This window comes from uncultured Kordia sp. (assembly GCF_947496985.1).
Lineage (GTDB): Bacteria > Bacteroidota > Bacteroidia > Flavobacteriales > Flavobacteriaceae > Kordia.
In genome coordinates this window covers 115,344-765,802 of sequence record NZ_CANMEZ010000002.1, presented here as the reverse complement: position 1 = coordinate 765,802, position 650,459 = coordinate 115,344, and the positions used below count along the sequence as shown (strand labels likewise).

At 32.6% G+C, this 650,459-nt stretch carries 564 protein-coding genes, 9 tRNA genes, 2 pseudogenes and 1 riboswitch (1 of these 576 only partly in view); of the genes and pseudogenes, 312 read left to right on the top strand and 263 right to left on the bottom strand.

Annotation, left to right across the window (positions count from 1 at the left end):
• From Q0828_RS08380 to Q0828_RS08365, 4 genes and pseudogenes are all read right to left on the bottom strand, one after another.
• A pseudogene (locus Q0828_RS08380) lies at positions 1-194 on the bottom strand (hypothetical protein); the annotation flags it as partial.
• A 196-nt stretch (positions 195-390) separates the two neighbouring features.
• Positions 391-873, bottom strand: a complete 483-nt coding sequence (locus Q0828_RS08375; RefSeq protein ID WP_298419518.1) for a hypothetical protein — start codon at positions 871-873, stop codon at positions 391-393.
• A 10-nt stretch (positions 874-883) separates the two neighbouring features.
• Positions 884-2,527, bottom strand: coding sequence for a hypothetical protein (locus tag Q0828_RS08370; RefSeq protein ID WP_298419516.1), 1,644 nt, complete (start codon positions 2,525-2,527; stop codon positions 884-886).
• 88 nt (positions 2,528-2,615) lie between these two features.
• Entirely contained in the window at positions 2,616-3,752 is a 1,137-nt protein-coding gene (locus Q0828_RS08365; RefSeq protein ID WP_298419514.1) for an AraC family transcriptional regulator, read from the bottom strand.
• A gap of 170 nt (positions 3,753-3,922) precedes the next feature.
• Between Q0828_RS08365 and Q0828_RS08360 the strand changes: the two genes are divergently transcribed.
• Entirely contained in the window at positions 3,923-5,587 is a 1,665-nt protein-coding gene (locus Q0828_RS08360) for a S8 family serine peptidase (protein WP_298419513.1), read from the top strand.
• Positions 5,588-5,661: 74 nt separating this feature from the next.
• Here Q0828_RS08360 and Q0828_RS08355 read toward each other — a convergent pair whose 3' ends face one another.
• From Q0828_RS08355 to Q0828_RS08345, 3 genes are read right to left on the bottom strand one after another with little or no spacing between them, the layout of a single operon-like run.
• Entirely contained in the window at positions 5,662-6,990 is a 1,329-nt protein-coding gene (locus Q0828_RS08355) for a hypothetical protein (protein ID WP_298419511.1), read from the bottom strand.
• 26 nt (positions 6,991-7,016) lie between these two features.
• Complete coding sequence (locus Q0828_RS08350) at positions 7,017-7,733, bottom strand: response regulator transcription factor (RefSeq protein WP_298419509.1); 717 nt, start codon at positions 7,731-7,733, stop codon at positions 7,017-7,019.
• Positions 7,733-9,130 carry a HAMP domain-containing sensor histidine kinase gene (locus Q0828_RS08345; protein WP_298419507.1) on the bottom strand — a complete coding sequence of 466 codons (1,398 nt, stop codon included), beginning with the start codon at positions 9,128-9,130 and terminating at the stop codon, positions 7,733-7,735. Before Q0828_RS08345 ends, Q0828_RS08350 begins: the two co-directional genes overlap by 1 nt.
• Before the next feature lie 351 nt (positions 9,131-9,481).
• Here Q0828_RS08345 and Q0828_RS08340 point away from each other — a divergent pair, with 351 nt between their 5' ends.
• Entirely contained in the window at positions 9,482-11,899 is a 2,418-nt protein-coding gene (locus Q0828_RS08340; protein WP_298419505.1) for a DUF5916 domain-containing protein, read from the top strand.
• Between the two features lie 48 nt (positions 11,900-11,947).
• Here the strand turns inward: Q0828_RS08340 and Q0828_RS08335 are convergent, their stop codons facing one another.
• From Q0828_RS08335 to Q0828_RS08290, 10 genes are all read right to left on the bottom strand, one after another.
• Positions 11,948-12,301, bottom strand: a complete 354-nt coding sequence (locus Q0828_RS08335) for a hypothetical protein (RefSeq protein WP_298419503.1) — start codon at positions 12,299-12,301, stop codon at positions 11,948-11,950.
• Between the two features lie 202 nt (positions 12,302-12,503).
• Entirely contained in the window at positions 12,504-12,674 is a 171-nt protein-coding gene (locus tag Q0828_RS08330) for a hypothetical protein (RefSeq protein ID WP_298419501.1), read from the bottom strand.
• A gap of 156 nt (positions 12,675-12,830) precedes the next feature.
• Positions 12,831-13,739 carry a DUF3078 domain-containing protein gene (locus tag Q0828_RS08325; RefSeq protein WP_298419499.1) on the bottom strand — a complete coding sequence of 303 codons (909 nt, stop codon included), beginning with the start codon at positions 13,737-13,739 and terminating at the stop codon, positions 12,831-12,833.
• A gap of 113 nt (positions 13,740-13,852) precedes the next feature.
• Positions 13,853-14,776: a DUF3078 domain-containing protein gene (locus Q0828_RS08320; RefSeq protein WP_298419498.1), complete on the bottom strand. Its 924-nt coding sequence runs from the start codon at positions 14,774-14,776 to the stop codon at positions 13,853-13,855.
• 118 nt (positions 14,777-14,894) lie between these two features.
• Positions 14,895-15,401: a DUF2480 family protein gene (locus Q0828_RS08315; protein WP_298419496.1), complete on the bottom strand. Its 507-nt coding sequence runs from the start codon at positions 15,399-15,401 to the stop codon at positions 14,895-14,897.
• A 4-nt stretch (positions 15,402-15,405) separates the two neighbouring features.
• Positions 15,406-15,732, bottom strand: coding sequence for an iron-sulfur cluster assembly protein (locus Q0828_RS08310; protein ID WP_298419494.1), 327 nt, complete (start codon positions 15,730-15,732; stop codon positions 15,406-15,408).
• A 4-nt stretch (positions 15,733-15,736) separates the two neighbouring features.
• The gene (locus Q0828_RS08305) at positions 15,737-16,159 is read right to left on the bottom strand and encodes a SufE family protein (RefSeq protein ID WP_298419492.1); all 423 of its coding nucleotides are present in this window, start codon (positions 16,157-16,159) and stop codon (positions 15,737-15,739) included.
• A gap of 52 nt (positions 16,160-16,211) precedes the next feature.
• Positions 16,212-16,664, bottom strand: coding sequence for a hypothetical protein (locus tag Q0828_RS08300; protein WP_298419490.1), 453 nt, complete (start codon positions 16,662-16,664; stop codon positions 16,212-16,214).
• A 91-nt stretch (positions 16,665-16,755) separates the two neighbouring features.
• On the bottom strand, positions 16,756-17,820 hold the full coding sequence (locus tag Q0828_RS08295; protein ID WP_298419488.1) for a zinc metalloprotease: 1,065 nt from the start codon (positions 17,818-17,820) through the stop codon (positions 16,756-16,758).
• A 265-nt stretch (positions 17,821-18,085) separates the two neighbouring features.
• Positions 18,086-19,297 (bottom strand): cysteine desulfurase, encoded by a 1,212-nt coding sequence (locus tag Q0828_RS08290; protein ID WP_298419486.1) that lies wholly within the window; start codon positions 19,295-19,297, stop codon positions 18,086-18,088.
• Positions 19,298-19,567: 270 nt separating this feature from the next.
• Here Q0828_RS08290 and Q0828_RS08285 point away from each other — a divergent pair, with 270 nt between their 5' ends.
• Entirely contained in the window at positions 19,568-22,021 is a 2,454-nt protein-coding gene (locus Q0828_RS08285) for an O-antigen ligase family protein (protein WP_298419485.1), read from the top strand.
• A 53-nt stretch (positions 22,022-22,074) separates the two neighbouring features.
• On the opposite strand, the gene Q0828_RS08280 is transcribed toward Q0828_RS08285, so the two are convergent.
• Both Q0828_RS08280 and Q0828_RS08275 read right to left on the bottom strand, forming a co-directional pair.
• A complete protein-coding gene (locus Q0828_RS08280; RefSeq protein ID WP_298419484.1) occupies positions 22,075-22,323 on the bottom strand; it encodes a class I lanthipeptide in 249 nt (82 codons plus the stop codon).
• Positions 22,324-22,406: 83 nt separating this feature from the next.
• Positions 22,407-22,667: a class I lanthipeptide gene (locus Q0828_RS08275; RefSeq protein ID WP_298419483.1), complete on the bottom strand. Its 261-nt coding sequence runs from the start codon at positions 22,665-22,667 to the stop codon at positions 22,407-22,409.
• Positions 22,668-22,867: 200 nt separating this feature from the next.
• On the opposite strand from Q0828_RS08275, the gene Q0828_RS08270 reads away from it, so the two are divergent.
• The 5 genes from Q0828_RS08270 to Q0828_RS08250 all read left to right on the top strand — a co-directional run bounded on the left by Q0828_RS08270 (position 22,868) and on the right by Q0828_RS08250 (position 26,912).
• Positions 22,868-24,211: a serine hydrolase gene (locus Q0828_RS08270; RefSeq protein ID WP_298419482.1), complete on the top strand. Its 1,344-nt coding sequence runs from the start codon at positions 22,868-22,870 to the stop codon at positions 24,209-24,211.
• A 372-nt stretch (positions 24,212-24,583) separates the two neighbouring features.
• Entirely contained in the window at positions 24,584-25,132 is a 549-nt protein-coding gene (locus tag Q0828_RS08265; protein WP_298419481.1) for a DUF2589 domain-containing protein, read from the top strand.
• A gap of 58 nt (positions 25,133-25,190) precedes the next feature.
• Positions 25,191-25,982 (top strand): hypothetical protein, encoded by a 792-nt coding sequence (locus Q0828_RS08260; protein ID WP_298419480.1) that lies wholly within the window; start codon positions 25,191-25,193, stop codon positions 25,980-25,982.
• Positions 25,983-26,017: 35 nt separating this feature from the next.
• Positions 26,018-26,554, top strand: coding sequence for a hypothetical protein (locus Q0828_RS08255; protein WP_298419479.1), 537 nt, complete (start codon positions 26,018-26,020; stop codon positions 26,552-26,554).
• 145 nt (positions 26,555-26,699) lie between these two features.
• Positions 26,700-26,912, top strand: coding sequence for a hypothetical protein (locus Q0828_RS08250; protein WP_298419478.1), 213 nt, complete (start codon positions 26,700-26,702; stop codon positions 26,910-26,912).
• 67 nt (positions 26,913-26,979) lie between these two features.
• Here the strand turns inward: Q0828_RS08250 and sufD are convergent, their stop codons facing one another.
• The 5 genes from sufD to Q0828_RS08225 all read right to left on the bottom strand — a co-directional run bounded on the left by sufD (position 26,980) and on the right by Q0828_RS08225 (position 31,444).
• Complete coding sequence (gene sufD / locus Q0828_RS08245) at positions 26,980-28,299, bottom strand: Fe-S cluster assembly protein SufD (RefSeq protein WP_298419476.1); 1,320 nt, start codon at positions 28,297-28,299, stop codon at positions 26,980-26,982.
• 23 nt (positions 28,300-28,322) lie between these two features.
• Entirely contained in the window at positions 28,323-29,075 is a 753-nt protein-coding gene (gene sufC / locus Q0828_RS08240; protein ID WP_298419475.1) for a Fe-S cluster assembly ATPase SufC, read from the bottom strand.
• Positions 29,076-29,106: 31 nt separating this feature from the next.
• Positions 29,107-29,514 carry a hypothetical protein gene (locus Q0828_RS08235; protein WP_298419473.1) on the bottom strand — a complete coding sequence of 136 codons (408 nt, stop codon included), beginning with the start codon at positions 29,512-29,514 and terminating at the stop codon, positions 29,107-29,109.
• 29 nt (positions 29,515-29,543) lie between these two features.
• Positions 29,544-30,992 (bottom strand): Fe-S cluster assembly protein SufB, encoded by a 1,449-nt coding sequence (gene sufB / locus Q0828_RS08230; RefSeq protein WP_298419471.1) that lies wholly within the window; start codon positions 30,990-30,992, stop codon positions 29,544-29,546.
• 122 nt (positions 30,993-31,114) lie between these two features.
• The gene (locus Q0828_RS08225) at positions 31,115-31,444 is read right to left on the bottom strand and encodes an iron-sulfur cluster assembly accessory protein (protein WP_298419469.1); all 330 of its coding nucleotides are present in this window, start codon (positions 31,442-31,444) and stop codon (positions 31,115-31,117) included.
• Positions 31,445-31,890: 446 nt separating this feature from the next.
• Here Q0828_RS08225 and Q0828_RS08220 point away from each other — a divergent pair, with 446 nt between their 5' ends.
• Entirely contained in the window at positions 31,891-32,913 is a 1,023-nt protein-coding gene (locus tag Q0828_RS08220) for a LamG-like jellyroll fold domain-containing protein (protein WP_298419467.1), read from the top strand.
• Positions 32,914-32,997: 84 nt separating this feature from the next.
• On the opposite strand, the gene Q0828_RS08215 is transcribed toward Q0828_RS08220, so the two are convergent.
• The 3 genes from Q0828_RS08215 to Q0828_RS08205 form a co-directional block, all read right to left on the bottom strand.
• Positions 32,998-33,375 carry a DUF6678 family protein gene (locus Q0828_RS08215; RefSeq protein WP_366523571.1) on the bottom strand — a complete coding sequence of 126 codons (378 nt, stop codon included), beginning with the start codon at positions 33,373-33,375 and terminating at the stop codon, positions 32,998-33,000.
• A 21-nt stretch (positions 33,376-33,396) separates the two neighbouring features.
• Entirely contained in the window at positions 33,397-33,813 is a 417-nt protein-coding gene (locus Q0828_RS08210; RefSeq protein ID WP_298419464.1) for a YcxB family protein, read from the bottom strand.
• 237 nt (positions 33,814-34,050) lie between these two features.
• Complete coding sequence (locus Q0828_RS08205) at positions 34,051-35,121, bottom strand: cytochrome c peroxidase (protein ID WP_298419463.1); 1,071 nt, start codon at positions 35,119-35,121, stop codon at positions 34,051-34,053.
• Between the two features lie 163 nt (positions 35,122-35,284).
• Between Q0828_RS08205 and Q0828_RS08200 the strand changes: the two genes are divergently transcribed.
• Entirely contained in the window at positions 35,285-35,479 is a 195-nt protein-coding gene (locus Q0828_RS08200; protein WP_298419462.1) for a hypothetical protein, read from the top strand.
• A 110-nt stretch (positions 35,480-35,589) separates the two neighbouring features.
• On the opposite strand, the gene Q0828_RS08195 is transcribed toward Q0828_RS08200, so the two are convergent.
• The 6 genes from Q0828_RS08195 to Q0828_RS08170 form a co-directional block, all read right to left on the bottom strand.
• The gene (locus Q0828_RS08195; protein WP_298419461.1) at positions 35,590-36,219 is read right to left on the bottom strand and encodes a response regulator transcription factor; all 630 of its coding nucleotides are present in this window, start codon (positions 36,217-36,219) and stop codon (positions 35,590-35,592) included.
• Between the two features lie 4 nt (positions 36,220-36,223).
• Positions 36,224-39,010, bottom strand: coding sequence for a hypothetical protein (locus Q0828_RS08190; RefSeq protein ID WP_298419460.1), 2,787 nt, complete (start codon positions 39,008-39,010; stop codon positions 36,224-36,226).
• 68 nt (positions 39,011-39,078) lie between these two features.
• Positions 39,079-39,837 (bottom strand): MbnP family protein, encoded by a 759-nt coding sequence (locus Q0828_RS08185; RefSeq protein WP_298419459.1) that lies wholly within the window; start codon positions 39,835-39,837, stop codon positions 39,079-39,081.
• 71 nt (positions 39,838-39,908) lie between these two features.
• Entirely contained in the window at positions 39,909-41,291 is a 1,383-nt protein-coding gene (locus tag Q0828_RS08180; RefSeq protein ID WP_298419458.1) for a hypothetical protein, read from the bottom strand.
• A gap of 3 nt (positions 41,292-41,294) precedes the next feature.
• Complete coding sequence (locus Q0828_RS08175; protein ID WP_298419457.1) at positions 41,295-42,551, bottom strand: choice-of-anchor B family protein; 1,257 nt, start codon at positions 42,549-42,551, stop codon at positions 41,295-41,297.
• A 40-nt stretch (positions 42,552-42,591) separates the two neighbouring features.
• Positions 42,592-44,019, bottom strand: coding sequence for a choice-of-anchor B family protein (locus Q0828_RS08170; protein ID WP_298419456.1), 1,428 nt, complete (start codon positions 44,017-44,019; stop codon positions 42,592-42,594).
• Between the two features lie 90 nt (positions 44,020-44,109).
• On the opposite strand from Q0828_RS08170, the gene thiL reads away from it, so the two are divergent.
• The gene (gene thiL, locus Q0828_RS08165) at positions 44,110-45,162 is read left to right on the top strand and encodes a thiamine-phosphate kinase (RefSeq protein ID WP_298419455.1); all 1,053 of its coding nucleotides are present in this window, start codon (positions 44,110-44,112) and stop codon (positions 45,160-45,162) included.
• A gap of 7 nt (positions 45,163-45,169) precedes the next feature.
• Here the strand turns inward: thiL and Q0828_RS08160 are convergent, their stop codons facing one another.
• The 3 genes from Q0828_RS08160 to Q0828_RS08150 form a co-directional block, all read right to left on the bottom strand.
• A complete protein-coding gene (locus tag Q0828_RS08160) occupies positions 45,170-45,583 on the bottom strand; it encodes a hypothetical protein (protein WP_298419454.1) in 414 nt (137 codons plus the stop codon).
• A gap of 430 nt (positions 45,584-46,013) precedes the next feature.
• Complete coding sequence (locus Q0828_RS08155) at positions 46,014-46,244, bottom strand: hypothetical protein (protein ID WP_298419453.1); 231 nt, start codon at positions 46,242-46,244, stop codon at positions 46,014-46,016.
• Positions 46,245-46,468: 224 nt separating this feature from the next.
• The gene (locus Q0828_RS08150; protein ID WP_298419452.1) at positions 46,469-47,251 is read right to left on the bottom strand and encodes an alpha/beta hydrolase; all 783 of its coding nucleotides are present in this window, start codon (positions 47,249-47,251) and stop codon (positions 46,469-46,471) included.
• Positions 47,252-47,299: 48 nt separating this feature from the next.
• Here Q0828_RS08150 and Q0828_RS08145 point away from each other — a divergent pair, with 48 nt between their 5' ends.
• From Q0828_RS08145 to Q0828_RS08115, 7 genes are all read left to right on the top strand, one after another.
• A complete protein-coding gene (locus Q0828_RS08145) occupies positions 47,300-47,872 on the top strand; it encodes a hypothetical protein (protein ID WP_298419451.1) in 573 nt (190 codons plus the stop codon).
• Positions 47,859-49,151, top strand: coding sequence for a branched-chain amino acid transport system II carrier protein (gene brnQ / locus Q0828_RS08140; protein ID WP_298419450.1), 1,293 nt, complete (start codon positions 47,859-47,861; stop codon positions 49,149-49,151). Before Q0828_RS08145 ends, brnQ begins: the two co-directional genes overlap by 14 nt.
• 219 nt (positions 49,152-49,370) lie before the next feature.
• Complete coding sequence (locus Q0828_RS08135; protein WP_298419449.1) at positions 49,371-50,492, top strand: AbiH family protein; 1,122 nt, start codon at positions 49,371-49,373, stop codon at positions 50,490-50,492.
• A gap of 176 nt (positions 50,493-50,668) precedes the next feature.
• Positions 50,669-51,514 carry a helix-turn-helix domain-containing protein gene (locus Q0828_RS08130; RefSeq protein ID WP_298419448.1) on the top strand — a complete coding sequence of 282 codons (846 nt, stop codon included), beginning with the start codon at positions 50,669-50,671 and terminating at the stop codon, positions 51,512-51,514.
• A 513-nt stretch (positions 51,515-52,027) separates the two neighbouring features.
• Positions 52,028-52,585, top strand: a complete 558-nt coding sequence (locus tag Q0828_RS08125) for a carboxymuconolactone decarboxylase family protein (protein WP_298419447.1) — start codon at positions 52,028-52,030, stop codon at positions 52,583-52,585.
• Positions 52,586-52,676: 91 nt separating this feature from the next.
• Positions 52,677-53,033 (top strand): hypothetical protein, encoded by a 357-nt coding sequence (locus tag Q0828_RS08120; RefSeq protein ID WP_298419446.1) that lies wholly within the window; start codon positions 52,677-52,679, stop codon positions 53,031-53,033.
• A 69-nt stretch (positions 53,034-53,102) separates the two neighbouring features.
• Positions 53,103-53,483, top strand: a complete 381-nt coding sequence (locus Q0828_RS08115; RefSeq protein ID WP_298419445.1) for a plastocyanin/azurin family copper-binding protein — start codon at positions 53,103-53,105, stop codon at positions 53,481-53,483.
• A gap of 85 nt (positions 53,484-53,568) precedes the next feature.
• Here the strand turns inward: Q0828_RS08115 and Q0828_RS08110 are convergent, their stop codons facing one another.
• The 4 genes from Q0828_RS08110 to Q0828_RS08095 form a co-directional block, all read right to left on the bottom strand.
• Positions 53,569-55,590 carry a M43 family zinc metalloprotease gene (locus tag Q0828_RS08110; RefSeq protein WP_298419443.1) on the bottom strand — a complete coding sequence of 674 codons (2,022 nt, stop codon included), beginning with the start codon at positions 55,588-55,590 and terminating at the stop codon, positions 53,569-53,571.
• A gap of 165 nt (positions 55,591-55,755) precedes the next feature.
• A complete protein-coding gene (locus tag Q0828_RS08105; RefSeq protein ID WP_298419441.1) occupies positions 55,756-57,048 on the bottom strand; it encodes an aminopeptidase P family protein in 1,293 nt (430 codons plus the stop codon).
• A 138-nt stretch (positions 57,049-57,186) separates the two neighbouring features.
• Positions 57,187-60,648, bottom strand: coding sequence for a T9SS type A sorting domain-containing protein (locus Q0828_RS08100; protein WP_298419439.1), 3,462 nt, complete (start codon positions 60,646-60,648; stop codon positions 57,187-57,189).
• 265 nt (positions 60,649-60,913) lie between these two features.
• Positions 60,914-61,468 carry a Crp/Fnr family transcriptional regulator gene (locus Q0828_RS08095; protein ID WP_298419437.1) on the bottom strand — a complete coding sequence of 185 codons (555 nt, stop codon included), beginning with the start codon at positions 61,466-61,468 and terminating at the stop codon, positions 60,914-60,916.
• Positions 61,469-61,649: 181 nt separating this feature from the next.
• Between Q0828_RS08095 and Q0828_RS08090 the strand changes: the two genes are divergently transcribed.
• From Q0828_RS08090 to Q0828_RS08075, 4 genes are all read left to right on the top strand, one after another.
• A complete protein-coding gene (locus Q0828_RS08090) occupies positions 61,650-64,508 on the top strand; it encodes a glycosyl hydrolase (RefSeq protein ID WP_298419435.1) in 2,859 nt (952 codons plus the stop codon).
• A 189-nt stretch (positions 64,509-64,697) separates the two neighbouring features.
• Complete coding sequence (locus Q0828_RS08085) at positions 64,698-65,642, top strand: phosphatidylinositol-specific phospholipase C domain-containing protein (RefSeq protein ID WP_298419433.1); 945 nt, start codon at positions 64,698-64,700, stop codon at positions 65,640-65,642.
• 92 nt (positions 65,643-65,734) lie between these two features.
• Complete coding sequence (locus Q0828_RS08080) at positions 65,735-66,430, top strand: alpha/beta hydrolase (RefSeq protein ID WP_298419431.1); 696 nt, start codon at positions 65,735-65,737, stop codon at positions 66,428-66,430.
• 90 nt (positions 66,431-66,520) lie between these two features.
• Complete coding sequence (locus Q0828_RS08075; protein ID WP_298419429.1) at positions 66,521-67,981, top strand: hypothetical protein; 1,461 nt, start codon at positions 66,521-66,523, stop codon at positions 67,979-67,981.
• A gap of 8 nt (positions 67,982-67,989) precedes the next feature.
• Here the strand turns inward: Q0828_RS08075 and Q0828_RS08070 are convergent, their stop codons facing one another.
• Both Q0828_RS08070 and Q0828_RS08065 read right to left on the bottom strand, forming a co-directional pair.
• Positions 67,990-68,694 carry a response regulator transcription factor gene (locus tag Q0828_RS08070; protein WP_298419427.1) on the bottom strand — a complete coding sequence of 235 codons (705 nt, stop codon included), beginning with the start codon at positions 68,692-68,694 and terminating at the stop codon, positions 67,990-67,992.
• Positions 68,684-69,700: a sensor histidine kinase gene (locus tag Q0828_RS08065; RefSeq protein ID WP_298419425.1), complete on the bottom strand. Its 1,017-nt coding sequence runs from the start codon at positions 69,698-69,700 to the stop codon at positions 68,684-68,686. Before Q0828_RS08065 ends, Q0828_RS08070 begins: the two co-directional genes overlap by 11 nt.
• Before the next feature lie 281 nt (positions 69,701-69,981).
• Here Q0828_RS08065 and Q0828_RS08060 point away from each other — a divergent pair, with 281 nt between their 5' ends.
• The 6 genes from Q0828_RS08060 to Q0828_RS08035 all read left to right on the top strand — a co-directional run bounded on the left by Q0828_RS08060 (position 69,982) and on the right by Q0828_RS08035 (position 76,164).
• Positions 69,982-72,336, top strand: coding sequence for a TonB-dependent receptor (locus tag Q0828_RS08060; RefSeq protein ID WP_298419423.1), 2,355 nt, complete (start codon positions 69,982-69,984; stop codon positions 72,334-72,336).
• A 380-nt stretch (positions 72,337-72,716) separates the two neighbouring features.
• Positions 72,717-73,373: a hypothetical protein gene (locus tag Q0828_RS08055; RefSeq protein WP_298419421.1), complete on the top strand. Its 657-nt coding sequence runs from the start codon at positions 72,717-72,719 to the stop codon at positions 73,371-73,373.
• A gap of 145 nt (positions 73,374-73,518) precedes the next feature.
• Positions 73,519-74,073: a hypothetical protein gene (locus Q0828_RS08050; protein WP_298419419.1), complete on the top strand. Its 555-nt coding sequence runs from the start codon at positions 73,519-73,521 to the stop codon at positions 74,071-74,073.
• Positions 74,074-74,202: 129 nt separating this feature from the next.
• A complete protein-coding gene (locus Q0828_RS08045) occupies positions 74,203-74,964 on the top strand; it encodes a hypothetical protein (protein ID WP_298419417.1) in 762 nt (253 codons plus the stop codon).
• Positions 74,965-75,122: 158 nt separating this feature from the next.
• Complete coding sequence (locus Q0828_RS08040; protein WP_298419416.1) at positions 75,123-75,563, top strand: hypothetical protein; 441 nt, start codon at positions 75,123-75,125, stop codon at positions 75,561-75,563.
• A gap of 76 nt (positions 75,564-75,639) precedes the next feature.
• Entirely contained in the window at positions 75,640-76,164 is a 525-nt protein-coding gene (locus Q0828_RS08035; protein ID WP_298419414.1) for a GNAT family N-acetyltransferase, read from the top strand.
• A gap of 261 nt (positions 76,165-76,425) precedes the next feature.
• Here Q0828_RS08035 and Q0828_RS08030 read toward each other — a convergent pair whose 3' ends face one another.
• Positions 76,426-77,865, bottom strand: coding sequence for a PLP-dependent aminotransferase family protein (locus tag Q0828_RS08030; protein WP_298419412.1), 1,440 nt, complete (start codon positions 77,863-77,865; stop codon positions 76,426-76,428).
• A 49-nt stretch (positions 77,866-77,914) separates the two neighbouring features.
• Here Q0828_RS08030 and Q0828_RS08025 point away from each other — a divergent pair, with 49 nt between their 5' ends.
• From Q0828_RS08025 to Q0828_RS07970, 12 genes are all read left to right on the top strand, one after another.
• Positions 77,915-78,406: a GNAT family N-acetyltransferase gene (locus Q0828_RS08025; protein WP_298419410.1), complete on the top strand. Its 492-nt coding sequence runs from the start codon at positions 77,915-77,917 to the stop codon at positions 78,404-78,406.
• Positions 78,399-79,811, top strand: a complete 1,413-nt coding sequence (locus Q0828_RS08020) for a pyridoxal-dependent decarboxylase (RefSeq protein WP_298419408.1) — start codon at positions 78,399-78,401, stop codon at positions 79,809-79,811. The genes Q0828_RS08025 and Q0828_RS08020 overlap by 8 nt, the downstream gene beginning before the upstream one ends.
• A 164-nt stretch (positions 79,812-79,975) precedes the next feature.
• Positions 79,976-80,473, top strand: a complete 498-nt coding sequence (locus Q0828_RS08015; protein WP_298419406.1) for a nuclear transport factor 2 family protein — start codon at positions 79,976-79,978, stop codon at positions 80,471-80,473.
• A 9-nt stretch (positions 80,474-80,482) separates the two neighbouring features.
• Positions 80,483-81,145 (top strand): hypothetical protein, encoded by a 663-nt coding sequence (locus Q0828_RS08010; RefSeq protein WP_298419404.1) that lies wholly within the window; start codon positions 80,483-80,485, stop codon positions 81,143-81,145.
• Positions 81,146-81,205: 60 nt separating this feature from the next.
• On the top strand, positions 81,206-82,537 hold the full coding sequence (locus Q0828_RS08005; protein WP_298419402.1) for a hypothetical protein: 1,332 nt from the start codon (positions 81,206-81,208) through the stop codon (positions 82,535-82,537).
• A gap of 277 nt (positions 82,538-82,814) precedes the next feature.
• Positions 82,815-82,961, top strand: coding sequence for a hypothetical protein (locus tag Q0828_RS08000; RefSeq protein WP_298419400.1), 147 nt, complete (start codon positions 82,815-82,817; stop codon positions 82,959-82,961).
• 70 nt (positions 82,962-83,031) lie between these two features.
• Positions 83,032-84,714, top strand: coding sequence for a helix-turn-helix domain-containing protein (locus tag Q0828_RS07995; RefSeq protein ID WP_298419398.1), 1,683 nt, complete (start codon positions 83,032-83,034; stop codon positions 84,712-84,714).
• Between the two features lie 75 nt (positions 84,715-84,789).
• Positions 84,790-86,751: a serine hydrolase gene (locus Q0828_RS07990; protein WP_298419396.1), complete on the top strand. Its 1,962-nt coding sequence runs from the start codon at positions 84,790-84,792 to the stop codon at positions 86,749-86,751.
• Between the two features lie 195 nt (positions 86,752-86,946).
• Positions 86,947-87,357, top strand: a complete 411-nt coding sequence (locus Q0828_RS07985; protein WP_298419394.1) for a hypothetical protein — start codon at positions 86,947-86,949, stop codon at positions 87,355-87,357.
• 121 nt (positions 87,358-87,478) lie between these two features.
• Positions 87,479-88,135, top strand: coding sequence for a hypothetical protein (locus tag Q0828_RS07980; RefSeq protein WP_298419392.1), 657 nt, complete (start codon positions 87,479-87,481; stop codon positions 88,133-88,135).
• On the top strand, positions 88,122-89,192 hold the full coding sequence (locus Q0828_RS07975; protein WP_298419391.1) for a histidine kinase: 1,071 nt from the start codon (positions 88,122-88,124) through the stop codon (positions 89,190-89,192). Before Q0828_RS07980 ends, Q0828_RS07975 begins: the two co-directional genes overlap by 14 nt.
• Entirely contained in the window at positions 89,189-89,881 is a 693-nt protein-coding gene (locus Q0828_RS07970) for a LytTR family DNA-binding domain-containing protein (protein ID WP_298419389.1), read from the top strand. The genes Q0828_RS07975 and Q0828_RS07970 overlap by 4 nt, the downstream gene beginning before the upstream one ends.
• Positions 89,882-89,996: 115 nt before the next feature.
• Here Q0828_RS07970 and Q0828_RS07965 read toward each other — a convergent pair whose 3' ends face one another.
• Both Q0828_RS07965 and Q0828_RS07960 read right to left on the bottom strand, forming a co-directional pair.
• Positions 89,997-90,980: a succinylglutamate desuccinylase/aspartoacylase family protein gene (locus tag Q0828_RS07965; protein WP_298419387.1), complete on the bottom strand. Its 984-nt coding sequence runs from the start codon at positions 90,978-90,980 to the stop codon at positions 89,997-89,999.
• Positions 90,958-91,851: a RimK family alpha-L-glutamate ligase gene (locus Q0828_RS07960; RefSeq protein WP_298419385.1), complete on the bottom strand. Its 894-nt coding sequence runs from the start codon at positions 91,849-91,851 to the stop codon at positions 90,958-90,960. The genes Q0828_RS07965 and Q0828_RS07960 overlap by 23 nt, the downstream gene beginning before the upstream one ends.
• 199 nt (positions 91,852-92,050) lie before the next feature.
• Here Q0828_RS07960 and Q0828_RS07955 point away from each other — a divergent pair, with 199 nt between their 5' ends.
• The 16 genes from Q0828_RS07955 to Q0828_RS07880 all read left to right on the top strand — a co-directional run bounded on the left by Q0828_RS07955 (position 92,051) and on the right by Q0828_RS07880 (position 110,897).
• Positions 92,051-92,923 (top strand): hypothetical protein, encoded by an 873-nt coding sequence (locus Q0828_RS07955; RefSeq protein ID WP_298419383.1) that lies wholly within the window; start codon positions 92,051-92,053, stop codon positions 92,921-92,923.
• Positions 92,924-93,121: 198 nt separating this feature from the next.
• Entirely contained in the window at positions 93,122-94,354 is a 1,233-nt protein-coding gene (locus Q0828_RS07950; RefSeq protein ID WP_298419381.1) for a hypothetical protein, read from the top strand.
• 99 nt (positions 94,355-94,453) lie between these two features.
• Positions 94,454-95,113, top strand: coding sequence for a succinate dehydrogenase cytochrome b subunit (locus Q0828_RS07945; protein ID WP_298419379.1), 660 nt, complete (start codon positions 94,454-94,456; stop codon positions 95,111-95,113).
• 15 nt (positions 95,114-95,128) lie between these two features.
• On the top strand, positions 95,129-97,141 hold the full coding sequence (locus Q0828_RS07940) for a fumarate reductase/succinate dehydrogenase flavoprotein subunit (RefSeq protein ID WP_298419376.1): 2,013 nt from the start codon (positions 95,129-95,131) through the stop codon (positions 97,139-97,141).
• Between the two features lie 10 nt (positions 97,142-97,151).
• Complete coding sequence (locus tag Q0828_RS07935; protein ID WP_298419374.1) at positions 97,152-97,898, top strand: succinate dehydrogenase/fumarate reductase iron-sulfur subunit; 747 nt, start codon at positions 97,152-97,154, stop codon at positions 97,896-97,898.
• A 117-nt stretch (positions 97,899-98,015) separates the two neighbouring features.
• On the top strand, positions 98,016-98,948 hold the full coding sequence (locus Q0828_RS07930; RefSeq protein ID WP_298419372.1) for a M28 family peptidase: 933 nt from the start codon (positions 98,016-98,018) through the stop codon (positions 98,946-98,948).
• A gap of 182 nt (positions 98,949-99,130) precedes the next feature.
• Positions 99,131-100,456 (top strand): T9SS type A sorting domain-containing protein, encoded by a 1,326-nt coding sequence (locus tag Q0828_RS07925; protein ID WP_298419370.1) that lies wholly within the window; start codon positions 99,131-99,133, stop codon positions 100,454-100,456.
• Positions 100,457-100,580: 124 nt separating this feature from the next.
• Positions 100,581-102,548: a sensor histidine kinase gene (locus tag Q0828_RS07920; RefSeq protein ID WP_298419368.1), complete on the top strand. Its 1,968-nt coding sequence runs from the start codon at positions 100,581-100,583 to the stop codon at positions 102,546-102,548.
• Between the two features lie 7 nt (positions 102,549-102,555).
• Positions 102,556-103,278: a response regulator gene (locus Q0828_RS07915; RefSeq protein ID WP_298419367.1), complete on the top strand. Its 723-nt coding sequence runs from the start codon at positions 102,556-102,558 to the stop codon at positions 103,276-103,278.
• A 130-nt stretch (positions 103,279-103,408) separates the two neighbouring features.
• Positions 103,409-105,124 carry an alkaline phosphatase family protein gene (locus Q0828_RS07910; RefSeq protein ID WP_298419365.1) on the top strand — a complete coding sequence of 572 codons (1,716 nt, stop codon included), beginning with the start codon at positions 103,409-103,411 and terminating at the stop codon, positions 105,122-105,124.
• Positions 105,125-105,306: 182 nt separating this feature from the next.
• A complete protein-coding gene (locus Q0828_RS07905) occupies positions 105,307-106,065 on the top strand; it encodes a T9SS type A sorting domain-containing protein (RefSeq protein ID WP_298419363.1) in 759 nt (252 codons plus the stop codon).
• Positions 106,066-106,178: 113 nt separating this feature from the next.
• The gene (locus Q0828_RS07900; RefSeq protein WP_298419361.1) at positions 106,179-107,954 is read left to right on the top strand and encodes a DNA mismatch repair protein MutS; all 1,776 of its coding nucleotides are present in this window, start codon (positions 106,179-106,181) and stop codon (positions 107,952-107,954) included.
• A gap of 165 nt (positions 107,955-108,119) precedes the next feature.
• Positions 108,120-108,686 (top strand): hypothetical protein, encoded by a 567-nt coding sequence (locus Q0828_RS07895; protein ID WP_298419360.1) that lies wholly within the window; start codon positions 108,120-108,122, stop codon positions 108,684-108,686.
• A 230-nt stretch (positions 108,687-108,916) separates the two neighbouring features.
• Positions 108,917-109,795: an alpha/beta hydrolase gene (locus tag Q0828_RS07890; protein WP_298419358.1), complete on the top strand. Its 879-nt coding sequence runs from the start codon at positions 108,917-108,919 to the stop codon at positions 109,793-109,795.
• A gap of 9 nt (positions 109,796-109,804) precedes the next feature.
• Positions 109,805-110,296, top strand: coding sequence for an RNA polymerase sigma factor (locus Q0828_RS07885; protein WP_298419356.1), 492 nt, complete (start codon positions 109,805-109,807; stop codon positions 110,294-110,296).
• A complete protein-coding gene (locus Q0828_RS07880; protein ID WP_298419354.1) occupies positions 110,289-110,897 on the top strand; it encodes a hypothetical protein in 609 nt (202 codons plus the stop codon). Before Q0828_RS07885 ends, Q0828_RS07880 begins: the two co-directional genes overlap by 8 nt.
• 56 nt (positions 110,898-110,953) lie before the next feature.
• On the opposite strand, the gene Q0828_RS07875 is transcribed toward Q0828_RS07880, so the two are convergent.
• A complete protein-coding gene (locus Q0828_RS07875; RefSeq protein ID WP_298419352.1) occupies positions 110,954-111,226 on the bottom strand; it encodes a hypothetical protein in 273 nt (90 codons plus the stop codon).
• Positions 111,227-111,603: 377 nt separating this feature from the next.
• Positions 111,604-111,756, bottom strand: a complete 153-nt coding sequence (locus tag Q0828_RS07870) for a hypothetical protein (RefSeq protein WP_298419350.1) — start codon at positions 111,754-111,756, stop codon at positions 111,604-111,606.
• A 170-nt stretch (positions 111,757-111,926) separates the two neighbouring features.
• Here Q0828_RS07870 and Q0828_RS07865 point away from each other — a divergent pair, with 170 nt between their 5' ends.
• Positions 111,927-113,069, top strand: a complete 1,143-nt coding sequence (locus Q0828_RS07865) for a methionine aminotransferase (RefSeq protein ID WP_298419530.1) — start codon at positions 111,927-111,929, stop codon at positions 113,067-113,069.
• Between the two features lie 55 nt (positions 113,070-113,124).
• Here the strand turns inward: Q0828_RS07865 and Q0828_RS07860 are convergent, their stop codons facing one another.
• The 9 genes from Q0828_RS07860 to Q0828_RS07820 all read right to left on the bottom strand — a co-directional run bounded on the left by Q0828_RS07860 (position 113,125) and on the right by Q0828_RS07820 (position 119,584).
• Positions 113,125-113,322 (bottom strand): hypothetical protein, encoded by a 198-nt coding sequence (locus Q0828_RS07860; protein WP_298419348.1) that lies wholly within the window; start codon positions 113,320-113,322, stop codon positions 113,125-113,127.
• 33 nt (positions 113,323-113,355) lie between these two features.
• Positions 113,356-113,514, bottom strand: coding sequence for a hypothetical protein (locus tag Q0828_RS07855; protein WP_298419347.1), 159 nt, complete (start codon positions 113,512-113,514; stop codon positions 113,356-113,358).
• Positions 113,515-113,750: 236 nt separating this feature from the next.
• Positions 113,751-113,906: a hypothetical protein gene (locus Q0828_RS07850; RefSeq protein ID WP_298419345.1), complete on the bottom strand. Its 156-nt coding sequence runs from the start codon at positions 113,904-113,906 to the stop codon at positions 113,751-113,753.
• Between the two features lie 83 nt (positions 113,907-113,989).
• Complete coding sequence (locus Q0828_RS07845) at positions 113,990-115,684, bottom strand: tetratricopeptide repeat protein (RefSeq protein WP_298419343.1); 1,695 nt, start codon at positions 115,682-115,684, stop codon at positions 113,990-113,992.
• A gap of 207 nt (positions 115,685-115,891) precedes the next feature.
• Positions 115,892-116,080, bottom strand: coding sequence for a hypothetical protein (locus tag Q0828_RS07840; RefSeq protein WP_298419341.1), 189 nt, complete (start codon positions 116,078-116,080; stop codon positions 115,892-115,894).
• Between the two features lie 60 nt (positions 116,081-116,140).
• Complete coding sequence (locus Q0828_RS07835; RefSeq protein WP_298419339.1) at positions 116,141-116,338, bottom strand: hypothetical protein; 198 nt, start codon at positions 116,336-116,338, stop codon at positions 116,141-116,143.
• A 171-nt stretch (positions 116,339-116,509) separates the two neighbouring features.
• Positions 116,510-116,677, bottom strand: a complete 168-nt coding sequence (locus Q0828_RS07830) for a hypothetical protein (protein ID WP_298419338.1) — start codon at positions 116,675-116,677, stop codon at positions 116,510-116,512.
• A gap of 90 nt (positions 116,678-116,767) precedes the next feature.
• Entirely contained in the window at positions 116,768-118,474 is a 1,707-nt protein-coding gene (locus Q0828_RS07825) for an AraC family transcriptional regulator (protein ID WP_298419336.1), read from the bottom strand.
• A 219-nt stretch (positions 118,475-118,693) separates the two neighbouring features.
• The gene (locus Q0828_RS07820; RefSeq protein ID WP_298419334.1) at positions 118,694-119,584 is read right to left on the bottom strand and encodes a thioredoxin family protein; all 891 of its coding nucleotides are present in this window, start codon (positions 119,582-119,584) and stop codon (positions 118,694-118,696) included.
• Between the two features lie 223 nt (positions 119,585-119,807).
• On the opposite strand from Q0828_RS07820, the gene Q0828_RS07815 reads away from it, so the two are divergent.
• Both Q0828_RS07815 and Q0828_RS07810 read left to right on the top strand, forming a co-directional pair.
• Positions 119,808-120,776 carry a sensor histidine kinase gene (locus Q0828_RS07815; RefSeq protein WP_298419332.1) on the top strand — a complete coding sequence of 323 codons (969 nt, stop codon included), beginning with the start codon at positions 119,808-119,810 and terminating at the stop codon, positions 120,774-120,776.
• Positions 120,773-121,477 (top strand): LytTR family DNA-binding domain-containing protein, encoded by a 705-nt coding sequence (locus Q0828_RS07810; protein WP_298419330.1) that lies wholly within the window; start codon positions 120,773-120,775, stop codon positions 121,475-121,477. The genes Q0828_RS07815 and Q0828_RS07810 overlap by 4 nt, the downstream gene beginning before the upstream one ends.
• A 36-nt stretch (positions 121,478-121,513) precedes the next feature.
• Here the strand turns inward: Q0828_RS07810 and Q0828_RS07805 are convergent, their stop codons facing one another.
• The gene (locus tag Q0828_RS07805; protein WP_298419328.1) at positions 121,514-121,678 is read right to left on the bottom strand and encodes a hypothetical protein; all 165 of its coding nucleotides are present in this window, start codon (positions 121,676-121,678) and stop codon (positions 121,514-121,516) included.
• A 108-nt stretch (positions 121,679-121,786) separates the two neighbouring features.
• On the opposite strand from Q0828_RS07805, the gene Q0828_RS07800 reads away from it, so the two are divergent.
• Positions 121,787-122,569 carry an amidohydrolase gene (locus Q0828_RS07800; protein ID WP_298419326.1) on the top strand — a complete coding sequence of 261 codons (783 nt, stop codon included), beginning with the start codon at positions 121,787-121,789 and terminating at the stop codon, positions 122,567-122,569.
• A 73-nt stretch (positions 122,570-122,642) separates the two neighbouring features.
• Here Q0828_RS07800 and Q0828_RS07795 read toward each other — a convergent pair whose 3' ends face one another.
• Positions 122,643-124,259: an Ig-like domain-containing protein gene (locus Q0828_RS07795; protein WP_298419324.1), complete on the bottom strand. Its 1,617-nt coding sequence runs from the start codon at positions 124,257-124,259 to the stop codon at positions 122,643-122,645.
• Positions 124,260-124,320: 61 nt separating this feature from the next.
• Positions 124,321-124,854: a phosphoribosyltransferase family protein gene (locus Q0828_RS07790; RefSeq protein WP_366523567.1), complete on the bottom strand. Its 534-nt coding sequence runs from the start codon at positions 124,852-124,854 to the stop codon at positions 124,321-124,323.
• Between the two features lie 208 nt (positions 124,855-125,062).
• On the opposite strand from Q0828_RS07790, the gene Q0828_RS07785 reads away from it, so the two are divergent.
• The 4 genes from Q0828_RS07785 (at position 125,063) to Q0828_RS07770 (ending at position 130,358) form a co-directional block, all read left to right on the top strand.
• Entirely contained in the window at positions 125,063-125,434 is a 372-nt protein-coding gene (locus tag Q0828_RS07785) for a hypothetical protein (protein ID WP_298419322.1), read from the top strand.
• A 151-nt stretch (positions 125,435-125,585) separates the two neighbouring features.
• Positions 125,586-126,140 carry an rRNA adenine N-6-methyltransferase family protein gene (locus Q0828_RS07780; protein ID WP_298419320.1) on the top strand — a complete coding sequence of 185 codons (555 nt, stop codon included), beginning with the start codon at positions 125,586-125,588 and terminating at the stop codon, positions 126,138-126,140.
• 36 nt (positions 126,141-126,176) lie between these two features.
• A complete protein-coding gene (locus Q0828_RS07775) occupies positions 126,177-127,718 on the top strand; it encodes a glycine--tRNA ligase (protein ID WP_298419318.1) in 1,542 nt (513 codons plus the stop codon).
• Positions 127,719-127,973: 255 nt separating this feature from the next.
• A complete protein-coding gene (locus Q0828_RS07770; RefSeq protein ID WP_298419316.1) occupies positions 127,974-130,358 on the top strand; it encodes a DUF2339 domain-containing protein in 2,385 nt (794 codons plus the stop codon).
• A 77-nt stretch (positions 130,359-130,435) separates the two neighbouring features.
• Here the strand turns inward: Q0828_RS07770 and Q0828_RS07765 are convergent, their stop codons facing one another.
• The 11 genes from Q0828_RS07765 to Q0828_RS07715 all read right to left on the bottom strand — a co-directional run bounded on the left by Q0828_RS07765 (position 130,436) and on the right by Q0828_RS07715 (position 139,717).
• Positions 130,436-130,996 (bottom strand): hypothetical protein, encoded by a 561-nt coding sequence (locus Q0828_RS07765; RefSeq protein ID WP_298419315.1) that lies wholly within the window; start codon positions 130,994-130,996, stop codon positions 130,436-130,438.
• Positions 130,997-131,099: 103 nt separating this feature from the next.
• The gene (locus Q0828_RS07760; protein WP_298419313.1) at positions 131,100-134,513 is read right to left on the bottom strand and encodes a hypothetical protein; all 3,414 of its coding nucleotides are present in this window, start codon (positions 134,511-134,513) and stop codon (positions 131,100-131,102) included.
• 131 nt (positions 134,514-134,644) lie between these two features.
• On the bottom strand, positions 134,645-135,064 hold the full coding sequence (locus Q0828_RS07755; RefSeq protein ID WP_298419311.1) for an arsenate reductase ArsC: 420 nt from the start codon (positions 135,062-135,064) through the stop codon (positions 134,645-134,647).
• Positions 135,065-135,239: 175 nt separating this feature from the next.
• Positions 135,240-135,572, bottom strand: coding sequence for a metalloregulator ArsR/SmtB family transcription factor (locus Q0828_RS07750; RefSeq protein ID WP_298419309.1), 333 nt, complete (start codon positions 135,570-135,572; stop codon positions 135,240-135,242).
• 114 nt (positions 135,573-135,686) lie between these two features.
• Positions 135,687-136,343 (bottom strand): hypothetical protein, encoded by a 657-nt coding sequence (locus tag Q0828_RS07745; RefSeq protein ID WP_298419307.1) that lies wholly within the window; start codon positions 136,341-136,343, stop codon positions 135,687-135,689.
• Between the two features lie 53 nt (positions 136,344-136,396).
• Positions 136,397-136,783 (bottom strand): VOC family protein, encoded by a 387-nt coding sequence (locus Q0828_RS07740; RefSeq protein WP_298419305.1) that lies wholly within the window; start codon positions 136,781-136,783, stop codon positions 136,397-136,399.
• Positions 136,784-136,801: 18 nt separating this feature from the next.
• Positions 136,802-137,317: a DUF4199 domain-containing protein gene (locus tag Q0828_RS07735; RefSeq protein ID WP_298419303.1), complete on the bottom strand. Its 516-nt coding sequence runs from the start codon at positions 137,315-137,317 to the stop codon at positions 136,802-136,804.
• Positions 137,318-137,417: 100 nt separating this feature from the next.
• Positions 137,418-137,852, bottom strand: coding sequence for a response regulator transcription factor (locus tag Q0828_RS07730; protein WP_298419301.1), 435 nt, complete (start codon positions 137,850-137,852; stop codon positions 137,418-137,420).
• Between the two features lies 1 nt (position 137,853).
• A complete protein-coding gene (locus Q0828_RS07725; RefSeq protein WP_298419299.1) occupies positions 137,854-138,792 on the bottom strand; it encodes a 2-hydroxyacid dehydrogenase in 939 nt (312 codons plus the stop codon).
• Between the two features lie 14 nt (positions 138,793-138,806).
• On the bottom strand, positions 138,807-139,172 hold the full coding sequence (locus tag Q0828_RS07720; RefSeq protein ID WP_298419297.1) for a cupin domain-containing protein: 366 nt from the start codon (positions 139,170-139,172) through the stop codon (positions 138,807-138,809).
• A gap of 23 nt (positions 139,173-139,195) precedes the next feature.
• Entirely contained in the window at positions 139,196-139,717 is a 522-nt protein-coding gene (locus tag Q0828_RS07715) for a GNAT family N-acetyltransferase (RefSeq protein ID WP_298419295.1), read from the bottom strand.
• Positions 139,718-139,923: 206 nt separating this feature from the next.
• Between Q0828_RS07715 and Q0828_RS07710 the strand changes: the two genes are divergently transcribed.
• Both Q0828_RS07710 and Q0828_RS07705 read left to right on the top strand, forming a co-directional pair.
• Positions 139,924-140,115: a class I lanthipeptide gene (locus tag Q0828_RS07710; protein ID WP_298419293.1), complete on the top strand. Its 192-nt coding sequence runs from the start codon at positions 139,924-139,926 to the stop codon at positions 140,113-140,115.
• Positions 140,116-140,441: 326 nt separating this feature from the next.
• Complete coding sequence (locus Q0828_RS07705; protein WP_298419291.1) at positions 140,442-140,627, top strand: class I lanthipeptide; 186 nt, start codon at positions 140,442-140,444, stop codon at positions 140,625-140,627.
• Between the two features lie 48 nt (positions 140,628-140,675).
• On the opposite strand, the gene mgtE is transcribed toward Q0828_RS07705, so the two are convergent.
• The 6 genes from mgtE to serS form a co-directional block, all read right to left on the bottom strand.
• The gene (gene mgtE / locus Q0828_RS07700; RefSeq protein WP_298419263.1) at positions 140,676-142,028 is read right to left on the bottom strand and encodes a magnesium transporter; all 1,353 of its coding nucleotides are present in this window, start codon (positions 142,026-142,028) and stop codon (positions 140,676-140,678) included.
• Positions 142,015-142,797 carry a 16S rRNA (adenine(1518)-N(6)/adenine(1519)-N(6))-dimethyltransferase RsmA gene (rsmA, locus tag Q0828_RS07695; protein ID WP_298419261.1) on the bottom strand — a complete coding sequence of 261 codons (783 nt, stop codon included), beginning with the start codon at positions 142,795-142,797 and terminating at the stop codon, positions 142,015-142,017. Before rsmA ends, mgtE begins: the two co-directional genes overlap by 14 nt.
• A 13-nt stretch (positions 142,798-142,810) precedes the next feature.
• On the bottom strand, positions 142,811-143,254 hold the full coding sequence (locus tag Q0828_RS07690) for a hypothetical protein (RefSeq protein WP_298419259.1): 444 nt from the start codon (positions 143,252-143,254) through the stop codon (positions 142,811-142,813).
• Positions 143,255-143,273: 19 nt separating this feature from the next.
• Positions 143,274-143,585, bottom strand: a complete 312-nt coding sequence (locus tag Q0828_RS07685; protein ID WP_298419257.1) for a DUF4286 family protein — start codon at positions 143,583-143,585, stop codon at positions 143,274-143,276.
• 56 nt (positions 143,586-143,641) lie between these two features.
• On the bottom strand, positions 143,642-145,426 hold the full coding sequence (locus Q0828_RS07680; protein ID WP_298419255.1) for a tetratricopeptide repeat protein: 1,785 nt from the start codon (positions 145,424-145,426) through the stop codon (positions 143,642-143,644).
• A gap of 402 nt (positions 145,427-145,828) precedes the next feature.
• Positions 145,829-147,100, bottom strand: coding sequence for a serine--tRNA ligase (gene serS, locus Q0828_RS07675; RefSeq protein WP_298419253.1), 1,272 nt, complete (start codon positions 147,098-147,100; stop codon positions 145,829-145,831).
• A 383-nt stretch (positions 147,101-147,483) separates the two neighbouring features.
• Here serS and Q0828_RS07670 point away from each other — a divergent pair, with 383 nt between their 5' ends.
• Complete coding sequence (locus tag Q0828_RS07670) at positions 147,484-148,281, top strand: hypothetical protein (RefSeq protein ID WP_298419251.1); 798 nt, start codon at positions 147,484-147,486, stop codon at positions 148,279-148,281.
• An 83-nt stretch (positions 148,282-148,364) separates the two neighbouring features.
• On the opposite strand, the gene Q0828_RS07665 is transcribed toward Q0828_RS07670, so the two are convergent.
• The 6 genes from Q0828_RS07665 to Q0828_RS07640 form a co-directional block, all read right to left on the bottom strand.
• Complete coding sequence (locus Q0828_RS07665) at positions 148,365-148,745, bottom strand: hypothetical protein (protein WP_298419249.1); 381 nt, start codon at positions 148,743-148,745, stop codon at positions 148,365-148,367.
• Positions 148,735-149,118 (bottom strand): DoxX family protein, encoded by a 384-nt coding sequence (locus tag Q0828_RS07660; protein ID WP_298419247.1) that lies wholly within the window; start codon positions 149,116-149,118, stop codon positions 148,735-148,737. Before Q0828_RS07660 ends, Q0828_RS07665 begins: the two co-directional genes overlap by 11 nt.
• The gene (locus tag Q0828_RS07655; protein WP_298419246.1) at positions 149,115-149,771 is read right to left on the bottom strand and encodes a peroxiredoxin-like family protein; all 657 of its coding nucleotides are present in this window, start codon (positions 149,769-149,771) and stop codon (positions 149,115-149,117) included. Before Q0828_RS07655 ends, Q0828_RS07660 begins: the two co-directional genes overlap by 4 nt.
• Positions 149,772-149,862: 91 nt before the next feature.
• Entirely contained in the window at positions 149,863-150,735 is an 873-nt protein-coding gene (locus tag Q0828_RS07650; RefSeq protein WP_298419244.1) for a helix-turn-helix transcriptional regulator, read from the bottom strand.
• A gap of 20 nt (positions 150,736-150,755) precedes the next feature.
• Positions 150,756-152,150 carry an HTTM domain-containing protein gene (locus Q0828_RS07645; protein WP_298419242.1) on the bottom strand — a complete coding sequence of 465 codons (1,395 nt, stop codon included), beginning with the start codon at positions 152,148-152,150 and terminating at the stop codon, positions 150,756-150,758.
• The gene (locus Q0828_RS07640) at positions 152,140-153,072 is read right to left on the bottom strand and encodes a bifunctional riboflavin kinase/FAD synthetase (RefSeq protein WP_298419240.1); all 933 of its coding nucleotides are present in this window, start codon (positions 153,070-153,072) and stop codon (positions 152,140-152,142) included. Before Q0828_RS07640 ends, Q0828_RS07645 begins: the two co-directional genes overlap by 11 nt.
• 221 nt (positions 153,073-153,293) lie before the next feature.
• Here Q0828_RS07640 and Q0828_RS07635 point away from each other — a divergent pair, with 221 nt between their 5' ends.
• Complete coding sequence (locus tag Q0828_RS07635; protein WP_298419239.1) at positions 153,294-156,656, top strand: reprolysin-like metallopeptidase; 3,363 nt, start codon at positions 153,294-153,296, stop codon at positions 156,654-156,656.
• 143 nt (positions 156,657-156,799) lie between these two features.
• On the opposite strand, the gene pth is transcribed toward Q0828_RS07635, so the two are convergent.
• From pth to Q0828_RS07620, 3 genes are all read right to left on the bottom strand, one after another.
• A complete protein-coding gene (pth, locus tag Q0828_RS07630; protein ID WP_298419237.1) occupies positions 156,800-157,441 on the bottom strand; it encodes an aminoacyl-tRNA hydrolase in 642 nt (213 codons plus the stop codon).
• Between the two features lie 213 nt (positions 157,442-157,654).
• Positions 157,655-158,248, bottom strand: a complete 594-nt coding sequence (locus Q0828_RS07625) for a 50S ribosomal protein L25/general stress protein Ctc (RefSeq protein WP_298419235.1) — start codon at positions 158,246-158,248, stop codon at positions 157,655-157,657.
• 25 nt (positions 158,249-158,273) lie between these two features.
• Complete coding sequence (locus Q0828_RS07620; protein ID WP_298419233.1) at positions 158,274-159,215, bottom strand: ribose-phosphate pyrophosphokinase; 942 nt, start codon at positions 159,213-159,215, stop codon at positions 158,274-158,276.
• A 146-nt stretch (positions 159,216-159,361) separates the two neighbouring features.
• Here Q0828_RS07620 and Q0828_RS07615 point away from each other — a divergent pair.
• A tRNA-Leu gene (locus tag Q0828_RS07615) sits at positions 159,362-159,443 on the top strand.
• 213 nt (positions 159,444-159,656) lie between these two features.
• Here Q0828_RS07615 and Q0828_RS07610 read toward each other — a convergent pair.
• Positions 159,657-160,004, bottom strand: coding sequence for a hypothetical protein (locus Q0828_RS07610; RefSeq protein WP_298419231.1), 348 nt, complete (start codon positions 160,002-160,004; stop codon positions 159,657-159,659).
• A gap of 422 nt (positions 160,005-160,426) precedes the next feature.
• On the opposite strand from Q0828_RS07610, the gene Q0828_RS07605 reads away from it, so the two are divergent.
• Both Q0828_RS07605 and Q0828_RS07600 read left to right on the top strand, forming a co-directional pair.
• Entirely contained in the window at positions 160,427-160,573 is a 147-nt protein-coding gene (locus Q0828_RS07605) for a hypothetical protein (protein WP_298419229.1), read from the top strand.
• A 187-nt stretch (positions 160,574-160,760) separates the two neighbouring features.
• Positions 160,761-162,131 (top strand): hypothetical protein, encoded by a 1,371-nt coding sequence (locus Q0828_RS07600; RefSeq protein WP_298419227.1) that lies wholly within the window; start codon positions 160,761-160,763, stop codon positions 162,129-162,131.
• Positions 162,132-162,181: 50 nt separating this feature from the next.
• Here Q0828_RS07600 and Q0828_RS07595 read toward each other — a convergent pair whose 3' ends face one another.
• Both Q0828_RS07595 and Q0828_RS07590 read right to left on the bottom strand, forming a co-directional pair.
• Positions 162,182-164,245 carry a response regulator gene (locus tag Q0828_RS07595; protein WP_298419225.1) on the bottom strand — a complete coding sequence of 688 codons (2,064 nt, stop codon included), beginning with the start codon at positions 164,243-164,245 and terminating at the stop codon, positions 162,182-162,184.
• Between the two features lie 225 nt (positions 164,246-164,470).
• A complete protein-coding gene (locus Q0828_RS07590) occupies positions 164,471-165,235 on the bottom strand; it encodes a T9SS type A sorting domain-containing protein (protein WP_298419223.1) in 765 nt (254 codons plus the stop codon).
• A gap of 946 nt (positions 165,236-166,181) precedes the next feature.
• On the opposite strand from Q0828_RS07590, the gene Q0828_RS07585 reads away from it, so the two are divergent.
• Positions 166,182-166,532: a hypothetical protein gene (locus tag Q0828_RS07585; RefSeq protein ID WP_298419221.1), complete on the top strand. Its 351-nt coding sequence runs from the start codon at positions 166,182-166,184 to the stop codon at positions 166,530-166,532.
• On the opposite strand, the gene Q0828_RS07580 is transcribed toward Q0828_RS07585, so the two are convergent.
• On the bottom strand, positions 166,516-167,055 hold the full coding sequence (locus Q0828_RS07580; RefSeq protein ID WP_298419220.1) for an alpha-ketoglutarate decarboxylase: 540 nt from the start codon (positions 167,053-167,055) through the stop codon (positions 166,516-166,518). The genes Q0828_RS07585 and Q0828_RS07580 overlap by 17 nt on opposite strands.
• A 113-nt stretch (positions 167,056-167,168) precedes the next feature.
• Between Q0828_RS07580 and Q0828_RS07575 the strand changes: the two are divergent.
• The 3 genes and pseudogenes from Q0828_RS07575 to Q0828_RS07565 all read left to right on the top strand — a co-directional run.
• Positions 167,169-169,934, top strand: a pseudogene (locus tag Q0828_RS07575) (2-oxoglutarate dehydrogenase E1 component); the annotation flags it as partial.
• A gap of 156 nt (positions 169,935-170,090) precedes the next feature.
• On the top strand, positions 170,091-171,311 hold the full coding sequence (odhB, locus tag Q0828_RS07570; RefSeq protein WP_298419219.1) for a 2-oxoglutarate dehydrogenase complex dihydrolipoyllysine-residue succinyltransferase: 1,221 nt from the start codon (positions 170,091-170,093) through the stop codon (positions 171,309-171,311).
• A 549-nt stretch (positions 171,312-171,860) separates the two neighbouring features.
• Entirely contained in the window at positions 171,861-173,876 is a 2,016-nt protein-coding gene (locus Q0828_RS07565) for a carboxypeptidase-like regulatory domain-containing protein (protein WP_298419217.1), read from the top strand.
• Between the two features lie 214 nt (positions 173,877-174,090).
• Here the strand turns inward: Q0828_RS07565 and Q0828_RS07560 are convergent, their stop codons facing one another.
• Positions 174,091-174,531, bottom strand: coding sequence for a retropepsin-like aspartic protease (locus Q0828_RS07560; RefSeq protein ID WP_298419215.1), 441 nt, complete (start codon positions 174,529-174,531; stop codon positions 174,091-174,093).
• 132 nt (positions 174,532-174,663) lie between these two features.
• On the opposite strand from Q0828_RS07560, the gene Q0828_RS07555 reads away from it, so the two are divergent.
• From Q0828_RS07555 to Q0828_RS07520, 8 genes are all read left to right on the top strand, one after another.
• Positions 174,664-175,431 (top strand): TatD family hydrolase, encoded by a 768-nt coding sequence (locus Q0828_RS07555; protein ID WP_298419214.1) that lies wholly within the window; start codon positions 174,664-174,666, stop codon positions 175,429-175,431.
• A gap of 121 nt (positions 175,432-175,552) precedes the next feature.
• The gene (locus Q0828_RS07550; RefSeq protein WP_298419213.1) at positions 175,553-176,581 is read left to right on the top strand and encodes an asparaginase; all 1,029 of its coding nucleotides are present in this window, start codon (positions 175,553-175,555) and stop codon (positions 176,579-176,581) included.
• A 57-nt stretch (positions 176,582-176,638) separates the two neighbouring features.
• A tRNA-Ser gene (locus tag Q0828_RS07545) sits at positions 176,639-176,726 on the top strand.
• Positions 176,727-176,803: 77 nt separating this feature from the next.
• Positions 176,804-177,514: a MotA/TolQ/ExbB proton channel family protein gene (locus Q0828_RS07540; RefSeq protein WP_046756434.1), complete on the top strand. Its 711-nt coding sequence runs from the start codon at positions 176,804-176,806 to the stop codon at positions 177,512-177,514.
• Positions 177,515-177,544: 30 nt separating this feature from the next.
• A complete protein-coding gene (locus tag Q0828_RS07535) occupies positions 177,545-177,952 on the top strand; it encodes a hypothetical protein (RefSeq protein WP_298419212.1) in 408 nt (135 codons plus the stop codon).
• A gap of 2 nt (positions 177,953-177,954) precedes the next feature.
• Positions 177,955-178,572 carry a biopolymer transporter ExbD gene (locus Q0828_RS07530; protein WP_298419211.1) on the top strand — a complete coding sequence of 206 codons (618 nt, stop codon included), beginning with the start codon at positions 177,955-177,957 and terminating at the stop codon, positions 178,570-178,572.
• A gap of 13 nt (positions 178,573-178,585) precedes the next feature.
• Positions 178,586-179,065, top strand: coding sequence for a biopolymer transporter ExbD (locus Q0828_RS07525; RefSeq protein ID WP_298419210.1), 480 nt, complete (start codon positions 178,586-178,588; stop codon positions 179,063-179,065).
• A gap of 108 nt (positions 179,066-179,173) precedes the next feature.
• Entirely contained in the window at positions 179,174-179,890 is a 717-nt protein-coding gene (locus Q0828_RS07520) for a porin family protein (RefSeq protein ID WP_298419209.1), read from the top strand.
• A 47-nt stretch (positions 179,891-179,937) separates the two neighbouring features.
• On the opposite strand, the gene Q0828_RS07515 is transcribed toward Q0828_RS07520, so the two are convergent.
• Both Q0828_RS07515 and rpoN read right to left on the bottom strand, forming a co-directional pair.
• On the bottom strand, positions 179,938-180,345 hold the full coding sequence (locus tag Q0828_RS07515; RefSeq protein ID WP_298419208.1) for a hypothetical protein: 408 nt from the start codon (positions 180,343-180,345) through the stop codon (positions 179,938-179,940).
• A gap of 192 nt (positions 180,346-180,537) precedes the next feature.
• Entirely contained in the window at positions 180,538-181,995 is a 1,458-nt protein-coding gene (rpoN, locus tag Q0828_RS07510) for an RNA polymerase factor sigma-54 (protein WP_298419207.1), read from the bottom strand.
• Positions 181,996-182,481: 486 nt separating this feature from the next.
• On the opposite strand from rpoN, the gene Q0828_RS07505 reads away from it, so the two are divergent.
• From Q0828_RS07505 to Q0828_RS07495, 3 genes are all read left to right on the top strand, one after another.
• The gene (locus Q0828_RS07505; protein WP_298419206.1) at positions 182,482-184,155 is read left to right on the top strand and encodes a tetratricopeptide repeat protein; all 1,674 of its coding nucleotides are present in this window, start codon (positions 182,482-182,484) and stop codon (positions 184,153-184,155) included.
• 257 nt (positions 184,156-184,412) lie between these two features.
• The gene (locus tag Q0828_RS07500) at positions 184,413-184,655 is read left to right on the top strand and encodes a hypothetical protein (protein ID WP_298419205.1); all 243 of its coding nucleotides are present in this window, start codon (positions 184,413-184,415) and stop codon (positions 184,653-184,655) included.
• A 34-nt stretch (positions 184,656-184,689) separates the two neighbouring features.
• Positions 184,690-184,941, top strand: coding sequence for a hypothetical protein (locus Q0828_RS07495; protein ID WP_298419204.1), 252 nt, complete (start codon positions 184,690-184,692; stop codon positions 184,939-184,941).
• 73 nt (positions 184,942-185,014) lie between these two features.
• On the opposite strand, the gene asnS is transcribed toward Q0828_RS07495, so the two are convergent.
• The 6 genes from asnS to pyrH form a co-directional block, all read right to left on the bottom strand.
• Positions 185,015-186,457 carry an asparagine--tRNA ligase gene (asnS, locus tag Q0828_RS07490; RefSeq protein WP_298419203.1) on the bottom strand — a complete coding sequence of 481 codons (1,443 nt, stop codon included), beginning with the start codon at positions 186,455-186,457 and terminating at the stop codon, positions 185,015-185,017.
• Positions 186,458-186,772: 315 nt separating this feature from the next.
• Positions 186,773-187,096 (bottom strand): hypothetical protein, encoded by a 324-nt coding sequence (locus Q0828_RS07485; protein ID WP_298419201.1) that lies wholly within the window; start codon positions 187,094-187,096, stop codon positions 186,773-186,775.
• Positions 187,097-187,143: 47 nt separating this feature from the next.
• Positions 187,144-189,624, bottom strand: a complete 2,481-nt coding sequence (locus tag Q0828_RS07480; RefSeq protein WP_298419198.1) for an efflux RND transporter permease subunit — start codon at positions 189,622-189,624, stop codon at positions 187,144-187,146.
• Positions 189,625-189,673: 49 nt separating this feature from the next.
• Complete coding sequence (locus tag Q0828_RS07475; protein WP_298419195.1) at positions 189,674-192,199, bottom strand: DUF5686 and carboxypeptidase-like regulatory domain-containing protein; 2,526 nt, start codon at positions 192,197-192,199, stop codon at positions 189,674-189,676.
• Positions 192,200-192,383: 184 nt separating this feature from the next.
• Positions 192,384-192,938, bottom strand: coding sequence for a ribosome recycling factor (gene frr, locus Q0828_RS07470; RefSeq protein WP_298419193.1), 555 nt, complete (start codon positions 192,936-192,938; stop codon positions 192,384-192,386).
• A 112-nt stretch (positions 192,939-193,050) separates the two neighbouring features.
• Positions 193,051-193,758 (bottom strand): UMP kinase, encoded by a 708-nt coding sequence (gene pyrH / locus Q0828_RS07465; RefSeq protein ID WP_298419190.1) that lies wholly within the window; start codon positions 193,756-193,758, stop codon positions 193,051-193,053.
• 253 nt (positions 193,759-194,011) lie between these two features.
• Between pyrH and Q0828_RS07460 the strand changes: the two genes are divergently transcribed.
• Together Q0828_RS07460 and Q0828_RS07455 are read left to right on the top strand one after the other, a co-directional pair.
• Positions 194,012-194,248 (top strand): hypothetical protein, encoded by a 237-nt coding sequence (locus Q0828_RS07460; RefSeq protein ID WP_298419187.1) that lies wholly within the window; start codon positions 194,012-194,014, stop codon positions 194,246-194,248.
• Between the two features lie 408 nt (positions 194,249-194,656).
• Complete coding sequence (locus Q0828_RS07455) at positions 194,657-194,926, top strand: hypothetical protein (protein WP_298419184.1); 270 nt, start codon at positions 194,657-194,659, stop codon at positions 194,924-194,926.
• Between the two features lie 84 nt (positions 194,927-195,010).
• Here the strand turns inward: Q0828_RS07455 and tsf are convergent, their stop codons facing one another.
• The 4 genes from tsf to rplM all read right to left on the bottom strand — a co-directional run bounded on the left by tsf (position 195,011) and on the right by rplM (position 197,872).
• The gene (tsf, locus tag Q0828_RS07450) at positions 195,011-195,976 is read right to left on the bottom strand and encodes a translation elongation factor Ts (RefSeq protein ID WP_298419181.1); all 966 of its coding nucleotides are present in this window, start codon (positions 195,974-195,976) and stop codon (positions 195,011-195,013) included.
• A 105-nt stretch (positions 195,977-196,081) separates the two neighbouring features.
• The gene (gene rpsB, locus Q0828_RS07445) at positions 196,082-196,858 is read right to left on the bottom strand and encodes a 30S ribosomal protein S2 (RefSeq protein ID WP_298419176.1); all 777 of its coding nucleotides are present in this window, start codon (positions 196,856-196,858) and stop codon (positions 196,082-196,084) included.
• A 170-nt stretch (positions 196,859-197,028) separates the two neighbouring features.
• Entirely contained in the window at positions 197,029-197,415 is a 387-nt protein-coding gene (gene rpsI / locus Q0828_RS07440; protein ID WP_114902334.1) for a 30S ribosomal protein S9, read from the bottom strand.
• 1 nt (position 197,416) lies between these two features.
• Entirely contained in the window at positions 197,417-197,872 is a 456-nt protein-coding gene (gene rplM, locus Q0828_RS07435; RefSeq protein ID WP_298419170.1) for a 50S ribosomal protein L13, read from the bottom strand.
• 219 nt (positions 197,873-198,091) lie between these two features.
• On the opposite strand from rplM, the gene Q0828_RS07430 reads away from it, so the two are divergent.
• Positions 198,092-199,063, top strand: coding sequence for a hypothetical protein (locus Q0828_RS07430; protein ID WP_298419167.1), 972 nt, complete (start codon positions 198,092-198,094; stop codon positions 199,061-199,063).
• Here Q0828_RS07430 and Q0828_RS07425 read toward each other — a convergent pair.
• The 5 genes from Q0828_RS07425 to Q0828_RS07405 all read right to left on the bottom strand — a co-directional run bounded on the left by Q0828_RS07425 (position 199,060) and on the right by Q0828_RS07405 (position 203,680).
• The gene (locus Q0828_RS07425; protein WP_298419164.1) at positions 199,060-199,887 is read right to left on the bottom strand and encodes a TerC family protein; all 828 of its coding nucleotides are present in this window, start codon (positions 199,885-199,887) and stop codon (positions 199,060-199,062) included. The genes Q0828_RS07430 and Q0828_RS07425 overlap by 4 nt on opposite strands.
• A gap of 91 nt (positions 199,888-199,978) precedes the next feature.
• A complete protein-coding gene (locus Q0828_RS07420; RefSeq protein ID WP_298419163.1) occupies positions 199,979-201,073 on the bottom strand; it encodes an SGNH/GDSL hydrolase family protein in 1,095 nt (364 codons plus the stop codon).
• 60 nt (positions 201,074-201,133) lie between these two features.
• The gene (locus tag Q0828_RS07415) at positions 201,134-202,105 is read right to left on the bottom strand and encodes an acyltransferase (RefSeq protein WP_298419160.1); all 972 of its coding nucleotides are present in this window, start codon (positions 202,103-202,105) and stop codon (positions 201,134-201,136) included.
• A 20-nt stretch (positions 202,106-202,125) separates the two neighbouring features.
• Positions 202,126-202,896, bottom strand: a complete 771-nt coding sequence (locus tag Q0828_RS07410; RefSeq protein WP_298419158.1) for a class I SAM-dependent methyltransferase — start codon at positions 202,894-202,896, stop codon at positions 202,126-202,128.
• Between the two features lie 46 nt (positions 202,897-202,942).
• Positions 202,943-203,680, bottom strand: a complete 738-nt coding sequence (locus tag Q0828_RS07405; RefSeq protein ID WP_298419155.1) for a class I SAM-dependent methyltransferase — start codon at positions 203,678-203,680, stop codon at positions 202,943-202,945.
• 276 nt (positions 203,681-203,956) lie between these two features.
• On the opposite strand from Q0828_RS07405, the gene Q0828_RS07400 reads away from it, so the two are divergent.
• On the top strand, positions 203,957-205,096 hold the full coding sequence (locus Q0828_RS07400) for an amidohydrolase family protein (RefSeq protein ID WP_298419152.1): 1,140 nt from the start codon (positions 203,957-203,959) through the stop codon (positions 205,094-205,096).
• A 9-nt stretch (positions 205,097-205,105) separates the two neighbouring features.
• On the opposite strand, the gene Q0828_RS07395 is transcribed toward Q0828_RS07400, so the two are convergent.
• Genes Q0828_RS07395 through Q0828_RS07365 form a run of 7 tightly spaced genes read right to left on the bottom strand, consistent with a single transcriptional unit; the run spans position 205,106 to position 212,733 of the window.
• Positions 205,106-206,074 carry an SGNH/GDSL hydrolase family protein gene (locus tag Q0828_RS07395; RefSeq protein ID WP_298419148.1) on the bottom strand — a complete coding sequence of 323 codons (969 nt, stop codon included), beginning with the start codon at positions 206,072-206,074 and terminating at the stop codon, positions 205,106-205,108.
• Positions 206,071-207,138, bottom strand: a complete 1,068-nt coding sequence (locus Q0828_RS07390) for a hypothetical protein (RefSeq protein WP_298419146.1) — start codon at positions 207,136-207,138, stop codon at positions 206,071-206,073. The genes Q0828_RS07395 and Q0828_RS07390 overlap by 4 nt, the downstream gene beginning before the upstream one ends.
• Positions 207,135-208,262 (bottom strand): hypothetical protein, encoded by a 1,128-nt coding sequence (locus tag Q0828_RS07385; protein WP_298419143.1) that lies wholly within the window; start codon positions 208,260-208,262, stop codon positions 207,135-207,137. The genes Q0828_RS07390 and Q0828_RS07385 overlap by 4 nt, the downstream gene beginning before the upstream one ends.
• Positions 208,263-208,278: 16 nt before the next feature.
• Entirely contained in the window at positions 208,279-209,325 is a 1,047-nt protein-coding gene (locus tag Q0828_RS07380; protein WP_298419140.1) for a glycosyltransferase, read from the bottom strand.
• Positions 209,326-209,374: 49 nt separating this feature from the next.
• Positions 209,375-210,304 (bottom strand): GNAT family N-acetyltransferase, encoded by a 930-nt coding sequence (locus tag Q0828_RS07375; protein WP_298419137.1) that lies wholly within the window; start codon positions 210,302-210,304, stop codon positions 209,375-209,377.
• Between the two features lie 4 nt (positions 210,305-210,308).
• Positions 210,309-211,295, bottom strand: a complete 987-nt coding sequence (locus Q0828_RS07370) for a polysaccharide deacetylase family protein (protein ID WP_298419133.1) — start codon at positions 211,293-211,295, stop codon at positions 210,309-210,311.
• Positions 211,296-211,299: 4 nt separating this feature from the next.
• The gene (locus Q0828_RS07365) at positions 211,300-212,733 is read right to left on the bottom strand and encodes a glycosyltransferase family 39 protein (RefSeq protein WP_298419130.1); all 1,434 of its coding nucleotides are present in this window, start codon (positions 212,731-212,733) and stop codon (positions 211,300-211,302) included.
• A 132-nt stretch (positions 212,734-212,865) separates the two neighbouring features.
• Between Q0828_RS07365 and Q0828_RS07360 the strand changes: the two genes are divergently transcribed.
• Both Q0828_RS07360 and Q0828_RS07355 read left to right on the top strand, forming a co-directional pair.
• The gene (locus Q0828_RS07360; RefSeq protein WP_298419127.1) at positions 212,866-213,825 is read left to right on the top strand and encodes a class I SAM-dependent methyltransferase; all 960 of its coding nucleotides are present in this window, start codon (positions 212,866-212,868) and stop codon (positions 213,823-213,825) included.
• Positions 213,825-214,565, top strand: coding sequence for a glycosyltransferase family 2 protein (locus Q0828_RS07355; protein WP_298419124.1), 741 nt, complete (start codon positions 213,825-213,827; stop codon positions 214,563-214,565). The genes Q0828_RS07360 and Q0828_RS07355 overlap by 1 nt, the downstream gene beginning before the upstream one ends.
• Positions 214,566-214,567: 2 nt before the next feature.
• On the opposite strand, the gene Q0828_RS07350 is transcribed toward Q0828_RS07355, so the two are convergent.
• The 7 genes from Q0828_RS07350 to Q0828_RS07320 all read right to left on the bottom strand — a co-directional run bounded on the left by Q0828_RS07350 (position 214,568) and on the right by Q0828_RS07320 (position 222,224).
• Positions 214,568-215,611 (bottom strand): SGNH/GDSL hydrolase family protein, encoded by a 1,044-nt coding sequence (locus tag Q0828_RS07350; protein WP_298419121.1) that lies wholly within the window; start codon positions 215,609-215,611, stop codon positions 214,568-214,570.
• A gap of 83 nt (positions 215,612-215,694) precedes the next feature.
• Complete coding sequence (locus tag Q0828_RS07345) at positions 215,695-216,804, bottom strand: SGNH/GDSL hydrolase family protein (protein ID WP_298419120.1); 1,110 nt, start codon at positions 216,802-216,804, stop codon at positions 215,695-215,697.
• Between the two features lie 4 nt (positions 216,805-216,808).
• Positions 216,809-217,558 (bottom strand): class I SAM-dependent methyltransferase, encoded by a 750-nt coding sequence (locus Q0828_RS07340; RefSeq protein ID WP_298419117.1) that lies wholly within the window; start codon positions 217,556-217,558, stop codon positions 216,809-216,811.
• Positions 217,558-218,943, bottom strand: a complete 1,386-nt coding sequence (locus Q0828_RS07335; RefSeq protein WP_298419114.1) for a radical SAM protein — start codon at positions 218,941-218,943, stop codon at positions 217,558-217,560. The genes Q0828_RS07340 and Q0828_RS07335 overlap by 1 nt, the downstream gene beginning before the upstream one ends.
• Positions 218,944-219,087: 144 nt before the next feature.
• Positions 219,088-219,870: a class I SAM-dependent methyltransferase gene (locus Q0828_RS07330; protein WP_298419111.1), complete on the bottom strand. Its 783-nt coding sequence runs from the start codon at positions 219,868-219,870 to the stop codon at positions 219,088-219,090.
• Positions 219,863-221,326, bottom strand: coding sequence for a radical SAM protein (locus tag Q0828_RS07325; RefSeq protein ID WP_298419108.1), 1,464 nt, complete (start codon positions 221,324-221,326; stop codon positions 219,863-219,865). Before Q0828_RS07325 ends, Q0828_RS07330 begins: the two co-directional genes overlap by 8 nt.
• Positions 221,319-222,224 (bottom strand): nucleotidyltransferase domain-containing protein, encoded by a 906-nt coding sequence (locus tag Q0828_RS07320; RefSeq protein ID WP_298419106.1) that lies wholly within the window; start codon positions 222,222-222,224, stop codon positions 221,319-221,321. The genes Q0828_RS07325 and Q0828_RS07320 overlap by 8 nt, the downstream gene beginning before the upstream one ends.
• A 183-nt stretch (positions 222,225-222,407) precedes the next feature.
• On the opposite strand from Q0828_RS07320, the gene Q0828_RS07315 reads away from it, so the two are divergent.
• Positions 222,408-225,035 carry a DUF5916 domain-containing protein gene (locus Q0828_RS07315; protein ID WP_298419104.1) on the top strand — a complete coding sequence of 876 codons (2,628 nt, stop codon included), beginning with the start codon at positions 222,408-222,410 and terminating at the stop codon, positions 225,033-225,035.
• Between the two features lie 155 nt (positions 225,036-225,190).
• Here Q0828_RS07315 and polA read toward each other — a convergent pair whose 3' ends face one another.
• On the bottom strand, positions 225,191-228,022 hold the full coding sequence (gene polA / locus Q0828_RS07310; protein ID WP_298419101.1) for a DNA polymerase I: 2,832 nt from the start codon (positions 228,020-228,022) through the stop codon (positions 225,191-225,193).
• A 279-nt stretch (positions 228,023-228,301) separates the two neighbouring features.
• On the opposite strand from polA, the gene Q0828_RS07305 reads away from it, so the two are divergent.
• Entirely contained in the window at positions 228,302-228,484 is a 183-nt protein-coding gene (locus Q0828_RS07305; protein ID WP_298419099.1) for a hypothetical protein, read from the top strand.
• Between the two features lie 731 nt (positions 228,485-229,215).
• Here Q0828_RS07305 and Q0828_RS07300 read toward each other — a convergent pair.
• Positions 229,216-229,407, bottom strand: a complete 192-nt coding sequence (locus Q0828_RS07300) for a hypothetical protein (protein WP_298419096.1) — start codon at positions 229,405-229,407, stop codon at positions 229,216-229,218.
• A 294-nt stretch (positions 229,408-229,701) separates the two neighbouring features.
• Here Q0828_RS07300 and Q0828_RS07295 point away from each other — a divergent pair, with 294 nt between their 5' ends.
• The 4 genes from Q0828_RS07295 to Q0828_RS07280 all read left to right on the top strand — a co-directional run bounded on the left by Q0828_RS07295 (position 229,702) and on the right by Q0828_RS07280 (position 233,652).
• On the top strand, positions 229,702-229,857 hold the full coding sequence (locus Q0828_RS07295; RefSeq protein ID WP_298419093.1) for a class I lanthipeptide: 156 nt from the start codon (positions 229,702-229,704) through the stop codon (positions 229,855-229,857).
• 143 nt (positions 229,858-230,000) lie between these two features.
• Positions 230,001-230,936, top strand: coding sequence for an isoaspartyl peptidase/L-asparaginase family protein (locus Q0828_RS07290; protein ID WP_298419089.1), 936 nt, complete (start codon positions 230,001-230,003; stop codon positions 230,934-230,936).
• Positions 230,937-230,957: 21 nt separating this feature from the next.
• A complete protein-coding gene (locus tag Q0828_RS07285; RefSeq protein WP_298419087.1) occupies positions 230,958-232,097 on the top strand; it encodes an AraC family transcriptional regulator in 1,140 nt (379 codons plus the stop codon).
• Positions 232,098-232,200: 103 nt separating this feature from the next.
• On the top strand, positions 232,201-233,652 hold the full coding sequence (locus Q0828_RS07280) for a S41 family peptidase (protein ID WP_298419085.1): 1,452 nt from the start codon (positions 232,201-232,203) through the stop codon (positions 233,650-233,652).
• Positions 233,653-233,924: 272 nt separating this feature from the next.
• Here the strand turns inward: Q0828_RS07280 and Q0828_RS07275 are convergent, their stop codons facing one another.
• On the bottom strand, positions 233,925-234,788 hold the full coding sequence (locus tag Q0828_RS07275) for a cyanophycinase (RefSeq protein ID WP_298419082.1): 864 nt from the start codon (positions 234,786-234,788) through the stop codon (positions 233,925-233,927).
• 184 nt (positions 234,789-234,972) lie between these two features.
• Between Q0828_RS07275 and cphA the strand changes: the two genes are divergently transcribed.
• The 3 genes from cphA (at position 234,973) to Q0828_RS07260 (ending at position 239,446) form a co-directional block, all read left to right on the top strand.
• A complete protein-coding gene (gene cphA, locus Q0828_RS07270; RefSeq protein WP_298419080.1) occupies positions 234,973-237,627 on the top strand; it encodes a cyanophycin synthetase in 2,655 nt (884 codons plus the stop codon).
• A 135-nt stretch (positions 237,628-237,762) separates the two neighbouring features.
• A complete protein-coding gene (locus Q0828_RS07265) occupies positions 237,763-239,061 on the top strand; it encodes a metallophosphoesterase (RefSeq protein ID WP_298419077.1) in 1,299 nt (432 codons plus the stop codon).
• 88 nt (positions 239,062-239,149) lie between these two features.
• A complete protein-coding gene (locus Q0828_RS07260) occupies positions 239,150-239,446 on the top strand; it encodes a thioredoxin family protein (protein WP_298419074.1) in 297 nt (98 codons plus the stop codon).
• A 2-nt stretch (positions 239,447-239,448) separates the two neighbouring features.
• Here Q0828_RS07260 and Q0828_RS07255 read toward each other — a convergent pair whose 3' ends face one another.
• Both Q0828_RS07255 and Q0828_RS07250 read right to left on the bottom strand, forming a co-directional pair.
• Entirely contained in the window at positions 239,449-240,102 is a 654-nt protein-coding gene (locus Q0828_RS07255; protein WP_298419072.1) for a polysaccharide deacetylase family protein, read from the bottom strand.
• 11 nt (positions 240,103-240,113) lie between these two features.
• Complete coding sequence (locus Q0828_RS07250; protein ID WP_298419069.1) at positions 240,114-243,392, bottom strand: DUF2723 domain-containing protein; 3,279 nt, start codon at positions 243,390-243,392, stop codon at positions 240,114-240,116.
• A 502-nt stretch (positions 243,393-243,894) separates the two neighbouring features.
• On the opposite strand from Q0828_RS07250, the gene Q0828_RS07245 reads away from it, so the two are divergent.
• The 4 genes from Q0828_RS07245 to Q0828_RS07230 all read left to right on the top strand — a co-directional run bounded on the left by Q0828_RS07245 (position 243,895) and on the right by Q0828_RS07230 (position 248,980).
• Positions 243,895-243,967 (top strand) — tRNA-Gln (locus Q0828_RS07245).
• Positions 243,968-244,562: 595 nt separating this feature from the next.
• Positions 244,563-246,233, top strand: coding sequence for an ATP-binding cassette domain-containing protein (locus Q0828_RS07240; RefSeq protein WP_298419066.1), 1,671 nt, complete (start codon positions 244,563-244,565; stop codon positions 246,231-246,233).
• The gene (locus tag Q0828_RS07235; protein ID WP_298419063.1) at positions 246,227-247,579 is read left to right on the top strand and encodes a biotin/lipoyl-binding protein; all 1,353 of its coding nucleotides are present in this window, start codon (positions 246,227-246,229) and stop codon (positions 247,577-247,579) included. The genes Q0828_RS07240 and Q0828_RS07235 overlap by 7 nt, the downstream gene beginning before the upstream one ends.
• Positions 247,580-247,585: 6 nt before the next feature.
• Entirely contained in the window at positions 247,586-248,980 is a 1,395-nt protein-coding gene (locus Q0828_RS07230; protein WP_298419060.1) for a TolC family protein, read from the top strand.
• Positions 248,981-249,084: 104 nt separating this feature from the next.
• Here the strand turns inward: Q0828_RS07230 and Q0828_RS07225 are convergent, their stop codons facing one another.
• Positions 249,085-249,906: a universal stress protein gene (locus Q0828_RS07225; protein ID WP_298419057.1), complete on the bottom strand. Its 822-nt coding sequence runs from the start codon at positions 249,904-249,906 to the stop codon at positions 249,085-249,087.
• A gap of 163 nt (positions 249,907-250,069) precedes the next feature.
• Between Q0828_RS07225 and rimP the strand changes: the two genes are divergently transcribed.
• From rimP to infB, 3 genes are read left to right on the top strand one after another with little or no spacing between them, the layout of a single operon-like run.
• Positions 250,070-250,534 (top strand): ribosome assembly cofactor RimP, encoded by a 465-nt coding sequence (rimP, locus tag Q0828_RS07220; protein WP_298419054.1) that lies wholly within the window; start codon positions 250,070-250,072, stop codon positions 250,532-250,534.
• Positions 250,535-250,547: 13 nt separating this feature from the next.
• Positions 250,548-251,780: a transcription termination factor NusA gene (gene nusA / locus Q0828_RS07215; RefSeq protein ID WP_298419051.1), complete on the top strand. Its 1,233-nt coding sequence runs from the start codon at positions 250,548-250,550 to the stop codon at positions 251,778-251,780.
• Between the two features lie 51 nt (positions 251,781-251,831).
• Positions 251,832-254,732 carry a translation initiation factor IF-2 gene (gene infB, locus Q0828_RS07210; protein ID WP_298419049.1) on the top strand — a complete coding sequence of 967 codons (2,901 nt, stop codon included), beginning with the start codon at positions 251,832-251,834 and terminating at the stop codon, positions 254,730-254,732.
• 76 nt (positions 254,733-254,808) lie between these two features.
• Here the strand turns inward: infB and Q0828_RS07205 are convergent, their stop codons facing one another.
• A complete protein-coding gene (locus Q0828_RS07205) occupies positions 254,809-255,210 on the bottom strand; it encodes an SPOR domain-containing protein (protein ID WP_298419046.1) in 402 nt (133 codons plus the stop codon).
• 213 nt (positions 255,211-255,423) lie between these two features.
• On the opposite strand from Q0828_RS07205, the gene Q0828_RS07200 reads away from it, so the two are divergent.
• Genes Q0828_RS07200 through Q0828_RS07165 form a run of 8 tightly spaced genes read left to right on the top strand, consistent with a single transcriptional unit; the run spans position 255,424 to position 266,825 of the window.
• Positions 255,424-256,716 carry a cytochrome c3 family protein gene (locus Q0828_RS07200; RefSeq protein ID WP_298419043.1) on the top strand — a complete coding sequence of 431 codons (1,293 nt, stop codon included), beginning with the start codon at positions 255,424-255,426 and terminating at the stop codon, positions 256,714-256,716.
• A 33-nt stretch (positions 256,717-256,749) separates the two neighbouring features.
• Positions 256,750-259,956 (top strand): TAT-variant-translocated molybdopterin oxidoreductase, encoded by a 3,207-nt coding sequence (locus tag Q0828_RS07195; RefSeq protein ID WP_298419040.1) that lies wholly within the window; start codon positions 256,750-256,752, stop codon positions 259,954-259,956.
• Positions 259,957-259,991: 35 nt separating this feature from the next.
• Positions 259,992-261,383 (top strand): NrfD/PsrC family molybdoenzyme membrane anchor subunit, encoded by a 1,392-nt coding sequence (nrfD, locus tag Q0828_RS07190; protein ID WP_108113223.1) that lies wholly within the window; start codon positions 259,992-259,994, stop codon positions 261,381-261,383.
• Positions 261,376-261,906 carry a DUF3341 domain-containing protein gene (locus tag Q0828_RS07185; protein ID WP_298419033.1) on the top strand — a complete coding sequence of 177 codons (531 nt, stop codon included), beginning with the start codon at positions 261,376-261,378 and terminating at the stop codon, positions 261,904-261,906. Before nrfD ends, Q0828_RS07185 begins: the two co-directional genes overlap by 8 nt.
• Before the next feature lie 4 nt (positions 261,907-261,910).
• Positions 261,911-262,483 carry a cytochrome c gene (locus tag Q0828_RS07180; RefSeq protein ID WP_298419031.1) on the top strand — a complete coding sequence of 191 codons (573 nt, stop codon included), beginning with the start codon at positions 261,911-261,913 and terminating at the stop codon, positions 262,481-262,483.
• 28 nt (positions 262,484-262,511) lie between these two features.
• The gene (locus tag Q0828_RS07175) at positions 262,512-263,894 is read left to right on the top strand and encodes a quinol:cytochrome C oxidoreductase (protein WP_298419029.1); all 1,383 of its coding nucleotides are present in this window, start codon (positions 262,512-262,514) and stop codon (positions 263,892-263,894) included.
• Between the two features lie 26 nt (positions 263,895-263,920).
• On the top strand, positions 263,921-264,988 hold the full coding sequence (locus tag Q0828_RS07170) for a cytochrome c oxidase subunit II (protein WP_298419027.1): 1,068 nt from the start codon (positions 263,921-263,923) through the stop codon (positions 264,986-264,988).
• Positions 264,989-265,025: 37 nt separating this feature from the next.
• Entirely contained in the window at positions 265,026-266,825 is a 1,800-nt protein-coding gene (locus Q0828_RS07165; RefSeq protein WP_298419025.1) for a cbb3-type cytochrome c oxidase subunit I, read from the top strand.
• 70 nt (positions 266,826-266,895) lie between these two features.
• Here the strand turns inward: Q0828_RS07165 and Q0828_RS07160 are convergent, their stop codons facing one another.
• Positions 266,896-267,093, bottom strand: coding sequence for a hypothetical protein (locus Q0828_RS07160; protein ID WP_298419022.1), 198 nt, complete (start codon positions 267,091-267,093; stop codon positions 266,896-266,898).
• 228 nt (positions 267,094-267,321) lie between these two features.
• Here Q0828_RS07160 and ruvB point away from each other — a divergent pair, with 228 nt between their 5' ends.
• From ruvB to Q0828_RS07100, 12 genes are all read left to right on the top strand, one after another.
• Positions 267,322-268,344, top strand: coding sequence for a Holliday junction branch migration DNA helicase RuvB (gene ruvB, locus Q0828_RS07155; RefSeq protein WP_298419018.1), 1,023 nt, complete (start codon positions 267,322-267,324; stop codon positions 268,342-268,344).
• 102 nt (positions 268,345-268,446) lie between these two features.
• Positions 268,447-269,781, top strand: coding sequence for a cytochrome P450 (locus Q0828_RS07150; RefSeq protein ID WP_298419016.1), 1,335 nt, complete (start codon positions 268,447-268,449; stop codon positions 269,779-269,781).
• The gene (queG, locus tag Q0828_RS07145; RefSeq protein ID WP_298419013.1) at positions 269,778-270,713 is read left to right on the top strand and encodes a tRNA epoxyqueuosine(34) reductase QueG; all 936 of its coding nucleotides are present in this window, start codon (positions 269,778-269,780) and stop codon (positions 270,711-270,713) included. Before Q0828_RS07150 ends, queG begins: the two co-directional genes overlap by 4 nt.
• A 377-nt stretch (positions 270,714-271,090) precedes the next feature.
• Positions 271,091-272,347, top strand: coding sequence for an erythromycin esterase family protein (locus Q0828_RS07140; RefSeq protein WP_298419010.1), 1,257 nt, complete (start codon positions 271,091-271,093; stop codon positions 272,345-272,347).
• Between the two features lie 155 nt (positions 272,348-272,502).
• On the top strand, positions 272,503-274,800 hold the full coding sequence (locus Q0828_RS07135) for an NADP-dependent malic enzyme (RefSeq protein ID WP_298419007.1): 2,298 nt from the start codon (positions 272,503-272,505) through the stop codon (positions 274,798-274,800).
• A gap of 194 nt (positions 274,801-274,994) precedes the next feature.
• On the top strand, positions 274,995-275,576 hold the full coding sequence (gene ruvA, locus Q0828_RS07130; protein WP_298419004.1) for a Holliday junction branch migration protein RuvA: 582 nt from the start codon (positions 274,995-274,997) through the stop codon (positions 275,574-275,576).
• A 5-nt stretch (positions 275,577-275,581) separates the two neighbouring features.
• Positions 275,582-282,853 carry a cell surface protein SprA gene (gene sprA / locus Q0828_RS07125; protein WP_298419002.1) on the top strand — a complete coding sequence of 2,424 codons (7,272 nt, stop codon included), beginning with the start codon at positions 275,582-275,584 and terminating at the stop codon, positions 282,851-282,853.
• Between the two features lie 73 nt (positions 282,854-282,926).
• On the top strand, positions 282,927-283,307 hold the full coding sequence (gene gcvH, locus Q0828_RS07120) for a glycine cleavage system protein GcvH (RefSeq protein WP_298419000.1): 381 nt from the start codon (positions 282,927-282,929) through the stop codon (positions 283,305-283,307).
• Positions 283,300-283,692 carry a VanZ family protein gene (locus Q0828_RS07115; RefSeq protein ID WP_298418998.1) on the top strand — a complete coding sequence of 131 codons (393 nt, stop codon included), beginning with the start codon at positions 283,300-283,302 and terminating at the stop codon, positions 283,690-283,692. Before gcvH ends, Q0828_RS07115 begins: the two co-directional genes overlap by 8 nt.
• A 55-nt stretch (positions 283,693-283,747) precedes the next feature.
• Positions 283,748-284,464, top strand: coding sequence for an energy transducer TonB (locus tag Q0828_RS07110; protein WP_298418995.1), 717 nt, complete (start codon positions 283,748-283,750; stop codon positions 284,462-284,464).
• Between the two features lie 214 nt (positions 284,465-284,678).
• Positions 284,679-285,482, top strand: coding sequence for an energy transducer TonB (locus Q0828_RS07105; RefSeq protein WP_298418993.1), 804 nt, complete (start codon positions 284,679-284,681; stop codon positions 285,480-285,482).
• A 428-nt stretch (positions 285,483-285,910) separates the two neighbouring features.
• On the top strand, positions 285,911-288,022 hold the full coding sequence (locus Q0828_RS07100; RefSeq protein ID WP_298418991.1) for a gliding motility protein RemB: 2,112 nt from the start codon (positions 285,911-285,913) through the stop codon (positions 288,020-288,022).
• A gap of 293 nt (positions 288,023-288,315) precedes the next feature.
• Here Q0828_RS07100 and Q0828_RS07095 read toward each other — a convergent pair whose 3' ends face one another.
• Positions 288,316-289,218, bottom strand: a complete 903-nt coding sequence (locus Q0828_RS07095) for an MBL fold metallo-hydrolase (protein ID WP_298418989.1) — start codon at positions 289,216-289,218, stop codon at positions 288,316-288,318.
• Between the two features lie 158 nt (positions 289,219-289,376).
• Here Q0828_RS07095 and cyoE point away from each other — a divergent pair, with 158 nt between their 5' ends.
• From cyoE to tsaB, 14 genes are all read left to right on the top strand, one after another.
• Positions 289,377-290,285, top strand: coding sequence for a heme o synthase (gene cyoE / locus Q0828_RS07090; RefSeq protein WP_298418986.1), 909 nt, complete (start codon positions 289,377-289,379; stop codon positions 290,283-290,285).
• Between the two features lie 6 nt (positions 290,286-290,291).
• Positions 290,292-290,873, top strand: coding sequence for a cytochrome c oxidase subunit 3 (locus tag Q0828_RS07085; RefSeq protein WP_298418983.1), 582 nt, complete (start codon positions 290,292-290,294; stop codon positions 290,871-290,873).
• Positions 290,874-290,919: 46 nt separating this feature from the next.
• Positions 290,920-292,005 (top strand): cytochrome c oxidase subunit 3, encoded by a 1,086-nt coding sequence (locus tag Q0828_RS07080; protein WP_298418980.1) that lies wholly within the window; start codon positions 290,920-290,922, stop codon positions 292,003-292,005.
• Between the two features lie 28 nt (positions 292,006-292,033).
• Positions 292,034-292,423 carry a cytochrome C oxidase subunit IV family protein gene (locus tag Q0828_RS07075; protein WP_298418977.1) on the top strand — a complete coding sequence of 130 codons (390 nt, stop codon included), beginning with the start codon at positions 292,034-292,036 and terminating at the stop codon, positions 292,421-292,423.
• A 260-nt stretch (positions 292,424-292,683) separates the two neighbouring features.
• Positions 292,684-293,394, top strand: coding sequence for a hypothetical protein (locus tag Q0828_RS07070; RefSeq protein WP_298418974.1), 711 nt, complete (start codon positions 292,684-292,686; stop codon positions 293,392-293,394).
• Position 293,395: 1 nt separating this feature from the next.
• Positions 293,396-294,097 (top strand): SCO family protein, encoded by a 702-nt coding sequence (locus Q0828_RS07065; protein ID WP_298418972.1) that lies wholly within the window; start codon positions 293,396-293,398, stop codon positions 294,095-294,097.
• Between the two features lie 16 nt (positions 294,098-294,113).
• A complete protein-coding gene (locus Q0828_RS07060) occupies positions 294,114-294,644 on the top strand; it encodes a DUF420 domain-containing protein (protein WP_298418969.1) in 531 nt (176 codons plus the stop codon).
• Entirely contained in the window at positions 294,637-294,876 is a 240-nt protein-coding gene (locus Q0828_RS07055; protein ID WP_298418966.1) for a hypothetical protein, read from the top strand. Before Q0828_RS07060 ends, Q0828_RS07055 begins: the two co-directional genes overlap by 8 nt.
• 114 nt (positions 294,877-294,990) lie before the next feature.
• On the top strand, positions 294,991-295,692 hold the full coding sequence (locus Q0828_RS07050; protein ID WP_298418964.1) for an ABC transporter ATP-binding protein: 702 nt from the start codon (positions 294,991-294,993) through the stop codon (positions 295,690-295,692).
• On the top strand, positions 295,685-296,914 hold the full coding sequence (locus Q0828_RS07045; protein ID WP_298418961.1) for an ABC transporter permease: 1,230 nt from the start codon (positions 295,685-295,687) through the stop codon (positions 296,912-296,914). Before Q0828_RS07050 ends, Q0828_RS07045 begins: the two co-directional genes overlap by 8 nt.
• A gap of 18 nt (positions 296,915-296,932) precedes the next feature.
• Positions 296,933-298,195 (top strand): ABC transporter permease, encoded by a 1,263-nt coding sequence (locus Q0828_RS07040; RefSeq protein ID WP_298418958.1) that lies wholly within the window; start codon positions 296,933-296,935, stop codon positions 298,193-298,195.
• Positions 298,196-298,240: 45 nt separating this feature from the next.
• Entirely contained in the window at positions 298,241-299,407 is a 1,167-nt protein-coding gene (locus Q0828_RS07035) for an efflux RND transporter periplasmic adaptor subunit (RefSeq protein ID WP_298418956.1), read from the top strand.
• A gap of 27 nt (positions 299,408-299,434) precedes the next feature.
• A complete protein-coding gene (locus Q0828_RS07030; protein WP_298418953.1) occupies positions 299,435-300,763 on the top strand; it encodes a TolC family protein in 1,329 nt (442 codons plus the stop codon).
• Positions 300,764-300,883: 120 nt separating this feature from the next.
• Positions 300,884-301,561, top strand: a complete 678-nt coding sequence (gene tsaB, locus Q0828_RS07025) for a tRNA (adenosine(37)-N6)-threonylcarbamoyltransferase complex dimerization subunit type 1 TsaB (protein WP_298418950.1) — start codon at positions 300,884-300,886, stop codon at positions 301,559-301,561.
• A gap of 58 nt (positions 301,562-301,619) precedes the next feature.
• Here the strand turns inward: tsaB and Q0828_RS07020 are convergent, their stop codons facing one another.
• The 4 genes from Q0828_RS07020 to Q0828_RS07005 all read right to left on the bottom strand — a co-directional run bounded on the left by Q0828_RS07020 (position 301,620) and on the right by Q0828_RS07005 (position 304,188).
• Positions 301,620-302,456, bottom strand: a complete 837-nt coding sequence (locus tag Q0828_RS07020; RefSeq protein WP_298418947.1) for a mechanosensitive ion channel domain-containing protein — start codon at positions 302,454-302,456, stop codon at positions 301,620-301,622.
• Between the two features lie 90 nt (positions 302,457-302,546).
• Positions 302,547-302,915, bottom strand: a complete 369-nt coding sequence (locus Q0828_RS07015) for a DUF1304 domain-containing protein (RefSeq protein WP_298418944.1) — start codon at positions 302,913-302,915, stop codon at positions 302,547-302,549.
• An 88-nt stretch (positions 302,916-303,003) separates the two neighbouring features.
• Positions 303,004-303,204 carry a dodecin family protein gene (locus Q0828_RS07010; RefSeq protein WP_298418941.1) on the bottom strand — a complete coding sequence of 67 codons (201 nt, stop codon included), beginning with the start codon at positions 303,202-303,204 and terminating at the stop codon, positions 303,004-303,006.
• A 78-nt stretch (positions 303,205-303,282) separates the two neighbouring features.
• Complete coding sequence (locus Q0828_RS07005) at positions 303,283-304,188, bottom strand: NifU family protein (RefSeq protein ID WP_298418938.1); 906 nt, start codon at positions 304,186-304,188, stop codon at positions 303,283-303,285.
• 436 nt (positions 304,189-304,624) lie between these two features.
• Between Q0828_RS07005 and Q0828_RS07000 the strand changes: the two genes are divergently transcribed.
• On the top strand, positions 304,625-305,629 hold the full coding sequence (locus Q0828_RS07000) for a type IX secretion system membrane protein PorP/SprF (protein ID WP_298418936.1): 1,005 nt from the start codon (positions 304,625-304,627) through the stop codon (positions 305,627-305,629).
• A gap of 278 nt (positions 305,630-305,907) precedes the next feature.
• Here the strand turns inward: Q0828_RS07000 and Q0828_RS06995 are convergent, their stop codons facing one another.
• Positions 305,908-307,083 carry a VWA domain-containing protein gene (locus Q0828_RS06995; protein ID WP_298418934.1) on the bottom strand — a complete coding sequence of 392 codons (1,176 nt, stop codon included), beginning with the start codon at positions 307,081-307,083 and terminating at the stop codon, positions 305,908-305,910.
• Positions 307,084-307,142: 59 nt separating this feature from the next.
• Positions 307,143-308,168: an SIMPL domain-containing protein gene (locus Q0828_RS06990; protein WP_298418932.1), complete on the bottom strand. Its 1,026-nt coding sequence runs from the start codon at positions 308,166-308,168 to the stop codon at positions 307,143-307,145.
• 213 nt (positions 308,169-308,381) lie between these two features.
• Here Q0828_RS06990 and Q0828_RS06985 point away from each other — a divergent pair, with 213 nt between their 5' ends.
• The 3 genes from Q0828_RS06985 to Q0828_RS06975 all read left to right on the top strand — a co-directional run bounded on the left by Q0828_RS06985 (position 308,382) and on the right by Q0828_RS06975 (position 311,950).
• A complete protein-coding gene (locus Q0828_RS06985; protein ID WP_298418930.1) occupies positions 308,382-310,598 on the top strand; it encodes a histidine kinase in 2,217 nt (738 codons plus the stop codon).
• A complete protein-coding gene (locus Q0828_RS06980; RefSeq protein WP_298418927.1) occupies positions 310,599-311,330 on the top strand; it encodes a LytTR family DNA-binding domain-containing protein in 732 nt (243 codons plus the stop codon).
• 104 nt (positions 311,331-311,434) lie between these two features.
• A complete protein-coding gene (locus Q0828_RS06975) occupies positions 311,435-311,950 on the top strand; it encodes a gamma carbonic anhydrase family protein (protein WP_298418924.1) in 516 nt (171 codons plus the stop codon).
• Here Q0828_RS06975 and murI read toward each other — a convergent pair.
• Positions 311,947-312,726, bottom strand: coding sequence for a glutamate racemase (gene murI, locus Q0828_RS06970; protein WP_298418921.1), 780 nt, complete (start codon positions 312,724-312,726; stop codon positions 311,947-311,949). The two genes, Q0828_RS06975 and murI, sit on opposite strands and share 4 nt — an antisense overlap.
• Positions 312,727-312,872: 146 nt before the next feature.
• On the opposite strand from murI, the gene Q0828_RS06965 reads away from it, so the two are divergent.
• Positions 312,873-313,106, top strand: a complete 234-nt coding sequence (locus Q0828_RS06965; protein WP_298418918.1) for a hypothetical protein — start codon at positions 312,873-312,875, stop codon at positions 313,104-313,106.
• A 75-nt stretch (positions 313,107-313,181) separates the two neighbouring features.
• Here the strand turns inward: Q0828_RS06965 and Q0828_RS06960 are convergent, their stop codons facing one another.
• The 7 genes from Q0828_RS06960 to Q0828_RS06930 form a co-directional block, all read right to left on the bottom strand.
• Positions 313,182-313,694 (bottom strand): OmpH family outer membrane protein, encoded by a 513-nt coding sequence (locus Q0828_RS06960; protein ID WP_298418915.1) that lies wholly within the window; start codon positions 313,692-313,694, stop codon positions 313,182-313,184.
• A gap of 45 nt (positions 313,695-313,739) precedes the next feature.
• Positions 313,740-314,636, bottom strand: a complete 897-nt coding sequence (locus Q0828_RS06955) for an OmpH family outer membrane protein (protein ID WP_298418912.1) — start codon at positions 314,634-314,636, stop codon at positions 313,740-313,742.
• A gap of 49 nt (positions 314,637-314,685) precedes the next feature.
• Positions 314,686-317,310 (bottom strand): outer membrane protein assembly factor BamA, encoded by a 2,625-nt coding sequence (gene bamA, locus Q0828_RS06950; protein WP_298418909.1) that lies wholly within the window; start codon positions 317,308-317,310, stop codon positions 314,686-314,688.
• A 7-nt stretch (positions 317,311-317,317) separates the two neighbouring features.
• Positions 317,318-318,058 carry an isoprenyl transferase gene (locus tag Q0828_RS06945; RefSeq protein ID WP_298418906.1) on the bottom strand — a complete coding sequence of 247 codons (741 nt, stop codon included), beginning with the start codon at positions 318,056-318,058 and terminating at the stop codon, positions 317,318-317,320.
• Positions 318,059-318,078: 20 nt separating this feature from the next.
• Entirely contained in the window at positions 318,079-318,765 is a 687-nt protein-coding gene (locus Q0828_RS06940) for a DUF6089 family protein (protein WP_298418903.1), read from the bottom strand.
• Between the two features lie 99 nt (positions 318,766-318,864).
• Positions 318,865-319,749 carry an NAD kinase gene (locus Q0828_RS06935; RefSeq protein ID WP_298418900.1) on the bottom strand — a complete coding sequence of 295 codons (885 nt, stop codon included), beginning with the start codon at positions 319,747-319,749 and terminating at the stop codon, positions 318,865-318,867.
• An 11-nt stretch (positions 319,750-319,760) separates the two neighbouring features.
• On the bottom strand, positions 319,761-320,417 hold the full coding sequence (locus tag Q0828_RS06930; protein WP_298418897.1) for an acetoin utilization protein acuB: 657 nt from the start codon (positions 320,415-320,417) through the stop codon (positions 319,761-319,763).
• 96 nt (positions 320,418-320,513) lie between these two features.
• Here Q0828_RS06930 and Q0828_RS06925 point away from each other — a divergent pair, with 96 nt between their 5' ends.
• The 9 genes from Q0828_RS06925 (at position 320,514) to Q0828_RS06885 (ending at position 330,708) form a co-directional block, all read left to right on the top strand.
• Entirely contained in the window at positions 320,514-321,230 is a 717-nt protein-coding gene (locus Q0828_RS06925; RefSeq protein ID WP_298418894.1) for a pyridoxine 5'-phosphate synthase, read from the top strand.
• Positions 321,230-322,000 (top strand): alpha/beta fold hydrolase, encoded by a 771-nt coding sequence (locus tag Q0828_RS06920; RefSeq protein WP_298418891.1) that lies wholly within the window; start codon positions 321,230-321,232, stop codon positions 321,998-322,000. The genes Q0828_RS06925 and Q0828_RS06920 overlap by 1 nt, the downstream gene beginning before the upstream one ends.
• Positions 322,001-322,127: 127 nt before the next feature.
• Positions 322,128-323,381, top strand: a complete 1,254-nt coding sequence (locus Q0828_RS06915) for an outer membrane protein transport protein (RefSeq protein ID WP_298418888.1) — start codon at positions 322,128-322,130, stop codon at positions 323,379-323,381.
• Positions 323,382-323,401: 20 nt separating this feature from the next.
• Positions 323,402-324,916 carry an SGNH/GDSL hydrolase family protein gene (locus Q0828_RS06910; protein WP_298418885.1) on the top strand — a complete coding sequence of 505 codons (1,515 nt, stop codon included), beginning with the start codon at positions 323,402-323,404 and terminating at the stop codon, positions 324,914-324,916.
• 232 nt (positions 324,917-325,148) lie between these two features.
• Positions 325,149-326,477 (top strand): trigger factor, encoded by a 1,329-nt coding sequence (gene tig, locus Q0828_RS06905; RefSeq protein WP_298418882.1) that lies wholly within the window; start codon positions 325,149-325,151, stop codon positions 326,475-326,477.
• A gap of 79 nt (positions 326,478-326,556) precedes the next feature.
• Positions 326,557-327,249 carry an ATP-dependent Clp endopeptidase proteolytic subunit ClpP gene (clpP, locus tag Q0828_RS06900; RefSeq protein WP_298418879.1) on the top strand — a complete coding sequence of 231 codons (693 nt, stop codon included), beginning with the start codon at positions 326,557-326,559 and terminating at the stop codon, positions 327,247-327,249.
• Between the two features lie 32 nt (positions 327,250-327,281).
• Positions 327,282-328,514: an ATP-dependent Clp protease ATP-binding subunit ClpX gene (clpX, locus tag Q0828_RS06895; RefSeq protein WP_298418876.1), complete on the top strand. Its 1,233-nt coding sequence runs from the start codon at positions 327,282-327,284 to the stop codon at positions 328,512-328,514.
• Positions 328,515-328,531: 17 nt separating this feature from the next.
• On the top strand, positions 328,532-329,344 hold the full coding sequence (locus Q0828_RS06890; RefSeq protein ID WP_298418873.1) for a LytTR family transcriptional regulator DNA-binding domain-containing protein: 813 nt from the start codon (positions 328,532-328,534) through the stop codon (positions 329,342-329,344).
• A gap of 116 nt (positions 329,345-329,460) precedes the next feature.
• The gene (locus tag Q0828_RS06885) at positions 329,461-330,708 is read left to right on the top strand and encodes a serine hydrolase (protein ID WP_298418871.1); all 1,248 of its coding nucleotides are present in this window, start codon (positions 329,461-329,463) and stop codon (positions 330,706-330,708) included.
• A gap of 487 nt (positions 330,709-331,195) precedes the next feature.
• Here Q0828_RS06885 and Q0828_RS06880 read toward each other — a convergent pair whose 3' ends face one another.
• Positions 331,196-332,830 (bottom strand): OmpA family protein, encoded by a 1,635-nt coding sequence (locus Q0828_RS06880; RefSeq protein ID WP_298418869.1) that lies wholly within the window; start codon positions 332,828-332,830, stop codon positions 331,196-331,198.
• A gap of 186 nt (positions 332,831-333,016) precedes the next feature.
• Positions 333,017-334,537: a GH3 auxin-responsive promoter family protein gene (locus Q0828_RS06875; RefSeq protein ID WP_298418866.1), complete on the bottom strand. Its 1,521-nt coding sequence runs from the start codon at positions 334,535-334,537 to the stop codon at positions 333,017-333,019.
• Between the two features lie 130 nt (positions 334,538-334,667).
• Between Q0828_RS06875 and Q0828_RS06870 the strand changes: the two genes are divergently transcribed.
• Positions 334,668-335,462 (top strand): DUF2797 domain-containing protein, encoded by a 795-nt coding sequence (locus Q0828_RS06870; protein WP_298418864.1) that lies wholly within the window; start codon positions 334,668-334,670, stop codon positions 335,460-335,462.
• 73 nt (positions 335,463-335,535) lie between these two features.
• Here Q0828_RS06870 and Q0828_RS06865 read toward each other — a convergent pair whose 3' ends face one another.
• From Q0828_RS06865 to Q0828_RS06855, 3 genes are all read right to left on the bottom strand, one after another.
• On the bottom strand, positions 335,536-336,156 hold the full coding sequence (locus tag Q0828_RS06865; protein ID WP_298418862.1) for a LysE family transporter: 621 nt from the start codon (positions 336,154-336,156) through the stop codon (positions 335,536-335,538).
• Between the two features lie 134 nt (positions 336,157-336,290).
• On the bottom strand, positions 336,291-338,948 hold the full coding sequence (locus tag Q0828_RS06860; protein ID WP_298418860.1) for an AsmA-like C-terminal region-containing protein: 2,658 nt from the start codon (positions 338,946-338,948) through the stop codon (positions 336,291-336,293).
• A gap of 52 nt (positions 338,949-339,000) precedes the next feature.
• Positions 339,001-339,732 (bottom strand): queuosine precursor transporter, encoded by a 732-nt coding sequence (locus tag Q0828_RS06855; protein ID WP_298418857.1) that lies wholly within the window; start codon positions 339,730-339,732, stop codon positions 339,001-339,003.
• 193 nt (positions 339,733-339,925) lie between these two features.
• On the opposite strand from Q0828_RS06855, the gene Q0828_RS06850 reads away from it, so the two are divergent.
• From Q0828_RS06850 to Q0828_RS06835, 4 genes are all read left to right on the top strand, one after another.
• Positions 339,926-340,144 (top strand): hypothetical protein, encoded by a 219-nt coding sequence (locus Q0828_RS06850; protein WP_298418855.1) that lies wholly within the window; start codon positions 339,926-339,928, stop codon positions 340,142-340,144.
• A 33-nt stretch (positions 340,145-340,177) separates the two neighbouring features.
• Positions 340,178-340,399 (top strand): class I lanthipeptide, encoded by a 222-nt coding sequence (locus Q0828_RS06845; RefSeq protein WP_298418853.1) that lies wholly within the window; start codon positions 340,178-340,180, stop codon positions 340,397-340,399.
• 43 nt (positions 340,400-340,442) lie between these two features.
• Positions 340,443-340,664: a hypothetical protein gene (locus tag Q0828_RS06840; protein ID WP_298418850.1), complete on the top strand. Its 222-nt coding sequence runs from the start codon at positions 340,443-340,445 to the stop codon at positions 340,662-340,664.
• A gap of 197 nt (positions 340,665-340,861) precedes the next feature.
• Positions 340,862-341,044 carry a hypothetical protein gene (locus tag Q0828_RS06835; protein WP_298418847.1) on the top strand — a complete coding sequence of 61 codons (183 nt, stop codon included), beginning with the start codon at positions 340,862-340,864 and terminating at the stop codon, positions 341,042-341,044.
• 73 nt (positions 341,045-341,117) lie between these two features.
• Here Q0828_RS06835 and sppA read toward each other — a convergent pair whose 3' ends face one another.
• Positions 341,118-342,884: a signal peptide peptidase SppA gene (gene sppA, locus Q0828_RS06830; protein WP_298418845.1), complete on the bottom strand. Its 1,767-nt coding sequence runs from the start codon at positions 342,882-342,884 to the stop codon at positions 341,118-341,120.
• A 267-nt stretch (positions 342,885-343,151) separates the two neighbouring features.
• Here sppA and folK point away from each other — a divergent pair, with 267 nt between their 5' ends.
• Positions 343,152-344,279: a 2-amino-4-hydroxy-6-hydroxymethyldihydropteridine diphosphokinase gene (folK, locus tag Q0828_RS06825; protein WP_298418843.1), complete on the top strand. Its 1,128-nt coding sequence runs from the start codon at positions 343,152-343,154 to the stop codon at positions 344,277-344,279.
• Positions 344,280-344,376: 97 nt separating this feature from the next.
• Here folK and Q0828_RS06820 read toward each other — a convergent pair whose 3' ends face one another.
• A complete protein-coding gene (locus Q0828_RS06820) occupies positions 344,377-344,907 on the bottom strand; it encodes an RNA methyltransferase (protein WP_298418841.1) in 531 nt (176 codons plus the stop codon).
• Between the two features lie 82 nt (positions 344,908-344,989).
• On the opposite strand from Q0828_RS06820, the gene mutS reads away from it, so the two are divergent.
• The 3 genes from mutS to Q0828_RS06805 all read left to right on the top strand — a co-directional run bounded on the left by mutS (position 344,990) and on the right by Q0828_RS06805 (position 347,894).
• A complete protein-coding gene (gene mutS, locus Q0828_RS06815; protein WP_298418838.1) occupies positions 344,990-347,599 on the top strand; it encodes a DNA mismatch repair protein MutS in 2,610 nt (869 codons plus the stop codon).
• Between the two features lie 123 nt (positions 347,600-347,722).
• A tRNA-Gly gene (locus Q0828_RS06810) sits at positions 347,723-347,795 on the top strand.
• A gap of 15 nt (positions 347,796-347,810) precedes the next feature.
• Positions 347,811-347,894: transfer RNA gene (locus Q0828_RS06805), tRNA-Leu, on the top strand.
• A 640-nt stretch (positions 347,895-348,534) separates the two neighbouring features.
• Here the strand turns inward: Q0828_RS06805 and Q0828_RS06800 are convergent.
• The 9 genes from Q0828_RS06800 to Q0828_RS06760 all read right to left on the bottom strand — a co-directional run bounded on the left by Q0828_RS06800 (position 348,535) and on the right by Q0828_RS06760 (position 358,608).
• Entirely contained in the window at positions 348,535-348,888 is a 354-nt protein-coding gene (locus Q0828_RS06800; RefSeq protein WP_298419526.1) for an SMI1/KNR4 family protein, read from the bottom strand.
• Between the two features lie 195 nt (positions 348,889-349,083).
• Complete coding sequence (locus Q0828_RS06795; protein ID WP_298418835.1) at positions 349,084-349,452, bottom strand: hypothetical protein; 369 nt, start codon at positions 349,450-349,452, stop codon at positions 349,084-349,086.
• A 34-nt stretch (positions 349,453-349,486) separates the two neighbouring features.
• Positions 349,487-349,981 (bottom strand): hypothetical protein, encoded by a 495-nt coding sequence (locus tag Q0828_RS06790; protein ID WP_298418833.1) that lies wholly within the window; start codon positions 349,979-349,981, stop codon positions 349,487-349,489.
• Positions 349,982-350,341: 360 nt separating this feature from the next.
• Positions 350,342-350,641 carry a hypothetical protein gene (locus Q0828_RS06785; protein ID WP_298418831.1) on the bottom strand — a complete coding sequence of 100 codons (300 nt, stop codon included), beginning with the start codon at positions 350,639-350,641 and terminating at the stop codon, positions 350,342-350,344.
• Between the two features lie 264 nt (positions 350,642-350,905).
• The gene (locus Q0828_RS06780) at positions 350,906-351,121 is read right to left on the bottom strand and encodes a hypothetical protein (protein ID WP_298418828.1); all 216 of its coding nucleotides are present in this window, start codon (positions 351,119-351,121) and stop codon (positions 350,906-350,908) included.
• A 37-nt stretch (positions 351,122-351,158) separates the two neighbouring features.
• Positions 351,159-351,596 carry a hypothetical protein gene (locus Q0828_RS06775; protein WP_298418827.1) on the bottom strand — a complete coding sequence of 146 codons (438 nt, stop codon included), beginning with the start codon at positions 351,594-351,596 and terminating at the stop codon, positions 351,159-351,161.
• Between the two features lie 6 nt (positions 351,597-351,602).
• Positions 351,603-354,224 (bottom strand): hypothetical protein, encoded by a 2,622-nt coding sequence (locus tag Q0828_RS06770; RefSeq protein ID WP_298418824.1) that lies wholly within the window; start codon positions 354,222-354,224, stop codon positions 351,603-351,605.
• Positions 354,225-354,238: 14 nt separating this feature from the next.
• A complete protein-coding gene (locus Q0828_RS06765) occupies positions 354,239-354,574 on the bottom strand; it encodes a hypothetical protein (protein WP_298418821.1) in 336 nt (111 codons plus the stop codon).
• Positions 354,571-358,608 (bottom strand): hypothetical protein, encoded by a 4,038-nt coding sequence (locus tag Q0828_RS06760; RefSeq protein ID WP_298418818.1) that lies wholly within the window; start codon positions 358,606-358,608, stop codon positions 354,571-354,573. The genes Q0828_RS06765 and Q0828_RS06760 overlap by 4 nt, the downstream gene beginning before the upstream one ends.
• Positions 358,609-359,345: 737 nt before the next feature.
• Between Q0828_RS06760 and Q0828_RS06755 the strand changes: the two genes are divergently transcribed.
• The gene (locus Q0828_RS06755) at positions 359,346-359,813 is read left to right on the top strand and encodes a hypothetical protein (RefSeq protein ID WP_298418815.1); all 468 of its coding nucleotides are present in this window, start codon (positions 359,346-359,348) and stop codon (positions 359,811-359,813) included.
• A 521-nt stretch (positions 359,814-360,334) separates the two neighbouring features.
• Positions 360,335-362,836, top strand: coding sequence for a tetratricopeptide repeat protein (locus Q0828_RS06750; protein WP_298418812.1), 2,502 nt, complete (start codon positions 360,335-360,337; stop codon positions 362,834-362,836).
• Here Q0828_RS06750 and Q0828_RS06745 read toward each other — a convergent pair.
• The 21 genes from Q0828_RS06745 to Q0828_RS06640 form a co-directional block, all read right to left on the bottom strand.
• On the bottom strand, positions 362,833-363,345 hold the full coding sequence (locus Q0828_RS06745; RefSeq protein ID WP_298418809.1) for a hypothetical protein: 513 nt from the start codon (positions 363,343-363,345) through the stop codon (positions 362,833-362,835). The genes Q0828_RS06750 and Q0828_RS06745 overlap by 4 nt on opposite strands.
• A gap of 95 nt (positions 363,346-363,440) precedes the next feature.
• Entirely contained in the window at positions 363,441-363,974 is a 534-nt protein-coding gene (locus Q0828_RS06740) for a LacI family DNA-binding transcriptional regulator (RefSeq protein WP_298418806.1), read from the bottom strand.
• Positions 363,971-364,639, bottom strand: a complete 669-nt coding sequence (locus Q0828_RS06735; RefSeq protein ID WP_298418803.1) for a bifunctional 4-hydroxy-2-oxoglutarate aldolase/2-dehydro-3-deoxy-phosphogluconate aldolase — start codon at positions 364,637-364,639, stop codon at positions 363,971-363,973. Before Q0828_RS06735 ends, Q0828_RS06740 begins: the two co-directional genes overlap by 4 nt.
• A 3-nt stretch (positions 364,640-364,642) precedes the next feature.
• A complete protein-coding gene (locus tag Q0828_RS06730) occupies positions 364,643-365,665 on the bottom strand; it encodes a sugar kinase (protein WP_298418800.1) in 1,023 nt (340 codons plus the stop codon).
• Between the two features lie 45 nt (positions 365,666-365,710).
• Positions 365,711-366,475 carry an SDR family NAD(P)-dependent oxidoreductase gene (locus tag Q0828_RS06725; protein WP_298418797.1) on the bottom strand — a complete coding sequence of 255 codons (765 nt, stop codon included), beginning with the start codon at positions 366,473-366,475 and terminating at the stop codon, positions 365,711-365,713.
• A gap of 44 nt (positions 366,476-366,519) precedes the next feature.
• A complete protein-coding gene (locus Q0828_RS06720) occupies positions 366,520-367,809 on the bottom strand; it encodes an MFS transporter (RefSeq protein ID WP_298418794.1) in 1,290 nt (429 codons plus the stop codon).
• Between the two features lie 195 nt (positions 367,810-368,004).
• The gene (locus tag Q0828_RS06715; protein ID WP_298418790.1) at positions 368,005-368,706 is read right to left on the bottom strand and encodes a FadR/GntR family transcriptional regulator; all 702 of its coding nucleotides are present in this window, start codon (positions 368,704-368,706) and stop codon (positions 368,005-368,007) included.
• Between the two features lie 166 nt (positions 368,707-368,872).
• Positions 368,873-369,745 (bottom strand): polysaccharide lyase family 7 protein, encoded by an 873-nt coding sequence (locus Q0828_RS06710; protein ID WP_298418787.1) that lies wholly within the window; start codon positions 369,743-369,745, stop codon positions 368,873-368,875.
• Between the two features lie 42 nt (positions 369,746-369,787).
• Positions 369,788-370,792: a PKD domain-containing protein gene (locus Q0828_RS06705; RefSeq protein WP_298418784.1), complete on the bottom strand. Its 1,005-nt coding sequence runs from the start codon at positions 370,790-370,792 to the stop codon at positions 369,788-369,790.
• A gap of 16 nt (positions 370,793-370,808) precedes the next feature.
• Positions 370,809-372,236 (bottom strand): RagB/SusD family nutrient uptake outer membrane protein, encoded by a 1,428-nt coding sequence (locus tag Q0828_RS06700; RefSeq protein WP_298418781.1) that lies wholly within the window; start codon positions 372,234-372,236, stop codon positions 370,809-370,811.
• Positions 372,237-372,265: 29 nt separating this feature from the next.
• Positions 372,266-375,343, bottom strand: coding sequence for a TonB-dependent receptor (locus Q0828_RS06695; protein ID WP_298418778.1), 3,078 nt, complete (start codon positions 375,341-375,343; stop codon positions 372,266-372,268).
• Positions 375,344-375,593: 250 nt separating this feature from the next.
• On the bottom strand, positions 375,594-375,941 hold the full coding sequence (locus tag Q0828_RS06690; RefSeq protein WP_298418776.1) for a cupin domain-containing protein: 348 nt from the start codon (positions 375,939-375,941) through the stop codon (positions 375,594-375,596).
• 13 nt (positions 375,942-375,954) lie between these two features.
• Positions 375,955-378,009 (bottom strand): polysaccharide lyase family 7 protein, encoded by a 2,055-nt coding sequence (locus Q0828_RS24515; RefSeq protein WP_366523565.1) that lies wholly within the window; start codon positions 378,007-378,009, stop codon positions 375,955-375,957.
• Between the two features lie 105 nt (positions 378,010-378,114).
• On the bottom strand, positions 378,115-379,935 hold the full coding sequence (locus Q0828_RS06675; RefSeq protein ID WP_298418772.1) for a T9SS type A sorting domain-containing protein: 1,821 nt from the start codon (positions 379,933-379,935) through the stop codon (positions 378,115-378,117).
• 10 nt (positions 379,936-379,945) lie between these two features.
• Positions 379,946-380,899 (bottom strand): polysaccharide lyase family 7 protein, encoded by a 954-nt coding sequence (locus tag Q0828_RS06670; protein ID WP_298418770.1) that lies wholly within the window; start codon positions 380,897-380,899, stop codon positions 379,946-379,948.
• A gap of 249 nt (positions 380,900-381,148) precedes the next feature.
• Positions 381,149-381,877 carry a response regulator transcription factor gene (locus Q0828_RS06665; RefSeq protein ID WP_298418767.1) on the bottom strand — a complete coding sequence of 243 codons (729 nt, stop codon included), beginning with the start codon at positions 381,875-381,877 and terminating at the stop codon, positions 381,149-381,151.
• 39 nt (positions 381,878-381,916) lie between these two features.
• On the bottom strand, positions 381,917-384,043 hold the full coding sequence (locus tag Q0828_RS06660) for an FN3 associated domain-containing protein (protein WP_298418766.1): 2,127 nt from the start codon (positions 384,041-384,043) through the stop codon (positions 381,917-381,919).
• Entirely contained in the window at positions 384,043-384,837 is a 795-nt protein-coding gene (locus Q0828_RS06655; protein ID WP_298418765.1) for a hypothetical protein, read from the bottom strand. Before Q0828_RS06655 ends, Q0828_RS06660 begins: the two co-directional genes overlap by 1 nt.
• Complete coding sequence (locus tag Q0828_RS06650; protein WP_298418763.1) at positions 384,834-385,877, bottom strand: 6-bladed beta-propeller; 1,044 nt, start codon at positions 385,875-385,877, stop codon at positions 384,834-384,836. The genes Q0828_RS06655 and Q0828_RS06650 overlap by 4 nt, the downstream gene beginning before the upstream one ends.
• A gap of 3 nt (positions 385,878-385,880) precedes the next feature.
• Positions 385,881-387,338, bottom strand: a complete 1,458-nt coding sequence (locus Q0828_RS06645; RefSeq protein ID WP_298418761.1) for a DUF1501 domain-containing protein — start codon at positions 387,336-387,338, stop codon at positions 385,881-385,883.
• Between the two features lie 3 nt (positions 387,339-387,341).
• Positions 387,342-389,705 carry a PSD1 and planctomycete cytochrome C domain-containing protein gene (locus Q0828_RS06640; protein ID WP_298418759.1) on the bottom strand — a complete coding sequence of 788 codons (2,364 nt, stop codon included), beginning with the start codon at positions 389,703-389,705 and terminating at the stop codon, positions 387,342-387,344.
• A gap of 301 nt (positions 389,706-390,006) precedes the next feature.
• Here Q0828_RS06640 and Q0828_RS06635 point away from each other — a divergent pair, with 301 nt between their 5' ends.
• The 3 genes from Q0828_RS06635 to Q0828_RS06625 all read left to right on the top strand — a co-directional run bounded on the left by Q0828_RS06635 (position 390,007) and on the right by Q0828_RS06625 (position 392,470).
• Complete coding sequence (locus tag Q0828_RS06635) at positions 390,007-391,743, top strand: helix-turn-helix domain-containing protein (RefSeq protein WP_298418757.1); 1,737 nt, start codon at positions 390,007-390,009, stop codon at positions 391,741-391,743.
• A gap of 84 nt (positions 391,744-391,827) precedes the next feature.
• On the top strand, positions 391,828-392,010 hold the full coding sequence (locus Q0828_RS06630) for a hypothetical protein (protein WP_298418755.1): 183 nt from the start codon (positions 391,828-391,830) through the stop codon (positions 392,008-392,010).
• Positions 392,011-392,206: 196 nt separating this feature from the next.
• Positions 392,207-392,470, top strand: coding sequence for a hypothetical protein (locus Q0828_RS06625; RefSeq protein WP_298418752.1), 264 nt, complete (start codon positions 392,207-392,209; stop codon positions 392,468-392,470).
• Between the two features lie 817 nt (positions 392,471-393,287).
• On the opposite strand, the gene Q0828_RS06620 is transcribed toward Q0828_RS06625, so the two are convergent.
• From Q0828_RS06620 to Q0828_RS06600, 5 genes are all read right to left on the bottom strand, one after another.
• Positions 393,288-394,466: an acyl-CoA dehydrogenase family protein gene (locus Q0828_RS06620; protein WP_298418750.1), complete on the bottom strand. Its 1,179-nt coding sequence runs from the start codon at positions 394,464-394,466 to the stop codon at positions 393,288-393,290.
• A gap of 104 nt (positions 394,467-394,570) precedes the next feature.
• On the bottom strand, positions 394,571-395,284 hold the full coding sequence (locus Q0828_RS06615) for a methyltransferase (RefSeq protein WP_298418749.1): 714 nt from the start codon (positions 395,282-395,284) through the stop codon (positions 394,571-394,573).
• A 3-nt stretch (positions 395,285-395,287) separates the two neighbouring features.
• On the bottom strand, positions 395,288-395,788 hold the full coding sequence (locus Q0828_RS06610; protein WP_298418748.1) for a GTP cyclohydrolase: 501 nt from the start codon (positions 395,786-395,788) through the stop codon (positions 395,288-395,290).
• 22 nt (positions 395,789-395,810) lie between these two features.
• On the bottom strand, positions 395,811-396,338 hold the full coding sequence (rimM, locus tag Q0828_RS06605; RefSeq protein ID WP_298418747.1) for a ribosome maturation factor RimM: 528 nt from the start codon (positions 396,336-396,338) through the stop codon (positions 395,811-395,813).
• A 70-nt stretch (positions 396,339-396,408) separates the two neighbouring features.
• Positions 396,409-396,912 (bottom strand): 30S ribosomal protein S16, encoded by a 504-nt coding sequence (locus Q0828_RS06600; protein ID WP_298418745.1) that lies wholly within the window; start codon positions 396,910-396,912, stop codon positions 396,409-396,411.
• Between the two features lie 313 nt (positions 396,913-397,225).
• On the opposite strand from Q0828_RS06600, the gene dnaE reads away from it, so the two are divergent.
• The 4 genes from dnaE to Q0828_RS06580 all read left to right on the top strand — a co-directional run bounded on the left by dnaE (position 397,226) and on the right by Q0828_RS06580 (position 403,946).
• Positions 397,226-401,608 (top strand): DNA polymerase III subunit alpha, encoded by a 4,383-nt coding sequence (gene dnaE, locus Q0828_RS06595; protein WP_298418744.1) that lies wholly within the window; start codon positions 397,226-397,228, stop codon positions 401,606-401,608.
• A 92-nt stretch (positions 401,609-401,700) separates the two neighbouring features.
• Positions 401,701-402,357 (top strand): HAD hydrolase-like protein, encoded by a 657-nt coding sequence (locus tag Q0828_RS06590; RefSeq protein WP_298418742.1) that lies wholly within the window; start codon positions 401,701-401,703, stop codon positions 402,355-402,357.
• Between the two features lie 135 nt (positions 402,358-402,492).
• Entirely contained in the window at positions 402,493-402,900 is a 408-nt protein-coding gene (locus Q0828_RS06585) for a carboxypeptidase-like regulatory domain-containing protein (RefSeq protein WP_298418741.1), read from the top strand.
• 26 nt (positions 402,901-402,926) lie between these two features.
• A complete protein-coding gene (locus Q0828_RS06580) occupies positions 402,927-403,946 on the top strand; it encodes a transglutaminase domain-containing protein (protein WP_298418740.1) in 1,020 nt (339 codons plus the stop codon).
• An 11-nt stretch (positions 403,947-403,957) separates the two neighbouring features.
• Here Q0828_RS06580 and Q0828_RS06575 read toward each other — a convergent pair whose 3' ends face one another.
• A complete protein-coding gene (locus Q0828_RS06575) occupies positions 403,958-404,284 on the bottom strand; it encodes a metalloregulator ArsR/SmtB family transcription factor (RefSeq protein ID WP_298418738.1) in 327 nt (108 codons plus the stop codon).
• The gene (locus tag Q0828_RS06570) at positions 404,274-404,702 is read right to left on the bottom strand and encodes an SRPBCC domain-containing protein (RefSeq protein ID WP_298418736.1); all 429 of its coding nucleotides are present in this window, start codon (positions 404,700-404,702) and stop codon (positions 404,274-404,276) included. The genes Q0828_RS06575 and Q0828_RS06570 overlap by 11 nt, the downstream gene beginning before the upstream one ends.
• Before the next feature lie 292 nt (positions 404,703-404,994).
• Between Q0828_RS06570 and trxA the strand changes: the two genes are divergently transcribed.
• From trxA to Q0828_RS06540, 6 genes are all read left to right on the top strand, one after another.
• Entirely contained in the window at positions 404,995-405,315 is a 321-nt protein-coding gene (trxA, locus tag Q0828_RS06565; RefSeq protein WP_298418734.1) for a thioredoxin, read from the top strand.
• A 221-nt stretch (positions 405,316-405,536) separates the two neighbouring features.
• Positions 405,537-406,466, top strand: a complete 930-nt coding sequence (locus Q0828_RS06560) for a DUF58 domain-containing protein (RefSeq protein ID WP_298418733.1) — start codon at positions 405,537-405,539, stop codon at positions 406,464-406,466.
• 85 nt (positions 406,467-406,551) lie between these two features.
• Positions 406,552-406,625 (top strand) — tRNA-Asp (locus Q0828_RS06555).
• 357 nt (positions 406,626-406,982) lie between these two features.
• A tRNA-Asp gene (locus Q0828_RS06550) sits at positions 406,983-407,056 on the top strand.
• 426 nt (positions 407,057-407,482) lie between these two features.
• Positions 407,483-410,320, top strand: a complete 2,838-nt coding sequence (locus tag Q0828_RS06545; protein ID WP_298418732.1) for a carboxypeptidase-like regulatory domain-containing protein — start codon at positions 407,483-407,485, stop codon at positions 410,318-410,320.
• Positions 410,321-410,323: 3 nt separating this feature from the next.
• Positions 410,324-414,886, top strand: coding sequence for a TonB-dependent receptor plug domain-containing protein (locus Q0828_RS06540; RefSeq protein ID WP_298418730.1), 4,563 nt, complete (start codon positions 410,324-410,326; stop codon positions 414,884-414,886).
• A 27-nt stretch (positions 414,887-414,913) separates the two neighbouring features.
• On the opposite strand, the gene Q0828_RS06535 is transcribed toward Q0828_RS06540, so the two are convergent.
• Positions 414,914-415,414, bottom strand: coding sequence for a DUF456 domain-containing protein (locus Q0828_RS06535; RefSeq protein ID WP_298418729.1), 501 nt, complete (start codon positions 415,412-415,414; stop codon positions 414,914-414,916).
• Positions 415,415-415,547: 133 nt separating this feature from the next.
• Here Q0828_RS06535 and Q0828_RS06530 point away from each other — a divergent pair, with 133 nt between their 5' ends.
• Genes Q0828_RS06530 through Q0828_RS06515 form a run of 4 tightly spaced genes read left to right on the top strand, consistent with a single transcriptional unit; the run spans position 415,548 to position 419,090 of the window.
• Positions 415,548-415,916: a BlaI/MecI/CopY family transcriptional regulator gene (locus Q0828_RS06530; RefSeq protein WP_298418727.1), complete on the top strand. Its 369-nt coding sequence runs from the start codon at positions 415,548-415,550 to the stop codon at positions 415,914-415,916.
• Positions 415,913-417,397, top strand: coding sequence for a M56 family metallopeptidase (locus Q0828_RS06525; RefSeq protein ID WP_298418726.1), 1,485 nt, complete (start codon positions 415,913-415,915; stop codon positions 417,395-417,397). The genes Q0828_RS06530 and Q0828_RS06525 overlap by 4 nt, the downstream gene beginning before the upstream one ends.
• 5 nt (positions 417,398-417,402) lie before the next feature.
• Positions 417,403-418,551 (top strand): tetratricopeptide repeat protein, encoded by a 1,149-nt coding sequence (locus Q0828_RS06520; RefSeq protein WP_298418724.1) that lies wholly within the window; start codon positions 417,403-417,405, stop codon positions 418,549-418,551.
• A 59-nt stretch (positions 418,552-418,610) separates the two neighbouring features.
• Positions 418,611-419,090, top strand: a complete 480-nt coding sequence (locus tag Q0828_RS06515) for a hypothetical protein (protein WP_298418722.1) — start codon at positions 418,611-418,613, stop codon at positions 419,088-419,090.
• A 6-nt stretch (positions 419,091-419,096) separates the two neighbouring features.
• On the opposite strand, the gene Q0828_RS06510 is transcribed toward Q0828_RS06515, so the two are convergent.
• Positions 419,097-419,843: a Bax inhibitor-1/YccA family protein gene (locus tag Q0828_RS06510; RefSeq protein ID WP_298418720.1), complete on the bottom strand. Its 747-nt coding sequence runs from the start codon at positions 419,841-419,843 to the stop codon at positions 419,097-419,099.
• Between the two features lie 102 nt (positions 419,844-419,945).
• Here Q0828_RS06510 and Q0828_RS06505 point away from each other — a divergent pair, with 102 nt between their 5' ends.
• Positions 419,946-420,359 (top strand): antitoxin Xre/MbcA/ParS toxin-binding domain-containing protein, encoded by a 414-nt coding sequence (locus Q0828_RS06505; RefSeq protein WP_298418718.1) that lies wholly within the window; start codon positions 419,946-419,948, stop codon positions 420,357-420,359.
• Positions 420,359-420,823, top strand: coding sequence for an RES family NAD+ phosphorylase (locus Q0828_RS06500; RefSeq protein WP_298418717.1), 465 nt, complete (start codon positions 420,359-420,361; stop codon positions 420,821-420,823). The genes Q0828_RS06505 and Q0828_RS06500 overlap by 1 nt, the downstream gene beginning before the upstream one ends.
• 6 nt (positions 420,824-420,829) lie before the next feature.
• Here Q0828_RS06500 and Q0828_RS06495 read toward each other — a convergent pair whose 3' ends face one another.
• The 3 genes from Q0828_RS06495 to Q0828_RS06485 form a co-directional block, all read right to left on the bottom strand.
• Positions 420,830-422,107, bottom strand: a complete 1,278-nt coding sequence (locus Q0828_RS06495; protein ID WP_298418716.1) for a hypothetical protein — start codon at positions 422,105-422,107, stop codon at positions 420,830-420,832.
• A 95-nt stretch (positions 422,108-422,202) separates the two neighbouring features.
• Positions 422,203-423,333 (bottom strand): glycosyltransferase, encoded by a 1,131-nt coding sequence (locus Q0828_RS06490; RefSeq protein ID WP_298418714.1) that lies wholly within the window; start codon positions 423,331-423,333, stop codon positions 422,203-422,205.
• A complete protein-coding gene (locus tag Q0828_RS06485) occupies positions 423,330-424,313 on the bottom strand; it encodes a lysylphosphatidylglycerol synthase domain-containing protein (RefSeq protein ID WP_298418713.1) in 984 nt (327 codons plus the stop codon). Before Q0828_RS06485 ends, Q0828_RS06490 begins: the two co-directional genes overlap by 4 nt.
• 135 nt (positions 424,314-424,448) lie before the next feature.
• On the opposite strand from Q0828_RS06485, the gene ruvC reads away from it, so the two are divergent.
• The 5 genes from ruvC (at position 424,449) to Q0828_RS06460 (ending at position 428,046) form a co-directional block, all read left to right on the top strand.
• Positions 424,449-425,003 carry a crossover junction endodeoxyribonuclease RuvC gene (ruvC, locus tag Q0828_RS06480; protein ID WP_298418712.1) on the top strand — a complete coding sequence of 185 codons (555 nt, stop codon included), beginning with the start codon at positions 424,449-424,451 and terminating at the stop codon, positions 425,001-425,003.
• Between the two features lie 66 nt (positions 425,004-425,069).
• A complete protein-coding gene (locus Q0828_RS06475; RefSeq protein ID WP_298418711.1) occupies positions 425,070-425,360 on the top strand; it encodes a hypothetical protein in 291 nt (96 codons plus the stop codon).
• An 11-nt stretch (positions 425,361-425,371) separates the two neighbouring features.
• Positions 425,372-426,124 carry a DUF3667 domain-containing protein gene (locus Q0828_RS06470; protein ID WP_298418709.1) on the top strand — a complete coding sequence of 251 codons (753 nt, stop codon included), beginning with the start codon at positions 425,372-425,374 and terminating at the stop codon, positions 426,122-426,124.
• A complete protein-coding gene (hemW, locus tag Q0828_RS06465; protein ID WP_298418707.1) occupies positions 426,124-427,248 on the top strand; it encodes a radical SAM family heme chaperone HemW in 1,125 nt (374 codons plus the stop codon). Before Q0828_RS06470 ends, hemW begins: the two co-directional genes overlap by 1 nt.
• 48 nt (positions 427,249-427,296) lie before the next feature.
• Positions 427,297-428,046 carry a cyclase family protein gene (locus tag Q0828_RS06460; protein ID WP_298418706.1) on the top strand — a complete coding sequence of 250 codons (750 nt, stop codon included), beginning with the start codon at positions 427,297-427,299 and terminating at the stop codon, positions 428,044-428,046.
• 9 nt (positions 428,047-428,055) lie between these two features.
• Here the strand turns inward: Q0828_RS06460 and Q0828_RS06455 are convergent, their stop codons facing one another.
• Both Q0828_RS06455 and Q0828_RS06450 read right to left on the bottom strand, forming a co-directional pair.
• On the bottom strand, positions 428,056-428,451 hold the full coding sequence (locus Q0828_RS06455) for a hypothetical protein (protein ID WP_298418705.1): 396 nt from the start codon (positions 428,449-428,451) through the stop codon (positions 428,056-428,058).
• Positions 428,452-428,664: 213 nt separating this feature from the next.
• Positions 428,665-429,057, bottom strand: a complete 393-nt coding sequence (locus tag Q0828_RS06450; protein WP_298418703.1) for a hypothetical protein — start codon at positions 429,055-429,057, stop codon at positions 428,665-428,667.
• 140 nt (positions 429,058-429,197) lie between these two features.
• Here Q0828_RS06450 and Q0828_RS06445 point away from each other — a divergent pair, with 140 nt between their 5' ends.
• From Q0828_RS06445 to Q0828_RS06405, 10 genes are all read left to right on the top strand, one after another.
• Entirely contained in the window at positions 429,198-429,458 is a 261-nt protein-coding gene (locus Q0828_RS06445; RefSeq protein WP_298418701.1) for a hypothetical protein, read from the top strand.
• Between the two features lie 107 nt (positions 429,459-429,565).
• Positions 429,566-430,180, top strand: a complete 615-nt coding sequence (locus Q0828_RS06440; RefSeq protein ID WP_298418699.1) for a DUF4230 domain-containing protein — start codon at positions 429,566-429,568, stop codon at positions 430,178-430,180.
• Positions 430,181-430,292: 112 nt separating this feature from the next.
• Positions 430,293-430,427 carry a hypothetical protein gene (locus tag Q0828_RS06435; RefSeq protein WP_298418697.1) on the top strand — a complete coding sequence of 45 codons (135 nt, stop codon included), beginning with the start codon at positions 430,293-430,295 and terminating at the stop codon, positions 430,425-430,427.
• Between the two features lie 65 nt (positions 430,428-430,492).
• Positions 430,493-430,864 (top strand): MmcQ/YjbR family DNA-binding protein, encoded by a 372-nt coding sequence (locus Q0828_RS06430; RefSeq protein WP_298418695.1) that lies wholly within the window; start codon positions 430,493-430,495, stop codon positions 430,862-430,864.
• A gap of 12 nt (positions 430,865-430,876) precedes the next feature.
• Positions 430,877-431,062, top strand: a complete 186-nt coding sequence (locus tag Q0828_RS24510; RefSeq protein ID WP_366523564.1) for a DUF1272 domain-containing protein — start codon at positions 430,877-430,879, stop codon at positions 431,060-431,062.
• Positions 431,063-431,297: 235 nt separating this feature from the next.
• Positions 431,298-431,711 (top strand): response regulator, encoded by a 414-nt coding sequence (locus Q0828_RS06425; protein ID WP_298419523.1) that lies wholly within the window; start codon positions 431,298-431,300, stop codon positions 431,709-431,711.
• A gap of 149 nt (positions 431,712-431,860) precedes the next feature.
• Positions 431,861-433,924 (top strand): PAS domain S-box protein, encoded by a 2,064-nt coding sequence (locus tag Q0828_RS06420; RefSeq protein WP_298418694.1) that lies wholly within the window; start codon positions 431,861-431,863, stop codon positions 433,922-433,924.
• Between the two features lies 1 nt (position 433,925).
• A complete protein-coding gene (locus Q0828_RS06415; RefSeq protein ID WP_298418692.1) occupies positions 433,926-434,249 on the top strand; it encodes an Hpt domain-containing protein in 324 nt (107 codons plus the stop codon).
• 12 nt (positions 434,250-434,261) lie between these two features.
• Complete coding sequence (locus Q0828_RS06410) at positions 434,262-434,981, top strand: LytTR family DNA-binding domain-containing protein (RefSeq protein WP_298418690.1); 720 nt, start codon at positions 434,262-434,264, stop codon at positions 434,979-434,981.
• Positions 434,982-435,105: 124 nt separating this feature from the next.
• The gene (locus tag Q0828_RS06405; protein WP_298418688.1) at positions 435,106-435,330 is read left to right on the top strand and encodes a hypothetical protein; all 225 of its coding nucleotides are present in this window, start codon (positions 435,106-435,108) and stop codon (positions 435,328-435,330) included.
• Positions 435,331-435,334: 4 nt separating this feature from the next.
• On the opposite strand, the gene Q0828_RS06400 is transcribed toward Q0828_RS06405, so the two are convergent.
• From Q0828_RS06400 to Q0828_RS06380, 5 genes are all read right to left on the bottom strand, one after another.
• Entirely contained in the window at positions 435,335-436,435 is a 1,101-nt protein-coding gene (locus Q0828_RS06400) for a DUF4407 domain-containing protein (protein ID WP_298418686.1), read from the bottom strand.
• A gap of 88 nt (positions 436,436-436,523) precedes the next feature.
• The gene (locus Q0828_RS06395; protein ID WP_298418684.1) at positions 436,524-437,966 is read right to left on the bottom strand and encodes a redoxin family protein; all 1,443 of its coding nucleotides are present in this window, start codon (positions 437,964-437,966) and stop codon (positions 436,524-436,526) included.
• Between the two features lie 115 nt (positions 437,967-438,081).
• Positions 438,082-440,670, bottom strand: coding sequence for a M56 family metallopeptidase (locus Q0828_RS06390; RefSeq protein ID WP_298418682.1), 2,589 nt, complete (start codon positions 440,668-440,670; stop codon positions 438,082-438,084).
• Positions 440,667-441,038 carry a BlaI/MecI/CopY family transcriptional regulator gene (locus tag Q0828_RS06385; RefSeq protein ID WP_298418680.1) on the bottom strand — a complete coding sequence of 124 codons (372 nt, stop codon included), beginning with the start codon at positions 441,036-441,038 and terminating at the stop codon, positions 440,667-440,669. The genes Q0828_RS06390 and Q0828_RS06385 overlap by 4 nt, the downstream gene beginning before the upstream one ends.
• A 328-nt stretch (positions 441,039-441,366) precedes the next feature.
• Complete coding sequence (locus Q0828_RS06380; protein WP_298418678.1) at positions 441,367-442,755, bottom strand: dipeptidase; 1,389 nt, start codon at positions 442,753-442,755, stop codon at positions 441,367-441,369.
• A gap of 109 nt (positions 442,756-442,864) precedes the next feature.
• Here Q0828_RS06380 and Q0828_RS06375 point away from each other — a divergent pair.
• The 5 genes from Q0828_RS06375 to Q0828_RS06355 all read left to right on the top strand — a co-directional run bounded on the left by Q0828_RS06375 (position 442,865) and on the right by Q0828_RS06355 (position 445,819).
• Positions 442,865-442,946: transfer RNA gene (locus tag Q0828_RS06375), tRNA-Leu, on the top strand.
• 102 nt (positions 442,947-443,048) lie between these two features.
• The gene (locus Q0828_RS06370; protein ID WP_298418676.1) at positions 443,049-443,297 is read left to right on the top strand and encodes a nicotinamide mononucleotide transporter; all 249 of its coding nucleotides are present in this window, start codon (positions 443,049-443,051) and stop codon (positions 443,295-443,297) included.
• A 355-nt stretch (positions 443,298-443,652) separates the two neighbouring features.
• On the top strand, positions 443,653-445,161 hold the full coding sequence (locus Q0828_RS06365) for a tail fiber domain-containing protein (protein ID WP_298418675.1): 1,509 nt from the start codon (positions 443,653-443,655) through the stop codon (positions 445,159-445,161).
• 88 nt (positions 445,162-445,249) lie between these two features.
• Positions 445,250-445,435 carry a hypothetical protein gene (locus tag Q0828_RS06360; protein ID WP_298418673.1) on the top strand — a complete coding sequence of 62 codons (186 nt, stop codon included), beginning with the start codon at positions 445,250-445,252 and terminating at the stop codon, positions 445,433-445,435.
• A 147-nt stretch (positions 445,436-445,582) separates the two neighbouring features.
• On the top strand, positions 445,583-445,819 hold the full coding sequence (locus tag Q0828_RS06355; protein WP_298418671.1) for a hypothetical protein: 237 nt from the start codon (positions 445,583-445,585) through the stop codon (positions 445,817-445,819).
• Positions 445,820-445,887: 68 nt separating this feature from the next.
• On the opposite strand, the gene Q0828_RS06350 is transcribed toward Q0828_RS06355, so the two are convergent.
• Together Q0828_RS06350 and Q0828_RS06345 are read right to left on the bottom strand one after the other, a co-directional pair.
• Entirely contained in the window at positions 445,888-446,310 is a 423-nt protein-coding gene (locus tag Q0828_RS06350) for a hypothetical protein (RefSeq protein WP_298418669.1), read from the bottom strand.
• 137 nt (positions 446,311-446,447) lie between these two features.
• Positions 446,448-447,686, bottom strand: a complete 1,239-nt coding sequence (locus Q0828_RS06345) for a glycosyltransferase N-terminal domain-containing protein (protein ID WP_298418668.1) — start codon at positions 447,684-447,686, stop codon at positions 446,448-446,450.
• A 98-nt stretch (positions 447,687-447,784) separates the two neighbouring features.
• Here Q0828_RS06345 and Q0828_RS06340 point away from each other — a divergent pair, with 98 nt between their 5' ends.
• The 3 genes from Q0828_RS06340 (at position 447,785) to Q0828_RS06330 (ending at position 451,344) form a co-directional block, all read left to right on the top strand.
• Positions 447,785-448,942: a DegT/DnrJ/EryC1/StrS family aminotransferase gene (locus Q0828_RS06340; protein WP_298418666.1), complete on the top strand. Its 1,158-nt coding sequence runs from the start codon at positions 447,785-447,787 to the stop codon at positions 448,940-448,942.
• Between the two features lie 77 nt (positions 448,943-449,019).
• A complete protein-coding gene (gene galE / locus Q0828_RS06335; protein WP_298418664.1) occupies positions 449,020-450,048 on the top strand; it encodes a UDP-glucose 4-epimerase GalE in 1,029 nt (342 codons plus the stop codon).
• A 15-nt stretch (positions 450,049-450,063) separates the two neighbouring features.
• The gene (locus Q0828_RS06330) at positions 450,064-451,344 is read left to right on the top strand and encodes an amidohydrolase family protein (protein ID WP_298418662.1); all 1,281 of its coding nucleotides are present in this window, start codon (positions 450,064-450,066) and stop codon (positions 451,342-451,344) included.
• 81 nt (positions 451,345-451,425) lie between these two features.
• On the opposite strand, the gene Q0828_RS06325 is transcribed toward Q0828_RS06330, so the two are convergent.
• Complete coding sequence (locus tag Q0828_RS06325) at positions 451,426-451,608, bottom strand: hypothetical protein (protein WP_298418660.1); 183 nt, start codon at positions 451,606-451,608, stop codon at positions 451,426-451,428.
• A gap of 227 nt (positions 451,609-451,835) precedes the next feature.
• Here Q0828_RS06325 and Q0828_RS06320 point away from each other — a divergent pair, with 227 nt between their 5' ends.
• Positions 451,836-452,042: a hypothetical protein gene (locus Q0828_RS06320; protein WP_298418659.1), complete on the top strand. Its 207-nt coding sequence runs from the start codon at positions 451,836-451,838 to the stop codon at positions 452,040-452,042.
• 57 nt (positions 452,043-452,099) lie between these two features.
• Here the strand turns inward: Q0828_RS06320 and Q0828_RS06315 are convergent, their stop codons facing one another.
• From Q0828_RS06315 to Q0828_RS06260, 12 genes are all read right to left on the bottom strand, one after another.
• Positions 452,100-452,606, bottom strand: coding sequence for a signal peptidase II (locus Q0828_RS06315; protein ID WP_298418657.1), 507 nt, complete (start codon positions 452,604-452,606; stop codon positions 452,100-452,102).
• 15 nt (positions 452,607-452,621) lie between these two features.
• The gene (gene fabD, locus Q0828_RS06310; protein WP_298418655.1) at positions 452,622-453,512 is read right to left on the bottom strand and encodes an ACP S-malonyltransferase; all 891 of its coding nucleotides are present in this window, start codon (positions 453,510-453,512) and stop codon (positions 452,622-452,624) included.
• 120 nt (positions 453,513-453,632) lie between these two features.
• Entirely contained in the window at positions 453,633-454,781 is a 1,149-nt protein-coding gene (locus tag Q0828_RS06305; RefSeq protein WP_298418653.1) for a DinB family protein, read from the bottom strand.
• A gap of 21 nt (positions 454,782-454,802) precedes the next feature.
• Complete coding sequence (locus Q0828_RS06300; protein ID WP_298418651.1) at positions 454,803-455,732, bottom strand: dihydrofolate reductase; 930 nt, start codon at positions 455,730-455,732, stop codon at positions 454,803-454,805.
• 12 nt (positions 455,733-455,744) lie between these two features.
• A complete protein-coding gene (locus tag Q0828_RS06295; protein ID WP_298418649.1) occupies positions 455,745-456,230 on the bottom strand; it encodes a hypothetical protein in 486 nt (161 codons plus the stop codon).
• Positions 456,231-456,456: 226 nt separating this feature from the next.
• On the bottom strand, positions 456,457-457,050 hold the full coding sequence (locus Q0828_RS06290) for a GNAT family protein (protein ID WP_298418647.1): 594 nt from the start codon (positions 457,048-457,050) through the stop codon (positions 456,457-456,459).
• A 6-nt stretch (positions 457,051-457,056) separates the two neighbouring features.
• Positions 457,057-457,584, bottom strand: a complete 528-nt coding sequence (locus Q0828_RS06285; RefSeq protein WP_298418645.1) for an alpha/beta hydrolase — start codon at positions 457,582-457,584, stop codon at positions 457,057-457,059.
• A 5-nt stretch (positions 457,585-457,589) separates the two neighbouring features.
• The gene (locus Q0828_RS06280; RefSeq protein ID WP_298418643.1) at positions 457,590-458,414 is read right to left on the bottom strand and encodes a thymidylate synthase; all 825 of its coding nucleotides are present in this window, start codon (positions 458,412-458,414) and stop codon (positions 457,590-457,592) included.
• 116 nt (positions 458,415-458,530) lie between these two features.
• A complete protein-coding gene (locus tag Q0828_RS06275) occupies positions 458,531-460,285 on the bottom strand; it encodes a nucleoside transporter C-terminal domain-containing protein (RefSeq protein WP_298418642.1) in 1,755 nt (584 codons plus the stop codon).
• A 12-nt stretch (positions 460,286-460,297) separates the two neighbouring features.
• The gene (locus Q0828_RS06270) at positions 460,298-460,936 is read right to left on the bottom strand and encodes a bifunctional nuclease family protein (RefSeq protein ID WP_298418641.1); all 639 of its coding nucleotides are present in this window, start codon (positions 460,934-460,936) and stop codon (positions 460,298-460,300) included.
• A 93-nt stretch (positions 460,937-461,029) separates the two neighbouring features.
• Positions 461,030-461,998 carry an electron transfer flavoprotein subunit alpha/FixB family protein gene (locus tag Q0828_RS06265; RefSeq protein WP_298418640.1) on the bottom strand — a complete coding sequence of 323 codons (969 nt, stop codon included), beginning with the start codon at positions 461,996-461,998 and terminating at the stop codon, positions 461,030-461,032.
• A 44-nt stretch (positions 461,999-462,042) separates the two neighbouring features.
• Positions 462,043-462,789: an electron transfer flavoprotein subunit beta/FixA family protein gene (locus Q0828_RS06260; RefSeq protein WP_298418638.1), complete on the bottom strand. Its 747-nt coding sequence runs from the start codon at positions 462,787-462,789 to the stop codon at positions 462,043-462,045.
• A 517-nt stretch (positions 462,790-463,306) separates the two neighbouring features.
• On the opposite strand from Q0828_RS06260, the gene Q0828_RS06255 reads away from it, so the two are divergent.
• Entirely contained in the window at positions 463,307-464,284 is a 978-nt protein-coding gene (locus Q0828_RS06255; RefSeq protein WP_298418636.1) for a pyruvate dehydrogenase complex E1 component subunit beta, read from the top strand.
• Positions 464,285-464,360: 76 nt separating this feature from the next.
• Positions 464,361-466,883, top strand: a complete 2,523-nt coding sequence (locus Q0828_RS06250; protein ID WP_298418635.1) for a DUF5686 and carboxypeptidase-like regulatory domain-containing protein — start codon at positions 464,361-464,363, stop codon at positions 466,881-466,883.
• 538 nt (positions 466,884-467,421) lie between these two features.
• Here the strand turns inward: Q0828_RS06250 and Q0828_RS06245 are convergent.
• The 4 genes from Q0828_RS06245 to Q0828_RS06230 all read right to left on the bottom strand — a co-directional run bounded on the left by Q0828_RS06245 (position 467,422) and on the right by Q0828_RS06230 (position 471,949).
• Positions 467,422-467,691 (bottom strand): hypothetical protein, encoded by a 270-nt coding sequence (locus Q0828_RS06245; protein WP_298418634.1) that lies wholly within the window; start codon positions 467,689-467,691, stop codon positions 467,422-467,424.
• 94 nt (positions 467,692-467,785) lie between these two features.
• Positions 467,786-469,555, bottom strand: coding sequence for a helix-turn-helix domain-containing protein (locus tag Q0828_RS06240; protein ID WP_298418633.1), 1,770 nt, complete (start codon positions 469,553-469,555; stop codon positions 467,786-467,788).
• Between the two features lie 267 nt (positions 469,556-469,822).
• Positions 469,823-470,095: a hypothetical protein gene (locus tag Q0828_RS06235; RefSeq protein WP_298418631.1), complete on the bottom strand. Its 273-nt coding sequence runs from the start codon at positions 470,093-470,095 to the stop codon at positions 469,823-469,825.
• Positions 470,096-470,188: 93 nt separating this feature from the next.
• A complete protein-coding gene (locus Q0828_RS06230) occupies positions 470,189-471,949 on the bottom strand; it encodes a helix-turn-helix domain-containing protein (RefSeq protein WP_298418630.1) in 1,761 nt (586 codons plus the stop codon).
• Positions 471,950-472,301: 352 nt separating this feature from the next.
• Between Q0828_RS06230 and Q0828_RS06225 the strand changes: the two genes are divergently transcribed.
• Entirely contained in the window at positions 472,302-472,511 is a 210-nt protein-coding gene (locus tag Q0828_RS06225) for a hypothetical protein (protein ID WP_298418629.1), read from the top strand.
• Positions 472,512-472,616: 105 nt separating this feature from the next.
• On the opposite strand, the gene Q0828_RS06220 is transcribed toward Q0828_RS06225, so the two are convergent.
• A complete protein-coding gene (locus Q0828_RS06220) occupies positions 472,617-472,895 on the bottom strand; it encodes a hypothetical protein (protein WP_298418628.1) in 279 nt (92 codons plus the stop codon).
• A gap of 105 nt (positions 472,896-473,000) precedes the next feature.
• Entirely contained in the window at positions 473,001-474,650 is a 1,650-nt protein-coding gene (locus Q0828_RS06215) for an AraC family transcriptional regulator (protein WP_298418626.1), read from the bottom strand.
• A 287-nt stretch (positions 474,651-474,937) separates the two neighbouring features.
• Here Q0828_RS06215 and Q0828_RS06210 point away from each other — a divergent pair, with 287 nt between their 5' ends.
• Together Q0828_RS06210 and Q0828_RS06205 are read left to right on the top strand one after the other, a co-directional pair.
• The gene (locus Q0828_RS06210) at positions 474,938-475,465 is read left to right on the top strand and encodes an inorganic diphosphatase (RefSeq protein ID WP_298418624.1); all 528 of its coding nucleotides are present in this window, start codon (positions 474,938-474,940) and stop codon (positions 475,463-475,465) included.
• Positions 475,466-475,583: 118 nt separating this feature from the next.
• Positions 475,584-477,875 carry a sodium-translocating pyrophosphatase gene (locus tag Q0828_RS06205; protein ID WP_298418622.1) on the top strand — a complete coding sequence of 764 codons (2,292 nt, stop codon included), beginning with the start codon at positions 475,584-475,586 and terminating at the stop codon, positions 477,873-477,875.
• A 73-nt stretch (positions 477,876-477,948) separates the two neighbouring features.
• Here Q0828_RS06205 and Q0828_RS06200 read toward each other — a convergent pair whose 3' ends face one another.
• Complete coding sequence (locus tag Q0828_RS06200) at positions 477,949-478,440, bottom strand: methyltransferase domain-containing protein (protein ID WP_298418621.1); 492 nt, start codon at positions 478,438-478,440, stop codon at positions 477,949-477,951.
• 6 nt (positions 478,441-478,446) lie between these two features.
• Positions 478,447-480,951, bottom strand: coding sequence for a hypothetical protein (locus tag Q0828_RS06195; RefSeq protein ID WP_298418620.1), 2,505 nt, complete (start codon positions 480,949-480,951; stop codon positions 478,447-478,449).
• Between the two features lie 324 nt (positions 480,952-481,275).
• Here Q0828_RS06195 and Q0828_RS06190 point away from each other — a divergent pair, with 324 nt between their 5' ends.
• Positions 481,276-481,515, top strand: a complete 240-nt coding sequence (locus Q0828_RS06190) for a hypothetical protein (RefSeq protein WP_298418618.1) — start codon at positions 481,276-481,278, stop codon at positions 481,513-481,515.
• Positions 481,516-481,574: 59 nt separating this feature from the next.
• Here Q0828_RS06190 and Q0828_RS06185 read toward each other — a convergent pair whose 3' ends face one another.
• The 4 genes from Q0828_RS06185 to Q0828_RS06170 form a co-directional block, all read right to left on the bottom strand.
• Entirely contained in the window at positions 481,575-482,189 is a 615-nt protein-coding gene (locus tag Q0828_RS06185) for a deoxynucleoside kinase (RefSeq protein WP_298418617.1), read from the bottom strand.
• Positions 482,190-482,266: 77 nt separating this feature from the next.
• Complete coding sequence (locus tag Q0828_RS06180) at positions 482,267-483,013, bottom strand: hypothetical protein (RefSeq protein ID WP_298418616.1); 747 nt, start codon at positions 483,011-483,013, stop codon at positions 482,267-482,269.
• A gap of 221 nt (positions 483,014-483,234) precedes the next feature.
• Positions 483,235-483,918, bottom strand: coding sequence for a response regulator transcription factor (locus Q0828_RS06175; protein WP_298418614.1), 684 nt, complete (start codon positions 483,916-483,918; stop codon positions 483,235-483,237).
• Entirely contained in the window at positions 483,915-485,414 is a 1,500-nt protein-coding gene (locus Q0828_RS06170; RefSeq protein ID WP_298418612.1) for a HAMP domain-containing sensor histidine kinase, read from the bottom strand. The genes Q0828_RS06175 and Q0828_RS06170 overlap by 4 nt, the downstream gene beginning before the upstream one ends.
• A gap of 143 nt (positions 485,415-485,557) precedes the next feature.
• Between Q0828_RS06170 and Q0828_RS06165 the strand changes: the two genes are divergently transcribed.
• The 4 genes from Q0828_RS06165 (at position 485,558) to Q0828_RS06150 (ending at position 491,397) form a co-directional block, all read left to right on the top strand.
• A complete protein-coding gene (locus Q0828_RS06165; RefSeq protein ID WP_298418610.1) occupies positions 485,558-486,406 on the top strand; it encodes a GLPGLI family protein in 849 nt (282 codons plus the stop codon).
• Positions 486,407-486,419: 13 nt separating this feature from the next.
• Complete coding sequence (locus Q0828_RS06160; protein ID WP_298418608.1) at positions 486,420-487,604, top strand: aspartyl protease family protein; 1,185 nt, start codon at positions 486,420-486,422, stop codon at positions 487,602-487,604.
• A gap of 138 nt (positions 487,605-487,742) precedes the next feature.
• Complete coding sequence (locus Q0828_RS06155) at positions 487,743-488,630, top strand: GLPGLI family protein (protein WP_298418606.1); 888 nt, start codon at positions 487,743-487,745, stop codon at positions 488,628-488,630.
• 46 nt (positions 488,631-488,676) lie between these two features.
• The gene (locus Q0828_RS06150; protein ID WP_298418604.1) at positions 488,677-491,397 is read left to right on the top strand and encodes a carboxypeptidase-like regulatory domain-containing protein; all 2,721 of its coding nucleotides are present in this window, start codon (positions 488,677-488,679) and stop codon (positions 491,395-491,397) included.
• An 80-nt stretch (positions 491,398-491,477) separates the two neighbouring features.
• Here Q0828_RS06150 and Q0828_RS06145 read toward each other — a convergent pair whose 3' ends face one another.
• Positions 491,478-492,857 (bottom strand): hypothetical protein, encoded by a 1,380-nt coding sequence (locus Q0828_RS06145; RefSeq protein ID WP_298418602.1) that lies wholly within the window; start codon positions 492,855-492,857, stop codon positions 491,478-491,480.
• A gap of 282 nt (positions 492,858-493,139) precedes the next feature.
• Here Q0828_RS06145 and Q0828_RS06140 point away from each other — a divergent pair, with 282 nt between their 5' ends.
• Genes Q0828_RS06140 through Q0828_RS06125 form a run of 4 tightly spaced genes read left to right on the top strand, consistent with a single transcriptional unit; the run spans position 493,140 to position 495,979 of the window.
• Positions 493,140-493,901, top strand: coding sequence for a hypothetical protein (locus tag Q0828_RS06140; RefSeq protein ID WP_298418601.1), 762 nt, complete (start codon positions 493,140-493,142; stop codon positions 493,899-493,901).
• 10 nt (positions 493,902-493,911) lie between these two features.
• On the top strand, positions 493,912-494,562 hold the full coding sequence (locus Q0828_RS06135) for a hypothetical protein (RefSeq protein ID WP_298418600.1): 651 nt from the start codon (positions 493,912-493,914) through the stop codon (positions 494,560-494,562).
• Positions 494,538-495,317, top strand: a complete 780-nt coding sequence (locus tag Q0828_RS06130; protein ID WP_298418598.1) for an ATP-binding protein — start codon at positions 494,538-494,540, stop codon at positions 495,315-495,317. Before Q0828_RS06135 ends, Q0828_RS06130 begins: the two co-directional genes overlap by 25 nt.
• Before the next feature lie 2 nt (positions 495,318-495,319).
• Positions 495,320-495,979 carry a response regulator transcription factor gene (locus Q0828_RS06125; protein WP_298418596.1) on the top strand — a complete coding sequence of 220 codons (660 nt, stop codon included), beginning with the start codon at positions 495,320-495,322 and terminating at the stop codon, positions 495,977-495,979.
• A gap of 118 nt (positions 495,980-496,097) precedes the next feature.
• Here the strand turns inward: Q0828_RS06125 and Q0828_RS06120 are convergent, their stop codons facing one another.
• From Q0828_RS06120 to metK, 7 genes are all read right to left on the bottom strand, one after another.
• Positions 496,098-497,375, bottom strand: a complete 1,278-nt coding sequence (locus Q0828_RS06120) for a paraquat-inducible protein A (protein ID WP_298418595.1) — start codon at positions 497,373-497,375, stop codon at positions 496,098-496,100.
• A gap of 50 nt (positions 497,376-497,425) precedes the next feature.
• Entirely contained in the window at positions 497,426-498,406 is a 981-nt protein-coding gene (locus tag Q0828_RS06115) for a Gfo/Idh/MocA family oxidoreductase (protein WP_298418594.1), read from the bottom strand.
• Between the two features lie 72 nt (positions 498,407-498,478).
• Positions 498,479-499,003 (bottom strand): DinB family protein, encoded by a 525-nt coding sequence (locus tag Q0828_RS06110; RefSeq protein WP_298418592.1) that lies wholly within the window; start codon positions 499,001-499,003, stop codon positions 498,479-498,481.
• Between the two features lie 17 nt (positions 499,004-499,020).
• Entirely contained in the window at positions 499,021-499,188 is a 168-nt protein-coding gene (locus tag Q0828_RS06105; RefSeq protein ID WP_298418591.1) for a hypothetical protein, read from the bottom strand.
• 139 nt (positions 499,189-499,327) lie between these two features.
• A complete protein-coding gene (locus tag Q0828_RS06100; protein WP_298418590.1) occupies positions 499,328-500,095 on the bottom strand; it encodes a hypothetical protein in 768 nt (255 codons plus the stop codon).
• Positions 500,096-500,457: 362 nt separating this feature from the next.
• Complete coding sequence (locus Q0828_RS06095; RefSeq protein ID WP_298418588.1) at positions 500,458-501,057, bottom strand: hypothetical protein; 600 nt, start codon at positions 501,055-501,057, stop codon at positions 500,458-500,460.
• A 243-nt stretch (positions 501,058-501,300) separates the two neighbouring features.
• Positions 501,301-502,554 (bottom strand): methionine adenosyltransferase, encoded by a 1,254-nt coding sequence (gene metK / locus Q0828_RS06090; protein WP_298418586.1) that lies wholly within the window; start codon positions 502,552-502,554, stop codon positions 501,301-501,303.
• Between the two features lie 785 nt (positions 502,555-503,339).
• Between metK and Q0828_RS06085 the strand changes: the two genes are divergently transcribed.
• The 15 genes from Q0828_RS06085 to metF all read left to right on the top strand — a co-directional run bounded on the left by Q0828_RS06085 (position 503,340) and on the right by metF (position 527,672).
• Positions 503,340-504,635, top strand: a complete 1,296-nt coding sequence (locus tag Q0828_RS06085) for an O-acetylhomoserine aminocarboxypropyltransferase/cysteine synthase family protein (RefSeq protein WP_298418585.1) — start codon at positions 503,340-503,342, stop codon at positions 504,633-504,635.
• A 10-nt stretch (positions 504,636-504,645) separates the two neighbouring features.
• The gene (locus Q0828_RS06080; protein ID WP_298418583.1) at positions 504,646-505,638 is read left to right on the top strand and encodes an alpha/beta fold hydrolase; all 993 of its coding nucleotides are present in this window, start codon (positions 504,646-504,648) and stop codon (positions 505,636-505,638) included.
• 18 nt (positions 505,639-505,656) lie between these two features.
• Positions 505,657-508,059, top strand: a complete 2,403-nt coding sequence (thrA, locus tag Q0828_RS06075; protein ID WP_298418581.1) for a bifunctional aspartate kinase/homoserine dehydrogenase I — start codon at positions 505,657-505,659, stop codon at positions 508,057-508,059.
• A 136-nt stretch (positions 508,060-508,195) separates the two neighbouring features.
• Complete coding sequence (locus tag Q0828_RS06070) at positions 508,196-509,368, top strand: aminotransferase class I/II-fold pyridoxal phosphate-dependent enzyme (protein WP_298418580.1); 1,173 nt, start codon at positions 508,196-508,198, stop codon at positions 509,366-509,368.
• Positions 509,369-509,605: 237 nt separating this feature from the next.
• Complete coding sequence (locus Q0828_RS06065) at positions 509,606-510,220, top strand: phosphoadenosine phosphosulfate reductase family protein (protein ID WP_298418579.1); 615 nt, start codon at positions 509,606-509,608, stop codon at positions 510,218-510,220.
• 244 nt (positions 510,221-510,464) lie between these two features.
• Entirely contained in the window at positions 510,465-512,558 is a 2,094-nt protein-coding gene (locus Q0828_RS06060) for a HEPN domain-containing protein (protein WP_298418578.1), read from the top strand.
• On the top strand, positions 512,551-513,327 hold the full coding sequence (cobA, locus tag Q0828_RS06055; protein WP_298418576.1) for a uroporphyrinogen-III C-methyltransferase: 777 nt from the start codon (positions 512,551-512,553) through the stop codon (positions 513,325-513,327). The genes Q0828_RS06060 and cobA overlap by 8 nt, the downstream gene beginning before the upstream one ends.
• Before the next feature lie 4 nt (positions 513,328-513,331).
• Positions 513,332-513,910 carry a bifunctional precorrin-2 dehydrogenase/sirohydrochlorin ferrochelatase gene (locus Q0828_RS06050; RefSeq protein ID WP_298418573.1) on the top strand — a complete coding sequence of 193 codons (579 nt, stop codon included), beginning with the start codon at positions 513,332-513,334 and terminating at the stop codon, positions 513,908-513,910.
• Between the two features lie 33 nt (positions 513,911-513,943).
• On the top strand, positions 513,944-514,999 hold the full coding sequence (locus tag Q0828_RS06045; RefSeq protein ID WP_298418572.1) for an NAD(P)/FAD-dependent oxidoreductase: 1,056 nt from the start codon (positions 513,944-513,946) through the stop codon (positions 514,997-514,999).
• A 119-nt stretch (positions 515,000-515,118) separates the two neighbouring features.
• The gene (locus Q0828_RS06040; protein ID WP_298418570.1) at positions 515,119-515,370 is read left to right on the top strand and encodes a hypothetical protein; all 252 of its coding nucleotides are present in this window, start codon (positions 515,119-515,121) and stop codon (positions 515,368-515,370) included.
• Between the two features lie 322 nt (positions 515,371-515,692).
• Positions 515,693-520,813, top strand: a complete 5,121-nt coding sequence (locus Q0828_RS06035; RefSeq protein ID WP_298418568.1) for a GEVED domain-containing protein — start codon at positions 515,693-515,695, stop codon at positions 520,811-520,813.
• Positions 520,814-521,037: 224 nt separating this feature from the next.
• The gene (locus Q0828_RS06030) at positions 521,038-522,018 is read left to right on the top strand and encodes a phytanoyl-CoA dioxygenase (protein WP_298418566.1); all 981 of its coding nucleotides are present in this window, start codon (positions 521,038-521,040) and stop codon (positions 522,016-522,018) included.
• Positions 522,019-522,234: 216 nt separating this feature from the next.
• A riboswitch (SAM riboswitch) is annotated at positions 522,235-522,338 on the top strand.
• Positions 522,339-522,632: 294 nt separating this feature from the next.
• Entirely contained in the window at positions 522,633-523,634 is a 1,002-nt protein-coding gene (locus Q0828_RS06025) for a homocysteine S-methyltransferase family protein (protein WP_298418565.1), read from the top strand.
• A gap of 158 nt (positions 523,635-523,792) precedes the next feature.
• On the top strand, positions 523,793-526,468 hold the full coding sequence (gene metH, locus Q0828_RS06020; protein ID WP_298418564.1) for a methionine synthase: 2,676 nt from the start codon (positions 523,793-523,795) through the stop codon (positions 526,466-526,468).
• Positions 526,469-526,715: 247 nt separating this feature from the next.
• Positions 526,716-527,672, top strand: a complete 957-nt coding sequence (metF, locus tag Q0828_RS06015) for a methylenetetrahydrofolate reductase [NAD(P)H] (RefSeq protein ID WP_298418562.1) — start codon at positions 526,716-526,718, stop codon at positions 527,670-527,672.
• A gap of 76 nt (positions 527,673-527,748) precedes the next feature.
• Here metF and Q0828_RS06010 read toward each other — a convergent pair whose 3' ends face one another.
• The 5 genes from Q0828_RS06010 to Q0828_RS05990 form a co-directional block, all read right to left on the bottom strand.
• Positions 527,749-527,943: a hypothetical protein gene (locus Q0828_RS06010; protein ID WP_298418560.1), complete on the bottom strand. Its 195-nt coding sequence runs from the start codon at positions 527,941-527,943 to the stop codon at positions 527,749-527,751.
• 33 nt (positions 527,944-527,976) lie between these two features.
• Positions 527,977-528,177 (bottom strand): hypothetical protein, encoded by a 201-nt coding sequence (locus Q0828_RS06005; RefSeq protein WP_298418559.1) that lies wholly within the window; start codon positions 528,175-528,177, stop codon positions 527,977-527,979.
• Between the two features lie 169 nt (positions 528,178-528,346).
• Positions 528,347-528,538, bottom strand: coding sequence for a hypothetical protein (locus Q0828_RS06000; RefSeq protein ID WP_298418557.1), 192 nt, complete (start codon positions 528,536-528,538; stop codon positions 528,347-528,349).
• 23 nt (positions 528,539-528,561) lie between these two features.
• Positions 528,562-528,753, bottom strand: a complete 192-nt coding sequence (locus Q0828_RS05995; protein ID WP_298418555.1) for a hypothetical protein — start codon at positions 528,751-528,753, stop codon at positions 528,562-528,564.
• 331 nt (positions 528,754-529,084) lie between these two features.
• Positions 529,085-529,282, bottom strand: coding sequence for a hypothetical protein (locus Q0828_RS05990; protein WP_298418553.1), 198 nt, complete (start codon positions 529,280-529,282; stop codon positions 529,085-529,087).
• A gap of 191 nt (positions 529,283-529,473) precedes the next feature.
• On the opposite strand from Q0828_RS05990, the gene Q0828_RS05985 reads away from it, so the two are divergent.
• From Q0828_RS05985 to Q0828_RS05975, 3 genes are all read left to right on the top strand, one after another.
• A complete protein-coding gene (locus Q0828_RS05985) occupies positions 529,474-530,568 on the top strand; it encodes an acyloxyacyl hydrolase (RefSeq protein WP_298418552.1) in 1,095 nt (364 codons plus the stop codon).
• A gap of 229 nt (positions 530,569-530,797) precedes the next feature.
• Positions 530,798-531,184: a hypothetical protein gene (locus Q0828_RS05980; protein WP_298418551.1), complete on the top strand. Its 387-nt coding sequence runs from the start codon at positions 530,798-530,800 to the stop codon at positions 531,182-531,184.
• Between the two features lie 68 nt (positions 531,185-531,252).
• Positions 531,253-531,999 (top strand): head GIN domain-containing protein, encoded by a 747-nt coding sequence (locus Q0828_RS05975; protein WP_298418550.1) that lies wholly within the window; start codon positions 531,253-531,255, stop codon positions 531,997-531,999.
• Positions 532,000-532,005: 6 nt separating this feature from the next.
• On the opposite strand, the gene Q0828_RS05970 is transcribed toward Q0828_RS05975, so the two are convergent.
• From Q0828_RS05970 to gldA, 3 genes are all read right to left on the bottom strand, one after another.
• Positions 532,006-532,416, bottom strand: a complete 411-nt coding sequence (locus Q0828_RS05970; RefSeq protein ID WP_298418549.1) for a hypothetical protein — start codon at positions 532,414-532,416, stop codon at positions 532,006-532,008.
• A 62-nt stretch (positions 532,417-532,478) separates the two neighbouring features.
• A complete protein-coding gene (gene porU, locus Q0828_RS05965; protein ID WP_298418547.1) occupies positions 532,479-536,360 on the bottom strand; it encodes a type IX secretion system sortase PorU in 3,882 nt (1,293 codons plus the stop codon).
• 177 nt (positions 536,361-536,537) lie between these two features.
• Positions 536,538-537,434: a gliding motility-associated ABC transporter ATP-binding subunit GldA gene (gene gldA, locus Q0828_RS05960; protein WP_298418545.1), complete on the bottom strand. Its 897-nt coding sequence runs from the start codon at positions 537,432-537,434 to the stop codon at positions 536,538-536,540.
• Between the two features lie 424 nt (positions 537,435-537,858).
• Here gldA and Q0828_RS05955 point away from each other — a divergent pair, with 424 nt between their 5' ends.
• The 4 genes from Q0828_RS05955 (at position 537,859) to Q0828_RS05940 (ending at position 542,054) form a co-directional block, all read left to right on the top strand.
• Positions 537,859-538,686 (top strand): prephenate dehydratase, encoded by an 828-nt coding sequence (locus Q0828_RS05955; RefSeq protein WP_298418543.1) that lies wholly within the window; start codon positions 537,859-537,861, stop codon positions 538,684-538,686.
• Positions 538,686-539,840 carry an aminotransferase class I/II-fold pyridoxal phosphate-dependent enzyme gene (locus Q0828_RS05950; RefSeq protein WP_298418542.1) on the top strand — a complete coding sequence of 385 codons (1,155 nt, stop codon included), beginning with the start codon at positions 538,686-538,688 and terminating at the stop codon, positions 539,838-539,840. The genes Q0828_RS05955 and Q0828_RS05950 overlap by 1 nt, the downstream gene beginning before the upstream one ends.
• Positions 539,837-540,685, top strand: coding sequence for a prephenate dehydrogenase (locus tag Q0828_RS05945; RefSeq protein WP_298418541.1), 849 nt, complete (start codon positions 539,837-539,839; stop codon positions 540,683-540,685). The genes Q0828_RS05950 and Q0828_RS05945 overlap by 4 nt, the downstream gene beginning before the upstream one ends.
• A gap of 286 nt (positions 540,686-540,971) precedes the next feature.
• Complete coding sequence (locus Q0828_RS05940) at positions 540,972-542,054, top strand: bifunctional 3-deoxy-7-phosphoheptulonate synthase/chorismate mutase type II (RefSeq protein ID WP_298418539.1); 1,083 nt, start codon at positions 540,972-540,974, stop codon at positions 542,052-542,054.
• Positions 542,055-542,152: 98 nt separating this feature from the next.
• Here the strand turns inward: Q0828_RS05940 and Q0828_RS05935 are convergent, their stop codons facing one another.
• From Q0828_RS05935 to Q0828_RS05910, 6 genes are all read right to left on the bottom strand, one after another.
• The gene (locus Q0828_RS05935) at positions 542,153-542,422 is read right to left on the bottom strand and encodes a class I lanthipeptide (protein ID WP_298418538.1); all 270 of its coding nucleotides are present in this window, start codon (positions 542,420-542,422) and stop codon (positions 542,153-542,155) included.
• Positions 542,423-542,875: 453 nt separating this feature from the next.
• Positions 542,876-543,094 carry a hypothetical protein gene (locus Q0828_RS05930; RefSeq protein WP_298418537.1) on the bottom strand — a complete coding sequence of 73 codons (219 nt, stop codon included), beginning with the start codon at positions 543,092-543,094 and terminating at the stop codon, positions 542,876-542,878.
• A gap of 182 nt (positions 543,095-543,276) precedes the next feature.
• Positions 543,277-543,519, bottom strand: a complete 243-nt coding sequence (locus Q0828_RS05925; RefSeq protein ID WP_298418535.1) for a hypothetical protein — start codon at positions 543,517-543,519, stop codon at positions 543,277-543,279.
• Between the two features lie 24 nt (positions 543,520-543,543).
• Entirely contained in the window at positions 543,544-543,789 is a 246-nt protein-coding gene (locus Q0828_RS05920; protein WP_298418532.1) for a hypothetical protein, read from the bottom strand.
• A gap of 42 nt (positions 543,790-543,831) precedes the next feature.
• Positions 543,832-544,026 carry a hypothetical protein gene (locus Q0828_RS05915; RefSeq protein WP_298418531.1) on the bottom strand — a complete coding sequence of 65 codons (195 nt, stop codon included), beginning with the start codon at positions 544,024-544,026 and terminating at the stop codon, positions 543,832-543,834.
• Positions 544,027-544,209: 183 nt separating this feature from the next.
• Positions 544,210-544,794 (bottom strand): hypothetical protein, encoded by a 585-nt coding sequence (locus tag Q0828_RS05910; protein WP_298418529.1) that lies wholly within the window; start codon positions 544,792-544,794, stop codon positions 544,210-544,212.
• A 236-nt stretch (positions 544,795-545,030) separates the two neighbouring features.
• Here Q0828_RS05910 and Q0828_RS05905 point away from each other — a divergent pair, with 236 nt between their 5' ends.
• Positions 545,031-546,677: a hypothetical protein gene (locus tag Q0828_RS05905; protein ID WP_298418528.1), complete on the top strand. Its 1,647-nt coding sequence runs from the start codon at positions 545,031-545,033 to the stop codon at positions 546,675-546,677.
• Positions 546,678-546,802: 125 nt separating this feature from the next.
• Here the strand turns inward: Q0828_RS05905 and Q0828_RS05900 are convergent, their stop codons facing one another.
• Positions 546,803-546,937, bottom strand: a complete 135-nt coding sequence (locus Q0828_RS05900; protein WP_298418527.1) for a hypothetical protein — start codon at positions 546,935-546,937, stop codon at positions 546,803-546,805.
• Positions 546,938-547,088: 151 nt separating this feature from the next.
• Here Q0828_RS05900 and rsgA point away from each other — a divergent pair, with 151 nt between their 5' ends.
• The 15 genes from rsgA (at position 547,089) to Q0828_RS05825 (ending at position 563,158) form a co-directional block, all read left to right on the top strand.
• Positions 547,089-548,042, top strand: a complete 954-nt coding sequence (gene rsgA / locus Q0828_RS05895) for a ribosome small subunit-dependent GTPase A (RefSeq protein ID WP_298418525.1) — start codon at positions 547,089-547,091, stop codon at positions 548,040-548,042.
• Between the two features lies 1 nt (position 548,043).
• Positions 548,044-548,496, top strand: a complete 453-nt coding sequence (dtd, locus tag Q0828_RS05890; protein WP_298418523.1) for a D-aminoacyl-tRNA deacylase — start codon at positions 548,044-548,046, stop codon at positions 548,494-548,496.
• 110 nt (positions 548,497-548,606) lie between these two features.
• On the top strand, positions 548,607-550,514 hold the full coding sequence (locus tag Q0828_RS05885; RefSeq protein ID WP_298418522.1) for a DUF3857 domain-containing protein: 1,908 nt from the start codon (positions 548,607-548,609) through the stop codon (positions 550,512-550,514).
• A gap of 39 nt (positions 550,515-550,553) precedes the next feature.
• Positions 550,554-552,569, top strand: a complete 2,016-nt coding sequence (locus Q0828_RS05880; protein ID WP_298418520.1) for a DUF3857 domain-containing protein — start codon at positions 550,554-550,556, stop codon at positions 552,567-552,569.
• 125 nt (positions 552,570-552,694) lie between these two features.
• Positions 552,695-553,021, top strand: a complete 327-nt coding sequence (locus tag Q0828_RS05875) for a nucleotide pyrophosphohydrolase (RefSeq protein WP_298418518.1) — start codon at positions 552,695-552,697, stop codon at positions 553,019-553,021.
• Positions 553,022-553,290: 269 nt separating this feature from the next.
• The gene (locus tag Q0828_RS05870) at positions 553,291-554,520 is read left to right on the top strand and encodes a 3-phosphoshikimate 1-carboxyvinyltransferase (protein WP_298418516.1); all 1,230 of its coding nucleotides are present in this window, start codon (positions 553,291-553,293) and stop codon (positions 554,518-554,520) included.
• Between the two features lie 78 nt (positions 554,521-554,598).
• On the top strand, positions 554,599-555,654 hold the full coding sequence (gene queA / locus Q0828_RS05865) for a tRNA preQ1(34) S-adenosylmethionine ribosyltransferase-isomerase QueA (protein ID WP_298418514.1): 1,056 nt from the start codon (positions 554,599-554,601) through the stop codon (positions 555,652-555,654).
• Positions 555,655-555,903: 249 nt separating this feature from the next.
• Positions 555,904-556,824, top strand: a complete 921-nt coding sequence (locus Q0828_RS05860; RefSeq protein WP_298418512.1) for a hypothetical protein — start codon at positions 555,904-555,906, stop codon at positions 556,822-556,824.
• A 224-nt stretch (positions 556,825-557,048) separates the two neighbouring features.
• Entirely contained in the window at positions 557,049-558,092 is a 1,044-nt protein-coding gene (gene rlmN, locus Q0828_RS05855; protein WP_298418510.1) for a 23S rRNA (adenine(2503)-C(2))-methyltransferase RlmN, read from the top strand.
• 184 nt (positions 558,093-558,276) lie between these two features.
• On the top strand, positions 558,277-559,254 hold the full coding sequence (locus Q0828_RS05850; RefSeq protein ID WP_298418508.1) for a polyprenyl synthetase family protein: 978 nt from the start codon (positions 558,277-558,279) through the stop codon (positions 559,252-559,254).
• 69 nt (positions 559,255-559,323) lie between these two features.
• Positions 559,324-559,887, top strand: a complete 564-nt coding sequence (locus Q0828_RS05845) for an RNA polymerase sigma factor (protein WP_298418506.1) — start codon at positions 559,324-559,326, stop codon at positions 559,885-559,887.
• Positions 559,874-560,665: a hypothetical protein gene (locus Q0828_RS05840; protein WP_298418505.1), complete on the top strand. Its 792-nt coding sequence runs from the start codon at positions 559,874-559,876 to the stop codon at positions 560,663-560,665. Before Q0828_RS05845 ends, Q0828_RS05840 begins: the two co-directional genes overlap by 14 nt.
• Positions 560,666-560,727: 62 nt before the next feature.
• The gene (locus Q0828_RS05835; RefSeq protein ID WP_298418504.1) at positions 560,728-561,762 is read left to right on the top strand and encodes a hypothetical protein; all 1,035 of its coding nucleotides are present in this window, start codon (positions 560,728-560,730) and stop codon (positions 561,760-561,762) included.
• 125 nt (positions 561,763-561,887) lie between these two features.
• Positions 561,888-562,871 (top strand): erythromycin esterase family protein, encoded by a 984-nt coding sequence (locus Q0828_RS05830; RefSeq protein WP_298418503.1) that lies wholly within the window; start codon positions 561,888-561,890, stop codon positions 562,869-562,871.
• 95 nt (positions 562,872-562,966) lie between these two features.
• Complete coding sequence (locus Q0828_RS05825) at positions 562,967-563,158, top strand: hypothetical protein (RefSeq protein ID WP_298418502.1); 192 nt, start codon at positions 562,967-562,969, stop codon at positions 563,156-563,158.
• A gap of 82 nt (positions 563,159-563,240) precedes the next feature.
• Here the strand turns inward: Q0828_RS05825 and Q0828_RS05820 are convergent, their stop codons facing one another.
• Positions 563,241-563,519 (bottom strand): Cys-every-fifth RiPP peptide CefA, encoded by a 279-nt coding sequence (locus Q0828_RS05820; protein WP_298418501.1) that lies wholly within the window; start codon positions 563,517-563,519, stop codon positions 563,241-563,243.
• 323 nt (positions 563,520-563,842) lie between these two features.
• On the opposite strand from Q0828_RS05820, the gene dnaG reads away from it, so the two are divergent.
• Positions 563,843-565,795 carry a DNA primase gene (dnaG, locus tag Q0828_RS05815; protein WP_298418499.1) on the top strand — a complete coding sequence of 651 codons (1,953 nt, stop codon included), beginning with the start codon at positions 563,843-563,845 and terminating at the stop codon, positions 565,793-565,795.
• Positions 565,796-566,000: 205 nt separating this feature from the next.
• Here dnaG and Q0828_RS05810 read toward each other — a convergent pair whose 3' ends face one another.
• Positions 566,001-566,630, bottom strand: a complete 630-nt coding sequence (locus Q0828_RS05810; protein WP_298418498.1) for a response regulator transcription factor — start codon at positions 566,628-566,630, stop codon at positions 566,001-566,003.
• A gap of 162 nt (positions 566,631-566,792) precedes the next feature.
• The gene (gene nadE / locus Q0828_RS05805; RefSeq protein ID WP_298418497.1) at positions 566,793-567,581 is read right to left on the bottom strand and encodes an NAD(+) synthase; all 789 of its coding nucleotides are present in this window, start codon (positions 567,579-567,581) and stop codon (positions 566,793-566,795) included.
• Positions 567,582-567,787: 206 nt separating this feature from the next.
• Here nadE and gldB point away from each other — a divergent pair, with 206 nt between their 5' ends.
• Both gldB and gldC read left to right on the top strand, forming a co-directional pair.
• Positions 567,788-568,738 (top strand): gliding motility lipoprotein GldB, encoded by a 951-nt coding sequence (gene gldB, locus Q0828_RS05800; protein WP_298418495.1) that lies wholly within the window; start codon positions 567,788-567,790, stop codon positions 568,736-568,738.
• Entirely contained in the window at positions 568,738-569,076 is a 339-nt protein-coding gene (gene gldC, locus Q0828_RS05795) for a gliding motility protein GldC (RefSeq protein WP_298418493.1), read from the top strand. The genes gldB and gldC overlap by 1 nt, the downstream gene beginning before the upstream one ends.
• Positions 569,077-569,118: 42 nt before the next feature.
• On the opposite strand, the gene Q0828_RS05790 is transcribed toward gldC, so the two are convergent.
• Positions 569,119-569,871 (bottom strand): DUF5995 family protein, encoded by a 753-nt coding sequence (locus Q0828_RS05790; protein WP_298418492.1) that lies wholly within the window; start codon positions 569,869-569,871, stop codon positions 569,119-569,121.
• Between the two features lie 164 nt (positions 569,872-570,035).
• Here Q0828_RS05790 and Q0828_RS05785 point away from each other — a divergent pair, with 164 nt between their 5' ends.
• A complete protein-coding gene (locus Q0828_RS05785; RefSeq protein WP_298418490.1) occupies positions 570,036-570,416 on the top strand; it encodes a GTPase in 381 nt (126 codons plus the stop codon).
• Here Q0828_RS05785 and yihA read toward each other — a convergent pair.
• Entirely contained in the window at positions 570,391-570,999 is a 609-nt protein-coding gene (yihA, locus tag Q0828_RS05780) for a ribosome biogenesis GTP-binding protein YihA/YsxC (RefSeq protein ID WP_298418489.1), read from the bottom strand. The genes Q0828_RS05785 and yihA overlap by 26 nt on opposite strands.
• Positions 571,000-571,004: 5 nt before the next feature.
• Positions 571,005-571,769: an alpha/beta hydrolase gene (locus Q0828_RS05775; RefSeq protein WP_298418488.1), complete on the bottom strand. Its 765-nt coding sequence runs from the start codon at positions 571,767-571,769 to the stop codon at positions 571,005-571,007.
• Positions 571,770-572,042: 273 nt separating this feature from the next.
• Between Q0828_RS05775 and mraZ the strand changes: the two genes are divergently transcribed.
• The 15 genes from mraZ to Q0828_RS05700 all read left to right on the top strand — a co-directional run bounded on the left by mraZ (position 572,043) and on the right by Q0828_RS05700 (position 588,303).
• A complete protein-coding gene (gene mraZ, locus Q0828_RS05770) occupies positions 572,043-572,510 on the top strand; it encodes a division/cell wall cluster transcriptional repressor MraZ (RefSeq protein ID WP_298418487.1) in 468 nt (155 codons plus the stop codon).
• Entirely contained in the window at positions 572,497-573,393 is an 897-nt protein-coding gene (gene rsmH, locus Q0828_RS05765) for a 16S rRNA (cytosine(1402)-N(4))-methyltransferase RsmH (protein ID WP_298418486.1), read from the top strand. Before mraZ ends, rsmH begins: the two co-directional genes overlap by 14 nt.
• Positions 573,394-573,396: 3 nt before the next feature.
• Positions 573,397-573,714: an FtsL-like putative cell division protein gene (locus Q0828_RS05760; RefSeq protein ID WP_298418485.1), complete on the top strand. Its 318-nt coding sequence runs from the start codon at positions 573,397-573,399 to the stop codon at positions 573,712-573,714.
• 5 nt (positions 573,715-573,719) lie between these two features.
• Positions 573,720-575,726: a penicillin-binding protein gene (locus Q0828_RS05755; RefSeq protein WP_298418484.1), complete on the top strand. Its 2,007-nt coding sequence runs from the start codon at positions 573,720-573,722 to the stop codon at positions 575,724-575,726.
• Positions 575,723-577,186: a UDP-N-acetylmuramoyl-L-alanyl-D-glutamate--2,6-diaminopimelate ligase gene (locus Q0828_RS05750; RefSeq protein WP_298418483.1), complete on the top strand. Its 1,464-nt coding sequence runs from the start codon at positions 575,723-575,725 to the stop codon at positions 577,184-577,186. Before Q0828_RS05755 ends, Q0828_RS05750 begins: the two co-directional genes overlap by 4 nt.
• 20 nt (positions 577,187-577,206) lie before the next feature.
• Positions 577,207-578,442: a phospho-N-acetylmuramoyl-pentapeptide-transferase gene (gene mraY, locus Q0828_RS05745; protein ID WP_298418482.1), complete on the top strand. Its 1,236-nt coding sequence runs from the start codon at positions 577,207-577,209 to the stop codon at positions 578,440-578,442.
• A 76-nt stretch (positions 578,443-578,518) separates the two neighbouring features.
• Positions 578,519-579,859 (top strand): UDP-N-acetylmuramoyl-L-alanine--D-glutamate ligase, encoded by a 1,341-nt coding sequence (gene murD / locus Q0828_RS05740; protein WP_298418481.1) that lies wholly within the window; start codon positions 578,519-578,521, stop codon positions 579,857-579,859.
• An 18-nt stretch (positions 579,860-579,877) separates the two neighbouring features.
• Positions 579,878-581,077, top strand: coding sequence for an FtsW/RodA/SpoVE family cell cycle protein (locus Q0828_RS05735; protein ID WP_298418480.1), 1,200 nt, complete (start codon positions 579,878-579,880; stop codon positions 581,075-581,077).
• Positions 581,078-581,137: 60 nt separating this feature from the next.
• On the top strand, positions 581,138-582,244 hold the full coding sequence (murG, locus tag Q0828_RS05730; RefSeq protein WP_298418479.1) for an undecaprenyldiphospho-muramoylpentapeptide beta-N-acetylglucosaminyltransferase: 1,107 nt from the start codon (positions 581,138-581,140) through the stop codon (positions 582,242-582,244).
• Between the two features lie 6 nt (positions 582,245-582,250).
• A complete protein-coding gene (murC, locus tag Q0828_RS05725; RefSeq protein ID WP_298418477.1) occupies positions 582,251-583,603 on the top strand; it encodes a UDP-N-acetylmuramate--L-alanine ligase in 1,353 nt (450 codons plus the stop codon).
• On the top strand, positions 583,593-584,312 hold the full coding sequence (locus Q0828_RS05720; RefSeq protein ID WP_298418476.1) for a cell division protein FtsQ/DivIB: 720 nt from the start codon (positions 583,593-583,595) through the stop codon (positions 584,310-584,312). The genes murC and Q0828_RS05720 overlap by 11 nt, the downstream gene beginning before the upstream one ends.
• A 3-nt stretch (positions 584,313-584,315) precedes the next feature.
• Entirely contained in the window at positions 584,316-585,671 is a 1,356-nt protein-coding gene (gene ftsA, locus Q0828_RS05715) for a cell division protein FtsA (RefSeq protein WP_298418475.1), read from the top strand.
• A gap of 21 nt (positions 585,672-585,692) precedes the next feature.
• Positions 585,693-587,633: a cell division protein FtsZ gene (gene ftsZ, locus Q0828_RS05710; protein WP_298418473.1), complete on the top strand. Its 1,941-nt coding sequence runs from the start codon at positions 585,693-585,695 to the stop codon at positions 587,631-587,633.
• Between the two features lie 98 nt (positions 587,634-587,731).
• On the top strand, positions 587,732-588,181 hold the full coding sequence (locus tag Q0828_RS05705; protein WP_298418472.1) for a GatB/YqeY domain-containing protein: 450 nt from the start codon (positions 587,732-587,734) through the stop codon (positions 588,179-588,181).
• 48 nt (positions 588,182-588,229) lie between these two features.
• A tRNA-Arg gene (locus Q0828_RS05700) sits at positions 588,230-588,303 on the top strand.
• Between the two features lie 128 nt (positions 588,304-588,431).
• Here the strand turns inward: Q0828_RS05700 and Q0828_RS05695 are convergent.
• Entirely contained in the window at positions 588,432-588,632 is a 201-nt protein-coding gene (locus Q0828_RS05695; protein ID WP_298418471.1) for a hypothetical protein, read from the bottom strand.
• Positions 588,633-588,824: 192 nt separating this feature from the next.
• Between Q0828_RS05695 and Q0828_RS05690 the strand changes: the two genes are divergently transcribed.
• The 13 genes from Q0828_RS05690 to Q0828_RS05630 all read left to right on the top strand — a co-directional run bounded on the left by Q0828_RS05690 (position 588,825) and on the right by Q0828_RS05630 (position 610,531).
• On the top strand, positions 588,825-591,614 hold the full coding sequence (locus Q0828_RS05690) for a LuxR C-terminal-related transcriptional regulator (RefSeq protein ID WP_298418469.1): 2,790 nt from the start codon (positions 588,825-588,827) through the stop codon (positions 591,612-591,614).
• Between the two features lie 240 nt (positions 591,615-591,854).
• Positions 591,855-594,866, top strand: coding sequence for a TonB-dependent receptor (locus tag Q0828_RS05685; protein ID WP_298418467.1), 3,012 nt, complete (start codon positions 591,855-591,857; stop codon positions 594,864-594,866).
• Between the two features lie 10 nt (positions 594,867-594,876).
• Complete coding sequence (locus tag Q0828_RS05680; RefSeq protein WP_298418465.1) at positions 594,877-596,406, top strand: RagB/SusD family nutrient uptake outer membrane protein; 1,530 nt, start codon at positions 594,877-594,879, stop codon at positions 596,404-596,406.
• 18 nt (positions 596,407-596,424) lie between these two features.
• A complete protein-coding gene (locus Q0828_RS05675) occupies positions 596,425-598,158 on the top strand; it encodes a LamG domain-containing protein (protein WP_298418462.1) in 1,734 nt (577 codons plus the stop codon).
• A gap of 116 nt (positions 598,159-598,274) precedes the next feature.
• Positions 598,275-599,663 carry a glucoamylase family protein gene (locus Q0828_RS05670; protein WP_298418460.1) on the top strand — a complete coding sequence of 463 codons (1,389 nt, stop codon included), beginning with the start codon at positions 598,275-598,277 and terminating at the stop codon, positions 599,661-599,663.
• Complete coding sequence (locus Q0828_RS05665; protein WP_298418458.1) at positions 599,664-601,001, top strand: glucoamylase family protein; 1,338 nt, start codon at positions 599,664-599,666, stop codon at positions 600,999-601,001.
• A gap of 8 nt (positions 601,002-601,009) precedes the next feature.
• Positions 601,010-601,807, top strand: coding sequence for a prolyl oligopeptidase family serine peptidase (locus Q0828_RS05660; protein WP_298418456.1), 798 nt, complete (start codon positions 601,010-601,012; stop codon positions 601,805-601,807).
• Positions 601,800-604,142, top strand: coding sequence for a beta-glucosidase BglX (bglX, locus tag Q0828_RS05655; protein WP_298418454.1), 2,343 nt, complete (start codon positions 601,800-601,802; stop codon positions 604,140-604,142). Before Q0828_RS05660 ends, bglX begins: the two co-directional genes overlap by 8 nt.
• Before the next feature lie 10 nt (positions 604,143-604,152).
• Complete coding sequence (locus tag Q0828_RS05650; RefSeq protein ID WP_298418453.1) at positions 604,153-606,261, top strand: glycoside hydrolase family 97 protein; 2,109 nt, start codon at positions 604,153-604,155, stop codon at positions 606,259-606,261.
• A gap of 93 nt (positions 606,262-606,354) precedes the next feature.
• Positions 606,355-608,208: a family 43 glycosylhydrolase gene (locus Q0828_RS05645; RefSeq protein ID WP_298418451.1), complete on the top strand. Its 1,854-nt coding sequence runs from the start codon at positions 606,355-606,357 to the stop codon at positions 608,206-608,208.
• A gap of 163 nt (positions 608,209-608,371) precedes the next feature.
• Positions 608,372-609,748, top strand: a complete 1,377-nt coding sequence (locus tag Q0828_RS05640; protein WP_298418449.1) for a sugar porter family MFS transporter — start codon at positions 608,372-608,374, stop codon at positions 609,746-609,748.
• Positions 609,749-609,879: 131 nt separating this feature from the next.
• Complete coding sequence (locus tag Q0828_RS05635) at positions 609,880-610,179, top strand: DUF1905 domain-containing protein (RefSeq protein WP_298418447.1); 300 nt, start codon at positions 609,880-609,882, stop codon at positions 610,177-610,179.
• 127 nt (positions 610,180-610,306) lie between these two features.
• Entirely contained in the window at positions 610,307-610,531 is a 225-nt protein-coding gene (locus tag Q0828_RS05630) for a hypothetical protein (RefSeq protein WP_298418445.1), read from the top strand.
• Between the two features lie 360 nt (positions 610,532-610,891).
• Here Q0828_RS05630 and Q0828_RS05625 read toward each other — a convergent pair whose 3' ends face one another.
• The 4 genes from Q0828_RS05625 to Q0828_RS05610 form a co-directional block, all read right to left on the bottom strand.
• Positions 610,892-611,452 (bottom strand): Crp/Fnr family transcriptional regulator, encoded by a 561-nt coding sequence (locus Q0828_RS05625; protein ID WP_298418443.1) that lies wholly within the window; start codon positions 611,450-611,452, stop codon positions 610,892-610,894.
• A gap of 302 nt (positions 611,453-611,754) precedes the next feature.
• Positions 611,755-614,400, bottom strand: a complete 2,646-nt coding sequence (locus Q0828_RS05620; RefSeq protein WP_298418441.1) for a TonB-dependent receptor plug domain-containing protein — start codon at positions 614,398-614,400, stop codon at positions 611,755-611,757.
• Between the two features lie 49 nt (positions 614,401-614,449).
• Positions 614,450-615,352, bottom strand: coding sequence for a FecR family protein (locus Q0828_RS05615; RefSeq protein ID WP_298418439.1), 903 nt, complete (start codon positions 615,350-615,352; stop codon positions 614,450-614,452).
• 47 nt (positions 615,353-615,399) lie between these two features.
• Positions 615,400-615,921 carry a sigma-70 family RNA polymerase sigma factor gene (locus Q0828_RS05610; protein ID WP_298418437.1) on the bottom strand — a complete coding sequence of 174 codons (522 nt, stop codon included), beginning with the start codon at positions 615,919-615,921 and terminating at the stop codon, positions 615,400-615,402.
• 118 nt (positions 615,922-616,039) lie between these two features.
• On the opposite strand from Q0828_RS05610, the gene Q0828_RS05605 reads away from it, so the two are divergent.
• The 12 genes from Q0828_RS05605 (at position 616,040) to Q0828_RS05550 (ending at position 640,598) form a co-directional block, all read left to right on the top strand.
• Positions 616,040-616,465, top strand: coding sequence for a thioredoxin family protein (locus Q0828_RS05605; protein ID WP_298418435.1), 426 nt, complete (start codon positions 616,040-616,042; stop codon positions 616,463-616,465).
• A gap of 4 nt (positions 616,466-616,469) precedes the next feature.
• A complete protein-coding gene (locus Q0828_RS05600) occupies positions 616,470-617,447 on the top strand; it encodes an FAD:protein FMN transferase (RefSeq protein ID WP_298418433.1) in 978 nt (325 codons plus the stop codon).
• A 3-nt stretch (positions 617,448-617,450) separates the two neighbouring features.
• Entirely contained in the window at positions 617,451-617,663 is a 213-nt protein-coding gene (locus Q0828_RS05595) for a DUF4266 domain-containing protein (protein ID WP_298418431.1), read from the top strand.
• Between the two features lie 184 nt (positions 617,664-617,847).
• Positions 617,848-619,302 (top strand): DUF3570 domain-containing protein, encoded by a 1,455-nt coding sequence (locus Q0828_RS05590; RefSeq protein ID WP_298418430.1) that lies wholly within the window; start codon positions 617,848-617,850, stop codon positions 619,300-619,302.
• Between the two features lie 451 nt (positions 619,303-619,753).
• Positions 619,754-623,368 (top strand): hypothetical protein, encoded by a 3,615-nt coding sequence (locus Q0828_RS05585; RefSeq protein ID WP_298418428.1) that lies wholly within the window; start codon positions 619,754-619,756, stop codon positions 623,366-623,368.
• A gap of 102 nt (positions 623,369-623,470) precedes the next feature.
• Positions 623,471-627,412 (top strand): hypothetical protein, encoded by a 3,942-nt coding sequence (locus tag Q0828_RS05580; RefSeq protein WP_298418426.1) that lies wholly within the window; start codon positions 623,471-623,473, stop codon positions 627,410-627,412.
• Between the two features lie 50 nt (positions 627,413-627,462).
• Positions 627,463-628,455 carry a hemagglutinin protein gene (locus Q0828_RS05575; protein ID WP_298418425.1) on the top strand — a complete coding sequence of 331 codons (993 nt, stop codon included), beginning with the start codon at positions 627,463-627,465 and terminating at the stop codon, positions 628,453-628,455.
• Positions 628,456-628,465: 10 nt separating this feature from the next.
• Positions 628,466-629,281: a T9SS type A sorting domain-containing protein gene (locus Q0828_RS05570; protein WP_298418424.1), complete on the top strand. Its 816-nt coding sequence runs from the start codon at positions 628,466-628,468 to the stop codon at positions 629,279-629,281.
• Between the two features lie 333 nt (positions 629,282-629,614).
• Complete coding sequence (locus Q0828_RS05565; RefSeq protein WP_298418422.1) at positions 629,615-632,515, top strand: sensor histidine kinase; 2,901 nt, start codon at positions 629,615-629,617, stop codon at positions 632,513-632,515.
• A 2-nt stretch (positions 632,516-632,517) separates the two neighbouring features.
• Complete coding sequence (locus tag Q0828_RS05560) at positions 632,518-633,270, top strand: LytTR family DNA-binding domain-containing protein (RefSeq protein WP_298418420.1); 753 nt, start codon at positions 632,518-632,520, stop codon at positions 633,268-633,270.
• A gap of 720 nt (positions 633,271-633,990) precedes the next feature.
• Positions 633,991-638,211, top strand: a complete 4,221-nt coding sequence (locus Q0828_RS05555) for a choice-of-anchor Q domain-containing protein (RefSeq protein WP_298418418.1) — start codon at positions 633,991-633,993, stop codon at positions 638,209-638,211.
• Positions 638,212-638,837: 626 nt separating this feature from the next.
• Complete coding sequence (locus tag Q0828_RS05550) at positions 638,838-640,598, top strand: helix-turn-helix domain-containing protein (protein ID WP_298418417.1); 1,761 nt, start codon at positions 638,838-638,840, stop codon at positions 640,596-640,598.
• A gap of 388 nt (positions 640,599-640,986) precedes the next feature.
• On the opposite strand, the gene Q0828_RS05545 is transcribed toward Q0828_RS05550, so the two are convergent.
• A complete protein-coding gene (locus tag Q0828_RS05545) occupies positions 640,987-641,343 on the bottom strand; it encodes a lipocalin family protein (RefSeq protein ID WP_298418415.1) in 357 nt (118 codons plus the stop codon).
• Positions 641,344-641,422: 79 nt separating this feature from the next.
• Positions 641,423-643,054 (bottom strand): alkaline phosphatase family protein, encoded by a 1,632-nt coding sequence (locus Q0828_RS05540; RefSeq protein ID WP_298418413.1) that lies wholly within the window; start codon positions 643,052-643,054, stop codon positions 641,423-641,425.
• A gap of 292 nt (positions 643,055-643,346) precedes the next feature.
• Here Q0828_RS05540 and Q0828_RS05535 point away from each other — a divergent pair, with 292 nt between their 5' ends.
• The 6 genes from Q0828_RS05535 to Q0828_RS05510 form a co-directional block, all read left to right on the top strand.
• The gene (locus Q0828_RS05535; RefSeq protein ID WP_298418411.1) at positions 643,347-643,766 is read left to right on the top strand and encodes a helix-turn-helix domain-containing protein; all 420 of its coding nucleotides are present in this window, start codon (positions 643,347-643,349) and stop codon (positions 643,764-643,766) included.
• A gap of 106 nt (positions 643,767-643,872) precedes the next feature.
• Positions 643,873-645,117, top strand: a complete 1,245-nt coding sequence (locus tag Q0828_RS05530) for a hypothetical protein (protein ID WP_298418409.1) — start codon at positions 643,873-643,875, stop codon at positions 645,115-645,117.
• A gap of 13 nt (positions 645,118-645,130) precedes the next feature.
• A complete protein-coding gene (locus Q0828_RS05525; protein WP_298418407.1) occupies positions 645,131-645,391 on the top strand; it encodes a DUF4212 domain-containing protein in 261 nt (86 codons plus the stop codon).
• A gap of 329 nt (positions 645,392-645,720) precedes the next feature.
• The gene (locus Q0828_RS05520; RefSeq protein WP_298418405.1) at positions 645,721-647,496 is read left to right on the top strand and encodes a sodium:solute symporter family protein; all 1,776 of its coding nucleotides are present in this window, start codon (positions 645,721-645,723) and stop codon (positions 647,494-647,496) included.
• Positions 647,497-647,617: 121 nt separating this feature from the next.
• The gene (locus tag Q0828_RS05515) at positions 647,618-647,812 is read left to right on the top strand and encodes a hypothetical protein (RefSeq protein WP_298418403.1); all 195 of its coding nucleotides are present in this window, start codon (positions 647,618-647,620) and stop codon (positions 647,810-647,812) included.
• Positions 647,805-650,459, top strand: the 5' portion of a protein-coding gene (locus Q0828_RS05510; protein ID WP_298418401.1) for a sensor histidine kinase. The gene runs 36 nt beyond the window's last position; 2,655 of the gene's 2,691 nt are visible here — the first part of the coding sequence; it begins with the start codon at positions 647,805-647,807; its stop codon lies beyond the right edge, outside the window. The genes Q0828_RS05515 and Q0828_RS05510 overlap by 8 nt, the downstream gene beginning before the upstream one ends.

The window sequence follows — 650,459 nt, the reverse complement described above, 5'->3', positions numbered from 1 at the left end:
TGTTCCATATAGTTTTTTGCTTTGTCTACAATGAGTTTGTTTTGGTTGCCAATGCTTCCGTATTGTCTTCGTTGTTCGGGGGTAATGTTTACTGTTTTTCCTGTAAGTATTTGTTGAATGCCATCAAGGTGTGCATCGAGAGCTGTGAGTTCTTCTTGAGTAAACTCAATACTGATTAAATTTTCTAATGCCATGCTGTTTTGTGTTAAGGAATTATACTTTATTCGAAGTAATTCTTTTTCTGTATAACATATTGTTATATCATTTTTTTGAAAATTTTAACCACAGAAAGTCACCTATAATGCTTGAATAGAGCTATAGTTATTTTATGAACTAAATATTATTATTAAAAATTAAGTACTATATATAATTTTATAAGTACGAGGATTTTTATTTTTCAAAGAAAAAGTATGGGATAACTTTGCCTTTAGAAGATTGATAAATGTCTGGGCAAAACGAATAAATTTTCTGGTTTTCAAGAATAAAGAATAATATATAATTTTCATTAATTATTAATCTGTATATCTTTCCATTTCCTTGATAGTCAATGTCGTAATAGCCTTTATATTTTTCCTTAGTGAGTTTTTCTTCTTCAATTATTTCATATTTATTGTCATTATCTGATAATGTTTTTTTAACCTTATCTATAATAGCTTTTGTGAACTTTTCATGAATTTCATTTTCTTTTTTTGATAAAGAGTTATATTTTTCTACATACTCATCTGTCATGTACTTATTCAAATACTCTATTTTGTAATTTTCAACAAGAAAAATATTATTCATAAAATCATTCATTACTTCGTAATCTTTATGCTTGTCTTTTGAACATGAAATAATAAAAATAAATAAAAGGATTGTGATATGTTTTTTCATAATTTAAGTATTAACAATTTCCATTATTTTGAGGAGCGTTTCTTGTAATTGGATTTACTTCAGTCTCTATAATATTACTTTCTCTAATATCTTCGCCTAAATCGGCAGGATTATTTCCTTCTCCACCTGGCCATGAACTCTCAGTACTTGGTAAAGTTATTCCTCCTATATTAGCCATTCGAATTGCAAAAGTTGCACAGTTATTAGTATTTAAATTATAATTATTGGTATTAGTCGTGATTTCTGTTAATATATTTGTTAATTCAGAGCTAGATATATCTTTAGTAATGGAAATGTCAGAATTATAATTTTCATCATTTCCATAAATAAAAGGAGCACTAGGGTCTAAAGGTGTAGTATTTTCAGTAGGGTATAAACCTAGAATCCTAGTAATATTTCCTTGAGTTATCCCTATATATGCATGACCTACATCTCCTCCCCAAGTCCAAGTCTCTTCTCTATCTCCTGGCACAGGTTGATCAGAAAAAATTGTTAATTCAGCTGGAGCAGAAGTGTCAAAACAATTTAAATATTCAATTATATCCTGAATTGGGTTAGTTGGTGCTTTAAAAAACACCATATTTTGCACGAAATACTTTTCAAAAGTTAAATTTTCGTCTAAAATTAGAAGTATTAATGCATCATGGATAATATTCTGCGTTGTTTCGTTACAACCTTCACTTTGTAAATAATTATTAATTTCTAAAGCAACAGCATTGTTTTCTCTTAAATTTAACCAATTACTCTCTTGTAATGATAAATTTATACAATTATTAATTTCTTGTTGTGGAGTTAAAAGAGGAGTTGTTACAATTTCGTTTTCGTCATTATTGTTATTAGAATTTGTTGGTGTTGTACTGCCTCCATTAGTCGTATTGTTTATAGGATCATTTGAAGGAGTACTATTAGTATTTGTTCCACTGGTAGTTGAAGTACTTGAACTTCCATTGCTAGAACCAGGAGGACACCATATATTTAGTACACTATATACTTCACATTCTGTTTCTCCTGTATCAGGATCTATTTCATGTTGACATTGACTGGTTGCCGTATATTGATATGTAGCTCCTTGCACTCCATTAACAGTTGGAATTATGTGAAAAGTATTTATACTTATAGTACAAGGTTGTGTACTGCTTTCGGTTAGTAAGCTTGAAAAATTACCCGTTACAGGTGTTACTGTTGTTTCATTGTAGGTACTTACATGTCCCGTACTCAAAAGTTCTTGAAATTGTGTAGTTGAATAATGATACTTTATTAGTATCGTGCTTATCTCTTTTGTAGTTGTATTTATGGAGAGTACTAAGTTTTCAACCTCGCCAGCTATAGCACCTTCACGATTAATAGCAAAGGTATATGAATAACCGCTACCGTCTGTTTTTTCTACGTATTTAGCAATATTGGTATCTATAGAGAAATCGTTGCTGTCACTTTCAAAATTTGCATTGTTTCGGTGTATGTTTAACCCTCTCAGTTTTTCACTAATCATACGATTGCTTTCAATTTCGTTGGTATATACTAAACGGGAGGAAAAAGGCACTTGTTTTGCGGTATTTATTATTTCTTCAAATTCACCTAGACTAGTTTCTTTTTCACAGTTAATGAAGCATAATAAAACTAAAACTAGTAACAATATATTTTTAATTGATTTCATAAATTACTATTTGTGTTTGTACATTGCAATAATACATGTAGATACATTTAAAGGTGTGTCAAAATCTCAAATCTGGAGAAAATGACACTTATTTTTGTGAATTTAAATATTCTTGAGGGGAACATTTCTCTATTTTTTTAAATGCTCTATAAAAACTAGATCTTGAATTAAAACCAGCTTCCAAACCTATTGCTGTAGTAGTATAGTTTTCAAAATCAGAATTATTAAATATTTCTTTTGCTCTTTCTATTCGTAACGTATTTACATATGTCGAGAAATTATTACCACTATATTTTTTAATTTTTTCAGATATAGAACTTAAGCTAACTCCTAATAGCTTACTAACTTCATCTAGTGATAAATTAGGATTTGTGAATTGTTTATTGACTAACAAAACAAATTCTTCATACACACTATCGGTTTTTATTTTTAGATCACTTATCACAATATTTTTTTGTGCTTCCCGAGAAGCCCTTATTTTCTTTCGTTCTTTGATCAACTGTAATTTGTTAATACCAACGTATCCTAAATAATAAATAATAATTGACATACCTAACCATAAAAAGTAAAATAATGAAAGATTTTGTTCATTAGAATAAATGGTAATTACAATTGCTATAATCCAAAAAAAACAAGTAATCAACCCAATAGTAATAAGACGTTTTAGCCAGTGAGTTTGTGAAACTATTTGATGTGCATCGTATTCTTTATTTTTTATTTCATATTTTCTTAACAGGCTGAAAATTAAATATATAATGGAAACGCTGAATATTATAGATAGAAAATCCAAGTATATAAAAATTCCTCGATTAAAGTGGGAAGGGAAATTATAATTATTATTTATCAGAAACTTATAAAACAATAAAACAATGACTAAAGCACTTACGCATATAAATGGAGCAAAAAGAAAGATTTTCATTCTTTTGCTTAAAGTTTCCTTTTTTTGCAAATATTTATAGACAAATAGATAAAAAGCTGGCATTATTAACCAATGCCAAGGGATATAAATATATTTTAAAAAATTATACTTTTCTACACTTTTTATATCAATTAACCAATATTGTAGATTACTTAATGATAATAAAAGCATACATGTAGCTAAATAAGAGCTAGCTTTTGTTGTAAATTTTTTATTAAATAAAACAATAAACCCAAAGATAAATCCTTGAATTATTCCTGCAAAAATTAATAAATTAAAAATATTAAGGTTTAAATCTTTAAACATTTGAAGAAAAACAAATTTTAATTAAAAGTAGAAATAAAGTTTCAATTTATAATATAAAATAATTTATATTACCTTCCTCTATCCAAATCAGTTAAAATAGTAAATGCCTGTAATGTTTTATTGATGGCAGAAGAAGTTTCTAAGAAGAAGAAAAGACGTAAATAAGTTAGATGTTACAAACTATAAAATTCCTTGTTTTACTTTTATTATATAGTTACTCAGCTATTTCACAAAATCAGTTTCAATTTGTACCTGTTAAGAATGCAGTTTCTAAACAAAAATTAACTAATAAAGAATGGGCTGAATGGCAACATAAAGATATTATTGATGATTCTATTCCTGGGATAAGTTTAGATAAGGCATATCAATTTTTAAAAACTAAAAAACATAGTTCAATAATTGTTGCTGTAATTGATTCAGAAATTGATATTAATCATGACGACTTAAAAAATCAGATTTGGATTAACAAAGATGAAATTCCTAATAATGGAATTGATGATGATAACAATGGTTATATAGACGATATTCATGGTTGGAACTATGTAGGAACAAACAAAGGAGATAATGTACCCTATACGAGTTATGAATATGTAAGAATTCTAAGAAAATATAAACCATTATTTGATAAATATAATTCTATATCAGACGTTCCAAAGAAAGACATTGAGAATTTTAAGTTATATCAAAAAGCGTATCTAGCTTATAATTTTGAAGTTGAAAAAAGAAAATCAGAAATAGCTAGATTTAAACGAATCGAAAGACGATTCCTTAAAGGTAAAAGTATTGCTAAAAAGTATTTTCCAAAAGAGAATTACGCATCTTCAACTTTGGACTCCTTGAAACTTACAATTTCAGATGTAGACGAAAAAGAATCAATCTCAAAATTAGTATATTATATCAAATATAACATTGATGAAAAGTGGGTTGATAGTCGTGTTAATTTTGAAAAATTTAAAATAAATACACTACTTAATTTTGATTACAACGATCGTTTATTAACAAACGACGATATACATAATCTAAATGATTTCCCCTACGGAAACAATAATGTACAAGGAATATACGGCATAAATCATGCAACACAAATCGCATCTCTTATTGCAGCAACACGAAACAATAATATCGGTATAAATGGCATCAATGATAATGTACAACTAATGCCGTTGAGTATTGCAGTTGTAGGTAATGAATTTGATAAAGATATTACTCTAGCAATTCGGTATGCGGTAGATAACGGTGCAAAAGTGATTAATATGAGTTTAGGAAAAACATTCTCTATGTATCCTGAATGGGTTAATGAAGCTATTAAATATGCGGAAGATCATGACGTATTAATAGTGACGTCATCTGGAAACAATGGCTTGAATATAGACAAGAACAATGATTTTCCTACAGACAATATTAACGGTATTGAATCTGTTAGAAACTTTATCAAAGTTGGAAATACGTCTCAAAACATAGATTCTACTCTAGTATTTAGTAACTCAAATTATGGAAAGAAAAATGTGGATATTTTTGCGCCAGGAACCAGAATTACCTCTTTAAGCAGATCAGGAAAAGTTAAAGATACAGGTACATCTTTGTCATGTGCTGTAGTAAGTGGTATCGCAAGTTTACTGTTTTCGTATTACCCTAATCTATCAGCCTCCGAAGTAAAACAAATCATTATGGAATCAGGAGTTTCATATGATATTGATGTGCTAAAACCATATGCTAGAGGAGAAAAACAAGATCCCAACAAAGTACCTTTCAGTTCTTTATCTAAATCAGGGAAAATAGTAAACGCCTATAATGCGTTGTTGTTAGCAGAAGAGGTTTCTAAGAAGAAAAAATGAAAGTAATAAGAAAACCCCTTTGTCAGTAATCGCTGATAAAGGGGTTTGTGTTTGTATATAAAATTATTATCATATCAATCTTCTTCAATCCAAGTACCAATAATTCCATTTTTCCCTAAACTATACCCTAGTCGGTAGCTTCCTGCTTTTTTCATTTCAATATATTTTCCTGGAGCTGGAATAATACCATTTTCTGCAAGAATAGCGTTGTATGTAGCTACTTTATCTGCAGACAAGTCTGTTCCGTTTTGAACTACAGAATTTCCATTAATAAATATTTTTACAGCTTCATCCGTTGATGAAATAAATCCTTTTGAATGTATATCTGTAAAGAATTTTTTAATTTTCGCATTCAAGCCAATAACAACAATATGATTTCCTTGTTTGTAAAATGAAAAATCTGAACTTGGTTGAATCCCTGCGTCCATCAACATTTTCCTGTACGATTCATTTTGACGTTCAGATAACTGTTCTCCATTTACATACAATCGGTCTCTTTCGGAAGTAAAAGTAATATCATCCGCAGAAGAAACTAGTTTGTCAGCTTTTAGTTTTTCTATCAGTCTATCCTGAATTGCCGGCCAAATCCAATTGTTATAACTTTTAGAGTTTCCAGAATATAAGGTTTTGGAATCATTAAGTAAGTTTTTAATAGATCGGCTAACACCGCCTTTATGACGCGCTCTTTCTTCAAAGCGTTTTGCTTCTCTATCCAAACGTTTTGCTTCCATTTCTATACGTTTTGCATCACGTTCTACTCGTTTTGCTTCCATTTCTACACGTTGCGCCAAGCGTTTTTCTTCGCGTGCCATACGTTGTATTTCGCGTTCTGCTTCTTTCTTTACACGTTGTTTTTCACGTTGTATACGTTTAGCATCACGTTTTACTTGGAGCTCCAAACGTTCTGCTTCGCGTTGCATACGATCTGCTTCACTTCGCATGCGATCTGCTTCACGCTGCATACGTACTCTTTCATCATTGGCATTGGTGCCAGATACAATCATTTTAATATCTTTTCCCATTTCAGAAAACTTGTCCGCTAACTCTGGAGAAGCAACTGTTAAATCTAAGGAAATACGAAGACTTTTTTCAGTCAGTTTAATGTAATATACCTTCTCATCATTACTCCATTTAGAATATCCTTTGCCAATATCCATGTTTTTTCCACCAAGTTCATTTTGAATAAGTGCTTTCAATTTTTCATACCTGTTTTTTGGAAAACGCGCTCGTAATTTATAGTCTTCATCCGTGTAACTAATAGAAATAGAGGTGCTTTCAGTTTGTGTAGAGCTTTTGCTTACACTACTTGTTGATGGTGGCGTTGGCGGTGTTGGTGCTTCTTGTGCATTACTAAATGCGCAGGCAAATACGATGTATATAACTGTTATAAAATAAGTTTTCATTTGTTCGTTTTTTTAATGATGTAAAATTAATTTGTGATGATTTTAAATGTCAATCCTACACCGCGTGTACTTTCAATAGCGATATTTGAATCTTGTTTAAAATATTTCCGAAGTCTGCTAATGAATACATCCATGCTTCTTCCGGAAAAGAAATCATCATTTCCCCAAACATTTTCAAGAACGTCTTCTCGTTTTATCATTTGGTTTTTATGGTCATAGAAATACTGAATAAGTTGCGCTTCTTTTTCAGTAATTCGTTGGGTTTCTCCATTGAATTTTAATTGATAGTTTACTGTGTCAAAAACATAATTTCCGATTGAATATTCTTGTTCGTTTTTTGATGAAATGTTTGTCTTTTGTGTTCGTTTCAATATGTTTTGTAGACGTAAAACTAAAATGTCTGCTTCAAATGGTTTGACGATATAATCGTCAGCTCCGAGTTTTAATCCTCGTATTTTATCTTCTTTCATCTTCTTAGCTGTTAAAAAGATGAATGGAATTTCTGGGTTGAATTGAATCACTTTTTCAGCTAATGAAAAACCATCCAATTTTGGCATCATTACATCAAATACACAAATATCAAAAGCATTGCTTTCCTGATGTTCTGCCGCCGTAAAAAATGCCAAAGCTTCTTTGCCGTCTTTAGCCCAAACCACTTCAAAATTGTGAATTGCCAAGTATTGCTTTAAAATACTTCCGAAATCGTAATCGTCTTCTGCGAGTAAAACTTTGGTTTTTTGCATTAGTTAATTGGTATTATAATGGTAAATGTTGTTCCTTTTGTAAGTTCACTCTGTACCGTAATTTTTCCTTGGTGTGCATGTACTATTTGATGTGTATAATACAAACCTAAGCCTAATCCTTTTACATTGTGAACATTGCCATGACTGACTCTGTAAAATTTGTCAAAAATTTGTGTTTGATCTTTCTCAGAAATTCCCGTACCGTTATCACTGATTTTAATGATGTACTTATTGTTTTTTAAACGTGTTGTTAAATGAATTTCTGTTTCGTCGTTTCCATACTTTACAGCATTCTCTAAAATATTGATCAAAGCCGTTGTAAAGTGAAATGTATCTATACGTAAAATGACATCTTCTTTGTATACATCGTTGATGAGTTTTAATGATTTTTGCTGTGTAGATAGTTTGAAATCATCTACCAAATCTTTAAAATACGTCGTATCTACTACGGCATCTTTAGATAATACAATGTCTTCCGAACTCAAACTATTCGTCAACACTTGATCAATTAATTTTTGTAAACGCGTATTCTGTCTATCCACAATATTTAAGGTGTTTTCAAAAGCTTCAGGTGTATTTTGAATTTCTTTATTTTTCAAACTTTTAGAAGCGACACTTAAAGTTGCCAATGGCGTTTTGAGTTCGTGTGTAATATTATTGATAAAATCTGTTTTAATTTCTGTTATTTTTTTCTGATTGATTAAGTTTTTAATGGAATAATACAGCAATCCAACCACAAATAAGAAGAGTAATACCGAGAAAATTAGCAAGGTTGCCATTCTGCGAAATACAATACTTTTCCAGTCTGTAATTACAATAACGTCTTTGGTTTTGATTTCTAAATCAATACTACTATTTACAAAAATACTATCGTTTAATTTTTCTACATATTCAAACTCTGTAAACGTACGTGCGCTTTTTATGGTTTGCGATTCTTCATCTTGAAAAGCTTCTCCTAATATGGCTAGATCTCTATTTTTAGAAAATGGAAAAATAGAATCAATTTTTTTACCATCAAAAGTAACAATGCTCGTTATTTGACGTTTGTAACGAATTTTATATCCTAAGTTTATACTGTCCAATTCTGTATTATAACGCTTCATGTATTGTGGATTGACGCTATCGCCTTGAGCTTTTAATTTTCGAATTACTTCCGCTTTTGTAATACGTTTGTTTTTATAATCGCTTAAGTTTCCTTTAAGTTCTTCGCCAATGATATCTGTTAACGAATCTAACTCAGGATGATTGTCAATGTCAGAAATAGCTTCGTCCGTTTCCTGAATGAATAATTTTTTTTCCAATTGATACGCGTTCTCTATTAAATATCCTTGAATACCAGATAAAGCAGCCAACGTGGCAATAGACGCAATAATTAATATGGTGATTTTGTTTTTCATTCGGTTGGTAATGGTTTTCTCGATAATCGAGATTTAAATGATCTCTACTTATTGTTGTGAATCTCTTGACATAGATCTCGTGAATTTGTTTTGAGATCGTTGATAGTTTGTTTTATCAGATTCAACAAGCCAAAAGTAGCAATAACGCTCATGTTAGCCATAAAAAAGCAGATCGTTAACCGATCATTAACCTTAAAAAAGCCTGTGCTTACTGTGTTTATAGGTGTTTCAGACTAATGTTAATGAATATCACATTTCCCTGTTAACATACATTAACCGCTCATTAACTCGTACTTAACCTGTTTATCCGCGTGACTTCTTCACATTTGCAGCATTCAAAAATCAATCATCATGAAACCATTTATCAATCAAAAACGAATAGTAGCTATTTTTTTATTTCTTCTTATTGGTTTAAAAAGTTACGCACAAAAAACGATTCAAGCCCATAAAATAACGACTGAAATTTCCATTGATGGTGTTGCCGACGAAGCCGATTGGAAACAGTATGCGGAAACAGGAAATTTTATTCAAGTACAACCTGATAACGGAAAAGCGTCTGTTCGAAATACAGAAATTGCAGTGTTGTATGACGATAGTTATTTATACGTTTTGGGAATTATGCATGTAGAAAAGAAAGAAGAAATCAATAGTCAATTATCAGCACGAGACGATACAGGAAATGCAGATGTTTTTGCCATTCAAATTGATCCGTTTGGCGAAACACGTGAAGGATATGACTTTACAGTAACGGCCGCAAATGTTCAATCGGATATAAAACTGAGTCAAAATAATAGTTACGCCAATTTCAATGTAGTTTGGGAAAGTGCCGTAAAATTATACGATGACAAATGGATTGCCGAATTGAAAATCCCGTTTAATAGTATTCGTTTTCCAAAAGAGAAGATGGATAATTTTACGATTAATTTTCAACGAATTGCTTCAAAACTGAATGAAGAATCGTATTGGAGTCCTATAAAACCTGAAATTGATGGGTATTTAAATCAATTTGGTAAATTGGAAGGATTGCCAAAAATTACACCGCCGTTAAACTTGTCATTTTATCCGTTTGTATCAGTTGTCAATGAAAAAAGTCCTGACGGAACGAGCAAAACAACCTTAAATGGAGGTTTGGATGTAAAATATGTGCATGACAATTCATACACATTAGATGTTTCGTTGATTCCAGATTTTAGCCAAGCATTGTCTGATAATCAAATTTTTAATTTATCACCTTTTGAAGTTCGGTTTAATGAAAATAGACAATTTTTTATAGAAGGGACAGAGATTTTTGACAAAGGAGGTTACTTGTATACACGTAGAATTGGCGGTGTGCCGATTAATAAAAACCGTATTTCTTTGGGAGAAGATGAAGAAATTATAGAAAACCCGATTGCTTCTAATATTTTAAACTTGGTAAAAATTACGGGGAAATCGTCTAAAGGGTTTTCTGTTGGTGTATTGAATGGAATTACCGCAAAAAGTGAAGCAACTATTAAAAACACAACGACCAACGAATTCCGAAAAGAGCAGACGAATCCGTTTACGAATTACAATGCTTTGGTGTTGGATCAAACCTTGAGAAACAACTCGTCAGTAACGTTTCTTAATAATTCTGTTTGGCGAAGTGGAAACGATTATGATCGTAATTTATCAGCACTTTTATTTCGTGGATATACCAAAGAACGTACGTATTCTTTATATGTAAAGAAAGCAGTTTCACAGAAATACTTTTCGGATCGAAAAAATGAATTTGGACATCAATATTATGCGTATGCATCAAAAGTAAGTGGAAATTGGACAGGAGGTATTTCAGCAAATTTGTACGATGAAAAGTTTGATAATAATGACTTTGGGTTTTTAACCAGAAACAATCAATTTAGTGTACGAGCGAATCTGAATTATAGAAATAACAATCCTAAAAAATGGTTCAATCAGTATACTATTGGAATTGATCATTCACAACGTTATTATTATAGTTTATTTGAAAAGGAATTTGCTTATTATAAAATACAGGGCGATGCTACTTTTAAGAATAATAGTGTGGTTTTTGGTTCTTTTGCATATATAGAAAAGCGGCAAGATTTTTTTGAACCACGAACAAAAGACAGAAATTTTAATAAACCTGCACAGTTGGAATATTTTGCAGAATATCAAACCAATCGAAATAAAAACCTATCATTTGCAGGATATGGAGTGTATGTGAGGACCTTGAATTCTGATATATTTTCAGATGAATTTATTGCAGGATATGGTTTGCGAGCACAATTGGGCCAGCATATTTCTTTATACCTTAGTCAAGATTTTACTAATATTCCAAGCAATGCCGGGTTTGTAACGCGTGAAAATGATAATCTTATTTTTGGAAAACGAAGCGTTAAAGAACTGACCAATACCTTTGAAGCAAGTTATGCTGTATATTCAAAATTGAGTATGAACTTGCGCGTACGTCATTACTGGATTCAAGTTGACTATAATGATCAATTCACGTTGAACAATCAAGGAAATTTAGATCGAAACAATTATACAATCAACGCGGATGATTTTGATGATAATTTTAATTCATTTACCATTGATTATACAGCACGTTGGCAATTTGCGCCCGCAAGTGAGCTCAGTTTTAACTATAAATTAGGCGCTAATTTATTTAACAATCAAATCAATTCGAGTTACGGAACCAATTTGAAAAACACTTTACAACAAGATAATAGCAATAGTATTTCTTTAAAAATGACCTACTTTTTAGATTTTAATCAAATCCGAAAATTGTAAATTAGATAGCCTGTTTCGGTTTCTCGTCAGATAGTTAAGGCTACTATTTTATTTTTCATGAAACAATGATGGTTTTCTAATATATGCAGCAAATATTGTTGCTGTCACAATCAATATAGCTATTTCATAAGGTTTTCCTTTATACATGTGAATACATACGATAAATGTCATATATATTGCTAAAAAAGAAGTTCCAATGAGCATTGTTTTCTTATATAGAAATAACGCAATTGCAATTAATAAAAATATGCCTGTCATTATTAGTACAGCGCTATTAGCGATAATTTTTCCTGTTTGATTTGGATGCAATATTTTGCCTAACGCATTTGGGATAAAAAATAATAGTATGATTACTGAAGGAAGCCAAGTTAAAAACGTGGGAAGGATTTTTTTTGTTCTCATGATTTTCGATTCATAAAGTTTCTCAAATCTATGGTTTGACAATGTATTCTTAAGCTAAAAATTAGGAAGCGTTTATTCTAAATTATCAGATGTTGGTTTATAGAAAGTATTCGTGTTTACTGAATGTAATAAAAAGAGGACTGTAATTAGAATTTTTAAAAGAAATGTATAAAAAAAGCGAACTTCAGTTCGCTTTTAAATGTTATAAACAAATACACCAACTGGCATTGTTTCGTGTAGGTGCTGGACATTGACAAAGTCCGTTAAAAAATGTAAGCGTTACTCTGTCAAAACCTCCGTTTACTTTGTCTATTTGTAAGTTGGAAACAGATTTTTTGTTAAGCTTTAATGACTTTAAATTTCTTTTTTTCATGATATATAATTTTGGTTTACTGAAACTACAAAAATTAATAATCAAACACTTACGGGAAAGCCATACTTGTAATATGTAGTTGAATGAAACTCACACAAGAACGTTTCTGTTTTCACTCTTGTTTTTTTCATGTATACGATTTAATTTTTTTGAGTTTTAGAAAGCATAATTTACACCTAAACCTAGGACTTCACGTGTTTGCAATCCATTAAAAGCATTGTCATCATAAATAGTTTGAAAATTTACCGTTGTAGAAAAATATTCGTTGATTGTCATGACAATATTTACATTATAGTCGATGTCTACATTTTCAGGTTTTTCTAAATAGTTTGCATATACATTTAAGATGTTTTCCATGACAATATTATCAAGTAATGTCAATTTATAGTACCCTGAAGCATACATGCCAAGTTCATAACGTAAACTTTCACCTTCAGGTACACCGAAATACTCTTCGTTTGGTAATGTAAGATCACTATCAACAATAGTTACTTTAGAAGTTCCGGGCGCAATATTGAATTTGCAATCATCACTTTTTTTCCATAAAACTCCTGGGCCAAAAGAAGCATATGCAGGAGAAAAAGAATTGGTGTTTTCCATGCGAATTTCTTTCCCGTTTTCGTCAGTGTCGTAACGATAACCTTTGGTGATTTGTGTGCGAAGGTTAAAAAAACCTGAGTAAAACCAGTTATTTTTTCCTTTTTTACCAATAACAGAGTTGACTTCAAAACGGTCGTCAGTCTTCTTTACGAATTCACTATTTTTTGTTTGAGTTAAGCCATATGCCACAATAATTCGATTATCCCAATCCCAATTTTCTCGATGATAATTTATGTTGTAATTGAGTCCTAATGTTCCAGAAATACTATTTTCTCCACCAGCAGCCCAGTTTGAGAAAGCAGCCTGATTAAAGAGGAATGATACTTTTCCTTTTGAGTTCCAACCCATTGAAATGGTATCTGTTTGAGTTTTTACAGCAGCTTTTATTGCTTCTGTTTCATGTGTTTCCTGTGCAAAGAGGAATGTACTTAGAAATAATACGAAGATGGTTAGTGTATTTTTCATATGAGTTAGTTCTTAATTAAAAAAAATGAATTGCATCAAGAATTGTACCAATATAAACAAAAAACGCTTCCAATAGGAAGCGCTTTTCTATATTTTAAAAAAAAGACAGTTTGTTATAAGTTGTAGCTTAAACCAATTGTCCAGAATGATTGTAATTTATTATCTACATTGTCAAATGTAGTTGTTGTATTTCCTTGTGCAAGGTTGAAGTTTACCGCTTCTTGTTTGTTTTGTCTTAAACCAAAATCAAAACCTACACCAATCATTTTCCATAAAGTATAGCTAAATGAGTTTGTCCATGTCCAGTTTGAGTAATCACTACTCTTGTAGCTTTGGAACATAGATAAGTTTGTTTTGAAGTTTACAGCTCCAATACTTCTTGTATAATCTGCAACAATTTTTGCACCTAAAGAAGATTCAAATACCGTATCATTATCACTAAATACGAAGTTGTAGTTTAATGGGTGAATTACCACGATTAAGTTCTTAATTGGCGTCCAAGTTGCACCAACACCAACATCTAAATATCCAGGATCATTAAAGTTGCTCAATAATGTAGTTCTGTATTCTACTAATCCAGAAATTGCGAATTTTTCACTTAATTTACGCCCATATAATGAACTGATGTTGAAAACGTCTGTAGCTTCTCTAAATTTACTACTGTCAGTTGGATCGTCTTTATCGTCTAACTTTACCCAAGCTAAGTTTACATTAGCACTGTTGTTCCAGAAAAATTTCTCTTGATTTAAGTTAGCATATGCATTTACTGTAAATCCAATATTTCCCGAAGAGTTGTTTGGTGTTCCTTGTGCATACCAGTTGTTGAATTCTGAAAGACTTCCACCAATTGTACCAAATGCGCCAATTTTCCATCCAGGAAGTGCGTCAATTTGTGCTTGTAAAGCGTTTGCCTCAGCTTGTAAAGCATCTGCTGCTGCTTGTTTTTCTGCTTTTTGAGCTTTTAATTCTTCTTCCGTTTGTGCATTCATAGAAAAAATACCTACGAATAATGCGAGTGCAAATACGATTTTTTTCATGTTTATTTATTTTAGGTTTTTGCGACGGCAAATATAATAGTTGCTCGTTATAACACAAAAATATCATAAAATTTTTAAACTTATGATTGTCAATTGTTTAATTGATTTTTTGAAAGAATTATCTTTTCTTATAAAGTGGAACAGAAGAACAAGCTTCTCCATACATAACACTTTTAGCAACGTTGTGCAATTTTGCCGTTAACATCGTGTAGGCGTTGTCTGGTATAGGTTTGTTGGCACAACCTTTTATAATAACAGGCTTGTCTTGGTATGAAGAAACGTCTAAATTGTTGATGATTTCCTGATAGATTGAAGTTTCAAGCTGATCAAGAGTGCCAATTATCGTTTTTTCGACAAAAGGTGTCAAATGTACGCTTACTAGCATATATGCCCATGCAGGAATGATGGCATCCGTTGAACAAATTAATGAAACATACTGTCCTTTGTGTTGCGACCAGTCGTATTCGGCAACATATTTTCGGAAATCTTTTTCGCGTAAAATAAGTCCTTCCATCAACCAATCAGAAATATCAAAAAGCACACGTTCTCCAGCAGGATAATAGTCCTCCAAATCAACAGTAATTAATTTACTCTGTGCAACTCTATTGATGATTTCTTCTGCCATATCTTTACAATAAACCTAATTCTAGTTTTGCTTCTTCACTCATTAAATCTTTTGTCCATTCAGGGTCAAAAGTAATTTCAACAGTAGCGTTATTCACTTCTTTTAACGATTTTACTTTTTCTTCAATCTCTAATGGAAGCGTTTCTGCTACAGGACAGTTTGGAGATGTAAGTGTCATTAATATTTTTACATCGTGGTTTTCGTTTACAAAAACATCATAAATTAACCCTAATTCGTAGATGTCTACTGGAATTTCTGGATCGTAAATTGTTTTTAATACTCTAACTATTTTTTCGCCTAAAGCTGCTGTATCTATTGTTTCTACTGACATTTTTTTAGTTTAATTGTGTTTGATATGCAATTGCATATAACTTTAATTGTTTAATCATGCTCACCAATCCATTTGCTCTTGTTGGTGATAAATGCTCTTTAAGTCCAATTTCATCAATAAAAGCGGTATTGGCTTCAATAATAGCAGAAGGATGTTGATTAGAAAAGGCTCTGATTAGAATAGCAATGATTCCTTTGGTGATAATTGCGTCACTGTCCGCTGTAAATACAATTTTATCATCTTTCATCTCACCATGTACCCATACTTTACTTTGACAACCTTTGATGAGGTTTTCATCTTTTTTAAGACTCTCGTCAATAAGTGGAAGTGATTTCCCAAGGTCAATCATGTATTCGTAGCGCTGCATCCAATCATCAAACATAGCAAACTCGTCAACTATTTCTTCTTGTATCTCTTGTATCGTCATTTTTTCTTCGTTTACACGATTGTACTATTTAGACGCAAAAATACAACAACTATTACGGTTTATCAACTGCTTTTATCATTGCTTGAATTTTATTCATTAAAGGCGCTAGTGTTTCTGGTGGATTTCCATGACCAAATGAACTTGTGGTTACCGTATTGTCTTTGTATTTAATAGCTAAGGTTGCAGGAATGGCAGCATCTCTGGCAAGATCTTCTTCTTTCGCAGGATTGCTTTTTACTTTTTCAGAATCAATCTTATCTAAGAGTTGTATAATTTCATTCCAATCTTCTGTAGACATCTCTTGTTGTACAGAAACTTTGCCGTCTCTAATTTTGGTAAATGAAAATTTTTCTTTGGTAAGATTTACTTTTTGATAGAAGCCACGAGAAGATGCTTCGTATGAAATTGAAATATCGTCTTGGGCACTTTTTATAGTTTCAGTTTCTGAGTTATTACAACCTTTAGCAAATAATGTAATGGAGAATAAACATAGAAGATATTTCATGAGTCGTATTTTTAATTTTGTTATATAATAATACAAAAAAAGACGCCAATTTGACGTCTTTCTTCTATTAAATTTAGCACTTTAACGTAGATTAATTTACAAGACTTGCTCTAGCTCCACCAGAAACTAATACACCACGCATTCTACTTTTTTGACCTTCACTAAACATATTCATACATGCATCATCTGTGTAATCCATATAGTTCATAGTCATATCTGTTGAACGACAATGTGTTGTTGGGAATGATGGACATCCGTAATTTGGTCTGTCAGATTTTGGTGTATCAGAAACAAAATCATCTCTGTTACATCTTCCGTCTCCCCAAATGTGACGTAAGTTTAAGTAATGACCAACTTCATGTGTTGTTGTTCTACCTCCATCAAATGGAGCAGCAACAAATCCAGTTGTTCCAAAATACTGTGGAGAAACTACAACTCCATCTGTAGCTGAACTTCCACCAGGAAATTGTGCATATCCTAAGATTCCACCACCAATATTACAAACCCAAATATTTAAGTGAGTTGAAGGTGTTACTGGTGGATATGTTGATTTTACTAAATCATTAGTTCCCCAAGAAGTTCTTGAGTTTGAATATCTAAATGTGTTAGCTAAAGTAAACTGAATTTCAGTATCTGCAGCTACTGGAGCAAATAATGATGGTGTTTGATTAGCGTCATTGTTATTTCTTCTAAAATCGTCATTTAATACTGCGATTTGAGAATTAATTTGTGCACTACTAATGTTTTCATTACTGTTACTGTATACAACATGCACATATACAGGAATAGTTACCACACCTAAATTGTCTGTTGGTGGTTCTGGATCACCACCTCCGCCATTGTTATTATTTCCGTTACCATTTCCTGGTCTTTGTGCAATAGTATTTTGTCTGTACTTTTTTTCGAGGTCGTACATTTTTTGGTATAACTGAGGATCGTTATCTAATTGTTGATTTAGCTTTTGCATACTAAAACAGCCACCAGTAGTTGCTTGTTCTCCTCTACCAACATAGGTATTAGCATCAGTATACAAGTAGAAATCACTCATGTCTACCGCTTCTTGTTGTGGTATTTCATTTGTGTCAGTAGTTTGGTCATCACTACATGATACCGTAATTGCCGCAAGTGCAATCATACTCAGAAAAATTTTTCTCATAATTTTTGTCTTTAAAGTTAATTCGGGTTAAAATCGATCAAATGTATAATTTTTTGTGATTTTCACAACAAAAAGCCTAAAATTTTAGATAAATAACAGTTTTATAGCAACTTTGTTGCAAATACAATATTTGAGAGTTTTGACCTATAAGTGAGAAATAGTAAGTTTATCGATGAAATACACAAATATTTTGAATGTATTTAAAATAAAAAGAATCGACCAATGGGTCGATTCTGTAGATGGATGGTATTTTAAGTGCTTTTTATTACGAAAGCATCATTTTAGCCTTTTTTATAGCTTCAATAAAGGTATCTATTTCTTCTTTGGTATTGTAAAATGAAAATGAAGCACGAACCGTTCCTGGAATGTTGTAGAAATCCATAATTGGTTGCGCACAATGGTGTCCTGTACGAACGGCTATTCCTAGCTTGTCTATAATAGTTCCAATATCATACGGATGAATGTTTGCTATATTAAATGAAATTACGGCTACTTTGTTTTCAGTTCCGTAAATAGTAACATCACCAACAGCTAGCAATTTTTGGGTAGCATAGGCTAATAATTCGTCTTCATATGCAGCAATAGCGTCAAAACCAATATTATTCATATAATCTAAAGCAGCTCCAAAAGCAATAACGCCGCAAATATTTGGCGTTCCAGCTTCAAATTTGTGTGGCAAACCTGCATACGTTGTTTTTTCAAACGTAACTTGGTCAATCATTTCGCCACCACCTCTGTATGGAGGTAATTTATTCAGCCAAGCTTCTTTTCCATATAATAATCCAACACCAGTTGGACCACAAATTTTATGTGCAGAAGCTACATAGAAATCAACATCCAATGCTTGTACATCTGCTTTTATATGTGGAGAAGCTTGTGCGCCATCGATTAATACAGCTGCGTTTACGGCATGTGCTTTTTCGATGATAAATTCGATCGGATTGATAATTCCCAAGGCATTGGACACATGATTACAGAAGACCAATTTTGTATTTTCATTCAATAATGAAACATACGCATCCATATCAAGTTTTCCATCTTCAAACATTGGAATTACTTTTAAAATAGCACCTGTGTGTTCGCACAACATTTGCCAAGGAACAATATTTGAATGATGTTCTAACGCAGAAACAATGATTTCGTCACCTTTTTGTAAAAGCGAAGAAAATCCATTGGCAACTAAATTAATACTATCTGTAGTTCCTGAAGTAAGAATCATTTCATGCGGTTTTGCCGCATTAAAATGTTGCTGAATTTTTATACGTGCTTCTTCATAAGCATCCGTTGCTTCCTGACTTAACGTATGTACACCTCTATGAATGTTTGCATTGTAACGTGAATAATAATCTACAATACAATCAATTACTTGTTGTGGTGTTTGCGAAGTTGCCGCATTATCGAAGTATATTAAGGGTTTTCCATTTACTTCTCGATTGAGAATAGGAAAATCTTTTCTTATTTTTTGAATATCTAACATAGTCTGAATTCTATCTGTGCAAAGATACTAACTATTCATAGAATGCCTTGTCACTTTTTATATGAAATCAGTTGTAATTGTAACAACACTAAACGCTGCTTTTTGCCTTTCATCGTAAATATGATTTTCTTTCTAAGTAGGATGTAAATTATTTTGAGTTTTTTCTCGTATTTTGCTTTCAAATTAGGGAACTCATTTTAGTTATTCTTTAGAGAATTAAAAAATCAAGATGTGTTCATTGATAGATTTCAGCGATTTAAACAAGCCAACATGAAAACCAAAAAAGCCGCAAACACTACGCCTAGTGAAGATACCAATGTTACTATAGCGAAAATTCTATTTGTTTTATACTTACTTACAGGATTGATGCCATTGCTTGGCGCTATGGATTATGACGCGCCAGAATGGTTGTATGTATCTGTTTTGAATTTAATTTCGCTAGGTTTTATCTATAAAAATAGAGATGAGTTTGAAGTGTTTTCATTTCCAAAACATGTACAACGCTATTTTTTATTATTTATTGGTTTTTTTGCAATTGGTTGTTTATCAATGTTAACGGCAATTAATGTAAGTGAAAGTTTGGTGCATTTGGCACGATTGATAGCTATTTTGGTTGCCTTGTATTGTTTGTATGTGTTTGTAAAACAAAATCCGAGATCGTTTTTCGAATTTACATGTCGCATCGCAACGTTGCTTGTTATTTACTTTTCTTGGCGATCTGTACGTTATTTTTTAGGAAATGCATCCAGCCCAAGAATTAATGATTTTATTAATGATTTTCAGCATCATTTTTCTAGTGTAAATATTTATACCGCATTTTTAATAGTACAGCTTCCGTTTGTATTATATGCGTTTTTATATTTTAAAAAAGTATGGAAATACATTGCAAGTGTTGCTATTTTTATGACAATGTTGGCATTATTCTTTTCAGGATCGAGAACGGCAGTTTTGTCTTTAGTAATTGTGATGACATTGTTAGTAGGTTTTATTATATATGGAATTGTAAGGCATAAAATAGCTCTTAGGAAAGAAGCTGTTGTATTATTTTTAATGCCTATTGTAGCAATTATTTTAGTGTTGAATGTAAATAGAGTGGATAAAATGTCTATGAACAGTCTTACAACACTATTTCAACCTAAATTGATAGATTTTTATGAAGGTGATATCGCTGTAAAAAGAAATATAGACAATGTAAAAGAGTTGTTACCAAATACAGGAACAATTACTGTTGATAAAAGTAGTGTTTCAGGACGATCTTCTTTGTGGAATTTAGCATTTATAAAGTTTCAAGAAAATCCAATCTTAGGTGTTGGCTATGGAAACTATAAAGCAGTTGGGAAAAAAGAGCATTATATAAATTTAACGACAGATAAAGGAAATTTTAAAAACCCTAGAAGAGCGCACAACGACTTTCTTGAAAAGTTAGCAGAAACAGGAGTTATTGGGTTTCTACTATATGTATCTCTATTTTTGTTTCCGTTATGGTTGTTTTTTAAATTGATTCGCAACGAAAAAGATTTTGGAAAACAACTGTTGTATTTTACTATTTTCTTATCTGCATTAGCGTATACATTTGATGCTTTGTTAAACTTCCCGTTAGAAAGAGCGCCAATTCAACTCTACTTTTTACTTGCCGTAATTTTTATTTTGACATTTACACAAAAAGAAGGCGAAACTATCATAAGTAAGCGTTCAGTGATATTATTTGGAATTATCTTCTTTGTGAGTTTTGCTAGTGTAGCTTCAAATTATTTGGTGTTAAAATCGTATAGATTACAACGTGCAATGCGTCAAGATTTAAGCGGAAAAACACTATTCACGGATGAAAAACTGAACAATTCATATCAAAGTATAAAAAAACAATGGTCTAACTATCCAGAATTAAGTTATGTAGGAACCGTAAACAATGTATACTTAGCAAACTATGCGATCAAAGCAAAAAAATATGAAGAAGCGTTAGAGATTCTAAACAAATCACAAGATTATAACAAAGATGCTTTCTTGGTAAAAGCTTTCAAAGCAGAGATTTTTTACAATGTGTATGATAATATGGATAGTGCAGCCTATTACTCAGAAGCCATATTTGATGGATATCCAGCTTTTAAAACAAACTATAGACTTTTAAAAGGAATTTATAACAAGCAAAAAGATACTGCAAACCTATCTCGTATAATGAATAGATATACAAAGTTAAATTGGGTTGATGTAAACGAATGGAAAGTAAAAGCAAATACGATGTACAATCGTACTAAAAATAGCGAATTGATGCTAAAAGTACTAGATACAGGTTTGGTATATAATACAAACAGTAATACATTGTTAAAAGCCAAAAAGGAAGTGTTGAACAAGTTAAAATTTAAATCTTACTTAAGTAGTGCAGAGGTGAAGCAGAAACATCAAGTTGCGTTTAATTTCTTTAGTCAACAAAAGTATGAAGAAGCTAGGAAGATTTTTCAAGAAATTCTAAAAACAAACCCTAAAGATTACTTATCGGTTCAAAATATTGGGATTATAGATTTAGTAAAAAAGAACTACGAAAAAGCAATTAAAAACTTAAGTGTTGTAATCGATGCAGGTGCTTTTAGTGATGGAAAAGCTGAATACAGTAGAGGATATTGTTACGAACAATTAGGGCAAATGGAGAAAGCAAAAGCAGATTATATTTTGAGTCGCGCTAAAAACTATCCACAAGCCATGTCACTTCCTGAATCAAAATATAAATAAAAAGAGAAGTCGCTTTTTACAGCGACTTCATACGTTTTAAACACTTCCTATAACTAAAAAGTTGTTGGACATCCACCAGCTATTGACGGACATGCACCGAATGTAGGGCAACCTCCAAGCGTTGGACAGTTAAATAGTGTTGGACAATTGAATTTTGTCGGACAAAATCGAGTTGGACAAAAAATAGTTACCGGACATGCTATAGTAACAATAGTTCCTCCACTAATTTGTTCGCTTTCTAAATTTGACACTACTTTTTTATTAAGCGTCAATTTCTTTAAACTTTTTTTATTTTTTTTCATGGTTGTAACGTGTTAATAAATTAAGCAGCAACTACTTTTTACAGTAGTTGCCCTTAATCTTGTTAATAATTAATTGCTAAAAATTAGCAGATAAAGTCAGATGGACATCCAACATCAGAACAAACGAATCTTGATTGAATTGGACAAGCCGGTGTTAAAATAGGACAGATAGGATTTGTTAATATAGGACACGCTGGTGTTAATACTGGACAGTTAAATCTGGTTACAATTGGACAAATAACTACAGTAATTGGTGCTCCACCATTAATTCTACCATTCTCTAAATTTGAAATTACATCTTTGTTTAACGATAATTTTTTTAAGCTTTTTTTGTTTTTTTTCATGGTTTTTGTTTTAAAAAGGTTTATAATTTTCACCGTTACGTAACAGTTTGATAAAGGTCAATTGTTTTAATTTATTGGCAGGCAGGTATATAGATAAAATAATTAGGTGTTTTTCCTATTTCTCACAAAGGGAAAACACTACGATAGATGTCATTACTAAATTTCATTTTAATATATTTGAGTACAGAAATTGATTTATCATGAAGAAAGCATTCAAAATACTTGCCGTCATAGTTGTCCTTTTAGGAATTGTAATAGCATTTAATTATTCGCGTTTGAACATTATTTCAGGCTATTCTGCAAAAAGTATGAGTTCCTCTGTATTTGTTGCAGGAAGAAGCGTAGAATTTACTGATGAAACAGATAATAACTTCGGACCTATCAATATTGCTGCCGATGAAGTAGATGAAAGTAAAAAAATGGCTTCTGCTTCCGTTTACGGATTAATGACACGTAAAGCAGTATACAGAAAAGGCTTGGGAAGTGTTTTAATTACGGATGATTACGATCTTTCTCAGGAAACGCCTGTGCCACATAGAAGTTCCATTACACGCATGGCGCCATATCCATATGGTGGAATGAAGCAAAAAGATACAGTATTTTCTAATGTAAAATATGATCAAATTAATGCAGCAGTTGCTAATGCTTTTGAAAAAGTAGATGGAGAAGATGTTAAAAAAACACGTGCAGTTTTAGTCATATATAAAGATCAAATACTAGCAGAGCAATATGCAGATGGGTTTAATAAAGATTCTAGAATACTAGGTTGGTCTATGACAAAAAGTTTGGTAAGTACCATGTATGGGATTTTACAATATCAAGGAAAATTGAGTGTTTGGGACAAAGCGCCAATTGATGAATGGAAAGAAGATGAACGCAACGCAATTACGATACACAATCTATTACAAATGAATAGTGGTTTGGAATGGGAAGAAGATTATGGTAAAATATCAGATGTAACTAAGATGTTGTTTCTTGAAAAAGACATGACAAAGTCGCAAGCTGAAAAACCATTAATTGGGAAGCCAAACGAAACTTGGTATTACTCTTCTGGAACATCAAATTTACTATCAGGAATTCTGCGAAAGCAATTTTCAAATCATCAAGCATATTTAGATTTTCCATATGATGAATTCATTGATAAAATAGGAATGCATTCAATGTTGTTAGAAGCCGATATGGAAGGAAACTATGTTGGGTCTTCATATTCTTGGGCAACTCCACGTGATTGGGCGAAGTTTGGACTATTATATTTACACAAAGGAAACTGGAACGGAACACAACTATTTGATGCTTCTTGGGTAGATTATGTGACTAAGCCAACACCAACTTCTGACGGACGCTATGGGGCACACTTTTGGCTCAACGCAGGTGGTTTTCATCCAGATGTGCCAAAAGATATGTATTCAGCAAACGGTTACCAAGGGCAACGTGTATACATTATTCCATCAAAGGATTTAGTCGTAGTTCGTTTTGGGCTGGCTGGAAACGATGGAATGGATTTCAATTCTTTTCTAAAAAATATATGTACAGCTATTGAATAATTAATAGTAAATTTTTCTGCTGCAACTATCACAAATGTTATGTACAAAACGAACATATGTTTTCGTGCGTCTGTAAATTAGCATAATGATGCCTTAATTCTTCAAAATTACAGATTCCAATCTCTTATAAGTATTTTTTACACATATCTTACAACATATTACAATTTTTTAATAGGCTGCTGCAAATATTTACTGTAATATGTTTGCTTAATTGCAACATATGTTTTATATTTGCATTGTAATTCTTTCGAAAGAGTATAATTTTAAGCTTAAAATGATGTGAGAATTATTCGCGATAAAGCTCACGACCTAAGGAGAAAGCCGAAAAGCCTTTTAAAAAAGAGTAGGTTAAAAATTTTAAATATTACAATTATGCCAGTTAGTCCAAATGAAATCGCTAACATCAATTTCAGTGCAATGTTAGGGAAACCATTAACAGCAGTTATTGATGCGCAAGCAGCAGCAGCTTTATCAACGGTTGATTTTATCAATGCAGTTGGTCTTGATGCTGACAGTAAAGTTAAAAACGTAACTTTTGAGTATTCAAAGTTAGTTGATGGTTCGCCAACAACAGTAACGTTAACAACTCCTTTATTAACAATTATTCCAATTCCGTTTTTGCGTGTAGCAGATACTACTATTGATTTTAATGCTAAAATTTCTAGTGTAACTGAATACACTTCTGAGACAAGTCACAAATTAAACTTAAGTGCAGATTTACGTTTACGTTGGGGATTTGGACGATTGAATTTTAAAGGAAGTTATTCGTTCCAAAAGAAAAACCGCTACTCTGATGAAGCTACACGTTCATACAGTATGAATATTAAAATCCATGCCGTACAAGACGAATTACCTGCTGGAATGAGCAGAGTTTTAGATTTATTAGAAGAAGGAATTTCTGAAGTTGAGAAAGTAGCCTAACTAAAAATTAATTGAAGAAACCTCTTTGGAGGTTTCTTCTACCTAAAAAAATAAAATCATGATTACATTAAAAGATTATATAGGAAAGATTTATAAAGAAATCACCAATGCAAAAGTGCAGTCAGATATTGAAACATTGGCCATTGCAGATGAATATGTAAATAACCCTATGTTAAAGCATTTTTCTGTGCCAAATATTCGTATCAAAAATGTAGAATTGACAATTCCTGTTGCTGTTGATAATACACAAACAGTCACAAGAAATTATTCTGAAAGAGAAATTCAAGAAGTGTATGAAAAGGCATTTTTTAAAGTGAATTCAGACCTTATTCCAAATAAAACAGAACAACAAGTAGAATACATTAACGAGATAAGATCACAAGTCTCACAAATCGCAAAAGATTATTCCGTTAAAATAGCTACAGATTTAGAAACCGTTTCAGCTTTAACAGTACAAAATTCATCAGAAGCTACTTTAAGCACAAAACGTGATTCTGAAGTAGCGGTAACTAGAGATGATTTATCACCAGTGTCACCAAATAGTTATAGTACAATAGTAAGGGAAGAAGCGGAGAAATTTGCTTCTAAAGCGTATTCAGCTTTTGTTGGTTCATATATTGAAGAAGCTACGTTTCGTAATGCAATGGTGTTAGAAATTGAAAGCAATTTACAACAAAGATTACCTGAAATAGAGGAGCTTCCAGTGATTATAGAAACACAAAAACTCAAAGAAATTAATGATCCGGCAAGTATGATCAATATCAAAGTAAATATTATGGATGATGCTATGGAATGGACAACAGATGTTGATGCAGAAGGAAATACAGTACAGGTATTGAATTACGAATAAGTCGATTCGCAAAAAAAAATTAAACCAAAGAAAACATGAAAACAAGTATTATAGAAAAGCATACCTTTTTTGAAACATCTATTTTGAAAGTTGGGTTAATTTCTGAATTGCTTCGCTCCAAATCTTCCCGCTTTTTTGCAGAGATTGAGCGTTGGCTTTCAGAAAACGAACAAGTGTTGAAGCAATTTGGGTATGCAGAGTCAAGTAGGATAAGCATTTTACGAAATCAATTATTCATTGCAAAAGAGAAAGATATTCCACAAAAACGCAAACATCAGTTTATGGTTTCTGCTGAATGTTTGGCAACAGCTCATACAGTCTTGGTAAGTTTGCACGATCCTATCAATTCAAAAATTAGTCAAGCCAGAGAAACAATTCAACAAGTGTTGGTTTTAGTAAAAGATCAGCCAGATTATCAACAAAGAGATCAGGATAACTTCAATAAATATATCAAAATTATATGGGCAAAACTGAAAGCAGATCCTCAATTTAGTTCAGTTGCTCTACAATTACAGACATTGGTTCCAGAGGTTGATATATTTAGAATCATTGCGGAAGAAGTAACATTATAAAGTTCGCAATAAAAAAATCCCAAGGTATTTGCTTAGGGATTTTTGCTTTTACGCATTTCTACGTACACACTATTAGTGTTTAGCCTCTTACATTGAGATTGATTTTTTAAAACCTTGTAACTATCAATTTTTAAAATTATTTATCATGAAAAAAAGAGGATTAAAATCACTTAAGCTTAACAAAACATCAATCTCAGAATTGAAAGGAGGAAACGATGTTTTCATCACTGGAACTATAATTATTACAAGGAATTCGTGTGCGTTTTCATGCACTGGCTCATGTAACTCATGTAATTCGTGTGATGGATGTTTAACATTTGACACATCAATTCTCATAAATCCTCCAGTATCGATTTAAAAATTCTATGAAAATGAAAAAACCCGAAGCATATACTTCGGGTTTTCTGTTTTTATGTCGTTATATTTTATAAATCGAATCCTAAATTAACGCCTAATTTCTGAGCTATTAATTTATTAATTCGTGTTTTAATCGAATTTATTTTTACGCTTTCCAATACATTGTTCGCAAAAGCATATGTTAATAAAGCTTTGGCTTCTTTTGTCGGAATTCCGCGTGAGCGTAAATAAAATAAAGCATCTTTGTCTAACTGACCAATCGTACAACCGTGTGAACATTTTACATCATCTGCAAAAATTTCAAGCTGAGGTTTAGTGTTAATAGTTGCTTTGTCGTCTACTAAAATATTATTGTTCGCCTGGAAAGCATTTGTCTTTTGTGCTTCTTTCTCAACAACAACTTTCCCGTTAAATACTCCTGTAGACCTATCTGCAAAAATACCTTTGTAATCTTGATGACTTTCACAATTTGGCTCAATATGATGTACCAATGTATTATGGTCAACATGTTGTTTGTTGCCAATAATTGTGATTCCTTTCATAGTAGAATCAATGTGTTCTCCTTTTTGAAAGAATTGCAGATTGTTTCTAATCAATTTTCCGCCAAATGAAAATGTATGTACAGAAGCATGGCTACTTTGCTTTTGTGAAATATAGGTATTGTCGATTAACGAAGCTTGTTGGTTATCATTTTGAATTTTATAATAATCAACAATCGCACGTTTATTTGCGAAAATTTCCGTTACCGAATTTGTCAACACTACATTTGATGTTAAACTTTGATGACGCTCAATAATTTGTACATGCGAATTTTCATCAACCACAATTAAATTACGTGGTTGTAATAATAACGAAGCTTCATTTCCAGTAGAAAAATGGACAATTTGAATTGGCTTTTCTACTACTTTATTTTTTGGAATATGAATGTATGCACCTTCAGAAGCAAAAGCCGTATTTAAAGACGTTAAACTATGATCTGATTTTGCAGCTTTGTTATAATATGAATCAATAATGATTTTATATTTAGGCTTGTTTAATGCTGAACTCATTAAACAAACATCAATGCCATCATGTGTCGTTTCCGAAAGGAAAGAACTATATTTTCCATCGATAAATACAATTTTATAGGTATCAATATCGTGAATAAAAAACTTCTTTACATCCTTAAACTCAACAGCAGTTTCTTGTTGTGGAGAAATACTATAATCGTGCTTCAATAGAGCATTCAAGGAAGTATATTTCCAATCTTCATCTTTTTTGGTAGGAAATCCTTTTTGTTCAAACGTTTTAATCGCTGCATTTCTGATATCGTTTAAATCTTTTGATTGATCATGTACACGATCTTCAAAAACCATAAAGGATGACAATAATTTATCTTTTAACTCCATGTATATCGTTTTGTGATCGTTGCTTAAACAGTTGCTTCTTGTTTAATCCAATCGTATCCTTTTTCTTCTAATTCTAAGGCTAATTCTTTCGTTCCTGATTTTACAATTTTACCATTGTGTAATACATGTACAAAATCTGGAACAATATATTCTAATAAGCGTTGGTAATGTGTAATTACAATAACTGCGTTATCTTCACTGCGTAGTTTATTTACACCATTGGCAACAATACGTAAGGCATCAATATCCAAACCAGAATCTGTTTCATCTAAGATGGCTAATTTTGGTTCTAACATGGCCATTTGGAAAATTTCGTTACGTTTCTTTTCTCCTCCAGAAAATCCTTCATTTAACGAACGAGATAAAAATTTACGATCAATTTCTAATAATTCTGCTTTTTCTCTAATTTTCTTCAACATAGCACTTGCAGGCATTTCGTCTTCACCTTTCGCTTTGCGCGTTTCGTTGATAGCAGTTTTAACGAAGTTTGTTACAGAAACTCCAGGGATTTCTACAGGATATTGAAATGATAAAAATACACCTTCATGTGCACGCTCTTCGGCAGAAAGTTCTTCAATGTTTTCACCATTTAAAAAGATTTCTCCATCAGTTACTTCATATTCTTCCTTTCCAGCAATTACAGAAGATAGTGTGCTTTTTCCAGAGCCATTTGGTCCCATGATTGCATGTACTTCTCCTGCTTTTACTTCTAAATTAATTCCTTTTAGAATTGCTTTATCTTCGACACTTGCGTGTAAATTTTTTACGTGTAACATTTTACTGCGTGTTATATTTTTTTAATCGAAATTATTGATTGTTTGTGATGATAATAGTACCATCTTGATTTTCACTTGGCTTTTGAACTGAAACAATTTCTTTAATTTCAATTACTTCTTTCCAAGCATCTTTTACAGGATTTGGCTTTGTAATTCCTTTAATAACAACAGGAACCATATCGTGTTCTTTTGTTTTGTATTTTTTGCACTCTTTGTTAAGTGCTAACATTTGATCGTCTATTACGACTCCGTACATGTTGCTTCCAGCTGCCTGGAAAACGGCTGCTTTTTCACTTTCCAAGTATAAAAACATACCTGTAAATGTTTCGTATTGCGAAGCTACAGTCTTTTCTGTTTCTTTATCAGAACTCTTAGCGTCATTTTTACAACTTACGATTGTCAACATGCATACTGCGAATATGAAATAGATTTTTTTCATGTTTGCTTTAATTTTTAATGATTGATTATCTATCCTACTGAACCTTCTAATGAAATTTCTAATAGTTTTTGTGCTTCAACGGCAAATTCCATTGGTAGTTTGTTCAATACATCCTTGCTGAAACCATTTACAATTAAAGCAATTGCTTTTTCTGTGTCGATTCCACGTTGATTGCAATAGAATATTTGGTCTTCTCCAATTTTACTTGTCGTTGCTTCGTGTTCTATTTGTGCAGATTTGTTTTTTGCTTCTATATATGGAAAGGTGTGTGCACCACATTGATTCCCCATTAAGAGTGAATCACATTGTGAAAAGTTACGCGCGTTTTCCGCTTTTGGGGCAATTTGAACCAAACCTCTATAGCTGTTTTGCGATTTTCCTGCAGAAATTCCTTTTGAAATGATAGTACTCTTGGTATTTTTTCCAAGATGAATCATTTTTGTTCCTGTATCTGCTTGTTGGAAATTATTGGTAACTGCAATTGAGTAGAATTCACCAACCGAATTGTTTCCTTTTAAAATACAACTAGGATATTTCCATGTTACTGCTGAACCTGTTTCTACTTGCGTCCAAGAAATTTTTGCGTTTTTCTCACACAAACCTCTTTTGGTTACAAAGTTAAAAACACCACCTTTTCCTTCTGCATTTCCAGGATACCAGTTCTGAACTGTTGAGTATTTTATTTCTGCATCATCTAATGCAATTAACTCTACAACTGCAGCATGCAATTGATTTTCATCACGTGATGGCGCTGTACATCCTTCTAAGTAACTTACATAACTTCCTTTATCGGCAACTAAAAGTGTACGTTCAAACTGACCGGTTCCTGCTTGATTGATTCGGAAATAGGTTGATAATTCCATAGGGCAACGAACGCCTTTTGGAATGTAACAGAATGAGCCATCCGTAAATACTGCCGAGTTTAAAGCGGCATAGAAGTTATCTTTTTGTGGAACAATAGTTCCTAAATATTTTTTCACCAATTCAGGATGATCTTGAATCGCTTCTGAGATAGGACAGAAGATGATACCTTTTTCGGCTAATGTCTTTTTGAAAGTCGTAGCAACTGAAACAGAATCTACAACAATATCAATAGCGACACCTTGTAATTTTTTTTGCTCATCAATAGAAATTCCAAGTTTTTTGTACATTTCCAATAACTCAGGATCTACATCATCTAACGTTTTGTTTGGATCTGCTTTTTTAGGAGCTGAATAATATGAAATGGCTTGAAAATCTGGTTTTTCATAATGTACATTTGCCCATTCTGGCTCTTCCATTTCCGACCAAATTCTAAAAGCTTCAATTCGCCAATCTGTCATCCATTGTGGTTCGTTTTTCTTTTTTGAAATTGCTATTACAATTTCTTCATTCAATCCACTAGGAAATGTGTCACTTTCAATATCTGTATAAAACCCGTACTCGTATTCTTTTGTTTCGAGTTCTTTTTGTAATTCTTCTTCGGTATACTTACTCATTCTTTCGATATGATTAAAAGATTAAATAATTTAAAAAATCAACTTATCTAATCTCACTTTTTGACAAATAATTTATAAATGCGCTTGTGTGTATTGTTTAATGTTTGAATCTTTCAAATTGCTTATAGAGAGAATGATTCTCCGCAACCACAGGTACGTTGTGCATTAGGATTATTAAAAACAAATCCTTTTCCGTTTAATCCACCAGAGTATTCCAAAGTGGTTCCTACTAGATATAAAAAGCTTTTTTTGTCTACAATAATTTTTACACCGTTGTCTTCAAATACTTTATCTTCTTCTTTTTGACTTTTGTCAAACGTAAGGTCGTAAGATAGTCCGGAACATCCACCACTTTTTACACCTACACGAACATAATCGTTGATAGCGTCAAAACCGTCGTCTGTCATAAGCTCGACTACTTTTTTACGGGCTGTTTCTGAAACTGTTATCATTTTTTTATACTACGTTTAATTTGTACTTGCAAAGATACGCTATTTGCCGCTTTATTTATAAAAACCTAACATTTATATAATAAATCATATAATAGAATTTCTTGATAGTGTTTTTTTTGACTAAAATTTTAAAAAAAACAGACCATAAAAAAGGCCTTTTTTAATGACTTATTTTGTATGAAACATGATAAGTAGTCTTATTCAGTAAAAGGTTATAAATGTTTTAGGACTTAAAAAAATCCAAATTTCTAACTTGTTGATTTGTTGGGAAAAATCTGTATGTAATTTTACCTGTTTTGTTGAAATGCGTGAATTTCGCAGGTATGTTTAGTTCATAATATGCTAAATTTGTGTTGTACTTCTGAAGCAAAAAAGTATTGTTGCGTTTTTCTACTTTAGAAATACTAGAATTTTTAACCCCTATTATTAATTGAAATTTTTATCAAATGAAGAAAAACTACATTTTTTTACTAGCCTTTTTAACTTGTGTTTTAAGTTTGAACGCACAAGTTTTAGGATATGCCATTTGCTTTGATGGCGTTAATGATTTTGCACCAGTGTATAGATCTACAGAAACAGGAATTTTTGGCACCAATGCTAACAATGACAGTTTTACTATTGAATTCTGGGTAAAAGATAACGGAAACGGAGGAAAGCACTTGTACTCTAAACACTATGATAGTGGAACAGCAAAAGAAGGATACTTTATTGAAAAAAGCGCTACAGGAACTGTGACTACTGGAATTGCAAATAATACAAACAATTGGACTACAATTACAGGAACTAGAGCCATCAATGATGGAAATTGGCATCATGTTGCAGTTACTTTCGATATTACTACAGGCCGATTAATGTTGTATGTTGATGGGTATTGGGAAGCTACTGCTAATGGAATTACACCTGTATTTGGAAACAATGTGGATGCACGCTTGGCGAGTTCTGAATATGAAAACACTTATTTTGGAGGAGCATATGATGAAGTAAGAGTATGGAATACTATAAGAACGGCTTCGGAAATTAATATTGGAATGAACATGGAAGTAGATGTTGCTTCAACAGGTTTAATTCAATACTTCAAGTGCAATGAAGGACTTCCAGATACTGATAATTGGATTTTATATCAGTTAGTAGATCATACAGGAAACGGACGTCCTGGAGATTTATGGAATGTTTTTAGACTAGGACCTTGTTCAAATTGGGTACATACAGTGGCAGATTCAACATTGTCTGTAGATACATTTGAAAACAATAGTTCTGAAGTAAGTTTGTACCCAAATCCAGCAAAGAATTTTGTAAAAGTGAATGGATTGAAAGCAAATGAAAGCTATACAATTTATAATACAATTGGAGCTATTGTAAAAAGTGGAACAGTTGCTAATAACGAAGAAATAGCAATTAATAACTTAACAAACGGATTGTACTTTTTGAAATTTAAAAATGGAAGTTCAATGAAGTTTATTAAGAAGTAAACACATTATATATCTTTTATCAGAGATAACGCGAAATAGTAGTGAATGACAATACTTTTGTTGTTTACTACTATTTTTTTTGATTTATTTCATGCGTTTGTATCCATAAATAGTAAAAATACCATCATCATATTCGTATGGAATATTGTGCTTATTGAGTCCTTTTTGTATGAATTCTGTATAATCAATTTGTGTTGAACTTATTAATCGAACTCCTTTTTCAGTTTTAAATGGCTGAATTTGAATCCATTCTGTCAATTCAAAACCATCTCTTTCAACTTCATTCCACCAAACAGGTGAAAAACTATTATTGTTATCTGTATCAAAAATTAATTTGATATTTACTAAAGGATCATAGGTTTCATTAGCGGTAATTTCGGCAACTAATTTTTTCCATTTTGTCGTATTCATACAAGATGCAAGTTGATTCTCAAAAATATAGTTGCGGGTTCTTTTGTCCATTTTAATGTAACGTGTAATTATCTATTTCCAAGATAAGTTTTCAGAAATAGGTATTTTCAATTCTTTCCACTTATTTTTAATTTCTTCTAAATTATCGATTCCTTTTTTAGAAATAATTAAAGCAGCGCCGTTTGATAGTCTGATAAAAAAATTAGCTTGCGTTTCGTTAATTTTTTCTACTTCGGATATTTTCATTTTTCCCTCGCCAGCTTTATCTTCTGTAATGATATATTCAGAAGTGAACTCCATAGTCTCTTTTTCTCCTATTCTTTTTGCATACGTATTTTTAACAATTTTGGAATGCAATTTTCTTAATTGGTAATTGTAATATTTATCAAAAAACAATAGCCCTAAAATAGCCGTAATTCCTAACAATATAGCAAGTTCAGTTTTATTAGAAGTATACATGGTTATTCCGATATATAGAAAAAATCCCACGAGAATTAGTTTCGTTATGTTTTTTATTTTTTTTTGAGTTTTGTTTTCAGATAGTGAGAATAAATGATAATTAATAAAATCTTGTTCTTCTAATATGTATTCAAGTTTCATGTTTTTTCAGGGTTTAATTGTCCTTAAATCGCGCAAAGGATAGCAGTGAAAATCCCGCAGCGAAGCGAGGAATTGTAGCGAATAGCCCGACGGCATTTTTCATGGCGATGCGCCCAAATTATGTAGCTAAAATTCAGAGAATCGCTGATCGAAAATGAAATCGGCATCCGTAAAGGTTTTTAGGAAGTCAATAATTCGTGCTTTTTCTTCGTTGGTCATAGGAATTCCTAAAGTTCCATCAGGTTGACGTAACGAATTGTCTAAGTTGTCATAGTCCGTAATTCCACTTTGATAATGCTCTAATACTTGTTCTAAGTTAGAAAAACGTCCGTCGTGCATATACGGAAATGTAACTTCAATATTACGTAGATTTGGTACTTTAAATTTGTAATTATCTTCCGGAAGTCCCGTAACACGTGCGCGTCCGACATCATTATAATCAGGATCAATAGCCAAGCCATTGTTGCGATAGGATTGATCTGTAAATAATTCGCCAGCATGGCAGGAAGCACATTTTTGGTTGAACAGTGCCATTCCTTGCATTTCGTTTGCTGTTAAGGTTACATTTCCTTCATTACGACGAAATTTGTCATACTTACTGTTAGAGGTAACCATCATCACCATGAATTGCGACAAGGCTTTTAATATATTTTCAGAATTGATTTCACCATTTTCAAAAGCTTCACGAAATAAGCGTGGATAATCAGGATGCGCTTCTAGTTTAGCGATAACATTGGTGAAAGTTTCGTTCATTTCTACTTCATTCGTAATAGGAATGATTGGTTGCAAGTCTAAATGAATGGCAGCGCCGTCCCATGTAAATTCGTTTTGAAATGCCAAATTGTGTAATGGTTGTGCATTTCTACTTCCGAGTGCACCATCTACACCATGACTTATAATGTGTGTGTGATGTGTAAATGCAAATTCTTGAATATGGCAGAATCCGCAGGCAACAACGCCATCAGAAGCTAATCGGCCTTCATAAAATAAGCGCCTTCCGAGTTCAAAACCAGTTTCTGTGGGCGGATTTGATTCTAAATCATATGTTAAAGGTGGAAAATTGGAAGGAACTGTAAAGTCAAGACGTACATCACTATATGCACCACTTACTGCCGTTGGAACATCTTCATAAGGTTCATTTTTGCAGGAAGAAAGTACACATATGAGTAAAATGTATACGTAAGTCTTAAAATTCATAGCTTTTGCTAAGATATCAAATGTGTGAGAATGACGCAAGAAACTTAACTTTTTACATCATTTTAACAGGTTTTAAAGCTTTTTTTGGTAGAATCATACATTTTGTAGGATTTAGCGCGCTTCTGTTTGCAGTAGTTTTGGATTGAATCAAAACATACACATTATGAAAAAACAGAATTTAAAAACAGGATTGAATTTGAAGAAACAATTAGTTTCCAACTTAACAACAGATCAAATTTTAGGTGGAGTCGTAGGAAGTACTATTGGTGGACCTACTTGTAGACAATCACAATATAGCGTATGTCCTACAGAAAGAACACAAACACGTTGTGCAAATTGTAACTCTTTTGCTTGTTAGTTGTAGACAGACAATATTAATATCTATATGATATAGGTTTCTAGTTTTTAAACGATAAACTCGTAGTTGTAATAGGCAAGTTTTAGATGTGCTATTTGCTGCGAGTTTTTTTATATCATCTTCTTTTCATTTGCCAATTGAATAGCTTCTGCTTTGGAGTTTACGTGTAGTTTTTGATAAATGTTTCGAATGTGTGTACGAACGGTAGTTTTTGAAATAAATAATTCTTCAGCAATGGCACTATAGGTTTTTCCTTTTGCAAGCAAGGTTAGTACTTCTTTTTCACGTTTAGATAAGGTGTTATCTTCATGATTTAGTTGAAACGATTCTACGACCATTTTTGCAATTTTATTACTCATGGGAGCGCCACCTTTTTCCAAATCGTCTAATGCCTTTTTGAGTTCGGGTAAGCCTAAACTTTTGGTTAAATATCCGCAAGCGCCTGCCTTTAAAGCTTCAAAAACCATATTGCTATCTTCAAAAACGGTTACAATAATAAGTTCAGTTTTTGGAAATAACTGCTTTATAATTTTTGTGCCATCTATTCCGTTTTTTCCAGGAAGCCCAATATCCATTAATACAATATCAGGATGATTTCCCGATTTGAAATCTGTCAGTGCCGTTTCAAAACAATCATATGTTCCAAGTAAAAAATAATTGGGAAGTTGTTGTAAGTATGCTGCTAAATTTTCTCTAAAAATTATGTTGTCTTCTATAATGGAGATATACTTTTTTTCCATAATATTATTTATTTTGATTGTTCAATTCTTCTTTTAAATCTAGTGTGAAGATGTAAAATACGCCGTCTTCTTTTTTAATTTTCATATCAGCTTTTATCATTTCCATACGTTTTTTAATGTTTTCAAGTCCATTTCCTTGTGATGAGGTTATTTCATCAAATCCAATTCCATTATCCTGAATTTGGATTGTAAATAAATGATCTTCTAAATACGCTTTTAAGGTTACAGTATTGGCTTTTGAATGTTTGATAATGTTTGCTAATATTTCTTTGTATGCTAAAATGATGTTTCGGCTTTTTACATAAGAAATGTCAATAGGAATGATGTCAATTTCAAGATATAAAAAGTCTATTTCATCAAAGAGATAGAAGAAATTTTCGCCGTAATCTCTTAAGTATTTACACAAGCTTTCAATGTTGTTGTTATTTGGATTTAACGACCAAACAAAGTCTTTTGCGGTATGATAAATTTCTTTAGAAAGTTCTGATATTTTGTCAATTTTAGGCGATTTTACTTTTTCACTATGTTTTAAATTGTTTGATAATCCAATAACAGAAGCAATTTTGTTTCCGATTTCATCGTGGAAGTCGCGCGCAATTTCTTCACGAAGGTTTTCTACTTTGTGTTCTAGGAAAATTCGTTTATTAATTTCGTTTGATAAGGTTTCGTTTCTGCGTTTAATCACGCGCAAGCGATACCATGAAAATCCTAGCAATAGCATCGTAATCAATCCAAAAATAAAGATTTTGATAACGGTGATTTGATACCATTTTGGCGAAATAGCAAACTCAAATGTTTTTGGAACTGACCATTCACTATTGATACGTTTTCCACGAAAAGAAATAATGTAGTTTCCTGGTTTTAAATTGCTCATTTCTAAATGGTAACCTCGTAGTTTTTTCCACTCGGAATCATTTACTTTATATTCAAAAAGCATGGCAGCTGTAAAATGACTTGTACTACTTTTTATTCCAAAAGAAGCATCGTCATTATGAATCATTTTTTTGTGAATTTCTATTTTTGGAGGAATGGTAACATCTAATAAATCAGGATTAAATTTCATGATTCCGTTTCCGGAAATCATCCAAATGATCCCTTTTGAATCTTGATAGAAAGAAGCAATGTTATCTGAATTTGTGCCATTTTTAGTGTTGAAATGATAATTGAATTCGTCTGTTAAAACCCAAAAACCTTTATTTGTTCCAAAATAGATTCGATCATTTGTATCTACAAAAGTTTCGTTGATATAGATGTTTTCCTCTGTAAAAAGTACTGGAAATACTTTGTTGTTTTTATAGGTGTACGCTTCATAAGGTGTAGTAATAATTAATTGGTTTTTATGCGGTATAATTTTTCTAATTACGCGTTGATGAAAACTTTTTTCTAAGATTGTATCTCGTACGCGTTCCCATAAATCTATGTCATTTCTAATGAATTTTCGAATACCATTTTGTGTACCTAAATAAACTTCATCGTTGAATAAGGTACCAGTATTTATTTTTTTATCTTTCTTATTATAATCAATACAGTAGATGTTTTCATGTTCGTTGTTATGAAATCGACTGAACCAATATTTTGAGTAAAATAGTGTGTCTTTTTCAATAGCATATAAAAAATTATCAACTCTACAATTACTAATTTTTTCAAGTTTATTGTTGTACAAACTATCATGAGATGAAAAGTATCGTTCTCCTTTAAATTTAAAAATAGTATTAAGTCTGAAAGGATTTTTTTGACGTATAAATGTATCTTTTTCTTGAAGTATATATGAAATGTTTTCAGTAGCAAAAACCATCTTACCTTCTTTATTTTCATAGCTGAATTTAGGAATCGGAATTTGATAGTCTGTTTTATGATACGATTTGATAAGTGAAGGAAATATTTTGTAAAATCCATCACCATATACAGCAACATAAATGGTTTGCTGATCTACAAAAATATCACTGATTCCGTTTTTTATGGTTAAGATAGATTCAACATTTGTAATTTTTGAATAGGTCTTGTCAAAAGTGAGTAAATACAAGCTGTTGTGTTCTTCACGATGATTAAGTTGAACTAATATTTGTTGCTTTTTATAAGGTGTAATTCGTTTTATCTTATTCGGTTTCTCAAAATGATATACTGTTTTTTGACTAGGATTTGATTTTGAAATCCAAGTTAGATTTCCTTCTAAATCGCCATAAAAAATATAACCGTCAATACTATTAATAGTTTCTATAAATGTATTGAGTTCGTGTGGAAACTCTTGCTGTTTTTCGCCTTCCCAATTGTATGCTGAAATGTTTTTATCTTCACTAATGTATATGGACGAATCATCAATGGCAACTCGTCTTGTTTTATTAATCTCACTAAAAAAAAGTAAAGTGTCAATTTGAGATTTTTCATTAAAAGCCAACAGAGACATCCGTTGGTATATATTGAAAATTAGACTTTTGTTTTTGCTTTTTAGAATTCGGTTGATGCGTTCTGGGTATATTATTTCAAGTTGTTTACCATCTTTCGCTATAACTCCATCTAACCATGAGGCTATGTGTAGAATGCTGTCATTTGTGTTGAGTAAAGAAACAGGATATCGGATTCTTTTTTTATTAAGAATTTTAAAGTTTTCCCCATCAAAAGTAGCCAATCCACCATCAGTTGCTATGTAAATCTCGTTTTGAAACTTTTCAATAGCAAACGTATAGTTATCAGGTAAGCCGTCTTCCAAATTGAAATGTTGCTTTGTCCAATATTGTGCATTTAAGACAAAACAGCTGAATAGAAGAATACCGAATAGTATGATTTTTTTCACCTAAGGAAACATTAGTTTCCTTAAAAATAGTGATTAAGTAGTATAGGTAGTACTACAAAATGTAGTATTTATTGTGCATCAAAAGCACTTTCCATGTTTTTAGCAATTTTTGGAGCATTTACAGGATCAACTTGAATGTCGCTTGTGTCTTCTAGTTTTATTTGATTAGTTGCATCAATAATGTTTGCAACAAAAACATCTACGTTTACATTGGCAGTATTTCCAGTAGCAACTGTAACTGAATTCCCAAGTGGAAGAGTTATAAATTTATAATTGTCAAGATTTGTACCATGACTTCCTACATGAATGACAAATGGATTTTCTGTGCCACCAAGTGGTGTAAATGTTCCTTCAAATTTGATAAATTTGTAACCTGCCGCCCAATTCCATAACATACCTGCTGCTTCTGCTTGTGGTATAAAATTCATCACGCCGCCATCTAGTGGATATTTTGATTGATCAACACCGATACCAAAAGAAACATGCGTATAATTTCCAACAGGAATTCCTGTTAGGCTTAATGTTAAACTGCTAGCATCTTCTTCATTAATTACAAAGTATGAATCTGCTTTTGGGTATTCGAAAATAGTTCCATTATCTTGCGTTAGTGTTATGTTTGATATAATATATTTTAACTCGTTGGTTAACACAGTTTCGTTATTTTGATTTACAAAAGTAGATGTGCTTAAGTTTAAATCTTGACTAGCCGAAATTCTGTTGTCAAATGTAAGCTCCATTGCTGAAGTTTGATTCGTATTATTATCGTCACTACACGATAATGTAAACAACGATAATATGCAGGTAAGTAAATATGCAATCTTTTTCATTTTCTTTTTTCTTTTATGAATGCTGTCAAATGGAATTCATCTGAAACATAACGAGTTGATTTTGGCTTCCTCTATTTTATTTTTATGATTAATGCATCTTTGATTCCTTTATTTGTGGAAATATCAATGTCATCGCTTTGCGTGTTTCCTACTACGACTAGTTTTTTATCACTTGTTTCTATGATTCCATATGCAAAATCGAGTTGTGAACCACCAAAGTTTTTCTCCCAAGTAAGATTTCCGTTCTCACTGATTTTAATAACCCAAAAGTCATTTTGACCATGATTGGAGCTCACATCTGTATTATTACTTTTAGCGCTTCCTACAATGGCAAATCCACCATCTTGAATGCGTGTAATTGCACGAGCAGATTCAAAGTCAGTTCCACCATACGTACGTTCCCAAAGTAATGAACCATCTGTATCACTAATTTTGATAACCCAAAAATCTGAAGAACCTTTTAGGTTTGTAATATCTCCATCGGAACTTCTTGTGTCACCCGCAACAACATAGTTTCCGTCTGTCGTTTTGACAATATCATAGCCAATATCAATTCCAGAACCTCCATATGATTTTTGCCAAATCAAATCACCTGTATTACTAAGTTTTACTACCCAAAAATCATAACTTCCTTGGCTACTTGTTACATCAAAATCATCACTTTCAGAAGAACCAGCTATAATAAAGTTATTGTCGTCTGTTTCCAAAGAGCTATATGATCTATCATTGTTAGTTCCTCCAAAATAACGACTCCAAACAATAGCTCCGCTAGCATCAAGTTTGTGACACCAAAACTCACCAACACCATGTTCAGGATTTCCAAAACCTCCATTTGGTCTTCCAAAATCTCCTTGTCCGCCAGAAGCCGTAACATCTAAAAAACCAGTGGTAAAGTAACCGCCGTCGTTTGTTTGAATAATATCAAATGCTTGATCGCTTCCAGAGAAACCAAAATTTTGTTCCCATTGAATAGTTCCGCTTGCGTCTAATTTTACAACCCATTGATCATAAAAACCACTGTTTGCACTTACATCTTCATCATCGCTTCTGCTGTAACCAGTAATGATAAATCCGCCATCTGTCGTTGTTTTGATAGCTTGTCCACGATCATCTGCACTTCCGCCATAGGTTTTTGACCAAATAATATTTCCGTCTGAATCTAAACGCGTTACCCAATAATCATTTTGTTCAGAAGTATGATCTGTAATGTCTCCATTGATACTTTTGGTAAAGCCAACAATAGCATAACCGCCGTCTGCTGTCATTGTAATGTCTTGCGCTGTATCTTCTTGTGTTCCGCCAATTGTTTTTAACCATTCAATTTCCCCTAAAAAACCAACAGGATCTGGTGTTTCTTCAGGTGGAGTTGTATCATCAGATGAACAACTCGATATGGCAATTATCGCGAAAGCTAAAAAACATAAATAGTGTATATGTAGTATGTGTTTTTTCATAAATTAGTCAGTACTTTTTCGAATAATAAATAATCCTGAGTTGATATCACTTAAAATGATATTTCCACTTTCAAAGTATGGGTATACGTTCCAGAGACCACTAAAAGTAGCACTGTTATTAACTGGAAAGGTATCAAAATAACCAACTTCCTGTATTTGATTAGAACCAATATTTGAAATGTCTAAGATACGCACTCCAGCTGTGTAGTTTGCCAAAAAGAAATTATCTCCTTTAGTGTATCCATTATGATCAATTGCAGGTGTTGGACCTGTATAGGTCATAGAAACTGTTGGATTGTCTAAGTCCGATAAGTCAAACACGATACTTCTAGAACTAAATCCAGAATTGATTTCATCTAATTCATCACCTACTATAAAATATCGTTGATCTTCTGTAAACCAACCTTGATGTGTGTAGCCAATGTCTGCATAATCAATGGTAGATATTTGAGTTGGATTATTTTTGTTTGTAATATCAATGATAACAACTTCATTGGTGTTGCTGCCAATTAAAATTTCTTTTCCAAGATGCTCAGTATCGGGCCCATTATAAGTAACTACTTGTGCATCGTGTGAGTATGCATCATTTGGATAGCCGCCAGCGGCAACTGGGTTTGTAGGGTTTTGAATATTTATAAAATGTGGTCCACCATTAAAAGAAGGAAATACATCGTTTAATGTCATTGCACCAACAGCATATGCAAACCCTGTATTTTCATTGATGACAATATTATGTGCGCTTCCAAAACCAGTGTACAAAGCATCTGCAGTAAACGTTTGTGGCGGATTGGTAACATCTCGCAAACGTGTTAAATCGAATACTTGCATTCCGTGACCTGGTGCTTCACTCACAATGAAAGCGTGATTTTGATATACTTTTATATCTCTCCAATTACTAGGATCTGTTGCTGTTGGAAGGTTTCCTAATAGAATAGGATTAACAGGATCGGATATGTCTATAAATGACGAATTTGTATCCGTTCCTATGAGCGCATATTCTTTTCCTGTTTGTGGATCTGTCCAGCCCCAAGAATCATTTCCTCTATTACCGCCTAATGTAAATAAATCGACTCTACCTAATAGATCATATCCTTCACAAGGAAAGATGCCAGCAAATCCATTTTCACACAAAACAATACCTGGAAAGATATCGCCATTACTAGCTGGTGGAGCAACATTTGTAAAAGGATCATCTGGAGAACATGCTCCAAAGCCTATTGTGATAACAACTGTGATTATGAATAATTTGAAATTTTTCACATGTTTTGTTTTTTAGTGTTTTAGTAGCTCAATAAATCTCTTATTTTACAACTAATTTCTGAGAGGTTGCATCATTTATTTTTATAACATACATGCCAGTAGGTAATTTTTTAACTGGTAATTGAAACTGAGTTTCATTCATGTTGATATTTTCTAGGACTTTTTTTCCTATAAGATCAAAAACTTCAATTTTGTTGATAGTATTATTTTTTCCTGCTTTAATTAGCGTAAAACTAGAAGCTGGATTAGGGTACATTGTAAAATCGAACGTTTCTATTTCACTTGTATTGAGCGTGCCACTTTCTCTTATGATAAAAAGACCTCGGTCTGTATCACTTATAATAATATTTCCACTAGCAAAATATGGATATGCTGTCCAAGCGCCAAAGAATGTTGTGTTGTTAGAATCAGGATGTGTATCAAAAAAACCAATTTCTGTAACATTGGACGGATTGGAAATATCTAATACGCGTACGCCAGCTGTATAATTTGCTTGGTAAAGTTTGTTGCCTTTTGTGTAGTAATTATGATCAATAGCATTTGAGTCTCCTGTAAACGTTGTTACAAAACTAGGATTATCTAAGTTGGCAAAATCAAATACCAAACCTCTTGTTGAGTATCCAAAGTCAATTTCATCTGTTTCATCTCCTAAATAAAAATAACGATGATCATCTGAAAGCCAACCTTGATGTGTATAGCCAACATCCGTATAATCAATTCTTGACAATCGAGTTACAGAAGTTTTATTAGACACATCTAAAATTACAATTTCATTTTCATTACTAGCAATCATGATTTCTTTTCCATTATGCTCGGTATCTGGACCATTATATATTACAATTTGTGCATCATGCGTGTAGCCATCTGTAGCATAGCCACCAGCACTTACTGGATTTGCAGGATCTGCCAAATTTACAAAGTGAGGTCCGCCACTAAATGTGTCACATCCCACTAAATAAGCAAAACCAGTATCTTCATTGATTGCGATATTGTGGCAACTTCCAACATCTGTTAGTATTTTATCTGGAACAAATGTTTCTGGTGGATTGGATACGTTTCGCAATCGTGTTAAATCGAATACTTGCATTCCGTGATTTCCAACATTGTCTGCCACTATGTAGGCATAATTGTTATATACTTTTATATCTCTCCAAAAATTGACACCTGCGTTTGTTGGAATGTTTCCCAAGTAAATTGGAGTTACAGGATCGGTAACATCAACAAAACAAGTTTTATCTTCAAATGTAATAAGTGCATATTCTTTATTAGTAGTAGTGTCTGTCCATCCCCAAATATCACTTCCATCTTCGTTGCTAAATGTAGATTTTGGTAAGTTTGACATTAAATCATATCCATCACATGGAAATGATCCTGCAAAACCTCCATCACATGGGACAATTTGGGCAATTGAAGGGGAAATCATAATAAGAGCAAGAACAAAGAGTAGGTTTCGTGCAATAGGTGTCATTTTTTTGGCTAATTTTGCATTTTTAAAGGATCGAGGCTAGAAAAACTGCCTGCAAAATACAATTTTTAACTTAATTAATACCACTGTAACATGTTAAAAGACAAAGGAGAACAGCGAACATCATTAGCTAGTTTAGGAGAGTTTGGCTTGATAGACCATTTGACAGCAAATTTTACAATTACGCAAAACTCTACAGTGAAAGGAATAGGAGATGATGCTGCAGTGTTAGATTTTAAATCAAAAAAAGTAGTGGTTTCTACTGATTTATTGGTTGAAGGCGTGCATTTTGATTTGAGCTATATGCCTTTAAAGCACTTAGGTTACAAGGCTGTTGTTGTAAATTTATCTGATATTTATGCAATGAATGCGACGGCAACGCAAGTGACTATTTCTATTGCGGTTTCTAATCGTTTTCCATTGGAAGCTTTGGAAGAATTGTATGCAGGAATTCAATTGGCGGCTAAGATTTATAATGTTGATGTTATTGGTGGTGATACGACTTCTTCAACAACAGGATTACTACTTAGTGTAACTGCAATTGGTGAAATTGATGAAGAGAAAATTACTTATAGAAATGGCGCTAAAGACAATGATTTATTAGTAGTAAGCGGTGATGTTGGTGGTGCATTTTTAGGATTGAAAGTATTGCAACGTGAAAAATCTGTATTTGAGGTAAACCCGAATAATCAACCAGATTTAGATATGTATTCATATATTATTGAACGACAATTAAAACCTGAAGCTCGAAAAGATATTCCAAAATTATTGAATGATTTAGGAGTGCAACCTACTTCGATGATTGATTTAAGTGATGGTTTATCGTCTGAAATTATGCATTTGTGTAAGCAATCTGCGGTTGGATGTAACTTGTATGAAGATAAAATTCCGCTTGATCCGCAAGTGATTTCAACTTGCGAAGAATTTAAATTGGATAGTACCATGGTTGCGTTAAGTGGAGGAGAAGATTATGAATTATTATTCACAGTTAGTCAAGAAGATTTTCCTAAAATAAAAGCAAATCCAAACCTTAGCATAATTGGACATATGACACCAGCCAATGAAGGAATTCATTTAGTAACAAGAGCAAATACTAAAATTCCATTAAAAGCGCAAGGTTGGAATGCAATGGATGAGCAAGAGTAATGTAATGTTATTGCTTTTGTAATTTTTCGAAATACTTATCTCTGTAAAAGCTATTGATGTCTTCTTCAATAGTGTCACCATCCTTTTTGATATAATATACAATATCTGATTGTGGTCTTTTTATAATAGAATCGCCAATGGATAGTTGATAATAGATAGATTGATGAATTTTTTTCTGAGTTTTATCATTCATAAGAACGATTCTAATTCCTCTACCTGTCTGCTCTTCATACATATTTGTAATTACTCCTGAGTAGGAGGCATTGTGGATTTTTAAATATTCGTCCTCGATATAATCAGTTGAATTATTTCTAAAATAAATCATGACAGCTAAAATTAGAAACATAGGGATAAATACCATCGCCAACGTTTTCCGAATAGTCTGATCTTGTGTGACAAGTTCTTCAGGTTTTAAACTCATATAGAAAGTTACTTAGAATACGCGCAAAATATACATATTTTAACTGTAACCAAACGATTGTGGTATGGTTATAGTATAAAATAAAATGGAGAATGTATGAACCTCTTTCTATTTTCCTTTGATAAAGCACATTGAATTTGTTTGACTATAACAAAGCTGTTAACGCTAAAAAAATGGGAATAAAATACAGCTAAAGTTTTGCAAATGATTCAATTGTAGATTACTATCTCTTAAGATATTTTTCAGACTAAAGTATACTATTTATAGGTATCTAAATTACGTATACTTCGTATATAACCAAGATTTGCTGTTTAGTTTTCTTATGGGTTTTGACATTATAAAAACCGCGTGGAGATTTATGTCAACGATGTTGCAAAATATACTTTTTAGATAAAATTATACCAAAGGAAAAAAATGAAAGAGTTACAACTTAAAAAGCATGATTCTTCTTTTTGTGAAAAGAAGTCAATGTTCTATTAATGTCTCTAAGTTGAGGTGTTAATGAGGTAAGTTTTCCTTTATCATCATTAGTAGCTTCACAATTGCACAACATGCATTGATATTCGTTAACATGTGAAGTGATTTTTTTAGTAACTCTGTAACGGTGACCGAAAATATTACAATATAATTTTCCGAGCGAAAAAGTAGTTTTAATACTCATGTTATTATCCATGGCTGTAAGTAGGTTAAGTAGTTTTTTTGGGCACAACTAAGATATGTAAATGTTCTTGTTTATCCGATGAAAAGATTGATTTTTTAGATGAAATGCACTTTTTTACAAGTAAAACAATATTTTAAAGGATTAATTCTTTATAAAATATTTTAAAATTCTTAATCAATAAAAAGGTTTTTTCTTACTTAGGATGAAATTGTTTTGAAGAAGACTTAATTTCGGACAAATAAATGAAGTGCATATATCAATTCTTCTTTATTTTCAATATGACTCATATGTCCATCAGGTAAAATATCAACAATTACTTCTGAATTTTTTGTTTGATCAATTAAATCATCAAAAACTAAAATAGGATCGTGTTTTCCTATGATCATCATTTTCTTGTATGGAGAAAAATGCAATAATACTTCACGATCTTCTCTAATTTTCATGCCTTCTAATGCTGCCACAATTCCTTGAAGTGAAATTGTTAAAGCTTCTTTTTTGACAGCCTTGATATTTTCTGCAAAGATTTTACGGTTTTTTGGACGGAATAAATTTGTAATTGCAATGCGGATAAATTGTTTATGATTGTATTTTACGGCTTTAATTGCACGATCACGGTTTACTTTTCGTTCAGCACTATCAGCTCTAGCGGTTGAATTTATCAAACACAAGGCTTTTACATAATCTGGATACATTTCGGCGAAAGCCAACGCAACATAACCGCCCATAGAATGTCCCGCAAGATGCAGTTTACGTAAACGCAAAGTTGACAAAACTGCAAAAACAGCTTCTGCCATTTCTTCCATCGTATGAATATAGCCAATACAACCTGTTTTTCCATGACCTAGCAAATCTATAGTGATGACTTTGTGCGTTTTAGAAAACACATTTACATAGTCATTCCACATAGAACTTGTTTCCAAAAAACCATGTAATAGTACCAATGCATTTCCTTCACCCGAAACGGTATATCCAATTTCTATATTTTTATACGTCACAAACTGTTGCATGTCGCAAAAATATGTATCTTTCGTTAGCTATAAAACCTGAATCTAAAAATGTTTTCATCTCCTTTTAAAAAACTATCAAATGCTGCAGAAAAGAAATTGCTAATTCTGGCAATTACTACTTTTTTATTAGCAGGTACTTGTATGGTACAATTTGATGTGTTGTTGAAAACTGTAGAAGCTCCTTTGGGAATAATCTCGTTTGAACTTGCAAGAACAGTTGATAGTGCCGATGCCATTATAACATCCTGGCAAGCAGTTGATGGTGCAATGAAATCTGCCGAATGGAGTTTGTGGTTCGACTATATTTTCATCATAACCTATGTGTTTTTATTATGCTTGCTAATTCATAAAGTGATGAAGCTTGCTTGGCCAAACAAAGAAAGTCAGGCATATCGTTTAGGAACTGTTCTAATCCGAATGGTGATTTTTGCAGGTGTGTTGGACATGGTTGAAAATTTTGCGTTGTTACAAATATTCTATGATGGAATACAAGCGCATTGGACTAATTTAGCTTTTGTAACTGCTTTACTTAAATTCATAAAACTTGCATTAGGAATTTTATATCTATTAGTGAGTTACCTCATATATCTACTTAAAAAAAATACTCGTGTCAGAAAATAAAGAACTCTTTGTAACTGCTTTTGCCTTGTTTTCTATGTTCTTTGGAGCAGGAAATCTATTATTGCCACCATTATTAGGATATCAAGCAACGGATCAATGGTTTTGGGTTACACTCGGATTTATAGTAACAGCAGTAGTTATTCCAATCTTTGGAATTTTAGCACATGCACGTTTACAAGGTTCGATGTATGATTTTGGAAAAAAAGTATCTCCGCTCTTTAGTAGTGTATTTTGTATTATTATTTATGTAATTTCTGTGGCAATTCCATCTCCTAGAACGGCAGCAGCTACACACGAAATTTCTATATTTCCCAACTTTGGAACAAGTGCTTTATTAACAAGTACAATATACTTTGCATTGGTATTAGTTTTTGTGTTGAATAGATCAAAGATTCTCAATTTTATTGGAAAATTCTTAACACCATTAATTGTATTAATCCTAGTAGCAATTATCAGTATTGGTTTATCGATGCCACATGCTGACCTTACTGCTGCAAGTTTAAATATGTCACCTATCGTAATTGGTTTAAAAGAAGGTTATCAAACTTTTGATGCAATTGGTGCAATCGTTATTGGTGGTGTTATCATCATTTCGTTAAACTTAAAAGGACACGATTCTTTTGAAGAAAAGAAAAAACTCATAGCAAAATCAGGTTGGATTGCTGGTTTTGGATTGTTCGCTATCTATGCAGGATTGATAATTCTAGGGTCGTATTTCAGTAGTGAAGTTGCTCTTGAATCTACCATGAGTGGCGATATGAAACGTGCTACGTTATTACGTGGGATTAGTTTGGCAACCCTAGGAAACATTGGAACTGCCTTTTTAAGTGTATTGGTAGCGTTGGCATGTTTTACAACTGCTGTCGGAATCACTACAGGAACCTCAGATTATTTCAAAAGTTTATTTAATAATTCACAACAAGCATACATAATCACAGCAATTGTTGCATGTTTGATAGGAATTTTAGTTGGACAATTAGACTTTCATTATATTATTATTGTAGCAATTCCTGTATTGAAATTCATTTATCCAATTGCAATAGTATTGATCTTTTTAAATGTAATATCTCAAAAGCTAGCAACTCCGTTAGCATTTAGAGTCGTGGTTTTAGTCACTTTTATCTTTGGAGTGTTGGATATGTTTGCGCATTTCTTTCCAGAAAACGTATTCTTAAAAACACTTCGTGAAGTTATTCCGTTAGGAACCCTAGATTTTGCTTGGGTTTTGCCTTCTGTTTTAGCGTTTATTGGTGTTGTGGCGTATCAGCGAAGTAGGTAATTTAGATTGCTATGCTTTTTTAGATTGTCGGTCACACTTGGCTTTGGTATGGCTGTGTTGTTAGCACATAAATTTTAGTGCTTTAAAATAAAATTCTTACAGATTTTACTTAATTTACAAAATCAATACTTTTTCTTTTGTTTCGTGCTTGTCACATTGAGCGCAGTCGAAATGTTGGGCATGCAAAGAAAATGAAAGTTGTAATTAAATTATGTAAATATGAACAAACTCATTATAGCTGGAAACGGTTTTGACTTAGCACACGGATTGCCAACTTCGTACAACCATTTTATAGATGCTTTTTGGCGTAATTTGAAGAAGAATAAAAGAGACAGGTTGGTTAGTAAAGTAGTGTATGTTGATTCATATTATGATGGTTTTTTTGATGAACAAACTATAAGTAATTTTGATGATTTTAGATTCAGTATCATTAAATATATGAATAAGAATAATTATAATAGAGAAGATCACAAAACGTATATTGTGTCTATAAAAGATACTAATACAGGTTTTCTAAAAGAGATAGAGCTATTCAAATTTAAGAGTGAGTTTTTTAAAAAGTTAAATGAAATAAAATCTATTCAAAACTGGGTAGATGTAGAAGATGAATACTATAAAGAGTTAAAATATATATGTAAAGATGTAAATTTAAGTATTAGACAGAAAAGAGAGAAAGTATTAAAATTAAATGATGAGTTTGATCAAGTCAAAAAATTATTAAGATCCTATTTAAAAAACAATGTGATGAAAAGATATGATTTTAATTATGAAAATAATCCTAATTGTTCAGAATTCAATGAAGTATTAAAAACATCTCTTAATGAACAAATAAGAATTATTAACTTTAATTACACTTCGACTTTTCAGAAGTATTTTAATCCTAATTATAAGTATCAGAATATTAAATTAACACATATCCACGGGAAACTAGTAAAGGGTATGAATTTCGGTTTTGGAGACGAAATGGACGATGATTATAAGTTGATTGAGAATATAAATGATAATGAATATTTACGGTATTTTAAATCGTTTCAATATGTGCAAAACTCCAATTATAAAGATGTATTACGGTATATAGATTCTGAAAAGTTTCAAGTCATTATCATGGGACATTCTTGTGGTTTGTCAGATAGAACCTTGTTGAATACTATTTTTGAACACGATAATTGCCGTTCCATAAAAGTCTTTTATCATAGAAAGTATGATGGAACTGATAACTATACAGAAATTATTCAAAATATTTCCAGACATTTTAATGATAAGAAACTCATGCGTACTAAAATCGTAGAGAAAACCTTGTGTGAACCCATGCCACAGATTAAGTTGCCGAAGAAGGAGTAAAGTTATCATTCTGCACTTTTATACTGAGCATTGTCGAAGTGTGATTCAGAATCCACTTTTTATGAAATAGATTACGGCTTTTTCTGGAATGATAAAACATATATTTAGTAGTAAACAAACACTACTTTTTACGACCAAAGAAAAAGTTATATATTACACCAAAGAAACAAGCATTCATGGCAGTTCAAGATATTACAACATATACCTATCAAGATACATTTTCATTAAGTGTTGTGCAGTTTGAAAAAGCTTGTGTTGTCAATAAGCCTGAACAAGTTGATTCTTATACGATTTACTGGATTAAAGAAGGAAAAGGAACCTATCATATCGATTTTGAAGAATATACATTTGATGGAAATATTATCTTCTTTTTGTCGCCAGGACAGGTTTTCTCAGTAAGTTCGGAAAAGATTAAGGAAGCCTATAAACTTTCGTTTAAACGTGATTTTTATTGTATTCAAACCCATGATAAAGAAATTTCATGTAATGGTGTCTTGTTTAATAATGTATACGATACGCCTTTTGTGATTCCAAAACCAAAAGATATACAACGCTTGAGTTTTCTGTTAGAAGATTTAATTGAAGAATTCAATAGTGAAAATTCAGGGCAGTATGATATGTTGCAAACATACCTGAAACAATTTATAATTCATTCTGTTCGTGTAAAGAAGGAAGATTTTGTTGTAAAAGAAGAAATAGAAACTAAACTTTACAAAGATTTTAGTGTATTGGTGGAACAAAATTTCAAGAAAATGCATTCGGTTTCTGCGTATGCAGATCGTTTAGGAATTTCTCCAAAATCAATTTCCAAGCATTTTCAAAAACTTGGAACGACAACGCCAAGCGATTTTATAAAGAATAGAATCATCTTAGAAGCCAAACGCCAATTGTTATATTCAGAACAATCTGTAAAAGAAATAGCTTTTGAGTTGGGATTTAACGATCCGGCATATTTTACACGTTTCTTTACCAAAGCTATTCAGAAATCTCCACTAAACTTTAAAGCTGAGTATAAGAAGTAGTTTGGATCGCTTCGCGTATATTCTTAAAATACTCTTACATTAAAATTCAACATTTATAATCTAGCATTTCAGAACGTCAGTTCGAGTGCAGTCGAGAACTACTTCATTGTCTTTTTATCTAATAATCCGAAAGTCTAGCGCGTCTAAAAAGCTAATAAATTCAGCCATCTAAGCATCTAATTCCCATTTGTCCAATTCTTAGGAACTTTTGTCCATTTTCTGGCATGTCTTTCCGCCGCATCTTTGTACTGTAATTAGAAATCAACGTTTCGGCAACGTTTAATATGAAGCTAAAAGTTACAGTTTGAGCGAAGTCGAAAACAAACCAAAAGAATTATGAGCGATACACAAAATACTACATGCCCAAATTGCTGGGGATATCAAGAATACGACGAGCAATACCCAGAGAGAAAAATCTGCGAATGCAAAAATTAAATTATTAAAAAATTAAAACAAAACAAACAATAGATTCCTGTTTATACGGGAATAAAAAACTAAAAAATTATAGAAATTATGAGTACACGAATTGAAACATTAAACCCAGAAACAACAACAGGAAAATCAAAAGAGTTATTTGACGCAGTTCAAAAGAAACTAGGATTTATTCCAAACCTTATCAAAGTTTTTGGAAACTCTCCAGCAACATTACAAACGTACTTAAGTTTAGGAGAATTAACTGCAAGTGGAAACTTTAGTAACAAATTCAGAGAGCAATTAGCATTAGCAATCGCGGAAGAAAATACATGTAACTATTGCTTGTCTGCACATACAGCAATTGGAAAAATGAACGGATTGACAGAAGAGCAAACAGAGGCAAGTCGTAAAGGATTAGCAAGTGATGCTAAAGTACAAGCTGGTTTACAATTTGCACAAAGCGTAACAAAAAATAGAGGACAAGTTTCAGGTGATGAAATTACAGCAGCAAAAGCAGCTGGATATAATGATGGTGATATTTTGGAGATTGTATTGAATGTAGTTTCAAATACATTGACAAATTATGTAAATCACATTGCAGAAACAGAAGTAGATTTCCCAAGTGTTGAAGCTGGAAAATTTACAGTAACACAGTAATATCAAATAAAAAAGTGAATTTCCTGAGTTGTAATAATGGAATTCAGGAGTTCGCTTTTAAATAATCAATAACACTAAAAACAGATCAATTATGGAAAACCAAGTAAAAAATAATTTAAAACACGTTCATGAACTTTTAGCAAAAGGAGCTTTTATTGAAGCAATGGAAACATATTTACATGATGAAGTAGAGTTAAGAGAAGCTAATGGAGCACCTAAAAAAGGGAAAAAATTTAATGTTGATTTTGAACATGATTTCATTAACAATCAGTTAGAAGAATTTGTAAGATATGATGTAAAGAATCTTGCGGTAAATGGAAATCACTCTTTTTATACTGCGGAAATGGAATTGAAGCTAAAAGACGGAAGTACTATGCTTTCTGAGCAAGCAGTTGCTACGGAATGGAAAGATGGAAAAATATACAGAGAACGTTATTATCACGCATAAAAAACAGCATTAAAAACTTGAATATAATTCAATAATTACACAAATATAAATTTTAAAAGAATTAAAAAGATGAAAAAATTAATTGCAATTTTAGTATTATTCGTAGGATTTTCAATGACTACACAAGCGCAAAACAAAATGATGAAGAAAGATGTGAAAACGGTTTCTTTACAACAAACAAAAGGAGAGTTCACTCAAAAATCTATTACACTTTCAGAAGGAACGTATGTTTTCGAAATTGAAAACACAAATGTTGGACATGATGTAGGATTTGTGTTAGCACCAAAAGGGAAAACGGATGCGGCAAACCATATTAAAAACGCATATGTAACAGAAGTTGTAAAAAATAACACAACTGGACATTCGAAAGAAGTAAAGCTTACAAAAGGTACTTATGTATACTTTTGTCCCTTAAACCCAACACCTCAATATACTTTAGTAGTAGAATAAATACTACTGTTTTTTTCATGATTGATAGTAAAAAAGCACACTCTAAGAGCGTGCTTTTTTTATGTATTCGCTATTGTATGAAAATTTATAATTTGATTAATTTTTTAGTAGCAATTTCTCCTTTGTCAGAACGAATGTTCACGAAATAAACACCACTAGATAAATCATCTATAGCTACTGTGTTTTGAACTTGGTTTTTTAGAGATATAGTTTTAATAGCTTTTCCATTCATATCAACAATAGAAATACTTTTTAATACGACTCCGTTTGTTGTAGAAAAAGTAATTTCATTCTGAACAGGATTTGGGTACATAGAAATTTGTGTATTCAACTCAGGAAATTCTACAGTTGATAAAACGGTGTTCTCATAAATTTTTACATTTCTATAAAATGAAGTTCCATTGTTATAACTTCCGCCACCAGGATAGTTATTTCCTGAAGTCCATGCTTCGTTAAAGTTATCATTATCGGCTGAGAAGAATAAATACTGCGCAGTTCCATTATATAATTGCCCAATTGGAATTGAATAATGTTTGTATGCGTATTTATCAGTGTCTGTATATGTATTAAAATCGCTGTTGAATGCAGTTGAACCACTCACATCTTGTGTTCCAAAAATCTTATAGGCAAGAAGAGGATCTAGTGTTAAGTCATCATCAATTCCGATATAATGAATTTCTCCTTCAATGGTACTCATAAAATCGAATTCAATAACTGTATTTGATGTAAAATTATAATTGATTTCAATAGCTTTCCATGCATTTACGGATAAGTGCAATGTTGCGCCATTATCATATATAGCATGCACACCGCGATCTTGTACAACATCATATATTAAAATAGTTTCATTGCTAAAATCAATGATTGGAAGTAAGGTGTCACAGGCATCATTTTGGTTAGGATTGGCGTCTAAATTTACATCTGGGTAACCAGGACATTGATCTAAACTGTCGCAAATACCATCGCCATCACTATCATTGTTAATGTCGTTTGGACACTCATCACAAGCATCAGGAATATTATCAAGATCCGTATCTAATCCTGAAGTACAACCGTATAAGGTGGTTAAAACATTATCAATAGACCACAAGTTGTTTCTATCAGCAACTGTAGAATTTAGTGCAGCTTCCATACGTGTTTTTTGTCCTTGTGTAAACATGGCATATGTTGCGCCTGTATAATCCATCATGTTGGTCAAATTATCTACACTTCCACAATTTGTTACGGCTCCTTGGCCGGGATAATCATCTAAATCTCTAATAATATTTCCTTTTGTATTTGGTGTGTCAAGAACACTATCATCTTCACCACAATATACATCATTTCCATTTCCTCCAGCATTTGCCCAAATATGATATACATTTAGCCAATGCCCAACTTCATGCGCTAAGTTATGATACCAAGTTTGCCACATTTCATCATGTTCTCCAAAAGCCCAAGCAGACATTACATGCCCGTCTAAATAGGCAAGAGTGGAACCGTCTACATTAGGTGGAAACGTTGCAAAACCTGAAGTTCCACTTCCATCAATTGCCTGACGAACTACATAAATATTGAAATAGTTTTCACGTGGCCAATGATAAATTTGACGCATATTATTGTTGTTTCCTCGTAATGTGTAAAAAGCATCTACCTGTCTGTCAATTCCATTGGTAGGATTTCCTTGCGGATCAAACTTTGCTAATACAAATCGTAATTTTTTTGTATCAAAAGCTCCTCTGACTGCTAAGAAACTTGGATCAATATTTGTATCAAATGCAGAAGTTCCAGAAAAGAAAATATTTAACGATTCAATAGCTCTCTCTACCGCTGCATCTGAGATGTTTTCTACACCATTATTATGAATAACATGTACAACTACAGGAATGATGTAATCGGTTCCAATAGTTAACCCTTCTACGCCTATGAGATCTTCAGTTAATGAAGGACTTACCTGAAAATTTTCTGTAAAACGTTCCAAGTCTTGGTATGCTTGATTATTTTCAGGTCGCAATTCAGGATGCGTTGCATATAATTGTTGCTGTACAATGTCTTGTCCACATTGCTGTTGTGCATGTGATAAAATAATACAAGAAAAGAAGAATAGAAATAGTAAATTTTTTTTCATAGCGTGGTAATAATGTGAATACATACAAATGTATGTTTTTTATCAAAAGTTATTGTTAACATGTTTGGAATCTTTTAATTAGCGCAAATATTGGGTATATAAAAACCCAAGCAATGGTATGTGAAAACATTACTTGGGTTGTATTTATTTTTTAATGAAGAACAACTACTTATTCATCAACGCTTCAATTTCATCTGCTTCAATAGGAATATTACGCATTAAGTTAAATGGTTCTTCAGTTTCCTGAATTACGACATCATCTTCCAAACGAATTCCAAAACCTTCTTCTGGAATATAAATCCCTGGCTCCACAGTGAACACCATATTTGCTTGCATTGGTTCTGTTAAAATTCCGTAATCATGTGTGTCTAATCCCATATGGTGAGAAGTTCCGTGCATAAAATACTTTTTATATGCTGGCCAATCTGGATCTTCGTTTTGTATGTCAGCTTTATCTAGTAAACCAAGACCTAACAATTCAGAAGTCATTAACTTTCCAACTTCTACATGGTAATCTGCCCAAATAGTTCCAGGAACTAACATCTTTGTAGCATCATTTTTTACACGATTTACCGCATTGTATACTGCTTTTTGACGTTCAGTAAAACGTCCAGAAACAGGAATAGTACGCGTCATATCACTTGCATAATTTGCATATTCTGCACCAACATCAAGTAAGAGTAAATCGCCTGCTTTGCATTGCTGATTATTTTCAATATAGTGTAATACGTTTGCGTTGTTTCCTGAAGCTACAATCGGTGTGTATGCAAACTTTTTAGAACGATTTCTTAAGAATTCGTGCATAAATTCGGCTTCAATTTCATATTCCCAAACGCCAGGTTTTACAAAGTTTAAAATTCTACGAAAACCTTTGTTAGTAATCTCACAAGCTTGTTGGATTAAATCTAACTCAACTTGATCTTTTACAGAACGTAGTCGTTGTAAAATAGGATTGCTTTTAGCAACGCTGTGTGCAGGATATTTAGCTGTTAACCATTTTGTGAAACGATCTTCGCGTGTTTCAGTTTCTACATTGGCACGATAATGCTCGTTGGTATTAATGTAAACCGTGTCACATTGCGTCATAATTTCAAACATGATTTTTTCCATGTCTTGTAACCAATACACTGTTTTAATCCCAGAAGTTGCCAAAGCGGCTTCTTTTGTCAATTTTTCACCTTCCCAAACCGCAATATGCTCGTTGGTTTCTTTTAAGAATAAAATTTCGCGATGTTTCTCTTTTGGACAATCAGGAAATAATACTAAAATACTTTCTTCCTGATCAACTCCACTTAAGTAAAAAATATCCCTGTGTTGCTCAAAAGGCATTGTGCTATCTGCACTAATTGGATAAATATCATTTGAATTGAACACAGCTAAACTACTTGGTTTCATCTGTGCCATGAAATTTTTTCTATTCTTTATAAATAAGTTACGGTCTATTGGATGGTATTTCATTTTAGTAATTTTAATTGATTTCTTTCAAAAATAATCAAACAAAAAAAGAATTTAGTAGCCAAATGGCGGTTTTTTTGATGGGCTAATTTGCGAGCTTGAATATTGTTGTACAAAAAAAGAATTAGAAATGTCTATCAGTTAATACACAATCAGCTTTCCTTTTTTGATTTTATCATTTGATCGAACATTATATAAATACACACCGGCGCTTAGACTCCATTGTTGTGTTGGAATTCCTGTGTTGGTTTGTGTAAAAATAGTTCCGATCAGTTTTCCTTGAATGTTATATAATGAAAATTTAATGTCTTCGTTTTTTGTGCTTTTTACAAAAATGTTGTCATTGTTCTTTACAGGATTTGGGTAAAATGTAATCGCGCTTGACGTAACTTCATTTACACCTAATATACTGCCTAAATTGATGTTGTCTACATAGACAGCTTGTCCGTAAGCATTCACATTTCTAAATCGTACTTGAACATTTTCGTTTCCAACATATGAGGAAAGATCAATAGATTCTTCACGCCATTGAGTTGCCGTTGGAACAAATTGGTTGGTCGTGTTTGGAGCTGTAGCCAATGTACTTCCAAATTTACTATATTCAGATGTCCATGTCATACCGCAATCTGTTGAAACATACACTTCTAATCCGTCGGCATATGCGCTTGAATATAAAGCATACGCTACATCAAAGGTTAAAGTGGCATCACTTGTATTTGTATTTGCCATATTTAAAGGAGCAATAACATCACAAAATTGACCTACTTGTGAAATAGTATAATTATTCACAAACATTGAATTGGTACTTTGTCCAAAACCACCAACAGTGTTTTCATAGGTCCATGAAAGATTTCCGTTAGTTTCTTGCTTCCAACCTTCTGGTAAAAATGAAACTTCAAAATCTTCTTCCAAATTTGTATTTGCCAACGCTTCTACATTTATTATGATAGAATCACTAGAAGAAACACCAGCATCATTAGTTACGGTTAAGGTCACTACATGATTTCCAGTAGTGGTAAAAGTAACTTCCGGATTTCTTATGGAAGAAGTAGCAATGTTTGCATTTTCAAAGGTCCAAGCCCACGTAGCATTGGTATGATTTAACATAGAAAAATCATCAAAATAAAAAATATCTCCAGCACAGGTTGCTTTTAATTTATCAACCATAATTTTTGCTACAGGTCGTGTAGGTGTTTCGTATAAATTACTTTCCCAAATACCTTTTCCATAACTAGCTAAACGTATTTTTCCATCTCTGTAAAATGGACGTAAATCATTAGCGCCAATTGTTGTAGGTAAGTTTGCATTGTCTAATGTCCATGAAGACATTACATTGTTTTTGTAATAGACAGACATACCAGTTGCTACATATACGCCGCCATCCGTTCCGCCAATAGTAGTTAATACTTGAATATTTTGACCATTTAATTCACTTGAAGTTTCGTTGGTCCAAGAAGTTCCTCCATTTATACTTTTGAATACTTTATTGCCATTAGTTCCACGTGGATACGCAACCCAAATTGTTTGATCGTTTTCTGGGTCTATACTAATTAATGCTAAAGTTCCATTTCCGCTTGGTAAAGTAATAGTGCTATTCGTTGACCAATCGTCTGTAGTTTTTACTAAATATGCATTTCCAGCACTAGGACGCACTACAATATACATTGTGTTTGTATTGGTACGAGAAATTTCTATTCCTAAAACTGTACTATTTGCCGGCGCTGTATAAATAGCTTCATAATTTCCGCCTGCATCTAAACTTCTAAATAATTGATTGCTATTTCCGATATATACATGGTTGTAACAACTTGGATGAAATTCCATTTCTGACGATTGCGCAAACCAAGGTTCTTCATTTGGAGCTAATCCCATAGAAGCATTTAAAACAGCTCCACTTAAGGTATTTGGAATAAAACGACTTCCAATGTTTGTAGAATAAATTTGTTCTGTTCCAGGATTCACATAACCTGAAGCTGGTTCTCCACCGCCTAAATCTAAGAAAGCTCCAAAAGGAAAACCTTCAGAATATACATCTACACCATTATGAAATGTTCCACCAACTAATAAATCACGATTCCAGCCAGAGCCAAATCCCCAAAAATCAGTTCCATGAACGCCATTCATTTTAAATTCTGGTTGTGAACCAAATAAATCATTCGATTTAAAAATTCCACCATCAGTTGTTGCCCAATATTCGTTTCCAAATGCTCTAAAATCTTGCATATCTACATGCATAGGATTGTACGTTCCACAACCATAATTATAAACACACGTAAATGTTTGTCCGCCATCATTTGATCGCCACATACCAATTCCTCCAACTAAAAGTTGATCTGCATTAGAATTTGAAGCCATGGTAGCACAGTTGTAAAAACCTTGATTAAATCCATCTGCTGAAGTATCAGAGTTTAATAAATTTGGATGTGTCGCTGTATAGGGAGCGCCATCATATCCCATAGTGTTTATCCATGAAGCACCAGCATTATCACTTCTGTAAACACCAATAAAACCATTATCACCAGCTTTGGAATCGCCAATTAAAAAAGCATATACTTTATTTGGGTCAGCATCGCTCACGGCAAGTCTTGCACCGACAACACTTCTATTTGCGTCTGTAGAATTATACCAACCTGTCGATTGTACCAGCCAAAGAAATCCACCATCGGTAGATTTCAAAAATTCATGCCTGTTTGTAGAAGTGTTACGCCTTACAACATATAGCGTATTAGGATTGCCAGGTTGTGCTTTTAAATCATAACTTTCATTAACAACCACTCTATTCCAGTTAAGACCATCGTCTGTAGTTCTGTAAACACCTTCTTTTCCAGCTAATAATACAGTAGTTGGGTTATTAGGATTGATGAAAATTTCTGCTGGATTTTCAATGTAACCAAATAACGGAATGTTACTATCAAAAACAACAGACCATGAAGTTCCACCGTCGGTCGTTTTAAATAATTCACTTCCAGAACCTGCATATACAATATCTGGATTTACTGGATGTACGGCAATTGCACTAATTCCAGCATTGGCAATTACTGCTTGTGGTGCTAACGTAGTAATCAAGGTTTTAGAAGCGTTTGTCCAGTTGTCACCTCCATCGGTCGTTTTGTATACTTCACCAGATTCTGTTCCACAATATAAAGTGTTTGGAACAGCTGTACATTTACCAATACTATATATGTTTGTTTGCGCACCGCTTAAAACTGTTCCACCTTCTTTATAACTTTCAAATGGGCCCATAACAGACCAATTGCCCATTTCTGCATGCCCACTTTGCGAACTTTTTAAGAATCTTGCAGCATCTATAGCTTGTTGTTTTTTTGTATGATCGTAAAAACCTTCATTATTTAAAAATGGATTAATAGCTCTACGCCACCTTTTATAATATTGTGTGTGAAATGTTTTTACATACGGATGCGTTTCATAATACGATCGGTATAAATGATCAATAGTATTTGCATTTGGATTTTCACTATACATCAATTTTGCCCATGCAGGCGCATCTTTGTATAAAGTATTTGAAATAGTTGGGTTTGGAGATTGTTGAGAATATCCAACGCTTGCAGATAGCAATACGAATAAAAGTAATAATTTTTTCATAGCGCACATTTTGTCTAGTAATACAATAAAATCGAGGCAAAAGTTGAGGTTCGTTGTGAAAAAACGAACGTATTGTTTGTAAAAATATGGAATTAAGATAATTTTAACATAAATAATGTCAATTATTTGATTTAAACTTCGATCCCGTTCAGTTTATTTTTGTAGATAAAGCAATGTGTTAATTTGAAAATCTAACGATTTAATAATAAGTTTAGTTTGATGTTTAACGACAAAAAAGAATTTTCACATTGAACACAGTCGAAATTCATAAAACTACATTCTTTCGAATACGACTCATATTTCGTGATGAAATTCCTAAAAAAGAAGCTAAATAATGTAGCGGAACTTCCTTTAATAATTTAGGTTCGTTTGCAAGAAGTTTTTTATAACGTTCTTCTGGTGACAAGGTTAATAAATCAATGCGATAGTCATCAATACGATAAATTTGATTTTCAATTAAATTGTAATAAAAGTGATGAAACGCTTTGTTATTGATAAGTAAATTTTGAAAACTTTTTTGATCTATCACAAACAGATCACAATCACTAATTGCTTTAATATTTTTACGTGAAGGAATCTGATGCATAAAGCTTTTTAATGCCGCTGTGGCGGAATTTTTCAAAGCTAGATAAGTTGTTTTTTCTTCACCTTCTACCAAGATATTATGCTGTAAAATACCGCTTTCAATAAAACAGAAATACTGGCAAATTTTACCTTCTTCCACAAAAAGTGTATTCTTTTTTAAGTGTAAATAATTGAATGCCTCCAAAATCACAGGAATTTGATCATCCAATTTTTCATCTTGAATGAAAGTTTTCAAATACGATTCAAAATTTGTGGTAGCTACACTCATTATAATTACAAATGTAAAACTCTAAAGTAATAAGTTTAAAATTATGTTCTATAAATTTCTATTTCTTTAAGGATTGTTAAAAAAACAAGCAAAATTTTGCCAAGTTTATAACATTCTGTACTTTGAAAGTCTAAACCAAAACCCAACCATGAAACCCAAAATAATAGTATTCGTAGTATCACTTTTTTTAGCGCAAATTAGTTTTGCGCAAAGCAATGCAACTTCAGCAGCAAAAGTGCAAGAAGCTTTAAAACAGAAAGCAAAACTTACAGAAAACTCTACCGTAAAAAACATCAAATTCACCAATATTGGCCCTACAATTATGAGTGGTCGTGTGGTAGATGTAGACGTAAATCCAAACAATACAACCGAATTCTATGTAGCGTATGCTTCTGGAGGATTATGGTATACAAACAATAACGGAACTACATTTAAACCTGTTTTAGACAGTTCGCCAACACAAAATATAGGAGATATTGCTATTGATTGGAAATCAAAAACCATTTGGGTAGGAACTGGAGAAAATAATTCTTCACGATCATCGTATGCAGGAATTGGAATTCTAAAAAGTACCGATAATGGAAAGAGTTGGGAAAATAAAGGTTTACTCGATTCGCATCATATTAGTAGAATCTTAATCAATCCAAACAATTCAAACGAATTAGTTGTTGGTGTTTTAGGTCATTTATATTCGCCAAATGCTGAACGTGGAATTTTTAGAACTACTGACGGTGGAAATACATGGAATAAAACATTGTTTGTAAATAACGAAACAGGAATTGTAGACATTGCAGTTGCGCCAAACAATTTCAACATACAGTATGCTTCTTCATGGGAACGTGATCGTAAAGCTTGGAATTTTGTTGGAAATGGAACCAACTCTGCAATTTTTAAAAGTACAGATGCAGGAATCACTTGGAAAAAAATAAGTGAAAAAACTGGTTTTCCAGAAGGTGATGGTGTAGGACGAATTGGATTGGCTGTTTACGATGAAAATACCGTATATGCATTTCATGATAGTCAGTTTAGACGTGAAGCAAAAGAAAAAAAGAAAAGTGATTCAAAAGCATTGACAAAAGATGATTTCAAAACAATGTCTTCACAAGCGTTTTTAAATCTTACCGATAAAAAATTAAATACCTATCTAAAAACAAATGGTTTTCAAGAAAAATACAGAGCCGAAAATGTAAAGCAATTAGTGCGAAGCGGAACTATAAAACCTGTTGATTTAGCAAAGTATTTAGAAAACGCAAATTCATTATTATTTGATACGCCAGTGATTGGTGCACAAGTTTTCAAGACGACAAACGGTGGAAAATCATGGAAAAAAACACATGATGATTATTTAGATGATTTGGTGTATTCATACGGATATTACTTTGGAATGATTCGTGTAAGTCCAAAAAATGAAGATCATATTTACATTGCAGGTGTGCCAATTGTACGCTCACAAGATGGAGGAAAAACGTTTAAATCGATTAATGGACAAAATGTTCACGCCGATCATCATGCACTTTGGGTAAACCCTAACAATCCAAATCATTTGGTAAATGGAAACGATGGAGGAGTAAATATTTCATACGATAATGGAGATAATTGGATAAAATGTAATACACCTTCTGTAGGGCAATTTTACGCTATTTATGCAGACGAACAAACACCGTATAAAGTGTATGGAGGTTTGCAAGATAATGGTGTTTGGGTTGGTCCAAATAGTTACAAAGCTTCTGTAAAATGGCATGAAGAAGGACAATATCCGTATGAACGAATTATGGGTGGAGATGGAATGCAAGTTCAAGTTGACAATCGCAACCCAAACATTGTATACACAGGATATCAATTTGGAAATTATTTTAGAATTGATCGTGGTGAAAATGGAGGACAAAAATATATTCAACCCAAACATGAATTAGGAGAATCTCCATACAGATTCAATTGGCAAACGCCAATTCATTTATCTGTTCACAATCAAGATATATTATACTTAGGAGGAAACAAGTTACACAGATCATTAAATAAAGGAGACGATTGGGAAACAATTTCTGGCGATTTAACGCAAGGAGGAAAGAAAGGAAATGTTGCATATGGAACATTGACAAGCATTTCAGAGTCGCCTTTCCAATTTGGAGTTATCTATGTTGGAAGTGATGATGGATTGGTTCATATAACAAAAAATGGCGGTGGCGATTGGCAAAATATATCTAGCGGATTTCCAAAAGATTTATGGGTTTCACGTGTCATTGCTTCTTCACATAAAAAAGAGCGTGTATATATTACATTAAACGGATACCGTTGGGACAATTTTACAAGTTATGTATACATGTCTGACGATTACGGGCAAACGTGGAAAAACATTGCAAACGGAATTCCAGCTTCGCCAGTAAACGTAATTAAGGAAGATCCAACAAATGAAAATGTACTATATGTAGGTACGGACAACGGCGCATATGCTTCTTTAGATATGGGAAAAACATGGCAGCCTTTCCATAACGGATTACCAAATGTTGCCGTACATGATATTGTTGTGCAAAAACAAGCAAAAGACCTATTATTAGGAACTCACGGACGTTCTATTTATAAAGCAAATATTGCAGTATTACAAGAAGCAGATGCAACAATAAATGCCAAAGAGGTATATGTGTTTGATACAAAAAGTGTACGTTATCGTTCATTTTGGGGATCAACTTGGAGCAAATGGTTAGAAGCAAATGTGCCTGAAAAGGAAATCTATTTTCATGCGAAAAAAGGAGGGACGTTTAGTGTAAAAGTATTAACAGATAACGGCATTGTTTTAAATGAAGGCAAAGTAACTGCTGACGCAGGATTCAATACTTGGACATATGATTTAAGCGTTACCGAAAAAGGGCGTAAAAAGTTTATAGGGGAGAATAGCGATATTTCCATTCCAAAAAAGAAAAATGAAGCGTATTACTTACCAAAAGGAACATATACAATTGAAGTTTCTGGAAATGGAAGCAAAGCTACAACAAGCTTAGTGATTGAATAAATTCTAAATAACGTGAATTCGACGTAAGAATTATTAATATTAAGTATTCAATATTAGCTATTTGATAGTTTGTTGTAATGGTTTGAAAATCAAAAATGATACTCTGAAATATTATATCGAACTCATGTTAAGTAATATGTAAGAGATAGATGATTTCAAATAATAATTAACCCCAAAAAATAAGAGTGCATGAAAAATTGGATGTCAAATTTGTCAAACTCCAAAAAACTAATAAACATTAATATTCCAGGAACGCATGACAGTGGAACGCATGGAACTGTAGTTCCGTTTGCTAAAACGCAAAGCTGGTCTATAGAACGACAATTAAATAATGGAATACGATTTTTAGATATTAGGCTTTCTAAAAGTGCAAAAATACCTGGAGTGTCTGAGTTTTTACTTGCGAATATATTTATTTTAAAACATGGCGTAGCTCCAGTAGGAGGAACTTTTGTAGATGCTGTTTTAGTCCCTGTATATGAATTCTTAAGAAAAAATCCTCAAGAAACAGTATTAATGTCAATTAAATCAGAAGAATCCACATTCAAAATTACTTCTGATGACATGAAAGAATTTGCAGCATTATCTAACTTTTATGATCATAAAAAAGATATTGAAAATGTTGAATTAGGAGATGTAAGAGGTAAAATTGTTCTTTTGAATAGAGTTACTGATGATCATGGATATGCTTGGGCTGACTTTAAAAAACAAGATGTTTATGAATTAGAAATGAAGCATTACGAGCAAATAATTGTGCCAGAAGTGAAAGAACGTACGCAACGAATTTGTATGCCTTTTACAGACATATGTTATGAGCAAGTAATCATTATTGGAGTGAAAGAACGAACGAAGCGAATGCCTTGTGGATGGGATTATACTAAGAAAACTGAAAACATTTCTAAATTTCTTAAAGACAATGAAGATAATGTAGGGAATAAGTTAAATATTAACTTCCTAACAGCTTCAAGTTCTGATTTTGTAAATTATTTTGCATTCACTAATGGTGTAGAGATGAATGCAATAATTCAAAATGAATTTATAGCAAAAAAGAACTGGTATGCAAACGGAATGGTATTTCCGATGGATTTTCCAACACCTGGAGCAATTGAAAAAATTGTTTCATCGAATTTTTAATAAAATATTTATTTTAAAATAAAGATGTACACTTCGCGTTCACATTAAGCTGAGTCGAAATGCGAGGTGTACGTTTTTTTTATTTTTAATGAATGAAAAAACAAAAACTCTATTTTCTTTCTGGAACCATGTGTACACCACTATTGTGGGAATTTGTATGTGCAGAATTCACACAGTTTGATTGTGTTTTTATTGACACTACTTCAGCGACTTCTTTTCAAAAAATAGATGTGTTACTAAGTGAAACTTTAGAAGAAAAAGCAAACGTAGTTGCCTTTTCAATGGGCGCGTACGCAGCAATGCATTTTGCGGTTTCTCATCCGAAACGAATTGAAAAAATGATTATTATTGCCGCTTCTGCGTATGGTTTGAACGTTAAAGAGTTGCAACTCCGAAAAAGTACGATTGACTTTCTAGAGCAGCACAATTACAAAGGAATTGCTACCGCAAGAGCATTACAGTTTCTACATCCAACAAATCATCAAAACAACAAGTTGATTCAAGTGATAAAAGACATGGATGCAGACTTAGGAAAAGAAGTATTGATTCGTCAACTCAAAGCAACTTCACAACGTGTTGATTTAACTGAAAAACTAAAAAATATTCAAACTAAAATTCATGTCATTGCAGCAAAAGAAGATGCACTCGTAAATATTGATGATGTAAAACATACACAGCAACAATTTACCAAAGCAACCATTAGTATTTTAAAAAACTGCGGACATATGATTCCATTAGAAATGCCTGATTTGGTGCGAGAAAGTATTGTTAGATTCTTTGTCAACTAATGTAATCACTCATTCAAAGAGCCTGTTTACGAGTTCTAACTTTTACTATTGAATACACGAACGTATTTTAGGTTCCTAAAATACGTCATAATGAAATTTCGTTTTCTACTATTCTTTTTAAGTATCATCACTTTTGCAAACGCACAACCTGGAGATATATTCGCAATGAAAAAGGCGCGAGTGCAACAAATTGAAGCAGCATTGCAAAATGATCCCAACAATGTATCGTTGATTTGGGAACGTATAGAACTTGCTTTTAAGCCACATTTTGATTTGTATAAAAAAGCAGTAATCATTAATGGTTCTCAATATAGTGCATCAGCGTATCCTTATTATGTGTTGGAAGATTTAGATAATTTAATAGCAGATAGAGTTTCTATTAAAGCTAAAAACAAAGAAATCTCTCTAGCTGATTTTTATTTTAGAAGAGGACAATTTCTATATCTAACAGGTCATGTTGAATATGTTCTGCAAGATTATTTAGCTGCATTAGAACACCAACCTTCATTTCAATTAAAGCGAAGAATATGTTTGGCGATAGCTGCGTATTATTACAATTTGGATGAAAACTATTCTTTAGAAAATTATGAAAAAGCGTTAGCGTATATAGATTTGGTTACACCAAAAGAAGATCTTAATAAGCCATTAATGTATGAACGGTATAGCTCAAGAAATAGTGATTATTTTGAAAGAGAAAAAATACAACTATTAAAAGCAACTCAAAAGAAAGAACGTTTGCTCACCTATTTAAAATGCATTGCCAAAAGTCATTTGCTTTTCTATGAAAAAGAAACCAAAAGATCTTTAGACTATCAAAAAAGTCATTCGTATACAATTAAATATTCGTTGCAAATAGCATTGGATAAGCTCTATGAAATAGCAATCTATTTTTATGAAAACGGTCAATATGAAAAAGCAAAAATTCATATAGAAAAAATCATTTCATTTCTTCCAAAAAATGTACAAGGATATACATATGAAACCTATGCGTATGGAAAATATTTTTTATTGTTATCTAAGATTTATCGAACAGACACATATCAAGATGTTTCTTTAGAAATTGATAATTTATTAGAAGGTTTTGGCGATCCAACACAAGGATTTCCTTCACAAGCTAGAAAGGAAGGAAATCGATTAGAAAAATTGTTGCAACTGTATCCGAATGCGCCTAAGTTACATCTGGCGAAAGCCATATACCTTAAAAAAATAAAATATAATAAAGGAGACAAAAAAACGGCCGCAGCTATTATTGATTTATTACAACAAAGTGAAGCATTTGGTTTGCAAGATTACAGAATATGGTATTTAAGAGCGTTATTATTAAAGGAAGAAAAACGATATGAAGAAGCATTACAGGAAATTATGAAAGCGCAAATTTTATCTATAGGGCATCCAAATATCTATAGGTTGAAATTGTATCTTTTAGAACAAAAAGAAAGCAGTGCAGAAACAGATTTAGAAAAAACAGCTACAAAATCGTTGTTAGAAATTTCAAAAAAGAGAGGAGAAGTAAATGTTGAAGCCATTGTGGAAATGATTCATGGGATGTAGTTAAACAACTACTCTTTCAAAATTGCCAACACATACTCCTTGTAACTTGCGCCAATAGGAACTTCAATGTCGTTGAGTTCAATATCATGTGGTGTAAAAGCCGTTACTTTTTTACTGTTAATTAAGTACGATCGATGGACACGTAAAAACGCATGTTTACTGAGTTCTGCTTCTAAATCGCTAATTTTTTGTTTAGAAACTATACACTTTGATGAGGTATGAATCTTTACATAATCTTTTAAACTTTCAATATAACTAATATCGCTTACTGCAACTTTATGATACTTCGTCCCTGATTTGATTTGAATCAGTACATCTTCTTCAGTTTTTGGTGTTGCAACAGTAATTTGCGTTGGTTTAATATCTCTGTAAAATCGTTCCACGGCTCTGAAAAAACGATCAAATGTGATAGGTTTCAATAAATAATCCGCAACGTCCAAATCGTAACTCTCTAATGCATATTCTCTATATGCAGTGGTAAAAATTGTCTTAGGTGGATTGCGTAATGACTTTAAAAAATCGATTCCAGTAATGGTTGGCATTTTAATATCTAAAAACAACAAATCAATTTCATGTGTATTTAAAATTTCTAATGCTTTCATGGCATTATTACACGTAGCAACGACTTCAAAAGAAGTAATTTTTGAAATATGGTTTTCTAGCAATTTAATTGCCAACGGTTCATCGTCTACAAGTAAGCATTTAACTTTCATGAACTACAGTGTTTAGCGTGATAACAACTTCAAAAGAAGATTTTTGTTGATCTATTTTTAGTGTATGCGTGTTTGGATATAGCAACTCCAACTGTTTCTTAATATTTTCCAATCCGATAGCATCATTCGAATTTTCTTGTGGCTGATTGGTCGTTGTATTAAAAACCGTAAATGTTACTATTTCTTCGTTTTGTTGGAGATCGATCGTAATTTTTGGACTTCCTGAATCTTCTCCTGCACCATGTTTAAAAGCATTTTCAACAATAGAAAGTAAAATAAGCGGAGCAACTTCAGTATGTGGTGTTACATTGTGTGTAAATGTTACTTTCAGGCGTTCGTCGTAACGCAAACGTTCCAAAGAAATATAATTTTCTAGCAATGTAATTTCTCCCGCCAAGGGTACATATTTTTGATCGCAACGATATAAAACATAATCTAAAATTTCGGATAATTTTCCAATAGATTCTGAAGTTTTTGGTGAATTGATAACGGACAACGAATAAATATTATTTAAAGTATTGAATAAAAAATGTGGGTTCAACTGTGCTTTTAACATCTTCAATTCAATAGATATTTTTTCCTTTTTTAAGGATTGTTCTTCCACACGTTCTAAAGACATTTTAATTAACAAAAATAAAAACGCGATTGAATAAATTGTAAAAAAGTAACCACGTATCAATTTTTTCCAGTCAGTTAAAATTTCTAAAATAGGTTCTTGTTCAAATGGTGCGCCTCTAAATAATGGTTCAGCAACATGAACCATTAACGTGCGTGAAAATACACACATTAGATAGGCGCTAAGAATAGCATACATAACAAACTCAGTATATCTTTTAGTAAATAAATAGTTTGGAATAAGCCAATATGCTAAAAAATATGAAATAATAATTTGCGGAATAATATGAGAAGCTCTTGCAATAGAAATTACCCACAAAGGATCATAAGAAGCATCCGAAAAAATTAAAAATAGATATAGTATAACCCAAAAAACAACATGCTTTAACACACGCCGATTTTTTAGATAACTGAAAATACTTTTCAAAATTTGTATCATAACATATCAAATCTAGTAATATTCATAAAAGTACGCATTACACTACATCAAAAAATATATATAGATGAATACTAAAGAAAAACATCCAAACACCATAAAAAAGTAGACGAAACTCGTAATAACCTTAATAACGCATGTTCGACGATTATAAACCCATGTTGGGCTATTTATAAAAAAGATGTCTGATTAAGCAACATATTTGTGGCATCAATCATCATTAAAAAACAACGAACATGAAAAAAATCATCATCCTATTAGTATATTTAGCTGTAACGCTTGCAAGTGCGCAGCAAAACAAGAAATATACCATTACAGGAAAAGTATTAGACAAAACAACGCAGCAACCTTTAGAGTACGCTACGGTAACGATTCTAGATACAAAAACGAATAAAGTGTTAGAAGGTGGTATTACCAATGGAAGTGGAAACTTTTCGTTAAACATTGCAAATGGAACCTATAACATCAATGTAGAATTCATTTCCTTTAAATCATATACATTAAAAGATGTTTCCATTACAAAGGATATGAATTTAGGAACAATCAGTTTAGAAGAAGACTTAGAAGCGTTAGGAGAAGTAGAAATTGTAGCCGAGAAATCAACAGTAGAATTAAAGCTAGATAAAAAAGTATTCAATGTTGGGAAAGATTTATTGTCTCAAGGAGGAACGGTTAACGATATATTAGATAATGTTCCTTCAGTAACTGTAGACGCTGGTGGCGGAATTAGTTTGCGTGGAAATGGGAACGTACGTATCCTTATCAATGGAAAACCTTCGGCTTTGGTTGCTAATAATGGTTTGGATCAAATTCCAGGAGCAAGTATTGAAAAAGTTGAGGTGATTACAAATCCGTCTGCGCGTTATGAAGCACAAGGAACGGCAGGAATTATCAATATCATTCTTAAGAAGAATAGAAAAGGAGGGCTAAGTGGTTCGGTACAATTAGGTGTAGGAAATCCAAGAGATTACAGAGCCAATCTAAATTTGACCTATAAAACAGATAAAATTAATCTATTTACGAATGTAGGTTATAGAAATTCAAATTTCTTTGGAGAAGAAACTAGACGTCAAACAACAACAAATAATGGTATAGAATCAGGGTTACTGCAAAATAGCGATCAAGATAGAAATGACAATGCACATAATATCTTTTTTGGAGGTGATTATTATATAAATGATAAAAATACATTAACAGCTAGTTTTTATCATACGTTCTTAAAAAACACAGATGAAACACGTTTAAATTATTCTTATTTAGATGCTACAGGAGCAATTGATAGTACAATTTCTCGAATAGAAAATTACAAAGAGCCACAAAATTTCAATCGTTTGGAAATGAATTATGTAAAAACGTTTGAGAAAGAAGGGCAGAAGCTAGAAATGGATGTTCAATATGATTTTTGGAATGATGACGAACAAGAACGAATTCGTCAACAACGAACGTTTCCAGCCACAGCGAATTTTACAACTATTAGAAGTGACGATGTTGAAAGTAGTAAAGATTTCTTATTTCAAGCAAACTTTGTATCACCATTAACAAAAACATCACGATTAGAAACTGGGTTTAGAGCAGAAATACGAAGAATTACAAGTGATTATATGGTACATATTGATGATCAATTAATACCAGATTTAGACAACGAATTGGATTATAACGAACGTATTTATGGTGTATACGCACAGTATGGAGACAAAATTGGGAAGTTTAGTTATTTATTAGGATTGCGTGTAGAACATTCAGACATTGGAATTGATGATGCTAAACGATTGTTTAATGACGATAAAGATTATACAAACCTGTTCCCAACGGCGCATTTCTCATACAAAATTGCAGACAGAACAGATATACAAATGAGTTATAGCAGACGAATCAACAGACCACGATTTTGGCAATTGAATCCTTTTGGCGGATTGACTGATTTTAGAAATCTATTTGTAGGAAATCCAGATTTAAATCCAATGTATACAAATTCATTTGAAGTAGCGTTCTTAAAGCGTTGGGGGAAATTTTCGATCAATCCGTCTCTGTATTACCAACATACAACTGACTTTTTCAACTTTGTAACCAATCAAACGGATGATGGAAACTTTATCACATTTCCAGTAAATCTAGATACAGAAGATCGTATCGGTTTTGAACTATCTACAACGTATAATCCATACAAATGGTGGCGTTTATCAGGAGAATTCAATTTCTTTCAATACGATCAAAAAGGTGATTTTGATGGACGAAATTTTGATACAAAAGACGAAGCTTGGTTTACACGAATCAACTCTAGAATGCGTTTCAAAAAAGGATTGTCTATGCAAACGAGTTTCAACTATACAGGAAGAAATCAAAACGGGCAAACCTTGCAAAAAGCACAATACTTTGCAGATTTTGCCATCAGTAAAGATATCTTTAACGACAAAGGCGCGCTTACCTTAAATGTTAGAAATATATTCGATTCTCGAATTCAAGACAGAGTTGTCACAGGAGAAAACTTCCGTTTAGAATCAGAATCAATTCGTGTAGGAAGACGAATTTCACTAACCTTTGTATATCGATTCAATCGTAAAAAAGGACAACGTGATCGATTACCAGATTAATGTGAGTTAAATTTTTGCTGTGTATTTGGAAATATTTCGTCTAAAACTTCCTGTTATCCTCCTTTTTTGGAGTACTAACAGGAAGTTTTTTCATTATATGGTATAAAAACGACTCTTTATCAATTGAAAAATTGAGTTATACAGGATTATTAAGTTCAAAAAATCAAATTAATAGTTGTTAGAAAAATCACGAATAAAAAAGTAAGCCTATTATTTAAGTATAAATATTAAAAACCTTCCTTTTTAGTATGGCTTTACATAAAATTCTTTTAATTTTAGTTTCTTAACTAAATTAATATATACAAATCAAGGTTTAGTTATAGTAGAAATAACAGGAATTCCTGTTATACATATGTTGTGTGCAAGTTGAGAAAAAAAATATGAGAAAATCATCAAGATATATAATAGCGATAATATGTTTAGTTGTAATAGTATTACGACTAATTTTTCCTGAACTAAATTTTGACTTAATCTCTTTATCACTTTTAGCAATTGCTACTTTAGCTATTCTTATAAATAAACCTGAGAAAATTTTTGAAAAAACTAAAAAAATAAAACTTGGGAGTTTTGAATGGGAACTACAAGAACTGAATAAAGAGACTGAACGAATTGAGGAAAAAACAACTGTAGAAAAAAATGAACCACTTGGACTTGGTGGTCCAACAGTTACTCGCGAAAAAATAGAATTTGAATTAACTACTGACTTCTCTACTGATATTCTAAAACTATCAATCGAAATTGAGAAGACATTAAGAGAAATCTATGAATCGCATTTTCAAACGAATGAAAAAAGACCTCTTGCTGTGGTCAGACTGATTGAGTTACTAAAATCAGAAAATGTAATTGACAAAGAAACATCGAGTTTACTTAGAAAATTTTGGAATCTAAGAAACAAAGCTATTCACGACCATAATTTTCGAATTGACAAAAAAGACTTTATGTCATTTACAGATATTGGAATTAGGATTTTGAAAATATTAAAAACAATAAAAAATAACAACCAAGACGGAAAATTACCGATTTACGGAATGGCATAAAACCTGCACACAACAATGTATAACCGCAATTACGGCGGATTCGACTACTTCCGAATCCACTCGGAATTGCTAACGCCAGTGCTAAACCGAAAATTAACGCATATTAACCCGTAACTGACGGTTATACGAGACCGTTGGCAACAATATGAGAAAAACCGTTTTACATATCATAATTCTTCTGATTTTAATCAGTTGCAACAACGATTCAAGTAAAGAAAAAACTGAATTGATTGAATCGACTGAACCAAATCAAATTGAAAAAGTTGACTCGATTGTTAAATATCGTTCTGACGGAACAAAAGAATATATGATTCCAACTGTAAACGGAGTTAAAAATGGAAACAAAATTTGGTTCGATAATAACCAAAATATAATTGGATTCGAGCATTACGAAAATGATTCTCTGAATGGTTTCGGACTAATGCTCAATGAAAATTTTCGACCAAAATATTTGTTTGAAAAAAACAATGGACAACGGGACGGAGTTCTTATTTCGTTTTATGAAAGTGGAGTTATAAAAAGTTTTAGAAGTGCCGACATTTATCACGATAGTCAAAATATTAAGTTTCACGAAAATGGAACAATAAAAAGCATCGGACAGACTAAAAAAGGGAGAGGAAATGGAACTACTTTCTATTTCGACCAAAACGGGATTTTAGAAAAAACCGTGGAAATGGAAAATGGAAATGTAAAAAAATAAAAATACTGTTGCCAACACAGTATATAAAAAATTGCTGGTGTTTGACTAAATCAAAGGTCGTTGCACGTTTGCTGCGTCTGATTTTCCTTCGGAAAATCCTCGCACTCAAACATAACCGTTAGCAAGCATATGGAGGAAATCGTAAAATATTATAAAGAAATTTTAGGTATTGACCTAACTGACTTAAAACATCCCATTGCTGAAAAAATAGCTTCTTTACCGTTGAGTTCAGATATCGACAAAAAAATAAAAGAACATCATCTTCGAATTTTAGGACTATCTTTAATGGACATCAAAGAATACGATGAGAGCATTTATGAATATTACTTAAAGAGGATTGTCAATAATAAAGATATTTCTGTACACGGACATTTTTTTGAAATCAATCAATGCGCGCATTTTATAAGAGTTTCACAAGATAGAAAATTAAATTTCCAATTTGGAGATGCGAACAATGAAGAGCCTGATTTTATTGTAAATAACTTTGGGATTGAAATTACATCTTCAAGGTTTTCAGACGAATCAAATAAAGCCAATCCTGGAAGAAAATTATTAGCAAAATTTCGAGAAAAAAATGGTAAACCATACGTTGATGAAAATTGTGTTGTAATAATCGACATAAACCAAATGTCATATCATACACTAAAAAATGGAAATCTAGTCTCACCAAATTTTGAGGAAATTAGAGAAAAGGTAAGAAATGAATCAAAATTTGGATTGGTCATTTTCTTAATGGAATGGATTGAAAAAACGGATAAAATTCATTTTAAAGGAACAGCTTATACAGAATATAATGAAAATTGCAACCCGGATTTAAGAACAATGATGGAAAAAGAGTTTATGCCCGAAAAGAATACTTTTGAGGGACAAATATTGATATCACCGAATTAAATACGCTTGCTAACACCGTATATAATTTATTGCTGGCTTCTCGCCTACTTACGAAAATCCTTGCGGATTTTCTATTCGGTTTTTATTTACTAAATTCAGTGCTTGAAATACGCAACAAATCATATATAAAACCGTTGGCAAACATTAAGTAAGACCTAATGAAAAAAAGAAGGACAATAGCATTATCACTTTTGATTATCGGACTAGCTCTGAGTGTAGCCTTTATAATGAAGATTGATTTTTCCCAAGGGTTCGAGTTATACTTTAAAAGAGAATACTATAACCAATATGGTCCTTTAGCAATAAGTGTTGAATTGTTAATTGCAAGCTATTATCTATTTATTGGACATAAAAAGACAAATTTCACTTTGGCTCTTTTTGGTTTTACGGCTTTGTTAGATCCCTTTTTTAATCAAATAGGTCTTTTCAATAGCATCGTGCCTTTATATGGAACAATAATTTTAGCGATTTGTGCTGTGTTATGTCTATGGTTGGCATTTTCAAACACATTTAAATTAAAACGTTTATCTAATTTAGGAGCCTTATTCAGTGTTGTCCTTGGTGTGATTGTAGAATTATTTTTCAATTACCTATTATGAACGTTAGTCAACAAAGTGTATAGTGTATGCCCTTTGGAATACGAACCATGCAAACAAGTTAGTAGCAAGCGACCAAATGAAATTAGTAAGACTAAAACATATTTCAGATAATTATTTTCAAAAAGCATGGAAACTTTATGAAGATGCTTTTCCTATTGAAGAGCGAAGACCATTAGAAGACCAATCAAATATTTTACAAAATGACAGTTATCATTTTGATGTTTTAATTCATAAAGACCAATTTACAGGATTTATCTTATGGTGGGATTTTGATGCACATAGATACATAGATCACTTTGCTACGGCTTTAGAACAAAGAAATAAAGGAATCGGAAAGTTAATTCTAAATAAATTTATTGACAGTGATAACAAATCGATTATACTGGAGGTTGAACTACCTACATCCAATATTAATGAACGTAGAATAAAATTTTATGAAAGAATGGGATTTAAATTAAATCAGCATCATTATGAAATACCTCCTATAAAAGAAGATCAATCTCCATTACAATTATTACTAATGTCATATCCTAATTTTATATCTGAAAAGGATGTTGACTTGTTTGTTGAAAAAAATCATCCTATTATTTTCAAAAAGTAAATTGTTGTAAATTGGAAATAAAGCCAGCTGTCCAACTTGGTGTATATTTGCAAAGTTAAATACTAACCTGCGCTTAACTACTCATACACAAGACCAGTAAATTTTTCTCAAGCCTTGAAAATCGAAGATTCATGAACTCATTAATTTGAAATAGAAAATTGCGAACTAAAAAATAGAAAAGTTTCTACGGTTTTAATTTTTCACTAAAAGAAAATGAAAAACATAAATTTCAGATTTTTATAAATACTAAATTAAATTATATCAATTCTCATAAATCAACTGCTTTGCCAATTCGCCAAGCAATTGAATTGCTTTCTCAATAGATTCAGTAAGTGGTTTTGAAAAGCTCAAACGAATGTAATTTTTGTGTGAATCATTCATGGAGAAAATCTGCCCAGGAGCAATAGTTAAATGATGTTCCTTAGCAGCTTCAAAAAGCGCTATACTATCAAAATATTTTGGGAAAGCAATCCATAATATATAGCCGCCACTTGGTGGAGTAACATAAATATTTTCGGGGAAATACGTATACACACATTTACAATACGCAAGCATATTGGTATGCAACGTCTGGCGTAATCTTTTTAAATGATATGGATATCTGCCTTTAGCAAAAAAAGCAACTAAAGCTTGTTGTGACAAGGTACTCGAACCTAACGAATGAATTCTTTTCAATTTTGTAACAGTTGCTGTAAACTTCCCAGGAATTGCATATCCAACACGAAAACCTGGTGCTAACGTTTTTGAAAACGAAGAACAATACATCACCAGTCCTTCTGTATCAAACTGTTTGCAAGTGCTTGGACGGTGTTTTCCAAAATACAATTCACCATACACATCATCTTCAATCAACGGAACTTCATGTTTTGTAACCAGTTTAACTAACTTTTTTTTCTGAGAAGTCGTCAAACTCATTCCTGTTGGGTTGTTAAAATTCGTCGTTAATAAACATGCTTTTACAGGAAACCGTTCTAACGAACGTTTTAAGAAATTAAGATCCAAACCTGTAGTTGTGTGTATGGGAACAGGAATAACTTTCAATCCTAAATTTTTAATAATTTGATGAATACCATAATACGTTAAACTATCGGAAATTACAATATCGCCTTTTTGCGTTGTCGCTTGTAAACATAATGTTAAAGCTTCTGTGCAGCCAGAGGTAATTACAATGTCTTTTGAGTCAAATGTTTCTCCAAATTTTATTTGTTGTCCAGCAATTAGCTGTCGTAAAATTTCATTTCCTGTAGGATGATCATAATTTAGAATATCAGCACCTAAAGCTGTCAATGCAGCCTTCATACTCTTCTGTAAAGTTGCTGTTGGTAACAACGAAAGATCAGGTCGAGCAGTTGACAAATGTGTATATTCTTTAGCGCTTAACAGATCTACGATATGTGAAATTATAGCATCTGTAGTCAATTCATGTATGGCAGGAGTTGTTTCTACAACAGTATCTGTAAAAGAAGGTATAAATTTCTTAGGTTGATAAATCACGTAATATCCTGATTTTGGTCTGGCCTCTATCAAACCTTTAGATTCCAGTGTATAGTATGCTTGAAAAATTGTGGAAGCGCTCACGTTGTGTTGTTTGCTAAACATACGTACAGACGGAAGTTTATCTCCTAATTGCAATACACCATTTAAAATTTCTTCTTCTAAATGCGTTGCAATATCTTCATATAAAAAATGAACTACTTTCATAAAAATCTGATATGGTTCAAAGGTAGAAAACTGAATCTGTTTTCTTGTGATGTTATCTTTTAAATTTACAGGAATCAAAAAAACAGGAGAAATGCAGACAGCAATTATTGGAAAAGAAGTGTATTCCATTACAATGGATATTGAAAAATTAAATATGAAAATGATTCATCAATATTTAAGTAAAGAATCATATTGGGCAAAAGATATTCCATTAAAGATGGTAAAAAAATCCATTGAAAACTCGTTGAACTTTGGAGTTTTTCACGAAAAAGAACAAATAGGATTTGCACGTTTAATTACAGATAAAACTACGATGGCATATCTCTGTGATGTATTTATTATAGAAGCGTATCAGAAAAAAGGCTTGTCATCTTGGTTGATGAAATCCATTACGACCCATCCTGAATTACAACACTTACGGCTTTGGATTCTATTGACAAGCTCGGCCGATTGGTTGTATGAAAAATTTGGGTTTTACAATCCAAAAAAACCTGAATTATATATGGAGAAACGTAATAAAATAAACTATAAAAATGTATAAAAAATTAGCATCCGATAAAGAAAACATAGCATTATTACTCAATGAAGTAAAGCAAGTTGCTATGCAACATTTTCAAGAGATAGAAACTGTACCGGCTTCAGCAAAACCCCGAGAACTGAAAAACTACAAATTGCCAAAAGAAGGGCTCGGTGCTGAAGCCGTATTAGCACATTTTAAAACGGAATATCAACAACTCATGTGCGGATCATCAGGTCCAAGATACTGGGGATATGTAACTGGTGGCGCCACTCCAGCTTCTGTAATGGGAGATTGGTTAGCAACAACTTTTGATCAAAATACACAAAGTATTAAAGGAAGAGGAGATGTCTCTGGAATTATGGAAAAAGAAACCATACAATTATTGTTAGAATTCTTCAACTTACCAAAAACTTTTTATGGAGGATTTGTCACAGGAGCTACCATGTCAAACTTTACCTGTTTGGGTGTTGCGCGCCAATGGGTTGGAAAAAACCAAGACTATGATGTTGCCTTAACAGGATTGCAAAAACCAATACAGGTTGCTGCTGGTATGCCGCATTCGTCGGTTGTAAAAGGATTATCAATGTTAGGGATAGGAAGTACAAACATTCATAAAATCCCATTATTAGAAGGGAGAGAAGCAATAAATGTCGAAAAACTAGAAGCGTTTTTAAAACAAAACCCAACAGGAGATGTCATTGTATTATCAAGTGCAGGAACCGTAAATAGTGTAGATTTTGACGATTTGGAAGCGATTTCTAAACTAAAAGAAATTTACAATTTTTGGTGGCATATTGATGCCGCTTTTGGCGGAATGGTCGCATGTGTTGAAGATAAAAAACAATTAATTTCGGGTTGGAAAAAAGCAGATAGTATCACCGTGGATTGTCATAAATGGCTAAATATTCCATATGATAGCGCTGTGTTTTTTGTACAAGAAAAACATCAAAAGAGACAAGTAGAAACCTATCAAAACTCCAATGCGCCTTATTTGGGAAACCCTATGGAAAATTTCACCTACTTAAACTTTCTGCCGGAAAACTCTAGAAGATTCAGAGCGTTACCAGTTTGGTTTTCGTTGATGGCGTATGGAAAAAAAGGACATCAAGAAATTGTTACAAGAAACATAGATTTAGCACAGCAATTGGCAAATTATATTGAAACAAGTAAAGACTTTCAATTAGTTGCGCCTACACGTGTGAATGTCGTCTGTTTCAAGGTTGTAGGTCTTTCCCAAGAAAAGCAAGATCTATTTTTAACAACATTAAATTCAAGAAGAAAAATATTTATAACACCTTCTGTATACAATGGAGAAGCGTGTTTCAGAGCAGCATTTGTTAATTGGCAAACTACGCAAAAAGACATTGCTATTGCCATCAAAGAATTAGAAGCCACTTTTCAAATCATCAAAGAAATGAAATCGTAAGTTTTATTGATTAATGGTATAAAGGACTTCAACTCCGCTTAATACAAGTATTTCGGGGACATTCAAAATAATCCTCTAACAGTGCTTGTATTGAGTGGAGTAGAAGTGTAACAATTATGAGAAAATATTGTCTATTAAGTATCATCAATCAATAAAACAAAACCATGAAATCAAAATTAGTCCTGCTTTTAGCACTAGGAATCTTTACAACATCCTGTATTTCTGTACGAACAAAATCAAAACGAACTGTTGTCACTTCAGAGAAATACACACCCGTAGATCAAAATTTATACAATACCATTGTGGCATTAGACAAACGTTTTTTTGATGCATACAATACTTGTGATTTAAAAACACAAGCCAAACTCATTTCAGAAGATCTAGAGTTTTTTCATGATAAAGGCGGATTGGCGACATCCAAAACACAAATCATGGAAGCAATGAAAAACAATATTTGCGGAAAAGTTACGCGTACGCTAATTGAAGGAACAATAGAAGTTTACCCAATTCCAGGGTACGGCGCTGTACAAATGGGAACACACAAATTCTTTAACAATCAAGAACCAAATGCAACACAAATTCCAAGCAAATTTGTCACGGTTTGGAAAAACGAAAATGGAGTTTGGACAATGACACGTATCATTAGTACCCATAAAAACTAGCAACTCAGTATGGGGAATTTCTATAAAATGAATGAAAAAATTCAATGGCTAGTTGGAATCGTAATGATACTTATTTTAGTACTAGTTATTGTCGGATGGCTTTCTGTAGAAAATATGCTTCTGAGGTTGTCTTTAATTTTTATAGTAATCCCTATATATGTGTTTTTGACAAGTCCAATAATGACACTTACCAAAAAGTATAAATATGTGTCACCAATGTTATTATATATTGATAAGAAGAATGCAATACTAGAATTACACAGTGGAACTTCTTTTGATTATATATCAATCATGAAAAACATACGGCCAGGAATGTATTGGAGGAATAAAATGCTGCAATATTACATAAATGGACTTTCTGTAATAGTAAAAAAAATAAAAAATGGAGACATTGCAAAAAACACAACGATAAAAGGTACATCACACTTTATGGAGAATTCAATAATCAAGAAGTTAGGATTTACAACTGTTGATCCCGAACCTATAGATAAAGTGATTTTTGTGTTGGATTACCTCGATTTAATTTGGATGAATTCATTCTCAAGAGGAAAAATACATTTCCCTAAATTTAGTAGTCTTAAAAAAGCAGAAATTTTAGCGGAAGAATTATTAAATTCAGAAAACGAATTAAAAAAATATCAAGAATTCCTTAAAAATAAGGCTGGCGATTAACTACATTTTGAAATAGCATAAGATTATTATAGTTTTAGCAATTATAACTAATTGCAAGCAATGAAAAAATCAACAATATTCATACTATTCAGTTTTATAGTATTTAATGCCTATGCGCAAACAAAAACTAAAACGAATAAGGAGCTTCTACAAAAGGCACAAACAGAATTGACACCTGCATTTGAATATTTCTTTTCAGATTGTTTAGTCAACAAAAACGCTGACGATTGCACAAGTGAACTCTATGACAAAGCTACAAATGAATATCAATCTTTTGTTATTGGTGGCGCGCTATACAATATTGCACCAAAATTGTCATTGATTTTACATAAAAGAGCCATTGCTAAAAAACCAAATGAACTTAGTTTCAATTTAGAATATGCCATTGAAAGTCATAGAGCTCGAGATTATGAAACGGCTATCAGACACTATAAAATATACAAAGAGGTAGTTGCAAAAGATTATAGAGTTGATGTTTGGTTAAGTGAATGTTATTTGCAGCTAGACAATTATGAAAAAGCACTAACACATTGGAAAGCAGCAAATCATCAAAAAAATCATACGGGAATTGACAAAGCTATTTATATCATTCACGGGAAAACGGATCAAATAAAAAAACGTTCAGATTTAGTTGAAAAAGTAAAGCAAAAAGATGTTAAAAGCGCGTATGAGTTGATTTATCTTGACATGAATTGGGAATTAGATTGGTGGAATACCTATGTGCAAGAATACTTTTTAGAAAAAGACTTAGAGACGATCAAAAGTGTTTTTGGAGCAAAAAGTACAGTGTGCCAACAAGTAGCAGCATACAAAAAAATAAAACAACTCTCTAAAGATTTTAGTATTGGGAATACCCTAAAAACAGCATTTCTAGATGCAAAGTTGATCCTTGAAAACAATGAAATGCCAGTACATGGTAAAATTGCTTCAGACTTATTAAGAGTAGCATTTATGAATGAACTCATAGATGAAGCTACATTCTTTGAAAAAAGAGGAGAAGAAATGATTGCTTTAGCAGACAAACATAAAGATGAAGAATTGCTAAACATATATGCATATCTAGAAGCAATTACAACAGGACGTGTTTCTGCTAAAACGGATAAAAAGGGTTGGAATGAATACAAAAGTGAAAAATTTGCGATCAGTTATTTCATAGGATTAGCAGATAAAAACACATATGATAATCCTGATTTGACAAAAGCATTAATCGATTTTCCAAACTCGTCTAAAATTCATTGGGTAAAACTCAATTGTGCAAAAATTGAAGGAAAAAATATAAAACAAGATTTAATAGCTGTCTTAAAAAAAGAATTCAAAACCTTAGGAGCTGACGAAAACAAGTATTCATACGGGCTTAAAGGTTATTTTTACTTACTAGAAAATGAATTGTAAATTGTGACTTCAAATTTCCATGGTTCTTTTCTCTAATTGGAATACTAAAACCATTGGCAGCAGAAATCATAAAAAAAGGAGTTGGTGGTTACAGAATTGCAAGTTTCTCAAACAAAACTGAATTTCATCAGGAAATATTAGAATGAGAGCTTTATAAGAAATACCGTTTCAAGTTCAATCCTACGATAACTTTACAGTAGGGCACTTTATAAATTTATCCAGCGGACCATTTGAAATTCAGACTAACGGATACGAATTAAAGCAACAGCAAAACGGAATGAAACAGATACTAGCAAGCAACTACAAACTAAATGGAATCATAGGAACATTAATGCATATACCATTTCGCTTGGTAGTGTATTTATTTCAAAAATATCTATTAAAAGGAATCAAAGCGAATCTACAATTGATACAAAATTCATAACCAATCAAAAGAAAATCAGGGGAATCAATAGCTTTTTCGCGTATCTTTAGGTAACTAAACCTACCTAAAGATGTTAAACTGGAACCTATACAACACAACAATCTTCATAGGCGCTATCGGACTTTTAGTATTAGTAGCCTATCATGTATTCACAAGGAAAATTCATGACAAAACCGCGCGTTATTTTTTTTGGTTTCTCATGATAACGGCAATTGCTATTTTACAATATATATCATTTGATATTAAAATATCACAAAAATATAGAGCGATTACATTACTTTTTTTTCCGTTTGAGTTTCTAGCGCCCGTGATCTTTACAGCCTTTACCTGCGCATATTTACAAAAAGAACAACTCTTCAAAAAGTATAAATACTATCTATTAATTCCGTTTATTGCATTCTTTCTTATTTACACTGTGGTGAAGATAAATGTCTTTGTCGATTACGCTATCTTATCACGGAAAAGGGTTGGAAACATTCGTGCGGAATGGAATGAAAATTTAGCATTACTATTCACATTTGTCATAGGTATCTGGAATTACAATATCATCAAAAACTATGAAAAAGACTTAGGAGAGCTATCGTACTCAGCTGTTATTAGAAAAACAAAATGGTTGAAAAACATATACATGACGCTCATTTTACTCAGTGTTTTTTGGCTACTCACGCTTCTATACATAAAAACCAATATAAATGTAAGTGGAAATCATAACTATTATCCTCTATGGATTGCTTACTTAGCATGTTACTATGTGTTTTATGTAAAAAGTAGCGCACATTTACAAAGAATACAACAAGAAAGAAACGAAGAAGAAGCGGTTTTCAATCTCTCAGGATTGGATAAGTTATTTGAGCCAAAAGGATTACAAATACTAAAACAAAACCAATCGCAAGTCATTGCTATTCTTAGCTATTTTGCAACATCACTATTTGATAAAAACAAAACAAAAGAAGTTCTTTGGGATATCATAGAAAACTGTATTTCCAAACTTCAATTAGAAGACTGTGTATTATATCTGTTAGATGAAAAAAAGCAAGTTTTACATCAAGAAGCGGCATTTGGGAACAAAAAACAAGATGCATTTGAAATTCATGAACCTAAAAAAATACCTGTAGGAGAAGGCATTGTAGGAAGTGTTGCTCAAACAGGAAACTATGAATTCATCAAAGATACACGCAAAGACAAGCGTTACATAATAGATGATAAGGCCCGATTGTCAGAATTGGCGGTTCCTATCTATGTAAACGGGACAATCAAAGGTGTATTAGATGCTGAACATTCGAAACATAATTTCTTTACAGAAAACCATCTATATCTATTTCAACTCATTGCAAAACTGACCGAAAACAAATTAGTACAAGTACAGCAACAGAAAAAAGGAATTAGTATTACAAATGATAATTCGTATTACAAAGAAATCTGTGCATTAATGGAAGATGAAAAACGCTACCGAGATCCAGAAATAAAACTAGCGACACTTTCCAAAGAAATAAACATTAGTGCAAATTACCTTTCTCAACTAATCAATGCATTAAGTGGGCATAATTTTTCTGATTTTGTAAACAGTTATCGAATCAAAGAAATAAAATCTAAATTATCGCATCCGGCTTTTATAGAATATCCAGTATTATCTATTGGATTAGAAGCTGGGTTCAATTCCAAATCGGCTTTTTACAACTCCTTCAAAAAACACACAGGAATGTCACCCACGGTCTTTCGGGAAAAACACCCATACGAGTCCCAATTCCTTTAAATTCAATAATACGGGACACTCGGGACTATTGCCAATACTAGGTTTGCATCGTTATTAATTTTAAAAATCAAAATGATGAATTCAAAAACAAAATTGGCAATATTGGGAATGATGCTACTAATCTCATTCTCTTTTGCAGGAACAAAAAAAAGCGAAAACGCCAACAATGAAGAAAAACCTTTTGCAGTAAAAACATTAAAAAGCTATGCATCACGTCATGGACTTTCATCTTCACAATATCAAACAGAAGTAAACAACTATGTAGGGAAAGGATACAAACTTGCTTATGTAGATGGTTATTATGTAAACGGGAAAACAAAATTTGCAGGATTATGGGTAAAAGGAGATCCATCACAACAAATATTGCGTCACAATCTAACAGAAACACAATACCAAGCTGAATTTAGAAAAAATCATGACAAGGGCTTTCGTCTCGTACATGTTGATGGGTATTCTAATGGAAAAAAAGCATTGTATGCCGCTATTTGGGAAAAGCAAAGTACACGTGGATTACGAGCGCGTCACGGTTTAACAAGTAAACAATATACTGCCGAATTTAGAAAGAACAAAAATGATGGCTATCGTTTGGTGCATGTCAGCGGTTATGGAGTCAAAGGAAAAGATTACTATGCTGCCATTTGGAAAAAAGGAAATGCGTCGGGATATGTTGCGCGTCATAGATTATCAAGCAAACAATACCAAGAAACAGTAGCCAAGTATTGGAAACAAGGGTATGTAGTGACACAAGTAGATAGTTATGATGTAAGAAACAAAATATATTATGCTTGTATCATGGAAAAGAAATCAGGACGATTTAGCGCACGTCATAAGATGAATTCAAAAAACTATCAACTAGAAGTAGAGAATCATTACTATCAAGGAGCTATTCCAATCTCTGTAAGTGGACATGATGCAGGAAAATCAGCGGGATATGCAGCGGCTTTCAAAAATGTAACAAGTTGGAAAAGTAGAGATGTTAATCAATTAGATAGTAAAATCCGCAAAGTAATGAAAGATTATAAAATTCCAGGGACAACGATCGGAATTGTAAAAGATGGAAAACTAGTCTATGCAAAAGGATATGGTTATGGAGTCAAAGAAGACAAAACCATTGCATCTGCAACAAGTTTAATGCGATTGGCAAGTGTGTCAAAACCAATTACAAGCGTAGCTATCATGAAGTTGGTAGAACAAAAGAAACTAAAACTGAGCGATAAAGTGTTTGGTAAAAATAGCATTTTAGGAAGCAGTTATGGAAAAAAGAACTTAAGTAGCCGAGAAAAAGCAATAACGGTTCAACAATTGCTAGAACATACGGCAGGCGGTGATGCTTGGGATCACAACTGGAAACCTGAGGAAACCGATACTTGGGGACCACCTATGTTTCAAAAGAAAAAGTTAAGTCAGAAAAAATTGATCGGTTGGGTTTTAGACGATCGTGATCCGAGTCACAAACCAGGAACGGTTTATAAATACTCAAACTATGGATACTGTCTATTAGGAAGAATTATTGAAAAGAAAACTGGGAAAAGTTACCAAAGTTACTTACGAAACAATATCTTAAAACAATGTGGAATCTCTCAAATGTATATTGGTGCAAATAAGAAAAAGGATCGTAAATACAAAGAAGTAGTATACTATGCAAATGGTGGTGATGCTTACAACTTACAAATGAGCAGAATGGACAGTCATGGCGGTTGGATAGCTTCTTCAGTAGATTTAATGCGCTTCATGGTACGTGTAGACGGACAGAATTCTAAAAAAGACATCTTAAAAAGCAGCACTGTTAAAACGATGACAACAAAATCATCGGTATCAGGGTATGCCAAAGGTTGGTCAGTAAGTGGCGGAAACTGGTCTCACAGTGGCGGAATGGATGGAACAAGCACCTTGATCAAAAAAATGGACAATGGTGTAAGCTATGTATTTCTAACCAACGCTACAGGAAATGGTAGTGGACAAGCTGGCGCTATGAAAAAAGCATTAGAAGACGGAATCAAAGCAATTAAATTTTGGCCAAACTTAGATTTATTTTAGTAAAACTCGATTTTATGAAGCTCGCAGAGCGCACGTAAAACCCTAAGTAATAGTATAAAGAAGCATTCTCATGCTTGATTTGCCACTGTACAGGAAGTAATTTTTGTGCGGTGGTTTTGTCATTTTGATCTTATCAAAGATAATTATAGCTTTATGAATTATAAGAGTACACATACTATAACAGATTAGAAAAAAATGAAATTGGAGTACTTACATGACATGACTGCTAATGGAAAATTCAAAGATGTCGTTAGTGAAAATTTGATTCGACTTTGGGAGTTTAACTCAAAAGAAGCAAAACAATTTCAGGATTTAATTCATGACTTTGTAAAGAATTCGTATGCGATAAAGTTGTTTCTTGATCAAGAAGAGTTCGTTAACCCAATGAACTGTAAACTGATTTTAGCCAAAGATCATGCTAATAACGGAATCACTAGATTGAGCGAAGACGAATTCATTTGCAAATTAAACACTGACGGATACGAACACATAATTGAATTAATCAAACCATTTACCAACGAAGGTTGCAGTGGATATCAATGGTTAGACGAGCAAACAAAAGCAGGAGATATTGACTTTCTTTTTTCACCAAGCGGAACTTGGTAATGAATAAAAAAAACATACTTTTAACAGATACGACCCGAGTTGCTCCGTGTTGGACGAAATTAGTTGTCATGCTTTCGCGAATACACTTGTTTTGAATCGTAAACTTAAAACGACAACAGTTATGAAAACGAGAATCATTTTATTACTTGGAGGCTTGCTACTACTAAACTCATGCATCCTAAAATCGATACAGCCTTTTTACATTGCCAAAGCCATTAGTTATCAAGAAGATCTTATCGGAAACTGGGAAGATCCTGAAAATGGAAGCTGGAATATAGCTTCGTTTAAAACACTTTTTAAAAGTGATAGAGAAGATCCCAAACTGTCTGAAAACGATAAAATCTTACTAGACAAATACAAAGAAGCCTATGTTGTATCCTACACAAAAAAAGATAATGAAGCTACATTTATCGTAATTCCTTTTCAAGTAAATGGAAAGCTTTTTGTAGATTTTACTCCTTTTAATGATGGATTAGAAAATACCAATCAACTCTTGGCGCAACATTTAATTCGCACACATTCCATAGCAAAAGTAGAACGACTCAAAAACAAAGAAATACGTTTTAAATGGTTGGATGAATCAAAAATAAAAAAACTTCAAAAAGAGCAGAAAATCCGTTTACAACACGAAAAAATAAGTATTGAAGGCGACTATGTACTAACAGCTACTTCAAAAGAACTCTACGCTTTTTTAGAAAAATTTGAAGCATCCAACAATGATGAAATTTGGGGTTCGTCGGATCAAATTACACTAAAACAAATCCATGAAAAGCCTTAACGCAAATATGAACTACATATTCAAAAAGAAACGCAATACAGTGTTCAACATTGTATTGTGGTTTCTTTATTACATTGTGTTACTCTTTATCTTTTCGCAAGGAAAAATGCCTTTAAAAATTGATTACATCTATACTATCAGTTTCTTAGTTGTAATGGCAATTCCAATCATTATAAATACATATTTCTTAGTGCCACGACTATTGCAAAAAGGAAAGTATGTGGCGTTTTCAGTATCTTTTATTGTTATCATAATCGTATTTTGGCAATCATATACACACTGCTTTCAATCATTAATAGATGCTGTTTTTTCTAATCACTATTTCATATCGTATCAAACCAACTTACAAGCCATTACAAAATTCATCTTACTATTAATAGTATCGATGTTGCTACGGATTTTTGAAAGTTGGTTGTATTTCAATGCTGAGCAAAACAAACGTTTACAAACAGAAAATCACCGGATACAAATACAGCTATCACACTTACGTGCGCAAATAAATCCGCACTTCTTATTCAATTCATTAAACGTAATTTACGCTTTAGCGATTGAAAAAAAAGAAGAAACCGCAGAAGCTATTGTACAACTATCAGATGTATTACGACACATTATCTATGACGCCGATTCGGATCGAATCAAACTCAAGGATGAGGTTGTATTACTAAAAAACTACATTGCTTTTCAGAAATTTAGAACGCACGGTTTGGAAGGCATTACATTTGAGATTAATATGGAAAACGAAGACTTTGAAATCTACCCAATGTTACTCTTACCATTAGTGGAAAATGCCTTCAAACACGGAATGGAAACAAAAGCGAAACAGGCATTCATAAAAATAACGCTTACGCAAGAAGGGACAAGTTTTGGTTTCCAAATTGTAAATCATAACAACACTTCCAAGCAAAAAAGCAACAGTGAATATTCAGGTGTTGGGCTTGAAAATATACAGCACAATTTAGAAATTGTATATCCTAACAAACATACATTTCACATAAAAGAAATGGACGAAACCTTTACGGTTTCACTTCAAATTACTCAAAAAGAAAACAGCAAATGAAGCTAAACTGTATCATAATAGATGACGAGCCTTCATCACAAAAAGTACTCAATGTATTTATAGAAAAAGTACCATCACTACACTTAGTTGAAGTCTGTAACAATGCAACGGATGCTTTGGAAGCTTTGCGAAAATACACACATATTGATTTGTTGTTTTTAGATATCAATATGCCTAATATTTCAGGAATGACGTTTTATAAATCCTTGAAAAATTCGCCAGCTGTTATCTTTACAACGGCTTACGCCGAATATGCCATTGATGGTTTTGAAGTCAATGCGGTAGATTATTTATTAAAACCGTTCTCTTTTGATCGTTTCCTTGCGGCTGTCAACAAAGCATTTGATGCTGTAAAAACTTCTGAAAATACAATAGAAGAGGAAGCAATTTATATAAAAGAAAACAAAACGCTTCACAAAGTAAATCTGCAAAACATTCTATATGTAGAAGCGCTGGGCGATTATGTTAAAATCCATTTAGATGATAAATTCATTGTTACGAATAGTACATTTACAAATATGTTGGAACAATTGCCAAGCAATCAATTTATACGTACACACAAATCTTTTGCTATCAATTTCAAGAAACTAAACAGTGTTTCTGGCAATCAAATCATTATCAACAATACCAAAATCCCTATTGGGCAAACCTACAAAACGGACTTTATGAAGTTGTTGTTGAAGGAGTAATTAAACGTCATGCTGAACTTGATTCAGCATCTCACTCACGATTATGTGATCTTGAATCAAGTTCAAGATGACGTGTGTTTATTAAACAAACAGATTGCTGCAAACTTGAAAAAAGTTAGATTACTGAGCCTGTCGAAGCACCAATATGAAACAACGCATCTCCTTGATTCACAACGGCTTGGTTGTTGATGCAAAACACAAAACCATCATACGGCGCTTTTACTTCTTTACAATAATCGGCAAAAGTATCCGTCACAAAACCGAGAACTTCTCCTTTTTTAATAGAACTTCCATTCAATACTTGCGGAACAAACATACCAGCCGTTGGGGCGCGTAACCATTTGCGTTTAGTAAGAAATTCGCTGACTTCACGTTCAATCAACATTGGGTCAATTTTGTCAATCATACCAACGTATTTCATCACATTCAATACGCCCTGAATTCCTTCTTTAATAGCATATTCATCAAAACGCATGCTTTCGCCACCTTCATATACAATAATCGGAATCTTTCGATCATACGCAGCTTTTCGAAATGATTTCTGAATCAATGAAGTTGCAAAATAAAAAGGTGCATTAAACACTTTTGCTAAGGTTCTACTTTCAAGGAAATCATCGGTAAATCGTATCTGAGGATGATTGTGACGTTGTGCGCCACCTGTATGCAAATCAATGCCAAAATCTACTTGTGGTAACACTTCATGTGTCACTTGATAGGCAATTCTCGCAGCAAGCGAACCATTTTTAACACCAGGAAAACTACGATTTACATCTTTGCCATCAGGTACTTGACGTGAAAAGTGAATAAAACCAAAAATATTCAGCAAAGGCAAGACAATTACAGCGCCATTTTTGATTTTAAAATTATTATCGTACAACATTCTACGAATAATTTCCACACCATTAATTTCATCACCATGCAAACCGCCTTGTACCAATAAAGTTGGTCCTGGTTTCTCAGCATTGAACACATATATTGGAATATCAATCAGTGTTCCTGTGGGTAAACGATCAATAGGAATCTTAATCCATTTATCTTCGCCTGGTTTCACGGATTCTCCGTAAATAGTAATGGTTTTATTTCCCGAATCTTCGAACATTCTTTCCTAAAAATTTAATAATTTCTCCTGCTACATTCACTTTCGTATGTGTTTCAATACCTTCCAAACCTGCGGAAGAATTGGCTTCAATAACCAAAGGGCCACGCTTGGAACGAATAATATCAACGCCGCATACAGGCAATCCTAACACTTTTGCTGTGTGAATAGCAATCTTCTTTTCGTAATCTGTTAAAGTCACCGACTTCATAGTGCCACCACGATGTACATTGCTTCTAAAATCTTCTTCTGTGCTGGTACGCATCATAGACGCTACAATTTTATTCCCTACAATATACACGCGAATATCCTCTCCGTTAGCTTCCTCAATATACTCTTGTAAAATAATGTTCACGTTCATATTATACAAAGATTCAATAATTGATTTTGCCGATTTTTTACTTTCGGCAATCATTACACCCAATCCTTGTGTGCCTTCTTGCAACTTGATAATAATTGGCGCGCCACCTAATAATTTTATATGTTCTTTAATGTTAGAAGTATCTTTTGCAAATAGCGTTTTTGGAATAGGAATACGTTTTCTTGCTAAAATTTGCATCGTACGCAATTTGTTTCGAGAACGAATAATTCCGAGAGATTTTGCAGTGGTAAACGCACCATTCATTTCAAACTGTTTTACAATGGCGGCACCATGTCGTGTTACAGAGGTTCCAATACGGGGAATAATAGCATCTACACCATTTGTAATATTTTCTGGACCTAAATAAATTTGAGGTTTCGCTTCGTCACCAAGAATCACGGCGCATTTGGTATGATCTACCACGCGCACATTATGCCCCTTTTTTGCAGCTTCATGATACAATCTATTCGTAGAATAAATTCGGGAGTTGATCGAGAGAATATAAATATTCATTATAGGGTTGAATCAAGTAAGATTTCTTAAAAATAAGTAAACTTTTTTAGTTTAAAACAATCTCATATTAAAAAACAATAAATTGTTGATTTAGAAAGCGTTTTGTGTATGAAAAAGAAGCTTAAAATATATAATTCTTAGTACATTGCATACGAACTCATACAGCTCAATCGTTATGATGTTTTATAAAACTTGTTCAATGAAAAAATATAGTTGGATTCTTATTGTGTGTGGAATATTATTTTTGGGATGTAAGTCTGATGAAGATTGTTGCACGCCAAATCTTGAAACGGGCAATCTGATCATAAAATTTAAATTTGACCCAGCGCAAGATCGGTTGGATAATTTAGGTCAGCCTGCAATAATTCCAGCAGGAAATGCAGCACAATCACCCAATTTTGCACGCATGAGTGCTAATTATATTGAATTTGCGTCAAGCGCGAATACACTCTTAGGTGCTGGAGAAATCATTTACAATGGTGCCGAAACAACACAAGGAGGAGAAATGGCAATAGACTTTCAGGCAGCACAATTTGCAGGAAATGATGATATTTTCATAAGTATTCCTTTAGAAGAAGTTGCACAAGGAACTTACAATTGGGTGCGTGTTTCATTGGCATATCAAGAAGGAAGCATCAATCTATTGCAAAACGGAAATGATATTACAGGAACTTTGGCAAGTTTTGTTGGGTACAATAGTTATATCACTAGTTTTGATGTAAACGGAAGTACCTTCGACATTAATGAAAATAAATTACAAGGATTTTGGGCATTTGAAGCTTTAGGGCTTACAACGCAAGGACAAGCGCCAGCAGGAGCAACTACAGTTCCGAATCCGTTATTCAACACATCACCAGTACCACAAGGTTCATGTGTAGTTACAGGGCAATTTGCAAATGCATTTACGATTACTGGAAACGAAACAGGAAATATAGAAGTAACACTTTCATTCTCTGTAAACAATAGTTTTGAATGGACAGAGATCAATGCGGATGGAAAATACGAACCTGCTATTGGTGAACAACCTGTCGATATGGGACTACGAGGATTAATTCCTTCGGTTTCTAATTAATACTAGACAAGAATATGAAATAAGTAAACTTTCTTCATTTAAAAAAGAACACATATTTAATAAAAACATAAATAATTACTGAATTACAATAAACAGCATTCGATTTTATTGATTTTTCACAATGATTGACACTTCTTTTACATTTTTTTGACATTACTTGTCGAAGGGCAATTTAGCTTAGCCAATAAATTTAAAATTATGCTAAAATCTATTTCATTGCTTCTAATAATGTTGATCTCTTCTATTACTTTTTCACAAGATAATTTAAATGATGATGTCAAAATATTTCTCGACTGTAATATTTGTGATCATACTTACATTAAACAAAATTTGGGCAATGTTCAGTTTGTGAGAGATCAAGGTTTGGGTGACGTTCATTTATTTTTTGTTACACAAGCAAACGGAAGTGGCGGGCGCTTATATGAGATTGACTTTATTGGTAAAAATAGGTTTGAAAACATCAACTATAAAGTAAAATTCTCTACAAATACGGATATGACCAGAGATGTTGTCAGAAATGAAATTTTAAAACATATAAAACTGGGACTTGTTCGGTTTTGGATAGAAAATGGAAATACAACCAATATAATGGTTACTGTTCCTAGTCCAGAAAATGAAACAGAAACTGTAGAAAGAGATGCTTGGGATTTTTGGGTATTCAGGCTTGGTGCTCGTGGTTATTTTAATGGAGAAGAAACAAATAAATCGAGTAATTTAAATTTTAATATATCAGCCAAAAGAGTCACAGAAAAAAATAAATTTTCAATAAGAGCTAGTTTTAGTGAAAACAGATCGACCTTTACTTTTGATGGAGATGATATTGTAGCTATTAACAACAATAAGTCTTTAAATATAAGTGATGTTTTGAGTATAAATAGTCATTGGTCGTATGGTTTCTTTGCAGACATTGGAACTTCTACTTACAGTAATTATAACTTGTTTTGGAGGTTTAGACCAGCAATAGAATATAACTTTTTTAAGTATGAACAATCTGCAACAAAACAACTCATTTTATCATATCGAAATGGATTAGTTTTTAATGATTATATAGAACGATCCGTATTTGGTGAAGAGAAAGAACTCTTATTTGAACACTCAATTTTATTAGGTGGAAGTGTTCGTCAAGAATGGGGAAACATTAATGGAGAAGTATCTTTTAATCAGTACTTACACAACACAACATTGAACTCTTTAGGGTTCTATTTAGGTGCTAACATTAGAGTGTTTAAAGGTTTTAGTTTTGACGTTGGAGGAAACTATAGAATCACCAGAAATCAAATCAATCTTCCTGCTGGAAATGTATCATTAGAAGAATTATTACTTCAACAACAACAATTGCAGTCTGGTTATAATTATTGGGTTACAATTGGTTTTAGTTATTCATTTGGATCAATTTACAATTCTATTGTTAATCCTAGATTCAATTTTTAATTAAATCGATTCTAAATAGACTCCAAAAGAAGGTTTAAAATTTGTAGACCTACTGAGTGCGCCGTATATTTGTGAAACAAATAATTAATCACAATTATAATGAGCGGAATTTTAAATTCTTCGATTGGAAGAAAGTTTGCGATGGCACTTTCAGCACTCTTCCTAATGTTTTTTCTTTTACAACATTTTGCAATTAACATCCTTTCTGTGTTTAGTCCTGATGCTTTTAACGAAGCTTCACACTTCATGGGAACGTTTTGGGCAGTACAATTTATTCTACAACCGATTCTAATTATTGGAATTGTATTCCACTTTACAATGGGAATCATTTTAGAATTGAAAAATAGAAGAGCACGCCAAGTTAAATATGCCAAAAATAATGGAAATGCTAATTCTACTTGGATGAGTAGAAACATGATTTGGACTGGATTACTTATTGAAGCTTTTCTTATTGTTCACATGTCTCAACTTTGGTGGCATGAAATAACAGTAAAGTATATCAGTCCTATGAAAGAGGATCCAACACGTTACTATCATGAACTAGTGGAACATTTTGAAAGCCCAGTAATCGTAGGCATATACATAGTTGCATTTGTATTTTTAGCATTACACTTATTACACGGTTTCAATTCAGCATTCCAATCAATTGGAGCGAATAACAAATACACAAAAGCATTAAAAGGTGTAAGTAAAGTATATTCTATAGGAATTCCAGTAGGATTTATTTTTATCGCATTATATCATCATTTCGCACACTAAAAACTTATCAGTACTATGGCTTTAGATTCAAAAATACCTCAAGGACCACTAGCAGATAAGTGGACTAAGCATAAAAATACAATTGATCTTGTAAACCCTGCCAACAAGCGTCTTATTGATGTAATTGTAGTAGGAACAGGACTCGCAGGAGGATCTGCGGCAGCTACATTAGCTGAATTAGGATACAATGTAAAAGCATTTTGCTTTCAAGATTCTCCACGTCGTGCGCATTCAATTGCAGCACAAGGTGGAATTAACGCAGCAAAAAACTATCAAGGAGATGGAGATTCAACGTACCGTTTATTTTATGATACGGTAAAAGGAGGAGATTACCGTTCGCGTGAAGCAAACGTATATCGCTTGGCTGAAGTTTCTGCAAATATTATTGACCAATGTGTAGCACAAGGAGTTCCTTTTGCTCGTGAATATGGAGGTTTGTTAGATAACCGTTCATTTGGGGGAGTATTAGTCTCAAGAACTTTTTACGCAGCTGGTCAAACAGGGCAACAATTACTATTAGGAGCATATTCTGCGATGAACCGTCAAATTGGTCGTGGAAAAATAAAAATGTACAATCGTCATGAAATGCTTGACGTTGTAAAAGTAGACGGAAAAGCAAGAGGAATTATAACACGTAACTTAATCACTGGAGAAATTGAGCGTCATTCAGCGCATGCAGTAGTATTAGGAACTGGTGGTTACGGAAATGTATTCTTCTTATCAACAAATGCAATGGGAAGTAACGTAACAGCTGCTTGGAAAGCTCACAAACGTGGAGCATACTTTGCAAACCCTTGTTACACACAAATTCACCCAACATGTATTCCTGTTTCTGGAGATCATCAATCGAAATTAACATTGATGTCAGAATCATTACGTAATGATGGACGTATTTGGGTTCCAAAGCACATAAAAGATGTGGAGGCAATCAGAGCTAAAAAACTTAAACCAACTCAAATAGCAGAAGAAGATAGAGATTATTACTTAGAGCGTCGTTATCCTGCATTTGGAAACCTAGTACCACGTGATGTTGCTTCGCGAGCAGCAAAAGAGCGTTGTGATGCTGGTTATGGTGTAAATGCCACTGGTGAAGCAGTATACTTAGACTTTGCTTCTGCAATTGAACGTTACGGAAAAGAACAAGCATACATTAAAGGATTAGATGGAAACGATACAGCTTTAGTTAAAAAACTAGGACAAGAAGTTGTAAAAGCTAAATATGGAAACTTATTCCAAATGTATTTCAAAATTGTAGATGAAGATCCATATGAAACACCAATGATGATTTATCCTGCAGTTCACTATACTATGGGAGGTGTTTGGGTTGATTATAACTTAATGACAACTGTTCCGGGACTTTATTGTATTGGTGAAGCAAACTTCTCTGATCATGGAGCTAACAGACTTGGAGCTTCTGCATTAATGCAAGGATTAGCAGACGGATATTTTGTATTACCTTATACAATTGGTGATTACTTATCAGATGATATTCGTACAGGACCAATTTCAACAGATACAAAAGAATTTGAAGAAGCTGAAAAATCAGTAAAAGAAAAATTAGACTTCTTTATAAATAATGAAGGAAAACATTCAGTTGACTATTTCCACAAACGATTAGGTAAAATCATGTGGAACAAAGTTGGTATGTCTCGTAATGTAAAAGGATTAACAGAAGCTATTGCTGAAATTAAAGCACTTCGTGAGCAATTCTGGAAAGAAGTAAGTGTTCCAGGAACAAACGAAGAATTAAATGAAGAATTAGCAAAAGCAGGTAGAGTAGCAGATTTCCTTGAATTAGGAGAGTTATTTGCGAAAGATGCGTTAGTTCGTGAAGAATCATGTGGTGGACACTTTAGAGAAGACTCTGTAGAACTAGACGGAGAGCAAAAAGGAGAAGCATTACGTAATGATGAAGACTTTGCTTATGTAGCTGCTTGGGAATACAAAGGAGAACCAAGTGATGCAGTATTACATAAAGAAGAATTAGAATTCAAGGATATAGAATTAAAACAAAGAAGTTACAAATAAAAGGAAGACTATGAATTTAACGTTAAAAATATGGCGTCAGAAAAACGCTAACGATAAAGGGAAAATGGTTGATTATAAAATCAGTGATGTTTCTCCTGATATGTCTTTCCTTGAAATGTTAGATGTATTAAACGAACAACTTATCAATAGTGGAGACGAACCTGTAGCATTCGATCACGATTGTCGTGAAGGAATCTGTGGAATGTGTTCATTATATATAAATGGAGAAGCGCACGGACCTGATAGAGGCGTAACAACTTGTCAGTTGCACATGCGTATGTTTAAAGATGGTGATACAATTTACATTGAGCCATTTAGAGCAAAAGCGTTTCCTGTAATAAAAGACTTAGTAGTAGATAGAAGTGCTTTTGACCGTATTCAACATGCTGGTGGATTTATTTCTGTAAACACTTCTGGAAATACAATTGATGCCAATGCAATTCCTGTAAACAAACAAGATGCTGATACTGCTTTTGAAGCAGCAACATGTATCGGTTGTGGAGCATGTGTAGCAAGTTGTAAAAACTCATCTGCAATGTTATTTGTTGGGGCAAAAGTATCCCAATTTGCATTATTGCCACAAGGTCAAGTTGAAGCAACTGACCGTGTAATGAATATGGTAAAACAGATGGACGAAGAAGGATTTGGTAACTGTACAAACACAGGAGCTTGTGAAGTTGAATGCCCGAAAGGAATTTCTCTTGAAAATATAGCACGTATGAATAGTGAGTATTTAAAAGCATCTTTTAAAGGATAAATTTTAATTACATATAATAAATATCAAAATCCCAAGTGTTAACACTTGGGATTTTTTAGTTAGATTACATGATTTAGTGTATTTTGAAACTTCTAATATCACATCATTCAAAATAATATGCAAATATCAAAAATCCTCTTTATCGTTATACTTACTCTTTTTATAAGTTGTAAAAAAAGTAAAAATTCAAAAGACGTAGCACAAACAGAAACGCAAGCACAAACAGAATTATCATATGATTTTGATAAAACAACGTTGTTAAATCATGTAAAAGAACTTTCCTCTGATAGTTATGAAGGTCGTGAAACAGGAACTGCTGGCGCTATAAAAGCTAAAAAGTACATCATAGCTGAGTTTGAAAAATTAGGAGTAAAACCATTAGGAGAATCTTTTGAACAAGTGTTTCCATTGCCTGAAAGCAAGAAAATTGAACAAGGTGAAAATATCTTAGGATATATAAAAGGAAGCTCAACACCTAATGAATACATAGTAATATCTGCACATTACGATCATGAAGGGATTAAAGGTGGTAAAATTTACAATGGAGCAGATGATGATGCTTCTGGAATTAGCGCTTTGTTCGCTTTCGCAGCATATTTTCAAAAACATCCGCCAAAACATTCTGTAATATTAGCAGCGTTTGATGCAGAAGAAAAAGGATTGGTAGGTTCGTTTTACTATGTCAAAAATCCAATAGTGGAAAACATACAGCTAAAGCTAAATATCAATATGGATATGATTAGTAGAAGTGATAAAAAAGAATTGTATGCAGTTGGTCCGCAACATTACCCAAAATACAAATCAATTATTGAAAATACTAAAACAAGAGGAAATTTAGACCTAAAAATTGGTCATAAAGAATGGACACATATGAGCGATCATGCTGGATTTCATCAAGCTAATATTCCGTTTATTTATTTTGGTGTAGAAGATCATGAAGATTATCACAAACCAACCGACGATTTTGAAAACATTCATCCAACATTCTATACAAATGCAGTGCAAACAATCCTCTCTTTTTTTAAAATAGTAGATAATAGTTCATTGTAAGTAAAATCAAGTAAAAATCAAGAGCGAATATCGTAATGGGTATTCGCTTTTTTTGTTTCATAACGCTATAAAGCGATTTAGAACATTATAGAAAACGTTCAGAACATTTGTGAAACTGCCTTGTGCTTTTCAGTATATATTTGCTTTACTAACCTTCAATAAATACTCAAATCTAAGCAATAATGAAACAAAAACTACTTTTTCTAGTATGCATACTAAGTGCATACTTCGCAACAGCACAAGCTGTATTTCCTGATACATTCGAATTTCGAGGAATAAATTCTGGTGCTCCCGATGTAGGCGTAGTACCTGCTCCAGGGCCTAATCCTGCTGGTTTAGATGTAGCCGTTTTACCAACATTAACTGGAAGGCTAAGCGCACCAGTATTGGTAGATTTAGACGGAGATGGCGATTTAGACATGGTTTCTGGCGCACAATCTGCGTTGGGAAAATTATTTTATTATGAAAATACAGGTTCTCCCACAGCGCCAAATTGGGTGCAAACAGCACAGCCAGCATTAGATGCTGTTGCCATTGCTCCAGGAGGAAATAATGAAACAAAAGGTCAATTTGTAGACATTGATGATGATGGTGATTTTGATTTATTTTTGGCGACTAAAAATGATATAAATCAAAATAACTTTAATGATATCCATTATTTTGAAAATACGGGATCAGCTACAGCGCCAAATTTTGTAGAATCTACGATTCCTGGGATTTTAAATCAAAATATAGCAAACTTTCCAGGTCTTGGTTTTGTTGATTTAGATGATGACGATGATTTAGATATGGTCGGTATGGGAAGTGATTCTATATCATACCTTGAAAATACAGGAACTAAACTGGTACCAATGTTTGAACGTAGATTGCAGTTAAACAATCCGTGGGATATGGATCCTGGCATAGGAGTACTAGATCGTAACTGGCCACACGGTGACATATTGGTGACGTTTCCTGATTTTCAAGATGTAGATCGTGATGGTGACTTTGATTTAATTATGGGAACTGACACAGGAATTGTACGTTGGGTAGAGAATGTAGGTACAGCTATGGCACCAGATTTTGGTACCTATGCATATCAAAATATGCCAGGAGATTTAGAAACATTTGATTTCGGACAGTTTGCAACGGTTAGTTTTGGAGATATAAATAATGATGGTGTATTAGATGCTATTTTAGGATCATTCAGTCCTGGGTATTTTGCATGGTTTGAAGGTGTATTGACAACGCCATTGAGTATTGAAGAAGAAGACTTTGCTGTAAAAGTAAATGTAAGTCCAAACCCAGTAAGTGATTTGTTAACGATACAATTTGAAAGCAATCAAATTAATAAAACAAACATAACGATGTATACTATTACAGGGCAAATGGTATATGGAAGTAATAAACTTATTCAAAACAATAGAGCTATAAAAATTGATGTATCTCAACTAACTTCAGGATTGTATTTCTTAAAAATAAAAAGTGATGACAATAAAACTGTCGTTAAAAAAATTACGGTAAACTAAAAAAAAACAGAATATCAGTATAAAAAAAGGAGATCTATTTTATAATAAAGTAGCTCTCCTTTTAATGTTTAAAAACATGTAGTATTTTTGTAAGAACCCAAACTAACCATGAAATAGATTTCCTATGTCTAAACATCAGAAAACTAGAATAATTTTCATTCTCATATGTTGTTTTCTCAATATAAATAGCTGGTCTCAAAATTTAGATCGAAAATCTATAATTACAGTAGAAGATCATATATTAAACAATCAAAAAGATTCTGCTACATACTATATAAATCTACTAGATCAAAAAAAAGTTGATCCGTATATAAATACCTTACGAGTATTAGCCGCTGACGAAACTCCTTCGTACAATCATTACTCTTTATTTTCTACAAGAATATTCAAAAATCATTCGAAGTCTAGAGATATTAACTTTTTTAAATATATCGAAAGTATTCCAGCACCAAGTGACAACGAACAAATTGATTTAGACTATGTATATACGAAATGGCTTTATATAACAAGGTTACGTGATATAGCTCAACTTGAAAAAGCTAATATTGAAAACCAAAAATTAGCAGATTATATAAACGTATACAATACAAATGATTCGAACTACACAAGAGCTAAATTATTATTAGATATTCATGCTGTTGTTTTAAGTATAATTCAAAGAGATGAAAAGGGTAAAAACATTTGTATTCAGAACTTAGAATTAGCTAGAAAAATTGGAGATAAAGAAATACAAGCGTTATATCTAAGCTATTTATGCGATATTCATTCTTCTATTGATAGGGATATAAACGCGTTTATAACGGCAGGAGAAGAAAGTATTGCTATAGAAAAAAGCTTGCCTGTTAAAACGGTTCTTTTCGAATCTACAATTGAAAAACTAATAGATGGCTATTTATTCATAGGAAACAAAAATGAAGAAGCATTAAAATTGCTAGAAGAGCTCTATAACTCTACTGATTCTAGAGCTTTTAGTTATTCGTTGTATGCTAACTTTCTTAGAAATATAGAGGCTTCAGATCCGATGAATCAAAAAATACTTGCTCAATTTGGAGTAGATAATGTTATTGATTTTTGTAAAAAAATAGAAGCAGAAAGTGTTGATGTTCTCGATTCTAATAGATTGTATTTTGTATTGAGTCAAAGCTCAAGATTATTGCAAAAAAGAGGGTTTTTAAATGAAGCAATAACATATAAATCAAAATGTATTGAACTCAATCAAAAAATATACTCTGAAGACTTAGCAAGCTCTTTATACGATTATGAATCGAAGCAAGAAATACAACGAAAAGAATTAGAGATTGAACATCAAAAAAATAAAGCGAATTTATATATAATTATAGCATTTGTGCTCGTATTTGCATTTATAATTTTAATATTTATTGTATATAAAGTGCTGAAGCAAGCAAAGGAACTGAAACAAAAAAACATAAAAATTGAAGAGCAAAGAGATGCAATTTTAAAAGAAGGAAAAGAAAAAGCATTATTGCTCAAAGAAGTACATCACAGAGTTAAAAACAACTTCCAAATAGTTTCAAGTTTATTAGAATTGCAAACCAAAGGTATTGAAGATAAAAAAGCCCTGAGTTTAGCTAATGAAGGAAAAAATAGAGTGAAATCGATGGCGTTAATTCATCAAAAACTATATCAAAATGATTCAGGGTTAATTGACTTTAATGAGTACATTCATACACTCGTAAAAGAACTGTCAAATATGTATGCTTCTGATAAAGAAGTAATCACCAATGTTAATGCAGAAAATGTGCAATTTGATATTGACACAGCAATTCCTTTAGGTTTAATAGTAAATGAACTTATCACAAATGCCTACAAATATGCGTTTGATGTCACAAAAGAGAATCAACTAAACATCTCTATCAATAAACTCAACGAAGAAGAATACAAATTAGTAGTCGCTGACAATGGAAAAGGAATTGACGATGCTATGGACTTAGCCAAAGTGAAAAGTTTAGGATTACGTTTAGTAAAGCGATTAACAAAACAATTGCAAGGGAAATTTACCATAAACAATGTGGAAGGCGCAATGTTTGAAATTACATTTAAAGATACAAATACAAGAGCATTATTAGACTAGCCAAACGATGAATACAGTAAAAATATTAGTAGTTGAAGACGAAATCATCATTGCCGATCATTTATGTGATACACTAAACGATTTAGGATACGAAGCTTTAGAGCCAGCTATCAACTATACAGAAGCAATTACAATGATAGAAGCTGAAAAACCCGATTTAGCAATCTTGGATATTCAACTATCAGGACGTAAAACAGGAATTGACATTGCTGAGAAAATTAGAAAAGACTATGACTTTCCATTCATATTTCTAACTTCAAACTCAGATCCGTTAACGGTTTCAGAAGCAAAAAAGGTGATGCCGCCAGCATATTTGGTAAAACCATTTACAAAAGATGAATTATATACATCCATAGAAATAGCACTCTATAACTATTCAAAACGTGTGGGAGAAGTCGATGAAGAAGAATTAATCATAAAGGATGCTTTCTTTATTAAGGACAAAAATATATTCATAAAACTGAGATTCGAAGAAATTCTATTCATCAAAAGCGAACATGTATACGCGGAAATTCAACTAAAAAATAATCAAAAACATGTTATTCGTGGCAATCTAAACAAAATTATTACGAAACTAAATCAAAAATTTGCACGCGTACATCGTAGTTATATTGTTAACCTAGACTACTTAGAGCAAATAGATCACAATACTATTGTTATTGAAAAACAACCGATTCCAATTGGAAAAAAATACAAAGAAGATTTACTAGGAAAAATCAATCTACTGTAAAAATGTAAGAACAAACTTTCGTGTATTTAGAACAAATCTCACTTAGCTCATAACATTTTTGCTTATTCGTAAAAAGTAATCTATAACTTACTTTAAAAGTAACTGATTACTAATTTAATTTTTATTAATTATGGAAGCAAAAACCCCAAATCCACTAGATAGTTTTGATCATGTGGTTGTACTCATGCTAGAGAATCGTTCGTTTGATAATTTATTAGGATATCTCTATAAAGATGGAGTTCCGGAAGGAAAAAAGTTCGAAGGACTACAAAATGGAAACTATGAAAATCCTGTGCCTGAACGTGCTGTAGACTATACAGAAGGTGCAAAAATTTCACCAACACCAACGGATGATTACCATCAACCATATCCAGATCCAGGAGAAGTATATCAACATGTAAATACACAACTATACAATACAGTTGATGCTGAAAACATAGATGTTGATGCGTCTAAAATGATAGCTCCTTTCAATTTGCCAAATGATGGTGTAGATAATCCTCCTATGAATGGATTTGTAAATGACTACATCAATACTTTACAAGCGCTAGACGGCAAAGAAGGGAAAAACTATAATAAACCAACTAAGGAGCAGTATAATAAAATTATGAAATGCTTTACGCCAGAAAGTGTCAATGTACTATCTACATTAGCAAAAGAATTTGCAGTATTTGACCATTGGTTTTGTTCCGTTCCTAGTCAAACTTGGTGCAATAGAGCATTTTGGCATGCGGCAGCTTCAGGTGAATTTGTGATCAATCCAATTGGAGAGGAAATTCCGTTAGAAGTAAGCATATTACACCCTATACAATCAATTAAAAATTTAGTAGGAAACGGTGAAGCATTTAGACAATGGACTAAATCAGTATGGTCTCAAAAAAGCCTTTTTGATTTAATGAAAGAAAAGGGAATTACATACAACATCTATGCTGAACAAGTATCTCTAACACAATTCATAACAGGAAGTAGGAGTTTAGTGTATACAGTTGAGAAGCCTAATCCTAATTTTGACCCAAGAAATGCACAAGATATGTCTATCATTACAGAATCTAAGGTGCATATTAAAACTCCTTCACCAGGTTCCAATTCACCATTAGATCCGTTTTTTGATGATATCAATAATAAAACATTACCACAATACTCGTTTATAGAACCTAAGTTTTTGAACGAACACAATGATCAACATCCTTCTTCAGTAGATAGTTCTTTATTTGGAGAAACACGTGCAGGAACGGTATTATTAGGCGAAAAATTAATTTGGGATGTATACGAAGCGATTAAGAATAGTGATACCTACAGAGATAATACATTATTAATCATTACATATGACGAACATGGAGGTTGCTTTGATCATGTACCACCACCAAAAGCAGTACCTCCAAAAGCAAATATGGTTGGAGAAAAAGGTTTCAAGTTTGATCGTTTGGGAGTGCGTGTGCCAATGGTAATGGTTTCATCTCATATTGAAAAGAATACAATTATCAATGATATATTTGATCATACCTCATTTATAAAAACGATGTGTGAAAAATGGGAAATGGATAATTTAACAGATAGAGATAAAAATGCAAACTCTTTTTCACATGTTTTTTCAGCTCAAAAAAGAAGTAGCTTTCCAGATATTCCAGAACCAAAAATTCTAGAATCGAATGCTGATTATACAAAAGATCCATTGAATGATTTACAAAAATCTATTCTGACTGGAGCACACCATACGGCAAGTATGAATTCAAATACGGAAAATTTAACAGAAAATGCGAAAGATATTGAAAATGTAGCTACTGTAGGAGGCGCTATGGAATACATAAAGAGTATCATTCAACATATTCCAGGTGGAGAATTTTAAGTAGATTCAAAATCAAGAAAACAAAATGCAAGCCCAAAAAGCTTGCATTTTTTATTGCTACCATTTTGCAAGAAACAAAAAATAGAAGCTACAGAACATAAATAAAGCTATTCAGAACATATAGAAAAAAGTAAGGATGAAGTTGAATATCTTTAGATTCTTAACCTAAAATTTTACATGTTATGACTAAAAAACTACTCGTTTTTTGTGCGTTTATAAGCGCAACATTATTTCTAAATGCCCAATGTGGACCTTCTTACGGTGACAATGCAAATTTTGATTCTGCAGGAAACTCAACAGGAATCTCTTTTACTACAGATGGAACTTGTGGTGGAATATTAACTAGCATCACATTCAATTCAGGTTTCTCTGTCATACCAGCAAGTCCTGACAATATGATTGGTCAAGCTATCGTACGTTTGTATGAAGGCGACGGATTGGGAGGAACTGTATTGGGTACATTAAATATTACTGACATAGGTGCTAGTAGTACTTTTGACTTTTCTGCATTGATGATTTCAATAAATACTTCTTCACAATATACAATAATAGTATCCGATTTTACACTGCCAACCCTAACAGGACGTGGGTTCAATACACCTTGGGTTCCAAATTATGTGGGCGGTTCTTTGTATGTGAATGGTGTAGAGCGACCAGGAGAACATTTGGCGTTCTCAGTAAATATTGATAACTCTACATTAAGTATTGAAAATATAGAAAACAGTAAAGTGGAAGTGCGTGTATATCCAAATCCGACAACAAACATTATTCAGCTTACAAATTTAAAACAAGCAGAAAACTATACCATACTTGATATCTCTGGAAAGAAAGTTATGGAAGGAATCATAAAACAAAATGAAAAACTAAACGTGCAAAAACTAACCAAAGGAATTTATTTCATTCAACTAGAAAAAAGAGTGTTGAAGTTTATTAAAAAGTAGATTTGACATAGGTAATTGTTAAACTTTTCTTAGGATGAAATACTAGCGAACGCAAACCTATTTGGTTTGCGTTTTTTTTTGTTTCTTGGCAACATATTTCTCAGAATACCATCATGCAAGACCCGATTACTTTTTATACAGAACAAAAAGCTAAATTTGAAGCAGCATTAAAAATTCAAAAGCGTAAACTCAATCAATCAAGTATCTTACGTTTGCTCGTTTTTTTAAGTATAGCTTTCGCGATATACCTCTTATTTGGTCAATGGCATTATATCGTATTAGCTGCCGTAGTAGGAATGGCAATCTTCCTGTTTTTAGTATTCAGACATTCAGATTTAGTCTATCAAAGTAACAAGTTAAAAGCGTTAATTCAATACAATCAGCTTGAAATTGATGTCATCAACGGCGACCTTTCCAAATTGCCAACAGGCGAAGAATTCCTAGACGCTGCACACGAATTTAGTTATGATATAGATCTCTTTGGAAATGCTTCTTTTTTTCAATATCTAAACAGAGCAACTACGCGAGAAGGTAAAAATGAATTGGCTCAACTCTTAGCTAGTAATGACATCTCAGACATAACTGCACGACAAGAAGCCATACAAGAATTAGCAGAAAAAGCAGATTGGCGACAGCATTTTTCAGCCATTGCATTGCTTATTAAAGTAGAAACTACGTCTAAAAGTATTACCAAATGGTTGCATGAATACAAAGCATTCGTTCCAAAAGCAATTCGTTTTTTGCCAATGGTATTCTCAATACTATCAGCGATCATCATCACTTTGTCGTTTTTGGAAATCATCCCGTTTCTATACTTGCTCATGTGGATAGGTTTAGGATTGCTCATCACAGCAAAATTCTTAAAAAGTATCAATCAACTATCTATCAATGCAAACAAATCAAAAGACACATTTCAGCAATACGGACACTTATTACAACGTATAGAAGAAACTACATTTGCCACAAAATTATTACAGGAAAAACAACAAAACATTCACAGCGATGTACAAAAAGCATCAACCTTAGTGCGTGAATTTTCAAAACGTATAGACGCATTAGACAATCGAAACAATATGTTAGTTGCGATCTTTTTAAATGGATTATTACTGTGGGATATCTCAAAATCGTATCATATTGAAACGTGGATTGAAACACACAAAGGGAAAGTAGCACAATGGTTTGAAGTTGTCACCTTTTTTGATTCGTACAACAGTTTAGGTAACTTTGCATTCAACCATCCAAAATTTAACTATCCTACAGTCGAAAAGAATGCTTCACAAGTTATCAATGCCACACAATTAGGACATCCGTTATTACGAACTAAGAACAGAATTGATAATGACTTCAACATTGGAAATTCAGAGTTTTATATAGTAACTGGTGCAAATATGGCTGGAAAAAGTACCTTTTTGCGTACCGTTTCTTTAAGTATTGTAATGTCTAATGTTGGATTGCCTATATGTGCCAACAACGCCACATATTCGCCTATAAAGCTCATTACAAGCATGCGTACGACCGATTCGTTAGCAGAAGGTGCTTCGTATTTCTTTTCAGAATTACAACGCTTAAAAATGATTGTAGACAAAATAGAAGAAGATACGTATTTCATTATTTTAGATGAAATCTTAAAAGGAACCAACAGTCATGACAAAGCAATGGGTTCTAAAAAAATTGTTCAAAAATTAGCCTCACAAAACGCTGCAGGAATCATTGCAACACACGATCTAAGCTTGTGCGAATTAGAAAAAGAAGTTGATCAAGTCAAAAATTACTTCTTTGATGCAGAGATTATTAATGATGAATTATTCTTTGGATATCTCCTCAAAAAAGGAATTTGTTCTAACATGAATGCTTCGTTCTTACTAAAGAAAATGGAGATAGTAGAGTAGCTTTTTGTTGAACTTGTAGTTAGGTTTTAGAATCTAAACATTTCGGATAAATCGTTGATTTCTGTTATTAGCGATATAGATTTCTCTTATATTAAAATCATATCAAACAATCTAGTTCATTATTTTTCAATATCTTAATGTCTTACTTTCGAGTTTGTTAACTACATGGCATTAAAATATCTTCATATCAACGAAAAGCATCACAAGAAGCAATTACTGATTTCGCATCAGCAAGTGGTCACATTCAAAAACTTTCTAGCAGAATTATTGCGTGATGAAGTGTTGATAATTAATACCAACTTAGGTCTAGAAATTTACTACGAATCTTCATACGATTGTACCCAATTGATCAAAGACACCTTTGCAATTGTTGCTTGTAAAAAATGTAAAACGGAAGATCGATATCGTTTCTTTTCATTTCAAAATGAACGCGAAATACAACGATTTATGAATGCTTCCATGCAAAAACTAGCGGGAATGCCATTATTTAAAAGTTATACCAAAAGTATGCTAAGTCAGCTCAATCAACAATTTGAATCGAACAAAAAACTCATTGGTAGATTGTTGCAAATTTGGCATGAAGTAAGTCGTGATACGCATTTCAAAAAAACAACTTCCACCAAAATTCAATCGTTCAAAAAAGACTTTCAAGTAATTTATATTAACAATGTAGAAAACGATATTCTCAAAGAACTCTTCCTAGAAATGTTAGAGCCTAAGCATTTGAATTAATATGAGTTTATTGTAAAATCTTAACATTAGATGTAGACCTATTTAAAAAAATAATTATTTGTCGTTTGGAGTGTAGTTGAGAACTTAAATAAACGACAATTCAAGGAATTTTCTATAGAAAACATTTAAGTTTATAATCCTTCATTCATTGCCTATTTTAATTTTTTTCAAAAAAAAGTGTAATAAATAAAACATGTCTGTACTAAAAGGGAAATATAAAATCAAAAACGATGAAAACGATTCTATCTACTCTTTTATTTTTCTTTGCTTTCGCGAATATACAAGCACAAGAAAACACAAAACCAACAGCATTTGAAGTATCCATACATGGAAAAGGAAATACTATGTTTTTAATTCCAGGCGCGTCTTGTTCAGGAAATGTTTGGAATGATATGGTAACCAAGTACAAAGAAAACTATCAAATACATGTTATCACTTTAGCAGGATATGGAGGAGCAAAACCAATTGCATCAGAAACAATTCTACAAGAAGTAAAAACACAATTAATTGAATACATCAAAAAACAGAAAACGGACAAAAGCATTCTCATTGGACATAGTATTGGCGGATTTACAAGCTTATTAATGGCAATAGAAGAAGAAAACTTAGTCTCAAAAATAATTATTGTAGACAGTTTACCTTTTTTGGCAGGCGCTTCAAATCCAGCAATGACAGAGGAGTTGGTAAAATCTTCTTACGGAATGCTCAAACAAATGTATATGCCAATGGATAGTATTACATTACGAAATACGCTAAAACAAACACTAAACGGAATGATGCGTAACAAAGAAAAAGTAACATTTGTACTAAATGATGCAGCAAAATCAGATCGTAGAACACTAGGGTATACTATGTTTGAAATGATGAGCACAGACATCCGCGACGACATAAAAAGTATCAAAACGCCAACATTGGTTTTAACAAATTGGAATGGAACTGTTTCACAATTTCCTAACTTTACCGAAGCTGATAAACTAAAAATGTATCAACAGCAATATGAAAATTGCAGTTCGTGTACGGTAAAAATTGTAGACAAAGCAGAGCACTTTATCATGCTCGATAATCCAACAACATTTTACCAAGAAGTTTCAAACTTTATTAAAAAGTAAATCAAATCAATGCGAGAAGATTATTTCCAAGAAATCGTCACAGAGCACAAAGACAAAATCTATAGAATTTGTTTAGCCTATCTCTACGAAAAAGAGTTGGTAGATGATTTGTACCAAGAAGTATTGATCAACGTTTGGAATGGACTCAAAAACTTTAAAGGAAACTCAAAGTTAACTACGTGGTTATATCGAGTTACGCTCAATACGACAATTACGTTTAACAGACATGCTAAAAAGCATGTGCAATTGTTCAACAGTGAGTTGCCAGATACTTTTGAAGAAGTGATAGACACGGAACGACAAGCCAAAGAAAATCGTGTCAACAAACTCATGAAATGTGTGCAAAAACTCAAAAAAGACGAACGTCTAATCATCAGTTTGGTCTTAGAAGAACTGAGTTACAAAGAAATTGCAGACATCATCGGAATCGAATCCAATAACGTAGGAGTTCGAATAAACAGAATTAAAAAACGACTTTTAAAAATATACAATAATGAATGATTTTGACGATATCGTAAACGATTGGAAATCGGTTTCTTCGGAAGAAATTAAAATGACAGATGTAAGCAATTCGTTGTTTGAGAAACTCAGAAAACTACAGCGAAAAATTATTTTTGGAAACCTACTTATGAGCGTTTCATTTACAGCAGTATTTACCGTATTTATTTGGTTGTGGAACGCAAACTTGTTCAAAGAACGTTCCGACAATTTTTACTTAGGACTTAGTTTTATGTTTGCCTTATTAACGGTAACATTAGTGATGATGTGGTATCGTGTATTATTTTGGCGTACGCCGAATGATATTTCGGAAAACATGAAAGCATTTGCGGTAAAAATGTTGAAAAAACTACGCTATTTCAGATGGATTACCAATGTTTTTATGCCAGTTTATTTAGTAATGCTAGCTGTAGGGATGACTATTTATTTTCAAGATGTTTTGCAGGAAACAAGCTTTCAAACAAAGTTAATTGCGTATAGTTTAACCTATGTTTGGATACTACTTGTAGGTTTTATTATGATGCGAAAAAAGCAAAAAAAGAACAACAAAGAAGTTGATCCAATTATTGAAAACTTAGAAGAAATTTTAGAAACGTTTAAATAATTTCTATTAAAAAAACTACAAGCAAACCCTCATTTGCTTGTAGTTATATAAAGTTATTAATTACGTGCTGGAGATGCAGGTGCTTGCTGAACTGGAGTTGCTCCTGTTGTGTTGTTGTTAATTCCTCCACAAATACATGACAATTCAAAAGTGTCAGTTGGACAATTAGTTGCTACAGGAAGCGTAACTAAATCTGAGTGTACATCACTGTATTGTCCATGATTTTCATAGTTAGAAGGCAAATGTCTACCTCCACTAACATTATAACTATTGAAAGCTGTAACTGTTCTCTTGTTTAATGCGATCTTACTTAAATTCTTTTTTTTCATAATGTTTGAGTTTTAGTTTAACATGATTCAAAGAAATAGCAAAAAAATACACAAACCAAGACAAGTATATGACGTTTTATAAAGCATCAATATGAAAAAAGAGAGATTATTTTTTAATGAATAAAAAATGCTTTTTTTGTGATATATTGAAAAATATAAATACAGGTAAGATGTTTGTAGTCAGTTGTTTAATTTTATTTTCGTTGTATGGTCATTATTTGTTTTTGTTTAAATAGATAAATGATGTTTTATAAAATATCATACTAATTTTTAATAATGAACTATGCTTTTTAATACATGAAGAAAAAGTAGGTATATGAACTCAAAAAAGCTTCAATTTTTTAAGTTGAAGCTTCTATTTTAGCATGCTAATAATTTTACTGACACATACCATTGCATGATAAAATGCAACTTGCATCTCTAGATCTCTGACAATACAAGGATGGACAACCACCTTTTACAGTATTACTCTCCAATGTAGAAATAGAACTTTTGTTAAGCTTTAATGTTTTTAATTGTTGCTTTTTCATGATATTAAGTTTTTGGTTATGAGTATAATAGTAGGTAAATAATTCTAAAACCAGTTACGGGATTGCCGTAATAAGTTGATTTTTAGTATTTTGAAAAATACTGTCATATTATGTTTTTGAAAATCAAGCAAAATCACGACTTTTAACAAAGAACAAAGACCAATCAAATGATACAACATACTTCAAAGCTTCCAACTGTAGGGACTACAATATTTACAGTAATGAGTCAATTGGCTGCTAAGGAAAAAGCAATTAATTTGTCGCAAGGATTTCCTAACTTTCCTTCTGACCCAAAACTGATTAAAATGGTTCAACAAGCGTTGCGAGAAAACTACAATCAGTATGCACCAATGCCTGGCGCAACAGTGTTACGAGAAGCAATTGCCGAAAAAATGGAGTATTTGTACCAACGTAATTACAATCCTCATACGGAAATAGTAGTTACTGCAGGAGCAACACAAGCTATTTATACCATTATAAGTGCATTTGTGCGTCCAAATGATGAAGTCATCATATTTACACCTGCATACGATTGTTATGCGCCAGCAATAGAGGTAAATGGAGGGAAAGTTGTACCTATTCAACTTCAAGGAAAAGAATTTTCGGTGAATTGGGACGAAGTACGAAACAATATCAATGATAAAACGAAGTTGATGATTATCAATACGCCACACAATCCAAGTGGTACAGTATTGTCAAAAACGGATATGCACACATTGTCTTCAATTCTTGAAAACACAAACATCATTTTACTTAGTGATGAAGTGTACGAACATATTATTTTTGACGGAGCAAAACATGAAAGCGCAGCAATATATCCCAAACTTGCAGCACGTGCATTTATCACAGCTTCTTTTGGGAAAACGTTTCATAATACAGGTTGGAAAATGGGCTATTGTGTTGCGCCAAAAGAACTCATGGACGAATTTAAAAAAGTGCATCAATTCAATGTGTTTTCTGTAAATCATCCAATGCAAATCGGTATTGGGAATTATCTTAAAAACCCAGCACATTATGAAGAACTTCCGGTATTTTTTCAGCAAAAGCGAGACTATTTTTTAAACGCTATTAAAGATTCTCGTTTTACATGGAAACCCGCACAAGGAACTTATTTTCAGGTATTATCTTATGATGCCATCACAGACGAATTGGATACAGAATTTGCAAAACGATTGACACGTGAACATAAAATTGCGTCCATTCCTCTTTCAGTATTCAATACCAATAAAGAAGATCATAAATTACTGCGTTTCTGCTTTGCAAAAACAGAAGAAACACTAAAACAAGCCGCAGAAATTTTGAATAGGATATAAAAAAAAGCTCTTGAGAATTTCAAGAGCTTTCCTAATTATCTAGTTATCGTTACTACTATTTTGGAGCAGTACAAATTCCTGGAGATCCAGTATTGTAGCACCATCTGTTGTAAGTCCAGTTGCAAAATTCTGGCTCTTGTGTATTACAAATTGGACTGCCATAAGAGAAATTTCCACCTTTTACATCTTCATTCGTTAAAGCGGAAACGGATTTCTTGTTTAGCGATAAATTTTTTAAATTCTTTTTTTTCATGGTTTAAAATTTAATAGTTAATAAATGTAATTTTTAGTGTGCATGGCAAGAAGTTGGACATAAAGAATTGAAGGTATTACAACCTGTCCAAGCGCGTGTTCCACCACCAACAATTCTATCTTGTTTTGCAACATCTAAATTTGCAATTGATGCCTTTACTAATTTTAGCGACTTTACTTTTTGAGTTTTCATAAATTAATGTTTTAGGTTATTTACTAATTCACGCTACTTAAATATGTAAGTAAAATTTCGTGAATTTTGTTATTTAAAAGTATGTTGGAAAACCTGCCTTTCCAAAGTTTGATAACTCAAGAAATCTAAAAATTAAAGGAATTGAGGTAAGTGTAAATAAAGTTGTGTTTTACTAAGAAATAAAAAAATCGGAAGCAGTACTTCCGATTTTTCATGTGAATTAATAAGTGTGTAAGTTAAAAACAAACATACGGACCGCAATGGGTTCCAAGTCCGCTTTCTTCTTCGTCAAGTGTACGCGTTCCGCCTTTCAACTGCTGAGCTGTAACTTGATTGATTTTAGCAATCGTTGATTTTTTAAAATACATCTTTTGTAAAGTTTTCACTTTCATAAATATTGTTTTATGGTTGTTTTCTGTACAAGAAAGATAGGTTATTAATATAGTTGTTGTGTGGTATTTACACCTCAAATTACTTAATTTGAGGTAATATTTTTATCGGTATCTTCTAGATTTTTAATGTAGTAAGAAGGATAGAGCTTTGTGTGCGCTTTGAAGTATTTAGTGAACGAATTTGTGCTCTTATATCCAATTTCTTCGGCAATATGCTTAATGGAATAGTTGCGAAATTTTGAATCTTCTTTAAGCCGTTTTAATACATACTCAATACGTAATTCGTTGATGTATTCGTAAAATTTCTTCTGTTTATAGGTTCTTATTATCTTAGATAAATAAGTTGTATTCGTCTTTACTTTTTTTGCCATATTTTGCAAATTACAATTACTATTTAGAAAATATAATGCGTGCTCTAGCTTTTCCAAACCTTCTAAAATGGCTTCTATTTTTTTATCTTTTATCGTGAAATCAGCTTTCTTTTCAGGTTCTTTTTTAGCTTCTATTTGTGAAACTAATTTTTGAAAAATGACTTTATTTTGTGTTCTAATTTTAATGAACTTAAACAAAAAGAAACCACACAAACCAAGTACAAAAGCTGTGAACAAAATTACATATAGTAAACTATTTTCTAACCTAGAAGTCAGCGAAGACAAATCGTTATTTTCTTTCCGAACAGTTTCATACAAATCTTTAATAACCTCAATATTTTGAACTTTATTGTGCTTATTGAGTTCTATGTATTTTGATGTATAGGCCAAATGTTCTTTGTATTGATCAAGTTTTTCGTAAGCATTTGCCAAAGTGTGATATGTGCCAAGTAATTCTGGCGGATTGAAATTATTACTTGCAATTGTATTTTTGTTTGAAACGATTGTTTCTACATTTTTTAAGAATGTAATTGCTTTGTCGTATGTTTTCAGCTCATAATACGATTTGCCAATATAATAGTAGATTTCCGTCAAACGATTTTGATTGTTTAAACCTTTGGTAATCTTTTCGGCTTTTGTTAAATATTCAATAGCGACTTTAAAATCACCTTTAATAAAATATGCAATACCAATATCGATATAAAAATAACTAACACCTTCATCATCATTAATTGCTAAACTTTTTTGCAAACCAATTTTAGCATAATGCAACGTAGAATCAGGTTGATGTAATCGTAAAAAAGTACCGCCAATCCCCATATAAGAATTAATCACAATCAGTTGATCTTCAAATTGATATTGCTCTGCTAACTGTGCATTGTTTTTATAAATTTCTAAAGCTTCTTCAAAAAACTCCATCCGTCTTTTGATCTTTGCCATATTTGCTTTCGCTCTGATTTTTAACTCAATATCATTTCGTTTGTTCGCAATTTCTAGTGCTTTTAAATAGCTTGCTAATGCTTCTTTATTATCCCCAAGATATACAGTAGCATTTCCTTTAGTTAAATAACATTCAGCCACTGAAATTTCATCTTTTAAGTGTTTTGCAGTTGCAATTGCAGAATCACAATACTTGATTGCTAGTTCATAATTTCCTTCAATATTGGCAATCCGTGCATGTTGAAAATATGCAGTATAAACACTGTTTATGTCGTTTGTATTTTTACTTTTTTTAAGCAAAATATGTGCATATTTCTTAGCTAAATCTGGATTGGAATGTTTTTGTTGAATGATAAAAGTGAGCATTTCTTTGGCAGAAGCGTCTTCGGGCATTTCCTGAGCAAAGATGTTAGAAGTCAGAAGTACGAAACCAATAAAACTCCAAAATTTCGCCATCTTTCGTATCATAAAACTCTTTTTAATGGAAAATACCTTGTTCTTTTTTTGAAAAGCACATTAAAATGTTGGTAGAAAATTTTAGTGATGACTTTTTACAAAGAACATAAAGGAGTTAAAAATAGTAATAATAAAATATATTCATCTCGTTTTGTCATTTTTCTGCATAAAAAAAGCTTCTCAATTGAGAAGCTTTTATAACTATATAAAAAGTGTATGTTATTGACAGTTTGTTTGATTTCCTGTTAAACATAACGATCCTGTTTGTCCTGTTGTTGGTCCTTCACATCCAAAGCATGAACGTGTTGGTGTTTGCCAAGGTAACGTAAATCCTCCTTTAAGGGAATCTTGACCTAATTGACTTACTTGTTTTTTATTTAATGATAATTTTTTAAGATGTTTTTTCATGAGTTTAGATTTTTAAATGTGATTAATTTTTGTGTTTTGAAAATTAGTTTGTTTAAACACTTACTCAGGCATACTTCCTCCACTGTAAATACGTGTTGTTAAAAACGGTGGGCATGGATCCATTGTGCAATTAGTATCATGACACATATTTCCTCCTTTAACATTACTTGTACTTCTTGGTGTGATAGCAGAAATCTTTTCTTTCTTAAATTCAAGTTTATCAAAAGTGAATTCTTTGTTTAGGTTCTTTTTCTTCATGAGTATGAGTTTTTATGATTTGTTAATCATTTCAAGATAGATAAGAAATGAAAGGATTAATAGAAATATGTGAGTATATTCTTGAAATATTTATGAATTTGCGCACAAAAAAACCAGAAGAGAATCTTCTGGTTATACTTTAATATTAGGGCTTTATACTTATAAAAACGCTTATTCAGAAGTGTTAAATTGACAATATAATTGACCTGGGCAAATGGTAAGCTCAACAGAGTTAAATTGTGTGCGTGTACCACCTTTCATAGCATCTACTTGATTCGTTACCATATTAGCTATTAAACGTTTTTTCAAATGCATGGTTTTTAAGTTTTTTTTCTTCATAATTGATTATTTAAAGTTTATGTTTTCGGTTTGAAAATAAACATATTTTACATCGTACGTTCTATGCTGTAGTATAGCTGCGACTCAAATTTATAAATTTGAGTTATTCTTTTTCTCTTTTTCGTTTAAATTTTGAATGTAAAAAGAAGGATACAATTTAGTGTGTGATTTAAAATGTTTTGTAAATGAATTGGTGCTTTTATAGCCAATCTCCTCAGCGATGTTTTTAATAGAATATTTTCTGAATTTTGAATCTTCCTTTAAACGTTTTAATACATATTGAATCCGTAATTCATTGATGTATTCTGTGAATTTTTTCTGCTTATGTGAACCAATGATTTTTGATAAATAACTCGTATTGGTTTTAATCTTTTTGGCAACATTTTGTAAAGAACAATTACTATTTAAAAAATAAAGAGAAGCTTCAAGTTTGTCCAAACGTGTTAAAATTTCCTGCACTTTTTTATCTTGAATAGTTACATCTGTTTTCTTTTTCTGATGACTTTCTGTTTCAATCTTTTGCATCAACTGCTCAAAAATGATTTTATTTTTTTTACGCACTTTTATAAATCTCCAAATAAAGTAAATACAACAAAGTAATGCTAATACTGCAGCAATTGAAATAATTTTAACGGTATCTTTTAAGCGAGATTCAGAAGTACTTAATTCTTCTTTTTCCTTATGGACATTATCTAATAGAGCTTCATATACATTGGTGCGATCGACATCTTTTAGTTTGTCTAACGCTTTGTATTGTTCAAAACTGGCATTCGATTTTTTAATATCACCTTGTTTTTTATAAACATCAGCTAAAGTTTCATGTGTCTTTAATAATATATGCGGATTGAACTTTAGTACATCATTATTTTTATTCTCTTGGGAAAAAGTTTTTTTTGTAAGGGCTAAAAAATGAATTGCTTTTTCATAATTTTTCAATCCTTCATATGACTTCCCTATATAATAATACACTTCTACTAATCTTTTTTTGTTCTTTAGATTTAGTGTAATTATTTCTGCTTTTTTCAAATAGGTAATCGCTTTTTTGAATTCACTTTTCATGAAATAGGCAATGCCCATATCAATATAAAAATAACTTTCTCCTTCTACATCATTATTTTCGGTTGCATACGTGAGTCCTGGCGTTGCATAAAACAGTGTAGAATCTGGTTCTGATAAGGTTAAAAACGTACCTGTAAGACCTAAATAGGTGTTTATTCCAATGGTTTCTTTTTCGACTCCAAATTCTTTACAGAGCTTAAAATTTTGCTGAAACATTCTTAACGCTTCTTCATTAAAATGAACATTGCGTTTTACTTTTGCAATATTGCCACGTGCTTTTATTTGATTTCGAATATGTTCACTTTTTTTAGCGTAGTCTAAAGCTTCCAAATAGTATATTAAAGATTTTTTATCATCGCCAAGATATACATACGCGTTTCCTTTAGTAAGTAATGCCTCAGATAGAAACACATCATTTTTTAATACTTTTGCGATATCTTCAGCGCGTGTAGCATACTTGATTCCTATTTTATAATCTCCTTGAATATTGGCAATTCGTGCAAGTTGGTAATAAGCTTTAAAAGTATATTCTAGACTTTTAGCTGTTTCACTTTTCTGAAGTAATATTTTTGCGTTTTGTTGTGCTGTTTCTGGATCTGAAAATTTTTGTTCTAAAATCAACTCGTATATTTCCGAAAAGGAAGCATTTTCTGAGAGTTGTTGCGCTTGCGCTGAAAAAGAAAAAGTAAGTGTACATATAATGATCGAAGTCAAAAAATTAGCAACTATTCGCGTCATAAACCTCTTTTTTTAAGAAATGTAATTCAATATAAGTTATGTGTTAAAGGCACGTAGAAATCGTGGTAGCGCAATTTCATTAATTCGTCATAAAAACGAATTGCGTCTAAAATAAGAATAATAAAAATAGGATACTGTGTTTAAAAACAAAAAGCAACGCTATAATCTCACAAGGAGAAGCGTCGCTTTTCAAACAAACTTTGCGTTGATAAGTAATTATTACTGCATTTTTGCTAGCATTGTTTTTGCATTTGCGTCATTTGCATCTAAAGCCAACACTTTGGCGTAATTTTCTTTTGCTTTTTCATATTCTTTTGTTTCATAGTATGCTTCAGCCAAGCTATCATAACAGTTTTTATCTTCTGGAAAGAGTTGTGTATTAATAGTAAAAACGGTAATAGCTTTTGAAATTTCTTTTGCTTTTGAACGAAGCAACATATATCCATACGTATTTAATTCTCTTGAATTTTTTAAAAAAGGCTTTAATTTAGAAATCACTTTTTCTGTGTTTTTAGTAACATAATTTTCTCCTTTTTTCTTAAATATATTATCTAATTCAGTGACAACTTGATACTTGTGTTGGTATGATTTTTTGCGACAAATTTTTAATAAGTCGGCCTCAAAACTTTCCACAGGATGTTCTACAATACGTCCAATTTCTTTTCCTCTTTTATTATATACAATAAACGTAGGGACTCGATGAATGTTCATGCCTATTTCTTCACCATTAGGTCCTTGTTTGTAATGTTCGCGACCATTATTAAGTCCGACAACACGCAAATTACTTTCAGGAAAATTGGCAGCTTCTAATACTTTATAAAACTTTGGGACTTCACGTTTGCTATCGCCACACCAAGTTCCCATAAAAACAGTAATTGTATATTTTTTGAGTTTTCGTTGTAGTTTTTCTGTAATTTCTACATTCGGTTCGTACGCTTCGTAATTTGGAGTAAACCATGTATTAAAAGAGTTTTGCGTAAGCCCACTTTTATTAATTTCTCCTAACATTTTTTCACGTCCTCTAGTGTCTTTTGTAACTTGATTGAGTTCTTGCGAAAGCAAAATTTGACATAAAAAAAGTGTTAGTAGTGTTGTAAAAAGTCTGTTCATTTTTTGGTTATTTTAAATTGATACCTCAAAACTCGTTCAACCCAAAAAGGTTTGCTAAAAAAATGTACAGCATGCGCGAATACCTTTATGAAAAGCATTTTAGGAAAAGATGTATTTCTTGTATCAAAAAGAGAAGTTTATACAGTAAAGAATGTATTTTGTCCATTTATATTTGAACAATTCTAGGTTTCTTAGTACTTTGAATGCTTGTAAAAACTACAATATGAACTTTTTTAGCTATAGAATTTCTAAAATCCTGATTCACATTTTATTCTGGGCGTTGTTCATTTTTGTTTCGTTATTTTACTTCTCTCATTACTATTGGACAGAAAATCCCTTTTTACAATACTTATCTATTTTAGTAACCATTGTATATGTAAACGACTTCGTATTGCTGCCTTTTTTTGAAAAGAAAAAATGGTATACATTGTATATTTTGGTCATAACACTCATCAGTTTTTTTGCAACGCAACTATATTGTAATGTATTTGCGCAATGTGGCTGTAGTGTGGTAAAATGTTTGTCGGATTATGTGTGGCAAACAATTGTACCAATTATCTTTTTCTCTTTTATTTGGATGTTATTTCGTTATTTAAAAAAGAAGGATGAAGTAGAAGCTATTGAACGAAAACATACGGAAATGGAGCTAAAGTTTTTAAAATCGCAGATAAATCCACATGTATTGTTCAATAATTTAAATACGATTTATTCCTATTCATTAGAAAAACCAGGACAAGTTCCTGATTTAATTTTAATGTTGTCCAATAATTTGAAACATGTATTGTATGAAAGCAATGCTACGTTTGTTATGTTAGAAAAAGAACTCACTTTTATTGACAATTATATTAAATTTCAAGAGATTCGCACAGAAGGCATCAAAACGATTGAATATACGAAGCAGACAGATCGTACAAACTATGAAGTAGCACCATTGTTGTTAATTACAATTATTGAAAATGCATTTAAACACAGTATTATTGATAGCATAATTGATTTGCATATAAATGTACAAAATGGTGAATTGGAATGTGTGTGTACAAATGAATTTGATCCAACAAAGGAAACAGAAGAAGACAAGATTGGATTGCAAAATTTAAAGAAACGCTTGGAATTAATTTATAAAGATAAATATGAACTTATGATCGCTGCTGATGAAAAATATTGTGTCACTTTGAAACTACAACTCTCATGAAATGTATCATAATAGAAGATGAAATTCCTGCACAGCGCATTCTAAAGAATTATATTAATAAAGTATCACATTTAGAATTAGTTGACACATTCAATGCAGCATTAAAAGCATATGATACATTATATTCTGAAGAAATCGATTTGATTTTTTTAGACATTAATTTACCTGATATTTCTGGTTTAAGCTTTCTGCGAACGCTAAAAAATCCGCCAACCATTATTATGACAACGGCATATCCTGATTATGCAGTGGAGAGTTTTGAGTTTGAAACAATTATTGATTATTTGGTCAAGCCATTTTCGTTGGAACGTTTTCTAAAAGCAATTCAAAAAACACAACGAAATCAACCAAAAGTATTACAGGTAGAAACACCAAAAACACCTTCAGACACCTTGTTTTTAAATGTTGATAAGACGTTTCATAAAATACAGTTTCAAGATATTTATTATGTAGAATCGGAACGAAATTATTTAACCTTAGTAAGTAAACAACAAAAGTTATCATTCATTGCAAGTTTGCGTACATGGAAAGAGAAGTTGCCACAACAGCAATTCATTCAAATTCATAAATCGTTTGTGATTAATGTAAAACACGTAGATAAAATTACTGGAAATGAAGTGTATATTCACGATAAACGCATTCCAATAGGTAGAACTTTTAAAGCGAAACTATTTGAAGTACTGGATATTAATGTAAAATAATAGAAAATAGAAAGTGAACCGAAGTTCACTTAAAAATTAATCATCCCAAGGATTTGTAAGATGACAACAATTTCTCTCTGGAGAATAGTTACAACAAATTCCTCCTCCATTAATTGCTTGTTGTTCCTTTTTGCTTAATGGTTTCCCAATCTTTTCAATATTTTTTAACATAAGATTTGATTTTAGGTTAATGATTTTCAAGTTATAAAAACATACTACGAATCAGTTACGGAAAAACCATACTTAACATTTGCGTTATGCTGTAGATATTTTGTAATTTCATGCCTCGTACTAAAACTTGCGAAGCAAATGGAAAACCAAGAATTAAAAGTAGCATTGATACAAACCAATCTTGTTTGGGAACATCCAGCAGAAAATCGTTTGCAGTTAGACCAAAAAATAAAAGCTATTTCAACATCTGTCGATTTAATTGTTTTACCAGAAATGTTTACCTCTGGTTTTACTATGAATCCAGCACAAGTTGCTGAAGAAATGGAAGGTGAAACACTAACTTGGTTGAAAAAATTAGCTAAAGAAAAGAATGCTGCAATTACAGGAAGTTTAGTGATTACTGAACATGGAAATCATTATAATAGATCCATTTTTGTGTTGCCATCTGGAGTTGTTGAAACCTATGATAAGCGACATACATTTACACTAGCAGGTGAACATGAAGTGTATACAGCTGGAGCTGAAAAAAATATCATTACCTATAAAGGTTGGAAAATTTGCCCATTAATTTGTTATGATTTGCGCTTTCCTGTTTGGGCTAGAAATGTAGAAAGTTATGATGTATTGCTATATGTTGCTAATTGGCCAAAACCAAGAATTAGTGCTTGGGACGCGTTGTTGAAAGCACGTGCTATAGAAAACATGAGTTATTGTATTGGTGTAAATAGAGTAGGGCTTGACGCAAATTCGCATGAATATCCTGGGCATTGTGCAGCGTATGATGTTTTAGGTGAAAAACTAACAAGTATTGAACCCAACACGGAAGAAACAGCAATAATAACGCTTACAAAATCGAACATTGAAACCTATCGAAATAAGTTGAAGTTTTTAGATGATAAAGATGCTTTTGTGTTGTCGTAATTCATATCTCTTTAAAAGGTTAAAACAATGAATTACAAAAAAAGAATGGTTTTGAAGTGTTAAAAAATACTTTTTACTTAAAAATAAACGTTTCATCCCAATCCCAATTGGCTCTTAATTCAATTTTCTTTTGAATATAAGCAACACGTTCAGGTTGAATATTTTTCAAGAAATTTCCAGTATCCCATTTTCCGTTTTTATTAGTGTCAAATATTGCTCTAATGAAAATGTTTTGAGGCTCAATGTTTAGAAAATCGTATGTAGGTTTAGGTTCTGTAATATATTTCTCAGCAATGACTTCAAGTTTGTCAGTGACAATTTGAATAATTAATGGATATTCTTTAGCATTTTGGAGTGTCAATTTAATATTTGCATATTCCGTTTTAGCTTTTGTCGTCAATGTGTAATTTAAGGTATCATTGGCTTCTTCATAGAAGTCCGTAATTGTTTTGGGCATCATAGTTACCGTATAACGCTGACTTTCTTCTTTATCGAATAAGATATCTAAACGATTTTTTTCTTCATTAAATTTTGACGTAAATTCTACTGCAACAGAATCTTTATTCTGAATCGAAATAATATTTTTATCAATAGCAACAATTGGTGTATTAGCGCTAATACTAAAATCGGCATTTAATGGAATTCCACCTCTGTGACTTGTTTTTAATTGTAAAGAATCACCTTCTAAATCTTTCAGTTTTACAGTAAATTCTTTAGCATATGTTCCTTTAGAAACATTAAAAATCAATGAATCTGTTTTCGGCGTTAAATGCTTAAACCAATATCGAAGTGTGTCTTTTTTAGGGTCTTGTGTAATTTTATATCGAAAGCTGTCAGATACTTTTGATACTAAGTCAATCTTCATGTCTTTGCTTTTACCTTCATAGCCAAAAGCAATCATTTCTTTAGAAATTTGCGCTGGACGTGTAGCTTTAAAAGCAGGAATTTCTTTAAACAAAGTGATTGTATACAAAGAGTCTGTAGGAACAGTTACTTCTTCTTCCACATAACCAATTTTGTCTGTTTTTGGATTGAATAAATAATTGTTAGCAACATCTTTCATAGCAACCAACTTATATGTTCCTGCACGTAAGTTTGAAAGCTTAAAGTCTGAAACACTATCTAAAGTATTTGTGATGTACGTTGGTACTTTTTTATAAATGGTAGAATCGTTATATGTAGAATCAATTTCATATAACATCACAGAAACAAAAGTTTCAGGATTTTTATCCAATGCATCTTTAATCGCTCCACCAACTTCTAACGAATCAATATAATCACCAGTAGAAAATACATATTTAAAATATTCATATGGATTTTCTTCATTATTATCTACAATACTTTGTCCAAAATTAAAGGAATATGTAGTGTTTTTTTGAAGTGTATCTGTAATTTGGATATCAATATATTTACTAGCGCCACTTTGTGGGTATACAGTATAACCACCTTCCTTTATTGGTGGCGAAATAATTAATTGTTTTCGAATATCTTTTACTTTAATATATTCATTAAAATAAATCCGAATACGTTTCTGGTCAAAATTAGTAGTAAATTCTTCAGGTTGCGACTTTACCATTTTTGGAGGCTCTGTGTCAGGATCTCCACCTGATGGAACGCCTCGTTTGGCACAATTTATCAATGATAAAAAGAGAAGTGCTGCAATACTGAAAAATAATAAACGATGTTTCATTAATGATAACTAAAATAATATGGTACAAATAAACTAATTATTTTTGGTACATACGAACGTTTTAACTCGCTATTGACATAGTTGCGATGCTAATTTTAATATTTGGTATTTTTTTAAGCGCATTCGCACAAGCTTCCAACGTTGCTCCTGTCGTAATAATATCATCTACAAGAAGAATATGTGCGTGTTCCAATTTTTCAGCATTTTCAATTTCAAAAGAATGTTGTGTCGTCATCCAACGTGCTGCACGCTTTTTAAAGGCTTGTGTTTTGTTGTTGCTTACTTTTACCAATACATCATCCACATAATTCGCTTGTAAATGTGTAGCCAATTGTTTTCCAAACGTAGTTACCTGATTATAACCGCGTTTTTGGAATCGTTTTTTGTGTAAAGGAACGGGAATTACATGTGTAATACTTTGATACGAAGTTTCATTTTTTAAATCGTTTCCAAGTAAATTTCCAAATACAGTACCAATTTCTTGTTGTCCTTTATACTTTAATTGATGCACTAATTGTTGTACCATTCCATTTTTCTTGTAATGAAGTAATGCTGTTGCATTTTCGAGCAAAACACGACCATAAAAGCTATTCATTACAGGATTTTGTGCATGTTTATGATAAGAAGTAAAAGGTAAATTATGCCGACAATGTGTACAGATATGAAGTTCTTGATGTAATAATTTATCAGAGCAACCTAAGCAAACCGCGGGAAAAAAGGAAGAAACAATATAATTTAATATCTTTACCAACTTGAAACATTAATATTTTAACATATACCAGACTAAAAGTACTACTTTTTTTATGAGTGGCGTCACAAAAGATACAATTCAGAAAATATTACTGATTGCTTTAGCAGCGATGACTGTCTCAATGGTACTTATCTCTATTTTTAATTATAATGATAATAGAGAAATGAACGATTATCTGGATACTGAAAAAGTATTGATGCGTGAAGAGTTAATGGATATCATTAAAAACTATGATCATTTAGCTAAACTAAATACTACGGATCGGTCTATTTTAAAATCTGAACGGAGGAAAGCTAAGGAGTTACTAAAAAAAGTAGAAAAATCTGTTTTAGACTACGATAGTATTATTAGTTACCGAAAACAATTACTCACATTGCGAAAAACGAATAGACAATTGCAGCGAAAGTTTGACGGAGCTATGTAACCCTGTTTTTCAGTAGTAATTTTCTGCACTTACCAATTCTTACAATCAAAAATGTAAAGAATAGCTTAAAAAAGGCATGATATTCTGAATATTTTCTTTACTTCGCGTTAGATTCAAAAACATTCATCAGTCATATTAAAAATCTCCTCGTTTGGATAGATTAAAATTTTTTAGAGAAGCGATACGTGATATCAAAACTTCGGGAACTATTTTTCCAAGTTCACGATTTTTATCACGCAGAATCGTTAACAACATTGATTTTTCTACAGTAAAAGTAATTGTGGAATTCGGCCCAGGAAATGGAATCATTACCAAAGAAATTTTAAAAAGAATTCAACCACATACAAAACTGATTACTTTTGAAATAAATGAAAAGTTTATTGAATCGTTAGATAAAATCAAACATTCTCAATTAATTATCGAAAAAGTATCTGCAGAAGACATTACGCCAATTCTAAAAAAACATGGATATGACAAAGCAGATTGTATTATTTCGAGCTTACCTTTAACCAATATTCCTACAGAAATAAGTGATCGAATCCTAGACAATTCTTATGCAGCAATGGAAAAAGATAGCTTATTTGTTCAATATCAATACAGTCTTACCTATTACAAAAAACTGAAAGAAGTATTTCATGATAATGTAAAATTATCCTTTGAAGCTTTTAATATTCCACCAGCTTTTGTGTATATCGCTAAAAAATAGCTTGTAGCTGATTCACAAACGTTTTATATTTGCGGCATGGCAAAACAAGACGATCAATTTAAGAAGGTAGTATCGCACGCAAAAGAATACGGTTATATTTTTCAATCAAGTGAAATTTATGATGGGTTAAGTGCTGTATACGATTATGCTCAAAATGGAGCAGAGTTAAAGAAAAATATACGCGACTATTGGTGGAAAGCAATGGTGCAGATGAACGAGAATATAGTAGGGATTGATGCTGCAATTCTAATGCATCCAACTACTTGGAAGGCTTCTGGCCACGTTGATGCGTTTAATGATCCTTTAATTGATAATAAAGATTCTAAAAAAAGATATCGTGCAGATGTTTTAGTAGAAGATTACTGTGCTAAAATTGAAGCTAAGATTGAAAAAGAAGTCAAAAAAGCAGCAAAACGTTTTGGTGATACATTCAATAAAGAAGAATTTGTGTCTACAAACGGACGTGTTTTAGGCTACCAAGAAAAAATAAATACAATTCTTTCACGCTTAGGGAGATCTTTAGAAAATGAAGATTTAGATGATGTAAAAGCGTTAATTGAAGAGTTGGAAATTGCAGATCCTGTTTCGGGTTCAAAAAACTGGACAGAAGTAAAGCAATTCAACTTGATGTTTGGAACTAAATTAGGAGCTTCCGCAGACACAGCAATGGATTTATACTTACGTCCAGAAACGGCACAAGGTATTTTTGTAAACTTTCTAAACGTCCAAAAAACGGGTCGTATGAAGATTCCTTTCGGAATTGCACAAACAGGAAAAGCATTTCGTAATGAAATTGTAGCACGTCAGTTTATCTTTAGACAACGTGAGTTTGAACAAATGGAAATGCAATTTTTCGTAAAGCCAGGAACACAAAAAGAATGGTACGAAGCTTGGAAGGAAAACCGTATGAAGTGGCATTTATCATTAGGAATGGGCGCAGACAATTACCGTTTTCATGATCATGAAAAATTAGCACACTATGCAGACGCTGCTGCAGATATTGAGTTCAAATTCCCATTCGGTTTTAAAGAATTAGAAGGAATTCATTCGCGTACAGATTTCGATTTGAAAGCACATGAAACGCATTCTGGTAAAAAATTACAATACTTTGATCATGAAGCAAAGGAAAGTTACGTTCCGTATGTAGTAGAAACTTCTATTGGATTGGATCGTATGTTTTTAGCAATCTTTTCAAACTCTTTAATAGAAGAAACATTGGAGGATGGCTCAGAGCGTACTGTTTTACGATTGCCAGCAGTATTAGCACCCACAAAAGCAGCTGTCTTACCATTAGTGAAAAAAGATGGTTTGCCAGAAATTGCACGTAAAATAATAGATGACTTAAAGTTTGATTTCAATGTAATTTATGATGAAAAAGATGCTGTAGGACGTCGTTACAGAAGACAAGATGCTGCAGGAACACCATTTTGTATTACGGTTGATCATGATACGTTAGAAGATAACATGGTAACTATTCGCCATAGAGATACAATGGAACAACAACGCGTAAAAATTGAAGATGTACGTAGTATTATCATGAAGGAAGTTGATATGCGCGCTTGGTTGATGAAAATGTAATTTATAGACACATATACTATTTTAAAAGCAATGCATTCGCATTGCTTTTTTGTTAATAATACCGTCTGTTTTTAATTGTGTAAATATATGATATTTAGGTTTTTATGTTTCTTTGTGTTTGGTAATATCGTCAGTTTTATTCAAAATTTGAATTGAACGAAACAAAATGATCTGTCATATTTGTATGTAAACCAACAAGAGATACTTATATTCACTTAGAAATTCTCGTGAACGGAGTATTTATAAAAATCAACCATGCAAGATCATTCAGAAACGATACGGCAACTTACGCGAAAACTAGAATTGTTATCACAAAAACAGCAACAATTTTCAAGAGAAATCAATGATTTACGTTTTCAAATTGAAAACTTAAAACTAGCAAGATGGGACGCTATTGTTAAAACGCAAGAAGCAAAAGAGGAAAAAAAAGCATCAAACATAATTTCAGAAGTTGTTTTTGAAACTACTAAAAATGAAATTAAAGAAACAGTTTCTACGCCAAAAGTAGTTTCGGAAAAATCAACACCTGCGTTTATCCCTAAACCAAATAAGATAGAAGAAGTATTAGATCAAAAATCAAATCTTGAGAAGTTTATTGGTGAAAATTTATTAAACAAAATAGGAATTATTATTACCATTATTGGTGTCGCAATTGGTGTAAAATATTCAATAGAACATGAACTCATTACACCAACAACACGAATTATTCTAGGATATTTAAGCGGAATAGGATTGTTAGGTTTTGGCATTAAATTAAAAAAGAAATACGAAAATTACAGTGCTGTTTTGGTCAGTGGAGCTATTGCAGTGCTGTATTTTATTACCTATGCGGCATTTAGTTTTTACAATTTAATTCCCCAGATGCTCGCGTTTATACTCATGGTGATATTTACAGTGTCCGGAGTGTATGCAGCCATAAAATACAACCGACAAGTCATTGCGCATATTGGATTGGTTGGTGCGTACGGAGTTCCATTCTTAGTTAGTACAGACTCTGGGAACGTATTGGTTTTATTTACATACATGACTATTATTAATATTGGAATCTTAACCATTTCTTTCAAAAAGTATTGGAAATCATTATTGGGTTCTGCATTTGGGATTACATGGCTAATTTATCTTTCATGGATTATTACAGAATATAAAATAGATGATCATTTTGGAATTGCACTGACATTCTTATTTGTGTTTTTTGCCATTTTCTACACAACTATTTTAGCTTATAAACTCATTAAAAAAGAAGTATATACAGGTATTGATATTGTACTATTATTGTTTAATACATTCATAACCTATGGAATAGGATATTCTATACTATTGGAACATGCTATTGGAAAACAATTTTTAGGTGTTTTTACTTTATCAATTGCATTTGTACATTTAATCGTAAGCTACATTTTATACACACGAAAAGATTCAGATAAGAACTTATTATATTTAGTATTCGGATTGGTTATTACGTTTGTAACCATTGCCATTCCTGTAGAACTTGATGGAAATTGGGTGACAATTTTATGGGTTTTTGAAGCCACATTGTTATTTTGGGTTGGACGTACAAAAGGAATTAAAATTTACGAGAAATTAGCACATCCCGTAATGTTTTTAGCCTTTTTTAGTTTAGCGCATGATTGGGGAAGTTTATACATAGATTCATATGATTATAGGGAAGAAAAGAGAATTCTACCAATTATAAATATGAATTTCCTAGGTTCGTTGCTATTTATGCTTTCGTTTGGATATAGTACGTATCTATTCTATAAAAAAGAATATACATCACCTTTAAAATTATCTAAAACGATTTCTCAATTTCTAGCAATTGCCATTCCTGGGATGTTACTCTTTGCGATCTACTATTCATTTAGAATAGAAATTGCAAACTATTGGAATCAACTACATATTGATTCAGGTTTTAGAGCAGGAACTGATAAATTTGATGGACTTAAAAATTTAAACTATAATTTATTAGAATTCAAGAATACCTGGATTATTAATTATTCGCTACTTTTCTTAACTATTCTTTCGTACATAAATATTAAAAAGATACAACATGAAATACTTGCTTATGTAAACTTAGTATTGAATGTGCTTGCCATTTTTGTATTTCTAACACAAGGATTATTCGCATTAAGCGAACTAAGAGATGCTTACATTCAACAATCAACAGATACTACTGTATTTGCTATTTTAATTAGATACATATCCTATGTATTTGTGATATCATTATTGATGATTACACGTATGTATGTGCGTCAAGAATTTATTAAAAAGAACCTGAAAATAATTTTTTATGGAATATTTCACATCACAATTTTATGTATCCTGAGTAGTGAATTGATTCATTGGTTAGACATTGCTTCTAATGCAGCGTCTGATAAACTCGGATTAAGTATTTTATGGGGTACATATGCATTATTTGTGATTGTACTCGGTATTTGGAAAAGAAATAAATATTTGCGAATTGGCGCCATTGCTCTCTTCGGAATTACACTTGTGAAACTGTTTTTATATGATATTGCACACTTAACTACTATTGCAAAAACGATTGTGTTTGTTTCATTAGGTGTTTTATTATTAATTATTTCATTTTTATATAATAAATACAAAAACAAGATATTTGAAGAAGTTTCTAATGAAGCTTAAATCTCAAAATAGATATAAAAAAAGCGACTATTTTAGTCGCTTTTTTCTTTTTCATATAATTTTTAGTAAGATTCCTATTAGAACCTGTATCCTAATGAAATTCCACCTCTGAAAGTGAATTCAGGAGAATTATCATCTAACCCAATGTTTCGTCCTCCACCAGCAGAAATTTCTAACATAAACCCTCTTTTGTTTACCCATTTTTTTCCAATGGCTATACCTAAGGCAGCATCAAAATAATCCACTTCTTCTTCTACATTATTAAAAAATTCAAAATCTTCTCCAGAAGCAAATTTTGAAAACACTTCTAGAAAAAGTCCTTTAGCTCCGTAATCTTCTTTATTAAAAAAGTAAAATCTGAAAAATGGTGTAAATGCAAAATTTTCGTAATAACCACCATCATTGCTATCTCTAAAATTTACAAATAGAGATGCTCCATAACCGATGGCGGTATCATTTACGCGTTCATAACTAAGATCAATTGCGGAGAAAAATGCAGCATCAAAAACGTCTAAACGAATTTCATTTTGACGATCACCAACACCAAATTGGTCATCATTTTCTTGAGCTTGTACGAATGATTGAAAGCCTACTAAAAGGCAAAAAAGCAAAAGGCTTTTAAAGTAATTGTTTTTCATAATAATTGGTATATAATGTTGTTGTGGCTTAATTAACAAGAACCATACCATTTGTAGATACACAATTTTAAAAAGGGTTGCGTCTTATTTAGATTTATTTTAATTAAAAATAAGCGCGCAACTGTACATTTCCTGTATGAATAGTACGCGAAGTCTCACTCTTTCTACCAAAATAGGAGAGATTTAAATCTAGAAATTTTGTCAATTTCTTCTGTATGATTACATTCCAAGTAAAGTTAGTTCCAGGTTGTAAACCTTCTAACATTTGATAGCCTACAGGAGAAAAAGCATTTCCTGTAAAATCGTTTTGGAAGTAACTAAATTCACCATTTAAGGCTACTTTTTGTTGATTGCTATAGGCAAAAGAAACACCCATTTTTTGCTGAGTCAATGATTCCGAATCACCAATTTTATTTTCTTTTTGTTCATATTTATAAAAAACGCTAAATCGACTATTTCTACTAAAGATATAAGAAAGTGTTGGCGTTACTTTAAATAGGTCTATTTCGAAGTTTTTATTCAAGAAATTTTCTGAAATACTTTCTGTTTTTCCGGTACTCGTGATAAGATCTGTAAGCCAAAATTTCCCAAGCTTATGTGTAAATTGAAGCTGATGCGAAGTATTTATATTCTCCTGTGAACCAATAGATAATAAATTCTTTGCTTTGGCATTTAAATAGGTATATGAAGTCGTATATCTTTGCTTCCCGCGATTGTAAAAAAGTGCATTTCGAAGACTTTGATTCAAGCCTAATACATTGTCACCTTCGCTATTGTCAAAAGGGTTAAAATTGAAATCATTGTTTTCTCTTCTAATCTTTCTATCTATTAAAAATGAAGATTGATTGTAAAAATGCGATAAAAACTTTTGAAATCCTTTTTTGTTACTCCATTGTGCAGGATTTAAGGTAACTACCTGACTAAATTTATTCTGATGTGTTTTAATGAAAATCTGATTAGGCAGCAACACACGTACATAAATGGCTTCATCAGGAAACTGTGCCAATTCAAATTCGTCTAATTCTTGAATGCCATTATTATTGTAATCATTCCAAGTGTACACACCTTGTCCTTGATCTACTTGTACATAGGTAAATTCCTGTTGTGGTAAGGTTCCTGAATTGGTTTCATACACCGTATTCAACGATACAATTTGATTGAATAACTTTTGTTGATACACCAAACGAGAATTTAGCGATTGTTCGTCCTCAATATCTTCATCTTCTTGTTGTAAAGTTCTGTAATTGACAAAAAGTGAAAGTTGCGTGTTTTTATTCTGAATCAATTTAGACTTTAAGAAATAGGTATTTGATGTATTTACTTTTTCCAAATTGTTATTACGCAAACTATCATTTACACGATATGTGTATCCAATTTCAGCATGAATTTTTAAACTATCTCCAACTCCTACAAAACCTGTATAAGCTTTAAAACGTTGACTTAAAGGTGTGAAATTCTCTGTAGCAATTTCTTGTTGTTCATTACTTTCCAAGCTCAATTGTGCGCCAACCCAACTTTTATTAAAGCTATAAGTAGAACGCGCATACATTCGTAAAAAGTCGGAAGTTGTTGTGGTAGTTTCATTGGTAAGTAAGCTTCCATTAGTTTGTAGTTTTAACTTTCCAAACGTTAAATCAGATAATAATATATGACGATTTCCTGTAGCATTATTGGTAAAATCTAAATATTCAAAACTGTAGCGAGCAGTTCCGTTTTTTTCATTAGAAAAATCTAATCCTGTGGCCAGAAATTGTTGATCTCCAGCATTGAATGTATTGTCTAAATTCCAATCACGATTAAATTCAATAGAATATAAACGTTCAATAGTTTGAAACTTTTCATCAATATAATTGAAATTAGCAAAACTGCGAATCTTCCAATTTTTATCTAATAATTGTTGCTGTACGTTTACTTGCGCTGCCAATCCTTGATTGTCATCATCATCAATAGCTGAGAATAAATTTTGATCGTTATTACTAAAACCAACTTCAAATTGCACATCTGTTTTTTCACTTGGCGTGTAGGCTCCTTTTACTACAGCAACTTGAGTTTTGGTAGGAGAAACCAATTGAATGATAGGTTCGTAATTTCCTTGCATAACACCCGCAATAGGTGCTACATATTCGTAAATTCTACCATTTGAAGCAGCATTTGCTAAAACATAATTTCCTTGATTATCGCCAACGAGTGAAAAACGAACATCAAATAAAGTATCGTCCGGATTGTTTGAAAACGCAAAAGTTTCCACACCACCAACGATTTCTTTTTTATATAAAATTCTATTTTCCGAAAACGCTTGCTCTACTGCAGAAGGTGCTGTCATCAATTGTCTGTCATCACCAGCATCTCTTAAAATAGCAACTTGTTCATCTGATAAATTTTGTTGAATAGGTTGATTTTTAGAATCATTTTCAGAATAAAGATATCCAGCAATGTTAAACTTTTCTTGCTCATATTTTGCACCTCCATATGCTACAAATCGTGTGTAATTATTATCTGTAAACTGATATTCAACACTAATTCGCATTTCGGAAGTGATCGGATATTTAGAAGTAAATGTAATTTCTCCTGCATTATAATCAATCACATAATCATTGTTTTCTCCACGTTCTACAGGCAATCCATTGACATAAACGGTTTCACTTCCGGAAACAATTAAGATGAATAATTCTTCATTAGGACCTGTTAATTTGTACGGACCTTGATTTCCTTCTTGACCTTGAAATCTACTTTGTGTATAACGTCCACGTACCAATGCACCAGAACCAAAAATGGTTGTTTTGCTGTTTTCATGTGGCAAATTAACCACAACGCCAACACCTTGTACTTTTTTCTGAAAGCGCATAAAATTGGTTTCAGTATTCTCCAAATTCACGTCTCCTGCTCGAATTTTCCAGTTCTTACTTTCGAGTTCTATAAATACTTGATCAAATTCATCTAGTCGTTGTGAATACCCACTTTCTTGAATTGGAATATTTGCATCTTGGATAGACGCACGAAGTGTAACGTTTTGAGATATTTTCCCAGAAATCTGTAAATCAAGTTCAGAATTTAATACTGTATTTTGATTGTTTCCAACCGTAACACCACGTGAAATGCTTCCGGACGTATTTAAACCATCAAACAAACGTGTGTTAGCAGGTTCTCGATTCGATTTTAATGAAACAATTTTATCAATATCAATCGGATTTTGAACAATTACATCTTTATTAAAACCAGTATATTTCTTCGTTAAAAATGTTGGGTATTGTGTATAGCTTACGCGAATGGAGTCGGTTGAAATTTTTGAAAGGTTTAAATATAAAATTGCTTTTTGAAAGTCAATTCGATACGCAGTGCTATCTAGTTGTTTATTTTTTTTATCGGTCAGCCGAAATTTATACGGATTGATGCTTACCGAATCTAATACAATAGAATCTTTAATTGCTAGCTTTTTTGTACGACGGTTGTCTGTTTGTCCCTGTACTGAAACAGTGAAAAACATAGCAATACAAAAACATAACAAGAATGACTTCATCTACAACTAAACTAATTCCGATCAAAAATATTTTAATTTTCGCAGGAAAAGAAGCTTTTTAGTCGAAACCATACATTTCTATTAACAGTTATGCTAGAAAATTAACTTTTAGAGAACAACTTATAGCTAAATTAAGACAATTCTGTAGTTACAAACTCTTCACAAAACGCTTTAATTTGTGTCCTTGTTTTCTTAAAAGCATTAAAAATTTGTTCTTCAGAACCTGTTACTTTTGATGGATCAGAAAAATTTTGGTGAATCCGTTTGGCGTTTTTACTTGGAATATATGGGCAGTTTTCATGTGCATGATCGCATACCGTAATGATGAAGTCAAAATCGATAGTAAGATATTCAGAAACGTTATTTGATGTATTTTTAGAAATGTCAATACCATCTTGTTTCATAATGGCAACTGCTTGCAGGTTTAAGCCATGAGTTTCAACTCCAGCACTATAGATTGTGGCTTTTTCTTTGGCAAAATGTGTTAGATATCCATCTGCCATTTGACTTCTGCAAGAGTTCCCTGTGCAAAGTACAAGTACATTTTTCATAATTTTATGGTAGGTTTGTTATTAATGATTGAAGAACATACAAATGCATCAGTAAGGAGTCTTCAAAAATTAATTATTAATCTACACAAAAGTAAGTAGAAGTGTTTTTATAGTATTTACTTTTTCGACAAAATACTATTATTTAACATTGTTATGAAGTGAAATTAGTGTTTAACTAGCTTTTAGACTGGCAGTTAACTTGAATTTTAACAAAGAAATCGTTGATCGTTCTACGGTATTGATTTAAAAGTTCTGTATCAATTGCATAGAATATATTTTTCCCTTTATTTTTTTGTTTGAGCAATTTTATTCTTTTGATCTCTGAGAGATGTTGCGAAACTGTTGGTTGCGCCAAACCTGTAGCTTTTACCAATTCGTTACAATTGCAGTATTCATTTTTGCTAATATGTTGTAAGATGGAAATTCGAGCAGGATGTCCTAAAACTTTAGTGATAAGTGCCGTTTCATTTTGATAGTCATCAAAGATGTGATTTTTTGTAATTCCCATAAATTTAGATTAGAATGTAATATTACAATAAAGATAAAAAAAAGCTGGAAATGTTTCCAGCTTTTCTGCTTTTTTATTTTAATGAACATCAATTTTGTTCAATTAAAGTATTTGTTACCTGCCGAATAATCGTTGAAAGAAACTTTTTGTTTTTTTAGTTGTTTCTTCAATGGTTTCTTTGGCTTCTTCTGCCAAATCTTCCAAACGTTCACCAGCTTCTTCAGCAAACTCGCTTACTTTTTCCTTTACATCTTCATAAGTTTCTTTGACTTCTTCGCCAATTTCACTCGCTTTTTCTTTGGCAACTTCTGTGTATTCTTCAATTTTTTCCTTGGCTTCACCTGCAAATTCAGTAGCTTTTTCTTTCGCATCACCAAATGCTTCTTTTGCGTCTTCTGCAAAGTCAGCTGCTTTTTCTTGTGCTATGTCTGCGTATTCTTCAATTTTTTCTTTAGCTTCACCTGCAAATTCGGTTGCTTTTTCTTTTACATCACCAAAGGTTTCTTTCGCGTCTTCAGCAAAATCGGCTGCTTTTTCTTTTGCGACATCAGCATATTCGCTAATTTTTTCTTTAGCTTCACCTGCAAATTCAGTAGCTTTTTCTTTTGCATTTTCAAATGCTTCTTTCGCTTCGCCTTTAATTTCTTCAGCTTTACTTTCGGCTGCTTCCGAAGCTTCTTTAACTTCTTCTTTTACATCATCAACTACATTTTTAGTAGTTTCTGCAGTGTCTTCTATTTTTTTGTCTAGTTCCTTGTTTTCTTCACTCATGATTCGGTTTTTTCTGATTGTAGTTCTAAAAATAAAGTTTTTTTTTGAATTTTTTACTTAAAAGCATCATCCTTAGGTTCCCATAGTTCTATTTTATTCCCCTCAGGATCAAGAATCCAACCAAATTTACCATATTCATACTCTTCTATATCACCAACAACTGTTACTCCTTCTTCTTTTAAAACTGCTAACAATTCTACTAAATTTTCAACTCTGAAATTCATCATGAATTGTTTTTCACTAGGCTTAAAATAGGTAGTATCTTTTGCAAACGGACTCCATTGTGTAGAACAATCGTTTCCATCTTTATCTTTCCACCAAAATGTACATCCGTAATCATCTACAGGTAAACCTAAGTGTTTTCCATACCAGTTTTTGAGCCCTTTTGGATCTTCAGTTTTAAAGAAAAATCCGCCTAAACCTGTTACTCTATTTTTCATCGTATCGTTATTTTGTAGTTATTCTTTTTTATGTAATAGTAATGCTGAAAGTAATGAAATGATAACGCCAATTACAAAAACCATCATTGTCATTATAAAAAATACGACTATTGGGTTTTCGAAGGCTTCACTTTGCTTTTGAAGTGATAGTTTTTCAAATTTTATATCTTCTAATGATAAATCGGTTCGCGCATCTAAAAGATCGTAATTGTAAGCCAAATATTGTTCTGAAAACTCAGGATTGATTTTTGTAATGTATATAACATCTATAAGTCCAAAACCAATTGCAGTAAATATGGAAATTAGTGCACCTACTATAAAAGCCGTTTTAAAACTGATTTCTCCATTGAGTTCGTGATCTCTATAATGTTTTATTCCAAAATAGACAAAACTTAATGAAGCTACCATAGTGGCGTATCCAACAATTTTTTGTGTTTTAAATGAGAGACCTTGACCAAAATATAATGCGATAAAGAATAAGATAGCGGCTGTTAAGAAACCATAGAATCCATATCTAAGTACAGTGTTTTTCATATGTTAGAAAGTTTTAAAATTGAACACTTCAAATGTATGATGATGTTGTAAACTACTACTCATACGAAAGTACCAATTTGATCATACTAAGGTAGTAATTTTAGGAAATTGGTAATATTTCCAACTCTTTCGCTTTTTGAATAGCCTGTGTCCTGCGTTTTACATCAAGTTTTGAATACACCTTAGAAACATGCGTTTTTATAGTACTTTCGGAGATAAATAGGAGTGAAGCAATTTCTTTGTTTGTATGTCCTTGTGCCAATTTACATAAAACTTCATATTCGCGTTTACTTAATCCTAAAGCTTCAATTTTTGTGTAATTAACTTTTTCATTGGCTATAGTTGATTCTGTAACTTTTTTAGAAGTTTCTTTTTGTTTGTTGATGTAAATGCCAATGAATAAAAAAATGATTGCAATTGTTGCAATTATAAATTCCAACGATGAATTCCCTTGCATGATGGAAAATTTGCTGAGTTGGAATAATATCAGCAATGCAATGATTAAAGTTGTGAAAATGAAAATTGTCTTTTTCATTTTAATGAAAGTGTCCTTTGAATTTATCCACAATGGTTTGTGCTAGTTTTTCCTTACTTTCTTTTGTCCAACCGGCAACATGTGGAGATAGTAATACGTTTTTAGCTTGAATTAGGTATTGAAAAGCAACTGGCATTTGATCGTCATGGAATAGATTTTCAAATGAACTTTTTTCATATTCTAATACGTCTAAACCTGCACCTAAAATTTTTCCAGTTTGTAATGCTTCCACTAAATCTGTTGTTACTACACTTTTTCCACGTGCTGTATTGATCAACCAAAACGGATGTTTGAATGCTTTTATGAATTTTTGATCAATCATATTGATCGTCAGTGGTGTTTGTGGAGTATGTAAACTCAAAACTGTACTTTTCTCCTGCAATTCTGAAAGAGAAACTTGTATAGCATTTTCATCTGCTATGTTTTCTTTTAAATCATAAAATATGACATCAACATCAAAACCACGTAGTTTTTTTGCAAATGCTTTTCCCATGTTTCCATATCCAATAAGTCCAACAGTTTGTCCGTCTAATTCAAAACCTCTATTAGCTTCGCGCAGCCATTTTCCCTCTCTAACTTCACTATCTGCTTTGTTAAATTTGTTAAATAGTGAAAGAATCATTCCAAGTGTATGTTCTCCAACTGCATTTCGGTTTCCTTCAGGAGCAGAAATAAGTTTGATACCTTGTGTTGAGGCGAAATCACAATCAATATTTTCTAAACCAGCGCCAACTCTTCCAATAAATTTTAAGTTGGTTGCTTTTGCTAAAAAAACTGCATCAATGCGAAATCGACTACGAATGATAAAACCATCGTAGGTATGAATTTTTGCTTCAATTTCAGCTTTAGAGGACGTGTAATCTTCATGATTTGTATGACCTAAATCTGCTAATTGTGAAATGAGTAATGGATGATTTTCATCAAGATGTAAGATCTTCACAGGAAATGTTTTATTTAAATTTTAGGATATTCAGTTTGTGTTTTTTCATGTTGTACATTACCAGTATGCGCTGTTGATAGTTTTTCAAATAGTAACAAATGCACTTCTTCACCATCTTTAGTTGCTGGACAATGTTCTACTCCTTTTGGAACCACGATCAATTCGCCTTCATTTAAGGTGACTGTTTTGTCGCGAAACTTCATATATAAGGTTCCTCTGACTACTTGAAATAATTCATCTTCATTTTCATGCGAATGCCATACAAATTCGCCTTGAATTTTTGCCAAAATCACTTGCATGTCGTCAACTATAGCAATTTGATGTGGATGCCATTGCTTATTAACGAGACCTAATTTTTCTTTGATATTGATTGCTTTCATGCAACTAAATTACGAGGAATTTTTTAGAAAGTTTTCATCATAATGTTAAAAACGAAATCTTCTTTTCCGATGGTGAATGATTGTGTATGATGTTTATGAAAGTCTTGTGCTTTATAAAAATTCAATGCATGTTGGTCAGTGTGGAGTTCTTTGAGCCAAATACGTTTGATGCTGAGTTTTTGAATTTCTTCAAAAAAATCTATTTTTAGTTTTAAACCGTTTCCTTCCAAAATATAATCTTTTAGGATATACAGTTTTTGAAGTTCAGCAGCTTCAATATAGTCTGTATCGGGAACAGGAATGTCTTTTTTTAATTTTGCATATCCTACAGGAAGTGTTTGTGCATAGGCAATCCAAAAAACATTTTCTTTCTTTAGAAGTGAATTCCTCATCTTTTCTATGGAAAATTTTTTATCAATATACTGTCGGAGTTCTTCTTCGGAAACAAATAAATTACCGAAAGATTCAGAAAAGTTAATTTTTGCCAATAATGATATAAATTTTGCATCAGCGGGAATCGCTTTTCGTATAATATGATTTTCCATTCCTTTTTGAACCTTGGATTCGATAATTGCAGGTTAGTTTTTTATTCTATACAATTGAATTTCAGTGTGTTATGTTATTTCGAAGATCTGATTAAAATGCTGATTTTCAGTCCTTTAATTCGATAATCGCCGTTTGCTTTCTTTTTTTTACTGTAAAAATAGCACTTCTTTTGATTCAACATTAACGATTTAAAAATTATAATATTATGAAAAAACAGAACAAAGGTTTAAAATTAAACAAGTCAGTAGTTTCAGAATTAAGTTTAGAGAACGCTGGAGAAGTTAAAGGTGGAAAAACAGGAGCAGGAACATTTTGTAACACAAATCAGCCTGGATGTTTAACAGGTTGGGGATGTCCTTTAACGCAATGGAATTGTCCTCGTACAATTGACTGTTAGTATTTAGTTAGAATAACTAACATGTAAACTAATTTGTAAAAGGCGGATTTTGATTCATTTTTTACATTATTAATTTATTATATGTAATGACTATTGTCAAATTATATATTATCCTAATTTCAGTTACTAGATGATGGTTGTGTACTATTTTAACAAACGAATACATTAAAAACCACAATTATTCTCATGACAGAAACTAGGTTTTAAAAGCGAACTTTTATGGTTCGCTTTTTTTATGTAATGTTAAAAAGATTATAAATATGGGAATACCGTAAAATAAAATTCTCTTTCTTTTTTAAGTTTATGATAATCAAAAAATATATATCATGAAAAAAAGTTTAAAAACATTATCATTAAACAAAGCTGTCGTTTCAGAATTAAACGCGCAAAACTCGAATGCTGTTAAAGGAGGAATGACTGTAAAAACACAGGCAGATACGTTGTGTACTAGTAATGCCATTATTTGCCATCCTTCAATCAATTTCTCATGCGACAGTTTATTTGTGTGTTAAAATTGACAGGAAATAATAGTAAGATAAGCGAGCTTTGGTTCGCTTTTTTTAGATACCAATAATAAGTTTGGCAATCATAAAGTAGATTAAAATTCCGAAGATATCATTGCTGGTAGTAATAAATGGACCAGTAGCAATGGCAGGATCAATACCGCGCTTGTCTAAAAATAAAGGAATAAATGTTCCTATAATTCCTGCAACAATAATAACAATAACCAAAGAAGCCGAAATTGCTAATGCTGAAAGGTAATTTTCTTTCCATATGGAAACTACAACAAATAGTATAATTGCTAATATAATCCCGTTTAGTGTGGCTAATAACATTTCTTTTATCAGGCGATTATTGATGCTTCCTTTTAAGTCGTCGTTTGCTAATCCTTGCACAATAATAGCGCTCGATTGTACACCAACATTTCCAGCCATAGCAGCGATTAAAGGTGTAAAGAAAAATAGGATTGCATGTTTGCTAATCATTCCTTCAAAGCCTTCCATAATAGCTGCAGCGCCAATTCCGCCAAGTAATCCTAAAAATAACCAAGGTAAGCGTGCACGTGTAAGTTCCCAAATACTATCATCGGCCTCTACATCTTGTGTAATACCTGCCGCTAATTGGTAATCTTTTTCAGCTTCTTCTCTAATGACATCTACAATATCATCAATAGTAATACGACCAACCAAACGTTTCATTTCGTCAACTACAGGAATGGCTTCTAAATCATATTTAGACATTACTTTAGCAACGTCTTCCGCTTTGTCATCAACATTTACATAATCAACTTTCGGAATGTAAACATCTTTAATATTAGTTCGTGTAGACGTTGTTAATAAGTCTTTTAATGACAATCTTCCTTTGAGGATATCTTCATCATCTACTACATAAATAGAATGCACACGTGTAACTTCTTCTGCTTGTTTTCGCATTTCTTTTACACAGGTAAGTACATTCCAGTTTTCGTTTACTTTTACCAGTTCTTTTGCCATTAAACCACCAGCAGAATCTTCATCATAACGAAGTAATTCTACAATTTCTTTGGCATGTTCTCTGTCTTCTAATTCGGAGATTACTTCTTGCTTTCGTTTATCAGAAAGTTCCGAAATTATATCAGCCGCATCATCGGTATCGAGTTCGTCAATTTCTTCGGCAATTTCTTTGGCAGAAAGATTTTTAAGTATTTTTTCACGAACATCATCATCGACTTCTGTTAGAACATCAGATGTTTTTTCGCTATCAAGTAGTTTGAAGATATATGTAGCTTCATTAAGATTTAGTTCATCAATAATCTCTGCAATATCCGCATAGTGAAGCTCTTCTAGTAATTCTAGAAGTAACGAATCTTTTTTTTGCTCAATGTGCTGTGCTACTTGCGCAATGAGTTCATCACTGAGTTTAAATGGAATCATTTGCTATCTTGATGGTTAAATCTACGAATCCTTGAACAGGTAATTGTTCAGGTCGAAGCCCAAAGATAGTATCTTCTTTTAAATTATCGGAAAGATTGAATGTTTTTAAACTGTTACGAAGTGTTTTTCTTCGTTGTTGAAAAGCTGTTTTGACCACTCTGAAGAATAGTTTTTCATCACACGGAAGTGTATAGTTTTCTTTTCGAATGAGTCGCATTACGCCTGAATCTACTTTTGGTGGTGGATTGAATACATCTGGCGGAACCGTAAATAGATATTCAGCAGTGTAAAAAGCTTGTGTTAATACAGAGAGAATTCCATAGGTTTTGTTTCCATGTGGAGCGCAAATACGTTGTGCTACTTCTTTTTGAAACATGCCGCTAAATTCTGGAATTTGATCGCGCAATTCTAGGGTTTTGAATACAATTTGCGTAGAAATATTGTATGGAAAGTTTCCAATAATGGCAAATGGTTCCTGCTTGAATGTTTGTGATAGATCGTATTTTAAAAAATCTTTTTCAATAATTCGATCAGAAAGTTGCAAATAGTGTGCTTGTAAATAGGTAACAGATTCTGTGTCAATTTCACATACATACGTTGTAATTGGCTTGTCTAACAAGTATTTTGTTAATACACCCATTCCTGGGCCAATTTCCAAAACGTTTTTATAATTGTTTAACGTAAGCGTATCTGCAATTCGTTGGGCAACTTCTTCATCCTTTAGAAAATGCTGTCCTAAGTGTTTCTTTGCTCTTACTTTATCTGTCATTTGCTAGGTTTCGTTAGTTCGCGGCTTCTATTTGACGAATGATGATTGATTCAATTTCGTTTCTATCTCTTTTAGAAAACCACGACAATTCAATGTCCAATTGTTTTCCATCGTGAGAAATTATATAAGGTTCGCTTCCGCCTCTGCCTTTATGATATGATTTTATTTCAGAAAAGTCTCTTTTAAAACGATTTGTTCTGAGTGTTTTATCATTAATGGTAACTTGCGGTTTTCCTCTGACAATTACTAAAAGGATAGCAAGAAATAAAATAAGCCCAACAATTGAATTTAAAACATATTCTGTGATGACCATATTTTTTCGCAATGATCTACTAATTTTTTCAGCGATAAGATCTGATACTTCCGTTATGAAATAAAACGCTAATCCAAGTAAAATAACAATGAATAGTATTTTGATAAAGTATAAAAATTGCGAATAATATCTTTTCTCTTTCATATCCTTAGTAAAACATCAATTAGGCAGTAAAGTCTTTGATTACTTTTAATTCAGTGCGGAAGGCAAGCATTTTATCACCAAACTTTTTTAGACCATCTTCTCGTAATTTAGGAGCATCTTCTTTGTAATATGCTTCTATATTTTCTTTTAATGTTGCTGTGTATTGTACAGCGTAAGTTGTTCCCATTTCTTCTTCTACCAACACTTGTACAAGTCGGGCATTTGTAAATTTTCCTGTTGCTAATACATCAGGAATGTGTGCTTCTATCCAAGTTAAAAAATCTTGTTGGATACTATCATCAACGTTTATGGTAACATTATAAATGTACATAGATTTATTTTGTAATTATACTGCAAAATTACGCTTTTTAAATGTATTTATTACAGTTAATTTATATTGTCGCCACGAAGTTTCCGATAAGCTTTTTGTGCTTCTACATAATGAATACTGTCTTGATGATTAAAAATGATTTCTTCAAAGTAATCTTTTGCAGTGTCAGGATCATCAAATTGATTTAGATATAGTTTTGCCATTGCAAAATAGGCATCATCTACTAAGATATCATCTTTGAAAAACTGAATAATTTTTTTGTAGTTTAAACGTGCTTTGTCAAATTCTCCTCTTTTTTCATAGAGTCCAGCTTGCATTAACAAGGCTTCATCTTCAATTTTTTCACCTTTATGATTTTGCAAAATTTCTTCCAATTTACTAATGGCTTCCGTATCTTTTAATTGATACGCTAATAAATCAGCTTTCGCATATTTTTTTAATGCCGTTTGTGTAGAATCTTCTAAAGAATTGTCCGAGATAATCAATTTCAGTTTTAAAGCATCATTTGCAATTAATTGAGAAACTGAAGATTTTAATACTTTCAGTTGTGTTTCTGCCCATGCAAAATCACCTTTATAATAACTTGTACGTGCAACTCTGTAGCGTGCGTCTTGTCCAATAACATCATTTTTTAATGCTTTTTGAACTTGCGAAAAGTATATTAATGCTTGGTTGAATTGCTCTTGGTATACTAAAATATCTCCAAGTGCGAGCTTAACAGTTGCTAATTGACGTTTGTTTAGTGGTTGTTGAACCGTTTCTTTTAAATATGCAATGGCCGCATCTGGCTGATTTTTCTGAAAAGCCATAAAATTTGCATAATCGCGCTGTAGCAAAACTGTTCTATAATCACGCGGATATTCAGTGAATAGGTTGTCAAATCGTTTTTGGATTTCATTGTAGTTTCCATCAGTTACTGCTTCAATATCAAGTTGTATGATTAGTTGCGAAGCACGAATAATAGTTTCGTTTTGACTAGATTTTTCAATGATATACGTTAATACTTCACGTGCGGTTTCATTGTCATTATCTTCCATACTCATACGCGCCAAGTCAAAAATACGTTGCAAGGAAGCCTCACCTTGCATATAAATTGCTTTTTCTTGTATAAAAGCTCTTTTGTATTGTTTTTGTTGAATAAATAACCAACTTAATAGCTCATTCCATAATAAATCAGGTTGTTGTTGATTGCGTTTTAGTAATATTTTTCGAAATAAAATATTGTTTTCATCATTTGGGTCATTTCGTAAAAACTGACTAATAATTCGTTGTGCATATCCTTTTTGTTCTACGCGATTTTTGATTAAATCTAAATACGTAGAAAACATTTTTTCAACTTCCCCTTTTTCCCCATAAATTCTGGCAATATTAGTTAAGAAATTATAGTTAGGATTGGCAACACGTGCTTGTTGGTATACCTTCAAGGCATAATCAAGTAATGATTTTTTTTCAAAAGACCGGCCAACAATGTAAGAAGCAGAGATTTTTGATTCAGTATATTGAACTGCAGTTTCGTAGTATTTTTTCGCGCTAAGCGAATCTCGTTTTAAATCATAATTAAAACCTGTTTCCACTAATAAAATTGGATTCGATTTTGGTTTTTGAATTGCCTCAAGTAATAATTTTTCAGCCGAATCAAAATCTTCCATTTGCTGATAGCTATTGACTACTGCAATGAAATAATTTATTTTACGTGGCGATTGTTTGTAGAGTTTTTCAAAAGCGACAATGGCTTTTTTGTATTCGCCTTTTTCATAATATTGGCGTGCTAACGCATCATTTTGTGCAAATGCAGTGCTGTACATTCCCAAACTGATAAGTAAACATAAAATATAGCGCATAAAAAAGCTTTTGTTCAAAGATAACATAAAGTATGTTAAATAAATTGTAATGTTATTAGAAGTTAGGCAGCTAACGCTGTTAGATATTCGGTAGTTACGCTTTTAGATAAACTTCCCAAAATAGAATTTCACTAAAAACAAAATGTCCAAACATTACATTTGGACATTTCTATCAGCTATAATTTCCATAGATTAAAACTATTTAAAACTAGGTTTGGGTGTATAGCATTTTCTGTTTAGCTCTTATATGATACGTACTAGCTATTAATCTATGGATTTACGTAACATATATTGATTTAGATTTGGATGGCAAACATACTTTAATTATCGATTAAAAGCAAAAAAGATCGACAAAATACATTGTCGATCTTTGAGAAAATATGATTTTTATTGCGTATTGTCTTATGATATCATGTCGAAACCTGTGTATTTACGCAATACTTCAGGAATTTCAACTCCGTTTTCAGTTTGGTAATTTTCTAAAATTCCAGCTAAAACTCTTGGCAATGCTAATGCACTTCCATTTAAGGTATGTGCTAACTGCTTTTTACCGTTTTTGTCTTTGATTCTCAGCTTTAAACGATTTGCTTGAAATGCTTCAAAGTTAGAAACCGAACTAATTTCCAACCAGCGATCTTGCGCTGTAGAAAATACTTCAAAGTCATATGTTAACGCTGCAGTAAACCCTAAATCGCCACCACATAAACGTAAAATACGATACGGAAGTTTTAATTCTTCTAATATTTCTTTGATGTGTTCTACCATTCCATCAAGAGCGGCATATGAATTTTCAGGACGTTCTATGCGTACAATTTCTACCTTGTCAAATTGGTGCAAACGATTCAATCCACGTACATGCGCTCCGTAACTTCCTGCTTCACGACGGAAACAAGGTGTGTATCCTGTACAACAAATTGGTAAGCTCTCTGCTTGTAATAATTCATCACGAAACATATTCGTTACAGGAACTTCAGCCGTCGGAATCAAATATAAATTATCACCTGTTACATGATACATTTGTCCTTCTTTATCTGGCAATTGACCAGTTCCAAAACCAGAAGCTTCATTTACCAAATGTGGTACTTGATATTCAGTATATCCAGCAGTTGTATTCTTATCTAAAAAATACTGAATCAAAGCACGTTGCAAACGCGCACCTTTTCCTTTATATACAGGAAATCCTGCTCCAGTGATTTTATTTCCAAGTTCAAAATCAATGATATCGTACTTTTTAGCCAATTCCCAATGTGGTTGTGCGCCTTCATGTAATGTTGGAATATCACCAGCACTGAAAACTTCTTCATTATCATCTTCACTATTTCCAGCAGGAACTAATGTGTTTGGTACGTTTGGAATTGTATATAAAAGTTGTGCAACCGCTTCTTCTTTTTCCTTTAAATCATTTTTTAACGTTTCTGAAGTAGCTTTCAATTGCGTACTTTTTTCACGTAAAATTCCCGCTTTCTTTGGCTCACCACTTTTAAATAATTGCCCAATTTCTTTGGATAATTTATTAGAGGAAGCTAAGGTATTGTCTAGTTCTACTTGCAAACTTCTACGTGCTTCGTCTAGCGAAACTACTTCGTTTACAATTTCAGTAGCATCAAAATTTCTCTTCTTCAACGCTTCGATTACGTGCGCTTTGTTGTCTCTAATAAATTGTAATTGTAACATTTTGTTATGTTTTTGGCGTTTCCTCCGATTTCTCTTCGGTCAGGCTTTCGGCTATATCTTTTATCTTGTTCTCGATACTATTTTGCTTGTTTCGACGATGCTCAACATTACAAGATCACTCAAACTGAAGATAAAAGGATGCCGCCTCTATCCTTAACGCGCTGATTATTGAAGGCACAAAAATAATCAAAAGGATCAAAAAAGTAGTATTTACGCTAAATATTGAATAGGTTTTTTACAATTAAATACTAAACTTCTTTAGCGGAATCATTTTTTTAGAACAAAACAGGGAGTTTTTATTGCGTTTTTATAAAATGTAAATAGCTTGGTTTTCGCAGTGCAACTGCTTTTAGGTTCTTTGTGCAACAATTAATCTAAATGTTATGAAACACTATTTTTACTTGCTTTTTATTGCCGTTTTATTGTCTTCATGTTCTGAGAATTCAGATGATGAACCGCCAACTTCAGGAGCACTTTTAATCAAAGAAATACGAATGATGGCTATAGATCCGGATGATGACGATGAGATCATTACCTATAATTATGAAGGAAACCGTTTGATAGACAGAAGGTACACTGATGGCTCGTTGATGAATGAATATTTATATGAAAATGATAGATTATCCAGAATCAATTTTTATGAAGAAGATGCACCAAATGTGTTACGTGCATTTACCACATTTGCATATGATGGAAGTGGACAACTTACACAATATATTGTGCATGTATATACTTTATTTGGATCAGAGAGTGCTATCAGATCTGAATTGACTTATAATGCAGACGGAACAGAAATTCAATCGAATCAATACATTGGGAATTTTCAAACGCAAACCATAGCAGGCGTATCATTGTCATATACGTTTGCTAATGGAAATTTAATGCGGGAAGATTATGATGTTGCTGATTTTGATACCGATTATTTCTACGACGGTCAAAATGGAATTCATAAAAATATTGAGTTTATCAATATTTTAAATATGCTGGATCAGAATTATGGTGCTTTGGAAGGCGGACAAAATAATCTGATTAAAAAAGATATTCGAACCGGAAGTTCAAATGTATTAACGGAAAGTTATACATATACCTATAATGCACAAGGATATCCTGAAACCGGACAATTTTTAGAAGCCGGGAACGTGTATTATAATCTTCAATTCTCGTATGTGAATGCACAATGATTATAGTTAGTTAAACATCTTTTTTTAAACAAGAAATCACTCTTGTTAAAGAGTGATTTCTTGTTTATATTTCTTTTAATAATTTATAATGTTAGTATAACTTCTCGTGTTACTTGCCAACGGTTATCTTCCCATACAAAATCAATATTTAAATTTATGAGACTTTCCGTGCCTGTCAAATTTACTTTTCTATCCAAAATAACCAAGCCAGTATTTTCTTTTACATGTACATGATGAATTGCTGCCCAAGTATTCAAATCTTGTTCATTATTGGCTTTTTTGGCTTCAAACAATTGTATGAATTCTGTTTTAGTTGCCAACATTTTTTGCTTTTCAGTATCAATCATGATGACTTGTAAATCGTTGTGATATAGTTTATTTAACTTTTCTAAATCAAAACTTGTTCCTGCTTTTATAAGCGTTTCAATAGTTTTTTGTAATCCTGTTGTTGTTTTAGTTGTCATTTTTAACGTGTTTTAAGTTTCCATATATTTTTCTGTCGTATATCCAAGAAATTGTAATAAATACCAATGCAATTCCAGAAAACATATATTCTCCATCTGAAACCATTACATGTGCTACTAAAGCAAGTATTGCATCAAATAAAAATCCGGCGTAAGCCAACTCTTTTAAAAATAAATTCCATTTGGTTGCTACTGTAATCGCACCAGCGATTTTTAAAATAGCCAATGGGTAAATAATCCAAGTAGGAAACCCTAAGTTGTTAAAGAATAATTCTGCTCTTGGGTAATTGAAAATGTACATCATTGCGCCCATGAAAAATAGCAAGCATAAAAATCCTGTTGAAACCCAATATATAATTTTGTCTTTTTTCATAATGTATTGTTTTTAGTTGTTAATATTTCGAGTAGTTTGGTAGGTTCCATGCGTGTCATATAATCTTCTTCAAAGTGAATGAATACAATTTTTTGATTTCGATCAATGACATAAATAGCCGGAACAGGTAATTCATTGTTGTGATTTCCATGAATTTTAGAAAAGTCCATTCCGAAGTTGTCAAATTCTCTTTTGGAAGCGTCATCGAGTTGGAAAACTATTCCCATTGCTTTCATAAATTCAGCATGTATATCTGTAAGAATAGGATAGGAGATCGTGTTTTTTTGAGACGTTTGTGCAGCTAGTTTTGGTAATTCTGCACTGATAGCAATAACATCGGTATTTACTTTTTTAAAATCGCTTCGCAGTCGTTCAAATTCGCGTAATTCCATATTACAATATGGGCACCAACCGCCACGATAAAAGTTAAGGATTAGAAATTCTGTTTGTTGAATTTCTTGTATCTTAACATTAGTTCCATAATAGTCAATTAATGATATGTTCGGAATGGTGTCACCAATTTGTAATGCATTCTGTTTTAGTTTGTCATTTTGAATAGTTTGAATACTATTCGTAAATGTTTCAATGACGGCTTGGGGCATTCGTTCCATTGTAGCGTCACGGACTACTTTTAGTTGTTCTTGTAAAGTCATAGCTTCGTTTTTTTATTGATGCAAATGTATTTCTACATCGTTGAAAACGAATTATCTATATGTTTAAAAAAATAGTCAATATGTAACTGATCTAATTTTTATCAAACTGTTTTAAGAACTGATTTGGTGTTGTGTTTGTATATTTTTTAAAGAATCTGATAAAGTTAGATGGCTCGTTGAAGCCCATTTTAAAAGCAATTTCTTGTGAAGTATATTTTTGTTCAGAAATGTTTCTTTTTATTTCTAATAGTAGCCAACTATCTAGAAAAGCTTTGGCTGTTTTTCCTCCAACGTCTTTGCAAATATCGTTGAGGTATTTATATGATACGCCCATTTTTTTTGCATATGATTTTGCGCTGTGACTTTCTGTATATTCCTGTGTAATTAATAATTTGAATGTTAGAAAATCTTTAAAACGTTTACTTTCAAATGTTTTGTGCTGATATATGGAAAGTTGCTTGATTTTGAATAATAACGCCATAAATATAGTGTTGATCATTTCAGGCTTCATGTTTAGGTTTTCATCTTTGTGTAAATCTTCAAGAAGTGTTAAAAATGGTTGTAGCGCCTGTAAGTTTTCTTCACCAACATAAACATTTGGCGTATTGTAAATATGTAGAAAGTGAAATAAATTTTTCTCGCTGATATTTTGCGTAATGAATCCTTCCTCAAACGAAATAACGAAACCATCTGTAGTACGTTTTTTACTGAATGAATGTACTTGATCGTTGGTAAGAGGTAAGATAACACCTGGGAATAGTTTTTGTTCTTTAAAATCGATGTTATGTGTACCTGTCCCTTTGGTAATAATAATAAGTGCATGAAATGCAATTCGATGCGGTTTTGATAAGTCATACTTACTTTTTTCACAGCGATCACGTAAGGTTTTGATAGAAATAAATTCAAAAGGAATCGGTTGTTTTACGAATCTTGAGAAGATAATATTTTCTATGTGTTCAGACATGTTGCGTTGTTTAAGTCAAGCTATTCTTTAGTATCATATTTGCTTTTAAAAGGTAATAACCATGTATGATGAGAAAAATGTGACCATTCTTCAGCAGCTAAATCTACTGTAGGGTCAAATAGTTGTTGATACTTATGATTATTTACGCGTACACGACCAATTGCATAGATGCTGACTTCTTTTCCTTCTGAGGCAAATTTTTCTTCAAGAATTTGAGCAAATTGCCATAACATGTCAGGTTTTACAGCAACTCTTGTCGCTTGTTTAGGTGATGTGTATGATGCGGGATTGACATAAGTAACAACGTTTGTATTCTTATCTACAACTTTGAGCTGTACGTATCCTGTTTTAGATCGTAACATCATACGCCAACTTAAGCGATGTCCTTCTTCTGTCCATAGGACATCATTTTGAAAAGTCCAATGGCGTAACGGTAATAAAACTTGAAAGATAAAATAAATTGCAAACAGCGGAATTAAGATGTTTCTGTATGATGATATTATTACTTCGTCACCTTTATATACTTCTTTTTTTGGGAGGAATATGTTTCGAATGGTTTCGGGGTCAAAAAAGAAGATACACAACGCTAATGACATGTATGGAAAGATTCCAATGTGTAGTACAAATGAATTGAATAAATGAAATACAATAGAACAACAAAAGATGAATACACGTGTGCGTTTCCATAATAGCAATGGAATTACTAATAAGTCAAAACCAATTCCAACGTATGTAAGTAAGTAATGAATCCAACCTTGCTGTAAAAAATCACCAACAATTGGCAGTGTTTTTTTGCTTGCCATTAAATTTTTAGTGACTTCTCCATTGAGCCAATCTGGATACATTTTGGCAACAGAAGCATATGTATACACAATGAATAGTTGTAAAATAAAAATCCAAACGCACCAATTGGGCATGGAAATCTTCTTTAGTGCTGGTTTTAGTTTTACATCTAATGATAAATAACGATTTGCAGGAACAATCCACATAAAAATACAGAGCAATATCAATAGATAATAATGATTGTTGTAGGATGTTTTTTGCATTAAATACACACAAGTCCACATGACTGTGAAAATGCCCATGCTCCAGCGATATTTATAACCAAGCATTACCAAAAAGCCACAAAGTCCCATGATGGCAAAATACAAATAGAAGCCATAAGAATAATTGGCAAAGTTGATTCCGAATACTTGAAAATCTAATAAAGAATGTTTTAATGTTTGATGTATTGGTGAAAGCACACCTTCAAAACCAATAAATGGAAAAGTAAAATCAGGTTCAATAAACGTACGTTTTACCCAACCAGTAAAAATAGCGCCAAATCCTTCTAAACCAATAAGCAGCCCAAAGACGACTCGAAATATAACGAGGCTGGTATTGTCTACTTGTTTGTATAGAAATTTATTGAGCATTGTATTTTTCAATTAGTGCTAAGGATTGTCTCTTGTCTTTTAACAATTGTTCTTGCAGTTTTTCTACAGACTCAAATTTTTGTTCATCGCGCAAGCGACCTAATAATAATACTTGAATATTTTGATTATAAATATCATCCGAAAAGTCAAAAAAGTGAACCTCAATAGTTTGTTCTTTTCCTTCTACAGTAGGATTTGTACCAATATTCATCATTCCAAAAACCATACGATTTTCAATAGTGCTTTTTACAGCATATACACCTTGTTTTGGAATTAACTTATAGTTTTCTTTTATATGAATATTTGCTGTTGGATATTTTATAGTTCGTCCTAATCCTTTACCGTGAATTACGTTTCCTGTTAGCATAAATTCATATCCAAGATACATATTTGCGGTTTCTATATCGCCTTCATTTAATGCTTTTCTAATTTTGGTAGAGCTAATTGTAATATCATCAATTTCTTTGGCTTTAATTTCTGCGACCTCAAAATTGAGTGCTTCTCCAAATTCTCTTAAATCATCAATATTAGCTGTTCGGTTTCTTCCAAAACGATGATCGTATCCAATAATGATTTTCTTTAAGTTCAATCGATCAATTAATAAATCACGCACAAAATCTTTCGCTGTCAATCGTGAAAACTCTTTGCTAAAAGGATATACAATTAAATTATCTAAACCTGTTTCGTTTAAGAGTTGAATGCGTTCTTCAATTGTATTAATAAGTTTTATGCCGGCATCTTGTTGCAATACCATTCGCGGATGTGGAAAAAAAGTAAGCAATGTTGTGGAAAGTCCATCAGATTTTTCAATAAGGTTTTCAATAATCTTTTTATGTCCCACATGAACACCATCGAAAGTTCCTATGGTTATTGCGGATGGATTTTCAGCTGTATATGCTTCAGAAAAATCTATGGTATTCACTATTCGTTGCTTTTTTACAAAACTATTTAATTCCGATCACAAAAAATAGTGATTGTTATGTAAATCTTGTTATCTATAAAAAGAATCTTTTCATAGATGAAAATATATTATTCAACGCTCAAACTCACTTAATTATCGAAAAAGTAAGGAAAAGTTATGTTAATTTATAAAAAAACGCAATTTTTGGAACTTCACAATAACCCCCTAATCTAAAAATACCTATGAAGCAAATTTTACGCTTTGGTTTCTTTATGTGTTTGTTTTTGAGTACAGCTTCTTTAGTTGCTCAAAGCAATGATTGGAAGAAAAAAGAAACCGTAACGAATTCAGAAATCGTTTCAAAATTCAATTTATCTCCAGAAAAAGTTCATTTTTTTGAACTGAACGAAACTAATTTTAAACAACGTTTGACAAGTGTTCCATTACGAGGAGCTGCTTTTGATTCTAATGTAATTGTAGAAGTGCCAGGTATCGATGGAAATTTAGAAGCTTTTAAATTATATGAAGCACCTGTTTTTGCACCAGAATTGGCAGCAGATTTTCCAAATATTACCTCGTATGTTGGTTTTAGTCAAGAAAATTATGGCGCACAATTGCACATGAGTGTTTCTCATAAAGGTATAGAAACAATGATTTCATATACAAATAGAGAAACAGTTTTTATGGAGCCAGATATTGCTAGTAATGCATATGTTGTGTATACTAGAGATGCAAGAGTGAGTAGTATTAATGAATTTCGTTGTGCAACTATTGATGAAGTTCAAAACCGACTTGGAGATGATGCTGGATTTGAGCCTGAAGATGCAGATGATCAAGTTTTACGAACATTTCGTATTGCAATTTCTGTAACAGGAGAATATACTGCATATCATGGAGGAACAGTAGCAGATGCAATGGCAGCTATTAATACTACTATGTTAAGAGTGAATGCTATTTTTGAAACAGATATGGCAGTTACTTTTGAAGTTATAGCGAATAACCAAACGGTTATTTACACTAATGCAAATACAGATCCATACTCTCCAAGTACAAGTGGTTTAGATGATCATCCTACATATGGAGGAAATCCTTGGTTTGCTACTAACTGGAATGTAGAATTACAAGAAACACTTAGAGATAATATAGGTGAAGCAAATTACGATATTGGGCATTTATTTGGAGCTGCCGGTGGTGGTGGGAATGCAGGTTGTATTGGTTGTGTATGTGAAACTGATTTTCCGCAAGGTAAAGGAAGTGGATATACTTCTCCAGCTGATGGAATTCCTGAAGGAGATACGTTTGATGTAGATTATGTAGCGCATGAAATTGGTCACCAAATGGGGGCAAATCATACATGGGCTTTTAGAACTGAAGGAACTGGTGTAAACGCAGAGCCAGGAAGTGGTTCTACAATTATGGGGTATGCAGGAATTACAGGGCCAGACAATGTACAGCAAAATAGTGATCCATATTTTCATTATCATAGTATAAAACAAGTAACGGACAATCTTGTAACAAGAACTTGCTGGAATGCAAACAATTCGCCAGCACTTGTAAACAATCCGCCAAATGCAAATGCAGGAAACGATTATACAATTCCACAAGGAACAGCATACGTGTTAAGAGGAAGTGCAACAGATGCAGACGGAGGAGATGCGCTTACATATTGTTGGGAACAAACGGATAGCGGGCAGGTAACATATTTAACATTTGGTCCAACATTAACAAGTGGTTCTATGAATAGATCGCAAGAACCAACAAGTTCACCAAATAGATATATTCCTCAATTGAGTAGAGTTGCTTCAGGTCAATTAACGCAAACTAACCCAACTATTAATAGTGCTTGGGAAACAGTAGCAATTGTGAATAGAACGATGAACTGGGCATTAACTGTACGAGATAGAGAGCCAACAGCTACCGGATTAGGCGGACAGTCTAGTTTTGATCTTACAGCTATTCAAGTGACAACATCAGCAGGACCTTTTGCGGTAAGTTCGCAAACATCTAACGTAAGTTGGGAAATGGGAACGAGCCAAACAATTACTTGGAATGTAGCAAATACAGATATTGCCCCTGTAAGTACAGCAAATGTAAACATTTTAATGTCTACAGATGGAGGAGCAACGTTTCCAATCACATTGGCATCTAACGTGCCCAATGATGGTTCACAAGCAATTACAGTGCCTGTAACGAGTCCAACTACACAAGCAAGAATTATTGTGGAAGGAGCAGGAAATATTTTCTTTGCGATGAACTCTAGTAACTTTACGTTGGTAGAGCCAGATTTTGCATTAGTGTTTACAGATAATGATGAAACAGCTTGTCAGCCAGCAAATGCAGTTTATAGTTTTGTATATAATTCTTTTAATGGATTTAGTGGAACTACTAATTTTTCTACAACAAACCTTCCAGCTGGAGCTACGGCAACATTTAGCCCAACTTCTGCTTCTGCGAATGGAACAAATGTAACACTTACTATTTCTGGAACTGGAGGTGTTACTTCAGGTAGTTATACCTTTTCTGCAGTAGGAACTTCAGGTTCAACAACACGGTCAACAGATGTAATGTTAGATGTATTTCCGGGAACACTAACACCAGTATCACTTATTTCACCATCTAATGGAGGAACAAATGTGCCTCTGTCAACAAGTTTGACATGGTCAGCTAATCCTTTTGTTAGTGATTATATTGTGGAAGTTGCAACAGATGCAGGTTTTTCTAGTATTGTAGCTTCAAGTACGCAAACTGGAACAAGTTATACGCCACCATCTTTAAATTTGGCAACAACATATTATTGGAGAGTTGGAATTTCAAATGATTGTGTATCTACAGTATATTCTAGTGTAAATTCATTTGCAACGCAAAATTGTACTATTTGTACTTCTGTATCAAATACTGATTATGAAACTAGTACAACGTTTGTTGATTTTGGAGATATTAGTAGAACTTCTGCAAAGCCATCGGGTTATACCAGTTATGTGGCAACAGATATAGCAAATGTAACCAAAGAACAATCGTATGCAATTACTGTAAACGCAGATACTGACGGAAATTATAGAACACAAACGAAAGTATGGATTGATTGGAATCAGAACTGTAGTTTTGATGATCCAGGTGAAGAATATGACTTGGGAGAAGCAGATAATGTTGCAAATGGTCCAACTGCAAATTCAGGAATGATGATTATGATTCCTGTTACAGCATTGTCAGGAACTACAACGATGCGTGTTGCTACAAAATATACAGAAAGAAATAATATTGTATACCCAACTTCATGTGAAAATGGAGCAGATGGAGAAGTAGAAGATTATCGTATTGATATTCAAAATACATTAGCTGTAACGGATAATACGATTGAGGATTTTGCTATTTGGCCAAATCCTTCTAATGGAAGATTTACTGTTAATTTCACTACATCTTCTTCTGAAAAAATTACAATTAGTGTATTTGATATTCGTGGACGTTCTATTTTTGAGAAAAAATATGATAGTACTACAACTACTTTCAATGAAGAATTAAATATGAGTTCAGCTTCCACAGGAATGTATATGGTTCGTGTAAATGATGGAGAAAGAGTAAGTATAAAGAAAATAATTATTCAATAGAAAGCCGACAATTTATTTATTGAGTGAATTGAAAAGAGAGAAGTGTAATGCTTCTCTCTTTTCTATTTTGATGTAGTGAAGTTTGTTACTTAGATGGTAGTAGAGAAGTTGAAAAACTAATTTTTGATTAAAATATATTCTACTTACTTTCCATTGAAATTATTCATAGTGTTTGAAACTCCTGCTGTTCCGAACGATTTTATAAGTTCCATGCTTTTTTGAAGTCGTTCCGATAGTTTTTCTTCTTCTTCGGTTGTCCATTCGCCTAATACATAATTTACTTGCCTTCCTTTGCCAAAATCAGCGCTAATTCCAAATCGGAATCTAGGATATTTAGTGGTGTTTAATAAAGCTTGAATACTTTTTAATCCATTATGTCCACCATCACTTCCTTTTGTTTTTAATCGAATTGTGCCAAATTCTAGATTCAAATCGTCTGTAATAATTAATACATTTTCTACAGGAATCTTTTCTTTTGTCATCCAATAGCGCACGGCTTTTCCACTGAGATTCATATAGGTGCTTGGTTTCAAAAAGATAAATGTTCTTCCTTTAAACTTATATGAAGCTAAATCGCCAAGTTTATCGGTTTCAAACTTGAAATCTTCTTTCTTGGCAAAAAAGTCTAGTATTTTAAACCCAATATTATGTCTTGTGTTTTCGTATTCACTTCCAATATTTCCTAAACCTACAATGAGAAATTTTTTCATAGGATCTGTTTCTTCTACGTTGAATGATAATTTTGAATGAGACGTGCTCAATAATTTTTTTAAAAATTGAAACATGTTTTGAAATTTATGTAAAAGTAAAACGTATTGTTTCTTGTGGCAAGTCTAAATCTTCAAAATTCATGTTAATTTGAAATTGTGATTTTCATAAGAATTAGTTCAACTGACAATTTTCAATGGATACTAAAGGCTTTTGAAAGTTGCGTTTTGCTAAAATAAAAAAAGCATTCCGTTGTGGAATGCTTTTTAAAGATCGTACGATCAATAGTTTTATGCTTGTTTTTCTTCCTTTGCAGCTTCTTGCGCAGCTTTCATTGCAGCACGAGAAATTCTTACTTGGCAAACTACTGTGTTATCAGCGTGTAATAACTTGTAGTTGTCATTCTGTAAAGCAGTAACATACAATTTGTTTCCGATTTCTAATTCAGACACATCTGCATCGATAAAATCAGGTAAGTTAGCAGGTAACGCTTTTACTTTAAGTTTACGTTTGTTTACACGTAATACTCCACCAGACATTACACCAGGAGCAGTTCCTTTAACAGCAACTGGGATATTCATAGTTACTTCTTTATCGTCGAATAAACGGTAAAAGTCAATGTGTAAAATTTTATCATTTACAGGATGAAACTGAATATCTTGTAAAATAGCATTATGTGTAGAACCGTCTTCTAATGCAATCACAACTGTGTGCGCATTTGGAGTATACACTAATTTAGAAAATGATAATTCTTCTGCTGAAAAGTGTAATGGATTGTCTCCTCCGTATAATACGCAAGGAACCTTTCCAGCATTACGTAAGGCTTTCGTTGACACTTTACCTACGCTTTCTCTTTGAGATCCGTTGATTGTAATTGATTTCATTGTTCTTGTTTATATTAATAATTAATTACATTAAAAATTTTGAGCTGATAGAAGTATTGTTGTGTACTCTATGCATTACATCTGCAAATAAATGTGCGCAGCTTACTACTTTTATCTTACTTGATTCTTTGCGTAAAGGAATAGAATCTGTTACGATTAATTCTTCTAAATGAGAATTTTCTATTCGTTCATACGCTTGTCCTGATAAAATAGGATGTGTACATATTGCACGTACTGATAATGCTCCTCTTTCTATCATAACTTCTGCAGCTTTTGTTAATGTTCCGGCAGTATCTACCATATCATCAACTAATACTACATTTTTTCCTGTTACATCTCCAATGAGTTCCATATGTGAAATTACATTGGCTTTTTTTCGTTGTTTGTAACAAATAACAACATCGCTTTCTAAAAATTTAGAATAAGCATACGCTCTTTTTGATCCTCCCATATCTGGAGAAGCAACGGTTAATTTATCTAAATTAAGATTTCTTAAATATGGTAAAAACACGGTAGAGGCAAATAAATGATCTACTGGTTTTTCAAAGAAACCTTGAATTTGATCCGCATGTAAATCCATAGTAATAATACGAGTTGCTCCAGCTACTTCAAGCATTTTAGCTATCAGTTTAGCGCCGATTGGAACTCTTGGCTTGTCTTTACGATCTTGTCTTGCCCAACCGAAGTAAGGTAGTACAGCAGTAATATGACGTGCAGAAGCTCTTTTGGCAGCATCTAGCATTAAAAGCATTTGCATCAAATGATCTGAGTTTGGAAATGTAGATCCTATGATAAATACTCTTGCTCCACGAACTGACTCTTCAAAAGAAGGTTGAAATTCGCCATCACTATAGGTTGAGAACGTTACTTTTCCTAATTCTGTTCCATACTGTTTTGCAATTTTTTCTGCAAGCTCTTCACTCTGTGTACAAGCGAAAATCTTAGGTTCTGGTACAGCGTAGGCCATATTAATATTCTGTTTAGTAGTTAGTTAATTGTTGTGTTGTGTCAAATGAGGTGCAAATTTAGAAATTTATTGCAACTCTAAAAGCTTTTATTTCTTTTTTTAAGCGAGAATTAAAAATATTTTCTAAATTTGCACTCCTTAAAAAAGCTCGAGTGGCGGAATTGGTAGACGCGCTGGATTCAAAATCCAGTTCTTTCGGGAGTGTGGGTTCGATTCCCACCTCGAGTACTAAGAAATTTCTTTCTAATAAAAATCCTAGCAGTTGTGTTAGGATTTTTTTGTTTACAATAACTCCCGTTTTATCTGATAAGCTTAAGGGTAAAGGATTTTCAGTTAAAGTCTTTCAATAAGATAGATAGTTTTTTATCTGTTAATATTAATTAAAACAACAGAGTCTCCTTTTTCGTCTTTATTTATATCACCATCAATCTAATCCATAACTTAAAAATTGTCAAAATCTGATTGTAATGTCGATTTGATAATTACAAAAATATCTTGCTTTAATTTCTTATTAGTATTGTCAATAAAAGAGCTGTTATAATTTGTTACCTCACATTCTAACTTTTCTAATCCTATATAACTCCAAAATCCACCTATTTTTTTCCAGCATTGAAAGTCAGGGTGACCTTCATCGTTACGTTCACATGCATATATGCCAAACTGATATCGATACAATTGAGATTCAGAACAATAACCTTCGTTGTTATATTCAAAAGGGATAAACCATCCAACAAAGCCCAATATTATTAGTGAAACAATAAGGATGATTTTAAATTTATGTCTTTTCATTACTTTTTTATTGGTTATAGTGTAAATATAAAAGTAATTTCTCCTTATTTCTTTATTCTAGAATAAACCTTTTTCATCTAATACCAATAAGGTTTACTAACTAAAATTGCTAGTGCATTATAAAATTCCTGATACGCCTATTGAATGAAAGAATAACAGGAACTCTATTACGAAGCATTCAAAAGGTGAGAATATTCATTAAAAAACAGATTTATTTTTTTCAAATCTTCATGCAAAAAGTTCGATTTTAGGTTCTTTAGGTGTACTAAGAATTTTCTTCTTAATAAAATCCCAACGGTTGTGTTGGGATTTTTTTTGTTATATATAATCTATTGTTCAAATGTTAAATACGGTTTTCCCGTAAATGGTTACTAGTTTCATTTTATAAGTTTAATTTTTATTAACTTTTAAATTCTTAAATTATGAAAAAAAGAAATCTTAAATCATTAAGACTTAACAAAAAAAACATTTCCAATCTTAAAACTCCAGCTATTAAAGGAGGAGGAACACATTATGAGTCAATCTGTGATTGTCCTGATACATTGTATACAGTAACAGGAAATAGATAATAAATACTTTTAATTTATAGGCGATTTTTGGTTCATTTATAATCAGAAGAAAAATATTCTAACCATAAATGAACTAAGGTTCGCTTTTTTCAAAATATTATATATGTAATACATTTTATTATAGTTCAATTTTTTTGGTACATGTTTTGAGGTTTTCAATGTGTAAACCGATTTAAATTGAAAATAAATGAAAACAATTACCAAAGTTTTCATTGCCACCTTTATGGGAGCTGTCACTCTTGCGACAAATGCTCAAAATAAGTGCAATGAAACCCTCTCGCTATTTGCTGGAAACGTAACTTCTAAAAGTTTTACCAAAGCAAAATCACAATTAACGTACTTAAGGAAAAACTGTGCAACTATTAATTCTGCTATCTATGCACATGGAGAAAAGGTGCTTCAATATGAGTTGAAAAACGCAGGTAATAAGCAAGAATCAGCTTTGGAATTAATTCAATTGTATAAGGATAGAATTGTAAATGTCCCTGCCAAAACTAAAAAAGGATTGATACTGTCTAAAATAGGTGCTGTAATGCTCAAACATAAAATTGGTACTGTAAAAGAACAGTATGATGTGTTTAATGAAGCTTTTATGACTGATCCAGAAAATTTCAAAAACCCAAAATACTTATACAAATACTTTGAGTTGTATTACAAAATGTACACTGCAAACGAGTATGCAATTACTCTAGAAAATTTTATAGAAAAGTATGAAGAAATGAACGGGAAGTTTGAGTATGAAAAACAACGATTGTCTAAAATAAAAAGTGATCTTTTGACGAAAAAAGAGAACAATCAAACATTAACGAGTAAAGAACAAAGAAAGATAGATTTTGCCATAAAAAATATTACTGCTATTGATCTGTTTGTGAAAAACATATCTGTATTATTGGAAAAAGAAGCAACTTGTAAAACATTGGTTCCTTTATATAAGAAAAAACTAGAAGTTAATAAAGATGATATTGAATGGTTGCGAAAAGTTGCAGGTAGATTAGATGCGAAAAAATGTAGCGAAAGTCCATTGTTTCTTAAATTAGTTGTAACCATAGATTCTTTGGAACCAACTGCAAATTCAAAGTTTTACCTTTATACGATATACAAAAGAAAAGGAGATGAAGAAAAGGCTAGTATGTATTTTGAGCAATATCTGGTCTATGAAACTGATGTAAGCAAAAAAGCGAAAATGTTAAATATGTTCGGAAGTAAAGCTGCAAAACTAGGTCAAAAAACGAAAGCTCGCGCATTCTATTTAAGAGCATTAAAGTTTGATCCTTCTAATGGAAGTATATACATAAATATGGCACGTTTATATGCGTCAAGCGCGAATCAATGTGGAACCGATGAGTTTACCAAAAGAGCCGTTTATTGGAAAGCTGCCGAAATGGTCAAAAAAGCAACACAAGTAGATCCTTCTGTAAAAGAAGCAACTGAGCTGATCAATTTCTATATGCAATCTGCACCAAGCAAAACAGATGTTTTTAAAGAAGGATATAAAGGTGGAGAAAAGTTATCCATAAAATGTTGGATAGGAGGAAGCGTTGTCGTTCCAAAACTTTAAATATACACACTAAAACTCTAGCAAGTTTGTTGGAGTTTTAGTATTCATTTTTATGAAGTAATGGTTTTATGAATAGTTTTTATAAAATCCTCCGTTAAAAAAGGTTTCATAATATGTCCGTTCATTGCGTATTTGTAAATTTTTTGTTCTACTTCTTCACTTGAAGACGCTGTAAGTGCAATAATGGGGGTTTTGGTGTTAAATTCACGAATCAAAGATGTGGTTTCGTAACCATCTATATCAGGCATGTGTAAATCCATCAAAATACAATCAAAAGTTGCTTCTTTCAGTATAGAAATAGCTTGTGTTCCAGAATCAACTACTTCTGTTATTACATTAAATTCGGTTAATATTTTTTTAGTTACTAATTGATTTATTTTATTATCATCAACAATTAAAATACGTTTTTGAACAATTGCTTTTAGGACATTTTCGCAAGTTTCATTTTTAAGTTTTATCTTTTCTTTTTTGGCAAAAATAATTTCAAAACTAAACGAAGCTCCTTCATTAACATTGCTTTCAATAACTATAGAACTCTGCATCACTTTTAAAATTCGCTTTACAATAGAAAGACCTAAGCCACTTCCTTTATACGATTTTTCAACTTGAGTTTGTTCTTGATAAAATTTTTCAAAAATCTGTTCCTGTTTTTCTTTTGAAATTCCTAATCCGTCATCTTTTACTTCAAAATAGATTTTCACATATTTGCCTAAATCTTCTGATAATTTTGCTTTTACATAAATATTTCCATTATGTGTAAACTTAATTGCGTTAGAAATTAAATTAATAAACACTTGTGATAACTTTAATGAATCACCTTTTAATGCTATTGGAATTGCATCGTCAAATTCAATATGAATTTTATTTTGACTATTGCGTAGCGCAAATTCTAAGCTATCTACAATATTGTTTATCAAAGTCTTTAACGTAAAATCTAAAACCTCTAATTTTATTTTTCCAGATTCAATTTTGTTAAGTTCTAAAACATTATTAATTAATGATAATAAATGACTTGCTGAAAAATTTAATGATTCTAAATATTCTTCATGAGAACTATTTACATTTTCTTTTAAAAGTAGCTTTGAAAGTTCAATAACACCATATAAAGGAGTTCGCAATTCGTGACTGATTTCTGAATAAAAATTGCTTTTTGCTTTAGAGAGTTCTTCGGCTTTTTTCTTAGCGTATTTTAGCTGTTTATTTTTCTTGAAAATTAAATAAATACTAATAAGAAGTCCTATTACAAATAGCGCAAGTAGGGTATTGTAGGTTCTAAACTTTGTAATAGTAGCATCTTTAAACTCTTGTTCAGCTTCAAGTAGACGAACTTTTTCTTTATTTTCTCGTATAAAGTTATCTGCTTCAATCTGCTTGGCCTTTTCGTATTCTTTAATTTTATATAATGAATCGTTATAAATGGAATACTGTTGCATAAGCTCAAAGGCTTTTTCAAACCTAGTATCTTCTTTAAATAACAATGCCTGATCTTTATACAAACTTGCTAATACTTCAATGTGGCTATTTTTTTTAGAAGTTGCTACACATTTGTCAAAATACAATTGATGGTTTTTAAAATCATCAATTTTATAATATGCATATGATAATTGTAAATATAATAATGGAACTAGTTTTCGATCTTTATAAGCTTCAATTCGATTAATGATCTTTAAAATTTCTAGCGAGTACTCAATACCTTCTTCAAATTTTTTTTCTACATAAATCTTATTATCTGCAATATTTGATAAGGGATATATGAGGTCATCTTCATATCCTCCAGATCTCGCTAAATTGATAGCTTTTGAAAAATATACATTGGCTTGTGGAATACTGTCAAAATCTTTATAATTTACACCAAGATCATTGTATGCTAATACCAAGTTGAAGGTGTCTTTTTTCTTTTCAAAAATAGCTTGTGCTTTAAATAAATAATAAAAACTCAACGAATCTTTACTTACATAATAATGTGAGTTGCCTAATGAGGCATAACAACGTCCCATTAAAATACTATCGTTAGTTGTTTTAGCAAATTGCAATACTCTATTGCTGATAGTTATTGATTCTCCATATTTCCCCTGTTCAAATAATTTAAAAGCTCTATCTGCTTGTTTTGACATTGAGTCTAGCAATGTCTCTGAAACACTTTGTGCTAATAAATGAAAGGGGATAATGAAGATGAATAAAAAGAAATTCTTTTGTTTCAATATAATTTGATATTAGTTATCTTCAATTTACTAAAAAATCATCAATACTTCTTTTTAAATTAAAAATAAAAACCCAACATTCCTGTTGAGTTTTCATCTTTTTGTATGTTTTCTTGAAATAATTTCTGGATTAGAAGACTATTTTTTTATAATCTTTTTTGATGTTGATTCATTGTTGTCAAAATAAATTTTCACGATATATTCTCCTGGGGTAAAACTTTTAATGTCTATAACACTTTTTGTAGACGATTTTAATAATTGTCCTTTTAAAGAATAGACCTCGCTTCTTTGTATATTTTTTGATGAATTGATAGTTATTTTTGTATTGGTAGGATTCGGAAATATACTTACTTCATCCGCTACAACTTTTTCTTTCTTATAGTTTGAGCTTCTTTCATCTTTACCAAAAGGAGAATCATTTTCTCTGTCTGGAGATATAGGAAGTGGATTTCCATTGCAACTAGCACAGTCGCCAGTGGTTATAGCTGTCCAGCGAATTACCCAGCTTCTGTTTTGTGCAGTTGAAGCTCTTAGTGGGTTAGGAAAGTTCAAACCACCTATAGTAGGGTTGTCGCTTGGATGATCTGCCCATCTTAAATATACTCTAAAACCAGTTGGTGTAGCTGAATATATAGAAGGAACTCCATTGATGTACCAGTGATATCCAGAATTTGTTGTTGATTCCAATGTGACTAAATAATGTGGTGTTTGTGTAAATCCACATGCAGAGGTGTTTACATCTACGTATATTCCGCCAACGCCTCCATTATAGTCTATCCAATCAGATGGAGCTGTAACTCCTTGGGCTACAACCATTGATCCAACAGTCATTTGAGCACTTATGGTCGTAATAAAAAGAAAACTACATATCAATGTAGCAAAGTAAAATTTAGATAATTTCATAATAATTTATTTTTTAGTAGATTAACTTATTCTTCTCAATAGTAAGAAGTTATGTAAAATTAGATCTTTTATTAGAGGAAAATGTACGGGATGGACGTAGGATTAATATGTCTTTTTGAATTAAGACTGCTTGAATAATGAGTAACTTTCAGAGGAGGTTAAACGTGGTAAAAAAATATCAATTTAAGTGCTGTATAAAAAGAAGTGAAGTTGTTATAAACCTAAAAGGTTATTTTTTCTTCCAAAGAAAATCTAAAATGCTCGATTTGTAAAGCAATAACTTCTTTTCGGTAAAAATAATTAGTAAAGTTTCAATTGCAGATAGAATAGCTACGTTTAAAAATAAAATTTCGAAACCATAAGTAGAGTTCAATAAGAGTACAGTGAAATGCAAAAATATAATGACTAACCATATTTTACTTAAAATGGTGTTGGGAACCATGATGCTCTTGTGTTTAGTAAAAGAAGCAATCACAATAATTAGTTTTATGATAAAAACCTCTTTAATTGGGAAGTGAAAAAAAGGAAACTCATGGTATTGAAAAGTCTTAAAATAATTATAGCGTAAATGGATATCTATAATAATACTCAAAAAAACGATTATCCAAAATATATAATACGAAAGTGCTTCAAGCTGATTTGTAAGATAGTTTCTTTTCAATAGATCAAAAACCAGCATGGAAAACATGATACTGAACGCTATTAAATCATAGACGCCCCAAAGTTTTGAAAAAAGAAATAGTACAAATAAAAACGTAGCAAGAAAACGAATATACACTTTCCAATTTGATAAGATGTGAACTGTAAACTTTCTCATAAAGATTCTTATTTGAATCGATAAGTACAAAATTACGCTAATCCGTACTTTAAATTATAGTATGCTAAACAAAAACTATTTTTAAATTTTTGACATTTCAAATATGTAAGAATTAAGTACCTTCGTTATATGCTAAAAAAATACGAACATATTGAAGCATTACTCGTAGATGCAACAAAAGAAGAATTGTATGAAAAACTAATTATGCAACTCAATAAAGATTTCACTTTAGCTAATATTGAAGAAACGTTTTCGTATAATGTTTCGCCGGAGGCACTCAAAAAAGAATTGCATGCAATAGTATATCAGTTAATTCAAGAAAAATTTACTGAATATTTAAATCTATTATATATAATGGACGTGTCTGAAGCTAAAATAAAAGCACTAGACGGTTCGGATGTGGTAGAACTTTCAGCACAAGTAGCCTTTTTAATGTTACAACGCGAATGGCAGAAAGTATGGTTTAAAAATAAACTCTGAAAAACGGAACAAGTGCATCTGCATAAATGCTCTTGTCATCATCGTGTAATACATTATAACGAACACCTACAGTAATATTATTAGTTGTATACCCAACACCAAAAAATACGGCTGGTTGCCAATAATTATCATCTCTAAAAATAGGATCATCAAAATCACGATTCACATTCATATATTCAAACTCTGTAGAAAGTTGAATTTCCTGTATGGGATTAAACAATCCTATAAAACTTCCACCAATAATTGTTGATTTAAAAAAATCATCATCCTTAAAATAAGTGTAATTCAATGAAATTCCGGCTGCAAACTGATTATTAAAATCATAAATAGCACTGGGAGCAACAGTAGCACTGAAAATATTATTTCCAAAACTCAAGCCAAGTCCACCACCAAAACGAACATTCTGCCAAAAATCGCTTCCTTGAGATGACGCATTTGATTGTCCAAAACAAGAAAAAGAAATTACACACATAAAAATTGCTAAAACTATATTTTTAGGCTGGAAAAAATAGGAATCTTTCATTTCTGTAAAAAGCTTAAATAATTATCATATAAATATATGTAAAAGATATGATGTGTTTTTTACAAAAGTTGTATTTTTGATAAAATTTTGTCAAAACAAGACAGGAAGAAAAAAACATGGATAGATTTTCCTTTTTAAATGCAGCGCATACAGCATACTTTGCTGAATTATACGATCAATATTTACAAAACCCTGATAGCATTGAACCTAGTTGGCGTGCTTTCTTTCAAGGATATGACTTTGGAACTGAAAGTTATGGAGAAGAACAAGAAACTTCAACAACAGTGCCTCAAGTAGTTGTTCCAGAAAATGTAAAGAAAGAGTTTCAAGTAGTAAAACTTATTGATGCATATCGTACACGTGGGCATTTATTCACAAGAACAAACCCAGTAAGGGAACGAAGAAAATACGAGCCTACACTAGCGATAGAAAACTTTGGCTTATCAGAAGCAGACTTAAATAAGTCGTTTGAAGCTGGTGAAATATTAGGACTTGGAAAAACAACATTACATAATATAGTTTCACACTTAGTTCGTATTTATTGCGAATCAATTGGTGTGGAATATATGTATATAAGAAAACCAGAGCAAATTGAGTGGATTCAGCAAAAACTGAATATCAATGACAATCACCCTAGATTTTCTGCAGACGAGAAAAAGCATATTCTTAAAAAATTAAACGAAGCAGTTTCATTTGAAGATTTTCTTCATAAAAAATATGTAGGTCAAAAGCGTTTCTCGCTAGAAGGAGGAGAATCGTTAATTCCTGCATTAGATGCTATTGTTGAAAAAGCAGCAGAAAATGGAGTAAAAGAATTCATCTTAGGAATGGCACATAGAGGTCGTTTAAATGTACTGACAAATATTTTTGGTAAATCAGCAAAGAATATCTTTAGTGAATTTGACGGAAAAGACTATGCAGAAGCTATTTTTGATGGAGATGTAAAATATCACTTAGGATTAACATCTGACAGAGAAACCGATTCTGGAAAGAAAATAAGCATGAATATTGCACCAAATCCGTCTCACTTGGAAACAGTTGGTGCTGTAGTTGAAGGAATTTCGAGAGCAAAACAAGATCGTCATCATGCAGATGATTTTTCAAAAGTATTACCAATCGTTATTCATGGTGATGCAGCAATAGCAGGACAAGGATTGGCTTATGAGGTTGTGCAAATGTCACAATTAGACGGTTATAAAACTGGTGGAACAATCCATATTGTAGTAAACAATCAAGTTGGTTTTACAACCAATTACTTGGACGCACGTTCATCAACGTATTGTACAGATGTTGGAAAAGTAACACTTTCGCCAGTATTACACGTAAATGCTGATGCAGCTGAAGCCGTTGTACATGCAGCGTTATTTGCACTAGAGTATAGAATGACATTCAAACGAGATGTATTTATTGACTTGCTAGGATATCGTCGTTATGGACATAATGAAGGTGATGAACCACGATTTACACAACCGAAATTATACAAAGCAATTAAGAATCATGACAACGCAAGAGATATCTATGCTGCTAAATTAATTGAACAAGGGATTATTGATAATTCTTATGTGAAAGGTTTAGAAAAAGCATACAAAGATTCACTTGAAGAGAAACTAGAAGATTCTCGTAAAGAAGAAAAAACAGTCATTACACCTTTCATGCAAGATACATGGGACGGATTGGTGAGAGTTGATGAAACTGAAATGGCTAAAGATGTAGATACAACGTATCCAAAAGAAAAATTAGAAGGAATAGCAAAAGCTGTTTCTAAATTACCTGAAGATAAAAAGTTCCTTAATAAAATTGTGCGTTTAATTGGAGATCGAAATAAAATGTTCTTTGAAAAAAACAAAATTGATTGGGGAATGGGAGAAATGCTAGCGTACGGATCTTTATTACAAGAAGGTTTTGATGTGCGTATCTCTGGACAAGATGTAGAAAGAGGAACGTTTTCACATCGTCATGCAGTAGTAAAAGTAGAAGCTTCGGAAGAAGAAATAAAACTACTAGACAATGTATCAGAAGATCAAGGTAAATTTTATATCTATAACTCGTTCTTATCAGAATATGGTGTTGTAGGATTTGATTACGGATATGCAATGGCAAGTCCAAATACATTGACAATCTGGGAAGCGCAATTTGGAGATTTCAGTAATGGAGCGCAAATTATGATTGACCAATATATATCTTCGGCAGAAGACAAGTGGAAAACGCAAAACGGATTAGTAATGTTATTGCCACATGGGTATGAAGGACAAGGTGCAGAACATTCATCAGCACGCATGGAGCGTTACTTGCAAATGTGTGCAAAAGACAATATGTACATTGCAGATTGTACAACGCCAGCGAACTTCTATCACTTGCTACGTCGTCAGATGAAAGCAAACTTTAGAAAACCGTTAATTGTATTCACGCCAAAAAGTTTATTGCGTTTGCCAGCTGCGGTTTCAACAGTGGATGACTTTGCAAATGGAAGCTTTCAAACGTTAATTGATGATGCAGAAGCAAAAGCAGACAAAGTAAAAACGTTGGTGTTCTGTACTGGTAAATTTTATTATGATTTACTAAAAGAGCGTGAAGAGTTAGAAAGAGAAGATGTTGCTTTAGTTCGATTAGAGCAATTATTCCCGTTACCAAAAACAAAAATTAGAGAAGTATTAGCAAAATATACAAAAGCAAACGATGTAGTTTGGGCACAAGAAGAACCAAGAAACATGGGAGCGTATAGTCATTTATTAATGCATTTAGATGAAGCGAAAAATTTCAGAATAGCTTCAAGAAGATTCTATGGTGCGCCAGCTGCCGGAAGTGCAGTGCGCTCAAAGCGTCGTCATGAAGAAGTAATTGCATACGTATTTGACAAAACTAAAAATAACATGCGTTAAAGATTATATTTCAACTTCAATTTATCTTAAGCTTGCCGAAAGGTTTAATGTATAAGTTTTGAGAAGTTTGATAAAATCAAAATGCGTATCGCGGTCACTGAGCTTGTCGAAGTGAACGCACAAAAAAGTAAAATAAAAACTAAAATATAGAACACGATGATTTTAGAAATGAAAGTTCCTTCGCCAGGAGAATCCATCACTACAGTAGAAATTGCAGAATGGTTAGTACAGGATGGCGATTACGTAGAAAAAGACCAAGCAATTGCTGAGGTTGATTCTGATAAGGCAACCTTAGAATTGCCAGCAGAAGCTAGTGGAACAATCACCTTAAAAGCAGAAGAAGGCGATGAGGTAGAAGTTGGACAAGTAGTTTGTTTAATTGATACAAGCGCTGCAGCTCCAAGTGGAGACGCTCCAAAAGAAGAAAAGAAAGCGGAAGCACCAAAAGCTGAGCCTGCTAAAGAAGCAGCGCCAAAAGCTATCGAACCTGCAAAAACATATGCTTCAGGAAGTGCATCTCCAGCAGCTAAAAAAATATTAGCTGAAAAAGGAATGGACGCTAATCAAGTAGCAGGAACTGGAAAAGATGGACGTGTCACAAAAGATGACGCCGTAAAAGCGCAACCGAGCATGGGAACTCCAGCTGGAGGAACACGTGGAAGCGAGCGTAAAAAATTATCAATGTTGCGCAGAAAAGTTGCAGAGCGTTTAGTGTCTGCCAAAAATGAAACAGCGATGTTAACTACGTTTAACGAAGTTAATATGAAGCCAATTTTCGAATTGCGTAAAGAGTACAAAGAAACGTTTAAAGCAAAGCATGGTGTAAGTTTAGGATTTATGTCTTTCTTTACCTTAGCTATTGTAAGAGCGTTAAAATTATATCCAGCAGTAAACTCAATGATTGATGGAAAAGAAATGATCAGTTATGACTTCTGTGATATCAGTATTGCTGTTTCTGGACCAAAAGGATTAATGGTTCCTGTAATTAGAAATGCAGAAAACTTATCATTCAGAGGAGTAGAGTCTGAAGTGAAAAGATTAGCAATCAGAGCGCGTGATGGGCAAATTACAGTTGATGAAATGACAGGCGGAACATTCACAATATCAAATGGTGGAGTTTTCGGAAGTATGTTGTCAACACCAATTATCAATCCACCGCAATCTGGAATCTTAGGAATGCACAATATTGTAGAAAGACCAATGGCTGTTAATGGAGAAGTTGTAATTCTTCCTATTATGTATGTTGCGTTATCATATGATCACAGAATCATTGATGGTAAAGAATCTGTAGGTTTCTTAGTGGCTGTTAAAGAAGCGCTAGAAAATCCAACAGAACTGTTAATGGATAACAATGTAAAAAGAGCATTAGAATTATAGAAAGACGATAGTCAAAACAATACAAATTCAAAAAGCCGTTGCATTTACATGTAACGGCTTTTTTAGTGAAACTCAATTTTTAGAAGCCTGAAAGATGAACTTAAAATTCCATGAGTTTGATATTAATATCAAGAGTAATTTTTTCTTTTCCGCAGTATAGTAGAGATTTTTCATTAAAAATTTTTTGAAGCCTTGGAAAAAAAATTAGAAAAATCACTACGGTTATAACTTTTCCCTTAAAGAAAAATTAAAAATACCTCTGGAAAAGCGCACTTTCTTTTGTTTCTTTTCTTTGTGCGAGCAAAGAAAATGAAAACCCGATTTTCAGTATTTTAAAAATGTGACAATAAATTTTTTAAAATTTCTTTAGAATAAAACGTATATCTAACTTATAAGTTGAACTAGATTATCTAAGTATTGTGATCTTATACTTATCGAGATTCTGAAAAAGAATAAAGATTTTTTGTAAATTGTAGTAATATTAATGCAGTCTTTTAAGAGGAATTCGGCACTATTTTTGATGCATATCAAATACTAAATCAACCAATTATGAGAGCAATTGTTTTTATTATTTCACTACTTCTAAGCACCTCAGTTTTTGCGCAATATACAATCACACTTGATGCTTTTGTGTTAGATGAAAAAACCAACCAACCAATTCCGCATGTAAATATTGAATGTGTTGGTAAAGACATCAAAGCTGTTACCAATGAACTCGGACAATTTACCATTACATTTGATGATGATTATGTAACTTCAAATGATAGCTTTCAGTTTCAAGCTGTAAATTATAATTCCCTTACGGTAGATGTGTCAAAGTTGGACAAATACCTTTCCAAGACAAACAAAATATATCTATCTTCTCAAAAAAAGAACCTATATCAAAACACAATAAAAGGAATCGTTTATAATGAAGAAAAACAAACGGTTCAAAATGCTGTTGTACGCGTAAAAAATACATTTACAGAAGTACAGACGAATGTAGATGGGAAGTTTACAATACCTGCTGAAATAGGAGATGTTTTAGAAGTTAATTTCATAGGAATGAACCCGAAAGTAGTTGTTGTAAAAGACGAAAAACCGATCAATATTACATTAACTTCTAATGGCGAATTGTTAGATGCAGTATTGCTTGAAGGTAAAAAAGAGAAAAAAGAAAAACGCTACGTTGATACAGGGTTTGGAAAAGTAGATCTTGCTTCTTTCGGATTAGGTTCTGTGCTAAAATCAGAAGATATAGGTTTTCATCGTCTGTACATTACGGATGTATTAAGTGGACGGATTGCTGGATTGCAAGTTTTTTCAAGGCAAGGAAATTCAGGTCCACGATTTGGTACGGTTCAAAGTTTTAGTGCTGCAAAAGGGATAAAGCCAACACAAACAGGAGAGACGGTGTTGAAAATAAGAGGAAAAGAAGCACTTGTTTTTTATGATGGAAATCCATTTTATGGTGATGTAAATGATATCAATGTAAACACAGTTGATAATATTGTAATTGTACGTTCCTTATCAAGAACTGTATTATATGGAGGAAGACCAGCGGTATTAATTACATCAAAAAATAGATTTATAGAAAGAGATGCTAACGGAAATATTGTCAATTCAGCATTGGCAACAGGAAATGATTATGAAGAATTAATTCCTATGATTTCAGAAACAACAACGAATTATATAGTGGAGTTAGAAATGGCAACAACATATGAAGAAGCGTTAAAAATATATGAAGTACAATCGCGCCAAGCGAAAAATAAAAATGTACCTTATTATGTAGATGTTTCGGATTATTTTAAAAAATGGAATGCTGAAAAATCAGTTGAAATTGTAACCACTATTGAAGAAATTGCAGGAAACAATCCAAAAGCATTAAGAACATTAGCATACAAATTAGAAGAAGTAAATCAGTTTGAAAAGGCAAAGCATATCTATCAAAAAATAGCTACGCTTTTACCGAATGCTGCACAATCGTATCGTGATTTGGCAATGATATACAAGAAAACGGAAAACTATCAAGAATCGTTAGATTTATATGTGAAAATGTTAACGAATTCTTTCGAAAACATAGATTTTTCAGGTTTGGATAAGCCACTTGTTACTGAAATTCAACAATTGCTTCGTAAGCATAGAGCAAAGCTCAATTATGAAGACATACCAACAAATATGTTAACAGGAACATTTAAATATGATGTACGTATTGTTGTTGAGTGGAATGAAACGGATACTGAATTTGAAATGCAATTCGTAAATCCTAAAAATAAATTCTATAACTGGGAACATTCTGTAGCTGCAAACAAAGAGTTAATGCTTAATGAGGTGAAAAACGGATATCAAATGAAAGAATTTATAATTGATGACGTCAATACTGCTGGAGAATGGATCATTAATGTGAAAACATTACAAAATGAAAAGGCATTCAATCCTACGTATTTAAAATATACGGTGTATAAAAACTATGGTAAAGCTAATGAAGAAAGTACGGTAAAAGTTGTAAAACTATACAAGCAACAGCAAAAAGTAACACTTGATAAAATAAAATATCAACCAACTACAATAGTGCATACACGTTAATACAGAAGCCTGCGACTAGCAAAATAGCTTGAATAATAAATAAAATAGTTGTTCGTCTGTTGTTTAGAGCTAGGGAATTCATATCAAAACAGGTTTTAGGTTTGCAATGGTGTAAAATTCCAAAAAAATAAATTCCTACCTATGCGTAAAATCACCTGTTTTTCTAAAATAGGTAATAAAATGAAGTGCTTTTTACTTGTGTTTAGTAAGGTAACTATTTCAAATACAGGCAATTCTTGTCGTAATCAATAACGGCTTTTCCTTTTCTTAAAATATCGGCACCAATAATTCCGTGAACAGGTTGTGCTTCATGTTGCGTTAAAGCAGTATTCACATGATCTAAATTAAAAAGAACCAATGCAACACGCTGTTTAGACCATTTTCCTATAGATACTTCATTCTTCTTAGAAATTTGTGTCTCCATATTCACTGCGCCAGCACCAGCAGCTTTAATCTTTGATGCCTTCGCAATTAAATTAAATGTTTCAATAGCTTCAAAACCTACACAGGAAGTGGATGCTCCTGTATCTAAAATGAAACTTCCTTCAATGCCATTAATTTTAGCTTTCACTTCATAATGATTTGTATTAATTCTGTTCAATTTAATACGTTGGTATCCTTTATCTCGTAAAAACTTTCGTAAACTCTTTCTCATATATGAAATGCTAATATCAATTTTGTGTAAAAATACAAATCAAAATACATGCCTCTATAAGATTCATGTTATATTGTCATACTTTTTAAAAAGAAGCAGTAAAAAATCCTATTGAAATACTATTTTTACGCCATGATAATTACAGATACACATACACACTTATATAGTGAAGCGTTTGATGAAGACAGAAATGAAATGATGCAACGCGCTATTGATAAAGGTGTAAAGCGATTCTTTGTGCCAGCAATTGACTCAACTTATACAAAACGCATGTTTCAGTTGGAAAAAGACTATCCAAATGAAGTGTTTTTGATGTCGGGATTGCATCCAACACACGTAAAAGAAAACTACAAAGAAGAATTGGCGCATGTTTCAGAATTACTTGCTGAACGAAAATTTTATGCAGTTGGTGAAATAGGAATCGATTTATATTGGGATAAAACATTCTTGGCACAGCAACAAGAGGCATTTCAATACCAAATTCAATTAGCAAAAAAATACAAACTTCCAATTGTAATACACTGTCGTGATGCATTTAATGAGGTTTTTGAAGTATTAGAAAAAGAAAAAGGAGATGATTTATTCGGGATATTTCATTGCTTTACAGGAACAAAAGAACATGCAAAAAAAGCTATTAGTTACAATATGAAACTAGGAATTGGTGGTGTGGTAACTTTTAAGAATGGTAAAATTGATAAGTTTTTACAAGAAATACCATTAGAACATATAGTGTTAGAAACAGATTCACCTTACTTAGCACCAACACCATTCAGAGGAAAACGAAACGAAAGTAGTTATGTAATGAATGTGTTGGAAAAAATAGCTTCTATTTATGAACTATCCGAAACAGAAATAGCAACAATTACTACGGAGAACTCAAAAGCAGTTTTTGGAATCTAAATTAAAGAAGTTAAAAGTTAGGAACTGTATATAAATAAATACATGAAAAACGAATCAATAGCAGTGATAAATGCTAAATTTTAAATAGAAAAAGAGTTTTCTTAAACCAATAACCAACAGAATGGAACAACCAAAAATATTACTCATATATACAGGTGGAACTATTGGAATGATTAAAGATTTTGAAACAGGAGCCTTACGAGCTTTTGATTTTGATAAATTATTAGAGCGTATTCCCGAATTGTCACATCTTGACTGTGATATAGAAACGGTAGCCTTTGATGATCCAATTGATTCCTCAGATATGAATACAGGGTATTGGATTCAAATAGCAGAAATAATAGAGGAAAACTATGCCGATTTTGATGGTTTTGTAGTGTTGCATGGGAGTGATACTATGAGTTATACAGCTTCAGCTTTGAGTTTTATGTTGGAAAACTTAGCAAAACCAGTAATATTTACAGGATCTCAATTGCCAATTGGTGATTTGCGAACTGATGCTAAAGAAAACTTAATTACTTCAATTCAAATAGCTTCGCTTAAAGACAAAAACGGGCGTTCACAAATTACGGAAGTTGGACTTTATTTTGAATATAAACTATACAGAGCAAACAGAACTACTAAAATAAATGCGGAACATTTTGAGGCATTTGCTTCATTAAACTATCCACCTTTGGCAGAATCAGGTGTGCATTTAAAAGTTTTTAAGGAAAATTTATTGCCAAGAACAAAGAAAAAAAACTTAATAGTTCAGAAAAAACTTGATGAAAATATTGCTTTAATTAAGTTGTTTCCGGGCATAACATTGGCAAGTTTAGAAGGTTTTTTATCGTCAAATAGCCTAAAAGCGATCATTTTAGAGACCTACGGAGCAGGAAATGCGCCAACAGAGACGTGGTTTTTAGAGTTTTTAGCAAAAATCAAAGAAAAAGGCATAATTGTTGTGAATGTAACACAGTGTTCTGGAGGAAAAGTCATTATGGGACAATATGAAACTAGCGTTGCATTGAAAAGACTAAGTATCATAAGCGGTAAAGACATTACAACGGAGGCTGCGGTCACAAAATTAATGTATCTTTTGGGAAGGAAAATAAACCATTCGGTGTTCAAAACAATGTATGAAACACCCATAAGAGGCGAAATGTCCTAAAAATAGCAAGATATATTTCAAAAACTAAAATATTTTTTGTTATTTGCTCGACGATAGAGAGAGGTGGCCGAGTGGTCGAAGGCGCACGCCTGGAAAGTGTGTATGCGGCATAACCGTATCGAGGGTTCGAATCCCTTCCTCTCTGCATAAATTTATCGTAAATAATTATAAATTTTTTATATCTTTAACCCGATTAACTAACAAAATTTAAGTTCAAGAGAAATGAAAAAAGGATTTTCTATTATGGCTGTAGCCATGTTAACGATTTTAAATGTAGGTGTTGCGAATGCACAAAATGCAGAACAAGGTTTTCACCAAATATTAAAAGATTACTTTATTAAAGGTGGTCCAGGATTCATGGGAATTGTATTGTTATGTCTTATCTTAGGATTAGCAATATGTATCGAAAGAATCATTTATTTAAATATGGCTTCAACAAATAATAAGAAATTATTAGCCAATGTTGAAAATGCATTAGCAGACGGCGGTGTAGAAGCAGCGAAAGAAGTTGCTAGAAACACTAAAGGACCTGTTGCTTCTATCTTCTATCAAGGTTTAGACCGTATGGACGAAGGAGTTGATAATGCTGAGAAAGCTGTAGTAGCTTACGGAGGTGTTCAAATGGGACAATTAGAAAGAAACGTATCTTGGATTTCATTATTCATCGCAATTGCACCGATGTTAGGATTCATGGGAACGGTAATTGGTATGATTCAAGCCTTTGATAAAATTGCGGCTGTAGGATCATTAGATGCATCGTTAATTGCGAGTTCTATTCAGGTAGCCTTATTAACGACTGTATTTGGTCTTATCGTGGGTATTATCCTTCAAATTTTCTACAACTATATTATTGCTAAGATTGATAGTATTGTAAACGATATGGAAGATTCATCTATTTCTTTAATAGATTTATTGGTTCGTTACAAGAAATAATACTGTCAACTTTATACAATACTATATAATATGAAATCATTAAAATTAATATTAACAATCCTTATCGCAGTTATAGCACTAATTGGTGTTATATTATATGCCATGATTCTTGGTGGTGATACAGGAAACGCTATGATCGTTGCTGGTGAAGTACTTGTAATAGTTACCGCAGCAATAGCACTGTTTTTCGGACTCAAAAATTTAGCTACAAATCCACAAGCATTAAAGAAATCTGCGATTTCTTTAGCAGTATTCGCAATCATTGCAATACTTTCTTATGTGTCAGCTGGTGAGTCTCCAGTGCAAGTAGGAGATATTTCAATAGAGCCAGGTACTTCTAAATTAGTAGGAATGGGTATTTACATGTTTTACTTTTTAGCAGCAATTGCAATTTTAGCAATGGTTGGATTTGGAATTAAAAAATCACTTAATAAATAATTATGGGAAGAAGAAATATACCAGAAGTTAATGCAGGTTCTATGGCAGATATTGCATTCTTACTGCTTATCTTTTTCTTAGTAACTACAACTTTTGAAGTGGACTCAGGTATTAACAGAAAGTTACCACCAATGCCACCTCCAGGAGTAACACCACCAATTATTAAGCAGAAGAATTTATTTACTGTTTTAGTAAACAAAAATAATGACCTGCTAGTTGAAGAAGAAGTAATGGCTTTAGGCGATTTGCGTGAAGCAGCAATTGCTTTCTTAGACAATGGTGGAGGAACTAATGAAAAGGGAGAGCCATGTAATTATTGCAAAGGTGATAGAAAAGAAGATTCATCAGATCACCCTAATAAAGCAATTATCTCTGTTAGAAATGATAGAGAAACTGAATATGGAACATTCATTTCAGTACAAAATGAGCTTGTTGGAGCATACAATTTCTTGCGTAATAGAGAAGCGCAAAACTTGTATAAAATGAACTATACAGCTATGGACTCTATTGCTTCAAATCCTCAGACTAGTGAACAACTAAAGTCTGATTTGAAAGAAAAAATGGAGGTTATAAAGGAAATGTTTCCTTTAAAAATATCTGAAGCAGAAACTAGTAATTAAAAACGTAGCTACTATGTCTAAATTTAAAAAGAAAAAAAGTGGTGAATTGCCACCAGTATCTACAGCAGCTTTGCCAGATATCGTATTCATGTTATTATTCTTCTTTATGACGGTAACAACATTTAAGAAAGACGATTACAAGGTGAAACAAGAATTACCATATGCTGATCAAGTACAAACACTTGATAAGACAGACAAAGTAATTTATATTTATGCTGGGAAACCAAGTCTGAGATATCAAAAAGAATTCGGTACACAAGCAAAAATTCAATTAAATGATAAGTTTGCTGATGTTTCTGAAATCAAAGATTATTGGTTTAATACTATTAATAACGATCTAGGGCAAGAATACCAAAATGTTGCTATTACTGCTTTAAAAGTAGATAAGGAAACGAATATGGGATTGATAGCTGATATCAAACAACAACTTCGTGAAATTAATGCTTTAAAAATTAATTACACCACTAGAAAAGGTGCTGTAGACCAGAATTAATAATAGAAGATCTTAAATTTTATATTAAAAAGCACTCTATATAGAGTGCTTTTTTTGTAATATCTTATATAAGAATATCTGTAAATTAGCGTTCTCATAATGAAAGAAATGACGAAACGAATCTGCATAGGAATAATATTTATCTTTATAGGGCTTCAATATGTTGCTGCTCAAGAAGAAAATGAAAGAGTTGTTACTATTATTGATACACTTCCTGATAATAACTATCGTGAAGATCAGTTTTATATTGGTGTTACCTATAATATTCTTCAAAGTAGACCTAGCGGTATTTCTCAAAATAATTTGTCAAATGGATTGCATTTAGGTGTTATTAGAGACTTTCCTATCAATAAAAAGCGAAACAAAGCCATTGGAATAGGCTTAGGGTATTCATACAATTCATACTTTCATAACTTAAAAGCCACAAAAACGGATAATGGAATTGTTTATCAAGCTATTGAAAGTGATGCGAGTTTCAAGCGAAATAAATATAGAACGCATCTGATAGAACTTCCTATTGAGTTTCGTTGGAGAACATCAACAGTAACAAACTACGAATTTTGGCGAATTTATGCGGGTTTTAAAGCGGGTTATGTCTTATCGGGAACTTCTAAATTTGTTGGAAATGATGAAAAGGTGAAGTTTATCAATGATGATTTGAATAAATTCCAATACGGATTAACATTAAGCGCAGGATATAATACATGGAATTTTCATGTGTATTATGGTCTAAATAAACTCTTCAAAGATGGAACAAAAACTGTGGATGGAGAAGCCTTTGAAATGAGCGCAATCAAAGTAGGTTTGATGTTTTATATTTTGTAATGATGTATAAGTTAGATACGTTATGGTAAAAAAATAAACCTTCATAGTTACCAATACGTAACCAGCAATTGCGGAATCAATCCAATAAAAAAGCCAAAAATAAGCTCAGGAAAAGTATGTGCCTTTAAAAATAATCGTGAAGTTGCTACCAATCCAATCATAAAAATTAGAAAGCCTAATGCAAAAGTGATGTTAACTTGATACGTAATACTCAATATAGCTAAAAACATTACCAAACCTGAAATCCCCATTATATGCATACTTGCTTTTACACGGAAAAACACAAGTGTAAGGCAGATAATGGAAGAAATTAAAGAGGCTAAAAAGAAATCATACAACTCTGCAAAAATTGATTTCGTAATCACTTTCGTGATAATTAAAAATAAAATCAATACATAAATATACAAAGGAATTTTCCGTTGAGAAACATCTTTTAAAAAGATAGAGTCTATCATTTTGAAACGTTTCAATAAGATGAAAATTAACATCGGAATGCAAATTGTAAAAACGGTAATAGTAATGGAGACATCTATCTTAAAATTGAAATCATACATCCTAGGCGTGACTAAAAAATAGCCAATAGTTGCCATAATTGGTGTGAAAATAGGGTGGAAGAGGTATGATATTACCTTTAGAAAAGTGCGCATCTATATCTTCTTTCGTAAGCGTGCAACAGGAATATCAAGCTGTTCTCTGTACTTTGCAACAGTTCTACGTGCAATTGGATATCCTTTTTCTTTCAAAATAGTGGCTAGTTTTTCGTCTGTTAGCGGTTTCTTTTTGTTTTCATCCTCAATAACAGTTTCTAAAATCTTCTTTATTTCACGTGTTGAAACATCTTCTCCTTGTTCATTTTTCATCGATTCAGAGAAAAACTCTTTAATCAATTTTGTTCCGTAAGGAGTGTCTACATATTTACTATTTGCTACACGCGAAACAGTAGAAACATCCATATTGATCATATCTGCAATATCTTTCAAAATCATTGGTTTCAGCTTGCGTTCATCTCCTGTAAGGAAATATTCTTGCTGATAATGAAGAATTGCGTTCATGGTTACTAAAAGTGTCTGTTGACGTTGTTTAATGGCGTCTATAAACCATTTTGCAGCATCTAACTTTTGCTTGATAAACATCACCGCATCTTTTTGAGATTTTGTTTTCTGACGTGTATCTTTATAGCCTTTCAGCATATTATTATATTCCTTAGAAACATGTAGTTCAGGAGCATTTCGTCCATTTAACGTTAGCTCTAAAACACCTTCTGTAATTCGAATTGTAAAATCAGGAACAATATGCTCAATAATCTTTGTGTTACCTGCATACGATCCACCAGGTTTTGGGTTTAAACGCTCAATTTCTAAAATAGCATCACGTAACTCAACTTCTGAGATGTCAAATTTTTGTAATAATTTCTTGTAATGCTTCTTTGTAAAATGCTCGAAAGATCTATCCAAAATAGCAATAGCGAGTTCAATAGATGGTGTTGGTTCTTTTCTTCGTAACTGAATCAATAAGCATTCTTGTAAATTTCTTGCACCAACTCCAGCAGGATCAAGTTCGTGAACAATAGACAGAATTTTTTCAACATTTTCATCAGCAGTAAAGATGTTTTGTGTAAACGCTAAATCGTCCACAATATCTTCTAAAGGTCTACGGATATAGCCACTTTCGTCAACACTTCCGATTAAAAATTCAGCAATTTCTCTATCTTCTTCTGAAAGCCTGAATGTATTTAATTGTGTTTTTAAATGTTGATTAAAAGAGGTTCCAGAAGCATATGGAACATTTTTTTCTTCATCATCTACACTGTAATTATTTGCTTGTAAACGGTAAGTAGGAATTTCATCATCACTCAAATAATCATCCACATTAATATCTTCTGCAGCAATCGTATCATTTCCGTAATCGTCATCATATTCGTTTGACAAATCTGAATCGTATTCGTCCAATTGTTCTTTTCCGTTATCTAAGGCAGGATTTTCTTCTAACTCTTGTTTCAGACGTTGTTCAAATGCTTGCGTAGGCAATTGAATCAACTTCATCAACTGGATTTGTTGTGGTGATAGCTTTTGAGATAGTCTAAAATTTAGTTGTTGTTTAAGCATATTATTTTGTGTAAAACACCTTATTGACCTGTAAAATTGAATACAGTTTTGTAAATATATACAAAGTGTCAGGTTTATAGAGTTTAATGAAACTCTATTTCGTTGGTTTTTTCAAAATAACCCATTTGCGAACTTATTATTTGTGTCTGAAAAGACTAGAATTAGTGTAAAATTTCTTTCAATAGTATGGCTAGGATTATCTTTGTTAGTACTTTTATCTTGGCTACCAATCAAAAACGATACCATTTATTGCTACAAATTGCAAATTCTTCTCATAAATAGGTTGTATCCATTTATACAAATATAAAAAATACTAAGTATTTCTACAGGGTAGAACACGCTATTTAGTTGAACGATTATGGGGAATAACACTCTTTTCTATGTTTGAAAAAACGAGTTTTTTTAATAAAACAAATTGGTAGATAAATTATGAAAAGGCGAATATGTATAAAATTGAATTCTAATAACACTTGTATCTGGTTGAAAATGATGCTTTTATTTGGTTTTTTCTTTTGTGTAATTGGAAATGTAAATGCACGAGAACGCGACGAGTTAGTTGTGCAATATTTAAAAAATAGTAGGTTATGTGCATTTAAAAATCAGAAAGATTCTGCGATCTATTATCTTGAAAAAGCAAAAATACAAGCTTTGGGAAATCCAGATGAACTATTTAGAGTTTATAATAGAGGTGCAAATTATTTCTTTAAAGAAGACATAAAATTAGATTCAGCCAAAACTTATATGCAAAAAATGAGTGCACTCTTGCCAGCGTTAGAATATGATGTTTTAAAATCCAGATTGTATAATAAATTAGGATACTTCTATGGATTAAACGGAAATATTAAAGAAGCATTTCAAGCATATAATTCGGCAATTATCATAAATCGTAAGCTAGAAGAATATACAAATTATAAAGTGCTAGCAAATTCATATGTGAAGTTAGGAAGGTTGTACGGAAGATTAGAATTATATCCAACTGCAAAATCCTATTTTAAAAAGGCAATTGCTTTGCTGAAAGAAGACCCAGAAATTGATCAAGTTTTTATTTACAGGCATTTAGCATGCGTATATAAAAAAATGGGAGCCATTGATGATGCAATGAGTTATTTGCAAAAAGCAATAAAGATAAATGAAGAAAATAGCTTGTCTAGAGCTTATGAAAGTCATCAAATTAATACTCAGAAAAACTTGGCAGAAATCTATTATATAAAAGAAGATAGAAAGCAAGCATTATTCTATGTGTTAGAAAGTATAAAGAATGCAAGTAAAATTCAACGAAAAGATTTAGACGTTCGACTTTTTCTATTATTATCTAAAATTTACAATGACGAAGGAGATGTTGATTTGGCATTCATAAATGGATTAAAATCATTTGAAATAGCAAAAGCAAAAGATATTCCGTATCAGATATTAATGAGTTCGAAACAGTTGAAGCTATTGTATAAAAATATAGGTAACACCGAGAAAGCATATTTCTATTTAGACATTTATAATAAAACAAAAAATAGAATTTACAGGGAAGAAGCTAAAGTGACTATATTAAAAGCTGAGTATTTAGAAGATCTACGCAAAGAAAAACTGGCGACTAATAAAATACAAGAAGCATCTTATTTTCACGCTCTACTTATTATCGGAATATGTTTAGTGCTTCTTGGTATTGTTTATACATTTTATCAACGTAAAAAAGAAGTACTTCAACAGCGAATTGTAAGTAATGAAAAGTCAAAATACAGAATCCAACAAAAACTACAGGATGAACGTAAAAGAGCGTTAGAAAAAGAAAATGAATTGAGTGTGTACATGCGAATGTTATCTCAACAAACTGATGCTGGAAGTGAAGCAACTATTGTAAAAATGAAGTCTACATTGCAACAATTACACTCACTAAAAATTCTCACAGAAGATGATTGGCTTGAGTTTAAAACACTATTCTTAAATATTTACCCAAATTTTTACAAAAACTTCAAAATAAATGTTGCCGATTATTCATTAGGCGATTTAAAATTGGCATCACTTATTCGATTAAGTCTTAATACAAAAGAAATTGCTAATATATTAGCGATTTCTCCAGAAAGTGTTCGTAAAGGAAAATACAGATTACGTAAAAAAATGACCTTTACTTCCGAAAAAGAATTGCAAAAATTTATTTATAGCTTATAAGTTGTCTCGTTTCTGTCCTAAAACAAGTAAAAATCTTTGTTTTATAAGTGATTGTCTCAATTTTGTCATTGCAAAATTTCTTCAAGAAGCAATGCGGTTTTCTAGTTTTGAAAATGAAAATCAGATACTGAAATTCGTTTTCAACTAGTTGCTTTTATGTATGCACATGTTAGTTTTTCGATATACTTCCCGAAAACGAATTTCAGTATCTGATTACCATTAAAAAAATAATATAAACCAATTAAAACGTAAAATTTATGAAAAAACGTAAGATGAATGTAAAGAAGTTAACGCTTCAAAAACGAATCATTTCTAACATGGAATCGGTACAAGGAGGTATACAGCAAACGCAGTTTATTGTCATTTGTAATACTTTGATAAACACAACGATTATTGCAACAACAAATACAATAGTTACAGGAACAAATTGGCCACCAATTGATCCGCCAGTGCTTATTACAAAAGGTTATGTAAGTTGTATTTCTGACTGCAATTGTTAGAAACACGTATAATTTAAATTTTAAAAAACATATCATGAAAAAACAAAAAGTAAACCTTAAAAAATTGTCGCTTAGTAAACATAAAATATCAACTTTAAACGGAAATCAATTACTTGGAGGTGCTCCAGGGAGCTTGCACTGTGGTCCAACAAGTCAGCTTTTAAATTGTGCTACGGCAACGAGTCCTCCAGCGCCATTAATTTCAATTGATATCCGACAAGATATTTGTGAAGCCATTAAATACTCTAAAGAATCACTTTGTCCACCGTGTATGTTTGATTTTTAATCCGCAGTTTTTGATATAAAAAAATCGCCAAGAATTTCTTGGCGATTTTATATATAAAGTATTTACTTTTCTATTAAAACTCTGCATTTAATGGAGTCCTTGGGTAAGGAATTACGTCTCTAATATTGCTCATTCCTGTAGCAAACATAACCAAACGCTCAAAACCTAATCCGAAACCAGAATGCACAGCAGTTCCGTATTTACGTAAATCTAAATACCACCAAAGTTCTTCTTCAGGAATATTTAACGCAGCCATTTTTTCTTTTAAAACATCTAAACGTTCTTCACGTTGCGATCCACCAACAATTTCTCCAATTCCTGGGAACAAAATATCCATTGCGCGAACCGTTTTTTCATCTTCATTTAATCGCATGTAAAATGCTTTGATGTTTGCAGGATAATCAAATAAAATCACAGGACATTTAAAGTGCTTTTCTACTAAGAAACGTTCGTGTTCACTTTGTAAATCTGCGCCCCATTCGTTGATTAAATATTTGAATTTTTTCTTCTTGTTTGGTTTTGAGTTACGTAAAATATCAATAGCTTCCGTATAACTTACACGCTTAAAGTTGTTGTCAACTACAAAGCGTAATTTTTCTATCAAGGTCATTTCACTGCGCTCAGCTTGTGGCTTGGACTTGTCTTCTTGAATCAAGCGATCTTCTAAAAATGCTAAATCATCTGGATTGTGTTCTAAAATATACGAAAGCACAGATTTCATAAAATCTTCTGCTAAGTCCATGTTTCCAGCCAAATCCATAAAAGCAACTTCTGGTTCAATCATCCAAAACTCAGACAAATGACGTGATGTGTTAGAGTTTTCAGCTCTAAATGTTGGTCCAAATGTATACACTTTTCCAAGTGACATTGCATACGTTTCTGCTTCTAACTGTCCAGAAACAGTTAAATTAGTTTCCTTTCCGAAAAAATCTTTCGAATAATCTACATTTCCTTCTTCATCCAACGGCGGGTTTTGAGGATCTAGTGTAGTAACTCTAAATGTTTCTCCAGCACCTTCTGCATCACTTGCTGTAATGATTGGTGTATGCATGTAATAAAATCCGTTATCGTTAAAATATTTATGAATGGCAAACGATAACGAAGAGCGTAAACGCATTACAGCACTAAATGTATTTGTACGTGTGCGTAAATGAGCTTGTTCTCTTAGCTTTTCTAAGGTGTGTCTTTTTGGTTGTAAGATTGTTTTTGATACTTCTTCCTGATCGGCATCTCCTAAAATTGTAATTTCATTGACTTGTACTTCAACTTTTTGTCCTTTTCCTTGGCTTTCTACCAATTCTCCTTTAATAGAAACGGCAGCTCCAGTTCCAATACGATTTAAAGTATCTTCATTGGTATTTTCAAAATCAACAACACATTGAATATTATGAATCGTTGAACCATCATTTAAAGCAATAAAACGATTTGCTCTAAAAGTTCGTACCCAACCTTTTACAATAACTTCTTGTACTAATGTTTCTGAGCTCAATAACTCAGCTACTGTGTATGATTTCATTTTAATAATAATTTAGGCGACAAATATAGTTCATTAGTGAAAACTAATGAAAAGAGAGTGGATAAAAATAAACATGTGTTTTGTAAGAAGTGGATGTTCTTTTTGTATAATAATTCTCAGAGGCGTATAAATACTTGGAAATAAAAGGGATTTACCTACTAAAAAGGGGAATTTTCCCCTTGCCTAAACGCTCAAACTTGACATATATTTGTCATGGCTATTAATCAATTGTAATCTTAATTTGTCTTCAATGATTAAGTAAATTAAGGTAGGTTTGGGGGAACCTAATAGAGTCTGAATGCTGTAACAACAGCTTCAGGCTTTATTTTTTTTAGGTAAAATTGATTTCAACTTTTCTAAAATGTCAATCCCTAAATGTTTAGGAGTATCATATTTAAATGTAATTTGAAATTCTTTTTCTAAAGTTTTAAGAAAACGTTCTTCTCCTTTGATTTCTCCTTCAAACCAATTATCCCAAGCACATAAAATAGACTCTTCTTCTTTTTTGAATTCGTATAAGTCAAAATCAATGCCTTTATCAAATTGTTCATACGTTGTAACAATATCCCAGCCAGATGTTTTGAGAAACTCAATTATTTCGTACCATATTGTTGTTGGTATATTTGTTGCAATTTTCATAATAGCTGCAATTGCGATTTTATTTACAAGCAGTCTCTAAATTGTGTTTACAAGTCTTTTTTGTTTTTTGTATACTTTTCCTTGTGTTTTTTCTTGTTACTTTCAGAATCATCTTCAATTTCATCTTTCTTGTGTGTGAGTTCTGAAAGCTTTCTATTTTCCTTTTCAGGAAGAATTCTGAAGTTAGGTTCTTTTAAAACACGTTTGTTGGCAATGCTTCGTTCTAGCGAAAGCAATAAAGAAGGCAACAATAATAAATTTGCTAACATCGCAAAAAGTAGTGTTGCTGAAACTAAACCACCTAAAGCAACCGTTCCTCCAAAGCTTGAAATCATAAATACAGAAAATCCAAAGAATAATACAATAGAAGTGTAAAACATACTTACACCAGTTTCACGTAAGGCTGCATATACCGATTTACGAATCTTCCAATTGTTGCTACGCAATTCTTGTCTGTATTTTGCTAAAAAATGTATCGTGTCGTCCACAGAAATACCAAAAGCAATACTAAACACCAAAATGGTAGACGGTTTGATAGGAACACCTAAAAAGCCCATCATTCCGGCTGTAATGAGTAGTGGAAGTAAATTCGGTACTAGTGAAATTAAAATCATTCGGAACGAGCGAAATAAATATGCCATGAATAACGAAATTAAGAAAATAGCTAAGGATAACGACATAATTAAGTTATCGACTAGATATTTAGTTCCTTTCAAGAAAACCAACGCTTTTCCTGTCATAGTAACTTTGTACTTGCCTTTAAAAGTTTTATCTATTTGTGCTTGTAAGTTTTCTTCAATACGTTCCATTTTGTCTGTTCCAATGTCTTTCATAAACGTTGTAATACGTGCATATTGACCCGTAGAATCGACAAAACTGTTGAGTAAATTTGTATTCGATTTTGATTTTACAGCATACGCTGAAATCAATGTGTTTTCATTTGAAGATGGTAATGTATAGTTTTTTGCCAAACCTCCAAAAAATGCTTGTCTTGAATATTTTGCCAAACTTACAATAGACATAGGTTTGGATAATTCGGGAGTTTCAAGAATAATTTCTTCAAACTTTTCCATGCGTTTTAAGGTTGGAAGTTTGGTGACACCATTTTTACGATCGGTATCAATCATAATTTCTAATGGCATGATTCCGTCAAATTCTTCTTCAAAAAAGCGAATATCTTTAAAAAAATCGGCACGTTGTGGCATATCTTCAATCAAACTACCAGAAATTCGAATTTGATAAATTCCAACAATACTCAACGCTAGCAAACATACAGAGGTAATATATACGGCAACTCTATGGTGGCGTACCATTTTTTCCATCCAGCCAACGAAACCACCAATCCAACGTTTGTTTAAATGGTTTAAGTGTTTTTGTTTTGGCAACGCCATAAAGCTATAAATGGTTGGAATAATTAATAGCGATAATATAAAAATTGCAATAATATTGATGGAAGCTACAATACCAAACTCTTTCAGTAATTTACTTTCTGTGATGATAAATGTTGCAAAACCCGCTGCTGTTGTAACATTGGTCATTAACGTAGCATTTCCAATTTTTGAAATTACACGTTGTAATGATTTTGCTTGGTTTCCATGTTTCTTTATTTCTTGTTGATATTTATTGATGAAGAAAATACAGTTTGGAATTCCAATGACAATAATCAATGGAGGAATCAACGCAGTTAGTACTGTGATTTCATAATGTAATAATCCTAAGATTCCGAATGCCCACATTACACCAATAATTACAACAACCATAGAAATGAAAGTGGCACGGAACGAACGGAAGAAAAAGAAAAATATTAAACTTGTAATTAATAAAGCAGCTCCAATGAATAAGCCAATTTCGTCCACAATATTTTGTGAATTTAGCGTACGAATGTATGGCATTCCTGAAACGCGTAAATCGAGCCCAGTTTCGTTTTCAAAGTTCTCAATTAATGGTAATACTTCATCATAAATGAAATCTTTACGAACATTAGTGTTTACAATTTCTTTGTCGAGATAAACCGCTGTTCGAATCGTGTGTTCGTCATTAAATAGTAAACTTTCGTAAAAAGGAAGATTGTTGAATAATTCATTTTTAATAGCGTCAACTTCAGCCTGAGTCTTTACTTCTCCAGAAACTAAATCTTTAAGTGTGAAACTTTGATTTTGATCATCTTTGATTAATTTTTTGAGATTTTCTGTAGAAATAACTGCTGAAACTTCAGGTTTTGCATTGAACTGTTTACTGAGTCTATTCCAGGCGTTAAATTTTTCTGGTGTAAATACAGAACTATCTTTTACTGCAAGAATGATTAAGTTTCCTTCTTCCCCAAAAATATCGAGGAATTTATTGTATTCAATATTAACAGGGTGATTGTCAGGGAGTAAATTTGCTTCAGTGTATGAGAAACGCATGTTTTTCCATTGCATTCCTAAGAAAACAGTCATGGCAATTACAAGCGTTAATATGATAATTCTGTTTCTTAGAATTAATCTAGCTACACTTGCCCAAAACCGCGTATTTATCCATTTAATCATTGTACCATTTTTGCTCGTGCAAATTTAGCAAAAACCAATGAAGTCGGGCTTAAAATCCTAAACTAAAATAATAAGTAAACTTAAATGATAAGTTGTCTTCGAATTCTGGCAAATGATATGCACCATATCTATACATAAAACTCAATCCGAAACCAGCGAAAAGTTTGTTGATTTCAAAACCAGATTCAGAGTATCCGTGTTGTAACGAATTGAACTCTTGCCCTAAATGACGTTCAATGTTTTCAGCATCACCAATAGCAAATCGGGTAATTAACGTTAATTCTGGACGGAAACCTCTCGTAATTTTAAATGGTTTAAATTGATGTTTCGCTTGAAACATAGCGTATTTGTCTGAGAAAAACTCATTGAAATACATGGTTTCAAAACTGTTTCTCCCAGCAATAGAGAAGCGTTGTAACAATACATCTTTGTTTGGATTGTTTGGTGAAGTGTGGTATAAGTGTGAAATTGGAATATCTCCAATTCCTAATCCACCTTTTACTAAAAAGGAAGTTACACCTTTGTCAATAGGTCTAATTTCGTGAACAATTCGTGCATCAAATTTTGTATAGTTGAAATCGCCACCAAACACATCTTTTAAACTTTGTGTTGCTTGGAAAGCAAATTGTGGAAATCCTTTTTTTATTTCTGAACGTCCGTGACGTGTTTGCATATATTCACTAAACGGATTCCATTGTACTGCAAAGATGGCTTCTGTGATTTCGTAAGCATTAAAAATTTCATTGTCATTTACAAAGCCATAATCATAGGTAGATTCTATATTACTTTTAGAAAGCATCAAATTTGCATGTGTTTTTGCTGTAATTTGATGTTCTATGTTTGCGGTTAAACGTCTCGTTTCATAAAACAAATCAATATTGAATAAACGTGGTTCAAATAATGAAAATGCACGTCTGTCTGTAATGAATGTTGAGCTTCCTGTTTCAACTAAATCATCAGTGTATGACATGCCAAACCAAGTATTTGTTCGTTTGTCTAATCGTGCAGCACCACCAACTCCAAATTTGAAATCCTTGTCTCGAGTTCCATAAACTCCGTAACCATTTAATCTGTATTTAGTAGAAAAATTAGCATTTGTAACACCACCAAGTCCTAAACGGAACGCTTCGTAGTTATTATATTTTAATAAGTAACGTAAATCTAAATCGACATATTTTGTTGGATAGTATCCTTTTAATAATTTTCGAGCTAAATAAATATCTTTTTCAACACCTTCTTCAGCAATAACACTATCTAAAACGACATAAGTTTCTTTTCCGCGTTTTGTAATACTATCTGTTCTGTATTGATTCCAGAATTCTTCGCTTCTATCATGTGCTAGTTCGTCAATTTCGATAGCTAAACCACGACCACGAATAGAAACTTCTTTATTAATAGATAAGTCAAAGTTTTTCGTTTTTGAACTTAGGTATACAAAATCACTAGCATCTTGCTTGTTAGTACTTACTGTTTTTGTGCTGTCTTGCGGAGTTGTTCCGCGTTGAACATTTATAGTAGTTCCTAAAAGTGAAACAGAATCATCTGTTTTTCCTTTGCGAATATTAATTTCTTTGTCACTTGGAAACCAAACTTCAAATGTTTGATTGTATTCAAAATTTTGAACTGCTTTGATGTCAATTACAGCTTTTATTTCAGCAATGGCCTTTTGTAGCGCGTATGATTGTTTGTCAACATATAAAATACCTTCCAATCCAGAAGTTTTTCCTTTCTTCTTTGGACTATAATAAATCATATATGCATCTCGGTTGTTATTAGTAACCGTATCTAAAATTTTGTAATTATATTTTGACAAGGCATTATTTGCTAATGGACCTGCATAAGATGTTCCGAAAAGATCATATTCATTTTTATAGAATGAAAACGACTGAATTTTTAATCCTAATATTTCGTAAATAGGTTCTTTAAAACCAGCCATACGTGTTGCCAGAATTTTTTCGCGTTTTCCTTTAGAAGAACTAAACGATACCTCACTTACTTTTTCAGTCATATAAATATGGCTTCGCGTCATATCTTTCTTGAAGCTATAATTAGATGAATCTACTTCTTTAAAAACAAGTTTTCCATCTTTTTTAGTGTAAATGGAATCAATTTGCCCATTGATTGAATCTGGATTCGCAGTTACTAAAAGTTTATTGTACGAGTTTAGCTTGAAAGTATTCAATTTTCGTTCCGGGTCGTTTTCTTTTTTGCGCTTAATAGCGTCACGAATAATCTGTAGTGCAGGATTTTCTTTATTGTATAAAACAACAGCGTCTAATGATTCTTGTGAAGGTTCTAGTGCTATTTTAAGATATGTAGTGTTATTGTCTATGGGAACTGTGAGCGTAGTGTATCCAATATAAGAAATACGAATAGATGTAGTTCCTTTTTTTAAATTTAGGACAAACTTTCCTTCTGCATCGGTAATAGTACCTTTTGATTCAGATAGAAGGATATTGGCAAAAGGAAGTGATTCTTTTGTTTGCTTGTCAGTTACGACTCCTGATATTGTTTGTTGTGCAAAAGCAGCAATAGAGGAGAATAATAAAATAAAAATCAGTAAAGATTTTTTCATCTGTTGAATTATTTTTAGATGTCGAATGGAAACCTGTTTATAATTATATTAGTAGTGATAACTTCTTAATTATTACAAATTTCTCAAAGGCTTTTATGTATAACGAATAATACGGTATAATGTTACAAAAAATAAAGCGACCACTGGTCGCTTTATAATTAGTTTATTATAAGTTTAACGTTTTTTAAACCGTCATAATTTCTTTTTCTTTCGCTACGTATATTTCATCAATATTTTTAATATAACTATCTGTTAATGCTTGCACATCAATTTCAGCATTCTTCTTAGCATCATCAGAAACTTCCAAAGCTTTTATTTCTTTGTTTGCGTCTTGACGTGCATTTCTAATACCAACTTTAGCGTCTTCAGCTTCGCTTTTTGATTGTTTAGCTAATTCTTTACGACGTTCTTCAGTCAGTGCAGGAACATTGATAATTACAGATTCTCCATTATTCATTGGGTTAAATCCAAGGTTTGCAAGCATAATTCCTCTTTCAATTTCTTGAATCATACTTTTTTCCCAAGGTTGAATTGTAATAGTACGTGCATCTGTGCTGTTTACATTTGCAACTTGTGATAATGGTGTTTGCGAACCATAGTAATCAACCATTACACTGGATAGCATTGCAGGAGAAGCTTTTCCAGCTCTAATTCCTAATAATTGCTTATTTAAGTGTATAATGGCGTTATCCATTGATTCTTTTGTAGTATCTATAATAAATTTAATGTCTTCGTTCATACTGTTGAAAATTATTAATGAAAGTAGTGATGGTACTTTCTATATCATTACTAATTTAAAATATTTTTTTGTTATTGCTCGAATAAAATCAAAAACTACGCCAGATTTTATCTTACAAGTTTACTTTTGTTCCAATATTTTCACCAGAAACTACTTTTAGTAAGTTTCCTTGTGTATTCATGTCGAATACAATGATTGGTAATTCGTTTTCTTGACTTAGTGTAAAAGCAGTAGTGTCCATTACTTTTAAACCTTGTTTTAATACTTCATCAAACGAGATATGATCAAATTTGATAGCTGAAGTGTTTTTTTCTGGGTCTTCATTGTAAATTCCGTCTACACGTGTTCCTTTTAGAATTACATCAGCACTTACTTCAATGGCGCGTAATACGGCAGCAGAATCTGTAGTGAAATAAGGATTTCCAGTTCCTGCACCAAAAATAACAACACGCCCTTTTTCTAAATGACGAATTGCTTTTCGTTTGATATATGGTTCCGCAACTTCTTTAATTTCTAAAGCAGTTAATAAGCGTGTGTGAACTTCGGCATCTTCTAAAGCGCTTTGTAATGCTAAACCATTAATAACAGTGGCTAGCATTCCCATATGGTCACCTTGTACTCTGTCCATTCCGTTACTTGCGCCAGCAACACCTCTAAAAATATTTCCTCCACCAATAACGATGGCTACTTGGATTCCTAGATCGACTACTTTTTTTATCTCTTCTGCATATTCAGCTAGGCGTTTTGGATCAATTCCATATTGTCTTTCGCCCATAAGCGCTTCGCCTGATAATTTTAGTAATATTCTTTTGTATTGCATTGCTTCTTTTGATGAGTTGTGCAAATATAATAAATAATGAAGTGTACAAAAATGTTTTTATGTGTCAAGCTCTAATTTATCAAATGTTTAAAATAAATTATAAATGATCAATTGTTCAGAAGTATAAATTTCTCTTATGATTTCTATAAAATATTCAAACATTAACATGTAAATTCTTATGAAAATGTTAACAAGTTTTAATGAATTGTGTAGGTATCTTTGTTTTGAAAAAATTATCAAAATACAAATTATCATGAAAAAAAGAAATTTCAAGTTAGGGTTAAACAAGAGAAATATTTCAAATTTAACTTCAATTAGAGGAGGGAATGGACCTGTTGGACCGCAAACAATAAGTTGTACTTGTCCATTTATCGAAACTACAGATGAAACGCAACCAGGACATTGTCCAGATACAAACACACAATTAACTACTTGTCATGGTGAAACAAAAAGTAGAACTTGTACTGTGGAGACACATTGTTTGTGTTAATTCATCCTAATGAAACACGATAGTTATAGATAAAAGAACTTTTTGTTGTAATTATTAAATACTGTAATGCGTTTAGCTCTTTTATTCCATCGATTTAAAAGCTATGAGAAAGACAATAAGGATGGAAAAGGGCGCGTACTGATAACGCAACTCACAACGAGAAGTACTTTTATATAGGGGGAGAATAGTTGCACTAGTTGCAACTATTTTTTTTGTCAAATTTTTAAAAAGAAGGCTATTTCTTGCTAAAATGAATATGTTAAATAAGTTAACACAAAATTCAACGCTTATACAAAATCTTCTACGCTTATAAATTCTATAGTATGTTTTATAGCAGCTTTCTATAGTTTTAGGGTATGAAAAAGGTGCACAATTTTTCAGGGTATTAATTATTTAAAAATTAAAATTATGAAAAAACAAAAATTTAAATTAGGCTTAAACAAGGTAAATGTTTCAAATTTATCTTCGATTAAAGCGGGAATGGGAATAGTAAATCAAAGTGATGCAGTTACATGTGTTGCTACATTAAGTAGAAACTTTGTTGATATTTGTTGTCCAGTATTCGGTACAGGAGAGGTGTGTGAAGCTACAAAAAACACACGTTCAAGACATCCAGGTTGTGGTGATGATCCTAACACTAGTGTTTGTGCTCATACATTTGGAAATCCATGTATATAATCATTAAATAATTGTGAAAAAGGAAAAGGATCGTCAATTGACGATCCTTTTTAATATACTATAAAACGCCTTAGCGTAATTTGTTTATCCTAAAGATACACGTTTGAATCCTGTTACTTCAACTTCTCCATAAGAAGAAACGTATTTAGCAACTGTAGACTTTTCATCTTTGATAAAGTCTTGATCTAATAAACATTGTTCTTTGTCTAATGTAGTGTTATCAGAAATGAATCTTTCCATTTTTCCTGGTAAGATACGATCCCAAATTTTTTCTGGCTTTCCTTCTGCAGCTAATTGTGCTTTAGCAGCTTCTTCAGCTTGCGCTATTACTTCTTCAGTTAACTGAGACATAGAAATGTATTGAGGAACATTTTTCAATGTTTTTCCTAAACGTACTAATTCTTCGTTATCTTTTTCAATAGCAGCAATTCTTGCTTCTGTTTCAGATGCAACAAATGCAGGATCAAAATCTTTGTAAGATAATGTAGTTGCTCCCATAGAAGCAATTTGCATTGCTAAGTCTTTTGCTAATACATCAGCATTATCAACTTTAGCAGTTAATCCAACAACAGCAGCAATTTTGTTAATGTGTACGTAAGAACCAACATAAGGAGCTTCGATTTTATCAAAAGCTTTTAAGTCAATTTTCTCACCAATAACACCAGTTTGCTCTGTTAACTTTTCAGCAACAGTCATTCCACCAAAATCAGCAGTTAAAAACTCTTCTTTTGTGTTGTATCCAATTGCTAAGTTTGCAAAGTCTTTTGCTAAGGCAACGAAACTTTCGTTTTTACCAACAAAATCAGTTTCACATCCTAAAACGATAGCAACACCAGCAGTGTTGTCATCATTTACTTTAGCAGCAGCAACACCTTCAGAAGAATCACGATCTGCTCTTTTAGCAGCAACTTTTTGACCTTTCTTACGAAGAATATCAATTGCTTTATCGAAGTCACCTTCAGCTTCTACTAATGCTTTTTTGCAGTCCATCATTCCTGCACCTGTAGCTTTTCTTAATTTACCTACTTCTGCGGCTGTAATTTTTGCCATTTTATTTTTGTTTTAATGTTAATGCGTCAACTCATCATTTTCAAAATCAGCAGTAAAACTACCTATCTTCTTTAGATGAATTAACGTATCAACGTTAAATAATAATTATTTTGTTTCTTCTTTTGCTGGAGCTTCTGCTTTTGGAGCAGCAGCGGCAGCTTCTTTTTCAGCTTTCTTAGCTTCTTTTTCAGCTTTTCTATCAGACAATCCTTCGATAACAGCATCAGTAACGTGCGTTAAAATCTTATCGATTGATTTAGAAGCATCATCATTTGCAGGAATTACATAATCAACCTCTCTTGGGTCAGAATTTGTATCAACCATTGCAAAAATTGGAATGTTTAATTTTTGAGCTTCTTTAATTGCGATATGTTCACGCTTGATGTCAACTACGAATAATGCACCTGGAAGACGAGTCATATCGTTGATTGAACCTAAGTTTTTTTCTAACTTAGCTCTTAAACGATCAACTTGCAAACGTTCTTTCTTTGATAAAGTCATGAACGTTCCATCTTTTTTCATTCTATCGATAGAAGCCATTTTCTTAACGGCTTTTCTGATGGTTACAAAGTTTGTTAACATTCCACCTGGCCATCTTTCAGTAATGTAAGGCATGTTAGCATTCCCTGCTTTTTCAGCAACGATATCTTTTGCTTGCTTTTTGGTAGCTACGAAAAGTATTTTTCTACCAGATGCTGCAATTTTCTTTAAAGCTTCATTAGCTTCAGAAATTTTTGCTGCAGTCTTATATAAGTTAATGATGTGGATTCCATTACGCTCCATGTAGATGTATGGCGCCATGTTTGGATCCCATTTTCTTGTCAAGTGACCAAAGTGTACACCTGCATCAAGTAAGTCTTTTACTTCTATGTTATTTGCCATTTTTGTAAATAGTTTACGTTCCGTTGAATTAGCAATAGGGAAGTAGCAATTGTATTTGGTCTTTCCTATTTAGATGCTAAACTAAATTTCGCATTACGCGAAACAACGACAACATGTTTTTTAATTTCAATAATAAATGAACTGTATGTTTTGTGAAAAAACGATACGGATTAACGTTTAGAGAACTGGAATTTCTTACGAGCTTTCTTCTGTCCAAATTTCTTACGTTCAACCATTCTTGGATCTCTTGTTAATAATCCTTCTGGTTTCAATGCTAATCTATTTTCAGCATCAATCTCACATAATACTCTTGAGATTGCTAAACGAACAGCTTCTGCTTGTCCAGTAGATCCTCCACCATATACATTTACATTTACATCATACGTGTCAACAGTTTCTGTTAACGCAAATGGTTGCTTTACTTTGTATTGTAATGTTGGTGTTGGGAAATACGTTTCAAACGCTTTCTTGTTTACGGTAATGTTTCCAGTTCCTGGAGTAACATATACACGAGCAACAGCCGTTTTTCTACGACCAATTTTGTGAATAACTTCCATGTTACATTAAATCATTTAAGTTAATAGTTGTTGGTTTTTGAGCTTCTTGTCCGTGCTCTGTACCAACATAAACTTTTAGGTTACGGAATAAAGCGCTACCTAATTTGTTTTTTGGTAACATTCCTTTCACTGATTTCTCTACTAATTTTGCAGGATCTTTTTCAAAAAGTTCCGTAGCAGTTAGCGATCTTTGACCACCTGGATAACCTGTGTGACGAATATAAGATTTGTCCGTCCATTTGTTTCCAGTTAAGTTGATTTTTTCTGCATTGATAATTACAACATTATCTCCGCAATCAGCATGTGGTGTAAAGCTAGGCTTGTACTTACCTCTAAGTAATTTTGCTACCTTAGAAGCCATACGCCCTAGCGTCTGTCCTTCAGCATCAATCAAAACCCATTGCTTATCTGCAGTAGCTTTGTTTGCTGAAATTGTTTTGTAGCTTAATGTGTCCACACTAATTTTTTTTAATAATTAAACATTCCTATCTCTTAAAAAGAGTCTGCAAAGGTAAGATTTATTCTGTAGATAACAAATACATTAAGAAGAATACTGAAAATAGTTAAATGTATTGGTTTTCAATCCCTTAAAAAATGCCTCAAAAACATAATTTTACAGCTATATTTGGCTAAATTTTAAATGATGAAATTTTTAACAAAAATAAAAAAGTTTTTTATGAATGCTATTATTATAGTATTGATAACTTTTGCGTTGTTTGAAATTTTGTATCGATTTGCTGTGATTGATTTTTATAAAGCGGAAATCAATGGATTGAATACAACAGAAACTTTGCAAAAAGATTCGGTAGATTTTTTATGGTTTGGTGATTCTTTCTCAGCCACATCTTCAGATATGAATTATGTAGATAAGTTGCGAACTAATAATCCCGCTATTTCTATTGTAAATGCAAGTATTCCAGGGACTGGAATTCGACAAGTAAATACATTTGCTTCCGCAAGAATTAATAATCATCAACCAAAAGCTATTGTATATCAAATTTATGTTGGAAACGATTTGATCGATGTAGATCATTTATGGGACTGGGAAAAGTTTTCCATATCTAGAAATTTTTATTGGGAAGCGTCCGATTATTTTTTAAGTCTTTCTTATTTGAATCGTAAGCTTGCTGTTTTGAATGTGTCAAAAGAGATACGATTGGAAGGAATGCTAAAAGATGATTTTTCAACTGATTTGTATGATATTAGAACGAAACGCTTTATTTATGGCAACACTTCGTATATAGAGAATACATTAACGCTTCAAACTCCTTTTGGAAACCGATATGAAACTTGGTTAAAACATATACAACGTTTTTTAGCAACAGTTCCTAACGACGTGACTGTATATTTCCTCTGGATTCCTCATTGTGCCCAAGTGAATGATTATTATTTGCAAAACATGAAAAGTTTAGGTGCTGAATTTAAAGACGAAGAGTTAATTCAAAAATCAGTATATCCTTTTTTTAACGCAGCAAAAAAGGATTTAAAAGCTTATACTAATGTAAGACATTTAAATCCTTTAGAGTATTTTAGAATGCATGATACTATTGATAATCGTATATATTTTTTAAACGATCCTCATTTGAATTATTATGGAAATGAAGTGCTTAGTGAGTTTTTAGAACAACAACTTCCATTAAAAAATTAAGCTTCTTTCTTAGCTTCGTTTATTTTGTCTTGTGCTTCTTTTTTTGCTAATAGGTTCTTTTGGTAACGACCTTGAACGATATCAATTATTACCAATGTAATAATGACAAAGTAGAATGTTGTTTTGCTCATAGGTGTTACATGGTTTCCAAATAATTGTAAGTGTGCAATATGTCCACCTTCTGAAAGCAGCATGATTCCTACAATGAAAAGGATAAATAATCCTAACACTTCATACATTTTGTTTTTTTGTAAGAAATTCGAAACCTTGTCAGCCATCACAATCATTAGTAATCCACCTAAAACGATAGCAATTGTCATTAAAATTAATTGAGGTGTTTCGGCCATATCACTTGTTAAAGCCATTGCACTCAAAATAGAATCAAAAGAGAATACTAGGTTCATGATTACAATCCAAATAATGACGCTTTTTACAGATTTCTTTTTTGTTCCTTCATTTTGAGCATGTTCTTTCATTAACATCATATGCCAAATTTCTTTCACGGCAGTGTAAATAATAAAAACTCCACCTGCTAATACAATTAAACTATGTCCATTAAAATCAAATTCTAAAATGGAATTGTTGTGCATTGTTAAAAAAGGTTCTTGGAAAAACTGAATCAATTTTACCAAAATGAAAAGTAATACTACGCGTAAAATAATTGCCAAACCAACACCAAGCTTGCGCACATATGATTGTTTGTCTTTTGGTGCTTTTTGTGATTCTAGCGAAATGTATAATAAGTTGTCAAATCCTAAAACGGCTTGCAGTAATACAAGCATAAATAAGGTAAAAAGACTGTCTAAAGTTAAAAGTTGTTCCATTTTTTATATATAATTATTAATTGGTTTCTGTTAGTTGTTCAGTTTTCGGTTCTGTTACAGATGTTGCTGTTTTTATGATTGTTGATTTTAGTTAACGATACATTTCTTTGGCAATTAATAGATTTCCGAATTCTCCAGTATGACAATAATCGGTATAGATAGTTTTCTCAGTATTATTGAAAGTGTGGCTAATATCTGCGAAATGAGTATCTGTAATTGCGGATGCTCTTTTAGCTAAAACTTCGTACGTGTCACCATGTAAAGGTTGGTAATACTGATGTTGATTGATTACTTTTTTTTCAAAACCTGTTAGTTGTTTCTTAGTGTATATAATTGGTTGTGAAAAATTGAACACTTTAAAGTTATAATGGAAAGCTAATGCTTCTGAAATTTCCATTTGTGCAGTATAGTGCTCGGCAATATCAATAGCTAATTGTTCTGCGTTGGAAATTATATAAGGTTTAGATTTGCTAATTTTGGCTTTAAGTGTGTTTGCTAAACGGAGTGTATTTTTTAAATATACATACAAGTTAAATGGAGTTGTTTTTTTAAACGTATCCTTAAAACTTACTTCGCTAGCTATAGTCCCAGCTTTGTTGTTATTGTATGCTGCATATGTTTCATTAACACCATCATAAAAGATGACAATATCAGGAACATTCTCTTGGATAATTTGCTGTTGTAGTTGTGCGTTTTCAATATTTCTTGTATATCCATGGCATCCTAAATTGGTTACTTCTACATTAATATTGGGAAATGATTGGTCAATTAATTTTGAGAATTCGGAAGGAATCGTGTATTCATCTCTTGCGTCTACACTAAACATCGTAGAACTGCCAAAACAGAATATTTTTAGCATGTCAATGTTCTTTTTATTGTTGAAATTTTTAGTCTTGCGATGCCCTTTTTTATCAATGTTGGTATGTTTTCCGTTGAATTTGGATAATTTATAATGAATAAATGATGTACCTTCAATTTCCAAGGTCAATAATTCTTTTTGAATTTCTAAAGCAACAGCTTCGTCTTTTTTTTCATATGCTCCAGATGTAGCACGCTCTGCAGCCATGTTTTTTAAAAATGAAACATCAACACTTCTGTAATAAAAGCCTAATAAAACTTCTATAACTACGAGAATGATAAACGTATTTAATAGGATAATGAGTGTATTTTTGATGAGTTTTTTCATTTATAAAACAATAGCAATGACTTATGTTAAGTAAATATATATATTAGGAATATAAGTAGATTATAATAAATATTTTACTTTTTTATTGAGTTCAATTAATAAATATGAAATTAATATAGCACCAATTATTGTAGCTAATGTTAATACAGTTGGCGATAAACCTTGGTTGAATATTGTGGTAATTAGTACTATTATTAAGGGATGCACCAAATAGATAGCAATAGAATAAGATGATAATATTTTACTATTCGCACTTGACGGAATATGAAATGTAAAAGCAGTCATAAACAATGCAGGCGCAGCAATTAAAAATGTAATGTGCATATTTACAACTACCTTGTATGATAAATAATGATAATTGATAAGACTGTCAATTGCCAGTAAAACTAAACCAAAGACAAGAAATAATAATACCTTGGTTTTGCTGAATTTTGTATGAAAATTTGTTTTTCGCATTACATAACCAATACTTAAAAATGGTAAACCATAAAACAAGAAGTTTCTGTGAATTAATGGGTATTTTGTGATTTTATCTAATATAGGATTGTCTAAAAACACCTCAAAATGTCCTAGGTATTGAATGCAAATTCCAATAGAAAATAATACAATAGCGCTGCCAATTAAAATTAAATTAGATTGATTTCTAAGTTTGTACAAAGCAAAGCCACTTAGTAGTAATGTGTTTAAATACCACAAATGATTGAAGCCAACAACAATTTTTGCAATGAATTTTATGATGCTAAAATTTTGAAGGTCAATCCAGAAAGCACTGTAAATTAGCATCCAAATTGTATACAAAATACCTACGCGAATCATCCATCTTTTAATAGCCCCTTTTTTTAAAACATCAAATAGGAAAAAACCACTGATGCAAAAGAATAACGGAATTACAATTTTAAAAATACCATTGGCTGTAATCTGATACGCAATTTTATTGTATTCATATAAAAATGCGCAATGCAATCCAATGACAAACAATGCTGCAATTATTTTGATGCTATCTAAAAGAATATTACGCTGACCAGTTTCCAAAAGATTATATTTTTTGAATTTTAAAGATAAAGTTTTTTTCTTGAGCTACTTTTTTTAAGTAAAAATCCGCAAACAATTTTTTTATCTTTCATAGTTTTATATAAATCTCCTTTATGCATTTGCAGGAACATAGATTTACCTCTGTTGTCAATGGTTTTTTCTGAAAATGAAATAACTTCCAAGCTCTTATTTGCAAATAATTGATTTAGTTGTTTTAAGTTGAGTTGGCAACTTTTAATGATATGGACTGTGTTTTGAGTGTCTTTAAAGTTTCGTGAGTTTTTTACATTCAATTCTGGATGAAGTAGTGTTATAATCATAAAGCCATTTGCTTTTAAAGCACGTTTCCATTCATTGAGCACATTTGAAAGGTTTTTAATATAACCAATCACCAAAGAAGAGAAAATGATATCTATACTATTATCCTGAGCAAAATGCAATATATTGTCTGTTAATACATGTGTTTCTACTTCAGGAAATTTTTTAGTAAACATATGCAGCATACCTTCAGAAGTGTCACAAGCAATGTGTTTTTCAGGTTGAAATTTCAAAACATTATCGTGAAAATGCCCGGTTCCTGAACCGATATCACAAATAATTTTATTTTTTAGAGATAGTTTTGTGAAGATTTGTTCTACTAAAAAAGTATTATAAGTAATGACCAAATTTCCTTTTTCTTGTTCCGAGTCATAGGTGTTAGCCCAGAGATCATATGCAGCTACGACATTCATTTTTTTAGAAAAAAAACAAGTTGTATAGTTTTTTGCAAAACCGGGTAATTTTTTTTGCATGGATATGCAGCTAAAAATAAATATAAAATTTAGCGTATCATACAAATCAAACAATTTTTTGAAATAAATAATTCGGGTTTTTGAGTATAAACTTGTAGTTTGGATTTTTCTTCATTTCTTTCATAAACTTTGCACTGCCAAAATAAGAACCATCAACAGAATCATCAAAAAGAATAAAACCTGATTTTTTCAAAAACTTATCTACATTTTCAAAATCTCTTTTTGCAAAATCATATGCATGATTTCCATCTATGTAAGCAAAAGAAATTGGTTCTCCAAGTTGCACCTCTGTTCCGAATAAGTCTTTTTCGTTAAGATTTTGCTTATATTTTTCAAAAAAATCATCGGAGGTTAAGTGAAAAGAATGAGGTAAATTGTTTGAATTCAAAAATTTCGTACTTCTAATAAAACTCTCCTTTACATATTTAGAAAAATCCGCACAAGTAATATCATCGCTTCCATCTATATTAGAGGTATCTGTATAGGATTCTTTTTGACCTCCATAAATCCATGGATCACAATTAAACAATTTTTCGTCACGGTTATTTTTTTTCAATAAATAAAGAATCAAATTTGTAGACAAACCTCCATAAGATCCAATTTCTATAACAGTTCCGCCTACAGGCATATTTTTAATAGCATGATTTATAAGATATGGAGTTCCTGCGTGTAGCATTCCTTCTCCTGTAACCAAACTCCTAAGCTGTTCAATGTATATATCTTGTGGAAGTTTTTTTACTCTCAGATGAGCAATAATTCTTTTAATTTTTTGAATATCTAGCATAATCCGTATTCGTAATGTTTGAGTGAAAAAATCTATTCTTTGAGTAGGCGCTAAAATTAAACAAATTTTGTTGGTTACAAATTGATTTACTTTAAAATCATATTTGCCTATTTGTTTTTATCTGAAAAAACTATTGTTATGCTTTTGAAAATTAAATCGAGAGTTTTTTAGGATGGAATCCTTTAGAAATCTTTAAATTGTATTTTTACGCAGAATAAATACATTTCTTTAATCACAATCGAATTGGTAAGTCTTATTTTAAAAAACACAACTGTTTTGAATGATGAAAATCCATCATGTCAAAAAAACATCTTTATTGAAGAAGATAAGATAGAAAGTATCAGTGTAGAAAAAAAAGTCAATGCTGAAATTGCAATCGGTTTTCCTTCTGAAGTTATTGCTTTTCCTGGGTTGGTAAACTCTCATGAACATTTAGCATTAAACACGCATCCAATTCATAAAAATAAGCAATATTCAGATTATGTTGAATGGTCGTTGGACGATTTTGAAGCTACCATTAAAGAAATAGAAAGTATTCCATTTGAATTGCGCTATGCATGGGGAGTTCTAAAAAATGTGTTGCATGGATTTACGACAATTTTTCAACACGATATTTATTTGAAAAATTATCAAACACCTATTGCAGATGTTGTGATAGATACTATGACGATACATTCTTTACGATTTGACAAGAAATGGAAACTAAAAGCGATGTTTCCAACTCGGAAGAAAAAAATCATTCACTTGGGAGAAGGAACAAGCGCGTTAGCTAAAACTGAACCGGCTAGGTTTTTAAAATTTTGTATACAACCTAAAAATATGCTAGCGGTACATGCAATTAGCCTAACAAAAAATGATGCTGCAAAGTTTGGAGGTGTCATTTGGTGTCCGAATTCTAACATACATTTATATGGTGAAACGGCCCAAATTTCAGAGCTTAAAAAAGTGGCACCTATTTTGTTTGGGACGGATTCTACAGTAAGTTCTGATTGGGATTTATGGCAACATGTGCGTCAAGCGCGAAAACTGAAGCAGTTGTCAGATGTTGAATTGTTTGAAAGTATGACCAAAACGCCAGCCAATTTGTTTGGCTTTTCGGAAAAAGGTACGCTTGAAACAGGAAAAATGGCAGATATCGTTATTGCTAGAAAGCAAGATAAAAATGCTGTTAATGCTTTTTATAAGGTAACTTCAAAAGATATTTTATTGATTGTAAAAACTGGAAAAATCATTTATTATGATGAAAGTTTACAGGAACAAGTGATGAAGTTTGTTGATAAGCAACAATTTGAAGCAATTAACATTCAGAATGAGGTAAAGTATATTTGTTTTGGTGTGAAAAAATTGACAGCGCAACTAAAGAAGTATTACCCAGACTTTACATATGATTCATTCTTTAATATAATAGATTCGTAAGAACTGATCTTACTCTTCAAACAATAATGATTCATTTTTAGAAATATACGTTTGTAGTTTTTTGGCAAAAATAGCATTGGCATCACCATTTGGATGTGGATCAAGTTCATTTAGAATATAATCAAACAGATTGGCATCTTTAAAATCTTCGGAAACATCTAAAAAGAATAAGTCCTTTTGCTTTGCTAGCGTTTGTATTTGTTCAATTCTTACTGGGTCGTACACTAAATCGATGTAAAAAATAATTCCTTTTGAGTTTTGTTGTACTAAAACTTTTTGTAATTCTGAGAACTGATTTGCAACAAATGTTAATTGACGTTCACTATATGTTGTGGGTTCATAGGTATTTGGAGCTAGTTTTATTTTTAATAATTTCTTTAAATACGAATCCCAAAAAACGTTGTGTTTTGGTTTTATGACAAAATCATTCATGTCAAAATCTACACCATTTTCCTTATGGTCATTGGAAGCACAAAATGCAACAATAACCAAATCAGGATGATGCGCAAGTGCATTTCGTTTTAAAATTGTTAAATAATCATCCAATCCATAACCTGATATACCAAAGTTGAAAAACTCATAGGTTTTATGAGGCACATTCAAAAGTTCTTCAGTTTTCTGTACAAATAATTCATTTTCTGAGACGCCAGTTCCCATGGTAAACGAATCACCTAAAACAGCGACTTTTTTCATGTTTTTAGAAGGTTTGTGATCTTTGTCACGAAAACCTTCAGCATTCGTTTTAAAATCGACAAGCTTATATTTGGTGTCTAAATTTGGTGTTAATTCATAACGTAAACCTTCTGTTTCTGAATATTTACTCACTCCAGAATTATTAAAAATACCGAAAGAATTTGTTTTCGAATACGAAAAAGCAGCGCCACCAAAAAAATAGACACGTGCTATCAATTCGCCAATTAAAAAACTAAATAGCAAACCAATCGAAATAGCAATTACTTTGAGTTTTAATTCTTTCATTGGAGCCTATTATTTTGTAGTTCTACTTGATTAAAAAGATATTCACCTATAATACGGTGTCCTTCCGGATTAATGTGTAAATCTTCGGTCCAAAATACGATGCCTTCAGCGTCTTTTAATGGAGCCAATAAATTATAATGTGTAATACCTTCGGAAGAGAGCCAAGAAGCAAACTCATTGGTGAGTTGTTGATTAGTCAACATGTCTTCATCGGTTAAATCGAATAATTCTTGAAGATACTTTTTAAAATCTGGCCGTGCTTCAATTTTAGACGGTTGCAATGTTACAACTAATTGAATATTGTTTTGTGTGCATAATTGTTTGATATCCCGTATGTATTTCTTAGCAAGTTCAAGTGCTGCTTTTTTGTCATTAGGAAACGACTTAAAATGTAAAATTTGCTCAAGCCCTTGTGTATATGAAATTGATTTTTGTTCAGTAGAATAGAATCTTCTAGATATACGTGAATAAATATTTTTAAATACATTGGGAATACTAGTTCGGTCGTCTTCATAAATAGAGGCTTCTCTAAAATCATTTCCAGTAAAAACATTAATAAGAAAAGTATCAGGTTGCAAATAAGTGTATTTTTTTAGAAAACCAGCGTAGTTACGAAAAGTATAGAAACCATTTCCTCCATTGATACAATTGTAATTGATATCACAATCAGCTTCATTTAGCAAAGCTTCCCAACGATTTATAAACGACATATGATTATATTTTAGGACACCATCTGTATGTGAATCTCCAGTAATTAATACACGATATTCTGTTGTTTTTTTTGCAATGATATCTTCATTTTCTCGAAATCCTAAATTATTCGTTCGTCTTTCCGTGGTAATTTTACTAATATTTGTTCCCCAACGATCAAAAATATGTATGTTTGGTTTATGAATAAACATGGCGAGTGAGTCCTTTTGAAAATATGCTGCTTTTCTTGGAGTAGTCATGTCAAAAAAAGTATTTATTTGATGCTTGCCTACAAAGTATGCAATAATTGCTACCACAAATAATAAGGCTAGTAAAACTCCTAAATTTATAAATACTAATCGAATATATTTCACGCTAAAGGTTTCTTGTTTTTGAATTTTAACTTAAATAAAAGTAAAATGATCCATTGTGTAATACAAACACTCACCAATACACCAAAAACTCCGTAAGTTTTGATTAGGAATACAATACTCATAAAGTTGATCCCAAACCCGATGAGGTTTAAATAAATAATTTTTTGTTCATTGTTATTCTTCATTAGTTCCATGATATTCATGCTGTAAAAAAAGGACGGAATTGCAATGAAAACTCCTAAGATATAGTAGCTTAAAGGAAGGTTTAAGCTGACAAATAGTTCCATAATAATCCAAATACCAAAACCGCCAAGAATGCATAACGGAATAGCTGCAATATTGAGTTTCTTTTGAATGTTTTTAAGCAAATCTGGAGACGATCTATACATGTGTTTTTGAAATGGTAGTACAATATAGCCGGAAACAGATTGCAACATAAGGAATGCAGTGATTAGTAATTGATATTCTGATAATTGCGCTTTTGGAAGATAAAAATCAACAATGTAAATATCTATTTTAGAGAAAATCCAGCCGCTAAAACCAATAGCAAAAAACCAAAACCCATCTTTAAATTCACTCAACGAAAGTTGAAATGAAAATGATTCTTTCCATAATTGTAGCGAAATTAAAACAACAGTAATTTTAGTCGTAAAACTTATACAATACAAGAGCAAAAAAGTGGATAAGTCGAAATTTTCTACCCAAAACAGTCCTGCAAATACAATTGTAAAAGCAATCAATTCTCCTAAAAATTGTGGGCCAAACTTTTGATGATACACTACCAAGCTGTCTAAAGCAGTGTATGTGTGCATCAATACAACTAAAAGGATACATTTTATAGCAATTTCGTAAGGAAAGAAAAAGAATAATAATAATGCAACGGGTAATAAAAGGCTTCTAGAGAAAAAATTAGAATAGAAACTATGTGCAATTTTTGAAGGTTCTCTACTGTATTTTCGAACTAAATGACTTCGGTTTCCCCATCCTAAACTAAAAGCAATGAAAAATATCCAAAGCATTGCATTAATAACAATTCCCCAACTGTCTTTTCCAAAATTCTTAATTCCAAAAACGGCAATTAAGAACCCGAAAACTGGCGCAGAAAACCCACGAATTGTATTCATAATGGAAATTTTGAGCTTATCCATTGTATAATTTTAAATAGTCCGTTAGTGATTCTTTTTCAGAGGATACCAATACGCGTTTTTTTGAAGCGTCTTTCGTTAGAAAATGATTGCATGCTGCCACCATTTCTTCTTTCGTATTAGCGATAGCCCATTCAGAAGTGTTTTGGGTAAAACCTACATTTTTTGACACAATTACCATTCCAGAATATAAAGCTTCAATGTACACGTATCCAAAAGACTCGTAACTGCTTGTGTGCAATAATATATTAGCTGTAGCCATATGTTCAAGGACTTTTTCTCGGTGCATTTCTCCAGAGAATGTAATGTGTTTATCGAGCTCTTTTTGTTCAATCAACGAGTTGAGTTGGCTTAAATTTGGTCCACCACCAATAAAATTTACAGTTAACTTCGGATGTTTTTTTACTAGTTCGGAAACAACATCAATACAAAGCGGATAGTTTTTCAAATCAATTAAAGAACCAACTGCTAAAACATCAATGGTATTTTTTTGCATTTCAGGATATTCTGTCGTGTCTACATACCATGGAATTATTTCAGATGATAACTGATAATTTTGTTGCAATGTATTGCGATGATTCTCAGAAAGTGTAACCAACTTTGTATTCGTGTCAAGCAAATATTTTACATGTAAATTACCAGCCAATGCGTCTTGTCCCATAACTGTCACTACATGATTGATGACATGTTTTTTTGCAAATCGTTGTCCAATACTTGAACATTCACCAATCCAAAAACTATGAATAGTTGTGATGGCTTGCTGTTTGTGTAATTTTTTAAGATGACGCAACGCTTTATTCCAAACAAATAATTTTTTCAAGCGTTTGGTCTGCCCATTTAAAGGAATTACATCAATTCCGTGCCAATCATACTGTTTCTTAGTAAATGGATATTGAAAAGATATTGCCGTCATTTTGCAATGAGGTACTGCTTTTCGAATAGTTTTTAGGAATACTTGTAACGCAGGAATTGAAACCGAATCAGCTTCCGATTCGGGAAACATAGGTGTTAAAAAGACTATATGTTGTTCCTGTGTACTCAATGTTTATAGTGTAATTTTTATGAAAATTAAAATCAATTTTGAATCGAATTTAAAAAGTATCTAAATCTCCTAATGTTAATTTTAAATGTTCTAAAGGAAAATCGGAATTAAAGTTTTTAAACCCTACAACCCAAGAATCTAATGGAGTTTGATAACGTTGCATCAGGTTGTAAATAAGTGTATTTGGAGAAGCTTGAATATTGATTTCTCCAATACCGTTATTTTGAGCAATCTTTTTTAATTTTTCAAAAGCAATATGAAATTTCTCTTCAGAAGGCGTTTCAATATCACCAATCATCAACCCATTTTTTATTTTTATCCAAAATAGTACATCGTCAAGTTCTATTGTGAAATTCCCAGTAAATGATTTATAGGCATAATATGCTTCATCTCTCACTGTAGACACAACTTCGTTATTTGTATATACACTGCCTTTAATTATTTTCTGAGTTTTATATTTTTTGAATACGTTTAAAATATGTGAATCATATATACGATGCGTTAGCGCACTTTTTTTAGCAATTTTTTCTATTGGAAGTGTTCCTGTTTTTATATTAAATCGCTGCATTCGTTCTTTATAAATCCAATCTAATTTATTCAGATAGCCATATTCTGAATTCTGATTAGGAAATCCCCAAACAAAGCTAATATTTGCTTTCTTCAACTGTTCATCTGTGTGTTTTCCAAGCTTTGTAAACAATCCTTTGCCAGTATAATCTGGTAAGGTCATGGCGTCACCATATTGTGCGGCAAGTATTTTAGTCTCCTTATACTTCATCAACACAGGAATGGCTCCATGAAATGCAATAGGCAATGTTCCATCATAGGCAAGATGCCCAAAGTGACTCATTTCCAAATAGGAAGTATCAAATTTGGTTTTCACCATTTCTAAGGTCATTTTGTTTCCGAAAACACGCTTGTAAAGAAACGTGAGATCTTTTATGTTTTCAGAAGAAAGCGGAACAATTGTATATGCCATATTTTTAATAATAAGAATTTTGCAACAAACAAACCAATTGTAAGTCCATAGAAATATACGGATTCATGACAAAACGATTTTGCAATGCTTCCTGTTTTTTGTCACTAATTGTATTATAATCTACTAATAAAACCTTCTTATAGCCAATTTCCAGACAATAATCAGCCAATTCTTTTGTGTAAAATCCAAAAGGAAAAGCGAATTCGTCAATAGATTGCTTACAAATAGTTTCTAATGACTGTTTGCTGTTCAAAATTTCAGCTTTTGCACGTTCTATAGGAATATCTATCAAACTAGCATGTGTTTCACCATGAGCGCCAATAGTAAATAATGGGTCATCAGCAATTTCTTTAATTTGTTTGGGTTTCATCAATTTCCAATATTCGGCAAGCGATTCTGGTTTTAGATTAAGCCAGTCTTGTTGTAAGCTTTTATATAATAGTTCTAATACTTCATACGGAAGCGCTTTGGCTATATTTTTTAACGAAACGCCATTCCATACAAATTCATTCCTGGAGCTTCTTTGATACACATTTCGTTCAAAAACCAATTCTTTTTTAGGGCTGTGAAATTCAACTAAATCTATAAAATCTGGAAACAGATATGAAGTTTTTTCATGAATTGTAGTAATATAAAAACATGCAGGAACGTTGTGCTTTTTTAAAATAGGGACAACGTATTCATAGTTGTTCAAATAGCCATCATCAAATGTTAATGCGATATTTAAAGTATTAGGTTTAAATTTTTTTTGATAAAAATCATCTAATGGAATTACATTGTAATGTTCCGTGATATATTGAATAAATGTTTCAAAATATTCCTTTGAGAAAAAACGACTGTTATAACGTGTTTCACCAACACTGTCAACACCATGAAACACCAAAATACGTTCTCCGTAACGGTTGCGAAGCATCCATTTTTTGAAACCTGATCTAAGCATAAACTTTCGGTAAGAAAGTAGTAAACGCGATTTTATTCGAATCCAAAGCATAGAACTATTTTTTAGATATAATTTGATATAAATTCCATCCACCTTCAAACGATTCTAAAACTTCTAATTGAAATGATGTGTTAATATGATTCCAGTTTTTCATAGGATTTTTATCATTCCATTGCGCTGCTAATTTTGTAGGATTGAAAAATATTAAATCATTTTCTTTATAATCATCGTGCACTTCGTAATATAAACTCCGAAAATCAAAATTTAATCCACGACCTTTTAAAGCTGGTGTGTATTCAAAACTATACAACTTTTTTCCTTGATAAGGTTGTAGTGAAATCGCAATTTCTTTTTCGAAAAATGTACGTTTAAAAACTGTATTAAATCCATAGCCGCTGAGTGCTAATTGGAATAGGATACATAAAATTGCTATGCTAATTGTATGTTTTTTAATTAATTTAAATTGTGTGATTTCATAAAAAGGAAGAAAAAAGAATAATAAAACTAATGGAAATATAAGTGTAAGTACACGAATATTTTGAAATGGAATCCCTGCTAAAAATAAAAGATAACAAGCAATACTGATTGTAATTATTTTTTGAGAAAATGTAAAGAGTACATTGTATCTTTTTAGTATAAAATACAGTGCGAATACTCCAAAAAACAAGAAGCCAGGATGTACGAGAATAGAAAATACAAATAGTATGTTTGGTAATAAATATGTTGAGGTTCCGTCAACAGAAGTATGACTGGTTTTAAAGTAATTTTCAATAGACCAGGCATTTAAAAAATAATTAGAAGTGCCTCCAACCAAATTGTCCCATTGTAAAATAATAAAAGGAATACAGATAATTAGACTCCATATACTTCCAACAATAATAGCTTTCCAATTTCGCTGTTTTATAACAAAATACAATGAAAAAATAATCATAGGAAATGTAATAACTAGAGTTGCATACCTAACCATTAATGCACAGGTAGCAAAGATGAAAACATAGCTGATTGATGTTTTCTTTATATATGATTTTATAAATTGATATGTCGTTAATACAATGCACATTGCTGCAAACATATCAGACATTACTAACAAGCCTGCGCGAAGAAAATAAGGTGAAAGTAATCCGAATGTAAAAACGTAATAAAAATTAGTAGTGGTTTTTTTAGGGTATAAAATTTCTAATGTTTTATACAAATATACACAGGAGATTCCTATGGATATAGCTGATAAAAAGTGGAGTCCAAATACAACATTTCCAAAAATGAAACCAAGAATACTTCCAATGAAAGGATATAATACAGGCCAATAAAAAGCATTAGGATGTTCTCCTGTAGTAAAGTAATTTTGAATGGCTTTTGTATACCGTAAATACTCATAAGAATCTTGCCCGTATAAACCATCAAAACCTAGTAGTTGTAGTGCAAAAAATAACAAAAATGGCACACCTAAAAAGATGTAAAATTTATACGTTATGAGTTGTTGAATTTTCAATGTTCTTTTTATTTTGTGTATCTAAATATAGTTGTTACTTTAGCTTGCTTATTTGCTGTATTTAAGTGGTTCAAAGCTATAAAAATACACGTTATTTCAATTAAAAAAGTGAAAAAAGATAAATAGAATTTTGTGACGCAATGTATATTTTGTAACGAAGACGAACAAAAAGTGTTTTTTAAGATAAAAACGCATTCATTTCCGTACGCACTTCAGAAGTGTACACACTGTCATGCGTATACATTAGCTCCAACACCAACAACGGAGCAATTAGATAAAGCGTACAATACAGGATATTATGGAGAAGGCGAAGCTAAGTTCAATCCGATTATAGAATTTGGCGTAAATCTATTTAGAAGTATGAGAGCTTCACGCGCTGTAAAAGGTATTCCTGAAAGTGGAAAACTGCTTGATATTGGTTGTGGAAGTGGTGCTTTTTTAAATTTCTTACATAAAAAATACAATCTTCAACTTTCAGGTTTAGAAATTGAAGGAGATGCAGCCTTGCGTGCGGCAGATCAAAATAAAGGATTTACATTGTACACTGGTTTTTTACAAACGACTGATTTTAGCAAAGAAACTTTTGATGTTATAACTATATATCATGTGTTTGAACATTTGTTGACACCAAATGAAGATTTAGGCAAAATTCAGCAAATTTTAAAACCCAATGGGCGTTTGGTCATTTCAATGCCAAATATTGATAGTTGGCAAGCGAAGTTTTTCAAAGATGATTGGTTTCACTTAGATGTGCCACGTCATTTAATTTTCTTTAAACCAAAAGATTTTAAGAGAATGATGCAAGCCAAAGGTTTTGAAATTGAAACAGAACGATATATTTCTTGGGAACAAAATCCGTACGGATATATTCAGTCTAGCTTAAATGTTCTCTCTAAGAAGCATAATTTTTTATATGAGTTTTTAAAAACGAATGAAAAAAGTGCGTTTGGTAAACGTAATTTATTTCAAATAGGGTTGCATGTTTTATTTGCTGGAATTACCTTGCCATTGTTTTTATTAGTAGATCTTTTCGAAAGTCTATTTAAAAAATCTGCTACTGTCGAATATACCTTTAGATATCAACCAAAATAATGATCAATACTAAAAGAGTCATAGTTGTTTTACCTGCATATAATGCTTCAAAAACATTAGAACAAACCTATCAAGAAATTCCTTTTGATATTGTAGACGAGGTTGTGCTGGTTGATGATAATAGTACTGATGAAACCTTGAAAGTTGCCAAAGAAATCGGTATTAAACATGTTTTAAAACACGATCAAAACAAAGGATATGGTGCCAATCAGAAAAGTTGTTATGCAAAAGCATTAGAGTTAGAAGCTGATGTTGTGGTGATGTTACATCCTGACTATCAGTATACTCCAAAGTTGATTCATTCCATGTCGTATTTAATTGCAAATGAGGTATATCCTGTGGTATTAGGTTCTCGAATTTTAGGAAAAGGAGCGTTGCGTGGAGGAATGCCAATGTATAAATACATTTCAAATCGCTTTTTAACTTTATTTCAAAATATATTAATTGGTCAAAAACTATCTGAATATCATACAGGATTTCGTGCATTTTCGAGAGAAGTTTTGGAAGCACTTTCGTTAGAGCATAATTCTGACGATTTCATATTTGATAATCAAATGTTATGTCAAATTTTCAATAAAGGATTTGAAATAGGAGAAATTACTTGTCCAACAACGTATACTAATGAAAGTTCTTCTATTAACTTTAAGCGTAGTGTAACGTACGGTTTGGGTGTGCTAAAAGTTTCAATTCAATACTTTCTACACAAGAAGAAATTAAAATCTTCAAGATTATTTAAATAATACTATTGACGAATTATTTTTAGAACTGGTTTTTCTAATGAAGTACTTACATTTTTAGCTCCTTTTATGTTAAAATGCATGCCGTCATAAAAGTTTAGAGTAGATTTTTCTAAAGTATTTGCCAAATCTACTACGGGAATACTATGTGCTTGAGCAACATCTAAAAGCTTTTTATTGTACAAATCCATACAGCGTTTTAATACAGAATGGTGAAAATAAACTTCTCCATTTTTTCCATGTTCGCCTTTTGAGCCTAGCCAAAGTAGCGATTTTTCTTTATTATGCATTTGTTCTTTCCACAAAGTTGGCTGTGTGGCAAAAACGATTTTGATATTTTGTTCTTCAGCAAGTGTTATAAGTTGTGTAATATTCTGTTCATACCTAAGCAAAGCATTTTTTAAATCAGGTACTTCTAAAATAGTAGTTTTTGCTTTGAATCGATGTTGCCTGGCTTCATGGACACTTTTTCCATCTACCTGTATTGTTTCTATTTTTTTAGGGAAATAGAAAGTGTTAGTTCTTAAAATATATTCGGTTAATTTTAAATTTCGAGGAAATGTTGCGTTTGCAGTATTTGAATAGTAAGAATATGTTGAACGTAATGTCTGCGCTTCTGTCAATGGTATATAATTTGGTGTATATTTTAATTCGCGAAGCATATCATTAACACCTATTAGCACAATGATCAAATCAACTCTAGGAAATGTTGGTACTTGTGTTTGCATTTGCACAACATGATGTTGTGTATTGAATCCACTTTTTCCTAAATTTCCAATCCATACTTTTTTTGAAAGTTCAGTAGTTAACTTTTTTTCAAGAAGTACTGGCCATGATTCTTCATCGTTTAATAAAAAACATTCTGTTGTGCTTCCTCCAATGGTTAGTATATGTAAATTAGCTTCTTTATCATAGTTTTTTCCAATAAAACCATCTTCATTTATATGTTTTTTTACTACCGAGTTGATACCTGTAAAATAAGTTGTATCAACTATTAATTCAAAAGTTGTATTTGGTCTTTTAAGCGCGAATGGAGAAGAAATAAACATACGTAGACAGACTTCTACGAGTAGTAATGTTATCAGAACACTCAGAACAATCGTCAACAACTTTTTAAAAAAAGGAGGCATGCTTACTTGGTAAAATTATTTGTTATTAAAAATGTATACACTATATCAGAGACTAATTTGGCTCCGGATTCATTAAAATGTAAATCATCGTAAAAAACCGTTGTATTTTTTGGAAGTTTAGTAGCTAAATCAATACATGAAACATTATTTTTTTTACATATATTTTGTAAGCGCTTATTAAATAAGTTCATTCCTTTGCTAAGTGCTTCAGTACTGTAAAAACTTTCGTTATTTTGAAAACCGCTTAATAATAATAATTTCTCAAGTTCAGGAGCTAAACCAGATTGCCATAAGGTCGCTTGCGTCATAAAAACCACTTCAATATTTCGTTGTTTTGCCATGTCAATAATTTGTTGGATGTTTTTTTCAAAGTGATTTAATCCAACGGTTAATGATGGTAATGTGTTTACTAATGTGGCGTTTTGTCTTGCCTCTTTGATTTCTATAGCTTTGTCTGTTAAGGAACCTTTATAAAAAAAGAATGAAAGTTTTTGTTTGGCACTTTTTAGTAGTTTATATAAGGTAAGTCGTTTGTGAAATGGATAATCGTGATTAGGTAAATGTTTAAAAGCAGCTTTCTTGGTTTCAAGTTTAGGTTGATTTGTATACTTTTCAGCAGAAATAAGATAGCCTAAAAAGTCATTTCCTCCTTGCATAATCAATACCGTTTTGACATCTTCTAATTCTGTTTTTTTAAGTAGATGTTCAAACTGTAATACATTGTGATTGCTGCTGTTTCCGGGTCTTCCAAAATTTCCAATCCAATATAAATCTCCTAGTTTTTTTTCTAATAAATTTGACCAGGTTTTCTCCTGTGTCAATGCAAAACAGGCAGTTGTACTTCCACCTAGCGCGACAATTTTATGTTTTTTTTCTGCGTAATTTGAAGTAGAGCGTGCGCCTAAAGCATCAAAAGAAATAGTTGATTTTCCTGAAATACCATCCAAGTCATTTGGTTTTATTTCCCATACAAAACCTGAATTGGGCGTAGCTGTAAAATATCCATTAGGGAATATAGAAAAAAAAGAAAGCACAATTTCTGCAATAACCAAAAAAACGAATGTTGATATTCCAAAGCCGATTATTTTTTTAAAAAATTGTTTTCGTTTCATGTGTTTACTTTTTTGTGAATCGATACCAAGAAAAAGGAGAATCTTTTTTACCTAAAATCTTATGAATAATATTCCATCTGTATTTGTATAAAAGATCAAACTCGGCAATCAATTTTTCGTCATGATGGAAATAATTTTCAGCCATTTCCGGAACACCAATCTCTGTATAATATTCTTTTGTCCGTTCTTTTGCGTCTGCAACTGAAGCTGTTTTGTAAAATGGACTGTCTATAATATGGATTTCTCCATTAGGCTTTAAAAATGTTTGTAAAAGAGTGATAAATCCTTTAAAATCTTCAAAATATTGAATCGCACCATTTAAGGTGATAATATCAAATTGTGCTTCAAGCTTTGTAGAAACTTTAAAAATATCTGCATATACAAAATAAAGATTCTTCGTTTTAAAAATACGTGCTGCTTGTTCCAGTTCTTCACGATTTATATCTAATCCAATTATTTGAATAGTTTCTGAAATTTTTGCAATTTTATTCGAAAACCAACCATTTCCACAGCCAATATCTAAAATTTTTAATGATTTATTTTTGTCTGAAATGTATTGAATGAAGCGTTCTGTAGATTTTTCACGAAACTCCCATTCGTAACGTTTTATATATGGAAGTTGTCGAACTTCGTAATCTGATAAAATTCGATCTTCTTTTTCGCGTACGGCGAGGTAATACCTAGAAAAATCAGGGTTTTCAGGCGTCAGATAGTAAACATTTTGCTGTTGAGTTGTACGACTAAAATCTATCATTATTTGTGTAAAAGCATTCCTGTTCGTGCTAAAACTGATTTTGTTTTAAGCTTTAACGATGTGATGAAGTTACGATTTTTTCCTTTTAACAATTCTTTGTTATAATTGACTTCATTTACAATACGACGTACTGCGTAGTCATAAAATTTTCTCGAATATGTTCGTGTAAAATCTATTTCACGATCAGTAGATGTATCCCAATCTGGCTTGACCGTAATTTTGTCTTCAATTTCAGTATATAAAGAAGTTCCTTTGATTGGATACGCTACTGTAATGGTAAAATGTGTTGGATCTGCAGCTTTCAAATAATCAATTGTTTCTTTGATATCTTGCTCATCTTCGCCAGGATAACCTACCATAATAAACGTGCCAGTTTCCATACCCAGTGCGTTTGTTTTTTGAATAGCTTCTTTTACCACATTTACATCCACACGACGATCCATGGCATCAATTATTTTTTGTGAACCACTTTCGGCACCAATCCAAATTCGGAAACAACCAGCTTCTTTCAATAATTGTAAAATTTGATCGTTTAAGCGTTCTGCACGCGTAATACATTCAAACGGAATAATGGCATCTTGCTTGATAACTTCTTCATGAAATTTTTCAATCCATTTATGACTTACACTAAAAACATCGTCCACAAACCAAATTCCATCTGGATTATAGGTTTCTTTCAGCATTTTTAATTCGGCTGCAACCATGTCTGGTGGACGCCTTCTATAACTTTGTCCATAAACTGCCGTACTACACCATTTACATGTATACGGACAGCCACGTTGTGTACTAACCGTCATAGAACTTTGCCCGTGATGTGTTTTCCAAGTGTCTAAATATTTTTCTACAGGAATGGCAGCTCTGTTTGGTAATGGCAATTCTTTCAAGCTTTTCATGCGCATTCGTGGTGGTGTTTTTTTAACTTCACCATTTTTTAAATATGCAATCCCGTGAATTTCATTAAAGTCTTTATCATGAATAATTGCTTGATAAAGTTCTAGCGTTGTTTGTTCGCCTTCTCCAATCACTAAAAAATCAACACCTGTATTTAGGTAATTTTCTAAGTTATATGTAATATCAGGTCCACCTAAAATAATTTTAGGGAAGCCATATTTGTCATCAGTATTTAGAATTTTAACCAATTCAATTACATTAATTTTTGTCATTAAATTGGTGTAAATAGCAATTGCTTTAGGTTGTTTTTCTTCTATAAATCGAAGTTGATCTACTTTGGAATAAAACGTAGAATCATACACATGATTTTCAACTTTGTTTTCGTTTAAATATGAAGAAATATATAACAATCCCAACGGCGCATACGGGCGCATGATGCTTTGTTCTTTTTCATCTTCAAATAAAAAATAAGTATGTGTAAGAATGATGCTCATGTATTCTTGTTGCTAGTTTCTGGTTATTTCAGCTTTTAGCTGATGTAAATATAAAGATGTTTTAGGTACTTATAAAGTTAAAATGAGTTGTCTTTGCTTATTTAGAATCCAATAGTTTTTGGATAATCGAACTGTGGAAAACTGTTATGCTTTTTGTAATTCAATCAAAAAATGATCTGCGTATTTTGCTAATGATGAATGTGTTAATATTGAATCTAAACCTTTAAAAATTGATAGGAAAGGTGTTTTTGCTAAAAAAGAATTTTCTAAATAAGATGGCGGAATTGTAAGTCCAATAGGTTTTATAAGTCCTTTGGTGTAGTTTGAAGGCGCTAATTCAATAATTTCTTTAGGGTTAAAATACCAAGTTTCTACACCTACACCATCCACGTTGGCTATAACACTTTTGTTTGTGTTTCTTCTATTAGCTTTTATGCGATCTCCTTTTAGATTAAAATATAAACGTTCCCACAAGCAATGTTTGGGCATAATGATCATTACTAATTTTCCTTTTGGATTTAGTAAGCCTGTAGATGTTTCTAAAAAGGTAGTTAATTGTTTTTTTGAGAGACAATTTAAACCACCAAAATCTGAAAAAATAAAGTCAAACTTTTTGTTGAATGTATCTTTTGTAATGGTATTAATATCTTGGACTTTAAACGTTACATTTTCTGGATGCGCTTTTGCTTTTGCTTTTTCGATCATTCCTGAGGAAATGTCGGTTGCAATTACATCGTGGTTTAGTTTTGCAAATTCAATTGCATCAGCACCAGTGCCACAATTTAACTCTAAAATTGAACGTTTTTTTTCTTGTTTAATAATTGGATTGATATATTTAAATACCAATTTGCGTTGTGCTTTGCCAATATTAGAATACGTGAAAATAGAATCGTATTGTGAAGCTGCTATATCAAAATCACTATGCATTTGTATTCTCCATATTTTTCAATTGCAATTTATCGATGAAGGCGGCTGGTACATAATACCCTAACAAAATCATCAATCGTAACTCAGATTTAGAAATTGAAAACGGGTTTTTAAAGAATTTTTTAAAGTTTTGAACAGCCTGACTTTTACGAAATTCTTTGTGAACGTAACGTTGTAATTTTCTGTAAAATTGTGTGTTGTAAGTTCCTTTGAACATCATAGCTAAATCGTCAGAATCAGTCCAATTTGCTTTTAGCTTTAGATCATCTTTTACTTTATCATAAAATTTAGTTCCTGGAAGCGGATAGGAAACAGAAACACCAATATTGTCAGGAACCAATTCTTTAATCATGTCAATTGTTTTCTGAATATCTTCTTTGGTTTCTTCTAAATAACCAAACTGAATAAAGAATGCTACACGAACGTTTTTTTCTTTCAACAAATGCGTTGCTTCATAAATTTGTTCCACTTTAGTTTCTTTATCCATTGCATCTAAAATGGCTTGCGAACCACTTTCTGCACCAACCCAAACTTCTTCCAAGCCACTTTCTGCCAACGCATCAATAGTATCTTCTTTTAATAATAAATCAACGCGACTTTGTATATAATAGGATATGGATAGTTTTTCTTTTTTGAGTTCTTTATTAAAATTCTGAACCCAATTAGGCTTTAAGCCAAAAATATCATCACACATCCAAAAACGATTTACACCATAGGTTTCGCTCAAATATTTAATGTGTTTTGTAATGTATTCTGGAGAATGTGAGTTGTAACGATTTCCATAGATTGGTTTTGCACACCAATTACACTTAAATGGGCAACCACGTGTTGTCGCCATATTTAATGTAAATTCATTTCCTCCATTTTCCCAAATTTCACGATATGGTTCAATGTCAATTAAATCCCAAGCAGGCATTGGCAATTCATCTAAATTACGCAAAACGGGGTGTTTTGGATTTTTGATAATTTCACCTTCTTTTTCAAAAACCAATCCTTTAATTTTTGAAGTATCTTCATTGTTAGACAAAGCATCTACCAATTCTTTTAAAGAAATCTCACCTTCACCTTGAATAATAAAATCTGCACCAGCTTCTAAATATTTTTCATAATGATCTGTTGAATCTGAACTACAAACAATCACGTGACACGCTAAATTTTTGGCAATTTTAATCATTTCAAAAGCGGCTTCACGCATAGTGGTTAAGCACATTTTTGTTAAATAATTAAAGCCATCATCGTAAATTACGAATGTGTTAGGTTTGTGTTCTTCTAAATAAGGTTGAATCGTTTTAGGGTCATCTAAAAGATTCGCATCAAACACACCAACGTTATAATTGTTTTCACGTAAATAGGAAGCAGCATATAGGGTTCCAAGTGGCGGATATGGCGTTTGATTTTTCCATTGTTTGGCGTCAAACTTATAATAGTAAGAATGTGAAAAAACAATATCAAGCATGTTCTTCGGGTAATTTCAGGTTGTACTGTTTTACGATGTCTTTATATCTTTCGTCAAGTCGAGTAATTACTTTTCGTTGAAAGTTTTGCGGGTGATGTTTAGATACATGTCTAGTAGATTTCATAGCAATATCGAAATCTTCTTTTGCCAAGTGTTTAAACTTTTTAACCCACTTTTTGAGTGTAAGCTTTTGTAAAAACTTATCAAACGTAAGTCCAAAAGAACCATTAAATGTTTTTTGGATCAGTTTGGAAAAGCTACTCTTTTCGGTATTTCTTATAGTACTTGTTTTTGTAACTGGTTTATTCGGGAAATATGGATCAGACCATGTATTTGCTACTTGGAAGGCTTCAAATGTTTCTTTTCCATATAAAGGAATCAACGTTACTATTTCAGTAGCTGTGAAAATATTTTTTTCAGGAATCTCTAATTTGTCGGTGCTGACAAAATAGTTGACACAGAAATATTTCTTAGAATTGAACAAGAATATTTTTTTGTATAAAACCAGTAGTGTTCTAGCAATCCATAAACGATTTGGCTTGGTAATGATAAAAAAGTCAAAATCACCATCATCATCATAAAAACCTTTTGACAATGCACCAGATAAACACACGCCTTTTACATATGGGAATTTGGCTATTTTTTTAGAAACTTTTATTGCTTTAGGCATAATATTTCGTGCCATTTCATTTCCTTTCAACCTACGTTCTACACGATCAGGATCGTTTACATCAACATAAAAGCCATCAAAATTGAAAATGACACCTTTTTCCAATAGCAAATCTATTTCGCTATTGATTTCTTTTTGATTCGTATTGTTGGAGAATTGAAAAATTTCTGTTCTCGTCAACGGATACTTAAAAAGGGAAAAATATAATATAGTTTTTAAGGCGCTCACTAATTTTTTGTTTTCGGTTCAAAAATACTTAAAATTACCTACGTGTTAGTACGTATATCCAATAAAAAAAGAAAGGATTTTTATTTATTGTCTTTCTTGATAAGTGTTAATTTTTACATAAAAGTGTACTTGATTTTACAAGGTTTACTACTTTTATAACAATCAATCAATCAAAAACCACCAATGAAATCGCTCTTATTTTTTTGCGTAGGACTATTTTGTGTTCCTTTTTTAAGCTTTTCTCAAGAAGGCACAAAATCTATTCCAAAAAGAATATACACTACAAATGTTGTTAATGGTGAATCTCCAAAGATAGATGGAATCATAAATGATCCAAGTTGGAGTTCTGTGGAATGGGAAACCGATTTTATAGAAAATCGACCAGATGAAAATACGCCACCAACTGAACAGACGAAGTTTAAAATAATGTATGATGCAAAGTTTCTGTATGTTGCTATACGTGCTTATGACGCTGAACCAGATAAAATTGTGAAGCGTTTATCTCGTAGAGATGGTTTTGACGGAGATTGGGTTGAAATTAATATTGATAGTTATCACGATTTACGTACGGGTTTTTCATTTACAGTTACTGCAGCTGGTGTAAAAGGAGATGAATTTATTTCGAATAATGGTAATAATTGGGATGGAAGCTGGAATCCTATTTGGTATACTAAAACAAATGTAGATAATGAAGGTTGGACAGCTGAAATGAAAATTCCATTAAGTCAGTTACGTTTTGGAAAAAGTGAAGAACAAATTTGGGGACTGCAAGTGCAACGTCGTTTTTTTCGAAAAGAAGAACGTTCTATTTGGCAACGAATTCCACAAGATGCACCAGGTTGGGTAAGTGAGTTTGGAGAATTGCATGGGTTAAAAAATATAGAACCACAAAAACAAGTTGAAATTCAACCCTATGTTGTAACACAATTAGATACTTATCCTGAAGAAGCAGGAAATCCGTTTCGTGATGGTAATGATTTTACCTTGAATGGAGGAATTGATGGTAAAATTGGAGTTACAAACGATTTAACGTTAGATTTCACGATCAATCCAGATTTTGGACAAGTAGAAGCAGATCCGGCAGCAATAGCACTAGATGGTTTTCAAATATTCTTCCGAGAACAACGGCCTTTCTTTGTTGAAAATAAAAATATATTTGATTACCAATTTGCTAATGGACAAGATAATGTATTCTATTCGAGACGTATTGGAAGAAATCCACAAAGTTTTCCAAATACAAGCTCAGGTGAATTTGTAGATCAACCGCAAAATTCTACTATTTTAGGAGCTGCAAAATTTAGTGGGAAAACTAAAAATGGTTGGTCTATTGGTGTGTTAGAAAGTGTTACAGGAAGAGAGTTTGCCGAAATTGACAACAATGGGACACGTAGAAAAGAGTTAGTAGAGCCACTAACAAATTATTTTGTCGGACGATTGCAAAAAGATTTTAACGAACGAAATACTTTTGTAGGTGGAATTTTTACAGCAACCAATCGACGATTGGAAGATCATCTTAGTTTTTTACACAGAGCTGCCTATTCTGGAGGTTTAGATTTTAGACACAATTGGAAAGACAGAACATTTTATTTAGAAGGAAATGTTGTTGCGAGTCATGTCGCAGGAAGTAAAGAAGCCATTGCAAACACACAAAATTCATTAACCCATTTATTTCAACGTGTAGATGCGAGTCATGTTGATGTTGACCCAAATAAAACATCTTTGACAGGAACAGGAGGAAAGTTAGAGTTTGGAAAAACAGGTGGCGGAACTTGGCGTTATGACACAGGAGTTATTTGGCGTTCGCCAGAATTGGAATTAAATGATATCGGATTTCTACGTCAAGCAGATGAAATTCGTCAATATGCAAATGTAGGATATCAAACTACAAAATCGGTTGGAAATTTTAGAAGGATTTCAGCACGTTTTTCACAATTTACAACATATGATTTTGAAGGGAATTTTAATCGAATTCAATATGAAGTGAATGGAAACTTACGCTTTTTAAATAACTGGTGGATTGATTTTGGTGGCGCACATAAACCTAGAATTTATATTAATACGTTTTTACGTGGTGGACCACGTTGGCGATATTCGCAAGAAAATTTTGGATATGCCTTTTTTGGAACAGACGAACGTAAAAAACTGCGTACAAGTTGGGGAATGGTGTATTCACAAGCAAAACAAAATAACTTTCAATTTTTAGAAGTTAGTGGAGATGTTACATATCAGCCCACAAATGCAATGCGTATATCTATCAGTCCACAGTATAATTACAATCCAAATAAAACACAATACGTAACACAAACAGATAATAATGGAACTACGCGTTATATTTTAGGAGATATTGATAATCAGACTTTAAGTGCGGCGATTCGTTTTAATTATACCATCAACCCGAATTTGTCTATTCAATATTATGGACAACCTTTTGTTTCTATAGGTCGATATAAAGATTTTAAATATGTAACCAATTCTATCGCAGATAATCTATACGATCGTTTTTATCAGTATCAACCCAATGAAATCACTTTTGATGAAACTTCAGGTTCTTACTTAGTAGATGAAGGTGGAGATGGAACTACAAACTACTCTTTTGGAAATCCTGATTTCTCTTTTGTGCAATTTCGTTCAAATTTAGTATTGCGTTGGGAATATATTCCCGGTTCTGAACTCTTTTTGGTTTGGTCACAAGGAACTACAGGTTTTGGAAACGCCAGAGATCATTTACTGCAAAGTTTAGACAATCAGATTTTAGGGCAACAACCTGAAAATATCTTCTTGATGAAGTTTACGTATCGATTTGTGCTTTAGATTTATTGTTTCCGATTCCTGAGTAGGTAGAAATCTTATTGTGATTCGTTAGCGGCGATCTTTGGATCGCTTTCTTTTTCGTGTAAGTAAAATGCTTTATGTATTCAATATGGTGAAAACGATCTAGAAAATCGTACATGAATAATCTTAAATCATTAATGCGCTTCCAGCCAATTTTGTCCAATACCTATTTCAACATCTAATGGAACATCTATTTTGAAAGCATTTTCCATTTCTTCTTTAATGATTGGTTTTATGATTTCTAATTCATCTTTATGCGCGTCAAACACCAATTCATCATGAACTTGTAATAACATTTTTGATTTAAAACCTTCTGTTGAAAAACGATTGTGAATATTAATCATTGCTAATTTTATAATATCAGCTGCGCTTCCCTGAATAGGTGCATTGACAGCATTTCGTTCAGCGGCTCCACGTACAATGGCATTACGCGAATTGATATCTTTTAAATAACGACGTCTTCCTAAAACCGTTTCTACATATCCATTTTCACGTGCAAACGCCACTTGATTCGACATGTATGCTCTTAACTTTGGATAGGTTTCATAATAGGTGTCAATCAATTCTTTAGATTCACTTCTCGTAAGTGAAGTTTGATTACTTAATCCAAAAGCAGAAACGCCATAAATTATTCCAAAGTTTACTGTTTTTGCATTGCTACGTTGCTCACGAGTTACTTCATCCAAACCAATATCAAATACTTTAGAAGCTGTAGAAGCGTGAATATCTGCGCCATTTTTAAAAGCTTCAATCATGGTGTCTTCTTTACTCAAAGCTGCAATAATTCGTAATTCAATCTGAGAATAATCGGCAGCAAGTAATACATAATTTTCATCTCTTGGTACAAATGCTTTTCGAACTTGTCGTCCACGCTCTGTTCGGATTGGAATGTTCTGTAAATTCGGATTGTTAGAACTCAATCGTCCTGTTGCGGCAACCGCTTGTGCATATACTGTATGAATACGATTTGTTTTTGGGTTTATTTCATTTGGCAACGCATCTACATAGGTGCTTTGTAATTTTCTATATTGACGCCATTCTAAAATATCGGCAACAATTTGATGATCTTTTGCTAGGTATGAAAGTACATCTTCAGCAGTAGAATACTGACCAGTTTTTGTCTTCTTAGGCTTGTCTACTAACTTTAGTTTGTCAAACAAAATTGGACCTAACTGTTTTGGAGAAGCTAAGTTGAATTCTTCACCTGCTTGCTCAAAAATTCCTTTCTCTAAACGATCAACATCCATAGTTAACTCCTTAGATAATTCACCTAAAAAGCCAGGATCTATATTGATTCCTTCAATTTCCATAGCTGAAAGTACGCTTACTAATGGAACTTCTACATCTGTAAATAATTTTGTCAAATGACCACTTTCCAATTCTTTAATGAAATGTTCTTTTAACTGATACGTAATATCTGCGTCTTCAACTGCATATTCTGTTTGCTGCTCCAATGGAACTTGTCGCATAGACAATTGATTTTTTCCTTTTTTACCAATCAATTCTACAATAGAAACTGGTTGATAATTTAAATAGGTTTCCGATAAAATGTCCATATTATGGCGCATATCCGGATTAATCAAATAGTGTGCAATCATCGTATCGAAAATTGGCCCTTTTACAGGCATATCATAGCTTGATAATACTTTGATATCGTATTTTAAATTTTGTCCAACTTTTTCAATCGTAGTATTTTCAAAAAACGGACGGAACTCTTCTAAAATAGCTTTCGTTTCAGCTTGATCTTCTGGGAAAGCGACATAATATCCTTTTCCTTTCTCCCAAGAAAATGCAACACCAACCAATTCTACTTCTAGTGCTTTTAAACCTGTAGTTTCTGTGTCAAAACAAACGCTTTGTTGTTTCAGTAATTTTTGTAGTAACATTTTTCGCGATAGTGGCGTATTTGCCAATTGGTAAAAATGTTCAGTTGTTTTTATAGTTTGATAGCCAGAAACGGTTGCTTCTTCTGTTGTATTTCCACTTCCAGGAACCGCAAATAAGTCAAATTGCCCAGTTGGAGCTGCTGTTTTAGTTGTCTTTGAAGTGGTTTTTGTGTTTGCTTCCGCTGAATTTTCCTCAGGAGCTTTGAATGTTTTAATCAAATTATCGAGTAATCTGCGGAATTCTAAATCCATAAATATTTCAGTTACTTCCTCAATATTTGGTTGCGATAATTCAAAATCTTTTTCATGAAATTCTACAGGGACATCTAGCATAATGGTTGCCAATTGTTTCGAGAGCAAACCTAATTCTTTACTTGCTTCCACTTTCTCCTTCATCTTTCCTTTTAGTTCATGTGTATTGGCAAGTAATCCTTCCATACTACCATACGCAGCTAAAAATTTCTTAGCTGTTTTTTCTCCAACACCAGGTAACCCAGGGATATTATCTACAGAATCTCCCATCATTCCTAAGAAATCAATTACTTGCTCTGGGCGTTCTACACCAAATTTTTCTTGTACTTCTGGAATTCCCCAAGTTTCGTATCCACCACCAAATCGTGGGCGATACATAAATATATTTTCAGAAACCAACTGAGCAAAATCCTTATCAGGCGTAACCATAAAAGTTTTATATCCTTCCTTTTCTGCCATTTTAGAAAGCGTTCCAATAATATCATCAGCTTCATATCCTTCTTTTACAATAATAGGAATATGCATGGCTCTCAGAATATTTTCAATATATGGAACAGCTAATCTGATGGCTTCTGGGGTTTCTTGTCTATTGGCTTTATATGCTGGAAAAGCTTCCACACGATCTACACTTCCACCTTTATCAAAACATACTGCTAAATGATCTGGACGTTCCCGTTTGATGACATCTAATAAAGAATTTGTGAATCCTAAAATTGCTGAAGTATCTAGTCCTTTAGAGTTAATTCTTGGGTTTTTAATAAACGCGTAATATCCTCTAAAAATAAGTGCGTACGCATCTAGTAAAAAAAGTCGTTTTTGGTCTGCCATGGGTTGAAAATTTGATGGAAATTCAAATTTAAGAATATTACTAAGATTCTCTAATAAAAAAAGAATGTTTCACACTAGATAGTATATTTCATCATAACTATTTTATATCAATTCGCTTATGAATTGAAAGTTATCGTGTAAATATACTGTTATCAGTTTTACGTTTATAAATTTCCGCTGAACGTTTATTGATTACTACTTTACACTTATAAACTCGTATATAAACTGTAATCACTTTATTTCTACATTAGACATTATTAATTTAAAAAATCAATTATTATGTTAGAAAAATTTAAAAATTTCGAAATTGAAAAACCACAAAATGTATATGGAGGGATTACTGATCCAGAGCATAATGAAGAAGAGTCGTCTAATACTGATTATCACGAAAAATCAGCCAATTGGAGTACTTACATTACTGACCCGGAGCATAATGAAGAACAGTCGCAAAACAATAGCTAAGACGGCGGGTGATTTATAGTTTTTTAATTTAAGCGGGCTTCGGTTCAGTCACGGTCGGAAGAAATTCTGACCGTGACTGACTTTCGGGCCGCTTTTTCTTTTTTCATACTACTGTTTTTATAACCTTTGATTCATAAACCTTAGGTGGTGATTCTTGTTTCTCATTCTTTCCTGTTTTACTTTCATATCATTATTAATTTTAAAATTTATTATTATGTTATCACAATTTGAAAAATTCGAGATTCAGAATTCTAACTCTATTACTGGAGGGTATGTCATTATTGAAGATGCTATTTTGTTGTAATCTTCTTTAAAGCGAACTTCGGTTCGCTTTTTCTTTTCTACTTTTTTAATCACCTTTGTTTTATAAACCAAATGTAACGATTCTTGTTTTCGCTTTTTTGCTGTTTTACTTTCATACTATATATTAATTTTAAATTTTTTAGTTATGTTAGAAAAATTTCAAGAATTAACGAAAATACAAATGAATACTATTTACGGCGGAGCGCAAGAAGTCGATGATGTTGATAGAACGAAACCTAATAATATAGCGTAAAGCCTATCTTTATTTCCAAGATGTTTAATTTATATATTGACAACATTCAATGAATTGGATGACCTAAATATTGAGCTAATTATATTTGTTATATTTGATTTATGAAAATAAATTATTTATCAAACTTCTTATTTATTTGCTTACTTATCCTAATAATTATTCTTTCAATTTTCGTTTATTTTGAGTTAGAACCGTATGAGTTTAGTTTATCAAAATACATACGAATGAAAAGAGACAATACTTTATTAATACCACCTATACTTTTAGTCTTAAGTGTAAACAGCTTTATATTCACAATATATAAAAATCGATCATATACATTTTTGAAATTATTTTTATTGAAACTGTCTAAAATGATCGATTTCATATATTCGATTTCATTGATTATTTCAGTTTTGTTATGTTTTATATTTACCCCTATGAGTAATAGTTTCGGAATAAGTATACTCTTATTTTCATTTTTATTTGGAGTTGCTCTTTTAATTCATAATATAAATTCCAAAATAAATTAAAGAATATAATTTTCTTGATTTTCTGTTTTATACGCTAAACGTTATCATCATCTTCGTCTTTGTAGAAAATGAATGAATTCTAATTTACTTTTTTTAAATAGAGGTGTTATTTTTCTTACCTTTAGGTTTATTAATCAAAATTTTAAATCATGAAAAAAAGAAATTTAAAATCGTTGTCTCTCAACAAAGAATCTATTTCAACTCTTTTAGCTGAAAACTTAAAAAATATTAAAGGAGGAACTTGGGATACCTTGTTTTGCTCTTCAGGAGATATCTATCATAAATGTGATCCATGTGATGACTAATTATTGAGAGCGATCTTCGGATCGCTTTTCTTTTTACATAAAAAAGACTAAATAGGAAGTGAAATATTTTGATATAGTTTCTTGAATTTTGCTTTTTAAATGATAACAAATTCGTAATTTTCGAGCCTTAACTTTTTAAATCTATGCAAACGATCTCAATTGCCATTCACGGAGGCGCAGGAACATTAGTAAAAGGAATGATGACACCACAACTAGAAGCTGAATATAAAGCAGCTTTGAAAAAAGCGTTGGATGCAGGTTATCAATTGCTTGAAAAAGGGAAGTCGTCTGTAGAAGCGGTAGAAACAGCAGTTAAATTACTGGAGAATTCACATCTATTTAATGCTGGAAAAGGAAGTGTATTTACTGCGGAAGGAACACATGAAATGGACGCTGCTATTATGGAAGGGAAAACATTGAATGCAGGTGCAGTTTCGTTAATTACAGGAATAAAAAACCCTGTTTCATTAGCACGTGATGTAATGGATAAAAGCGAGCATGTGTTTATGGCGGGAGAAGGCGCAATGTATTTTGCTAAAATGCATAATTATGAATTAGAAAATCCATCGTATTTTTACGATGAATTACGATATAATCAATGGCAAGAAATTAAAGATACAGATACATTTCAATTAGATCATTCATTAAAGAAAGATTCAAAATTTGGAACTGTTGGTGCTGTTGCGTGCGATCAAGATGGAAATATTGCTGCCGCTACTTCTACAGGAGGTATGACAAATAAACGTTTTGGTAGAGTAGGAGATTCTCCAATGATTGGCGCTGGAAATTATGCAAACAATGAAACTTGTGCAGTTTCATGTACAGGAAGTGGTGAGTATTTCATTCGTGGCGTTGTAGCGTATGATGTATCTAGCTTAATGGAGTATAAAGAGTATTCACTAGAAAAAGCAGCAGATACGGTAATTAACGAGCGCATTCTAAAAATTGGTGGAGATGGAGGATTAATTGCTGTTGATGCTAAAGGAAATATTGCAATGCCTTTCAACACCGAGGGAATGTACAGAGCCTGTAAATCTTCAAACGGAACAGAAGAAGTTTCTATCTACAAAGGTAACTAATATTCACAGTAGCCAAATTTTATGAAACTACTCATTGACTTTATGCTAATTGGAGGAATTGTAATTAACGCCCTGATTCTTCTCATATTATTTAAGTCAAAGAAAAAAGAACTTCCCCAAAAGTTATTAATACTCTTTTTTGGAATTATATTTTTATATATGTTTCATGCGTATGCTGAAGTGCATAAAGTTAAGTTGCTCTATATTATTACCTTTATTTTTAATGATACCATAGAACTTTTTATTGGTCCGTTATTATATATATACATAAAATCATTATTTGAAGATCATAAAACACTGCTTAGGAAAAATTGGATTCATTTTATTCCTTTGATTATATATATAGGCGTAATTAGTATTCCATTTATCATTTCAATTGTAAATAAAAAATTTGTCTTCAACTATTTAAAGGTTTTAAATGATAACAATGCAGTCTTTTTTATGAGTTTGATAGTGTATTTGCTTATCTATTTAGTATTCTCACTAAAACTGTTTTACAGATATAAAAAAGCAATGGAAGCTAACTTTTCTACAATTTCTGAAACAGATTTTGGTTGGGTAAAACAAATGTTGCTAGGAACATTACTAGTAGCAATATTGGATTTACTAGGAACTTGTTATGAAATATATGTAGGCGAAGATGCCATAGATACTAGTTTTATTACGCTAATATTAGTTGTTATATTAATAGGGTATTTAGGATACTATGGAGTGCGACAATCTAAAATATTTGTGCCTGACTTTTTGATTCAAGAACCTGTTTTGCAATCAAAAATTGTAGAAAAAAGCAAAGTGACATCTATTGTTGATGAAGAAATGTTTCAAGAATTGCAAACACGATTAGAAAACATTTTTATTTCAGATAAGCCATATTTAGATGAAGCGTTAACATTGAATAAATTGGCGCAGATGATTTCAACCACGGATAAAAAACTATCTGGAATGCTAAATCAGCATATGAAAATCACTTTTTACGACATCATAAATAAATATCGTGTGGCTGCTGTAAAAGACAAATTAGCGTCAAAAGATTTTGAAAATTATACACTTTTAGGAATTGCATACGAATGTGGATTTAAGTCAAAAACAAGTTTCAACAGAATCTTCAAAAAAGAAACGGGACTTTCTCCGTCACAATACAAAAAAGCCAATTTAAGCTAGAAAATAGGTTCCAATAGAAGCATTGGAGCGTTTGGTACACTATAATGACCTTAGTTTGTGGTAAAAATAAATATCATCAATCTAAAACAAAAACAAGTATCAAATGAAAAAACTGAAGACATTAATTTTTCTAGTAACGATTATTTTCCTTTTAAAATGCAAAAGCAATACACGTCAAAAAACGGAAAACAAAACAAGTGAAATCACCGCTACTATAAACGGAACATGGAAAAGTATTGGATACGGAAGAATAGTAAACATTACGGATGAAGTTGTATCGTTATATGATGTAAACAATATAAATTGTTTGCCGTCTGAAGAATTTCCTCGTGAAGTAGCAGAACAGTTTCTTTCGTTAAAGCTGAAAAATGAAAATACACTAAAAGTGAAAATGGGAATCACTACGTATGATTTTGTACGTTTAGAAAAAATGCCTAAAAATTGTGCCCCATTAAGTGAAGCAGAAAAAAATGATCCCTTATTTAATTTTGAATCATTGTGGCAAACATTTAATGAACATTACAGCTATTTCAAGGAAAGAAATATTGATTGGAATGTGATGAAATCTAAATATAAAAGCAAACTATCTTCAGAGTCTTCTTCTTTAGAATTATATGTTGTATTACAAGATATGCTTAAAGAAATGAAAGATGGACATGTTGGAATTCCATTACCAGAAGAGATTGCAGAAGAATATGTAGCGTACAAAAAATCTGAAACTCCAAGCAATCCTAAAAAGCAACGAAAGAAAATTAATTTTGATGAATTTAAGTTTGAGCAATTTGGAAAATATGTATCTGATTATAAAACCTACAATTATGGAATACTGAATTGGGGATTGATCAATGAAGATGTTATGTTTCTTCAAATTAACGGAATGATGGGATTTGCTCATTACGATTTAGGTGATGATCCTGAAAAAGCAGAAGCATTGTATGAACAATATACTGAGGAAAGTGACAATCAAACACAAGATGAAGTTGATGGCGCAGCATATATTATGGACACTATTTTTCCAGAATTGGTAAAAACAAAAGCATGTATTATTGATTTACGATTTAATGGTGGAGGAACAGATGAAGTGGCTTTAAAAATACTAAGCTATTTTACAAAAGAAGAAACTACTGTATTTTCAAAGAAAGCGTATGTCAAAGAAGGAGAATATACTACAGCAAATGTAATTCGTATTTCGCCTGCAAAAAAAGTATTTAATGGAGAGTTGTATATCCTAACAAGTCCATTGTCGGCAAGCGCTACCGAAATATTTGTATTAAGTTCATTGAAAGCTGCGCCAAATGCAATTCGAATAGGTTCTAATACGGAAGGAATTTTTTCTGATATACTAGACAAACAATTGCCAAATGGTTGGAGTTATGGACTGTCAAATGAAATCTATGAAAGTACAGATGGAGTTAATTATGAGAACATTGGAATTCCTGCACATCATCATATAGAATACAATCGAGAAAGTGGCTATAAATTTGTCAGTAAACTACAAGAGCAAAAGAAAGATGAAGCTGTTGAAAAAGTACTCGAACTATTAAAAGAAAACTAACCTTAAACCAATAAATACATTAGGCGCTATAATGACAAAAGGAATTGTAGTGCCTTTTTCTATTTATCAGAGTGAATCAAAAATAATAGGGAAAGAATACATCGAAAATTCCATTCTCAAAAGCAACAAATCTAAAAGCGAAGCAATCTAACATCTCCTTTATGACGTGTTAAATCTAAGACAATTCAGCGAAAGCAAAAAAATCAAGCAAGAGTGAGAAAGTCTAAAAGCGCAGCGATCTAACATCTAATAGCGCAGCGGTCTAACATCTATTAAATAAAAGGTGCCTCAATAGGTAAAACAGAAACCGTACGATTTTTAATATCAAACTTGTCTCCGTTTGAAAGTACATGAATCGTCATATTTGCCATTGTCATTGGCGTTCCTTCTTTCAATACTTTTTCATTATTGTGTGTTAGTGTAGCGCCATCGAAAACAATCACCATTCCAGAACCAATTACAGTACAATCGTTTCCGTTTTTGATAATCATTCCTGTATCTTCAGCTAATCCAATTCCGATTAGATTAGGAAACTTTGCTACTGCTTCAGATTGACGGCCAAAACGTCCTCTACGAATAAAATGTGTGTCTACAATCAGCTCAGGAATCAAATTTAAACCTTTATACATACGTACAGCGCCTTTAATAAAGGCTTCTGAAGCACTTCCGCCAGCAATCATTTGAGTAGCCATAGCCATTGCACCAGCGCTTGTACCTGCAATCACAAAACCTTCTTCATTTTGGTAACGATCTACTAAAATATCATGTATTTGAGTGCCTCCAATTTTATTTGTAATTTTTGATTGATCTCCGCCAGAAAACATAATACAATCTGCATTTTTGATCAATTCAATAGAAGAGTCTTTTTCAGAATCCTCTTTACTTCTAATATCTAAAACCGTAACATTTGTACAGCCTAACTTATCAAAAGCATCTAAATAATTTTCTCCAACTTCCACAGGAATGCTAGAAGCCGTTGGAATTACCACAATATTTGCATCCACACCACCAGCTTCTTTAACAACGTGAAATAAAATCCCTTCGTCTATAAATTCTAGTGTATATTGTTCATTTTCCTCAATACCTTTATCTTCATTTCCTCCTATTGGAATCAATGTACCTTTGATCTGCTGCATGTTATCGTGATTTTTGTGAGTGCAAAAGTAAAATAAATTTTTATCTCTTAACCTTTTTTTAGCCTAATCTTAATCTACAGCTATAGAATCTTAAAAAGGAGTCTGAAATCTGTGAAATTTTTCTATATTTATGATCAGACTTGTTAAAAAAAACAAATCTGTCAATTAACCAAACCAACAGCACATGGAAATAAGAAGTATAAACGCAATGCGAGGGCCAAATTATTGGTCGATAAGAAGACATAAATTAATCGTAATGGTCTTGGATCTGCAAGAGATGGAAGAATATCCAACCAATAAAGTAGAAGGTTTTGGAGATCGATTAAAAGCTATGTTTCCCTCCATGTATTCACACAGATGTTCTGAAGGTTGTGAAGGAGGATTTTTTATGCGTGTTGATGACGGAACTTGGATGGGGCATGTAATTGAACATATTGCATTAGAAATTCAAACCTTGGCAGGAATGGATACAGGTTTTGGAAGAACACGTGGTTATGGGGAAGAAGGTGTTTACAACGTGGTTTTCTCATACATGGAAGAAAAAGTAGGTCGTTATGCAGCAAAAGCCGCAGTTCGTATCTGTGAAGCGTTGATTTCTGGTGAAGATTATGATTTGGCAGAAGATATTCAGGAAATGCGAGAAATTCGTGAAGAAGCACGTTTGGGTCCAAGTACAGGCTCTATTGTTGAAGAAGCGGCAAGTAGAGGAATTCCTTGGATTCGTTTAAATAAATATTCATTATGTCAATTAGGTTATGGTGCAAATCAAAAGCGTATTCAGGCAACTGTAACGAGTGAAACAAGTAATATAGGTGTTGAAATTGCTTGTGATAAAGAAGATACAAAGTATTTACTCGAACAAGCAGAAGTAGAAGTGCCACGTGGAGATATTATTCGTAGAGAGCGTAGCCTTAAAGGTGCGTGTGATTATGTAGGCTTTCCATTGGTGATAAAACCAATTAATGGAAATCACGGACGTGGAATTACAGTAGATATAAATACATATGATGAAGCATTAGTAGCATTTAAAGCTGCACAAGAAATATCTCGATCTGTAATTGTAGAAAAATATATTACCGGAGACGATTATCGTTTACTTGTAATCAATAATAAATTAGTAGCTGCTGCCAAAAGAACACCTGCGCATGTAATTGGAGATGGAAAATCAACCATTCAAGAATTAATTGATGAGGTAAATAAAGATCCACGCAGAGGATATGGTCATGAAAAAGTATTGACCATGATTAAAGTAAATGATCTCACACAAACGCTCATTGCTGCTAAAGGATATACATTAGAAACTGTCTTAGAAAAAGACGAGGTAATGGAGTTAAAAGATACTGCAAACCTAAGTACAGGAGGAACCGCAGAAGATGTAACCGATATGGTGCATCCTGCAAATGTGTTTATGGCAGAACGTATATCAAAAATCATTGATTTAGATATTTGCGGAATAGACGTTATGACTTCAGATATAAGTAAGCCACTATCAAAAACAGGTGGCGCAGTATTAGAAGTAAATGCAGGTCCAGGATTTCGTATGCACTTGGCGCCAACAGAAGGATTGCCAAGAAACGTTGCTGCGCCAGTAATAGATAAATTATTTCCTCCAGGATCAACATCACGGATTCCAATTATAGCAATTTCTGGAACCAACGGAAAAACTACAACGACTCGATTGATTGCACACATGGCAAAAATGAAAGGTTATAGAGTTGGATATACAACTAGTGATGGTGTATACATTCAAAACCGTTTATTAATGACGGGTGATTGTACTGGTCCTGCAAGTACAGAATTTGTGCTAAAAGATCCAACAGTAAACTTTGCTGTATTAGAATGTGCACGAGGTGGATTGTTAAGAGCCGGTTTAGGATTCAAAAATTGTGATATCGGAATTGTAACTAATGTTGCAGCCGATCACTTAGGTTTAAAAGGAATTCATACTATAGAACAATTAGCAAAAGTGAAAGGAGTGATTCCAGAAACAGTTTTACCAGACGGAACAGCTATTTTGAATGCTGATGACGATTTGGTATATGCAATGCGTAAAAATGTAGAGTGTAATGTGGCGTTATTCTCGCTTGACGAAAATAATCCGCGAATAAAAGCAATGCAAAAGCGTGGCGGAATTTCAGCAATTTATGAAAATGGATACATTACTTTATGTAGAGGAGAATGGAAAATGCGTGTCATTAAAGCGGTAAATGTTCCATTGACATTTGGCGGAAAAGCTACATTTATGATTCAAAATGTATTGCCAGCAGTTATTACGGCATACTTAAAAGGATTCTCTATTGATGACATGAAAGTTGCCTTAGAAACATTTATTCCTTCGGCTTCGCAAACGCCAGGACGTTTGAATTTATTCAAATTTAAAAACTTCCAAATCTTAGTCGATTATGCGCACAATCCAGCCGGAATGCGAGCTTTAAAACAGTTTGTTGATAATTTAAATGCTTCTGTGAAAGTTGGAATAATTGCAGGAATTGGGGATAGACGTGTAGAAGATAATAATGAAATGGGAGGTATTGCCGCTGAAATGTTTGATGAAGTAATTATTCGTCAAGACAAGCGTTTACGTGGAAAAACAGAAGAAGAACTGATCAAAATGTTGGATGATGGAATCAAAATGAAAGATCCAAATAAGAAAACAACCATTATTCCATCAGAAAAAGAAGCGATACTACATGCCGTAAAAAATGCAGAAAAAGGCGCACTTATTGTATTGTGTAGTGATGTAATTCCTGATGCATTGGATTTAGTCAAAAAATTAAAAGAGGAAGAGGCAAACGATTTATATGATTTTACGCCTGATGATATACCAAACTTACAATAACAACATCTTAAAAACTCTCGAAATCATTCGGGAGTTTTTTAATTACACTCATTTCTAAAGCTGTAAAGTGTTAAAGTTCCTGTAAATCGTAAAATCAATTTACATAGAAGAAGTAAATTTGTTAAAATTTAGTAAATGTTAAGATTTTTAGTCCCAATTATAATTGTTCTCATCTTAGAGCTGTATACGTTTTTTTCAATACGTGCTATAACCAGTAATAAATTTATTCTCATAGGATTTTGGGTTCTTACAATAGTTGTATATGGTATCTTTTTCTATCAAATGAGCTTAACACAACGTGAAGGACGTTTTAGTTTGTCTACAGGATATGCAATTGGATTAGCACTTACAGTAATTGTTCCAAAAATATTCATATTTGCAATCCTTTTCATAGAAGATATCTTCCGATTTTTTGCTTCTTTATTTAATTACTTTCAACACAGTGGAATGACGGTTGGAGAAGCAATACCTTCAAGAAGAAAATTTTTAAGTCAACTCGCATTAGGAATTGCGGCAATACCATTTGCAGGTTTTCTATATGGTATTTTCAAAGGGAAGTACAATTATAGAGTAATTAGACATACAATGTTTTTTGACGATTTGCCAGATGAATTTGATGGTTATACGCTGACGCAGATTTCAGATATTCATTCGGGAAGTTTTGATAACAAAGAAAAAATAGAATATGCTGTTGATTTAATCAATGAGCAAAAAAGTGACATTATTGTGTTTACAGGAGATATTGTAAATGCAGTTGCAGAAGAAATGTATCCGTGGATTGATACTTTCAAGCGTATGGAAGCGAAAGACGGTTTGTATTCTATTTTAGGAAATCACGATTACGGATATTACGCGTATCGTACACAAGAAGAAATAGCAGGAAATCATCAAAAAATAGAAAAAGTTCACAAGGATATAGGTTTCAATTTATTATTGAACGAAAAAAGGACCTTAGAGCGAAACGGTCAAAAATTAAATATCTTAGGTGTAGAAAATTGGGGAGCTTCACGTCATTTTCCAAAAAGAGGAAGTTTGAAAAAAGCAACGCAAGATGTTGTTGATGGAGAATTTAATATTTTACTATCGCATGATCCTTCACACTTTGATTATAAAGAAATGGAGATTCGTGAAAAAGAAAAGAAAGATCCGGAAGTTGTTACTGATGAAACAAATATCATCAATTTCGAAAAAAAGATTCAACTTACATTAGCAGGACATACACATGGAATGCAGTTTGGAATAGAAATTCCATTTCTAAACTTTAAATGGAGTCCTGTAAAATATAGATATCCACGTTGGGCAGGCTTGTATGAAGAAGCTGGAAAATACTTGCATGTAAACCGTGGATTTGGTGTGTTGGCGTTTCCTGGGCGTGTAGGAATATGGCCTGAAATCACTGTAATAGAGCTTAAAAAACGCAAGAATATAGCTTAATTGCTAGAAAATAGTACATTTGTAGAAGTGAACTGCTATATTTTTCGTTAAAAAAATAGTAATTCCATAAAAATTAAAACATTCGCTTATGTCAAAATTTGGTGAATTAATTAGTTCAGATATGCCTATTCTGTTAGATTTTTATACAGAATGGAATGAGCAGTCAAAAGCTATGCATCCCGTATTACGCGATGTTGCGGCTGCCATTGGCGATAGCGCCAAAGTTATTAAAATAGACGTTGATAAAAACAAAGAATTAGCAGAAGCACTTCGTGTCAAAGGATTACCAACACTCATGATTTATAAAGGTGGAGAAATGGTTTGGAGACAAAGTGGAGAGCAAGATGCTAATACGCTTATTGGTTTAATTACCGAACACGTCTAATTCTACATAGGAATACTTTTAAATGTATATCCTTTATTGCTAAAGTGCGCCAATACTTTTGGTAGCGCATAGCGTATCTTTTTCTGTGCTTTTAAGCTGTCGTGAAAAACAACTATGCTTCCTGTTTCTGTATGCTCAATAACGTTGGCTAAACATTTTTCGGGAGATAATGCGGTGTCAAAATCTCCACTCAATACATTCCACATGATAATTTTATAATCAAGTTCTCGAAGTTTCTTTACGAGATGAGGTGTTATTTTTCCATATGGAGGACGAAATAGCTTTGTAGTTGTGTTTTTGGAGGAATTTAAAGCATTTTTAAACGTTTCATTACAATGTATACTATCTAAAATATATTGATCATTAGAAACTTTCCAGGCGTTTACATGATGTTGTGTGTGATTTCCAATACTGTGTCCTTCAGAAATCAATTGATTGAAAATTTCAGGATGCTTTTCTACATTATCACCAATACAGAAAAACGTGGCTTTTGCATTGTATTTGGAAAGTTGTTGCAAAACCCAAGGTGTTACTTCTGGAATTGGTCCATCATCAAAAGTTAGGTATATTATTTTGGAAGTAACAGAAAACTCCCAAACTAGTTTTGGAAACAAAGATTTCACTAGTTTGGGAGTTTTTACTGTGTATAATTTCATATCAATACATCTTATTCAGCATCTTCTGGACCAAATAGGTGTCGAAACTGCTCTACGTAACCTTGGAAAAGCATTCTTTCTTTCTCTAATAATACTTTTTGATCGTTTACATCTAAAATACTAACAAGACTCTTATACTTTTCTAAATATTGATAAATATCTTCAATGTCATCATATTGTTGACTCAGCTTTACACTTTTATAATATTCTAAATATTCAATGTATTTAGCTTTTACTTCATTAAAAACAGCAATTCCTTTTTCAGGTTTTCCAATTTTGAAATAACCATCAATAAAAGGCTCAGTGAAAATATAATAACCAAAATATTTGATTGGCATTTTTTCAAGTGCTAAGTCAATAATGTCTTCAGCTTTATCGTTTTTGCCTTCTCTAATTAGTTGCTCTGTTAATTTTGCTAGATTTGATCGGTATGAAATACTTTGTCTTCGTGTTTGAGGATCATGATAAATAGCATCGCTATCAGCATTTCCCCAATCCCACATCATTACATTTTTATACATTAGTTCGCTATTTACACGACCTAATTCATATTCGCTAGCATTTTTAGTTTTAATAGGAATTAACTTCAGTACTAATCCATCAAGTTGTAAATAATCTTTCATCCATATGTATTCGGCTTTATCAAAACTTCCACCAGTAAAGTGAATTGGGCGTTCCCAATCATTTTGATTTAAGATATCTAACATCATTAGATTGTTTTTGTACAATGCAGTTTTTGGTAATTCTATATCAATATAATCTACCATTAAATGATGATCTTTTGGATCAACATACTTTGCTGCATTTTCTTTATTTACAGGAACACGAACTTTATTTACAGGATAGTAAATAATATTTCGTTGACTTTGAGGAATGTTAGGATCTTCCACTTCATAAATATTATCTATTAAATAGCCATATTTAGTTTCTTTACGATCACTTAAAACCCAATCCATAAATCGATCTAACTCCCAAACAGTACTGTCTGAAACAGCAGGATGTTCTTGATAACGAATATAATTACGAGTTCCGTGTTTGTATTTGTCATGTGTCATTTCTGAAGGAACAGGATCACTGTCAAACGCTTTCTTTTTCATCTGATCAATGTACCAATCGGTTCCTAAAAGACTTGTGTTGATCGTTCTTACGTCAGTTCTATAGCCTTCAACACTTTGGGCATACCAAAGTGGGAATGAATCATTATCACCAATGGTAAAAACGATAGCGCCAACGTCTTTTTCCATAGAACTTAAATAAGCTTTTGCGGTAGATTGTGCCATATAACGATGTGATCTATCATGATCATCCCAGTTTTGAGAAGCCATTAATAATGGAACTGCTAATAAGGTAACAGCTGTTACTGCACCTGCGGCAATTTTTCCATCAACATATGTGCGTAGTGTGTCGAAAAGTGCGTACACTCCATAACCTATCCAAATAGCAAATACATAAAAAGACCCTACTAAAGCATAATCACGTTCTCTTGGTTCAAAAGGTCGTTCACTTAAAAATACTTTTAAGGCTAGTCCTGTAAAAAGGAAAAATATGAGTAATACCCAAAATTGTTTTGGAGCTCTTAATAATAAAAATACAAAACCAATAATTCCTAAAATTAATGGTAAAAAGAAGTATGTATTTCTTGCTTTGTTGTTTAAAACATCAGAAGGTAAATTATCTTGTGAAGCACCCAAGTGTATTTCATCAACAAAATTGATTCCACTAATCCAATTTCCATGATTGTCTAATTTTCCTTGAATATCATCTTGTCTACCTGCAAAATTCCACATAAAATAGCGCCAATACATATAGCTCATTTGATAACTGAGCATATAGTATAAATTTTGTCCAAAAGTTGGCGGTTTTATATCGATGTAATCACGAATTCTTTTGATATGTTTTTCAAAGTCGTCTGCATAAATTTCTCCATTATTTGCTCTAGTTTTGAAATCGTTAATGATGTCTACAATTTGTTTATCACCACGATACTGAGGTTTAATATCAAAATCTAGTAAACCAGCATATTCCATATAATTCACAGCATGATCAGAACTCCACATTCTTGGTAAAAAACCTCTGTGATTACTATCTGAATTCTGTTTTGCTCCTTTCCAAGAGTTTACAATTACATACTTATCTAAAGTAATATCTTTTTCATAACGTGGTTTGTCGTCAACATATGGTTCTTCAGCATCTAAACCTCCATAAATATCAGTATACATTGGTCCGTATAAAACATGCGTTTCAGGATATTGTTCTAAATTATAATAAGCTAAAAGTAAATGTGCATTAGAAGGTTGATTTTCATTAACTACAATATCAGAGTTTGCACGAATAGGAATCATTAACCATGTAGAAAATCCCATTAAAATAAAAGCCAAACAAAGAGTGATAGTATTTAATAAGCGGTAATTATTCTTTTTAGTATACTGTAAAACAAAATAGAAAAATGCAATAAAAGATAATGCGGCCATAAAATAACCTGTATTAAAAGGCATTCCAAAGGTATTTACAAAGAACACTTCCATATTCCAGAAAAAACTCAATGTAGTTGGTGGTATAAATTTAAATACAAAAAATAAAACAGCAACAGAGATAATATTTGCTAGGACAAACCCTTTTGGAGTAACTTTTTTATAATTCTTGAAATAATAAATCATTCCTAATGCAGGAATTGTTAATAATCCCATTAAATGCACTCCAAATGCCAATCCAATCATTAAAGAGATTAAAATTAACCAACGATCGCCTCTAGGTTTGTGCATTTCATCTGACCAGCGCAATACCATCCAGAATAAAACAGACATTAGGCAAGCAGCCATAGCATATACTTCGGCTTCTACTGCACTAAACCAAAAACTATCTGAAAATGTAAAGGCCAATGAACCAACCAATCCGCTTCCAAGTACTGCAATTTGTTTTCCAAATGTAAACTCTACTTCTTCCTCTTCCTGATTCGGTAACTTTTTCAAGGCTACTTTCTTCACTAAATTGGTAATAGACCAAAACATAAATAGAATTGTAAAAGCACTAGAAAAAACAGACAAATAATTGACCATTAAAGCAACTTGTTCAGGTCCTGAAGCAAAAGTTGCAAAAACTGCACCCATCATTTGATAAAAAGGAGCGCCTGGTGGATGCCCAACTTGAAGTTTGGCTGCTGTAGCTATATATTCAGTACAATCCCAATAACTTGCAGTTGGTTCTACAGTTAAGCTGAAAGTTAGTAAGGCAATTAGAAAAACTCCCCATCCTAGGATAGTATTCCATTTCTTAAAATTTAAAGAAGTCATGAATGTTCATTTAATTAAGACTAACGGCGAATTTAAGAATTTATCATTTAGGAACTCTATTTTTTTAGAAAAGCTTAATAAAATCAATATAAAAGTTTTAAAATTAGATGCTTGTCAAATATTTGTCGCGTTAGCGAATTCAATAAAACTCATAATGATGTCAAATAGTATACTTGTTTATTATTCGGATCAAAATAAATATTTATGAAAAAGCAATTAAAAAAAGAGTATTAATAATTTAAATATAATAAAAAGTACAATGATGAGGAAATGGACTTAGAGATTCTGAGACTCATTGTAAAACAACTCCAATTTATTGTAAAGTGAAAATAGAGATTAATTGTCTGAACCCAACCGTTCTTAAATCAAAAGGTTGTGAAGCAGTTATTTAAAGTAAGCTAAATTCTAAAAACGAGATGAATTTTAAAATTTATCTCGTTTTTTTTAAAAAACCTTTGGTCATTTCAAACTTTGTTTTAAATTTGCATCCGCATTACAGCATTGGCCTATGGTGTAACTGGCAACACGTCTGGTTTTGGTCCAGAAGAGTCTAGGTTCGAGCCCTAGTAGGCCAACGAAAAGCTCCTTTCGATACGAAAGGAGCTTTTTTTATTTCTAATATGTTGGTATTCAGGATGATTTTTAGGTGAGAAATTTATATTGCGTATTTGTAGAAATAAGCCCAAATGGAATAACAGTAAAAAATCCCGATCATTCGATAGCGATTTTTTTTGTTTACGTAAATATGTGAGAGCGGTAAGAGTGGGTAGTTCATGTTGCGCGTTTTACCGAAAAAAAAGCATTTTTTTATTTCTAAATGTATTGAATTCACTCTGAAATCTTTTTTAGTATTTACGCATATAGCTTGGTTGTACTTGAATGTATTTTTTTATTCTTTCAATTAAATGGTTTAAAGCCAAATATTTAGAGACTCTTTGATAAGAATTAAAGGCTATTCCCATTTCTACATGATTTATTTGTTAAAATTTTGCAAAAATGAGCTTTAATAAGCTATTGTTAATCAATACTATAAATTAATTTAATGTTAATATTAATACTTTGATACGCTAAGTTAATAGTAATACTATTATATTTGCGTTCGTAAATATTAAAATAGTGTGTAGAAAAGAATTTTTCATCACAAAAAATAACATTTTTTAATATAAAAACATGGAAAAAACTCAATTAACACCTTGGCAACGTTTTGTTGGTTTACTACAATTAGAGAAAAAAGATATTTTTCAAATATTGTATTATGCTATTTTTGCAGGAATCGTAGCGCTATCCTTGCCGCTTGGAATTCAGTCAATTATAAACTTAATACAGGGGGCGCAAATTTCAACTTCTTGGATTGTATTAGTTGTGCTGGTAACCTTAGGAGTTATTTTCTCAGGAGCATTGCAGTTGATGCAAATGCGGATTATTGAAACAATTCAGCAGCGAATTTTCATGCGTGCATCGTTTGAATTGAGTTATCGTTTTCCAAAAATAAAAATGAATGAGCTGCGTAATTATTATCCGCCAGAGTTAGCAAACAGATTTTTTGATACACTTACAATTCAAAAAGGACTATCAAAAATATTAATAGATGTGCCATCTGCCTTATTGCAAATACTTTTTGCATTAATACTATTATCATTTTACCATCCGTTCTTTATCATTTTTGGAATCCTATTATTGGTTTTGATCTATTTTGTGTTCAAATTCACAGCACAAAAAGGGTTGCAAACAAGTTTGGATGAATCTAAAAATAAATATAAAGTAGCGCACTGGATTCAAGAAGTAGCTCGTACAATGGTAAGTTTTAAACTTTCAGGAAATACCAATTTAGCGTTGAAAAAGAATGATGCTTTGGTTGAAAGTTACTTAAAAGCACGTGAAAGCCACTTTCGTGTGTTGGTGTTGCAGTTCATACAAATGATTTCATTTAAAGTGCTAGTAACAGCTTCTTTGTTGTTAATTGGAGGAGCGTTAGTGTTAAATCAGGAAATGAACATTGGACAGTTTGTAGCGGCAGAAATTATCATTCTGTTGGTAATTGCTTCTGTTGAAAAATTAATTGTTGGACTCGAATCATTCTACGACGTGTTGACATCTATAGAGAAACTTGGGCAAGTAGTAGATAAAGAATTAGAAGCGCAAGAAGGTGAAATGCCAAGCTATGAAGAAGGAATGGCAATTGAATTGGATAATGTGTCTTATCAAGTGTCAAATCGTGAAAAGCCAATTCTAAAAAATATTTCACTCAAAGTAACTCCAAAAAGTAGAATATTAATACAGGGAGAAAGTGGTTCGGGAAAATCAAGTTTATTGCGATTAATTACTGCGGTTGTAGAGCCGACTGCGGGAAGTATCTATGTAAATAAGTTTTCTATGGAAAGTTTACACTTAAATCATTACAGATCACATTTAGGTTTATCGCTTTCAGAAGAAACACCATTTGAAGGGACTATTAGAGAAAATTTATCCTTTGGAAATGAAAATATTTCAGATAAAACCATTTTTTGGGCACTAGAAAAAGTTGGCTTAGCACAGTTTATAAAAGAACAACCCAAAGGGTTAAAAACGGTATTAAATCCTGAAGGAAAACAAATTTCGTATAACATTTCTAAAAAAATAGTTTTGGCAAGAGCAATTATAAAAAAGCCAAAAATATTAGTTCTAGAAGATCCACTCGATCAGTTTAATGTTGATGAAAGTAATAAAATCATTGATTTCTTAACCGATCCATCAAATCCGTGGGCATTAATTGTTGTTAGTAGCAACGAACGTTGGTCAACAAGTTGTGGAGGAACATTAACGCTAGAAAAAGGGGAAATTAAAAGTCGAAAAGCATGTTAAATATATCGCATAATCAACTCAACAAAAAAGTCGATCTTACCAAATTTAAATCGGGTAAAAAGATTTTTACAAAAGAATATTACAAGCAGTTTAATAAGTTCTTATTAGCGTTTGCAGTTATAGGGCTTATTGTGTTATTCTTGCCTTGGACACAGAATATTTCTGGGCAAGGACAGGTGACAACTTTACGGCCAGATCAGCGTCCGCAAACCATTCAATCGCAAATTCCAGGGCGAATAGAGCAATGGTATGTTCGTGAAGGTGATTCAGTAAGAAAAGGAGATACGATTTTAAAAATATCTGAAATAAAAAGTGATTACTTTGATGATAAGCTAGTGGAGCGAACCAATGATCAAATCAAAGCGAAATCATCTTCAGTAATTGCTTATAAAGGAAAAATTAGTGCTTTGGAAAGGCAAGTTGCTGCGTTACAAAATGAGCGAAACTTAAAGCTAAAACAAGCGCAAAATAAACTTGTGCAGGCGAAGTTGAAAATTAAAGGAGATAGTATTGATGTTGAAGCGGCTCGAATCAATGAAAAAATCGCGAAGCGTCGATACGATCGTACAGAAACCTTGCAAAAAGAAGGATTGAAAGCAGTAAAGGATGTAGAAGAAAAGCGTTTGAAATTACAGGAAACACAAGCAAAATTAATCTCTTTAGAAAATAAATACCTAGCAAACAAAAATCAATTAATCAATGCGCAAATAGAATTATCGCGAACGGAAGCAACCTATGCAGATAAAATATCCAAAGCGCAGAGTAACATGTTTACAGCGCAATCGAGTCAATACGATACAGAAGCGCAAGTAACAAAACTTGAAAACCAATACACAAACTATAAAGTCCGAAATGGATTATTGTACATATTAGCACCGCAAGACGGATTTATTAATAAAGCATTAAAAGGCGGAATTGGAGAAACATTCAAAGAAGGAGAAAAACTGGTGGGAATCATGCCGTCAAAATATGAGTTGGCAGTAGAAAGTTATGTGCGCCCAATCGACTTGCCATTACTTCACATAGGTGAAAAAGTACGTGTGCAATTTGATGGTTGGCCTGCAATTGTATTCAGCGGTTGGCCTAATGTGTCATACGGAACATATGGAGCGGAAGTAGTGGCTATTGAAAACTTCATCAGTGATAACGGAAAATACAGAATACTATTAGCACCAGATGAAAGTGATCATAAATGGCCAGAAGCGATTCGTGTTGGTTCAGGAGCAAGAACAATTGCCTTATTAGATGATGTTCCAATTTGGTTTGAGTTGTGGAGGCAATTAAACAGTTTTCCGCCAAACTTCTATCAGCCAACAAATAAAAAAGATTCAAAAAAGAAGAAATAATATACCATGCGAAATTACTTTTATCTCATTGTATTTCTTTTCAGCGGAACACTGTTTGCGCAAAACTCAATAGATTCAATCATGACATTGAACGAGTATTTGGGGTATGTAAAAACATATCATCCAATTGTGAAACAAGCAAACTTGATTATCAACGAAAGTGAAGCTAAATTGTTGAAAGCTCGCGGAGCATTTGATCCGAAATTGGAAGTTGATTACGATCGTAAGAAATTCAAAAACACTGAGTATTACGATAAATTAAATGCTACGTTTAAAATCCCAACTTGGTACGGAATTGAATTCAAAGCGAACTTTGAAGAAAACACTGGAGAATTTCTAAACCCTGAATTTTCAGTGCCAACAGATGGGTTGTATAGTGCAGGAGTTTCAATTTCTTTGGCAAGAGGGTTTCTGATCAATGAGCGAATGGCAATGCTAAAACAAGCAAAACTATTCACGCAGCAAGCAAAAGCAGATCAACAGTTATTGGTTAATGAAATATTATATGAAGCTTCGTTGACGTATTTCAATTGGTTGAAGGCTTACAGGAACAAGCAGGTGTACAGTTCGTTTCTTTCTAATGCAAACATTCGTTTTGAAGGAATAAAGAAAAGCTATCGCGAAGGAGAAAAAGCAGCTATTGATACCTTGGAAGCTCGATTGACACTTAATACACGAAAACTTGGGTTGGAAAAAGCACGGATCAAGTATGTAAAAACGTCGTTAGAATTGTCGAATTTTTTATGGTTGAATGATAATACTCCTGTAGAAATAAAAGAAACGATACATCCAGATGTGGAGACGGTAACTAGTATTGATGATGTGTTGAAAGTAACAGGATTTGATAGTGAAAGTTTTGATGTTGAAGCACATCCAAAATTACGTTCATTAGATTTTAAGTATGAAAGTTTACAGCTTAATAAACGTTTGAAACAAAACATGTTGCTGCCACAAATAGATTTACAATACAATTTCTTATCACAAACGCCCGATAATATAGGAACGTTCAATTCTGCAAACTATAAGAGTGGTGTTAATATAAGTTTTCCATTATTTCTAAGAAAAGAACGCGGAGATTTACGCTTGGCAAAACTAAAACTGCAAGACTTGGAATTTGAAATCTCAACGACACGTGTAACACTCAAAAATAAAATTGATGCCGTAACACAAGAAATAGAGTCGTATAACTTACAAAATCAATTAACGGAAGAATTAGTAGCTGATTATGAAGTGATGTTGCAAGCGGAAGAGCGTAAATTTTTCTTGGGAGAAAGTTCATTATTTCTTGTCAATTCGCGGGAAGCAAAACTTATAGAGAACACCATAAAAGCAATTGATTTAGAAAACAAATACTTTAAAACAAAGGCAAGTTTATTTAATATTATGGCGAACCTTTTATAAGTGTAAAACAAAAAGTGAAGTCATGAAAAACCCCAATCAGCTACGATTGGGATTTTTTTATATTTTATATTTTTGAATTATTTAATCTTCAATTTAAAAGATTATCAAATCTTAAACGTAATCACAGGTCGCATGGCGTGATTTACCAAATCTTCACTAATACTTCCGTTGAAAAAATGTGCCAAACCTTGTCGTCCATGTGTGCTCATTCCGATCAAATCGGCATCAATAGACTTGGAAAAATTCAAAATCCCATGTTCTATTGTGTCGTCATTATAAATATGTTTTTCAAAATTAGGGATTTCAAAATCAGCAATAAAATCATTCATCTTTTTCTCTGTCTTTGCGGTACTTGCAAAGCGATTTGGAGTATTCACATAAAGTAAGTGTAATTTTGCATTAAAGCTGTTTGCAAAATCAAGGGCTTGTTCAAATACAAGTTTTTGATCTTCTGAAAAATCAGAGGCAAACACAAAATTATTTACATTAAACTCATCAATATCATTCTTAATCACAAGTACAGGTGCATCTGCAGTTCGTACTACTTTCTCTGTATTGGAACCAATGAACATCTCTTTCAGTCCAGAAGCTCCACTAGATCCCATAACAACCAAGTCGATATCATGTTGGATAATGGCTTCTGTAATTCCGTCAAAAGCTTTATGTGATTCTACAGTGACATGCACTGTAACATCTTTCATGTATTCTTTTTCCATTGTTTTTTCAAAACGCTCGTTAGCAATCTTCATAAATAATAACTGCTCAGGAACGTTCAAATTAGTATCTCCAGAAAGCAAATGTGAAGGAAGTTCTAGCATGTGCATTAAGTAAATTTCGGCATTATTTTGTTTCGCTAAAGAAGCGGCAACTTTAAGTGCATATTCGGCTTGTTCGGAAAAATCGGTTGGAAGAAGGATTTTTTTCATAATAGACTTGAAATTTTAATATATTGATAAATACTAAAGTTACAAATAAAATCCTTTGATCGAATAGTTTTTAAAATTCGAAAAATTATGTATATTTGCACCGTTGTACGAAGATAAGAATAAAAATGAGGGGACTTTAAGTCCCCTCTTTTCATACTAAAAAATGTTCAAAGAAAAGGTTAATAATTTATTGAAAGAGGTGCTCTCAGAAGAGCCATCTTTGTTTCTAATTTCAAAAGAAATTACAGCGGGAAACAAAATTGTAGTTGTCATTGATGGTGATAATGGAGTTACGCTTAGTGATTGTATGAAAGTAAGCCGTCATATTGAACACAATTTAGATAGAGAAGAGGAAGATTTCTCATTGGAAGTATATTCTTCGGGAGTTTCTGAAGGATTAACACACATTCGTCAGTACAAGAAAAATGTAAATAGAAAATTGGAAGTAATCATTGCTGACAACAAAAAAGTAGAAGGTACTTTGGTAGAAGCAGATGATGAAAAGATTAAATTACAATGGAAAGCGCGCGAGCCAAAGCCCATTGGAAAAGGTAAAGTGACGGTTCAAAAAGAACAAGAAATACCTTATAAAGATATTGTAAAAGCAAAAGTTATGGTAACATTTTAATTAAAGACATGTCATGGAGAATCTAGCATTGATTGAGTCGTTTTCGGAATTTAAGGACGACAAGCTAATAGATCGTGTAACGCTAATGGCGATATTAGAAGATGTTTTTAGAAATGCATTAAAAAAGAAATTTGGATCAGATGATAATTTTGATATCATTATAAATCCAGATAAAGGAGATTTAGAAATTTGGAGAAATAGAATAGTTGTTGCAGATGGTGAAGTAGAAGATCCAAATCAAGAAATTGAACTTACAGAGGCAAGAAAAATTGAACCAGATTTTGAAGTAGACGAGGATGTGTCGGAAGAAGTAAAGTTAATTGACCTTGGAAGAAGAGCGATTTTAGCATTGCGTCAAAATTTGATTTCTAAAATACACGAACACGACAATACAACAATCTATAAGCAATTTAAAGATTTAGTAGGTGATATATATACAGCAGAAGTGCATCACATTAGACACAGAGCTGTGATATTATTAGATGATGAAGGGAATGAGATTGTGTTGCCAAAAGAAAACCAAATTCCATCTGATTTCTTCCGTAAAGGAGAAAATGTAAGAGGGATTATTGATAGGGTAGACTTAAAAGGAAATAAGCCTATGATTATCATGTCAAGAACGGCGCCTGAATTCTTGGAGAAATTATTCGAACAAGAAATTCCAGAAGTTTTTGATGGATTAATTACAGTGAAAAAAGTAGTAAGAATACCAGGCGAAAAAGCAAAAGTAGCTGTGGATTCTTATGATGATAGGATCGATCCAGTTGGAGCATGTGTGGGAATGAAAGGTTCTCGTATCCATGGAATCGTGAGAGAGTTAGGGAACGAAAATATAGATGTAATCAATTACACAACAAACTTACAGCTATATATAACACGTGCCTTAAGTCCAGCAAGAGTGAGTTCGTTAAAAATTAACGAAGAAACTAAGCGTGTTGAAGTATTCTTAAAGCCAGAAGAAGTTTCAAAAGCAATTGGAAAAGGTGGATTTAACATTCGATTAGCAGGACAACTTACAGGATATGAAATAGATGTATATCGTGAAGGTGTTGAAGAAGATGTTGAGTTAACTGAGTTCTCTGATGAAATTGAAGCTTGGGTAATTGAAGAATTTAAGAAAATTGGTTTAGATACTGCAAAAAGTGTACTAGATCAAGAATTAGACTTCCTTGTAAAGCAAACAGATTTAGAGGAAGAAACCGTAGGGGAAGTAATTAGAATTCTAAAAGAAGAATTCGAAGATTAATAGAAAAAGCAATTTTTTTATTTAAAAGAGGGTAAAAATTTAAAATAGCTTATGGCTGAACAGAACAAAATAAGGCTAAGTAAAGTACTACGCGAATTGAATATTTCAATTGATAGAGCTGTGGATTTCTTGTCGCAGAATGGACATTCTGTGGAAAAAAGACCGACCACGAAAATATCACAGGAGATATACAATGTGCTGCTTGATGGTTTTCAAACCGATAAAAGCAAAAAAGTGGCTTCTAAGGAATTAGGAGAGGAAAAAAGGAAGGAGAAAGAAGCGTTGAGAGAGCAACTTGTAAAAGAGCAAGAAGAAGCGCAACGTAGAAGAGAGCAACGCGAAGAAGTGGTGCGTGCTAAAGCAAATCTTTCTGGACCGAAAACGGTTGGTAAAATAGATCTAAACCCTCAAAAAACCAAGTCGGAACCGGTACAGAAAAAAGTAGAAAAAGCACCAAAAGCTCCAAAAGCTACGCCTGTTAAGGAAGTTCAAGCTCAGCCAAAAAAGCAACAAGAACAACCGAAAGCAGTGGAGAAGCAAGAAGCTCCTAAGAAAGAAACTCCTAAGAAAGAAGCTCCTAAGAAAGAAGTTTCTAAAAAGGAAACTCCTGTAGTAAAAACAGAAAAAGCAGCGCCAGTTCAAAAACCTGTAGAGGTTAAAAAAGTGCCTGTTAAAAAAGTAGAACCAAAAGCGAAAGTGACGGAAAAGCCTGCCCAAACTCAAGCTCCTGCTAAAACTGAAGAAACTACAGAGCCAGAAAAGAAAGTAATTGCTACTAAATATCAAAAGCTTTCAGGTCCTAAGATGACAGGTCAAAAAATTGACTTGACACAATTCAATAAGGCCAAAAAGAAGAAAGAAGATAATAAAAAAGAATCTGAAGCTGATAAGAGAAAGAAGCGTAAGCGTATCTCTAAAACAAATTCAGGCCGTCCAGGCGGAAATAATAATAATAACAACCGTGGTGGAAATCGTGGTGGTGGAAACCGTGGCGGAAACCGTCGAGGCGGACATGCTAGAAAAGCTCCTGTGGCTAAAGTAGAGCCAACAGAAGAAGAAGTGCAAAAACAAGTACGTGAAACGCTTGAAAAGCTGCAAGGAAAGAGTAACAAATCCAGAGGAGCTAAATATCGTAAAGATAAGCGTGATGTACGTAGGCAGAAAAACGAAGAAACTCTAGAGCAACAAGCGGCAGAAAGTAAAGTGCTAAAGGCAACGGAATTTGTAACTGTTGGTGAGCTTGCTACAATGATGGATGTTGGAATCAACGAAATCATCTCTAAATGTATGATGTTGGGAATCATGGTTACTATGAACCAACGTTTAGATGCTGATACATTATCAATAGTTGCGGAAGAATTCGGATTTAGTGTAGACTTCATTGCGGCTGATATTGAAGAAGCAATTCAGGAAGAAGAAGATGCGCCGGAAGATTTATCTCCAAGAGCGCCAATTGTGACAGTAATGGGTCACGTGGATCACGGTAAAACATCATTGCTGGATCATATTCGTAAAGAAAATGTAATTGCAGGTGAATCAGGAGGAATTACACAGCATATTGGAGCATATGGAGTACAGCTTGAGAGTGGTCAGCGAATTACATTCTTAGACACACCAGGTCACGAGGCGTTTACTGCGATGCGTGCTCGTGGTGCACAAGTAACGGATATTGCAATTATTGTAATTGCGGCAGATGATGATGTAATGCCACAAACAAAAGAAGCGATCAGTCACGCGCAAGCAGCTGGAGTTCCTATTGTATTTGCGATAAACAAAATTGATAGACCAACAGCAAACCCAGATAAGATAAAAGAGAAACTAGCGGCAATGAACCTTCTTGTAGAAGATTGGGGAGGAAAAATTCAATCGCATGATATCTCTGCAAAAACTGGATTAGGAGTTGATGAATTACTTGAAAAAGTATTACTTGAAGCTGAATTATTAGAGTTACAGGCAAACCCGGATAAAAATGCAGTTGGTACAGTTGTAGAAGCGTTCCTTGATAAAGGTCGTGGATATGTTTCAACAATTCTAGTGCAAAACGGAACATTAAAAATTGGAGATTATTTACTTGCTGGTAAACACAGTGGTAAAATCAAAGCAATGTTTGATGAGCGTGGTAACAAAGTGAAGACTGCAAATCCTTCAACGCCAGTTTCAATTCTTGGTTTAGATGGAGCGCCGCAAGCAGGTGATAAATTCAATGTATTTGTAGATGAAAAAGATGCAAAACAAATTGCAGCAAAGCGTACGCAGTTATTAAGAGAGCAGTCTGTAAGAACGCAAAGAAGAACTACGTTGACAGATATTGGTCGAAGAATCAAAATTGGAGACTTCCAAGAATTAAACATTATCCTTAAAGGTGATGTGGATGGTTCGGTTGAGGCTTTAACAGATTCGTTCCAAAAATTATCTACGGAAGAGATTGAAGTGAAAATTATTCATAAAGGAGTTGGTGCAATTACAGAGAGTGATGTGTTGTTGGCAAGTGCTTCTGATGCGATTATAATTGGATTTAACGTGCGACCAGCAGGAAATGCAAGAATTGTGGCTGATAAAGAAGAAATTGATATCCGAGCATACTCAATCATCTATGATGCAATTAACGATGTGAAAGATGCAATGGAAGGGTTGTTATCTCCTGAAGTTAAAGAAGAAATTACTGGTAATGCTGAAATTAGAGAAACATTCAAAATATCTAAAATTGGAACAATTGCTGGTTGTATGGTAACAGATGGAAAGATCTTTAGAAACTCTGGTATCCGATTAATCCGTGATGGAGTTGTAATCTTTACAGGTGAATTAGCTTCGTTAAAACGTTTCAAGGACGATGTTAAGGATGTGAGTAAAGGATATGATTGTGGATTACAAGTTAAGAACTACAACGATATTAAAATTGGTGATATCGTAGAGTCTTTCAAAGAAGTGGAAGTGAAAAAGAAATTGAAATAAACTTTCAATTTAAATACATAAAAAAAGGATCGCAATTTGCGATCCTTTTTTTTGTTTATACCTTTTATTGTGTTGACTATTTTTTCTTCTTCTTTGGTGGGATAAAAGAAAAAGCATTTGGGAATATCTTTTTTACTTCAACTAAAAAACGATCCGCTTCTAAGCTTGATCTAAAATTGCCTACCCAAACTTTATAATTTGGAGTTTCAAACTTTAATTTGGTGGTAATATCCCTATGTTTTAATTGAAACTTTGATCTTGCTTTCTCGGCATTCTGACGATTTCCGTTGAAAATTTGAATTCTGTAACGATTGTCATTGTCAGTTTCTTGGTTAATTTCTGTCTTATATGTAAGTAATTTATCAATTTTCGGGTCTTGTGACAAGTTAATTTGTCCTTCTTGAGCACTGCTGATGCCTGTGAAAAAAAACGCACCTGCTGCGATAAAGCTTATCTTTTTTAATGTTAAAAATCTCATAATGAATACAATTTAGTGCAAATGTAAAATATACTAACGAACTTTAGTCAAGAAATCTTATTTAGAATTACTATAAATTACAAATTAAGAGTTCTCTAACATTTCTCAAATTAAACGCTATTTGTATTTTTGCTCAAATTTGGAAAATGCATGAACATCTAAGTTTAAAATAAACTCTGAAAAAATCATGCCAAATTAAGAAGACTTTTAAATATGAAAAAGGTGAATCACCGTAATTCAATTTCAAGAATTTTAGGAATCGCGCTAGCGCTGATGCTGGCATTTTCAACTTCTCTCTTTGCACAGGATGATGCTGCTGCAAAAGCAGGTAAGGCTTTATTTAATGCAAACTGTGCTGCTTGTCATAAGCTAGACAAAGCTTCAACAGGTCCTTATCTAAGGAACATTGAGCAACGTTTGTCTGATGAAGAAGGTTTAGATAGGGAATGGTTGTACAGCTGGATTAAGAACAGTTCGGCAATGATTAAGTCCGGAGATGCATACGCGGTAAAAACGTATGAGAAAAACGGAAAGAAAGCAATGACTGCTTTTCCTCAATTGAAAAATGAGGATATCGACAACATTCTTGCGTATACAGCTCAAGTGAAGGAGTCTGGTGGTGGAGAAATCGTTACTCCAATTGATCCAGTTGATCAATCAGGAGGTTTTTCAAACCAAATGGTGCTTTGGGCATTAATCGTATTATTTGGATTGTTAGCATTAGGATTGTTCCTAGTAAATAAGACACTTCGTAAATTTGCGGCTGCTAACGGAACATTGAATCTTGAGGAAGAGGTAAAAGGAACGCCAATCTGGAAAGCATTTGCTCAAAATCAATTCTTAGTAATTGTAACAACAATCTTCTTCTTATTAGGATCTGCATACTTTGCATACGGATATCTAATGCAAGTTGGAGTTGATCAAGGTTATCAGCCAATTCAGCCAATTCACTTCTCACACAAAATTCACGCAGGAGATAATAAAATAGAATGTAAATACTGTCACTCTTCTGCAAGAGTAAGTAAGCATTCGGGAATTCCATCATTAAATATCTGTATGAACTGTCATATGAACATCGGTGAGTACAATGGGGAAACTTCAGCTAAATATTCAAAAGACTTCTACGATAAAGAAATTTTAAAAATATATGATGCTACAGGATGGGATCCGGCAGAACAAGCATACGTGAATGAACCGAAGCCAGTAAAATGGGTTCGTATTCATAACCTTCCAGACTTTGTGTACTTCAATCACTCACAACACGTAACAGTGGCTGGTGTTGAATGTCAGAAATGTCATGGAGAAATTCAAGAAATGGAAATAGTTGAGCAACACGCTCCATTAACAATGGGATGGTGTATCAACTGTCATAGAGATACAGATGTGAATCTAAAAGGAAGTGCTTACTACGAAAAGATTCATGAGCAGTTAAAAGAGAAATATGGTGTTGAATCATTCAAAGCTTCAGAAATGGGCGCTTTAGAATGTGGAAAATGTCACTATTAATATTAATTAAGAAGCTAATTTTATATATATAATATGGCATCAAACAAGAAATACTGGAAAAGTGTTGAGGAGCTAAATGAGAATAGCGCCATTGTTGAGACGCTTAGACAGAATGAGTTTGTAGAAGAAGTTCCTGTAGATGAATTCTTAGGGGATAAAGAGACGTTAGAGTCTTCTTCAACTTCTCGTAGAGACTTTCTTAAATATGTTGGTTTTAGTACAGCCGCAGCTACATTAGCAGCCTGTGAAGGACCAGTTATTAAATCTATCCCTTATGTAGTGCAGCCGGAAACTATTATTCCAGGAGTTGCAGACTACTATGCGACAACAATTGCAGATGGGTACGATTTTGCAAGTATCTTAATTAAAACAAGAGAAGGTCGTCCAATCAAAGTTGAAAACAACAAGGAAGCAGCTGTTAAAGGAAGTGCGAATGCTAGAATTCAAGCATCAGTACTATCTTTATATGATAGCATGAGAGTAAAGCAGCCAAAAATTGGTGGTGAAGATGCTTCTTGGGAACAATTAGACAAAGAAGTTGGGCAAAAGCTAGCTAGTTTAAATGCGGCTGGAAAACCAGTTGTGTTGTTAACACAAACTTTTGCAAGTCCTTCTACGTCTAAATTGGTTGGAGAATTCAAAGCTAAATACCCAAATGTGCGTCATGTAGTATATGATGCAATATCCGAGTCTACTGCGTTAGACGCTTTTGAAACAAAATACGGAGAAAGAGGTTTAGCTGACTATGATTTTTCTAAAGCAGAAGTGATTGTGTCTGTTGGAGCAGATTTCTTAGGAGATTGGCAAGGCGGTGGATATGATGATGGATATGCAAAAGGAAGAGTTCCTAACGGAAAAAATGGTCATGCGAAAATGTCAAGACATATTCAGTTTGAATCAAACATGACATTATCGGGTGCAAATGCTGATAAGCGTATACCATTATCTCCATCTGATCAAAAAGTTGCTTTGGCAAAAATTTATGCAGGAATTACTGGGAATGCTGTTTCTGGAAGAAAATTATCTGACAAAGCTGAAGCTGCTATTACAAAAGCAGTTGGTCAATTGAAGCAAGCTAAAACAAAAGCAGTTGTTGTATCTGGAATTAATGATGTAGATGCACAAAGCATAGTATTAGCAATAAATGAACATATCAATAGTGAAGTATTTGATTCAAATGCACCTCGTAAAATAAGACAAGGTAATGACAAAGCAGTTGCTAAGTTAGTTGCAGATGTTAAAAATGGAGCTGTTGGTGGAGTTATTATGGCTGGTGTAAATCCAGTATACACATTAGCAGAAGGAAAACAGTTTGCTGAAGGTTTACAAAAATTAGAATTGGCTGTTACGTTTACAATGAAAGAAGACGAAACAGCATTACATACAAAGTACATTGCTTCAGCTCCTCACTACTTGGAATCATGGGGAGATGTAGAAATGAAAAAAGGTCATTACAGTGTAATGCAACCTACAATCCGTCCTTTATTTGATACAAGACAATTTCAAGATGCTTTATTAAAATGGACTGGAAATGAAAAAGCATATTACGAATATGTAAAAGAAACATGGTCAACTGATATTTTAGGAGGTACTTCTTGGAATAAAGCTGTACATGATGGTGTTTTTAAAACAACTGCTATAACTAGTTTGGCTGATGAAGCAACTGAAGCTATTGAAGAAGCGGATGCTGGTCAAGGAGAAGGAGAAACAGAAGAAGTTGTTTCTCAAAATGCGGATGCGAATTCACAAGCTAGGAAATTAGCAAGTACAAAAGCTGCTTCAGGAATGGAGTTAGTGTTATATGCTAAAACAGGAATGGGAGACGGACAGCAAGCAAATAACCCTTGGTTGCAAGAATTTCCAGACCCAATCACAAGAGCTTCTTGGGATAACTACTTAACAGTTTCTAAAGCAGATGCTGCTGAATTAGGATTAGTAAATGAAAATGTTGCTAATGGTGGTTTAAATGGTAGTTATGCAACAATAACAGTAGCTGGTAATAATCCAATAGAAGTGCCAGTAATCATTCAGCCAGGTCAAGCAAAAGGAACTGTAGGTTTAGCTTTAGGTTACGGTAAAAAAGCAGGAATCAAAGAAGACATGCAAACTGGTGTAAACGCGTATGTAGTTTACAACAATTTCAATACAACACAAACGGTAACAGTTGCTGCTGCTTCAGGAGTGCATGAATTTGCATGTGTACAGTTGCATAATACTTTAATGGGTAGAGGAGATATCGTAAAAGAAACAACTTTAGAGATATTCAACTCTGCGAACTTAAAGCACGATTCAGGAATTTACAATCCAATTCCACATGTGTCTAAAGATCACGAAATGATCTCAGCTACATCGAAAGATGCTGATTTATGGGATGAATTTGATCGTTCTATCGGACATCATTTCAACTTGTCAATTGACTTAAATGCTTGTACAGGATGCGGAGCATGTGTAATAGCTTGTCACGCTGAAAATAATGTGCCAGTTGTTGGTAAATCTGAAGTAAGAAGAAGTAGAGATATGCACTGGTTGCGTATTGATAGATACTATTCTTCAGAAGATACATTTGCAGGTGATGATCAAAAGAAAGAAAACTTTGAAGGTTTAGGTCTTGGAAATTATGTATTTGGAGATGGGGAAGGAAATGGATCACTTTCTGGTTTTGCTAGATTAGAGGACCCTTCTGAAAACCCACAAGTAGCATTCCAGCCTGTAATGTGTCAGCACTGTAATCATGCTCCATGTGAGACGGTTTGTCCAGTTGCTGCAACATCACACGGTCGTCAAGGTCAAAACCATATGGCGTATAACCGTTGTGTAGGAACTCGTTACTGTGCAAACAACTGTCCTTACAAAGTACGTCGATTCAACTGGTTCTTATATAATAAGAATGATGAATTTGATTATCACATGAATGACGATTTAGGTCGTATGGTGTTAAATCCAGATGTGGTAGTTCGTTCTCGTGGAGTTATGGAAAAATGTTCTATGTGTATTCAAATGACACAAAAAACAATCCTTGATGCAAAACGTGAAGGTCGTCAAATTAAAGATGGAGAATTCCAAACAGCTTGTTCAGCAGCATGTAGCTCAGGTGCAATGGTATTCGGAGATATCAATGACAAAGAAAGCAAAGTAGCTGAATTACTAGAAGATGATCGTATGTATCATTTGCTAGAGCACGTAGGAACCAAGCCAAACGTACAATATCACGTGAAGGTTAGGAACACAAAAGAAGCATAAAAAAAGAATTAATAAGAAACAATTATAAACGGATTATGGCGTCGCATTACGAAGCACCTATAAGAAAACCCTTAGTAACCGGAGACAAATCATATCACGATGTAACTCTTGATATTGTTGCTCCTGTAGAAGGAAAAGCCAACAAGCAATGGTGGATAGTATTTTCTATTGCATTAGTAGCATTCCTTTGGGGAATTGGATGTATTATTTATACAATATCTACTGGTATTGGAGTTTGGGGTCTTAACAAAACAGTTGGTTGGGCTTGGGATATCACAAACTTCGTTTGGTGGGTTGGTATTGGTCACGCAGGGACACTGATTTCTGCTGTACTATTACTTTTCCGTCAGAAGTGGAGAATGGCAATTAACCGTTCTGCGGAAGCAATGACCATTTTCTCAGTAGTACAAGCGGGATTATTCCCAATTATTCACATGGGACGTCCATGGTTAGCATATTGGGTATTACCAATTCCAAACCAATTCGGATCACTATGGGTAAACTTTAACTCACCACTACTTTGGGATGTATTTGCAATCTCTACGTATTTATCTGTATCATTAGTATTCTGGTGGACAGGTTTATTACCAGATTTTGCAATGATTAGAGATAGAGCAGTAAAACCTTTCCAAAAGAAAATATACAGCTTAGTAAGTTTCGGTTGGAGTGGACGTGCTAAAGATTGGCAACGTTTTGAAGAAGTATCATTGGTATTAGCAGGTTTAGCAACACCATTAGTACTTTCTGTACATACGATTGTATCATTTGACTTCGCAACGTCTGTAATACCAGGATGGCATACAACAATATTCCCACCATACTTTGTGGCTGGAGCGATTTTCTCAGGATTTGCCATGGTAAACACCTTATTAATCATCATGCGTAAAGTGTGTAATATGGAAGACTATATCACATTACAACACATCGAATTAATGAACATCGTAATTATGATTACAGGTTCTATTGTTGGGTGTGCATATATCACAGAGTTATTTATTGCTTGGTATTCAGGAGTAGAATACGAACAATACGCATTCTTAAACAGAGCAACTGGTCCTTACTGGTGGGCATATTGGGCAATGATGACATGTAACGTGTTCTCTCCACAATTTATGTGGTCTAAGAAATTAAGAACAAGTATCATGTTCTCTTTTATAATCTCTATTGTTGTAAACATTGGAATGTGGTTTGAACGTTTCGTAATTATCGTAACATCATTACACAGAGATTACCTTCCATCATCATGGACAATGTTCTCACCAACATTTGTAGATATAGGAATATTTATAGGTACGATTGGATTCTTCTTTGTATTGTTCTTACTTTACTCTAGAACATTCCCTGTAATTGCACAGGCAGAAGTAAAATCAATTTTAAAATCATCAGGAGAAAAATATAAAAAACTAAGAGACGGTAACCATGAGTAGTAAAGTAATACAAGCAATGTATACCGATGATGATGTGCTAATGTCAGCAGTGAAAAAAGTACGTCAAGAAAATCATCATATCGAAGAAGTGTATACGCCATTTCCTGTACATGGACTAGACAAAGCTATGGGACTTGAGCCTACGCGACTTGCAATCACAGCATTCATGTATGGATGTGTTGGATTGGCTGTTGCATCAACAATGATGTATTATATCATGATTGTTGACTGGCCACAAAATATTGGAGGAAAGCCAAGTTTTAGTTTTTTAGAAAACATGCCAGCATTCGTGCCAATTATGTTTGAAATGACAGTGTTTTTTGCAGCGCATTTAATGGTAATTACATTTTACATGAGAAGTAAATTGTGGCCATTTAAAGAAGCTGAAAATCCTGATCCAAGAACTACAGATGATCACTTCCTAATGGAAGTCGCAGTTCACGGAGGAAACGAAGATGAATTAACAGCATTGTTGGAAGCAACAGGTGCTACAGAAATTAAAGTCACTGAAAAAAAGCATTAATAAGATGATAAAGAACCTTATAAAAATAGGAGTCGTTTTTGGAGCAGCATTGCTAATGACTTCATGCTTTAATAAATCACAGCCAAACTACCAGTATTTTCCAAATATGTATGAGTCTGTAGGATACGAAGCTTATCAAGAAGTTGATGGAGTTCCTTACGGAGGATTTGAAGGGAAAATGGAAGCGCAACTTCCTGCTGAAGGAAGTGTTAAAAGAGGTTGGTTGCCTTATGAGTATGATAATACAAACGAAGGATACGACACTGCAAAAGCGGAATTACAATCTCCATTAGAAACGAATGAAGAAAACATGGCAGCAGGTAAAGAACTTTACGGAATTTACTGCGCTGTATGTCATGGGAAAAAAGGAGATGGACAAGGAACTTTAGCAAAGCGTGAAAAATTCTTGGGTATTCCTAAATATAACGATCCTGCAAGAGGGATTACTGAAGGAAGTATTTACCACGTAATTATGTATGGTAAAAACAACATGGGATCACACGCTAGTCAATTAAATACACAAGAACGTTGGCAAGTTGTTCAACATGTATTAAAGTTGAAAGCAGATTTAAAATAAGATCAATAAAGAAACAGAATTATATATAATGTATACGTTTTCAAATAGATTAAGACTTTTCGCAATAATTTCCATGGTTCTTGGAATGCTTTTGGTCGTATGGAGTTTTGCTTCTACACCAAGTACAGTAGAAGAAATGAAAGCACAGGAAGCTTCTCATGGTCACGGCGGACATGGAGAAAAAGCTAGTCATGACGATGGTAAAACAGCACATCATGGCGATCAAAAAACAGATGCACATGCAACAGATGCGCACGCAGCAGAAGCTGGTCACCACGATTCAGCAAAGCATGATGAGCATAAATTAACTCAATTAAAAAACAAACCTTGGGCAGCTATATACATAGCAGCATTCTTCTTTATGATGATATCATTAGGAGTATTAGCATTCTATGCTATACAACGTGCAGCGCAAGCAGGATGGTCTCCAGTACTATTTAGAGTAATGGAAGGAATCACAGCTTATATCATTCCTGGTACAATTAGTATCATCATACTATTGATACTTTGTTTGCCAAGTTTACACTTAAATCACTTGTTTCACTGGATGGATCCAGACTTAGTAACACCAGGTCATGACCACTTTGATAAACTTACCTATGGTAAAAAAGGATGGTTAAATCCAACTGGTTTCATTATTAGAGCTGTAATTTATAGTTCAATTTGGATAGCATATCGTGTAATATCAAGAAAGTTATCTTTACGTCAAGATGAATCTAGTGATAATAGTAACTTCAAGAAAAACTTTAGATTAGCAGCTGTATTCTTAGTGTTATTCCTAATCTCTGAATCAATGATGTCTTGGGATTGGATCATGTCTTTCGATCACCACTGGTTTAGTACACTATTTGGATGGTATGTATTTGCAAGTATGTTTGTATCTGGAATCACAGTAATAGCTTTAGTAACGATATATCTTAAATCAAAAGGATTATTACCATATGTAAATGATAGTCACTTACACGATTTAGCAAAATTTATGTTCGGTGTTAGTATATTCTGGACGTACTTATGGTTCTCTCAATTCATGTTAATCTGGTATTCAAACATTCCAGAAGAAGTAACATACTTCATTACACGTATTGAAGACTATAACTTACCATTCTTCGGAATGATAGCATTGAACTTAATATTCCCATTATTGATCTTAATGAATAGTGATTATAAGAGACTTAATTGGATTATAGTAATTGCAGGTGTCGTGATCTTATTTGGTCACTATATTGATGTGTTCAATATGGTAATGCCAGCTACGGTTGGAACGCACTGGTCATTAGGAATGCCAGAAATAGGAGGAGTATTATTCTTCTTAGGACTATTCATATTTGTAGTATTTACTACGCTGACAAAAGCACCATTATTGGCGAAGCGAAATCCGTTTATTGAAGAAAGTAAACAATTTCATTATTAATTAATCTCAAAACAGTATAAAATAAGATGACTACTGGTTTACTAACGTTTATAGTAATTATCCTCATTGCAATCGCAATTTGGCAGCTGACGAAGATTTTTGACTTATCTCAAGCAAAAGCAGATAATTCTCAGGTAGCGAACGACAAGGATAACAATATCAATGGATACCTCATGATGGGATTCTTGATGTTCATATACATTATCACAATAATATGTTTCGTAAAATGGGGTGATTTACCATTAATTGGGAATGCCGCATCCGAACATGGTACTAGTGTTGATACACTAATGATCATATCTATGGTATTGATCTTTTTTGTGCAAACACTTACACAAGCATTACTACACTACTTTGCATTCAAATACAGAGGAAAAGAAGGTCAAAAAGCATTATACTATGCTGATAACGATAAACTAGAATTTATTTGGACTATCATTCCAGTAATTACGTTAGCGGGTTTAATCCTTTACGGATTATTCACGTGGAACGAAATTATGGATGTAAACATGGAAGATGATCCTATCGTAGTAGAATTATATGCACAGCAGTTCAACTGGAAAGCTAGATATGCAGGTGAAGATAATGTGTTAGGAAAGGCCAATGTTCGTTTGATCGATTTAGGTCCTGCAGCAAACATCTTAGGTTTAGATACAGAAGATCCATATGCACAAGATGATATCGTTGTTCAAGAACTACACTTGCCTGTAAATAGAAAAGTAGTATTCAAAATGCGTTCGCAAGATGTACTACACTCAGCATATATGCCACACTTTAGAATGCAGATGAATTGTGTTCCTGGTATGATTACAGAATTTGCAATGAAGCCAACAATGACGACAGAGCAAATGCGTGATACACCAAAAATTACAAACAAGGTAAGACGTATCAATGATATCAGAGCTGCTAAAAGTGAAAAACTATTAGCAGAAGGTGAAGACGCATTGGAAGCTTACGAATTCGATTTCCTTTTACTATGTAATAAAATTTGTGGTGAATCTCACTACAACATGCAAATGAAAGTAATTGTTGAAAGTCAAGAAGACTACGATAAGTGGATTGCAGAACAAGCAACTTTCGGAGGAAAAGAATAATATTAAAAGAAATAATTAAAAGATATAATATATAGATATGTCAGCAACAGCAGTACACGCAGAAGATCACGGACACGACGATCACGGACATCATCATAAAGAGACATTTGTTACTAAATATATATTTAGTCAAGATCACAAAATGATTGCCAAGCAGTACCTAATAACAGGTACAGTAATGGGAGTTATTGGAATCATGATGTCTATATTTTTTCGTATGCAAATTGCATGGCCAAAGGAATCATTTACAATCTTTGAAATATTTTTAGGGAATTGGGCTCCTGGTGGCGTATTAAGTGCAGATAAATACTTAGCTTTAGTTACGATTCATGGTACTATCATGGTATTTTTTGTACTAACAGCAGGACTAAGTGGTACATTTAGTAACTTGCTAATTCCGTTGCAAATTGGAGCACGTGATATGGCTTCAGGATTCTTAAACATGGTATCATACTGGTTATTCTTCATATCAAGTGTAATCATGGTATTGTCTTTATTTGTAGAAGGTGGAGCAGCATCAGCAGGTTGGACAATTTATCCTCCATTGAGTGCCTTACCAGAAGCAATTCCAGGATCAGGATTGGGAATGACACTATGGTTAGTGTCGATGGCAATATTCATTGCATCATCACTACTAGGGTCATTAAACTATATCGTAACGGTAATCAACCTTAGAACAAAAGGAATGTCTATGACAAGATTACCATTAACAATCTGGGCATTCTTTGTAACAGCTATTATTGGTGTTGTATCTTTCCCAGTATTATTATCAGCAGCATTATTATTGATATTTGATAGGAGTTTCGGAACGTCATTCTATCTATCCGATATATTTATACAAGGTGAAGTATTACACTATCAAGGAGGTTCGCCAGTACTATTTGAACATTTATTCTGGTTCTTAGGACACCCTGAAGTATATATTGTATTGCTTCCAGCATTAGGTATTACCTCAGAAATTATAGCCACCAACTCTCGAAAACCAATATTTGGATATCGAGCCATGGTAGCTTCTATCTTGGCAATTGCTTTCTTATCAACAATTGTTTGGGGTCACCACATGTTTATCTCAGGAATGAATCCATTCTTAGGATCTGTATTTACATTTACAACACTATTAATTGCAATACCATCAGCGGTAAAAGCATTTAATTATATCACTACACTCTGGAAAGGAAACTTACAGATGAATCCAGCTATGCTATTCTCTATCGGATTAGTATCAACCTTCATCACAGGAGGTTTAACAGGAATTATACTAGGAGATAGCACACTTGATATCAACGTTCATGATACATACTTTGTAGTAGCGCATTTCCACTTGGTAATGGGTATTTCTGCACTTTATGGAATGTTTGCAGGTGTATATCATTGGTATCCAAGAATGTTTGGTAGAATGATGAACAAAAACTTAGGATATGTTCACTTCTGGGTAACAGCAATCTGTGCATACGGAGTATTTTTCCCAATGCACTTTATCGGAATGGCTGGTTTACCAAGACGTTACTATACAAACTCTGAATTTCCATTATTTGATGACTTAGCAAATGTGAACGTAGTAATTACAATGTTTGCTATCATTGGTGGAATTTTCCAATTAGTATTCCTGTATAACTTCTTCGGAAGTATGTTCTTTGGAAAGAAAGCGCCACAAAACCCATGGAGATCAAACACATTAGAATGGACTGCACCAGTAGAGCATATACACGGAAACTGGCCAGGCAAAATTCCTCATGTGCACCGTTGGGCATACGATTACAGTAAGCCAGGACATGATGATGATTTCGTTCCTCAGAATACACCAATGAAAGATGGTGAAGAGGAGTTGCATCACTAGAAAATAGATACACACATATACAAAGAGTCGTTTAAAATTTAAACGACTCTTTTTTTTTTAAAACAGTTGTTTATAGAGCATGGCAAAACTGTCCTTGCTTTGGTCCGCTACTAAACAAACAGTAATCATTAAAAGGAGGACTTGCGCAATGGCATCCTCGTGGACATAAAACGTTGCATATAAACGGAAACATACCTCCATTAATTTCTCCTTGTGCTTTCTTTGATAAAGATTTTGCACCCTCTAACTGTAAAATGTTTTTTAACATAATTAAATAATTTTTGGTTATACTTAGTATAATAGTATTACTTTTTAAATTGAAATAAAAATCTTACATCTATGTTTTTATAAAAATCGTGATATAATATGATGTTTAAATAATGCAAACTACATAGTCTAAAATCATGATGCTATGGCGTTTTTCTCTTATCTTTGTTATGAAGCTGTTGCATGTTGAAGAAGAAAAGTAGTAGCTTATATTTGAATATAAATCTTTATGAACGAACACTTAAACCCCAATAGCGATAACTACTCGCCAGAAGAATTAGACGTTGAAAAAGCATTAAGACCATTATCCTTTGAAGATTTTACAGGACAAGATCAAGTATTAGAAAATCTACAAGTCTTTGTACAAGCTGCAAATCTGAGAGAAGAAGCATTAGATCATACCTTATTTCATGGTCCTCCTGGATTGGGGAAAACTACCTTAGCGCATATATTAGCAAGCGAATTAGAAGTAAGTATCAAAGTTACTTCTGGTCCAGTTTTAGACAAACCAGGTGATTTAGCAGGATTGTTAACAAATCTTGACGAACGTGATGTATTATTCATTGATGAAATACATCGATTGAGCCCAATAGTAGAAGAATATCTCTATTCGGCAATGGAAGATTACAAAATCGATATCATGATTGAATCAGGTCCAAATGCCAGAACGGTTCAAATCAACTTAAATCCATTTACTTTAGTAGGAGCAACTACGCGTTCAGGATTGCTAACAGCTCCTATGCGCGCACGTTTTGGAATTGCGAGCCGATTACAATACTATTCAACAGAATTGCTTTCTACAATAGTGCAGCGAAGTGCACAAATCTTAAATGTTCCAATTAGTATGGAAGCTGCTATAGAAATTGCAGGAAGAAGTCGTGGAACACCTCGTATCGCAAATGCATTATTGCGCAGAGTGCGTGATTTTGCGCAAATTAAAGGAAATGGTAGTATTGATATCGAAATAGCGCGTTACAGCTTAAAAGCATTAAATGTAGATGCGTATGGATTAGATGAAATGGACAATAGAATTCTATCTACAATCATAGATAAATTCAAAGGTGGACCAGTTGGAATCACAACATTGGCAACTGCAGTTTCTGAAAGTGGAGAAACGATTGAAGAAGTATACGAGCCATTTCTTATTCAACAAGGATTCATTATCAGAACACCAAGAGGAAGAGAAGTTACGGAACTTGCATACAAACACCTAGGAAGAATCAAAGGTGCAACTCAAGGCGGACTTTTTTAGGAATTATAAATACTGAACCTTTAAATGTAAAAGTGTTTTTTAAATAACCAATGTAAGTTTAATTTAAAGGATATTAAGCCATAATTCAATACCTAACAACCTATGTATAAATATCCAAATAGAATTCCTTTCCTAAAATTGTTATCTAGATCTTCGTCGATTACACGAAATCCGATTCCGTTTCACAAAGAAGGTTTTGATAAACATGGGGATTCATTTTCAATAAAAGCACCATTTGCAAAAACGGTCATGCTAACACGCGATGCCGAAATTACAAAGCACATTCTGCGAAAAAATCATCGAAACTATAACAAATCTAAAATTCAAACAAAATACTTATCTAAGTATGTTGGAAAAGGTTTGTTAACGGCGAGTGGTGATTATTGGTTAAAACAACGCAGGCTCATTCAACCAGCATTTCATAAAGAAAAACTACAAAAGTTAGTTGCTATTATGGAAGGTGAAATTGAAAAGCAATTAGAAACTATTCAAGAAAACAAAACAATAGATTTATATCCAATTATGAACCAACTGGCGTTTCATGTGGTGGCAAAATCATTGTTTAATTATTCTTCGGACGACAATACAATGCATCGTTTGCAAGAAATCATTGAAAAATTACAAGACTTTATTATTCGCGAAATTCGTCAGCCACACAAAAAATGGTGGTATCAAATAAGTGGTTTGGTTGCGAAACATATGGCGTTAGTCAATGAAAGTAGAGCTATTATTAACAAAGTAATAGATGAACGTCGTTTGTCAAAAGAACAGCACGACGATTTATTAGATATGTTATTAGAGGCTAAATATGAAGATGATGAAACTTCCATGACTAATGAGCAATTAATTGACGAAATTTTAATCTTCTTTGTTGCTGGACATGAAACAACCGCAAATGCATTAACATTTACGTTTCATTTATTAGCCAGTAATCCAGAAATACTGAAAAAAGCAGTTGCTGAAGTAGATATGGTGGATGACAACTTACCACACATGGAAAAGTTGAGTAAGTTAAACTATGTAAAAAACTGCGTAGAAGAATCTATGCGATTATATCCACCAGCGTGGATTACTGACAGAGTAGCGATTGAAGATGATTCTTTTGCAGAATTCAATATTGAAAAAGGAACCATGATTGGTATTTCATTTTATGAATTACATCGAAATAAAAAATATTGGGATAATCCAGATGCGTTTATACCAGAACGTTTCTCTGATGAAAATCGTAAAAAAACAGCCGGACACTACTTTCCATTTGGTGCAGGTCCAAGAATGTGTATCGGAAATGGTTTTGCATTATATGAAATGATGTTATCTGTAAATTCGGTATTGAAAAAATATCATATAGAAACAGATCAAACAGACATAGAAGTTGCGCCATTAATCACATTAAAACCAATAGATCTACAACTAAAATTTACAAAGCGTACTTTTTGAGTGTAAAAGCAACACATACCAAACTTATCAAAGAAGAAGCGAAACGCTTAGGGTTTCTATCGTGCGGAATTTCAAAAACTGAATTTTTAGAAGAAGAAGCACCACGATTAGAAGCTTGGCTCAATAAAAACATGCATGGCGAAATGAGTTATATGGAAAACCATTTCGACAAAAGATTAGATCCAACAAAATTAGTTGACGATTCCAAATCAGTAGTCTCATTACTTTTAAACTACTTTCCTTCAGAAATACAACAAGATACTGAAGCGCCAAAAATATCTAAATATGCCTACGGAACAGACTATCATTTTGTCATCAAAGACAAATTAAAACACTTACTAAACTTCATTCAGGATGAAATAGGGGAAGTTTCAGGACGTGCTTTTGTGGATTCGGCACCGGTATTAGACAAAGCTTGGGCAGCAAAAAGTGGTTTGGGTTGGATTGGAAAACATAGCAACTTGCTTACGCAAAAAGTTGGCTCGTTCTACTTTATTGCAGAATTGATCATAGATTTAGAATTAGACTATGATGCGCCAGTAACGGATCATTGTGGAAGCTGTACAGCGTGTATAGACGCTTGTCCTACGCAAGCCATTGTAGAACCGTATGTGGTAGATGGAAGTAAATGTATCTCATATTTTACCATCGAACTAAAAAATGAAATTCCAATACATATGCATGGGCAATTTGATGATTGGATGTTTGGTTGTGATGTTTGTCAAGATGTATGTCCATGGAATCGTTTCTCAAAACCGCATAACGAACCCTTGTTCAATCCACATCCAGAATTACTTTCCATGAGTAAAAAAGATTGGGAAGAAATCACGCAAGAAGTATTCAGTCAAATCTTTAAAAAATCTGCGGTAAAACGAACAAAATATACAGGTTTAATTCGGAACATTAATTTCTTAGACAAAAACAAAACCTAAAGTAAACTATAGAAGGAATAGGAGTTTTGAATCTATATTGACCTCAGAACAAACAATTATTTAGAGAAATGTGGGGAGGTTTAGCGTTGATGTTGCTTGAAGCTGAAAAAAGAAAAGGAGATGTGAAAACAAATCAATCTCAAAAAATGATATATAAAAGTACCTATTGGCGATCAATTCATCCCCTAAAAGACAACCTCATGTAGTTAAAACCACTGTTAAAAAAGTTTATGAAGTAATCAGTGATATTGTAAAAAACTTCAAATACATATTAAGTGCTGAAAATGTTAAAAATCTTTAGGTTATTTGACTTTGGATAAGATTGTTGTAGCTTTAATACTAACTAAATGTATAGTGGCTTCAGTAAAAAAATCAAAATGAAAAATACAGATCACTTATTTTTTTCAATACTAATCACCGTAATTTCATTTACTTCAGTAAGTGCGCAAATACTATCAAAAAAGAATATAGCCTACATTAAAGAAAATGCTAAAAACATAGCTGTAGATACAAACTATGTAGCTGGACATTGGGAACCAGTTTTAGAACAAGTAAAAGACAAAAGAATTGTGCTTCTTGGAGAATTGAATCACGGAGTAAAAGAAAATTTTATAGTACGTAATGACTTGATAAAATTTTTATACAAAAAAGCTGGTTTTGATGTAATTCTGTTTGAAGCAGGTATAGGAGAAGTTTTTGTGGTTGATTCGTGCAAAAGCAAATTGCATGCTAAAACAATGACGTATAGCTTAATTTGGCAATGGCAAAATCAAGAGATTTTGGACTTATTCTCATTTGTAAAATCAAATAACATTTCAGTTGCAGGCTTTGATATTCAAAGAGGTTTTGGAGGTTTTTTTGATAAAATATTTATAGAAGAAAGTCGCAAAAAAAACATTGATACATTGCTGTATAAAAATATAGAAAATCAATTCATTGGATTAAAAAAAGAGCTGGCAAATAGAAAAACAGTCTATGAAAATGTTTTAGATAAGACCATGGAAATGATAGTTGCGTATCAAAAGATCCATGCTTTGTTACAACCTGAAAATAATAAAGGTTTCATTACGAAAGAACTAGCATTTACATTAAAAACAATTGAAAATCGTATCGATTTCCTGAGATACATGTTGCAGTTTGCTAAAGATAAAAATTACAATAAAAGATGGGAAGCTAGAGATCTTGGTATGGCAAATAATGTGAAATGGTTAATTGAAAATATCTATAAGAATAGAAAAATAATCATTATTGCTCATAATTTTCACATATCTAATCATAACGAACAAGAAGAAGTAATGGGGGAATTTTTGAAGCGAGAATTAGGTGATGAAATGTATAGTATAGGTGCGTTTATTGGTGCTGGGACATATTGGCAAAGTGGAAAGGAAAATAAATTCAAACCAATCAATGAATCAAAATTAGATATAAAACACATCATAAAAACACTAAGCGGACGTGTTCATTTCATAGATGTGCCAACTAAAATATCGCATGATGGAAAATGGCTTCAAGAAAAAATCTTAGTAAATGATTCTTTTCTAAATCTTAGTGGAAGCAATGAGTTAATCATATCAAAATGGTTTGATGGAATCATTCTTATTGATAAATCCACAATTCCAACAAAATATCAATAATTCTATCTTTAAGAAAAAGAGTGTTTTCAATGGTTAACGTTAAATAAAATCAAAGAAATCAGATTAAATTTTTTCCTTTAGTTTCAGACATTTAAATTTGCAAATTCATATTGCCTACAATTGACAAACGAGCCAAGGCGATGAAACCCATCCATATGAGTAATACAGAACGTAAAAGGAGAGAAGCGCTAATATACCACGCAAAACCACAACCAGGAAAAATTAAGGTGGTTCCTACCAAAAGATATTCTACCCAACGTGATCTATCATTAGCCTATTCGCCTGGTGTTGCGGAGCCTTGTTTAGAAATAGAAAAAGACAAAAAGAACGTTTACAAATACACAACTAAAGGAAACTTAGTAGCAGTAATATCAAACGGAACGGCTGTATTAGGTTTAGGAGATATTGGTCCGGAAGCTTCAAAACCTGTGATGGAAGGAAAAGGATTGCTCTTTAAAATATTTGCAGATATTGACGTATTTGACATTGAAGTGGATACGAAAGATGTAGACAAGTTCATCGAAACGGTTAAAAATATAGCGCCAACTTTTGGAGGCATAAATCTAGAAGACATCAAAGCACCAGAAGCTTTTGAAATAGAGCGCCGATTAATAGAAGAATTAGATATTCCTGTAATGCATGATGATCAGCATGGGACAGCAATTATCTCTTCTGCAGCATTAATCAATGCCTTAGAATTAGCAGGTAAAAAAATTGAAAATGTACGTTTTGCAGTTTCAGGAGCTGGTTCGGCAGCGGTTTCATGTATGAATTTATATGTGGCGCTTGGCGCAAAACTGGAAAACATCGCAATGTTTGATGCAGACGGTTTGTTGCATAAAGGTAGAACAGATTTATCGCCGATGCAAGCGCGTTTTAGAACAGATAAACACTATGATTCATTAGCGGATGCTATGAAAAATGCAGATGTGTTTTTAGGACTTTCAGTAGGAAATATAGTGTCGCAAGATATGTTACGCTCAATGGCAGATAACCCAATTGTATTTGCTATGGCAAATCCGACACCTGAAATCTCATATGAGGAAGCTATTACTTCGCGTGAAGATATCATCATGGCTACAGGACGGTCAGATCATCCAAATCAAGTAAACAATGTACTTGGTTTTCCATTTATATTTCGAGGAGCTTTAGATGTAAGAGCTACCAAAATTAACGAAGCTATGAAAATGGCAGCAGTAAAAGCATTGGCAGAATTAGCCAAAGAACCTGTGCCAGAACAAGTAAACATTGCTTACGGAGAAACAAAGCTAAACTTTGGAAAAGATTACATTATTCCAAAACCATTTGATCCAAGACTAATTGCAAAAATTCCGCCAGCTATTGCTAAAGCCGCAATGGAATCTGGAGTAGCAACAGAACCTATAGAAGATTGGGCACGTTACGAAGATGAACTCTTGCACCGTTTAGGAGCTGATAATAAAATCATTCGTCTATTGCACAAAAGAGCACGTACAAATCCAAAACGAATTGTATTTGCAGAAGCAGACTATTTAGATGTGTTAAAAGCTGCGCAATATGTGTATGATGAAGGTATTGCAATTCCTATCTTATTAGGGAACGAAAAAACAATTCGTGAACTACGTGCAGAATTAGAATTTGATGGCGATGTAGAAATCATTGATCCTAAAAGTGATGAACAAACGGAACGCAGAGAACAATTTGCGAAAATATATTGGGAATCCAGAAAACGTAAAGGTGTTACGATAATTGATGCACAAAAGAAAATGCGCGAACGTAACTACTTTGCAGGGATGTTAGTGAATGATGGATATGCTGACGGGTTAATCTCAGGATATTCAAGAAGTTATCCAACAGTTGTAAAACCAATGTTAGAATTAATTGGAACAGCTAACGGAGTGAAAAAAGTAGCGACAACAAATCTTATGATCACGGAACGTGGACCAATGTTTTTGTCTGATACTTCTATCAATATTGATCCTTCGGCACGCGAATTGGCAAAAATTGCACAAATGACAGCCTTAACTGTAAAAATGTTTGGACTTGAGCCAAATATTGCCATGCTATCCTATTCAAACTTTGGTTCTTCAGAACATGAACGTGCTAAAAAAGTAAGTGAAGCAGTTGATTACTTACACAAATACTATCCTGACATCAACGTAGATGGAGCTGTGCAATCAGATTTTGCTTTAAACAGAGAAATGTTATCAGAAAAATTTCCATTCTCAAAATTGGCAGGAAAAGAAGTAAATACACTTGTATTTCCAAACTTAGATGCAGCAAATATTACTTATAAGCTTATGAAAGAGCTAAATAAGGCAGATTCTATTGGGCCAATAATGCTAGGAATGAGCAAGCCAGTACACATTATACAATTAGGAGCAAGCGTTGACGAAATGATAAATATGGCGGCTGTTGTAGTGGTGGATGCACAGGAAAAAGAAAAATGGCAACAGCGAAAAGAAGAATCTTAAAAGCCTTTAGTATACTAAAATGATATATTAAAGTCTGAAAATTATTAGGAAAACTACCTAAAAGGAAGCTCGTGAGCTATGTATAAGGAGTTCGCATAAAATATAGAGGCAAGTCTCGGAGCATTTTAAACCTCGATTATCGAGTAAATGTGAATAAATTTATTACATTTGGGACTTTAACTAGCTACAAATAAATGATTACTCACATACAAGGGAAACTCGTAGAGAAAAATCCAACGGATGTCGTGATAGAGTGTAATGGAGTGGGATATTTCATCAATATTTCATTAACGACGTATTCTCAAATCCCGAATCAAGAAAATATAAAGCTATTCACACATTTACATGTGCGTGAAGATTCGCAAACACTTTATGGATTTTTCCAAAAAAGTGAGCGTGCTATCTTTCGTTTATTAATCTCTGTTTCAGGTATTGGAACAAGTACTGCACGTACCATGTTATCTTCCTTAACTTCTGAAAAAATATGCGAAGCTATTGGTTCAGGAGATGTAGCAACTATTCAAAGTGTAAAAGGAATCGGAGCCAAAACAGCGCAACGTGTCATCATAGAATTAAAAGATAAAGTCTTAAAATTATACGATCTTGAAGAAGTTTCAATGTCTCAGAGCAATACAAACAAAGAAGAAACGTTATCTGCTTTGGAAGTATTAGGTTTTGCAAGAAAACAATCTGAAAGAATCCTCGATAAAATAATTAAAGAAATGCCAAATGGAAGTGTTGAAGAATTGATCAAATTGGCATTAAAAAACTTATAAGTACCTTGAAAAATATTACCGACTTAATAACAAAAACCGCAAAAAATACGCTAGTCGTATTTATCTTGTTATTTTCAACAATACTTTTGGCGCAAGATCCGCAACCGCCAGATTCAACTGCAACGCAAACAGGATATGCTTTGGGTAAAATAAAACTCAAAAATCCATCTAGTATTGTACTAAAATATACCTACGATCCAAAAATCGATAGATATATTTATACTGAATCTGTTGCAAACTTTGATATCCGTTATCCTTTAATCTTAACGCCAAAACAATATCGTGAGTTATTGTTAAAAGAAAGTATGAAAGGATACTTCAAGGAAAAACTAGATGCAATCTCTGGGAAAAAAGACGGTTCAGAAGATGCACAGAAAAATTTATTGCCTAAATTCTATGTCAACTCTAACTTTTTCGAAAGTATATTTGGAGGAAACACCATAGAAGTAATTCCGCAAGGTTCGGTAGCAATGGATTTAGGAGTTCGTTTCCAAAAAAATGACAATCCAGCATTATCACCAAGAAACAGAAGTAATCTAAGTTTTGACTTTGATCAACGAATCAGTTTAAGTTTACTCGGTAAAGTAGGTGAACGATTAAAAGTAACAGCAAACTATGACACGGAATCTACGTTTGACTTTCAAAATCAAATCAAATTAGAATACACGCCAACAGAGGATGACATTCTTCAAAAAATAGAAGTTGGTAACGTAAGTATGCCATTAAACAGTTCGTTAATTACAGGAGCGCAAAGTTTATTTGGAGTAAAAACGGAATTGCAATTTGGAAAAACACGTGTAACAGGAGTATTCTCTGAACAACGTTCGCAAACCAGAACAATTACAGCTCAAGGTGGAGGAACAATTGAAGAATTTGAGCTTTTTGCTTTAGACTATGATGAAGATCGTCACTTTTTCTTATCACAATATTTTAGAGATCGATATGATATCGCTTTAGAAAGCTATCCATTCAAAAATACACCTGTTGAAATTACAAGAGTTGAAGTTTGGGTAACTAACCGATCTGCGCGTACAGAAAATGTTAGAAACATTGTTGGTTTGCAAGATTTAGGAGAGGCAAATCCTGATAAAACAAAAATCAATCAGGCGCCATTTCCTGGGCAAGCAACATTCTTTAACACATTAAATCCTAACGATTTTCCTAATAACGAAAATAACGACTATAACCCTGAAGCCATCGGTACAATAGGTTCTGTCTTAACAGATGATATTAGAGATATTGCTACCATTCAACAAGGATTTGGAACATTGCAAAACAATGTACAAGAAGGGTTTGATTATGTATATCTTGAAAATGCAAGAAAACTTAATGAAAACGAATATCAAATAGATACAAAACTTGGGTACATTTCATTAAATCAACGTTTAAGTAATGATGAAGTATTAGCTGTAGCATTCCAATATACGGCAAATGGGCAGGTGTATCAAGTTGGTGAATTTGCCAATGGAGGAATTGATGCTACGCAGGTGACAAGCACAGATGCAAATGGAAATCCAACACAAATAGAAAATCAAAACTTAGTTGTAAAACTATTAAAAAGTAGTATTACACAAGTATCAGACCCTATTTGGGATTTAATGATGAAAAACATCTATGCAACAAATGCATATCAATTAAGTCCTGATGATTTCAGATTAAATATCTTATATACAGATCCATCACCAGTAAACTACATTACGGCTGCAGAAGGCACAATAACAAACCCTGCAGTGCCACTTCCGGCAGATGTTGCGGATGAAATTTTATTAAAAGTATTCAATTTAGATCGATTAGATATTTATCAAAATCCACAAGCTGGAGGAGATGGTTTCTTCGATTACTATCCAGGAATTACGGTTGATCAAGAGTTTGGTCGAATCATCTTTACGAAAGTAGAACCGTTTGGAGAATTCTTATTCGAAAGATTACGTAATGCGGCTATAGAAGATTATGATAACCCAAACAACTACAATCCCAACCAAGCAAAATATGTATACAGATCAATGTATGCAGAAACAAAAGCGGGTGCGTTAGATGATGCAGAATTGAATAAATTCCAATTAAAAGGTAGATACAAATCTCAAGGTGGAGACGGAATTCCGTTAGGAGCATTCAATGTGCCAAGAGGTTCGGTAGTAGTAACGGCTGGAGGAAGAGTGTTACAAGAAGGAATAGACTATACGGTAAACTATCAATTAGGAAGAGTTCAAATTTTAGATGAAGCTTTAAAAGCATCAAATACGCCAATAGATGTTTCGGTAGAAAACAATTCACTATTTGGACAACAAACAAAACGATTTACAGGAATAAATGTTGAGCATCAATTCAATAAAAATTTCTTGCTTGGCGCGACTTTCTTAAACTTAAACGAGCGACCAATAACGCAAAAAGCAAACTACGGAGCAGAACCTGTAAACAATTCTATTTTTGGAATAAACGGAAACTACTCTACAGAAGTACCTTTCTTGACACGTTTGGTAAACAAATTGCCAAACATTGATACAGATGTTGTTTCCAACCTATCTGTACGTGGTGAATTTGCATATCTATCACCTGGAAGTCCAAAAAATGCTGACTTTGCAGGAGAATCTACAGCTTATGTTGACGATTTTGAAGGTGCTCAATCTACTATTGATATCAAATCTCCATTAGGTTGGTTCTTAGCCAGTGCACCAGGAACACCAGGAAACTCTTTAGGAGATAATTTAGGAGGGCAATTTGGAAACGATCAAATAGAAGTTGGATACCAAAGAGCAAAAGTGGCATGGTATACTATTGATCCTGTATTCTATGGGAATCAAGCGCCTGGAGAAATAAATGATGGTGATTTATCTACAAACCAAACACGTAGAGTATTTGTAGACGAAATATTCCCACAAACAGACATTGCTATCGGGCAAACAACGCTTCAAAATACATTAGACTTAGCATACTATCCAGAAGAAAGAGGGCCATATAACAACAACCCGAATTTCAATACGCAACTTCCACAAAATAATTTTGGAGGAATTATGCGACCTGTAACTACGACAAACTTTGAGCAAGCAAACGTGGAGTTTATACAGTTTTGGGTAATGGATCCTACGTATCAAGAAGATGGCTCAACTAATAACATTAGTGGAGAATTAGTATTTAATATTGGTAATATCTCTGAAGATGTATTAAAAGATGGACGTAAACAATATGAAAATGGATTGCCTGAATCAGGAGCATTAAACCCATTAGTAACAGAAACTGCTTGGGGAGAAGTGCCGCAAACACAGTCATTAGTATATGCTTTTGATGCAGATGATGCTAATAGACAGGCGCAGGATATTGGTTTAGATGGATTAGATGATACAGAAGAAGCTTTAAAATATAATAACTACGCAGGAGAAGCCGATCCGGCAGCAGATAACTACCAATACTTTTTAAATGCGAGTGGTAATGTATTAGAGCGTTATAAAAACTTCAATGGTACACAAGGAAACTCACCAATAGGAGTATCGGATACCAATAGAGGATCAACAACGGTTCCTGATGTAGAAGATATCAACCGAGATCAAACGATGAATACAATTGATAATTACTATCAATTCAGAATTCCAATCAATTCTACGGTAAATACATCTGTTCCTTATGTAATTAATGAACTTTTTACAGAAAGAGAAGCGCCAAACCAATCTATTGTTCGTTCTCGTTGGTTGCAAGTGAAAATTCCAATTGCAGACTTTAACCGATCTGCGGATGCAATTGTAACACCAGACGAAAGAATTCCATTAAACGATTTACGTTCTATTCGTTTCATTCGTATGTATATGACTGGATTTGACGAACCAGTAGTATTACGTTTTGCAACATTAGATTTAATTCGTGGAGATTGGAGACGTTATAATTTAACATTACAAGAAAATGGAGACGATCCGTTAACGGGAGGAGATGAATTAACACAATTTGATGTAAATACGGTAAACATTGAGGAAAATGCAAACAAAGATCCTATCGGATATGTAACGCCTCCAGGAGTTGTTCGTGAACAATTAAATAATAACAACACCGTACTGCGTCAAAATGAACAATCACTAGCAATGTCAATATGTGACTTAGAATCGGGAGATTCTAGAGGTGTATTCAAAAACATTGATATTGATTTGCGACAGTATAAAAAGTTAAAGATGTTTGTCCATGCTGAATCTTTAGTAGGACAATCTAACCAATTGGCAGATCAACAAGCAGTCGCTTTCCTGAGAATAGGTAATGACTTTACGCAAAACTACTATCAAATAGAAATTCCATTAAACGTTACATTAGACAATGAATCTTCACCAGAAGATGTATGGAGAAATGAATTTGACATTCCATTGTCAGTGCTTACGCGAATAAAAGCAGCAAACTTTACCAACGCCTTAGGTGCTACGCAAGCAGCATATTACAACGAAAATGCAGAGCCAATTGCAAACCAATTTGCAGATTATGGAGCTGACGAACGTATGAGAATTGCTATTATAGGTAACCCTACTATTGGACGTGTACGTTCTATGATGGTTGGTATAAAAAATGCAACAGCACAAAGTTTAGATGCAACGGATACACCTATAGGTGGATTTCCAATTTGTGGAGAATTTTGGTTTAATGAATTACGCTTGGCAGAATTAGAAAATGAAGGCGGTTGGGCAGCTGTTGGTTCATTAGATGCTAATATTGCTGATTTTGCAAATATATCTGCAACAGGAAGAATAAGCACAGTAGGTTTTGGAACTTTAGAGCAAACGCCAAATGAGCGTAGTAGAGAAGATGTGAAACAATACGATGTAGTAACCAATGTAAATGTTGGGCAATTATTGCCAAAAAAATGGGGTGTAAAAATTCCATTCAACTACAGTGTTGGAGAAGAAATCATAACACCCGAGTTTGATCCATTCTATCAAGATATTCGTTTAGATGATCGATTAGATTTAGCAGAAACGCAAGCAGAAAAAGATAGAATTACAGAAGAAGCAATAAGTTATACGAAACGGAAAAGTATTAACTTCATTGGTGTTCGAAAAGAAAGAGCTGCAGAGCAAAAACCACACTTCTATGATGTTGAAAACTTTACACTATCATATTCGTACAACGAAACGGAGCATCATGATTATGAAGTGAAATCATTACGTGATCAAAATGTACGTGCAGGTTTTGACTATAACTACAACTTCCAGCCAAAATCTATTGAGCCGTTTAAAAAATCAGACTCTTTATTTACTGGAAGATATTGGAAATGGTTAAAAGATTTAAACTTTAATCCATTACCAACAAGTATTTCATTAAACTCAAACATTACAAGAAGTTTCAATGATCAAGTATATAGAGATCCATTATTGCCAGATGCAGAATTAGAAAACTTACCACGATTACAACAGCGTAATTTCTTATTCGATTGGTCATATGCAATTAACTATAACTTGACAAACTCATTACGTTTCAACTTTACGGCTGCAAACAATAATATTGTAAACAATTACTTTGATGACAATGGAGATATAGATGTAGATTATGGAATTTGGGACGGATTCTGGGATGTTGGTGATCCAAACACGCATACGCAATCATTGCAATTAACGTATGAATTGCCGCTAAATAAAATTCCAACATTTAGTTTTATAAATGCTACATACACATACACGGGAGACTTTAACTGGCAACGTGGTTCTGATGTATTACAAGAAGTAGCCGGAGAACGCTTGAATACAATTCAAAACGCAAACACGCATAATATAAATGCAGCTCTTGACATGACGAAATTCTATAAATACATAGGATTTGTGAAAAAACGTAAAGGAAACCGTAAAACAAATTTACGAGGAGGAAGCGGTCGATCGCAACCAGGAACGCCAGGAAATGCAATTGCAAATCAAGACAAGAAAAGCAGTTCTAAAAATGGTGTAGGTGCTAAAATATTCAACACGGCTGTAGATATTTTAGGAAGTGTAAAAAGAATCAACATAAGTTACTCTGAAAACAACGGTAAAGTATTACCGGGATACACACCGTCAATTGGATTTATAGGTACGTTAAAGCCATCTATTGGTTTCGTATTTGGTAGCCAAGCTGATGTGCGTTACGAGGCTGCGCGTAGAGGATATCTAACAGAATTTACTGAATTCAACCAGCAATTTACGCAAGTTCATAACAAGAATTTAGACATAACGGCAACGGTTGAACCAATGAGAGATTTAAAAATTGATGTAGTTGCTAATCGTAATTACTCAGAAAACTTCTCAGAGCAGTTCAATGTACAAAATGGTGAATACACATCATTATCGCCAAATGGAGCAGGAAATACATTCGGAAACTTTGGAATCTCAACGTTACTAATTAGAACAGCTTTTAAACAAAGTGATGAAAACAACTCAGAAACATTCTCTCAATTTGAAAATAATAGAGAAATAATTGCAAGGCGTTTGGCAGTTGCAAACGGACAACCGCTTACAGATACTGATGGAGATGGCTTCCCTGATGGATACGGAAAAACGAATCAAGCGGTATTATTGCCAGCATTCTTAGCAGCATACTCGGGCCAAGATGCAAATGATGTAAAACTGGGTGCGTTTAGAGATGTGCCAATTCCTAATTGGACAGTGAAATATACTGGTTTAATGCGACTAAAATGGTTCAAAAAACGTTTCAAGCGTTTCTCATTATCGCACGGATATCGTTCAAGCTATACAATCAATTCATTTAGAAATAATTTAGATTATGATGCCGCCAATCCATTTGCGACTTCAAATGTAGATCAAGGAGGAAACTTCCACAATCAAAACATATTTTCTAATATTAACTTAGTTGAGCAATTCAATCCATTAATTAGAATTGACTTTGAAATGAAAAACTCTGTTAAAATCTTAGCAGAAGTAAAACGTGACAGAGCATTATCGTTAAGTTTTGATAACAACTTGCTTACAGAAGTTTCAGGAAATGAATACATCGTAGGATTAGGATATCGTTTTAAAGATGTTCGTATTGATACGCGAATCGCAGGAAAGAAAACAACGCTTAAAGGAGATCTAAATCTAAAAGCAGATTTATCCTTACGTGATAATATTACAATTATCAGAAGCTTAGATTTATTCAACAACCAAGTTACGGCAGGGCAAACATTATGGTCGTTAAAATTCACGGCAGACTATGCGTTAAGTAAAAACCTAACTGCATTATTCTATTATGATCATACGTTCTCTAAATTTGCTGTATCTACAGCATTTCCACAAACAACAATACGATCAGGGTTTACACTTCGTTACAATTTTGGAAATTAACAATAATTGGAGTTGAAAACTTAAAGAGAAAGAATTACATTTGCTCACAACATAAATAAAAAAAACACAAAAAATGAACATACCAGCGGACTTAAAATATACAAAAGATCACGAATGGGTGAAAATTGATGGAGACGTTGCTACCGTAGGAATCACTGATTTTGCGCAAAGCGAATTAGGAGATATTGTATATGTTGATGTGGAAACATTAGATGAAGAAGTAGGCAAAGACGAGGTTTTTGGAACTGTAGAAGCTGTAAAAACTGTTTCTGACTTATTCATGCCATTATCTGGAGAGGTAATTGAATTTAATGAAGTATTAGAAGATGATTCAGAATTGGTTAACAAAGATCCTTACGGAGAAGGGTGGATGATTAAAATCAAAATCAGCGATATGTCACAAGTTGACGATTTACTCAGCGCTGAAGCATACAAAGAAGTGGTAGGTGCGTAAGTACGTATTTTTAACCCTAGCAGTTGCTTGGACGTTAATAATTACTTATTTAAGTTTGGCTCCAATGAAAGATGGTCCAGATTTACCATTTGCCTTTGCAGATAAAGTAATACATGCTGGCATCTACTTTATATTTGCATTAGCTTGGTTTCTTGCATTCTCAAAGAGGGAAAAGACTTCTTTTTTTGCTAAAAATGCAATATTTTTAAGTGTTCTATTCGCAATACTTTATGGGATTATCATGGAGTTTATGCAGGAAACATTAATTGAAAATAGGCATGGAGACTGGTTAGACGCCTTGGCAAATTCGGCAGGAGCAATCTTGGCAGGAATATTGATAAAGTATTACTTAGGATACAGAATAAAGTTAAAAACGAAAATTTAATTGTTTTTTTTGCTAATAAATAATTAAATTAGCAAACATTAAAACTAATATTATTATGGAAGCAAAGAAGAATCCAGATGTTGATTTAAGGAAAAACAGCTTTTTCTACCTAGCTTTAGGACTCGCGTTAGTGACGTTTCTAATATGGCAAGGTATAGAATGGACTGCCTATGATAAAGTAGCAAAGCAAGAAGCTGCTGAAATGCTTGAAGATGATGAAGAAGAAATGATCATGACTCAGCAATTACAGCAACCACCGCCACCGCCACCGCCACCAGCTCCAGAAATTATTGAAGTTGTAGAAGATGAGGAAGAAGTGGAAGAAACTGTAATCGAATCTACAGAAACAACAGAAGACGAAGTAATTGAAGAAGTTGAAGACGTTGAGGTTGTTGAAGAAGAAGAAGTAATTGAAGATGTACCATTCTCAATTATTGAAGATGCACCAATATTTCCAGGATGTGAGAAATATTCAAGTAAGGCAGAAAGAAAAAAATGTATGTCTGAAAAAGTGCAAAAGCACGTAAACAGAAAATTTAACACAGAACTAGCTTCTGACTTAGATTTAGACGGAATTCAAAAGATATATGTAGTATTTACAATTGATAAACAAGGAAATATTACAGGTGTACGTTCAAGAGCTCCACACCCAAGATTAGCAAAAGAAGCTGAAAAGGTAGTAAAGAGTTTGCCAAGAATGAAGCCAGGTAAGCAAAGAGGAAAAACTGTAAAAGTAACTTATAACTTACCAATCGTTTTCAAGGTACAGTAATAGCATACACATAAAAATATAAAAAAGTCCAAGCATTTGCTTGGACTTTTTTTATGCTATAATCTAAATAAAAATTATAAAAACTTTTATGTCAGGCTTGTATCGATGGCTTTATATTTAATTTTTGTTAAATAGTGACCTGAAAATCAGAAGAACCTGTCTTTTGGTATGCTTCTTGTTGTTAACAGAACATTAACATTAAAACCGATTTATTATGAGCAAAGTTAATCACAAGAACAATGTGAGCGGAACTGGTGTACGTGAAAGTCACCTAGCAAAAAAGGACGATCTCCGCATTCAAAAAAATCCTTTTTTACGATTCTCAGTGAGTCTTATGCTGAGTTTATTTTTAGTATACACAGTATTTCAAGTACAAGCGGCAGTAGCGCAAGATGAAGTCGCGGAAGTAGCACCAATTCAAGATCCAGATACATATGTAATGGAAGATTTTAGAGTAGAGCAAAAGTTAGTTGAAAAAATCAAAGAGCCTGAGCCAAAAGTAGAATCTAAAATGATTTATGATGAAGTGGACCCTGTAAAGGATGATACAGAAATAAAAAAGGAAGTAATCAAAACTGAACAAGATGCTAAAGAGGTAACAGAATTAGTCAGTACAGGTGATGTAGATGTAGCAGATGAAGATAATGAGGAAATAGAAGAAGTTCCTTTTGTAATGATTGAAGATGCGCCAGTATTTCCAGGTTGTGAAAAGTACAAAACAAAAGCAGATCGTAAAAAATGTATGTCTGAAAAAATTCAGAAACATGTAAATAGAAAATTCAATACAGATTTAGCAAACGATTTAGGTTTGAATGAAGGTCGAAAAAGAATCACAGTCTTATTTACCATTGATGAGAAAGGAGTTGTAACTGATATTAAATCACGTGGACCGCATCCAAAGTTAGAAAAAGAAGCAGAACGTGTAGTAAAGTTGCTTCCTAAAATGAAACCAGGTCAGCAAAGAAAAGAAAATGTAAAAGTGAAATATACACTACCTATTAATTTCATCGTAAATTAAATTAAAATACATAGTATACTAAAAAAGGAAAACCGAGTTATTAACTCGGTTTTTTAGGTATACTTTCTGTGACATATCATTACATTAACATTAAAACCGATTATTATGAAAAATGTCAACTTAAAGCCTTTTGTAAATGTTACCAAGACTTACAAAGGTCATTTAATCAAAAAGTACAGTGCAAAAGTACGAAAAACTAACGGACTCAGCTTTTTAAACCGTTAATTTCTGCATATTATCGGTGTATATTAACTTTTTTAAGACAAAATGTTAGCTTTTTCATGTCTGATTTTGTGTATTTTATCTTTTTTGATGGTTTCATTATATCGAAAAAAACATTTCTTTTTATTCATTATACATGATAAATAAAATGAATAGATCAGTTTTTATCAAAATATAGTATCTTTCGAGCATATAAAACCTCAAATATGTGCCGACTTAAAACGTCTCTATCTATACTTGTTTTTTTAATAGTTCAAATTGCTATAGGACAAATATCTACTAGTAATTATGAAAAATATCCGGTATTTCCTGAATGTGAAAACGAAAGTATTGAAAACTTAGAAAATTGTTTCAATACAACCATGCGTACGTTTATCAATAAAAATTTCAAACTTCCAGAAATTGTATCAAAAGATAAGTATACTGGAGAAATGATATTCTTGTTTGAAGTTACGAAAGAAGGGAAATTCAAAATGTTATATGTTGATGCAACATACAAAGAACTCAAAGAAGAAATGAATCGTATCTTTGGTTTGCTTCCAGTTGTAAAACCAGCAACTTATAGTGGGAGAGAAACATATATGCAATTTACAATGCGATTAAACGTTCCTTTGGAAGGCGTTGAAGTGATCGAAGGTGAGGAGGAAAAAGAGAAAAAAGAAAATGAGCTTGAGGTTGCGGCAAAAAAAGAATTTGACAGTGTAAATGATTCATTAGGAACCTATAAAGATGAATTATATAATAGTAACTTAAATATTCCTTTTTCGCATGACATGTATGCGTACTTTGATAGAGCTGTCAATTTGGTAGGAACAAACAGTCATACAGCTTCAAAACCTTATTTGTACAATACAGTTTCAAACTATTATGATTTTAATGAACAGCAAACCAAACTGCAAAGAAAAGTGTCAACTTGGATTGGTAGAAAACTTTGGAATGAACACATGGTTACTGTCAAAGGTAAAGACTATTGGTTTGTATTAGATCCTATTGTAGACTTACAACTTGGAAAAAATACAAATAGTGAAATAGACTATACATACAACAATACCAGAGGAGTTCAGGTACAAGGTGGTTTAGGAAGAAATTTAAACTTTTCGGCTACTATATTTGAAAGTCAAGGACGATTTGCTGATTACTTTAATAGATATGCTGAAAGTATAAAGCCATCTGGAGGAAACCCGGCTATCATTCCTGGAAGAGGAATTGCAAAAGAATTCAAGACTGATTCGTATGATTATCCAGTTGCGGAAGGATACATTTCCTATGCGCCAAGTAAAATGTTTAATATTCAACTAGGACATGGTAAAAACTTCATTGGTGATGGATATCGTTCATTATTTGTAAGTGATGCAACCAGTCCATACCCATTTTTTAAACTAAATACATCTTTCTGGAAAATAAAATATACAAACACGTGGATGTGGTTGCGTGATGTACGTCCAGAAGTGACGGAAGATGGAGCGTTTTTAACAAAATACATAGCAAATCATTATTTGAGCTGGAATGTGTCTAAAAAGCTAAACATAGGTTTATTTGAATCTGTAATTTGGAAAAATGATAACAATCGCGGATTTGATTTCAATTATGTAAATCCAATCATATTTTATAGAGCTATCGAATTTTCTACAGGTTCTAGAGCAGGAAATGCTATTGTAGGACTGAGTTCAAAATACAAATGGAATGACAATGTAAATTTTTATGGACAATTTATTTTGGATGAGTTTTCATTGAATGATATCAAAGCAGGAAACAAAAGTTGGAAAAACAAATATGGTTTTCAACTAGGAGCTAAATATTACAATGCATTCAAAGTAGATAATTTGCTCTTACAGTTAGAATACAATCAAGTACGTCCTTACACATACTCTCACAATGAAGTAGCAACCAATTATGGTCATAACAATCAATCGTTGGCACATTTATGGGGAGCAAACTTTAAAGAAGTCATTGGAATTGCGCGTTACAATTATAATCGATGGTTTGGAAGTGCTAAAATGATCTACGGACAACGTGGATTGGATTTTGATCCAGCTACGGATGCAGCAAGTTATGGGGGAAATATATTTATTGACAATGATGAAAGAGTAAGTGATACAGGAGTTGAATTATTGCAAGGGAATAAAGCCAATATATTTTTAGCTGATTTAAATGCTGGATATATCATTAATCCAAAAACAAACCTGAAAATATTTGCGAATCTTACATACAGAAGCTTCAATCCAGAAGCAAATACGTTAGTAGATTTTAAAGAAAATACTACATGGTTTTCATTGGGAATACGAACGGATATTTTTAATTGGTATTCGGACTTTTAATGTTGAAGTTTTCATTTTTTTTCTTAAATTTGTGAACATAGCCTCGATATTTATTAAAAACACAGAATTTATTCTTGTGTGACCACCAAAACCTATTCTTAAATAAAATGATCAAACTTGTCGTTATTTTTCTAGTGGTGATACCATTCGTATACCTTGGTTATAAATCTCTAGACGTATCAATATACAAAAAGCAAAGAGGTTCAAGTTACATCGTAAAAGAATACCCAGTATTCCTACTAAGTTGTATCTTTTTTGGAATAGCTGGGATAATTGTAGCAAATCTTAAAAACTTACTTGAGTTTTTGTAAACTGCGATAGAATGTTTTTCTCAAAACTTCTCCTGAAATAAACCAATCACCATACTTTAAATCATCGTATTTTTTTGTCAATAAAGTATTTTTAGTAACTTCTTCTTCGGATTTACCTGCTTTAATTTCAGCTAGAATATTTTTTTCTATCTCTTCAAGCATCGTTACATAATTCTGTAAAGCTGCTTTGTCAGAAACATTTCTGTGTCCGGGAATAATCTTAGTATCTTCATTTATCAAGAGCAATGCTTTCTTAATGGCAGCAATATATCCTTGTGTGCTTCCGCCAGAATTCAAATCTATATAAGGGTATTTTCCTTGAAAATAAGTGTCTCCCATGTGTAATACATTACTTTTTGTAAAATAAACCATGGCATCTCCATCTGTATGTGCTTCATGTACATGAAAAATAAAAATATCTTCATCATTAAAATGAAATGAAACATCTTTCGAAAAAGTAATTACAGGTAGTGCTTCTCTAGGTGATGCAGGTGTTGTTCTATTTCGTTCTTTGTTAAACTGATCAACACTCATACGCTTTCTAACATTTTCGTGTGCTACAATTACTGCACCTTCTTTTTGCATATTTTCATTTCCACCAGTATGATCACCATGCCAATGTGTATTAATCAAAAACTTTACAGGTTTATCAGTTACACTCTTAATAGCGGCTAAAATTTTTGGAGTTAACGGAGCAAACTGATCATCAATCATAAAAACGCCGTCTTCTCCAACAGAAATAGCAATATTTCCACCTTGCCCAACAAGCATATATACATTGTTTGCAACGTTACTAGCTTTTATCTGGACTTCTTTTTGTTGTGAGAATCCAATAAATGAGTATAAGAAAAAGGCTAGAATAAGTGTAATTTTTTGAAATTTCATAGGACATAAATTTTAGACAATAGTCGTTTAAAAACCGTCTTCCTTTCCAAAGATAAAAATAGAAATACGAAATCTATTTAGAAAAGCTGTAAAACTGTTTAAAAATCATTGCATACGAAGGATTTCTAGATTATCTTTGCAGGAATTTAGAAAGGTTGATGAAAACTGCATTGAATACATTCAAAAAAACATACTCATTCGCTTCAATAATTGAAGATTTTAAACAACTCACAAAAGTAGGTCTTGCTATTAGTGTTGTTTTTTCTTCCTTGGCGGGATATTTATTAGGTGTAGGAGCTGAAGGTGTTGATTTCAAAGTGCTAGCTTTATTAGCAATTGGAGGCTACTTTATGGTAGGAGCGTCCAATGCATTTAATCAAATCATAGAACGTGACTTAGATGCTTTAATGGATCGTACCAAAGACAGGCCAATTCCTTCGGGGCGTATGTCTGTTAGTGTAGCTTTCACTATTGCATCAATTCTTACAGTATTAGGAATTGTAACATTGTACATTGTCAATCCTAAAACGGCAATGTTTGGAGCTATATCTATCTTCCTATATACATGTATATACACACCGCTAAAAACAAAAACACCATTAGCTGTATTTATTGGCGCATTGCCAGGAGCTATTCCATTTATGTTAGGATGGGTTGCAGCAACGAATGATTTTGGAATAGAACCAGGAACATTATTTATGATTCAGTTCTTTTGGCAATTTCCACACTTTTGGGCAATTGGATGGTTTCTTTTTGAAGATTATAAAAAAGGAGGCTTCTTTATGTTGCCAACAGGAAAGAAAAACAAAGCAACCGCTTTGCAAATTATTATGTACACAATATGGTTGATACTTGTTTCTGTGTTTCCAGCTACAGGACTTACAGGAGCACTAAGTTTATCAATTCCAGCGGCAATAATAGTATTTGTGATTGGAATAGGTTTATTATATTATGGAGTTCAATTGTACAAAAAAATGGATGACAAAGCAGCAAAAACATTAATGCTAGCAAGTGTAGCATACATTACATTAATACAAATAGTATTTGTAGTAGATAAATTTATATAAAAACAAATGGATTTAACGCAAGGAACATTTGAGGAAAAGCAAGCAAGATCAAAGAAAATGATGCTTTGGTTTGCAATGATTAGCATGTTTATGATGTTTGGAGGGCTAACAAGTGCTTATATAGTAAGTAAAGAACGTCCAGATTGGCTAAATGACTTTGCTATTCCAAATGCATTTTACATCAGTACCATTGCTATTTTGATAAGTAGTGTTACATTTCACTTAGCAAAAAATGCAATTCAAAAAGGATTACACCAAATAACAACTATATATCTTTTAGTAACATTAGGACTAGGTCTTGTGTTTGTGTTTTCGCAATTCGCAGGGTTTTCAGAAATCATTGAAAGCGGATATCATTTTACAGGAAAAGGAAGTACAGTAACAACATCTTTCCTTTACATTGTAACGGTAACGCACTTAGTACACGTACTAGCTGGAATATTAGTGTTATTAGTTGTAATTTATAATCATTTTAAACAAAAGTATAAACAAGGGCAAACACTTGGTTTAGAACTAGGTGCAATGTTTTGGCATTTCCTAGATTTTCTGTGGGTCTATTTGTTTTTATTTTTATATTTCTTTAGATAAGAAAAAAACGTAAATTTGAACAATTTTTTAAAAATGCATACTTTTTATGGAAGCTACTGTTTCAAATACAGGTACAGAAGGTAAAGTCTGGGGAGGCGGAAATCAACCGCTAAAAGCCAGCTATGGAAAAATGATGATGTGGTTCTTTTTATTATCTGATGCACTGACATTCTCAGGATTTTTGGCTGCATACGGATTTTCAAGATTCAAATTCATTGATTCTTGGCCAATTGCCGATGAAGTCTACAATCACTTTCCGGGTTCACATGGTGACAACCCAATGTACTTTGTTGCCTTAATGACATTTATATTAATTGCTTCTTCTGTAACAATGGTGCTTGCTGTAGATGCTGGTCACCATATGGATAAGAAGAAAGTAACTTTCTATATGTTCTTAACTATTATTGGTGGAGCAATATTCTTAGGTTCTCAAGCTTGGGAATGGACAAACTTTATCAAAGGTTCTTATGGAGCTTTGGAAACAAAAGGTGGTCAAATTCTTCAATTTGTGGATACACATATGGAAGAAGGGGATGAAAAAATGCATCGAGTTTCTGTAGACGATTTTGCAACTGCTTCTCACAAAGACAGAGTGCAACACGAACGCAAATCAGGACTTTGGTTTGTATCCGAGCCAGCATTGCCAGAGTATTCAGTGCAAGATGTAATCACAGGATTTAATCATAAAAAACACTTAGCTGTAAGAACACAAGAGCTAATGCCAAATATTGAGCAGTTGAAAGCTTCTGATGATCCTGCAGATGTTGCTAAAGCAGCACGTTTTGAATCTATCTATGTAAATGCAGATCAAACAGGTCAAAAAGGAGTGTTGACAAGAGCTGAATCTGAAAAGGCATTAAAAAATGCAGTTGTATATGTAAAAGGAGCAAATCTTATCCATAATGAATATGGAAATAGATTATTTGGAGATTTCTTCTTCTTCATTACTGGATTTCACGGATTCCACGTGTTTTCAGGAGTTGTCATTAACATAATTATCTTCTTCAACGTAATCTTAGGGACATACGACAGAAGAAAAAATAATTATGAAATGGTAGAAAAAGTTGGACTGTATTGGCATTTTGTCGATTTAGTTTGGGTATTCGTATTCACATTCTTCTACCTAGTTTAATTATAAGTAAAAAGTATAACAGTATATCATGGGACACGATAACACACATAAATTAGCAATATTTAGAGGGACTCTAAAATTTAAGTCAAACGTTCAGAAAATTTGGGGCGTACTTATCTTCTTATCTTTAATAACAATTGTAGAAGTAGGATTTGGTATTGTTAAACCAGGGTTTTTAGTTGATAATTATTTCCTTGGAATGAAATTATTAAACTGGGTATTCATTATTCTTACTTTGGTTAAGGCATATTATATTGCTTGGGACTTTATGCATTTACGTGATGAGAAAAGTTCATTTAGAAGAGCTATTGTTTGGACAGGAATATTTTTAGTAGCGTATTTAATATTTATACTACTACAAGAAGGAACATACATTGAAGGCGTTAAAACAAACGGTTTCGTTAAATGGAATTTCTAAGACAGAAACAAAATATATTTATTTAAAAGACGGTTTTTTTAACCGTCTTTTTTATGCATACTAATCACAAATGGAGTTCATTTAATAAAGTAATAAATCAAGCTGTTAAATTCTTTTATAAAAGTCAACTAAACGTAAAAAAAACGAAAAATATAGCGTGTAATCGCTTCTTGATTTTTATTTTTGCACTATCAAAAAAATAGTATAAGAATTCAATGGTTTTCTATTGTGTTTCAAACTATTTTATAACATTCAAGAAGATGAAAAAGAAGATCATATTAGCAGTTTTATTTCTATTGCCAGTTTCTATTGTACTCATTCTTCTTTTTACCACACATAATTACAATCCGCTACCTGTAATTGGTAAACACACAGTTGCCGAATTGGTTAACTACTCATCCATAGAGAAAAAAGAAAATATTCAATTCGATGGGAAAATTACAATTCTTGGATTTCTAGGTTCCAATGTAAAAGATCGAAAAATAAATATTTTAAATCTTAATCAGAAAATATACAAACGTTTTAGTGGGTTTAAGCATTTCCAATTGGTAATGTTAGTTACACCAGGGCAAGAAAAAGAAATAATAGACCTAAAATATGAAATCAGCCGTTTTGCAGATGAACTAAAATCATGGAATTTTGTGGAGGTTGATGAAAAAGAGCTTACGCGAATATTTGATGAGCTAGAATCACCTTTGCTATTAGATGGTTATAAAAGTTCTGATTATGTATATATCATCGATAAAGATCGAAACCTTCGTGGACGTTTTGATGACAGATCAACATCAGAAATAAATGAAAAGAAAGATTCGTATATGTTATATGGATACGATACAATTGAAATTTCTGAACTTTCAGGAAAAATGACAGACGACATTAGAATTCTATTTGAAGAATACAGAGGGAAATCTAAAAAAGAACAATCACAAGACAGAAGAAAAGAAGTCATAAAGACAGAAAAAAAACAATAGGATGAAAAAAAACTATTCATATATAGGAATTGCTTTTATAATCTTGGTTTTTGGAATCATATTTATTCCAAAAATTGTAGACAGAGTACAAGGGGAAAGTATTGTTGAGAAAGATCGAATGAATATTGAAGGAACGGAACGCAATACGAAACTTTTATATATAAAAATAGACGGAAAAGCACGAAGTGTTCCTGATTTCTTATTTACAAATCAAGACAATTTAGAAATTTCAAATGACGATTTCAAAGGAAAAGTAACAGTAATGGAATTTTTCTTTACTACCTGTCCGACTATTTGTCCTGTAATGAATAGCAACATGCGTACATTAGATGAAGAGTTTCACAAGAGAGATGATTTCGCAATCGCTTCCTTTACTATAGACCCAGAAACGGATACACCTAAAGTATTAAAAGAATATGCTGAGCGTTATGGAGTAAAATCGCTGAACTGGCATTTCTTAACAGGAGAGATGGAAGATATACACAAACTCTCAAATACAGGGTTTAATATCTTTGCTGGAATCAATCCGGAAGTCGCAGGTGGATTTGAACACCAAGGACATTTTGCTTTAATAGATAAAAACGGATTCATACGTTCGCGTAAAGACAATCATGGGAATCCAAAAATATACTATCAAGGAACGGATGAAGCGGAAGTGAAAATGCTAAAGCAAGACATTCAAAACTTATTAGACGAAGAATAAAAAAGAGTCAAATCGTATGGAAACAACGAATGATATAGAACAGAAATACAAAAAGTGGATCATCATCTTATCCATTGCAATTCCATTAGTAGTTGCAATTTTATTTGGTGTAAAAATTGAAGATGCAACACCGTTAACTTTTCTGCCACCAATATATGCTACAATCAATGGAATTACAGCAATTCTGTTAATAGCAGCAGTTATAGCTATCAAAAATAAAAAAGTAAAACTACACGAAAATCTGATGAAAACATGCATCGGATTATCAGTTGCTTTCTTAGCAATGTATGTGGCGTATCATATGACATCTAATTCAACAAGTTTTGGCGGAGAAGGAGCAATAAAATATATTTATTTATTTATTTTAATAACGCATATCGTTTTAAGTATTGCAATTATCCCATTAGTCTTAATCACGTATGTAAAAGCATTAGCAAAACGTTTTGATAAACATAGAAAAATTGCAAAAATCACATTCCCGATTTGGTTATATGTTGCAATTACGGGTGTTGTAGTTTACTTAATGATATCTCCATACTATGTATAATACAAGACTAACATGTGTCATAGTTATTCTATTGTTGCTAAGCGTTATCCCGCTTGAAGCACAATGTGCTATGTGTAGAGCTGTTTTAGAGTCTGAGTCTGACCCATCGCAAGCAAAAGGTGTTAATAATGGAATTGTATATTTAATGGCAATTCCTTATATACTAGTAGCTACACTCGGATTTTACATCTACAGGACATACAATAAAAAAACATCTGCAAAAAAAAATTAAATTTTTTGTAACGAAATCATTCTTGGGTAGTCTTATTAAAAATAAGATTAACACAATATTAATAATTGTATCAAGACAAATATGTAATATTGTGAAAAAAAAAACCGACCAATTATGATTCAAATAGATGAATTACACAAATCCTATCATATGGGAAGCAACGAGCTTCACGTATTAAAAGGAATTAATCTTGACATAAAAGAAGGCGAATTTGTCTCAATAATGGGTTCTTCAGGATCAGGGAAATCTACATTGCTAAATATTATTGGAATGTTAGATTTGGCTGATAAAGGTTCATACGTATTAGATAATGTTCCTATCAAAAATCTCAGTGAAAAGAAAGCAGCGGTATATCGTAACAAATTCTTAGGTTTCATATTTCAATCATTCAACTTGATCAATTATAAAAATGCAGCTGAAAATGTGGCATTACCACTATACTATCAAGGGATTTCTAGAAAAATTAGAAAAGAAAAATCACTATACTATTTGGAGAAAGTAGGATTGGCAGATTGGGCGCATCACTTACCGAGTGAACTTTCGGGAGGACAAAAACAACGTGTAGCAATAGCACGTGCATTGGCTTCAGAACCAAAAGTATTACTGGCAGATGAGCCAACAGGAGCTTTAGATACCAAAACATCTTACGAAGTAATGGATTTTCTTCAAAGTATTAATGATGAAGGAAAAACAATTTTAGTAGTGACGCATGAACCAGACATCGCAGACATGACTAAAAGAATTGTGATGTTAAAAGATGGTAGAATCTTAGAAGATAAAAAGGTAGAACAAATAAGAGCTTCACAATATGTTTGATTTAGATCGTTGGCGAGAAATATTCCAAACTATCAACAAAAACAAGTTAAGAACACTCTTAGCAGGTTTTACAGTAACGCTTGGAATTTTAATATTTACGGTATTATTTGGGATGGGGAATGGACTCAAAAATACATTCTACAAATTTTTCCAAGATGATGCGCAAAACACGCTATTCATATCTCCCGGATTTGCAACAAAGCCATTCAAAGGATTTAAGGAAAACCGAAGAATTGAGTTTGAAAATGAAGATTTAGAACTCATCAAAGAAAAGTTTGGTGATCGAATAGAATACACTACTGCACGAATCTACAAAGGTGTTACTGCAAAATACAAAAGTGAATACGGTTCGTATAATGTACGAGCAGTACATCCAGATCATCAATATTTAGAAAAAACAATCATGGATAAAGGTCGTTACATCAATGAATACGACATTAGAAATGATGCGCGTATTGCTGTGATTGGCCGTCTAATAGAAAAAGATTTATTCGGGAGAGAAAATGCAGTTGGAAAATTTATTTCATTAAATAAAATTATCTATCGTGTTGTAGGAGTCTTTAGTGATGCTGGCGGAGATAGAGAAGAACGTACCATTTACTTGCCAGTCAGTACAACGCAATTAATCTACAAAAACACAGAAGTAATTGATCAAATCAATTTATCATATAATATGGAATTAGGAGCTTCTGGAGCCAGAAGACTTTCAAGTGACATAGAAAGATTCTTGAAAAACAAACACAATGTTGCGCCGAGTGATCAAAACGGAATCTACATTGGTAGCGTGATTGAAGATTTGGAACAAAACTTAGCTATTGCAAACGTATTACAACTTATAGTAACGGTTATTGGAATTGGAACCTTATTGGCAGGAGTTATCGGTATTAGTAATATTATGGTATATATTGTAAAAGAACGGACCAAAGAACTAGGAATCCGGAAAGCGCTTGGCGCAACACCTGGTTCTGTAATTGGAATGATTTTACAAGAAACATTAATCATTACAATGCTATTTGGGTATTTAGGAATCTTTCTAGGGAACTATATACTCAACTCCATGGGAACCAAATTAGAAGATTGGTTCATTACCAATCCAAATGTAAGTCAATCAACCATTGTTTGGGCAACAGTTATTTTAATCTTTTCAGGATTAATTGCAGGATATATTCCAGCCAGAAGAGCAGCGAAAGTTCAACCAATTGTAGCATTAAGAGACGAATAACATGAAAAGACAACACAGATGAAATTTATATTCACACGAGATACTTGGCAAGAAATATTCGGCGCAATTCGCAAAAACAAAATGCGAACGGCAATTACGATCATTGGTGTATTCTGGGGAATCTTACTCTTCATTGTACTTCAAGGAGCTGCAAAAGGAATGGAAAATGGATTTGACAATGCCTTTAAAGGCATGGCAACCAACAGTATATTTCTTTGGGGACAACAAACGGGAATGCCACATGGTGGATTCAATAGAAATAGAAGTATTCGATTAGAATTAAGTGATACGGACAGAATTGCAAATCAAATTGAAGGAGTCGATTTTGTTGCACCACGTAATGCAAGAGGTGTTTTTGGAGGAGCGGCACCATTAGTTGTTAATGATACAAAATCAGGAAGCTATAAAGTTTTTGGAGATTATCCAATTATAGATAAAATTGCGAGAAAGAAAATAAGAAAGGGACGTTTTCTAAACCAGAAAGACATTGATGAAAATCGAAAAATATGTGTGATAGGAGAACGTGTTCTAACAGAACTATTCGACAAAGATGAAGACCCAATAGGACAATACATAAAAATTAGTAACGTATACTTTCAAGTAGTTGGAGTTTACAAAGAAAATACTACGGACTTCTTTGAAGGTGATGATTCCGTTTTTATTCCATTTACAACATTCAAAAAAGTATACAATTCAGGAAATCGTATCAGTTGGATGGTGATTGCTGGTTATCCAGATGAAGACATTGTACAAGTAGAAACAAAAGTAAAAGCATTGCTAAAAAGAAGATACTCTGTACATCCTGATGATGAGCGAGCATTTGGTTCAGCCAACTTTGGAGAAATGTTTGGGAAAATCACAGGATTTGTAAAAGGATTAAAATTTACAGCACTTGTAGTAGGTATAGCAACCATATTAGCAGGAGTTATTGCCATTGGAAATATCTTACTTATTACAGTAAAAGAACGAACCAAAGAAATTGGAATTCGTAGGGCTTTGGGAGCAACACCAGGAGAAATTCGTGGTCAAATCATATTAGAATCTGTCTTTTTAACTTTATTAGCAGGAACTTTAGGAATCACTACAGGAGGTGTTTCTTTAAGACTTATTAATTCAATTACACAAAATTTAGACGATTTTCCATTTCTAAATCCAACGGTAAGTATACAATACATAGGAATGGCATTGCTAATAATGATAACACTAGGCTCACTTATTGGGCTTATACCAGCACAACGTGCAGTTAGTGTCAGACCTATTGAAGCATTAAGAGAAGAATAACCATAACATCAGTCAATATCAAATTATAATTTAAGAACCAAAAAAATGAAAAAATTTTTATTAATACTATTCCTATTCATATTTGTTGTAGCAATAGTTGCCGCTGCAGGTTACTTTATTTCATCAAACGAAACAAGTGTTGAAGTATTCGAAACAGAGAAACCGTTTAGAACTTCAATTGTTAGAAAAACAGTAGCTGCTGGAACAGTAATTCCAGAAGACGAAGTAGAAATTAAACCTCAGATTTCTGGAATCATTGAAAAAATGTATGTAGAAGAAGGTGATAAAATCCAAACTGGTGATTTAATTGCTAGAATCAAAGTAGTGCCAAATGAACAATCATTGAATAGTGCAAAAAATGGAATCAAAAACCTACAAATTGTACTAGATAACTCAAAGATTATTTTTGATAGAAATAAAACACTTTTTGATAAAGGCATCATTTCTTCACAAGAATTTGAAAATGCACAGCTGTCATATAACCAAGCAAAACAAAACCTAAGAAATGCGCAAAGTGATTTGCAAATTATCAAAAAAGGTTCTGTAGGAGGTTCATCAGCCAATACTAATATTAGAGCGACTGTTTCTGGTACAATTTTGGTAATTCCTGTAAAAGAAGGAGATCAAGTAATTGAAAGTAACACGTTCAATGCAGGAACAAGTATTGCAACGATTGCCGATCTTGGAAAAATGATTTTCGAAGGAAAAGTTGATGAAGCGGAAGTTGGAAAACTAAAACCTAACTCTGAACTAAAAGTGAGTTTAGGAGCTATTGAAGACAAAGAATTTGATGCAAAACTTACATTTGTAGCGCCAAAAGGTGTAGAAGAAAGTGGAGCAGTTCAATTTAAAATAAAAGCAGATGTTGCACTAGATGATGACTTTTTTATCAGAGCAGGATACAGTGCAAATGCTTCAATTGAATTAGAAAAAAAGGAAAATGTATTAGTAATAGACGAAGCGTTATTGCGCTTTGATGCTAGAAACGATGACAAGCCATATGTAGAAATCAAAACTGGTGGTGACCAAGAGTTTGAAAGAAAATACATAGAGCTTGGAATCTCTGATGGAAAAAACATCGAAATTCTTTCAGGAATTGAAGAAGGAGATGAAATAAAAGTTTGGAACGTAAAAGCTGTCAAAAAAGAAGAAGCTGAAGCGACTGAAGGCGAAGAAAATGATGATAGCGAAGAAGACGAATCAAATGATTAACAAAAAAATACATTAACAGAAACAAGCATGAAAAAAGTTTTAATATATATATTACTAATCACAGGTTCTATTACTGCGGTAAACGCGCAAAAGAAATGGACCTTAAAAGAGTGTGTTGATTACGCATTAGAAAATAATATTGCGATAAAGCAAGCGCAATTAAATAGACAAGATGCTGAGTTGAACAAGAGTGATGCAAAAGGAGCATTTTTACCTACATTAAGTGCATCTGCTTCGCATTCGTGGAATATTGGTTTGAACCCAAACCCAGTAACAGGTCAAAACGTTACGGCAACTACGCAAAGTTCTAGTGGAGGATTAAATGCAAACATTACTATATATAATGGATTGCAAAATATAAATCGTTTACACAGGGCAAATCTTGCATTGTTGGCAAATCAATATCAAATAGATGATATCAAAGACAATACTTCATTACAAGTAGTACAAGCGTTTTTACAAGTTCTTTTCAATAAAGAATTCTTAAAAGTAAATCAAGCTCAGTATGATGTAACACAAGAACAATTAAATCGTACCAAAGAATTAGTAAAAGAAGGTGTTGTAGCTAGAGGTGATTTATTGGAAATTGAAGCAACTGCGGCAACGCAAGAACAGCAAATAATCAATGCTGAAAATGCGTTACGCTTCTCTAAAATTTCTTTAGCACAATTATTATTAATTACAGATTACGAAAACTTTGATATTGCTGATGGTGATTATATGGTTCCTGCAACAACAATCATGAATAACACGCCAAAGCAAATTTATGAGAAGTCATTAGATGTTAGAAATGATGTGAAAATTGCACAATCAAATATTGAATTGGCAGAATATGATTTAAAGATTGCAAAAGGAGCTAGGTATCCAAGCCTTTCAGGTTTCTACGGATTCAATACAAGATATTTCCAAACGGAATTATTTAGTCCAGCACCATTCTTTGATCAGGTCTCTGATAACAAAGGTCACTCATTCGGATTGAGTTTAAACATTCCAATCTTAAATGGATTTAGAACACGAAACAATATAAGACGAAACATTGTTAATATTGAAAGAACTAAATTCAATTTAGAACAAACAAAAATCAATTTAGAATCTACAGTAAACCAAGCGTACAATGATGCAAAAGGTGCTTTAAAAGCATATGAAGCTTCGGAGAAAACGTTAACATCACGTAGAGAAGCACACAGAAACTCAACAGAACGTTTTAGTGAAGGAATGATGAATTCATTTGACTTTAGTCAATCACAACAGCGTTTAGAGTCTGCAGAATCTGACGTGGTTAGAACTAAATTTGACTATATCTTTAGATTAAAAATCTTAGAATTCTACTTTGGACTTCCATTGACGAATCTATAAAAGAGATTACATAATACACACAAAAGCATCAACACTTTCAAAAGGTTGATGCTTTTTTTAGTTTAAGGCTTGTTATACGAAACAATACACTTTACTTTTGTATAAAATACTTGAAATTACATGGCATTACGATTGTATATAGAAACAGCAACAACAAACTGTTCGGTTTGTATTGCGGATGATGAAGAAATTTTATATTTCAAGGAAGAAAATGATAAAAACTATTCACATTCAGAAAAGTTACATGTATTCATTAAAGAAGCGTGTGAGACAGCGAAAATAACACCAAATGACTTAGATGCTGTTGTTGTTGGAAAAGGGCCAGGATCGTATACTGGATTGCGTATTGGTGTTTCTACGGCAAAAGGATTGTGTTTTGCATCAGATATATCATTGATTGCGATTGAAACGCTTGACATCTTAGCACAATCAATCAACATTACAGAAGGTGTCATCATCTCATTACTTGATGCACGCCGAATGGAAGTATATGCAGCAGTGTTTAATACGTCATATGAGCAAGTGAGAGAAACGAAAGCAGAAATCATTGCAGAAGATTCGTTTGCAGCGTATTTAGCGCAGGGAAAAGTTTATTTTGTTGGAAATGGTGCTGAAAAATGCAAAGACGTTATTACACATGAAAATGCGGTTTTCTTTGATGAAATATATTTCCCATCTGCCAAACACATGATTTCACTTGGAATAGATAAACATCATAAAAACGAAACTGAAGATGTGGCTTACTTTGAACCGTATTACTTGAAAGATTTTGTAGTTACAAAACCAAAAAAGAAATAAAAAAAGCCTGAAACTAGTACGTTTCAGGCTTTTTCTTGACTTATATAATTCAAAAAGATTACTCTTTTTTCTGTATTTCAACAGCATGTGGGTAAGGAATTTCAATTCCAGCTTTGTCTAGTGCAATTTTAGTATTCTCCAAAACATCAAAATATACATCCCAATAATCTGCAACATTTGCCCAAGGACGTACAGCAAAATTCACAGAGCTATCTGCTAATTCAGATACGTTAACCGTAGGAGCAGGATCTTTTAAAACTTTAGGATGTGAAGTTAAAACGTCCATCAAAACATCTTTAGTTTGTTTAATATCTGCGTCGTATGAAACACCAATTACGTGGTCAACTCTTAATTTTCCTTCAGCAGAATAATTAACAATATTACCATTAGAAACGGCACCGTTTGGTAAAATGGCTAATTTATTTGTTGGTGTGTTTAAGTGCGTTGTGAAAATTTGAATTTCTTTTACAACACCAAGAACACCTTGTGCTTCAATAAGATCTCCAATTTTATAAGGTTTAAAAATCATAATTAAAACACCACCCGCAAAGTTTGATAACGAACCTTGTAAAGCAAGTCCAATTGCTAAACCAGCGGCACCAATAACAGCAGCAAACGAAGTAGTTTCTACACCTAATTTAGATGCTACAACCACAAATAATAAAATTTTGAGTGTCCAACTCAACAAGTTGCCTAAGAACTTTTGTAAAGTAGCATCAATTCCTCGTTTCTTCATGATGCGCTTTGCCAATCGTACAATCATGTTGATGACAAATAGTCCAACAATTAAAATAACCAAAGCAGCTACTATTTTTGGAGCGTAATCAATTACAATGTCTTTTAATTGTGTAATCCAGTCTTTTTCCGTGACTACTTCTGTAGCATTAATTTGCATAATTTTTTAGATTTTTAATTTTAAACAAAAATAGAGAATCAAATCATTGTTGAATGAAATAAAAATGTGAAAATATATAGTTTCTGTAAACTACATAAAAAATCGATTAATTAACAACGCAGCAAGTGTTATAAATGCAGGTGTTCCTTGAACAATTAAAATACGATTACTTTTTGTAGAATATGCGCCGTACAAGGCTGCAACGCATACACAAATAATAAAAAATAGACTTACAGAAAGGTCACCTGTATATAAAGACCAAAACAAGCCAGCGGCCAAAAAGCCATTGTACAACCCTTGATTTGCAGCAAGTGTTTTGGTTTCTTCGGCAAACTCTTTCGATTTCAATCCGAATGTTTTCATGCCTTTTGGTTGTGTCCATAAAAACATTTCTATATATAAAATGTAAACGTGTTCTATCGCGACAAGCGCAATTAAAATGGTTAGTAAGATTTTCATATGTGGAAGGTATGAAAAAACTATAAGTATAAAAAAAAGCATTGCCAAATACTGACAACGCTTTTCTATATGATAGGCTAAAAATGTTTTATTTTACTTCAAAGGTAAGTTTTAGATTTACTCTGTATTCAACAACAGCGCCATCTTGAACAATAGCACTTTGATCTTGTACATATACAGATCTAATATTTTTTACCGACTTAGATGCTTGTTTCACAGCTTTTGCTGTTGCATCTTCCCAACTTTTCTTTGAGTTCGACAGAACTTCAATTACTTTCAATATTGCCATAATACCGTTATTTAAAGGTTACATAATAATTTAGTTCTCTAAAACTACGGTAATTCTTTCAATAATAAAAGTTGGAATTTAGCCATTAATAGCAACTACTTCGTTTACATGACCTTTTAATAGATTTTTTAAAGTGTTTTCAATACCACTTTTTAAAGTCATTGTTGATGATGGGCATCCACTACAAGCGCCTTGTAATACCACCTTTACAACTTTAGAATTTGGATCATATGAATCAAACATAATATTTCCACCGTCACTTGCTACAGCAGGCTTGATATATTCTTCTAAAATATTTACAATTTCTTTAGAAATATCATCCAAAGCTTCAAAACTTTCTTCAGACAATTCAATCTGTTCTTTCTGTTCAGCAGGAATATCTTTTGAAACTACTTCTTTTCCTTCTTGAATATAATTACGAATGAATTCGCGAATTTCCATCACAATATCATTCCATTCTACCATATCATATTTAGTGATAGAAATGTAGTTTTTATCAAGAAAAATCTCTTTAACAAATGGAAAATGAAATAATGATTGCGCTAACGGTGCATATTTTGTGTCGTCAATGCTTTTAAACTCTAACATGCGATCAATAATTTTCTTATTGGCAACAAACTTCATTACTGTTGGGTTTGGTGTACTTTCAGCATATACGGTAACCGGAACAACTTTTTTAGGAGTTGCGGATTCACTGATTACTTCTTTTCCTTCATTAATGTATGTTTCAATCTGTTCGGCAACTTCAGTTTGTACATCTTCCCAGGTTACAATGTTGTAACGTTCAATAGCAATAAAATTTCCAGAAATAAAGATTGTTTTTACAAATGGAAGATAAAATAATTGTTGTGCTAGGGGAGAATCTTTTGCGTCATCTATATTTTTAAACTCATAACTGCTGTGTCTTGTTAAAAACGTGCTTGCTTCAAACTTTATAATTGCAGGATTACTTGTTTTCTCTATACGTATTGTAATACCACTCATGGGTTTTTATTTTTTTACAAAAGTAACCATAATCGTTGTATTGTGTAACTCTATGAAAGGAATTTATGCAGGTTTAGGGCTAACTTTAAAATAATTTTATTTTTTATGTTAAAATAATTAAGAAATAAATGCGTTTTTAATAAATTGACGCCTGAAAATTGCGAGTTAAAGAAAATCGTTTTGTTAAAATGAGATTCTTAGTGCCAACATTGAGTAATAAATTGAGATAAGAATTACATTCTTATCAAATAATTTATATATTTGACCAAATGTGTAACATTTTACAATGTGAAAAACACCTATTTCAAGGTAGTATTGCATACAACTAATTGAAACACAATATTTAAAGGCCTCGTTATCAAATAATAAGTTGCATTAAGCGTTCGATATAATAAAGAAATATCGGCCACTTTTTTACACAAAAAGATAAACACTAATGAATTTTAAAAAATACTTAGCTATTGTTGCCATCGCATTCGGAATGCAATGTTCGTTTTCTCAAGATGGAATTCCTGTTTATTCAGATTACCTTTCGGATAATTTATATTTAATTCATCCTTCGATGGCCGGAGCTTCTTCAGCTGCTAAATTGAGATTAACAGCAAGACAACAATGGTTTGACGTTGAAGACGCACCTTCTTTGCAAACATTGAGTTTCAACACCAGAGTTGGAGATAAAGTAGGATTTGGAGCTATTGTATATAACGATGCAAATGGTAATTTTTCACAACAAGGAGCATATTTAACTTTTGCATACCATTTACTACTATCGAGAAACAGAGTTGATTTAAATCAATTGTCTTTTGGAATTAGTACAGGATTTACACAAGGAACATTAGATGAAACAGGTTTTGATATTATAAATAATCCTGATCCAATAATTTCTGGAACTCAGCAAAACGCTACGTATTTCAATGTAGATTTTGGGGCATCATACTATTTCCTTGACTTTTATGCGCATTTAACAATCAAAAATGCATTGCCAACAAAAAGAGATTTATTCTCTGAGCAATTTGAATCACAAAACCAACGTCGTTATTTAGCATCTACAGGATATGTATTTGGCGGATATGATAGCGATTGGAAATATGAGCCTTCAGTAATGTTTCAATATACAGATGAAACACAAGAATCATCTATTGATGCAAACATGAAAGTTTATAAAGATGTAGACTTTGGAACTATTTGGGGAGGTTTGTCATACAGAAGAAGTTTAGATGGAGCTGAATTTGTAAACGGAACACAAGTAGACAATCAAAAATTACAATACATTACGCCATTTGTTGGTGTAAATTATAAGAAGTTTATGTTTGCATATACGTATTCATACCAAGCAAACTCTTTAGTATTATCTAATGGAGGTTTCCACCAGATTACTTTAGGATATGACTTCGGAGACAGAAGAGATCCTTACGATTGTAACTGTCCAGCAATTAACTAAGACACATACAAAATAATATATTAAAGGCTTGCAAGTTATTGCAAGCCTTTTTATTTTGAGTGTACTTTATAGTTTTTAGCTAATCTAGCTTCTAAAAGCACAGTGATCTAATATCTGATTATTGTATTCTGTTCTAAGTAATAAACATCTTTGTCAATTTGGTAACAAAAAAAAGTTCGATAATAATTACCGAACTTTTAGATGTCATTTTTAAATATACCTGCCTATATTCTATCAGCAAATCGATCTTGGATCTAACAGTGTAAGTAATCTAAAAACTACCAAACATATCCTTTACGGGCAGCCTGTGTTTTAATAGCTTTAATCATTGCACTTTCTAAATCAGATTTCTTAGGATCTCCTTTTTTAGAATCAACAATATAAGATTTACGCTTTGTGTCTAACTCACGAATTTTAAGCTGAATTTCTTTTCTGCTATCACGTTGCTTTTTTACATACGCTGCAATTTCTTCTTTGGACTTATTTTTCAATTCTTTTGGTAATTCGTCTTTTGTCAATTCTTCAATTTTCACTTCATTATTTTCAACTGCATCTACCAAATCCCAAGATGAATTTTTATACAAAGATGAACTTTTAGAAACGGCACGTTCCACTGCGATTTCTTCATCTACCGAAATTGCATTTGCATCCTGTGTAGATTGTCTAATTGTATTTAAATATCCTTTTTTACCATAACCAATATATGTGTTGTTCAATTGTGTATTGTACTCCATAATCTTCTTATCATAAGGTGTTTGTACATGTACAATACTTTTTGTGTGTGCAATAGTCATATAATCACCTTTGCCTAACATAGCGCCATCTTTCCACATTCCAGAAATTCCTTGTTCGTATGCACCGCAAAAAATAGTATTTACGACAACATCTTTTTCAAGCGCATTGGTAATGGCATTTTTATAATTAACGGTTCCTTGTGTGAAAGGTTCGTTTCCGGCAATAAAAAGTAGTTTCAAATCTTTATTATTATTTCCCCAATCTAGTTGATCCATTGAAGTTTGAATTACATGTCCGCAAAACTCACTTCCGCCACGTGTAGTGAGTGAAAATAATTTTTCAGATATTTCGTCCAAATCACTGCTAAATGCTAATACTTGTCGTATATGTCCTTCTGAAGAAGGCAAATTGTCATTTCCGTATTCATACAAAGCAATTTCCAAATTAGGTTTTTCATTATCACACTTTGCGTACGACAATTCATTTACAATTTCCCATAATTGTGCTTTTGCTTGATGAATTAAACCATCCATGCTATTGCTAGTGTCTAATAGCAAAGCAACTTTAATTGTATTTTTAGTTCTGTTTTCTAAAACTGTTGTTTCAATAACCGTTTTTGTAGCTGCATCTTCTAATAACGCAGTGTCTTTTTTTGAATTTCCTTTGCACGACATCGTTAGTAGCAATGTACTTACAAGGAGTACGTTTAATTTTTTCATTTGTTATTCGTTTTTAATTTTTAATTCAAATCTGGTTAAAACAGTGGCGGTTGTGCTTATTAATTATTTGTGTTTAATTGTTTAACGTCAATCTTTCCGTCTGGAGAAATCACATAATATTTATGTTCAGTTTTGATCTCTGTTTTAGGAGCTGGTTTTTGCTCTTTTGGTTTTGGTGAATACACCAACTTTATTTGCATTCCAACTTGTACAACAGGTTCCAAAATAGCAGGATTCATTACAATATCATAGTTCTCGTATGAAACAGGTTGATAGTAATACGAAGTCTGTTTCTTGGCTTTAGTAACACCTTTCTTTTTCTTTAAAGCTTCAAAAGAAATGCTATTGAATGCTTGGTAGCTTTTGTAAAAATCTTTTGGGAAATAACAATATTTGTCGTCTGCCATTATTGCATTATAATTGGCAAGATCAAAACCTAATATCTTGTAATATTCCTTTTTCTCTTGAATCAATTTTATCAATGCATCTTGCAACTTTTTATATACTTCTTTAATATTTTCAATGAAATAATCAACTTTCACCAAATTGTAAATCTCATTAGAAGCACAAGTAGCTAGTATCTTTTCAAATTGTTGCGTGTTTTTAAATTGGATATGAATGTTTTGTTGTAATTCAAAACCTTTTGGAACTTCATTGTACTTTTTACTAAACAGCTTTTTAGTCACTTCAATTTCATACACAGGAACAAAAGAAATCACGTCAATAGCAATGTCAGTTTCTTTAATACCAATCGTTAATAATTCTTTTTTAATATTTGAAATGCGTTCATTCATCAACGTGCTTGCTCCATCAGCAGAAGGACCAATTTGTGCTACATTAAAAATTGCAGTATATGAACTTGCTTTGGCATTAAAAAGAGCATGAACATCTAGCGTAATTGCTGAGGTTGGATTTACATTTCTTCTAGGGTTTGAAGTTTGCGGACCATGAACTTGTGCATTTCCATACGCAGATGAAAGTACATTTTGCCTGGAAATTTGAGCATTCTTATCATAATTTCCTTTATGTTGCGCAACTATAAACTGCGTAAGAAGTAAACAGAGAACTAAACTTATTTTTTTCATGATGATTTTTAAATTTGAGCTAAAATACTGGCAACAAAACCCGAAAAAAATAAGGAATGAGTTAACAAGTAATTTGAATGAGTGTAATTGATACATTGCTGAGAGAAGTATCATAAAATACAAGAAAAAATAAGCGAATTCAATGCTTTTGCAGAGTTTACATTTTAGTATATCACTGAAAGTACGTATGTTTATCATTCTTAAGCGTAAAAAATGAAGCAACTCACGTACATATTTTTAATTGTATGCCTTTTTTCATTTCAGAATTTTTCAGCACAAAACAATTCTGATATAAAAAAAGAAAGAAGCAATACTGTTTTTACGGTAAAAGGAGAAGTTGTTGGAGAAGCCAAAAGAACACCAATACCGAATGCAACTATTCGTATTATTGGAGGTGAAGAAACGAAAACCAATAAATATGGTCATTTCTCTATACGAACAAAAATGGGCGATCAATTAATTATAGAGCATCCTAGTTTTGGAAGAGAATATCATGTAATAAACAGTGATGAGCGTATTGAAGTTGTCGTTGAAGGCTATGAGGAAGAATTAAAAAGAAAAAAGTTCAAACGTAGAGAGAATGCTGTGTCTCATCGTGTATTGTTGGATTCTGCGGTCATGTTCAAGAAAAAAGATATTGACAAAAGTATTCAGTATGTTGAAAAATCTTTAGAGAATATATATGATAGTACTGACGATAAGAAACTATCAGATTCTTATGCAGTTTTAGGAGATATTTATGTCTATTGGAAACAATATGATTTGGCAATTAGTAATTACAGAATTGCTTTAAAAACCTATAGTACAACGCGTTTGTGGATTGCAATTGGAACCACTCAATTATATAATAAAGAATATGACGAAGCTATTATTTCGTTTGAAACTATTTTGCGTAACAACTTGTCTCGTTATCAACAAACAATTGTATATGAAGGTTTGGGTGATGCACACAAAGCACTGAAACAATATAAGAAGGCATTAGATAACTACAATAAAGGCTTAGCAATAGCACAAAAAGACTTAATTACGCCAAAAATTACAGATTTAAACTCTAAAATTGCTGAAAATTACGCTGCACAAGGTGATGTGAAAAAAGCAGATAATTTGTTTTCAAATTCTTTAGATTTAGCATTAAAGCAGAATGAAGGAAGAGCAATTGTAGAACAAAATAGAGTAGCGGATTTTTACAACTCAACAAATTCTTTTGATAAAGAAATAGAACTGCGTAAGCAAAACTTAGTAGATTTAGAGAGATCGGGATTTGAAAATAAAACACTTTCTGGATTTATAGCAGATTCTACCGCAATTACATCTCAAAAAATTAATTATAAAATTGGAAATGCTTTCTTGTTACAAGAAAAATATGATGAAGCGATTCCATATTTTGAGAAAAGTATTTCTGAAGCAGGGAAGAAGGAAGATTTAATCATCAAAAAAGATGCTACGCGAAAATTATCGGAAAGTTTAGAAAATATCGGTGATTTTGATCAAGCCAAAAAAGTATTTGAAGACTATGTAGAAGTTGTAAATGAATTGGTATTGCGTAGAGAACAAGAAATTTCTCAAGCAAGTCGATTTGCAAAACGAATTCAGGACAATCAATTACGAATTCGAAGTTTAGAAGCCGATCGTGAATTGCGTGAAGCACGATTTGACAATAATCTCATTGAGCAAGAACTCACAGAAAAAACGAATAAAAGTCAGAAGTACACTATTTACTCACTAATTTTTGCAATATCATTGCTCATTTTTACTATTTATTTACTTTACAGAAATAGCAAACAACAGAAATTAGCCAATAATTTATTAGCGTTAAAATCATTACGAACGCAAATGAATCCACATTTTATCTTCAATGCGTTGAATTCTGTAAATAATTATATAGCGATCAATGACGAACGAAATGCGAATCGATATTTATCTGAGTTTTCTACTTTAATGCGAACCGTTTTAGAAAATTCGGACGAAGATTTTATTCCACTTGCCAAAGAATTAGAGCTATTAGAATTGTATGTGAGATTAGAGCATATGCGCTTTCAAGATAAATTTGAATATACCATAACTGTTGATGAAACAGTAAAAGTGTCAAACTTTCAAATTCCACCAATGTTGCTGCAACCTTACATTGAAAATGCTATTTGGCATGGGTTGCGTTACAAAGAGGAAAAAGGGATGTTGAACATCTCTATCACCAAAAAAGACAATGAAATGCTTCAAATTACGATTGAAGATAATGGAATAGGAAGGAAGCGTTCTATGGAACTCAAAACGAAAAATCAATTACGCCAAAAGTCAAAAGGAATGGGGAATATTAAAAAACGTATTGCCATTTTAAATGATATGTATAAAGATAAAGTAGATGTTGCTATCTCTGACTTATTAGAAGATGGGCAAGGAACCAAAGTAATATTAACACTCAAAAAAGACTAAATGCAACTCCAAACAATTATTGTTGAAGACGAAGAAATCAGTAGAGAAATCCTGAAAAAATATGTTGGAAAGTATTGTCCAAATGTTCATATTGTAGGAGAAGCATCCAACATTGAAGATGCTTTGGTATTGATTCGAAACCACGAGTTAGATTTGGTTTTCTTAGATGTGGAAATGCCTTTTGGAAATGCTTTTGATTTGTTGGAAAAAGTAGGCGATCGTTCGTTTGAAACTATATTTGTAACCGCATACGATCATTATGCAATAGAAGCTTTGAACAGCCATGCTTCATATTACCTGTTAAAGCCGATTTCTATTGATGAATTGATCAAAGCGGTAGATCATGTAGTATCAATAAAAACGAAAGAAAATAGTTTGTCAGATGCTGTGCTTTCTCCAAAAATTGAAACGATTAATGGTAAAATCACAATTCCGCAACAAGATGGTTTTGAAGTGTTAAATGTTGCCGAAATAGTGTATTGCAAAGCTGATGATAATTACACGGAGATCTACATTAACGATTCAAAAATTGTCGTAAGTAAAACATTAAAATATTTTGAAGAAACATTAAGTCAATATCCTTTTGCTCGTGTACATAAATCGTATTTAGTAAATGTAAATGAGGTTGTGAAATATAAAAAAGGAAAAGGAGGAAGTGTGGTGCTATCTAACGGAAAAGAAGTAATGGTTTCTTCTACTAAAAAAGCAAACCTATTATCATATTTTAAGTAAAATATGAAGTTGAAAATCGAAATCTTTTTTTGATAATAGATAAATCAGTTCACAAACGATAAGTAAAGAAACATCTTACTCAAAACCTTAACACCTGAAAAACCATGATCATAAAACCTGTAAACGGAAAACATCCACAAATTGGAGACGATTGTTTCATTGCTGAAAACGCTACCATTGTCGGCGAAGTAACTATGGGGAGCCAATGTAGTGTTTGGTTCAATGCGGTTTTGCGTGGCGATGTTCATTTTATTAAAATGGGCGATAAGGTAAATGTGCAGGATGGTGCTGTCATTCATGCTACGTATCAAAAATCACCAACAACTATTGGAAATAATGTTTCTATTGGTCACAATGCCATTGTGCATGGTTGTACCATCCATGATAATGTGTTGATTGGAATGGGAAGTATTGTGATGGATGATTGTATTGTGGAAAGTAATAGTATTATTGCTGCAGGCGCTGTAGTTACTAAAAATACACATGTAGCATCAGGAAGTATTTATGCAGGTGTTCCTGCAAAAAAGGTAAAAGATATTAGTAAAGAACTCATTTCTGGAGAAATCAATCGTATCGCGGATAATTATGTAACGTATTCTGGTTGGTTTAAAGAAGACTAGAACTGTAGTTTCGTTGCTAAAAATTCATTAGCAATCAAATCATTTAAAATTTCAGGATTTCCATTACTGTAAAATGTACAGGTGCTTTCTTTTTGTGAAGTAGTAAGTAAACTATGTTGTGCTAAAATTGCTTTGGTTTGTCGGGCAACCGCAATTCCTGAATCTATAATTTTTAGATGTTTCGGTAATAACGTTTTTAGTTTTGGAATCAAATAGGGATAATGACTGCAACCTAATACCAAATAATCAATATTTGCATCAAGCATAGGTTTTAGATATTTTTGTAGTAGTTTGTCCATTTCTGGAGATTCAATACGTCCGTTTTCAATGAGTGGAACTAATCCTTCGCCAACTTGTTCAATTATTTTCACGCCATTTGCATACAAATCAGACGTTTTGTGAAACAATTCGCTTGATAAGGTTCCTTTTGTTGCCAAAATGCCAATCGTGTTGGATTTCGTCTGTAATGCAGCTGGTTTAATGGCAGGTTCAATTCCTATAAACGGAATGTCGTAAGTTTCCCGAAGTTGTTGTATAGAATTTGTGGTAGCTGTGTTACAAGCAACCACAATGATTTTGCAATTTTTTGATAATAGAAATTCTACATTCTTGATGCTTAACTCCGTGATTTTTTCTTTTCCTTTTGGTCCATACGGAGCGTTTTGGCTGTCGGCCAAATAGATGGTGTTCTCATGTGGTAGTAGCTTGTGAATTTCTTTCCAAATAGATGTGCCACCAACACCAGAATCAAATATGCCAATTGGGGAATTACTCATAAGTGTAAAAATAAGCAAAAAAAATAGCGTTTGTGTATCATTTGAAAGTAGAATTTATATAAGAATGTTAATCCTGCAAAATGTACGATATGACACATGTTTTATAGTATTATATTTGAAATATTATAAACATTAAAGTGCAAATTATGAAAAAAAAGAAATTAAGTAGAAAACTATTATTAGGGAAAACAAACGTTTCAAACTTAGGAGAAGTTAAAGGAGGTTATATAACATTTTATTGTCCAACCAGAAATTGTGGAACTGCTAACTGTGGCACTTTTAATTGTGGAACTGCTGCATGTGGCACGAATAACTGTTTAACGAATAATCATCCATTAAGTGATCCGTTACACTGTAGAACTTGTCATGGAGGATGTTAATAATATAGATATTTTAGGTAAAACAAAAAAAGCTTCCAATTTGGAAGCTTTTTTATAGTGTATGGTATTGTAAAATTACTGAATACCTAATTCTTTTTTTACTGAAGCCATTAAGTCAGTTCCGTCTGCAAGTAGCAATCCTGAACCTTGAGTAGCATCAAGTACATAAGCAAATCCTTGTGCTTTAGCAACTTTTTGAATAGCAGCTAATGCTTTTTCTTGAATAGGCTTTGTTAAGTCAATATACTTTTGCTCAGCAGTTTTTTGTGCAGCAGCTTGTGCTTCTTGAATACGAGTTTCTAATTCAACTAACTCTTTTTTTCTACTGTCGTTTTCAGCGTCAGTTTTTGTTGGAGCTTCGTTTGTATACTGTGTTAATTTGTTTCTGTATTCTGTAACTGAAGCTTGAATATCAGCTCCTAAAGATTCTTGTAATTTGTCGAATTCTGTCTTAGCAGCTTTCATTTCCGGCATTGCGCTAATCAATTGTTGCGTATTAATGTGAGCAACTTTAGTTTGTGCATTTGTAAAACTTACTACTCCAAAAAATAAGACTGCAATAGCTATTAGCTTTTTCATTTGTTTCATGATTTTCAATTATTTACTTTAAGTGTTATTTATATTTAATTGTTGTTATTCTCCATTTCCAGCACCGCTGCCTTCATTTTCTTCTTCATTTTTGTTTTCTTCTTGCTGCTTTTTGCGCTCTTCATCTTTCTTTTTCTTGTCTTCAGCTCGTTTTTTACGTTTTTCTTCAGCAGCTTTTTTCTTAGCTTCACGATCCGCAATTAATTTTTTACGTTTTTCTTCGTATGCTTTCTTTTTTGCTTCACGTTCTTCTAAGCGTTTTTGTTTGCGTTCCTCTAATACTTTTTGACGTTCAGCTTTCTTTTCTGCAGCAGCTTGTTTTTTAGCTTCTACTTCTGGATTGACTTCTTTTTCATCATCAAACTTAGACTTTTCGCTTGCTTCTTTTAATTTGGCAGCTCTTCCTTCTCGTTTTACTTCTCTATTAATTGTTCTTAAAACAAGATCACTAATGTCAAATTTCTTTGCCGAATATAACATTACAACATCTGCTGATTTATCAAATACGAAATCGTATCTTCTTTTCTTTGCAATTTCTTGAACAGCATTCAATACTTGATCTTGAATTGGCTTTACTAAGTTTTGACGTTGAATCATTAAACTTCCGTTAGGACCGAAACGATCTTGCTGATATTTTATCAATTCTTCTTCTAAAATTTGTATTTCCTCTTCACGTTCATCTACCAATTCTTTTGTGAGTAATACACGCTCGGCGCTGAGGTTTTTTTTCATTTGCTCAATCTCGCCTTGCTTTTTTTGCATTTCAGCTTTCCAGCGATTTGCTTTTGCTTCTAATTGTGTATTTGCTTCCTGATACGCAGTTACATTTTCTAAAATGTATTCCATATCTATGTAGCCAACTCTTGCACCATTTACACGTTTCTGTGCTTGTATTGATACTGCAAAAAGCATTGTTAATAATAAAAGAACTTTAGTTTTCATACTGTGTCGGTTTGTTAATAGAAAATATCGTGCCAAAATTAAAAATGACTTAAAATTGCTGTCCGATTATGAAATGTGTTTCCCATCCATTTCGTTGTGTTGTTCCTGGAATTGGATCAAATCCATATCCAAAATCAATACCTAATAACCCGAACGCTGGCATAAATATACGTAATCCTGCTCCAGCTGAGCGATTTAATTCAAATGGGCTATATTCTTTAAACGAATTAAATGAGCCACCAGCTTCTAAAAATGTCAACGCATAAATGGATGCTGTTTGCTTCAAAGTAATCGGATAACGTAACTCTAACGAAAATTTATTGTAAATAGTACCTCCATCTAAATCAGAAAGTGATTGATTTGGATATCCACGTAGTGCAATTGCCTCTCTACCATCTAAACTAAACGTTCCTAAACCGTCTCCACCAACGAAGAATCTTTCAAAAGGAATAATTCCTCTATCATTGTTATATGCTCCTAAGAAACCAAAATTAGCTTCCGTTTTTAATATTAATTTGTCAACAATTTTTTGATACCAAGCACCTTTAAATTTAATTTTATAGAATTCTAACCATTTAAATTTTTCTTGATCTACTTTTCCTCTGTCTACCACTGAAACTTCACCATCATCTAGTGTTGGGCCTAAGTTTGCAGGTTCTCCAGGTTGTCCAGCATTTGCATTTAAGAAGTTTCCGTTAGCATCTCTTAGTTGATATTCTTCTTCATTTTCAAGATTTCCATAATCTACATTATTGAATAATGAATATGGTAATGAAAGTTTTGCACTTATTGTAAATTCAGATCCAGATGTTGGATAGATTGGATTTGGTCCGGATGAATTTCTACTTAACGCAGCTGTGTATGAGAAGTTGTTTGAGAATCCATCACCAAATGTAAATAATCCAGTATTGTAATTTTTTAAGTTGTAATGTTGGAAACTTAGCGCTTGTGATAATACAAAGTAATCATCTGGTTCTGCTAATCTTTTTGCTAAACCTACAGATAAACCTGTAATTAAGAAACGTCTGTCTTTATCAGCATTGTTTGTTTGCGGGTTGAATAAGAACTGTACTGTGTGCGATAAAGAAGTTGTAAACTGTACTGGTTTTTTTCCTCCTAGCCATGGTTCTGTAAATGAGAAACTAAATGTTTGGAAAAATCTACTTGCTTGTGCACGTAGTGCTAATTTTTGTCCATCTCCTGTTGGAAGTGGTTTGTAGGCATCTCCGTTGAATAAGTTTCGAATAGAGAAGTTATTGAATGATAATCCTAAGGTTCCAATGAAACCTCCACCACCATAACCACCTTGTAGTTCTATCTGGCTTCCACCACGTTCTGCAACTGAGTATTCAACATCAACTGTTCCGCTATTTGGATCTGGATTTTTGATTTCTGGCTTGATTTGCTCAGCATCAAAGAAACCTAATTGACCTAATTCACGAATGGTACGAATGATTTTATCTTTACTGTATAATTCTCCTGGTTTTGTTCTGATTTCACGGTAGATTACGTGATCATTTGTTTTTTCATTTCCTTTTACCGAAATGTTGTTGAAATACGCAGGTTTCCCTTCGATAATACGAATTTCAAAGTCAATAGTATCATTTTTTGCTGAAACCTCAACAGGGTTAATGTTAGAGAATAAATATCCGTTGTTTTGATATTTATTTGTTAAGTCGTTTGCATCAGGATCAGTCTCGTCAGCAATACGTTTTTCAAGTAAAACACCATTATATGTATCACCTCTGTTGATTCCCATTAATCGTCTTAGTTCGTCGTCAGTGTATACAGAGTTTCCTAAGAATGTAATATCTCCAAAGTAATATTTATTTCCTTCTTCAAGAGCAATGTCTATATTAATAGTATTGTCATCATTCCAGCTAATTGAGTCTTTCGTAATTCTGGCATCACGGAATCCATTTTCTTTATACTTCTCAATTATAGAAGCTAAATCTTCTTTGTAGTCTTCAGGAATGAATTTAGAAGATTTAAAAATACGTAATGGAAATTTTTGCTTTGTATTACGCATTGTTTTACGCAGCTTTCCATCTTTGAATTGTGTGTTTCCTGTAAAACGAATTTTCTTGACTTTTACTTTTTTACCACGATCAACATTTACCACGAGTTTCATGGCATTTTTAGATTCAGTATTTGCAGTATCAGCAACAGTAGTGATATTTACTTTTGTGCTGTAATATCCTTTTTTCTTGTACTTATTCTGAATGTAATTTTTTGTATTGGCTAAGAAACTTTCGGTAATTTTTTTACCTTTTTTAAGTTCTGTTTCTTTGATAATAGTAGATGCCTTACTTTCTTTTATACCACGTACTTCTACTTCTGAAAGTGTTGGTAATTCTTTAATGTTTAACTCTAAGAATATGTTGTCACCTTCAATACGTTCAATATAGAAATTGATGTCACTGAAAAGTTCTAATCCCCAAAGTTTTTTGATGACAGCACTGATTTCTTCACCAGGCACTAAAATTTCTTGTCCTTTACGTAATTGAGTATACGTTACAACAGTTTGTTCGTTATAACTTTTTAGTCCTGTAACTTTAATGCCGCCAATGATATATTTCTTTCCTTTATCAAAAGTCGTCTCCTGCGCATGTGTCGCGATACTGCAAAACAGTAATGATACTAGTAAAAATAATTTTAGGTACTTTTTTTGCATTAAAATTCTAATTAATTTGTTCGCTTGTTTTTCCAAATCTTCGTTCTCTATTTTGATAATTAATCAACGCTTCATATAAGTGCTCTTTGCTAAAGTCTGGCCATAATACATTTGTGAAATAAAGTTCCGCATACGCTATTTGCCATAACAAAAAATTACTTATACGATGCTCACCACTGGTGCGTATAAGTAAATCTACATCGGGTAAATTTTGCGTGTAAAGATGCTGATTAATAATTGATTCATCAATAGTTTCTAAAGAAATTATATTATTTTTAACTTTATGACATAATTCTTTAACAGCATTTTTTATTTCTTCTCTTGAACCATAGCTGAGCGCTAGTGTTAGCGTCATACGCGTGTTATTTTTAGTTTTTTCAATAACTTCAAATAACTCTTTTCGGGCTTTCTCAGGAAGCGAATCTAAGTTCCCGATAGCTTGTAATTTTATGTTGTTTTTAACAAGTTGTTTTAATTCTTTACGTAAAGAAGAGACTAATAATCGCATTAATGCTTCTACTTCTAGTTTTGGACGATTCCAGTTTTCAGTAGAAAATGCGTATAAGGTTAGGTTAGGTATGCCAAGTTCGCCACAGGCTTCAATAGTACGTCGTACTGCTTTCGATCCATTTTCATGTCCAAATACACGAAGCTTCCCTTTTTGTTTTGCCCAACGACCATTTCCGTCCATAATAATGGCTAAATGCTTTGGCAAAAAGTCTTTTTGTATTTGATCTACTAAATTCATTTCTATAATTGCATGCTTTGCTAGTAGCAGAAGCAGGGCTTTTTTCCAAAAGTATATGTAAGGGTAACTCCCATAAACATATACCAATCATTACTGTTTATATTTCCAAACTTTAAACTATCAAAGTCTTTTTTGTCTTTTACAGGATTACTTCCATCTAAATCGTCCGTAAAGGTATAGCGTGCTCCAATTTCAAAACCTAATATCATACTAGGTGAAATTGTTGCTTTGTATCCAATAACCATTGGAATGGCAAATGTACTATCATCTCCGTAAGAAACAATATTTCCTTCGTCTAAAAATAGAGTATCGTAGCTAAAATAAGAAATTCCAGTATATAAATATGGAGTTCCTTGCGGATCTAGGTCGTGAAGATTGAATTCCCAAAAGGTAAATTCTAATCCAGCAGACAACTCTGTAATTGTATTTGTAAATTGTAATCCTCTTGCTATTCGGGCTGGATCATCTGAATTGATATCTTTTCCTTCGAGCAGTGTTCTTGTGATAGACGCTCTAAATGAATGCCTTTCACTTCTATTCCATTTGTAAATAGCTCCGTACGCCAAATGGTTTGGGTTAATGTAGTTTGTGGAACCAACATCACCAATAAAATTACTGTACCCAACATACGCTCCAATTTCATGGAGTTGTGCGTTTGCGGTGTGGGCTAAAGTAAAAGCAACCAACATTAAGACGAGTCTCTTCATAGTATCAAAAGTTTGCAAATATAGTATTCTCTTTTGTTATAGGCAATTGTAAAAATAAACCTATGGGATTTAAACATAATTTGCTGGATTTTATTGCTTTTAATTTCGTTTATCTTCTCCCCAAAGGAGCTTTTTTCGGAGTGTTTTAAGGAAACTCTGTCCTTGAAGTTGTACAAGTTTAACTGTAAACGGTGCTTTTTGTACTGTAATTATAGTGTTTATGTCTACAGTAGCTATTCTAGAATCTAATGAAATTAGATGTTTGTCTTCACGACCAGAAACTTCAAGTTGTATGTTCATGTGATCAGGAATTACTAACGGACGTGCATTTAAATTATGCGGAGCTATTGGTGTTAGTACAAAATTGTGACTGTTTGGAGTAATTACAGGTCCGCCGCAACTTAAGGAATATCCTGTAGAACCTGTTGGAGTTGCTACAATAAGTCCATCTGCCCAATACGAATTTAAATATTCGTCATTTAAATGGGTTTTTACTGTAATCATCGAAGTTGTATCTTTTCGAGCTACGGTAACTTCATTTAGAGCAAAATTCATTTTTTTGAGATCTTTGTTTTCGGGCGAAGTTTTTACCGCTAATACACTACGTTCAATAACTTCAAACTCTTTTCCTATGATTTTAGAAATGGCATCTTTTATTTCTTCTTTTTGAATAGTAGCCAAAAAACCAAGTCTTCCGGTATTGATTCCTAAGATCGGAATATTTAAATCTTGAACAAGTGTTATTGTTCTTAGAATTGTTCCATCACCACCTAAACTCAAAAATAAATCATATGAATTATCTAAATCTTCATAAGAAGTAAACGTTTCATAGGTTTCTGTAATGTTTAATTTGGAAGAGAAAATTTCATAAAAGCGTTGCTCTATATGAATTTCAATACCAAACTGATGCAAAGCTTCTAACAAATACATAATGTATTCTCCAGAATCTTTATGATAAAATTGCCCGTAAATACCAACTTTCATGATTTCTTCTCCTATATATTAAGGTATTTATCTAAATAATCTGAACGCTCTTTTAAGTTTTGCATATAAGCATCTTCAGCAAATTCAGATATAATATTGTAACCATATCTTCTGAATGATTGTACAATTTCGTTAAGTCCAGCATTATTTAGCTTAATGGTTACTTGTACAACATCGTTTTCTGTTTTAGAAATAAATGCACCCAGCAAGCGTGCATTATTTGATTCTACTATTTGACTGATTTCACTAAATGAATAATCTTTCATGCCTTTTTCAACTACTAAAACACTTCCGAGTTCATGTAAAAATGGTGTGTCATTAAAAATATTGATAATATCATTCAGTTCGTAATACCCCACATAGTCATTCTTTTCATTCAAAATGGGCATCACATTCGTAGAATTCTGAGCGAAAGCTTCTAAAACATCAATCCAATTAGTTTGTGTTCTTACAAAAAACTGTTCTAAAGCATATCGATATTCATCTATCATTTTATCTGCATCAAAACAATGAGAATCAGTTTCAGACAAACATCCTATATATACACCATCTTGTGTGATAGGAATGTGAGAAAACGTAAGTTGATTAAATACCAATTGCGCCTCTTTTACCTGATCTTTCACAGATAGAGGAGTAACATCATTTAAAATGTATTGTGCAATATTCATAGAACAAAAGATTTGTGGGCGCAAATTAATTAAAAATAACTACTTCTAAGCATGCTAACTTTGTATTTTTGTGCCTCAGTTATAAAATAGAACGCAATGACAACAAAACTTAGTGTAAACATAAATAAAATTGCCACTTTACGAAATGCTAGAGGTGGAGATGTTCCTAATTTAGTAAAGTTTGCCAAAGACGTACAAAATTTTGGAGCGCAAGGAATCACAATTCATCCAAGACCAGACGAACGACATATACGTTATCAGGATGCAAGAGATTTAAAACCTATTGTACATACTGAATATAATATAGAAGGAAATCCAATTAAAAAATTTATAGATTTAGTTTTGGAAGTAAAACCAACACAGGTAACCTTAGTTCCCGATTCAGTTGATGCTATTACTTCTAATGCAGGTTGGGATACGATACAACACAAAGATTTTTTAACGGATGTTATTGCTGAATTCAAAAAACACGGAATACGAACATCTATTTTTGTAGATCCTGTAGTGGAAATGATTGATGGAGCGAAAGCAGTTGGGACTGATCGTATAGAATTATATACAGAAGAATTTGCGCATCAATACAGTTTGGGAAATGAAAAAGCAATTCAGCCGTATGTTGATTGTGCTGTGCGTGCAAATGAACTAGGAATTGGAATTAATGCTGGACATGATTTAAGTTTAGATAATATAGAATTCTTCGCAAAAGAAATTCCAAATTTATTGGAAGTGTCTATAGGGCATGCATTAATTGCAGAGTCCATATATTTAGGAGTAGACAATGTGGTAAATATGTATTTAAATAAATTGAAGTAATGATTTTACATTCAAATATAATTGGAGAGGCTGGGAAACCATTATTAATATTACATGGTTTTTTAGGAATGTCTGATAACTGGAAAACATTAGGAAAGAAATTTGCTAAAGAAGGATATCAAGTACATTTAATAGATCAGCGAAATCATGGGCGTAGTTTTCATTCAGATGAATTTAACTATGATATACTTGCTGACGATTTGAAAAAGTATTGTGATCATCATCAATTTAAATCAATTTCATTGATAGGGCATTCTATGGGAGGAAAAACGGCAATGGTTTTTGCAATGGATCATTCTGAATTACTTGAGAAATTAGTAATTGTAGATATCGGACCAAAATTTTACCCTACGCATCATGAACAGATTCTTGCAGGTTTGGTTGCTGTAGAAAAAGAAACGTTAAAAAGTAGAAGTGATGCAGAAACGATCATGAAAGAATATGTGTCTGATTTTGGCACGCGACAATTTTTACTAAAAAACCTATACTGGAAAGCAGACAAAACGTTGGGTTTACGGATCAATTTAAAAGTATTAATTGATAATGTAGAAGAAATTGGAGAAGCACTTTCTGGAAATGATATTTATACAAAAGAAACACTATTCTTAAAAGGTGACAAATCTGAATACATTCAAATAGGAGATGAAACATTAATTCATCAATATTTTCCAAAAGCAACTATTGGAGAAGTGACAAATTCGGGTCATTGGCTACATGCGGAAAATCCTACAGAGTTTTTCGAAAAAACGCTTTCTTTTTTAAATTCTTAAAAATCGTTCTAAATTTACTATGAATGCATAATAAATTCGTATAATTCTTGTGTTTATCATAATTTATAGTAATTTTGAAGCTGTTATTTTACAATAAGTTAACCTTAAATCAACAATTTTTACAATTATGAAAAAACTTTTATTGGTATTGACCATCGCATTTTCGGCTTCGGTAATGTACGCTGGAGGATATAGAGTCGGAGTACAAGGTCATAAACAATTAGCTATGGGGCATACAGGAGTTGCTGTAGTAACAAGTGCAGAATCAGCGTTTTTCAATCCAGCTGGTCTTGTATACTTGGATGGAAAGCTAAATGTATCTTTAGGAGCGGCAGCAGTATTATCAAATACATCATATCAAAATAGAGAATTCGGATATAAGTCAGAGGCAGACAATCCAGTAGGAACGCCATTTTATGCATATGGAGCCTATAAAATTAACGATTGGTTATCTGCAGGTTTAGCAGTATACACACCTTACGGAAGTAGAGTAGAATGGCCAACTGATTGGGAAGGATCTCATTTGGTAAATAATATTGAATTATCTGCAATATTTATTCAACCAACAATTGCAATTAAAATAAGTGAAAAATTAAGTGTTGGTGGTGGACCAATATATGTTTCTGGAGCAGTAAACTTTAACAGAAACTTATCTAGAAGTTTAACAGATGAAACAGGTGCTCGTTCTAATGTAACAATCGATGCATCAGGAATAAACGCTTGGGGATATACTGTAGGAGCAATGTTTCGTCCAACAGAAGATTTTAATATTGGATTTAACTATCGTTCAAAAATTGACATGAATGTTGAAAGAGGAGACGGAACAGCTGATTTTGAAAACTTGCCAGCTGCTTTAGCGCCAGGTTTCCCTGATGGAGATTTTACAGCATCTTTACCATTGCCAGCTGAATTAACATTAGGAGCTTCTTTTAAGCCTTCTGAAAAATGGTTAGTAGCTTTTGATTATACAAGAACATTCTGGGATGCTTATGAATCATTAGATGTTCAGTTCTTCAATTCGGCAGGTTTATCAAGAAATCCGAGAAACTACAAAAACTCTTCTATATATAAAATTGGAGCACAATATGAAGCAACTCAAAAAGTAACTGTAAGAGCAGGTTTCTACTTTGATGAGTCGCCAATTAGAGATGGATTCTTCGCGCCAGAAACGCCAAGACCTGATTCAGTTAACTTCACAGCAGGATTTTCATATAACTTAAATAGTAAATGGGCAATTGATGCTTCTGTATTATATGTACATTCTAATGAAATTCAAAATTCGTATGATTACTTCAGAGAAGCTGGGCAACCATTAACTTTTGGTGGAGAATATAAGTCGAATGCTTTAGTAGCAGGAATCGGAGTGTCTTACAAATTATAATATTAAAGAGCAGAATAAAGATGAAAAACAATATAAAATATTTAGCAATATTAGCTTTAGGATTATTTGCCTGTGAGCCAGAATTTGATAATCCAATCGATGAAAGTGGAGAGTACACAAGTGGATCAGCTGATTTTTCAACATATGTCGCAGTTGGAAACTCATTAACAGCAGGATTCATGGATGGAACTGTATTTAGAAGCGGTCAGCAAAACTCATTTCCAAACATCATGGCAGAGAAATTTGCCTTTGCAGGTGGAGGAACGTTTACACAACCATCGTATGATGATGATGTAAATGATTCAGGAGGATTTTTATTATCAGGTAATCCATTACCTGGATTTGGAACACGTTTAGTAATTGATGCTAGTCAAGGTGGCCCAGAACCATTAAATGTATCGCCTACGATGGAATTGTCAAGCTTACAAGCTACGGCTTACAATAACATGGGAGTTCCAGGAGCAAAATCATTTCATTTAGGAGCACCAGGGTATGGTAATATTGCAAACCTTTCAGTAGGAGCAGCAAACCCTTACTTTGTAAGACACGCAACAAGTCCTAATATTACGGTTATAGAAGATGCAGTTTCATTAAACCCTACATTCTTCTCATTATGGATTGGAAACAATGATATCTTATCATATGCAACTTCTGGAGGAGCAGGAACTGATCAAACAGGAAATCCAAATGTATTATCATACGGATTCAACGATATAACAGATCCTAGTGTATTTGCATTTACATACAGCGCGTTAGTAGATGCTTTAACAGCAAATGGAGCAAAAGGTGTAGTTGCTACACTTCCTGATGTAACTTCAATCCCTTACTTTACAACAGTGCCTTACAATCCAATTCCAATGGATGCGCCAACAGCAGCTTTTGCAAATGGAGCATATGCACAATATAATGGCGGATTACAATTAGCAGCAGCAAATGGTTTAATTACTGCTAGTGAAGTAGCGCAACGTACAATTCAATTCTCTGCAGGTCAAAATGCAGTTGTAATTGTTGATGAAGACTTAACACCTTTAGCAGGTCTTGGACTACCTAACTACAGAATGGCAACAGTAAATGACTTACTAGTTTTACCATCATCTGGAATTATCGGAACATTAGCTGATCCTTCAAACCCTGCTTCTATTAATGGAGTTGGAGTGCCATTAGCTGATAACTGGGTTTTAACAGCAACAGAAATACAGTCAGTAAGAAATGCTAGAACAGCTTACAACAATGCAATTCTTGCGATTGCTGCTGATAAAGACTTAGCAGTTGCTGACATGGCAACTACATTAGAAGTATTAGTTTCTGGTTTACGTACAGCTGACGGACAAATCTATACAAACAACTACTTTGATGGTTCTTCTGATGCAATTTCTACAACTGTATTCTCTTTAGATGGTGTACATCCAAATTCAAGAGGATATGCAATTGTAGCGGATAGTTTTATTAAAGCAATCAATGCAAAATATGGTTCAGATGTTCCTGGAGTTACTGCCGGATATTATCCTGGTGTAACTGTAGTTCCTACAAACTAAGAAAGCATAAAATAGAGCATAAAAAAAGCACTGAGAAATCAGTGCTTTTTTTATGCGATCATATTTCTAATAAAAACAATTTTGAGAAGCGAATTTTACAATTCTCAATGAAATCACGATTAATTTCTGTAATTGCAGTAAAAAGAAACTGATACACAATTGGTTGAATAACTTGATTCGCTTCTAAAAATAACGTACTTTTGCACTCCAATTTTCATATTACAAAACGAAGATGAATATAACAAGAGAAAATATAGACGCGTTAAACGCAGTAGTAACAGTAGAAATTGCAGAAGCAGACTACAGCGAAAAAGTTGCTAAAATCTTAACAGACTATAGAAAAACAGCTAATATCCCAGGATTTAGAAAAGGTCATGTGCCAATGGGATTAGTGAAAAAGCAGTACGGAAAAGCAGTACTTGTTGATGAGGTAAACAAATTATTACAAGAAGGGTTAAATAAATATTTAGTAGAAGAAAAACTAGATATACTTGGAAATCCATTACCAAGAATGCAAGAAGAGTTTGATTGGGACGCTGAAAATTTCTCTTTTGAATTTGAATTAGGATTAGCTCCAGAGTTTAAAGTAGATTTACAAGGAGAAGCAATTACACAATATAATATTATTGCTGATGATAAAATGATCGACGGTCAGGTTGAAAACATCAGAAAACAATACGGAAAACTAATCAGTCAAGATGAAGTTTCAGAAGAATCTGAAGTAACAGGTGTTTTCACAAATGAAGAAGCTGGAATTGAAAACAATGCTACATTTGGTTTAGATAAAATCAAGGGTAAAAGAAACGCAAACAAGTTTGTAGGCGCAAAAGTTGGAGATACACTTACGTTAAAAACAAAAGGTTTATTCAATGATGATAATGATTTAATGAACTTTTTAAAAGTGGAGCAAGATGCTGCAAATGGTTTGGATATTGAAGTTTCTTTTAAAATTAACGAAGCAAATACAAGAGAATTAGCAGAGTTAAACCAAGAATTATTTGATAAATTATTTGGAGAAGGAAATGTAAGTACATTAGAAGAAGTAAAAGGAAAGATCAAAGAAGATGCAGAAAGACAATTTGTACAACAATCTGATCAACGTTTACTAAATGATGTTACAGAAGGATTAATTGAAAATACAAAATTTGACTTACCAGCTGATTTCTTAAAAAAGTGGATTCAATCTGCAGGAGAACAAGAATTAACAGTTGAGCAAGCCGAAGAAGAATACGGAAAATCTGAAAAGGGATTGCGTTACCAGCTAATTCAAGATAAATTAGTAAAAGAAAACGAAGTTCAAGTTCAATTTGAAGACTTAAAAGAATTTTCGAAGCAAATGATTAAAGCGCAAATGGCGCAATTTGGACAAATGAATCCTAGTGATCAGGAGTTAGAAGACATCGCTGCGAGAATCTTATCTAACCAAGAAGAGGTAAGAAGATTAACAGATCAATTGTTAAGTCAAAAATTATTAGAGCTTTTCAAGGAAAAAGCAAACCTTAAAAAGAAAGAAGTAACTTACGAAAACTTCGTTAAAGAAGTGTACGGAGATGGTCATTAAGAAATAAAATACTTATATTTAAGGCGTTAAAAAATTATTATTTTAACGCCTTTTTTAATCAAAAATAGAAAGACACGAAATGAACTATAAAAAAGAATTTCATAAATACGCAACTAAACATCACGGTATCAATAATATGTACTACGATAAAATCGTAAGTCGTATGTCACCTTCTACATTTTCTAACCCAGTAGGAATGACGCCTTACATCATTGAAGAACGTCAAATGAACGTTGCTCAAATGGACGTATTTTCGCGTTTAATGATGGATAGAATTATATTTTTAGGAACAGGAATTGACGATCAAGTAGCTAATATTGTGCAAGCACAATTATTATTTATGGAAAGCGTAGACTCTTCTAAAGATATTCAAATCTATATCAACTCTCCAGGAGGTGGTGTATATGCAGGATTAGGAATCTATGATACAATGCAATTCATTAAACCAGATGTAGCAACTATCTGTACAGGAATGGCTGCTTCTATGGGAGCTGTATTATTATGTGCAGGACAAGCTGGAAAAAGATCTGGATTAACGCATTCAAGAGTGATGATTCATCAACCATTAGGTGGCGCACAAGGACAAGCAAGTGATATTGAAATCACAGCAAGAGAAATCTTAATATTAAAAGAAGAATTATATAAAATCATTTCTAAGCATTCTGGACAATCATATGACAAAGTATATGAAGATTCGGATAGAGATTATTGGATGAAAGCCGATAAAGCTAAAGATTATGGAATGATTGATGAAATACTTGTAAGAGAATAAAATAACAACTCTACAAGTAAATACAATAAATAATGGCGAAAGAAGAATTAGAATGTTCGTTCTGTGGCAGAAAAAAGCCAGAAACAAATCTGTTAATCGCAGGTTTAGATGCACATATCTGCGACAGATGTATTGAACAAGCGCACGGAATTGTTTTAGAAGAATCAAAACAAGCTAGTAACGATGAATTATCATCAGAATTGGTATTGCGCAAACCAAAACAAATCAAGGAATTCTTAGACGAATTCATCATCGGGCAAGGAGCTACGAAAAAAGTAATGTCGGTTGCTGTGTACAATCACTACAAACGATTATTACAAGCGCCAACAAATGATAATATTGAAATTCAAAAGAGTAATATCATCATGGTTGGGCAAACAGGAACCGGAAAAACATTAATAGCAAAAACCATTGCTCGTATGTTAAACGTTCCATTGGCAATAGTAGATGCTACTGTTTTAACAGAAGCAGGATATGTGGGAGAAGATGTAGAAAGTATTTTGACACGCTTATTGCAAGCAGCTGATTACAACCTTGAAAAAGCAGAACGTGGAATTGTTTTCATTGATGAAATAGATAAAATTGCACGTAAAAGTGACAATCCATCAATAACACGTGATGTTTCAGGAGAAGGTGTGCAGCAAGCCTTGTTAAAACTATTGGAAGGAACGGTTGTAAATGTTCCGCCAAAAGGAGGAAGAAAACATCCGGATCAAAAATTCATTGAAGTAAATACAGAAAATATCTTATTTATTGCAGGAGGTGCTTTTGATGGAATAGAACGCGTTATCACACGAAGATTGAACATGCAAGCAGTTGGATATAGCGCTTCCAAAGATGAAGAAGTAATTGACTCAGACAATCTATTGCAATACATCATTCCGAAAGATTTAAAAGACTTTGGTTTGATTCCTGAAATTATCGGTCGTTTGCCAGTATTAACGCATATGAATCCATTAGATGCAAACACATTACGTGCCATCTTAACGGAGCCTAAAAATGCAATCATCAAACAATACAAAAAATTATTCTCTATGGATAATATTGAGTTTGATATTACTGAAGGTGCGTTAGAGTTTATTGTAGAAAAAGCAATTGAATATAAACTAGGAGCTCGTGGATTACGTTCATTATGTGAAACAATCCTAACAGACGCCATGTTTGAAATGCCAGGATCTGACGAAAAAGAATTAAAAATCAGTAAAACATACGCTGAGAAAAAGCTATCAAAAGTAGCAATCAAAAAACTAAAAGCAGTATCATAAATAACAGCTATTAGATAATGCAAATACAAAATTTTTATATCCAATCAATACGGAAACAGTTATTGGTTGGATTTTTTATTGGTTTTTGGTTATTCCTCTTCTTCTATTATGTGGAACCTTTTGATATGTATCAATTGCCAAAACCAGAACGATTACTTGCTACATTTGGATACACTATCGTAGGAATGTTGTCATATTTTGTGACGATTCCTTTGCAAAGACTCTTGTATAAAACTGCTGGAAAATGGACTTTAGTAAACGAAGGAATACTTTTAGTATCATTAATCGTAATTTCTGGAGGAATTGCATACATATTCTTCAAATTCATTTTGCTGGAAAATGATCCGTATGCACACAGTTTCAGTTATTTCTTTACGCAACAAGTAATTCCTACCGTGTTTCTATTATTGCCAGTAATGATATTTTTGCGTTGGATATTTGGAGATAAAACAGTAACGGAGTCAATTTCGGTTGAGCCGAAAGAAAAAAACATTGTCATCAAAGGAGAGAATAAAGCAGAAGTATTACACTTAAAAGAAGCCGAATTAGTTTTCATTGAGTCAGCAAACAATTATGTGAAAGTTCATTATTTATTACAAAACGAATTAAAAAATGAACTCTTTCGAAACAAGATATCAGTATTGCAAGAAGAGTTTCCGTTCTTGCTCAAAACACATCGTTCATTCTTAATAAACCCTATTCACTTTTTAGAATGGAAACGTGAATCTGCACAAACAATCTTACTATTGAAACCAAATCTGACTCAAATTCCAGTTTCAAAAACATATAAAAAGACTTTAATAGAAAAATTCATTAACCCCTCAGAATAAATCGTTCACCAACGACTAAAAATTTTACCACTCAAATCGATTCATTCACCACAAATACTTGTAAACACTAGTGTAAAGTCGGAATATTGAACTGTCTAACAATAAAAAAGTTCATTATGAAAAAGTCAATATTTAAAATCTTAGCACTAGTAAGTATCCTTTTTATCGCATTCAATTTAGAGAGTTGTACCATGATTTATCGTACTGTTGTACATGGGCAGGCTGATATTACAGATAATGAATGGCAGCCAAATGTTACGGTAGAAAAAGGAGCAGAAGATTTTATGTTTGCTGTAAGAAAAGATACGGATCTAGCTACTTTTTTAGATGAAAACTTAGAAGGGACGAATACAAATGCTTTTATGGTAATTAAAAATGATACAATTATTTATGAAAAGTATTTTAATGAATATAATGAAAATTCCTTGCTAACTTCATTTTCAGTGGCCAAGTCATTTGTGTCTGCATTGGTAGGAATTGCACAAGAAGAAGGCTTACTAGATGAAAATGCGCCTGTTACAGCGTACTTGCCAGAATTGTTGAATCAAGATAAAGATTTTGAGAAAATAACTGTAAAACACTTGCTAAACATGCAAAGCGGAATCAAGTTTGACGAATATCCACGTATCAATCCATTTACAGGAATGGCACGTTTGTATTACGGAACAAATATTCGCGGAAAAATTACCAATGGAATGACAATTGCCGAAGCGCCAGGACGATTCAATTACAGAAGTATTGATACGCAAGTATTAGGTGTTATTTTAGAACGTGTCACAAAAATGCCTTTACAAGAATACTTATCGCAAAAAATATGGAAACCATTAGGTATGAAATCTGATGCAACTTGGACGGTAGATAGCGAACGCAATAAAATGGTAAAAGCATTCTGTTGCTTAAATGCAACTGCAGAAGACTTTGCAAAATTTGGACGTTTATATTTGAATGGAGGAAAATACAATGGAGTTCAAATTGTGCCTGAAGCTTGGGTTGCTAAAACGGATAGCGGAAAGAAAATTTATGCACACAATGATTATAAAAATAAATGGTGGACAAGTTCGCATTACGATGTTTTTGATACAGAAGAAGAAGGAAGAGCCTATGCAAAAGCAAATAATAAGGACTTTTTAAAAGCGAGAAAATTAAAAAGCGGCAAATATGTATCGCACTTTCAAGGAGACGATTACAACGCATTGGGAATCCTTGGTCAATATGTGTATGTAAACCCTACGGAAAACATTGTTATAGTCCGTCTGGGAGATTCTTGGCGCGATGATAAGTTCTATCTTTCTGAACTAATTTATACCTATGTCGGAAATGGTCGCTACAAGAAGATGTTGAAAAAAGAAGCTAGAAGTAAATAATAAAAATAATGTTTGTATATGACAGCCAAAGATTGCTAGTTTGCTAGTAGTTTTTGGCTGTTAATTTTTGATGAGAAAAGTATTTTATAGTATCAAGTATAACTTTCTAATATTATGTATAGTAAAGTTGAAGTGATTTCTAATCACAATAAATAATTTAAAAGGGTTTACGGTTTACTATAAAGATAGTGCTATGTGGAATGATATTTTTGTGAAGTAATTTAAAATATTATAGTTGGATGCCCTAAAATAAGAGAAGCTTTGTTTATTTCAGGAAAGAATGTCAAAGTACGAGAAGGCTTAATGCATATCATGTATTGAATAAAAAATGATTTCTCTGTTTTTCAATAGCGTGTTGTGTGTTTTTAAGATGTATTGAAAATAGATTGTAGAAACAAGTAGGTAATAAAAACTAAAATATATTTAACCATAAAAAAAGCGCCCGTTTTCACGAGCGCTTTTCTATCTATCAGTTTATTACTAAGTACTACTCAACAATAACAAACTCAATTCTACGGTTTGTTTCATGCTGGGTTTCTGAACAGTTAGCACCACAATTTTCGATTGGTTGTGTTTCACCGTATCCTTTTGAAACTAAACGACTAGCGTTAATTCCATTTTTGATTAAATATGCTTTTGCAGAAGCAGCTCTTTTATTTGATAACTTGTAGTTATATCCAGCTTTTCCTCTTGTATCTGTATGTGCATTGATTTCAATAACCATTCCTGGGTTTTCGTTTAATACATCAACAACTTTGTTTAAAGACAATGTTGATTCAGCTTTAATTACCCATTTGTTATAATCGAAATAAATATTTTCAATTTTGATCATTAACTTCTCTTCAACTTCTACGATTTCAGCTTTTGCTTGTGGTAACTTAATTGTTAACTCATGCGTGTAATCGTCACCTCTAAATGATTCAAAATCTTCATCAGTTTGAATGAAACCATCTTTAGAAGCGTGTAAAGTATAAGAATTGTAAGGAATTACATTTGTTGTGAAAATTCCTTTATCGTCTGTTTGGATTTTGTCAACAATACGTCCATAAGCATCAATTACAGTTACAGTAGCATTTGGTAATACCATGTTGGTTTTATAATCAACAATTGTTCCTTGTAATAATTGTAACGTCTTTTCTCTTTTAAAGTAGTAAATGTCATTTCCACCTTTTCCACCAGCTCTATTTGAAGTAAAGAATCCAGAGTTTGACTGATCCATTAAGAATCCGAAATCATCTTCAGGACTATTTAAAGAACTACCCATATTTACAGGGAAATTGAATTTTCCATTGATTACTTTACTTTCAAAGATATCTAAACCTCCTAAGTTATAATGTCCGTTAGAAGAAAAGTATAAAGCGCTGTTGTCTCCCATGATATATGGGAATCTTTCGTCTTTGTGTGTGTTAATTTCACTTCCTAAGTTTTTAGGAGCTCCATATGTTCCGTCTTCGTTGATAGTTACAGAAAATAAATCATATCCACCTTTTGATCCAGGAATGTTCGCAGAAAAATAAATTGTCTTATCATCTGGAGATAAAACAGGATTCTCAATTGCATATCCAGCTTGGTTAAATGGTAACATTTCAAAGTTTGTCCATTCGTAATCAAGCATTTCTGCTCTAAATATCTTTAAGTTGTGTTGTCCATTTTCTTCAACGCTTCTTGTGAAGAAAACAACATCTTGTGAACTAGATAAAGCTACAGAACCTTCATGATTTTCTCTAGTGTTGATTGCTCTTGAGAAATTTACTAAATTCTTAATATCTCCTTTTCCGTTTAAATCTCCACAATATAAATTATGAAAACCTTCGTTTGTTGTTTTGTCTTTCTTAGTAAAAAATGCCCCAATTTTCTTAGCTGAAGATACAACTACTTTATCTCTAAAAAATGCTGTTGCATGCTCAGAATATGGTGTATTAATGTTAAGATTTTTGAATTCGTACATGTATCCATTAGGATCTAGTGCTTTAATAGCTCTATTTTCGAATTCTTTTGCGTTTATCGCTTCTGTGTAGGAATTACTGTTTTCTAACGCTTCTGCCTCTGGCCCTTGTGCAGTTACGGAAGTTACAGTAAATGTTGCAGCTAAAAGCAACATTGTAGGTGTAAACTTTCTCATTTTAAAATTTGGTATTGTACTTTATTAATAATCTGATAACGTAAAGATAAAACTGCAAATCAGACCCTTACACTTTTTTAGATAAATGACGTGAAAAACCGATAAGGTGTATAAAATGTTAAAAAAGCATGGGAGAAAGCAGGTATTTCTACCTGTGTAAATGATAGAGTGTTGAGAAACAAAGTGTTATTGTAGTGTGTTCATTTGAAGTAATTCGTCCAAATATATACGTTGATTAGATAATCTAGGGATTTTATGCTGCCCACCAAGCTTATCATTCTTCTTTAACCAATCGTAAAATAATTGTGTTCTTGCTACATGTAATTTCAAACTATTTAACGTTAAGTTATTAAAGCGTTTTGCTTCGTAATCCGAATTTATATTCTGTAAAGCTTCATCTAGCAGAAAAGCAAATTCATCAATATTTTCTGGCATCTTTTTAAATTCGATAATCCATTCGTGCGCACCTTTTTCTTTATTTTTCATAAAAATAGGACCAGCTGTATATTCTACAATCTCAGCTTTTGTAGCAATGCAAACACGTTTTAATGCATCTTCAGCATTTTCAATAATTAATTCTTCGCCAAATACATTAATATGATGTTTGGTACGCCCTGTAACTTTAACTCGGTATGGATTTATAGAAGTAAATCTAATCGTATCACCAATTTTATAACGCCATAAACCAGCATTTGTAGTAATAATTACGGCATAATTTTTTCCAATTTCAACATCAGATAATGGAATTATTTTTTGATCTAATGTATGATAAGTCTCCATTGGAATGAACTCGTAAAAAATACCATAATCTAGCATTAATAGAAGTTCGTCCGAGTTGTTTCGATCTTGAATCGCAAAGAAACCTTCGGAAGCATTGTAAATTTCGTAATATTTAAAATCTGGTTTTGGTAATAAATTACGATACTGTTCTTCATACGGAACAAAACTTACGCCGCCGTGAAAATATACTTCTAAGTTTTCCCAAACTTCAAATAAGTGTTCTTTTTTCGTTTGTACAATTACTTCGTTCAATAAAACCAGCATCCAAGAAGGAACGCCAGCCAAACTTGTCACATTCTCTTTTAAGGTTTCGGCAATAATAGCATCAATTTTCACTTCCCAATCGCCCATTAGGGAAACTTTGTTGCTTGGAGTACTACTAAATTCCGCCCAAAGCGGTAAATTATCAATCAAAATAGCCGATAAATCACCAAAGAAAGTTCCATTTTGTTCATACAGTTCTTTACTTCCACCCAAGCGTAAACTTTTTCCATTAAATAATTGCGAACCTTCATTATTGTTTAAATACATACACAGCAAATCTTTGCTGGCTGCATAATGACACAATTCTAAAGAATCATCACTTACGGGAATAAATTTACTTTTAGCATTTGTAGTTCCGCTCGATTTGGCAAACCACCGAATTGGTTTTGGCCAAAAAATATTACTTTCACCTCTACGCGAACGTTCAATCATTGGTTGAATTTCCTCATATGAAGTCACAGGAATCCGCTCGGTAAATGTTTTGTAATTTGTAATTGTTGAAAAATCGTATTGTTTTCCAATTTCAGTATTTTTAGCCGTAGAAATTAAAGACATTAATAGCTCTAACTGTACTTCATTCGGGTTATTCAAAAAAAACGCTATTTGCGAGATGCGTTTTTTTAAAAACCAAGAAGCGATAGAATTTACTAATGGTATCGGCATTATATCTGAGTTATTCGGTTGTTTTTTAGTTGATAAAATATGGTTGCTCGCAAAAAGTTTTTTACTTTCGTCAACGATCCGCTTTTAAAGCAATCATACTTTAAGTGAATAAAAATAGCAAAAATCTTTAATGATGTATCAAGGTGTTTTAACAAAAATGCAAACAGAGTTCGGAAAACCTATTCAATATTACCTAAATTTTGAAGATGATTTCTTGAATATGAACCAATTACTGAATAAAACACTCACCTTAAATTTTGAGAAGTTTGAATGTTTGAATTGTCATTTGGACAAACAAATTTACCGTCAAGGATTTTGTAAAAGCTGTTTTTTTGAAATTCCAACAGCTGGTGATTGGATTATGCGTCCAGAACTAAGCACGGCACATTTAGGGATTGAAGATCGCAATTTGGAATACGAAAAAAAAGTACAATTGCAACCACATATTGTGTATTTGGCATTATCAAGTGAAGTAAAAGTTGGTGTTACGCGTAAAGGACAAGTACCTACACGTTGGATAGACCAAGGCGCTGTAAAAGCAGTAGAAGTTGTGGAAGTTCCAAACAGATATTTAGCAGGAATTACGGAAGTTGCGTTAAAATCATTTGTGTCTGATAAAACAAATTGGCGAAAAATGCTTCAAAACTTAAATGAAGATGCTGATTTATTAGCGAAGAAAGAAGAGTTGCAACAGTTTATTCCTGAAGAAGCAAAATCATACTATTTAAGCAATAGGGAAGTGGTAGAACTTGATTTTCCTGTACTTTCGTATCCTGAAAAAGTAAAAAGCTTGAATCTTAGTAAAACGCCAAATTATACTGGAACGTTAAAAGGAATCAAAGGACAATACTTAATTTTTGAAGACAACACTGTTTTCAATGTGCGTGGAAATGAAGGTTTAGTAGTGAGTTTAGGGATTCAGTAAGTGAATTTGAACATTTGTTAATACGTAATTATTGATTTCTTTTTATGGAAAGTATCTTTTACTCAATACTATATTAACTAAACATATACTTTAAAATTTGAATGCTTCCAATTACAAATAACAAGATACCAATTACTTTGTTGATCATGGTGGCAATATTTTGCACTTTATTTTTGATAAGTATACTAAATTTACTGTAACCGTAAAGCGTCAATAATTTTCCTAAATACACACCTGAAAAGAACACAAACAGAATAGTTAAGGATGTGTTCATGTTTAACTGGAAAGCATTTTTATTTAAATAAGTAATCATAAATAACCAATACACTAATACTGGCGGATTTAACAAACCAAGGAATAGTCCTGTAATGTATCTGGACATTTTAAATTTTTTCTCCTGCGTTTCTTTTTTCTTTTTGAAGAATAAAATTCCACCAATTAAAAATAGTATAATGGCAATTGCAATCTGAATCCATTGATTCATATCTATAAATGACGAAACCACCATGCTACAATGTAAAGCATAAAATGAAATGATAATTTCGGCAATTCCAGCAGTAAGTGCAATCTTCATTGCATTCCGTGCATCTACACGTAAAGTTGTGTTAATCACCGAAATGTTAACCGTTCCTAACGGAATTGCACCTAAAAACGTAACAAAAACACCAATAATAAAGTACCATAAAAATTCCATGATGTATTGGTAGGAAGTTTTTCGGAATCATTACACAAGTGATTGAAAAATTAAAGAATTGAATGATTGAAAAATAATTTCACATTCGTTCATCATGAATAGGCAGCTCAACAAATAAGGTGTTGTTATACTAATTAATTAACAGAGTCTTTCTTCTTTTCTTGTTCTTTTTTAGCCTTTTCCTTTTTGTTGCGATTTCCTAACAAACTTCCTAGTCCACTTTTGATATTATCCAATGGAGAATCTGGTGTTGTTACTGTAGAATCTTTTTTAGTATTATTCCCTTTAATTAAACCACCTAAAATATCACCTGCTGTACCATTTCCAATTTTGATATTTCCTATGGCTTCTTGTGCTTTTAATTTAACTAATTTTGTAACTAAATCTGTGGTTGCACTCGCTAAATCTGTTGTGAAATTAGGACTTGTGAAGTTTCCAGTAATTTTTGTGGAGACAGGAACTTTAATGTTTTTTGCTTCATCAGATTTAACTTCAGATAGTAATTTTGTGACTTCCGATCCTAAATAAGAAGCCGGAATATTAAATGTAGCATCGTAATTTAACGATTGATCAAAACCGTGACTTCCTGAAATCGTAATGTCAATATCTTTATAGTTAAACGAAAATGGTTTTACACTTACTTTCCCGTCATCAAAAGATAATTTTGCTTTAATATCGTCAATATTAACTTTATTCAGATCAATAAAGGTTAGCTTATCATTAATTGTATTGAAGAAATCAATGTTTTGAGATTTTAATGTAGTTGTGATTAATTCCGCGAAAGCGTTTCCAGAAATTGATGTCAAATTTGGGGTATAACTTTGGGTTAAATCACCTTTTAAAGAAATAATTGTATTGAGTTTACCATTCAGTGCTTTTGCGACTGGTGCAATAGTTTGAAGCAACTCTAATCCATTAAATGATTTAGAAATATCAAACTCATCCATGTTTACATCCATGGCAAATGTTGGAATGTCTGTTTTGGTAGAAACCAAGCCCGACATTTTAATTTTCCCATCAAAAACTTCAGAACTGACATCTTTTAAAATAGCTTCTCCATCTACTAGTGCTAAATTTCCTTTTACTTCATTCAGAGTAATATTATCGTAATATACCTTATTTGAATTTACATAAATATTACAATCTAAAAATGCAGGAATTTTCAATGCTTCACCTTCCGTTACTTCCGTGTTTTTATTTTCACTTCCTTCTTCGCTAGCGACCATAAAATCACTTACATAGAAATTGTCTGAGTTTACGTTGAAGTTTCCTTTTAATTTATCTTCTTTAAATAGAAAACCAACTAAGTTTTCAATCGTTCCAGTTGCGTTAAAATCACTTTTACCACTGGTTGCATCAAACTTTTTTAAAGAAATTTTTCCTGGGATAAAATCTATTTTTGCTTCAGAAATTGCTAACGGATTTACCACATCTTTAGATGAAAACAAGAAGTCGGAAACAGTTATACGTCCATTGTTTTTGATGCGTTCATATTGTTCTTTCTGAATAGAATTCATATCAAAATTTGTCGTCAAATTAGCATCTAAAATTCCACTTAATTCTTTATTTAATTCAATAGGATACGCTTTTGTAATATTTCCTAAATTCAGTTTTCCAATAATAGTGGCGTTTACTTTTGGGTTTGTAGTTAATTGTGAAATTGTTCCGTTTCCACGAAATGAATCTTCATCAATTTTAAACGCTAAGTTGCCAATTTTGAAAAAGGTATCTTCTGTTTTTCCTGTTGTATTTTTTAATTGTGCATCTATATTAATGTTTTGAACACTTTTTGGTAAATCAGGATATTTGAAAGATGCATTGTTTGAAACTACTTTGATATCAATTTTTGGAATGGTAGTTTCAGTCACCAATCCTTTGATTTCTCCCGAAACTTCAAAATTTCCAGAAGTTTCTACACCTGATATGTTTTTAGCATATGCTTTCGGAATAACACCTAAAAAGTTTTTAAAGTCAGATGAAGGTGTTTGCAGAGTTAAGTCAACTTCTTGTGAATCAGGATTTATTTTCACAAAACCATCAAACTTTAATGGCAACTGATTGATTAATGCCTTGTTTTCAAGAAATGTATATTTTCCATTCGTCAAATCCATTCCAATCAATGCTTCCAAAGCAATTTGTTGTTGCTCTATATAATTCATGTCATCAATTCCAAAGGAAATTTGCGCATCAGTTGTGGTGTTTAACTCAGAATTTTCCAATGAAAAATCGCCATAACCTTCATGTTGTAAGTTGTTGATAAGTAGCTTTGTATTGCTTTTCGCATCATGATATTGAATGTCTGTATTGAGAATGTGATAATTATCTATTTTGAATTTAAAATCAGAAGTTTCTGAAACATTCCCAGTAGTTTCTATAGTTTCATTTGGTTTTGCAATGTCATAATTAGCATTTCCATTTTCATCAACAAGAATATTCAATTTTGCATCATCAATAGTAAAACTATATACCTGAATGGCTTCGTTTGGACCTTTAAAAAGTTCGCCAATAGCTGTTGTTACTGCAACTTCTTTTCCATAAAATAGCGTGTCATTTTCAAAAGGAGCGTTGTTGATCACAGAAATATCTTCTAATACAATGGAAGCTTTCGGAAAGTTTCGGAAGAAACTCACATCTGCATCTGCAAAATCAACTTGTGCATTTACATTTTCATTGATGGTTTCTTTTACCATTGCAATAATTTTATCCTTAAATAAATAAGGAGCTGTTATTAACGCAATAATTAAAACTAATAGTGTTATTCCAGTTATTTTTAATACTTTTTTCACTTTCATGAGTTCCATTTTTTTGGATTGTTCAATAACGTGAAATTTCAAAAAATCACTGTTAAGAAGATGATAAATTTTCGGGATATTCGTCTAAGTCTATCTCTTCTCCAATTTTCAAGCCAAAACGCTTTCTAAATACATAAACTATTAAATATAAAAACGGAGTATCAATAAAAGCAACAAGAATTTTAAAAATAACACCAGCAGCAATTAAACCAACATATTTATCCCACGGAATAATTTCGAAAAAACATAGTAGCGTAATTACTGATACTGTATCTACAAATTGAGATGCGAATGTGGAAAAATTGTTACGCAGCCATAAATGTTTTCCTTTAGTTAATTTTTTCCAAAAATGATATAGTTGAATGTCTATGAATTGTGCAAAAAGATAGGCTAGCATTGAAGCTATAACTGCTAAAGGCGCATTTCCAAATACATGCGTAAATGTTCCGTCATCTACATGTGACCATGAAGTTGCAGGAACACTTTTTGAAATATAAATAATTCCCAGTGAGAAAAGAGAAGCGAAAATACCTGCAATTACGACTTGATTGGCTTTCTTTTTTCCATAAATCTCAGAAATGGCGTCTGTGATTAAAAAAGTAAGTGGATAGGGTAAAAGTCCAACAGAAATTTCAAAAAGATTTTCTCCAAAAACTTTAATGTCAAACGGATACCAATAGAAAAATTTCTGAAATATTAAATTAGAAACAACTAAGGAAGTAATGAATAATGCTGCTAAATACAAGTATATTTTAGAAGCTAATTTTTTGTCTGCTACGGTCATTTTGTAAAGATACTAAACTTTCTTTTTGTGATTTTTTCTTTCACTAAAAATACGCATAACGAATTCATAAATAACATGTTGATATTTATAAATATCAAGAGACTTAATTTTTTTAGCTTACTGATCATGAGTAGTTTAGCATTGTCGAAACGAAATAGACATATATAATTTTAAATCAATAAAAACTTAAATCATGAAGAAAAAAGCATTACAAGGACTCAAATTAAACAAAAAATCAATTTCTAATTTAAACAGTGACCTAATTAACGGTGGAGGATTTTCTGCCGGATGTTCTGATGGATGTTCGCCTTTTCAAACAGCACTTAATTGTACACGAGCAAATTGTACAGATGATTGTAGTGGAGGTGGATCAATTCTTTGTCCGTATAACCAACAAAACGATAAAATTTAAACATAATCTAATAAAACCATAAAACTTTAAATCATGAAGAAAAAAGCAATAAAAGGACTCGCATTAAACAAAAACTCAATTTCTAACTTAAATATCGACGCTATTAATGGTGGAGCACTAGGATTTACAGCAGGATGTTCTGATGGATGTTCACCTTTTCAAACAGCATTAAATTGTACTAGAGCAAATTGTACAGCAGATTGTAGTGGAGGTGGATCAGTTCTTTGTCCAATGGAAGAAAACGATAGAATTTAAACCATATCAACATATAATTATTAACAAATTAAAACTTTAAACCATGAAGAAAAAAGCAATAAAAGGATTCGTATTAAACAAAAACTCAATTTCTAACTTAAATAGTGACGCTATTAATGGTGGTGGATTTTCAGCTGGTTGTACGGATGGTTGTACGCCTTTCCAAACTGCATTAAACTGTACAAGAGCAAATTGTAGTGCAGACTGTGGTAATGGATCTAATGGAATTTGTACTGTGCCAATTGATGCGCCAAACGAATATTAAGAGCTTATATACTACATATATTTTCAAGAAAAGTAAAAAATCCTTTCATTATTTTGAAAGGATTTTTTAACTTTTTATTAAGAATCGTTATATATAAATCACGAGTCGTAATTTATAAATGTCTGATTGTAAGTGTTTTGTTTTGAGTGAAAACTGAATTAGTTTAGCCTCAATATTAATCACAAAAATTTATTATTATGAAAAAACTAAATTTAAAAACATTAGCATTAAACAAGAAAAATATTTCTAGTTTAACAGAAGGACAATTACTAGGAGGATCGTCAATACCGCTAACTTCTTATTGTACACGCATTAGCGCAACTTGTACTGCAAATACTCAACCAGCGCCATCTACGGTTCCAGCGTGTTATGACAAATAATAGAATTATTATATAACAAAAAGCCTTTCCAGTAAAACGGAAAGGCTTTTTTAGTGATTAATAACTAACAAAATTATTTAATCTCTATATCGTATGGTAATAATAATTGCGGACCTTCCATTTGTGTCATTTTCTTCATTTTTTGCAATAGCATATAATGTTTGTCTCCTAATTCTTCTTTTAGAATAGCTTCTTTTGACTGAATAAATCCACCTGTATATTGATCTAAAATATTTTCAAAGTCTTTTTCATAAATTGGTAATTCTTTTATACGGTAGTCTTCAATGTCAGCTGCTGCTGCTGCTGCTTCAATTGCCATATCCAAACCTCCAATTTCATCTACTAATCCAATTTTTAATGCATCGTTTCCTGTCCAAACACGTCCTTGCCCAATTTCATCTACGGCCGTTTGTGCCATATTACGTCCGTCAGCAACGCGTTGTGTAAATAAATCGTAGATATCTTCAATACCTTCTTTTATTAAAGCACGTTGTTCATCTGTCATTGGTTCAAATACGCTATAATCAACAGCATTTTTATTAGTTCCAACTTGTTCGGCGTTAATTCCTAAATTGTTTGCTAATTCGTGCATATTTGGAACAGTTCCGAAAACACCAATACTTCCTGTAATTGTAGTTGGTTCGGCAAAAATCTTATCTGCGTTACACGCAATGTAATATCCGCCAGAAGCAGCCAAATCTCCCATAGAAACAATTACTGGTTTTACTTTTTTTGTCATCTCAATTTCTCTCCAAATCAATTCACTGGCTAAAGCACTTCCTCCAGGAGAATTTACACGCAATACAATTGCTTTTACATTGTCATCTTCACGTGCTTTTATTAATGCATTATTAATTACTCCTTGTCCAATAGTAAGTTCATCTCCTTGTCCGTACATAATTTGACCTTGTGCATAAATAACAGCAATGCGATCACTTCCACTTGATGATTTTGGTTTTTTGCCTGCATATTCTGAGTAATCATAAATATCAATTCTATTTACATCACTATTTTGTCCCATAGCCTTTTGAATTCCAGCCTCGTATTCATCTTCATATCCAACTCTGTCTATCAATTTTGAAGCTAAAGCTAATTTTGGATTTCTTCCGCTTAGTTCATCTGCCAATGTGTTTAATTTGTCAGAAGTAATATTTCTACTCTCTCCAATTTCTTTTCGCATTTCATCCCAAATAGATTGTAAAAACACAGAAATTTGTTCTCTGTTGGCTTCGCTCATTTCTTGGTTTAAATAGCCTTCTACAGCGCTTTTGTATTTTCCATGGCGAATTACTTCCATTTTTATACCATATTTTTCTTGGAAATCTTTGTAATACATACGTTCCATAGCCAAACCTTTAAAGTCTAAAGCACCAACTGGATTTAAGTAAATAGTATCTGCTACAGAATTTAAGTAGTAATCTTTTTGTGAAATATAATCTCCGTACGCAACGATGAATTTTCCAGATTCTTTAAAATCAACTAAAGCATCACGAATGGCTTTTGTTTGTGCCATTCCAGCTTGAAGACTATTGTTTTTGATAGAAATTCCTTTGATTTTCGCATCATTTTTCGCGTAATGAATAGCATTGATAATGTCAAATAATCCATCATAACTAGGTTCGTTAGGGAAAAAAGTTAAATCGCCGTAATCAAACTTTCCAGCATAATCCTCAATAGGACGATCTAAATTTAACTCTAAGACCGTATTGCTCTTTACAACAACTGTATCTGAATCAGATCCGCCTGAAACAGAAATTAAAAGGATCAATAAAAAGAAACAAATTGCAAAGAAAACTCCAATTCCAACCACAGTTGAAAGTACACGTTTTAAAAAATTCATAGTATTTGTGTTTTGTAAATTTTTCGACAAAAATATTGATTAATCGAACAACTATGAAGTAAGTGTGCTTTTAAGTTAAAATGTTACACTTTTTGTGAAATTAATCAGGATTAAATTTTCAAACCAAAAATAGAACGCATTTCATTCTATTATATAACAATGAAAAAGATAGGTAATGATGCAATTTTCATGAGGCTATCCATATATTTTAATTATATTTGGTGGATCAATTTTGAGCGTACACAACCTTTATAATTTCATCCACATTTGTTACAAACTGCATATATATCTATAGGAAGTAATGTTGGCGATAGACGCGCACACTTGCAAAATGCTGTACAGAAACTTTCTACGGAAATTGGACGTGTTTTAAAAGTATCTGCTATTTATGAAACACCTTCTTGGGGTTTTGAAGGTAGCGAATTTTACAACGCATGTTTGTGTTTGGGTACTGAGTTGTCACCAGCTGAAGTCATGACTAAAATTCTGGAAATAGAAGTGTCGCTCGGACGTGTGCGAAATGATAAAAATGGTTATCAAGATCGCACTATTGATATTGATATCATCTTTTATGAAAATGTAATTATAGATACAGAATTGGTCAAATTACCGCATCCGTTAGCACATGAACGTAAGTTTGTAATGCAACCATTATGTGATATTGCACCGAGTAAAATTCACCCAACATATAAAAAAACGGTTTCACAACTCAATGAAGTTATCGTGTTAGATGGTATTGAAAAAAGTGAAGAAAAATTACACAACCCAAACGGTAAAAAAGATTTTTCTCGATTCAATTACATTGCCATAGAAGGAAATATAGGTGCCGGAAAAACATCGTTAGCTACCAAAATTGCAGAAGATTTTAATGGAAAGTTAATTTTAGAACGTTTTGCAGATAATCCATTTTTACCAAAATTTTATGAAGACAATGGTCGTTATGCGTTTCCGTTAGAAATGTCGTTCTTGGCAGATAGATATCAGCAAATTTCAGATGATTTATCTCAGTTAGATTTGTTTAAAGATTTTATTGTTTCGGATTATGATATTTTCAAATCTTTAATTTTTGCAAAAGTGACCTTGCAAAACGAAGAATACAAGTTGTATAGAAAGTTGTTTGATATTATGTACAAGGAAATTCCAAAGCCCGATTTGTACGTGTATCTCTATCAAAATACAGAACGTTTATTGCGAAATATTAAAAAGCGTGGACGTGATTATGAACAAAAAATTCCTTCAGAATATTTAGATAAAATCAACAACGGTTATTTGGAATTCATCCGAACACACAAAGATTTAAATGTGAAAATTATTGATGTTTCTGATTTAGATTTTGTTGCGAATCACAATGATTACAAAAAAATCGTTTCGGAAATTCATAAGGTATATTTATAGACTAAGCTTTGCCTATTAGATTGCGTTACCGCAAAGGCAGGAATCCATCATTTTTGATTTCAAACTTATTACCCGAAAATCCGAGAAGTTTAATAGTCTAAAGCGCAAGTTTACTAAACACATCCCAAATCACAACACCAGCACTTACGGAAATATTTAGTGAATGTTTGGTTCCAAATTGCGGAATTTCAATTACATAATCACTTATTGATACTACTTGTTGTTGTACACCTTTCACTTCATTTCCAAAAACTAATGCATACGTATTTGGTTTTTCAGGAGTAAAAGTATTCAGCATAACAGCATTTTCAGCTTGTTCAATAGAAGCAACTTTTACACCTTTTTCCTGTAATTCTTTTACCAATGCAAGCGTATCTTCACGATATTCCCATGCAACCGATTCTGTAGCGCCTAAAGCGGTTCTGTGAATATCTTTATGTGGTGGTTTAGCAGTAATTCCACATAAAAATACTTTCTCAATTAAAAAAGCATCACTCGTTCTAAACACAGATCCAATATTATTTAAACTTCTAATATTATCTAAAATAATAACAATGCTAGTTTTTTCGGACGATTTAAATTCGTCAACGCTCAATCGGTTTAGTTCACTATTTTTAAGTTTTCTCATAGGTAATTCGTGAGATTTCCTTGAATTTATTAAATTCGCAGTTCAACAATTTCTGCAAAAATAACACTAAAAAAACCAAACATTGGCAAAAAGTAGCGCGAAAAAAGTAACTCCTTTGATGAAACAATACAATGGCATCAAAACAAAATATCCTGATGCAATGTTGCTATTCAGAGTTGGAGATTTTTATGAAACTTTTGGTGAAGATGCTGTAAAAGCCGCCAATATTTTAGGAATTGTGCTTACGCACAGAAATAATGGAGGCGATAATATTGAACTCGCAGGATTTCCACATCACTCTTTAAATACGTATTTGCCAAAATTGGTAAAAGCAGGTGAACGTGTAGCTATTTGCGATCAATTAGAAGATCCAAAACAAACTAAAAAGATTGTAAAACGTGGTGTCACAGAATTAGTTACGCCAGGAGTAGCCTTTAATGATGAGGTGTTACAAGCGAAAACAAACAACTTTTTATGCGCCATTCATTATGGGAAAAAGTTGCTTGGAATTTCTTTTTTAGATGTTTCTACAGGAGAATTCATGACTACGCAAGGTTCGGAAGAATACATTGATAAGTTATTACAAAACTTCAAGCCAAGCGAAATTTTAATTCCAAAACAAAAAAAGTTAGCCTTTGCAGATACATTCGGAACCAATCATCATGTATTTTATTTAGAAGATTGGGTTTTTAAAGATGATTTTGCACATGAAAAACTCATCACACATTTTGATGTAAGTTCGCTGAAAGGATTTGGAGTTGAAGATTTAAGTCAAGGAATAATTGCTTCAGGAGCAGTTTTGTACTATCTATCAGAAACACGTCATAATAAATTACAACACATTACCTCTATTGCGCGTATTGCTGAAGATGAATATGTGTGGATGGATCGTTTTACGGTTCGAAATTTAGAATTATACGCTTCTACATCGTTTAATGCAATTACATTAATTAATGTGATTGACAAAACTATTTCGCCAATGGGCGGACGCTTATTGAAACGTTGGTTGGCATTGCCGTTAAAGAATAGTCAAAAAATAAAACAACGTCATGAAGTTGTAAATCATTTGTTGCATCAAGATGAAGAATTGGATAAAATTCAACATCATATTCGACAAATAAGCGATATTGAACGTTTAATCTCCAAAGTTGCTACAGGAAAAGTTTCGCCAAGAGAAGTGATTCAATTAAAGAATTCACTCGAAGCAATTGTTCCTATCAAACAAATTACAAGTAATAGTAGTAATGAAGCGATAAAAGTAATTGGAGATACTATTCATGAATGTGAATTATTACGTTCTAAAATAAAGGAAACTTTAAATGAGGAAGCGCCTGTAAATATCCTGAAAGGAAATACCATTGCTAGTGGTTATTCTGATAAGTTAGATGAATTGCGAGGTATTGCTTTTTCAGGAAAAGATTATTTAGATAAAATGCTAGAACGCGAATGCCAAGCAACTGGAATTCCGTCGTTAAAAATAGCATCCAATAATGTGTTTGGATACTACATAGAAGTTAGAAATACACACAAAGCCAAAGTGCCTGAAGCGTGGACGCGAAAGCAAACGTTAGTAAATGCAGAGCGTTACATTACGGAAGAACTAAAAGAATACGAAACCAAGATTTTAGGTGCAGAAGAAAAAATAATGCAAATAGAGCAAGAGTTATTTGCAGATTTAGTCGTCTGGATTAATCAATATATAAAGGCAGTTCAACAAAATGCAAACATTATAGCAAAGCTAGATTGTTTGTGCGGATTTGCTACCTTAGCAAAGGCAAATAAATACATATATCCTGAAATTGATGATTCATTTGATTTAGATATTAAAAATGGTCGTCACCCAGTAATAGAGCAACAATTACCAATTGGTGAAAGTTATATTGCCAATGATGTCTATTTGGATAGAGAAGGACAACAAATTATTATGATTACAGGTCCAAATATGAGTGGTAAGTCTGCCATATTACGTCAAACAGCTTTAATTGTACTCTTGGCTCAAATGGGGAGTTTTGTGCCCGCAGATGCAGCCAGAATCGGTTTGGTGGATAAAATATTTACCAGAGTAGGTGCTAGTGATAATATTTCGATGGGCGAATCTACGTTTATGGTTGAAATGAACGAAACGGCTTCCATTTTGAATAATATTTCTGATCGTAGTTTGGTATTGTTAGATGAAATTGGTCGTGGAACAAGTACCTATGATGGAATCTCTATAGCTTGGGCAATTTCGGAATACTTACATGAACATCCTTCGCGTGCAAAAACATTGTTTGCAACGCATTATCATGAATTGAATGAAATGACGGAAATTTTTGATCGCATCAAAAATTATAATGTTTCTGTAAAAGAATTGAAGGATAATGTTTTGTTTTTGCGTAAATTAGTCAAAGGTGGAAGTGAGCATAGTTTTGGTATTCATGTAGCTAAAATGGCAGGAATGCCGCAGCAAGTCATTCACAAAGCCAATAAAATTTTAAAGCGTTTAGAAAAATCACATTCAAGTGAAGAATTAGCAGACGATTTAAAAAGTGTAGAAGATGAAATGCAATTGAGCTTTTTCAATATGGATGATCCATTATTGGAAGAAATAAAGCAAGAAATTCTCCAGACTGACATTGATACGTTAACCCCTGTAGAAGCATTAATGAAACTCAACGAGATAAAACGCATGTTACAGCGTAAAAAAAAGTAGCTGATAACGAGTGAATTAAAAAATAATTTATTCTTTTTTATCAAAATGCTTTGGTATTTGAAGAAATGTGCTAAATTTGCATCCGCAATACAGTAATAGTGTTGCACGATCTTTAACAAAATTGCGAAAATAGCTCAGCTGGTAGAGCGTAACCTTGCCAAGGTTGAGGTCGCGGGTTCGAGCCCCGTTTTTCGCTCAATATAAAATCCACGCTCGAGTGGTGGAATTGGTAGACACGTTGGACTTAAAATCCAATGGCCTTTGGGCCGTGCGGGTTCAAGTCCCGCCTCGAGTACGAAAGCCCTTCTTAATCTTTTTGATTTTGAAGGGTTTTTTTATGCTTGAAAGTTTTTGTTGGATAAAGCATAGGTAAAACAATTTGTGTTTTATTGGTATTGTTTTGGAAGTTTTTTAAAATGATACTAGAATCTCTTTAATTTTCACATTATTTTGGGGTTCAATTCCTCAACACTTGCGTCGAAATAGAAAGCCTATTTGATACCTTGGATCTTTAGATCGAGATTGTTCATTTTAGTTTTTTCTTGCAAGTCCATTATGTTCAGTAGCAAGAAAAAACGATGACTAATGAGGAATTTTATCTTGCATATGTCGATGCCTTAGATGATAAAGAGAAAGCAGTTAGCTATACGATATTTAATATCAAATGTCGCCTGTTATTTAATAATTAACGATTGTTACGTAAAGAAGGAAGTCTTCAAAAATCATCACGTACTAGTATTATTTCTGTTAATGGAGTTCAAAACCTGTGATAGGAAAGTTTTAAAGTAGATACTCTGACTATAATTCAATAAAAAATAACCTCACTCAAAGTTAATATTTGAGTGAGGTTTTCAAATAATTTAACTTTTTAAGCTCAGATAATCAAAAGTTTTTGTTTGGTAATGACTTCTGTAGGTTTTAGAATAAGTTTTAAATCAATCAACATTTCTAACTTCTAAAGAAGTTAGAAATTCTGTGAATGAATTGGCTATTTTAAAAGGATCTTCGTCTGAAAAATAAGCGTAGATTTCTCCCATATTATCATTTTGATAACCTATAGCTATATAGCCACCAGTAATTGCCCCTATAGATAATAACCTTGGGTATAAAAAGTTATGTTTGTAATAGTCCTCCAGACTACCATCTATATGCTTTAATTGATGAAAGCTTTCTAAAAATAATTCTTCACCTTTATTACTTGTAAAAACATACTCATTCCATAATGGAATACTTCCGCCATTATATTTTAACATATGAGTTTTATAATCCTCAGGTAATTCTCTTCCTATTTAGAGCTCTAGATTTTCTAGGTTTCCTTGATTTATTTTCTCATAATCTTTATCAAAAGCTTTCATCATCATTAATGTATTGATTGAGTAAGTTCATTTTTTGGATATGATTGATCCATTTTTTGTTAGTAACTTAGTTTCTTAAATTTTTAACATATTTATCGTATCTAATTATGTAATCAATTATAGCTATAGCTAGCCTTTTTTTTTATTGATTAGGTCAGCATTGGTATAAACAGAATAATTATTACCATATGGCCTAGAAGCAAAATTGTAAGATGAAACAATTTGGTTAAGACCATGAATAGCAGGCTTACTGGATTTGAAAAAACGCCATTGAACTAATCCAATTGGATTATAGCTATCAAGTATTTCAGGTATGTCAGAGTTAATAATTCCGAGTAAAAAAATATTTTTAGAACTTTCAATTGTTAATAGTTTATTTTGATTGCGATGATCGCAATTTGGCATTAAATAATATCCATCAAAATTACTATCATAATTATCGACTACTTCTAAGTTGTAACCTAATATTTCTTCAATATCTGCTAATATTTTTGGCATAATAGGTAGCATTGAGTAATTGTTATTACTTTGTTTAGTTAATATTTTCAATATACTCATAATACATTTCAAAATATGTTAAAACTGATTTCGCAACTGTTTTTGTTGTATCATCTTTTTCAAGAGGAATGAAATTAGTGTAACAATCTCCACCTTTTATACCAGTTAAAGGAATTTTATGAAATTTTAGGATTTCATTTTGTGCATATATAGAGGTTGATTTATCTTTAAAAAATCTCCATTGCATTAAACCAATAGGTTTAAATTCATCAAATACTGAATCTTTTTGGTAATTAGGTACTCCGATAATAAAAAGATTAGAATTTAAATCTTTTTTGTAATCTTTTATATTTAGACCTGTTGAGTAAGGAATAATATAAATTCCTTTGAAATTAGTATCTGCTTTTTCGACAATTTCAATATCACTATCATAAAGATCTTTCAATGAATTAATAAAATCAGGAAATACAGTATCCATCATTGATCCATTTTTTAAACCGTTTTTTATTAGTAACTTAATTTCTGACATTTTAATATGATTTTTAACAGTATTCATTGATTAACTACTATTATTAATGATGCTTTTCGATTACTATTTTTTCAAAATATTGCATCCAATATTCGAGTTTCAGCTCTCCAAAGACGTTGCCCTTGTAAAAAACTTTTTCCACTAGGGCGTAACTTTAATATCAGATAATTTATCAAGGACAGCTTCTAACTTTTTTCCTACATTATTTCTGTGAATGCAAATTCAAAATCTGTAGTTGAAAAGAAATAACTAAAAATTGAATATTAAAAAGAAGCCGTTTCAAACGTTCATTGAAATGGCTTCTTTTAAACTCTTAACTATAATAATATAAGTGTTGGATTCTCATTAAGTTCCATATAATTAACCAAAACTTATATATTGATAATCATCATAATTGATTTCTTTTAACTTTTTTAAAATAAAATTAGCTCTTTCTTTTTCCCAAGTTTTTTGGATGAATGGAATTAATCTTTTCCATTCTTTTATGATTTCTTGAATTTCATTAGCTTCTAAATCATGAGGGTATTTCCAATTTAATAAATTCTTACACTTGTGTTTTTCGAATAAAGGAAGCCAATACTCGTGAAAAAGTGTATTTGTAGAGATAGGAATTTCATCCACTTCATTTTTTAGGTTTTTTGTAATTATATTGTATGACATAATATATTGTGTTTATTATTCTCCAAATTTAGCAGAGAAATTCCAATCGGGAATCCAAAGTTATCACGTACTAGTATTATTTCTGTTAATGGGAGTTCAAAATCTATTTTAGAAAAGAAATAACTAAAAATTGAAAAAATAATAATTATACGCTAAAGTATAACAATAAATACCCCACTCAATCTATAATTTTGAGTGAGGTTTTTTATTTTTTATGAAATCGGATATTTTTCACAAATAAATGCAACTAACTTTTCTTCATCGTCAAATCTTTTCTTTTTTTGCTATTTGCTTATAAAAATCTAGAGCGAAAAACCCATCTTCATCAAAGCTAATTTTTATTTCAACTCCTAAAACTAATACCTCAGATTTTCCATCTTTTTCTATACCTCCATTTATCCACGGATGACTTTCATATTCTCTAATGCCAACAATATATCCTTTCTTACTTAGTTTGTTTTTTATTAATTCTAAATTCATGATTATCTGTAATGATAAAGATTTGTAATTAATAACACTATTTATTCAATAATTCTAAAATCCTATTTAATATTGGCTGTGTTGTAAGATATAGAGCTTTATAATTCCCTCTATCTCTATCTAAAACCTTTATAATATCTGGTTTAGTCTCTAAAAAGTCAATTAAAACTATTCCTCCATATCCCTCTGGTAAAATTTCTAAATCTATATTTTTTCTTAATTTTATTTCAGATAGTTTTGTTAATGAACTTATATAATTACTAGGATTTTCAATATTAAATATTATATCAAATTGACTTCCTTTTTTTACATCTAAATTTTGTCCACCAGAAATAAAATATGAAGAATTTTTTTCTGTCTTGTTTAATTTATATGAAGAAAGCTTCGAATCGTTTATTAATTCTTCAAGACATAAAACAATATTTTCATCTGATTCGGCTTGAACTTGTGTCAATATTTTTGCTGTTTTTTTCATATTTATTTATAGTTTTAATAATTCTTCATAAAATTTATACGAGTTTTCTAGACTAGTAGCTGGTAATTCCTCAAGAAGCCTTAGAGATTCCGCTCTGTCTATTTTAGTAGGTAAAGTCTCTGTGAATTTAAAAAAATTATTAACTAAACCTCTTGCTTTATCAATAGAAATTTCTAAAACTACTTTTTTAGAAAAATCTTCAGCAGAAATTTTTAAAATAGCTTCTAGTTCAACATGAACTCTATAATTAGGGGTTTCCATTAGTACTTTTTTCATATTTTTAGGTAAAACTACCTGTAAGAAACCTTTTCTTCCTGGCTTTGAAGCACTCCCTAAAGCAAAAACAATGGCTTTTACTGGATCTGTTGATGTTGACAAACCAAATAATTGAGAGTTTGTATTTCCTTTAAAAAGTGATCCGTCTACATTTTTAGTAGTTCCTCTAAAAAGTGCTTTGATTCCTACTTTTTCTAAATCAACAGCTTTTACAGTATCATCTAATTCTCCTAAAAATTTAATTAATTCATCCGTGGTCTTAACAGGATAAGCAAAAAGACGTGCCTGCTTTGCAGTATTCTCTAATACTTCCTCAACAACTTTACCACCTTTAAAAAAGCCATCGATTTCTTTACGAATTTCTTTTGCGTTTTTACCTTGAGCTATAATTGTGTCGCCATAGCTAAGCTTGTATGCATCCCCTTCTTGGATAATTAAAACTCCTTTTTTTTGTAATTTATTAAGTTTTTGTTGTAATCTAAAAGCAAATTTGGTTTCCTTATACACATCTGCAATCACTTTAAAAGGGTTTTTAATGAAGTTCTTTAAATTACCGTTTTTAATACCATACTTAAGCATGTTGACTAATTGGACTTTGGAATTCCTCGCGGTTTTTAAAAGTGATTTTGCACCATTTTTAAGCATAAGACCTATTAAAGGGACTGCAGTAATAAAACCTCCAATAATATAAATTTGTTCCCAAGTATCTAAAAAGTCAGCTCCCCAAGGCTCTCCATTAGGACCTTTGATTTTTCGTATTTCTTCTTCAAAGGCTTGAATTGTTAAATCGCCTGCCCCTAGTCCTAAATCAATAATACTAATAACTGTTAATAAAGGAGTTGTACCTTGTGTTAGTGTATATACTGAAACCACTACTAAAAGTATATCTAGCCCAACACGGATAACTTTTATGAGATCTTTTAAATTACGTTGAAAAGCTTGATCTTTTAAAAAAATTACAGGAACTTGAAAAGTAATTTCTTTTCCATCAGTATCTTCTATTACAAAATTCACAAAGTCTAATGGATGTAAATAATGAACATAGCCTTTAGGTAAAGGTTCGAATGTTCCAGTATTCTCTACATATTCTTCTTTTTCTTGTACAAGTGCAATTCTTTCTTCATTAACATAATTGGTTTCATCGTTTGTGTCATATAATGTATCGTATATGTCATATATAACATTATATGTGTCCTTACTTGTTAAGTCACTGGGAGAATTGACTTGATAGCCTTTTGTATTCCTGAATGTAATAAATTTTTTATACCGATGAAATCCTTGCCCTTTGTAGTTACACAATGCACGTAAAAGTGAAGCGAAAATGGTTTTATTGGGAGCTACAAACCCTAGCGTATATTGAGAAGTTCCTACACCGTCCAAAGAGGTATAAATATCCTTTATTATTTTTGGGTTATCTTCAAATTGGGTATAAAGAAATTGCATCCCATTTTCTTTATCAGCAATGGATTCTAAGACTTTTATTTGATTACTACTATTATCTGTAAAATAACGATCAGTATCGTATTTAAGTAATCTAGTAGCGTCATCCCACAATTGAACTTTAGTTTTTTCTTTTATGAGAGAAACAGGTGCTATTGAATAGAGAAAATTAAGTTGTTCATCGGTTGTGTTTTTGCTATACAACTCTTTAAACTCACTCTTTAGCGTTGACTTTGTAAGCGGCTCCCCTTTGACTAACTCCCAAAATGCTAAAAAATCTGCTGCTTTTTTTGTTGTAAGTCTAATTGCTATATATTTTGAAGGAATGCCATCAAAAGTTCCATCGTTATCAAGGTCATAGTTGCTAAGATTGAAGCCTTTTTCTCTATCATTTTTATAAAAAAAGAAAATTTTAAAACTAGCTTCTAAGTTCTTCGTATCTATATTAATATAATAATGAGGTTTGGGATTTAAAGAACAGATTCTTTTGTTGAACCTTGCTTCGTCAAAATATCCTACTTTTTCTTCTCCGTCATTTGTATATTTAAAAGGTCTATGGATTTGAATTTCTGTAGTGGTTTGAGCAGGTTTAAACCCGTCTAGTTCTCTTCTAGAAGGAATCCGTCTTTCAGTTCTGTAAGAAGAAGATATGTATCTTTTCCAATCATAAATAAAATTTGGATTGGTTAAATTCTTTTTTAAATCTTTCGCTAATTGCTCGAAATCTGTTTTACCTATGCTATAATTTTCAGAAAACTCTCCACAATGATTCTCATTAAAACCGCTCTCTTCCGCTGAAGGATGATCGTTTAAAACGGTTTTTCTTTGCAATGGAAACGCAATCCCTTTGGGCGATGCTTCAAAATATTCTCCCAATGGTGTATCTATAAATGGACTTTTGTAATCACTCATATAGTTTTGCTTTTTTATATTAATGTATTATTAGGATACAGTTCTACATATTTCTGATATTGCATCATTTTTTGTAATATCAATTCCGTAGTAATTGTTAGATCTATGTAATACCCTTTATCTATTGTCCAAATACGTGTATTGACAATTGGAAAATTACACACCATTACTACATCCCAATCTTTTCCCTTGAGTTGATTCCAACTGTCCATAGAAGTTTTTGCTCTACTTCCATGTAAATATATGGCGTGTACAGGTGTAATTCTTTCTACTTGTGATTTCAACTCACTCAGAATGTATGGCAACACTTTTTCGTGCTGCCATATCATATCTAGTTTCACTTGACTCATATCAAGAATCTTCCAATAGGTAATAAAGTATTGGCTTCTTCACTTACAAGTGGCGTATTGAGTTTGTCTTCAATACGTTGCGTATAGTGCGTTGGCTCTTTTACAATAATACCTTCCGAACTAATCTCCATGATTAATACATCACTTATTGGGTTTACATTAGCTCCGCTGCTAGTTGACTTTTGAAAAGTAAACGTTTCTATTTTGTTCGCATCTACTGTAAATTGAAGTCCAAGTGGATTTCCTGCTTTATCAAATACTTGTTTAGCATATATTCCAGAAATTAAAGAAACTTGATCTGCAAGTTTCTGATAGATAATTCCTGCACTATTTTCAGGACTCCAAGCTGCATTTCTTTGTATAGAAATTTCTTGCCCCATACATCTAAATACTAATGGAAATGCACTTTCTTCATCAAACTCTGCAATGGTTTTATAATTTGAACCAGAATTGTTATGAAATGTAAATTGAATCTTCCTTTTTAAAGTAGCTGTATCATTCTCAATTTGTAAGTCATTAAAAACCGTAGAATCATTTAAAATTTGTGTACTACATTCTGTTTGATCGGATTCAATAAAGTCTTCAATGTCATCACAATTACACGGTAAAGCCTTTTCTACTTTTAACCCTAAGCTATCAGCCTGTAAAATGGTTAAAGAAGTCGGTACTTTTGTTTTCCATGCTTTTCCTTCTTTTGTTCCTAGAGGTTTATCAAGTTCATCTATGATAGAAACATACAACGGATCATTTAATATCGGTAATTCTCCACCATTCCAAATGCTTCCTGTTGCCATATAATGCAATACTGCTTTTTCAAATCCAGGGCGTACCGTAAGTACAACTCTTGCTAAACCAGCCTGCATAAAACTTCTAAATAATGGATCATTATTTTCGTATGTATATAAATCATTCCACTCTTTACGATTTGCCCAATAAAACGGATAGAAATGATACGACATGATTTCCCATTCAAAAGCCTGTTCCATAAACTTTGCAAATGAAGCATAATCATCCATCGATTTAGCAACTGTTACCTCATGGTTTTCCATTGCATCACCTGTGTAGAATTGTTTTCCATAGGTATTTTTAGCCGAAGGCGTTTGATCCATTAAATATGACAAACAGTTTTTACGTAATACAGTTTGTTCAATCTGACGATAGAACCCAGGATTGGATGCTTTTAACTCGTCTGCTTTTTCTTGTTCTTGTCCTTTTTGTGCTAAGTATTCAGCCAATTTATCTTCATACGCAGTTAAAATAGCATTGAATGTTTCTAATTGCCATGCTTCTTTAGCGCTCTCTTTTAAATGACATGTAGCTGTTACATTTAAGCTTAATGCATCTACATCTCTTGTGCGAATTGCAATTGGAAGGTTTTCTTCGATCTTTTTACTGCTAAATGAAAACGTATGGTTATAATCTGTTTGTTCTGTACCTACATAATCCGAATCATCACCAACAGCAATGGTAGCGTTTGTTGCATTTGCATAGTCTCCATGTCTAAATAAACTTCCTTTAACTACAGCAGATGTACAGTAATAATTCTCTGGGATTTCTAATTGTTCTGCAATGGAATTGTCAATAGCATCATGCCCTGAACCATCTTTGAAAGCGTTTACAGCTTTGGCAACATAGATGGTGTTTGATGGCATTGCTGGAACTTCTGCATTGTATTTAGCAGCTAATTTTCTATAATTACTTTCATTAATCATAGAAGCATCAGTAATTTTGCCAACACCATATCCATCTCCGGGAATATCTATTGTTCTTGGGTCAATTGGTTCTTCCAATAGCATTGTATCGTTGGTATCTTCAGATGATGTCATTGCCAAACGATGTAATTTGGAAGGCTGCGGAATGGCAAATTCATACATTAAGCGTCTTCCGTAATTGTAGATTTGGTTTTTATACACTTTGTCTACCCAACGATATACACCGACTACATGTTTATCGCCTTTACGATTGTCAAAACCATGTTTATTGTTTTCTTCGTATTCTTCAATGATTTTAGTAATACGTTCTTCTTTGACACGTTGTACCACACGATCCATCGCTCTTTCAGTAATTTCCTGAGCTTCGGTCATCGCCTGATTGGTGCTATCTTCACTTGAACTATGTGTAGCATAATTTGCTCCGGTTCCTAGATTAAAGGTTGCTCCAGTTCCACTTTTCCATCCAGCTGAAAAAGAAGTGCTTGCAGAAAAATCTTTAGCTTCCGAAAGTACTTGCGATACTTCATTCTGCATTTCATGACGATTGGTCGTTGTGGTATCTGTGAGTTGCTCTTTTTCTGTTTCAGAAGTAGAAGAAGTTGTATTTTCATTGATACGTAATCTTCGTGTTGACTTTTCTTTGTATTCACGTGCCATCACATTTTCTATATGCGATGCTTCGCCCTCTTGATAACAATGTACACTTTGTTCTACCTTTCTATAGTCAGCAATTCCCAATTGACGCATTCCATATCCTTTAGGTACAAAATTTTCGTCTGCTGTTCCAATAGGTGCCGGATTTGTTACACCATCACTTATACCTTTTCCACAGGTGTTTGGGCGTAATACACCATTAAATGAAACGGAAGTTCCGTCTAAAAAAGTAACCGTGCTTTCTAAGCGTAAACTTCCTGTCGAAGCCGTTACAATTGGAGTAGTTAATCCTGTTGAAAGTCCAATTTTTATCATATTTGAACCAGAAGTCATAATGATAAAATCGTTGTTTTCTGCTACTAGCGATCCGTCTGGTTTACTAATTTTAGTAACTGCACTACTTACTGGAGCAATACTATCAGCTGCACTAGCAATATCAGCAAAGAATCTCCAGTACTGATCTCCTGTTTTTGGATTTGGTCGTGTTTGCGAACAAAAAGCGGCTTGATATGTGCTTCCAATATCTTGTGTGATTGTTTTTGAAATTGGAAGAATAGTACCGTTTACACTTACTGATTTTTTATAAAAAGAAGTGTTTTGATACAATTCTATGTTTAATCGATCTTCTTCTTTTTCTAGTAATTCTTTAATCTCAGCGTATGTTTTTATCTTCTCAATAGGCTTTAATTTATTTATCGTTTCATACGTCTGCGAAGACATTTCTGCTAAGGCTTCTTTGGCATCAATCTCATCTTTAAAAGAGAAAATGAATGCTGGAAGTTGCGGATATTTTACAGGAACAGGTTGATCACAAGGGTCAACATTATTAGCATCATAAGGTTTATCACCTCTAGTATCACACCAAGATGTATTTGCAGCTTGAACATCAACATCATATTGATCAATTAATCCTTTAACATTTGAATCGTGAGTTTTTCGAGCAGCAGTATGTGCGCTATCATAGCTTGTTTGATAAGCCGTATGTAGTTCATCTATTTCTTCTTTTACTGTTTGTAATTCTCGTAATTCAATAATTGCAATACTTGCTTTTAAATCATTATTAAGTGGAAACGTTTGATAGCTTTCTTTTACATTTTTAGCGGCTGCATCTGCAATTACATCTGAGGTGTCAAATAATTCACTCGGAAGTAATACTGTTGCATAGATGAGTGTTTTTTCTAATGTCGCAATTTCTTCTGGACTTAATTCTTCTCCTTTTGGATAATTTGCAAGTACATGATTGGCTTTGAGCATGTGAATCGCTGTTTCTTTAGCATAAAAATCTTTTTCGGTAATGATTTGATAAAAAAGATTATCCCAAAGTATTGTGTCATCTGTTAATGGATTTAAGCCTTCTATTTTTGATATGAGTTCTTCAGACTTATATGCAACACGATTTTTAACCAGCCACTCTGAAAACTCAAATAGTTTAGAATCTACAGCTTTTAACTCTTCTTTAGATAATGCTTTAAAATCTTTGGCTGCATTTATAAGTGCCTGCCATTTGGATGTGTTCTCATCCCTTCCTTCAACAGCTGCGTAAAACACACTTTTAGTTGCATTTTCAGAAGGGGAAATAAATCTTTTTTCTTGTCCGTTTTCTTCGCTTATATCTGGATTTCTCAGACTAATAAAACGAAATAATGTTTGTGCAATCGGTTCTTTCATAAATAAAATATTAAATTAAAATGTTTTTAAAAATTGGACATGCCTGTCCTGTTTCCGAATAATTCATGATTATTCAGATTGAATTTTTTGGTATGATTTTTAGGTTTGGTGTGGGAAGTAATTGATATAAAGCTATCAAATGCTTTTTTAAAACCCTAGAACAAATGTATAAGCGTTGAATTTTTTGTATAAGCGTTAGGTTTTATCTAAAATTTAAGCTAATCTTTAGATTTATTTAACACTTGAGAGGTTGCATTACAGTTCAATTTTTAAAAAACTAGCATAAGGGATTCTTGCCAATTACGATACAATTTTATAGCACAAAAAAAGTACTTTTTACATTGATTTCATTATCTTTTCTATGATACTTCCTGTAGTTGCAGCATTGTTTTTTAACGCTTTTTTTGTAAAAACAGTATTTTCTCTTTAGTTTCAAAATATACATTCAGTTAGTAGCGATATCTTTAATTTCATCGTTATTGATATCAATAAAGTCTCTACATACTTTTAATCTAATGGCCTTTGGGCCGTGCGGGTTCAAGTCCCGCCTCGAGTACAAAAGCCCTTCTTAATCTTTTTGATTTTGAAGGTTTTTTTATGGAGTAAACTCAACGTTTGATATTTTTTAGAATTATTAAAACTTTCATTTCACTTACTTTTCTTACTTTTATGTTTTTGCGTAGTTAATATAGCTATGAAAATTATAACAGTTTTATATAGCTACAATTATATTATATATGAGTTCTAACATTAGTATTTTTCAATATATAATAGATAAGGAAATTTCAATTTCTCATGAAATTTCCAACATAAATTCAGGAGCAAGTGTTCATATACGAATAGAAAAACTTTTTTTGAATTCTCCTGACTTTGGTAGGCTGAACAAGAAAATAAAAAAGAAAAGCAAACAAATTTTTCTTTGTGAAAATCAAATGCAACGTTCCGTTTTAATTAAAGAACTAGGAAGTCTAAAATGCGTAGAAAAAGATATGAAAATTCAAGTTTTAACAATGCTGAACTTGTTTGCAAGTTTGAAAGGCAATTTTTCAAGTAAGCGTTTAAGCAAAGCATTAAAATTATTTGATAAAGGAAAATATCATGAAGCAAATAAAGTGCTAGATGCTTTAAAGTTAGCTAATGAACAATTTAGTTTACTATTGAAAGTAAACTTGATATCATATAATTTAGAAAGGGCTAAGGGCTAATCATGCTAACAAGTAAACGTGAAATAAGGGAAGCTAATAACACAAATGTTCACATATTTGAAGCAATCAATAATAAGCAACTATTCAACATTATAAAAAATATTGATTCAGATGGTGATCTGAATATAAATATCCTTCAATTTATTAAGAATACAGGCTACTATACAGAATTAGAAAGTAAGCTAACATCCTTAGAAAATCTTTTAAAATCTGAAAAAAAGAATAAGCAAAAAAAAGTACTACGAAAAGAGATAGAATGTATTCATGAAGAAATAAAGTCTTATAAAATCAATGTTTTAAATACAGGATCACTTTTATTAAATATTGAAGGTTCTGAAGTAATTGATCTTATTAAAAATGCATTTTTTAATAATGAAATTCACGAAGCTATTTCACTTATCAATAAAAAAGTCAGCGTAAAAACTAAAAAAGAATTGCAGAAAGAATTATCAAAATCACATGATTTATTGGTTAATAATGCAAAAGAATATTTAATAAAAGCACAATTGATGTCTATAAATATGGACATTAAAAATCCAAATAAAAGACTATTAAAGTCTCTTAAACTATTAGATCAAGGAATTTTATCAGTTTATAATTCAGGAAACCAAAACCTTAAGTTTCAGTCTGAATATATGTTTTATTATGCTCTTTTTTTACAGAATCACAGGTTTTATAAAAAGGCTAGTAAGTATTATTATAAAGCATTAACTATTTATTTGAAGTTAGTAGACAATACCAATGACTATCAAGAAATGTTATCTAGTATGTATACTAATATTGCCATTGTACAGGCAAATCTTTATGATTATGATCAATCTCTAATATCTTATACTGAAGCATTAAAAATAGATAAAGAACTCTTATTAAAGAACCCTGAAGAATTAATTTATTTTGAAAACTTAGGGACTTCGCTGCAAAATATTTCAATTGCATATAATGATATAGGCAAGGAGTATGAATCTGAATTGCTTTTAAACAAGTCGTTCAATTATATGGAAAAACTAAGTAAGGATTTTCCAGAGAAGTATTCTTCATCTTTGGCTGATGCCTATTACAATAGAGGTGTTTTTTTAAACAATAAAGGAGATTTGAAAAAGGCGTATGCAGATTTCAAGAAGGCCGAAGAATTATATGACTATAACTATAAAAAATTGCCTAAAGAGAATTTAGCAGAGATTTCAGATGTATATGAAAGTTTAGCTTCATTGTATAGAATAACTGATAATTTTGAAGATGCGATTAATAATTTTTACAAAGCAAAAAAAATTGTTGATATACTATATCGTGAAAGCCCAACAGAAAATATAATTAGGACACTTATTTTATACCAGAACTTCGGTAACCTTATGAATGATGTGTACTCTTATGAAAAAGCAGAATACTTTTTTTCAGAATGTATCAAAATTATTCAGAACCCAATCATTAAAAATAAAAAACACTTTCTGATCCATAAAGCAGAACTATATAATGATATCGGTACTTTTAAAAAAATGCATAACGAAATTGAAGTGTCTAAAAAATATTACATAAAGGCATTAAAAGTGTTGAGTAAGTTTGAAAAAAAATATACTGGTAATTCGTTTGAGCTTGAATATAAAATAAGAAACAATTTGGCAATTTTATATACAGATAATTATTTATATAGAAAAAGCAAAAAACAATATTTGAAGAGCTTAGATATCTTCGAGAATTTTTTGAATCTTGGAAATAAGAAGGCAAGAGATTATGGTATGATTTTGAATAATTTAGGTGTTTGTTTGGTTGAATTGGAAATTTATGAAAAAGCAGAAAAACACCTTGCAAAAGCCTATAAAATACGCACTAAATTAGTCACTCAAAATCCTGAAGCAAACAACCATGATTTATTAACTACATTAATAAATTTAGCACGCTTATATGGTGATCAATTATTAGTGGAAAAAGCGAATTCTTTTTACAAAAGATCTATAAAGTTAGCTCGTAAACTAAATAATGTAAATGATGCTAAATATAAAGACACATTGTATAATGCATTATATAATTATGGTATTTTTTTAAAAGATTCCAATCAAGTAAATCAGGCAGAATTAATGTTAACGGAATCATTATCAATAGCAAATCAGTTGGCTAGAGCTAATCCACAAGCTTTTAAGGCAAATGTTGGTTTCTCAATGATGTATTTAGGAAGGTTTTATGAGTCAATTAATAAGTATTTTAAAGCTGAAAAATTTTATATAAAGTCAATTGAAGTTTTTGAAAATATACAAAAGAATCAACCTTTAGTACATGTAATTCCAATGATAGGCGCATATTTAGATTATGCAGCATTTTTGAATCATCTAGGTAAGCACGAAAAAACACTAACATTGTTTAGATCTGCTTTAAAAACGATCAAATCTATTTCTTTTGATTTGCCTAGCAATTATGAAAGATACTCAGCACTAATTTTTCATAATATAGGAGAGTTATATCAAACACTTTCAAAACCCAAGAAGGCAGAGGAATATTATTTAAAAGCTATGAAGTTAAGAAGAGGAATAGCTGAGAATTTTCTTGAACTTTCAGAGACGTATAATAGTTTAGGGGTTTTGTATAGCGATATTGATAAATATGATTTGGCAAAAAAATATCTAAAAAAAGCTAGAAATATTAGAGAAAATCGAGTAAAGAAAAACAAGATGCATCTTGGGGTCTTGGCAGATACATTATGTAATATTTCTGTGCTGTATGAAAACACAAATAAGAAAGCAAAGGCATTATCTAATTACCAAAAAACACTTGAGATTTACACGAGTTTAGCGGTTGATGATCCTTATCAATACAATGTTTATATTGCCGGAGTGTACGTTAACTTGTCATTATACTACCAATGGACAAAACCAAATAAGAAAAAATCATTGGAGCATCTTAAAAAAGGAATACTATTTTTAAAAAAATCAACAAAAAATACTATAGTTATAGAAATTTATGAACTTATAGATGCTGTTCTTGTAAATTGGGAATTAGACCCCAAAAAATATTTAGAACCTTTTAAATATTAAGAACCACCAATATTTATATTTGTGTTTTCTCCAGTGTCAATTTTTTTAATATCGATAGAACTACTTCCTTTAATTTTTATTGAAGTATTTTTTTTACTAATAATATCACTTATTCGAACATCATCATCGATTGTATTCTCCGAATTAACTTTGTAGTTTATCTTTTTTAATAAAGTTGCTAATTCGTTATTCGTAATGAGTTTTGAATTTATAATTTCTTCAGCATGATCTTCAATGTATTTTGTGAACATATAATACTCACTATTCGTAAACCATTCGATGACTCTATTCATGGTATCATATGAAATATTAGGAGCGTCAGAAAAATTAAATAGCTCAAAAAAATGATTTTTAGAAACTTTTCTATAATTTTCTTGAGTTAAGTTTTCAAATTTTTGAAATGTATTTTCATGACTGATTGAAAAATCTGATTTATATATTTCTCTCAGTTGATTTGTTACATATAAAACTCCTAAAAACTCTTTTTCTCTATGTAAGTGAACTTTCATAGTTTTTTTAATAAATATAAAGAATAGTTAGTTGAGATGAAAAAGAAGCTGTAAATACCTATTCATAAGTTTGCTAACGAAGTGTTTTTTGAAAGCTAAAAAGAAATTTCCTTTAACAAGTCTGAAAATGCATCAATGCATTCGTGTTTTAGTTGTTTTTCATCAAACTGTTCTGAAATTTGAAAACACTGTACAGGAAGTTGATACTTTTTACGTGAAGTAAACTCCGTTACACAGTTTGTAGATAATATTATAGCGCCATCAACACTACCGTCATTAATGCTTTTGAGGCATTCTTGTTCGCGTTTTTGTGCTGAGAATGATTGAAATAATACAATACGATACCCATATTTTGATGCTACTTTTTCAATATTGTGTAAAAAACAACTATAAAACGCAGTATTTATTTGCGGAATAATAATCGCAATGGCTTTCGTTTGTTTTTTGCGTAGTGCAACAGCATAATTATTGGGTACATAATTATGTTTAGACGCGATTTTCTGAATCGTTTTTCGAGTTGTAGGACTAATGTCGAATTTATTATTTAACGCCTTAGAAACCGTCGAAATTGAAAAACCTGATAATTGCGATAATTCTTTTAATGTAATTGCTGATTGCGAAAGATTCATACACGTACTTCTTTTATAATGTGAATCGCTTCTTTGGTGAGTGTTTCAATTTTTGCTAAATCAAAATCTCCATTTTCTTTTTTCTGAATCAATTTTGAACCCATTCCTACACAAGTTACACCAGCAGCAAACCATTTTTCTAAATTTTCACGAGTAGGAGAGACGCCACCAGTTGGCATAATGCTAGTCCAAGGTTGCGGCGCTTTGATTGCTTTTACAAATTCTGGTCCGTACACACTTCCTGGAAAGAGCTTTACGATTTCGCAACCCAGTTCTTCTGCTTTCGCGATTTCTGTTAACGAACCACAACCTGGAGACCATAATACTTTGCGTCGGTTACAAACCATAGCAATGTCTTCCCGTAATACAGGAGTTACGATAAAATTTGCACCAAGCGACATGTATAAAGAAGCCGAAGCTGCATCTGTAACAGATCCGACACCTAGTACCATGCCTGGCAATTCTGCCACAGCATATTTGTTTAAATCTCCAAAGATTTCCTGTGCAAAATCGCCACGAGCTGTAAATTCTAATAAGCGTGCGCCGCCGTCATAACAAGCTTTCAAAACTTGTTTTGCAGTTTCTATATCATGATGATAAAATAAAGGAACTAAACCTGTATTTTTCATCGTTTGTGCGACTTCTATGCGTGTAAATGTTGCCATGTATTATCTGGATACTTTTCCGTTATTTTTTCCTTCTAAAAAGTTGTTAATGTCTGCTGGGGAAACCAAATTGTAATCACCGTAAATGGTATGTTTTAAACAACAAGAAGCTACTGCAATGTTGATGGCTTTTTGTTTATCAGTTTCATGTGCTAACAACCCATAAATTAATCCGCCCATAAAAGCATCACCACTTCCAACTCTGTCTACAACCGGTGTTACTTCTTGAATGTCAGCATCGTAAATATTTTTCTTGTCATATAATATTCCTCCAATTCGTTGATGCGAAGCACTTACAGAATATCGAAGTGTTGTTGCCATCGTTTGTAAATTTGGACACAACTCAAACACTTTGTCATAAAGTTTTGGAAGTGATTTTACATCTTGATAATTGGGATTAACTTTGTTTTGTCCCAACATAAAATATGCTGTATCAATATCACCTAAAATGATGTTGCTATATTGAAGCATTTCTGGCATAATTTCATGCGGTTCTTTTCCGTATTTCCAAAGTTTTGAACGATAGTTTAAGTCTGATGAAATTGTTATTCCGAGTTCGTGCGCAGCTTTGATGGCTTCTAAACATTCATCTGCGGCGCCTTGTGAAATGGCAGGCGTAATTCCACTCCAGTGAAACCAGGAAGCATCTTTTAGAATTTCTTTCCAATTAAATGTTCCTTTGGTTATGTTTGCCATAGCGCTGTTAGCTCTGTCATATACAACATTGCTAGATCGTGTGCCAGCCCCAGTTTCTAAAAAGTAGATTCCGAGTCGGTCTTTGCTATACAAAATATTATTTGTGCCTACATTTCGCTTTCGCATTTCCATTAAAGCACACTCACCAATTTCATTATTTGGTAATTGCGTTACAAATTCGCTTGGAATACCAAGGCTAGCTAATGAAACGGCTACGTTAAATTCACCACCTCCATACATTGCATTGAACGATTTTGATTGCGAAAACCGTAAAAAGCGTTCTGTAGATAGTCGCAACATAATTTCACCAAACGTAACTACTTTTTTCATTTATTATATTGTTTGCACTAAAGCGCTTAATTTGTATTGTACTTATTAGATTCCTAATGCTTGTCCACCACCAATTTGAATAGTTTCCGCAGTTATAAATGCTGCATCGGCACCTGCAAGGAATGATATTACAGAAGCAACATCTTCTGGCTGCCCAAGTCTACCTAATAATATATTGTTTGCCCAAGATGCAAAAACTTCTGGTTTTGTTGACTTTATTTGGGCATGAAATGGTGTGTCAATTGTACCTGGAGATACTGCATTTACACGAATACCATATTCTGCTAAATCTTTTGCTAAAGCTCTTGTGATAGAATGTACACCTGCTTTTGAGGTTCCGTAAATTCCTGCACCTGGTCCACCAGCGGTCCAACCTGCATTGGATGTAAAGTTAATGATAGTTGGATGTTCTCCTTTTTTCAAGAAAGGAATTGCTGCTCTGGAAGCGTAAAATACTGAATCTAAGTTTAATGCCATTACAAAACGATAGAATTCAGTAGTCATTTCTTCAAATCGAGATCTTCCACCTAGTCCACCAGCATTGTTTACTAGCACATCTATTTTTCCGTATTTTTCACCAATTTTAGTAATGTTTTCTGTTACTAATTCTTCTTTAGTAACATCAAAACCATAGTATTCAGCTGTGATTCCTTCGTCTGCTAATTCTTGTACTCTTTCTGCTCCGCGTGCATCATCTATTCCATTTAAAATGACCGTATAACCATCATTTCCTAATCTTTTTGCTACTTCGAAACCAATACCGCCAGTAGCTCCTGTAATAATTGCTACTTTTCCATTTAATTTACTCATAGTTTTATTTTTATTATTCTAAATTTTTTATTGAATATTTAATTTTATGATTCTATTGTTTTTCTAACAGGACCAATGTTTTTTATTAATACAAATACTGCGATTACTCCTAATACTACTGAAACACATATGGCAATAAACGCTGGAACGTATGATCCGCCAGCAGTTATTTTACCAATAAACCAGTTCATAATCATTGGAGATACGGCTGCTACCGTACCTGCTAATCCTGCTAATGTACCTACAGAAGGCCCTCTGAATAAATCACTTGATATGGTTTGAATGTTTCCAATGGAGAACTGAAATCCGAATAAGGCAAGTCCTGCAAAGTATATGAAGGTCATAAAGTTGTCTTCTTTCACAAGTGTAATAATACATACGAAAGCGATTAAGACTAGTAAACCTCCTAAAGCAATGGTTGCTTTTCTTGAAATGTCAACTGAATATTTTTTTATGAGTTCTCGCACAAACATTCCTCCTAAGATGCTTCCTGTGGCTGCCATTAAATACGATATCCACATTGTTCCTGCTATTTCTTCTATGCTAAGTCCAAATTTGTCATTTAGATATATTGGCATCCATCCTGCAAAGAACCACCAAATAGGTTCTATGAAGAATCGACATACTAATACTCCCCATGATTCTTTGTAACTTAGTATTTTGCCAAGTGGTAAACTTTTTGCTTTTATAGTTGTGTTTTCGTCTACTTTATCAATTCTACTGGAAAGAATTAAGTTTCTTTCTTTTTCAGTAACCCACGGATGTTTTTCTGGTGTTGATTTGTTTAAGAATAACCATGGAATTACCCAAAGTATTCCAACAGCACCTAAAATGATGTACGTAGTTTGCCATCCAAATCGTGAATACAAGAATACAATAACAAAAGGAGCAATTACATTTCCTATAGATGCCCCTGCATTAAAGATTCCTTGTGCAATGGCACGCTCCTTTACTGGAAACCATTCTCCATTACTTTTTACAGCACCAGGCCAGTTTCCAGCTTCTCCTAAACCGAGTAACCCTCTAAATATTGATAGTGTAATTAAACCTCTTGCAAATGCATGAAATGCAGAAGCTACAGACCATACAATGATAGAAACTGTAAAGCCTAAGCGCGTTCCTATGGTATCATATAATTTGCCAGAAGCAAATTTACCAATGGCGTAACATGCTAAAAATACATTTAACATTGTGGCATAGTCTGATTTGTCCATGCCTAAATCTTCACCCATTTGTGGCCAAAGTAAGGCAAAAGCAGTTCTGTCAATATAGTTTATTACTGTGGCTATAAAGATCAACCCTATAATCCACCAGCGTAATCCTTTTATTTTCATATTGTATGTATGAGATATACCAATCCTTGCATGACAAGCATTGTATTTGATTGTTTGAGCAATGTAGCTCTGTTGTATTGTGTGTAATTTTATTGTGAAGAAATGTATGTTACGTTTCTATCTATAAAATTACTTCCCTCCATTATTTTTAAGTCAATTTTGAAGCCGTGCATTTTCAAAATTGAGTGTGCTTTTTTAAATATTATAACAGTATTGATATAGCATTTTAAAGTGTTCTTTCATTTTTTGTTTCGCTAGTTGCGGATTTTGCGTTTTGATAGCTTCATAGATTTCAGTGTGCTCTTGAATTCCTTTTTGAGCTTGATTTTCATCACAGACATGATATTTTTCAAAGTTTGTAATGATTTCTGGTGTAATGATTAACATGAATGTATTCATGGTACTGTTTCCACAAGCTTTTGCAATAGCTAAATGAAATAATAAATCTTCTTGAACAGCATCTTCACCATTTAAAACTTTTTCAGTATACGCATCTAGTGCTTCCTTCATTTTAAGTAAATCCTGTTCTGTTCTGCGTAAAGCAGCTAAACGTGCTGTTTTGAGTTCTAAAAGAATACGCGTTTCTACAAGTGATTTAAAATCAGGTTCTTCTAAACGAAGAATGTCTTCAATCATTCCATTCATCGCGGTAACGCCTATATTGGCAACAAAAGTTCCACTTTGAGGAATTGATTTTAACAATCCATAGAATTCAAGTTTTTGAATAGCTTCTCTAACATTACTACGTGTAACTTCAAATTTCTCAGATAGCATACGTTCTGATGGAAGTTTGTCGCCCGGCTCTAAATTCTTAATATTGATTAAATCACGTATTTTGGAGATAATCATTTTTTGAAGATCGAGTGTTTCTGTCTTTGTTACTGTATCTAATTTCATACCTTGAATTCTGTAATTGGTTAACCAGATTTGTATGTTTAAATTTATAAAATTAATAAGTAATATACGCTAACATATTAAAAAACTTTACTTGAATTTTACTGACCAAAAATTGACCAGTAAAACCCAACGAAAGCATATATTCAAATTAAACTAACTTTTGTTATTAATGCGTAACTTCTAAGTTGTAATAACGCACTTTTGCAAATGAATTATCATCACGTGACTGAAAGTAATTGCCTGCTTTGAAATAATTTTCAAAGACACCCCATTTTTTCATGTGAATGTTTTCATATGTTTTGAATTCGTTATTGTTTAGAACAATTGTCATTTTTCCTTCGCTTACGCGTACTTCAAGTCTAAATTTTTTGAAACCTACTTTTTCTTTGAATGTAAATCCTTCATCATCGCCCCAAGCATCTTCATGTAATATTTCTTCATTGGAAGCATTCAAATTTTTTAACACTTTTGTTTTTACACGTATTTTACCATCTTTCCAATATATTTTTAATATTGGTGGTGCGTTGTTATCTTTTTGACCGATAAGATCGCGTTGCGCATTGGTTAAACGACCGTGAATTTGCATAATGATGACTTTGTGATATTTTCCATTTTTATCACGGGAAATTTCATCAATGGCTAATTTACCTTTCATTTTTCCACCTTGTTTAAAGGTCCAATTGACATTGTTTTCACCCGGCTCCATTTGTTCCCTTAATTCTGATCGAGAATATTTGGTATTTGCCGTAGTAGCTTTACTTGGATATGCATAGAAAACTAAAGCGCCACGTACAGAATCGTTATACATATATGGCAATAAGTCTTTATTTGTTGCATAGTCCAGTATTTCTGGTGGTGACACTTCCTGCGGTTTTTTTCCATTGCCCGCAGGCGTTGTCACTTTCCAATGCGATAAATCAATTTTAGGTAATTTAAACTTTTTCTTTTTCCTCCTTTTTTTTCTTTTCTTTTGTTCTTTTGTCACAGTACTTGCTTTGTCACTGTCATTAGACTGTGCAAAACCAGTAAGGCTAAACATAAAAAATAGAATAAGGAATGTTCTAAAGATCATATGATATTATTAATTAATAGCTGTAATAGTTACTGAATCTGCTCTTATTTCTTCATCTCCACTAGTATACCCGTAACTACCAACGTTACTATCTCCTCCAATTCCTCTTATAAAGAGTGCTACACTATCATTTGCTCCTACATTAAATGTATATGTATGAGTAAAATAATCGTCGTTATCTGGATTTGCTATTGTTTCAATTAAAAGATTATTTGCGGCATCTTCTACTTGTGCAACAGTAGTATATCCATAACCTGAACTAGGAAACTCTGTAGCGGTTGCATAATAAGTAGGTTCATAACCAGTTACATAACCAGCTCCTGCTAAAATTCTTAATTCAAGTGTACTACCAGGGTAACTACCAGGTGTACTAGCTATTGTTTTATGCGATGTAACTATTGTTATTGTATAATCAGCATTTGGTGTTACAGCAAACTCTTGGTATACATGATCAGGCTCGTTATTGTCAAATTTGACAACATTGTCAGAACCTCCATTACCAGAACTTGATTCTCCTTGCTCACCGATATCATCGTTATCCCATCCAGAGCAAGAGCAATCACTAGAATTACCATTGTTTTTTTCTAGTTTATCAAAATCAGCATTTATTAAAATTGGATCAGGAACTGATGGAGCTTCTGGCTCTACTACTTCAATAACTTGCATTACTGAACTTATAACACCTAATGCATCTGAAGCTGTCAGAGTCACTGTGTATGATCCTTCTCCTGGATAGGTGTTTGCTCCATCTACTTCTGTAGAAGTGTTTCCATCTCCAAAATCCCAACTATATGTTGTAGCACTTGTAGATAAGTTAGCAAATGTATAGTTTTTCCATTCTTCGTCAGAACCTTGTCCTTGAGTAAATGAAAAGGCAGCTTCTGGTGGCGTTGCATCAGCAATTGAACCTTCTTCAGGAAGTTCAAATTTTTCTAATTCACTACAAGACTGGAATGTAAACGCCAATACAATTGCTGTGGTAAACCCAACTATTTTTTTGATTTGTTTTTTCATTGTCCTTTATATTTTATTAGTATCCTGGGTTTTGCGTTAAAACACCGTTACTTAGGTTAATTTCTCTTTGCGGAATTGGTAATAAAAGATCAGTTGCATTAAAGTTGTAGCCGTTAGCAGTTGAGAATGTAGATAACACAGTTTGTGCTTCGTTGAAACGGATTAAATCGAATAAACGGTGGTTTTCAAATGCTAATTCTACACGTCTTTCATCTAGTAATTCTTGTTTTGTAATATTTGTTACTGTTGTTGTAAGTCCTGCGCGGTTACGTACTAATTGAAATGAACTTAAAGCAGCAGGAACGGCAGTACTGTTTCCTCCAGCCATGATAGCTTCTACATGCATTAGTAGTACATCTGAATAGCGCAATACAATCCAGTCGTTTCCTGCGAGTCTTGGATCAGATACTACGAAATCGTCTCCAGCATGTGCATCAACTTCCCCGTTTGGAATGTATTTTCGTACTTGGTGTTGTGTTGGTTGAGAGATGTCTACACGGTATGAAACATCTAGTCCTCTATTTCCTCCAAGCATATCCAAAGCATCTTTTGCGTCGTTAGTTACATAGTTTACTCCACTTGTTCTTCCTACAGCATTTAACCATTCTGCAGAGAAATTTTGACTGTCAACTCCAGCTGGACTGTATCCTATTGCAAAGATTACTTCGTTGTTTAGTTCGTTGTAAAATACATCTTCAAAGTTTGGTTCTAATGTAAAACCACTTCCCATAACCGCTTCACATAATATTTGTGCATCTAAGTAGTTGGTACCTTGTGTTAGGTATACTTTTGCTAATAAAGCTTGCGCAGCAGCTTTTGAAGCTCTTGTTTTGTATGTATTGTCTAAGCCGTCAATAGCTGTTAGTAAATCTTCTACAATTAAGGCATACACTTCTGTTGTAGGAACTCTTGTAAAAGAAATATCTGTATCGTTGTTTCCAATAACTCTATCTACTAAAGGAATATCTCCATATAAACGTACTAAGTTGAAGTAAGCGTAGGCTCTTACAAATTTAGCTTCAGCTTCAAAACTGGCTCTATTTGAATCAGATGCTACTCCTAAGTTTTCTAAAACTACATTTGCTCTAAATATTACATTGTAAAAACTTCTGTAGTAATCGGCAACAATTCCGTTGTTTGGTACTATATCATAGCTTTCAAACTGTGCAGCTTCTCCTTCGGATGCTTTTGTTCTTGTATTATCACTACGCATTTCGGTAAGATAAAATTCAACTTGTAATGAGTGATAATCATTTGATGATGTTGAATTAATTCCTTGAATACCATCATACATATTAACTGTAGCAGTTTCAAGTTGCGCTTCTGTTGTATAGTAGATCTCAGCATTTACTAATGATTCTAATTCAGGTGATAAGAAATCTTTTTCACATGAAAACACAGTAACTAGCAATACTAACAATGCTACAATTTTTGTTTGTTTCATATTATTTTTCATTTTAGTTATGTGTTAGATTAAAATTCAACGTTTAAACCAAGTGTTATTGTTCTGTTTATAGGTGATCCTGCTCTTTGATATCCGTACGTAGTTGGTGATGTAGTGTTAATTGATTCTGGATTGAATCCTGTATAATCACTTGCCGTAAAATAGAGTAAGTTTTGCCCTGTAGCATATATTCTTGCTTTCGTTAAGAACATTTTTGATAATATACTGTCTGGTAAGCTATATCCAATGTTTACTGTACGTAACGCTACATAAGAAGCATCTTGAATGATGTCATTTGTAAAGATTTTTTCTTTGATGAATTCTTGATCAGGCGTTGATGAAATAAAATCTTGAGAACTGTTGAAATGGTTGAATAAGTATTGATCTCCCATGTTTCTAATTTCTGCTCCATGACTACCTTGGAACATGAAACTAAGATCAAAACTTCCAATTTTGAAATCGTTTGTAAGACTCCAAACTAAGTCTGGATATGGATCTCCTAAGATTGTTTTATCATCATCATCAATAACACCATCACCATTCAAATCTTTTACATATACATCTTGTGCTTCTCCACCAACTGGGTGATATGGATCTGCAATGTATTCTAAAGGAATATCACGATCTACAACCCAACCATAATAAGATGAAATAGGGTTTCCTACTAAGTTAATCCATTCAGCAGCTCTTTTGCTATCTACGTTTTGAATTTGTCCGTTAGAACCCGCAAAGTCAACCAATTCGTTTTTGTTACGAGAAGCTAACATTGTTGTAGACCATCTGAAGTTTTCTTTTGTAATGTTACGTGTACGTAATTCTATTTCGAAACCTTTGTTCTCAACTTCTCCAATATTTACCAATCCGCTATCAAATCCTGTAGTTACTGAAACTGGATTGTCAATTAGTAATTGATCACTAGTTCTTTTATAGTATTCAATAGAACCTGTAACTATGTTGTTAAATAACCCAAAATCAATTCCTGGGTTAATTTCTATTGAGCGCTCCCATTGCAAATTAGGATTTGCCAAGTTAATTGGGTTAAATCCATTAGAAAGCGTTCCGTCTATTACTGCAGTAGAAGATTGTAGTAATGATAAATATGGAAATTTGTCTACTAATACATTTCCTGTGTTAAAGAATGGGTTTCCTGTAACTCCATAACTTACTCTAAGTTTTAGGTTGCTTACAACTTCGCTTTCGCTTAAAAAATCTTCGTTAGAAGCTATCCAACCTACTGAAGCTGCTGGGAAATTACCATATTTATTGTTTTCTCCAAATGCAGAATATCCATCACGACGTATACTTAATGATACAAGATATTTATCGTCGTATGCATAGTTAATTCTTCCTAAGTATGATAATAAGCGCTCTGGAAATTTATACGAGCTTCCAACTACTGTTGTAGGATCGGCTCCTGTAATTGTTTGAACTAAATCTGACTCAAATCCACCTCCAGAAACACTTTCAAAAGTAGTGTCCCATTTTTCAGCAGAGAAACCTACAATAGCACTAATTTCATGCTTGTCAAATGTTTTGTTGTATGATAAAATATTATCAGTTACCATGTGAATTCTATTCTGCGTAGAAATAAGGAGGCTTGTTGCGGCAGATCCATTTCTGCTCGATAGTACACCTTGCCAACGATCTCTTCGTGTATTTTGAAAATCTCCAGAAAGTGTAGTTCTAAATGCTAAACCATCCAAAATTTTATAATTAGCATAAAAACTACCTGCAAGCTTGAATTTGTAATCATTACGATCACGCTCTAATACTTTTGCAGCAGGGTTTGTATTTGATGTGTTACTAATATCTGTTCCGCCAGATTCAACGGGTTGCATAGTATTTAAATCATAATCATCAAACATACGTTGTGTTGCATAATCTCCAATTTGAACATTTGCATAGCGTCCACCGTCTCTCAATCTGTTTACAAATTGAATGTTGTTTTCGTCTACATATAATGGTAACCAAGGTGCTTGACGTAAGATATCGTGTGTAGAACCATCAAAACGTCTTCTATTTGTATATGATGGTGTTAAATTAACTCCAAGTGTTAGTTTGTCAGTTACTTTTGAATCTAACTTTATTCGCATTGAATATCTTTTGTAGTCATCAGTTAACAATACACCTTCATCATGAATGTATCCTAAAGAAGCGCTAAATTTTGTCTTTTTGTTTCCACCTCGCATGTTAAATGAATGACTTGTGATAATTCCTCCATCAAAGATAACATCTTGCCAATCTCTGTCTGTTCCAATTAATTGTTTGTAACGTGTTCTATCAGAAAGTGTTCCTGTTGCGGCTAATTCTGCAGCAGCAGTTTCAGCAACTGTAAAGTAATAATCATCACTTTGTCTTGCTTCTTTGAATCCCATAAACGAATTGTATGAGAATTTTGTTTTTCCTTCTTTACCTTGTTTTGTTGTAATTAAAATAACACCATTGGCACCTCTTGATCCGTAGATAGAAGCAGAAGCAGCATCTTTTAATACTTCAAATGACTCAATGTCATTCATGTCAAATGAACCTAAGAAATCACTGTCAACAACCAATCCGTCTACCACAATTGCAGGGTCAGAGCTACCTGTGATAGAACCTGTACCACGAATACGGATAGTAGGAGCAGAACCAGCTTCTCCTTCGGTCGCTTGAATATTTACACCAGAAACCTGACCAACTAATGCTTCATCCACACGTGGAACAGCAATTTGATCAAGATCGTCATTTTTCACTTTAGAAATAGCGCCTGTTAAGTGACTTTTCTTTTGAGTACCATAACCAATAACAACAACTTCATCTAGTTGTGAAGCGTCTTCTACTAATGTAATGTTGAGTGTTTTTTGATTGTCAATAATCACGGTTTGCGTTACGAATCCTACATATGAAAACTGAAGGACATCACCTTTAGTGGCTTTAATTTCGTAGATACCATCAAAATTTGTGGTTGTTCCTTTTGATGTTTTTACATTAAGCACATTTACACCAGGCACAGGCTGATTGTCAGCTTTGGCAACAACAGTTCCTTTGATAGTAAAGGCTTCCTGTGCATACATTGAAACGCAGAAGAGTAGCATTGCAATGTAGGTTAGCTTAGTTTTTAAATTCATAATTAGTTTTTTTAATTAGTTAGTATTCAACTAATCACTTAAAGCCATGTTTTTACCGTTAATTTTTTTGTATTTTAGCGGCATACATGTTACAATAAGTAATTATGTATAATCTTACTTCCCTCCAAAGAAGTAATTTCCAAAAAGGATAGGCGTGCACCTGTCCTTTTTTTGTGGCTGGCTAATCTGGTTAACCAGATTGGTTTACCAAATATATATTAAATTTTTGTTAAATAAAAATTAATTTAGTTTATTCCATGAAGTCTTCACGAATAGGGCTAAAGACGTCAATTAGTATTCCTTCTTCCGTACATACTGCACCATGTAAAACATGTGGAGGTATGTATACTGTATCACCACCTTTTACAACTTTTGTTTCTTCTCCGATAGAAAATTCAAATGTTCCGCTTTCTACGTAGGTTACTTGACTATGGTAATGTTCGTGCTTGTATCCAATACCACCTTTGTCAAAATGAACTTTTACGAGCATAATTTTATCATCATAGCCCATAATTTTTCTTTTTACGCCTTCTCCAACAACTTCCCAATCGAGATCTTTGTCTAAAATGAATTCTTTACTTGCTCCAAATGTTTTCATAATTATTTCTTATTTATTTTTGAGGTGTACCTAAACCTATTGTTGCTTCTCTAAACCATACTTCTGTATAACAACCATTTTCGTATTGTTTGGCAATATCGCCTCCATACGTTTCTGCGCCTGCACACCAAACCATACTCTTTTTAGGACTTTTTCCATTGGTTTGATTATATGCACCTTGCTTAAAGTAATTTAATTCTCCACTGTAAGCTGTAGCGCGTTCCGTACCATCTTGTCCTATAGGGACAAATAATTTCTTTACTTGCGTAGGCAAATCGGATTTGTTTACGTATTCAGATTTGATTAGATTTTTGGTAAATGTTTTGGTCTCGTGTCCTTCACTTGTAAATGTGAGATACATAATTCCTTTGTAGACATTTACTTCATAGCTGAATTCTTCTCCTAATTCTATTCCATCTTCAGGTTCGGCAGGAAAGTCTTCTTTGGTTTTTCCAATTACAGACATGTCATGTCCCCAAACAGCGGTTGAAAAATCCCATCTTCCAGCATTATTATCACCAGCTGTATTTATTTCATAATTCCAGAATACAGATCCTTTAGTTTGCCCAGGGAATTTTTTGTAGAATATTTTTAGTGGTTCATTTTCATGTCCTTCGCCACTATGAATTTGTCCAACTACTGTTGAATATGAAGCTGCAACTCTAGCATCTCCAGAAACGGAAACTTGCATTACTTTACAGGTACCTGTTAGTTTTCCTCCTTCTTCTGGTGTCCATTCTCTTTTTTCTTGTAATTCACTTCTAGTATTGCTTGAGTTTTTTGAAGTAACTCCCGAGTTAGGTGTTTTATATACTACCCAACGTCTAGTGCCATCAATTACAGTATAGAAAAAATCTTTGTGTTCAAAGTTAACAAGATTGTTTTCGTTTGTTCCATCTCCTAATAAAATTTTAAACTTATCCATAAAAGGAATTACTTCACTTGGATATACTGTTTTTTTACTTAAACCATCATTCGCTTTGAAATAACCTGCATTAGAAATGGCATTATCGCTGATTTCTATACTAGCAGATTTAAACCACACTTCTGCATAATTACCATCTGCATATTGTTTGTCAATATTACCACCATGCGTTTCTGCACCAGAACACCAAACTTTATTCACTTTAGGTGCTTTTCCGTTTGTTTGGTTGTAACAACCTAGTTTAAAAAATAGACCTTCACCAGTATATGCTTTTTCACGTTCTACTCCATCTTGACCTATAGGAACAAATAAATTTTTGACTTGTTCTGGCATATCTGAAGGTTTTGCATATTCTGAAACAATCAAGTTTTTAGTAAATGTTTTTGTTTCATGTCCTTCACTTGTAAATGTTAAAGACATGATTCCGTCTTTTATTTCTACTTTATAGCTAAACTCTTCACCAAGAGCAATTCCATCTTTAGGTTCTGGAGGGTAGTTGTCTTTATCACTTCCAACTACAGAAAAGTCATAACCCCAAATAGGATAGGAGTAATCCCATCTTTTAGAATTGCTATCACCAGCCGTATTTATTTCATAATTCCAAAAAACAGACCCTTTGGTATGACCTGGAAATTTTTTGTAAAATATTTTTAGTGGTTCATTTTCATGACCATCAGCACTGTGAATTTGACCAACTACTACTGAGTATGTTGCTGCAACTCGCGCATCACCTGTAGTAGCAACATTCATTACTTTAAGTGTAGCGTTCATAGTAGCTTCTGTCATTGGTGTCCATTTTTTTAATTGCGCTAATTCAGTTCTGGTATTGTTAGAAGTTCCATGCGTATTCCCAGCATTAGGTGTTTTAAATACAACCCAATTTTCTTTGTCATCATTTGCTGTAAAAAAGAAATTCTTATCAGCATAGTTTGTCGCTTTACCCGCATTTGAACCATTTCCTAAGATTAAATTCCAATGTTGAAAAAATGGAATAACATCATGTGGATTCACATTTTCTGCTACAGCTTCATTTTTGTGAACTGAGTTTTGTTTTTTGTTTTCAGCACAACAATTAAATAACAAAATGATACTAATCATTAATGCATAAAAGTTAAGAGCTGATTTAGATATTTTGGTTCTCATATTATATAATCTATTTAATAAAGATTTTATTAGATTGTGGATTTAAAACTACTTTATGAAAACATTAATCAAGTGCTTTCGTAAAGTAAGATACTTATACTGATATTACTCTTTAATTATTTTTTTAGTAATACTCCTATTATTCGTTGCGATGTTAACTATATAGATTCCATTTTTAAGATTAGAAATGTCAATACTATTATTTATTCTATCAGCACTTAATACTTCTTTTCCTAACATATCATATATACTAACGGAAATAGAATCAATAGTATTAATTTGGATATTTAGAATGTCCGTAGCTGGATTAGGATATAGTTTAAAATCAAAACCTACAGTATCGCTCAAGCCCAAAGTGTCGTCAGAAATTATTAATTCATTTGAATAATTGAATGCTTTATCAACGGCATAAACCTTGTAATAATTACCTGTTGTATAAATATCTGTAAAATTTGTATCTGTACCAATATAAATTATAGTTCCAGTCAGACCTCCTGTTCCATTGGTTGTAGTATTACCAAATTGATAGATACCATTTTGATTTGGATCGTTATCAGCGTTAGGCATAGAAGTATACTTAACAACAACATAACCGCCATTATCAACGCCACCTGAAGGAGCTGCCCAACCAATTGTAGCTATCCCGGCGTTATTTACATAGGTAGCAGTAGTTGGATCGTTTGGAGCTGTGTTGTCATAAGGACCAGAATACACAACAAAATCATCTGCTCTAACTTCTGTTAAATTACTATCGCTCATCCTAGCAACCGCCCAATGAGATGCATTAATAGCTCCGCCAGTTATTACAGTACCATAAGTTTTAGTCCAAGTATTAGCAACAAAAGGTGTTGCATCAGTTTTGTTGGTGGTATTGCTACCTGATGTATTATTTAAATAAATACCAGGGTCTAAATCTGTTCCAGGATCTACGCTCGATTTGTAAAAAAACTGTACTGTATACTCTGTATTTATTTGTAATTGATTTGGAGAAACAGTTGAAGGACTTTGTAATCTTAAATTACTACTGCCGGATGTAATTTGAAATGCTGCTGAGAAATCTCCAGATCTTGCTAATGATGTATTGTTTGTCATATCTCTTACCGCTGAATTGCCTGTTGAAGAAACGGTCCATTCTGTTTGCGCTGTACCAGATTGACCACTTCCTGCAGAACTCATAGCGCCTGCAGTTTGACTTTCCATACCACCATCCATAATAGGGAATTCACCAATTACTTGACCCGTAGTAGCAGGTGTTGTAGCGCCACTATAAATAATTTGAGTGTTTACACGTTGCGCTTTTCTACTTGTTAATGTTGTAGGTGCCGATGAAGATCCTGCTCTGTAGTTAAGAGATTGGTGTGTTGTATTATCCCAGCGCCAGTTTAATGAGCCATTACCAGAAAATAATAAATTAGGTTGTCCAGCATCAGCAGGAACTAAATTAGAACAGTCCCAATCTACAGCAACTTCTAAAGCGCCACCAGTATAATTAAAACCTGAAGATAAAACAAAGTCTATAAACCCTGTAGTGCCAGGAAAGTTATTTGTTGTATTAAATGTATATGTTCCAACAAGAGTTGCACCAGCTATAGCGTCTGCCCAATTGCTACCAGCAGCTACTACTTCCGTAGCGCTTGAATTTTTCATATAAATAGTTATAGTAGCATCACCTGAAGCTGTAATAATATTTGTAGAACCTAAGTCAAAGTTTATTTGAGATATTGTGGCAGAAGGAGATAAATCCGCTAATTCGGTTGCCGTATAATGCAAAACTCCACGAGAATATACAGAACTTGAACCACTATCCGAACGTTGAAAAGGACCTCTAGTTGCGGAGGAAGATGTTCCTGCACCTATCGTAAGCGTTGTTTGTGAATGCGCAAAACTTACAAGAAGTATTGCTATTAAAAGTAATTTTGTTTTCATATTGTTTATTTTAATGCGTTATGTATAAATTGTAATATTTGACATAAGAATATGCAGTTGCATCAGTTGTAATTAAATAGTTTCCTGCTTTGAAATAGTTTTCAAAACGCCATTTGTCTAAACTTACATCTTCATATATGTATGGAGTTTCATCGTTTAATTGAACACTCAATCGTGCGTCTGATGCGATAATTTCAAAATTGAAGATATCATAACCAACATACCCAAGATTTTGTTTAACATCAGTCCAAATAGTGTTTGAAGTATCTAGTAAATCATCACCAGAAGTCGCTTCATCAATGAGCGATTTTTTATGTGACCAGATATAGCCGTCTTTCCAATAAATTTTTAAAAGCGGTGGACCATTATTTGACGAAAAACCATGCGTCGCCATGTCTTCTTCTGAAATGATTCCGTGAATTTGCATGATAATTACTCTGTGATATGTATTATTTGAGTTGTTATCTTCAGAAATCGAAGTCACTTTTAAACGCCCTTTCATTGTTCCTCCTTCAAGCAAAGTCCAGTTTTCTTTAGAGTTTGATGGATTGATTAATTCGCGTAATTCTGTACGTGAATATGAGCTATTCGTAGTTGAAGTTTCTGGATATGTATAAAAAACTAAAGACTCATCTTCAGTGTCATCATACATAAATGGTTGTACAGGAGTTAAGGTTTGATATCCAAAATTGATTAAATCTTCAGGCTTATATTCGTCAGGCCTACCATTATTATTCTCATCAACAGGTAACGTTACTTTCCAATTTGAAAAGTTGATGTCGGCATAATTTACAACAGGTTGCGTTGGTTCTGTCGGTTGCGTTGGTGTAGTAGGAGTTTCTGTATTCGTGAGAATAGGTTTATCTAAATTGTCATTACTTGAACAGTTTATAAAAGCAATTCCTAAAAGAGAAAAAATAACTCCTTTTTTAATACTTCGTAAAAAGATGGTTTTTAGCTGCATTTTCAAATTGGTTAACCAGATTGGTTTACCAAAAATATAGTAATTTTTTGAATATGCAAGTTATTGACTGATTTTTTCAGTTTTAATAAATTAAGAATTGAAGTATATATTGAAGTGGAAAAGTGAATTTCTTAGGAAAGATTAAGTAGAAAAATGACACCTAAAAAAACCTTCCGAATCTTTTGATTTTGAAGGTTCTTATGTGTTCATGTTTTATCAGCGAAACAGTGTTTATACACATACAACGGACTATCCTAGTAATTTATAAGATTCCAAAAATGATGTTTTAAAAGAACGACTTAATAAAATTGTTTTATCGTTTTCTAATACAATTAAGTTGTTCTTAGGGTCAATTTCTTTCACTCTTGTAACATTCACAATATAATTTCTATGTGTTCTTAAAAAGGTTGTTGGCAGTGTTTTTTGAAATTCGGTTAAAGAATGTTGTACTAAAAATTCATTTTCTTGAGTATGTATTTTACAATACCTTCCTTCAACTTCTGCATGAAAAATATCATTAGGAAGTACTTTATAGAAAGTATCATGCTTTTTTAAGAAAAAAGGTAAAGAATTTAGGTTACTGTATTCTTTATCAGCATTATGTTTTTTTAATGTTAACTCTATAGCATACTGTAATTCAAGTTCATTAAATGGTTTGACAAGGAATCCATGTGGACTGGTGATTTTTACTTCTTCAAAAATAATTCTATCCGTATGTTTTGTTACAAAAATGAATGGAGTTGAAAAATTAGGATGCTCTTTTACTAAGGTTTGTGTAAAATCAAGACCTTCTGGTTTGCCTTCTAAAAAAAGATCAACAATCATTAAATCTATAGTTTGTGAATGGTAAGCTTCTAATGCTTCGCTAGTATTACGTGCAATTTTGGCAATATTGTAATTATTTTGTTCAAGAAATTCTTTTAATATTTTGGCTTCAAAAGAATTATCTTTTAAGATTAAAACGTTTATTTTACTCATGTTACTATATCGATTTAGGATGAAAAATTACTATTACTTTTACCAAACATAAATTTCATCGACAAAAATCCATGCAGGATTTCCAGCAGCCGGATGCCATTTAGGAAGTTTATCTCGGTTTTTTATACTGATTTTAAAGAAACGTGCGTTGGTTTTTGACATGTTTAGCGTAATTTTTTTCATTTCAACCTCACCACCTTCTCCTTGTCGAGAGATTTCGATTTCGTCTATTTTTTTGAAGTAACCATTGTTAGTAGTAGCGGCAAAGACTGTAAATTTTGTAGGATATAAAATCCAACTTCCGACATCTTCTAAGGTGCTAAATGAAATATTATTAACAGTTCTTACGCTTCCTAAATCAATAGTAGTGTTTAAGTCGTAGCCAAAACAACCTGTCCATTCGCCATCTTTAAAAGAAAGACTTCCTTCTTTTAGATCAAATAATTTTGCTGGATTGGCGTAATCTGGACTTGGTTTTTTCTGAATGCTAAAATCTGTGATCAATTGTGAAACCTTTGTGTATTCTTTAGTAATAATATCGCTTGGTAACCACCCTTTTTTAAACGCCGCAATTTTAAGTGTTTGTGAATTTTCTATAATGATCGGGTTTGAAACAATAGTAGAATTCGTAGTTGGAATTTCGCCATTTGTGGTATAACGTATTGCTACATCTTTCAATCTACTTGTAATATTTACATGGATTGAATCTGTAAATAAAGTTATAGATGGTGTAATTTCAGGAGCTTTCAATTGACTTTCTTCTACAAAGCCAGCGACAATGTTTTGCTGAATATTTACCTTTAATTCTTTTGTCAAAGCAATTGCTGTTTCCTCATCAACTTTAGTTTGCCAAACATATATTTTTTTAGGTTGAATGGTTTGTAATAAAGCTGTCAAACCTTGATTAGAAATCTGTGTATTGTATAAGTTTAAAACTTCTAAGTTTGTTGATTTTTTTAAGTTTTGCAATGTTTTATCGGTAACTTTTTTACTGTTGATTCGAAGTGTTTTTAGATTTTTCAATTCACGAATCACTTTTGTCATCTCATCTGTGATTTCAATGGAGTGAAAATCAAGTTCTATAATTTGCTCACTAAGTAATGAAAGTTGTTCTATTTCTTCTAGGTTAGGTGTTTTGTTGAGGTATTTTACATTAAGTTCAGCTTCGCCAGGAACAAGTTCTAATATTCTAAAATTGGCTTTTTTGATATCAGTAATATTACTTGAAGAAGCACGTGGAATTTCGACTTTATTGAATACTAAATAGTCTTTCAGAAGTTTTGCAAGCGTATCATTTTCTTTGGTGTTTGTAACATGGTTTTCAAAATCTAATCCTTCATTAATCCAATGTTTTAGTAGCCAAATTTCATCTTTTGTCAATTGCGATTTTCCCTCAGGTGGCATATGATCTTCATGAGAAATCGGTAATAGTAGTTGTTGATACAATAAACTTGCTTCTGCGTTTCCTGCTAACAGTATTTTTCCCGTTTCACCACCTTTTATAATAGCTTCTGGTGAAATTAAAGAAAGTTCTCCTTTCTGTTTTGTCATATTATGGCATTGCACACATTTTTTATCAAATATTTTTACCACAATATTATCATACATATACAAACTATCTACAGTTTCAATTGTTTTCTCTGTTTCAGGAACGTTAACATATTCCGTCAAAAAAATTTCACCATGCGTTAATATGCTTCCATAATGTCCTGTAATACTAATGCTAACTATGGATACAACAAAAGTGATTAGAAACAGCTTTTGTTTGTTAAAGGCATCTTCCAAACTGAGCCAAAATAACAAAGTTGTCAAACATGCGGTTATGATTCCTGTGTATAAATGAAGGTTTAATGTATCTGATTCATATCCGCCTTCGAGCGATAAAAAATATCCTAAAAAACACGTTAGTATTGCGAAAAAGGACGTAAAACCTAAAATATTTCTAACGGTAACTAACGGATAGTTTTTTTGAATTCGTCCTAAAATATCTATGAAAAAAGCAACGAGTAAAGCACCAATAGGTAGGTGTAGAAGTAATGGATGGAAGCGTCCAAAAAATAGAATAATCCTTGGTGTTTCAGTTGCAGTTAAAGCATAAAAAGTAAGCAATCCAAAAACTGCAATTGCGCCAAAAAACAGGTATGATATGTATTTGTTTTCTTTCATTAATTAAAAATCCATTCGTCCATAAATAACCAAGCTTTCAAACCTTTTCCAGCATGCCAATCGGGTAATTTTTGCACATTATTTACTTTTAAGGCGATTGTGCTAATTTCTTTTTCTATTGGAATTTTGATGTCGTCTAGTTTGACAATTTCTTTTTCAGTCAAAGCCGGAATAGTTACGTTGATAGTATCTTTATCGTTAAGATACAATGTAACTGATGCTGGTGGGAAAACCCACGATTTCGGATCAGTCAAATAACTAATTGTCAAACTTTTGATATAAGTTTTTCTGTTAAATGAAACCGTTGCTTTTGCGATGGTGTCAAATCCAACCCATTCTATATCTCTGAATTCTAAGGAAGCTTTCTGATTGTTGATTAATGTTGTTTCTCCCTGTCCTTTGTACTTTTTATTAGCAGAAGTTTTCCAAGTAATTTTATTAGGGATGTGTCCTTTTTTATACAATTTAATGCTAGTAACCTCACTTGGTTTCCAATCAGGATGAAACGCTCTAAACTTATAAATTCCAGGTTTGGTTGCTGAAATTGTTGTGTGTAATTTTGTAGATGCTTCTGTTGGTGTTTTTCCGTTTTCTTCGTATCCAACAGATAGCTTTTCCATATGAATTTCAGGTTTTAGTGTTACAAAAGAATCTATAAGCGTGTTTGAAACGGTAATTCTTGGATTTGTAAGTTTTATTTCTCCTTGTTGTAAAAATGATGTCACTTCTTTTTGCTGCTTTTCACAACTGGAAAAGACTAACATTGCGATTATAATTCCTATAAATTTTCTCATACGCGTGTTAGTTTTATAGGATAGGTTTTCCCCGAATTCCACTGTGCAACATACATATTTTCATCATCGTCAATACAGACATCGTGTGGATGTTGAAATAATCGTACGGTTTGATACAATTCGTTTAGTTTATTGTTTTGATATGATGGAGAAGTTGCACCCGGACAGGAAACGACTTCATTGTTTTCGTTCATGATTAGAATAAAACCAGAATCAGAATTGATTGCACTTTTTGATCGTAAGACTGCAAAATAGATGTCTTTTTTATGTATTACAGGACGACAAATTAATGCGCCAGGAACATTGAACGATTCTATAAAATTGCCTTGTAAATCAAATCGTTTTAAGACATTTAATTCTCGTGCAGAAACTAATAACGAAGGATTTTGCGGATTACGATTGTCATAACAAATTCCGTGCGCGTTCAAAAATTGTCCATCTTCTGTACCACTTCCACCAAAGAAATTTAGCAATTCACCTTTATGATTGTAGTGTAATATGTATTGTTTTCCATAACCATCAGTCACGTAAATATCGCCGTTTTCAGTTACGGCAGTTTCTGTAGGTTTAAAATCGTCTTTAGTAGTGTATTTTCCAGTTTCTGCTGGATATTCGATGGTAAAAACTACTTTTCCATCGATGGTCGTTTTTATGATTTGATGGCGTTCATAATCGGTAATTAGTAAAAAATCTTCTCCGTTTTCTTTCACCAAAGTTAAACCGTGTGCGCCCGGATAATCTGTCCCCCAAGTTTCGAGTAGTTTTCCAGATTTGTCATAGATAATCACATTATTTTTGGTATGATTCGTCAACAAAACGATTCTTCCTTTAGAATCTTGGATCATTTCATGACAATCATTTACAGGCGTATGTAATGGATTGAGATTTCCCCAAGTTAAATCAACTTTGTATTTATGTGAATTGTGTCCAATAATCACATCATTGTTCGCGCCAAGCGAAAAAGCAGAACTCAAACTAGGACAGGCGAGAAGTCCTAATGATATGATGGACGATTGTTTTAAAAATTTTCTTCGATTCATAGCTTAACTCAGTAAATCGTGAACAACATGACCTGAAACGTCCGTCAATCGGAAACGTCTTCCTTGATGTTTATAGGTAAATTTTGTGTGATCAACTCCCATTAAATGCATCATCGTAGCTTGCAAATCATGCACATGCACAGGATCTTTTGCAATGTTATAACCAAAATCGTCTGTTTCTCCATACGTAAATCCAGGTTTTACGCCGCCGCCAGCCATAAACATCGTAAAGCATTTTGGATGATGATCGCGTCCGTAATTGGTTTCGGTTAACGTTCCTTGACTGTAATTGGTACGACCAAATTCGCCACCCCAAACTACCAAGGTGTCTTCTAATAATCCACGTTGTTTTAAATCGAGTATTAACGCTGCAGTTGCCTGATCGATATCTTTTGCTTGTTTTTCTATTTGAGAAGGTAAGTTTTCATGCTGATCCCAACCCATATGATAAAGTTGAATAAAACGCACATCTTGTTCTGCCAATCGTCTGGCAAGTAAACAGTTTGCAGCATAGGTTCCCGGAATTGTTGCATCCGAACCATACATTTGAATGATATGATCGGGTTCGTCTTCAATATTCATTGTGGTTGGAACCGAAGTCTGCATTCTATATGCCATTTCGTATTGTCCAATTCTACTATTGATTTCTGGATCGCCAAATTCACGTTCTTGTTTTTCGTTTAATTCACTAATATGATCGAGCATTTTTCTTCGTTCGGCACGTGTCATTCCTTCCGGATCTTTTAAGTATAATACAGGATCTTTTCCTGAACGAAATTGTACACCTTGATGCAATGAACTTAGAAATCCATTTCCCCAAAGTCTGGAATATAACGGTTGTGCTAAAGGTCTTCCTGTTCCGCGTGAAAGTAACACCGTAAATGTTGGTAAGTTGTCGTTTAAACTTCCCAAACCATAACTCATCCAAGAGCCAATACTTGGGCGTCCTGCTTGTTGTGAACCTGTTTGAAAAAACGTAATAGCAGGATCATGATTTATAGCTTCTGTATGCATCGATTTTACAAAACACAGTTCATCTACAACTTTTGCAGTATATGGCATTAACTCACTTACCCAAGCACGCGATTCGCCATATTGATCAAATTTAAAATTGCTGCCTACCAAAGGAAAGCTATCTTGTCCTGAGGTCATTCCTGTTAAACGCTGTCCTTTTCGTACTGAATCTGGTAAGTCTTGCCCGCGTAATTTATTTAATAATGGTTTGTAATCAAACAATTCTAATTGTGATGGTCCACCACTTTGAAATAAATAAATAACACGTTTTGCTTTGGGAGCAAAGTGTGGTAAGTTCATTCCTTTTAGTGGAGAATCTGCAGCTTCGATCAAAGATGAAAACGGATCTAACATAGAAGCTGCGGCAATTCCGCCAATTCCTAAACCTAATTTTTTCAAGAATTGTCTTCGTGTATTATTTAAAAAGTATTTGTGTACTTCTTCCATAAATTATCCTTTTACAATTGCTTCATCTAAATTGAAGATTAAACTTGTGAGTACGCCAAAAGCGTATACTTTTTCTTTTGCAATACCATTTGTAATTAAATCTATAGCTTCTTTGTTGTTAATTTTTTTTGTTTCATCATATGTTGATTCAGAATTTTTTAAGAAAGTCATTAGATTTTCTATTTCTGAAGTATCTGGTTTTCGAGAAGTGATTTTTCTAAAGATCGTTTCAATTCCTGCTTCATCTGACAAACTTTCATTTTTCAATACTTGAATCGCTAATGTGTTGGCAGCTTCTATTAATTGTGGATCGTTTAACATAACTAATGCTTGTAATGGAGTGCTCGTTTTTTGACGTTTTACTGTGCAATAATCTCTTGTTGCGGCATCAAAGGTCATCATGGCTGGTGGCGGAACGGTTCGTTTCCAGAATGTATATAAACTTCTTCTATATAGATTTTCGCCAGTATCCATAATATATTCCGTTAATCCTTGTCCAGAAGTTGTTTCTGCCCATAATCCTTTTGGTTGATAAGGTTTTACACTTGGGCCACCTACTTTTTCAACTAATAATCCGCTTACGGCAAGTGCATTATCACGAATCATTTCGGCAGTGAGTTTATCTCTTGAACTTCTTGCAAGCCATTTATTATCAGGATCAATCTCTAATAATTGATCACTAGTTTTAGTTGATTGTTGATACGTATTTGACATCACCATACGTTTCAACATTTTTTTCGTATCCCAACCTTCTTCTCGATAGGTAATTGCTAGCCAATCTAATAATTCAGGATGTGAAGGCAATGCACCTTGATTTCCAAAATCAGAGCTTGAAGCTACAATTCCTTTCCCAAATATTTGTTGCCATAAACGATTTACGGCAACTCTTGAGGTGAGTGTGTTTTTTTTATCAAATAACCAATTGGCGAGTCCAAGCCTGTTTTGTTCGTAGTTTTCTGTAAATGGTAACACTGCTTTTGGAGTTGTAAGGTTTACTTCATCACCATGTGCATCATACGCGCCACGTTTTAATACATAGGTCTTTCGATTAGGTGCGTCATCTTTCATTACCATGAGTTGGACTTCTTTGATAGAATCGGGCATGTTGATAAAGTTTAGTACTTCATCAATTTCTTTTTGGGTAATTTTTACATTTGGTTTTGGAATTTCGCCATAATCCATGCGTCCTTTTTCGTTTACCTTATTGAAAAAAGCATAGAAACCAAAATATTCTTTTTGTGAAATTGGATCATATTTATGATCGTGACATTGCGCACATTCCATCGTTAATCCAAGCAATGATTTTGATACTGTATTTGTTCTGTCTAATACATATTCTACACGATATTCTTCGTCAATTACGCCACCTTCTTGTGTGATTTTATGATTTCGATTAAATCCAGTTGCTACAATTTGTTCCAGTGTTGCATTTGGCAATAAATCGCCTGCTAATTGCCATTTTATAAATTCATCATATGGAATATTTCTATTAAAAGCACTAATTACCCAATCGCGCCAAGGCCACATGGTACGTTCCAAGTCGTCTTGATAACCATGTGTATCAGAATATCGAGCAATATCGAGCCAATTTGTTGCCATATGTTCTCCATAACGTGTAGAGTTCAATAGATGATCAACTACTTTTTCATAAGCATTTTTACTTGAATCGTTTAAAAAAGCATCAATTTCAGATAAGCTTGGCGGTAATCCTGTTAAGTCAAAATAAATACGCCTTATTAGCTTTTCTTTACTTGCTTTTTTTGAAGGAGCTAAATTTTGCTGTGTTAGTTTTTGAATGATAAAATTATCAATTTCATTAGCAGTTAAACTGTCATTTTTAATTGATGGAATTTGACTTTTTTCTGGTAATACAAATGCCCAATGCTCTTTCCAAACGGCTCCTTGTTCAATCCATTTGGTTAATATTTTCTTTTCATAGTCGCTTAAAGATAAATTAGAATCTTCAGGCGGCATCTGTTTGATATTGTCTTTTGTATTGATACGTTCTACTAATTTACTTGCTAAAGTATCTCCTGCAACTATTGCATAATGTTTTATGCTTTTACCTAGAGCGGCAAATGCACCTTCTTTAGTATCGAGACGCAAGTTAGCTTCGCGTGTTCCATCGTCAGGTCCGTGACATAAGTAACATCGATCAGAAAGAATAGGTTTTACATCAAAAATGTAATCGATTGTCTCTGGAATTTCTTGCTGAAAATTTGCTTCACTTGTAGTAATAGTACCATCAAGCGAAATATACGTAGCTTGCTTGTTTTTGGTAACATACTTATACATTAATACCAATAGAAAAGGTATCATAAAGTACAAAAATAGTACGTATGGTTTGTTTTTCTTTTTTGTATTCAAAGCAGGTTCGTTTTTAACGGGAATTAATTAGCTTAATTGGTTGACCAGTCATGATTTCGTAAGATAATGATATCTATTCTATTTTAGAAAGTTTTAAGGGAGAAGATGTTACTACTAATGTGTTAAAATAGGAATAGTAGTTTACATGTTTTATAAGATCTAAATAGTAATTAAAATTCAAATATTTAAGAGAGAAGCATTCGTAAATCTTTCTGTATAAATAGTCTTGTTGCTATTTTACAAATAAATTTTATCTGAAGAAACTATTGATTTTTAGCAAAACATAGTATTTTTAGTTTCTATGAAGAAACTGTATTTCCCTATTATTCTCTTCTTGTTTACTTTTTGTATATATGCACAACAGCCAAAAAGTGTTTCGTTTGAATCATTAGAGACTATTTCTAACGACTCATTAAAGAAGTTGGCTATTTCGTATCGATTTAAAAACTCATCAAAAGCAAAAATATATGCTTCTGAATTGTATAATCGAGCAAAACTTGATAAGAAATTACGTTATGATGCATCGCATATAAATGCTTTAATTTTTAATATTTTAGAAAAGAAAGATAGTGCGCACCATTTCATTGATATAGCTATTAATGAAGCTCAAAAAAGCAATAACAAGCGAGGTTATGTAAATAGCTTACAGTTAAAAGGGAATATTTATTACCAAGCTGATTCTTATGATGAAGCTAGTGAAATATATGTTGAAGTTTATAAGCTAATTAAAGAAGAAGATGATATTGATAAAATAGTAGAGATTCGACATAATATGTCTTTAGTGAAAACTGAAATAGGACAAACAAAACAAGCCATAGCTTTAGCGAAAAAGAATTTAGCACTCTATACTGATGGCGTTTTAAATAAAGAAAATCAGCCTACAAAGTATATAAATACACTTATAAATGTAAACAACATATATATCCATTTAGCGGATAACTTTAGGAAGTATAAGACTCAATATCTTGATTCTGCTGAGATATACAATACAGAAGCCTTGAAGAAGAGTGTTGCTCTAAACGATTTGGAAGGACATTCTATGTTGTTAAGTATGAAAGGTATGATTCTTCAAAGAAGAGGGAATTTGGAAAATGCTTTAGTTACTTTTAAAGCTGCTGAGAAACAAATTAAAAAATTAGGGTTTAACAATCAATTATACATGTTATATCAATTGGAAGGAAAGAATTTTTTCTTGCAAAAGGAATACGATGAAGCTATTGATTATTTATTAAAAGTAGATTCTATTATAGGTCAAAATAACACCAATTCTCCAACAACACAAGAAACATATACCTTACTAGCACAGTGTTATGAAAAGAAAAATAATAAAGAATTAGCTTTGAAGTATCATAAGATTTATGAAGAAAAAGATAAGCAGAACGATATCTTTAAACGTAAAGTGTCTGAAAATATTTATAAAAAATATGATATTCCAGCGTTTGAAGAAACAATTAAGAAATTAGAATCAACATCAGAAAAAGCACAACTAAAATCAAAAGCGTTAATTTATGTGTGTTTGATATTATTCTTCGTGATATCTTTAGGTTTTTGGTATTATAAAAATCGCGAACAAAATCAGAAAAATCGTTTTCAGCATGTGATAAAAGAATTGAAGGAAATGGAGCTTGCTCAACAAAAAAAGATAGAACCTTATGTAGTTACTGATGAAAATGTTCGTAAAATAATAGAAGGATTAGATAAGTTTGAAGCTAAAAAACTATTTCTTCAAAAAAAGTGCACGCTTAATTATGTTGCTAAAAAAATTAATACAAATAGCACCTATTTGTCAAAAACATTACAAACACATAAGCAAAAAAAGTTTGTACAATACATTACAGACTTACGATTGAACTATGCGCTTTCACAATTGAAAAATGATAAGAAATTTAGAACGTATGATATAAAATCCATTGCTTCCGAATTGGGTTTTAATACTTCAGAATCGTTCTCAAAAGCATTCAAAAAAAGAACAGGAATTTACCCTTCATTCTATATTAAAAACTTAAATAAGTTAAAGGGAAATGAAGGGAATTTGTAGGTCGTATTTTCATAAATACGACTGTTTTTACTTGGTAGAATTTGTTTACAGTATTAAATTTAAAACACAAAACTTTTTATTACAATGAAAAAATTCAAAAAATTAAATTTGCGAAAACTTAGTGTTGCTAAACTAGAAAACAAACAATCTGTCAAGGGTGGTACGGACGAAAGATCTGTATACATATGTGCAGGAACCAAAACAAGGACAATGTGTACTGATCCATGTGGAGGACAGCTTTCTATTGAAGATGCAGCTTGTGGATGATAAATTAATAATATACAAGCGCGAAAATGAAGAATCTCCAAGATGTATGCATCTTGGAGATTTTTTTATAAAATAATATCAGTTTTTCCTTTGTTGACTACCGTTAAAACCCCCTAACAATTCTAGTGAATACCTTTCCTTTTTCTATGATTTCTCAAACTAAATTTGCCTTATCGAAACATTAAAAATAGAAATCATGAAAAAAAAGAATTTAAAAAGCTTACGCTTAAACAAGAAATTAGTTTCTAATCTTAGAGATGAGGTAACAGGTGGGTTGGCAAGTGGTAACATGTTGTGTGTAACAAATGGTTGTCCAACAAACACATTAAATGCAGGATGTTCAAATCATATGTGTGATTCTCGCTTAGGTGGTTGCCCTTCATATTACTATTGTCCACCAGCACATCAGGCGCCAGTACAACAAGCAGAATTAAACACTCCTTTGCAAATGGATATATAAGAAACAAAGAGAAGAAAAGTAATTTTAAGAATACTTTTTGAAAGGCGAGCGACTATGTTCGCCTTTTTATTTTGAGTAATTACGGTTTTACCGTAATTGATAAGTGTCTAATTGCTCAAAATAAAGGTGTTTTTTAGCAAAAAGCAGTATATTTCTTAAAATATTCTATTAAATATCTTTTTTTAATAATTGTAAGTGGTTGGTTTTTATAGTTTTATTATTTTTTGATGTGAAAACTTATTATAATTACGGTTTTACCGTAGCATAAGTATTGTTTATTTATATCGCGCTTTTTGGATATGTTTTAATTTAGCAATAAACATATTGAGGTTTAGGGGAATCTCATTATAATAGTATTATTCTATTAGATAAAAGGGAGATCATTCTTGTGATTACTCCCTTTTTTTTAGTGTTGCTGAGGAGACTTAGAGAAATATAAAAGTTAGTTATATATTAAATTGAGAAATTAGGGGGTCTCATTTAGTAGTTAAAATAACTTCCTTAAACCTAAAAAGGGATTTCCCTGACTTTTGAAGTTTTGAAAATCCTCCTAAAAATTCTGCACAAAAAATTAAACTTTTTTATTTAGATTAAATTTAAATAGATATATTTGCACTCGAAATATATTATATAACAGTCGTTTATGTCTTTATTGATCGATATAGAAGAAATTCAGAAAAAATCTAAGAAGCACGCTATCAAACCCGTTAAAAATTGCAAGAGCAAATGTTGCAAAAAATACAAAAAGGGCAAACGCTGTAAACGCTGCCCTTTGTTTGATTTATTAAAAAAAGCTTCCTAAAAAGCTTTCTATTTCTTATTTAAAAGCATTTAATCCAGTAACATCAAGTCCTGTAATTAACAAGTGAATATCGTGTGTTCCTTCATAGGTAATTACACTTTCTAAATTCATCATGTGTCTCATGATTGAATATTCACCACTAATTCCCATTCCGCCTAACATTTGACGTGCTTCACGTGCAATTTTTAAAGCCATTTCTACATTGTTTCTTTTTGCCATAGAAATTTGGGCAGATGTAGCTGTGCCATTTTCACGCATTACTCCTAAACGCCAAGCTAGCAATTGTGCTTTTGTGATTTCAGTAATCATTTCTGCTAGTTTCTTTTGTTGTAATTGAAACTGACCAATAGGTTTGCTAAACTGAATACGCTCTTTACTATAACGTAAAGCTGTATCATAACAATCCATAGCAGCTCCAATAGCTCCCCAAGCAATACCAAAACGTGCAGAATCTAAACAGCCAAGCGGCGCACCAAGACCAGATTTGTTGGGTAATAAATTTTCTTTAGGAACTTTTACATTATCAAAAATAAGCTCTCCTGTTGCAGAAGCTCTTAATGACCATTTATTGTGTGTTTCAGGTGTAGAAAATCCTTCCATACCACGTTCCACTATCAATCCGTGAATTCTTCCTTCTTCATTCTTAGCCCAAACAACTGCGATTTGACAAAAAGGAGAATTTGAAATCCACATTTTTGCACCGTTTAAAAGATAATGATCTCCCATATCTTTAAAATTAGTTGTCATTCCTCCAGGGTTACTTCCATGATCAGGTTCTGTAAGACCAAAAGATCCCATCCATTCACCAGAAGCTAATTTTGGTAAATATTTTTTACGTTGATCTTCATTTCCATACTTCCAAATAGGATACATAACCAATGAAGATTGTACAGAAGCAGTAGAACGAACTCCAGAATCTCCGCGTTCAATCTCTTGCATAATTAATCCGTAACTAATTTGATCCAATCCAGCACCACCATATTCTGCTGGAATGTAAGGGCCAAAAGCACCAATATTTGCTAATCCATCAATGATTTGTGTTGGAAACTCAGCACGCTGAGCATAATCTTCTATAATTGGAGAAACGTCTCTTTTTACCCATTCGCGGGCTGCGTCTCTTACTAACTTATGTTCGTCTGTTAAAAGCTCGTCTAAATTGTAGTAATCAGGAGCTTGGAATAAATCTGGTTTCATTGATTGTAATTTAATAGCATTTTTTAATACTCAAATTTACGGAATGTTCGTAAATCGCTTTCACAAAAGTAATTAATGAAATCTCACAAAACAAAGACAAATTGTTATAATTTTAAATAAAAGTCTTTTGTTAAGGAAATGTAAGCGTCTGTATATTGATGTCTCTCGGTTTCAATAATTAACTCTTCTACTGTATTTTCAGTTTTTTCAAAAGAAAACGACAATAGACTACGTTTGAAATCTGCTTCCAGATTTCCTTTTACGTTGCATGTGTTATTTGGAAATAATCCGTTGGCTTCCGCCAGATTAACAAAGCGTTCTTGTTCTTTGTAAGGAATAATGGTGCAAAATGTTCCTGTTGGTTCTAATAATTTAGCAACACCGGCAAGCAATTCGTTAAAAGGCAATGCGTCAGTAAAACGAGCCGTATCACGCTTTACATCTTCACTTTTATAATCTTCACTGTAAAAAGGCGGATTTGAAACAATTAAATCATACGTGTCTTCAATTTCATCTACAAATTCGTCCAATCCAGCATGATAACAAAATAAACGATCGCTCCAAGGAGAATTTTCGAAATTTTCAACAGCTTGCTCATAGGCATTGTCTTCAATTTCGATAGCATCAATCACTTCTGCTTGTGAACGTTGTGCTAATTGTAGGGCAATCAAACCTGTGCCGGCACCAATATCTAAAATAGCAAAAGGATTCTTCTTTATAGAGGCCCATGCGCCCAACAAAACGCCATCTGTACCAACTTTCATAGCGGTTTTATCTTGATGTATCGTAAATTCTTTAAATCGAAAGGGTTTGCTCATAGTTTACAATTCAAGCGATTTAATTCCTGAAACTTCAATACCATGCTGGTTAAGTGTATCAACTTTCTTCTGATTATTCGTTAACATTTTAATGGATGCTACGTTTAACGCTTTTAAAATTTTGGCTGCGGCCGAAAAATCTCTAGCATCTTTTTGAAAACCAGCAACTTCATACGCTTCTGCTTGTGACATTCCTTCTCGTTTAAAAGGAATACTTTTCAATAAAGCATAATGTCCATTCCCTTTTCCTTCTTGCTCTAACCAAATGATAATTCCGCGACCTTCTTTCTGAATCAGTTGTTGTGCAATTGCCATTTCTTCTCTACATTCACATTCAATACTATTAAAAATATGCGCATGTATGCAGGATGAATGTACTCTACACAAAACATCTTTTTGTTCAGAAATATCGCCCATATAAAAAGCAATTGCTTCTTTCTGTCCATCATAAAAAAGTACTTCACGAAACGTTCCGTACTTAGTTTTCAAATCAACTTCTGCCATTTTTACCATTGTAACGTACTTTTTATTGTAAATACAAATCAATTAAACCTTCTGGTGCTTCAACATGAATAGTTTTATTGTCACGATCCACTTCCTTAATAATATCATCATTAATTGGAATTAGAATTTCAATTGATTGGCGTTCAATTTCAAACAAAGGTTGGGATGTATTATCATTCACACCAGTAACTTTTCCAACGGTTCCAAAAGAAGCATCTTCAACTGTAAAACCAATAATTTCGTGGTAATAAAACTTATTGCCTTCTAGCTTTGGTAAAAACTCCAAAGGCAGGTATAATTCACATTTCAGTAATTGATCTGCATCTTCTTCCGTATTTATATCTTCAAACTTCAACCGTAACAAATCCGATTTGTGTAATGATGATTTCTCAATAAAAAATGGTAAAAAATTACGTCCGAGTTTTATAAAAACGGCGTCTAAATCATCATACAAATCTGGCTGATCTGTATCTAATTTTGCTAAAAGTTCACCTTTAAAGCTATACTTCTTAACAATCTTTCCTAAATAAAAACAATCTTCAATTCGCATATCTATATCATAAAAAAAGCCTAGCAAATTTAGTATTTACTAGGCTAAAAATTATATGTAAGTCTATAATTTATTCTTCTTCACCTGCAGGAGTTTCTCCAGCATCTTCTGCTGCATCTTCTACAACAGGAGCATTTGCGGCAATACGAGCTTCGTTTACAGCTTTCTCTGCTTCAAAAGCTTTCGCTTTTGCATCTGCTTCAGCTTGCGCTAAACTGTCAACTTTTCCTTGTACTGATCCTTCTTTAGTCTCAAGCCAAGCAGTAAATTTCTCTTCTACTTGCGCTTCAGTTAAAGCACCTTTACGAACTCCACCAAGTAAGTGATTCTTGTACATAGCACCTTTATAAGAAAGGATTGCTCGTGCAGTATCAGTTGGTTGAGCACCGTTTTGTAACCATGCTACAGCACCATCAAGGTTTAAGTCAATAGTTGCAGGGTTAGTGTTTGGATTGTAAGTACCTAATTTCTCTAAGTATCTACCATCTCTTTTTGAACGTGCATCAGCTGCAACGATCCAGTAAAAAGGTTTTCCTTTTTTACCGTGTCTCTGTAATCTAATTTTAACAGGCATAAAAAATTAATTTGTGAGGTTCTCGACCTCTGTTATTAATGAGGCGCAAAAATACTATTATTTCTGAAACACAACTACTTAAATTAACTTTTTTTGATATTCCCACACGAAAAAGTGTGGTCGTGCCTTCATTAGTCGCTTTTTTAGCACGTCAAATATAGTTAATAACTCAAAGACAGATAGTTGTAGTCGGTGCTAAAAAGAGCTTCAACATGTCATTCAGTCACTAATACAGTGTTAATAACTCTCATTAAAAAACAGGAAATAAATTTGTAATTTTATCCGTTCAATTTCCTCTACACAAAAGCAACATATGTACTTAATATTTGATACCGAAACAACAGGGTTACCAAAACGATGGGATGCACCAATTTCTGATACAGACAATTGGCCAAGATGTATTCAAATCGCTTGGCAATTGCATGATGAATTAGGAAACTTGATCGAACATCAGGATTATTTGGTGCAACCAGAAGGTTTTAATATTCCATATGATGCCGAAAAAATTCACGGAATTTCTACAGAATTAGCAGCCGAACAAGGAATTACACTTTCAGAGGTTTTAGAAAAATTCAACATAGCGCTTTCTAAAACGAAATTCATTGTCGGACAAAATGTTGGCTTTGATGTAAATATTATGGGCGCAGAATTCTACAGAGAAGATGTTGCCAATACATTACAGGAACTACCTGTGCTAGATACGTGTACAGAAGCAACAGCAAGTTTGTGTCAAATTCCTGGTGGACGAGGAGGAAAGTTCAAATTACCAACACTAACAGAATTACACCAATATCTTTTTGGAGTAGGATTTGGTGAAGCGCACAACGCAACTGCCGATGTGGAAGCAACTACACGTTGTTTCTTAGAACTTGTTCGTAGAAAAGAATATACAACTGAGCAATTAGATGTATTGCCAGATTATTTTGAACGTTTCTCTGAAAACAATCCACAGTCGATTGAGATGATCGGGTTGAAACATATCAATCTAAAAGCGGCATCAGAGAAAATTCGTAAGCGTTTAGAAAAAGAACAAGGTGGAAGCGGAATTTCTAAAGAAGAAATTGCAGAAAACCTTCAAGCATTACAAAATGCCGAATTTGTACATCTGCACAATCATTCGCAATTCTCCGTATTACAATCAACTTCAAGTATTCCTGATTTAGTAAAAGCAGCAAGCAAATATAATATGCAAGCGGTTTCCATTACGGATCATGCCAACATGATGGGAGCATTTCACTTTGTAAAACAAGTCGGAAACCATAATAAAGGCGTCAAGGCACGCATCGCGGAAGCAGAAGCAAAAGGAGAAACTAGTACAGAACAACTTCTAAAACCAATTATCGGTTGTGAATTTTTTGTATGTGAAGATCATTTAGATAAAACTAGAAAAGACAACGGATACCAAATTGTACTCTTAGCCAAAAATAAAAAAGGTTATCACAACTTGGCAAAAATGTCATCAATCGCCTATACAAAAGGATTTTACTATGTGCCGCGAATTGACAAAAAAATAATAGAACAATACAAAGAAGACTTAATAGTCTTAACTGGAAACCTCTATGGAGAAGTTCCGAATAAAGTACTAAACATAGGAGAAATACAAGCCGAGGAAGCATTGCTTTGGTGGAAAGAAACTTTTCAAGATGATCTCTATGTAGAAATTATGCGTCACAATCAAGAAGATGAAAATCGTGTAAATGATGTCTTGGTGAAGTTGGCAAAAAAACATGAAATACAACTAGTTGCGACTAACAATACCTATTATATTTCACAAGAAGACGCAAATGCGCATGATATTTTATTATGTGTAAAAGATGGTGAAAAACAAGCAACGCCAATTGGACGTGGACGTGGTTATCGTTATGGATTACCAAATCAGGAATACTATTTCAAGTCGCCTGATGAAATGAAAACCTTGTTTAAAGATTTGCCAAGTGCCATACTTTCTATTCAAGAAATCATTGACAAAGTAGAGCCTTTTGAGTTAGCACGTGATGTATTATTACCAGCGTTTGATATTCCAGAAGAATTTCAGTTTGAAGAAGATAAAATTGATGGCGGAAAACGTGGAGAAAACAAATTTCTAAGACACTTAACGTACGAAGGTGCAAAAAAACGATATGGTGAAATTACGCCAGAAATTGAAGAGCGACTCGATTTTGAGTTGGCAACAATTGAAAACACAGGATATCCAGGATATTTCTTAATTGTAGAAGATTTTATTAGGGAAGCCCGAAACATGGATGTTTCGGTTGGTCCAGGTCGTGGATCTGCAGCAGGATCGGTAGTTGCCTACTGTTTGTGGATTACGAATATTGATCCAATGCTGTACGATTTACTTTTTGAGCGTTTCTTAAATCCTGATCGTGTATCCATGCCCGATATTGATATTGACTTTGATGATGAAGGTCGTGGTCGTGTGATGCAATATGTAATTGATAAATATGGTGAAAATCAGGTAGCACAGATTATTACGTATGGAACGATGGCAGCAAAATCTTCTATTCGTGATACAGCTCGTGTATTGGATTTACCTTTAAGTGATGCGGATAGGATTGCTAAACTGATTCCGAATACGAAACTTGCAAAGATTTTCGGAAAATCGGAAGCTGAATTAAAACAAAAATTTAGAGCAGAAGAAGTATTACTAATTAATGAATTGGTAAATATTTCGGAAGAAGATGATTTAGCAGCGGAAACCGTAAATATGGCACGTGTGTTGGAAGGTTCGGTACGTAATACCGGAATTCACGCTTGTGGAGTTATCATTACGCCTGATGATATTACAAAGTTCGTTCCTGTTGCGTTGGCGAAAGATTCAGAAATGTACTGTACACAATTTGATAACTCGGTTGTGGAAGATGCTGGTCTGCTAAAAATGGATTTCTTAGGACTAAAAACCCTAACCCTTATAAAAGATACCGTAAAACTAGTAAAATACAAGCACGATGTAGAAATCGATATTGAGAATATATCGTTGGAAGATGAAGAAACGTATGCGTTATTCCAACGTGGAGAAACGGTAGGTGTGTTCCAGTATGAATCGCCTGGAATGCAGAAGCACATGAAATCGCTCAAGCCAACAACGTTTGCCGATTTAATTGCAATGAATGCATTGTATCGTCCAGGTCCAATGGAATACATTCCGAGTTTTATTCGTAGAAAACACGGAGAAGAAGACATTGAGTACGATTTAGATGCATGTGAAGAATACTTAGAAGAAACTTACGGAATTACAGTATATCAGGAGCAAGTGATGTTGCTTTCGCAGAAATTGGCAGACTTTACAAAAGGTGAAGCCGATGTCTTGCGTAAAGCAATGGGTAAAAAGCAAAAAGCTGTACTAGATAAGATGAAGCCGAAATTTATTTCGCAAGCTTCAGCTAAAGGACATGCCGAAGATAGATTAGAAAAAATTTGGAAAGACTGGGAAGCATTTGCTGCCTATGCCTTCAACAAATCGCATTCAACATGTTATGCTTGGATTGCCTACCAAACAGCCTATTTAAAAGCACACTATCCTGCAGAGTACATGGCAGCTGTACTTTCTAATAACATGAATGATATCAAAACGATTACCTTCTTTATGGAAGAATGTAAACGTATGAAACTAGATGTATTAGGTCCAGATGTAAACGAATCATTCTATAAATTTACAGTAAATGATGAAGGAGCTGTTCGTTTTGGAATGGGAGCCATCAAAGGAGTTGGACATGGAGCTGTAAAAACGATTGTAAAAGAACGTTCTGAAGGAAAATATAAATCTGTGTTCGATCTGGCTAAAAGAATCGATCTTCGCGCAGCAAACAAAAAAGCATTTGAAAATTTAGCCTTAGCTGGCGGATTTGATTCTTTTGGAGATACACATCGCGCACAATACTTTCACACCGAAAATGATACCATTACATTTTTAGAAAAAGCAGTAAAATACGGAGCAAAATTTCAAGAAAACCAAAACTCTTCGCAAGTAAGTTTATTTGGAGAAGCCAGTGAAGTACAAATAGAAGAACCAAAAGTTCCACCATGTGAAGAATGGGGAACTATGGAAAAACTAGCACGTGAAAAAGAAGTTGTCGGAATCTATATTTCGGGGCATCCGTTAGATGATTTCAAAGCAGAAATGAAATATTTCTGTAAAGGAGATTTATCTTATTTCATGCAAATGGAGAACTATGTAAACCGTGAAATTCCTTTTGCGGGTGTTGTAACTGATGTGCAACATAGAGTTTCGAAAAATGGAAAAGGTTGGGCATTATTTACAGTGGAAGATTATTTAAACTCATATGAATTCAGAATTTTTGGAGAAGATTATTTAAAGTTTAGACATTTCTTCGTGCCAAATTCATTTGTGTACATAAAAGCATTTATCAAAGAAGGTTGGGTAAATAAAGACACTGGAAAACGTGGCGACCCAAGAATTCAATTCAATTCTATGCAATTGTTGCAAGATATAATGGAAACTGCTGCGCGGAAATTGACAATCTTATTAGATGTGAATAAATTAGAGAATCAAAAACTTGATTTTATTAATGATATTGTAGAAACGCACAAAGGTGATAAATCGTTACATTTTACACTATACGAAGCAAAGGAAAAAATCAAATTGCAAACGTCAAGTAAAAAACGAAAAGTAAATATTACACAAGAATTGTTGGATGCATTAGAAGAAGAAGAGGTAAAGTATAAAATTAATTAGTGAGACTCAATTTGGGGAAGTTCAAAAGATGAACGATTGCACACAATGAGAAGTCTTGTTTTGATTAAAATTGAGATTTGCAACGGTACACTATGAAAAAAGAAAATCTACTCGTTTTTGATATTGATGGAACTTTACTTGATAGCGAAAATGTACATCAAACTGGTTTTGTAAAAGCGATGAAAGCTATTGGGGTTTCTTCTGTAAATACGAATTGGGAAAGTTACACACATTTAACGGATAGTTATATTGCCAAAGAAAACTATGAAATAGTGATAAATCGTGGGTTTTCTAATCAAATATTAACGCGCTTTGAAGATGAATTTTTAAAAGAAATTCTAGATGCAAGTGTTACGGAAATTCAAGGTGCAGATGCTTTTTTGAATAAAATTTTGACGGAAACCAATTATGGAGTTTGTTTTGCTACGGGTTCATTATTAAAACCAGCAATCTTAAAGCTAAATCGCGCTAATATTCGATATGATAAAGAATTGCTAGTTACTTCAAGCCATTATCTTACGCGAGAAGAAATCGTAAATGCTGCCATCGCGAAAGCGAAAACATATTTTGGTGTAAAAAAATTTAAGCGTGTTATTTCTCTTGGAGATGGAATATGGGATGTGAAAACTGCACAAAATTTAAACCTTGAATTCATAGGAATTGGAGAAAAGAACAAAGAAAAACTAGCAGCAAAAGGCGCAAAACATCACTTTGTCAATTTTAAAGAATTTGATATAAATTTATTGTGAATCAGATACATATCAGCTTAAAGTTGTAAATTGTATAAAAATTGCATTCACTCATTCAGAGTAGAGGTTTACTCAATGTAGTTTTTTTAAGCGTATTTCTAATCATAAATTTGATAAAACAAAATATTTAGCATTATGAAGATTCAATTAACAAGTACACGAAAGCTGTGGTATACTACAATGTTGGTATTTGCCATTTTTGCATTTAATCCAATGTTTGGACAATCAAATACAACTACTTCACAAAAAGGTAAAACGATAAAAGGTATTGTTAGTAATGAAAGCGGACCTATCCTTGGCGCTAATGTCATTCTAAAAGATACCAATATGGGAGTTGTAACGAATGAAAAAGGAGAGTTTACATTCCCAACTGCTTTAAAAACAGGAGATGTCTTAGTCATTAGTTTTATTGGATATAAAACGAAAGAATTTAAAATTAAAGACACTACTACGTTTATCAAACTAACAATTTATGAGGAAGTATTTGAATTTACAGGTGCTCCAAACTCGAACAAACGTTACAAATCGAAACGTAACAACTAGTTATTGATACACATCGTAATTACTTAATGAGAAGAATAACGTATATTTTTTTATTCATTTTTGTATTTCAGTCCAATGCACAAATTGCTGATTTTAAAACTGTAAAATTTGATAAAGCAGATAAAATTGCACTGAAATACAAAGATGAAAATCTTTCCAATCTACCTCAATTATCATACAAACTAACTTCTGAATTAACAACAGATATTGAGCGTTTTAGAGCCATATTTAAATGGGTTTGTAGTAATATTTCTAATGATTATAGCATGTTTACAAGAAACATGCGAAAACGCAGGCGCTACAGAAATGATAGTGTAAAACTTGCTGCATGGAATGCTGAATTTAAAAAAACAGCTTTCAAAAAGCTCCTCAAAAAGAATAGAACAGTTTGTACAGGATATGCTTATTTAGTAAAAGAATTAGCAAGTTTGGCAGGCATTGAATGTAAAATAGTAAATGGTCATGCGCGAACGAGTACCATCAATATTGAAACATTAGACATAAACTCGCCAAATCACTCTTGGAATGCCGTAAAACTCAACGATAAATGGTATCTCTGCGATCCAACTTGGGCAAGTGGAATCCCAAACCCTACAACATATCGCTTTCAATTTTATTTTAATGATGGTTTTTTTCTGTCAGATCCAAATATATTTTCTATAAATCATTATCCTCAAAATGAAGAATGGTTTTTACTAGCAGAAGAAAAACCAACTTTTAATATGTTTTTAGAAGCACCAGTAATTTATGGAAACGCGTATAACTATTTCAGCAATCACCTTGAGCCAAAAAAACTAGACAATACCGTTAAGCAAAATGAAAAAGTTACATTTCGATATCGCTTATTGAAAAATATAAATAAAAATGATGTTCATCTGATTGTTGAAAAAAATGAAAATGAAAAGAAAGTAAAGCCTAGTTTCATTTCCACAGAGAAAACAACTTTAATCTTCGAACATGCATTTGACTTTAGAGGCTATTATGACGTGCATTTATACATCAAAAATGATTTAATAGCTACGTATTCGTTTGAAGTCAAAAAGTAATAGAAAGCTATCTAACTATTTTTAGAATCTAGATAATTACCTAAATCCTGCATAGAATCACCCCAAAACTGTTCGTAAAATTTCAACCATTTATTGACTTCTTGCAACGGCTGTGTATGCACATTGCAAAAGCGTTCTCTACCTTTGCTTTCTAAAGAAACCAAACCAGCTTCTTCAAGTGTTTTAATATGTTTTGTAATTCCTTGTCGTGTCATTTCAAACTGATTTGAAATCTGTGAAATTGATAATGTTGAACTAGCAATCACTAAGGCGTGAAAAATATCACGCCTTGTTGGATCTGCTATAGCTTTGAATAATTTTGTAATCTTATCTTGCATGTATGTGTTCTTTTAAATGGGCTTCTAAATTTGTAATACAATTATCCCAACCGCCATTAAAACTTTCAAACATAGCAATGGCAGTTTCTCCAGTATAATTAGAAATACCTGAATGTTTTAAATACAATTTGGTGCCTTCTGCTACTTTTTCTAAAGTCCAGCTAACTAGAGTTTCAACATTTGTATCCGCCACTTCCCAAGTATACACTAATGTATAAGGATTGGCACTTTTTATTTCTCCAGTAATAGCTTCGCAACCTTTTTCTTCGACAGGGAAAAAAGTGTATTGAAATCCTTTTTCGGCTTTAAAATTAGTTTTAATAAACCAAGTAGACAATTCTTCTGCCGTAGTAATGGCATTCCAAACAACATCAATTGGATGTTGAAAAATAGTTTCTTTTTGTATTGCGTCTTTCATAATAGATATAAATTAAATTAATATGCAACTGATTGGTTGCTAAATTAAGAATAAAATTCGAATAAGCAACTTTTTGGTTGCGTATTTTTTTAAACACAGATGCTATATTATTTTAAAATGTATAAAAAATAGTTTAATTCAGTATCTTTGCGCATCTATATGAGTTTGAAATTAATACATAAAAAAAAACAATAGAAGTATAGTCAAAACTAATACTAGCGGTGTAAGTTTTGGCAGAATATTTGACTAATATTGCATATTAACAAAAAAATAAATTAAAAAAATAAATATTATGGCTTTAGAAATCACAGATGCTAACTTTGAAGAAATAGTAATGAATAGCGACAAACCAGTAATGGTTGACTTTTGGGCAGTTTGGTGTGGACCTTGTAAAATGTTAGGTCCTGTAGTAAATCAAATCGCTGATGAATATGAAGGAAAAGCTGTTGTAGGAAAGTTAGATGTTGATGCTAACCAAAAATACGCTGCTCAGTTTGGAGTACGTAATATACCAACAGTATTAATTTTCCAAAAAGGAGAATTAGTAGGTCGTCAAGTAGGAGTTGCTCCAAAAAACGTATATACAGAAGCTATTGATAAGTTATTAGCTTAAAAAATAATTTTTATAAAAAAGGAAAAGGTTTGGTGTTATGCCAAACCTTTTTTTATTCGTGAAACTCAATTTTCAAAAACCTGAAAGATGTATTGAAAATTGAAATCTATAATTATTGTTGCTAGGCAATTCATTATAGTTACTTTAACGCAAAGAGTTGTCGCATAACGACTAAAATCAGTATATTTCATAAAAATATATTTTACTAAAGAATAACGCTTGTGAACTTACAACAAGAATTTAATAAAACTTCAGGGTTTAAAAACCTAGAATTACTTGCGCAACAGGTAGTTGAAGGGTTTATTTCTGGAATGCATAAAAGTCCATTTCATGGGTTTTCTGCTGAATTTGCAGAACATAAAATTTACAATTCAGGAGAAAGCACCAAACATATTGACTGGAAGCTTTTTGCAAAAACTGACAAATTATATACTAAAAAATATGAAGAAGAAACCAATTTGAGATGCCATATCATTATTGATAATTCTTCCTCCATGCATTACCCAAAAGTAACTTCTCCATCTATTGATAACTTAAATAAAATAGGTTTTTCTGTATTGGCAACAGCTTCCTTGATGAATATTCTTAAAAAACAGCGAGATGCTATTGGCTTGAGTATTTACTCGGATAACTATGATTTTTATGCGCCAGAAAAAGGAAGTGAACGTCATCATCAATTATTGCTAAATGCTCTTGATAAAACTGTCACTACAAAGCGAATTAATAAAAAAACGAATACATACACCTATCTACATCAAATAGCAGAGAAAATACATCGTAGAAGCCTTATTTTTCTTTTTACAGATATGTTTCAGGATGGAGTAGAAGATGAAAAATTATTTGAAGCATTACAACACTTAAAATATAACAAACATGAAGTTATTTTATTTCATGTGTTTGATGCGGAAAAAGAAGTAAACTTCGATTTTGATAACAAACCAAAACGATTTATTGATGTAGAATCTGGAGAACATATCGATTTGTACGCAGATACTGTTCAAGAAAATTATCAAAAAGCTGTTTCAGATTATTTTTTACGATTAAAAATGAAATGCGCTCAATACAAAATAAAGTACGTTCCTGCAGATATCACGAAAAATTTTGAAAAAATTTTAATAACGTATTTGGTTGAAAGACAAAAGTTTGCATAAATAAATGAAAAAAAATAAATTTTTCATTGAAATATGTTTGCATAAATAGAATTGTGGTGTATATTTGCATCCGCAATCAAGCAACGGTTTGGTAGTTCAGCTGGTTAGAATACATGCCTGTCACGCATGGGGTCGCGGGTTCGAATCCCGTCCAGACCGCTAAAATTGCAAAAAGCTTCTCCCTCGAAGAGAAGCTTTTTTTGGCAAAATGATTTAGTTGTGTTGTTTAAGGTAAGTCCTTGATTTACCTTTGGTTTAGTAGTTAAACCAATGAAAAGCTTTCCTTTTTTCTTCATAGAAGATTGGGATGCTTTTTTTATTTTAGAACAATTCTTCTTTAATAAATCATTAAAAAACTTCTTTAGAAATTTTTTTCAAACTCAATAATAATTCTTAAAATATTGCTAGCTAATAAGAGTTCGTATAAAGAATTATCATTATTAGTTTTTGATATTATGCAAAATATGTTTGTATAAATAGAATTGTGGTGTATATTTGCATCCGCAATCAAGCAACGGTTTGGTAGTTCAGCTGGTTAGAATACATGCCTGTCACGCATGGGGTCGCGGGTTCGAATCCCGTCCAGACCGCTAAAATTGCAAAAAGCTTCTCCCTCGAAGAGAAGCTTTTTTTGGCAAAATGATTTAGTTGTGTTGTTTAAGGTAAATCCTTGATTTACCTTGGTTTAGTAGTTAAACCAATGAAAAGCTTTCCTATTTTCTTTTAAAAGAAGATTGGGATGCTTTTTTATTTTAGTGAAACTCAATTCTGAAAAGCCCGAAGGACGCACACTAAATTGTAAGTTGAAGGAATCTTGATGAAAATTAAGGTCTTATCGTTCCTTTAAGAAACTCTCTTTAAATACTTTATACGTATCTACTGTAAAGTGTATAAAAGTAAATTTATATCACTTCCCTAAGTTAAAATACCTATTCACTCATTATTGATTTTTAATATTAACGCGTGTCTATACATTTGATACAAGAAATTAATATTTCAGTAATACCAATAATGAAATGAATTTGAAAAATAAAATACTTGCAGTTGTTTGTTTGTTGGCAACATCGATACTATTTGCACAACAAGGAAAAATTTCAGGAACGCTACTTGATGATAGCGGTCTTCCGTTACCAGGTGCTAGCATTATTGTAAAAGGAACCTTTATTGGAACTGTAGCAGATTTTGATGGAAACTATACTATTGAATGTAGTGTTGGCGAAACTTTAGTCTTTACCTATATTGGAATGGCAAAGAGAGAAGTTGTTGTGTCTCCTGAAATGTTTGGAGAAGTAACCAATACAAAACTACGATACGTATCCGTAAAAAAAATACACTCTGATGCATATTCAGAAACTATTAATAAGCTTAAAAAAGAAGTCGATTTTGTTCAAAGTCTTGAAAATTCTAACAGGACTTATAATAAAAATGAAACTTATTTTGAGTATAACAGAATTAAAGATGTTGAAATTCAAAAAGAAAATGTAAGATTAACTTACTTTCCTTCAGACATTTTTTATGAAATAGGATATAATTCAAGTGTTGGATTTCAATTTGTCAGAGACAGAAATTTACCAGAATTGCAACGTTCTTTTAGTCAGGGAATTCCAATTTTTGGAGCGCTCGCGTTTCAGGGAGCAGCAACAGGGAATCCATTTTCTTATGGACCTGCGCTTAACACACTTGAGTTTAACAGCGCTAATTATATATACGATACAAATGGACAATTAGTGAATCAAGGAAGTGGAAATGGAATTGCTGCCAATTCATATGACAACTCATTGTTTGAAAATATAATTGTTAATTCGCATCAAGTATATTTTGATCTATCTACAAATTTAAACCTTATCAATTTTAACTTTTCTAACCAAAGTTTTAAAGATGTATACAATAGAGAACGGAGTTTTAATAACAAGTTCAAAATCAATTACAAAAAGAATAGAAAAAGGGATAAACTAGGATGGGATGCGTTTGTTATTTATGAAGTAGATAAAGATAATCAGCCAAACATCAACGGTTTTCAAAATAACTTACTTTTAAATCTGTGGGCAACACCACCATCTTTCAGCAACAGTCAAGGAGCAACTTTAGCAAACAATACACAACGAAGATTTAATACAGAATTCAATAATCCTGAATGGTTGTTAAGTACTAATAGAAACGCAATTGAAAACAGCTCTTTTGTAGCCAGTATTCAAAATGAAATTGATATTACAGACGATATCAAACTCAAAGGAAAGTTAAACTACAGACATGCAAACCAAGAACAAAAATTTGGTGTAGTAAATGGAACGGCAGGATTTGAAGAAGGATTTGCAAGTAATAAACAAATCAAAGAAAATAATTTGAATGCGGTTGGTAGTTTTACATTCAATACTTATACAGGTAATGATAATGAAATTAAGGTTAAGTCAATTATTAATTATGTACATCAGGACTTAGGTTTTTCATTGCTAGAATCTTCAGGTTTTACTCCTTTTTCATTTGAAAATGCAGCAAATACGATTCAAATAAATCAAACAAAAACAAGAAGTACGTTACGATTGTTGAATCAATTTTCATATGACTTAGATAGAGAAGTTACATTTAAATTTACTAATAATTCCTATTATTCATCCATACAAGATGATAAATGGTTTTTACCGTCGTTTTACACTAAAGTAAACCTAAGTAGATTGTTTGATATATATGGAATGTTAAATAATTTGACATTGTCTTCAAATATATCTTTTGATGTTAATGACGCTCCGCTTTATTATAATAATTTAAGTCATAATAGTTTGCTTATTTCTCCGCAAGAAAGTTTGAGTTATACCTCTAACAACGATTTATTTATCAATTCTGCTCTTGACTTGGAAGAGGTGTTTAATTATGAAACGAATCTTTCAGTAGGTTTGTATATACTTGAAGGAAGAACTGATATAGATTTTACGCATTACTACACAAAAACAAAAGGAAGTGTTTTTCCTGTCATCAACAATGGAGCTTTTAGCTTAGCTAATGTTGCAGATATTAAAAGTTCAGGATTCGAAATTAGTATCGATTCAAGAGTTTCAATTGGGAGTCATTTTTACTATAAACCTCGTGTTTCTTTTAATACGTATGATACCGAAGTCAAAAAACTATCAACTAATGAAGCACGAATTCCAATTGCTGGATTTTCAACAACGTCTAAAAATCTAATAGTTGGTCAGCCTGCAGGTGTAATTGTCGGTAGTGCTTACCAAAGAGACGCACAAAACAATCTTGTAATTGGCGATGATGGTTTTCCATTGGTAAACCCAACATCTCAAATTATTGGTGACCCAATACCTGATTATAATATAGGTTTTAGCAATACATTTGAATGGAAGAATTTTGCATTAAATATTGTCATTGATATTCAAAAAGGCGGCGATAGTTGGAATGGAACTCAAAATGTCCTCAACTATTTAGGGACTTCACAACAATCTGCAACAGATAGAGGCATCACTAATTTTATTTTCAATGGAGTTAATCAACAAGGAAATACAAATACAATTCCGGTTGATTTCTACAATTCTGGGAATCCTGTATCAGAAAACAGATTTGTTCAATATGGTTTTGAAGGTGTTGCAGAAGATGCTATTGTAGATGCAAGTTACGTGAATATCAAATCAATTGATATCTCATACTCTTTTGAAAATAAGCACAATGAAGATCCTTTCTTTAGAGAGTGTAAATTAGGCTTGTATGCAAAAAATCTATTCACTTGGTCAAAATTCAGAGGAAACTCACCTTATGGAGCTTTGTATGGAAATAGCTCCGCTCAAGAACTTAACTTTTTCAATACGCCACTTTTAAGCGAGGTTGGTTTAACATTAAATATAAAAATTTAGGCTATGAAAGCATTAAAAAACAACCTCATTAAAATAGTGTGTGTAGCATTTTTAGCAAGTTTTGCAATGCAGGTAAATGCACAGGGAGAAAAAGGAAATTTAGAAAAAATTTATACACAAACTGATAGACCATTTTACTTTCCAGGTGAAACCATATGGTTCAAGTCATATGTTGTTAACGGAGATCATACAATTTCTACCGTAAATGATGTCATGTACGCAGAATTAATCTCACCAAAAGGAAGTATTGTAAAAAGATTAAAATTGGCAATCAATCAAGGATATGCTTATGGCGATTTTGCAATTAATAAAAATTGGGTAGGAGGAATTTATACAATGAAAATGTACACCAACTGGATGCATAATTATGGAGATGAAGCTTTCTTTACCAAGAAAATAACCGTTCAAAAAGTTATAAAGCCAAATGTATTATTATCATTAAAGTTTGAAAAGAAAGGATATGGAAAATCATCTTCAGTAGTAGCAAATTTTGAAGCAAAAGATTTAAAAAACAATCCGTTGCGTAATACAGAACTATCATATGAAGTTTCTATAAAAGGAGAAGTGATTCTTTCCAAAAAAGATAATACAAACGAAGAAGGAAAAGCAAAATTGCAATTTAAACTTCCAGATGATGTAGCTACAAGAGATGTTGTGCTCAATATTCAAATTCCACACAAAGGTACAACGGAATCTATTTCAAGAAGCATTCCGATGGTCTTGGATACGATTGATCTGCAATTTTTTCCAGAAAGTGGAAAACTAATACAAGGCGTAAAAAGCAATGTAGCTTTTAAAGCTATTGATGAATTTGGGAAACCTGTTGATGTACAGGGTAATATCATAGACGAAAATGGAAGTTTTGTAACTTCTTTTGAGAGTTTTCATGATGGTATGGGCGCTTTTTATCTCAATCCAGCTTTCGCTAGAAAATACTATGCAAAACTAACTGTTCCTTTTGCGTCAGTGAAAAAAATAACACTTCCAGAAATTCATCAAAAAGGAGTAAATTTTATGGTGCAAACAGATAGTTTATTAACAAAAATTCAAGTAAACACAACTATTGATAAACAATTGTATTTAGAAATTTCAGATACTGAAAACATGTTATTGAAGAAAAGAATAACATATAAGCAGCATAATATTTCTATAGATACCAAAAAATTTCCTATTGGTATTACAAAATTTAGAATTGTTGATACAGATAACAATCCGTTAGCAGAAAGATTGGTCTTTTTAAATGCACACAAGCAGCTTCAAATTGACGTAGAACTTGACAAAGAAAGTTATTTAACACGCGAAAAAGTAAAAGTAACAATCACTACAAAAGATGAAGACAATAATCCTATTCCTTCAAATGTATCTGTAGCAATTGTTGATAATAAATTATTGTCTTATGCAGATGATAAACAAGATCATATATTATCATATTTATTATTATCATCGGAGCTAAAGGCAAAAATACACAAGCCAAACTTCTATTTCAACCCTGAAGAAGAAAAGTCATATAAAGCATTAGATTATGTGATGCTTACACATGGTTGGAGAAATTATATAGAGAAACCAGTCTTAATAAGTGAAGCGGCATATTTACCAGAGCAATTTACGATACAATCAGGTAAAGTTGTTGATGAAAAAGGAAATCCGGTACATGCTAAATTATTATTATTTAATCAATACGGAAATAAAGTACTAGCTTTTGAAACGAACAAAAAGGGACAATTTTATTTTAAATTTAATAGCGCATATAATCTTACTTTGATTGCCTATACAGAAGATGGAAGAAAGTTAGAAATCATTGAACAAGAAAGGTTAGTTACTAGCAATGATGGTGCACCCGCAGCAGCACAAAAAAATAAAAACAGACTAAAAGATTCGCCGTCAAAATTTAATAATCCAACACAACAAAAAATAAAGAAAAAAGCAAATGTGTCAGTTTCTTTAGCTGGTGATGACGCAAGTTTAGGTGAAGTAGTTGTTGTAGCTTATGGAGTTGAAAAAATAAATAATGTGGCTGGTTATGTAGTTGAGGTAGAGTCAGAAGAGTTAGGAGCTAATGAATCTATAGCACAGGTGTTACGAGGTAGAGCAGCAGGAATTGAAATAGTAAACTCTAATTGGGCATATGGAAATGGGACTACAATTTCAATCAGAGGTGCAAGTTCAATAAAAGGAAATAATCAACCTTTATTTATTGTAGATGGAGTTCTTTGTGATAGTAAAGTTTTATCAAAAATCAATAATAACGAAATAGATAATATTGCTATTTTAAAAAATGCAGCAGCTACTTCTTTATATGGTAGTGCCGCTACAAATGGTGTTGTCGTAATTACCACAAAAAAATCAAATTTCCATAATTGGGGAAAGAAAAAATTGAAGTATGCAAAGTATAAAAATTATGCTTTTAAAACTTTTTCCAATAATAAACCTACCAACGTATATACTGCAAAGCAATTTTACATTCCTATGTATGATAGTAAAGAATTACCACAGGAGCGTAAAGACTTTAGGCAAACCATTTATTGGAATCCGGTAGTACAAACTGATGAAAGCGGAAAAGCTTCGTTTGAATTATATAATTCAGATGCAATTACGTCTTTTCAAGTTCTTGTGGAAGGTATTGGATACAATGGTTTAGTTGGACGTGAAAAGAAAGATTATGCTACAAAAAAGTTATTAAATGTTGATTTTAAGTCACCAAATTATATGGTGTTGAATGATACTGTAATATTGCCAGTTACCATTACGAATGAAACAAGGGAAAGGATTGAAACTACTTTAGAAATGAAACTTCCAAAAGCACTTGAATTGTTGGAGTCGTATGATAAAAATATTGTTGTTGAAGCAAATAGTAGCATTGTAAAATATGTAAAAGTGAAGCCAATTAAAAAAGCTGAAAAAGTGATGATTGGTATTGATTTAAAATCGGAGAGTTTAACTGATTTTGTTGAAAGAGAAGCTACAATACTAAGTCCTTATTTTCCAACGGAGGTTTCCATTTCAGGATCTAAATCAGCATCGTATAACTTTTCAGTAGATCATGCAGTAGATGGAAGTCTGGAAGCCGATTTTACCATTTACACAGATATTATTGGTGATGTTATGGATGGAATAGAAGGAATGATCAGAAAACCATATGGATGTTTTGAGCAAACTTCCTCAGCTACGTATCCTAACATTATGGTTTTAAAATATCTAAAAGAAGCTAATAAAAGTAATCCCGAAATTGAAAAGCAAGCATTAAGTTTCATAAAAGAAGGTTACAAGCGCTTAATTAGTTTTGAAACCAAAAAGGGCGGTTTTGAATGGTTTGGAAAAACGCCGCCACATGAAACACTTACTGCATATGGTATCTTGGAATTTACTGAGATGAAAGAAGTATTTGGAGACGTTGATCAAAAAATGATTGATAGAACAGTTCAATGGTTGTTGAGCAGGCGTGATGGAAAAGGAGGATTTAATAGAAGTAATAAGGGATATGATAGTTTTGCGAGTTCACCAGATGACGTAGCCAACGCTTACATTATATATGCTTTAAGCGAATCTGGAGTAAATGTAACAATTGAAAAAGAGTATCAGTATGCACTACAAGATGCCTTAAAGACTAATGATACCTATAAAATGGCATTGTTGGCTTGCGTTAGTTTCAATCTTGGTGAAAATAAAAATGCGCAAGTATTGATTGGTAAAATCAAGAAGAATATAGAAATATACAATTTCTCGCAGTTACCAGTAGAAAACACAATTACACGTTCTTATGGTAATGCCAAAAATATAGAAGCGGTTGCTTTTTCTCTACTTGCTTTATTAAAAGAAGAGAAGCCTGACGAAATTTTAATCTCACAAGGTATTGAGCATTTAGTAAGCAAACGACAAAACAATAGTTTTGGCTCTACGCAATCTACAGCAATGGCATTAAAAGCATTAATTGAATATACAAAAACTCAAAAAACAAAACTAGTAGCAAAAGGTGATTTTGTGGCGTTAACAATTAATGGAAAACAATTAAATAGTGAATTAAACATTGCTAAAAACGGTAAAATCACTATTAATAATATTGATTCGTATATAACGAGAGGAAACCAAAAAATAAAAGTCAAATTTTCAAATCCTAAAAACACATTTCCGTATTCTTTAAATATTAATTATGATAGTTCTTTACCAAAATCGTCAGCGCAGTCTCCGATAAACCTAGAAACTATTATTGCGGATAAGTCGTATAATGTAGGAGATAATGTGAGTATGGCAATCAATGTCATCAATAAGAAGAATGAAAACTTAGGAATGGTTACAGCGATTATTGGTATTCCATCTGGAACAACACCACAATCGTGGCAACTTAAAAAGCTGATGGAAGAAAATGAAATAGCATACTATGAAATTTTTGACAACTATTTAGTGTTCTATTGGCGATTTTTCAGAGCAAACGAAACCAAAACAATTCGTTTAGATTTAAAAGCAGACGTTCCAGGAAACTATCAAGCGCCAGCCAGTACAGTATATTTGTATTATGGAGATGAGTTTAAAACCTGGAAAGCAGGAAGTAAAGTGAATATTTTAAAATAATAGAAAAATGTACTTAATGAATTCTATTTAAAAAATAACACTCTTGTATGTCCAAAAATCACGCATGAAGAAACCAAAGTAGATAACGGCTACAATAAATTTTAGAAAAGTAGAAAACAAAAAGCCTAAAAATGATCCAAAAGCAGCTTTAAAAGCACTATTTGCATCTTTATTAGCAAATGCCAATTCTCCAACTAAAGCGCCTACAAACGGTCCTATAATAATTCCGGTTGGCCCAATAAATATTAATCCTAAAATTAAACCAATAGTAGTTCCGTATACTCCGTACTTACTTCCTCCAAAGCGTTTGGTTCCTATGGCGGGAATTATGTAATCCATTATAAAAACAACAATAGCAATTACAAGTGTAATTCCTAAAAATGTCCAATCATTAGGGATTGCATCAGTAAGGTATAATAAAAGTAGCCCAAACCAACTGGTAATTGGTCCAGGAAGTACAGGTAAGAAGCTGCCAATAATACCAAGAAGCATTAAAAAGAAACCTAGTATTGTAAAGAAAATATCCATTACTGTTTTTTCTGTATGACGTTAAGAATTAAAAAATGTTACAATTTTTAAACTAACAAATTAGTTTAAACTAAAATTTTAGTTATATTTGTTTCGTAGAACTAAGGAATTAGTTGAATAAATTTAATTGAATATGAAACAATTAACGAAGGCAGAAGAGGAGATTATGCAAATCCTCTGGCAACTGAAAAAGGCAAACGTAAAAACTATTATTGAAAATTTTAAAGGTTCAAAACCTGCATATAATACTGTTTCTACAATTGTTCGAATTCTAGAAGGGAAAGGATTTGTAGGGTATGAAAAAGTAGGTAAAGGACATATCTATTTTCCTTTATTAGCTCAATCAGAATATAGCAATCAATCTATTTCGAAATTAGTGAATGGTTATTTTCAAGGATCTTTTAAAAGTATGGTTTCGTTTTTCATGCAAAAAAATGATATCAATACTTCTGAGTTAGAAGATATTCTCAAAGAAATTGAAAAAAATAACAAGCAATCATGATACAATATCTCATTCAAGTTTTAGCGTTTCAATTGCTATTTTTACTAGCATACGATTTATTTTTAAAAAAAGAGACATTCTTTAATTGGAACAGAGTTTACTTAATTTTTTCCTCACTGATTTCTTTTGTATTGCCTTTTATTAAAATTGAAAGCTTTCAAAATGCGGTTCCGCAAGAATATATAGTATTGTTGCCCGAAATTGTATTAACGCCTGAAAAAACAGTAGAAGTTATTGCTCCATCATGGAATTGGTATGTTATTATAGGAATTGTAGTGAGTAGTTCATTGTTCATATACAAAATAACACAATTGATTCAACTAAAATTAAAAGGGATCATTGTACATAAAGGAGATCATAAAATCATAAAAATACCCAATAGTAGTGTTGCATTTTCAATTTTCAATTATGTATTTATTGGAAATAATATTAGCGAAGAAAAATTACAAAACATACTTTCACACGAATTGGTTCACGTTCGTGAAAAACATTCTATCGACTTATTATACTTTGAACTCTTACGTATTCTATGTTGGTTCAATCCGTTAGTATATATCTATCAAAAACGAATCTCAGAAGTACATGAATATATCGCAGATGCTTCTGTAGCTAAAGAAAATAACAAATCCGATTATTATGAAAAATTGTTGGCTGAAGTCTTTCAAACACAGCATTTTTCGTTTACCAATCAATTCTTTAAACACTCATTAATTAAAAAACGAATTATTATGTTAACAAAACAAAAATCCCGTCAAATTTTAAAGTTAAAGTACTTAGTATTAGTACCCGTATTAATCCTTTCATTATTCTATACTTCTAATGCAACTAATATAGCAGATATTGAATATACTATTGAAAGTGTTGATCCAGGAGATAAAGATGCGAAACTTAAAAGTCTGTATAAGCGATTGAATGAACTTAATCAAAATCTTAAAGATGATGAATACTTCACTAGAATGCAATATGATGAAGTAGTTAAGTTGATGACTGAAATTTCAAAACTAGTAGATAAAGATGGAGAATTTGCGAAGGAATACAAACTTCAATCATATGAAGATTACCTTAACATTCGTAAAAAACGCATTGCTGAAGGTGGTAATTATAGTGAATTACAAAGTGACCCTATTGAGTTCAAAGTTATAGATAAAGCACCAGTTTTTCCAGGTTGTGAATCTTCTGGAACTTTAGAGGAATTGAAAGATTGTTTTATTCTCAGTATCCAAAAACATGTTAATAAAAATTTTGATATGAAAATGGCTGGGAAGTTAGAGTTAGGAGAAGAAGTTCAAAAAATTTATGCAAAGTTTATTATAGATAAAAACGGAGCCGTAACTGATATGAATGTTCGTGCACCACATCCTGATTTGGAAACAGAAGTTGAGCGTATTTTACTAATGTTACCAAAATTAGCGCCTGGAGAAAAAGATGGGAAACCAGTAAGTATAAAATATTTATTGCCAATTGCATTTAAAATACATTAACACCTATGAATAGATTATTCATTTTAGGTATTCTTATAATGACAACTTTCAAAGTCGGAGCGCAAACTTCGACTTTATCTTTGTCAGATGCAGATAGTTTGTATCGTGTTGGGAATTATTCAAAAGCTATTAAAGCATATGAACAGATAGAAAATAAAGCGTATGCAACGATCCAAATAGCAAAAGCATATAAAGCCTTAGGAAATAGTAAAAAAGCGCTTGAAAACTATGAAAAATCATTACAAATAGATTCGTTAAATACACTTGTCTTATATGATTATGGAAAATTGCTTTTTGCTACAAGTAAATATGAAAACTCATTATCCATTTTTGAAAAGTTAAAAGCAAAAGATACACTGAACCCTAATTTTTATTATCAAATAGGTCTGTCAAAAGAAGCTTTACAAGCTGGAGATTATGTAACTTCTTATGAAATGGCTTTTCAGCTTGATCCGCAACATCAAAAAAGCATTTACAAATTGATTGTATACCATTTGCAACAAAAGAATTTTGAAGAGGTAAAAAGTGTCATTGATGTAGGTTTGAAAAATAATCCAGACGATTTAAAAGTTATAGGCTATAAAGCACAATACTATTATGCATTGCGAAAATATGGGAAAGCACTATTTTGGTTTGAAAAAATCATCAAGCGAAAAAAAGCAACACAGTTTGTTTATGAAAAATCAGCTTTTGCGGCCTATAGAGTTTCGAAAATTTTAAAAGCAATCGAGTATTACAATGAAGCTTTGAAACGCGAACCGGGAAACTATTTTTACCATTCACAATTGGCGACTTTATATTACAAGGATGGAGTTCATGAAAAAGCGGTATATCATGCCTCACAATCCATTGCTGCAAAAATGATAGATACTTCAGGAGATTACTATATTTTAGGTTTGATTGCTTTTGATAAAAAAGCACACAAAACAGCAATGAAATATTTTAAAATAGCTTTAAAAGAAAACCCAGATTTTGAAGAAGCGCAATTTCAAATGGCATTGTGTGCAGATAATTTATACGCTGATTTAAAAGAAAAGCTAAAAATGTACGAACGTTTTCTGGAAAAGTTTCCGAAAGCAAAATTAGACATGGTAAAAATTGTACGAACTAGAATTCGAGAGTTAAAGGAGGAAATTCACTTAAAATCAGAATAATCCAACGGAAAGTTACTACAAAATATCTAAAAGTTGTATTTTTCATGATATTTGTACTAATGAAACACCTTTGGAAATATTGTTTACTACTTTTTGTATGTATTTCGTGTGAATACATCAATGGTTCTATTGTAAAAGAAGAAGTCATTGTCGCAGAAGAAAAGAAAAGTATAAATTTGGATACAGTGGACGAATTTCCATCGTTTGAAAGTTGTGATCATTTAAAAAAAGAAGCACAAAAAAACTGTTTCTTTCAAACACTAACCGATCAAATATACGAGCGTCTATCGGTAAATGATTTCATGGTTTCTAAAACTATACATGACACGATTCAGGTTTCTTTACAAATTGATACATTAGGAATTATTAAGATTGATGCAATTCAAAAAAATCAATTAACCATAGATCAATTGCCAAACTTAGATAGTTTACTTCGAGCAAGTATTAACAGTTTGCCAAAGGCTTCTCCAGCGAACAAGCGCGGTATTCCAGTGGCTACTAAATTTATACTGCCAATTATTTTAAATGTTGAAGAATAATTCTTTTTAGAATCGAATTGCCAATTTTCTTAACAAACGCAACACTTCTACATACAGCCAAATAATAGTGACTAATAATCCCCAAGTAGCAAACCATTCATACGATTTGTTCGCTTTTCCCATATGACGATCTATATAATCAAAATCGAGTAGTAAACTCAACGATGCAAAAATTGCCGTAATAATATTAAAAGCAATTGCATACCAAGAAGTACTAGATAAAAATGTAACTCTTATTCCAAATATACTTAAAATAAAAGCTACGATGTAAATCATAAAAATTGTCGTAGTTACTGTAATAACAACACTTTTAAATTTTTTAGTCACTTTTATAATTTTAGTGACAAAGAGGAGTAACATAGTTATGAACGTCACTAAGGTAATTATGACAGCTTGTATGGGTAAATTTGGATAACGATTGTGAATATAAGCACTAAAACCTCCAACAAATAATCCCTTAGCCAATGCATAAATAATAGTTAGCCAAACAATCCATTGACGGCGTACAGAAATAAGAATACTACAAATAAGTGCTACAACCATTCCAGCAGTTGTATACCATTGAATGTCTACTCCGTCAAAATGTAACTTCCATGTAATGGCAGCTGTTACGCAAACAAGCAACAGACAAAAAAGTGATTTTAGTACAACGCCACCAAGTGTCATTTTACCCTGAGTTCGTTTCGTTCCAGAATTTTTCCAGAAATAACCTGTAAAAGCAGGATTTGAAGTTGATAATCCAAATAAACTCATGTGTTGTTTTTTGTTAAAAATAATAAAAAAATGAAGTAAATGATATCACTTCAGGAAAATAGTTGTAAATTTACATATACTTATAGGTAAAATAACTAAAATATGGAGGCGCTAACCTTAACAAGCTATATCGATAACAGAAATGATTCCCCGCAAAATAAATTAAAAATTATTCATGCTACACGTACAGGAGTCACACGTTCACAACTAAAAAAATTTAGCATGCGTGTTGCGTTGCCATTAACAAAGATATCAGAAATAGTTCCTGCATCCTATTCTACCTTATCTAAAAAAAACAGTTACGACAAAGAAGTTAGTGAACGATTGTTTGAAATTGCAGAAGTATACTCAAAAGGATTTGAAGTTTTTGGTGATGAAAAAAAATTCGCACGATGGCTTAACAAAAAAAGTAAAGTTTTAGGAAGTCAAACGCCTTTTTCACTACTTGATACAAGTTATGGCGTAAAACTAGTTATTGACGAAATTAGACGTATTGATTACGGAATTTTTGCCTAATGATTGTATACAGAATAGACCGTGCAAAGCGTAGAAACGATTTGCTCTCAGGAATTGGTGCGGAAAAAATTGGCGGTCGATGGAATGAAATTGGAACGCGTGCCATATATACTTCTCAACATATATCTCTTTCCTATTTAGAAGTAGTAATGCATTTAGACATTACAGAAGATTTACCAAGTGATCGAATTTTAGTTCATATAGAAATACCTGATGATGTAGCTATATATCAACTAAAAAAACTACCCAAAAACTGGAATACTTTTCCGTACAACAGTAAAACACAAGAAATATTTACCAAGTTTGTTGAAGATAACAAACAAGCCGTTATGAAAGTCCCATCTGCGATTGTTCGTGATGAATTCAACTATATTTTAAATCCAAGACATATTGATTTTCATAAAATCAAAGTAGCGAAAATTCAGAAATTTACCTTTGACTCACGTTTATATCATGATGTATAAAATACATTAACGATTATATGGATACTCATTAATCCAATGAAAACCTCTGTTCATTAATTGAAACTTTTTTAAATCGTATTGTTTTGCTTCAAAACGAATGGTATCTTTTAAATGTGTTCCTTGTAATGTAAGAATACTATCTTTTAATGTATACTTGAATTTATAAATATTTGTAGAATCAAAACGTTGTGTCAATTTCATTGTGTGATTAATGGTGTCTAGTTTTAATTCAAATCGATCAAAATTTCCTCTCATTTGATATACAAGTACGTATTTATCACTTTGTATGACAACTTTTCCCCATAAAGTATCGTTTGTAATTAAAAGTGGAATCGTATCTTGATTTTGAACGATGTTTGTAATATTATATATTCCATACATAGGAGGTTTTTTTACACTTGGTCCACGAGCTTCATTTCGAATAATTGCATTTGAAATATTTGAATATAGAAAGAAACCAATAAGACAGGTTTTAAGAACAATGGCGCCAATATTGAATACTGGTTTTTTAAAATACTTAGGAAAACTTCTTGGAGGAACTGAAGAAGTGGTAAAAAATATATTCAACAGACGTTTCCAGTCTTGCATAAAAATAAAGAGTGCAAGAAGTAGCAAGTGAAAAGAGAAGATTTTTACAGGAATATCATAACACATATTCATCATAAAAACATTTAGCATTACTCCAAAACAAACCAATCCGCCTAATGTTCGTGTACGTCTAAAGATTAACAATAACCCAGCAATAATTTCAGAAAGTCCAGAGAAAAATGTATACCCTTTAGAAGCACCCATAAATGTCCAAGCAATTCCCATTGGAGATGAATTTCCATATGGTTGTAGTAATCTTGATAAGCGTGGATCTGGGAATTGAAGTTTATATACTTTAATAAAGCCATAAACAAACATGATGTATATTAAATAATAGGCTATGTATATGATAAAGTATTGAAGCAATCGTTTATAATTTTTTCGTTTTCGATCAAGAATAGACCAAATTATAGTTATTAAAACTGTGATGATGATAAAACAAAATAGCTGAATGTAATTATAGGTTGTATCTCCACTTCCAAGTGGTAATGCTAAGGTATCATACGGAATATTAAAAATATTTTCACTTACAAAAGGGATGATTTTTTTCCAAGTAACATCATCATAAAATTTTGTGATTTTTGATAAATATTCAAATATATCTAAAGGAAATGGTAGTGTAAATAGTAAAAAATAAATAAAGAGAAATCTAAATCCAATTTTTTCAAAAAGATTCCAAGTGGTGGTAATTTGCATATGTTAATTTCATTGGTTGTTCCTCTAAAAATAACGTGTTTTTTGCAAAAACCATTACGGTATTACTATTTTTCACTTATAATTAACCTTTCATGTTAAGTGTTAAAGACTCTATTTTTCCATGTGTAAGACTTAAATAATGACTTAAAGAGAACAAAAACAATAAAAAACGGATACAAAATTGTACTCATCGTAAAATGAAGAAAATGAAATTTTTGTTCAGTAAATTGAAAGGTTTGAAATAATAAAATACTGTCAATTATAAACTTTAAGAATATCATTGCTATGATTAATTTCCAAGAAATAGCTGTAAATAATAACAAAATAGGAAGTAGACAAAAAAGAACATTCATCAACATTACTATAATTCCAACAAGCTTTCCTCGTATCAAATTATAATTGGCACTTTTTGAAGCCCAACGAACGCGTTGCCCAATTAATTCTTGAAATGAGTTTACAGGGAAAGTACTAATAATAGCTTCTTTTGATTTTAAAAAATGTACTCTATTTGGCCATTTTTTGATGAACTTTTCTAATAGAAAAACATCATCACCACTAGCAATTGTATCATTTCCGGCAAAGCCTTGGACTTCTAAAAAAGCTTCTTTTTGATAGGCTAAATTTGCACCATTACACATAAAAGGAATTCGTAATCCATAACTTCCGATTGTGGCGCCTTGTAAGCTTAAGAAATCAAGCAATTGAAAATAGGTAAAAAATGAAGTTGTATTTGTATAAGTAACTGGCGCAGCAATCATTCTTGGACGTTTCAAGAAAATTTCCTGATTGAATAGTTGCAACCAATTTGATGGTAGCATGCAATCTGCATCTGTAGTAATGATCCAATTACTTTTAATTTCTCTAACAGCGGTACGAATTGCATCTTTTTTTGGAGAATTTGAAACGCGATTATTTTGTAAAACAGTAATACTAATTGTTGGATGTTGCTCGCTAAATTGTTGAATAATTTCTGTTGAATTATCTTCTGAATCATCATCAATAAACCAAAAAGAAACCTTTGTTTCAGGGTATTTTAGTTCTGTAATAGAGTTTAGTAATGCGGGTAAATGTAATGCTTCATTTCTAAAAGGAATAATTACTGAAAAATCGACTACCGGATTTATATGTTGTTGTTTGATAGTAGGTTGTTTCCAAAAGCCAAACACAAAACTACTAATCATAACAACATACACAGCGATAACGGCACACAAAAGAATATCTATCATAATGACACCGTATTATCTTCTTTATACGAAGGGTTAAAACTCAATACAAAATAACTTCCCACAATACTTGGAATCACAAAATTTAAAACCCACATGAGTGCTACAATACTTAAAATATGTAATTCAGTAATTTGTAAATAGCCAAACAGCCAAACAGCAACACTTCCTTTAACAATTACATCAAAAATAAAAAGCATCGGAATAATAGATGTAATCAAATACATTGCTGTAATTGCACTCATAGTGGTTGCATAGGATGTGTCATTGCCGAAAAGTAAGATCAAAAAGTAAAACTGATGAGAAAAAATTAAATACCTAACAATAGAAAAACTGATATTTTTCAAATGAATACTTTGTGAAATATGCTGAATGAAATTTTTCAAGTTTTCCCAAGTATATCCTTTTACTTGAAAGCGTTTCTGTCTAGTTCCTAAGAAAAAGAAAAGTCCAAATATTCCTAAAATTACACTTATACGAGCAATCTTATACCAAGGTAATTCAATATGAAATTGATACACAAAAAAAGAAAACCCAATCAAACCAAAAAGTAAGGTGACAAAAAGTTGAGCAAAGTTTCCAAGAAAATTTAAACCAACAATATGTTTACGTTCTGATTTGTTAAAATACAATGCTTTAGCACCATATTCTCCCACTCTGTTAGGTGTTAATAAAGAAGCGGTAAGTCCGCCTAAAGATTGCGAAGTACTTTCCCAAATAGAAATTTGCTTTATATGAGAAACAAGCGTTTTCCACTTTAGAATCTCTAGAAACCAGTTGCAAAATGTTGCTAAAAAAAGTGTCAAAATAATAGGTGTGTTAATAAGCTTTGAGGCTTTTAACTGCGAAATAAACGTCTCTAAATCTAGCTGTTTGTTATGAGCCAACTTGTTATATATAAAGTAAGCTGCTCCAATAACTATGGCGAGTTTTATGACCAAAGCAAAGAATTGCTTAGATTTGTGAGATACCGTAGTGCGCATGCTGCAAAGAAAAGCATTTCGTTACATAAAATTACATAATCGTTCACTTTTGCTGTGCAAAACTAAAAGCAGGGTAAAACTAATAAAATTGTAAGAAAATAATTAACATTTATTGGAAATATTCTAAAAAACGAATTGAAGACAGAAAGAATCATATTAGGAATTGATCCAGGAACAACAATTATGGGATTTGGATTGATAAAAATAGTAGGGAAGAAGATGCAGTTTTTACAACTCAATGAACTTCAATTACAAAAATACAACGATCATTATTTAAAGTTAAAATTAATCTTTGAGCGTACAATTGAATTAATAGATACATATCATCCAGATGAAATAGCAATTGAAGCACCTTTCTTTGGTAAAAATGTACAATCTATGCTAAAACTAGGTCGTGCGCAAGGAGTAGCTATGGCAGCAGGTTTATCGCGCGAAGTACCAATTACAGAGTATTCTCCCAAGAAAATAAAAATGGCAATCACAGGAAATGGAAATGCAAGTAAAGAGCAGGTTGCCAAAATGTTACAAAGCTTATTAGGCTTAAAAACACTACCGAAAAACTTAGATTCAACAGATGGTTTAGCGGCTGCAGTTTGCCATTTTTACAATGAAGGTAGAGTAGAAGTAGGAAAGAATTATTCAGGTTGGGCAAGTTTTGTCAAACAAAATGAAAAAAGAGTAAAAAAGTAAACCGAAAACAATAATAAATACTGAATGATTTTAATGCATTCAAACACAATCAAACCAATTTAGTATATGAGTTACCAACTAGAATTTTGTAAAAAATGTGTAAACAAATCTTTTTCTTCAGCGCAAGGAGTTGTATGTGGATTAACGAATGAAAAACCGACATTCTTAACCAAATGTCCTGATTATGTAAAAGATGAAAAAGAAGAGCGCAAAATAATTCAACGACAAGCTGCAATGGCAGAAGGTGATTATGTAGATGAAAGCGGAAACTCCGTTTCTGGCTGGCGAATAGCTTGGAGTGTAATTGTATTTATACTAGTTATGGTACGTATTGCGGTGCGGTGCTCTAATAACTAAGGTGTTTTTCAATGAATACAAAGACTTCGTCACATATATGTAAAAATTGCAATACGCCACTCAACGGTAATTATTGCATTGTATGCGGACAGAAGTCAACCGTTTCAAAAATTACCATTAAAGAAACATTACAAGACATTCTAGATATGTTTTTCTCTGTAAATGCACCTTTAATGGTAACACTAAAATATTTATGCATCAATCCTGGAAAAGTATTTAGGGAATTTATTCAGGGGAAAAGGAAAACCTATTACAAACCGGTTCCATTTTTTATACTAATGACGGTTTTGTATGTGCTTATGAGTTCTATACTTAATACAGAAGCTTTAAACCCAGGATTTAGATTTGAGACTAATATTTCGATAGAAGCAGAGAAATTATTAAGCAGAGCAAGTATGTTTATGCAGCGAAACATTACTAATTTTCTGTTCCTCTTTGTCCTTACTATAGGGATTTCATTAAAAACCTTATTCAGAAAACGCTACACATTAGCAGAATATTTTGCAATTGCTTTTTACTTTGTAGGAATGTACACGTTGATGATTACATGTTTCATGTATTTTATCAATAAGTTATCTGCTAGTTTTCGTTCAATCCCGTTGATACTTATAGCGCTATATTTTATCTATGTGGTCATTTCATTGTTTAAAGAATGGAAGCTAAAAACAATTCTAAAAGGAATTATGGCCTATGCATTAGCAGTTATTTTATTTATGCTTTGTAGTTTTGGGGTATCAACACTAATTGTTTTTTTAAATCTATAATGGCTGGAATTTACATACACATACCGTTTTGCAAACAAGCATGTCATTACTGCGATTTTCATTTTTCCACTTCATTGGCGAAAAAAGATACAATGCTTGACGCGATTCAAAAAGAATTGAAACTTCGCAAAGCAGAATTAAAAGATGTTAATATTGAAACAATCTATTTTGGCGGTGGAACACCAAGTTTATTGTCGTTGGCCGAAATAAACAAAATACTAAAAGTTGTTCAAGAAAACTATACGGTTGTAGCAGCTCCAGAAATTACACTTGAAGCCAACCCTGATGATTTATCAGAAGAAAAAATAAAAGAATTAGCAGCTTCACCTATCAATAGATTAAGTATTGGAATTCAATCGTTTTTTGACAATGATTTAAAACTTATGAATCGTGCACATGCAGCTAATGAAGCAAACGAATGTTTAAAAATTGCTACCCAATATTTTGATAACATTACTATAGACCTTATTTATGGCGTACCCACAATGAGCATGGAGCAATGGAAAGAAAATCTTAAAATTGCATTTGGTTTTGGTGTAAAACATATCTCAAGTTATGCACTTACGGTAGAACCAAAAACTGCTTTGGAAAAATTTATCCGACAAGGAACCTATCCAAATATCTCAGAAGAAGAAGCTTTAGCACATTTTAATGTATTGGTTTCTGAAACGGAAAAACAAGGATTTATACATTATGAAATTTCAAACTTTGGAAAACCAAACTATTTCTCAAAGCATAATACTTCCTATTGGAAAGGAGCAAAATATGTAGGAATTGGTCCAAGTGCGCATTCTTTTAACAAAACTTCAAGAAGTTGGAATATTGCCAATAATGCAATCTATATCAAAAATATTCAAGAAGAAAAACTACCTTCAACTATAGAAATATTGTCAATCAATGATCAATACAATGAATACGTGATGACAGGTTTACGAACTGTTTGGGGAATTTCATTAGCATACATTCAAAAGGAATTCGGCGAAGTATATGTAAATCATACCAACAAAATTGCTAGCATACATCTTCAAGAACAAAGAATTACACAAAGCTCTGATAGTATAAAAACCACTCAAAAAGGAAAATTCTTATGTGACGGAATTGCTTCAGACTTTTTTAAGGTATAATCTAATCTTTTTAGTGTAATTTTGTTGACGAAACCAAAGCCTGTAAAAATGATCTGTACCATTCAACGCAAAACTGCAAAGCACCAAATTGACTTATCAAAACCGTTAGACATTTCAATTCCACTTCGCGCTTCAAAAGATAATGTAAATGCATGGTATGTTGATGAACCAAAGATTTTTCCTGTGAGAACAGATGAATGGGTTGGAAATGTAAAAGAAGGTGGCGATGTTAACTTTAATAATATTCATTTCAATCCACATGCACATGGAACGCATACAGAATGTGTGGGACACATTACAGAGGAAATTCATTCTGTAAATGAAAACCTAAAAAGATTTTTCTTTTATGCTGAGGTCATTACAGTAGTTCCAGAAAAGCAAGGAGAAGACAATATCATTTCAAAAAAGCAATTACAAATAGCTATCGGTAACAAAAAGCGAGAAGCGATTATCATAAGAACTCTTCCAAATTTTAGAGATAAAAAAAATATGCAATATTCGCATACAAATCCTCCATACCTTATGGAAGCAGCAGCAATATATCTTAGAGAAAAAGGGATTGATCATTTATTAATAGATCTACCTAGTATAGACAAAGAAAAGGATGGTGGGGATTTATTAGCACATAATGCTTTTTGGAATACAGATGGGGAAATTCGTCTAGATGCAACGATTACAGAATTTATTTATGTAGCAAACAATATCGAAGATGGTGCGTATTATCTGAATTTACAAATTGCACCTTTTGAAAACGACGCATCGCCAAGTAAACCAATTTTATACAAGATTCAGAAGTAATAGAAAGGATTAATTCTTTTTCAAATTATTTTGAATTTCTTGTCTAATTTGTTCTAAAGTTGGGAAATTATCTAGCTTGTCGCTAAATTCTTTAAATTGATCTTCTACGATACGCTTGATTTTATTTTCTATAATATCATCAATACTATTACCATATTCCAAAGGTGGTTCATCTGAAGACTTATCAGGATCAATAGTCATTGGTCCTTCTCCTGTCATCAACCAAAGTGGGCTTAAATCACGATACACATCAATTATTTTTTCTAAAACATCACTTCCAACGGAAGCGTTTGTTTTTGCCTGTTTACTAGTATAACCATTACCTACGCCAATTGAAATATCAAATGCGCGCATGCTAAGATTTTTATATTTTATAAATTGTACGATTCGTTCAATTATTTTCATGATAGAGAAATTAAGTTATAAATAAATCCAATTTTGTAGAAAATAAGATTTAATGTATGCTAAAGGCTGTGCAAACTGACAGTAAAACAGCACAAGTTTAACAATTTGTAAATATACATATTTCGTTTTGATATATACAAAGGTGTACAGTTTTATACTGTAGTTACAGTATTTTACATAGCAGATAGGAAGGTTTTTGGAAGAAAAACTAGTTTATTTTCCTTTTAAATTTTTCTGAATTTCTTTACTTATTTGATCTAGTGTAGGGAAGTTTTCTAATTTATCACTGAAGTCTTTCAGTTGTTCTCTTACAATACGTTTTATTTTATTCTCTAAAATTTCATCAATCGATTTTCCATAATCAGGAAGAGGTTCTTCAGAAGTATCAATAGGAAGAATCATAGGTTCTTTTCCCGTAATCAACCAAAGCGGACTCAAATCAGGATACACATCGATTATTCTCTCCAATACATCGCTACCTACAGAAGCACCTGACTTTGATTGCTTACTTGTGTATCCATTTCCCACGCCTATAGACATATCAAACGCACGCATACTCAGGTTTTTATACTTAATAAAGATAATAATTCTGTCGATTATTTTCATAATAATTAGAAATTAAGCTACAAAATGTTTAATTTTATAGAAAATAGGTTGTAATATTATACTGTCAGCTGCATATATCGTCATTAAAATAGCATCAAAGTAACAATTAGTAAATATATGCATTAATTCATGAATACGAAATGATACATAAGGAACAAAGAAAAAAACTCAAAGAAATTTTAGGGTATCACTACACAGATGGTGTCTTAAAAATCTTAAAAGAAAAGAGAATTACGAGTAGAAACGGAAAAGCATATGGCTCTTCAATGATTAGAAATGTCTTTAATGGACTTAATGAAAATGAAGATATCGAAAATGCAATTATAGAACTTTTTGTACGAACACAAGAGGAAGAAAAAGAAACTATTGAAACACGAAATAAAATTTTAGGAATTCAGTAAACTTCCATGTTTTATGACAAAATATAGTATTTAATAGAGTTGCTTAAAATTAATGTAAATTTGTATTCCAATAATTAAGGTATAGTTATTGTAAATGCTGATACTATATGGATATATTTTTAGCACTATTACTTGGAGGCGTTGTCTCGTATTTTGTGTATAATTACTTAGGAAAAAAGCAAACCGAACAATTGACAGTTCGTCAATCACATTTACTATTAGATAAAATAAAAAGTGTTTGCAAGCTTACCACTGTTGAAGGTGATTTTAGTGAAATCTATCATTATGAAGATAAATCGGAACATTTTCTAAAATTAATTTCTAGTAAAAAAAGAGCACTTGTCGTAATTAAAGCGAAAGCTAGTGTTGGTTACGACTTAAAAAAATTGCGCTTGCATGCTGATAAAGAAAAAAAACAAGTTCGAATTTTGCATTTTCCACAACCTGAAATTTTAGCAGTAGAAACAGATTTTACTTACTATGACAAAAAAGACGGTTTGTTAAATAAATTTGGAGCTGAAGATTTAACTACACTTAATAAAGAAGCTAAGCAATACATTGTTGACAAAGTTCCGCAAAGTGGATTAATTTACACGGCAAAAAAAGAAGCATTAAATGCAATTCTTGTCATAGAAAAAATAGTGGAAACCATTGGCTGGGAATTAGACTATTCTGAATTAGAACTTCAAGAAGATGATATTTCCTATCTAAAAACACACTAACATTAACTTTATAACATTTTTACATATACTTTATAATGATTTAAAGCTAGGATAACTTATAATTCAAGAATCTAGCTGTATATTTGTACCCAAATCCTAAAAGAATAAAAAGATGTCTTTAATTGATAAAGTAGTTTACTATCTAAATGATGTCCTTGTAAGTTTAGATATTGCACCTGTTCAAGAAATTGAAGCAAAATCAAAAAATAAAAATAATACTGCTACAGAAACAGACATTAACGTCTAGTTCTCCCTACATAAACATACTATCCTATTCAAAGGTTTTTTATATATTGTGTGCAAATTAATTGTATGAATATTGAGCTGCTTCGCGAATACTGTATTTCAAAACCTGCTGTTACAGAAGAGTTTCCTTTTGATGAAAATACGCTAGTATTTAAAGTTTTAGGGAAAATGTTTGCATTAACCTCATTAAAAAAGTGGGAGCAAGGATTGGCATCAATAAATCTTAAATGCAATCCTGAAAAATCAGTAGTACTTCGTGAAACATATGAAAGTATAACACCTGGGTTTCATATGAACAAAAAACATTGGAATACCATAGAACTATTTCAACACGAACTTTCCAATGAATTTGTTCAAGAATTAATAGATCATTCCTATGAATTAGTAGTAAAAGGCATGACAAAGAAACAACAAGCTGAACTCAAAAATTATGAATAACATCATAAAGATGTGCTAGAAATTAGACGCAGTTGTGAGCATTGTGATAAAGATATACCTTTTGATGCCACAGCTGTATTTATTTGTACATTTGAATGTATATATTATAAAGAATGTGTAACTACAATTCTTCACAATACACGTTCAAATTGTGAAGGCAATTTTACAAAAAGACAATTCGTGAGAAACGATTATTAGCAAAATATCTGCCAAGTTTAAAACGTGTTTATAATCCTACATATTTAGAAAGGCATTGTAAGAACATCACTGAAAACAATAGGTAATCGACGAAAAACACTTATTCAGGAAAACCATTAATCTAGCTTAAAATACCATTCGACCTATTTTAAAACTACTTTAATCGAAAGATGTTTTTTATCTAACATATAAACAAGAAATTTACGTTGTGATTGGAGATATAACATTAACACCAATGGTAGAAAATCTTTCGTTTTTATTCATCGAGGATGACGAGATTGAAGTTATGAAGTTTAAAAGATCCTTGAAAAAATTAGGATTTAAACATCGTATACTTGAAGCTAAGAATGGAGAAGAAGCACTTGCTATTTTGAAAAAAAAGGAAGAGCTTCCAAATGTCATTTTGCTCGATTTGAACATGCCAAAAATGAACGGACTTGAATTCTTAAAAGAACTTAAGCAGGACGAACATTTGCGTTATATTCCAGCAATTATTGTAACAACTTCTAACAATCATAAAGATATGCTTGAAAGTTACAAACTTGGAATTGCAGGTTATATTATAAAACCATTACGATACGAAGATTACATTCTTAAAATTCAACGAGTTATTGACTATTGGATGGTAAATGAAGTCATTACTTTCTAAATTATAATTCCCCTATTTCTCAAAATATTGCATTAACACACTTTTTGCAAAGTGTGCAGATCGTCGGTTAATTAGGTTAAACGTCTAAAATTTATACGGAATTTAGTATATTCAAGCGCAAATTATGAATCAATTTAGATTTGCGTTGAATGAAAGACCCGATCGAAACCCTAAAACTAGCGCTACAAAACGAAAAAAAAGCACGTGAAAAAGCGGAAGCAATTTTGTTGCACCGTACAAGTGAGCTTTTAGAAGTACAAGAAGCGCTTAAGAAAAAAACCATTGAATTTGATGGAGTTTTTCAAAACATTCTCGACTCTTTTATTTTGATGGATATTATGGGAAATGTCATCAAAATGAATGACGCAGCCGTTAAACTTTTTGGATACAATATAAAGAATGAAGACTTCAATGTATTAAACATCATATATAAAGATGATTTTGAGTATGCAATGAATTCTTTTGCAAAACTGATTGAAGATGGTTCTTTTGAAAACTATGAAGCCAGAGTTTATACAAAAACGAAAGAAGTAAAATGGGTTCAAATTAATTCGAGCCTTATATACAATGAGGAAGGACGTATTATTGCAGCACAAGGAATTGTACGCGATATTACCCAAGCAAAAAAAGATACAACAGTTTTTGATGAACAACAAGAACAATTAACCGCTATTGTTGATAATTCATTAGCTGGAATTGTATTGGCGCAAGATCGAAAAATCGTAAAAACTAATAGAGCATTTCAGAAGTTTACACAGCAAACTGAAGAAGAATTATTTGGTGTTCCTGTGGAGGATTTATCATATGAAGAAGCGCATGAAGAATCCAGAATGTATTACGATCAAATGGTTTCTGGAGAAATAGATCGATACGATCTTACAGAGAAATACAAACGTAAAGACGGAACCTATTTCTTATCCAAAACCAACGTTTCAGCAATTAGAGATGCTTCAGGCAGTATAAAATATCAATTAGCATTTGTGCAAGATATAACAGAAAAGCACAAAAGACGCCTAATGTTGAATACTCTCAACAACTTGACACGTTCATTTATTGGAAAACTAAATATTCATGACATTGCATGGGAAATTGCCAATGTGATTGCACGTGATTTAGAATTTGAAGATTGTGTGGTATATCTTGTAAATAAAGAAAACAAAGTGCTCGAGCAAATTGCAGGCTATGGTGCAAAAGTGGATGAGAATAAAGAAATTATAGATAAAATCTTTATTCCTTTCGGAAAAGGTATTGTTGGACATGTTGCCGAAACTGGAAAAGCAGAATTGATTCATGATACAAGTAATGATGATCGATATGTGATAGATGACAAAAGAAGATATTCTGAAATTACGGTTCCTATCATTGTAGGTGGAGAAGTAATTGGTGTGATAGATTCTGAAAATTCAGCAAAAAAGTTTTTTACAAAACAACACCTACGATTACTTAAAAATGTAGCAGATTTGGTGTCAATTCAATTGACAAATGCGGCAAACTTAGAACGTACGATTGAAGCTGAAAGTCAAAACAAAGAATTGCTCGAAAATCTACAACGAAGTAATAAAGAGCTTCAAGATTTTGCACATATTGTTTCACACGATTTAAAATCACCTTTACGAAGTATAAATGCATTAATTTCTTGGTTTCAGGAAGATTATGAAGAGGTCTTAGACGATGATGCCACAGAAACATTTGATAAGCTAAACAATAAATTAGAACAAATGGATGCGCTTATTGATGGTATTTTGCGTTATTCTAGCGTAAGCGATAAAAACGTTATTACGGTTCAAAGCGTAAATGTTCAAGAAGTTTTAGAAGATATTCAAACAATTTTATACATTCCTGAACACATCAAATTTATATATCCTGAAGAATTGCCAATAATACAAGCAGATAAAACACGTATTAAACAAGTGTTTCAAAACTTGATAAGTAATGCAATTAATTATGTTGATAAAGAAGAAGGAAAAATAGAAGTAACTTTTGAAGAACATAAAAACTTTTGGAAATTTTCAGTAGAAGATAATGGTGTTGGGATAGCTAAAAATTATCACGATAAAATATTTAAAATATTCCAAACACTTAATGAAAAAGGGAAATCAACTGGAATTGGTTTATCTATCGTGAAAAAAATTATTGAGCTCTATAGTGGGGAAATCTATGTAGAATCAGAAGAAGGAGAAGGAACAAAATTCTTTTTTACAATAAAGAAATAATATGCAGTTAGACACGCCAAATTTATCATATATACACATGCTTTCTGATGGAGATAAAGAGTTTGAAGCAAGCATGATTGCGATCTTAAAAAGAGAGCTTCCAATAGAAAAAGCAGCGTTTGTGGAAAGCATACTTGATAAAAACTATAAAATTTCTGCCGAACACGTGCATAAAATTAAACATAAAATTAGTATTTTGGGACTTGTAAAAAGCTATGAGTTTGCCGTTTCATTTGAAGAATCTCTAAAAGAAGAAGATTCAAGTGGATATGATATGTTTATGAAAATCTTGCAAAACATGGAGAATTTTTTAACTAAAATTTAAGCCTACCTACTTATGAAGTGTATAATTGTTGATGATGAAGCAACAGCAAGAGCAATTACAAGACAGCTCTGTAAAAAAATAGAAGAACTCGTTATTGAAAAAGAATTTGATAATGCAATTGATGCTATTAAATACTTAAATTCAGAAACAGTTGATCTTATTTTTTTAGACATTCATATGCCAACTTTTTCTGGCTTTGACTTTATTCAAACATTGAAAAATCCACCACAAATTATATTGACAACATCAGACAGAAACTTTGCATTAGATGCTTTTGAGTACGATTGTGTTGTTGATTATTTAGTAAAACCAATTACTCCAGAACGTTTTACAAAAGCTGTTGATCGTATGAAAGATAGAAGCGCACCAGCTAAACCTGAAGAGCCTGTATTGACAGCATCTGATGATACAGCAAGTGTAGGAAACGATTTGTATGTAAACATTGATCGTCGCTTGGTAAAAATAAATATTCCTGATATTTGCGTTATAGAAGCCAAAGGCGATTACATAAAAATAAAAGCAGAAGACAAAAACTATATTGTACATTCTACACTAAAAAAAATAGAAGAGAAGTTACCAAATTCATTATTTCTTAAAGTACATCGTTCATATATTATTAATACAACTAAAATTGTAGATATTGAAGACAATAGTGTATTGATAAAACAAGATGTAATTCCTGTAAGTAGAGCCAATAAAAAAGAGTTAATGCAGCGTTTGAATCTTTTATAATAGAGAACAAATTACAAGAGTTAAAAATCTATTTTGCTTGCCTTTAGAACATTTAACGTCAGTAACTTAGAATAAATACATTATTTTTCTTATTTTTTCTCTCCAAAAAATAGCCTATATAACAATGAGATGGAAAGGAGATAAAAAATTCAAGGAAGTCATTACCGAAGATGGCTACCATTTAAAAGCCGAATATATCCAAGAAAGTAAATATTGGTGGATCGTTTATAAAAACGGCGAAGTACTTTACAGGGCAATAACAGAAAGCGAATTTGCAACAAGCCTGCAAATTGCACAAGCCAAAGCTCAACAACGAATGATCCGACATTTAAAAAGTTTATCGAATTAGCGACTTAGAATTGTTTCTTCTGTAAATTGAAAAAAGCATCCGCTTGTAATTTCATTAATTCACGTGCTTTTTTGCGTTTATGTGTGTATAATTCTTCCTCTTCAGCAATATCGGTATATACTTTATTATTTAAGGAAATGTCAGTATCTAACAAAGTTTTTCGCTGATGTACTTTCTGTGCAACCCAAGTTTTTACAGCATCTTCTGCATCTTGTAATTTTACATCATATTCACCTTTTGAAGTAAATAATTTTGCAAATATTGGGGATGTTTCAACAGCTAAGAATAATAAAAAGATAAAAAAGGAGGGAAGCCAGGGCAATTCGCCTAAAGCGTTTACACGTGCCATTAAACCATCAAAGCCGTCAATGATTGGTTGCGAAGTAGCTTCTTGTGTTTTTTGCTTTTCTATTAAATCTGCAATAGCAAGTTCTTTTACGGCTAATTTACCATTTGTTTCTGTACGTAAACTTTGTAGTTCTAGCAAAGCAGCATCATGCTTTTCTCTTTTTTCTTTATACACAGGACCTTTTCCAAGAAGTTCAGTTCCTTTGCGTCCTTCGGCTTCAGCAATGTACGTTTCATACAAATCGTTTACTTCATTCTCTTTTGTAACAACATCGCTTTTTAACTGTGTAATTTCATTTTTAATTTTTTCAATTTCAGGAGTATATTGCTGAGCGATTTGCGTTTTATTAGCAAGTGTGAGTTCATTTTTTTGTTCTAATAAAACTTGATTAATTTCTTTTTCAAATATCTTTAATTCCAATGGTTTGGAAATAACAACGGCAATAATGATAGCCAGAATAATACGTGGTGTGGCTTGTAGAATTTCATCAAACTTATTATCTCTTTTTCGAAGTGTAGAAACAATAAAGCGATCTAAATTAAAAATCAATAATCCCCAAATAAGCCCAAAACCAATAGCTGCGAATGGATTGTCAAAAACAGTATATAATGCGTAACCACTTGCAATAAAAGCCATTAATGCGGTAAAAAATACAGTAGCGCCAATTCCGACATATTTGGTTTGTTCGCCATCGCTACAGTCACGTACCAAGTTGAGGTCTACGCCCGAACAAACGAGGAAAAATTGTTTTAACATAAAAAAGTCTTTTGAATGATGATACTATTAGAACGCAAAATTCATAGAAATGTTACAAACTTTTGCTTACTTTTTTATGAGAGCACTATTATTTTTCTAAGAATGCGCGAAGTTTTTCTATTTGACTTGGTCTAGGTGCATCATTTGTAACTAAATTCCCTTTTTTATCAATAATCAAATATTGAGGAATTGTAATATAGCCATTTGCTAATGAATGATTTGCTTCAAAATCTGCAAAAAATTCTTTACTAGCTAACAAGTGCAAACCGCCTAACTCAAAATACTTAATGTCTTGTTCCCATTTCGTACGTTGTTCTGGCTTATCTAAAGAAATATAAAGCTTTTTATATCCTTTTTCTTTAAGTAAAGCATTCAATACATCATTGTGTTTAAATTCTCTTTTACAAGGACTGCACCAAGTCGCCCAAAGATCAATATAGTATTTCTCTCCTTTTAAATCGGCTATTAAATCATTTAAGCTTGCAACATTTTCATTTTCATAGAATTTTACATTAGTTGGCATATTCCCAGAAATTTTTTCGTGATAATCACGAATTTTTTGAATATCAGGTGCTAAGTATGATTCATATGGACTGTTTGGAAAATCAATTTGAAATTGCTCATATACCGAAATCAAGCTTTTTTCAAATTTTGTCTGTTTTGCTTCACCAATGATATAGTTTGCAGAGGCTTTTTCAGCTACAGCTTTATCTTTATAAGAACTAATTAAGTTGTAATAAAAAGGGTGCAACTTATCTTTTAAATAATAATTTTGTAATGTATCCTTCGTAATTGTTCCAGAAGTAAGCACTTCATACAATGCTTTTTCTCTTAAAACTGTTTCTGCATACTTGTTCCAAGTACTAGTTTTATAAGTAGTTGTCAATGGATATTCCTGTACTGTTTTTTCTAACAATGCAATTAAGTCATCCGCAATTGGAGTTTTTGCATATTGTTTTACAGTAACAATTTGCGAAATGCGTAAGGCATAAAAATAATTGATTTCTTGCTTAAGAATGGTTTCAAAATCTGCATCTATTTCTTTTGCCTCAACAAGCGTTTGAAGTTTTTCTAATTCAGCAGCTTTTAAAGGTTTTATTTTTTCTTCTATTTGAACTGCAGTTGTATCGTTTCTGAATTTATTAGATTCCGTCATAGAAAAATACGGTCTATCTACATCATTAAAAAACTGCATTCCGGCTTTGTTTGTTCCTTCAAAAACATAGGCAGAATCAAGTGAAGTAATTGTTACATCTTTACCAGGAAGTAAAATTGATTTCAATCGTTGATCCCCAATTTGAATAGATACAAATTCAGGTATTTTAATATTTTTAGTGAATAAAAATTCATTTTCATCATTTGCATAAATTGTATCCGTTTTATTATTCCAAAGTGTAATTCCATCAATAGGAGTTCTAACTTCTATAAATGCAATCGCATCTGTTTTGACTTTAATAGAAGCTGGTTTTTCTTCTTCTTTTGTACAAGAAATACAAAAAAGCAGACAGAGTGAAAAAATGAATTGTTTCATGGTGAGATTGGTTATCTAATTGATGTTTTAAAGATATACAAAAAAGAAAAGTTCTTATTCAAGATTTTGCTTAAATCTAGTATAAGAACTTTTTTAATAGGAATTATGTCTACAATTATGAATCTGTAAGTTTCACAAAAGCACTCGTTTTTTCTGTTTCATATTGTGAATATACATGCATGTGTTTATTCTTTCGAACCATGCGTAATGCTTCTCTATATGTAATTCTTTTTTCATTGTAATAAAACACAGCATTATGTCTATTCATTACTTTTACATGTGCTACAATATTACCTGCATTTACAGTTGGAAATGTTGTTACTGTTGCGTTTTCATCAGGAACATGCTTTACGCCAACTAAAGGAGTTCTTTCCCCTTTTTTTCTCTTTTTGTTGGCGCCTACTTTCTTTTTTGGCGGTGGTGGAGGAATCACTTTTCCGTTTTTATCTACAGGTTGTCCATATCGATTGTAAACTAATCGCTGTCCATTTTTTGTAGTATAATAATAAGTCTCTCCATTAATCGTCACGTAACCAGTTTCTTTTCCTTGTTCTTGTTCAGAAAAATAAGCTACATCTTTCCATTTAGTTGTTTTTTTAGACGCTGAATTAACTTGTTTTAAGCTGGCTTTTCCATCTTTTTTTCTTGGTGGAGGCGGTGGAATCACATTTCCTTTTTCATCTACCAACTGACTATCTTCATTATAAATGTACTTCACACCATTTTTGATGATGTAATAATGTTTTTTACCGTTAATAGACATTGTTTTTAACTCTTCCCCTCGGATATTTTGGTGCATCTTACCAATGTCTTTTGCTTTTTTTTCAGTAACGTTTGGCATAGCTGCTTCAGTTACTTCTATAACAACAGGTTTCTTTGGTTTTGGAGCATTTACCTCAGTTACTTCTATAACAACAGGTTTTTTGGGTTTTGGAGTATTAACTTCAGTTACCTCTATAACTATTGGCTTTTTAGGAGCAGGTGGCGGTGGTGGTGGAACATCTGCCGAACTCATAAGATCAATATTAAGAATTTTAAATTTTCTTAATGCTTTTTTTGCTTCAGCAATAGCAGAAGTAAGCGATTTTTTATTATATCCGTCATAAATAATTAAACCTGTTCTAGCTTTTTTATGTTGAATTTTAGCAAGTTCAGTTTTAATAAAACCATTAAGCTGTTTTTGGTCTCCCATATGCTCATAGTTGACAAGAAACTTTCCGTTCTTATTAATATGAATTACAATGTCTTTTTTATTTTGAATACCTTTTTCTTCTTTTGTTTCAGCTAGCTCGCCTTTTGCATTTAATGCTTTTGGTGTAGTTGTGCCTACTTTTTTACTGTGTTTCCCTTTTTTAAAATGTAAAACAGCGCCTTCCGGTAAAAAACTTGCTATTTTCTTCTTAAAGGATTCGAAACCATTTGCTGTGTATAAATTTATTTGATGTGCTTGTGGAAAACGTTTACTACGTGCATTTTTGTGTACAAAACTTTCTATATAATGCACTAAGTTATAGTTTGAAACTGTAGCGTTTTCAATAACTTTTCCATCAACCCAAACGGCAAACTCTTTTTTGTTTTTCCAATTGTTTAAAAGTGTTGAAGTTGGACGATTTGCCAACGGTGTCTTTGGAACTGGCAATAACCTTGCTTTTTCTTCTTGTGTAAGTTCAGCATATTTCTTAGAAGTTTTGTTTCCATTTTCATCTTCAAAAATAAATGTAGCATTTTTATAATATGCAGCTTTTGAATCTTCCTGAATGATAATCTGTGCTTCTTGCGTAGGGATTTCAATTATCACCGCAGCAGTAGTAGCAGTTTCTTGAGCAATTATTTTTGTGCTAAATAAAAATAAAGCACCTATAAAAATTGGAATCGTAAGTGTGGCAAAAAGCCAAGTACGAATTCTGGATGTATGTTTTGTCATCATTTGTAGTCTTTTTTTAGTTACAGAAAAATTTAAATTACTGGCTAAATATAAGTTATGATTCCAGCTGGCATTATCAAGTAATAATTGTTGATAATGAGGAATCTGAATATTTGATTTTATTACAGCATCATCAGCTAAAAATTCATGATTGAGCTGAATTGCTTTTTTGTAGTATATAAGTAACGGATTGAACCAAAATACAATTTGAATCAATTCAATAAAAATAATGTCTAGCGTATGTTTTTGTGTTACATGCGCAAGTTCATGCGTGTACAATTCTTCAGCAATATTTTTTGTTTCATATGCTTCTTTTTCAATAAATATATAATGTAAAAATGTATGCGGAAGTGTATCTTCTTTCAGTAAAACGAGCGATGCTTTTTTGTACAATGCTTTTACATTTCGCGTAATTTTATAGAAAATTTGATAAATATTATTCATAAAACGTAAAAAGAATACTAAGTAACCAATAACATACAAACTCACTAAAAGAACTATCCATATTGAAAAGCTTGAAGTATTTTGATTCGTTTCATTTGCTAATGGAATTGCTTCTGCAAAATTTTCATCTTCAAAATTGATCACGTTTGTATTTTCGACAACAGGAATTTCAGTAGTGACTTCCATCGTAATAAAAGGTACTACAAGCGCAAAACACAATCCGAAAAGTAAATAATATCTATTGAATTTGTACATGCGTTCACGTTCTAAAAGAACTTTATACACAAGCAAAATCAATGCGATACACAATCCTGATTTGATAATATATGTAATCATTTGTTGTTGTCTTTTATTTGTTGATCGATAATCTTTCGTAAATCTTTTAACTCAGTATCGGACAAGTTGGTTTCTTTGGTAAAGAAAGAAGCAAATTGTGATGCAGAATCATTGAAGAAGTTTTTGATTAATCCATTTAAATGATTGGAAAAATAATCCTCCTTTTTTATTAATGGATAGTATTCTCTTGATTTTCCAAACGTTGCGTAGGAAACATATCCTTTATCTGTCATGCGTTTCAATAAAGTTGCAATCGTTGTTGTTGCAGGTTTTGGTTCGTTGTATTGTTCCAAAATATCTTTCATGAATGCTTTTTCGAGTTTCCATAAATGCTGCATCAATTGTTCTTCTGTTTTAGATAGTTTCACACGTCAAAATTTTAGTTCATCTTTTTAATTGTTTCTAAAAGTGAATGTTTTTGTTTTGGTCGACATCAAAATAAAAACAGCACAGTTTGTAACAATTACTGTAATATTACTCTACAAATGTAGAATATAAAATTTAATTCTACAAGTGTAGAGGTAAAATATTTCGTTTTGCGTTAAGGATGGCGGTATTGTTGGAGCTCCTCAAAGAGAGCGACTGCCGCAAGCCTGACCTCCAAAGTACACTTCTGCTACGCTAAGTGTACTTTGGAGGAAACGCCCATAAAAAAATCCGCACGAAGCGGATTTTGTAAATTGTATGTATTCTTTCTTACTTAGAAAGTTCTGTAAAGTATTTATAGAACAGTGGAATAGTTTCGATTCCTTTCAGGTAATTGAAGATTCCAAAATGTTCATTTGGTGAGTGAATGGCATCACTATTAAGTCCAAATCCCATCAAAATCGTTTTACTTTTGAGTTCTTTTTCAAATAGAGAAACAATAGGAATGCTTCCTCCTGAACGTTGTGGAATAGCAGGAACACCAAATGTATCTTCATAGGCTTTACTAGCTGCTTGGTATCCAATATTGTCAATTGGCGTTACATAGCCTTGTCCACCATGATGTGGTGTTACTTTAACGGTCGTACCTTTTGGCGCTAGACTTTCAAAGTGCGTTTTAAAAAGTTCCGTAATCTCACGCCAATCTTGATTTGGTACTAAACGCATAGAAATTTTAGCATATGCTTTGCTTGCAATAACCGTTTTTGCTCCTTCACCTGTATATCCTCCCCAAATTCCGTTAACATCTAAAGTTGGACGAATAGAGTTGCGTTCATTTGTTGTGTAACCAGCTTCACCATATACATCATCAATATCTAGTGCATCTTTGTATTCTTGAAGGGAGAATGGCGCTTTTGCCATTTCTGCACGTTCTTCTTTTGATAACTCTTCTACTTTATCGTAAAAACCTGGAATGGTAATATGATTGTTTTCATCATGTAAAGAAGCAATCATTTTTGTTAATACATTAATTGGATTTGCAACAGCACCACCATATAATCCTGAGTGTAAATCACGATTTGGTCCTGTAACTTCAACTTCTACATAACTTAATCCGCGTAAACCTGTTGTAATTGATGGTTGCGTATTGCTAATCATGCCAGTATCGGAAATTAAAATAACATCATTGGCTAATTTTTCTTGGTTGCGTTCTACAAACCAAGCTAAACTTTCTGAACCGACTTCTTCTTCCCCTTCAATCATGAATTTTACATTGCATGGCAATTGGTCAGTTTCGTTCATTAACTCCAATGCTTTTACGTGCATGTACATCTGGCCTTTATCGTCACAAGATCCACGGGCAAAAATTGCACCTTCAGGATGAATTTCTGTTTTTTTAATAATAGGTTCAAATGGTCCACTTTCCCATAAGTCTAATGGATCTGGCGGTTGTACGTCATAATGTCCATATACAAGTACTGTTGGTAAATCGTCAGAAATATGTTTGTGCCCGTAAACGATAGGATATCCCGGTGTTTCACAGATTTCAACATGGTCGCAACCAGCTTTTTCTAAGCTAACTTTGATAGCAGTTGAAGTATCAATTACATCTTGTGTATAGGCTGGATCAGCGCTTATTGAGGGAATTTTTAAAAGTTCGATGAGTTCATCAATGAAACGTTGTTTATGCGCTTCAACATAAGATTTTATAGTATTCATGTAATATATTGAATTTATCTAGATACTCAAAAGTACTAAAAAAAGTAGTAAAAATAGTTGTGACTTCCTTTGAATATTGAAAATCTTCTTTATATTTGCACCCACATTTGCGGGTGTGGTGAAATTGGTAGACACGCTAGACTTAGGATCTAGTGCCTCACGGTGTGAAGGTTCGAGTCCTTTCACCCGCACAACAAGCGAAAGCCGAAGTTCTAAACTTCGGCTTTTTTTATTTAATACAGTTTCGAACTTTACTATATTTAAAGTTTAATAATCTTATAACTTTAGATGTTATGGAATTTGAGTTCCCAAAAACTATTATAGAAATTGCTTCAGCTATTTTAATTTTAGTAGCGTTTGAGTTAATGAATCGGAAAAGTCTTAAAGGATTCTCAATAATGGCAATTGGGCAACTATTGGCGACTATTGTTTGTATAATGACTTCTTTATGGTTCTTAGCTGTCATGCATTTTATCAACTTTTTATTAATGGTCAGAGGATATTTAAAATGGAGAAAAGTCAATAAAATTGAATCTTCGTAGAATCAAGTAGTTTTTTGCAATTAGAAAAAATCTATTGTTCTGGTTAAAAAAGACTTATTGTTTGATAGAAAATAATTGTAAACTTAATTTCTATAAACAGAAATACACTTCAAGACTCTTTAAGTTTTAAAGAGTTTTTTTATGCCTGCATGGTTCTGGTAATTAAGTATATTTTCAACCTTGTAGAACTTTAATAAAGGCTTTACGTATATAATTATTGTATTTAACTCTATAGATATAAAATGTTAATAAAATCATAAATATCTGATAATGAGGTATTTTTACGGTTAAACCGTAATTTTGTTTAACTTTTTGTAAATATATTTAAACAAAATTAACCAAAAACACAAGACTTATGAAAAAAGTTACTTTAATGCTCGCACTATTCTTTAGTGTGTTTTCATTTGCACAAAATCAATCAGCAGGAAATGTGCAACCTGCAATTTTTAATCCAATACCACAACAATTCGGAGGACAAGAAATTTTTAGGTTCCAGCCAGGTTTGGTAACGCAATTAGATGCTGGTACTGCTTTCGATTTTAATACAAGTCAATGGTTTTCTATTGGGAAATTAAATACCGGAAGTCAACAAGTATTTGGTTTACGCTTTCAGCTAAAAAATAGAGCGTTAACTATGGGATATCAAGATACCAATGATATCAATCCTAGAATACAATGGATTGGCGATTCTTTCGCTTCTGGAACTGATCTAGAGTTTAGAGTAGCGAATAGCTTTACATCTACAACTTCTACATTAGTTACAACTATGACAAATGATGGTAGAACATTTTTTGGAACTCCACTTACTACAAACTCAACCAGAGTAGGTGTTGATTATACAGATATAGGTAGTACTCGTACAGGTGTAACCGCAGAAAATAATGCTACTTCAAGCGGTTCTGTTACAGGGTTTAAATCTATTAATAATTTTTCTTGTTACATAAAAAACGGTTTAGATATTCGTAGTAGTGGTGGTGCTTACGCAGATACTGGAATTAATATTAGAATTAATGATGCATTTCAGAGTAACGGATTGACTGCTTTTGTTACGGGTAGTGCAACTGGAAGTACGTATGGTGTTCGAGGAAGTATTTCTAGTAGTTCCACTGGTGCTAGACCAACTGGTTTTGGAGCTGCCATATACGGAAGCGCATCAACTTCTACAAACCGATATGCAGGATATTTTAATGGAAATGTTTTTGTAACTGGAACTTTTACAGTTTCTGACAAAAAATTTAAAGAAAACATTAAAGACGAAGAAAATGTATTAGAAAAACTAGCGCAGTTAGATGCAGTAACATATACATTTAAACCAAATGATCAATTGAATTTACCTGAAGGATTGCAGCATGGATTTTTAGCACAAAACCTTGAAAAAATTTTTCCTGAATTAGTGACTACAATTAATAAACCAATTATAGATAAAGAAAATAAAGAGACTGGTACATACGAGTATAAAGCTGTCAATTATGTTGGGATGATTTCTGTTTTAACATCTAGTTTAAAAGAAATGAACGAAAAAGTTATAGCATTAGAAAATGAACTCGAAACAATTAAAAAGGAGCAATCTAGCAGTAAAAATAGTTTAGATAAGGTAAAAGATGACGAGCTTGATTTTTCAATGGAGCAAAACAAACCGAATCCTTTTACAAATCAAACGGTTGTAAACTATGCTTTACCAAATAATACAAGAGCAGCAATTTCAGTATTCGATATGGCAGGGAAATTCATTAGAGATTATAATCTAACAAATCAAAAAGGACAAGTGACTATCAATTCAAGTGAAATTGGAAAAGGAATGTTTATCTATAGCTTAGTTTCTAACGGAGAAATAATGGTTACTAAAAAGATGATTGTAAAATAATTTTTAAATCATAGCATTTATTTTGTCCCACATTATTTACATAAAAACTTAATTGCTTACAATAGTTTCATTTATAAAATTTAAAATCATGAAAAAAAGAGAAATCAAAAAAATCGTATTTAAAAAAAGCATTGTATCTAATTTAGCTACAGATAATATAAAAGGAGGAACAAGAACTTCCAACCTTTGTTCGGTGATATGTACACAACAATGTCCACCAATGTCAGAAGGCTGTTTTACATTAAACAATGCGAGTGCATGTAAATGTAAATAACAGATTATTATAAATAGTGAACTAAAAGTGAGCAAAATGCTCACTTTTTTATTTAAAAACATACTGTAATAATGTTAATTACGGTAAATCCGTAATACACTCAATCTGAAGTTTTTTAACTTCAAGTGTAATTAAAAATCATACATCATGAAAAAAAAGAGCATTAAAAACTTATCGTTAAACAAAAAATCGATTTCTAGCTTACACGCAAGTCAAGGAATAGGAGGAATAAAACAAAATTCAATATACATTTGCATTCTTACACTTGAAGATCAAAATGGAAACAATCTTTGTTTTCCAACAATCGTAAATTGCGATAGAACGAGGAGAGTAGGCTGCGTTAATACAAATGAGTTAGACCCAAATACGCTTCCAATTTGTTAGTAGCTACAGAATAAAAAAGCTTCTCCATGTGGAGAAGCTTTTAATTTATAATCAAAAAGAAGTAGTTCTTAATGACCTGTAGCTTTTTCTTTTAAGTTTTTAGCTGCTTTTTTAGTATCATCTACAGCTTTGTTAGCAGCATCTTTTGCATCTCCAGCAGCTTTATTTGCAGCGTCTTTTACATCTCCAACAGCTTTCTTAGCTCCTTCTTTTAAATCATTTGCAGCATCTTTTGCTCCATCAACAGCATCTTTAACTGCTTTTTCAGTTCCTTCTTTTACTTCGTTAGCAGCGTCTTTTACATCTTCAGCAGCATCTTTTACAGTTTCTTTAGTTTTGTCAGCAGCATCTTTTACATCTTCTTTTACATCATTAGCAGCTTTTTCAGTTTTTTCAACTGCATCATCCGTTTTCTTTTTTACTTCTTCACACGAAGTCACACCAAATACTAATGCAACAGCAAGCGCTACTCTTAAAATTACTTTTTTCATCTCTATTCTATTTATTGTTAAATTGTATAACAATGTTAAGGTTTCTTTTACGGATAAACAAAGAATGTTTTAACATCTTTTTAACACTCTTTGAAATTGTCATTTTAATAGATAAAAGGTAATTTTTTGAGAAATCTTTAAAATTTAGTGAGGTATTTCATAATAATTTCACTTGCATTTCCATGCGAATGAACATAGTTGTGATTAATGTCGCCAACTTCCTTTCTAAAATTAATATCAGTCAACAAGCGTGTCATCAATGTAGAGAATTCAGTTTGAAGCTTTACAGAAAGTACACCTTTCAGTTGAACCAAATCTTCCGCTTCTTTAAATCCAATATAATGTTTGCCAATTACAACAGGAATTCCAAAAACGGCAGGCTCCAATGTATTGTGTAAGCCTGTAGTACCCATACCGCCGCCAACATAAGCAATGTCAGCATAACTGTATATCTTTGTTAAAATTCCAATAGTATCTACAATAAAAACATCAAACTGATTTAAATTTTTATGTTGATCCATCTCAGAAAACAAAACGGTTGATTTTGTAATATTTTGTTTAAGTTTTTGAATCTCTTGCGATTTAATATTATGAGGTGCAATAATATATTTACAATCTTGCTTAGACGAATTGATAAAAGGAACAAAAATAGCTTCATCTTCTTGCCAACTACTACCAATAACAATGCAGGTAGCATCGCCTTTAAAATCTTCAATAAAAGATAGCGAATTATCACGCTCTAAAATCTCTAAAACTCTATCGAAACGTGTATCTCCACTAATAGTTATGTTTGTATAATTAACAGATTCAAGCAATTTTTTAGAATTTTCATCTTGTACAAAAATATGATCAAATGCATGCAGTGATTTTCGCATCCAGCCACCATATGATTTAAAAAATACTTGCGAAGGTCTAAAAATAGTAGAAATTGAAATGGTATGAATCTTACGTTTTTTTAATGCTGCTAAATAGTTTGGCCAAAATTCATATTTCACAAACACAACCAATTCTGGCTTGACCAAATCTAAAAAACGCTTTGCATTTGCTTTTGTGTCTAAAGGTAAATATGTAATAACGTCTGCAACACTACTGTTTTTCTTTACTTCATAACCAGAAGGAGAAAAAAATGTTAATACAAAAGTATGTGTAGGATATTGTTTTTTCAATGCTTCCAATACAGGTAAACCTTGTTCATATTCACCTAAAGAAGCCGTATGAAACCAAATAATTTTATCTGTAGATTGAATTTGGTTAGACAAAGTTTCAAAAACGGTCTTTCTTCCCGCAACAAAAAGTCCAAGTTTCTTATTAAATAATGCAACTATTTTTAAGAAGAAACCTGTAATATAGATCAATATGTTGTAGATAAAATACAAAAGCCAAAAGTTTAATGCTAAAATACATTCTTTCCCTTAAATTCATTGCTTACCGTTGTACAATTTTGTAATATTGTTAGAACAAAAGAAAGATACGAATGAAGAAAATCCAAATGGTCGACCTGAAAGGTCAATACGCAAAAATAAAAGACCAAGTTGATCAATCCGTATTAGATGTAATTGCATCCTCTGCATTCATAAACGGACCTGAAGTACACGCATTTCAAAAAGAATTAGAAGAATATTTAGACGTAAAGCATGTCATTCCTTGTGCTAATGGAACCGATGCATTACAAATTGCAATGATGGGACTTGGATTAAAACCAGGAGACGAAGTCATTACTGCAGATTTTACTTTTGCTGCAACTGTTGAGGTTATTGCATTATTGCAATTAACTCCTGTACTTGTTGATGTAGAAAAAGATTCATTTAACATAGATCCTGAAGCAATTCGTAAAGCAATTACGCCAAAAACAAAAGCAATTGTGCCTGTACATTTATTTGGACAATGTGCAAACATGGACGCGATTCAAGAAATTGCGAAAGCGCATAACCTATATGTCATTGAAGACAACGCCCAAGCTATTGGAGCAAGTTATACATTTGCTGACGGAAGTGTAAAAAAAGCAGGCGGAATTGGACATGTAGCTTCAACGTCTTTCTTTCCTTCAAAAAATTTAGGTTGTTATGGAGATGGAGGAGCAATCTTTACCAATGACGATGACTTAGCACATACGATTCGAGGAATTGTAAATCACGGAATGTACAAACGTTACCATCATGATGTTGTTGGTGTAAATTCTCGATTAGACTCTATTCAAGCAACAATCTTACGAGCAAAACTTCCAAATTTAGATGCATACAATGCAGCACGTCAAATGACAGCATATAAATATACTGAAGCATTTAAAGGAAGTGATAAAATTATTACACCAAAAACTACACAATTATGTGGGAAACCAGAAAAAGGTGGTTGTAATTGTCATGTATATCATCAATATACATTACGTGTTGTAAATGTTGATAGAGATGCATTAGTGCAACATTTAAATGATAATGGAATTCCTTGTGGAGTATATTATCCAATTCCTTTGCACTTGCAAAAAGCGTACAAAGATGATCGTTACAATGAAGCAGATTTTCCTGTAACCAATCAGTTAGTGAAAGAAGTAATTTCGCTGCCAATGCATACAGAACTTGAAGATGATCAAATAGCGTTTATCACAAAAACTGTGTTAGATTTTGTGAATGGATAAAATTATAATCATTTAGTTTTGAGAATTTAACATCTAAAACTAAAAGCCTAAAAATTCAATATCCAAATCAAAAAAGTTTGAAAAAAATAGTAGTTACTGGCGGATTAGGTTACATTGGCTCTCACACGGTTGTAGAGTTACAAACAGCAGGATTTGAAGTTGTACTGATTGACAATTTGTCAAATACTTCCATAGAAGTTTTAGATGGAATAGAAAGTATTACAGGAATTCGTCCAACATTTGAAGAATTAGATTTACGTGACAAACAAGCAACAATTTCATTCTTTCAAAAACAGCGAGATATTCAAGGAATTATTCACTTTGCAGCAAGTAAGGCAGTTGGTGAAAGTGTTGAAAATCCGTTATTATATTATGAAAATAATATTTCTACACTAATAACTATTTTACAGCAAATTCAACACAAAGAAAACATAGCTTTTATCTTTAGTTCTTCGTGTACGGTTTACGGTCAAGCCAAAAAAATGCCGATCTCGGAAAATGCGCCTATTCAACAAGCGTTTTCTCCATACGGAAATACTAAGCAAATTGGTGAAGAAATTTTGCAAGATACAGCCAAAATTGCGAAAGGATTACAAGTAATATCATTACGATACTTTAACCCAATAGGAGCACATGCAAGTGCTGCTATTGGAGAATTGCCAGATGGTGTACCGCAAAACTTAGTGCCTTTTATAACGCAAACAGCTATTGGTTTACGTAAACAATTGTCTGTATTTGGAAATGATTATCCTACGGAAGATGGAACTTGCATACGTGATTATATCCACGTGGTTGATCTTGCGAAAGCGCATGTAATTGCTTTAAAGAGATTAGTAGATAAAGAACATGAAACTTCTTTTGAAGTGTTCAATATTGGAACAGGAAAAGGGAGTTCTGTTTTAGAAGTTATTCAGAGTTTTGAACGTGTAAGCAAACAAGCATTAAACTATAAAATAGTAGATAGGAGAGAAGGAGATGTAATTTCTGCGTATGCAGATACGACTAAAGCGAATACTATTTTAGGTTGGAAAGCAACTTCTACATTAGACGAAGCTATGCTTTCAGCTTGGAAGTGGGAACAAAAAATACGAAAACCAAATAACTAACCATAAACATAACAGATGAAAAAACTACTCATATTATTCTTAGGAATATTGTGTTCTACTATTGCTATTGCGCAAGACACGTATCTTCATTGTGGAAAAATAGTAGACACAGAAAGTGGAAAAGTACTGACAAATAAGACAATAGTTGTTTCAGGAAATAAAATTGTGCGTATTGATAATGGTTTTGTAGACCCTAAAAATACAAACGACATAGTTATTGATTTAAAATCAAAAACAGTAATGCCAGGATTGATAGATATGCATGTACATATTGAAAGCGAAACAAATCCGAAAGCATACATAGAAAAGTATACACTAAATGATGCAGATGTAGCTTTTCGTTCGGTTGGTTTTGCTGATGTAACATTACAAGCAGGATTCACCACGGTAAGAGATTTAGGCGGGACTGGCGTAAATATTTCTCTGCGAAATGCTATCAATCAAGGAAAAATTGAAGGCCCTCGAATTTTTACAGCAGGAAAAGCACTGGCTACCACAGGTGGACATGCCGATCCTACAAACGGGAATAGAAAAGAAATTATTGGAGATCCAGGCCCAAAAGAAGGTGTTGTAAATAATGTAAGTGATGCTAAAAAAGCAGTACGTCAACGTTATAAAAACGGCGCAGATGTTATTAAAATTACAGCAACTGGAGGAGTATTAAGTGTTGCAAAAAGTGGAAGTAATCCACAGTTTACAGTAGAGGAAGTGAAAGTAATTTGCGAAACAGCAAAAGATTATGGAATGCATGTAGCAGCACACGCACATGGAGATGAAGGAATGCAACGCGCTATTATTGGCGGTGTTAAAACTATAGAACATGGAACATTAATGAGTGATGAAACAATGGAGCTCATGAAAAAGCATGATGCGTATTTAGTGCCAACAATTACTGCAGGGAAAGAAGTAGCTGCAAAGGCAAAAATTGACGGGTATTATCCAGATATTATTGTGCCAAAGGCATTAGCTGTTGGGCCTAAAATTCAAGGAACATTTGCGAAGGCATACAAAAAAGGTGTTGGAATTGCTTTTGGAACTGATGCTGGTGTTTATGAACATGGACTCAATGGAAAAGAATTTGGATTTATGGTAGAAGCGGGAATGCCAGCTATGGAAACAATTCAATCAGCGACCATTACCAATGCAAAAATTTTAGGAATGGAAAATGAATTAGGACAATTAAAAGCAGGGTTTTTAGCTGATATTGTAGCAGTTAATGAAGATCCTACTAAAAATATTGACACAATGGAGAATGTTGTGTTTGTAATGAAAGATGGGAAAATTTACAAGCAGTAATATTTTTAAAATAAATTATTTAAAAGGAGAAGTGAGTTGTAATTCACTTCTCCTTTTTTTGTTTTTATAATAGCGTACGTATTACCAAGTTGTAAATACACAATCTCTCGGTATTAATGACTGTGGACACCAAGCCGTAGGGCAAGCATCAATAAATGATGTGCATGTATCGGTAAGTTTTATTCCCCCTTTAATTTGTTCATTTCCGAGTTTTGAAATTGAACTCTTACGAAGTTTTAGTGATTGAGTGTTTCTTTTTTTCATGATCTATAATTTATAGGTTAATAGTTTTTTCAAATTATGAAAATCACTCAAAAAATAAGTACGGGAAAGCCGTAGTTAACATTTTGATTTAGATTAGTTTGAAAACTAAATTTAGTCATTAAACGTTTAGCAATTCAAATAGTATATTCAGAAATTACCTCTAGTTGAATAAAGTATTGTTTTATAATTTAGGTATAAATAAATATTAATCTATAAAACATTAAACTATGAAAAAGCAAAAAATTAAAAACTTATCATTAAACAAAAAATCAATTTCTAACTTGGCCATTAAAGGTGGATTACCAGGATATACTTGGTTTTGCCCAAAAGAAGTTTTTACAGAGGATATTAACTGCCAAGTGTATGAACCGTATACTTCTAGAGATATGCAAGGAGCACTTCCAAGTGAGTGTGAGAGTGTTCCATTTGTATAGTGAGAAAAGAGTAATAATATAAAAGAAAAGCCTAGTTTTCACTAGGCTTTTTGTTTTTTAAGATATAGAAAATTCTTTTCGTCTAATAAAAGAAATAATAAGCAATCCTGTTCCAAGCATGACGGAAACATCTGCCATGTTGAAAATTCCTGTTTTAAAAACTCCGCCCAAATCAATATGCATAAAGTCTGTTACGGAACTATACAGAATTCGATCATACAAATTTCCAATTCCGCCACCAATAATACAGCACAATCCAAAAATCATGTATTTGTCTAAATCTGTATTGATAATGATCATCCGTAGAATAAAGAATAATACAGCAATTGGGAGTAATATTAAAAGGATAGCTTTTAGTATTGGGTTTTCTAAAGTAGATAAAAATCCTAAAAACGCTCCTCTGTTTTCGGTTTTAGTTAAAATAACATATTCACCAATAACAGAAATTTGTTCCTTTGCATTAATATGAGTTCGCGCTACTGATTTAGAAACTTGGTCACAACCAACGTTTATCAAAATCAGTCCGAAAATCAATAGCATTCGGAAAGTCTTAGAAATTTTCATAGCAATTTTAGTATCTTATTCTTCTCCAAAAGTAGCACTTTGCGCTGCTACAGAACGATCAATTTTACGTAGCAATCCTTGTAAAACCTTACCAGGTCCAACTTCTGTAAATGAAGTCGCTCCATCGGCAATCATTTGTTGAATTGATTGTGTCCATTTTACAGGAGCTGTTAATTGAGAAATTAAATTCTTTTTAATTTCATCAGCATCTGTTATAGCAGTTGTTGTTACATTTTGATAAATAGGACAATTAGGATTATTAAATGTTGTATTTTCAATAGCAGCTGCTAATTCTTCACGTGCAGGCTCCATTAAAGGAGAATGAAAAGCACCACCTACAGGTAAAACTAAAGCTCTTCTAGCTCCAGCTTCCTTTAATGTTTCACAAGCAGTATTGATAGCATCAATTTCTCCTGAAATCACAATCTGTCCCGGACAGTTATAATTTGCTGCTACTACAATTCCGGCTGTTTCATTACATACTTTTTCAACTACTTCATTATCTAAACCTAAAACGGCAGCCATTGTACTTTGTTGTGCCTCACAGGCTTTTTGCATCGCTAAAGCACGTTGAGAAACAAGTTTTAAACCATCCTCAAAAGTTAATGCTCCATTAGCAACTAAAGCAGAAAGCTCTCCTAGTGAATGTCCTGCAACCATTTCTGGCTGAAATTCGTTACCTAATACTTTGCTTAAAATAACAGAATGTAAAAAGATAGCAGGTTGTGTAACTTTAGTTTGTTTCAAATCTTCTGCGCTACCTTCAAACATGATATCTGTTATGTGAAATCCTAGAATATCATTTGCATCTTCAAAAAGATGTTGTGCTACGTCAGATTTCTCATAAAGATCTAATCCCATTCCTGTAAATTGAGCACCTTGCCCTGGAAATATATATGCTTTCATGTGTATGTATTTTGTTTCTTTTACTAAAAAAGAAATAATTTCTTAATTAAAAATATTTGACAAAAATAAGCAATTCTAAAGAATGTTTGTTACTGAATATTTTGATACAGTTTTTTATGATTAATCAATTTTCTTTTTATTCTCTAGATTGATGGTTGGCGGTGGCGGAATTCTCTTTTTAAGAAATAATATTTGTCCCAAATGACTAGATTGATGTTCCATAACATGAAACCAATAATAGTGATTGTTGGATTCTCGAGTAGCATTCGTTATTTCTAACCACGAATCATCTCTTTTTTTAAGTTCTTTTAAAGTTATTGCCCTAACTTCTCTATAAATTTTTAAATAGTATTCTACATCATGTCCTTTATAGGTTTCTCTCCCTGCATCATCTAAATTTAATGCGGGTCCCCAAAATTTTCTTTCTTCATCGTTAAAACCTCTATTTTCAAATGTATATAGTTGATATATTTTTTCGGCTGCAGCCAAATGCATAATGAGCGCTCCAATAGAATTTGCCTTTTCATCGTGTAAATGATCTAATTCACGTTGGTCAAGATTTTTAACATGATATTCGACACGATCACTAAGATTGTTGAGCATAGAAACTAAAGTTCCGATTTGTGGAGTATACTCTTCGCGTTCTCCAATAAGACTGGAATCATCAATCTTTAAATTTTTTCCTTCAATGACTAATGAATATCCTTTTTCAGTATCATCTTTTACAAGATTGTACGCATATCCTTTTTCAAAATCAACAGTCATTCGTTGAAAATCAGTATCCCATGCTGATAATTTAATATTACCTGTATTATCTTCAAAGTTATGATTACTGATCGTTGTTTTTTCTAATATTCCAGTTTCTATATTTTCGATAAAAAGTTCAAAATTGTCAAAATAGAACTTGCCATTAGAAATACAAATACCTCCAAACACTAAACTAGTAGAGTTTTGATCAATATATCCGTTAATTTCGTAGTTTTTCCATTCATTAGATAGTACAGGTCTATCTCCCATATTGTCAAAAAAGCCATTTTCCTCATTTTTAGTATCTACTCGCGCGTAAATAGCTCCCCAAGCTACTTTATCAATATTTTCTACTTTTATATCTGCGGAAAGCTTAAATTTTAACTTTTTGCTTGCTTCTATTTTTAGGTTATATGTAAAAGAAGTCCAACTATCTTGCGCATGTATATTAGAACAGAAAAGGACAAAAATTAAATAAAAATAGTTCGTACGCTTCTTTATAAAGAAATTAAAGTGATTCATTAACGGTAAGTTGTTTTAGTATTAGATTCTCTCATAGGTGATGAAAGAGAATTCATATTCGTGTTTTTCATCTTTCTTATGAAAAGTATTGGCAACTTCTTTCCATGCAGTCAAATCAATTTCTGGAAAAAATGTATCACCTTCAAATTCGTGATGTACACGTGTCAATTCAATTTTTGTAGCATATGGAAGTGCTTGTTTATATATTTCGCCACCGCCAATTACAAAAGGTTCGTTATCATTTGCAGTTGCAATTTCTATAGCATCTTGAATTGAATTTACAATAATAACTCCTTCAGGCACTTGGTAATCTTTTTGACGTGTTATAACGACGTGCGTTCTGTTTGGTAATGGTTTTGGGAAACTTTCAAATGTTTTGCGCCCCATAATAATATAGTGTCCAGAAGTTAATTTCTTAAAACGTTTTAAATCATCACTTAAATGCCAAATCAATTGGTTGTCTTTTCCAATGATGTGATTTTCGGCAGCAGCGACAATTAATGACAGTGTATTTCTTTTTGAAATGGGTTGAGGTTTGTTGTCAATTTCTTCCATTGCTTGTGCTTTTGCAATTTCGGTTTCTTCTTTTAAGAACTTTTGTTTTAATTTTTCAATTCGTAATTCTTGTTTAGATACTAATTTCTCCAACTGTTCTGCTTCCCAATCTTTTCCCATGAATTTTTTGGTAATATATACGTCAAAGACATGAAATAAGAACACAAAAAACCAAGTCAATACAGCCCAAACAAACCAATCTGTTTGAAATAATGTAAAGTCTTTTCCGAATCCTAAAACAACATTTAAGAGCACTAGAAATGCTGAACCAATAATAAAAATGACTAAATGATAGTAAAGTCGTTTTTTTTGTTTGATTCGTTTTTGTGCAGCTTCAATAAGCGCAAGTTGCTCTTGATCAATTTGTGTGGTAGGTTTCTTTTTTTTACCGAACATGTGTATTCAGTTTTATTGAGCAGCGTTTCTTAATAGTAAATCAGCTTGAAGCCAAAAAGAAAAAGAAGTATTCACAGCTTTCCCTTGGTGTGTTGCTTTTGAGAAGTTAGGCAACGTAGCTATAATTCTTTCTATTTCAGTTTTCATTTGTTTATTACTTACACGAATACCAATGTTTTCAACACTTCCTTGTTTGTTTACAACAAAACGAATGTATACGTTATTATTAGTAATGTTTCTTTTTGCAGAGATTGCCTTTGCAGCATTTTTATCAAAATTTTTCTGAATATAAGCTTGAATTTTATCCTCAGTACATTTGTTTTGCTGTTTTTTCGTACCCGCATTTTCGCATCCAGACATTAATGGAGCGTTATCCGCTATCGTATAATGAATAGTACTATTTGGACCGACTTTTATAGTAGACATATTTGTTGCCTTTTGAGCAAATCCAACATGAGCTATCAAACAAAATAAAGCGGGAATAATTATTTTTTTCATCACTGTGTAATTTTTTTAATGTTATAAAGATACTTTTCTTTTTTGAATACTACATTTAGTTGATACGAAAAGATGAAATTTAACTATGAAATGCAATTTATTTAGATGAATGTATTTTTTAATTTATTCTATCATGTTCAAAATCAAATAGTTTGTGTTGGTGTAAATGAAAAGGGACTAGCTTGAAAGAACTAAAAATAAAATACTTGTAGCAGCAGTTGTAGTTTTATAATTTTTTAACGAGCTCTTTTTTGACACCACTAAACCATTCGTATTTTAAAATACTCAGTACAATACTATCACGTCTACCTGTCGGAGAAGCGCAATTACTTCGTAAGACACCTTCTTCTTTGCAACCAATACTTTTCATAGCTGCAATGCTACGTTTGTTATTATTGTCTGCTCTAAACTCTACACGTTGTACTTTCATATGTTCAAAAGCAAATTGAAGCAGTAAAAACTTGCAGTTTTTGTTCAATCCCGTGCCGTGAAATTCTTTCCCATACCATGTGTACCCTAATGAAACAGCTTGATGTGGTTGCTGGAAATCGTAAAAACGTGTACAACCGGCATAAGTATTATAACGCTTGTCATAAACAATAAAAGGATACGCTTTTTTATCAATTCGAGCTTGAATAGCTGTTTGTATATATTTCTTCAAATTTTCTTTTCCATCTCCCGGAGTTAAAGAATATTTCCACAATTCAGGTTCTTTTAAAGAATAGGGAAGAAGATGTTCATAATCGTCCATAGTTAGCGGACGCAATTGAACAAAACCATTGTCTAAAATGTAGTTTTTATTGAAGTCTAATAATATCATAGTTGATTAATTAGCTGCTATTATATTGTTACAAACTAAAGTTGCAATTTTTTCTTTCTGATACATTTCATGTGTTTCACCATCAAGTAGCACTATTTTTTCATTTGTAAATTGATTGCACCAATCTGCTGATGGTTTATATGGATCATTGATTCCAAAATATAATTGAATAGTTTTTTTAGGAATATTGATCTCATGTCGTAAGCGTGTTGCAGAAATTGCATATAATGATATTAAAGGTAATCCAAGTAAAGCAGCTTTCCAAGCAATTGTACCTCCAATACTAAACGCAAGTATATGCGCAGGTTTTTTTTCTAATTGAATTAAACTTTTGACCGCAGTTTCAATTCCAAAAGAAATAAATTGTTGGTGTAAATTGTCTTGTGTATATATTTCGGTATTTACATTTCCTAGTTGACAACAATCGTAATATTGAATGTCAAATTCAGAAGCTAATTTTTCAATATATAAATGAGTCCACGCTGATTTTTGCCTTCCCCATAAATCAGATAATATAATGAACCGTGGCCGCATATAAATTAAATAGCAACCGCTCCTTTTATATGTGGGTGATGTTGATAATTTACCAATTCAAAATCTTCAAATTTGAAATCGAAAATACTTTTGATTTCAGGATTCATTTTCATTGTTGGTAAAGGAAAAGGTTCTCTCGTTAGCTGAAGTTCTAATTGTTCAAAGTGATTACTGTATATATGTGCATCTCCAAACGTATGAATAAAATCTCCATATTCATATCCACATACTTGCGCCATCATCATTGTTAATAGCGCATAAGATGCAATATTGAAAGGGACACCTAAAAATACATCGGCACTTCTTTGGTATAGTTGACAAGATAGTTTTCCATCTGCTACATAAAATTGGAAAAATGCATGACATGGAGGCAAAGCAGCTTTTCCATTGGCAACATTTTCACTAAATGAAATTTTTGTGTTTGGCAATACACTTGGATTCCAAGCAGAAACCAACATACGTCTACTGTTAGGATTGTTTTTTAGCGTTTCAATTACTTCTGCTAATTGATCAATACTCTCGCTATTCCAATTACGCCATTGATGCCCGTATACAGGTCCTAAATCACCGTTTTTATCTGCCCATTCATTCCAAATTCGGACTCCATTTTCTTGTAAATATTTTACATTCGTATCACCTTTAATAAACCATAAAAGTTCATGAATTATAGATTTTAAGTGCAATTTTTTAGTCGTTACCATAGGAAAACCTTCATTCAGATCAAAACGCATTTGATGTCCAAATACACTTTTTGTTCCCGTTCCTGTACGATCTCCTTTTTCATTTCCGTTTTCCAGTACATGTTTTACGAGGTCTAAATATTGTCTCATGATGCTTTCTTTTTTATGATAATGCGATACAGTTTTGTAGTGTGTAAAAATAAAAAAAACGCTTTGATTATAGACCAAAGCGTTTGTATTTTATCAATAGGTTATTAACCGTGTTTTTATCCAATCAACATTCCTGCAATGGTAGCGGAAATTAAGGAAGCAATTGTTCCTCCAATTAATGCTTTAATACCAAATTCAGAAAGTGTTTTACGTTGTCCTGGAGCTAATGAACCAATTCCTCCAATTTGAATTCCGATAGAAGCAAAGTTGGCAAAACCACACAACATATATGTTGCCATAATAATAGATTTATTATACGTTAAATGCGTTGCATTCGCTACATTCTTTAATTCTGCTAATTGTATGTATCCAATAAATTCACTAGCTGCTAGTTTGATTCCAAGTAATTGTCCCATTAGTGACATATCTTCACTAGCAACACCAATTAGCCACATTAAAGGAGCAAACACAGTTCCCAAGATGGCTTCAAGTGAAAAACTAGGATATGGAGTGTTTGCAGCCATCCAATCATTTAAAGAGGTAATATCACCAATCCATCCAAAAATACCATTAATCATAGCAATGAATGCTACAAAAACTAATAACATTGCTCCAACATTTACGGCAAGTTTTAAACCTTCCGTAGTTCCGTTTGCAATAGCATCGAGTATGTTTGAACCTATTTTTTCTTGTGAAACTTCAACATTATTATCAACCTTATCTTGTTGTGGATATAACATTTTAGAAATTACAATGGCACCTGGTGCAGCCATTACAGAAGCAGCTAATAAGTGTTTTGCGTATACGAGTTGTAAAGCTGGATCATCTCCGCCCAAAAATCCTATATAAGCTGCCAATACGGCTCCAGCAACTGTTGCCATTCCTCCAATCATGACCAGCAAGATTTCGGAACGCGTCATTTTTTCTAAGTACGCTTTTATTAATAAAGGTGCTTCAGTTTGACCTAAAAAGATATTTCCGGCAACGGATAAACTTTCTGCTCCAGAAATTCCTAAGATTTTTGTTAAAAACCAAGCCATTCCTTTTACTATTCTTTGAATTAAACCTAAGTAAAATAAAACTGAGGTTAATGCTGAGAAGAAAATAATTGTTGGTAATACTTGAAATGCAAAGATGAAACCAAATGATTCAACATTCATCATGCCTCCAAACAGAAATTCACTTCCAGCCTTTGTATAGTTTAATATATTTATAAATAGCTGACCTATAAATTCAAAAGAATTTGAAACAAAGCCTAAATCTAGTCTGGTATTTCCTATTGAAAATCCAATATCTTTTCCTTTTAATATAGAGATCGCTATGATTAATTGAAAAAACAAGCCTATTCCAACAGTTCTCCAATTAATTGCTTTACGATTGCTACTAAACAAAAAGGCAATGATAAGCAATACAAACATTCCTAAGATTCCTCTAAGTAAGCTATTTACACTAAATCCTTCACTTGGAATTATTTGTGATGTTTCGGACTGTGTAGTAGTAGTATTTGTAGCTTCTTCTATTTTTTTTGTAAAATGATACGAAACACTTTTTTCGTTAAAAACTAATGTAGAATCTGTTAGCGTAGAGATTTTGTATTTACGAATCGTATCTGTTGGTTCATTGTAATAAAAAACCAATAGGTTATTTTGATAGATATAATCTCCACTAGCTTTTAAATTGTTTTTTGCGGCAAGTTGATATTGAAACTCTCCTGCCTTTAGTGTTAATTTATCATTTTTGGTAATAGGAATGATATTTTCACTCAACGAATTTTGAATATTACTAAAGTTCCATGTACCATCAATTTCTTGTGCATTTACAGTAAAAAGTACACAAAAAAAAGTAAGAATACTTGCTAAAAATTTTCGCATATAAAATGGATTTTATTTTTTATTTTCTCTGTTAGAAATCTCATCGCGCAGTCTGGCTGCTTTTTCATAATCTTCATCAGCTACAGCGCCATCTAACATATTGTATAATTCTTGAAGTGAAAGTGTTTTGAATCCATTCTCAGGATTGTTTTCAACAATTTCTGAATCTTCTTCTGTAAACAATTCGTCAACAACAATACTTTCTTTTTCTGCAGCTTCTTCCTCTTCTTTGGAGGTAAGTTTTAAGAAAATTCCAGCTTTGTCTAAAATTGTTTTATAGGTAAAAATAGGTGCATCAAAACGTAATGCTAAAGCAATAGCATCGGAAGTTCGAGCATCTATAATTTCTTCAATTTTATCGCGTTCGCAAATAATACTTGAATAGAAAACGCCATCAACTAATTTGTGAATAATTACTTGTTTGACAACGATATCAAATCTATCTGCAAAGTTTTTAAAAAGATCATGCGTTAGTGGCCTTGGTGGTTTTATTTCTTTTTCTAACGCAATAGCAATTGATTGGGCTTCAAAAGCGCCAATTACAATAGGTAGTTTTCGGTCTCCATCAACTTCATTCAAAATAAGCGCATATGCTCCATTTTGTGTTTGGCTGTATGAAATTCCTTTAATATTTAGTTTTACTAAACTCATCTGTTTGTGAATGCATGAACATAAAAAAAGGCTGTCTAAAAGAAGGGATTACCCATTTTAGACAGCCCTTAGTTGGGTACAATTTAAAAAAAATTATGCGTTATTCGCTTTAAATTCTTTCAATTTTTCGATTAGCTGTGGAACTACTTCAAAAGCATCTCCTACAACACCGTAATCAGCCGCTTTAAAGAAAGGTGCTTCTGCATCTGTATTGATGACAACTTTTACTTTAGAAGCATTGATTCCTGCTAAATGCTGAATTGCTCCAGAAATTCCGATAGCAATGTATAGGTTAGAAGCAACTGGCTTTCCAGTTTGTCCAACATGTTCTCCATGTGGCCTCCATCCTAAGTCTGAAACTGGCTTTGAACATGCTGTTGCAGCGCCTAAAACATCTGCTAATTCTTCTACCATTCCCCAGTTTTCTGGACCTTTTAATCCTCTTCCTGCTGAAACTACTACGTCTGCATCTGCAATGGTAACTTTTCCAGTTACTTTATCTACGTTTTCAACTTTTACTCCAAATAAAGAGTCATCTAAGTTTGGAGAGAAAGATTCCGCAGCAGCGGCACCTGTATTTTCAACCAATCCGAAAGCATTGTTAGAAACTCCAACAATTTTCACATCTGAATTGATTTCTGTAAAATTGAATGCTTTGTTTGTGAAAGCAGTTCTTTTTACTGTAAATGGACTTGTACTAGTTGGCGCAGCAACTACATTTGAAGCATATCCTGCTTGCAATCCTACAGCTAAGCCTGGTGCTAATGTTTTGCTATCTGCACTTGAGCTTACAATTACAACTTTAGCATCTTCATTTTGAGCTGCTTGTTGTACAACTGAAGCATATGCTTTTGCGTTGAAGTCTTTTAAGTTATCTGCTGATACATTTAATACTTTATCTACACCGTATTTTCCTAATTCGGCAGTATCTTCTGCATTGATACTAACTGCTGTAACTGTTGTTCCTAATTGGTTTGCAACTTCTTTTGCATATGAAGCAACTTCAAAAGCTGCTTTTTTAAGTTTTCCTTGATCTGATTCTGTATATACTAAAACTGACATTTTTTCTAATTTAAAGATTAAATAATTGAAACATTAAAAAATGATTAAATCACTTTTGCTTCGTTGTGAAGTAAGTTGATTAATTCATCAATGTTATCTGCGTCAACTAACTTTACAGCTCCTTTTGGTGCTGGTTTTTCAAATTTAACGGCAGCAGTTTCTTTTTCCGCATCAGTAGCGTCAACAACAGTTAATGGTTTTTTACGTGCCATCATAATTCCTCTCATGTTTGGAATACGTAAATCAGTTTCTTCAACTAATCCTTTTTGTCCACCAATTACTAATGGTAAAGATGTATTAGAAGTTTCTTTTCCTCCATCAATTTCACGAGTTGCTTTTACAGCAGTTCCGTCAATTTCTAGACTGATACAGTTATTTACAAAATTAGCATCAATTAATTCAGCTAACATTCCAGGAACCATTCCTCCATTGTAATCAATTGATTCTCTACCTGCAATTACCAAGTCGTAACTACCATTTTTTGCGACAGCTGCTAATTGTTTTGCAACAAAAAATCCGTCTGTTGCTTCTGCATTCACACGGATTGCACCATCAGCTCCAATAGCTAATGCTTTACGTAATGTAGGTTCAGTTTCTGCTCCTCCTACATTTACAACATCTACAGATGCTCCTTGCTTTTCTTTGAACCACATTGCACGTGTTAATCCAAACTCATCATTTGGGTTAATCACAAACTGTACACCAGTAGTATCAAATTTTGTATCTCCTTCCGTAAAATTGATTTTTGAAGTAGTGTCAGGTACGTGACTAATACATACTAATATCTTCATTGGTAATATATGTTTTTAGTGTTTTTAGAAATTTTTTACGAAGATACTGATAATTTCCCTAAAAATACTATGCATGCATAATAAAATTTAATTATTTTTTATTTTTTGCTGTTTTCTTTTAATTATTAATAATGTATTGGCTTTTTTAAGGCTAATTTATCATGTTTTTATGATAGTCTGGCTTAATATATTTTTAATAATTTAATGAAAATAGGCCTAAATAGTATGTATTTCAAGAATGTAATAGTATTGTATACTTCCAAAACAATAATAATATAACTTTTTTGAAATCAGTTTTATAAAAAGTATTTTGAAGGTTTTTTATAGTAGAAATTATTTAATCTTTAGTTCTATGATTTTTTGTTCAAAAAAATAAAGAAGATTAGTAAAGGATTCTCTATTTTCCTAAAGATATCATAAAAACGCAATACTTTAACAAATGTTTGATTTTGTAATTCCCATTTTTGGAATTAATTGTTATTTTTGTTTTTCACTTTTTTAAAATAACAACAATTGTATGAGAACAATACAGTTTAGAGAAGCGGTAGCTGAAGCTATGAGCGAAGAAATGCGAGCAGATGATAGCATTTACTTAATGGGAGAAGAAGTTGCCGAATATAATGGAGCATATAAAGCTTCAAAAGGAATGCTTGATGAGTTTGGAGCAGATCGTGTAATTGATACACCAATTGCCGAATTAGGTTTTGCCGGAATTGGGGTTGGTTCTGCTATGGGCGGAAACAGACCAATTATTGAGTTCATGACTTTTAACTTTGCATTGGTAGGAATTGATCAAATCATCAACAACGCTGCGAAAATGCGTCAAATGTCTGGTGGTCAGTTAAATATTCCAATTGTATTTCGTGGTCCAACAGCTTCTGCTGGACAATTAGCAGCAACACATTCACAAGCTTTTGAAAGCTGGTTTGCAAATTGCCCAGGTTTAAAAGTTGTCGTTCCATCTAATGTATATGATGCAAAAGGTTTATTGAAAACTGCAATTAGAGATGACGATCCTGTTATTTTTATGGAGTCTGAACAAATGTATGGTGACAAAGGAGAAGTTCCAGAAGGAGAATATACAATTCCATTAGGAGTTGCAGATATCAAACGCGAAGGAACTGACGTTACGATTGTTTCTTTTGGAAAAATTATAAAAGAAGCATACAAAGCTGCTGATGAGCTAGCTAAAGAGGGTATTTCATGTGAAGTAATTGATTTACGAACAGTACGCCCAATGGATAGTGCGGCAATTATAAAGTCAGTAAAGAAAACAAATAGATTGGTTATTTTAGAAGAAGCATGGCCATTTGGAAACGTTTCAACAGAAATAGTATACCAAGTACAAGCAGAAGCATTTGATTATTTAGATGCGCCAATTCAAAAAATAAATACAGCAGATACACCAGCACCATATTCTCCAGTGTTATTGGAAGAATGGTTGCCAAATAAAAACGACGTTATCAACGCTGTAAAAAAAGTTATGTACAAGTAAAAAAGTATTTTTAACATAAGAAAAGCTTCATCGGCATGTTTGTTGATGAAGTTTTTGTTTTTTAAAACATAAGAATTTGAAGACTACATTATATTGTTTTTTAGCCCTTTTATTTTGTTACACAGGATATTCACAGACGAAAGTAAGTGGATTAATCAAAGATGCATCAGGTGAACCCGTACCTTTTGCCAATGTTGTATTTGAAAATTCAATTGAAGGAACCATTAGTAATGAAAACGGACGTTTCTATTTAGAGTCAGAAAAAACATATGATGTTATTGTGGTTTCCTTTGTTGGCTTTACCACAAAGAAGATCAAGTTGGAGAAACGTGTAAATTACAAAATGGAGATTGTCCTTGAAGAAGGAGAAAAACTAAAAGCCGTAGTTGTAGTTTCGGGAAAACAACCAAAAAAGAACAATCCGGCAATTGATATTCTACGAAAAATATGGAAACGAAAGCGTTTCAATGGTGTGAATCAATTTAAACAATATGCGTATGACAAATACGAAAAAGTAGAGTTTGACTTGAATACGATTGACAGTGCTATGATGAAAAGTAGGCTGTTTCGCGGAATGGAATTTATCTTCAATGAAATTGATACGTCTAGCGTTACTGGAAAAACATATTTACCAATCTTTATTAATGAAGCTGTTTCCAAAGTATTTGGAGATAACGTGAAAAATAAAGTCAAAGAAGACCTGATTGGAAATAAGAATTCAGGATTTAGTAGCAATGAAACGATTACTGCTTTTATCAAAGATTTATATGCCGATTACGATATTTATAATAATTATTTGAAGTTTTTTGACAAGAGTTTTACAAGCCCATTATCACGTACAGGAATCAATACATACAATTATGTATTAGCAGATACGGCTTATATTGATAACAAATATTGTTATAACATTATATTTTATCCAAGACGTAAAAATGAATTGACATTTAAAGGTGATTTTTGGGTGAATGATTCTACGTTTGCGATAAAAAAAATTAACCTTCAAGCAAGTAAAAGTGCTAATATAAACTGGGTAAAAGAAATTTATATAGAACAAGAGTTTGATGTATTGAATGATTCTGTATTCTTGCTAAAGCGAGATTATATGTTGTCAGATTTCGCATTAAATAAAAAGGAAAAATCAAAAGGTGTGTACGGAAAGCGTACAACATTATATGATAATTATGTGTTTGATGAAGAAAAGTCTGCTGAGTTCTATAAAGAAGAAATAAATCCATTTAACGAAGAAATTTACGAACGTGATGATGCTTTTTGGGCTGAAAACCGAATGGAAAAACTAAACAAGGATGAAAAAGGGGTGTATAAAATGCTAGATACCTTAAAGACCGTTCCAAAGTTTAAACGCTTGTATAGTTTGGCTTCCATATTAGCATCTGGTTATGTAGAGTTTGATAAATACAACCTAGATTATGGACCAATTTTTTCCACTTTTGGATTCAATGATGTAGAAGGAATTCGTTTGCGCGCAGGAGGAAGAACTTATTTTGGGCCAAATGATAAATGGCGTATTGAAGGATACGGAGCATATGGTTTTAAAGACAACAGATTTAAATACGGAATTTCTGGAAAGTGGTTGTTAGATCCAAAAAATCGTTTAATTGTTTCAGCAGGAAATCGTAGAGATGTTGAGCAAACTGGTGTAAGTTTAACAGTAAATGATAATGTATTAGGAAGAAGTTTTGCTTCATCAGCATTGTTTGCTAGTGGGAATAGTGACCGATTAACGAATATTAATCTGACTACGTTTGCTGTGCAAATGGAACCTTGGAAAAATATTACCATGCGCTTGGGAAGTTCCTATAAAACCATGCGATCGGCTTCACCTACAACATTTAGTTTATCTTATATTGATCCGCAAGCTCCAAATGGTATAAATGATCGTTTGGTTCAGTCTGAAGTAAACTTTTCTATTGATATGACACCGGGAAGAAAAACCATTCGTCATGGAGTAGAACGAAAAGTAGTTAATGATGATTTTCCAAGAATCTATTTAAATTATAGTAGAGGTATTGAAGGACTTTTTAATAGTGATTTCAATTATTCTAGGGTGCAATTATTCTATAGACAACCATTTCAAATTGGAGGATTTGGACGTACATATACAACTTTGGAAGCAGGAAAAACATTTGGAACAGTTCCATTAAGTTTATTAAATGTAGTGCCAGGAAATCAAGCATATTTCTCTATTCATAATACATTTTCACAATTAAACTTCTACGAATTTGTAACAGATACCTATACATCATTACACATAGAACACAATTTCAACGGACGTATTTTTTCAAGAATTCCTTTTTTGAGGAAGTTAAATTTACGTGAGATTGTTGGTGTTCGAGGAGTTTGGGGAAGAATATCTCAAGATAATGTTGATATGAATGTGCCAGCGTTTCAAAGTTTGCCATTTAGTAGCATTACACCACAAGGAATTGCACCAAATGACAAAATATACTGGGAATATTCATTAGGAATCGGAAACATCTTCAAAGTTTTTCGAATCGATTTTAACTTCCGAGGAAATTACAAAAACAATATTGACGCACGCCAATTTGGAGTAACTGGAGCATTCGGATTCCATTTCTAAAATAATAAAAACAGATATAATTTATAAAAAGCGAGTTGAAAAACTCGCTTTTTTTGTATGTGAAAAAGTTTCGTGTTTCTTTTTAATTTTTTGTTGTAATAAGTTGTTTATTAGAGGTTAAGTGTGAGTTTGGTAACCTATAATTATCGAATCATAGTTTGTTTTGATTGCAAGGAATATTTTTTCATTCTAGTTTTACACCATCATTAACAAAAACCAATTAGCTGTGAAAAATGGCAGATTTATAAACTAGTATTGCGCAATACACACCAATTAAATCTTAGTACAAAACATGAATACGTATAAAAAGAGCAAGCCTAGAGTTTGTTTAATAAGGAGTATAAAAAGTAGCTTTTAGAAGCTTTAAGTTGAGATGCATGAATTTTGAAAGTAAGAAAATAGCATTTATAACAAATACAGTACGTATTACAAACATCATCAAAACAAATTTGAGGGAATGCGTTTAGGTGATACAAAAAAGCGCATAAACTTAGTTTATGCGCTTTTAATATAATTGTTACTTTTATGTAATAAGAGCTTAACAAGCCCCACATACACCAAAGTTTGAAAAAGCAATTACCTTTGTCACATTACAAGTTGCGATCTCTGTATGTTCACATTCTGCTACTGTAAAGGTTGGGTCACAACCTATTATCGTATCACAACCTATTACCGTATCACAATCATTTTCTGTAATACAAATATAACTAGGATCTGTAGGAGCATTTTGACCACCTACGATGTTCGTAAGATTATTTATTGTAGCAATGTTAATCTTTCTTAAGTTTAATTTTCTTTGTTTCTTCATTCGAATACATTTTTAATAATTAATTTGTTCAAAAGTATAGAGGAAATCAAAAAACACAAATAAAAGTAACCTGTGATTCGATAATTGGAGTTATCTATTTTTCCTCTGAAGTATTGATTTTATTGATGTTTTTAATGTAGTAGGATGGATAGATTCCTGTTTTGTTTTTAAAGGCTCTAGAGAAGGAATCAGGTGATTTGAAACCTAATTCAGTAGCAATAGATTTGATATCATAGGAGCGAAAAAGCTTATCGTCTTTCAATTTTTCCAAGGCGTAATCAATTCTAAGATTGGTGATATACTGAATAAATTTTTGTTGTTTTTCTGTGTGAATCACTTTTGATAAATACGCTTTATTTGTTTTTACTTTTTTAGCAACAAAAGTTAAGTTACAATTGATATCTAAAAATTGTTTTTTCTGTTCAAATTTATTCAATTCAGTAAGAATTTTTTGCACTTTTTCTTCATCAATAGTTAAGGAAGCTCTAGGACTAGCGTTTGACTTAGTATCAGAAGTAATGACTTCAATTTTCCCTTCTGATGTTTCTTTCTTTTTGGCTTCTAATTCTTGTATAAGCTTGTTAAAAGCCAACCTATTTTTCTTTTGCTTAGTGCGATTATCAATAAAGAATAGAAAAAACACTATTGTTATGATAACTAATACACTTACAGCAATTGTATATTTAGATGCTTGTGTTTTTGAAGTAGTTGTTAACTGTTTAATCTCGTTGTTAAGTAATTCAATGTCATACTCTTCATGTACTTTCTTTCTTATTTCAATGGTTTGTTTGTCATTTAATTTATCAATCTCTAGAAATAAATTATAGTATTTTAAGGCTAATTCAGCTTCTTTCTGTTGAATGTATATTTGAGTTAAGCTAGAATACGTTTCAGGAAGTAAAGGAGAGTTTTTAGCATTTTTAGAACTCATAGAATCTACTTTTTGGAAATAAAGAATTGATTTATCAAGTTCTTCTATTTTTTTGAAGTTTTTTGCTAAATGAAAATAGATAGTTGAAAGTGTACTTATTTGTTTTAGTTCTCCAGCCTTTTGTAGCGCTAAATTTAAATCATCTATGGCACTTTTGTAATTTCCTTTTTCAGACGCAATTATTGCTTTTCTAATTAAAAAATAATTGTACCCATCTTGATTGTTGTATTGTGTGCTTTTTTTGAAACCTATTTTATTAAAATATGTAGCTGAATCCAATAATGAGTTTTTAAGACTCAAAACCTTCTCTTTTATAGCTAAATCAACATAGGTGTCACTTAATGCAGTTAAAGTAATTACATATAATCCTGAATCAAAATTATCTATTTGTTCTTGTTCCTGTGAAACAAATAGAGCATAATTATCTTTAAATATTTTAATACCTTCAGGTGCTTGACCTATATCTGTTTTAATAATTCCAATATTATGAGCTATTGCCATGCTCCTTGAAATATTATTTCTGCTTTTTTCAAAATTGTAAGCAATCTTATAATAGTGAAATGCATTATTATAATCCGTAGCATTAATATAAATATCTCCTTTACATAACAAATATTTATGCTTAAGGGCAATATCATTTAATTTTTTATCAGCAAGATCTACTGCTTTATCGATATAGTTGTGAGCTGAATCAAAATTTTTATTCCGAGCTTTTGTAAAAGCTAATTTGAATAATGATTCACCTTCTCTTTTTAAGTTACTTTCAGATTTAGCTTTTCTAAAAAGAATTTTCGCATATTGTTCCGCTTTAGTTGCATCTTGTTGAATATTTTTTAAAAAAAGACTATCCAATTCTTTGTAAGAGTAGTTCTGTAACGAATCTTTCTCTTGCGAATAGGCGTTTTGAATGCAGAAAAGTAATAACAGAAGCATAATAAGCCTTCTGTATTTTGAGGGAAAAGAAACAGGCATAAAAGTTAAAAGTGTAAAATATGAATATTGAACAGATGCTATAAATAACAGTAATAAATGTAAAAGCTAAATTTCGTCACAAAACTAATAAATCGATATTGAATTCTGATTTTCTAGTAAGGAAGTATTATGGGTAATCGTAATGTATGTAATATGGTAGTTATTTAAAATTTAAAGCATATAAACTCAGTTTATGTGCTTTAAATTCTTATTTGATCTTTATATAAATTAAAAACCTACTTGCCCACAATTATCTGTATCTTCACATTTATGTGTACCTCCACAGGCGTCACTTTCAGCTTTCGTGTGTGTTGTTGTTGCACATATATTTAAATCATATGTATTACAATAACGTTGGGTAACACATCCTTGTTCGTTAGTTTGACAATTAATATAAGTGTGTACGCCAGCTACAGAATCTACTCCTCCAATAATTGAATGAGTATTATTAATTCCGGCAATTTTAATCTTTCCTAGATTTAATTTTTTTTGTTTTTTCATGCGAATACATTTTTAATAATTAATTGTTCAAAAATATGTAGGGAATCAAACAATACAAATAGAAATAACCTGTAATTCGATAATTACAGGAAGCTATTTGTCTGCTAGAGTATTGATTTTATTGATGTTTTTAATATAGTATGACGGGTAAATCCCTGTTTTGTTTTTAAAAGCCCTAGAGAACGAATCAGGTGATTTGAACCCTAATTCAGAGGAAATTGATTTGATGTCATAGGAACGAAAAAGTTTATCTTCTTTCAACTTTTCTAAAGCAAAATCAATTCTAAGATTGGTGATATACTGAATGAATTTTTGTTGCTTTTCAGAATGAATTACTTTTGATAAATACGCTTTGTTTGTTTTTACTTTTTTAGCAACAAATGCTAGATTGCAATTACTATCTAAAAATTGTTTTTTCTGTTCAAATATAGCTAGCTCAGAAAGTATTTCTTGTACTTTTTCTTCATCAATAGTTAAGGTTGATTTAGGTTTTTCTTTTTTTTCTATGCTAGTTTTTTTCTTAGCTTCTAATTCTCTAAGGAGTTTGTCAAACTTTATTCGATTTTGTAATTGTTTGTTTTTATTATAAAAAAAGTAAATAATAAAGAGTAAAACCAATGCGATAATGATTGCTAATGCAGTATTATAATTCACTTTTTTTGAATAGGTCAATTTTTTTATGAGCGCTTCTAATTCTTTGATGTCATAATCTCTATGAATTGCATCTTTGACGCTTTTTGATACATGCTCATTAATTTTGTGATTTTCTTCAAATTCACCCCAATATTTCAATGCATTTTTACGATCTCCTTTTTTGTTATATAAATTTATAAGTGTATGATATGTTCTGTCGAGAAGTAAATAGTTTATAGCATTTTTTTTGGATACAGAATCAACCTTCTGTAAATACTTTATTGCATTTTTCTCATCATTATTATCCTTATAACTAGCACCAATATAATAATATATACTAGGGTATAAGTTTTTGTATTTTTCAGAAATAGCTCTAGTTTCAGCAATTTTTAGTTTTGAAATTGCTTCTTTTTGATTGCCTCTTTCATGTGCTAGAATACCTAGTTCTGTTAAAAAAAATGTATATCCAGCATCATAATCAATTCGTTTAGATTCTTTTAAACCAAGATTAATGTATACTTCAGCAGAATCAAGTAAGCTTGTATTTAACTTTTTCTCTTTTGTAGCATATTTCAGGTATGTGTCAGAAAGCGCTGTTAATGTATTAGAATAAGAATATCGATTAAACTTATTTTTGCGTTCATCATCTGATAACTTATTGTAATCTTTAAAATTTTTCAATAAAATTTTTAAAGCGCCTTTTTGATCTCCTAAAACATTCTTAACCAATGCTATATTATACGAGGTCATATACATCATATTGTTATCATGACTTTTATAAAAATTGTAAGCTTTAGAGTAATATTCAAAAGCCTCTTCATATTTTCCATATTCATAAGAAAACTTTCCAGTTAAAAAAACACAAAGTATTTCTAGGTTTTTGTTCTTTAATTTAATGGCAGCAAGTTCTTTAGCTAAATTTAAATTAATCAAGGCGTTTTGATAATCTCCTCTATTATTTTCTATAATAGCATATCGTTTGTATGCTTCAAATAAATCTCGTGGATCATCACTATTTTTTGCATTTTCAAAAAGTTGATCTGCATATATTTTTGCTCTATCTATGTCTTTATATAAATATTTAAAATACAGTTTATCTAATTGTCTATATGAATACTGTTGTAATGAATCTTTCTCTTGCGTATTAACAGTTAATGAGGAAATGAAAATAAAAAAGTATAAAATATTTTTAAAAAATACTGGAGGGTTTATAAGAAACATAAAAGGGCTAGATTTTTATATACTAATAAAGTGAACATATTATTTACTGTAATAAGTATTCATTTTTTCTAAAAGTTACATTAAAAATTAATGTAAAAAGTATAAATCTACGATTAATAAAGGTGAATAGCATTACAATTAAAAAACCAAAATTTGCTACAAAACTAAGAAGACAGTATAGAGTCATATTTTGTAAAATCTTTTTTTAGAAATAAAAGCAAGGTTTACTTATAACTGGATTGAACCATGAATAGTACAATCTATTATTGTCTAATAGTAGATTGCTTTAGTTGTATAGCCCAATTTTTGCCCATAGTTTTGATTCCAGAATTAACAATTAAAACTCATTATTATGAAGAAAAGAAATCTTAAATCATTAAAAATTAACAAGCAGTTAATTTCTAGAGTTGACAATACTTCAATTGTTGGAGGAGGAATGGGGCCGGGACCATTATATTCTTTCTTAATCGCATGTTTAACAGAAAAATGTCCTACGGATTCTAAAGGCTTAGGTTGTTATACGCAAAACCCGTTAGAATGTATTGCGCCGCCAAATCCATAGGAAGCAGTCTTTAGGTTAGCGTAATTATTTTAATTACAATAGAAAAGCCTGAATTGTTTAGAATTCAGGCTTTTTTACACATCAAATTTTAATTTCGAACTAAAACTAACAGTTTAGGCTAGGTAAATTGGCACTACAATTATTGGTCTGAGTTCCAGTTCCAGATTCACCCATTGTGCCGCCAGGGCATGTTTGACTAGCAGGAATAGTATGTGTAGTTGGACAAGTTGAGCCATTTTCAAAAGTCTTACATGTATCTGCTATAGTTGTGCATGCAGTAGTTGCGCAAACATCAGAACCCATAGTACCACCTTTGATAGTATGCAAGTTATTAATATTAGCAATTTTACTTTTTCCTAAATTTAATTTGCGTTTTTTCTTCATTGCAATAGAGTTTAATAGATTATGTTTGAAAAGTACTTATTCAAATGGATGTTTCAAAAAAAAAATGACTACTATTGTCGTATTGTAGATTGTTAAATAGTTGTCTTAAGGGTTGATTTTATTGATGTTTTTAATGTAGTAAGACGGGTAGATTCCTGTGTTTTTGACAAAAGCTCTAGAGAACATATCGGATGATTTAAAACCTGATTCTTCAGCAATAGATTTAATATCATACGATCGAAATACTGGATCATCTTTCAAACGTTCCAAAGCATAATCAATTCGTAAATTACGGATATAATCTATAAACTTTAATTGTTTATGTGTATGTATAATTTTAGATAAATAAGTTTTATTTGTCTTTGCTTTTTTCGCCACAAACGCCAAATCGCAGTTTTTATTTCGAAACCATTCTTTTTCTTCAAACTTATTTAAGGCTTTTAAAACTTGCACTACTTTTTCATCATCAATAGTCACTACCTTAGACGTAGTTTGGATACTAATTTTTTCTTCTTTTTTGGTTTCTAATTGTTGTATTAATTTCTGAAAAGTAACTTTGTTTTTTCGTTTCTGATAATAGTAAAAAACGAAGAATCCACATAATATGATGACGAGTATACCTATAATTATGATTGAAGTAAAACTGTTGTCTTCTATTTCAATATTTAAATCCTTTATCTCGTTTTTCAAAAGTGCAATATCATGTAATTCATGAATTTGTTTTCGTACAATTTCTGTCAAATCATCATTCACAAGATCATTTTCAATATATAACTGCAAATACTTTGTTGAGTTTGCATAATCTTTTCGGTCAATATAAATTTTTGCCAATCCATAATAGGCGTTTTGTAAAACAGTATAATTTGTTCGTGTTTTTTCTGTTATTGAATCTGTTTTTTTTAGATAAAGTATAGCCTCATCAATTTGATTTAACTTTTTGTAGCAAATACCTTTGTGATAATAAACAGCAGTTAATAAATTAGGTTGTTGAAAACTCTTATTGCTGTCTAAAGAAGCATCCAATTCTTTCAATGCTTCCGAAATATTACCTCTTTCTTCTAAAATAATTCCTTTATCAGCTTTGAAAAATTTATTTGCACTAATATTATTTGTTTTCTCAGTCTCTAATAAGCCAATATTGTTATAAATTGAAGCTGAGTCAAGTAAAATAGCTTTTCTGTTAGGATATTTAATTGCTTTTCTAATGTAAGCATTACTCAAAGTGGATAAAATACTAACGTAACTATTTCCATACTCTAGCACTTTATCTTTTTCTGATAAACTCTTATAATTCTTATATTTTTTTAACAATAGTTGGATTGCGCCATCTTGATCTCCAAGAATATTTTTTAATAAAGCTATATTTATTAAAATATAATTTTCCTTAGTTTTATTCGCAGTATTTTTATAATACGCATAAGCTTTCGTATAATTTGAAAAAGCTTCTTCATACAAACCAGAATTATATGATATGTATGCTTTCGTGAAAATACAATCAGCTTCTAATTCTTTGTCATTTAATTTTTGTTTTGCAATTGATATGGCTTTGTTAATGAGTGTAATAGCTTCGTCTGTATTTCCAGTCAAATCTTCTGTTTTGGCTAAATTTCTGTAAAAAAAGAATAACTTTTCATCATCTTTTTCAGCCTTAGCAATCTTAAAAATCTTTGTTAAATATATTTTAGCAGATTGAGTATTTGTAAAACGAACTTTTTGAAACTTCTCAGTCAACTTCTCATAAGAATATTGAGACAACGAATCTTTTTCTTGAGAAAAACTAAATGTTGAACAAACTAAAAAACAAACAAAAAAGATTTTTAATGAAAATGAGGAGGAAGAAAAAACACGCATGAATTTAACTATGATATAAATATGTTAATTATGAAATTAAAGTATTCTAAATATATGTGGTAGGAAATATAGTATTGTTACAGTAATAATTACACAAATCTAACAAAATATTAATGTTACTTGATTGGTCAGTCAATAGGTTTTGCATAAATTTGCACCCGATTTTAGAAAAACGAGTAAGAAAAGAAGATATGACAGCTAAAGAGAAAAGAACATTAGATGCGCTGATTGAGATCCCGAAAGGAAGTAGAAATAAATATGAATATGACTTCGATTTAAAGAAAATTAGATTCGATCGTATGTTGTTTTCATCAATGATGTATCCTGGAGATTACGGGTTTATTCCAGAAACATTAGCACTAGATGGAGATCCATTAGATGTGTTAGTTTTAGGAACAGAACCTACATTCCCAATGTGTGTAATGGAAGTAAAACCGATTGGAGTTTTCCATATGGCAGATGAAAAAGGACCAGATGAAAAAATAGTATGTGTGCCTGTAAGTGATCCAATTTGGAATAGTTACGAAGACATTGATGATTTAAATCCACACAGGATCAAAGAAATTACACATTTCTTCCAAGTATATAAAGATTTAGAAAAGAAAAAAGTTGATGTTGGTGGATGGGGAAATGCTGAAGAAGCATACGAAATTGTAGATAAATGTATCGAGCGTTATGAAGCAAGTGAACATAAAGCTAATGGCGATTTCACAATTTAAAAGTTACATACACAATAAATAATTAATAAAAAACCTTCTAAAGCGATTTAGAAGGTTTTTTTTTCTCCCTGATTTTGTTACATTTATGCCGCAAATTAACAAACCAAACAAATAAAATATGGAATCAATGATGATTTATATGCCAATAGTTGCAGCAGCACTAGGCTTAATCTACATGCTTATCAAAAAATCTTGGGTCATGAAACAAGATGCCGGTGACGGTAAAATGAAAGAGATCTCAGATCATATATATGAAGGCGCTTTGGCGTTCTTAAATGCAGAATACCGCTTACTAGCAATATTTGTAGTAATTGTAAGTATCGCGTTATTTGTTGTTTCTATAGTAGTAGATACAACACATTGGCTAATTGTAATCGCATTTATTTTTGGAGCTATCTTTTCTGCATACGCTGGAAACGTAGGAATGAAAATTGCTACCAAAACAAATGTTAGAACAACGCAAGCAGCACGAACAAGTTTACCAAATGCTTTAAAAATATCTTTTGGAGGTGGAACTGTTATGGGACTTGGAGTTGCAGGTTTAGCAGTTTTAGGATTAACAGCGTTCTTTATTCTTTTCTACCAATACTTTATGGGAAGCACTTGGACGTCTACAGATGATATGACAATTGTACTAGAAACACTAGCGGGATTCTCTCTTGGAGCAGAATCAATTGCATTATTTGCACGTGTTGGTGGAGGAATCTATACAAAAGCAGCAGATGTTGGAGCTGACTTAGTTGGAAAAGTAGAAGCAGGAATTCCGGAAGATGATCCTCGTAACCCAGCTACAATTGCTGATAACGTAGGGGACAATGTTGGAGATGTTGCAGGTATGGGAGCTGATTTATTTGGTTCGTACGTAGCAACAGTATTAGCCGCAATGGTATTAGGAAACTATATCATAAAAGATATGGGTGGAGATATTACAGCAGAAGGTTTTGCTGGAATTGGTCCTGTATTATTACCTATGGCAATTGCAGGAGCAGGAATTATTATTTCTATTATCGGAACAATGTTAGTAAAGATCAAAAGTAACGAAGCGAAAGAAAAGCAAGTTATGGGCGCTTTAAATGTTGGAAACTGGACATCAATTGTTTTAGTTGCAGCAGCATGTTTCGGATTATGTGTATATATGCTTCCTGAAACAATGACAATGGAATTCTTCGGAGAAGGAAAAGTTGAAGTATCAGCAATGCGTGTATTCTATGCTACGTTAGTTGGTTTATTTGTGGGAGGAGTTATTTCTTCTGTAACAGAATATTATACAGGATTAGGTAAAAAACCAATCTTAGAAATTGTTCAAAAATCAAGTACTGGAGCAGGAACAAATATCATTGCAGGTTTAGCAACAGGAATGATTTCTACATTCCCATCAGTATTATTATTTGCAGGTGCTATTTGGGCATCATACGCTTTAGCAGGATTCTATGGAGTTGCTTTGGCCGCTTCTGCAATGATGGCAACAACAGCAATGCAATTAGCAATTGACGCTTTCGGACCTATTGCAGATAACGCAGGAGGAATTGCTGAAATGAGTGAACAAGATCCAATCGTAAGAGAACGTACTGATATCTTAGATTCAGTAGGAAATACAACAGCAGCAACAGGAAAAGGGTTTGCTATTGCTTCTGCAGCATTAACATCGTTAGCATTATTTGCAGCATACGTAACATTTACAGGAATTGAAGGAATCAACATCTTTAAAGCGCCAGTATTAGCCATGTTATTTGTTGGAGGGATGATTCCAGTAGTATTCTCTGCCTTAGCAATGAATGCCGTAGGAAAAGCAGCGATGGAAATGGTATACGAAGTTCGTCGTCAATTCAAAGAAATTGCAGGAATTATGGAAGGTACTGGAAAGCCAGAATATGATAAATGTGTGGCAATTTCTACAAAAGCATCATTAAAAGAAATGATGTTACCTGGATTATTAACAATAGGATTCCCATTAGCAATTGCATTTATTCCAATGATTTTTGGAATGGATAACTTAGCAATTGCTGAAATGTTAGGTGGATATATGGCAGGAGTTACCGTAAGTGGTGTACTTTGGGCAATTTTCCAAAACAATGCTGGTGGAGCTTGGGATAACGCTAAGAAATCATTTGAAGCTGGTGTTGAAATCAACGGAGAAATGACATATAAAGGTTCAGACGCGCATAAAGCTGCTGTAACTGGTGATACAGTTGGAGATCCTTTCAAAGATACTTCTGGACCATCAATGAACATCTTAATTAAGTTAACTTGTTTAATCGGGTTGGTAATTGCACCAATCTTAGGAGGTCATTCAAATGATACTGCAACTGCAGAAGAAGTAAACAAAAATGTGATTCAAGTAAATGCTGAAGAAGCTTCAAAAGCAGATGTAGCATTGAATGTAGTTACAATGAAAGAAGAGAATTTATAAGAACCGACTTTTTATATTTTAAAAAAACAGCAATCGAAAGGTTGCTGTTTTTTATGCTTATAAATTAAACAAATCACTTCTGTCGATATAAATAAATTGTAAACGGAATCGATTTACTTGATTTGAAATGAACAATTTTTTCAGCTTCCCAAGCAGGAATATCAAAGTCATGCGTTACAATTCGAGTGCCTACAGGTAATTCGTTTTCTAACTTTAAGGAAATTTTCCCTAACATATTTCTGGTTAAGTATAAAATAATTGCATTCACTTTACATAAATCAGCATGAAAAAAATCTTCTTCTCTAATTTCTATAGTATCTGTAGCATTTTCTTTTTTAATATTTTCAGCGGCAGCTTCCAAAGCAATTGGTAATATTTCATAACCAATACAAGTTACATCTGCAATTTTTCGAGCAGCAAGTAAACTTCTGGCATCACCACAACCTAAATCTAAAAGAACTTCTCCATCTTGCAAATTTAAAAGTCGTAGTTTTTCCAATACAACTTCATTAGGAGTAAGCTCATATGGTTCGCCTAATGATGTAAATACAGTTTGTGATTTCATAGAGTTTTATAGGGAATTCATTTGTTTTTTTAAATTTTCAAAAGTATCAGACAAGTAGAAAGCACACATACTTCTTAAGCGAATAATTATTTCCTGATGAACAAATTCACCTTCTTCATCAGTACGCGCTAAAAAGGCTTCTACGCCATATTGGGAAATGATATGATAATCTTGTTCAAAACTTTTTGTGCCAACCAATAAACCTTTTACAGCAGCTTTTAAATCATCGCAAAACAATAGTGCGACTTTATCTGCAACAATTTCCATCAATCTAGAGGTAATTAATAAATTTTGAGAATCGTTTGCTTGTGATTTATCTTTACTAAAAGGATTCAAATTATACTTTTCACTGACTTCTATAATTCCTTGTCCCTTTTCGGCAACATTGGCAACTTGTTCCACACGATTGATAATCTTACCATATTTTTCAACACTTGCAATGTTTCCAAAGATTTTACCAATATTCCCAACAAATGGTAATACCGTTAATAGCATGCTTACTACTGTAAAACCTTTATCAGCCGCACCACGCCAAACATCTGTTGAGGTAATTTTTGAATGTTCAAAATACATATGAGCCAATTCAATGGCAATTAAAAATATAAGTGCATTTACTTCTAAATAACGTGCATGTTCAGGATCTAAAAAATCAACTCCAATCATTAAAAAAGAAGGTTTCCCTTCTACACCAATTACAGCAGTAGCATAGGTGCCGCGTCCAATATAACATTCAGGAACATTCATTTGTAATGCATAGCAAATAGCTGTAATGCGTTCCATGATTTCAGGATAATTGTGTGTGTTTAATCGATCTGAAAAAGAAATAACCGATTCATAATCAGGTGGGTTTAACGCTGCAATGAAGTTATTTAAGGAATCAAAAAAACCTGTAGCATTCTTAAAACAACTTGGAACGACTTCTTCTAAAACTGCTGCTTTTTCCAAGCGCTCATATTGATTGGAATGTTCAATAGCTGTAGTAGTCAACACTTTTGCGTGTAATACTTCTTGTATAATTTGTGCTTTTTTTTGATGTTTTTTATGTGTGAGTAAAGCTTCAATTCGCGATTGTTTCAACGGTTGCAATTCGGCAAGTTCATGCACTGTTTCGGAACTATCTTCTTCTAACTGTTGTTGAATATATAAGATAGACTCTAGGATTGTAATTTTTAACTGTTGTCCACCTTCACCTTCTAAAAGATTTGTTGTATTTGTTGGTAACAAATCCGTAATACTATCATCAGGAAGCGTTTCGTATATTATTTTATACAATGCAATTGCTTCTGGAAATCGAGCTGCATTGTTTAAATGTTTGGCATAATTTAGGTTGAATTCAAAAATGATTTCTTCCTTTTTTTCTTTCGCACTAAACAATTGATAAAAGTGATCGTGAAACTTGATTGTATGTAAAGCTGTTTCCTTTTTTTGAAACGGTTGCAATATGTTCAATATGTTTTTTTGTTCTTCAAATGAAAGTTGCCAATCATTCATAATAGCGACCAAATTTTCGCCAAAACTATCATGTGTTTGTGTATGTTTTGTGAAAACAGCTAAAATGCCTTCTAGTTGTTCTTCTGTAATTTTCAAACGTTTTAAATGCAGAATTAGATCACTTTTTAATTCATTACTTAATAAGTTGGAAGTAGTACTTTGCAATTGAAACAAACGGGAAGCTAATGCTAAATGTGTTTCTTTCTTATTGTATTTTTTGACTAAAATATCTCCGAAGAGACCAATTCTATTTCCTGTATTTTCAATAACAGGTAGCAATTCATGGTATAAAGTATCGTTCATAAATTCTGTATAGAATACTATGGAATCAGTAGTGATTTTATCTTTTCCCGTTCTATTTTCAATCATGAAGCTTTCGCTCGAAATGTCAATGGTAATCGTGTTACTATTTGGAAGTTTTCCAACAATGAGCGTTCTCACGGAAGTGATGACAAGATGCCAAGTTATATCTTTTGGATAGCTATTATTTTCATCTTTTGAAGCCAATTCACTAATACCTAAAATACTCAATACATACTCAGATACTTGTAATTGATGGAAAATATAGTTTTTTGTTGTCAACGAAAGCGAGGGAACAAATGAAATTGCTTCTTCATTGTTTAATGCATACAAATGATCGTTCTGAAGTACTAGAAGAAATTCTTGTAGTTGTATGAAAAATGACTGTGTTTCTAGTTTAAAATCAGCCGCTTCCTTATGTTCTTCATAGGTTGTAGGATTTATTTCCAAGGTTTCCGCTGAAACATATACAATGGATTCGTTTTGTAATATTTGCAATCGGGAAGCCGTAATTAAACTGTTCTTTTCATTGTCAGTTTTGGAATAATCAACCGTGAAACCATTGCGAACTTCTTTAAATGTAGCATCCGTTATGGCTGAAGCTTCAAAAAAGCTTATTAAAGGCGATTTTAAATCTTCTACAGAAAAATCATCGGTAACATAGAGTTTGGCAATTGTTTTTTTGTTCTTGTCTTTTGATCCTTTAAAAAAGTTGAGCATAAGTGTATAAAATGGCTTTTAAGAATAGAAAATTAAACAATTTTGAGCAGAACTCGTATTTTTTCGTGTATACACGTATAAATGGTAAGGTTAAATGTTGATTGTCAGTAGTATAAGTTAGTAACTTCATGGGAGTTAACAATTGTAAATTTATACCATGAGAAAAGTACAATCATGACAGCTTTTACAAATTGAATTTTAGGCTGTGAAAAAATATGTTGTACGGAGAAATTGTGCCTCCCATTTATAAATTGGCACTACTACTTATTGCTATTAAAAATTTAACCATATACATTTATTACATAATCATTAAAATTTTATATCATGAAAAAAAAGAAGTTAACAACGAAATTGTCATTAGGGAAAAATCGAGTTTCTAACTTAGAATCTATTAGCGGAGGTTATGTTACAGCTCCTGTTTTATGTGGAACAGGAAATTGCGGAACTAACAATTGTGGAACGGGAAATTGTGGTACAGTTAACTGTGTTTCTGATCGTTGCTATACAAACGATCACCCAGCTAGTGATCCATTACACTGTCGTACATGTAACAACTGGTGCTAATTACCAAAAAAAAGCCATTCGTAACAGAATGGCTTTTGTATTTATATCGGAAATTGTTTTTAAAACAATCCGTGTATTTCTGCGTCTATTTTATTGATAACACTTCCTAAATCTTCAGGATTATCTACAAAATCTAAATTGTCAACATCAATAATTAATAACTTTCCTTGATTGTATTTTGAAATCCAAGCTTCATAGCGTTCGTTCAATCTACTTAAATAATCAATACTGATAGAATTTTCATAATCGCGTCCACGTTTGTGAATTTGTGCGACCAAAGTAGAAATATCTGCGCGTAAATAGATTAACAAATCTGGTGCATCTACCAATTTTTGCATTAATTCAAATAGTGATTGATAATTTTCATAATCACGATTTGTCATTAATCCCATCGCATGAAGGTTTGGTGCAAAAATATGTGCATCTTCATAAATAGTACGATCTTGAATGATCTTTTTTCCGCTTTCGCGAATTTGTAAAACTTGTCTAAAACGACTGTTTAAGAAATAAATTTGAAGATTAAAGCTCCAACGTTCCATTTGTGTGTAAAAATCATCCAAATACGGATTATCTACTACATCTTCAAAATGAGGTTCCCATTTGTAATGTTTTGCTAATAGTTTTGTTAGAGTTGTTTTACCAGCGCCAATATTTCCTGCAATTGCAACGTGCATGTGATTGTGTAATTAGGTGTTTGCTTTAAAATCAGACTGTTGGATTTTACAATTGATTCTAAAAATATTCGTTCTATTTATTCTTTTGTTGGTTTTTTGAGTTGAAACTGATATAATACAATTCCGTCGTAAATATACAAGATATCATCGTGAAGCGAAAACTGTTTTATAGCAATTCTGTCAGAAGGTAAATTTATAAGATAAACGTCTTTTTCAAAGGAATAGTACAACTTTTTTTCTTTTAAAAAGATAACTTCTGTATTTGTCATGGAAAAGTCCGTTACGCCAGTCAAATCTTGCTGCGTTAATAAACTTCCATAAATGTTATAAGTGTACAATGTGGTTTCTGTCAACACTCTACAATAATTATAATTACTTTTTTGTGTGATAAACTTTTCTGAAATTGGTAAATTCTGAATAGGTGTTTTTTCCTGAACGTAATTAAAGACTTCTAATTGTTGTGTATTGGTGTCAAAAACCCACAAGTTACGATCGGTTGCTGTGGTGGCAGAAGCTAAATTTTTAAAATCGGTAATGATGTTAAAATCAATTCGCTTGATTTCGTTCAGTGTGTTATCTAAAATAATAACAGTATTGAAATCACTATAAAATAATGTGATTTTTAACGGATTTAAAATATCTACAGAAGTGATTTCGCCAAGCTGAAAATTATTGTATTGCCATTTTTTTTTGTCTTTCTTTTTGATCAGAATATTATCTTGAATCACGTAAGAAGCTCCAAAATTGTCCATTGCTACAAATTGGTCAACAGACAAACTATCTTTCTGTTGCAACGTAGCAGAAATTGTTTTCTGTCCAAGCATAGTTATTGAACAACATAAGAAAAAACAAAGAATCAGGTATTTCATGATTGGCAAATTACAAAAAATGCGCCATAATTGATGAAACAATTTTACAATGTGAAAATGTAGCAATATTTTAACTTGAAAATGATTGTTTAAGATTCTGATAAACCGAATCAAGTTCTGCATGACGAACTCGGGAAAACTATCTCAATACTAATATCTCATCACTCAATACTATTTTAACAAATCAACTTATATCCAAAACCTCTCACATTTACAATCTGAATAGCATCGTCATTCTTTAACTTTTTACGAAGTTTAGTAATAAAAACATCCATGCTTCGCGCATTAAAAAAGTCGTCATCTCCCCAAAGTTTGTTGAGAATAAATGTTCTGTCTAATACTGCATTTCGTTTTTCTGATAAGTAAAAAAGTAATTCAGATTCACGATGTGTTAGTTGTGTAACTTCTTTATTGTGAATCAATTGTTGCTTGGTGTGATTAAAAGTATAATCGCCAATAGAAATTTGTGTATGATCTTTTTTGGTATGAATTCGATCTAATAGTGCATGAATGCGAACAATCAATTCTTCCATGCTAAACGGTTTTTTGACATAATCGTTTCCACCATGTTGAAAACCTTCAACAACATCTTTTACTTGTGACTTTGCTGTTAAAAAAATGATAGGAATATGTTGATTTTCTTGACGAATCTCTTGTGCTAAGGTAAAACCATCTTTTTTAGGCATCATTACATCCAATACTAAAATTTCAGGTTTTTCTTTTTGATAGGTTTTATACGCTTCTTCACCATTTTCACATAAAAACACTTCAAAATCACGTGATTCTAAACTTTCTTTCACTATTTGACCCAACGCAGGTTCATCTTCGGCAAGCAATAATTTGATTGTGTCTTTTTTCATGCGTGTAAGGTTATTTTAAAAATAGTGTGTTTAGAATCAGGAATCAACTGAATGGTCCCGTTGTGTTTTTCAATAATTTTTTTAGTGTAATATAAGCCAATTCCAAAACCTTTAACATCGTGTGTGTTTCCTTTTGGAATTCTATAAAACTTATCAAAAATCTTTTCTCGCTGCGACTTTTCAATAGTTCCACCATTATCAACTACTGTAATTTCAACAGTTTCTAACACTTTGGTAATATTAACTTCAATAGTGTCGCCACCATATTTTATAGCGTTGTCAATCAGGTTCGTAATAGCATTTTCAAAGTGAAACGGATCTAATGCTAATGGAAGCTCTTCTGTATTACTTCTAAAAACAATCTCTTTTTCAGTACCTAATGTCTGTTGCTTTTCCGTAATCTTCTCCACAAAATTTACGACATTCAATTCTTCTTTCTTTAATAATAGTTTTTCACTATCTAAAGTTGCCGTTTCCAGTAACTTTTCAACCATAATATGTAACTTTTTCAACTGCTTATCAGAAATTGATAAATACTTTTGAGCTTTCTTAGGATCTTTCAAAGCATCAAAGTGTTGAATAGCTTCCAAAGCTGTAGATATGGTAGTAATTGGTGTTTTAAATTCGTGTGTAATATTACTAATCAGGTCGTTTTTAATCTCAGCTAATTGTTTCTGTTTATTAATTACGCGAAGTAAATATAATAAAGAACTAATAATGGCTAATGTGAGTAAGGTAGATAATAAAATACCCATAGAACTCTCCTTCAAAACGGCTTTAGAAATATTTGTGTATCGTAATTCTAATTTCTCGTCATGATTTAAATACGCAGATTTTGCATAAGTTTTCAAAGCTTCTTTTGGTAGTGAATCAGTTCCGATTTTGGCAATAATTTTTTTTCCTAAATATTGATTCAAACGATATGGAACTTTAATCTGTTTTCTGTTAAACTCAGTATCTAAAAAGGTTTTTAGTTTATCAAAATTTAATGAATCTTCGGAAATAGAGATATATAATGAAGAAACTTCATTGAACAAGCGAATGCTATCTTTATATTTTTCAATATTATCGTTAAACTGGGTAAACTTAGCTCTGAGAGTTGATTGTGTTGCGTTTAATAAAGAATCAATTGTTTCATGAGGATATTCCATATTTCCATTTACACGAGCATCTATAATAATAGTATCTGAATGGTTATAGTTACTGTGATTGTATATGTTTAAGATAGAATCAGTATCCATATTTCTAAACTTATCAAACGTTGGGAAATTTCCAAGATTAGAAGCTCCCATAGATACAAACATCACTTTGTCTTTCTTTACGATATCTGCATAATAAGCTTCTACAGCATTGTCCAAACTAATTTGTACCTGATTGATGAATTGTTGTTTGTTAACTTGGTAATTTTTATAGTTCCAATATACTTGTACAGTTACTGTAATGGTAATGGTAGCAATTATAAAATATAAAATCCAAGAAAATCGTTGTTGCCTCATTTGTATCTATTTACATTTCAAATGTAAGGAGTTCTTTAGGATAAAAAACAATCGCTTAACACTCGTTAACGTTCGTTAACCAAATAAGATGCTTTTCTATTTCATATTTGTAACATCAAAAAACTAAAAAACACAAAATAGATATGAAAAACTACGCACAATCAATTATCGTATTTGTCTTTATATTGATAAGTACCATAGTAAACGGACAAGAATTTCAAGGTGAAGCTACGTACAAGACAAGCCGTAAAATGGATTTCAAAATTGACGAAAAAGGAGGAAGTCAAGGAATTGATGCTGACATGCAAAAGAAGATGAATGAAATGTTGCAAAAGCAATTTCAAAAAGAATACAAGTTAACATTCAACACTGCTGAATCGCTTTATAAAGAAGAAGGTAAACTAGCCGCACCACAACCAAGTGCTACAGGAATCCAAGTTATGGTGATGGGCGATAGTGAATCTAAAATATTGTACAAAAACATGAAGGAAAAGCGGTATACAAATCAAGAAGACATTTTTGGGAAAATGTTTTTGATTAAAGATTCTCTAGAGAATAAAGAATGGAAACTTGGTACAGAAACCAAGTTCATAGGACAGTACCAATGTTTCAAAGCAACTCGTACCATTGAAATGGAAAAAATAGAATCTTTTTCATTAAATGATAGTAAAGAAGAGCCAAAAGTAACCAAAGAAGAAGTAACAATAACAGCATGGTATACTCTAGAAATTCCAGTAAATGCAGGTCCAGGAATGTATTGGGGATTGCCAGGATTAATTTTGGAAGTAAACGATGGTTCAGAGACAATAATCTGTAGTAAAATTGTATTAAACCCTAAAAATAAAGTAACGATTAAAGAACCAACAAAAGGGAAAAAAGTAAATCAAGAAAAGTTTGAAACAATCATACGTAAAAAAACAAAAGAAATGACAGAACGTTTTAGAGGAAACAGAAGAGATGGAGAACATGTTACAATTGAAATTGGAGGATAAAACTGAGAACATTATGAAATTAAATTTTAAAAAACAGTATGTATTTGTACTTTTCTATTTGTTGATCAGTGTATCAATAATGCAAGCACAAGTAGCTACGGTACCTTTTGAAAATGATAACTTAATGTTTATCAAAGTAAAAGTGAATGCACATACAGAACCATTAAACTTTGTATTTGACACAGGTGCGTCAACAATCGTGTTAGATGAAACTGTTGCCAAAGAATTAGGTGTAAACTCTGATTATCAACAACCTGCGGAAGGTGCTGCAGGATCTGAAGTGTATAATGTTGCGTTATCGCAAAAGCTACATATTCAGGATGTTACATTAGAGAATGTGCATATGGTTTTAGTCGATTTAGAACGATTATCCAAAAGAGGAAATCAAAAAATTGACGGAATCGTAGGAGCAGATATCATGCAACAATTTATAACACGATTGAATTTTGATGAGAGTGTAATAGAATTGTATAAAAGTATTGATGATATCGAAAATGTAGCAACATACAAAGTATTACCAGCTTCGTTGGACTTTGCAAATATTCCACAAGTGGAACTTGAATTTACGCTTGCGAATAATCAAAAATTTAGTGGAAACTTTTTATTTGATTCTGGAGCCAATATGACATTTCTTTTAAATACACCTTTTGTCAACAAACAAAAAATAGAAAGTATTATTGGAAAAACGATTGAAAACAAAGCAGAAAGTCTCACAGCTTCGTCAACGTTTAAAATTGGAAAAGTATCCAATGTAAAACTAGCTGATTTTGAATTTGGAGAAATGCCAATTGATTTATCTAAAAGTGAAGCAGGTGTTATGGCTTCAAACGCATACACAGGAATATTAGGTGTGAAAATAATCAACAGATTTAATACCATTTTAGACTATAAAGCGAAAAAGATTTATTTCAAACCCAACAAAACATATGCAAATGAATTTGAATTTCCATTAAGTGGAATTTCTATTGAAAAAGAAGCAGAAAAAATTCAAATTTCAAATGTAATAGAAGATTCAGAAGCCTTTACAAAAGGCGTTCGAAAAGGAGATGAGTTGGTTTCTATTGATGGGGAAAAAATATCAGATATAAAATTATACCGAGAACTTTTAAAACAAAAAAATAAAAAAGTAGCACTAGTTCTAAAAGATAAAAACGGTAGTGCAAAAACAATTATAATTACGCTAAGGCGTCTAATCTAAATAAAAATTAAGATAATTTTAACAAAAGTCGATTAAACTCAACAGGAAAAGTTAGGTCTAAGTGTTGTTAAAAAGTGTAACTTTTCAAAAAGTTACGTACTAACACTAAAAGAGTTAAAAAAATAACACCTAACAATAATGAAACGTATTTTAATTTGGAGCTTACTTTTATGTACGACAAGCATATTCGCTCAAGGTTTTCAGGGAAAAGCATATTATCAGTCAAAAACGACAATGGATATGAATTTTGGAGGAAGACAAATGTCTGAAGAACAGAAAAAACGAATTGCTGATCGAATGAAAGGCTTCTTGGAAAAAGTATACATTTTAGATTTTAGCCAATCAGCATCTACATACAAAGAAGAAGAAAAAATTGAAGCGCCAGGACAAGGTGGTGGAAGAGGTTTTGGACAAATGATGATGGGTAGTTTTTCTCCAGGAAAACAGTATAAAAATGTAAAAGATGGTGTCATGATGGAATCGAAAGAATTCTTTGGAAAAGAGTTCTTAATCAAAGACAGTTTGCCAAAACTTGAATGGAAAATGGACGGTGAAACCAAGCAAATTGGAAAATATCTTTGTTTCAAAGCAACGGCTTTAAAAAAGGTTGATGAATTTGATTTCAGAAGCTTGCGAAGAAGACGAAACAATGATGGTGAGGATAAAACTGCTGAACAGAAAAAACAAGATTCAATCAAAGCAACAAACGATCCAATGAGTCAGGTGGAAGTGCCAAAAGAAATACTTGTTACTGCTTGGTATACTTTAGATATTCCGGTAAATCAAGGCCCAGGAGAATATTGGGGTTTACCAGGTTTAATCTTAGAAATAAGTGCAGACAAAACAACCATTCTATGTTCTAAAATCGTCATGAATCCAGACAAGAAAGATCCTATTGAAGAACCAACAAAAGGAAAAGAGGTAACACGTGCTGAATACAATGACATTGTAAAAAAGAAGATGGAGGAAATGCGTAACATGCGTGGTCGCGGACGTGGCGGTAGAGGAGGAGGAAGAAGAGGGTAACACCAATTCGATGCCTGTCGACAACTAATCAAAAGAAGCAAAATCAATGAAAAATATAGTATTTGTTTTGCTATGCTTAGGCATGGCACAGGCTACCTATGCTCAAATTACACTAGAAGGTGTTGTAAAAGATACACTAGGAAATCCCTTAGAATTGGCAAATGTAATTGCATTAAATAAAAAAACGAACGCGTTAGATTCGTACGGAATTACAAATAACGAAGGACGTTTTCGACTCAAATTAAAAGAAAACACAAATTACGCTATCAAAGTAAGTTTTATAGGGTTGGCAACTATAAATGATTCGCTAACAACAAAAGAAGTTGACATCAAAAAAGATTTTGTGATGAAAGCAGATAACAGTTTGCAAGCTGTAGAATTAACCTATGAAATGCCAGTTACCATAAAAGGTGATACGATTGTATATAATGCGGATTCTTTTAAAAACGGTTCTGAAAAGAAACTTGGTGATGTTTTAAAAAAGTTGCCAGGTGTTGAAGTTACCGATGATGGAGAAATAGAAGTAGAAGGAAAAACGGTTTCCAAAGTAATGGTGGAAGGAAAAGAATTCTTTGATGGCGATAGTAAATTGGCAACAAAAAATATTCCTGCAGATGCTATTGATAAAGTAGAAGTATTAAAAAATCACAATGATGTTTCACAAATGCGAGGACTTGGGAACGATCAAGATAATGTAGCAATCAATATAAAATTAAAAGAAGGAAAAAAGAATTTCTGGTTTGGAGAAGTTACTGCCGGAGCTGGTCCTGAAGAACGATACATTGCAAACCCAAGATTATTTTATTACAGTCCAAAATACAGTGTAAATATCATTACAGATTTCAACAATATTGGTTCAATTCCGTTTACACGAAGAGATTACTTCAATTTCTCTGGAGGATTTAGAAATACCTCTCGAAATACAGGAACAAATTTCAATGTAGCTGCAAACGACATTGGATTTTTAACCTTACGAAACAATAGAGCACAAGCAATTGATTCTAAATTTGGCGCAGCAAACTTTAGTTATGCCGTAAAGAAAACATGGGATATTAGTGGTTTTGCTATCTATTCTGGTTCTCGAACTGAAATTAGTGAAAACAGTATTAATGATTATTTAGATGAGAGCATTCCTGATGAAAATACGGCAACCAATACACGTCAAAAAAGTGATTTAGGATTATTCAAATTAAGTACAACGTATAAGCCAAATGGAAACAATCAATTAGATTATGATGCGTTTGTAAAAGTGTCCAATCAAGGAGAACGTACAGATTTCTTTTCTTCTTTATTAGGTGGAATTGATGAAAATCAAACTCAGAACCCGTACAGTATCAATCAAAATTTAAACTATTATTACACCTTAGATGATAAAAACATTTTTGCTTTTGAAGCGCAGCACTTATTACAAGATGAAGATCCTTTTTATAATGCTCGATTGGCGCAAAGTGAACAATTCCGTTTTACAGATATTTTAGGTTTAAATACGACACAATCAGGTTTAAATATTGGACAAGATAGACGTGTGAAAACGAACAAATTAGATGCCCGATTAGATTATTGGTATGTGTTAAATCAAAAAAGTAATATTAATATTACTGGAGGAACAACACTAAGTAGACAAGACTTTAATTCTGAAATTTTTCAATTATTAGACAATGGAAGTGTATTTCCTTTAACAAATTCGATGCAAGATGTTACCAATGATGTACAATACAATTTTAGTGATACATATGTAGGATTACATTATAAAGTTAAAACGGGAAAATTCACGTTTACACCAGGAATTACAGCGCATGCATATGGTTTGAAAAATACGCAATTTGGTTCCGAGTTTAAAGACAACTTTACACGATTCTTACCAGATTTAGATATTCGATTGCAATTAAAAAGCTCTGAAAATATCAATTTTAGATATCAAATGCAAACCGATTTTACAGATGTAAATAATTTGGCAGAAGGTTTAATCTTTAATAATTATAATTCATTATTCAGAGGAAATAGAACTTTAGAAAACGCATTGTCGCACAACTTGAATTTAAGTTATTTTAGTTTTAATATGTTCAATTATACAAACATATTTGCTTTCCTAAATTATAACAAACGTGTAGATCCGATCAGGAATCGTTCACAATTCTTAACAATTCCAGGTGCAAATCCGGGTGATCCCGATGTGTTGAGTACAAACAGTGTTTCATCACCTTTTAATTCAAACTTTGCAGATGAAAGCCTTACTGCAAATGGACGTTTTGAACGTTCGTTCGGGAAATTAAAAGCTTCAGTTGGCGGAAGTCTTTCATTATCAAAATTTACACAAGAAATTAACGGAAACAGGAATGTAAACGAATCTTTTACGCAATCATACCGAACACGATTGAGTACTAATTTTAGAGATGCGCCAAATATTGAAATAGGATACAATTTGTCTATCAATACATACGATCAAGGAAACATTACAAATAAATTTACAACCAACAGTCCGTTTGTAAATGTAGATGCGTATTTCTTAAAAAGTTTTGTCTTTACAGCAGATTATTCGTATTTCAATTACAAAAGTGAAGAACGTACGATAAACAATTACAGTTTTCTAAAGGCAGACTTAGCGTATCAGAAAAAGGATAGTAAATGGGAATATACCATTAGTGGAACCAACTTGTTAAATACAAAATCGTTGAATCAGGATAATTCAAATACTTTTTCCACGAGTACAAGTGAATATTTCATTCAACCACGATACTTAATTTTAAGTGTAAAATATAATTTATAAATTTATTGAATAGCTTCAAAAACAAAAGCCTTTCCAAATTTGGAAAGGCTTTTTTATAAAATAAAATGGCATGTATATGTTTAGGATACTATTGGTTTTTCAGCACCACGTTCTAAATATTTAGAAATACAATGAACAGCTCCTAAGTTTTCTGTGAACGGATGGAAATCTTCAAGCATTTTCACTTTATACCCAAGTCTTTGCCATATTTTGGCATTCGCGAGATCTGTTCTTACGAGTCTTTTCCAATTTCCATGCCCATAAGTAGGAAGCCAAACTGTTTTGTTATGTTTGGTGTTTTCAACTAAACAATTATTAGAAGTAGCAAAATACCAAACTCTTTCCTTTTTTGATTCATCATCAATATACACTAATGGAAGCGGGTTTCTGATGACTTCAAAATCTGGATTTCTAGAAAGTTGTGCCGCAATATTATCAAAAACATTAACCATTGCATATTTTAGACTTTCTGGAAAATTAATTAGTTCTGCAGCCATTTTTGGATCACCCACAAGAATTTGATATTTCCCTGCGGCGTTTCGTCCTGCTAAAGAAATAAACATATCAATGTGAAATAAAGGTTGCACAGTGCCTTCTTTATTTCCAAAATAAAGAAGCTGATGCCAATTTGGATCTCCATCAACCGTTATACGTTCAGTTCTTTGTGAAGGTACGGGGATTTGACTGCCTACATAATACAATTCTTTTGAAGTGTCTAAATAGGTTTTGTAAAGTCTCTTTATTAATGCTTCATCAGACTCTCCGTTTTCAGGAATGATAACTTTACCAACATAATCCAAGGAATTCTTAGGGTAATCAGCACCTATAAAAAAGAAATTATCTCCAATCAATATATTTCCTCCCTGAAAATAAAGCGGAGCAGGATAGTTTTCAAAATCAGATACATTTGAAGCATAACGAGCTAAAAGACCATCTGCATATCTTGGAAATGAAAATGGTTGTGCAAAAAATGTACTTCCATTTGCATCCTTCGTAATTGCGTGTCCATCTTCTGCCCAAACTGAAAAATGCAAATGGTTGGGTAAACTCTGTACGGTAGCTCTATCTATAATGTTATTTGCTTCCAACCAATCTTTTAACTCATTCTCAACAGCTTCATGTGTCATAATGAAAAAATTGGTGTATTCAGGTAATTGTAATATTAAATCACTATAGGCATTCCAATATGGATTGTTATTTTGATCAAGTATAGCATATTTTGGAATTGTTAAAAAGATTTTAGACATTTTCCCTTCTACGCTACTTACAATTGAAGGCTCTTCAGGTTTAAAGTCTATAGTATCTAGATATGAGTTTTTTTCATCTGTAGTATCTAAAGCAGTTGTTTTGAAAAAGGCTGAGTTTAAAAACTTCATGGCTGCTTTGTGACCAGAAAAATCTTCTTTTGTTCTTACAATGATATTCTCACTCTTCTGGTAATGTCTTGTTTTTTTTTTCATCGTTAAATTGTATTGAAATATAAAATGCTTACTCTATTGAATTGGTTTTTCAGCTTCCACCTGAAATTAATTGAAAGTTCAAAACTCCCATTTATTTAAAGGTGAAAACAGACTGTATGTACTGAAAATACAGTTAAGTAGAATTACGTGTTTTGTAGTGGTTTACACGTAATTATTTGTTTTGCAGAATTATCAGGTAGATTTTTTGACTAGATTTATGATGAAATTACTGGTAATTATAAATAGTAAAAATGTATTATTAAAAAGATAAAATAAACCACGATGAGCAAAATTACAGATAGTGTACAAGAAAAAATAAACAAATGGAAAGCTGAACCTGTGTTAAGCTTGGCGCACCATTTTCACAAATTTAATAAACAACAACATGTACGTGTGAGTGAATACACAGTGTCCGATTTGTCAACAGTGAAAAAGAATTGGAATACAATGAAAAAAATTACAATCCATTTAGGGTTAAATAATGAAAAACAAACCAATGATAATGTAATTACTTTTGCGCCTATTTTCGAAATTGATGGTAAATACCTTGAAATGGAGATTATAACCAAGCAAGACAAAAATATGCTCAAAACTAATAATGGAGCACGTGTTCCAGAAGAATATAAAGAAATGGTTACGTACAATTGGAACACTTTAGATTTTCATTTAATCGATGATTTATTTATTGTTAGAGATAATGGTATTCCTAAAAGAGTAACCAGTTATCACAACTCAGGAGCAGTAATAACTGCTTTAAAAGAGCTAATTCCTGATAGTAGTAAACTGAATGCAATTAATATGTATCTTGGTGTGGACAAGAATAAGTTTGCGATTCCATCTTTAACTGCATTTGCACCAGTTATCGGTTTTCAATATATGACAGTAAAAGATCCGAAAAAAAATCCAGTTATAAGTTACTTCATCAACTCGGGTAATGTAGCTTGTAAAAAGATTGATAGTGAAATAGAAGAAGGCGTAATCAAAAGTATATTTTCATTAGAATTTTTTATGCAATATACAAGTCCGTGTCCACCAACATGTTAAATAGAATGGAATGAGTAAAGAATTTTTTGGAAATCTACGATTACTATCGTCACTTACAATAGTACTTCCCTTGCTAATAGGAATGTGGAAGTACTATCGTTTGTCAAAGATGCAACGAAAATTATTTTATTTAGTCATCTTATTTTCCATTACGGAGCTCATTGCAAATATTTTATGGTATCAAAAACTCAATAATTTACCTGTATATCACTTTTATACCATTATAGAGTTTCTGTGTATTATTTACATTTATAAAGATGCATTGTACAAAATATTTCCAAAATATGTTTTTACAATAGCAGCTGTGTTATTTACGCTATTTTGCCTTATAAATATGTGCTTTTTTCAAAGCATACTTACGTTCAATTCAAATGCAACCACAATTTTAGGATTGTTGGTTATCTTTTTAACCACCTGTTATTTTTATGCATTGCTGAAAGAAGTAAAATATACATCGTTAGAACGAAATCCAATGTTTTGGCTTAATGCAGGGTTTTTAATATATTTTTCGAGTAACTTGCTCTTATTCTTTATCAGTAATAGTTTGTCTACTGAAACAGCTGAGGTTAATTTTTTAGTTTGGGGACTCCATGCTATTGTTAATATTGTATTAGTCATTTTTTTCATAATAGCTATATGGGTGAATCCGGATCAACAATAACGTTACAAGTCATAATAATTGGAATGATTATGTTTTTTGTGCTTGCTTTGGCGGTAATTTTATTTTTTATCGTATACCAAAAACGATTGCTTGCACAACAAAAAAATCATCAAAAAATTGAAGCAGATTATCAACGAGAATTGTTAGCGGTAGCAATTGAAAGTGAAGAAAAAGAACGCACACGTATTGGCAAAGAATTACATGATGATGTTGGTGCATTATTAACGACAACTAAATTGTATTTAAGTCAAATTTCTACGGAACTTACGCTAGAAGAATTAACGACAACCACTGATAAAATGCGCTCGCTTTTTGATGCGATGATTCAAGGTGTTCGAAATATTTCGCAAGATTTACGTCCTGTAATTTTAGAAAAATTAGGATTATTAGAAGCTGTTGATACTTTAGTGCAAACTGTTAATGAAGCAGGTAAATTGGAAGCAATTTTTGTAGATGTCACCACGAGTCCTATCGCGAAAGCATATGAATTAAATATCTACAGAATCATTCAAGAATTAATCAATAATACGTTGAAACATGCAGCTGCATCAAATCTTTCTATTACAATAGGAAATGAAGGAAATACGTTGAAAATTGTATATGAAGATGATGGAATTGGTTTGCAACAAGAATATTTAAACCAAAAAGGAATTGGACTTAGAAATATAGAAAGTAGGTTGTCAGTTTTAGAAGGTACCATACATTTTAGTGCACAAAAATCTGGGATGAAAGCAACGATTAAAATACCCATGTAATCATGACTGAAGAAACAATAAAACTAGGTTTAGTAGACGATCATAACTTATTTAGAGAAGGAATAAAATCGTTACTGGATAAAATTTCAGGAGTTACACTTGTGTTAGAAGCTGTAAATGGAAAAGACTTATTTACAAAGTTGAAAAATGATGTTCCTAATGTGATATTGTTAGATTTAGAAATGGAAGAAATGAATGGAGTAGATGCTACGCTAAAACTTCAGGAAGAATATCCAAATGTAAAAGTAATTATCCTTACCATGCATAAGGAAGAACGCATGATTTCTTATTTAATGGAAATTGGCGCCAATGGTTATTTACTTAAAGATACGACTCGTGAAGAATTGGAAGAAGCTATCAAAACGGTAGTGCGCAAAGGGTTTTATTTTAATGAATTTGTATCACAAGCTTTATTAAAAGGATTAAAAAACAAATCTGGAAAACCATTAAAAATAGGCAAAGATTATCATTTAACGGCACGTGAATTAGAAGTGTTAGAATTGATTGCACAAGAATGTACCACAGCCGAAATAGCAGAAAAATTATTCTTAAGTGTACGAACCATTGAAGGACATCGTAAAAACCTGATCAGTAAATTGGGTGTAAAAAATACTGCGGGCTTATTAATAAAAGCGATCAAAGAAAAGTTGATTGTTATTTAAGTTGCGTTGTCATTCTGAACTTGATTTGGAATCACACATGTAACTGTTTTGAGAAGCTGAATCAAGTTGCTTTACGTTCAATTTGTGACAAATAGGTTATTCTTTATTGATTGTAATACTATTTTAAGCTACGTGTTTTTTCAATCATTTTCTGAATTGCTTGTGAAATAAAAATACTCATCATCACAAAACCCATAAAAAAGAAGAAACCATTTTGAAGTTCAGAATTGTTTGTGGTCAAAACCGTTAAACTTGAACCCATATTTTCAAGTTGATCTAACTGACTTGAAATGATACCTGTAAAGCCAATATACGACATGAAAATTGCCACAACTAATACATCTGCCATTGACCATTTTCCACTTTTAAATACTAAAAAGTGAATAATTTTATTGTTTTTTAAAACACGTTTGAAAATAAGTAACAAGCTGGAAATGAGTTTGGATACAGGAAAAATAACACTAAATAATAGCACCAGTATGCCAACAATCATGACTTTGATTTTCCCTTGTGCAAGCATCACTTTTGAAACTTCCATGATACTTTTACTTTTATAATATAGTACCTGATCTGTAAATGAAATAGGTTCGCCCATTAACTGTAATTCCATAGATGAAATTCGTGCATCAATAGCAATCATTGGAAGAAAAACACCTAAAATAAGTAAATGTAAAGCCGCTAAAATGTATAAGGTGATTTCAAAATTAGAGTGATTATTCTCGAAGAATATAAGTGTTAGAATACATAAAAATGCAGTAAGCAAAATAAAATTCACTCCGTTTTGTGTATCATTACTTTCTTTTATTTGACTTGAAATTAACATTTTGCAATCATCACCTGATTGTGCATTGTATTTCGAAATAATAGTATTGTAAGTGGAATAATCTATTTTTTGAAAAGTTCCGTCGGTATATGTGTTTATTTGCTCAAGAATATATTTTTTTATGTTTTCACGATTTTCATCATTCTCTAAAAAATCAAGAATATCTTCTGTAATCACAGGAACATGCTCTTTCAATTCCCCAAAAATTTCAAAAAAATCAGCACCAAAATTCTTTAAAGAAAAACCAAAATCTGCTTTCCGATCGTTTTCGGCTTTATATGTTGTTTCAAACTTATCAATAGATTGGTATAAAAATGTTTTAATTTTTATACGCGCTTCTTTCCGGTCGTTTCCAGTAAGCTTTAATTCTTTAAGTTTCTTTGTGATAATTTCAGCAAACTGTTCTTCCCATTGATCAATATTAAACATGCCATATTTAATATCTGAAAGTTCAATAACATCCGCTTGTAATACCCTTTTTTTATTTTCTAAATTATAGGATGTAATCGTTGCAAGACTTATGATGATAAGTAATACAATTAAAATACTGTTTGAAATGGTCTTTTTTTGCACGTTGATTGGTTTGGTACGTATTCAATAGACGAACAAATGGACTTTTTGTTTCACTCAGTTGTATATTCCAAACCTATTTTGACCTTTACCCTATCTATAATTTGGATTAACTGATTACTAAATGCTAATGGTAATTTTGAACTTTCTGTTACTCCATTTTGAATACACGTGTTTACTTCTTCAATTTCATGAAAATATCCGTTTCCAATATGTGGAAGTTCAAAAACAGTTTCAGCACCATCTTTTTGTAATGTCAAGGTCGTAGCCTGATGAAATCTACGATGTAATTTAATACTTCCTTTTGTTCCGTGAATATAAGCTTCGGTTGGTGTATTGGTTTCAAAAGTAGACTCTAATACTGCTTTTGAGTTATTTTTATAATTGAATAACATTGTACAAAAACTATCAACTTCTGTAACCGTCATTCGCGCCATAGCGTTAATATCTGTGGGAATTCCTAATACTAATAAGCTTAAGAAAATAGGATAAATTCCAATATCTAACAACGAACCGCCAGCTAATTTTTTATTATACAAACGACTTTCTATATTGAATTCACTTCGAAAACCAAAATCAGCATGAACACTTATAATATCTCCAATTATTTTTTCATCAAGAAGAGCTAACAATTTTTCAATAGTAGGCATAAATCGTGTCCAAATGGCTTCCATTAAAAACAGGTTTTTAGCTTTTGCTTCTTGAATCATGGTTTGAGTTTGTTGTGCGTTGATTCCCATTGGTTTCTCACATAAAACAGCTTTATGATGCTGTAAACACAACATGGTATTTTCAAAATGAAATGTATGTGGAGTCGCAATATAAATCACATCAATCTCAGAATCATTTACAATTGCTTCATATGAGTCATATGCTTTGCGCGCGTTGTATTTGGTAGCAAAATTGGTTGCTTTTTCTAAAGATCGGGAGGCAACTCCGTATAATGTAGAAGTTTCAGAAAGTTGTAAATCGGCAGCAAATTTGTTTGCAATTTTTCCTAAGCCAATAATTCCCCAATTCGTTTTTGTATTCATTCAGTATGGTTGTTGTATAATTTGTTGAAAAGATACTAAATACTTTTTGATGAATTGAGTCAGAAATTGGCTCTATTTTTTCAAGATTCCCAAATAAGCCTTCCAAGGACCAACTTCAGTAGTGTATTGCTTTGCCATTACTCTAGCTATTTGTGCAATATGACCCAAATCGTGCACGGTCCAAGTGGCTAACAATTGTTGTAAATTAACTTCTCCCAATTCAGGATGTATTCCTTTTTTAAGTAAATCATTTTCAGTGATTTTAAGCTGAGCTAAAATTTCTAAATTATACTGTCTAAACTTAGTAAATTCAACTAATAATTCTTGAATAGACTTGCCGTTGCTTGCCTGTTCTTGTGCAAATCGGTCAAAGGATTCAAAAGTTTTATCTTCTTTGTCAGATAAAATAATTTTAGCACGAACTATCCAATCGGTTTTTTCTCCATGAATCAAGTGACCAATAATATCATAAGGACTCCACGTATTTTTTCCTTCGTTGTGAAATAGCCAATCATCAGATAAATCATGTAACAATGTCCTCAGCGTTTCAGGAGTTTTTTGGAGTATTTCTATAGATTTTTGTAGATTGAAAGTCATTTACATTATTTTTTAAACTATGTCGAAGTTAATTTTTTCAGACGAATCAATGTAATAATAGCAATTACTAATATTCCAATTCCTGCGCCTTTACATATGCCATGTATAAAATCTGGAATTTGAATATAATGATTTACAATTTGTGATAGGGAAATTATGGATATTCCTAAAACGATGAGTATCATCAATTTTTTTTGATTTGTATATTTCATGTAGCTATTTTGATGAATTCAGATGGTAAATACATTAAGACCTTCCTAACGTATATTACTATTAGTACATGCTTGTTTAAAATATTACACAAAAAAATAAATTATTTTAAAATTATACTGAAATACCAGCACCAGCGCCTGCACCGCTGTTATCATCGTCATCATGTTTTCTATGCTTTTTCCAGATTTCATCATCTCTAGCTTCATCATCGCTAAAATATTCATCGTCTGAAAATCCGCTATCAGGTAATTTTTTAGTTTTTTCAAATTTATGACTTTGGTTACAGCGACGACAAAGTGGTCTCAATCTTGTTGGATCGTCATGATCTGCTCGTATAGCACTGGCACTTTTTTTGAGTCTTTTTAATCGGGCAAGTCGTGTACTCCATTTAGGGAAATGATCGAGTTGTCCTGAAACGATTTTGTGTCGTTTTCCAGATTTACTAGTATAATAAGTTTTGATTTCTCTCCCTTTTCTATCTGCCAAAGGTCTTCCACAACCTGGGCAAACATAATTACCGCTTTTATTTCTAGGTGCTTTAGTAATTACTCTTCTACGTAATGCTTTGCTAAACGTATGCCTGTGTTTTCTTCTTTCGGCAGGTGGTTTCCACTCACCACCGTCACTATCATCATCTGAATCTTTCTTTTTTCTTTTTTTGCCTAATTGAACCGTTTTATTGACTTGAAGTTGCGTGATGTCATTTGCATTTTTCAATGCTTCAGTTTGTGTAGTGGCTATTATTTTTTGTTGAATAATAGCTTTAGGTCTATTATCAACAAATTGAAACGCATTATTAGTGTCTTCTTTTTTTTGAGAAACACTATTTGCTACTGATTGACTTTTATTTTGTTGTTTTTTATAATCGCTTGTATGCATAAATAACACCTTCGTGTAAAAATTACACAGAAAAGATATAAGATATATTGGGTAAAAAAAAGATAAATAATCTTGTAAATTACTACTGTCTACGAATTGTATACGCTTATGCCAATTATTTCTAAACTCTTACTCAACATAAGGCTTCTCATTATATTTTACTCGATATAACATCATGAATTCTTTAACATATGCCTTGTAGACTTGTTTAAGGGTTATTCATTTTTGTTAAGCTGATTAATTTCTCAATTTTGAATTGTCATCAGGGCAATAGAATACATCGGTTTAGTAGGTTATATTGAATAAAAAAAGTCACTTCCATAGCAATAGAAGCGGCTTTTTGAATATTTGATTAAATATAACTATTTGTTTCGTCCTTTTAGTAATCCTAACATTGTTTCAACACCAATACCAACGTAGGTGCGATCTTTATTAATTTGTAAAACCGGAGAAAGCGCCATTCCAAAATAGCGTGTAAATGGAAATTCTATTTTTGGATTAATGGTAAAGCTTATAGTGTTATATTCACGATAATCCCAAGTGTAATTTCTGGAAAGTAAAAAACTATTTATAGGTTGCCAATTTACAGGTTCTTTAATTTTAGTGAAACCTATTCCTGCGGACAAATTTAAACGAATTGTTCCACTTTGATTGAATTTATATATTCTTCCACCCATGATATGATAGGTTTCTAAATGATTAAAAGAACTAAATAATGAAAAAGCATCAAAAAGGCCTAAAGAAAAATCATCGGGTTTTGAGTCAGGTTCTTGTATATATATGCTATAGCCAAATTTGAAAGCATATTTCTCCTTATATACATAATCTAGATTCATACTAAATCCGAAATAATTTCCAAAATTTAAACCTGTTGTTGTATATATAGCATGGTTTTCACCAAACTGAGCGTTTATTGTTTGTATGCTTATAATAAACAATAACGTTAATATGATATGTTTCATGATGTAAGTAAATGAATAGTTTGGTTGAATTTCAGAACGAAACCAACCGTATTTTATGTTTAAATTATTCGATAATTTAAATGAATGTAGCTATGTTAAAGATAGTTTTTTATTTGAAATGAAAAATATTATAAACGAAAAAATATTTACTACAATCATGTGTTTCAAATTTAGAGCTATAAAAAAACCGCTTTTGTAACAACACAAAAGCGGTTTTTAAAATATATAACTACCTTCTGAATCTTACAATCCGAAAGCTGATTTTACGTTGTCTACGTAATCTAATTTTTCCCAAGTGAATAACTCTACATCTAAGGTTTTACTTTCTCCATTTGGAGTAACGAATGTTTTAGAAACAACTTCGTTTTTACGTCCCATGTGTCCGTAAGCAGCTGTTTCACTATACATTGGTGTGCGTAATTTTAAACGACTTTCAATTGCCGCAGGGCGCATATCAAATACTTCTTTTACTTTTTCTGCAATTTCTCCATCATTTAAGTCAACTTTTGCAGTTCCGTATGTGTCAACAAAAATCCCCATAGGTTCAACAACTCCAATAGCATATGAAACTTGTACTAAAATCTCGTCAGCAACTCCGGCAGCAACTAAGTTTTTTGCTACGTGACGTGTTGCATAAGCAGCACTTCTATCTACTTTACTTGGATCTTTTCCAGAAAACGCTCCACCACCGTGAGCACCTTTTCCTCCATAGGTATCTACAATAATTTTTCTTCCTGTCAATCCAGTATCTCCATGTGGTCCACCGATTACGAATTTTCCAGTTGGGTTGATGTGATACTTAATATCATCACCAAATAAAGCTTGAATTTCTGGTTTTAATTTTGCTTTTACACGTGGAATTAAAATCTCAACGATATCCTTACGAATTTTTGCCAACATTACTTCATCTTCATCAAAATCGTCATGCTGTGTAGAAATTACAATTGCTTCTACTCTTGAAGGTGCATTATTGTCATCATACTCAATTGTTACCTGACTTTTTGCATCTGGACGTAAATATGTGATATCTGCATTTTCTCTACGCAAAGCAGCCAATTCAATCAACATTAAATGTGATAAATCTAACGCTAAAGGCATCAAGTTTTCAGTCTCTTTTGTAGCATATCCAAACATCATTCCTTGGTCACCAGCACCTTGTTCTTCTTTTGTAGCTCTGTCAACACCTCTGTTAATATCGTCAGATTGCTCATGAATAGCTGATAAAACACCACAAGAATTTCCATCAAACATGTATTCGCTTTTTGTGTAGCCAATTCTGTTAACTACTTCTCTAGCAATCTTTTGAACGTCTAAATATGTGTTTGATTTTACTTCTCCTGCTAAAATAACTTGCCCAGTAGTAACTAAGGTTTCACAAGCTACTTTTGACTCAGGATCGAATGCTAAAAAATTATCAATTAAAGCATCAGAAATTTGATCTGCTACTTTGTCTGGATGTCCTTCTGAAACTGATTCAGAGGTAAAAAAATATGACATAATAAATCTTCTTTTTATAAAATTATAAAGTTGGGAAAATAAAAAGTGATTGCTTGGTCGGCTAAAGAAGTATAAAATTACTGCTTTAGCATTTTTTATTATTCTGAAATTTATTTTCAGAATCCAGTCTATAAATTATAAACTAGGTACTGAAACAAATTCAGTACATGAGGTTGCAATCAGTTCAAATTTTTCCTCAAAATCAGGTGCAAATGTATGAAAATCTGATTAGATATAAACAACAAAAAAATATAAATTAACATTTGGTTATAAAACTGTTAAAAAGTAAAAAAAAATGAAAAACATTTGGATATTAAATAATTATGACTTTACCTTTGTAGCAAACAAAGACGAAAAATGTTTAAAAAAGTTTCAAATATGATGTGTTGTATGATGTGTAGCAGAAATGCCGCAGAGGACACTATTGTATTACGCTAACTTTAAAAAGCATTCCACAATAATATAAAGCCTCTGCATTTGCAGAGGCTTTTTTCATGATTATATTTTAAGTTAATTTTTTTTCAAAAAACCAAATGAACACAATTTTTCAAATAGCGGAAATCAAAACAACAATGACAATGTGTTGTTGTATGATGACTATGTGCATGATGTGCTGTAGTCTACTTCGCTATTATCGAAAAGTTCCAGATAAATACTAACCCATTTATCGTTTTAGAAAAAAGGTCCTTTTGGTAATATACTTCCAAAAGGACCTTTTTATTTGGTTGAAAACAAGAAAAGAGCAAATAGAAAACAAATACATAAAAAAATAAAAACAAGAAAACATGAGTACACAAAAATTCGCAACAAAAGCATTACATTCAGGGCATGATACTACACAAAATGGAGGAACAAGAGCTGTCCCAATTTATCAATCTACGGCATACGTATTTAATAATTCGGATCATGCATCAAATTTATTTTCCTTAGCAGAACCTGGAAATATTTACACCAGAATCAATAACCCAACAAACGATATATTAGAACAGCGTTTAGCTTCTCTTGAAGGTGGAATAGCCGCAGTAGTTACTGCTTCTGGAACAGCTGCCATCGCTACAACATTCCTAACATTGCTAAGAGCTGGAGATCACATCGTAGCTTCCAATAGTTTATATGGAGGAACGTACAATTTACTCAATGTTACCTTGCCAAGGCTCGGAATCACAACAACATTTGTAGATCCAAATGAAGAAAATAGTTTTAGTGACGCTGTACAAGAAAATACTAGAGCTGTTTTTATTGAATCATTAGGAAACCCAAAATTAGATGTGTTAGATATTGATGCAATTTCTGCGCAAGCCAAAGCAAACAAACTACCACTCATCGTTGACAATACGATTGCTACTCCTTACTTATTGAATCCTATCAAACACGGCGCAAATATTGTTATTCACTCACTCACAAAATACATTAACGGAAACGGAACTGCTTTAGGAGGCGCTATTATTGACGCTGGAACTTTTGATTGGACCAATGGAAAATTTCCAGAATTTACAGAACCTTCAGCTGGTTATCATGGTTTAGTGTACAGTGAAGCTTTAAAAGAAGCTGCATTTATTGCAAAAGTTCGTATTGAAGGATTGCGTGATTTTGGTTCGGCATTAAGTCCGTTCAATGCGTTTCAAATTATTCAAGGATTAGAAACCTTGCCAATTCGTATCAAACAACATAGTGAAAACGCTTTAGAATTGGCTAAGTGGTTACAAACACAAGAAGCTGTTGCTTGGGTAAATTATCCAGGATTGGAAACAAGTGATTATAATACTTTAGCGGAAAAGTACTTGCCAAAAGGACAAAGCGGAATTGTTACGTTTGGAATTAAAGCAGGATACGAAGCAGCAAAACGAATTGCAGATGAAACAAAAGTCTTCTCACTCTTAGCAAATATTGGAGATACCAAATCACTTATTATTCATCCAGCAAGTACAACGCATCAACAACTAACAGAAGCACAACAAGCTTCAACAGGTGTGACACAAGATTTAATTCGTTTATCAGTTGGATTGGAAGACGTAGCAGATTTAAAAGCAGATTTACAAACGGTATTTGCAAACATAACAGCAGGAATTCCAGCATCATAAGAAGGATATCATGGGAAAACGAATTGCACATATTACCATTACAAATTTTTTTACGGAAAGTGGCGCGTACTATCCGAGCTTAAAGTTGAGTTATCAATTTTTTGGAACGGATAGCGCGGGCGCACCTATTGTAATGGTAAATCATGCGCTGACAGGAAACTCAGAAGTAACAGGCGAAAACGGTTGGTGGAAAACATTAGTAGGACCAGAAAAATGTATCAATACAAATCATTTTCGTGTATTAAGTTTTGACATTCCTGGAAATGGATTTTCAAAAGAAACGGCATTGATTACCAATTATAAAGATTTTGTAGCAAGAGATATTGCTAAGATTTTTATCAGAGGTTTAGAGTATTTAAAAGTGAATACACTTTTTGCCGCTATTGGCGGATCGTTAGGAGGTGGAATTGCTTGGGAAATTGCTGTGTTAGAACCAAATTTAATACAACATTTAATTCCGATTGCTTCTGATTGGAAATCGTCCGATTGGTTGATTGCGAATTGTTTCTTGCAGGAACGAATTCTAGAAAATTCGAGCCATCCAATTGAAGACGCACGTATTCATGCCATGTTGTGTTACCGAACACCTTTATCGTTAAAGGCAAAATTTCAGCGAACGCGAAACAAAGAAAAAGACATTTTTAATACAGAAAGTTGGTTGTTGCATCATGGTGAAAAATTGCAAGCTCGGTTTCAGTTACCAGCTTACAAATTAATGAATCAGCTATTAAAAACAATTGATATTACCAGAGCACGCGAACCTTTAGAAAAAGTAATTTCAAACATAACATCTACAATTCACATGATCAGTATTACTACAGATGTGTTTTTTACTGCAGCTGAAAATAGAGAAACATATGAACGGTTAAAGCATATCAAATCAAATATTTATTATGATGAAATTGATTCGATACACGGCCATGATGCTTTTTTAATAGAATACGAACAATTAAGTCAATTACTCAGAAATATATTTAGAGTGCCATCAACATCAAAAGTGTAAAAGGAAAAGAAAAAAGATATGAAAATTTTAAAATTTGGCGGAAAATCGCTTGCGAACGGAAAAGGGATACAAACGGCAATTCAAATCATAAAAAACAAAGCAACACAGCAAGAAAATATTGCGGTAGTACTATCGGCACGAGGAAATGCTACAGATGAATTGTTAGAAATGTTGGGGAAAGCATCTCGAAAAGAATCGTATCACGAACAATTATCAGCGTTTAAAGCATACCAAGGTCAAATAGACAGATCTTTAGATTTTGCGGAAGAATTTACAATTTTAGAAAATCTATTTCAAGGCGTTTCTTTATTAGGAGATTATAGTGAAAAAATAAAAGATCAAGTGGTTTCGCAAGGTGAAATTATTTCAGCAAAGTTGGTGACAAATTTACTTAAAAAAGAAGGTGTAAATGCACATTTTACAGATACTAGAATACTTATAAAAACTGATGATGCTTTTGGAAATGCGCGTCCTTTAGATGTGATTTCAAGAAAAAATATCATCAACCATTTTAAATCACACAATGGAAATACCGTTAACATCGTTACAGGATTTATTGGTTCTAACCAACATAATGAAACGACAACTTTTGGGCGAAATGGAAGTAATTATACAGCAGCTTTATTGGCGAATTTTTTGGATGCTGAAGAATTACAAAATTACACCCATGTTGACGGTATTTTTACTGCAAATCCTGAATTAGTTTCAGATGCAAAAAAAATAGAAGCATTGTCATTCAATGAAGCAAACGAATTGGCAAACTTTGGCGCTAATATTTTACATGCAAAAACCATTGTTCCGTTAATAGAAAAAAATATCCCGTTACGAATTTTGAATACGTTCAATAGTGCCGATAATGGAACAATAATTACACAAAAAACAACTACAAAAGGAATCAAATCAATTTCTGTGTTGGATAATGTAGCATTGGTTAATTTGGAAGGAAGAGGTTTGTTAGGAAAAATTGGCGTGGATGCTCGAATTTTCAAAACTTTAGGCGAAAATGGTATCAATGTGAGTATTATTTCACAAGGTTCATCTGAACGTGGTATCGGAGTTGTTATCAATGCCGACGAAGCTTCGAAAGCTATAGTTGCTTTAGAAAGAGAGTTTGAAAATGATTTTTATACAAAAGATGTCAATAAAATATCTGTGATGGATGATGTAGCTGTTATTTCAATTGTTGGGCAGGATTTAAGCGAATTTCATAAACCATATACGGCATTAATTAAAAATCAAATTGTTCCGATTCTGTTTAACAATACAGTTTCAGGTAAAAATGTGAGTTTGGTAGTGAAAAAATCACAACTACACAAAGCTGCAAATGTGATTCACGGTCAGGTTTTTGGGATTTCGAAAAAGATAAATATTGCAGTTTTTGGAAAAGGGTTAGTTGGTGGAACATTATTGGATCAAATCATCAAAAGTAAACAAGATATTTTAGACAAAAATAATATCAAGTTAAATGTGTTTGCTGTGGCAGATTCAAAACATGTGTACTTAGATAAAGATGGAATTGCAAATGATTGGAAAAGTGGATTTGAATATGAAAAAACAGCGTATACTTTACAGCAAATAATAGATTATGCAAAAGCAAATCATTTAGAAAATCTCATTGCGGTTGATACAACTGCAAGCAAAGAATTTGTACATAATTATATAAATTTAGTTAATAATGGCTTTGATTTGGTTTCGGCAAATAAAGTTGCAAATACAGTAGCGTATTCGTTCTATGAGGAATTGCGTATACAATTGAAAAAACATCAGAAAAACTATTTGTACGAAACCAATGTAGGAGCTGGTTTGCCATTAATTGATACCATAAAATTATTACATAAATCAGGCGAGAAAATCAAGAAGATACGCGGTGTGTTTTCAGGATCATTAAGTTATCTGTTTAATACATTTTCAGTAGAAGAAATTCCATTCAGTACGGTATTGCAACAAGCAGCTGCCAAAGGATATACAGAACCTGATGCACGTGAAGATTTATCAGGAAATGATGTTGCTCGGAAACTATTAATTCTCGCAAGGGAACTCGATTTGAAGCATGAATTATCAGACATCACAATTCAAAACTTATTACCAGCACATTTACAATCAATCAGGTTAGAACAATTTATAAAGAACATCACGGATTTAGATCAAACTTACAAACTCATCAAAGCAAATCAGCAAAAAAATCATGTGTTACGTTATGTTGGGGATTTATCTACAGAAACAGGAACCTTAGAAGTAAAATTAATTTCAGTACCCGAAAATTGTGCTTTGGGACAAATAAAGGGATCCGATTCTATTTTTGAAATTTATACAGAGGCGTATGCTGAGCAACCACTAGTAATTCAAGGAGCAGGAGCAGGAGCAGCGGTAACTGCAAGAGGTGTTTTTGGTGATATCTTACGTTTAACTGAAAAACTATGATTTTGAGATACTCAATCCCTTTTTTAAATATAAATTTTAATACTATAGGTTGATTCAGCATGTTTTAAAGTCTAATTTATAAACGAGTCAACAGCAAACAAATCAACAATTCAACAACTGAATTAAGTCAAAAAAAATGAATTCACAATATATTGAAACACAGGCAATCAGAACACAACTTGAACGCTCTGATTTCTTAGAACATTCTAATCCGTTATATCTAACTTCAAGTTTCATATTTGAAGATGCAGAAGACATGCGTGCTTCTTTTGCGGAAGAAAAAAAACGAAACATTTACAGTCGATTTACAAACCCAAATACATCAGAATTTGTTTCTAAAGTTTGCAAGCTTGAAGGTGCAGAAGACGGACATGCGTTTGCAACAGGAATGTCTGCCGTATTTTCAACCTTTGCAGCATTACTTGATAGTGGAGATCATATAGTATCTTCTCGTTCAGTATTTGGTTCAACACACAGTTTGTTTACGAAGTTTTTACCCAAATGGAATATTGAGACGAGCTATTTCAAAGTGAATGAAGTAGACAAAATAGAATCATTAATCAAACCAAATACAAAAGTATTATATGCTGAATCACCAACGAATCCGGCAGTTGATATTTTAGATTTAGAGATATTAGGTAAAATAGCAAAAAAGCATAATTTAATCTTTATCATAGACAATTGTTTTGCAACACCTTACTTGCAACAACCTATAAAATTTGGCGCTGACTTAGTCATTCATTCAGCAACTAAACTTATTGATGGACAAGGACGTGTGTTAGGAGGCGTAACAGTTGGTAGAGCCGATTTAATCCGTGAAATTTATCTCTTTTCTAGAAATACAGGTCCAGCATTATCGCCGTTTAATGCATGGATGCTCTCCAAGAGTTTAGAAACCTTGGTTGTACGTGTAGACAGACATTGTGAAAATGCATTAAAAGTAGCAGAATTTTTAGAGACTAATATTAATGTTTCTTGGGTAAAATATCCGTTTTTAAAATCACATCCACAGCATGAAATTGCTAAAAAACAAATGAAACTAGGAGGCAATGTAGTTGCTTTTGAAGTAAAAGGAGGAATTGAAGCTGGACGAAAATTTCTGAACAGTATACAAATGTGCTCGCTGTCAGCAAATTTAGGAGATACAAGAAGTATTGTGACGCATCCAGCATCTACGACGCATAGCAAACTTTCTTTAGAAGATAGGTTGGAAACAAGTATTACAGATGGCTTAATTCGTATTTCTGTTGGACTTGAAAATGTAAATGATATCATTGAAGATTTACAACAAGCATTAAATGTAGAATGATATTATCTAGTATGCTAAAAATTAACTCTTTTTAAACAAAAAAATGTATGCTCATATTAAAAATATGATATACATTTGAAATATTAATCTAGTAAGTCGATAGGTTAGTAGTTTTTTTGAAATAAATAGTGAAAATAAAGTAAAAGTTAACTAAAAATATATTCTGAGAAATCATCATAAAAGAAGTGATACCCTTTTGAAAAAGATGATAGAATAGTATAAAAAAAGGAAATAAAAATGGAGTTAGACATTCAAAAAATAAATAAAATATTACAAGAAAAAACACCCGAAGAAATCGTTTCATGGGCATTGCAACAAGGAGAAAAAGCTGTAGTAACTACAAACTTTAGACCGTATGAAGGAGCAATTTTACATGTGTGTACACAAGTAAAATCAAACATCGATGTTATTTGGTGCGATACAGGATACAATACTGAAAACACATACAAACACGCAGAAACGTTAATACAACAATTATCCTTGCAAGTAGATTTATATGTGCCAAAACAAACAAGAGCACATCGTGATATTATATTAGGAGTTCCTGGCGTAAACGATGAAAAGCATCAACTTTTTACAAAGCAAGTAAAATTAGAACCTTTCAAGCGTGCTATGGAATTTCACAAACCAACAATTTGGTTTACAAATCTACGTAAAGGGCAAACGGCTTTTAGAGATTCAATAGATATTGTTTCGCAAGGACAAAATGGTGTTTTAAAAGTAAGTCCTTTTTACCATTGGTCAGATGAAGCTTTGGATGATTATTTGGAAGCACATCAAATTCCAAACGAATTTGATTACTTCGATCCAACAAAAGTATTAGAAAATAGAGAATGCGGATTGCATTCATAAGATAAAATAACCTTTATAAAGGAATAAATATGACAAAACATCAAGCAAAATATACAATTTCCAACATGTGCATGTGTTGCAAATACATCTTTCTAAAAACAAAAGGAATATGAAGTAAAAGTCATATACATACTTATCATAAAAGTCCTTTTGAAACATACTTCATTAGGACTTTTTTCATATAGAACGATTTCGAAATATTAACCGATTAAAAAAGGAATTTAGTTCAAATAAAATCAAACAAATGCAAAGCTTTAGAACAGAAATAGAAAACCCAATTGTTGGAAAAGACATCATTGAATTAGCTGAAAAAATTCGTCAATTCAAAGAAGGGAAAGTAGATGAGGAAAAATTTAGAAGTCTACGATTAGCACGCGGTGTCTACGGACAACGACAACATGGAGTACAAATGATTCGTATCAAGTTGCCTTATGGAAAAGTTACAAGTGCGCAACTACATAGAATAGCAGATGTAGCGGATGAATATTCTACAGGGCGATTACATATTACAACACGACAAGACATTCAAATTCATTATGTCAGTTTAGATCGTACGCCAGAACTATGGGAGCAACTCGAAAAAGATGATATCACATTACGAGAAGCCTGTGGAAATACAGTCCGAAACATAACAGCAAGTGAAACAGCAGGGATTGACATTGATGAACCTTTTGATGTTTCTCCATATGCAGATGCTACATTTAAATTTTTTCTAAGAAATCCTATTTCTCAAGAAATGGGAAGAAAGTTTAAAATAGCGTTTTCGGCGACGGATAAAGATATAGCGCTGACGTACATTCACGATTTAGGATTCATTGCTAAAATAAAAAATGGTGTTCGTGGTTTTAAAGTACTCCTTGCTGGCGGATTGGGTTCACAACCAAGACATGCTGATGTATTGTACGAATTCTTAGCTTCGGATGAAATCATTCCACTCACGGAAGGTGTATTACGTGTATTTGATAGATACGGCGAGCGTGCAAAAAGAGGAAAAGCACGCATGAAATTTTTAGTCAAAGATGTAGGATTAGAGGCTTTTGCAAAATTAGTTGATGCAGAGCGAAAAGCGCTATCACAAACAAAAGTAGTTATAGATACAACTGAATTTGAAGTTCAACCAATATTTCAAAACAATACAATTAAAGAAGTCAGTATTGATGATAAGAAAGCGTATGAAGCTTGGGAAAAAACAAACGTGATTCCGCAAAAACAGAAAGGATTGTTTGCTATTGGGATTCGTGTGCCTTTGGGCGATTTTTATACAGCTAAAGCTAGATTATTAGGTGATTTAATAAAAAAATATGCTGCGGATGAATTGCGTTTTACGTTACGTCAAAACATACTTATTAGACATGTTCGGGAAGCATTACTACCTTTTTTCTATCAAGAATTAAACAAATTAGGATTTGCAAAATCAGGGTATAACAAGTTGGTAGATATTACTGCTTGCCCGGGAACTGATACCTGTAATTTAGGAATTGCAAGTAGTACTGGAATAGCTCGTGAATTGGAAAAAGTAATAGCAGAAGAATATCAAGAACTCATTACCACAAAAGACATTACTATTAAAATAAGCGGTTGTATGAACGCTTGTGGACAACACAATATGGCAGAAATTGGTTTTCAAGGAATGACGATAAAATCAGGAAACTTAGTAGCACCAGCGTTGCAAATTCTTCTTGGAGGTGGAATTCTTGGAGCTGGAAATGGGCGTTTTGCAGACAAGGTATTAAAAATTCCTAGTAAACGTGGGCCAATTGCGTTGCGAGATATTTTAGATGATTTTAAAACAAATAGTATTGTTGATGAAACATTTCTAACCTATTACGAACGGCAAGGAAAACGATATTTCTATGACTTACTAAAAAGATTATCAGACAGTAAAAACCTTTCGGAAGCTGATTTTGTGGATTGGGGACATGAAAAACCTTATATAAAAGCTGTAGGAATAGGTGAATGTGCAGGTGTTGTAATTGATTTGATAGAAACCTTATTTCTGGAAAGTGAAGAAAAAATAGAAAATGCGTCGGAAGCATTCAGGAATCAGTTGTACAGTGATAGTATCTATCATTCGTACGCTGCAATTCTAAATTCAGCGAAAGCGTTATTACTTTCAGCCGAACAAAAAACAAACTCACACGCAACAATTATCAATCAGTTTGATGAGGTTTTTGTGGAAACAAAAAAAATAATACTACCAGATACGTTCAAGACATTTATTTATCAAATTCAAAAAAACACACCAACAGCAACTTTTGCAGAAAGGTATCTAAGAGATGCTGTTTGGTTTTTACAACAACTTAAAACTTACAGGAAGGAGGAGCGTACACATGCATAAACCAAAACTCACAGTATTAGGAGCTGGACCAGGTGATCCAGAATTGATAACACTCAAAGGAGTAAAGACCTTGGTAAGTGCTAATGTAGTATTGTATGATGCTTTAGTGAACAGAGAATTACTTACATATGCACCAAATGCAACACATATTTTTGTAGGTAAAAGAAAAGGGTTTCACAAATATCATCAAGATGAAATCAATGAATTAATTGTTAAAAATGCATATGAATTTGGACATGTAGTTCGATTAAAAGGAGGTGATCCATTCATATTTGGAAGAGGTGCGGAAGAAATTGAATATGCAAAAAAAAATGGATTAGAAACCGCTGTAGTTTCAGGAATAAGCTCAGCAGCAGCAGTACCAGCAAATTTAGGGATTCCATTAACAAAGCGTGGTATTTCGGAAAGTTTTTGGGTAATTACAGGAACAACTTCAGCCCGAAAACTATCAAAAGATGTAGTCTTGGCTGCGCAATCTTCAGCAACAGTAATCATTCTTATGGGAATGGGAAAACTCTCAGAAATCGTAAAATTATTCAAAATAGAAGGAAAGCATAAAACTCCAGTTGGGATTATTCAAAATGGAACCACAATTCATGAAAAATCAGTTTTTGGAACAGTAGACTCTATTGAGGGAAAAGTGAAACAAAAAAAAATAAGTGCTCCTGCAATCATTGTTATTGGAGAAGTTGTAAGCGAAGCAATTCAACAAATTGATACTCACACAACAATCAATAAAAAAGTATTTCCATTACAAAAAGTTATATAAAGCCATGGACAAAAATGAATTATATCCAATATTCTTAAAAGCGCATCAACTCAATATTCTCATTGTCGGTGGTGGAAATGTAGGTTTAGAAAAATTGACATTTCTGCTAAAATCGAGCCCAAATGCGAACGTAACATTGGTAGCACCATATATAAAAGAAGAAGTAAGAAGGCTTGCAAAAAAGCATCTTTCAGTAGCACTTATTAAAGACGCTTACGCGAAATTGTACTTAGATGAAAAACATATAGTCATAGCAGCTACGGATAATCAAGAAGTAAACTTGAATATATTTTCAGACGCTAAACAGCGAAACCTATTAGTAAACTTAGCTGATCAGCCACAATACTGTGACTTTTATTTAGGAGGAATAGTCACTAAAGGAAACGTGAAAATTGCAATATCAACAAATGGAAAATCACCCACAACAGCCAAACGATTACGACAATTTTTTGAACAAGTTATTCCAGAAAGTATCAATGAATTGGTACAAAACTTACATTCATACCGTAAAACGCTCAAAAATGATTTCGAATACAAGGTTGATACTTTAAACGAACTTACAGAAACACTATTAAACAAATAATAATAATAACAATCTCATTACTAAATACTAAAAATGATACAAACAGACATTCTTATCATTGGAGCTGGTCCAACAGGACTTTTCACTGTTTTTGAAGCAGGATTACTAAAACTAAAAACACATCTTATAGATGCATTGCCTCAACCTGGCGGACAATGTTCAGAAATATATCCAAAGAAACCAATTTATGACATTCCAGGTTTCCCAGAAATATTAGCAGGTGATTTAATTAAAAATTTACTCAAACAAATAGAATCATTTGAACCAGGTTTTACCTTAGGAGAGCGCGCAGAAACGATTGATCGTTTAGACGATGATACATTTATTGTAACTACAAACAAAGGAACCAAACATCATGCACCTGTTGTTGTAATTGCCGGCGGATTGGGTTCTTTTGAACCGCGAAAACCACCAATTGAAGGCATTGAAAATTATGAAGACAAAGGAATTGCGTATTTTATCCGAGATCCAGAAGTGTATCGTGATAAAAAAATAGTAATTGCTGGTGGTGGCGATTCTGCATTAGATTGGTCAATTTTCTTAGCAGATATTGCAGCAGAAGTAACATTAGTACATCGAAGAAATGAATTTCGTGGCGCATTAGACTCTGTAGAAAAAGTGCAAGAACTTAAAAATCTAGGGAAAATCAACTTGATTACACCTGCCGAAATTACAAATTTGCATGGTATAGATAAACTCTCAGGAGTCACAATTACTAAAAAGGATGAAAAGCCAATTCAACTAGAAATAGATCACTTTATTCCACTATTTGGACTCTCTCCAAAACTGGGACCTATAGGAAATTGGGGATTAGAAATAGAGAAGAACGCCATCAAAGTAGACAATTCATATGATTATCAAACGAATATTCCTGGTATTTATGCTATTGGAGATGTAAATACATACAAAGGGAAGTTGAAGCTTATTCTATCTGGATTTCATGAAGCGGCAATTATGTGCCAAAGTGCATATCAAAGAATTCATCCTGGAAAAAAATATGTTATGAAATACACAACAGTTTCGGGCGTAGAAGGGTTTGATGGTACTAAAAAAGAGGCGAAAAAAGAAATTGTACAAACCATTCATTAATTAGGATTCTATTAAAAAGTTTCAACTAAGTAAATTTACAATAAGTAAGGTGTTCCCGTAATTTATATGGAGAGATAAATAGTAACTTATTGATTATTAATCTTAAAACATTAAAAATCATGAAGAAAAAACAATTAAAAAGTTTAGCACTCAACAGAAAAACAATCTCTAACCTAGATGCTTCAAAAAGTATAGGAGGAAACACAACAAACTCAGTATTACAATGCATTAGAACTTTTGTAAATGCTAACGGAGTTAATATTTGTTTGCCTACGGCAGATTGTCAACGAACGGAGCAAAAAGAATGTGTTAGTGTATTTATTAGTTGCATCACTCAGACAGAATTCCCTACGTGTAGAGATTGCGAGTAGTCATTAAAATTAATAAAATTTGACCAAAATCATACATAAAATACAAGTATGAAAGATGAGCGAAAAAGCGAACTATTTAGTTCGCTTTTTCTTTGTTTGCGAGGTCGTAAGCTGGGACCTGTAAAAAGTATTTCATAAAGTTACGGTAAAACCATAAAATGTTAAAAATTAGATAACTGTGTTGAGTAATTCTAGAAGAAATAAAAATTAACATTCGCCGAACTGTTTAATAGTGACGATGAAGTGCAGTTTTCTTTAGATGGTTTAGAAGTCATATTTCTTTAATTTTAACAATAGCTTCGAACCCCCAAATCACAATATTATGAGAGGAAAACTGCCATTAACTCTTATGTTCATACTTTTCTGTTATGCCAAATCTTTTGCGCAATGCAACGGTATTAATAATAATGCCTGTTCTACAGCAGCACCAACAGTCATTGGAAATAGTATAACATGTACACCACCCGTAAGTCAAAGAGGAAGAAGAAATTTTTTAGTTACTGGTATGGTTGCAGGCGCAACCTACAGAGCTTCTAATTGCGGTTCTGGATTTGATACACAAATGACTATTAGAGACGCTTCAGGGAATTTTGTAGGATTTAATGATGATGATGGTCCCGCATGTGGAGGACAAGAAGCATCAATTGATTTTACTCCAACAGCAAATGGGAATTATCGATTTCACTTAAATAGATTTAATTGTTCTACAGCAAGCAACGTTTTAAATGGAGACATTGTTGTAACACTTCTAAGTTTGCCGACAGCTCCTTCAAATGATGATTGTACTAACGCAATTTCACTGAGTGTAAGTTCATCAGATACTTGTACAACGCTTGTTTCTGGAACTACAACACTAGCGACGCAATCAATAGCAGCTATAAGTTGTAATAGTTTTACAGGAGATGCAGATGATGATGTTTGGTATAGCTTTGTTGCTACCGCAGAAAACCATGATATTACAGTAACACCTGGTACTCTAAATGATTTAGTGTTAGACTTACGATCAGGTGCTTGTGATGGTGCAAATATTGATTGTGCTGATGCAACAACAGGAGGTAATGATGAAGTTATAAATGCAACCGGACTTACGATTGGAGACACATATTATGTAAGAGTATATAGCTTTGATGATGTTACTGATGCCGGCACATTTGATATATGTGTAACAACGCCACCGCAACCACCAGCAAATGATGATTGTAACGATGCAACTTCACTAAGTGTAAGTCCAACAGATACTTGTGTAACAAGTGTTAGTGGAACTACTGAAAATGCAACGCAAAGTATAGCCGCAATTACATGCAATGGGGCAACAGGAAACTCAGATGATGATGTTTGGTATAGCTTTGTTGCTACCGCAGAAAGTCATGATATCACAGTAACTCCAGGAACTATTAGAAATGTTGTAGTAGATTTACGATCAGGCGTATGTGATGGTTCTAATATAGATTGCGCAAATGATACAGGAGGTGGAAATGTTGAAGTATTAGACGCAACAGGATTATCCATAGGAACTACATATTATGTGCGTGTCTACAGTAATGGAGGAGCAATTAGAGCTGGTACTTTTGATATATGTATAACAACACCACCGCAACCACCAGCAAATGACGATTGTACTGCTGCGGAAGTATTAAGTGTAAGCCCAAACAGTACATGTACAACAAGTGTTAGCGGAACTACAGAAAATGCAACACAAACTATAGGAGCTATAAATTGTAACGGTTTTACAGGAGATGCAGATGATGATGTTTGGTATAGTTTTGTAGCAACAACTACAAGTCATGATATTACAGTAACACCAGGAACAATAGATGATATCGTATTAGACCTAAGGTCAGGAACTTGTAACGGTACTAATATTACTTGTGCAGATAATACCTCTGGAGGCAATGCTGAAGTTATCAATGCAACTGGATTAACCCTTGGAACTACGTATTATGTACGTGTATATAGCTATGGGAGTACAGGCGAAGGTACATTTGATATATGTGTAACAACACCAGTTCCAACAATTGGAGTTTGTGAACCAGTTACAGATACTCCGGACACAATGTATATAGAAGAAGTTGCTTTTTTAGGAACTTTAGAAGATGTAACAAATGCAAGTTCAGGTTTTGGTTCAGGTTATCAAGACTTTACTGGATTAGCAACATTATCAAGACAAGTAGAAGGTGAAGGTATTAATGTATCTGTGGTAGCAACTTTCAGATGTAGATGGAAAGCTTGGGTAGATTGGGATCAAGATGATGTATTTGACGAAACTACGGAAGAAGTATATGATTCAGGTTTCGTTTCAACCACCACTACCACTTTTGGCTTTATAATTCCACTAGGAACGGCAGCAGGAGATTACAGAATCCGAATCCGAAATTATACAGGATTTGACTATTCTATATTAGATTATGATATTTCGTATGATTTTAATCCATGTGAAGATTTTAACGATACAGGAATTACTATTGATGAATTAGGTGAAGCAGAAGATTATCTTTTTACTGTAGAACCGTATTGTGATGCCGTCATCACAAGTGTAACAGATGGTGAAACATGTGGAACAGGGACTGTAGATTTATCCGTGACAGCATCTGGTACACCATCGATTACTGAGTACAGATGGTATGATGCTGAAACAGGAGGGAACTTAGAAGCAACAACAACAGTTGGTAATTGGACAACACCATCAATTTCAACAACAACAACATATTATGTTACAGCATTCAATGGAACTTGTGAATCATGGGTACGTGAACCAGTTGTAGCACAGTTTAACCCTGTACCTGTATTAACAGTAACTCCAGATGTTCCAGAAAGAATCGTTTGCGGAGAAAATGACATGTTAGAAATAAGTGCTGTAGGAGATATTGACGACGTATTTATAATTGATGAAGATTTTGAATCAGGAGGATTAGGAGTATTTAGTAATGTTACTATAATAGACAATGGAGCAACTGTAAATGCGCGTAGCGAATGGCAAAATCAAACAAGTACATTTGTACCAAGTGAAGAAGTATGGTTTCCAGCAATCTCATCAGGTTTCGGAACAGATCAGTTTGTAATGAGTAACTCAGATGTTGGAGCTGACGGATTTGGAACTTCATACATTGTCAATCATGCCTTGCAAACTACAACATCATACGATACAGCAGACTTCTCAAACTTGACACTAACGTTTGATTGTTTTTACTCTCATTATTTAGAAGATGGTGTTGGAGGCGCAGATGATTATTTCACAATAGAAGTATCAACAGACGGAACTAATTGGACAGCAATTACATCAAACATTATAGCTGATGTTGGAATTGGAACAAAATTTGAAAACCTATCATATGACCTAACAGCGTATGTGGATCAACCAACATTAAGTGTACGTATACGTTTTTATGCAGAATGGTCAGATGGTATTGCAGTTGATAACATAAAACTATTTGGAGACAAAGATGTAAGTGTCGTAGATTGGACAACAACACCATCTGGAGTGGTAGATTTATTTATAGATACAGACAGTGATGGAATAGGAGATACACCATATGTTTCAGGAAGTTATGCAACGGTATATGCAATGCCAACACTAACGCAATTAGAACTAGCAATGTATTCCTTTACAATTAATGCAAACCTATCTAATGGATGTGGAGCAGCAAGCTACGATTTTGATATCACGAACAATACAAGAGTTTTTGATAGTGGTGTTGATGTTTGGGAAACAGCTTCCAATTGGGCTCAAAATATGGTGCCTACTTCAGACGATTGTGTTATCATAAAAGATAATGGACTAACGTTTGATACTACAATTTCAGGAATTGCACTGGCTAAAAATGTAACTGTGAAAAATGGAGCACATCTAGAAATGGACGCGAACTCCTCACTAACAGTAACGGATTGGATTACTGTAGAATCTGGTGGTACATTAAATGTAAATAATAACGCAAATCTAATTCAAGTTACAGATGTAACAACCAACAACAATACAGGAAATATCAACATGCACCGAACAGTAACAGGACTTAACAGTACTGACTACATATACTGGTCATCAGCAGTAGAAGGGTTTGATGTGTCAAATGTTTCTCCAGGAACACAACCTTGGTATATATACCAATGGATTCCTACGGTTTCAGGAAATGGAGCAGGAAATTATGGAGAATGGCAAAGCGCATCTGGTAGCATGGGAATAGGAAACGGATATATCATAAGAGGATTATCTGGAACCAGTGTAGCAAATACAGCTGAATTTGTTGGACGTCCAAACAATGGAATTATCAACACCACAGTAACTAGAGGTTCGTATACAGGAGCTGATTATCCAGGATATGGTTCTACAATGGCAACCAATCTAGATGATAACTGGAATTTAATAGGAAACCCTTACCCATCGGCAATCTCAGCAGATGCATTCATAACTACGAATGCGTCTATAATTACAGACGATACAAATCCAGGAACTATTACAGGAACTGTATATCTGTGGAGACATTTAAGTGCACCAAGTGATGCGTATGGAGATCAATTTTATAGTAACTATGCATACAATTACAATGCAGATGATTACATTCAGTACAACAGTACAGGTTCAAACCCTATTGGATTCAATGGAAACATTGCAGCAGGACAAGCATTCTTTGTGCTAATGGATGACGCAGCACCAGCATCTACAACAATTGAATTCAACAATTCTATGCGAGGAGTTACCTATACAAATGATCAATTTTACCGACCAAGTGGTAATGAAATACAAGGTCAAATAGAAGAAAGTACACCAATTGAGAAAAACAGAATTTGGTTAGATATCATCGCACCAAATAATACAGCATTCTCAACATTAGTTGGATATATTACTGGAGCATCTAATGATAAGGACAGGCTATTTGATGGAGACAATCTAAGTAGTGCACCACTTCAAATCTATTCAATGATAGGTAATGAAAAAATGTCAATTCAAGGAAAAGCATTACCTTTTGAAGATTCGGATATCATACCATTAGGAATCAAAACGCCTACAACCGGAAACTACTCTGTGGCAATCAATGCTGTTGACGGACTCTTTGAAAATACATCGCAAGATATCTTTCTAGAAGATGTATACACAGGTGAAATACATGATTTACGTGTAGCTCCTTATAGTTTTTCTACGGATAGAGGAACCTTTGAAGATCGTTTTGTATTACGATTCATTGACACCAGTACACTAAGTGTAGATGAGTTTGAATCAAATACTGGGATTGTAATTTATACGGCAGACGATCAAATCAAAATCAATTCTTTCAAAAATCAAATAGAAGAAATTATAGTATATGACATTCTAGGAAAACGATTAATAAATGTAAAAGATGTAAATCAAAACAAGTATAACATCACGCAATTAAAGCGAACATACAGCCCATTAATTGTAAAAGTGATGCTTCGTAATGGAAAACAAAAAATACAAAAAGTCATTCACTAAAAATCAAAGTATAATTAAGAATAGAAATGAAAGCTTTTCGCAGTAATGTGAGAAGCTTTTATCATATACTGAAATATTACAATAATGCTATAAAAGCGAACAAATTCAATAAAATAATAGCTAGAACTAAAATTGTCAGTAAAAACTACAAACCAAAACACATAGAAATACGGGTTGCTAAATACAAAAGGTTCGCTTACTTTTATGGAAAATCAAAACCAAGCATGTTAAGCAATACCATCAAAGAACTTTCTACGACGATACTCAACAATCAATCAAATTTTGAAACGACAAAAAATGCTATTGACGAAATTCATAAACATTACTTAGAAACGACTAAAATTGAAGACTTTGGTGAATCTATGCAACACATGGCAGCGGTTCCAACAGCAAGTGGTATGGCATTATCGCTTAACCATGCAGCAGCATGCTTGCTAGACTATAGAAGAACTGCAAAATTTCTCCGCGGAATGGTATCACTCATTCGTGAACAACAACAACAACAACCAAACGAAATTATCAATATATTCTATGCAGGTTGCGGACCATACGCACCATTCATAACCTTAGTAGCACCATTGTTCAAAGCTTCAGAAGTACAATTTTCACTCTTGGAAATCAACGCAGCTTCCATACAAATGGCGCAAAATTTAATCAAGAGTTTAGAATTAACGGACTACGTACAAGAATATCACACAGCAGATGCGGTAACGTTTCAAATTCCTGATGCAAAAAAATACCACATTCTATTCAGTGAAACCTTAGACGCTCTACTGTATAGAGAATCGTATGTGCCAATCTTATGGAACATGTTGCCACAACTTGATGAAAACTGTGCTATCATTCCAAACAATGTCATAGTACAAGCAAGTATGACGTATCCAAAAAGCGAAACAGAAGAAATACGAAAAGAAAAAGAAGCTGCTGTCATTCTAAATGTTCGTGAAGCTGTAAAAGTAAATGACGGAAGCAAATCACTACCAGAAGAATTCACACCTGTAACAATCAATCTAAGTGGTGATGAAAAATACTATTCTATGGTTGTAGATACCAAAGTGCAAATACAAGGTGATTTATGGTTGTCTAGAAACGAATCATCACTAAGTATTCCACTTGAAATGGAAATCGCTTATCCGTTAGATGCACCAAACGTTACTTTTTTCTATCAACTCAAGCCATCTGTTGAACTAAAATTAAAAAACTAAACTTTTCAACGCTATAAGTTTAGGGAAGCCAATAAATTCTCTTAACTTTTTTGGTTTGTTTTTGTGTCAATACAAAAATGAACATTACTAAAAAAGTTATGAAATAGTAATGGAGTGACAACTACGAAAACGTTATCATTCAAAAATCACACAAAAATATTTGCATCTTCCTTTTGGAAGCCGTTAATTTGTGTAAAATAGTTCATACCTATACTGTCGTTATCAAGAAAGGCCGAGGGAATAGACCCGCTGAAGCCTTAGCAACCCTTTACATTTAAAGAAGGTGCTACGTTCTACTGTACTATACAGATAGATAACAAAAGAGAAATTCTCATCATTTCCTCACACTTTTTTGATACACATAATTATTTGGGCGTTACCCTAACGGGTCAGGCTATTCGCTATATCTTTTTAAAAGATAACGTCTTTGCGAGAATTTGTGAAAATTCGGGGCAATCTGTACATTTCATAATCAGATTACTTCGTAAAATTTCTTCGTAATCACGTGCCAAAATTTTTTAAAAAGGATGTCGCTGCTATCCTTAACGCCGAAGTAAAAGGTACTTAATAAATAAAAGCAAAGGTCACTGAGTGTATCGAAGTGAAAAGAAACAATGAAAAATATCTGGAACGAAATAGAAAAACGAATCTTAGTCTTAGATGGAGCTATGGGAACCATGCTACAAGCATACAAATTCACGGAAGCCGATTTCCGTGGCGAACGCTTCAAAGACTATGCAACGCCATTACAAGGAAACAATGACTTACTATCCATAACGCAACCACATGCCATTAAAGAAGTACATGCAAAATACTTCGCAGCAGGTGCTGACATAGTAGAAACCAATACATTCTCAGGAACAACCATTGCAATGGCTGACTATGAAATGGAAGATTTAGTATACGAACTCAACTTCGAATCAGCAAAAATAGCGAAAGAAGTTGCAGACGAATTCACAGCAAAAGAACCGCACAAACCACGTTTTGTAGCGGGTTCTATTGGACCTACAAACCGAACGGCAAGCATGTCTCCAGATGTAAACGATCCTGGATTCAGAGCCGTAACCTTTGATGAATTACGCATCGCCTACAAACAACAAGTAGAAGCCTTACTAGATGGTGGAGTAGACATATTGTTAGTAGAAACGGTATTTGATACACTAAACGCAAAAGCGGCGCTTTTTGCAATTGAAGAAGTAAAAGCAGAAAGAAAAGTAGAAGTGCCAATAATGCTAAGTGGAACCATCACAGATGCGAGTGGACGTACCTTATCAGGACAAACTGCAGAAGCATTCTTAATCTCTGTTTCTCATATTCCATTACTATCCGTTGGGTTTAACTGTGCATTAGGTGCAAACCTGTTACAACCACACTTAGAAGCCATAGCTAACAAAACAGACTTTGCAATATCTGCACATCCAAATGCCGGATTACCAAATGCTTTTGGTGAATATGATGAGTCACCTTCCGAAATGGCAGCGCAAATAGAAGAATACCTGAAAAAGAATCTTATCAATATCATCGGAGGATGCTGCGGAACAACACCTGACCATATTACAGCAATTGCTAATGTAGCAGCAAAATATAAACCACGTACAGTAATTGTTGATTGTTAGTTAATAAAAATGAAATTATGAATATCAGCCTTTTACGCAGAATAATTAAAAAAACTTTGAAATACATGTGGAGCACAGCGGAAAGCAAAGTTTTTTTAATGTTTTCTCCGATATAATAAAATATAGGAGAAAATTCCTCGGAAAAGAATACAGCTATTATGAAAAATAAACAAACAAAATACATGCGACTTTCAGGTTTAGAACCGTTGGTTCTAAACGAAAATAGCAACTTTGTAAATGTAGGAGAACGTACAAATGTAGCAGGTTCACGTAAATTTTTGCGACTCGTTAAAGAAGAAAAATTTGATGAAGCTTTAGCAATTGCTAGGCATCAAGTAGATGGTGGTGCACAAATTATTGATATCAATATGGACGATGGTTTAATTGATGGAAAAGAAGCGATGGTAAAGTTTCTAAATCTTATAGCTGCCGAACCAGATATCTGTCGAGTCCCAATCATGATCGATAGTTCTAAATGGGAAATCATAGAAGCTGGTTTACAAGTGGTACAGGGGAAATGTGTCGTAAATTCGATATCACTAAAAGAAGGAGAAGAAAAATTTATCTGGGAAGCAACACAAATCAAACGATATGGAGCTGCCGTAATTGTCATGGCATTTGATGAGGTTGGACAAGCAGACAATTATGAAAGGCGCTTAGAAATAGTAAAACGTTCACGTGATGTATTAGTCAACAAAGTAGGATTTCCAGAAGAAGACATCATTTTCGATTTAAACATATTTCCTGTCGCAACAGGAATGGAAGAGCATCGTAAAAATGCAATCGACTTCATTGAAGCTACACGCTGGACACGTGAAAACTATCCCAACGTAAGTGTAAGTGGAGGAGTGAGTAATGTATCGTTTTCATTCAGAGGAAATAATATTGTACGTGAAGCAATGCATTCTGTATTTCTATATCATGCCATTCAAGCTGGAATGAACATGGGAATCGTAAATCCGACCATGTTGGAAGTCTATGATGATATTCCAAAAGACTTACTAGAACATGTAGAAGATGTAATTCTTGACAGAAGAGAAGATGCAACAGAGCGTTTGCTAGACTTGGCAGAATCATTCAAAGGAATTAAAAAAGCAGATACGGAAACCGTACAAGAATGGCGTAGTTATGAATTGCAAGATCGTATTACACATTCGCTTGTCAAAGGAATTGATAAATACATTGTTGAAGATGTAGAAGAAGCACGTGTAAAAGCAGAAAAACCTATAGAAGTTATAGAAGGTAACCTTATGATTGGAATGAATGTCGTTGGAGATTTATTCGGGTCAGGGAAAATGTTCCTTCCACAAGTAGTAAAATCGGCACGTGTAATGAAAAAAGCAGTTGCCTACCTAAACCCTTTTATTGAAGCTGAAAAAGGAGAACAACAACAAGCCATCGGGAAAGTATTGATGGCAACTGTAAAAGGAGATGTACACGATATTGGAAAAAATATAGTAAGTGTTGTATTAGGTTGTAATAACTACGAAATTGTAGACTTAGGTGTGATGGTTCCGCCAGAAAAAATAATAGAAACTGCGAAAGCAGAAAATGTAGATGCCATTGGATTATCAGGTTTAATAACGCCTTCATTGGATGAAATGGTATACCTAGCTAAAGAAATGGAACGTCAAAACTTAGAAATTCCATTGCTTATCGGAGGTGCTACAACTTCCAAAGCGCATACGGCTGTAAAAATTGATCCAGAATACAAAAATGCAGTAGTACATGTCAATGATGCATCAAGAGCAGTAACGGTAGTTGGAGATTTACTAAACAAGAAAAAATCAAAAGCGTATCGTGAAAAATTAAAGCAAGATTATGATGAATTTCGCGAAAAGTTCTTAAAGCGTAGAAAAGCAAAATCATACATTTCATTAGCTGATGCCAGAAAGAAAAAATATAAAATTGACTGGGAAACCAGTAACATTACAAAACCCAATGAACTAGGAATTCAGAAGTTAACACAACTCAGTTTGAAAGAATTAGTTCCATATATTGATTGGAGTCCATTCTTTAGATCGTGGGACTTACACGGACGTTATCCAGCAATCTTAACAGATGATGTGGTTGGAGAACAGGCAACACAATTATATTCGGATGCACAAGAAATGATTAAAGAAATCATTGCAAAACAATCATTAAAAGCGAAAGCAATTTTCGGATTGTTTGAAGCAAACACGATCAATGATGATGATATTTCAATTCAGAAAAAAGGAAAAGAAATAGGTATTTTCAGAACCTTACGTCAACAATTAGAGAAGAGAGCGGAAGTGCCAAATATTGCTCTAGCAGATTTCATTGCACCAAAAGAAACAGGAAAAACAGATTACATGGGTGCATTTTGTACAGCTATTTTTGGAGCTGATGAATTAGCAAATAGTTACAAAGTACAACAAGACGATTACAATGCAATTATGGCACAAGCAATTGCGGATCGATTTGCAGAAGCTTTTGCTGAATACTTACACAAACAGGTTCGAACGAAACATTGGGGATATGCATCAAATGAAGCGTTAACGAATGAAGAATTAATAAAAGAAACATACAAAGGAATTCGTCCAGCACCAGGATATCCAGCATGTCCAGATCATTTAGAAAAAGAAACCATTTGGGAATTGTTAGATGTGGAAAAAGTAATTGGTGTTTCACTAACCGAAAGTTTAGCTATGTGGCCAGCAGCAGCGGTTTCAGGATATTATTTTGGAAATGCAGAAGCTAAATATTTTGGATTGGGAAAAATTACTCAAGATCAAGTAGAAGATTTTGCAAACAGAAAAGGAATCACAATTGAAAAAGCGCAAAAATGGTTGCATCCAACCTTAGCAGATTAACGCGCGTTAGTGATAGTAGCGGCATCCTCCCGATTTGCTCGGGAGATATAGCGAATAGCACGACCGAAGGGAACGCCTGATTTAAATTAAAAATTAAGAATTGTGAATTATGGATGTTGAATTGGAATCAAGAATAAGAAACAAATTGACGAATAACAAATTCACAAATCAATAGATGAAATATAGAAAAAGAAAAATATAACAATATAGATTTCCGTTTTCACGGGAATGAAACCTAAAGGATTCAATGAAAGTAACAGATCATATAACAAAAGCTAACGGAGATACATTATTCTCTTTTGAAATATTACCACCGTTAAAAGGTCAGGATATCAAATCAATTTTTGATAATATAGATCCGTTAATGGAATACAAACCACCATTTATTGACGTAACATACCATAGAGAAGAATACACGTTTAAAGAATTGGAAAATGGTTTGTTAAAAAAACAAGTGGTAAAAAAGCGTCCAGGAACAGTTGGAATCTGTGCGGCAATTCAAAATAAATACCAAGTAGATGCCATTCCGCATATTTTGTGTGGTGGATTTACGAAAGAAGATACCGAAAATTTCTTAATTGATTTAGATTTTTTAGGAATTGACAATGTAGTAGCGCTACGTGGTGATGCAGTAAAAAGTGAGACCTATTTCAAACCTGAAAGAGACGGTCATCGATATGCTTCTGAATTGGTAAGTCAGATACAAGATCTAAACAATGGAAAATATTTAGATGAAGAATTACAAAACTCTTCCAAAACAGATTTTTGTGTAGGTGTGGCAGGTTATCCAGAAAAACATATGGAAGCACCAAGTTTAGATTCTGACATACATTTTTTAAAGAAAAAAATAAAAGCAGGCGCTGATTATATTGTCACGCAGATGTTTTTTGACAATCAAAAGTATTTTGAATTTGTTGAAAAATGTAGAGGTGAAGGCATTACGGTTCCTATAATTCCGGGATTGAAACCAATTGCAACAAAGAAACAATTGAACCTTATTCCGCATCGTTTTAAAGTAGATTTGCCAGATGATTTAATTATGGAAATTGTACGTTGTAAAGATAACAAAGAAGTGCGTCAAGTAGGTGTAGAATGGTGTATACAGCAAAGTGAAGAATTAATCAAAGCTAAAGTTCCTATTTTGCATTACTATTCTATGGGAAGATCAAGTAATATTGAAGCTATTGCTAAAGCTGTATTTTAAAAACAAACATAAAAAAAGAGGAAGAATGCCTTAAATTCTTCCTCTTTAACTAAACTAACTAGCAAATTCTTATCTTTTAAAAATTGTTGGTTGGATCAAATAATCCACAATTCCAGTTTCCATAGCATCTTGTAACATCTATAGTATAGCATAAATCTCTAGACTCACAGATATAAACTGAATCTCCAAATCCACCTTTAATGGCTTTTGTGTTTAAGGTAGATACTGATGACTTTCTTAATTTTAACTTTGCAATTGATTTCTTTTTCATTTTGTGATTTTCTAAGTTTAAAATAATAGTTTTCTAAAAGTCCTGAGTAGTTGTAAATTGATACAATTGACAATTGTATTCTCCTCTACATCTTGTGTAATCAATTGTTTCACAAAAATCACGAGATTCACATACAACTTGAGATAAACCTGTTCCTCCTTTTACGGCATTCGCATTCAAGGTAGAAATAGAAGCTTTATTCAAACTAAGTTTTTGTATAGATTTTTTTTTCATGGTTAAAAGTATTTGGTTGTAATAAATATATTAAAAAGTGAGTAGCCATAAGAGAGGTTTTCCATTACTTAGGCTACGTGTTAGCTATCGTTATATAGACATATTTATAAGAAAAACTAACAAAAAAGAGAGGAATGTTAACATTCCTCTCTTTGTAAAATATATAGGGTTATCGTTGTGGATAAGGATAAATTTGACAGTAAAACTCTCCGTTACATGCTGTATAGTCTATAGTTTCACAAAAGTTTTGAGAAAGACAAAATAATGTATTTGTATCGGTTCCACCTGACAATTCATTTGCTGTTAATGTAGAAACAGCATTTTTATTTAATTTTAATTTTTGAATTGATCTTTTTTTCATGATTTACTTTTTTAGGTTAAAAATTATCGTTCGTTTCTATCGTATAATTGACAATACAGCTCTCCATTACATCTTGTAAAATCAATTGTTTCACAAATATTTACAGATTGGCAAAACAATGTGCCGCCAATAGTTCCACCTGTTAATGCGCCTGCATTTAACGTAGAAATAGAAGCTTTCTTCAATTTCAATTTTTTAAGAGACTTTTTTTTCATGATCTAAGTTTTGTGATTTAAGCTAAATATATAAAAACGAAACAGTTAGCAATAGCGGTTTTCCATTACAACAAGTAGGTGTTCCCAATAGTATTTTTATAAAATAAAATAATAAACAAAAAGAGACCGTCTTTCTAGACAGCCTCTTTTTGTTTAAAATATAAAATCATTTTTATGAAATTCTTGATTTTATAGATACATATTTTCCGTTATAAGTTGCATAATTTATCGCTTTACAGAAGCTTCAAAACTTTTTTGAATATAATATTTCATATTAAATTTGGAAACTGCCGCTTAGTAATAAACCATCATTTAAAACAACTGTAGTTACTTAACTTGTATGAGGGCTATAAATTTGACATTGATTTTCTCCAAAGCACTTTGTAAAATCTTTAGTTTCACAAAAGTTAACAGATATACAGTATATATCTACATTACTAGGCTCGTTACCTCCTGTAACTGTTTTTGCTCTTAACATTGCAATTGATGATTTTTTTAATTTTAACGTGTTCATTAACTTCTTTTTCATAATTTAAAATTTTTTGTTCAAAACAAAGGTAAGAAGTAAAACTTGTTAGTTATGAAGTGTTTACGTTATAATTTGTAGGTTATAACTGTATTTTTTATTTTTTAGTATAGTTAAATTAACATTTGTTATTTACATTAGATCTTGTCAAGATGTAAAAAGTTGTCCATTAAAAAACTACATTTGTCTTCCCTATGAAAAAGATTGTTTTTGTTTTATTCCTTTTCACTGTAATTGTATTTGGACAAGAAGAAAAGCCAAAGGCAGCTTCTATTGATATCAACTATTTTACAGGAAACATTGTACGTCACAATGATGATATTCTGCACTTAATTACGGGGCATCCAGAAGGTTTTATCATAAGCTACAATCAGAAAACATTTGGGTACGATGATTGGTCACAATATTTTAACTATCCTGATTATGGAGTTTCATTAAGTTATCAAAATCTACAAAATGAATACTTAGGGAAAAATGTTGCATTATATGCACATTACAATTTTTACTTTTTAAAGCGAAACCTAATGCTCCGTATCGGACAAGGTTTAGCATATACAAACAATCCGTACGATAAAAAAGACAACTTTCGAAACATTGCATTTGGTTCACGTTTGATGAGTAGTACCTATTTGATGTTCAATTACAAAAAAGAAAATCTATTCAAACGATTTGGTATTCAGGCAGGTTTGTCATTCATTCATTATTCAAACGCCAATGTAAAAGCACCAAATACGAGTATCAATACATTAGCGTTTAATATAGGTGTTAATTATAATTTAGAAGATACTTCATTAATTGAATACCAAGAAAATGAAGTTACATCAAACTTTAAAGAACCTGTAAAATTCAACTTTGTATTGCGTGCAGGAATCAACGAAAGTGATGCTATTGGAAGCGGTCAATATGGTTTTTATATATTTTCTGCCTACGCAGATAAACGTTTAGGGCGCAAAAGCGCAATTCAATTAGGAACAGAAGTATTCTTTTCTAACTTTTTAAAAGAATGGATTCGATACCGATCGATAGCGTTTCCTAATGGAGAAATTAAAGGTGATGAAGATTACAAACGTGTTGGTGTATTTGCAGGGCATGAGTTATTCATCAATAAACTTTCTGTCATCACCCAATTAGGGTACTATGTTTACTATCCTGCAGACTTTGAAGGACGTACTTATATTCGTGTTGGAATGAAACGATATTTTGGTAAAAAATGGTTTGCAGCACTTACACTCAAATCACATGCTGCAAAGGCAGAAGCAGTTGAATTTGGTATCGGAATCCGATTGTAAAGTCATATTACTGTAACAGTTACATATTCGCATACTCTTTACAATAACAATCAAAAAGTAAAGGCATGAAAAAAAGAACGTGTACAATACTATTGTTCTTGTTTCTATTTCAATTAGGAATGGCACAATTGGCTCCAGAAGAAAATAACACAAAAAAACCAAGAACATAAAAAAGGAAAGACAAGCACTTAAAGGAATCCTTTTAGGAGTTCATGGCGCACGAGAAACCATGATAGATATAGGATATTTTTATTATGATTGGATAGAAATGGCATCCTCAAAAATACCAATTATTGGCGGAACAGGATATTCAATATCTACAGAGCATTACATAAATCAAGATTATATTATAGCACCAAAAGCGGCGATATGGTCAAATATTTGGTATATAAATGTAGGAATCAGTACACCTTGGTATTTTGATATGAAAAAAAATAACAGTCTACGTGTACGTCCTGAAATCGGAATTGGTTCAGGTGATTTTAAACTTACATATGCACTTAATATGGCAGTTACAAATAAAGACATGCCCAATGTTAGTAAACATATGGCTTCTTTAATTTTCTTTTTAAATTTCAACAAGAAAGCGCGTAAGAATAAAATAAAATGGTGGTAATGTATACTAATCAAGTTATTCTTATAAAAAAATAAGTTAGTTTTGAATAAAAAATTAAAGAACGCTGAATGTTGAAGAAACTATATTTTATAGTATTGCTAGCTATTTGTATTGCTTGTGATAAAGAAGATGCGAACAATTGTTTTCAAACTTCCGGGAATCTAATTACGGAAGAAATTACTATGAATACATTCTCTAAAATAGAAGTGAATGAAGATATTAATTTAGTTGTAAAAGAAGGTGCAATACAAGAAGTTATCATAGAAACTGGTGCGAATTTGATAAATGATGTTGAAGCAAAAGTAATAGGAGATACGTTGTTTTTGTTTGATAATAATGATTGTAATTATGTACGTGATTACGGAATTACAACCATTTATGTGACCTCACCAAATATTACTGAAATCAATAGTAAAACCCAGTTTGAAGTGCGTTCAGATGGAATTCTTACGTTTCCAGAACTCAAATTGGTTTCTGAAAATTTTACAAATGAAAGTGTAGCTTCAGGAAACTTTAACTTACAAGTGCAAAATCAGGAAGTGACCGTTACTTTTAATAATTTATCAAACCTTTTCATTTCAGGAAGTACTACTGTATTTGATATAAATTTCCCTGGAGGAAATTCACGTGTTGAAGCGGAAAACCTTGTTGCTGATACAGTTTCTATATTCTCTCGCGGAAGCAATGATATTATCATCAATCCACAGGTGAAACTTTCAGGAAATATATATGGTACAGGAGATGTTATTGCTGTAAACAAACCAACAGAAGTCACATTAACAAGTCATTATACAGGAAGCTTAATTTTTAATTAAATGAGATTATTGAGTTTTGTAATTGTCTTTTTCAGGTAAATGTGTCGTAAAATCCACATCATATTTTTCCCTTATATTATAATTCAGAACACCATCTTTTTGGAATGAATCTAATCTCTTTAATTTTTCTGTAGGAGAATCCTCTGTCATTCGCATTATTTGATGTCCATACTTTTCTATTTTTTCATTATAAAAAACCAAACAATTATACAGACAATCAGGTTTAAAGCTTTTAAAAAATAGAAACTTACGTTTCGGTTTTTTTCTATATAAATTAACTGTTAAGTCATACATAAATCGTTCAATAAAACTAATTTCTAAAACAAGAGAACCTTCTAAGCATTGTTTTTCCGCTTTTAAATAGTAAGATTCATCAGCGTATTTTCTTTGCGTTTCTTTAATAATTCTCCAATTCATAATTATGTTTAACGTATATATAACAAGGATTTCTGCCATTTTAAATATAACTAAATCTTAATTTACAACAAGACTATTTTTTCAAATTTTTCAACCTTTTGATTCGTTACTGCTGATTTTACAGTCAGTTTATAAACATAGACTCCTTTTCCTAGTTTGTCTCCAAAATCATCGCGTCCGTCCCAAGTAATATCTCGCGAAAGCGAACCAAAATCTTTACTACTTGAACCCGTATTTGCTTTTCCAACAAGTGTGCGAACTACTTTTCCAGAAATCGTAAACACTTGTACCATAATATCTAATTCTGTTGAACTGTTGTGATTGAACCAAAATTCGGTATGACTTACAAATGGATTTGGATAGTTTAATACGTTTGTAATTGTTAATGAATTGTTTTCGTTAAAAACGGTAAACTGAATTTCGGAAGTAGAAGAATTATTATATACATCCCATGCTTTTAAAATCAATGTGTGTGAACCTTCCGAAAGATCTCGGAACGGAAATTTTACAATTCCTTTTGTGAAATCATTTAATTCTGTTTCGTAATAATCATTCAATACAATTGGATTGGCTTCATCTCCATCTAAGATGGCAACAATGTCATGTCCAATTCCACTTGCGGTATTAATTCCGTTTTCATCGGCTAATTTTGCAAGTAAAAAAGGCGATTCGTTTGTAATTCCTCCAGAAATAAAACTTTCATCATTCATAAATAAATTTACTTCCGGACCTTGATTGTCTTGTGGGGCATCTTCATTAAGTTCGCCAATTTTCAGGTTTTGACTGGAACCTGTATGATCTTCTAAAACACCTTCGCGTTCTGCATAAAAACTAATACGCCCATTTCCAACAGGAATCGAAATATCGCGCGGAACTACAAATTCAAACGAAAATGTTCCATTAGTTACGATAGCTTTTCCTCTAAAAATAATTTCACCTAAAGTGGTAAAATCCATAACGAAAAGAAAATCATTCGCCAATGTCTGACGTTGAACTTCTTTGTCGTAAATAGTAGAAAAAACAGTTCCGTCATAGTTAGAGAGTAAGTTTCCTGCTTCGTTTGTAATGTTACCAGAAATTTTAACTCTACTCAATGCTTTTAGTGTATCTGTTTCTTGTGTAATTGGCACATCATTAATGGCTGTTAGATTGATTCTTGGCTTCGGAATAGCAAGCGTAAGTGCTGGATCGCCAATATAAAACACAACGCGTTTATTAGTGTTATTTAATGAGTTTTTTGCTAAGCGCAAGGCTTCTGAAGCAGGAATGTAGGTGTTTGAGTTGTATGAAAATAATTGTTCAGATAGAGCTTCGTTAACGCGAACACCGACAGGTCTAAAAATTTGTCGTGTAGTGGTTATTAGAGAAATAGCACCACCTTTTTCGTTCCAATACATAAACTCTCCCGCAGTTTGTCTTAACGGATTATCAAAACGTGTATATTCACAAGTAATAGTAATAAACAAAGGCAATCGACATTCATTTTTAAGTTCTTGTGAATCGTTTTTTTCAAAAATTCGTTCCCCAGATAAACCGTCTTCACCACCATGTCCAAAATAGTTGACAACCAATGAACCTAAGGCAATATTTTCTTTAATCAAATTCTTTACTGTTGGATATCGTTCTCCACCTGCAGAAGTTTCTTGCTGAAATGCATCAGCATGTATTTTGGTAATATTAATATACGGTTTGTTGGCAGCAATTGTATTTCCCAAATTGTCTAAATCTTCTTGTAGTGTAGCATCATCCTGATCATCAGCATCATCTGATATAATGGTAACATGGTTTCGCCATCTTCCATAGGCTTCTTTTGTATAATAGGATAACGTTTTGTCTACCAATGCTTTTGCCTGACTTTGCGAACTTATTAACATTCTTCCCAAGGCAATATCTAAACGCTGAGGAATTGGAGTTGGAAGGAATGCGCCTTCATGATCATCCATCATACCATAAAAATCATCGGTCATAAAACTAGCAGACAAACTGAAACTTCTAAAAGAATGAAATACGGGAATTATGTTTGTGTTTTCTTCAATTCGATCTTTATAATCAAAAGATGCATCACCAAAGAAACATACATATTTTAGTTTATTCTGGTTAGAAAGCGCGTTATCATATACATATTTGATGAAATTTCGAATGGCTCCGACATCTGGATTTCCAGTATTAAATTCATTATATATATGCTGTAAACCGACAACTTGTACATTTAATCCCGTTTGTGTTCTATGAAAATCAGCCAAACGTTCAGCTTCCGAAGCAAACGCTTCTGGTGTAATAATTATGTAATCTATGTCTCCATTAGAAAAGATAGTTCCTTTTAAGTTTTGATTTGCGACTAAACTAGTTGGTTCTATAGTTGGAATTAAAATTTGAGCATTGTCTAACGCAATATATTCTCTAATTTCTTCCATAGGTGCTTGAAATGAAAAACTAGTTGCTGCATTTTCATTCGTTATTTTTGTAACATTCCAAATATTTGAAATATCCCAAACTTGCGAAATGTTAGCTGCGTTTCCAATAATAAATTCACCAATTCCTGTAGTGTTTGCGGCTTCTTTATATCTAAAAAAGAATTGTTCATCAACACCAATCAGTTCTCTTTTAGCTTCTACAGTTATATAATCAAGATAGCCAATAGAACCTGCAACGCCACCATTATTGTAATTAAGTGTAATGCTTAGATCTTCTGAGGTTAAATTCATTTCTTCTTCCAATAAACCCGCTTTAAATCCAATGCCGGATAAATTTTGCGTTGCATACGTTCCGCCGCTAATTGCTGAGAAATTAAAGTTGAAAATCGGTTGTCCGTTTATGTTTTGTGGAGTTTGCCCATTAATTAATGTAGACATAGAAGTGTCGACATTTCCAATAGCTGCGGGTTTAATTCCTATCGTAACAGGTTCTGAAATTACAAGATTTGGAATCGTAAAATCAAATACTTTTTCAGTTTCTATATTAAATACATCACCAAACCATCTGCGTCCTAAGCGTACTAAGTTTACATTGTCTATTTCATGAAATTGATAATCGTCAAAAGTTGTTATTGTAACATTTGGCGCTCCAGAAGGTTGTATCGCTTCAGGAATTCTTTTTCCATCTTCTAAGCCTTCTGTAGTGATGTAATAATAGGTTTTATCTGTAAATGCATTAATATGTGTTTGACTTTCTTCATTCCAACGATCTGGACCTTCCGCATAAAATAAAATATAATCTTCTGCATCAAAGGTGTTGTCGTTTTCTCCAACAACCGTAATGGCAATTTCAGGAACTCCATAATGTTCATTTTCTGAATTCAATAAAGGAAGCATTCTTCCTCCATTTCCATAAATTTTAAGTCTTTTTGGATTGATGTTTTCAGTATTAAAGCCTAATTGATTCAAAAAATTAGCGTCAATTCTATACACGCCAGATTTCATTACCGAAAATTTATATATGTTTCCTGTAGCTAATATTGAATTCTCAATTGTTTCTGGCATGCCAGAATTAACCGTATTTTGTGAGTTGGTCGCGTAACTAATATCAAAACTCAGCACTTTTTTCACGATACCATTTTCGTTTACTAGTGGTGAAACTATTAATACATGTTCATGCCGGTCTCTTGCTTTTGCATTGTAAATAGAAGCTTGGACTTGTGTTGGGAGTTTAGTTTTATCAATTCCGCCCAAAGCGTTAGCATTCATACTTCCATAACTAATATTATCTATACGTAAAGAAGCATTATTAGCTTTCCGGTTGTCATTCCATTGCGTTACAAAACTAATGCTACGATCATTGTTATAAACAAAATATTCAGCATTGAAAGTTGGAAGTTTAATAGAGGTATTTTCTGTGGTAAAATCGGTCGTAGACTCATTCCATGTCAATTCAAAATGTTTGCTTTGTCCATGTGTATGTATCCAAAAGATACACAAGAGTAGAAATGTATTGGTTGTTTTCATCATTTTTTTAACGAAAAAACCGATCTAAATAGTATGAATATGTATTGTGAAAATGGTAAAACCTTCTGAAATTACCGTTTTAATTGCTAAAAGCTAAGTTTTTGCTGTTAGATAATCATATAAAATTGCTAATTGAATAAATCCTAAATTGTCATTTACATTGATCGGAGTGGAAGTGAGTTATTCTGCCGTCAATTCTCTAAATAAACTTTCTAAGTTTTTGTTCTTTTGATTAATTTGTAAGGCCTTCAAACCATTGTCATGTGCAAAATCAAATACTTTTGAACGCATATCTTTTGAAGTGCTAAAAGTAATTTCATATACCAATCCACGCGTATTGACTACTTGTACAACATGTGGGATTTGCTGAATCAAAACATCTTCAATACGATAATCAAACTCAACTTCAATTACTTGTTCTTGGTCTTTTTTCAGTTTAGCTAAAGTAGTATCAGCAACAATTACACCCTTATTAATAATAATGACACGATCGCAAATAGCCTCTACTTCTTGCATAATATGTGTAGATAAGAAAATAGTTTTTTCTTTTCCGATTGAAGTAATCAAATTACGAATTTCCGTCAATTGATTTGGATCTAATCCAGTTGTAGGTTCGTCTAGAATTAATACTTCAGGATCATGCAATAATGCATTTGCCAATCCAACACGTTGACGATATCCTTTTGAAAGTTCTCCAATCTTTTTGCTAGCTTCTGGCGTTAAGCCTGTCATTTCTATGACTTCTTCAATTCGTGATTTAGGCGATTTGTATACATTCGCGTTAAACGCTAAATACTCACGAACGTGCATATCTAAATACAACGGATTGTGTTCTGGTAAATACCCAACACTCTTCTGAACATTTTTAGCATTGGCATTTGTATCAAACTCATTTACAGTAGCATTTCCTGTAGTAGCTTTTAAATACGTAGTCAATATTTTCATCATAGTAGACTTTCCAGCACCATTAGGACCTAAAAAACCAACAATTTCACCTTTTTTTATAGTGAACGAAACATTATTCAACGCTTTTTGTTCGCCATAAACTTTCGTAATATTTTCTACAACTATAGACATATACAGGAATTAAAGATTCAAAACTACATAAATTTTTATCAGTATTTCTTAACTTTCAATTAAATAAAAACAAAAAATACTACAGATTATTGCTAAAAACGTTTTTCTTTAAAAAATATTGAAAAAAGGATTTTGAATTTTAAAATTAATCTATACTTTAGCTAACATAAACGAAAACAAATGTTTAGTACAAACTATTTTTGGCAAGGTTATTTTTACTTCTTCTACGGAAAGAAGCAGGAACTCCTTGTTGTATAGTTTTATGTAAATAAACACAATATATAAAAAGAAAGTTCCGAGATAATCGGAACTTTTTTTTTGGACAAAAATGAATGAACCATTCATACTTAAAAATTTTGAATGCTTGCTAATATGGTTAAATGAATACATCATATGATTAGTAAAAAACAATAGATATGCGCATATGAATAATATAATCGCTATACAAGGAGTTCAAGGCTCTAACCATCATAAAGTTGCGGAAGCATACTTTGGAAACGACGTTCCGTTAGATGAATGCTTGTCTTTTGATGCGTTAGTAAACAGTTTATTGGAAGAAAAAAGTGCGTACGCTATTATGGCACTTGAAAATACCATTGCAGGTTCTATCATCCCAAATTACGCATTGATTGATGCTAATAATATTCATATCAACGGTGAATTTTACTTAAATATTCATCATCATTTAATGGCATTGTCAAACCAAACTATAGAAGATATTACCGAAGTATGCTCGCATCCAATGGCATTATTACAGTGTAAAGAATTCTTCAAGCAATATCCACATATCAAATTGGTTGAAGATGTAGATACGGCAGCTGTAGCACAAAAAATTCAAGAAAAACAGCTAAAAGGAGTTGCTGCTATTGCCACAAAAACGGCAGCAGAATTGTTTGAATTGAATATTCTTTCGGCAGAAATTCAAACCATAAAAACAAATGTTACACGTTTTGTGATTCTTCAAAAAGAAAAACCAACAAATGGTATTGACCAAATAGACAAAGCGTCTATTCGTTTTGAACTCGACCATAAAAGAGGAAGTTTAGCAACGGTATTAAACGTTATGAGCGATTGCAAACTCAATCTTACAAAAATACAATCATTACCCATTATAGAAACACCTTGGAAATATGCTTTTTTCGTTGATGTAACTTTTGAAAGTTATGAAAATTACACCAAAGCCATTTCTATTTTAGAAATAATGACCACAAGTTTAAAAGTACTAGGAACCTACAAAAATCAACGTAACTAATGATTCCTGCAAAACGAATACATACTGTAGAAGAATACTACTTTTCTAAAAAATTAAGAGAAGTACGCGGATTAATCGCTGACGGAAAACCAATCGTAAATTTAGGAATAGGAAGCCCAGATTTACAGCCACCAATGGTTGTAGTTGAAGCTTTAGAAGCAAGTTTGCACGACGAAATTGCTCATAAATACCAAAGCTATCAAGGAATCCCAGCTTTACGAAATGCGATTGCTGATTTTTATCAGAAAAATTATGATGTTACGCTTAGCGCGAATGATGAAGTGTTACCGCTCATGGGAAGCAAAGAAGGTATCATGCATATTTCAATGGCGTATTTAGATGAAGGTGATGAAGTACTTATTGCAAATCCAAGTTACCCAACATACACATCAGTTACAAAACTGTTAGGAGCTGTTCCTACATATTATGATTTAGAAGCTTCAAACAATTGGTTGCCAGATTTAGATGTGCTTGAACAGCAAGATTTAAGCAAAGTAAAACTTATGTGGGTAAACTATCCGCATATGCCGACAGGTGCCAAAGCAACTAAAAATTTCTTTAAAGACTTAATTGTATTTGCCAAAAAACATCAGATATTAATCATAAATGACAATCCGTATAGTTTTATTCTCAACGATGAACCTTTGAGTATTTTATCAATTGATGGAGCCAAAGAAGTAGCTTTAGAATTAAACTCTTTAAGTAAATCATTTAACATGGCTGGTTGGCGTACAGGAATGGTAATGGGAAAAGCGGAACATATTCAGCATGTGTTAAAAGTGAAAAGTAATATGGATTCTGGAATGTTTTATGGAATTCAAAAAGGCGCTATAAAAGCACTGGCGAGCTCCAAAGATTGGTTTTCAGATTTGAATAAAATCTATAAAGAACGACGTAAATTCATTTGGGAATTAGCGACAAAGTTGCATTGTACGTTTGATACTGAAACATCAGGAATGTTTGTATGGGCAAAATTACATGAAAATAATACACTAAGCTCAGCAGAATTCATAGACAAATTGCTCTATGAAAAAGACGTATTTATTACGCCAGGAAGCATTTTTGGAACGCAAGGAGAAGGATATATTCGTTTCTCATTATGTGTTTCGGAAGAAAAAATAAAAGAAGTGATAAACAGAATAATAGCATCATGAATGTATACATCATAGGAATTGGACTCATAGGAGGAAGCATGTCTTTGGATATTCAATCAACATATCCCGAGGCAACTATCTATGGAATTGATGCGAACGATGCGCATTTAGAAGAAGCACTGCAAAGACAGCTTATTCATGAAAAAGCAACACTTTCACAGGTAGAAAATGCAGATATTGTTATTGTCACAATTCCAGTACATGTATCTATCGGAGTCATCAAGGAAGTTTTAAATACAATAAACGACCAAACACTTGTCATAGATGCAGGTTCAACGAAAGAACAAATTTGTGAAAGCATAGGAAATCATCCGAGAAGAAGAAATTTTTTAGCGGCACATCCGATTGCAGGAACTGAATTTTCGGGCCCAAAAGCTGCAATCAAAAATTTGTTCAAAGGAAAAACAAACATCATTTGCGAAGTAGAAAAAACAGCATTCACGTTACAAGAAAAAGCGTTAGAATTATTCAAAAACTTAGGAATGCGCATTCGATATATGGATTCAAAATCGCACGATAAACATATTGCCTATGTATCGCATTTATCACATATAAGTTCATTTATGTTAGGAAAGACAGTTATTGAAAAAGAAAAAAATGAACGTGATATCTTTGACTTAGCAGGAAGTGGATTTGCCTCCACAGTGCGTTTGGCAAAAAGTTCACCAGCGATGTGGACACCAATATTTGAGCAAAACAAAGCCAACGTTATCGAAACATTACAAGAGTATATCACTAACTTAGAGGAGTTTAAAGAATTAATGTTGAAAGATAATTTTGAAGGTATTTATAAAGAGATGGAAAGTGCAAATCACATAAAAAAAATATTAAACGGAATAGAATAATAAATAGGGCATTACCCAAGGGGCGGGCTTTCGGCTATATCTTTTTTAAGATATCGTCATTGCGAAACAAATTTGGAATTAATTGTGGTAATCTAATACAAAGAAACAGATTACTTCGTCGCAAACTCCTTGTAATGAGCTATCAAAGTAAAAAAGTATGCCGTCTCAATCCCTAATGCAACAAAAAGTAACTAAGAGTTTACATTCACTGGAGTTGAGATGTAATCAAAATAAGGCTACTGAGCGTAGTCGAAGTAAAGAACCAAAATAGTAATAAAAGATAATCATGGAAAATAAAAAAGAACTTAGAAATTGGCTAAATGCTTTCGGATTAGAACATCCATTAGTAATTGCAGGTCCTTGTAGTGCAGAAACAGAAGATCAAGTATTAAAAATAGCACATCAGCTCAAAGATACAGATGCAACTGTATTACGTGCAGGAATTTGGAAACCACGAACGCGCCCAGGAAACTTTGAAGGAGTAGGAGCACTTGGACTAAAATGGTTGCAAAAAGCAAAAGAAGAAACAGGAATGCTTACAGCAACAGAAGTTGCCAATGCAACACACGTTCGTTTGGCATTAGAGCATGATATTGATATATTATGGATAGGCGCACGATCAACAGTGAGTCCATTTATTGTACAAGAAATCGCAGATGCTTTAAACGGAACAGACAAAATTGTTTTGATAAAAAACCCTGTAAATCCAGATTTACCATTGTGGTTAGGAGCAGTAGAACGATTATATTCGGCAAATATTGAAAAACTAGGAGTAATTCACCGAGGATTTTCAACCTATGAAAAAACGCGCTACAGAAACAATCCAGAATGGCAAATTCCGATTGAATTGCAAAATCGTTTCCCAGATTTGCCATTAATTCTAGATCCATCACATATTGCAGGACGAAGAGATATTATTTTTGATATCTGTCAAACAGCATTAGATTTAAATTATGATGGATTAATGGTAGAAACACATTTTGACCCAGACAATGCTTGGAGTGATGCCAAACAACAGATTACACCTGCCAGACTTGTTGAAGTGATGGAGGATTTAAAAATCAGAAAAGCAACCGATACAGAAGCAGAGTATAGAAATGCACTAAATACATTCCGTACACAAATTGATGTTATTGATCATCAACTTATTGAAATGTTAGGGAAACGTATGAAAGTTGCTGATAAAATAGGTGCTTTAAAGAAGGATAAAAACGTAGCAATTTTACAAACAAGACGTTGGAATGAGATTTTAGGAAAAATGATTTTAGAAGGAGAACAAAATCAATTAAGTGAAGAATTTGTATTGCGCATCTTCAAAGCAATTCATCAAGAATCAATTAATCATCAAAAGAAAATTGTAAATGCCTAAAAAATATGCATTGCATTTTCTATAAAAGACAAAAGCGAGCCAATTGGCTCGCTTTTTTACTAAAAGTCAAGATGGGTTCATAAACAAAACAATACTACTTACCCTCTTGCAGGTCCTTTAGGATTTGGATGAGGACCAACAACTCCAGGACAATATGTGCACAACTCTCTAGTATCACATACAAAAGTATCACAATCCGCAGTACAATCTGCATTTGTACAATTCCACATAGTTGCACCGCCAACAGATCCACAACCGTCTGTGCATCCAGAAGTAAATCCTAGAGCACCACCATTAATCGCATCGTGATTCAATTTTGAAATTGACTTCTTGTTCAATTGTAAACTCTTTAAATTTCTTTTTTTCATTATAAAATAGTTTTGAATTAATAAGCACCAAAAGAAGAGAGAATCTCATTGCAAAAAAAGAAACGCTATTGACCATTCATGAATGATCAACAAAAAAAGTGAGTAATAATGTAGCTGTAATTAGAGATAACTTTGATTTTTATAATGCTTAAGTATTTTGAAATAAACACTTTATTGGGTAGGTTGTAAATCTAATTATGGAGATTTTATTTTTCATGTATAGTTGCGTAGTAGAAAGATGATTTTAGGAGGGAAGTTTCAGTGAATAGAAAAATTTAGATGGCTCATTTTTAAAATAATCCAGCATCAAAAAATAGTAGTAGCTGTTTAAGAGTTTGTATTCTAATTAAAAAATAATTGAAACACAGATAAGACAGCCATCTTATCTGTGTTTCAATTATTTTTTAATCCAAGAAAAACTATAACGGTTTTTCAGGACTAGTCATTATAATATTAGCAAATCAATCTGCTAAATAGTGTGCCAATAGTAGTGCATGTATATTCGTTGACACTTACTTTAGGTCCTTTTGGACAACCATTAGTAAAATGTGGATTACTATTGCAAAGATCACAATTAGTTCTACGTGCTGATTGTTCAGCACCTCCTTTTAGTTTAAAATTAGAAATGGTAATCTTGTTCAGTTTTAAATTTTTTAAATTTCTTTTTTTCATTATGAATAGTTTAAGATTAATAAACGTCAAAAGAAGAAAGAATCTCACTGCAAAAAAAGAAACACTATTGACCATTCATCAATGGTCAATAGTGAAAAATAAAGAATCGTTTTTAAGTACAATAATTTATAAAGAATTTTGATTGCTCATTTAAAAACGTGCATTATTATTTATGTTAACAATTAACATATTGGACAACCTGATGCAATTCCAGTATTATCTATAAGAGTTGTGTCTCCTCCATCTCCTGGTCCTGGTCCAACAGGACCGCCTGGATTTCCTACAGTTCCGCCTCCGTCGTCATCACAAGGTCTTTTTGTTTTACACCAATAAATAGAGAGTAAGCCTCCTTTTATGGTATTTTGATTTAAGTTAGAGATTGAATTTTTGTTAAGTTTTAAAATTTTTGCATTTTGTTTTTTCATAATAGAATATTTATAAGTTTATAATTAGCATAATAAGAGAAGTCTACTTTTCAAAGTTTGTAACGTAGTACAGGTAAAGTTATTTACACTGATTCTTGGACCATCAGGTTCGACAGGATCGTTAGGTTCATCAGGAGCTGGATTTACAGGACAATAATCACAATTTGTTTCATGTATAGAAGCTTCTCTACCTCCATTAAAAGACATTGCATCCAAATTAGATATCGATCTTTTATTTAGTATTAAACTCTTCAGTTTTCTTTTTTTCATAGTACTTTATAGTTTGTAATGTTACTATTTTTCGATTGTAGTTTAGCAAAGTATTCCTATGCTTACTTCACAGTTAATACATCTTGATCTGTATAAGCTGTTCATAGGATTGTGTTGTGTAGGTCCATCTTCAGAAGGTCCACACCAACCAGATAATCCACCTTTTAGCTGAGTAGAGTTAAAATCAGCAATTGACTTCTTATTTAATTTCAAATTTTTTGCATGTTGCTTTTTCATCATGTATAGTTTTAAATTAATAATGAGTCAAAAGAAGGAATAAATTTATATCGAAAAAAGAAACACTATTGAGGGTTCATAAACTATCAATGAATGTGATTGATGGTTCATAAAAACGCAATAAAAAAGAGCGAATAGTTACAATCGCTCTTCTTAGAAAGAAAAATATTAGAGGTTAGAAATTCATTCAGAATCAGGATCAACTTCTAAAGTTCCTGCGTATTGTAGAGAAAATGAACGGCCATCATCTGTAACACCTGAACCAATAATCGCATAAGTTGATTCAGTTCTATTGATTAAAACAGTTGCATTTTGAGTAACATCATAATAACCTACTTGAGCACTAAAATCATATGAAAAACTTCCTAGTGAAGGCGCAAAATCATAATCAATAAATAACTCACAAAAATAAATGTCGAATACATTTTCTGTTGAAGAAGTTGGGATCATATATTCTCCATTGCTTAAAAAAGTATTAGTTTCATTAATAAAGGAAAAAGAGAAAACAGTTCCATCTCCTCGAAAATCTTCATTAATTCCAATTTCTGTATTCGCAGTTAAAAAAGTAATGTCAAAAAAGTAATCTTGAGTTGAAGGTCTTGCTTCCGTATATGAAACTGCTTTTGCAATAGCATATTCAACTCCGTCAAAAATTAGTTTGCCAGCAGAATCAATAGGAGATGTGCTAGTGTCATCATCACTTTTACAGGCAGGTAAAAGCAAAATAATGGCAGTAAAATAAATTAGTAGTCGTAAACTCTTTTTCATGAATATGTTATTTTAAATAATTGATTTCAAAACTACTTAACTACTCAATGAGATGTTAATAAACCTATTGATGATTTATAAATACGCAATAAAATGATATATCCTAACAGCAACGCTTATATAGAATTAACTACGTTTGTGAAGTTTATTTTTGATAGCTTATAATTATCTATACATTTGCCAACTCCCACAAAAAATAATTTAAAATTCAACAACCTAAAATTATAATTAAACACATGAAACACATTTTACGCGTATTGCTTTTCCTTTTTGTATTAAACTTAAATGCACAAGGAAAATTAGGTCCTATTAGTATTTCTTATGGACAAGAAATTAAGGAAGATAAAGAAAAGATTGTTCGTATTGCAGGAGAACTTAATGGTAAAATTTACACTTTAGCGCGTAAAGGAAAAAAGAAGTATTTCCTAAAAATGTTTAGCGCTGATAAAATGGAAGTACTAGGGACGCAGCAAGTTGAATTCTCAGAATACAAAGGAAAAGACCTTACGTTTGAAGATATTATTGTTATTGGTAATAAAATATATGCGTTTGGAAGTTTATATGATAGAAAAGCAAAAGAAAATCATTTAGTAGGATTTCCAATATCTGTAGATGGAAAACTTTCTAAAAAAGGACAGATATTATTCAATACTAAAGTAACGAAGAAAAGAGAAAGAGGCGCTTTTTATTTTAAAGAATCACCAACAGGAGATCGTTTACTAATTATGCATGCAGCTTATTTTGATAAAAAAGAAGAAGTACAATATGAAGTAAAATTATTCAATGAAAATCTTGAAGCGGAAATGACAAACTTGGAAACAGTTCCGTTTGAAGATAGAAGAGATTTAGAATTCAATATTGCTGATTTCGACGTAAGTGTTTATGATGATATTTTTATTGTGATAAACGAAAGTTACAGAGATCGTAAAAAGAAGAAAAACATTGAAAAATTTGAAGTGCATGCATTCAAAAAAGAAAATGGATATGCAAAAGAAATCATCAAAATCGATTTTACAAACAGAGAAGTAATCAATTGTGAATTATTGGCGACTAACAAAGATGTATTGCATTTAGTAGGGTTTTATTCAGGTGTTCGAAAAAATGGAAAAGCACACAAAAAACTAAGAGGTATTTATGCAGGAACTATTGATGTGAAAACGAATGAAGTAACGAACTTAAAATTTAATAAATTCGATTACGAAACCAAAGTAAAATTAATAGGAGAGCGTAGAGCCAAAAAAGATAAAGATGTAAAACCATTATACAAAACACACAGTCTTATTGAAAAAGAAGATGGTGGATTGTTTTTACTATCGGAATATCAAGAAATCATCGTAGGAAGAAGTCAAGGAATTGGCCCCTTAGCTGTACAGCCAATAGTATATATTAACAATGAAATAATTGTTACATCGCTAAATCAAGACGGAAGCATTGCATGGACAAATGTAATTCCTAAAAAGCAAAAGGCAGGTTTCTCAGTATTTTCATTAGGAATTTTTGGTTTTGCTGGCGGAAATAATTTTTCAGTAGGAGTTGGAATCTCAATTCCAATTGCTGTTGCAGGTAGAGGTCCAGAATATTTAAGTGCAATTCCTATTTATGAAGATGGACAATTAACGGTTGTTTTTAATGATAACAAAAAGAATATTGGTGTAACGGATATTGAAGAAATTAGAAAGTTAGGAAACTACAACAAAGCAATTCCAACTGCGTTTGTTTTTGATGATCAAGGAAAAATTACACGAATAGATCCAGAAGAAGTTCAAAAAAATCAACTAGTTATCAGACCAGGAGTTTACTATAGAAAAGGACCAAATGATTATATCATTTATGCGTCTAGAAAATCAAAAGACAAATTAGGAAGAATGCAAATTAAAAAGTAATTCAAACTAAAAAATAGAAAAAGCCATCTCAAATTCATAATTGAGATGGCTTTTTTGTTGAATATCAATAATTTTCTAACTTCAACTATTAACAAAGTGTCCCAAAAAGATAGGCTGTTTTTTAGTTAGTTTGTCTTGCTGTTACAGCTTCCATCTTGACATAAAGGACTGCTACGGCTACTAAACTGACCAACAATTTGATTTTGTTTTATTTTTGTTAGTGCGTTTACTCCTTTTAATTTTAAAATGTTTTCTAACATAAGAATATTTTTTTATGGTTAACACAACAATATACATATATTAAACAAGGAGACAATTACAGGAACTCCGTACTTAACATTATTATAATAGTGTTGAAAACCTGTATGATAACCCTTTGTTTTTTTAAGAATAATCTTGATCTTTGTCCCAATGATAGGAACTGTTTATAAATCTACGGGAAGTTGGTATTTGGTAAAAACCAAAGAAGGAAAAGAATATGAGTGTAGAATAAAAGGTAAATTCAGACTCAAAGGAATCAAAAGCACCAATCCTATTGCGGTTGGAGATAAAGTGAACTTTACGCTTGAAACCAAAAACAATACAGAAACAGGAATCATTGATGAAATTTTTGATCGGAAAAACTACATCATTCGAAAATCTGTAAACCTTTCCAAGCAAACACATATCATTGCTTCCAATATTGATCAGGTATTTTTATTAATTACAGTTGACAATCCTCCAACATTTCCAAGTTTCATAGATCGTTTTCTCGTAACAGCTGAAGCATATTCGATTCCATGTGTGTTAACATTCAATAAAATTGATTCATACACAGAAATTGAACGTAGAGCAGAAGTATTATATCTCAAAGATATCTACGAAAGTATCGGATATGAATGTATTGAAATCTCAGCGAAAGAGAAACAAAACGTTGAAGCCATCAAAGAACGAATGAAAGATACGGTAAGTATGTTTGCAGGACATTCTGGTGTTGGAAAATCTACTTTGGTTAATGCAATTGCACCTGAATTAAATCTAAAAACCAAAGAAATCTCTGAGCAACACAAGCAAGGACAGCATACAACTACGTTTGCTGAAATGTTCGATTTAGAATTTGGTGCAAAAATAATTGATACGCCAGGAATCAAAGGTTTTGGAATTGTAGATATGGAAAAAGAAGAAATCGGCGATTATTTTCCAGAATTTTTAGCATTAAAGAATGAATGTAAATTCAATGACTGCATTCACATAGAAGAACCAAAATGTGCTATAAAAGATGCTGTAGACGAAGGCGAAATTGCTTGGTCACGTTATAAAAGTTATTTGCAAATCATAGAAGGTGATGAAAACAACTATCGCGTAGACGAATTCAAAGAACAATAAAATGAGAGCTGTAATTCAAAGAGTTTCAGAAGCAAGTGTTACCGTTGAAGAAAAAAAAGTAGCGAATATTGGTCATGGACTCTTAATTCTTCTAGGGATAGAACCCGAAGATACACATGAAGACATTACTTGGTTATCTGCTAAAATATCCAAACTTCGCATCTTTGGTGATGAAAATGGTGTAATGAATACCTCTTTAATAGACATCAAAGGAGAAGTCATTGTTGTAAGTCAGTTTACATTGCATGCTAGTACAAAAAAAGGAAATCGCCCAAGTTATATTAAAGCGGCAAAACCTGATATTGCTATTCCTTTGTACGAAGCGTTTGTAACACAATTAGAAAAAGACATACACATAAAAGTACAAACAGGAATCTTTGGAGCTGACATGAAAGTTCGACTATTAAATGACGGTCCCGTAACCATTAGTATTGATACAAAAAACAAAGAATAGCAACGTTTATAACTTTTTTTAACGCTTATCAATTAATTTGTAGGTGAATTAATATCTTTTACTATATTCGTGTAGTCATTCCCTAGATTTTTTACAGAAAACATATATGTATGCGCACAAAATTATTGTATGTAATTATTTTATTACTGAACAGCAATCTTGTATTCTCACAAGATAATCTCACAACTTATCTAACGCTTCCACAAGAACTTACAAAAAACGCAAATGCTGTTGTACGATTAGATGAAATGAATGTTGATGTGAAAGCAATCAACGATTTAGAAACGTCTAGAAAACGAATTGTCACTGTTTTAAACGAAAACGGCTTGCACAAAATCAGAGCTGTCGTTTGGTACGATGATGATATCAAAGTAAAAAAAGCTGAGGTGAAAATTTATGACAAATTTGGAAAGCAAATCAAGAAAATTCGCGAACGTGATTTCAAAGATGTAAGTGCTGTTGAAGGTTCAACGCTATACTCAGACTCTCGTGTAAAATATTTAGATTACACACCAGTTGCATATCCTTTTACAGCGGTATTTACAAGTACAATACAAACAAAAAATACAGCGCACTTACCAGTTTTTAGCCCTGTAGAATACTATCTTGGAGTAGAAAAAAGCACTTATACTTTACATTATCCACAATCGTATACAGTACATAAAAAAGAGCTCAACTTGGAAAAGTTTGACGTTGTAATGAATGATGCTCCTGGAAAACTAACATACGTGATAGAAAACATTGCAGGAATCAAATCGGAATCGTACAGTCCTTCAGAAACAGCATTAAAACCAAGAGCGTATTTAGCACTTAACAAATTCAGTTATGAAGGAATAAAAGCAGAAGTAAATGATTGGAACGATTTCGGAATCTGGACGTATAAAAACTTAATTCAAGGACGTTCAAGAGTTGATGAGGCAACAAAAAATGAAATTCTGAATTTAATAGCAAATGCTACTTCTGATAAAGAAAAAGCAAAAATAATCTATGAATTCATGCAAAACAAAACACGCTACATTAGTGTGCAAGTAGGTATTGGCGGTTATCAACCAATTCCAGCGGATGAAGTAGATAAAGTTAGTTATGGCGATTGTAAAGGATTATCAAACTACATGATGGCGTTGCTAAAAATTGCAGGTGTAGAATCATATTATACAGTTGTACATGCAGGAGACGAAATTGTAGACTTATACAGTGATTTTGCTTCGCTTGGACAAGGAAATCATGTCATCTTAAATATTCCAAATAAAGGTGGTGATATTTGGTTAGAATGTACAAGTCAGAAAATGCCTTTTGGTTACATAGGTGACTTTACAGATAACAGAAACGTATTGTTGATTACTCCTGAAGGTGGAAAAATAAAACGTACCAAAAAATACGAAACTGATGAAAATTTTCAAAAAACTACAGGTTCGTATACGTTAACTAATGATGGAGGTCTTGATGTAAATGTAACTGTTACTACAGAAGGAATTCAGTATAGTAATCGTTATTACTTAGAAGATAGATCTGAATCAGACAAAGACAAACACTACAAAAAATATTGGCGAAACATCAATAACATTTCCATTGACGAAATCATTCATGAAAATGATAAAGAAAACATCGTATTTACAGAAAAAGTAAAATTCAAAGCTGAAGGATACGCAGTAAAAACAGGAGATAGAATCTTATTCGCGCCAAACGCATTAAACAAATACAATAGCATTCCTGATCGGTATCGAAATCGAAAATTTCCTCTCAAAATCTCAAGAGGTTTCTATGATGTAGATAGTTATGAAATTAAGTTGCCAAGCGATTACAAAATTGAGGCACTTCCTAATAGCATAGTTTTAGAAGATAAATTTGGAGCATATTCATTCAGTGTTACACAAAAAGATGATCAAACCTTAGTATATAAACGATCTATCAAAATATCGGATGGAGAATATCCAAAAGAAGAATATAATAACTATCGAAAATTCATCAAGAAAATCGTAAAATTTGACAACTCAAAAGTAGTTTTAGTCAAAAAATAATACTCTCTCACAACAATACTCATTACATCTTACATATAAATGAAAACATACATTCTAATCGTATTTGCATTGCTAAACATTACGTTCGTAACAGCACAAAACTTCAAATTTGGTAAAGTATCTATAGCCGAACTAGAAGAATCAAAACACCCATTAGAAGCTGACGCAAACGCAGCAATGCTTTACAATAAAATCCGAACAGAAATCCGATACATTCAACGAAAAGGATTTCAAGTAGAAACAACAGTACACAGACGTATAAAAATATACAACAAAGATGGTTTCAATTGGGCAAATCATGAAATGCGTTTATACAGACGAAATAGTACAAGAGAAAAAATAAGTGATCTAAAAGGATATACATATAATGTGGTAGATGGAAAAGTAGAAAAAACGAAACTACGAAGTGATGGAATTTTCAAAGAACATGTTTCTGAAAATATTGATCTAGAAAAAATAACCATGCCAAACATTAAAGAAGGTAGTGTTGTTGAATATGAATACAAGTTTACATCGCCTTTTGTTTCAGATATTAATGAATACCTGTTTCAATACAATATTCCACTAAATAAAATTGAAGTAACCTTTGAAACACCTCAATATTATACCTTCAAAAAACATTATAAGGGATATTACATGATAAAGCCTGAAGAATCTGCGTTGACCAAACAAATCATATTTCGTTCAAAAACGAGATCAAATAATGGAGGATTTAGTAGCACAAAAACAACATTTCATGAAGATAAATTAGATGTTGAATATAACAAAATAGAGTATGCTTTAGAAAATGTGCCTGCTTTAAAAGAAGAGAAATATGTAAGTAATATTAACAATTATCGCAGTGCTGTGAAATTTGAATTGATCCAAGTAGCAATGCCAAATGAACCTGTACAATACAATACACGTACTTGGGATGACATTGTGCGTACAATCTATAGAAGTGAAAACTTTGGGGAACAGCTAGGAAAGAGTTCCTATTTTAAAGACGATATTGATGCTTTAATAGAAGGAGAATCAAATATGATGGTACGTGCGGCTAAAATCTATAGTTATGTTCAAAACAAGATAAAATGGAATGGTAACTATGGTAAATATACAGATATAGGTGTTAAAAAAGCTTACAAAGAAAAAACAGGGAATGTAGCTGACATGAATCTAATGTTAACAGCAATGTTGCGATATGCTGGTGTACAAGCAAATCCTGTATTACTAAGTACAAGACGACATGGAATAAATATGTTTCCAACAATAAATGGATTTAACTATGTTATTACGGCAATAGAAATAGAAAATGCAGTCATTCTATTAGATGCAACAAACTACTACGGTGAGCCGAATATATTACCAATGCGAGCGCTCAACTGGATTGGAAGACTAATTCGTAAAGATGGAAGTTGGACGCAAATTAGCTTAATGCCTAAAAAAAGCGCCTTAGAAACAACAACCATGAACATCACTCTAAATAATACCGGAGATGTTGAAGGAAAACAGCGTACACAATTTACATCTCACAATGCATTAGCATTCAGAAACGCATATGCACGTGTTGAAAAAGAAGATTACTTAGAGAAACTAGAAAACGCAATTGGCGATATAGAAATAGAAGAATATACCGTGAAAAATGTGCTCAAGATGGGTAAACCAATATTAGAATCGTACGCGTTTTCAAAAGAAGCACAAGCCGAAATAATTGGAGACAAACTCTACTTTTCACCATTATTATACCTAGCAACAACAGAAAATCCATTCAAAAGTGAAGAAAGAGTATATCCAGTTGACTTTGGATATCCTTGGAAACGGAAAGTAATGATGAATATAAACATACCTGAAGGATATGAAATAGAATCATTACCAAAAATGACAACAATCCGCTTGCCAGACAACTTAGGTTCGTATTCTTTCAAAATAACAAAAACGCCTACTGGAATAAGTGTCGTTGTATTAAAAGAAATAAACTCAGCAGTAATTCCACCTGATAAATACAGTGCATTAAGAGAACTTTACAGAATACTTGTGGAAAAAGAACAAGAAAAAGTAGTATTGAAAAAAATATAAACAAGGAAAAAAAGTGAAAAGGTTTCTGCTCGTTCGCATGAAATAATTCATTGAAAAGCTATATTTTTACAGGTGACTTTATAACACGTTTATAAAGTCACTTTTTTTATTAAAAAATAACCCTTATGAATATCAAAGAAGCACAACTTCAAGTCGATACATGGATTAAAGAACACGGTGTTCGTTACTTTAATGAACTTACAAATATGGCACAGCTGACAGAAGAAGTTGGGGAAGTAGCACGTATCATTGCACGTCGTTATGGAGAACAAAGTGAAAAGGAAAGTGACAAAGACAAAGACTTAGGAGAAGAATTAGCAGATGTAGTATTTGTGGTCTTATGTTTAGCAAATCAAACAGGAATCAACTTGCAAGAAGCATTTGATAAAAAAATGGACAAAAAAACCAAACGTGATCACGATCGTCATCACAACAATGAAAAATTAAAATAAATTAGGGCAAAAGGTAGTTTTGAAAGTTTCCTTTTCTGAAGTATAGAAAAGATTTTACGTTAAAAATTTTCGAAGTCTTGGAGGAAATTTAGAAAAAATTTTTCGGTTTTAGTTTTCCGTTAGAGAAAACTAAAAATACCTGCCAGAAAAGTGCTTTTTCTTTTGTTTCGTTTTCTTTGGCATGCAAAGAAAATCAAAAATCATTTTTTCAATAATTAAACTGTTGTCTTTTAGATTATCAAACAAAAATTACCTTTTAAATAATTACTATGAACATAAAGCTTCAAAAATCATCACTTCACAAACAATCTAACCTAGCAATAACAGGTTCCAAAAGTGAGTCGAACCGATTGTTACTATTGCAGGCTTTATATTCAAACATTTCCATTGCAAATATTTCAAACTCGGATGATGCAACCTTAATGCAAAAAGCATTGAAATCGCCCGATAGGATAAAAGATATCCATCATGCAGGAACGGCAATGCGTTTTCTTACAGCGTATTATGCAACACAAAATGGTGAGGAAATTACATTGACAGGTTCTTCGCGTATGCAAGAACGACCAATAAAAATACTTGTAGATGCATTGCGACAATTGGGAGCAGATATTCAATATACAAACAACGAAGGTTATCCTCCTTTGCAAATAAAAGGTCAAAAATTACAGGCAAGTGAAGTAACCTTGGCAGCTAATGTGAGTAGTCAGTATATTTCTGCATTACTATTAATTGCGCCAACCTTAGAAAATGGTTTAACACTTACGCTAGATGGAAAAATTACATCGGTTCCGTATATAAAAATGACACTTTCTTTATTAGATGAATTAGGTGTAAGTACAAATTTTGACGGAAACACAATCAAAGTTGCGCAATTTGAAGCAACGCAAGAAGCAAAAAAGTTTACGGTAGAATCTGATTGGAGTTCAGCTTCGTATTTTTATAGTTTAATCGCGCTAAGCAAAATCGGAACAACCATAGAACTTTCATCGTACAAGCAAAATAGTTTACAAGGTGATTCTTGTTTGGCTGAAATCTATACTAAATTTGGTGTAGAAACTACATTTGGAAAGCATACAATAACATTGACGAAAAAGCAAGAAGCTACTCAGAAAACCATCAAGCTCGATTTGAAAAATGCACCAGATATTGCGCAAACAATTGCAGTAACGGCATTTGGGCTGAAACTATCTTGTGAAATGATTGGACTACACACGTTAAAAATCAAAGAAACAGATCGTTTAGTCGCATTAAAAGTAGAACTTGAAAAATTAGGAGCTACTGTTGACATCACAGAAGAATCATTATACTTACACGAAACTTCAGCAATTAACGAAAACATTTCCATAGAAACCTACAAAGATCATCGCATGGCAATGGCGTTTGCACCACTAGGATTACGTGTTCCGTTACAAATTGAAAAGGCGGATGTAGTATCGAAATCATTCCCAGATTTTTGGAAAGATTTGGAAAAGATTGGTCTAGTCGTAAAAGAAATATAAAAAAACTCTCTAAATACTTGACAACGCCTATTTTGAGATTGTATATTTGCGGTTCTTAAAAAATAACTTAAAAGACTTATGGCAAAAAAGCTATCGCATTTCAATTTTGATCTTCCTGAAGATTTATTAGCTGAATACCCTTCTGAGCACAGAGATGAAGCACGTTTAATGGTGTTGAATCGTGAAAAACAAACCATAGAGCACAAAAAATTCAAAGACTTAGTAGACTACTTTGAAGAAGATGATGTAATGGTATTAAACAATACGAAAGTATTTCCTGCAAGATTATTTGGAAACAAAGAAAAAACAGGTGCAAGAATTGAAGTCTTTTTATTAAGAGAATTAAATGAAGATCAACGTTTGTGGGATGTTTTAGTAGATCCTGCACGTAAAATCAGAATCGGAAACAAACTATACTTCGGAGAAGATGAAAGCTTAGTTGCTGAGGTTATTGATAATACAACATCAAGAGGGCGTACATTACGTTTCTTATATGATGGTTCGTATGAAGAATTCCGAACGAAACTAGGTGAGCTTGGACAAACACCACTTCCAAAATACATTAAAAGAGAAGTAGAACCAGAAGATGAAGAGCGCTACCAAACAATATATGCAAAAGAAGAAGGAGCTGTAGCTGCACCGACTGCAGGTTTGCACTTCTCAAAGCATTTATTAAAGCGTTTAGAAATCAAAGGAATTGATTTCTCTGAAATTACATTACACGTAGGTTTAGGAACATTCAACCCTGTAGAAGTAGAAGATTTATCAAAGCATAAAATGGATTCGGAAGAATTAAAAATCGAATCTCCAGCTGTAGAAACGGTAAACAATGCTAAGAAAAATAAAAGAAAAGTTTGTGCAGTTGGTACAACAGTAATGCGTGCTTTAGAAAGTTCAGTTTCTTCTGAAAGAACACTAAACGAATATGAAGGTTGGACAAACAAATTTATCTTTCCTCCATACGAATTCAGTATTGCAAACTGTATGATTACAAACTTTCATACACCAAAATCAACATTATTAATGATGGTTTCGGCATTTGCAGGTCATGACTTTATACTGAAAGCTTATGAAGAAGCAATCAAAGAAGGATACCAATTCTATTCTTACGGAGATGCAATGTTGATTCTATAAAAAGAGAACACATATATTATATATTCAAAATCCTGTCTTTGGCAGGATTTTGCTTTTTTAGAAACGTAACAGAATCTTTTAAGAAGGCAAAATGTATGTAATTGGTTATCTGTACATAATTACCAACCAAAAATACATGTAACCTTTTAGTAAGGTTGTTTTTTGCTAATTTTAATACTTTGAGTCTGCAAATCGTTATAAAACAAAACGTTGTGTAAATTCATGAAAAATAACCATAACTGTTACGTCATGAAAACAAGTATTCTATATGTATTCTTTTGTCTATTAATTACGAATAATGCGTTTGCGCAAAATGGAAATAAACAAATTCCTGTACTAAAAGTCAAAGCAAACAGTACAGTTTATTACTTGGGGAATTTATCTGATGGAGAACAAATTTCAGATTTATCCTGGGCGGCAAATAGTAGTATTGCATGTTTTCCCGCAACTCAAAACCAAAAATTCTCTGGAAATCACGTTTTGTATTCAACAATGATACCGAAACGTTCAGAAATGTTTATCAAAGTCATTCCAAAAAATAAAAAGCAAAACTTTAGTCTGTACGCCTATCAAGTAGGTTTGACTAATGAACAATTACCGCCAAATCTAAGTAGCTGTATTACTTGTGAAGCTGACTACAAATGGGATCGTACATGGAAAGGTAAAACACAAGATCACACACGAAAAGTTCGATTAAATGCGATCAATCGTTCATATAAAATAGTTATTGGTGTTGTGGGTGCTGAAGGTTTAACAGAAGGTGATTTTACTATAGAAATAAAACTAAATGGTGGAGGAGAAGTGTCTAAAATAACAACTGAAATTCAAGCCGTGAATATAGAGACAAAAGGTGAAATTACGACAACTAGCGGAAATCTTAAAACAGGAGGTTTAATGAATGATTTATCCTGGGCGGCAAATAGTAGTGTTGCTTGTTTTCCTGCAACTCAAAATCGAAAGTTTTCGGGGAAACATGTTTTGTATACTACAGTTATACCGAAATATTCAGAAATGTTTATCAAAGTCATTCCAAAAAATAAAAAGCAAAACTTTAGTCTGTATGCCTATCAAGTAGGTTTGACAAATGAACAATTGCCACCAAACCTAAATAGTTGTATTACTTGTGAAGCTGACTATAAATGGGATCGTAAATGGAAAGGGAAAACATAAGATCATACGCGACAAGTTCGATTAAATGCAATCAATCGTTCCTATAAAATAATTATTGGCATTGCGGGAGCGGAAGATTTGGTAGAAGGTGATTTTGAATTAGAAATTGTAATCAAAAAACGATAATACATGGATTTTTCCATTTTTAACAGCTTCACGTTTAAATTGATACATTGACAGGCGAACAAAATTAAAAACTCACAAATTCTCCCTATTTTTGCAGCATGGAGCAAGCAGTTAAGAAGGATATACGTGCATTGAGTAAAGAACAACTTAGAGAGTTCTTTGTAACGCAAGGAGACAAAGCGTTCAGAGGAAATCAAGTTTATGAATGGTTATGGCAAAAAGGTGCACATAAATTTGAAGACATGACGAACGTTTCCAAAGACACGCGAAAAATGTTGGAAGAAAACTTCGTTATCAATCATATTCGTGTAGACAAAATGCAACGTAGTAATGATGGAACTATTAAAAATGCAGTACGCTTGCATGATGGTTTAATTGTAGAATCTGTGTTAATTCCAACAAGTTCACGAACAACAGCTTGTGTATCAAGTCAGGTAGGTTGTAGTTTAGACTGTAAATTTTGCGCTACAGCGCGATTAAAGCGTATGCGTAATCTAAACCCTGATGAAATCTACGATCAAGTAATTGCTATTGATCAACAAAGTAAATTATATCAAAACAGACCATTATCAAACATTGTATTCATGGGAATGGGTGAGCCATTAATGAATTACAACAACGTATTAAAAGCGATTGATAAAATAACTTCAGATGAAGGTTTAGGAATGTCCCCAAAACGAATCACGGTTTCAACTTCTGGAGTGCCTAAAATGATCAAAAAAATGGCAGATGATGAAGTGAAATTCAAACTAGCAGTTTCATTACATTCAGCTATTGATGAGGTGCGAACAGAAATAATGCCGTTTAATGAGCACTTCCCTCTTAAAGATTTAAAAGAAGCATTGGCATATTGGTACGATAAAACAAAAAATAAAATTACCTACGAATATGTAGTTTGGGACGGAATTAATGATCAGCAAAAAGATATCAATGCATTGGTGAAATTCTGTAAAGATGTACCTAGCAAAGTCAATTTAATAGAATACAATCCAATTGATGACGGACAATTTCAACAAGCGAGTAACAAGGCAATTGATAGATATGTAGATTCACTTGAGCAAAATGGAATTACTGTGACAGTAAGACGTTCACGTGGAAAAGACATTGACGCAGCTTGTGGGCAATTGGCAAATAAAGAATAATAAATAAGATGAAAATTTGAAGCTTAACTATTACTAGAATAATATTTGTAAAAATTGATATGGATGTATTTAAAAAAACAATTCATGCATTCATGATAGAAAAGTCAAAAAAAACACACTCAAACTGTTCGAATCTTGTTAAAAACTATAAAATCATCGAATTAGTTAATATCTTTACAGTCGAATGAAAATAGTTGCGCAGATAAAACAGCCGATTGAAACCGAAATGGAACTCTTTGAAAAAAAGTTTTCCAACTCCATGACTTCCAAAGTTGCGCTACTCAACAGAATCACACATTATATTGTAAATCGTAAAGGAAAACAAATGCGTCCTATGTTTGTTTTCTTAGTGTCTAAGATGGTTTCGGAAGGAACCGTAAATGATCGTACGTATCGTGGAGCTTCTGTAATAGAACTCATTCATACAGCAACATTAGTACATGATGACGTTGTAGATGATTCTAACCGAAGAAGAGGTTTTTTCTCTATAAATGCCTTATGGAAAAACAAAATTGCAGTATTAGTTGGTGATTATTTGCTATCAAAAGGATTATTACTTTCGATAGATAATGGTGATTTTGATTTATTAAAAATCATTTCTGTAGCAGTTCGTGAAATGAGCGAAGGTGAATTGCTGCAAATAGAAAAAGCACGTAGACTTGATATCACGGAAGATGTATACTATGAAATTATTCGTCAAAAAACAGCAACTTTAATTGCAGCTTGCTGTGCAATGGGCGCACGTTCTGTAGATGCAACTGATGAAGAAGTAGAGCGCATGCGACTATTTGGCGAATATATAGGAATGGCGTTTCAAATAAAAGATGACTTATTTGATTACGGTGATATGCAAATAGGAAAACCAACAGGAATTGACATTAAAGAGCAAAAAATGACACTTCCACTAATCTATGCATTGAATCATTGTACGAAAGCAGAAAAAAAATGGGTGATTAACTCTGTAAAAAATCATAACAAAGACAAAAAAAGAGTTAAAGAAGTGATTGCTTTCGTAAAAAAAACAGGCGGATTAGAATATGCGACTACACAGATGAAAGCCTATCAAGAAAAAGCGCTCAAGCTACTAAATGCCTATCCTCAATCGACATATAGAGATTCATTAGAATTGATGGTAAATTACGTAATTGATAGAAAAAAATAATTTTTTTTCAAACGCAGACAACCATTTGCACAAAAATTGCGTCTATGTCAATAGAAAGCAACCTGTATAATGAAAGTTATTCAATTACATCTACAAGAAACAAAACTCATAAAGCGAGCCAAACGGAATGACCGTAAATCGCAGCAAGTGTTATATGCGCAATATGCTCCAAAAATGTTGAGTGTTTGTAGATACTATATAGCAAATATTCATGATGCAGAAGAAACAATGCTTTCTGGTTTTTTCAAAGTATTTACAAATATCAAAACGTTTAAAAACGAAGGAAGTTTTGAAGGCTGGATTCGAAGAATAATGATTCGAGAATCAATTTCCTTTCTTCGGAAAAAAAATCCACTAATTGCAGTAGAAGAAATAGAAAACTACACTGAAGTTTCGGAATGTGAAATGGACGTAAATGCAGGTGTCGCAGAAATTCAAAAAGCTATTGACGCATTGCCACAAGGATATCGAATTGTGTTCAACCTCTATGAAATAGAAGGATATAAGCATCAAGAAATAGCAGAAATGCTCAACATCTCAGTAAGTACTTCAAAAACACAATTGTTTAAAGCAAAAAAAACGTTGCAAGCACAACTACGATCAAAAAAAAACAAAACAAATGAAATCGCATAATATAAAAGACATACTGGAAGAGCGTAGGATGGAAGTTTCTGAGAATTCTTGGGATCAACTTGCGAATCAATTAAGTGTTCACGACAAAAAGAAAAAACGACGCAATGTATATCCGTATGCAGCTTGTTTTGCCGTATTAGTAGGTTTAATTGCGTTTATAGTAAGTAAAAGTATTGGTGAATCGCAATCACAAGTAATAGTTGATACGGAAACAATAAAAACACAAAAAGGAGTAGAAGCGCCAAAGCCGATTCTTCTTAAAGAAGAAATTGATGACAAAGTTTTTAAATCGGCAATTGTAGCAACTGAAACACCAAATACAAGCGAAATAAAAGTCAAAAAAGAAACCGATAAAAAAAAGCAAGTAACACAGAAAGAACGCAAAGAGTTAAATGTTGCATTTCAAAAAGAAATACAAGAAACCATAAAAGTTGATACACTTTCAGTAATGTCAACAAAGAAAACTTCAGTTGTTCTTGCAGAAAATATAAAAGAAGTCAAGCTTGATAAAGAACTCAAGGCTTCAATTGCAGCTTTATCTGTAACAGAGAAAGTAACAATTACGAATGAAGAAATTGATAAATTGCTAAAAGAAGCACAAGAATCACTTTCTAAGCTGAAAGTAAAAAATAAAGAAGCAGATATTACTAAATATGCAACTGCTGACGAATTGTTAAATGAAGTAGAATACGAACTCGACATGTCATTCAAACAAAAAGTATTTGAACTCATAAAACACAAGGTTTCGAAAACCAGAACGGCCGTGGTGGATCCGTAACCATACATTCTAAAGGTCTATAAACAGACAATTTTTTAAAAACATTTCATAAAAAAACGAACATGAAAACAATTACAATGTATTTATGCCTGATATTCCTATGCGTAAATTTTACCATGCAGGCACAACAAAAAGACTCCATTCAACTCAAAAAAGAGCAGGATAAAAAATATTTGGAAAACCGATTGCGAATAATCGAGACGCAGGAAAAAGAAGTTCTGAAAATTGAAATTAATAAGATTAATGAAAAATTAGAAAAAGGAGAAATCACTCAAAAAGAAGCAGAAAAACAAAAGAAAAAAGCAGCGTTGATAGCAGCTGCTACCATTGAATATCGTATGGCAAAAACCAAACGTGAAATGTTGACTGACTATTACATTCAGGAAGAAGGAAGTTTTATTCGATTTGGAGAAATTTTTGATACTCGAAAAATTAAAAAAAGACCTTTAAAATATGATAAGCGAACCTACTCAGACATTGTATTTGCACTTGGCTTAAATAATGCACTTCAAGATGGGAAATCGTTTAGTAATTCTGATTATAAAGTTGGAGGCTCACGTTTTTTTGAATTTGGAATTTCATGGAGAACACGTGTGTTCAAAAATCACAATTTTGTACGTTTCAAATATGGATTGTCATTACAATACAATAATCTAAAGCCAACAGGGAATCGGGCATTTGTTGATAATGGAAATACAACTACACTAGAAGAATTTCCAAATGATTTACGTCGTTCAAAAATACGAATGACCAACTTAGTTGTGCCTATCTATTTTGAATTTGGTCCATCAAACAAAAAACAAACAGATCATTATATTCGTTACAACACACGAGAAAAAATCAAAATAGGAATTGGTGGGTATGCAGGAGTCAATTTGGCTGTAAAACAAAAACTACGTTACAAAGAAAATGGCGATCATGTGGATCAAGAAATTAGAAGAAATTTCAATACAAATAGCTTTGTCTACGGTTTGGCAGGTTACATTGGTTGGGACGATTTAGCATTGTACTGTAAGTATGATTTATCTCCAATCTTTAAAAGTCCTAACGCAAAACAACGAAATATTTCATTAGGTGTACGACTTGATGTATTTTAAATGCTAAATGCTAAATGCTAAATGCTAAATGCTAAATGCTAAATGCTGGATGTGAGATATGATATTTTCTCTAAAACACGAATAGTCTTTATGCTTATCTCAATACGCAATATCAAAACATAGAAATGAAAACAGGAACCATACTTATTGCAATTTTTTTCTCGCTTTACGCGAATAGCCAAGAATTACAACAAGAAATTAATATTATAAAAACAGATATACATCTATCATCAACGCAAAAATTAGATAGATCTTTAGATGCGCTCGTTTCTGAAATAGGAGACAAGCGTATTGTTGCACTCGGAGAAGATACACATGGAACAAAAGAATTTTATGGGCTCAGAAATGCAATCACACAGAAATTGATAAAAGAAAAAGGTTTTAATATGGTGATTCTTGAAAATCCGTATGAAGACTTAGAAATGTTATCAAAAAACCTGCAAACTGAACCAATAGATTCATTGATGAAAAAACATCTCTTTTCAATCTATCAAACAGTGGAAATGAAAGAGTTTTTAAGCTGGTTAAAAAAGTATAATCAAACACATACACCAATTCCGTTTAAAGGTTGTGATGATTCATGTAGAGAAATTCTCCCAGAACTATTATTTGAAGAATTGCAATCAAATATGACTGTTGAAGTTAAAGAAATTTTAGAGCAATACAAATTACGTGTAACGTTAAATTCAAGCGAATTCTACGCAAAATTCCCAGAGAAAAAACCTGAGAAAGATGATGATTATGATAGAGAAGTCTATCGTTTGATACTTAATCTTGAAAAAGCTCTCAAAAAAGAAAACAATTCATCAAAACGATTGAAAGAGTTAATGCTTAATGCGAAAAATTCATATATCAATTATGAAATGATCTATACAGGGAATATAATAACTAGAGATATTGTTATGGCAGAACGCGTGGCACATTTGGTCAAAGATCCGAATGCGAAAATCATTGTCTGGGCACACAATGCACATATTTCAAAAGAAGTAATTATTGATAATGAAATTGGTTTAATGGGAAGGAATCTCAAAAAAGAATTCCCAGAAGAATATGTTGCAATTAGCATGAGTAGTTTTAGCGGAAGTTACTCTTACATAAAAAACGTTTAATCAATGACGATCATAACTACGATGATCAACTCTATAATTTAGACTATCCTAAGCTGCCAGAAAATACTTTTGAAGAAAAGTTGGCACAGAATACCATGGAATCCTATTATTTTCCAATCAATCAAAAAGTAAAAGAAATCTGTGCAAAACTTCCTAAGCAAAAAGTGAAGTTATTTGGATATCGTGAAAATTCCGAAAAAGACTATTACGAAGTCAACCCTGCAGTGATGTATGACTTTGTGATTTTTATTAAAAAGACCACTCATACAACACCATTATTTAATTGACATTAGCAAATAGTATAGAAAAGTAAAAAGGAGATACCTGTGTAGTATCTCCTTTATATTTTAATTTATAAAATACAAGTCATTATCTTATATCTATAATAGTTATAGGACATACTCTTGACGGACAAAAATTTGACGGACAAAAGTTTGATGGGCATCCATTAGATGGGCAAAAGTTTGAAGGACATCCGTTAGATGGACAAAAATCTGATGGACAGCCATCGGACGGACAAAAATCTGAATCTGTCACAATAATTGGACCGTCAATAAGAATTCCTCCTCTAACTTGATTACTACTCAAATTAGAAATCGCTTTTTTGTTCAAAGCTAGTTTGCGTAAACTCATTTTCTTTTTTTTCATGATTTTAGAATTTATTAGTTAATAGATTATGTTAATAAACACTGTTTTTTCATAAGTTAAAACAGTGTAACTAGTTAATTATTAAATAAATATAAAAAATAATAAAATATATTAGGTAAGGTAAAACCGTATTTTTAGTTGTATTAAAGTTCTTTTTTAGAAAGAAAAATAGTATTTTAATGAAAGTTAAGTATTAATTAAATAATGTGTTTTTTAATATAAAATTCAAAAAAAGTTAGTTCTAAAAGACACTTTTCTTTTTTATATTAATATTGATGAAAACTTAGTATTTTTGAAGTTCATTCCTAAATATCCCAAAACCATTGATCTCAAAATCAACCATAGATGCAGTTTTTGACATTTCTCGTGTAGAAGAAGTTATTGGCGATTTTGTACAACTTAAAAAATCGGGAAGCAACTTCAAAGGCTTAAGTCCATTCTCTGATGAGCGTACACCTTCTTTTATGGTATCGCCTGTAAAACAAATTTGGAAAGATTTTAGTTCTGGAAAAGGAGGAAATGCAGTCGCGTTTTTGATGGAGCATGAACACTTTACTTATCCAGAAGCTATAAAATATTTGGCAAACAAATACGGAATAGAAATAGAAGAAACTGAACGTACAGATGAAGAAAAAGCACTTGCTAGTGAAAAGGAAAGTATGTATTTGGTTTCTGAATATGCTAAAAAATACCATCAAGAAATTCTTTGGGAAGCTCCGCAAGGAAAAGCAATTGGACTTACCTATTTTAAAGAAAGAGGTTTTACTACAGAAACCATAAAAAAGTTTGGTTTAGGGTATGCCTTGGACGAATGGGATGCGTTTACAAATACAGCGCTTAAGGAAGGATATAATCTTAACTATCTTTCAAAAACAGGATTAACGATAGTAAAAGAAGAAAAACGCTTTGATCGTTTCAAAGGAAGAGTCATGTTTCCAATTCATAGTATGAGTGGACGTGTGCTTGGTTTTGGTGGACGAATTTTAACGAATGATAAAAAAGCGGCTAAATATCTCAACTCGCCAGAAAGTGATATCTACCATAAAAGCAAAGTTTTGTATGGCTTGTATTATGCAAAGCAAGCGATAGCAAAAGAAGATAATTGTTATTTGGTAGAAGGATATACAGACGTAATTCAGATGCATCAAGCAGGAATTCACAATGTAGTTTCGTCTTCAGGAACGGCGTTAACTTCTGAGCAAATTCGTTTAATAAATCGTTTAACGAAAAATATTACGGTGCTATATGATGGAGATGCTGCCGGAATTCGTGCATCGCTTCGTGGAGTAGATTTAATTTTAGAACAAGGAATGAATGTGCGTGTGTGTACATTCCCAGAAGGAGAAGATCCAGATAGTTTTACCAAAAATAATGCATTAGAAGATGTATTGGAATATTTCGAAAACAACATCAAAGATTTTATCAGCTACAAAGCTTCATTGCTGATGGAAGTTGCCAAAAATGATCCGATCAAAAAGGCGGAAGTTATTAATGATATGATGTCAAGTATTTCGAAAGTATCCGATCGCATCAAGCAAGAATTGTATTTGCGCGAAACATCTCGTATCATGGATATTTCTGAAGAAGTATTATTTGCAACCTTAGCACAACTTCTCAATAAAGAAATTAAAGAGACTAACAAAAAGACAAAGCAGGAAAAAAAGACATTTGAAGTTATAAAAACAGAGAAAAAGTCTGAAACTGTAGATGTTCAATATGTGTTAGAACGAAAAATTATTGAAATCTTGTTGTTGTACGGAAGTATGGAAGCTACTTTTGAAGATTTAATCTTAAAAGAAAATGATGAAGGCGAATTGAAAATGGAGCCTGAACTTTATGAGGCAAGAGTGTATGAAAAACTTTTTCTTGATTTACAACAAGATGAAATTGATTTAGCAAATGAAAAGTTTAAAATAGTATACTATAGTGCTATTGAAAAGTTAAACGAAACAGGAGAATTACAGTTGGACACATTCATTAACGAACTTTCACCTGAAATAGCGAGCGAAGTTACAGATATTCTGATGCGTGAAGAACAGTATGAATTGCACAGCTGGGAAACACAAAACATCTTTGTAAAACCAAAAGAAGAAACAATTAATAAATTAACTAGTGACACAATATTAAACTTAAGGCGCAAATTAATATTTGAAAAAATCCAGCGATTAATGAATCAAACTATTGATGTTGAGTTTAATGAAAGTATTTTAGAAGAGGTAAATGAATACAATAAATTAGTAAACTTTCTATCGGAACATCTTAAAAGAGTCATCTAAACCTTAATAGAATATAGTCCACTGAGCTTGGTCGAAATATGGTTATTGAGCTGTGTCGAAATATGGTTATTGAACTGCGTCGAAATACGGTTGTTGAGTCTTATCGAAATAAAAAATGATGATATGCAAAATTCTAAAAAGAACATATACATATCATCATAAAAATTTTTTTAACTGTAGTTAGAGAATATTCTCTATAATGCAATTACAGTAATTCTAATGCTTTTGCCTGTTGCAATAGATCAACTAAGTTGTCTACGTTCAACTTACGCATTAGGCGAGCTTTGTACGTGCTCACAGTTTTTTCGTTTAGATTTAACTCTTCAGCAACATGTTTGTTACGTTTACCAGAAGCTAAAAGTTTTAATACTTCTACTTCTCTTGTAGACAAACGTCTGAAGAATCTACGGGGTTTGTTTGTGCTTTCGTCAAATGCTAATCGTTGCGCTAATTCGTTGCTAATATAGATGCCTCCATTTGCAACTTTAATAATCGCGTCTTTAATAACATTTGTAGCGACAGATTTGGATAAGTAACCAGAAGCTCCAGCTCTCAATGTGCTTACAGCGTAAACATCTTCTGAGTGTGAGCTAAACATGATTACTTTCACGTCAGCGAAGTCTTTTTTAAGTCTTCTTAAAGCAGTAATACCATTGACTTCAGGAATATCCATCTCTAATAAAACAACATCTACATGCTCTTGACTAATGAAGTCAAAAAGCTCAGAAGTAGTAGCAGCTTTACCTACTACGTCAATCTCTGTAGAGTTCTTGAATAAAGATTTTACTCCTTTTCGAACAATGGGATGATTGTCTGCAATTAATACTTTAACCATAATTTAGTTTTTAAAGTTATTATTAAATCAGACCATCACATAAAGAAAGGTTCGTCATTTCATGCTAACACAAAATCGAATCAATTTTTATTTCAGGTTTAGGGGGTCTGTAGCAACAAATTTAAACAAATTTTTATAAAAATGATTAAAAAAGAAGATTTTTTATGTCAGATTTTGCGGTATTTCACAGACTGGAATTGGCGTCATTTTATGTTTATTTGCAGAATTAAATCGCTTGTAAATACTGAAAACTTCTCGTTGCCTCCCTGAGAAATCTTCTACAGTTTTTCCTTCATCATGCATACGCATAGCCCATTCAAGCTCATCATAATTAGCACCAATTTGATCTTCATCACTCCTTGTGTCACCAAACAAACCATCGGAAGGCGCAGCATTCATAATAGACTCAGGAACTTCCAATTCTTTTCCAAGTAAATACACTTCACTTTTCATCAAATCTGCAATCGGACTCAAATCAACACCACCATCTCCATATTTGGTATAAAAACCTACACCAAAATCTTCTACTTTGTTTCCAGTTCCTGCAACCAAACGTCCTAATAATCCTGCATGGTAATACAAAGTTGTCATGCGCAAACGTGCTCTAGTATTCGCTAAAGCCATATCCACAGTTGCTTGCTTCCCGTCTAAGGAAACTTCTGTTTTAAATTCTTCAAAAACGGGTGTCAAATCTACGCGGACATCACTTACATTTTCAAAACGTTCCTTTAACTGTTTTATGTGTTCTTGTGCACGATTTACGTGACTCTGCGCTTGATGAATCGGCATTTCTATACATAAAGTTGGTAAACCAGTTTTTGCACATAATGTTGAAGTCACTGCGGAATCAATTCCTCCAGAAACTCCCACAACAAATCCGTTTACCTTTGCATTTGTAGCATAATCCTTTAGCCAAGAAACTATATATTCAATAACCTTATCAGTTTTCATCCGTTTATTTTTACTTAATTAATTTTGTCAAATGGAATTTGCCAATCATCTCTTCAGTTGATGCATCAGAATTGTTTTTGGCTCATTTCATGTATTTTCGATTTTTTTACAATATAAAAAAAGTAAATTTGCAGACAAAAATAGGTGTAGAATAAAATTTATAAATAACGCGTGCGTTTACCTTTTTATAATTCTTAAAGTTGACTATGAAAAAAATACTTGTATTATGTTTGTTAATTGTGGTTGGATGTGCTAAAGAAAACCCGTTAGAAAAAGAAATTGCAGCAATTCCTATAGATTTAAGTATAAGTCGATTTGATCAAGTGTTTTTAGGGGCGGCACCTTCTGATTTACCACAACTGAAAGAAACGTATCCAATGTTTTTTCCAAGAACAATTCCTGATTCTACTTGGGTATATACCATGCGCGATCCTTTACAGAAAGAACTGAAGGAAGAAATTGATCTGGTTTTTGAAGATTTTTCATCAGTACATCTAGATGTAAAGTCTGTTTTGCAACATATTAAGTACTATTTTCCAGAATACAATACACCAAAAATTTTTACGGTAACAACGGAGGATTATCGTAAAAAAGTGATTCTATATCAAGATATGATTTTGATTGCGTTAAACACGTATTTAGGTGTAGATCATAAGTATTATGAAGGAATTCAAAAATTCATTGTAAATGGTTTTAAAAAAGAAATGATTCCTGTTGATATTGCCAATCAATTCGCATATTCACAAGTTTCTCCTACACGTGATCGTACTTTTTTAGGAAAAATCATCTTTCACGGAAAAGTGCAATACATAAAATCATTATTAGTGCCAAATGCTTTAAAAGGGCTACAATATGGATACACAGAAGATCAATTAATTTGGGCAAAAGATAATGAAGCGGAAATTTGGACTTATTTTATTGAGAAAGAATTACTATTTAGTACAGATAGTAAGTTGGATAATAGGTTCATAAACATGGCGCCTTTTTCTAAATTTTACTTGGAATTAGATAATGACTCTCCAGGAGGAATTGGTTGTTATATTGGTCATCAAATTGTGGCTTCATACATGAAAAATAATGATGTATCTTTGCAGGAATTATTATCAAAATCAGCAGAAGAAATTTATAATAACTCAAAGTACAAACCAAGAAAATAATGGCGAATAAATTAAAGTCAGAAATCAAAATTGCGGTAAGCGTTGACGAAAATAATGTTCCGGAAGAAATCAATTGGACAGCTAAAGATGGAGGCGTAAATGATGAAGCTACGAAAGCAGTAATGTTGTCCGTTTGGGATCATAAAGCGCAAGAAAGTTTGCGTATTGATTTATGGACAAAAGATATGCCTGTTGACGAAATGAAAGTGTTTTATCATCAAACATTAGTATCTATGGCGCGTTCATTTCAACGTGCTACAAATGATGAAAAAATGAGTGCTACAATGCTAGATTTCTGTGATTATTTTGCAGAAAAGCTGGAAATTATAAAGAAGTAAGCTTTCGCTTAAATATACTCAGAAATACAATAAATTGAGGTTTTAGTCTTTTTCTAAAATCTCAATTTTTGTTTCAATAGAACCGCGTTCTTCCAATCGGATAATCTTCAATAAAAATCGAATTAAAAATCCTGGATTGCTCACAATCTGGGCTTTCTTGGTAACTTTCTCATCTCTTTCGGAAATTAATTTTGCCCAATCAACTTCAGGAGAATCGGCTAATAAAGTTGCGTATTTCCATGCGCCATCTCTGGCAAGTTTCATGCTGAAATCAATTAAAATAGTATCAAACTTCTCAGTTGCTTTAATAATTTTAGCCAAAGTTCTCCATATAAGCGACAATTCTTTTTCAACATCATGAACCAATTCGCCTAAAATCACATTAATCTTATCAAAATCATCCTTTAAATCATTAATATTTTTACCTTTCATTACTTCTGCAGCAGCAATTCCTAAATCAAGATTTATATGTGCATTCATGCCTAACAATAAGTGCTGCAACACTATCAACCAATAATTGTCAGCTTCTTCAAATGCAAGTTGCCATGAAGTTGTTGGCGGCGTATTATTTTTATAATCTGTATACGCTTGTAAATATCGATTCGCAAAAATAATATCCAAACGTTCCATGCGTGGATTATCATCAAAAAAATCATTCTCAATGCCTTCCTTAACTTTACAGGTCACTTTTTGATACAAAGCCGCAAAGTAGCCCATCGTACTTGATTTTTCTTTACTCTCTTTAATGATTTCATCTAAGAACGAAATAACTTCGTTAATGGTAGTTGCTTGCATGGTTTTGAGTTTTGGAGAACTAAAAGTATAAAACTTATGTTAAAGTTGAAAAGGAAAGTATATTTTATACGACGTATGATAAGTAATGAGATATTTCAAATTATGAATGTTGAATAGAAAAAAGTTACCTTTTTAAGATTCAATACCCAACACCTAAGACTCAAATGGCTAAAATTATATTCATATATAATGCGAAATCAGGTAAAATAAATAGTTTGCTTGATATTGCACATAAACTAATCAGCCCAAAAACATATCAATGCAAGTTGTGTTCTATAACACATAATACATTTTCGGAAAACGAGCAATGGAAAAAATTTAGAGAGCAGACAACTCTTCCGTTAGAATTTTTACACAGTGATGAGTTTGAAGCAAAATACAAGCCGATAGAAACAAAATATCCTGTCATTCTATTAGAGGAAGACAATCAAAAAATAAAAGAATGGATTCCGAAAAGTGAAATTGAAAATATAGAAAGTACAGGAGAACTTATTCGTTTGATAAAGTCAAAAACGGAAGCTATGAATTTTTTAAATCTTGGTTAATCTGTTCAATATAATTTAATACATCATCACGTCCTACAGCTTTAGATGCAGAAGTAATAAAGTATTGTGGCATTTCTTCCCAGACATCTTCTAATAATTTTTCCCGATATGAATTTACGTGCTTATCAATTTGTGAAGGACGTAATTTATCCACTTTCGTGAAAATAATGCAAAAAGGAATCTGATTTTCGCCCAGCCATTGCATGAACTCTAAATCTACTTTTTGAGGATTGTGACGAATATCAACTAATACAAAAGCACAAACGAGTTGTCTTCTTTTGTTAAAATACTCTGTTATGAATTTTTGAAAAACTTTCTTAGTGCTTTTTGAAACTCGTGCGTATCCGTAACCTGGTAAATCGACCAAAAACCATTCATTATTAATCTTAAAATGATTAATTAACTGTGTTTTTCCTGGTCTTCCAGAGGTTTTTGCTAAACTTTTACGTTGAGTCAGCATATTGATCAATGAAGATTTTCCAACATTAGAACGACCAATAAAAGCATATTCAGGAATTGAATTCTTAGGACATTTGGCTACGTCCGAATTACTCATGATAAATTCCGCTGATTTAATCTTCATAACGATTAAAAGTTTCGTTTAGTAAGCCAATCTTGCAAATGCTCGTTAAATTCTTCTGGGTGTTCCATCATTGGCGCATGCCCGCATTTTTCAATCCAATATAAATTTGAATCTGGAAGTAATTCATGGAATTCTTCAGCGACATCTGGAGGTGTTACAGTATCATTTTTCCCCCAAATAATTCCAGTAGGAATATTCATTTTAGGTAAATCTTTACCCATATTATGACGAATAGCACTTTTGGCAATTGCTAACGTTTTAACCAATTTACTACGGTCATTTACGGTTGCAAAAACTTCATCTACAATCTCTTTTGTCGCTACAGCAGGATCGTAAAAAACATCTTCACTTTTCTTTTTAATAAATTCGTAATCACCACGCTTCGGATATCCATCACCCATGGCACTTTCGTACAATCCCGAACTACCAGTAATTACTAAACCTTTTACCAATTCAGGATATAATTTAGTAGCTAACAGTCCAATATGACCACCAAGTGAATTTCCAAGTAAAATAACTTTGTCGAGTTTTTTGTGAAGTACAAATTCTTTGACATATTTCGCGAAATTCTTCACGTTTGTCTTCAAAAGAGGCATTGTGTAAATAGGCAATTCAGGGATTACAATCTTATATCCTTTGGTTGAAAAGCTCTCAGTTACAGCTTCAAAATTGCTCAATCCGCCCATTAAACCATGTAAAATAACGATAGGTGTCCCTTCTCCCACTTCGAGATAATTGAATTTACCTTCCTTTTTAAAGCTTTCTTTCATTAACGGCTATCAGTTTTTAACAAGAGACAAATATAGGCATTTCGTAATTATTTAAGTGCTTTTTTTTTAATGTATCAAAACATACTAAAAATAGTACAAATAAACGCGCTTTCTCAAGGTTTTTACCACGCACCAAAAAATTGATTTTCAGTTTGGTTACCTCTTTTTTTTATGTTAAAAAGAAAAATTTATTAACAATGTGGTAAAAAGTGGTAAAATGTGGTAAAATTTTCAATATATTTGAATCTTAAAGTGTATAAACCACATTTCAGAGTGATAAATCTAATTGGAACATATGAATGCAAGATAGATGCCAAAGGGCGAATGCTTGTGCCAGCTGCTATAAAAAAGCAGTTGTCTCCTGTGTTGCAGCAAGGTTTTGTGGTGAAACGAAGCTTATTTGAAACCTGTTTGGAATTGTATCCAATGGACGAATGGAATTCGGCAATGAAAGATGTAAACAAATTGAATCGGTTCAAAAAAAAGAACAATGATTTTATCAGAAAGTTTACAGCTGGCGTAAAAATCATCGAAATTGATGCAGCTGGACGTTTGTTAATTCCAAAAGATTTGATCGGAATTGCAGGAATCAAAAAAGAAATTGTGCTGTCATCAGCAATAAATATCATAGAAATTTGGGATAAAGAAAAATATGAAGCAGCTATTGATGATTCAGCAGACAGCATAGCAGATTTAGCAGAAGAAGTAATGGGAAATGACGATGCAGATGGAATATCATAATCCAGTTTTATTAAAAGAAACGGTTGACGGCCTCAATATCAAAGAGGATGGAGTGTATGTTGATGTGACTTTTGGCGGTGGCGGACATTCAAAAGAAATTTTGAGTAGACTAGGTGAACACGGAAAACTATATGCTTTTGATCAAGATCAAGATGCATTAGAAAACGCAATTGACGATTCAAGATTTACATTGATCAGTCAGAATTTTAGACATTTAAAAAAGTTTTTACGCTTTTATGGTGTGAAAAAAGTAGATGGAATCTTAGGTGATTTTGGAGTTTCATCACATCAATTTGATGTAGCTGAACGTGGATTCTCATTGCGATTTGAAGCTGATTTAGATATGCGAATGGATCAAGAAGGTGAAATTTCAGCATTTCATGTGGTAAATGAATATGAAGAAAATGAATTGCGCTCAATACTATCACTATATGGTGAAGTTCGAAATGCAAAATCAATCGCAGCACGCATTGTAGAAGCAAGAGAAGAAGCACCTATAAAAACAACAGAAGAATTGAGAATTGCGTTAAAACGTTTTTTGCCAAATCATAGAGAACATAAAATATTAGCGCAAATCTATCAAGCAATTAGAATTGAAGTAAATCAAGAAATAGAAGTCTTAAAAGAATTTCTATTACAAACGCAAGAATTATTAGATGAAGGCGGAAGAATCAGTTTGATAAGCTATCATTCATTAGAAGATCGTTTAGTGAAACGCTTCATTAGAAGTGGATTATTTGAAGGTGAGCCAGAAAAAGATTTCTACGGAAGAATAGATGTTCCTTTTAAAAAAGTAGGGAAACTAATTATTCCGTCAAACGAAGAAATAAAAATAAATAACAGAGCGCGCAGCGCCAAACTAAGAGTAGCAGAACGGCTGTAAAAGATGAAAAAAGGTATCTATGACATATTAAAAGGTAGATTTCTCATCAATGATGATGCAATTAAAAATTGGAGATTCATCGTTTTTGCTTCCTTCTTAGCATTAATTATGATTGCGAGTTCGCATTGGGCGGAAAAAAAAGTACATGAAATCGCAAAGCTCAATGATGAAGTAAAAGAGTTGAAAAGTGAATTTGTAGATGCGCGGACGACACTGCAACAACTAAAATTTGAATCCTACATCACAGAAAAAGTAGCCGTAAAAGGATTGGCACCTTCTGAAAATCCGCCAAAAAAAATTAGAGTAAAGTCACAACAATAAAATAAATGCCAGTAACCGACAAGAACATATTAAATCGTTTATATTTTATCGCAGGAGGTATGTTTCTCTTCGCAATAGCGGTTGTCGTACAATTGGTTAATATTCAATTTGTAGATGGTGACGAGTATAAAAAAATGGCACAGGATCAATCATTCAGAAATGCTACTATTGAGCCAAGCCGTGGAAATGTATATGCAGATGATGGAAGCTTATTAGCAACGTCTGTTCCTAAATATGATATCTTCTTTGATGCCGTTACGGTAAAAGAAAAAGTATTTGTCGACAATGTAAAACCGCTGGCGGATTCATTAGCAAAAATGTTTGACAAATCTTCTTCGCATTATGAAAGAACATTGCGCAAAGCACGAAAAGACAAAAGCAGGTATTTCCGAATCGCTCGAAAATTAAGTTATGCAGAATACATTCGAATCAAACAATTTCCAATCTTTAAACGCGGTGCAAATCGTGGGGGATTTATAGATAAAGTAAAAACGGTTCGAGAACATCCAATTGGAAGAATTGCAGAACGTACGGTTGGTTATGAGCGTAAAGATGATGATGGACATTATACACGAGTTGGATTGGAAGGAGCTTTTGGCGAATACCTACGCGGAAAAGCAGGAAGACGCTTGGAACAAAAAATAGCCAAAGGACAATGGAAGCCTGTTTCTGGAGATAATGAATTAGAACCAAAAGATGGTTTTGATATCATTTCAACTATAAATGTAAATATCCAAGATATCGCACATCATGCATTATTAGAGCAATTGGAAAAATACAAAGCAGATCACGGTTGTGTAGTGGTAATGGAAGTAGCAACAGGCGAAATAAAAGCTATTTCAAATTTGGGTAGAAACACAAAAGGAAAATATTACGAACGTCTTAATTATGCTGTTGGAGAATCTCATGAGCCAGGCTCTACATTCAAACTAATGGCTATAGTGGCGGCTTTAGAAGATAAAGTGATTGATAGTAATTACGTGGTTGATACAGGAAATGGAAAACTGAAATTTTATGGGAAAACTGTGCGTGATTCTAATAATAAAGGGTACGGAAAAATCTCAGCTTCGGAAGCTTTTGAAGTGTCTTCAAATACAGGAGTTGTAAAAATAATTACTGATTTCTATGGTAAAAACCCTAAAAAATTTGTGGATCGCCTATATAATATGGGGCTAAATGATAAGCTTGGTTTGCCAATCACAGGAGAAGGATCGCCAATTATTCCACACCCGAATGATAAAACAGGTTGGTTTGGAACAACATTGCCATGGATGGCTTTTGGATACGGAGTCTCATTAACACCATTACAAACATTAACGTTTTACAATGCAATCGCAAATGATGGAGAAATGGTGCGTCCACGATTTGTAAAAGCAGTCCGTGAAAACTGGTATGCAAGCGAAAAAGTATTTGAAAAAGAAGTAATCAATCCGTCAATATGTTCTAAAGAAACGGTAGCGAAAGTGACCAAAATGATGCAAAATGTGGTGGAGAAAAAGCATGGAACAGGAAATGGATTGTATTCTCCTGATTTCTCTATGGCAGGAAAAACCGGGACATGTCAAAAAAATTACATCATTAAAGATAACAAAGAATACATTTCAACTTTTTCAGGATTCTTTCCTGTAGAAAATCCGAAATACTCATGCATTGTAGTGATTCACGAACCAGATAGAAAAATTGGATACTACGGAGCGGATGTTTCAGGACCTGTATTCAAAAAAATAGCACACAAAATCTATACGGATACACCAATATTTGATCAAGTGGAAAGTATTGATGAAGTGCATGGAGTTGTAGAGAAAAGCTTTGAAGATTATTTAGATAAATCAAGAAAATACGAAACCATCATACCAAGTGTTATTGGAATGCCTGCGATGGATGCAATTCCATTATTAGAAAACTTGGGTTTACGGGTAGAAATCAATGGAGAAGGAAAAGTAACTAAACAATCTTTGGAAGCTGGTAAAAAAATAGGATCACAAAAACGAATTGTACTAGAATTATCGTGAAAACACTAAAAGACATATTATATAAAGTACAGATCGAAGCCGTAACTGGCGATACGACAATTGCGATACGTGAACTTGTTTTTGATTCCCGTAAAGTGCAATTGAATGATGTGTTTGTAGCAATCAAAGGATACGAGGTTGATGGACACAGTTATATCAGTACAGCAATAAAATCAGGAGCAGTTGCAGTGATTTGTGAGGAAATTCCAGAAGAAATTATCAACGGAATTACCTATGTGCAAGTAGATAATGGAAGTAGTGCGTTGGCAATAATGGCATCAAACTATTATGGAAATCCTTCAGAAAATCTAAAGTTGATCGGTGTTACAGGAACGAATGGGAAAACAACAATTGCAACCTTATTGTATCAACTATTCAAAAAAGCTGGTTACAAAGTCGGATTGCTATCTACGGTAAAAATTTTGGTAGATGATAAAGAATACAAAGCGACGCATACAACACCAGATTCATTAACAATCAATAAGTATTTGGAGGAAATGAATCATGAAGGTGTGGAATACTGTTTTATGGAAGTTTCGTCACATGGAATTCATCAAAAAAGAACAGCTGGACTCACGTTTCAAGGTGGAATATTTACAAATCTATCGCATGATCATTTAGACTATCATGATACGTTTGCAGAATATAGAGATGTAAAAAAGAAATTCTTTGATGAATTGCCAAAAGAAGCTTTCTGTTTAGTAAACATTGATGATAAGAATGGCTTGGTGATGTTGCAAAATACCAAAGCTAAAAAATATACATATGCATTAAAAACCTATGCTGATTATCGTGCGCAAATCTTAGAAAATAGATTAGCAGGATTATTATTAAAGATAAATGATAATGAAGTTTGGGCTAAACTTATTGGAAGTTTTAATGCGTATAACCTGTTGTCTATTTACGCTACAGCGGAATTGTTAGGGTTGGAAGAAATAGAAATATTAAGGTTGATTAGTGAACTCGAAAGTGTAAGCGGTCGCTTCGAGTATTTTATCACAAAAAACAAAATCACAGCAATTATTGATTATGCACATACGCCAGATGCTTTAAAAAATGTGCTGGAAACGATCAATAACATTCGCACAGGAAACGAACAATTAATTACAGTTGTTGGTTGCGGAGGTGATCGTGATGTAACAAAACGTCCAAAAATGGGGAACATCGCGTCAGCACTAAGTACAAAAGCAATTTTTACATCAGACAATCCTAGAAGTGAAGATCCTATGATTATCATTGATGCGATTGAAAAAGGTGTAGAGCCGCAAAACTATAAAAAAACGCTTTCGATCACAGATCGTAAACAGGCGATTAAAACAGCGTGTCAAATGGCAAAAGAAAATGACATCATTCTCATTGCAGGAAAAGGACATGAAACGTATCAGGAAGTAAACGGAAAACGAACTGATTTTGATGATTATAAAATCGCGAAAGTAATACTAGACAATCTAAACGAATAACCGAGCAACAACAAAGAAATATGTTATACTACTTATTTGAATATCTCGAAAAGCAATACCAGTTTCCTGGCGCATCCTTATTTGGGTACCTGAGTTTCAGGGCAGCCATGGCTGTAATTCTTTCGTTGTTGATTTCTACAATCTATGGGAAAAGAATCATTGCGTATTTGCGTACAAAACAAATTGGTGAAACGGTTCGTGATTTAGGTTTAGAAGGTCAAAAAGAAAAAGCCGGAACGCCAACCATGGGTGGAATTATCATCATACTGGCAACGCTGATACCTGTACTGTTGTTTGCGAAACTTGAAAATATATACATCATTTTACTATTGATTACAACGGTTTGGATGGGAATTATCGGGTTTGTAGACGATTATATCAAAAAATTTAAAAATGATAAAGACGGGCTAAAAGGGAAATTCAAAGTTCTAGGACAAGTAGGATTAGGAATCATTGTTGGAGCAACCTTGTTTTTTCATAATGACGTAACAATTCGTGAAGAGTTACCAGTTGGTCAGCAACAAGAAATTGTCATGAATGCTGATGCGCCTACAAAGAAATTTGGAGAAGAAAAACGCTCCACAAAAACAACAATTCCATTCGTAAAAGACAATGAGATCGATTATGCAAAACTAATCACATGGATAAATCCAGACTATGCAAAATATGCATGGTTAATCTTTATTCCAATTGTCATATTTATCATTACAGCAGTATCGAATGGCGCAAATCTTACTGATGGTATTGATGGGCTTGCCGCAGGAACTTCGGTCATCATTGTGCTGACGTTGGGAATATTTGCATGGATCTCTGGAAACCTAATCTTTTCGGAATATCTCAATATAATGTACATACCAAGGGCTGGAGAAATTACCATTTACATTGCCGCATTTGTGGGGGCGTTAATAGGGTTCTTATGGTATAATACTTATCCGGCACAAGTGTTTATGGGAGATACAGGGAGTTTAACCATTGGAGGAATCATCGCAGTAATTGCGATTGCAATTCGAAAAGAATGGTTAATTCCAATCCTTTGTGGAATTTTCTTGGCCGAAAATTTATCGGTTGTAATACAGGTAAGTTATTTTAAATACACTAAAAAGAAATTTGGGGAAGGAAAAAGAATATTTCTAATGTCACCATTACATCATCATTATCAAAAACTAGGCTATCACGAAAGTAAAATTGTAACCCGATTCTGGATTGTTGGAATCTTATTAGCAATTCTAACTATTGTTACGTTGAAGCTTAGATAAGTAAAAATAAAAATGCGGTCTGAGGCACTCGAAGACCAAACAAACGAATTAATAAAACAACAAGAATAATACAGTAGTGTCAAAACAACGATTAGTCATATTAGGAGGAGGAGAAAGCGGTGTGGGAACTGCAATCTTGGGAAAGAAAAAAGGCTATGAAGTGTTTGTTTCTGATAAAGGAACAATTAAAGTGCATTACAAAAACGTTCTAAATCAGTTTGAAATTGAATGGGAAGAGCAACAGCATACGGAAGCAAAAATTCTAAATGCAAATGTTGTGATGAAAAGTCCTGGAATTCCAGATACGGTTCCATTAGTAAAAGAATTAGCTGCTAAAGGAGTTTCTGTGATTTCCGAAATAGAATTTGCAGCAAATTACACAGATGCAACTATTGTGGGAATCACAGGAAGTAATGGAAAAACAACCACAACGATGTTGACGAATCATGTGCTAACACAAGGAGAATTCAATGTGGGAATGGCTGGAAATATTGGAGACAGCTTTGCAAAGCAAGTGGCGGAAGAAAACTACAATTTATATGTCTTGGAAATAAGTAGTTTTCAGTTAGATGGAATTGTGAAATTCAAGCCGCATATTGCTGTGATAACCAATATTACACCTGATCATTTAGATCGATATGAATACAAATTTGAAAACTATATCGCATCTAAATTCAGAATTGCAATGAACCAAACTTCGGAAGATTATCTCATTTATGATACCGATGATAAAGTCATTGTAGACTGGCTAGAAAAACACCCTGTTCAATCAACATTAATACCGTTTTCATTAGAAAAAAAACTTGAAAATGGTGCATATATAGAAGATAAAAATATAATACTAACGATACAAAATAAGACAATAACTATGCCAACGGACTCGCTAGCGCTAGAAGGAAAACACAATACAAAAAATGCAATGGCTGCTTCGGCAGTTGCACAACTGTTAAACATAAGGAAGCAAACCATACGCGAAAGTATGTCTGGATTTCAAGGTGTAGAACATCGTTTAGAAAAAGTATTGAAAATCCAAAATGTTCAATATATCAATGACTCTAAAGCAACTAATATCAATGCAACATATTATGCGTTGGAAAGTATGACAACACAAACGGTTTGGATCGTTGGAGGAGTTGACAAAGGAAATGATTATTCAGACTTATTGCCATTAGTGCATGAAAAAGTAAAAGCAATTATTTGTTTAGGAGTTGAAAACTCAAAAATCATCGAATCATTTGGAAGAGTTGCCGATTTAATGGTGGAAACAACTTCTATGAGTGAAGCGGTGAAAATTGCACACAAAATTGCAGACAAAGGAGATAATGTATTATTATCACCAGCATGTGCAAGTTTCGACTTGTTCGAAAACTATGAAGACAGAGGAAAGCAATTTAAAGACGCTGTAAGAAGTCTGTAAAAAAAAGAAAATATACATATGAATGCCATCTTTAAAAATATAAAAGGAGATAAAGCGCTTTGGGCAGTAGTTGCCTTACTAGCTTTGTTCTCGTTTTTACCTGTATACAGTGCCAGTAGTAATCTGGCATATCTATACGGAGATGGTAATACATTGAAATTCCTTATAAAACATGCGTCACACTTATTCTTAGGGTTTGCGATCATTTATGGAGTGCATAGAATGCCGTATCATTATTTTAGAGGTTTGTCTATTATTATGATTCCTATTGTGTTAATTTTCTTGGCGTATACTTTGGCGCAAGGAACAACAATTGGAGGCGCTAATGCAAGTCGTTGGATGCGTATACCATTTGTTGGAATCAAATTTCAAACATCAACTTTAGCGAGTGTTGTATTAATGATTTATGTAGCTCGATATTTATCTCGAATCAAGGAAAAAGTAGTAACATTTAAGGAGACTATATTGCCATTGTGGGTGCCAGTTTTTTTAGTAGTAGGGTTAATATTACCAGCAAACTTTTCTACATCGGCAATGATCTTTTCAATGGTATTGATGTTGTGTTTCTTGGGAGGTTATCCGTGGAAATATTTACTAGGAATTGTAGGAGTTGGTATCGCAGGACTTTTACTGTTTATCGTAGTTGGTAGGGTAATTCCAGGACCTATACAAGTTAAAATACAAACATGGGAAAATCGTGTAAGTAACTATTGGAGCGGAGATAAAAGTAATAAAGAAGCAAACTATCAAATTGAACGTGCAAAAATTGCCATTGCTAGTGGTGGTGTTGTAGGTGTTGGAGCTGGAAAAAGTGTTATGAAAAACTTATTGCCACAAAGTTCTTCGGATTTTATCTATGCCATTATTGTGGAAGAATATGGTTTAATAGGAGCTTTGTCATTACTATTTCTATATCTATTACTGTTATTCAGAATTGTCATTGTGGCGCACAAGGCAGATACCATATTCGGAAAATTATTAGCCATAGGTGTCGGTTTGCCAATCGTATTTCAGGCACTAATTAATATGGCAGTTGCAGTAGAATTATTTCCAGTAACAGGGCAAACTTTACCATTAATTAGTAGTGGAGGAACGTCCATTTGGATGACCTGTTTGGCCATAGGAATTGTACTAAGTGTGAGTAAAAAACGAGAAGAAATATTAGAACAGCAGGAAAAAGACGAAAACCCGTTAGCTGTGCTTAGTGAGGCTTTATAAGGTGTGTGCAGGGGTGAAGTGTAGATTTTTGATTTAATAAGGTACTGAATTAACAAATAAATGAATAAAGAAGAGCAATCATATAAAATCATCTTATCAGGTGGTGGTACAGGAGGACATATCTATCCTGCGATTGCAATTGCGAACGAATTAAAAAAGCGCTATCCAAACTCTGAATTCCTATTTGTAGGAGCACAAGATCGAATGGAAATGGAGAAAGTGCCGCAAGCAGGTTATAAAATTGAAGGATTATGGATTTCTGGACTGCAACGAAGCTTATCATTGAAAAATCTAATGTTTCCCTTTAAGCTAATTAGTAGTTTGTGGAAATCACGAAAAATAGTAAAAAAGTTCAAGCCAGATGTTGTGATCGGAACGGGCGGATTTGCAAGTGGACCGTTGTTGAAAGTTGCTTCAGGAAAAAAAATACCTGCGATTATTCAGGAACAAAATTCCTATGCAGGAATCACAAATAAATTGCTGGGAAAGCAAGTGCGAAAAATATGTGTCGCGTATGATAACATGGAGCGATTCTTCCCGAAAGGGAAAATCATTAAAACAGGAAATCCTGTGCGCCAAGATTTATTAGAAATAGAAAGCAAAAGAACGGAAGGAACCACATTTTTTCAATTGCAAGAAGGTGTAAAAACAATCTTGATTATTGGTGGAAGTTTAGGTGCGAGACGAATAAATCAGTTGATCGAAAAAGAACTAGATTTCTTTGGGGAGCAAAAAGTGCAACTGATTTGGCAATGCGGAAAATTCTATTATGAGCACTATAAAAAACACAATGAATTGTCGCATGTGCAAGTGCATCAATTTGTAAACAAAATGGATTTAGCATATGCTGCCGCTGATATCATTATATCACGAGCAGGAGCAAGTTCTGTTTCAGAATTATGTATTGTAGGGAAACCAGTAATACTAATTCCGTCACCAAATGTTGCAGAAGATCATCAAACCAAAAACGCATTAGCAATCACAGAAAAAGGCGCGGGAATCCTAATTCGGGAAAATGAACTAGATGAAAAGTTTGAAAAAGAATTTAGAGCATTAATGCGATCAGAAAAAATGCAGGAAAGATTTAGTAAGGAAATCAAAAAACTAGCCTTGCCAAATGCGACGGCAACCATTGTGGATGAAGTAGAAAAGTTATTAAAAAAATAAGTGAGTTTGAATTTAAAAAACATACATAACGTTTATTTTGTAGGCATTGGCGGAATCGGCATGTCTGCTTTGGCACGCTATTTCAAATTCAATAACAAAAATGTAGCGGGATATGATAAAACGAAAACTGAAATTACAAACGCTTTAGAGGCACTTGAAATTCAGGTTTCAACAAATGATAATGTAACGGAAATTCCTGTTCAATACCTAAACAAAGAGAATACAATCATTATTTATACGCCAGCAGTGCCAAGTGAACACTCGGAACTGACGTATTTTAGAAAAAATGATTTTAGCATATACAAAAGAGCAGAAGTTTTAGGGCTAATTACAAAAGACACCTTTTGTCTAGGAGTTGCAGGAACACACGGAAAAACAACAACTTCAAGCATTTTAGGACATTTACTAGCAGTATCTGAAACGGATGTGACAGCTTTTTTAGGCGGAATTGCAGAAAATTATAACTCAAACCTAATTCTAAAAGGAACTGAAATCACGGTTGTAGAAGCGGATGAATTTGATCGTTCATTTTTACAGCTTTCGCCAGATATTGCTTGTATCACATCTATGGATGCAGATCACTTAGATATTTATGGTAAAAAAGAAGCATTGCAAAATTCGTTTATAGAATTCACAAAATGTATCAAGCCAAACGGAAAGTTATTTGTGCAAGAAGATATTGAGTTAGCTGGAATCACTTATGGGTTTAAAGAATCATCAGATTATCATATAAAAAATATAAGTATCGAAAATGGTGCTTATAAATTTGATATTGTAACACCTACAGAAATCATTGAAGACTTACAATTTCATTTGCCCGGACGACACAACTTGTTAAACGGACTAGTAGCTTTTGCGATGGCGGACACAATAGGAACCCCAACCGGCCGCCTCGCCAAAGCGATGAAAAGTTTTAAAGGTGTGCAACGAAGATTTTCATATCAAATAAAAACAGATGATTTTGTATTTATAGATGATTATGCACATCATCCAACAGAAATAAATGCATTGCATCAAGCGGTTCGTGAAATGTATCCAGCTAAAAAAGTAACGGCAATATTTCAACCGCATCTATTTAGTAGAACAAAAGATTTTGCAGATGAGTTTGCAGAAAGTTTGGCGCAGTTTGATGAAATCAGTCTCTTAGAAATCTATCCCGCAAGGGAGAAACCAATGGAAGGAATTACGTCAAGTTGGTTATTAAGCAAAATAAAAAATGATCAGAAACAATTGATTGCTAAAGAAAATTTGATCAATTACATAAAAGAAATCAATACGGATGTTTTACTTACAGTTGGTGCTGGAGATATAGGAGCAGAAGTACTAAAAATTAAAAATGCATTAACAGTTGAAAGTTAATTGGAATCTCATAAAAGGAATTGCTATCATAGCAGTATTGATATTTTTATATGCCTTTTCGGCGAATAGAAATGCAACACGTGTTATAGGAAAACCTGATATAAAATACCTTGATGGAGAGCAATATTTCATCACGCGTTCGATGGTTAATAAATTGTTAATACAAAATAATGATAGTGTTACGAACATAAGAAAAGATCGCTTAGATTTGGATGTTCTGGAGGAACGTTTACGCGCAAACGAAATGATTCAAGATGCAGAAGTGTATCTGTCTGTAAATGGGACTCTTGGTGCAAAAATAAAACAGCGAACACCAATAGCACGTATCGCAAACAAAGACTCTTTTTACATTGATTCAGAAGGGAAGGCGATGCCTTTATCCAAAGTTTCTTCGGCTCATGTTCCATTTGTGGAAGGAAAAGTTGATAAAAAAGTGTTGAAAAATGTATATACGTTAGCTAAATATATTGCTGAAGATGATTTTCTGAAAAAGAATGTTGTCACCATCATACAAAATGAAAATTTCACATTCAATCTAAAATTAAGAGCGAATGATTTCGTTGTGTTATTTGGTAAAGTTGAAAACATAGAAAAGAAGGTGAATAATTTGAAAGCGTTTTACAAAAAAGCTGTAAAAGATAAAACGTTGAATGATTATACGAAAGTTGATTTAAAATTTACCAATCAAGTAGTATGCACCAAAAAATAAGTCATGGAAAACAATAACATCGCAGTAGGATTAGACATAGGAACCACAAAAATTGTGGCAATGATTGGGCGAAAAAATGAATACGGTAAGCTCGAAATTCTTGGATTAGGAAAATCCAAGAGTCTTGGTGTGCATCGTGGTGTCGTAAATAATATTACACAAACCATTCAATCCATACAGCAAGCAGTACAAGAAGCTGAAAGCGTTTCTGATTACAAAATAAATGAAGTTGTCGTTGGAATTGCAGGACAACATATACGTAGTTTACAACACAGTGATTACATCACACGTGCAAACGCTGATGAAGTAATAGATGAAGAAGATATTGATCTGCTAATCAATCAAGTATATAAATTAGTAATGCTTCCTGGTGAAGAAATTATTCATGTGCTTCCGCAAGAATACAAAGTTGACGGTCAAGCCGAAATAAAAGAACCAATAGGAATGTATGGCGGACGACTAGAAGCTAATTTTCATGTAGTTGTTGGACAAGTATCATCTATCAGAAATATTGGAAGATGTGTAAAAAGTTCAGGCTTAGGCTTAGGCGGAATCACCTTAGAGCCATTAGCATCTGCCAATGCAGTATTAAGTCAAGAAGAAAAAGAAGCAGGAGTTGCTTTAATTGATATTGGAGGAGGAACGACAGATTTAGCTATTTTTAAAGATGGAATCATTCGCCATACGGCAGTAATTCCATTTGGCGGAAACGTGATTACAGAAGATATCAAAGAAGGTTGTTCTATCATAGAAAAACAAGCAGAATTACTCAAAATAAAATTTGGATCTGCTTGGCCAGGAGAAAACAAAGACAACGAAATTGTGTCAATTCCTGGATTACGTGGAAGAGAACCAAAAGAGATTACATTAAAAAATCTCTCAAAAATCATTCATGCCCGTGTTGTTGAAATCATAGAACAAGCATACTTAGAAATTAAGAATTACGGACATGAAGAACAAAAGAAAAAACTAATTGCAGGAATAGTACTTACAGGTGGCGGAAGTCAACTAAATCACTTGAAGCAATTAGTAGAATACATTACAGGAATGGATACCAGAATAGGCTATCCAAACGAACATTTGGCAGGAGATTCTGATGCAGAAATGGCGAGTCCATTATATGCAACAGCTGTCGGGTTAGTAATGAACGCAGTAGAAAACCAATCAAAAGTCGTTGTTGAAGAAGAAGTTGTGGAACCACCTACAGAAACAATTTCGGAAGCAGAATTTGCTATTGAAGACAACGCAGAACATACCAATAACAGTGCTCCAATACAATCGGAACCCAAAAAAGAACGTAAATCGATCTTTGAGAAATGGGCCGATAAGTTGAAAGATTTTTTAGATAACGCAGAATAATAAAAAACCAGTTAAAGAATTATGAGTAGCAACACAGAATTCGGAAACATTTCATTTGATTTGCCAAAAAACCAATCAAATGTAATCAAAGTGATCGGTGTAGGCGGTGGCGGAAGTAACGCCATCAACCACATGTTCCAACAAGGAATAAAAGGAGTAGATTTTGTAATCTGTAATACAGATTCACAAGCGCTACAAAACAGTTCAGTGCCTAATAAAATACAATTAGGAGTTTCACTAACAGAAGGATTAGGTGCAGGAGCCAATCCGGAAGTTGGAGAAAAAGCGGCATTGGAAAGTATAGAAGACATTAGCACAATGCTAGATACCAATACAAAAATGGTATTTATCACTGCTGGAATGGGTGGAGGAACAGGAACTGGAGCTGCTCCAGTAATTGCAAAACTTGCCAAAGATAAAGATATATTAACCGTTGGTATTGTAACGATTCCTTTTAAGTTTGAAGGGAAAATGCGTAATACACAAGCACGTGTCGGAGTTGAAAAACTACGTTCGCATGTAGATTCGTTAATCGTAATCAATAACGACAAACTAAGAGAAGTATACGGAAACTTAGGTTTCAAAGCAGGATTCTCTAAAGCAGATGAAGTACTTTCTACGGCTTCTAGAGGAATTGCAGAAGTAATAACGCATCATTATACGCAAAATATTGACTTGCGCGATGCGAAAACTGTGTTATCAAATAGTGGAACAGCTATTATGGGATCTGCAAATGCTTCTGGTGCAAACCGAGCAAGTGAAGCGATTATGAAAGCGTTAGATTCTCCATTATTAAATGATAACAAAATTGCAGGAGCTAAAAACGTACTGTTGCTTATCGTTTCTGGTTCAGAAGAAATTACGATTGATGAAATCGGAGAAATCAATGATCATATTCAAACAGAAGCTGGTGGTAGTGCAAATATCATCATGGGAGTTGGAGAAGATGAAACTTTAGAAGATGCTGTTTCGGTAACGATTATCGCAACGGGTTTCGATGTTGATCAGCAAGATGAAATCGTAAATACAGAATCTAAAAAAGTGATTCATACACTAGAAGATGATCAACCTGCTGTACAAAACTTAACAACAAAATCAACATCGGTAGTAACACCAAACATACCTGTGCAAAAACCTGTTGAAGAAACACCTAAAAAGGCAGAAGTAATTCGTCATTCATTACTAGATGATACAGCAACGGTAAATTTAATTCCAACGTCTGAAATCATTAAAAACATAAATGTTGTATATGAAGAAGTAAAAGCGCCTCAAGCACAAGTTGAAGAGGAGTTCATTATTACATCAATGACGGATGAAATTCGTAACATAGAAGTGAATGAACCTGAATTTGTAGTTGCTGAAACGAAAGAAGAAGAAGAGGAAAATCAGATTGCATTTACATTTGATATGCCATTGGCAAATCCTACTGTAGCAGAAACTAAAAAAGAAGAGAATACTATTAAATTTGAACTCACTTCAGAAGAGGTAAATGCTATAGAAGTAAATGATCATGTGGAAGTAATTCCTGTGACAGAAGTTCATGACAAAGGTGTCACACGTTACAGTTTGGATGATTATATGGAAGAAGAAGCAATTTCTGAGAAAAATATTCCACAAGCTGCTGAAGATGGCATTGTTTTTGAGAAAAAAATAGTTGCAGAACCGGTTCAAGAATCACAAGATACTGCCGAAGCGGATCCGTTTAACGCTACCATTGAAGAAAGCTTAAAAAATAGAGCTGATGAGCGTAGAAAAAAATTAAAAGAATTTAATTATAAATTTAACAATAGTGTCTCTCGTATTGAGGAAATTGAGAAGCAACCAGCTTATAAAAGAGCAGGAATTGAGCTTAATGAAAATAATTTATCAGATACGGCTTCCCGCACCAGTTTAGGTACGGATAGTAATGATGATATGCAACTAAGAAATAACAATTCTTTTTTGCATGATAACGTTGACTAATTAGATTTAGTACTATTATATATGTTTTTTAGACCCGGAAATTGCTGTTCTATTTTCGGGTTTAATTTTTATCTTCACAGCATTAAAACAAAGACATCATGGGATTACAACAAGATATAATGACGGCGATGAAAACAGCGATGAAAGCTAAAGATCAAACTGCTTTAAGAGCTTTACGCGCTGTAAAATCAGAACTGCTTTTAGCAAAAACTAGTGGAACTGGAGAAGATTTATCTGAAGCAGATGAAATCAAATTATTGCAAAAATTAGTAAAGCAACGTAAAGATAGTGCGGCTATATTTTTAGAGCAAGATCGTAAAGATTTAGCTTTGCCAGAAATAGATGAAGCAGAAGTGATTAGTGAATTTTTACCAGAACAGTTATCCGCAGAAGAAATAGAAAAAGTAGTTGTAATGACTATTGATGACATTGGAGCTTCTGGAATGAAGGATATGGGGAAAGTGATGGGAATTGTATCTAAAGAACTAGCAGGACAAGCTGACGGAAAATCAATTTCTTCTATTGTAAAAGCAAAACTTTCAAACTAGTTCACAAATTATAAACTTTAATAAGATTCTTTCTTTCGTGGAAGTTTTGGCTGCGTAGTTCAACTGGATAGAATATCAGATTTCGGCTCTGAGGGTTGGGGGTTCGAATCCCTTCGCGGTCACAGGAGCGGACAAATTAACATTCTTGTTTTTTTGTCCGCTTTTATTTTTGTTGAAAATTATTGATAACGAACGCGTTAATTCAAATGCTGAATTTACTTTTTGGGTTCGAACTACATCTTGTTTTCGATCATACGTGATTCCGTAGTCCATACGTTTCTAATTGTTTCGGAATTTCCACATTAGATAAGTTTTCATTTGCTTTCCACTCAAATGCTTTTCTGACCACATGTGCTTTATCACTTGGAACAATAATTGGAATGTTCTTTTCGTCTCTTGTATTCTTATATCCATTTAATAGACGATGACGCATTCCTGTGAAGTTGACCACCCATATTCCTGTTTAAATTGCTCAGAGTAAAACAGGTTCTAAAAAGAGCGTCTTTGTGATTACAAAAATATGAAATTTATCATTATTTTTTTCTTAATTTAGTTGATCTTTAATTGTTAAAGTCTAATAAGTAGGATTGTCCTGAGTTTTTAATGTTAAAAAACTTTCAAAATATTTTCCTAATAATATAGAATGAAAAAAACATCAATTTTCTTACTCCTTGCATTTATTCTTCAAATAAATTGTTACGGTCAGTTTTCTCCTAATATTAATAATTATTCTATAGCAGAATATCTAGCAGGTAATCAGAATTGGGATGTATGTAGATCTGATGAAGGAAAAGTTTATGTAGCAAATAATATTGGTTTATTAGAATATGATGGTATAGGTTGGGAATTATTTCAACTGCCTAATCAAACAACTGTAAGATCTATATTAACACATGATGATTTAATTTTCGCAGGTTCTTTTGAAGAGTTCGGTTATTGGAAAAAGAATGGGTATCGAGAGTTAGTGTATACATCATTAAGTGATTTAATAAAATCTGAAATTGCGGCTAATGAAGAAATATGGCAAATTTTAAGCTATAAAGATAAAATTATATTTAGATCCTTTGCAAGCATTTATGTATATGACTTTAAAACTGTAAATAGAATTCATTCTAATTCAGCAATAATATCTTTATCCTTAGTTGATGATGACTTATTAGTATCAACTTTAAATCATGGGATATACAAACTAGAAAATAAAAGTTTAGTACATTTCTTTTCAAGTGAAATCTTTCAGGATACAAATATCATCTCTATTGTAAAAAAAGAAAATCAATATGTAATCATGACTTCGTTGAAAGGAAGTTATTATTTAAATTCAGGCAAGCTAATACCTACAAATTATGCTTTTAATGATAAAATAAAGCAACATCAGTTAAACAGGTTTACGCAACTGAATAACGGAGACATGGTCTTGGGAACTATAAAAGATGGTATTTATATAGCAGACAGTAAAGGTGCTATAAAATTTCATATTAGTAAAGAGAATGGACTTTTAAACAATACTGTGTTAGGTCAATTTCTAGATGATGATCATAAATTATGGCTTGGTCTAGACAATGGAATAGCTGCAATTGACTTAAAGAACACAAACTATTTTTTTAATGATATTTCGGGTAAGTTAGGTGCTGTGTATGATGTCGTTAAGCATAAAGGTTTACTTTATATAGGAACCAATACAGGACTTTTCTATTTAGATAAGAGTGGTAAATTACATTTTGTAAATGGTTCTCAAGGACAGGTTTGGGATTTGAAAATTATTGACAACTATTTATTCTGTGGTCACAATGAAGGAACTTTTATAGTTAACAAAAATAAAATAAAGCAAATATCTGATTTCAATGGAGGATGGACTATTCATAAGGTGCCTGAACATGAAAATTTATATATTCAAGGTACTTATGCAGGTTTAATAAAGTTTCAATTGCAAAATGGAAAATGGCAAGTTAAACACATGGGAAAGACTACAATTCCATCAAGGTTTTTAGTCTTTGAAAATTCACATACAGCATGGGTAGCGCATGCATACAAAGGTGTTTACAAAATTGATTTTAGCAAATCTTTTGATACCATAATTAAAGTGACTAACTATGGAAAAAAAGGATTAGATTCTGAATATAATCCGAGAGTCTATAATTTAAAAAATGATATTGTTTTTAAAACGAATTATGGCTGGCAACGATACGAACCAATATTAGACTCCATTGTTCCTTTTAAATTGCTAGATGAGAAATTTGGGAAAAACACCTATATCATATCAGAAGAATCCATGAGTCCTATAGTTCTCAAGGATAAAACGGGAGTAATACGGTTTAAATATATTAATGATAGTAATGAAGAAAGAAAGATAAATAATAGTTTTATAAAGAATAGGTATATCGTAGATTATGAACATGTCTCCAAAATAAATGACTCACTCTATGCTCTAAACCTAAATAACGGTTTTATACTTATAAATAATACTTCTAAAGATTCGGTTATGGTCTTTAAACCAAAAATAGAATCTGTCCGAATTAATGGTAAAGCCGTTCTATTATCCGAAAAAAAATTAGAGACTATTGAATTAAAGCATGATGAAAGTATCGATATAGAACTCTCTTCATCAAAGTCTGAAAATCATTTTTTTGAATACAGCATACCTTCATTAAATAAAGAATGGTATAAAATAGAAAAGAGTAACCTTAGGCTAAGTAATATTAACTACGGCTTATACGATATTCTTTTGAGAACAAAAGATGATTTAAACAATACATCTGAGCAAAGTCTTATAAAACTAGATATTTCACCTCCTTGGTACAAAGGATTACCAGGAATAACATTGTATTCATTATTGATAGTAGGATTGATAGGCGTATTTTACTATTTACATCAAAGAAAAATTCGTAAAGAGCAGCATTTGATGGTAGTCAAACATCAAAAAGAGCAAGAAGAGCTTTTAAGAGAAAAAACACTGGAAAATGAAAAACACATTGTAATATTAAAGAATGAATCATTACAGAATGAAATAACAATAAAAAGTAAACAATTGGCAAATAATGCTATGGCCTTAGTGAAGAAAAATGAAGTACTTCAAGATATTAAAAATGAACTAGCTGTTAATAAAGATAAATTTCAAGATCATTTCTCCTACAAAAAACTTATCAAAAAGCTAAATAATTCTATTGAACACAAAGACGAATGGGAAATATTTGAAGAAAATTTCAATCAAGTACATGATGAATTTTTTGCAAAATTAAAAGAGCAAAATTCCATTTTAACTTCCAAAGATTTGAAGGTTTGTGCCTACATCAAAATGAATTTAACAAACAAAGAAATTGCACCTTTAATGAATATTTCGGTAAGAGGCGTAGAAACACATAGATATCGCTTAAAGAAGAAATTAAGTTTAGAAAATGATATTTCATTAACTGATTATTTATTAAATATTAAATAAATATGTAGTAAAATTACGAAAACTGCACTTTTTTACTACTTCATTACTACGTCATTCTATTAAAAAATAAACTTCATTCGCATTCATTCTTCAAACTAACACTACGTCAAGTCACTGTTTTTGCTGGCTTCTGTGGTAGCGTGAAATTTTGGCGTAATTAAAGTGTAAAACCATATTTATAAGTTTGTTGATAAGGTTATAAATTGCCAAAAATTAATCAACTATTCTATTTAATTAATTATGAAAGCTAAACTTAGTATATTATTACTTTGCTTTACTCTAGTTTCTTGGAGTCAACAAAAAAAAATAAGCGGCTTAGTAACATCTGCCAATGATGGAATGCCATTATTGGGTGTTAGTGTAATTGTCGATGGTACATCTAGGGGAACATCAACTGACCTTGATGGGAAATATTCAATCACTCTTCAATCAGGAGCGCAAGTAAGCTTTAGTTATTTGGGATACAAGTCTCAAACTATTAAAGTAATCGATCAAACAATTATTAACATTGCCTTGGAAGAAGATGCTAATTCTCTAGAAGAAGTTATTGTTGTGGGATATGGTTCTCAGAAAAAAATAGATTTAACTGGAGCAATTTCAACTGTGAAAGCTGAAGATATTGAAAAAACGCCTAATAGTAATATTGTGCAATCATTACAAGGGAAAGTTGCTGGACTACAAATAACGAGTAATGGTTCTCCTGGAGCAGGACCTACGGTAAGAATACGTGGAGTCAATTCTTTTTCTGCAGGAGGAGGTCCTTTATATGTTGTTGATGGAGTATTTTATGATGATATTGATTTTTTAGACAATAGTCAAATTGAAAGTATTTCTGTTTTAAAAGACGCATCATCAATAGCTATTTTTGGTCAAAAAGGTACAAATGGAGTAATTGTCATAGAAACCAAAGGAGGGAAACTGAATAGCAAACCTACTTTTACATATAGTGGATATACTGGTTATCAAAGAGCTCAGAATGTTGTTAAAATGGCAAATGCAGAGCAGTTTGTAACGATGGCTCTAGAATCCGGTTCTCAAGCAGATATAGAGTTTGTTGCAAATGCTATACAACGCTATGGGAGAAGTAGAATTAATCCAAATCTTCCAAACGTAAATACTGACTGGTATAGAGAAATACTAAGGGTTGCGCCTATTTCAAGTCATAGTCTTGGAGTTACGGGAGGTACAGAAAGTGCTACCTATGGTGTCAATGCGAGCTATTTTTCTCAAGAAGGTATTCTAGATATGGAAAATGAATATGAACGATTTAATGTTCAGTCAAATATTGAAGTAAAATTATCAGAAAGATTTAGAGTCGGAGCTAATGCTTTGTTTAGTAATAGTACAAGGTTAAATCCTGAAAACGGAGCTTGGTTTCAAGCATATTTTGCTGTGCCAATCCTTCCAGTATTTGATACTCAAAATGAAAACGCTACACCAACCGCTTTTTCAGATGCGACACTTTTAGGGTACAGAGGTGCTCAAAATCCATTTCCCGTAATGACTTTTAACAATAACAGAGTAAAACAAAGACGTGTTTTAACAAGTGCTTTCATTGAATATTCTTTGATACCAAAGAAATTGAAATTTAAAACGTTTTATAGTCATGACTATAACACAACGTCTGAAAGAAATGTAAGATTACCTTATTTCATCTCAGAGAACTCGCAACGAGCGGTATCTTCCATTAGAAGAGCAGAATTCAACTCATCCAATCAATACTGGGATAATATTTTAACATATACAGATACTTTTGGTGACCATAACTTAACGGCTATTGCAGGAGCTTCTTATAGAGATCAACAATTTGAGACACTACAAGTTACAGGAGATGATATTACTGGAATTGATCTAGAAAGTTCTTGGTTTCTAGATTTTGCTGATCCGGGTTCATTTGCAAATCAAGTAATTGGAAATGGTGACCGTTTATACTCAATTGCCTACTTATCTAGAGTTGAGTATAATTATAAAAATAAATACCTATTTAATGCCACATATAGATATGAAGGAGACGGTAGATTTCCAAAAGAAATATGGTTAGGTACTGGTAGTATAGGTGCAGGTTGGGTTATATCTGAGGAGAGCTTCATGCAGGATAATGGTGTTATTAATTTTTTAAAACTGAGAGGGAGTTGGGGGCAACTACCAAATGGAGCTCTTACAGGTAGTGCAGGCACAAGAACAGTCTCTACGTTAACTACTGCAATTAATGATCTTTTAACGAATGGTATTATAAGTACTAACAACTTTACTGATCTAGAGAGAGAAATATTAGAAGAAACCAATGTTGGAATTAGTGCTAAACTTTTTGATAATAGATTATCATTAGAAGTAGATTACTTTACAAGAGATACAAAAAGATTAGTAATTCCTGTAATACAGCCCATAGCTGGTAACACAGTTTTACAAAATGCAGGAGAAATGCGTAACACAGGTTTTGAAATTGCAGCTGGTTGGAGTCAACGTCTCAATAAAGATTGGAGTTTTTCAGTAAATGGAAACATAGGAACGCTTAAAAATAAAATGACCAAAATCAACAATAATCTTGGTTATTTAGATACTGGTAGCGCAGAATTTCGCCAAAGATCTATCCTAGGCGAACCAGTTGAAGCCTTTTTTGGGCTGGAAGTAGAAGGCGTTTACCAAAATGACACTCAAGTAGCAAATGATCCAATAGCAGTAGATAATAATTTAGAGCCTGGTGATTTTATTTACAAAGACCAGAATAATGATGGGATTATTGACGATCAAGATAGAGTAGTCATAGGATCTTATTTGCCAGAGTTTACATACGGTGGAAATTTACAAGTTTCTTATAAGAATTTTGACTTTTCTTTAGCAATAGCTGGTCAAACAGGTAATGAAATCCTTAATCGTAAACGTGGTGAGGTTATTTTTACAAATGATACTAATATAGATGCTGATTTTGCAACAAATAGATGGCATGGAGAAGGAACTACAAACTCGTATCCGTCTTCTGCCGGACGTAGAAAAGCATGGAACCAAAGGTTAAGCACATTTTTTATAGAAGATGGATCATTCTTTAGAATTCAAAATGTACAATTGGCCTACACAATACCATTGAAAAAATTGGGTGAAAATATGCCTGAATTCAAACTAACCTTTACCGCAGAACGACCACTAACAATATTTAAATACAACGGTTTTAGTCCAGAAGTAGCAAATGGTGTAGATAGACAAACGTATCCAATACCAGCTATATATACTTTCGGAGTAAATATTAAACTATAAAAAGCGCAATATGAAAAATTTAAGACAAAAACTCAAATCATTGCCATTTATGCTTATGGCTTGTATTGTACTAACGTCCTGTAATGATTTGCTAGAAGAAAATGATGGTCAGTTAGCAACTGGAGATTTAGACTTTACTCAAACTGACGATATGATACTACCTCTTGTTGGAGCATACGCAGTAACCTATTCGAGAGGATGGGAAGATCCTCTTCTTGTAGGAGTAAGAGGTGATGATGTAAACGCAGGCGGATTAGGAGATCAACCTCTATTTGCTGAAACTGATTTATTCAACTATGACAATGGATTTTGGATGTTCAATCAAGTTTGGGTAAACTTTTATGGAGACATTCTGGACATTAACAACGCACGCGAAACTATTGAACAATACAAAGAATTTGCCACAGGTGATGATGTAGCTTTAGGCGATCAATATATTGCAGAAACTAAAGTATTGAGTGGTTTTCAACATTTACAAATGTCCAAACTCTGGGGAGATATTTTTATCATCACTTCTACAAATGTTGAACAAGAACTAGATAATGGAGTGTTCACCAAGGAAGAAGTAATGCTATATATATCTAATTTGATGGATGAAGCGATTCCGTTTTTACCAGACGCAAGACCTAATGAAAGAACCGATCTTGCCGGAGGTGTAACAAAATATACTGCCCTTGCAATAAAAGCTATGGCAAACTTAGAATTAGAAAATTATCAATTGGTTGCAGATGCAACGGGTGAAATAATCAATTCTAATAAATTTATGCTTTACCCAGATTTTTACGAGCTTTTCAAAAAGCCGGGGCAGTTAAGTAATGAGAATCTTTTTGAATTGCAATTTTCAGATTTCAACTCAGATTCAGGTCCAGTAAGTAATCACTTATATGCGCCTTTTGGACCATCTAGTTGGGATCCACTCGTAGAAACTGCGTCAGGCGGTTGGGGTTTTTATGAGCCAAGCTTAAAATTTATCAAATTTATGATAGATAGAGGAGAACAAACAAGACTGGTTACCAGTGTTAACTTTACTCCAAGAGGTATAGAAGAAATCATGGAAGATCCAGGCTATACAACACTACCAAATTATATATCTAACGTAACATTAGATGGTGATGTATTTAACAATTATCCAAGAGCAATGTTTGGTAGCGGAAAACACTATCTACCATCAAACCAATTAACTACTGGTAGAAACGATTATGGTTCTGGTAAAAATTTCATTGTCATTCGATATGCTGAAATATTACTAATGTATGCTGAAGCATTAACACGTGGAGCTAGTGGTAACGGTATCAGTGCAGATCAAGCTGTTAATATGGTAAGATCTAGAGTAGGAATGCCATCACTTTCTGGCGTAACCGCACAAGATGTTATGGATGAAAAATATGCAGAATTGGCGATGGAATGGGGGATCCGTTACTTTGATATGATTAGACTAAATGAATTTAGTGAGCTAAGTTATGAAGGGAGAACATTCACGGAAGATGATGAATTTTTGCCTTATCCTCAAGAACAGTTGGATTTATTGCCATTGGAATAAAATTAATACGAAAAAAATATGAGAAAAATATTTAAATACAGCTTAGGGTTATCATTATTGATATTGATGCTCTCTTGCGAAGATAGGATTGATCCAATAACAGAAGTAGATCCAGGGCCAGATGCTGGTGCACCAACAGTAATAATTGAAAAACCTGTTGATGGTTTTTCAATTCAAGTGCCAGATCTTATAGCTTCTACTACAATTAAATTTAGAGCAGAAGACGACATAGAAATAGAATCTGTAAGTGTAAAACTTGACGGACAAGAAATTGCTTTTTATGATGAGTTTCTAGACTTCAGAATATTTAATGAAGAATTTATTTATGACAATATTACAACTGGTGATCATGTTTTAGAAGTTTCTGCCACAGATTTAGCGGGTAATGTCACTACATCAGTGTCTAACTTTAGTAAAGAACCCCCATATACTCCGCTTTTTCCTGGCGAAACTTTTTACATGAATTTTGACGGTAGTTATAACGAATTAGTTTCAGTAACAAGCGCAACTGAATTTGGTAGTCCTAACTTTGCCCCGGTAGGTCGCGTAGGTTCAGGTGCGTATGCTGGAGCTTCAGATTCTTACCTAACATTCCCAACAGATGGCCTATTGGCTAATGAATTCAGTGCTTCTTTTTGGTTAAAGGTTAATGCAGCACCAGATAGAGCAGGCGTTTTAGTTATTGGACCACCAGATGAAAGTAATCCAGATGCACAAAATAACAGAACAAGTGGTTTCAGGTTTTTCCGTGAAAATGCGGGTGGAATGCAACGTTTTAAATTAAATATAGGAACTGGAAGTGGAGAAGCTTGGTTTGATGGCGGTGCTGCTGCAGATGTTGATCCTAATGTTGATGAATGGGTTCACTTTGCTTTTACAATTTCAGAAACAGAAGCAGTTGTTTATAAAAATGGAGAAGTTGTTAGTCAAAATGCTTTTTCAGGAATAGATTGGACAGGCTGTGACATACTTTCTATAATGTCAGGAGCACCAAGATTTACAGGTTGGGGACATAATTCTGATGAAAGTTATATGGATGAGCTAAGAATCTTTAATATGGCTTTAAGTCAAGATGAAGTGATAGAATTAATAGCACAAGCAGATGAAATATTTAAGTTAGACTTTAACGGGAGTTATACAGAAAGTTACAGTGATCAAGATTGTACTGAAGTAGGAAATCCAGGATTTACCTCTGATGCTTTTGAGGGAACTAACGCCTATGAAGGTGCTGCGGATTCATATTTAACTTTCCCTACTGATCAATTACTATCTAATGAGTTTTCGGCTGTCTTTAATTACAAAGTCGACGCTGCACCAGATAGAGCAGGTATTTTAGTGATTGGTCCGCCAGATGTAAATAACCCTGATGCACAAAATAACAGAAACAGCGGATTCAGATTTTTCCGCGAAAATGCAGGAGGTATGCAACGTTTTAAATTAAATGTTGGAACAGGAAGTGGAGAAGCGTGGTTTGACGGAGGTTCTGCTGCGGATTTAGATCCTGCAAATCCACAATGGGTGCAAATGGCTTTCACAATTTCAGAGACTGAATGTGTAGTATACATAAATGGTCAAATAGTTAGTCAAAACACCTTCCCAGGTGTAGATTGGACAGATTGTGATATACTTTCTATAATGTCAGGAGCTCCTAGATTTACAGGTTGGGGACACTTATCTGATGAAAGTGCCATGGATGATTTAAGAATTTTCAAAAAAGCATTATCTCAAGCAGAAATTCAATCCATGCTTTAAAATTTTAAAAACAAAACATATTATAACAGTGTACTTAAATTTTGAATTAGTCATTACTGCTTTAGCTGGATTTTTTAAAATAAATGCAGCTAAAGTTTTTCAATAAGCCACCTACAATGAAATTTTTTAAACAAAAATATACATTCATCATTCTAGGAGTCATACTCTTTCTTGTATTTAGCTGTAAGAAAAATATAAAATCCAATGAAAACTTAAATACTGTATTAATTGAAAACACTAAAATTGAATTAAATAACGAACAGCTTTTTGATACCATACAATATCAAACGTTTAATTATTTCTGGGATGGAGCAGAACCTAATTCAGGATTAGCAAGAGAGCGTATACACATAGATAATATTTACCATCCTACTTCGCCAAAAAATACAGTTACTACAGGAGGAAGTGGTTTTGGTGTAATGGCTATTTTGGTAGGTGTAGAACGTGGATGGATTTCCAAAAAGCAAGCACTGAATCGATATCTGAAAATTGTTAATTTCTTAAGCCAAGCAGATCGTTTTCATGGTGCTTGGCCACATTGGATTGATGGTGAAACAGGAAGAGTTCGACCATTTGGTAAAAAAGATGATGGAGGCGATTTAGTAGAAACAGCATTTCTTATTCAAGGTCTATTAACAGTTTCAGAATATTTTAAAGATGGAAATGAAAAAGAAAAAGAACTAGTCGCTAAAATTGACAAACTCTGGAGAGGCGTAGAATGGGACTGGTATACAAAAGGTGGTGAAGAAGTCCTATATTGGCATTGGTCTCCAAAATATGGCTGGGATATGAACTTCCGAGTAGGAGGGTACAATGAGTGCCTAATTATGTACATTCTTGCGGCAGCTTCACCTACGCATTCTATTTCTAAAGATGTTTATGAAAATGGCTGGGCAAGAAATGGAGAAATAATGTCTAACAAATCCTACTATGGCGAAGATTTAGTTCTCAATTACTTTGAACACGATGAAGATCCTGTCGGCCCATTATTTTGGGCGCATTATTCCTATTTAGGATTAAATCCCAAAGGACTATCGGACCAATATGCAAACTATTGGAAGTTAACGCAGAATCATGCAAAAATTCATTATAAATACAGCGTAGATAATCCTAAAAAGTTTAAAGGATATGGAGATAGTCTTTGGGGACTGACTTCTAGTTACTCTACAAAAGGTTATTATGCACATAGACCAAAAAAAGATATAGGTGTCATAGCACCTACAGCAGCTTTATCATCATTCCCGTATACTCCTAAAGAAAGTATGAATGTTTTAGTTAATATTTATAAAAACCACGATAGTTTAGTCGGTAAATATGGACCTTATGATGCTTTTAGCTTTGAAAACAATTGGTATTTACCAAGATATCTAGCGATAGATCAAGGTCCAATTCCTATAATGATTGAAAACTACAGAACAGGACTTTTATGGAAACTATTTATGAAAAATGAAGAAGTAAAAAAAGGCTTACTAAAGTTAGGATTTACGTATGAAAAAAATGATTAAATGAATAAGCTAAAATATATACTATTGCTTCTTGTTTTTTTAGGTTGTGCAGACGATGATGTTCCAACACGTCAAGAGTCTTCCAATAATAATCTTGAAGAAACCTTGTCTGATGTAGAATTGATGGACTTAGTACAACGAGAAACTTTTAAATATTTCTGGAATTATGCAGAAAGTAATTCTGGTGCAGCAAGAGAACGATACCACCCAAATGATCCTACAGATAGCCAATATGTCGTAACAACTGGAGGTAGTGGTTTTGGACTCATGGCTATCATAGTTGGTATGGAACGTGGATATGTTTCCAGAAATGAGGGTATTGAAAGACTAACTCAAATTTTAAACTTTTTTGAAAATGCTGAACGCTTTCATGGTGCATGGTCACATTGGATACATGGAATATCAGGTGCTGTCATTCCGTTTAGTGCCTTAGATGATGGAGGTGATATTGTAGAGACTGCATTTTTTGCACAAGGACTTATTTGTGTAAAAGAATATTTAGAAGGTGGTACTGCAGCAGAAGATGCACTTGCAACACAAGCAGATCAATTATGGAAAAGTATAGAATGGAATTGGTATACGCAAAATCAGAATGAATTATATTGGCATTGGAGCCCTACAAATGAATTTGGAATTAACCTAAAACTTCAAGGGTATAATGAAACGCTAATTGCATTTATTTTAGGAGTAGCTTCACCCAATCATTCTATTCCAGTAGCGACATACCATCAAGGTTGGGCAAATAATGGAACTATAGCTTCTTCGTCGATACAATATGGTATTCCCTTAATTTTAGATCATGCAGGCTCAGGAACAGGACCTTTGTTTTGGGCTCATTATTCGTATATAGGTTTAAATCCAACAAACTTATCAGATCAGTATGCTAATTACTGGGATTTGAATGTGAATCATACGAATATTAATTATCAATACTGTGTCAATAATCCAAACAACTATGATGATTACGGATCGAATTGTTGGGGATTAACTTCAAGTTACACCAGAAACACAGATGGAAGTGTTGGCTATTCTGCACATGACCCAGAAAATGATTCTGGTGTTATTTCGCCAACTGCTGCTATAAGTTCTATACCGTATACACCTGAAAAGTCTCTAGCTGCAATGCGCTTTTTTTATGACAATGAACTGATGGGACCTGCAGGCTTTTATGATGCATTTAGTCCTCATTACAATTGGGTTACGGAACGTTACTTAGCAATTGATCAAGGGCCACAAATTATAATGATAGAAAATTATCGTTCTGGTTTACTATGGAATTTATTTATGCAAAATGAAGATGTTCAAAATAGTTTGAATGCCTTAAACTTTACTTATTAAAAATAGAGATGAAACTAATCAAAAACGTGTTAACCTTATGTTTAGTTGTTTTCTGTACGTTGGTTACCGCACAAGAAGATTTATATAAACAAAGGATTCACTCAGAAGGAAGAGATACTTTAAAATATCGAATAATGTATCCTAAAGACTTTTCTGAAACTAAACAATATCCTGTTGTACTGTTTCTTCATGGAGCAGGAGAACGTGGAAGTGATAACCAAAAACAACTTCTTCATGGAAGTAAACTATTTGTAAATACAACCAATCGTGATTCCTTTCCTGCAATTATAGTATTTCCACAATGCCCAAAAAATAGTTATTGGTCCAATGCTGAAATAGATAGAAGTAGTTACCCTATAAACTTAGTATTTCCAAAAAACAAGAAGGCAACAAAGTCAATGCAGCTTGTCATGAGTTTAATGCAAGAATTAACTAGTAAAAACTATGTAAATAAAGACAAAATTTATGTTGGAGGTTTATCAATGGGAGGAATGGGAACGTTTGAAATTTTATCAAGACTACCAGATATGTTTTCCGCAGCATTTGCCATTTGCGGAGATGGTAATGCTGAATTAACTGAAAAATATGCTAAAAAAGTAGACATGTGGATTTTTCATGGAGCAGAAGATAATGTAATAGATCCAAAAGGATCTATAAAGATGGTAAGCGCAATATTAAATAATGGGGGAAAACCAAATTTTACACTATACGGCAATGCAAATCATAATAGTTGGGATTTAGCTTTTGCAGAATCAAAATTATTATCATGGCTTTTTTCTAAATCAAAAAAAATAAAAAATGACTAAGACCATACTGAAAAATATAAAACTAATCATTGTCGGTATTACTTTAATTACGATACCTTCTTGTGAAACAGTCATTAAAAATAAAACTCCAAAAACTACGAGTAATCTATACAAGCAAAAAGTAGATTCCATCATTAACATAATGACTATAGATGAAAAAATAGGACAACTAAATCTTCCTGCAACCGGTCCTATTACAACAGGATCTTCTAAAAGTACTGGAGTTGTCAAAAAAATAGAAGAAGGAAAGATAGGCGGACTTTTTAATATAAAAGACATAAAAAACATATATGAAATTCAGAAGATTGCGGTAGAGAAAAGTCGCTTAGGAATTCCATTAATTTTTGGAATGGACGTAATTCATGGTTATAAAACAACTTTTCCTATTCCATTAGGATTGTCTTGTTCTTGGGACATGGAGCTAATAGAAAAAACAGCGAAAATTGCTGCTGATGAAGCTAGTGCTAACGGAATAAATTGGACTTTTTCACCAATGGTAGATATTTCTAGAGACCCACGTTGGGGACGCGTTTCTGAAGGAGGAGGAGAAGATCCTTACTTAGGAGGGAAAATAGCGCAAGCAATGGTAAACGGATATCAACAAGATTCATTAGCTGCTGAATATACAATCATGTCTTGTGTGAAGCATTTTGCTTTATATGGAGCATCTGAAGCAGGAAGAGACTATAATACGGTAGACATGAGTCGTATAAAAATGTACAATGAATATTTACCACCTTACAAAGCAGCTATAGAAGAAGGTGCGGGTTCTGTGATGGCATCATTCAACGAAATAGACGGTATTCCAGCAACTGGAAATAAATGGTTATTAACCGATTTGTTACGCGAAGATTGGGGTTTTAATGGATTCGTAGTATCAGACTATACAGGAATTTACGAAATGAGAGCACATGGAATGGGAGACGAATTTGATGTAACTACGTTAGCACTAAAAGCAGGACTAGATATGGATATGGCAGGCGATTCTCCTAATATTGCAGCATCCTATACAAATACTCTAAAAGAAGCGATAAACAAAGGAAAAATTACAATAGAAGATATTGATAAAGCGGTTGCTCGTATACTAACAGCTAAATATAAACTTGGACTATTTGAAGATCCTTATAAATATTGCAATGTAAAACGTGCAGAAAATCAAACCTACACACAAGTGAATCGTGACTTTGCTCGATTAGTTGGCGCAGAATCTACAGTATTATTGAAAAATGAAAATCAGCTTTTACCCTTAAAAAAGTCAGGGACAATTGCTGTCATTGGTCCATTAGCTAAGGCTAGTAATAATATGCCGGGAACTTGGAGTGTATCTACAGATCACGCAACAGCTATTTCGGTTTGGGATGGTTTAGAGCAAACGGTTGGAAATCAAGTTAATCTATTATATGCAAAAGGGAGCAACATAACTAAAGACTTAGCACTAGAAAAACGAGTTACCATGTTTGGGAAAGACATTCCAAGAGATGAAAAAACAGACAAACAACTTTTAAACGAAGCTTTGTCGATTGCTAAAAAATCGGATGTTATTGTTGCTACAATTGGTGAAACCTCAGAGTTTAGTGGAGAAAGTAGCAGTCGTACTAACATCGAAATTCCTCAAGTTCAAAAAGATTTATTACAAGCACTACTAAAAACAGGAAAACCAGTGGTTTTGGTATTATTTACTGGGCGACCATTAACCTTAGTTGAAGAAAGTGAAACTGTTCCAGCAATTCTTAACGTTTGGTTTCCAGGGAGTGAAGCAGGTTTGTCAATTTCAGATGTTCTTTTCGGAGATGTCAATCCATCAGGTAAGCTAACCATGACCTTTCCTAGAAATGTTGGTCAAGTTCCGTTATATTACAATCACAAAAATACAGGAAGACCATTAGGAAACAATGAAGGTAAATTTGAAAAATTTAAGACTAATTATCTTGATGTTCGTAACGAATCATTGTATCCGTTTGGTTATGGATTGAGTTACACAACTTTTGAGTATGGTGAAATAAAACTAGATAAAACTTCAATGACTAATAACGACACTATAAACGTATCTGTAAACATTACAAATACAGGAAACTATGATGGAAAAGAAGTGGTGCAGCTATACATTAGAGATCTTGTAGGTACAATAACACGACCTGTCAAAGAACTAAAAGCGTTTCAAAAAATATCCCTAAAAAAAGGGGAAACAAAAACCGTAACATTTACCATATCTATTGAAGACTTAAAATTCTATAACTACGACTTTGATTTTGTTGCTGAATCAGGAGATTTTGAAGTCTTCATTGGCACAGATTCAAATACAACATTACAATCAAAATTTACGTTAACCGAATAATTTTCATGCAATGAAAAAAATATCCATAATTCTTTTACTGTTCGGTTGTTTGTATAAAACATTTGCTCAAGACGTAACATCGCCTTCAAAAAACATAAAAGTAATTTTTTCATTAACTGAAAAAGGTGAACCTACATACCAAGTATCTTATAAAGAAAATACAATCATCTCAAAAAGTAAATTAGGAATATCCATAAAAGATGGAGTTGCCTTAACTAAAGATTTTAGTATTATCAAAATTGAAAAGAAAACAGTTAATGAAACATGGAAACCAGTACTTGGGGAAGATTCAACTATTACAAACCATTACAACGAAATACGATTTTTTCTAAATCAGAAAGATACCAACACTAAATTAAATATTGTCTTTAAAGTATTTGATGAAGGTGTAGCCTTTCGGTATGAATTCCCGATTGATAACGAAGTAAAGTATTTTGTTATTTCTGAAGAAAATACAGAATTTACATTAACGGGAGATCATAAAACATTTTGGATTCCAGGAGACTATGACAGCCAAGAGTATGCATATAATGAAACAAAAATTTCCGAAATTGATAATGCTAAATTAGACTTAGAAAACGGAGTTGGTTTAAAAAGTATTTTAAGTCAATACAGAGTACAATCACCTTTAATGATGAAGTCTTCTAGCGGATTGTACATCAATATCTTTGAAGCAGCTGTGCTTAACTATCCAGTCATGCACCTAGACGTAGACATCGACAGATTTCAACTTACTGCGAACTTAGCTCCAAATGCAATAGGTGATAAAGCGTATTTACGTACTCCATCTCAATCTCCGTGGAGAACTATTATGGTGAGTGATGATGCAAAAGATATACTAAGTTCTAAAATGATTTTAAACCTAAATGAACCATGTAAAATTGAAGACACATCTTGGATAAAACCTATGAAATATATAGGCATTTGGTGGGAAATGCACATTGGGATATCAACTTGGGATTATGCAGGAAGTCAAAATGCACACAATGCAGGAACTGCTGTTGGCAATATGATTCCAACTGGAAAACATGGAGCAACTACCGAAAACACAAAAAAATATATTGATTTTGCTGCCAACCATGGTTTTGATGGTGTTTTAGTGGAAGGTTGGAATGTAGGATGGGAAGATTGGTACGGCAAATGGAAAGAAGATGTATTTGATTTTATAACACCATATCCAGATTTTAATATTAAAGAAATTGCTGATTATGCCAAAGCTAAAGGTGTAAAAATGATCATGCACAACGAAACTTCTGGTGCTGTAGCCAATTACGAACGACATCTAGACCGAGCCTTAGGACTAATGAAGAAGTATAATTATCCAGCTGTAAAATCGGGGTATGTAGGTCGAATAATTCCTCGAGGAGAATTTCACGATGGGCAAACTATGGTGAATCATTTAAATTTTGTAATAGAACGTGCTGCTGAATATAACATTATGGTAAACTCTCATGAAAGTGTAAGACCAAGCGGTTATCATAGAACGTACCCAAATTATATTGCTTCTGAAGCAGCTAGAGGAAATGAGTTCAATGCTTGGAGTAAAGGCAATCCTCCAGAACATGAAACTATTTTACCATTTACAAGATTACTTGGAGGACCAATGGACTATACACCTGGAATTTTCGAATTAAAAATGAGCGCATATGATCCTACAAAAACAGAGCAAGTACATACTACATTAGCGAAACAATTAGCCTTATATGTTACGTTATATTCACCATTACAAATGGCAGCGGATCTTCCAAGAAATTATGAAAAGCATTTAGACGCATTTCAATTTATAAAAGATGTTCCTTTAGATTGGCAAAAATCTATATATCTCGAAGCAGAGCCAGGTCATTATATTACAGTAGTGCGTAAAGATAAGTATTCTGAAAACTGGTTTTTAGGCGCTATAACAAATAAAAATGCTAGACAAACCACAATTAAATTAGATTTTCTAACAAAAGGGAAAAAATACAAAGCAGTAATATATCAAGATGGAGAAAATGCTGATTGGCAAGAAAACCCAAAAAGCTATGAGATACTAACAAAAACAGTAACGCACACATCTAGTTTAAAATTGAATCTAGCTAAAGGAGGTGGAACAGCTGTTAGTTTTGAACTTATAGAATAGTTTCAGATACAATTAAAAAACACTAAAAGATCAACAAGAAAAGCTACTAAACAATTAGGGGGAAATGCAGAGACATAATAGTACCAATGTAATATGAAATTCGTAAAAATAATACAGTTTATATTAGTAATCTCTATACTTTTTTCTTGTAAGAAAACCCAAGAAAAGGATATAGTTGCTAAAGATGACACTACCAAAAAGACAGATATAAATACATCACAAACGTACATCAATCCGTTAGATATTGACTATACCTATATGGTATACAATTCAAGTCAGAATCAATCATATCGTTCTGGCGCCGATCCAGCAGTTATTGAGTTTAAAGGTGAATATTATATGTTTGTAACACGATCGTTTGGATATTGGCATTCCATCGATTTAGTCAATTGGAAATTTATAAAACCACAACAATGGTTTTTTGAAGGTAGCAACGCACCAACAGCATTTAATTATAAAGACTCATTAGTTTATTTTGCTGGAAACCCTGCTGGTTACGGAAGTATTTTATACACAGATGATCCTAAAAAAGGACTGTGGACTCCAACAGCTTCAATTTCTAATAATATTCAAGACTCAGAATTATTTATAGACGATGATGGTAAAACATATTTATACTGGGGTTCATCAAACTTGCATCCGCTGCGTGTAAAAACACTAAATAAAGAAGATCGTTTTTTAGAAACAGGTATTAAAAAAGACTTGATCAATCTCGTAGAAGAAGAACATGGTTGGGAACGCTTTGGTGAAAATAACTTTCATCCTAAAATAAAAGAAGGCTATATGGAAGGTGCTTCAATGACGAAACATAAAGGAAAATACTACTTACAATATGCGGCTCCAGGAACACAATTCAATGTATATGCAGATGGAGTTTATGTTGGAGATTCACCACTTGGACCATTTAGTTATATGAAAAATAATCCTATGAGTTTTAAACCTGGAGGATTTACAAATGGAGCAGGGCATGGTATCACAGTTAAACAGACTAATGGACAATACTGGCATTTTGCGACCATGGCTTTGGCTTCTAATGCACAATGGGAACGTAGACTGTGTATGTTTCCTACTTATTTTGACGAAGATGGATTAATGTATAGCAATACAGCCTATGGCGATTATCCGCGTTTTGGTCCAAATCATCCCAACAAAGCAGGGCATCACAACGGTTGGATGTTATTGTCTTACAAAGGAAATGTGACAGTTTCCTCTTCGTTAAAACAAGTAATGAAGTTTACTTCAAATGATGATGAGATAGAAATCAAAGAATTACCCATACATAAAAATTTAAAAGGAGAAATCACTACAAAAGTATTAACAGACGAAAATCCCAAAACTTTTTGGGTTGCGGAAGCAAATAACAATGAACAATGGCTTACCATTGAAATGAAAAAGACGGGAACAGTACATGCTATTCAACTAAATTATCATGATCACGAATCTGGGATATACACACGTGTTGAGGGTTTAAATCATCGTTTTACTATTGAAACTTCAGAAGATGGAAGTCACTGGAAAACTGTTATTGATAGAAGTAACAGCGACCAAGATGCACCAAATGCATACATTGTTTTAAAAAAGCCAGTAAAGGCAAAATATTTAAGATACAATAATATAAAAGTACCTGGGAATAACTTCGCGATGTCAGAAGTCAGGATCTTTGGACTTGGTTTAGGAGAAGTGCCGAGTAAAGTATCTAACTTTAAAATTAACCGAGAAAAAGACCGAAGAGATATATCATTATCTTGGGATACAGTTGAAAGTGCCCAAGGGTATAACATTCGCTGGGGAATTGCTCCAGATAAACTATATCAATCTTGGCAAGTGTATGATACTAACACACATTTTATGCGCTGCCTAGATAAAGATAGTTCGTATTATTTCACCATAGAATCATACAATGAAAATGGAATTTCTGAACAAAGTGAAATCATTTTTGTTGAATAGAATTCTAGTATAAATAATGTAAACTAATATGCTTTTTAAAACGGATTATTTTTTACGTTATAAGTCATGAAGACTAAAAGTGTTATACAAAATAAGAACTTGCAATGTTAGTGATATAACTTGTCTGTTTACAAAGAATTTGAACTAACTATAATTATACACAATGAATAAAAAAACATTTTTACTGCTTATTACAGCAATCTCTGCACTAGGTGGACTATTATTTGGTTATGATACAGGAGTAATTAATGGAGCTCAATTTTATCTTAGTAAATACTTTGAACTTAATGCAGCACTAAAAGGTTGGGTAGTAGGAAGTGCATTGTTAGGTTGTTTTATTGGAGCAATTGTAGCTGGACCGATGAGTATTAAAATAGGTAGAAAATGGTCATTAATCATATCAGCAATCTTATTTTCTGTTTCAGCTTGGGGCTCAGGTCTGCCAGAAATAGTGCCAGAAACCGTTACGATGTTAGTTGTATTTAGAATCATAGGAGGATTAGGAATTGGTATCGCTTCTATGAATGCACCAATGTACATTGCAGAAATTGCGCCAAGTAAAATCAGAGGTAAAATGGTAACCTATTATCAACTGGCTATAGTCGTTGGTTTTTTTGTGGTCTTTCTAGCAACCTATTTTATAGGTAATAATTTATCTGAAGCACAAAATATTCAATTTGGTTGGCGACGTATGTTTTGGTCAGAACTTATTCCTAGTTTATTGTTTTTAGCGCTTTTGTTTTTAGTGCCAAAAAGTCCAAGATGGTTGGCTATAAAAGGAGAAGAAGAACAAGCATTACATATTTTAAATAAAATTCATGGAGAGAAGCAAGCTAAAAATGAAATAGAAGAAATTAAAGCTTCCTTGAAAAAAGATGAAAAAAAGGTGAAGATCAACTATTTCTCCAAAGCAATATTAGCAATCATTTTTATAGGAACAGCATTATCCATATTGCAACAATTTACAGGCATCAACGCTGTATTATATTATGGAGCAGATATTTTTGAAAAGGCTTTAGGATTTGGTAAAGAAGATGTTTTAGCACAACAAATATTATTGGCGCTAGTTAATCTCGTATTCACATTTGTAGCAATGTTTACTATAGACAAGTATGGTAGAAAACCATTACTATATGTTGGCTCAATAGGTATGATTGTTGGTTTTCTAATATTAGGAATATCGTTACAACTAGAAGCGGTAGGTTTAATTTCATTAATTGGAGTACTTATCTTCATTGGATCATTTGCTTTATCAATGGGACCAGTTGTTTGGGTAATATTATCAGAAATGTTTCCCAATAAAATACGCAGTGTAGCAATGTCGGTAGCTGTGGCAGCACAATGGGCTGCAAATTACCTAGTGTCTCAAACATTTCCAATAGTGATGGAAAGTGAGGTTAACAACAACACTTTCTGGAATGGTTCAATACCTTATTTCATTTTTATAGGATTTATTCTAATAATTATCTTTTTAACCTACAAATTTATTCCAGAAACAAAAGGAAAGTCTCTTGAAGAAATAGAAAGTTTTTGGGAATAAATTTCAATCAATAGTAGTTTTTATTTTTCAGATTTTGGATTAACAGGACTTAAAAAATATCAAATCTGAAGAGTTGAAATAAAAGTTGTCATTAAAAACAAATTAGAAAATCAATAAAAATTAAAATATAGTTGCAAGTCAAAATTAAATATGAATTCTCAGGAAAACTATGGAAAGACCAATCTTCAGGTGGATGGGTTTTTATTTCAATCCCTAAAAACATTTCAAAAGAAATTAGAAAAAATCTTCAATGGCAGGAAGATGGCTGGGGACGAATGAAAGCTGTTGCTGCTATCAAAGATGTAAAATGGGATACTGCAATTTGGTTTGATACTAAAATGGACACTTACCTACTACCAGTAAAAATTGAAATTAGAAAAAAAACTAGTCTTAACCTAAATGATAAAATTAGGGTTACTATTTGGATTTAAGGGGAAAGTATAGAAATCCTTACAACAGTAATTGTAATCTTAATGTAGCAGAACTTCCAAATACTCCAAAGGAATAGAAAAACTAGTTTAAGTAATATTATTTTGATAAGCTAAGAATGTGTTATATATGAAGTGGAAAGGAAATAAAAAATGTAAAGAGGTCTATACCGAAGATGGTTATCATTTAAAGGCAGAATACATCAAAGAAAGTAAGTATTGGTGGATCGTCTACAAAAATGGTGAAGTATTATGTAGGGCAGTGGCCGATAGTGAATTTGCTAAGAGTTTACAAATTGCTCAAGTAAAAGCACAACAACGGATGATTAAGCACTTAAAAAGGATTAATGGGTGAAAAAATAAAACACTTAAATTAATGAGTTGTATCCTTAGAATAATAGTAATCTGATATTGCTAGATGTTACTCAAAATTCGAACTATATATTTCTGTTATTTCAATCAAATCTATAATAAGTCATTATGTTTTTAAATGGTATCTGAGTAAGTTGGTTTCTTCAAATGTAACTATGGAGTATGTAATACAAAAATAACTCTATCAAGATAAAATTTAAAATGAGGGTTGAAGGTGATGTCATTCTAGATAAAAAACGATTTGACTTCCTCAAATCTTGAATCAAAAAGTTTGAACTTTGAAGGCTCGCGATCACTAAAATTGTAAAAACCTGTAATTGAAAAGATGGATTGACTACCTTTTTTATTTCCCACGAATTCTACTAAGAGTTGCTTGAGAAATTCCTAGCATGGAAGCTATATGTCCAAGATTTGCACGCTGCGTTATGGTTGGAAAAGCGTTTACCAATAATTCATATTTCTCTTTTGCAGTTAAGAAATAATATCCTTTAAAAAAATCATCTAGTAAAGCCATTTGTTCCTCTAAAACTAGTCTGCCAAAACGTTCTAATTTAGGGTGTTTTAAGTATAGTTCTTGCCATTGATTATAGGTTAATGATACTAAGGTAGAATCTTCTGTAGTTTCAATATATTCTGAGGCAGATTTTCTTAAAATATAACTATGCCATGAAGTAATCATCATGTTTTCGGGATAAATCCAATACGTAATATCTTTTCCGTCTTGATAATGAAAGGTTCTAACAGTTCCTTTTGCTATAAAATAGAGACGTTCACAAGTTTTTCCTTCTGCTAAAAATTGTTCTCCTTTTGGAACTTTTTCTACTAAAATCTGTTCGAGAATCTCTTTTTCAGCTTCTTCAGATAGTGTTATATATAATTTAATATATGCTATAAATGCCTCCATGTTAAAAAAAAGAAATTTAATGATTCTTTCTATACAAAGTAATACTTAAAGTTGATTTTTATTTAAGCAAACATTGAAGAATAATGATGTGTAATTCTGCTAAGTTGAATACAGAAAATATTACTTAAAAAAGTTTATCCCTAAAGTATCATATTCTGTCACACTCTTATTCTTCTTCATCACTTTTAAAGTGTAAACCTTCATAAAAATCTATAAATAGGTTGTTTTTTTTTAGTTTAATATGGTTATCTAACTTTTTATTGTCGTTTATAATTTTCTTGTAAAGATGTATGCTCTAGCCATTAAAAGAAAATTTTAAACGAAACATTAGGTGTCAATCCTAAAGAAAAACGCTGAATTACTTGTTCTAAAATGACTTCACGTTCTTCAAGAGTTGCGCCTGTAGTTCCTTCTACTGGAATTCCACCATCATCTAAAGGTTTACGTTCTGCTTTGTAAGTAATGCTTATCGGTTGTACTCTATTGTACAAATTCAACACAGAAACACCTAACTGTGCGCGTAGTTTTTTAATATTGAAATCATACAAAATAGAAGCATCTAAACGGTGAAAATCTGGCAATCGTTTACTATTGATCGCCCCAAAATTAACAACTCCCGCATTTTCGCCATCAGCATCAATCTTAATTTCGTAACTATTAACAGGTGTTATGGGTTTTCCTGATCGAATTTGCCATCCAAGAGAAAATTGCCAATTGTCAACTTTTAAAGTATTTGAAATTCGAAACGCATGTGTAATGTCATTATTTCCTGGAAACTTGGCAGCGTTTCCTGCTAAGTTTGGAAACTTAAATGTAATATCATTAAAGGTATATCCTGCCCAAATTTTATAGTGATTCCATTTATATTTCAATAAAACATCCAATCCTTTTATGGTGCTTTCTCCTTCCTCTAAATTTTCTAGTGGATTGCTAAAACCATTCGTAAACGTCGTTAAGCCTTCCAATTCTTTGTAATACGCGTCAATATCAATATTTAGGTTTTTGTGACTGTACAAAATTCCTCCAGATATTTGATTACTTGATAATAATGGATATTGATTGTTATCGGATAAACGCCATAAATTATTTTCCAAACGCAATTCTGTATGATTAAATTCGATCAATTGCGAAATGGGTTGATTTCTACGCTCAATTGCCGTTTTCACGCGAAAGCGATCATTTAACGGATATTCAAAATTAATACGCGGTTCGGCTAAAAATGTATTTACCGAATTGTAATGTACAAATCGTATTCCTGCATTGATAAAACCTTTATTCTTAAAATTTAGCGTATACTCTCCAAATAGTGCATTTTTAAAATTACTATCATTTTGTCCAGCATCTTCTATAGTATTTTCTAATGGTTTTTCTTTTCTAATGATAATATCTAAATCCGTATATGAAAGTTGATATCCTGCGGTTAGTTTTTGTGAATCAGTCAATTGCCTGGTTAACGATAAACTTGCGCCAATATCTACAATATCGTTCTGTCGTGTATTAATCTCATCCAGATCAGGAATTCCATCGCCTGTTTCGTCTTTTATTTCTTTATTTTGATAGAACGAGTTATACTCAGAAAAATACACAGTTAACTTTTCGTGTTGTTTCTCACTTGTACTATGTTTCCATTCAAAACTCAAGCCTTTGTTTTTAGTTGTGAGTGAATCAATCAATAACTCATCGCCTCCAGTAAAATCAAAGTCTAAATTATTTCTAGTATACAATCCGCTAAAAGATAGCGTGTTTTTTTTATTAGGTTTTAAAACAATTTTGGTATTTACATCTACAAAAGAAAAATCATTATTACTTGTTTCAGAACTAAAATCATCATCCGTTTCTAACTCCAATACATTTCCATTGATATCTCTAGCTACTCCAAAATTTGTAAAAATTTTATCTGCATAACTGTTATATGTAGGCGTTTTCCATACATCAGGATACGAACGTCTGGCAAATACATATAGAGCTACTTTCTCTGATAAAGGTGTCTTTACAAATCCGTTGATTGCTACACCATCAATTTCAAATCCGCTGCTAGTTTTCTCTGGAATTTCGTCTCCGCTAGAAATATCAATAATTCCCGAAATACGATCGCCATAACTCGCGCTTGTACCCGATCGGAAAATAGTGGCTCTCTGTGTTGCAAACGGATTGAATAAAGAGAACATTCCGTAAAAATAACCTGTATTGTATAGTTTAATATTATCGTATAAAATTAAATTTTGATCAGGCGATCCACCTCTGATTTGTATTCCTGTAGCCGATTCATCTAAGGTAGAAACGCCAGGGATTAACTGAATACTTTGTGCAATATCAGCATTTAATAAACCAGGCAAAATGCCCAAGCGTTTTGTGTCAACAGAAATAGAACCATCTTGATTTCTATCAATTCCATTGGTAATATATCCAGAAATAATCACGGCTTCTAGCGATTCTGTTCCTTGTGTTAAATATATTGGTAAGCAATTTTCACTTCCAAAAAATTGTAGTGCTGTATACCCAAAACTATTTGCGGTAAAAGTATTTGAGGTCGTTTTATTGATTGTGAAAAAACCATTCAAATTTGTAGCAACTTGCTGATTTTCATTGCCTGTAATTGTTGCGAATGGAATTGGCATGCGTGTCGTTGCATCTAAAACATAACCACAAACTTTATTGTTTGCTTGTTTTGGGGTAATAATGATTTGTGTATCTGAAATTTTCTCAAACTGCAAGCCTGTTTGTGCTTCTAAAATAATAAGTAATTCTGAAAATTCAATTTGAGAAGCTTTTAATGTAATCGATTTATTTTGAATCATATCATTCGCATACGAAAATGTAAAATTGTATTCCTTCTCGATTTGCTGAATAACTTCTAAAAGCGGTGTGTTTTGGTAGGTGTAATCTTTATTTTGAGCATTTGAAACTGCAAATACTAAAAACAAAAATAGAGCACAAAGCTGTTTCATAAATTTGATTTTAAGTCACACAAAGGTGTAAAGTTTTTATTGGACAGTATTACTCAGAAAGTACAATTGTTTTGCCTGTCTTTTTATATGTAATTCCCATAGGAAGCAATGTTGCTTTTAAAGCGGTAATCATATCTGTGTGATAAAAACTTCCTGAAAACAAACGAGTTGTGTCAATGTTACGTGTGTCAAAAGTCACATCAAAATAGATTGCTAATTCTTCTAAAACTTCCGATAACGGTTGTTCTGTAAATGTAGAAACTCCTTTTTTCCATGTAGGTGTTTCTTCTGTAAAAATAGCTTGTTTTAATGTGTTTTCTTCAATAGAAACTTGCATTCCTTTCGTCAAAATAAAAGAATGATCTTTATCATTTTGAATAAATTGTACTTTTCCTTCATAACATTTCAAATCAAAATTTGAACGATCTTTTATATTAAATTCTGTTCCCAAAACAGCAACAATTCCTTTAGAAGTTTCTACACTAAAATCATCCCCTTTTGTAATAGAAAAATACGCTTCACCTGTCAATTCCACATTTTTATTTGATGACCAAAAGAAACGTTTGTAAGACAAGCTCGAATTTGCATTCAAGTTAACTGTTGAACCGTCAGCCAATATAATTGTTTGTGATTCGCCTATTCCTGTAGTATAGGTCTTAGAAGATGTCAGCAAAATTCCAGTAGAAAAAATAACAATTGCTGCCACAGAAATTGCTTGCCACAATTTGATTATTTTATTTCTCTTTGGTTTAGGGGTAAGTTTCTCTTTTACAGTCTTCAGTGCGTTTTCAACATCAATTGTAGGACCACCTAAAAGTTGTGCTTCTTTATTAATAATATGAAACTCTTTAAAAGCATTCGTTTGCTCAAAAGCAATACGTTCTTCTTCAGAAAGCTCACCAGCAATCCATCGTCCTAAAAATGATTCATCTGTCTCGTAATTTTTCTTCATACTCTTAGTTTCTTATTAACTAGACATTTAAAATGGAACACACCCTATTAAATTTTTATTTCTTTTCCTAAAATAGCACGCAACTCCTTCAAAGCTTTACTCATTCTGCGTTCAATGGCTTTTACAGTTAAACCAGTGATTTCGGCAATTTCTTTATAAGTTTTTTGATCAACACGACTCATTAAAAAAACTTCTCTTTCTTTCGGATTAAGTGTATTGATAGCTTCTTTTAGCTTGACTCTAAACTCTTCTACTTCAATCAAAAAATCAGGACTCTCATGATTGGAATGTTCCGTCACTGCTTTTTGATGTTTTAAAACGACCTTCTCATGTGCAACTTCATTTAAGAATGAATTGTTACTTGCAGTATAGATATAAGATTTCGCTTTTGAGAAAGTAATAGTGGCGCACAATTTCCAAAGTTTAATAAACACATTCTGAACAATATCTTCTGCACGCTGTAAATTTCCACACTTATAATAAATGTATTTCGTAGCAGGTTCGTAAAACTTACGAAACAGTTCGTTATAATTTTTTTCCTCGCAAATAGAAGGTTCGTTTTCTTGCATTTAATTCAAGTATGGGCTCCAAAAATAGGCAAAACTCATAAAAAATATACAAATAAAATAGGGTGTATTCCTTTTTTGATGTCATATGAATATAAGCCAGCACTAAAATAGTCCCTATATGAAAACACTCTTTTGCTTTATGTTCCTAGTAATAACTGTAAGTTTTGGACAAGAATGGAATACAAATTTTGAAACTGCAAAAAAAGAAGCTATCACCAAAAATCAACGCATTATTCTAGTGTTCTCTGGTTCCGATTGGTGCGGACCTTGTATGAAACTAGAACGTAAAATATGGAATTCGGAAACTTTTAAATCGTATGCAAAAGAAAATTACACATTGCTAAAAGCAGATTTTCCAAGACGTAAAAAAAATAAACTATCTAAAGCATTACAAGCGCAAAATGAGCAATTGGCAGCAACATACAATCCAAAAGGATATTTCCCTTTAGTCGTCGTGTTGGATAAAACTGGAAAGCAATTAGGGCAACTAGGATATCAAAAAACGAATCCTGAAGCCTACTTAAAACTATTAAATGCTTTTTAAAACGATGCAAAAATCAATTTTCACATATTTATTATTGATAAGCTTTTTTGTGACAACTGCACAGGAAGTCCACAAACGAACGCTCAAATTAATGGGAAGTCGTTTTGATATAACCGTTATAGCAAACACTCAAGATGAAGCTACTAATTATATCGATTTGGCTGTTGCCGAAATGACTCGGATTGAAAAGTTGATTTCTTCTTGGGATAAAAAATCACAAACATCACTCATTAATCAAAATGCCGGAATACAAGCGGTAAAAGTAGATACAGAACTATTTCAGTTGATAGAACGATCCATTTATATATCAAAACTAACTAACGGCGCTTTTGACATTAGTTATGCGTCTATGGATCGTATTTGGAAGTTTGATGGAAGCATGACTAAAATACCATCTGCGGAAGCAATACAACAATCGGTAGCGAAAGTTGGCTATAAAAACATCATTCTTAACAAAACTGATCAAACTGTTTTCTTAAAACAAAAAGGAATGAAAATCGGTTTTGGCGCTATTGGAAAAGGATATGCCGCAGACAAAGCAAAAAAACTATTACAATCTCATAATGTGCAAGCTGGAATTATTAATGCTTCGGGCGATTTGAATACTTGGGGAACAGAAATTAACGGTAAAAATTTTAAAATAGCCATCAAAAATCCGCTCAATAAAAATAAAGTATTTACTATGATTCCCATAAAAGAACAAGCAATTGTGACTTCGGGAAATTATGAAAAACAAGTAAAATTCAACGGAAAAAGATACACACACATTATTGATCCCAGAACTGGGTATCCAAGTAGCGGAATTGTAAGCGTAAGTGTATTAGCGTCAAGTGCTGAACTAGCAGATGCTTTAGCTACTTCCATTTTTGTCATAGGAAAAGATGTTGGAATTGATATGATTAACCAACTCCAAAATATAGAATGCATCATTGTAGATGATACAGGAAAAATTCACTATTCATCAAATATTAAAATAGAATAAAATATGAACAGACTTCATTTTTTAATTGTGTCTTTATTGCTTTTGAACACTTCGTGTGTTGCCGTAAAAGAATATCAAAAAATAAACATTAATGATCCTGACATGAAACTTTCCTCCTTAGGAATTGAGCGCTTCGAAACAAATTTTCAAGTATATCGTGAAGCGGCTTCAGGTGCAAATGGTGGGAAAACAGGTGGCGGTTGCGGTTGTAATTAAGTTCATTTAGCTGCTTTTAAAGCTCCTAAATGAACTTATCCCGTTGAAGAATGGGATCTAAAAAAACAGTTTTCCAAGTTTGAAAAGTCGAAGACATATTCAAAATTGCTAGCTGAATTTATTCTGTTGCAAAAGCAGATTTCATAAATAAAAAATAAGATTTCCGCTTTCTCGGGAAAACAATATGAAAAAAATAAGTCTTCTACTAATGCTTTTTTGCTGTTCGATGATGTTTTCACAAACAAAAGTTACGGACACATTAAAAGTGTACAAAAAACGAGTATTGGAAACTACAGAAGTTGATTTCTTGATGAGTTATTACACACAAGATGGAAACAATGCTTCCGTTACTGGTGGTGTTGGAAACGAGCGACTTACAGATATTACACCAACATTTGTAGTAGCAATTCCATTAAATGCAGATGATGTATTAACAATTGATGCAGGAATTTCGGCATATACATCGGCTTCATCAAGTAATTTAGATCCTTTTGATGCTTCTGGTGCTTCTGGAAATGGTTACGATGATGGTGATGAAAGCGGAAATACAAGCGGTGTAAAAGGAAGCCCTTGGGTAGCATCTTCTGGAGCTTCTGCGGGTGATGTCTGGGGAGGAATCAACGCGAGTTATAGTCATTCTTCCGATGATAGAAATAGTATTTGGAGCGGGAATGTCAACTTTGCCGTGGAATATGATTATGTATCTGTTGGTTTTGGAGGAAGCTATACCAAACTATTCAATCAGAAAAATACAGAAGTTGGTGTAAAAGCGCAAGTGTATTTAGATACGTGGAATCCTAAATATCCAACAGAATTAGACTCATACAATGAAGCCAATCAAAACCTCAATAATGGTTTTTTTGCTAATATTGACATCTTAAATCAAGACGGGAATATCATTGATAAAAATAGTGCAACTGTTTGGTCGCCATTCAATACAACGTTCATTCAAGACCGAGCAAGAAACACCTATTCACTGTATTTGAGTTTTTCTCAAATCATCAATAAAAATGCACAATTCTCACTGTTTGTAGATGTTGTACAACAACAAGGTTGGTTGGCAAACCCAATGCAACGTGTCTATTTTGCCGACAGAGACAATTATTATGTGGGAAATGCGGCAAATATTTCAAATTATAATTCCCCAGAAAATACAGATGTTTTTCACTTGGTAGATGATATTGAGCGTTTGCCTGATACACGATTCAAGTTGCCTTTTGGAGCGCGATTCAACTATTATTTTAACGAAAACATATCCTTACGAACTTATTATCGCTATTATTTTGATACGTGGGGAATCAATTCGCAAACAGCAAACATTGAACTACCAATTAAATTGGGTTTCGGAAAATTTACACTCTATCCAAACTATCGTTTCTACAATCAAACAGCAGCCGATTATTTTGGCACGTATGAAACGCATGTGTCGACTTCTGAATTTTACACTTCAGATTTTGACTTATCAAAATTTAACAGTCATCAATATGGTTTGGGAATAAAATATACAGACGTATTTGCAAAATTTAAAATATTCAATATCGGATTAAAATCCTTTGATATACGATATAGTTATTACAAAAGGAGTACAGGTTTAAATGCAAATATAATTTCCACTAGCTTCAAATTTGTAGTGGACTAAAATATATATGTGAAGTTTGTATTTCTTTTTTGAGTAATTTAAGAAAACATCAAAATAAGACTATGAAAAATCTTGTTGTTAGGAAGCATAGTTTTTTTTGAAACAACTCACATACTAAGGCTTAGGCAACAACTAATTCTTTGCCTCCTATTTTAAATATAGTAGAATTGTTTTTTAGTTATCAACAACGTTTAACGAACTAAAGACTAGAAAATGCCTAAGCCTAATTCTTCAATGAAGTTCAATTTTAAAATAATGAATACGAGTGGACTAAAGTTTTACACATACTTTTTTGTATAGCTAAAAATGGGCGTTTGCTTTAGGGATTTGTTCAAATTTTCGGAGTTCAAAAAAAACAAAAATCAATTAAAAAAAATAAAGCATCTAAAAAAATAGGGTGTATGATTTTTTTGCTGTCACTACATAAACAACAAGAAATTCTTTTTTTATTATGAAAAAAATTACCCTACTCATTATGATGCTACTATTTGGTGTCATAAGCTATGCTCAAAATTTCAATTATCAAGCAGTTGTACGTGATGCTGCTAACAATCCACTAGCCAATCAATCAATTGGCGTACTCGTAAGAATCATAGAAGGAAGTCCAACAGGAAGTGTAGTCTACAATGAAACACATACCGTAACTTCCAATGCGCAAGGAGTCATTACATTGCCTGTTGGTGGCGGAACTTCAGGAGCAAACTTCTTAGCAATCAATTGGAACTCTCAAAATCAGTGGATCGATATACAAGTAGACATCACAGGTGGAACTAGCTATGTGCAACTAGGAACTTCAAAACTACAATTTGTTCCGTATGCTATGTACGCTTTAAACAGTGGTCAAGCTGGCAACGCAGGAACATTTACAGTAAACAGTGGCGTTGTAAGTAACGGAAACGGAAACAACGTAACAGACGATTTTGTATTTGGATCTAACCAATTGGATAATAATGGCTCTTTTAATGCAGCCTTCGGAAATAGAATGTTCTACGACAAAAGCAAAGCGGCTTTTAGAGCAGGATATACACAAACCGATCAATGGGATGAAACCAAAGTAGGAGAGTATTCTGTAGGTTTTGGTGAAGGCGGAGTTGCTAGTGGACGCAACTCATTCTCTATGGGACGCAACGCCAATGCAACAGGAAATGAAGCTTTTGCTTTCGGATTAAATGCAGGAGGTTTTGCAGATTATGCAAGAGGTTTTGGATTAAACGCACGTGCTTATGGTATAAATTCCACAGCGATTGGACGACAACTAAACGCGAATTCAATGGCCGAAATTCAATTGGGGCAGTACAGTAACTTTGTGTCAGGTTCTACCGATACATGGGTTCCAACAGATCGTTTATTTGTCATTGGTAATGGACAAGAAGATATCAACTTAGCACTAAACAGTGATGCCTTAGTTATGCTAAAAAACGGAAACACTACCTTAAATGGAACACTAACAATAGATGGTGATAACGCAGGAGTTGGAACTTCTTTTACACTTCCTGCACAAGATGGAACTATAAATCAAATCATGCAAACAGATGGTTCTGGAAATGTTACTTGGGTAACTCCAGCAGCAGCAGCCATTCCAAATGGAGGAACTAACGGATATGTGCTTTCTACGGATGGTTCAGGAGTGTTATCATGGATAACAAATGACGATGCAGATAACGATCCAACAAACGAAATAGAATTGCCTACACAAGCAGGCGAATCAGGTAAATTCCTAACTACAGATGGAACTGTGGTAGCTTGGCAAGATGTTCCCAATGAATTACCAACTGGCGGAGTTGATGGACAAATATTAAGCACAGATGGATCAGGAGTGTATGCTTGGGTAAACCAAACAGCGGCTGCATCCTTTACAACTACAGCAAATGTTACTAGCAATACTAATGGAACTATCGCTACGGATGATTTTGTTTTTGGGAGTTCGCAATTAGACAATCTTTCAGGAGCTGATGACAACTCTAGAATGTTTTTTGATAAAAGTAAAGGTGCATTCAGAGCAGGTAACGAAGTAGATGGTTTTGGAGGTTTTGATGATGCGAACGTAGGACCATTTACTGTAGGATTTGGACAGCGAAATGTAGCTTCAGGTTGGTACGCTTCTACGTTAGGAGGGCAACGAAATGTTTCTTCTGGATTTTATAGTATGACGATGGGAGACAATAATATAGCTTCTGGTAATTACACTGTAGCATTAGGTAGAAATACGAACGCTTCAGGAACAGAATCAATTGCTTTAGGATATGCCATTACTGCGGAGTCTAGAGGTCAAACCACACTTGGACAATTCAATACTCCAGTTGCGGGTAATGCAAATGTGCATGTGCCAACCGATCGTTTATTAGTGGTAGGTAACGGAACTGCTGATTTTGAAGGAATAAATAGCTCTGACGCATTAGTGATACTAAAAAATGGAAACACAACCATAAACGGTACTGTAACCATTGATGGAGACAATCAAGAAATGGAACGTGGGTATACCTTGCCAGCACAAGATGGTAGCGCAAACCAAGTAATGACCACAGATGGCACTGGAAATGTATCTTGGGCAGATGCTGCAGGAGGAGGTTCTGGAGCATTCATAACAACTGCAAACATAACTAGCAATGCTAACGGCGATACCGCTACAGACGACTTTGTATTTGGGAGTTCTCAATTAGGAGACATTACAACAGCTACGAATGATGACAGTCGTATGTTTTTTGATAAAAGCAAACAAGCTTTCAGAGCAGGTGGCGCAAGTGGTTCAGAATGGAATGATGCAAATGTAGGCGGAAATTCTATAGTACTTGGAAATAACTCTATTGCAAGTAACACTAGTTCTGTATCTATAGGAGAAAGTAATATTGCTAGTGGAGCGGCTGCAATAACGGCTGGTACAAGTTTAACAGCAGAATCATTTGGACAAACATCTATTGGAACCTATAATACACGAGTAGCAGGAAATGCAACTCAATTTGTTGAAACAGATCGTTTATTTGTTATCGGTAATGGTACAAATCCAGATGAAGCTTTTAGAGCTACAGGATTTAGTGATGCTTTAGTAATGCTAAAAAATGGAAACACAACTCTAAATGGTCAGTTAACAATAGATGGAGATAATGTAGGTTCAGGAACTTCGTATACATTGCCAGCACAAGATGGAACGGCAAATCAAATAATGAGTACTGATGGTTCTGGTTCAGTATCTTGGATTGATGCTCCTATGGGAGGCGGAGCTACACTTCCAGCAGGAGGAACTGATGGAGATGTATTAAAAACAGATGGTTCAGGAAACTATACGTGGGTTTCAAATAATGATTTAGATGCTAATCCTACCAATGAAATAGAATTACCTGCACAATCTGGAGAATCAGGAAAAATATTATCAACAGATGGTACTTCAACTATTTGGATAACGGATGCTGTAGACGATGCAGATAGCGATCCAATGAATGAAATAGAATTGCCAACTGGTGGAATTGACGGACAAGTATTAAAAACTGATGGAGCTGGAAACTATGCTTGGATAACTGTTGCTGTTGGAGCGATGCTTCCAAGTGGAGGAACTAATGGACAACTATTAAAAACTGATGGTGCTGGAAACTATGCTTGGGTAACGGATGCCGTAAACGATGCAGATAGTGATCCATTAAATGAAATCGAGTTGCCTGCTGGAGGAAGTAACGGTCAAGTTTTACAAACAGACGGTTCAGGTGGCTATACTTGGACAGATAATACAGTAGTACCAAGTGCTTATACTGCAGCAACAATGAACGCAGGTTGGGCGTATTATAACACATCATTTTTAGTAACAAATTTTCAAGACCCTCGTTATAGAAAAGTAAACAACATAGTAACCTTAGAAGGCTTATGTAATAAAAGTTCTGCTATTAATAATGCAGATGTTATCATGACACTTCCTGTTGGTTTTAGACCAACAAAAACAAGAATTTTCTCAGTAGAAACAGAAAATGGAGCAATGCGTGTAGATGTAAATCCAAACGGAACTGTCATCATTGCTACAGGCTTTAATGTGGTTCAAAATTGGGTGTCTCTTGATGGACTAACATTTAGTATTGATTAAAAGAGAAATCAATAAAACTTCCCAAATAGCTGAAAGATAGCTTTGACTTGGGAAGTTTTTTCTGAATATAATTTCATAAACCAAAATAGAACCCCAAATCAAATGAAAAAAATTACACTCTTACTATGTATGCTTTCTAGTGTACTTCTTTTTGCTCAATACAATCAAAATGCTCCTTGGATGAAGGAATTGAATTTGAAACAAGAAAGAACTGGGCAAAAACCTACTTTTCAAGAAGTACAACAAGCGTTCAACATCTATTGGCTTACACATAATAAAGACGAAAAAGGAAGTGGTTACAAACCTTTTAAACGTTGGGAACAACAATGGAAACGTAGAGTAAAAAAAGATGGTTCTTTACCAACAGCTAAAGAAATATGGAATGCTTGGGGAGTAAAAACGCAATTTGCACAAGCTGAAAATAATGGAGATCTCAGTAACTGGCAACCTTTAGGTCCGTACAATCATATCCAAGCAAATGCACAACCTTCTGGACAAGGACGACTCAACGCTATTACAGTAGATCCTAACAATGCTAGTATTTGGTATGTAGGTGCGCCAAACGGAGGTTTGTGGAAAACCTTAGATGCTGGCGCAAACTGGACGCCGATGACAGACAATTTACCGCGATTAGGAGTCTCTGCCATTGCTGTAGATTATAACAACTCAAACATTATTTACATTGCAACTGGAGATGATGACGCAGATCAAACTCCAACTTTTGGAGTACTAAAATCATTAGATGGTGGAATTACTTGGAATACAACAGGTTTAAATGTAAATACGATAGGAAATATGAATCGAATGACTGAGTTATTCATAGATCCAGCAAATTCAAATACGCTAATTGCGTCCTCTGATGATGGTGTATACACTTCTTCAGATGCTGGTGTAACTTGGTCACAAAGTTTGGCAGGAATAAACATTCGCGATTTACGCATAAAACCAGGAGATGCAAGTATCATATACTGTGTAAGTAACACAGCGTTCTATCGTTCAACAGATGGAGGCGCAAACTTTACACAAATAACCAATGGTGTACCAACAAATACATTCCGAATGGTGATTGATGTGACACCTGCAAATCCAAACTATATTTACCTTTTCAGCTCAGATGCTATTGATAATAGAGAACATGGTATTTACCGTTCTACAAACAGCGGGCAAAGTTTTTCATTAAGAGATCAAGATGCGTATTCACTTATAGGTAACAATCAAGTTTGGTACAATATGGCAATAGGTGTTTCTGATACCAATGCCAATGAGCTTTATATTGGTGTAATGGATGTTTGGAAATCCACTAATGGTGGACAAGCTTGGGATAAACTCAACCGTTGGGATCAATTAACAGAAGCCTATACACATGCAGATATTCATAGCATTCGTGTGGTTGCAGGAAAAGTATTTGTAGCTTCTGATGGTGGAATCTACAGTAGTGAAGATGGCGGAACAAATTTTACAGCACATCACCAAGGTTTACAAATTGGCGAATTTTTCAATGTAGCAGTTGCACAAGGAAATCCAAACAATATTACTGGAGGTTTACAAGACAATGGCGGACATGGTTTAGATGTAAATGGTGATTGGCGAGCCTTTCATCCTGGCGATGGTGTCAATGCACTAATAACACCAATAGATGATAATACGTATTATGGACTTACACAAGATGGAGGAACGTTATATGTTTCCAATCGTGCCGATGGTTGGTTTACAAGAGTGTTTAGACCTTCAAACTCTGGTACAGGAGTTTGGGTAGCACCATTATCTGCAGATAGTAATGGAGACGTATATGCCGCTTGGAGTAATTTATTTAAATTAAATAGAACAACCTATGAGTGGGAATTGGTTGGAGATTTACAAGGATATACAGATATCATGGAAATTGCGCCTTCCAATCCAAACATTATTGTATCATCAGGACATCAAAATTTCCGTGTAAGTTCGGATGGTGGGCAAACGTTAGACTTTAATACCAATATAGTTGGAAACGCCATTGCGGGAATTGCCATTCATAAAGACGATCCAACTAAAATGTGGATTACAACTGATGGTGACTACGCAAACAAAGGAATTTTTAAAACGATAGATGGTGGATTAACGTGGACAGACATCACAGGCAACTTTCCCGTAGCCACAGAATATCCAGAAGACATAGTGCATCAAGGAAATCATCCGCTAAACCCTATCTATGTTTCTACCGATTTAGGAATTTATCGTTTGGATGATAGCAGTCCAGATTGGCAACCGTTTATGACAAATCTTCCAAATACAAAAATAGAAGACTTAGAAATCAACTTAGACGATCAATCTATTACAGCAGCAACTTATGGACGTGGATTATGGCGCTCTTCTATTCCAATACAATTATTACAAAATGATGTCAGTGTACGTGCCATTACAAATCCTACGAATGCTATTGTAAACTGCGGAGATATTTCGCCACAAATACAAGTACGAAGCAATGGAATCAATAATATTACAGAAATAAACATTACGTATGGAGTTACAGGAGGAACAACCTACAATTACACATGGAATGGAATGCTGCAATCCAATGAAGAAACAACAATAAATTTGCCAGCAATCTCTGTAGGTTCAGGATCATTTACACTAGATATAAATGCTACAATCACAAATGACGATAATACAGCAAACAATGTGCGTTCTCAAAACTTTAGTGTCAATGCTTCAGGAGACTTCAATATGACAAATTCTTTTGAAAATCCAGCAGATGAATTAATTATAGAAAACGGCGTTTGGCAACGAGGTGTGCCAAGTGGCTCAACTTTAAATACGGTTGCTTCAGGAACACAAGCCTATGCAACCAATTTATCAGGAAATTATCCTACAGATGTAAATGCGTATTTAGTTTCTAATTGTTATGACTTTACACAAATCATTGATCCCGTTTTAAAATTTCAAATGGCATACATGCTAGAAGAAAATTGGGATTGGGCAAATGTGCAATATTCCTTAAACGGAGGACAAACATGGCAAAACTTAGGAACGATAAATAGCCAACCAAACTGGTATAATAGTAACCGAGCAGAGCAAGGAGATTGCCCAGGTTGTCCAGGAGCACAATGGACTGGTGCAAATATAACCATGAATGAATATGCGTATGATTTTAAAGCTAATGCAGCACTTGGAGAAACCGATTTAAGAAATGAAGACAATGTTGTTTTTAGAATGCGATTGGTGTCAGATAGCGTCATTACTGAAGAAGGAATTGTGCTTGATGATTTTGCTGTAGAAGGAAAAGATCCGATTGAAGTTGCCGCAAAAGTATGTTTACAAGGCGCTGCACTCAATCCAAATGTAGGAGAAGAAAACTTAATGCGCGATGATCTTCGCGCTGCTAGTATGCTTCCTATTCAGAGTCCATATGCAGATGGATTCACATGTAGAGCAGAAGTTTTTGATACTACAGGAACAGATGCAATTGTAGATTGGGTTTGGATCGAATTACGAGATGCTTTAACAAATACAACGGTAATTGCCAGTCAATCCGCATTGCTACAACGTGATGGTGATGTGGTAAATACGGATGGAGTTTCAACGATCAATTTTGTAGTGCCCGAAGGAAACTATCATATCACAATCAAACATCGAAATCATTTGGGAATTATAACCAATGCAAGTATTGTCTTTTTAGAAGGATTGCCTACTACTGTAGATTTTACCAATCAAGCGAGTCAAATCACGTTTGGAAGCAATGCGCAAACCTCGTTTGGAATGCCAACAGGAAAAGTTGCCATGTGGACAGGAAATGTAAATGGAGATACTATTATACAATATTCTGGTACAACTCCAGATGCACCAAGTATTCTATCTGCTGTATTAAACGACGTTGGAAATTTTCTAAACTTTCCAACCTATGTTATCAATGGTTACAATACAAATGATTTGGATTTAGACAGAAAAACACAATATGCAGGAACTAGTCCAGATGCACCAATTATATTACAAAATGTATTAGCACATCCAGGAAACTTCTTAAACTTTAGTACCTATCTAATCACAGAACAATTACCTGAAAATTAATAAAATAAAGAGCTATTTAAAATAACTGTTTTACAATTAAAAAAAACGAAATGAAAAAAACATACAAACTCGTAATCGTCTTCGTCTTTTGTGTATTCTTTATGAATGCGCAAAATATCGAACGACAAGTTGTTGCTTCTGGAGGAAATACAATTTCTGATGGAACAATAACATTAGATTTTACTGTTGGAGAATTAGTTACAACAACAATTTCAGACGGAACAACAACACTAGCACAAGGATTTCAGCAAGGAGGAATTAAACTTGGAATTCAAGTAAATCCAATTGTTTTTTTACAAGGCGCCTTATTGAATCCGAACGTAGGAGAAGAAACATTAATGCGCGATGATTTACGCGTAGCGGATTATATTCCAAGAACTTCTCCTTATAGTGATGCTTTACTAGTAGAAAGTTCCGTATTAGCAACAACTGGAAATAATGCAATTATAGATTGGATTTTTGTAGAATTGCGTGATGCAACTACAAATACAACCATTCTAGCAAGTCAATCAGCATTATTACAAAGAGATGGAGATATTGTAGCTGTTGATGGTACTTCAGATGTACAATTTGATTTAGCTGCCGGAAGCTACTATGTAGTCATTAAGCATAGAAACCACTTAGGAATTATGTCTGCCAACCCAATAGCATTATCTGATACTACTGAAATCCTCGATTTTACAAACAGTAACAATCAAATTACTTTTGGAAGCAATGCACAAACTGTTTTTGGAATGCCTAATGACATTGTGGCCATGTGGACAGGAAATGTAAATGTAGATACTGTTATACAATACTCAGGAACAACGCCTGATACACCTAGTATTTTATCAGAAATATTAAATGATTTAGGGAATTTCCTAAACTTCCCAACATTCACAATTACAGGATATAACATACATGATGTAAACATGGACGGCATCACACAATATGCTGGGACAATGCCTGATACGCCATTCATCTTACAAAATGTATTAGCACATCCAGGAAACTTCTTAAACTTTAGTACCTATCAAATCATAGAACAATTACCCGAAAATTAAATCTAAAAAAATGAAAAAAATTACATTACCTACTTTATTACTCGTAGCATTTTGCTTCTTCCTTAGTGCCGCTAAAGCGCAAAATGGATACACGTATACACTTGTCGATAACGGAAGTTATAACTTCACTATTTCGGCTGTACCCAGTACAAGTACTTCTAACTTTGGTACTTCTGTACAGAGTTACGGGTTTGCAATTCTTGTACCTGATGGAATTACTGTAAGTATTACTTCCTCTCTTGGAAATGGTGCAAGTACTACTTTCTTTAACGGAACGGATATAGGACAACCAACTGTAGATGGATACTTAATTACAGAAACCTTAGGAAGTCCTATGACATTACCAGCACCTTCAAGTGGAATAATGAGTCCAATAGTAACCATTCAAATAAATGGTTCGCCAGTTAGTGGGACGTTTAGCATTTTAGCTAATGATTCTGTATTGGCAAATACTATCACTCCTTTAAAATCATTTATGCAAGCAGATATGATTGATGATGCAATGGCAGCGTTTACAAATGTGATAAACTCAAATACTTCTGGATTATCAGGAGTTACTACTTTTGATTTTAATACACTAAGTACACCAGGTAAAGAATTAACAGGTGTTTCAATATATCCAAATCCAGCTAAAAACATTGTAAACATAAAGGGATTAGACACTTCATTAACTGCGTTAGAAATTTACAATAGTATAGGACAACTAATAGCAACTAAAAACAACGATCTAAATACATTTAATGTAAGTAAGTTAAAAAGTGGTGTTTATTTTGTGAAAATATATGCTGGTGATACTCAAAAAACATTCAAATTAATAAAACAATAAACTTGAATTTTTTAGTATTTGTAGAAAGTAAAAGCTACTCAAAAGAAAATGATTAATCATTTTCAAATTTTCTACCAAAAAGATTGAACTTTGAAGATTTGAAATCATGAACAAATGAAAAGCAAGCTAATATATATAGCTTGCTTTTTTATTTTGGCGCGTTTTTCATTTTCAAAACAGAGCTTCAAGAAAATAAAGAATGTAAAAGTCATAAAAAAGGAATACGCACATGTACTCACCAAAAATAAGTAGTTCAGCAAAGAACTCGTGCATTTCAGAAAGGAAGACATTTCCTTTTTATAATTTATAGTACTTTTATTGAAACTTTTTCACTTGCGACAGTTAGTACTCATCATATATTTTACTCTTTCAAGCTTGGTCATTTGGGCGCAAGAACCTGTTAGTATTCATCTAACAGAAGCAAACGGTTTACCAGATATTGAGTTTTATGACAGTATCGAAGATACAGAAGGTTATATATGGCTCGCAGGAAATAAAGGACTTTTTCGATACGATGGAAAAGAATACATAGCCTATTCGCATCCTGAAAAACGAGGACGTTCCTTTTTTAACTTAAAGTTAGATACTAAAGGGCGTTTGTGGTTTAATAATATTGCAGGACAGTTTTTTTATATAGAAAACAATAAAATAAGACTATTCATTGATGTTCAAAATAGACTCAATGGCGCATTAGCAGATTATACAGTTCACGAAAAATACCTTCTTGTTCATGAATCAAGAGCTACAATATGGATAGATCTTAACACTAAAAAAATAGTCAATACAACACCAAATGTCGTAGGAACAAATATTGGTTACCTAGAAAATGATCGTTACTATTATCTTTCAATCAATAACAAATTAGTATACCAAGACATTCAAACAAAAGAAATTAAGGAAGCTGTAAAAACGCAATTAAATCCCACAAAAGAATATGCCGCTTTTACAGGTTTTCATAAAATTTCTAATGGATGTTTGTTATTTTTTCAATCCAAAACAGGCGATCAAAACAGCTTATTTCATATTCAAAATGAAATCATTACTGAACTACAATTGCCAGTCGAACTAAACAAAACACGAACCCAAGCCATACAAGAATTTGACAAACTCTTCTATTTTGCGACAATGAATGGTGTTTTTGTAACAAAACGCGCAGGAAACCAACTCAAAATTATAGCACACTATTTACAATCATATGCAACAACAGAAATTATAAAAGACTTTCAGCAAAATCTATGGATTCCGACACTAAATACAGGTGTTTTTGTCATTCCTAACGAAAGTTTACGTATCCTATCAAGCTCTAAAAAAAATGTTTCTACACTCGAAAAAAAGACAGATTCAACTTATTTTATAGGTGATACAAAAGGAAACTTACAAATAGCCAATTTGAAAGGTAAGATCAAAAAAACGTTTAATTTTAATGACAATTCTAACATTCGCAAGCTTAATTACAATCCAACAACAAAAATACTCTATTACAATTCTGACAAACAAGTTTTAAAATATCATACCGAAAACAAAACTAGTAATCGAATTCAAAAATTAAGTCCTGCAAAGTCAATTTCACATATAAAAGACGATCAATACTTACAGAGTTATTCACATGGAACGTTCTATGGAAATGATGAAAAAAACAAAGAAATCAACCAAAAAAGAGCCTACAAATCCATTTATTCAAAACATAATAAAAAAGCGTATATCGCCAATATTGATGGTTTATTATTGTACGATTCACTATTTAATTTTCAAAAAACGATTCAACACAACAACAAACCAATCTTTAGTTTTGACATTGACGAAGCTTCCGATGGAACAATCTGGGCTGCAACCTATGATAATGGTGTTTTAGGTATAAAAAATGATGAAGTTATTACAGTATTAACGACCGAAAACGGATTGGCTTCAAAATCGATCAACAAAATAAAAACAGATGGCAAAAACCTCTGGATTGTCACGGATAACGGACTGCAATACTACACAAGTAATACGCAAACATTTCAGACCATAAACAAGCGTGATGGCTTACTTTCATACAATATTAACAATATTGAAACCTTTGGAGACGAAGTTGTATTTAGCTCAAATATTGGAATGTTTTGCTTTGACAAACACACAGTTTTCAAACAATGGAACACGCCAGAAGTATATTTTACACACATAAATTTAGAAGAAAAGCAAGTGCCGTTGGCAACTTCATACACCATAAAACAGCAGCAAAGTGAAATTGAAATCCGATTCAATTCAAAAGGATTTCAATCCGATAAATTTGTAAATTACGAATACCAACTGAAAGGTTTTAACGATTCGTGGAATGTTGTTGATAAAGGACAACTGGCTGTTAAATTCAACACATTACCTGCTGGAAATTTCACCTTCAATTTACGCGCTAAAAACACTAACGGAACAGAATATTCAGAACCCAAAAGTATTCAATTCAAAATTACGCTTCCGTTTTGGAAACAAGCGTGGTTTATCATTTTAATCATGTGTACCGTATTGGCAATCGTAATTTTATACTACAAAAAACAAATTCGATTACGCGAAAAGCAAAAAAACAAAGAATTACAACAATTGGAAATCGATAAGCAATTGGTAAACTTGCGTTTAGAAAACTTGCGTTCGCAAATGAATCCGCATTTTATCTTCAATGCGCTCAACTCCATTCAGGAATACATTGTACTCAATCAACAAAATTTAGCAAGTACATATTTGGTGAAATTTTCACGTTTAATTCGTACCTATCTCGAACAAAGTCAAGAAAAAGAAATCACACTCGATCAAGAGCTCAAAGCTTTACACTTGTATCTCGAATTAGAAAAAATTCGGTTTGAAGAAGAACTCACTTACGAAGTTTCAGTTGCTGAAAATTTGGAGTTGGAAACCATCAAAATTCCATCACTATTCATTCAACCTTACATTGAAAACGCCATCAAACACGGTTTGCATCATAAAATAGACAACAGAAAGCTAGCAATTTCTTTCCTAAAGAATAATGAACAATTAATCTGTGAAATCACGGATAACGGTATAGGCCGAAAAGCGGCTCAAAAACTCAAAGAAAGTCAAACGCAGTATTACAAATCGTTTGCAACACGAGCAAATACGGAACGTGTAGAGCTTATAAACAAAGATCGTCTACAAAAAATAGAAGTACTCATTAGCGACTTAACAGACGAAAACCAACAACCTACAGGAACACGTGTCAGCATCCAAATTCCTTTAAAAAAATAGCCATGAATGTACTCATCATAGACGACGAACGAAAAGCGCAAAACCTACTAGAAGCGCTTTTGCAGCAAAATTGCCCGCAAATTTCGACAATAGACAAAGCGTCCAACTTACTTGAAGGCGTAAAAGCAATCAAAGCTAAAAAGCCACAAATTGTATTCTTAGATATTGATATGCCACAACATTCTGGATTACAAATCTTAGAATTCTTTGAAAACGAACCTGTCGATTTCCAAATCATCTTTGTCACGGCGTACAACGAATTTGCCGTAGAAGCCTTCAAATTGGCAGCGGTTGATTATCTGCTAAAACCTATTGATGTCTCTGAACTTACGCAAGCCGTAAGCAAGGCGGAAAAAATCATCAACGATCAAAACATCAACACACAAATTCACGACTTAAAACTGGCATTCAAACAAATGGCTGTCAGTAAAATAGCGCTCGAAATCCCAAAAGGAATCATCTTTGCTTCCGAAGACGATATCTACTATTTTGAAGCGGACGGAATGTACACAAAAGTATATTTACAGGGCAACAGAACCGAATTCATCTGCAAGCCGCTCAAGCATTTTGCAGATCAACTAGCGCACAAACCTATCTTTTACAAACCACACCGTTCGTATCTCATCAATCTAAAACACATCAAAGAACTTTCTAAAAAAGATGGCTTTCATCTCATTATGGAAAACAATAAAACCATTCCAATTTCGCGCGACAAAAAAGACACATTCATGCAAGTCATTGCGGAAATATTTTAAAAATTAGAAGCTATTTCCTGCTATCACTACTCAATCTTTTTTTTCCGCGAAAAGCGTCAAAAAAAGGATTTCAAACAGGACGTTCTATCAGGGCTAGTTGGAACGCTGCGCTGTTAGATTTTTAGACGTGCTTTGCTTTTAGAATTGGCTTCGCCGTATAGAGATACTTTACTTCAATAACTTTCTCAAAAACATACGAATATATAAATCAACAAAAGGCGCATTAAACATGTCTAAAATCTAGTAGTCAAGCGATCTAATAATCTAAAAACGCAAAGACTTTTGATGATAAGTCAAATTCTAGTCTATTACTTCATAGCAGTGAGTAATAATTTAAAATTCAATATGTAACATTTAAAATAGCAAAATCTTAAAAACAAAACTCGTCTAACTTTCAAAGCATTTCTCGATACAATTTTTCTGCATTTTATTCCTAAAAATCACTCGAAATGACGTCAAGAACTCCAAAATACAAAAGGGAAAATATTTTTGATTATAAATCAAATTCCAATTTATTACTTCATAGCAGTGAGCAATAATTTAAAATTCAACATGTAACATTTAAAATAGCAAAAATCTAAAAGCGATAGCGTTCCAAAAGCGAAGCGCTCTAACAATCCAAAAACCATTCAGCAAAAAAAACAAACAGTTCAGAAATAAAACCAAAAAAAATAGTGGTTCACCAATGACTTTTGTAGCGTAAAACACAAAATTCAAATTATGAACTCACGATTACTCTCAGTATTCCTATTATTCTGTTCCATTGCATTCGGACAAATTCCCACAAATGGTTTGCAACGTGCGTATGACTTCACAAACGGAAGTCTCGCCGATGCTGCCAATGGTGCCAACTTTACTCAAAATGGAGCTAACTTAGTTGTTGACAGCGATAGATTTGGAACTTCATCTAATAGTATTCAACCAAATGGAGATTTCCTAAACAGTGCCACATTTTCTTTTACCGACATTACCATTGCTTTCTGGATAAAAACCAGCGTTATTGATAGCAATGAAAGAACAATTTTTGATAAAAGTGAGCGTACTACTGCAAATTTTTCTTCAGCTAATGATTTTAAAAATGGCTTCTTTATATACCTTAAAGATGGTAGAATAGGTTTTAAAAGTAGTAGAAGAGTTGTTGCCAACAATAACACGCAAGCTCAAGGTAATTTTTTGGGAGATCGGTTTTTCTCTGAATTCGTCGCAGACGGAACGTGGAAACATATTGTAATTACAATTAAAAAAGAACCTACGCAATTCAATACTTCATCTGGAAGAAATACGTATCCTTACACGTATAATTATTATGTAGATGATGAGTTGAGTCAAACTTCTACAGAAAATGTAAATGTTGGAGGTATATTTACAGGAAGAGATTTGGACAGGCCTGTAGATTTGAAAATAGCAAACATTAGTAATGGAATGCTTTCAGCAACGCAAACTTATCATGACAATATAGATGATATTTACATCTACAACAGAGTATTAACAGCTGCTGAAGTTTCACAAATTACGACGGATAATAATTATACGGTTTGTATAACACCAGATATTGCAGATTTTAGCACTTCAAACATCACAGAAAACACAGCAACTTTAGTATTGCCACAAACAGATACTTTTGATATTTCTTACGGATTATCATCACAACCGTTCAATACATATACAATCGTAACTGATGTAAACGGAAGTGTGTTCATAAATAACTTAGATTTTTCATCAGAATACACGGTTCGTTATCGTAAAAAATGTGCTGGAAACACAACGTACAATCCAGCTTCAGGTTGGTCACTTCCTGCTACATTTCGTACAAAAGGACCTTTATTTGTAAACGGAAACGCAACAGGGTTAAACGATGGTTCATCATGGACAAACGCATATACTTCTTTACAAGATGCATTAGCCACAGTAAATGCAGGAGAAGAAATTTGGGTGGCTAGCGGAACGTACAAAGCGAGTACAACCGATAGAACACAATCGTTTACCGTAAATAATGACGATGTAAAATTATATGGTGGATTTGCAGGAACGGAAACATCGCTTTCGCAAAGAGATATTGCTAACAATGAAACGATACTTTCAGGAGATATACTAAGTAACGATAATAGCGTAATTGAATTTACCGAATCTACGCGTTCAGACAATACACAACATATAATTCGATTGAATGCGCACAACACAACTATTGATGGTTTTACCATTAGTGACGGACATACAATGGGCGCTTCAGACGAATCTGGTGCAGCAATTTATATTACCGTTTTAAACCCGTTAGGTTTCAACGTAAACAACTGTATTATAAAAAATAATATTGCAGACAATGGTGCATTTTTTAGATTTTCAAGTCTAGGTGCATATTCAAGCGGAACTCGAAATGTAAACGTTACAAATACAGTTGTGGAAAATAACTTGAGTCGTATCGGAACTATCTATCTCCGTGATGCTAACGCTGAAGATACTAATGTTACGCTTTATAACTGTTTATTTAAAGACAATGTGGTAAAAGATAGAACAGGTGGACCAGCAGGATTCGCAGGAAGTGTCGTTTGGGCAGTTTCTAACAGTGTGCCAGCACGATTAACAATTGCTTTGAATGTGATTAACTGTACAGCAGTGAACAATCAAGATTTAGGAACCAATGGTGGCTTAAACAATTTTACACGCTCGCCAATTGTATTTGGAGAAAATGGTTCAACCATGATTACAGATATCGCAAATACAATTGTATGGAACAATACTACAACTGGAGGAAACACATCAAGAGCAGTTTCTGTTGGAAATAATCCAAATACAGGAACCGTTTTAATTTCTGATAGTATTTCAAACGACGATTTTGCAAATATTGCTTCAGGAAGTAAAGTAAATACAAGCAATGCAGATCCGTTATTTACAAGTACAACCGATTTTACACTACAAACAACTTCGCCAGCAAAAGATTTTGGAGACAATTCAAAATTGCCAACACCTTTGAATGTAGATTTAGCAGGAAATAGCCGAATTTTTAATGTTGCGGTTGATATGGGCGCATACGAATTTGGGGCTACGACCTTCAGACCTATATTAAATATATTGGCAACAGATGGAAGTGTTACTACAAATCCGAGCCCAACAAATGGCGCGTATGATTTCTTAGAAACCATTTCACTAACGGCTATTGCTGATCCAGGATTTGAATTTACAGGTTGGTCAGGTGCTCTTTCAGGAAATGCTGCCAACGAACAACTTTTAATGGACAGTAGCAAAGCGCTTACTGCGACATTTGCGCCAATTCAACGTACATTAACTATAAATTCTACAGGTGGAACTTTTACAACAAATCCTAATCCTGTAAACGGAACGTACGATAACGGAACAGTCGTTACGATTACAATCACTCCAAATGCAGGTTTTATGTTTGATAGTTGGAGTGGTGATGCAACAGGAAATGCAAATCCCTTAACCATTACGATGGATGGTGATAAAGTGATTACGGCAAATTATTTGAAAAATATTGTATACGTAGATATAGATGCTACTGGAGCTAACGATGGAACAAGTTGGACAGATGCATATACGTCTTTACAAAATGCGTTGGACAACAATCCAATTTCAGATTTTTGGATTAAAGCAGGAACATACGTACCAGGTACTACTAGAGGAGCTATTTTTACGCTTATGGCTGATCAGTCTTTATACGGTGGTTTTAACGGAACAGAAACCATGTTGAGTCAACGCGATCCAGTAATGAATGTCACTATTTTATCAGGTGATATTTTAGGAAATGATGATGGCGTGTTGACACATGGAAATACTACCTATTCTGAGAATTCATATCGAATTTTACAGATACTTGAAGATAATGCACTTGTGGACGGACTTACTTTGTCAGGCGGAAATGCTAATAATACAGGAGATACTTCTTTAAAATTTGGTGCCGCAGTACGAATCATAGAATCGTGTAAAAGTGCTACCTTTAACAATGTTATATTTACAGATAATCGAGTAGAAAATGCAGGAGTTGTATACTATCAGCACACAACTTCACAGACCGGAAATTATGATTATGCCTTTACCAATTGTACATTTAAAAATAACTTAGGACGTTTTGCTACACTATTATACAGTGTAAATCCACGAACAAGTGGAACACTCACCGTAAGTTTAACGAACTGTTCGTTGACAGATAATATTGTTGCTAATGCTTCAAGTAGTCTTACCGCGCGTAATTCTTTAGTATGGTTTAGAACAGATGTTGCCACAACACATAACGCTATAGTTACCAATTGTACAATAGCTAACAATTCTTTAAACGGAACAAGTACTTCGCTTGTTGGTGTAGTTTCAGCTTCAAGAGTTGGCGGAACATGTAACTTAGAAATTAATAATACTATTTTTTGGGATAATAAATTGCCTAATGGAAACGAGCAAACAAGCGTGCGTCGATGGGAAACACAAACAACTCCAAATACAGTAACTATTAGGAATAGTTTAGCTCCAGATGGATTTTCAAATTGGACAACTATTTCTAACATTCAAACCACCAATCCGATGTTTGTAGATTCTAGTGCTGAAAATTATACCTTAATGATGGGTTCAGCAGCGATTGATACTGGAGATAATGCATTCTTTCCATCGTCTATTTTGGAAGATATCAATGGAAATACTAGAATTGTTGGTGGCACTATTGATATGGGCGCGTATGAATATGACGCTACGTTAAATACGGAAGAAGTTACTTTTGCTCCGATAGATTTTACAATTTATCCAAATCCAGCAAAAGCTACATTAAATATTCAAACCACTGAGACTATTGAAACTGTAAGCATATTTGACATGACAGGAAAGCAAATTTTGAAAACGAATCAAACTACAATTGACGTTCGCAAATTGCAATCGGGAATGTATATTATTCAAGTTATATCAAATCAAAAAAATAGCACAAAAAGATTCATCAAACAGTAGTTTTTGTTCATAATAATTTACCCAAAATCAACTTGTGTTTAGTAAAAGCCTTATCTGTATTGGATAAGGTTTTTTTGTTTTTATACACTTGTAGATAAAGAATACTTACTTTATTAGTTTTCAGTTTCTAATGAGTTAGAACCAGTTATTATTGAATTAAGACTTGTATTGATAGAAGATCTTGTAATTTCGAATAAGTTAGTCTAGAAAACCATCTTTCAAACATATAACTTCGTATGAAAAGCCAGTAAAAATTACGTTACTGGCTTTTTAAATTTATTTGAAATACTAATTAAGCACATTCAAAAGTTGGAAGACAATCTCTGAAAGTTGGGAAATATTGACATCTATTCATTGGAACAGATTTCATTCCGCCGATTATTTCTTTTGATTGATCAAACTTAGAAATTGACTTCTTGTTCAAGTTTAAATTTTTTAGCTGTTGCTTTTTCATAATAAGTTATAATTTAAATTAATGATGGTTCAAAACAACAGCAAAATATGATTGAAAACAATCAAAATAAGTCGTGTTTTAATAAAATACGACTAGTTCCGAATTTATAAAGTATAAATTTGCTTCGTAATATGAACTTCATATATTTAAGCTTTAATACTCAACCTTTTCTATGCTTCGATTTTTTCTATGTGCCTGCTTTCTTATTAAAACTTTACAAATAAAAGCACAAGATCATACAATTCCAGATTATCAAAACTTGAAAACATATACTTATGATAGTTTGCAAAATGCTTTTAAATCTTCTGTACATACAGAACCTAAATTGGGGAAAGTTTATGCAAATGCTTATTACAAGAAAGCTTTAACACAAAATGATATTAAAGAAACATACCTAGGAGCGCATCAGTATGCGTTAGTTTATAAAACTTTAGGACAAAAAGATAGCGCGTTATATTTTATCAATATTGCTTTAAAACAAGCAGAAATAGCAAAAGATCATCAACAATATGCAAGTAGTCTTTTTTTAAAAGGGAATATTTATTATTCGGCAACCAATTATATAAAAGCGATTGCAAATTATACAAGCGCTTATGATATTATAAAAAAAGATAATGACTCTATCAAGTTAGCGGTTATAACAAACAGTATTGCGCTCATAAAAAATCAAATAGGGGAAACGAAACAAGCATTAGATTTAATAAAAAATAATCTATTGTTTTATGATAAATTACGTGAAAAAAATGATCCTAGATTTAGAGAAGGAAACTATATAAATACATTATTAAACCTTAGCAATACATATACTAATTTAGCTGAAGATTATCAACAACATAAAGTAGCCTATCTCGATTCGGCGACAACGTATTGCTTAAAAGGAATTACAAATAGTTTAAATTCAAATGATAATGAAGCACATTGTATATTTCTTACATTACAAGGAATCATAAATCAGAAGAAAGGGAATTTAAAAAAATCTATAGCTGAACTTACAAATGTAGAACAGAAAGTAAAAGAGTTAAATATTATAAAGGAATTACCTTATGTATATTTCTATCAAGGGAAAAACTATTTTCTACAACATGATATTGATAATGCACTTCCTTATTTTTTAAAAGTAGATTCTATTGTGCAAAAGGACAAGATCAATTCTATGTTTTTGCAAGAAAACTATATCTTATTAATAAAGTGTTTTGAACAAAAAAGTGATACAGATAAACTGCTACACTATCTTAAAATATTTAAAAATATAGCTACTCAAAATGATGAAATCATTAGGAAATCTTCCCAAAGTATATATAATAAGTACGATGTTCCTTCATTTACAGCAAAAATAGAACTGCTTACACAAGATGCGACACTAGAAAAGGAAAGGACATTGTTTCTAAAGAAAATTAGTTTCTTTTTGATTGGAATTATAATTCTTGGGATTTTATACTATTTGAGATTGAAACAGAAGTATAAAAGGAGGTTTGAAACCATTCTGAAAGAACTTAACTCTACTACTAAAAAAATAACAGGTAAAACAGTTAAAGAAATTGTTTTGCCTAAATCAAAAGAATATAAAATTAGTGATGAAAATATTCAAAAAATCTTAGATGGATTAGCATTGTTTGAAAATGAAAAAATGTTTCTACAGCAAAAGTGTAGTATCAACTTTCTTGCAAAAGAAATAAATACAAATGCTACTTATTTGTCAAAAACATTGCAATCGCATAAAGGAAAGAAATTTGTTCAATATATCACTGATTTAAGAATCAATTATGCTTTAGTTCAGTTAAAAGAAAATAAAAAATTTAGAGCATATGATATTAAATCAATTGCTTCAGAATTAGGTTTTAATACTGCGGAATCATTTTCAAAATCATTTAAAAAGCAGACAGGGATTTATCCTTCTTTTTATATTAAAAAACTAAATTTATTAGATGACTAGTACTCGTTTTTAACGTAAATACGACTTGTTAGCCTTTATAAATACAGCAGCTGTAGTATATTTGCTATATTCTAATAATCCCTTAATTTTTTTTAAAGCACTATGAAGAAAGAAAGAAAAATGAAATTCTCTAAATTTAAAATTGCAAAAATTAATCATCTACAATTAAAAGGTGGCGTCAATTCAAATGCTTGTGAAACGAATGTTAATTGTTTAACAATAGAGACTTGTTCACCTGACCCAACAGATAGTTGCACTCCGACAGTTCAAACTCGTACGGATGACTCTCTTGCATAACCAACAGTATAATCAATTATGATCACTAAGTATCAAAAAAGCGCAACAGATTCTGTTGCGCTTTTTTAATTTTATAAGTATTTGTACTAGATTATTTCTTTAGTAAAGTCAATACTTCTTTTTCTCCAGCTCTACTCATTGTAAATTGTAAAGTATCGTTGTTAAGAGTATTAATCTCAACGCCTATTTCTAACTTTCCTTTGGGAGTAGAATATAATAATCCGTTAGCTATTTTATAAACTCCAGATTCTTCTAAACCTCCTATTTTTGAGGAATATGTTTTATCTTTTTTAAAGCTAAAATATACATTGTCTCTACATCTATCAGTTCCGGTAGATGTTACAATCCATGATGTGCAATTCCATTCTCCAGCAATTTTATCGTATTCTTCAGAATTATCACATGATATAAATAATAAGCCAATAAGTACAATCACTATTTTTTTCATAACAGATATTATTTAATTAGATACTAGTATATGTATGGTAGTGAATATAAAAGTTACAGAATTTATCAATAAACTTTATCTAATCTTGGTCTATATATGCATGCGCTTCTTCATCAGTTTTAAATTCAGGAGTTGTATGTTGTGTCCCGGTTTCGCTATTTCGTTTATCTGTTAGTGCAGCTGCCTGTGCTCTTAAAATTTGAGAGGCATGATTTTCTATTTGAACTGTTGGATTGGTAACTGGAGGTTTGATGCCTTCTAACGGATTGTCCGTTCGTGCAGTTTCCAGAGTGAGTACATCCAACATGTCAGATGCTGCTGCATCACGGGCGGTTAATGGAGGTAAATTGAATAACGTTTCAATTGTTTTTAAAATAGAAGTATGATCTAGTGGAACGTCTCCTTTAGTTCTGTACACAGTTCCAGCTTCTATCCAAGGTGAAATTAATACACAAGGAACACGTACACCAAAACGATCAAACTTGAAACCAGTAGGCTCATTAACGGTTGTTGGACTGGGTTGTGTAGCTCCAGTTGGTGGTATCACATGATCATAACATCCGCCATGTTCATCATAATTAATAATCAATAAGGTATCTTCCCAATAATCAGATTCTCTAATCGCATTGTATATTTTCAACATATAATCTTCACCAGCAGAAACATCATAATTAGGATGTTGACTGTTTCCATAACTTCCCCAAGATGGTTCTAAAAAAGTATAATCTGGAAGTGTTCCATTTTTTAATGCAGCTTCAAACTCAACATATTTACCCGATTGACAACCTTTAGGTAATATGTATTCTGGTTTCGAATTTGGATCTGTTACAAGTGTATCACTAGAAATGTCTTCACAAAATGTAAAAGTGTATGGTTCTGTTTTAGCTTCATATCCAAAAATTCCCCATGTATGTCCATAATTTGTGAGATTTTTAAAAATACTTGGCGCGTTATATCTCTTAATTTCATCATACAAATGTCCTTGTGAAGTTGCCAAATGCATAAATGCGCGATTTGGTAATGTCTCTGAAGGAACTGAGCAATAATATTGATCGCAAACTGCATATCCTTTTGCTAAATTAGATAGAATAGGAAGTAATTCAGGTGTATACATTCCCATAATATCTTTAGGTTCTGTACCTTGGAGTTTTGGTACAATTTTTATCCCTGATATAGGAGGAAGTTCTTCTTTGTACCATTTTTTATAATCATCATTTTTGTAATCTTTAGAATGATCATAATATTTGTCATATGTTTTTTTAGTTGTTGTATTTTCAGAAGAGGTTGAAGTCTTTTTTTCTTTCTTTGGCGGATCTCCATAATATTTATTAGCAATCTTTCCTTCAAAATCGAGTAAAAAGCCTTGATTTGGACCAATTTTTTGAGGAAATGGAGGTATAGAAGCACCAAATAATTGATAATTTGTATTCATAAAGCCTTCTCCAGGGTCCATTTTTGGCATATAATACGCGTATTTGTCATTTTTGTCAATAGGAAATACCTTAACACTTCCTCCTTTACCATCAGGATTAGTTTCGTTTCCTGTCAAGCCTTCAAATGGATGTCCAAGCGGCGAAACATTAATGTTTTTTATATCTATGTTTTTATTTTTATAACTGTCATTGTATAAAAAACCTAACATATGATCAAACGATCGGTTTTCAAACATTACAACAACAACATGTTTGATTTTGCTATTAATTGGAGTCATTACTTTGTAGATTAGTTAAGTATATCAAGGTATGCTATAATGTGTTGGAATCCAAATGAAAAGATTAAACAGGAAAATTTACGTAGGAAAGAATAGTGAAAAACGAATTTGTAATTTGTGAGTCTAAAGTTGTGAAGTTTTAGAATGCAAAATGGCTTTAAAAGGATACCTGTCTATGAATTGTATACGGTTGCAGAAGATTCTTAATATGAAATCTAATCAAAAAAACAAAATGAGTTAACAATTAGATAATATATTGCTAAATTGATATATTTATGCTAAATTAATATATATGACTATAGATTTATGCCCAAATTGTGGTTCAGATCAATACATTAAGAGTGGAATTGTCAATAAAAGACAACGTTATAAATGTAAAAAATGCAACTATTTTTTCTCTGTAAATAAAATAGGAAAGAAAATTGATGATTACTACGTAAATAAATCACTTCAGTTGTATTTAGAAGGATTAACCTATCGTGAAATAGAACGTATTCTTGGAATTTCTCACGTAAGTATTATGAATTGGGTGAAGAAATACAACATCAAGCGTCCGTACAATTCTAACTATCATCCAACGTATAAAATTTTAAATGCTTCAGAACTTGGTGATTACTTTCAAAATGCAGAAAATATAAAAGGCGCAGGAGTTGTTGTAACGGAGTTAGGAGATAAGTTTATGCTAATAAAATGGGAGCGTTTCAAAGATTAGTATAATAAATTAACAAAAAAGTATATCATTTTTTCATTAACGCATCCTTTTTTGGAGTTTCGTAGTGCACACAAAACCAATTCAATAACCAACAAACGCATTACAAATGAAAAAACTAACTCTTCTATTGATCGGACTTTTTTTTGTGTCAGTTCAATATACAAATGCACAAGGTTCTCCGGATTATAATGGTGGAATGAAAGTGAAACTCAATGAAGATGGTTCCAAATACTTTCGAATCATTTCTTGGGCTCAAATTTGGGCACAGCACAATTCAGACAGACCATTAGACGCAAACGGAAATGAGCAAAGTGATCTCAACTTTAGTTTGCGTAGAGCACGTGTGTTGATGTATGCGCAAATCAGTCCAGATTTCTTAATTCTTACACATTTTGGACTCAACAGTCTCAACGGAGACAATCTATCGCCAACAGGAAAAGGCGACAGTTCACAACTCTTCTTTCATGATGTTTGGGGACAATATCGTCTGAGTAAAAATCATGCAATCGGTGGAGGATTACACTACTGGAATGGAATCTCAAGAGCTAACAATCAAAGTACGTTAAACATGATGACCCTTGACAATCAACGTCAAGCTTGGGCAACCATTGGTTTATCAGATCAATTTGCACGTCACATGGGAATCTACCTAAAAGGTAAATTTGGAAAACTACAATATCGAGTTTCCGTAAATGATGTTGTCACAAACAATCTGCAAGAAGGTGCAGCACCAACTGCTGGTGGCGCTGCTGTATATGCTGGTAGACGTTTGCTAGGTTCAAAAGAAGCTGGTAGAACCTATGCAGGATATGTTGATTACAACTTCTTAGATCAAGAATCAAACTTCTTACCGTACAAAGTAGGAACCTATCTTGGAGGAAAAAAAGTATTCAATGTTGGAGCAGGATTCTTCTTTCATCCAAAAGGTTCAGTCATTGCCAACACTGCTGGAGAGTTAGCAGGAGAAGATGTATCTATCTTTGCTTTTGATGCTTTTTATGATGCGCCGATTGGTGGGAAAGGAGCTGCAATTACAGCGTATGCATTAGCGCAATTCAATGACTACGGAAAAGACTTTACACTAGGTAGAACCTACGAAACAGGATCATTAATCCATGGACATGTAGGTTATGTATTCGCAACGCAAAAGAAAACAAAATTTCAACCATATATACAATTTGATAGCAGACAAATAGATGCTATTGACGACAATGCAACGTCTTTTGGTTTAGGAATAAATACATATCTTAGTGGACATCACTCGAAACTATCTTTAGAATATTTTAATACAAAATATGGTAATACTGATGCGGTAAGTACAGTGACGCTTCAAGCGATGATTTACCTATAAAACCAACCAAACTATGAGCGATCAAAAAAAACGCGCTAAAGCGTACTGGAAAGAAAATCTGAAATACCTAGTCATCTTATTATCTATATGGTTTATAGTGTCCTATGGTTGTGGTATTCTATTCAGAGAAGAACTCAATCAAATCAGACTTGGCGGTTTCAAACTAGGTTTCTGGTTTGCCCAACAAGGCTCTATATACGTATTCGTAATCTTAATATTTGTCTACGTACGATTGATGAACAAACTAGATAAAAAATACGGTTTCGACGAGTAACCCTAACTTATACTATCGTTAGTTTGATATGCAGTATAAATGTGATTATTTCTTTTCCGCAGTGTAGTAAGTTTTTCTCGTTAAAAATTTTTGAAGCCTTGGAAAAAATTTAGAGAAAGAATTACGGTTTTAGCTTAATAAAGCTAAAAACACCTCTGGAAAAGTGCCCTTTCTTTTGTTTCGTTTTCTTTGGGCAAGCAAAGAAAATGAAATATAGAAGCTGAATTTTGATAATTCACTATACTGCAAATAGGTAACTGTAAAAAGTATTACATAATAAAGAGTTACATCAAGCTGACGTAAACTTAAAATAAAAAAAATAAGAAATTATGAGTGTACAAACGTGGACTTGGATATTAGTAGGGATTACTTTTACCCTATATTTTGGAATTGCAATCTGGGCGAGAGCCGGATCAACCAAAGAATTTTATGTAGCTGGTGGAGGTGTTTCTCCATTAGCAAATGGAATGGCAACAGCTGCCGATTGGATGAGTGCCGCATCCTTTATCAGTATGGCAGGATTGATCTCTTTTATGGGATATGATGGTTCTGTTTTCCTTATGGGATGGACAGGTGGATATGTTTTATTAGCATTACTCTTAGCGCCGTATTTACGAAAATTTGGAAAATTTACAGTCCCTGATTTTATTGGAGATCGCTATTACTCAAACACAGCGAGAACGGTTGCTGTAATTTGTGCCTTAATTGTATCATTTACATACGTTGCAGGACAAATGCGCGGTGTCGGAATTGTATTTTCGCAGTTCTTACAAGTAGATATCAATATCGGTGTAATTATTGGAATGACGGTAGTTTTGATCTTTGCTTTTTTAGGTGGGATGAAAGGAATCACGTATACACAAGTAGCACAATACTGTGTATTAATCTTCGCATTCATGGTGCCAGCATTTTTTATCTCTATGCAAATGACAGGAAACATCATTCCACAAATAGGAATGGGAGGAAAAGTAGAAGGTGGCGCCTTTCTGCTCGATAAGCTAGATACACTCCATACACAACTCGGTTTCAATGAATATACGAGCGGAACCAAATCCACTTGGGATGTATTTGCAATAACACTAGCATTAATGGTTGGTACTGCAGGATTGCCACACGTAATTGTACGTTTCTTTACAGTTCCGAAAGTAAAAGATGCACGTAAATCTGCAGGATTAGCATTACTATTTATTGCAATCTTATACACAACTGCGCCAGCAATTGCGGTATTCTCTAGAACAAATCTAATAGAAACGGTAAGTAACAAAGACTATCAAGAAATACCAGCTTGGTTTAAAAACTGGGAAGATACTGGACTAATCGCTTGGGCGGATAAAAACGGCGATGGAAAAATTCAATACGTTGCAGGAAGTGCATTAGACGGTAAAAAACCTGTATTTACAGAAGCAAGAGGAACAAATGGAGAACGTTTAATCTCAAATGCAAGTACAGCAGAAAATGAATTATATGTAGATAGAGATATCATGGTATTGGCAAATCCAGAAATTGCAAAACTACCAAACTGGGTCATTGCTTTAGTTGCCGCTGGTGGATTAGCCGCAGCATTATCAACTGCTGCAGGTTTATTATTAGTAATTTCAACATCAATCTCTCACGATTTAATCAAAAAGCAATTAAAACCAAACATCTCAGAAAAAGGAGAATTATTAGCAGCACGAATAGCAATCTTAGTAGCAATCATCATTGCAGGATTATTCGGAATTTATCCACCAGGATTTGTCGCCGCCGTGGTCGCTTTAGCCTTTGGATTAGCCGCCGCATCATTCTTTCCAGCAATCATTTTGGGAATCTTTGACAAACGAATGAACAAAGAAGGTGCTATAGCAGGAATGATTGTCGGAATCGTATTAATGTTATTCTATATGATACGTTACAAAACTGGATTAATTTGGGTTATGGATCCACTTCCAAAAAGTGAATGGTGGTTTGGAACATCGCCAGAAGGTTTCGGAACTATCGCTATGATTGTTAATGTTGTAGTTTCATTAGTTGTTTCAAGATTGACAGCGGCACCGCCGCAAGACGTTCAGGATATGGTAGAAAATATCAGAATTCCTTCAGGAGCCGGAGAAGCTTCAGCACATTAAAAAAAATAAATATCATATTGAGCACAGTCTAGACATAATCAAGTAAGTTAAAAATCAACACTCAAAAAACTGAGTGTTGATTTTTTCTTAAATTTAAACAGTACTAACCTAAACCTATTACATGAAAAAACGACACGAACAAAAATTGGTAGTCTTATCAATTGCGTTGTTTTTACTGTTCAACATACCATTTGTGTTGACGTTCAACATAGAAGGAGCTTTTTGGGGTATCCCAACATTTTACTTTTGCATCTTTTCGTTTTGGTTAGTATCTATCATCATTTCATACATAGTTTTAAAACGTCATTATGAATAATTACACACTCGTTTTTATCATAATTGCGTACTTAGCGGTACTATTTTACATTGCGTTTTTGGCAGAAAAAAAGCGGCAAAGCAAATGGGTCAATAATCCGTATGTGTACACATTTTCACTAGCGGTGTATTGTTCGGCTTGGACGTATTACGGAAGTATCGGAATTGCCGCAAACTCAGGAATCAATTTTTTGCCCATCTATCTTGGACCTGTAATTGCAGCACCTTTGTGGATTATTGTATTGCGGAAAATTATCAGAATATCAAAACAACACAAAATATCATCCATTGCAGATTTCATTTCACTTCGGTATGGAAATAATCGATTCTTAGGCGCTTTGGTGACTTTAGTCTGTCTCTTTGGAACTTTACCATATATATCATTACAGTTAAAAGCAGTTTCGGAAACCTTTGAAATCATGGCAGATGAAACCAGCTATATTTCAACGTCGGTTTGGGACGATTCTACCTTTTACGTAGCTTTGTTATTGGCAATTTTTGCTACGTTTTTTGGAACTCAAAATACGGATGCGTCGGAAAAACACAAAGGAATCATTGCTTCAGTTGCGTTTGAATCAGTCCTGAAATTAGTATTCTTTTTAATCATTGGCGGATACATTACTTTCTATCTATTTGATGGAACTTCAGATATCTATACCCAAATGTTGGAAACAGAAAACTTCAAAAAACTCATCACACTAGGAAGTGTAGAAAATGGATTTGATTGGCTCTTTATGATTGCGCTGGCGTTTATGGCAATATTTCTCTTGCCGCGACAATTTCAAGTTTCTGTACTCGAAAACAATCGTGAAAAACATCTCAAAAAAGCAATTTGGTTATTTCCATTATATCTTTTACTATTTAATTTCTTTGTGATTTTTATCGCTTGGGCGGGAAAACTAACGTTTGGCGATACACAAAATGCAGAATATTACACACTCTTACTTCCGTTAGAAAATGGCAACTCATTTTTGGCAACGTTAGTATTTTTAGGAGGATTCTCTGCCGTAATATCTATGGTAATCGTTTCAACATTGGCACTATCCACAATGGTCAGTAACAACTTGATTATTCCTTATGGATTCCTCGATAAATTCATCAAAAATCAACCAGAACGAAATGCAAAATACATCAAAAACATTCGTCGGATCTCTATCTTTACAATCATCATTTTGGCGTATTTTTTCTATGTATCTTTCTCAAGAGAACTCTCACTATATTCCATCGGATTAATCTCGTTCGTAATTATATCACAACTAGCACCTTCATTTTTTATTGGATTATTCTGGAATCGTGGCGCATCAAAAGCAGCAATCATTGGCATCATTGTCGGAATCTCAATCACAACGTATACCTTAGTTTTACCATTCATACTTGAAGCATATACAGGAACTAATGATTTCACACAATTTGGTCCAATGGGCATAGAATTCTTAAAACCACATGCATTATTGAGCATAGATTTTCTAAGTCCGCCAGCACATGCATTCTTTTGGAGTATGACTTTTAATGTGTTATGTTATCTTGCCTTTTCCTTAGTTTCAAAAGGAAATTACAGAGAGCGAAACTATGCCGAAATGTTTGTAGACAGTAGAAACTTTACAACACTACAAGACAGTGCGTTGGTTTGGAAAGGTGAAGCGTATGTAGCAGATATCAAAAATGTATTAGTTCGATTTTTAGGAGAACAACGTGCAACACGTGCATTACATATTTTCTTTACAAAATATAAACTATCGCCAAGTACACAATTAGCTGATGCCAGATTGATCAATTTCTCAGAAAAACTCTTAACGGGAAGTATTGGTGGTGCTTCCGCGAAAATACTCATTGCCAGTGTGGTGAAAGAAGAACAAATCAGCTTGGTAGAAGTATTGAAAATATTAGAAGAATCGAAAGAAAACATTGTGAGCAATAAAATACTTCGAGAAAAATCAGAAGAACTCTCGCAACTCTCGTCAAAACTGAAAAATGCCAACGAGGAACTTATCACAAAAGACAAACAAAAAGATGAATTCTTAGATACAGTAGCACACGAATTAAAAACACCCATCACAGGAATCAGAGCTGCAACCGAATTGCTAATGGATGAAGATGACGACATGCCGAAAGACATGAAACAGCAATTCTTAAAAAACATTGTACAAGATTCTGATCGCTTGGCACGATTGATCAATAACATTCTCGATTTTGAAAAGTTAGAAACAGGGCGTTTGCATTTAGACAAACAACCAAATGATCTTCAAAAAACGATTGAAAAAGCGGTTGCAAGTATTCAGCAAATCGCATCAAAGAAAAATATCAACATAAAAAACAAAACGGCACATGCGGTAACTATTCCGTATGACGAAGATCGAATTTTACAAGTATTGACTAATTTACTATCAAATGCAATTAAGTTTTGTCCAACAGAAAACGGAAAAGTAACGGTAGATTTTAAGCTAGGTAATAACGAAGTTGAGGTTGAAGTAAAAGATAACGGAAAAGGAATTCCTACGGAAGATCACGAGTATATATTTGACAAATTTTACCAATCACAACATCAAAATACAATCAAGCCACAAGGAAGCGGATTAGGACTTGCAATTACGAAACAAATTGTAGAAAAACACGGTGGAAAAATATGGGCAAAAAAAGACATGAAAAAT

Excerpts from the sequence above, each read along its gene's own strand:
- Q0828_RS06470 (WP_298418709.1), top strand. The coding sequence starts at position 425,372 with ATGAATACAAAGACTTCGTCACATATATGTAAAAATTGCAATACGCCA.
- Q0828_RS08285 (WP_298419485.1), top strand. The coding sequence starts at position 19,568 with ATGAAAACCAAAAAAGCCGCAAACACTACGCCTAGTGAAGATACCAAT.
- Q0828_RS06360 (WP_298418673.1), top strand. The coding sequence starts at position 445,250 with ATGAAAAAAAGAGAAATCAAAAAAATCGTATTTAAAAAAAGCATTGTA.
- Q0828_RS07050 (WP_298418964.1), top strand. The coding sequence starts at position 294,991 with ATGATTCAAATAGATGAATTACACAAATCCTATCATATGGGAAGCAAC.
- Q0828_RS05600 (WP_298418433.1), top strand. The coding sequence starts at position 616,470 with ATGCAAAAATCAATTTTCACATATTTATTATTGATAAGCTTTTTTGTG.
- Q0828_RS06885 (WP_298418871.1), top strand. The coding sequence starts at position 329,461 with ATGAAAAAGTCAATATTTAAAATCTTAGCACTAGTAAGTATCCTTTTT.
- Q0828_RS06790 (WP_298418833.1), bottom strand. The coding sequence starts at position 349,981 with ATGTCAGAAATTAAGTTACTAATAAAAAACGGTTTAAAAAATGGATCA.
- Q0828_RS08320 (WP_298419498.1), bottom strand. The coding sequence starts at position 14,776 with ATGAAAAAAATCGTATTTGCACTCGCATTATTCGTAGGTATTTTTTCT.
- Q0828_RS08215 (WP_366523571.1), bottom strand. The coding sequence starts at position 33,375 with ATGGACAAAAGAACCCGCAACTATATTTTTGAGAATCAACTTGCATCT.
- Q0828_RS07100 (WP_298418991.1), top strand. The coding sequence starts at position 285,911 with ATGTGCCGACTTAAAACGTCTCTATCTATACTTGTTTTTTTAATAGTT.
- Q0828_RS08355 (WP_298419511.1), bottom strand. The coding sequence starts at position 6,990 with ATGAAAACTTATTTTATAACAGTTATATACATCGTATTTGCCTGCGCA.
- Q0828_RS07750 (WP_298419309.1), bottom strand. The coding sequence starts at position 135,572 with ATGGGAATTACAAAAAATCACATCTTTGATGACTATCAAAATGAAACG.
- Q0828_RS06890 (WP_298418873.1), top strand. The coding sequence starts at position 328,532 with ATGCAAATACAAAATTTTTATATCCAATCAATACGGAAACAGTTATTG.
- Q0828_RS06270 (WP_298418641.1), bottom strand. The coding sequence starts at position 460,936 with ATGAGTTTAGTAAAACTAAATATTAAAGGAATTTCATACAGCCAAACA.
- nusA (WP_298419051.1), top strand. The coding sequence starts at position 250,548 with ATGGAGAATCTAGCATTGATTGAGTCGTTTTCGGAATTTAAGGACGAC.
- Q0828_RS06705 (WP_298418784.1), bottom strand. The coding sequence starts at position 370,792 with ATGAAAAAACAAATCAAAAAAATAGTTGGGTTTACCACAGCAATTGTA.
- Q0828_RS06875 (WP_298418866.1), bottom strand. The coding sequence starts at position 334,537 with ATGCCGATACCATTAGTAAATTCTATCGCTTCTTGGTTTTTAAAAAAA.
- Q0828_RS06530 (WP_298418727.1), top strand. The coding sequence starts at position 415,548 with ATGAAACAATTAACGAAGGCAGAAGAGGAGATTATGCAAATCCTCTGG.
- Q0828_RS06255 (WP_298418636.1), top strand. The coding sequence starts at position 463,307 with ATGAGAACAATACAGTTTAGAGAAGCGGTAGCTGAAGCTATGAGCGAA.
- Q0828_RS05905 (WP_298418528.1), top strand. The coding sequence starts at position 545,031 with ATGAAACACATTTTACGCGTATTGCTTTTCCTTTTTGTATTAAACTTA.
- Q0828_RS06365 (WP_298418675.1), top strand. The coding sequence starts at position 443,653 with ATGAAAAAAGTTACTTTAATGCTCGCACTATTCTTTAGTGTGTTTTCA.
- Q0828_RS05845 (WP_298418506.1), top strand. The coding sequence starts at position 559,324 with ATGAAAGTTATTCAATTACATCTACAAGAAACAAAACTCATAAAGCGA.
- Q0828_RS06495 (WP_298418716.1), bottom strand. The coding sequence starts at position 422,107 with ATGCAAATTACCACCACTTGGAATCTTTTTGAAAAAATTGGATTTAGA.
- Q0828_RS08235 (WP_298419473.1), bottom strand. The coding sequence starts at position 29,514 with ATGAAAAAAATCTATTTCATATTCGCAGTATGCATGTTGACAATCGTA.
- Q0828_RS07265 (WP_298419077.1), top strand. The coding sequence starts at position 237,763 with ATGTTAAGATTTTTAGTCCCAATTATAATTGTTCTCATCTTAGAGCTG.
- Q0828_RS06835 (WP_298418847.1), top strand. The coding sequence starts at position 340,862 with ATGAAAAAACTAAATTTAAAAACATTAGCATTAAACAAGAAAAATATT.
- Q0828_RS08350 (WP_298419509.1), bottom strand. The coding sequence starts at position 7,733 with ATGCAAAAAACCAAAGTTTTACTCGCAGAAGACGATTACGATTTCGGA.
- Q0828_RS05645 (WP_298418451.1), top strand. The coding sequence starts at position 606,355 with ATGAAATTCGTAAAAATAATACAGTTTATATTAGTAATCTCTATACTT.
- Q0828_RS05650 (WP_298418453.1), top strand. The coding sequence starts at position 604,153 with ATGAAAAAAATATCCATAATTCTTTTACTGTTCGGTTGTTTGTATAAA.
- dnaE (WP_298418744.1), top strand. The coding sequence starts at position 397,226 with ATGTACTTAATATTTGATACCGAAACAACAGGGTTACCAAAACGATGG.
- Q0828_RS06545 (WP_298418732.1), top strand. The coding sequence starts at position 407,483 with ATGAATTTGAAAAATAAAATACTTGCAGTTGTTTGTTTGTTGGCAACA.
- Q0828_RS05670 (WP_298418460.1), top strand. The coding sequence starts at position 598,275 with ATGAAATTTTTTAAACAAAAATATACATTCATCATTCTAGGAGTCATA.
- Q0828_RS06190 (WP_298418618.1), top strand. The coding sequence starts at position 481,276 with ATGAAAAAAAAGAAGTTAACAACGAAATTGTCATTAGGGAAAAATCGA.
- Q0828_RS07560 (WP_298419215.1), bottom strand. The coding sequence starts at position 174,531 with ATGAGAAAGAGTTTACGAAAGTTTTTACGAGATAAAGGATACCAACGT.
- sufB (WP_298419471.1), bottom strand. The coding sequence starts at position 30,992 with ATGAGTAAGTATACCGAAGAAGAATTACAAAAAGAACTCGAAACAAAA.
- Q0828_RS08110 (WP_298419443.1), bottom strand. The coding sequence starts at position 55,590 with ATGAAAAAAAATTTACTATTTCTATTCTTCTTTTCTTGTATTATTTTA.
- Q0828_RS07585 (WP_298419221.1), top strand. The coding sequence starts at position 166,182 with ATGCTAAAAAAATACGAACATATTGAAGCATTACTCGTAGATGCAACA.
- Q0828_RS08265 (WP_298419481.1), top strand. The coding sequence starts at position 24,584 with ATGCCAGTTAGTCCAAATGAAATCGCTAACATCAATTTCAGTGCAATG.
- Q0828_RS06925 (WP_298418894.1), top strand. The coding sequence starts at position 320,514 with ATGACAACAAAACTTAGTGTAAACATAAATAAAATTGCCACTTTACGA.
- Q0828_RS07420 (WP_298419163.1), bottom strand. The coding sequence starts at position 201,073 with ATGAAAAAACTCATCAAAAATACACTCATTATCCTATTAAATACGTTT.
- dtd (WP_298418523.1), top strand. The coding sequence starts at position 548,044 with ATGAGAGCTGTAATTCAAAGAGTTTCAGAAGCAAGTGTTACCGTTGAA.
- Q0828_RS08145 (WP_298419451.1), top strand. The coding sequence starts at position 47,300 with ATGTTTTCATCTCCTTTTAAAAAACTATCAAATGCTGCAGAAAAGAAA.
- Q0828_RS06460 (WP_298418706.1), top strand. The coding sequence starts at position 427,297 with ATGATCTGTACCATTCAACGCAAAACTGCAAAGCACCAAATTGACTTA.
- Q0828_RS05570 (WP_298418424.1), top strand. The coding sequence starts at position 628,466 with ATGAAAAAAATTACATTACCTACTTTATTACTCGTAGCATTTTGCTTC.
- Q0828_RS07620 (WP_298419233.1), bottom strand. The coding sequence starts at position 159,215 with ATGGCCTACGCTGTACCAGAACCTAAGATTTTCGCTTGTACACAGAGT.
- Q0828_RS07075 (WP_298418977.1), top strand. The coding sequence starts at position 292,034 with ATGGGACACGATAACACACATAAATTAGCAATATTTAGAGGGACTCTA.
- Q0828_RS06025 (WP_298418565.1), top strand. The coding sequence starts at position 522,633 with ATGAAAAATATCTGGAACGAAATAGAAAAACGAATCTTAGTCTTAGAT.
- Q0828_RS07295 (WP_298419093.1), top strand. The coding sequence starts at position 229,702 with ATGAAAAAAAGAAATTTAAAATCGTTGTCTCTCAACAAAGAATCTATT.
- Q0828_RS08090 (WP_298419435.1), top strand. The coding sequence starts at position 61,650 with ATGAAACCCAAAATAATAGTATTCGTAGTATCACTTTTTTTAGCGCAA.
- Q0828_RS08035 (WP_298419414.1), top strand. The coding sequence starts at position 75,640 with ATGAAATTAGTAAGACTAAAACATATTTCAGATAATTATTTTCAAAAA.
- cyoE (WP_298418986.1), top strand. The coding sequence starts at position 289,377 with ATGAAAACTGCATTGAATACATTCAAAAAAACATACTCATTCGCTTCA.
- Q0828_RS06695 (WP_298418778.1), bottom strand. The coding sequence starts at position 375,343 with ATGAATTTAAAAACTAAGCTAACCTACATTGCAATGCTACTCTTCTGC.
- Q0828_RS06500 (WP_298418717.1), top strand. The coding sequence starts at position 420,359 with ATGATTGTATACAGAATAGACCGTGCAAAGCGTAGAAACGATTTGCTC.
- Q0828_RS07230 (WP_298419060.1), top strand. The coding sequence starts at position 247,586 with ATGCGAAATTACTTTTATCTCATTGTATTTCTTTTCAGCGGAACACTG.
- Q0828_RS07710 (WP_298419293.1), top strand. The coding sequence starts at position 139,924 with ATGAAAAAACAGAACAAAGGTTTAAAATTAAACAAGTCAGTAGTTTCA.
- Q0828_RS07035 (WP_298418956.1), top strand. The coding sequence starts at position 298,241 with ATGAAAAAATTTTTATTAATACTATTCCTATTCATATTTGTTGTAGCA.
- Q0828_RS06860 (WP_298418860.1), bottom strand. The coding sequence starts at position 338,948 with ATGAAAGTGAAAAAAGTATTAAAAATAACTGGAATAACACTATTAGTT.
- Q0828_RS07020 (WP_298418947.1), bottom strand. The coding sequence starts at position 302,456 with ATGCAAATTAATGCTACAGAAGTAGTCACGGAAAAAGACTGGATTACA.
- Q0828_RS08025 (WP_298419410.1), top strand. The coding sequence starts at position 77,915 with ATGTTATCTTTTAAATTTACAGGAATCAAAAAAACAGGAGAAATGCAG.
- Q0828_RS07500 (WP_298419205.1), top strand. The coding sequence starts at position 184,413 with ATGAAAAAACGTAAGATGAATGTAAAGAAGTTAACGCTTCAAAAACGA.
- Q0828_RS08295 (WP_298419488.1), bottom strand. The coding sequence starts at position 17,820 with ATGAGAAAAATTTTTCTGAGTATGATTGCACTTGCGGCAATTACGGTA.
- Q0828_RS06960 (WP_298418915.1), bottom strand. The coding sequence starts at position 313,694 with ATGAAACAAATGAAAAAGCTAATAGCTATTGCAGTCTTATTTTTTGGA.
- Q0828_RS05630 (WP_298418445.1), top strand. The coding sequence starts at position 610,307 with ATGAAGTGGAAAGGAAATAAAAAATGTAAAGAGGTCTATACCGAAGAT.
- Q0828_RS06045 (WP_298418572.1), top strand. The coding sequence starts at position 513,944 with ATGATACAAACAGACATTCTTATCATTGGAGCTGGTCCAACAGGACTT.
- nadE (WP_298418497.1), bottom strand. The coding sequence starts at position 567,581 with ATGAAAACTGATAAGGTTATTGAATATATAGTTTCTTGGCTAAAGGAT.
- Q0828_RS06490 (WP_298418714.1), bottom strand. The coding sequence starts at position 423,333 with ATGATAGATATTCTTTTGTGTGCCGTTATCGCTGTGTATGTTGTTATG.
- Q0828_RS06330 (WP_298418662.1), top strand. The coding sequence starts at position 450,064 with ATGAAAAAACTACTCATATTATTCTTAGGAATATTGTGTTCTACTATT.
- Q0828_RS08160 (WP_298419454.1), bottom strand. The coding sequence starts at position 45,583 with ATGAGTTTAAAACCTGAAGAACTTGTCACACAAGATCAGACTATTCGG.
- Q0828_RS05675 (WP_298418462.1), top strand. The coding sequence starts at position 596,425 with ATGAGAAAAATATTTAAATACAGCTTAGGGTTATCATTATTGATATTG.
- Q0828_RS08080 (WP_298419431.1), top strand. The coding sequence starts at position 65,735 with ATGAAAAAACAAAAACTCTATTTTCTTTCTGGAACCATGTGTACACCA.
- Q0828_RS06265 (WP_298418640.1), bottom strand. The coding sequence starts at position 461,998 with ATGTCAGTTTTAGTATATACAGAATCAGATCAAGGAAAACTTAAAAAA.
- Q0828_RS05515 (WP_298418403.1), top strand. The coding sequence starts at position 647,618 with ATGAAAAAACGACACGAACAAAAATTGGTAGTCTTATCAATTGCGTTG.
- Q0828_RS07890 (WP_298419358.1), top strand. The coding sequence starts at position 108,917 with ATGAAAACGATTCTATCTACTCTTTTATTTTTCTTTGCTTTCGCGAAT.
- Q0828_RS06840 (WP_298418850.1), top strand. The coding sequence starts at position 340,443 with ATGAAGAAAAAAGCAATAAAAGGATTCGTATTAAACAAAAACTCAATT.
- Q0828_RS06945 (WP_298418906.1), bottom strand. The coding sequence starts at position 318,058 with ATGAATTTAGTAGATCAAATACAAAAAGACTTTTTGCCAAAGCATTTA.
- Q0828_RS07540 (WP_046756434.1), top strand. The coding sequence starts at position 176,804 with ATGAAAAAAGGATTTTCTATTATGGCTGTAGCCATGTTAACGATTTTA.
- Q0828_RS07990 (WP_298419396.1), top strand. The coding sequence starts at position 84,790 with ATGAATTCAAAAACAAAATTGGCAATATTGGGAATGATGCTACTAATC.
- Q0828_RS06735 (WP_298418803.1), bottom strand. The coding sequence starts at position 364,639 with ATGGCAACATTTACACGCATAGAAGTCGCACAAACGATGAAAAATACA.
- Q0828_RS07370 (WP_298419133.1), bottom strand. The coding sequence starts at position 211,295 with ATGCTTTGGATTCGAATAAAATCGCGTTTACTACTTTCTTACCGAAAG.
- Q0828_RS07150 (WP_298419016.1), top strand. The coding sequence starts at position 268,447 with ATGTATAAATATCCAAATAGAATTCCTTTCCTAAAATTGTTATCTAGA.
- Q0828_RS05580 (WP_298418426.1), top strand. The coding sequence starts at position 623,471 with ATGAAAAAAATTACACTCTTACTATGTATGCTTTCTAGTGTACTTCTT.
- Q0828_RS06780 (WP_298418828.1), bottom strand. The coding sequence starts at position 351,121 with ATGAATTTAGAATTAATAAAAAACAAACTAAGTAAGAAAGGATATATT.
- Q0828_RS05685 (WP_298418467.1), top strand. The coding sequence starts at position 591,855 with ATGAAAGCTAAACTTAGTATATTATTACTTTGCTTTACTCTAGTTTCT.
- Q0828_RS07290 (WP_298419089.1), top strand. The coding sequence starts at position 230,001 with ATGCAAACGATCTCAATTGCCATTCACGGAGGCGCAGGAACATTAGTA.
- Q0828_RS08135 (WP_298419449.1), top strand. The coding sequence starts at position 49,371 with ATGAACAAACTCATTATAGCTGGAAACGGTTTTGACTTAGCACACGGA.
- Q0828_RS07005 (WP_298418938.1), bottom strand. The coding sequence starts at position 304,188 with ATGAGTGGTATTACAATACGTATAGAGAAAACAAGTAATCCTGCAATT.
- Q0828_RS06200 (WP_298418621.1), bottom strand. The coding sequence starts at position 478,440 with ATGAAATCACAAACTGTATTTACATCATTAGGCGAACCATATGAGCTT.
- Q0828_RS07855 (WP_298419347.1), bottom strand. The coding sequence starts at position 113,514 with ATGAAAACTCAAAAAGTAAAGTCGCTAAAATTAGTAAAGGCATCAATT.
- Q0828_RS06940 (WP_298418903.1), bottom strand. The coding sequence starts at position 318,765 with ATGAAGAGACTCGTCTTAATGTTGGTTGCTTTTACTTTAGCCCACACC.
- Q0828_RS06405 (WP_298418688.1), top strand. The coding sequence starts at position 435,106 with ATGAGATGGAAAGGAGATAAAAAATTCAAGGAAGTCATTACCGAAGAT.
- serS (WP_298419253.1), bottom strand. The coding sequence starts at position 147,100 with ATGTTACAATTACAATTTATTAGAGACAACAAAGCGCACGTAATCGAA.
- tsf (WP_298419181.1), bottom strand. The coding sequence starts at position 195,976 with ATGGCAAAAATTACAGCCGCAGAAGTAGGTAAATTAAGAAAAGCTACA.
- Q0828_RS07140 (WP_298419010.1), top strand. The coding sequence starts at position 271,091 with ATGAAAAATACAGATCACTTATTTTTTTCAATACTAATCACCGTAATT.
- Q0828_RS06195 (WP_298418620.1), bottom strand. The coding sequence starts at position 480,951 with ATGCTCAACTTTTTTAAAGGATCAAAAGACAAGAACAAAAAAACAATT.
- Q0828_RS07070 (WP_298418974.1), top strand. The coding sequence starts at position 292,684 with ATGAAAAAGAAGATCATATTAGCAGTTTTATTTCTATTGCCAGTTTCT.
- Q0828_RS07060 (WP_298418969.1), top strand. The coding sequence starts at position 294,114 with ATGGAAACAACGAATGATATAGAACAGAAATACAAAAAGTGGATCATC.
- rpoN (WP_298419207.1), bottom strand. The coding sequence starts at position 181,995 with ATGCTTAAACAACAACTAAATTTTAGACTATCTCAAAAGCTATCACCA.
- Q0828_RS07535 (WP_298419212.1), top strand. The coding sequence starts at position 177,545 with ATGAAATCATTAAAATTAATATTAACAATCCTTATCGCAGTTATAGCA.
- Q0828_RS05990 (WP_298418553.1), bottom strand. The coding sequence starts at position 529,282 with ATGAAAAAGAAGTTAATGAACACGTTAAAATTAAAAAAATCATCAATT.
- Q0828_RS07795 (WP_298419324.1), bottom strand. The coding sequence starts at position 124,259 with ATGAAACATCGTTTATTATTTTTCAGTATTGCAGCACTTCTCTTTTTA.
- gldB (WP_298418495.1), top strand. The coding sequence starts at position 567,788 with ATGAAAAAAATACTTGTATTATGTTTGTTAATTGTGGTTGGATGTGCT.
- Q0828_RS05995 (WP_298418555.1), bottom strand. The coding sequence starts at position 528,753 with ATGAAAAAAAAGTCTCTTAAAAAATTGAAATTGAAGAAAGCTTCTATT.
- Q0828_RS08260 (WP_298419480.1), top strand. The coding sequence starts at position 25,191 with ATGATTACATTAAAAGATTATATAGGAAAGATTTATAAAGAAATCACC.
- Q0828_RS05945 (WP_298418541.1), top strand. The coding sequence starts at position 539,837 with ATGAATGTATACATCATAGGAATTGGACTCATAGGAGGAAGCATGTCT.
- Q0828_RS08300 (WP_298419490.1), bottom strand. The coding sequence starts at position 16,664 with ATGAAATATCTTCTATGTTTATTCTCCATTACATTATTTGCTAAAGGT.
- Q0828_RS07495 (WP_298419204.1), top strand. The coding sequence starts at position 184,690 with ATGAAAAAACAAAAAGTAAACCTTAAAAAATTGTCGCTTAGTAAACAT.
- Q0828_RS06570 (WP_298418736.1), bottom strand. The coding sequence starts at position 404,702 with ATGAAAGACGCAATACAAAAAGAAACTATTTTTCAACATCCAATTGAT.
- rsgA (WP_298418525.1), top strand. The coding sequence starts at position 547,089 with ATGATAGGAACTGTTTATAAATCTACGGGAAGTTGGTATTTGGTAAAA.
- Q0828_RS07905 (WP_298419363.1), top strand. The coding sequence starts at position 105,307 with ATGACTAAAAAACTACTCGTTTTTTGTGCGTTTATAAGCGCAACATTA.
- Q0828_RS07385 (WP_298419143.1), bottom strand. The coding sequence starts at position 208,262 with ATGAATACAATTCGTGGGTTTTCTGCGCCAGTTTTCGGGTTCTTAATT.
- Q0828_RS07730 (WP_298419301.1), bottom strand. The coding sequence starts at position 137,852 with ATGAAAAAGACAATTTTCATTTTCACAACTTTAATCATTGCATTGCTG.
- Q0828_RS06775 (WP_298418827.1), bottom strand. The coding sequence starts at position 351,596 with ATGAAAAAAACAGCAAAAATATTGACACAAGTTCAAGCCGAATCAGAT.
- Q0828_RS07110 (WP_298418995.1), top strand. The coding sequence starts at position 283,748 with ATGGAAGCAAAGAAGAATCCAGATGTTGATTTAAGGAAAAACAGCTTT.
- Q0828_RS05625 (WP_298418443.1), bottom strand. The coding sequence starts at position 611,452 with ATGGAGGCATTTATAGCATATATTAAATTATATATAACACTATCTGAA.
- Q0828_RS06740 (WP_298418806.1), bottom strand. The coding sequence starts at position 363,974 with ATGAATCTTTCGCAATCAGCAATTACATTAAAAGAATTATCGCAATTA.
- Q0828_RS06300 (WP_298418651.1), bottom strand. The coding sequence starts at position 455,732 with ATGTTCGGTAAAAAAAAGAAACCTACCACACAAATTGATCAAGAGCAA.
- Q0828_RS06125 (WP_298418596.1), top strand. The coding sequence starts at position 495,320 with ATGACTGAAGAAACAATAAAACTAGGTTTAGTAGACGATCATAACTTA.
- Q0828_RS06400 (WP_298418686.1), bottom strand. The coding sequence starts at position 436,435 with ATGTTAAAACAATTTTTCCTCGTTTGTTCGGGCGTAGACCTCAACTTG.
- trxA (WP_298418734.1), top strand. The coding sequence starts at position 404,995 with ATGGCTTTAGAAATCACAGATGCTAACTTTGAAGAAATAGTAATGAAT.
- rpsB (WP_298419176.1), bottom strand. The coding sequence starts at position 196,858 with ATGGCAAATAACATAGAAGTAAAAGACTTACTTGATGCAGGTGTACAC.
- Q0828_RS08020 (WP_298419408.1), top strand. The coding sequence starts at position 78,399 with ATGTATAAAAAATTAGCATCCGATAAAGAAAACATAGCATTATTACTC.
- Q0828_RS05760 (WP_298418485.1), top strand. The coding sequence starts at position 573,397 with ATGAAAAAAGGTATCTATGACATATTAAAAGGTAGATTTCTCATCAAT.
- fabD (WP_298418655.1), bottom strand. The coding sequence starts at position 453,512 with ATGAAAGCATATATATTTCCAGGGCAAGGTGCTCAATTTACAGGAATG.
- Q0828_RS06980 (WP_298418927.1), top strand. The coding sequence starts at position 310,599 with ATGCAACTCCAAACAATTATTGTTGAAGACGAAGAAATCAGTAGAGAA.
- Q0828_RS08010 (WP_298419404.1), top strand. The coding sequence starts at position 80,483 with ATGGGGAATTTCTATAAAATGAATGAAAAAATTCAATGGCTAGTTGGA.
- Q0828_RS06275 (WP_298418642.1), bottom strand. The coding sequence starts at position 460,285 with ATGCGAAAATTTTTAGCAAGTATTCTTACTTTTTTTTGTGTACTTTTT.
- Q0828_RS07045 (WP_298418961.1), top strand. The coding sequence starts at position 295,685 with ATGTTTGATTTAGATCGTTGGCGAGAAATATTCCAAACTATCAACAAA.
- Q0828_RS05810 (WP_298418498.1), bottom strand. The coding sequence starts at position 566,630 with ATGGTTAAAGTATTAATTGCAGACAATCATCCCATTGTTCGAAAAGGA.
- Q0828_RS08005 (WP_298419402.1), top strand. The coding sequence starts at position 81,206 with ATGAAAAAATCAACAATATTCATACTATTCAGTTTTATAGTATTTAAT.
- Q0828_RS06455 (WP_298418705.1), bottom strand. The coding sequence starts at position 428,451 with ATGAAAATAATTGAACGAATCGTACAATTTATAAAATATAAAAATCTT.
- hemW (WP_298418707.1), top strand. The coding sequence starts at position 426,124 with ATGGCTGGAATTTACATACACATACCGTTTTGCAAACAAGCATGTCAT.
- Q0828_RS05915 (WP_298418531.1), bottom strand. The coding sequence starts at position 544,026 with ATGAAAAAGCAACATGCAAAAAATTTGAAATTAAATAAGAAGTCAATT.
- Q0828_RS06105 (WP_298418591.1), bottom strand. The coding sequence starts at position 499,188 with ATGATACTCATCGTTTTAGGAATATCCATAATTTCCCTATCACAAATT.
- Q0828_RS06915 (WP_298418888.1), top strand. The coding sequence starts at position 322,128 with ATGAAAAAACTTTTATTGGTATTGACCATCGCATTTTCGGCTTCGGTA.
- Q0828_RS06295 (WP_298418649.1), bottom strand. The coding sequence starts at position 456,230 with ATGAAAAAAATAATTATTCCCGCTTTATTTTGTTTGATAGCTCATGTT.
- Q0828_RS07870 (WP_298419350.1), bottom strand. The coding sequence starts at position 111,756 with ATGAAAAAGCAACAATTAAAAACATTAAAGCTTAACAAAAGTTCTATT.
- Q0828_RS06715 (WP_298418790.1), bottom strand. The coding sequence starts at position 368,706 with ATGAAATTAGATACAGTAACAAAGACAGAAACACTCGATCTTCAAAAA.
- Q0828_RS06435 (WP_298418697.1), top strand. The coding sequence starts at position 430,293 with ATGTCTTTAATTGATAAAGTAGTTTACTATCTAAATGATGTCCTTGTA.
- odhB (WP_298419219.1), top strand. The coding sequence starts at position 170,091 with ATGATTTTAGAAATGAAAGTTCCTTCGCCAGGAGAATCCATCACTACA.
- Q0828_RS07520 (WP_298419209.1), top strand. The coding sequence starts at position 179,174 with ATGACGAAACGAATCTGCATAGGAATAATATTTATCTTTATAGGGCTT.
- Q0828_RS06060 (WP_298418578.1), top strand. The coding sequence starts at position 510,465 with ATGCAAAGCTTTAGAACAGAAATAGAAAACCCAATTGTTGGAAAAGAC.
- thrA (WP_298418581.1), top strand. The coding sequence starts at position 505,657 with ATGAAAATTTTAAAATTTGGCGGAAAATCGCTTGCGAACGGAAAAGGG.
- Q0828_RS06155 (WP_298418606.1), top strand. The coding sequence starts at position 487,743 with ATGAAACGTATTTTAATTTGGAGCTTACTTTTATGTACGACAAGCATA.
- Q0828_RS07330 (WP_298419111.1), bottom strand. The coding sequence starts at position 219,870 with ATGCATAGTGATTTTGATATAGCAGCTTCACAATACGATTCTATTTTC.
- Q0828_RS07765 (WP_298419315.1), bottom strand. The coding sequence starts at position 130,996 with ATGAAAAACAATTACTTTAAAAGCCTTTTGCTTTTTTGCCTTTTAGTA.
- Q0828_RS07605 (WP_298419229.1), top strand. The coding sequence starts at position 160,427 with ATGAAAAAAAGAAATCTTAAATCATTAAGACTTAACAAAAAAAACATT.
- queA (WP_298418514.1), top strand. The coding sequence starts at position 554,599 with ATGGCAAAAAAGCTATCGCATTTCAATTTTGATCTTCCTGAAGATTTA.
- Q0828_RS07975 (WP_298419391.1), top strand. The coding sequence starts at position 88,122 with ATGAAAAGCCTTAACGCAAATATGAACTACATATTCAAAAAGAAACGC.
- Q0828_RS07850 (WP_298419345.1), bottom strand. The coding sequence starts at position 113,906 with ATGAAAGTGAAAACTTTACAAAAGATGTATTTTAAAAAATCAACGATT.
- Q0828_RS05860 (WP_298418512.1), top strand. The coding sequence starts at position 555,904 with ATGAAAACAAGTATTCTATATGTATTCTTTTGTCTATTAATTACGAAT.
- murG (WP_298418479.1), top strand. The coding sequence starts at position 581,138 with ATGAATAAAGAAGAGCAATCATATAAAATCATCTTATCAGGTGGTGGT.
- Q0828_RS06880 (WP_298418869.1), bottom strand. The coding sequence starts at position 332,830 with ATGAGAAAGTTTACACCTACAATGTTGCTTTTAGCTGCAACATTTACT.
- mgtE (WP_298419263.1), bottom strand. The coding sequence starts at position 142,028 with ATGATTCCATTTAAACTCAGTGATGAACTCATTGCGCAAGTAGCACAG.
- Q0828_RS08290 (WP_298419486.1), bottom strand. The coding sequence starts at position 19,297 with ATGTTAGATATTCAAAAAATAAGAAAAGATTTTCCTATTCTCAATCGA.
- Q0828_RS07580 (WP_298419220.1), bottom strand. The coding sequence starts at position 167,055 with ATGAAAGATTCCTATTTTTTCCAGCCTAAAAATATAGTTTTAGCAATT.
- Q0828_RS05620 (WP_298418441.1), bottom strand. The coding sequence starts at position 614,400 with ATGAAACAGCTTTGTGCTCTATTTTTGTTTTTAGTATTTGCAGTTTCA.
- Q0828_RS06795 (WP_298418835.1), bottom strand. The coding sequence starts at position 349,452 with ATGCCAAAAATATTAGCAGATATTGAAGAAATATTAGGTTACAACTTA.
- Q0828_RS05585 (WP_298418428.1), top strand. The coding sequence starts at position 619,754 with ATGAAAAAAATTACCCTACTCATTATGATGCTACTATTTGGTGTCATA.
- Q0828_RS08335 (WP_298419503.1), bottom strand. The coding sequence starts at position 12,301 with ATGAGAACAAAAAAAATCCTTCCCACGTTTTTAACTTGGCTTCCTTCA.
- Q0828_RS06990 (WP_298418932.1), bottom strand. The coding sequence starts at position 308,168 with ATGAAAAAAATAAGTTTAGTTCTCTGTTTACTTCTTACGCAGTTTATA.
- rpsI (WP_114902334.1), bottom strand. The coding sequence starts at position 197,415 with ATGGAAGTTATTCACAAAATTGGTCGTAGAAAAACGGCTGTTGCTCGT.
- Q0828_RS07925 (WP_298419370.1), top strand. The coding sequence starts at position 99,131 with ATGAAACAAAAACTACTTTTTCTAGTATGCATACTAAGTGCATACTTC.
- Q0828_RS08130 (WP_298419448.1), top strand. The coding sequence starts at position 50,669 with ATGGCAGTTCAAGATATTACAACATATACCTATCAAGATACATTTTCA.
- Q0828_RS05545 (WP_298418415.1), bottom strand. The coding sequence starts at position 641,343 with ATGAAAAAAATAGTGATTGTACTTATTGGCTTATTATTTATATCATGT.
- Q0828_RS08360 (WP_298419513.1), top strand. The coding sequence starts at position 3,923 with ATGTTACAAACTATAAAATTCCTTGTTTTACTTTTATTATATAGTTAC.
- Q0828_RS07285 (WP_298419087.1), top strand. The coding sequence starts at position 230,958 with ATGAAACTACTCATTGACTTTATGCTAATTGGAGGAATTGTAATTAAC.
- Q0828_RS08325 (WP_298419499.1), bottom strand. The coding sequence starts at position 13,739 with ATGAAAAATACACTAACCATCTTCGTATTATTTCTAAGTACATTCCTC.
- Q0828_RS06030 (WP_298418566.1), top strand. The coding sequence starts at position 521,038 with ATGTTAAGCAATACCATCAAAGAACTTTCTACGACGATACTCAACAAT.
- Q0828_RS06095 (WP_298418588.1), bottom strand. The coding sequence starts at position 501,057 with ATGAAACATATCATATTAACGTTATTGTTTATTATAAGCATACAAACA.
- Q0828_RS05820 (WP_298418501.1), bottom strand. The coding sequence starts at position 563,519 with ATGAAAAAAAAGAAAATGAGTTTACGCAAACTAGCTTTGAACAAAAAA.
- Q0828_RS06160 (WP_298418608.1), top strand. The coding sequence starts at position 486,420 with ATGAAATTAAATTTTAAAAAACAGTATGTATTTGTACTTTTCTATTTG.
- Q0828_RS06710 (WP_298418787.1), bottom strand. The coding sequence starts at position 369,745 with ATGTTTAGCCTTACTGGTTTTGCACAGTCTAATGACAGTGACAAAGCA.
- Q0828_RS05530 (WP_298418409.1), top strand. The coding sequence starts at position 643,873 with ATGAAAAAACTAACTCTTCTATTGATCGGACTTTTTTTTGTGTCAGTT.
- Q0828_RS06220 (WP_298418628.1), bottom strand. The coding sequence starts at position 472,895 with ATGAAGAAAAAACGCAAATTAAATTTAGGAAAAAGTAAAATTGCTAAT.
- rlmN (WP_298418510.1), top strand. The coding sequence starts at position 557,049 with ATGGAGCAAGCAGTTAAGAAGGATATACGTGCATTGAGTAAAGAACAA.
- Q0828_RS07685 (WP_298419257.1), bottom strand. The coding sequence starts at position 143,585 with ATGTACATTTATAATGTTACCATAAACGTTGATGATAGTATCCAACAA.
- murI (WP_298418921.1), bottom strand. The coding sequence starts at position 312,726 with ATGAGTAATTCCCCAATTGGCATATTTGATTCTGGTGTTGGTGGCACA.
- Q0828_RS05850 (WP_298418508.1), top strand. The coding sequence starts at position 558,277 with ATGAAAATAGTTGCGCAGATAAAACAGCCGATTGAAACCGAAATGGAA.
- Q0828_RS07095 (WP_298418989.1), bottom strand. The coding sequence starts at position 289,218 with ATGAAATTTCAAAAAATTACACTTATTCTAGCCTTTTTCTTATACTCA.
- Q0828_RS06145 (WP_298418602.1), bottom strand. The coding sequence starts at position 492,857 with ATGAAAAAAAAAACAAGACATTACCAGAAGAGTGAGAATATCATTGTA.
- gldA (WP_298418545.1), bottom strand. The coding sequence starts at position 537,434 with ATGTCTATAGTTGTAGAAAATATTACGAAAGTTTATGGCGAACAAAAA.
- Q0828_RS08270 (WP_298419482.1), top strand. The coding sequence starts at position 22,868 with ATGAAGAAAGCATTCAAAATACTTGCCGTCATAGTTGTCCTTTTAGGA.
- Q0828_RS08375 (WP_298419518.1), bottom strand. The coding sequence starts at position 873 with ATGAAAAAACATATCACAATCCTTTTATTTATTTTTATTATTTCATGT.
- Q0828_RS06380 (WP_298418678.1), bottom strand. The coding sequence starts at position 442,755 with ATGAATACTATAAAATCTTATGTTGAAGCGCATAAACAACGTTTCATT.
- Q0828_RS07485 (WP_298419201.1), bottom strand. The coding sequence starts at position 187,096 with ATGAAAATTGCAACAAATATACCAACAACAATATGGTACGAAATAATT.
- Q0828_RS06725 (WP_298418797.1), bottom strand. The coding sequence starts at position 366,475 with ATGAGTAAATTAAATGGAAAAGTAGCAATTATTACAGGAGCTACTGGC.
- Q0828_RS06630 (WP_298418755.1), top strand. The coding sequence starts at position 391,828 with ATGAAAAAATTCAAAAAATTAAATTTGCGAAAACTTAGTGTTGCTAAA.
- Q0828_RS06420 (WP_298418694.1), top strand. The coding sequence starts at position 431,861 with ATGAAAGACCCGATCGAAACCCTAAAACTAGCGCTACAAAACGAAAAA.
- Q0828_RS05660 (WP_298418456.1), top strand. The coding sequence starts at position 601,010 with ATGAAACTAATCAAAAACGTGTTAACCTTATGTTTAGTTGTTTTCTGT.
- Q0828_RS07980 (WP_298419392.1), top strand. The coding sequence starts at position 87,479 with ATGAAAACGAGAATCATTTTATTACTTGGAGGCTTGCTACTACTAAAC.
- Q0828_RS07550 (WP_298419213.1), top strand. The coding sequence starts at position 175,553 with ATGGAACAACCAAAAATATTACTCATATATACAGGTGGAACTATTGGA.
- Q0828_RS07525 (WP_298419210.1), top strand. The coding sequence starts at position 178,586 with ATGTCTAAATTTAAAAAGAAAAAAAGTGGTGAATTGCCACCAGTATCT.
- Q0828_RS06930 (WP_298418897.1), bottom strand. The coding sequence starts at position 320,417 with ATGAATATTGCACAATACATTTTAAATGATGTTACTCCTCTATCTGTG.
- Q0828_RS08150 (WP_298419452.1), bottom strand. The coding sequence starts at position 47,251 with ATGCAACAGTTTGTGACGTATAAAAATATAGAAATTGGATATACCGTT.
- pyrH (WP_298419190.1), bottom strand. The coding sequence starts at position 193,758 with ATGCAATACAAAAGAATATTACTAAAATTATCAGGCGAAGCGCTTATG.
- Q0828_RS08185 (WP_298419459.1), bottom strand. The coding sequence starts at position 39,837 with ATGAAAAAGATTGCATATTTACTTACCTGCATATTATCGTTGTTTACA.
- Q0828_RS05690 (WP_298418469.1), top strand. The coding sequence starts at position 588,825 with ATGAAAAAAACATCAATTTTCTTACTCCTTGCATTTATTCTTCAAATA.
- Q0828_RS07655 (WP_298419246.1), bottom strand. The coding sequence starts at position 149,771 with ATGACTTTACAAGAACAACTAAAAGTAGTCCGTGACGCTACAATGGAA.
- Q0828_RS07665 (WP_298419249.1), bottom strand. The coding sequence starts at position 148,745 with ATGACAACTAAAACAACAACAGGATTACAAAAAACTATTGAAACGCTT.
- Q0828_RS07000 (WP_298418936.1), top strand. The coding sequence starts at position 304,625 with ATGAATTTTAAAAAATACTTAGCTATTGTTGCCATCGCATTCGGAATG.
- Q0828_RS06655 (WP_298418765.1), bottom strand. The coding sequence starts at position 384,837 with ATGAGAAAATTTATAGGAATTATAATCGCAATGTTAGTCTTTTCCAGT.
- Q0828_RS06755 (WP_298418815.1), top strand. The coding sequence starts at position 359,346 with ATGAGTTCTAACATTAGTATTTTTCAATATATAATAGATAAGGAAATT.
- Q0828_RS06975 (WP_298418924.1), top strand. The coding sequence starts at position 311,435 with ATGATCATAAAACCTGTAAACGGAAAACATCCACAAATTGGAGACGAT.
- Q0828_RS06730 (WP_298418800.1), bottom strand. The coding sequence starts at position 365,665 with ATGAAAAAAGTAGTTACGTTTGGTGAAATTATGTTGCGACTATCTACA.
- Q0828_RS07395 (WP_298419148.1), bottom strand. The coding sequence starts at position 206,074 with ATGAAAGAATTAAAACTCAAAGTAATTGCTATTTCGATTGGTTTGCTA.
- Q0828_RS07425 (WP_298419164.1), bottom strand. The coding sequence starts at position 199,887 with ATGGAACAACTTTTAACTTTAGACAGTCTTTTTACCTTATTTATGCTT.
- Q0828_RS06390 (WP_298418682.1), bottom strand. The coding sequence starts at position 440,670 with ATGATTACATATATTATCAAATCAGGATTGTGTATCGCATTGATTTTG.
- Q0828_RS05880 (WP_298418520.1), top strand. The coding sequence starts at position 550,554 with ATGAAAACATACATTCTAATCGTATTTGCATTGCTAAACATTACGTTC.
- Q0828_RS07815 (WP_298419332.1), top strand. The coding sequence starts at position 119,808 with ATGAACTTTTTTAGCTATAGAATTTCTAAAATCCTGATTCACATTTTA.
- Q0828_RS08000 (WP_298419400.1), top strand. The coding sequence starts at position 82,815 with ATGAAACAGATACTAGCAAGCAACTACAAACTAAATGGAATCATAGGA.
- Q0828_RS07635 (WP_298419239.1), top strand. The coding sequence starts at position 153,294 with ATGAAGCAAATTTTACGCTTTGGTTTCTTTATGTGTTTGTTTTTGAGT.
- Q0828_RS08015 (WP_298419406.1), top strand. The coding sequence starts at position 79,976 with ATGAAATCAAAATTAGTCCTGCTTTTAGCACTAGGAATCTTTACAACA.
- Q0828_RS07830 (WP_298419338.1), bottom strand. The coding sequence starts at position 116,677 with ATGAAGAAAAAAAACTTAAAAACCATGCATTTGAAAAAACGTTTAATA.
- Q0828_RS08340 (WP_298419505.1), top strand. The coding sequence starts at position 9,482 with ATGAAACCATTTATCAATCAAAAACGAATAGTAGCTATTTTTTTATTT.
- Q0828_RS07160 (WP_298419022.1), bottom strand. The coding sequence starts at position 267,093 with ATGTTAAAAAACATTTTACAGTTAGAGGGTGCAAAATCTTTATCAAAG.
- Q0828_RS06440 (WP_298418699.1), top strand. The coding sequence starts at position 429,566 with ATGGATATATTTTTAGCACTATTACTTGGAGGCGTTGTCTCGTATTTT.
- Q0828_RS08225 (WP_298419469.1), bottom strand. The coding sequence starts at position 31,444 with ATGATAACAGTTTCAGAAACAGCCCGTAAAAAAGTAGTCGAGCTTATG.
- Q0828_RS08125 (WP_298419447.1), top strand. The coding sequence starts at position 52,028 with ATGAGTACACGAATTGAAACATTAAACCCAGAAACAACAACAGGAAAA.
- Q0828_RS07345 (WP_298419120.1), bottom strand. The coding sequence starts at position 216,804 with ATGAAACGAAAACAATTTTTTAAAAAAATAATCGGCTTTGGAATATCA.
- Q0828_RS06765 (WP_298418821.1), bottom strand. The coding sequence starts at position 354,574 with ATGAGTCAAGTGAAACTAGATATGATATGGCAGCACGAAAAAGTGTTG.
- Q0828_RS07350 (WP_298419121.1), bottom strand. The coding sequence starts at position 215,611 with ATGTTTATTTCTTCTCCATTCGCGCTTAAAAGACCAAATACAACTTTT.
- Q0828_RS06575 (WP_298418738.1), bottom strand. The coding sequence starts at position 404,284 with ATGCAAGATAAGATTACAAAATTATTCAAAGCTATAGCAGATCCAACA.
- Q0828_RS07595 (WP_298419225.1), bottom strand. The coding sequence starts at position 164,245 with ATGTCAAAACAAGCAGATAGAGCTTTTAAATTATTTGAACAGGGGAAA.
- Q0828_RS06585 (WP_298418741.1), top strand. The coding sequence starts at position 402,493 with ATGAAGATTCAATTAACAAGTACACGAAAGCTGTGGTATACTACAATG.
- Q0828_RS07085 (WP_298418983.1), top strand. The coding sequence starts at position 290,292 with ATGGATTTAACGCAAGGAACATTTGAGGAAAAGCAAGCAAGATCAAAG.
- Q0828_RS07950 (WP_298419381.1), top strand. The coding sequence starts at position 93,122 with ATGCTAAAATCTATTTCATTGCTTCTAATAATGTTGATCTCTTCTATT.
- Q0828_RS07810 (WP_298419330.1), top strand. The coding sequence starts at position 120,773 with ATGAAATGTATCATAATAGAAGATGAAATTCCTGCACAGCGCATTCTA.
- Q0828_RS05830 (WP_298418503.1), top strand. The coding sequence starts at position 561,888 with ATGAAAACAGGAACCATACTTATTGCAATTTTTTTCTCGCTTTACGCG.
- Q0828_RS07200 (WP_298419043.1), top strand. The coding sequence starts at position 255,424 with ATGAAAAAGGTGAATCACCGTAATTCAATTTCAAGAATTTTAGGAATC.
- yihA (WP_298418489.1), bottom strand. The coding sequence starts at position 570,999 with ATGAAGATTAAATCAGCGGAATTTATCATGAGTAATTCGGACGTAGCC.
- Q0828_RS06720 (WP_298418794.1), bottom strand. The coding sequence starts at position 367,809 with ATGAAAATAAAAGGATTACGCTGGTGGATTATAGGGTTGATCTTTATA.
- Q0828_RS07030 (WP_298418953.1), top strand. The coding sequence starts at position 299,435 with ATGAAAAAAGTTTTAATATATATATTACTAATCACAGGTTCTATTACT.
- Q0828_RS08070 (WP_298419427.1), bottom strand. The coding sequence starts at position 68,694 with ATGAAAGTTAAATGCTTACTTGTAGACGATGAACCGTTGGCAATTAAA.
- Q0828_RS06050 (WP_298418573.1), top strand. The coding sequence starts at position 513,332 with ATGGACAAAAATGAATTATATCCAATATTCTTAAAAGCGCATCAACTC.
- sufC (WP_298419475.1), bottom strand. The coding sequence starts at position 29,075 with ATGTTACACGTAAAAAATTTACACGCAAGTGTCGAAGATAAAGCAATT.
- Q0828_RS05550 (WP_298418417.1), top strand. The coding sequence starts at position 638,838 with ATGCTTCGATTTTTTCTATGTGCCTGCTTTCTTATTAAAACTTTACAA.
- Q0828_RS07460 (WP_298419187.1), top strand. The coding sequence starts at position 194,012 with ATGAAAAAAAGAAATTTCAAGTTAGGGTTAAACAAGAGAAATATTTCA.
- Q0828_RS05615 (WP_298418439.1), bottom strand. The coding sequence starts at position 615,352 with ATGAAGAAAAATTACGAGACAGATGAATCATTTTTAGGACGATGGATT.
- Q0828_RS08220 (WP_298419467.1), top strand. The coding sequence starts at position 31,891 with ATGAAGAAAAACTACATTTTTTTACTAGCCTTTTTAACTTGTGTTTTA.
- Q0828_RS07820 (WP_298419334.1), bottom strand. The coding sequence starts at position 119,584 with ATGAACAGACTTTTTACAACACTACTAACACTTTTTTTATGTCAAATT.
- Q0828_RS08200 (WP_298419462.1), top strand. The coding sequence starts at position 35,285 with ATGAAAAAACAGAATTTAAAAACAGGATTGAATTTGAAGAAACAATTA.
- Q0828_RS05930 (WP_298418537.1), bottom strand. The coding sequence starts at position 543,094 with ATGAAAAAAAGAAATTTAAAAAATTTAAAACTGAACAAGATTACCATT.
- ruvA (WP_298419004.1), top strand. The coding sequence starts at position 274,995 with ATGATTACTCACATACAAGGGAAACTCGTAGAGAAAAATCCAACGGAT.
- Q0828_RS06225 (WP_298418629.1), top strand. The coding sequence starts at position 472,302 with ATGAAGAAAAGAAATCTTAAATCATTAAAAATTAACAAGCAGTTAATT.
- Q0828_RS07745 (WP_298419307.1), bottom strand. The coding sequence starts at position 136,343 with ATGAGTGAAGAAAACAAGGAACTAGACAAAAAAATAGAAGACACTGCA.
- sufD (WP_298419476.1), bottom strand. The coding sequence starts at position 28,299 with ATGGAGTTAAAAGATAAATTATTGTCATCCTTTATGGTTTTTGAAGAT.
- Q0828_RS05950 (WP_298418542.1), top strand. The coding sequence starts at position 538,686 with ATGATTCCTGCAAAACGAATACATACTGTAGAAGAATACTACTTTTCT.
- Q0828_RS06000 (WP_298418557.1), bottom strand. The coding sequence starts at position 528,538 with ATGAAAAAAAGATCAATTCAAAAATTAAAATTAAATAAAAATGCTGTT.
- Q0828_RS08280 (WP_298419484.1), bottom strand. The coding sequence starts at position 22,323 with ATGAAAAAAAATAAAAAAAGTTTAAAGAAATTGACGCTTAATAAAAAA.
- Q0828_RS07775 (WP_298419318.1), top strand. The coding sequence starts at position 126,177 with ATGGCAAAACAAGACGATCAATTTAAGAAGGTAGTATCGCACGCAAAA.
- Q0828_RS08045 (WP_298419417.1), top strand. The coding sequence starts at position 74,203 with ATGGAGGAAATCGTAAAATATTATAAAGAAATTTTAGGTATTGACCTA.
- clpX (WP_298418876.1), top strand. The coding sequence starts at position 327,282 with ATGGCGAAAGAAGAATTAGAATGTTCGTTCTGTGGCAGAAAAAAGCCA.
- Q0828_RS06010 (WP_298418560.1), bottom strand. The coding sequence starts at position 527,943 with ATGAAAAAGAAATCAATTGCAAAGTTAAAATTAAGAAAGTCATCAGTA.
- Q0828_RS08120 (WP_298419446.1), top strand. The coding sequence starts at position 52,677 with ATGGAAAACCAAGTAAAAAATAATTTAAAACACGTTCATGAACTTTTA.
- Q0828_RS06690 (WP_298418776.1), bottom strand. The coding sequence starts at position 375,941 with ATGAAAACATTTGGAGCAAGTAAAGAATTCATTTTAGACAAAGATCTC.
- Q0828_RS06525 (WP_298418726.1), top strand. The coding sequence starts at position 415,913 with ATGATACAATATCTCATTCAAGTTTTAGCGTTTCAATTGCTATTTTTA.
- Q0828_RS07355 (WP_298419124.1), top strand. The coding sequence starts at position 213,825 with ATGATCAATACTAAAAGAGTCATAGTTGTTTTACCTGCATATAATGCT.
- Q0828_RS06180 (WP_298418616.1), bottom strand. The coding sequence starts at position 483,013 with ATGCTTGGACAGAAAACAATTTCTGCTACGTTGCAACAGAAAGATAGT.
- pth (WP_298419237.1), bottom strand. The coding sequence starts at position 157,441 with ATGTTTCAATTTTTAAAAAAATTATTGAGCACGTCTCATTCAAAATTA.
- Q0828_RS06995 (WP_298418934.1), bottom strand. The coding sequence starts at position 307,083 with ATGAAAAAATTAAACGTACTCCTTGTAAGTACATTGCTACTAACGATG.
- Q0828_RS07430 (WP_298419167.1), top strand. The coding sequence starts at position 198,092 with ATGAATGCTATTATTATAGTATTGATAACTTTTGCGTTGTTTGAAATT.
- Q0828_RS08055 (WP_298419421.1), top strand. The coding sequence starts at position 72,717 with ATGAGAAAATCATCAAGATATATAATAGCGATAATATGTTTAGTTGTA.
- Q0828_RS06340 (WP_298418666.1), top strand. The coding sequence starts at position 447,785 with ATGAAGAAAATCCAAATGGTCGACCTGAAAGGTCAATACGCAAAAATA.
- Q0828_RS06065 (WP_298418579.1), top strand. The coding sequence starts at position 509,606 with ATGGAGTTAGACATTCAAAAAATAAATAAAATATTACAAGAAAAAACA.
- Q0828_RS07650 (WP_298419244.1), bottom strand. The coding sequence starts at position 150,735 with ATGTCTGAACACATAGAAAATATTATCTTCTCAAGATTCGTAAAACAA.
- Q0828_RS08180 (WP_298419458.1), bottom strand. The coding sequence starts at position 41,291 with ATGAAAAAACACATACTACATATACACTATTTATGTTTTTTAGCTTTC.
- Q0828_RS06985 (WP_298418930.1), top strand. The coding sequence starts at position 308,382 with ATGAAGCAACTCACGTACATATTTTTAATTGTATGCCTTTTTTCATTT.
- Q0828_RS06770 (WP_298418824.1), bottom strand. The coding sequence starts at position 354,224 with ATGAGTGATTACAAAAGTCCATTTATAGATACACCATTGGGAGAATAT.
- Q0828_RS07945 (WP_298419379.1), top strand. The coding sequence starts at position 94,454 with ATGAGCGGAATTTTAAATTCTTCGATTGGAAGAAAGTTTGCGATGGCA.
- Q0828_RS05975 (WP_298418550.1), top strand. The coding sequence starts at position 531,253 with ATGTTGAAGAAACTATATTTTATAGTATTGCTAGCTATTTGTATTGCT.
- cphA (WP_298419080.1), top strand. The coding sequence starts at position 234,973 with ATGGAAATAAGAAGTATAAACGCAATGCGAGGGCCAAATTATTGGTCG.
- Q0828_RS06280 (WP_298418643.1), bottom strand. The coding sequence starts at position 458,414 with ATGAGACAATATTTAGACCTCGTAAAACATGTACTGGAAAACGGAAAT.
- clpP (WP_298418879.1), top strand. The coding sequence starts at position 326,557 with ATGAACTATAAAAAAGAATTTCATAAATACGCAACTAAACATCACGGT.
- Q0828_RS06350 (WP_298418669.1), bottom strand. The coding sequence starts at position 446,310 with ATGAAAAAAGTAATTTTAAGAGTAGCGCTTGCTGTTGCATTAGTATTT.
- Q0828_RS06675 (WP_298418772.1), bottom strand. The coding sequence starts at position 379,935 with ATGAAAACAAAATTACTTTTAATAGCAATACTTCTTGTAAGTTTTGCG.
- Q0828_RS05520 (WP_298418405.1), top strand. The coding sequence starts at position 645,721 with ATGAGTGTACAAACGTGGACTTGGATATTAGTAGGGATTACTTTTACC.
- Q0828_RS08370 (WP_298419516.1), bottom strand. The coding sequence starts at position 2,527 with ATGAAATCAATTAAAAATATATTGTTACTAGTTTTAGTTTTATTATGC.
- Q0828_RS06425 (WP_298419523.1), top strand. The coding sequence starts at position 431,298 with ATGGTAGAAAATCTTTCGTTTTTATTCATCGAGGATGACGAGATTGAA.
- Q0828_RS07505 (WP_298419206.1), top strand. The coding sequence starts at position 182,482 with ATGATGCTTTTATTTGGTTTTTTCTTTTGTGTAATTGGAAATGTAAAT.
- Q0828_RS07885 (WP_298419356.1), top strand. The coding sequence starts at position 109,805 with ATGCGAGAAGATTATTTCCAAGAAATCGTCACAGAGCACAAAGACAAA.
- Q0828_RS07180 (WP_298419031.1), top strand. The coding sequence starts at position 261,911 with ATGATAAAGAACCTTATAAAAATAGGAGTCGTTTTTGGAGCAGCATTG.
- Q0828_RS07845 (WP_298419343.1), bottom strand. The coding sequence starts at position 115,684 with ATGATACGAAAGATGGCGAAATTTTGGAGTTTTATTGGTTTCGTACTT.
- Q0828_RS05870 (WP_298418516.1), top strand. The coding sequence starts at position 553,291 with ATGAACATAAAGCTTCAAAAATCATCACTTCACAAACAATCTAACCTA.
- Q0828_RS06870 (WP_298418864.1), top strand. The coding sequence starts at position 334,668 with ATGATGTATCAAGGTGTTTTAACAAAAATGCAAACAGAGTTCGGAAAA.
- Q0828_RS07325 (WP_298419108.1), bottom strand. The coding sequence starts at position 221,326 with ATGCTTGATATTGTTTTTTCACATTCTTACTATTATAAGTTTGACGCC.
- Q0828_RS08195 (WP_298419461.1), bottom strand. The coding sequence starts at position 36,219 with ATGGAAAAAAAGTATATCTCCATTATAGAAGACAACATAATTTTTAGA.
- Q0828_RS07335 (WP_298419114.1), bottom strand. The coding sequence starts at position 218,943 with ATGAGCATCATTCTTACACATACTTATTTTTTATTTGAAGATGAAAAA.
- Q0828_RS05590 (WP_298418430.1), top strand. The coding sequence starts at position 617,848 with ATGAAAAAAATAAGTCTTCTACTAATGCTTTTTTGCTGTTCGATGATG.
- Q0828_RS05935 (WP_298418538.1), bottom strand. The coding sequence starts at position 542,422 with ATGAAAAAAAGAAATTTAAAGAGTTTACAATTGAACAAGAAGTCAATT.
- ftsA (WP_298418475.1), top strand. The coding sequence starts at position 584,316 with ATGGAAAACAATAACATCGCAGTAGGATTAGACATAGGAACCACAAAA.
- Q0828_RS07880 (WP_298419354.1), top strand. The coding sequence starts at position 110,289 with ATGAATGATTTTGACGATATCGTAAACGATTGGAAATCGGTTTCTTCG.
- Q0828_RS05640 (WP_298418449.1), top strand. The coding sequence starts at position 608,372 with ATGAATAAAAAAACATTTTTACTGCTTATTACAGCAATCTCTGCACTA.
- Q0828_RS07920 (WP_298419368.1), top strand. The coding sequence starts at position 100,581 with ATGTCTAAACATCAGAAAACTAGAATAATTTTCATTCTCATATGTTGT.
- Q0828_RS06170 (WP_298418612.1), bottom strand. The coding sequence starts at position 485,414 with ATGAGGCAACAACGATTTTCTTGGATTTTATATTTTATAATTGCTACC.
- Q0828_RS07735 (WP_298419303.1), bottom strand. The coding sequence starts at position 137,317 with ATGAAAAACACTGTACTTAGATATGGATTCTATGGTTTCTTAACAGCC.
- Q0828_RS07645 (WP_298419242.1), bottom strand. The coding sequence starts at position 152,150 with ATGCTCAATAAATTTCTATACAAACAAGTAGACAATACCAGCCTCGTT.
- Q0828_RS07720 (WP_298419297.1), bottom strand. The coding sequence starts at position 139,172 with ATGAAAGCAATCAATATCAAAGAAAAATTAGGTCTCGTTAATAAGCAA.
- Q0828_RS07410 (WP_298419158.1), bottom strand. The coding sequence starts at position 202,896 with ATGCAAAAAAAATTACCCGGTTTTGCAAAAAACTATACAACTTGTTTT.
- Q0828_RS24515 (WP_366523565.1), bottom strand. The coding sequence starts at position 378,009 with ATGAGAACCAAAATATCTAAATCAGCTCTTAACTTTTATGCATTAATG.
- Q0828_RS08330 (WP_298419501.1), bottom strand. The coding sequence starts at position 12,674 with ATGAAAAAAAGAAATTTAAAGTCATTAAAGCTTAACAAAAAATCTGTT.
- Q0828_RS07900 (WP_298419361.1), top strand. The coding sequence starts at position 106,179 with ATGCAAGACCCGATTACTTTTTATACAGAACAAAAAGCTAAATTTGAA.
- Q0828_RS06450 (WP_298418703.1), bottom strand. The coding sequence starts at position 429,057 with ATGAAAATAATCGACAGAATTATTATCTTTATTAAGTATAAAAACCTG.
- Q0828_RS07530 (WP_298419211.1), top strand. The coding sequence starts at position 177,955 with ATGGGAAGAAGAAATATACCAGAAGTTAATGCAGGTTCTATGGCAGAT.
- Q0828_RS07690 (WP_298419259.1), bottom strand. The coding sequence starts at position 143,254 with ATGAAAGAGAAAAGATATTATTCGCAATTTTTATACTTTATCAAAATA.
- Q0828_RS07165 (WP_298419025.1), top strand. The coding sequence starts at position 265,026 with ATGTCAGCAACAGCAGTACACGCAGAAGATCACGGACACGACGATCAC.
- Q0828_RS07300 (WP_298419096.1), bottom strand. The coding sequence starts at position 229,407 with ATGAAATCGATCATTTTAGACAGTTTCAATAAAAATAATTTCAAAAAT.
- rsmA (WP_298419261.1), bottom strand. The coding sequence starts at position 142,797 with ATGACAGATAAAGTAAGAGCAAAGAAACACTTAGGACAGCATTTTCTA.
- Q0828_RS06625 (WP_298418752.1), top strand. The coding sequence starts at position 392,207 with ATGAAAAAAAAGAATTTAAAAAGCTTACGCTTAAACAAGAAATTAGTT.
- Q0828_RS06150 (WP_298418604.1), top strand. The coding sequence starts at position 488,677 with ATGAAAAATATAGTATTTGTTTTGCTATGCTTAGGCATGGCACAGGCT.
- Q0828_RS07755 (WP_298419311.1), bottom strand. The coding sequence starts at position 135,064 with ATGAAAAATGTACTTGTACTTTGCACAGGGAACTCTTGCAGAAGTCAA.
- Q0828_RS08205 (WP_298419463.1), bottom strand. The coding sequence starts at position 35,121 with ATGAATTTTAAGACTTACGTATACATTTTACTCATATGTGTACTTTCT.
- Q0828_RS06475 (WP_298418711.1), top strand. The coding sequence starts at position 425,070 with ATGAGTTACCAACTAGAATTTTGTAAAAAATGTGTAAACAAATCTTTT.
- Q0828_RS07480 (WP_298419198.1), bottom strand. The coding sequence starts at position 189,624 with ATGATTAAATGGATAAATACGCGGTTTTGGGCAAGTGTAGCTAGATTA.
- Q0828_RS06130 (WP_298418598.1), top strand. The coding sequence starts at position 494,538 with ATGGGTGAATCCGGATCAACAATAACGTTACAAGTCATAATAATTGGA.
- Q0828_RS07105 (WP_298418993.1), top strand. The coding sequence starts at position 284,679 with ATGAGCAAAGTTAATCACAAGAACAATGTGAGCGGAACTGGTGTACGT.
- Q0828_RS07280 (WP_298419085.1), top strand. The coding sequence starts at position 232,201 with ATGAAAAAACTGAAGACATTAATTTTTCTAGTAACGATTATTTTCCTT.
- Q0828_RS05985 (WP_298418552.1), top strand. The coding sequence starts at position 529,474 with ATGAAAAAGATTGTTTTTGTTTTATTCCTTTTCACTGTAATTGTATTT.
- Q0828_RS06315 (WP_298418657.1), bottom strand. The coding sequence starts at position 452,606 with ATGAAAATTTCTAAGACTTTCCGAATGCTATTGATTTTCGGACTGATT.
- tsaB (WP_298418950.1), top strand. The coding sequence starts at position 300,884 with ATGGCATTACGATTGTATATAGAAACAGCAACAACAAACTGTTCGGTT.
- ftsZ (WP_298418473.1), top strand. The coding sequence starts at position 585,693 with ATGAGTAGCAACACAGAATTCGGAAACATTTCATTTGATTTGCCAAAA.
- Q0828_RS05560 (WP_298418420.1), top strand. The coding sequence starts at position 632,518 with ATGAATGTACTCATCATAGACGACGAACGAAAAGCGCAAAACCTACTA.
- Q0828_RS07375 (WP_298419137.1), bottom strand. The coding sequence starts at position 210,304 with ATGGCATATACAATTGTTCCGCTTTCTTCTGAAAACATAAAAGATCTC.
- Q0828_RS07760 (WP_298419313.1), bottom strand. The coding sequence starts at position 134,513 with ATGAAGTCATTCTTGTTATGTTTTTGTATTGCTATGTTTTTCACTGTT.
- Q0828_RS06305 (WP_298418653.1), bottom strand. The coding sequence starts at position 454,781 with ATGAATCACTTTAATTTCTTTATAAAGAAGCGTACGAACTATTTTTAT.
- Q0828_RS06600 (WP_298418745.1), bottom strand. The coding sequence starts at position 396,912 with ATGCCTGTTAAAATTAGATTACAGAGACACGGTAAAAAAGGAAAACCT.
- Q0828_RS07135 (WP_298419007.1), top strand. The coding sequence starts at position 272,503 with ATGAGTAATACAGAACGTAAAAGGAGAGAAGCGCTAATATACCACGCA.
- gcvH (WP_298419000.1), top strand. The coding sequence starts at position 282,927 with ATGAACATACCAGCGGACTTAAAATATACAAAAGATCACGAATGGGTG.
- infB (WP_298419049.1), top strand. The coding sequence starts at position 251,832 with ATGGCTGAACAGAACAAAATAAGGCTAAGTAAAGTACTACGCGAATTG.
- Q0828_RS08255 (WP_298419479.1), top strand. The coding sequence starts at position 26,018 with ATGAAAACAAGTATTATAGAAAAGCATACCTTTTTTGAAACATCTATT.
- Q0828_RS08315 (WP_298419496.1), bottom strand. The coding sequence starts at position 15,401 with ATGGCAGAAGAAATCATCAATAGAGTTGCACAGAGTAAATTAATTACT.
- Q0828_RS05885 (WP_298418522.1), top strand. The coding sequence starts at position 548,607 with ATGCGCACAAAATTATTGTATGTAATTATTTTATTACTGAACAGCAAT.
- gldC (WP_298418493.1), top strand. The coding sequence starts at position 568,738 with ATGGCGAATAAATTAAAGTCAGAAATCAAAATTGCGGTAAGCGTTGAC.
- Q0828_RS07790 (WP_366523567.1), bottom strand. The coding sequence starts at position 124,854 with ATGAATAGCTTTTATGGTCGTGTTTTGCTCGAAAATGCAACAGCATTA.
- Q0828_RS07930 (WP_298419372.1), top strand. The coding sequence starts at position 98,016 with ATGCAAATATCAAAAATCCTCTTTATCGTTATACTTACTCTTTTTATA.
- Q0828_RS07065 (WP_298418972.1), top strand. The coding sequence starts at position 293,396 with ATGAAAAAAAACTATTCATATATAGGAATTGCTTTTATAATCTTGGTT.
- Q0828_RS06325 (WP_298418660.1), bottom strand. The coding sequence starts at position 451,608 with ATGAAAAAAAGAAACACTCAATCACTAAAACTTCGTAAGAGTTCAATT.
- Q0828_RS05955 (WP_298418543.1), top strand. The coding sequence starts at position 537,859 with ATGAATAATATAATCGCTATACAAGGAGTTCAAGGCTCTAACCATCAT.
- Q0828_RS08310 (WP_298419494.1), bottom strand. The coding sequence starts at position 15,732 with ATGTCAGTAGAAACAATAGATACAGCAGCTTTAGGCGAAAAAATAGTT.
- Q0828_RS06760 (WP_298418818.1), bottom strand. The coding sequence starts at position 358,608 with ATGAAAGAACCGATTGCACAAACATTATTTCGTTTTATTAGTCTGAGA.
- Q0828_RS05875 (WP_298418518.1), top strand. The coding sequence starts at position 552,695 with ATGAATATCAAAGAAGCACAACTTCAAGTCGATACATGGATTAAAGAA.
- Q0828_RS06920 (WP_298418891.1), top strand. The coding sequence starts at position 321,230 with ATGATTTTACATTCAAATATAATTGGAGAGGCTGGGAAACCATTATTA.
- bglX (WP_298418454.1), top strand. The coding sequence starts at position 601,800 with ATGACTAAGACCATACTGAAAAATATAAAACTAATCATTGTCGGTATT.
- Q0828_RS06205 (WP_298418622.1), top strand. The coding sequence starts at position 475,584 with ATGGAATCAATGATGATTTATATGCCAATAGTTGCAGCAGCACTAGGC.
- Q0828_RS05525 (WP_298418407.1), top strand. The coding sequence starts at position 645,131 with ATGAGCGATCAAAAAAAACGCGCTAAAGCGTACTGGAAAGAAAATCTG.
- Q0828_RS06005 (WP_298418559.1), bottom strand. The coding sequence starts at position 528,177 with ATGAAAAAAAAATCTATACAAAAACTTAGTTTGAATAAAGCTTCTATT.
- polA (WP_298419101.1), bottom strand. The coding sequence starts at position 228,022 with ATGGCAGACCAAAAACGACTTTTTTTACTAGATGCGTACGCACTTATT.
- rimM (WP_298418747.1), bottom strand. The coding sequence starts at position 396,338 with ATGCGAATTGAAGATTGTTTTTATTTAGGAAAGATTGTTAAGAAGTAT.
- Q0828_RS06165 (WP_298418610.1), top strand. The coding sequence starts at position 485,558 with ATGAAAAACTACGCACAATCAATTATCGTATTTGTCTTTATATTGATA.
- Q0828_RS06610 (WP_298418748.1), bottom strand. The coding sequence starts at position 395,788 with ATGGCAGAAGTTGATTTGAAAACTAAGTACGGAACGTTTCGTGAAGTA.
- Q0828_RS06670 (WP_298418770.1), bottom strand. The coding sequence starts at position 380,899 with ATGCAGCTAAAAACCATCTTTTTACGAAGTATTAAAAAAGGAGTTATT.
- Q0828_RS05680 (WP_298418465.1), top strand. The coding sequence starts at position 594,877 with ATGAAAAATTTAAGACAAAAACTCAAATCATTGCCATTTATGCTTATG.
- Q0828_RS06285 (WP_298418645.1), bottom strand. The coding sequence starts at position 457,584 with ATGCGGCCACGGTTCATTATATTATCTGATTTATGGGGAAGGCAAAAA.
- Q0828_RS07250 (WP_298419069.1), bottom strand. The coding sequence starts at position 243,392 with ATGACTTCTTTAAATTTTAAGAAATGGAATACTATCCTAGGATGGGGA.
- Q0828_RS05575 (WP_298418425.1), top strand. The coding sequence starts at position 627,463 with ATGAAAAAAACATACAAACTCGTAATCGTCTTCGTCTTTTGTGTATTC.
- Q0828_RS08155 (WP_298419453.1), bottom strand. The coding sequence starts at position 46,244 with ATGAGTATTAAAACTACTTTTTCGCTCGGAAAATTATATTGTAATATT.
- Q0828_RS07825 (WP_298419336.1), bottom strand. The coding sequence starts at position 118,474 with ATGACGCGAATAGTTGCTAATTTTTTGACTTCGATCATTATATGTACA.
- nrfD (WP_108113223.1), top strand. The coding sequence starts at position 259,992 with ATGGCGTCGCATTACGAAGCACCTATAAGAAAACCCTTAGTAACCGGA.
- tig (WP_298418882.1), top strand. The coding sequence starts at position 325,149 with ATGAATATAACAAGAGAAAATATAGACGCGTTAAACGCAGTAGTAACA.
- Q0828_RS07860 (WP_298419348.1), bottom strand. The coding sequence starts at position 113,322 with ATGAAAAAAAAGAATTTAAAAAATTTATCGCTAAACAAGAAATCCGTT.
- Q0828_RS08075 (WP_298419429.1), top strand. The coding sequence starts at position 66,521 with ATGAAATTTCGTTTTCTACTATTCTTTTTAAGTATCATCACTTTTGCA.
- Q0828_RS06650 (WP_298418763.1), bottom strand. The coding sequence starts at position 385,877 with ATGAATCGAAGAAAATTTTTAAAACAATCGTCCATCATATCATTAGGA.
- Q0828_RS08085 (WP_298419433.1), top strand. The coding sequence starts at position 64,698 with ATGAAAAATTGGATGTCAAATTTGTCAAACTCCAAAAAACTAATAAAC.
- Q0828_RS08050 (WP_298419419.1), top strand. The coding sequence starts at position 73,519 with ATGAGAAAAACCGTTTTACATATCATAATTCTTCTGATTTTAATCAGT.
- Q0828_RS07055 (WP_298418966.1), top strand. The coding sequence starts at position 294,637 with ATGTATAATACAAGACTAACATGTGTCATAGTTATTCTATTGTTGCTA.
- Q0828_RS06615 (WP_298418749.1), bottom strand. The coding sequence starts at position 395,284 with ATGAGCAAACCCTTTCGATTTAAAGAATTTACGATACATCAAGATAAA.
- Q0828_RS07170 (WP_298419027.1), top strand. The coding sequence starts at position 263,921 with ATGACTACTGGTTTACTAACGTTTATAGTAATTATCCTCATTGCAATC.
- Q0828_RS07240 (WP_298419066.1), top strand. The coding sequence starts at position 244,563 with ATGGAAAAAACTCAATTAACACCTTGGCAACGTTTTGTTGGTTTACTA.
- Q0828_RS07405 (WP_298419155.1), bottom strand. The coding sequence starts at position 203,680 with ATGCTAGATATTCAAAAAATTAAAAGAATTATTGCTCATCTGAGAGTA.
- rsmH (WP_298418486.1), top strand. The coding sequence starts at position 572,497 with ATGGAATATCATAATCCAGTTTTATTAAAAGAAACGGTTGACGGCCTC.
- Q0828_RS06430 (WP_298418695.1), top strand. The coding sequence starts at position 430,493 with ATGAATATTGAGCTGCTTCGCGAATACTGTATTTCAAAACCTGCTGTT.
- Q0828_RS07185 (WP_298419033.1), top strand. The coding sequence starts at position 261,376 with ATGAGTAGTAAAGTAATACAAGCAATGTATACCGATGATGATGTGCTA.
- Q0828_RS07625 (WP_298419235.1), bottom strand. The coding sequence starts at position 158,248 with ATGAAATCAATTACAATCAACGGATCTCAAAGAGAAAGCGTAGGTAAA.
- Q0828_RS07970 (WP_298419389.1), top strand. The coding sequence starts at position 89,189 with ATGAAGCTAAACTGTATCATAATAGATGACGAGCCTTCATCACAAAAA.
- Q0828_RS07590 (WP_298419223.1), bottom strand. The coding sequence starts at position 165,235 with ATGAAATTATCTAAATTTTACTTTGCTACATTGATATGTAGTTTTCTT.
- Q0828_RS06240 (WP_298418633.1), bottom strand. The coding sequence starts at position 469,555 with ATGCTTCTGTTATTACTTTTCTGCATTCAAAACGCCTATTCGCAAGAG.
- Q0828_RS07965 (WP_298419387.1), bottom strand. The coding sequence starts at position 90,980 with ATGTTCGAAGATTCGGGAAATAAAACCATTACTATTTACGGAGAATCC.
- Q0828_RS06070 (WP_298418580.1), top strand. The coding sequence starts at position 508,196 with ATGAATTCACAATATATTGAAACACAGGCAATCAGAACACAACTTGAA.
- Q0828_RS06635 (WP_298418757.1), top strand. The coding sequence starts at position 390,007 with ATGAAGAAACTGTATTTCCCTATTATTCTCTTCTTGTTTACTTTTTGT.
- Q0828_RS06580 (WP_298418740.1), top strand. The coding sequence starts at position 402,927 with ATGAGAAGAATAACGTATATTTTTTTATTCATTTTTGTATTTCAGTCC.
- Q0828_RS06230 (WP_298418630.1), bottom strand. The coding sequence starts at position 471,949 with ATGTTTCTTATAAACCCTCCAGTATTTTTTAAAAATATTTTATACTTT.
- Q0828_RS06510 (WP_298418720.1), bottom strand. The coding sequence starts at position 419,843 with ATGAGTTTATTTGGATTATCAACTTCAAATCCTGCTTTTACAGGTTAT.
- ruvB (WP_298419018.1), top strand. The coding sequence starts at position 267,322 with ATGAACGAACACTTAAACCCCAATAGCGATAACTACTCGCCAGAAGAA.
- Q0828_RS05840 (WP_298418505.1), top strand. The coding sequence starts at position 559,874 with ATGAAATCGCATAATATAAAAGACATACTGGAAGAGCGTAGGATGGAA.
- Q0828_RS06700 (WP_298418781.1), bottom strand. The coding sequence starts at position 372,236 with ATGAAACAAACAAAAATTGTAGCATTGTTAGTATTGCTAGTTACTGTG.
- Q0828_RS05540 (WP_298418413.1), bottom strand. The coding sequence starts at position 643,054 with ATGACTCCAATTAATAGCAAAATCAAACATGTTGTTGTTGTAATGTTT.
- Q0828_RS07225 (WP_298419057.1), bottom strand. The coding sequence starts at position 249,906 with ATGAAAAAAATCCTTCTTCCAACCGATTTTTCCGAACAAGCCGAATAT.
- Q0828_RS06535 (WP_298418729.1), bottom strand. The coding sequence starts at position 415,414 with ATGGATATTTTCTTTACAATACTAGGTTTCTTTTTAATGCTTCTTGGT.
- Q0828_RS07680 (WP_298419255.1), bottom strand. The coding sequence starts at position 145,426 with ATGCGCTATATTTTATGTTTACTTATCAGTTTGGGAATGTACAGCACT.
- Q0828_RS05595 (WP_298418431.1), top strand. The coding sequence starts at position 617,451 with ATGAACAGACTTCATTTTTTAATTGTGTCTTTATTGCTTTTGAACACT.
- thiL (WP_298419455.1), top strand. The coding sequence starts at position 44,110 with ATGTTAAAAGACAAAGGAGAACAGCGAACATCATTAGCTAGTTTAGGA.
- metK (WP_298418586.1), bottom strand. The coding sequence starts at position 502,554 with ATGTCATATTTTTTTACCTCTGAATCAGTTTCAGAAGGACATCCAGAC.
- porU (WP_298418547.1), bottom strand. The coding sequence starts at position 536,360 with ATGATGAAAACAACCAATACATTTCTACTCTTGTGTATCTTTTGGATA.
- Q0828_RS07175 (WP_298419029.1), top strand. The coding sequence starts at position 262,512 with ATGTATACGTTTTCAAATAGATTAAGACTTTTCGCAATAATTTCCATG.
- Q0828_RS05705 (WP_298418472.1), top strand. The coding sequence starts at position 587,732 with ATGGGATTACAACAAGATATAATGACGGCGATGAAAACAGCGATGAAA.
- Q0828_RS06820 (WP_298418841.1), bottom strand. The coding sequence starts at position 344,907 with ATGAGAAAACTTAAAAATAGTGAACTAAACCGATTGAGCGTTGACGAA.
- Q0828_RS06745 (WP_298418809.1), bottom strand. The coding sequence starts at position 363,345 with ATGAAAGTTCACTTACATAGAGAAAAAGAGTTTTTAGGAGTTTTATAT.
- Q0828_RS07600 (WP_298419227.1), top strand. The coding sequence starts at position 160,761 with ATGAAAACAATTACCAAAGTTTTCATTGCCACCTTTATGGGAGCTGTC.
- Q0828_RS05940 (WP_298418539.1), top strand. The coding sequence starts at position 540,972 with ATGGAAAATAAAAAAGAACTTAGAAATTGGCTAAATGCTTTCGGATTA.
- Q0828_RS05755 (WP_298418484.1), top strand. The coding sequence starts at position 573,720 with ATGCCAGTAACCGACAAGAACATATTAAATCGTTTATATTTTATCGCA.
- Q0828_RS05790 (WP_298418492.1), bottom strand. The coding sequence starts at position 569,871 with ATGCAAGCAACTACCATTAACGAAGTTATTTCGTTCTTAGATGAAATC.
- Q0828_RS07770 (WP_298419316.1), top strand. The coding sequence starts at position 127,974 with ATGCAAGATCATTCAGAAACGATACGGCAACTTACGCGAAAACTAGAA.
- Q0828_RS06040 (WP_298418570.1), top strand. The coding sequence starts at position 515,119 with ATGAAGAAAAAACAATTAAAAAGTTTAGCACTCAACAGAAAAACAATC.
- Q0828_RS07935 (WP_298419374.1), top strand. The coding sequence starts at position 97,152 with ATGAATTTAACGTTAAAAATATGGCGTCAGAAAAACGCTAACGATAAA.
- Q0828_RS06750 (WP_298418812.1), top strand. The coding sequence starts at position 360,335 with ATGGACATTAAAAATCCAAATAAAAGACTATTAAAGTCTCTTAAACTA.
- Q0828_RS05980 (WP_298418551.1), top strand. The coding sequence starts at position 530,798 with ATGATAGATATAGGATATTTTTATTATGATTGGATAGAAATGGCATCC.
- Q0828_RS07800 (WP_298419326.1), top strand. The coding sequence starts at position 121,787 with ATGGAAAACCAAGAATTAAAAGTAGCATTGATACAAACCAATCTTGTT.
- Q0828_RS07305 (WP_298419099.1), top strand. The coding sequence starts at position 228,302 with ATGTTAGAAAAATTTAAAAATTTCGAAATTGAAAAACCACAAAATGTA.
- Q0828_RS07610 (WP_298419231.1), bottom strand. The coding sequence starts at position 160,004 with ATGAAAAGACATAAATTTAAAATCATCCTTATTGTTTCACTAATAATA.
- Q0828_RS06665 (WP_298418767.1), bottom strand. The coding sequence starts at position 381,877 with ATGAGTAAAATAAACGTTTTAATCTTAAAAGATAATTCTTTTGAAGCC.
- Q0828_RS07195 (WP_298419040.1), top strand. The coding sequence starts at position 256,750 with ATGGCATCAAACAAGAAATACTGGAAAAGTGTTGAGGAGCTAAATGAG.
- Q0828_RS07475 (WP_298419195.1), bottom strand. The coding sequence starts at position 192,199 with ATGAAAAAATCTTTACTGATTTTTATTTTATTATTCTCCTCTATTGCT.
- Q0828_RS07985 (WP_298419394.1), top strand. The coding sequence starts at position 86,947 with ATGAAATTGGAGTACTTACATGACATGACTGCTAATGGAAAATTCAAA.
- Q0828_RS06590 (WP_298418742.1), top strand. The coding sequence starts at position 401,701 with ATGAAAAAAGAAAATCTACTCGTTTTTGATATTGATGGAACTTTACTT.
- Q0828_RS06515 (WP_298418722.1), top strand. The coding sequence starts at position 418,611 with ATGAAACACCTTTGGAAATATTGTTTACTACTTTTTGTATGTATTTCG.
- Q0828_RS06785 (WP_298418831.1), bottom strand. The coding sequence starts at position 350,641 with ATGTCATACAATATAATTACAAAAAACCTAAAAAATGAAGTGGATGAA.
- Q0828_RS07010 (WP_298418941.1), bottom strand. The coding sequence starts at position 303,204 with ATGGCAATATTGAAAGTAATTGAAGTTCTGTCGAACTCAAAGAAAAGT.
- Q0828_RS07205 (WP_298419046.1), bottom strand. The coding sequence starts at position 255,210 with ATGAGATTTTTAACATTAAAAAAGATAAGCTTTATCGCAGCAGGTGCG.
- Q0828_RS06235 (WP_298418631.1), bottom strand. The coding sequence starts at position 470,095 with ATGAAAAAACAAAAAAAATTAAATCTAGGAAAGATTAAAATTGCCGGA.
- Q0828_RS06485 (WP_298418713.1), bottom strand. The coding sequence starts at position 424,313 with ATGCGCACTACGGTATCTCACAAATCTAAGCAATTCTTTGCTTTGGTC.
- Q0828_RS05925 (WP_298418535.1), bottom strand. The coding sequence starts at position 543,519 with ATGAAAAAACAAAATGCAAAAATTTTAAAACTTAACAAAAATTCAATC.
- Q0828_RS07340 (WP_298419117.1), bottom strand. The coding sequence starts at position 217,558 with ATGATAGATTTTAGTCGTACAACTCAACAGCAAAATGTTTACTATCTG.
- Q0828_RS07015 (WP_298418944.1), bottom strand. The coding sequence starts at position 302,915 with ATGAAAATCTTACTAACCATTTTAATTGCGCTTGTCGCGATAGAACAC.
- sppA (WP_298418845.1), bottom strand. The coding sequence starts at position 342,884 with ATGAATTTTTTAAAACGTGTACTTTCAACTGTGGTTGGAATTGGAGTT.
- Q0828_RS07555 (WP_298419214.1), top strand. The coding sequence starts at position 174,664 with ATGATAATTACAGATACACATACACACTTATATAGTGAAGCGTTTGAT.
- Q0828_RS06085 (WP_298418585.1), top strand. The coding sequence starts at position 503,340 with ATGAGTACACAAAAATTCGCAACAAAAGCATTACATTCAGGGCATGAT.
- metF (WP_298418562.1), top strand. The coding sequence starts at position 526,716 with ATGAAAGTAACAGATCATATAACAAAAGCTAACGGAGATACATTATTC.
- Q0828_RS08040 (WP_298419416.1), top strand. The coding sequence starts at position 75,123 with ATGAAAAAAAGAAGGACAATAGCATTATCACTTTTGATTATCGGACTA.
- Q0828_RS06850 (WP_298418855.1), top strand. The coding sequence starts at position 339,926 with ATGAAGAAAAAAGCATTACAAGGACTCAAATTAAACAAAAAATCAATT.
- Q0828_RS06175 (WP_298418614.1), bottom strand. The coding sequence starts at position 483,918 with ATGAAAAAAGACACAATCAAATTATTGCTTGCCGAAGATGAACCTGCG.
- Q0828_RS08115 (WP_298419445.1), top strand. The coding sequence starts at position 53,103 with ATGAAAAAATTAATTGCAATTTTAGTATTATTCGTAGGATTTTCAATG.
- Q0828_RS05970 (WP_298418549.1), bottom strand. The coding sequence starts at position 532,416 with ATGAATTGGAGAATTATTAAAGAAACGCAAAGAAAATACGCTGATGAA.
- frr (WP_298419193.1), bottom strand. The coding sequence starts at position 192,938 with ATGAACGAAGACATTAAATTTATTATAGATACTACAAAAGAATCAATG.
- Q0828_RS07255 (WP_298419072.1), bottom strand. The coding sequence starts at position 240,102 with ATGAAATTATACACAGTAAAAACTCCCAAACTAGTGAAATCTTTGTTT.
- Q0828_RS07835 (WP_298419339.1), bottom strand. The coding sequence starts at position 116,338 with ATGAAGAAAAAGAACCTAAACAAAGAATTCACTTTTGATAAACTTGAA.
- Q0828_RS06245 (WP_298418634.1), bottom strand. The coding sequence starts at position 467,691 with ATGAAGAAACAAAGAAAATTAAACTTAAGAAAGATTAACATTGCTACA.
- Q0828_RS06135 (WP_298418600.1), top strand. The coding sequence starts at position 493,912 with ATGAGTAAAGAATTTTTTGGAAATCTACGATTACTATCGTCACTTACA.
- Q0828_RS07235 (WP_298419063.1), top strand. The coding sequence starts at position 246,227 with ATGTTAAATATATCGCATAATCAACTCAACAAAAAAGTCGATCTTACC.
- Q0828_RS08030 (WP_298419412.1), bottom strand. The coding sequence starts at position 77,865 with ATGAAAGTAGTTCATTTTTTATATGAAGATATTGCAACGCATTTAGAA.
- Q0828_RS08275 (WP_298419483.1), bottom strand. The coding sequence starts at position 22,667 with ATGAAAAAAAACAAAAAAAGCTTAAAAAAATTATCGTTAAACAAAGAT.
- Q0828_RS06520 (WP_298418724.1), top strand. The coding sequence starts at position 417,403 with ATGAATAGATTATTCATTTTAGGTATTCTTATAATGACAACTTTCAAA.
- Q0828_RS06370 (WP_298418676.1), top strand. The coding sequence starts at position 443,049 with ATGGAATTTGAGTTCCCAAAAACTATTATAGAAATTGCTTCAGCTATT.
- Q0828_RS07260 (WP_298419074.1), top strand. The coding sequence starts at position 239,150 with ATGTCAAAATTTGGTGAATTAATTAGTTCAGATATGCCTATTCTGTTA.
- Q0828_RS06505 (WP_298418718.1), top strand. The coding sequence starts at position 419,946 with ATGGAGGCGCTAACCTTAACAAGCTATATCGATAACAGAAATGATTCC.
- Q0828_RS06035 (WP_298418568.1), top strand. The coding sequence starts at position 515,693 with ATGAGAGGAAAACTGCCATTAACTCTTATGTTCATACTTTTCTGTTAT.
- Q0828_RS05910 (WP_298418529.1), bottom strand. The coding sequence starts at position 544,794 with ATGAAAAAGAGTTTACGACTACTAATTTATTTTACTGCCATTATTTTG.
- Q0828_RS06210 (WP_298418624.1), top strand. The coding sequence starts at position 474,938 with ATGACAGCTAAAGAGAAAAGAACATTAGATGCGCTGATTGAGATCCCG.
- Q0828_RS07960 (WP_298419385.1), bottom strand. The coding sequence starts at position 91,851 with ATGAATATTTATATTCTCTCGATCAACTCCCGAATTTATTCTACGAAT.
- Q0828_RS05735 (WP_298418480.1), top strand. The coding sequence starts at position 579,878 with ATGAATGCCATCTTTAAAAATATAAAAGGAGATAAAGCGCTTTGGGCA.
- Q0828_RS06935 (WP_298418900.1), bottom strand. The coding sequence starts at position 319,749 with ATGAAAGTTGGTATTTACGGGCAATTTTATCATAAAGATTCTGGAGAA.
- Q0828_RS07705 (WP_298419291.1), top strand. The coding sequence starts at position 140,442 with ATGAAAAAAAGTTTAAAAACATTATCATTAAACAAAGCTGTCGTTTCA.
- Q0828_RS07955 (WP_298419383.1), top strand. The coding sequence starts at position 92,051 with ATGAAAAAATATAGTTGGATTCTTATTGTGTGTGGAATATTATTTTTG.
- metH (WP_298418564.1), top strand. The coding sequence starts at position 523,793 with ATGAAAAATAAACAAACAAAATACATGCGACTTTCAGGTTTAGAACCG.
- Q0828_RS07455 (WP_298419184.1), top strand. The coding sequence starts at position 194,657 with ATGAAAAAACAAAAATTTAAATTAGGCTTAAACAAGGTAAATGTTTCA.
- Q0828_RS07275 (WP_298419082.1), bottom strand. The coding sequence starts at position 234,788 with ATGCAGCAGATCAAAGGTACATTGATTCCAATAGGAGGAAATGAAGAT.
- Q0828_RS06910 (WP_298418885.1), top strand. The coding sequence starts at position 323,402 with ATGAAAAACAATATAAAATATTTAGCAATATTAGCTTTAGGATTATTT.
- Q0828_RS08365 (WP_298419514.1), bottom strand. The coding sequence starts at position 3,752 with ATGTTTAAAGATTTAAACCTTAATATTTTTAATTTATTAATTTTTGCA.
- Q0828_RS08250 (WP_298419478.1), top strand. The coding sequence starts at position 26,700 with ATGAAAAAAAGAGGATTAAAATCACTTAAGCTTAACAAAACATCAATC.
- Q0828_RS06140 (WP_298418601.1), top strand. The coding sequence starts at position 493,140 with ATGAGCAAAATTACAGATAGTGTACAAGAAAAAATAAACAAATGGAAA.
- Q0828_RS08305 (WP_298419492.1), bottom strand. The coding sequence starts at position 16,159 with ATGACGATACAAGAGATACAAGAAGAAATAGTTGACGAGTTTGCTATG.
- Q0828_RS07910 (WP_298419365.1), top strand. The coding sequence starts at position 103,409 with ATGGAAGCAAAAACCCCAAATCCACTAGATAGTTTTGATCATGTGGTT.
- Q0828_RS06540 (WP_298418730.1), top strand. The coding sequence starts at position 410,324 with ATGAAAGCATTAAAAAACAACCTCATTAAAATAGTGTGTGTAGCATTT.
- Q0828_RS07740 (WP_298419305.1), bottom strand. The coding sequence starts at position 136,783 with ATGAAAAATAGAGTAACAGGTTTAGGCGGATTTTTCTTTAAAACTGAA.
- rimP (WP_298419054.1), top strand. The coding sequence starts at position 250,070 with ATGTTCAAAGAAAAGGTTAATAATTTATTGAAAGAGGTGCTCTCAGAA.
- Q0828_RS05825 (WP_298418502.1), top strand. The coding sequence starts at position 562,967 with ATGGAATCCTATTATTTTCCAATCAATCAAAAAGTAAAAGAAATCTGT.
- Q0828_RS06845 (WP_298418853.1), top strand. The coding sequence starts at position 340,178 with ATGAAGAAAAAAGCAATAAAAGGACTCGCATTAAACAAAAACTCAATT.
- Q0828_RS06965 (WP_298418918.1), top strand. The coding sequence starts at position 312,873 with ATGAAAAAAAAGAAATTAAGTAGAAAACTATTATTAGGGAAAACAAAC.
- cobA (WP_298418576.1), top strand. The coding sequence starts at position 512,551 with ATGCATAAACCAAAACTCACAGTATTAGGAGCTGGACCAGGTGATCCA.
- Q0828_RS06660 (WP_298418766.1), bottom strand. The coding sequence starts at position 384,043 with ATGAAAGAAAACAAATACATATCATACCTGTTTTTTGGCGCAATTGCA.
- Q0828_RS06110 (WP_298418592.1), bottom strand. The coding sequence starts at position 499,003 with ATGACTTTCAATCTACAAAAATCTATAGAAATACTCCAAAAAACTCCT.
- Q0828_RS07840 (WP_298419341.1), bottom strand. The coding sequence starts at position 116,080 with ATGAAAAAACATCTTAAAAAATTATCATTAAATAAAAAACAAGTAAGT.
- Q0828_RS06115 (WP_298418594.1), bottom strand. The coding sequence starts at position 498,406 with ATGAATACAAAAACGAATTGGGGAATTATTGGCTTAGGAAAAATTGCA.
- Q0828_RS08060 (WP_298419423.1), top strand. The coding sequence starts at position 69,982 with ATGAAAAAAATCATCATCCTATTAGTATATTTAGCTGTAACGCTTGCA.
- Q0828_RS07785 (WP_298419322.1), top strand. The coding sequence starts at position 125,063 with ATGAGTGGCGTCACAAAAGATACAATTCAGAAAATATTACTGATTGCT.
- Q0828_RS06080 (WP_298418583.1), top strand. The coding sequence starts at position 504,646 with ATGGGAAAACGAATTGCACATATTACCATTACAAATTTTTTTACGGAA.
- Q0828_RS06645 (WP_298418761.1), bottom strand. The coding sequence starts at position 387,338 with ATGGAAGAAGTACACAAATACTTTTTAAATAATACACGAAGACAATTC.
- Q0828_RS05900 (WP_298418527.1), bottom strand. The coding sequence starts at position 546,937 with ATGTTAGAAAACATTTTAAAATTAAAAGGAGTAAACGCACTAACAAAA.
- Q0828_RS07875 (WP_298419352.1), bottom strand. The coding sequence starts at position 111,226 with ATGAAAAAAAAGAATTTAAGTAAGATCGCATTAAACAAGAGAACAGTT.
- Q0828_RS06855 (WP_298418857.1), bottom strand. The coding sequence starts at position 339,732 with ATGACCGTAGCAGACAAAAAATTAGCTTCTAAAATATACTTGTATTTA.
- Q0828_RS06620 (WP_298418750.1), bottom strand. The coding sequence starts at position 394,466 with ATGAAACCAGATTTATTCCAAGCTCCTGATTACTACAATTTAGACGAG.
- Q0828_RS05920 (WP_298418532.1), bottom strand. The coding sequence starts at position 543,789 with ATGAAAAAAAGAAAACTGAAGAGTTTAATACTAAATAAAAGATCGATA.
- Q0828_RS07915 (WP_298419367.1), top strand. The coding sequence starts at position 102,556 with ATGAATACAGTAAAAATATTAGTAGTTGAAGACGAAATCATCATTGCC.
- Q0828_RS07040 (WP_298418958.1), top strand. The coding sequence starts at position 296,933 with ATGAAATTTATATTCACACGAGATACTTGGCAAGAAATATTCGGCGCA.
- Q0828_RS05555 (WP_298418418.1), top strand. The coding sequence starts at position 633,991 with ATGAACTCACGATTACTCTCAGTATTCCTATTATTCTGTTCCATTGCA.
- Q0828_RS05775 (WP_298418488.1), bottom strand. The coding sequence starts at position 571,769 with ATGAAAGAAAGCTTTAAAAAGGAAGGTAAATTCAATTATCTCGAAGTG.
- Q0828_RS05835 (WP_298418504.1), top strand. The coding sequence starts at position 560,728 with ATGAAAACAATTACAATGTATTTATGCCTGATATTCCTATGCGTAAAT.
- Q0828_RS06955 (WP_298418912.1), bottom strand. The coding sequence starts at position 314,636 with ATGAAAACTAAAGTTCTTTTATTATTAACAATGCTTTTTGCAGTATCA.
- Q0828_RS07895 (WP_298419360.1), top strand. The coding sequence starts at position 108,120 with ATGGCATTAAAATATCTTCATATCAACGAAAAGCATCACAAGAAGCAA.
- Q0828_RS07565 (WP_298419217.1), top strand. The coding sequence starts at position 171,861 with ATGAGAGCAATTGTTTTTATTATTTCACTACTTCTAAGCACCTCAGTT.
- Q0828_RS05535 (WP_298418411.1), top strand. The coding sequence starts at position 643,347 with ATGACTATAGATTTATGCCCAAATTGTGGTTCAGATCAATACATTAAG.
- Q0828_RS06320 (WP_298418659.1), top strand. The coding sequence starts at position 451,836 with ATGAAAAAGCAAAAAATTAAAAACTTATCATTAAACAAAAAATCAATT.
- Q0828_RS07080 (WP_298418980.1), top strand. The coding sequence starts at position 290,920 with ATGGAAGCTACTGTTTCAAATACAGGTACAGAAGGTAAAGTCTGGGGA.
- Q0828_RS06185 (WP_298418617.1), bottom strand. The coding sequence starts at position 482,189 with ATGCACGTTGCAATTGCAGGAAATATTGGCGCTGGTAAAACAACTCTA.
- Q0828_RS06260 (WP_298418638.1), bottom strand. The coding sequence starts at position 462,789 with ATGAAGATATTAGTATGTATTAGTCACGTACCTGACACTACTTCAAAA.
- Q0828_RS06395 (WP_298418684.1), bottom strand. The coding sequence starts at position 437,966 with ATGAAACAATTCATTTTTTCACTCTGTCTGCTTTTTTGTATTTCTTGT.
- Q0828_RS06410 (WP_298418690.1), top strand. The coding sequence starts at position 434,262 with ATGAAGTGTATAATTGTTGATGATGAAGCAACAGCAAGAGCAATTACA.
- Q0828_RS05665 (WP_298418458.1), top strand. The coding sequence starts at position 599,664 with ATGAATAAGCTAAAATATATACTATTGCTTCTTGTTTTTTTAGGTTGT.
- Q0828_RS08105 (WP_298419441.1), bottom strand. The coding sequence starts at position 57,048 with ATGAAATACCATCCAATAGACCGTAACTTATTTATAAAGAATAGAAAA.
- Q0828_RS05610 (WP_298418437.1), bottom strand. The coding sequence starts at position 615,921 with ATGCAAGAAAACGAACCTTCTATTTGCGAGGAAAAAAATTATAACGAA.
- Q0828_RS08345 (WP_298419507.1), bottom strand. The coding sequence starts at position 9,130 with ATGAAAAACAAAATCACCATATTAATTATTGCGTCTATTGCCACGTTG.
- Q0828_RS07940 (WP_298419376.1), top strand. The coding sequence starts at position 95,129 with ATGGCTTTAGATTCAAAAATACCTCAAGGACCACTAGCAGATAAGTGG.
- Q0828_RS08100 (WP_298419439.1), bottom strand. The coding sequence starts at position 60,648 with ATGAAAAAATTATTACTTTTATTCGTATTGCTATCTGCAAGCGTTGGA.
- mraY (WP_298418482.1), top strand. The coding sequence starts at position 577,207 with ATGTTATACTACTTATTTGAATATCTCGAAAAGCAATACCAGTTTCCT.
- Q0828_RS08170 (WP_298419456.1), bottom strand. The coding sequence starts at position 44,019 with ATGACACCTATTGCACGAAACCTACTCTTTGTTCTTGCTCTTATTATG.
- Q0828_RS06865 (WP_298418862.1), bottom strand. The coding sequence starts at position 336,156 with ATGGAATTTTTATGGTACTTTATTATTGGTGTTTTTGTTACGTTTTTA.
- Q0828_RS06355 (WP_298418671.1), top strand. The coding sequence starts at position 445,583 with ATGAAAAAAAAGAGCATTAAAAACTTATCGTTAAACAAAAAATCGATT.
- bamA (WP_298418909.1), bottom strand. The coding sequence starts at position 317,310 with ATGCAAAAAAAGTACCTAAAATTATTTTTACTAGTATCATTACTGTTT.
- Q0828_RS05785 (WP_298418490.1), top strand. The coding sequence starts at position 570,036 with ATGGCTAAAATTATATTCATATATAATGCGAAATCAGGTAAAATAAAT.
- Q0828_RS06290 (WP_298418647.1), bottom strand. The coding sequence starts at position 457,050 with ATGATATTATTAGACTTCAATAAAAACTACATTTTAGACAATGGTTTT.
- Q0828_RS06445 (WP_298418701.1), top strand. The coding sequence starts at position 429,198 with ATGATACATAAGGAACAAAGAAAAAAACTCAAAGAAATTTTAGGGTAT.
- Q0828_RS07515 (WP_298419208.1), bottom strand. The coding sequence starts at position 180,345 with ATGATAGACTCTATCTTTTTAAAAGATGTTTCTCAACGGAAAATTCCT.
- Q0828_RS07315 (WP_298419104.1), top strand. The coding sequence starts at position 222,408 with ATGAAATCGCTCTTATTTTTTTGCGTAGGACTATTTTGTGTTCCTTTT.
- Q0828_RS06100 (WP_298418590.1), bottom strand. The coding sequence starts at position 500,095 with ATGCATACAAGCGATTATAAAAAACAACAAAATAAAAGTCAATCAGTA.
- Q0828_RS07715 (WP_298419295.1), bottom strand. The coding sequence starts at position 139,717 with ATGGAAAATCATATTATACGAAAAGCGATTCCCGCTGATGCAAAATTT.
- Q0828_RS07660 (WP_298419247.1), bottom strand. The coding sequence starts at position 149,118 with ATGAAAAAAGACAAAATTATATATTGGGTTTCAACAGGATTTTTATGC.
- Q0828_RS07670 (WP_298419251.1), top strand. The coding sequence starts at position 147,484 with ATGAAACACTATTTTTACTTGCTTTTTATTGCCGTTTTATTGTCTTCA.
- Q0828_RS05605 (WP_298418435.1), top strand. The coding sequence starts at position 616,040 with ATGAAAACACTCTTTTGCTTTATGTTCCTAGTAATAACTGTAAGTTTT.
- Q0828_RS06415 (WP_298418692.1), top strand. The coding sequence starts at position 433,926 with ATGCAGTTAGACACGCCAAATTTATCATATATACACATGCTTTCTGAT.
- Q0828_RS07995 (WP_298419398.1), top strand. The coding sequence starts at position 83,032 with ATGTTAAACTGGAACCTATACAACACAACAATCTTCATAGGCGCTATC.
- asnS (WP_298419203.1), bottom strand. The coding sequence starts at position 186,457 with ATGAAATCATACACAGTAGCTGAGTTATTGAGCTCAGAAACATTAGTA.